The organism is Chitinophaga sp. 22620, assembly GCF_052044405.1.
In the GTDB taxonomy this organism is placed as follows: domain Bacteria; phylum Bacteroidota; class Bacteroidia; order Chitinophagales; family Chitinophagaceae; genus Chitinophaga.
Genome location: NZ_JBQEMV010000001.1, coordinates 518267 through 1441012 on the forward strand (window position 1 = coordinate 518267; position 922746 = coordinate 1441012).

Annotated in this window: 776 protein-coding genes, 7 tRNA genes and 2 riboswitches (1 of these 785 running past the window's edge); of the genes, 464 read left to right on the forward strand and 319 right to left on the reverse strand. The window is 52.8% G+C overall.

All coding sequences use genetic code 11. From position 1 onward, the window contains the following. On the forward strand, positions 1-1584 hold the 3' portion of the coding sequence (gene mutL, locus ACTJIK_RS02180) for a DNA mismatch repair endonuclease MutL (protein WP_440644634.1). It extends 267 nt beyond the left edge of the window; the window shows 1584 of its 1851 coding nt (coding positions 268-1851); its start codon lies beyond the left edge, outside the window; it ends in the stop codon at positions 1582-1584. Here the strand turns inward: mutL and ACTJIK_RS02185 are convergent, their stop codons facing one another. Further along, a complete protein-coding gene (locus ACTJIK_RS02185) occupies positions 1585-3066 on the reverse strand; it encodes a gluconokinase (protein WP_440644636.1) in 1482 nt (493 codons plus the stop codon). Positions 3067-3170: 104 nt separating this feature from the next. On the opposite strand from ACTJIK_RS02185, the gene ACTJIK_RS02190 reads away from it, so the two are divergent. From ACTJIK_RS02190 to ACTJIK_RS02205, 4 genes are all read left to right on the forward strand, one after another. Beyond that, positions 3171-4904 (forward strand): GMC family oxidoreductase, encoded by a 1734-nt coding sequence (locus tag ACTJIK_RS02190; protein ID WP_440644637.1) that lies wholly within the window; start codon positions 3171-3173, stop codon positions 4902-4904. A gap of 5 nt (positions 4905-4909) precedes the next feature. Then, positions 4910-5596, forward strand: coding sequence for a gluconate 2-dehydrogenase subunit 3 family protein (locus tag ACTJIK_RS02195; RefSeq protein ID WP_440644638.1), 687 nt, complete (start codon positions 4910-4912; stop codon positions 5594-5596). A gap of 66 nt (positions 5597-5662) precedes the next feature. Then, the gene (locus ACTJIK_RS02200; protein ID WP_440644640.1) at positions 5663-6355 is read left to right on the forward strand and encodes a hypothetical protein; all 693 of its coding nucleotides are present in this window, start codon (positions 5663-5665) and stop codon (positions 6353-6355) included. Between the two features lie 63 nt (positions 6356-6418). Next, a complete protein-coding gene (locus ACTJIK_RS02205; protein WP_440644641.1) occupies positions 6419-7072 on the forward strand; it encodes a hypothetical protein in 654 nt (217 codons plus the stop codon). A gap of 117 nt (positions 7073-7189) precedes the next feature. On the opposite strand, the gene ACTJIK_RS02210 is transcribed toward ACTJIK_RS02205, so the two are convergent. Together ACTJIK_RS02210 and ACTJIK_RS02215 are read right to left on the reverse strand one after the other, a co-directional pair. Continuing rightward, on the reverse strand, positions 7190-7852 hold the full coding sequence (locus ACTJIK_RS02210) for a hypothetical protein (RefSeq protein WP_440644642.1): 663 nt from the start codon (positions 7850-7852) through the stop codon (positions 7190-7192). 858 nt (positions 7853-8710) lie between these two features. Then, entirely contained in the window at positions 8711-10351 is a 1641-nt protein-coding gene (locus tag ACTJIK_RS02215; RefSeq protein WP_440644643.1) for a peptide MFS transporter, read from the reverse strand. 219 nt (positions 10352-10570) lie between these two features. Between ACTJIK_RS02215 and ACTJIK_RS02220 the strand changes: the two genes are divergently transcribed. Further along, on the forward strand, positions 10571-12010 hold the full coding sequence (locus ACTJIK_RS02220) for a Gfo/Idh/MocA family protein (RefSeq protein WP_440644644.1): 1440 nt from the start codon (positions 10571-10573) through the stop codon (positions 12008-12010). Positions 12011-12141: 131 nt separating this feature from the next. On the opposite strand, the gene ACTJIK_RS02225 is transcribed toward ACTJIK_RS02220, so the two are convergent. Both ACTJIK_RS02225 and ACTJIK_RS02230 read right to left on the reverse strand, forming a co-directional pair. Continuing rightward, positions 12142-12615: a hypothetical protein gene (locus ACTJIK_RS02225; RefSeq protein WP_440644645.1), complete on the reverse strand. Its 474-nt coding sequence runs from the start codon at positions 12613-12615 to the stop codon at positions 12142-12144. A gap of 41 nt (positions 12616-12656) precedes the next feature. Next, a complete protein-coding gene (locus ACTJIK_RS02230; protein ID WP_440644646.1) occupies positions 12657-13133 on the reverse strand; it encodes an META domain-containing protein in 477 nt (158 codons plus the stop codon). Between the two features lie 150 nt (positions 13134-13283). Between ACTJIK_RS02230 and ACTJIK_RS02235 the strand changes: the two genes are divergently transcribed. Next, positions 13284-15425, forward strand: coding sequence for a S46 family peptidase (locus ACTJIK_RS02235; protein ID WP_440644647.1), 2142 nt, complete (start codon positions 13284-13286; stop codon positions 15423-15425). A gap of 74 nt (positions 15426-15499) precedes the next feature. Here the strand turns inward: ACTJIK_RS02235 and ACTJIK_RS02240 are convergent, their stop codons facing one another. The 3 genes from ACTJIK_RS02240 to ACTJIK_RS02250 form a co-directional block, all read right to left on the reverse strand. Continuing rightward, positions 15500-16795 (reverse strand): D-alanyl-D-alanine carboxypeptidase/D-alanyl-D-alanine-endopeptidase, encoded by a 1296-nt coding sequence (locus ACTJIK_RS02240; protein ID WP_440644648.1) that lies wholly within the window; start codon positions 16793-16795, stop codon positions 15500-15502. 226 nt (positions 16796-17021) lie between these two features. Beyond that, positions 17022-18368 carry a Gfo/Idh/MocA family protein gene (locus ACTJIK_RS02245; RefSeq protein WP_440644649.1) on the reverse strand — a complete coding sequence of 449 codons (1347 nt, stop codon included), beginning with the start codon at positions 18366-18368 and terminating at the stop codon, positions 17022-17024. A 133-nt stretch (positions 18369-18501) separates the two neighbouring features. Beyond that, on the reverse strand, positions 18502-19464 hold the full coding sequence (locus tag ACTJIK_RS02250; protein WP_440644651.1) for a formylglycine-generating enzyme family protein: 963 nt from the start codon (positions 19462-19464) through the stop codon (positions 18502-18504). A gap of 213 nt (positions 19465-19677) precedes the next feature. Here ACTJIK_RS02250 and ACTJIK_RS02255 point away from each other — a divergent pair, with 213 nt between their 5' ends. After that, a complete protein-coding gene (locus tag ACTJIK_RS02255; RefSeq protein ID WP_440644652.1) occupies positions 19678-20601 on the forward strand; it encodes a hydroxypyruvate isomerase family protein in 924 nt (307 codons plus the stop codon). Positions 20602-20610: 9 nt separating this feature from the next. Beyond that, entirely contained in the window at positions 20611-21255 is a 645-nt protein-coding gene (locus tag ACTJIK_RS02260) for a GDSL-type esterase/lipase family protein (RefSeq protein ID WP_440644653.1), read from the forward strand. Between the two features lie 71 nt (positions 21256-21326). Here the strand turns inward: ACTJIK_RS02260 and ACTJIK_RS02265 are convergent, their stop codons facing one another. The 4 genes from ACTJIK_RS02265 to ACTJIK_RS02280 form a co-directional block, all read right to left on the reverse strand. Then, the gene (locus ACTJIK_RS02265; protein WP_440644654.1) at positions 21327-22220 is read right to left on the reverse strand and encodes an alpha/beta hydrolase; all 894 of its coding nucleotides are present in this window, start codon (positions 22218-22220) and stop codon (positions 21327-21329) included. 19 nt (positions 22221-22239) lie between these two features. Then, positions 22240-23133, reverse strand: coding sequence for a YitT family protein (locus ACTJIK_RS02270; protein WP_440644655.1), 894 nt, complete (start codon positions 23131-23133; stop codon positions 22240-22242). Between the two features lie 53 nt (positions 23134-23186). Continuing rightward, a complete protein-coding gene (locus ACTJIK_RS02275) occupies positions 23187-24326 on the reverse strand; it encodes a formimidoylglutamase (protein WP_440644657.1) in 1140 nt (379 codons plus the stop codon). 310 nt (positions 24327-24636) lie between these two features. Then, positions 24637-24885, reverse strand: a complete 249-nt coding sequence (locus ACTJIK_RS02280) for a hypothetical protein (protein ID WP_346317094.1) — start codon at positions 24883-24885, stop codon at positions 24637-24639. A 358-nt stretch (positions 24886-25243) separates the two neighbouring features. Between ACTJIK_RS02280 and ACTJIK_RS02285 the strand changes: the two genes are divergently transcribed. Continuing rightward, entirely contained in the window at positions 25244-26344 is a 1101-nt protein-coding gene (locus ACTJIK_RS02285) for a glycosyltransferase (protein WP_440644658.1), read from the forward strand. Between the two features lie 72 nt (positions 26345-26416). Here ACTJIK_RS02285 and ACTJIK_RS02290 read toward each other — a convergent pair whose 3' ends face one another. Further along, a complete protein-coding gene (locus ACTJIK_RS02290) occupies positions 26417-26767 on the reverse strand; it encodes an arsenate reductase family protein (protein WP_440644659.1) in 351 nt (116 codons plus the stop codon). Between the two features lie 43 nt (positions 26768-26810). Here ACTJIK_RS02290 and polA point away from each other — a divergent pair, with 43 nt between their 5' ends. The 3 genes from polA to ACTJIK_RS02305 all read left to right on the forward strand — a co-directional run bounded on the left by polA (position 26811) and on the right by ACTJIK_RS02305 (position 31558). Then, positions 26811-29648 carry a DNA polymerase I gene (gene polA, locus ACTJIK_RS02295; protein WP_440644660.1) on the forward strand — a complete coding sequence of 946 codons (2838 nt, stop codon included), beginning with the start codon at positions 26811-26813 and terminating at the stop codon, positions 29646-29648. Positions 29649-29805: 157 nt separating this feature from the next. Beyond that, positions 29806-30351: a GNAT family N-acetyltransferase gene (locus tag ACTJIK_RS02300; RefSeq protein WP_440644661.1), complete on the forward strand. Its 546-nt coding sequence runs from the start codon at positions 29806-29808 to the stop codon at positions 30349-30351. Positions 30352-30409: 58 nt separating this feature from the next. Continuing rightward, positions 30410-31558, forward strand: a complete 1149-nt coding sequence (locus tag ACTJIK_RS02305; RefSeq protein ID WP_440644662.1) for an aminopeptidase C — start codon at positions 30410-30412, stop codon at positions 31556-31558. A gap of 58 nt (positions 31559-31616) precedes the next feature. Here the strand turns inward: ACTJIK_RS02305 and ACTJIK_RS02310 are convergent, their stop codons facing one another. Further along, positions 31617-32234 carry an L-threonylcarbamoyladenylate synthase gene (locus ACTJIK_RS02310; protein ID WP_440644663.1) on the reverse strand — a complete coding sequence of 206 codons (618 nt, stop codon included), beginning with the start codon at positions 32232-32234 and terminating at the stop codon, positions 31617-31619. Between the two features lie 128 nt (positions 32235-32362). Between ACTJIK_RS02310 and mtgA the strand changes: the two genes are divergently transcribed. Further along, a complete protein-coding gene (gene mtgA / locus ACTJIK_RS02315; RefSeq protein WP_440644664.1) occupies positions 32363-33070 on the forward strand; it encodes a monofunctional biosynthetic peptidoglycan transglycosylase in 708 nt (235 codons plus the stop codon). Positions 33071-33073: 3 nt separating this feature from the next. Here mtgA and ACTJIK_RS02320 read toward each other — a convergent pair whose 3' ends face one another. The 4 genes from ACTJIK_RS02320 to ACTJIK_RS02335 form a co-directional block, all read right to left on the reverse strand. Further along, positions 33074-33595 carry an AAA family ATPase gene (locus tag ACTJIK_RS02320; protein ID WP_440644666.1) on the reverse strand — a complete coding sequence of 174 codons (522 nt, stop codon included), beginning with the start codon at positions 33593-33595 and terminating at the stop codon, positions 33074-33076. Next, on the reverse strand, positions 33592-34221 hold the full coding sequence (pnuC, locus tag ACTJIK_RS02325; protein WP_440644667.1) for a nicotinamide riboside transporter PnuC: 630 nt from the start codon (positions 34219-34221) through the stop codon (positions 33592-33594). The genes ACTJIK_RS02320 and pnuC overlap by 4 nt, the downstream gene beginning before the upstream one ends. 47 nt (positions 34222-34268) lie before the next feature. Beyond that, entirely contained in the window at positions 34269-35936 is a 1668-nt protein-coding gene (locus ACTJIK_RS02330) for a PNGase F N-terminal domain-containing protein (protein WP_440644669.1), read from the reverse strand. 103 nt (positions 35937-36039) lie between these two features. Next, positions 36040-36621: a NifU family protein gene (locus ACTJIK_RS02335; RefSeq protein WP_440644670.1), complete on the reverse strand. Its 582-nt coding sequence runs from the start codon at positions 36619-36621 to the stop codon at positions 36040-36042. Between the two features lie 93 nt (positions 36622-36714). Between ACTJIK_RS02335 and ACTJIK_RS02340 the strand changes: the two genes are divergently transcribed. Beyond that, positions 36715-37167, forward strand: a complete 453-nt coding sequence (locus ACTJIK_RS02340; protein WP_440644671.1) for a methylglyoxal synthase — start codon at positions 36715-36717, stop codon at positions 37165-37167. A 181-nt stretch (positions 37168-37348) separates the two neighbouring features. Here the strand turns inward: ACTJIK_RS02340 and ACTJIK_RS02345 are convergent, their stop codons facing one another. Beyond that, on the reverse strand, positions 37349-38353 hold the full coding sequence (locus ACTJIK_RS02345; protein ID WP_440644672.1) for a DUF3500 domain-containing protein: 1005 nt from the start codon (positions 38351-38353) through the stop codon (positions 37349-37351). Between the two features lie 250 nt (positions 38354-38603). Between ACTJIK_RS02345 and ACTJIK_RS02350 the strand changes: the two genes are divergently transcribed. From ACTJIK_RS02350 to ACTJIK_RS02370, 5 genes are all read left to right on the forward strand, one after another. Beyond that, positions 38604-40142 (forward strand): glycoside hydrolase family 10 protein, encoded by a 1539-nt coding sequence (locus ACTJIK_RS02350; protein WP_440644674.1) that lies wholly within the window; start codon positions 38604-38606, stop codon positions 40140-40142. 284 nt (positions 40143-40426) lie between these two features. After that, entirely contained in the window at positions 40427-44956 is a 4530-nt protein-coding gene (gltB, locus tag ACTJIK_RS02355) for a glutamate synthase large subunit (RefSeq protein ID WP_440644675.1), read from the forward strand. A 37-nt stretch (positions 44957-44993) separates the two neighbouring features. Further along, positions 44994-46469 (forward strand): glutamate synthase subunit beta, encoded by a 1476-nt coding sequence (locus tag ACTJIK_RS02360; protein ID WP_440644676.1) that lies wholly within the window; start codon positions 44994-44996, stop codon positions 46467-46469. 168 nt (positions 46470-46637) lie between these two features. Then, positions 46638-47483, forward strand: a complete 846-nt coding sequence (gene ypfJ, locus ACTJIK_RS02365; RefSeq protein ID WP_440644677.1) for a KPN_02809 family neutral zinc metallopeptidase — start codon at positions 46638-46640, stop codon at positions 47481-47483. Next, the gene (locus ACTJIK_RS02370) at positions 47480-48034 is read left to right on the forward strand and encodes a putative glycolipid-binding domain-containing protein (RefSeq protein WP_440644678.1); all 555 of its coding nucleotides are present in this window, start codon (positions 47480-47482) and stop codon (positions 48032-48034) included. Before ypfJ ends, ACTJIK_RS02370 begins: the two co-directional genes overlap by 4 nt. A gap of 86 nt (positions 48035-48120) precedes the next feature. Here ACTJIK_RS02370 and ACTJIK_RS02375 read toward each other — a convergent pair whose 3' ends face one another. Continuing rightward, on the reverse strand, positions 48121-49212 hold the full coding sequence (locus tag ACTJIK_RS02375; protein ID WP_440644679.1) for a lipase family protein: 1092 nt from the start codon (positions 49210-49212) through the stop codon (positions 48121-48123). 68 nt (positions 49213-49280) lie between these two features. On the opposite strand from ACTJIK_RS02375, the gene ACTJIK_RS02380 reads away from it, so the two are divergent. The 8 genes from ACTJIK_RS02380 to corA all read left to right on the forward strand — a co-directional run bounded on the left by ACTJIK_RS02380 (position 49281) and on the right by corA (position 54485). Continuing rightward, positions 49281-49778: an N-acetyltransferase family protein gene (locus ACTJIK_RS02380; protein WP_440644680.1), complete on the forward strand. Its 498-nt coding sequence runs from the start codon at positions 49281-49283 to the stop codon at positions 49776-49778. 6 nt (positions 49779-49784) lie between these two features. After that, positions 49785-50156: a septal ring lytic transglycosylase RlpA family protein gene (locus ACTJIK_RS02385; protein WP_440644681.1), complete on the forward strand. Its 372-nt coding sequence runs from the start codon at positions 49785-49787 to the stop codon at positions 50154-50156. Between the two features lie 114 nt (positions 50157-50270). After that, positions 50271-50801, forward strand: coding sequence for a hypothetical protein (locus tag ACTJIK_RS02390; protein WP_440644683.1), 531 nt, complete (start codon positions 50271-50273; stop codon positions 50799-50801). A 4-nt stretch (positions 50802-50805) separates the two neighbouring features. Next, entirely contained in the window at positions 50806-51192 is a 387-nt protein-coding gene (locus tag ACTJIK_RS02395) for a VOC family protein (protein WP_440644684.1), read from the forward strand. Positions 51193-51271: 79 nt separating this feature from the next. Then, entirely contained in the window at positions 51272-52537 is a 1266-nt protein-coding gene (locus tag ACTJIK_RS02400; RefSeq protein WP_440644685.1) for a DUF3472 domain-containing protein, read from the forward strand. Between the two features lie 124 nt (positions 52538-52661). After that, a complete protein-coding gene (locus ACTJIK_RS02405) occupies positions 52662-53096 on the forward strand; it encodes a hypothetical protein (protein ID WP_440644686.1) in 435 nt (144 codons plus the stop codon). Further along, entirely contained in the window at positions 53080-53280 is a 201-nt protein-coding gene (locus ACTJIK_RS02410) for a helix-turn-helix transcriptional regulator (RefSeq protein ID WP_440644687.1), read from the forward strand. The genes ACTJIK_RS02405 and ACTJIK_RS02410 overlap by 17 nt, the downstream gene beginning before the upstream one ends. Positions 53281-53387: 107 nt before the next feature. Continuing rightward, entirely contained in the window at positions 53388-54485 is a 1098-nt protein-coding gene (corA, locus tag ACTJIK_RS02415) for a magnesium/cobalt transporter CorA (protein WP_440644688.1), read from the forward strand. On the opposite strand, the gene ACTJIK_RS02420 is transcribed toward corA, so the two are convergent. Together ACTJIK_RS02420 and ACTJIK_RS02425 are read right to left on the reverse strand one after the other, a co-directional pair. Next, a complete protein-coding gene (locus ACTJIK_RS02420; RefSeq protein ID WP_440644689.1) occupies positions 54486-54989 on the reverse strand; it encodes a DUF2480 family protein in 504 nt (167 codons plus the stop codon). A 141-nt stretch (positions 54990-55130) separates the two neighbouring features. Continuing rightward, entirely contained in the window at positions 55131-57251 is a 2121-nt protein-coding gene (locus ACTJIK_RS02425) for a peptidylprolyl isomerase (protein ID WP_440644690.1), read from the reverse strand. 753 nt (positions 57252-58004) lie between these two features. Between ACTJIK_RS02425 and nadA the strand changes: the two genes are divergently transcribed. After that, positions 58005-59012 carry a quinolinate synthase NadA gene (nadA, locus tag ACTJIK_RS02430; RefSeq protein WP_440644691.1) on the forward strand — a complete coding sequence of 336 codons (1008 nt, stop codon included), beginning with the start codon at positions 58005-58007 and terminating at the stop codon, positions 59010-59012. A gap of 237 nt (positions 59013-59249) precedes the next feature. Further along, on the forward strand, positions 59250-59492 hold the full coding sequence (locus ACTJIK_RS02435; RefSeq protein ID WP_440646135.1) for a DUF6364 family protein: 243 nt from the start codon (positions 59250-59252) through the stop codon (positions 59490-59492). A gap of 333 nt (positions 59493-59825) precedes the next feature. Here ACTJIK_RS02435 and ACTJIK_RS02440 read toward each other — a convergent pair whose 3' ends face one another. After that, positions 59826-60056, reverse strand: coding sequence for a FeoA family protein (locus tag ACTJIK_RS02440; RefSeq protein WP_346317063.1), 231 nt, complete (start codon positions 60054-60056; stop codon positions 59826-59828). A gap of 132 nt (positions 60057-60188) precedes the next feature. Here ACTJIK_RS02440 and ybeY point away from each other — a divergent pair, with 132 nt between their 5' ends. Both ybeY and mnmG read left to right on the forward strand, forming a co-directional pair. Next, positions 60189-60614 carry an rRNA maturation RNase YbeY gene (gene ybeY, locus ACTJIK_RS02445; protein ID WP_440644692.1) on the forward strand — a complete coding sequence of 142 codons (426 nt, stop codon included), beginning with the start codon at positions 60189-60191 and terminating at the stop codon, positions 60612-60614. 431 nt (positions 60615-61045) lie between these two features. Next, complete coding sequence (gene mnmG / locus ACTJIK_RS02450) at positions 61046-62914, forward strand: tRNA uridine-5-carboxymethylaminomethyl(34) synthesis enzyme MnmG (protein WP_440644693.1); 1869 nt, start codon at positions 61046-61048, stop codon at positions 62912-62914. Between the two features lie 145 nt (positions 62915-63059). On the opposite strand, the gene ACTJIK_RS02455 is transcribed toward mnmG, so the two are convergent. Beyond that, entirely contained in the window at positions 63060-63275 is a 216-nt protein-coding gene (locus ACTJIK_RS02455) for a hypothetical protein (RefSeq protein ID WP_440644694.1), read from the reverse strand. A gap of 25 nt (positions 63276-63300) precedes the next feature. On the opposite strand from ACTJIK_RS02455, the gene ACTJIK_RS02460 reads away from it, so the two are divergent. Together ACTJIK_RS02460 and ACTJIK_RS02465 are read left to right on the forward strand one after the other, a co-directional pair. Continuing rightward, the gene (locus tag ACTJIK_RS02460; RefSeq protein WP_440644695.1) at positions 63301-63879 is read left to right on the forward strand and encodes an RNA polymerase sigma factor; all 579 of its coding nucleotides are present in this window, start codon (positions 63301-63303) and stop codon (positions 63877-63879) included. Beyond that, positions 63876-65222 carry an outer membrane beta-barrel protein gene (locus ACTJIK_RS02465; RefSeq protein ID WP_440644696.1) on the forward strand — a complete coding sequence of 449 codons (1347 nt, stop codon included), beginning with the start codon at positions 63876-63878 and terminating at the stop codon, positions 65220-65222. The genes ACTJIK_RS02460 and ACTJIK_RS02465 overlap by 4 nt, the downstream gene beginning before the upstream one ends. Here ACTJIK_RS02465 and ACTJIK_RS02470 read toward each other — a convergent pair. The 3 genes from ACTJIK_RS02470 to ACTJIK_RS02480 are packed head-to-tail and all read right to left on the reverse strand — an operon-like array spanning position 65219 to position 68057. Further along, complete coding sequence (locus ACTJIK_RS02470; protein ID WP_440644697.1) at positions 65219-65752, reverse strand: CopD family protein; 534 nt, start codon at positions 65750-65752, stop codon at positions 65219-65221. The two genes, ACTJIK_RS02465 and ACTJIK_RS02470, sit on opposite strands and share 4 nt — an antisense overlap. A 41-nt stretch (positions 65753-65793) precedes the next feature. Next, a complete protein-coding gene (locus ACTJIK_RS02475; protein ID WP_440644698.1) occupies positions 65794-66744 on the reverse strand; it encodes a carotenoid biosynthesis protein in 951 nt (316 codons plus the stop codon). Positions 66745-66755: 11 nt separating this feature from the next. Next, positions 66756-68057, reverse strand: a complete 1302-nt coding sequence (locus tag ACTJIK_RS02480) for an MFS transporter (protein ID WP_440644699.1) — start codon at positions 68055-68057, stop codon at positions 66756-66758. A 73-nt stretch (positions 68058-68130) separates the two neighbouring features. Here ACTJIK_RS02480 and ACTJIK_RS02485 point away from each other — a divergent pair, with 73 nt between their 5' ends. After that, positions 68131-68313: a hypothetical protein gene (locus ACTJIK_RS02485; RefSeq protein ID WP_440644700.1), complete on the forward strand. Its 183-nt coding sequence runs from the start codon at positions 68131-68133 to the stop codon at positions 68311-68313. 31 nt (positions 68314-68344) lie between these two features. Here ACTJIK_RS02485 and ACTJIK_RS02490 read toward each other — a convergent pair whose 3' ends face one another. Further along, positions 68345-69418: a winged helix DNA-binding domain-containing protein gene (locus ACTJIK_RS02490; RefSeq protein WP_440644701.1), complete on the reverse strand. Its 1074-nt coding sequence runs from the start codon at positions 69416-69418 to the stop codon at positions 68345-68347. A gap of 31 nt (positions 69419-69449) precedes the next feature. Here ACTJIK_RS02490 and ACTJIK_RS02495 point away from each other — a divergent pair, with 31 nt between their 5' ends. Next, positions 69450-70706 carry a hypothetical protein gene (locus tag ACTJIK_RS02495; protein WP_440644702.1) on the forward strand — a complete coding sequence of 419 codons (1257 nt, stop codon included), beginning with the start codon at positions 69450-69452 and terminating at the stop codon, positions 70704-70706. Between the two features lie 126 nt (positions 70707-70832). Here ACTJIK_RS02495 and ACTJIK_RS02500 read toward each other — a convergent pair whose 3' ends face one another. The 6 genes from ACTJIK_RS02500 to recQ form a co-directional block, all read right to left on the reverse strand. Next, on the reverse strand, positions 70833-72242 hold the full coding sequence (locus tag ACTJIK_RS02500; RefSeq protein ID WP_440644703.1) for a Gfo/Idh/MocA family protein: 1410 nt from the start codon (positions 72240-72242) through the stop codon (positions 70833-70835). Positions 72243-72263: 21 nt separating this feature from the next. After that, positions 72264-73019 (reverse strand): SDR family NAD(P)-dependent oxidoreductase, encoded by a 756-nt coding sequence (locus ACTJIK_RS02505; protein WP_440644704.1) that lies wholly within the window; start codon positions 73017-73019, stop codon positions 72264-72266. Between the two features lie 5 nt (positions 73020-73024). Continuing rightward, on the reverse strand, positions 73025-74395 hold the full coding sequence (locus tag ACTJIK_RS02510; RefSeq protein WP_440644705.1) for a putative oxidoreductase C-terminal domain-containing protein: 1371 nt from the start codon (positions 74393-74395) through the stop codon (positions 73025-73027). A 15-nt stretch (positions 74396-74410) separates the two neighbouring features. Beyond that, complete coding sequence (locus ACTJIK_RS02515; protein WP_440644706.1) at positions 74411-75271, reverse strand: ThuA domain-containing protein; 861 nt, start codon at positions 75269-75271, stop codon at positions 74411-74413. A 364-nt stretch (positions 75272-75635) separates the two neighbouring features. Further along, positions 75636-75708: transfer RNA gene (locus tag ACTJIK_RS02520), tRNA-Phe, on the reverse strand. Between the two features lie 77 nt (positions 75709-75785). Continuing rightward, on the reverse strand, positions 75786-77987 hold the full coding sequence (recQ, locus tag ACTJIK_RS02525; RefSeq protein ID WP_440644707.1) for a DNA helicase RecQ: 2202 nt from the start codon (positions 77985-77987) through the stop codon (positions 75786-75788). A gap of 170 nt (positions 77988-78157) precedes the next feature. Here recQ and ACTJIK_RS02530 point away from each other — a divergent pair, with 170 nt between their 5' ends. Then, positions 78158-79132 carry a KpsF/GutQ family sugar-phosphate isomerase gene (locus ACTJIK_RS02530; protein ID WP_440644708.1) on the forward strand — a complete coding sequence of 325 codons (975 nt, stop codon included), beginning with the start codon at positions 78158-78160 and terminating at the stop codon, positions 79130-79132. Between the two features lie 3 nt (positions 79133-79135). Further along, positions 79136-80227, forward strand: coding sequence for a mannose-1-phosphate guanylyltransferase (locus tag ACTJIK_RS02535; RefSeq protein ID WP_440644709.1), 1092 nt, complete (start codon positions 79136-79138; stop codon positions 80225-80227). 65 nt (positions 80228-80292) lie between these two features. Here ACTJIK_RS02535 and ACTJIK_RS02540 read toward each other — a convergent pair whose 3' ends face one another. From ACTJIK_RS02540 to ACTJIK_RS02550, 3 genes are all read right to left on the reverse strand, one after another. After that, positions 80293-80964: a carbonic anhydrase family protein gene (locus tag ACTJIK_RS02540; protein ID WP_440644710.1), complete on the reverse strand. Its 672-nt coding sequence runs from the start codon at positions 80962-80964 to the stop codon at positions 80293-80295. A 71-nt stretch (positions 80965-81035) separates the two neighbouring features. Continuing rightward, on the reverse strand, positions 81036-82685 hold the full coding sequence (locus ACTJIK_RS02545; RefSeq protein ID WP_440644711.1) for a SulP family inorganic anion transporter: 1650 nt from the start codon (positions 82683-82685) through the stop codon (positions 81036-81038). Positions 82686-82932: 247 nt separating this feature from the next. Continuing rightward, positions 82933-83178 carry a hypothetical protein gene (locus ACTJIK_RS02550; RefSeq protein ID WP_440644712.1) on the reverse strand — a complete coding sequence of 82 codons (246 nt, stop codon included), beginning with the start codon at positions 83176-83178 and terminating at the stop codon, positions 82933-82935. 405 nt (positions 83179-83583) lie between these two features. Between ACTJIK_RS02550 and ACTJIK_RS02555 the strand changes: the two genes are divergently transcribed. From ACTJIK_RS02555 to ACTJIK_RS02570, 4 genes are all read left to right on the forward strand, one after another. Continuing rightward, entirely contained in the window at positions 83584-83922 is a 339-nt protein-coding gene (locus ACTJIK_RS02555; protein WP_120518891.1) for a PadR family transcriptional regulator, read from the forward strand. Positions 83923-83965: 43 nt separating this feature from the next. Beyond that, on the forward strand, positions 83966-85765 hold the full coding sequence (locus tag ACTJIK_RS02560; protein ID WP_440644713.1) for a PspC domain-containing protein: 1800 nt from the start codon (positions 83966-83968) through the stop codon (positions 85763-85765). Positions 85766-85972: 207 nt separating this feature from the next. After that, positions 85973-88099, forward strand: a complete 2127-nt coding sequence (gene feoB, locus ACTJIK_RS02565) for a ferrous iron transport protein B (protein ID WP_440644714.1) — start codon at positions 85973-85975, stop codon at positions 88097-88099. A gap of 107 nt (positions 88100-88206) precedes the next feature. Further along, the gene (locus ACTJIK_RS02570; RefSeq protein ID WP_440644715.1) at positions 88207-89088 is read left to right on the forward strand and encodes a M28 family peptidase; all 882 of its coding nucleotides are present in this window, start codon (positions 88207-88209) and stop codon (positions 89086-89088) included. Here ACTJIK_RS02570 and ACTJIK_RS02575 read toward each other — a convergent pair. Further along, positions 89078-89779 (reverse strand): hypothetical protein, encoded by a 702-nt coding sequence (locus ACTJIK_RS02575; RefSeq protein WP_440644716.1) that lies wholly within the window; start codon positions 89777-89779, stop codon positions 89078-89080. The two genes, ACTJIK_RS02570 and ACTJIK_RS02575, sit on opposite strands and share 11 nt — an antisense overlap. A 134-nt stretch (positions 89780-89913) precedes the next feature. Here ACTJIK_RS02575 and paaA point away from each other — a divergent pair, with 134 nt between their 5' ends. Genes paaA through nadD form a run of 5 tightly spaced genes read left to right on the forward strand, consistent with a single transcriptional unit; the run spans position 89914 to position 93152 of the window. Beyond that, entirely contained in the window at positions 89914-90912 is a 999-nt protein-coding gene (paaA, locus tag ACTJIK_RS02580; protein ID WP_440644717.1) for a 1,2-phenylacetyl-CoA epoxidase subunit PaaA, read from the forward strand. A 10-nt stretch (positions 90913-90922) separates the two neighbouring features. Further along, positions 90923-91303 (forward strand): hypothetical protein, encoded by a 381-nt coding sequence (locus ACTJIK_RS02585; protein WP_440644718.1) that lies wholly within the window; start codon positions 90923-90925, stop codon positions 91301-91303. Next, positions 91290-92054: a 1,2-phenylacetyl-CoA epoxidase subunit PaaC gene (gene paaC, locus ACTJIK_RS02590; protein WP_440644719.1), complete on the forward strand. Its 765-nt coding sequence runs from the start codon at positions 91290-91292 to the stop codon at positions 92052-92054. Before ACTJIK_RS02585 ends, paaC begins: the two co-directional genes overlap by 14 nt. Before the next feature lie 9 nt (positions 92055-92063). After that, on the forward strand, positions 92064-92552 hold the full coding sequence (gene paaD / locus ACTJIK_RS02595) for a 1,2-phenylacetyl-CoA epoxidase subunit PaaD (protein WP_440644720.1): 489 nt from the start codon (positions 92064-92066) through the stop codon (positions 92550-92552). Positions 92553-92579: 27 nt separating this feature from the next. Further along, positions 92580-93152, forward strand: a complete 573-nt coding sequence (gene nadD, locus ACTJIK_RS02600) for a nicotinate (nicotinamide) nucleotide adenylyltransferase (protein WP_440644721.1) — start codon at positions 92580-92582, stop codon at positions 93150-93152. 16 nt (positions 93153-93168) lie between these two features. Here nadD and ACTJIK_RS02605 read toward each other — a convergent pair whose 3' ends face one another. Continuing rightward, positions 93169-94245, reverse strand: a complete 1077-nt coding sequence (locus tag ACTJIK_RS02605; RefSeq protein ID WP_440644722.1) for an AI-2E family transporter — start codon at positions 94243-94245, stop codon at positions 93169-93171. Positions 94246-94459: 214 nt separating this feature from the next. On the opposite strand from ACTJIK_RS02605, the gene ACTJIK_RS02610 reads away from it, so the two are divergent. Genes ACTJIK_RS02610 through ACTJIK_RS02620 form a run of 3 tightly spaced genes read left to right on the forward strand, consistent with a single transcriptional unit; the run spans position 94460 to position 95482 of the window. Continuing rightward, a complete protein-coding gene (locus ACTJIK_RS02610; protein ID WP_440644723.1) occupies positions 94460-94654 on the forward strand; it encodes a YtxH domain-containing protein in 195 nt (64 codons plus the stop codon). Positions 94655-94685: 31 nt separating this feature from the next. Then, positions 94686-95096: a hypothetical protein gene (locus ACTJIK_RS02615; RefSeq protein ID WP_440644724.1), complete on the forward strand. Its 411-nt coding sequence runs from the start codon at positions 94686-94688 to the stop codon at positions 95094-95096. Between the two features lie 17 nt (positions 95097-95113). Continuing rightward, positions 95114-95482 (forward strand): hypothetical protein, encoded by a 369-nt coding sequence (locus tag ACTJIK_RS02620; RefSeq protein WP_440644726.1) that lies wholly within the window; start codon positions 95114-95116, stop codon positions 95480-95482. 2 nt (positions 95483-95484) lie between these two features. On the opposite strand, the gene ACTJIK_RS02625 is transcribed toward ACTJIK_RS02620, so the two are convergent. After that, positions 95485-96510 carry an SPASM domain-containing protein gene (locus ACTJIK_RS02625; protein ID WP_440644727.1) on the reverse strand — a complete coding sequence of 342 codons (1026 nt, stop codon included), beginning with the start codon at positions 96508-96510 and terminating at the stop codon, positions 95485-95487. Positions 96511-96631: 121 nt separating this feature from the next. On the opposite strand from ACTJIK_RS02625, the gene ACTJIK_RS02630 reads away from it, so the two are divergent. Beyond that, entirely contained in the window at positions 96632-97396 is a 765-nt protein-coding gene (locus tag ACTJIK_RS02630; protein WP_440644729.1) for a glycoside hydrolase family 25 protein, read from the forward strand. Positions 97397-97404: 8 nt separating this feature from the next. Then, the gene (locus ACTJIK_RS02635) at positions 97405-97671 is read left to right on the forward strand and encodes a hypothetical protein (protein ID WP_440644731.1); all 267 of its coding nucleotides are present in this window, start codon (positions 97405-97407) and stop codon (positions 97669-97671) included. 10 nt (positions 97672-97681) lie between these two features. Here the strand turns inward: ACTJIK_RS02635 and ACTJIK_RS02640 are convergent, their stop codons facing one another. Together ACTJIK_RS02640 and ACTJIK_RS02645 are read right to left on the reverse strand one after the other, a co-directional pair. Further along, complete coding sequence (locus ACTJIK_RS02640; protein WP_440644732.1) at positions 97682-98176, reverse strand: CAP domain-containing protein; 495 nt, start codon at positions 98174-98176, stop codon at positions 97682-97684. 285 nt (positions 98177-98461) lie between these two features. Next, positions 98462-98878, reverse strand: a complete 417-nt coding sequence (locus ACTJIK_RS02645; RefSeq protein WP_440644733.1) for a CAP domain-containing protein — start codon at positions 98876-98878, stop codon at positions 98462-98464. Positions 98879-99590: 712 nt separating this feature from the next. Between ACTJIK_RS02645 and ACTJIK_RS02650 the strand changes: the two genes are divergently transcribed. From ACTJIK_RS02650 to ACTJIK_RS02665, 4 genes are all read left to right on the forward strand, one after another. Continuing rightward, a complete protein-coding gene (locus ACTJIK_RS02650) occupies positions 99591-100013 on the forward strand; it encodes a hypothetical protein (protein ID WP_440644735.1) in 423 nt (140 codons plus the stop codon). Positions 100014-100022: 9 nt separating this feature from the next. Beyond that, positions 100023-100712, forward strand: a complete 690-nt coding sequence (locus tag ACTJIK_RS02655; RefSeq protein ID WP_440644736.1) for a DUF4241 domain-containing protein — start codon at positions 100023-100025, stop codon at positions 100710-100712. Between the two features lie 10 nt (positions 100713-100722). Then, positions 100723-101331, forward strand: coding sequence for a YiiX family permuted papain-like enzyme (locus tag ACTJIK_RS02660; protein ID WP_440644737.1), 609 nt, complete (start codon positions 100723-100725; stop codon positions 101329-101331). A gap of 104 nt (positions 101332-101435) precedes the next feature. Beyond that, positions 101436-102143 carry a DUF4377 domain-containing protein gene (locus ACTJIK_RS02665; RefSeq protein WP_440644738.1) on the forward strand — a complete coding sequence of 236 codons (708 nt, stop codon included), beginning with the start codon at positions 101436-101438 and terminating at the stop codon, positions 102141-102143. 71 nt (positions 102144-102214) lie between these two features. Here the strand turns inward: ACTJIK_RS02665 and ACTJIK_RS02670 are convergent, their stop codons facing one another. Further along, complete coding sequence (locus tag ACTJIK_RS02670) at positions 102215-102808, reverse strand: DJ-1/PfpI family protein (protein ID WP_440644739.1); 594 nt, start codon at positions 102806-102808, stop codon at positions 102215-102217. Between the two features lie 172 nt (positions 102809-102980). Between ACTJIK_RS02670 and ACTJIK_RS02675 the strand changes: the two genes are divergently transcribed. After that, positions 102981-103112 carry a hypothetical protein gene (locus tag ACTJIK_RS02675; RefSeq protein ID WP_440644740.1) on the forward strand — a complete coding sequence of 44 codons (132 nt, stop codon included), beginning with the start codon at positions 102981-102983 and terminating at the stop codon, positions 103110-103112. Positions 103113-103180: 68 nt separating this feature from the next. Here the strand turns inward: ACTJIK_RS02675 and ACTJIK_RS02680 are convergent, their stop codons facing one another. The 7 genes from ACTJIK_RS02680 to ACTJIK_RS02710 form a co-directional block, all read right to left on the reverse strand. Continuing rightward, entirely contained in the window at positions 103181-104221 is a 1041-nt protein-coding gene (locus tag ACTJIK_RS02680; RefSeq protein ID WP_440644741.1) for a BamA/TamA family outer membrane protein, read from the reverse strand. Positions 104222-104417: 196 nt separating this feature from the next. Further along, a complete protein-coding gene (locus ACTJIK_RS02685; protein ID WP_440644742.1) occupies positions 104418-105284 on the reverse strand; it encodes a hypothetical protein in 867 nt (288 codons plus the stop codon). Positions 105285-105319: 35 nt separating this feature from the next. Next, complete coding sequence (locus ACTJIK_RS02690) at positions 105320-105790, reverse strand: hypothetical protein (RefSeq protein ID WP_440644743.1); 471 nt, start codon at positions 105788-105790, stop codon at positions 105320-105322. 11 nt (positions 105791-105801) lie between these two features. Further along, entirely contained in the window at positions 105802-107211 is a 1410-nt protein-coding gene (locus tag ACTJIK_RS02695) for a nicotinate phosphoribosyltransferase (RefSeq protein ID WP_440644744.1), read from the reverse strand. A 210-nt stretch (positions 107212-107421) separates the two neighbouring features. Then, positions 107422-108114 carry an NUDIX hydrolase gene (locus ACTJIK_RS02700; protein ID WP_440644745.1) on the reverse strand — a complete coding sequence of 231 codons (693 nt, stop codon included), beginning with the start codon at positions 108112-108114 and terminating at the stop codon, positions 107422-107424. A gap of 19 nt (positions 108115-108133) precedes the next feature. Then, entirely contained in the window at positions 108134-108523 is a 390-nt protein-coding gene (locus ACTJIK_RS02705) for a hypothetical protein (protein WP_440644746.1), read from the reverse strand. Positions 108524-108546: 23 nt separating this feature from the next. Next, positions 108547-110172, reverse strand: a complete 1626-nt coding sequence (locus tag ACTJIK_RS02710) for a M28 family peptidase (RefSeq protein WP_440644747.1) — start codon at positions 110170-110172, stop codon at positions 108547-108549. Positions 110173-110333: 161 nt separating this feature from the next. Between ACTJIK_RS02710 and gcvT the strand changes: the two genes are divergently transcribed. The 3 genes from gcvT (at position 110334) to ACTJIK_RS02725 (ending at position 112721) form a co-directional block, all read left to right on the forward strand. Then, complete coding sequence (gene gcvT, locus ACTJIK_RS02715) at positions 110334-111422, forward strand: glycine cleavage system aminomethyltransferase GcvT (protein WP_440644748.1); 1089 nt, start codon at positions 110334-110336, stop codon at positions 111420-111422. Between the two features lie 83 nt (positions 111423-111505). Then, positions 111506-111979 (forward strand): SRPBCC family protein, encoded by a 474-nt coding sequence (locus ACTJIK_RS02720; protein ID WP_440644749.1) that lies wholly within the window; start codon positions 111506-111508, stop codon positions 111977-111979. 16 nt (positions 111980-111995) lie between these two features. Next, a complete protein-coding gene (locus ACTJIK_RS02725) occupies positions 111996-112721 on the forward strand; it encodes a 2-phosphosulfolactate phosphatase (protein WP_440644750.1) in 726 nt (241 codons plus the stop codon). Between the two features lie 67 nt (positions 112722-112788). Here ACTJIK_RS02725 and ACTJIK_RS02730 read toward each other — a convergent pair whose 3' ends face one another. Further along, the gene (locus tag ACTJIK_RS02730) at positions 112789-113238 is read right to left on the reverse strand and encodes a DoxX family protein (RefSeq protein WP_440644751.1); all 450 of its coding nucleotides are present in this window, start codon (positions 113236-113238) and stop codon (positions 112789-112791) included. A 310-nt stretch (positions 113239-113548) separates the two neighbouring features. Between ACTJIK_RS02730 and ACTJIK_RS02735 the strand changes: the two genes are divergently transcribed. After that, the gene (locus ACTJIK_RS02735; RefSeq protein ID WP_440644752.1) at positions 113549-117250 is read left to right on the forward strand and encodes an SNF2-related protein; all 3702 of its coding nucleotides are present in this window, start codon (positions 113549-113551) and stop codon (positions 117248-117250) included. Here ACTJIK_RS02735 and ACTJIK_RS02740 read toward each other — a convergent pair. Beyond that, positions 117243-117923, reverse strand: coding sequence for a response regulator transcription factor (locus ACTJIK_RS02740; RefSeq protein ID WP_440644753.1), 681 nt, complete (start codon positions 117921-117923; stop codon positions 117243-117245). The two genes, ACTJIK_RS02735 and ACTJIK_RS02740, sit on opposite strands and share 8 nt — an antisense overlap. A gap of 8 nt (positions 117924-117931) precedes the next feature. Next, entirely contained in the window at positions 117932-119431 is a 1500-nt protein-coding gene (locus ACTJIK_RS02745) for a sensor histidine kinase (RefSeq protein ID WP_440644754.1), read from the reverse strand. Between the two features lie 123 nt (positions 119432-119554). Between ACTJIK_RS02745 and ACTJIK_RS02750 the strand changes: the two genes are divergently transcribed. After that, positions 119555-120433 carry a GLPGLI family protein gene (locus tag ACTJIK_RS02750; RefSeq protein WP_440644755.1) on the forward strand — a complete coding sequence of 293 codons (879 nt, stop codon included), beginning with the start codon at positions 119555-119557 and terminating at the stop codon, positions 120431-120433. A gap of 18 nt (positions 120434-120451) precedes the next feature. Continuing rightward, a complete protein-coding gene (locus tag ACTJIK_RS02755) occupies positions 120452-123184 on the forward strand; it encodes an outer membrane beta-barrel protein (protein WP_440644756.1) in 2733 nt (910 codons plus the stop codon). 15 nt (positions 123185-123199) lie between these two features. Here ACTJIK_RS02755 and ACTJIK_RS02760 read toward each other — a convergent pair whose 3' ends face one another. Beyond that, positions 123200-123502 carry a hypothetical protein gene (locus ACTJIK_RS02760; protein ID WP_440644757.1) on the reverse strand — a complete coding sequence of 101 codons (303 nt, stop codon included), beginning with the start codon at positions 123500-123502 and terminating at the stop codon, positions 123200-123202. A 233-nt stretch (positions 123503-123735) separates the two neighbouring features. Between ACTJIK_RS02760 and ACTJIK_RS02765 the strand changes: the two genes are divergently transcribed. Next, entirely contained in the window at positions 123736-124629 is an 894-nt protein-coding gene (locus tag ACTJIK_RS02765; RefSeq protein WP_440644758.1) for a hydroxypyruvate isomerase family protein, read from the forward strand. 6 nt (positions 124630-124635) lie between these two features. On the opposite strand, the gene ACTJIK_RS02770 is transcribed toward ACTJIK_RS02765, so the two are convergent. The 3 genes from ACTJIK_RS02770 to mqnC form a co-directional block, all read right to left on the reverse strand. Then, on the reverse strand, positions 124636-125178 hold the full coding sequence (locus ACTJIK_RS02770) for a GNAT family N-acetyltransferase (protein WP_440644760.1): 543 nt from the start codon (positions 125176-125178) through the stop codon (positions 124636-124638). Between the two features lie 103 nt (positions 125179-125281). Beyond that, on the reverse strand, positions 125282-125932 hold the full coding sequence (locus tag ACTJIK_RS02775; protein WP_440644761.1) for a hypothetical protein: 651 nt from the start codon (positions 125930-125932) through the stop codon (positions 125282-125284). A gap of 344 nt (positions 125933-126276) precedes the next feature. After that, positions 126277-127401, reverse strand: a complete 1125-nt coding sequence (mqnC, locus tag ACTJIK_RS02780; protein ID WP_440644762.1) for a cyclic dehypoxanthinyl futalosine synthase — start codon at positions 127399-127401, stop codon at positions 126277-126279. A 119-nt stretch (positions 127402-127520) separates the two neighbouring features. Here mqnC and ACTJIK_RS02785 point away from each other — a divergent pair, with 119 nt between their 5' ends. The 4 genes from ACTJIK_RS02785 to ACTJIK_RS02800 all read left to right on the forward strand — a co-directional run bounded on the left by ACTJIK_RS02785 (position 127521) and on the right by ACTJIK_RS02800 (position 131740). After that, complete coding sequence (locus ACTJIK_RS02785) at positions 127521-128729, forward strand: aspartyl protease family protein (RefSeq protein ID WP_440644763.1); 1209 nt, start codon at positions 127521-127523, stop codon at positions 128727-128729. Between the two features lie 114 nt (positions 128730-128843). Further along, entirely contained in the window at positions 128844-130040 is a 1197-nt protein-coding gene (locus tag ACTJIK_RS02790; protein WP_440644764.1) for a M16 family metallopeptidase, read from the forward strand. Positions 130041-130044: 4 nt separating this feature from the next. After that, on the forward strand, positions 130045-131328 hold the full coding sequence (locus tag ACTJIK_RS02795) for a M16 family metallopeptidase (protein ID WP_440644765.1): 1284 nt from the start codon (positions 130045-130047) through the stop codon (positions 131326-131328). 61 nt (positions 131329-131389) lie between these two features. After that, complete coding sequence (locus ACTJIK_RS02800) at positions 131390-131740, forward strand: phage holin family protein (RefSeq protein WP_440644767.1); 351 nt, start codon at positions 131390-131392, stop codon at positions 131738-131740. A gap of 2 nt (positions 131741-131742) precedes the next feature. Here ACTJIK_RS02800 and ACTJIK_RS02805 read toward each other — a convergent pair whose 3' ends face one another. Next, positions 131743-133350 carry an N-acyl-D-amino-acid deacylase family protein gene (locus ACTJIK_RS02805; RefSeq protein ID WP_440644768.1) on the reverse strand — a complete coding sequence of 536 codons (1608 nt, stop codon included), beginning with the start codon at positions 133348-133350 and terminating at the stop codon, positions 131743-131745. 151 nt (positions 133351-133501) lie between these two features. Then, the gene (locus ACTJIK_RS02810; RefSeq protein ID WP_440644769.1) at positions 133502-133933 is read right to left on the reverse strand and encodes a YybH family protein; all 432 of its coding nucleotides are present in this window, start codon (positions 133931-133933) and stop codon (positions 133502-133504) included. Between the two features lie 90 nt (positions 133934-134023). Here ACTJIK_RS02810 and ACTJIK_RS02815 point away from each other — a divergent pair, with 90 nt between their 5' ends. The 5 genes from ACTJIK_RS02815 to ACTJIK_RS02835 are packed head-to-tail and all read left to right on the forward strand — an operon-like array spanning position 134024 to position 138042. Continuing rightward, on the forward strand, positions 134024-135217 hold the full coding sequence (locus ACTJIK_RS02815) for a DegT/DnrJ/EryC1/StrS family aminotransferase (RefSeq protein ID WP_440644770.1): 1194 nt from the start codon (positions 134024-134026) through the stop codon (positions 135215-135217). A gap of 15 nt (positions 135218-135232) precedes the next feature. Beyond that, positions 135233-135964 carry a 3-deoxy-manno-octulosonate cytidylyltransferase gene (gene kdsB, locus ACTJIK_RS02820; protein WP_440644771.1) on the forward strand — a complete coding sequence of 244 codons (732 nt, stop codon included), beginning with the start codon at positions 135233-135235 and terminating at the stop codon, positions 135962-135964. Between the two features lie 27 nt (positions 135965-135991). Then, positions 135992-137068 (forward strand): iron-containing alcohol dehydrogenase family protein, encoded by a 1077-nt coding sequence (locus ACTJIK_RS02825; protein ID WP_440644773.1) that lies wholly within the window; start codon positions 135992-135994, stop codon positions 137066-137068. Positions 137069-137116: 48 nt separating this feature from the next. Next, complete coding sequence (locus ACTJIK_RS02830) at positions 137117-137623, forward strand: hypothetical protein (protein ID WP_440644774.1); 507 nt, start codon at positions 137117-137119, stop codon at positions 137621-137623. Positions 137624-137667: 44 nt separating this feature from the next. Continuing rightward, on the forward strand, positions 137668-138042 hold the full coding sequence (locus ACTJIK_RS02835; protein WP_440644775.1) for a group III truncated hemoglobin: 375 nt from the start codon (positions 137668-137670) through the stop codon (positions 138040-138042). A 5-nt stretch (positions 138043-138047) separates the two neighbouring features. Here the strand turns inward: ACTJIK_RS02835 and ACTJIK_RS02840 are convergent, their stop codons facing one another. From ACTJIK_RS02840 to thiS, 8 genes are all read right to left on the reverse strand, one after another. Next, positions 138048-139259 (reverse strand): MFS transporter, encoded by a 1212-nt coding sequence (locus tag ACTJIK_RS02840; RefSeq protein WP_440644776.1) that lies wholly within the window; start codon positions 139257-139259, stop codon positions 138048-138050. Positions 139260-139377: 118 nt separating this feature from the next. After that, positions 139378-140484, reverse strand: a complete 1107-nt coding sequence (thiH, locus tag ACTJIK_RS02845; protein ID WP_440644777.1) for a 2-iminoacetate synthase ThiH — start codon at positions 140482-140484, stop codon at positions 139378-139380. A 30-nt stretch (positions 140485-140514) separates the two neighbouring features. Then, entirely contained in the window at positions 140515-141288 is a 774-nt protein-coding gene (locus tag ACTJIK_RS02850) for a thiazole synthase (RefSeq protein ID WP_440644778.1), read from the reverse strand. A gap of 25 nt (positions 141289-141313) precedes the next feature. Then, on the reverse strand, positions 141314-141919 hold the full coding sequence (locus ACTJIK_RS02855; RefSeq protein ID WP_440644779.1) for a thiamine phosphate synthase: 606 nt from the start codon (positions 141917-141919) through the stop codon (positions 141314-141316). An 11-nt stretch (positions 141920-141930) separates the two neighbouring features. Continuing rightward, positions 141931-142692, reverse strand: a complete 762-nt coding sequence (locus tag ACTJIK_RS02860; RefSeq protein WP_440644780.1) for a hydroxymethylpyrimidine/phosphomethylpyrimidine kinase — start codon at positions 142690-142692, stop codon at positions 141931-141933. 37 nt (positions 142693-142729) lie between these two features. Further along, positions 142730-143368 (reverse strand): thiamine phosphate synthase, encoded by a 639-nt coding sequence (locus tag ACTJIK_RS02865; RefSeq protein WP_440644781.1) that lies wholly within the window; start codon positions 143366-143368, stop codon positions 142730-142732. Further along, positions 143368-145179 (reverse strand): phosphomethylpyrimidine synthase ThiC, encoded by a 1812-nt coding sequence (gene thiC / locus ACTJIK_RS02870; RefSeq protein ID WP_440644782.1) that lies wholly within the window; start codon positions 145177-145179, stop codon positions 143368-143370. Before thiC ends, ACTJIK_RS02865 begins: the two co-directional genes overlap by 1 nt. A 143-nt stretch (positions 145180-145322) precedes the next feature. Continuing rightward, entirely contained in the window at positions 145323-145526 is a 204-nt protein-coding gene (gene thiS, locus ACTJIK_RS02875) for a sulfur carrier protein ThiS (protein WP_440644783.1), read from the reverse strand. 50 nt (positions 145527-145576) lie between these two features. Beyond that, positions 145577-145677, reverse strand: a riboswitch (TPP riboswitch). A gap of 81 nt (positions 145678-145758) precedes the next feature. On the opposite strand from thiS, the gene ACTJIK_RS02880 reads away from it, so the two are divergent. After that, positions 145759-146244 (forward strand): lipocalin family protein, encoded by a 486-nt coding sequence (locus ACTJIK_RS02880; RefSeq protein WP_440644784.1) that lies wholly within the window; start codon positions 145759-145761, stop codon positions 146242-146244. Positions 146245-146347: 103 nt separating this feature from the next. Here the strand turns inward: ACTJIK_RS02880 and ACTJIK_RS02885 are convergent, their stop codons facing one another. The 3 genes from ACTJIK_RS02885 to dnaN form a co-directional block, all read right to left on the reverse strand. After that, on the reverse strand, positions 146348-146602 hold the full coding sequence (locus ACTJIK_RS02885) for a hypothetical protein (protein ID WP_346316975.1): 255 nt from the start codon (positions 146600-146602) through the stop codon (positions 146348-146350). A gap of 35 nt (positions 146603-146637) precedes the next feature. Next, positions 146638-147471 carry a sterol desaturase family protein gene (locus tag ACTJIK_RS02890; protein ID WP_440644785.1) on the reverse strand — a complete coding sequence of 278 codons (834 nt, stop codon included), beginning with the start codon at positions 147469-147471 and terminating at the stop codon, positions 146638-146640. Positions 147472-147775: 304 nt separating this feature from the next. Next, entirely contained in the window at positions 147776-148894 is a 1119-nt protein-coding gene (gene dnaN, locus ACTJIK_RS02895) for a DNA polymerase III subunit beta (protein ID WP_440644786.1), read from the reverse strand. Between the two features lie 285 nt (positions 148895-149179). Between dnaN and ACTJIK_RS02900 the strand changes: the two genes are divergently transcribed. From ACTJIK_RS02900 to ACTJIK_RS02925, 6 genes are all read left to right on the forward strand, one after another. After that, positions 149180-150439, forward strand: coding sequence for a pyridoxal phosphate-dependent aminotransferase (locus ACTJIK_RS02900; protein ID WP_440644787.1), 1260 nt, complete (start codon positions 149180-149182; stop codon positions 150437-150439). 545 nt (positions 150440-150984) lie between these two features. Then, positions 150985-151590 carry a TetR/AcrR family transcriptional regulator gene (locus ACTJIK_RS02905; RefSeq protein ID WP_440644788.1) on the forward strand — a complete coding sequence of 202 codons (606 nt, stop codon included), beginning with the start codon at positions 150985-150987 and terminating at the stop codon, positions 151588-151590. Between the two features lie 2 nt (positions 151591-151592). Further along, the gene (locus tag ACTJIK_RS02910) at positions 151593-152201 is read left to right on the forward strand and encodes a TetR/AcrR family transcriptional regulator (RefSeq protein WP_440644789.1); all 609 of its coding nucleotides are present in this window, start codon (positions 151593-151595) and stop codon (positions 152199-152201) included. Between the two features lie 22 nt (positions 152202-152223). Continuing rightward, the gene (locus ACTJIK_RS02915; protein ID WP_440644790.1) at positions 152224-153582 is read left to right on the forward strand and encodes a TolC family protein; all 1359 of its coding nucleotides are present in this window, start codon (positions 152224-152226) and stop codon (positions 153580-153582) included. Between the two features lie 8 nt (positions 153583-153590). Further along, complete coding sequence (locus ACTJIK_RS02920) at positions 153591-154655, forward strand: efflux RND transporter periplasmic adaptor subunit (RefSeq protein WP_440644791.1); 1065 nt, start codon at positions 153591-153593, stop codon at positions 154653-154655. A 30-nt stretch (positions 154656-154685) separates the two neighbouring features. Then, positions 154686-157880 carry an efflux RND transporter permease subunit gene (locus ACTJIK_RS02925; RefSeq protein WP_440644792.1) on the forward strand — a complete coding sequence of 1065 codons (3195 nt, stop codon included), beginning with the start codon at positions 154686-154688 and terminating at the stop codon, positions 157878-157880. Positions 157881-157999: 119 nt separating this feature from the next. Here ACTJIK_RS02925 and proC read toward each other — a convergent pair whose 3' ends face one another. From proC to dusB, 3 genes are all read right to left on the reverse strand, one after another. Then, on the reverse strand, positions 158000-158800 hold the full coding sequence (proC, locus tag ACTJIK_RS02930) for a pyrroline-5-carboxylate reductase (protein WP_440644793.1): 801 nt from the start codon (positions 158798-158800) through the stop codon (positions 158000-158002). Positions 158801-158936: 136 nt separating this feature from the next. Continuing rightward, positions 158937-159506 (reverse strand): HNH endonuclease, encoded by a 570-nt coding sequence (locus ACTJIK_RS02935; protein WP_440644794.1) that lies wholly within the window; start codon positions 159504-159506, stop codon positions 158937-158939. A gap of 34 nt (positions 159507-159540) precedes the next feature. Further along, complete coding sequence (gene dusB, locus ACTJIK_RS02940) at positions 159541-160611, reverse strand: tRNA dihydrouridine synthase DusB (RefSeq protein ID WP_440644795.1); 1071 nt, start codon at positions 160609-160611, stop codon at positions 159541-159543. An 81-nt stretch (positions 160612-160692) separates the two neighbouring features. Here dusB and ACTJIK_RS02945 point away from each other — a divergent pair, with 81 nt between their 5' ends. The 5 genes from ACTJIK_RS02945 (at position 160693) to ACTJIK_RS02965 (ending at position 164109) form a co-directional block, all read left to right on the forward strand. Next, a complete protein-coding gene (locus tag ACTJIK_RS02945) occupies positions 160693-161634 on the forward strand; it encodes a lysostaphin resistance A-like protein (protein WP_440644796.1) in 942 nt (313 codons plus the stop codon). 1 nt (position 161635) lies between these two features. Next, entirely contained in the window at positions 161636-161869 is a 234-nt protein-coding gene (locus ACTJIK_RS02950) for a putative signal transducing protein (RefSeq protein ID WP_346316962.1), read from the forward strand. Positions 161870-161902: 33 nt separating this feature from the next. Next, positions 161903-162829 (forward strand): phosphatidate cytidylyltransferase, encoded by a 927-nt coding sequence (locus tag ACTJIK_RS02955; RefSeq protein WP_440644797.1) that lies wholly within the window; start codon positions 161903-161905, stop codon positions 162827-162829. Positions 162830-162898: 69 nt separating this feature from the next. Continuing rightward, entirely contained in the window at positions 162899-163555 is a 657-nt protein-coding gene (locus ACTJIK_RS02960) for a phosphatidylserine decarboxylase family protein (protein ID WP_440644798.1), read from the forward strand. Between the two features lie 290 nt (positions 163556-163845). Next, entirely contained in the window at positions 163846-164109 is a 264-nt protein-coding gene (locus ACTJIK_RS02965) for a hypothetical protein (RefSeq protein ID WP_440644800.1), read from the forward strand. Positions 164110-164171: 62 nt separating this feature from the next. On the opposite strand, the gene ACTJIK_RS02970 is transcribed toward ACTJIK_RS02965, so the two are convergent. Beyond that, positions 164172-164867, reverse strand: coding sequence for a YjjG family noncanonical pyrimidine nucleotidase (locus ACTJIK_RS02970; RefSeq protein WP_440644802.1), 696 nt, complete (start codon positions 164865-164867; stop codon positions 164172-164174). Positions 164868-164995: 128 nt separating this feature from the next. Between ACTJIK_RS02970 and ACTJIK_RS02975 the strand changes: the two genes are divergently transcribed. The 3 genes from ACTJIK_RS02975 to ACTJIK_RS02985 all read left to right on the forward strand — a co-directional run bounded on the left by ACTJIK_RS02975 (position 164996) and on the right by ACTJIK_RS02985 (position 168648). Next, complete coding sequence (locus ACTJIK_RS02975) at positions 164996-165703, forward strand: SDR family oxidoreductase (RefSeq protein WP_440644804.1); 708 nt, start codon at positions 164996-164998, stop codon at positions 165701-165703. Positions 165704-165899: 196 nt separating this feature from the next. Further along, on the forward strand, positions 165900-167867 hold the full coding sequence (locus tag ACTJIK_RS02980; protein WP_440644805.1) for a BatD family protein: 1968 nt from the start codon (positions 165900-165902) through the stop codon (positions 167865-167867). A gap of 7 nt (positions 167868-167874) precedes the next feature. Continuing rightward, positions 167875-168648: a tetratricopeptide repeat protein gene (locus ACTJIK_RS02985; RefSeq protein WP_440644806.1), complete on the forward strand. Its 774-nt coding sequence runs from the start codon at positions 167875-167877 to the stop codon at positions 168646-168648. Positions 168649-168651: 3 nt separating this feature from the next. Here ACTJIK_RS02985 and ACTJIK_RS02990 read toward each other — a convergent pair whose 3' ends face one another. The 7 genes from ACTJIK_RS02990 to ACTJIK_RS03020 all read right to left on the reverse strand — a co-directional run bounded on the left by ACTJIK_RS02990 (position 168652) and on the right by ACTJIK_RS03020 (position 174352). Next, positions 168652-169395, reverse strand: coding sequence for a LytR/AlgR family response regulator transcription factor (locus ACTJIK_RS02990; RefSeq protein ID WP_440644807.1), 744 nt, complete (start codon positions 169393-169395; stop codon positions 168652-168654). Positions 169396-169446: 51 nt separating this feature from the next. Next, positions 169447-170214, reverse strand: coding sequence for a histidine kinase (locus ACTJIK_RS02995; protein ID WP_440644809.1), 768 nt, complete (start codon positions 170212-170214; stop codon positions 169447-169449). Positions 170215-170439: 225 nt separating this feature from the next. After that, complete coding sequence (locus ACTJIK_RS03000) at positions 170440-171150, reverse strand: response regulator transcription factor (RefSeq protein ID WP_120518973.1); 711 nt, start codon at positions 171148-171150, stop codon at positions 170440-170442. A gap of 47 nt (positions 171151-171197) precedes the next feature. Then, positions 171198-172208, reverse strand: a complete 1011-nt coding sequence (locus ACTJIK_RS03005) for a sensor histidine kinase (protein ID WP_440644810.1) — start codon at positions 172206-172208, stop codon at positions 171198-171200. Between the two features lie 92 nt (positions 172209-172300). Beyond that, entirely contained in the window at positions 172301-172798 is a 498-nt protein-coding gene (locus tag ACTJIK_RS03010; RefSeq protein ID WP_440644811.1) for a gliding motility lipoprotein GldH, read from the reverse strand. Positions 172799-172810: 12 nt separating this feature from the next. Next, positions 172811-173686 (reverse strand): YicC/YloC family endoribonuclease, encoded by an 876-nt coding sequence (locus ACTJIK_RS03015; RefSeq protein WP_440644812.1) that lies wholly within the window; start codon positions 173684-173686, stop codon positions 172811-172813. 78 nt (positions 173687-173764) lie between these two features. Continuing rightward, the gene (locus ACTJIK_RS03020) at positions 173765-174352 is read right to left on the reverse strand and encodes a pseudouridine synthase (RefSeq protein WP_440644814.1); all 588 of its coding nucleotides are present in this window, start codon (positions 174350-174352) and stop codon (positions 173765-173767) included. Positions 174353-174424: 72 nt separating this feature from the next. Here ACTJIK_RS03020 and ACTJIK_RS03025 point away from each other — a divergent pair, with 72 nt between their 5' ends. From ACTJIK_RS03025 to ACTJIK_RS03035, 3 genes are all read left to right on the forward strand, one after another. Continuing rightward, entirely contained in the window at positions 174425-175129 is a 705-nt protein-coding gene (locus ACTJIK_RS03025; protein ID WP_440644815.1) for a Crp/Fnr family transcriptional regulator, read from the forward strand. Positions 175130-175529: 400 nt separating this feature from the next. Continuing rightward, a complete protein-coding gene (locus ACTJIK_RS03030) occupies positions 175530-176471 on the forward strand; it encodes a UDP-3-O-(3-hydroxymyristoyl)glucosamine N-acyltransferase (RefSeq protein WP_440644816.1) in 942 nt (313 codons plus the stop codon). 11 nt (positions 176472-176482) lie between these two features. Continuing rightward, positions 176483-177181, forward strand: coding sequence for a hypothetical protein (locus ACTJIK_RS03035; protein WP_440644817.1), 699 nt, complete (start codon positions 176483-176485; stop codon positions 177179-177181). Between the two features lie 186 nt (positions 177182-177367). Here the strand turns inward: ACTJIK_RS03035 and ACTJIK_RS03040 are convergent, their stop codons facing one another. The 3 genes from ACTJIK_RS03040 to pheS all read right to left on the reverse strand — a co-directional run bounded on the left by ACTJIK_RS03040 (position 177368) and on the right by pheS (position 180344). Continuing rightward, positions 177368-178351 (reverse strand): NAD-dependent epimerase/dehydratase family protein, encoded by a 984-nt coding sequence (locus tag ACTJIK_RS03040; protein ID WP_440644818.1) that lies wholly within the window; start codon positions 178349-178351, stop codon positions 177368-177370. A 33-nt stretch (positions 178352-178384) separates the two neighbouring features. After that, on the reverse strand, positions 178385-179242 hold the full coding sequence (locus ACTJIK_RS03045; protein ID WP_440644819.1) for a 3-hydroxyacyl-CoA dehydrogenase NAD-binding domain-containing protein: 858 nt from the start codon (positions 179240-179242) through the stop codon (positions 178385-178387). Between the two features lie 73 nt (positions 179243-179315). Then, positions 179316-180344, reverse strand: a complete 1029-nt coding sequence (gene pheS, locus ACTJIK_RS03050) for a phenylalanine--tRNA ligase subunit alpha (protein ID WP_440644820.1) — start codon at positions 180342-180344, stop codon at positions 179316-179318. A gap of 64 nt (positions 180345-180408) precedes the next feature. On the opposite strand from pheS, the gene ACTJIK_RS03055 reads away from it, so the two are divergent. Together ACTJIK_RS03055 and ACTJIK_RS03060 are read left to right on the forward strand one after the other, a co-directional pair. Next, complete coding sequence (locus ACTJIK_RS03055) at positions 180409-181692, forward strand: histidine kinase (RefSeq protein ID WP_440644821.1); 1284 nt, start codon at positions 180409-180411, stop codon at positions 181690-181692. Positions 181693-181761: 69 nt separating this feature from the next. Continuing rightward, positions 181762-182220, forward strand: a complete 459-nt coding sequence (locus ACTJIK_RS03060; protein ID WP_440644822.1) for a hypothetical protein — start codon at positions 181762-181764, stop codon at positions 182218-182220. Positions 182221-182500: 280 nt separating this feature from the next. On the opposite strand, the gene purU is transcribed toward ACTJIK_RS03060, so the two are convergent. Continuing rightward, positions 182501-183328 (reverse strand): formyltetrahydrofolate deformylase, encoded by an 828-nt coding sequence (purU, locus tag ACTJIK_RS03065; RefSeq protein WP_440644823.1) that lies wholly within the window; start codon positions 183326-183328, stop codon positions 182501-182503. Between the two features lie 192 nt (positions 183329-183520). On the opposite strand from purU, the gene ACTJIK_RS03070 reads away from it, so the two are divergent. Beyond that, complete coding sequence (locus tag ACTJIK_RS03070; RefSeq protein ID WP_440644824.1) at positions 183521-183847, forward strand: YegP family protein; 327 nt, start codon at positions 183521-183523, stop codon at positions 183845-183847. A gap of 68 nt (positions 183848-183915) precedes the next feature. On the opposite strand, the gene ACTJIK_RS03075 is transcribed toward ACTJIK_RS03070, so the two are convergent. After that, entirely contained in the window at positions 183916-185268 is a 1353-nt protein-coding gene (locus ACTJIK_RS03075) for a sugar porter family MFS transporter (protein ID WP_440644825.1), read from the reverse strand. A 220-nt stretch (positions 185269-185488) separates the two neighbouring features. Here ACTJIK_RS03075 and ACTJIK_RS03080 point away from each other — a divergent pair, with 220 nt between their 5' ends. Beyond that, positions 185489-187072 (forward strand): tetratricopeptide repeat protein, encoded by a 1584-nt coding sequence (locus tag ACTJIK_RS03080; protein WP_440644826.1) that lies wholly within the window; start codon positions 185489-185491, stop codon positions 187070-187072. A gap of 127 nt (positions 187073-187199) precedes the next feature. Here ACTJIK_RS03080 and ACTJIK_RS03085 read toward each other — a convergent pair. Next, positions 187200-187273, reverse strand: a tRNA-Ile gene (locus ACTJIK_RS03085). A 124-nt stretch (positions 187274-187397) separates the two neighbouring features. Here ACTJIK_RS03085 and ACTJIK_RS03090 point away from each other — a divergent pair. Beyond that, complete coding sequence (locus tag ACTJIK_RS03090; protein WP_440644827.1) at positions 187398-188018, forward strand: HAD family hydrolase; 621 nt, start codon at positions 187398-187400, stop codon at positions 188016-188018. On the opposite strand, the gene ACTJIK_RS03095 is transcribed toward ACTJIK_RS03090, so the two are convergent. From ACTJIK_RS03095 to ACTJIK_RS03105, 3 genes are all read right to left on the reverse strand, one after another. Next, entirely contained in the window at positions 188015-188263 is a 249-nt protein-coding gene (locus ACTJIK_RS03095; protein WP_440644828.1) for a hypothetical protein, read from the reverse strand. The genes ACTJIK_RS03090 and ACTJIK_RS03095 overlap by 4 nt on opposite strands. Before the next feature lie 67 nt (positions 188264-188330). Then, positions 188331-188684, reverse strand: a complete 354-nt coding sequence (locus tag ACTJIK_RS03100; RefSeq protein ID WP_440644829.1) for a TM2 domain-containing protein — start codon at positions 188682-188684, stop codon at positions 188331-188333. Beyond that, the gene (locus tag ACTJIK_RS03105; protein WP_440644830.1) at positions 188677-188967 is read right to left on the reverse strand and encodes a DUF2752 domain-containing protein; all 291 of its coding nucleotides are present in this window, start codon (positions 188965-188967) and stop codon (positions 188677-188679) included. The genes ACTJIK_RS03100 and ACTJIK_RS03105 overlap by 8 nt, the downstream gene beginning before the upstream one ends. Before the next feature lie 181 nt (positions 188968-189148). Between ACTJIK_RS03105 and rimP the strand changes: the two genes are divergently transcribed. The 6 genes from rimP (at position 189149) to ACTJIK_RS03135 (ending at position 198491) form a co-directional block, all read left to right on the forward strand. Beyond that, entirely contained in the window at positions 189149-189613 is a 465-nt protein-coding gene (rimP, locus tag ACTJIK_RS03110; protein ID WP_440644831.1) for a ribosome maturation factor RimP, read from the forward strand. A 15-nt stretch (positions 189614-189628) separates the two neighbouring features. Beyond that, entirely contained in the window at positions 189629-190876 is a 1248-nt protein-coding gene (nusA, locus tag ACTJIK_RS03115; protein WP_440644832.1) for a transcription termination factor NusA, read from the forward strand. Between the two features lie 126 nt (positions 190877-191002). Next, positions 191003-194362 (forward strand): translation initiation factor IF-2, encoded by a 3360-nt coding sequence (infB, locus tag ACTJIK_RS03120; protein ID WP_440644833.1) that lies wholly within the window; start codon positions 191003-191005, stop codon positions 194360-194362. A 118-nt stretch (positions 194363-194480) separates the two neighbouring features. Then, positions 194481-195872: a peptidylprolyl isomerase gene (locus ACTJIK_RS03125; protein ID WP_440644834.1), complete on the forward strand. Its 1392-nt coding sequence runs from the start codon at positions 194481-194483 to the stop codon at positions 195870-195872. 279 nt (positions 195873-196151) lie between these two features. Next, a complete protein-coding gene (locus ACTJIK_RS03130; protein WP_440644835.1) occupies positions 196152-197879 on the forward strand; it encodes an amidophosphoribosyltransferase in 1728 nt (575 codons plus the stop codon). A gap of 108 nt (positions 197880-197987) precedes the next feature. Further along, positions 197988-198491 (forward strand): SixA phosphatase family protein, encoded by a 504-nt coding sequence (locus ACTJIK_RS03135; RefSeq protein WP_440644836.1) that lies wholly within the window; start codon positions 197988-197990, stop codon positions 198489-198491. 12 nt (positions 198492-198503) lie between these two features. Here the strand turns inward: ACTJIK_RS03135 and ACTJIK_RS03140 are convergent, their stop codons facing one another. The 3 genes from ACTJIK_RS03140 to ACTJIK_RS03150 are packed head-to-tail and all read right to left on the reverse strand — an operon-like array spanning position 198504 to position 200369. Further along, entirely contained in the window at positions 198504-198890 is a 387-nt protein-coding gene (locus tag ACTJIK_RS03140; protein WP_440644837.1) for an acyl-CoA thioesterase, read from the reverse strand. 12 nt (positions 198891-198902) lie between these two features. Beyond that, positions 198903-199799 (reverse strand): SAM hydrolase/SAM-dependent halogenase family protein, encoded by an 897-nt coding sequence (locus ACTJIK_RS03145; protein ID WP_440644839.1) that lies wholly within the window; start codon positions 199797-199799, stop codon positions 198903-198905. Positions 199800-199820: 21 nt separating this feature from the next. Next, on the reverse strand, positions 199821-200369 hold the full coding sequence (locus tag ACTJIK_RS03150) for an RNA polymerase sigma factor (protein ID WP_440644840.1): 549 nt from the start codon (positions 200367-200369) through the stop codon (positions 199821-199823). 114 nt (positions 200370-200483) lie between these two features. Between ACTJIK_RS03150 and ACTJIK_RS03155 the strand changes: the two genes are divergently transcribed. The 8 genes from ACTJIK_RS03155 (at position 200484) to ACTJIK_RS03190 (ending at position 212652) form a co-directional block, all read left to right on the forward strand. Further along, positions 200484-201467 carry a FecR family protein gene (locus tag ACTJIK_RS03155; RefSeq protein ID WP_440644841.1) on the forward strand — a complete coding sequence of 328 codons (984 nt, stop codon included), beginning with the start codon at positions 200484-200486 and terminating at the stop codon, positions 201465-201467. A 39-nt stretch (positions 201468-201506) separates the two neighbouring features. Then, the gene (locus ACTJIK_RS03160; RefSeq protein ID WP_440644842.1) at positions 201507-204977 is read left to right on the forward strand and encodes a SusC/RagA family TonB-linked outer membrane protein; all 3471 of its coding nucleotides are present in this window, start codon (positions 201507-201509) and stop codon (positions 204975-204977) included. A gap of 35 nt (positions 204978-205012) precedes the next feature. Beyond that, on the forward strand, positions 205013-206608 hold the full coding sequence (locus ACTJIK_RS03165) for a SusD/RagB family nutrient-binding outer membrane lipoprotein (protein ID WP_440644843.1): 1596 nt from the start codon (positions 205013-205015) through the stop codon (positions 206606-206608). Positions 206609-206635: 27 nt separating this feature from the next. Further along, complete coding sequence (locus ACTJIK_RS03170) at positions 206636-207964, forward strand: glycosyl hydrolase family 18 protein (protein WP_440644844.1); 1329 nt, start codon at positions 206636-206638, stop codon at positions 207962-207964. Positions 207965-208363: 399 nt separating this feature from the next. Beyond that, positions 208364-208798 (forward strand): hypothetical protein, encoded by a 435-nt coding sequence (locus tag ACTJIK_RS03175; RefSeq protein WP_440644845.1) that lies wholly within the window; start codon positions 208364-208366, stop codon positions 208796-208798. 165 nt (positions 208799-208963) lie between these two features. Continuing rightward, a complete protein-coding gene (aspA, locus tag ACTJIK_RS03180; RefSeq protein ID WP_440644846.1) occupies positions 208964-210370 on the forward strand; it encodes an aspartate ammonia-lyase in 1407 nt (468 codons plus the stop codon). A 235-nt stretch (positions 210371-210605) separates the two neighbouring features. Beyond that, complete coding sequence (locus tag ACTJIK_RS03185; protein ID WP_440644847.1) at positions 210606-211946, forward strand: anaerobic C4-dicarboxylate transporter family protein; 1341 nt, start codon at positions 210606-210608, stop codon at positions 211944-211946. A 217-nt stretch (positions 211947-212163) separates the two neighbouring features. Next, the gene (locus tag ACTJIK_RS03190; protein ID WP_440644848.1) at positions 212164-212652 is read left to right on the forward strand and encodes a VOC family protein; all 489 of its coding nucleotides are present in this window, start codon (positions 212164-212166) and stop codon (positions 212650-212652) included. On the opposite strand, the gene ACTJIK_RS03195 is transcribed toward ACTJIK_RS03190, so the two are convergent. Genes ACTJIK_RS03195 through ACTJIK_RS03205 form a run of 3 tightly spaced genes read right to left on the reverse strand, consistent with a single transcriptional unit; the run spans position 212653 to position 215020 of the window. Next, positions 212653-213144, reverse strand: a complete 492-nt coding sequence (locus ACTJIK_RS03195; protein ID WP_440644850.1) for a low affinity iron permease family protein — start codon at positions 213142-213144, stop codon at positions 212653-212655. 3 nt (positions 213145-213147) lie between these two features. Continuing rightward, positions 213148-214602 (reverse strand): sigma-54-dependent transcriptional regulator, encoded by a 1455-nt coding sequence (locus tag ACTJIK_RS03200; protein WP_440644851.1) that lies wholly within the window; start codon positions 214600-214602, stop codon positions 213148-213150. 37 nt (positions 214603-214639) lie between these two features. Beyond that, on the reverse strand, positions 214640-215020 hold the full coding sequence (locus ACTJIK_RS03205; RefSeq protein ID WP_440644852.1) for a response regulator: 381 nt from the start codon (positions 215018-215020) through the stop codon (positions 214640-214642). Positions 215021-215348: 328 nt separating this feature from the next. Between ACTJIK_RS03205 and ACTJIK_RS03210 the strand changes: the two genes are divergently transcribed. Then, positions 215349-215534 (forward strand): CsbD family protein, encoded by a 186-nt coding sequence (locus ACTJIK_RS03210; RefSeq protein ID WP_440644853.1) that lies wholly within the window; start codon positions 215349-215351, stop codon positions 215532-215534. Between the two features lie 362 nt (positions 215535-215896). Here ACTJIK_RS03210 and ACTJIK_RS03215 read toward each other — a convergent pair whose 3' ends face one another. Further along, the gene (locus ACTJIK_RS03215; RefSeq protein WP_440644854.1) at positions 215897-216355 is read right to left on the reverse strand and encodes a ferritin-like domain-containing protein; all 459 of its coding nucleotides are present in this window, start codon (positions 216353-216355) and stop codon (positions 215897-215899) included. Between the two features lie 220 nt (positions 216356-216575). Here ACTJIK_RS03215 and ACTJIK_RS03220 point away from each other — a divergent pair, with 220 nt between their 5' ends. Further along, on the forward strand, positions 216576-216728 hold the full coding sequence (locus ACTJIK_RS03220; protein WP_343304670.1) for a lmo0937 family membrane protein: 153 nt from the start codon (positions 216576-216578) through the stop codon (positions 216726-216728). Positions 216729-216812: 84 nt separating this feature from the next. Here ACTJIK_RS03220 and ACTJIK_RS03225 read toward each other — a convergent pair whose 3' ends face one another. Both ACTJIK_RS03225 and ACTJIK_RS03230 read right to left on the reverse strand, forming a co-directional pair. Further along, positions 216813-218249, reverse strand: coding sequence for an ATP-binding protein (locus ACTJIK_RS03225; protein ID WP_440644855.1), 1437 nt, complete (start codon positions 218247-218249; stop codon positions 216813-216815). Positions 218250-218298: 49 nt separating this feature from the next. Further along, the gene (locus ACTJIK_RS03230) at positions 218299-219711 is read right to left on the reverse strand and encodes a sensor histidine kinase (RefSeq protein WP_440644856.1); all 1413 of its coding nucleotides are present in this window, start codon (positions 219709-219711) and stop codon (positions 218299-218301) included. A 301-nt stretch (positions 219712-220012) separates the two neighbouring features. Here ACTJIK_RS03230 and ACTJIK_RS03235 point away from each other — a divergent pair, with 301 nt between their 5' ends. From ACTJIK_RS03235 to ACTJIK_RS03250, 4 genes are all read left to right on the forward strand, one after another. After that, positions 220013-220462, forward strand: coding sequence for a hypothetical protein (locus ACTJIK_RS03235; protein ID WP_440644858.1), 450 nt, complete (start codon positions 220013-220015; stop codon positions 220460-220462). A gap of 41 nt (positions 220463-220503) precedes the next feature. Continuing rightward, positions 220504-221121, forward strand: a complete 618-nt coding sequence (locus ACTJIK_RS03240; RefSeq protein WP_440644859.1) for a YciE/YciF ferroxidase family protein — start codon at positions 220504-220506, stop codon at positions 221119-221121. A 69-nt stretch (positions 221122-221190) separates the two neighbouring features. Next, a complete protein-coding gene (locus ACTJIK_RS03245; protein WP_440644860.1) occupies positions 221191-222060 on the forward strand; it encodes a glucose 1-dehydrogenase in 870 nt (289 codons plus the stop codon). Next, positions 222035-223063, forward strand: coding sequence for a DNA topoisomerase IB (locus tag ACTJIK_RS03250; RefSeq protein WP_440644861.1), 1029 nt, complete (start codon positions 222035-222037; stop codon positions 223061-223063). Before ACTJIK_RS03245 ends, ACTJIK_RS03250 begins: the two co-directional genes overlap by 26 nt. Positions 223064-223109: 46 nt before the next feature. Here the strand turns inward: ACTJIK_RS03250 and ACTJIK_RS03255 are convergent, their stop codons facing one another. After that, complete coding sequence (locus ACTJIK_RS03255; protein ID WP_440644863.1) at positions 223110-223478, reverse strand: hypothetical protein; 369 nt, start codon at positions 223476-223478, stop codon at positions 223110-223112. A gap of 230 nt (positions 223479-223708) precedes the next feature. Between ACTJIK_RS03255 and ku the strand changes: the two genes are divergently transcribed. From ku to ACTJIK_RS03315, 12 genes are all read left to right on the forward strand, one after another. Next, complete coding sequence (gene ku, locus ACTJIK_RS03260; RefSeq protein ID WP_440644864.1) at positions 223709-224488, forward strand: non-homologous end joining protein Ku; 780 nt, start codon at positions 223709-223711, stop codon at positions 224486-224488. Further along, positions 224485-227151: a DNA ligase D gene (gene ligD, locus ACTJIK_RS03265; RefSeq protein ID WP_440644866.1), complete on the forward strand. Its 2667-nt coding sequence runs from the start codon at positions 224485-224487 to the stop codon at positions 227149-227151. The genes ku and ligD (ACTJIK_RS03265) overlap by 4 nt, the downstream gene beginning before the upstream one ends. Positions 227152-227221: 70 nt before the next feature. Further along, positions 227222-227716 (forward strand): DUF4199 family protein, encoded by a 495-nt coding sequence (locus ACTJIK_RS03270; RefSeq protein ID WP_440644867.1) that lies wholly within the window; start codon positions 227222-227224, stop codon positions 227714-227716. 93 nt (positions 227717-227809) lie between these two features. After that, complete coding sequence (locus ACTJIK_RS03275) at positions 227810-229144, forward strand: sigma-54-dependent transcriptional regulator (RefSeq protein ID WP_440644868.1); 1335 nt, start codon at positions 227810-227812, stop codon at positions 229142-229144. A 152-nt stretch (positions 229145-229296) separates the two neighbouring features. Next, positions 229297-229629: a DUF7674 family protein gene (locus ACTJIK_RS03280; RefSeq protein WP_440644869.1), complete on the forward strand. Its 333-nt coding sequence runs from the start codon at positions 229297-229299 to the stop codon at positions 229627-229629. Positions 229630-229722: 93 nt separating this feature from the next. Further along, a complete protein-coding gene (locus ACTJIK_RS03285) occupies positions 229723-229800 on the forward strand; it encodes a potassium-transporting ATPase subunit F (protein ID WP_246859027.1) in 78 nt (25 codons plus the stop codon). 22 nt (positions 229801-229822) lie between these two features. After that, positions 229823-231538, forward strand: coding sequence for a potassium-transporting ATPase subunit KdpA (gene kdpA / locus ACTJIK_RS03290; RefSeq protein ID WP_440644870.1), 1716 nt, complete (start codon positions 229823-229825; stop codon positions 231536-231538). Positions 231539-231551: 13 nt separating this feature from the next. Beyond that, positions 231552-233606 (forward strand): potassium-transporting ATPase subunit KdpB, encoded by a 2055-nt coding sequence (gene kdpB, locus ACTJIK_RS03295; RefSeq protein ID WP_440644871.1) that lies wholly within the window; start codon positions 231552-231554, stop codon positions 233604-233606. A gap of 12 nt (positions 233607-233618) precedes the next feature. Continuing rightward, on the forward strand, positions 233619-234182 hold the full coding sequence (locus ACTJIK_RS03300; RefSeq protein ID WP_440644872.1) for a K(+)-transporting ATPase subunit C: 564 nt from the start codon (positions 233619-233621) through the stop codon (positions 234180-234182). Positions 234183-234204: 22 nt separating this feature from the next. Continuing rightward, on the forward strand, positions 234205-235281 hold the full coding sequence (locus tag ACTJIK_RS03305; protein WP_440644873.1) for a porin: 1077 nt from the start codon (positions 234205-234207) through the stop codon (positions 235279-235281). Between the two features lie 77 nt (positions 235282-235358). Then, entirely contained in the window at positions 235359-236465 is a 1107-nt protein-coding gene (locus ACTJIK_RS03310) for a sensor protein KdpD (RefSeq protein WP_440644874.1), read from the forward strand. Beyond that, entirely contained in the window at positions 236462-238165 is a 1704-nt protein-coding gene (locus ACTJIK_RS03315) for an ATP-binding protein (protein ID WP_440644875.1), read from the forward strand. Before ACTJIK_RS03310 ends, ACTJIK_RS03315 begins: the two co-directional genes overlap by 4 nt. Here ACTJIK_RS03315 and ACTJIK_RS03320 read toward each other — a convergent pair whose 3' ends face one another. Then, positions 238166-241129 (reverse strand): PAS domain S-box protein, encoded by a 2964-nt coding sequence (locus tag ACTJIK_RS03320; protein ID WP_440644876.1) that lies wholly within the window; start codon positions 241127-241129, stop codon positions 238166-238168. A gap of 209 nt (positions 241130-241338) precedes the next feature. On the opposite strand from ACTJIK_RS03320, the gene ACTJIK_RS03325 reads away from it, so the two are divergent. Continuing rightward, positions 241339-242046, forward strand: a complete 708-nt coding sequence (locus tag ACTJIK_RS03325) for a porin family protein (protein ID WP_440644877.1) — start codon at positions 241339-241341, stop codon at positions 242044-242046. A gap of 91 nt (positions 242047-242137) precedes the next feature. Here the strand turns inward: ACTJIK_RS03325 and ACTJIK_RS03330 are convergent, their stop codons facing one another. Further along, entirely contained in the window at positions 242138-242920 is a 783-nt protein-coding gene (locus ACTJIK_RS03330; RefSeq protein ID WP_440644878.1) for an enoyl-CoA hydratase-related protein, read from the reverse strand. Positions 242921-242969: 49 nt separating this feature from the next. Continuing rightward, positions 242970-244973, reverse strand: coding sequence for a S9 family peptidase (locus tag ACTJIK_RS03335; RefSeq protein WP_440644879.1), 2004 nt, complete (start codon positions 244971-244973; stop codon positions 242970-242972). A gap of 101 nt (positions 244974-245074) precedes the next feature. Between ACTJIK_RS03335 and hflX the strand changes: the two genes are divergently transcribed. Continuing rightward, positions 245075-246265, forward strand: coding sequence for a GTPase HflX (gene hflX / locus ACTJIK_RS03340; RefSeq protein WP_440644881.1), 1191 nt, complete (start codon positions 245075-245077; stop codon positions 246263-246265). Then, positions 246266-246610, forward strand: coding sequence for a Rieske (2Fe-2S) protein (locus tag ACTJIK_RS03345; protein WP_440644882.1), 345 nt, complete (start codon positions 246266-246268; stop codon positions 246608-246610). It abuts the gene before it with no gap. 57 nt (positions 246611-246667) lie between these two features. Here ACTJIK_RS03345 and ACTJIK_RS03350 read toward each other — a convergent pair whose 3' ends face one another. From ACTJIK_RS03350 to ACTJIK_RS03365, 4 genes are all read right to left on the reverse strand, one after another. After that, a complete protein-coding gene (locus tag ACTJIK_RS03350) occupies positions 246668-249121 on the reverse strand; it encodes a glycoside hydrolase family 31 protein (RefSeq protein WP_440644883.1) in 2454 nt (817 codons plus the stop codon). An 82-nt stretch (positions 249122-249203) separates the two neighbouring features. Continuing rightward, the gene (locus ACTJIK_RS03355; RefSeq protein WP_440644884.1) at positions 249204-250754 is read right to left on the reverse strand and encodes a RagB/SusD family nutrient uptake outer membrane protein; all 1551 of its coding nucleotides are present in this window, start codon (positions 250752-250754) and stop codon (positions 249204-249206) included. Positions 250755-250781: 27 nt separating this feature from the next. After that, positions 250782-253733, reverse strand: coding sequence for a SusC/RagA family TonB-linked outer membrane protein (locus tag ACTJIK_RS03360; protein WP_440644885.1), 2952 nt, complete (start codon positions 253731-253733; stop codon positions 250782-250784). 224 nt (positions 253734-253957) lie between these two features. After that, positions 253958-255547, reverse strand: coding sequence for a DUF6377 domain-containing protein (locus ACTJIK_RS03365; RefSeq protein WP_440644886.1), 1590 nt, complete (start codon positions 255545-255547; stop codon positions 253958-253960). Between the two features lie 138 nt (positions 255548-255685). On the opposite strand from ACTJIK_RS03365, the gene ACTJIK_RS03370 reads away from it, so the two are divergent. From ACTJIK_RS03370 to ACTJIK_RS03385, 4 genes are all read left to right on the forward strand, one after another. Continuing rightward, a tRNA-Asn gene (locus ACTJIK_RS03370) sits at positions 255686-255759 on the forward strand. A gap of 277 nt (positions 255760-256036) precedes the next feature. After that, positions 256037-256357, forward strand: coding sequence for an ArsR/SmtB family transcription factor (locus ACTJIK_RS03375; RefSeq protein ID WP_440644888.1), 321 nt, complete (start codon positions 256037-256039; stop codon positions 256355-256357). After that, positions 256354-256848 (forward strand): SRPBCC family protein, encoded by a 495-nt coding sequence (locus ACTJIK_RS03380; RefSeq protein WP_440644889.1) that lies wholly within the window; start codon positions 256354-256356, stop codon positions 256846-256848. The genes ACTJIK_RS03375 and ACTJIK_RS03380 overlap by 4 nt, the downstream gene beginning before the upstream one ends. A 70-nt stretch (positions 256849-256918) precedes the next feature. Beyond that, positions 256919-257353: a VOC family protein gene (locus ACTJIK_RS03385; protein WP_440644890.1), complete on the forward strand. Its 435-nt coding sequence runs from the start codon at positions 256919-256921 to the stop codon at positions 257351-257353. Positions 257354-257410: 57 nt separating this feature from the next. Here ACTJIK_RS03385 and ACTJIK_RS03390 read toward each other — a convergent pair whose 3' ends face one another. Continuing rightward, the gene (locus ACTJIK_RS03390) at positions 257411-258244 is read right to left on the reverse strand and encodes a phytanoyl-CoA dioxygenase family protein (RefSeq protein ID WP_440644891.1); all 834 of its coding nucleotides are present in this window, start codon (positions 258242-258244) and stop codon (positions 257411-257413) included. Positions 258245-258468: 224 nt separating this feature from the next. Here ACTJIK_RS03390 and ACTJIK_RS03395 point away from each other — a divergent pair, with 224 nt between their 5' ends. Next, entirely contained in the window at positions 258469-259290 is an 822-nt protein-coding gene (locus ACTJIK_RS03395; protein WP_440644892.1) for an alpha/beta fold hydrolase, read from the forward strand. A gap of 153 nt (positions 259291-259443) precedes the next feature. Then, complete coding sequence (locus ACTJIK_RS03400; RefSeq protein ID WP_440644894.1) at positions 259444-260058, forward strand: DUF1579 family protein; 615 nt, start codon at positions 259444-259446, stop codon at positions 260056-260058. 32 nt (positions 260059-260090) lie between these two features. Here ACTJIK_RS03400 and ACTJIK_RS03405 read toward each other — a convergent pair whose 3' ends face one another. Both ACTJIK_RS03405 and ACTJIK_RS03410 read right to left on the reverse strand, forming a co-directional pair. After that, positions 260091-260876 carry a response regulator transcription factor gene (locus ACTJIK_RS03405; protein WP_440644896.1) on the reverse strand — a complete coding sequence of 262 codons (786 nt, stop codon included), beginning with the start codon at positions 260874-260876 and terminating at the stop codon, positions 260091-260093. A 3-nt stretch (positions 260877-260879) separates the two neighbouring features. After that, positions 260880-264044, reverse strand: a complete 3165-nt coding sequence (locus ACTJIK_RS03410) for a ligand-binding sensor domain-containing protein (RefSeq protein WP_440644897.1) — start codon at positions 264042-264044, stop codon at positions 260880-260882. A gap of 291 nt (positions 264045-264335) precedes the next feature. Between ACTJIK_RS03410 and ACTJIK_RS03415 the strand changes: the two genes are divergently transcribed. The 5 genes from ACTJIK_RS03415 to ACTJIK_RS03435 all read left to right on the forward strand — a co-directional run bounded on the left by ACTJIK_RS03415 (position 264336) and on the right by ACTJIK_RS03435 (position 272657). Then, positions 264336-267380 (forward strand): SusC/RagA family TonB-linked outer membrane protein, encoded by a 3045-nt coding sequence (locus tag ACTJIK_RS03415; RefSeq protein WP_440644898.1) that lies wholly within the window; start codon positions 264336-264338, stop codon positions 267378-267380. A 12-nt stretch (positions 267381-267392) separates the two neighbouring features. Continuing rightward, entirely contained in the window at positions 267393-268982 is a 1590-nt protein-coding gene (locus tag ACTJIK_RS03420; RefSeq protein ID WP_440644899.1) for a RagB/SusD family nutrient uptake outer membrane protein, read from the forward strand. A gap of 101 nt (positions 268983-269083) precedes the next feature. Next, positions 269084-271117 carry a beta-L-arabinofuranosidase domain-containing protein gene (locus tag ACTJIK_RS03425; RefSeq protein WP_440644900.1) on the forward strand — a complete coding sequence of 678 codons (2034 nt, stop codon included), beginning with the start codon at positions 269084-269086 and terminating at the stop codon, positions 271115-271117. Positions 271118-271306: 189 nt separating this feature from the next. After that, positions 271307-271678 carry a hypothetical protein gene (locus ACTJIK_RS03430; protein ID WP_440644901.1) on the forward strand — a complete coding sequence of 124 codons (372 nt, stop codon included), beginning with the start codon at positions 271307-271309 and terminating at the stop codon, positions 271676-271678. Positions 271679-271727: 49 nt separating this feature from the next. Next, complete coding sequence (locus ACTJIK_RS03435) at positions 271728-272657, forward strand: extracellular catalytic domain type 1 short-chain-length polyhydroxyalkanoate depolymerase (protein ID WP_440644903.1); 930 nt, start codon at positions 271728-271730, stop codon at positions 272655-272657. A gap of 3 nt (positions 272658-272660) precedes the next feature. On the opposite strand, the gene ACTJIK_RS03440 is transcribed toward ACTJIK_RS03435, so the two are convergent. Then, positions 272661-273425, reverse strand: coding sequence for a LytR/AlgR family response regulator transcription factor (locus ACTJIK_RS03440; protein ID WP_440644905.1), 765 nt, complete (start codon positions 273423-273425; stop codon positions 272661-272663). A gap of 11 nt (positions 273426-273436) precedes the next feature. Continuing rightward, entirely contained in the window at positions 273437-274429 is a 993-nt protein-coding gene (locus ACTJIK_RS03445) for a sensor histidine kinase (RefSeq protein ID WP_440644907.1), read from the reverse strand. A gap of 193 nt (positions 274430-274622) precedes the next feature. On the opposite strand from ACTJIK_RS03445, the gene ACTJIK_RS03450 reads away from it, so the two are divergent. After that, positions 274623-274853 carry a hypothetical protein gene (locus ACTJIK_RS03450; RefSeq protein ID WP_440644908.1) on the forward strand — a complete coding sequence of 77 codons (231 nt, stop codon included), beginning with the start codon at positions 274623-274625 and terminating at the stop codon, positions 274851-274853. Positions 274854-274857: 4 nt separating this feature from the next. Beyond that, entirely contained in the window at positions 274858-275625 is a 768-nt protein-coding gene (locus tag ACTJIK_RS03455) for a sterol desaturase family protein (protein ID WP_440644909.1), read from the forward strand. On the opposite strand, the gene ACTJIK_RS03460 is transcribed toward ACTJIK_RS03455, so the two are convergent. Beyond that, entirely contained in the window at positions 275577-276032 is a 456-nt protein-coding gene (locus tag ACTJIK_RS03460; protein ID WP_440644910.1) for a DoxX family protein, read from the reverse strand. The two genes, ACTJIK_RS03455 and ACTJIK_RS03460, sit on opposite strands and share 49 nt — an antisense overlap. A gap of 282 nt (positions 276033-276314) precedes the next feature. On the opposite strand from ACTJIK_RS03460, the gene ACTJIK_RS03465 reads away from it, so the two are divergent. The 5 genes from ACTJIK_RS03465 to ACTJIK_RS03485 all read left to right on the forward strand — a co-directional run bounded on the left by ACTJIK_RS03465 (position 276315) and on the right by ACTJIK_RS03485 (position 284555). Next, on the forward strand, positions 276315-279095 hold the full coding sequence (locus ACTJIK_RS03465) for a type I restriction endonuclease subunit R (RefSeq protein WP_440644911.1): 2781 nt from the start codon (positions 276315-276317) through the stop codon (positions 279093-279095). 48 nt (positions 279096-279143) lie between these two features. Further along, positions 279144-281012 (forward strand): restriction endonuclease subunit S, encoded by a 1869-nt coding sequence (locus ACTJIK_RS03470; protein ID WP_440644912.1) that lies wholly within the window; start codon positions 279144-279146, stop codon positions 281010-281012. Between the two features lie 49 nt (positions 281013-281061). Beyond that, positions 281062-282558: an N-6 DNA methylase gene (locus tag ACTJIK_RS03475; protein ID WP_440644913.1), complete on the forward strand. Its 1497-nt coding sequence runs from the start codon at positions 281062-281064 to the stop codon at positions 282556-282558. 24 nt (positions 282559-282582) lie between these two features. Continuing rightward, on the forward strand, positions 282583-283494 hold the full coding sequence (locus tag ACTJIK_RS03480; RefSeq protein ID WP_440644914.1) for a COG2958 family protein: 912 nt from the start codon (positions 282583-282585) through the stop codon (positions 283492-283494). A gap of 503 nt (positions 283495-283997) precedes the next feature. Next, positions 283998-284555: a hypothetical protein gene (locus ACTJIK_RS03485; RefSeq protein WP_440644915.1), complete on the forward strand. Its 558-nt coding sequence runs from the start codon at positions 283998-284000 to the stop codon at positions 284553-284555. A 47-nt stretch (positions 284556-284602) separates the two neighbouring features. Here ACTJIK_RS03485 and ACTJIK_RS03490 read toward each other — a convergent pair whose 3' ends face one another. The 5 genes from ACTJIK_RS03490 to ACTJIK_RS03510 all read right to left on the reverse strand — a co-directional run bounded on the left by ACTJIK_RS03490 (position 284603) and on the right by ACTJIK_RS03510 (position 291313). Continuing rightward, entirely contained in the window at positions 284603-285568 is a 966-nt protein-coding gene (locus tag ACTJIK_RS03490; RefSeq protein ID WP_440644916.1) for a helix-turn-helix domain-containing protein, read from the reverse strand. A gap of 200 nt (positions 285569-285768) precedes the next feature. Continuing rightward, the gene (locus ACTJIK_RS03495; RefSeq protein ID WP_440644917.1) at positions 285769-286323 is read right to left on the reverse strand and encodes an HD domain-containing protein; all 555 of its coding nucleotides are present in this window, start codon (positions 286321-286323) and stop codon (positions 285769-285771) included. After that, a complete protein-coding gene (ligD, locus tag ACTJIK_RS03500; RefSeq protein ID WP_440644918.1) occupies positions 286316-288505 on the reverse strand; it encodes a DNA ligase D in 2190 nt (729 codons plus the stop codon). Before ligD (ACTJIK_RS03500) ends, ACTJIK_RS03495 begins: the two co-directional genes overlap by 8 nt. Before the next feature lie 92 nt (positions 288506-288597). After that, positions 288598-289761 carry a zinc-dependent alcohol dehydrogenase gene (locus tag ACTJIK_RS03505; RefSeq protein ID WP_440644919.1) on the reverse strand — a complete coding sequence of 388 codons (1164 nt, stop codon included), beginning with the start codon at positions 289759-289761 and terminating at the stop codon, positions 288598-288600. A gap of 7 nt (positions 289762-289768) precedes the next feature. After that, positions 289769-291313, reverse strand: a complete 1545-nt coding sequence (locus tag ACTJIK_RS03510; protein WP_440644920.1) for an FAD-dependent oxidoreductase — start codon at positions 291311-291313, stop codon at positions 289769-289771. A 163-nt stretch (positions 291314-291476) separates the two neighbouring features. Between ACTJIK_RS03510 and ACTJIK_RS03515 the strand changes: the two genes are divergently transcribed. From ACTJIK_RS03515 to ACTJIK_RS03530, 4 genes are all read left to right on the forward strand, one after another. After that, complete coding sequence (locus ACTJIK_RS03515) at positions 291477-292106, forward strand: Crp/Fnr family transcriptional regulator (RefSeq protein ID WP_440644921.1); 630 nt, start codon at positions 291477-291479, stop codon at positions 292104-292106. Positions 292107-292265: 159 nt separating this feature from the next. Next, positions 292266-292631: a helix-turn-helix transcriptional regulator gene (locus ACTJIK_RS03520; protein WP_440644922.1), complete on the forward strand. Its 366-nt coding sequence runs from the start codon at positions 292266-292268 to the stop codon at positions 292629-292631. A gap of 56 nt (positions 292632-292687) precedes the next feature. Continuing rightward, positions 292688-293440: a DUF547 domain-containing protein gene (locus tag ACTJIK_RS03525; protein ID WP_440644923.1), complete on the forward strand. Its 753-nt coding sequence runs from the start codon at positions 292688-292690 to the stop codon at positions 293438-293440. A 181-nt stretch (positions 293441-293621) separates the two neighbouring features. Then, positions 293622-294509 (forward strand): 1-acyl-sn-glycerol-3-phosphate acyltransferase, encoded by an 888-nt coding sequence (locus ACTJIK_RS03530; protein ID WP_440644924.1) that lies wholly within the window; start codon positions 293622-293624, stop codon positions 294507-294509. Here ACTJIK_RS03530 and ACTJIK_RS03535 read toward each other — a convergent pair. Further along, entirely contained in the window at positions 294489-295505 is a 1017-nt protein-coding gene (locus ACTJIK_RS03535; RefSeq protein WP_440644925.1) for a VOC family protein, read from the reverse strand. The two genes, ACTJIK_RS03530 and ACTJIK_RS03535, sit on opposite strands and share 21 nt — an antisense overlap. A 9-nt stretch (positions 295506-295514) precedes the next feature. Next, positions 295515-296309, reverse strand: coding sequence for an SDR family oxidoreductase (locus tag ACTJIK_RS03540; RefSeq protein ID WP_440644927.1), 795 nt, complete (start codon positions 296307-296309; stop codon positions 295515-295517). A gap of 335 nt (positions 296310-296644) precedes the next feature. Between ACTJIK_RS03540 and ACTJIK_RS03545 the strand changes: the two genes are divergently transcribed. From ACTJIK_RS03545 to ACTJIK_RS03560, 4 genes are all read left to right on the forward strand, one after another. Next, positions 296645-298786, forward strand: coding sequence for an alpha-L-fucosidase (locus ACTJIK_RS03545; RefSeq protein WP_440644928.1), 2142 nt, complete (start codon positions 296645-296647; stop codon positions 298784-298786). Positions 298787-299132: 346 nt separating this feature from the next. Further along, positions 299133-299537 (forward strand): hypothetical protein, encoded by a 405-nt coding sequence (locus tag ACTJIK_RS03550; RefSeq protein WP_440644929.1) that lies wholly within the window; start codon positions 299133-299135, stop codon positions 299535-299537. A 132-nt stretch (positions 299538-299669) separates the two neighbouring features. After that, positions 299670-300425 carry a murein L,D-transpeptidase catalytic domain family protein gene (locus tag ACTJIK_RS03555; protein ID WP_440644930.1) on the forward strand — a complete coding sequence of 252 codons (756 nt, stop codon included), beginning with the start codon at positions 299670-299672 and terminating at the stop codon, positions 300423-300425. Positions 300426-300471: 46 nt separating this feature from the next. Next, complete coding sequence (locus tag ACTJIK_RS03560) at positions 300472-302262, forward strand: glycoside hydrolase family 9 protein (RefSeq protein ID WP_440644931.1); 1791 nt, start codon at positions 300472-300474, stop codon at positions 302260-302262. Between the two features lie 7 nt (positions 302263-302269). Here ACTJIK_RS03560 and ACTJIK_RS03565 read toward each other — a convergent pair whose 3' ends face one another. Then, positions 302270-302821 carry an RNA polymerase sigma-70 factor gene (locus tag ACTJIK_RS03565; RefSeq protein ID WP_440644932.1) on the reverse strand — a complete coding sequence of 184 codons (552 nt, stop codon included), beginning with the start codon at positions 302819-302821 and terminating at the stop codon, positions 302270-302272. A 180-nt stretch (positions 302822-303001) separates the two neighbouring features. On the opposite strand from ACTJIK_RS03565, the gene ACTJIK_RS03570 reads away from it, so the two are divergent. The 4 genes from ACTJIK_RS03570 (at position 303002) to nagA (ending at position 310687) form a co-directional block, all read left to right on the forward strand. Beyond that, on the forward strand, positions 303002-303982 hold the full coding sequence (locus ACTJIK_RS03570) for a FecR family protein (protein ID WP_440644933.1): 981 nt from the start codon (positions 303002-303004) through the stop codon (positions 303980-303982). 272 nt (positions 303983-304254) lie between these two features. Further along, on the forward strand, positions 304255-307788 hold the full coding sequence (locus ACTJIK_RS03575; RefSeq protein WP_440644934.1) for a TonB-dependent receptor: 3534 nt from the start codon (positions 304255-304257) through the stop codon (positions 307786-307788). A gap of 19 nt (positions 307789-307807) precedes the next feature. After that, positions 307808-309559: a RagB/SusD family nutrient uptake outer membrane protein gene (locus tag ACTJIK_RS03580; protein ID WP_440644935.1), complete on the forward strand. Its 1752-nt coding sequence runs from the start codon at positions 307808-307810 to the stop codon at positions 309557-309559. A 24-nt stretch (positions 309560-309583) separates the two neighbouring features. Then, positions 309584-310687, forward strand: coding sequence for an N-acetylglucosamine-6-phosphate deacetylase (nagA, locus tag ACTJIK_RS03585; protein WP_440644936.1), 1104 nt, complete (start codon positions 309584-309586; stop codon positions 310685-310687). 61 nt (positions 310688-310748) lie between these two features. Here nagA and ACTJIK_RS03590 read toward each other — a convergent pair whose 3' ends face one another. From ACTJIK_RS03590 to ACTJIK_RS03605, 4 genes are read right to left on the reverse strand one after another with little or no spacing between them, the layout of a single operon-like run. Then, positions 310749-311297 carry a hypothetical protein gene (locus ACTJIK_RS03590; RefSeq protein WP_440644938.1) on the reverse strand — a complete coding sequence of 183 codons (549 nt, stop codon included), beginning with the start codon at positions 311295-311297 and terminating at the stop codon, positions 310749-310751. Between the two features lie 59 nt (positions 311298-311356). Next, entirely contained in the window at positions 311357-312844 is a 1488-nt protein-coding gene (locus tag ACTJIK_RS03595) for an autotransporter domain-containing protein (protein WP_440644939.1), read from the reverse strand. Further along, on the reverse strand, positions 312819-313400 hold the full coding sequence (locus tag ACTJIK_RS03600) for an RNA polymerase sigma factor (RefSeq protein WP_440644940.1): 582 nt from the start codon (positions 313398-313400) through the stop codon (positions 312819-312821). Before ACTJIK_RS03600 ends, ACTJIK_RS03595 begins: the two co-directional genes overlap by 26 nt. 58 nt (positions 313401-313458) lie before the next feature. Continuing rightward, on the reverse strand, positions 313459-314238 hold the full coding sequence (locus ACTJIK_RS03605) for an RDD family protein (RefSeq protein WP_440644942.1): 780 nt from the start codon (positions 314236-314238) through the stop codon (positions 313459-313461). 57 nt (positions 314239-314295) lie between these two features. Here ACTJIK_RS03605 and ACTJIK_RS03610 point away from each other — a divergent pair, with 57 nt between their 5' ends. The 5 genes from ACTJIK_RS03610 to ACTJIK_RS03630 are packed head-to-tail and all read left to right on the forward strand — an operon-like array spanning position 314296 to position 319805. Continuing rightward, the gene (locus tag ACTJIK_RS03610; protein ID WP_440644944.1) at positions 314296-315282 is read left to right on the forward strand and encodes a stage II sporulation protein M; all 987 of its coding nucleotides are present in this window, start codon (positions 314296-314298) and stop codon (positions 315280-315282) included. Then, the gene (locus ACTJIK_RS03615; RefSeq protein ID WP_440644946.1) at positions 315279-316211 is read left to right on the forward strand and encodes a DUF4129 domain-containing protein; all 933 of its coding nucleotides are present in this window, start codon (positions 315279-315281) and stop codon (positions 316209-316211) included. Before ACTJIK_RS03610 ends, ACTJIK_RS03615 begins: the two co-directional genes overlap by 4 nt. Continuing rightward, the gene (locus ACTJIK_RS03620; RefSeq protein WP_440644947.1) at positions 316208-317470 is read left to right on the forward strand and encodes a DUF4350 domain-containing protein; all 1263 of its coding nucleotides are present in this window, start codon (positions 316208-316210) and stop codon (positions 317468-317470) included. Before ACTJIK_RS03615 ends, ACTJIK_RS03620 begins: the two co-directional genes overlap by 4 nt. Then, positions 317470-318450, forward strand: coding sequence for an AAA family ATPase (locus tag ACTJIK_RS03625; RefSeq protein WP_440644948.1), 981 nt, complete (start codon positions 317470-317472; stop codon positions 318448-318450). The genes ACTJIK_RS03620 and ACTJIK_RS03625 overlap by 1 nt, the downstream gene beginning before the upstream one ends. A gap of 11 nt (positions 318451-318461) precedes the next feature. Then, positions 318462-319805, forward strand: a complete 1344-nt coding sequence (locus ACTJIK_RS03630) for a DUF58 domain-containing protein (protein ID WP_440644949.1) — start codon at positions 318462-318464, stop codon at positions 319803-319805. Here ACTJIK_RS03630 and ACTJIK_RS03635 read toward each other — a convergent pair whose 3' ends face one another. Then, entirely contained in the window at positions 319806-322472 is a 2667-nt protein-coding gene (locus tag ACTJIK_RS03635; RefSeq protein WP_440644950.1) for an outer membrane beta-barrel protein, read from the reverse strand. A gap of 304 nt (positions 322473-322776) precedes the next feature. Continuing rightward, positions 322777-323532: an SDR family oxidoreductase gene (locus ACTJIK_RS03640; protein WP_440644951.1), complete on the reverse strand. Its 756-nt coding sequence runs from the start codon at positions 323530-323532 to the stop codon at positions 322777-322779. 267 nt (positions 323533-323799) lie between these two features. Here ACTJIK_RS03640 and ACTJIK_RS03645 point away from each other — a divergent pair, with 267 nt between their 5' ends. Next, complete coding sequence (locus ACTJIK_RS03645; RefSeq protein WP_440644952.1) at positions 323800-325182, forward strand: OmpA family protein; 1383 nt, start codon at positions 323800-323802, stop codon at positions 325180-325182. A gap of 69 nt (positions 325183-325251) precedes the next feature. On the opposite strand, the gene ACTJIK_RS03650 is transcribed toward ACTJIK_RS03645, so the two are convergent. The 3 genes from ACTJIK_RS03650 to ACTJIK_RS03660 all read right to left on the reverse strand — a co-directional run bounded on the left by ACTJIK_RS03650 (position 325252) and on the right by ACTJIK_RS03660 (position 329327). After that, positions 325252-325725: a Dps family protein gene (locus ACTJIK_RS03650; protein ID WP_440644954.1), complete on the reverse strand. Its 474-nt coding sequence runs from the start codon at positions 325723-325725 to the stop codon at positions 325252-325254. A gap of 25 nt (positions 325726-325750) precedes the next feature. Beyond that, the gene (locus ACTJIK_RS03655) at positions 325751-326659 is read right to left on the reverse strand and encodes a transglutaminase domain-containing protein (RefSeq protein ID WP_440644955.1); all 909 of its coding nucleotides are present in this window, start codon (positions 326657-326659) and stop codon (positions 325751-325753) included. 97 nt (positions 326660-326756) lie between these two features. Next, positions 326757-329327: an NACHT domain-containing protein gene (locus ACTJIK_RS03660; RefSeq protein WP_440644956.1), complete on the reverse strand. Its 2571-nt coding sequence runs from the start codon at positions 329325-329327 to the stop codon at positions 326757-326759. A gap of 727 nt (positions 329328-330054) precedes the next feature. Between ACTJIK_RS03660 and ACTJIK_RS03665 the strand changes: the two genes are divergently transcribed. The 5 genes from ACTJIK_RS03665 to ACTJIK_RS03685 all read left to right on the forward strand — a co-directional run bounded on the left by ACTJIK_RS03665 (position 330055) and on the right by ACTJIK_RS03685 (position 346993). Then, on the forward strand, positions 330055-340827 hold the full coding sequence (locus tag ACTJIK_RS03665; protein WP_440644957.1) for a gliding motility-associated C-terminal domain-containing protein: 10773 nt from the start codon (positions 330055-330057) through the stop codon (positions 340825-340827). An 88-nt stretch (positions 340828-340915) separates the two neighbouring features. After that, positions 340916-341926, forward strand: a complete 1011-nt coding sequence (locus ACTJIK_RS03670) for a PorP/SprF family type IX secretion system membrane protein (RefSeq protein WP_440644958.1) — start codon at positions 340916-340918, stop codon at positions 341924-341926. A 33-nt stretch (positions 341927-341959) separates the two neighbouring features. Next, complete coding sequence (locus tag ACTJIK_RS03675) at positions 341960-343945, forward strand: OmpA family protein (RefSeq protein WP_440644959.1); 1986 nt, start codon at positions 341960-341962, stop codon at positions 343943-343945. A gap of 665 nt (positions 343946-344610) precedes the next feature. Continuing rightward, positions 344611-346017 carry an MATE family efflux transporter gene (locus tag ACTJIK_RS03680; protein ID WP_440644960.1) on the forward strand — a complete coding sequence of 469 codons (1407 nt, stop codon included), beginning with the start codon at positions 344611-344613 and terminating at the stop codon, positions 346015-346017. A 52-nt stretch (positions 346018-346069) separates the two neighbouring features. Next, a complete protein-coding gene (locus tag ACTJIK_RS03685; protein WP_440644961.1) occupies positions 346070-346993 on the forward strand; it encodes a PfkB family carbohydrate kinase in 924 nt (307 codons plus the stop codon). Between the two features lie 255 nt (positions 346994-347248). Here ACTJIK_RS03685 and ACTJIK_RS03690 read toward each other — a convergent pair whose 3' ends face one another. After that, positions 347249-348049: a S1/P1 nuclease gene (locus ACTJIK_RS03690; protein ID WP_440644962.1), complete on the reverse strand. Its 801-nt coding sequence runs from the start codon at positions 348047-348049 to the stop codon at positions 347249-347251. Between the two features lie 129 nt (positions 348050-348178). Between ACTJIK_RS03690 and uvrB the strand changes: the two genes are divergently transcribed. From uvrB to ACTJIK_RS03710, 4 genes are all read left to right on the forward strand, one after another. Continuing rightward, positions 348179-350227, forward strand: a complete 2049-nt coding sequence (gene uvrB, locus ACTJIK_RS03695; RefSeq protein WP_440644963.1) for an excinuclease ABC subunit UvrB — start codon at positions 348179-348181, stop codon at positions 350225-350227. A 415-nt stretch (positions 350228-350642) separates the two neighbouring features. After that, on the forward strand, positions 350643-352028 hold the full coding sequence (locus tag ACTJIK_RS03700; RefSeq protein ID WP_440644964.1) for an ammonium transporter: 1386 nt from the start codon (positions 350643-350645) through the stop codon (positions 352026-352028). A gap of 203 nt (positions 352029-352231) precedes the next feature. Further along, positions 352232-353284 (forward strand): porin, encoded by a 1053-nt coding sequence (locus tag ACTJIK_RS03705; RefSeq protein WP_440644965.1) that lies wholly within the window; start codon positions 352232-352234, stop codon positions 353282-353284. 164 nt (positions 353285-353448) lie between these two features. After that, the gene (locus ACTJIK_RS03710; RefSeq protein WP_440644966.1) at positions 353449-354111 is read left to right on the forward strand and encodes a DUF2461 domain-containing protein; all 663 of its coding nucleotides are present in this window, start codon (positions 353449-353451) and stop codon (positions 354109-354111) included. 119 nt (positions 354112-354230) lie between these two features. Here the strand turns inward: ACTJIK_RS03710 and ACTJIK_RS03715 are convergent, their stop codons facing one another. Both ACTJIK_RS03715 and ACTJIK_RS03720 read right to left on the reverse strand, forming a co-directional pair. Beyond that, the gene (locus tag ACTJIK_RS03715; RefSeq protein WP_120517340.1) at positions 354231-354482 is read right to left on the reverse strand and encodes a hypothetical protein; all 252 of its coding nucleotides are present in this window, start codon (positions 354480-354482) and stop codon (positions 354231-354233) included. Positions 354483-354961: 479 nt separating this feature from the next. Further along, on the reverse strand, positions 354962-355951 hold the full coding sequence (locus ACTJIK_RS03720) for an aspartate-semialdehyde dehydrogenase (protein ID WP_440644967.1): 990 nt from the start codon (positions 355949-355951) through the stop codon (positions 354962-354964). Between the two features lie 99 nt (positions 355952-356050). Here ACTJIK_RS03720 and ACTJIK_RS03725 point away from each other — a divergent pair, with 99 nt between their 5' ends. From ACTJIK_RS03725 to ACTJIK_RS03735, 3 genes are all read left to right on the forward strand, one after another. Beyond that, positions 356051-358252 (forward strand): lamin tail domain-containing protein, encoded by a 2202-nt coding sequence (locus ACTJIK_RS03725; protein ID WP_440644968.1) that lies wholly within the window; start codon positions 356051-356053, stop codon positions 358250-358252. A gap of 197 nt (positions 358253-358449) precedes the next feature. Further along, on the forward strand, positions 358450-359076 hold the full coding sequence (locus ACTJIK_RS03730) for a DUF5606 family protein (RefSeq protein WP_440644969.1): 627 nt from the start codon (positions 358450-358452) through the stop codon (positions 359074-359076). Between the two features lie 141 nt (positions 359077-359217). Next, a complete protein-coding gene (locus tag ACTJIK_RS03735; RefSeq protein WP_440644970.1) occupies positions 359218-360936 on the forward strand; it encodes a M3 family oligoendopeptidase in 1719 nt (572 codons plus the stop codon). A 77-nt stretch (positions 360937-361013) separates the two neighbouring features. On the opposite strand, the gene ACTJIK_RS03740 is transcribed toward ACTJIK_RS03735, so the two are convergent. Genes ACTJIK_RS03740 through ACTJIK_RS03760 form a run of 5 tightly spaced genes read right to left on the reverse strand, consistent with a single transcriptional unit; the run spans position 361014 to position 364671 of the window. Further along, positions 361014-361442: a Fur family transcriptional regulator gene (locus ACTJIK_RS03740; protein WP_440644971.1), complete on the reverse strand. Its 429-nt coding sequence runs from the start codon at positions 361440-361442 to the stop codon at positions 361014-361016. A gap of 11 nt (positions 361443-361453) precedes the next feature. Continuing rightward, a complete protein-coding gene (locus ACTJIK_RS03745; RefSeq protein WP_440644972.1) occupies positions 361454-362080 on the reverse strand; it encodes an SCO family protein in 627 nt (208 codons plus the stop codon). Between the two features lie 44 nt (positions 362081-362124). Beyond that, on the reverse strand, positions 362125-362703 hold the full coding sequence (locus tag ACTJIK_RS03750; RefSeq protein WP_440644973.1) for a hypothetical protein: 579 nt from the start codon (positions 362701-362703) through the stop codon (positions 362125-362127). After that, a complete protein-coding gene (locus ACTJIK_RS03755) occupies positions 362696-364045 on the reverse strand; it encodes an FtsX-like permease family protein (RefSeq protein ID WP_440644974.1) in 1350 nt (449 codons plus the stop codon). Before ACTJIK_RS03755 ends, ACTJIK_RS03750 begins: the two co-directional genes overlap by 8 nt. Next, a complete protein-coding gene (locus ACTJIK_RS03760; protein WP_440644975.1) occupies positions 364042-364671 on the reverse strand; it encodes an ABC transporter ATP-binding protein in 630 nt (209 codons plus the stop codon). Before ACTJIK_RS03760 ends, ACTJIK_RS03755 begins: the two co-directional genes overlap by 4 nt. A 160-nt stretch (positions 364672-364831) precedes the next feature. On the opposite strand from ACTJIK_RS03760, the gene ACTJIK_RS03765 reads away from it, so the two are divergent. The 3 genes from ACTJIK_RS03765 (at position 364832) to ACTJIK_RS03775 (ending at position 369144) form a co-directional block, all read left to right on the forward strand. Beyond that, positions 364832-365266, forward strand: coding sequence for a MerC domain-containing protein (locus ACTJIK_RS03765; protein ID WP_440644976.1), 435 nt, complete (start codon positions 364832-364834; stop codon positions 365264-365266). 323 nt (positions 365267-365589) lie between these two features. Further along, positions 365590-366819: a GTP-binding protein gene (locus ACTJIK_RS03770; RefSeq protein ID WP_440644977.1), complete on the forward strand. Its 1230-nt coding sequence runs from the start codon at positions 365590-365592 to the stop codon at positions 366817-366819. A gap of 108 nt (positions 366820-366927) precedes the next feature. Next, entirely contained in the window at positions 366928-369144 is a 2217-nt protein-coding gene (locus ACTJIK_RS03775; protein WP_440644978.1) for a TonB-dependent receptor, read from the forward strand. A 131-nt stretch (positions 369145-369275) separates the two neighbouring features. Here ACTJIK_RS03775 and ACTJIK_RS03780 read toward each other — a convergent pair whose 3' ends face one another. Both ACTJIK_RS03780 and purN read right to left on the reverse strand, forming a co-directional pair. Continuing rightward, a complete protein-coding gene (locus tag ACTJIK_RS03780; RefSeq protein WP_440644979.1) occupies positions 369276-369938 on the reverse strand; it encodes a hypothetical protein in 663 nt (220 codons plus the stop codon). 57 nt (positions 369939-369995) lie between these two features. Next, on the reverse strand, positions 369996-370559 hold the full coding sequence (purN, locus tag ACTJIK_RS03785) for a phosphoribosylglycinamide formyltransferase (RefSeq protein WP_440644980.1): 564 nt from the start codon (positions 370557-370559) through the stop codon (positions 369996-369998). A 570-nt stretch (positions 370560-371129) separates the two neighbouring features. Here purN and ACTJIK_RS03790 point away from each other — a divergent pair. From ACTJIK_RS03790 to ACTJIK_RS03860, 15 genes are all read left to right on the forward strand, one after another. After that, positions 371130-372365 carry a c-type cytochrome gene (locus ACTJIK_RS03790; protein ID WP_440644981.1) on the forward strand — a complete coding sequence of 412 codons (1236 nt, stop codon included), beginning with the start codon at positions 371130-371132 and terminating at the stop codon, positions 372363-372365. 57 nt (positions 372366-372422) lie between these two features. Next, positions 372423-375521, forward strand: a complete 3099-nt coding sequence (locus tag ACTJIK_RS03795) for a TAT-variant-translocated molybdopterin oxidoreductase (protein ID WP_440644982.1) — start codon at positions 372423-372425, stop codon at positions 375519-375521. Positions 375522-375604: 83 nt separating this feature from the next. Beyond that, the gene (gene nrfD, locus ACTJIK_RS03800) at positions 375605-377038 is read left to right on the forward strand and encodes an NrfD/PsrC family molybdoenzyme membrane anchor subunit (RefSeq protein WP_440644983.1); all 1434 of its coding nucleotides are present in this window, start codon (positions 375605-375607) and stop codon (positions 377036-377038) included. 42 nt (positions 377039-377080) lie between these two features. After that, positions 377081-377674, forward strand: coding sequence for a DUF3341 domain-containing protein (locus ACTJIK_RS03805; RefSeq protein ID WP_440644985.1), 594 nt, complete (start codon positions 377081-377083; stop codon positions 377672-377674). Between the two features lie 200 nt (positions 377675-377874). Next, a complete protein-coding gene (locus tag ACTJIK_RS03810; RefSeq protein WP_440644986.1) occupies positions 377875-378402 on the forward strand; it encodes a c-type cytochrome in 528 nt (175 codons plus the stop codon). Between the two features lie 47 nt (positions 378403-378449). Next, entirely contained in the window at positions 378450-379649 is a 1200-nt protein-coding gene (locus ACTJIK_RS03815) for a quinol:cytochrome C oxidoreductase (RefSeq protein WP_440644987.1), read from the forward strand. A gap of 62 nt (positions 379650-379711) precedes the next feature. Next, positions 379712-380797 carry a cytochrome c oxidase subunit II gene (locus ACTJIK_RS03820; RefSeq protein WP_440644988.1) on the forward strand — a complete coding sequence of 362 codons (1086 nt, stop codon included), beginning with the start codon at positions 379712-379714 and terminating at the stop codon, positions 380795-380797. A 95-nt stretch (positions 380798-380892) separates the two neighbouring features. Further along, positions 380893-382719 carry a cytochrome c oxidase subunit I gene (locus ACTJIK_RS03825; protein ID WP_440644989.1) on the forward strand — a complete coding sequence of 609 codons (1827 nt, stop codon included), beginning with the start codon at positions 380893-380895 and terminating at the stop codon, positions 382717-382719. A gap of 85 nt (positions 382720-382804) precedes the next feature. Then, positions 382805-383686 (forward strand): heme o synthase, encoded by an 882-nt coding sequence (gene cyoE / locus ACTJIK_RS03830; protein WP_440644990.1) that lies wholly within the window; start codon positions 382805-382807, stop codon positions 383684-383686. Between the two features lie 4 nt (positions 383687-383690). After that, positions 383691-384254, forward strand: a complete 564-nt coding sequence (locus ACTJIK_RS03835; RefSeq protein ID WP_440644991.1) for a cytochrome c oxidase subunit 3 — start codon at positions 383691-383693, stop codon at positions 384252-384254. Positions 384255-384308: 54 nt separating this feature from the next. Next, positions 384309-384986 carry a cytochrome c oxidase subunit 3 gene (locus ACTJIK_RS03840; RefSeq protein ID WP_346316791.1) on the forward strand — a complete coding sequence of 226 codons (678 nt, stop codon included), beginning with the start codon at positions 384309-384311 and terminating at the stop codon, positions 384984-384986. A gap of 57 nt (positions 384987-385043) precedes the next feature. Continuing rightward, positions 385044-385430, forward strand: coding sequence for a cytochrome C oxidase subunit IV family protein (locus ACTJIK_RS03845; RefSeq protein ID WP_440644992.1), 387 nt, complete (start codon positions 385044-385046; stop codon positions 385428-385430). Positions 385431-385564: 134 nt separating this feature from the next. Next, entirely contained in the window at positions 385565-386248 is a 684-nt protein-coding gene (locus ACTJIK_RS03850; protein WP_440644993.1) for an SCO family protein, read from the forward strand. Positions 386249-386256: 8 nt separating this feature from the next. After that, entirely contained in the window at positions 386257-386829 is a 573-nt protein-coding gene (locus ACTJIK_RS03855) for a DUF420 domain-containing protein (RefSeq protein WP_440644994.1), read from the forward strand. Between the two features lie 54 nt (positions 386830-386883). Next, positions 386884-387108 (forward strand): hypothetical protein, encoded by a 225-nt coding sequence (locus ACTJIK_RS03860; protein ID WP_440644995.1) that lies wholly within the window; start codon positions 386884-386886, stop codon positions 387106-387108. Between the two features lie 3 nt (positions 387109-387111). Here ACTJIK_RS03860 and ACTJIK_RS03865 read toward each other — a convergent pair whose 3' ends face one another. Next, positions 387112-387726, reverse strand: coding sequence for a MarR family winged helix-turn-helix transcriptional regulator (locus ACTJIK_RS03865; protein WP_440644996.1), 615 nt, complete (start codon positions 387724-387726; stop codon positions 387112-387114). A gap of 287 nt (positions 387727-388013) precedes the next feature. Here ACTJIK_RS03865 and ACTJIK_RS03870 point away from each other — a divergent pair, with 287 nt between their 5' ends. Together ACTJIK_RS03870 and ACTJIK_RS03875 are read left to right on the forward strand one after the other, a co-directional pair. Further along, positions 388014-389168 carry a chloride channel protein gene (locus tag ACTJIK_RS03870; protein ID WP_440644997.1) on the forward strand — a complete coding sequence of 385 codons (1155 nt, stop codon included), beginning with the start codon at positions 388014-388016 and terminating at the stop codon, positions 389166-389168. Positions 389169-389215: 47 nt separating this feature from the next. Next, positions 389216-390058: an FkbM family methyltransferase gene (locus tag ACTJIK_RS03875; protein ID WP_440644998.1), complete on the forward strand. Its 843-nt coding sequence runs from the start codon at positions 389216-389218 to the stop codon at positions 390056-390058. 66 nt (positions 390059-390124) lie between these two features. On the opposite strand, the gene ACTJIK_RS03880 is transcribed toward ACTJIK_RS03875, so the two are convergent. Both ACTJIK_RS03880 and meaB read right to left on the reverse strand, forming a co-directional pair. After that, positions 390125-390451: a DMT family transporter gene (locus ACTJIK_RS03880; protein ID WP_346316783.1), complete on the reverse strand. Its 327-nt coding sequence runs from the start codon at positions 390449-390451 to the stop codon at positions 390125-390127. Positions 390452-390628: 177 nt separating this feature from the next. After that, complete coding sequence (gene meaB / locus ACTJIK_RS03885) at positions 390629-391531, reverse strand: methylmalonyl Co-A mutase-associated GTPase MeaB (protein ID WP_440644999.1); 903 nt, start codon at positions 391529-391531, stop codon at positions 390629-390631. 54 nt (positions 391532-391585) lie between these two features. On the opposite strand from meaB, the gene ACTJIK_RS03890 reads away from it, so the two are divergent. From ACTJIK_RS03890 to ACTJIK_RS03920, 7 genes are all read left to right on the forward strand, one after another. Continuing rightward, on the forward strand, positions 391586-392461 hold the full coding sequence (locus ACTJIK_RS03890; protein WP_440645000.1) for a glycosyltransferase family 2 protein: 876 nt from the start codon (positions 391586-391588) through the stop codon (positions 392459-392461). 57 nt (positions 392462-392518) lie between these two features. After that, complete coding sequence (locus ACTJIK_RS03895) at positions 392519-393154, forward strand: LON peptidase substrate-binding domain-containing protein (RefSeq protein WP_440645001.1); 636 nt, start codon at positions 392519-392521, stop codon at positions 393152-393154. A gap of 9 nt (positions 393155-393163) precedes the next feature. Then, positions 393164-393907 carry a type III pantothenate kinase gene (locus ACTJIK_RS03900; protein ID WP_440645002.1) on the forward strand — a complete coding sequence of 248 codons (744 nt, stop codon included), beginning with the start codon at positions 393164-393166 and terminating at the stop codon, positions 393905-393907. Continuing rightward, positions 393888-395183, forward strand: a complete 1296-nt coding sequence (locus ACTJIK_RS03905; protein WP_440645003.1) for a hypothetical protein — start codon at positions 393888-393890, stop codon at positions 395181-395183. The genes ACTJIK_RS03900 and ACTJIK_RS03905 overlap by 20 nt, the downstream gene beginning before the upstream one ends. A gap of 9 nt (positions 395184-395192) precedes the next feature. After that, a complete protein-coding gene (locus ACTJIK_RS03910; protein ID WP_440645004.1) occupies positions 395193-395753 on the forward strand; it encodes a hypothetical protein in 561 nt (186 codons plus the stop codon). A 159-nt stretch (positions 395754-395912) separates the two neighbouring features. Then, entirely contained in the window at positions 395913-396902 is a 990-nt protein-coding gene (locus ACTJIK_RS03915; RefSeq protein WP_440645005.1) for a potassium channel beta subunit family protein, read from the forward strand. Positions 396903-397206: 304 nt separating this feature from the next. Further along, positions 397207-397545, forward strand: a complete 339-nt coding sequence (locus tag ACTJIK_RS03920) for a tRNA-binding protein (protein ID WP_440645006.1) — start codon at positions 397207-397209, stop codon at positions 397543-397545. A gap of 543 nt (positions 397546-398088) precedes the next feature. Here the strand turns inward: ACTJIK_RS03920 and ACTJIK_RS03925 are convergent. After that, on the reverse strand, positions 398089-400212 hold the full coding sequence (locus tag ACTJIK_RS03925) for a S9 family peptidase (RefSeq protein ID WP_440645007.1): 2124 nt from the start codon (positions 400210-400212) through the stop codon (positions 398089-398091). Between the two features lie 84 nt (positions 400213-400296). Between ACTJIK_RS03925 and ACTJIK_RS03930 the strand changes: the two genes are divergently transcribed. After that, the gene (locus ACTJIK_RS03930) at positions 400297-400431 is read left to right on the forward strand and encodes a hypothetical protein (RefSeq protein WP_440645008.1); all 135 of its coding nucleotides are present in this window, start codon (positions 400297-400299) and stop codon (positions 400429-400431) included. 288 nt (positions 400432-400719) lie between these two features. Here ACTJIK_RS03930 and lysS read toward each other — a convergent pair whose 3' ends face one another. After that, positions 400720-402258: a lysine--tRNA ligase gene (lysS, locus tag ACTJIK_RS03935; protein WP_440645009.1), complete on the reverse strand. Its 1539-nt coding sequence runs from the start codon at positions 402256-402258 to the stop codon at positions 400720-400722. A gap of 196 nt (positions 402259-402454) precedes the next feature. Here lysS and ACTJIK_RS03940 point away from each other — a divergent pair, with 196 nt between their 5' ends. The 3 genes from ACTJIK_RS03940 to ACTJIK_RS03950 all read left to right on the forward strand — a co-directional run bounded on the left by ACTJIK_RS03940 (position 402455) and on the right by ACTJIK_RS03950 (position 404690). Next, positions 402455-403282 (forward strand): universal stress protein, encoded by an 828-nt coding sequence (locus ACTJIK_RS03940; RefSeq protein ID WP_440645011.1) that lies wholly within the window; start codon positions 402455-402457, stop codon positions 403280-403282. A 22-nt stretch (positions 403283-403304) separates the two neighbouring features. Then, positions 403305-404042, forward strand: a complete 738-nt coding sequence (locus ACTJIK_RS03945) for a DUF4197 domain-containing protein (RefSeq protein WP_440645012.1) — start codon at positions 403305-403307, stop codon at positions 404040-404042. A gap of 84 nt (positions 404043-404126) precedes the next feature. After that, a complete protein-coding gene (locus tag ACTJIK_RS03950; RefSeq protein ID WP_440645013.1) occupies positions 404127-404690 on the forward strand; it encodes a hypothetical protein in 564 nt (187 codons plus the stop codon). Here the strand turns inward: ACTJIK_RS03950 and ACTJIK_RS03955 are convergent. Together ACTJIK_RS03955 and ACTJIK_RS03960 are read right to left on the reverse strand one after the other, a co-directional pair. Further along, positions 404687-405571: a flavin reductase family protein gene (locus ACTJIK_RS03955; protein WP_440645015.1), complete on the reverse strand. Its 885-nt coding sequence runs from the start codon at positions 405569-405571 to the stop codon at positions 404687-404689. The genes ACTJIK_RS03950 and ACTJIK_RS03955 overlap by 4 nt on opposite strands. Continuing rightward, positions 405568-406614 (reverse strand): fumarylacetoacetate hydrolase family protein, encoded by a 1047-nt coding sequence (locus ACTJIK_RS03960; protein ID WP_440645016.1) that lies wholly within the window; start codon positions 406612-406614, stop codon positions 405568-405570. Before ACTJIK_RS03960 ends, ACTJIK_RS03955 begins: the two co-directional genes overlap by 4 nt. A gap of 28 nt (positions 406615-406642) precedes the next feature. Here ACTJIK_RS03960 and ACTJIK_RS03965 point away from each other — a divergent pair, with 28 nt between their 5' ends. Further along, a complete protein-coding gene (locus ACTJIK_RS03965; protein WP_440645018.1) occupies positions 406643-408580 on the forward strand; it encodes a serine hydrolase in 1938 nt (645 codons plus the stop codon). Positions 408581-408643: 63 nt separating this feature from the next. Further along, positions 408644-409306, forward strand: coding sequence for a sterol desaturase family protein (locus tag ACTJIK_RS03970; RefSeq protein WP_440645019.1), 663 nt, complete (start codon positions 408644-408646; stop codon positions 409304-409306). A gap of 81 nt (positions 409307-409387) precedes the next feature. Here ACTJIK_RS03970 and ACTJIK_RS03975 read toward each other — a convergent pair whose 3' ends face one another. From ACTJIK_RS03975 to ACTJIK_RS04000, 6 genes are all read right to left on the reverse strand, one after another. Further along, positions 409388-409723, reverse strand: coding sequence for a hypothetical protein (locus ACTJIK_RS03975; protein ID WP_440645021.1), 336 nt, complete (start codon positions 409721-409723; stop codon positions 409388-409390). A 3-nt stretch (positions 409724-409726) separates the two neighbouring features. Continuing rightward, positions 409727-410665, reverse strand: a complete 939-nt coding sequence (locus tag ACTJIK_RS03980) for a DUF6263 family protein (RefSeq protein WP_440645023.1) — start codon at positions 410663-410665, stop codon at positions 409727-409729. Positions 410666-410683: 18 nt separating this feature from the next. After that, positions 410684-411457 (reverse strand): TIGR02757 family protein, encoded by a 774-nt coding sequence (locus tag ACTJIK_RS03985; protein ID WP_440645025.1) that lies wholly within the window; start codon positions 411455-411457, stop codon positions 410684-410686. 90 nt (positions 411458-411547) lie between these two features. Further along, on the reverse strand, positions 411548-412687 hold the full coding sequence (locus ACTJIK_RS03990; RefSeq protein ID WP_440645026.1) for a cystathionine gamma-synthase: 1140 nt from the start codon (positions 412685-412687) through the stop codon (positions 411548-411550). Positions 412688-413076: 389 nt separating this feature from the next. Next, entirely contained in the window at positions 413077-413700 is a 624-nt protein-coding gene (locus ACTJIK_RS03995; protein ID WP_440645028.1) for a DUF2911 domain-containing protein, read from the reverse strand. A gap of 208 nt (positions 413701-413908) precedes the next feature. Beyond that, positions 413909-414586: an ACP phosphodiesterase gene (locus ACTJIK_RS04000; protein ID WP_440645029.1), complete on the reverse strand. Its 678-nt coding sequence runs from the start codon at positions 414584-414586 to the stop codon at positions 413909-413911. Positions 414587-414922: 336 nt separating this feature from the next. Here ACTJIK_RS04000 and ACTJIK_RS04005 point away from each other — a divergent pair, with 336 nt between their 5' ends. Then, a complete protein-coding gene (locus ACTJIK_RS04005) occupies positions 414923-415372 on the forward strand; it encodes a PepSY-like domain-containing protein (protein WP_440645031.1) in 450 nt (149 codons plus the stop codon). A 124-nt stretch (positions 415373-415496) separates the two neighbouring features. Next, positions 415497-416471: a deoxyhypusine synthase family protein gene (locus ACTJIK_RS04010; protein WP_440645033.1), complete on the forward strand. Its 975-nt coding sequence runs from the start codon at positions 415497-415499 to the stop codon at positions 416469-416471. On the opposite strand, the gene ACTJIK_RS04015 is transcribed toward ACTJIK_RS04010, so the two are convergent. After that, on the reverse strand, positions 416425-416739 hold the full coding sequence (locus tag ACTJIK_RS04015; RefSeq protein ID WP_440645035.1) for a hypothetical protein: 315 nt from the start codon (positions 416737-416739) through the stop codon (positions 416425-416427). The two genes, ACTJIK_RS04010 and ACTJIK_RS04015, sit on opposite strands and share 47 nt — an antisense overlap. 172 nt (positions 416740-416911) lie before the next feature. Here ACTJIK_RS04015 and ACTJIK_RS04020 point away from each other — a divergent pair, with 172 nt between their 5' ends. Both ACTJIK_RS04020 and ACTJIK_RS04025 read left to right on the forward strand, forming a co-directional pair. Then, positions 416912-417520: a TetR/AcrR family transcriptional regulator gene (locus ACTJIK_RS04020; protein WP_440645036.1), complete on the forward strand. Its 609-nt coding sequence runs from the start codon at positions 416912-416914 to the stop codon at positions 417518-417520. Between the two features lie 112 nt (positions 417521-417632). Next, positions 417633-418244, forward strand: coding sequence for an outer membrane beta-barrel protein (locus ACTJIK_RS04025; RefSeq protein WP_440645038.1), 612 nt, complete (start codon positions 417633-417635; stop codon positions 418242-418244). A gap of 637 nt (positions 418245-418881) precedes the next feature. Here the strand turns inward: ACTJIK_RS04025 and rho are convergent. Next, the gene (rho, locus tag ACTJIK_RS04030; protein WP_440646136.1) at positions 418882-420585 is read right to left on the reverse strand and encodes a transcription termination factor Rho; all 1704 of its coding nucleotides are present in this window, start codon (positions 420583-420585) and stop codon (positions 418882-418884) included. A 376-nt stretch (positions 420586-420961) separates the two neighbouring features. Between rho and asnS the strand changes: the two genes are divergently transcribed. The 4 genes from asnS to ACTJIK_RS04050 all read left to right on the forward strand — a co-directional run bounded on the left by asnS (position 420962) and on the right by ACTJIK_RS04050 (position 424805). Then, entirely contained in the window at positions 420962-422398 is a 1437-nt protein-coding gene (gene asnS, locus ACTJIK_RS04035) for an asparagine--tRNA ligase (protein WP_440645040.1), read from the forward strand. Positions 422399-422771: 373 nt separating this feature from the next. After that, on the forward strand, positions 422772-423296 hold the full coding sequence (locus ACTJIK_RS04040; protein WP_440645041.1) for an ExbD/TolR family protein: 525 nt from the start codon (positions 422772-422774) through the stop codon (positions 423294-423296). A gap of 53 nt (positions 423297-423349) precedes the next feature. Beyond that, positions 423350-424306 (forward strand): isopenicillin N synthase family dioxygenase, encoded by a 957-nt coding sequence (locus ACTJIK_RS04045; protein ID WP_440645043.1) that lies wholly within the window; start codon positions 423350-423352, stop codon positions 424304-424306. Between the two features lie 295 nt (positions 424307-424601). Next, positions 424602-424805 (forward strand): hypothetical protein, encoded by a 204-nt coding sequence (locus tag ACTJIK_RS04050; RefSeq protein WP_440645045.1) that lies wholly within the window; start codon positions 424602-424604, stop codon positions 424803-424805. On the opposite strand, the gene ACTJIK_RS04055 is transcribed toward ACTJIK_RS04050, so the two are convergent. After that, positions 424795-425844 carry an alpha/beta hydrolase gene (locus tag ACTJIK_RS04055; protein ID WP_440645046.1) on the reverse strand — a complete coding sequence of 350 codons (1050 nt, stop codon included), beginning with the start codon at positions 425842-425844 and terminating at the stop codon, positions 424795-424797. The genes ACTJIK_RS04050 and ACTJIK_RS04055 overlap by 11 nt on opposite strands. 242 nt (positions 425845-426086) lie before the next feature. Here ACTJIK_RS04055 and chrA point away from each other — a divergent pair, with 242 nt between their 5' ends. Then, positions 426087-427241, forward strand: a complete 1155-nt coding sequence (gene chrA / locus ACTJIK_RS04060; RefSeq protein ID WP_440645048.1) for a chromate efflux transporter — start codon at positions 426087-426089, stop codon at positions 427239-427241. Here the strand turns inward: chrA and ACTJIK_RS04065 are convergent. From ACTJIK_RS04065 to trmB, 7 genes are read right to left on the reverse strand one after another with little or no spacing between them, the layout of a single operon-like run. Beyond that, the gene (locus tag ACTJIK_RS04065) at positions 427238-427987 is read right to left on the reverse strand and encodes a LytR/AlgR family response regulator transcription factor (protein WP_440645050.1); all 750 of its coding nucleotides are present in this window, start codon (positions 427985-427987) and stop codon (positions 427238-427240) included. The genes chrA and ACTJIK_RS04065 overlap by 4 nt on opposite strands. Positions 427988-428016: 29 nt before the next feature. Continuing rightward, the gene (locus ACTJIK_RS04070; RefSeq protein WP_440645052.1) at positions 428017-430092 is read right to left on the reverse strand and encodes a histidine kinase; all 2076 of its coding nucleotides are present in this window, start codon (positions 430090-430092) and stop codon (positions 428017-428019) included. A 9-nt stretch (positions 430093-430101) separates the two neighbouring features. Beyond that, positions 430102-430341 (reverse strand): 4a-hydroxytetrahydrobiopterin dehydratase, encoded by a 240-nt coding sequence (locus ACTJIK_RS04075; protein ID WP_440645054.1) that lies wholly within the window; start codon positions 430339-430341, stop codon positions 430102-430104. Positions 430342-430381: 40 nt separating this feature from the next. Beyond that, complete coding sequence (locus ACTJIK_RS04080) at positions 430382-430825, reverse strand: IPExxxVDY family protein (RefSeq protein ID WP_440645056.1); 444 nt, start codon at positions 430823-430825, stop codon at positions 430382-430384. A 56-nt stretch (positions 430826-430881) separates the two neighbouring features. Continuing rightward, a complete protein-coding gene (locus ACTJIK_RS04085; protein ID WP_440645058.1) occupies positions 430882-431274 on the reverse strand; it encodes an MGMT family protein in 393 nt (130 codons plus the stop codon). Then, positions 431207-431404, reverse strand: coding sequence for a DUF5522 domain-containing protein (locus ACTJIK_RS04090; RefSeq protein ID WP_440645059.1), 198 nt, complete (start codon positions 431402-431404; stop codon positions 431207-431209). Before ACTJIK_RS04090 ends, ACTJIK_RS04085 begins: the two co-directional genes overlap by 68 nt. Beyond that, positions 431376-432083: a tRNA (guanosine(46)-N7)-methyltransferase TrmB gene (gene trmB / locus ACTJIK_RS04095; protein ID WP_440645061.1), complete on the reverse strand. Its 708-nt coding sequence runs from the start codon at positions 432081-432083 to the stop codon at positions 431376-431378. The genes ACTJIK_RS04090 and trmB overlap by 29 nt, the downstream gene beginning before the upstream one ends. A 460-nt stretch (positions 432084-432543) precedes the next feature. Here trmB and ACTJIK_RS04100 point away from each other — a divergent pair, with 460 nt between their 5' ends. Further along, entirely contained in the window at positions 432544-433011 is a 468-nt protein-coding gene (locus tag ACTJIK_RS04100) for an Lrp/AsnC ligand binding domain-containing protein (RefSeq protein WP_440645063.1), read from the forward strand. A gap of 100 nt (positions 433012-433111) precedes the next feature. On the opposite strand, the gene ACTJIK_RS04105 is transcribed toward ACTJIK_RS04100, so the two are convergent. Beyond that, the gene (locus tag ACTJIK_RS04105; protein WP_440645065.1) at positions 433112-434158 is read right to left on the reverse strand and encodes a tryptophan 2,3-dioxygenase family protein; all 1047 of its coding nucleotides are present in this window, start codon (positions 434156-434158) and stop codon (positions 433112-433114) included. 129 nt (positions 434159-434287) lie between these two features. Beyond that, positions 434288-435073: an SDR family oxidoreductase gene (locus ACTJIK_RS04110; protein WP_440645067.1), complete on the reverse strand. Its 786-nt coding sequence runs from the start codon at positions 435071-435073 to the stop codon at positions 434288-434290. Between the two features lie 173 nt (positions 435074-435246). Here ACTJIK_RS04110 and ACTJIK_RS04115 point away from each other — a divergent pair, with 173 nt between their 5' ends. The 11 genes from ACTJIK_RS04115 to ACTJIK_RS04165 all read left to right on the forward strand — a co-directional run bounded on the left by ACTJIK_RS04115 (position 435247) and on the right by ACTJIK_RS04165 (position 448476). After that, the gene (locus tag ACTJIK_RS04115) at positions 435247-435966 is read left to right on the forward strand and encodes a DUF4290 domain-containing protein (RefSeq protein WP_440645069.1); all 720 of its coding nucleotides are present in this window, start codon (positions 435247-435249) and stop codon (positions 435964-435966) included. Continuing rightward, entirely contained in the window at positions 435963-437273 is a 1311-nt protein-coding gene (murA, locus tag ACTJIK_RS04120) for a UDP-N-acetylglucosamine 1-carboxyvinyltransferase (RefSeq protein ID WP_440645071.1), read from the forward strand. Before ACTJIK_RS04115 ends, murA begins: the two co-directional genes overlap by 4 nt. Positions 437274-437281: 8 nt before the next feature. After that, positions 437282-437848 carry a guanylate kinase gene (gene gmk, locus ACTJIK_RS04125; RefSeq protein ID WP_440645073.1) on the forward strand — a complete coding sequence of 189 codons (567 nt, stop codon included), beginning with the start codon at positions 437282-437284 and terminating at the stop codon, positions 437846-437848. A 60-nt stretch (positions 437849-437908) separates the two neighbouring features. Next, a complete protein-coding gene (locus tag ACTJIK_RS04130; RefSeq protein WP_440645074.1) occupies positions 437909-439177 on the forward strand; it encodes a hemolysin family protein in 1269 nt (422 codons plus the stop codon). Between the two features lie 642 nt (positions 439178-439819). Then, positions 439820-440665 (forward strand): twin-arginine translocase subunit TatC, encoded by an 846-nt coding sequence (tatC, locus tag ACTJIK_RS04135; protein WP_440645076.1) that lies wholly within the window; start codon positions 439820-439822, stop codon positions 440663-440665. 34 nt (positions 440666-440699) lie between these two features. Beyond that, entirely contained in the window at positions 440700-441158 is a 459-nt protein-coding gene (gene rpiB, locus ACTJIK_RS04140) for a ribose 5-phosphate isomerase B (RefSeq protein ID WP_440645077.1), read from the forward strand. A gap of 209 nt (positions 441159-441367) precedes the next feature. Continuing rightward, positions 441368-442921: a M28 family peptidase gene (locus tag ACTJIK_RS04145; protein ID WP_440645079.1), complete on the forward strand. Its 1554-nt coding sequence runs from the start codon at positions 441368-441370 to the stop codon at positions 442919-442921. A 122-nt stretch (positions 442922-443043) separates the two neighbouring features. Beyond that, positions 443044-445368 (forward strand): ATP-dependent helicase, encoded by a 2325-nt coding sequence (locus tag ACTJIK_RS04150; RefSeq protein ID WP_440645080.1) that lies wholly within the window; start codon positions 443044-443046, stop codon positions 445366-445368. Positions 445369-445431: 63 nt separating this feature from the next. Beyond that, the gene (locus tag ACTJIK_RS04155) at positions 445432-445893 is read left to right on the forward strand and encodes a regulatory protein RecX (protein ID WP_440645081.1); all 462 of its coding nucleotides are present in this window, start codon (positions 445432-445434) and stop codon (positions 445891-445893) included. 73 nt (positions 445894-445966) lie between these two features. Continuing rightward, on the forward strand, positions 445967-446758 hold the full coding sequence (locus tag ACTJIK_RS04160) for an amidohydrolase (protein WP_440645083.1): 792 nt from the start codon (positions 445967-445969) through the stop codon (positions 446756-446758). Positions 446759-446790: 32 nt separating this feature from the next. After that, positions 446791-448476 carry an ArnT family glycosyltransferase gene (locus tag ACTJIK_RS04165; RefSeq protein ID WP_440645085.1) on the forward strand — a complete coding sequence of 562 codons (1686 nt, stop codon included), beginning with the start codon at positions 446791-446793 and terminating at the stop codon, positions 448474-448476. 20 nt (positions 448477-448496) lie between these two features. Here the strand turns inward: ACTJIK_RS04165 and ACTJIK_RS04170 are convergent, their stop codons facing one another. The 4 genes from ACTJIK_RS04170 to ACTJIK_RS04185 all read right to left on the reverse strand — a co-directional run bounded on the left by ACTJIK_RS04170 (position 448497) and on the right by ACTJIK_RS04185 (position 454145). After that, entirely contained in the window at positions 448497-449648 is a 1152-nt protein-coding gene (locus ACTJIK_RS04170; RefSeq protein WP_440645086.1) for a PepSY-associated TM helix domain-containing protein, read from the reverse strand. 65 nt (positions 449649-449713) lie between these two features. Beyond that, positions 449714-452062, reverse strand: coding sequence for a TonB-dependent siderophore receptor (locus ACTJIK_RS04175; RefSeq protein ID WP_440645087.1), 2349 nt, complete (start codon positions 452060-452062; stop codon positions 449714-449716). A 232-nt stretch (positions 452063-452294) separates the two neighbouring features. Then, on the reverse strand, positions 452295-453323 hold the full coding sequence (gene thiL, locus ACTJIK_RS04180; RefSeq protein WP_440645088.1) for a thiamine-phosphate kinase: 1029 nt from the start codon (positions 453321-453323) through the stop codon (positions 452295-452297). Positions 453324-453329: 6 nt separating this feature from the next. Next, the gene (locus tag ACTJIK_RS04185) at positions 453330-454145 is read right to left on the reverse strand and encodes an inositol monophosphatase family protein (RefSeq protein WP_440645089.1); all 816 of its coding nucleotides are present in this window, start codon (positions 454143-454145) and stop codon (positions 453330-453332) included. A 41-nt stretch (positions 454146-454186) separates the two neighbouring features. Between ACTJIK_RS04185 and ACTJIK_RS04190 the strand changes: the two genes are divergently transcribed. Together ACTJIK_RS04190 and ACTJIK_RS04195 are read left to right on the forward strand one after the other, a co-directional pair. Beyond that, the gene (locus ACTJIK_RS04190; RefSeq protein WP_440645091.1) at positions 454187-455728 is read left to right on the forward strand and encodes a GH3 family domain-containing protein; all 1542 of its coding nucleotides are present in this window, start codon (positions 454187-454189) and stop codon (positions 455726-455728) included. Positions 455729-455743: 15 nt separating this feature from the next. Continuing rightward, positions 455744-456382, forward strand: a complete 639-nt coding sequence (locus ACTJIK_RS04195) for a LysE family translocator (protein WP_440645093.1) — start codon at positions 455744-455746, stop codon at positions 456380-456382. A 138-nt stretch (positions 456383-456520) separates the two neighbouring features. Here the strand turns inward: ACTJIK_RS04195 and ACTJIK_RS04200 are convergent, their stop codons facing one another. The 4 genes from ACTJIK_RS04200 to ACTJIK_RS04215 all read right to left on the reverse strand — a co-directional run bounded on the left by ACTJIK_RS04200 (position 456521) and on the right by ACTJIK_RS04215 (position 462041). Continuing rightward, positions 456521-457558: a 2-oxoacid:ferredoxin oxidoreductase subunit beta gene (locus ACTJIK_RS04200; protein WP_440645095.1), complete on the reverse strand. Its 1038-nt coding sequence runs from the start codon at positions 457556-457558 to the stop codon at positions 456521-456523. Between the two features lie 26 nt (positions 457559-457584). Next, a complete protein-coding gene (locus ACTJIK_RS04205; RefSeq protein WP_440645097.1) occupies positions 457585-457929 on the reverse strand; it encodes a carboxymuconolactone decarboxylase family protein in 345 nt (114 codons plus the stop codon). Between the two features lie 448 nt (positions 457930-458377). Further along, positions 458378-460162 carry an N-acetylmuramoyl-L-alanine amidase gene (locus ACTJIK_RS04210; RefSeq protein WP_440645098.1) on the reverse strand — a complete coding sequence of 595 codons (1785 nt, stop codon included), beginning with the start codon at positions 460160-460162 and terminating at the stop codon, positions 458378-458380. 85 nt (positions 460163-460247) lie between these two features. Continuing rightward, entirely contained in the window at positions 460248-462041 is a 1794-nt protein-coding gene (locus tag ACTJIK_RS04215; RefSeq protein ID WP_440645099.1) for an acyl-CoA dehydrogenase family protein, read from the reverse strand. 97 nt (positions 462042-462138) lie between these two features. Here ACTJIK_RS04215 and ACTJIK_RS04220 point away from each other — a divergent pair, with 97 nt between their 5' ends. Beyond that, positions 462139-462954 (forward strand): alpha/beta fold hydrolase, encoded by an 816-nt coding sequence (locus tag ACTJIK_RS04220; RefSeq protein ID WP_440645100.1) that lies wholly within the window; start codon positions 462139-462141, stop codon positions 462952-462954. Positions 462955-462959: 5 nt separating this feature from the next. Continuing rightward, positions 462960-464105 carry a glycosyltransferase gene (locus ACTJIK_RS04225; RefSeq protein ID WP_440645102.1) on the forward strand — a complete coding sequence of 382 codons (1146 nt, stop codon included), beginning with the start codon at positions 462960-462962 and terminating at the stop codon, positions 464103-464105. Between the two features lie 35 nt (positions 464106-464140). Here the strand turns inward: ACTJIK_RS04225 and ACTJIK_RS04230 are convergent, their stop codons facing one another. Beyond that, positions 464141-465133, reverse strand: coding sequence for a terpene synthase family protein (locus tag ACTJIK_RS04230; protein ID WP_440645103.1), 993 nt, complete (start codon positions 465131-465133; stop codon positions 464141-464143). A gap of 455 nt (positions 465134-465588) precedes the next feature. On the opposite strand from ACTJIK_RS04230, the gene ACTJIK_RS04235 reads away from it, so the two are divergent. The 22 genes from ACTJIK_RS04235 (at position 465589) to ACTJIK_RS04340 (ending at position 485564) form a co-directional block, all read left to right on the forward strand. Continuing rightward, complete coding sequence (locus ACTJIK_RS04235; protein WP_440645105.1) at positions 465589-466719, forward strand: ABC transporter permease; 1131 nt, start codon at positions 465589-465591, stop codon at positions 466717-466719. Between the two features lie 48 nt (positions 466720-466767). Beyond that, the gene (locus ACTJIK_RS04240; protein WP_440645106.1) at positions 466768-467211 is read left to right on the forward strand and encodes a hypothetical protein; all 444 of its coding nucleotides are present in this window, start codon (positions 466768-466770) and stop codon (positions 467209-467211) included. Between the two features lie 90 nt (positions 467212-467301). Continuing rightward, the gene (locus ACTJIK_RS04245) at positions 467302-468372 is read left to right on the forward strand and encodes a glycosyltransferase (RefSeq protein WP_440645107.1); all 1071 of its coding nucleotides are present in this window, start codon (positions 467302-467304) and stop codon (positions 468370-468372) included. Positions 468373-468414: 42 nt separating this feature from the next. Next, positions 468415-468774 carry a gliding motility protein GldC gene (gene gldC / locus ACTJIK_RS04250; RefSeq protein ID WP_440645108.1) on the forward strand — a complete coding sequence of 120 codons (360 nt, stop codon included), beginning with the start codon at positions 468415-468417 and terminating at the stop codon, positions 468772-468774. 19 nt (positions 468775-468793) lie between these two features. Beyond that, positions 468794-469246 (forward strand): GatB/YqeY domain-containing protein, encoded by a 453-nt coding sequence (locus tag ACTJIK_RS04255; RefSeq protein ID WP_440645109.1) that lies wholly within the window; start codon positions 468794-468796, stop codon positions 469244-469246. Positions 469247-469254: 8 nt separating this feature from the next. Continuing rightward, a complete protein-coding gene (locus ACTJIK_RS04260; RefSeq protein ID WP_440645110.1) occupies positions 469255-469794 on the forward strand; it encodes a CvpA family protein in 540 nt (179 codons plus the stop codon). A 72-nt stretch (positions 469795-469866) separates the two neighbouring features. Beyond that, on the forward strand, positions 469867-470652 hold the full coding sequence (locus ACTJIK_RS04265) for an alpha/beta fold hydrolase (protein ID WP_440645111.1): 786 nt from the start codon (positions 469867-469869) through the stop codon (positions 470650-470652). A gap of 112 nt (positions 470653-470764) precedes the next feature. Next, complete coding sequence (locus ACTJIK_RS04270) at positions 470765-471427, forward strand: CBS domain-containing protein (protein WP_440645112.1); 663 nt, start codon at positions 470765-470767, stop codon at positions 471425-471427. 17 nt (positions 471428-471444) lie between these two features. Then, positions 471445-472941 (forward strand): POTRA domain-containing protein, encoded by a 1497-nt coding sequence (locus ACTJIK_RS04275; RefSeq protein ID WP_440645113.1) that lies wholly within the window; start codon positions 471445-471447, stop codon positions 472939-472941. Then, complete coding sequence (locus ACTJIK_RS04280; protein ID WP_440645114.1) at positions 472942-473832, forward strand: NAD kinase; 891 nt, start codon at positions 472942-472944, stop codon at positions 473830-473832. Positions 473833-473892: 60 nt separating this feature from the next. After that, positions 473893-474759, forward strand: coding sequence for a DUF6089 family protein (locus tag ACTJIK_RS04285; protein ID WP_440645115.1), 867 nt, complete (start codon positions 473893-473895; stop codon positions 474757-474759). 142 nt (positions 474760-474901) lie between these two features. Continuing rightward, complete coding sequence (locus tag ACTJIK_RS04290) at positions 474902-475663, forward strand: isoprenyl transferase (protein WP_440645116.1); 762 nt, start codon at positions 474902-474904, stop codon at positions 475661-475663. Then, positions 475644-478394 carry a BamA/OMP85 family outer membrane protein gene (locus tag ACTJIK_RS04295; protein ID WP_440645117.1) on the forward strand — a complete coding sequence of 917 codons (2751 nt, stop codon included), beginning with the start codon at positions 475644-475646 and terminating at the stop codon, positions 478392-478394. Before ACTJIK_RS04290 ends, ACTJIK_RS04295 begins: the two co-directional genes overlap by 20 nt. A 93-nt stretch (positions 478395-478487) precedes the next feature. Continuing rightward, positions 478488-479003 (forward strand): OmpH family outer membrane protein, encoded by a 516-nt coding sequence (locus tag ACTJIK_RS04300; protein WP_440645118.1) that lies wholly within the window; start codon positions 478488-478490, stop codon positions 479001-479003. Between the two features lie 60 nt (positions 479004-479063). Then, positions 479064-479600: an OmpH family outer membrane protein gene (locus tag ACTJIK_RS04305; protein WP_440645119.1), complete on the forward strand. Its 537-nt coding sequence runs from the start codon at positions 479064-479066 to the stop codon at positions 479598-479600. A 254-nt stretch (positions 479601-479854) separates the two neighbouring features. Next, the gene (rpmH, locus tag ACTJIK_RS04310) at positions 479855-480010 is read left to right on the forward strand and encodes a 50S ribosomal protein L34 (RefSeq protein ID WP_120517234.1); all 156 of its coding nucleotides are present in this window, start codon (positions 479855-479857) and stop codon (positions 480008-480010) included. Positions 480011-480032: 22 nt separating this feature from the next. Further along, the gene (locus ACTJIK_RS04315) at positions 480033-480428 is read left to right on the forward strand and encodes a ribonuclease P protein component (RefSeq protein WP_440646137.1); all 396 of its coding nucleotides are present in this window, start codon (positions 480033-480035) and stop codon (positions 480426-480428) included. A gap of 32 nt (positions 480429-480460) precedes the next feature. Next, on the forward strand, positions 480461-480679 hold the full coding sequence (yidD, locus tag ACTJIK_RS04320) for a membrane protein insertion efficiency factor YidD (RefSeq protein WP_440645120.1): 219 nt from the start codon (positions 480461-480463) through the stop codon (positions 480677-480679). Positions 480680-480708: 29 nt separating this feature from the next. Beyond that, entirely contained in the window at positions 480709-482367 is a 1659-nt protein-coding gene (locus ACTJIK_RS04325) for a S41 family peptidase (RefSeq protein ID WP_440645121.1), read from the forward strand. Between the two features lie 123 nt (positions 482368-482490). Beyond that, positions 482491-483294, forward strand: coding sequence for an endonuclease/exonuclease/phosphatase family protein (locus ACTJIK_RS04330; RefSeq protein ID WP_440645122.1), 804 nt, complete (start codon positions 482491-482493; stop codon positions 483292-483294). A gap of 90 nt (positions 483295-483384) precedes the next feature. Then, on the forward strand, positions 483385-484770 hold the full coding sequence (locus ACTJIK_RS04335; RefSeq protein WP_440645123.1) for a Gfo/Idh/MocA family protein: 1386 nt from the start codon (positions 483385-483387) through the stop codon (positions 484768-484770). A 17-nt stretch (positions 484771-484787) separates the two neighbouring features. Then, on the forward strand, positions 484788-485564 hold the full coding sequence (locus ACTJIK_RS04340) for a family 16 glycoside hydrolase (protein ID WP_440645124.1): 777 nt from the start codon (positions 484788-484790) through the stop codon (positions 485562-485564). A gap of 73 nt (positions 485565-485637) precedes the next feature. Here ACTJIK_RS04340 and ACTJIK_RS04345 read toward each other — a convergent pair whose 3' ends face one another. Next, the gene (locus ACTJIK_RS04345) at positions 485638-486231 is read right to left on the reverse strand and encodes a superoxide dismutase (protein ID WP_440645125.1); all 594 of its coding nucleotides are present in this window, start codon (positions 486229-486231) and stop codon (positions 485638-485640) included. Positions 486232-486512: 281 nt separating this feature from the next. On the opposite strand from ACTJIK_RS04345, the gene ACTJIK_RS04350 reads away from it, so the two are divergent. From ACTJIK_RS04350 to ACTJIK_RS04360, 3 genes are all read left to right on the forward strand, one after another. Next, positions 486513-487205 (forward strand): LuxR C-terminal-related transcriptional regulator, encoded by a 693-nt coding sequence (locus tag ACTJIK_RS04350; RefSeq protein ID WP_440645126.1) that lies wholly within the window; start codon positions 486513-486515, stop codon positions 487203-487205. Positions 487206-487422: 217 nt separating this feature from the next. Continuing rightward, positions 487423-487632 carry a hypothetical protein gene (locus tag ACTJIK_RS04355; RefSeq protein ID WP_440645127.1) on the forward strand — a complete coding sequence of 70 codons (210 nt, stop codon included), beginning with the start codon at positions 487423-487425 and terminating at the stop codon, positions 487630-487632. Between the two features lie 185 nt (positions 487633-487817). Continuing rightward, on the forward strand, positions 487818-488756 hold the full coding sequence (locus ACTJIK_RS04360) for an SPFH domain-containing protein (RefSeq protein ID WP_440645128.1): 939 nt from the start codon (positions 487818-487820) through the stop codon (positions 488754-488756). Between the two features lie 55 nt (positions 488757-488811). Here ACTJIK_RS04360 and ACTJIK_RS04365 read toward each other — a convergent pair whose 3' ends face one another. Beyond that, positions 488812-489252: a nucleoside deaminase gene (locus tag ACTJIK_RS04365; protein ID WP_440645129.1), complete on the reverse strand. Its 441-nt coding sequence runs from the start codon at positions 489250-489252 to the stop codon at positions 488812-488814. After that, the gene (gene ligA, locus ACTJIK_RS04370) at positions 489252-491345 is read right to left on the reverse strand and encodes an NAD-dependent DNA ligase LigA (RefSeq protein ID WP_440645130.1); all 2094 of its coding nucleotides are present in this window, start codon (positions 491343-491345) and stop codon (positions 489252-489254) included. The genes ACTJIK_RS04365 and ligA overlap by 1 nt, the downstream gene beginning before the upstream one ends. Positions 491346-491405: 60 nt before the next feature. Between ligA and ACTJIK_RS04375 the strand changes: the two genes are divergently transcribed. The 10 genes from ACTJIK_RS04375 to ACTJIK_RS04420 all read left to right on the forward strand — a co-directional run bounded on the left by ACTJIK_RS04375 (position 491406) and on the right by ACTJIK_RS04420 (position 509236). Further along, positions 491406-493043, forward strand: coding sequence for an amidohydrolase (locus ACTJIK_RS04375; RefSeq protein WP_440645131.1), 1638 nt, complete (start codon positions 491406-491408; stop codon positions 493041-493043). 47 nt (positions 493044-493090) lie between these two features. Continuing rightward, entirely contained in the window at positions 493091-493798 is a 708-nt protein-coding gene (locus tag ACTJIK_RS04380) for an NrtR DNA-binding winged helix domain-containing protein (RefSeq protein WP_440645132.1), read from the forward strand. Between the two features lie 581 nt (positions 493799-494379). Continuing rightward, positions 494380-497724 (forward strand): methylmalonyl-CoA mutase family protein, encoded by a 3345-nt coding sequence (locus ACTJIK_RS04385; protein ID WP_440645133.1) that lies wholly within the window; start codon positions 494380-494382, stop codon positions 497722-497724. Between the two features lie 105 nt (positions 497725-497829). After that, the gene (locus ACTJIK_RS04390; protein ID WP_440645134.1) at positions 497830-499608 is read left to right on the forward strand and encodes a MutS-related protein; all 1779 of its coding nucleotides are present in this window, start codon (positions 497830-497832) and stop codon (positions 499606-499608) included. A 51-nt stretch (positions 499609-499659) separates the two neighbouring features. Continuing rightward, positions 499660-500742, forward strand: coding sequence for a PA0069 family radical SAM protein (locus ACTJIK_RS04395; RefSeq protein WP_440645135.1), 1083 nt, complete (start codon positions 499660-499662; stop codon positions 500740-500742). Between the two features lie 221 nt (positions 500743-500963). Then, a complete protein-coding gene (locus tag ACTJIK_RS04400; RefSeq protein ID WP_440645136.1) occupies positions 500964-502787 on the forward strand; it encodes a transglutaminase-like domain-containing protein in 1824 nt (607 codons plus the stop codon). 7 nt (positions 502788-502794) lie between these two features. Next, positions 502795-505017: a hypothetical protein gene (locus tag ACTJIK_RS04405; protein ID WP_440645137.1), complete on the forward strand. Its 2223-nt coding sequence runs from the start codon at positions 502795-502797 to the stop codon at positions 505015-505017. Positions 505018-505580: 563 nt separating this feature from the next. Then, the gene (locus ACTJIK_RS04410) at positions 505581-506147 is read left to right on the forward strand and encodes a DinB family protein (RefSeq protein WP_440645138.1); all 567 of its coding nucleotides are present in this window, start codon (positions 505581-505583) and stop codon (positions 506145-506147) included. A gap of 607 nt (positions 506148-506754) precedes the next feature. Continuing rightward, positions 506755-507822, forward strand: coding sequence for an AAA family ATPase (locus tag ACTJIK_RS04415; protein WP_440645139.1), 1068 nt, complete (start codon positions 506755-506757; stop codon positions 507820-507822). Positions 507823-507826: 4 nt separating this feature from the next. Next, entirely contained in the window at positions 507827-509236 is a 1410-nt protein-coding gene (locus tag ACTJIK_RS04420) for an RtcB family protein (protein ID WP_440645140.1), read from the forward strand. A 124-nt stretch (positions 509237-509360) separates the two neighbouring features. Here the strand turns inward: ACTJIK_RS04420 and ACTJIK_RS04425 are convergent, their stop codons facing one another. From ACTJIK_RS04425 to gmd, 3 genes are all read right to left on the reverse strand, one after another. Continuing rightward, positions 509361-510488 carry an acyltransferase family protein gene (locus tag ACTJIK_RS04425; protein ID WP_440645141.1) on the reverse strand — a complete coding sequence of 376 codons (1128 nt, stop codon included), beginning with the start codon at positions 510486-510488 and terminating at the stop codon, positions 509361-509363. Between the two features lie 111 nt (positions 510489-510599). Beyond that, positions 510600-511520, reverse strand: a complete 921-nt coding sequence (gene fcl / locus ACTJIK_RS04430; protein WP_440645142.1) for a GDP-L-fucose synthase — start codon at positions 511518-511520, stop codon at positions 510600-510602. Positions 511521-511527: 7 nt separating this feature from the next. After that, positions 511528-512640 (reverse strand): GDP-mannose 4,6-dehydratase, encoded by a 1113-nt coding sequence (gmd, locus tag ACTJIK_RS04435; protein WP_440645143.1) that lies wholly within the window; start codon positions 512638-512640, stop codon positions 511528-511530. Between the two features lie 193 nt (positions 512641-512833). On the opposite strand from gmd, the gene ACTJIK_RS04440 reads away from it, so the two are divergent. Then, on the forward strand, positions 512834-513799 hold the full coding sequence (locus ACTJIK_RS04440) for a class I SAM-dependent methyltransferase (RefSeq protein WP_440645144.1): 966 nt from the start codon (positions 512834-512836) through the stop codon (positions 513797-513799). Positions 513800-513812: 13 nt separating this feature from the next. Here ACTJIK_RS04440 and ACTJIK_RS04445 read toward each other — a convergent pair whose 3' ends face one another. From ACTJIK_RS04445 to ACTJIK_RS04455, 3 genes are all read right to left on the reverse strand, one after another. Further along, complete coding sequence (locus tag ACTJIK_RS04445) at positions 513813-515708, reverse strand: ABC-F family ATP-binding cassette domain-containing protein (protein WP_440645145.1); 1896 nt, start codon at positions 515706-515708, stop codon at positions 513813-513815. A gap of 654 nt (positions 515709-516362) precedes the next feature. Beyond that, the gene (locus ACTJIK_RS04450) at positions 516363-517949 is read right to left on the reverse strand and encodes a hypothetical protein (RefSeq protein WP_440645146.1); all 1587 of its coding nucleotides are present in this window, start codon (positions 517947-517949) and stop codon (positions 516363-516365) included. Between the two features lie 85 nt (positions 517950-518034). After that, a complete protein-coding gene (locus ACTJIK_RS04455) occupies positions 518035-518847 on the reverse strand; it encodes a glycosyltransferase family 2 protein (RefSeq protein WP_440645147.1) in 813 nt (270 codons plus the stop codon). Positions 518848-519023: 176 nt separating this feature from the next. Between ACTJIK_RS04455 and ACTJIK_RS04460 the strand changes: the two genes are divergently transcribed. Next, complete coding sequence (locus ACTJIK_RS04460; RefSeq protein ID WP_440645148.1) at positions 519024-519713, forward strand: class I SAM-dependent methyltransferase; 690 nt, start codon at positions 519024-519026, stop codon at positions 519711-519713. Here the strand turns inward: ACTJIK_RS04460 and ACTJIK_RS04465 are convergent, their stop codons facing one another. The 17 genes from ACTJIK_RS04465 to ACTJIK_RS04545 all read right to left on the reverse strand — a co-directional run bounded on the left by ACTJIK_RS04465 (position 519714) and on the right by ACTJIK_RS04545 (position 541169). Then, positions 519714-520928 carry an O-antigen ligase family protein gene (locus ACTJIK_RS04465; protein ID WP_440645149.1) on the reverse strand — a complete coding sequence of 405 codons (1215 nt, stop codon included), beginning with the start codon at positions 520926-520928 and terminating at the stop codon, positions 519714-519716. Positions 520929-520940: 12 nt separating this feature from the next. Further along, on the reverse strand, positions 520941-522080 hold the full coding sequence (locus ACTJIK_RS04470) for an NAD-dependent epimerase/dehydratase family protein (RefSeq protein WP_440645150.1): 1140 nt from the start codon (positions 522078-522080) through the stop codon (positions 520941-520943). Between the two features lie 37 nt (positions 522081-522117). After that, positions 522118-522717: an acyltransferase gene (locus tag ACTJIK_RS04475; protein WP_440645151.1), complete on the reverse strand. Its 600-nt coding sequence runs from the start codon at positions 522715-522717 to the stop codon at positions 522118-522120. Between the two features lie 155 nt (positions 522718-522872). Further along, positions 522873-525152 (reverse strand): DUF4838 domain-containing protein, encoded by a 2280-nt coding sequence (locus ACTJIK_RS04480; RefSeq protein ID WP_440645152.1) that lies wholly within the window; start codon positions 525150-525152, stop codon positions 522873-522875. 19 nt (positions 525153-525171) lie between these two features. Continuing rightward, positions 525172-526293 carry a glycosyltransferase gene (locus tag ACTJIK_RS04485; RefSeq protein WP_440645153.1) on the reverse strand — a complete coding sequence of 374 codons (1122 nt, stop codon included), beginning with the start codon at positions 526291-526293 and terminating at the stop codon, positions 525172-525174. 6 nt (positions 526294-526299) lie between these two features. After that, positions 526300-527283 (reverse strand): hypothetical protein, encoded by a 984-nt coding sequence (locus ACTJIK_RS04490; RefSeq protein ID WP_440645154.1) that lies wholly within the window; start codon positions 527281-527283, stop codon positions 526300-526302. Between the two features lie 18 nt (positions 527284-527301). After that, positions 527302-528591 carry a lipopolysaccharide biosynthesis protein gene (locus ACTJIK_RS04495; protein ID WP_440645155.1) on the reverse strand — a complete coding sequence of 430 codons (1290 nt, stop codon included), beginning with the start codon at positions 528589-528591 and terminating at the stop codon, positions 527302-527304. Positions 528592-528678: 87 nt separating this feature from the next. Beyond that, on the reverse strand, positions 528679-530019 hold the full coding sequence (locus ACTJIK_RS04500; RefSeq protein ID WP_440645156.1) for a capsular polysaccharide export protein, LipB/KpsS family: 1341 nt from the start codon (positions 530017-530019) through the stop codon (positions 528679-528681). 25 nt (positions 530020-530044) lie between these two features. Then, positions 530045-531100, reverse strand: coding sequence for a pseudaminic acid synthase (pseI, locus tag ACTJIK_RS04505; RefSeq protein ID WP_440645157.1), 1056 nt, complete (start codon positions 531098-531100; stop codon positions 530045-530047). Positions 531101-531195: 95 nt separating this feature from the next. Beyond that, positions 531196-532029 (reverse strand): cytidylyltransferase domain-containing protein, encoded by an 834-nt coding sequence (locus ACTJIK_RS04510; protein ID WP_440645158.1) that lies wholly within the window; start codon positions 532027-532029, stop codon positions 531196-531198. An 11-nt stretch (positions 532030-532040) separates the two neighbouring features. Further along, the gene (locus tag ACTJIK_RS04515) at positions 532041-532814 is read right to left on the reverse strand and encodes an SDR family NAD(P)-dependent oxidoreductase (protein WP_440645159.1); all 774 of its coding nucleotides are present in this window, start codon (positions 532812-532814) and stop codon (positions 532041-532043) included. Continuing rightward, positions 532811-533683, reverse strand: coding sequence for an aldo/keto reductase (locus tag ACTJIK_RS04520; RefSeq protein ID WP_440645160.1), 873 nt, complete (start codon positions 533681-533683; stop codon positions 532811-532813). The genes ACTJIK_RS04515 and ACTJIK_RS04520 overlap by 4 nt, the downstream gene beginning before the upstream one ends. Next, on the reverse strand, positions 533680-534849 hold the full coding sequence (pseC, locus tag ACTJIK_RS04525; protein WP_440645161.1) for a UDP-4-amino-4,6-dideoxy-N-acetyl-beta-L-altrosamine transaminase: 1170 nt from the start codon (positions 534847-534849) through the stop codon (positions 533680-533682). Before pseC ends, ACTJIK_RS04520 begins: the two co-directional genes overlap by 4 nt. A gap of 2 nt (positions 534850-534851) precedes the next feature. Continuing rightward, a complete protein-coding gene (gene pseB / locus ACTJIK_RS04530) occupies positions 534852-535868 on the reverse strand; it encodes a UDP-N-acetylglucosamine 4,6-dehydratase (inverting) (protein ID WP_440645162.1) in 1017 nt (338 codons plus the stop codon). Between the two features lie 68 nt (positions 535869-535936). Further along, on the reverse strand, positions 535937-537016 hold the full coding sequence (locus ACTJIK_RS04535) for a Wzz/FepE/Etk N-terminal domain-containing protein (RefSeq protein WP_440645163.1): 1080 nt from the start codon (positions 537014-537016) through the stop codon (positions 535937-535939). 14 nt (positions 537017-537030) lie between these two features. After that, entirely contained in the window at positions 537031-539394 is a 2364-nt protein-coding gene (locus tag ACTJIK_RS04540) for an SLBB domain-containing protein (protein WP_440645164.1), read from the reverse strand. A gap of 482 nt (positions 539395-539876) precedes the next feature. Further along, positions 539877-541169: a nucleotide sugar dehydrogenase gene (locus ACTJIK_RS04545; protein WP_440645165.1), complete on the reverse strand. Its 1293-nt coding sequence runs from the start codon at positions 541167-541169 to the stop codon at positions 539877-539879. A 585-nt stretch (positions 541170-541754) separates the two neighbouring features. Here ACTJIK_RS04545 and ACTJIK_RS04550 point away from each other — a divergent pair. From ACTJIK_RS04550 to ACTJIK_RS04565, 4 genes are all read left to right on the forward strand, one after another. Further along, positions 541755-542255, forward strand: coding sequence for an RNA polymerase sigma factor (locus ACTJIK_RS04550; protein WP_120517189.1), 501 nt, complete (start codon positions 541755-541757; stop codon positions 542253-542255). A 125-nt stretch (positions 542256-542380) separates the two neighbouring features. Then, the gene (locus tag ACTJIK_RS04555) at positions 542381-542548 is read left to right on the forward strand and encodes a hypothetical protein (RefSeq protein WP_440645166.1); all 168 of its coding nucleotides are present in this window, start codon (positions 542381-542383) and stop codon (positions 542546-542548) included. Positions 542549-542575: 27 nt separating this feature from the next. Then, positions 542576-543121 (forward strand): isopentenyl-diphosphate Delta-isomerase, encoded by a 546-nt coding sequence (gene idi / locus ACTJIK_RS04560; RefSeq protein ID WP_440645167.1) that lies wholly within the window; start codon positions 542576-542578, stop codon positions 543119-543121. A 32-nt stretch (positions 543122-543153) separates the two neighbouring features. Beyond that, a complete protein-coding gene (locus ACTJIK_RS04565) occupies positions 543154-544317 on the forward strand; it encodes a lycopene cyclase family protein (RefSeq protein ID WP_440645168.1) in 1164 nt (387 codons plus the stop codon). Between the two features lie 2 nt (positions 544318-544319). On the opposite strand, the gene ACTJIK_RS04570 is transcribed toward ACTJIK_RS04565, so the two are convergent. Both ACTJIK_RS04570 and ACTJIK_RS04575 read right to left on the reverse strand, forming a co-directional pair. Next, positions 544320-545033 (reverse strand): hypothetical protein, encoded by a 714-nt coding sequence (locus tag ACTJIK_RS04570; RefSeq protein WP_440645169.1) that lies wholly within the window; start codon positions 545031-545033, stop codon positions 544320-544322. A gap of 55 nt (positions 545034-545088) precedes the next feature. Next, positions 545089-545604: a YdeI/OmpD-associated family protein gene (locus ACTJIK_RS04575; protein WP_440645170.1), complete on the reverse strand. Its 516-nt coding sequence runs from the start codon at positions 545602-545604 to the stop codon at positions 545089-545091. A 259-nt stretch (positions 545605-545863) separates the two neighbouring features. Between ACTJIK_RS04575 and ACTJIK_RS04580 the strand changes: the two genes are divergently transcribed. The 6 genes from ACTJIK_RS04580 to ACTJIK_RS04605 are packed head-to-tail and all read left to right on the forward strand — an operon-like array spanning position 545864 to position 553102. After that, positions 545864-546535, forward strand: a complete 672-nt coding sequence (locus ACTJIK_RS04580) for a class I SAM-dependent methyltransferase (protein ID WP_440645171.1) — start codon at positions 545864-545866, stop codon at positions 546533-546535. Positions 546536-546551: 16 nt separating this feature from the next. After that, positions 546552-547310 carry a cytidylyltransferase domain-containing protein gene (locus tag ACTJIK_RS04585; protein ID WP_440645172.1) on the forward strand — a complete coding sequence of 253 codons (759 nt, stop codon included), beginning with the start codon at positions 546552-546554 and terminating at the stop codon, positions 547308-547310. Further along, positions 547300-548619, forward strand: a complete 1320-nt coding sequence (locus tag ACTJIK_RS04590; RefSeq protein ID WP_440645173.1) for a glutamate-1-semialdehyde 2,1-aminomutase — start codon at positions 547300-547302, stop codon at positions 548617-548619. The genes ACTJIK_RS04585 and ACTJIK_RS04590 overlap by 11 nt, the downstream gene beginning before the upstream one ends. Next, a complete protein-coding gene (gene pseG, locus ACTJIK_RS04595) occupies positions 548619-550124 on the forward strand; it encodes a UDP-2,4-diacetamido-2,4,6-trideoxy-beta-L-altropyranose hydrolase (RefSeq protein WP_440645174.1) in 1506 nt (501 codons plus the stop codon). Before ACTJIK_RS04590 ends, pseG begins: the two co-directional genes overlap by 1 nt. Continuing rightward, the gene (locus tag ACTJIK_RS04600; protein WP_440645175.1) at positions 550121-551560 is read left to right on the forward strand and encodes a capsular polysaccharide export protein, LipB/KpsS family; all 1440 of its coding nucleotides are present in this window, start codon (positions 550121-550123) and stop codon (positions 551558-551560) included. Before pseG ends, ACTJIK_RS04600 begins: the two co-directional genes overlap by 4 nt. 18 nt (positions 551561-551578) lie before the next feature. Next, entirely contained in the window at positions 551579-553102 is a 1524-nt protein-coding gene (locus ACTJIK_RS04605; RefSeq protein WP_440645176.1) for a sulfatase family protein, read from the forward strand. Positions 553103-553868: 766 nt separating this feature from the next. Here ACTJIK_RS04605 and ACTJIK_RS04610 read toward each other — a convergent pair. The 9 genes from ACTJIK_RS04610 to ACTJIK_RS04650 form a co-directional block, all read right to left on the reverse strand. After that, a complete protein-coding gene (locus ACTJIK_RS04610; RefSeq protein WP_440645177.1) occupies positions 553869-554114 on the reverse strand; it encodes a hypothetical protein in 246 nt (81 codons plus the stop codon). A gap of 136 nt (positions 554115-554250) precedes the next feature. Continuing rightward, complete coding sequence (locus ACTJIK_RS04615) at positions 554251-557166, reverse strand: T9SS type A sorting domain-containing protein (RefSeq protein ID WP_440645178.1); 2916 nt, start codon at positions 557164-557166, stop codon at positions 554251-554253. 44 nt (positions 557167-557210) lie between these two features. Further along, positions 557211-558434, reverse strand: a complete 1224-nt coding sequence (locus ACTJIK_RS04620) for an MFS transporter (protein ID WP_440645179.1) — start codon at positions 558432-558434, stop codon at positions 557211-557213. Positions 558435-558446: 12 nt separating this feature from the next. After that, positions 558447-560096, reverse strand: a complete 1650-nt coding sequence (locus tag ACTJIK_RS04625) for an FAD-dependent oxidoreductase (RefSeq protein ID WP_440645180.1) — start codon at positions 560094-560096, stop codon at positions 558447-558449. Between the two features lie 80 nt (positions 560097-560176). Beyond that, positions 560177-561640, reverse strand: coding sequence for a RagB/SusD family nutrient uptake outer membrane protein (locus ACTJIK_RS04630; protein ID WP_440645181.1), 1464 nt, complete (start codon positions 561638-561640; stop codon positions 560177-560179). A gap of 15 nt (positions 561641-561655) precedes the next feature. Beyond that, complete coding sequence (locus ACTJIK_RS04635; RefSeq protein ID WP_440645182.1) at positions 561656-564898, reverse strand: TonB-dependent receptor; 3243 nt, start codon at positions 564896-564898, stop codon at positions 561656-561658. Positions 564899-565145: 247 nt separating this feature from the next. Continuing rightward, a complete protein-coding gene (locus ACTJIK_RS04640; RefSeq protein ID WP_440645183.1) occupies positions 565146-566312 on the reverse strand; it encodes a FecR family protein in 1167 nt (388 codons plus the stop codon). Between the two features lie 114 nt (positions 566313-566426). Beyond that, positions 566427-567017 (reverse strand): RNA polymerase sigma factor, encoded by a 591-nt coding sequence (locus tag ACTJIK_RS04645; RefSeq protein ID WP_440645184.1) that lies wholly within the window; start codon positions 567015-567017, stop codon positions 566427-566429. A gap of 120 nt (positions 567018-567137) precedes the next feature. Continuing rightward, entirely contained in the window at positions 567138-567758 is a 621-nt protein-coding gene (locus ACTJIK_RS04650) for a GyrI-like domain-containing protein (RefSeq protein ID WP_440645185.1), read from the reverse strand. A 93-nt stretch (positions 567759-567851) separates the two neighbouring features. Here ACTJIK_RS04650 and ACTJIK_RS04655 point away from each other — a divergent pair, with 93 nt between their 5' ends. The 6 genes from ACTJIK_RS04655 to ACTJIK_RS04680 all read left to right on the forward strand — a co-directional run bounded on the left by ACTJIK_RS04655 (position 567852) and on the right by ACTJIK_RS04680 (position 577957). Next, entirely contained in the window at positions 567852-568487 is a 636-nt protein-coding gene (locus ACTJIK_RS04655) for an RNA polymerase sigma factor (RefSeq protein WP_440645186.1), read from the forward strand. A gap of 63 nt (positions 568488-568550) precedes the next feature. Continuing rightward, positions 568551-569576 (forward strand): FecR family protein, encoded by a 1026-nt coding sequence (locus ACTJIK_RS04660; RefSeq protein WP_440645187.1) that lies wholly within the window; start codon positions 568551-568553, stop codon positions 569574-569576. A gap of 161 nt (positions 569577-569737) precedes the next feature. After that, positions 569738-573034, forward strand: a complete 3297-nt coding sequence (locus tag ACTJIK_RS04665) for a SusC/RagA family TonB-linked outer membrane protein (RefSeq protein ID WP_440645188.1) — start codon at positions 569738-569740, stop codon at positions 573032-573034. Between the two features lie 80 nt (positions 573035-573114). Beyond that, a complete protein-coding gene (locus ACTJIK_RS04670; RefSeq protein ID WP_440646138.1) occupies positions 573115-574716 on the forward strand; it encodes a RagB/SusD family nutrient uptake outer membrane protein in 1602 nt (533 codons plus the stop codon). Between the two features lie 45 nt (positions 574717-574761). Next, positions 574762-576030 carry a polysaccharide pyruvyl transferase family protein gene (locus ACTJIK_RS04675; protein ID WP_440645189.1) on the forward strand — a complete coding sequence of 423 codons (1269 nt, stop codon included), beginning with the start codon at positions 574762-574764 and terminating at the stop codon, positions 576028-576030. 79 nt (positions 576031-576109) lie between these two features. After that, positions 576110-577957: a CARDB domain-containing protein gene (locus ACTJIK_RS04680; protein WP_440645190.1), complete on the forward strand. Its 1848-nt coding sequence runs from the start codon at positions 576110-576112 to the stop codon at positions 577955-577957. Positions 577958-578103: 146 nt separating this feature from the next. Here ACTJIK_RS04680 and ACTJIK_RS04685 read toward each other — a convergent pair. After that, positions 578104-578178 (reverse strand) — tRNA-Arg (locus tag ACTJIK_RS04685). A 53-nt stretch (positions 578179-578231) separates the two neighbouring features. Next, positions 578232-578798, reverse strand: coding sequence for a MarC family protein (locus ACTJIK_RS04690; RefSeq protein ID WP_440645191.1), 567 nt, complete (start codon positions 578796-578798; stop codon positions 578232-578234). 117 nt (positions 578799-578915) lie between these two features. On the opposite strand from ACTJIK_RS04690, the gene ACTJIK_RS04695 reads away from it, so the two are divergent. The 3 genes from ACTJIK_RS04695 to phnY all read left to right on the forward strand — a co-directional run bounded on the left by ACTJIK_RS04695 (position 578916) and on the right by phnY (position 582310). Further along, on the forward strand, positions 578916-579500 hold the full coding sequence (locus tag ACTJIK_RS04695; RefSeq protein ID WP_440645192.1) for a helix-turn-helix domain-containing protein: 585 nt from the start codon (positions 578916-578918) through the stop codon (positions 579498-579500). A 115-nt stretch (positions 579501-579615) separates the two neighbouring features. After that, on the forward strand, positions 579616-580860 hold the full coding sequence (phnA, locus tag ACTJIK_RS04700) for a phosphonoacetate hydrolase (RefSeq protein WP_440645193.1): 1245 nt from the start codon (positions 579616-579618) through the stop codon (positions 580858-580860). Positions 580861-580867: 7 nt separating this feature from the next. Further along, positions 580868-582310, forward strand: coding sequence for a phosphonoacetaldehyde dehydrogenase (gene phnY, locus ACTJIK_RS04705; protein ID WP_440645194.1), 1443 nt, complete (start codon positions 580868-580870; stop codon positions 582308-582310). 156 nt (positions 582311-582466) lie between these two features. Here phnY and ACTJIK_RS04710 read toward each other — a convergent pair whose 3' ends face one another. Together ACTJIK_RS04710 and ACTJIK_RS04715 are read right to left on the reverse strand one after the other, a co-directional pair. Beyond that, positions 582467-583576, reverse strand: coding sequence for a 2-aminoethylphosphonate--pyruvate transaminase (locus ACTJIK_RS04710; protein ID WP_440645195.1), 1110 nt, complete (start codon positions 583574-583576; stop codon positions 582467-582469). Continuing rightward, complete coding sequence (locus tag ACTJIK_RS04715) at positions 583573-584814, reverse strand: DUF5690 family protein (RefSeq protein WP_440645196.1); 1242 nt, start codon at positions 584812-584814, stop codon at positions 583573-583575. Before ACTJIK_RS04715 ends, ACTJIK_RS04710 begins: the two co-directional genes overlap by 4 nt. A 395-nt stretch (positions 584815-585209) precedes the next feature. On the opposite strand from ACTJIK_RS04715, the gene ACTJIK_RS04720 reads away from it, so the two are divergent. From ACTJIK_RS04720 to ACTJIK_RS04735, 4 genes are all read left to right on the forward strand, one after another. Beyond that, a complete protein-coding gene (locus ACTJIK_RS04720; RefSeq protein WP_440645197.1) occupies positions 585210-588335 on the forward strand; it encodes a SusC/RagA family TonB-linked outer membrane protein in 3126 nt (1041 codons plus the stop codon). 19 nt (positions 588336-588354) lie between these two features. Next, positions 588355-589863: a SusD/RagB family nutrient-binding outer membrane lipoprotein gene (locus tag ACTJIK_RS04725; RefSeq protein WP_440645198.1), complete on the forward strand. Its 1509-nt coding sequence runs from the start codon at positions 588355-588357 to the stop codon at positions 589861-589863. Between the two features lie 217 nt (positions 589864-590080). Next, the gene (locus ACTJIK_RS04730) at positions 590081-590386 is read left to right on the forward strand and encodes a type II toxin-antitoxin system HigB family toxin (protein WP_440645199.1); all 306 of its coding nucleotides are present in this window, start codon (positions 590081-590083) and stop codon (positions 590384-590386) included. Positions 590387-590399: 13 nt separating this feature from the next. Then, positions 590400-590765: a helix-turn-helix domain-containing protein gene (locus ACTJIK_RS04735; RefSeq protein ID WP_440645200.1), complete on the forward strand. Its 366-nt coding sequence runs from the start codon at positions 590400-590402 to the stop codon at positions 590763-590765. Positions 590766-590774: 9 nt separating this feature from the next. On the opposite strand, the gene ACTJIK_RS04740 is transcribed toward ACTJIK_RS04735, so the two are convergent. Genes ACTJIK_RS04740 through ACTJIK_RS04750 form a run of 3 tightly spaced genes read right to left on the reverse strand, consistent with a single transcriptional unit; the run spans position 590775 to position 594293 of the window. Continuing rightward, positions 590775-591710 carry an ABC transporter substrate-binding protein gene (locus ACTJIK_RS04740; protein WP_440645201.1) on the reverse strand — a complete coding sequence of 312 codons (936 nt, stop codon included), beginning with the start codon at positions 591708-591710 and terminating at the stop codon, positions 590775-590777. 60 nt (positions 591711-591770) lie between these two features. Further along, complete coding sequence (locus ACTJIK_RS04745) at positions 591771-592367, reverse strand: DUF6580 family putative transport protein (protein ID WP_440645202.1); 597 nt, start codon at positions 592365-592367, stop codon at positions 591771-591773. An 18-nt stretch (positions 592368-592385) separates the two neighbouring features. Next, positions 592386-594293: a TonB-dependent receptor plug domain-containing protein gene (locus ACTJIK_RS04750; protein ID WP_440645203.1), complete on the reverse strand. Its 1908-nt coding sequence runs from the start codon at positions 594291-594293 to the stop codon at positions 592386-592388. Between the two features lie 53 nt (positions 594294-594346). Next, a riboswitch (cobalamin riboswitch) is annotated at positions 594347-594566 on the reverse strand. Between the two features lie 47 nt (positions 594567-594613). Here ACTJIK_RS04750 and ACTJIK_RS04755 point away from each other — a divergent pair. Both ACTJIK_RS04755 and ACTJIK_RS04760 read left to right on the forward strand, forming a co-directional pair. Next, complete coding sequence (locus ACTJIK_RS04755; protein WP_440645204.1) at positions 594614-595939, forward strand: APC family permease; 1326 nt, start codon at positions 594614-594616, stop codon at positions 595937-595939. A gap of 25 nt (positions 595940-595964) precedes the next feature. Then, on the forward strand, positions 595965-597125 hold the full coding sequence (locus ACTJIK_RS04760) for a trans-sulfuration enzyme family protein (RefSeq protein WP_440645205.1): 1161 nt from the start codon (positions 595965-595967) through the stop codon (positions 597123-597125). 169 nt (positions 597126-597294) lie between these two features. On the opposite strand, the gene ACTJIK_RS04765 is transcribed toward ACTJIK_RS04760, so the two are convergent. The 5 genes from ACTJIK_RS04765 to ACTJIK_RS04785 all read right to left on the reverse strand — a co-directional run bounded on the left by ACTJIK_RS04765 (position 597295) and on the right by ACTJIK_RS04785 (position 603360). After that, positions 597295-597945 (reverse strand): tetratricopeptide repeat protein, encoded by a 651-nt coding sequence (locus ACTJIK_RS04765; RefSeq protein WP_440645206.1) that lies wholly within the window; start codon positions 597943-597945, stop codon positions 597295-597297. 103 nt (positions 597946-598048) lie between these two features. Then, positions 598049-598555, reverse strand: a complete 507-nt coding sequence (locus tag ACTJIK_RS04770) for a hypothetical protein (RefSeq protein ID WP_440645207.1) — start codon at positions 598553-598555, stop codon at positions 598049-598051. A 376-nt stretch (positions 598556-598931) separates the two neighbouring features. After that, positions 598932-599564, reverse strand: a complete 633-nt coding sequence (locus ACTJIK_RS04775) for a response regulator (RefSeq protein ID WP_440645208.1) — start codon at positions 599562-599564, stop codon at positions 598932-598934. 64 nt (positions 599565-599628) lie between these two features. Then, positions 599629-602691, reverse strand: a complete 3063-nt coding sequence (locus ACTJIK_RS04780; RefSeq protein WP_440645209.1) for a sensor histidine kinase — start codon at positions 602689-602691, stop codon at positions 599629-599631. A gap of 372 nt (positions 602692-603063) precedes the next feature. Continuing rightward, complete coding sequence (locus tag ACTJIK_RS04785) at positions 603064-603360, reverse strand: hypothetical protein (RefSeq protein ID WP_440645210.1); 297 nt, start codon at positions 603358-603360, stop codon at positions 603064-603066. Positions 603361-603496: 136 nt separating this feature from the next. On the opposite strand from ACTJIK_RS04785, the gene ACTJIK_RS04790 reads away from it, so the two are divergent. From ACTJIK_RS04790 to ACTJIK_RS04805, 4 genes are all read left to right on the forward strand, one after another. After that, positions 603497-604087 (forward strand): RNA polymerase sigma factor, encoded by a 591-nt coding sequence (locus tag ACTJIK_RS04790; protein ID WP_440645211.1) that lies wholly within the window; start codon positions 603497-603499, stop codon positions 604085-604087. Between the two features lie 70 nt (positions 604088-604157). Then, entirely contained in the window at positions 604158-605051 is an 894-nt protein-coding gene (locus ACTJIK_RS04795) for a FecR family protein (RefSeq protein WP_440645212.1), read from the forward strand. Between the two features lie 130 nt (positions 605052-605181). After that, positions 605182-608697 carry a SusC/RagA family TonB-linked outer membrane protein gene (locus ACTJIK_RS04800; protein WP_440645213.1) on the forward strand — a complete coding sequence of 1172 codons (3516 nt, stop codon included), beginning with the start codon at positions 605182-605184 and terminating at the stop codon, positions 608695-608697. Positions 608698-608715: 18 nt separating this feature from the next. Beyond that, positions 608716-610251, forward strand: a complete 1536-nt coding sequence (locus ACTJIK_RS04805) for a RagB/SusD family nutrient uptake outer membrane protein (RefSeq protein WP_440645214.1) — start codon at positions 608716-608718, stop codon at positions 610249-610251. A 244-nt stretch (positions 610252-610495) separates the two neighbouring features. On the opposite strand, the gene ACTJIK_RS04810 is transcribed toward ACTJIK_RS04805, so the two are convergent. After that, the gene (locus ACTJIK_RS04810) at positions 610496-610801 is read right to left on the reverse strand and encodes a hypothetical protein (RefSeq protein WP_440645215.1); all 306 of its coding nucleotides are present in this window, start codon (positions 610799-610801) and stop codon (positions 610496-610498) included. A gap of 957 nt (positions 610802-611758) precedes the next feature. On the opposite strand from ACTJIK_RS04810, the gene ACTJIK_RS04815 reads away from it, so the two are divergent. The 4 genes from ACTJIK_RS04815 to ACTJIK_RS04830 are packed head-to-tail and all read left to right on the forward strand — an operon-like array spanning position 611759 to position 618352. Next, complete coding sequence (locus ACTJIK_RS04815) at positions 611759-614500, forward strand: DUF1553 domain-containing protein (RefSeq protein WP_440645216.1); 2742 nt, start codon at positions 611759-611761, stop codon at positions 614498-614500. Between the two features lie 5 nt (positions 614501-614505). After that, positions 614506-615999, forward strand: a complete 1494-nt coding sequence (locus ACTJIK_RS04820) for a DUF1501 domain-containing protein (protein ID WP_440645217.1) — start codon at positions 614506-614508, stop codon at positions 615997-615999. Positions 616000-616004: 5 nt separating this feature from the next. After that, on the forward strand, positions 616005-616940 hold the full coding sequence (locus ACTJIK_RS04825; protein WP_440645218.1) for a TIM barrel protein: 936 nt from the start codon (positions 616005-616007) through the stop codon (positions 616938-616940). Further along, on the forward strand, positions 616937-618352 hold the full coding sequence (locus tag ACTJIK_RS04830; RefSeq protein ID WP_440645219.1) for a c-type cytochrome domain-containing protein: 1416 nt from the start codon (positions 616937-616939) through the stop codon (positions 618350-618352). The genes ACTJIK_RS04825 and ACTJIK_RS04830 overlap by 4 nt, the downstream gene beginning before the upstream one ends. A 68-nt stretch (positions 618353-618420) precedes the next feature. Here ACTJIK_RS04830 and ACTJIK_RS04835 read toward each other — a convergent pair whose 3' ends face one another. The 3 genes from ACTJIK_RS04835 to ACTJIK_RS04845 all read right to left on the reverse strand — a co-directional run bounded on the left by ACTJIK_RS04835 (position 618421) and on the right by ACTJIK_RS04845 (position 621908). Beyond that, entirely contained in the window at positions 618421-619689 is a 1269-nt protein-coding gene (locus ACTJIK_RS04835) for a DEAD/DEAH box helicase (protein ID WP_440645220.1), read from the reverse strand. Positions 619690-620079: 390 nt separating this feature from the next. After that, positions 620080-620922 carry an SDR family oxidoreductase gene (locus tag ACTJIK_RS04840; protein ID WP_440645221.1) on the reverse strand — a complete coding sequence of 281 codons (843 nt, stop codon included), beginning with the start codon at positions 620920-620922 and terminating at the stop codon, positions 620080-620082. Positions 620923-621005: 83 nt separating this feature from the next. Beyond that, positions 621006-621908 (reverse strand): helix-turn-helix domain-containing protein, encoded by a 903-nt coding sequence (locus ACTJIK_RS04845; protein WP_440645222.1) that lies wholly within the window; start codon positions 621906-621908, stop codon positions 621006-621008. 117 nt (positions 621909-622025) lie between these two features. On the opposite strand from ACTJIK_RS04845, the gene ACTJIK_RS04850 reads away from it, so the two are divergent. The 3 genes from ACTJIK_RS04850 to ACTJIK_RS04860 are packed head-to-tail and all read left to right on the forward strand — an operon-like array spanning position 622026 to position 623341. Beyond that, the gene (locus ACTJIK_RS04850; RefSeq protein ID WP_440645223.1) at positions 622026-622532 is read left to right on the forward strand and encodes an RNA polymerase sigma factor; all 507 of its coding nucleotides are present in this window, start codon (positions 622026-622028) and stop codon (positions 622530-622532) included. Continuing rightward, on the forward strand, positions 622513-622770 hold the full coding sequence (locus ACTJIK_RS04855) for a hypothetical protein (RefSeq protein ID WP_440645224.1): 258 nt from the start codon (positions 622513-622515) through the stop codon (positions 622768-622770). The genes ACTJIK_RS04850 and ACTJIK_RS04855 overlap by 20 nt, the downstream gene beginning before the upstream one ends. 1 nt (position 622771) lies before the next feature. Then, the gene (locus tag ACTJIK_RS04860) at positions 622772-623341 is read left to right on the forward strand and encodes a ClpP family protease (RefSeq protein ID WP_440645225.1); all 570 of its coding nucleotides are present in this window, start codon (positions 622772-622774) and stop codon (positions 623339-623341) included. Here the strand turns inward: ACTJIK_RS04860 and ACTJIK_RS04865 are convergent. Continuing rightward, positions 623336-624292: a YheT family hydrolase gene (locus ACTJIK_RS04865; RefSeq protein WP_440645226.1), complete on the reverse strand. Its 957-nt coding sequence runs from the start codon at positions 624290-624292 to the stop codon at positions 623336-623338. The two genes, ACTJIK_RS04860 and ACTJIK_RS04865, sit on opposite strands and share 6 nt — an antisense overlap. A gap of 79 nt (positions 624293-624371) precedes the next feature. Between ACTJIK_RS04865 and ACTJIK_RS04870 the strand changes: the two genes are divergently transcribed. Continuing rightward, entirely contained in the window at positions 624372-625100 is a 729-nt protein-coding gene (locus tag ACTJIK_RS04870; protein WP_440645227.1) for a DUF2490 domain-containing protein, read from the forward strand. 157 nt (positions 625101-625257) lie between these two features. Here the strand turns inward: ACTJIK_RS04870 and ACTJIK_RS04875 are convergent, their stop codons facing one another. Continuing rightward, positions 625258-626490, reverse strand: coding sequence for an MFS transporter (locus ACTJIK_RS04875; protein WP_440645228.1), 1233 nt, complete (start codon positions 626488-626490; stop codon positions 625258-625260). A gap of 36 nt (positions 626491-626526) precedes the next feature. Further along, entirely contained in the window at positions 626527-627201 is a 675-nt protein-coding gene (locus ACTJIK_RS04880; protein WP_440645229.1) for a FadR/GntR family transcriptional regulator, read from the reverse strand. A gap of 138 nt (positions 627202-627339) precedes the next feature. Between ACTJIK_RS04880 and ACTJIK_RS04885 the strand changes: the two genes are divergently transcribed. The 6 genes from ACTJIK_RS04885 to ACTJIK_RS04910 all read left to right on the forward strand — a co-directional run bounded on the left by ACTJIK_RS04885 (position 627340) and on the right by ACTJIK_RS04910 (position 631255). Continuing rightward, positions 627340-627612 carry a hypothetical protein gene (locus ACTJIK_RS04885; protein WP_440645230.1) on the forward strand — a complete coding sequence of 91 codons (273 nt, stop codon included), beginning with the start codon at positions 627340-627342 and terminating at the stop codon, positions 627610-627612. A 173-nt stretch (positions 627613-627785) separates the two neighbouring features. After that, on the forward strand, positions 627786-628607 hold the full coding sequence (locus tag ACTJIK_RS04890; protein WP_440645231.1) for an ion transporter: 822 nt from the start codon (positions 627786-627788) through the stop codon (positions 628605-628607). Positions 628608-628965: 358 nt separating this feature from the next. Next, positions 628966-629151, forward strand: coding sequence for a hypothetical protein (locus ACTJIK_RS04895; protein WP_440645232.1), 186 nt, complete (start codon positions 628966-628968; stop codon positions 629149-629151). Positions 629152-629153: 2 nt separating this feature from the next. Next, entirely contained in the window at positions 629154-629351 is a 198-nt protein-coding gene (locus ACTJIK_RS04900) for a KTSC domain-containing protein (protein ID WP_440645233.1), read from the forward strand. A gap of 84 nt (positions 629352-629435) precedes the next feature. Continuing rightward, positions 629436-630716, forward strand: coding sequence for an MFS transporter (locus tag ACTJIK_RS04905; RefSeq protein ID WP_440645234.1), 1281 nt, complete (start codon positions 629436-629438; stop codon positions 630714-630716). A 29-nt stretch (positions 630717-630745) separates the two neighbouring features. Then, positions 630746-631255, forward strand: coding sequence for a DinB family protein (locus ACTJIK_RS04910; RefSeq protein WP_440645235.1), 510 nt, complete (start codon positions 630746-630748; stop codon positions 631253-631255). On the opposite strand, the gene ACTJIK_RS04915 is transcribed toward ACTJIK_RS04910, so the two are convergent. Beyond that, entirely contained in the window at positions 631249-632262 is a 1014-nt protein-coding gene (locus ACTJIK_RS04915) for an AraC family transcriptional regulator ligand-binding domain-containing protein (protein ID WP_440645236.1), read from the reverse strand. The genes ACTJIK_RS04910 and ACTJIK_RS04915 overlap by 7 nt on opposite strands. Positions 632263-632416: 154 nt before the next feature. Here ACTJIK_RS04915 and ACTJIK_RS04920 point away from each other — a divergent pair, with 154 nt between their 5' ends. After that, on the forward strand, positions 632417-632794 hold the full coding sequence (locus ACTJIK_RS04920; RefSeq protein WP_440645237.1) for a hypothetical protein: 378 nt from the start codon (positions 632417-632419) through the stop codon (positions 632792-632794). Between the two features lie 89 nt (positions 632795-632883). Here the strand turns inward: ACTJIK_RS04920 and ACTJIK_RS04925 are convergent, their stop codons facing one another. The 5 genes from ACTJIK_RS04925 to ACTJIK_RS04945 all read right to left on the reverse strand — a co-directional run bounded on the left by ACTJIK_RS04925 (position 632884) and on the right by ACTJIK_RS04945 (position 639795). Further along, the gene (locus ACTJIK_RS04925) at positions 632884-633753 is read right to left on the reverse strand and encodes an SDR family NAD(P)-dependent oxidoreductase (protein WP_440645238.1); all 870 of its coding nucleotides are present in this window, start codon (positions 633751-633753) and stop codon (positions 632884-632886) included. Between the two features lie 98 nt (positions 633754-633851). Further along, complete coding sequence (locus tag ACTJIK_RS04930; protein WP_440645239.1) at positions 633852-634409, reverse strand: TetR/AcrR family transcriptional regulator; 558 nt, start codon at positions 634407-634409, stop codon at positions 633852-633854. Between the two features lie 406 nt (positions 634410-634815). Beyond that, a complete protein-coding gene (locus tag ACTJIK_RS04935; protein ID WP_440645240.1) occupies positions 634816-635682 on the reverse strand; it encodes an ester cyclase in 867 nt (288 codons plus the stop codon). A gap of 94 nt (positions 635683-635776) precedes the next feature. Then, positions 635777-636550, reverse strand: coding sequence for a helix-turn-helix domain-containing protein (locus tag ACTJIK_RS04940; RefSeq protein ID WP_440645241.1), 774 nt, complete (start codon positions 636548-636550; stop codon positions 635777-635779). An 89-nt stretch (positions 636551-636639) separates the two neighbouring features. Further along, positions 636640-639795: a carboxypeptidase regulatory-like domain-containing protein gene (locus tag ACTJIK_RS04945; RefSeq protein WP_440645242.1), complete on the reverse strand. Its 3156-nt coding sequence runs from the start codon at positions 639793-639795 to the stop codon at positions 636640-636642. Positions 639796-640050: 255 nt separating this feature from the next. On the opposite strand from ACTJIK_RS04945, the gene ACTJIK_RS04950 reads away from it, so the two are divergent. The 10 genes from ACTJIK_RS04950 (at position 640051) to ACTJIK_RS04995 (ending at position 655454) form a co-directional block, all read left to right on the forward strand. After that, the gene (locus ACTJIK_RS04950; protein WP_440645243.1) at positions 640051-640644 is read left to right on the forward strand and encodes an RNA polymerase sigma factor; all 594 of its coding nucleotides are present in this window, start codon (positions 640051-640053) and stop codon (positions 640642-640644) included. Between the two features lie 110 nt (positions 640645-640754). Next, on the forward strand, positions 640755-641918 hold the full coding sequence (locus tag ACTJIK_RS04955; RefSeq protein WP_440645244.1) for a FecR family protein: 1164 nt from the start codon (positions 640755-640757) through the stop codon (positions 641916-641918). Between the two features lie 241 nt (positions 641919-642159). Further along, a complete protein-coding gene (locus ACTJIK_RS04960) occupies positions 642160-645429 on the forward strand; it encodes a TonB-dependent receptor (RefSeq protein ID WP_440645245.1) in 3270 nt (1089 codons plus the stop codon). A gap of 17 nt (positions 645430-645446) precedes the next feature. After that, positions 645447-646961 (forward strand): RagB/SusD family nutrient uptake outer membrane protein, encoded by a 1515-nt coding sequence (locus ACTJIK_RS04965; protein WP_440645246.1) that lies wholly within the window; start codon positions 645447-645449, stop codon positions 646959-646961. Positions 646962-646990: 29 nt separating this feature from the next. Beyond that, positions 646991-647845: a PKD domain-containing protein gene (locus tag ACTJIK_RS04970; protein WP_440645247.1), complete on the forward strand. Its 855-nt coding sequence runs from the start codon at positions 646991-646993 to the stop codon at positions 647843-647845. A gap of 6 nt (positions 647846-647851) precedes the next feature. Beyond that, positions 647852-648946 (forward strand): acyltransferase family protein, encoded by a 1095-nt coding sequence (locus ACTJIK_RS04975; protein WP_440645248.1) that lies wholly within the window; start codon positions 647852-647854, stop codon positions 648944-648946. A gap of 242 nt (positions 648947-649188) precedes the next feature. Further along, positions 649189-649584 carry a hypothetical protein gene (locus ACTJIK_RS04980; protein ID WP_440645249.1) on the forward strand — a complete coding sequence of 132 codons (396 nt, stop codon included), beginning with the start codon at positions 649189-649191 and terminating at the stop codon, positions 649582-649584. A 170-nt stretch (positions 649585-649754) separates the two neighbouring features. Next, on the forward strand, positions 649755-650837 hold the full coding sequence (locus tag ACTJIK_RS04985) for an efflux RND transporter periplasmic adaptor subunit (protein ID WP_440645250.1): 1083 nt from the start codon (positions 649755-649757) through the stop codon (positions 650835-650837). A gap of 26 nt (positions 650838-650863) precedes the next feature. After that, positions 650864-654031, forward strand: coding sequence for an efflux RND transporter permease subunit (locus ACTJIK_RS04990; RefSeq protein ID WP_440645251.1), 3168 nt, complete (start codon positions 650864-650866; stop codon positions 654029-654031). Beyond that, positions 654024-655454 (forward strand): TolC family protein, encoded by a 1431-nt coding sequence (locus tag ACTJIK_RS04995; RefSeq protein WP_440645252.1) that lies wholly within the window; start codon positions 654024-654026, stop codon positions 655452-655454. The genes ACTJIK_RS04990 and ACTJIK_RS04995 overlap by 8 nt, the downstream gene beginning before the upstream one ends. Positions 655455-655499: 45 nt before the next feature. Here ACTJIK_RS04995 and ACTJIK_RS05000 read toward each other — a convergent pair whose 3' ends face one another. The 5 genes from ACTJIK_RS05000 to ACTJIK_RS05020 all read right to left on the reverse strand — a co-directional run bounded on the left by ACTJIK_RS05000 (position 655500) and on the right by ACTJIK_RS05020 (position 660705). After that, positions 655500-656240 carry a M12 family metallo-peptidase gene (locus tag ACTJIK_RS05000; RefSeq protein ID WP_440645253.1) on the reverse strand — a complete coding sequence of 247 codons (741 nt, stop codon included), beginning with the start codon at positions 656238-656240 and terminating at the stop codon, positions 655500-655502. Between the two features lie 133 nt (positions 656241-656373). Beyond that, on the reverse strand, positions 656374-656946 hold the full coding sequence (locus tag ACTJIK_RS05005; RefSeq protein ID WP_440645254.1) for a hypothetical protein: 573 nt from the start codon (positions 656944-656946) through the stop codon (positions 656374-656376). A gap of 32 nt (positions 656947-656978) precedes the next feature. Then, positions 656979-657635 (reverse strand): alpha/beta hydrolase family protein, encoded by a 657-nt coding sequence (locus ACTJIK_RS05010; protein ID WP_440645255.1) that lies wholly within the window; start codon positions 657633-657635, stop codon positions 656979-656981. A gap of 61 nt (positions 657636-657696) precedes the next feature. After that, the gene (locus ACTJIK_RS05015; protein WP_440645256.1) at positions 657697-660075 is read right to left on the reverse strand and encodes an ABC transporter permease; all 2379 of its coding nucleotides are present in this window, start codon (positions 660073-660075) and stop codon (positions 657697-657699) included. Between the two features lie 240 nt (positions 660076-660315). Beyond that, complete coding sequence (locus ACTJIK_RS05020) at positions 660316-660705, reverse strand: VOC family protein (RefSeq protein ID WP_440645257.1); 390 nt, start codon at positions 660703-660705, stop codon at positions 660316-660318. Positions 660706-661026: 321 nt separating this feature from the next. Between ACTJIK_RS05020 and ACTJIK_RS05025 the strand changes: the two genes are divergently transcribed. After that, positions 661027-661923, forward strand: coding sequence for an alpha/beta fold hydrolase (locus tag ACTJIK_RS05025; protein ID WP_440645258.1), 897 nt, complete (start codon positions 661027-661029; stop codon positions 661921-661923). 107 nt (positions 661924-662030) lie between these two features. Here the strand turns inward: ACTJIK_RS05025 and ACTJIK_RS05030 are convergent. The 10 genes from ACTJIK_RS05030 to ACTJIK_RS05075 form a co-directional block, all read right to left on the reverse strand. Further along, positions 662031-662102, reverse strand: a tRNA-Arg gene (locus ACTJIK_RS05030). A gap of 56 nt (positions 662103-662158) precedes the next feature. Continuing rightward, on the reverse strand, positions 662159-663940 hold the full coding sequence (locus ACTJIK_RS05035; protein WP_440645259.1) for an AMP-dependent synthetase/ligase: 1782 nt from the start codon (positions 663938-663940) through the stop codon (positions 662159-662161). A 15-nt stretch (positions 663941-663955) separates the two neighbouring features. Further along, the gene (locus tag ACTJIK_RS05040; protein WP_440645260.1) at positions 663956-664243 is read right to left on the reverse strand and encodes a 2TM domain-containing protein; all 288 of its coding nucleotides are present in this window, start codon (positions 664241-664243) and stop codon (positions 663956-663958) included. Between the two features lie 83 nt (positions 664244-664326). Further along, on the reverse strand, positions 664327-664998 hold the full coding sequence (locus tag ACTJIK_RS05045) for a YceI family protein (RefSeq protein WP_440645261.1): 672 nt from the start codon (positions 664996-664998) through the stop codon (positions 664327-664329). Between the two features lie 12 nt (positions 664999-665010). Beyond that, a complete protein-coding gene (gene paaN, locus ACTJIK_RS05050; RefSeq protein ID WP_440645262.1) occupies positions 665011-666672 on the reverse strand; it encodes a phenylacetic acid degradation protein PaaN in 1662 nt (553 codons plus the stop codon). Positions 666673-666753: 81 nt separating this feature from the next. After that, a complete protein-coding gene (locus tag ACTJIK_RS05055; protein ID WP_440645263.1) occupies positions 666754-667830 on the reverse strand; it encodes a tetratricopeptide repeat protein in 1077 nt (358 codons plus the stop codon). A gap of 78 nt (positions 667831-667908) precedes the next feature. Continuing rightward, positions 667909-669144, reverse strand: a complete 1236-nt coding sequence (locus ACTJIK_RS05060; protein ID WP_440645264.1) for a DUF1015 domain-containing protein — start codon at positions 669142-669144, stop codon at positions 667909-667911. Between the two features lie 331 nt (positions 669145-669475). Then, complete coding sequence (gene serC, locus ACTJIK_RS05065; protein WP_440645265.1) at positions 669476-670546, reverse strand: 3-phosphoserine/phosphohydroxythreonine transaminase; 1071 nt, start codon at positions 670544-670546, stop codon at positions 669476-669478. 156 nt (positions 670547-670702) lie between these two features. Next, positions 670703-671674 carry a zinc dependent phospholipase C family protein gene (locus ACTJIK_RS05070; RefSeq protein ID WP_440645266.1) on the reverse strand — a complete coding sequence of 324 codons (972 nt, stop codon included), beginning with the start codon at positions 671672-671674 and terminating at the stop codon, positions 670703-670705. Between the two features lie 154 nt (positions 671675-671828). Further along, positions 671829-672488 carry a DUF502 domain-containing protein gene (locus ACTJIK_RS05075; RefSeq protein WP_440645267.1) on the reverse strand — a complete coding sequence of 220 codons (660 nt, stop codon included), beginning with the start codon at positions 672486-672488 and terminating at the stop codon, positions 671829-671831. A gap of 192 nt (positions 672489-672680) precedes the next feature. Between ACTJIK_RS05075 and ACTJIK_RS05080 the strand changes: the two genes are divergently transcribed. From ACTJIK_RS05080 to ACTJIK_RS05135, 12 genes are all read left to right on the forward strand, one after another. After that, positions 672681-673301 carry a TetR/AcrR family transcriptional regulator gene (locus tag ACTJIK_RS05080; protein WP_440645268.1) on the forward strand — a complete coding sequence of 207 codons (621 nt, stop codon included), beginning with the start codon at positions 672681-672683 and terminating at the stop codon, positions 673299-673301. Positions 673302-673306: 5 nt separating this feature from the next. Continuing rightward, entirely contained in the window at positions 673307-674668 is a 1362-nt protein-coding gene (locus ACTJIK_RS05085) for a TolC family protein (RefSeq protein ID WP_440645269.1), read from the forward strand. A 40-nt stretch (positions 674669-674708) separates the two neighbouring features. Beyond that, entirely contained in the window at positions 674709-675818 is a 1110-nt protein-coding gene (locus ACTJIK_RS05090) for an efflux RND transporter periplasmic adaptor subunit (protein ID WP_440645270.1), read from the forward strand. Positions 675819-675847: 29 nt separating this feature from the next. Continuing rightward, positions 675848-679405 carry an efflux RND transporter permease subunit gene (locus ACTJIK_RS05095; protein ID WP_440645271.1) on the forward strand — a complete coding sequence of 1186 codons (3558 nt, stop codon included), beginning with the start codon at positions 675848-675850 and terminating at the stop codon, positions 679403-679405. Between the two features lie 139 nt (positions 679406-679544). Beyond that, a complete protein-coding gene (locus tag ACTJIK_RS05100) occupies positions 679545-680630 on the forward strand; it encodes an SGNH/GDSL hydrolase family protein (protein ID WP_440645272.1) in 1086 nt (361 codons plus the stop codon). A 41-nt stretch (positions 680631-680671) separates the two neighbouring features. Continuing rightward, positions 680672-681457 (forward strand): TIGR00266 family protein, encoded by a 786-nt coding sequence (locus ACTJIK_RS05105; protein WP_440645273.1) that lies wholly within the window; start codon positions 680672-680674, stop codon positions 681455-681457. Between the two features lie 712 nt (positions 681458-682169). After that, complete coding sequence (locus ACTJIK_RS05110) at positions 682170-683558, forward strand: 2'-5' RNA ligase family protein (protein ID WP_440645274.1); 1389 nt, start codon at positions 682170-682172, stop codon at positions 683556-683558. Positions 683559-683803: 245 nt separating this feature from the next. Next, positions 683804-684400, forward strand: coding sequence for an RNA polymerase sigma-70 factor (locus tag ACTJIK_RS05115; protein WP_440645275.1), 597 nt, complete (start codon positions 683804-683806; stop codon positions 684398-684400). Positions 684401-684468: 68 nt separating this feature from the next. Further along, positions 684469-685611 carry a FecR family protein gene (locus tag ACTJIK_RS05120; protein WP_440645276.1) on the forward strand — a complete coding sequence of 381 codons (1143 nt, stop codon included), beginning with the start codon at positions 684469-684471 and terminating at the stop codon, positions 685609-685611. A gap of 351 nt (positions 685612-685962) precedes the next feature. Beyond that, complete coding sequence (locus tag ACTJIK_RS05125; protein ID WP_440645277.1) at positions 685963-689433, forward strand: SusC/RagA family TonB-linked outer membrane protein; 3471 nt, start codon at positions 685963-685965, stop codon at positions 689431-689433. 4 nt (positions 689434-689437) lie between these two features. Continuing rightward, positions 689438-691063, forward strand: coding sequence for a SusD/RagB family nutrient-binding outer membrane lipoprotein (locus tag ACTJIK_RS05130; protein ID WP_440645278.1), 1626 nt, complete (start codon positions 689438-689440; stop codon positions 691061-691063). 23 nt (positions 691064-691086) lie between these two features. Next, the gene (locus tag ACTJIK_RS05135) at positions 691087-691587 is read left to right on the forward strand and encodes a DUF1735 domain-containing protein (protein WP_440645279.1); all 501 of its coding nucleotides are present in this window, start codon (positions 691087-691089) and stop codon (positions 691585-691587) included. A 207-nt stretch (positions 691588-691794) separates the two neighbouring features. Here the strand turns inward: ACTJIK_RS05135 and ACTJIK_RS05140 are convergent, their stop codons facing one another. From ACTJIK_RS05140 to ACTJIK_RS05155, 4 genes are all read right to left on the reverse strand, one after another. Continuing rightward, positions 691795-692772, reverse strand: a complete 978-nt coding sequence (locus tag ACTJIK_RS05140; RefSeq protein WP_440645280.1) for a FecR domain-containing protein — start codon at positions 692770-692772, stop codon at positions 691795-691797. A gap of 66 nt (positions 692773-692838) precedes the next feature. Then, positions 692839-693375, reverse strand: coding sequence for an RNA polymerase sigma factor (locus ACTJIK_RS05145; RefSeq protein ID WP_440645281.1), 537 nt, complete (start codon positions 693373-693375; stop codon positions 692839-692841). A gap of 97 nt (positions 693376-693472) precedes the next feature. Beyond that, positions 693473-694234 carry a head GIN domain-containing protein gene (locus ACTJIK_RS05150; protein ID WP_440645282.1) on the reverse strand — a complete coding sequence of 254 codons (762 nt, stop codon included), beginning with the start codon at positions 694232-694234 and terminating at the stop codon, positions 693473-693475. 220 nt (positions 694235-694454) lie between these two features. Then, positions 694455-694769, reverse strand: a complete 315-nt coding sequence (locus tag ACTJIK_RS05155; RefSeq protein WP_346316504.1) for a carboxypeptidase-like regulatory domain-containing protein — start codon at positions 694767-694769, stop codon at positions 694455-694457. Between the two features lie 507 nt (positions 694770-695276). Between ACTJIK_RS05155 and ACTJIK_RS05160 the strand changes: the two genes are divergently transcribed. The 4 genes from ACTJIK_RS05160 to ACTJIK_RS05175 all read left to right on the forward strand — a co-directional run bounded on the left by ACTJIK_RS05160 (position 695277) and on the right by ACTJIK_RS05175 (position 698646). Beyond that, complete coding sequence (locus ACTJIK_RS05160) at positions 695277-697124, forward strand: 2-oxoacid:acceptor oxidoreductase subunit alpha (protein WP_440645283.1); 1848 nt, start codon at positions 695277-695279, stop codon at positions 697122-697124. Between the two features lie 96 nt (positions 697125-697220). After that, complete coding sequence (locus ACTJIK_RS05165) at positions 697221-697853, forward strand: DUF6134 family protein (RefSeq protein WP_440645284.1); 633 nt, start codon at positions 697221-697223, stop codon at positions 697851-697853. Between the two features lie 92 nt (positions 697854-697945). Next, positions 697946-698101: a DUF5993 family protein gene (locus ACTJIK_RS05170; protein ID WP_440645285.1), complete on the forward strand. Its 156-nt coding sequence runs from the start codon at positions 697946-697948 to the stop codon at positions 698099-698101. Further along, positions 698098-698646 (forward strand): disulfide bond formation protein B, encoded by a 549-nt coding sequence (locus tag ACTJIK_RS05175; protein ID WP_440645286.1) that lies wholly within the window; start codon positions 698098-698100, stop codon positions 698644-698646. The genes ACTJIK_RS05170 and ACTJIK_RS05175 overlap by 4 nt, the downstream gene beginning before the upstream one ends. A 105-nt stretch (positions 698647-698751) precedes the next feature. Here the strand turns inward: ACTJIK_RS05175 and ACTJIK_RS05180 are convergent, their stop codons facing one another. The 7 genes from ACTJIK_RS05180 to gldA all read right to left on the reverse strand — a co-directional run bounded on the left by ACTJIK_RS05180 (position 698752) and on the right by gldA (position 705011). Further along, a complete protein-coding gene (locus tag ACTJIK_RS05180) occupies positions 698752-699942 on the reverse strand; it encodes a Gfo/Idh/MocA family protein (RefSeq protein ID WP_440645287.1) in 1191 nt (396 codons plus the stop codon). 24 nt (positions 699943-699966) lie between these two features. Next, positions 699967-701148: a nucleoside permease gene (locus tag ACTJIK_RS05185; protein WP_440645288.1), complete on the reverse strand. Its 1182-nt coding sequence runs from the start codon at positions 701146-701148 to the stop codon at positions 699967-699969. Positions 701149-701284: 136 nt separating this feature from the next. Next, positions 701285-701929: an endonuclease III gene (gene nth / locus ACTJIK_RS05190; protein WP_440645289.1), complete on the reverse strand. Its 645-nt coding sequence runs from the start codon at positions 701927-701929 to the stop codon at positions 701285-701287. A gap of 12 nt (positions 701930-701941) precedes the next feature. After that, positions 701942-702160, reverse strand: coding sequence for a hypothetical protein (locus ACTJIK_RS05195; RefSeq protein WP_440645290.1), 219 nt, complete (start codon positions 702158-702160; stop codon positions 701942-701944). 162 nt (positions 702161-702322) lie between these two features. Next, positions 702323-702631, reverse strand: a complete 309-nt coding sequence (locus ACTJIK_RS05200; protein WP_440645291.1) for an FtsB family cell division protein — start codon at positions 702629-702631, stop codon at positions 702323-702325. A 101-nt stretch (positions 702632-702732) separates the two neighbouring features. Then, the gene (gene eno, locus ACTJIK_RS05205; RefSeq protein WP_440645292.1) at positions 702733-704025 is read right to left on the reverse strand and encodes a phosphopyruvate hydratase; all 1293 of its coding nucleotides are present in this window, start codon (positions 704023-704025) and stop codon (positions 702733-702735) included. A gap of 83 nt (positions 704026-704108) precedes the next feature. After that, positions 704109-705011 carry a gliding motility-associated ABC transporter ATP-binding subunit GldA gene (gene gldA, locus ACTJIK_RS05210; RefSeq protein ID WP_440645293.1) on the reverse strand — a complete coding sequence of 301 codons (903 nt, stop codon included), beginning with the start codon at positions 705009-705011 and terminating at the stop codon, positions 704109-704111. Positions 705012-705350: 339 nt separating this feature from the next. Here gldA and ACTJIK_RS05215 point away from each other — a divergent pair, with 339 nt between their 5' ends. The 5 genes from ACTJIK_RS05215 to ACTJIK_RS05235 all read left to right on the forward strand — a co-directional run bounded on the left by ACTJIK_RS05215 (position 705351) and on the right by ACTJIK_RS05235 (position 710525). Further along, complete coding sequence (locus ACTJIK_RS05215; RefSeq protein WP_440645294.1) at positions 705351-706013, forward strand: hypothetical protein; 663 nt, start codon at positions 705351-705353, stop codon at positions 706011-706013. 5 nt (positions 706014-706018) lie between these two features. Then, a complete protein-coding gene (locus ACTJIK_RS05220) occupies positions 706019-707005 on the forward strand; it encodes a PspA/IM30 family protein (RefSeq protein ID WP_440645295.1) in 987 nt (328 codons plus the stop codon). Positions 707006-707115: 110 nt separating this feature from the next. Continuing rightward, a complete protein-coding gene (locus ACTJIK_RS05225) occupies positions 707116-708882 on the forward strand; it encodes an OmpA family protein (RefSeq protein WP_440645296.1) in 1767 nt (588 codons plus the stop codon). 57 nt (positions 708883-708939) lie between these two features. Then, a complete protein-coding gene (locus tag ACTJIK_RS05230) occupies positions 708940-709722 on the forward strand; it encodes an ABC transporter permease (RefSeq protein WP_440645297.1) in 783 nt (260 codons plus the stop codon). Then, a complete protein-coding gene (locus tag ACTJIK_RS05235) occupies positions 709722-710525 on the forward strand; it encodes an ABC transporter ATP-binding protein (RefSeq protein WP_440645298.1) in 804 nt (267 codons plus the stop codon). The genes ACTJIK_RS05230 and ACTJIK_RS05235 overlap by 1 nt, the downstream gene beginning before the upstream one ends. Positions 710526-710579: 54 nt before the next feature. Here the strand turns inward: ACTJIK_RS05235 and ACTJIK_RS05240 are convergent, their stop codons facing one another. Beyond that, positions 710580-710987 carry a DUF4332 domain-containing protein gene (locus tag ACTJIK_RS05240; protein WP_440645299.1) on the reverse strand — a complete coding sequence of 136 codons (408 nt, stop codon included), beginning with the start codon at positions 710985-710987 and terminating at the stop codon, positions 710580-710582. Between the two features lie 123 nt (positions 710988-711110). Here ACTJIK_RS05240 and ACTJIK_RS05245 point away from each other — a divergent pair, with 123 nt between their 5' ends. After that, positions 711111-712802 carry a M23 family metallopeptidase gene (locus ACTJIK_RS05245; RefSeq protein ID WP_440645300.1) on the forward strand — a complete coding sequence of 564 codons (1692 nt, stop codon included), beginning with the start codon at positions 711111-711113 and terminating at the stop codon, positions 712800-712802. A gap of 7 nt (positions 712803-712809) precedes the next feature. Next, positions 712810-714108 carry a thioredoxin-dependent thiol peroxidase gene (gene bcp, locus ACTJIK_RS05250; protein ID WP_440645301.1) on the forward strand — a complete coding sequence of 433 codons (1299 nt, stop codon included), beginning with the start codon at positions 712810-712812 and terminating at the stop codon, positions 714106-714108. Positions 714109-714274: 166 nt separating this feature from the next. Here bcp and ACTJIK_RS05255 read toward each other — a convergent pair whose 3' ends face one another. Beyond that, positions 714275-715825, reverse strand: a complete 1551-nt coding sequence (locus tag ACTJIK_RS05255; RefSeq protein ID WP_440645302.1) for an SUMF1/EgtB/PvdO family nonheme iron enzyme — start codon at positions 715823-715825, stop codon at positions 714275-714277. Between the two features lie 193 nt (positions 715826-716018). Between ACTJIK_RS05255 and porU the strand changes: the two genes are divergently transcribed. The 7 genes from porU (at position 716019) to ACTJIK_RS05290 (ending at position 725839) form a co-directional block, all read left to right on the forward strand. After that, on the forward strand, positions 716019-719396 hold the full coding sequence (porU, locus tag ACTJIK_RS05260; protein WP_440645303.1) for a type IX secretion system sortase PorU: 3378 nt from the start codon (positions 716019-716021) through the stop codon (positions 719394-719396). A gap of 119 nt (positions 719397-719515) precedes the next feature. Further along, positions 719516-720682 (forward strand): type IX secretion system outer membrane channel protein PorV, encoded by a 1167-nt coding sequence (gene porV / locus ACTJIK_RS05265; protein WP_440645304.1) that lies wholly within the window; start codon positions 719516-719518, stop codon positions 720680-720682. Positions 720683-720770: 88 nt separating this feature from the next. Beyond that, positions 720771-721253 (forward strand): 2-C-methyl-D-erythritol 2,4-cyclodiphosphate synthase, encoded by a 483-nt coding sequence (gene ispF / locus ACTJIK_RS05270; protein WP_440645305.1) that lies wholly within the window; start codon positions 720771-720773, stop codon positions 721251-721253. 32 nt (positions 721254-721285) lie between these two features. Beyond that, positions 721286-721729 carry a dUTP diphosphatase gene (gene dut / locus ACTJIK_RS05275; RefSeq protein ID WP_440645306.1) on the forward strand — a complete coding sequence of 148 codons (444 nt, stop codon included), beginning with the start codon at positions 721286-721288 and terminating at the stop codon, positions 721727-721729. A gap of 2 nt (positions 721730-721731) precedes the next feature. Beyond that, entirely contained in the window at positions 721732-723471 is a 1740-nt protein-coding gene (locus ACTJIK_RS05280) for a tetratricopeptide repeat protein (RefSeq protein ID WP_440645307.1), read from the forward strand. Between the two features lie 43 nt (positions 723472-723514). Continuing rightward, positions 723515-724348: a DUF4292 domain-containing protein gene (locus tag ACTJIK_RS05285; protein ID WP_440645308.1), complete on the forward strand. Its 834-nt coding sequence runs from the start codon at positions 723515-723517 to the stop codon at positions 724346-724348. A gap of 57 nt (positions 724349-724405) precedes the next feature. After that, positions 724406-725839 (forward strand): murein hydrolase activator EnvC family protein, encoded by a 1434-nt coding sequence (locus tag ACTJIK_RS05290; protein ID WP_440645309.1) that lies wholly within the window; start codon positions 724406-724408, stop codon positions 725837-725839. Positions 725840-725902: 63 nt separating this feature from the next. Here ACTJIK_RS05290 and bshA read toward each other — a convergent pair whose 3' ends face one another. Continuing rightward, positions 725903-727039 (reverse strand): N-acetyl-alpha-D-glucosaminyl L-malate synthase BshA, encoded by a 1137-nt coding sequence (gene bshA / locus ACTJIK_RS05295; RefSeq protein WP_440645310.1) that lies wholly within the window; start codon positions 727037-727039, stop codon positions 725903-725905. 77 nt (positions 727040-727116) lie between these two features. Between bshA and ACTJIK_RS05300 the strand changes: the two genes are divergently transcribed. From ACTJIK_RS05300 to ACTJIK_RS05310, 3 genes are all read left to right on the forward strand, one after another. Then, entirely contained in the window at positions 727117-728490 is a 1374-nt protein-coding gene (locus ACTJIK_RS05300; protein ID WP_440645311.1) for a M20/M25/M40 family metallo-hydrolase, read from the forward strand. Between the two features lie 2 nt (positions 728491-728492). Beyond that, the gene (locus ACTJIK_RS05305) at positions 728493-728888 is read left to right on the forward strand and encodes a hypothetical protein (protein WP_440645312.1); all 396 of its coding nucleotides are present in this window, start codon (positions 728493-728495) and stop codon (positions 728886-728888) included. Positions 728889-729025: 137 nt separating this feature from the next. Further along, complete coding sequence (locus ACTJIK_RS05310; protein WP_440645313.1) at positions 729026-729697, forward strand: dihydrofolate reductase family protein; 672 nt, start codon at positions 729026-729028, stop codon at positions 729695-729697. A 61-nt stretch (positions 729698-729758) separates the two neighbouring features. On the opposite strand, the gene ACTJIK_RS05315 is transcribed toward ACTJIK_RS05310, so the two are convergent. Next, the gene (locus ACTJIK_RS05315; protein ID WP_440645314.1) at positions 729759-730469 is read right to left on the reverse strand and encodes an SAM-dependent methyltransferase; all 711 of its coding nucleotides are present in this window, start codon (positions 730467-730469) and stop codon (positions 729759-729761) included. Beyond that, positions 730453-731232 carry an EI24 domain-containing protein gene (locus ACTJIK_RS05320; RefSeq protein WP_440645315.1) on the reverse strand — a complete coding sequence of 260 codons (780 nt, stop codon included), beginning with the start codon at positions 731230-731232 and terminating at the stop codon, positions 730453-730455. Before ACTJIK_RS05320 ends, ACTJIK_RS05315 begins: the two co-directional genes overlap by 17 nt. Before the next feature lie 91 nt (positions 731233-731323). Here ACTJIK_RS05320 and ACTJIK_RS05325 point away from each other — a divergent pair, with 91 nt between their 5' ends. Continuing rightward, on the forward strand, positions 731324-731935 hold the full coding sequence (locus tag ACTJIK_RS05325) for a DNA-3-methyladenine glycosylase (RefSeq protein ID WP_440645316.1): 612 nt from the start codon (positions 731324-731326) through the stop codon (positions 731933-731935). 72 nt (positions 731936-732007) lie between these two features. Here ACTJIK_RS05325 and ACTJIK_RS05330 read toward each other — a convergent pair whose 3' ends face one another. From ACTJIK_RS05330 to ACTJIK_RS05340, 3 genes are all read right to left on the reverse strand, one after another. Next, positions 732008-733024, reverse strand: a complete 1017-nt coding sequence (locus ACTJIK_RS05330; RefSeq protein ID WP_440645317.1) for a PorP/SprF family type IX secretion system membrane protein — start codon at positions 733022-733024, stop codon at positions 732008-732010. 223 nt (positions 733025-733247) lie between these two features. After that, on the reverse strand, positions 733248-733901 hold the full coding sequence (gene upp / locus ACTJIK_RS05335; RefSeq protein WP_440645318.1) for a uracil phosphoribosyltransferase: 654 nt from the start codon (positions 733899-733901) through the stop codon (positions 733248-733250). 244 nt (positions 733902-734145) lie between these two features. Further along, positions 734146-736029, reverse strand: a complete 1884-nt coding sequence (locus tag ACTJIK_RS05340; protein WP_440645319.1) for a YfbK domain-containing protein — start codon at positions 736027-736029, stop codon at positions 734146-734148. A 96-nt stretch (positions 736030-736125) separates the two neighbouring features. On the opposite strand from ACTJIK_RS05340, the gene ACTJIK_RS05345 reads away from it, so the two are divergent. Further along, entirely contained in the window at positions 736126-737217 is a 1092-nt protein-coding gene (locus ACTJIK_RS05345; RefSeq protein ID WP_440645320.1) for an anhydro-N-acetylmuramic acid kinase, read from the forward strand. A 3-nt stretch (positions 737218-737220) separates the two neighbouring features. On the opposite strand, the gene ade is transcribed toward ACTJIK_RS05345, so the two are convergent. After that, positions 737221-738867, reverse strand: coding sequence for an adenine deaminase (gene ade / locus ACTJIK_RS05350; protein ID WP_440645321.1), 1647 nt, complete (start codon positions 738865-738867; stop codon positions 737221-737223). Positions 738868-738976: 109 nt separating this feature from the next. Here ade and ACTJIK_RS05355 point away from each other — a divergent pair, with 109 nt between their 5' ends. Then, a complete protein-coding gene (locus tag ACTJIK_RS05355; protein ID WP_440645322.1) occupies positions 738977-739687 on the forward strand; it encodes a hypothetical protein in 711 nt (236 codons plus the stop codon). A 156-nt stretch (positions 739688-739843) separates the two neighbouring features. Here ACTJIK_RS05355 and ACTJIK_RS05360 read toward each other — a convergent pair whose 3' ends face one another. Then, a complete protein-coding gene (locus ACTJIK_RS05360; RefSeq protein ID WP_440645323.1) occupies positions 739844-740848 on the reverse strand; it encodes a helix-turn-helix transcriptional regulator in 1005 nt (334 codons plus the stop codon). 98 nt (positions 740849-740946) lie between these two features. On the opposite strand from ACTJIK_RS05360, the gene ACTJIK_RS05365 reads away from it, so the two are divergent. Next, positions 740947-741537 carry a hypothetical protein gene (locus tag ACTJIK_RS05365; RefSeq protein ID WP_440645324.1) on the forward strand — a complete coding sequence of 197 codons (591 nt, stop codon included), beginning with the start codon at positions 740947-740949 and terminating at the stop codon, positions 741535-741537. A gap of 390 nt (positions 741538-741927) precedes the next feature. Beyond that, positions 741928-742563, forward strand: a complete 636-nt coding sequence (locus ACTJIK_RS05370) for a peroxiredoxin (RefSeq protein ID WP_440645325.1) — start codon at positions 741928-741930, stop codon at positions 742561-742563. A gap of 304 nt (positions 742564-742867) precedes the next feature. Here the strand turns inward: ACTJIK_RS05370 and ACTJIK_RS05375 are convergent, their stop codons facing one another. From ACTJIK_RS05375 to rlmN, 4 genes are all read right to left on the reverse strand, one after another. Beyond that, on the reverse strand, positions 742868-744454 hold the full coding sequence (locus ACTJIK_RS05375) for a S41 family peptidase (RefSeq protein ID WP_440645326.1): 1587 nt from the start codon (positions 744452-744454) through the stop codon (positions 742868-742870). Between the two features lie 124 nt (positions 744455-744578). Further along, entirely contained in the window at positions 744579-745313 is a 735-nt protein-coding gene (locus ACTJIK_RS05380; RefSeq protein WP_440645327.1) for an RluA family pseudouridine synthase, read from the reverse strand. A 58-nt stretch (positions 745314-745371) separates the two neighbouring features. Beyond that, positions 745372-746898: a pseudouridine synthase gene (locus ACTJIK_RS05385; protein WP_440645328.1), complete on the reverse strand. Its 1527-nt coding sequence runs from the start codon at positions 746896-746898 to the stop codon at positions 745372-745374. A 46-nt stretch (positions 746899-746944) separates the two neighbouring features. Then, on the reverse strand, positions 746945-747991 hold the full coding sequence (gene rlmN / locus ACTJIK_RS05390; RefSeq protein WP_440645329.1) for a 23S rRNA (adenine(2503)-C(2))-methyltransferase RlmN: 1047 nt from the start codon (positions 747989-747991) through the stop codon (positions 746945-746947). A gap of 97 nt (positions 747992-748088) precedes the next feature. Here rlmN and ACTJIK_RS05395 point away from each other — a divergent pair, with 97 nt between their 5' ends. Both ACTJIK_RS05395 and ACTJIK_RS05400 read left to right on the forward strand, forming a co-directional pair. Further along, complete coding sequence (locus tag ACTJIK_RS05395; protein ID WP_440645330.1) at positions 748089-749288, forward strand: thiolase family protein; 1200 nt, start codon at positions 748089-748091, stop codon at positions 749286-749288. A gap of 43 nt (positions 749289-749331) precedes the next feature. Continuing rightward, positions 749332-750267 (forward strand): DMT family transporter, encoded by a 936-nt coding sequence (locus tag ACTJIK_RS05400; protein ID WP_440645331.1) that lies wholly within the window; start codon positions 749332-749334, stop codon positions 750265-750267. Between the two features lie 38 nt (positions 750268-750305). On the opposite strand, the gene ACTJIK_RS05405 is transcribed toward ACTJIK_RS05400, so the two are convergent. Continuing rightward, the gene (locus tag ACTJIK_RS05405) at positions 750306-750878 is read right to left on the reverse strand and encodes an RNA polymerase sigma factor (protein WP_440645332.1); all 573 of its coding nucleotides are present in this window, start codon (positions 750876-750878) and stop codon (positions 750306-750308) included. Positions 750879-751179: 301 nt separating this feature from the next. Between ACTJIK_RS05405 and uvrA (ACTJIK_RS05410) the strand changes: the two genes are divergently transcribed. Continuing rightward, complete coding sequence (gene uvrA / locus ACTJIK_RS05410; RefSeq protein WP_440645333.1) at positions 751180-753984, forward strand: excinuclease ABC subunit UvrA; 2805 nt, start codon at positions 751180-751182, stop codon at positions 753982-753984. A gap of 17 nt (positions 753985-754001) precedes the next feature. On the opposite strand, the gene ACTJIK_RS05415 is transcribed toward uvrA (ACTJIK_RS05410), so the two are convergent. The 3 genes from ACTJIK_RS05415 to ACTJIK_RS05425 all read right to left on the reverse strand — a co-directional run bounded on the left by ACTJIK_RS05415 (position 754002) and on the right by ACTJIK_RS05425 (position 756433). Beyond that, positions 754002-754922, reverse strand: coding sequence for a helix-turn-helix domain-containing protein (locus ACTJIK_RS05415; RefSeq protein WP_440645334.1), 921 nt, complete (start codon positions 754920-754922; stop codon positions 754002-754004). Between the two features lie 9 nt (positions 754923-754931). After that, positions 754932-755831, reverse strand: coding sequence for an NAD(P)H-binding protein (locus tag ACTJIK_RS05420; RefSeq protein ID WP_440645335.1), 900 nt, complete (start codon positions 755829-755831; stop codon positions 754932-754934). Positions 755832-755983: 152 nt separating this feature from the next. Then, positions 755984-756433: a DUF4293 domain-containing protein gene (locus ACTJIK_RS05425; RefSeq protein ID WP_440645336.1), complete on the reverse strand. Its 450-nt coding sequence runs from the start codon at positions 756431-756433 to the stop codon at positions 755984-755986. A 115-nt stretch (positions 756434-756548) separates the two neighbouring features. On the opposite strand from ACTJIK_RS05425, the gene ACTJIK_RS05430 reads away from it, so the two are divergent. The 7 genes from ACTJIK_RS05430 to ACTJIK_RS05460 all read left to right on the forward strand — a co-directional run bounded on the left by ACTJIK_RS05430 (position 756549) and on the right by ACTJIK_RS05460 (position 763602). Then, positions 756549-758852 (forward strand): NADP-dependent malic enzyme, encoded by a 2304-nt coding sequence (locus tag ACTJIK_RS05430; RefSeq protein ID WP_440645337.1) that lies wholly within the window; start codon positions 756549-756551, stop codon positions 758850-758852. Positions 758853-758938: 86 nt separating this feature from the next. Next, positions 758939-759388, forward strand: a complete 450-nt coding sequence (locus tag ACTJIK_RS05435) for a DUF2059 domain-containing protein (protein WP_440645338.1) — start codon at positions 758939-758941, stop codon at positions 759386-759388. A gap of 93 nt (positions 759389-759481) precedes the next feature. After that, positions 759482-760513 (forward strand): hypothetical protein, encoded by a 1032-nt coding sequence (locus ACTJIK_RS05440; protein WP_440645339.1) that lies wholly within the window; start codon positions 759482-759484, stop codon positions 760511-760513. A gap of 40 nt (positions 760514-760553) precedes the next feature. Next, positions 760554-761297, forward strand: a complete 744-nt coding sequence (locus tag ACTJIK_RS05445) for an MlaE family ABC transporter permease (protein WP_440645340.1) — start codon at positions 760554-760556, stop codon at positions 761295-761297. A gap of 24 nt (positions 761298-761321) precedes the next feature. Beyond that, positions 761322-762134 (forward strand): ABC transporter ATP-binding protein, encoded by an 813-nt coding sequence (locus tag ACTJIK_RS05450; protein ID WP_440645341.1) that lies wholly within the window; start codon positions 761322-761324, stop codon positions 762132-762134. A 98-nt stretch (positions 762135-762232) separates the two neighbouring features. After that, positions 762233-763114, forward strand: coding sequence for a succinate--CoA ligase subunit alpha (sucD, locus tag ACTJIK_RS05455; RefSeq protein WP_440645342.1), 882 nt, complete (start codon positions 762233-762235; stop codon positions 763112-763114). A 218-nt stretch (positions 763115-763332) separates the two neighbouring features. Beyond that, entirely contained in the window at positions 763333-763602 is a 270-nt protein-coding gene (locus ACTJIK_RS05460) for a hypothetical protein (RefSeq protein ID WP_440645343.1), read from the forward strand. A gap of 183 nt (positions 763603-763785) precedes the next feature. Here ACTJIK_RS05460 and ACTJIK_RS05465 read toward each other — a convergent pair whose 3' ends face one another. Both ACTJIK_RS05465 and ACTJIK_RS05470 read right to left on the reverse strand, forming a co-directional pair. After that, a complete protein-coding gene (locus tag ACTJIK_RS05465; RefSeq protein ID WP_440645344.1) occupies positions 763786-764943 on the reverse strand; it encodes a FecR family protein in 1158 nt (385 codons plus the stop codon). A gap of 42 nt (positions 764944-764985) precedes the next feature. Then, positions 764986-765531, reverse strand: a complete 546-nt coding sequence (locus ACTJIK_RS05470) for an RNA polymerase sigma-70 factor (protein WP_440645345.1) — start codon at positions 765529-765531, stop codon at positions 764986-764988. Between the two features lie 598 nt (positions 765532-766129). On the opposite strand from ACTJIK_RS05470, the gene ACTJIK_RS05475 reads away from it, so the two are divergent. The 5 genes from ACTJIK_RS05475 to aspS all read left to right on the forward strand — a co-directional run bounded on the left by ACTJIK_RS05475 (position 766130) and on the right by aspS (position 775577). Beyond that, positions 766130-769648: a SusC/RagA family TonB-linked outer membrane protein gene (locus ACTJIK_RS05475; RefSeq protein WP_440645346.1), complete on the forward strand. Its 3519-nt coding sequence runs from the start codon at positions 766130-766132 to the stop codon at positions 769646-769648. Positions 769649-769667: 19 nt separating this feature from the next. Then, entirely contained in the window at positions 769668-771077 is a 1410-nt protein-coding gene (locus tag ACTJIK_RS05480) for a RagB/SusD family nutrient uptake outer membrane protein (RefSeq protein ID WP_440645347.1), read from the forward strand. A 10-nt stretch (positions 771078-771087) separates the two neighbouring features. Continuing rightward, the gene (locus ACTJIK_RS05485; RefSeq protein ID WP_440645348.1) at positions 771088-772602 is read left to right on the forward strand and encodes a TlpA family protein disulfide reductase; all 1515 of its coding nucleotides are present in this window, start codon (positions 771088-771090) and stop codon (positions 772600-772602) included. A gap of 133 nt (positions 772603-772735) precedes the next feature. Continuing rightward, complete coding sequence (locus tag ACTJIK_RS05490) at positions 772736-773761, forward strand: NAD(P)/FAD-dependent oxidoreductase (protein WP_440645349.1); 1026 nt, start codon at positions 772736-772738, stop codon at positions 773759-773761. A 61-nt stretch (positions 773762-773822) separates the two neighbouring features. Next, entirely contained in the window at positions 773823-775577 is a 1755-nt protein-coding gene (aspS, locus tag ACTJIK_RS05495) for an aspartate--tRNA ligase (protein WP_440645350.1), read from the forward strand. A 113-nt stretch (positions 775578-775690) separates the two neighbouring features. Here aspS and ACTJIK_RS05500 read toward each other — a convergent pair whose 3' ends face one another. The 3 genes from ACTJIK_RS05500 to parS form a co-directional block, all read right to left on the reverse strand. After that, positions 775691-776329 carry a hypothetical protein gene (locus ACTJIK_RS05500; RefSeq protein WP_440645351.1) on the reverse strand — a complete coding sequence of 213 codons (639 nt, stop codon included), beginning with the start codon at positions 776327-776329 and terminating at the stop codon, positions 775691-775693. A 473-nt stretch (positions 776330-776802) separates the two neighbouring features. After that, positions 776803-777261: an RES family NAD+ phosphorylase gene (locus ACTJIK_RS05505; RefSeq protein WP_440645352.1), complete on the reverse strand. Its 459-nt coding sequence runs from the start codon at positions 777259-777261 to the stop codon at positions 776803-776805. A 5-nt stretch (positions 777262-777266) separates the two neighbouring features. Beyond that, on the reverse strand, positions 777267-777770 hold the full coding sequence (gene parS, locus ACTJIK_RS05510; protein ID WP_440645353.1) for a type II RES/Xre toxin-antitoxin system antitoxin: 504 nt from the start codon (positions 777768-777770) through the stop codon (positions 777267-777269). 217 nt (positions 777771-777987) lie between these two features. Between parS and ACTJIK_RS05515 the strand changes: the two genes are divergently transcribed. The 9 genes from ACTJIK_RS05515 (at position 777988) to ACTJIK_RS05555 (ending at position 789090) form a co-directional block, all read left to right on the forward strand. Further along, a complete protein-coding gene (locus tag ACTJIK_RS05515) occupies positions 777988-778497 on the forward strand; it encodes a glucosaminidase domain-containing protein (RefSeq protein ID WP_440645354.1) in 510 nt (169 codons plus the stop codon). A gap of 74 nt (positions 778498-778571) precedes the next feature. Further along, positions 778572-779924 (forward strand): hypothetical protein, encoded by a 1353-nt coding sequence (locus ACTJIK_RS05520; RefSeq protein ID WP_440645355.1) that lies wholly within the window; start codon positions 778572-778574, stop codon positions 779922-779924. A gap of 10 nt (positions 779925-779934) precedes the next feature. Then, a complete protein-coding gene (locus ACTJIK_RS05525; protein ID WP_440645356.1) occupies positions 779935-781080 on the forward strand; it encodes a GDSL-type esterase/lipase family protein in 1146 nt (381 codons plus the stop codon). Between the two features lie 3 nt (positions 781081-781083). Further along, positions 781084-782568, forward strand: coding sequence for an MBOAT family O-acyltransferase (locus tag ACTJIK_RS05530; protein ID WP_440645357.1), 1485 nt, complete (start codon positions 781084-781086; stop codon positions 782566-782568). Between the two features lie 123 nt (positions 782569-782691). Next, the gene (gene fabF / locus ACTJIK_RS05535) at positions 782692-783954 is read left to right on the forward strand and encodes a beta-ketoacyl-ACP synthase II (RefSeq protein ID WP_440645358.1); all 1263 of its coding nucleotides are present in this window, start codon (positions 782692-782694) and stop codon (positions 783952-783954) included. 431 nt (positions 783955-784385) lie between these two features. Further along, positions 784386-784637, forward strand: a complete 252-nt coding sequence (locus tag ACTJIK_RS05540) for a hypothetical protein (protein ID WP_440645359.1) — start codon at positions 784386-784388, stop codon at positions 784635-784637. Positions 784638-785102: 465 nt separating this feature from the next. After that, positions 785103-787919: an excinuclease ABC subunit UvrA gene (gene uvrA / locus ACTJIK_RS05545; RefSeq protein WP_440645360.1), complete on the forward strand. Its 2817-nt coding sequence runs from the start codon at positions 785103-785105 to the stop codon at positions 787917-787919. 24 nt (positions 787920-787943) lie between these two features. After that, positions 787944-788414, forward strand: coding sequence for a DUF6452 family protein (locus ACTJIK_RS05550; protein WP_440645361.1), 471 nt, complete (start codon positions 787944-787946; stop codon positions 788412-788414). Further along, the gene (locus ACTJIK_RS05555) at positions 788386-789090 is read left to right on the forward strand and encodes a DUF6048 family protein (RefSeq protein WP_440645362.1); all 705 of its coding nucleotides are present in this window, start codon (positions 788386-788388) and stop codon (positions 789088-789090) included. Before ACTJIK_RS05550 ends, ACTJIK_RS05555 begins: the two co-directional genes overlap by 29 nt. A 147-nt stretch (positions 789091-789237) precedes the next feature. Here ACTJIK_RS05555 and ACTJIK_RS05560 read toward each other — a convergent pair whose 3' ends face one another. Further along, a complete protein-coding gene (locus ACTJIK_RS05560; protein ID WP_440645363.1) occupies positions 789238-790377 on the reverse strand; it encodes an SMI1/KNR4 family protein in 1140 nt (379 codons plus the stop codon). A 24-nt stretch (positions 790378-790401) separates the two neighbouring features. After that, positions 790402-790848, reverse strand: coding sequence for a GNAT family N-acetyltransferase (locus ACTJIK_RS05565; RefSeq protein WP_440645364.1), 447 nt, complete (start codon positions 790846-790848; stop codon positions 790402-790404). A 93-nt stretch (positions 790849-790941) separates the two neighbouring features. On the opposite strand from ACTJIK_RS05565, the gene ACTJIK_RS05570 reads away from it, so the two are divergent. From ACTJIK_RS05570 to pbpC, 3 genes are all read left to right on the forward strand, one after another. Further along, positions 790942-792429, forward strand: coding sequence for an ATP-binding cassette domain-containing protein (locus ACTJIK_RS05570; RefSeq protein ID WP_440645365.1), 1488 nt, complete (start codon positions 790942-790944; stop codon positions 792427-792429). A 39-nt stretch (positions 792430-792468) separates the two neighbouring features. Next, on the forward strand, positions 792469-798027 hold the full coding sequence (locus ACTJIK_RS05575) for an alpha-2-macroglobulin family protein (protein ID WP_440645366.1): 5559 nt from the start codon (positions 792469-792471) through the stop codon (positions 798025-798027). Between the two features lie 94 nt (positions 798028-798121). Beyond that, complete coding sequence (pbpC, locus tag ACTJIK_RS05580) at positions 798122-800512, forward strand: penicillin-binding protein 1C (protein WP_440645367.1); 2391 nt, start codon at positions 798122-798124, stop codon at positions 800510-800512. Positions 800513-800518: 6 nt separating this feature from the next. On the opposite strand, the gene ACTJIK_RS05585 is transcribed toward pbpC, so the two are convergent. Continuing rightward, positions 800519-801778 carry a replication-associated recombination protein A gene (locus ACTJIK_RS05585; RefSeq protein WP_440645368.1) on the reverse strand — a complete coding sequence of 420 codons (1260 nt, stop codon included), beginning with the start codon at positions 801776-801778 and terminating at the stop codon, positions 800519-800521. A 6-nt stretch (positions 801779-801784) separates the two neighbouring features. Next, entirely contained in the window at positions 801785-802330 is a 546-nt protein-coding gene (locus tag ACTJIK_RS05590) for a hypothetical protein (RefSeq protein ID WP_440645369.1), read from the reverse strand. A 110-nt stretch (positions 802331-802440) separates the two neighbouring features. Between ACTJIK_RS05590 and ACTJIK_RS05595 the strand changes: the two genes are divergently transcribed. Further along, complete coding sequence (locus tag ACTJIK_RS05595; RefSeq protein ID WP_440645370.1) at positions 802441-804480, forward strand: M13 family metallopeptidase; 2040 nt, start codon at positions 802441-802443, stop codon at positions 804478-804480. A gap of 504 nt (positions 804481-804984) precedes the next feature. After that, positions 804985-806796 (forward strand): alpha-L-fucosidase, encoded by a 1812-nt coding sequence (locus tag ACTJIK_RS05600; RefSeq protein WP_440645371.1) that lies wholly within the window; start codon positions 804985-804987, stop codon positions 806794-806796. A 58-nt stretch (positions 806797-806854) separates the two neighbouring features. On the opposite strand, the gene ACTJIK_RS05605 is transcribed toward ACTJIK_RS05600, so the two are convergent. Continuing rightward, complete coding sequence (locus tag ACTJIK_RS05605; RefSeq protein WP_440645372.1) at positions 806855-807502, reverse strand: LysE family translocator; 648 nt, start codon at positions 807500-807502, stop codon at positions 806855-806857. A gap of 94 nt (positions 807503-807596) precedes the next feature. Between ACTJIK_RS05605 and ACTJIK_RS05610 the strand changes: the two genes are divergently transcribed. Then, positions 807597-807685, forward strand: a tRNA-Ser gene (locus ACTJIK_RS05610). Positions 807686-807725: 40 nt separating this feature from the next. Next, positions 807726-807800: transfer RNA gene (locus ACTJIK_RS05615), tRNA-Pro, on the forward strand. Between the two features lie 94 nt (positions 807801-807894). Here ACTJIK_RS05615 and ACTJIK_RS05620 read toward each other — a convergent pair. Next, positions 807895-808176, reverse strand: a complete 282-nt coding sequence (locus tag ACTJIK_RS05620; RefSeq protein WP_440645373.1) for a hypothetical protein — start codon at positions 808174-808176, stop codon at positions 807895-807897. 129 nt (positions 808177-808305) lie between these two features. On the opposite strand from ACTJIK_RS05620, the gene ACTJIK_RS05625 reads away from it, so the two are divergent. Then, positions 808306-808980 (forward strand): hypothetical protein, encoded by a 675-nt coding sequence (locus ACTJIK_RS05625; RefSeq protein WP_440645374.1) that lies wholly within the window; start codon positions 808306-808308, stop codon positions 808978-808980. Between the two features lie 71 nt (positions 808981-809051). Next, positions 809052-809411, forward strand: a complete 360-nt coding sequence (locus ACTJIK_RS05630) for a DUF488 domain-containing protein (protein WP_440645375.1) — start codon at positions 809052-809054, stop codon at positions 809409-809411. Positions 809412-809477: 66 nt separating this feature from the next. On the opposite strand, the gene ACTJIK_RS05635 is transcribed toward ACTJIK_RS05630, so the two are convergent. Together ACTJIK_RS05635 and ACTJIK_RS05640 are read right to left on the reverse strand one after the other, a co-directional pair. Further along, entirely contained in the window at positions 809478-809825 is a 348-nt protein-coding gene (locus tag ACTJIK_RS05635; protein ID WP_440645376.1) for a high-potential iron-sulfur protein, read from the reverse strand. Between the two features lie 6 nt (positions 809826-809831). Beyond that, positions 809832-811958: a PVC-type heme-binding CxxCH protein gene (locus tag ACTJIK_RS05640; RefSeq protein ID WP_440645377.1), complete on the reverse strand. Its 2127-nt coding sequence runs from the start codon at positions 811956-811958 to the stop codon at positions 809832-809834. Between the two features lie 529 nt (positions 811959-812487). On the opposite strand from ACTJIK_RS05640, the gene ACTJIK_RS05645 reads away from it, so the two are divergent. From ACTJIK_RS05645 to ACTJIK_RS05715, 15 genes are all read left to right on the forward strand, one after another. Next, positions 812488-813852, forward strand: a complete 1365-nt coding sequence (locus ACTJIK_RS05645) for a DegT/DnrJ/EryC1/StrS family aminotransferase (protein ID WP_440645378.1) — start codon at positions 812488-812490, stop codon at positions 813850-813852. Positions 813853-813879: 27 nt separating this feature from the next. Further along, positions 813880-815217 (forward strand): hypothetical protein, encoded by a 1338-nt coding sequence (locus ACTJIK_RS05650; RefSeq protein ID WP_440645379.1) that lies wholly within the window; start codon positions 813880-813882, stop codon positions 815215-815217. Positions 815218-815309: 92 nt separating this feature from the next. Further along, on the forward strand, positions 815310-816671 hold the full coding sequence (locus tag ACTJIK_RS05655; protein WP_440645380.1) for a neutral/alkaline non-lysosomal ceramidase N-terminal domain-containing protein: 1362 nt from the start codon (positions 815310-815312) through the stop codon (positions 816669-816671). 4 nt (positions 816672-816675) lie between these two features. Continuing rightward, complete coding sequence (locus ACTJIK_RS05660) at positions 816676-817563, forward strand: hypothetical protein (protein WP_440645381.1); 888 nt, start codon at positions 816676-816678, stop codon at positions 817561-817563. 149 nt (positions 817564-817712) lie between these two features. Further along, positions 817713-820826 (forward strand): SusC/RagA family TonB-linked outer membrane protein, encoded by a 3114-nt coding sequence (locus ACTJIK_RS05665; RefSeq protein ID WP_440645382.1) that lies wholly within the window; start codon positions 817713-817715, stop codon positions 820824-820826. Positions 820827-820846: 20 nt separating this feature from the next. Continuing rightward, a complete protein-coding gene (locus tag ACTJIK_RS05670; RefSeq protein ID WP_440645383.1) occupies positions 820847-822676 on the forward strand; it encodes a RagB/SusD family nutrient uptake outer membrane protein in 1830 nt (609 codons plus the stop codon). A 20-nt stretch (positions 822677-822696) separates the two neighbouring features. Next, on the forward strand, positions 822697-823767 hold the full coding sequence (locus ACTJIK_RS05675; RefSeq protein WP_440645384.1) for a DUF5017 domain-containing protein: 1071 nt from the start codon (positions 822697-822699) through the stop codon (positions 823765-823767). Positions 823768-823779: 12 nt separating this feature from the next. Beyond that, the gene (locus ACTJIK_RS05680) at positions 823780-824700 is read left to right on the forward strand and encodes an amidohydrolase family protein (protein WP_440645385.1); all 921 of its coding nucleotides are present in this window, start codon (positions 823780-823782) and stop codon (positions 824698-824700) included. Further along, entirely contained in the window at positions 824690-825475 is a 786-nt protein-coding gene (locus ACTJIK_RS05685) for an amidohydrolase family protein (RefSeq protein WP_440645386.1), read from the forward strand. Before ACTJIK_RS05680 ends, ACTJIK_RS05685 begins: the two co-directional genes overlap by 11 nt. 67 nt (positions 825476-825542) lie before the next feature. Next, positions 825543-826616: a LacI family DNA-binding transcriptional regulator gene (locus ACTJIK_RS05690; protein WP_440645387.1), complete on the forward strand. Its 1074-nt coding sequence runs from the start codon at positions 825543-825545 to the stop codon at positions 826614-826616. Positions 826617-826748: 132 nt separating this feature from the next. Beyond that, positions 826749-828116, forward strand: a complete 1368-nt coding sequence (locus ACTJIK_RS05695; protein WP_440645388.1) for a DegT/DnrJ/EryC1/StrS family aminotransferase — start codon at positions 826749-826751, stop codon at positions 828114-828116. A 74-nt stretch (positions 828117-828190) separates the two neighbouring features. Then, complete coding sequence (locus ACTJIK_RS05700) at positions 828191-829537, forward strand: hypothetical protein (protein ID WP_440645389.1); 1347 nt, start codon at positions 828191-828193, stop codon at positions 829535-829537. Between the two features lie 307 nt (positions 829538-829844). Continuing rightward, positions 829845-832985, forward strand: coding sequence for a SusC/RagA family TonB-linked outer membrane protein (locus tag ACTJIK_RS05705; protein ID WP_440645390.1), 3141 nt, complete (start codon positions 829845-829847; stop codon positions 832983-832985). 6 nt (positions 832986-832991) lie between these two features. Next, positions 832992-834560 (forward strand): SusD/RagB family nutrient-binding outer membrane lipoprotein, encoded by a 1569-nt coding sequence (locus ACTJIK_RS05710; RefSeq protein WP_440645391.1) that lies wholly within the window; start codon positions 832992-832994, stop codon positions 834558-834560. Between the two features lie 99 nt (positions 834561-834659). Further along, positions 834660-835634 carry a 3-keto-disaccharide hydrolase gene (locus ACTJIK_RS05715; protein WP_440645392.1) on the forward strand — a complete coding sequence of 325 codons (975 nt, stop codon included), beginning with the start codon at positions 834660-834662 and terminating at the stop codon, positions 835632-835634. Between the two features lie 50 nt (positions 835635-835684). Here the strand turns inward: ACTJIK_RS05715 and ACTJIK_RS05720 are convergent, their stop codons facing one another. The 3 genes from ACTJIK_RS05720 to ACTJIK_RS05730 form a co-directional block, all read right to left on the reverse strand. Next, complete coding sequence (locus ACTJIK_RS05720; RefSeq protein ID WP_440645393.1) at positions 835685-836134, reverse strand: RidA family protein; 450 nt, start codon at positions 836132-836134, stop codon at positions 835685-835687. A gap of 86 nt (positions 836135-836220) precedes the next feature. After that, a complete protein-coding gene (locus ACTJIK_RS05725) occupies positions 836221-836922 on the reverse strand; it encodes a LytR/AlgR family response regulator transcription factor (protein WP_440645394.1) in 702 nt (233 codons plus the stop codon). Continuing rightward, positions 836919-838376, reverse strand: coding sequence for a sensor histidine kinase (locus ACTJIK_RS05730; RefSeq protein WP_440645395.1), 1458 nt, complete (start codon positions 838374-838376; stop codon positions 836919-836921). The genes ACTJIK_RS05725 and ACTJIK_RS05730 overlap by 4 nt, the downstream gene beginning before the upstream one ends. 170 nt (positions 838377-838546) lie before the next feature. Here ACTJIK_RS05730 and ACTJIK_RS05735 point away from each other — a divergent pair, with 170 nt between their 5' ends. From ACTJIK_RS05735 to ACTJIK_RS05750, 4 genes are read left to right on the forward strand one after another with little or no spacing between them, the layout of a single operon-like run. After that, positions 838547-839434, forward strand: a complete 888-nt coding sequence (locus ACTJIK_RS05735; RefSeq protein ID WP_440645396.1) for an ABC transporter ATP-binding protein — start codon at positions 838547-838549, stop codon at positions 839432-839434. Further along, positions 839428-842811 (forward strand): M1 family aminopeptidase, encoded by a 3384-nt coding sequence (locus ACTJIK_RS05740; protein ID WP_440645397.1) that lies wholly within the window; start codon positions 839428-839430, stop codon positions 842809-842811. The genes ACTJIK_RS05735 and ACTJIK_RS05740 overlap by 7 nt, the downstream gene beginning before the upstream one ends. A 37-nt stretch (positions 842812-842848) precedes the next feature. Next, the gene (locus ACTJIK_RS05745; protein WP_440645398.1) at positions 842849-843676 is read left to right on the forward strand and encodes an alpha/beta hydrolase; all 828 of its coding nucleotides are present in this window, start codon (positions 842849-842851) and stop codon (positions 843674-843676) included. 31 nt (positions 843677-843707) lie between these two features. Further along, positions 843708-844589: an AraC family transcriptional regulator gene (locus tag ACTJIK_RS05750; RefSeq protein WP_440645399.1), complete on the forward strand. Its 882-nt coding sequence runs from the start codon at positions 843708-843710 to the stop codon at positions 844587-844589. Positions 844590-844677: 88 nt separating this feature from the next. On the opposite strand, the gene ACTJIK_RS05755 is transcribed toward ACTJIK_RS05750, so the two are convergent. After that, on the reverse strand, positions 844678-846099 hold the full coding sequence (locus ACTJIK_RS05755) for an alpha-L-fucosidase (protein ID WP_440645400.1): 1422 nt from the start codon (positions 846097-846099) through the stop codon (positions 844678-844680). Positions 846100-846256: 157 nt separating this feature from the next. Here ACTJIK_RS05755 and ACTJIK_RS05760 point away from each other — a divergent pair, with 157 nt between their 5' ends. Further along, positions 846257-847087: an SDR family NAD(P)-dependent oxidoreductase gene (locus ACTJIK_RS05760; protein WP_440645401.1), complete on the forward strand. Its 831-nt coding sequence runs from the start codon at positions 846257-846259 to the stop codon at positions 847085-847087. Between the two features lie 82 nt (positions 847088-847169). Here the strand turns inward: ACTJIK_RS05760 and ACTJIK_RS05765 are convergent, their stop codons facing one another. The 4 genes from ACTJIK_RS05765 to ACTJIK_RS05780 form a co-directional block, all read right to left on the reverse strand. Then, on the reverse strand, positions 847170-847556 hold the full coding sequence (locus tag ACTJIK_RS05765) for a hypothetical protein (RefSeq protein WP_440645402.1): 387 nt from the start codon (positions 847554-847556) through the stop codon (positions 847170-847172). A gap of 18 nt (positions 847557-847574) precedes the next feature. After that, positions 847575-849041, reverse strand: a complete 1467-nt coding sequence (locus tag ACTJIK_RS05770) for a hypothetical protein (protein ID WP_440645403.1) — start codon at positions 849039-849041, stop codon at positions 847575-847577. A 47-nt stretch (positions 849042-849088) separates the two neighbouring features. Next, the gene (locus ACTJIK_RS05775; protein ID WP_440645404.1) at positions 849089-850336 is read right to left on the reverse strand and encodes an O-antigen ligase family protein; all 1248 of its coding nucleotides are present in this window, start codon (positions 850334-850336) and stop codon (positions 849089-849091) included. Between the two features lie 225 nt (positions 850337-850561). After that, positions 850562-850762 carry a hypothetical protein gene (locus ACTJIK_RS05780; protein ID WP_440645405.1) on the reverse strand — a complete coding sequence of 67 codons (201 nt, stop codon included), beginning with the start codon at positions 850760-850762 and terminating at the stop codon, positions 850562-850564. A 197-nt stretch (positions 850763-850959) separates the two neighbouring features. Here ACTJIK_RS05780 and ACTJIK_RS05785 point away from each other — a divergent pair, with 197 nt between their 5' ends. The 3 genes from ACTJIK_RS05785 (at position 850960) to ACTJIK_RS05795 (ending at position 851964) form a co-directional block, all read left to right on the forward strand. Further along, entirely contained in the window at positions 850960-851340 is a 381-nt protein-coding gene (locus tag ACTJIK_RS05785; protein WP_440645406.1) for a hypothetical protein, read from the forward strand. An 88-nt stretch (positions 851341-851428) separates the two neighbouring features. Beyond that, positions 851429-851689, forward strand: a complete 261-nt coding sequence (locus ACTJIK_RS05790) for a hypothetical protein (protein WP_440645407.1) — start codon at positions 851429-851431, stop codon at positions 851687-851689. 68 nt (positions 851690-851757) lie between these two features. Then, positions 851758-851964 (forward strand): hypothetical protein, encoded by a 207-nt coding sequence (locus tag ACTJIK_RS05795; protein WP_440645408.1) that lies wholly within the window; start codon positions 851758-851760, stop codon positions 851962-851964. A 270-nt stretch (positions 851965-852234) separates the two neighbouring features. On the opposite strand, the gene ACTJIK_RS05800 is transcribed toward ACTJIK_RS05795, so the two are convergent. After that, complete coding sequence (locus ACTJIK_RS05800; protein ID WP_440645409.1) at positions 852235-852906, reverse strand: Crp/Fnr family transcriptional regulator; 672 nt, start codon at positions 852904-852906, stop codon at positions 852235-852237. Between the two features lie 447 nt (positions 852907-853353). On the opposite strand from ACTJIK_RS05800, the gene ACTJIK_RS05805 reads away from it, so the two are divergent. The 7 genes from ACTJIK_RS05805 (at position 853354) to ACTJIK_RS05835 (ending at position 858453) form a co-directional block, all read left to right on the forward strand. Next, the gene (locus ACTJIK_RS05805) at positions 853354-854541 is read left to right on the forward strand and encodes a redoxin domain-containing protein (protein WP_440645410.1); all 1188 of its coding nucleotides are present in this window, start codon (positions 853354-853356) and stop codon (positions 854539-854541) included. A gap of 14 nt (positions 854542-854555) precedes the next feature. Continuing rightward, a complete protein-coding gene (locus ACTJIK_RS05810) occupies positions 854556-855860 on the forward strand; it encodes a TlpA family protein disulfide reductase (protein WP_440645411.1) in 1305 nt (434 codons plus the stop codon). A gap of 209 nt (positions 855861-856069) precedes the next feature. Further along, positions 856070-856507 carry a MauE/DoxX family redox-associated membrane protein gene (locus ACTJIK_RS05815; protein WP_440645412.1) on the forward strand — a complete coding sequence of 146 codons (438 nt, stop codon included), beginning with the start codon at positions 856070-856072 and terminating at the stop codon, positions 856505-856507. A 120-nt stretch (positions 856508-856627) separates the two neighbouring features. Beyond that, positions 856628-857017: a hypothetical protein gene (locus tag ACTJIK_RS05820; protein ID WP_440645413.1), complete on the forward strand. Its 390-nt coding sequence runs from the start codon at positions 856628-856630 to the stop codon at positions 857015-857017. Positions 857018-857149: 132 nt separating this feature from the next. After that, entirely contained in the window at positions 857150-857485 is a 336-nt protein-coding gene (locus tag ACTJIK_RS05825; protein WP_440645414.1) for a hypothetical protein, read from the forward strand. Positions 857486-857675: 190 nt separating this feature from the next. Beyond that, the gene (locus ACTJIK_RS05830; RefSeq protein ID WP_440645415.1) at positions 857676-858065 is read left to right on the forward strand and encodes a hypothetical protein; all 390 of its coding nucleotides are present in this window, start codon (positions 857676-857678) and stop codon (positions 858063-858065) included. An 82-nt stretch (positions 858066-858147) separates the two neighbouring features. Next, positions 858148-858453, forward strand: a complete 306-nt coding sequence (locus ACTJIK_RS05835) for a hypothetical protein (RefSeq protein ID WP_440645416.1) — start codon at positions 858148-858150, stop codon at positions 858451-858453. Positions 858454-858470: 17 nt separating this feature from the next. Here the strand turns inward: ACTJIK_RS05835 and ACTJIK_RS05840 are convergent, their stop codons facing one another. The 3 genes from ACTJIK_RS05840 to ACTJIK_RS05850 form a co-directional block, all read right to left on the reverse strand. Next, on the reverse strand, positions 858471-859844 hold the full coding sequence (locus ACTJIK_RS05840) for a RagB/SusD family nutrient uptake outer membrane protein (RefSeq protein WP_440645417.1): 1374 nt from the start codon (positions 859842-859844) through the stop codon (positions 858471-858473). Positions 859845-859889: 45 nt separating this feature from the next. Further along, entirely contained in the window at positions 859890-863480 is a 3591-nt protein-coding gene (locus ACTJIK_RS05845) for a SusC/RagA family TonB-linked outer membrane protein (protein WP_440645418.1), read from the reverse strand. A gap of 229 nt (positions 863481-863709) precedes the next feature. Next, positions 863710-864291: an RNA polymerase sigma factor gene (locus ACTJIK_RS05850; protein ID WP_440645419.1), complete on the reverse strand. Its 582-nt coding sequence runs from the start codon at positions 864289-864291 to the stop codon at positions 863710-863712. 476 nt (positions 864292-864767) lie between these two features. Between ACTJIK_RS05850 and ACTJIK_RS05855 the strand changes: the two genes are divergently transcribed. The 3 genes from ACTJIK_RS05855 to ACTJIK_RS05865 all read left to right on the forward strand — a co-directional run bounded on the left by ACTJIK_RS05855 (position 864768) and on the right by ACTJIK_RS05865 (position 867516). Beyond that, positions 864768-865892, forward strand: a complete 1125-nt coding sequence (locus ACTJIK_RS05855) for a FecR family protein (RefSeq protein WP_440645420.1) — start codon at positions 864768-864770, stop codon at positions 865890-865892. 176 nt (positions 865893-866068) lie between these two features. After that, entirely contained in the window at positions 866069-867232 is a 1164-nt protein-coding gene (locus tag ACTJIK_RS05860; RefSeq protein ID WP_440645421.1) for a hypothetical protein, read from the forward strand. 119 nt (positions 867233-867351) lie between these two features. Then, a complete protein-coding gene (locus ACTJIK_RS05865; protein ID WP_346316371.1) occupies positions 867352-867516 on the forward strand; it encodes a phosphatidate cytidylyltransferase in 165 nt (54 codons plus the stop codon). On the opposite strand, the gene ACTJIK_RS05870 is transcribed toward ACTJIK_RS05865, so the two are convergent. Further along, the gene (locus ACTJIK_RS05870) at positions 867513-869879 is read right to left on the reverse strand and encodes an AfsR/SARP family transcriptional regulator (RefSeq protein WP_440645422.1); all 2367 of its coding nucleotides are present in this window, start codon (positions 869877-869879) and stop codon (positions 867513-867515) included. The genes ACTJIK_RS05865 and ACTJIK_RS05870 overlap by 4 nt on opposite strands. A 458-nt stretch (positions 869880-870337) precedes the next feature. Between ACTJIK_RS05870 and ACTJIK_RS05875 the strand changes: the two genes are divergently transcribed. The 8 genes from ACTJIK_RS05875 to ACTJIK_RS05910 all read left to right on the forward strand — a co-directional run bounded on the left by ACTJIK_RS05875 (position 870338) and on the right by ACTJIK_RS05910 (position 881603). After that, positions 870338-873481, forward strand: a complete 3144-nt coding sequence (locus ACTJIK_RS05875; protein ID WP_440645423.1) for a SusC/RagA family TonB-linked outer membrane protein — start codon at positions 870338-870340, stop codon at positions 873479-873481. 4 nt (positions 873482-873485) lie between these two features. Beyond that, complete coding sequence (locus tag ACTJIK_RS05880; RefSeq protein ID WP_440645424.1) at positions 873486-875363, forward strand: RagB/SusD family nutrient uptake outer membrane protein; 1878 nt, start codon at positions 873486-873488, stop codon at positions 875361-875363. Positions 875364-875380: 17 nt separating this feature from the next. Continuing rightward, positions 875381-876067 carry a DUF3823 domain-containing protein gene (locus ACTJIK_RS05885; protein WP_440645425.1) on the forward strand — a complete coding sequence of 229 codons (687 nt, stop codon included), beginning with the start codon at positions 875381-875383 and terminating at the stop codon, positions 876065-876067. A gap of 2 nt (positions 876068-876069) precedes the next feature. Then, complete coding sequence (locus tag ACTJIK_RS05890) at positions 876070-877401, forward strand: glycoside hydrolase family 71/99-like protein (protein WP_440645426.1); 1332 nt, start codon at positions 876070-876072, stop codon at positions 877399-877401. 17 nt (positions 877402-877418) lie between these two features. After that, entirely contained in the window at positions 877419-878684 is a 1266-nt protein-coding gene (locus ACTJIK_RS05895) for a glycoside hydrolase family 71/99-like protein (protein WP_440645427.1), read from the forward strand. 171 nt (positions 878685-878855) lie between these two features. Then, positions 878856-879197 (forward strand): TfoX/Sxy family protein, encoded by a 342-nt coding sequence (locus ACTJIK_RS05900; protein ID WP_440645428.1) that lies wholly within the window; start codon positions 878856-878858, stop codon positions 879195-879197. 84 nt (positions 879198-879281) lie between these two features. Further along, positions 879282-880646 (forward strand): WG repeat-containing protein, encoded by a 1365-nt coding sequence (locus ACTJIK_RS05905; protein WP_440645429.1) that lies wholly within the window; start codon positions 879282-879284, stop codon positions 880644-880646. A gap of 15 nt (positions 880647-880661) precedes the next feature. Then, entirely contained in the window at positions 880662-881603 is a 942-nt protein-coding gene (locus ACTJIK_RS05910) for an alpha/beta hydrolase (RefSeq protein WP_440645430.1), read from the forward strand. A gap of 297 nt (positions 881604-881900) precedes the next feature. Here the strand turns inward: ACTJIK_RS05910 and ACTJIK_RS05915 are convergent, their stop codons facing one another. After that, positions 881901-882890 (reverse strand): helix-turn-helix domain-containing protein, encoded by a 990-nt coding sequence (locus tag ACTJIK_RS05915; protein ID WP_440645431.1) that lies wholly within the window; start codon positions 882888-882890, stop codon positions 881901-881903. A 67-nt stretch (positions 882891-882957) separates the two neighbouring features. Beyond that, positions 882958-883863 carry a bestrophin family protein gene (locus ACTJIK_RS05920; RefSeq protein WP_440645432.1) on the reverse strand — a complete coding sequence of 302 codons (906 nt, stop codon included), beginning with the start codon at positions 883861-883863 and terminating at the stop codon, positions 882958-882960. A 219-nt stretch (positions 883864-884082) separates the two neighbouring features. Here ACTJIK_RS05920 and ACTJIK_RS05925 point away from each other — a divergent pair, with 219 nt between their 5' ends. The 3 genes from ACTJIK_RS05925 to ACTJIK_RS05935 all read left to right on the forward strand — a co-directional run bounded on the left by ACTJIK_RS05925 (position 884083) and on the right by ACTJIK_RS05935 (position 886089). Beyond that, positions 884083-884658, forward strand: coding sequence for a Crp/Fnr family transcriptional regulator (locus ACTJIK_RS05925; RefSeq protein ID WP_440645433.1), 576 nt, complete (start codon positions 884083-884085; stop codon positions 884656-884658). Positions 884659-884729: 71 nt separating this feature from the next. After that, positions 884730-885170 (forward strand): carboxymuconolactone decarboxylase family protein, encoded by a 441-nt coding sequence (locus tag ACTJIK_RS05930; protein WP_440645434.1) that lies wholly within the window; start codon positions 884730-884732, stop codon positions 885168-885170. A 64-nt stretch (positions 885171-885234) separates the two neighbouring features. After that, on the forward strand, positions 885235-886089 hold the full coding sequence (locus ACTJIK_RS05935) for a dienelactone hydrolase family protein (protein ID WP_440645435.1): 855 nt from the start codon (positions 885235-885237) through the stop codon (positions 886087-886089). Between the two features lie 54 nt (positions 886090-886143). Here the strand turns inward: ACTJIK_RS05935 and ACTJIK_RS05940 are convergent, their stop codons facing one another. Next, a complete protein-coding gene (locus ACTJIK_RS05940; RefSeq protein ID WP_440645436.1) occupies positions 886144-886638 on the reverse strand; it encodes a hypothetical protein in 495 nt (164 codons plus the stop codon). 212 nt (positions 886639-886850) lie between these two features. Here ACTJIK_RS05940 and ACTJIK_RS05945 point away from each other — a divergent pair, with 212 nt between their 5' ends. Genes ACTJIK_RS05945 through ACTJIK_RS05955 form a run of 3 tightly spaced genes read left to right on the forward strand, consistent with a single transcriptional unit; the run spans position 886851 to position 888637 of the window. Further along, a complete protein-coding gene (locus tag ACTJIK_RS05945; RefSeq protein ID WP_440645437.1) occupies positions 886851-887450 on the forward strand; it encodes a helix-turn-helix domain-containing protein in 600 nt (199 codons plus the stop codon). Next, the gene (locus tag ACTJIK_RS05950; RefSeq protein WP_440645438.1) at positions 887428-888216 is read left to right on the forward strand and encodes an SRPBCC family protein; all 789 of its coding nucleotides are present in this window, start codon (positions 887428-887430) and stop codon (positions 888214-888216) included. The genes ACTJIK_RS05945 and ACTJIK_RS05950 overlap by 23 nt, the downstream gene beginning before the upstream one ends. Continuing rightward, entirely contained in the window at positions 888209-888637 is a 429-nt protein-coding gene (locus tag ACTJIK_RS05955; RefSeq protein WP_440645439.1) for an SRPBCC family protein, read from the forward strand. Before ACTJIK_RS05950 ends, ACTJIK_RS05955 begins: the two co-directional genes overlap by 8 nt. Here the strand turns inward: ACTJIK_RS05955 and ACTJIK_RS05960 are convergent. Together ACTJIK_RS05960 and dnaA are read right to left on the reverse strand one after the other, a co-directional pair. Further along, positions 888628-890445, reverse strand: coding sequence for an alkaline phosphatase (locus ACTJIK_RS05960; RefSeq protein ID WP_440645440.1), 1818 nt, complete (start codon positions 890443-890445; stop codon positions 888628-888630). The genes ACTJIK_RS05955 and ACTJIK_RS05960 overlap by 10 nt on opposite strands. Positions 890446-890601: 156 nt before the next feature. Continuing rightward, positions 890602-892035, reverse strand: coding sequence for a chromosomal replication initiator protein DnaA (gene dnaA / locus ACTJIK_RS05965; protein WP_346316348.1), 1434 nt, complete (start codon positions 892033-892035; stop codon positions 890602-890604). A gap of 542 nt (positions 892036-892577) precedes the next feature. On the opposite strand from dnaA, the gene ACTJIK_RS05970 reads away from it, so the two are divergent. From ACTJIK_RS05970 to ACTJIK_RS05985, 4 genes are all read left to right on the forward strand, one after another. Further along, the gene (locus ACTJIK_RS05970; protein WP_440645441.1) at positions 892578-892976 is read left to right on the forward strand and encodes a DUF3127 domain-containing protein; all 399 of its coding nucleotides are present in this window, start codon (positions 892578-892580) and stop codon (positions 892974-892976) included. Positions 892977-893080: 104 nt separating this feature from the next. After that, positions 893081-894640, forward strand: coding sequence for an FAD-dependent oxidoreductase (locus ACTJIK_RS05975; protein WP_440645442.1), 1560 nt, complete (start codon positions 893081-893083; stop codon positions 894638-894640). A gap of 93 nt (positions 894641-894733) precedes the next feature. Next, complete coding sequence (locus ACTJIK_RS05980; protein WP_440645443.1) at positions 894734-895651, forward strand: ABC transporter ATP-binding protein; 918 nt, start codon at positions 894734-894736, stop codon at positions 895649-895651. Between the two features lie 44 nt (positions 895652-895695). Then, positions 895696-897000: an ABC transporter permease gene (locus tag ACTJIK_RS05985; protein ID WP_440645444.1), complete on the forward strand. Its 1305-nt coding sequence runs from the start codon at positions 895696-895698 to the stop codon at positions 896998-897000. Between the two features lie 212 nt (positions 897001-897212). Here the strand turns inward: ACTJIK_RS05985 and ACTJIK_RS05990 are convergent, their stop codons facing one another. After that, a complete protein-coding gene (locus ACTJIK_RS05990; RefSeq protein WP_440645445.1) occupies positions 897213-898172 on the reverse strand; it encodes an NAD(P)H-dependent flavin oxidoreductase in 960 nt (319 codons plus the stop codon). A gap of 44 nt (positions 898173-898216) precedes the next feature. Next, positions 898217-899209, reverse strand: coding sequence for a sugar phosphate nucleotidyltransferase (locus ACTJIK_RS05995; protein ID WP_440645446.1), 993 nt, complete (start codon positions 899207-899209; stop codon positions 898217-898219). Positions 899210-899431: 222 nt separating this feature from the next. Here ACTJIK_RS05995 and glyA point away from each other — a divergent pair, with 222 nt between their 5' ends. Continuing rightward, positions 899432-900712 carry a serine hydroxymethyltransferase gene (gene glyA, locus ACTJIK_RS06000; RefSeq protein WP_440645447.1) on the forward strand — a complete coding sequence of 427 codons (1281 nt, stop codon included), beginning with the start codon at positions 899432-899434 and terminating at the stop codon, positions 900710-900712. Positions 900713-900808: 96 nt separating this feature from the next. On the opposite strand, the gene ACTJIK_RS06005 is transcribed toward glyA, so the two are convergent. Continuing rightward, on the reverse strand, positions 900809-903172 hold the full coding sequence (locus ACTJIK_RS06005; protein WP_440645448.1) for a peptide-binding protein: 2364 nt from the start codon (positions 903170-903172) through the stop codon (positions 900809-900811). A 158-nt stretch (positions 903173-903330) separates the two neighbouring features. Here ACTJIK_RS06005 and ACTJIK_RS06010 point away from each other — a divergent pair, with 158 nt between their 5' ends. Genes ACTJIK_RS06010 through ACTJIK_RS06025 form a run of 4 tightly spaced genes read left to right on the forward strand, consistent with a single transcriptional unit; the run spans position 903331 to position 906150 of the window. Further along, positions 903331-904167 carry an ABC transporter ATP-binding protein gene (locus ACTJIK_RS06010; RefSeq protein ID WP_440645449.1) on the forward strand — a complete coding sequence of 279 codons (837 nt, stop codon included), beginning with the start codon at positions 903331-903333 and terminating at the stop codon, positions 904165-904167. A 12-nt stretch (positions 904168-904179) separates the two neighbouring features. Beyond that, positions 904180-905001 (forward strand): hypothetical protein, encoded by an 822-nt coding sequence (locus tag ACTJIK_RS06015; RefSeq protein WP_440645450.1) that lies wholly within the window; start codon positions 904180-904182, stop codon positions 904999-905001. Positions 905002-905017: 16 nt separating this feature from the next. Continuing rightward, entirely contained in the window at positions 905018-905395 is a 378-nt protein-coding gene (locus ACTJIK_RS06020; RefSeq protein WP_440645451.1) for a GntR family transcriptional regulator, read from the forward strand. Positions 905396-905406: 11 nt separating this feature from the next. Next, positions 905407-906150 (forward strand): hypothetical protein, encoded by a 744-nt coding sequence (locus tag ACTJIK_RS06025; protein WP_440645452.1) that lies wholly within the window; start codon positions 905407-905409, stop codon positions 906148-906150. Positions 906151-906213: 63 nt separating this feature from the next. Here ACTJIK_RS06025 and ACTJIK_RS06030 read toward each other — a convergent pair whose 3' ends face one another. From ACTJIK_RS06030 to secA, 4 genes are all read right to left on the reverse strand, one after another. After that, positions 906214-907392, reverse strand: coding sequence for a M20 metallopeptidase family protein (locus ACTJIK_RS06030; RefSeq protein ID WP_440645453.1), 1179 nt, complete (start codon positions 907390-907392; stop codon positions 906214-906216). After that, on the reverse strand, positions 907389-907814 hold the full coding sequence (locus ACTJIK_RS06035; RefSeq protein WP_440645454.1) for an SPOR domain-containing protein: 426 nt from the start codon (positions 907812-907814) through the stop codon (positions 907389-907391). The genes ACTJIK_RS06030 and ACTJIK_RS06035 overlap by 4 nt, the downstream gene beginning before the upstream one ends. 42 nt (positions 907815-907856) lie before the next feature. Continuing rightward, entirely contained in the window at positions 907857-908519 is a 663-nt protein-coding gene (deoC, locus tag ACTJIK_RS06040; RefSeq protein ID WP_440645455.1) for a deoxyribose-phosphate aldolase, read from the reverse strand. Between the two features lie 86 nt (positions 908520-908605). After that, entirely contained in the window at positions 908606-911932 is a 3327-nt protein-coding gene (secA, locus tag ACTJIK_RS06045) for a preprotein translocase subunit SecA (protein ID WP_440645456.1), read from the reverse strand. 379 nt (positions 911933-912311) lie between these two features. Here secA and ACTJIK_RS06050 point away from each other — a divergent pair, with 379 nt between their 5' ends. The 8 genes from ACTJIK_RS06050 (at position 912312) to ACTJIK_RS06085 (ending at position 921795) form a co-directional block, all read left to right on the forward strand. After that, entirely contained in the window at positions 912312-913550 is a 1239-nt protein-coding gene (locus ACTJIK_RS06050; RefSeq protein WP_440645457.1) for an MFS transporter, read from the forward strand. A gap of 32 nt (positions 913551-913582) precedes the next feature. Then, positions 913583-914746, forward strand: a complete 1164-nt coding sequence (locus tag ACTJIK_RS06055) for a Gfo/Idh/MocA family protein (protein ID WP_440645458.1) — start codon at positions 913583-913585, stop codon at positions 914744-914746. Positions 914747-914929: 183 nt separating this feature from the next. Beyond that, entirely contained in the window at positions 914930-915982 is a 1053-nt protein-coding gene (locus ACTJIK_RS06060) for a sugar phosphate isomerase/epimerase family protein (protein ID WP_440645459.1), read from the forward strand. 63 nt (positions 915983-916045) lie between these two features. Further along, entirely contained in the window at positions 916046-916450 is a 405-nt protein-coding gene (locus ACTJIK_RS06065) for a c-type cytochrome (RefSeq protein WP_440645460.1), read from the forward strand. Positions 916451-916475: 25 nt separating this feature from the next. Further along, on the forward strand, positions 916476-917195 hold the full coding sequence (locus ACTJIK_RS06070; protein ID WP_440645461.1) for a 3-keto-disaccharide hydrolase: 720 nt from the start codon (positions 916476-916478) through the stop codon (positions 917193-917195). 11 nt (positions 917196-917206) lie between these two features. Then, the gene (locus ACTJIK_RS06075; protein ID WP_440645462.1) at positions 917207-917932 is read left to right on the forward strand and encodes a ThuA domain-containing protein; all 726 of its coding nucleotides are present in this window, start codon (positions 917207-917209) and stop codon (positions 917930-917932) included. Between the two features lie 100 nt (positions 917933-918032). Beyond that, positions 918033-921443 (forward strand): ThuA domain-containing protein, encoded by a 3411-nt coding sequence (locus tag ACTJIK_RS06080; RefSeq protein WP_440645463.1) that lies wholly within the window; start codon positions 918033-918035, stop codon positions 921441-921443. A 97-nt stretch (positions 921444-921540) separates the two neighbouring features. Further along, entirely contained in the window at positions 921541-921795 is a 255-nt protein-coding gene (locus tag ACTJIK_RS06085) for a Txe/YoeB family addiction module toxin (RefSeq protein WP_440645464.1), read from the forward strand. A gap of 61 nt (positions 921796-921856) precedes the next feature. Here the strand turns inward: ACTJIK_RS06085 and ACTJIK_RS06090 are convergent, their stop codons facing one another. Then, positions 921857-922264 carry a transmembrane 220 family protein gene (locus ACTJIK_RS06090; RefSeq protein ID WP_440645465.1) on the reverse strand — a complete coding sequence of 136 codons (408 nt, stop codon included), beginning with the start codon at positions 922262-922264 and terminating at the stop codon, positions 921857-921859. Positions 922265-922746: the final 482 nt, after the last annotated feature.

A 922746-nucleotide genomic window follows, 5' to 3' on the forward strand; every position in this document is an offset into this window, starting at 1 on the left:
CACATCCGCACCATGGGTTTCCGCGGCGAAGCGCTTGCTTCCATTGCCGCCGTGAGCCAGGTGGAGCTTAAGACCCGCCGCACCGGCGACGAGCTGGGCACTTTCATAGAAATAGACAACAGCGTCATCAAGCGGCAGGAGCCTTGCCAGACCGCTATGGGAACCAGCATTGCCATGAAGAACCTGTTCTTCAACGTGCCGGCGCGCCGTAACTTCCTGAAGAGCAATGCCGCCGAGATGCGCCACATCGTGGATGAATTCATCCGTGTGGCCCTCGCCTTCCCGCATCTCCAGTTCTCGCTCAACAGCAACGGCCAGCAGATGTTCCACCTCGAAAAGGGCTCCCTGAAACAAAGAGCGGTGAACATCCTCGGCCAGCACTACAATTCAAAGCTGGTGACCGTCAAGGAAACCACCGATTATATGAACATCCACGGGTTTGTAGGCAAACCGGAAACCGCGAAAAAGACCCGCGGCGACCAGTTCTTTTTCGTGAACAACCGCTTCATCAAAAGCAGCTACCTGAATCATGCGGTGATGAACGCTTTCTCGGAAATGATCCCCGGAGACAGCTACCCGCTCTACGTTCTGTTCATCGACCTCGATCCCGCGCATGTGGACATCAACGTGCATCCTACCAAGCAGGAGATCAAGTTTGACGATGAGCGCATCCTGTACGCCTTCGTACAATCTGCCATCAAGCACGCCCTGGCCCAGTTCAGCGTTACGCCCGCGCTGGATTTCGACCTGGATCCCGGCATCCAGCAGCTGGACGCGCTTACGCAGCCTTTCACCGAACAAAAGAAAGTGCAGTCTGCCAATACTTCCATCTACAAAACCTTCACGCATGCCAACCAGGCGCATGTGATCGATAAAAGCAGCAGCAGCAACCTCCAGCACTGGAAAGAGCTTTACGGCGCGCCGGCCCGGCCTGACAATGACAATGTGCCGCAGGAACAGCCCGCCAGCACTGCTTCTGTGATAGACGAACGCTGGCAGGAAGCCGCCACCGATCACAAAGTGCCTGTGCAGGTTCACCAGCAATACATCCTTTCGCAGATAAAATCGGGCTTTATACTCATAGACCAGCGGGCCGCCCACGAGCGCATCCTGTACGAACGCTACCAGAAAGCCCTCGCGGAAAAGCCCATGGCCACCCAGCAAAGCCTTTTCCCGCAAACGTTGGAACTGATTCCTGCGGATGCGCTGGTGGTTGCCGAAATGCTGCCCGACCTCCAGGCGCTCGGTTACGACCTTGAACCTTTCGGCCAGCACACTTTCGTAGTGCGCGGCACCCCGGCAGACATACAGATGGGCAACGAACAGGCCAGCATAGAAGGGTTGCTGGAGCAGTTCAAACATTTCAGCAACGAGCTGAAACACAACCGCCGCGAGCGTTTGGTACGCTCCATGGCGCGCAACAACGCCATCCCTCCCGGGAAAGTGCTGGGCACGCGGGAAATGCAGAACATCATAGACGAACTGTTCGCCTGCTCTACCCCTAATGTGTCGCCAGGCGGGCGTTTCACGTTCATCTCCTTCAAGCTGAACGACCTCGAAAAAATGTTTGAAAGAGGGATGTAATTATCCCCTGAGCACGTCCATCACGTCTTTCAACTGGTGGTACAATAAGGAATAAGCTTTGTAATTTTTCCGGTACACGTGCAGATGTGCAGCGTCCGGCTCAAATATGCGCGCGGCCGCCGCGGGACTGAAATCCCAGGCATTGATCTTCTCAAGCGCATGCCAGCCCAGCAATGCGGCGCCCAGCGCGGAAGCGTCCTCATCCTGGTGCAGCAGCATCGGTTTCTGGAATATATCGGCCAGTAATTGTATCCACAAAGGGGAGGCGGTAAATCCACCGCTGACGGTCACTTCCTGCACTTCGCCCACCACATTTTCCAATGCTTCGCCCACACTGTAAAGCCCGAAGCAGATCCCTTCGATCAGCGCCCGCTGGAAATGCGGCGAACCATGATGCTCGCGCATGCCGATGTAGGCGCCGGCCGCACGGCTGTCCCACACGGGCGCACGTTCGCCCAGCAGGTAGGGCATGCACAGCAGTCCGTCTGACCCGGGAGGCGCGGTGAAAGCGGTTTTCAGGAAGTCGTTGTAGTCGGACCAGGGCAGGAAAGCCTTGGAGAACCATTGCAGCGCCCCTCCGCCATTGTTCACGGCTCCCCCGCAAACGTAATGCTCCGGCGTGAGCAGGTAAGAGAACAGCCTGCTTTGGGCATCTTCCGCGGGTTTGCCGGTCATCATACGCATAGCGCCGCTGGTGCCGATGGTAAGCGCGGCATGGCCAGGCTGAACGGCACCGCTGCCCAGCTGGGCCAGGCAACCGTCGCTGCTGCCGGTGAGGATAAGCGTATCTGCGGGAACGCCGAGCGCCTGTGCCATAGCGGGATCCATCCCGATGAGCAGGCGCGTGGTCTCTACGGGAATAGGCAGGCGTTCGTCCGTAATGCCCGCCAGTTCAAGGGCTGGCGCATACCAGTCCAGGTTGCGGATATCGAACAATCCCGAGCCGGAAGCCAGGGAATAATCTGTCACGAATTCATGAAAGCAGCGATACAGGAAAAGCTCCTTGATGCCGGCAAAACACGCGGCCTGGTCAAATATTTCCGGCTGGTTGTCGCGCATCCATTGCAGCTTGCAGAGCGGGCTCATGGGGTGAATGGGCGTGCCGGTGGCCTGGTAGATCTCCTGCCCTTTGGGCGTATCCTTCAGCGCGGCGGCATATGCTTCACTCCGGTTGTCTGCCCAGGTCATAAGCGGCGTAAGCGGCTCCCCGTCCGCATCCACGGCCATCAGGCTGTGCATGGCGCTGCTAAGCGCGATGGCTGCCGGCGGGGCTCCCATCTCTTCGACGGTCTGTCGGATGGTGCTGATCACCGCGGAAATGATCTGTTCGGGGTCCTGCTCACTGAAACCGGGCTGCGGCCGCAGGGTCGGGTATGATTGTCTTTTTGACACGGGAATATGCCCGGAAGGCGTTACTGCAACCGTTTTGGCGCTGCCCGTTCCGATATCAACTCCCAGGATATATGGTGTGCTCGTTGTCATAGAATAGAAGCCGAAAGTAAAAAACACCTTCCATTTTCCACATTTAATTTATAGATTTAAATACTTAGGTCGAATCTTATTAACAAAAATCCACGTTCAAAACCATGGCATTTGAGATTAAAAAACAGGCGAAGGCGTACGATGTATGCATCATCGGCTCCGGCGCAGGAGGAGGCATGGCTGCCAAGGTACTGTCTGAAGCGGGGCTCAAAGTAGCGCTGCTGGAAGCAGGACCCAAATACGATCCCGCCGATCCTGATCAGCAAACACAGCTGAAATGGCCCTATGAATCGCCGCGCAGGGGTGCAAATACCACCCGCCCCTTCGGCGACTTCGACGCCGCTTACGGCGGATGGGAAATTAACGGCGAACCTTACACGAAAAAGAACGGCACACAGTTCGACTGGTTCCGCTCACGCATGGTAGGCGGACGCACCAACCACTGGGGGCGTATTTCGCTCCGATTCGGCCCCAACGATTTTAAGCACCACAGCATAGACGGGCATGGCGACGACTGGCCCATAGGCTACGACGATGTAAAACCTTTCTACGACCGTGTGGATAAAATGATCGGTGTATATGGCTCCAAAGAGGGCATTTACAACGAACCGGACGGGTATTTCCTTCCGCCGCCCAAGCCGCGCCTGCACGAACTGATGGTGAAAAAAGCCGGCGACAAGCTCGGCATTCCCGTTATTCCTTCAAGGCTTTCTATTCTCACCCGCACCGTCAATAAAGACCGCGGTGCGTGCTTTTTTTGCGCCCAATGCAGCAGGGGCTGCAGCGTGCATGCGGACTTCTCGTCTTCCACCGTGCTGATCAAGCCGGCCATGAAGAACGGGAATGTGGACCTGTATACCAACGCCATGGCCCGCGAAGTGCTCACCGACGCAAGCGGGAAGGCCACCGGCGTGAGCTATGTAGACAAAACCGATTTACAGGAATACGTGGTGAACGCCCGCGTGATCGTACTGGCCGCCAGCGCCTGCGAATCCGCGCGGTTGCTGCTCAATTCAAAATCATCCGCGCACAAAAACGGCCTTGCGAATTCGAGCGGCGTGGTGGGCAAGTATCTGCACGACAGCACCGGCGCTTCGCGCGGGGCTTATATTCCCTCGCTCATGGACCGCAAACGGTACAACGAAGACGGTACCGGCGGTATGCACATGTACATTCCCTGGTGGCTGGACAATAAAAAACTGGACTTCGCGCGCGGGTATCATATCGAAATGGGCGGCGGCATGCAGATGCCCGGTTATGGTTTTGGCTTCGGGATAGAGAGCGTGCAGCGAATGAACCCCAATGCCGGCGGCATTACACCAGGCGGCTACGGCGCTTCGCTGAAGAACGAATACCGCCGCTATTACGGCTCCAATGTCGGTTTTGCGGGAAGAGGGGAAGCCATTGCCCGGGAAGACAACTATTGCGAAATAGATCCGAGCGTGGTGGACAAATGGGGCATTCCTGTACTGCGCTTTCATTACACCTGGAGCGAGCACGAGATCAAACAGGCCAAACACATGCACGATACGTTCGAACAGATCATCCACGAAATGGGCGGCATCCCCTTGGGCACGAAACCCGGTGCGGACACGATGTACGGGCTCGAAAACCCCGGCCGCATCATCCATGAAGTGGGCACCACCCGTATGGGCGACGATCCGAAACGTTCCGTGCTCAACAAATTCAACCAGGCACACGACGTGAAGAATGTGTTCGTGGTAGACGGCGGCGCGTTTGTATCCCAGGCGGACAAAAACCCTACCTGGACCATCCTGGCACTTTCTCTCCGCGCATCAGAATATATTGTGGACGAATTGAAAAAACAAAACCTGTAATTATCATGGACAGAAGAGAATCGCTCAAAGCCTTGATAGTAGGCTCTTTGTCTACCGGCGTTATGCTCAGCGCCTGTGAACCCAAAACCGCCGAAAAGGAAAAGGTGGGCGCAGGCGTGCTGAAGGCCTATGGCCGTACGCCCGACGAAGTGCAGCGCGACGAAACGCTTTTAAATGAAACATTTTTCACCGCCGAGGAAATGAAAACCATTACCGTGCTGGCGGATATCATCATCCCGAAGGACGAAACCTCCGGCAGCGCCTCCGAAGCTAAAGTGCCGGACTTCATCGAGTTCATCGTAAAAGACCAGCCGAGATACCAGACGCCGATACGCGGTGGCCTGCGCTGGCTGGACGTGCATTCCCTGAAGCTGCATAACAAGATCTTCACAGACCTCAGCAAAGAGCAGCAGCTGGCCATTGCGGACCAGATCGCGTATCCTGACAAGGCTGCACCGGAGCTGAGCCAGGGTGTGAGCTTCTTCAGCGTCATGCGCAACCTTACGGCCACGGGCTTCTTCACCAGCGCAATGGGTCTGAAAGACCTTGGCTACAAAGGCAATCAGCCCAACGTGTGGGACGGCGTGCCGGATGATGTGCTGAAGCAATATGGACTGGCATATGACGAAAGGACCCTTGCCATTTCCATTAAGCCGGACGACCGTGGGAAGGTGATGACCTGGGAAGATTAACACCGGCTGGTGTAACCTTATACATAGCGGCACGTTATAAGATGAAACACCCTATAACATGCCGCTATGAAATTTTTACCATTTTTCATCCTGCTTTGCGCTGCCAGTACAGGCATTCGCGCGCAGAAAGCGCCTCATAACCTGATATTCCCTTATCATCACCAGGTAAAGTTTTCACTGGTGCCGCTGCACGATCCCGTTAATCCTGGTTTTGAGTTTACTTATGAGTTCCAGTACGCCAGAAGGTGGGCTTCACAAATAGGCTACACCACGCTGTCCAACGGCATTCACGAACTATTTGACGGTGAAGACGAATTCTTCGACTTCAGCGGCCGGCGCATCAGCTTCGAGCAGAAATATTTCTATCCTGCCAAACACAATCATCCCGTCCGTAAATATTTCTCGCTGGACCTGAACCATCTTGACACCCGCACCACTAGCGTGATACTATACGACATCGACAGGCACCCGAATGACCAGACGGTGCTACCGGACAGGATGCACATAGTACGAAGCACCTTTTCTATCAATTTGAGATACGGGTTCGAGATCGCGATCCCCAGGCGCTGGATGCTGGACATTTCCGGCGGTCCCGGTTTGAAATACCGCAAGGTGTCCAACGATTTTTCGCCCCGTTACAGCAGTTATATCCACAACGATTGGGATCTCTTTACCATCGACGGCGTCGACCGCTACACGCCTATAGAAGCATGGGTGCCGAATCTAACGCTTAACGTCAAGATCGGGTACATGTTCTGATCAAAAAAGAATACCAATACCTGGTGTAATATCATAACGGCCAAATGCTCCTAATCCGACGCCATGAAGTTTTTACCTGCCATACTATTACTCCTTGCCTGCAGCTTTGCCCATGCTCAAAGCGAAAGCAACAACACCATTTCCCAACACCGCAACCAGCTGAAATTTTCATTGTTCCCCCTGCACGATCCCATCAATCCCGGTCTTGAATTCACCTACGAACGTCAATACCACGAACGGTGGGCTACACAGGTCGCTTTTACCATATTATCCAACGGCCTTCATGAAATGTTTGACGAGGAAAAGGAATATCATGGCTTCAAAGGCCACCGCATCAGCATCGAACAGCAATGGTTTTACCCCACGCGCCGCGAACGGCAGATCAGGAAATACTTTTCACTGGATGCCAACCGCCTCGAAGCCCATACCATCCGCACCACCTACAGCGACGCCGCGCCAGTGAACCCGGTGGACCGCATGAATATTTACCGCCGCACTTTTTCCCTCAATTTTAAATACGGTTATGAAATCCCGGTGAAGCGCCGTTTTTTGCTGGACCTGAGCGCGGGCCCGGGCCTGAAGCACCGCCGGGTGAGCAACGACAAGAATTACGTAGGCGGCTGGCGATCCGACTGGGATGTGAACAGGATTTACGCACCAAGAAATGAATGGGCGTTAAATTTTGTGCTGAGCGTCAGGATCGGGTATATGTTTTGAGTGAAGAAGGAGAAACTTCGAAATACCTGCACGTGCTCACCAATATACCGTAGACTGGCTGCTATCGATCAAACTGGAAGCTGCGGAAACTGCTGCGCGATAAACACTTCGCAAGCATCAGGAATCGATGGCGCTAGCTTGACTTTTACTTTGTGAATCAGGCAGGTCTTTGGCCCCTACCGCCTCTTCAACGATCTGGCAAAAATCATTGAACAAGATATGCTCACCCTCTAATTCCAGATCTTTTAATATTCCTGGCAGTTTTCTTTCAAATTCCTGGTATTCTTTTTTTAGACTTGCCGGGCCAGGAATCATACTTCTCCGGGAAGTTGTCTTTAGCCAATCTCGAACATTTTCAATTACTTTGATCGGATCATTGTCATGAGCCTTTGTGTCAATGCCATTTAAATCGGAGATATATTTTTGGTACCGATACTTCGTACGCTCAAATACAAGCCCCGATTTGGCTTTTTGATCTTTTCCGCCAAAATGCTTTGCTGCAAAGAAAAGCCCGGTTTCAAATGGCATATTAAACCGAGGCAATTGCTCTTCATTGACCTCTGTACGCGAGATATCGTGAATGCCATACCTACAATCCCTGATACACCTGATTATTTTACTCAACCTGCTATCTGTGGCATCGTCCTCATTTAATGCAGTGACGGGGTAAAAACCGCATCTGTAAATAACGTATACCATAGCATGAAGCAATGGCTGATAGTCGCTGTCAAAAGGGCAATTGATAAAGATTTTGTTGTTATCCAACTGGGTTAACTGCATAAAATATATCTGAATAGATAATTTACTTCGTTTTGCTAGTTCTTTTTGCTTTTCCGTTATTTGTTGCCTCGTTCCTGATTTCAGCCTCCTGGGCTTCTCTTAAAAAGACAGCTTTTACTGCTGCTCTTATCCGCCACCGGGGTATGGTTCCCTTTCGTTTTACTGTTTTTACTATTATATCTCTCATCGTTAAAAAATTTATGGAGACTTTGTTGTTTCCCAGCTGGGGTTAATTGCATAAATATTTGAATAGATAAACTACTTTGCTTTGGTAGCATGCTTTGCTTTTCCGGTCTTGGTTGTTTGGCCGGCGGTATCCACATCCGGGTCATGTTTTGAATAAGCGGCAATTACTGCAGCCCTCACCCGCCACCGGGGTATCGTAGTCTTTCGTTTGACTCTTATTAATTTTATTCTTCTCATTTTCTGAAGATTTAAATTTTCTAAATCGGTTATGATTATCTGATTAAGTTAGCTCGTATAATATGTGAATAGCGAAACTACTTCGCTTTGACAGCACGCTTTGTCTTTTCCGTATTTGCTCCTTGGGCCTTGGCTTCAACTTCCTGCGCCTCTCTTGAAAAGACCGCTTTCACAGCCACTCTTACCTTCCAACGCGGTATCGTTGTTCTCCGTTTTCCTGTTTTCAATTTTATCCCTCTCATATACCCGAAAATACAGAATTAGATATCACGAACATTTTCAGGAAATACATTTTTTTAATGCTCATTCCTGCGAAATTCTCAGTTTGAAAATCACAGTATCAAGAGGATAACAGCGGCTCCAAAGTGCCGGTAATTCACATAAAAAAAGCGGCTACGCATCAGAGCATAGCCGCTTTTTATTTTATTTTTCCCCCTAATGCACGTTCTCCTTAAACACCCTGTTCAGCCACCTCAGCATCACGAATATCAGCGCCGCGGCAAAACCCAGCAGCACGAAGTTCACCAGGAAATAATTCATCTTGTTATCGTAAGTATCCCACATCGCGGCAAGCACACCGGATAATTTATTCCCGATGGAAGTAGCGAGGAACCAGCCACCCATCATCAATGAAGTGAACCGCGGCGGGCTCAGCTTGGATACCAGTGAAAGGCCCATCGGGCTCAGCAGCAGCTCGCCGGCCGTGATAATACCGTAGCAGCCGAACAACCACCACATGGAAGCTTTCTCAGCCCCGTTGTTGCAGAAGTACACGGCAGCCACCATCATAAAAGTGGACAGCGACGATATCAGCAAACCCCAGGAAATCTTCGTCGGGGTGCTGGGTTCGCGGTTGCGCCTTCGCAGGAATGCGAAGAAAGCCACCACCAGCGGCGTTAGAATGATCACGAAAAACGGGTTCACCGACTGGAACAATTCCGTGTTCACCACGCTGATGCTGCTCCCCTCGGCGGGCATATGTTCCGGCGCCACGTTCTTCAGGTAAACCGGAATGCCGGTCTCTTTCACGGGCTGGCCGTTGGCGCCTTTTATCACCCTGAATTCATCGTCGTATGCCACCACGGAATCCTTTTTATGGGTCACCGTTTCTGCGAGGTAGAGGTTTTTGGCAGGCGCTTCTATAGCGGGAGACAGCTCACGGTCTGTATAGAACTGCGCCCAGGTGGTGAGCGCGGTACCGTTCTGTTTGAACACGGCCCAGAACATGACGGACACGGCGAATATGGCCAGCAGGGCCTTCACCGGCTGCTTGTCGCCCGCGCTGGCTTTACGCAGCAGGTTGGCGAAAAAATAAATGATGGGAAGGCAGGCGAATATGAACGCGTCTGTAGAATCGGAGCCGAAGATATTTTTGGGAATGATCCAGCCGATATATCCCACGATCAGCACTGGCACAAACACCTGGGCGAAAATGCTGCCCAGCGGCATGTCTCCGGGCTGGGTAGGTTTCAGCACGTCCGCATGTTTATAATGTTTCAGGCCGGCGATAAAAATGATCACCCCCAGGAACATGCCGACGCCCGCGGCAATGAAAGCCGCGCCCCAGTTGATGCTGTTGCGGAGGTAGGCGGCAAAAAAGGTGCAGATGAAAGCCCCGATGTTGATGCCCATGTAAAAGATATTGTACCCGGTATCTTTCTGCGCTTTGTATTGCGGATCGTTGTATACATTGCCCAGCAGGGTGGAAATATTGGGCTTGAAGAAACCGTTGCCCACGCAGATGAGCGCCAGGGAAAGGTAGAACACGGTCAGGTTCTGTACAGACAGCCCGATGTAGCCGATGCCCATCAGGATGCCGCCGATGATGATCGATTTGGAATATCCCAGCTTGCGGTCCGCCAGCAGCCCGCCCACGAAGGGGGTGAGGTACACGAAGGCGATGAAGGTGCCGAAAATATCCACGGCTTTGGTACGGTCCATCGCCCATCCGCCGCTTTCAGCGTCCGTCAGGTATAGCTGGAGAATGGCCAGGAGCAGGTAAAACCCAAACCTTTCCCACATTTCAGAAAAAAATAAGAATGGTAACGCAACGGGATGCTTGCGGGCAGATGGCATTGTTGTAACTTGTTTGGTGCCGCTAAAAATAACATTAAAACAGCAATCCGGCCAAATTTAATAAGAACATAACCGGCCGGTTTATTAACTTGTAATTCATGCCAGCAGAGCCTCTTTGTGCGTCCCTATGTAAAATCGATTTAGCACTGAAGCCGCTCATAGAGTTATTTGGATATTCTAACAATTTTTCTATTATATTGAACGAAAATTTATCAAATCATGGTTCAGGAAAAAAATAACGAAGGAAACCAGATTTCACGTAGATCATTTCTAACCACTGGCGCTACAGCCGCAGCAGGTTTTATGATCGTTCCACGTCACGTTCTAGGAAGGGGCTATACAGCGCCCAGCGACAGGTTACGCGTTGCCGGCATCGGTGTTGGAGGTAAAGGTGAAAGCGATCTCGCCGACATCGCAAAAGGTCCCGCAGATATCGTAGTGTTATGCGACGTGGACGATAACCGCGCTGCCAATTCGGTGAAACGATTCCCGAAAGCGAAGTATTACAAGGATTTCCGCGAAATGCTGGACAAAGAGCACAAAAACATCGACGCGGTGACCGTATCCACGCCGGACCACCAGCACGCCGTTGCCGCCATGGCAGCCATGCAGCTGGGGAAACACGTATATGTTCAAAAACCGCTTACGCACGACATCTACGAAGCGCGTATGCTCACCGAAGCAGCCAAAAAATATAAGGTGGTGACCCAAATGGGCAACCAGGGCGCTTCCGGCGACGGCGTGCGCCAGCTGATGGAATGGTACAACGCCGGCCTCATCGGCGATGTGCATACCGTTTATTGCTGGACAAACCGTCCCGTTTGGCCGCAGGGCCTTCCCTGGCCTACCGCCTCCGCCGAGATCCCCAAAGGGCTCGACTGGGACCTGTGGCTGGGCACCGCACCCAAAAAAGATTTCGTAAATAAACTCGTGCCCTTCAACTGGCGCGGATGGTGGGATTACGGTACCGGCGCCCTGGGCGACATGGGCTGCCATATCGTGGAACCTCCCTTCCGTGTACTCGGCCTGGGTTATCCCACTTCCGCCGAAGCCAGCGTTGGCAGCGTGTATGTGGACGAGTTCAAGCAGGGTTATTTCCCGGATAGCTGTCCTCCTTCTTCCCACGTGATCATGAACTTCAAAGGCAAGAGCGGCGATATCAAACTCCACTGGATGGACGGCGGTATCCAGCCTGCGCGCCCCGAAGAGCTGGGCCCCAACGAAAGAATGGGCGACGGCGGCAACGGCGCCATCTTTGTCGGTACCAAAGGCAAAATGATGTGCGGAACCTATGGTATGTACCCTTCCCTGCTGCCTACCAGCCGCAATGCGGAAGCCAACGTGCCTAAAACCATCGCGCGCGTGCCGGAAGGCCACTACGTACAGTGGGTGAACGCATGTATCGCCGGTTATGGTAAAAAGGAACTGAGCGCTCCGTTCGATATTGCCGGCCCGCTCACGGAAACCATCCTCATGGGCAACCTGGCCATCCGCAGCTACGACGTGCGCAAGCCCAAAGCAGACGGCAAAGGCTTCGACTATCCCGGCCGCTACATCAAGCTGCTCTGGGACGGCCCGAACATGAAGATCACCAACTTCGACGATGCCAACCAGTTCGTAAAACGCACCTACCGCGACGGCTGGACACTCGGTAAATAAGAAAACCACAGATACTTTCAGGGCGGCATCACCATAGCGTGATGCCGCCTTTTTATTTAGCGGTACAGCGGCCCGGGCATAAAAAAACCGGGGCCTGGCCCCGGTTCTATGTGTTCTTATGGAAAGAAAAACTAACGGAATAATTCTCTGAAGTCGCGTTTGAACTCCTGCCATTCGGCGTCTGCCTTTTTCATGGACTTATCCAGGTTGGCTTTGGTCTTATCCCAGGCCTCGGCGGTGCTGCTGCGCACTTCGTCCAGGCGCTTACCCAGGTCGTCGCGCACTTCCTGGAGGTCTTTACGCGCCCTTTCACTTTTTTTGCTGCCGTCTTTCTTTAGTTCCTCGATGCGCGCATCCAGGCTGTCCATTCTTTCCTTGATGGCAGAGGCGGCTTTATCTTTCTGTTCTTTCAGGTAAGCGCCGGCCGTATCCGCTTTTTGTTTCAGGTAGGCCCCGGCGGTATCGGCCTCCATTTCCACGCCTTCCTTCATTTGTTCCGCACCCTGCTCTATTTTGCTGGTGGCGGAATCGCCGCTGGTGGTTGTTTTATTGTTCTGGCAGGCCATAAAAGCGGCAGCCGCCAGTACGAGAATATGTTTTTGCATAAATAACCGGTTTTAAAAGATAGTGCAAACGGCATTCCAAATTACTCCTGGATGGCCGTGAAAGTGGCCAGGATGGAATCCCCTTTCTGCAGGCGCAGCATATCCTTTTCGATGGTGTAGCGGCTGGTGGCCTCCAGCGCTTTGGAAAACGCATTTTCCACATCCAGCGCGGGGCAGGCCATTTGGGTGGAGATCACCCCCGTAACCTGCAGATTGCCCTCGGGCGTGGCGAGGTATTTGGCGCCAAAACCGTTGCAGCCCAGGAAACCCTGTACCTGCGAAGAGGTGTCAACCAGCTGCATGAAGATCACTTTCCCGCTGTCTGGGATGGCCTGGGGGCCTCCGGGCAGTTCTTTCAGTTTCCAGCGGGTGCCTTCCAGCTTCCAGGCCGTTTCGGCCCCGGCGGGCTGTACGGCAGCGGTGGCGGAGGTATCCTGCGCCGGAGTTTTGTTGGTGCCCTGGCAGGCATAAGCCAGGGTAGCGCCCAGGACGAGGGCTGTCAAAATCGTTTGTTTCATAAGTCTGGTTTTATGGTATTCTTTCTTTATCAATCTTCAAGCCATTTTAACACCGCCGCGAAGGAATTGTTCCGAATCCACGACCGGTAAATGCTGATATTGAAAAAATCGCTAGGTTTGGGCCTCTTTTTACAAAATCTGAACTCAACTATGAAGAAAAATCTATTCCTGCTGCTGCTTTTACTGTCGGTAAAACTGGTAAAGGCAGACGAGGGCATGTGGCTGCCGTACCTCCTGGGCCAGCAGACCTATGCAGACATGGTGAAAAAAGGCCTGAAGCTCTCCAAAGAGCAGTTATACAGCATCAACAAGTCTTCCATGAAAGACGCCATCATCATCTTCGGCGGCGGCTGTACCGGTGAGATCGTGAGCAACGAAGGCCTCATCTTCACCAACCACCACTGCGGTTACGGGGCTATCGCCAGCGCCAGCAGCGTGGAAAACAATTATCTCCGCGACGGTTTTTACGCAAAGAGCAAACAAGAGGAGATCCCCGCCAAGGGCCTTTCCGTTCAGTTCCTCGTTCGCATCGAGGATGTAACGGCCAAGGTGGAAGAAGCCATCAAAGGCTCGGCCCTCAACGAACGCGCCGCCAAGCTCCAGGGCGTTTACGGCGAGATCATCACCGCGGCCACCTCCGGCAGCGGCTACGAAGCCAAAGTGATCCCCATGTTCAAAGGCAACCAGTACATCCTTTTTGTGTACGAGCGTTATAAAGATATCCGCCTGGTAGGCACTCCCCCGGAAAACGTCGGCAAGTTCGGCGGCGATACCGATAACTGGGAATGGCCCCGCCATACGGGCGACTTCTCCGTGTTCCGCGTGTATGCCGGTAAAGACGGCAAGCCGGCGGATCATGCGGCAGACAATGTGCCCCTGAAACCTAAACACTTCCTGCCCGTTTCCATCAAAGGCGTGAAAGAGAACGATTACGCGATGATCTTCGGTTACCCCGGCGGCACCAACCGTTACGAAACTTCTCTCGGCGTGAAGCTGAAGACCGAAGTGGAAAATCCCTCCATCGTTGCCCTGCGCGACATCCGCCTGAAGTACATGTTCGAGGAAATGAAAAAAGACCCCGCGGTGAAACTGCAGCTGGCCTCATCCTACGCCGGCATCGCCAACTACTGGAAATTTTTTGACGGCGAAAGCAAACAGCTGCTGAAGTACCACGTATACGAAGAAAAACAAAAGCAGGAAGCAGCTTTCCAGCAATGGGCCAAAGGCAAACCCGAGTTCGAGAACGTGTTCCCGCAATACGAAAAGGCCTACAAAGCCTGGGCGCCTTACACTAAAGAGCGCATCTACCTCACCGAAGGCATCCTGGGCTCTCCCCTTGCCGCATTCGCCAGCTCCCTGGGCGCGCTTGAAAACGCGATCCTGAAAAAAGGCGACGTGAAAGCCGCTGCGGCAGCCGCAGACGCCGCCCGCGCCAACTTCCTGAAAGAAGAGAACAAACCCAGCGATCAGAAGATCATGGCCATCACCGCCCAGATGTTCTACGACGATATTCCGAAAGACCAGCACCCCATCGGTTTCTACGAAGGGCTTAAATCTTTCGGCGAGCTGAATGATGAAAAAACCTACCGCACCTGGGCCGCCAACGTGTTCAACAACACGATGATCCTGAACGATGCGAAATGGAAAGCATTCGTCTCCAACCCTGACGCCACCGTGCTGCAGGACGATCCTGCCTATGCATACGCATCTGCTTTTGTGAAGAATTATGTGGGCAAATACCTCCCGCTGTATACACAGTTCACCGCGGAGAACAATGAGCTGGGCCGTTTATACCTGAAAGGTGAAATGCTCCGCCAGCCCAATGCCATCCGCTACCCTGACGCGAACTTCTCCATGCGCCTCTCCTACGGCCAGGTGAAACCCTACAAACCCCGCGATGCCGTGGCTTACGATTATGTGACCACCATCGACGGCGTAATGGAGAAATACAAACCCGGCGATTATGAATTCGACCTCCACCAGAATTTCGTAGAGCTGGTGAAAAAAAAGGATTTCGGTCAATATATTGATGCGAAAAGGAATACGCTGGTGGTAAACTTCATTACCACGAACGATATCACGGGCGGCAACTCCGGCTCCCCCGTCATCAACGGCAACGGGGAGCTGATAGGCCTCGCGTTCGACGGTAACTACGAAGCGCTGAGCCACAAGATACAGTTCGACAAGAACCTGAACCGCACCATCTGCGTGGATGTGCGCTACGTGCTGTGGTGCATAGACAAGCTGGGCGGCGCGAAAAATATCATCAACGAGCTGAAGATCGTTAAATAACCTTCAGCCCGGCCTCATATAAAAAAGCGGCTGCTTCCGTAGGGAGGCAGCCGCTTTTTTATATAAGAATATTCTTATCCCGCGTTCGCCACCCGCACCAGGAAATTCTCCACAGCTCTCCGCACCACGGTGGACGTGGAGTTGTGGTTGTTCACCAGCACGCTGAAGATGAGCGTTTTCCCGGACTTCGTTACTATGTATCCACTTAGTGCCACGCAGCCGCTGAGCGTGCCAGTTTTGGCATACAGCCTGTTGGGAAGCGCCTGGTAATAGTTGCGCAGCGTGCCTTTGCCGCCGGAAGGGAACAATGGCCAAAGGCGTTCTTTCGGATATTTTTTCAGGAGTTTGTCCAGCACGGTCACGAAATCGCGCGGGGTGAAGAGGTTGTACCTGGAAAGGCCTGAACCGTCTACCCAGCTCGGCGGATGCGGCAGATCGTTCAGCGAGCTGTCCAGCATATACTGGATGACCTTCCGGCCGTCTATCGTATCGAATTTCTCCGCGGCGCACATCATGAGTATCTGTTCCGCGAAGAAATTATCGCTGCGGTGCATCATGGGCTGAAGAAGCGTATCCGCCGGAATGCTTTTCAGCAGCCGGTTCCCGGCCATGGCTGGCGAGGGCAGCACGCCTACCGGTTTACGCAATGTGTCTTGCAGGCGGCGGGCCAGCTGCTGGCGGTTGCCGGTGATGTAAGGCACTTCAAAAGCGCGGGTGGCCGTTTCGTCCGTGCGCAGGTGCAGGATGAAAAGGTTCTCGCGTTCTTCCCTGTCTGCCAGCGCTTCTGCCGGCGCGCGTTCGTAAACCAGTTCTGTGGGGAATTGCGGCGTCATCGTATAACCCGCGCCGGTAAGTTTCACCCAGGCTACATTCCCGTACATGGGCCATTCGTTCAGCTCAGGCTGGTAATAATCGGCGTAGTCGCCCCAGCCCCAGCCCGGCCCGAAGCGTTTGTTCCTGATCACCGAAGGTTCAAGCCATATGCGTTTATCCGTTCGCGTTAGCAGGTCCATTACAGGCTGGTATTGAAAATCGGGGTGGAGGAATGAAGGGTCCGCCATGCCGCGGATGAACAAAGCGGTGTCGTTTTCCGCGTAACGCATGCCGGGCAGCGAATCGCCGAGCAATTGCAGGCCGGTGAAAAGCGTGAATATTTTCGTATTGGATGCGGGCATGAAAAACTTATCGTCCTGGTGCTGGTACCAGTATTTGCCGGTGGCGGGGTCGTAGATGCTGATGCCCACATGCGCTTCGCGCAGGCCTTTGGCCTGGAGCACATCCTGCTGCGCCCACTGGCGGAGATTTTTAGGCTGGGAATAAGCGGCCGTTGCCGTCAATAGCGCAACGAAGCCGAGGTAGATCGGTCTCATGCCTATCAAGATAAAACATTCTTTTAAAATTATGCCGGCAGCTTTACCCGTATTAAGGGGTATCACTTCTGTACCCCCCTGTATCAGAAGTGATACAGGCACGTATTAAAGTGCCTTTATCCACGGGTTTAACCGGGGGATGAGTACGGGGAGGCAGGGGTCAGGCAGGGGATAAAAAAGGCCGGCCATGCGGCCAGCCCTTTCTTTGTTTAATCGCTTATTTCAATTAAGAAAAGTATTTGGTAACACCCGGTTTGGCATATGCATAGTTGCCTTCTGAATCCGGCAGTACCGGCGGGGGCGCGTCGAATGCATATTTGGCGGGTTGCAGGTTGATGCCGGAAGCCAGCGCTTTATCGTAAGCGATGGACTGGCCGGAATAGGTTGCCATGCGGCCGATGATGGCGGTGAGCGTAGCTTCCACGCCGCGTTTGGCGTCCTGGTACTTGAATTCGCCTTTTGCGATCGCTTCAAACAGCTCGTCGTGCTCAGCCTGGTAAGGGCGGTTTTGCAGCTTTCGGTCGAACTGGTACAACACTTTTCCTTTGTGGTCGAGGATGGTGCCCCTGTCGCAGATGATGCGGCCTTTGGTGCCCACGATCTCTTCGTCCACGCGGCTCACGGAGTCTTTCCAGTGGCGGCATTGCGCATTCATCACCACGCCGTTGTCGTAGCGGTATTCCACGAAGTGGTGATCGTAGATCTCGCCGGAATCCTTGCCGGTGCGGATGGCGCGGCCACCCATACCCACCGCGGTTTGCGGGGTTTTGCCCATGAACCAGTTACCCACGTCGATGTTGTGGATGTGCTGCTCTACGATATGATCGCCGCAGAGCCAGTTGAAGTAATACCAGTTACGCATCTGGTATTCCATTTCAGTGTACTCGGGCTTGCGGGGTTTTACCCACAGCGCGCCCTGGTTCCACCATACCTGCATGGAGGTGATATCGCCGATGATGCCATCCTGCAGGCGTTTGTACAGCTCGCGGTATGAAGTCTGGTAATGGCGCTGGAGGCCTACTACCACGTTGAGTTTTTTAGCTTTTGCTTTTTCAGCTGTTTCCAGCACTTTGGCAATGCCGGCAGGGTCTGTAGCCACGGGCTTTTCCATGAATACGTGCTTGCCCTGTGCAATCGCTTCTTCGAAGTGAATGGGGCGGAAACCCGGAGGCGTGGTAAGGATCACCACGTCTGCCTTTGCAATGGCCTCTTTGTAGCCGTCGAACCCGATGAACTTGTCCGCATCCGTTACTTTTACGCGTTCGGGCGTTTTTTTCATGGATTCAACGATATTGTTGTAGCTGTCGTCCAGCCTGTCTTTGAAGGCATCCGCCATCGCAACGAGCTGTACGTTCTGTTTGGTGCTGAGCGCCTGAACGGCAGCCCCGGTACCGCGCCCGCCGCAGCCGATCAGTGCAACTTTGATCACGTCTGGTGCTCCGGAAAAGAAGTTTGTTTCGCTTGCATGAGACAAAATGGGCGCCGCCATCAGACCTCCCGCCAGTAAAGAGGATTGTTTTACAAAGTCTCTGCGACTTTGACCGTGGAATGAGTGTGCTTTTTCGTTTTCCATGATGGGTATTTTACCGGGACTACTGCTACTAGTACCGTTGGGTGATTATAATAGAACATTTAGCTCTCCTGAGAAATTACTAAACCTTTTCCGTAAATCCATGCTGTGACAGATTTTTGACGGAAACCCGGGTTTAACGGGCGCCCACGAACTGGTCTATCGCATCGGCGAAGAACTTCTCCGCTTCCGCTTTGGTAGGCTGTTTCACGGGCCTCACGATCCTGAACCCGATAAACGGCGCGTCCGCGTTCCACCATTTGCTCTTGGGTATCTGCGGGTCACGGTCGTTCCAGGCCTCGTCAGACTTCAGGCGCGACGCACATCTTGCCGCGGTGGCAGGCTCCAGGTAGTGGCCGCCTTTGATGGTGCGGGGCGTTTTGTCCGTCGGTTTGTTCCAGGGGTTGGATGTTTCGGCTTTTTTATACGCTTCTTCATCGTACTGGTCCATGGTCCATTCGCCAACATTGCCCAGCATGTCGTAGAGGCCCCAGGCATTGGGTTTCAGTTCGCCCACCTTGTGATACACCTCCGTGCTGTTCTCCAGGGTCCAGGCGTAATCTTTCAGCTGCGCCGCGTCGTCGCCGAAGGGGTATGCCGTCGTGCTGCCTGCGCGGCAGGCATATTCCCATTCTGCCTCTGTGGGCAGGCGGTAGAACACGCCGGTTTTGTTGTACAGCCAACGGCAGTACATCAGCGCTCCATACTGGCTCATGCTGTTGGCCGGGTAGCCGCCGCTTTTGCCCATACCGAGGGTAAGGTCGATGTAGGGCGGGCTGGGGCGCGTCATGCCATCGGGCAGGGGCGTCTGGTCTTTATCTTTATCTGCGTACAGATCGTACTGGTCGAACGTAAGCTCGTAGGCGCCCATCCAGAAAGCGTCTATCTTCACTTTCTTCTGGGGGCCTTCATCCGCACTGCGGCCCGGTTCCTTCTCAGGGCTGCCCAGCAGGAATTCTCCGGCCTTAACAGGCACCATTTTGATGGTTAAGTCTGTCCCCGCGATCTTTTGTTCGTAAGCTGTAAACGGGTCATTCTGGGCGTAAGCGGCGCTTGCTATCATTCCTCCCAGTAACATGAACACTGTTTTCTTTCTCATCGGCAAAATGTGCTAAATATTAAAGCGTGTGAATTTATTAAATCCGGGGCTTGAATGCAATAATAATTTTATAAAGGTTAAATATTGCGTACGAATGTTGCAAAATATACGCAAATCTTCACCAGGGAGGGCTTTTTTATCAAATCATTCGGATTTCCATTGAAAAGCTATTAATTTCCGTCTTCGCACAGCTCATTTAACTAAAAACACGCTATGGAAAGAAGAACCTTCCTTCAACAAGGCACCCTGGCCGGTATTTCGGCCCTCGCCCTCGGCGGCTCCACTGCGGCAAAGGCCGCTGATAAAGGCCCGGTTGCGGCTGAAAAGACCTTCAACATGGACTATGCCCCGCATGCGGGTATGTTTAAGAACAGCGCGGGAGACGACTTCCTGGACCAGATCCGCTTCATGCACGACCAGGGCTTCCGCTCCATTGAAGACAACGGTATGCTGGGAAGGGATACCGCCATGCAGAACAAGATCGGCGACCTGCTGGCCAAGCTCAATATGCGGATGGGCGTTTTTGTGATAGACGGCGGGGAGAACTGGAAAGTATCCCTCACTACCGGCAAACAGGAACACCTGGACCTGTTCCTCAAAACCTGCGAACGCTCCGTTGAGCTGGCCAAGCGCGTGAATGCAAAATGGGCCACCGTGGTACCAGGCTTCTTTGAGCGCAAGCTGCCCATCGGCGTGCAGACAGGCCACGTGATAGACGCCCTCCGCCGCGGCTCTGAAATACTCGAAAAAGGCGGCCTCACCATGGTGCTTGAGCCCCTCAGCGATACGCCGGACCTGTTCCTCCGCACGTCCGACCAGACGTATATGATCTGCCGCGCCGTGAACAACCCGTCCTGCAAGATCCTTTACGATATCTATCACATGCAGAAGAACGAAGGCATGCTGATCCCCAACATAGACCTTTGCTGGAGCGAGATCGCCTACATCCAGATCGGGGACAACCCCGGCCGTAAAGAGCCAGGCACCGGCGAGATCAACTACAAGAACATCTTCAAACACCTGCACCAGAAAGGTTATAAAGGCGTGATGGGCATGGAGCACGGCAATGCCAAACCCGGCAAGGAAGGCGAAGCCGCCCTCATCAAAGCATACCGTGATGCGGATAATTTCCTTTAATCTTTTTCAATGAAAAAAATACTCTTTCTGGCGGGGCTGTTCCTGTTCTGCACCGCCGTGTATGCGCAGAAAATAAAAGTGGCCTGCGTGGGCAACAGTATCACCTTCGGCCGCGGCCTGGGAGACAGCACTTATCCCAAACACCTGCAACGCTTGCTGGGCGAGGGTTACGAAGTACGCAACCTCGGCATCAGCGGCAGAACGCTGCTGAAGAAAGGCGATAAACCTTACTGGGCCGATTCTTTGTTCACTACTGGTAAGAATTGGGCGCCCGATATCGTGATCATCAAGCTCGGCACGAACGATTCCAAGCCGCAGAACTGGGATGCGAATAAAAACGACTTTATCCCCGATTATAAAGCGTTCATCGAAGAATGGAAAAAGCTGCCTTCGAAACCGAAGATCTACATCTGCTACCCGGTGCCGGTTTTCCCGGTGAACGGTTCTCCCGAAAACAAATTCAGGATCAGGGAAAGCGTGGTGAAAGGCGAGATCATTCCCGCCATTAGAAAGATCGCGAAAGCGGAAAAAGTGAGGACGATCGATCTGTATAAAGCGCTCTCCGGCCATGGCGAATATTTTGCGGACGGAGTGCATCCCGATAAGCTGGGAGCCGTGCTGATAGCGGAAGCGGTGGCGAAAGGGATCAAATGACCGTTTTAGGAAGAAATAAAAAAGGGGCCGTACGTAATCGGCCCCTTTTGTTTTATAGTTTATTCGTTGAATTATTTCGTCACGTTGCTTTTCAATTGTTCCTGCAGCCATGAAATGCAAAGGCCCGGCCAGCTGTTCAGCACCGGGTCTTTCGGCGCCATACCGTAGCCGTGGCCGCCATGGTCGTACACGTGCAGAGTGGCGGAAATCTTATTTTTTACCAGGCCCTGGTAGAAAAGCAGGCTGTTTTCCACCGGCACGGTTTTATCGTCCGTGGAATGGATCAGCATGGTGGGCGGCGTTTCGGGGGTGATGCGGAGGTAAGTGCTCAGGGAGTCTTTCTTCGCGGCTGAAGCATCCGGCCCCAGCAGGTTCAGCGCGCTGCCTTTGTGCGCGAATTCGTTGTTCATGGCTATCACGGGATACACCAGTACGGCGAAGGCCGGGCGGGAGCTCCATTTCTCGGCTTCGTTGGCGGCCTGCGGGTTGCCGGGAACGATCATGGTGGCCAGCGTGGACGCCAGGTGCCCGCCGGCTGAGAAGCCCAGTACGCCTATCTTTTCAGGGTTCAGCCCCCAGCTTTTCGCTTTGCTTTTCACGAGGCGCATGGCGTTGGTCACATCGTTGTACTGCGCCGGGAAGCGGGAACCGCTCTGCTGCGCGTCGTTCAGGCGGTAGTGCAGCACGATGGCGTCGTAACCCTGCGCGGTGAAGAACTCGGCAATGTCTTTCCCTTCGTGGCCGGTGGCCAGGTGGGTGTATCCTCCGCCGGGACAGATCAGTACGGCGGCGCCATTCTTTTTGTCGCCCGCGGCGGTGTAATGGTCAATGTGCGGAACGTCGTCCACCTTGCGGCCTCCCCCGATACGCAGTTCGGGCTGGCCGGGGTACAGGTCGATCCTTTCCTGTGCTGTGACGGTGAGTGTTGTGAACATAAGCAATGCAGCGGCAAGGCTGTTTTTCATACAGTGCAGAATTAATAGATTAATGATGCGTAGCGCGGCGCTTGATCATTCCTCCGCGCGTATCGTTGATATTTGTCTGCACAATAAACGCTTTTTCGTCGATCTTTTCAATCTCATCTATGATCTTATGCACTTCCAGGCGGGTGACAACCGTATAGATGATATCTATTTCATCGTCCACCGCCCCTCTTTTTCCGAAACCGCTCTTGCCTTTAAATACCGTGACCCCCTTGCGCAGTTTCAGCGTCAGGGTTTTTCTTATCAGCTCGCTTTGCGGCGAAATCACCGTCAGCGCAATGTATTCCTCGAAACCCTGTATGACGAAATCCACCGTTTTGGATGCGCAAAGGTAGGTCAGCACCGCGTACAGCGCGGTTTCAATATTGACCAGCACTGCCGCTACGCCAAAAATGACCACGTTGAAGTACATGATCACCTCGCCGATAGACAGCACGGTTTTACGGTTAATATACAGCGCGAGCACCTCTGTACCGTCCAGCACGGCGCCGCCGCGGATGGCCATACCGATGCCCGCGCCCAGGAAGAAGCCGCCGAATATGGCGATCAACAGTTTGTCCTGCGTGATCACCGGCACATTAATAAGCGCCAGCACTGTGGCCAGCCCTACGATGGCGATGATGGTCTTGATGGTGAACCCCCGCGAAAGCTGTTTGTAAGCCAGCAGGATGAACGGCGCATTGATCACCACGATCAATACGGAAATGGACCAGCCGCTCAGCCGGTTGGCCAGCAGCGAGATACCGGTAACGCCGCCGTCCAGGAAGCCGTTGGGCAACAGGAAGGCTTTGAGGCCGAGAGCTGCCAACAGCACGCCTATTGCAATCAGGATGGTATCCTGTGCATTCTGGATAATATTCAGCCGTGCTAACCGGGCTCTGCGGGATTGGCTCAAGGAGGGTAATGATTTTCAGTTTCCAAATTACGAAACCAAATTGTTAAAACGCGCTACAGGCGCTCCTGGCTGCGCAGCCAGCGTTCGGGTATTTCGTTGTTGCTGGCCTGCAGGTAATCTGTATACGCGCAGGGCACAAAGTTCTTATCCGGCAGCTGCATCCACCAGCGTCCTGTTTTTTTGCTTTTCAGGAACACGGTGTCGATATCGGTGAAGGCTATATGGAATTCGAGGAACGACTCCCTTTCTGTGAGCTGCGCTTCTTTATTTTTTACGGAACGCCCGTCCATAAAGTACCACAGCATTTGCGAGATCTGTTTGGCGGTAAGGTTGTCCCGGTCTTTTTCAGGAAGGTAGCCGTAGATGCCGTAGGTGCTGAGCTGTGCGCTCATGCCCGCATAGCGGCTGAGGGCGCAGGCTTCTTCGCCGCTGAAACCGTTGGGGGAAAGGGAATTGGCGGGCGCATCGGTATGTTTGATCATATTGATGTCCACACTAAAGAGGTCTGTATTGCGCAGTACGGGTTCTATCTCTTCCAGGCTCTCGCGCACTTTGCCGAGGCGGTAACAGTCGAAGCGGAGCTTGTCCAGCGTTTCGAGCATGCGGGGCTGCACGAAGTAGCTCTGGAAGCCGATGTGGTTGTAATGGCGGATGTAGTTGGGCTGTTCCATGAACATCTCCAGCAGGAAGCGTTTGCTGCGCAGCGGCGAGGTTTCCTGGAGGTCTATCTGCGCATCGGCCACGGTTGCTTCGATGATGTATTTTTTGCTGGCGTAGGCCTGGTATTGTGCGTAGGTGAGGTCGTGCGAGCCGCCGAGGATGATAACGGTTTTGCCGGCATCGATAAATTCGGTGACCACGGTTTTGAACGCGGCGTAGGTATCTGCGAGGCTGCGGCCGGAGAGGATGTTGCCGGCGTCTGCGAGGCGAACGTCTTTATGCCAGTGGTAGAGCTGGTAGAACTCGCGGCGGATAGCGTCAGGCGCGGCGTTGCCATTGTTGGGCGTGCCGTTGCCGCGTTCTTCGCCGGCGCCAAGAAGGATAATATCGGCGCTGTCAAGGTCCGGCGTATGGCCTTCCTCGTAGCCGTCTATCAGGTTGCCGATCTGGAGGTCGTCATACGTTTCATCTTCATTCAATCGGGCTTTGGACACCGGAGCAAGGTAATCCTGCAAGTGTGAAAAGTCTATCATCACAACGGATATTATTTGCCCGCAAACCTACAACAAGAATTTTAGAATTCATGCAGGGTTGCACTGTTCATATAAAATGAACGGTGTGGGCGGCCGATAGGATAATGGGAAGTGAAGTGTGCACATGCGTGCGATCCGTGCAAGGTGCGTGGAGATCGTAGCAGTTCAACTAACGTGTGGAATAATTACCAGAAACAGGTGGCGGCTTTCCGCGGCGATGGTCTCTGTTCTTCTAATTTTTTACAACCGATAAAGAGCAGTAATGATCGAGGCAGGTCTGATTCTACCGGATAAGTACGCTGGTTGCGATCTAGTTTTTGTGGACGATGAACTCAAATGCTTTCGGCTCCTTACGGAAGAAGGCACGCTCCAGCACGCGGCGTTTGCTGCTCACGCGATGCTTGTTGCAGTCTGCCACTTCTGTGGCTGCTGCCAGGTAATCCATCGTTTCAACCAGGCTCAGCATATCGCTGATCTGTTTCACCTCGTGCTGGATCTCCTGCTCGTTGTAGCGGTCTTCATGTAACAAGATGAGTAAATCCCTCTCTACAGGCTTCATGCTGATTACGTTTGATTGTTTTTCTCTTATTGTTGACATCAATGTTTCAATAACGCGGTCCAACTCCTGACATTACAGGTAATTTAGGAATGGAGAGGTATAGCGATTAAATTTCCGATTAGTGTTTCATCCGCCCCTTCTGCATGGGTGGGCACCCGCAATCATTTTTTTTAAGCACACTGCAACCTGACCACGTTAAACTCCCCACCACCAAGAAAACTAAAATCCATTTGTACTGTTTCATATTCAGAATAATAAACTACGACGATATTTGCTGGTCTGTCTGAGCGGGTGTTTACCTTTTCTTAACAATGATCATTTCTAAATTAAGCTATTTTCGCAAAAAAATTTTAATTATTTGTCCACAAGCTTCCCGGCCAGAAAAAAAGTGCTGATCGTTCCCCTTGATTGGGGCCTCGGCCACGCCACGCGCGACATTCCGCTGATACACGAACTATTAAACGCTGGTTGTGAGGTAGTTATTGCAGCCGAAGGAAAACACGCCGCCCTGCTCTCCCGGGAATTCCCCCAACTCACCATTCTCCCGCTTCCCGGTTACCACATTACATATTCACAAAAAGGCCTCTTTTTCGGACTGAAGATCCTCCAGCAGGTGCCCAAGATCTGGAAGGCCGTGAAGTCTGAACAGGCCTGGCTGCGCAAAACAGTGATCGAGCACGGCATCAGCGCCGTGATCTCCGATAACAGGTTCGGGCTTTATCACTCTTCCATCCCCTGTGTGTTCATTTCCCACCAGTTACTGATCAAAACACCTTTTGGCGGCGTCACGGAACGTTTGCTGCAAAAGCTGAACTACCGGTATATCCGCCGTTATTCCGCCTGCTGGATCCCTGATTTTGAAGGGGAACCCAACCTCAGCGGCGCACTGGCCCATCCCCCCGAGCTGCCCGGCAATACCGCGTACCTCGGCTGCCTGAGCCGCTTTGAGCCGAAAGAAGGCGTGGAAAAGAAATATGACCTGCTCGCCCTCATTTCAGGCCCGGAGCCGCAACGCACCAACCTGGAAGAGCTGCTGCTGGCGCAGATCAAGCAAATGCCCGGCATGAAGGCCCTTATCGTAAGCGGCCGACCAGACCAGGCTTCGCAAAAAGAGATCGCCCCCGGCATCACGCAGGTGAGCCACCTTGGCGCGAAAGAGCTCAACGAAGCCATGCTGGCAGCAGATATGGTACTCAGCCGCTCAGGCTACACCACCCTCATGGATCTCGCCAAGCTCAATAAAAAAGGCATCCTCATTCCCACACCCGGCCAGTCTGAACAGGAATACCTCGGCAAATATCTCATGAAAAAAGGTTATTTCTACAGCGTCCCGCAATCGCAGTTCAACCTCCGGGAAACGCTCAACGCTACCCGCAATTTCCCCTTCACACCGTTCCAGCACGGGCAGAACATGGAAGCCTACAAAAAGATCGTGCAGGACTTCGTGAAAACGCTTTAAAGAAATTCGTCATTTAGTTTTAAAGAGAAGTTCGTCATTGCGGGGAGCAGCGGGGATTTTGCGCCCCCCGGCTCACAGCGCGTTCTTCAGCGCCTCCACCGTTTTTTTGTCGTTCCCCACGAAGATCTGCTTGCCCACGATGGCCACGGGCCGTTTCAGGAACGTATATTCTTCCAGGATAAGATCACGGTAATCTTTTTCGGTAAGCTCTTTCCCGGCCAACCCCCTCGCCTTGTATTGCAGGGAACGGCGGCTGAACAGCGCTTCATAGCTCCCCGCCATTTTCTTCATCCCGTCCAGCTGAGCCGGCGTGATCTTTTGCGTTTTGATGTCTTGCAGCTCCACGCCTTTTTCCACGGCTTCCACTTCTTTGAGGATCTTCCCGCAGGTATCGCAGGTGGCTAAATGATAAATCTTATTCATCCGGTAAAATTATGAATTATGGGTAATTCATTACTTTTACCGCATGCACAAGAAACTCTTTTTATTAGATGCCCTGGCGCTTATTTATCGCGCTTATTATGCATTGATCAGGAACCCGAGGCTCACCAGCAAAGGCAAGAACACCAACGCGCAGTTCGGTTTCACCTCCACCCTGCTGGACCTTCTCAATAAAGAAAAACCCACGCACATTGCCGTGGCCTTCGATACGCATGCCCCTACTGAAAGGCATACCGATTTCGCCGATTACAAAGCCAACCGTGAAGACGCGCCGGAAGACCTGCTGGCCGCACTCCCCGATATCAAACGCATCATCGAAGGGTTCAATATTCCCGTGCTGGAAGTGGACGGCTACGAGGCGGACGATATTATCGGCACCGTTGCCTGGCAGGCCGCCGCACAGGGTTACCAGGTATATATGGTTACGCCCGACAAGGATTATGGCCAGCTGGTGAAAGAGAACGTATTCATCTGGAAACCGCCCGCCCTCGGCAATAAAGAAGAGATCATGGGGCCGAAGGAAGTGTGCGAGCGCTGGCAGATCCAGACAGTAGACCAGGTGGTGGACATCCTGGGGCTGATGGGCGACGCGGTGGACAACATTCCCGGCATCCCCGGCGTGGGCGAAAAAACGGCTATGAAACTCCTGGCTGAATGGGGCACGCTCGAAAACGTGATCGCCAATGCGGACAAGATCAGCGGCAAAATGGGCGAAAAGATCCGCGCCGGCGCGGAAAGCGCGTTGCTTTCCAAAAAGCTCGCCACCATCATCACCAATGTTCCCGTGCAATTCCATGAAGAAGATTTCTGCTGCACCGAAGTGAACAAAGAAAAGCTGAGCGAAATATTCTCCGAGCTGGAATTCAAGACCCTCGGCAAACGCATACTGGGAGACACTTTCAATGCCATCAGCGGGGAAGCCGCCCCGGGAAAGGCCGTTCAGCAGGACCTCTTCGGCCAGCCCGTTGAAACCGCCCCCTCCGCCGCGGACAACCTCGTGCAGCAGGCCGGGGACATTGAAACTGTGGGCCTCGTGGCAGATAAGAATATCGAGAACACCCCGCATACCTATCACCTCGCCGACACTCCCGAAAAACACCGTGAACTGGCGGCCCTCCTGATGAAGGAGCCCGCCATCAGCTTCGATACCGAAACCACCGGTACAGACGCCAACGCCGTGGAGATCGTGGGAATGAGCTTTTCCATCAAACCCGCGGAAGGCTGGTACATCCCGCTGCCGGCAGACCAGGCGGCTGTGAAAGAAATACTGGAAGTGTTCCGCCCCGTGTTTGAACGCGAAGACGCACTGTTCATCGGGCAGAACACCAAGTACGACATGATCGTGCTGAAATGGTACGGCATAGAAGTGAAAGGCAAGCTGTTCGACACCATGCTGGCCCACTACCTCATAGAGCCCGAAGGCCGCCGCAGCATGGACCTGCTCAGCGCCCAATACCTGCAATACGCGCCGGTTTCCATCGAAACGCTGATCGGCAAAAAAGGCAAGGGCCAGGGCAGCATGCGCGATGTGGAAATAGAAAAGATCAAGGAATATGCGGCGGAGGACGCGGATATCACCCTTCAGCTCAAAACAAGGTTTGAGCCGCTGCTGAAAGAACGCACCGTCGAGAACGTGTTCTACGACATCGAGAACCCCCTCGTGAAAGTGCTCACCGATATGGAATACGAAGGCATCGCCGTGGACCAGCAGGCGCTGGCCGATTATTCCAGGGAGCTGGAAACGGAGATCAAAAAAGCGGAAGAGAGCGTCTACCAGCAGGCCGGCGTGCGCTTCAACCTCGCCTCGCCCAAACAGCTGGGGGAAGTGCTGTTCGAAAAGCTCCAGCTGGACCCCAAGGCCAAGAAAACCCGCACCGGGCAATATGCCACGGGCGAAGATGTGCTGGCCAAGCTCGCCAGCAAACATCCCATCGTGGAAAACATCCTCGTGTTCCGCGAACTGAGCAAGCTCAAATCCACTTACGTTGATGCATTGCCGTTAATGATCAACCCGCGCACCAACCGCGTGCATACCTCCTACAACCAGGCGGTGGCGGTTACCGGTCGCCTCAGTTCCAACAACCCGAACCTCCAGAATATTCCCATCCGCACGGAAAGGGGCCGCGAAGTGCGCAAGGCCTTCGTGCCGCGCAGCCCGGAATTCACGCTGCTCTCCGCGGATTATTCGCAGATAGAGCTGCGCATCATTGCCGCCATTTCGGAAGATGAAAATATGATGGAAGCCTTCCGCAGCAACCTGGACATTCACACTGCCACTGCGGCAAAGGTCTACGGAGTTGACCTTTCTGATGTAACGCCCGATATGCGCCGCGCCGCCAAAAGCGTGAACTTCGGCATCATCTACGGCCAGAGCGCCTTCGGCCTCAGCGAAAACCTGGGCATCCCGCGCAGCGAGGCCAAAAGCCTTATCGACAACTACTTTGCACAATACCCTTCGATTAAAAAGTACATGGAAACGCAGGTGCGGTTTGCACAGCAGACCGGCTACGTGCAAACCATGATGGGGCGCAAACGCTGGCTGAAAGACATCAATTCGTCCAACGCCGTGGTGCGCGGATTTGCAGAGCGGAACGCCATTAACATGCCCATCCAGGGAACGGCGGCGGACCTCATCAAGCTGGCAATGATCTCGCTGCACAAGACCTTCAGGGAACACAATTTCCGCTCCCGCATGATCCTCCAGGTGCATGACGAGTTGGTGTTCGATGCGCACCTGGACGAGGTGGAGACCATCAAGCCCCTCATCATCGAAGGTATGCGCAATGCCATGCCCATGCTGGCGGAGAAGCTGCCCATCGAAGCGGAAATAGGCACCGGTAAAAACTGGCTCGAAGCCCACTAAAAATATTCCCGGGAGCGGGCGGCTCCCGGGAATATTTTTTCTTGAAAAAATGGCAGAGTACTTTGTTAGCCCTCCTGCCAATATGCATCCAGAATTCTGTCAATTCTTTCCTGGCATACCCCTTGCATTTCCGGGAATCGTTTACTAGTTTTCATATATGATCCAAACCTCGAGGTTACAATTGTTGCCCTGCACGTTAAAGTATTTCGAAGCGGCTTTGCATGGGAATGAAGCATTAGCACAGATATTGGGTGCAGACGTGCCGGAACAGTGGACGGAGTTTCCTGAAATGGTGTTGGTGGCTTACGATAAATTACGCAACGACCCTGCTTTGCTGGGTTGGTTCTTTTATTTGGCCATTCACCGGGCAGACAACCGGCTGATAGGCACCGGCGGTTTTAAAGGCCGCCCCGACGCCAATGGCGTAGTGGAGATCGGTTACGAGGTGTCTGCCGCATACAGGGAGCAGGGATACGCGACTGAAATGGCCGAAACCCTTATCCGTTTTGCTTTCAGTCATTCCTACGTGAATAAAGTGATTGCGCATACGCTTGAAGAATATAACGCTGCGGTAAAAGTGCTGCAAAAAGCAGGCATGCATTTCGCCGGCACCGTAAACGGCACCGATGCGGGAGAGCTGTGGCGCTGGGAGATCGCCCGTGAACAATTTGAGGCCGCAAATACCGCTCATCAATCCGCCTGAGGCCCGTTAACCGCCGGCCCTTACATTTGCTGCTTTATAAACCAACTAAAGCAAGAGCATGAAGAAATTGTTGCTGAGCGCCGCCGTATTATGGGGCATGGCCGCTGCCGCGCAAACCATCCCGCAAACCAACAGGGAAGGCAGCCAATACCAGTTCACCGTTCTCAAGAACCTCGACGCCTATGCCGTACAGAACCAGGGCCAAACCGGCACCTGCTGGTCGTTTTCAGGCCTTTCATTTTTTGAATCGGAACTGATCCGCAACGGGAAAGGCAAAGACCTTAACCTTAGCGAAATGTTCGTAGTGCGCAAGATGTACCCGCTGAAAGCCGCCAACTACGTGCGCATGCACGGCAAGGCCAACTTCGGGGAAGGCGGCGGTTTCCCGGATGACTTGTTGTGCCTGAAAAAATACGGCCTCGTTCCGCAGGAAGCATACGACGGCAACCGCCAGAAAACTTACAACCACGCCGAAATGCTCGGCCTCATGGAACCCATGGTCAAAAAGCTGGGCGAAGCCAATACCGTGAACCCCAGCTGGCAGAAAGCCCTGGAAGGCGTGCTGGATGCATATATCGGCGCCACGCCGGAGAATTTCCAATACAACGGCAAGTCGTACACCCCGCAGTCTTTCGCGAAAGAGCTGGGGCTGAATGCGGACGATTATGTGATCATCTCTTCTTTTAACCACCACCCTTTCTACGAACAATTTGTGCTGGAAGTACCGGACAACTGGAACTGGGAAAAAGTATACAACGTACCACTGAACGACTTTACCACTATCGCCGAGCAGGCAGTGATGAAGGGGTATACCATTGCCTGGGCGGCAGACGTAAGCGAAAAAGGATTCTCTTATAAAGACGGCCTTGCCATCGTTCCTGAAAAAGACTGGGCGGATTATTCAGCCCAGGAACGCGAATCGCTTTTTACGCAGCCAGCGAAAGAAAAAGCCATCACGCAGGAGAACCGCCAGCTGGCCTTCGATAATTACGAAACGCAGGACGATCATGGCATGCACATCACCGGCCTGGCGAAAGACCAGCAGGGCAACAAATTCTTCATCGTGAAAAATTCCTGGGGAACAGCCGGAAGCCCCTGCAATGGCTACTTCTACGCCTCCATGCCATATTTCGCGTACAAAACGACCTGTTATATGGTGAACAAAAGAGCGATACCCGCTGCGCTCGCCAAAAAGATGGGCATCTAGAATATTAACGGGCATTTCCTGTGAGAAGCTATTCCTGCAAGGGAATGGCTTCTTTTTTTTAACTGATCTCTTCCCAGCTGCCGGCGCCTTCCCTTATCAGTTCCGGCTCGGGGCCGGTGCAGTCTACCACGGTTGAAAACACCATCCCGCCAGGCCCGCCGTCTACCACAATGTCTACCAGTTTCCCGAATTTGTCGTGGATGATCTCCGGGTCCGTATATTCTTCCACGTACTCTTCTATTGGCAGCGATGTGCTCATGATGGGATTGCCCAGTTCCTTTACCAGCGTGCGGCAGATAAGATTATCCGGCACGCGGATACCAACGGTATCGCGTTTGGTCTTCAGCATTTTCGGCACCTGCCTGCTGGCCGGCAGGATGAAAGTATATGGCCCGGGAAGGGCTTTTTTCAGCAGGCGGAACAGCGGCGTGTCCACACTTTTGGTATAGTCCGTGAGATGGCTCAGGTCGTAGCAGATGAAGGAAAAGTGCGCCTTCTTCGGGTCTATTCCTTTTATCCGCGCAATTTTTTCAACGGCTTCGTGTTTGAAGATGTCGCAGCCCATGCCGTATACGGTATCGGTGGGATAGATCACCACGCCACCATCGCGCAGGCATTCGATGATGATCTTCAGGTTACGCGGATTCGGATTTTGCGGATGCAGTTCTAATCTCATGAGCCTTGGTTTATACTATGATAACAATCTGCCACGTTGATATGTTGCCGGTGGAAATTACACATTCAATCGGAAAGATAAAATCCAATAATCTTGCTAACTTTCCGCCCGGTTTGAAAACTACCCGGATGAAATTAAAAGGAATCGTCCCCAGAACCTGGCGGCTGTTGAAAAGAATTTTCCTCATACTGTTCGTTGCACAACTGTTGTATATTATCCTGCTGCGCTGGGTGAATCCTCCCATTACCGTAACCATGATCAGCAGCTGGTTCAGCCTTTGGGGCACCGGCAAAAGTTTCAAACGGGATTATGTGAACCTGGACGAAATGAGCCAGCACGTGAAGCTGGCGGTTATTGCCAGCGAAGACCAGCTGTTCCCCGACCACGACGGGTTCGATTTCAAATCCATCGAAAAGGCCATGAAGCACAACCAGAAAAGCAAGAAGATCCGCGGCGCCAGCACCATCAGCCAGCAGGTGGCCAAGAACGTGTTCCTCTGGCAGGGCCGCAGTTATATCCGCAAAGGCCTTGAAGTATATTTCACTTTTATGATCGAAAAGATCTGGGGCAAAAAGCGCATTCTTGAAATGTACCTGAACGTGGCGGAAACGGGCGAAGGCATATTTGGAGTGGAAGCCGCTGCGCAGGCAAACTACCGTAAACCCGCGGCCAGTCTCAACCGGGAAGAATCCGCCATGATAGCAGCCTGCCTGCCGAACCCCGTAAAATATACCGTGAACCCTCCCGCGCGCATCACGGCATGGCGCCAGCGGAGAATACTGGTGCAGATGCGCAACCTTGCGCCCGATCCGGATGTGGCGGCGTTGATCAAATGATGTTTATTGGTTTAAGATAAATTCAACCGCCTCCACCGCGGTTTTCAGCCGCTGTTCATAATCCCCCCGTATGTCCGCCCAGGGAATGCCTGCGTTCATCACAATGTCGCGGTAAATGTTGTAGAAGTATTCCCTTTCCGAAGGGAGCGGGTGCTCGCGCAACGGATCGTCCGTCCAGGCGATGTCTATGTACGTCAGCAGGTACAGATCGTATTGCCGCTGCGCGATCATCTCAAGGATGCGCGGGTCGCAATCGCCGTATTTCGCTTCGCTCCAGACTTTTATCACCTGCAGGTCCGTATCGCAGATAAGGATGTTGCTGGCGCGGGCGGCTGTTTCATCTTCCAGCCGCAGCTGGCCTTCGGCGATCTGCAACAGGTCGTGCTGCTCATACGGGCGGTTCAGATTTTCCAGGTATCCGCGCGCGTATTCCTTTACCCATGCAGTGTTGAAATGCGCGGCCAGTTGTTCGCTGAGTGTACTTTTGCCCGTAGATTCCGGGCCTATGACTACGATCCGCTTCAAGGGCGATTTTCGTTTAGCTGTTGACGGTAGAGTTTCCTCCAATGGAAATACCCGTTTACCGCAACAATGAAAAGGAATATTGTTAAAAGGGCCGTCAACGCCAGGTGTTTGTAGAACAACAGCGGCACCGCCACAAAGTTGGAAATATTGAGGAATATCCAGTTCTCGATCTTCCTTTTGGCCAGCAGCCACATGCCACTGCAGGCGGTAGCGGATACGAATGCATCCAGTGCAGGAACATCCGAATCTGAGAAATTGCGCAGCAACGCATAGATAATCACCCATCCGATAACCGCGATGCCCACGGCGATGCCAAGCTCACGGCGGTTTACAACCGATATGCCCACATGGTCGCCGGCGGATGTGGTGTTGCGGCTCCAGTTGTACCAGCCATACACGCTCATGATGAAATAATACGCGTTGAGCGCGGCTTCCGCATACAGTTTAAAATGCACCTGCGCCAGCATATACGCGTAAATGCCGGTGCTGATAAGCCCTGTAGGATATACCCATACGCTGTTCTGCCGCGAGCACAGCACGCTGATCACGCCGAAGAACACAGCGATGCCCTCCAGCAGCGTCATTTGCTGAAATCCTTTGATTACTTCCTGGTAGATCTGTTCCATACGTTATGAAAAAAACGGGGCTGACATATCAGCCCCGCGAATGATTGTTATTCCTTATCGCCGATCAATACTCCCGAAACATTCCAGAAGCTGAAGCTGCCGCCTTCCGGCTTACCCAGCGGGATAGCCACCTGCAGGGTATGTTTGCCCGGGGCCAGATCGGGCAACGGGACGTCTACCGGCAAGGTCAGCGTGCCGGGGCACCAGTTGCTCCTGCTCAGGTCCGATGAAGATAACCCGTTCCCGAAGTTGCCCGATGCGGGATTCAGCAAACGGTACGTGGCGCAGTCTTCTCTCCAGGGAAAGAAGTGATAGGCCCTTTTGCCGTCCGCAAATATTTCGTTCAGCTTGGGATTGAACTCGTCTCCGCCGCCCCAGCCGCCGTGGCCGGTGGTGATGTAGCGCAGCTTCAGGTTCTTCACGCCCTGCGGCACGTCTATCGTTACGGTCAGCGAATCCTGGTCGAACAACGTAGCGTATTCCTGGCCGGCCATTTCCATGAGGTTGGTGGAGTTGAAAACGGGCATTACCCATTTTTTGATTTCCGTTGCGCCCTCGCCCTCATAGCCTGGATAGTATTTAAAGCTGAGACTGGCTATATGGCCGCCTTTGTCGTAGTTGCCGATGTAGATGCCGATCCAAACCTCGCCCTGCAGGCGTGGCAGCAGGTCTGAAATGTCCTGCTTGTACACGGCTGAATCGGCCCAGTCGTAGCCTTTGATGCGGGCCTGGGCGTTGAAGTGCCTTACGCCGAAAGGCGTGAAGAAACGCATCAGTTCCAGCGGCGTCACGTAGCTGTCTGTGGTTACATAACCCTGGTATTTTTTACCGTTGCGCCCTGTGAAGGCAGGCAAAGCCTGCGCGCCCTGCTGAAGGCCTTGGAGGAAAGTAACGGCTTTATCGGTGGGGATCATGAATACGGAACCGGTGCGGTCGTACGCGTCGCCGTTGGAATATTGCACCAACTCAGCGAACAGGCGCTGGCCGGGCTTTGTGGCGGGCAGTTTCACTTTCTTCAATATTACCGTGCCCCCTGCGAATTTGTAGGTTGCATTCAGCGTTTCAGCCTGAGGATTGTCGATCTTGTTGCCCCAGCTGATCTGCTCCCTGTCGAAGATGGGCAGCGTGGTGTAGCGGCTTTCTATCACCTGGCGCTGGTAGCTGGGCTCGTCCACTATTGTTCCTTTATCGACCGGCCAGTTCAGCTCTTCGGCCGTCACCGTCCTGTATTCTATCTGCCTGGCATACGTTTCCGAATTGCCGTTGCGGATGGTCTTCAGCACGAGGCCCAGGCCGGGAGCCACAGTGATGGCGGGCGTGCCTTTTATGGTAAGGTCGTTCGTATACCATACTTCGATGGTGTTGGAGCGGATGAAGACTTTTGCTTTTTTGCAGGGAACGCCCGCGATCGTGTCTATTCCCGGGATCAGCTCCGGCTTAACATATTCTGAAAAAGGCTTTTTCAGCGTAAATATTTCACCGTTGCTGTTGAGCACCTGGTAGCTGGCTTTTTCGCCGTAGTGAAGGAATTGCTGTTCTGTTTGCCTGCCGGCGGGCGCCAGCCTTACCTGCTTTCCTTTGATGTACAATTTTTGCTCCCCGCGCGATTCTTTTCCATTGTTCTTAAAGCCGTAAGTGATCACGGCTTCAGACTGCTGTGCAAACAAAGACGCACTGGTCATAACCAATGCGCATCCCAATAAAATCCCTCTCATAGTCAGTTTTTAAAGATTGCCGGATGTAAAGCTAAGGATCATAAACGAAAAAAGCGCAGCCTTAAGGCCGCGCTTCTAACACTATCATTCACTCAACTATGGCTTATTCTGCTTCGGCCACCACTTCTTTCACTTCCGGGATCATACGCTTCATCATGCCTTCTATGCCGGCTTTCAGCGTGATCATGGAGGAGGGGCAGCCTGAACATGAACCTTGCAGCATCACGGTTACCACACCTTCCTGGTAATCTTTGAACTGGATGGCGCCGCCGTCCATTTCCACTGCGGGTTTCACGTAGTTTTCGAGTAATTCCTTGATCCTCTGCACAACGTCGCTTTCGTCGCCGCTGAACACGGGGGCGGATACAATATCGTCTTCATTGATCACCGCGCGGTTGTCCTCCAGGTATTCCTTCAGGAATTGTTTGATGGTGGGGATCACATCCGCCCAGTCTGTATCGTTGGTTTTGGTAAGCGTCACGAAGTTGCTGCAGATGAATACGCCCCTGATGAAGGGGAAAGTAAACAGTTCAGCGGCCAGGGGAGATGGGGCTGTGCTGGCAGCATCAGGGAAATCGATGGATTTATTCGGATAAAGGAGCTTGTTCACCACAAACTTCATCGTTTCCGGGTTCGGCGTCATTTCCGTATAGATACTGATAATTGGATTTCCTGTTTTAATCATTATATACAATTTTCTCCTGCAAAATTAGCAAAAAATGGCGATAGTTGGGGCGTTTAATCTTGCAGTGTTGGGAAAGCCGTCTATTTTTGCAGCATGGTACACACTAAATCCCTTCATGCCCGTAAAAGGATTGCGCTGATTGCACACGACCACAAGAAGGCGGAATTGCTGGAATGGGCTACTTATAACAAAACGGTGCTCACACGGCATGAACTGTACGCCACCGGCACAACCGGCAAGCTGCTGGAAGAGGCCCTGGACGTATCTGTCAGGAAACTGCTGAGCGGCCCCCTTGGCGGGGACCAGCAGATCGGTGCGGCTGTTGCGGAAGGGCGTATTGATGTGATCATCTTCTTCTGGGATCCGATGGAGGCGCTGCCCCACGACCCGGACATCAAAGCCCTGCTGCGGCTGGGCGTGGTCTGGAACATTCCCATGGCCAGCAACCGGGCCTCGGCGGACTTCCTCATGACCTCGCCGCTCATGCACCAGGAGTACACCGCCATCCTGCCGGATTACAGCCAGTACCTCGGCCGGAAGGTATAGCCGGGGAATTTTCCTGTTAATGATTCCACTTGAGGCTTATGAAAAAGGGTTGGTTTCTCCGGCCAGGGAGCGTTTTTCATCAAAAACCAATAGTATTTTACCTTGTACCCCGCCTATGGGATACGTATAGGATAGATAAAGGAGAGGTATAGGAGAAGCGAAGGAGAAGAAAGAGAAAATACTACCGGTGAGCGCTGCCGTAGTGTTCTTTCAGCAAATCTTCCCCGAAATCGTTCTTCAGGTCGCGGAACGTAGTGTGCACATGGTTCCCGTTGTTTTGGGTATTGTCATATTCTATAATAAAGGTCGGGCCCTGGATGCGGTAGTAATGACCGGTACCCCAGGCGCTGCCGCCGGCCCAGGCGAAATGCACGTTCTCCCAGCCTGCACCCGCTATTTCTTTCCAGATCACATCCGCCATGAGCTTCGTATAGCGGTCCACATACACCGCCACCAGCATTTTCAGCTGTTGCTGCTGTGCCGGGCTGAGCTTGGCAAAGCCGACTCCGGGGGGCTCCTGCAGCCAGGCTTTCCTTTTATTCCCGGTGATGATGTCTGCCGGGGCTTTTTCCGCTACCACAGCCTCTTTCCGTTGTTGTCCGTCCAGGCCGCCCAGCAGGCTGAAGGCCATCGTGGCCTCTTCCTTCAGTATCTGTTGTCCTTTCTTCGGCCCGTCCGGCACAACGGCCGGGTTGGAACCCATGAACATTGGGCTGCCGGCCATCCATTTGTTTTCCAGGGCGGAAAAGTTCAGCGAAAGGTGATGCCCTTCTACCCGCCAGCCCCAGGGCTTCCCCGCTGCAGGGTCGCCGAAAACGGAAAAGTAATATTTGCCCGGGTCGCGGTAATCATCATTTTCCCCGCGGCCTTCCATCGCGCGCAGCACGTATTCCAGCTGCACAATGGCCGTGGCTTTCGTATAGCCGTTGCTGCTCATGCAGCGTTTCAGCAATGCGTAAGCTGCGGCGCGCTGCGTGTCGTTCATTTCTTTCAGGGGAAGGCCTTTCCGGGGGCGGGGCACAAAATGCCAGTTGAAGCGCTCCGCATCTTCCCAGCTGAACTGCACTTTGGCGCGCAGGCCCGTGTCCAGCGTACGGAGGAATTGCTGCGCCGCTTTTTCAGCGGTTTGCGAAAACGCTTGCTGGCAAAGGGCGGCGAGCGATATGAGGAGAAGTATCTTTTTCATGTCCGTGGAATCTGTCAGAGTAAAATACAAATCTTTTGCGGTGGATACTATGAAATTGCCGTTAAAGGATGTATCACTGCTGATCCGGTTTTTTAACCGCAGGTACTTGTTGCCTGTATAAATAAACCCGTCTGCTGTATTTTTTGCATAGTTCCGGCCTTGCTTTTGATATGTAACAGCTTGATCCGCATTTGGGATTTGCCGGTTGGAATTATATTTTCGCAGTTTACGGTTTTTAATTTATCAGGAAATGGTGAAGCACTTATTGGCAGGATTGTTACTCTTTGGCCTCGTTGGGCAGACAAACGCACAGCAGCCGCCCAAGCGGGAACTGCGGGCCGTGTGGATCGCGACCATAGAGAATATCGACTGGCCGTCGCGCAAGGGGCTGAGCGCGGATGAACAGAAACGCGAGTTTACCGAACTGCTGGACCAGCACCAGCGCAACGGCATGAACGCGATCGTGTTCCAGGTAAGGCCCTCGGCAGACGCTTTTTACCCTTCACCATACGAGCCCTGGAGCGAATACCTTACCGGCAGGCAGGGCCAGCCGCCCATACCGTATTACGATCCGCTGGAATTCATGATCACGGAAACGCATAAACGCGGCATGGAATTCCACGCCTGGTTCAATCCCTACCGCGCCGTGGCCAATACCCGCTCCAGCAGCATCGCTTCCAATCATATCACCCGCACCAAACCCCAGTGGTTCCTTACCTACGGGGATAAAAAATATTTCGATCCCGGCATCCCCGAAGTGCGCAATTATGTTACCGACGTGATCCGCGATGTGGTAAAGCGGTATGACGTGGACGCCATTCACTTCGACGACTACTTTTACCCCTACCGCATTCCCGGCCGCGACTTCCCGGACAACGGCTCTTACCGCCTCTACGGCAAAGGCCGCTACCTGGACGAGTGGCGCCGTTTTAATGTGGACACCATTATCCAGATGCTCAGCGCCGTCATCAAAGCAGAGAAGCCCTGGGTGAAATTCGGCATCAGCCCCTTCGGCGTATGGCGCAACCGCGACCAGGACCCGGAAGGCTCCGCTACCCGCGCCGGCGTGACCAATTACGACGACCTGTATGCGGACGTGATCAAATGGCAGCGCCTGGGCTGGATAGACTATCTCACCCCGCAGCTGTACTGGGAATTCGGCCACCGGCTGGTGCCTTACGAGGTAGCCGTTACCTGGTGGGCACAGCATGCTTACGGCCGGCATATGTACATCGGCCATGCGCCTTACCGCATCGGCAGTACGGCCGGCTGGAAAGACCCGCGGGAAATGGGCCGGCAGATCAACGCGGCCCGTTCGCTGGCCACCGTGCAGGGCAGCGTGTTCTTTAGCTCCAAATCCTTCAACGGCAACCCGCTGGGTTTTGAAGACACCCTGCGCAATCACCTCTACCATTACCCCGCGCTGCGGCCCACCATGCCCTGGCTGGATAATTCCGCGCCGAAAGCGCCCTATTTCATAGACGCCTTCGAAAAGCCGGAAGGGCTGGAGATCCGCTGGTCCGACGATGATACCACGCAGCAAACGAAACAGTATGTGCTGTACCGTTTTACCGACAAAGAAGTGGTGAATGTGAACGATCCGACCAAGATCATCGCGATCGTGCAGCAGATGCCCGATCCTGTGCATATGGACAAAACATATATTAAAGGACAGGGATATATTTATATAGTTACCGCTCTTGACCGTATGCAGAACGAGAGTATGATCAGCGATCCGCTCAGGATAGAAATCGTAAACGGCAGGCCCAGGTTCGAGTTCGAGCCCTGATCCTTAGAGTTTTACACAACTTATTACCAGGCCGGGAATTGCTCCCGGCTTTTTTTGTTCCGAGGGGGCTTCGGACGGGGTTCAATTTTTATTTATTTCAAATGAAAGCACGGCGATTTTTAAGTTTTTCTAAATTTTAGCCCTTTAATAGAACTTTATGTAAAAAATACCGCATTCCTTTAGTATCTTTAAACCGTTCCCAAAGCAATTACGGTACCTAAGCCTGGAGCATTAGCGCCTGCCGGGAGGAGTGTATCTGATAAAAAGGAAAAAATCTAAAGCCAATGGAAAAAGTGAGCCAAGAGCAGGGTTTGTATCGTGCGGAGTTTGAACATGATGCGTGCGGCACGGGCTTTACCGCCCACATTAAAGGTAGGAAGTCGCACCAGATCATTCGTGATGCATTGACCATGCTGGAAAATATGGAGCATCGCGGCGCCTGTGGCTGCGAGCGTACTACCGGTGATGGCGCCGGCATTCTTATTCAGATGCCCCATGAATTCCTGTACGCGGAATGTTTGAAATTAGGCATCAAACTTCCGGAAACCGGTAAATACGGTGTGGGAATGGTATTCTTCCCGAAAGAACCACGCTGGCGCGAAGAGTGCCGCGAGATCATACAGCGCTGTGCGGAAAAGCTGGGCCTCGAGATACTTGGCTACCGCAAAGTGCCCGTTCGCCCCGATGGCATCGGCGAAACCGCGCTGAGCGTAGAACCGGAGATCGAACAGCTGTTCATCGCCTGCCCCTACTCTATTTCAGACCCGGAAGAGTTCGAACGCAAGCTGTTCGTGCTGCGTAATTATATTACCAAAACCGTTCGCAACTCTATCCCGAAAGATAAAGCGGAGATCTATTTCGCATCGCTTTCCTGCAAAACGATCGTATACAAAGGCCAGCTGACCACCTACCAGGTAGGCCATTATTATACCGACCTGCGCGACGAACGCATGGTGTCCGCATTCGGGCTGATCCACAGCCGTTTTGCCACCAACACCTTCCCCAGCTGGAAGCTCGCGCATCCTTTCCGTTACATCGCCCACAACGGCGAGATCAACACGCTGAAAGGCAACCTGAACTGGCTGCGCGCAGGCGAGAACAGCTTTGTGACCAAATATTTCACCCCGGAGGAAATGGAGATGCTGTCGCCGATCGTAGACGAAGGCCAGTCTGACTCCGCCTGCCTGGACAATGTGATCGAACTGCTGAACCTCACCGGCCGCTCATTACCCCATGTAATGATGATGCTGATCCCCGAAGCATGGGACGGCAACGAAGCCATGGACCCGGTGAAGAAAGCATTCTACGAATACCACGCTTCCCTCATGGAGCCCTGGGACGGGCCCGCTTCCATCTCTTTCACAGATGGCAAGCTCATCGGCGCCACCCTGGACAGGAACGGCCTCCGCCCTTCCCGCTTCGTGGTAACGAAAGACGACCGGGTGATCATGGCCTCAGAAGCAGGCGTGCTGCCCATCGATCCGAAAAATGTAAAAGAAAAAGGCCGTCTCCAGCCGGGCAAAATGTTCGTGGTGGATATGGAACAGGGCCGGATCATTGGCGATGAAGAGCTGAAACAGGGCATTTGCTCCCAGCAGCCTTACGCCGAATGGCTCAATAAATATAAGATCCGGCTCGACGAGCTGCCTGAGCCCCGCGTAACTTTCACGCACCTGGAGCACGAGCAGATCTTCAAATACCAGCGCGCTTTCGGTTATTCCACCGAAGACCTGGAAACCATCATCGCGCCGATGGCCATCGATGGGAAAGAGCCCATCGGTTCCATGGGTACGGATGTGCCCCTGGCCATCCTCAGCGAGCAGCCGCAGCATATCAGCAGCTATTTCAAGCAGCTGTTCGCACAGGTTACCAACCCGCCCATCGATCCCATCAGAGAAAGGCTGGTGATGAGCCTGGCCACCTTCCTGGGCAACAACGGCAATCTTCTCGACGAAGATCCGATGCACTGCCACAGTATTGCGCTGCCGCACCCGATCCTTAACAACTATGAGCTGGAAAAGATCCGCAGTATAGACACCGGCATCTTCCAGGCCAAAACACTGCATACCTATTTCAAGGCAGACGGCAAGCCCGGCTCCCTCGAAAAAGGCCTGGCGCGCCTTTGCCGCTACGCCGTGGATGCGGTGGAAGACGGCTTTGAAGTGGTGATCCTCTCCGACCGTGCGATCGATTCGGAACATGCTCCTATTCCTTCGCTGCTGGCGCTTTCCGCCGTGCATCACCACCTCATCCGCAAGGGTTACCGCGGCCAGGTTGGCCTGGTGGTGGAAGCCGGCGACGTATGGGAAGTACATCACTTCGCCTGCCTGCTCGGTTTCGGCGCAACCGCCATCAATCCTTACCTGGCGCTCAGCACTATCCGCGACATGCGCCTGAAAGGCAAGCTGCAAACGGAGCTGGACGTAGACAAACTGAAGAAAAATTATGTCAAGGCCATCTGCGAGGGGCTCTTCAAAGTGTTCTCCAAGATGGGCATCTCCACCCTGCAATCTTACCAGGGCGCGCAGATCTTTGAAATACTCGGTATCAATAAAACCGTGGTGGACAAATATTTCACCGGCGCCGTTTCCCGCATCCAGGGTATGGGCCTCGATGAAATTGCACAGGAAACACTCGCCAAGCACTGGACCAGCTATGGCCGGAAAGATACCCCGGTTCAGCGCCTGAGCACCGGCGGCGTGTACCAGTGGAAACGTAAAGGGGAATTCCACCTTTTTAATCCCACTACCATCCACCTGCTGCAGTATTCCACCCGTATGAACGACTACGGTATTTTCAAGAAATATTCCAAAGCCGTAAACGATCAGAGCGAAAAAGCAGCCACGCTGCGCAGCATGTTCACCTTCAAACGCAACCGCAACCCGGTGCCGCTGGAAGAAGTGGAATCAGCTGAAAGCATCCTGAAACGTTTTGCCACCGGCGCTATGAGCTTCGGTTCCATCAGCCATGAAGCGCACTCCACGCTGGCTGTGGCCATGAACCGCATCGGCGCGAAAAGCAATACCGGCGAAGGCGGTGAAGATGAAATGCGTTATGAGCTATTGCCCAACGGCGATTCCATGCGCTCCGCCATCAAACAGGTGGCATCTGCCCGGTTCGGGGTTACCAGCTACTACCTGACGAATGCGGACGAGCTGCAGATCAAAATGGCGCAGGGCGCCAAGCCCGGCGAGGGCGGCCAGCTGCCTGGCCATAAAGTGGACGACTGGATCGGGAAAGTGCGTCACGCTACGCCCGGTGTAGGCCTCATCTCCCCGCCGCCGCACCACGATATTTATTCCATCGAAGACCTGGCGCAGCTGATCTTTGACCTGAAGAACGCGAACCGCGCTGCGCGCATCAGCGTGAAGCTGGTATCCAAAGCAGGGGTAGGCACCATTGCCGCAGGCGTTGCCAAAGCGCATGCCGATGTGATCCTCGTTTCCGGCCACGACGGCGGTACAGGAGCATCTCCTATCAGCTCCATCAAACACGCTGGCCTGCCCTGGGAACTGGGCCTGGCTGAAACACACCAGACGCTCGTTCGCAACAAACTCCGCAGCCGCGTGACCGTGCAGACGGACGGCCAGCTGAAAACCGGCCGCGACATCGCGATCGCTACTTTACTTGGCGCTGAAGAATGGGGCGTAGCCACCGCGGCGCTGGTAGTGGAAGGCTGTATCATGATGCGCAAATGCCACCTGAACACCTGTCCTGTTGGCGTGGCCACACAAGACCCTGACCTGCGCAAACGCTTCAACGGCTCAGCAGACGCCGTGGTGAACTTCTTCCACTTCCTGGTGGCTGAGTTCCGCGAGATCATGGCCGAGCTGGGCTTCCGCACTGTGCAGGAAATGGTGGGACAAGTGGAAGTGCTGAAAGTTCGCGAGAACATCACCCACTGGAAATACAAACACCTGGACCTCTCCCCCGTGCTGTACCGCGAACCGGCTTCAGACGAAACCGGCCTCTACAAACAGGAAGAGCAGGATCACGGGCTGGCCGAAGTGATGGACTGGCAGCTGCTGAAAGCCGCCAAACCCGCGCTGGAAAGCAAAACCAGGGTATACGGCACTTACAAGGTGAAGAATACGGACCGCACCGTCGGTACCATTCTTTCCAACGAAATTTCCAAACGCTACAAAAGCGAAGGATTACCGGAAGATACCATTCACAATAAATTCACCGGTTCAGCCGGCCAGAGCTTTGGCGCATTCAATACCAAAGGCGTAACGCTGGAGCTGGAAGGCGAAGCGAACGATTACTTCGGCAAAGGTCTTTCCGGCGCCAAGCTGATCCTCTACCCTTCCACCGAAGCGGGTTTCAAAGCGGAAGAGAACATCATCGCGGGCAACGTGGCGCTGTACGGCGCAACATCCGGCGAGGCGTACATCCGCGGTAAAGCCGGCGAACGCTTCTGCGTGCGCAACTCCGGCGCCACCGTTGTGGTGGAAGGCACGGGCGACCACGGCTGTGAATACATGACCGGCGGTAAAGCAGTTATCCTCGGCGAAACCGGCCGCAACTTCGGCGCGGGCATGAGTGGTGGTATTGCTTACGTGTACGATGTGAAAGGAACTTTTTCATCGCTGTGCAACCTGGACATGATAGACCTGGATCCTGTTGGCGAAGAAGACGCCGCCATCCTCCAGGACCTGGTTACTAAACATCACGCTTATACGAACAGTACAGTGGCCAGGTTTATCCTGAAAGACTGGGAGAACCAATTGCGCCACTTTGTGAAAGTGTTCCCGAAAGAATACAAAGCTGCCCTGAAAGCGGCTGCCACAAAGGGAGTGAAGCACAAAGCGTAACAAACAAATTTTAAAAAGCGGACAAGCAGAGACAGATATGGGTAAACCAACAGGATTTCTGGAATTTACAAGGGAGCTTCCCGGTAAAGCTGATCCCAAAAACAGGGTGAAGCACTATAACGAATTCGTAGAGCGGTTCAGCGAGCCGAAGCTCAACGAACAGGCTGCGCGCTGCATGAACTGCGGCGTACCCTTCTGCCACAGCGGCTGCCCGCTGGGTAACGTGATCCCGGAATTTAACGATGCCGTTTACCGGAAAGACTGGCAGGAAGCATACGACGTGCTGACCTCCACCAACAACTTCCCGGAATTTACAGGGCGCATTTGTCCTGCCCCTTGCGAAAGCTCCTGTGTGCTGGGCATCAACCAGCCGCCGGTGGCTATCGAGGAGATCGAAAAACATATTATAGAAGTTGCTTTCGATAAAGGCCTGGTGAAAGCCAAAACGCCGCGCGTGCGTACCGGCAAAAAAGTGGCCGTGATCGGTTCCGGCCCCGCAGGGCTTGCTGCCGCGGCACAGCTGAACTATGCCGGCCACAACGTGACCGTGCTTGAAAGAGACGACAGGCCCGGCGGGCTTCTCCGCTACGGCATCCCCGATTTCAAGCTGGAAAAATGGGTAATAGACCGCAGGATCACGCTGATGGAAGAAGAAGGAATTGAATTCCGCTGCAATGCGAATGTGGGTGTGAACGTGAGCGTGAACGACCTGCTGCGCGAATACAATGCCGTAGTGCTGGCGGGCGGTTCCACCATTCCCAGGGACCTGGCTATTCCCGGCCGTGAACTGAAAGGCGTACACTTCGCCATGGACTTCCTGAAACAGCAGAATAAAAGAGTGAGCAAGCTGAAAGTGGAAGGAGAAGATATTCTCGCCAAAGGAAAGAACGTAGTAGTGATAGGCGGCGGCGACACCGGTTCCGACTGTGTGGGCACCTCCAACCGTCATGGGGCGGTGAGCGTTACGCAGCTGGAACTGCTGCCGAAACCTCCCGGCGAAAGAACTCCTTTCATGCCCTGGCCTACCTACCCGATGGTGCTGAAAACATCTTCTTCCCACGAAGAAGGCGCGGACCGCAAATGGGCGATCGCCACAAAAGCTTTCGTGGGCGACGGCAAAGGCAACCTGAAAGGCTTGCTGCTGGTGGACCTGCAATGGACGCTGGGCGAAAACGGCGCTCCCGCAAGGTTTACCGAAGTTCCCGGCTCCGAAAGGGAAGTTCCCTGCGAGCTCGCTTTACTGGCCATGGGCTTTATTCAACCGCAACATAAAGGAATGCTGGAAGACCTCGGCGTTGAAACAGACGACCGCGGCAATGTGAAAGCAACTGAAAAAGCTTATCAAACCTCCATCCCCAAAGTATTTGCAGCCGGCGACATGCGCCGCGGACAATCGCTGGTGGTATGGGCGATCAGTGAGGGGCGCGAATGTGCGAGAAAGGTGGATGAGTTCCTGATGGGCAGCTCCCAGTTGGAAAGCAAGGACCATTCGTTGATGTTCCTGTCAATGTAAACTCGAATTTTTTTAAGTCTTCTCATAAGCAGGTTTAGATTTTGTTGTAACCTTCAGCCGGGCCGGGTTTTTACCCGGCCTTTACTTTTCCATTAACCCCCGGCCGCTCATGAATTTGGTATAGTTTTTATTTGTTAAATTTATACTACCTAATCAAATTGAAATTCTATGCGTTGGCAAGGACGTCGTCAAAGCGGTAATGTTGAAGACCGTCGCGGTTCATCGCGCGGAGGCATGGTTGCAGGTGGCGGCATTGGCGCCATCGTGATCGCCGTTATCATTTATTTCCTCGGCGGCGACCCCTCCCAGGTTATTGACATGCAGCAGCAAGCCGGACCGCAGCAACAGATGTCGCCGGAACAACAGGCCGCCGAAGCCGCGGCCGATTCCCTCGTAAGGGTGGTGCTCGCTGAAACAGAAGATGTGTGGAACAAACAGTTTGCCCAGATGAACCAGCAGTACCAGGAACCCAAGCTGGTGCTGTTTTCCGGCATGGTGCAATCCGCCTGCGGCGGCGCGTCTGCCGCATCGGGACCGTTTTATTGCCCGGCAGACTACCAGGTGTACATCGACCTGTCCTTCTACGAGGAACTGGAAAAAAAGCTCAACGCTCCGGGCGACTTCGCCATGGCGTACGTCGTTGCGCACGAAGTAGGCCATCACGTGCAGAACCTGCTTGGCATTTCTGAAAAGGTACAGGCCCAGCGCAGCCGCCTCAGCGAAGCGGAATACAATAAGCTCTCGGTGAAGCTGGAGTTGCAGGCCGATTTCTTCGCAGGCCTGTGGGCGCATCACACTTCCAAGCTGCAAAACGTAATCGAACCCGGCGACATCGAGGAAGCGCTCAACGCCGCCAATGCCATCGGCGACGACCGCCTGCAGAAACAATCCCGCGGCTACGTGGTGCCCGATGCATTCACCCATGGAACTTCCGCCCAGCGTATGTACTGGTTCAAGAAAGGATTCGAGACCGGGGATATCCGCCAGGGCGACACCTTCAATAGCGCACAATGAAAAAACAGATAATCTGGAAAGCGCTGCATTACCAGATGATGGAATACTGCAACGTGGAGATCACGGAAACGGATATACGTATAGACGGATCCATTGTAGGTTTCGGGGACGACACCCCCTTTTCTGTGACCTACGACATTATTACGGACCGTAACTGGGAAGTGACCGCGCTTGAAATGGCCGTTGAACGCTCCGGCGACTGCTCCTGGATCTCCATCCAGCGCGACCCGGACGGCAAATGGACCCAAAGCGGCCACGCCCGCCCCGAATGGTACGAATGCACCGACATCGATATTTCCCTCACCCCTTTCACCAATACCTTGCCCATCCGTCGGCTGGACCTGCCGCTGCACGACCCGCGCGAGCTGCAGGTACTTTACATCAACGTTTTCGACAACGAGATCAAACCCGTTACACAACGATATACGCGGCTGGCGGAAGATAAATATCTCTACGAAAGCGTGGGGAAAGACTTCAAAGCGGAGATCACCGTGGATGAAGACGGGCTGGTGCTGGATTACGCCGGGCTATTCCAGCGCATTTCCTCTTAAAGAGCCCCGTCATTGCGGGGAGCCGCGGGCTAAAGCGGGTCTGCGACGAAGCAATCTCCCCGCAGGTCGTCGCAACAACAAATTCTCTAAATTTTATAATGCTTCTTCAGCAGGAAGAGATATGAAGTAGGCATATGGTGGATAAACACATTCTTACCATCGTATGGAAATTTCTGATGGTATTCCGCGTCCGCCATTAGTATGACGGGCGTTCCGCAGGTCATGTAATTATTGCTGAAAACATACGCGGGCTGTTTCAGCTGCTTCAGATGTTTGTGTGAGATCTTATACACAAATCTCCCGAGGTACTTCTGAAACCTGCGCACAGAGCGGTTTGTAGTCCGCTGCATCTTGTTGTACACGCTTCTTGCATACCAGCGCACGATAAGGTTTTGCTTCTTCAGCTGTTTATCCACATTCAGGAATGGGTTAATGGCATTAAAGTCTCCTTTCGCCTGGAGCGACAGCGGCGTTTCCGGCACCCAGTCCTCATTGCTCACCACCCGCATTCCCCAGCCATTGGCCGTAATATTCTCATAGTCGTACGCATAATACAGGTTGCCCGGTTTCGGCGCGGCGCTGCAATAGGTTTTATACCGGACGTCTGCCGGCATGCCGGGAAGATATTGAAGGTAAGACCGTGTGAGGAAAGCAATGGCGCCGCCCTGGCTATGCCCCGCTATGAGGAATTCTTTCACGCCCTGCGCATATAATTCTTTTACGTGTTTTACGATATCGGGCGCCATAAAACCCAGCGCGATGGTCCAGCCGGCGTGTACGTACGCGGTGCTGTCGTTGCCGGCCAGCCTGTACTCCCAGTGGGTGGAATCGTTTAATTGCAAGGTTCCTTTCGCGGGTATCATCGCTGCATAAAAATTCGCCAGCCAGCTCACATCTTTCGGGATAGTGCCGCGGATGCGGATAACCCCCACCCCGTCGCTGCGCTTCCAGATGGCAAACTGGTTGTAGAAGCCGACTTCGGGGGAGAGATATACGAGGGAGAAATTATCGGGAGGGCGTTTGTTGAATGTAGCGGTGTCGCCGCGTTCAGGGAGGCTCATCAGTTCGAAATATTCTTTCGCGTCAAAACCTGGTTTCAGTTGCTGTGCCTTAAGCGGAAAATAGATGCAGGACAAGAGTATCCATAAAAGCGGGCGCATGCGTTTTTTTGTAAACATAACAAAAAAGATGTTCTGTTGTTGATAACCCGTAAATTGCAAAATTGATACCATTCACCTGAACGAACATGCTTACGATCTCCACTGCCGCTCCCGGACAGATACATATCATACGCGAAATTGCGCATGCCACATGGCCCGCTACTTTCGGCCATATTCTCACCGCGGAGCAGATCGCTTACATGCTGAACATGATGTACAGCGAAGCGGCCCTGCTGGACCAGGTAAAGAACAAAGGCCACGTTTTCCTGCTGGCGCAGGCTGATGGCGTGTTTGGAGGGTATGCATCTTACGAGCTGAACTACCAGGGCAAACCGGTATCAAAGTTGCATAAGATCTACGTGCTGCCGCAAATGCAGGGTAAGAACGTGGGCAGGGCGCTGCTGGATGAAGTGGCCGCCATTGCGCGCAACGCCGGGATGAAATATCTTTCGCTGAATGTGAACCGCCAGAATAACGCGGTGGGGTTTTACGAGCGTTACGGCTTCGTGAAAGCGGGCGAAGAAGATATCGATATCGGGAACGGCTACTTTATGAATGATGCGGTAATGCAAATGACGTTATAACCAGCTATGATACAACCTAAGAACCTGATGCCCATTTTCGCGGTGGCCGCTTTGCTGTTCACCGCTTCCTGTTCGCGTAAAATAACACAGGCAGGAAAAGCCTCTTATTACGCAGATAAATTCCAGGGCCGCAAAACCGCCAGCGGCGAAACCTTCCGGCAAAACCGGATGACGGCCGCGCATCAGACCCTTCCCTTCGGCACCAAAGTAAAAGTCACCAACCTCTCCAATGGCAGGACCGTGAAAGTGCGGGTGAACGACCGCGGGCCTTTCGTTGCCGGCAGGATCATCGACCTGTCCAAAAAAGCGGCCCGCAAGCTGGGAATGACACAGGCGGGTGTGGCCAATGTCAAGATCAAATACAAGAAAAAACGCTAAGTAATCCCATCAGTTCCAATGGCCCCCGCGTTAATTCTCCATTAAAAAACCACCCTCCACCGTTTCTTTTAACAAATTTTCGTCATATATTCGGGTAAAGTGATGTGTTCACCCATGGATAGCTGGTTTTCCCTTCCTACCGTTTCCGATGAACGCCCTCCAATGACCAACCTGCCCACGTACCCGGATTTTACCCTTTCCCTTTCCGGCAATGAATGGCGGCAGGCAGAATTCATTAATATCAGCAAACTGTGTACAGTTGGCGAGGAGGTGGATGAGATCAAAGAAGTATGGATCAATCACAGCCGTGAACTTGCCGACGGCATCCGTTCGTTTCATCGTCTTCATATCCGGCGCCAGATAGGCGCAGCGGAATTGTTCATTCCTTTATTTGAGCTGAAATCCCTTCTCCGCAGCCATACCCCCGGCAGCATTGCGCTGGACGGCCGCCCTGGTTTTGTCAAAAACGGTTTTGCGCTGAATACTCCCACCGGTTATTTTTACGGGCTCGAAGAAAACGGCATCGTCAAATCGCTGGCCGTACATACCGCCACGGGCCTGGCAGACCGCGAAATTGCCCGCCTCGTTAAGAACTTCTCCCTGATTTACGTACATTGGTGTAACTGTAACATCCTAACACCCTGATCTCATGAACATCTCCCTCGGCAGGGTGGTCATCCTCGTGGAAGACTACGATGCCGCATTGCTTTTCTACGAAAAAAATCTCGGCGCCAAAAAGATCGCGGACTACACCGCGGGCAACCAGCGTTTCCTTCATATCGGCTTCAGCGGCGGCGGCGCGGGCATCTGGTTCCTCGCGGCAGACGGTCCTGAGCAGGAATCCCTCATCGGCAACCAAACGCACCAGCAGCCCACGCTGGTGATGTATACAGACGAATTCGAAAACCTGCACGAACGCCTCCGCAAAAACGGCGTAACCATCAACCGCCCGCCGGTGTATGGGCCGGACAGCTGGTACCTCCACTTCCTGGACCTCTACGGAAATGAGATCGTACTGGTACAACTCATCGGCTAAAATCCGCCGTCTCTCAGTGAATTGTCACTTTTCCCCGCCGCGCTTGCATCTGCGGTGCCTGTCTGTTTTATTTGTAAGCATGAATAAGATAAGCTACTCTTTCCTGCTGCTGGCCGCGCTGGCATCAGGCCATACTTTGCGGGCGCAATCCCCCGCCACGGAAGTGGTGCTGCCCGGCTTTACGGCATATGCCGTTCCCGAAGAAAAAGGCGTTGACATCTCCGGCAGGCGCGGCGTTGTAAGCTGGACGGACAGTTCCAATGCCGTCAACTTTTATTTCCATGCCGCCAGCACCGGCACGCTGAAAGTCGCGCTGCAGGCCAAAAGCGACGCTCCGGCCAAAGTGCGCGTGAGCGTAAACGGCACGGAGAAGATCGTCAGCATTCCCGCCGGTGCGGATTACGCCACCATCCCCGCTTTGCAAACAAAACTGAAACAACCTGGCTTCTACACCATTTCGCTGAAAGGCCTGGAAAAACAAGGTGCCGTATATGCGGATGTGAAAGGCATAACGCTGGAAGGCGCCGCCACAAAGGATATCCAGTTCAATCCCAAAACCTGGCGCCGCTCGGCTTCCGTGCACCTGAACTACACCGCGCCGGAAGGAACGGAAGTGGAATGGTTCTACGGGGAGATCAAAGTGCCGGAAGGCCAGGATAAGCTTGGCACCTATTTTATGTCCTGCGGCTGGCACCGCGGTTATTTCGGCATGCAGGTAAACAGTCCCACTGAAAGAAGGATCATCTTTTCCGTATGGGATTCCGGCAAAGAGCCTGACGACCGTGCGAAGGTGAGGTATGAAGACCAGGTAACGCTGCTGGGCAAGGGAGACAGCGTGGTGGCGCATGGCTTCGGCGGCGAAGGCACCGGCGGCCACAGCCATTGGGTGTACAACTGGAAGGCCGGCGAAACTTATAAATTCCTGATGCACGCGGTGCCTGTTGGTACTACCACACAATACACGGCATACTTCTACGTGCCCGAACATAAAGAATGGAAAATGATCGCGAGCTTCCGTGCGCCGAAAGACGGCAAGTACATGGGCCACCTGTATTCTTTCCTCGAAAACTTCAGCTTTGGGAACGGCTTTCAATACCGCAAAGGATATTACGGCAATCATTGGGTGAAATCGAGCAAAGGCGAATGGATCGAATTGACCAAAGCCCGCTTCACCAACGATGCTACGGCCCGCGCCAAAGACCGCCTGGACTTCGGCGGTGGTTCGGAAAACGGTATGTTCTACCTCTGGACGGCCGGTTTCGTGCCTGCTGACGCCAAATTGGGCGATATTTTCGAAAGAGCGCCGCTCGGCAAGGCCCCTGAAATAGAGCTGCCTAAATTCTGATCTTCAATTCATTTCAATATAAAAGGTCTGCTCCGGCAGGCCTTTTTTGTCAAATAAACACGTCATGATGTAAAATATGCTTTACATTTTGTAAAATAAACCTACCTTTATAAAAATTACCGCTATGAAACCGAAATATCTCTTACCTCACCTTTTCAAAAAGATCGGATGGGTCATCACCGTCCCTTTTCTCCTGTACGGGATTTATTCTTACATTCTCGAAGACCTTTTTAATCTGCCTTATGATGCGGATAGTCTGGAAGGCAAATTCCCACTGCTCGGCACCATTGTCCTGATCGGGCTGCTATTGGGTTTGCTGCTGGTGTCGTTCAGCAAGGAAAAAACGGAAGACGAATACATCAGCCGGCTCCGCATGGAATCCCTGCAGCTGGCGGTGATCATCAATTACATTTTACTGATCCTCGCAGCCCTGTCGTTTTTCGGGCTGGACTTCCTCTCCGTGATGGTCTACAACATGTTCACCATCCTGCTGATCTTCATTATCCGTTTCAATTTTTTACTGTACCGCAACAAGAACGCTTATGAAAAACAGCATTAAAGTGGAACGCGCCCGGAAGAATCTCACGCAGGACGAATTGGCGCGCCTGACGGGCGTTTCACGGCAAACCATCAATACCATCGAGTCCAATAAATACGTGCCTTCCACCATTCTGGCCCTGAAAATTTCGAGGGTATTCGGGAAACCGCTGGAGCAGATCTTTGAACTGGAAGAAGGAGATTAGGTGCCCGCTTCTTTTCTTTACTCAGCCGCCGTTGTGTCACTCACTTCGGCGGCTGTTTCTTTTTTCATCGCATACAATGTTCTATTTTAGCATAAAATACCCCCGGTATGGCCAAACACGCACTACTGCCGATTCCAGACGCAATCAATCCTTTCAGGGTACGCAAGCAACGGCTGATGAACTTTAACCCGGTAACCGCCACTACCTCCAGGAAACCTGTAGACCATGTGCGTATCACGGTATTCGAATATTCCGCCGGCACGGTTCACGAAGAGGTCATGGAAAAAGCTTCCGACTGCTTCCGCTTCCGCGAAACCGACTGCATCAAATGGATCAATGTGGATGGTATCCGGAGGGAAGACGTGGAGGCCATCTGTAAAAATTACAGCGTTCACTTCCTGCTGATGGAAGACATTCTCAGCGAAGGCCAGCGCGCAAAGATGGACGAGATCGGGGACAATCTTTTTTGCCTGCTGCCCATGATGTATTTCCAGCCGGAAAGCTCCACGGTAAACCAGGAACAGGTAAGCATTGTACTGGGCAAGAACGTGGTCATCTCTTTCCAGGACGATCCCGACCGCGATGTGTTCAACCCCATCCGCGACAGGCTGCGCACCGGCGGTACCAAGCTGCGTACGTCCGGCGCCGACTATCTTTTTTATTCCCTGCTCGATGTGATCGTGGATAATTATTTCCAGGTGATGGATAACCTGGGCGAAAGGATAGAAGTGCTGGAGGAGATCATTCCCCGTCAACCTACCAACCGCACGCTGGCCCGCATCAATTTCCTGCGCAAGGAACTGCTGCTCTTCAAACGCGGCATTGCGCCGGTACGCGATCTGCTGGGCGGCATACTGAAAACAGAAAACGCGCTGATCGAGGAAAACACGGAAAAATATTTCAAGGACGTGTACGACCATATTGTGCAGGCCGTAGACATGGCGGAGAGTTACCGCGACCTGGTGATGAACTTGCAGGAGCTGTATCACTCACAGATGAACCAGAAGCTGAACGAGGTAATGAAGGTGCTGGCCGTGGTAACCACACTCATGGCGCCACTCACGGTGATCACGGGTATTTACGGGATGAACTTCGATCATATGCCTGAGCTGAAAACGCCTTACGGCTACTTCGTGGTGCTGAGCATCATGTTCGTGATGTTCGTCGGCATGATCATTATTTTCAGGAAACGCGGCTGGTTCTGATCATTTCTTTTTAAACACCGGCACGGTAGAGCAGGGTTCCCCATACATAATGCTTTTAACCACCGGCCTCAGCACGCGGGTGATCTCCACATACGCCGCTTCGCTCACGGTTTTATCGCCGCAGCCTTTTACAACAATACGCTGGTCCTGGAACTGCGCGGGATCAATGGCCGCGATATTTTTCAGGTACAGTGTTTTATGTACAAACTCGGCATCGCCGAAAGCGTAGAATTTCGCCACAGGCTCCAGGTAGCTGGCCACGAGCATATACGCCCATAAAGGAACAATGGCGTCCGCTGTGCAGGTGATGGCTACATTTTTATCGCGGTAAACTTCCCAATCCAGCGCCAGCAGGGCCGCACGGAAATCTTTTTCTTTCAGGATCAGCTCCATGAAAAGATGGTCCTTCATGTCGAACACGACGGTTTCCCCCTGCGGGTAATATTGTTCCAGGTCTATAGTGGTAAGCGCGCTTTGCGCCACTTTATTTACGATCTCTTCCATACTGCAAATTTACGGAATTCCACCTTGCGGCAGCACGGCGGTAAAGCGGCGCCCAGGGCCCATAGCCGTTTTTTTGACGCTCCCCGGACATAAAAAAGGCCCGGCGATCGCCGGGCCCTTCAGACTATATTTTTATGAAGATCAATTCGCGCGGAAGAATTTCGCGCGGTCGTCCTTCACTTCGCTTTTCTTTTTCAGGATCAGCGGGAACAGCAGCTGGTCCACCATCTGGCGGGTGTCGCGCTCAACTGCGTCGCGCTGTGTTTTGTAATCGTACGCGGGTTGCTGAACGTCCACATAATTATTCACTTTGATCACGTATACACCGCTGGTGCCCTGGATGGGAGCGGATGCTTTTGCAGTGCCCCAGGCCTTGTTGAAGGCGGCGCCGGCAATACGCGGCTCAGGACCGAGCGCGGCTACGAAAGGGGAACCAAAGCTCACGCCTTCGGCAGTCAGCACTGGCTGGTTGGTAGCAGCAGCGGCAGCTTCGAGGGTGGCGGGCTCTTTCATTTTTGCCATGATCTGTTCGGCTTTTTTGATCTTCCGCACTTCGGCTTCTACCTGCGGGCGAACGTCTTCCAGCGCTGCAGTACCTTCTGCGCGGGCGCCGGTCAGCACGGCTATCACGAACCTGTCTTCGAGAGAGAACACGGGGCTCACGTCTCCGGCATCAGCTTCATATGCCCAGGCGATCACTTCGCGGGCGTTGCCCAAACCTTGTATTACGAAGTCCATCGGGCGGAGGTTGTTGGCCAGTCTTTTGTTCAGGCCTTTTTCCTGGATGGTTTTATCGAAAGATTTTTTGTCGCGGTTTTTGCCGGCAAACTCGTTGGCGGCGCTCAGCGCTTCGGTGCTGGTGGTAGAGCTTGCATCCACGCGTTTGGCGAGGTAAGCTACTTTCACGGCAGGGCCCGGGTTGATCTGCGCGGTGATCTTCATCACGGAATAACCGATCGGCAGTTTGATCACTTTTACTTCACCGGTAGTGCCGAGGTAAGCCGCTTCTTTTACAGGAGCGAATTCGTTAGGCAGCTGTCCAAAGCCGGAGAGCGTGTACTCACCGCCGGTTTTATTGGAATACGGATCCTGCGAGAATTGTGCAGCCAGCGCAGCAATGTCGCCACCGGCGCGGATCACGCCAGCCAGGCTGTCTGCCTGTTTTTTGGCGATCGTATCAGCGGCGGGCGATTGAGGCACCAATAATATATGGCTGAACTTCACGGTGTCTGCCTGTGTGCGGCGTGCCAGCATTTTTGCATATACGATGGAGTTGGCATCGCGGTAAGGGCCATACATGGCGCCCACGGGCAGGTCTATGATGGAATCTTTTTCCGGCACCTGGATGGCGTTGCGGGAAATGAACACGTCGTTGAAGCCGAGCTCAGAGTTCAGTTTTACAAAGTTGGCAGGATCGGGAGTAGTATCCAGTTCCGCTCTCAGTTTTTCGAGATCGGCCAGCGCAGCGGCGGAATCGGATGCGGAAGGCACTACGTCGAAAGTAACGTATTCGATCCTGCGGCTTTCAGGAACCTGGAAAGCTGCTTTATGATCCTGTATATATTTATTGAGTTCAGCGTCGGTTACTTTCACCGTGCTGTCTGCAATCGTTACATAAGGAACATGCACATAACCGATGTTGGCATTCTTTGCATTGTCGGCCTGTTGCATATCGGCCATCCATTTGGGATAATTGATAGCCTGGTTGATCAGGGTAATATATTTATTGTTCGCCTGGTACTGTTCAATTTCACGGTCCAGCATCTGGAGCTGTGCTGCCATCTGGTCGGTCTGATCCTGGCGGGCGTTTTCCCTTACGCGGTCTATCAGCGAGCGGTCGAACTGGCCGGTTTCAGGATTAACGAAATAACGCATCATAATGGGATGCGGGTTTTTGCTGTTCACCACGTCGATCAGCTCGGCTTCGGTTACTTCAATACCCAGCTCTTCAAATTGACCTTTCATGATCTGTTCCTGCAGAAAACCGTTCCATGCTTCTTCGCGAATCTGCTGGTTCTGTTCGTCGCTGAGTGTTAAACCGCCCATGTTCTGCTGAGCCATACGCTGAGCGTTCTCGATGCGCTGCTGGTAATCAGCAAGGCTCAGTTCAGTACCGTTCACTTTACCAACGGCATTGGATTGGGAAAACATGGAGTTTCTTCCGAAGAATACATCCTGTAACAAAAAGCTCACAATAGCCACGCAGATCAATACGATGATCACTACGGCATATTTGTCCCTGATTTTCTGAATAACTGACATATATTATATAGTCTAAATTTTAGAGGTAGCAAAAATAGAATAAATAAGTTGGAACTGCAAAATCGGTTTTTTTGACCCGAAAGCCAATACAGCAAAGGGTTTGAGCGGTACCGGGAGGAGCTGTTTTTTAGCTTCATTCACACATTATCCACATTTTTATAAATTTTGATACACAGGTATTGGTTACGTAAAATTAGTTGATTGCTCCGCTCATGGGTTATTTCCAGCCATAACGTGCTTAAAAATTGCCAGATGGTTATCCACAAAATAAACATATAACCGGTATAATCCACAACATTTTGTGGATAGTTCCGGCAAAAAACAGAAAATTTTTTTGCTCCTGAGATTTTAGCCGGAAGCAGTATTTTTTCCACAATTACTGTTGATAAGCCTGGGGTTAAAGCCGTTTTTTGTGGGAAAAGGCATGGTCCGGAGGAGGTAAAACTAAATTTGTTTTTATGACGCGGGTTGGTTCGTGGATTACGGAAGTGGATAACCCTCTTGTTTTAACATTTTCTTAATACACACAGCCCTGAAAAGTTATGCAGTATTTTCCCTGTTCACACTGTGGATAAAGCATGCCAAAATCAGCAGGGACGGGAAAAACCGGTGTTAATTTGATGTGGATAGCGGCTAAAAAAATAATAACAACTACATTTGTATCAGGAGGGAAATACGAGTTTCCCCCAAATTCACACCCCTAATAGTAGTGGGCTTTTTCTTCTTTTTAAAAAGAAAGTTAAATCTATAGTTATGTTTATGGCGTTAACGGAAGCAAAAAAAAATTTGCAGAAAAAAGGATTCCTGGATATGGAGGTGGACGTGAAGCTGGATCTGTTTGCGGAGATAGAGCGGCTGAAAAAAGAAAAGAACGCCATCATCCTCGCGCATTATTACCAGGAGCCTGACATACAGGACGTGGCGGATTACATCGGCGACAGCCTGGGGCTCAGCCAGCAGGCCGCCAAAACCGATGCCGATATTATTGTGTTTGCCGGCGTACACTTCATGGCGGAAACCGCGAAGATCCTCAGCCCGCAGAAAAAAGTGCTGCTGCCGGACCTGAAGGCGGGCTGTTCTCTTGCAGACAGTGCGCCGCCCGAGCTGTTCGCGAAGTTCCGCGAGAAATACCCCGATCATATCGTGATCTCCTACATTAATTGCTCTGCAGGTATCAAAGCGCTCTCCGATATCATTTGCACGAGCTCCAACGCGGAGAAAATCATCGAAAGCGTTCCGAAGGACCAGCCGATCATATTTGCCCCCGACCGCAACCTGGGGTCTTATCTGGTCAAGAAAACGGGTCGGGATATGGTGCTGTGGAACGGAGCATGTATGGTACACGAGATATTCAGCCTCGAAAAGATCACCAAGCTGAAGGTGAATCACCCGAACGCAAAGATCATCGCTCACCCTGAATGTGAAGCGCCGGTGCTGGCGGTGGCGGATTTTATCGGCTCCACTACAGGACTGCTGAAATTCACGCAGCGTGATTCCGCGCAGGAATATATCGTGGTTACGGAAACGGGCATCCTGCACCAGATGCAGAAGGAGAACCCGGGCAAGACTTTTATCCCGGCGCCGCCGAACAACGCCTGTGCCTGCAATGATTGCCCGCACATGAAACTGAACACCCTGGAGAAGCTGTACCTCTGCATGGAATACGAAGAGCCTGAGATCACGATGAACGAGGATCTGCGCATAGCTGCGAAGAAGCCGATCGACCGCATGCTGGATATCAGTGCAAAAGCGGGGTTATAATTTTTGCGAAAGAGATAAAAGAAGGACCGCCAGGGATGGCGGTTTTTTTAGCCCCTGTATGACTATTTGTGAATATAATGACTATATATTTATCTGATTTTTAAATTTATATATATTATAAGACATGTTTTAACCGGATATTTCATTTAATGGGACTTGTTAGTAACTGCTCTCCTGCTCGTTTTACTGTGACGGATATTTTAAGAGCAGGGGCCTGCTAAACAGAATAGTATGTTAATGAAACTCACATTAACCATAGAGGGCGACGTAATCCGTGCTAAAGAGTATGCAAGGTTTCATAACCAAAGTTTGTCCGGCATGGTAGGAAGTTATTTACTAGCTCTTACTGTTCCGGTAGATAGAGAACCTCATAAGCATGCTCCCCAGGTGGCCAGGTTGAAAGGAGTTATTCGGCTACCGGAAAATTTCGATAAAAAAAAGGCTATGTCAGATGCGTTAAAAAAAAGGCATAGACGATGAAGCTTTTTTTCTGAGTACTAACCCTGCGCTGGCGGAAGTTGAGGCGCGGGTATGCGTATGATGACTTGTGCCATTCACGTTGTCTTTTCAAAAATCTTATCTGGAAACTTGGCCTACCCTCAGTGTCAGGAATTATTCATGAAGAACAAAGCAGCTTTAAAACCTTTATTACTTAGCCAGGTTCTTTTATGACACAAGTCGTCTCACGCACTTACTCTCAGCTCAGAATTGCGCCAATGCAATTCCCTCAACGACCAGAAATTTTTTAAATTCCTGGGAATAAAAAAAGGTTGCTCTTTCCAGAACAACCCTTTTCAATATTTTTCTTTTTTGTTACACCGCGATCTCTTCTACCCAGATATGATCTGCTTCGGTTTTGCGGAGTGAAAGATTATATCCTGCAACAATGATACAGATAGGATCTCCCAGTGGTGCCACCTTTTCTACTTTAACGGTTTCTCCCGGAACACATCCCATTTCCATGAGCTTTATATGGATGTCGCTTTTTTCAAATTCCCGGATTACTGCACTTCTGCCAATCGTGAGGGATGAGAGTTTAATCATAAATATTTGTTGAGCGAGTTAAAACCGATCTGCGACCAAGGCCCCAGCTATTACAGCGCAAAGGTATCGCACAAAGGGCAATATGCAAAAAATGAAGATTGGGTATCGGAATTTTCACTATAATTTTACATTATGGCAGTACATTTTTCCGCCCATGAAGTGAAAGTGGGCCTTAAGCACCGTACACGGTTAAAGCAGTTCATCACGGAATTATTCGAAAGAGAAGAACAGGGTTTGACTAACCTCCAATACGTCTTTTGTACAGACGAATACCTTTTGCAGATAAACGAGGAGTTTCTGAAGCATGATACCTATACAGATATCGTAACATTTGAATTGTCTGATGATCCTGATGTTACCGAAGGAGAGATATACATCAGTATAGACCGGGTAAAAGAGAATGCAGAGAAGTATGAAGTGACGGAGAATTACGAATTGCACAGGGTTATTTTTCATGGAGCTTTACATTTGTGTGGTTATAAAGACAAGTCAAAGAAGGACGAAGTACTGATGCGTCAAAAGGAAGATGAATATTTACAGCTATATTTTCAGGAATAGAACAACAGTTTTATAGAGATTTAAGAAAATAGGATATAAAGAGAAAGGGAATGTTCCACGTGGAACATTCCCTTTCTCTTTTGAGGAGAGGTTGCATTGTTGTTTTTCGGAAACAAATACAATGTTCCACGTGGAACATTAGCTTTTATAAGGAGATATTTAATCTTACTCGTTATTTAGTATCCTCCCTTTTGAACGAAGGATAAAGGAAGAACTCCCAGATGGGGAGTTAAAAATATACAGATGCTATTGGGTTAAACATATGGTAAGGGGTATGTTCGCACTTTTATAATATTTTGGCAAGGGTGATATCAGGTTTCGACAAGTTTGGGATACATGGTCCCGTTAAAACCTCCTTCCGGTAAGAGCAATCCTTTTAATCCCCTCCCATCAATCTTTTGCCTTAACTTTGCATTCTCAAAATTCAAGTAATGTTTCCTTCTTACGATGTTATTGTTGTGGGTGCCGGGCATGCAGGCTGTGAAGCCGCCGCCGCTGCCGCTAATATGGGGTCGAGGGTGCTGCTGGTGACCATGAACATGCAAACCATCGCACAAATGAGCTGCAACCCTGCCATGGGTGGCATAGCCAAAGGCCAGATCGTCCGCGAAATTGACGCCCTCGGCGGGTACTCTGGCATAGTGACGGACCAGTCCATGATACAATTCCGTATGCTGAACCGCAGTAAAGGTCCTGCTATGTGGAGCCCCAGAACACAAAACGACCGCATGCTCTTTGCCGCCAAATGGCGGGAAGCGCTCGAAAATACTTCCCGGGTAGACTTCTACCAGGATATGGTAAAGAGCTTGCTCATTAAAGACGGCACCTGCCAGGGTGTGATTACCGGCCTCGGCCATGAAATATCCGCCAAAGCAGTGGTGCTCACCAACGGAACTTTCCTCAACGGGGTGATCCATATCGGGGATAAACAGTTCGGCGGCGGCCGCGTAGCAGAAAAAGCTGCCACCGGTATCACCGAACAACTGGTTTCCCTGGGGTTTGAAAGCGACCGTTTAAAGACAGGTACCCCTCCCCGTATAGACGGCCGCTCCCTCGATTATTCCAAAATGGAAGAACAAAAGGGCGACGATGAGATCGTAGGCTTCTCCTATATGGACGTGGAAAAGATCACACCGGAACAACAACGCAGCTGCTGGATCACCTATACTTCCGAACAGGTACACGAGATCCTGCGCACAGGATTCGACCGTTCCCCCATGTTCCAGGGTAGGATCCAGGGCATCGGGCCGCGTTATTGCCCCAGTATCGAAGACAAGATCAACCGTTTTGCCGAAAGAGAACGCCACCAGCTGTTCGTAGAACCGGAAGGATTTAATACCGTAGAGATCTATGTGAACGGTTTTTCCACCTCCCTTCCTGAAGATGTACAGCTGAAAGCGCTTAAAATGGTACCCGGTTTTGAGAATGTAAGGATGTTCCGCCCGGGTTATGCGATCGAATATGACTACTTCCCACCTACCCAGCTGAAGTTTTCCCTGGAAACAAAGCAGGTGAACAACCTCTTTTTTGCCGGCCAGATCAACGGAACTACCGGTTACGAAGAAGCCGCCTGCCAGGGTTTAATGGCCGGCATCAACGCCCATCTCAAGGTAAAAGAACAGGAACCGCTCGTATTGAAACGCAGTGAAGCCTACATCGGGGTGCTGATAGACGACCTGATCAACAAAGGAACGGACGAACCTTACCGCATGTTCACCTCCCGCGCTGAGTTCAGAACGCTCCTCCGCCAGGATAATGCGGACCTCCGTTTAACCGAAAGAAGCTATAAACTGGGGTTGGCTACCGAAGAAAGGATGGAAAAGACCCGCCAGAAATTAAGCGGTGTGGAAAAAGTGAAAAGCATTTTAAAGGAATTGCCGCTGGAGCCGGAAGAAACAAATGCCTGGTTGCAGGAAAACAACTCCGCTCCTCTTACTCAAAAACAACGCGCCCACCAAATATTGCTCCGCCCGGGACTGGATATTATCTCCATGAAAAATAACCTGCCGAAGCTGGCCAAGGCATTGGAAGGTTTCAGCCGGGAAGTTTTGGAACAGGTAGAGATCCAGGTGAAGTATGATGTATATATCGAAAAAGAAAATGAGCTCGTTCAGAAAATGAGCCAGCTGGAAGACCTGATCATTCCTGATACGTTCGATTATTCCAAACTCGTTTCTTTATCCAACGAAGCACGTCAGAAATTCACACGGATCAAACCAAGAACTTTAGGACAAGCAAGCAGGATCAGCGGAGTAAATCCGAGCGATGTGCAAATCCTGATGGTTTACATGGGCCGTTAAATTTTCAACATAATTTTTCAGCAGAAGAGCATCCAAAAGATGCTCTTTTTTGTTATGAAGACGGGAAAAACATAAATCACTGATTTTCAGCAAAATAAAAACATCCTCAAATTTCGAAGATCTCGGTGTGCATAAGGTTATGATATCAAAAAAGAGAAAAATCGAATAAAAAGCCTGAAAATCCCCTTAAATTTGAATCAGTGATTTTTCCTCCAAAAAGAGCTTCATTTTTTTGACGTTGCGTTAATTTTTTCCGGGCAGCAGGCAACCGAACAGCATAAAGCCCCGTAGAATGTAAAACAACTTTTAAAAAACAGATCGGTACCTGATAGAAAATATTTGTGCCTGGTTGTTGAATCATAAAGAACAGGTAGTAACCAAAAACAGTGCAGGACATTTCTGAAATCATAGCAGGCTGCAGGTCATGGAACCGGAGCAGCCAGGAAGCACTTTACCGGCAGTTCTTCGGATATGCCATGGCTATCTGTTTGCGTTACGCGAATAACAAGAATGAGGCGATCGAAATTTTAAATGATGGGTTCTTGAAAATTTTTTACCACATCAATTCTTACGATACGTCCCGACCGTTTAAAAGCTGGCTCAGCAAGATCATGGCGAACACTGCGATCGATCACCTGCGGAGCCGTAAAAAAATTGCTTTTGCGGAAGATATCTCCCAGGCCTATGATCTTGGAGTGACAGACGATAAAGCTTTAGACAAACTATCCTATGATGAGATACTGCTCCTTGTTCAGAATCTTCCCCCGGCTTATAAAACAGTCTTCAATTTATATGTGATGGAAGGATTTCAGCACCAGGAGATCGCGGCTATGCTTGGCATTTCCGAAGGCACTTCCAAATCGAATTTATTCAAAGCAAAAAAAATACTGAAGGAAAAGATAGAAGAATTATCATCCCTAAAAATACCAGGCACCGGCACGGTCGGTGCGTCGATTAAAAAATGAGCGAAGAGTTTGAAAATATAATCCGTAAAAAGCTGCAGGAAGCTGAACCTTCATTTGACCCCGCCGCCTGGGAACAGATGAAAGCCAAGCTGGATAATGCAGACCGCCGCCGGCCTTTCTTCTGGTGGTGGTGGGCCGGAGGTTTGCTGCTGGTCGCCGGGCTGGCTGGCTGGTGGTGGTTTACCAGGCCGGCCGATACAACGCCCGCCAAACAAGAACAAACGGCAACTGCAACAGATGTGAATAAGTCCGAACAAAACACCACAGCGAATACTACAACAAACGGGAATAATAAAATTCCGGTTTCTCCTTCCCCCAATATTCCAGGAGTGATGACCGACGATGTGGATAACCCGGCTGGAAAGAACAGGCAGCACTCCATAGCACAGGATCAAACGTTTGGCAAGTCAGCCAGCGCGGGAAATTCTTCCGTTCAGCTTAACCGGAATAATGTCGGTGCAGGGAATAATGTGAATAAACCGGTGACGGGAAATGCTACGGAAAAAAATATTTCTTCCCCCGGCAGCAACGTGAATAATACGATCCCTCCTGGCCGTCCCTCAAACGCATCATCCGGCGGCAATGTGAATAATACGCCGGCTGCGTCTCAACAGCCTTCGCCCATTCCGGCGAATGTGAATAACCCGGCAACAGGAAATCCGCTTCCGGGAACGATCCCTTCCACACCTGCTGATGTGAATAACCCGGCTCAAAAGCCGCAACCGGACAGCGATTCAGCCAGTGCTGAAAAACCCGCCCGCAAAAAACAAAAACGCGGTTTCGACGGCGGGCTCTTCTTAGGCCCGGACCTGAATGTAACGCCCGCGTTTAAAGGCCTGCCCGTTGGTGTTACCGGCGGACTGATCGTACGGTACCATGTGAATAACCGCTGGTACCTGAATACCGGTGTGGGATACGCTAAAAAATTATACGGCGCTTCGCCTTCGGAATACACCATGTCCTACCCCAATGCATATTACAAGATAGACGCGGACTGCGATGTGATAGACGTGCCTTTGAATGTGAATTACACTTTCGCGGAAGGAAAGAAAAGCAGCTGGAGCGTAATGGCCGGCGCTTCTTCTTATTTTATGCTGAATGAAAAATACACCGGCACTTACAATAACGGCACAAAGAGAGACTGGATCATCAAAAACAAGAACGAGCATTATTTTTCAGTCATCAACCTCGGCGTAACCTGGGAAAAACAAACCCGCAGCCGGTTGACGTGGGGGCTGCAACCCTACGTGAAAATTCCCGTGAGCGGCGTAGGCCAGGGAAGCGTGAAAGTATATTCCGCCGGGGTAACGGTGCAGGCTATACTGGGAAAGAAAAAAGATTAACGGGATTTTTTCTCGCGGATGTTCTTGTAGATCCTGATCGCCACCATCAGCGCAATCACAAATATCACCAGCCCTGCCATTGCCCAGATCATACTGAGAAAACTTTTCAGCACCACCAGGAATACGATCGCCACCAGGAATATCGTGGCTACTTCGTTCCATACGCGCAGCTGCGTGGACGTGAGTTTCACACGGCCTTTCATAAGATCCTTAAAAATGCCGTGGAGCAGAAAAAAATAAACATATAACCCCAGCACAAATCCCAGTTTTATCCACAGCCAGACAGGAACGCTGCCCAGCAGTATCAGCATCCACGGCCCGAAAATGAGCGTGAGTATGGCGGAGGGCCAGGTGATGCCGAACCAGAGCCGCTTCATCATAATGCGGTATTGTTCCTGTAAAATTTGTTTGCGTGGTTCTTCCATATTTTCAGCTTCCGTGTAATACACGAAAAGCCGTACGATATAGAACAGCCCGGCAAACCAGGTAACGATAAAAATGATATGGAGGGCCTTGATGGTGAGATACATACCGGCAAAATTACATAAAATCAACCAGCGCCTGCATGATTCTAAACAGCCGGGATCTCGCGCTGGTGCAGCGAACGGTAAATGATCCAGTGAATGCCGATGCCCATCATGAAATTCAGGATGCACCAGAAAGTCATCCAGCTGTTTTCAAGATAAAAGCCGGCGGCGAAGAACCAGCAAAGAAAATACACGTGGAACCATCCGGGTACCAGCCAGGTTACTATTGGTAAGCGTGTGCGCGACACCGTTCCTTTCCTCATAAAACCCAGCACAGCCAGCGTGATGAAGATGATGAAAAGCGCCACCAGCCTGTGCGCGCTGGTAATGCCAAATGTCCGCAGCCAGTCGGACAAGGGGAAAAGTGAAATGTATAAAGCCACCTGTGAAATAAGGATGGACAACAACGGCGTGGCGATACGCCAGGCTTTACTGCCCGCCCATTTTACCTTTTCCAGCCACCGCGCGAAAACGGAGTAATAGAACACCACCAGCAACCAGCCGTAAAAATTGCCATACGGTATGCCGAACCACTGGCCTGTGAGTGAAAATTCAGCGCCCGTCCGGTTTTCCCAGTCCCAGTGCCACATGTGAAGGCGGTAAGCCACCACATCCATGCTCAGGTCGATGTTAATGGCCAGCAGCGTATCTACCGCAGCAGCGGCCCAGATGGGCATGTTGAGCGCATCCGTTACCAGCCTTGCCGTGTACATGATCACCGCCCAGCCCATACCAATGCAGAGCGGGATATCTTTCGGGGCATTACCAAACATGACCCAGAACTTTCCGTACACATATCCTGCGCTGGCCCTCACGTTCACGTATTCCAGCAAAAGCCCGAAGCCCAGGCCGCCCAGCAGGTAAGCCATATGGCCCGGCCCTTTTTTCCAGGCATGGTATAGGCAAAGCACGAACAGGATGTACATGCACAGTTCTGTAAGAGGATAACAGTACGCGGGCGGGTAGCCGTAAGGCATGCCGGCAAAGGGTTGCATAAGCGTTGCGTTTATAATTGTTCCTTGTCCATATACGAATCTTTCCGGCTGTCTTTGGAAGTGGTATATACGATCAGGGAAATGAAGATACAAAATGCGACATACCAGTAGTACAGGGGCTCATAGCCGATACTTTTGAACCAGAGGGCCAGGTATTCCGCCGTGCCGCCAAACAGCGCCACCGTGAGCGCATACGGCAGGCCCACGCCCAGCGCGCGCACTTCAGAAGGGAACAGTTCGGCTTTCACCACGGCATTGATGGATGTATAACCGCTTACGATCAGCAATGCTGCAAGGATCAGGAAAAAAGCGGCCCAGGGCGAAGTGGTATGGCTGATGGCGGTCAGAATGGGCACGGTAAAAATAGTTCCCAGTATACCGAAGCCCATCAGCAGCGGCTTTCTCCCCACTTTGTCAGACAACAGACCGAACAGCGGTTGCAGCATCGCGTAGATCAGCATCAGGCAGAAAGTAATGAGTGTGGATTGCTCAGTGGTCAGCTTCACCGTGTTCACCAGGAATTTCTGCATGTAAGTGGTGTAAGTATAAAAAGCGAGCGTTCCTCCCAAAGTGAGTCCCACAACGGTAAGCACGGCTTTCGGATGTTTTTTGACGAGCACTTTTACAGAACCGCGTTCTTTCTTTTTAGTTTCCACGTTCACCGATTCGTGCATGTTGCGGCGCAGATATAAAGCCACCAGTGCGAGCAACGCGCCGATCACGAAAGGAATGCGCCAGCCCCATTCCGCAAGCTGCGTTTTATCCAGGAAAACTTTCTGTAACAACAGCTGGATGCCCAATGCCAGCAACTGTCCGCCGATCAGCGTTACATATTGAAAGCTGGAGAAGAACCCGCGGCGGTTGGGATCCGCTACCTCGCTGAGATACGTGGCGGAAGTGCCGTACTCCCCTCCCACGCTCAGCCCCTGCAGCAGGCGGGCCAGCAAAAGCAATACAGGCGCCGCAATACCGATGCTGTTGTACGACGGTGTGCACGCGATCATAAATGAACCGAAAGACATCAGCATCACCGACAAAGTCATGGCCGTTTTGCGCCCGCGCCTGTCCGCAATGCTGCCGAACAGCCAACCGCCGATAGGCCGCATCAAAAAACCAACGGCGAAAATGGCCGCAGTGTTCAGCAACTGCACGGTGGGATTGCCTTTCGGGAAAAACACCGGCGCGAAGTACAAGGCGAAAGCGGCATAGGCGTACCAGTCGTACCATTCCACCAGGTTGCCGATGGAGCCGGTAAAGATGGCTTTCAGCCGCCAGGCGGTACTGGCTTTTTTAGGGATCGTGGAAGTGGTCATCCTTCAAAAATAAATAATTCCCGGTCATGTAGGTTTCGCCGCCGGGCGGTAAAAAAAGTTATATTCGTTGGCTATGAAAAATAACCAGCCGACCGTTAACCGCCAACTCAGGATCCGCTGCGGCCAAACACGAAAGGCACTGCGCAGGATGCAGCAGCTGCAGCATTACCAGCAACGTTTGCTGAAGGAGGGCCTGGATAAAATTGATTACGCACAGGAAAGGTTCAGGAAGATGTGGGAATTTCCTGAACGCTGATTTTAGCCAGGGTCAAAAGTTTTGAAGTAAATCAACCCTCCCATTCCAGCGGCAGTTCCATGAATTTGCCATACGTTTTAGCGGCATCTTTCAGGGCTTTCTGTTGCGCGCCGCTGAAAGGCTTGAACGGCGCATATTCCAGCCCGATCGCATTTTTTTTGATATTCCTCCGCCAGGTGCCCGCTACTTTTCCGTTCAGCAGGATAATATACGGCAGCAGGCCATTGGGGGGCGACAGGTGTTTGGAAAATGCTTCGTCGAGCATGGGGCGTTTGTCTTTAAAACCCATGTAATATTCATCGAAACCGGAAAGAAGTTTTATGCCTGTGGAAGGCTTGCCCGGCTTGGTTTCCGGGAGCATCCAGTATTCCTGCTCCTGCACGGTTACGGCATGCAGCGTTTTGCCGTGCGAAAGCAATGCGGCTTTACAGGCAGTAACCGGATAGCCGCTCCACCAGGAAAAGTCCTGCGCGGTGGCGGGCCCGTGGCCGGTGATGTATCTCAGGGCGAGTAAGCTCAGCGCCTCTTCCGCCGGAAGCTTTTTCGCGGGCGGCACATAATCATCCAGCAGCGCGTAAGTAAATTCTTTGCCGCGGCGTTTCCCGGAGCAGATCACACCATCCATCCCCGCGCGGTACAGGATATTATTCATGCGTTGCGGTTCGCAGTTGATCTTTTTCTTTTCGAGCAAGGTTTTCAGCTCGTCCCGCGTTTGTTCCTTCCCGCCGGAAAGCGCATCGTGAATGATGGCATTGCATTTTGCGAAAGTTTTTTCATCAAGCTCCAATTTACGATGCTGGCTGGCAGTGGTTGAAATGAAACGCTCCCTTGCGAGGGCGGTAAGCCACCGCGCGTCCGCGGGATGTACGATGTGGAAAGTGCTGCGCAGGCTGTAAGTCCTGATGAGCGACTTATCCGTAAACGCCGCATCCGCCAGCGCATCGGTAAAACCCGGCAAACGCAGTCCCATAGCCCATTTACCGGCTGCATAGTCCTGCGCCTGCATGGCGCAAAGATGGCCGGCCAGTTCCGGGGCGCTTCCTGTAAAAGGCCGCGTAATGAATTGCTGCTCCAGGCGGAGCTGAAGAATTTCGTTGATGGTCATGCCCTTCGAAATTAAATATTTATTTTAGTGTATGCGGAAACTGATAATTGTTTGTACCTGGCTGACCTGCATTTCCTTAAATGCTTCTGCCCAGCAGAACCCCTTTACCGGCACCTGGAAAATGAGCAGAAAACCATGGCCTCATATTCCGGCCACCACTATAGAGCTGGAAATCGGCGAACCCGAGAACGGGATACTGTTCCCTGCGAAGCTGAATATCCGGTACAGCGTTTTTTCCGGTTCCTACAAAGTATTGCTGGTGAAAAAAAGTAACGGGCAGCTGGGCATCGGCCGGAATAAAATTCCTTTCAGCGAAACACCTTTCAAGCTGGGCATCTGGCTGATGTACCTGAACGGAACGCTGGACCTGCAGGGAAAGAGCCTTTCGCTGAAAAGGATGTGGATAGATAATTTCGGCATCTGGATGAAAGGGCTGTACGACGATGACGAAATATACGTCAGCACCAAAGTGACGCTCCGCGACCTGCTCTACCGCGATTCCATCTCCTTTCAGAAAACAAACAGCACTCCCTGGAAAGACACTGCCACACAGGAGATACTTCATCCTGAAAACCGGGATCTTTTTTACGGCCTTTACGATAGGATCATTTCATACGACCCTTCTGTGGTACTGCAGATCAACGACCAGGAGACGCTGGATAAAGACACCGTAACCCTGCTGCACAACGGCAAGCCGCTGCTGAACAAAGCCGAAGTGAACGAAGACAACCGCCGGCAGCATATTACGCTGGACAGCGGGATGAACACCCTCGCATTTTTCGCCGATAACTATGGCCGGCTGCCACCCAATACCGGCCGGCTCTACATGGGTATAGACCAGCAGGAATATGCGCTGGACTTCACTTACCGGGCAAATGCCTTTGCTACTTTTATGGTAGCGCAGATCGAATACAGGCCCGGGAAAAAAGACACGACCACTACTATCGCCTCGCGCAAAGCAGAACCGCTCGGTTCATTTGAAGTAAAAGAAAAAAACATCACCCTCGAACTCTGGGACGGGCAGGTGGAAGATGGAGACAGTGTAACGTTGCTGCTGAACGGCGTGCCTATCCAGAAAGGGTTTGCCGTGAAAAAGAAAATATCGCAGATACCCGTGGAACTGAAACGGGGTGAAAACATCCTGCTTTTTTCGGCAGACAACCTTGGGAGCATTCCGCCCAATACCGCGGAACTGCGCATCCGCTACGGAGGGCAAACAAAAAGTTTCGGGCTGAACACCGATATGAAACGGAATAACGAGATCAGGATAACGTATGTTCCCTTGTAAAAACTGATACAGCACAAGTAGGCTCACGCGCGGGCCTGCGCCGCAGACTTGCGCCAGCTCTGAAGAATAATCATGAAATAAAAAGGGCGTACCTGTATAGATACGCCCTGTTCCCTTCCGCCAGTGTTAAGCGAGGATATAAGGCCAGCGTTGCGGCCTGCTTAACATAAGATTTGCTTCATCATCATTTTTGAACCGCTCCAGCACGGGATCCCAGTAGAGCTTGCGCTTCAGTTTCATGCCCGCATGGTTCAGCAGGCAAACGGTGCAGGCGCGGTGCCCTACTTCGATCGGGGTGATGGGTGAATTGCGGCTTACAATGGATTCCAGCCAGTTGCCGTGATGGTCTTTGCTGTCCACCAGTTTTATTTCGTTCTCCCCTATTACGGAGCTGAGGATTTTTGGATCGCTGGCATCGAGGGCCTTGCTGTTCTTCGCGGCCTGGGTGGGATCGTTGGCCGTAGCTGAATAGCTGCCGCGGGAAACGAAGATCCAGCCTTCAGAGCCAACGAATTTTACGCCGTTGGGGTAGCTGTTGCTGGCCAGCACTTTCACGCCGTTGGCATAAAGGTTCTCTGATTTGAACGGGCCATGTACGTCCCAGAGATTACCGGGCTTCGGAAATTCCGCTGATGCCGTGATCTCGATTGGGCCGGTATATTCCGTTCCCATTCCCCAGTTCACAATATCGAAGTGGTGGGCGCCCCAGCCCGTGATCATACCGGCGCCGAACTGTTCGCAGCGCAGCCAGCCTGGTCTTGAAAAGTCGTTGAGCGGGTGTACCCGCTTGAGCGTATATGGCACTATCGGTGTTTCGCCCAGCCATTTTTCATAATTGAGAGAGGCGGGAACCGGCATGTCTTGCTCCACCGTGCTTTCAGCCGGGTTATCGATCGGCAGGCCTACATAAATGGTATGCAGCTTGCCGATGCGGCCGTTGCGCACCAGCTCGCAGGCTCTTTTGAACTGCGGCATGGAACGTTGCTGGCTGCCGATCTGGAGGATGCGCCCGGTTTTATGCACTTCGTTGCTGAGGAAGCGGCCTTCCGCAATGGTAAGCGAAGCCGGCTTCTGCATGTACACGTCTTTGCCCGCGCGCACTGCCGCCACAGCCGGCATTACGTGCCAGTGGTCGGGCGTGCTGATGATCACCGCGTCGATGTCTTTATTTGCAAGCAGTTCCTCGTAGTTTTCATATGCTTTTACCGCATCGGAGGTCTGTCCGGTTTTTTTAGAGTAGTAGTCATTCACCAGCTTGCGGGCAGACTCCACGCGGTTCTTATCCAGGTCGCATACGGCAAGAATCCTGGCCTGGTCATATTTCCAAACGCCGGGCATATCGTGTTCCCTGGAAATGCGGCCGTTGCCGATGGCGCCGATGTTGATGCGGTTACTCGGCGCCATCGGGCCTTTCACTACATGGGCTGGTACAATGGTGGGCAGATTAGTAAGCGCCAGTGTGCCTACGGCCCCTTTGATGGAATTTTTCAGGAATTTCCTGCGGGAAGATTCCTGGCCAGTTTTCTTGGAATGCATGTGGAATATGGATTTAGATTTTTAAAAACCGATGGAATTGCCGCCGTCTACCGCCAGGCTGGCGCCCGTAATAAAACCGGCCGCGTCTGAGGCAAGGAAAACCGCCGCCAGGCCCACGTCTTCGGGCTTGCCCAGCTTTTGCATGGGTGTGCGGCCCAGCACTTTGCTTTTGCGCTCCGGGTCGTTGTTCAATGCTTTGGCAGACATTTCTGTTTCAATAAACCCCGGCGCAATGCAGTTGATGCGGATGCCGGCGGGAGACCACTCCACTGCCAGCGCTTTCGTCATGCCTTCAATGGCAGACTTTGCGGCGGTGTAGGCGATCACCTTCGGGATGCCGTAACGGCTGGCCATAGAGCTGACCATTACGATGCTGCCTTTCCTGCGCGGGATCATCTTGCGCGCCACTTCGCGGGAGAGCGCAAATACGGCGGATTGATTAGTACGCACTACGTTCTCGAATTCCGCGTCCGTTACGTCCAGCGCATCTTTTTTCAGATGGATGCCGGCGTTGTTCACCAGTACGTCAATCGGACCGAAGTCTTTTTCGATGCGCTCTACCAGCGCCGGGATATTTTCCAGCGCAGAAAGATCCGCGGTGATAAACGATGCCTGCGGTCCCAGTTCTTTCACCGCATCCTGCAGCACGTTTTCCCTGCGGCCGGCAATGATCACCCTGGCTCCGTAACGGATAAAGGTGCTGGCCATGGAAAGGCCAAGGCCCGAGCCTCCGCCGGTAACAAGTACCAGCTTGCCTGACAGATTGAACTCATTCATGTTCACTATTTTTCTTTGGCCATAGCCTGGCCGGCAGTAGTAACATAGTATTTCGCGATCATATTCATCACTTCCCAGTCGGGCACCTTGCCTGCTTTCAGGAATTGCAGGTAACGTTGCAGCACTTCTGTAAAGTGGGCCTCATGGCCGGTTTTCAGATTATCCGGGATCTGTATTTTCCAGCGCTTATCCTGCTTTTCCAGCGTAATGCCGGGGTATTTTCCGGCGAGCTGCTGGATGGCGGCCTGTAATGCCTGTTCGTAACCTGCTTCAGTGGTAACCGGCTCAACATAGATCTCCGGTTTCCAGTTCTCTTCTTTTCCCTGGCGGATCACGATGTTGGCCCTGGTGCCGCGGGCAATGGCGTAGTGGGAGTCTCCACCGCCTTCAGGCGCCTGGAAGTTCCATAACGCAGACGCACGTACGTTTATTCCTTTCACCGCATAATGCAGTGTACCGTTGGCGGCTACTTCCACGATGGTATCCTGTTTTACGAACGATTTCAGGAAGTCCGGGAAAGCGGCGGCGCCGGTGATGGTGCTGAACTGGCTGAGCGTAAGCGGTGTTCTCCATTTGTCTGCTTTGGTCAGCTTGATGTCTGACTGGTAGCTGAGCGCCGTGGTGTCGAACAGCATCCAGTGTGCGAGATCTACCAGGTGAGTGTTCACGTCCACGTTGGCGTCGCCCTGCTGGGAAGGATCGAAGAACCAGGCCGGCCGGCGGAGCGGCTTACCGGATACCATTTTATAAAAATGATGGATGCTTTCAATTTCGATGGTGGGCTTCTCTACCGTGCCGGGCTGCAACTCGCCGAATACCGCGGGCTGGTGGATCAGCTCTTTTTGCAGGATATTGGTGATCTCGGAGCGTTCGGTCATGATGTCGTACAGCAGCACTTTTTTTTCAGCGGCAGCTGTGAAAGAATTTTTCAGCGACTCGAAATCTTCCGTGGTAATGGCCATTGGTTTATCCGCGAGCACATTCATACCGGCCTGCACCGCGGTGCTGATGTATTTGGTTTTGTCGTGGTTATTCCCGGCAATCACTACCACGCTTCCTTTCGGGCCGGCGGTCATTTTTTCCAGGAAGTCCGGTCCGGTATACACCTCTTCTTTCCAATGAGTAGGATTATCCGGCCGGGAGTTATATTGGTTGATGAGGCTCATGTGCGCCTCCAGTTCCGGGCCTTCGGGTGCGTACACGTTCACGACGCTGTCGATGCCGGGAGTAGTGCTTTTCTGGACAAGGGCGGCATGGAAGTGCCCGGGAGCCAGGGTGATGAGGTGTACCATCTGTTGTTGTTCTTCTTTTGGTGCCGGGGGATTGCAGGCCGCTGCCAGGAGGGCTGCTCCCATGATGTAGCTGTTGTATTTCATGGTTTGCGTTTGTGTTTATTCATACCGCACCGGCGTGGCCGGGCTGGTGGCATAAGCTTTTGAAAGGTCGCGGCGGCCACTCTGGCTCACCACCCAGCGGAGGCCTTCATACAGGTGGTTCACAAAAACGGGCTCAGCATAGTCCCGCATGTGATGGCCCAGCGAAGTGAACCAGATATGCCCGCCATCGAAGTGCTGGTACCATACCGCGGGATAATTATTACCGAAAGAGCCCTGGTTTTTGGCGAGTATGGTGTCGTTCACGATCTTCAGGCTGGATACATCATGCGCCATCAGCGTTTTGATGCCGGGATACATTTCCTTTGAAAAATAACATTCGTCCTCCCGCGTCCATACTTTCGGCACATTGGCCATAGACGGGTGTTTAGGATCTATCACCTGAACGGAAAATTGCTGGAATTTCGCATGCCAGCTGAAAGTTCCGCCGATCATCATCTTGAACCAGGTCCACTTACGCTCCGTGCCGATAGCCGAGTGAACCCCCATAAACCCGCCGCCGGATTGAATATAGCGCATGAAAGCCACTTTTTGTGCATCCGTATCAAAAACTTCGTTGTTGGTACTGGCGAAAACGAGCGCGTCATATTTGCCGAGGTTCTCGTCGGTAAACACCGAAGGGTCTTCGGAAACATCCACCGCAAACCCGTGATCCGTTCCCATCTTTTTAAATGCCGCTACGGCGCTGGGAATATTGTCGTGCACAAAACCCTTCCCGTTTTTGGTATAAACCAGCACGCGGGTCTTTTTCCAGTTCACCTCCGCCGTGCCGGCAGTGGAGCGGCAGGCCATGCCGTATACGGCGAAACAAAATAATACCAGTAAAATGAATGGTCTGTTAAAGCGCTTACCTGTCATATGCAGAGAAAATAATTAAAAGTGGAATACGTGGCGGCTCCCAGTTTCATAACGCGGCCGTGATTAAAAGTAATCATCCCATATGGGGAAACCAATAACCGCGTGACAATTAGCCGCTTCACCCGCAATTACAACGTTTGAACATGCGGATGGCCGGTACTCTCTTTCATTGTTTTTTGGTAGTTGTTTCTTGAACGATGATATTTCGTCCGTTATAAAAACACATCTCCAGGCATTGTTTGCAATCGATTGCCTTAAAGATATAAATATTCTTTTCTTTATGAAAGTGCGAACAAGTGCAGGAAGGAGTTTTAACAGGGTTTACCGCATAAAAAAAGCGCTCGGACATCGAGCGCTTTTTTCGTGGTGAGGGCCGGGATCGAACCGGCGACACATGGATTTTCAGTCCATTGCTCTACCAACTGAGCTACCACACCAGGCATCCCGTTTGTAAAGGGGAATGCAAAAGTAAGACAATCTTTCAAAAAACCAATAGGTTAGGAAAAATTCCTCGTCAGTTACCGTATTCCACGAGGAATTTGATACGCATCAGTTTCAGCTGTTCGATCGTGTATTCCCCTTCCGTCAGTTCTTCCTTGGCCACTTGCAGGCTGGATGTTTCACAGCCTTTGAAGTATTCGATGATCTCGTCCTGCGCATAATCGTCCAGCTCCTCATCGATGCAATAATCCAGGTTCAGCTTGGTACCGCTGGCTACGATGGTTTCCATTTCGTCCAGCAGCTGGGGGATGCTTAATTCTTTGTTTTTGGCGATGGTTTCCAGCGGCATCTTTTTATCGATGTTCTGGATGATGAAAACTTTCAGGCCGCTTTTGTTGACCACACTTTTCATCACGAAGTCGTCCGGTTTCACGATGTCGTTCTCTTCCACGTATTTCGAGATCACGTCCACGAACTTTTTACCGTAGCGGATGGCCTTGCCTTTGCTCACACCCTGGATCTTTTCCAGTTCCTGCACGGTGGTGGGGTATTGCGTCGCCATGTCTTCCAGCGAGGTTTCGAGGAAGATCACAAACGGGGGCAGGTTCTTTTCCTTGGCTACTTTTTTGCGGAGCTCCTTCAGCATTTCGAACAGCACAGTGTCTGCCGAAAGCGTGGCTTCGCCGCCTGCGTTCTCGTCATCGTCGCCGCCATCTTCATCAAACTGGTGGTTGAGCGCCACGTAGATGGAGAAAGGCTTTTTCATGAATTTCTTACCCTTGTCCGTGATCTTGAGCAGGCCGTATTCTTCAATATCCTTTTCGATGAGGCCTTCCAGCATCATCTGGCGCAGCAGCGAGTTCCAGAAATGCGCGTCAAATTCTTTCCCTTCTCCGAACACATCCAGCTTATCGTGCTGGAAAGTGCTGATCTGCGGGTTGGATTTGCCGGTGATGATATTGATCACATAATCGGAACCGAAACGCTCTTCGAGGCTGGAAATAGCCTTTAAAGCGATCACCACGCGGTTCTTCACCTCTATCTTTTCCTTCGGGTTGCGGCAGTTGTCGCATTTGCCGCAGTTTTCCGTTTCATATTTCTCGCCGAAGTAATGCAGGATCACTTTGCGGCGGCAAACGGCGCTTTCGGCGTAGGCCACGGTTTCGTTGATCAGCTGGGCGCCCATTTCCCGTTCGGAAAGAGGCTTGTCCCGCATCAGGTGCTCCAGCTTCTGCACGTCTTTATAGGAATAAAAACAAAGGCAAAGCCCTTCCAGCCCGTCGCGGCCGCCACGGCCGGTTTCCTGGTAATAGTTCTCCAGGCTTTTCGGAATATTGTAATGTATAACGAATCGTACGTCAGGCTTGTCTATCCCCATGCCGAAGGCGATGGTGGCCACGATCACCTCCACTTCCTCCATCAGGAACATATCCTGGCGCAGGGCACGGGTACCGGAGTCCAGGCCGGCGTGGTAGGCTACAGCTTTGATGCCGTTGGCCACCAGCATGTCTGCCAGCTCCTCGGTGGTTTTGCGGTTCAGGGTATAGATAATGCCGCTTTTGCCTTTATGCAGGTGGATAAACTTGACAATTTCCTTGATAGTCTGATCCTTCTTGCGTTTCGGCCTGATCTCGTAATAGAGGTTGGGGCGGTTGAAGGAGGAAATGAAGATCTCGGGCGTTCTCAGCTCCAGGTTCTTCACGATGTCGCTCTGCACCTTGGGCGTAGCCGTAGCCGTAAGGGCGATAACGGGCAGGTTGGTGCCGATCAGGTCTATCATTTCCTTAAGGCGCCGGTATTCCGGGCGGAAGTCGTGCCCCCATTCGGAGATACAATGCGCTTCGTCTACCGCGATAAAAGATATCTCCAGCTCGCGGAAGAAGTCGATATTCTCTTGTTTGGTAAGGGTTTCAGGCGCTACGTACAGCATTTTGGTTTTGCCGGACTGCAGGTCTGTGCGCACTTTTTTGATCTGCGCCTTGGTGAGGGTGGAATTGAGGAAATGCGCCACGTTGTCTTTGCTGCTGTATGAACGTATCAGGTCTACCTGGTTTTTCATCAGCGCAATCAACGGGCTCACGATAAGCGCCACCCCGGGGCTCATCAGTGCTGGCAGCTGGTAACATAAAGATTTACCGCCACCTGTTGGCATGATCACGAATGTATCTTTTCCGGAAAGTATGCTTTTAATAATCTTCTCCTGATTCCCTTTGAAGGAATCGAACCCAAAATGTTCGTGTAATGCATCCAACAAACTTACCTTTGCAACAGCCATCACATTTATGTTTTACTTGTAATTCAGGCGTAAACCGCCTGCCGATAGATGAAAATTATTCAACATGTATTTTTGGGGGACACGAAATTACTGAAAAAACCCCTTTGTGTCAATATAAATTATATGGTCGCGGCCCCTTGCTTAAAAAATGATAAATTTGCAGTTGTCGCATGAAACAGAAGACCACCGTAAATATCCGGGAAACAGGGAAAAGGACCATCAGGCTGGAATCTGCTGCCATTGAGAGTTTGGAGCAATTTATCGATGATGACTTTGAACAAACAGTGGAGCTGATCGCCCGCTGCCAGGGCCGCGTGGTGATCACCGGCATCGGCAAAAGCGCTATCATAGCCCAAAAGATAGTGGCAACCCTCAATTCCACCGGCACACCTGCTTTATTTATGCACGCTGCAGACGCTATTCACGGCGATCTGGGGATGATCACCCCGGACGATGTGGTGATGTGCATATCCAAAAGCGGGGAATCGCCGGAGATAAAAATACTGGTTCCCCTGGTAAAAAACCTGGGCAATACCCTGGTGGCCATCGTAGGGAAAGTGGATTCCTACCTGTCGCAATCGGCACATTTTGTGCTCAATACGTCAGTTACACAGGAGGCCTGCCCCAATAACCTGGCCCCTACATCCAGCACCACGGCCCAGATGGTAATGGGCGACGCGCTGGCGGTTTGCCTGATCGAGATGAAAGGGTTCACGGCGGAAGACTTCGCGAAGTTCCATCCGGGCGGCACTTTGGGGAAAAAACTCTACCTCAGGGTAGCAGACCTCAGCCGTCTTCACCAGGTGCCGAAAGTAAAGCTGGAAAGCACCCTCCGCGAAGTGATCGTGGAAATATCCTCCAAAATGCTGGGCGTTACCGGCGTGGTGGACGGGGAAGACCGCCTTCAGGGCATTATTACGGACGGAGACCTGCGGCGTATGCTCGAAAAGAACATGGACGCGGCCGGGGTAAAAGCCGGGGACATCATGAGCCGCAACCCCAAAACCATCCAGCACGACGAGCTGGCGGTGAATGCGCTGGAGCTGATGCGGGAATACGACATAACGCAACTCCTGGTCATGAAAGGTGATCAGTATCATGGAATTATACATTTACACGATTTAATCAGAGAAGGAATTATTTGAGCGATGACACCGTTGAACAATCATTTTTACGTGGCCATTATGGCCGGAGGTATTGGCAGCCGTTTCTGGCCTTATAGCCGCACGGACTATCCCAAGCAGTTCCTGGATATCCTCAATACGGGGAAAACCCTCCTGCAATGGACCTACGACAGGTTCACGCAGTTCATTCCTGAAGAAAATATCTACGTGGTTACGCACCACCAGTATGCAGATACTGTAGGCAAACAGCTGCCCAACCTCCCGGTAGCCAATATTGTGAGCGAGCCCTCCAGGAAAAATACTGCGCCCTGCGTGGCGTATATTTCCCACAAGATCCATAAAAAGGACCCCAAGGCCAGTATCATCTGCGCCCCGGCGGACCATCTCATCATGGATCCTACCAACTTCACCAGCACCTGCCTCAACGCGCTGCTCTTTGCACAAAAGAACAACGCGCTGCTCACGCTCGGCATCAAGCCCACCCGGCCGGATACCGGCTACGGCTACATCCAGTACGAAACAGAGCAGGTGGCGGATAACGTGTACAAAGTGAAAACCTTCACCGAAAAGCCCAACCTGGAACTGGCCAAAACCTTCCTGAAAAGCGGGGATTTCCTTTGGAACGCCGGCATTTTTGTGTGGAATTCCAAATCCATCCTGCAGGCCTTTGCCGCATACCTTCCCGAAATGGACGAGCTGTTCGTGGCGGAGCACGAGGTACTGAACACCCCGAAGGAAAAAGATGTGATAGACCGCATCTATTCACAATGCACCAACCTCTCCATCGATTACGGCATCATGGAAAAGGCGGACAATGTGTATGTGATCCCTTCCAACTTTGGCTGGAGCGACCTTGGTACCTGGGCTTCCGCGTATGAGAACCTGGAAAAGGATTACCTGGGCAACGCCGTACAGGGAAAGAACGTGATGGTGATAGACGCCACGAAATGCATGGTGAAAGCGCCGAACGATAAGCTGGTGCTGCTGCAGGGGCTGGACGATATGATCGTGATAGACACTACGGATGTGCTGCTGATCTGCAAAAAAGAGAATGAGCAGCAGATCAAGGAGTATGTGGCGGAAGTGAAACGCCACAAGGGCGACAAATACATGTAAGCTGAACGCACAAGACATAAAAAAAGCCGGAAGTGACTGCTCTTCCGGCTTTTGCTTTTTCAGGCTCAGGCTGTTTGTTCCACCACGTGCAGCGGTTGTCCTATCCGCTTGGTATGCTCGTGGAAGGTTACCACGCCTGTCTCAACATCATACATGGCTCCTATGATGCCTACTTCGCCGCGGTCTATCAGGCCCGCGAGAATAGAGCTTTGCTCAAGAATGGTTTGTACCGAGCGTTCGGTGTGAATATTCGCTACTGCATCCACGAAATCCGGGTTCCTGGAAGTACGGTTCTCTTTAAAAGTTTTTTCCTGGAATACCGCCGGGCGGATCTTGCCCAGCAGGCCGGTGAGGTTGCCCATTTCAACGCCGTCGCAGGCGCCTTTGATGGCTCCGCAGTGCGTGTGGTTGAGCACCACGATGATCTTTGACCCGGCTACTTTGCAGGCGTATTCCAGGCTGCCCAGCACGTTATCGGAAATAACGGCGCCGGCTAAACGAATGCTGAAGATGTCTCCCAGCCCCTGATCGAAGATCAGTTCGGCGGAGGTACGGCTGTCCATACAGCTCACGATGGCGGCAAAAGGCCACTGGCCTTCCTTGGTTTCGTTCACTTGCTCCAGCAGGTTGCGGTGCGCGCGCAGGTTGCCAACGAATCTTTCGTTGCCCTTACGCAGTATTTCAAGGGCGGTTTCCGGAGTAAGGCTGTTCTGAATGTCTTTATTTAACGTCCTCATTTTTGTCTTTGTTTTAACTGTTCTTGATTTACGTTTACTGGTATTTCTCTGAAAAGGCCTTGCCTGTATACTCAATTGACTGATAACTCTTTTAAAAGGTCCTTGTGCGTACCGTTGGTAATGGTAACCGGCGGCTTTTCCTTTTCCTGGTGGTGCTCCAGGAATAAATGGTCGGTATTGTTGATCTTGTATGCGTCTTTAAATCCTTTCAGCACCACTTTGATCTTTTTCTGCGGAGCCTTGATCTGGGTGAATTCCCGGATAATATCCAGCACATCCTGGTCGATATAAACGGTTTTGCTCGCATCTATCACCACGGTGCAGTTTTCCGGCATTTTATCCAGCGTAAGCAGGATGTTGGCTTTATTGAGGAAAGATACTTCCTGGCTCAGCTCAAGGTTGAACAGGTCGCCGGTACGGTATTTCTCTTTTTGGAAGAAGTACGGCGCTTTCATGTTGCCGATCATGATGAACAGCACGCTTACGCCGAGGCCTACGGCCACGCCCATCAGCAGGTTGGTGAACACGATCACCAGCACGGTTACCATGAAGGGGATCCACTGGTATTTGCCTTTGGCGAACATCGCCTTGAACACCGTGGGCTTGCACAGCTTGTAGCCGGTTACCAGCAGTACGCCTGCGAGGGTAGACAGCGGGATGTGGTTCAGCAGCACCGGTATCAGCGCGGCGCACACCAGCAGCAGCAGGCCGTGGGTCATGGTAGCCAGCTTGGTGCGGCCGCCGGCGTTGATGTTCGCGGAAGAACGTACGATCACGGAAGTGATGGGCAGGCCGCCGATCAGGCCGCTGGCCATGTTGGCAATACCCTGCGCGCGCAGTTCCTTGTTTGGATCGGAATATCTTTTCAGGGGATCCAGCTTGTCCGTGGCTTCGAGGTTCAGCAATGTTTCGATAGAAGCTACCAGCGCTATGGTGGCGCCGGTGATCCATATCTGCCCGTTCACCAGCTGGCTGAAATCAGGCAGCGAGAACTGGCTGACAAAGCCGTTGAAGGATTCCGCTACCGGCAGCGTTACCAGGTGCGATTGCTCGAGGGCGAGGTTTGAACCGGTCGCGATAAAAAGCTGGTTAAGGCCAACGCCTGCAAGAACGGCCACCAGCGCTGCCGGGATAGCTCCCAGCTTAGGCACTTTAGACCAATACAGCAGGATGAAGATAGAAACCAGCGTAATGACCGCCGCGCCTAATTGTATATGCCGGATGCTGTTCAGCGCGGAGGAAATAATGTTTTCCCCGCTTACCTGGATGAAAGCAAGCTGTCCTTCCGCCTGCTCATCGTGCCCGAAGGCATGAGGAATTTGCGTAAGGATGATGCTGATGCCGATAGCCGTCAGCATACCGGTAATAACGTTCGACGGAAAGTAGTTCGCGATGATGCCTGCTTTAACGAAACCGAGGATCAGCTGGAGGCCGCCGGCAATAAATACCGCCATCAAAAAGGCTTCAAAAGAGCCCAGTTTGAGGATGGCGGCGGCAACGATAGTAATGAGCCCGGCGGCAGGACCGCTCACGCTGAGCTGGGAGCCGCTGAAAAAGCCTACCACCAGGCCGCCTAACATACCGGCGATAAGGCCGGAAAACAGGGGAGCGCCCGAAGCCAGGGCTATACCCAGGCACAAGGGGATAGCAATAAGGAATACAACAAGGCCGGAGGACAGGTCGCCCTTGATATTGGAGAAGATAGAAGTCTTCGTACTCATCTTTGAATGGTTTATACAGATACCTGGCACTGAAGCCGCTCCTGTTGCATGCAGTCATGAAATGCGTGCAGGAATGGTTCGCAAGGCCGCGTGCAGAAAGACGGAGCGGCAAAACCGCGGGTATGCGGGTATGCATAAAGCCGTCAAATCAGCCGCAGTTGCGGGATCGGTGCCTGATCTGTTCTTGATACAATTAAAAAAAGGGGAAAGCATGGCGTGAAGGCACGCATGCGGAGGTTATCTAAGCTTACGCCACGTTGGGAGGAGGCGTCTGTATTTCCTGGATGGGACTCGCGGGAATCTCTTCGTAGTAATTATAATTAAGGGTGCTTAGAAACAATTCGGGGTTCAGCTCGGTTTCCATCTCTGCATAACGGTGAAAGTTCAGGTCGCCGGTGAGCTTGGGCCCTTTAGAGGAACAGCCCCCTTCCACATGCTCTTCCACGATCTGGTTACAAAACAGCAGTTTCCCCACCTCCTTGATCGGAAGCATCTGAATGCACATCAGACTTATGAGAAATATACTGAGTAACTTTTTCATCGATTTCTTATACAAAAGCAAAAATAAGCCCCTAAAACTATAAAACATAGTCCGCAAGGTCAAAAAAATGTTAAATCAAATGATAAGAGATTATAAACCTTGCACTTACAGTTGATAGCAGTCCGTGTTGTTTATCCCTTCCTGAAACCGTTCATCACAAATCCGGCTGTCTCAAAAACTCCCACCGTTCTTATTTCTCAGCCACCATGGCCGATTTCCCACATTTCAGCCGGTAATGTTCAAAGCAAATTAGTTTGCAATCTAGGGTATTGTGTATTGCATAGTAGTAAATTCTTTCTATCTTTGTATCGTCAAGCTGATATATTGGTCGGCTGGCATTAAAAAAGCTCACTTGCCATGAATATAGACAACACACAATCACAGATGAGAAAAGGGGTGCTTGAGTTCTGCATCCTTTCCATCATCAAGCAAGGCGAGGCTTACCCTTCAGACATTATTGAAAAAATGAAAGAAGCGAAGCTGGATATCCTGGAAGGGACCTTATACCCGCTTTTAACACGCCTTAAAAATGCGGAACTGCTCACCTACCGCTGGGTGGAAAGCAGCTCGGGGCCCCCGCGGAAATATTTTTCCATGACCGATAAAGGAGAGCTCTTTTACCGGGACCTGGAAAATACCTGGAACGAACTGGCCAATGCCGTGCAGCAACTCACTCAACCTAACACCATCCAATAAACGACCCATCCGTTTACCTAAAACCTAAAAACAAGATTGGAAAATGAAAAAGATCATCAACATAAACTTGTCCAGCCGCCTGATCCCCATAGAGGACAGTGCCTACGAGATCCTGCGGCAGTACCTGGACAGCCTCAAGCGTTACTTCTCGCAGGAAGAGGGTGCAGATGAGATAGTGGGAGATATCGAGAGCCGCATTGCAGAGATATTCCAGGACAAGATCCGTAAAGGCGCACATTGCATCACCGATGAGGATGTGCAGGCCATTAAAACTTCCATGGGCACGCCCGAACAGTTCGGGGAAGAAGCCGGTGGCAGTGCGAATACCAATCAATCCAACACCTCTTCTTCCGCCTCCGATTCATTCGCACCGTACATCCGCCCCCGTAAAAGATTCTACCGCGATACCGACAACAAAGTGCTGGGCGGCGTATGCTCCGGCCTGGGCGCTTACTTCAACGTGGACCCTATCGTGTTCCGCATCATTTTCGCCCTGATGGCCATTGGCCTGTACGGCGGCGGCATCGTGCTCTACTTCATTCTCTGGTTTGCCACTCCGGAGGCCGTAACAGCCGCGGAAAAACTGGAAATGCGGGGCGAGCGGGTAGACCTTAACAATATCAAGGCAACCGTGCAGGAAGAAATGAACACCTTCCGCAGCCGCATGGAAAAAATGGGAGACGACGTCCGAAATTTTTCGGAGGGCCGCGGGAAACAGTTCGGTAGAGATGCCGGATCTGCAATAGAAGGGTTCTTCCGGGGGATCTTGAACGTCATCGGCTTCATGGCCAAAGGCTTCTTCCTGTTCCTCGGCGTGGTGATGCTCTTCTTATTGGTGGTGGGCCTCATTATGGCCGCTATCTTTTCCGCGGTCCTTGCTCCGGTTAAAGACCTCATTTTCGACTCAGGCGCGCAGACTGTTCTTTTCTGGCCCGCCGTGGCACTGCTGATCGGCATTCCCATTCTCGCGCTGGTACTGTTCCTGGTGCGCAAAATGACTGGTATCAAACAAACGAATAAATACGCAGGTTACACCCTGGGCTTCTTTTGGATCCTGGGTCTTGTTTTCGCCGTATGGCTGACCGTTTCCGTCACAAAAGATTTCACCGGCGCCAAGCGTTATGTGAAGGAAGATGTGTTCATCACCCAGCCTTCCAGCGGCCGGCTGGTGATCCGCAAGGCGGAAGATATGCTGGTAATAGACGAGATGAACATCTTCGATGGTCTCCGGGTTGTGGACGATACCGCCATCATCGGCGACATCAGGATGTTTTTCCGCGAAAGCCCAACAGATAGCTTCTCTGTGGAGGTAAAAAAAGCCTCCCATGGCCGGACTTCCAGTCAGGCGGCTATGCTGGCCAATGAGATCAGCTACAAGATCCACCAGAAAGATTCCGTGCTGCTGGTCCCCGGAGGCTTCTCCATCCCCCGCCATTCCCTCTACCGCAACCAGGAAGTGGAGATCTACGTGTATGTGCCGAAAGGCCGCAAAGTGACCGTGGACCGCGATGTACGCCGCATCATCAACGACTGGGGCCACAAATGGTGGAGGAACCACGATTACGACTGGAATGAAGAGCGCGTGATCGAAATACAGATGAACGAGAACGGCTGGGAGCCTGAAGTGAGGGAAGACCCGGCGCAGCGCGGAACGGATTCGGTATACCAGAACTACCGCTACCAGGGCCCCCGCGGAAACGCTGCGCCTGCGAAAGAAGCGCCGAAAGAGAATACCACGCCTGTGGAAGACAGCAAACAAAAAGATTCAGGCGCGGTGAAAAATAAGCGGAGCACGGCAATAGGACTACTGACCCTTGTTTTCAGCAACGCTTTTACCAGATAACCTGACAAAATTTCGTCACAATAAGTTTAGTTTCACAATATTCTGATAAAACCGCGGTATCCACCGCGGTTTTTTGCTTTAAGAGGCCCGTTTCCCCTGTATTTCCGTTAAAAATGCCGCCGTTCCTCCATTTTTCCCGATCCGATCATTCCCCTCGCTATTTAATTGCTAGTTTTGCGTATTCAAAAATTGAAGGATCAGATAAGGATGAAGGTACCAATAAACATTGCGCTGGTCGGCAACCCGAACAGCGGAAAGAGCTCTCTCTTTAATGCGCTGACAGGATTAAACCAGAAGGTTAGTAATTTCCCGGGGGTAACGGTGGATAAAAAGACCGGTATTGCCCGCATTGCTCCCCTGCTGAATGCCAATATCATCGACCTGCCCGGTACCTACAGCCTGTATCCCAAGAGCGCGGATGAATTCGTGACCTACGACGTGCTGCTGAACCCCAATGGGGAAGACCGGCCGGATATGATCCTCATTATCGCTGATGCTTCCAACCTCAAACGCAACCTCCTTTTCTGCTCCCAGATCATAGACCTGAAAATGCCAGTGATCATTGGTCTTACCATGATGGACCTGGCGAAAAAGAAAGGCATAGAAATAGACCTCGCCGGCCTGGAACGTGAGCTGGGCGTGCCTGTGGTGGCTATCAACCCGAGGAAGAACAAAGGCCTTCCCGCCCTCAAAAAAAATATTGAGCTGATCGCGCAGGAAAAATTCGGCGCCCCGGCCCGCGATTTCATTGACAATCACCAGCTGGCCCCCGCCGTGATCGAAGGCGTGAAACAAAGCATCCATGGCATCAGCGATTACGCCGCCCTGCACGTGGCCGTGAACCACGACGAGCTGGAATTCCTTGACAAAGCCGGCCAGCAATCCATCCGCGCCCTCCAGCAGCAGCATCATTTCAACAAGACCAAAGTGCAGGCGGAAGAGATCATGCAGCGCTACGCCCGCATCAAACATATAATGAACAGCACCGTGGTGGAAACCGACCCCCTGCAGCAGCAACTGCAAACGGAGCGGATAGACAACCTGCTGCTACACCGGTTCTGGGGTTACCTGATCCTGCTGGTAGTGCTCTTCCTGCTGTTCCAGAGCATTTTCTGGATCGCCAGCTACCCGATGGATCTCATAGAAGCCGGTTTCGGCTCGCTGAGCGGCTGGGTATCCGGCATCCTGCCAGAGAATAACTTCAGCGACCTGCTGGTAAACGGCGTCATAGCCGGTTTGGGTGGTATCGCCGTTTTTATCCCGCAGATCATGATCCTTTTCGGGCTCATAACGGTGCTGGAAGATACCGGCTACATGGCCCGCATCAGCTTCCTGACGGACCGGCTGATGCGCCAGGTGGGCCTCAACGGCAAATCCGTGATGCCGCTCATCAGCGGTGTGGCCTGCGCAGTGCCTGCCATCATGGCCGCGAGGAACATTGAGAACCGGAAAGAAAGGCTGATCACCATCATGATCACGCCCCTCATGAGCTGTTCCGCCCGCCTGCCCATTTACACGATCATGATCGCGCTGGTAATACCGGACAAGCCGGTGCTGGGTTTCCTGAGCCTGCCAGGCCTCGTGATGATGGGGCTTTACCTGCTTGGGTTCTTCATGGCCATCCTGGTGGCGGCTGTCATGAAATTATTTATTAAGATCAGGGAGAAAAGTTATTTCATCATGGAACTGCCCGTTTACCGCGCGCCCCGCTGGAAAAACGTAGGTACCACCATGGTGGAAAAAGCGAAAATATTCGTGATGGACGCAGGGAAGGTGATCATGATCATTTCCATCATCCTCTGGTTCCTCGCCTCATACGGGCCCTCCAAACCCATGCAGACCGTGCATGCGAAATACGAGCAGCTGCAGTCGCAAACCACAGACAGCGCGCAGCTGGCGGAGCTCGACCACCAGTTCCAGTCCGAGAAGCTGGCCAATTCTTACGCAGGTATCCTCGGCCATGCCATAGAGCCCGCCGTAAGGCCGCTCGGCTTCGACTGGAAGATAGGCATTGCGCTGATCACGTCCTTCGCGGCGCGGGAAGTGTTTGTAGGCACCATGGCCACGCTTTACAGCGTGGGCGAAGCCGATGAAACAGACGCTACCCTCCGTGAAAAAATGGCTTCCGCCACGCGGATAGATGGAACGCCGGTATACACGCTGGCCACGGGATTGTCGCTGATGATATTCTACGCCTTTGCCATGCAATGTATGAGCACGCTGGCCATCGTGAAGCGGGAAACGAAGAGCTGGAAATATCCCATCATCCAGTTCGTGTACATGACCGCGATTGCCTACGTCTGCAGCTGGATCGTGTTCCAGATTTTTCAATAGCTTTATTGCATAATGATATGGAACCGTTCCGAAAGCTTCCGGAACGGTTTTTTTTGTGGATCGCGATCAGCCCGGAAGTGGTATTTTTGAGAAAATAACCCGGCATTATGAGACACATCCTTCCCATTTTAGCTATCCTGTTTTCCCTCAACGCCCATGCACAGATAGATTCAGCGCAGCTGATGAAAGACGTGAAAACCCTTTCCGCAGACAAAATGGAAGGCCGCAAAACCGGCACCAGAGGCAACCGCATGGCGCAGTTCTACCTGCTCGACAGGCTGAAGCAGCTGAAGCTCAGCCAGTTCAACAACACTTTCGAACAGTCTTTTTATTTCGGGCAGCCGCAGATCATGGGCACCAATCTTTACGGGTATATTCCCGGGCGGGTGGACAGCTTCATTGTGATCTCCGCGCATTACGATCATGTGGGGATCAGCAAAAACGCGGGAGGCGCGGACAGTATCTTCAACGGCGCGGACGATAACGCTTCCGGCGTGGCAACGCTGCTGGCCATCGCGAAATATTTTAAGGAACATCCGCCGAAATACCAGCTCATATTCGCCGCGTTTGATGCCGAAGAGCTGGGGCTGCAGGGCGCCAAAGCATTCGTTGCCCGCCTGCCTGTCCCTGCCGGTAAGATCATCCTGAACATCAATATGGACATGGTAAGCCACAACGATAAAAACGAATTATACGTTTGCGGCACCACGCCGTATCCCTCGCTGAAAGCGCCTGTGAGCGCAGCGGCGGTCCGCAGCAGGGTGAGCCTGCCCTTCGGGCACGACAAACCCACGGACGGCAGCCAGAACTGGACCTCGCAAAGCGATCACTACGAATTTCATAAAGTGAAGATTCCCTTCCTGTATTTCGGCGTGGAAGATCATGCGGACTATCACAAAGTGACGGATGAATTTGAAAAGATCAACCCTTCCTTCTTCTATCGCGCGGCAGGCGCCGTACTGGAGGTGGTAAAAGAATTCAATAAGTAGGCGGCAGCATGGGCGGCTCCACGCCCAGTTCCTTCAGTCCGTTGCGGATGCGTTGCGCCCAAACCTGCTGTGAGCTTGTGTTTGGGCCATACACGGCATTGTCGTAGTCTTCCTGCATGCGGTTCATTTCCCTGAAAGATTCAAGGTATTCGTATTGGATGCGGCTGTCGTGATCATCGATAGTAAGCGGCATGGCAAGCACTTTGCGCCGGAAACGTTCGGAAACGAGGCGTGTGATATCAAAATGAAGCTGCTCGTGCTCCAGCACATGGCGGCTGGGCGGCATGCTCCGGCTCCAGGAGGAGCTTTTTACCCAGAAGACCTGTAAAACCAGCCGTATCTCCAGCGTGTCGCGGTACTGGCGGGTGCTTCCATCGAATGCAAAGCTGGTGAAGCTGACGGCCTCGCTCTTGCCCGAAGCGCTGCTTCTGCCGAGGAAATCGCCGGGGATAATGTGGCGCTGGTGATAAAAAAGGGTGTCTGACGAAGGGTCTTCCGGCCGGTTTTCGGAAACAAACACCACTTTGATGATAGGTTCTTTGCGCAGGGGCGGGCCGGGTTGCGGCGAAGATGCTTGATAATCCGGCAGGATGTTTTTTAAGATGGGCAAAACCTTTTCCCCGCCCGTTACCTGCGGGTTCAGCGGCCCGGCGAGGCAGCAGCAAACCAGTGCAATGGCAGTTGTGATCATGCTGTATTAAAGATCGGAAATGTGCCGCAAGCTCCGCAAAAAAGTTTGTTAAAATCCGCAGTGGGTGCAGGAATCCTGAATTGGGCGAACGGCTAAAATTCAGTAATTTACAGGATTACCAAAACAATCATTCCATGTACGGAGGTGGATATATCTTTGACGAGCCGAACAAACGGCAGTTGAACGAAGAACAATTGCACGATGATCCGGAAAAGCTCGCCGAATTTGAAGCCCGCATTACCCGGGGAGAAAAGATAGAACCGGGGGACTGGATGCCGTCTGAATACCGCAGGCAGCTTATCCGGCTGATAGAACAGCATGCCCATTCCGAAATTATCGGCGCGCTGCCCGAAGGCACCTGGATCACCCGGGCGCCCGGCTTCAAACGTAAGCTCGCCCTTATCGCCAAAGTGCAGGACGAGATCGGCCACGGTCAGCTGCTTTACAATGCCGCCGAAACCCTCGGCAAAAGCCGCGAAGCCATGATCAACGATCTGCTGAGCGGTAAATCCAAATATTCCAACGTATTCAATTATCCTGCTGAAACCTGGGCGGACGTTACGGTGATCGGCTTCCTGATAGACGCCGCCGCCATAGTGAACCAGGTGGCCAATGCCAAAGGCTCCTACGGCCCCTACTGCCGCGCCCTGGAAAGGATCTGCTACGAAGAAAGCTTCCATCTGAAACAAGGCCACGACGCATTTATTGAACTCGCTACCGGCACGCCCGCGCAGCGCGCCATGGTGCAGGATGCGCTCAACCGCTGGTGGCAGCCCATTATGCACTTTTTCGGCCCGCCGGACAAAGCGTCCGTGCACAGCGAAAAGCTGATGCAATGGAAAGTGAAAATGGCCAGCAACGACGATATGCGCAACCAGTTCCTGGACACCTATGTGCCCAAGATCTGGGATCTCGGACTTACCCTGCCGGACGAGAACCTGGTAAAAGACCCGGCCACCGGCAAATGGTCTTATTCCGACCCGGACTGGGATCTGTTCAAAAAGGTCATCAACGGCGGCGGCCCCTGCAACAAAGAAAGGCTCGACGTGCGGAAATGGGCGGAAGAGCACGGCCGCTGGGTGCGCAAGGCTTTAATGAACCCGACAGAAAAAACAACCGCCCCGGTTGCATAAAGATACAAGCATGGACAACCAATCATTAGACCCGCGCGTAAAACGCCTGAAACTCAATAGCGGCGGGGAGCCCGTTACCGTACAGGAAGGAGAGAACTGGAATGTTTTTGAAGTTTTCCACCAGGAAAAACGCGGCGCCCATCACGAACACGTAGGCTGTGTGCATGCTCCGAACGCCCAGCTGGCGCTCGTTTTCGCGAAAGAACAATTTGCCCGCCGCAAAAAATGCGTGAACCTCTGGGTAGTGCGCAGCGCGGATATCCTTTCTTTCGATACAGAAGACGAGGACATGTTCGCCAACAACCTCGAAAAAACTTACCGCGACGCCAGCGGCTTTAAGGTTATGGAGAAGATCAACAAGTTTAAAAAATCCGCGAATGACAAGGAATGAAGCCATCGGTTACCTGCTTACCGCCATGGCAGACGATGCCCTGGTTCAGGGTCACCGCAACTCGGAATGGACCGGCCTCGGCCCGATCATGGAAGAAGACATCGCATTTTCTTCCATGGCGCAGGACAAAATAGGCCACGCCTGGGCGCTTTACCGCATCCTGCACGAAAACCTCCAGGGCACGGAGCCGGACCGCTTCGCGTTTCTCCGGGGGGAGAAAGCATACAAATGCTGCCACCTCGTGGAAATGCCCAACGGCGAATACGATTTCAGTCTCATGCGGCATTTCCTGTTCGACCATGCGGAGGCCATCCGCTGGGAACAGCTGCAGCAAAGCTCCTTTGAGCCGCTGGTTCCGCTGGCGCGCAAGCTGAAAGGCGAGATAAAATACCATACCCTTCACGCCAACGCCTGGATCACGCAGCTGTGCCGGGCGGGGGAAGAAAGTTACGCCCGCATGCAGAGCGCACTCAATACCTGTTTCCCGCTGGCGCTGGGTATTTTTGAGCCTGCCCCGGAAGCGGAACAATTGCTGATGGCGGAAAAAATTTACGCCGGTGAAGCCGCGCTGAAAGAACAATGGATGGACAGGATCTACAACATCCTGGCGGTAGCCGGCCTGAACCTGCCCGATGAAAAAGCTGTAACGCCCGCGTATGGCGGCCGTAAGGGATATCATACAGAATATCTCCAGCCGCTGCTGGATGAAATGGGATACGTTTTCAGGATGGACCCGGAAGCGGTCTGGTAACCAATGCATATGACGATAACGGAAGACAGGATATACAAAGCCCTGGAACAGGTGATGGACCCGGAGATCCCGGTGCTGAACGTGCTGGACCTGGGCATGATCACCCACGTGGAGATCACCGGAAACGGGGCCGTGCTCATTAAAATGATCCCCACTTTTTCCGCCTGCCCCGCCGTGGAGCTGATCCGCAACAACATCCGCAGCACGGTGGAAAAAGAGCTGGGCGCCAGCGTGACCGTGGAAATAGACAAAAACGCGAACTGGAACAGCAACCGTATGGCGGAAAGCGCGAAAGAAAAGCTGAAGAACTTCGGGATAGCGCCGCCGCAGATCCATAACGGTGAAGCCTACGCGGAAATACTCATGCACACCGCCTGCCCGCATTGCAACAGCGAAAACACTTACCTGCGCTCGCCTTTCGGGAGCACGCTGTGCCGGGCCATCCACTACTGCCGTGAATGCGGGCACGTGTTCGAACACTTCAAACCGTTGGAGTGAGCGGACAATTTTAGGTATATTGCCACCATGAAAATCGGTTTATACTTCGGATCATTTAATCCTATCCATACCGGGCATATGATCATCGCCAATTTTATGGCTTATCATACCGACCTCGATAAGGTTTGGCTGGTGGTTTCGCCCCATAACCCGCTGAAAGCCTCCTCCAGCCTGCTCAACGAACATCACCGCCTGCACCTGGCCGAAATGGCCATACAAGACGAGCCCCGCCTGCGCGTGAGCAATATCGAGTTTTCCCTCCCCCGCCCTTCCTTCACCATCGATACCCTTACCTACCTGACCGAAAAATTTCCCACGCAGGAATTTGTGGTGATCATGGGCAGCGACAGCTTCCAGAACATTCCCCGCTGGAAGAACTACCGCCAGCTGCTGGACAACTATGAAATATACGTGTACAACCGCCCGGAGCACCCGGTAACGGACACTTTCGGGGCAAAGGTCACTATAGTGGACGCACCCATGCTGGACATTTCTTCCAGCAACATCCGCAAATGGATACAGGAAGGCAAAAGCATCCGCTACATGGTGCCCGATGCCGTTTGGAGGTACATCAATGAAAATAATTATTACAAAGGCTGATCAACAATCTGTGGAGTTATTCCCCCGTTTTTTTCATCTGTTTTTCTTTGGTGTGAGCGGTTTTCACCACCTTCACCTCGCGTTTTTTCACAAGGTATTCATTGGAGTAGATCTTTAGCAGCACGATGAAAAGCGATATGAGCAGCGGCCCGAAGATCAGGCCGATAAAGCCGAACAGGCTCACGCCGATGATCACGCCAAAAATGGTGATCAGCGGGTGCACGTCCCCGATCTTGCGCGCCAGCATCATCCTGAAAATATTGTCGCTGGACCCCACGACGCCGAAGCCGTAGGCCAGCACGGCGATGCCCTGCCAGGTTTGCCCGGCAGACAGCATGTACAGGCCCATCGGCACGTACACAGCGGCCGCGCCGATAATAGGCAGCATGGCCGTAAAAGAAGTGACCACGAACCAGAACACCGGTTCCGGCACGCCGAATATCAGGTAGCCAACGAGCGATATCACGCCCTGGATAAGGGCTATGAGCGGTATGCCGATGGCGTTGCTCACCACCATGTTCTTCATTTCGGCGCCCAGCAGCTCCACGTTCTCGTCTTTCAGCGGGATGTATTCATACAGCGCTTCCTCCATTTCCCGCGCGTTCACCAGCATGAAATACAGTATAAAATACATGATCGCTACGGCGGTGAGGGTGTTGAAAGTGGCGCCCACAAAGCCCGGCAGCACATTGGTGATGTATTCCTGGATCTTTTGCAGCCGCGCTTCCGTCATCAGGTTGAAGCCTGTGCTTTGCTGCAACTGCTGGTTTATTTTTTCAAGCCCTTTGATCAGCTCCGAAGAATGGTTGATGGCGTAGGCCACCTTGGCAGTGAGCATATTCACCAGCAGCCCGAAGGGCAGGAGGATAATGAGGAAAGACAGGATCATGATGGTAGCCGCGGCCCAGTTCTTTCGCCATTTGCGGACCTCCACCAGCCTGAACATATATTTGCGGGACAACACATAAAAGGTGACCGCGCCGAGGAACCCCGGTAAAAAGGCATACAGCTCCTTGAAGAGGATAATGGCCAGGAAGGCCAGGATCAGGAGAAAAATGATCTGCTTTAAACGTTCATTGTCGAGATGGCTCATAGTTTGGTTGCTGGGTGTAATATAATTTACAGGATTTTAGGATGATCACAAAGTTTGCCAGATTTAGCAAAAGGGCCAATAATGTTGTTTTTGTGTTTTATCCGGGGAGTTGAACAATTGTGGAACAAAGTTTGTAACCATAATTGTGGAGTTGAATGGGCACCCCGTACTCCCTGAAACCCGATTTCTTTTCACTTTATTAAAACTCTTGATTATGAGCAGAAGTTCAAAAGCGGTGGTATCTTTTATTGTAGGAGCCGCTGTAGGCGTAGCCGTGGGTTATTTCCTGAATTCCGACAAAAAGGAAGAGCTGGTTGGAAAGCTGAAATTCCAGACGGACAAACTGAAGGATAAGTTCCGTGCAAAAAAGCAACAGTTCGAAGATGCTATGGAAAATGAATTAACTTGATATCCATTTCAGCATCTTAAAATCATTATGCATGGAAGATAACTTTTCCAATTACTTTACGGAAACAGGCAAGGTAGCCAGGGAATACCTGGAAACCCGGCTGGACCTTATCAAATTGCAGGCAGCGGGAAAGCTGTCGAAAGCGTTGGGCTTATTCTTTTCGCTGATCATGGCTTTCCTGCTGTTCTTTTTTGTGGTCGTGTTCCTCGGCATGGTGCTTGGTTTCTGGATAGGAGAACAAACGGGCAGTATGACCCTCGGGTTTTCCTGTGCCGCCGGTTTCTTTATCGTGCTGCTGCTGGTGATGATCTTTTTCCGGAAGGGGCTCATCCAGCGCCCGCTGGCGAATATGCTCGCGGTCGAGCTGGTGGAGGAAATAGAGGAGATGGAAGAAAAGATCGACGAGCGCAGGGAAGAAAAAAGAAAAGCATCCAATGACTAAATTTTACCTTCCTACACATGGCGAAAGTTAAAGTCAAGAACCTGGCAATGCTGGATCATGAGATCGCGCGGCTCCAGCAAAAAAGCCGCCGGCTGGAAAATCAGCTGGGCAGCCGCATAGACCATCTTAAAGGGAATTACAAAAAGATGGCGGTCAATTCCGTAGTGCCGGGCATTGCGAACAGCGGCGCCATGGGCTTCCTCGGCGGAATGGCCAAAACCCTCTGGCAGAGCGGTTCCGCAAAATCGGTGCTCACCAAGGCCGCGCTCACCGCGCTGGAATTCGTTGCGGTGCGCTTCGGCATCAAACTGTTCAATAATATCAAGAACAAGCGGCACCGCCGCAAAGCGGAAGCCAATAAAACGAAAACAAGTCCCGAAGAATAGCCCTATCCCCACACTTTCGTACCCTCGCTGCAGTTAGCGCAGATATCGATATGCTTGCGCCCCTTGATGATCTGGGAGCGGAAGCGCACGTAGTTATCATTATGCCACAGCGTTTTGAAGCTGGATTCCTTCAGGTTGCCGAGGCGGTGCGTAGCATCTTTATCAAAACAACAAGGCACCACGAGCCCGTCCCAGGTGATCACCGGTGAATGCCAGAGCCGCCAGCAGTGGTCGCTGAGCCTGTTTTTGATGGAATAAGTGCCGTCGTCGTTCTTATGGTAACGGGAATATTTGTCGATAGTGGGTATCAGGCGGTTGCCTTCCTCGTAATCGTATACCTGCGCAGTTTTAAAACGCACTTCATCCACCCCGATCTCCGCTGCCAGCTTTTTGATGTCCTCTATCTGGTGCTCGTTCGGCTTCACGACCAGGAACTGGAAGAAAACGAAGGGTTTCTTTGAATTCAGTTCTTTTTTCCATTTCACGATATTCTTTGCCCCGGCGATCACTTTGTCCAGATGCCCGCCCACGCGGTATTGCGTGTACACGTCCTGCGTGGTGCCGTCTATGGAAATGATCAGCCTGTCAAGCCCGCTTTCCACGGTTTTACGTGCATTCGCGTCCGTTAGGTAATGGGCGTTGGTGGAGGTGGCGGTGTAAATGCCCTTGGAGGAAGCGTACTTCACCATGTCCAGGAAAGCGGTGTTGAGGTAAGGCTCGCCCTGGAAATAAAAGATGAGGTACAGCAGCTCTTTATGCAGCTCGTCGATGGTTTTGCGGAAGAATTCATTCTCCAGCATGCCCGTTGGCCTGGTGAACGCCCTCAGCCCGCTCGGGCATTCGGGGCAGCGCAGGTTGCAGGATGTGGTGGGCTCAAAGGAGATGGAAATGGGCAATCCCCATTGAATGGGTTTTTTCCGCCATTTGCTCCAGTAGTAGCTTCCCAGCACCTTTCCCGCGTTCCAGCCGCGGCGCAGCGTGAATTTGGAAAGGAAGTTCAATGCATCATTCAGGTTCGGTTTCGGCATAAATCGGGCCTCTTTAGGATCATAAATTTACGACAACAATATGGCCTTTCATGCACAGCACAAAAAATTGCCCTATACTTGCTGTTGATTTTTAAGGAGAACAGAAAAGCTCAACACCACCGTGGCAAGAACCAAACGCGTACGCCGCCCCCTTATTTTCCTCTTTTTTATGCTGATAGCAGCCGCAATTGCCGGTGCATGGTGGCTTTTGCGGAATAAGGAGCCGCTTGAATTTGTGCGGTACGAGGAATTCGGGATAGATATCCCCGTTAATTATTCCATTCACGGCATAGACATCTCCAAGTTCCAGGGGAATGTGAACTGGATGGCCGTGCGGCAAATGCAGGTGGAAAAAATCAAGATCAGCTTCGCTTTTATCAAAGCGACCGAAGGGATCAGCCGACAGGATGCCACGTTCAAACGCAACTGGGAAAAGGCCAAAGCCGCCGGGATTATCCGCGGGGCGTATCATTTCTTCTATTCTACCCGCGACCCGCTGAAGCAGGCGATCAACTTCAGGAACGTGGTACAGCTGGAATCCGGCGACCTGCCGCCGGTGCTGGATATTGAAGTGCACAACAACCAGCCGCCCGCCGTGATCCGCAGCACCGCCCGCATCTGGCTGGAAGAACTGGAAAAGGCCTACGGCGTGAAACCCATCATCTACACCAATATTCATTTCTACGAAACCTACCTCGGGAAAGAATTCGACGAATACCCGCTCTGGGTGGCGCATTATTACCAGAAAGACAAGCCGAGGAGCGCCCGCAACTGGATGTTCTGGCAGCACAGCGACATCGGCCGGGTGAACGGAATCCGCACCACGGTTGATTTTAATGTGTTCCGCGGCGACAGTTCGGAGCTGGTGAATCTTTGTATTCCGTAACTTTAACTATGGACGAACAGAAAGACCAGGACGAAAGTAAAGACCAGTTTGACTGGCAGCTGATGCAGTTTTTCACGAAGATCATCCGCACCGTGTTCATCGGCATGTTCTGGATGCTGATCAATATTTTCTTTGGACTATACCTGGGGTTTGGGGTTCCTGAGGAATCTACCCCGCTCAGGATGACCATTTTTTATGGCTGGTTCGTGCTGAGCCTCGGGGCTTACATCTATTTCCTTTGGCGGGTATGGCGGAGGAAGATGCCCCCGCCATGAGCAGCATTGTTTATTTTGAAGTGCCGAAAACCTGCGTCCACAGGTTATCTGCGCGGCCTACTCCCATTTCCTGGAAGCCTGCGTTCATGATATTCTTACAATGGCCTTCGCTTCCCAGCCAACCGCTGATCACCGTTTCTTCTTTGGAAGGCCCGCTGGCAATGTTCTCTCCCATCAGTGAATAACTGAACCCGGCCGCTTTGATGCGGGATTGCGGGGTGGAGCCTGAAGGACTGTTATGCGCAAAGTATTTTTTGGCTTTCATATCCACGCTGTGCTTAACGGCAGCCAGCTCCAGCAGTACGTTCCATTTAACGGGGGCAACGGGCGGCATCCAGGTGCCATTGCAGTTGCAGCCTTTGGCGCGTACATTATTCACCAGTTCCAGCAGCAGGTTCTTGTTCACATTATTTTCCACCACATCCACAGAGCCGGGATTAGTAATTTCTTCCTCTTTGTCTTCAGGCTGCACGAGGTCTTCTTTACCGCAAGACGCCAGAAACAAGCTGATAGTTACTAATAAGGGTACAAAACGAACAAATTTTAATGACATTATTTCCCAGTTAATTATAAAACAATAGGTACTGGGTTCTTAATAGGAAGGAGGTTAAAGCACGTTGGCTTTTTCAGAGGAAAGGGTTAAGAGTTATTCTGGAACCAAAGGTAAAGCGTACTCCCCGAAAACAAGCATGGGGCTTGCAAAAAATATGTTAACGAAAATAACAAATTAAAGATCAATATAGTATGATCCTTCGTTTGTCATGCTGCTGCGGAAATAATGCAGGCGGGGCTAGTGGCCTGGTTTTGGACTGGCCATTTCCTGGCTCCAGAAGTTGCCGGCCTTTGCCACGCCCATTTCAGTGAATTTGCTGCTCATCAGTACCTTGCAATGGACAACGCTTTTGGTGAAGCCTTCAACCAGGGTCTTTTCAGTGAGTATGCCCAGCGCAATGTTCTCACCCCAGGCCAGCCAGGGATAGCCCATGCGGCTGATGCGTTTGCCGGCGGTATTGCCCAGGAGGTCGTTGTGGGAGAAGTATTTATTTTTGTCCATATCCTGGCTGTGCAGGTATGCGGCGCGTTCCAGCGCTTTATTCCAGCGGATGGGCGGCGCCGGGGCCATGAACGTGTCTCCGCACTGGCAGCCTTTGGCCCGCACGTCGTTCACGAGAGATAGCAGCAGGGCGGCATCAACCGGGTTGTTCATTACGAACGTGGTATCACCAATGGGTTCAGGCGGAGGCGCTGTGTAAACGGTTAATGGTTCTTTGTTGCAGGCTACGCACATAAGTAGCCATATGCATACGGCGGCCCCTGTTGCGGGACGTACGAATCGCAAGATCATTGTCTTTTAATGATTAAAGCGTGAACAATAAAGTCGGCTTTCGGAAGGCTACGGGTAAAATCAGGATCTGGGGCAGGATGATCTTTTAATGGCGATCATAAGTATGGCAGGAACGCTGCAAAGGTATTCACCAATCCCGGATTCTGCTCCTTCCGTTATGCAAAATTCCTGTTAACGTATTGAACGTTAATGAATTGTAAATCGTTTTCACAGGCGCCGGAAGTAAAATCGATATAATCGGCATAGGCTAAAATCGCCGCTTCCGGCAATAAGACTTTTGATAATAAATCAAATATATAAATTATTGATATAATGTAAAAATTTATATGTCATGCGAAAGTAGAGATTTCAGGCAGGGGAATTCCGTTCTTCAGAACATTGGTCGTATTTTTATTCGCCGTTATATTATTTAAAAACAATATTAATGAAATCAACTGTTACTGTCCTTCCTGTGAGCACATGGTTGTTCCCGTTGTTGTTAATAATTGCTTCATGCGGGCAGTCCGCCCCTGCAAAAGTATCCGCGCAACAGCCGGAACCTTTGGTTGACACGTTCGTCTTAACAAAAGACTCCGTGCTCAATGAGGTCCCAGAAGAGGATTTATGGGAGGAATGTTATCTGGTGGTGGCCGATACGGGAACGGATTATTACACGCTCCGTGGCATATTGGAAGATGTGAAACACATCACCGGGCAGGAGATAGACACTTTCGGCAGGTATTACAATGTGGAGAAAGACAGCCTGATACTCCCGGAAGACGATGCGGATGAGATGTGGGCGGGCGCTTATTTTCCCCGCCGCGAAATGACGCCGGCCGGAAGTATCGAATACCTGGACGCTTACCGGCGGAGAGATACTTCTTCCCGCATGCTAGCGGCTGTAGCAGGCCTGTTTGCAGAAAAAAGAGGAGCGGACTCAATGTTGGCGCTGATCCGCAAACAATACCAGGGCGCCTGGGTAATGAAAACCGAAGTGTATATGGGCTGCATGCATTAACCGCGCCGGATGAAGTTCCTGAAAAAGATATGGACCCGGCGCCGCGAAAAAACGCCGCTGCCCGCCCACCGCGACTTTTGCAAGTTCTTTGCGATGAATGAGGCAGGCGGTATGCCGCTGGAAAAATGGTACATCGGCAAGCTTCACCTGCCGGGAGGTTTTGTTGTAGCCTGCGATCCGCTGCTGGGCCTGCACAACGCATTCCCGTTCACGCGGAAAGTGCCGCCCGGCGAATACCCAGCCACCATGCTGCTGGCGCGGTCCGGCTTCCGCAGGCGCAATGCCTTGCTGCTGGTGAAATTTGCAGACCAGAAGCCGGTGAAGTTTGAGCTGGCTGTGCTCCCCGGCCAAAGCGACCGCCTGGCACACAGGCGCGGCAGCTTCTCCGGCTTCACGGCGGACGCGGGCATCGGCTGCATCTGCGATGCGCATACGCAGAAGCACTACAACAACTACCTGGAGCGTTTCTTTAAAGACAACCCGGGAGGAAATATTTACGATTCGCTTTTCACCAGGGCCTTCGCGCGGAAAGCGCGCGGGGAAGAACAACTCTGTTATAATTTTTACCTGCCCACCCACCCGCAGCTGAACGTGATCATGTTCCACACCGGGTATGGGGACGGCATTTACCCTGCTTACTGGGGCATTGCGGAAGACGGTTCGGTAAGCAGCCTCGTGATAGATTTCATAGTGCTATAAATTATTTTTTATGCCCGCTTTAAAACACTTAATCGCATTCGCGGCCAGCCTCATCAGCACGGTGGTTTTTTCCCAAAAGAAAGACCTGCGGGAAGGCGACATTATTTTCCAGACCAATATTTCCCCGCAATGCAAGGCCATTGAGCTGGCCACGCATTCCAAATTCAGCCACTGCGGCCTGCTCTTCATGGAAAACGGCCGCTGGATGGTGTTTGAAGCCGTGCAGCCCGTGAGCGTTACCACCTTCGAAGAGTGGACCATGCGCAACAACCGGCACTACGCAGTAAAGCGCCTCAAAGCCGATTCACTCATAACGCCGGACGTGATCACCAGCATGAAGGAAGAAGGAAAAAAATATCTCGGGAAGGACTATGACAGCTACTTTGGATGGTCAGACGAGCGGATATATTGCTCTGAACTGGTATGGAAGATCTATCATTCCACGACGGGCCTTGAAGTAGGGCAGCTTAAACCCATGCGCGAATATGATCTCAGCCATCCGCTTGTGAAAGCCACGATGAAAGAACGTTATGGCAATAATATTCCGCTGGACGAAAAAATGGTTTCGCCCGGCGTTATTTATGAAAGCCCTTTATTGATAACGGTTACAGAGCAATAATGGGCAGCCTCACACAATTGTTTTTGTCTTTCTTAAATGATGAGGGAATAATAATGGAGGATCAACACAAATGCTTTTCGTTTGTTATCCTGTAAAACGATCTCATGAAACAGCACCATATCCTGATGCTTGCGGGAGCGCTCGCCTTCGCGGCCTGCCGGAATAATCCGAAAGCCAATGCAACAGACAGCACGGAGGTAACGCAAACCTCGCCGCCGGAAGGTTATTACGAAGCCAGCCTGGCTGCAGCTTCCAGCCCTGGCAGGCACATCACGCTCAGCCTGCGCCCCACCAACGATGCGGAAATGACGACGGATTATATGAACGCCACTCCCGAAATAGTACAGATCGGCAACTGGACCTTGCAGGACAGCGGAAGGATATTCATGACCCTGGTAACCGTTGGCAGCGGCAACCCGGAGAAAGACACGCTCACTTTCCAGCAGGAAGGAGAAAGCCTCCGTTATACCGGCAGCGATTATGGTACGGACGGGCTTACGCTGGTGAGAAAAGAAAAACCCGCTCCCGGCAATAAGGAACTGATCGTATGGGTGAAAGGAGAAGAAGAATGCGACCGCGGCCCGGGTTTCGGCAAAACAAAATGTTACCAGGTGCAGTACGGCGATAAAATGATGGTGCCTGCAAATGAGCCATGGAACAAGCTGATGGAGCCCATTGAAGGGTTTACTTTCGAAAAGGGGAATATCTACAAGCTCAAAGTAAACCGCATCCCCCGCGATCCGAAGATCCAGGACATAGGCGCCTATGAATATAAGCTGGTGGAAGTGATGCAGAAAGAAAATGCAAAATGATCCGCTCCGCGCTGAAGATAATTTTCCTGAGGAAGGCCTGCCGCCTTCCTTTTTCATGTGCTTTCAGAAAGCTACTCGTGCCATAGGTGCTGGAATTCCGGTTTGTGGAAAAAGCCGAACCAGAAAGCAAATTCTTTGTTCTCTAACAGCCCCAGCTTAGAAACGACCGCATGCGCGAAAGCCGTACCGGCGGTGCCATTTGCAGTGATCACCTGGCCGGCCGTTACCGCCGGTTTGGCAACATAATTTGCTTCGCCTTTATATTCCGGAACCGCCTGTTTCAGCAAGCCAAGGTCGTTGCTGGTATGGGGAATATCGTCCAGGATGCCTTCGCTCGCAAGGTACAGTGTGGCATCGCAGATCGCGGCCAGCAGCTTGCCTTTGCGGAGGATGTCCACGATGAACGGGGAGATCTCGCGGTTCCTGCCTTCACCCCAGGCCGCGCCCCCGGGCAGTATCACGATGTCTGCAAGGTCTGCCTCCACTTCCTCCAGGGACAGCTGCGGGATGATCTGCAGGTTGGCGGCGGAAATAACAGCATTGCCGTCTATGGAGAAGGGGCGTACTTCATATGGGGAGAACTGTTGCAGGGCAGCGGCCGCCAGGGCTGGTTCCCAGTCTGAATAGCCGTTGAAGACGAACAGGTAGCAAACTTTGTTTTTCATGATCGGTGCGTTTAAAGGGTGACGGTACAAAGATCATGCAGGGGATTGACAGCGGTGTGTCAGCAGGAAACGGGGGCGGAAAATTTTTAACGGGAAGGAAATGAGGAAACTCATTGTCTATTTCGGCATAATGCGCTAACTTGCTCCCTGAAATATTTAAAAACTGTATATCATGCTGTTGAATGTATTACTCAACTCTACTTACGAGATCGGCAATAAGATCGGGCATTTCGGCGCCTGGTTCTGCATCATCATTTTCGGTGCAATGTTCCTTTACGCGATGGTGAAGTACGTAAAACGTTAATTCAAACCTACTCCAGATACGGGCTGTCCGGCTTTGCCGGGACGGCCTTTTTTTATGCCCTGAACTTTTTAGAAAGCCTCTGATACGGAAAGGTAAAACCCGCTCTGCCGCTTCTCTCCCGGTCTTTTTTCACCCCAGCCGTAATCCAGCCTTATAGTGAGGCGGGTATGTTTGTCGTAAAAATAACGGACACCCAGGCCGTAGTTGGGTTTCAGCCGGTCCAGCGCAAAATCGCGGTTGGCAAATACGGTGCCTGTGCCGGCGAAGGCCGCCAGGGCAAAGGTGGGCTGCATGTCTATGAACCACATATTGATACGCATCTTCGGATCGAAGTAATAGCGGTATTCCGCCTGGGCGGCGAGGTAATTCTGATCACGGTAGCGGCCGGTATAGTACCCGCGCATGATATTGTCGTTGCCCATCTCTGGCAGCAGGTAGAACGGCAGGGTTTTTCCCTGCAACGACTGCCCGTAGCCGTTCAGGCCCAGCGTGCTGCGTTGTGAAATGCGAAAAAATTTGCTGGCCTTTGCTTCCACGCGCCACAAAGGATGTTTGCTCAGGAACTGCGGGGCGTAAGCCACGGTCAGGCGGGCGTAAGTGCCCAGGGTGCAGTAGTTCTGGTTATCGCGGTTGTCGTAAATGGCAGTAACGCCCAGGAAGGTGGCATAGCCGCCGTCTTTATCCACGAGGTTTTCAGTAGGATAAATGCCTTTATTTTCGTCCTGCGTGAACACATCGTGCTGGTAAGTGACGGACAGCCCCGCGTAAAAGTGGCTGGTGATACGTCTTTCGGCCTCCGCCAGTAATTTATAACGCTGATTGCCTATGAGGGAACGGTCTGCATAATGCGTGGTATCGCCCAGGCCGTAGAAATAGACCGGGAAATCGTGGTAGCGGATATTGGTTTTGATATGCCAGTCATTGTTCCTCGTCCAGTTGTCCGTACGCAGGTCTATCTTGAACTGCTTGTTGGTGGTGAAGGTGGCGAGCAGGCTGGCGGTGGAGTTGCGGGTAAAGGGCGACGGGTTCTTTTTGTCGCCGTAGTAGGAGTAAAGCGCCGCCACGCCCAGTTCCAGGCCTTTTTCCGGGGAAAAACCGAGAACAGGCAAAGGAAAGAAGCTGTTTTTTCTATGGGCAAGGAGTGAATCCTGCGCCTTTAAACCAGAGCTTGCCAACACGCACAATGATAGAGCTGATAAAGCTTTCCGCATAGGGGCGCAATATGCGAAAAATATTCCGACCGGCAATGTACTGCGTTATTGTGCTGTTTACCGCTTTTTAACCTAAATGTTTGTTAAAATAGCATTAGTTAGGGAGATGTGATTTCCGCCCGCGGATGAAGCCTGCGGTAATGTTGACAATAAAAGCGATCTGTCCCGCAAAAAATGTGATCAGAAATAACCAGAGTACTACCACTGAAAGCTCATTGGCAAAAGCAGGCGACAAGGAATAATAGAATAAAAATGCTGAAACGGCTGCCGCCAGGGAGCAGGAAACATGAATGCGCTGCAACACCGGCCATTGCCTGAAATCAGCCGCCAGTGCGTAAATCAGCGCTTCGAAGATGAACAGGAGGCTGACGGCCACGGCCGGCCTGAACGCGCTCAGAAAAAGACTTTCCCCGAAGAGTTCGTCGAGAATGCCCGCTGCAAGCAAAGCCGATCCGATAGCCAGTATCTGGATGGCGGCAACGGAGGAAGGTTTTCCCAATGATTCGCTATGATGAGGTCCCTTCCTGCCGCGGCGGAAGCCGGTTATCAGGTTCGCAATAAAAGCGAACTGCCCGATGATAAAGACCAGCCTGGCGATGAGCATTGTGACATCAAACAGTTTCCCGCTCGGGTCAAGCTGGTTGTCGCCATAATCGACATAGCGGCGGGGCATGGAAGGCTGTATGTACAGGAAAAAAATAACAGGCAGGAAAACCATGCTGATCACATGCAGTACCTGCAACCAGCGCAACTGCCGGAACCGTCGTGTGATGGCATATAAAAAACCTTCCAGCCCGATGAACGCACCCAGTTCCAGGGGTGTTTTCATTTCCTCAATGATGGTCCAGGTATCGCCCGTGTGAATGACCTGCGCTGAATTAAAGACTATAAGCGTTCCCACCAGGAATGTCAGGATGGCGATGAGGTACAGCTGGATGTCTGGTCGGGAGAGGTATTTCATTTGATATCAGATTTATTTCGAAAATGATGTAATCCTCACCTGGGCCCGCTTTTCCTGCCCCGGTAAAACCCGGCAATAATGTTCACCAGAAATCCAACCTGCCCGGCCAGGAAAACCAATACAGTAAAGACCAGCAAAGGCCCGGATACCTGCAGCATGCTAAAGCCGCCCAGGTCATAGTATATCCGCGGCGTACCTGGTTCGGTGTTAAAAGAGCCGCCGAAATAACTGTAAAAGCCAAACGAAATGGCTACCCAAACCAGACTAGCCACATGCAGGATATGCAGCCATCGCCATTGCCTGAACTTCGCCGTGAGCGTATAGATACCGGCCTCCGGCATAACCAGGAAAGCAAAAATAACAGCGAGAGAAAAAAGGCTGAGCACATAATAGGTGTCGTGCAGATGAACGTCTACCGCGTAATGCTTTGCAACAGCACCCGCTGCCAGGCAGCACAATACGATCAGGACAAGCTGTATGTCGGGGCGGGATAAGAATCGTTTCACAGGGGGAGATTTTATAGTACAGCTAATTTACGGATTTCCTCAAACCGCTGGTCTTTTACTACTTTCCCGTTCTCAAACACGGTCTGCAACAAATCTTCCGCATCGGGCCTTTCCCCGGCCGGCAGGGTTTTGAATCCATCCGTATCCTTTACCAGCTTAAGTTTCCCGGCTTTCGACTTTTTAAAGGAAGTGCGGAGATTACCCGCTGCATCCATTTCCACGGGCGATTTAGATACGTCCACGCTTTTGCCGTTTATTTCCGCGTAAGAACATTTGAGGGCAAATTCCTGCGTATCGCGGTTTACGCGCTGCAGCAGCGCGCCGCCCATGCCCAGTACAAGGTTCTCCGCGCTTACGCCTGCCTGTTTCAGCGCCTCGTATATTTCGGGGATGGAAGTATAACTGATGCCGTCTCCCTGTATCACCCGCACCTGCGGCGGCAGCACCTTGTATCCTTTTTCGTTGAGGGTGAAGCCGAATTTGTCCATCAGGATGCTGAACACTTCCAGCAGGGTGCGCACCGGGTCGCCGGAATCAGGACGGATCACCAGGGTACCCTTCCGCGCCAGTACCTGCTCCTTCAGCTGCGTGCCCCAGTATTCGGAACAGGCGCGGAAGATATTGTAGGAGTCCGACACGCAGGCGATCGTGCCTTCGGGGAACGTATCCAGCACATGTTTGAAAATAGCCGCTTCGCCTTCTTCCCCCAGCAACGTAACAATGGAATGTTCCGTAGCCGGGATGGACAGCCCCGGCGCGGAGGCGGCATGATAATATCTTTTGGCAAAAGTGGATGCCACCAATGTGTCGCTGCCGCTGAAATTGACGAGGTGCGCGCTCCCGCCGATGCCCGCGCCCTCCACGGAACTGGCCCCGCGAAAACCAAAATCATTCAGCACAAAATCGATTCCGGCGAAAGAGGCCTCGCTGGCCGTGGCCCGGTAATACTGCGTCACCACTTTTTTGATCTCCCGCGACAGCGTGGCCACGGTGCAGGGGTACCACACCTGCATGAGCAGCGTTTCCAGGAAATTGGTGAGCCAGTAACAAGCGGGGTCCGTGTTTTCGATGGTCATCAGCACGTTTTTCACCGGCACTACCGTTCCTTCCGGCACGGCGCGGATCTTCACGGGCAAATATCCGCCATGTTCCGAAAGGATATATTCAAACCGGGAAGCATCGTACACATCGCTGCGGCCAAATACTTCAGGCAGCATCTCCCCCGCCTCGCGGATCTTTTCCGCGGTGATCACCGGACCTTCCAGGTATGCTTTCAGGAAATATTGCAGGCCGTAAAAAACCGTTTCTTCAAACCGGCCGCCCCTGCTCTCCAGGTAGGAATAGATGAGTGAAGTGCCCGGAACGTAAAGCTTATGATGGGAATATTTGTACGCGTCTGCCAGTAAAATGAGATTCTCCATATGCAGCGAGGGTTGTTCTTTACGAATTTAATGCTTCGACATGAACTTATACGCATCGCTTTCCCGCCAACACCATGAAACTCAATACGGATAAGCGTTTAGCATTATGCATAACCCTATTCGCGTACTTTTTACACATTTTTTTGATATTTTACTTAAAGTAAATATGTTTTTTGTGTAAAAAACATGCAAAAACTGATTATCAATTTATTAGGAGAAAATCTCGATATAGCCGCTTTTTTCCTTCAGTTCTGCAAATTTTTGCCGGTTGAAGCTATATAATTGAGCAGGACGGCCTTGTAAAGGGTGTTTCATTTTTTCCTGCTGAACAGCCAGCAACCCAAGGGTATGCATTTTTTTCTGGAAGTTCCGCCGGTCGATCTGCCGGTTATAGACCCATTCATAGAGTTTTTCCAGCTCTGAAACGGGAAATTTCTGATCCAGCAGCTCAAACGCCAGTGGCTCGGAGCGTAAACGCGTGCGCAGGTGTTCGATGGCGCCTGCAATCACTTCGGCATGGTCGAATGCCGTGGCCGGGAGCTCTTTTACAGGATACCAGCGGGCTTCCTTGTTCCCCGCTCCTAAAATGATCCTGGACGCGGAAGGCTTCACCAGCCCCAGGTGCGCCACGCAAAGGATGCGCCCGCGGGGGTCGCGGTCCGGGTGGCCCCAGGTGCGCATCTGCTCCAGGTAATTTACCTTCAGCCCGGTTTCGTCGCGGATCTCGCGGTGCACGGCTTCTTCAAGCGGTTCGTCGTTCTGCACAAACCCGCCCGGAAGCCCCCACTTGAAAATATGCGGCGGGATGCTGCGTTTGCTGAGCAGCACCATCATTCCTTCTTTTGATGTAAATCGCAGTACTACGGCATCTGCCGTCACCCTGATATGTTGATGGACTGGCAAGGGATAAAATTTTAGGGATTCATTGACCGCTTACATATTGTTTTACCTGCGATGTTCCTTTATGCAGGTTCACGAAGAGCGGATTTTTCTGTGGATCAAAAACAATTATGGTTCCGGATTCCCAGGCATCTGCGGGGGCTGGCAGCACAATTTCAACCTGTAAACCGTTCGCGCGGCGGAACATCAGGCTGTCTTTCCTGATATACCTCGCTTTATAGTCATTCGCTTCCAGGAAGCTCACAATACTGTCACGGCTTGCATTCGCGGCACTGTCCGTACGGATGGGATGCTCGCGCAGCACGTAACATTTCGCATCTATCACATCATAATTAGTGGTATCTGTCTTTTCACGGACAGGGTTACACGAAGCAGCGGCCAACAGGGCCAGCGTAAAGATGATATAACGCATGCTGCAAGTTATAAAAACCACGATTAAAAACTGATATCAAATACTTTATCGGCAGCGCCGCGCTTTACTTTCACGGTGGTTTTGTCGCCGGCTTTAAATTTTCCCAGCGCGTTCATATACGTTTCGATGTCAGAAACGGGGTAATCGCCCAGCTGGGTGATGAGGTCGCCGGTGAGGATGCCGGCTTTTCCGGCGGGCTTTCCATCGGTTACGCCATCTACTTTTACGCCGCCTTTCGTCCAGGTGTAGTCCGGCATAATGCCGAGGGTTACGGAGAAACGGGCGCTGCTGCCCATTTGCTGCTCGCGGGTTTTGGTAAAGGCGAGTTTGGGGCTGTTGTTGGTTTTTTCTATGATATCGTATACCAGCTTCACGACGGTAAGGCCGCCTTCGTAGTTGATCTTGTCCGCATCGTCGCCGGGTTTGTGGTAATCGGTGTGGGTGCCGGTGAAGAAAAACAGGACGGGAACGTCTTTACGGTAGAACGATGTATGGTCGGAGGGGCCGGTGCCGGAGGAATCATAACTTACTTTCAGGGCCGGGGGAACGGCGGATTTCAGCACGGCGCCCCAGGTGGGGGAAGTGCCGGTGCCGCCTATCTGGAGCCCTTTTTCTTTGGTGAGGCGGCCCACCATATCCATATTCACCATGTAATTAAAGCTGGTTGCGGGCACAGCGGAATGTTCGGTGAAATATTTGCTGCCGAATAGGCCCAGCTCTTCACCGGAAAAAGCCACGAATAAATAATTGTTATTTTTCAGCTTCGACACTTTCAGGAGCCTGCCCAGCTCAATAAGTGCGGCGGTACCGCTCGCATTGTCGTCAGCCCCGTTATGAATGGCCTTTTCGCCTGGAGCCAGTGAATTATGGTCCTCGCCGTATCCCAGGTGGTCGTAGTGCGCGCCCAGCACCACCGTATTGGCGGCGCCGTTATCTATATAGCCCACCACATTGGTACCGGTGCGCTTGCTGGGTTTAAAATCCACCTGGAGGTCCAGCTGGAAACCATTCGCATCGTCTGCGGACAAGGTTTTGCTGGCTTCCGGCCCCACCCAGATGGCGGGGATGGCGAGCGGCGCTTCTTCTTTCCCGTCCAGCCAGCGGCTCACGGTGCGGAAATCTTCCGGGCCGTTGAAGAACACGATGCCGGTAGCGCCGTTCTGTTTGGCTTCTTTGGTTTTTTTCTGATAAAATTCAAGCGGGGAGCCGTGAGGATTGATCTCGTCTTCCGAGGCCTTAACATTGATGAGCCATACGTTGTCCGGCTCGTTCACGCCCGGCAGCACTTCTCCTTTAGCGGCTTTGGTAGCCGAAAAAGGCAGCGGCAGGTATTGATCTGCGGGCAAAGCTTTATGATTGATCGTCAGTTTGGTGGCGTTCCCGGGTTCTTTCCCTTCCCTCACGGTGAAGGTTTGCAGGTAGCCATCGTCCCCTTTCGGGCTGAGGCCGGCAAGCTTCATCTGTTCTGCAATATAGGTAGCGGCCAGCCGCTCGCCGGGAGTGCCGGTGCGCCTGCCCTCCAGCTTGTCTGAAGAGAGGTACGTTACATGGGTTTGCAGGTTTCCGATGGTTTTGCGGTCTGCTTTCTTCTGCGGATACGCCGCCATCGCAATGGAAACAAGCGGCAGTAACAGGTAGATCTTTTTCACTGCAAGGGGAATTTGGTGACAAAAATAGGGAATCGGTGATCAAACGCTGTAATTATCACAGGATTGTCTGTCCCCGCCCCCCTCTTTGTTTAATACTCAAATTATATGCTAAATTTGCCGCACTCTGAACAGGTTACAACAAAACAGAAACATTTTACTCAATGAAAAACACGCCGTTTACACACAAACACATTGCGCTGGGCGCCAAAATGGCCTCTTTTGCGGGCTACAACATGCCTATTTCCTACACAGGTATCAACGACGAACATGCAGCAGTGCGGAACAGTGTGGGAGTGTTTGACGTGAGCCATATGGGCGAATTCATTCTCAAAGGCGAAAACGCCCTGGACCTCATCCAGCGTGTAACCACCAACGATGCATCCAAGCTCACCGCCGGTAAGGCCCAGTACAGCAGCCTGCCGAACGAGGAGGGCGGTATTGTGGACGATCTGCTGGTATATTGTATCGAGGAAAATAAAGTGTACATGCTGGTGGTGAATGCGAGCAATATCGAGAAAGACTGGAACTGGATCAGCCGCTTCAACACAAAGGGCGCTGAAATGCATGATATTTCGGATAAAACCTGCCTGCTGGCTATCCAGGGGCCTAACACCACCAGCGCGCTGCAAAGCCTTACCGATAAAGATATCGTGAACCTGAAATATTACACCTTCGTAAAAGGCACCTTTGCCGGGGTGGAAAACGTGCTGATCAGCGCCACGGGTTATACCGGCGCGGGCGGCATCGAGATATATTTTGAAGATAAGGACGGCGCGGCGGACAAGATCTGGGACGCCATTTTTGCCGCGGGCGCTTCCAAAGGCATCAAGCCCATCGGGCTGGGCGCCAGGGACACGCTCCGCCTGGAAATGGGCTTCTGCCTCTACGGCAACGACATCGACGACCGTACCAGCCCGCTGGAAGCAGGTCTTGGCTGGATCACCAAATTCACCAAAGACTTCACCGCCCGCCCCATCATGGAAAAGCTGAAGGCGGAAGGCATTCAGCAGAAACTGGTAGGCTTTGAGATGATCGACAAAGGGATTCCCCGCCACGATTACGAGATCAAAGACGCGGCAGGCAATACCATCGGAAGGGTTACCTCCGGCACCCAGTCTCCCTCCCTTCAAAAGGCCATCGGGCTGGGATATGTTAAAACAGCCTTTGCAACCCTCGATTCAGAGATATATATTGCAGTGCGCGATAAGCTCCTGAAAGCGAAAGTTGTGAAGGTGCCTTTCCTGGGATAAGCCCGGGAAGGACAATTTTACCGGAAGAGCAGCGTTATTGAAGCCTATTTTTGCCAAAGAACCATATCTAAAGCATCACTGCTATGCCGCTTATTCATCTGACCACCGTTATTCATGCGCCTGTGCCCCGGGTTTTTGACCTGAGCCGGAGCATTACGCTGCACAAACGCAGCATGGAACATTTACAGGAAGAGGCCGTCAAAGGCCGCACCAGTGGTTTGATCGACTACGACGAAACGGTTACCTGGCGGGCGAAGCACCTCACGAAAATGCGGGAGCTGACCGTGAGGATCACCGCGATGCAAAAGCCGCAGTATTTCCGGGACGAGATGGAAAAGGGGGATTTCACCTTTATGAAGCACGAGCACTTTTTCCGCGAGATCGAGAACGGCACGGTGATGATAGATATTATGGAATTTGGCACGCCTTACGGCAGGTTTGGCAAGTGGTTTGAAAAGATATACCTGAGAAAATACATGAAACGGCTGTTGCAGCTGCGTAATAAGATCATCAAGGAATATGCTGAAAGCGAAAAGTGGCGGGTGATCCTGGATTAATAAGAAACAAAAACGAATGACCGAGAATACCAAACCCAGGCTGGAAGTCTGTTTATCTCCGGCCCTTTTGCACCTGTACGACGTAAAGAACAGCATTGTAGTAATTATCGACGTGCTGCGGGCTACGTCCACCATCTGCACGGCACTGTACAATGGCGCCGCCAAAGTGATACCGGTAGCCACGGTGGAAGAATGCGTAAGCATCGGCCGCCAGCTGAACGCCATTACCGCCGGGGAAAGGGACGGTAAGATCGCGGAAGGCTTGCTGCACGGCAATTCCCCTTTCGAGTACCCCGAAGAGTTCATCGGCGGGAAAGTGCTGGTGCTCACCACTACCAACGGCACCAAGCTGCTGCACATGGCCAAGGACGCTGTGCAGATCATCACCGGTTCCTTCCCGAACATCTCTTCCGTTTGCGAATACCTGATTTCCCAGGGCCAGAACGTGATACTGGGCTGCGCAGCCTGGAAAGACCGGGTGAATATGGAAGACACCTTGTTTGCCGGCGCCGTGGTAAGCCGCATCCGCGAACATTTTGACGTGAACTGCGATTCCGCTATTGCCGCCGAAACGCTGTATCACAGTGCAAAAGACGATCTTTTCGGGTTCATGAAAAAAGCCAGCCACTACCAGCGCCTGGCCCGCTACGGGCTGGAAGAGGACATCCGCTTCTGCCTCACCCCGGATGCCGCCAACGTGCTGCCTATACTCCGGAACGGGGAACTGATAAAAGAAAAATAATATAAACGGAAAAGGGTGAGCTTTCTTATTGAAACTCACCCTTTTTTGATTGGTTCCGTTTGTAATATTAAGCGGCCAGCTTGCCGGAATGTTTCCTGGAACGGACCACGCTGTCGAGAGAATATACCCCGCCGCCGTTCATGATAAAGAAGATCATGATCAGCAGCATGGTGAACGGAGCGTACCAGTCCATGATACCCGTGCCTGTAGCTCCTTTCAGGATAGTGGCCATGATCATGGTGAAGGCCAGGAAAGCGGCGGCCGGGCGTGTGAACAGCCCGATGGCGAGCAATAAACCGCCGGCAAACTCAGCCAGTGTGGCCATCAGCCCCCAGAACACCGGCCAGGCGGAAATGCCTACGAACTGCATGGCGGAGCCTACACCGTTCCACACCTGCTGGCCCCCGGCGATCTTCTGCCATCCGAAAACGAAAAATAATATGCCGACTCCTGCACGGAGAATTAATAATCCCAGGTTTCTTGTTTTCGCGTTGTCTAAAAGTTGTGTGTTTCCCATAGAAAATTTTTATACAAAAGTAGCGTTATATGCCCCCCCGGCTCAATGGATAATTTTTTGTTTCCGTTGCACAATTTTCTCGCGGACTTCCCCCTAACGTGCTATTCTATTCCCTTTCGCACGCGCTAATTGAATTTTTATGCTTACTTTTGTGGATTGCCTTTTCATGAGCCGTTTTTTAGATGAAACTGAGTAAAAGACCAGTAAAAGTCCAACAGACCGACGCGTAAGAATTTGTTACATAACCCTGGCTGATGCAAAAAAAGGTGATCACAGGAATAGCATGTCGCTGCCCCATTTACTAAAATATGTGTACAACAACGGAACCGACGAGGTGATCCGCAGGGGGAAACGCATCTTTGCAACGGGGGGCGTGGAACTGCTGGAAGGTGATCCTGTGCTGCGTTCCGCCTCTTTCCGCGTAAAAAGCGACACGCACGCCAATTATTATAAAGTTACCATCAACAAATACCACGAGCCCGCAACCATGAGCGTGCGCTGCCAATGCCCCTACAACCTCGGCGACATTTGCAGGCACGAAGCGGCCGCCCTCTTCCAGCTCCAGGAAATGCTGGACCGGAATCATTTTGAATCCTTCGAAACGCAATACGACCAGCAGCATACGCTGGTAAAAATGAAATCCATCGATCTTAAAACGATCAAGCTGCTCACTTCCAGCACCATCATGGCCGAAGCCGAACGCATCCTGCGCAAAACGCAGGCCGTGATCAAATCTGCCAAAGACGAGAAGGTGGAAGCCGAGCTGCGGCACGAAGGGAAGAAGTACCCCCTCATCCTCCAAAGGAATGAAGAACGGAACTTCGATACCCATTGCACCTGCGACGAGCATGAGCACCCCATATGCGTACATAAAACCGCCCTGTTCCTGCAACTGCTGCATGCGCACGGCCCGTTTTATTTTGATACCCTCCGCAACTGGGACAAAGAGAAAAATAAACTCCTTTCCTCCTACGGCTATTCCCTCAGCGACGACCTGAACGGGAAATTTGCTTTTTCGTACCTGAACGGCAAACCTTTCCTGCGTGTGCTGGACCCCACCATCAAAAAAGTGGAGGCCCCGGCCAACGCCAAGCCTGAGCCGGAACCGGCGGAAACGATCACGGCTACACGCCGCCTGGGCGTGGTGCTGAATGCCAACGACACGCTGTTCCCTTACTTCCAGGCGGAACTGGTGAGCGGCGACGCCAACGAGGACGAATCCGAGTTCGTGTCCCTCGTCAGCAAGCTGGACCTGACCAAATACGTGGATTTTTACCAGTTCAAGGAAAAAGACCGTGAGCTGATCACCCCCATCCGGAAATTGCAGCATGCGGAGGTGAGCAAGTTCCTCAATAAAAACTCCCCCTTCGCCGGTATCTGGGAAAATATCATGCATGAAAATGAAGACGGCCTGCCCATGGAAACCATGGAGCTGATCGTGGATTACATGCACCCGAAGCTCATAAAACTGTTTCCCGTGCTGGCGGAACACCGCCTGGTTTTCCTGCTGAGGGACGGGCAGCAGTTCAAAACCAAGAACCTGCAGCTCGTTCAGGTGGATGGCGACCCGCTGAAACCTTATTTTAAAGCGGACCAGGTGGACGGTCACGTGGAAGTGACCGCCTGGGTGGATATTGAAGGCGAACCGGTGAACGTTTCCGCCAACCAGTGGGCCAGCCCGATACTGTTCCTCTACAATGGGGTGATCTATACGTTCGCCAACTCGCAGGACAGCATCAGCATCATGCGCTACCAGCAGATGCACGCGCTGAAAGTGCCGGGCAGCGAATGGCAGGACTTCCTCAAGGATGTGATGCTGCCGCTCGGCAAGAACTATCCCGTTCAGTTCGACGCGGCATTGCTGGCCGAAGTGGACGACATTGTGCCGGAAACCCGCGTATACCTGAAAGAAATGGGCGAAACCTTCGTGATCCAGCCGGGCTTTGCTTATCATGGCCATGAGGTGGAATGGAACGAGGAGCCGCGCATTACCGTACAGGAAGGCAATAAAGTGCTGGTGATACACCGTAACAAGGAAGCGGAAAACGCTTTCGTGGCCAAGCTGCGCACCCTGCACACCAACTTTACACATCTCAACAACTATAATTATTTTTATCTCCGCTCCAAAGAAGCGCTGAAGAACAACTGGTTCTTCCTCTTTTTTGATGCACTCAAGGAAATGGACGTGCGCGTGTTCGGCTTCGAGCAGCTGCGCAACTTCCGTTTCAACCCGCAAAAACCCGTTACCAACCTGCAGATCAGCTCCGGCATCGACTGGTTCGACGCGCAGGTGGAAGTGGTGTACGGTGATCAGAAAGTAGGTATCCGCGATATCAAACGCGCGCTGGCCAACAAACAAAACTACGTGCAGCTGGCGGATGGCACACTGGGGCTGCTGCCGGAAGAATGGCTGAAAAAATATTCCCTCCTCTTCAAAATAGGCGAGGAAAAAGATAAAGGCGCCGGCCTCAAGCTGAGCAAATACAATTTCTCCGTCATAGACGAGCTGTATGAATTCATTGACGACGACGCCATTCTCGTGGAGCTGGACGAAAAGCGCCGCAAGCTGCTGCAGTTCGACGAGATCAGGAACGTGCCGCTGCCGGAAAACGTCAACGCAAACCTGCGGCCGTACCAGGAAAGCGGTTTCCAGTGGCTGAATTACCTGGACGAAGTGAAGTGGGGCGGCATCCTGGCCGATGATATGGGTCTTGGTAAAACAGTCCAGGCCCTCACCTTTATCCAGCACTACAAAAACGTACACGAACAATGTACCATGCTGGTGGTTTGCCCCACCACGCTGATCTATAACTGGGAGAACGAGATCAAGAAATTCACGCCCGGCATTTCCTATCACATCCACCACGGCCCGGCCAGGATGAGGATCTCCGAGGAATTGCAGGCTTTCGACGTGATCATCACCACCTACGGCACCCTGCGCAGCGATGTGCAGCTGCTGATGAAGATCGATTTCGATTACGTAGTGCTGGATGAATCGCAGGCGATCAAAAACCCGCAGAGCAAGGTCACCAAAGCCGCACAGCTGCTCAATACCCGCAACCGGATCGCGTTGAGCGGTACGCCTATGCAGAATAATACGTTCGACATATACGCGCAGATGAACTTCCTGAACCCGGGCATGCTGGGCAGCGTGGACTTTTTCCGCAACGAATTTGCCACGCCCATAGACAAGTTCCAGGACGAAGAAAGGAAAGAACATCTCAAAAAGCTGATCTATCCGTTCATCCTGCGCCGCACCAAGGAGCAGGTGGCCAAAGACCTGCCGGATAAGATCGAAACGGTGATCTTCTGCGAGATGGATCCCGAGCAAAGGCACATCTACGACGCATACCGCAATACTTACCGCTCCAAGATCCTGGGCGTGATAGAAGACCAGGGCATGGAACGCAGCCAGCTCACTATTTTGCAGGGCCTCATGAAGCTGCGCCAGATCTGCGATTCACCCGCGATTCTCAACGAAACCGAAAAATATCCCAACCATTCCGTGAAGCTGCATGAGCTGACCCGCGAAATTTCCGAGAACATCGGGAACCACAAGGTGCTTGTGTTCAGCCAGTTCCTGGGTATGCTGGGCCTCATCCGCGACAGGCTGACGCACATGAAGATATCTTACGAATACTTCGACGGCAGCACCTCCACCATGGACAGGGAAAAGGCAATCCAGAACTTCCAGCAGAACGACGACTGCCGCGTGTTCCTTATTTCTCTCAAGGCCGGGGGCGTGGGTCTTAACCTCACGGCGGCGGACTATGTGTATATCGTGGATCCCTGGTGGAACCCCGCGGTGGAGCAGCAGGCCATTGACCGTACGCACCGTATCGGCCAAACGAAGAACATCTTCGCTTACCGCATGATCTGTAAGGATACCGTGGAAGAAAAAATACTGGAATTGCAGGAACGCAAGAAGTCGCTGGTAAAGGATATCATCGCGGACGACAGCGGGTTCATCAAAAAACTCACCAAAGAAGACGTGCTCTACCTCTTCAGCTAATCAGCTTATACCCTACGCCCCGGATGTTGACGATCTGTATCCGCGGGTCTTCTTTCAGGTACCTTCTCAGCTTGGTAATGAACACGTCCATGCTGCGCGCGTTGAAGAAATTATCGTCGCCCCAAAGCTCCTGCAGCACTGCTTTCCGTTCCATCACCTGGTTCCTGTTCCTGCAAAGGCGCATGAGCACTTCCGCTTCGCGGTGGCTGAGAAATTCAGCGTGGTTGTTGCGCGTGAGGGTCTGTTTGGTATAGTTGAATGCATACTGCCCGATCTGCACCGTGTCTTCACCGCCCGGCGGCGCTTGCTGGAAACGCCCCAGCAGGGAACGTATCCGTACGATCAGCTCGTCCATGCTGAAAGGTTTTTTCAGATAGTCGTTGCCCCCGGTCTCAAAACCTTTGATCACATCGGCTGTTTGCGATTTGGCGGTGAGGAAGATGATCGGTGTTTCTTTATCGCTTTTCCGCACTTCTTCCGCAAAGCTGAATCCGTCCATTTGCGGCATCATGATGTCCAGCACGATCACGTCCGGCCGGTGTTGCCGGTAAAGTTCCAGGCCTTCGCGGCCGTTTTTGGCGCAGAACATGTTGAAGCCGCGGGTTTCCAGGCTGTCTTTCACGATCTGGGCCAGCTGCCATTCATCTTCTATAAGCAATACGCGTGGGTTCATATCAAAAATCAGGTTAAGGGGATCTCCAGCAGGAATTCGCTGCCTTTATCCGGTTCGCTTTTCACCCGCACCCAGCCGCCGTGTTTTTCCACGATCTTTTTTACATAGCTGAGCCCCAGCCCGAAACCCTTTACATTATGAAGGTTGCCGGTGGGTACGCGGAAAAATTTCTCGAATATATTTTCCTGGTAAGCATGCGGAATGCCAATGCCATTGTCTTTCACGCTGATCTTGAGCCGGTTCTGCTGCCGGGTAACCAGGATGGTGATGGCGGCGGGTTCCGGGGAATATTTAATGGCATTGTCTACCAGGTTGTTGATCGCATTGGAAAGATGTGTGCCGTCCACTTTCACTTCTGCATCGGCCAGCAGGGTGTAGGTGAAATCGACTTTCTTGGCGGATTTGAGGCGGTGGTTCGTGATGATGCCGCTGATCAGCTCGTTGAGGTCCGTCGGTTCGGGCGTAAGCTCAAAATCTTCTTTTTCTTCCGCCGCGATGTGCAGCACTTTTTCCACCAGGTCGTTCAGCCGGAGCAGCTCGTTGCGGGAAATATTGAGGTATTGCGCGGTGCGCTGCCGGTCCTGCAGGGCGTTGAAATGCTGCAATGCTTCAACCGCTGCGGATACAGTAGCGATGGGCGTTTTCAGCTCATGGGTCATGTTGTTGATGAAATCGTTCCTGACTTCGGAAAGCCGCTTTTGCCGGAGAATGGTCCGGAGCATATAAGTGAAGCTCAGCACCATCAGCAGCATCAGCACGACGGAAATGAGCAGGCTCCAGATCATTTTACCGAGAATAAGCGCCAGCGGGCTTTTGAAGGTGGCCGTTACCAGCAGGTTCTGCACCGGGTTAAAAGGGATAGGCGCGGTCTGTAATTTATTGACCATGGGAAGAAAAACCATGGAGTCGTCTCTTTCCAGCCGCATCGTATCCAGCTTGAAACCGGTTTGTATCCCGCGCGCCAGCAGCTCTTCCGTGTACATGGAATCCAGCCGGTTGAGGGTAAGGGTTGAATCGAAAAAGCGGTTCAGCACAAGAATATTGGATATCCTGCGGGAGAGCGAATCGGCCACCTGCCTGTAATTTGTATCTGTTGAGAGGTTGATCCGGATAGTGTTTCCATTCTCTGTTATTTCCTCGAAACCTTCGGCGGCAGTGCTGTCGTCAATAGTGAGACTTTTGCGGAGGAAAAAAGCGTTCCGCCCCCGGTGCCCCCACCTGGGCACGGCCGGTACGGCATCCATGACCACATCGCTCACCTGCCCGCCCCGGGCAATGCGTGTGGCGGCAGCGGCAGGCACGCGCATGGTGCGCCCGTAACCCAATAATTTGCCCGCATCGTTGAACTGTTTATTAAAAACGGCCGTGCGGAGGGCGTCGTTGATATCCCGGTTGAATTCCTGCAGCCGGATCTGGTAGGCCTGGTAAAGCCAGTAGCCCTGCAGGGCGAAGATACCGGCTGTGCAGACGGTTATCAGGATGAGAATATTGCGGATTCTGTTGCGCATCGGGTGTAAATCTATCGCATCTCCGGCAACGGGCGGAAAGGCTTAACACTATTTAACACTAAATAAGATTGCTTAACCCGCCGCCTGCCCGGGATACCTGAATTTTACGAAAAAATCAGAGATATGGAAAAAACCATTTCAGCCTTTGTAATGATGGCGGCCCTGCTGGCAACAGGGAAGGAGGCTTCCGCCCAGCAATCCGGTGTGATCGAATACGAAGTTACCTCGCGCATAGAGCCCGGACAGATGAGGGTCGTAACCTATTCTTCCGGTGGCGGCAGAACCGAAGGAGCGCCGGAAAGCATGCCTGACCTGCCGAACCTGGTCACTTCAAAACAGACCCTCACTTTTTCCGGTGGAAAAGGCAAGCTGGAAATGGAAGGCGGCGGCGGGCCCCGGATGATGATGATGGGAGGCCCGATGGGCGGCGTTTCCGCGCGAGGGACTACCGTAAGCGACGCAGGGCGGGGCAATGCGGTGTTCGCTCCGGCCCAGGGAGGCCGCCCTCCTGCTGCCGGCGCACTGCGCTCCCCTGTCACCAATACGACGTATATTGATCTCTCAAACCGGAAATACCTGAGCGTAACCGAAGAGCGGAAAGACAGCGTAGTGGAAAACATCTGGTATTCCGAAGAAGATTATAAAGCCACGCCAGACTTCAAAACATCCGGTAAAACGAAGAAGATAGCGGGATACAGCTGCAAACGCGCCACCGTTAACCAGGGAGACGAGCAGTTTGTGCTGTGGTATACCACGGAGATCCCGGTGAGCTTCTCGCCTGTGAACGGCGTATTGCCGGAACAGGGCGTGGTGCTATCCATCGAAAGCAGTAAACGTTCTTACGTCGCAAAAAAAGTAGAGTTAAAACCCATTCCGGAATCGGAAGTAAGCCTGCCGGCCACCGCGCAGAAGCTGACCGCAGATGAACTGAAAGAAAAACGAAGGTCCATCATGGAAAAGTGGCACAACGAACAGTTTAAGAAAATGCAGCAAGCACAATAGACAGGACAACCCCCTCTTATGCAACAACGTGTACTTTTAACCCTGGTGGCCCTGTTAGCCATCGGAACCATTGCCCGGGCACAGCAGAAAGAAAACAAGATCACAGGCAAAATAGCGGATCATTCCAATAAAGAGGCATTGCCGAATGCTGCGGTAGCCTTGCTGGAACGGAAAGATTCGACCGTGTATACCACCGTGGTGGCGGACGCGAAAGGAGCGTTTGTATTTTCCGGTTCCAAGCCGGGAGAGTATTTTCTCGTGGTTTCCTATATGGGTTTCAAACAGCTTTCTAGGCGTATAGAGGTGAAAGACACCACGACGCTCATAGATGTGGGCATCCTGGCCATGGTCCGCACCGGCCTCAACCTGAACGAGGTGGAGGTGGTAGACCAGATACCGCCTATCCGCATCAAAGAAGATACCATCGAGTTCAATGCCGGTTCTTTTAAAACAAGGGAAAACGCCATGGTGGAGGAATTGCTGAAGAAGCTGCCCGGCGTGCAGGTGGAAAAGGACGGCACCATCAAAGCCAATGGCGAAACGGTGAAAAAAGTGCTGGTAGACGGGAAGCCGTTCTTCGGGAACGACCCTAAAATGGCCACCCGCAACCTTCCGGCGGATATCATCGACAAGATACAGGTGATCAATCAGAAAAGCGAGCAGTCGCAGTTCACTGGTATTTCGGACGGAGAGATAGAAAAAACGCTCAACCTGACCGTGAAGCAGGACAAGAAAAAAGGCTTCTTCGGGCGGGCAAGCGTTGGGTATGGAACGGACGACCGCTACCAGGCCGGGGCCACATTCAACCGCTTCCGGGAAACGCAGCAGCTCTCCGCCCTGGGCAGCACCAATAACGTGAACGCGCCGGGCTTTGCGGTAGGCGACGTCAGGGGCGGCCAGGGCACGGGCCTCACCCAAAGCTGGAACGGCGGGCTTAATTACAGCGACGAATTCATGAAGGGAATGCGCTTCAATGCGAGTTATTTTGCGGACAAAAAAGAAACCGAGAATGAAACTGCGAGCGAACGCGAGAACATCTTCCGCCCGGACTCTTCCTCGTATGTCAACAACTTCAACAATACGCTCTCGGACCAGGTGAACCACCGCGTTTTTATGCGCATGGATTACCAGATAGATTCCAGCCATTCCGTGCTGGTAACGCCGATGTTCACTTACGGAACCGGCACCAGCGCCACCGAATCGTACAGCACTACGCTGAACAATGCAAAGGATACCGTGAACAGCAGCCGCAACCGTACCATGAGCACTTCCAATGCTCCAAACTTCAATACATCAGCGCTTTTCAGGAAAAAATTCGATAAAAAAGGCCGCACGCTGAGCGCCAACCTCACCTTCGGTTTCAACAGCAACGAAAGGGAATCCATCAACGAGTCGTACATCGACTTCCGTGACGGCGCCAACCAGCGGCTCGATACCGTGAACCAGAAAGTGATACAGGAAAGCTCCAGCCGCAAGGCCGGCGTCAGGCTGAGTTATACGGAGCCTGTTTTCCGCGACCGGTACCTGGAGATCAACTACGCGTACAATTACAGTTTCAGTTCCAACGACCGGTATACTTACGATAAATCCAAAACAGGAAATGTGTATGATGTAGCGGTGGACAGTCTTACGAACCTCTTCGAAAACGTATACAGCAACCACCAGGCGGGCCTCAGCCTTATGACGCAGAAGCTGCGCTATAATTACACCCTGGGCGTCAACCTCCAGCAGAACAGCCTGAACAGCGACAATCTCTCTACCGGCAGCAACATCCGCCAGCAAACCTGGAATTTTTCGCCGATGGCCCTGCTGAATTATAATTTCTCCGCCAACAAACGCCTGTCGTTCTCATACCGCGGCCAAACGCAGCAACCTACGCTGGAGCAGCTGCAGCCGGTGCCTGACATTTCCAACCCGCTGCTGGTAACGGAAGGCAACCCGGACCTGAAGCCATCCTTCAACAATGCCGTGATGCTGACCTTCAACGATTACGACCACACCACGATGCGCAGCCTGTTCGCCTCTGTGAGCGGCACCCTTACCTCCAACAGGATCGTGAATTCCAATACCATCACGAAAGAAGGTATCCAGGTCATCAAACCCATCAACGTAAACGGCACCTACAACCTGAACGGCTACCTGGTAAACGGATTTGCGCTGAACCGGCAACAGAAAACATTCCTGAATTCCAACACCCAGGCAACTTACAGCCGCGACATCAGCTTCGTGAACGGCAAAGAAAATGTGACCAGTTCTCTCAATATCAACCAGGGCCTGAATGTGAACTGGATATACAAAGAGCTGTTTGACGTAGCGGCCGGCGGAAACATGAACTACAACCGGGCGCGTTTTTCGGCGAACTCCGCCAATAACGCGAATTATTTTACTTACACCGCCACGCTGGATTTTAACCTCAACCTGCCTTTGGGATTCGTGATCGGGGGAGACCTGGATTTTGTGGCCAATACCGGCCGGGGAGAGGGTTACAACAACCAGTTTACGATGTTGAACGGGTTTGTTTCGAAGACGGTGTTCAGTAAAAAGCAAGGGCTGCTGAAGCTCCAGGCATTCGACCTGCTGAACCAGAATGTGAGTGTAAACCGCAGTGTGAGCGACAACTATATCGAAGACACACGGAGCATGGTGCTGCGGCGTTATTTCATGCTGAGCTTCTCTTATTTCCTGAACCGTTTCGGGGGCAAGTCCGCCGCCATGGGAAGGGCGGTGAATGCCCAGCCGGCTTCCTTCTGAAGAGGTTAACAGGGGTTACAGATCGTTGATGACGCGCTTTTTCTGGTGCGCGGACCATTGCTGGGTGATATACACCACGAAACGGCTGATGGTGAATGTCGGGATGAAATCCAGCCCGGGAAACAGCTCCTCTATCAGGTTGAACACACCGCCGAATGCGCCGAGCGGCCCGCCGAACATCCTGTAAAAGATGAAGGCCGAGATCGGCGCCCAAACCACATCGCTCACCTCGCCCAGTAACGGCACCGCATAGCTGGCCAGACCGATCAGGTCCATTACCAGGCACATCGTTAAACTGGGAGTAATTTTCCTTTCCATACTCACTGGCTTTTGTATATATAATCAAATAACCTACCAAAATGTTACGGGCTTCCGGCAAACATTCCGGGAAGGCGGCGCTCGTATTGGTTGAAGCGCTTACTGGCAAAGGGTTTCAGTACGAACAGCATTGGTCAGGTATTTACCCGGAAAATCAAAAAAACGTAGTTTTCCGATCGCTTGCAATTCGCCGGGATTTGAAGTAAATTCACCACCGGTAAATCCGTCGCGTTATGGCAACCCATTCTTCCCGCAGAGATGCGATCAAAAAAGTAGCAACTATGGCATTGGCAGGCACAGCCCTTTCCTCACTAACATCCCGTGTTTCCGCGCACGAAAAGGCGCTGGACGATAAACTCAAAGGCCGGATCAGGCATTCCGTATGCGCCTGGTGTTATGGGAGCATTCCCCTGGAAGACCTGTGCAAGGCCGCGCAGAATATCGGCATCCAGAGCATAGACCTGGTGAGCCCGAAAGACTTCGATGTGATCAAAAAATATGATCTCACGAGCGCCATGGTGGCCTCCAACAGCAAAGAATGGGGCATTACCCGCGGCTGGAACCGCAAGGAACACCACGCCCAGCTGATCGAATATTTTAAGCCTATGATAGACGCCACAGCTGCCGCCGGCTTCACCAACCTGATCTGCTTCTCCGGCAACCGCGAAGGGCTGGACGATCAGCAGGGTATAGAGAACTGCGCGGAAGGCCTCAAAAAGATCATCGGCTACGCCGAAAAGAAAAAAGTGACGCTGGTAATGGAGCTGCTCAACAGCAAGGTAGACCATGCCGATTACCAGTGCGACCATACCGCATGGGGCGTGGAGCTTTGTAAGGCGGTAGGCTCCGATAGTTTCAAATTACTCTACGACATCTATCATATGCAGATCATGGAAGGCGATGTGATCCGCACCATCCGCGAAAACCAGCAATACATCGCCCACTACCACACGGGCGGCGTGCCGGGCAGGAACGAGATAGACGAAACCCAGGAACTGTTTTACCCCGCCATCATGCAGGCCGTGCTGGATACAGGCTTTAAGGGTTTCGTGGCCCAGGAGTTTGTGCCGAAAAGAGAAGATAAACTGGCTTCCCTGAAACAGGGCGTGCAGATCTGCGACGTGTAACGGGGGCTAATACTTCCAGTCCTTGCGGAGCATGCCCATCACCACCATGTCCACATACTGGCCGTGCAGCTTTGCGCTCTGGCGGAGGATGCCTTCCCTGGTAAATCCCAGCTTGATGGGTATCTGCCCGCTTTTTTCGTTCTGCAGCACGAACCGGATCTCCACCTTATTCAGCCGTATAGCAGCAAAGGCATACCCTATAAGGGTTTTGCAGGATTCAGTAACAATGCCTTTTCCCTGCTTTTCCGTAGCGATCCAGTAACCTATTTCCGCTTTGGAAAGGAGATGGTCCCAGTCATGAAGGTCTATTACACCGCAAAGCTCGCCGTGGTGCCAGATGCCAAAGGCAATGGCGTCCTGTTCATCCGCTTTCCTTTTCATCAGTTCAATAAATCGCAGGGAATGTTCTTCGGTGGTGTTGTAATCCACCCAGGGCAGGAATTTACGCAGGGTTTTCCGGCATTGATTGATCAGCAGGAAAAGCTGCGGAGCGTTTTCAGGCTGCAGCTGGCGGAGGATAGTGGTATCGTTTACAGGCAATTCTAGCATAAAGCAGGCCGGTAAACATATAAAATCTTCCTAAAAACACCAACAGGCAACCCGCCGGAGCAGGTTACCTGTTTTGGATGTTGATTATGACGGTACTGTACTACTAACGTTTGGAGATCAGCTGCTGCTTCGTCATGTCCTTGATCACCTGCTGGCTGTAAACCACGGCCATGCGGGCGGCGGACGAAGGATCGAAGGTTTCCGTTTGCACGGAATATACCAGCTGTTTGTCCCTCAGGTTATAAAGATTGCTTTCCAGGAAGTATTTCGTGTTGGTCGTGTAATACCCCGGCTCGTAAATCCGGCTGTACATTGAGTTGTAATAAGGCCAAAAGCGGCCGTAGTACATCGGGTACGGGCGCATATACCAATTCCGGCCCGGCACGTAATTCTTCTCTTTGGACTTATCCAGCATTACGATGGTCAGTACCTGGTCTGCATCGGTTTTGCGGATCCTGTTCATGGCTTTCTGTTCGTTGAGGCCTTTGAGCGCATGAGGCCCCAGCTCGTCGTAAGCCGAAACCGCGTTATACCCCCTCTGTTTCAACGAGGCCACGAATTCTTTTTCCATATTGTTCCTCAGGCTGCCCTCGCGGTCGCTCACCAGCGCCATAACGAGGATCTTCTGATTAGTGTTGATGGAAGCATCAGGTTCCTTCCAGGAAGAAGTAACCTTGGTACTTGAACAGGATGCAAGGAATAACACCAACCCTGAAAGCATCCCAACGGCTAAAAATCTCATCTTGTTCTTCATAGCTCTAGTGTTTATATTCTTTAGACGGCAAACGGGGTGCAAAAGATACATGGTGCAACACTATTTAACAGAACTTTTAGGCAACTGTTAAAGGATTGAGAATGAAGACATGATGGTGCTCAGATCAAGGCAATACCAAAGTTAGGCCGGGAGATGATCGGGGGAAACTGATGGAATAATACCGGAAATATGGAGATGAGGCGGAGATAATGTGGACTTGATGCGGATAAGAAGTTAAATATCAATTAATTAGTCAAAACTTGAACGGATTTCCGGTTAATTTAGTACGTAAAAAAAGACCGCTCTTTTGAAGCGGCCTTTTCACTATTGTTAAGGGGGAAAAATCAGTAATTAATGACCTGCTCCTCGATCTGCTGCGGGATCTCGCGGAACTGGTACAGCTGGTTACGCAGCTGCGGCTCAAATCCGGCTTCGCGGATCGCTTCCTGGATGCTTTTGTAAGTGAAGCGGTGCGGTGCCCCGGCGGCGCTTACCACGTTCTCCTCGATCATGATGGAACCGAAATCGTTGGCGCCGGCATGCAGGCAGAGCTGCGCTACAGACTTGCCTACCGTGAGCCAGGATGCCTGTATGTTCTTTACATTCGGCAGCATGATGCGGCTCATGGCGATCATACGGATGTACTCCTCCGAGGTGGTCATGTTGTGAACGCCGCGGATGCGCGCCAGCAGGGTATCTACGTCCTGGAAGGTCCAGGGGATGAAGGCGGTGAAGCCATAATGCCCTTCGGGCTTTTCGCTCTGTACCTGGCGGATGGCCACCAGGTGCTCAAATCTTTCGAGCACGGTTTCCACATGGCCGAACATCATGGTGGCAGACGAGGCGATGTTGAGCTTATGGGCGGCCCTCATCACATCCAGCCACTCCTGCGCGCCGCATTTGCCTTTCGAAATGAGGCGGCGTACACGGTCGTTGAGGATCTCCGCGCCGGCGCCGGGCAGGCTGTCCATACCCGCTTCCTGCAAAGCGCGCAGCACTTCGATATGCGTGCTTTTTTCGAGCTTGGTGATGTGCGCCACTTCCGGGGGGCCGAGGGTGTGAAGGCGAAGCTCAGGGTAGAGCGATTTCAGTTCGGAAAAAAGGTCTGTATAGAATTTGAGCCCCAGCTCAGGATGGTGGCCGCCTTGCAGCAGCAGCTGGTCCCCGCCGTATTTGAGGGTCTCGTCTATTTTCACCTTGTATTCTTCGATCCCGGTGATATAAGCATCTTTATGGCCGGGAATGCGGTAAAAATTGCAGAATTTACAGTTGGCCGTACATACGTTGGTCGTGTTCACATTCCGGTCAATCTGCCAGGTAACCTTGCCATGCGGCACCTGTTGTTTCCTTAGCTCGTTGGCGATCTCCATCAGTTCCGCCAGCGGGGCATTCTGGAACATAAACACCCCTTCCTCCGCTGTCAGAAAACCGAACTCCTGCGCCTTTTTGTATAAGTCCTGTAATTGCATCTTGAAAACAAAGGTAGGGTATCCAGAGAATTTATTTGCCGCTTGTACCAATTAGATGAAGGCGGTTTGACCAGAAATGTTAAATTTAGGTAAACACCGATGCATAGCATCTTTCGATTATGGGAGCTAAAGCAATTTTTCACGTTATCGTCCTGTGCCTGCTGTTTACCATCCCTGCCCTGGCGCAGGATACCGAGAACACCTCCGAGCCGGAAGCCCGGCTGATCACCCGTTTCCCATTCAAACAATACTATGGCGGCGTAGTGGTGATCTCAGCCCGGCTCAACAACTTCCCGGATACCCTCCAGTTCCTGCTGGATACCGGCAGCGCCGGCATTTCCCTCGATACCACCACCTGCATCAACCTCGGCCTTAAGCTCACCCCGTCCGACAAAGTAGTGAGGGGCCTGGTAGCCAGCAAAAATATTTCCTTCGCCTCCGATAACACCCTGCACCTGCCCGGCTTGCAGGTAGACAGCCTGGATTTCCATGTCAACAACTACGAGCTGATCAGCCAGGTATACGGTATCCAGATAGACGGCATCATGGGTTACAGCCTGCTGAGCCGTTATATTTTCCAGGTGGATTACGACAAGGAAGAGATCCTTATCTGGTCGCACGGCCGCTTCAAATACCCGCGCGGCGGGCATATGCTGAAGCCTAACCTCACCTTCATACCCGTGGTCACTTCAGCGCTGCGCAGCGGCAAACATAACGTGAACCACCGCTATTATTTCGATACCGGCGCCGGCATGTGCCTGCTGCTGAGCACGCAGTTCGTGAAAGACAGTTCCCTGCTGGTGAAGCGCAAGGCCAAGGTGATACCCACCGAAGCGCAGGGCCTGGGCGGGAAAATGCAGATGTACATCACTACCATGAACGAGTTCAGGGTGGGCTCGTATAATTTCAGGAACGTGCCAACTTACCTGTTCGACGACGTTACCAATATTACTTCCTACCCCTCCCTGGCCGGCATGATCGGCAACGACCTCCTGCGGCGGTTCAACCTCACGCTCAATTACGCGAAAAAGGAGATCCACCTTATGCCGAACACGCACTTCCGCGACCAGTTCGATTATTCCTACACCGGCCTCATTATTTACCTGATAGACAACCGGATAGAGGTCACCGATGTGATCAAGAACTCCCCCGCGGAGAAGGCCGGCTTCAGGCCCGGCGACTTTGTGCTGGCTATCAACAACAATTTCACCAGCAACCTCCAGGTTTACCGGGACATCCTGAAGAACATCGGCACCCGGCCCACCCTGCTTATTATGCGCGACGGGGAGCTGATGCTGAAAAAACTACCGATCAGGAGCATATTGTAGCTAACTGCATTTGTCGTAAATTTGTATGTTTTGGCAGATTAACGGCCGAATGGCTTTTATTATCAATAGCATATGGTTCATTTTAACAGATTCACTTTAGATAACGGGTTACGGGTGATCGTACACGAAGATTCCACTACGCCGATGGCGGTGGTAAATGTGATGTACGACGTGGGCGCAAGAGACGAAGATCCGGCGCAGACGGGCTTTGCGCATCTTTTTGAACACCTGATGTTCGGCGGTTCCATCAACATCCCGGAATACGACGAACCTTTGCAGATGGCCGGGGGAGAGAACAATGCCTACACCACCAACGACCTTACCAATTATTACATAGAGCTGCCCGCCGAGAACCTGGAAACGGCCTTCTGGCTGGAAAGCGACCGTATGCTGAGCCTGGCCTTTTCAGAAAAAAGCCTGGAAGTGCAGCGGAAAGTGGTTACCGAAGAATTCAAGGAACATTACATCAACAAACCTTACGGCGACGTATGGCATAAGATGCGCGAGCTGGCCTACAGCCGCCATCCCTATCGCTGGATGACCATCGGGCGGGAGCTGGCGCATATTGAACAGGCGAAGCTGGATGATGTGAAATCATTTTTCTTCCGGCACTACCGCCCCATCAATGCGATCCTCGTAGTAGCCGGTAAAGTGACCACCGCACAGGTGAAAGCGCTGGCCGAGAAATGGTTCGGCGACATTCCCAGCGGTGAAAAATACGTCCGCAATCTGCCCGTGGAGCCTCCGCAGCAGGAAGCGCACATGCTCGAAATAAAAAGCAAAGTGCCGCTGGATGCGCTGTACAAAACCTATCACATCTACCCGCGCAACGACCAGCGCTATTATACGGCGGATCTGCTGAGCGACATCCTCAGCGGCGGCGGTTCTTCGCGCCTGCACCAGGTGCTGGTGAAAGAAAAGAAACTCTTCAGCAACATCGACTGCTACCACTTCGGCAGCCTCGACGCGGGGCTGCTGGCGATAGACGGCAAGCTGGTGAAAGGCGTAAAAATGAAAGACGCCGAAAAGGCCATCCAGGAAGAGCTGGTAAAAGTACAGCAGCAGACCATCCCGGAAAGGGAGCTGCAAAAGGTGAAGAACCGCGTGGAAAGCATGCTGGCGTTTGAAGACATGGGCCTGCTGAGCCGGGCCAACAATCTTGCCTTCTACGAACTGCTTGGCGACGCTTCGTTGATGAACAGCGAATTCGACAACTACGAAAAGGTGACCGCCAAAGAGATCCAGGACGAAGCGCAGATTATTTTTTCAGAGAAGAACTCCAATACCATTCATTATTACGCAGGAAATTAAAGATATGATCAACAGAAGCCAGGCCCCCGCTATAAAAGACGCAGTGGATTTTGAAGTATTGCTGAAACCGTACGAGCTGTTCAAGCTGGACAATGGAATTCCCGTGTACGTGGTGCGCTCGGAAGAGCAGGAAACGGTGCAGCTGGAACTGGTATTCCCGGCAGGCAGCTGGTACGAAACCGAGAACCTGGTTGCCTCCGCGACCAACTTTTTGATGAAGAACGGCACCAGCAAACATTCTGCCTTGCAGATCAATGAAATGGCCGAGTATTTCGGCGCTTATCTCAACCGTAACTGTTACCACGAGAATGCGACGTATACCCTTCACTGTTTGACCAAACACACGCCAGAGCTGCTGCCCATTCTCCAGGAAGTGATCCTCGACCCGGCGTTTCCCGAAGAAGAGCTGGCCATTTATTCCCAGAACATGAAGCAGAAGCTGGCTGTGAACCTGCAAAAATGCGAGTTCGTGGCCAACCGCCATATCGATAAATATCTCTTCGGGGAATTTCACCCTTATGGCCGCGTGAGCAGCATGGAAGCGTACGACGCGTTGCAGACCGAAAGCCTGAAAGCCTTCTACCAGCGGCATTACAACTACGCCAACTGTAAGATATTCATTGCCGGAAACCTTCCCGCCAATATCATTCCCCTGCTGAACCAGTACTTCGGCAGCACACAATGGAACGGGGAGACGACGACCTTACGCCCCGAAATTCCCATATTGCCCGCCGAAGAAAAGAAATACCGCATTTTTAACGATGAGAACGGCGTACAGGGCGCAGTGCGTGTGGCAAGACCTTTTCCAAACCGCTACCATCCCGACTTTCCGAAGATGCTGGTGCTGAACACCATTTTTGGCGGCTACTTCGGTTCACGGTTGATGAGCAATATCAGGGAAGAAAAAGGATACACCTACGGCATTCATTCGCAGCTTTACAACTTCCGCCAGGTAAGCGGCATCAACATTTCCACCGAAGCGGGCCGTGATGTGTGCGAGGCGACGTTAACAGAGGTCTACAAAGAAATGGATCGCCTGCTGAAAGAGGAAATACCGGAAGAAGAGCTGAGCCTGGTGAGGAATTTTATGATCGGCTCCATCCTGGGCGACCTGGACGGTGCTTTCCAGGTGATACAGCGGTGGAAGAACCTTATCCTGAACGATCTCGACGAAAATTATTTCTACAATAACATCCGTACCATCAAAACCATTACTGCCGCAGAACTACAGCAGCTTGCCCGGCAATATTACAACAGGGAAGACTTCTACGAGCTCATCGTGATATAACGGCCGGGCTGAACATTCAGCATGCTTTTTGTGTAATCTCTATAGCCAAATTCCTTCTATCATGGGGATACTTATTCGTATACTCGTTACCGCCCTCGCAGCTTTGCTAACAGCTTATATTCTCCCGGGGGTGAAGCTTCAGGATTTTACAACAGCGCTGATACTGGCCATCGTACTGGGTTTGCTGAACCTCCTCGTAAAGCCCGTGCTGGTGATCCTCACCCTGCCCGTGACTATCTTCACGCTAGGCCTCTTCCTGCTGGTGATCAATGCATTGATCGTAATGTGGGCCAGCAGCCTCGTGAAAGGTTTTAAAGTGGACAACTTCTGGTGGGCGCTGATCTTCAGCGTGGTGCTGTCCATCATCAGCGGCATTATGCTAAGCCTCGGCCCGCAGGAGCGAGGCGAATAAGATCAATGATTCAGTTTAAGCACAGCTCCGCCGCGCGCGCCGCTATGTTTCCCGTTATCCAGGGTTACAATGCCGTTTACCAGCACGTATTGGAACCCGGTAGAATATTGGTGGGGCGCGGTGAATGTTGAAAGATCCTTTACGGTTTCAGGGTCGAACACCACGATGTCTGCCGCATAACCCGGCAGCAGCAGGCCTCTTTGCTGCAGGCGGAATTTCTGTGCAGGCAGCGACGTCATTCTTCTTACCGCTTCTTCCAGCCTGATCACTTTTTCTTCACGGACATATTTGCCCAGCACCCGTGCATTGGTGCCGTAGCCTCTCGGATGCGGCACGCCCACGCCGAATTCACGGATGCTCGCGTCGGACGCGAACATGTTGTATGGGTATTGCATGATGTATTTCACATCCTCTTCGCTCATGCCATGGAACACCATGCCGGCATTTCCCGCTTCAGAAATATCCAGGATGGTCTGCACTTCGTTGGCCAGGTTGGATTTGCGGCCGCGGAGTTTATTGATCTCCGTTATGCTTTTCCCGTTGTAAGTGGTGTCCTGCCTGTAATACGCCACCACGGCATAGTCCAGGTGTTTGAGCTTACGGCGTTTGTACGTGGCCGTCATTTCGGAAGCGATGCGCTTGCGCAGCAGCGGGTCTTTCAGGCGATACACGATGGAATCCTGCCCGCCGGACAATGCCCAGTCCGGCAACATCGTGCGCAGGCTGGTGCTGCTGGCGGTATATGGATATTGGTCTATCGTTACTTCCAGGCCCTCTTTCCTGGCTTTTTCCACCATGGCCAGCGTTACGTTGGAACGGCCCCAGTTCTGCTTTCCGCCGATCTTGAAGTGTGATATTTCCACGGGGATCTTTGCTTCCCTGCCGATGGTGAGCGCTTCGCTGATGGCGGCTTCAACGGCATCGCCTTCGTTGCGCATGTGCGTGGCATATACGCCGCCGTGGCGCGCCGCTACTTTCGCAAGGCCTACCACTTCAGGTGTTTTCGCATAAAGGCCGGGAAGATAGATGAGCCCGGTGGAAAGGCCTACAGCGCCGGCCTGCATGGCTTTTTCTACGAGCGCTTCCATCTGCTGCTGCTCTGCCGCGCTGGGCGCACGGTCTGTACTGCCCATCACCGCGCGCCGCACATCGTTGTGGCCGATGAGGGAGGCTGCGTTGATGGAGAGTTTCATGCTATCCAGCTGGTAGAAATATTTACCGAGATCTACGTTGGAAGAGCCGCAGTTGCCCGTTACCACGGTGGTTACGCCGTCGTGGATAAAACTTTCCGCGGTAGGCACTTTGAACTCGTCGCCTTCGATATGGGTGTGCACGTCAATGAAACCGGGGGCTGCCACTTTGCCGCCCGCGTCTATGGTGCGGGTGGCGGTGATGTTCAGCGGCATGCGGCTTGTTTGAAGGATGCGTCCGTCTTTCACGGCGATTTCCCCGTAGTACCAGCTGTTGCCTGTACCATCGATGATGCGGGCGTTTTTGATGAGAATATCCGCGCTGGTTTGCGCCTTCAGGGAGAAAGCGGCCAGCAGGAGCGCCGGGAATAAAGTGAAAGGTTTGTGCATGGCAGGTTCAGATGTATACACAAAATACATATCGCCGGGCAGTTTTAATAACCGGCCGGTTATTTCCTGCGCAGAAGAAAGTAAAGGCCGATGCCAGCCAGCATTATGAGGGCCAGTATGAATATGATCAAAATGATCTCTGTAACTCCCAAAGTCTGGAACATAGTCATGTTTGTTTTGTTTAACTGGAATGGTCCGCCACGATCTTCCATTCACCGCTGATCTTGCGCAGGAGAATGGAGAAATGACCGGAAAGGTTGCTGATGGTGCGGGTCAGGCTCCATTGCCCCACAACAAAATACGTATCGCCGGGCAGTTTTTTAAATTCCAGCAGGTTAAAAGCCAGCGTGCCCATGCCTTCTTTGCCGGGATAGGACTTGCGGTAGTTGTCCAGCGTAGCCTGCCAGCCATACGTCAGTCCTTTTTTACCGATAAAAAGCAGGGAGTCCGACTTCCAGTAGGTATCCATAAAACCCTCCAGGTTTCCGGCGTTCCAGGCTTTTAGCTGGGCATCCATCAGCGCTTTAATGCGGGTAACTTCCGGATCCTGCGCCCGGAGCGGATTAACAGCGGAAATGGAGATAAGGGCAATGATAATGACGAGCGAACGCATGGTAAATTTTTAGCAAAAGATAAACAGTTTTTATCATTTACGCATTCCGGGATTGTTCTACCTTTGCACAACTACAAAAATTAAATCAATATGCCCGGATTTGAACTATTTGGCGCTGAAGAGAAAAAGGAAGTAAATGACGTACTGGAAACAGGCATTTACATGCGTTACGGCTTCGATGGCCCCCGCAAAGGCATCTGGAAAGCCAAAGAACTGGAGCAGGCGCTCTGCGAAAGATTCAACGTTAAGTATGCACAGCTGACCTCCAGCGGCACCACCGCCCTCACCACCGCTATGGCGTCCCTGGGCCTGGGCGCGGGCGACGAGGTGATCATGCCCACCTTCACGTTCGTTGCCAGCTTCGAAGCCGTGCTGAGCGTTGGCGCCACGCCCGTGCTGGTGGATGTGGACGATACCCTCACCCTTGCCCCTGAAGCGGTAAAAGCCGCCATCACGCCCAAAACAAAAGCCATCATGCCCGTGCATATGTGCGGTTCCATGGCAGACCTGGATGCGCTGATGGCCATCTGTAAAGAACATAACCTGCTGCTGCTGGAAGACGCCTGTCAATCCACCGGCGCTACCTATAAAGGCCGCGCGCTCGGCTCCATCGGCCACGCGGGCACCTTCTCCTTCGACTTCGTGAAGACCATCACCTGCGCCGAAGGCGGGGCCATCATCACGAACGACGAAGACGTTTACACCAAATGCGACGCGTATTCTGACCATGGGCACGACCACCTGGGCGGCGCCGACCGTGGCGCGGACGGGCACCCTCACCTGGGCTACAACTTCCGCATCTCCGAGCTGCACGCCGCTGTAGGCCTGGCGCAGATCCGAAAGCTGGATAAATTCCTGGCCATCCTCCGTAACAATAAAGAAGTACTGAAAGCCGCGCTGGCAGAAGTGCCCGGCATAACCTTCCGCCGCATCCCCGATCCGGAGGGCGACAGCTGCACGCACCTCACCTTCTTCCTGCCCGACCTGGAAACCGCACGCGCAGCCACCAAGGCCATCAAAGCCGCCGGCCTGCCCGCATTCCACTGGTTCGACAACAACTGGCATTACTTCCGCAAATGGGACCATCTCAAAGCAGTATCGTCCCTCACGCGCTTTGCCGCGCCGCTGGCCGAAGCGCTTGCCCAGTATAAAACCAAAGAATTCCCGGCTTCCGACGCGATCATCGGCCGCTGCATTTCCTTCCCCATCAGCCTCGCCTGGACGGAAGAAGAACTGCGCGAACGTGCCGCCAAACTGGCCGCCGCGGTGAAAAGTGTTTTATAATTCCAAGCATTGCACATGAAGAAAATAGCATTGATCCCGGCAAGATATGCCGCCACGCGGTTCCCGGGCAAAATGATGGCCGTGCTGGCAGGGAAAACCGTCATCTGGCGCACTTACGAATCCACCCGCGCCACCGGCGTGTTCGACGAAGTGATGGTCGTAACCGACAGCGACGTGATCTATGAAGAGATCACCCGCAACGGCGGAAAGGCCGTGATGAGCAAACGCGAGCACGAAAGCGGGTCCGACCGTATTGCCGAAGCCGTGGAAAATATGGACGTGGACATAGTGGTGAACGTGCAGGGCGACACACCCTTCACGCAGAAAGAACCGCTGGAAAAACTGCTGAAGGTTTTCGAAGGCGAAGAAGGCAAAAAAGTGCAGGTGGCTTCGCTGATGCAGGTGCTGAAAGAATGGAAGGACATAGAAGACCCGAACTTCGTGAAAGTGACTGTGGACAAGGATTTCAACGCTCTTTTCTTTTCCCGCTCCGTGATACCTTACCCGCGCGATAAAGACGTGAACAGCGTGTATTACGAGCACATCGGCATTTACGCTTTCCGCCGCGATGCCCTGCTGCAATTCACGCGTACGCCCATGAGCCCGCTGGAAGCCGCTGAAAAGATCGAATGCCTGCGTTACCTGGAAAACGGCATTCCTATGAAAATGGTCGTGACCGATTACATGGGCGTGGAAATTGATACACCGGAAGACCTGGAACGCGCTTCCAGGCTGCTGGAGAAATAATTACAGAACAGCAAACTTTGTGAATACATGAAATTCAGAAACTTTAAACTGGTAGGTTACGTCATTTTCGGCCGCGGCGCGTTCAACCAGGTGGACGAAATCATTGCCCCCCACCGCAAAGGCGATGCGCCGATGATATTTTTCGTGGACCACTTCTTTGAAGGCAACCAGCCTTTTGTTTCCCGCATTCCCTTGCGCGGGAAAGACAAGATCGTGTTCATAGACGTGACCCACGAGCCTAAAACCGTGTACGTGGACCGCTTGAGAGATGAGCTGAAAGCTGAGTTCGGCGAAGTAAGCGGCATCATCGGCATCGGCGGCGGCTCCACGATGGACATGGCCAAGGCGGTTTCGCTCATGATGACCAACCCCGGCTCCTCCGCGGATTACCAGGGCTGGGACCTTATTAAAAATCCCGCAGTTTATAAAGTTGGCATTCCCACCCTTTCCGGCACCGGCGCCGAAGTGAGCAGAACCACCGTGCTCACCGGCCCCACCAAAAAGCTGGGGATGAACTCCGACTATACGCCTTTCGACCAGATCGTGCTGGATCCAGAGCTGATCAAAAACGCTCCCGTGAACCAGCGCTTCTACACCGCCATGGACTGCTACATCCATTGCATCGAATCGCTGGAAGGCACATACCTCAATGCTTTCAGCCGTTCTTACGGCGAAAAGGCGCTGGAGCTTTGCCAGGAGATTTACCTGAAGAAAGACCACTGGGACGATGACGCTGATGAAAAACTGATGATGGCCTCTTATGCGGGCGGCATGAGCATCGCGTATTCGCAGGTGGGCGTGGCGCACGCCGTGAGCTACGGCCTCAGCTACCTGCTGGGCACCAAACACGGCATCGGCAACTGCATAGTGTTCGACAAGCTGGAGGAATTTTATCCCGCCGGCGTGAAAGAATTCAAGCAGATGGTGGAGAAGCACCAGGTGGAAATACCGCAGCACATTACCAAAGGGCTTACCGATAATGATTTCGAGAAGATGATCGACGTGAGCATGGGCCTGGCCCCGCTTTGGGAAAACGCGCTGGGCAAGGACTGGCAGCAGAAAATGACCCGCGACCGTTTGCGGAAGTTATACGAACAACTTTAAATTTTTCATAAGGCTGCGCCGCGAAGGCGCAGCCTTCATTTTTTCTATATGGAAAATATCAGCGAACTCACCCAACAATATACAGCCGTATTGCAGAAAGTACAGGAGCGCCGCGAATGCTGGCGGGCACGGTCCAAGCCGTTCCTGATCCAGTTCCTTAACGGTGTTACTGAGCAATACAAGCTGAACTGGAAAGCGGGCGCCAACGATCTGATGCTGGGCCTGGAAGCCGTATACCTCGTTTTTGACCATGAGCCCAGCGGCATCGTGGAGCAATCGCCTTTCAGCGTGGTGCAGAAAATGAAGATCGGCGGTTTCCTTTCCTTTTCGCAGACGCGCAACGGGCAGATCATCGTATGGATCAGCTACCCGTTCATAGACGGGATGACGGAGGAAAAGCCGAAGACCGACATGCTGGAAACCATTGAGCCGGAAGAAATTACAGAGGAGAACGTAACCCGTTACATCGAGAAATTCCTGGGAGAAATAATCGAATGGGAGAACAATTCCCGCGATGAGATCGGCTTTGAGCGCCACCGTAAGCCAGGGAACTGATCTTTATCATCGGCGGGAAACATAGGAAATCCGAACTTTGCAGCATGCGCGACATAGAGCAAATAGAAGATATACAGCTGCTGGTGGATACGTTTTACGGGAAGATCCAGCAGGATGCTTTATTGGGGCCGGTTTTCGCGGAGAAGATCGCTCCTGAGGCATGGGAAAAGCATCTTCAGACTATGTACCGCTTCTGGGGCGCCCAGCTGCTGGGCATTATGGAATACCAGGGCGCGCCCTACGCCAAACACCGCAGCCTGCCAATAGATAAACCCCACTTCGACCAGTGGATCGCCCTTTTCCATGCTACGGTAGATGAATTGTTCCGCGGCCCGCGCGCCTCTACCGCCAAGGTAAAAGCCGCTTCCATCGGGCAGGTGTTTTTAGGAAAACTTCGTTTTGAGAGAGGACAATTCTAAGGTTCTCAATGCCTGCTGGCATAAGCGCGGATCGCTTTCCGCATATATCTCACATATTTGTTCCGGTAAATGAACATCAGGTAAATGGTGGCAAGGATGGTAACGATGGCCATGATATAGAACACCCGTGCAAAGTGCGCCGGGTCGTTGTTATACCACTGTGCGGAAAAGAAAGCCCCCAGCCCGATGCCCGCTTCCAGCGCGATGTACATGCTGCCCAGGGCGCGCCCGCGGTGTTCGGGCAGGCCGAGGTCGATCGTCCAGGCGGTAACGGCGGGGCTGTTGATGCCCAATGCCACGCCATACACGAGTGCGCCGGCCAGCAAGGCCGCGGGCGACCCCGCCCATGCGATCATCAGCATAGAAACGGCCATGAGGGTGGCGGATATTTTCAGCAGGGGCACGCGGCCGTATTTGTCGGACGCCTTGCCCGCCAGCAGCCGTATACCGATGGAGCTGGCCGTGAAGAAGGTAAAGAAAAGCCCTTTATTCTGAAGGCCGAGATGCGCGCTGAAATCCGGGATAATGGTGAGCAATGCGCCGTAGCTGAAATAAGTGAGGAAAGTGATCAACGCCGGGGCGAGCACCAGCGGCTCAAATATTTCCTGCCTGGAAACCTTCAGTAGCGCGGGCCTGAAGCTTTGGCGGTTGTGCAATGTTTCTTTCATCCCGATAAGGATCACCACGGAAAGCAGGGCAAATACCGCTGAAACCTGGAACATCACCGTAATACCCCAGGCATTGGCGATGGAGCCGCCGATGGAAGGCCCCAGCGAAAGCCCGATAGTGCTGAAAAGCCCTACCATGCCCATGGCTTCCGCCCGGCGGTTGAACGGCACCATGTCCGCCACATAAGCCGAGGTGCCCGTGGGTTTGAAGCCGGTGGAGAACCCGTGGAAGAAGCGCAGGAGGAGAAAAGCGCCCACGGAGCTGATCAAAGGGTACAGGAGGCTGCAGACCACGCAAACAACAGAACCAAACACCATTACCGGCACGCGGCCGATCGTATCCGTAAGCTTACCGGAAAAAGGGCGGCTGAGGCCGGCCATTAAGGTGAATAACCCGATGATATATCCTTTGTATTCCGCACCTCCCAGGCTGGTAAGGTAAGCGGGTAGTTCTGGGATCATCATGTTGAAGCTGGCGGAAAATAACAGGTTGCTGAAGCACAGCAACCAGAACTGCATAGTGTACATCTTCCCCGTCAACTGATCCATGTTGCAAAGTTAGGAGGATGGCTGCAATTCCTGCGCGAATTTTTACAGAATCGGCCTTCCGCCGTTCGTCAGCTGACGAAAGCGGTTCCCGGACCAGTTGTGCTACCGAGGCTTCCCGTCACTGAAACTCGCTCCAGTCCTTCCATACCGGCTCATACCCCTGCCCACGGATCATGCCGGCCACTTCGGCCGCCGTTCTTTCGTCGCTGATCTCGAACTGCTCCAGCGATTGAGGGTCTACCGAATAGCCTCCCGGGTTTGTTTTACTGCCCGCGCTCATGGTGGTAATGCCCAGCTGCACGAGATGGTCGCGGAAATGCCGGTTTTCACGGGTGGAGAGGCTCAATTCTACTTCCTCGCTGAAAAGGCGGTAGGCGCAGATGAGCTGCACCAGCTCCCGGTCGCTCATATCCACTTTGGGTGCAAGGCCGCCTGAAAAGGGCCGTAACCGGGGGAAGGAAATGCTGTAGCGGGTTTGCCAATAGGTTCTTTGCAGGTAATCGAGATGGAGCGCGGTGAAGAAGCTGTCCGTGCGCCAGTCTTCGAGGCCGATCAGCACGCCCAACCCTATTTTGTGAATACCCGCCAGCCCAAGCCTGTCCGGGGTTTGAAGCCGGTAACCGAATCGTGATTTTTTTCCTTTCGGGTGATGTTTGCGGTAATCTTCTTCATGGTAGGTTTCCTGGTAAACGAGTACGGAATGGAGGCCGAGCGGGATGAGCTGTTCATAATCCTCCTGCTCCATCGGCTGCACTTCCATAGACACCTGGGCGAAATGCTGCCTGAATAACGGGAGCGCTTTGCGGAAATAATCCATGCCCACTGTCTGGTTCGCTTCCCCGGTCACCAACAGCACATGTTCGTAGCCAAGCTCGCGCACGGCGGCTATTTCGCGGAGTATTTCCGTGCCGGTGAGCGTGCGGCGGCGCAGAGGATTGTCGTAGCTGAAGCCGCAATAGGTGCAGATGTTCTGGCATTCGTTGGAAAGGTAAACGGGTGCGTACAGCTGCATGGTTCTGCCGAAGCGCTTTTGCGTGAGCTGCCTGCTGAGCTGTGCCATCTGCTCCAGGTAGGGCGCGGCGGCTGGAGACACCAGCGCCATAAAATCCTCCGGCGTGCGGCGGCGGCGGCTTAGCGCAAGCTCCACATCGGCCGGCGTTTTAGCGTAAATGGCCGCCGTCACATCGTTCCAGCTGTGCCGGCGGAATATATCTTCAAAAGACATAACAATACATTGAATGGTCAAATAATGACATTACTCGTCCAGGAAAGCCACCAGCGGGCTGCTGGCCACTGCCTGCGTGCTGACGCCGCCCAGCCCTGCGAGGAAAGCTTCTCTTCCCGCTGCTACAGCCTGTTTGAAGGCAGCCGCCATTTTTGCGGGCTGCTGCGCCACTGCGATGGCGGTATTCACCAGCACGGCGTCCGCGCCGATCTCCATAGCCTGTGCAGCATGCGAAGGCGCGCCGATGCCCGCATCCACAATCACCGGTACTGAGCTTTGGCTGATGATGATCTCCAGGAAATCCAGCGTGCGCAGCCCTTTATTGCTGCCGATGGGCGAGCCGAGCGGCATAACCGCCGCCACGCCTGCATCTTCCAGGCGTTTGCACAGCACCGGGTCCGCATGAATGTACGGCAGCACCACGAAGCCCAGCTTCACCAGCTCGCGCGCGGCTTCCAGCGTTTCCACCGGGTCCGGCAAAAGGTACCGGGGATCGGGGTGGATCTCCAGCTTGAGCCAGTTGGTTTCCAAAGCCTCGCGCGCCAGCTGTGCGGCGTAAACGGCTTCCCTGGCCGTGCGCACGCCGGAGGTGTTGGGCAGCAGGTGAATGTGCGGATATTGTAATACGTTCAGCATGCCATCCTGCTGCGTGTTGGAAGTATCCACGCGCTTAAGCGCCACGGTTACCAGTTCCGAACCGGAAGCCAGTATGGCCTCTTCCATCATTTTTGACGATCCGAATTTGCCGGTGCCGGTAAACAAACGGCTTTCAAAAGTGCGTCCTGCTATAATGAGCGGGTCCATGATCTTTAATTTTTTTACGCGTGAATCAATTTTGCAACAGCTGCATGATCTGTTCCACCACGGCCTTTTTATCAGGCGCGTTGGTGATGAGCCCGGATACGGCGATGCCATACACGCCGGTGTCCATCAATGCAGGGATGTCTTCCGTCAATATGCCGCCGATGGCCAGCACAGGCAGGTTGCTGCCGATGCCTTTCATGAGCTGCCGGTATCCTTCCAGGCCAAGGATGGGACTAAGCTTTTCTTTGGTGGTAGTGAACCGGAAAGGCCCCGCGCCGATGTAATCCGCGCCGGCATCCGCGTGCATGCGCGCATCGTGGATGGTATTGGCCGTTCCGCCCAGCCAGCAACCGCTGCCTACGATCGTGCGCGCTTCCTGCACCGGCATATCCTGTAAGCCAACATGCAGGCCGTAAGCGCCTATAGTTCTTGCAACGGTGGGATGGTCGTTGATGGAAAGCAGGGCGCCGAATGCGTCGCAGATCTGTTTTGCTTCAAAAGCAATGGCGGATACATCGCCTGATTTCACGCGCAATTGTATCCAGCGGCAACCGGCTTCGCAGGCTGCGCGGATATTTTCCGCATGCGAAGCACCGGGTGTTTGTTGGGAGATGTATAAGAGTCGTTCCATTTTTGTTTGTTTTAAAAAGTATGCTGAACAGCCTGCATCTCGTGCCAGCCCAATAACGACGGGCTGCTTTGCAGGTATTTGTAAGTATAGGCCTTGCCTTCCCGGCAGGCTTCCGCCAGCGACAATCCTTTTGCCAGCGATGCCGTGATGGCGGCGGAAAGCACGCAGCCGGAGCCGTGCTTGGGGAATGCCCCGCCGGAGAGCGGCTCAAGTTCCAGCGCTGTGCCGCCCTCGTACAGCGTATCCCAGCCTGTGCGTTCTGTACGGTGACCGCCTTTCAGCAGCACGGCGCAGTGCCGTGACATCTGCTGCGCGCCCTTTTCCGCATGCGGCTCGCCGCTCATGGCCACGGCTTCGTCGTAGTTAGGCGTGAGCAGGCGCAGGTAGGGAAGCACGGCTTCCCACTGCCTGTAAATAGCGGAATGAAAAACATAACCGGCAGACGCTTTCAGTACCGGGTCGAGGATGAACTGCAGGCCGGGCGTTATTTTGCGCAGGGCCTGGAATACTTCGGCCAGCACGTCGGGATGAGAAACGATGCCCACTTTGCAATACTCGACCGGGAATTTTTCCAGCAGCGGCAATGCCTGGGCAATGATCTTGTCGGCCGGCAGCCATTCCACGCCCAGGAATTCGCTGTCTGTTTGCGCGGTGAGGGCCGTGCAAACGCCCAGCCCGCGCAGCCGGTGCGCTTCAAAGGTTTTGATATCTGCCAGCAAACCCGCGCCACCGCTGGGATCGAGGCCGGCGAGGCTCATTACGTAAGTGGACATATGCGGTGTGTTGTTTTCATTTTTTAATTTGTACAGTTCAGTCTTTCCATGATCCTTTTGCATGAATAAATACTTCCACCGCAAGCGATGGCTCCTGCCAGATGGCTCCCAGCAATGCTGCGCCGCGGAAGCCCATCTGTTTTACTTTGCCGGCATTGGCGGGTTGAATGCCGCCGATACCTATGGCATTGGATGGTATGGAATCAAACTGCCGGGCGGTGTAGCCGGGTTTTGAAATACTGTCGAACACGGGACCGAGGATGAGGTAATCCCAGCCTTTAGGCCAGCAGCCGGTTACAGCGTTGCAAGACGCATCCGTCTTTTCACTCCGCGGACCGGAACCATTTACCGGCGCTTCTTCCATGGCATGAACAGAGGTGCTCACAAAAAATCCCGAATTACGGAAACCGGTTATTTCCCGGGCAGGCACCACCGCGCGGAGCTGCCCGCTGAGATGCAGCCCTTTCAGGCCATAAGGTTCCACCAGCTCAGGATATCCTGCCAGCATAATACGGTTGCGGAAACCGGGCGGAACGCCCTGCAACAGCGATTCGTATTGCGCCGCGCTCCAGCCGGGCTTGCGCAGCAGCAGCGTTTCCAGGCCCGCGGAAAACAGGCTGTACAACACGGCCGCTTCATCCGGAACGGCGCCCGGCGCAGTTACCACCCAGATCATCAGGAATAGATTTCGCCGCCCTGTTCCGCAAATGCTTTGGACTTCTCCGCCATACCTTCCTGCGCTTCCGCAAAATCCCTCACCTCCTGGGAGATCTTCATGGAGCAGAAATGCGGGCCGCACATGGAACAGAAATGCGCCACCTTGGCGTTCTCCGAAGGCAGGGTTTCATCATGGAAAGCCCGCGCTGTATCCGGATCGAGGGAGAGGTTGAACTGATCGTCCCAGCGGAATTCGAAACGGGCCTTGCTCAACGCATTATCGCGGTACTGTGCGCCGGGATGGCCTTTCGCAAGATCTGCCGCATGCGCCGCGAGCTTGTAGGTGATCACGCCCTGCTTTACGTCCTCACGGTCCGGCAGACCCAGGTGTTCTTTGGGCGTTACGTAACACAGCATGGCCGTGCCAAACCAGCCTATCATGGCAGCCCCGATGGCGCTGGTGATGTGGTCGTAGCCGGGAGCAATGTCTGTGGTGAGCGGGCCCAGGGTGTAAAAAGGCGCTTCGTGGCAGTGTTCCAGCTGCTTGTCCATATTTTCTTTGATGAGGTGCATGGGTACATGGCCCGGCCCTTCGATCATCACCTGCACGTCTTCTTTCCAGGCGGTATGGGTAAGCTCGCCGAGGGTTTCCAGCTCCGCGAACTGCGCGGCGTCGTTGGCATCCGCAATGGAGCCGGGGCGCAGGCCGTCGCCGAGGGAAAAGGCCACGTCGTAGGTTTTCATGATCTCGCAAATTTCGGAGAAGTGCGTGTAGAGGAAATTCTCTTTGTGATGCGCAAGGCACCATTTGGCCATGATGGAACCGCCGCGGGAAACGATGCCCGTCATGCGGCGTGCGGTAAGCGGCACGTAGCGCAGCAGCACGCCGGCATGGATGGTGAAATAATCCACGCCCTGCTCGGCCTGCTCGATGAGCGTGTCGCGGAACAGCTCCCAGGTAAGCTCTTCGGCCTTGCCATTCACTTTTTCGAGCGCCTGGTAGATGGGCACGGTGCCTACGGGCACGGGACAGTTGCGGATGATCCACTCGCGGGTTTCGTGGATGTGTTTGCCGGTGCTGAGGTCCATAATGGTGTCCGCCCCCCAGCGGCAGGCCCACACGGCCTTTTCCACTTCCTCTTCGATGGAGGAGGTAACGGCGGAGTTGCCGATGTTGGCGTTTATTTTCACGAGGAAATTGCGGCCGATGATCATCGGTTCGCTTTCCGGGTGATTGATGTTGGAAGGGATGATGGCGCGGCCTTCGGCTACTTCTTTGCGCACGAATTCAGGCGTGATGAAGGCGTTGTGTTTGCCCGTGCCGCGGTGCTGCTGCCAGAGGGAGTTATCGGCCCGGAACTGTTCCTCCGCGCGCTGATTCTCACGGATGGCGATGTATTCCATTTCCGGGGTGATGATGCCTTTGCGGGCGTAATGCAGCTGCGATACGTTGCTGCCGGGCTTTGCCCGGAGCGGCAATTGCAGGTGCTCGAAACGCAGGTGATCCAGCGCGGGATCTGCCAGGCGGGCGCGGCCGTAGGCGGAAGAGAATTCATGCAGCGGCTGCACGTCGCCGCGGCCTGTGATCCAGGGCTGGCGCAGGCGGGGCAAGCCCCGGGCCAGGTCGATCTCGATAGCGGGATCGGTGTAGGGGCCGCTGGCATCGTATACGGTAACGGGCGCGTTCGCCTCGGTTGCGCCGTTGCGGCCGTGCAGGCGTGTATCCGTGAGAGTTATTTCGCGCATGGCCACCTGGATGTTGTGCAGGCTGCCTTTTACATAGATCTTTTGTGAAGCGGGAAAAGGAGCCCGCGTGATGTTCGTGTGCATTTTTGCAGTCTTTTAAAAATGATGGGAATAGCAGGGCCTGTTGCGCGGGAATACACGCAAACGCCCACCTGCATCCCGCCGCTGAAGCGTGCGACGCAACGGATGCCGGGTTTGGGTCCTGAGGCCGGTTACAGGAAAAAAGATCAACCGCCCTGTGTGGCCTGGATGATCGTTACTTCGTCCGCCGGGCGCAGGGTAACAACGCTCCAGCTAAGGCGCGGCACTACTTTCTGGTTGACGGCAACGGCAATGCCCTTGCGGGTTGAGAGCTGAATAAACTGTAAGAGCGCAGCAAGCGTGGTTTCCGGCTGCACCGCATAAAGTTTATTGTTTACAAGCACTTCCATGATTGCAGGAGTTTAGGTGAAACAATAAACTTTAAGGATGTGATGAGAAGGAGTTCAGTATTACTTTTCCCTACGCCAGTGTGAACTGTATCAGGTACTGAGGGTATCATCTCAGTTCCGGCTCAAGGCCGGAACACCCCTAAAGTGGATACAAATCTAAGCGGAAGATTCCCAAATTCCAAATAGCGGGTGTTTAGCATTATCTTTGATAACAACCTGTAAATTCGACCGTATGAATAAATTTTGGATGATGCCGCTTTGCCTGCTGCTCCTGGCTGCCTGCCAGGCGCCGGTGCAGAAAGAAACGGGGGAAGACAGCGCGGCTGCTGCTGCGGACAGTCTTACGGACACGACCGTGATGGAAGGGGATACCGCGGTGGTATTGCCTGCGGACACGCCGGTGCATATCGATTCCACGCTCATTACCGGGCGGTGGATGCAGCCGGTGCCGGGGCTGGACAGTCTTACGCAGGGCATTAATATCCGGAAGAACGGCAAAGCATCTTCCATCAACATGCATACGCTGCTGTACGATAAATGGTCTTTAGTAAAGGATACGTTGTTTTTGTGGAGCCATTCCGAAGGCGTCGAAAATCCTGTTTCAGCGATTGACACACTCCTCGTTAAGTCGCTGGACGATACATCCATGGTATTATTCCCGCTGAAGGCTGCGCCGGGTTACCTTGAAAAATACACGCGCAAGGGGAAAGGGAAATAGGATCAGCACAAGTTCCCCGATCCGGATTCGGGAGGTTCATTCATTTTGGGTACGGTTATTACACCGGCACCCGAAAGGAGGAACTTGAGAGCGCACAAAGTGCTTACAGGTTGTACAACTGCCAAACACCGATGCCCGTGGCTACGATAGAAAGGAACAGGCCAGCTACAGCCATCTGCAGTTCGTCGATATTCTTGCGTGCGATAACCAGGGACACGAGGCAGGCCAAAACTCCCGCTGCGCCAAGGTAAATGGCTGCTTCGGCAGATTTGCTGATGAATGCAAAGGCGGCAGTGATCACACCGATGAAGATGGATGCAAATCCTGCAATCTTAGGCAGACTAGTTGGGTGGTGCATTTTAATTGGATTATATAGTTATCAAATAATTAACCCTACTGTTGTTGAAATCCCGCGCGCTTTTCCGGTACAGGTACGTCCTCCCATGGCGTCTTAAGCAAAGCCCCAATATGCTGGTACCGTTCGTCCTGGTACTCATCCAGCCCGTAACGCAGGCTGGCCGTGTCTTTCACAGTTACGAAGGTGCCGAATAAACGGTCCCAGACAGAAAATATATTCGCATAATTAGAATCCGTTTCAGGCTGGTGGCGGCTGTGGTGCACCTTGTGCATGTCAGGCGACACGATGATCCAGCTCAGCGCTTTGTCTGCCCAATACGGCAGGCGAATGTTCGCATGGTTGAACTGGCTCATGACCGCGCTGATGCTCTGGTAGAACATTACCATCCAGATGGGGATGCCCGTGAGCAGGATGGCTACCAGCAACGCGCCTACGCGGAACAGGCATTCCACCGGGTGATGCCGCAGCGCGGTGGTGGCGTCTACCGCGGTGTCCATATGATGCATTTTATGGAAATGCCACATCCAGGCTATTTTGTGCTGTATGAAATGAACAAGGTATGCGCCGATAAAATCCATCATCATGATGGCGAGCAGGGCATGCAGCCAAAGCGGCATCTGGATGAGGTACAACAGGCCGAACTGTTGTGCCGAGGTAAAGTCCGCCGCTTTTACGATCAGGAAAGCCAGGCCAAGGTTCACAATAGCCGTGGTAAGCGTAAAAAAGAGATTAGTGCCGGCGTGGCGGTATTTGTTGCCGGATAAACGCAAACGTGGAATAGCCCCTTCCAATATCCATAATATTACCAGCCCTGCAACAAGCATAGCGGTACGGTAATAAGAGGGAATATGTTCAAAGAATTCGACCATTTGTTTTGAGAATTGGGGCGTGTAGCCATATCAGTTACGTGAAATCCTGCATTAATCCACTTAGAATTTACGACATTTTGCCCAATTGTGGCGGGTTTCCGGGGGATAATTTCTTCCGGGGAAAAGAAGAAATTCATTCATAGAATACTTTATATAAGAAGAAAGAATTAACTGTTTCTTAAAATGGCGGTTTATTGAACCGATAGTTCAAATGTTTAATATATAGTCGTTTTTAATAACTGTAGTATCCGGGCATAAAAAAGGCCATCCCCTGGATGGCCTTCTGTATTTTTCTGTAATAAGATTAGTTGTTCATCAGCAGCGGCATCACCAGCATGAGCAGGTCTTCTTCATCTGTTTTTTCAACAGGGCGGAGGATGCCGGCTTTAGTGGGGGCGCTGAGGTCGATGGTGATCTCGTCTCCTTCGGCAGCGTGCAGCATTTCGATCAGGAATTTCGCGTTGAAAGCGATCTGCATGTCTTCGCCGTTGTACTGGCAGCTCATGCGTTCGTTACCTTCAAAGGAGAAGTCCACATCCTGCGCGGAGAGCTGCAATTCGGAACCGCTGATGTTGAGGGCCACCTGGTTGGTGCTCTTGTTGGCAAACACGCCTACGCGTTTGAGCGCATTCTGGAAGTCGTTTTTCACGAGGGTGAGGCGGTAAGGATTCTCTTTCGGGATCACTACCTTATAATCCGGGAAACGCGCGTCTATCAGGCGGCAGATCATCTGCGCATTGTCGTGCGTAACAAAAAAGTGGTTGCGGCTGTAGGCCACCTGCAGGGCGCTTTCGTTGTCGGGAATGGCGGATTTGAGCAGGTTCAACGGTTTTTTAGGCACGATGAAGTTGTCTGCCTGCGGGCATTTCACATCCGTGCGGATGTATTTCACCAGCCTGTGCGCATCCGTGGCCACGAAGGTGAGGTTCTCCGGGTTCAGCTCGAAATACACGCCGGTCATTTGCGGGCGCAGATCGTCGTTGCTGACAGCGAAGAGCGTTTTGTTGATGGCGGTGATGAGGGCGGAGGCCGGCATTTCGAACCGGGTAGCGTCTTCCGCGGCGGGCTCTTTGGGGAAATTCTCCGGGTTTTCGCCCATCACTTTATACTTACCGTTGTCTGAAGTGATCTCCACGGCAAAGGAATTGAGATCTATATTGAAGGTAAGCGGCTGTTCCGGCAGGTTCTTCAGGGAATCCATGAGGATCTTGGCGGGAATACAGATGCGGCCGGTTTCCTTGGCTTCCACCTCCAGCTTTACCTTCATAACGGTTTCCAGGTCGGTGGCCACTACAGTCAGCTCATTCTTGTCGATCATGAAGAGGAAATCCTCAAGGATGGGCAATACTGTGTTGGAGTTGATCACACCGCTGATCTGTTGCAATTGTTTTAATAAAGTAGAGGAAGAAACGATAAACTTCATAAGGTTACTTAATTGTTTGCAAATGTAAGGTTAAAGATATAAAGTTTTGCGAATGATGCCGATCGGCTTTTCCACATCAGGATGCAACAGCAGCAGGCCCCGGCATAAAACTCAATCCTTGATGAAAATGCAGTAAATGTCACTGTTTTTGAATGAATCGGCGGTTTTTTATCAAAATGTTGAAAAAATTGGAAACCATTCCCCATTTCTTTTAAATTATTAATAAATCGGTTAGTTTTGCGGGCGCAAAAACAATCCATTCATTAAAAACAAAAAACAGGGGTTATGAAACTGTCTCATTTAGCCGAAACGCTGATAGGTTCCGAAATTATCAAACTTGCAGGAGAGATCAAGGAAAAGCAGGCTAAGGGTGAAAAGATCTACAATTTCACCATCGGTGACTTTGACCCCAAGGTTTTCCCTATCCCGGTTGAGTTCGAGAACGAGATCATCCAGGCGTACAGGGATAAATATACCAATTATCCGCCCGCAGACGGTATTGCCGAGCTGCGCAAAGCGGTGGGCGAGTTCATCGCGGAGCGCGAAGGCCTCACCTTCGACCCCGCCAGCGAGATCGTGATCTCCTGCGGCGGCCGTCCCATCATCTATGCAACCTACCGTACCATCGTAGACCGTGGCGAGAAAGTGATCTACGCTACGCCTTCCTGGAACAACAACCACTATACACACTTCCTGGAAGGAGAGCACGTGGTGCTGGAAGCCAAAGCGGAAAACGACTTCATGCCTACCGCAGCCGAGCTGAAACCGCTGCTGAAAGGCGCTACCCTGCTGGCGCTCTGCTCCCCGCAGAACCCCACAGGCACCACCTTCGGTAAAAAACAGCTGGAAGATATCTGCGACATGGTGCTGGCCGAGAACAAAAGCCGCGGCGAAGGTGAAAAACCGCTCTACGTGCTGTTCGACCAGATGTACTGGGTGCTCACCTTCGGTGAAACGCAGCACTACAACCCGGTATCCCTCCGTCCTGAAATGAAAGATTATACCGTGTTCATAGACGGGATGAGTAAAGCGTTTGCCGGCACCGGCGTACGCGTGGGCTGGGCGCTGGGCCCCAAGCACGTGATGACCAAAATGAAGGCTATCCTCTCCCATGTGGGCGCATGGAGCCCCATGGCCGAGCAGAAAGCCGCCGCCAAATACCTGGTGCAGAAAGAAGCCGTGGATAAATACCTGAAACACTTTAAAGGCGAAGTGGAAGAAAGGCTCGTAAAGATCTACGAAGGTTTCGACGCGCTGAAGAAAGCCGGTCATAAAGTGGACGCCATTGCGCCCCAGGCAGCCATTTACCTCACCATCAAACTGGACCTGGCAGGCAAGAAGACTGCGGACGGAAAAGTACTGGAAGACCAGGGCGCCGTTACGTCCTACATCCTGGACGAGGCGAAACTGGCGGTGGTACCTTTCTACGCATTCGGCTCCGCCAAAAATTCTCCCTGGTACCGCCTGAGCGTGGGTACCTGCGTGAAGGAAGAGATCCCGGCGATGCTGGCTGCCCTGAAAGCCGCGCTGGAGAAACTGCAATAGTTTTTTTAGAGATATTATATAAAGGAGGCGTTCCGGGAGGAGCGCCTTTTTTATTGGGATAAAACGCTCCTCGTAATGACGTGTGTTGCTCGCAATGACCGGGCTTGCTCCAGGCAACGCCGGCTTATCTTACGAGACACCTGGAAAAAATATCAATTGATTATTAACCTCATACAGACTTTTTCTTTTTTCACTAATACCCCTGCTCCAAAAGCAGTTGTGAACGCAATGAGTGGTCTAAAATCATATTAATGATGTTTTTACACATTTTATTCTGAGCGCAACTCATTTTGAATTCATTTGTGTACAATGCATATAAAATATTGTTTTCTCTTACAATCAATTGTATTTCAATCTATATCGATAATCTGGCCAATTTTCCTCATTTATTAAACAATTGACTTTCAGACCTCCAAAACCCGGAAAACCCCGAAGCCTCCCTTCGTCAAAAAATAGTTAAAAATCCGTTAAATGGTCAACCGTACTTACCAATATTCAAAACTTATTCTAATTTTGACTTTGTAACTAAAAAAGTCAGAAAGTTAATGCACACAGAAAACAGAGACGAAATGCGCGAGCGGATCATTGAGGCGGCTCTGAAACGGTTCACTCATTACGGTGCGTCCAAGACCACCATGAACGAGATTGCCGACGACCTGCATTGCTCCAAAGCTTCACTATACTATTACTTCCCCGATAAACACAGCCTGCACCTCGCCGTGCTGGAAAAAGCCGGGGAAATGTACTTCCAGGAAATAGAACAAAGCGCCGCCACCGCAACCACCGCCCAGGAAGCCCTCCTGGACATGATACCGGTGCGCCACAACTTTGCCCGCAGATTTTGCCGCCTGGAATTATTCAAAGTTCTGAAAGACAAGCAGCTATTACATTCCGACGAAACGTTCCGCCAGGCCCGGGAAAAAGAAACAGCACTCGTAGCAGGAATCATCAGGAAAGGCGTCGCCTCCGGCGAACTCGTTGCGGACAACCCGGAACAAATAGCTGCCCTTTATATACAATCCATGATCGGCCTGCGCCTGTCCCTTTCCGCCCGTGAACTGACGGATGACATCAGTGAGGAGGAATTTGAAATAGTGCGGCAGTGGCAGGTGCAATTGGCCGACATCTTCATCAAAGGCTTAAAAAGTTGATCATGCGGGAAAGGATTCTCGAAACAGCGCTCCGGCTTTGCAGGACCTTCGGCATCAAAAGTATCACGATGCAGGATATAGCCCGCGACTGCGGCATGTCCAAAAAGACCGTGTACGAACATTTTGCCGATAAGACCGAGCTGATCAACGAAGTGGTGGCCTTTATGACCAAAACCTACTGCCAGCAGCTTACCAGCTGCACGGCGGCCGGTGCCAATGCCATCGAAGAGCTGGCCCTTTCCATCAAATACACGGAACACCTGGCCAGGAGCACCAACCCGGTGCTGCTCTTCGAACTGGAGAAATATCATCCTACCGCCTGGAAAAAGATCCTGGACTTCCGGGAACAGCATGTGACCGGCATCATCCGCGCCAACCTGGAACGTGGTATCAGCGAAGGGCTTTACCGCAGCACCCTGCATACGGACATCCTCGTGCATATGCGCATGCTGCAGCTGAACGCGCTCTTCAACCCGCTGCTTTATCCCGCCGCAGAATTTGACCTCCACGAAGTGGTGGAACAAATGACGGCTCACTATATACACGGAATTGCCACCGCCGAAGGCCAACGCGTGGTGGAACAATATCTTCCTGAAAAAGTAACAGCATAACTCATTCGCCACAAACTGTAACATGAAAAAATGGATCATACCGTTCCTGTTCCTCTCGACCGCGGGAACGATCAACGCGAACGCACAAACGAAACAACTCACCCTCCAGGAATGCCTGCGCTACGCCCTGGACCATAACCAGACGCTGGCAGTAAGCCGCCTGGAAGAAGACCTCGGCAGGCTCAAGACCAAAGAGATCCGCGCCCAGGCCCTGCCGCAGGTAACCGGCAGCGGCAACCTTACGGACAATCTTAAGAAACAGGTAATGGTGCTGCCCGGCGCTTTTAACCAGGCAGAACCCGGCAAGCCCATGGCCGTGGAAGTGGGTACCACCTGGAACGCCACCGCAACGGCCGAGCTGAACCAGCAGCTCTTCAACCAGAGCGTATTCACCGGCCTGAAAGCCGCCAAATCAGGCGAAGAATATTATACCCTGCAAACCCAGCAAACAAGGGAGAACGTGATCTACAACGTATCCGGCCTCTACTACGCCCTGCTGGTGAAACAGGAAAAAATGAACGTTATCCAGACAAACATAGAGAAACTTACGCGTCTTGTAGAAACCACGCAAAGCCAGCTGGACAACGGCCTGGCCAAACGCATCGACCTGGACCGCATTAAAGTGAACCTCGTGAACTACCAGACGCAGAAAAGCCAGCTGCAAAACCAGCTGCGGGTAGACGAAAACAAATTGAAACAGATCATGGGCATGGCCGTGGAAGAAGATATCGCGCTGCCGCCCCTGCAACTGTCCGACATAGAAAAGAAAGCCGCCGTGACGCAGGACTTCGGCAACTTCAACCTCAGCAACAGAACGGAATTCAAGCTGCTGAAGAAGACGGAAGAGCTGCAAACCTTCCAGAAAAAGGCTTACATCGCCGAATACTTTCCCAGCCTGAGCTTCAACGGCCGCTACAGCTACAACGGCCTGAGCGACAAGTTCGACCTGTTCAAGGGCGGCTCCTCCGGCAACTGGTTCGGCATGGCCTCCATCGGGCTTACGCTGAAGATCCCCATCTTCGACGGTTTTGCCCGCCGCTCCCGCGTGGACCAGGCGAATGTGACCCTGGCGCAGGTGAACAAGCAGCTGGAAGCCAACAGGCTGGAAATGACCACTGCGTTCGAGAACAGCAGGCTTATGCTGCTGAACAGTCTCAGCACCATTAAAACACAAAAGGAGAACGTATCGCTGGCAGATGAAGTGTACGCTTCCACCCAGAACAATTATAACCTGGGCCTGGCCAGTCTTACAGACCTGCTGAACGCTGAAACCTCGCTGGCGGAAGCCCAGAACAGCTACAACGAAGCGCTGCTGCAATACAAATTAGCAGAACTCGACCTCATCAAATCACACGGTAACCTGCCATCACTTTTAAACTAATGCAAGCCATGAAGAAAGTTTTAATCTACGGCGTTTTAACAATAGCAGCCCTTGCTGCCATCATGTGGAAGCTGAATGCGAACAAAAAAGCCAACACGGAAAAGATCGAATTCGTAAAACAAAGCAACTCCGGCGATGTGCCGGTGCTGACCGAAAAAGTGACCAGAACGGAATTTGACCAGGCTTTTGCCGCCAACGGGAACTTCGAGCCTGCCCGCGAGCTTACCTTCCTCAGCGAAACATCAGGCCGCATCACCAAACTGCTGGTAGACGAAGGCACCTTCGTAAAACAAGGCCAGATCATGGCGCGCATAGACGACGAATTGCTGGGTACCGACCTGCAATCCGCCAAAGTGAACCTTGAGCAGCTGAAGGTGGATAAAGAACGTTACGAAAGCGCTTTCAAGACCGGCGGCGTAACGCAGAAACAAATGGACGACACACGCCTCCAGTATGAGATCGCGCAAACCCGCTACGAAGCTGCATCGCGCCGCATCCGCGACACTCATGTGAAAGCGCCGATCTCCGGCACCATCAACGCCAAATATGTAGAACAGGGCGCCTACCTTTCCGCCGGCACCAAAATGTTCGACATCGTGGACGTTAGCCATCTGAAGCTGAGAGTGACCGTTCCCGAGCAGCAGGTGATCCACCTCAAGCTGGGAGATAAAGTAGAGGTGACCACCAACGTATTCCCCGAAATCAAATATACCGGCAAGATCACTTTCATTGCCGCCAAAGGCGACGCCACGCTGAGCTATCCCGTTGAGATGGAAGTGAGCAACATCGCCGGCAAACCGCTGAGGGCCGGCATGTACGGCACCGCGAACTTCGCCATGCCGCAGCAGGCGCCCGCCATCCTCGTTTCCCGCAACGCATTCGTGGGCGGTGTGAACGGCAACCAGGTGTACGTAATGGAAGGCAATGCCGCCAGGCTCCGTAAAGTAACGGCGGGCCGCATCTTTGGCGACAAAGTGGAGATCCGTGAAGGGCTCGCCGAAGGCGAAACCGTGATCACCAGCGGCCAGATCAACCTGACAGACGGCGCCAAAGTAGCCGTGCAGGGCAAGTAACAGGATCGCTTATTTAAACTTTTTTGACAAATGAAGATTACAGAAATTTCGATAAAGCGGCCTACCGTTGTGATCGTGTTGTTCACGATCCTCACCCTGCTGGGTTTCATCAGCTACAAGGCTTTGAACTACGAGCTGCTGCCCAAGTTCAGCTCGCCCATCGTGACCATTGCCACGGTGTACCCCGGCGCCTCGCCGCAGGAAGTGGAAAGCACCGTCACCAAAAAGATAGAGGATGCGGTGGCTTCCATGGAAAAGATCAAAAAACTGACTTCCCGCTCCTCCGAAAGCCTTTCCATGGTAACGGTGGAACTGAATAACGACGCAGATGTGGACATTGCCCTGCAGGACGCGCAGCGTAAGGTAAACGCCGTACTGGCGGACCTTCCCGGCGACGCCAAGCCGCCCAGCCTCAACAAATTCTCGCTGGACGACCTTCCCATCATGACCCTCTCCGCTACTGCCAAAATGGACGACCGCCAGTTCTACGACCTGGTGGACAAAAAGATCCAGCCGCAGCTTTCCCGCCTGCCGGGCGTTGCGCAGATTACGCTCATCGGCGGCCAGGAAAGAGAGATCAAGATCAATATCGACCCGAAGAAACTGGAGGCATATAACCTTTCCATCCTCCAGGTACGCCAGATCATCACCAACGCCAACCTGGACTTCCCGACCGGCAAAGTAAAGACCGTGGACCAGCAGATACTCGTGCGCCTCGCCGGTAAATATAAAAACGTGGACCAGCTCCGCAACCTCGTGCTCACCACCACACCCACCGGCACGCAAGTGCGCCTGGGCGATGTGGCCGACGTGCAGGACAGCCAGAAAGACGCCGAGAAACTCGCCCGTGTAGACGGTGAGAGCGCCATTGCCATGCAGGTGCAGAAACAGACCGACGCGAACGCCGTAACCGTGAGTGAAGCCATGCAGAAAGCGATCGCGGAAATTGAAAAAGAATACAGCAGCGCCAGCCTGAAGGTCAAGATCGCGAACGACGCATCCGTGTTCACACTGGAATCGGCGGACTCCGTGATACATGACCTGATCATCGCTATCCTCCTCGTGGCGGCCGTGATGATGCTGTTCCTTCACAGCTTAAGGAACGCCATCTTCGTAATGATCTCCATTCCCGCTTCGCTGATCGCCACCTTCATCGGCATGAAGCTGTTCGGCTTCTCCCTCAACCTGATGAGCCTGCTCGGTCTTTCGCTGGTAGTAGGTATCCTCGTGGATGACGCGATCGTGGTGCTGGAGAACATCTACCGGCATATGGAAATGGGCAAGAACAAAGTGCGCGCCGCATTCGACGGGGTAAAAGAGATCGGGTTCACCGTAACTTCCATTACGCTGGTGATCGTGGTCGTGTTCCTTCCCATTTCCCTGACTAACGAGCTGGTGAGTAAGATCGTCCGGGAATTCTGCGTAGTGGTAATGATATCCACCATGCTGAGCTTGCTGGCATCCTTTACCATCGTGCCTTTACTGGCTTCCCGCTTCGGTAAGCTCACGCACCTGACCGGTAAAAATATTTTCGAGAAATTCATTCTCTGGTTCGAAAAGCAGCTGGACAAATTCACCGCCTGGATGACCGGCCTGCTGAAATGGGCGCTTGGCCATAAAACCATTACCATCGTAGGCGCCCTCGTGCTGCTGATCGCTTCTTTCCAGCTCGTGGGCAGGGGATACATCGGCGGGGAGTTTATCCCCAACGGCGACCGCGGCCAGTTCATCGTAATGCTTGAAATGCCGAAAGACGCTTCGCTGGAACAGACCAACCAGGCCACGCGGAAAGTAGAGCAGATCATGAGCGGGAAAAACGCCGTGACCTCGCTGATCACTACTGTGGGGCAAACGTCAGAAGACGGTTTCGGCGCGTCGCAATCCACCGCCTATAAATCAGAGATCACCGTGATGCTGGTAGACCAGCACCTGCGGGAGTCTTCAGACATCTTCGCATCCAAGGTCAAAAAAGAACTCTCGGCCCAATTGCCCGGCGTGAAAGTGAAAACCACGCCCGTGAGCATTCTCGGAACCGCGCAGCGCGCTCCCGTTGAGCTGGTGGTGATGGGCAACGACCTGGACAGCGTAATGGGCTTCGCCAAAGTAGCGATGGCCGAGCTGAAGAAAGTAGAAGGTTCCAGCGAGGTGAAACTTTCCGTGGAAGAGGGTAACCCTGAGATCAACGTGCAGGTGGACCGCGACAAGATGAGCGCCCTCGGCCTCACCCTGGAAAACGTGGGCGGCACCATGCAAACCGCTTTCAGCGGCACCGCAGACGATTCGAAGGTGAAGTTCCGCCAGGGCGAATACGAATACGACATCAACATCCGCTTCGACGACTTCAACCGTAAAAACATTGACGACGTTGCGCAGATCGATTTTAAGAACGATAAAGGCGAGCTGATCAAACTGAGCCAGTTTGCCACCGTAACCGAAGGTTCGGGGCCCAGCAGGCTGGAGCGCCGGGACAAAAACACTTCCGTGAATGTGCAGAGCCAGGTAATGGGCCGTCCTTCCGGCACCGTTACACAGGAATTCGGCGACAGATTGGCCAAATTACAAAAGCCGACCGGCGTATCTTACAAGTTCGGAGGCGATGCCGAAAACCAGGGCGATTCCTTCTCCACGCTGGGTATGGCGCTGCTCATCTCGATCATCATGGTGTACCTCATCATGGTGGCGCTGTATGACAACTACATTTACCCGCTGGTGGTGATGTTCTCCATCCCGCTGTCTATCATCGGGGCATTGCTGGCGCTGGCGCTGACGAACAATACGCTGAATATCTTCACCATCCTGGGTATGATCATGCTGATAGGCCTGGTGGCGAAGAACGCGATCATCCTGGTGGACTTTACCAACCAGATGAAAGAAGAAGGCCAGAGCACTTATAATGCGCTGATACATGCGAACAAGGCACGCCTCCGCCCGATCCTCATGACCACCATCGCGATGGTGATAGGCATGCTGCCGATCGCGCTGGCAACGGGCGGTGTGGCTTCCACCAAGAACGGCCTGGCTTGGGTGATTATCGGCGGTTTGATCAGCTCCATGTTCCTGACGCTGATCGTGGTGCCGGTGGTGTACATGGTAGTGGATAAGGTAATGGCGAGGTTCGGCATGAACCGCACTTCGAAGAAACGTTACATCCGCCAGCGGATGGTGGCGCCTACCGTGCAGGAGCTGCAGGGCCGTGAGATGGAAGCCGCTTCCATGATGAACTGATAAAATACTTGCATAAGTAATAATAGTTGTTACAAACAGTGTAACAGTTGTAGGTTTAACTAAATGGCCGGGATAATCTTATCCCGGCCTTCTTTTTAGTATACCTATATTGAAAAGCCTTACGGTTTCAGGATCTTATCGTAGCTGGCGGTGATGCCTTTGATGAGGGAAGAGCTGAAGCCCTGGTGTTCCATTTCGTTCAAGCCCGCAATGGTGCAGCCTTTGGGCGTAGTCACCTTATCGATTTCCGCTTCGGGATGGCGGTTGCCTTTGATGAGCAGCTCGGCCGCGCCTTTCACGGTTTGCGCGGCGATAAGGTTAGCCGTTGCAGCATCAAATCCAATTTCTATACCGCCCTGTATGCTCGCGCGGATAAAGCGGAGCGCATAGGCGATGCCGCAGGCGCCGAGCACGGTGGCCGCGTCCATTAGTTTTTCATCGATGCTGACGGTAACGCCCAGCTGGTCGAACATATCTTTTACAAAAGCCGTCTGCTCCTCCGTTACATTACGCCCGCAGATGCAGGTGATGGATTCCTGGATGGCGATAGCCGTATTGGGCATGGCGCGGAAAATGGGCAGGCCGGGCAGGGTGATCTTTTCAAGATCGTCCAGCAGCACGCCGGTAACCACGCTGATGAGGATCTGTTTTTTAGCGTCGAAGCTGGCGCGCAGCTCGCTGAGCACTTCTTTTACGTTGTATGGTTTGAGAGCCACTACCACCACATCTGATTCGCTGATGGCTTTGGCGTTATCGGATTCCACGTGTACGCCTTTTTCGCGCAGAGCGCCCAGGGTGGCGGTGTTGCGCTTGGTGACGGTGATGCTTCCCGGTTTGCTGAATCCACTCTTTAAAAGTCCTTCCGCTATGGCGGAACCCAGGTTTCCGCCGCCAATGATCGCTATTTTCTTGTCTGACATAGTCTACTATTTTGGAAGAGTAAGGTACGGCAAAACAGGGAAGCAAGCAAGGAGGGGTCAAAAAGGCAGTGGCCCGGCATAGGCCGGACCACTGTCAGACAACATCAAAATATGATCATTCCTGAAGATTCAGGCTTTAATCCAGTGTTACATGGCTCCAGTTCTCCCCGCTTTTGATGCGGTAGAGCTGCATTTCGCTGATGGAGAACTGCTCGGCGATCTGCTTCATCGTCTTTTTGCCGGGTTTATCCAGCAGGCGCTTGATGCTTTTCACCTTGGTCACATTCAGCTTCAGCCCTTTCAGGCGGTGGCGCTGCAGTTCCTTGTAGGCGAGCTTGGCAGGACTGTTCTGCTGGTGTTTCTCCATTTCCTCCTTGGTAGCCCAGCGGAGGTTGCTCACCTTGTTGTTCTTTTTATTAAAATCGAGATGGATAACGTATTTCTGCGCCCGGCTGGTTTTGGGGGAAAAGAGCCGCGCCACTTCGCGGTGCAGGTAGAGGCTCTGGTAGGTGTCCGCCGGTTTGATGTTTAACACCGTGTAACCTTCAACGGTAGAGCCGTTCAACAATTTTCCGTCTTCGATACTTTCGTGGTAACTGATCACTCTTCCCATGTTGGACACTGCGTATTTTTTCCGCAGGGCAGATTTGTTTTTAATCTGCAAGTCTTTCCAGACCTCATTTTTCAGATTTTTAACCGTGGCCATTGTGAAAGCAGTTTTTTGGTGATTCAATTCGGGGTTAATCCGCGATACCACACGCCAGTTCTCTTTCTGTTTGAATTGCTGTTCCTTCCGAGCCAGCCATTGGGGCCATTGTCCGCTCAAATATATGATCTTTGTACTGTAATGCAACGGCATCCAGGACCGATTCTATCGCTGACGCTGTATTGCAAGTTACTAATTGTGCACGGAATTCTTTGATATGCGGCAGACCTTTCAGGTAATTGGTATAATGCCTCCGCATTTCGAGTATCCCCACCACGTCTCCCTTCCAGCTGATGGAGTGGCGAAGGTGCTGCTTGCACACTTTTACCCGTTCCTCCACCGTGGGTGGCGGCAGGTGTTTGCCGGTTGCCAGGAAGTGTTTGATCTCGTTGAAGATCCAGGGGTAGCCAATGGCAGCCCGCCCGATCATCACTCCGTCCACCCCGTATTTTTCCCGGGCATTCAGGGCCTGCTCGGGCGTGCAGATGTCCCCATTACCGAAAATGGGTATATGTATACGCGGGTTGTTCTTTACTTTGCCTATCAGGGTCCAGTCCGCATGCCCTTTGTACATTTGCGTACGGGTGCGGCCATGGATGGTGAGCGCCCGGATGCCCACGTCCTGCAGCCTTTGCGCTACTTCCTCAATGTTTTTGGTATCATCGTCCCAGCCGAGGCGGGTTTTGACCGTAACCGGCAGCTTTGTGGCCTTTACCACCGCTTCGGTGAGCTTTACCATCTTGGGTATATCCTTGAGGATGCCGGCGCCGGCGCCTTTGCAGGTCACTTTTTTCACCGGGCAGCCAAAATTGATATCCAGCAGGTCAGGATTGGCCGCTTCCACGATCTGCGCCGCCATGGCCATCGGCTCTTCATCTCCGCCGAAGATCTGGATGCCTACCGGCCTTTCATAATCGAAAATGTCCAGCTTCTGGCGGCTTTTGATGGCATCACGGATGAGGCCTTCGGATGAAATGAACTCCGAATACATCAGGTCCGCCCCGTTTATTTTACAAACCGCACGGAACGGCGGATCGCTCACATCTTCCATGGGCGCCAGCAGCAGTGGAAATTCACCCAGTTCTATATTTCCGATTTTCACCATATTAATCTTGCCCGTTTTTATTTTGTCGGTCAACTGGCAAACACGCTGTAAATTTACGCAAAATTAGCACAGCGATAGTTTATGGACCTAATACGCAAATCATCTCCTTTTTCCCGGCTGGCATTGCTTTTCGCCCTGATGTTCGTTTGTTACTTCGTATTCGGCATACTGATGGTCGTGCTTTTCCCGGCTATCAGCGGCGGCTATACGTTGGAACAGATAACCGATACAGCTGTTTGGGGAAGCCCGTCTTTTGCGTTTGCGGCCAAAATGCTCCAGTTCCTGTACACCACCATGATATTCCTGGTGCCGGGACTGCTGCTGGCGTGGATCGCCAGCCCGAAACCTGAAGCCTACCTCGGGCTGGAGCGGCGGGCGGGGTTCATACACCTGGGAATGGCCATCCTGGTTATGCTTTGCGCCTTCCCGATGGTAGGATTGCTGAGCGAATGGAACGAAAGCTGGCCCCTGCCGAAATCGCTGATGGATATTGAAGAGTCCGCCAAGGTGCAAACGGAAATGATGCTGAAAATGCCCGACCTTACCTCCATGCTCACCAATCTGCTGCTGGTGGCCCTGGCGCCCGCTATCGCGGAGGAGGTGCTTTTCAGGGGCGTGATGCAAAAGCTTATCACACAAATGATTAAGAACGGCTGGGTGGCCGCGCTCATCACCGCCGTGATATTCAGCGTGCTCCATTTCCAGTTCCTGGGATTCATGCCCAGGGTGCTGCTGGGCTTTTTGCTGGGAGCTGTCTATTTCGCCACCGGCAGCCTCTGGCTGTCTATCGCCGCGCATTTCCTGAACAACGGCCTCCAGGTGGTGTTAATATACCTGTACCAGGCGAAAATGACGAAGTACGACGCCACGGCAGACGAGCATGTGCCGCTGTATTTCGGGCTGCTCAGCGCCGTGGTCACCGGGCTGCTGATCTGGCGGCTGTACCGGCGGGCGAAAGAAAACGGGTACAACGCCGCAGCGCTGGCCCAACCGGAAGTTATCACAGAAGAAAAAGAATATTGATATGGAAAAAGACTGGGTAAAAGTATTTGCCAGCAATGTATCCTTTGAATCAGAGATCATCAAAGGCATGCTGATAGAAAACGAGATCGAGGCCGTGATCATCAACCGGCAGGACTCCTCCTTTGTAACCATGCTGCCCGGCATGGACGAAGTGTATGTGCACAACAGCAACGAAGCAAAAGCGAAAGAGCTGATAGCCGCCAGCCAGGAAGGGAAGATCGAAAACAATCCTTAGCTTTACGGCCGATCTAACTTTTTTGAGCACAGCATGAAGACCTTCATCACGCGCACCATTACCGCCCTCTTTTTTGTAGCAATCATGCTCGGGGGCATCCTGTGGAACGAACTGTCCTTTTTTCTCCTGTTTTTCCTGATCAACTTTTTCGCCCTGAGGGAGTACGTGAAGCTCGTGCGCCTGATGGACAGCGACTATAACGAGGTTTCGCCCTGGCACCGCGTTGGCCTGCTGATAGCGGGTTGCGCGGTGATGATGGCGGTAACCGACCAGCATTTTGGCGGGAGCGGCGTAACGCTTGGCGAGATAGGATTTGTGATGGCATTCATTTTCATCCTGTTGCTGCCGCTTGGCGAAATACTGATGAGCAGGAATTTTTCGCTGAAAACGATCGGCTATTCCATACTGGGGCTTATTTATGTAACTGCCCCCCTGAGCATGATGGTGGATCTGAGATTGTTGCCGGCCACATTTTCCGTTGAACCCGGATGGCATACCACGGTGACGGGAACGGGGTGGTACCTGGCCGGGCACGACGGATCAAACGGCGCACTTATCCCGTTATTGCTGATCATTTTTATCTGGATCAATGATACGATGGCCTACATTGTAGGTTCCCTCATCGGCCGCACGCCTTTCTTTCCCTCCATTTCCCCGAAAAAGACCATTGAGGGAACGGTGGGTGGAATGATACTGGCTATCGCCGCTGCCGGCGTTTTCGGGTATTTCTGGGGGGCTGAACGCTGGGGCCTGGCCTGGCCGCACTGGATCGCGCTGGCCGTGATAGCCGCCGTTTTTGGTACCGCGGGCGACCTGCTGGAATCGCGCCTCAAAAGGCTGGCGGGCGTAAAGGATTCGGGGAAGATCATGCCCGGGCACGGCGGCTTCCTGGACCGATTCGATTCATTGCTCGTAGCGGCGCCTTTTGCATGGATATACGTGAGTCTCTTTGTGCGATAAATTTTTATTTTCTTCATACCTTCGTACCGCCGGAAAAAAACCGGCGATCTTTCATTAACAAATCTGAACATGACTATCCATCGTGAGGGAACGGCTACCATCGCCATCACCTTTGTGGTACTGGCGCTGATCAACGGCGCGGTATTTTACCTGCTCCCGGGCGCCCCGGTGTTCGGCTACGTCGTAGCCGGTATTTCACTGGTTTTATTCCTTTTCATCATTTCCTTTTTCCGCATCCCCAACAGGGTGCTGAACCAGGACGAGCAGCTGGTGATCGCCCCGGCAGACGGTAAAGTGGTGGTAATTGAAGAAACTTTCGAAGCGGAATATTTTAAGGACAAAAGGCTGCAGGTGTCCATTTTCATGAGCCCTGCCAACGTGCATGTGAACCGCAATCCCATCAGCGGGGAAGTGAAGCTGAGCCAGTACCATGCCGGTAAATACCTGGTGGCCTGGCACCCGAAATCGTCCACCGAAAACGAACGCCACACCGTGGTGATCGGCAACGGCAAAGCCGAGATACTCGTGCGCCAGATCGCCGGAGCGCTGGCCCGCCGCATTGTGAACTACCTGAAGGCAGGCATGCAGGTGAAGCAGAACCAGGAAATGGGCTTCATCAAATTCGGCTCCCGTGTGGACATTTACCTGCCCATCGGCACGGAAGTGAACGTGGCGCTGGAACAGACCGTGAGAGGCGGACAGACCGTGATCGCGAAGCTGGGATGAGTTTTAACAGATAGTTAAGACGGATTGGATTATCTTCCGTTCATCATGAAACTGAAACGAAAATCCGGCTCCAGGTTCAGAGAAAGAATGGAGGGATGGGCAAATGTGATGGCCATCCTTGAAGCGATCGTCGAATTCATCGGTCTTTTTACATGATTTTAGGATGAACTGATTTATCTTCATTACGTGACGAAACAAACCAACATATCAAGATTCCGTAAACGTTTCGGGAAGTTCCTGAACGGGATGTATGTTTTCAATTTTGTTTTTGAGTGCATAACTTTCCTTTTATGAAGAGAATATTTTTCGCCCTCGCGGCAGTAACATTGATGGCAGGCCCGGCACTGGCGCAGGAAAAGCCTGCTGCAAAAAAGAAAGCAACGAAAGAAGCGGCCTGCAATAAAGAAGGTGAGCCCTGCTGCAAAGAAGAGCAGACCGCCAAAGGCAAATCCTGCTGCATGCCCATGCCTTCCAAAGCTGCCGCCGCCATGAAAAACAAGGCCGCCAAACCGGCTGCTGTGGCTCAAAAGGCCAAGCCTGCCACAAAAGGATAATAATCAAAGTTGACGATATTAAAAAAGGGCTGTGTTCCGCGCGGAACACAGCCCTTTTTTAATTACAATATCTCTTTCAGCTCGTGCAGGCTTTTGATGGTATAAGTAGGCTGAATGCCTTCCGGCTGTTTGTCCGGCGCAAAATATACCTGGTCTATGCCCGCCTGCTGCGCCCCGAGGATGTCCACATCCAGGGTATCACCGATCATGATGCATTCGGATGCGGAGCAGTTGGAGAGCTTCATCGCATAGTCGAATATTTCGCGGTGGGGCTTCAGGCTGCCGGCGGATTCAGAAGTGATCACATGCGTGAAATAATCGTTGATGCCGGAATGTTTCATTTTCCGCCGCTGGGTTTCTTCAAACCCGTTGGTAATCAGGTGGATCGGGTAGTTTTTGTCGCGCAGGTAATCCAGCACTTCGGTGGCATGCGGGAAGAGGGCGGTCTTGGTAGGCAGCACTTCAATAAAACGCGCGCCCAGGCTTTCGCAGAGCTTGTCGTCGCAAAGCTTGAAATCCAGGAAGGTCATGCTGAAACGTTTGGTGCGCAGGTCGTTCCTGTTGATATATCCTTTGCGGAAGCGGTCCCAGAGTTTCTCGTTGATCACGGAATAGGACGCGTAAAATTTTTCAAAAGAGGGAATCCCTTTTTTATCCAGTGCATATTCGGCAAAAAGTTCCTGTAACGTGGCCGTGGCGTTGGCCTCAAAATCCCACAATGTATGGTCCAGGTCGAAAAAAATATGTTTGTATCTCATAATAGTCAGTAGCGTTGGCGGCTGTAATTCAGCACAAATTTACGACAATCGGCCGGAAGCACCCCTGATTTAACGTTTCCGTAATTTTTGCCTTATTTTTAAGGGCTTTAAAAAGGGCAAATCAAAATATGTACGCGATCATTACAGGCGCAAGCAGGGGAATAGGCAAGGCTACGGCTGAAAAGCTGGCTGCGGAAGGGTTTGACGTTGTCATCTGCGCACGCAACCCGGCTGCGCTCGAAGCCGCCAAACAATCCATCGAACAGCAGCGGCAGGGCGTGAAGGTGCTGGCTGAAATAGTAGACATGGCTGATAAGCAGGCGGTGCTTGCTTTTGCGCAAAAAATAAAAGATACTTTGGGCGATACGCCGGCGATACTGGTCAATAATGCGGGAATATTCACGCCGGGCGCGGTGCACGAGGAGGAAGACGGGCACCTCGAACAAATGATGGCCGTGAACCTTTACAGCGCCTACCACCTCACCAGGGCCTTTATACCCGCCATGAAAGCGGCGCGCAAAGGCCATGTGTTCAACCTTTGCTCTACCGCCAGCCATAAGGCATACCCCAACGGCGGCTCTTACAGCATCACGAAATTTGCCTTGCTGGGCTTTTCGAAGAACCTGCGGCAAGAAATGAAGCCTTTCGGGGTGAAAGTTACCTCCATCAGTCCCGGCCCGGTATGGACGGCCAGCTGGGAAGGCTTTGAGGCCCCGGCGGACAGGCTTATGGAAGCCTCCGATGTGGCGGATATGATCTGGGCGGCTTATAACCTCAGCCCGCAGGCTGTTATCGAAGACATCCTGATGCGCCCCATGCTGGGGGATATCGGGTGACATTATGCAAGGATCAAACCGAGCATCATACTGTTTAACATACAGGGGAACGAACCGCGAGGTTCCGCCCTTCCTGTAAAAGGCATTATGCGGGGGCGAAATCCTTTCCTGTGGCTTGTTTACACGCTTTTTTTAACTTACTTTTAACTCACAGCGCGCGTACGCCGGTGCGGCTTTGGTTAAATTTGTTTCCAGGATGAAGGTATATATTGCCATTTTTAAGAAAAGTTTATTCACGCTGCTGATATTGTGTTGTGCAGCCTTTACTGCCACAGCGCAGGAGTTCCGTTTTACCACCCATAGCAGCGCCAACGTAATAGCCATGGACGAAATGGTGCGCGTGCAGTTCCTGCTGGAAAATCCCGTGAACTTCAGCGGCCAGATCACCCCCGTTTTCAAAGGCTTCACCGTAGTGCAGGGTCCTGAAATGATGCAGAGCACTTCTTATGTGAACGGCAAAGTATCCAACTATCTCGCTGTTTCTTACGTGCTGCAGCCCCAGGCACCCGGCCATTATACGATTCCCGGCGCCACTGCGCGGGTGGACGGCAAGCTGGTAAGAAGCAACCCTATCAATATCGAAGTGGTGAAAGGCGGCGCCGGCGCGCAAATACCCCAGCAGCAGGCGCAACCGCAACCTCCGCCCCGCCGTGGCTTTGGCGGCGAGGTGTACGGGGAATCGCATCCCGGTGTGATCAGGAAAGGCGAAGATGTGAAAGACAAGCTCCGTAAAAATATTTTCGTGAAAGTGGATGTGGACAAGACCAGCGTTTACGAAGGCGAGCAGATCACTGCTACCTATAAGCTGTACACCCGCCTGCCCACGAATTCCAATGTAACGAAAGTGCCCGCCTTCAAAGGGTTTTCCGCGAAAGACATTGAGCTGCCCAACCCGCCGCGCGCCAACGAAGAAATAGTGAACGGCGTGCCTTTCAACGTATTTGTGATCCGCAAAACGCTGCTGTTCCCCCTGCAATCCGGCGAACTGGAGCTGGACCCTGCGGAGGTGGACAACCAGGTGCATTTCGTGAAGCTCGGCGCCCGTAAAAAACGCGCGGCGAACGATCCCTTCAACGACCCGCTCTTCCGCGATGCCTTCGGCGGCGGCGCGTTCGACGATTTTTTCAGCGACGATCCGTTCGCCACGCCCGAGTATGAAGTAGTACCGTACAAAATACAGAGCCCCATTGTAAAAGTGACCGTTAAACCCTTGCCCACGGCTGGCCGCCCGGCCAGCTTCAACGGCGCGGTGGGTAAATTCACCATGACGGCCCAGCTGGACAAGAACGAACTGAGCACCGACGATGCGCTCACCCTCAAGGTGAATGTCGCCGGGCAGGGCAACGTGAACCTGCTGAGCGCGCCGCCGCTGAACATACCGCCGGCATTCGAAAAATACGATCCGACCGTTACCGATAACATTGAGAAGAACAGCAACCCCCTGAGCGGGAGCCGGCAGTTCCAGTACGCGCTGATGCCGCAGGAAAAAGGTGACTACGATCTGCCGCCGGTGGAGTTCTCCTATTTCGACCCTGCCGCGCAGGCTTATAAAACGCTGACTTCTTCGCCTTTTACTATTCACGTAACACAGGGAAAACAAACCAAAAAAGAACGCGAGGACTTTGGTGTGAATACCGAGCTGGCGAATATCCATTCCAATGCGCAGAACTGGAGCAAAAGCAGTCCTTTCTTCTTCGGCAAGCCTCTTTTCTGGATATTGTTACTGCTGCCGCTGCTGGGTATTGCAGGCCTGGCCTGGTACCGCAGGCGCGAGAACTTCCGCAGCAGCAACGCCGCGCTGTTGCGGCATAAACATGCGAACCGCGTGGCGCTCAAACGCCTTGAGCTGGCGGCGCGTTACCTGAAAGAAGGGAAAGACAAAGCCTTCTACGAAGAAACTTCCCGCGCCATCTGGGGCTACCTCAGCCATAAACTTAAAATTCCCATGGCCACGCTCACCAAGCAGGAAGTGCAGGACAAGCTGGCCGCCCAGCAGGTGAGCGGCGCAACCATGCATAAATTGCTGGAGGTCACGGACCGTTGCGAGATGGCGCTGTATGCTCCCGCCAGCTCCAGCGAACACCGCCAGGGCGCTTACCAGGAAGCCGTGGAAGTGATCAGCGCCATTGAAGATGAATTAAAAAGCAAAGCCGCCGGAAAATAACTGAATTATGACGCGTTCATTCAAGCAATCCATTCACATCCTGTTGTGCTGCTGCCTTACCGCCGCTGCTGTTTCAGCGCAGGGGCAAAAGGCGCCGGCGCTGTTCACCGAAGGCAATGCGCTTTACCAGCAGAAAAAATATGAAGAGGCCGCCGCGAAATACCAGCAGCTGATCGATTCCGGTTACCAGGTGGCAGACCTCTACTTCAACGCGGGGAATGCTTATTACAAAAGCAACCAGACCGCCATGGCTGTGTACAGCTTCGAAAAGGCCCTGCACCTTAAGCCGGGAGATGAGGACATCGAGCAGAACCTGGCGCTGGCCAACCAGCGCGTGGGCAGCAATATCGAAACGCTTCCTTTGCTTTTCTTCGAACGGTGGTGGATGCAATGGCAGCACCTGCATTCCCACGCGGGCTGGGCCGTGTGGAGCATCGTTTGGTTCTGGCTGCTGTTGGCCTTTGCCGCGGTATATTTTTTCATTCCCGTGCCGCGCCGGCAGTTGTTCCGCTGGGCCATGACCGTTACCGCCGTGCTGTTCACCGGCTACTTTTCCATGGCCATCTGGACGCACAACAAAGCTTACAACAGCGGTGAAGCGATCGTGATGCACAACGCCGTAAAAGTCAAATCCGCGCCGGACGACGGCAGCAAGGATCTTTTTGAGCTGAAAGAAGGCGTAAAGGTGAAAGTGCTGGACGGCACCAGCCAGTTCAGCAAAGTGCAGCTGGCGGATGGCAAAAGCGGGTGGGTAGCGGTAAATGAACTGAAAAGACTCTGAGCGTTATAGTTTTTCGATCCTCGTCAGGAATTCCTGTTTCCTGTGGCGGCTCACGGGCACGCTCCGCCCGTCGGTCATGATGATCTCGCCGCCATCGCCCTTGATGTATTTGTACATGTAAGAAAGGTTGATCAGGTAGCTGTTGTGCACCCTGAAAAAACCTTTGTCCTTCAGCACATCCTCCACTTCCTTGAGCGAGCGGCAAATGAGCAGGGGAACGGCGTGCTGCTGCATGAAAACGCGGGTATAGCTTCCTTCCGATTCGCAATAGGTGATCTCACGCACGGGCATCATGCGCAACCCGTCTACCGTAGGCAGGGCAAGCCTTTCGTTGGGCTGCATGTGCTGGTGGAGGAACTGGAGCAGGGCTTCCGTTTTTGGGCCGGAAGTATGATGCTGGCTGACGGCTTTTTTCACGCTGGCCATCAGCTCTTCTTTATCGACAGGTTTCAGGAGAAAATCCAGCGCGCTGTGGCGGATAGCTTTAATGGCGTACTGGTCGTAAGCTGTGGTGAAGATCACGGAGAAGTTGGGCCGGCCCAGCTCTTCCAGCAGTTCAAACCCGTTCATGCGGGGCATTTCCACGTCCAGGAAAACCAGTTGCGGCTGAAATTTCGTGATGGCCTTCAGCCCTTCTTCGGGGCCGGCGCATACGGCTACCACCTGCAGTTCCGGGCAATAGCGGCTCAGCAGCAGGTGCAGTACATCGCGGCAATGTTCCTCATCGTCTATAATGATGGTAGTCATGAAAGCCCTGTATTAGGGTGATAAACAGGAATATACCTCAGCAATGCTAATTTACTTAAAAATCTGCTCTTCTTCCGGGAGAGAGGCGGCAGTTACGTCCGGCAGGCGGATGACGGTGAAGCTGCCTGTTTTCTGGTGATGCTGATCGTAGAGGTGGCCGGTGGTGATGGCGGCATGCGTATGATACCGCATATTCAGCCACTGCAGCCGTTCCGCCGCCACGCGGGTGCCCTGGGTACGCTGCTGGTAGCCGTGGAAGGCGCTCTGGCGGGCCACGCCATTGTCTTCCAGCCGGATGTAAAACTCCCCGTCCTTACGCCCGATCTCGATGCTGATGAGCCCTTTCTGTTCCGGGTTGCGGTGCAGCAACCGGTGCCAGATGGCGTTCTGCACATGAGGCTGCACCACGAAGGGCGGCATCAGCACGGAAAGCTGGGGGCAGCCGGGCAGGCGGTGTATCACGTATTCGAACTGGCCGTCGAAGCGCAGCTGTTCCAGCTGGAGGTAGAGCTCCAGCGATTCCAGTTCTTCTTCCAGCGATATCCATTCCTTGCTGCTGTTCTCCAGCGTGAGGCGCATCAGCTTACTGAAGCGCGTGAGGTAGGCAGACGCCAGCTCCGTGCTGGACGAAAGTATAAAACTATGGATGGCGTTGAGGCTGTTGAAAATAAAGTGAGGGTCCATCTGGCTCTGGATGGTGTGCAGCTCCAGCGAAGCGCGGCTGTCCTGGAGAGCTATCTTTTCCTGTATATTCCGCCTGAGCCTGCGCTCCCTCCACCAGAAAAAAAGGCCGGTAGCGGCGGCGACAATAAAGAACATGGCCAACAGGATCAAGACGCCGGGTAAAGGCAGTAGTTTCAATGCCGGCGGCGCCGTAAGAGCATGCGATAATTCCTGTGATCCACTTGTGGGGCTGTACATATCAGATTCCTGTGCCGCTCAAATATAGGCTGCATTCAATGCCCGGAAAAGGGGGATTGAATAGCTGGCGGAGGCAGGCTTACAAATGGCAGCGGAACACGGATAGTTGGTGAAGGGGTGCTGTCAGCCGTCGGTGAACTTGTAACCTACGCCGCGAACGGAGTGGAAATACTGGGAATTGCGACTGTCCTGTTCAAAATACTTGCGGAAATTGAGGATGAAGTTGTCGATAGTGCGGGTAGTGGGATAAACATTGTAACCCCAAACCACCTGGAGTATCTTTTCACGGGTTACCACCTCGCCTTTGTTTTCGATCAGGAGCTTGAGCAGCATCGTTTCCTTTTTGCTAAGCTCGTGGTGTTTGCCGTCTTTCCCGACGCATTCCTGCGCCGCGAAGTCTATCATATTGTTGCCGAAGCGGTATACGTTAGGGACGGAGTCCTTATCCTGTATCTTTTTATTTTTGACGATGAGCTTTTCAACGCGGAGGAGCAGTTCTTCCAGGTTGAAGGGCTTGGTCATATAGTCGTCCCCGCCTTTTTTCAGGCCCAGCACGCGGTCTGCGCTGCTGTTCTTCGCGCTCAGGAAAAGGATGGGCACTTCGTTGTTCTGTATGCGGATGTTCTCGCATACGGCCAGGCCGTCCATTTCAGGCAGCATGATATCGAGGATGATCAGGTCGAAGTACTCGTTCTTAACGGCTTTCAGGGCGCTCGTTCCATTGTCAACGGCCGTTACCTCATAACCTTCCAGCTCCAGGTTCAGCTTGAGGGCCTCCTGGAGGTTTTCTTCATCTTCTACCAGCAAGATAGATGCTTTCGTCGCTTCCTTCATTTTGATGCATTGTGGTTGCCTATAAAATTACGTACAACCGGTTAATTTTATACAGATTGCACGGAATAATCGTTCCAGGTGATCTCAAAGCTCGTGCCTTTGGGGGTATTATCCTTCACGGCTATACTACCGCCGTGCTGTTCCACTATCTTGCGGGTGAGGTACAGCCCCAGCCCGGAACCTTTGCTTTTACGCGTATTTTCGTTGCCTATGCGGTAGAACTTCAGGAAGATCTTGTTCCGCTCTTCCTGCGGGATGCCTTCCCCTTCGTCGTTCACCACCAGCTTCAGCATATCGCCGGACTGAAAGAGCCTCACCTGTATGCCGGTGCCTTTCGGGGCGTATTTGATGGCATTCTCCACGAGATTGTTCAGCATGAGGGTGATCATGAACCTGTCTCCCTGTATTTCCACCCCCGGCATGATGTCTGCCTCGATATGATGGCTTACGGTGCGGCATTGCAGCTCTTCCACCGCGTCTCTGAGCAGCCTGGAGAAATCCAGGTGTTCCAGGAAGGGCTGGTACTTGCGGTGCTCGAACTGCGAGGCCAGCAGGATGTTGTTGCAGAGCTGGTCCAGCCGGTTGGTTTCGCGGATGGTGGCATCCAGCAGCTTGCGTTGTTTTTCTTCATCCAGCCTGTGGCGGCGGAGCGTTTCCAGGTTCAGCTTCGCTACGGCGATGGGGCTTTTCAGCTCATGGGTCACCGCCATCATAAAGTTCTGCTGTTGCTGGCTGAGCTTCATCTGTTTCCATACGGCGCGGTATACGATGGCCGCGCCGGCGAGTATCAATACCAGGAATATCACGCCTTCGCCGATGTATTTGAAGGTGCGCATCTGCTGTTCCTTGTGGAGGCGCTGCATTTGCTGCATGAATTCCGCCGGGTGGTTCAGCTCATGCACCTTATGGGTAAGCTCCAGCTGTTCGTACTTCGCTATCTGCTTGCTTTGCTGGTGCAGCAGCACGCCCCACCACAGTAATTGCACCACGGTGTATACCAGCACAAAAACGTAGATGCCGGTGATCAGCTTCTTGTTTTCCAGGCCGGATTGTTTCATCCGTTCATAATGTTTTTTAAAGGCCGGATGGAACTTTGCATTTTGTCCTGTTTGTTAAGCTCTATTATGCTCGCTTTCATCTCAAAAACTTATTACTTCCGCAAACCGGCTTTCTCTATTCTCAGCCCCACGCTCAGCATATCGGGAAGCGGGTTTTGGCGCATGTTCTGCTCGAATGTAAAACGGTACATGCCCGGCTTCGGCAGGATGGCGTTCTGCTGGATGAGGATGCGGTGCTCATAGATATCGTCCATGCCGCTTCCCAGCCATTTGCCGTAAGTATCGGCCAGGGGCAGCTCCACGCGGCGGGTAACCGCCGTACTGTCTCCCGGCAGCTGCGTGCCTATGAGCAACCAGAGGTTGTTGTAAGGGTATGCATCGGTATGCCGCACGTTCACGTAAATGTTATAATTCCAGGCGGTATCTTCCGGGCTTAGCTCCAGTTCGAATACCGGCCTGTTTGCAGCCGCCCATTCGGAATTGGGAATGTCCCGGTTCTTTTCAAAAGTATCCAGCTTTGGAGGCTTGCAGGCGAAGGCCAGCAGGCAGATCAGCAGGGCGGCCAGTCCCTGGTTCGTCTTTACCGTCATAGTTTATTCAGCTTATAGTACATTCAGTACCTGCTCTTTGGCTTTTTCCAGTTCATCTTTCATCATTACCACCCATTGCTGGATGCCGGCGTCGTTTGCCTTGGAGCCGGTCGTATTGATCTCGCGGCCTATTTCCTGGAGCACGAATCCCAGCTTTTTGCCTTTGGCGGGCTCGGCTTCGGCGAGTATATCTTTAAAGTACCGGCAATGGTTCTGCAGGCGGATCAGTTCTTCGGAGATGTCCAGCTTTTCCAGGTAAAAGATCAGTTCCTGCTCCATGCGGTTGGCGTCTACATTTTCTTTGCCCACGTATTCCGCCAGCAACCCTTCCAGGCGCGTGCGTGCTTTGTCCTTGCGCAAAGGGTCCAGCTCCTTCACCTTTTCGGTGTACAGCAGGATGTTGTCTATCCTGAGCAGCAGGTCTTTTTCCAGCATGGCGCCTTCGTCTATGCGGTGGGCGTCCATATCGCTCACGGCGGTGCGGATCACTTTTTCCACTTCCATCCATTCCGATTCTTCCATTTGTTCGGAAGCGGGGGTTACCACTTCGGGGAGTTTCATCAGTACGTTGAGCATGTCTTCCTGCGGAAGGGAAAGCTCGGTGGCCATGGATGAGATCGCGGAATGATAATAACGGGCCAGCTCGGTGTTGATCACAACGGGGCGGGTTGCGCCGTTCTGTTTGATGTTGATGGTGGCGTCCAGCGTACCGCGTTGCAGTTCCTGCTGCAGGATGTTGCGGATGTCGAATTCGTAGGGCTTTAACAGAGGGGACATCTTCAGGTTCACTTCAAACTGTTTGCCGTTCAGCGACTTTATTTCCGCCACAACGGTTGTTTCTCCCCGGGTTACCTCCGCACGGCCGAAGCCGGTCATGGATTTGAGCATATTATCTGTTTATGTGACAAATCTAGTCAAATGAAGCCATATTTCTCGGGAACCCGCTCATTTTGAGCAGGATGCCCGCTAGCGGAAAAGGGCTTTATACATTTCCTGCTGTGAAAGCTCCTTCATATCTCCCGGCTGCATATCGCCGAGGCTGAGCTTTTCGATCCGGTAACGGATGAGCCTCAACGTTGGGAAGCCCACAGCGGCCGTCATCTTGCGAACCTGCCTGTTTTTCCCTTCGCGGAGTATGAGCCGTATCCAGGGAGCGGGTATATGCTTGCGGAAACGGATGGGCGGGTTGCGTTCGGGCACGGCCGGCCCGGTCTCGAATATCCCGGCATCGGCGCCCCGGGTACGGAACGGCTTGCCGTCTACCGTGATGGTCACTCCTTCCTGCAATTGCCGGATGGCCTGGTTGGTCACCGCGCCGTCTACCTGCACCCAGTATTCCCTTTCATGGCCATGTTTGGGATCCAGCAGGCGGTGGTTGAGCGATTTGTCGTTGGTAAGTATCAGCAGCCCTTCGCTGTCGTAGTCCAGCCGGCCGACAGGGTAAACATCGCGCGGTACGTTGAAGTAGTCGGACAGGACGGCTTTGTCTCCCTCTTTCCCGAAGCGCGTCAACACTTCGTACGGCTTGTACACGGCAAAATAGTGCAGGCTCAAAATGCTTACTTTGGTTAAGGGCCTGTAAATTAGTAATTTTGCCGCATCCTTAGAGGTTTTATGGCATATGATATGTTAAGCAGTCAAACAGAATGCCGGTTCTGCAACAAATACCTGGGCGAGATATTTTCCGCAGCCACGCCTGAACACGTGGCGGAGATAGCCAACGCAAAAGAGTGCAAAGTGTACAAGAAAGGCCAGGTGATTTTCCAGGAAGGCGCGCATCCCTATGGCATCTACTGTATCAATACAGGGAAGGTGAAACTTTCGCACAGCGGCGACGAAGGGAGGGAGCAGATCATACGTCTCGTGAAACCCGGAGACCTCATCGGGTATAAAGCGCTCATAGACAACGAACCATATACCGCAACGGCTACCGTGCTGGAAGACAGTGCGGTGTGTTTCATCCCCCGCGATATATTCCTCCAGATATTGCAGACAGATACCGCGCTTTCCCTGAAGATGATGCAGATCATTACCAGCGAACTGAGGAGGGCTGAGCTGAAGATCACCCATCTTGCGCAGAAGCCGGTAAGGGAACGGCTGGCCGAAACCCTGCTTACGCTGAAAGAAACCTACGGCCTGGAAGAAGATGAACAAACCATCAACGTAACCCTTTCCAGGGAAGAGATCGCCAATCTTGTAGGCACCGCTACCGAATCTGCGATACGCCTGCTGTCGGAGTTCAAAAAGGAGAAGGTGATAGATCTGACGGGTAAAAAGATCAGGATACTCCGCCTTCAGCAACTCATTAAGATGGCAAACCTCCAGGATTAACCCGGCAAGTTCGTTTCCTTCAAAAAAAATTGCCTTCAAAAGCGCCTAAAAGGGTCAACCGGATCAAAAAACGGGAAATGGGTACCTGGGTGCCCGGGCTTGTCGGAACATCGGAAGACGACGTTTTATTTCGTGCCGGTGATGTGCGTGAAAAAATGCGATGCTTTGAAACGCTTTGCTGCCGCGGGTTACAAGGGCAATAAAAAAAGTCTGACCGTGAGAACAATCAGACTTTCTTGTTATGTGAATGGGTTAGTAAGTACAGGGAAACAAAATTCCCTACACAATATTAAAAAGAATTTCATCACAAAAGAAAAATTTTACAAGAAATTTTATTCACAAGCAAAAAAAAAGTGTGGATAACGCCCCCTAACTTTGCTGTCTGATTTAAAGATGAACTATGAAGTTTGATAAACCGATTTCGGTAAAAGAAATAGCAGCGCTCATTGGCGCAGAACTTACAGGCGATGATTCGCTAATGGCAACCGGCATCAACGAGATTCACAAAGTGGAAAAGGGAGACATCTCCTTCGTGGATTTCGAGAAGTACTACAACGCCTGCCTTACATCCGCCGCTACCATCATCATCATCAACAAGAAGGTGGAAGCGCCCGCGGGCAAAGCGTTGCTGGTAACCGCGGACCCTTTCAGCGCTTACGTGAGCCTCGTCAGGAAATACCGCCCCTTCGTGCCCCTCACTTCTCCCCTCAGCGATACTGCCGTGGTAGGTGAAGGCACCGTCGTATCGCCCGGGGTTGTTATCGGTCACCATGTAACCATCGGCAAGAACTGCATCATCCACCCCAATGTTACCATCTACGACCATACCATTATCGGCGACAACGTTATCATCCATGCCGGCACCGTTATCGGGGCAGACGCCTTTTATTTCAAAAAGCGGGCAGAGCGGGAGGTGATGTACGACAAGCTGCTTAGCTGCGGCCGGGTGATCATCGGGCACGACGTGGAGATAGGCGCCGGCTGCACCATCGATAAAGGCGTGAGCGGCGATACCATCATCGGCGCAGGCACCAAGTTCGACAACATGGTGCACATCGGTCACGGCGCGGTGATCGGCAGGAACTGCCTCTTTGCTGCCCAGGTTGGCGTAGGCGGCAAGGCTATTATCGAAGACAATGTGATACTCTGGGGGCAGGTAGGCGTGAATAAAGACCTGACCATCGGCAAAGGCGCCGTTGTGCTCGGGCAGAGCGGCATCAGCAGCTCCATAGCAGGCGGTAAAACCTACTTCGGCTCACCCGTGGAAGACGCCCGCGAGAAGAAAAAAGAATTAGCCTGGATCAAACGTATCCCGGAGATCTGGTCAAAGCTCAACAGCTAGTACAAAAACGTATGATAAAAACGATTTACGGTCCCGCCATTGCCCTTTGCCTGCTTTTTACAGCCTGTGCCACCGTCAAAAAAACGGCGGCCGATCCCGGCCTTTATATTACCGCCAACGAGCAGCCTGTTAAGATCAAAGACGGCTGGCTGACGGCTAAAACGATCACGCTGGGCGCTTATGCCACCACTTCCCGTACCAACGGCGTGGCCGCCAATACGCCGGCCAAACAATTCAAAAGCACTTCAGACGCTTTTCATTTCACCGTTAAAGGCCAGGATGCGGAATTGCCAGTGCAGGTACTGAGCACCGGGAAGATCACCTTCTCCAGCCGCCCGCTTCCCGCATACCTCAGCACATTGCCGGCAGACGCGCCGCTTTGGTACATGTTCGTGGGCGGCACCGCCCAGGATCCGCTGAAAAGCTGGGAACTGCTGCTGAAAAAGAACATTGTTTTCCTTGAGCTGAACGAGAACAAGCCGGTGGGCATCCTCCGCTCTTCAACAGACGAGATCAGGATCACCGCGCACAACCGCTTCGGCATCCGTAACAGCACCGAAAAGATCTGTTACGAGTTCCAGCTGAAAGGGGTGCCGGTTGCCGCTGTGCTCACCGGCGACATGCCGAAGGTATGGCTGCATGCAAAAGCGGACGCCAGCCTGCAGAGAGCGCTTGCCGCGGTGATGCTGGGGCTGTTGTTCAGATCATAAACTATATGAAGCAACGAAGAACCGGCAGCAAAGCTGTTTGCACCGGGGAGAGATAATATTCCCAAGGGCGTCCCGCAAGGCGCCCTTTTTTCATGGGAAGAACAAAGAAAGATTGCCTGTTTGCCGGTATGGATGCATGATGAAGGTTAATACCAGGTGTGACTGAGAGAGAAGGGGAATAACGGGTCAATTGCCGGGCTGCGCGGCCAGGTAATCCCTGCTCACATCCGCCACTGTTTCGTCCAGCGGCCGGAACTTAAACCCCGGCAGCGACTGCACGATCTTTTCGCTGCTGTAATACACTTTCAGCTGGGCCGTGCGGGCAGTTTCGCGGGTGATGAGGGGGCGTTTGCCGGTGAAAAGGCTGCGGAGCTTTTCCATTCTCCATACAAGCGCAGCCATCCATGGTTTTGCAGAAATGTGAGGCGGTTTTTTACCCATCGCTTCGGCCATGCGGGTGAAGAGCTGGCGGTATGCCCAGTTGCCGCCGTTGAGGATGAACCTTTCGCCGGTAACGGGACTGTCCATCAAACGGATCATGGCCGTCACCACATCGCGCACGTCCACGAAGCCGTTCACGCCTTCGGTATAGTAAGGAAATTCTTTCCAGGCATTCTTCAGCATCAGCCCGGTACCATCGTGCCAGAAGCCGCTGCCGAGGATGATGGAAGGGTTCACGATCACGGCGTCCAGCCCTTCGGCGATGCCGCGCCATATTTCCATTTCGCTGAGGTGCTTGCTGATAGCATAGTTGGAGTTGTTGCCGCTTTCTTCCCACTCGGCGTCTTCGGTAATGGCCGTTTGCTGCCGTGCCCTGCCGAGCGCGGCCACTGAGCTGACGTGCACGATCTTGCGGATGCCTCCATCAATGGCAAGGTTCACCACGTTGGCCGTTCCTTCGATGTTGGCTTTCAGCATTTCATCGCGCTGGTCAGGCTGGAAGGAAACCATGGCGGCGCAATGATAGATCTCCGTGATGCCCTGCATGGCGTCTTCCAGCGCACCGGTATCCAGCACATCCGCCTGGAACCATTCCACTTTGTCTTTGATATCGTTCACCTGTTCCGGGATGCGGCTGCGGTATAAGGCGCGCACTGGTTTGCCGGCCTGCACAAGTGCACGCAGAAGATAGCTGCCTAAAAAACCTGTTCCCCCGGTTACAAGGATCATGACGGATGATTATTATTGCGGCACAAATGTAAATCAATACTTGTAAAAACCTTTCCCGGTTTTACGGCCCAGCTCGCCTTTCGCCACAAGCGCGGCCTGCATAGCCCCGGGCCTGAACCGCGGCGCCTGTTGGAATGCTTCGTACAACGAAACGGTCACTGCATAGTTCACATCATTGCCGATCAGGTCCATCAAAGCAAAAGGCCCCATCCTGAACCCCGCGGCTTCCAGCAGCCGGTCTGTGGCTGCAATGTCCGCAATGCCGGATTGCACCGCTTCCATCGCTTCAAGATAATAATGCCGCGCAACCCGGTTCACGATAAACCCCGGAGCATCTTTTACACGAACGGGCGTTTTTCCCATCTCCAGCACAAGGGCATACAGGAGGTGGGCGGTATGGGTGGATGTTTGTTCGCCCTTCACCACTTCCACCAGCTGCATCAGGTGGGCGGGGTTAAAGAAGTGCAGGCCGCCCACCCGCTGCGGGTTCGTTACCTGCCGGGCAATTTCGGTCACGGAAAGGGAAGAGGTATTGGTAGCAAAGATGGTGTCTTCATGATTGATGGCGGCCAGGTCGTTAAAGAGCGCTGCCTTGGCTTCCACTTTCTCCACGATGGCTTCTATCACGAGCTGCGCTTTGCATTCCTGCAGCTCATGGCAGAGTTTGATGCGGCCAAGGATGTCCGTCATCTGCTGCTGCGGCATCTTCCCTTTGTCCACCGCTTTTTGCAGGTTGCCGCTGATCTGTGCATGCCCCTGCTGCAGGGCTTTTTCATTCAGGTCGAAGAGGCGGGTATGGAAGCCGGCGGCAGCGCATACCTGCGCGATGCCTGCGCCCATGGTCCCGGCGCCGCAAACGGCAATGGTCTGGATGTTCTGGATAGACTGCATATGCGATGAATTAAGGGGAACACGTGGAAATAACAAGGCCGGAACTGAATGGTTCCGGCCTTGCGGGAGAAAATTATATGGCGCCCTGGAACTGCTTCAGGAAACGGAGGTCGTTTTCCGAGAACAGCCGGAGGTCTTTGATCTGGTATTTGAGCATGGTGAGCCTTTCGATGCCCATACCGAATGCGAAGCCGGTATATTTTGTTGAATCGATGCCGCAATTTTCCAGCACCTGCGGGTGTACCATGCCGCAGCCGAGTATTTCCACCCAGCCGGTATGTTTGCACACGTTGCAGCCTTCGCCGCCGCAGATGAGACAGGAAATATCCATTTCAGCGCTGGGCTCGGTGAACGGGAAGAAGGAAGGGCGGAAGCGCACCTTGAAGTTTTCGCCGAAGAACTCCTGCACGAAATAATACAGCGTTTGTTTGAGGTCTGCGAAGGAAACATTCTCCGCGATGTACAGCCCTTCTATCTGGTGAAAGAAGCAGTGCGCGCGGGCGCTGATGGTTTCGTTGCGGTACACGCGGCCGGGGCAGATGATGCGGATGGGCAGGTTGCCTTCTTCCATCACGCGCACCTGCACGGAGGAGGTATGCGTACGCAGCAGCCAGTCAGGGTTGTTGTGCACGTAAAAGGTATCCTGCATATCCCGGGCGGGGTGGTTCTCGTCCAGGTTGAGTGCTGTAAAATTATGCCAGTCGTTCTCGATCTCCGGGCCTTCCGCGATGGTAAAGCCAAGGCGTTCGAAGATGCGGATCGCTTTGTTGCGCACGATGCTGATAGGGTGGCGGGTGCCCAGGCGGTGCGGTTCGCCGGGAAGGGTAAGGTCCAGCTGGCCGGAAGCATCCGCAGTGCCGTCTTTCAGGTGCTGGAACTCTTCATATTTGCCTTCGGCGAGCAGCTTGAAACTGTTCAATACCTGTCCGAACTCTTTCTTTTGCTCGTTGGGCACGGATTTCATTTCCCCGAACAGGGCTTTTACCAATCCCTTGGTTCCGAGGAACCTGATGCGGTATTGTTCCAGTTCTTCCGCCGTTTTCGGCTGGAAGGCGGCAATTTCCTGCTTATATGCTTCTATTTGCTGCACTATCTGCTCCATAGGGTGCAAATATAACGTGCTGCGGAGAAAAAAGAGTAAATTGGAGGGGAATTTGGGGAATCCAATGCCTATAACCGTTTATATCGCTATAATCGCTGCGCTTGTACTGCTGGTGGCCATATTATACCGCCGGATGGCCCGGTACAGGCGGCAATACAGAACAGAAGCCACGATCAACTACTTCACCACTTCATTATTCGGCAAAAACACGGTAGACGATATCCTCTGGGATGTGGCCAAGAACTGCATTTCGCGCCTTCACCTGGAAGACTGCGTGATCTACCTCCTGGACGAGGAACAGGGCCTGCTGGTGCAAAAAGCCGCCTACGGCCCCAAGAACCCGGTGCGCTTCGAGATCCGCGACCCGATAGAGATCAGGCTGGGCCGCGGCATCGTGGGCAACGTGGCGCTCACGGGGAGGCCGGAGATCATCCCGGATACCTCCAAAGACCCGCGGTATATTGTGGACGATGAACGCCGACAGTCAGAGATCACCGTACCCATCATGGACCGCGGGAAGGTAATAGGCGTCATTGATTCGGAACATTCAGGCCGTGATTTTTATACCAGAGAGCACCTGGTGCTGCTGGAAAGGATCGCCGCTATCTGCGCCTCCAAAATAGCGCGCACGGTAATAGAGGAAAAAGCCCGGCGGCAGGCCATGGAAGTGCAGCTGCTGCACAAACAGCTGGCGGAATTCAGGCTGGTAACGCTTAAGAGCCAGATGAACCCGCACTTCCTGTTCAACTGCCTGAACGGCATCTACCATTGCATCCTGGCATCGGATATAGACAAGGCGAGCGATTACGTGTCCAACTTCGCGCGGCTGCTGCGCATGGTGCTGATGCACGCGGAAAAGAACTTCATTTCGCTCCGCGAGGAAATAGAGCTGCTGGGGCATTATCTTAAAATAGAAGCGCTGCGCACCGACAAGTCATTCGAATACAATATTTTTATCGACGAAGGCATTAACCAGGATGAATATTTCGTGCCGGGCATGCTCATCCAGCCTTTCCTGGAAAACGCCATCTGGCACGGGCTGATGAACAAGGAGGGCGACCGCAGCCTGAACATTCACTGGCGCAGGCCGAAAGAAAAAGAACTGCTGTGCGAGATCACAGACAACGGCATTGGCCGTGCGCAGTCCACCCGGCGCCGGCCCTCCGGCCATGCTTCCAAAGGCATGAGCCTGTGCATGGAGCGGGTGGAACTTTACAAGGCGCTGTTCAATTCAACATTCCACATCAGGGTGATAGATCTTTACAGCGAAGACGGGGCGGCCCAGGGCACGAAAGTGGACATCGCCTTCGAGATCGCGCCCGGCGCCGGTGTGGCGCATATGGGCTGAACCCCGGTAATTTTATTTTTTTTTGTGGAAAAGGAAGAGGTTGGCATCTAGGTATAAAATACCCATGTTATGCTCAAGCTATCCTCCCTGGCTGCCGTACTGCTGCTGGCGTGCACTACGCTCTCCGCCCAGGAAAAAAAGACCACGCCCGTCAAAGAAGTTATTTACCAGGACAAAAAAGTACCGCCCCCTCCGCCACCGGCGCCTCCGAAACATGTTCCCGAGGTAACGCCGAAGATGCTCAAAAAAATGCCGCCCCCTCCGCCGCTACCGCCTGCAATAAAAAAAGACGTTAACGGCAAAGAAGTGAAGTTCACGCCGCCGGTGATCAAAAAGGACGCAAAGCCGCAGGCCAGGTTTACGCCGCCCGTGATCAGGAAAGACCCGCCAGTAAAAACAAAAGAAGTAAAGTTCGCGCAACCGGCAGTGAAGCAGGTTGCTCCTGCAAAAGCGAAGGAAGAAGTGAAGTTTACGCCGCCCGTGATCAAAAAAGACGAGCCGGCCAAACAAAAGGACAACCCCAGGTAAAGACATTAAGCCACCGGGTTCATTCCCCGGGAACAAAGAATGACGGCGCCCGCCTCCGCCGCCCAATGAAATTAATCCCACCCGTGAATAGAGAAAGCGCACCATGTGCGCTTTCTTTTTATGTTGGCAGCAAAGCCCGTCATTGCGAGGAGCAGGGCGGGATTTGTGCGGAGCGCGGCGAAGCAATCTCCGAATACGGGGTATGTCAATCCAATGCAGGAGATTGTTTCATCGCCCCACCCGCTTTGGCTCTGCTGCTCCCCGCAATGACGGGTTTCCATTATTCAAACACCACCGTCTTGTTCCGGTACACGAACACCCTGTCGCTGAAAACCAGGCGGAGCGCCTTGGCCAGTACGGATACTTCGATCTCCTTGCCCGCCCGTATCATGTCCGTTGTGGTAAACGAGTGGTTCACGGGTATCACCTGCTGCGCGATGATCGGCCCTTCGTCCAGCTCGTTGGTCACGAAGTGGGAGGTGGCCCCGATCAGTTTCACCCCTCTTTCGAAAGCCTGCCGGTAAGGTTGGCTGCCGGCAAATGCGGGGAGGAAGGAATGGTGGATGTTGATGATCCGTTCCGGGTATTTCGCTACAAAATCTGGGCTGAGCACCCGCATGAACTTGGCCAGCACGATGTAATCCGGGTTGTACCCGGCAATAACGTGCTCTATTTTTTCTTCGAAGGCCGCTTTGCTTTCCTGCTCATGTGAAATATAGTGGAAAGGGATGGCGAAGCGCTGGCAGATATTTTCCAGCACCTGGTGGTTGCCGATCACGCATTGAACGGTAGCGCCCAGCGTGTTGAACTGGTTGCGCACGAGAATGTCCGCCAGGCAATGGTATTCTTTGGTCACCATCACCGCGATCTTTTTCTCCGGCCTTGGGTTGATGCTTACAAACGCGTCGGGCGGCAGTACTTTCCGGATAGCGCTTTCCAGCGCTACGGGATCTGTGTCGTGCTCGGCTTCGATGCGGATGTAAAAACGGTTGTCTGTCTTATCCACAAATTCCCTCAGCGAAACAATGTTCAGCCGCTCTTTGGCCATAATGGCTGATATACCGGCCACCAGGCCAACCCGGTCTATTGATTGGATCAGGACTATCATAGGACGCCTAATTTATTAAAATAATCCCGTCTGTAATAATCATCTTTCCTGTGCAGGATTTGCCACGGTTTATGGACCGGCGGAGACAGGTGTTAAGATAGTATTAAGCCCCGATCCGCCCTGTGCAGGGCAAAGCGAATTGTTGTATATTCAGATGGCCCCTTTTTTGCGGGACCCTTAAAAAATCATCTTATGGGAAAATTTGTTATCACCCGAGGCCCTTCCGGCGTTTTCTATTTCAACCTGAAAGCCGGCAATGGCGAAACCATCCTCACCAGTGAACATTATACGACGAGAGATAAATGCCTGGAAGGCATTGCTTCTGTAAAACGAAATGCGGCGATAGACCGTCAGTATACAGACCTGACCGCGAAAGACGGACGGCTGTATTTTGTGCTTAAAGGCGGCAACCAGGAAGTGATTGGCACCAGCCAGATGTATGAAGGCAACAGCGGCCGGGAGAAAGGCAAGGACTCTGTGAAAGAAAATGCGGCGGATGCGATGATAGAAGAAGCGTAAAAGCCGTGCAGTAAAAATATAAGGCTGATCCTGGGAAAACCGGGATCAGCCTTTGTTATACCTGGAAGTCATTTTATTCCCAGGTCCTGCTGTATCTGTTCCAGCGACCGCCCTTTTGTTTCCGGCATTACGCGCCAGATAAAAACAAAAGAGATCAGCATCATCACGCTGTAAAAAATGAAGGAGTAAAAACCGCCATTGGGGCTGCCTTCCACGATGATGGGGAAGGTCCATGAGATGATGGCAGCCATGATCCAATGTGTGAAGCTGCCCAGCGAGCCGCCTTGTGAGCGTACCGCGTTGGGGAATATCTCTGAAATGAACACCCAGATCACCGCTCCCTGCGAAAAAGCAAAGCAGGCAATGAACCCGATCAGGTAAATGATCACGCTGCTGCCGCCTCCGCCAGGACTATTGAACGCCACGGCGGTTAACGCCAGGAATATGAACATGCCCGCCGCGCCGGTGAGCAGTAATTTTTTCCTGCCGAAGCGGTCTATCACGCTCATGGCCAGCAATGTGAAAAGGAAGTTCGCCGCGCCGATGTATACCGATTGCTGGAATGCGCTGGCCTGGTTGAAGCCCGCCATTTCGAAGATCCTCGGCGCATAATAAATGATCGCATTAATGCCGGACAGCTGGTTGAACATGGCCAGCAGCATAGCGTAGAATATAGGTTTGTTATATTTCCCCGAAAAAAGCCGCTCTTTGATGCCTTGTTTGGCCAATGCATGCTCTTCCCTGATGAGCCCCGCGATATCCGTTTCGCCTGTACGCGCAAAGATGCGCCCCGCGGCTTCGTCCTGCCCGTTAAGCACCAGCCAGCGCGGGCTTTCGGGGATGGTTCTTACCAGCAATGCAAATATCACCGCCGGGATGGCCATTACACCCAGCATGTACCGCCAGGCATCGCTGCCAATATCCGCCAGCAGGAAGTTCGCCAGGTAAGCCACCAATATGCCCGCCACGATATTCACCTGGAAAGACCCTGCGAGCGCGCCGCGTATCTTCGCCGGCGATATTTCCGAAATATACATTGGTCCCACTACGGAAGAAGCTCCCACCGCCAGCCCGCCGATGAACCGGAACAGCACAAACAGCAGCCATGCTGAACTTAGGGCGCAGCCCACTGCGGATAACAGGTACATCAGGGCAATAACGACCAGTACTTTCTTGCGCCCGTACCGTTGCGCCGGCCCGCCCGCCAGCAGCGACCCGAACACTGTGCCGATCAGGCTGGATGCCACGGTGAAGCCTTGCCAGAAGGAACTCAACGACCATAATTGCTGGATGGTTTTTTCAGCGCCGGAGATAACGGCCACTTCCATACCGAATAAGAAACCACCCATCGCCGCAATGAGCGATACGCGGATGGCATAGCCGTAATCTTTAACGGCGGTACGTGGAATTACTGTTGTCATGTAGAGGTTTTAGGATATGGATGAAGTTAGGGGATGTTTTTGGGATTTTATAGGGGGCGGGGTGCTAAAACAAATGCTAAAGTGATGGGCATCAAATATTCATGAAGTTTTGTTAACGGTTTTGAGGGATAAAAATTTAGTCCTAAATTAATTTGACAGTAATGTATCCCTGATTGGTATGGCATGTTGCCTGTTTTCACATTAATATCCCTATTCGAATATGGAAGATATCCTTTCCGGTTTACTGGCTTTTCTCGGCAACCCGATCCTTGCGCTCGTTTTGAGCATAATTTTTTATATAGTCGGCAATAACGCCGGCAAAAAAGCCAGTTTTAAAACAGAGGAACAGCTGAAGGATGCGCAGCAGGAAATAAAAAACCTGAAGGAGAGCATCCAGCAAAAAAATGCGGAGCTTAAATCGTTCATGGACGAGCACAGCGAGCGTTCCCACGCAAGGCAAACGGATGCTATATCCCTGCGCACTAAAGAAAATAACGACAATTTATACCAGCGAATTTCGAAAGAAATACTTATAAAAGGAACGGAGTCTGTCAACCTGAACGATTTGTGGATACAGGGTTTGCATTTGCTGAACTCGGGAGATGCAGAGGGGATAGGAACTTTTATAAAGGTCAATTTTAAAGCGCTCGGCAGAAGCGACATGCTGCTTTTTTTCAAAGCAGGAGAGCATTATCTGAAAGATGAGTATGATGCGGCTTTGCTTCAACTGGAGGGTTGTGGGAGCGAAAATCTTATAGTTCATGCCAGCATGCTTCGGGGACTGATTTACTACGATCGGGATGAACTGCAGAAGGCCTATGAAAGTTTCAAAAAAGCAGAGGTGTTGTGCAAGGTGACCCTTTCGCATATATGTGCCTACACGTATTCGGCCATACATTATGGTGCGAAAGAAAAAGCGATGGAACTGATCGGGTTCATTAATGAGCAGTATGATCATCCGTCTGAAGCGTTACGCCTGCTTTCGGATTATTATGCCCATTTTGCTTCGTTGAAAGACCCGCGTGTTGCGGACGAATATATCAGGATCGGAGAAAAGGCACAGGAAAGAGCATACATCGATCATTCCATTTTACATAATGCCGCCATGGCGTATATGTCGAAATACAGGCTGTCGAAAAGCGAAGAGGATTTTAATAAAGCAAAAACCTTTGCCCTGCAAGGAAAGAAAAACTTCCCCCAGGTGGCGGCTTTTCATCTTACGTTGTATGATATTTATCGGGCCAAAGATGATTCTTCCAATGCATTGCTGATTGTAAAGGAGGGGTTTAAGACTGCGTCGGACAACAGTGAGCTGTTTGTCAAATATCTTCAGTTGCTGCATTATTTCGGGGAGCATAAGGCCGCGCTAAACCTTGTGTCGCAGACTAGCATGTCCCAGTTTACACAACTCACGAACCCAGCGATGGTACACCACGCTGTGGGGATGGTCTATCTGGCCAATAACAGGACCGTTGAAGCTTCCGGTCAGTTCGATAAAGCGATTTCAATAGACCCGGATTGTTATGAAGCAAGGTTCGAGATTGCCAGGATTTTGTACTTCAGCCAGGATACCGAACGAAAAAAGGAAGTGATAGATCACCTCAAATATGTCAGGAACACGAAGGTCGCGGACTTATATGTGGCCGCCACGTTCGAGCTGGCGAGAATTCTTTTCTACGACTTTGGAGAACTGGCAAAAAGTGAGGCATATTTGTTAGAATTGGTCGATAATTTTCCATACAACACTGCGCATACAGAATTGTTGCAGCATGTACGGGAAATCGCGTTCAGCAAAAAGAAATGATCATATTAAGGATGGAAATGAAAAGAGTACTTTTTTAAGTGCTATTGGCATGGACCACTATGCGAACAACCAAACCGGCAGGAAACAAAAAAGCGCCGATTATAGCGGCGCTTTTTTGAAATTCCGGTGGTCCCACCTGGGCTTGAACCAGGGACCCTCTGATTATGAGTCAGATGCTCTAACCAACTGAGCTATAGGACCGGTGCCCTTTCAGGCAAAAATATATAGAACTTTTATTGGGCCCCTTCTCGCGGGGGAGGGCAAAAGTAAATATTTGCTGAATCTTTTGCAAATTTTTCCGGCCGTGCCCTAACTTTGCCCTGCCATGCAAGGAATCAAACACATCATCTTCGACCTCGGGGGCGTCATCCTCAACATCAACTACCAGCTCACCAGCCAGGCTTTTAAAGCCCTCGGCGCCCGGAACTTCGACGAACTGTACAACCAGTTCCACGCCAACGCCCTTTTCGAGGACCTCGAAACCGGCCGCGCGACCCCGGAGGAATTCCTGGCGCGTATCAAGGAGCACCTGCCCGAAGGCACTACGGAAGAACAGATCATCCAGGCCTGGAACGCCATGCTGCTGGACTTTCCCGTGGCAAGGCTGCAACTGCTCCAGCAGCTCAGGAATCACTACGACCTTTTCCTGCTGAGCAATACCAACGCCATTCACCTGGAAGCGCTGAACAAACAGCTCGAAAAGGAAAGAGGCATCCCTTCGCTGGCGGCGTTCTTCGACAGGAGTTATTATTCCCACCTCATCGGCTACCGCAAGCCCGAGAAAGAATCCTACCTGGTGATACTGGACGAAAACGGCCTGAAACCCGAACATACCCTGTTTATAGACGATACCCTGCCGAATATCGACGGGGCAAACGCATTGGGCATACAGACGATCCACCTGCAGGCGCCCAAAACCATCCTGGACATTTTCCGGAAAAATTAATTCTTGATCTCTTCAAAGTCGATGTAATCGCCTTTGTCCCGCTTGATAGGTTCTGCGGGGCGGGGAGGAGCCTGCTGCTGGCGCTGCTGCTGTTGTTGCTGTTCATGCTGCTGGCGCATCGCGTCCTGCATGTCGCGCACCTGGCGGCGAACTTGTTTGGTGCCCCTGTAAACGGGAATGAAGAAGTCGAATACCAGTTTATATAAGAGCCATCCTAAAAAGATGTAGAATAATAGCTTTAACATAATGCTACAAAGATAGCGGTATCTCCATTTTTACTATCCATTTTAAGGTTTCTTTAACGAAATGCCTTTACACCCTGCCTGTCATGGATGCTATTTCCATAGACACCTGCTTGTTGTATTCCCAGGTAAGCTTCCTGTAATTTACCGCATCGATGATAGTGCCGATGAGGCAGAAACCGCCGGTGAAAAGGAACAGCAATCCCCACAGCACCTGGTCCAGCAGAAAGCGGTGGACGCCGTTTACGCCCACAAATCCCAGCAGGCAGGTGAGCAGGATGGTCTGCGGGTCTTTCCTGCGGGACTGGTAGAGATAGAGGAATTTTTTGCGGGCCTCAGGGTCGAACTTTTTGGTAAGCTCTTCCAGCCAGATCATCTCCTCATGGTCGATGCCGGGCAACATGGCGAAATAAAAGTCATTCATATCTGAGTGTTAAATATTGGTCCCTGCCGAGCTTGCCGATGCGCAACAGCAGCATCAGCAGTGCGGGCGCAGCCAGCCGGTGGCTTTCCCAGCTTTCCTGCCATTCCCCGTGCAAAAGATGCGAAACGGCGCGGCCCAGCCCGCATCCCGGGCAGCCTTCCAGGCCGGCGGCTTTAAAGATACAGAAGCTGGGGAGGCCTGCATGCGGATCAAGGAATGCCAGGAGGATGAGTCCCAGCGTCCAGGCTGCCAGTTCGATATTGATGCGGGAAATCATTTCCATCTCAATTTAAGCTAATCTGACCGGCTATCCAATTACAATAAATGATAATGTGTGTAGATAAGGGTTCCGTGGGCGTTATATTTAGAAGAAATTGTTCTTGGAATGAAAATAAATGCTAATTTTGTAACGGTAAAATGATTCAAATGAAGGGGACGCGAAGAGTCCCCTTCTTCTATTTCATATGGCAAACGAACAAGTGATAGCGCGCATAAGGGAAATGCTGGAAGCGCTGCTGGCGGACAAACCAGAGTATTTTATAGTAGAGATCAGGATTAAGCCCACCAATAATGTGAAAGTTTTTGTGGATGCTGACAACGGTGCCTCGATAGACAAACTCGTGTCCCTGAACCGCCAACTATACCCTCAGCTGGAAGCCTCGGGGTTATTTCCGGACAATGACTTTTCCCTGGAAGTATCCTCCCCCGGGCTGGATGAACCGCTGAAAACTCCACGGCAATTCGTGAAAAACACCGGCCGCAAGGTAGAAGTGACCCTGCTGGACGGGACTGTAAAAGAAGGAAAGCTTCTTGGCGCCTCCGATACGGAACTGACGCTGGAAGAAACCATTGGCAAGAAAAAAGAGATCATCGTAACAAACATCAATTTATCCGAAATAAAGCACACAAAGGTGTGTATCGTGTTTTAAAAACTATAACAGAACATGGCTAGTATTAACCTGATTGAGTCATTCACCGAATTTAAGGAGGCGGAAAATATCGACCGCCCCACGCTGATGAAGGTGTTGGAAGATGTGTTCAAGACCCTGCTGCGTAAGAAATATGGCTCAGATGAGAACTTTGACGTGATTGTAAATACCGAAAAAGGTGACCTGGAGATCCTCCGCCGCCGCACCATCGTGGAAGACGGCACCGTGGAAGACGATAACGCCCAGATCGCCTATTCTGAAGCTATATTGGTGGAGCCCGATTACCAGGTGGGTGAAGACCTCTACGAAGAAGTGGAGATCATGGACTTCGGCCGCCGCGCCATCCTCGCAGCCAAACAGACGCTGACCGCGCGTATCGGGGACCTCAAGAAGAACATCCTGGTGAAAAAGTATGCGGACCGTGTAGGCGAGATCGTAACCGGGGAAGTATACCAGGTGTGGAAAAAGGAAGTTTTATTATTGGATGATGAAGGGAATGAGTTAATATTGCCTAAATCAGAACAAATACCGACAGATTACTTCAAAAAGGGTGAAAACGTACGGGCCGTGGTAAAGAAAGTGGAGCTGAAGAACAACTCCCCGCTGATCATCCTTTCCAGAACGCATCCCTCCTTCCTGGCCAAACTCCTTGAAATAGAGGTGCCGGAGATCTTCGACGGGCTGATCGTGATCAAAAAGATCGTGCGTGAGCCGGGCGAAAGAGCCAAAGTAGCCGTGGAATCCTATGACGACCGGATAGACCCCGTGGGCGCCTGCGTGGGTATGAAAGGTAGCCGTATCCACGGCATCGTTCGTGAGCTCCGGAACGAAAACATCGACATTATCAACTATACCGCCAACATTCAGCTGCTCATCCAGCGCGCGCTCACGCCCGCTAGGATCAGCCGGATGGACGTGGATACTGAGAATAAATACGCTTCCGTTTACCTGAAACCTGACCAGGTATCACTGGCCATCGGTAAAAAGGGCGTTAATATTAAACTGGCCTGCGAACTCACCGGAATGGAAATTGATGTATTCCGCGATGAAGAGCAGGAACAAACTGAATTCGACATCGATCTGGAAGAATTTGCAGACGAGATCGAAGCCTGGGTGATAGACGAACTGAAAAGAATCGGTTGCGATACCGCCCGCAGTGTGCTTGACCTGACTCCGGAAGAACTTGTACGCCGTTCAGACCTCGAAGAGGAAACCGTACATGAGGTGAGAAGGATCTTGCAGGAAGAATTTGAAAAAGAATAAGCCGGCCGCTACACCTTCCCATGGGGTAGGCTTTTTTGATTGCAGAGATATTTGAGTTATTGTTAAATGTTAAAAGAATTACTCCGCCGGTTGGTGGGGATTAAACGGGAAGGACGAGAATACGATATGCCTGAAGTAACAAACAACACACCGCGATTGCTGGCTGCGGCCAAGGAATTCAATATTGGAAAGGAAACGCTCGTCGAATTCCTGACCAATAAGGGCTTCGATATGGACGGTTTCGGGTCTCCCAACGCCAAACTCACGGCCCAGATGTACAATTCCTTGCAGCAGGAGTTCCAACAGGACAAGGCAAACAAGCGCAAAAGCGACCAGATTGCCCTGCCCAAAGGAACGGTGTTAGACGCAGCAAAGAAGAAGGAGAAGGAAGAAGCGGAACTGGCGGCAAAGAAAAAGGAAGAAGCGGAAGCTGCAACCAAAAAGAAAGAAGAGGCGCCGGCCAAAACCGAGCCTCAGCCTGAACCGGAAGCTCCCAAACCCGCACCTGCTCCCAAGCCTGAAGTAAAAGCGGAAAAACCGGAACCTCAGCCGGAACCCAAACCGGCTGCACCGGCAGCAGAAGTAAAGCCCGAGCCGAAACCTGAGCCTAAGGCGGAACCCGCCCCCGAGCCCCAGGCCAAAGCCCCGGAAGCGCCCGCCCCTGCCCCGCAGGAAGAAGCGCCCAAAGCTGAAGCTCCCCGCGTTGCCGGCCCCAAGGTCATGGGCACCATAGACCTGGATGCGCTCAACTCCGCCAACCGCGGCAAAAAGCCCGCAGCTAAAAAAGAACCGGAAGAAAAAGCCGCTCCTGCCCCTCAGCAGGAACCCGCTCCGGAACCTAAAGCTCCCGCTGCTCCCGCCCCGGCTGCCGAAGTAAAAGAAGCGCCTAAAAAAGAAGAACCCAAAGAGGTGAAAGCCGAAAAACCGGCCCCCAAAGCGGAAGAAAAACCCGTCGAGGTTACGCCTCCCCCTGCCGCTAAGGAAACCAAAGCGCCCGAAGCTGAGAAACCCGCTGCCAAAACGGAAGCACCCGCTCCCGCTCCCCAGGCTGCGCCGGAAGCTCCCGCTGAAAGCGACGAGGCCGTGGTAGAGAACATACAGGCCACCAGGCTCACCGGCCCGAAAGTGATCGGTAAGATCGACCTGCCTGTTGCACAGGAACGCAGGGACAACAAGAATTTCAACAAAGACGAAAAACGTAAGCGCAAGCGCATCGTTATAGAAAAGAAACCCGAGCCCATTAAACCGGGCGAGTTCGCCAAAGAAGGCGGCCAGGGAGGTCCCGGAAACAGGGACAACCGCGGCCCCGGCGGCGGGCAACACCAGGGTGGCAACCGCGGCCCGGGTGGTGGTCACCAGGGTGGCAACCGCGGCCCGGGTGGTGGTCACCAGGGCGGTAACCGTGGCCCGGGTGGAGGTCACCAGGGCGGCAATCGCGGCCCCGGCGGCGGTCACCAGGGCGGCAACAGGCCCGCGGGCGCTCCAGGCACCGGACCCAGCCGTCCGCACCAACGCAGGGACCAACGTCCCGGCCAGGGTGGCGGATACGGGCAGGGCGCACCCCGCAGAGCCGACGATAAGGAGATCGATAAGAACGAGATCCAGAATAAGATCAAGGAAACCATGGCCAAACTGGGAGGCAACTCCCGCGGAGGCAAGAGCACCAAAGCCAGCCGCCGCCGCGACAAACGGCACGAAATGGCTGAACGCGAAGCACAAAGCGGCGCAGACGGCAACAAGCTCCAGGTAACGGAATTCGTTTCCGTGAGCGAGCTGGCCAATCTGATGGACGTAAGCTTCGCCGAAGTGATCTCGAAATGTATGGGCCTCGGCATCATGGTATCCATCAACCAGCGCCTCGACGCTGAGGTGATAGAACTGGTGGCCGGCGAGTTCGGATACGAAGTGGAATTCATCGGCATCGACGATGCAACGGAGGATGATGAGGAAGAAATCGTGGACGATCCGGAAGACCTGGAACCCCGCGCTCCCATCGTTACCATCATGGGTCACGTAGACCATGGTAAGACCTCCTTGCTCGACTATATCCGCAGCGCCAATGTGGTAGCCGGTGAGGCGGGTGGCATCACCCAGCACATCGGTGCTTACCAGGTAACCACTGCCAGCGGCAAAAAGCTGACCTTCCTCGATACCCCCGGTCACGAAGCGTTTACCGCGATGCGTGCCCGTGGCGCCAAGGTGGCGGACATTGCCGTGATCGTAGTGGCCGCAGACGACGCCATCATGCCCCAGACGCGTGAGGCCATCAGCCACTCGCAGGCAGCAGGCCTCCCCATGGTATTCGCCATCAACAAGATCGATAAAGACGGTGCTAATCCTGAAAAGATCAAGGAACAGCTGGCCGGCATGAACCTCCTGGTAGAAGACTGGGGCGGTAAATACCAGAGCCAGGAGATCTCAGCGAAAAGCGGCCTGAACATAGACGTACTCCTCGAAAAGATCCTGCTGGAAGCAGAATTGCTGGAACTGAAAGCCAACCCGGACAGGGAAGCCACCGGTACCGTAATTGAAGCCACGCTGGATAAAGGCCGCGGCTACGTTACCACCGTACTGGTACAGAACGGTACGCTCGAACAGGGCGACACCATCGTATCCGGCGCGCACTTCGGTAAGATCAAAGCCATGTTCAACGAACGCGGCCAGAGAGTGGAAAAAGCCGGTCCTTCCGCGCCTGTACAGCTGCTGGGCCTCAACGGGGCACCGCAGGCAGGTGAGAAGTTCAGGATGTATGAAGATGAATCCGAAGCCAAAGACATTGCCAACCGCAGAGCCCAGATCGTTCGTGAACAAGGTATCCGTACCAAGAAGCACATTACGCTGGACGAGATCGGCCGCCGTCTTGCACTTGGAAACTTCAAGCAGCTGAACCTCATCATCAAGGGCGACGTGGACGGTTCAGTGGAAGCATTGAGCGATTCGCTGCAGAAGCTCTCCACAGAAGAGATCGTGGTAAGCGTGGTGCTGAAAGGCGTAGGCCAGATCACCGAATCCGACGTACTGCTCGCTACCGCTTCCGACGCACTCATCATCGGCTTCCAGGTACGCCCGTCTATGAACGCATCGCGCCTGGCCGAGAAAGAGAATATCGAGATCAGGACCTACTCCATCATCTACGACGCCATCGACGAGCTGAAAAGCGCGATGGAAGGGATGCTGGAACCCAAGATCGAGAAGAAGGTTACAGCCAACGTGGAGATCCGCGAAACCTACAAGTTCGACAAAGCTACCGTGGCAGGCTGTTACGTGCTGGATGGCAAACTCTTCCGCAATTCGCGCATAAACCTGGTTCGCGACGGTATCGTGGTGCATACAGGCGAGCTCCAGAGCCTCAAACGCTATAAAGACGACGTGAAAGAAGTTGTATCCGGTATGGAATGCGGCCTTTCCATCAAGAACTACAGCGACCTGAAGGTGGGAGACATCGTGGAAGGCTTTGAGGAAGTAGAAGTAAAAAGAACGCTCTAATAGCGGTTTGCGGCGGGTTTTACCGCCCGCCGCAATTCCGAAATTTTTGTTAAATAGATTAGCCGTCTTTGTGCGGCTAATTTTTTATTGGTTACTTTGAGATTACAGTAATGTTACCATGAAAAAATTTTTAATATCCTCCTTCAGCGCCATGCTCCTTTTACAAGGCGCATTTGCACAACAGCAGAAAATGGTGGCCGACAAGATCGTTGCCAAAGTGGGAGAAAAGATTATCCTGAAATCGGATATTGAATCTGCACTGGTAGACATGCAGCAGCAGGCCCTCGAAGGCCAGCCCCTGCCGGCCAACGCCACCTGCCAGGCCATAGAACAGATCATCGCGCAAAAGATCCTGGTGCTCCAGGCCGAGCGCGACAGCTTGCCCATCAGCGAAGCCGATGTGGACGGGCGTATCGAAAGCCAGATCCGCTGGGCGGAACAGCGCTACGGCAGCCGCGAGAAAATGACCGAGGTTACCGGCTACACTATCTACCAGCTCCGCGAACGTTTCCGCGACGCGATCCGCGAAAGCATGCTGGCGAAAGCCATGCGCGACAAGATCGTGAACTCCGTAAAAGTAACGCCCACAGAAGTAAAGAACCATTTCGAAAAGGTGCCGAAAGACAGCCTGCCGTTCTACGAATCAGAACTGGAGATCGGCCAGCTGGTAGTGCTGCCCAAAGCCAGCTACGAAATGGATAAATACGCCATCGACAGGCTGAACGATTTCAAAAGCAAGGTTGAGAAGAAAGAAGGCGAGTTTTCCACTTACGCCAGCCTTTACTCCGAAGACCCCGCTGTGAAAGAGAATGGCGGCACCTATGTGCTCAACCGTAACGACAAATCCTGGGACCCCGCTTTCATGCAGGCCTCCTTCCGCCTGAAAGAAGGCGATATTTCCAGCCCTGTTAAATCACAGTACGGCTACCACCTGATCAAAATGATCAAAAGGGCGGGCGACAACGTGACCGTACAGCACATCCTCATCAAACCGAACGTACTGACTGCAGACATCAGCAATGCCATCAACAAGCTGGATACCATCCGCGCCAATATCATTTCCGGTAAGATGAGCTTCGGCGAAGCCGTAACCAAGTACAGCGATGAACCGATGTCCAAGTTCAACGGCGGTATGCTGCAGAACCCGAACACGGGCAGCACCTATATCACCGTCGACCAGCTGAACGATCCCTCCACCAAAGACATCGTGATGCTGCTGGACAGCCTGAAGCCGGGCGGCGTAACCAAACCGCTGATCTTCGAAGACGAGCAGGGCCGCAAGGCGGTGCGCCTCGTGTACCTGAAAACCCGCACCGAGCCCCACCGCGAGAACCTGAAAGACGACTATTCCCGCATCCAGCAAAGAACCATGCAGGAAAAGCAGGTTTCCGCGCTGAACAAATGGCTGCAGGACAAGATCCCGACCTTCTACGTGCACGTGGAGCCGGAATACAGGCAGTGTGAGAACATCTCGAAGTGGACGGCCTCGAATACGGTGGCCAGTAAGTGACGAAAGCACATTAAAAAGATATTGCATCCCGGGTCCGATCAGGCCCGGGATGCCTGTTTTAAACCAGTTCCTGCCTAAATCCTATCACTGTTAGCGGAATGCTAAAGGCGGAGGTGGTTTGGAAATTTAAGCGTAACTTTGCGACTTCAATTTTACAGCATGAGTGACGCGATAAAGCATGAATGCGGTTTAGCATTCATAAGATTAAGAAAACCATTCTCTTATTATCAACAACAATATGGAACGGTTTTCTACGGACTCAACAAGCTCTACCTGCTCATGGAAAAGCAGCACAACCGCGGCCAGGACGGTGCGGGAGTTGCCACAGTAAAATTACATACCGAACCAGGTGTTCCCTTCATGCACCGCATCCGCAGCAGCCAGCCTCAACCCATTGGCGATGTGTTCGGTAAGATCCGCGACGAAATTGCAGAAATAGAAAAATACCAGCCCGAGATCACCAAGTACCCCGGCCTCATGAAAGGCCACGTGCGTTTTCTCGGCGAATTGCTCATGGGGCACCTCCGCTACGCCACACAGGGTAAGAACAACGTGGAGCTCTGCCATCCCTTTGTACGCTACAACACCATCCCCGCCCGCAACCTGAGCATGGCAGGGAACTTTAACCTGGTGAACGTGGAGGAACTGTTCAACTTCGTAAAAGTATCGCCCGGCGAAACTCACAAGAACAGCGACCTGGCGGCCATGCTCGAAGTAGTGGCCCACTTCCTGAACAAAGAAGATGAAGTGAGGCAGAACGGTCTTGACGTGAAAGCTATCCTGCAACAGGCTTTCGGCATGTTCGACGGCGGTTACCACGTTTGCGGCCTCATCGGCTCCGGCGATTCCTTCGTGATCCGCGACCCGCACGGCATCCGCCCTTCTTATTACTACGTCAACGACGACGTGATCGTGGCCGCTTCCGAAAGGGCCGCCATCCGCACCACTTTTAACGTGGGCGAGAACGAGGTGATGGAGCTGATGCCCGGCACCGCGCTGATCGTGAAAGAGAACGGAGAATACAGCATTGAACAGATCATTCCCGCCAAAGAACGCCGTGCATGCAGCTTCGAGCGCATTTACTTCTCCCGCGGGAACGACGAAAAAATATACAAAGAACGCTCAGCGCTTGGTTATCACCTCTCCGAAACCGTGCTCAAAGCCATCGACAACGACCTCCGCAACACCATTTTCTCCTTCATCCCCAATACCGCCGAAGTGGCTTTCTACGGCCTCATTAAAGGGCTGGAAGATTACCTGAACCGCATCAAGGTGGAAAGGATCATGAGCTGGGGCAAGGATTTTGACGAAGAGAAGCTCAACGAAATGGTGAACCGCCGCGTGCGGATAGACAAGATCGCGATCAAGGACGTGAAAATGCGCACCTTCATCACGGAAGATTCCAGCCGTAACGAAATGGTGCAGCACGTGTACGACATCACCTATGGCACCGTGAAACCTGGTACAGACACGCTGGTGGTGATAGACGACTCCATCGTTCGCGGTACCACCCTGCGGGAAAGCATCATCAAAATGCTGGACCGCCTGGGACCCAAACGCATTATCATCATGAGTTCCGCCCCGCAGATCCGCTACCCGGACTGTTACGGTATAGACATGAGCAAGATGGGCGAGTTTGTCGCCTTCCAGGCCGCCATCGCGCTGCTGCGCGAGCAGGGCAAGGAATACATCCTGCAGGAAGCCTACGGCCTGTGCAAAGAACTCGAAAGAACCAATACCCTCAACGCGCAGAACGTGGTGAAGAACATCTACAAACCCTTCACCCCCGAAGAGATCTCCGCGAAAATTGCCGAGATCATTACCCCCGCCGGCATCAATGCCAAAGTGGAAGTGATCTACCAGAACATAGAAAGCCTGCATGCCAGCTGCCCGAACAACCTCGGCGACTGGTATTTCACCGGCAACTACCCTACACCGGGAGGTAACCGCGTGGTAAACAAGGCGTTCATGAACTACATGGAAGGCAAAAACGAACGGGGGTACTAATCCTCGCAATCATTGTTAATTTTCTTTTAAATCGGGGTCATTCTTTCACCTCCCGGGAAAAAGGCGTATTTTAGGATAGTGTTTATACTCAATTGTTTACCAATGTGTATGAAAACATTATTATTAATCCGTCACGCAAAATCCAGCTGGAACGATCCGGAGATGGATGATTTTGACCGCCCGCTTAACAAGCGTGGGAAGTTAAATGCCCCGGAAATGGCCACCAGGCTACTCTCCCGGGGTGTCGTGCCTGAGCTCATCATCTCCAGTCCCGCGAAACGAGCGCGCGCTACCGCCCGCATCATGGCCAAAGAATGGAAGTATCCCAAAGAGGCAATTTTGCTGGAAGAGGAGCTGTATCTCTGTTATGCCTCCACTTTCCTGAAAGTGATCACCAAAATAGACGACGACTTTAACGCCGTGGCCATTTTTGCCCACAATCCCGGCATTACCGACTTTGCCAATTACCTGACCGAAGAGATAAGGATCGACAATGTGCCCACTACGGGCATTTTTGGTATTGAGGCGGATACGGAGCACTGGGAGGGGTTCGACCGGGCCAAAAAACGCTTCCTTTTTTTCGATTACCCCAAAAGCGAAGGCCTCGTCTAGACAGCATCACAATTACGCCTCCAGCGGCACCGGCCGCTTGTATTCGTCGATAGCCACAAAAGTGAAGGTCCCGGTAATGGCCTTATACCGTTCCGCGGAGTACATTTCCTCCACGAAAATTTCCACCAGCACCTTTAAGCTCGTGTTCCCCGTATACACTACCCGGCCGATCAGCTCCACGATCGTACCCGCGGGGATCGCTTTATTAAAATCGATCTTGTCCGACGAAACGGTCACCATCCGTTTGCGGGCATAACGGGTAGCGGCAATAAACGCCACCTCGTCCATCAGCTGCATGGCGGTGCCGCCGAAAAGGGTGTCGTAATGATTGGTGGTGTTGGGAAACACGGCTTTGAAGATCCGGGTTTCCGACTGTTGTATCCTTGATTCCTTGTCCATCTGGTTGGGTATTTATTCCTTCGTCACCTCCACGGTCCATTCCGGGCCGCTGGCCACTTTATATTGTTCTGCAAAATTGCCGTAGTTGACGGCGAATGAAAGGTTCATGAGACTGTTCTGATAAGCCAGCGGCGAGCCCTGGGGCACGGAGGCAAAGGTGGCCACGAAAGGCAGCGTGCTGCTATAGATCACTTTTTTGTCCTTCATTATCTTCACCCGCAGCTTGTCCCCGAATTTCAGCTGCAGGGAGGCCAGTGTTTTTTCATCAATATTGGTCCAGACGTTGCCATACTGCACGTCCAGGATAGGAATATTGCCGTAAACGGTATTGTTCCTTGAAGCAGCCTGCTGGTAAGGGATGCGCACAACAGCCGCCGGGAGCCCGTTGCCCACGGAATCGAAAGGGATAACGCCGGCGGCCAGCCGGGCGCCGGTGTAGGCGTACACATCGCGGCCGTGGAAGGTGTAGGAGGCGGAAGAGCCGGGAAGACGGTTCCGTTTTTCATCTATTTCGCGAAGGGCTTCAACGCCCAGGCTTTCCGCGATGAGCGTGAGCGTGCCATTGTCCGGGCTCACAAAATAATGCCCGCTTTTTGTTTTCAGCACTACCGACTTACGTTCGGAACCCACGCCGGGGTCTACCACGGAAACAAAAACGGTGCCTTTGGGCCAGTAAGCCGCCGTTTGCTGGAGGCGGTAAGCGGCTTCCCAGATATTGTAAGCCGGGATTTCATGCGTGAGGTCGAAGATCCTCAGTTCCGGCGATACACCGAAAGCCACGCCTTTCATGGCGCTCACGGCCCCGTCCTTTAAGCCGAAATCTGTCTGTAATACCAACGCATGCGATTGGGGAAAAGCGGTCCCTTTGATAAGCATGAAGAGGACCAGGAGGAGGTTAAACGGTTTCATGCTGATGAAATTAACGAAAAGTCAATTCATTTCCTTACGCAAAACCTGCAGGGCATTATGTAATGTGTTATAAACAGTGCGCTCGGTAAGCCCAGTGGCCTCGGCAATTTCCTTAAAGCCCCTTCCTTCAAAATAACGCAGCTGCACCAGCTGCAACTGGCGGCCGGAAAGCTGCTTCAATGCAAGCTGGAGGCGGGCTTTCATGCCTTCATCCGTTTGTATGCCGATCAGTATCTCTTCGTAGGAAGACTGTGTAAGCCCGGTGTGCGCGACCTCGTCGAAAGGCAGGTCTTTCCTGCCGTTGGAGGATTTGTAAAGAATGCGTTTGAAGATGGTGATCACATATTGCTGGATGTTGTGCACCCCGGAAAGTTTTTCGCGGATCTTCCAGAGTTCCAGGAACAGATCGTTGATGCAGCCCTGTACCAGGTCTACATCGCGGTAGAGGGAAACGCCCAGGCGGAAGAGATCGTCATAAAAAAGGTCAAAGCATTCATACAGGCCCTGACGGTCTCCCCCGGCAAGCAATTGCCAGTTCTTTTCTATTTTTTCATGGCGATGTGGGTTCATCAGGCGATGAAACGGTTCTTTTGGTTGATCCAAGGTAAAATAAATTATTTTTTGCATTTCATTGGTAAAAACGTGCGCTTTCCCGCACTTGTATAGTATCAACCAGATCAGCACATGCATCACACGCATCAGACCGCAGAAGAACTGCTGCTTACCGAATCATTTATCCACTATTGCAAAGGCGCGCCTGCGGCTGATGTACAGTATTGGGAGGAATTGTTGCGCAACAACCCGGCCCAGCAACCGGAGGCAGACCGTGCCCGCGAATTATTCCATGTTATGCAAGGATACCCGCCCGTTTCATTAAAAGCCGCTGCCCTGGAGCGTCTGAAAGAAAGTCTTGACGCCCGGGAACAAACCCATACCCGCGTGCGCAGGCTTCCATACCGCTGGATGGCAGCAGCAGGCATTGCCATCATTGCAGCCTCCGCTTACCTGCTCATGCAGCAGCCCGAAAAACACATCACCCACTACAATACCTTCGCACAAACCGGCCTGCAGGACCGCAAGACCCTCGCCCTGCCCGATGGTTCCGAAGTATTGCTCAGCACCGCCAGCACCCTCCAGCTCAGCGATGCTTTCGGGAAAGGCGACCGTAACGTATACCTCGAAGGCGAAGCTTTTTTCACCGTAAAATCCAACACCAACCTGCCTTTCACCGTAGTGACCCGCAAAGCCGCCACCACCGTGCTGGGCACAACTTTTAAAGTACGCTGTTACGGGGAAAACGCACAGGTGATGCTGGCCTCCGGCAAAGTGCGCGTGGAGGCGGACGCTGCCGTCATGGAATTGCAGCCCGGGGAAGAAGCCGTGGTAGACAACGGCGCGCCGCTGAAGAAGATCACCTTTCAGCAGGAGGAAATGCAGCGCTGGATCAGCCGAAAAGTAGAATTCGCCAATGCAGATATGGACCAGATCACCGCTATATTAAAGGAGTATTACGGCGTAAACGTGAGGATAGAAAAACGCCCCGCCGGCAAGGTGATGTTTACCGGCATATTTCATGACCAGCAATTGAACGTAGTACTGGACGCCATCAGCTTTACCAACAACTTTACCTACCGCCTGGACCGTAATGAGGTGGTGATCCGCTTTTAGACAGGAGACGCAATTTTTAAGATTCTAAATCCTTTATACATGAAGAGAACTATACCACGTTCATGTATGATGCCGGCATTGCTATGGCTATGCCTCACCATCAGTACAGCAACCAAAGCGCAACAGAAAGTTTATTCGTTCAACTGGGAAAACACCGCGCTCTCCAGTGTTTTCAGGCAGATAGAACAGGCCGCCAACGTCCGGTTTTCCTACAACCCCTCGGGCATTAAAGAAGATATGCCCATCCGGCTTAAAATCGACAGCCAGCGGCTGGATGCAGTAGTGGCCCGCCTCTGCCAGGCCATCAATTCCAACTACCGCATTACGGACAATATCGTAATGCTGCGGCCCTCCGGGGAAACCGCGGCTGTAGCGGATTACCGGCTGCATGGCAAAGTAGTGAATGAAAAGAATGAACCGCTGCCGGGCGTTACAGTGCACAACCAGCGTTTGAAAAAAGCCGTGCATACCGCGCCTGACGGCGTGTATAGCATAGACGCGGCTCCGGGAGACCAGGTTGAGTTCACCATGATCGGGTATGAACGGCAGCTGCGGCAGGCCGGCCCTGAAGGATCGCTGCTGAACATTACCATGAAAGAAAAAGTGACGGACCTGGGCACCGTAGTGGTAACGGCCCTCGGCATCCGCCGCGAAGCCCGCGCGCTGGGTTATGCGCATGCCGAAGTGAATGGCGACGATATGAAACGAGCCCGCGAAACCAATGTGATCAACTCCCTCGCCGGTAAAGTGCCCGGCCTGATCATCAACAGCACCGCCGGCGGCCCCGCGGGTTCCAGCCGCGTGATCATCCGCGGCAATACACAGATATCCGGCAACAACCAGCCGCTGTACGTGGTAGACGGCGTGCCCATCGACAACTCCAACTACGGCCAGGTGAGCGGCGATAAATACTCCTCCGGCTTCGACTTCGGCGATGCCATTTCCGCCATCAACCCCGACGATATTGAAACGATCAGCGTGCTGAAAGGCCCGTCTGCCTCCGCATTATACGGCAGCCGTGCAGGCCACGGCGTGATCCTCATCACCACCAAAAAAGGCACCCTGAAAAAAGCCCTCGGCATAGAATTCAACAGCACCGCCACAATGGAAAGGCAGCTGACCCGCTTCGATGATTATCAATACGAATACGGGCAGGGAACCGGCGGCACCATCCCACGGGACAGGGACCAGGCGCGTACTACGCTGTTCAGCAACTTCGGCGCCAGGCTGGATCCCACGCTGATGGTCTCCGGCTTCGACGGCAAGCAACGCCCCTATGGGCTAGTGCGCAACAACATCGAAAATTTCTTCCGCACCGGTTCCACCTTCACCAATACCATTTCCCTCACCAGCGCGACAGACAACACGGCTTTCCGCCTTTCCCTGTCTGACCTGAAGAACAACGACATCGTTCCCACCAGCAGCATGCGCCGCAACACGGCTAACTTTTCCAGCAACTCCAAATTCGGCAAGCGCCTGAGCGTGGATGCGAAAGTGATGTACATGCGCGAGGAGGTGAACAACCGCCCCGCGCTGGCCGACGATGCCGGCAACATCGGCAATGCGTTCGTTGGGTTGGCGAATAACGTGGACCAGAGCATTTTTTCCACGGGATATAAAAACGATAACGGCGATTACGTGGACTGGGGCGGCGGCGAATACCGGCTGAACCCGTACTGGGTGATCAACGAAATGAGCAACAAAACGAAGAAAGACAGGATCATGGGCAACATAGTTGCCAACTACCAGTTCGCGGACTGGATCGGTTTACAGGGTCGCTTTTCCACGGACATCACTTATTTCAAATACCGGAAATACAGTCCGCCCAGCACGCCCGGCTCCATCACCGGCCGTTACGAAGGCATAGACCAGAAATTTCATACCACAGAGGCGGATGTGCTGCTTACCCTCCAGAAACAGTTCACTCCCAACTGGTACGGCGCAGCGCGATTGGGCAGCAGTCTTTCCCAATATTCCCGCCCGGGCACCAACCTGCTGGGAACGGACATGGAGCTGGAAGAAATTTCCATCAACAGCTTCAACGACCGCGTGGCTACAGAAACCGAATCCCGCAAAAGGATCAATTCTTTCTACGGCCTTTTCAGCGGCGCCTATAAAAACTGGGCTTACCTGGATGTGACCTTGCGGAGGGATGCATCTTCAACACTACCTGAAACGAACAATACTTATTTATATTCCTCCTTCTCCGGCAGCTTCATTTTCACCGATGCCTTCAAGCTGAAAAATAAAGTGCTGAGTTATGGTAAGCTCCGCGCTTCCATAGCAGAGGTGGGCAGCGATACCGATCCCCATATGCTGAACCTCAACTACGCGCTGTTGCAGCAAAAGATAAACGGCTCGGCTGCGGGAGGCATCAGCACGCTGGTGTTGCCGCCCGATTCGCTGAAGCCCACGCGTACCCGTTCTTACGAGCTGGGCACCGAAATGAAATTTTTCAATAACAACATCGGTCTGGACGTAACGGTGTACACGCAGGATTCCCGTGACCAGATCAACTACGTTCCTATCCCCACTTCTTCGGGCTTCCGCACGCGGCTGGTGAATGCCGGTGTGATCCAGAATAAAGGCATCGAGATCGCACTCTCCGCCACGCCGGTGCGCACCGAAAATTTCCGCTGGGATATCAGCGTGAACGCGGCGCGAAACAAAAACACCGTAAAGAGCCTGGCTGAAGGCATACCTTTCCTGACCCTCTCTGATGCGCGCTGGCTGGGCGTTTCAGTGGTTGCGCAGCCAAACGCTCCGTATGGCGCGATCCTGGGCTACGATTACCAGAAAGATCCCGGGGGCAATATCATCCTCGATTCCATCACCCTTACGCCCATACCTACTGACGAACGCAAGGTAATGGGCAAGGGAACCTGGGACTGGACGGGCGGTTTGACCACCACCTTATCTTATAAGAATTTCACCTTCAACGCCATCCTGGATATGAAACAGGGCGCCGATCTCTTCTCCATGACGAACCTTTTCGCCGTGCTGAGGGGCAGCCATGAAATTACGCTGGAAGGCCGCCAGGAATGGATACGCTCCGAAGAAGAAAGGATGGCCGCCAATAAAACGCCCGTGGAATGGAAGGCATCCGGCAACGTGAGCGGCTACGTGCCGCGCGGCGTGGTGCGCAACGGGGTAGACAATACCGGCAAGCCCGTGTATGTGCAGAACACGCAGGCGATGGACCCGGGGCAATACTGGTCGCTGTTTTACGCGGATGCCAAAGGCATTACCACGCCTTTCCTCTACGATGCATCCTACATCAAATTGCGTGAGCTTTCGCTGACGTACAGCCTGCCGCAGGCCATGCTGAGAAAGGCGGGGATCGGCGCAGTGACCGTGTCTGTCGTTAGCCGCAACCCTTTCATCCTGCATAAAAAAGTACCGAACGTGGATCCCGATTCCAATTACAACAACGGGAACGGCCAGGGCCTGGAATACGGTTCCCTGCCTTCGCGCAGGAGCTGGGGCCTGAACCTTAATGTGCGCCTTTAAAAATGTTGCGAATGAACAACCAAAAAAGAATCCGTATGAAACGTTATTATAATTCCCTGGTTTGCCTATGCCTGCTGATGGCGGCGGGGTTCACGGGCTGCGATGATTTCGGGGACATGAATACCAATCCCACGCAAAGCACCACGATGGACCCTGCCCTGCAACTGGTGCAGGTGCAGGCGCGCTTCTCCGGCGACCTCGAATCTAATGAAAGAGTGAGCACCTTTTTGTGCATGCCCATGGTACAGCAGCTGGGCGGCGCCTGGGCCTGCCAGTACGGCGGCTTCTACGTGAAGCAGCAGCAATACATGAGCATCCTCTGGGAGCTGAACTACACCAACGACATCCTGAACATCGTGGACGCGGTGAGCCGTGCGAAGGAGGATAACAAGAAGCCCAATCTTTACAACATCCTCCGCATCATGAAGGTGTATCTCTTTGCCCGCCTCACCGATCTGTACGGCGATATTCCATACAGCCAGGCTTCAGCGGGATATACCCAGAAAATTGTACGGCCGGAATACGACAGGCAGGCCGATATCTATACCGATTTCTTCAAAGAGCTTACCGAAGCTTCCACCGCGCTGGACGCTTCCCGCGACAATGTGAGCAACGACCAGTTCTACCACGGCGATGTGGCCAAATGGAAAAAATTCGCCAACAGCCTGCATCTCCGTTTGGCCATGCGCCTCGTGAAAAGAGATGCCGCGCTGGCGCGCGCCGAAGCCCAAAAGGCCTTTAACCGCGGCGTGTTCCAAAGCAACGACGACATCTGTAAAATGACCCATGCAGACATCCTGAACAACTACCAGGACGTGCGCGGCAACGGCCTCTCCGCCTCCATCTCCCAGGGCGAGCTGGTGCCTTACCGCTACAACCAGGTGTTCCTGGACGCGCTGCGCAACACCAACGACCCGCGCCTGGATCATATCGGCAAATATTATATAGACAAACCTTATGCTTTCATGGAGCGGACGGACATTACGCCGCAGGTGAAAGCCGTTGTGGGCATTACCGGCTGCAAGAACGGCGATTTTGTGTGGGACGACTGGAAGAACACCTTCACCATCCAGGTGCCCGGCATCGGTTCCTATGATGTGGGCAACAACACGCAGAAGATGCAGCTGGCCAATTTCCTCATTGCCAACAATGCGCCGTTCCTGCATCTTACCTATGCCGAAACCGAATTGCTGCTGGCGGAAGCATGTTTCCGCTGGGGCCTGAACCTCAACGGCGATTACCAGGCGCATTACAACCGCGGCATAGAAGCCGCCATGAAACAGCTGAGCGTTTATCCCGGCGGCCCGCAGATACCCGACGCCGCAATTGCGAAATATAAGACGGACAATGTGGTGGCGCCCGGGAAGGAACTGGAAATGATCAATCACCAGCTGTGGGTAGCGCTTTTTATGAACGGCCCCGAAGCATACGCCAACTGGCGCCGCAGCGGTTTTCCGCGCCTCACGCCCGGCTACAAGCCCGGTTATTCCAGCGTGAACACGATCCCCCGCAGGTTCGAATACCCGCTTTCTGAAAAAGAACAGAATGCCGAAAATTATAACAAGGCCGTGCAGAACATGGATGGAAAAAAAGATGATTGGACCGGCCGCGTATGGTGGGATAAGGAATAAGCATTTTTCTCATTAACAAACATGATCATGCACAAGAAACTATATATACTGCTGGTTAGCATTTTCGCGTTGGCGGCTTGCGGGAAAGACCGCATCAAAGATCCTGAGTTCGGCCCCGGCGATTACCCGCGCATCTTCGACATACAAAATGCTTTTATATCGCCCGTACGCATCCTGGAACAGGGGCAGACGGCCGATTACAAAGGGCTGGTATATTCTCCCGGCGGCAAAGTGAATATTTCCTGGAAAGTGAACGGCGAAGAAAAATCCAAAGACACTGTTTTTTCCTTTACCCCTGCCGCCGGCGGAGAATACACGATCTCGCTGGAAGTGGAACTGAACGGCCTGAAAAGCCAGCGTTCCTCCAAAGTGCTTGTAAAGCCCGCCACCTATACCCCGCTGCCTTACACCAAAGTGATCATGGCGTACCTCACCGCTGAAGGCACCGCGCTGAACGTGAACTGGGAACAGGCTACGCATGTAACTTTCCTCGCGGGCAGGGTAGCGTCAGACGGTACCGTGGATCTTTCCGCCGGCGAAACCAATCAGCGTATGGACGAGCTTGTAGCCCGCGGCCATATTGCCGGAAGGGCCGTGCTGCTGGGCCTGGCGGGCCGCCTTTCCCCGGTGGACGGCTGGGCATTATATGAGGCGAACGATTTCGGCGAAGCCATCCGCACACCCGCCTCACGCGCTGCGCTGGTGGCTGCTGTGGACAACTACGTAACCGCCCGCAAGCTGGATGGCGTGGACGTTATGATGAGCGACATCAACTCCGGCGCCTATGCGCAGAACGTGGCGGCCATTGCGCCGTTCATCGCTGAGCTGAAAGCGGCTTTGCCCGCGGGTTCCATCATTACCGTTACCGTGGGCGCGGGATGGCAGCACTGGGATTACCCCAGCCTGGCCGCCGCCACCTGGGTGAATGTGCGCGCGTTTGAAGACGGGCTGCACGTAGGCCCCGCCGCTCCCCGTGGCCAGGCCTCCTCTTACGATTACATGCTGGCTGCGGCCAGGATCTGGGCAGACCACCATCTGCCCGCGGATAAGCTGGTGATCGGTATTCCCGCATTCGGCCTGCGCTACAACGCGATAGACGGCAACGGGAATAACCTCGACTGGGGCTCCTACGATTACGTGGCTTACAGGACCATCCTCGGCTACGATCCGCAGGCGGCTACCAAAGAGCAGGTGAACCATGCGTTTGGCGTGTATTACAACGGCAGGCCGCTGGTGAAAAAGAAAGGCGATTTCATCAAGACCTCCGCTTACAAAGGCGCTTATCTCTGGGCTGCGGATTACGACAGCGGAGACGATAACGCACTGCTGAAAGAATTGCATAACGCATTGAAATAGTACATTTTTGGTTAATTGAGCAAGGGGTCGGCCGCGAGGCTGGCCTTTTGATTTTTTTAAAAATATTTATGGATAGGAGCAAAGCCGGGGATTATCCTTATTTTCGTGATTGGATAAAAACGGCCCGGGTAGCCGCAATTAATATGCTCCCGGAGGAAGGATTAACTGGTAATGATTTTACTCACAGCATAAGTGGAATGCTGCAATTTATGGATGCCCTAAGCGAACAAAGCGAGAGGGTGTTTGTTTTGTGTTATTGCAAAGGTCTCTCCAGAACCGAACGGCGAAAAAATTAGACATGACAGAAGAACAGGCGCCTGGCTGCCTGAAGGATGCATTAATTGAACTCAGAAGATTTCCCGGACACACTTGAACGTTGAGGAATATATAGAAAGCGGAATGGTTGAAAGCTATGTGCTCGGCCTGTCTACTCCCGAAGAAAAGGAGGAGCTGGAACGCCTGTTGCCTCAACACCCCGAGTTGCAGACCGAACTGCGGCTTGTGGAAAATACCTTTCACAAGCTCTGGTTCGAAGACGCTTATCCTCCCCCCATAGAGCTGCGCCAGCGCGCCCTTCAGCCTTTCGACTGGGCCGATACAAGCGCCGGGCGTGAAGAAAAGAAACCGAACTATACTTTTATCAATATCGCGCCCAACCAGTCGGACTTCATCACCGTGCACAAGGTGTGGAAGTGGATATTCTTTGCGGCGTTCCTCCTGTTCAAATTCTGCCTTTTCCTGGCTATTTATTTTTACTTCAAATACCGCCAGGTGGAAGACCGGCAGACCGAACGCGAAAAGGCCAGGCAGGAATTACAGCAGGTTCCGCGGTAACGCAAAAGCCTGGCTGCTCCTTGCAACGACGGCCTTGGCGGTCAACACCGGCTTATCTTAAAAAGTCTATTCGCGGAACAATCGTTCACCCCGCCCCGTCAAACAAATTCCCGGTTTTTCCTGTTGTATTGGATATATTGGTAAACCGTTTCAAAATTTAGTTTAATGGCACAACGTCGCGAACATGATTTCCTGGGGGAACGCGAGATCCCGAAAGATGTTTATTATGGTATTCAAACGCTCCGCGCGATCGAGAACTTTCATATTACCGGTATTCCGCTGAAAGTGGAGCCGCTGTTTGTACAGGCGCTTGGATATGTGAAAAAAGCCGCTGCCCTGGCTAATTCCGAGCTGGGCGTATTCGATAAGAACATCGCGCAGCATATTGTAAAAGCCAGCGACCGCGTGATCAGCGGGGAATTCAACGACCAGTTCATCACGGATCTCATACAGGGCGGAGCGGGCACTTCCGTGAACATGAACGCCAATGAAGTGATCGCCAATGTGGCGCTGGAAATGATGGGGAAAGAAAAAGGCGATTACGAATTCTGCCACCCGAACAATCATGTGAACTGCTCGCAATCCACCAACGACGCGTATCCTACCGCTTTCCGCATAGCGCTCATCAATAAGCTGAATGATTATAAGACCAGCCTTACCATGCTGGCCGCATCTTTTGAGAAAAAAGGAGAAGAATTCAAACAGGTGCTCAAAATGGGGCGCACGCAATTGCAGGATGCCGTGCCCATGAGCATGGGCGACGAGTTCAGGGCATTTGCCACCAACCTGCGCGAAGAGCTTTCCCGGATAGAAGATAGCAAGCGCCTGATCTCCGAGATCAATATGGGCGCCACTGCCATCGGCACCGGCGTGAATGCGCCAAAGGAATATCCCGAGCTGGTGACCAAACATCTCCGTGAAGTGACCGGCCTGGACCTCAGCCTGGCGACGGACCTGATTGAAGCCACCAACGATACCGGCGCTTACGTGCAGCTTTCCGGCGTGCTGAAACGCACAGCTGTGAAAGTTTCCAAGATATGCAACGATCTCCGCCTGCTGTCTTCCGGCCCACGGTGCGGCCTGAACGAAATTAACCTGCCGCCCATGCAGCCCGGCTCTTCCATCATGCCCGGAAAAGTAAATCCTGTGATCCCTGAAGTGGTGAACCAGACCGCGTTCTACGTGATCGGCGCCGACCTTACCCTTACCATGGCGGCAGAAGCGGGACAGCTGCAGCTGAACGTGATGGAGCCTGTGATCTCTTTCGCCCTGTTCACTTCCATCACTTATATGACGAATGCCTGCAACGCGCTCCGCGAAAAATGCGTGGACGGCATTACCGCCAACGCGGACCATACGCAGCAGATGGTGATGCAAAGCATCGGCATCGTGACCCAGCTGAATCCCATCATCGGGTATGAAAAATCCGCCGCCATCGCGCGGGAAGCCCTGGAGACGGGCAAATCCGTTCATGACATCGCAGTAAAAGAAAAGAAGCTGGTGACCCAGGAAAAGTGGGACGAGATATTTACGTTCGAGAATATGATCCGCCCCACATTCATCAACAGCTAGTAAGGTGCTGGGCAGGCCTACCCCTGAAACAGAATTTGATATCAGCCAGGTGAATACTTTGCCAAAAGTGGATATATTGTATGATTATTCGAACATGAACCCGGCGCCGGCAGACGCATTGGTGAAGGATAAGCGCAGGGAATAAAACCTCAACCCTGCCTTGGAGAAGAAGTTCCAGGCAATGTTTTTCGAATATTAGCATCAAATTCCACATCGTAAAATATAAACCGAAAGCATGATCTGGCTTCAATTCGCAATTCTTTTAGCGGCCATTCTTATTGGCGCCCGTATGAAAGGCATCGGCCTGGGCGTAATGGGTATGGCAGCGCTTGCCCTGTACGTTTTCCTTTTCCGGATGCGGCCCGCCGAACCGCCGATAGACGTGATGCTGATCATCCTCGCCGTAGTATCTACCGCCGCCACCATGCAGGCGGCAGGCGGAATGGACTACCTGGTGCGGGTGGCCGAAAAGATCCTCCGGAGCAAACCCTCCATGATCACCCTCATGGGCCCGCTTGTTACTTTTTGTTTTACCGTATTTGCCGGCACGGCGCATGTCACTTACTCCCTCCTGCCCATCATTGCCGAAGTAGCCACCAAAAAACGCATCAGGCCCGAAAGGCCGCTGAGCATTTCCGTAATAGCCTCGCACCTGGGCATTACCGCCAGCCCGATCTCCGCGGCCACTGCCGCCATGATCACCATATTGCCCGGCGGGCTGCAACCCGCGGATATCCTGAAGGTTTGCGTTCCTTCCTGCCTGGTGGGCATCCTGGCCGGGGTAGCGGTGGTATGGAAAAAAGGGAAAGAGCTGGAGAAAGATCCCCTGTTCCTCGAAAAAATGAAAGACCCCGAGTTTGCCGCCGGGCTGGATGCTGAGAGCAAAACAAATGATAAACCCCTGAAACCGGGCGCCAAAACGTCCGTGATCATTTTCGCCATTGCGGTGCTGGTGATCGTGCTGGCCGGCGCGTTCAAAGGCATGCTGCCTACGTTTGAGCCCGGGGTGGCCAATCTTTCCGTAAACGCGAACGGCACCATCAAAATGGCTGCAATAATAGAGCTGGTAATGCTGGCCGCAGCGGCGCTCATGCTGCTGTTCACCAGGACCCCCACTTCGGAAGTGGCCAAAGCAAGCCTGTTCACCGCGGGCGCGCAGGCGGTGGTATCCATTTTCGGCGTGGTGTGGATGAGCGCCACTTTTATGGCCGCCCACGAAGCCACGATAGAGCATGCGCTGGGGGATATGGTCACCGCCGCCCCCTGGACCTTTGCGATCGCGCTGTTCGTGCTCAGCATGCTGCTGTTCAGCCAGGCGGCCACCACCAAAGCGCTGATGCCGCTGGGCGTGCTGCTCGGCATTGCACCGCCTCACCTGGTGGCCATGTTTCCCGCTACCAACGGGGATTTTGTGCTGCCCGGCTATCCCACGCTGCTGGCCGCCATCAACTTCGACCGTACCGGCAGCACCCATATCGGCAAGTATCTCGTGAACCATAGTTTTATGGTACCCGGACTTGTAAGCGTCGGCATTTCTGTAGCGGCGGGGTTCCTGTTTGCCGGCTTATTCTGGTAGTATACACCCGGCTCAGCAACAAAGTGAATATCTTTTTTGTTAGTTAGATAATACTCGCCAACACGAAAAATTACCGCATTTCCGTTGGTATCATCAGTCCTTTGATGATACGCTGATACGAGGGCGGTTCTCAAGCGCAGCCGGGTTCAGCGGACAATACATATTACCGGTTGAAGGAGGGAACCGCCTATCTTTGCCAAAAAAATCAGCTGTATTCATGAGCTATACCGTTCCCGCACAAACCCGCATCGGGCATGTGCATCTTAAAGTTTCCGACCTCCGGCGCTCGCTGGATTTTTATTGCGATCTGCTGGGATTTGAACTGATGATGAAGTACGGCGACCAGGCTGCGTTTATTTCAGCCGGTGGTTACCACCATCATATCGGCCTGAACACCTGGCACAGCAAGGGCATGCCGCCTGCGCCGGTAAATGCGGCGGGCTTGTACCATGTGGCCATCCTGTACCCGGAAAGGAAGGACCTGGCGGCGATCTATAAAAGGCTGACCGAAGCCGGGGTGCAGTTTACCGGCTTTGCGGATCACGGTGTGTCTGAAGCGCTGTACCTCAACGATCCGGACGGGAACGGGCTGGAATTGTACTGGGACAGGCCGAAAGAGCAATGGCCTGTGGATGAAGAAGGGAACCTCACGATGTACACGGAACGGCTGAACCTTTCGGGGCTTTTGCGGGAGCTGGATAAATGATCATTTCCTGCTCTTGAGCTTCCCTTCGGTATTTTCCATCGCTTCTTCAACGGAATGAGAGCGCTTCAGGTCCAGGTTCTTTTGCATTTCAGAAGCGAGCTTGGTATAGAACCGGTGGAGTGTGTTCAGGTCTTCTTCCGATAACGATTCCACATCTATCAGCCGGTTGCTGGCGGTTTTGGTGGCCGCGATCAGTTCGTTCAGCTTCAGCTGGATGGATTTGGAATCCTTATTCTGTGATTTCTGGATGATGAACACCATGAGGAAAGTGACGATCGTGGTACCGGTATTGATCACCAGCTGCCAGGTGTCCGAAAACCCGAACAGCGGGCCTGTAACGGCCCATACCACGATAACCGCCAGGGCGATGATAAATGCCCAGGGGCTGCCGGTAGCATTGACCACTTTGATGGAGAACCGCTCGAAGACCGGCGGTTTGTTTTTGTTCCCGTTAAGATGGTTATTCGCCGGTGCCGGTGGATTTTTTTCCATGTATCAGTAATTGATGTTCAGCAGGCGTAACTTATTGTACAGGGTTTTCCGGTCTATGTTCAGCAGCTGCGCTGCTTTGGTTTTATTGTACTTTACGGCTTTCAGCACGTTGATGATCTTGTTGTATTCTGCCTTGAGCGCAACGGATTTAAGATCGTTCTCGTCCAGCATAGGCAGGTCGGGCATGGATTCTGTATCTTCTGCCAGACCACCTGCCGGAACCGCTGCGGCGGCGCCCAGGCGGGAATAACCGCCGGCTTTCATTTCCAGGGGCAGGGCGGCCATGGTGATCTCTTTTCCCGAGGGCGTGAGCAGGCTGGCGCGGCGGATCACGTTCTTCAGCTCGCGGATGTTGCCCGGCCAGTCGTACTGGCGGAAACATTCCCATACTTCCTCCGTCATCACCGGCTCGGGTTTGTTCAGCTCCTTGCTCACCTGGCTGAGGAATGAATCCACGAACAGCGGCAGGTCGTCGTTCCGCACTCTCAGTGGCGGAATATGGATGGTGAATTCGTTGAAACGGTGGAAAAGATCTTCGCGGAACTTGCCTTTCTGCACGGCTTCGAACAGGTTTTCGTTGGAAGCCACGATCAGGCGCACGTCTACCGCTATTTCTTTCATGCTGCCCACGCGGCGGATCTGTTTTTCCTGGATCACGCGCAGCAGGGCCACCTGGATATCGTAAGAGAGGTTGGCAATTTCATCAAGGAAGATGGTACCGCCGTGCGCCTGTTCGAAAGCGCCTATTTTGGTGTTGATGGCGCCCGTGAAAGCTCCTTTTTCGTGCCCGAACAATTCGCTGGCCGCCAGTTCTTTCGAAAGGCTGCCGCAGTCTATCGCAATAAAAGGCTGGTTGCTGCGGCTGCTGTGATCGTGAATAAGATGGGCAACAGATTCTTTACCGGTACCGGTTTCCCCGAAAAGGATCACGCTGTAATCCGTGGGGGCTACCAGCGTCAGCTCCCGGAAAAGTGCCTTGGACGGCTCGCTTTCGCCGTACACATATTTACTGCGGCCGTTTTTACCATGTTCGCCGGGTTGTAGGGGGCCTTCTTCATGGGCATGCGGCGCTATGGGCGTTCCCAGCGCTGAAGGCGCAGGCTGGGAAAGCGCTTTATTGACAAGGCCGAGTATTTCGTCCGGGTACAACGGTTTGGAAATGTAGTCGTATGCGCCGCTCTTCACCATTTCTACTGCGATCCTTACGTCGGAATAACCGGTAATGATGATCACGACCGTCTGCGGGCGGAGCGCCCGGATGTCGTTCAGCAACTGGGCGCCGTCGGTATCTTTCAGGCGGTAGTCGCAAAGCACCAGGTCATACGCCTCCTCTTTTATCATTTTGAGGGCCTGTGCTCCGGTCATAGTGCTGTCCGTCTTAAAGCCATGCTTGCTCAGGAACTTACTGAGCAGGGTACAAATGTTTATTTCATCATCAATAATGAGGATACTCTTCATAAGATCAATATTGGACGGATACTAAATTTACAAATAATTATGCATTCGGGTAGTCATGCTGACTTGTCACCTCATACAGGATTTCCTGCAACTCCCCTACATTAAAAGGTTTCGGCAAAAAGCGGGCCGCTCCTGCTGTTAGTGCTCTTTGTTTCTCCATCCCGTTGTCATAGGCGCTTATCGTGATCACGGGGAGATTCGGGTATTTGGTTTTGATGCCTGGCAAAGCATCCAGCCCGGAACCGTCGGGCAAATGAATATCCAGGAAAAGCACGTCAGGCTGCTGCCTGGCAAGGAATTGCATACCTTCTTTCAGGCCATGCACATATTTTACCTTGTATCCATGTTTACTCAGACTTAACTGCAAAAGTTGGCAAATATCCGGCTCGTCATCAATTATTAATATCAAATCTCCCATGGCGTTGGGTTTTAACTGGTTTCCGGGGTTACGGGAATCACGGGAAGACAGGCTGGAGCCACTACATGTATTTTTTCCTGGATTCATCACTCATTGACCGGTTTTGGAATAATTCGTTGAAATCTACTTTAATTATAATTATATACCCTTGCAAACATTCTGCCGGGATAATTTAGCTGTTCAAACAGCAGTTATTGGGGAATAATTTCCCCAGGTTCTCCTCCTGCTGTTTCCCCATTTTGCGATAAAATACAAACAAAATCCCCGTAAACTGCGCACCTGGCACGGTGGTATGCAAATTGCACATTCTTTAATAAATACTATCGTTATGGATTCACTACAATTAAAAGGAGCCTGGAACGAGATCAAAGGAAAGCTGAAACAGAAATATGCTGACCTGACGGACGATGATCTCATGTACACCGAGGGTAAGGAAGACGAGCTCTACGGTAAGCTCCAGACGAAGCTGGGTAAGTCCAAAGAAGAAGTTGAAAAACTAATCAACGAGCTATAACCGTTTTCGGTTATACTTTTATCATAGCTGTTGTTTTAGTTATTGGCTGCTTTATATGGTTATAAAATGTTAAGCAGCATTACAACAGGTATCCAAAACCAGGATAACTACTGTTCAATGCACAAGCAAAACATATTTACAACCTGAAAGCTTGCCAAACTGTCCTGCACCATAGGGTGTGGGACAGTTTTTATGATATATCCGTTCTTTGTTGCCCGGCACGCTCCATGGTTCATTTAGCCCCAACCTTCTTGTCATAGATTGATCCTCCATTTTTACCCACTGCAAAGTGGCCCGAAACCAACAATGATTTTTGCTCAAAAAAAAGAAAGTCCCGGAAACTTCCGGGACTCTTCTTTTTATTACCTGTTCACTGCTTCCACATCCCGCATATGCCGGATGTGGTCGTGCGAGGCCTTTAGTTTGTTCTGCTGCTGGCGGATAATAGCCCGGAGGTCTTCCGGCAGGTAGCTCTGCTCCATGGCCTGGCGGTATGATTTCTGGGCGGCATCTTCCCCATATTCGCAGGAGGCCAGGATGGCGTGGCGGTCTGCGCCCCCGAAAGACACCTTTACGTCCATCCAGGTACGGTAGATCTTCCCCGCCAGCGTGGTATCCCTTTCCCTGTCTTCGCCCATATTACGCAGGTACTTGTTCAGTTCCACGGTAAAATGTCTGCTATCTGCGATCATGGTGTCGAAAAGTTCTTTCAGGTCTGCTTCGTCTGTCTGTTTCGCAGCTTTCTGGTAACCTTCAATGCGGTCATTGTTGATCTTGACCAGGTCTTCTACCACAGCCGTGATTTTCTGATGATTTTCCATGATGGTTAATTTTTTAAGTGATATAGATACCTATCTGCTCCAAAAAAGAAGCCATGCGGATACTGCCACGCTGAGGCCTTCCGATGACCAGTTAACGCCACTGATGGGGGAAGCGCTTCCACAGAACGGGTGGGCCGAAAGCCGCTACAGCATTAACAGCACGGGTTTCAGGATTGGCATAATATTTCTACTGGTAATTATGAACTAAACATCATATGCCATGAGTAATTTACTTTATCTGATCGCGGTGATCCTTATTATAGGATGGTTACTCGGATTCTTTGTTTACTCCGCAGGCGGGCTTATCCACGCATTGCTCGTACTGGCGATCATTGCCATACTGATCAACATTATCCGCGGCCGGGCCGTGTAAGAACCAAGGGTAAAAATTCGATCCATAGGAACGGGAAAAGGGAAACTGCAAGGAATCCTTTTTCCCGTTTTGTTTGTGAATTTTCTAGTTCCTGGGTAATACGATCGTGAAAAGCGTTCCTTCGGCGGGAGCGCTTTCGACGTTGATAGTGCCTTTGTGATTGATGATGATATTCTGTGTAGAAGTAAGCCCAAGGCCGGTTCCCTTGGTTTTGGAAGTGAAGAATGGGTCAAAAAGACGGGCTTTGTTCTCCTCCGGGATGCCAGCGCCGTTGTCGCGGATGCGGATGTAGGCTTTGTCTCTTTCGGTATGGGTGCTCACCGTAAGGATGCCTTCGCCCGGGACCATGGCTTCCACGGCGTTGATCAGGATATTCAGCAAGGCAATATTCATCTTTTCGTCATCGGCCTGCACGGTCACGTTTTCTTCGGTGTAAAATTCATTGAGCCGTATGTCGTTCAGCCTGATCCGGTCTTCCGCCAGGGCCAGCGCATTTTTCATGAGGGTGTTCACATGGTATTTCTGGAGATGCAGTTCCATCATGCGGGTGGATTGCAGCAACTCGGTCACCAGCTGGTTGATGCGTGTGCAGTTGCGCTCTATGATGTCCAGGTAAAGCTGCCGGTCGTCGTTGTCGGGAGCCTCGTCCTGCTTGAACTGGCCTACCGCCAGCAGGATATTGGTGAGCGGGTTGCGCACCTCGTGGGCTATTACGCGGGCAATGCGGCCGGAGATGACGAATTTTTCCTGCTGCCGTTTATCCAGCTCTTCCCTCTTCTTGTCGGTGATATCTTCCGCCACGCAAAGGAAAGTGCCCAGCTGCTCGTCCAGCTTATTGGCGTTTACCAGCACGTCCAGCGTCTGCCCGTCTTTATTTTTAAAGGAAAATTCTTTCTGTACAATGGCGTCGTCCTCGCAGATGTCCAGCAGGAACTGCAGGGCCTCGGCTTCGTGCACGAACAGGTCTTTGAGGTTCATGCTCAGGAATTCATCGCGGCTGTATTTCATTTTTCGCAGCGCGATGGGGTTCACCTCGATGATGTTCTTATGACAATCGGCCAGGATGATCAGGTCGTGGCTTTTTTCGAAGACGCCGAAATACTTGCGCTCATTTTCCGCGATGGTACGCAGGTGCTTGAACTCCATGATGCCGTAACGGATGGCGCGTTCCAGCTCGGGGCCTGTGATCTCGCCCTTTACGAGGTAGTCGGATGCGCCCGCCATCATCGCTTCATTATCTATGGCGTAATCGCCTTTACCGGTAAGCATGATCACGGGGGCCTCATAGCCTATTTCCTGGAAATGCCGGAGGATGTCGAGACCGGTGTAGCGCCCCAGGCGGTAGTCTACAAGGTACAGCTCGTGTTCCTTCCTCTCGATGGCTTCGATCGCCTTGTCGTAGGTGGGGGCCCAGTCTATGACATATTGGTCGTCGGTTACGTCCTGCAGCAGGGTATTCACGAGGAAGAAATCATCTTCGTCATCATCTACCATCAGTATTCTTTTCCTGGTATTTTTCATGGTTTTCCCAATAGTTAAGTTTGTTAGTGCAATAAACATGCAAAACGTTTCACTGCTCGCGGGTTTGTTTCACAGGCAGCACGATCACGAAGGTGGAGCCCACGCCGGCCGTGCCAAAGGCAGTGATATTACCGTTATGGGAGTCCACGATCTTTTTACAGATGGCCAGCCCGATGCCCGTGCCTTTATATTCGCTGACGCCGTGCAGGCGCTGGAAAATGAGGAATATCCTGTCCGCATACATCTGGTCGAACCCGATGCCGTTGTCCTGGATGGAAATGCGGCAATAGGTATCGTCCCACTTCTGTTCGCTGGCCACGCCGGCTTCCTTGCCGGTGAGCAGTTCCCGCCTGATGCGGACCTCCAGCGCCCTTTCGGGGTGCGCGAACTTGATGGAGTTGGACAGCAGGTTCTGGAACAGCTGGTGGAAACCGGTGTCGCTGCCTTCGATCACGGGCAGCTGGTCGAACAGTACGGTGCCGTTCTTTTCCTGGAGGGCCAGTTCCAGGTCGCCGATCACGTCCTGCAAGATGGCGTTGAGGTCTATCGGCACCAGGCTTTCCGGTGTGATGCGGCCGGCACGGGAAAAAATGAGCAGGTCGTTGATGAGCACCCGCATGCGGCCCACAGCCGCCACCATCCGGTCTATCAGCTGGCTTGCATCATCTGTCAGCTCGCCCCGGTGTTTCATCATCAGCCGGTCCGAGAACGTGGAGATCTTGCGCAGCGGCTCCTGCAGGTCGTGTGAGGCCACGTAGGCGAACTGTTCCAGTTCTTTATTGCTTTTGTTGAGCAGGACGATGTTTTCCTGCAATTCCCGCTGGTAGCTCTTCATGCGCCGCTCGATGTGCAGCTGGAGCCGGAATTCCCGGGTGAGGATGATGTAGGAGTATATGCCGATGAGAATGGCGATCAGCGAAATGATAAATACGATCGGAATGGAAAGGCTGGAGAAAAAATGGAACATGCGGGTCTTTTCATTCAGCTGCGCCTGTTCTATCAGGGTCATCTGTTCCACTTTTTTATCAATGAGCTCCATAGATATCTCCGCTTCCTGTATGGTGGTCCGGTTGGCCCTTTGCTGCTGGCCGGCGGAGAGCTGGAGGTATTTCACGTCCAGCAGGCGTTTGAGCGTATCCAGGTTGCGTTGTTGCAGGGTGTCGTCTATAATCCGGCGCAGCTTGCGGTATTCCGATTCTATTTTCACGCTGCGTTCTTCCATGCTGGGGTTCAGGAAAGCGGGTTCGCGGGTAAGGTTATAGCCGCGGATGGCCGCTTCCGCGTCTTTCAGCTGGCGGGTAATGGCATCCAGCCGCTTGGACACTTCCACTGCGTGGCTCAGCCTGTCTGCATTATGCATCAGGTTGCGGGCAATCGCATACGAGATTACCGAAGCGATGACGATGATGGTAAATGCGATAAAAAAGCCGATCCTGATCTTCTTATGTACGCTGATGTGCATGGATTCGAATGTTTTATAGCCCCCTCAATTCATGTGAAGGATTTTCTACAGAATGAAAACCTAATTCTACAAACAATTTCCCCCTCCGGAAATTAAATACGGTGAATTTACAAAAAGCCGTGCAAACGGCGGAAATAACAGCAGGTGGAACGTATCCGTGTAGCCGCTTATACAGTTGTTGCTCGTTTATCAGCAAAACATATGCCCTGTATTGGAATGTTGTTTGGATGATATAGATGAAACGACAGAGACTTTCGCTGTGTTGCATCAACGATTTTTTTACACCTTAAAACTGTGAGTTATGAAGAGCCAAGCCAATCAGGACACCCAGGCCAAACCGGGCCAGGTTGGGCAAAACAGCCAGCAACCCCCGGGTAGGGAAGGGAACCAGGAACGGGAACGTGACCAGGGAAGCCATGGCCAGGGAGGCGGACAGCCCAAGCCGGGTCTCGATAAAGGAGAAGGCGGGCAACGGCCCGACATTCCCCAGGAAGTGCCCAAACGCGAAATAGAGCGCAAGCCCAGCGACCCGCAGTCTGAGCCAGAGGCCGAGCCCAAGCCCCAAATACCGGACAAAGGCCCTGACAAAAGCCCGAAGCAGGACATTCCTGAAAACGAAGAAAATACGGACGTGGAGGAAAAATCCCCGGACATTGTAGGCAAAGACGCAGCAGACCAGGAAGGGAAAGCAAAAAAAGAGGAGAGCAGCCTGGTAGATTCCCGCGACCGTTTTCCTTTTCCCAACAAGTAGTCAATAAATGCAATTATTCACCAGATAATCTTCTCAATGTTATGGCAACTAAATCCACAGGTTCCCGCAACGGAACAAAAAAAAGCGCCACCACGCGCAGCACAAAAAGTACAACTCCCGCCCGTAAAAGCAGCACACAGAAAAGCAACGGGAAGAACGGGGATATGCCCAATTCAAAATTCCACCAGCTTTTCATGGATGAGCTGAAAGACATTTACTGGGCAGAGAAACACCTGGTAAAAGCATTGCCTAAAATGCAGAAAGCAGCTACCAGCGCAGAATTGGTGGATGCGTTCGCCGATCACCTGGCCGCAACGAAAGAACATGTGTCCAGGGTAGAGGAAATATTTGAAATGATGGGCACGCGGCCCGTTGCCAAAAAATGCGACGCCATGGAAGGCCTCGTGGCCGAAGCGCAGGAACTGATCAGCGAAGAAGAGGAATCATCCGTGCTGGACGCGGGCCTCATCATCGCCGCCCAGAAGGTGGAACATTACGAGATCGCCGCATACGGCAGCCTTCGCACCCTGGCCAACAGGATGGGGCACACCGAAGCCGCCGCTATCCTCGAGCAGACGCTGACCGAGGAAAAGGAAACAGACTCTTTGCTCACGCAGATCGCTGAATCTTCCGTGAACGAAGAAGCAATGGCGGAATAACCGCCCTTGCCAGGAAAGAGGCTGATAACGGTAACACGTTCCAGCCTCTTTTCATTTAATAAAGGAACTATGCAGAAATCGAACAAGAAAAAAGATATACGCCCGCCACAGCACCAGAACCGCCAGCCCGGCATAGAAGCGAAGATGCAACCCCTGCCGGTAGCGGAAAAGGAGATCAAACCCGCAGGCGGGAAATTGCAGGACAGGATCGCGGTGATCACCGGGGGCGACAGCGGCATCGGCCGCGCCGTGGCCCTGGCCTTTGCCGCCGAAGGCGCGCATATCGTGATCGCGTATTACGACGAAGACCAGGATGCCGAAGACACCGCCGCCCGGGTGAAGGCCCTGGGGCGGGATGTATTGCTGGTGGCGGGAGATGTGAGCAGGGAAAAACACTGCGAAAGGATCATCAAAAAAACGGTGGACCGCTTCGGCAGGGTGGATGTGCTGGTGAACAACGCCGCCGTCCAGTTCCCGCAGAAAAAGTTTACAGATATCACCGCGGAGCAGCTGCTCCGCACTTTTTCCGTGAACATCTTCGCGCATTTTTACCTGGTGCGGTTTGCCCTGCCGCATATGCGGAAAGGCAGCTGCATCATCAACACCACGTCTGTTACCGCCTACCGCGGCAGCGGCCACCTGGTGGACTATTCCGCCACCAAAGGCGCCATCGTGTCCTTCACCCGTTCCCTTTCCTCCTTGCTGGCCGATAAAGGCATCAGGGTGAACGGCGTTGCGCCCGGCCCCATCTGGACCCCGCTTATTCCCGCTACGTTCCCCGCTTCTCACGTGGCCGAATTTGGCAGCGACGTGCCGCTGAAACGAGCCGGCCAGCCCGTGGAAGTGGCTACCAGCTATGTTTTCCTGGCATCAGACGATGCGGCGTACATCACCGGCCAAATACTGCACCCCAATGGAGGAGAAATTGTTAACGGCTAACGATCCCGCTGCCATGGCCCAGGCAGCGCACCTGCGCTACGTTTCGCCGGGCAGGCCCGGTTACGCCCGCGTTCGCAGCGGCGACGGCTTTTATTACCTGGACACCTCGGGCAAAAAGATCACCGACGAAGAAACGCTGGACCGTATCCGAAAACTGGTATTGCCGCCCGCCTGGGAAGACGTATGGATATGCCCCTACGCCAACGGCCACCTGCAGGCCACCGGCACGGACGCGCTGGGCCGCAGGCAATACCGCTACCACACCCGCTGGGCGGCCATGCGCAACCAGACCAAATACAACCGCCTGCTCCAGTTCGGTAAAATGCTGCCGCGCATCCGGGCGCAGATCAAAAAAGACCTTCGCAGGAAACAGCTGGATAAATTACGCGTGTGCGCCATCGCCCTGCGCATTATGGAAGAAACGCTCATGCGCGTGGGCAATGCGGAATACGAAAAAAAGTATCACTCCTACGGTCTCACTACCCTGCACAATCATCATGTGAAAATAAACGGCAATGAAGCCTTTTTCCGGTTCAAAGGAAAAAAAGGCGTGGAGCAGAAGATCTCCCTGCGGCATGCATCGCTGGCAAGGCTGCTGAAAAAAGTACGCGACATTCCCGGCCAGGAACTGTTCCAGTACTATGAAAACGGCGAAGTCAAAAGCCTCGATTCAGGCGAGCTGAACGATTACCTGAAGAACATCACGAACGAAGAATTCACCTGCAAGGACCTGCGCACCTGGGCCGGCACCCTCGAAGCGCTTCACCTGCTGGCGGCCTGCGGCCCCTTCGAATCGCAGGCGGCATGCAAGCGGCAGCTGGTGGAAGTGATCGATCATGTGGCGGCGAAACTGGGGAATACCCGCGCAGTGTGTAAAAAATACTACGTTCATCCCTGCCTGCTCACCCTTTACGAAGAAGAAAAATTGGGGAAATACCTCCAGAAAGATGTGGATGAAAAGCTACTGTTGCGTATCCTGAAGGACAATGCACAAAAAAAATAGAGACGGCCGTAAAAGTGCGTCTCTATTCTTTTTATACCCTCATTCATCACAGTCCGCCGAAGATAACCTGCTCTTCCCTGTCTTCAACAGGTATCTTCTTAAGGAATTCATCGAAGCCTGCTTCGTCGTGCGAGGAATACATGCCATAAGCATCCAGTACATAGCCTTTGTGGCCTTCCTGGTCTTCCAGGAGGTACAATACGGAGTTATCCGATGGGTCTGATTCTCCCTCGAAACGGTAGGTCTTGATGATCTTGAGATCTTCCGGGTTATAGATCTGATCTCCGTCAGGAGATTGCATTCTGCCGTGATCGCTTACTTTAAATTCATTGTCGTAACCCTTTGAATGGAGCTTTGCCATGATCTGTGAAAGGGTCGTCATTTCGCCGGGTTTATTTGGTGTGGGTGTTTCCATAATTATCGGGTTTGTTTACTGTTGAAATGCCAAAAGCTATGCCATAGAATCTGGCCTGATTGTTGGCTGGATATTTTCAGAAATTATTAACACCATATTTACTCAAAAGAATGTATTCCCCCCAATAGTTATGCATATTAAAGAAAACACGGCCGTTCCGTTCCCGGGGCGGCCTATTTTTTTATTCCCCGTGGTATAATCATTGTTGTAGAAAGGGTAAACCATCTTCCATGAGATCAATATGGACAGGCAGCATAGGTTTCGGGCTGGTGAACATCCCGGTGAAACTGTACAGCGCCGTCCAGGAAAGCCGCCTGGACCTCGATATGCTGGATAAAAAAGACCATTCCCGCATCCGCTTCCAAAGGGTCAATGAAAAGACCGGTAAGGAAGTGGCCTGGGAAAATATCGTGAAGGCATATAACCTCAACGACGAATACGTGGTATTGGACGATGATGATTTTGAGGACGCCAGTCCCAAGAAAAGCAAGGTCATAGAGATCACCACCTTCACCGCCACCAACGAAATAGACGCCGTGTATTTCGAGTCGCCATACTTCATTGCACCCGATAAAAGCGGGGCCAAGGCTTACGAGCTGCTGCGGGCCACGCTGGAAAAGACCGGCAAGGTGGGCGTGGCGCTCTTCGTGCTGCGCTCGCAGGAGCACCTGGCCATTGTACGCGCCAAAGACAATTACCTGATGCTGCACCGCCTCCGCTTCGCGGAAGAAGTGCGCGAGCCGGGGGACATTTCCCTTCCCGGCAAAACCACCATTCCCAAAAAAGAACTGGATATGGCCGTGAAGCTGGTACAGCAATACTCAGAACCCTTCGACATAGCGCAGTATAAAGACGAATACCGGAAAGAACTGTTGCGCATCATTAAAGCCAAAGCCAGCGGCAAACGCGCCAAGGTGAAGAAGATGAAAGTGGTGACCACGAAGAGCACCGACCTGTTTGACCAGCTGAAAGCCAGCCTGGGTTCCGGCAGTAAAAAACGAGCATCATGAGCCTGCAGAAATATAACGAGAAGAGGGACTTCAAACAGACCTCCGAGCCAAAGTCCGGCAAGGCCGCGAAAGGCAAGGAGCACATTTTCGTGATACAGCGGCACCATGCCACGCGCCTGCATTATGATGTGCGGCTGGAAATGGACGGCGTGCTGAAAAGCTGGGCCGTGCCGAAAGGCCCGAGCCTGAACCCGGAAGATAAGCGGCTGGCCATGGAAGTGGAAGACCATCCTTACGATTACAAAGATTTTGAAGGCGAGATCCCGCCGGGAAATTATGGCGCCGGTTACGTGTACGTATGGGACAAAGGCACTTACGAATTGCTGGAACAAAACGGCAAATCGTTCGACGCGGAGGCGTTGAAGGAATGGAAATCCGGAAACCTGAAAGTAGTGCTGAAAGGCAAAAAGCTGAAAGGCGAATTTGCCCTGGTGAAAATGAAAGGCCGCGAAGAAAACGCCTGGCTGATGATCAAGCACCGCGACCGCTACGCTGTGAACGAACCTTACGACAGCGAAGAGCATACGCCGAAGCGGATCATTGAGAAGCTGAAAGGCCCTTCCAACAACAAGACCGCAGAAACCAAAAGAAAGGCCCCGGCCAAGGCCGCGGCAACGAAGAAAACAAGCGTCAAAAAAACAGCTACCGCAAAGAAAGGCGCTCCCCGCGCGAAAAAAAGCGCTTCCACGGCGAAAACAAAACCGGCGGCAAAAAAGGAGACTGAGCGCAAATCGGCCATGAAAGCATTTTACAGCCCGATGCTCACCACCCTGGTGGATGCGCCTTTCGACCGTGAAGGCTGGATATTTGAAACAAAATGGGACGGCTACCGCGCCATCGCTGCGGTTAAGAACGGGAAAGCAGAGATCTATTCCCGTAACAAACTGTCTTTCAACGAAGCGTACGCGCCTGTTGTTGAAGCTGTAGAGAATATTCCTCACAATGTAGTGCTGGACGGAGAGATCGTTGTGCTTGGCGCCAATAAAAGATCGGATTTCCAGGCATTGCAGAACTACCGTTCCACCGGCAAAGGGAAGCTCGTTTACCAGGTCTTTGACCTCTTGCACCTGGATGGCCATGAACTGGATGATCTGCCGCTTTTGGAGCGTAAAATATTGTTGGAGCAGGTCGTGAAACAATTGGATGATCCGAGGGTGCAGTATTCCGGGCATGTGGAGAACAAGGGCCTGCAATTGTTCGAAAAAGCGGCGAAGACCGGCTGGGAAGGCATCATTGCCAAGAACGGCGAAAGCAATTATGCCGGTGGCGTGCGGTCGCTCAACTGGCTGAAGATAAAAGTGCTGAACCGGCAGGAAGCCGTGATATGCGGGTACACCGCACCCCGCGGAAGCCGCAAGAACATAGGCGCATTGTTGCTGGGCGTATATGAAGGAAAAAAACTGCGGTACATTGGCCTTTGCGGCGGCGGTTTCAACGATGCAAACCTGAAAGACCTGTTCGGCAAATTCCAGGAATTCCGCCGCAACAGTTCGCCTTTCGACGAAAAAATAAAAACGAATATGCCCATTACCTGGATGGATCCTGTGCTGGTATGCGAGGTGAAATTCTCCGAATGGACGCAGGGAGGGCATCTGCGGCAACCCGTTTTTGTCGCGCTGAGAGAAGACAAACCGGCCGCTTCCGTGAAACGCGAAGTGGCGAAACATATCACCGGGGCCGGCGTAAGATCTGCCCCCGCTAAAACAGCCGCTATGGAAAAGTCTAAAACAAACATGCAGGAACCCGCCGAAGTGGCGAAAGACCGCGTGCTGCAGCTCAACAGGCACGAGGTGCAGCTCACCAATCAACAGAAATTCTACTGGCCCAAAGAAAAGATCACCAAAGGCCAGCTGATCGATTATTATCTCTCCGTTGCGGACTACATCCTGCCGCATCTGAAAGACCGCGCACTGTCGCTGCACCGCTTCCCCAACGGCATTACCGGCCAGAGCTTTTACCAGAAAGACCTGGACCTGGAGCAGGCGCCCGACTGGGTACAGACCACGCAGGTGCATTCCGAATCCACCAATAAAATGATCGACTACCTGGTATGCAACAACGAAGCTACGCTGGCTTACATGGTGAACCTCGGCTGCATTGAGATCAATCCCTGGCTGTCGCGCATCAAAAAGCCGGAGCACCCCGATTACGTGATACTGGACCTGGACCCGGAAGCCATTGCTTTTACGCATGTGGTGGAAACGGCGCAAACCATCCGGAAAATACTGGAGCAGCACGATATTGTTTCCTACTGCAAAACATCCGGCGCTACAGGATTGCACATTTATATTCCCACCGGCGCAAAATACCCTTACGAAACCTGCCGCCTGTTTGCGGAGTATATTGCACAGGAAGCGCATGCCCGGCTGCCGGAAACCACCAGCATCGTTCGCGCGAAAGCAAAAAGAAAAAATAAAGTGTATATCGACTTCCTGCAAAACAGCCGTGGGCAAACGATCGCTTCGCCTTATTCCGCCAGGCCGCAGCCCGGCGCGCCCGTGGCCACGCCGCTGGAGTGGAAGGAGGTGAACGCAAAGCTCAATGTAAAAGATTACCATATCGGCAATACGCTCAAACGCCTGGAAAGGCGCGGAGACCTGTGGGAAAACATCCTGAAGGAGAAAAACGATATCAAAACAATTCTCAAAACAGTAGAACAATAGGCACGTTTCTTGGCTTGGTTAAAAAGGACTAAGGGGTGATAACGACTGTTATTAACTAAATCCGAAGAATATGCAACAAGCAATGCAATCGCCGCGAAAACTGCCGTGGATATATGGTATACTGATAGGATTGATCAGCATTTTATTCACCCTGTTCTTTTACGTCACTCATTGGATGTCTGACTTATGGACGGGTTATTTTGTGAACACGCTGATCTTTATCGGGGTTATGGTTGCTGTAATGCATGCCAACAAAGCCTACGGCGGCAAGGTTTCGCTTGGGCGGCTTTTTCTTTCCGGCCTGCTGGCGGCTTTTGTGGCCGTCGTGATGGTAGCCACCGCCAATATATTATTCCAGCTGGCTACCGAACCTGCCGGCTCATCGGTGGGCGACATACCTTCAGAAGGCAACCGCATGAGCGAATACAGCGAATATAAACGCCAGGGCTACTGGATATTTACACTCACCAACGTATTCGTGACCAACGCCGTACTGGGCGGGTTGGGCGCATTGCTCGGCGCGGTAACGGTGAAGCGTAACCAGAAGACCACCGACGCGAGATAACGGATAAACGGATCAATATAGAACAGACCGGGGTTTGCCGAATGGCTGCCCCGGTTTTTCGTTTAATGTGGATTACTGAGTACATTTGCTTCCATGTCAAAAGGCACGATACTGATCATAGACGATGAAGAACAGCTCCGCAAGCTGCTGGGCAGGCTGCTGGCGCTGGAAGGTTACACCATCCTGGAAGCGGGTTCCGTAAAGGCCGCGCTGAAGCTGCTGGAGCGGGAAGAGGCGCATGTGGTATTATCAGATGTGAAACTCCCTGACGGCAACGGCGTGGAGCTGACCCAATCCCTCAAACAAAAGTACCCGGATGTGGAGATCATCGTGCTCACCGCTTTCGGGAATATCGAAGACGGCGTACAGGCCATCAAGAACGGGGCTTTTGATTATATCACCAAGGGCGACGACAATCATCGCATCCTGCCGCTGGTAAGTAAAGCCATGGACAAAGCGCGGCTGCAATTCCGCGTTCGCGCGCTGGAAGACAGGATCGGCGGCAAACATGATTTTGAGAACATCATCGGCGAATCCGCCGAAATAAAAGAAGCCATCGCCCTTGCCCGCAAGGTGGCCGGCACAGACGTGACCGTGCTGCTGCTGGGTGAAACCGGTTCGGGCAAGGAAGTATTTGCACAGGCTATTCACCGCGCCAGCGAGCGCGGCTCGCAACCCTTTGTAGCCGTGAATTGCAGCGCCTTCGGCAGGGAAATACTTGAAAGCGAGCTCTTCGGCCACAAAGCCGGTGCTTTTACCAGCGCTATAAAAGATAAAAAAGGGTTTCTCGAAGAAGCCCACAACGGCACCATCTTCCTGGACGAGATCGGCGAAATGGCCATAGAGCTGCAAGCCAAGCTGCTGCGCGTGCTGGAGACGCGTGAATTCTACAAATTGGGCGATTCCAAACCCATTAAAGTGAATATCCGCATCATTGCCGCCACCAACCGCGAGCTGGAGAAAGAGATCGCTGAAGGGCACTTCAGGGCCGACCTTTATTACCGCCTTTCCGCTTTCCAGATAAAGCTGCCTTCCCTGAACGAACGCAGGAAAGACATTCCCCTTCTCGCCCAATATTTCATCCAACAGCTGGCGCCGAAGAACAGCCGGAAGATCTCGGGGATGACGGAAGCCTTCAGCAAAGCCCTCCGCGAGCACAGCTGGAAAGGTAATATCCGCGAGCTGCGGAACGTGATAGAAAGGGCCGTTATTCTTTCGGACACGCCGGAGCTGGATGTTTCAGCCCTCCCGCTGGACTTCAGGATGAACGGCCCGGCAGACGATGCCCTTACCCTTGCCGACGCGGAACGGCGCCACATCATCCGCATCCTTCAGCTCGTAAAAGGCAACAAGACCAAAGCCGCGGAAGTGATGCAGATCGGCCTTACCACCCTCTACAACAAGATCAAAGAGTACAACATTCAATAACCCGTTTTTGCAAACACCCTTCAGATCCTGCATGGTTCCGGGCTGTTGGCCCGGCAGGTCATGTTGAAATAAATAATTGTTCTTCAGTAAGTTAACTCTTTCTACTCCCCTCTGGCACTCCGCTGGCTGACACTGGTGCAAATTCAATCATCATGTTACCGGACGCTAAAGTACCGTTATTGATCGCCCAGCAGATACCCGCCCTTTCGGGTATCGTCCAGGCCAATGTGCTCACCAGATCCATCGGCGTTTTTTCAGCCTACACCAAAAAAGTGATCAGGGAAGGCCGCACGGCCGAGATCAGGAAATGCCTGTCTATGGCCGGCGTATTGTACAAAAACGGCAGCAACGGCCTTAAGAACGCCATCGAATCCGTTTTCCTGTACAGCATTTCCCCCTTCCTGGACTCGCCGCTGAAAGCTTACCTGCCAGGTTCATTAAAAAAGATCCGTCATCAAATCATCTTAAATAACGCACTATGTTGATCGCACTATTGCTCCTCGCGGGCCTCGTTTGCTTCTGGCTGTTCTTTAAATCTGTGGACTATTTCGAAAACATTTAAAACCGGACGCTTTATGATGAACGCATTATTCATCTTATCAATCCTGGTTTTCGTGTACATGATCTATGTACTGCTGAAACCGGAGAAATTCTGAATCCCTAACTGCTTTTTAAACAATGAATACAGAACTGCTGGGCGTCATAGCCTCCTATGCGCTGACATTGATCATAGCCATCCCGCTTGGCCGGTACATCGCCAAAACATTTGCCGGGGAAAGAACCTGGATGGACTTCCTGGCGCCGCTGGAAAGATTTATTTACAGGATATGCGGCATCAATCCAAAAGAGGAAATGAACTGGAAACAGCATCTCAAGGCATTGCTTACCATCAACATGCTCTGGTTTGTGTATGCCTTTTTCCTGCTTATTTTCCAGGATAAACTTCCGCTTAATCCGGACGGCAACCCCGGGCAAACGCCGGACCTGGCCTTTAACACGGCCATCAGCTTCCTGGTAAACTGTAACCTGCAGCACTACTCAGGAGAATCGGGCCTTACTTATTTCACACAACTGTTTGTGATCACCTTCCTGCAATTCGTGAGCGCGGCAACCGGCCTTGCAGCCCTTCTCGTGGTATTTAAAGCATTGAGGGACAAAACGACCACTAAGCTGGGCAACTTCTGGGATTTCCTGGTGAAGATCAACACCCGCCTGCTGCTGCCGCTTTGTATCGTGATAGCGCTGATACTGGCGTTTAACGGCACCCCTGCCAGCTACGCTGGCAAAGATACCATAGTGACCATGCAGGGCGATACCGTAGGCGTGTCCCGCGGGCCTGCTGCCGGAATGATCGCCATCAAACACCTGGGCACCAACGGCGGCGGCTGGTTCGGGGCCAACTCCATCCACCCGCTGGAAAACCCGAACTACCTCACCAATATGACGGAAGTTGTTGTACAGGTGATCATCCCGATCGCCATGATATTCGCCTTTGGCATATTCATCAGGCGCCGCAAATTCGCCAGGGTAATATTTGCAGTGATGACGCTGGGCATGCTGCTATTGCTGATCCCTTCCATTATGCAGGAAACAGGCGGTAACCCGGCCATAACAAAGATGGGGATCATGCAGCCAACGGGGGCCATGGAGGGCAAGGAGGTGCGGTTCGGGCCAACGGCCACCGCGTACTGGAGCACCGTTACAACAATTATCTCCACCGGTTCTGTAAATGGTTTCCACGACAGCACCATGCCGCTCACCGGTATGATGCAGCTGGTAGCCATGATGACCAACTGCTTCTACGGCGGTTGCGGAGTGGGCATACTCAACTACTTCATCTTTATCATCATTGCCGTGTTTATCTCGGGGCTGATGGTGGGGCGCACGCCTGAATTCATGGGCCATAAGGTGGAAGCGAGAGAAGTGAAGATCGCCGCGCTGGTGGCTTTGCTGCATCCCTTCCTGATCCTGGCGGGCACGGCGCTTTCGTCTTTCGCCGTAGCGCATGGCTGGGGCGCCAACTGGGCGGTTCAGCCGGGCAACTGGCTCAACAACCCGGGGTATCACGGTTTTTCCGAAATGCTGTACGAATACACTTCCGCTTCAGCCAACAACGGCTCCGGCTTTGAAGGTTTAGGAGATAACAATATTTTCTGGAACGTGACTACCGGCTTCGTGCTGATCCTGAGCCGCTACCTTCCCATCATCGGGCCGGTGGCCATTGCGGGCCTGCTGGCGCAGAAGAAATATGTGCCTGAATCGGCCGGCACGCTGAGGACAGACACCGGCACTTTCGGCATCATGACCTTCGCCGTGATCGTGATCATTGCCGCGCTGGCATTCTTCCCTTCACTGGCACTGGGTCCTATTGCGGAATATTTCTCCCTGTATTAATGAAAAATGCTGAATGACCATGAGAACTAAAGATAATGCACTGTTCCCGGCAGACCTGGTGAAGGAAAGCCTGAAACAATCCTTCGTAAAACTGAACCCCCGGCTGCTGATCAAGAACCCGGTGATGTTCACCGTAGAGCTTGGCACCATCGTGATGCTGATCGTTACGCTCTACACCTTGTTCACCGGGGACCTTTCGCAGGGCAGCTTCGGGTACAACCTCACCATTTTCATCGTGCTGCTGCTTACCGTGCTGTTCGGCAACTTCGCGGAAGCCATTGCGGAAGCAAGGGGTAAAGCCCAGGCCGAAAGCCTTCGTAAAACAAGAGAAGAAACCCCGGCCAAAAAAATACTGGCTGTGGGAGAGATCTTCACCGATGAAATAAAAGTAGTGTCTTCCTCCCAGCTCAAAAAAGGTGACCTGTTCGTTTGCGAACCGGGAGACATCATCGCGGCGGACGGCGAGATCGTGAGAGGTCTTGCCAGCATAGACGAATCCGCCATCACCGGCGAAAGCGCCCCCGTGATCCGCGAAGCGGGCGGAGACAAGAGCAGCGTGGTGGGCGGTACCAAAGTGCTCAGCGACCGCATCGTGGTGAGAGTGACCACCGAAGCCGGCGAATCGTTCCTCGATAAAATGATCGCGCTGGTAGAGGGTGCCACCCGCCAGAAAACGCCCAACGAAATTGCGCTTACTATCCTGCTGGCCAGCTTCACACTGGTGTTCATCATCGTATGCGTCACGCTGAAGCCTTTTGCGGACTACGCTAATACGCCTATCACCATTGCTGCGTTCATTTCACTGTTCGTATGCCTCATTCCCACAACCATCGGCGGCTTGCTGTCCGCCATCGGCATCGCGGGCATGGACCGTGCGTTGCGCGCCAATGTGATCACCAAATCGGGCAAGGCCGTAGAAACAGCGGGAGACCTGGACGTGCTGCTGCTGGATAAGACCGGCACCATTACTATCGGTAACCGTAAGGCCACGCACTTTTACCCGGCCAATGGTTTCTCTGAAACGGAATTCATCCGCATCAGCGCGCTCAGCTCCCTGGCGGACGATACGCCCGAAGGCCGCTCCATTGTGGAACTGGCCGGTAAAGAAATTGTAAGCCGCCTTTCGCTGGAAGGCGCTTCCATGGTAAAATTCACTGCGGAAACCCGCAGCAGCGGCATCAACCTGCCGGACGGCACCCGCATCCGCAAAGGCGCTTACGATGCCATCCGGGACCTGGCGCAACGCGAAGGCCAGCCCTTTCCTGCGGAGACCCACCAGATGGTGAAACAGATTTCCGGCAATGGCGGTACCCCGCTGGTGGTAGCCGTGAACAGCAGGATCATGGGCGTGATAGAATTGCAGGACATCATCAAACCCGGCATCCAGGAACGTTTTGAACGCCTCCGCAAAATGGGCGTGAAAACAGTGATGGTAACGGGCGATAACCCGCTCACCGCCAAATACATCGCGGAGAAAGCCGGTGTGGACGATTTTATCGCCGAAGCGAAGCCGGAGGATAAAATGAGCTACATCAAAAAAGAACAGCAGGAAGGCCGCCTCGTAGCCATGATGGGCGACGGCACCAACGATGCGCCCGCCCTTGCGCAGGCGGATGTGGGTGTGGCCATGAACAGCGGCACGCAGGCTGCCAAGGAAGCCGGCAATATGGTGGACCTGGACAATGATCCCACCAAGCTCATTGAAATTGTAGAGATCGGCAAACAACTGCTGATGACGCGCGGCACGCTCACCACTTTTTCCATTGCAAACGACGTGGCGAAGTATTTCGCGATCGTGCCGGCGCTCTTCATCCTGTCTATCCCCGCTTTACAGGGCATCAACATCATGAAGCTGCACAGCCCTGAAACGGCCATCCTCAGCGCGGTGATCTTCAACGCCATCATTATCCCCCTGCTGATACCGCTGGCCCTGAGAGGCGTGGCGTACAAACCGATAGGCGCCAGCGCGCTGCTGCGCCGCAACCTGTTCATCTACGGCCTCGGCGGCGTCATTGTGCCCTTCATCGGCATCAAACTCATCGACCTCGTAGTGGCTTTATTCTTTTAATCTGAAATGATCATGAAAAAATATCTTCTTCCCGCATTAAAACTCACCGCTGTACTGGTATTGCTCACCGCGGGCCTTTACCCCCTGCTGATCGCAGGCGTGGCGAAACTCGCTCCTGGTAAAGGAAACGGGGTTACGGTGGAAAACAAAGGCCGGGTGGTGGGCTATGCCAACATCGGTCAGAATTTTACAGACGATACATATTTCCAGGGCCGCCCTTCCGCCGTGGGTTATAACGCCGCGGGCTCAGGCGGTTCCAACAAAGGCCCGTCCAACGAAGACTACCTGAAAGTGGTGCAGGAACGGATAGACACCTTCCTGGCACATAATCCCGGGGTGAAAAAGGAAAACATTCCTGCGGAACTGGTAACAGCATCAGGCAGCGGGCTGGATCCGCATTTGTCTCCGGCAGCCGCCCTGCTGCAGGTGCCACGGATCGCCAGGCTCCGCAACCTGCCTGAAAACAAGCTGGCCGTTCTGGTGGAAGAGCACACGAAAGGTCCGCTGCTAGGCATTTTCGGCCCGTCTACGGTGAATGTGCTGCAATTGAATATTGCGCTGGATAATTTGAAATAATTGACAACACCATCTATACAACATGAAGAAAACACTTTTGATCGCCGCTGGTTCCATCCTTTGCATGCATGCAATGGCGCAGGACCAGCCTGAAAAAAATGAACCGAAGCTGACCTTTTCAGGCTACGCGGAAGCCTACTATTCCTTCGATTTCAATGAGCCGGAAAACCACACCAAACCGGGTTTCCTGTACAACCATAACCGCCACAACGAGCTGAACCTGAACCTGGCGTTCCTGAAAGCGAATTACAGCAGCGACCGCGTAAGGGCCAACGTAGCCCTGATGGCGGGCACCTACGGGCAATACAATATGGCCACAGAACAGGAGCTGCTGAAATACGTATATGAAGCAAATGTAGGCGTAAGGGTGGGTAAGAACGTATGGGTAGACGCGGGCATTATGCCTTCGCACATCGGGTTCGAAAGCGCTGTTTCCAAAGACTGCTACACGCTCACCCGCAGCATCATGGCCGAAAACACGCCCTACTACGAGGCCGGCGCCAAAGTAACCTGGACGCCCAATGAAAAATGGACCGTCGCCGTCATGTACCTGAACGGCTGGCAAAGGATCAAACGCCCGGATGCGAACCAGACGCCGGCTTTCGGCACGCAGCTGACCTTTAAGCCCGGCAGCAGAGTGACGCTCAACTGGAGCACCTTTATCGGCAACGATAAACCCGATTCCGTGCGCCGGATGCGTTACTTCAATGATGTTTACGGTATCTTTAATATCACGGATAAATTCAGCCTCATAGCCGGTTGCGATTATGGCCTCGAACAAAAACAGAAAGGCGGAAGCGATATGAACAGCTGGTACAGCCCGATCGCCATCGCGCGGTATGCCTTTACGGACAAAGTGGCCATGGCGGCCCGGTACGAGTACTATAACGATGAAAATGGCGTGATCATCGGCACGGGAACGCCCAATGGTTTTAAGACCAGCGGCTATTCGCTGAACCTGGATATCGCGCCCGTGAGCAATGTGCTGTTCCGTGTGGAAGGGAAATTATATAACAGTAAAGACGACGTCTTTACCAAAAATTCAGAACCGAAAAATACGAATGTGGCCATCACCACATCACTGGCAGTTTCATTTTAAATCCATAGCAAAATCCCATCTGAACAGCGGAGCCTTGTACACAAGCGCTCCGCTGGGGTGGTTTAACAGATCTGCAAATGATGCAACGTTTTTTACACCTGGCCAATAAAGCCGGCCGCGGGCAATTCAAAATTTACATCGGCATGAGCGCCGGTGTGGGCAAGAGCTTCCGCATGCTCCAGGAAGCGCATGCCATGCTGCGCAAAGGCATCAATGTGCAGGTCGGGTATATCGAAACGCATGGCCGGAAAGAAACGGAAGCCCTGCTGGAAGGGCTGCCGCTGATCCCCCGCAGGCAGGTGTTCTACAAAGGCAAAATGCTGGACGAAATGGACCTCAACGCCATCCTGCTGCTGGCGCCGGAATGGGTGATCGTGGACGAGCTGGCTCATTCCAACATCCCCGGGTCCAGGAACGAAAAACGCTGGCAGGATGTAATGGACCTGCTGAATGCCGGCATCAATGTCATTTCCGCCGTGAACATCCAGCACATGGAAAGCATCAACCACCAGGTGAAGGCCATCACCGGCGTGGAAGTGCAGGAGCGCGTGCCGGACAGCATGCTGCAGATAGCGGACGAAGTGGTGAATATAGACCTGACGGCGGACGAACTGATCACCCGCCTGAAAGAAGGCAAAATATACGATCAGAGCAAAATAGAAAACGCCCTGCGCAACTTTTTCCAGTCGGATAAAATTCTGCAGCTGCGCGAGCTTGCCCTGAAAGAAGTAGCTTCGCAGGTGGAACGCAAAGTGGAGATCGAGATACCGAAGGGCCGGCAAATGCGTCACGAACGTTTCCTGGCCTGCATTTCCAGCAACGATGAAATTGCCAGGAAAGTGATCCGGAAAACGGCGCGGCTGGCGGCTTACTACCATGGTGAATGGTACGTGCTGTATGTGCAAACGCCCCGTGAAAGCGTGGGCCGCATCAAGCTGTCCGACCAGCGGCACCTGATCAATAACCTGAAGCTGGCCACCGAGCTGGGCGCGGAAGTGCTGAGGGTGCAGCATGCCAACGTGGCGCAGGCTATCATCGAAACGGCGCGGCAGAAAGAGATCACAACCGTCTGTATCGGCAAGCCGCATATCAGCCTTTTTGGTATCATCCTGCGAACAAGCGTGTTCAACCAGTTGTTAAAAACGTTATCCTCTCACGAAATCGACCTTGTAATATTATCATGACCAGGTTAAGGCTAAAGTCGAAGATCACGATAGGGGTGTTGTTCCTCTTCATCATGCTGCTGCTGGTAAGCATACTGGGATATTATTACCTGGACCGGGTGAACCGCGGCTCCCGCGCTATCCTGGAAGACAACTACGAGTCCGTGGAATATTCACGGAACATGCTGAGGGCCCTCGACGCCTGGGGCTTTTCGCCCGGCACTGCGCAGCCGGAGTTTGAATCCAATCTCCAAAAACAGGAACGGAACATCACCGAACCCGGCGAAGACAAACCCACCCAATCCGCCCGGGAACATTACGAATTGCTGAAGAAAGGGGATAGCAGCCAGATACCCGCTATCAAAAGAGCGCTTTTCACCGTAATGGAAGTGAACATGAAAGCGATCGTGAACAAGAACGAAGCGGCGATGGATACGGCGGACAAGGCCCTGTTGTACATTGCCATTATCAGCGGCGTATGTTTTTTGCTGGGCATCACTTTCGTGTACAACTTCCCCGGTTACATTGCGGACCCTATCCGGGAGCTTACCGAAGGTATCAGGGGAATTGCGGAGAAAAAGTATGAACAGCGGCTGTATTTCAAATCCGGCGACGAGTTCGGCGAACTGGCCGCGGCCTTCAACACCATGGCGCAAAAGCTGGATGAATACGAGCACAGCAACCTGGCCCGCATCATGTTTGAAAAACAACGGGCGGAAGCGGTGATCAGCAGCCTGAAAGACGCCACCATCGGGCTTGACAACCATAACACCATTCTCTTCGCCAATAACGAGGCCCTTCAGCTATTGAATGTGCAGGAAAAAGAACTGGTGGGAAGAGCCGCAGCGGAAGCCGCCAGCCGCAATGATCTTTTCCGGTTCCTGCTTGAAAAAAGCCAGGGCGGCCCCATCAAGATCGTCGTGAATAACCGGGAAAGTTTTTTCCTGCGCGAAACGGTGGACATCTTCCACGAAAAAGAAAAGATCGGGTATGTGATCATTTTGAAGAACATCACCGCTTTTAAAGAACAAGACCTCGCGAAAACGCACTTCATCGCTACTATCTCCCACGAGCTGAAAACTCCGCTGGCCGCTACAGACTTCAGTCTCCAGCTGCTGGACGATGAGCGCACCGGCCCGCTCATCCCCGGACAGAAAGAGCTGCTGGACAGCATCCGCAACGATAACCGGCGCATGATCCGCATGGTGAGCGAGCTGCTGGACTTCTCCAAAGTGGAAAGCGGCAACATACAATTACAGATACAACCCGTAGCGCCCCAGCAGATCGTTCAATATGCGCTGGACGCCGTGGGCAAACAGGCGGAAAGCCGGAAAGTGAACATCCGCGCCACGCTGCCGCCCGAACCCGTGCAGATCAATGCGGATGCGGAGAAGAGCGCCTGGGTGCTGGTGAACCTGCTCACCAACGCCATCCGTTATTCCAGCCCCGGCGCAGATGTGGAACTGGACGTGCTGGCTGCGGGCACGGGCGCGCTGCACTTCAGCGTGCGCGATCATGGCAAGGGTATAGACCCTGCTTTCAGGAGCAAAATATTTGAAAGGTTCTTCCAGGTGCCGGATTCGGACGATGCGAAGGGCAGCGGGCTGGGCCTGGCCATTGCCAGGGAGTTCATCGAGGCGCAGGGCGGCGCTATTGGTGTGGAAAGCGAGCCGGGCAGGGGCAGCCGCTTCTGGTTTGCGCTGCCGTTGTATAAAGCCTGATCATGAAAGTTTATCCACTTCCTTTTGCAGCACGCTCTGCGCGTCCCGGTAGAGTTTGATGGCAAGGTGAATATTAGGAAGGATGGTATGAAGGTTCTCCCGGTGCCGCGCCTGCTGCTCAATTTCAAGGATGATCTCAGACAGCGGGTGGATCCTCACCACCATCAGGCTGCTGCGCAGGAGGCTGGCGTACTGGCTGGTTTCATCCCATTCTTCCAGCTGCGCGCTGTTGGCCAGGTGCGTGAGCGTGCCGCCGGTCCTTTCCAGGAAAGTATTCAGGATGTCCAGTAAATATTCGGGGTTGTCGTCTACCACGCTGCGCAGGTAATGCAGGTCCACGAAGGCGGGCACTTTCTGCTCTTCGTAATCGGGGCCGGTGAATTTGGCGAATACGGGGTCGCGCTCGCCCAGGGCTTCCAGTATCTTCTGAAAAAGATCGTTGGGCAGGAAAGGTTTGGAAATATAATCGTTCATACCGGCCAGCAGGCAGCGTTCGCGGTCGCCTTTGAGCGCGGAGGCCGTCATGGCAATGATGGGAATGGAGGAACCGCCGTCCCGTATCTTGCGGGTGGCTTCCAGCCCGTCCATTTCCGGCATCTGGATGTCCATCAGCACACAGTCGTATTTATGCTGGCGCAGTTTTTCCAGCGCTTCCACGCCGTTCTCCGCCAGCTCTACCGCGGCGCCCGCGTTGGCCAGCGTGCGGATGGCGAGTTTCTGGTTCACAAGATTATCTTCCGCCAGCAGGATGTTCTTGCCCTGCAAAGGCGGCGTCAGCAAGGTTTCGCGGCTGGATGAAGGCAGTTTTACAGGCTCCTGTACCTGCCGGAGATAGGGTATCGTGAAACGGATAATGGTGCCGCCCTCCGGGTTGTCGCAAATATGAATGCTTCCCTGGTGAAGGCCTATCAACTGGCGCACCAGCGCAAGGCCCAGGCCCGTTCCGCCGTGCTTCCGGTCGTTGCCGCCATGTACCTGCGCAAAGGTTTCGCCCATTTCATGATGCAGGTGCGCAGGAATGCCGATCCCGGTGTCTTTCAGCTCAAACGCATATTTCACCTGCTTTTCATTTTCCTCCGCCACGCCCACGGAAAGATGGATGCTGCCGCTTTCAGTGAATTTGATGGCATTGTCTATCAGGTTGTTCAATACCTGTTTCAGCCGCAGCTGGTCGCCCAGCACACGGCTCTCCATTTCTTCCTGGATATCGCACAGCAGGTGCAGGCCCTTTTCTTCCGCCCTGGGACGGTATTTTTCTATTTTCTGCTGCAGCAGCCCGCGCATGTCGAACGCTGCATGTTCCAGCACCATGCGGCCGGCCTTGATGCGTGAAAAGTCCAGCAGGTCGTTCACCAGCAGCAGCAGGCTGTTGGCGGAATCCAGTATTTCCCGCACATATTCGGCTTGCAGAGCGTTGGCAGGCGTTTGTTCCAGCAGGTAAGCAAAGCCCAGGATGCCGTTCAGCGGCGTGCGCAGCTCGTGGCTCATATTGGCCATAAAAAACTCCTGCGCGCGGCGGGCGTCTATCGCTTTTTTCCTTTCGTCTATCAGCGCATGCTCGTGCTGGATGCGTTCGGTGATGTCCGTCGCAATGCCGCAAAGGCCGTACACCCGGTTGGTATGGTCGCGAAGGGGGAATTTGGTGATGAAAAAATAATGCGTTTTGCCATTGATCTCGATGCTGTCTTCCGATTCCACCGGCCGCTCGTGCAACAGCACCGCCCTGTCGGACATAATGCTTTTCTCCGGTTTGAGCTTGGTGGGAAATTCTTTATCGGTGCGGCCCAGGATGTGCTCGCTGTTGATGCCGAACACTTCTTCGAACCGTTTATTGATCAGCACATATTTGCTGTTCAGGTCCTTGATAAAGATCATGGACGGGGAATTGAGCAGGATGGACTGCAGCCGCGAATGCAGGATGTTCATCTCGTTCTTCGTTTTTACGATCTCCTCGTCCGCCATTTTTTTTGCGTGAATATCTTTCACGATGCACTGGAAGCCGCTGAAGATACCGTTCTGCCTCAGCAGCACCACGTGCTGTTCTACCCATTTCATTTCCCCGTTCTTGCAGCGGATGGGGAAGCGGAGCGTGGATTCGTTGGTGCCTTCGAAGGCTTGTTTTTCGTAGTGCTCGCGTATCCTCTTCTGCTCCGGCGGGTCTATGAGCATGGTGTATTGTTTGTCTACCAGCTCCTGCGGTGTAAACCCGGTGAGGTCCAGGGCTTTGTTGTTCACATATTTGAAAAAACCGCCGCGGTTGGTGGTGAACATGGTGGCGCCCGCGTCTTCTATCAGCCTGCGGTATTTGGCCTCGCTGATGCGGAGGGCGGTTTCGCTGGCTTTGGTCTTGCGCATGTCTTTCACCAGCTTGTACAGTCCCCAGCATATCACGGTAAGGGCCAATGCGCTGGCGGCGAGGGTGAGCAGGAACGGGAGGCGGTTGGGAATGCCGCTGCTGAGGCGGGCTTCCATGTGACGGTATTGATCGTTCAGCAGCCGGTTGATCAGTTCGGTGAGCGGGTCCGGCGGAACGGGCGTTTGTACGGAACGGATCATGGCGCCCGCTATCACCGGCGATTCTTTCGCGGAGGTAATGAGGTAGTTGAAATACACGATGCGCTGATAGACCAAGGCCCGCAGGGAGTCCATCTGCCGCTTTTCCAAAGGGCCCGAGGCGAGGAACTGCAGGTTTTCCGCCGGGGTGCGCAGCTGGATCTCGGTGAAATCCTCCCGGGAAAGAAAACCGCTGTCTCCCGTGATCACATAGGCTCTCACGGAAGATTCCATACTTTTAACGGTATAGGCTACTTTTTCGAGGAGGCGGATCTTGTCGTTGGTGAGATGAATGCGCTCGTTCCTCTTAATGGCATCGGCATCTGAAAACCAGGCACTCCAGGCAAACCAGGCAACGGACACGATGGCAGCAACAAAAACAATGATAACGGGGCTGCTGATCTTTTTCATGCATAGAATTATTAGAACTGCTTCTCTGCGTGTGGCTTTTTTCGGAACAAGGGGATTAGAGCGTATTCGACCGTACAATTTACTTAAATTCTGCTTACCGGGTGCAGTGTAATTACCATGCATTATTTTTGCAATATTTTAACCATTTGATTTATTTGCATTCCATTAAATTTGCCTGATATTCTTTTTGCCAAGCATTTAAACATATTATGAAAAAATTACTTTTTACGCTGGGATTAATCGCGGTTTCCGCAGGTGTATTTGCGCAGGATAAAGAGGCTGGCGCGGCCATGGGTAAGGCCCGGGAAAAGGTGTCCTTTTCAAAGGACTTCCTGGTGATCGGTATTTCTTATGACGGCTGGGCATCTGCTCCGGACAGTGTGAAGACCAAAGGGCTGAGCCGCGGGTTCAGCATCGCGCTGATGTACGACCTGCCTATAACCAAAGAACATCTCAGCGTGGCGCTCGGGCTTGGCTTCAGCTCCAGCAGTATTTTCCTGGACGACCAGTATATCGATATGTCCAACGGCCAGTCCAACGCGGTACGTTTCATCAATTCCGCCGATAAATACAAAAAGTATAAAGTGGCCACCAACTACCTTGAGATTCCCCTGGAACTCCGCTACCGCGCTGTTTCAGACAATGCCAATAAGGGTTTCAAAGCCTCTATCGGCGCCAAGGTGGGTATGCTCGTGAACGCACATACGAAAGGGAAGAATACACTGGGCGGCGAAAAGAATATCATCAAGGAACAGAACAGGCGTTTTTTCAACCCCTGGCGTTTTGCCGGCACGGCGCGCATAGGGTACGGGAACTTCGCCCTTTTCGGCACCGTGAACCTGAACCCCCTGTTCAAGGACAACACGAACCTGGACATCCGTCCTTACTCTATCGGTTTAGCCCTCAGCGGTTTATAATACACGAAGTTTTAACAGAAAGGCCGTCCCGGATCAATTCCGGGACGGCCTTTTTATGTGCTGAGGGCGCTGCCGTAGTAAGCTGTTGCCGTTATTTCCCTTTAAATTCAGGTTTTCTCTTTTCAAGGAAAGCCTGAACCCCTTCCGCATTATCTTCTGTATTTCCTGCAATTTCCTGGCAATAAGCCTCGTAGTCCAGCACAGCGTCCAGCTCTTCTGTCATGCCTTTGGTGAGCATTTTTTTCATCAGGGCAATAGCTTTCGTAGGGGCGTTGGCGTAAAATTCAGCCTCTGCCTGCACCGCAGCGTCCAGCTCTTCGGGTTTTACCACTTTATTCACCAGGCCCATCTGCAAAGCCTCTGCGGCAGTGAGTTTCGTGGCTTTGGTAGCCAGTTCGAAGGCGCGGTGGTAACCTACGGTGCGCGGCAGGAAGTAAGAAGAGCCGGAATCGAGCACAAGCGCGATGTTGATGAATATTTCGATCATGCTGGCCTGTTCGGATGCGATGATCACATCGCAGGCCAGGGCCAGGGAGCAGCCGGCGCCTGCCGCCACCCCGTTCAGCTTGCAGATCACGGGTTTGGGCATGTTGCGGATAGCCCGGATGATAGGATTGTACCTTTTATGGAGCGATTCGCCCAGGTTCCTTTTGCCGGTGGATTCCAGGGAGGCCTTCAGGTCCTGCCCGCTGCTGAAAGCCTTGCCCGCGCCGGTAAGCACAATGGCGCGCACGGAGGCGTCCTTTTCGGTTTGTTTCAGCGCGTCCTGCAGCTCGTAGCTGAGCGCATCGTTGAAGGCATTGTAAACGTCGGGCCGGTTGAGTGTAATGGTGGCGGTATTGTTTTGGACGTCGAGGTTAAGCGTGGAATACATGGTATGGTTTTAAAAAGGGATGCAGCCGGGAAGCCGCATCCCGTAAGGATTATAAAGTTTCTTTCAGCCAGCCGAAGAACTCGCGCTGCCAGGCGATGGCGTTCTGCGCGCCCAGCACCCAGTGGTTCTCTTCGGGGAAATATACCAGCTTGCTCTTCAGCCCTTTCAGCTGTGCGGCCTGGTAGGCCTGCAGCCCCTGCTCGATGCCCACACGGAAGTCTATGCCGCCCTGCACGATCATGATCGGCGCGTTCCAGTTATTGACGAAGTTGCTGGGATTGTACTGGTCGTACGATTTCGCGTCATCCTTGTTGAAATATGCGCCAATGTCCCAGTTGGCGAACCACAGCTCTTCGGTGGTGCCGTACCAGCTGCGCAGGTCAAACAGGCCGTCGTGGGCAATGAAGGTCTTGAAACGTTTTTTATGAACGCCGGCCAGCATGAACACGGAATAACCGCCGTAGCTCGCGCCCACAGCGCCCAGGCGGGCTTTGTCCACATAGGGTTCTTTACTGATGTCGTCTATGGCGGAGAGATAATCCCGGATGGGCTGGCCGCCCCAGTCTTTGCTGATATCCGCATTCCATTTCACGCCGTGGCCGGGCATGCCGCGGCGGTTGGGCGCAATCACGATATAGCCCTGCGCCGCCATCAGCTGGAAGTTCCAGCGGTAGGAATAGAACTGGCTGAGCGCGGATTGCGGGCCGCCCTGGCAATACAGCAGGGTGGGATATTTTTTGGATGCGTCGAAGTCCGGCGGATAGATCACCCAGGCCAGCATCTGCTGCCCGTCTGTGGTTTTGATCCAGCGTTCTTCCACTTTGCTCTTTTGCAGGTTGCTGTAGATGTCGTTGTTCACGTCGGAAAGCTGTTTCACGGCGCCGGTTTTCAGGTCCACGGTATACAGCTCTGCCGCGCGGTTCATATCCGTGCGGGTCACTACCATCCTGTTGCCGTGCTGGCCTACGAAGCCGTTCAGGTCGTGCTGGCCTTTGGTAAGCTGGCGGATGTTGCCTGCGGATACTTCAAATAATTGCTCGGTGCCTTTGGTAACGGCCAGGAAAAAGATCCTGCCGTCGTTTTTGCTGAAGCAGGCCGCGGAAACGGTGCCGTCCCACTTTGCAGTTAGATTGCTGCGTTTGCCCGTAGCCAGATCATATTCAATGATGTCGTTCTTATCCGCCTCAAACCCGTCGCGCTCCATGCTGAGCCAGAGCATACGCTTGCCGTCCGCGCTGAAGGCGGGCGCCACATCGTAGCCCATCATGCCTTCGGAAAGATTTTCCGTGTTGCCGGTGGCGAGGGTATAGCGGTAAATGTCGGTATTGGTGCTGACGGCGTATTCCTTACCGTGCTTCTTTTTGCAGACGTAGATGATCTGCTTGCCGTCCGGGCTCCAGGTAAAGTCTTCCCCGCCGCCGAAGGGCATCTGCGGGCAGTCGAACTTTTCATCTTTCATGATGTCTACCGGTGTGCCCACCTTGCCGGTGGCGGCATCCCAGGTGGCGTAGAACACGTGGTTGTAATTGCCGTCTTCCCAGGTATCCCAATGGCGGTAGTTCAGGCTCGTGTAAACCTGCACGTTCGATTTGGGAAGATCGGGGTAGAGGTCTGTTCCGCTTATCTTTTCGAGCTTCACTTCTTTGGAGAAAAGGATATGCGCGCCGTCCGGGGAAATGCGCACATTCTGCATGCCTCCTTCTATTTCGGTGCGCTGTACGGCGTTTGCGCCGTCTTTGTCCATTTCCCACAATTGCCCTTTATAGCTGTATACAATACGGCCATTGGGCAGCAGCTTCACTATGGATTCCCCTCCGGGCGAGGTGGTGAGCTGTTTGGCGGCGCCGCCGCCGGCCGGGATGGCCCAGAGGTTGCGCTCGCTTTTGTTTTCCTGCAGGTTGTAGCGGGAAACGCCGAATATGACCGTTCCGTCGTCCGTAACTGTTTCCCCGCTTACCCTGCCTAATTGCCAGAGCAGCTCAGGGGTCATCTTTTGTTGTGCCATGCTTTGCTGAATGAATAAAATACCTGCTAACAGGAATGTTTTACGCATTGGTGTAGATTTTGTTGTGGTGAGGCATAAATGTAGGAAAATTTAGTCTCATGCCTCACGCGGCGGTAATTCATTAACTTTGCAAAAATTCTGAATATACTTTGATAGAAAAAAACCAGGTAGTAGCCGAAGACGAACGCGCAGTTCTGATAGGCCTGATACATAAGGAACAAACGGAAGCCCAGGTGCATGAATACCTGGATGAGCTGGCCTTTCTGGCGGAAACAGCAGGCGCGCAGGCCGTGAAACGGTTCACCCAGCGGCTGCCGCATCCGGACAGGGCTACGTTCATCGGCAAAGGCAAGCTGGAGGAAGTACGGCAATATGTGGTGGGGAAAGACGTCAGCCTCGTTATTTTCGACGATGAGCTTACCGGCTCCCAGATCTCCAACATCCAGAAAGAGCTCAAAATAAAGGTCATAGACCGCAGCGACCTCATTCTCGACATCTTCGCGCGCCGCGCCCGTACCGCACAGGCCAAAGTGCAGGTGGAACTGGCGCAGTACCAATACATCCTGCCGCGCCTCCGCGGCATGTGGACGCACCTCGAACGCCAGAAAGGCGGTATCGGTATGAGAGGCCCCGGTGAAACGGAAATTGAAACGGACCGCCGTATCGTGAAAGATAAGATCTCCCTGCTCCGCAAGCGGCTGGGTGAGATTGACAAGCAGTCCCTCACCCAGCGGAAAGACCGCGGGGAGTACATCCGCGTGGCCCTGGTAGGCTACACGAACGTGGGGAAAAGCACCATCATGAACCTGCTGAGCAAAAGCGAAGTGTTTGCAGAGAACAAGCTCTTCGCCACGCTGGATACCACCACCCGCAAGGTCGTGTTCGAGCAAACGCCGTTCCTGCTGAGCGATACGGTGGGTTTCATCCGCAAGCTGCCGCACCACCTGGTGGAAAGCTTCAAATCCACGCTGGACGAAGTGCGGGAGAGCGACATCCTCATGCACGTGGTGGATATCAGCCATCCCAAATACGAAGACCAGATCGAAGTGGTGAACCGCACGCTGACCGAGCTGAAATCGATGGATAAGCCTACCATCCTCATCTTCAACAAAATGGACCTCTACGAAAAGCAGACCTTCGATGAATGGCTGACCGAGGATGTGAAAAACGATATCCTCCACCAGCTGAAAGAAAGCTGGCAGCACCGTTCCAACGGCAACTGCGTGTTCATTTCGGCAACCGAGCGGACGAATATCGAAGAGCTGCGGAAAACCATACTGGACAAGGTAATACAGTTGTACCGGGAGCGTTATCCCTACAAATCGGAATATTTCTTTTAAATGGCCAAGCAATACAACTGGCACCGCTTTGCCGGTGCGGGCGATCCTGTGGCGGGTGAAGCGGTAATTACCGTGCAGGAAGTGGACGGCAAAAAGATCTGCTTCACCCGCTTCCAGGGCGAGTTATATGCCTTTGCCTATAAATGCCCGCATGCGGGCGGCATTATGGCAGACGGGTTCATAGACGAGCGCGGCAACGTGGTTTGCCCGCTGCACCGGTATAAATTCAGCATCCGCAATGGCTACAACAGCAGCGGCGAAGGCTTTTACCTGAAAACGTACCCGCTGGAGCAACGGGAAGACGGCCAGTACCTTGGCCTTGAAAAGAGCTGGCTGAGCTGGTAACAAAAAGGGCCGCCCCCACCGGAGCGGCCCGTGTTGGTGGAAAAGTCCACCGACAGGTTATTGACCAAAACTGATCTTGATCGCATCAGCACTGTTGGGCACCACCAACTTCAGCACCTCGCAACTCACCACCGGGTTGGATTCCCCCTGCGGATCGAAGCGGGATACAGGTTGAATGAAAGCTACCGTACCTTTCTCCACATTCACTGGTTTTCCGCCTGTTGAAATATTTTCCCCGCTGCCGAACCCATGCAGGATCAGCTGTATATTTTTAAACTTCGACGCCAGCTTCCCGCTCGCTTTTTCCAGCAGCAGCGCGCCTTCTGCGGGGCGGTAGGAAATGTTGCGCTGGAAATATCCTTCTTTCTCATAACTGAAAGTTTCCCCATCGTCTTCATAATACCTGAAATCGTTGTTGACGGTTCCCTTGTATACATGCAGGAATAGCGTGTCTGTTGGTTTTTGCTGCGTGGTTTGTATGAGCGACTGCATGGGAATGATGCTGCTTTCTTTGACGTAAACAGGCAGCGTGTGCATGCCCAGCGTGAGCATCTTTTCCTGCCCGCCGGATTCTTTTGCATCGCTGTACAGGTTGTACCAGCTGCCTTTCGGGAAGTACACAGGCGCATATGCCTGCCTGCTTTCAAACGGCGCAATGAGGAAGGCGGGCCCAAACTGGTATTCATTTTGGAAACGCGTATCGTACACCAGCGGGTCGTGCGTATCCGTGAGCGCCAGCGTGCGCATCAGCGGCAGGCCCGTTTGCGTGGCGTTGTAGAAGCAGGAATAGATGTAAGGCAGCAGCTTATAACGAAGGTTGATATAGTTGCGGGAGATCTCCAGCACTTCTTCGCCAAAGGCCCAGGGCTCGGCGGACTTGGTGTTGATGCCCGTATGGCTCCTGCAGTACGGCGTGAAGGCGCCGATCTGTATCCACCGGGCGTACAGCGCGGGGCCGCCATTGCCGGTGAACCCGCCGATGTCCATACCTGTAAAAGCAACGCCGCTGAGGCCGAGGCTGTTCATGAGGCGAACGCCCAGCAGCATGTGATCGTCTTCCGCGCGGTTGTCTCCCGTCCAGATGGCGGAATAGCGCTGCAGGCCTGCATAGCCTGCGCGGGTGAGGATGAAGGGCCGCTGGTTGGGAACCGCTTCCCTGGCGCCTTCGTAGCTGGCGCGCACCATGGCAAGACCATACACGTTGTGTGCCTGCTGATGGGTAACGGGGTTGCCTTCGAAATCGAAGATCACATTGTCCGGCATGCGCTGGCCCCAGGTGGCTATTTCGTTCATGTCGTTCCAGAGGCCTGAAACGCCGGCGCCGGTGTAGGTTTTCACCTGCTGTTTCCACCAGGTTCTGCCTTTGGCACTGGTGAAGTCGGGGAAGTGGCACCAGCCGGGCCATACCTGGCCGGTGTAATTCTGCCCGTCGCTGTATTTGATGAAGATATCGTCCTTAAGGCCGCTTTCGTAAGCGTGGTAACCTTTTTCCACTTTAATGCCCGGGTCCACGATCACGGTGGTTCTGAAGCCGAGCTTTTGCAGCTGCGCATTCATGCCCGCGGGATCGGGAAAGCGCTGTTTGTTCCAGGTGAAGAGCTTGTAAGCGTCCATATAATGGATGTCCAGCGTAATACCGTCTGCCGGTACCTGCTTTTCACGCAGCGTTTGCGCAATGCGCAGTACTTCCGCCTCAGGATAATAGCTGTAGCGGTTTTGCTGGTAGCCCAGGCTCCAGAGCGGCGGCATCTTCATGCGGCCGGTGAGCTGCGTGTATGCTGAAACAATGCCTGCAACCTGTGGGTGATAAATGAAATAATAATTCATTTCCCCGCCGTTTGCGGTAAAGGATGAAAAGCGGTTGTTGCTCGCGCCGAAATTAAAATCGCTGCGGTGGGTGTTGTCAAAAAATATCCCGTAGCTAAGGCCGTGATGCACGCCGATGTAGAAAGGAATGGTGGAATAGATCGGGTCCTGGGTAACGGTATAACCGTATGCATCGGTGTTCCAGTTGGTGTAGGAGCTGCCTCTGCGGTCCAGGTTGCCGGTTTTTTCGCCGAGGCCGATGAACCGTTCTCCTTCCTGCATGGTCTTGTACGTGGTCACTTCTTCGCCGATCCAGCTGGTGCCCAGCCCCGGCTCATCCGCATTGATCACTTCGCCGGTTTTGGTATAAAAAGTAATAGAAAAAGGATCTTTGCCGATGCGCGCCACCAGCGAATCTGTTTCTATCCGCACTTCTTCCCCGTTCTGCGTTACCTGCGGCGAAAATGCCTGCGGCTGCGCGATAACGGCGTAAGAGAAATCTTTTGCCAGCGGTTGTTTGTCCATCCTCACGCGGATCACGGAGGGGCTGTATGCTGTTACCAGGGCATGGCCGTTTTGCGTGGTGATGCTTACCTCCTGGCCTTTGATGCTCACAGCGGTCACCTTCCCGGGCGTTTTCACCGGCTGCGCCGCCAATGCCATGGGCAGCAGCAGGCAGCAGTATAAGATTATTTTTCCTGTCATCTCTGTTAGGTTTTTGCAAAAAAGAATCCGGCAAGGGGCGTATAGCGCCCCTTGCTGGGATGTTTTCCTGAGCATTCAGGAATTAGTACCCGGGATTCTGTTTGAGGTTGGGGTTAACAGCCAGATCGCTTACGGGTATCGGGAACAACAGGTTCCTGGGATTGTCGGCAGGCTTCAGCTGCCAGGGCAGCAGGTATTTGTTGAACCTGATCAGGTCCTGGCGGCGCCAGCCTTCCCAGTAGAGCTCGCGGCCGCGTTCGTCCAGCAGCACGTCCAGCGTGAGGGCAACGAGCGCTGAGGCTTTGCGTTTCAGGCGCAGCTGGTTCACAACGATGAGCGCTGCGGGTGCATTGCCGGAGCGGAGCAGGGCTTCAGCCTTCATGAGCATTACGTCCCCCAGGCGGAAGAATACCCAGTCATTGCTGCCGTTGTTGCCGTTGGAGCCGCCGTCTGTAACCATGTCCGGCGGGTATTTCACTACGCGGATGCCTTTGATCTCAAGGTCGTTGCCGCTTTCCTGCAGGGCCAGCTCGCGGGTGAAGGCGAGCATATTGCCTTTGCGGTCTTTCAGCGCGGTACCGTTCTTGTCAAATTGTTGACCTACGAGGAAACCTACATGGAGCCCCGTGAGCGGCGTTACGCTGGGGTAAGCGCCACCGCGGCGCGTGTCTGCCGCTTCAAATTTGTCGTAAAAGGCGGAAACAGTAGCAAAGCCGTTCCAGCCGCCCGGCGTTTGATGATAATGCAAGGTGGGCGCCCAATGGCAAAAAGCGGCGTTACCCGGCCGCACGGTGCTGAGGCCGGGTCCGTTCTGCTGGGTGAAGATATTCTCCGTTCCGATCACGTCGTTGTTATAAGCCAGGTTGTCGAAGTAATTATTGGCGAGCGTGTAGCGCCCGGAGTTGATCACCTGGTCTGCCAGGGTGATGGCCTGCGTCATATCCGCCGCGTCGAACGTGGGCTGGGCGGGATTCAGGAACGCGCCTTTGTTCAGGTAGGTTTTGATCAGCAGCGTACGGGCCGCGTCTTTATTGGCTACATAAGCGCGCACGGTGTTGGAGCGTTCAGGCAGGTCGGGGATAATGGCCGTAAGCTCCGAAATGATAAATTCCACGGCTTCTGTGCCTGTCATCACCTTGGGCGCCTTGCGAAGGTCTTCGCCCGGCTCGCGGAAAGGCACCTGGCCAAATGCGTCCAGCACGGAGAAAATAGACAGGGCGCGGAGAAAACGCGCTTCGGCCGCCTGCTGTTTGGAAGGCCGGAAGTTCAGCACGTTGGTGGCGGAATATTGCAGCAGCAGCAGGTTGGTGAAAGTTGAACCGATGATGGGATGTTCCGCGGTCCAGGTATGGGTCTTGAGGGAACGCCACTGGCCGTTGTCGTCCCAGTCGCCGCCGCGCGTGGGAGCCACTGCTTCGTCAGACGGCATCTCCTGCAGGGCCCAGAGATTGCTCTGGTCCTGGTAGGGTAGCTGCAGCCCGTCGTACGCGGTTTTGAGCAATGAGGCTACCTGTATCACGGAATCGGCCTGGCTTCTTTCGAGGGTGGAACCCAGCTGTTCATCGAGCTTGGTGCAGCTGGCCAGTGTGAGGCCGGCAAGCGCAAGCGTGGATAGTTTTTTATGGAAATTCATGATAGTAGTTTTTGAGTGAATAATGGATCAGAGTGAAACGCTTACGCCGAGGATGATGTTCCTTGCCGTTGGGTAGGGCGAATATTCGATACCGAACGAGTTCACGCCGTTGATGCTTTTATCCGTATTCACTTCCGGGTCGAAGCCGCTGTAGTTGGTGAACACTAAAAGGTTCTGCCCGGTGAGGGAGATGTTTACGTTCTTAAATACTTTGCCGATGTTGCCGAGACTGTAGCTGATGGTGGCATTCGTCAGTTTCACGAAATCACCTTTTTCGAGATAACGGGATGATGTGGTGATCGGGTTCGCGAGGTTTTCGTTGTTGCCCATCAGGCTGCGCGCGATGTTGCGGGAAGAAAGGTTGTTCACCGGCAACACGGTGTTAGCGGTGTTGTTATAGATGTCCTGCCCGAATGCGCCGTTGAAGTTGACGGCCACGTACCATTTTTTGTAAGAGAGGTCTGTGCTAATGCCCAGCAGCTGCTTGGGATTGGGATCGCCCATGTAATACATGGTGTTCCCGTTATCCGCATACATGGCCAGGCCGTCTTTATCCAGGCCTTCGTATTTGCGCACGTAGAACACGTTCAGCGGCTGGCCGTTGGCGAAACGCTGTACCGTAGCGCCGGATACGCCCTGGCCGCTGATGGCGCCGGTGAGCACGTCGGGACCGGTGTAGTTCTGCAATTCGTTGCTGATGAAAGTGGCGTTCACGCCAAGGCCCCAGGTAAGGTCCTTGTTGCGGATAATGTCTCCGCGCAGGGCCACTTCCACGCCTTTATTGGTGATATCTCCCGGCATATTGATCCAGAGGTTGGATGCGGGGCCGGGCACGATGGCGGTGTAGTTGAAGAGCAGGTCCGTCGTTTTTTTATGGAAATAATCCACGCTGCCCGTGATCCGGTTGTCCAGGATGGCAAAATCAACACCGGCGTTCAGCTGGTTGGACTTTTCCCATTTCAGGTCCGGGTTGGCCACGTTCAGCTGGGATGCGCCGCCAGCGCCGGCCAGCGCATATTGTTCCTGTGCAGCGCCTGCGGGGAATTCCTGGTTGCCGGTAATGCCCCATCCAACGCGCAGGGCGAGGTTCTGGAAGAAGGTGCCGCCTTTCATGAATTCTTCGCTGCTGATGTTCCATTTAGCCGCGAAAGAAGGGAAATAGCCGTAACGGTTGTTCGTCCCGAATTTGTTGGACCCGTCTGCCCGCATGGTGGCGGTAAGCAGGTACTTGTCGCGCAGGTTGGCCGTTACCCTTCCGAAGATGGATTGCAGCTCAGACTGCGGGTTCACGAAGGAGGAAATGAAAGTATTGGTCTGCTGGGCGTTCTGGAGGATGCTGGTGTATGGCAACGCGTCCGTGGTGAAACCGAGCGCGCCAACGTCCACACCTTTGTACACGAAATCCTGGTATTCGTAACCTACCATCGCATTCAGGTTGAAGGCGGTGGAGATCTGTTTGTTGTAGCTCAGGGTGTGGGTGAACAGCTTGGTGGTCAGCTCGGCGTTGCCGTAGTAAGCCTGGCCTAAGCCTTCCACTTCCGGCAGGGTGATGTAGCTTTTCAGCTCGGTGCGGCGGATGCCTGTTTGCCGGTTGATGGAGAACAGGAACCGGTATTCCAGGTCGTCGGTGATCTTGAAATACGGGCTGATGCTGCCGAGGATGTAGGAGATGTTGGCCTGGTCGTTCCAGGCTTCAGACATGGCGAGCGGGTTCACCGCCGCATTGCCGCTCAGCTGGTTCAGCGAGCCGTCCGCATTGTGCAGGGGCACCGTGGGGTTCCACTGAAGGGCCTGGCCGATAAGGCTGCCGCGATAGCCGGCGTTGTTGGTGACGGGCGCCATTTGTTCAATGGTCTGGGCGGCCATCAGGTTAAAGTCGAGACCGAGCTTTTTACTTTCCAGGAATTTGAACTGCCCGGAAAGGTTGCCGGTATATTTTTTCAGGCCTGATTTACGGATGATGCCTTCCTGGTTCATGAGGCCGAACGAAGCGCGGTAGCGGGCGTTTTCGGAACCGCCGCTGATGCCCAGGTTGAAGTTCTGGGTGATGCCGGTGCGGGTGATGGCTTTCATGGCGTCCTCATCGCCGCCGCCATCGCCGCTGGTGAATTTATAGGAATCGAGCACGGTGCGGAATTCGCTGGCGTTCAGCACTTTCAGTTTTTTCATGATGGTGGATGCGCCCACGGAGTAGTTGAAGTCGAGCTTGGCAGGACCTTCCGTTCCTCTTTTGGTGGTAATGATGATCACGCCGTTGGAGCCGCGGGAACCGTAGATGGCTGTGGCGGAGGCGTCTTTCAGCACGTCCATGGAAGCGATGTCGAAGGCGTTCACGAAGTTGAGCGGGTTAGCGTCCGGCGTGGCGCCAAGGCCGTTCGCATTGATGGCGGGGCGTGCCACACGGCCGTCAAGCGGTACCCCGTCTATCACGTAGAGCGGCTGGTTGCCGGAGCGTACAGACGATACCCCGCGGATGCGCACCGTAGTGGCTGCGCCGGGCGCGCCGCTGGTGTTCACCACCATGAGGCCGGCCACTTTGCCCTGGATGAGCTGGTCGGGCGCGTTGGTAATGCCTTTGTTGAAATCTTTGGCTTTGAGGGAGGCCACAGAGCCGGTAAGGTCTTTTTTACGGGCGGTGCCGTAACCTACCACCACCACATCGGTGAGCGTGGTGTTTTCGGTTTGCAGCACCACGTTTACCTGTGAGGTATTGGCAATGCTCACTTCCTGCTGGGTGTAGCCGATAAAGCTCACTAACAAAGTAGTGGCCGAGGCAGGAACATTGAGTTTAAAATGGCCGTTCTGGTCCGTAACGGTACCGGTGGTAGTTCCCTTCACCTGGACGCTGGCGCCGATGATAACTTCGCCTCTGTCGTCTGTGATCTTTCCGGAAACTGGTTTTGTCTGGGCCAGGACTGCTGCCGCCAGGAATAATAGCGGACAGAAAAGCAGCGCTTTTAGTAGTCGCGTTTTGGTCATAACGTAGTATTTAGAGATTTTTTAGGATAAGTACAGTGGGTGGAGTACTGTACGTGGAACTAGTTTTGGTTGAACAGTATCAAAGTAAACGGGTATAACAGTGGCGGCAAATTAGTATGGGCTGATTATAGAAATTATCAAGTTAATTTGCCTTTGCGCTCGACTTAAACTATTGGAAAATAAGGAGTTGTATTTATATATAAATATTCGTAATATTGGTGGTTTTATATCTTAATTTGCATGATCCGGTCTTCAAATTCGTCGTTTGGAACGGTTGATTTGTTCTTGATCCTGGTTTTATACGCGTAAATGGTGTTCACTGAGTATTCGAGGATGCGGGCTATTTTTTCGTTTTCGCTGATGCCGATGCGGATGAGGGCGTAGATGCGGAGGTCTGTATTGAGGAGTTCGTTCTCTTTGAGGCGAACCTGGTCTTCTTCTTTAAAGAAGGAATTGAATTCCGTGACGAAGTTGGGGAAGATGCGGAGGAAGATGCGGTCGAAGTTGTGGAAGAGTTCTTCCCTTTCCTGTTTGATATTAATATTATTGACGATGTAGCGGATCTCGGCGTATTTGTGGTCCGTAAGCCGGCTGTCCACCTGGTTTTTCAGTTTTTCGATCTTGTCTATGAACGCGGAGGCGATATGGAAGCAGTAGCCGATGTATTCTTCTTTTATCTTATTGGATTCCAGCAGTTTGTCGTTGATCTCCTGCTGGCGGAGGTGGGCTTTGGTGATGATGTTCTGCGCGGTTTTGAGTTTGCGGAACTGTTTGAAGATGATGAACGACAGTACGATAGAGGCCAGCAGCAGGAAGGTGGCGATACCGAGGTAAACGAAGAGCCGGTTTTTCTGGCTTTCCACGGTATTGAACCTTTCCCCTTCGATAATGGGGAGAATGGCGCTCACCTGCACTTTGCGCTGCCGGGCGCCGTAGAAGGTAGCGTCTTCGATGGCGCGTTCAATATAATGGGAGGCATGTTTCACGTCGCCCGTCTGGAACAGGATGGAGGCCAGGTTAAAAGCCGCGGTGGTTTCCTTGATGGAGCCGCGAATGTCTGCCGTGGCGGATTCTGCCAGCAGTTCGATCGCCTTGTCGTATTCCTTTAAAGCCACACATATGGAGCCGAGGTTAGCTTTGATCATGGCCTGCTGGTGGTAAGTAAGGTCCAGGGCGAGGGAGCGGTTGAGGTAATATTGGGCGGAGTCCATCTGCCCCATTTTAAAGAACTTGTATCCCAGGCAGCTGAGCCGTTCGAAGTGGTTTTCCGGGTACATGGCGGCGGCGGAGTCCGTATAGCGGTTGGCTTCCCGGAGGTATTGGGGGGAATAGTGGCGGTCGTTCACATAATCGGCCAGGTCGTAATAATACCGGCGCATCAGCACATAATATTCGGCCCTCATGGAATCGGGCAGGTGCATCACGCGGAGGGTGTCCATCACAGCGGCTGTTTCGCGGAACATGCCCGAGGAGAGAAGGATGAAGCCCAGCTTGATGTTGGCGTATGCGATGCGGTCGGGGTCCTGCATTTTACCGGCGAGGGAGCCGAGGAGCAGGGCGTATGAGAAGGCGGAATCGTAGTTGAAAGCTTTGTAGGCATCGTAGAGCCGGAGGCAGGCGGTGTATTTTTGTTCCGGGAGGCGTGCGTTATGGAAGGCTGTTTTGAGCGAGTTCAGCTGGGCATATTTTTGCGCATCGAATTCCGACGTTTTTTCGATCAGGATATTGAGTTGATGCAGCAGGCTGTCTTTACCGTGCAAGGCGTGCGCCCTGGCGTTTAAAAGCAGTAGCAGGGTGAACAGGATCCACTTCATATTAATTCTGGCTGCTATAAAGATATCAGAAATAGGGGTGTTTAGAAAAAAAGTTGAAATAGATTTTGCAGAAATGAAATTTTGTCTATTTTTGCAATCCCAATTTGCGATTGAAATTCAATGGTGAAGCGGGAAAATTCCTCCTTAGCTCAGTTGGTTAGAGCATCTGACTGTTAATCAGAGGGTCGTTGGTTCAAGTCCAACAGGGGGAGCGACCAAGGGTTTCAGAAATGAAACCCTTTTTTTATTTCTGCTGTAAATGCTACCGGATGATACCCGGCGCAAAATTAAAAATATCACTACGGGAGTTGTCATTTATTCAATCATGCAATACCTGGTTAGATAACTGCTCAGAGGAGAACAAATAATCATCATCCGGAAGGTCGCTTAGGCGACCTTTTCGTTTTTTGGCAGTGAAGCAAAATAAAATTTGTGCAGCTGATCGGCTTCGCATATATTTGCAGCCGAACGGCTTCATAATTATAACTCATGAGACGCGATATTTTTCAAGCAATTGCAGACCCCACCCGGCGAGCGATCCTCGTGCTGGTGGCAGCACAGGCAATGACTCCCAATGCCATTGCGGAGCATTTTGAGATCAGAAGGCAATCAATATCCAAACACCTGCGCATCCTATCCGAATGCGACCTCCTGGTTCCAAGGCAGGAAGGAAGGGAGATCTTCTATGAACTGAAAATCGATAAAATGAAAGAGATCGATACCTGGCTTGACCAGTTCCGGAAGATTATGGAAGAAAGTTTCAAACGACTCGATGAAGTATTGTACACTTTAAAAAACAAGAAAAAATGAACTTACTATTTGATTTTACCGTTGACAAAGCGGCGAAAACGGTATTCATAACGAGGGAATTTGATGCTGACCTGTCGCTGGTATGGGATGCATTTACCAAAGCAGAGATCCTTGACCAATGGGTAGCCCCTAAACCCTGGACAGCAAAAACAAAATTTATGGACTTCAAGGTGGGCGGACGAAGATTTTATGCGATGGTAAGCCCCGAAGGACAAGAGCGTTGGGCAATTCAGAGATACACATCAATTAGCCCAAAAACCAATTTCAAAATGTTTAATGCTTTTGCGGACAAAGATGAAAACCCTGAATTACCGGGTTCTGATTGGGATTACACTTTTAGCGAACAGAACGGAAAGACAACAGTGCGTATTACTATTTATAATGAATCTCTTGCCCGTATGGAGAAGATGATTGAAATGGGCTTCACAGAAGGATTTAAAATGTCAATGAATAATCTGGAAAACCTGTTGACGACTTTATCGCAAAAATGATTTTCGTTTTCAAAACGGCAGTCAAAACAAATAAGGAAGTACGAATTTAACAACCTAAAAAATAAAGATTATGCCACATATCAATCCTCATGTTAATTTCAACGGAAATGCAGAAGAAGCATTTACCTTTTACAAGTCAGTATTTGGCGGAGAGTTTGCAAAGATTATCCGTTTCAAAGACCTTGCAGGTCCTGAATTCCCGATAGCAGAAAAAGAAGAAAATAAAATTATGCATATTGCTTTACCTATCGGTAAAAGTAACATGTTGAGGGCAAATGATGTTCCGGAAATTATGGGAAAAACAAACGAAAATGAGAACAGAAGTAAAATTGTAATAAGTGCGGAAAGTAAAGAAGAAGCAGACAAATTATTTAATGGGCTTTCAGTGGGAGGGCAAATAGAAGGACCCATTGGCGATAGTCCCTGGGGTTCATATTTTGGTTGTTTCAGAGACAAATACGGTATTGAATGGATTGTGGAATTTGACCCGGAATATAAAGGATAATTGCAAACAAAACAGCATAAAAAGAGAGATGCTTTAAGCACCTCTCTTTTATTTTTTTTACCCGCTTATCCCCAGTTGCATAGCCACTTCAACAGGAGAAAAATTGCCTGTTTCGTTTTCCTGCATAAGGTCACTTTTAAGCAATAACGGAGGCTGCGCCAAAAATCGTGGTTCTTTTCCTCTGTGGGGTTGTGCTGCATGTATTAAAAAAGGATGGCACAGGTATACGGTACCGGCCTTGCCTGTAGCCGTTATTTCCGCTCTTTCCGGCAATGAGGGAAATTGTGCAGCCATCTCCAGAAGTGATAAGCCTTGCTCTCCATGAGGTTTTAATAACCGCGCAATATCCAGGTGTGAGCCCACCTTAATTTTTGTAGGCGCATCTTTTTCTCCGATATCCGAATAAAGGAATAACATCAACAATCCCCTGTTCTTCGAGCGCCAGTTTGCACGCCACTCCAAAAAATTCGTTGGATGATCGCCAAAACTGACATCAACATGCCAGCCTGTATCGCCTGGATCTTCCGCTGATGGAAAACGAACCGGGAAAGTGCCCATGGCCATACAGGGTATCCATTTACCTTTTCCCACCAATTGATCGAAGGCAGCATGCAATATTGATGTATTGGCCGATTGCACAAACGGCTGCTGCGAATACATCCCTAAACGGATAACGGGTTTTGTCCAGGTAGACGGATCGCCAGGGTCGGCATCCATATCTTTCCACAAAATATTTCGGACCTCGGCGGCGACCTCCGCGGGAAACGCATTGTCGATGCGAATGAAACCTTCTTCAATAAACTGTTTTATCTGAATTGAATTCAATACTTCTTCCATAAAGATGATATGAGGATGAATAATAGCAATAGCAATGCCTGTGATAGCTATCACACGTAAAAATGTAGAAGGAGAAGTATTAAAGTGTTGGAGACATCCTCATGGCTGCAAAATTAGTGAAATATTTAATTCGCCAAAAAAATCCTGGCGCCGGGTCCTTATTCCTCCCTGCCATAAATAATACAGAAAAAACCACGAAAACGTAATCAACCTCACCTCTCCCGCAACCGGTTAAATCCCTACCTTTAATCCATACAATAACCATCAAAAAACAGCGTATGAGCAAGATCACAGTAAAGGACGGGACAGAGATCTATTACAAGGACTGGGGAAAAGGACAGCCGATCGTTTTCCACCACGGATGGCCTTTATCGGGAGACGATTGGGACGCCCAGATGATGTTTTTCCTCAATAAAGGTTTCAGAGTGATCGCACATGACCGCAGGGGCCACGGAAGGTCGTCCCAGGCTGCCGACGGTCATGACATGGACACCTACGCGGCAGACGTTGCGGAACTTGCAAAGGCGCTTGATCTGAAAGACGCCATACACGTCGGCCATTCAACCGGCGGCGGCGAAGTGATCCGCTACGTGGCAAAACATGGAGCCGGCAGGGTAGCCAAAGCGGTGCTGATCAGCGCGGTTACGCCCATCATGGCGCAAACGGCGGGCAATCCCGAAGGCATCCCGATGTCCATATTTGACGAGATCCGCGAAGGTACCGCCTTCAACCGCCCGCAATATTTCCAGGATTTTACGATGCCGTTTTACGGCTACAACCGTGAAGGGGCGAAAATATCCCAGGGCATCAGGGACAACTGGTGGCGGCAGGGCATGATGGGCGCAGTAAAAGCTCATTATGACTGTATCAAGGCGTTCTCTGAAACGGATTTTACGGAAGACCTGAAAAGCGTGAATGTGCCGGTGCTGGTGATGCATGGCGAGGACGATCAGATCGTTCCGTTCCAGCTTACGGCTTTAAAGGCAGCAAAATTGCTGAAGAACGGGAAGCTGATCACGTATCCCGGTTTCCCGCACGGCATGCCCACTACTGAAGCGGCAACCATAAACGCCGATCTGCTGGAGTTTATTAAATCTTAATGAAATTAATAGCTGGAAAAAGGGGCTGTTTCCTGTGTTCGCAAATACAGGAGACAGCCTCTTCCTGCTTATTAAAAGGGAATAAAAAATGACATATATTTGAGGGACTACCCCACTTCATATTAGTTCTCCGTAAATACTAAAACCCCGGATATGAAAGCAATATTGTCAATCCCCACATGTACCATCCTGGCGTTAATCGCCACTTCGGGAACGCCGCTCACCGCTCAGGATAATAAGGATGAGCAAATGAAACAAAGAATTGAATTATCCAAAACAGGAGAAAACCATGCGCTGCTTTCAAACCTGGCGGGAAGCTGGAGTTTCAGCGGCAGTCATTTCCCGCCTAATGCAGAACCTGTAACATTCAAAGGCCTGGCAACAAGGAAACCTGTAATGGACGGCCGCTATTTTATTTTTGAAACAACCGGTGGAAAGCTGGTAATGCCCTGGTCCGATGGAAAAGAAGTAGCCTACCAGGATATGATAATAGAGGCGTACGATAATCAAAAAAAGAAATTTGTGAACGCGATGATCGCAAACCATTGGAACACGGGGATTGCCGTATCCGAAGGGGTGTACGACCCGGCAACCAGGACCATTACTTACGAAGCTGAGACCGGCGCCCGCCCCGGAATGAAAATGATCATACGCAGTCTAATGAAAATTACCGGCAATGACCAGTATACCGTCGAGATATATTCGGTGCTTGGTGATAAAATAATAAAAAGATCAGAAATTAATTACACCAGGGTTAAAGGTGAATAAGAAATCCCGATAGCAACTACCGCTGCAAAAAACTAATCCGCCTCCGCCTTACCGCCGCCCGGCCCGTTCTTCTTCATAAAGCTGCCCGGCGTCATGTTGAATTGTTTGAAGAAAATCCGGTTGAAGTGATTGGGTGAACTGAACCCCGTTATGTTGGATACCTCGAATATCCGGTATGTCCCCTCGGCCAGCAGTTCCGCCGCCTTCTTCAGCCTGGCCAGGTTGATCAGTTCATGGATGGTGAGATTGGAGATCGCTTTTATTTTCCGGTACAAGGTAGGGCGGCTCATGTTCAGCGTTTCGGCCAGGAATTCACCGTCCAGCTGCGGATTGTCCAGGTTCTGCACGATGATGTCATTCAGCTGTTCCAGGAAAAGTTCGTCGGCTTTGCCGTTGGCCATCGTTTTCATATGCACCAGCGGCGAATTGGCAAAATATTCCCTGATCATATTCCGGTTGGCGATCAGGTTCGCGATCTGCACTTTCAGGTGCCGGGGCGAGAAAGGTTTGTCGATATACGCATCCGCACCCAGTTCCAGCCCTTCGATCCGCGACATCAGCGTGTTCTTCGCGGTTAGCAGAATGACCGGGATATGGCAGTATTCAAGGTTCGACTTGATCTTTTTACAGAACTCAAACCCGTCCATCACCGGCATCATCACATCGCTGATCACCAGCTGTACGGAAGTAGTGGCCAGCATTTCCAGGGCCTGCGCGGCGTTCGTCGTGCGGATCACCTGGTATTCCTTTCCCAGGATCTCTTCCACGAGCTCAAGTATCTCTTTATTATCGTCTACTACCAGGAGTGTCGGTTGCATGTCTTACGTGGATTTTTTCTGTACGGAGCTGAGCTTGAATTCAATTTTCTGATGTATGGGCAGGGTGAGCGCAAATGTGTTCATCCCGCCATCTGCCTGCTGTAATTCCAGCATGCCGTTGTGCAGCTGGGTGAGCGCGCGGGCCAGCGGGAGACCCAGGCCGGACCCGGGCTGCGCGGTGGCGTCTATCCGGAAAAAGGGCTCGAAGATCTTTTCCCGCAGTGCCCAGGGGATCAACGCGCCGTCGTTGCTCACTTCTACGCGGAACGTACCTTGCTCTCCGGATGGAGGCAGCACCCGCACCAGCACTTTTTCCAAGGCATATTTCACAGCGTTGCCAACAAGGTTGCTCATGATCTTGTGGAACGCTTCGATGTCGATAAACGCATGGAAACTTTTCTCCGGCAGTTCAATATTGAACGACAGCGACCGTTGCTGCGCCGCGGATGCGAACGCCTGGAAATTCTCCCGCACCAGCTTGGGCAGATTCACCTTCACGAAGCTGAGCGAAAAACCCTGGTTCTCCGTTTTGCGGAAATCAAGCAGCTGGTCCGTCAATGCCACAAGCCGTTCGGTATTCCTTTCAATGTTCTTCAGGCTTTTTTTGATCCTCGGCTGCTCCCCAACTTCGTCCATCACCATTTCCAGCGGCGCTTTGATCAGCGTCAGCGGGGTGCGGATCTCGTGGGCCACATTGGTGAAGAATTCGATCTTCGCCTTGTAAACTTCTTTTTCCTTTTCCTGTTCGAACAGCGCCAGCCTGCGTTTGTGTTTTTCTTTCTGGCGGCGGTGGTAGGCGCTTACCAGCATGTAGATCAACCCAAGCGCGATCATTGTGTAAATAAAATATGCAAGCGGGCTAAGCCACCAGGGCGGAGAAATACGGATATGCAGCCGCGTTTCCATGTTCACCCAATCGTCGTCGTTACCGGCTGTTCTGATCCGGAACGTGTAATCGCCTGGCGAGAGATCGGTGAAATAGACCTTGCGGTTGGAGGGCAGGTACGTCCAGTCTTCATCCAGCCCGTCCAGCCGGTAAGCGTACTGCGTCATGTCCGCCGCGATGTACGTGAGCGCGGCAAAGCCGATCGCAAAAGATGACTGATCGTAAGCGAGCATGATCGTATCGGTGAAGGAAACCGCGCGCGGCATCGTGGAACGGCTGACCGGCAGCTCCTGGTTATTCACCTGGAAGCTGGTGATGTATACGGGCGGACTGGCCTTGTCCTGCGCCACCAGGTCAGGGTTAAAACTGATCAAACCCTTCACGCTGCCGAAATACAGGGCGCCGCTGGAATCCCGGAAACCTGAACTGTAATTAAACTGGTCGGTGAGCAGGCCGTGGGCTTTGGTATAAACTTTCCAGTTATTCTTTGCCGGATCGTAGCGCACTAGTCCCTGCGAAGTGCTGATCCAGAGCTGTTTGTTCTTATCTTCCAGCACCTTGTACACCATATTGCTCGGCAGGCCGGAACCGGTGTTGAAGCGGGTGAAGCTGCGCCGGTCCTTACCCAGTTTACACACGCCGCCCCCTTCAGTGGAGATCCAGAGGTTTCCGCCACTGTCCTGGAAAATACCGCATACGCTGTTGCTGCTCAGGCTGTGCTTGTTGCTGGCGTCATAACTGAAATTGCCCTTTTCCCCTGTTTTTGTATTGTAGAAATATAGTCCGTTGCCGATGGTGCCGGCCCAGATAACGCCTTCACTGTCCTCGAACAGGCAGAACACGTAACTGTTTTCCGGGAACCCGCCGGCCAGCTCAAAACGCCCGGTGCCGCGCTGGTATTGGAAAATGCCATGGCTCGTGCCGAACAACATTTCCCCGGCCCGCGTTCTGCAGGCGGAAATAATGAAGTTGGACAACAGCCCGTTGGCGGCCCTGTCTGCATTATAATGCCGCAGGCGTTTGCCGGTACGGAGGTCCAGCACATCGAGCCCCTGCTGGAAAGTGCCCACCCACAGCTCGTTGCCGTCGATCAGCAGGGCGTGTATATTCGTGGATGAAACCGTTGCGGGAGAGGTGAAACGTGTTACTTCGCCGGTGCGCATGTTAAGTTTGTTCAGGCCCGCGTCTTCAGTGCCAACCCAAAGGTTACCATTCCCGTCCGCACACAATTCCCTCACCGCGTTCCCGCTCAGGCTGCCCGGGCTGCTGTTGCGGAAGTATTTCGAAAAATAGCTGTGGCGGCTGTGATAATAATTCACTCCGCCGAAATAAGTGCCGCACCAGATGCCGCCTTCCGTATCCTTATGGAGCGCATAGGCCGCGTTGTCCGAAACCGAATAAGGATCGGAATCCTGCTGACGCATATTCACGGAGCGCCCCGTTTCCAGGTCGATGCTGTGAATGCCGGACTCCGAGGCTATCCAGTATTCGCCTGCCGAAAAAGCCAGGATGTCTCTCACATACACCGGCTTTTGCTGCGCAGGAAGTCCCAGCAGCGGGCGGTATGTGCCAGCGGATGGATCGTAGGCGGTAAGCCCGCGGATGGTGCCGATGAGGATCTGCCCGGAAGGTGTGCTGCAGATGCTGTTCACTTCGCCCGGCCTTTGCGCGCCGGTTTTGGAAGAAAGGTTCACGCAATGGAACGTGTCTTTTGCAGGATCATAACGGAAGAGGTAACCGTCTATCGAGCAGACCCATACGGTTTGATCGTTGCTGATGCAGATGGCCGCGATCCTGAGGGACTGCGGAAGATGAAAATCATAATAACGCGTGCTGCGCTGCTGTTCGTCGTAACAATACAGCTGCAGGTCCGACGTGAACCACACCTTCCCCTTGCGGTCCGGCTGAATATCAAGTATCTCGCTGTCCCGCGTGGGGCTGAGCAATGTAAAGTCCTCTGTGCGCGGATCAAATTCATAAAGCCCTTTCCGCGTGCCCACCCACAACGTCTGGCGGAGGCCTTCCGCGATGCTGTACACAAATTCCTTCACATCCTGCTGGTTGTCCTGCTTCATATTGAATGCCTTGAAAGTGCCGCCGTCGAAGCGGTTGAGGCCTTCCTTGGTGCCGAACCACATAAACCCGCGCGAGTCCTGGAAAACGGAGAACACCGTGTTGTTGGACAGCCCGTCTTCCACCTGGTAATGCCGGAAATAGACGGGCTGCCCGCTGGCCGTGCCGGCACACCAAAGCAGCAGCGTGTATATAATACAATATCTCATGCCACAGTAAATGATCTTATCAAAAATAGCTAAAACGCCCGCAAAACACCATGGAGCAATAACCGTGATACAAATTGGCAGGATTTTGATACGCGGTGTTAAGCCCGCGATTTTTTTATCGCTTTATTTTGACCCTGCCTGATGCATTCCGCTGAATACGCAGCAAACAACCAAAATATACCACGTCGTGCAAGATGTCCAAACGCCGCCTGTTTCACGGAAAGATACCGTGAAATGTGCCGCTGAATGTCCTGCTCAACTTTACAATTATTCACCAAATAGCTGACCGTTATGAAAAGAAGCTTACCTCTCCAGCCCGGTTGGATCAAAATTGTGGGCGCCACATTTTTCCAGCTGGCTATTGTATCCGTTCCCTGCCTTGAAAGTACGGCCAGGCCGGTTTCCACCGCCTTTTCCGGGAGCGCGGCGCCCCGTCCCTATTACCAGCAGGTAAATGTTTCCGGAACAGTTACAGACGAATCAGGCACGCCGCTGCCCGGCGTAGGCGTGCGGGTGAAAGGCTCCGGTACCGGCGCCGCCACCGATGCCGCGGGCAGGTACAGTATTAATATTCCCGGCGGCCAGGTCATACTCGTTTTTAGTTACATCGGCTTCACACCGCAGGAAATTGCGGTAGGCAGCAGGACCACCGTGAACGTACGGCTGGTGGCCAAAGAAACCTCTCTCAATGCCGTGGTGGTAGTGGGATACGGCACGCAGAAACGCGAGCGGGTAACAACGGCCATCGCCAGCGTAAAATCTGAAAACTTTGTAAAAGGAGCAGTGCAGGACGCCGCGCAGCTGGTGCGCGGTAAAGTGGCCGGCCTCAACGTGATAACGCCAGACGCCAATCCCACAGGCACGGCGCAGATCAACCTCCGCGGTATCACCACCCTCGCGTCCGGCACTTCGCCGCTGGTGCTGATAGACGGTGTGCCGGGAACGCTTACCACGGTTGCGCCGGAAGACATCGAATCGATCGATGTGCTGAAAGACGGCTCTGCCGCGGCGATCTATGGTACCAGGGGTACGAACGGCGTTATCCTCATCACCACCAGGAAAGTGAATGGCGAAACCCCGGCTACGTTGGAGGTGAACAGTTATATTACCACGCAAAAGATCACGAGAAGGCTGGACTTTATGAGTGCCGGTGAATACCGTGAGCTCGTGGCCCAGGGCAAGCCGGGCGCGTTCGATTATGGCGCGGATACGGACTGGATGGATGAGATCACCCGCACGCCTATTTCACAGGTATACAATATCAGCCTCCGCGGCGGATCGCAGAACACAAGCTACATCGCCAACCTGAACTATCGCAGCATGGAAGGCCTGGTGCTGCGGTCGGACAACAAAATGCTGTACCCCCGCATTGAAGTGAACCACCGGATGTTCGGCGGCAAGCTGCGCCTTAATGCGAACCTGAGCGGCTACCAGCAGACGTTCTTCGCCGGTACAGACGGCGGCAGCTACCGCGGCGACGTGTACCGCAATGGCATGACCTACAATCCCACCGACCCGGTGAAAGATGCAAACGGTAACTGGACCGAGCATACGGACAAAACGGCCTATGCCAACCCCGTGTCGCTGCTGATGGAAACCGACGGCAAGAACCAGAACAGCAACCTCAGAACGCTGGGAACGGTTACGTATTCCCCCATCAAAGGCCTGGACCTGATGATCCTCGGTTCGCGCGACCTTAACAACAGCGTGCGCGGTTATTATGAAAGCAAACGCCATTACTCCACCCTGCGCGATGGCAGGAACGGCTACGCTTCGCGCGGCACTACCCGCTCGGAAGAAAATCTCCTGGAGCTGACGGCCAATTACCAGAAAACGGTCAATGCCCACGACTTCACCGCGCTCGCCGGTTACAGCTGGCGGGAAACCAATTACCAGGATTACTGGATGCAGAACTGGGACTTCCCTACCGATGATTTCTCCTATAACAACATGGGCGCCGGCCTTGCGCTGGCCCGTGGCGAGGCGCCGCAGAGCTCTTACCAGAGCAGCAACAAGCTGGTCGGTTATTTCTTCCGCCTCAACTACAGTCTGCACAACAAATACCTGCTGATGGCGAGCATCCGCCGGGAAGGTTCTTCAAAATTCGGCCTGAACAACAAGTACGGCAACTTTCCGGCGATCTCCGCGGGATGGAACATCAGTAACGAAAACTTCCTGAAAGGTTCCAAGGTGATTAGCGCGCTGAAGCTGCGCGGCGGTTTCGGTATCACCGGCACCGAGCCCAATACGCCTTACATGTCGCTGAACCGTCTCAACTTTGACACTTACATGCTCATCGACGGGCAATGGGTACAGGTGATCAATCCCTCCACCAATGCGAATCCCGACCTGCGCTGGGAAAAGAAGGAAGAGTCGAATATCGGGATTGATTATGGTTTCTGGAACAACCGCCTGACCGGTTCGCTGGACCTCTACAGGCGCGTGACGCGCGATCTTTTGATGGATTACTCCGTGCCCACGCCGCCCTACCTCTACAACACCATCCGCGCGAACGCGGCTTCCATGGAGAACAAAGGCATAGAATTCCAGGTGAACTTTGCGGCGATCGACCAGAAAGACCTGAAGTGGAACACCTCTGTGAACTATTCCACCAACCGGAACAAGCTGCTTTCGCTGTCCGATAAAAATTTCCAGCTCGCCGCCGGCTTCTTCGACGCGGGCACCACGGAAGAGCCCATCCAGCAGCCCATTGCGCGCATTCAGATCGGGCAGCCGGTGGGGAACTTCTGGGGATTCAGATCCGTTGATATCGACGACCGGGGTTACTGGATCATCGAGGGGAAAGACGGCAAGCCCAAACCCATCGCTGATCAGCAGGCAGACGACAAGCAGGTGCTCGGCAACGGCCTGCCCAAACATTACCTGAACTTCAACAACAGCCTCAGCTATAGGAATTTCGACCTGAACGTGACCATGCGCGGCGCCTTCGGGTTCCAGATACTGAACACGCCCCGCATGTTCTACGCCGCGCCGGTGATGCTCACGCGGGGTAACCTGCTCAGGTCCGCTTACGATAACATCTATGGCAAACGCCCTCTGGCGGACGACCAGTCGCTCAACTACCTGAGCTATTACGTGGAGCAGGGCGATTACTGGAAGATAGACAACGTGACGGTCGGGTATAACATCAGCCTGAAGGGCACGCCGTTCAAAGCGTTGCGGGTATATGCCTCCGGCTCCAACCTGGCCACTTTCACGAAATATTCCGGCGTGGATCCCGAGGTAGGCGTTACAGGCCTCACGCCGGGGCTGGACGACAGGAACCGTTACCCCGCCACTACCACGTTTACACTGGGCGCTTCTTTCACCTTATAATTGACACCGATCATGAAACTGATAAAACAATACATCCTGGCCCTCGTTATCCCGGTAACGCTTGGCGCCTGCAATAATGATCTTGACGAAATCGTGTACTCGGACGTAACCGAACAGAATTACACCTACGAAAGCGCCACCGCCGCCATGGGTATCGTGTACGCCAATATGAGGAGCCTGTTTGGCCACACCAATTTTTACATGGTGCAGGAAACCACTTCAGACGAGCTGGTGATGCCGGCCAATCCCTCGGGCTGGGACGATGGCGGGGTTTTCAAAAGGATGCACCTGCATACCTGGAATTCGGAGAACCCGCAGCTGCTCAATATGTGGAACGTGTTGTACCGCGGCGTGACCAATGCCAACCGGGTGATATCGCAGCTGGAATCCGGCAAGGTGCCTACTCCTTCGGGTGAGAGCACCGCATCACTGGTGGCGGAGATGCGAGCTGCCAGGGCTTTTTTCTACTGGCTGATCTGCGATAATTTCGGCGATGCGCCGCTGGTGACCACCACCACTACCGAACTGCCGGATAAGGCCGCGCGCAAAGAGATATACGATTTTATTGTAGCCGAACTGACCGCCGCCATGCCGGACCTGAGCGTGGAAACGGGCAGGCCGGTGCACGGGCGTTTCAACAGGTGGGCGGCGAAAGCTTTGCTGGCCAATATTTACCTCAATGCCCAGGTGTACACCGGCGAAGCGAAATGGGCCGACTGCCTCCGCGAATGCAACGATATTATCGGCAGCAACAAATATTCCCTGGAAACGAATTACCGCAATGTGTTCGCCACCCAGAACGAAAATTCCGCGGAGATCGTGCTGGCCGTTCCTTTCGATGAGAACCGCGGTGGCGGCTTTTTTGTGGATATGTTCTCCTGGCATGCCGCGCTGCGCGACAAACGCGCCATGCAGGTAACGCCCTGGGGTTCCGGCTCCGCGATGGGCATATCCCAGTTTATAGACACTTACGACCCGGCAGACAAGCGCCTGGCCGATACCTGGCTGATGGGCGCACAGTTCGCGCTGGACGGGGTGACCCCTTTGAAAGGCTCTTACGACAAAGCGGGGCAGAACCTCGTGTTTACCAAGAACCTGCCTGACGGCCTGTTCACCGGCGAATCCGAAGGGTACCGGCAGAACAAGTTCGAGATCAAAGTGGGCGCCCGTTTTGACCTTAGTAACGATTTTCCCTTCTTCCGCTATTCACAGGTGCTGATGATGAAAGCCGAATGCATGATGCGTTCCGGTGACGCCAATGGCGCCGCGCAGATCGTGACGGACGTTCGCAGGCGCAACTTCAGCGATCCGGCCAAAGCCATCGTTACCGGCGCATCACTGCTGGCCAATACCCGCTACCGGTATGGGTATGTGGAAAATTACGTGATGGTGGACGCCGGCAATACCGATCCCGTACAATTCGGCGGGTTCATGGATGAGCTGGGCTGGGAATTTGCATGGGAGGCGCAGCGCCGCAGGGACAACATCCGGTTCGGGGTGTTCACCAAAAAGAGCTGGCTCTCGCATAAACCGCAGGGCGCAGGCAGGGCGGTGTTTATGATCCCGCAGTCCGCTGTTAACTCTAATCCTAAACTTCAGTAATAAATTATTACTTTATGTGAAGCCGATTCTGGCAAACGGGCCCGCACCGTTGCGTACAGCCCGTTTGCCTTTTAAGGCGCGTGTATACTAAAATGCAGAATATGAGATTACTATTGATGCTGTCTGTTGTTTGTACCGGCTGGATGTTGCAGGCAACGGCGCAGGAGAAAAAGAACGGAACGGTCACAACGATCAGGAGCCGCGCCCCTTTGCGGCAGAATCCTTACATGGAACTGCCGCTCGGCGCCATCAGGGCGGAAGGCTGGCTGAAAGAAATGCTGCTGCGCCAGAAAAGCGGGGCAACGGGCAACCTGGACAAGCTGTACCCCGCGGTGATGAGCAACCGCAACGGATGGCTGGGTGGCGATGGCGACCAGTGGGAGCGCGGCCCCTACTGGATAGACGGCCTGCTGCCGCTGGCTTATATCCTTAACGACAAGGAACTCATCGCCAAAACCAAACCCTGGGTGGAATGGGCGCTCAACAGCCAGCAGCCGGACGGGTACTTCGGTCCTTCTAAAGATTATGGCCCTGAGCCGGGCGTGCAGCGGGACAACAGCCGCGACTGGTGGCCGAAGATGGTGATGCTGAAAGTGCTCAAACAATATTATTCCGCCACCGGCGATAAAAGGGTCATTCAGCTGATGACCAATTATTTCCGTTACCAGCTGAAAGAGCTGCCCGCCAAACCCCTGGACCACTGGACGTTCTGGGCGAGATACCGCGGCGGCGATAACCTGATGGTCGTATATTGGCTCTACAACATCACCGGCGATGCTTTCCTGCTGGAGCTGGGAGAGCTTATTCACAAACAAACCTTCGATTACACCACCGCCTTCCTTGAAAGGAATATGCTCACCACCCAGGGGAGCATCCACTGCGTGAACCTGGCGCAGGGTATCAAGGAACCGCTTATCTATTACCAGCGCCACCCCGAGCAGAAATACCTGGATGCAGTGAAGACCGGCTTTGCGGACATCCGCAAATTCAATGGCATGGCGCACGGGCTGTATGGCGGCGACGAAACCCTTCACGGCAACAATCCCACGCAGGGTTCTGAATTTTGCTCGGCCGTAGAAATGATGTTCTCGCTGGAAAACATGCTTGAGATCACGGGCCAGCCCGGCTTTGCGGATCACCTGGAGAAGGTGGCCTTCAACGCGTTGCCCGCGCAGGCCACGGACGACTTCATGTACCGCCAGTACTTCCAGCAAGCCAACCAGGTGATGGCCACGAACAAGATGCGCAACTTCGAAACGAACCACGACGGCACGGACCTTTGTTATGGCCTCCTTTCCGGCTTCCCCTGCTGCACGGCCAACATGCACCAGGGCTGGCCGAAGTTCACCCAGAACCTCTGGTACGCCACGGCGGACGGCGGCCTTGCCGCGCTGGTATATTCCCCCAGCGAAGTAAAAGCGGAGGTAGCCGGCGGTGTAGGAGTGACATTCAAAGAAGAAACGAATTATCCTTTCAGCGAAGACATTAAATTCACGCTCACCATGGCGAAGAGATCCGCCAAAGCGAGCTTTCCTTTTCACCTGAGAATACCCGCATGGTGCAAAAGCGCATCCATCAAGATCAATGGCGAAACCTGGAAACAGGCGGAAGGCGACCAGGTGGTGAAGATCGAACGGGAATGGGCATCCGGCGATGTGGTGGAGCTGACCTTGCCGATGCATATTTTCCGGAACACCTGGCAGGAGAATTCCATTTCCATCGAGCGGGGTCCTCTTACTTATGGCCTGAAGATCGGCGAGGAAATGAAGCTGGTCAAAAATCCGAACCCTCCCGGCTCCTATGGCGGCGAGTCGTTCTACGAAGTGCGTCCCACCACGCCCTGGAACTACGGTCTTATCCAAACCGGCCGCGACAAGATGGAAGAGCAATACAAAGTGGAGAAGAGCGGCACCGTGAGCAAGTACCCCTGGAACCTGGAGAATGCGCCCGTCAGCATCCGGACCAAAGCACGGCGTATCCCTTCATGGCAGCTGTACAACGAAATGGCGGGCCCGCTGCCGTTCAGCGTCACGTACCGTTTCGAGTCCGAGAAGGACGAAGAAGAGATCATTCTCGTGCCGTATGGTTGCACTAACCTGAGGATATCGCAGTTCCCGGTGGTGAACAGGCGGTGATGACCGGCTCAGGCATTGAAAAATAATAATAGTCAGGATCCGCGCTTGCCGCGGATCTTGCCGTTTTAGGCAATGCCGGATTGTGCTATTAGGGGCCTGTTGTCTTTTGATCGGCTATTTTGTCCTGTTAATATGGTTTCCTGTTTTTATGATCCGGTGCATGATCGAATTTTGAAAAAAAACAAACTCATGAAATCACTATTCAGAATCATGTTTCTGCTGCTGGCTGTTCTTTCGCCGGCATTTGTAAACGCCCAATCCAAATTACCGGAGGAGAAGAAAAAAGAATTGCAGGAAAGGTTTGAGACCTACAAAACGCAGCTGAACCTGACGGAGGATCAGCAGGAAAAAGTGAAGGTCATCAATACTGCATACTTCGAAGAACTGGCCGGAATAAAAGAATCCGGGGGATCAAAACTAGCAAAGCTGAAAGCCTTCCGGAAGATAAGCGACAAGCACGATAAGGAAATGAAAGGGGTGCTGGATAAGAACCAATATAACACGTACAAAAAAATGCAACAGGAAATGAAGGAGGAAATGAAAAGTAAAAGAAGGGGATGATGGACTTCAGTTCCGGATTTGAGCACACAGTTAACAATAAAGCATACAAATGAAAACGATCATCAAAGTGATATCGGGCACGTTATTGCTGGGCATTTCGCAGCTGGCAGGGGGATGTAAAAAGGACTCCACGCCACCGGCGCGGAATTTTGAGGCCACGATAGACGTGAATGGCCTGCGCCGTAATTATATAGTGAACCTTCCGCCTGCATACCATGAAGATACGGCCACGTATGCGCTGGTCATAGGCCTGCATGGTACCGGCGGCAATGCCAGACAATTTGAAGAGCATTACGGGTTTTCGCAAAAAGCCGACGAGGCCGGGTTCATCGCGGTATACCCAAATGGGGTGACTGGTAACGGTACAATGAGCATCCGCACCTGGAATGCGGGCAGCTGCTGCGATTATGCGATGAGGAAAAACATAGCGGACGTACAATTTATCAGTACCCTTATCGATAAAATGATCAACAGCTACCGCGTTGATCCGAAGCGGGTGTATGTAACGGGGATGTCCAACGGCGGTATGATGGCTTACCGTCTCGCCGCGGAATTGCCGGGCAAGATCGCTGCCATTGCACCGGTGAGCAGCACCATGGTGCACAGCCCGCCGGCCACGCAGGCGCGCGCGGTGCCTATCCTTCATCTGCATTCAATACTGGACGAGATTGTGCCGTATTACGGCGGCAGCAACCGGCTGGGTTATTATTTCCCGCCGGTGGATTCGGTGCTGCGGATATGGAGCCTGCGGAACGGGTACAACCCCGGGCAGCAGGTAATTGTTGACGACGGGCGGTATAAACTTGTTCAGTGGATGGATGGAAACGGAGAACCGTCTATCGTGCATTACCTTACCAAAGACGGCGGGCATTCCTGGCCGGGAGGCCAGCGGGCGCGGCAGCGGGCCGATCCGCCTTCGCAGGTGATAGACGCGAACGACCTGATCTGGGAGTTCTTCAGCCGTCATAAGCTGGAATAGGTTTCAACGTTGCATCCATGCCATCAACTCCGGGGCTTTCATTTTGCTGATAATGACAGGCTCCGGAGTTTCTATGTTCAGTTTCAGGATCAGCCGGCGGTTAAAAAAATATTCGGCCATCATCACTACGTCGCGGTTCACGAGGTATTGCCGGTTGGCCCTGAAGAACCTGGCGGGGTCCAGCTGGGGTTCCAGGTCGTCCAGCACTTCGTTGATCAGGTAGAATTGTTTGTTTTTGGTGCAGACCTTTACGACGCCGCCCACAGAATGGATAAAAGCGATATCCGCTGTTTTTACCGGGATGATCTTCTCGTTGCTGAACACCAGGATCCCGCTTTTGTAGGCGGGTTGCAGCTTTGCCAGCACTGCTTCCAGTTGTGTGTAATCCATGTTGTTTTTCGGGGTCATCCACTGTTTCATCTGTTCGTATTTCCGGAGGCTGGCGGCCAGCTTGTTTTCGTCTATCGGCTTCAGCAGGTAATCGATACCATATGTGCCGAAAGCTTCGATGGCATAGGTATCGAAGGCGGTGCAGAAAATAACGGGGCAGGTGATGTTTACGGACCGGAAGATCTCGAAGCTCAGGCCGTCCGCCAGCTGGATGTCTGATAAGATCAGCTGGGGCGAGGGGTTGTTCTTGAACCAGTCTACCGCTGCTTTTACGGACGGAATAATGGCGGATACTACCAGCCTGTCGTCCAGCCGCTGGATCATATTCTTCAGCTCCCTTGCTGTTTTGGCTTCGTCTTCTATGATCAGGATATTCATGTTGCCGGGCTTTATGTTATCAATGGAATGCGTACGGTGAAACGGGTACCAGTTTCTTCGACGATGATGTTCAGGCCTGCCAGCAGCTGGTATCTTTCCATGATATTCCTTAAGCCGCTGCCCAGGCTGTTCCTTACCAGGTTCCTCTTTTGCAGGGAATTGCTTACTGTCAGCCATCCATCTTCATTGGTACAGATGCTGATAGAGAGAGGGTTTTCGGTGGTGGCGACATTGTGCTTCACGGCGTTCTCTATCAGCAGCTGCAAGCTGGCCGGCGGCAATTTTTTCTGCCATGCATCTTCGGAAATATCGATCCGGGTTACCAGCGCGTCTTCGAACCGTTCTTTTAAAATATAAAGATAGGCTTCGGTAAAATCCAGTTCCGCCCGTAACGGAACCAGGTCTGCCATGCGGTTGCTCAGCAGGTACCGGTAAACTTCAGACAGCCGTTGTATAAATTCCCGCGGGGCCTGTTCCTGCACCATGCTCTGCAGGGTGCCGAGGGAGTTGAACAGGAAATGCGGGCTTACCTGTTCCTGGAGGAGGCTTAACCGGGCCTGCAGGTTTTCCTGTTTCAGCCGTTCGTTCTCCAGCTCGGAGTGACGTTTCAATTCCGACATCCTAAGCAGGTAAGCGATGAAGTATAAAAAACCGCCGATAACAAATCCGCGTGTCAGCAGGAGGACGCTGACGGCGTTCATGCCTTTGGGAACCGCGTCTATGCGGTTGCGCACTTCCGCGAAATTCCTGGTGATGGTAATGGGGAGAAGAGAGATCAGCATACAGCCAGCCACCGCTGCAATGGCTTTCCAGCCGTAATTCGCAGGCTTTTTGGACTGGAGGATGTATTGCACCAGCAGCCAACTTAAAAATACGTTCACAAAAGAAATGGTGAACGAGAGCAGCGATGCCCCGATATTTTCCCGGTTCAGCCGGAGCGCATACCCCAGCAACGCTATAAAAAGCGATATGACGAGTCCGGTGAGCGGGTAAAATTTCTTCATAGTACGAAAATACCAAATGATCCGACAGGGTGTGCCTAGCCGCTTATGAAGCGGACAATAAAACAGATGAGCATGGCAAAGGGCGTGGTTTTTCAACATTCGATTTGTCCTTTTCATGGTGCCGCATCCTTTTTATGATGCCCTGCTGTGATAGTTTTGCTGTAATGTCTTTTAAAATTTAAACAGGAAAACCATGAAAAGATTAATTATTCCGCTGGCCGCGGCGTTGATTTTCCCCGCTTATGCAGCAAAGGCGCAGGCGGTAATTGTAAAGCGTTCCGTATGCCGGGCAGTTATGGTGGCGCCCCGGGTGGTTATTGCTCCGCGCCCGGTGGTGGCAGTCCGGCCCATAGTTGTGAGGCCCGTGCCGGTTGTGCTTCCGCCAGCCAGGATAGTGTTCAGAAAAACCGTGATCTATAAATAGCAAAATGGAAAGATCATCTTACAAGATATGGATAGCGGGCGTGCTGTTTATTCTCATCCTCGCGGAAATGATATGGAGCTGGCGGCACGATAAAAGAGCCTACCAGGTAAAGGAAACGCTTACAAACCTGGGTATTATGGCCGGTTTCCAGCTGTCCAAGCTGCTGTTTGCCGGGTGGCAGCTGGGCGTGCTCAGCTGGGCCTACCGTTACCGGCTATTCGATTTTGAGCCCGGCTTGGTACTGTTCATCGGCACTTTCCTGCTGAGTGATTTCGTTTATTACTGGTTCCACCGTGCCTCGCATGCCTGGAAACCGCTATGGGCCTTTCATCTCATTCACCATTCCAGCCCCTGGATGAACCTGACCACCTCGTACCGGCTCAACTGGTTCTCGGCCGCCGTTACCCCGTTCTTTTATATCCCGATGGCCCTGCTGGGATTTCCGCCGCTGATGATCGCATTGTCCGTAGGACTGAATCTCCTGTACCAGTTTTTGATGCATACCGAAGCCATCGGCAAGCTCGGCAAGCTGGAAGGCATTATCGACACGCCTTCCGCCCACCGCGTGCATCATGGCTGCAACCCCCTGTACATCGATAAGAACTTCGGCGGCGTACTTATGCTGTGGGACCAACTGTTCGGCACTTACCAGCCTGAGACAGAGAAAGTACGGTATGGTATCACGACGGGTTTTGTAAGCCATAACCCGTTTGTGTTGGTGTTTCATGGGTTTGTAGATTTGTTCCGGGGGAGGATGAAGCATAAGGGGTGAGCTTTCTTATTCATTTGGTAGGCTACCCGGCTGAAATTCGCAGGGTATAGCTGTCTGAACATCGCGTAGGTAATACTTACCATTACAAACGCCACTACAGCGTCTACCGCAGATACTGGTTCCAGCACGCTTAGTTTTGAGAAGAAGGCGAAGATGATGTCGAAGAATATGCCGGCGAATACCCACTCCTTCAGCCTGAGCAGTCTGTGTGGCGTTAGCAGCACGATAATGCCCGAAAGCTTGGCCACGCCGAGGATATAAATGAAATGCGGCGGATAGCCCAGTTGCACGGTTATGCCCCATACGATCGGGTTCCTGGTTAATTCGAAGAAACCGCTGGCGCCGAACCATAAGGAGGTTAATATTGCGCCTGTCCAGTAGATGATTTGTGTTGTTTTTAAGTTCATGATTTGCTGGTTATATTGTGTTTGGTGATACGAAGGTGGGGTGGAACCAGCGGGGGAGGAAGGGGATTTCGGGGAAGTGGACAGATTGGGGGGTGGGGTGGGCGGAAATGGGGAGTTTGAAGAGCAGCAAACAAGATTAAATAATTTCTGGAATCTTGGCTATGCCTGTTTAAACTTGGCTTGTCTACCTCTACTAAAGAATTTTCCAAACTGATATGTCACGCGTGTTGTAAACACATTATCACCTTTTTATCTATATTCGCAAGTACCTTATCCCCATGTATGAATCAGCATCCCGAACAAAAAGCCCGTGACCGGATAGATCAACTCCTGCTAGAAAGCGGCTGGATCATCCAGGACTATGCTAAATTGAATCTGGCCGCTGGACCCGGCGTCGCCATCAGAGAATACCCGACCGATGTAGGCCCGGCCGACTATGCTTTGTTTGTGAACAAAACGGCTGTGGGCATTATCGAAGCGAAACGTGAAGAAGAGGCTGTGCATCTGACTTCCCATGAAAATCAAACCGAGGGCTACGCTTCTGCCAAATTCAAATATGTTGGTGATGCAAAAATCCATTTTGCCTACGAAAGCACCGGTGAATTGACCCGCTTCACTGACTACCGCGACAAAAAGCCCCGCTCCCGACCAGTATTTACCTTCCATCGGCCCGAAACATTCGCGGGCTGGCTAAAGAATGAGACTTCGTTGCGCACCCGGCTTCACGATATCCCGGTCCTGCCTACGGATGGTCTCCGGGACTGCCAGATCACGGCTATCAACAACCTGGAGTCTTCCTTCAAACAAGCCCGTCCCAAAGCACTGATCCAAATGGCCACTGGGAGTGGTAAGACTTTCACGGCAATTACTTTCATTTACCGCCTGCTGAAATATGCCAAGGCTGGTAGAATTCTGTTTCTGGTAGATACCAAGAACCTTGGCGAACAGGCAGAACAGGAGTTCATGTCATATCTCCCAAACGATGACAACCGCAAGTTTACAGAACTTTACCCCGTCACAAGGCTAAAAAGCAGCTACGTTCCATCCGATAACAAAGTCTATATTTCCACCATCCAGCGGATGTACTCCATCTTGAAAGGAACCGAGCTGGATGAAAGCGCAGAAGAGGACAATCCCAACGAACATGCCATAGCCAGAGAGCCGCTTCCTGTTGTCTACAATGAAAAAATACCGATCGAGTTCTTCGATTTTATCGTGGTTGACGAATGCCATCGCAGCATTTACAATCTCTGGAAACAGGTGCTGGATTATTTTGATGTGTTCCAGATCGGCCTGACAGCAACCCCAGATAACCGTACTTTCGGCTATTTCAATCAAAACCTGGTAAGCGACTATGGATACGAAAAAGCCGTTGTTGATGGCGTACTGGTCCCCTACAATGTATTCAATATCGAAACGAAAATCACCCGGAACGGCGCCAGGATAGAGATGGGGGAAATGGTGGACAAGCGCGAGCGCCTCACCAGGAGGAAATTCTGGGAAGCCCTCGACGAAGAGGTTGAATACAGGGGCAAGCAGCTGGACAGGGACATTGTCAATAAAAGCCAGATCCGGATTATCATCCGGACAGTAAGGGATCAACTACCGGGAATGTTCCCTGACAGATTTGACAAAGACGGGAAATTTGAAGTCCCCAAGATGCTTATTTTTGCCAAGACGGACAGCCATGCGGAGGATATTATTGAAATCGTCCGGGAAGAATTCGGGGAGGAGAATAAATTCTGTAAAAAAATCACTTACCAGAGCAAGGAGGATCCAAAAACGGTCCTGAACCTGTTCCGGAACGGCTACTACCCCCGCATAGCGGTAACAGTAGATATGATTGCCACGGGAACCGATATTCGTCCGCTCGAAATCCTGCTTTTCATGCGGGACGTGAAAAGCAAAAGTTACTACGAGCAGATGAAAGGCAGAGGCACGCGCACCTGTTCGCTGGAGCAATTAAAGAGTTCCGGTACACCTTCGGCTAAATTCACGAAGGATCATTTCGTGATAATTGATGCCATTGGAGTGGAACAAAGCCAGAAGACGGATAGCCGCCCGTTGGAAAAAAATCCCGGGATGAGCCTAAAAGATGTGCTGCACCATGTGGCGATGGGAAATACATCCGAAGAAATCCTGACCACGTTGGCAAACCGGCTTATCCGCCTCGACAAACAGATCAATGAGCGGGAAAAGGAGGAGTTCACCCGGCTGTCCGGTGGGAAAAACATCAGTCAGATTGCTCGGCAATTGCTGTATGTACATGATCCGGACACAAAAGATCAAATTGGCAGCCAGGTACGGCGCGATCATCCCGATGCAACGCAGCAGGAATTGGACCAGCTGTTCAAGGAAAAACATGAGTCTATCATCAGCGAGGCTACAGCTGCGTTCAACAACCCGGACTTTCGCGAATTTATCGTGGATGTACGGAAAAAGTATGACCAGGTTCTGGACCATGTGAATTTGGACGAAGTCACTGGTATGGGATGGGTAAAAGATCAACAATCGGCCGCTGCTGGCACGATCAGCGACTTTACCGCCTGGATAGAGGCACACAAAGATGAGATTACTGCCCTGCAGATATTCTACAATCAGCCCTATCGACGCAGGGAACTGACGTACAGCATGATCAAAGATCTTTGCGAAAAGATCAAAATTGAGCGTCCGCAATTGGCACCGGAACACGTATGGAGGGCTTATCAGCAACTGAAGCTCGTGGAGGGATCCGCCAAAAACGAACTGGTTGCCCTGGTAAGCATCATCCGGAACATCACCGGCATCGATGAAAAGCTAACTATGTACGATAAAACCGTGGACAGAAACTTCCAACAATGGATACTTCGGCAGAACGCCGGGCAACATAACCGGTTCACCGAGGAGCAAATGCAATGGTTGAGAATGATAAAGGACTATATTGCGGGGAGTTTTCATGTGGAGAAGGATGATTTTGAGCTCGATCCGTTTAATAGGAATGGGGGTTTGGGGAGGTTTTATCAGTTGTTTGGGGGGGAATATGAGAGGGTGTTGGATGAGTTGAATGAGATTTTAGTGGCATGATAATTATAAACGAAGTAAGTACTATGATAGCGATAAACTTGTTTACCAATGAATTTGAAAAATAGTGTTACTAATCATATAAAAGGTTGGAAAATTGTACCGCTTCATGTTGCAGTTAAGATATTGGACAACTTAAGAAAACCGGTTAGTGCAGAAGAAAGGAAAGATAGAATTGCGGGAAAAAACTTAAAGGAACTTTTTCCTTACTATGGTGCGACAGGTCAAGTTGGTTTGATAGATGGATTTATTACAGAGGGAGAATTTGTGTTAATAGGTGAAGACGGCGCTCCTTTTTTAGATCGGTCTAAAAACAAGGCTTATATTATAAATGGTAAAACGTGGGTGAATAATCACGCTCATGTTCTTCAGGGCATTGAAAATATTTCTATCAATAGTTATATTTTATATTATTTAAATTCAATTGAATATAAACCCTACGTTAATGGTACTACAAGGTTAAAGTTAACGAAAGGAAGCCTCTCAAATATTCCTATACCTCTTCCTTCAATACATATTCAGCAAGCTATCGTCTCCAAAATAGAAGAACTCTTCAGCGAGCTAGATAAAGGCATTGAGCAATTGAAGATTGCGCAACAGCAACTCAAAACATATCGGCAAGCGGTCTTGAAATGGGCATTTGAAGGAAAATTAACTAACGACGCATCTATTCAGGAAGGGTTACCGCCTGGCTGGCAATGGATAAAGAGTGGAGATTTATTTGAATTTGTAACTAGTGGATCCAGAGGCTGGGCAAAATACTACTCCCAATCAGGTTCAATATTCTTACGTATAACTAATCTAGACTTTGATTCACTTGATTTAGATTTGGATGAGAATAAAATACAGTATGTCGAATTACCTGTTAACACAGAGGGTGTAAGAACAAAGGTGAAGGAAGGGGATTTCTTGTTTTCAATCACCGGTTATCTCGGTATGTTCGCAATCGCTTCCAAACTTGAAAATGCGTATGTAAATCAACATATTGCACTATGTAGACCAAAGCCAGGATTCAATAAAAAGTTTGTGGGGTATTGGATTATTTCTAAATCAGGAGGGCATCGTCATCTTAATGCGATGACAAAGGGCGCGACAAAAGCTGGATTAAGCCTGGATAATATTAAGAACTTCCCTATTCCACTTCCTTCTCTTGACGAGCAAAATCAAGTCGTTTTGGAAATTGAAACAAGATTAAGCATTGTTTCAAAAAACGAAGGATTAATAGATCAGGCAATCCAACAATCCGTATCCCTCCGCCAAAGCATCCTCAAAATGGCATTCGAAGGCCGACTGACCGAAACATCGACGTTGGGATCAGTCGAAGCCTCGGTCAAAGAGATCCCTGAAGAGCGGAAAGTCCTCGCAGCCAGGATCATTCACATGTTTGAGAAAGACAAGAACTTTGGTCTGACAAAATTCCAGAAGGTTTTCTACCTGGCCGAAAACCATGCGCAGGTCCCCTATGACACACATTACATTAAAGAAACTGCGGGCCCCTACGACAGAGATTTTACAAGAGCCTTCAGGCAGGAAATGCAACAAGAAGACTGGGTTCAGGAAGAACAGCGTGGCAATAAAACTAGGCTGTTACCCGGAGATAATATCGGGAAACTGGAAAAAGAGTACGCAAAATATTTCCGCAGCAAGAGTAAGCAGATTGTCTTTGTCATTGAGCAATTAATGGCAAAATCCACACATGAAGCCGAACTGATTGCCACTCTCTACGCAGTTTGGAATAACCGGCTTATACAAAAGAAGACAGTGAAAGTTGATCATCTGGTAGCTGATTTCTTCAGCTGGTCACCGAAAAAGATCGCAGAATTTCAAAAAGAAGAAATAATCTCAACTTACAAATGGATGAAGGGAATTGATTTTGTTCCAACCGGATTCGGAAAAGTAATTGAAAGCGTCAAAGATTAATCTGGCACCAGTCTAAATTTGCTAGGAGCAGGAAAATACAATAAGATAAATGGCTAATATCACCGCAAATACATCCACTATAGTTTCCAAAATTTGGGCATTCTGTAACACCCTCCGTGACGATGGCGTAGGATATGGAGACTACCTGGAACAACTCACCTATCTGCTATTTCTTAAAATGGCGGACGAATATAGCAAGCCTCCCCATAACCACCCCATGCGTATTCCAAAGGGGTATAACTGGCAAAGCCTTGTTGGCAAAAGTGGCGATGAGCTCGAAACCCATTACAGCAAACTCCTTCGCGAACTGGGTACCGAAAAAGGAATGCTGGGGCAAATCTTTACCAAAAGCCAGAACAAAATCCAGGATCCCGCTAAACTTTACAAGCTCATCGCGCTCATAAATGCGGAGGAATGGATACTGATGGGCGTTAAAGACAAGGGCGACATTTACGAAGGCCTCCTGGAGAAAAACGCCGAGGATACCAAAAGCGGAGCTGGTCAGTATTTTACCCCCCGCCCTTTGATCAAGGCCATGGTCGAATGTATCCGGCCGGAACCCAACAAAACTATCGCGGACCCCGCGTGTGGCACCGGAGGCTTCTTTCTGGCTGCCTATGACTGGCTGGTAGATCCCAATAACGTTTCGTTGGATAAAGGGCAAAAGCAATTCCTGAAGCATAAAACTTTCGCCGGTAACGAGATTGTACCCGGAACACGACGCCTGGCATTGATGAACCTGTTTCTCCACAACATCGGCGACATCGACGGCGAATCGCTTATTTCGCCAAACGACTCTCTGATAGCGCAGCCCTCCACTCAATACGACTACGTGCTCGCTAACCCGCCTTTCGGCAAAAAAAGCAGTATGACCTTTACCAACGAAGAAGGCGAACAGGAGAAAGAGGACCTCACCTACAACCGCCAGGACTTTTGGGTAACCACGAGCAACAAGCAGCTAAACTTCGTCCAGCATATCAAAAGCATGCTGAAAACTACCGGTCAGGCGGCCGTTGTATTGCCCGACAATGTGCTATTTGAGGGCGGCGCTGGTGAAACTGTACGTAAAAAGCTGCTGGAAACTACCGATCTGCATACTATCCTCCGGCTACCTACGGGCATTTTCTATGCTAACGGCGTAAAAGCAAACGTCCTTTTCTGGGATGCCAAGCCCGCCAGCAAAAATCCCTGGACAAAGGAAGTCTGGGTGTATGATTACCGGATGAACGTCCATCATACCTTAAAGAAAAACCCCCTCAAGCTGGAAGACCTGAACGATTTCATTCAATGCTACAAACCCGGGAACCGGCATAAGCGCAAAGAAACCTGGAGCGAAGCCAATCCTGAAGGCCGCTGGCGGAAGTTTGCCTATGAAGAAATCATTGCCCGCGATAAAACTTCGCTGGATATCACCTGGATCAAGGATAAGTCTTTAGCAGACCTTGATAATCTCCCAGATCCGGACGAGTTGGCACAGGATATCGTCGAAAACCTGGAAGCGGGACTGGAAAGTTTTCGAGCTATCATTAACGCCTTAAAACGGTAAATCCCTATTTCATAATTATACACCATGACATTTCTTGAACTTGCAGAACATGTGTTAATGGAAGAGGCAAAACCATTAACCGCTAACGAAATTTGGAATATTGCCCTTAAGAAAGGATACGAAAAGAAGTTAAATTCTACAGGTAAAACTCCCTGGGCAACGCTTGGAGCCCAGATGTATGTTAGTTCGAGAGACAATCCGAAATCAAAGTTTGTTAGAACTGATACCCGTCCGAAGAAATTCTATTTAAAATCAATGGAAGGAAAAATTGATTTGAATGATAAATCAATCCCGGACGATATGCCTTCGCCGTTGAGAACAAAAATCAATTTCTTAGAGAAAGATCTACATAAAGTTCTTACGCATTATGCTAGTTACCATTTACATTGTTATACGAAGACGATAAATCATTCGTCATCTAGCAAAAAGGAGTTTGGTGAATGGGTACATCCAGATATGGTCGGTTGTCAATTTGCAATGGAGGATTGGAAAAAGGAGGTCTACGATTTTAGCGGAGCATTGGGGGTTCGAGCAATCGACTTATTTTCGTTTGAATTGAAAAGGGAACTGAATTTCGGCAATTTGAGAGAAAGTTTTTTTCAGTGTGTGTCCAATTCATCCTGGGCAAACAATGCATACTTGGTGGCTGCACGGCTTTCAGAAAATGAAGACTTTTTTGATGAATTGTCGAGGTTGGCGACTTCATTCGGGATCGGTGTAATTGAATTAGATGTAGAAGATCCGCATTCATCAGAAATTGTAATTCCTGCACGATATAGGAAAAACCTCGATTGGGAAGCAATCAACAAACTGGCTATGAATAGCGATTTCAAAGACTTTATTGAGACAGTAAAGGTTGATTTGACCAGCAAGAAAATTCATAAGAAAGAATACAATCCGATCGAGGATTGGGAGAATATGAAGAAAAATCAGTAGTTCCTTCAATTACGAATTGAAGTTGTAGGCAAAAACCAATTTGGCACATAACATAGAATTTGTGAGTTAGTACATAATCACGTAAATGCCTGGGTTTGTAATTTTCCGGATGCTAAATCGGATTATTTCCGATTATCTGGCAGAAATTTTACAATGCACCAAACCTTACCCCGATCCGCTAATCACCCGATCATCCGCCTTCAGAATAAGCACTTGGACTGGTCACCCATAATCTTCGCAATCCCTATTTCACATCAATAATACAATTTTACCCTCCCCTCACCTTACTCTCACCTCCCTTCCACCAACCTCTCACCTCCCTCCATCCTACCTCCCTCACATAAGTTAAAATAATACGAGAGAATCAGTTTTTCCCATTCGGTATACTTTTTTTCCCATCCGGTAACTCCTCCCGCCGCCCAACACCCCAACTTTGTGCTCGTAACCAATGGATCCACAGTTACAGCGTAAACAATTTTTTTTCACATTTTAAATCATTTATCATGAAACAAGATCGTAATTCGATCATGAGAGGCGCCAGCGGCGCATTAGGAAATGAACTCGTCTTCAGGCAACGCGCCGGCAAGACGGTTATTAGCCTCCCGCCCGCGCCCAGGGAAGACAATCCCACTGAAATCCAACTAGGGCTCAGAACCCGGTTCCAGGAAGCCATTGCGTATGGCAGGTTTGTGATTGCTGATCCGCTTGGAAAAGCGGCATATGCCGCCAAAGCAGGAGCAGGCGTATCTGCCTACAACGTGGCATTCGTGGACTACTTCAAACCGCCCACCATCCAAACCGCCGAAGCCCAAAACTTCAGCGGCTCCCCCGGCGACACGATCCGCATCCACGCAACGGACGACTTCAAAGTCCAGACCGTGCATGTGCAGATCATGGACGAAGCTGGAACCATCCTCGAAGAAGGCCCGGCAACGGTTTCCACGGAAAGCGCGGACAACTGGACCTACACCCTCGCCAATGCCCAGCCCGCGGCGGCAAAAGCGAAGGTAACGGCCAGCGACCTGCCGGGTAACCAGGCGGTCAAAGAGCTGGAACTTTAACGGGCCCGCTGTAAAAAAAAACGCCGGAGGTACTAGTGCTCCGGTGTTCATTTACGGTAAACCGAAGGTGATATACCCACACTGCGTTTAAAAGCCTTGATGAATGCCGAACTGTTACAATACCCCGTTTCATACGCGATCTCCGAAACCGGCATACGCGTTTCCCGCAGCAGCTTTTTGGCTTTTTCTATCCTGGCTTCATGGGCCAGCGTCCTGGAGGTCTTGCCTTTCAGCAGCCTGAACCCGGCATTGAGTTTCTTGGGATGCATATTCACCTTGCGAGCCAGTTCCCGGAGGTTTAAAGGAGTGTTTTCATAACCGTTCTGCAGATCCAGCGCATCCTGCACAGCTTTAATATCATCAGGCGAAAATTTCAGCGCGCCGGCTGAGTCCTTATTCAGGGCGGCCAGGTCTTCGGCTAACAGTAGAACCAGGTCCATCATACGGCCTAGCTGGAACAGGACCCTTTCCTCATCTTCCAGCCGGCAGTGCAATAAATTTTTGATAGTGTCAGCAGCCTTGTTGCTGATTTCAGTTATATAGAGAAGCGCATTGGAATGTGAACCTTCTTCAAAAAGATCCCAAAGCATGAATATCTCCAAATACTTGGTCAGCTGGTAAAGCGTGAACCGGGGAAGTTGGATCTGTACGACGCAATGCACGCCCTCACCGAGTTCAACGGTATAATGCCCCGCCGGCACATAAGCGCCATAGCAGGCAAATGCTTCCAGCTTTTGTTTCCTGCCGCCCGCATGCACCAGCACAATATCACCCTGGAATATATACAGGAGCATCACAGACTGCCAGTCGGGAATGATGGTAAATGTAACAGGTTCTTTGGTGAATGCAACCTGGAAGTCAATATGATACTGGTCTTCCACTACAGCCTGGCTAAAGAAATTGCCGAAGGGGCCTTCCACATGTCGGGCGTTTGTATACGGCAGGAGGAAGTCGTGCTCATACGGGGGCTTTATTTCAGTGTTGGTAAAACCAGGGGGGAACAAAAAATGCATGCGTGGGTTTTTTCGCAAAATTACAACACGCTGATTTTTAGAAATGTTACAAATGTTACAAAATCCCCCTCAAATCCTGCGTATAAGCGCCATGCGCTTTGAAGAACTGCCTCCGCTTTTTTCTGCGCTTCAGAGGCTCCGTTCCCTGAGGAAAATAGGGCCGGTATTTGAACGGGATATAATTCATACAGGGCAAGTTTTCACAGATCCCCCATCTTCAACCCCTCCTCCACCAACGCCGTCGCCCTGATGCGTAAATCCTCCTCCCCCTTATCCAGCTTCCTCAGGATCGTCCTGTACTCCATCAGGAACACCTTCGCAAAATCAGGATCATGCTCCACCACATCCTTCGCGTTATCCAGGATATCCGCATATTTGATCGTCTGTGATTCCGGGGATGTTGAGATTAGGCGCTCCAGTTCCTTCCCTTTCCGCGTCCGCCGGTTCCACTGCGGGTAAGCGGTTTTGGTGTACACATCCGTCAGTTCTACAACATAACCAAGCGTGCGGCGGATCAGGTCCCGGTCCATAATGGATTCGAGGAAATGGAATAATTCTTTCTGGGACACGGGCGTGTCTTCCAGCACATCATGCAGCAGGGCCGCCGCAAGAATTGAAATATCAGAAGTATACTCGCGGCAGGTTTCCATCACGCGGATAGGGTGCACAATATACCGGTCCGGGGAGTATTTCCGGGTTTGATCGCCATGCGCCTTGTCCGCAAAGTCTCTTACTGCCTGAAGTATCTTATCCATTTTTTGCCCTGTAGTTTGAAATGACTTTCTGCAATGCGATCCCCGCGCCCAGCACCGGCTTGAAAATATCCCCGATGCTTTCCGCCCGCTTCGCCGCATTGAAAATATTAAAATCTTTCATCTTCAGCCCTTTCTTCACCTCATCCCACTCCAGCGGCATGGAAACCGTGGCGCCTGGCTTGGGGCGCAAAGCGTATGGGGCGGCCAGCGTAGCATGTGGACGGTTCTGTAAAAAATCCAGGTACATCTTGCCCTTCCGGTTATTCACCTGCCGCTCTATGCTCGTGAAGCGCGGGATCTCTTTCTGAACAAGCGTGACGATGATACGGGCAAACTCTTTGGACTGCTCGTACGTGTATTTCGCGCCGAGCGGGATGTAGATATGCAGGCCGGTGGAACCGCTCGTTTTACAATAACAGGGCACTCCCATATCATCCAGCAGGGCTTTGGTCACCTGCGCGGCCTGTATCACCTGGTTAAACGACTGCTGCGCCGGGTCCAGGTCAATGATGCACCAGGTAGGATGGTCCGGCTTCTGGATGGTGCTGCTCCAGGGGTTCAGCTCTATACAGCCAAGACCGGCCATGTACAGCAGGCTGGCCTCGTTGGTGGCGAGCATGAAATTTTTCTTCGCGCCGTCATCCGTTTGATAAGGGTATTTTTCAATCCATTCGGGCACCTTGCCGGTTACATCCTTCTGGTAAAAACTTTCGCCTTCAATGCCGTCAGGGTGGCGGTTCAGCGACTGCGGGCGGTTTTTTAAGTAAGGCAATATGAATGGCGCAATGCGGTAATAATAATTGATAAGGTCGCGTTTGGTGATCTTTTCTTTCGGCCAGTAAATTTTACTGAGATTGGTGAATTTCAGCTGCTGGCCGTTCACTTGCCGCACCTGCGTTTCGTCGGTGGGATTGAGGAGGGTTTTGCGGGTACCTTCTCCCGGGGGAACGATACCCGCGGGCGGTTTAATGATCTTCGTAACCGGCACGGGCTCTTCCAGCACAACGGCCGCCGCTTTTTTATCTTCGCGCAGCCCTTCAAAGGAAGGATGCCGCATCACGCCGTCCTGCGTCATTTCCGCGAAGCTCACTTCCGCAACGGTCACCGGCTTCAACCAGAATGCCTTCGCTTTCGGCGGGTTGGGCCTGAAGCGGGAAGGTTTGTTGATGTCCGGCTCAGTGGTAAAGGGGCTTTTCTTTACCAGCAGCGGTTTAAATTGTTGCAGCATTTCCTTTTGCTGCTGAAGGCCGAAGCCGGTGCCCACCTTCCCGGTATATTCCAGTTTGCCTTTCTCGAAAACGCCCACCAGCAGCGCGCTGAAAGGTTTTGTTGAATCTTCGTTCTTCGTATAACCGCCGATCACTACTTCCTGCCGCCTGGCGGATTTGATCTTAAGCCATTCCTTCGTGCGGTCGCCGCTATGGTAAAGACTGTCCGTCTTCTTGGCAATGATCCCTTCCAGCCCCATCTCCTGCGTCACCCGCAGCATTTCAGTGCCGCTGGTCTCAAAATCATGGCTCAGCCGTATCAGCCCTTTGGCGGGAACGATCTTTTTCAGCTGCTCCCGGCGGTCGGATAAGGGCAGGCCCCGGAGGTCCTTGCCTTCGTACCAGAGCAGGTCGAATACAAAATACAGCAGCTCGCCGTCTGCCTCGCTGCGCCATTGCTGGAGCGCGGAAAAGTTCGCCGTGCCCTGCTCGTTCACCACCACGATCTCCCCGTCCACCACGGCTTGTATGCCCCAGTTCTCCACCGCGGCATACACGGGATAAAATTTTTCGTTGAAGGATTTGTTATTCCGCGAACGGAGTTCCGTTTCATTTTTGCGCATGAAGGCCAGGGCGCGGTAACCGTCCCATTTTATCTCGTACAGCCAGCCTTCGCGGTCGAAAGGTTTGTCTACCAGCGTGGCCAGCATGGGCTGGGCATTTCCCGGGAACGGGCCTGCGGGAGCCTTTTGTACGGCGGCTGTGAATTTTGTTTTTGTTAAAGCCGCTGTGGTTTTCTTCTGCGTGGAGGCAACAGTTTTTTTCACGGCTGCTTTCTTCGCGGTAGTTGCAGTTTTTTTCATGGCAGCTTTGGTCACAGCGGCAGGGCTATTCTTCGCAATAGTTGCGGCTTTTTTTGCGGCGGCTTTCTTCGCGGCAGCCGGCGCTGTTTTCAGTGCACGAGAACTTTTCATCGCAGTAGCTGTGACCTTTTTCATAGCGGCTGCCTTCCCGGTTTTGGAAGACGCCGCCCCTGGTTGTTTTGTTGTCCGGGTTACCGCCATATTTATAGTTCCGGTTTTAAAACTACTTTCACGCAATCGTCCTCTTTTTTGTGGAAGATATCATAAGCATGCGCCGCGGCGCTAAGCGGCAGCGTATGACTGATAATATCATCCAGCACCACTTTCCCGCCGGCTACCAGCTCGATCAGCTGATCGATGTACTTATGCACGGGCGCCTGGCCCTGCCGGATGGTAATACCTTTGTCGAATAAACGGTGAAGGGGAAAGTTGTCGTAAGGGCTGGCATACACGCCTACAATGGTCACCGTGCCATTGCGGCGCACCGCCCTGAAACAATCGTCCAGCACTTTCATGGAACCCTTTTCGAAGTTCACCACTGCTTTTAATTTGTCCAGTACATCCCTTTCGGGCTCATAACCCACCGCATCCACGCACACATCCGCGCCCCGGCCTTCGGTAATACTGCGCAGATATTCTACCGGGTCCTGTTCATGGGGATTGACCGTTTCCACTTTATTCACCATCTTGGCGCGTTCCAGCCGGTAGTTCAAAGGGTCTATCGCTATTACGCGGCTGGCGCCGTTCAGCCAGGCTGCTTTCTGCGCCATCAGGCCAACGGGGCCGGAACCGAATATGGCCACTACCTCGCCGCCTTTCAGCTGCGCCCAGTCGATGGCGGACCAGCCCGTCGGGAAAATATCCGTCAGGAACAGCATCTGCTCATCCTTCATCGCATCGGGTACTTTACGGGGACCGAAATCCGCGTAAGGCACGCGCACATATTCCGCCTGCCCGCCTTCATACCCGCCGTAAAGATCGGTGTAACCAAAGAGGCCGCCGCCCTTTTCTTTCAGCAGGTCTCCATTGGGCCCGTACATCTCCGGGTTGGAATTTTCACATGCAGTGCTCGCGCCATGCGCACAAAAAAAACAATGCCCGCAGGCCACGGGGAAGGGCACCACCACCCGGTCTCCCACTTTCAGTTTGGTGACGCCGTGCCCCGCTTCCACTACGGTTCCCATGAACTCATGGCCCATGATCATATCCCGCGCCTGCGGCACGGAGCCGCGCAGGATGTGGAGGTCGGAGCCGCAAATGGCGGTGGACGTAACTTTCAGGATCACGTCGCTCATATCTTCAATACGGGGATCATCCACCGTGTCTACCTGGATCTTGCCGGGCCTGTGAAATACTGCTGCCTTCATAAAATAATTATTTTTTAGAGTGTTCAACTCCCTTATTGATCATTACTTCTTCCAGGTTCATAGACGCAGGCCCGTTCAGTACCTTGCCCGATGCGTCGTACCGCGCGCCGTGGCAGGGGCAGTCCCACGACAGCTCGGCGTTGTTCCACTTCACATCGCATTGCAGGTGCGTGCAGGTGGGGCTTACGGCCTGGATGGCGCCGTTCTCGTCTTTGTACACCGCGACCTTGTCGCCTTCGTATGACACTACCCTTCCTTCTCCCGGAGCCAGTTCTGCCAGCAGGTCAAGGTCTTCGCGGGTGAACAGTTTCATAGCGAACTGCTTCACTACGTCCGCATTATGACTGATGAAATTGGTAAACCCTGCTACCGGTTTCAGGCGGTTGGGGTCAAACAGTTTTTCATATTGCGCAATGCCCGTGCACACCAGGTCGCGGAGAAGGATGGCGGCCACGCTGCTGTATATCATGCCGTTGCCGCCAAAGCCGGTGGCCACGTAGATATGCTCCTGCTGCCCCGGCAAATGCCCGATGTAGGGAATGCCGTCTGCCGGTTCAAAATATTGTGAAGACCATTTGTAGCTGATCTCTTTCACGGGAAAATATTTGCGGATATGGCTTTCCAGCTGCAGGAAATGCGCGTTGGCATTTTCCGCTTCGCCTGTTTTATGATCTTTGCCGCCTGCGATCAGGTAAGGCTGGCCTTTTACGATCTGCGTGCGGTAATAATGATATGGGTCTTCCATATCATAGCTCAGGTCTTCAGGATAAGCGCCGTCTTCCAGCTGCACCGCCATGGCGTAGCTGCGGTAAGGCACGCAGCGCAGGTGAAGCAGGTTCACGCCGGGCGGGATGTGCGTGGCATAAATGAGATCTGTGGCGGCAAAGCGGCCCTGGTCTGTTTCCACGATCACGCCATCGTCGTTGTTCTCCACGCCTGTTACCCGCGTTTGCTGGATGATGCCGCCGCCCATCGCTTCAAATGCGCGGGCAAGCCCGAACACATATTTCACCGGATGAAATTTCGCCTGTTCTTTTGCGCGCATGGCAGTGGTGAAAGGAATGGGAACGGGTATGTCATTCACCAGGTCCGCCTCAACACCAGCTTCTTTGGTGGCGGCTAACAGCTGTTCCAGTTCTTTATCCTGCGCATCGTTTTGTGCAAACAAATACGCATCTGCTTCGGAAAATCCACAGTCGATCCCTAAGCGGGAGATATTGCTTTTTATCAGCTGTAGCGCCTCTTTCACGGACTGTGCCACGGCTTTGGCGTTTTCTTTCCCAAAGTTCTTTGCGATCGTTGTATAAGGCGTATCCAGCAAAGTATTGATGTGCGCGGTGGTACCGCCCGTGGTGCCGAAGCACAGTTCACGGGCTTCCAGCACCAGGCAGCGCTTGCCCCGCTCCGCCAGCAGCAGCGCGGTGCTGATGCCGGTAATGCCGCCGCCCGCAATGATCACATCATATTGCTGTACATTCCTGAGAGGAGCCGGTTTGTAGGAATGGCCGCTGTCCTGCCATAGGCTCGTGCAACGGCCGTCTCTTTGGATCATGTAAATCGTTTTGGTTCAACCATCGTCATTCAAAGCATATGCCTGATAACACAAACAAGTATGAATAACAATGAGAGCTGTTCAGTCATGGGCTCCTTTCCTTATATTTGCGCGGACCCGACGTTAACCAGCCGTATCCTTTATCAACCTTTTAACCCAGGTAATGAGCGCTAGTAAACCCGTTTTATGGAAATTACCGCCGGAAGAATCATCAGCAATATTATACGCCGGCATGTTCGAGTATTTCAGGCAGATTTATCCCATTGGAAAAGAAGTGGAAGATGAGATCGTGAAGCGATCGGAAGTGGTGAAGTTCAGGAAAGGCAGCATCATCCTTGAACACAGCCAGCTATGCAGGTACTGTTACTTTGCAGGCTGCGGGCTGGCCCGGGCCTATTATATTACGGAAACCGGCAGGGACGTAACGTCCTGGTTCATGAAAGAAGGGGACATTATCATCGCGGTGCACAGCTTCTTTGAGCAGGTACCCAGCAGGGAGGTGATCGAAGCGCTGGAAGACACTGTTTGCATCGGCCTTACCTACCAGTCGTTGCAGGAGATCTACCACAAATTCCCGGAGTTCAATTTTGTCGGGCGGGAGCTGACCCAGAAGTATTATATCCAGATGGAAGAACGGGCATTCTCTTTGCGTATGGATAAAGCGAAGGAAAAATATGCCAAACTGGAGAGAAATCACCCGGATTTGTTGGCCCGGGCGCCGCTCAGCTTCATCGCCTCGTATTTAGGAATATCCCGCGGAACCTTGAGCAGGATCCGGAACGAACGGCGGTGAATTTTTTCACATTTGTGAAATATTGGAAAAACCAGATAACAGAACTTTGGTGTTGCGAAGCACCGCTGGATATTTCACAGTTGTGAAATATTAAAAAACGGATGGCGGAACTTCGGCGCAATAAATTAAATCTGTTAACCAATTAAACGTTAATCTGATATGAGAGACAGCACCGGCAAAAAATTTTATTACATCCGGGTACTGCACGGATACACCCAGGAATACGTCGCACGGAAGATCGGGATCTCCGTTTCTTCTTACATAGACCTGGAAAGAGGCCGCACCAGGAAGATACCGATGGGCAGGATGGAGGATATACTGGCTATCTACGGACTTACACTGGAGAATTTTTATTCATTCAGGCCGGACGACCTGCTAAGTCTGATCAAAGGCGACAGCCAGGCCAAAGAAGAAGAAAGCCTGCGGCAGGTGATGCACAGGATGGACGGCATGCAGCAACTTTTATTTCAATTGGTGGATAAGTTATCCACGCACCAGGTTGGACGCCGCGTTTGTAAAACGTAACTTTATGCAAACGCCCCAAAAACATCTGGTTCACCCCTAAATACGTATATACTACGATGCAACACCTCATCAAACCATATCTCGTTTGTTACACGGTACTGAGCAGCAACGAATACATACACGAAGCTCAGGACGCGCTGATCCCGCTTTCACAGGAGTTGCTTTTTGCCGCCCGCACCGGCAACCCCGTAGAAACCCAGCTGCAGGCGCTTTCCACGCTAAGCCGTGAAGAGCTGGTGCAGCAGCTGAATTCGGACCGGTTAAAAAAGACCTTCTGGATCAATGTCTACAACGCCGCCGCACAGATCGCGCTGCAGGGCGACAGCACCCTTTTCCTGAACAGGGCCGTGTTTTTCCGCAAAAAGCTTATCACCGTAGCCGGCGAGCCGCTCAGCCTCGACGATATCGAGCATGGCATCCTGCGCCGGCGCGCTATCACGTTCAGGAACGGGGAACTGCTGAAACTGGTGCCGGGTAAGTTTGAAAAAGAGAACCGCGTAAGCAGGCTGGACCACCGTATCCATTTTGCGCTGAACTACGGCGCCCGCAGCTGCCCCCCGATCGATTATTACGACGATGCGCGGATAGACGAACAGCTGAACATCGCGATGAAAAGCCACCTGGAAGAAGAAGCCCGGCAATCACCCGGCAAGATCCTGCTGCCTGCTTTCATGGGCTGGTACCGTGGCGACTTCGGCGGCAAAAAAGGCATCCGCGGCATCCTCCAAAGCCTGGGCCTGCCCGAGTTCGAGGTGATCCGCTTCCAGCCTTTCGACTGGACGCCGTTGCTCGGCAATTACAGGGATTAACGGATTTGCACCGCCCGGTCTTCCCTTTTTTAGCACAAATTTAGCCCCCGGGGCTTGTTTTCAGCAAAACATTGAACGATATTACAACCCGACTAATCAAATATTTTCGTTTACCGGTCAGCGTCATGTGAATTTCGCCGGTAAACTGGCAGTAAAATCTGATCCGAACGTGTTGTATGCATTGTTGAAAATCTGGGCCAGGCTGGCTTTATGGTGTTATTGCGGGAAGATCACGTTCCGTTACAAAGGCGGCAACGCGCCCTGCATCCTGGCCTGCACCCACCCCAATTCTTTCCTGGACGCCATCGTGATGGGATCCCATATGCCGCGCAGCCTGCACTTCCTCGCCCGCGGCGACGCTTTCCGCAAACCGCGCGTAGCCTCCGTGCTGAAGGCCATGCACATGATCCCCATCTTCAGGCTGAGCGAAGGGAAAGAGAACCTCCAGCGCAATGAAGAAACTTTTAACCTCTCGCTGAACGTGCTCCGGCAAAACGGCTGCATCCTCATATTCCCGGAAGGTATCTGCGTGAATGAGCATAACGTGCGCCCGCTGAAGAAAGGCACGGCCAGGCTGAGCTTCAGCGCCTGGGAAGAGCCGGGGCTGGACGATCTCATGATCCAGCCGGTATCCATCAACTACAGCTCGTTCTCCGCCGTGCCGAAACACATCGAGGTAACATTCGGGGAACAGATCCGGAAGGGGGATGTAAAAACGGTGAGGGAACTGAACGACCTGCTGCACGACCGCCTGGAAGCCGGCATGCAGCCTGCCGCCACACGGAAAGGCCATTCTATCCTGCTGGCCCTGCCCGCGTTGCTGGGGTATATCACGCAGCGCTGGTTCTATGTTTGCTGGCGGAATTTTGCGAAGAAAAAAACGAAGAATACGGTGTTCTACGATTCAGTGGTGTTTTGCCTGCTGATGCTGACCTATCCCATTTTCGTACTGGCGGTCACGTTATTGCTGGTATTGACAATAGGCCCATGGGGCTGGCTCGCGTTGCCGCTGTTGCCTTTCACCGCATGGGCCTATAAAGAATATCGTTTATTTCACACGGCTGAGTGACAGCATGCGGATCATCCAGTCCGGCAGCGGCTTCTCCAGCGAACGTTTTTTCAGGTTCAGGTAAAGCCCCCACTTCTTGAACAGGGGAACCTTGTGGGTTTCCACCAGCTCTATCAGCGTACCGTCCGGGTCTTCGATATAACAGAAGCGGCCCGCCGCGCTTTCCATCGCAAAGGAATCCTCACTGTCGATAGAGAAAGTATAACCATGCGCCAGCGCATGTTCTTTCAGCGCGCACATATTGATCACGTCAAAACAAAGGTGGATGAAACCGCAGTCGCCCCAGAAACGGTTGTCGTAGATCTTCACGGGCTCGCGGTCCAGCGCCTGCACCAGCTCTATTTCAGCGGAGCCCAGCAGCTTGTTGAACGCGCCGATGCCGCCGGGATGCTTGCGGAGCAATACTTTCCGGAACGAAGGCGTGGTTTCGTCGTAGATCATGTCGCGGATGCCCAGGATGTCGCGGTAAAAACGGATGGCTTTATCCATATCCCGCACGCCGATCACCGCGCCGGATACGCCGCCGCAAACGCCGCTGTTGTTGTGGAACCAATGATGGCCGGGCACGAATTCGAAGTGGTTATTGTTGGCATCCGTTACCAGGAAGCGCATGTGACCTTCGGCGTCCTTGTAAGGTTCGCCCACCTGCAGGCCTTCGTATTGAAGCAGGTGCTTGCGCGCGGCGGAAAGATCGCGGCATTTGATCTTGGCGGCATAAATGCCGAGGTCGCCGTACTGCGGTTTCAGTAAAGGTTCCGCGGGCTGCCGGTCCTGGAACTGCCATATCTCGAAGCCGCCGCCGCCTTGCATATTCAGGGAAAGCACTGCCCTGCGGCGATATACGGTGCCTCCTGTGTAAGGCGTCATCAGGGCGGCTTCGGACGTGTCGTCGAAAATGAGCACGTTCATGCCGAAGTGGTCCTTATACCCTAACATGGACTCGCGCACGTTCTTCACGCCGATCCCTATTTGCTGTATTCCTGTGATATATGCCATAATAAAGGATTATGATTGTTTCATCCCGGCTTTCCGGGCAATGGTATAGTATAGCGGGCTGATGTTCTTTCGCAACCACCAGAGCACTCTTTCGCTCCTGGCGATGATCACGTGTCTTTCTTTCCTTCTCATCGCTTTCAGTATCCTGGCGGCACAGTCTGCTACCGGGATGCCGTTTGCCTGTCCTTCGTCCATCTGGTTATGTGCGGCGCCCGAAGCGGTCACTGCGTTCAGTGAAATGGGTGTGTTCACACGCCCCGGGCTTACGATCGTAATATAGAAACCGGGAATGGTGTGCTCCACCTGCAGGGTTTCGAAATAACCTTTCAGCGCGTGCTTGGATGCGGCATAGGTCGTTCTGAGCGGGAAGCCCATCAGGCCGGCCATGCTGCTCACCACCACTACCTGGCCGCTCTTCCGTTCGCGGAAATGCGGTAAAAGCTGGCGGGTGAGCATTACCGGCGCAAAAAAATTGATTTCCATCAGCCTGCGCTCCACTTCCGGCAGCGTGTCTTCCGCCAGCGCGCGTTGTGTTATGCCTGCGTTATTGATCAGGATATCCACCTGGTTGAAAGCCGTCAGCGCGGCTGCGGCCAGCTCAGCCGTGGCATCCTTTTCGAGGTCCGCGGGCAGCAGCTGGCAAGGCGTTTCGCATTGCTGCCGCACTGTTTCCAACGCGGCGGCGTTCCTGCCGGTGAGTATCAGCCTGGCGCCTTCGCGGGAAAGCTGCCTGGCCAGTTCTGCTCCTAATCCTGATGATGCGCCTGTGATCCACACCACTTTGTCTGAAAAATAACCCATCATGATGTTCTTTCGCGCAATATAGAGTGCAAACCTTTAACGAAACCCTCCCCGGCAAATTGTGCCGTTCCGGTTCCGAGGATGCAGCAATCTTCATGCGGCTGCCTGGCTAACGCCGGCATTGAATGTTAAAATCGCAGGGTGCAGCGTGGCGCTCGTTTTCATTTGTTGTGCACGTATTTCCTGGCTGTGGTATAGATTTTTAGCGCCGGCATCCCTGCAAGCTGTACGGTAAGACCAATGTTATGCGTATTCACACTCATCATCTCAGTCGAACAGTTGTAGTTGATACAGGCTGAAGATAAGCAATTTTAAAAATCTTTTAATACCTTGAACGGATGAAAAGGATATTGTATATCATGGCGGCCTGCCTTCTGGCGTATTCCGGCGCTTCGGCGCAGATAAGCCCGGCTGCCATGCAGAAATGGAAAGACCGGAAATACTCCATGTTCATCCACTTTGGCGTGTACTCCAAACTGGGAGGGGTATGGGAGAACAAACCCGTCAGCCGCGGCCTCAGCGAACAGATCAGGGCGCACGCCGCCGGCTTGTACAGCGACACCTATGAAGAAGTAGCCGCCGCCTTCAACCCGGAAAAATGGAACCCGGACAGCATCGCCATCCTGGCGAAGAACGCCGGCATGGGCTCCATCGTGATCACTTCCAAGCACCACGATGGCTTCGCCCTCTGGGATTGCGCCTTTACCACCTTCGACATTATCGATGCCACGCCTTATAAAAGAGATATCCTCAAAGAATTGTCTGAAGCCTGCAAGCGCCATGGTGTTGCATTTGGACTGTACTTTTCGCTCATAGACTGGCATTTCCCCGCGGCCATGCCAATTTCCGGCCACAACTCAGACTCCATTCCGCCGGATCATCACACCTATAATAAGAACCAGGTGACTGAACTGCTCAGCAAATACGGCCCCGTGTCCGAACTGTGGTTCGACATGGGCAGCATGACCCTCGCGCAAAGCCAGGAAATGCGTGAGCTGGTTCACCGCCTTCAACCCGATTGCCTCATCGGCAGCCGCATTGGTAATAATATGGGCGACTTCACCGTGATGGGCGACAACCAGGAGCCCGACTATATCATCGGCGTTCCCTGGCAAAGCCCTGCTTCGTTCTTCCACGAAACCTGGGGCTACCGTTCCTGGCAGGAGCGGGGCGACATCCGTAAAAAAGAAAGGGAAAAACTCACCAGCCTCGTGCGGGTGGCTTCCCGCGGTGGCAACTTCCTGCTTAACATTGGCCCCAAAGGCGATGGAGCCGTTGTGCCTTTCGAAGAAGAAGCGCTGCTGGCCATCGGCAGCTGGCTCAAAAAGAACAGCGACGCCATTTACGGCACGCAGCCCGATCCCTTCCACGTGCCCTTCAGCTGGGGAAGCATTACCAGCCGCGAAAACAGGCTCTACCTGCACCTGATGACCCGGCCGGAGAATAACACGATCCTGCTGCCGGGCCTGAAGGGAAAGATCGCCAAAGCCTACCTGCTGGAAGATAAAACGCCTGTAAAGACCAGCGCCAGCGCAGCCGGCATCACCGTGCAGGTGCCCGCCGGGCTGGACGTAAGCCAGTGGTTCAAAGTGATCGTGCTGGAAATACCGGGCGGTTATACCGTTCCCCCGGTGAATATCCAGCCGCTGAACAAGCCGCTGGTGCTGGACAACGATAACGCCTTTAAATATTTCAGCAACGCAACGGTAGATTACAATACCAGCTTCACCAGCACCATTCAAAACGCCTGGACGCTGGCGCCCGCCAGTAGCGGTACTTACAAGCCGGTGCTTACTTATGCCGCCGAAGAAAAAGGAAAGAAGATAAGCCTGCGGCTGGGCGCAAACACCAGCGAAGTGGAGCTAAGCAACGGCGAAGAAATAAAACTGGATAACGATGTGAACAGTATAAAATTCGGCGGACTATACCTGCAAGGCCCGATGTTCTCCGGTGTAGGCGGCACCCATGGCGATCTGCATACCCTGGACCCGGACAAGCCCTGGCCCGGCAACAACGGGAAGCCCTGGGTGAAACATGCGGAATATAAGAACAGTACAAGCTATACGCTGCCCGCTGGGTTGATGACGGGTTATTATGTTTTACAGGAGATCTCTTCCCCGCGCCGGCAACAGCTGCTCGTGAAAGTGACCAGCGGCGATGCGGTAATGGTATTCCTGAACGGGAAGAGTTTATTTATCCAGAATAACCCTTACAAAAAAGACAGTATCGTCCATTACGTGCTGTTGCCGCTTTCCGAAGGAAAGAACCAGCTGGTGGTAAAGCTTTTCAATCATTTCAAACGCTCCCTTCCTTTCAATATCGATTATGCCGTGCCGCAGGTTTATTACCGCAAAACCCTGCCTGCAATGCAGATGGAGAAAGGGAAATATTACCCGGTAAGCTGGAAGCTGGCCCACCCGCTCACGCCGCATGATGAGATGGGAATGCCGAACCTGAGGCTGGAAGTTTCAAAGCAATAAATTATCCAATTATTTATGCCGATGTCGGCAGAAGCCCGTCTTTGCGCGAAAACACCGTCATTGCGAGGAGCAGCAGGGCTAAAGCGGGAGGGGCGACGAAGCAATCTCCTTCATTGGATTGATAGACGCAATATCGGGAGATTGCTTCGTCGCGCTTCCTCTGGCAAAGAGCCTCCTGCTGCTCCTCGCAATGACGAGACGAGCTTCCTGTCGAACAGGGTGTCTTGTTACTCCTCGCAACGGGCTTTGTTGGTCAACGTTGGCTTATCAAGAGAATGATAAGGAAGCCCCATCTGGCAACCGCCGCTGCATAATTTGCGTATAACCCATAACTAACCACCACTTTATGAAGCAGCTTATCCTCCCCGGCCTGTTCTTCCTGGCGTTCTTCACCGCCTGTTCTTCCCGCAGCGATAACAATCCCCGTGCTGTAACCGACGGCGCCTGGCGCGTGAGCCACTTTTCAGAACGCGGTGATGATGAAACCGGGGATTTTTCCGGGTATACGTTCACGTTTGCGGGCAACGGCAGCGCTTCAGCCGTAAAGCAGGGCGCCGGCAAATCCGGCAGCTGGTCGCTGAACAGCACCAGCACCCGCTTTTCCATTGATTTCGGGCCAAAAACAGATGCCAATAAACCATTAGGCGAGCTTACGGACAACTGGATGGTCATTTCCCTCACCGACCGGGAGATCAAACTTACCGATGACAATGCCAGCAGCGCCGAGTTTCTGACGTTTACAAAGAACTGATACTCAATGGTACATTTTTGACTGGAATTAGACAATTCAATGAATGTAACAACAATACCCATGTAATAATTTTCGTATCTTTGTGCCTCACAACAACCATTATTGAAAAACCGTTTTTGTTAAAAGAAAGATATGAAGTGGATGAATTTACGCATTAGCAAAAAAAGATATGTACTCCCTTTCCTGGCATTGACTTCCCTGTTTAGTCTCAAAGTTTCGTCGGTCGGTAAGAAAAACAGCGGTGTAATCGCTCCGGTAGCTGTTGCTCCTGTTGTTTCCGCCTCGGCTGCTTTGTATGAGAACCTTTCGCTGGATTCCCTCGGGCTTTCCCGCGAGGCTTACGAATATGCCATTGTAGGGTACGACCGTCTCCTGAAAGAAGGAAAGCTGCGCAATGATGATATATTATCTATCGTGGATTTCAGCCTGCCTTCCACACAGAAGAGGCTGTTCGTGATAGATATGGCATCGGGCAAGCTGCTCTTTAATTCCCTGGTAAGCCACGGCAGGAACTCCGGTAAGAACATGGCCACAGACTTTTCCAACTCTCCCGAGAGTTTCAAAAGCAGCCTTGGTTTTTACGTGACCGGCAACACCTACCGCGGCCAGCACGGGTATTCGCTCAGGCTCGAAGGCGAAGAGGAAGGCATCAATAACAACGCCATGGAAAGAGGTATAGTGATGCATGCGGCGGATTATGTGAATGAAACGCTCGGCCGCAGGCAGGGTTATATCGGCAGAAGCCTCGGCTGTCCTGCTGTTCCCGTGGGGCTGCATAAAAAGATCATCAGCAAGATACAGAACGGCACCTGCCTGTTCATGTACAGTCCCGATGTGAAATACCTCTCTGCGTCCAAAATACTGCGCCAGCAACAGCAGGCTGCATAACGGTTCATAAAGCCCGGATTGTCTTATTTTTGAACATATCCGGACCATGATGAAACGTTGCATACTCTTTTTGATCTTTTTACCATTACTGATAGCTGCAAAAAAAGAAACGCCGGAAGCGTATATCCGAATCAATCAACTCGGGTATCTGCCTTCCGGCGTTAAAGTTGCGGTTTGGGGAAGCCTTTCTCCCGCTTCCCTTCAGTCCTTCCAGCTCATAGATTCCGCCAGCGGCAAAGCGGTGTTCACCGCACCGGCAGGCAAGGCTTTCGGCAGCTACGGCCCCTTCGCGCAATCGTACCGGCTCGATTTTTCCGCATTTTCAAAACCAGGCATTTATTATCTGAAAGCGGGCAACACCCTTTCTCCCGTATTCCGCATCGGCAAAGATGTATACAAAGGCGCGGCGGATTTCTGCCTGCGTTACCTGCGGCAGCAGCGCTGCGGTTTTAATCCTTTCCTCAAAGATTCCTGCCATACCTTCGACGGCTACACGCTTTACGGCCCCATGCCCGACAGTACAAGGATAGACGCCACCGGCGGCTGGCACGATGCCAGCGATTACCTTCAATACTCCACCACTTCCGCCAATACGGTTTACCATCTCCTCGCGGCCTACCGCGATTTCCCGCGGGTATTCGCAGACCAGCACAACGCCAGCGGCCTGCCCGGAAGCAACCGTACCGCGGATGTGCTGGACGAAGCCCGCTGGGGGCTGGACTGGCTGCTGCGCATGCATCCGCAAAGCGGCTGGCTGTTCAACCAGGTAGCGGACGACCGCGACCATCGCGGCATGCGTATTCCCGCGCTGGATTCTTTTTACGGGCGCGGCTTTGAAAGGCCGGTCTACTTCTGCTCAGGCAAGCCGCAGGTGCAGGGCGTGAAATACAAAAAGATGAACAAAAGCACCGGCGTGGCTTCCACTGCCGGCAAGTTTTCCAGCGCGTTCGCACTGGGCTATTCCATCTTGCAAAATGAAGATCCCGCGTATGCTGAGAAACTGAAAACAAAGGCCGGCACTGCTTACGCATTAGGCGTACAGCAACCTGGCGTGCAGCAAACCGCCTCGGTGTTGTCTCCCTACATCTACGCGGAAGACAACTGGACGGACGATATGGAACTGGCCGCCGCGCGCCTGTTTGCCATCACGAAAAATAAACGTTACCTCGCGGAAGGCATGCGGTACGCCGCCGGAGAAACCGTTACACCCTGGCTGGGCGCAGATACCGCCAACCATTACCAATGGTATCCTTTCATCAATATCGGGCATTACGAAATGGCCCGCCTGGCGGAAAGCGCAGCGAAAAAGAAATTGCTGGACTATTATAAGACCGGCATTGAAAAGGTATGGCAGAAAGCGAAAGGCAATGCATTTTACCGCGGCGTTCCTTTCATCTGGTGCAGCAACAACCTTACCGCCGCTTTCGCGATACAATGTTACTGGTACCAGTCGCTGAGCGGGAAGAATGATTACGCCGCGCTCGCACAGGCAAACGTGGACTGGCTTTTCGGTTGCAATCCCTGGGGAACGGCCATGGTATATGGGCTGCCGCAGCATGGCGATACGCCGGTGGACCCGCATTCCGCTTTCACGCACCTTAAAAATTACCCGGTAGACGGCGGCCTGGTGGATGGCCCGGTGTACGGCAGCATTTACAACAGTCTTATCGGCATCCGCCTCGCGGAGCCGGACGAATACGCAGCTTTTCAAAGCAGCCTCGTGGTGTACCACGACGATTACGGGGATTACAGTACGAACGAACCGACGATGGACGGCACTGCGTCATTGATCTACCTGCTGGCGTTGAAGGAAAATGAAGGGGTGAAGAAGAAGTAGCCGGTATCTACAACCAGCTGATCAAAAAACCAATGAGCACGGTCGTGCGCTGCAGCCCGTTGCGCAGCAAGCGCAGGGCCTTGCGCATATGCTGCTCTACCGTGTTCACGGAAATACCGGAACGTTCGGCGATCTCCTTATTGCTCAGTTCTTCCGAACGGCTCAGTAAGAACACCTGGCGGCATTTGTCGGGCAGCTGCTGGATGGCGTCCGCCATCTGCAGCGAAAGTTCTTTATGGGAGAGGTAAGTTTCCACATCGTTGAGCGCGGCGGGCGGCCGCGTTTCCTGGAACACTTCGTATTTGTGATGGATGTACTGGCGGTGCAGGTAGTTCAGCACGCGGTTGCGGAGCGCGGTGAAAATATAGGCTTTGAAAGAAGTGTGAATATCGAGGCGGTCTTTCCGTTCCAGCAATTCCAGGAATACTTCCTGTACAAATTCGCGGGCAATTTCCTTATCGCCCGTCTTTTCATATGCTTTCCTGAGCAACATAACGGCATACCGTTGGTACAAGGCGTCAAACGCGGCCTGGTCGCCCTTTTTCCAGCATGAGAGCAAATCTACGTCCGTATGGTGTGTATAGTGTGGGATAGACTTTGGTTGTTAGCGTAAGTTAAATGTAAGGAAAAATAAGGGCTATTTTCAAAGTCAAAACAAAAAGAAATATTTTTTTAACAGTGGTAACGGTTTAAGTTTAATTGTTTGTCCTATTGGGTAACATTCGTATAATTACAGCCTATGGGCCTGATCGATCTAAAAGCACTGTTGGAAAAATATAAAGCCGGAACCTGCACCCCGGAAGAGCTCCGGGCGTTGGAAGAATGGTATGAAGCCTGGCGCCATCCTGATGCCGGGCACGTTCAATGGAAGCCCGACGAAGAACTGGCGCAGGAACTGTTGCAGGATTTCCGGGAAATGCGCCGCAGCAAAGAGGCCATGTTCCGCACAGGCGCAGGCAATACCTGGTGGAAAGCCGCCGCAGTGGCCTTGCCCATCATCGGCATCGGCGCATTGCTCTGGATCAGCCGTCCTTCTGTGAAAGAACCGGCTCCCGGGCCGGTGTTGGCGGTAGTGCCGGCGAACCCGGACAGCAAACGTTTCATCCTGCTGCCTGATAGTAGTACCGTGGTACTGCGTGAGGGCAGCACCCTCATATATCCCAACGTTTTTAAAGGCGGTGCACGTGAAGTGACGCTCACCGGCGAAGGGTATTTCGACATCAAAGAACAGCCCGGCAAACCCTTCCGCATCCGCTCCGGCAAGCTGATCACCACCGTGCTGGGCACCGCGTTCAACATCAAAGCATATCCCGGCCAGCCTTCCGTGACCGTAACCGTCACCAGGGGAAAGGTGAAGATAGAAGAAGGCGGCAGCAATAAGCTCCTCGGCATCCTCGAACCCGACCAGCAGATCGTTTACGAAAACGAAACGGCCGCCACCAAACCCGTGAAAGCCGTGGAAACCATGGCCTGGGTGAAAAAAGGAATGAACTTCAACTCCGTGCCCTTCGAAGAAATTGCGCGGAAGATCGGGGAACAATACCAGGTAAAGATCGGCTTCTCCAACGATGCGCTCCGGCAATGCCGCATCCACGCTACGTTCGAAGGCACCGAAACGCTCGATAAAATACTGTATATCTTATGCACTGTAGGGAACAGCACTTATACTGTCCGGAACAATGAAGTGACGATCCATGGGGAAGGTTGCATGAAAGAGTAACACGATACGCACACGCTAACAATGTTCAGTTGCCAAAATCTTATGCCATGATCCGGAAAATATCTCCGCCTTCCTGATACTATGGGTATGAAAAAACCCCTCCGTACTGTGGTAGGTCGGGAGGGGCCTCGCTTAAAACTTAAACAGCCCTGGGGCTGATTCTTCATCATTTTAAACTATTGCAATTTATGCAAAAATCAGCGGTTTTTGCTAAAGACAGGCTATTGCCTGCTCTTACATCAGCAGTTTATTCCACGCAAATGCGTTTCATTATGAGAATGAGCCTCACCACCATCATTTGCATGCTGGTTAGCATTCACCTCCTGTGGGCGACGCCCATCAAAGGCCAGGCGCTGGATGATAAAAAGATTACCATGGAAGCGTCTGACGTAACGCTCGAAAAAGCGTTGTCGCTGGTCGAAAAGTTGTCCGGGTTTCACATTGCCTACGCTTCCGAAAAAGTGGAGCGTTACAGCCGCGTGAAGCTCCACATGGCTACCCGCAGCGTGAGCGCCACCCTGGCCGCCCTCCTGAAACAAACCGGCCTGGGCTACCAGCTCACGGATAAAACCATTATGATCGTTCCCAAGCGGGATGAGCCCTTTGTGGCTGCCGCCTTTCAACCCGCGGACACGACCATTGAAGTGAAAGGTAAAGTGACGGACGAAACCGGCAGCCCCATGCCGGGCGTATCCGTTCGCGTGAACGGCACCACCAGGGGCGTGTTCACCGACGGCCTGGGAGCATTCACGCTCTCCGCCGGCCGCGGGCAGGTGCTGGTGTTTACCTCCGTGGGCACTATCCCGCAGGAATATGTGGTCAGGAATGCTACCAATATCAGCATCGTGCTGAAGACAGACAGCCGCAAGCTGGAAGACATCGTGGTAGTAGGTTACGGCAGGCAGCGCAAGGCTAATCTCACCGGCGCCGTTTCTTCGGTAGACGTAAAGCGCACGCTGGAATCGCGCCCCATCACCGACGTGGGCCGCGGCCTCCAGGGCTCTGTGCCGGGCCTCACCATTACAACGGCCAGCGGCGACCTCGGGCGCAATCCCAATATCAGGCTGCGCGGCATGACCGGGTCGCTGAACGCCGGAGCGGCAGGCGCCCAGCCTCTCATCCTGGTGGATAACGTGGAGATACCCAGCCTGCAGATGATCAACCCGCAAGACATTGAATCCATATCGGTATTAAAAGACGCCGCTTCCGCTTCCATTTACGGCACCCGCGGCGCATGGGGCGTGATACTTATCACCACCAAGTCCGGCGCCAAAGGAGCGCCCGCCGCCATCAACTACACCAACAACTTCTCCTGGAGCCAGCCTACCGCCGTGCCCGAAATAGCCGGCGCCGTGGAAGGTGCGGAGGCCGTGATCCTCAACCGCCGCCGCTCCACCAACAACCCCGCCATCAACTCCTTCGGCGTACTCGGCATGTACTTCGACGATATCGGCATCCAGAAAATGAAAGAGTGGCAAGAGAAATACGCCGGGCAGGACCTGGGCGACGAAATGGTGCCGGGCCGCGACTTCGAGATCAGGAACGGCAACTTCTATCCCTACCGCCCCTGGGACGTTAACGAACGGTACATGAAGAAGTTCGCCTTCCAGCAGAAACACGACCTTTCCGTAACCGGCGGCGGCGATAAGACCAGCTACCACCTTGGCCTGGGTTATCTCAACCAGACCGGGATGCTTAAATTTAAAACAGACCGCTTCGACCGTTACAACGCCACCCTCAGCGTAAACTCCACCGTAAAAGACTGGCTGGACGTGAGAGGGAAAATGATGCTTTCCCAATCCAAACTCGAAACACCATTCTCCTTCTCCGCCGCGCAGCTGGGCCCCTGGTATTACCTCTACCGCTGGCCGAAAGTGTACCCCTACGGCACCTACCAGGGCAAACCCTTCCGCAGCGCCGTAACCGAAACGCAGCAGGGAAAAATGGACGAGGATAAGAACACCTTTACCCGCGTGCAGGTAGGCGCCACGCTGAGGCCGTTGAAAGACCTGACCATCGATGTGGACTACACATACTCCAGCACCAACCAGCACATCCACTCCGTGGGCGGCGAAACCGGCGCTATCAACTTCTGGTTCGGCAACTTCAGCTACGTGCCCAACTACCAGGGGCCTGAGTGGAACCGCGTAAAATATACTTCCAGCTGGAATGATATGAACACCGGCCGCGCATTTGCCACCTACACCAAAAATCTCGGTGAGAACCATCACCTGAAAGGCATGGTGGGCATGGACGTGGACCTTTTCCGCAACTGGTCGCAGGTATCTGAAAGGAGAGGCATGCTCGATCCCAACCTCGGAGAGATCAATCTTGCCATAGGCGACCAGTTTGTTTCAGGCAAACGCGGCCACTGGGCTACCAACGGTTATTTTGCGCGCATCAACTACGATTATAAAAACAAGTTCCTGCTGGAAGTGAACGGCCGTTACGATGGTTCGTCCAAATTCCCGAAGCACGACCAGTTCGGTTTCTTCCCCTCTGTTTCCGCGGGTTACATTATTTCCGAAGAGCATTTCATGGAACTAGCCAAACCGGTTCTTACCTTCCTGAAACTGCGCGGCAGCTACGGTTCCATAGGCAACCAGAATGTGGGTGACGTTACTTTCCTGTCCGTTATGTCGTCCAGCAATTCCAACTGGCTCATCGGCAACAACAACATGATCACCTTCAGCACGCCGAACCTCGTGCCGCGCTCACTCACCTGGGAAACCATTTCCACCCTCGACTTCGGGCTGGACGCTCGTTTCCTCGAAAACAGGCTGGGCGTCACCTTCGACTGGTATAACAGGATCACGCAGGACATGATCGGCGAGGCGGTAGGTATGCCCGCCACCTTCGGCGGTTCCGCGCCCAAGGAGAATTTCGGTGAAATGCAGACGCGCGGCTGGGAGCTGGCCATCGACTATACCCATACCTTCGATAACGGCATCCGCGTAAACGTACTCGGCACCCTGTCCGACTTCCAGGAAGAGATCACCCGCTTTGCCAGCGCCACCACCAATGTATACCGCAATTACCAGGGCAAAAAGATAGGGGAGATCTGGGGATATGTGACAGACAGGCTTTTCCAGGAAAGCGACTTCACCAAGGTAGGCGACAAATGGGAACCCAAAGCCGGCATCCCCGACCAGGGCGCGCTCACGCAGGGCAGCTCGTGGTTCTACTACACACCCGGCGATGTGAAATACACAGACGTCAACGGCGACAACAAAATAACCTGGGGCTCCGAAACTACCGACGACCCGGGAGACCTTCGTGTGATCGGCAATTCAACCCCGCGCTACCAGTATGGCGTAAGGCTGGGCGCAGACTGGAAAGGCATAGACCTGGGCGTGTTCTTCCAGGGCGTTGGCAAAAGAGAGTTATGGCCTTCAGGCCCTATTTTCATCCCCGGCTTCAACGAGGCCGAAGCCTGGTACTCCCACCAGATGGACTACTGGACGCCGCAGCGCACCAACGCATTTTATCCCCGCCCCACCAATCATGACCGGGCTGAAAGCAATAAGAATTTTTTCCGCCAGAGCCGTTATTTGCTGGACATGTCGTACCTGCGCCTGAAGAACGTGACGCTGGGCTACACCCTTCCCGGCAGTATCAGCCGCAGGGCGCACATCAAAGCAGCCAGGCTGTACGTGAGCGGCGAAAACCTGCTCACCTGGGATAACATGTCCGTGCCCATCGACCCGGAGATCGATTACACCGCCGAACAAACGGATCGTTCCGCTTTCGGCAGGGTATATCCCTACCGCAAAGAATTCTCTTTTGGCCTTCAAATCACTTTCTAAAGCGAAAAACTGACTGGTTATGAAATCGAAAATATTATTCGTGGTATTGCTGGCGGCGCTGGGAGCAGGTTGTAAAAAAGATTTTCTCGTCCGCCTCCCGCTGGACCAGATGGAAGACGCCACTTACTGGACCAACGAGAACAACGTGCGCACTTTCGCGTATGGTTTTTATCCCACTTATTTCCCCGGCTACGGCCGCCTCTTCGACCTCGAAGTATACTTTTATTCCGGGCAGGCGCTGAACGATGATTTTGCGCCCACCGCGCCGGTGGCTTTCACCAAAACCGTTCCCGCGTCCGCCACCGGCACCGCCTGGAGTTTTACCAACGTGCGCAAAGCCAACATTATGCTGGAGCGCGTGCGCGGCATGGGCATGCTGGAAGAAGCCACACGCAACCACTGGGTGGGTGTGGCCCGCTTCTTCAGGGCCATGGCCTATTTCAAGCTGGTAAAAACCTATGGCGACGTGCAATGGTACGGCAAACCGCTGGAAGTGGCCGACGAGCAACAATTGTACAAGCCCCGCGACAGCCGTACATTGGTAATGGACAGCGTGCTGCTGGACCTGAGATTCGCGGCCGATAACATCCGCGATGCAGACGGCGAGAAAGGGCTGAATGTCACCAAATGGGTGGCGCTTGCTTTTATGAGCCGCGTCATGCTGTTCGAAGGCACCTGGCAGAAGTACCACCAGCTGAGTAACGATAAGAGCCGCGAATACCTGGAAGCCGCCAAGTGGGCGGCGAACGAAGTGATCACCAAAGGCGGCTATTCGTTCTCGCACAGCTACCGCGAATCCTTCAACTCGCTGGACCTCGCACCCAATAAAGAGATCATCCTTTACCGCCGCTATGCGCCGGGAATGCTCACACATTCGCTGATGAGTTACAACAATAAAGAACCGCAAACCGGGCCCAACAAGAACCTGATAGAAACGTACCTCTGTACGGACGGCTTGCCCATCGGCCTTTCCCCATTGTACCAGGGAGACAGGACCATTGAAAATGTGCTGGCTAACCGCGACAGCCGTATGCTGCACACCTTCAACCCTGAGCTTCGCCCCAACGGTTCGCGTACCCGCACGAACAACCTGGGCATCAGCACCACCGGCTATTGCACCTGGAAGTTCCTCAACGACGCGCTGCGCGAAGCGCCCACCGGCGAATCGAGCCTGAACGTTTCCCATGCCCCGGTGATCCGCCTCGGAGAAGTGATGCTCAACTACGCGGAAGCCGCGGCAGAACTCGGCGGGCTTACGCAGGAAGACCTGGACAAATCCATCAACAGGCTGCGCGCCCGCACCGTGGGCAATACCGCGCCGCTGCCTGCCTTGCAGGTGCTGGGCGGAGAGCCCGCGGTGAACGGCGCAGTGTACCACGACCCAAAGAAAGACGCAGATGCGAAAGTGACCTACATGATCTGGGAGATCCGCCGCGAACGCCGCGTGGAATTCTCCATGGAAGGCACCCGCTTCGATGACCTGCGCCGCTGGCGCAAGCTGGATTACATGGACACCCGCGTGCACACGGACCTCAACCGCGGCGCCTGGATCAAACGGAGCGAATGGCTGAAACCCAATCCCCCCGGCGGCTCATGGCTGAACAACGTTACGCTGGAAGGCCCGGAGGAAGGATACATCATTCCCTCGGTTTCTTCGCTGGCAGACCGGATTTATGACAACGATAAAGTATATTTGGAACCGATACCACAAGACCAGATCAAACTGTTTTCCGACAAAAAGGTAACCTTGTCGCAGAACAAAGGCTGGTAAGGCTCCATTTAAATTTTTTACATCATGCTTACAGCCCTCACCCAGGCGGTTATATTTACTGGAAAGGAAGAGATCAAAGGAAAAGCTTTATTACTGGACAACGGCATCGTGAAGGGCTGGACGGAAGAGGGGAACATACCATCGGATTTCCATATCATTCAACAGAGCGGCAGGTACATTACACCCGGCCTGCTGGATTTGCAGATTTACGGAGGAGGCGGTCAGCTGTTTTCAGACGACCCCTCCTCCGCTGCTTTGAAGAACATTGCGGACGCGCTGGTGAAGACCGGTATCACGGGCTTTTTGCCTACGCTGGCCACCAATGAAATGAGCGTTTTTGAAAAAGCGATAGACACGGTGAGGGACAACCCGCATCCCGCCGTGCCCGGCCTGCACCTGGAAGGGCCTTACATCAATCCCGTGAAACGCGGCGCGCATATTCTCTCCTGCATTAAAAGGCCGGAGCTGGGTGAAGTGAAAGCTTTGCTGGAAAGGGCGCAGGGCGCCATCAAAATGATGACCATCGCGCCGGAAATGTGCAGCCCCGAGGTGATAGCGCTCCTGCTTGCCAACGGCGTGATACTCTCAGCCGGGCACAGCAATGCCACTTTCAGCGAAGCCGCCGAAGGTTTCAAAAGAGGGATACAAACCGCCACCCACCTGTTCAACGCCATGAGCCCCTTCCATCACCGCGATACCGGGCTGCCGGGCGCGGTATACCAAAGCCAGGCCTTTGCCAGCATTATCCCTGACGGTATTCATGTGGATTACGAAGCATTATCGATTTCGAAAAAAGTAATGGGCGAACGCCTGTTCCTGATCACAGATGCGGTGGAACCCAGTACCGGCGCATATCCCCACGTATTCAAAGGCGACCGTTATACCCTTACGGACGGCACTTTGTCCGGCTCCGCCATCAGGCTGCTGCAAGGGGTGGATAATTGCGTGAAACATGCGGGCATTGGCCTCGCAGAAGCTTTGCGCATGGCGTCCACTTATCCCGCGCAGGTGATCGGCCACCCGGAAAGAGGCCTGATCACGCCGGGCCAGCCTGCTTACCTAACCATTTTCGACGGGCAATTCCAGGCCTGTGGCGTTTACATTAAAGGAGAATTTTTCGGGGCATAAAAAAAGAGTTGATGCAGGAATACATCAACCCTTTGTCCTATGTCACCAGTTATTGAAGCTATCAGCGGGGAAACGACTTCGGGTTGATGTTAACCACGTTGTCGTGCGCCCAGCTGATGGTATAACCGGCGCTGGTGGCGGTCAGCTGGCCATGGTAAGTTGCTCCCACGATCGTAATGCTGAAGGGCCTTGTGCCGTTGGTGAATGACTGATGCCATACTTTCCGCTTTGCCACGGACGGGCCGGGATTGTAGGGATACGCAGCATAAGCCCTTGTTACATTGATGCTCCAGCCGGAATCCACGTTGTTGCTGTAAGTTTCCAGCAATACGTTTTCGCTGGGGAAAGTATTGGTGCTTTCAATTTCCAGCAGCACGGCGGTGTCATTCACAGAAGAGGGCGTAACGTTCAGCCCTTCGATGCGGAAGTAAGTGCTGTCAATGGGCGGCACTGTGTCCGTGGAATCAATAGAATCGGTAGGGATGCTGTCTTTCAGGGTGGCCAGGTTGAATTTGGCGTCTTCTTTGGACAATACGGCTTCCTGGCTGCAGCTGAAAATCGTGCAGGCGGTTACAAGCATAAGCAATGGCAATAAAGAAATTCTTTTCATAGAATGTTTTGTTTTATACTATGAAAGACGGGCGTGTGATATGAAAAGGTTGGGTGAGATCAGTTTTTTCTCCTGAAATAATACCGTACCTGCAGTTCCAGGCTTTGCCGGTTGGGATAACCGGGGACGTCGTTCACGAATCCTTTGCCGCTGCTGCCGCCCCAGCCCAGGTTGTACTGCAGCCCGATGCGCAATGCAGGGCTCAGCCGGTAATCCACACCGGCCTGCCATTGCAGGAAATTCCTGCCGGGAAGTTTATGGGCGTTGAAACGGTCCGGGTAACGCGGCAGGGAATCGTGCGGGATGTTGTAGCTGCCCGGGAGCGTGCTATCCGTTCCCTGCTGCATCAGCTGGTACTGGTAGGTGATGCCGGTGAACACAGACCATTTGTCAACGGTATACACCAGCTGTATGCCGAGGTTGGCGTGCAGTGTGCTTTTGAGGGTGAAATAAGTGCGGGCCGTGTCCACTTTGAAGGTGGTGCCGGTATCGGACTTTACATCCTGGTAAAAATGTTCGTAAGAATTGTTGGCGCCGGTGAGATAAGTGAATCCCGCTGAAGGCCGTATGATGAGTCCCGGTGAAAGGCCGAAGCTGTATCCGGCCTGTAAATTCCCAGCCCAGGTGCCGTGATCCGCAGCCATGATGGCAGCTTTCAGGTTGAGCGGGCTGAATTTTGGAATGGGGAAATCATGCGGTTTCAGCGGAATCAGCCTGTCAGCGGCAGAGAGTTTTTTCTCCGTTGCGGCGCCGGGATAAACGGGTTGAAGATGAAGGGAAGCTGTTGAGGAATTTCGTATTTCGACATTTGTATTGTCCCGGTCTTCATTTCCAGCGGCTTTTTCCTTCACGTTTTCGTTCTTTTTTATCTTTCCCTCGTTTTCAATCTTCCCGGCAGCTTTTGCATTATCTATACTTTTTTTGCCGCCTTTGTCACTCTCGGCCCCGGACTTTTCTTCGTCCCTGGCCTGTTTCAGAATATTCGGGTTCTTTTTGGCACTGTTTGTATCTTTCGCTGTATCCGAATTCGTTTCATCATTACTTTCCGTATCCCGGGCTTCTTTCACGGCATCTGCATTCTTATTAACGGCTCTGATTTCTCCTTCATTCTCTGCATCCGCATTCCTTTTGCCATCGTTCACGTTTTTCGCAGCACCTGCGATTTCTTCGGCGCCCTTATGCTTATCAGCGGAATCCTTCACTGCGCTCGCAACTTTTTCATCGCGTTCATCATTATCTTCCTTTTCATTTCCTTCAATCCGGGTAATAGCTTCCGGTTGCGCCCCCGCCTCTCCATTCGCGCTACCCGTGGCCTGCGGGCCATTCCCGCTGTTGAACAAAAACAACAAACCAACTAACAGCAACACAACCACCTCAGCCAGCAGGAACCACCAGCCCTTGCCGGCCGGCGGGGGAGCTTCCTGCCCGTCCAGCATATGACGCAGCTGCTCCCAGGCCTGCTGTTTCAGTGCAGGCGCGGCAGGCTCCGGCTCCTGTTGGGCCGCAGCTTTCAGCAATCGCTCAATATCCTGTTCTTGTCCGTTCATATTGTTGGTTGAGTAATACTTTTAAAAGCCGCTTCCCTTCAGATACATGCCACTTGGACGTACCCGTGCTGATGCCCAGCATGGCGCCGACCTCCTTATGGGAATAGCCCTCGATAATAAAAAGATTGATCACCATCCGCGTGGCGGGCGGCAAATAATGCAGTAATTGCAGCAGCTCTTTGTATGCCGCCTGGTCGTGCCCGTCCGCCAGCGGCAGATGCGGCGGCAACGGCGCCGTTTCCAGCTGCCGCCGGTGCTCCCTGAAATAATCGGCCGCCGCATGGTGGATGATCCTGCGCAGCCAGCCTTCAAAACTCCCGCTTCCGCTGTATTGCCCGATCTTCGCAAATGCCCGCAGGAACCCGTTGTTCAGTATGCTGATGGCCGCATCCTGGTCCGGGAAGGTGCGCTTCACCACGGCCAGCATTTTGTCGAAAAAATGCATGTACAGCTTCTCCTGGCTCAAACGGTCATGCCTCCGGCAACCCTCCAGCAACAATGCAAGGTGGTCCGGCTCAGCGGCCGCGCCGGGTGTATATGGAGGTTGTGGTTCCAACTGGACTATCTTACAAGACGCCCTTTTCGGAAGGGAAGGTTGGGTCGGGGAACAAAAATTATCTTCTCGTTACGAGATAATTGTAATCATTCAGCAGGGTTTCCAGGAACTGAACATCGTCCATATCGGTTTCTATGTGCAATACTTCCTTGATCCTCAAGGCAATGCGCTCCGCCATGGAAGTGTCGCCGCTGCGGGAAACGCTGTCCAGCACGGATTTGATCTTGCTCAGGTCCCGGTCGCTGAGCCGCAGGATCTGCGAGAACTGCGGGGTATAGTCCGCCTGGTGTATTTCCCGGAAGATCGTATCCTCGATGGTATGCCGCTCCCTGGTGCGCACGAGGATGGTGCCCGCCGCCAGGTCGCCCAGGCGCTGGTTGTACGGGCTTCTCAGCACCACGATCAGCGGCAATACGCCGAAAACCAGCGACAGCAGGGCCGCCCATGCATCCTGGTCTTCCATCAGCGAAAAAATAAAGATGAGGGTGAATATCGGCGATTCCACGAGCCGGAACATCCAGCGCAGCAGTATCTGGCTCAGGCTGGGCACATTGCCCATCAGGCTCACCACCTTAATGTCCATCACCCTTTTGCCCAGGCTCTGCCCTTTCATGAGCAGCTCGGAAATGAGATAATAAAACGAAACCGGCAGCCCGATCAGCAAAATACCAGCCATATTGCTGTTGAGCCCCGCTTTGCTGAGGAAAAAGCTCATCAGCCAAAGATATGCGCCCCTTATCAGCAGGTCTATGAGGTAAGCCACGCCCCTGCGCCCCAGGTCCGCCGCCTCAAACTCCAGGTCTATGTTAAAAACTGTAGGTATTTTGATAATAGGCATAAACAAATTTAAAATTTATTATATTTCCACCTCAGTAATTTTTATGACCCGTACCGCATGAGAGAAGCTTCATTTATAAAACGGAACCTGGAAAGGTGGAAGAAGATCCGGGAGGAGCCCACCGAAGACCCGGATGTGATGGCGGAACGATTCACTTCCCTGCTTGATGACCTTGCTTATGCCAAAACTTTCTATAGCCACAGCAAAGTAACCCACTACATCAACGGCATGGCCTCGGGCATATTCCAGCGCATATACCGCAACCATAAAGGCGATAAAGGCCGCATCCGGAATTTTTTCTATTACCTGCTGCCGCTGCTCATCCGCAAACATCACCGCCTGTTCCTTTTCACCTTCTGCTACTTCCTGCTGTTCTGCATCATCGGCGCATTTTCGGCGGCGCACGACGAAACCTTTGTGCGCGGCGTGCTGGGAGACGGGTATGTGAACATGACGGAGGAGAACATCGCCAGCGGCGATCCTTTCGGCGTATACAAAAATGAAAATGAATGGCTGATGTGGGTGCGCATTGCGTACAACAACATCCAGGTGAGCATGATCTGTTTCGTAATGGGCATTGCCTTTTCGGCGGGCACCCTGTGGATATTGTTCAAGAACGGCATCATGCTGGGTTCTTTCCAGTATTTCTTTTTCGCGAAAGGCCTGGGCTGGCCCTCGGTGCTCGTGATATGGATACACGGCACGCTCGAAATATCTTCCATCATCATCGCCGGCACGGCGGGTATGATCATGGGCAACAGCCTGCTGTTCCCCGGTACGCATACGCGCACGGAGTCGTTGAAACGTGGCGCCATGGAAGGTTTGAAGGTGATCGTGGCGCTGGTGCCCATCTTCATCGTGGCGGCTTTCCTTGAAAGCTTCGTCACCCGCCACACCAGCATGCCCCTGGCGCTTAGTATCAGCATCCTCGCATTATCAGCGGCTTTCATCATATGGTACTTCGTGATCTACCCCATCAGGGTGGAAAAAACGGGTTACCGGCTTGATGCGGACAGCAAACTTCTAAAACCAGCCGCAGCATGAAGCCTGTAAGATATTGGATAATGCCGGTCCTTTTCTGCTGTGCGCTCCAGGCAACGGCGCAGGATAATAAACAAAAGGAAAAGGACTTCGATGAGAACGAGTGGCGCGTGATAGACTCCACCGGCGAGGATAGCGTGGTGGAAGGGGATATTGATGACGCTTATGCGGACACTCTTGTAACGGAGGAAACAGACACTGCCTATGCGGAAGCAGAAGCCTACGACAATTCCACCCTCGAACAAAAAATATGGAACGGCGTTACACCCTACTCCCGCTGGGACCGGCAGCCCGTGGGCGACTGGGACGAAAGCGCGCAGGTGCGCCTGGTGATACGCCCCGTGAAGAAGGCCGATATGGAAGAGCTGCGGAAGATGAAAGCGCTGAACTATGAAAAGGACGAGAACCCGGGCATAGAAGAGAAAAAAGGCGGCTGGTTGTACGAGCTGGGCGCATGGGTGAGGAGGAACGATGATGCGGTCATCTGGGCCTTCTACATTTCCCTCGGCGTTTTATTGCTGGGTGTGCTGGTACTGTTTATTAAAAAGAACGATATCGCTTTCCGCTGGTCTTCCGGCGGCGGCAAAAATTATAATGGCCCGGAATCCGCCATGGACGAAGGCCCGCAGAACTACGACGGCCTGGCCCGCACCGCCATCGCGGAAGGCAGGCTGAGGGATGCCGTGCGCTTCCGTTACCTGCACACGCTGCAATTGCTGGAAGCACGGCAGCTCATAGCGCCGGGGAAAGATAAAACGAATATGGATTTCCTGCGCGAGCTTTCCCGCACCGCTTTCCATAAACCATTTGCCGCATTAACGCTGCATTACGAATATGTCTGGTACGGAAAGCTGCCGCTCAGCAACGGGCAGTTCACCCAGCTGGACGATCAGTTTGCCGCATTTTCCCAATCCATCAAACAGCTCTCGTGAGAACCGGCTTCATCATAGGCATTTGCGTTATTATCCTGGCATTGATCATGCTGATGATCATCGGTTCCAACACGCGGAGCGGGGGCGGCCGCGCGGAAGAGAGTCGCCTCCGCCCGGGAATGGCCACCTACAGCAGCCGCGACAAAGCGCCTTTTGGGAGCTACGTGCCGTTTAAGGTGATGGAGAATTTTTTCCAGGGCACCAAACCGAAAACCGTCACCCGTTCTTTCGCTAAAACATACGCCAGCACTTCGGGCCTGAAAGGGCAGAACAACGCCTACATCATCGTAGCGGAACACCTGTGGCTGACGGAGGCGGATGCCCAAGCCATGTCTTCCTACGTGCAGGACGGCAACAAACTTTTCCTGGCCATAGAAGAAACAGACTCGCTGCTGGAATCCACTTTCGGGTTCAAGGTGAAAGAAGAAACGCCGGTTCCCGCACCGCTCGTTCTGATCAACAAAATTTCCAGGGATTCCATTGTAACGCAGCATTTCTCCAACCCGCATTTCGGGGCAGATACAACGTTTACCGCCAGGGGCATAACGCTCAACGGCCACCTCGCATCGCCGGACTCCGGTATCATCACGATCCTGGGCACCAACGAACGCCATCAGCCGAACTTCTTCCGCGTACCGCATGGTAACGGGCAGCTGATCGTGATGCTGAACCCCATGACCTGGACCAATTATTTCCTGCTGAAGAAAAACAACATCAGGGCGCTGGAGCTGCAAATGGCCTATTTGCCCGAGTTTCCGCATAACGTGTATTGGGACGAATTTTACAAACACCTCTACGGCCCGCAGCGCGATGATTTTTCGGACTGGCAGGTGCTGCTGAAACATCCTTCCCTGCGCTGGGCCCTGATCCTGGCCCTGGTGCTGCTGCTGCTCTACATTTTGTTCGAAAGCAAGCGCCGCCAGCGGCTGATACCGCCCAAACCCGTACTGGCCAATACCTCGCTCGATTTTGCGGAAACCCTCGGGAGGCTTTATTACCTGCATCACAACAACAGCAACCTGGCCAATAAAATGACCCAGCATTTGCTGGAATATATCCGGCAGAATTATTACCTGAACACCAGCGCCATTTCCACTGAATTCGTGACCGCGCTCAGCCGTAAATCGGGCCAGCCGCGGGAATTTATAGAACAGCTGATGAACATGGTCATGGAAGTTAAACTGGCCGGCAATATCAGCGATGAACAATTACAGCACTATTATAACAGCATCTATCTATTCTATTTAAAAGCGAAATAATGGAAATAAACACCTTTGAGCCCCGCACGGATCTCAGCGAGCTTCACGAAGCGATTGCGGCCATCAAAGCAGAGATCGCGAAAGTGATCGTAGGCCAGCACCAGATGGTGGACCTGCTCACGGCGGGCCTGCTGGCCAACGGCCACATCCTGATAGAAGGGGTGCCCGGCGTGGCGAAAACGCTTGCCGCCAAACTGCTGGCCGGGGCCATAGACGCCAAGTTCTCACGTATCCAGTTCACGCCTGACCTGATGCCGGCGGATGTGCTCGGCACCTCCATCTTCAACCCGCAGAGCAAGGAATTCGAATACAAAAAAGGCCCCATCTTCGGGAACATCATTCTCATAGACGAGATCAACCGCGCCCCGGCAAAAACACAGGCCGCGCTGTTTGAAGTGATGGAAGAGCGCCAGATCACCAACGACGGGCAAAGCCACCTGCTGGACCAGCCTTTTATGGTAGTGGCCACGCAGAACCCCATCGAGCAGGAAGGCACCTACCGCCTGCCGGAAGCCCAGCTGGACCGTTTCCTGTTCAAGATCGAGGTGAAATACCCTTCGCTCCAGGATGAGATCGCCATTCTCCAGGCCGCCAACACGCAGGGCGGGCAGCACCAGATGCTGGCGCAGGTACGGCCCGTTGTGACCGCCGCTACGGTGATCCGCCTGCAGCAGAAAGTGCGGGAAGTGCTCATGGAAGAAAAGCTGCTGCAATTCATTGCCAGCCTGGTGAACGAAACGCGCATGAACCCGAGCATTTACCTCGGCGCTTCGCCCCGCGCTTCCATTGCGGTGATGAACTGCGCAAAGGCCGTGGCTGTGATGAACAACCGCGATTTTGTAACGCCGGACGATATCGTGTACATCCTTCCGCACATCCTGCGCCACCGCATTGTGCTCACACCCGAACGTGAAATGGAAGGCATCACACCAGACGAGATCATTGCAGAAATCCTCAAAGCGGTGGAAGTACCGAGGTAAACAGGAATAATATGGGAATACTCACCCGGTTCTACCGTTCATTTTTCCTCAGCACAAGGCTGTACCTGGCGCTGGGCGTGATCATTATCACATTTGTGACCGCCTTTTTTGTGCCGGTGCTTTTCCAGGCGGCCATCACCGCGCTGATCGTTTGCTCGGCCGTGCTGCTGCTGGATATGGCATTGCTGTATCTGCCGGGCCGCGCGCTGCGCGCAGAGCGCCGCATGAGCGACCGCTTCAGCAACGGCGACGAGAACGAAGTGGAGCTGCTCGTCCGCAACGGCTACACGTTTCCCGTGCGGCTGGAGATCGTGGATGAACTGCCTTTCCAGTTCCAGCTGCGCAACTTTTCTTTGAAAGGCAGCCTGAAGGCCAGGGAAGAGAAGCAGTACAAATACCGGCTGCGACCGGTGGAAAGAGGGGAATACCAGTTCGGCAACGTGCAGCTGTATGTACGGAGCGCCTTTGGCCTGGTTACCCGGCGGTATACGGAAGCGCTGGAAAAAACAGTGAAAGTATATCCCTCTTTCATGCAGCTGCGCAACTATGAATTATTTTCGATCAAACACAAGCTGAGCGAAATGGGGGTTCACCGCAAACGCGTAATAGGCCACAGCATTGAGTTCGATCACATCAAAGAATACACCCGGGGCGACGATGTGCGTACCCTCAACTGGAAAGCCACCGCCCGCCGCGGCACGCTGATGGTGAACAACTTCATGGAAGAACGCTCCCAGCAGATGTACTGCGTGATAGACAAAGGCCGCACCATGAAAATGCCTTTCGACGGGCTTACCCTGCTCGATTACGCCATCAACGCCACCCTCGTGTTCAGTAACGTGGCCCTCGGCAAAGGCGACAAAGCCGGCCTCGTGACCTTCACCGGTAAACAAACCGAGATCCTCGCCGCCAGCAGTAAAAAAGTACAGCTGAACAAAATACTGGAACAGCTCTACGCCCAAACCACCGCCTGGACGGAGAGCGACGTGGAAAGGCTGGGCGTGCACCTGCGCGCATCCCTCTCGCAGCGCTCGCTGCTCATCTTCTTCACCAATTTCGAGTCGATAACCAGCCTGCAAAGGCAGCTCCCTTTCCTGCGCCAGATCGCAAAATACCACCTGCTGCTGGTCGTGTTCTTCGAAAACACGGAGATCAAAAAGCTGAATGAAAAACAGGTACAGGATGTGGAACAGATCTACATCCAGGTGATCGCGCAGAAGTTTGCGCATGAAAAGAAACAGATCGTGCGGGAGCTGGCGCAGTACGGCATTATGTCGCTGCTCACCACGCCCGAACATTTGACGGTAGACGTGGTGAACAAATACCTTGAGCTGAAATCGCGTATGATGCTTTAACTACAGCGGTTCTTCCTTCTCGTAATCTTTCGGCCCCTTCTGGCCCAGCTTCGTGAATTTGCGGATGTTGTAAGTAACGTTCAGGCTGAAGAAACGTACATTCTTCCTGTTGTTGGAGTATTGTTCGTAAGTGTTGGTCAGCTCGTAGAAGTTCTTCACGCTGGAACCGAAGATGTTCTCACAGGTGAACGCCACGTTCAGCTTGCGCTGGAAAAGATTCACCTGGCCGCGCAGCCCGCTGTTGAAGCGTGCCTCCTGCTTGCCCTGTGAATAATAGCGCGGGCCGTTGTAACGGCCGTTCACCGAAATGGAGAACACGCGGATGCGGTAAGCCGCCCAGATGGTAAGGTTGGAGGTCCAGCCGGATACATGCGCGAATTTCTCACTCACCGCTTCTTTCCCTTCTTCCCCGCCGTCAGTAATCGTTTCATAATACCTCAAACCGCCGCTCACGTTCATGTTGAACGAGCCCTTATTGTTGCCCAATGCCTTGAAGAAGTGCGAATTGAGCGTCACATACGCGTTCCTGTCGCTGCGCGACGCAAGGTTCACGTAAGTGCTGGTATTGATGATGGTGCTGTCGTTGATGTATTCCACCTGGGTATAACGGCTGATGATGTCGCTGGCGTCCTGTTTTTCGAGACCCACTTTCACCTGGTGGCTCTTGATCTGCGCGGTGTACTCCAGCCGGTAGTCTTTCGTGAAAGACGGGCGCAGGTTGGGATTGCCGGTGCGGATATTGAAGCTATCCGCCGTGTTCACGAAGGGGTTCAGCTGTTCAGGCGAAGGCCGGTCCATGTTCCGGTTGAAGTTGAACGTGAGCTGCTGCTGCTTGTAATCGTACTGGAAATTGAAGCCGGGCGAGAAGTTCGTGTATTTGAACGGCACGCTGTTCTTCAATGAATCCAGCAGGGCCAGCTGGTTGAAGTATTGCAGGCCCGGGTTGAAACGGAAATTGGCCATATGGTTTTTCCAGGGACTGTAATTGATGCCCATGGAGCTGCGCACTTCGTAGGTTTCGTTGTTGAAGCGGTTGCCTGCATACAGTTCCTCCGATTTGTTGCCGATGTAGCCCAGGCGCCCCGTGAAGTTGTATCCCAGCTTACGGCTGCGTTTCCCGACGGATACGTTGGCGGCGTAGTTCTGGTTGAAATCGCTGTAGTCGGTGGAAAGCTGCGGCGCGGGCAGCAGCTCAATGTCGTTCACGTTCTTGCGCGTGGCATTGTTGAGGTTCATGCCGCTGCTCAGCTCCGCGGTGGCGCTCAGGTCGTAATATTTACCGTCCGAAAGCGGCTGGCGGAAGTGGATGTTGGAACGCAGGTTGAAGTTGCCGTTCTTCCGGTCGTTGCGCTGTAAAGAAGTATCGTCAGTAAGCAAATAAAAATAATCGTTGTTCCCATACCCGCTGCCACCGCCTTTCACGAAGTTGAAACCCGCTTCCAGCTTCTTCTCGGAGTTCTCTTCATATTCCTTAAAATAATACCAGTCGGTTACGGCGCGATAACCGTTGCGGCGGTTGCGGCTCTCCTGGTTTTTGATCATGGTAGGCTTCTGCGCGTAGTTGCTGTTGATGCTGTTGTTTTCCGCGTCGCTGCCGTCGCCCGTCCAGCCGAGGGTTACGGAGCCGCGGAGCCTTTCTTTTTCCGTGATCTTCAGTTCGTAACGGCCGTTCAGGTTGTGGTTGAAGTTATAGGAAGTGCGGAAGTTCTTCTGCGAAAGGTACGAGCTGTCGCCGCCCGGTGTTTTCGGGAAGTAGGTGCGGTTCACATAACTGCTGTCTGAATTATACTGGCCGTTGTTGAAATAAGTGACCTGGAAAGGCGCGAGGTTCAGGTTGTAGCGCATTTTGGCGTTCAGGTTGCGCCGGCTGTCCACCCCCGCGGTGAACGCTGCGGAATAGCCGCGGAACTGCACTTTGCGGGTGATGATGTTGATGTACCGGATATTGGTCCGTCCCTCCACGAGCGCCTGTTCTGCCTCCACCGCGTCGGGCGGGGCTTTCAGCACTTCAATGCGTTCTATCATGAAGGAGGGCAGGTTGTTCAGGTAGCTGTTGGCGTCCATGCCGGTAAGGGCAATGGGTTTGTCGTCCACGTAAAATTTCACCCGGTCCTTTCCTTCCATGGTGATATTGTTATTCGCATCGATGGTTACGCCGGGCACGTATTCCAGCAGCTCCATGCCGGTGCCGCCGGGCAGGAAGTTCTCATCCGGCGTGAAAATGATGCTGTCCTTGTTCATAGTGTACATCTGCTTCTGCCCCACCACGGTCACTTCCTTCAGGTTGCGGCTGCCGGTTTCGAGCAGGATGGTGCCCAGCTCGCGCTGGGTTCTTTCCGCGCTCAGCTTTACGCTTACGAAATAGGGGTTGTATCCCAGCGTGCCGATCTTCACGAGGTAGCTGCCGTAGGGCACAGGTTTCAGGAGGAAACCGCCTTTTTCATCGGCGGCAACGCCGGTCACGATGGAGGAATCATCTTCATTCAGCAACGCGACTGAAGCAAATGGAATGGGTTCTTTATTGGTGGCCTGAAGAACTTTCCCGCTGATGGCTCCCGTTTCCGTATCCTTGTTGGAAGGGGGCTGCTGCGCCTGTGCCGTAAAAAATGAAAACATACATCCCAGCAGGCACAGGAAGGATGTGCCGCAGTTTCGCTTGATACTCATCTATTCTTAACGTATAGGTTGATGTCCGAAAAATACGATCCCGCTTTTTGTCAAGGGTAACATTTACACATATGCATGATATGCAGGATAAATGGTAACGTACACGCTGCCTGTAATCACGGAAGGGGGTATCATAAGGTAAGACGTTCTATTCTTCAATAATCTTTGCCCATGAGGCGATCTTTCTGTAACTGGCTGGATGAACGGCGCGAACAAGGGATTTTCGGCCTGCGGCTCTTCCCGGGCATAAAAAAGCCCCGGCAGTACAACACCGGGGCCTTCTCCAATTATGACCAAATTCCGGTCAGGGAGCCAGGTAGGCCCCGTCAACCGGGTAATAAGCGCCTGTTACAAAAGATGCCTTGTCTGAGCTGAGCCAGATCACCAGCTCGGCTACTTCCTCCGCGGTGCCCAGCCGCCCGATGGGGTGTTTGGCCACGAGGGCGGCTTTCATTTCCGGCGGCGCCCCTGCCAGCAGGGGAGTGTCTATAAAGCCGGGCCCTACAGCATTTACGCGGATGCCCCGGGCGGAATACTCTATCCCGGCATTCTTGGTGAGGCCCACCACCCCGTGTTTGGCGGCCACATAGCCCGCTGAATGGGCAAAGCCCGCCTGCCCGAGTATGGAAGCCATATTCACAATAGCCCCGCCGCCGTTTTCAAGCATAACGGGTATCTGGTATTTCATGCAATAGAACACGCTGGCCAGGTTTACGGCTATCACCTTGTCGAACCCCTCCACGCTCATATCGGCGATCAGGTTCTGCTCGCCGCCGATACCCGCGTTGTTGCAGGCAATGTCCAGCCGGCCGTAATGTTTCAGCGTGGCTTTCACGAGCTGCGCGCACTCCTCGGGCCTGCTCACGTCGCATTTCTCAAACTGCGCGTCCCCGCCGGCTTTGCGGATGGCTTCCACGACGCTGTTGCCGCCTTTCTCATTCACGTCAGACACGATCACTTTCGCGCCTTCAGCCGCGTACAGCTTTGCCGTGGCCTCGCCGATGCCTGAGCCGGCCCCCGTTACCAATGCCACTTTCCCGGTAAATAACTGTTCCATCATTTATTTGTTTTAAATAAGTAATGAATACGATTCGCAAAAGGGAATGTAGTATTAACAAAAAGAGGGTGAAAGGGTTAAACTTTTCTATCCAACATTTGTGTTACCTTGCCATAAGTGCATAATAATTAATGTGTTTTTCTGTTATAATGATAGAGTTCCCGCTCTATGAAACTAACGTACAGGCATATATTATTTTTAATTCCCGTTCTTGGCCAGTTTGCAACCGGCAGTGCGCAGAATCTTGTTGCCAATCCAAGTTTTGAAGATGTGAACATTTGCACGGAATACCGCGCACCCTGCAATCCCTCTGCCTGGGTAAGCGTGTCACCGGAGCATATGCGTATAGATTACCTGTATTCCACGGCGGCAGTGGAAGGCGTGCAGCTGCTGAAACTCATGTACAGCGGGCATCGCGGCATGTGCAACTATGCGCAGAGCAAGTTGCTGTGCCCGGTAGTGGCCGGCCGGCAATACAGGATCACCGTAGTGGCGGGTTCTGAAACCCGCGAAACGGTAGAGATCGGCATCCGGCTGGATACGACCTGGATCTACCGCCTGGCCGCCGTGCCGCTGGACACGCTTCCCCCTACCATCGTGCTCACCGGCCGCGATGCATTGCCCAAAAACAAAAAAGACGGGATATTCAGCCGCATGGAAAAGGTGTTCACCGCGCCCGCCGGCGCCACGCACATCATTGTAGGCAGTTTCAATAAGCCCAAACGCGGGGACTTTTCGCGGGAATATGTGTATATCGACAGCATCGGCCTGGAACCGCTGGAAACACAACCGCTCTGCCCGGAAGCGCAGGCGGTGAAAGACACGCTCTACGCCTCGCATCTCCGCCATACTGTGCCGCGTAAATACCGTATCGAGGAAACGAAAGTCGAAATAAAAAAGGACAAGCGCCATTGCGTGACCCTCATCGTGAAGGATGAAAGCATTTTTACGCCGAAGGGCCGTTCAAAATACCCGGAAGCCGCCGCCAGGCTGGATTCCATAGTAAAGGTATACGACCCCTACGCCGGTACCAAAGTGATCGTGACCGGCTACGCCTTCAGGCCGGGAACGGCCGAATACAACAAGATACTGTCCACCGTGCAGGCCCAGAAGCTGAAAGACGTGCTGGTATACCGCCACGGCTTCGCGATGGACGATGTGGAGGTATACGGAAGGGGCAACCTGGAACCCCGCTACGACACCGCGACCGAGGCCGGTAAAGAAGAGAACAATTTCGTGGAGATAGAATTCTGCCATCCGAAGCCGCCGCCGGCCGTTGCTCCGCCACCCCCGCCACCCGCGCCGGATACGCTGGTGATCCCGGATGTGCTTTTCCGCTTCAACAGCAGCGAGCTGAACGCTAAGTTGTATAACTCGCTTGACAGCCTGGTGGCCCGCATCCCGCGCAACGATACCATCCAGCTGCAGATCCTCGGGTATACGGACAATGTGGGCACGGAAGCCTATAACCTCAATCTCAGCCGCATGCGGGCCGCTGCGGTGGCGGAATACCTGAAGGGTAAAGGGCTGGAGAAATATATCCGTCATGTATCAGGCCTGGGCGAAGCGGACCCGGTGGCGCCGAACGATTCCCAGGAGGGCAGGCAGCGCAACCGGCGGGTGGAGATCATTATCTACAAAGGATTGGATTAACAACAGCGGCAAGCGGTCATAAAAAAGGCCGGCCCTCAACTGGGCCGGCCTTTCACGTATCCCGGGTGATTATTTGCTCAGGTAAGAGCGGAGCATCCAGGCCATTTTTTCGTGCTGGCGCAGAAGGCCGGTCACGAAATCGCTGGAGCCAAGGTCTTTCTCCTTGTCGGCAAACTCGGTGATCAGCTCGCGGAGGAAACGGATGATGGTCTCATGGTCGTCAAGCAGGTTTTTGATCTGTTGTGACTGGTCGCTGGTATACTCGGGTTCCAGCAGGTGGGTGAGCTTCAGGAAATCCACCAGGCGGCCGGTGCTGAAGTGCCCGATCATGCGGATGCGCTCTGCAACTTCGTCAATGATCTCTGCCAATTCGCCATACTGTCCTTCAAAGAACAGGTGCATCTCGTGAAAATTGTCCCCTACCACGTTCCAGTGATAATTGCGGGTTTTGGTGTACAGCACTTGTTCATCGGCCAGCAAAACCTGCAATTTATCCGCAACTGCCTGCAAATGTTTCTCGGGAACTCCGGTGTTTACTTTCATGGTTATAATGTTTTGGGTAAAAAATCTACAATTCTATCAGCGCATATACTTTATCGTTCAGGTAACGCCCTCCGGGATTCCATGCGGAATAATCCAGGTTGATCCAGTATTCGCCCTTCATTTCATGATAATATAACTCTTTAACAGGCGGATTGTTGAATAAATGGACAATTGCCTGCTTCATCGTTTCAAACTCTTCCTTATTGCCGCAATACAGCTCCGGGTAAGCGTGCCCCTTGATCAGCACGATCCTGGTTCGGGCGCCTATGCTCTGCATGCAGCTGGCCATCAGGATGGAATGGTCATCGCAATCCCCGCCCAGCCCGTTCCGGATGGTTTCCATGGGTGTGGCGAAGTATTCATCGCGCTGGCTGTCGTTCACATACTTGAAATGATGGCGAATGTATTTAAAAAGCGAGAGATACCGCACCACCCTCCCGTACTTTGGAAAGTATTCGTCATAATAATCCAGTGAATGTTCAACAGAAAAGTTGCGCACGAGCGAATCTTTGTAAACGGCCTTCTCCCGGATGCCGCGAACGGTCTTGTCCATATAGGTCTCCACCTTGCGGGGGTAAAAGCTGAGGATGTCCAGCTGCTTGTTGTCACGCGTGCCCCAGTTGCCCTGCACCATGCCCTGGTAGTCGTTCAGCACATTGGAAAAGGAATACCGGCCGGTGAACAGGTTGAATACAAGGACGCCCGCCACCAGCACGAATGCCGGGATGATCAGCGGCTTAAATACCCACAGCAGCAGGCGGGTGAACAGGAAGGCGATCAGGATGGAAAGAAAAAGATCGATATGCCATTGCCCCAGCTGCACCACCGGCATGAACCGGTTGATATACGGAGCCAGGGGCAGTATGGTCAACAGGCTCAGGAGGTTCAGCAAAAAATGCTGGAAAGTGGAGTATTTGCTTTGATCGATCGGCATTACGGTATCTGGTACCGTAAAATTATGCCAATTACGCGGTACGGCCCCGGAAATATTGTTAAAATGCTATCAACATTCCCGGGGGGCCGCGGCCCGGCTATATGGGTTCAAAAGCGGGAAGCGTCTGCTTGAAGGAAGTGCTTTCCCGGATCAGCTCCATTTTGTGCAGGGCGTCTTTCTTCTGCTTGTCCATTTGCAGGTGGTGGTATATCCGGTTAAGTACACCATAATTGAGGAGTGCGAATATCTTGAAGTCCAGCTTCTGCGCCGTGTCCATAGCTGCTTCCGCAGCCCTGATGGCTTTGTTGAACTCTTTTTCCTGGTAATAGATCTGTGCCGCGATGATCTTCTGCAGGGTGTCCAGGTGGCGGCCGTTGAAGAAGTCGGAGGAATAGAACTTCAGCACGTTCTCCACATGCTGGCTGATCCTTGCCGCGGCGGCGATGTCGCCGGTGCTGATGTGCGCCTGGGCTTTCCAGCAGAGCAGCATCAGCCGGAAAGGATCGGTACGGTTGAAAAGGATGGAAGGATGCTGCTGGAAAAGCCGCTGCGTGAAAAGCAGCAGCTGGTGATAATCGCCCAGCATGAGGAAAATAAAGCACATCGCGCGGTACACGGCTTCTTCCCCGACGGTAAAGGTTTTTTCGTTGGCGAAATTCCAGTGCTGCACGTAGTGGTAGATCTTGTCCTTCATCTTCTCGTCCAGCTGCCCGAACTTAAGGTACTCGTAAATGAAGAGGAAGGCTTCGTAAGGGCTGATCCACATTTCTCCGGCCATTTCGCCGCCGGCGCAGATCTTTTTGATGTTGGACAATTCTATCTCGCATTGTTCCGCATCCAGCTGCATAAGCGCCATCACAAAAAGATTGCTGCGGATCTTGAGCTTGTCTTCCGGCGACTCTGCCATACCCAGCAGGGTATTGAGCACTTTCCTTTTTTTGAAATGGATAAAATCGTCGTTGATGAACTGGCTGAAAGGGTTCTTCCTGAACCAGCCCGGCGGGAATATGGCGGACAGCTGTAATTGCTGGGAGCCTTCCTGCTGGTAATGCAGCACCACGTATTCCAGCAGGTGCGCTTTTTCGAGCGTGGCCAGCGGCAGCTTGAAGAAATTGCGGATGCTTTCCACCTGGTTGCCCGTGATGGCGTAACGCAATAACCATTTGAACACTGCTATACGGAATGGGCTTTGCGGGAAATAATCCAGCACATGCCGCAGCAGGGGCTCAGACACGCTTTGTTCGTGCTCTGCCAGGAAGTGCATGGCGGTGAAGTATTCCAGCAGGAAGTTGTGCGCAAAACGCACTTTCACATTGAACATGATCTCCTGGCTCAGGTTTTCTTCCACCAGGATGTTATCCGCCAGCAATTCTTTATACGCGGGGAAGAGGTCCGCATTTTTATTCAGCAGCGTGCATTTGTCCGTATACAGTCCCGCTTTCCCCATATCCAGCAGCTGCAGCATTTTATCGATGATGCGCACTTTGAAGGAATTGGCGGTGGAGTTGAATACCCGGTTCTGGACAAAGCGGCTGATCACTTCGAACAGGCTGAGGTTCTCGTCTATGAACGACTGCTCCGGCGTGGTATTGAGTTGTGAAAAGAGTTGCAGGTAGTAAGGATGCCTAAGTTTTTGCAGGAAGCTGTCTGAGAACAGTCGTACGGTGGCCGGGTCGAAATCGAAATTGTACAGCACGGATTTTACCTCCTGTTCGGTGAGCAGGGGGATATTGGTATTGGTGTCTTCATCCATTTCCGGGCCGAGGTACCAGTATTTGCGGAACGAAGGGTACTGGTGGCTTTGGTGGAACACTTCGCCCCAGGTGCCGGAGCGGATGGAGAGGATCACTTTTACCCATGGGTGCTGGTCGTTCGAATACACGAAATCTTCCAGCTTGTTGTAGAGCAGCTTCAGCTTGTCTGCGCCCATGGCGATCTCGTCGAACCCGTCTATAATGAGCACAAGGCGGCCGCCTTTTTCGTTGGGGTGGGTGGAGAAGTATTCGCGGAAGTTGTCGCCGTTGCCGAGGCTCAGCTGGTTGTCCAGCCAGGCGGAGAGGGAAAATCCTTTGAGGAGGAGGCTGCCGGCGGCATGCGCGTTGATAAACCAGCAGATGTCATTTTGATACACAGGGTCTCTTCCGAACCAGTAATGTTCTGCTGCGTGTACCAATGCGAGTGATTTTCCCCAGCCTGAGGGTGCGATAAGGACAGTGGCGGCGTAGCTGCTTTCCAGGAATCTTTCGATGTGGGAGAGGCAGTATTGCCTTGGCACCGTGTTCTCGAAGGGCATGCCGCAGCGGTTCTTGAGGGTGAGCATGGTGTAATGCGAAACGGCGGCTGCGCGTTTGCGTACGTCTCCCCATTTGGAGTGATCTTCCGGCGGCTGGCGGAATGTTTTTTTATAGAAGTGGGTCTGGAATTCTTCCCAGTCGCGGTACCGGCAATACTGCGCGAGCGTGTTGAGGGTATAGCGTGAGAAGCTGTGTTGCGTGACTGCAAACCCGAAAACACGTTTGAGTGTGGTTTCGCTGACGAGTTTTCCGGTATGGTTAAGAATAGCCTGGGCGAGGTGTTTACATTGATTTGGCTGAAGATTTTCCACCCCGAATTGTCGCAGCACCTCACTTTGTAAAGTGATGATGAAGTCGTAGGACAGGTCGATCATATGGGCACACAATTAATGGATTAGGACTATAGAGACCCCCGAATAATGGTACGAGTGAATAGATACGTAAGCGAATGAATGTTTGGATTTTGTTTTTTCAGGAATGGATAAACTGAATAGGTAATAGTTGATTGAACAAACATGTTTTTTGATTTGATTATCAATTAAATGACAGGTACTGAGGGCGGTAAAAAATTCTTTGAGATTTTTTTTCCCGGATAATCCTTGTTTAAAGGATGATAGAAATGACGAAAGGAGTGAAAGCTATGCATAAAAAAGAATTGATTTTACGGGTATGTGACATTCATTGGTGAATACACGAGTTACAGTTCTTGAACAGATTTTGTTCATTCTTTTTTAAAATGAACAGAATGAACAGACGTTCAAATAATGAACAGACTCAATCCTGTTCATAGAAATGAACAAGAATGACACATCGTTTCATGTGTGAACCCCTTTAATTTCGTGGTGTCAGAGATCATGTGCTTCCGAATATACCTGTATCAATCATCGTGAATCGTTTCAACCGAATGTATCCTATCAAAAACAAAAGACCGGCTTCCGATACCTGAATTTTTTTGACAGAACCATTCTTGCAAACCATTCCCCATGTGTATAACTATTGGCCTGTGAGAAACCATCACCCCTGCTCAAATGCAGGATGGTACCCCGTTTCAGGCCCTATATCGTAGTAAATATTACTTCATTATAACCCAAACCATTGTATATGAGTTTTAATGTTACTCCTACATGCCTTTTGCGCATCTTTATTGCCCTTTCCTTTACCTGGCTTTTTGGTTGGCCGGTGAAAGGTGCGCATGCTGCTGAAAAAGCCGCTCCTTCAGCCTTTATGCAGTACTGGTGGTATCCCTCATCCAATATGGCTTCCGCTGTGCCGGAAGACTGGTATGGACGATCTCCGCTGATCGCCGGCAGCCAGGCCGCCGCATCTGCAAACACGTTCTTTGCCGCGGGCCCTATCTATAGCCCGGGCGCAAGCGACCAGGAGATCAAGCCCCCCGTGCTGCTCTGCCCGCTGTGCTCCATCACCAACGACGCGCTCAGCCACGACGGCGACATCAATACCGCTGCGCAGGTGAACGCCACGCTGGGCATACTCTCGTCTACCGGACAGCGTATTATCTTTCCCGGTACTTACGAAGCGGGAGACAGCGTAGTGGTAGATTTCGAAGTGCCTTCCACCGTAGTGGACGCAGCACTGCTGGGCGGTATCCGCCTCGCCGTGTTCAACGGAACCTCCACCACGCCCCTGCTGGACGTGCCGCTCAACTCCCCGCTTATAAACGTACAGGCGCTGGGGGTAGGCGCAGCAGGCAAACGAAGGGCTGTGGTGGCCATTCCCGGCCAGTTCGACCGTGTGGAAGTAACCATCGGCGCAGTGCTCAACACACTTAGCAGCCTGCTCATATACGAAGTGACCGCCATGGTGCCTGTTACTGTTACGCCCAGCGCGCGACCGGTGATCTCCCCGGCAGGCGCCGCCGCAACGCTCAACGCATCCATGCGCCTGGGCGCCGCTACCTTCAACTGGTACGATGCGCCGGTGGGCGGCAACCTGCTCGGCAGCGGCCCCGCCTTTACCTCGCCCGTGCTCACCCGCGGCGTGCATACTTATTACGTAGCCGCTACCACCACGGCAGACGGCCGCGAAAGTTATATTCGTACAGCCGTTACCGTTGATGTAGGCGGCGGCCCCGGCCTGTTGTGGACCTACGGCGACCAGGAAGTTAGCCCGCGGCTTGCCGGCATTTGCGCGCTCTGCACCGTCACCGATCCGATGAATGCCGTAGATGCGAATCCCAGTACCTCCTCCCTGCTGTCTGCCCCTGTGGGTGCGCTCAGCAGCGTAGGCCAGCTCATCCAGTTCCCCGGTATCTATCAGCCCGGCGACTCCATCATTCTCGACCTGGAACTGCCCGGGCAATTATACACCAAATCGATACTGACCAATATCGCCATACAGCCTTACCTCGGCGCCGCTACTGCCGGCGCTGCCACGAACTTAGGCACAGACCTGATCAACGTGCAGCTGCTGGGTATAGGTATTGGCGGCACCAATAAATTCAGGGTGAGCATACCCGCCACCGCGCCGTTCGACGGCGTGGAAGTGAAGCTGAACGCGGTACTGGCCGAACTGGCCGCCCTGCGCATTTATGAAGCTGCCGCGATGATTCCTGTAGCGGTCACCCCTTCACCCGCACGTATACCTTACAATACTACCGCAACGTTAAATGGAACTGTCCGCCCGGCTGGCGCTACCCTCAACTGGTACACCACGCCCACCGGCGGTTCGGCCATTCATACCGGCACATCCTTCACCACTCCCCAGCTCACCCGCAGCACCACTTATTATGTGGACGCCGCCACTCCCGATGGCCTGAGCAGCTACCTGCGCACCGCGGTGCCGGTAACACTCGGCGGCGCGGACGGTCCGCTGTGGAGCTACGGCGATACCGAGCAAAGCCCACAGCTGAGTGGTGTTTGCATTGGATGTTCCGTGCAGAACCCCGAACTCGCGATAGATCATGATACGACCACTGCGTCCAACATCAGCATACCCCTGGGCGTATTAAGTTCCGCCGGCCAGCTCATCCGCTTCCCGGGCAATTACCAGGCACAGGACAGCATTATCCTCGACCTGGCCATTCCCGCCGGGCAGTTGCTGAGCGCGCAGCTGCTTTCAGGCATCAGGGTGGAAACCTTTAACGGCGCCGTTTCCAACAACGACGCCGCTGCTTTCAGCACGGCTCTCGGGAATGCGCAGCTGCTGGGTATCCCGGTAGGTCCCACCGGCAAATTCAGGGTTACCCTGCCTGCCACCGCCCCGTTCGACGCTGTGCAGATCTCTCTTGCACCGGTGGCAGGCGGCCTCGCCAACCTGCAGGTGTTTGAAGCCACCGCCATGATACCTGTAACGGTAACGCCCGCAGAGCAAACGGTGCCTGCCGGAACAACCGCTACCATCAATGCGGCCAACAGGCTCACCAATGCAACATTCAACTGGTATACATCCCCCAGCGGCGGCACTCCCGTTGGTTCAGGTCCGGCTTTCGTTACGCCGCCCATGAGCCGCCGCACCACTTATTACGTGGAAGCAGCCACGCCTGACGGCAAAACCAGCTTCAGCCGCACTGCAGCCATAGTGAATGTAGGCGGCGGCCCGGGCCCGCTGTGGACGTATGGCGACCGGCAGGACGGGGCAGTGATCACAGGCATCTGTGTAGGCTGTACCGTTGCCGATGGCGACAATGCGGCGGATGGAGATACCACTACCTCTTCGCTGATCAATACCACCGTAGGCGCACTGGGCGCTGTTTCGCAGCTGATCCATTTCCCCGGCACCTACGAAGCGGGAGACAGTGTGGCCTTCATCCTGGAACTACCAGACCAGTTGTTCAGTCTCGCAGCGCTGGGCGGCCTTACCGTTCAGTCCTACAATGACAATACACCCAATGGCGATGCCATTACGCTTGATAATAACCTGGTGAGGCTTGAACCCCTTGGTGTGGGTGTTGGCTCGACCGGTAAATTCCGTGTAACCGTTCCCGTGAATGCAGCGTTCGACGGCGTGAGCATCGGCACATCTTCCGCGCTTTCCGCGTTAAGCAACCTGCGTGTATATGAAGCAGTAGCCTTCATGCCGGTGGATGTTACGCCGCCGGCCCCGGTGATCCCTTCCGGTACCACCGCCACCATGACTGCCAGCGTGAGAGCGCCGGGCGCAACATATGCCTGGTACAGTTCCCCCACCGGGGGCACGCCGCTGGGCACCAGCGCCAGCTTTACCACCCCGCCGCTTACCCGCAGCACAGAATATTATGTGGAAGCCTCCACGCCGGATGGCAAGAAAAGCTTTACCCGTACAGCCGTTCCCGTTACCGTGGGCGGCGGTCCCGGCCCGCTGTGGACATACGGCGATAACGAGCAAAGCCCAATCGTTGGCGGCATTTGCCTGGGCTGTGTAGTGCAGAACCCGGCGCTGGCGGTGGATGGCGATACCACTACCGCTTCACAGGCTACTATAACCGTTGGCGCGCTCGGCTCCGTAGGCCAGTTGATCCAATTCCCCGGCACCTACCAGGCGGGAGACAGCATCTCCTTCACCCTTGGCGTGCCCGGCCAGTTCCTCAGCGCCGAGCTGCTCGGCGGCATCAGGGTACAAACCTTCAACGGCGCCACCCCCAACAACGACGCGGTTATGCTGGATAACGACCTGGCGAATCTCCAGGCGCTCGGCCTGGACGTGACCGGCAATGTGAGCAAATTCCGTGTAACCATTCCCGTGAATGCCGTTTTTGACGGTGCGCAGGTAGACCTTACCGGGCTTGTTTCAGGGCTCAGCAATTTGAATATCTACGAGGCTGCCGCCTTCATACCGGTAACTGTAACCCCGCCGTCCTTAACCGTTCCATTCGGCAACGATACCACCATCACCGCATCCATCAGGCTGCCGGGCGCCACCTTCAGCTGGTACGATACGCCCACAGGCGGCACACCGCTGTTTACAGGGCCCACCTTTAACACGCCGGTGCTGATCGCGGATAAAACATTCTACGTGGAAGCTTCCACGCCCGATGGCCTGAAGAGCTATATCCGTACCGCGGTACCCATCACCGTAACCGTTGGCCCGGCCAGTCCCAACCTTTCTTGCGGCCGCGGCATTACGCAAACCAACTCCACCTTTGGGCTATGCCTGTTGTGTTCTGTTCAGGACGCCGCCCTGGCGGTGGACGACAATCCGCAAACCTCTTCGTCTATCCACGTGCCTGTGGGCCTGCTGGGCGCCGGCGCTTACCAGCGTTTCCAGTTCGGCAATCAAAGTTTCCCGGGCGACAGCCTGCGCATAGTGGTAGGTTCTACCACGGGCCTGCTGGACCTGCAGCTGCTGGGCAACGTCACCATCCGCCCGCGCAACAATGGTGTTGAAAACGCGGCCGATGTAAGACCGCTGAACAACGGCCTGCTTAACGTTCAGTTACTGAATGGTGGCACGCAGCAGGTGGTTTCATTTGCGCCTTCCGCTGTGTTCGATGAAGTGGAAGTAAGAATTGCGGGTGTTGCATCGGCGCTTACCGAGATCAACGTGTTCTACGTACAACAAATAACACCGCGTGCAACGCTGGCATCAGATACCGTGAACGTGTGCAGCGGCTCAACCGCCGTGCTGAACGCCAATGGCCCTGCCGGCGCTACTTTCCGCTGGTATGATGCGCCATCCGGCGGCACGCCGCTATTTACCGGCGCCACTTTCACCACTCCCGAAATTACCGCCGATGCGGTGTATTACGTGGAAGCAGTATCCGCGGGCTCTACCTGCCCGAGCGAAGTGCGCAGCCCGGTATTCGTGAAGGTCGGCCTGCCGACGGTTTCCGTAACCGCTAATTCAGTCACCATTCCACAAGGCGGCACCGCCACCTTTAACGTCAATACGCCGGACAGCACGCTGACCTACAATTGGTACAATGTGCCAACCGGCGGCACGCCGCTGTTCACCGGCCCGAGCTTTACTACCCCTGCGCTGAACGCTACCACTACATTCTATGTGGAAGCCAGCAACGACAGCGGTTGTGTGAGCGCGCAACGCATCCCTGTGACCGCAAATGTTGTGATCACCGATCCCGATGCTCCCTGCGATATTGCCACCACGCAGATCAGCAATGCCAACGGCATCTGCCTGGGATGTTATGTGGACAACCAGGGCTCGGCCGTGGACGCCAGCACCCAGACATTCTCCACGCTGCATGTGGTAGCGGGATTACTGGGAGGTTATGTACAGCAAACGCTCATCTTCCCTGCCGCAAGCGACGCGGGAGACAGCGTAAGGCTGCTGATCTCCTTCCCGGCATCCATTGCGGATGTGGGACTGCTGGGTACCTTGCAGCTCGCTACTTATAACGGCGCCACCTTCAACAACGACCGCACCACGCTGAATGGCGGATTGCTTACGCTCCGCCTGTTGCCCGGCAATACGCAGGCCCTTGTGACCTTTGCGCCCGCCGCTGTATTCGACAGGGTGGAACTACGCATGAACGCTGGCATTGCAACCGCGCTGAGCGCAGTGAGCGTACATTACGCTCAACGGCTCGTTCCCGTGCCGGTTCTGCAGGCAGACACTGTAGCCACCTGTCCGGGCAGCACGGCAACACTGAGCGTTACGCCGAGGCCCAATACCATATTCCGCTGGTACAGTACGCCCACCGGCGGCACGCCGCTGTTCACCGGCACTACATTCGAATCCGGCCCAGTTACGACCGATACAGCCTTCTATGTGGAAGCTGTGAAAACTTCCACCAACTGCGCGAACCCGGTACGTACCCGCGGTGTGGTGAATATCGACAGCGTTCCGGCTGCGCCGACGCTTGAAGCCACCACCGTTACCACCTGCAGCGGCAGCAGCGCTGTGCTCAGGGCAACAGGCCCGGCAGGGGCCACCTTCCGCTGGTATTCACAGCAAAGCGGCGGCACGGCCATATTCACCGGTGCAACCTTTACCACGCCGGTGCTGGACAGCTCCGTGGTATACTATGCGGAAACCGCGTCTTCCGGAGGTTGCGCAAGCACTTCACGGACAGCGGTACAGGTTAACATATCCGTTCGTCCGGGTACGCCGGACGTAACGCCGAACGGTACCTCCATCTGCGCCGGCGGCATGGCTACGCTCACGGCCAGCTCTGTAACGCCGGGCGTTACCTTCAACTGGTACGCCAGCGCGGCGCTGGACAGCGTTATCTTCAGCGGACCGGTATTCACCACGCCGGCGCTGAATGCCACCACTACTTATTTCGTAGCTGCGGCCAACGGCCAGTGCATAAGCGCAACACCGCGGTCTGTGACCATACAGGTGAATGCTGCGCCCGCGAATCCGACCGTAAGCATACAGCCTGCGTCAGGCACGATAGAATACGGGCAGACGGCAACGCTTACCGCATCATCGGCCACTGCCGGCGCCACTTACCGCTGGTTCCTGGATTCACTGGGCACAGCGCCGGTGTTCACAGGAGCACAGTATGTAACGCCGCAGCTCGCCAATACCACTAAGTACTTCGTGGAAACCGTTGCGCCTTCCGGTTGCGCCAGTGCCACCCGCACAGCCGTTACCGTGAATGTGAACCGCAACTTCAACCCGGGTTGCGACTTTGCGAACGCGCAAACCAATACGGTGAACGGGATCTGTCTGCTTTGCGCGGTGACCAATCCGGACAACGCAGTAGATACCGATACCGCCAACTTCGCGAACATCCAGGTGCCGGTTGGCCTCGCTGCGAACGTGGCTTACACCTTCGATTTCGGTGGGCTTGCGGCAGCAGGGGACACTGTGAAGATCAGGTTCTCCACCCCGGCGGGTCTGCTGGATGCAGCGGCATTGTCCAACATAGAGGTGACATCTTACAATGGCGCCACTTCCAACAACGATACCCGTACACTCAGCAGCAGCGCATTAAGCGTGGTATTGTTGGGTGGCGCTAATCAACAGGCGGTTCTGTTCGCACCGGGCGCGCCATACACGAGAGTGGAGATCAGGCTCAGGAGCCTGGTGGGTGCATTGCTGAACATGAACATTTATTATGCGAACCGCGTGCTGGCATCGCCGACAGTAACGGCCAACAGCACAACGCTCTGCGCAGGCGGCCAGGCTACATTGACGGCAACCGCCTCAGACAGCGCAACGGTGCGCTGGTATACCCAAGCGATCGGCGGCACGCCCGTATTCACCGGTAAAGTGTTTACGACCGGCGCGCTCACGGCCAATACTACGTATTATGCAGAAAGCTACCGCGCATCCACCAATTGCGTGAACCCGATCCGCACGCCGGTAACCATCAGCGTGCTGCCGGTTCCGGATGCGCCGGTGATCGTGAGCGGGGATACTTCCATCTGCTCCGGCAATACGGCTATCCTGCAGGCAAGAACAGTGAACCCGGCGCACAGCATCCGCTGGTTTGCCGCCGCTTCCGGTGGCGCGCCACTGTCGCTGGACAGCGTGTTCACCACCCCGGCGCTTACCGCCAACGCCACTTACTATGCAGAAGCATACAATGGTACATGCGGCAATCTTACCAGGGTACCTGTAACCGTAAGCGTAGGCACGGCTCCGGCAGATCCTGTTCTTGAATCCAATAATCTTACCATTTGCTCCGGTAGTCCGGCCATCCTGAAAGTGACCTCTACAACAGCAGGGCTCACGATCCGCTGGTACGCCGTACAATCCGGCGGCACACCGATAGCAACGGGAGCCACCTTCAACACACCGAACCTGGCAGCCACCACGATCTATTACGTGGAAGCTGTAAATAACACCGGCGGTTGCATCAACGCGGGCGGCAGGTTGCAGGTGACCGTGAATGTGAACTCCACACCGGCTGTTCCGGTACTGGCAAGCCCCGTAACCACCGTCTGCCGCAACCAGCAGGCCACACTTTCCGTGAGCAATCCGCAACCGGGCGTGACCTACAACTGGTACAGCGCAGCCACCGGTGGTACGATCCTCTTCACCGGGGCCAGCATTACCACCAATGCGTTGACCGATACGGCTACCTTCTTTGTAGAAGCTGTAGGTACAGGCAATTGCGCCAGCGCCAGCCGTGCAACAGCAGCTGTAAGCGTAGTGGCAGTACTGCCGCCGCCAACAGTTGAATCCGCCAATGTTGCGGTATGCCGCGGCTCGCAGGCGATCCTGCGCGTAAGCAACCCGCAGGCGGGCGTTACCTATAACTGGTACGACGCTCCGGGCGGCAACCTGCTCTTCTCCGGCGCGGCTTACACCACCGGTGTGGTAGTGGCCAACGCCACCTACCATGTTGAAGCAGTAGGCGCAGGCGGTTGTAGCAGCACAGGCCTCACGCAGGTAAATGTGACCGCAACCGACGCACCTGCATTGCCGGTGATCACTGGCAACACAACAGTATGCCAGGGCAGCCCGATCAGCCTGAGCATCCAGAACCCGCTGCCCGCGCTTACCTATAGCTGGTACAGCGCAGCATCGGGCGGAACACGCCTTGCACAGGGCGTTACATTCGCGCCGGCAGGTGTAACCACCACCACTACCTATTACGTGGAAGCTGCAAGTGGGACCTGCACCAGCGCCGGCAGAACGTCTGTGACAGTTACAGTGAACCCGGCTCCGCCGGCTGTAACCGTGGACGCCACTGCGAAAACAGTCTGCACAGGCAACAGCGCGGACCTGCATGTAACCAACCCGCAACCGGGCATCACTTACCGCTGGTACGACGTACCGACAGGCGGTACAGTGCTGGCCGCTACGCCGGACTACGTGACTGCTGCGCTCACCGCCAATAAAGATTTCTATGTTGAAGCAGTGAATGCCAGCAATTGCACCAGCACCACGAGAACCAAAGTGACCGTGACCATAGCGGCAGGACCTGTCGCACCGACGGTTGAATCCGCCAGCGTGGCAGTTTGCCGCAATGCGCCGGCCACCCTGCGCGTAACGAACGCGGTAGCAGGCATCACTTACAAATGGTACGATACACCGGGCGGCGCCCTGCTGTTCACCGGCACCGTATATACCACCACAGCGATTACCGGCCCGGCTGACTACTATGTGGCAGCTGAAAGCGCAGGCGGATGCGGCAGCGCAACCCTTACAAAAGTGGACGTGACCGTTACAGAACCACCGGCCTTACCGGTTGTAGGCGGCAGCACTACCATTTGTCTTGGCGCGCCTGTAAGCCTCACCATTACCAACCCGCTGCCAGCGCTTACTTACAGCTGGTATAGCGCCGCGACGGGCGGCACGCGACTGGCACAGGGCACAACGTTCGCGCCCTCCGGTGTAACAGCTACCACCACTTACTACGTGGAAGCTGCAAGCGGTACCTGCACCAGCGCCGGCAGAACCACGGTAACCGTAACGGTGAACCCTGTTCCGCCTGCCGTAACGGTAGACGCAACTACCAAGGCCGTATGTGCCGGCAATACCGCAAGCCTGCATGTAACCAACGCGCAGCCAAGCCTTGCTTACCGCTGGTACGATGTACCGACGGGCGGTACAGTATTGTCTACTAACACAACTTACATCACCGGCCCGATCACGGCGAATAAAGACTTCTACGTCGAAGCCCTGAATTCCACCAATTGCGCCAGCGCGACACGTACAAGAGTGAGCGTAACCATCACCAGCGGTCCTGCAATACCTGCAGTATCCGCCGGAACGGTAACCGTATGCCGCGGCAACAGGGCTACCTCCAGCATCGTTAACCCGCGCACGGACCTGCAATACCGCTGGTACGACGCGCCGATCGGAGGCAACCTGCTGTTCACCGGCACAATGTATACTACTGCCAGCCCGCTCACTACCAGGGATACCGTGTATGTTGAAGCGGTAGTAGCCGGCGGAACCTGCGCCAGCAATGGCCGCAGCCAGGTGATACTCATCGCCGCGGATGCGCCGTCCACACCAACACTGGTGAACGGCGGTACAGTGGCGGTTTGCACCGGCTCAACAGCCACCTTCACGGTGCAGAACCCGCTGCCGAACACCACTTACCGCTGGTACGACGCAGCCATGAACGGCAATCTCCTGCAGAACAGCGCAAGCCCGACCTTCACTACACCGGCGCTCACCGCCAATCTCGATGTGTATGTTGAAGCAGTGATAGGCGGCGGCTGCGCCAGCGCCGGCAGGGCCAAAGCGTCCGCAACCGTAGGCAACATACCAGTTGCGCCGGTTGTAACTGCGGACGCCGGCACCGTTTGCCCGGACAGCACTGCAACGCTGAGAGCAACATCTACCAACGCAGGCGTAACCTTCAGCTGGTACACATCCGCAACAGGCGGCAACGCGATATTCACCGGGCCCGTGTTCACCACGCCGGCTCTCACCGCAGCAGCCACCTACTACGTAGCAGCCGGCTACAACGGCGGATGTGTAAGCGCAACGCGCACACCGGTGACCGTGAATGTATACACAGTGCTGCCTGCACCAACGGTAGCGCTGGCCAGCAGAACGGCCAATTCCGTAACCTTCACATGGAATGCGATAGCAGGGGCACTCGGCTACAGGGTATCTACCGACGGCGGCGTAACCTTCACGCAACCGAGCTCTGGCCTCACAGGCACTACCCATACGGTTACCAACCTCCAGCCCAACCAGGTTGTCACCCTCCAGGTGATGTCTGTAGGCGCCAGCGCCTGTGCAAACAGCGCGTGGTTCCAGGGCGGCGGCAGCACGGATAATCCTGCGGGCAACCTCATCTTCGTGCCCAACGCATTCACGCCTAATAATGACGGTACCAACGACATCCTGTATGTATACGGTACCACCATTGCAACGCTTGAAATGAGGATATACAACCAGTGGGGCCAGCAGGTATTTGAAACGAAAGACAAAGGCCGCGGATGGGATGGCACCATGAGCGGCAAGAAACAGCCGGTGGGCGTATACAACTACGCACTCCGCGCTACCCTGCAGGATGGCACAACCGTACAGAAACGCGGAACCATCACCATTATCAGGTAGTAGCAATTGGCAAGCACAAAACACAAATCTGCCGGAATGAAGCACCCTGCTTCATTCCGGCTAAACAAACACAAAAAAATATGTTCCTATGAAGAATAAAATATTAATCACTGCGATGTTCTTCTGCGCATTATTTGCAAGCAACGCAAGCGCACAGGTAGACCCTCATTTCTCCCAGTATTATGCTTATCCTTTATGGCTGAATCCTGCCCTGGCAGGTGTGATAGACGGGGATTACAGGCTTACCGGGAATTACCGTAACCAATGGGCCAATTTCGGCAACCCTTACTCCACCGCCGGCGTTTCGTTCGACGCGCCCACCAAAAAGAACCTCGGCCTGGGCATCACAGCGCTGAATATGTCTGCCGGCGATGCAGGGTACAATTACTTCAATGCCATGGCCACTGTTTCCTACAGCGGTGTTAAAATGGGTAAGAACGGTACCACGCAGCTGATAGCAGGCATCCAGGCAGGGGTGATCAACCGCCGGGTGGACCAGTCGAAGTTCCAGCTGGGCAGCCAGTACAACCCCGTGATGGGCTTCGATCCGAGCATTCCTTCAGGGGAAACGCTGCGCGCCACTTCTTCCACCGTGTTTGACGCCAATGCCGGCCTTCTCCTGTTTGACGGTAACCCCAATCACCGCTTCAACCCTTTCATCGGTGTAGCGGGCGCGCATCTTACCCAGCCGGAAGATCCGTTTGTGGCGGAAGACCAGGAAAGCAGGTCGCTGCCCATACGTTATACCGTGCACGGCGGTTCGCGCATCCGGCTTACTGATATGGTGGGCATCACGCCGCACGGCCTTTATATGCGCCAGGGAAATGCAGAGGAGATCGTTGCAGGCGTTTATTCGCAGATCAGGGTGAACCTGGAATTTGATCTGCTGCTGGGCGCCAATTACCGCATCAACGACGCCGTGTCGCCATTTGCAGGGTTCCATTACAAAAACTTCACGCTCGGCCTCAGCTACGATGCCAATACTTCCAACCTGCGCAGGCTCACCAAAGGCAGCAACGCATTCGAAGTATCGTTGTCTTTCATCGGCCGCAAACGCAGGATCATGCAGCCGGAATATTTCATTTGTCCCAGGTTATAATTACCGCCCCAGTAACATCAAATGATGAACCTTATGAAAAGATTTACACTCATATGCATACTGGCGCTGGCAGGGCTCTTCAGCTCCCTGGAAGCCCAGTACGTACAGGACTTCAAACGCACGGCAGACGTATACTTCGAGCAGAAGGACTTCTACTCCGCCGCCCAGTATTACAGCAAAGCCCTTGGCACCTTTTCCGTGAAACCAGGCGAATACAGGCCCTACCAGTTGGATAAAGACGGCAAGAGCAAGCAGAAGAAACTGAAAGATTACGAACAGGTAGTATACCGCCTCGCGGAGTCGTACCGCATGTATAACGACTTCGGGAATGCCGCGAAATATTACGAGGAAGCCACCAACTTCGACCCGGTGCAGTTCCCGCTGTCCCGCTACTGGTTCGCGTTTTGTGTAAGAGCCAATGCAAAAACCCCGGCTGATTATGAAAAAGCGCTGGCGCAGTTCAAACAATTCAAAGCAGGCTATAAAACATTCGACGATCATTCGAAGAATGCGGACCTGGAAATAAAGAACTGCGAATTCGCGATCGAAGAAATGCAATACCCGCCGCGGTACGAAGTGGCAAAGGTTACCGGCAACATCAACCAGGGCGGCGCCAACTATGCGCCGGTGCCTGTGAACGACCGGACCTTCTACTTCACTTCCTCCCGCCCGGACTCTTCGCTTGTCAATAAAAAAACAAACCCATTCATCAATACCCTTTACGTTGCAACGGGCGACCAGGGCAATTTCAACAGCAACGAAAAAGTGCCCATTCCCATGGAGAAAGGTGTGGAACAAGGCGTAGCATCCATGGCGCCGGACGGTAACACACTCTACGTAACCCGCTGGACGGTGAAGGACGGTCAGAAAAAATCATCCATCTACCGCAGCACGCGTTCCGGCAATGGCTGGACGGAACCGCAGCTGCTCTTCAAAGCCGCGGAATACAACGATAAAGAACCGTTCGTAACGGCAGACGGCAAGTACCTGCTCTTTGCTTCAGACCGCCCGGGCAGTGCCGGCAAGTTCGATCTCTGGGTGTCGTCCATCAACGGCGGCAGCCTCAGCGAACCCAGCAACATGGGCAAAACGCTCAACTCCCCGGGAGACGAAAGCGCGCCTTTCTTCGATCCCGCAAAACAGGTACTGATCTTCAGTTCCAACGGTCGCGTGGGATTCGGCGGGCAGGACTTCTTTTCGAGCAAAGGCGATTTCAGCAGCGCATGGTCCACACCGGAAAACATGGGTTACCCCATCAACTCCGCAAAAGACGACCAGTACTACGCCGGCCTTACCCCGGCCAGCGCCATGCAGAAAGGCTTCATCAGTTCCGACCGTGAATCCATCTGCTGCCTGGAGATCTTTGCTTTTAAAAGAAGGGTGAAGATGGCAGGCGGCATGGTGCTGGACTGCGAAACGAACAAACCGCTCCAGGGCGCGAAGATCACCCTGCTGGACAGCATGCAGAAAGCCGTGGAAGTACAGCAGTCCGGCATTGCAGGCAATTACATGTTCGAAGTGGAAATGAATAAAAAATACCGGGTGGTGATCGAAAAGGATAATTATTTTTCGAAGAACTACACTTTCAATACCGAACAGCTGTCCATGGTAGATTCCATGATGAACCCCACGGTATGCCTGAAACGTTTCGAGATAGACAAACCCATCGTGATCAACGATATCTTCTACGATTACAACAAATCTACCCTGCGCCCCGAATCGAAGGTGATCCTGGACAGCCTGTATTACCTGCTGCTGGATAACCCGAAAATGGAGATCGAGCTGGGTGCGCATACGGACAGCAAAGGCACGGACGCCTATAACCTGAAACTTTCCAATGCCAGGGCTAAATCCTGCGTGGATTACCTGATCGGAAAAGGTATTCCCGCCGGCAGGGTGGTCAGCAAAGGCTACGGCGAATCCAGGCCGGTAGCGCCTAACACCCTGCCTAACGGTAAGGACAATCCTGACGGCCGTCAGCTGAACCGGCGGACCGAATTCAAAGTATTAAGGAATTAATGCGAAGCAGTAAAATCGTTCTTACCGGGAATTCTTTCCCACGATGAACCATATCCTATTCATATACAATCTGTAGCCGGGAGAAGCCCGGCTACTTTGCTTTTACCCCGGGAATAAAAAAAAGCTGCCCTGCAATAAAACAGGACAGCTGAATCCATCTATCAACTAAAAATTGTACGAATAAATAAAGGGGATTGTAAAAGATCCACAACCCTCCCGGAACAGGAGCACACGTGATGGTCACATCTCAGCGGCTACCGTTCCGGTTTGCAAGGGCATGGCATTGAAGCATGGTTTCCGTCAAAAAGTTTGTTCTTCAGTCTATGTTTCCGGTTGTGATACTGGGGGTAAAACGGGGAAGGGATTTAAAAGTTACAGGGCGGGGCAGAAATATTTGAAAATTATGGGCTTATATCGCGCAATCCCTTTACCATATGCAATTCCGGGACATATCCTTTTCATCCGGCCCCGCCACCGGACGAGCCGGATTCATAAAAAAGCCTTAGGCTGAACCAACTATTCCCCTACCTTTGTAGCCTTCAATCTTACGCATATGAAATTCTAAACGTGTCGGCCGCTATGCTGGCGAACCTCGCTCAAAAAACCTCGCGTTTCTGCTGAAACGTTTCCACCTGATTATTTATTTCTGTAAAGTATGTTGACACATGGCGCACGTTATTTCGCGTACGAAAAGACTATTCACGCTCATTAAAGAAGCCCTTAAAGGCGAAGAAAGAATATATACCGAGGGCAGCATCAACCGGGCGCTCATCCTGCTGGCTATACCCATGGTGCTGGAGATGAGCATGGAATCGCTGTTCGCTTTGGTGGATGCCTATTTTGTAGGTCACCTCGGCAAGGCCGCCATTGCCACCGTTGGCCTCACGGAATCTGTGCTGAGCCTTATTTATGCTTTGGCGTTCGGCATCAGCATGGCTGCCACTGCGCTGGTGGCACGCCGCATCGGGGAAAAAGACCCTGAAGGCGCATCCAAAGGCGCGGTGCAGGCCTTATACCTGGCGCTGGGCTTTTCGCTGGTGGTGAGCATTGTGGGACTGATATGGTCCCGCGACATCTTGTTGCTGATGGGTGCGGACGCCGCCATGGCGGACTACGGCCAGGGTTACACCAGGATAGCCATGGGCGGTAACGTGGTGATCGTGTTCCTGTTCATCATCAACGGTATTTTCCGCGGCGCCGGCGATGCCAGCATTGCCATGAAAAGCCTGATACTGGCCAATGTGCTCAATATTATCCTTTGCCCGCTGCTGATCTACGGCTGGGGGCCGCTGCCCGCTCTCGGGCTCAAAGGGGCGGCCATTGCCACCCTGCTGGGCCGCGGCACCGGGGTGATCTACCAGCTGTACCACTTGCTGGGCGGTAAAAAGACCATCACCGTAAACTGGCGGCATGCCCGGCCAAGGCTTTCCGTGATCCTGCAAATGGTGAAACTGGCTGCCGGTGGCGCTTTACAGATGCTGATCGGCTCAGCCAGCTGGATATTCCTTATGCGCATCATTTCCCAGTTCGGGGAAGATGCGATGGCCGGGTATACATATGCTATCCGCATCATCGTATTCGCGATCCTGCCGGCCTGGGGCCTTGCCAATGCGGCGGCCACGCTGGTGGGGCAGAACCTGGGCGCGGGAGAGCCGGAACGGGCTGAAAAGAGCGTCTGGAAGGCGGCTTACCTGAACATGTTTTTCCTGGGAAGCATCTCCATTATTTTTATGGTGTTCGCTCCCAATATCCTTCGCATATTTTCCCAGGACCCCGGGGTGCTGGCCTACGGCATCGAAGGGCTGCGCCTGATCAGCATCGGGTATGTGTTTTATGCCTTCGGCATGGTGATGGCCCAGTCGTTTAACGGCGCCGGGGACACTAAAACGCCTACGTATATCAACCTGTTCGGGTTCTGGGTATTACAGATACCGCTGGCCTACCTGCTGGCAATCGTATTCAAATGGGGCCCTACGGGCGTGTTCTGGGCGATCGTGATCGCGGAATCAGCCATCGCGGTGATTGCCATTGTCATATTCAGGAGAGGAAACTGGAAGAAAGTAAAGGTTTAGTAGCGAATTTGTTACATTTGCTGCGTTTTTAAACCTCTAATCCTTTCTATACATGTCTCTTACCGTAGTTGGTACCATGGCGTTTGACGATATCGAGACGCCTTTTGGTAAATCTGATAAGATCGTTGGCGGATCCGCGGCATACATTGCCTGGGCTGCTTCAAACTTTGTTCAGCCTGTGAACCAGGTGTCTGTTATCGGCGGAGACTTTCCCGAGGAAGAACTGGCGGCTCTTGCCAACCGCGGTGTTGCCCTGGAAGGGGTGCAGGTGAAAAAAGATGAAAAGTCCTTCTACTGGGCCGGCCGCTACCACCTGGATATGAACTCCCGCGATACGCTGGTTACGGAACTGAATGTGCTGGCTGATTTCCAGCCGGTGATCCCGCCGTCTTACCAGGGCAGCGAATTCCTGATACTCGGCAACCTCACCCCGCAGGTGCAGATGAGCGTGATCAACCAGATGAACCCGCGCCCCAAGCTGATCGTGATGGACACCATGAACTTCTGGATGGACGTTGCGCTGGAAGACCTGCTCAAAACCCTTAAAATGGTGGATGTGCTGATGGTGAACGACAGCGAAGCCCGCCAGCTGACCGGTGAATATTCTATCGTAAAGGCGGCGAAAAAGATACTCACCATGGGTCCCAAATACCTGATCATCAAGAAAGGCGAGCACGGCGCCCTGCTTTTCCATGGCAATCACGTATTCTTCGCGCCCGCCCTGCCGCTGGACGAAGTATTCGACCCCACCGGCGCGGGAGATACCTTTGCAGGCGGCTTCGTAGGCCACCTCGCCAAAACCAAGGATATTTCGTTCGAGAACATGAAAACCGCGATCATCGTAGGTTCTGCCATGGCTTCTTTTTGCGTGGAGAAATTCGGCGCGCAGAAGCTGAGGGAGATCACCAAAGAAGATATCAGCGCCAGGCTGGAACAGTTCGTTCAGCTCGTGAATTTCGATATCGACCTGGTATAGTATTGAATTGAACTTCTTATAAAGAAAAAGAGCGTGCAGGCCTGCACGCTCTTTTTTGTTGATGGTCGTCATTGCGAGGAGCGGCAGCGCTAAAGCGGGAAGGGCGACGAAGCAATCTCCTGCGTTGAATCGAGATGCCCCAATACCAGGAGGAGATTGCTTCGTCGCGGCTCCGCACCTCCCCGCTGCTCCTCGCAATGACGATTTGTGTTTGCAATGACAGCCTTTGCCGGTCAATGCCGGCGTATCTTAAATCTATTTAAACGTTTCATTTAACACCTGCGCCAGCCTCAGCCCGCCTTTCAGCAGCTGGCTGTTCAGGTCTTCCACGAACAGGAAATTATACCGGTAGCTCAGCTTGTCGCCGTTGTTGGTGCGGTCGTAGATCTTGTCGGACAATACATGCGACTGCCACATCCAGTCCTGGATGCTGCCGGCCTGCATGGTCTTTGCGGCGGAAGCGGTCACCACCCGGTTCAGGATGCCGGAGTATTCCGTGTAGCTGTACTGCTGGAAATCGATCAGGTATTCATCCCATACTTTGTGGAGGTTCGTGGGCCTGTCGAACCAGCTGACCTGTATTTTATTGCCGCCCATGTCCTCATCGCGGCCTACGTGCAGGGGCTGGTGCATATCGCCGATCATATGCACGAGGAATGCCAGCGCGAAACGTCTGCGTTCGGGCTTGGTGGACGGGGATTTCAGCTCTTTGATCATGGCCAGCGTCTGGCTGTAAAGGTTTTCGCCCTTGGCTTCCGCCAGCAGGCGGTCGAATTCCTGCCGGGAAATATGGCCGGGGAAGTCCAGGTAATGCCAGGGAGACGTGTGGTTATAGGCGCCGGTAGTGTCCGATTTAATGAAATCGGGCCAGTTGGCGATCATAGCAAGGCTTTCCCTGCCGATGATCTTGCTGATGGCCAGTTTGGCTTTGGGGCTGAGGTAAAAGGAGGCGATCTCTGCCGTAACCCTGTGCCCTGTGGGGCCCCAGGCGCGGGTCTGAAGGCCGCCGGTCAGTATCAGGGCAGTGAATGCCAAGCTAAAAAAGTACTTCTTCATGTAAAGCGGTTTGTCGAATTTTGTACCCGAATTTCGGTTGGAATTCTGAATTGAGCGGAGAAAACTTTAACAAGTTTGTTCCCTCATAAAATCCGAAATTCGTGATCCCAGATACAAATCAGTAAAATTATGCCCTTTAAGCTCCATGCTCCATATAAACCCGCCGGCGACCAGCCTGAGGCCATCCGCCAACTGACGGAAGGCATACAGGACGGAGAACTGGCACAGACGCTGCTGGGCGTTACCGGCTCAGGCAAGACCTTTACCGTTGCCAACGTGATCCAGAACACACAAAAGCCCACCCTGGTGCTGACCCACAACAAAACCCTTGTGGCCCAGCTTTACGGTGAGTTCAGGCAGTTCTTCCCGGAAAACGCGGTGGAATATTTTGTGAGCTATTACGACTATTACCAGCCGGAAGCCTATATGCCGGTAAGCGATACCTATATCGAAAAGGATCTCGCGATCAACGAAGAGCTGGACAAGCTCAGGCTCCGCGCCACGTCCAACCTGCTGTCCGGCAGGCGGGACATTATCGTGGTGGCCAGCGTTTCCTGCATTTACGGTATGGGTAACCCCACCGATTTCGAGAACGGGATCATCCGCATCCACAAAGGGCTCACCATCGGCCGCAACACGCTGCTGCACGGGTTGGTGAATGCGCTGTATTCCCGCACCACCGGCGATTTCAACCGCGGCAACTTCAGGGTGCAGGGCGATACCGTGGATATTAACCTGCCTTATGTAGACTACGGCTACCGCATCACCTTCTTCGGCGATGAAATTGAAGAGATCGAAAGTTTTGACGTAAGCAACGGCAAACGCATCGGAACAATGGATACGGCCGCCATTTTCCCGGCCAACCTGTACATCGCTCCTAAAGACCAGATGGTGCAGATCCTCCATGAAATACAGGATGAGATGGCCGCGCAGGTGGAATATTTTAAGGCCGAAGGCAAGCTCATAGAAGCACAGCGTTTATCCGAGCGCGTTAATTATGATATAGAAATGATCCGCGAGCTGGGTTACTGCAGCGGCATTGAGAACTATTCGCGGTTCCTGGACAGGCGGAGGCCCGGTACACGCCCCTTCTGCCTGCTGGATTATTTCCCGAAAGACTTTTTGCTGGTGATAGACGAAAGCCACGTAACCATCCCGCAGGTGAGCGGCATGTACGGCGGCGACCGCTCGCGCAAGCTCACGCTGGTGGACTATGGCTTCCGCCTGCCCAGCGCGCTGGACAACCGGCCGCTGAACTTCCATGAGTTCGAGAACCTGCTGAACCAGACCATTTTTGTGAGCGCTACCCCCGGCGAATACGAGCTGAAGCAAACCGAGGGCATCGTGGTGGAACAGGTGGTAAGGCCCACCGGCCTGCTGGACCCGCCCATAGAGGTGCGGCCCAGCAAGAACCAGGTAGACGACCTGCTGGACGAGATCGACAAACGTGTGCTGAAGGGCGACCGCGTGCTGGTAACCACGCTCACCAAGCGGATGGCCGAGGAAATGGACAAATACCTGCACCGTATTAATATAAAGAGCCGCTACATCCACTCCGAGGTGGATACCCTGGAACGGGTGGAGATCCTCCGAGACCTGCGCCTGGGCAATATAGATGTATTGGTGGGGGTGAACCTGCTGAGGGAAGGGCTGGACCTTCCGGAAGTGTCGCTGGTGGCCATCCTGGATGCGGATAAAGAAGGTTTCCTGCGAGACGAGCGCTCCCTGACCCAAACGGCGGGCCGTGCGGCAAGGAACGTGGACGGGCTGGTTATATTTTATGCGGACAAGATCACCGAGAGCATGCAGCGGACCATCGACGAAACGGACCGCAGGCGCGAAAAACAGCGTAAATACAATGAGGAACATGGCATTACGCCGAAGACCGTGCTGAAATCGAAGGAGCAGATCATGGGGCAGACGTCCGTACTGTCTATCCGCAACTTTGACGAGAGCAGTCCCTACGCCGTACATGACGAAATGGCTATGGTGGCCGATGAGGGCGTTGTTTTCAACCGGAATACCGTGCAGAGCATTCCGCAGATGGAGAAATCGATCCTGCGGGTGCGGAAGGAGATGGAAAAGGCGGCCAAAGACCTGGATTTTATGGAAGCGGCGCGTTTGCGCGACCAGATGTTTGCCATGCAGCAGGAATTGGAAAATATGAAGCGGAAATAGTTGCTGAAACAACAAACATCGAATAGAAATATTTATAATATGAACGAAGGGATAATGCGGTTTTCGGAAAAACAGTATTATCCCTTTTAATATTTAAAGTCTTTACGGTCAAGTGTTTCAAGCGTATTATCGAATTTTGCAGTAGCACATTAGTACCGGCGGATTAGATTTTTGTAATCGACGCGTTGTTTTCCCTTTAACATCGTTATAATCAATTTGTTATACCCTATTTTAGCATTCCCTTAACGTTATCATAACACCCAAAAATGTAATTTATATTATTACTAAATAATATATGATTGCTGTCCGGCCCCCGTATTTCCCCTTATTTTCAAAGTTTTCCAATTTTCGGCCCTTCTATTTGAAGTTTTAAAGCCGCTACCTACTTTTATTACGAAATTTAAAATGAAACGCTATGAAGAAAATTTCATTTCAGGATTATCTGCCATTCATATTTTTAACTGCGCTTGCAGTAATTGGCATTTTTTTCCCAACTGTGCCTACTTTTTCTGATGCAAGCAAGTACAATGCTGCAGATGTTGCCTGGATTCTGGTGGCAACTACCCTGGTATTCTTAATGACACCTGGTTTGTCCTTCTTTTACGGAGGCATGGTGAACAAAAAGAATGTGATCTCTACCATGATGCAAAGCTTTATCGCAACCGGCCTCATCAGCATTATCTGGGTGGTGGTTGGCTTCAGCCTTGCATTCGGAGAGTCTCAGGGCGGGCTGATCGGCAGCCCTTCCACCTACTTCTTCTTTAATAACGTAGGTTCCGGACAGCCATGGGGTACTATTCCCTTATTATTGTTCGCGCTGTTCCAGCTGAAATTCGCGGTGATCACCCCCGCCCTCGTGGTAGGTGCGGTAGCTGAGCGTATCCGCTTCACTTCTTATGTACTGTTCATGGTACTGTTCAGCCTCCTGGTGTATGCGCCTATTGCACACTGGACCTGGCATGCAGACGGTATCCTGTTCAAGCTCGGGGTTCTGGACTTTGCAGGTGGCACCGTGGTGCACATTTCCGCCGGTTGCGCTGCCCTCGCAGGCGCCCTGGTGCTGAAACGCCGTAAAGACCATATTCAGAAGAAAGAACTGCAACCCGCCAATATTCCTTTCGTACTGATCGGTACCGGCCTCCTCTGGTTCGGCTGGTTCGGTTTCAACGCCGGTTCTTCCCTGGCTGCCAATGGCCTGGCTGTTTCCGCCTTCGCCGCTACCAACACCGCTACCGCTGCTGCCGGTCTTTCCTGGATCTTCTTTGATGTGATCCGTGGCCGCAAACCTTCAGTGCTCGGTTTCTGTATAGGCGCAGTAGTTGGCATGGTTGCCATCACGCCCGCCGCCGGTTACGTAGGCGTTCCGCAGAGCCTGTTCATCGGCTTCATTGCAGCGATCGTTTCCAACCTGGTGGTGCACTTCAAAAACAAATCTTCCATCGACGATACGCTGGATGTATTCCCCTGCCACGGTGTAGGCGGTATGACCGGCATGCTTTTCACGGGCGTATTTGCTTCCACCGCTATCAACCCTGCTGCTGCAGACGGTTGGGCTTACGGAAACTTCAGCCTGTTCTATAAACAAGTGCTCGGCCTGCTGCTGGTAGTTGCTTACAGCTTCACCGTATCCTGGCTGATCTTCAAAGTGATCAACCTGATCCACCCGCTGCGTGTAACTGAAGAAGAAGAAGAGCTCGGCCTGGACGTTACCCAGCACAACGAGATCTATCATCCGAACATGATGAGCATCAACGGTCACGGCAAAATTGCCGAAGAAGAACTGGGTGTTCAGCATCACTAGTCCTTACATCCCTTACAATTTTTATCAACCACTATAGTTAGTTCCTTTTGTTTGATCCGGATATATTGTTTGTCGCCACGGTAGCCTGAAGCGCCGTGGCGGCGAGCGATCCGGGATCGCTTTGCCCCGGCCTAATCAGCACCTCAACGTAAAATCAGCAGCCAAACCTGTGTATCATTTTATTAACCAAACTTCAAATTCCCATGATGAGAAAAAGTTTATTTGCAATCCTGGCTGTATTATTTGCTATGTCTGCCCATGCCCAGGACTCATTACGCCTGCTGCCCCCCGGCTTCAAGATCTCCGGCTCCGCTGATGTCTATTATAAATACAATTTCAATGAGAGCACAGACGGTAAGACCAGCTTTACCAATACGCACAACTCATTTGAGTTGAATATGATATCCCTTAAACTGGAAAGCTCTTTCAAAAATGTGGGCATGGTAGCCGATATCGGTTTCGGTAAAAGGGCGGAAGATTTCTCTTACAACGACGAGAAGACCCGCCTGGCCATCAAACAACTTTATATTTCCTATGCTCCGGCTTCCTGGCTGAAATTCACCATGGGTAGCTATGCCACCCACGTAGGTTACGAACTGGTGGACGCTTACGCCAACAGGAACTACAGCATGTCATATATGTTTTCCTACGGACCCTTCTTCCACACCGGGGTTAAGGCAGATCTGACATTCGGGTCGCACAGCTTTATGGTCGGAGTGTTTAACCCGACTGATTTCAAGTCTGCCACCTGGGGTGGGATCAAGTTCATCGGCGCCCAGTATGGTTTTGCGCCGGCGAGCGTTCCCCTTAAGTTTTACCTGAACTACATCGGCGGCAGGGATACTTTCCAGACCCGCAACGACCAGCTGGATGCGGTGATCACTTACCAGGTAGCCCCCAAATTCGGGATCGGTTACAACGGTACCTACTCCATGTACAAGAACGGCGTAAACACCAACTGGTACGGTTCAGCGCTGTACCTGAGCTACGACCCCGTTGAAAGCTTCGGCCTGACGCTGCGCGGCGAATACTTCGGCGATAAGGACAACCTGAAAGTATACACCGATAAAACAGAATATCCTGAAGGCGGCAACATCTTTGCCCTCACGCTTTCCGCGCAGTACAAGATCGGCGGTTTCACGCTGATCCCTGAAGTACGGTTCGACAGCGGGTCTAAAGACGTGTTCTACGAAAAGGACAATACGCCCAAGAGTTCTTCCGCCAACCTGTTGCTGGCGGCGATCTATAAATTCTGATCTTAATCACAGGCTCATATAAAAAGGTTTAACCGAACCATTATTGCACAGGGCCGGTTATTTTAGCCGGCCCTTTACCAGGCTCCTGTTTGCCAGGCGGAAAATTTCCACTTGGCAAACAGGAGTTTTTGTATCTTATGGCCTCCAAAAGGGGGCTATATTATATGCTACAACGTTCCACATTGAAATTTCTGAAAGACCTCAGGCAAAACAACAATAAACCCTGGTTTGATGAAAATAAGACCCAATATCAGCAGGCCAAGGAGGACTTTGAAAGTCTCACACAGCAGCTGATAGATGGTTTGGCCCGGATGGACCCGGCAATGGAAGCGCTGAAGGTCAAAGATTGCGTGTTCCGCATCTATAAAGACGTGCGGTTCTCCAAAGATAAAACGCCTTACAAAACCAATATGGGCGCCTACTTTGCCAAAGGCGGCAAAAAAAGCCCGTATGCCGGTTACTATTTCCAGCTGGAGCCGGGAGGGAATAGCTTTGTAGCCGGCGGCCTGTGGATGCCGGAAGCGCCCATGCTAAAAAAAGTACGCCAGGAAATAGATTATAATTTCGGGGAATTCCAGGGGATCGTCGGGCAGAAAGATTTTATACGCGTATTCGGAAAGGTGAACGGCGATTCATTAAAGACCGCGCCCCAGGGATATCATGAAGACAATCCCGCTATTGCTTATATCAAACTCAAAAGCCTGGTGGTGAACGCCGGCATCACTGATGAAGAAACGATCCAACCCACACTTGTACGGGAACTGCTGAAGAAATTCACCGTCATGCAACCCTTTATTAATTTTCTGAACCACGCACAGGAAGAATAAAAACTAACACCACTTATTATACTAGTTACCGGAGAAAAACTCGTCGTAAGTTCTCCCGGCAACTAGTGTAAAATTTCGTACATGTAACAGGACGGAAACATGCTGAGGAAAACAGTAAATCAATTCTTGTGTATCAAAAACTCAAACGGGCGGGATTTACGGTTCTTCAATAAATTTTCTTTGTCAACTCTGGTTTGTGCAAATTTCTGATTGTAGACATTGGCAACTTCGATGATCGGGATGATACCGTCGAGCGTATCTTTCTGATCTACGATGTTCATGATGCGGGAGACTTGCGAGGAAAAATTAGTGCTCCACTCTTCGGTAAACTTGTGCATTAACAAAAGTTCACGGTTCGTGTTGGTTTTCATAGGATAAAGGGTGTTTAGTTTGATTGTTTAGTTTTCATGGAAATTTCAGATAAAGAATTTATTAGCATAGGATTGTAATATCAAAGTTGGACTTTATCCCGCACAAATCAATACTACTTCTGTGTAGTTTTTACATGTCTAGCATTAACAAAAAATGAACGAAGAAATAATAGTTGGACAGGTGGCACCCTCTCAGTGCACTCAAGGACAGATTTTTCGTATACCCCTTATCGTATTTTTTGACGGGGAAATGAAATTACATTAAAATTTTACAAATTCCAAATGTTGAATTGTATAATTCCTTGACACTAAAGGAAGGATAACAGCTTTATGGAAACGAACAGATCAAACTATTTGATAATCGGTTGAAATTAGCTAGGGGTAAGTGATTGAGCAGCAGCCCTATAACGAATTAAAGAAAAAAGGCCGGAAAATGTTGCAACATTTTCCGGCCTCCTGAAATTTATTTTTTAACGGGTTTATAACCAGTTCTTTTGATTGAGATATTCGGCGATCTGCACAGCATTTGTTGCCGCGCCTTTGCGTAAGTTGTCTGCCACGATCCATAAATTTAACGTGTTAGCCTGCGATTCATCCCTTCGGATACGGCCCACAAAAACATCATCTTTATCATGCGCATCTTTCGGCATCGGGTATACGGCATTCGCCGGATCATCTGTTACCACAATTCCCGGAGCAGCAGCCAGGATGCTGCGCACTTCAGCCAGGTCGAAGTCTTTCGCAAACTGTATGTTCACGCTTTCGCTGTGACCGCCCATTACAGGAATTCGTACAGTCGTTGCCGTTACTTTCACGCTTTCGTCGCCCATGATCTTCACCGTTTCTTTCACCATCTTCATCTCTTCCTTGGTATAACCATTGTCCAGGAACACATCGATCTGGGGGATCACGTTCAGGTCTATCTGGTGCGCGTAAGCTCTCGGGCCGTCCACGCCTTTGCGTTCATTCATCAGCTGGTCAACGGCTTTTACGCCGGTACCTGTAACGGATTGATAGGTGGAAACCACAACGCGCTGAATGCCATACTTCTTATGCAGGGGCTCCAGCACCAGCACCATTTGGATGGTGGAACAGTTGGGATTTGCAATGATCTTGTCTTCAGGCGTTAACGCATGCGCGTTCACCTCGGGCACCACCAGCTTTTTAGCAGGGTCCATGCGCCAGGCGGAAGAATTGTCGATCACGGTAATACCGGCTGCCGCAAATTTGGGCGCCCATTCCAGCGATGTGCTGCCGCCTGCGGAAAAGATGGCCACGTTCGGTTTCATGGAAATAGCCGTCTCTGCGTTCACTACCTTGTACGGCTTACCCTTAAATACCACTTCCTTGCCAACAGATTTCTCGGAAGCTACGGGTATCAGTTCCGTTACAGGGAAATTCCTTTCCGCGAGTACTTGCAACATTTTAGAGCCTACCAGTCCGGTAGCTCCTACTACGGCTACTTTCATTGTGTTATTTAATTAATAAAATGAGGACCCAAAATTAATACAGAAAAAGAAGATTTTATTATATTCGGTGAGTTTGTTAACCTATTAAATATTGCTATCATGCAACCCATTGTTTGCGGCCTGTTACTGGCCCTGTTACCCTTTGCTGCACAGGCGCAGCTTTCAGAATCATTTACGGATGGAAATTTCACGCAGAACCCGCCATGGCAGGGAATGGATTCGTCGTTCGAAGTGAAGGACGGAAAGCTCCGGAGCCGGCATTCCCAGCCCAACAGCACGTTTTATCTTTCCACGGCTTCTGCCGCTGCGCTGAATGTGCAGTGGGAATTCCAGGCACATCTCGATCTCAATCCTTCCGGGCTGAACTACGCGGATGTGTATCTCGCTGCGCAAACACCGCAGCTCAGCGCCGGGTATTTCGTGCGCATCGGGCATTCCGCGGACGATGTAAGCCTTTATTACAATGATGGCAAAGGCCAGGTCACCCGGCTTATAGACGGGCAGGACGGTGTTGCGGACCATGTTTTGCAGGTGCGCGTTACCCGCACGGCTGCTGGCGAATGGGGATTATACACCGATGGCGTGGAAGAAGGCAAGGTCAGGGATGTTGCTTATATGTCGTCTGGCTGGTTCGGTATCCAGATACGCCAGTCTACCGCATCTTTTTTCGGCAAACACTTTTTTGATGACATCATTATTAAAGAGCTGGACCTTACGCCGCCATATGTGGCGAAACGTTATGATGTATTGATACATGAGATCATGGCGGACCCTTCTCCGCCTGCAAATTTGCCGGACGCCGAATACATCGAGCTGCGCAATGTGAGCGGCGGGGAGATCAATCTCGGCGGCTGGCTGCTGAAAGGGCGTAGCATACACGCGGTGCTTCCGGCGTACAAATTGTTGCCGGACAGTGTAGTGGTGGTCGCGTCTTCATCCAATACTTCCTTGTTCCGGCCTTCTCTCGGCGGGGGAAGTTCGTTTTCCCTGTCGAATGAAGGCGAGTTGCTGGCCTTGTATGATAGTAAAGGACGGGTGATCCATGCAATAGATTACCGTACGGAATGGTATGGCGGCGGCATCAGGGCGCAGGGCGGCTGGAGCTTGGAAATGAAGGATGTGAAATGGCCCTGCGCGGGCGGGGAAAACTTTGGCGCTGGCGGATCGCCAGGCAGGAAGAATACTATTGAAGGAAACATTACCGCTCCCGGGCTGCCCCAATTGTCACGTATTTCCGTCATCGATTCCCTGCACCTGCGCCTGCATTACACCGCCGGGCTCGACAGTGCCTCGGCCTCGCACATGGGCATTGCCGAAGCGCCTTTATTTACGACACTGATGGTGCGCCTGCCCGGAGCCATGCTTCCAGGGAAGATCTACAACATGAGCCCGCAGGGGCTGAAGGACTGCAATGGCCGCGAGTTGCCCGCTGCTGCTGCATCCTATGCCCTTCCGCAGGAAATAACGGCGGAAGACCTGGTGCTCAGCGAACTTTTGTTTGACCCGCCGCAGGGTGTGCAGGATTTTGTGGAGCTGTATAACCGCAGCGCAAAGGCCATCGACCTCAACGGCCTTTATCTCGCACAGCGCGATGAGCTGGGTGTGCTCAAAACGCCGCTGCCCCTGCTGCGCATGCCTTACCTGCTGATGCCGGGCGAACATATTGCTTTTACGGAAGATGTACCCGCGCTTTGCCGGTATTATGCCTGCCCCGGCCGTGTGGAAACGATCCCGGCATTGCCTTCAATGCCGCAGGATGCGGGAACCATCGTGTTATTGAAGGCGGACGGGCTGGTGCTGGACGAATTCAGCTATCATAAAAACATGCATGCCGGTATTTTACACGATACCAGAGGTGTGTCCCTCGAAAGGCTGATGATGGAGCAGCCTGCGCAGGAGCCGGGAAACTGGCATTCCGCGGCTTCTGCGGCGGGTTATGCCACGCCTGGCTACCGCAATTCGCAGCATGCGCCTGAAATGCCGGGCGCGGAATGGTTCAGTGTGACGCCGGCAGTTTTTAGCCCGGATAACGATGGTATGGAGGACCTGGCGTACATCAGCTGGAATCTTCCAGGGGCGGGCTTCACCGTCAATATCACGGTGTATGATGCGGATGGCCGCACCGTTCGCCAGCTGGCCAGGAACCTTTTGGCGGGAAACACCGGCAGCATCAGCTGGGATGGCCGGCGGGAAGGCGGAATGGCCGCATTACCGGGCGTTTATATCATATTCATCAGGGCGTTCGACGGGAGCGGGAAGGTAAAGGCCTGGAAACATGCAGTGGCGTTGAAGAGGAAGTAAAATCCACCGTAAACAGGGCATTTACCCTGAAACAACCATATACCGGCCTGCCGCTGAGAGATTAACATTTCCCGCCGAAACCCGCTTCCATGGCCGAATGGAGGCCTGCTCCGGAGCTCCTGGGGGCAGGGGTGAAAATTTGTCAGCGCTATATCTATTGCTAATTTTTTATATTTGCCGTTCTTAAAAATGAATTCATGCAGTACAGAGAAATTGTTGCAGTAACCGGATTAGGCGGTTTATTCCAATTGCTGGCCAGCAAACAGGATGGCGCTATTGTAAGATCGCTGGAGGATAAAAGCACCCGCTTCGTATCTTCCCGGGTACATAATTTTACCCCATTGGAAAGCATTGAAGTATTTACAACGGGCGATAACGTGAACCTGACAGCGGTTTTCAAAGCAATGCAGGAAAAAGAGGCGCAATTCGCCCCGGCTGACGCCAAGGCGGACAATAACGCTATCAAAGCTTACTTTAAGAACGTGTTCCCCGAATTTGACGAGGAGCGCGTATATGTAAGCGATATGAAGAAAATGGTGAAATGGTTCACTATCCTCAAAAAGAACGACCTGCTCAAATTTGAGGAAGAAACTGAAGAAACGGTAGCGGAAGAAGCCGCCCCTGCTGAACAGGCAGAGGAAGCCAAACCCAAAGCCAAGGCAAAAGCGAAGAAAGAAGAAGCTGCAGGCGAAGAAGCGCCCGCGGAAGAGAAACCGGCTCCGAAAAAGAAAGCCGCCGCTAAAAAAGCAGCTGCAGACGCGGAACCCGCAGAAGGAGAGGAAAAGAAACCGAAGACCACCCGTAAGAAGAAATCAGAAGAATAGTTTCGAAAGCCGATATTTAGAGTTGGGCTGTACCTTGAATCCGGTACAGCCCTTTTCTATTCAGGCTTTCGATGTGCAATGACGGGTCTGCTGGTCAACATCATCATTTTCTTTATTTTTACTGACCTTAATTTTAACATCATGCAAAATGCACATATAACGGCGCCGCCAAGGCAATTTTTACCGAAAGACTTTACCGTAACCACCTGGGATGCATTGCAACCTTATTTTGAAACGCTGCAGAACAGGGAGATCAACAGCAAGGCAGACATCGAACAATGGCTGGCCGACCTCAGCGAGCTGGAAGCTGTGATCAGTGAAGACGCCTGCTGGCGCCAGATCCGCATGACGCGCGACACGGCCGACAAATCCTACGAAGAAGCATTCACTTACTTTTGCATGGAGATCCAGCCGAAGCTGCAGCCCTATGCCGATGCGTTGAACCGCAAGCTGATGGCCAGCGGGTACAAAGACGAGCTGGACCAGCAACTGTACTTCACTTACCTCCGAAACGTCCAAAAACAGATACAGCTTTTCAACGAACAGAACATCCCCATCCAGGCGGAACTGAGCGTGATGGCGCAGCAGTTCGGTGTGATCTCCGGCGCCATGACCATCAACGTGAACGGGCAGGAATACACGCTGCAGCAAGCCGCCAAATTCCTGGAAAGCCCGGACCGCAGCCTGCGCCAAGAGGTGTTCACCAAAACCAATACCCGCCGCCTGCAGGACAAGGACAAGCTGGACGAGCTTTATTCCACCCTCGTTGCAAAACGCCACCAGGTGGCGCTGAACGCGGGCTACGAGAATTACCGCGATTATAAGTTCGTGGAGCTCGGCAGGTTCGAATACAGCAAGGAAGATTGTTTCCAGTTCCATACCGCCATCAAGGAGCACATCCTGCCGCTGGTGCGGCAATCGCTGGAACGCCAGCGCGTGAAGCTGGGACTGGATGAACTGAGGCCATGGGACAGCGATGCGGAGCCCGAAGGCACGCTGCCGCTGGAGCCGTTCAAAAGCGGGGAGGAAATGATCAATAAGTCCATCCAATGTTTTAACGAGCTGCGCCCGTTTTTCGGGGAATGCCTTACCGTGATGAAAGAAATGGGCCGCCTGGACCTGGACAGCCGCAAGAACAAAGCGCCCGGCGGGTATAATTGCCCGCTTGCGGAAACCGGTGTGCCTTTCATTTTTATGAATGCCGCTGGCCAAATGAAAGACCTTACTACGATGGTGCACGAAGGCGGCCACGCCATTCATTCCTTCCTGAGCCACCCGCTGAAACTGAGCGCATTCAAGGAATATCCCATGGAGATCGCGGAAGTGGCCAGCATGAGCATGGAACTTTTCACCATGGACCACTGGCATATTTTCTTCGACAGCCCGGAGGAGCTGCGCCGCGCAAAATTGCAGCAGCTGGAGAGGGCCATCACCATTTTCCCCTGGATCGCTACGATCGATAAATTCCAGCACTGGGTATACGAGCACCCGCAGCATTCCGTGGAAGAACGTACCGCCGCCTGGACGCGCATCCTGGATGAATTTTCTCCCGGCAACGTGAACTGGGAAGGCTTTGAGCACTTCCGCGCCAGCAGCTGGCAGCGCCAGCTTCACCTGTTTGAAGTGCCGTTCTATTACATCGAATACGGCATTGCGCAACTGGGCGCCATCGCCATGTGGAAACAATACAAGGAAAATCCAAAGCAGGCGCTCGATAACTACGAAAAAGCGCTCAGCCTGGGCTACACCAAAACGCTGCGTGAACTGTACACCACCGCCGGCATCCGCTTCGACTTTTCACCCGGGTATGTAAAAGAGCTGGCAGGTTTTGTGCAGCAGGAGATCGATAAGATCGTGTAAACTGAACTTTAAAGCATAACATAAAAAAAGAGCGTTCTGCCGGCAGAACGCTCTTTTTAATATTGTAATACTGGGGATCAGTGGCAAGCCTTGCAAACCCCGCTCACCACCACTTCCACGTTGTGCACATCATATCCTTTCGGTAAGGAGATGACGGGGATATCCGTTTCGTCGAGGCACTGCGTAGCGCCGCATTCTTCGCAGCGGAAATGCACATGGTGATCGTGATGCTCATGCTCCCGGCATTCGGACCGGCAGATGGCGTACCGCACGGAAGTGTCTGTAGTCGGGATCTTGTGCACGATACCTTTGTCCAGGAAAGTTTGGAGGGTGCGGTAAATGGTCACCCTGTCAAAAGATTTCCCGCTTAATTTTTCAAAATCCGCATGTTCCAGCGCACCGTTGCTTTTCAGAAACAACTCCAGTATTTTAACCCGCGTTTCCGTAATGCTCAGCTTACTGGACTTCAATAACTCTACAATGAGCTCTTTGTTCTTTGAAGGCATGTTAAAACTTTTTATTCATGTACAAGGCGGTCAATGTCCTTGATCAGCTTGTCGATATCTTTATTTTTCGTTCCCTCGTACAGCCCGCGTATCTGCCCGTCCCCGTCTACCAGCGCGAACCATTGGGTGTGGATAAAATCATCTTCCCCAGTAAAATGGCCATCATCTACCAGGTAACTTTCACGGGCCATTTTATACAGCTCGCGTTTGTTGCCGGTAAGGAAGTGCCAGTTCTTCGCATCCGCGCCATGTTTTTCGGCATAGGCTTTCAAAACAGGAATGGAATCATAATCCGGGTCTGAAGTGTGGGACAGGATCATGAAGTTCGGGTTGGATTTATAGATGGCATATACCTTTTCCATGTTCTTGTTCATCACCGGGCAGATGTTGGTGCAGGTGGTGAAAAAATATTCCGCCACATAGATCTTCCCTTTCACATGGTCCTGCGTGACGGTTTTCCCTTCCTGGTCCGTAAAAGAAAAACCCTGCACCTTATGGCCGGGCGTGCCCAGCAACGGCAGTTTTTCTTTCCCGAAGAACTCACCCGTACCTTCTTTGATCATCAGGCCGGAAAACACCATGAAACCAACGCTCAGCACTACGAAAAAGATGATATAGAAGACCGCTTTTTTTGACATATCGTTTGCGCTTAAAATCTGACCTGTAAAGTTACGACTATTTGCTATTTGCCGATCAGCACCGCATCTTCCAGGTTATAATATAATTCGTAAATGTTTTTCTCGTTGAGCCTTAGTCTTCCTTTGAACTTCACATAGTCATCCGTTTCAAATTCTGGTTTGCCGGATCTGAATTTCAGGTTCATGATCGTTTCCGGTCCCGCGCCGCCGCAAAAGAAGCAGGAGCTGTTGGGGTTGGCGGAAAGCACGTACATGCCGCCTTTCACGTCTACCGGTATCACGTACCCGCTGATCGCGATGGTCTTTCCGTTCATGGCTTTGATGTTGCGGGAGAAGGAAGGATATAACATGGGCATCTGCATCTTTTCGTCCCACTTGCGATCGAAGATCACGTCCGACAACTGTTTCCAGGTAACGTTCACCGCCGCAGTGTCTGCCCAGACGCGTGTTTCCGGGACTTCCACGGTAGATACCGGTACGTTATCGCCGGCCTGCTGTTGCAGGCGGAGCACCCGGCCCAGGTAACCGGCGTTGACGCCGTGCTTGCAGTACTGGGAAATATTGGAACAGGAAACCAGGAAAAAAGCCATCAGGCCCACTAATATCTTTTCTGTTTTATGCATTGGCGAGTGTTTTAGAAATATTGAGCCTGAAAGCCCTTACAGCAGGGAACAGCGCAGCCAGCAGGCAGGCGGCCAGGATGGCGGCCGCGGTGTACAGGTCTGCACCGGCAATTTTCCAGGCCTTGGAAAAATCGAGGTGATAATGCGTGAATATCTCCTGTTGCAGCACGAACAAAGCAGCGCGGCTCAGCAAAAATCCGCCGATGATGCCGGCCAAAGCCAGCATGGCCGCTTCTGAAAGCACGAGGCCCAGCAGCTTCAGCCTGCCGCAGCCCATGCTGCGCATCAGGGCGAGTTCGTAGCGCCGTTCATGCGTTCCCTGCACCAGCATTACAAAGATGCTGCAGGCGGCCAGCGCGGCCAACAGCCAGCCCAGGATGCGGAGTATCTCCGTGCCTGCGCCCAGCAACGATTGCAGGCGGTTCACTTCTATAGCGGGCACAGCAGCCTGCATATTGGTGTTTTCGTTGATCATCCGCGGCAGCTGCAATTGCGCCAGCGGGCTCCTGAACTTGATAAGCACCGCGGTGATCTGCTGCCCGGGATCCCCGCTTGCCGGGGATTGCGCCTGTTGTTCGTCATGACGTTCTTCAGGTAGTGCTGATCCACCGGTTTCCCGGTGATGGTGCCCGCTCTGCGAAGTTACGCCCGCTGCCGCTTCTTTTTCATGATCGTGCTCATCCTCTTTTTCCCCTTCTTCATGATCGTGCTCCCCGTGATGGCGTTTCGCGGTTTCGTGGATGGTCCACACGCTTTCCAGCGGAGTGAGTATCAGCTGGTCCAGCGAAAGGCCGGTAACGGGAAGGATGCCCGTCACCACGTACGCATGCTCTTCATGCACATGCCCCTTTTCGCCCAGGCCGTGCGTACCCGCGAAGGTGTGCCCGAGGGCCAGCCCCGTGCGCCTGGCAACTGCAGCACCTATCACTACTTCCATGGATTTGGAAAACGCTTTGCCGGAAGCGGGCTTCACCTGGTATTTTTCAAGGTAAGCCGGCGTGGTGCCAACGATGCGGTAGCCATGATAAGAGTCGCCGAGGGAAAGGGGAATGGCCGATTCCACCAAAGGATGCCGCATGAAACGGCCGGCCTCCGCGAGTGAAATATTGCCGGTGGGCGCGTCCAGGTTGTAGACGCTGCTGAGGATCAGCTGCAGCGGGCTGCCTTTTGCGCCCAGCACCATGTCTATGCCGTCTATTTGTTTTTCCAGCTGCTCGCGCGACTGGCGGTTCAACGAAATAAGCACCAGCAACACGGCCGTACTGCAGGCCAGCAGCAACCAGCAAAGCACGGCATAGAGCGGTTTATGGAGAAGATTTTTAAAAGCGATGCGGATGATCATGAGAGTTGGATATGGTCCCGGAAAAGTTGTTTCAGCCGGTTGTCGTGCGTAACGATCAGCAGGGCGGCATGCTGCTGCTGTGCCTGCGCGGCCAGCAATTGCGCCACGGATGCACAGTTCTGATCATCCAGGCTGGCGGTGGGCTCGTCTGCCAGCAGCACCTGCGGGCTTTGCATAAGCGCCCGTGCGATGGAAGCGCGCTGTTGCTCACCCTGGCTGAGGTGCGCGGGTTTTTTATGCAGCAGCCCGCCGATACGCAGCGTATCCACCAGCTGCTGCAAACGCTCCTTCGAAGCAGGTTCCTTCGCGAGGGTAGGCGCCAGCAAAAGGTTTTCGCGGATGCTCAGCGAAGCGATAAAATGCGGCTGCTGGAAAACCAGCCCGATATTCTTTCCCCTGAAAGCGTCCATGGCAGCGGATTTGAGCCGGGGCAGGGAGGTGTTTCCCACCCGCACGTCGCCGGAAGCCGGCCTGAGCAGGCCCGCCAGCAGGTGCAAAAGCGTGGTTTTCCCGGTGCCGGAAGGCCCCGTGATGAGCAGCGCCTGGCCGCCTTCGCAGGCAAGGTCCGGGAACTGCAGCAAACGCCCGTTGGGATGGGCATATGCAAGATTTTCGGTGTAGATCATATCTCGTCCTGTTCTTGAAAAGCAACGATGTTGCATTCACTCCTTTAAGGATGGCTAAGATAGCCCTCCCTGCTGAGAAATTTTATTAAAATTAAATTAATTTGCAACTATGTTGCAAAAGTATGCTAGATTTGTTCCCTCACAAAATTAATTCCTGACCATGCGGATGAATCTTTTTAAATGGAATCTTGACGCGCTGGGCATTGGCGCGTCTCTCGCCTGCGCGGTGCATTGCGCGCTGCTGCCGCTGCTGATCACGGCCTTGCCCTTGCTGGGCCTGGAAATGTTTGAGAACGACCGGCTGGAATACGCGCTGCTGGCGGTTTCGTTCGCGGTGGGTTATACGGCCCTGATAAGAGGTTACCGGCATCATCACCGTCATGTATGGCCGTTGATATGGTTCACGCTGGGCTTTGCGGGGCTTCTGGCGGGCCACTTCCTCGCTCCTGAAGGCCTGGAACCCCTGATCATTACCACCGGCGCGCTGCTGATCATTCTCGCGCACATGCTGAACCTGCGCGGATGCAGGCGTTGCCGGGCGGAGCGCAAAAGTGGATTGGATAAAGGCGGGGCGGAAATGAACAATGCGGCCTAAGTTTAGGCCGGTGTGTACACCTCGCAACGAATGCCATGCATGTTTTTTGACGACGCCTGCACTTAAGCCAGTGTATACGCCTCGCCCGCGCAACTTCGTGACAGGTGCCGTACTTGTTCGATGTAGCTGGTTTTAGACCGGTGTATACCCCTTCACCCACAGTTTCGTGCCGGATGCCATGCCCGCTTGTGATGCCGCAGGCAGCAGATTAATACCTGGCATTTGCCTGCCCGGACCTTCAGATAACCGAAGGACAAGCCGGGAAAACCAAGGACTCATTTACCCGGTCATTCATTTCAATCACCAGATCAATTCACATAACTATGCCCAATACATTGCAACTTACGCCCCGCATGTTCCGCAAATTCCCGCCCAGGCTGCCGGTGACCGTGCTCAGCGGCTTCCTGGGCGCGGGGAAAACAACGCTCCTTCGCCATGTGCTGCACAACCGGGAAAATCTTCGTGTAGCCGTTATCGTGAACGATATGAGTGAAGTGAACATAGATGCGCAGATGGTGCGCAACACCGGCACGCTCCATCATACGGAGGAAAAGCTCGTTGAGCTCAGCAACGGCTGCATCTGCTGCACCCTCCGCGAAGACCTGCTGCATGAAGTACAGCGCCTGGCGGAAGAACAGCGGTTCGATTACCTGCTGATAGAATCCAGCGGCATTTCGGAACCTTTGCCAGTGGCGCAAACTTTCACCTACAAAGATGAAAACCTTGGCATCGACCTCGGCGCATTCAGCACGCTGGATACACTGGTGACCGTGGTGGATGCTTTTAATTTCCGTCAACACTTCAGCAGCCGTAATCTTTTGCAGGACGAAGGCCTGACGGAAGACACGGCTGACCAGCGCAGCATCGTGAACCTGCTTACGGACCAGATCGAGTTTGCCAATGTGATCGTGCTGAATAAATGCGATCTCGTGAGCGAGCCCGAACGGAACACCCTGAAAGCCATGATCCGCAAGCTGAATACCGATGCCCGCATCGTGGAAGCGGAGCACGGGCAGGTGCCGCTCGGCGAGATCCTCCACACCAAAAGTTTCGACTTCGACAAAACTTCCCAAAGCGCCGGCTGGATCGCAGAACTGGAAAAAGAACATACCCCTGAAACGGAAGAATACGGCATTTCATCTTTTGTATACCGCAGCCGCGCGCCCTTCCACCCGGCCCGCTTCTGGCAGTTCATTCAAAAAGATTGGCCTGCCAATATCCTCCGCTCCAAAGGTCTCTGCTGGCTGGCCAGCCGCCCGGACGTGGCTTTGAGCTGGAGCCAGGCCGGTGCCTCGCTGATGGCGGACCGCGCCGGGGTGTGGTGGTGCACCATTCCCCCGGAAGAACGGTACCAGGATAAAGCGACTGCAAAGATCATCCGCGACAGGTGGCACCCGCTGTTTGCAGACCGGTACAACGAAATTGTTATTATCGGTCAGGAGATGGACGTGCGGCGGATCACCGCGGCGCTGGACAGCTGCGTTTGCGATGATGGGGAAGTGAACGACTGGCTGGACGGCGCGGTGTTTGAAGACCCGTTCCCAGTGCTATAATTTAGGCTAGTCTAAAAATAAATTTAGATTCGTATCATTTTCGATTTTAAATTTGTCTCATAAAATATTCAAATGCTCCCCAGATTTTTACATAGCCTGACTATATGTTTGTTCCTCACACCGGCCCTGGATGCAGAAGCACAGGGCCGGTTAAAAGGCACAGTGACCGCCGGCCAGCAGCCGGTGCCCTTTGCCACTGTTGGTTTTAAAGACCTGAAAACCGGCGTGGTAACCGACGAAAAAGGCACTTTCGACCTGAAAGATGTGCCCGCGGGGAAAAGAACTTTGCAGGTGAGCGCCGTGGGATACGTCACCTCCGTGCAGACGGTAACAGTGAAACCCGCCGGCATCACCACTTTCAACATAATTTTACAGCCCACTTCCTCCAACCTCAACGAAGTGGTGGTAAGCGGCACTTTACGCCCCGTGACCAAAATGGAGAGCCCGGTGCCGGTGGAAGTATATTCCCCGGTGTTCTTCAAAAGGAATCCCACCCCGAGCATTTTCGACGCATTGCAGAACGTGAACGGCGTAAGGCCGCAGCTGAACTGTAATGTGTGCAACACGGGAGACATTCACATCAACGGCCTGGAAGGCCCTTATACTATGGTGATGATAGACGGGATGCCGATCGTCAGCGCGCTTTCAACCGTGTACGGTCTTTCCGGGATACCGAACAGCCTGGTAGACAGGGTGGAGATCGTAAAAGGGCCGGCTTCCACGCTTTACGGCTCCGAAGCGGTGGCCGGCCTCATCAACATCATTACCAAATCGCCCGCCACCGCCCCGAAATTCACCGCAGACGTGATGGCCACCAGCTGGCGGGAATACAGCGCAGACCTCGGCTGGCGCTTCAACGCGGGCGACAGGGCGCAATCGTTACTGGGCGTGAATTATTTCAACTACCAGGACCCGATCGATAACAATGGCGACGGCTTTACGGACGTGACCCTCCAGCACCGCGTGTCCGTATTCAATAAATGGAACTTTACCCGTAAGCACGACAGGGTGGCATCTATCGCGGCAAGATACTTCTATGAAGACCGCTGGGGCGGGCAAACCCAATGGAACAAATCGTGGCGTGGAACGGACAGCGTGTACGGAGAAAGCATCTTCACCAGCCGCGTGGAGGTTTTAGGCCAATACCAGCTGCCCACGAAGGAGCATATCATGTTCCAGACCTCGTTTAACTACCACGACCAGAACTCCGTGTATGGCACAACGGTATTCCTGGCCAAACAGACCATTGCATTTGCGCAGCTCACCTGGGACAAGCAGGTCGGGAAACATAACCTGCTGGCCGGCGTGCCTTTCAGGTATACATTTTATGACGACAATACCGTGGCTACGGCAGAAAAAGGCGAGAACAAAGCGGACAGGACTTTCCTGCCCGGCGTTTTTGTGCAGGATGAGATCAAGCTGGCTACCGGGCACAACCTGCTGCTGGGGGCGCGTTACGACTACAACTCCCTGCACGGCAACATTTTTACGCCCCGCCTGGCTTACAAGTGGGCGCCGAACTATCGTAACGTGCTGCGGCTGAATGCGGGTACGGGTTACAGGGTGGTGTCCCTCTTCACGGAAGATCATGCGGCCCTGAGCGGGGCCCGCACCGTGGTGATACAATCGGAGCTGAAGCCGGAGCGCAGCTGGAACGCGAACCTGAACTACACGAAAAAGATCCCGTTCAACAACGCTTTCCTCAACCTGGATGCCACGGCCTTCTACACTTATTTCACCAACCGCATCATGCCCGACTACTCGAAGCAGGACACCATATTATATGATAATCTCCGGGGCCATTCCATTTCCAAGGGCATCAGCCTGAACGCGGATGTGATGTTCGCCTTCCCGCTGAAGGTGATGGCCGGCGCCACCCTGATGGACGTGTACCAGGAAGAAGGCGGGGTGAAAACCCGGCAGATGTTGACGGAGCGTTTCTCCGGCACCTGGTCCGTTTCCTACGCCTTCAGCCGGCTGGGGCTCACGGTGGATTATACCGGCAACATTTACGGTCCCATGCTGCTGCCGCTGCAACCGAAAGATCCCAGGCCGGGCGAATCGCCAGTGTGGAGCATCCAGAATATACAGCTCACGAAAAAGCTGGGCAAAGAGTGGGAACTGTATGGCGGGGTGAAGAACCTGCTGAATTTCCTGCCGCCGAAAAATTCCATCGCCCATGCGCATGACCCCTTCGATAAAAGGACGGGTTACAATGCGGACGGATCGGTGGACCCTTACAACCTTCTCTTCGACCCGACCTATGTTTTTGCCCCGAACCAGGGCATCAGGGGTTTCCTTGGGCTCAGGTTTACCCGTCAATGATCTGAAGCCAGATATCCGGTACAAAAAATGCAGCGCCATATTATAATGGACGCTGCATTTTAGTTATGATCGCAGGCTTTGTGCTATCAGTTTGAATAGCAGCCGGTTATTTAATTTGTGTAAAACGGCTATTAAAGGCTCAGGCCTATTTTTATGCCTAAATGAACGCTGGGAAGGATGTTCCAGAGGTCGTTGTGTTCGGCCGTGATGGAGGTGCCGTTTATTGTATGGTTCGTGTACTTGTATTGTTTCCCGCGGATGCCTATGCCGAGGTACGGGTCCAGGATGTACTTGTTGCGCTTGATCTGGCGGCCGAGCAGGAACTGGATGCCGTATACATGTTTATCGGCGCTGTTCACATACACGGTGTTCTCGAAGTTCACATCCGCGTCAGGGTAAAAGACCCTTTTATAGAACAGTACGGGTTGAAAATAAGTGCCTTGTGCGTTGGAGGCGGACTGACGGCGGAAGAGGTACCATTTGAGGCCGGCCCTGAACCCGAGGCCGCGGCCTTCCACGAATTGTTCCGTACTGATGCCGGGTTTCCGTTGCCCGATGTCTATCCGTTTGAAGAAAACGTAGTCCGGGTAGTCTGTATAAATACCGCTGATGCCCAGTTCGAGGCTCAGTTTCTCGGAGAGGTCCTGCTCAAGGTAAATATCCAGCTCATTAATAATGGTGGTCGGGTTTACTTTAAGGTAGGTTCCTTTAATGAAGGGAGCATCGTTTTGCTGGGCGGCTGCGGTAAGGCCTGCTGACACAAACAGGAAAAAAAAGGGTAATGTTCTTTTCATACAGCGGTAGGTTGAGGCTAAAAAGGCGGACAGTTTTACCTTTAACAGCCGGTACAACTATGACAATAATCGTTCCACAATCAGGGGAAACCAGTGGTGTTCCAGTGCCTGTACTTTCTTTGCGAGGGTTTCGGGCGTATCGTCCGGCGAAACGGCGCAGCGTTCCTGGATGATGACCCCGCCGTCGTCGTATTGTTCGTTCACATAGTGAATAGTGATGCCGCTTTCGGTATCGCCTGCGGCGAGCACTGCTTCGTGCACGAAGTGGCCGTACATGCCTTTGCCGCCGTACTTAGGCAGCAGGGCGGGGTGGATGTTGATGATGCGGCCGGGGAATGCCTGTACGATATTGGCAGGCACTTTCCAAAGGAAACCGGCCAGTACGACCAGGTCAATATTACTTTCCTGCAACAGCTTTACGTAGTTATCGCCCCGGAAGAACTGTTCCTTGTCTATCAGCACTGCGGGTATCTGTTCTCTTTCTGCTATTTTAAAGATGCCGGCTTCCGCTTTGTTGGACACGATCAGTGAAACCCGCGCCAGGGAAGAGCCTTTGAAATGGTTGATGATCTTTTGGGCGTTGGTGCCTGCCCCGGAAGCAAAGATGGCGATGTTTTTCAAGCTGGTCTGTTTGAATGAGCTGCAAAAATAAGGCAGAATAAGACTTTATGGATCAGCTCTTTTTTCATAAATTTAGGGAACGGGCTATCCTATTTGTGTGCAAGTTGATGATTATCATCCTGTGTGAATGACTAAAATCAGGTGAACTCAACCTTTATTATTCTATCTTGTTAAGGATTGTTAGCTTTCGCAAAGCATGGCTATCATTCACCAGTCAGGAACTTGATAATCGCCCGGCCGTTTTTTCCTCATGCCAAAATAGTATCATTGAACTGCGTCCTATCCCTTCATAGAGGAAATATGATTTTTATCAGGAATTTATAATGAGGTGCGGGAGGCATACCTCCGGCATCTAGTTACAATCAGCTACGGTAAAGCATTTCCGCCGATTAACGTCTCGCGGATGATAGATAAAATGTGCTTCGAAAACAAGGACAAATTTTTTTTCTTTGTTGGTAAATTGTCAACATTCTGTCTTATTTTTGCTGGCACTTTTAAGAAACCTTAGGTCAAATCTAAACTAAATAGGCTGTGTATCGTCGTGTTTCCATTCGTTTGCGTAAGCAATTTGTGAGTGTTCTTATCCTATGCGCGGGACTGGTTAGTTCTTTTTCCGTTGCCCGGGCTGCAGATCCTGCTGCTGGTAAGGCGCTATTTCAGCAGAATTGTGCCTCTTGTCACAATGTGCACAAAAAATTGACCGGTCCTGCCCTTGTGGGGGTGGAAGACCGGTGGGCTGATAAGAAGCTGCTCCACTCCTGGATCCGCAACTCTGCAGCGGTTCTGAAGACCGGCGACAAGTACGCCAATGATCTCTTTAATCAGTATAACAAGCTGCCGATGACCGCTTTCCCTGCGCTCACGGATGCTAATATTGATGACATCCTGGCTTATATCAGCGCTGAAGGCGCGAAGCCTGTGGGTGGCGACAAGGGTGCTGCCGGTGCAACGGCCGGTGCGGATGGTAAAGAAGAAGGTGGCAACAGCCTTCTTTTCGGCATTATCACCCTTATTCTCGCTATCGTTGCCATCATCCTGATGCAGATCAACAGCAACCTGAACAAGCTGGCTGCTGAAAAAGAAGGCCACGAGCAACTGGAGCCGGTTCCTTTCTATAAGAACAAAGCTTACATCGCGCTCTGCATCGTTCTCCTCTTCGTAGTGGGCGGTTACTTCACCATCCAGGGCGCTATCGGCCTGGGCCGCCAGCAGGACTATATGCCTGAGCAACCCATCTTCTACTCCCATAAAGTGCATGCGGGCATCAACCAGATCAACTGTCTGTACTGCCACTCTTCCGCAGAGAAGAGCAAACATGCCATGATCCCTTCCGAGAACGTTTGTATGAACTGTCACAAGGCCATTACGGAATACACCGGGCCGGACCTGTTCACCGCGGAAGGTAAAAAAGTGAACGGTACCGCTGAGATCCAGAAATTATACGATCACATCGGCTGGGACAAGGAAGCGCAACGCTACACCAAGCCCGCCACCCCGATCGAATGGACCAAGATCCACAGCCTGCCCGATCACGTATACTTCAACCACTCCCAGCACGTAAACGCGGGCAAAGTACAGTGCCAGACCTGCCACGGCGAAATCCAGAACATGGATGAAGTGAAGCAGTTCGCTGACCTGAGCATGGGATGGTGCGTAAACTGCCACAGGACGACTAAAGTGCAGTTTGCAGACAACAACTACTACAGCATTTTCGAAAAATTACACAACGACATGAAGAATGGCAAGGTTGACAGTGTAACCGTTGAAATGGTGGGTGGTACAGAATGTCAGAAATGCCACTATTAATATCTATATCTAATAAGGAAGAGACTAATTTTTCAAATCGTAACTCGATATAATCACATGGAGCAAAAAAAGTATTGGAAAGGCTTGGAGGAGTTGCACAATACCGCTGCGCATCAGGAAGTAGTGAAGAACGAATTCAGGGAAGACCTGCCGTTTGAAGAGAGTGATACTTTCCTGGGAGCAACCACCCCCCGCCGGGATTTCCTGAAATACCTGGGTTTCACCACCGCGGCCGCTACCATTGCAGCCAGCTGTGACATCCCTGTAAAGAAGGCCATCCCTTACGTGAACAAACCGCAGGACATTACGCCCGGCGTTCCCAACTATTATGCTTCTGCCTATACTGTAGACGGTGAGTACGTTCCCCTGGTGGTAAAGACCCGTGAGGGCCGCCCCATCAAAGTAGAGGGAAATGAAATGTCATCCATCACCGGAGGTTCCACTACTGCACGCGTGCAGGCTTCCGTACTGGCGCTGTATGACGTTGCCCGTCTCCGTTATCCCGGTATCAATAATGGTCCTGATAAAACAAAGCTGGAAGACCGCATTAAGGAATTGACCTATGCGGAACTGGACAAACAGGTAGCCGCAGCGATTGCCGGCAAGCCTGTTGTGCTGCTTTCTTCCACGATCCTCAGCCCCACTACCAAAAAACTGATCGGCGAATTCCTGGCCAAATATCCCGGAAGCCGTCATGTTACTTACGATGCGGTTTCTTACTCCGGCATGCTGCTGGCAAACGAAGCATCTTATGGTAAAAGAGCGCTGCCTACCTACCATTTTGAAAATGCGAAAGTAGTGGTAAGCCTTGGCGCCGACTTCCTCGGTACCTGGCTGAACCCTTCAGAATATTCCCGCCAATACGGTGCAACCCGTAAGATCAACGCGAAGAACCCGGAAATGAGCAAACATTTCCATTTCGAAAGCATCATGAGCCTCACCGGCGCCAATGCTGACGAAAGGTTCACCCACCGCCCTTCCGAAGCAGGCGTAGTAGCGCAGGCTTTACTGGCGGCCCTGGGCGGCGGCGTTTCCGCTCCGAACATTGCTGACGCGCGCCTGAAAGAAGGTATCGCCAAAGCGGCGAAAGCCATCCAGGCAAACCCCGGTAAAACACTGGTGGTTTCCGGCAGCAACGACCAGAACGTACAGATCCTCGTAAACGCGATCAACAACCTCGCAGGTTCCAACGGCACTACCATCGACTGGGCAGTGACCAGCAACTACCGCCAGGGTATTGACGCGGATATGGTACAGCTGGTGAACGACATGAACGCAGGCAGCGTAGGCGCGCTCCTCGTTTACGGCGTTAACCCCGCTTACGATTATTTCGATGCTGAGAAATTCAAGGCAGGTATCAAGAAAGTAGGCGTGACAGTGTCTTTCAACGACCGTTACGACGAAACCACCGAGCTTTGCAGATACATCGTGCCCGACCATCACTACCTCGAAAGCTGGGGTGATGCAGAAGGCCGCAGCGGCTACTTCGCGTTCGTGCAACCCACTATCGCGCCGCTGTTCAAGACCCGCGCTTTCCAGTCTTCACTCCTCAACTGGAGCGGCAACACCACCGCCTGGGAAGATTACCTGAAAGGAGAATGGATCGCGAAACTGGGATCCCAGGAAGCATGGGACAAAACCCTGCAGGACGGCGTGATCGAACCCGCCGCTGGCGCTGCGCTGGCCGGCACTGCCTTCACCGGCGACGTTGCTACTGCCGCTGCCAGGATCTCCGCTCCCAAAACAAGCGGTTTCGAACTGGCGCTGTACGAAAAAGTAGCGATCGGTAACGGTAAAGAAGCAAACAACCCCTGGCTGCAGGAAATGCCCGATCCTATCACGCGCTCCACATGGGACAACTACGCCTGTGTGGCCAATTCAGTAGCCAAAACCTTCAAGACCGAACTGGGCGACGATTACGAGATCAACGCCGAGAAGAAGGTACTGAAGATCACCGCCAAAGGCAAGACCGTTGAGCTGCCCCTGCTGATCGTGCCGGGTATTCATCCCAACACGATCGCTATAGCAGTAGGTTACGGCCGCGGCAAGAAGGAATACATCGGCAAAGCTGCCGGTGAAGTAGGTAAGAACGCTTATCCTTTCGTTTCCTTCAACGGCACCACTTTCGATTACTTTGTACCTGAAGCCAAAGTTGAGGCAACAGGCGCAACATACGAGATCGGCCTGACCCAGACGCATAACAGCTATGAGGGCCGCCCGATCATCAAAGAAACCACGCTGGAAGAGTTCATCAAGAACCCGAAAGAAGTGAACCACGACCGTGAGCACCTGGCCCAGTATGGCGAAAATTTCGCCGCCGATGGTACCTTGTACCACGAGCACCAGTATCCCGGCATCAAATGGGGCATGAGCATCGACCTGAACACCTGTTTCGGTTGCGGCGCCTGCGTGGTGGCTTGTACAGCTGAAAATAACGTATCAGTGGTAGGTAAGGAGCAGGTGATCAAAGCGCACGAAATGCACTGGCTGCGCATCGACCGCTACTTTGCCGGCGACGAGAACAACCCTGAGGTGGTATTCCAGCCGATGCTGTGCCAGCACTGCGACAATGCTCCCTGTGAGAACGTTTGCCCGGTAGCTGCTACCAACCACTCTTCCGAAGGTATTAACCAGATGGCTTATAACCGTTGTATCGGTACCCGCTATTGCGCAAACAACTGCCCGTATAAAGTTCGCCGCTTCAACTGGAGGGACTGGAACGGTGCGGACAGCTTTGAAGGCAACCTGCACGACACGGCCGATATGAACGATGCGCTCACCCGCATGGTGCTGAACCCTGATGTGGTGGTACGCAGCCGCGGTACGATGGAAAAATGTTCTTTCTGCGTACAGCGCCTCCAGGATGCAAAACTGACCGCGAAAAAAGCAGGCCGCCCGATGAAAGACGGCGAAGCCCGTACCGCTTGCCAGCAGGCTTGCGCTACCGATGCGATCGTGTTCGGTAACATCAACGATAAAGAAAGCCGTATTTACAAGGTTCGTAACGAAGAGCAGGCAGACCGCCTCTATTATGTGCTGGAAGAAACACACGTGCTGCCTTCCATCAACTACCTGGCGAAGATCCGTAACAAGGATGCAGCCCCGGTAGCAGCAGCGCACGGCGCCGAGCACAAAAAAGAGGAAGCGCACCACTAGAATTAGAACAAGTAAAGAAACAGTTTTAAGTTTTGAAACAACGTAGTCTCGGCTAAACCGGGATGAGCAAAGCTCAAAATACTATGCATTTGAAGTACGAATCCACACTGAGAGAACCTTTAATAGACGGGGTTAAGGATTATCACCAGGTAACGGAAGATATCATTAGTCCCATTGAGGCCAAGCCCGGAAAGCTGTGGTACATTGGGTTATCTATCTCTGTCCTGCTGCTGCTGTTCGGCGCTTTCTCCGTAACCTGGGAAGTATACTGGGGTACAGGGGTGTGGAACCTGAACAAAACTATCGGCTGGGGCTGGGACATCACCAACTTCGTATGGTGGGTAGGTATCGGTCACGCCGGTACGCTGATTTCCGCCATCCTCCTGCTGTTCCGCCAGGGCTGGCGTACAGGGGTGAACCGCGCGGCTGAAGCGATGACCATCTTCGCGGTAATGTGCGCGGGCCAGTTTCCGATCTGGCACATGGGCCGTGTATGGATGGCCTTCTTTGTAATGCCTTACCCCAACACCCGCGGCCCGCTGTGGGTGAACTTCAACTCCCCGCTGCTGTGGGACGTGTTCGCGATCTCTACTTACTTTACGGTTTCCCTGCTGTTCTGGTACTCAGGCCTGCTGCCTGACTTCGCTACCGTGCGCGACAGGGCCAAAACCAAACTGCGTAAATACCTGTATGGAGTTGCCTCCTTCGGCTGGACCGGTTCCACCAAGCACTGGCAGCGCCATGAGTCACTCTCGCTGGTGCTGGCGGGTCTTTCCACCCCCCTCGTACTTTCCGTACACACCATCGTATCTTTCGACTTTGCCACTTCCGTAATTCCCGGCTGGCACACCACCATCTTCCCCCCGTACTTCGTAGCAGGTGCGATCTTCTCCGGTTTCGCCATGGTGCAAACCCTGCTGATCATCACCCGTAAGATCCTGGGCCTGGAAGATTACATCACCCTCGGCCACATCGAGGCGATGAACAAAGTAATTGTACTCACCGGTTCCATCGTAGGGGTGGCTTACCTCACCGAGCTGTTCATGGCATGGTACTCCGGCGTTCAATATGAATTCGACACCTTCTACAAGTTCCGCGCCGCAGGTCCCCTGGGCTGGAGCTACTGGATCATGATGACCTGCAACGTGATCAGCCCGCAGGTGTTCTGGTTCCGTAAAATGAGAAGGAACATCATGGTGACGTTCATCATGTCCATCATCGTGAACATCGGTATGTGGTTCGAACGTTTCGTGATCATCTGTACATCGCTGTACCGCGACTACCTGCCTTCCAGCTGGAGCTACTACCGCCCCTCCTGGCCCGAGGTTGGTTTTTACCTCGGTACTTTCGGCCTGTTCTTCACCTGTTATTTCCTGTTCGCCAAATACTTCCCGGTTATTGCAGTAGCGGAGATCAAATCCATCCTGAAAACATCCGGACAGAACTTTAAGGAGAAAATGGTGGTATACGAAGACCAGGATGCAGAAAAATTTGCGCACGACCAGACGCACCACTAAGAATTGAATTTAGATTAACAGAATTACAGAATAATAATCCATATGGCTGTTAAAAAATTTGTTGTAGGCAGTTTTGATGACGAGGCGGTATTGTTCCCGGCGGTTAAGAAAGTACGCGCTGCCGGCTACAAGATCCACGACGTGTATACGCCTTTTCCCGTGCATGGGCTGGACCATGCGCTGGGCCTGAGAGAGACCAGCCTGCACACCGCGGGGTTCATATACGGCATTACCGGTACCACTACCGCATTGTCTTTTATGAGCTGGGTATTTACAACAGATTGGCCGATGAACATCGGCGGTAAACCGCATTTCCCCTTACCGGCGTTCATTCCCATCACTTTCGAGCTGACCGTGCTGTTTGCGGCGGTGGGCATGGTGATGACCTTTATGTATCTCTGCCAGATGGCGCCTTTCGTGAAGAAGCATATCTTCCACCCGCGACAGACGGACGACCTGTTTGTAATGGCGATCGAGCTTACCGATAAAACGCCTGCCACGGATGTGAAAGCATTCCTGGACAGCGTGGGAGCGAAAGAGATCAACGAACAGACCGTTGAAGCCGGATGGTGGCTGGGCCGCTTTGACAGGGAAGACAAACTGTTTATCAAACCTGCCCCGGCGGTAAATGCGTAATTAAAGAAAGATCAAAAGAGACGTCAACAAGAAGCCATTTAGACTTCTACAGTTGATAAACAACGAAAATAATTCGACTACGGATGAAAAGGACTTCCAACATACTGATTGTAGCGGCTTTGGCTGGCGGAGCCTTTCTGGCTTCCTGCGGAAACAAGGGTGCGCACCACAGAAAGCCCGGTAAAATCTATGTACCTGACATGTACGAATCCCGTGCATACGAGTTTTACAATCCCCGCCTGGCGAGCCTGAAACCCGTGGAAGGTACGGTGAAGAGGGGAGCGATGCTGCCTTATCACCTGAAAGCGGAAGATACTGCGCAGGCTAACGGGGTGAAAAATCCCCTCGTGTTGGATGCCGCCGCACTGAAAGAAGGGAAAAAATATTACGATATATATTGCGGCGTTTGCCATGGGCAGAAGCTGGATGGTAACGGTCCCCTCTACAAAGGCGGCGACGGTCCGTACCCTGCTGCGCCGGCATCCATGCTCGCGGGCAAGGTGCTGGGTTATACCGAGGGCCGCATCTTCCACGTTATCACCTACGGGTACAACGTGATGGGCAGCTACGCCAGCCAGCTGGACATTGAGCAGCGCTGGAAAGTGGTTGGATATATCAAGAGCATGCAGAACGGCGGCAAAGCCCCCGAAACTGCACCCGCCGCACCCGCTGCCGATTCAGCAGCCACCGCGGCAACACCTGCGCCGGCTGTAGCGGCAGCGCACTAATTTGTTTAAAACGCATTTCGAACTTAGTATTTTAATATACAACAGTAATGAAGGACCAATTTGTAGTACCAGCAAGATTAAAAACGACCAGCTTCGTGCTTTTGGGTATTGGCTTGCTGACTTTATTGATCGGATTATTTGCATTCTCGGATGAGCACGGTTCAACCCGCTTCTGGGCAGGATTACTGCAAAACAGTACGTTCTTCCTGATGGTGGTGCTGGCCAGCACCTTTTTCATCGCGGTGACGACGCTGGCGCACGGCGGCTGGCAGATCGCTTTCCGCAGGGTGCCTGAGGCAATCTCCATGGCAGTGCCCGTGCTGAGCGGCATTGTGCTGGTAGTGCTCGCGTTCCTGATCTTCGGGAACAAAGGCCACATCTACCACTGGCTGCACCCGCATGGCGACCGCATCCTGGAATTCAAATCGCCTTTCCTGAACGCCGGTTTCGTTTCCATTGCCTCCGTGATCACGGTAGGACTGTGGAGCTGGCTGACGGTGAAGCTCCGCAGCATGTCTCTCGCTGAAGACAAAATGCAGCTGGACGCGGAAGGCCGTAAAAGCCTGATCTGGAAAGGTACCGTTTGGTGCGGCGTTTTCGCTGTTGTATATGCACTGAGCATGGGCTCCACCACCCCCTGGATCTGGCTGATGAGCATAGACGCACACTGGTTCAGCACCATGTACAGCTGGTACACCTTCGCCAGCACCTGGGTATCCGGCCTGAGCCTCATTGCGCTGTTCGTGGTTTACCTGAAAAGCAAAGGTTACCTTCCCTTTGTGAACGACGAGCACCTGCACGACCTCGGCAAGTTCATGTTCGCGTTCAGCATCTTCTGGACATACCTCTGGTTCAGCCAGTACATGCTGATCTGGTACGCCAACATGCCCGAAGAAACTGTTTACTTCCAGCCGCGCGTTTGGGGCGAGTTCCGCCCGGTGTTCTTCCTGAACCTGGTGATCAACTTCATCGCACCGCTGTTAATACTGATGAAACGCGCTTCCAAGCGTAACTATACACTCGTTGCATTCATGGCAGGACTGATCATCTTCGGCCACTGGCTGGATTTCTTCCAGATGGTAGCACCCGGCACCGTGAAACACCTTTACTTCCCCTGGTACGAACTGGGTATTGGTTTGGGTTTTGTGGGACTGGTAATTTACCTGACGGCCAACCAGCTGGCAAAAGCGCCGCTCACGCCGAAGAATCATCCTTACCTGAAAGAAAGCATTATCCACCACACCTGATGCGTGGCATAGGGCAAGAAACAACGTTTAGCATTAGATAACTTAATTATTATTCATTAGCAATGTCAGGATATTTAGCAGTTTTTGTAGTTGTTCTCATATTCGTCGTGATCTTCCAGATCGCGAAGGCAAGCGAATATGTGTCCATTCTGAAAGGTGAAAAGAAATCGCGGGAGCAATCCAACCGTATCAACGGTTTCCTGATGATCGTATTCCTGGTATTGGGATTGATCGGCGTATGGTGGTGCCACGACCTGCTGGAAGGCAGGATGCTCGGCGAATCCGCCTCCGTACAGGGCGATGGTATCGACCAGCTTATCCGGGTTACCTTCATCATTACGATGATCGTTTTCGTGATCACCCAGATTCTGTTGTTCTGGTTCGCTTTCAAATACCAGGAAAAAGAAGGCACAACCGCCTTTTATTTCCCGCACAACAATAAGCTCGAAGTGATCTGGACGGTGATCCCCGCTATCGTGCTCACCGTACTGGTTGCCTTCGGTATCCGCCACTGGCTCCGCATCACTTCTGAAGCGCCGAAAGACGCGATGATCGTGGAAGTGACCGGCAAACAGTTCAACTGGATCGTTCGTTACCCCGGTAAAGACGGTCAGCTGGGCCGCAGGAACTTCAGGAATACAAACAACGAAGACAATCCTGTAGGCCAGGACTGGACAGATGTCCTGAACCACGACGACGTGATCGCCCCCGATCTGCACGTAGTGGTAGGCAAGAACGTGAAGCTGATCATCGGCAGCCGCGACGTGGTGCATGACGTAGGTTTGCCCCACTTCCGCCTGAAAATGGACGCAGTGCCCGGCATCCCGACCACCCTGTGGTTCACGCCGAAATTCACCACCGCGGAAATGAAGAAACGTACCGGCAACCCGGATTTCGTGTATGAGCTTTCCTGCGACCAGATGTGCGGCAGCGGTCACTACTCTATGAAAGCGAACATCATTGTGGAAACACAGGAAGAATATGACAAATGGTTAGCATCCCAGCCCACGCAGTATGCACAGGCACACCCCGCTGATAACAAAGCACCGGGCGGAGCGCCTGCAAAAGACACCACGGCAACCGCCGCTGCGCCTGCAGATTCTGCAAGCATAAAAGTGGCACAGGCCGGAACCGCTGCAAAGCACTGATCATTTAAGCTGAAGAGATTTTAGGAGCGTAAAAAATTTAAGAAAAAGCCGGAGAGCCTGCCCCGTTTGACGGCTGATCATAAACAGAACTTATTATGAGTAACGAAGCAACATTGCACAATCAGGATTTAGCGCATCACGGCCATGTGGAGCATGGGCATGGTAATGGCCATGATGGACATGACCATCACCACGAAACCTTCATATCGAAGTATGTGTTCAGCATGGACCATAAGATGATTGCGAAGCAATTCCTCATTACCGGTATCATCTGGGCCATCATTGGTGCATTCTTCTCTGTATTGTTCCGTTTGCAACTGGGTTACCCGGACGCTACTTTTCCCTGGCTGGAAAGCATCCTGGGTCACTGGGCTGAAGGCGGCAGGATCACTGCCGAAGCGTATTACGCGCTGGTTACCATGCACGGTACCATCCTCGTGTTCTTTGTATTGACCGCCGGTTTGAGCGGTACTTTCTCCAACCTCCTCATTCCCCTGCAGGTAGGCGCGAGAGACATGGCTTCCCCCTTCATGAACATGCTCAGCTACTGGTTCTTCTTCCTGGCCAGCGTAGTAATGATGAGCTCCCTGTTCGTACAGACCGGCCCCGCTTCCGGCGGCTGGACGAGCTATCCTCCCCTGAGCGCACTGGGCGACGCTTCTATCGGTTCCAAGATCGGTATGGACCTCTGGCTCGTGAGCATGGCGATCTTCGTTGTGTCTTCGCTCCTCGGTTCCCTCAACTATATTTCCACCATCCTCAACATGCGTACGAAAGGCATGAGCATGACGAAGATGCCGCTCACCATCTGGGCGTTCTTCTTCACCGCCGTGCTCGGCGTGCTGTCTTTCCCCGTACTGCTGAGCGGTTTCGTACTCCTCCTGTTCGACCGTCATGGCGGCACCAGCTTCTACCTGAGCGAACTGTTCGTACAGGGTAAAGTGCTGCCCAACGAAGGCGGCTCCGCGATCCTCTACCAGCACTTGTTCTGGTTCCTGGGTCACCCCGAGGTGTACATCATCATCCTCCCTGCGATGGGTATGGTTTCAGAGATACTCGCGGTAAGTTCCCGCAAGCCGATCTTCGGTTACCTCGCCATGGTGGGTTCTATCTTCGCCATCACGATCCTGGCCTTCCTTGTATGGGCGCACCATATGTTCGTGACCGGCCTGAACCCCTTCCTCGGAGCGTTCTTCGTATTATTGACGCTGCTGATCGCGGTACCGTCCGCCATCAAGGTGTTCAACTGGATCACCACCATCTGGCGCGGCAACATCCGCTTCACACCGGCTTCCCTGTTCTCCATCGGCTTCGTGAGCACCTTCATCTCCGGTGGTCTTACAGGTATCTGGCTCGGTAACTCTGCGATAGACATTCACCTGCATGATACATACTTCGTAATTGCGCACTTCCATATCGTAATGGGCGTATCCGCATTCTTCGGTATGTTCGCCGGCATCTACCACTGGTTCCCGAAAATGTACGGCCGCTATATGAACCAGACGCTGGGCTTCATCCACTTCTGGATCACCCTGGTGGGCGCTTACCTGATCTTCTGGCCGATGCACTACGAAGGTATGGCAGGCATGCCCCGCCGTTACTTCGATTACAGCAACTGGGCGTCCTTCAACCAGTTCGGCGGGCTCAACCAGTTCATCAGCTTCGTGGTGATCATCGTATTCGCGACACAATTGTTATTTGTATTCAACTTCTTCTATAGCATTTTCAAAGGCCGTAAGCTTGCCACGCCTAACCCGTGGGATGCTACCACCCTTGAATGGACAACGCCGATCAACCCGGGTCACGGTAACTGGCCTGGTGAGATCCCCGAAGTTCACCGCTGGGCTTACGATTACAGCAAGGACGGGAAAGACTTTATCCCGCAAACCGTGCCGGTATCGCCCGATGAGTCCAAGCACTAATGCGCATGCAGGGCGAGCCTGCGTGCGGGAGAATTGTGGAACAGCATAGTGAAGAAATAAAATGTTGCAAGAAAATTCCATAAAGTTGTCTGTATCATACGCCATTGCTAGCAGGGTGAAGGATTATTTCATGATGATGAAGTTCACCCTCACATTCATGGTGGTTTTCTCCTGTGTGGTGGCCTATTTGCTGGTACCGGGCGTGGAATTTGACCTTGTTAAAGTTCTTTTATTATTTGCAGGTGGCATCCTGGTTTCCGGCTCCGCCAATATCATTAACCAGATACTGGAAAAGGAAACGGACAAGCTGATGGCACGTACGGCCCCGAGGCCGCTGCCCGCAGGGCGCCTTTCCGCAGGGGAAGCCGCCGTGGTTTCGGCAGTGACCGGCCTGGCCGGTATCCTGATCCTCGGTTTCGGGTTCAACTGGCTGAGCGCGATGGTAAGCCTCGTTTCCCTGGTGCTGTACGGTTTCGTGTACACGCCCTGGAAAAAATGGAACTCGCTGGCCGTGCTGGTGGGCGCCGTTCCCGGAGCTTTGCCGCCATTGATCGGCTGGGTGGCCGGCGCAGGCACCTTCTCCGAAGGGGGCTGGGCGCTGTTCGCCATACAGTTCCTCTGGCAGTTCCCGCACTTCTGGGCCATAGCCTGGGTAGCGCATACGGACTATACCAGGGCGGGCTTCAAGCTGATGCCCACGGACCGCGGGCCGGGCAAGATGATCGCGCTGCAGGCGGCTATGTATACCATGCTGCTGATCCCTGCCGGCGTAGCGCCTTACCTGCTGGGCATGACCGGCGCCGTTTCGGCGGTGGTGGCCATACTGATAGGCGGTTTTTACCTGTACAGGGCTATAGAGTTGTACCGGAAATGTGATGTGCCTTCTGCCAGGAAACTGATGTTCGGATCATATATTTACCTGGCGGTGATTTTACTGGCACTGTTGTTTGATAAAATTAAACTGTGAGGAAATGTTGACAATGAACGCTCAAAAGAACAAAATACATCCGCACAAGTATTCCATGTGGATCGCTATGGCCAGCATCACGATGATGTTCATAGGTTTCACCAGCGCATACGTGGTAAAGCGGGCGCAGGCCAACTGGCTGAGCTTCGAGCTGCCGCAGGTGTTCTATGTGTCTACCGTGCTGATACTGCTGAGCAGCCTCACCATTTACCTGGCCCAGCGCCAGTTTAAGGCGAGGAACATGAGCGCCTACAAACAGCTGATCTCCGTGACGGCATTGTTGGGCATTGCTTTTGCGGTTTGCCAGGTAATAGGTTTCGCTGACATGAAAAACCACGGCCTGCCTTTGAACAGCACCGTGTCTGCCAGCTTCATCTACGTGATCGTAGGCACGCACGTGCTGCACGTGCTGGGCGGGGTGGTAGTGCTGATGGTGCTTTTCGTAAGAGCGTTCCGCACGCGGATAAGAACATACAGCGCGGTGCCCATCGAAGTGGCATCCACATACTGGCATTTTGTAGACGGGCTCTGGTTATACCTGCTGATATTTTTCAGCCTGGCCCGGTAAGAACAAAGAAGAATAAGATACTGTTTAGAACCAATAAAATTCATAATTAGTACAATGGATAACGCAGTAACAGCGAAGAAAAAATGGTGGAACGGAGGGCATTCGCCCTTTAGCGTGAGCTACGGGAAGTTGATGATGTGGTATTTCCTGATCTCGGATGCCTTCACGTTCGGCGCATTGCTGATCGCATACGGCACACAGCGTTTCATGGCTGAAGCATGGCCCGACCCGAACGTGGTGTTCCACTCATTCCCGTTCATGGGGCATGCCAACCTGCCGCTGGTGTTCGTGAGCCTGATGACCTTCATCCTGATCATGAGCTCCGTTACCATGGTACTGGCCGTAAACGCCGGGCATTACATGGACCGTAAGTCCGTGATCAAATGGCTGAGCCTGACCATCGTAGGCGGTATCATGTTCCTGGGCTGCCAGGCATGGGAATGGACGCACCTGCACGAAGTAGGCGCATGGTGGGGCCGCAATCCCTTCCTGAATGCCGACGGGTCCGCGCCGCTTTCCACTAACTTTACAGACTTCTTCTTCACCATTACCGGCTTCCACGGCCTGCACGTAACCTCCGGTGTGGTACTGAATATTATTGTACTGGCTAACGTGATCAAAGGAACCTACGAACACCGCGGCCACTACGAAATGGTGGAGAAAGTAGGGCTTTACTGGCACTTTGTAGACCTGGTTTGGGTATTCGTATTCACCTGCTTCTACCTGCTGTAAGCTCGCTTAAATTTTGAACTGAACGAATTTTTATAAAGAGAAAAGTATTCTGAAAACATGGCGCATACATCTAACGCAAACGACAGGCAGGCAGCCATCAAATCCATCTGGAAAACATTCTGGATCCTGCTGATTGTAACCATGGTGGAAGTAGGGCTGGCGTTCCTGCACCTGTATACCGGCTTCCCCGGCAAGCTGCTGCTGAACTCCATCTTCATCGGCCTCACCATCGTGAAAGCATTTTTCATTGTTGCCGAATTTATGCACCTTGGCCATGAAGTAAGGAACCTGATCATGACCATCCTGTTCCCGCTCCTGCTGTTCGTTTGGTTTATCATCGCGTTCCTCGCGGACGGCGACAGCTGGAAGAACATGCGGAAAGACCTTTCCCCCGGCACACCGGTGAAAAAGGAAGCGCCCGCACACGCACCTGCGCATCATTAACAGGTTAGCATAACTAAAACGCAGAATGTAAAAGTGATTCCATCCACGCCGGTAGCATCACTTTTACATTTTTGCTTTTATAAAACGTCTTAAAACTTACCGCCATTTCCAGAAAAGCATTACTCGGAGTAGCATTGGCCATACTGGTGCCTTTAACAGGGTACCTGATCGTGGATCATTACGGTAAGAACGTGGTGCACGTACCGCCTTACCTCATCGCAGAAAGAGTGGATACCGTGGTAAAAGACGGGAAAACCACCTACGACACCGTATTTCACCAGGTGCAGAACTTCACCCTCACCAACCAGCTGGGCGAACAGGTGAACCTTAAGAACGCGGAAAACAGGATACTGATCGTGAACTTCTTTTTCACCAGCTGCCCCGTGATCTGCCCCAACCTGATAAAGAACCTAAAACGCGTGCAGGATACGTATAACAAGAACGATACGCTCATCCAGATCATCTCCCTCACGGTAGACCCCGCGCGCGATACCGTGCAGACGCTGAAGAAATACGCGGACAAGCATAACATCGATCCGAAGAACTGGTGGCTGCTTACCGGCGGTAAAAAAGAGATATACGACCTCGCCCGCCACGAATTTTTTGTGAACGCGCTGGAAGGCACCGGCGGGCCGGATGATTTTATTCACACGGAGAAGTTCGTGGTGATAGACAAAGACCGCTACATCCGCGGGTACTACAACGGCCTCGACAGCAACGAAGTACGCCGCATGGTGAACGACATTGCCGTATTGCATATAGCAAAAGACAAAAAGAAGCCCGGATTGCTGAAACGCCTGTTTTCGTCCGGCAACTAAAAATGTGAATGATGAATCTGAAGAACAGGAACCTGAACTTACCCATCGCCATTATTTCCATCGCAATACCCCTGGCCGTGGCCATTCTTTTTGTGCTGCCCAAGCCGGACCTGGAAGTGGGATTTGATGTGAAGCTGATGCCTTTTTTCCACGCGGTGCTCAACTCTGCCACCGCCGTGCTGCTGGTAGCCAGCCTGTATTTTATCAAGAACGGCCACCGGAAAGCCCACAAATGGGCCAACCTTACCGCCGTGGGCCTCTCCGTGATCTTCCTGCTTTCCTACGTTACCTATCACTTCCTGACGGAAAGCACGAAGTTTGGCGACATGGATCATAACGGCATCGTGGATGCTACCGAGGTAGCGGCTGTTGGCGGCATCCGGTATATGTATTATTTCCTGCTGCTCACGCACATTGTGCTGGCCGTGGTGATCGTGCCCATGGTACTGTTTTCCCTGCTGCGCGCCTTCCAGGACGATAACGCCCGCCACCGCAAAATAGCCCGCATCACCTGGCCGATCTGGTTCTATGTGGCTATTACCGGCGTGATCGTGTACATCATGATCCAGCCCTATTATTGAGCGGAACTGATATAGATCAGTGGCCGTAATACGGAAAACTTGTAATTTCGGTTTGTGAAAAAGATATTTCTCCTCTTGATGATCGTTGCGCTGCTGGTTCCCGGCAGCGATCTGCTGGCCCAGTGCTCGCTGTGCACCAAAACTGCGCAACAGCTGGGCGAAGGCCCCGCGAAAGGGCTGAACAACGGTATCCTCATGCTGGCGTTCACACCGCTGGCGCTCGGCGCTTTCCTGGGTTACCGCTGGTGGAGAAGCCAGCGCGTGACGGAAGAGAATTAAGCGTCAGCTTCCCGCCGGAGCAGTGAACTCCGGGCAATCCACCCTCAGATCCCCCGCTTTCAGAAAAGCATTTACCAGGTTGCAGTAATGCAGCTTCCCTTTTTTATCGTAGAACCGGCAGTTGAAGCACATCCGCTGCGGAGTGATCACCAGTTGCTGGTTCAGCTCCTGGATAAGGCCCAGCAATTGCTCCAGCAGGTTGGCCTGCTTTTCGGGAGGAATAGTTTGCACGGCGGCTTCCATCGGCTCCGCGAAAAGCTCCACTTTGCGGGCCAGGGTTTTGCCTTCGCGCGTAAGATGCAGCGAGTGGCTGCGACTGTCTTCCAGGTCGTCTTTTCTTTTCACAAAACCCTTCGCGGCAATGGATTTGATCGCATCGCTCACCGTCGCTTTGGTCATGTTGAAATGTGCAGCCAGGTGGGTTACCGTTTTCAGTTTTTCCGGATAATGCAAGAGGTAGGTAAGTATCTGTACCTGGATAGGACTGATCCCGTATTGTTTGGCTTCCTGCCAGAGCAACACGCGGAAAGCTTCAGACAGCCTTTCCAGCGCTGCCACCACTTTACTGGTTGTATTGGTGGCCTGATGCTCAGGATTAAAGGTGGATTCCTTTGCCATTTTTAGTAGTACTGTATCGTTTTAGTATGGTTCCTTTTATGCCTTTTTTGTTTTTATCTAATACAGGTCTTCACGGGAAGGGCCGAATGTACAAAACTTTTGACGTGCATGCATAGCACATTCATGGTGTTTACTGCAAACGGGTCAGCACCGGCAAAATTGTTTTAGTACAAGCATTTCAGCGTATTTTCTTCTGTTAGTCTTAAGCCTTTTACACAATCTGGTTGGCATATTTTTTATTTGCTATATTTATCACGTTAACGGATAAAAATCTAAACAACATCCTCTTGAAACTGCCAGCATTTTTTGCTCATCGTGAAGGTTTGCCGGTAGCAGATCACCTGCCTTTCCCGGCGCATATCCACCAGCCGCTCAAACGAGTTTGGGTGCTGTGGTGCTATGTAATACTCTGGGCAGCGGTCATTGGTATTGCGGCACTTTTGCTTTTGCAGGGATTTCTGATGCTGGAGAAGTTTGCAACAAATATTGTTCCGGGTATTTGGCTGCTGCCGCTTGTATTGGCGGGCGCCTTCGCCGCATGGCAGCTTTGGAAAAAAGGCCTCCTGGCGAAACTCGCTGCACAACTGGTTTACAGCATCACAGGCATGCCTTTGGGCGTGGAAGGCGCGTTGTTGAAAATGGCGGCATTACTGCGGCTGCCCCGCAGTTTCTCCGAAGCAGAAAAAGATGTGGTGATGGTAAGCGTCCTGGCGTCGGGCATTGCAGCCTGGTTCGGCACGCCGCTGGCCGCTGTTGCGCTGGTATATTTCGTGATCACGCGGCGAAGGTCAGGCTATGTGCTGGCAGCCGCGTTAACAGGCGCCGCGCTGCATTACGCATGGTTCGGCATGCCGGTATACAGCCCGTTGAAATGGCCCGGCCCCGAAGCCACAGGTGTGTATACTTTACTCGGTTTGCTGCTGGGGATCATGTCCGCGGTGATGGTACGCGCAGTGCAGGCGCTGAATGCGGTAAGCGGCGGCTTTCTCTCCGTTGCGGCCGCAATAACGGTCGGGGTGATGGTGTGGCTCAAACCCGTGCTGTTCGGGCCGGGCATGGGTGTTGCACAACAGGTGCTGCTCATGAAAGATGTAACGCTGTTGCTGCTGATGAATGTTGGATTGTATAAGCTGATCACGGTAATAGCCGCCGCGGGCGCGCGTATTCCCGGCGGTATCATCACGCCGCTGATGGCGGCGGGCGCGGCAAACGGGCTGCTCACGGCCTTATGGCTGCAATCCATTTTCAGCGATACCCCGCTGGATCCGCGGATGGCGGCGGTAGTGGGCGTGGCGGCGTTGCTGGGAGGAGTTACCCGTCTGCCGTTGATGGCGATGATATTTGCCCTTGAAATTTCACGTCAACCCACCGCCATCGTTCCCATACTGTTGGCAACGCTGGCGTCTTACGCGCTGTCCGCCGTTTTTCTCCGGCGGTTGTAAGAATTCTGCAAAATGAGAGTATATTGGCGCACAATAACCAGGTTCATATGTCCATCTTATCCTATTTCAAAGCGTCGTTCGCGCGAAAGAAAGCACGGCGCGTGTTTCAGCAATACGGTACCCGGATCGATACTTTTCAGCTGGCTAACAACGAAAAGATCGAGTTTGCCAACTGGCTGAACCCCTTGCTGAAACCCAAAGTGATCACCCAGCATGAAGTGGACTTTTTTCGAAAATATATCCCTGAAGGCTCCATGGCGATAGACATCGGGGCGAACATCGGGGACCTCACCGTAGCTATGGCCATTGCCGCAGGCGGCACCGGCAAAGTGCTCGCGCTGGATCCCAACCCGCACGTGTTCAGCGTATTGCAGGAAAATGCAAAGCTCAATAAAGGCAAAGCCAACATCATTCCCCTGCAGTTTGCCGCGGCAGACAAGGATATGAATTTCTACTACGCCTCTTCGGAAGCTTCCATGAGCAACGGCGGGCTCATCACCGACCTCAGCGATAACCGACACGGTAAATACAAGCTGAAAGAACCCATCAAAGGAAAGCATCTCGGTAATTTCCTGGAACAGGAGTACCAGGACTGGCTGCCGAAACTTTCCCTGATCAAGATAGACACGGAAGGGCTGGATTATTTCGTGCTCACCACCCTGGAAAGGATACTGGAAAAATATCATCCCGTGATCATCGCCGAGATATTCCTGGAAATACCGGTGAGCATGCGCAACGACATTTTCGACCTGCTGAAGAAACACGGTTACACGCTGCTGAACGCAGGCCTGCTGGAAACAGACAAACCGATGGTAACAAGGCCGGTGAGCACGAAGGAAGACATGCCGAAGGTGGGGCAAACAGAAAATATCATCGCATACAAGGCTTAAAGAACGCCTTTTTCAAAAATACAGTAACAGGCCCGGACAAATATGTTCCGGGCCTGTTTGCGTCTCTTAATGCCCTTCCGAAACAAATTTCAACCCGATGATGGAACCGATCAGCATCACCAGGAAAAAAATGCGCCAGGCCGCCGCGGGCTCCTTGAAGAAAATGATCCCCGCAATGGCCGTACCTGCCGCGCCAATGCCCGTCCACACCGCGTAAGCGGTACCGATCGGCAATCCGTGGTTGATCGCTTTATTCAGCAAAAAAAAGCTCAGCGAAATGCACACCACGAAACTCAGGGAAGGCCAGAGCTTCGAGAAATTTTCCGAATACTTCAGCGAAATAGTGAACCCGATCTCGAAAAGACCGCCCAATACTAAAAATAACCAGGCCATAACAAAATGATTTGTTCAGTGTAAAAGAAAATATGATGCAATAAAAATGTGCGGGATCGCGCGCGCAGGATCAGCCGCCGTAATTGAACACGGCGTAAGTGAAGAACAGACGGAATACTCTTGTAATAGTAACCATTCCTGCGGCTTTTTGTTTAGACGGGCAAAGATACGGATTTGTCAGCTATACTGCTGAACGATACGGTAGAGGTTGAACTGCGGATCGTTCATCTGCCGCTGCACATCGGCCAGCAGGGCCTGCCTGTTCAGCTGCTGCATACGCCGGTGCTGGATGAGCTGGTAGGCCTTCTCAGCCAGCAAAAGCGCTCTGCGTTGATGGTTGCCCTGCACCTGGTTGCGGTGCGCATCCAGCGCTGCGATCAGTTCGCTGATGCCTTCCTGTTTGATGGCGACGGTTTTGATCACCGGGGTTTCCCATTGGTCGCTGCGTTTGGAATGGGCCAGCAGCCGCAGGTTGCGAACAAATTCATCCGCCTTCGGGCGGTCTGCTTTATTCACCGCGAAGATGTCCGCAATTTCCATCAGGCCCGCTTTCATGGTCTGTATTTCATCGCCGGCCTCAGGCACTACCACCACCACGGTGGTATCGGCGATGCCCGCGATCTCCACTTCGCTCTGCCCCACGCCCACTGTTTCGATGAACAGGTAATCGAAACCGGCCGCCCTGATGAGGTCGCTCACTTCCATGATCTTCGGGCTGAGGCCGCCCAGGGCGCCGCGGCTGGCCATGGAGCGGATGAACACGCGCGGGTCTGAAAAATGTTCGCTCATGCGGATGCGGTCGCCCAGCAAAGCGCCGAAATTGAATGGAGACGAAGGATCTACTGCGATGATGGCGATCCGCTGATCGCGGTTTAACAATTCAGTAATGAGGGCATTCACGAGGGTGCTTTTGCCGGCGCCGGGAGGGCCGGTGATGCCGGTAACGCGGGTGTGGCCGTTTGCAGGCAGCGATTCCAGCAACTGCTCATAACCCGGCGCTTCATTCTCCACCAGTGAGATGCAACGTGCCAGGGCCCTGGTATCGCCTTTCAGCAGGCGTTCTAGTAACGGCGCAGACATAGGGCAAATGTATCGATGATTTTTCACATCTTTGCAGCACCTTATTATCTGTTCATGAAAGTTACCGGATTTACTTTTGTTCGAAATGCAGTCAGGTTCGATTATCCCGTAACGGAGGCTATACGTTCCATTCTTCCGCTGTGCGACGAAGTGGTCGTAAGCGTAGGTAACTGCAACGACGGTACGCTTGAACTGATCCAATCCATCGGCTCCCCCAAGATCCGCATTTTTTTTTCCGAGTGGGACGACAGCATCAGGGCCGGCGGGCGGGTGTTGGCGATAGAAACAGATAAGGCGCTGCAACACATCAGCCGCGACACTACCTGGGCTTTTTACATACAGGCTGACGAGGTAGTGCACGAATCCGATATCCCCGCCATCCGCGCCGCCATGGAACGTTACGCCGGCGATGCCAGGGTGGAGGGCCTGCTGTTCAGGTACCATCATTTTTACGGCAGCTATGATTATGTGGGCGATTCCCGGATCTGGTACAATCATGAGATAAGAGTGATCCGCTATAACCCCGGCATCCGCTCCTACCGCGATGCGCAGGGCTTCCGGCTGAATAACCGCAAGCTGCGCGTGAAACCCGTAGAGGCTTACATGTACCATTACGGCTGGGTGAAAAACCCCGAAGAACAGGCCCGCAAGTGGATCAATTCCACTTCCCTCTATCATGGCAACAACCAGCATCTTATGACCCGCATCTCTTCCACCGAGGTGTTCGACTATTCAGAAGTGGATTCCCTGGAACGTTTCACCGGCGGTCATCCCATGGTGATGCAGGACCGCATCAACCGCAAGAACTGGCAGTTCGAGCACGACATCAGCCGTAAACAGTTCAAGAACGTCAAACGCAGGCTGCTCTACTGGGTGGAAAAACGCTTCGGCGTAAGGCTCTGGGACTACCGGAACTACAAAATAATTTAGCGCTCCCGCCCGCCAACAGCAGCGGGAATTTTTTTCCAAATAACGTATTTTAGCACTATGACGAATTTCATCCCGATTTTTCCTTTAGGCATTGTAGTGTACCCGGGCGAACATCTTAACCTCCACATTTTCGAACCCAGGTACAAGCAACTGGTGAGCGAATGCATCCGGGACAACAAACCTTTCGGCATACCGGCGGTGATCGATAAAAAAGTGAATGAATACGGTACCCTCGTGGAAATTTCCCGCGTGGAAAAAATGTATGATACCGGCGAGCTGGACATCAGGACAAAAGGGCTGAAAGTGTTCCGCATCCTGGAGATCATCCGCGAAGTGCCCGAAAAACTTTATGCCGGCGCCATCGTGACCTACCCGGACAACCAGGAACGCAGCAACGTCAAACTCCAGAAACAGGTGCTGGGAGCGGTCCGCGAGCTGCACCAGATATTGCAGGTCAGCAAAAGTTTCCCGCAGGCAGACGATGTGCTGCGCTCCTACGACCTGGCCCATCATGCCGGGCTGTCCCTCCAGGAAGAATATGAAATGCTCCACCTTTTCCAGGAACTGCAGCGCCTGGAATACCTCAAACGCCACCTGCTGAAGGTGATACCCGTCATGCACGAAATGGAACGCCTCAAAGACCGCGTGAAGCTCAACGGGCACTTCAAAAATTTATCCGTGGATAATTTTTAACTTGGCGCCATGACCGGTTCAATTTTTTGTATGGACCTGGGCAATTCCCGCCTGAAATGCGGCATTATGCAGAACGGGGAGTTGCAGCAGGAATTATTTTTTTCCGAATCAGGCCTGGTGAGTGAAGTGAAGGCAGCGCTGGCGCAATACGCTCCCGCCGCTTCCATCCTTTCTTCGGTGGTAGACCATCCGCCCGCCCTCGAAGCCTTGCTGGAAGCGCATGGCCCTTTCATCAGGCTGCAGCATACCACCCCTTTGCCCGTTACGCTGGCATACGACAAGCCGGAGACCCTGGGGGTAGACCGGATGGCGCTGGCCTCTGGCGCCTGGGCCACCTTCCCGGGCAGGCACAGCCTCATTATCGGCACGGGCAGCGCTATTACTTACAATTTTGTGCATAAAACAGGGTTATTCCTGGGCGGGGGCATCAGCCCCGGGATAGACATGCGCTTCAGGGCCCTGCATGAGTTCACGGACAAGCTGCCGCTGGTGAAAGGCAGCACGCAATATTCCTTTATCGGCTACAACACCCGCCAGAGCATACTCAGCGGCGTGCAACAGGGCGCCCTGGCTGAAGTGGACGGCATGATTGCCGCGTATGCCGCCAGGTACCGGAACTTTAACGTGCTTTTAACAGGGGGTAATTTGGAATTTTTTGCTTCCCGCCTTAAAAGTAAGATATTTGCAAGCCCGTATTTAATGTATAAAGGTTTAAATTCAATCGTAGAACTCAATGTATTGGACAAAAGCTAGTTTCTTTTGCCTGCTTGGCATTTGTGTGCTTTCCGCAAGGAACGCCGCCGCGCAGGATAACACACCTTACTCCCGCTTCGGATTAGGCGAGCTTTCCCGCTCGGAAAACGCCGTTAATCTTGGAATGGGAGGCGTAGCCCAGGCTTTTGCCAGTCCCCAGGCAGTCAACTACGTAAACCCTGCCAGCTATTCGAGGCTGCAGCTGGTAACCTTCGACGTGGGCGTGAACGGCGGCGTCCGCCGCCTGACAACTGCCGACGCAAGCTCCCAGTCCGGCTTCGGCACCCTCGCTTATCTTCAGCTGGGGATGCCCCTGGGCAAAAAATGGGGCCTCAATATCGGCCTCCGGCCGCTGACCCGCGTAGCGTACAATATCGCAGAAAGTGAGGAAAGAACTTTCTTCGATACCCTTAAAGTTCCCCTCGTAAACCAGTTTGAAGGCAACGGCGGCATCTACCAGGCCTATGTAGGCACCGGTATCGCTTTCGGCAACTTCAGCATCGGCGCGAACTTCGGGTACCTCTTCGGCAATGTGACCAACAGCACCAAGGTGCTCTACCCTTCGGAAACCACCATCCTGCCCTCGCGCAGCAGCAGGAGGACCAGCTACGGCAGCTTCTTCTACAACGTGGGCCTGCAGCAGGTAGTGCCGCTGGGTAAAGACTACAGCCTTTCATTCGGCCTCAGCGGAAGCCTGGAGCAAAAGCTCACCGCCCGCAGGGAAACCATGAAAGAAACCCTCTTCTACGACGCTTCCTCCGACGAATACGATACCCGCGATACCATCGAATACACCAGCGGCGACAAGGGCAACGTGATCTACCCGCAAAACATCGGCGCGGGTATCATGTTCATGAAAGCAGACAAGTTTTCCTTCGGAATAGACTACAATACTTCCAAATGGAGCAATTTCAGGAACTACGACGCGCCAGACAGCACGCAGGACAGCTGGAGGGTTAACATCGGCGGCCAGTTTGTGCCCAATGCACAGTCATTTACCGGTTACTGGAACAAGGTTTCCTATCGTATGGGCGGCTTTTTCGGAAAAGATTATGTAAAATTGGGTGCGGCAGACATGAACATCTGGGGCTTCTCCATCGGAGCGGGCTTCCCCGTTAAGAGGATCATGCCGGCCGTGAACCAGTTCACGCTGATCAATGCCGCCTTTGAAGTGGGCTCCCGCGGCAACCAGGAGCGCCTGAAAGAGACCTATTACAGGGTTACCGTTGGCTTCACCCTCAGCGACCGTTGGTTCATTAAAACCAAATACGACTAATTCAACCGCTTGAAACGATTTTTTATATACCTGGCTTCCGCCCTTGTGTTCATTAGCTGCGAAAACGACGTCAACGCCGTGCGCGCATTCGACGCCAGTAAAGCGGAAGTGGAGCAGGCATATGATATCGAGACCATCATGAGCCAGACGGCACATGTAAAAGGCGTGCTCACTGCGCCATACATGGAAAGGCATCTCAGCAGCCCGCCGCATACGGACTTCCCGAAGGGCCTCCAGGTGATCTTCTACACCGATTCCCTCACCAAGGAAAGCATCCTCACCTCCAACTTCGGCCAGATGCTGGAAAATCCAAACGGTACCAGCGACATCTACCTGCGCGACAGCGTGGTGTTCATCAGCTTCGGTACCGGGCAACGGCTGGATTGTAAAGACCTTCGCTGGGATTCCAAGATCAACCTGTTCGTCACAGACCGCTTTTGCCGGCTTTCGTCGACTACGGGGGATACCCTTTACGGGCAGGGCTTCAGGGCCAACCAGGATTTCTCCTGGAGCGAGTTCGTCAACAGCTACGGCAGCTTCGCCCCGCCTGACAGTACCCTTTCTTTTTAATTACAAAGAACACTACTTGCTATAACAAAAGAACCCGGTCTATTGACCGGGTTACTTTTGCTTTAACCTATTTTTTAACCTAAAATTTCCTGCTTCATATTTGTCAACAACCATGCCAAAGTATTATTATTTTTATGCATCACTTTTAAATACATGATCATGGAATACAGAAGATTAGGGAAATCAGGCTTACAGCTCAGCGTGCTGTCGTTCGGCAGCTGGGTCACCTTTCACGGGCAGGTAGACGACTCGCTGTCCGACCGGCTGATGGGCCTCGCGTACGACAGCGGCATCAACTTTTTTGACAACGCGGAAATATATGCGCTGGGCGAATCGGAGAAGATGATGGGAAGGGTTTTGAAACGGAAGAACTGGGACCGTACCTCCTACACCGTATCCAGCAAAGCTTATTTCGGGTGGAGAGGCGCCGATAACAAACCCAATCAGACCGGCCTGAGCCGCAAACATCTCGTGGAGGCATGCCACGAAGCCCTGCAGCGCATGCAGCTCGATTACCTGGACCTTTTCTATTGCCACCGGCCGGACAGGAATGTGCCCATCGAAGAAGTGGTGTGGACCATGACCAACCTGATCCAGCAGGGGAAGATATTGTACTGGGGCACATCCGAATGGACGGCGGCCGAGATCATGCACGCGCATATGATCGCCCGGCAATACAACCTGATCGGCCCCGTGGTAGAGCAGCCCGAATACAACCTCTTCCGCCGCGAAAAGGTGGAAGTGGAATACGCGCAGATCTACAGGAACGAAGGCCTGGGCACTACCATTTTCAGCCCGCTGGCTTCCGGCATACTTACCGGTAAATACAACAAAGGCGTTCCCGAAGGTTCCCGCCTGAGCCTGGAAGGCTACGAATGGCTGCGCAACCGCAACCTGCTGGAAGACAACCTGGCAAGGGTAGCCATCCTGCAAACAGTGGCGGACCAGCTGGGTACCAGCCTGGCTACATTGAGCATCGCCTGGTGCATTGCCAATCCGAACGTAAGCAGCGCCATCCTGGGAGCTACCAAAGAAGAGCAGCTGAAAGAGAACCTGAAAGCCCTGGAAGTGTACCCGAAACTCACAAAAGAAGTGATGCACGAAATAGACACGATCATGGGAACCGCACCCAGGGTGCCCGTTCATTAGAAATGGGAACAGGGTGAAGCGCGGGTGGTTAATTTGTTGTTAACAGTACTTCATTTAATGCGTTTACGAGACAAAACCGTTCTTTTACGAAAAGCCATTTTCAGGTATGAGTCACACATCTATCTTTGCATTGGTTTTTCATAGGATATGGTTAAAAATATTTGAGGGCGGTATTCTTACCGCCCTATATTTTTTCTCCCCGCCGCCATTTATTTTGAATTCATCCTTCCACATCCCGCTTTCCTCCTTTTCCCGGTAACTTTCTCCCCAAACGCATTAATTTCCGTTTCCTAAAATCATCAGCATGGAAACAATCACCTGGAACGATTTCGAAAAGGTGCAGATAAGGGTAGGCACCATCCTGGAAGCAGCCCCTTTTGAAAAGGCCCGCAATCCCGCTTACCAGCTCAAAATAGACTTTGGCCCGGAACTGGGCATCAAACGCTCGTCCGCCCAGATCACGCGCCTGTATCGGCCTGAAGAGCTTGCCGGCAGGCAGGTGGTGGCAGTGGTGAACTTCCCCGTCAAACAGATCGCCAATTTTTTCTCCGAATGCCTGGTACTGGGTGTTGTAGGCGACGATAAGGAAATAGTGCTGCTGCAGCCGGACCGCCCCGTGAAAAACGGCCATAGGATTGCATAGTGGCAAATAATTTAATTTAAATTTAATCTTAATGCGTTTGCAAAAAGACCTTTTTCAGGTCTTCACGAACTAAAACGCTACGTTCACGGAAATGGACTTGCAAAGGAAATATCCCGCCTTATCTTTGACTTAGGTTTTTCATAGGATATGGTTAAAATTATTACAAAGGCGGTATTCTTACCGCCTTTTTTAATTCCCTTTACCTCCTACAGCCGTTACTTCCCCGATATTCTCCATATTATAATTTTCTGTTGGATGATACGCAGTGCCAGCACGGGCTTTGCGGGAAACGGGTCTTGCGCGGATCGTTTAAAGCAGTTTTCTATACGTTAACAGGAAAAAATATAGCGTTCGCTAGTTTGGATATTGGGGATACTTCTAAATTATGGAAATTTGTAACAGGTTTTTCAATAAAGATATGGTTAAAATTTTTCGGGGCTGTATTCTTGCAGCCCTGTTTTTTTGCCCCTAAGTCATCAAACTGCTTATAAAAAAAAGCCCCGGATCCGATCCGGGGCTTTTTTGTTGCCGTATACAGGCTTATCAGTTGCTGCCCTGGAAAAGCCGGGGTAAAGGTTTCTGTAACAGGTTGGTATACACGAAACGGTAGGTTTCGTTGCGGGAATGCGCTCCTTTGGCGCCGCCCCAGCCATGCCGCTCACCGGGATATACCATCAGCTCGAAGTGTTTGCCCAGGTCCTGGAAAAGGTTCACCAGCTGGATAGTGTTCTGCAGGTGTACGTTGTCGTCCATAGTGCCGTGCACGATGCGCAGCAGGCCTTTGTATTGTTTGGCATGGGTAAGCACGGAGGTTACCTTGTATCCTTCCACGTTGTCTTTCGGCAGGTCCATAAAACGTTCGGTGTAGTGGCTGTCGTACAGCTGCCAGTCCGTTACTGAAAAGTTGGCGAGGCCGTGGGTGAAAACGCTGGCGCCATAGGTAAGCGCCATGCAGCTCATATACCCGCCGAAGCTGCCGCCGGTAATGCCCATGCGGCTGGCGTCCACACCAGGTTGTGTGCCCAGCCATTTGGCGGCGTCCATATAATCTTCTATTTCATATTTGCCCAGCTGGCGGTGGATGTAGTTCATGCCCGCTTTGCCAAGGTGGCCGGCGGCGCGGTTGTCTATCGCCACCTGGATGAGCCCTTCTTTCGCATACCATTGCGACGGCAGGTTGCCCCGCCAGGTATCGTATACGGTGCCTGCGTCCGGTCCGCCGTAGATGCTCACCAGCACAGGATATTTTTTGCCGGGCTCCATGTTCAGCGGCCAGATGATGGTAAGGGGCAGCGTAAGCCCGTCGCGGGTGGTGTAGGTTTTCAGTTCGGTGGGCGCCAGCTTGTAGCTGTCGAAGTTAGCACCGCGCGCGTTGCCCAGCTCGCGGATCACTTTGCCTTTTTCGTTTAGCAGGGCCATGCGGGGAGGCGTGTTCAGGTTGCTATAGGTGGTGATGAAATAATCACCTCCGGGGCTCAGCTTCACATCGTGCGAAAATTCGCCGAAAGTGAGGCGCTGCGGCTGGCCGCCTTTCAGGTCTGCCTTATACAGGTCGAAGCGGGTAGTGGCCTCTTTGCGGGCGGTGAAATACACGGCCTGTTTCTTTTCATCGATCAGGAGTATTTCACGCACGCGCCAGTTGCCGGTGGTAAGCTGCTGCTTCAGGCTGCCGTCCATATTGTGCAGGTAAAGATGGTCCCAGCCGGAAATATCGCTTTTCACGATAAAGCCTTTATTGCCCTGCAGGAAGTAGATATCGGCGAACCAGTCTATCCATGTTTTCTGTTTTTCGTTGTACAGCGCTTTTTTGGCGCCGGTTTGCGGGTCTATGGCATAGATGATGAGATTGTTCTGCTCGCGCGGCATCCATTGGGCCCAAAGGGCGCTGCCATCGGGGCTCCAGAAGGGCTGGCCGAAATACTGGTCGTCTTTTTCATTGAAGTCTGCCCAGGTGATCTTTCCGCCTGTAACGGGCACTACAGCCAGTTTTACTTCGGGATTGGTGTCGCCGGCCTTGGGGTAACGCGTGTTTTCGAGGAAGCCATGCTGGCCCACTTCGCTGTAGATCGGGAACACGGGTACTTTGGTATCATCAAAGCGCATGAAAGCGATCTTCCTGCTGTCCGGGCTCCACCAGAAAGCGCGGTAGCGGCTCGGGCGGCCGAGGATCTCCTCGTAATACACCCAGGAAGCCCAGCCGTTGTAGATCACGTCCGACCCGTCGGTAGTATATTGGATCTCTTTTTTGGTAGCCACTTCCACGGCAAACAGGTTGTTGTTGCGGGTAAAGGCCACATATTTTTCATCGGGCGAAAGGGTGGGGTTCTTTTCCACGGCATCGTCGCTGGTAACCCGCACTTCTGTCCCGTCCGGATACTGAACATACACGTCATTCCCTTTAACGCTCACGGTGGCGCCGGTGGCCGGTGGTGGCGTATAGGATGTGGTTTTGCCGGTCTTTACGTCTACAGACAATGCCTGCCCGTTGCGGGATTCGATGTAATGGTCCTTGTTGGCCCAGCCTTTTACGACCGGCAATGGTTCTGTGATAGATACGGGACGGGTGAAGATCTGGTCGAAGGTCAGCTCCTTCTTTTCCTGTGCCCCGGCCGGCATGGCGGCCAGCAGGGATAGCCCGGTAATCCATACCGGCAAAGATTTGTACATGCTTCTCATAATTAACAGGTTGATGATATGCGGGTATTGCGGCCGCAGGGCAACGAAAATAAAGATCAAATATCAAATTCGCCAATGAAATATACCAGCGGCAAAGGTTTTACCGGATACACGAAGGAATATGCCGGTTATACGCCAAAAGCCGCGTTCCGTGAAATGCAGTGTGCGGGCGACTTAAAAGGGTATTACATTCGGATTGGTTTTTCATAGGATATGGTCGAAATTAAAGGGGGCGGTGAATTCTTTCACTGCCCCGATTGTTTTTATACGGCCCTAAAATTGCCTGCGATAATATCCCGCCAGCCCCAGCCTTCCGGGATGTTAAAATTGGTTTACTACGGTTCTACTACGGTATTACTACCAGAACACTACTGGAACACTACCAGAGCCATACTAAAACGCTGCGTACAGATACACAAAAGGTAAACCCGCCCGGCCCATAAAAAAAGGCGCCCCGGTACCCGGAACGCCTCTCTGAAAATATTGATTGTAAGCCGGTTAATCCGCTATCACCGGCTTTTCCGGCCGCATCTGCGGGAAGAAAAGCACGTCCTGGATGCTCGGCTGGTTCGTCATCAGCATGGTGAGCCGGTCTATCCCGATACCAATACCGGAAGTGGGCGGCATGCCATATTCCAGCGCCCGCAGGAAGTCCTGGTCGATGTACATGGCCTCGTCGTCGCCGCGGGCCATCAGCTCCACCTGGTCTTCAAACCGCTGCCGCTGGTCGATGGGATCGTTCAGCTCTGAATAAGCGTTCGCGATCTCCTTGCCGTTCACGATCAGCTCAAAACGCTCTACCACGCCGGTTTTGCTGCGGTGTTTTTTGGTCAGCGGGCTCATTTCCACGGGGTAATCGATGATGAAAGTGGGTTGCACGTAATGATGCTCGCACTTTTCACCGAATATCTCGTCTATCAGCTTACCCTTGCCGGAGCTGGCTTCCACGTGAATGTTCAGCTGCTTGCATACATCGCGCAGCGCGGCTTCGTCCATTCCGGAAATGTCGAAGCCGGTATGTTCCTTAATGGCGTCGAACATGCTCACGCGGCGGTACGGCGCTTTGAAATCGATCTCTTTGTCGCCCGCGGTCACCTTGGTGGAACCGTTTACGTTGATGGCCACTTTTTCGAGCAGGGCTTCGGTGGTATCCATCATCCAGTTATAGTCCTTGTAGGCGGCGTACATTTCCATCACGGTGAACTCAGGGTTGTGGGTACGGTCCATGCCCTCGTTACGGAAGTCTTTCGCGAATTCGTACACGCCTTCAAACCCGCCTACGATCAGCCTTTTCAGGTACAGCTCGTTGGCGATGCGGAGGTACAGCGGCATGTCCAGCGCATTGTGATGCGTGATGAACGGGCGCGCGGCGGCTCCGCCGGGAATGGCCTGCAGGATGGGCGTTTCCACCTCCAGGTATCCCAGGCCATTATAAAAGTCCCGCATGGTCTGCATCAGGCGGGTGCGTTTGATGAATACTTCTTTTAGCTGCGGGTTGATCACCAGGTCCGCATACCGCTGGCGGTACTTGAACTCAGGATCGGTCACGGCGTCGAAGGTCTCGCCTTCTTTTTCCTTTACCACCGGCAGGGGGCGGAGCGCTTTGGCAAGAATAGTGAGTTCTTTAACGTGAACGGAGGTTTCGCCGGTTTTGGTAATGAAAGCAAATCCTTTCACGCCGATGAAATCGCCGATGTCCGTCAGCTTTTTCCACACCTGGTCGTAGAGGGTCTTATCCTCGCCGGGGCAGATGTCGTCCCGTTTTATATAAAGCTGGATCCTACCCTTACTGTCCTGCAATACGGCAAAGTTAGCCTTGCCCATGTCTCTGGTGCTCATGATACGGCCTGCCAGGCATACGTCCTGGTACTGGTCTTTCGTTTCTTCTGAGTAGCCGGCCTTGATATCCGTTGAATATGCATTCACGGGATATTCAGGCGCCGGGTACGGGTCTATGCCCAGGCTTTGCAGTTCTTTCAGCTTTTCCCGGCGGATGATCTCCTGCTCCGAGAGCTGTTGTTGGGTAGTTACGCTCATTTTCGTGATAAATACTGGTTTTAAAGGGAATGCATACACTCCCCGTATATTGGAACGCAAAAATAGAGGTTTTCGGGCGGATTTGCTCATGTGGGCTGCAACACAGCGTATGGCTTGTTTTTATAATTTATTTATGACTTTCTAACAACGATTGGTGCGGTTATTGCGTAACTTTAGGATTATAAAACCTCCCGGCATGAAAACCATCATCGTACCAACGGATTTTTCTGAAACAGCATACAACGCCGCCCGTTATGCCATCGGGCTGGCAGGGCATACGGGCGCAACCAGGGTGATCCTTTATCATGCTTACGAGCTCATCGTTCCCATCCCCGACCTCCCTACCGCCGTGCCTATGGTGAATATGGAAGACCTCCGGGATTCAAGCCTGGAAGGCCTCCGCAGGATGCAAACAGAGCTGGCGCCCCTGGTGCCCAGCGGTGTCCGGCTGGATGTGCGGGCCGATAACCATCTTCTCGCGGCGAATATAGACCAGGTATGCCGCGAAGAACTGGCGGACATCATCGTGATGGGCATCACCGGCGGAAGCCAGCTGGAAGAGATACTGGTAGGTTCCAACACGGTAGACGTGGTGAAAACCTCCGCCTACCCCGTGATCGTAGTGCCCACCGGGGCCAGCTTCAGGCCTATCCGCAAGATCGTGTTCGCCTGCGACCTCCGCAAAGTGGCCAAAACCACCCGCAAGGAGCCGCTGTTCAGGATACTGGATGAATTCAAGCCGGAACTGCACGTGGTGAACATCCAGAAAGAAGGGAAAGAACATATCCACCCTGAAGAGAACCAGGAGCTGGATAACATGCTGCATAATTACAACCCGCAGTATCATTTTATAGACCGGCCCAACATCGCGGACGCGGTGACGGAGTTTGCGGAAGAACAGTATGCGGACCTGTTGCTGATCATCCCGAAAAAGCATGGTTTATTTGACAGCATATTCAAACGGGGGCATACATCCAGGATCGCGTTCCAGACGAATGTGCCTTTGCTTTCCATTCACGAATAACACCTATATCAATTTAGAAGCTATGCTAAAAAGAACATTGCTATTGGCGGCGGGCGTATTGTGCCTTAGTATTTCATCAGAGGCGCAGATACTTAAAAAAGCCTCCGGTATTTTAAAGTCCGGCAGTACCGGTACCAGCACGGGCTCTGTAACCGAAGGGGAAGCCGGCATGGGTATTAAGGAAGCGCTGGAGAAAGGCGTGAGCGCGGGCATTTCACTGCTCAACAAAGAGAACGGCTTTTTTGGCAACGATCTCTACAAAGTGCTGTTGCCGCCGGATGCGCTGAAGGCGGAAAAAACGCTACGCAGCATTGGCCTGGGCGGCGAGGTGGACAAAGCCATCCTGCAGATCAACCGCGCGGCCGAGGAAGCCGTTGGTTTTGCCAAGCCGATCTTTGTAAATGCGATCAAGCAGATGACCATCACTGATGCGCTCAACCTGCTGAGGGGCGGCCAGCGTTCCGCCACGGATTATTTCCAGTCCAAAACCACGGAATCGCTTACGGCTGCATTTTCGCCGGTGATAGACAGTGCGCTGAACCGGACCTCCGCTACGAAATATTACAGCTCTATCGTAACAAAATACAACGAGCTGCCCATCGCTTTCAACAAAGTGAACCCCGACCTGAAAGGGTATGTGACCGAAAAGGCGGTCAAAGCCCTGTTCGACCAGATCGCGAAGGAAGAGCTGGCCATCCGCCAGAACCCCGGCGCGAGAACGACGGAGCTGCTGAAGAAAGTGTTCGGCGGAAAGAGCTGATCAATATGGAATTTATCACTGATTATAGGCTGCTTCCCACCGGGAGCGGCCTTTTTTTGTCGTAAATTGAACGAATATCCTCACATGACACGCATAGAAATATTCACGGCAGAGGAAAAAGCCCGTACCGGCTGGTGGGACCGGCTGAACGGCAACGTTCCCCGCATCTTTACACTGGATTATTTTCTGCATAAGATGGTCACCTGGGAATGTGATGCGCCGGTCATACTCAACTCCCGCTACAAAAGTATTATGTGGACAGCAGCGCTGATCACAGGCTGGCTGTTGGTTCCGATGATCTTATTGCTCTGCGGCGCTACCCTGATAAAAGCATTGATGCCGGCTTTGATACTGTCGCCGATCGTCATTACCGGGATAGGATATTACCTTTTCAGCAAGCGCCTGAACTTCACCCTGCGTATCGATGAAACTGGCATCACGGCGAAGGGGCAGCATTTTCCGTGGAAAGAGGTGGAAGACGCCTGCCTGATGTATCAACGTGGCGTGGGGGGGTATACTCCCACACTGGTAGTGTTGCCGTATAACACACCCGCGCATCGGTTCAATCTTGCATTTCTCTCCGTCAGCAGCTGGAACCTTGCGCAGGCGATCGTTTGTTTCAGGCTGAAAGCCCACGCCAACGCTTAGTTCCCCGCCAGCAGCACCTGCCAGGCTTCGCTCACTTTATTCTGCGCCAGCAGCTGCTTTGCGTAGCTGTGCAATTCTTTCTCCATTTCATCAGGATTGATGCTGTAATATTGAATGATATTCTTCAGATGATCATCGTTGAATGTGGCGTCTATCGCCGGCAGCTCGCTCACGTTGCCCAGTTGGCCCAGGTTGTTGCCGGTAAGGATGTGGCTGTTGCGGATGCCCGGGGGCAACGCGTCTACGCCTATGCCGATCTTCAGGTTGGGTTTCTCCACTTCAAATACGGCATCGCCGGAGGCGCGGCAATAATAGTCGGCGCCCATCCTTGCCACGAGGTCTATTTTCTGCGGGTCTATCTTCCCGCTGGCGTCGAGGATATTTTCGTTGATGTGGAGTAATACAGGCTCGCATATCACGAGGTTACCCGCGCCGCCGCCCTGGCCGGTTTCAATGATATCCCTTACCACGCATTCCATCTGCACGGGGCTTTCCTGTACCCGGAAAGGTTTTATTTTTTCGGAAGCCACCGGCGTAAAGCCCGACTTCTCAAATTCACTCACGCCTTTCGGGAACTCGCAGCTGGAAAGCGAGGCCTGCTGCACCATAGCGTAGCTCACCACGTTGATCACCACTTCACGGGTGGCGTAAATATTTTCGAGCGTGTGTTTGATGGTATTGTCGCGCACGCGCCGGGAGGGCGAAAACACCAGCGTGGGCGGGTTGGAACCGAATACGTTGAAGAAGCTGAAAGGGCTCAGGTTGGGCTGGCCTTCCGCATCCATGGTGCTGGCAAAACAGATCGGGCGCGGCGCCACCGCACCCAGCAGGTATGCATGCAGCTGCGCGGTTTTCACTTCGCCGGGTGTCACTTTTATCATACGTTCTTTTTCTGGGCGAGTATAGAGAAATCCGAATCTTCCGCAACGATCCTGTTTACCAGCCTGCCCAGCCCTTCAATTTCCATTTCCACCAGGTCGCCTGCCTGCAGCCATTGAGGGGTGTAGTTGGGATCGTTCAGCTTGCCGGTGCCGTTCAGCTCCAGGAAGCAGCCGGTGCCAACCGTGCCGCTGCCGATGACGTCTCCGGGCAGGATGTCCGCCCCGTAAGCGCAACGTTCTACGATCTCGGCAAAGGTCCAGTCCATATCGCCCATATTGCCCTCGCTCACCTGCGTGCCGTTCACCCAGCACTTCATGCTCAGGTTATAATTGTTACCGGTATGGCCTTCCTTCGCGGGGATGCGGTAAGGCTCCAGCTCGTCGGGCGTTACGAGCATGGGGCCTATCACGGTAGAGAAGTCTTTTCCTTTGGCGGGGCCGAGGTTGAGCTTCATTTCTTCCATTTGCAGCAGGCGGGCGCTCATGTCGTTCATGATCATATACCCGCCGATATATTCATCCGCTTCGGCCGCGGTAATGTTCCTGCCGCGCTTGCAGATCACCACGGCGGCTTCCAGCTCAAAGTCCAGGTTCTGGAAATGATCCGGCATGCACATAATATCGCCGGGGCCCTGGATGGCGTTATGGTTGGTGAAATAAAATATCGGGTACTGGTCAAATTCAGGGATCATATCCACCTTACGGTTCCTGCGCGCGGCCGCCACGTGCTGGCGGAATGCGTAACCGTCGCGGCAGCTTGAGGGGAAAGGCACGGGAGCCAGCAGCTGCACCGCCTCATAAGGCACGCCATGAACATTGGCGCGCGGGCTTTTGCCGGACTTCAGCTGCTCGTCGATAGCCTGCGCAATGCCTATCACATCTTCCCACCACTGGAGGAACATGTTCATGGTAGAAGGAAGACCGGGATGCAGATCCTGCATGTTGTAAAGCTGGCCGTTTACGAGAAGGGCCAGCTGGTCCACATCTTCCCGGATATAAGTAACAAGTTTCATGGTGTTGTTCTGGTGTTTTTCTTTCGCCAAATATATTGGATTTTTATAGCTTTAAGGTATGCACCGAATATATGCCGCTTTCCTTTGCCTGTTGTGCTGTGTTACCGCGGCGGCGCAGCAGCGCACGGACAAATTCCTGGAAAAGCTTTTGCTGGAGCATGCTTCACCGCAACTGAAGCATATCCTTCAGCATCCGGATTCTTTCCAGGTGCAGCTGATCTACACGCAGATCAACCGGGATGCGCAGAACCGGCCCGCATTCAAACATTACTACTACCAGGTTGACAACAAAAAATATTTCAATCCCGCATCTACCGTCAAAATGCCGCTGGCATTTCTGGCGCTGGAGAAGCTGAACGGGCTGGGGATCGACAAATACACGCCGATGCTGACGGACAGCGGTTATGCGGCGCAAACCCGCGTGTGGGCGGATACTTCCTCGGCCAACGGCCTTCCTTCGGTAGCCAATTACATCAAAAAAATATTCCTCGTCAGCGACAACGATGCTTACAACCGGCTCTACGAATTCATTGGCCAGCAAACGATCCATGAGAAGCTCTGGGCCAGGGGATACCCTGAAATGCGCATCGTGAGGCGCTTTGTGGCCATGAATGAAGACCAGAACCGGCATACCAATCCCATCCGGTTTATGCAGGACGGCAAGCTGGTATACAGCCAGCCCGCGGCCGTAAGCACCCTGCAATTCGACTACAGCCGCGCATTGCTTGTAGGGCGGGGGCATATGGACAAAGATGAGCAGCTGGTGAACGCGCCTATGGACTTCACCCGCCACAACAACGCGCCGCTGGCGGATCTTCAGCAGATGCTGCAATCTGTATTATTCCCGGAGTCCGTACCGGAAAACAAACGCTTCCGCCTCACGAACGACGATTACCGTTTCCTGTACCGTTACATGGCGGCCCTGCCGCATGAAAGCAGGAAGCCGGGCTACGACACCACCGAATTTTTTGACAGCTACACGAAGTTCTTCCGGTTCAAGGGCGGCAGGGGTAAAATTCCGCCTTACATCCGCGTGTTCAACAAAACCGGCTGGAGCTACGGCTTCCTGACGGATGTGGCCTATCACGCAGATTTCAGGAACAGGACCGAGTTCATGATCAGCGGAAGCATTTATGTGAACCGCGACGGGGTGCTGAACGACAACAAATACGAATACGAGGAAGAGGGGTATCCGTTTTTTAAGGAAGTAGGGGATATCATTTACAATTACGAGCTCCAACGGAAACGCCCCCACGCGCCGGATCTCGGGCTGTTCGAAGAGGCCGTTGCGGGCCTGGGCGAGGCGCCAAAGGCCATTACCCGGGGCGATACCACCAAAAAGCAGCTGGCGCTGGTGTTCACCGGCCATGAGTTTGCGGACGGGGGCATGTATATAGCGGAGGTGCTGAAGAAACACCGGGTGCCCGCTTCTTTTTTCCTGACCGGTACCTTTTATGAAACGCCCGCCTTCGCGCCCGTTATTAACCGGCTGAAGCGGGACGGGCATTACCTGGCCGCCCATTCCGGGAGGCACCTGCTGTACTGCGATTGGGGGAAAAGAGACAGTTTGCTGGTCACCCGGCGGCAGTTCGAAGAAGACCTTGCGCTGAATTACAGGGCAATGGACCGGTTCGGGATACCGGCTGCCCATTACTTCCTGCCGCCGTATGAGTGGTACAACGATTCAATTGTGCACTGGACGGCCAGCCTGGGGCTTCAGCTGGTCAATTTCAGCCCCGGCACCCGCAGCACGGCGGATTATACTTATCCTGAAATGGGGAAAAATTACCGGGACAGCGAAAATATACTGGAGTCCGTTACTGCCTTTGAAAATCAGCGCCCTGCGGGGCTTAACGGCTATATCCTGCTCTTGCATATCGGTACTGATCCGAGGCGTATAGATAAATTTTATTTTCAATTGCGTAAATTGATACGATATTTGCAGGGTAAAGATTACGCATTTGTGACCATACCCCGGTTATTGTCCAAGCAATAACGATTGGTTTCCCTACTCCTGTTTGCTGTTTACAAAATGGTTTAAATCTAAAAAAAAGGAGTCATGAAATTTGAGAAGATCAAGAATAAAGGACAGGCTAGACTATTTGAAAGCCGCTATCTCGAAATGCTGACCAAAACGCACCCATTGATCATCTGGGGGATGTATATCCCGATCATGGGCTACATGTTGTATTACAGCCACGATACTTTAGGCAACAGCCTGGGAAGGATCGGCCTTGTGTTTGCAGGCGCCCTCTTCTTCTGGACTTTCTTTGAATACATCATGCACCGTTTTCTCTTCCACCTGGTGTCTGAAAGCCCCATGTGGATCAGGATCATTTATGTGCTGCATGGTAATCACCACGAGTATCCCAGGGACAAACAAAGGCTTTTCATGCCGCCGGTGCCCAGCCTCATCCTGTCGTCTGTCATTTTCGCCATTATGTACGCCATCATGCAGAGCATGGCCTTCATGTTCTTCCCCGGCTTCATTCTCGGCTACCTGATCTACGGCACCATGCACTACGCCATCCATGCCTGGAACCCTCCGTTCAGGTTCCTGAAGCCCTTATGGCGCAACCATCACCTGCATCACTACAAGAGCGATGACAAGGGTTTTGGGGTAAGCTCCTCTTTCTGGGACAGGGTGTTCGGCACCTTCTTCGACCTGGATAAGGAGAAAGATGACAAGGAAAAAGTAAAATCGCTGATGTTCGATAAGTAAGTTGTGATTTGCAAAAGGGCTCCCGCGGGAGCCCTTTTTTATTTCATACGGAACGACTTAGATAGGAAAGCAAATCACAACTTACCATTTTTCTTCGTCGTTGTTAAAGCTTTCCGGGGGCTGCCGGTAGATCTCCCGGCTTTTGATCTTTTCGGCCTGCCTTTCTATGATCAGGCGGGCAACGCTCCGGTATACGTCCGGGTAGTTTTGGGAGGAAAGGATCTCTTTCACTTTTTTTTCAGACACGTCTACCTGGTAGAGCAGCAGCACGAATTGTTGAAAATCCCGCTCCACCAGTATCTCCAGCTTGTCGGCCAGCACCTGCTCCAGGTCTTCCAGCCTGATTACCGAAGGTAACCGGATGCCGGCATTTTCCTGCAGCCAGGCGCCTGTTTCCTGTAAATAACGGTCTTCCATCTATTATTTTACCTGCTTGATCTTGTAAGATGCGTTGGTAACGATCTTTACGGGCACCGTCAGGTCTTTTTTGAGTTGTTTCTTGCGGTTGGCGAGGTAAACGTACTCCCCGGTCATTTCCGTATTCTGTACGCAAATGCTCGGAAACCCGCTTTCACGGTTGATGAGGTAGTTGGCGGTGAGCTTTCCGTCTATGGCGGCGGTGGCCTGTATGCCTTCCTCCACCGTGAACGTCTCAACCTTATCGGTCTTGATGTTGCCGGTGCCGTTTACCTTGGCCGTCTGGCCGTCCCAGTGCTGGAGGTTCCAGTAAAGGTCTACCCGGCCCTTCAGCCCGGTTCGGATGGGCACGCTTTCTTCCCATTGGGTGCCGTTTTTGATACCGTGAACGGGATATACCACCAGCAGCTGCTCCAGCCAGCCGCGGAAGGCGTCTGTGCCGAACTGGTCTTTCAGCAGTTTTTTGTAGGCTTCCTGCTCGTCGCTCTTAAGCTTGGAGAAGGCGGCGGAAGCTTTGTCCAGCACGGCATCCAGCTGCTCCACCTTCACGATGAGGCCGTTGGATTGTATTTCCACGGTAAAAGGCTGCTCCAGCATAAGTTTCAGCGCGTCCTGCAAGGGCTCCGCGGGGTTGGGCACCTTGGCGTCCACAAAAATATTCTGGTTCTTGGCGTTGAAGTTGAATTTGATGTCCGTGTAGGCCCAGGTAAGGAGAAACCGTCCTGTGGTGGCTTCTGCCACCTTGATGGTCATTTTGTTGTTATAGTCGCGCGTGGTACGCTGGATCACTTCGTTTACCGTAATGTAGGTTTCGCTGCGGCTTTCCTGCGACAGTTCAAACCCGTCACCTTGTTTAAAGGTATAATCCAGCTCCACATAATCCTGCGCGGAGAGCGTCAATGCAAAGCAGCATAAAGCCACCAGTCCGGTAATTTTCTTCATTTTCTATCTCTGTGTTGATCAAACATATTTTTCGATCACCCCCAGGCCGAACAGTGCAAAATCGTATTTGACCGGGTCTTTCGGATCCAGGAGGCGTAGTTGTTCCGTCAGTTCTACAGCGGTTTTCCAGTTGGCTTCGGCTTTAGGGATCAATCCCAGCCTGGCGGCCACCCGGCTCACATGCACATCTACAGGGCATATCAGCTGGGAAGGGGAAATATGCGTCCACAGTCCAAAATCCACGCCATTTTTGCTATCGCGCACCATCCAGCGGAGGAACATGTTCAATCGCTTGCAGGCCGAATTGCGGTCGGGCGTGCTCACGTGTTTCCTCGTTCTCTCGGGATGCTCCAGCGAAAAGAACATCTTGTGAAAGCCGGTAAGGGCCTTGCGCACATCCTCGTCGTTGCTGGTGATATGCCCGCTGAACGCGAACTCCAGGGACGTGATGTTCACATAATAGTGCTGGAGGAACTCTACGAAGTAGAGCAGGTCCAGCCCGTTGAACGTACGGTGCTTGAAGCCCATGAGGCGCATCCTGTCCCGTGCCTGGTGGTTGCGCACGAAATCGTAGGGTGCATTATCAAAGAGCGCCATCAGTTCTGTGCATTTATTGATGATGGTGGTGCGGTTGCCCCATGCCAGGATGGCAGCAAACAGCCCGGCAATCTCAATGTCCTGCAACTGTGTATAGCGGTGAGGGATACTGACAGGGTCCCCCGGTACAAATGCCGGCTGATCGTAATAAGCTGCCTTGGCGTCTAAAAATTCCTTTAATTGTTGGGACTTCATCGGTTATGGTATATGGAAACCTCCCGGCTATGGCGGGGAGGCGTAGGTGTATAGCGCTAAAAGTAAACAGTTTATCCCAGCTTTTAAAATCTAGCTGATGGCTTTTTTCAGGTCATCCGTCAGGTCAGCCGCATCTTCTATGCCCACGCTCAGCCTTATCAGCGAATCGGTAAGCCCGTTTTTCAGGCGTTCTTCCCGCGGAATGGACGCGTGCGTCATGCTCGCCGGGTGCCCGATCAGCGACTCCACGCCGCCCAGCGATTCCGCCAGGGAAAAGAGTTTCGTGCCACTGAGCACTTTCAGCGCGGCCTCCATGCTGTCGTCTTTCAGCGTGAAGGAGATCATGCCCCCGAACCCGCGCATCTGCTTTTTGGCGATGGCATGGTTGGGATGGTCTTCGAAGCCGCACCAGTATACTTTGTCCACTTTAGGATGCTCCCGCAGGAAGCGTGCCACGGTTTCGCCGTTCTCGCAATGGCGCTGCATGCGCACGTGCAGCGTTTTGAGGCCGCGCAGCACCAGGAAGCAGTCCTGCGGGCCGGGCACCGCGCCGCAGCTGTTCTGTATAAAATAGAGCTGCTGTGCCAGGGCTTCGTCTTTCACGATCACGGCGCCATGCACCACGTCGCTGTGGCCGCCCAGGTATTTGGTGGCGGAATGCACCACGATCTGCGCCCCAAGGTCCAGCGGGTTCTGGAGATAAGGTGATGCGAAAGTATTGTCCACCGCCAGCAGGATGTTCTTTTCCTGCGCGATGGCCGCGACGGCCGCTATATCAATGATGTTGAGCATGGGATTGGTGGGCGTTTCTATCCAGATCATTTTCGTGCGGTCGTTGAGGTGGGTACGCACGGCTTCCGCGTCGCGGAGGTCGGTGAAATGGAAGTTGATGCCGTATTTGGCGAACACTTTCGTGAAAATGCGGAAGGTGCCCCCATATAAGTCGCTGGAAGCCACTACTTCATCGCCTGGCGCCAGCAGCTTCAGCACAGCGTCGGTAGCCGCAAGCCCGCTGCCGAAGCAGATGCCGTGCGTTCCGTTCTCTATGGCTGCCAGTGCTTTCTGCAGTGCGTCGCGCGTGGGGTTCTGCGTACGCGCGTACTCGTAGCCCTTATGATCGCCCGGGGCGGCCTGCACATAGGTGGAGGTCTGGAAGATGGGCGTCATGATCGCGCCGGTGGAAGGGTCGGGTTCTACGCCTGCATGTATGAGCTTGGTTCCTAACTTCATGGTTTGCTATATTTTATGAGAGAACCAAAGGTAAGGAATTTACAGGCGTCGGCATGACCATATACGTACTTATACTATAACACATACGTAGTATGCGCAATGGGCCGAACCCCTTTTTCTACGGGCCTTTCAGCGTTTTTTTCGCAGTCGGAACAACCATACGGATCATATCCCCGCACTTACGAGATAAATCGATGCATTCACCAGAAACGCGTTTTCCCGTATCCTTTTATCGGCTAATTTTACCGTAGGTTTTTCATAGGATATGGTTAAAATTTCTGAAGGCGGTATTCTTACCGCTTTTTTTTTACGCTTTTCTTTCACTTTCCAAATAAAAAAAGGTCCTGGCTTAGCCGGGACCTTTTTCTATGTTATTCAGCCTGTGACTGTTACTTCTTCTTAGCCGGTTTGGCCGGTGTGTTAGCCGCTACAGTTTTGGATTCGGACCAGCGGATGGGCACGCTCACCTGCGTTTTGTCCCATCCCATCAGCAGATTGGCGCCATAGGGAGCCTTTTCGAACACCATGCTGAAGGCTTCCAGCTCGTCGTTCGGCGTGGAAACGGGCACGTCTGTACGAACCACGTCCATGGAAGCTTCATATTTATAGGCGCCCCAGATATCTGTCTGTTTGTTCAGGATCACCGTCCATTTGTTTTCGGAAGGAATGGCGTAAAGGGTATACCTGCCTTTGGGTATCAGCTTGTTACCGATGGTTACGGGGCGGTAGAATTCCACTTCGGTGGCTTCGTTCGCTCCCAGTCGCCATACTTTCCCATATTCTACGAGGTTGCCGAAGATGGGACGGCCCTTTTTCTGCGGCCGGCTGAAGATGGCGCGGGCCACCAGCGCCCCGGGCTCTCCTTTCACCTTGCATACATAAGGGTACATTACGGGGTAATAAGCCATGTCCATCGGGCTGGGGTCTACCGGCGGCATTTTCTTTTCCTGGGCTGCGGCCAATGATGCAATGGTGATACCGGCAATCACCAGTAATGATCTGAGCGTATTCATAATGATGGTTCTTTTTAAAACAGGCCCCAAACCTACGTGTTTTCCCGAAATTCCCGAAAAAGTGAAATGGCAGGTGGTAATTATTGACGGCCAGCCGGTTTTCCCCCTCTGGTACCACTTCCCATCATTCGATTGCAGCCCGCAGCGGACTGAAAAGCGCTCCTGCCCGGTAAATGGCAAATGCGGGAAATCTCAGGCATAAGCGGTTTCAGGGTTTCAGCCCTTCAAGCTGCATAAAAGCAACAGCATCCGGGAAGAAGCCGTCATAACATTCCTGCAATGCGGCGTAATTATCTTCGAACACGCCGAAAGGCACTTCCACCGGGTGAGGGAAGTATTTGGAGCGGCGCACCATGCCGGTGAAGCTCTTCAGCACACCGTCCCGCTGCCGGTAGTTGTACAGCCAGTTGTGGCTTTTCATATAATGGAACACCTCCCGGAAAACAGGCGGCAGCTCATCGTGCCGGGCCTGGATAATGGCGTAGGTAGATTCCGCGAAAGCCGCCAGCGACAATAATGTGAACCGTTCTTTATCGTTGGCCAGGAAATGGTCGTACACAATGTCCATAAACACGCCGCCATACAACCCGCAGGTTGGGCGGAAAATGTCTTTGGCCGCCTTCGTGGCCGGGTGCTGGTCCGTAAACCCGTCCAGGGCGCGGTGGAGGCGGATGCCGCGGCGTATCTCTTCAGGATAATTATAGAGTTGTTTTCCTTTCACGAAGTCCGCGATCATCTGCCCGGTGGTCACTGCCGGATCATGGAAAGATAAGTATGCGTGGGCGAGATAGTTCATGGGCTGTTGAGCGGCATTGATGGTCAATAAGCGGCGGATGGCCGTTAAACGCGGTTTTTCCGTGTCCCGAAGATAGTTATAATCCGCCAACGCTGTCCGGTAACGGGCTTTAATGTCCGCTTTTGCAAACAGGGCGATGGCATATACCGGCTGTCACCGTACCATCACTTTAACAAACTCTTAACCCGGCTTGCTGCAACATTTGACTTTTCCGCGCAACCCCTGTATTGGCAAGGGTTTCAGGGGATGTTTCAAAGGGGATTTATATATACGTCATAACATCCATAACATTCCGTTAATGTCTGTAAACCAATCATACCAATCCGCTTGTCCGCCTGTCGTTGTGAATGTAATTTTACATCGTTACCAACAAACAAGTTCTTTATTTAGTCATCAATTTAAAAATCAGGATAAAATTTTTCCGCCATGAAAAAACTTATCGCCATTTTGACCTTAGCGGCCGTAATCACCAGCAGCGCAGCATTTGCCCTGGACGGCTCCACCATCGACAACAAAAAAGTGATGGAATCATTTAACAAGGAATTCGTAGGCGCCGCCGATGTTTCCTGGTATCACACAGCCGACAAATACGTGGCTAAATTTACCATGAAAGCTTCCAAAGTGACCGCGCATTTCGACAGGGAAGGGAACCTGCTTGCCACTTCCCGTTATATTACAGACGCCGAACTGCCGCTGAATGTAATTACACGGATGATGAAGAAGTATCCCGACCAGAAGATCCACAGCGTAGTGGAATATGACGCAGAAGGCAACACCACTTACGTGATCACGCTGGAAAGCGACACCCACTGGACCGTTCTGAAAGCTGAATCGAACGGTAACCTTACCAAACTGAAAAAGTTACAGAAAGCATAACCGAGTTTTAGTTTTAGTTTTAGTCAGTATAGCCGTTCCGTTTCCCACGGAACGGTTTTTTTATGCGGTAACCCCTGTTTATTGTATTTTTGCGGCTTGTACACAAGCAAAATATTGTACTGATATGAACAAAGGACCGATTTCTCAATTCATCCAGCATCATTACCGTCACTTCAACGCGGCGGCACTGGTAGATGCGGCCAAAGGATATGAAACACATCTGCTGGAAGGCGGCAAAATGATGGTGACCCTGGCAGGGGCCATGAGCACCGCGGAACTGGGTATTTCCTTCGCAGAAATGATCCGTGCCGGCAAGGTGGATATTATCTCCTGTACGGGCGCTAACCTGGAAGAAGATATCATGAACCTCGTAGCGCACACGCATTACAAACGCGTGCCCCATTACCGCGACCTCAGCCCCCAGGATGAGTGGGAACTGCTGGAAGGCGGCTTCAACCGCGTTACAGATACCTGTATTCCCGAGGAAGAGGCTTTCCGCCGCATCCAGCAGCATATCGTGAAGATCTGGAAAGACGCTGAAGCAAATGGTGAGCGTTATTTCCCGCACGAATACATGTATAAGCTGCTGCTGAGCGGCGTCATGAAAGAACATTACGAGATCGATCCGAAGAACAGCTGGATGATCGCTGCCGCGGAAAGGAATATTCCCATTGTTGTTCCCGGCTGGGAAGACAGCACCATGGGCAACATTTTCGCTTCATACGTGATCAAAGGGGAGCTGAAAGCTTCTACCATGAAGAGCGGTATCGAATATATGGTGGAGCTGAGCGATTGGTACCGCAAGAACTCCGCTGGTAAAGGCGTGGGCTTTTTCCAGATCGGCGGCGGTATCGCGGGCGATTTTCCGATTTGCGTGGTGCCTATGATGTACCAGGACCTGGAATGGACGGACGTTCCGTTCTGGAGCTACTTCTGCCAGATCTCCGATTCCACCACCTCCTACGGTTCTTATTCCGGCGCTGTGCCCAACGAAAAGATCACCTGGGGCAAGCTGGATATCCATACGCCGAAGTTCGTGATAGAATCAGACGCTACGATCGTTGCGCCGCTGATCTTCGCTTACCTGCTGGGTTGGTAATTATCTTATTATTATGCATAGAAAGGCCATTCCCGGGCTCCATGGGGATGGCCTTTTTTCTTGCCGGACGTTCTTCCTGCAACGCATTCGCAAGCGATTTCCGGCCTTTTTTTAAAGTTTTTTGAAATGGTCTTGCAGATCTTGCTATTCTTTTCCTGTATTCTAAATCCGTCTGCCCCAACCACTTATTCTTCTTATCAACCTCGAATTTCTTTAGTTTAATACCCGCTTTTCCTTGCTGCTGCTGTTTTAACATTTCTTTGCCCATTTACATATTGTGAATATTGAATATTTCTTTATGTTTGCATTACAATTGAATTACGCATCTAATAATTTAAGTTCTTTGTAACGACCGGAGAAAATCTTTTTGCTGAATCAAAATTACTCGTACATTTGACCCGCAAAGTCAAAAAGTCAATAGCGATTTTGCATTTTCAGAAATGGCTGAACAGGATCAGAAAAGGGAAGTGATACTGGAGGCTGCGCTGAAGCGTTTCAAGCGTTTTGGCCTGGCAAAGACCACCATGGAAGAAATTGCAAAGGACCTGGAGATTTCCAAAGGCTCTTTATATTATTATTTCCCTGACAAAGATAGGATCTATGTGGGAGTTGTGGAAAAGATCGTATCGCGGTGTTTTACCGACATCAGCAGCAGCCTTGAGCAGGCGGTTTCTGTAAAGGAGGTGATAGACCGGTACCTGTCAGTAAAGGAAAGAATATTACTGGATTACCATTTTTTATTCGGCATTCACGAGTGGGTGACGGATAAGCCCAGCAGTCTTAACCGGCAGGTGGGAGAACTGGTGCACCAGTCGGAGATCAGGTTTTTGTCGCAGTTTATCCGCAAGGGGAAAGCCCTTGGCGAGATCGCGGAGAAACATGATCCCGAGCAGACGGCCGACCTGCTGACGCACGTGTTGTTTGGTTTGTGGGTGATCTGGTGCAAATGGCAGGCCGCGGGTTTCGAACTTCAGCAAACGGATAATATCAAAGAATTCATGAACCGGGAAAGGATGGTACTGACCATATTCTTCCAGGGTTTACGATAACTCCATCATCAGCCAATATTTACTTCCCCCTTGTTGCTTACAACTGTATGTAAAAGCACGAATTTGTAGCTCATCAATTATTGACATATTAAACCTAAAAATTGTACGACAGATGAAAAAGATGATCGTTGTGGCCGTATTGGGCCTTTTCGGAACTCAGTTTGCGAATGCACAGGTAAAAAAAGGTAACGTGCTGGTTGGCGGAAACGTTGGTTTCAGCACTAATACCGTTGAACAGGACGGTGCTGCCGGAAAGCGGACCAACACTGCTTTTAACATCAGCCCGAAAGCTGGTTATGCCCTGAGCGATAAATGGATGGTAGGTGTATTTGTGGGAACAACGTTTTCCACATATAAAGACGAATTGACCGAGCCTGATACCGAGTCTAAAAACAACATGATCGCACCAGGCGTATTTGTGCGTAACTACCACATGCTGGGCGAAAAAGTAGCGCTGTTTGGTGAAGCAAACGTTTCCTACGGCTTTGGCTCTGCTAAACAGAATGATACCAAAGTTTATGAAAACAATGAAATTCAGGCGAACATCGTTCCGGGTATCAGCTACTTCGTGAATAAACGTATTGTTCTGGAAGGTGTATTTGGCGGTATCAACTATACGAACGCCAAAAGTGAACGTGTTGTTGACGGTAATGAAACAACCAACAGCACTTTTAGCTTCGACTTTACAAAAGAATTCAGCGTAGGCGTTTCTTTCCTGTTCTAGTCTGATATTAGTTTTTTATGTAAGGGCATTGTCGTTGAAAGACAATGCCCTTCTTCTTTTTAACCAAGTTTGGCAGAGTTTTTGGCTAAGAGTATACAGATAAATTAACCTGATGATGAAAAACAACCGGATACACCTTCTATGGGCACTTGCTTTAACGGTAATTTTAGGCAGCTGTACCGTATATCACGATGCAGACGGCCACAGGATACCGCCGGGCCAGGCCAAGAAGATGTATGGCACTAAATCTGCCAAACCCTTTGCGCCGGGGCAGCAGAAAAAACGACATTAAGGAACATAAAACAGTGAGATATGAAAAAGGCATGGATCTTAAGAAGTGCGGCAGCTATCATGATTTTTGCAATGAGCTGCGCAGTGCCCCGGCCACCGGCCCCGCCGCGACCGCCGGGAGGAGCGCCGCCTAAGCCACCCACTCCGCCGCGGCCGCCGCACGGCCCGATGGCAGCAGTGCAGGAGGAGCAGCTCAAAGACATTACCATAGCATACCCTCACAGATAGCACTTAAAAAAGAGAGCCCCGGAAACGGGGTTTTCTCTTTTATGCAAACAGATGTAAAATGAAAAAGGCCCCGGAACTCCGAGGCCTTTTCGTTTTCTACATATACATCTCAATATGCTTACCTGTTCATCGTGATCAGGAATTCTTCGTTGTTGCGGGTGCCGCGCATGTGCTGGAGCATGAAGTTCATCGTTTCCTCCGTATTCATGTCTGCCAGGTGATTGCGCAGGATGTAGATACGCTGCAGCAATTCTTTTTCCAGCAGCAGATCGTCGCGGCGGGTAGAAGACGCCGTAACGTCGATGGCCGGGAAAATGCGGCGGTTGGCCAGCCTGCGGTCCAGCGCCAGTTCCATGTTGCCGGTACCTTTGAATTCTTCAAAGATCACCTCGTCCATTTTGGAGCCGGTGTCTATCAGCGCGGTTGCCAGGATGGTGAGGGAACCGCCGTTCTCGATCTTACGGGCGGCGCCGAAGAACTGCTTGGGCTTCTGCATGGCGTTGGCTTCCACACCACCGCTCAATACCTTGCCGGATGCAGGCGCCACGGTGTTATGCGCGCGGGCCAGGCGGGTAATGGAATCGAGCAGTATCACTACGTCGTGACCGCATTCTACCAGGCGCTTGGCTTTCTGCAAAGCGATGGCGGAAACTTTCACGTGCTTTTCAGCCGGTTCGTCGAAAGTGGAGGCAATTACTTCCGCTTTCACTGAACGCTCCATATCCGTCACCTCTTCAGGGCGCTCATCGATCAGCACTACCATGAGATAGATCTCGGGGTGGTTGGTGGCGATGGCGTTGGCAACTTCCTTCAGCAGCATGGTTTTACCCACTTTCGGCTGCGCCACGATCAGGCCGCGCTGGCCTTTACCGATGGGCGTGAACATATCCATGATGCGGGTGGAATAGTTGTTGGAAGTGGTGGTCAGCGTCAGCTTTTCGAAAGGGAACAGCGGCGTCAGGTAATCGAAAGGCACGCGGTCGCGCACTTCTTCGGGAGACTTACCGTTGATGCTTTCCACTTTCAGCAGTGCGAAATACTTTTCACCTTCTTTCGGCGGGCGAACGGAACCGCGTACGGTATCGCCGGTCTTAAGGCCGAACAGTTTGATCTGCGAAGGGGATACGTAAATATCATCGGGTGAGCTGAGGTAGTTGTAGTCGGAAGAACGGAGAAAACCATAGCCGTCGGGCATCATTTCCAGCACGCCTTCGCTTACGATCACACCGTCGAACTCTATATTGAACACGGGTTCTTTCTGCTTGGGATATTTATGCCCGCCCTGCACGGCCTTAGGCTGTGTAATGGGCTCTTCGGGCACGGTCACAAAATCATCCTCGTCGTCCGCATCCTCTTCTTCAGGCAGCGCGATCTCTTCTTCCTCTTCTGTTAAAGCGGGCAGCACAATATCATCATCATCATCAAACGTGAGTGAAGGTATATCGAGGTCGATATCGATCTTGCGCTTGGGCTGTTGCGGAGGTGCCTGAACTTCTTCTTCTGGTTTGGAAACTTTTGCGGCGGCTGCGGCGGGTTTGCGTCCTCTTTTTGCTGCGGGTTTGTCTTCAGGGGAGGTAGGTTCTTCAGATGCGGCTGGGGCTGGTGCGGATTCTTCTTTTTTCGAGACAGGCTTTCGTTTTCGTCCTTTCTTTTCGTCTCCGTTTCCTTGCTGATCCTCCGAAGCTATCACCGCTTGTTTATCGAGTATTTTATAAATTAGTGCTTGCTTGTCCAGTTTTTTTGAGTTGGGAATGTCCAGCTTTTCTGCAATATCAAGCAGTTCAGGAACGAGCATGTCGTTCAGTTGTAAGATGTCGTACATCATCTGCGTTTGTCAAATTTTAGAAAGTGTCGAAAGGTGGGTACCACTGCATACCAACATCACCAATTAACAAATAATTGTTTTAAGTCAATAATAAAGCTTTGATCGTTAAATTGATAGGGATCGATTTGAGTTAAGGACTGCTGATGAAGATGGCAAAAAAGAAACTTATCAGGCAGAATGTAAGTACAAGATTAAAACAAGTTTTGCTATTCTCCAAAAAAATGTTGAAGCACCCTGTTTAATGTATAGCAAAAAAATGTCAAGCCTGTAACCCGCTTCTGCCAGCCGTCTTCCCCTTCACCAGCGCAAATTCCCGGCCAAATATGCTACGGTTTATCTATTTTTGCTGCTCATAAAAAAATTATCATTTATCATGAGCCAAAGAGTAAAGATCAAGCAGATTTTGCTTAGCGACAGAACAAACTATGAAGTAACGGTTAAAGGATGGGTGCGCACCTTCCGCAATAACCAGTTTATAGCTCTGAACGACGGCTCTACCAATAATAATCTCCAGGTAGTAGTAAATGAAGCGGAAATGGATCCCGCCACTTTCCGCCGCATTACCCGCGGGGCGGCCATTGCCGTTACCGGCGAGATCATCCCTTCCCTCGGCAAGGGCCAGAAAGTGGAGCTGAAAACGGCCACCCTGGAGATACTTGGCGACTGCGACGCGGAAGTATATCCCATCCAGCCGCAGAAACAAAGCCTTGAATTCCTCCGCGAGATCGCGCACCTGCGCTTTCGCACCAATACCTTCGGAGCCGTGTTCCGGATACGCCATTCCCTGGCGTTTGCCGTACACCAGTTCTTCAACAGCAAGGGTTTCGTATACCTGCATACGCCCATCGTTACTGCGTCAGACGCGGAAGGCGCCGGCGAAATGTTCCGTGTTACCACGCTGGATATGAAGAACCCGCCGCTCAACGAAAAAGGCGAGATCGATTATAAGGAAGACTTCTTCGGCCGTGCCACCAACCTCACCGTATCCGGCCAGCTGGAAGGCGAGCTGGGAGCAATGGCCTTCGGGGACATCTACACCTTCGGCCCCACTTTCAGGGCTGAGAATTCCAACACCGCGCGCCATCTCGCGGAGTTCTGGATGATAGAGCCCGAAATGGCGTTCTATGAGCTGAAAGATAACATGGACCTGGCCGAGGAATTCATCAAATACGTGATCCGCTACGCGCTGGAAAATAACCGTGAAGACCTGGAGTTCCTGGCCACACGCCTCCTGGACGAAGAAAAGCAGAAACCGCAGGCAGACCGCAGCCCGATGGGCCTGATCGAAAAACTGGAGTTTGTGCTGAACAACGAATTCGTGCGCATCACCTACACCGAAGCGATCGACATCCTGAAGAACAGCAAACCCAATAAGAACAAGAAGTTCCAGTTCCCTGTAGACGAGTGGGGCACTGACCTGCAGAGCGAGCACGAGCGTTACCTGGTGGAAAAACATTTCCAGAAACCCGTGATCCTGACGGATTACCCTGCGGCCATCAAGAGCTTTTACATGAAGCAGAACGACGACGGCAAAACCGTTCGCGCCATGGACATCCTGTTCCCCGGCATCGGCGAAATAGTGGGTGGCAGCCAGCGTGAAGAGAACTACGATAAGCTGGTGAAAAGAATGGAAGAGCTGCACATCCCCGTGGAAGAATTATACTGGTACCTGGATACCCGCCGCTTCGGCACCGCACCGCACGCGGGTTTCGGGCTGGGTTTCGAACGCCTGGTATTGTTCGTAACGGGCATGACCAACATCCGCGACGTGATCCCCTTTCCGCGTACGCCCAAGAGCGCGGAATTTTAAATATCACAGGTAAGGATATACGGAGGGCCGGCAATTTGCCGGCCTTTTTTTATTTGCTCACCGGGTATATTCTTTCCCGCTGCAACGCCCCCTTCAACCGGCATCATCCCCCACTTAAACCCGTGGATAAGGCATGGATAAAGCGACTTTAATACGTGTCGGTATCACTTCCGATACAGGGGGGTACAGAAGTGATACAGGTATAACGCGGAGCCTGTATCAAAAGTAATACCGCCCGCGGCTTTATGGAAAGTTCTATTCCACGCATCTAATGGGTAATTGAGCAAAACCAATACAGTGTGTGTAATTACCGGCGGCGGGTTGTCGCACCCGCCGCCGGTAAAAAACCTTTCACCCTAAAACCTTATGCAACATGGCTGAGATGAACACTTCACCGGAAAGCGGCCGCGGCGGCAGGCGCAGCAAAAAATTATCCACCCGCGTGGATATGACGCCTATGGTAGACCTTGGCTTCCTCCTCATCACTTTCTTTATGCTCACCACCACCATGGCCAAACCCAAAGCATTGCCGCTGATCATGCCTGCGGATGGCGAGTACACGCCCGTTCCCGAAAGCAAATCGCTGACCCTGCTGGTAGAAAACAACAACAGCGTGGCCTGGTACGAAGGCCTGATAATGCAGGACGGGCAGCAGGTAAAACTGAACCGCAGCAACTTTTCCGTGCAAACCGGCATCGGCAATGTGATACGGGACAAACAGCGGCGTGTGGCCAGGGCCTACGGCAGCGCGGACGCGCTGGTAGTGATGATCAAAGTGGCGGAAGGCGGCAGCTACCGCAATATGGTGGACGCGCTGGATGAAATGAAGATCAACCGGGTGGCCCGTTACGCGGTGGTGGACATAACGGAAGAAGAGACAAAAATGTTGGCCGAATAAGCGCATGCGCGAAGGTGAATTTCCCTTACCTTAGTATTCCAAAACAATACTATATGGCAACCGTTAATTCCATCCCATCTGTTGACCTGGCAGATTTCACCTCCGGAGACCCTGCGCGCAAAGCCGCATTTGTTGAACAATTAGGCAAAGCATACGAAGAAGTGGGCTTTGTGGCCGTCAGGAATCACGGTATCCCGGCGGACCTGATCGCGGACCTGTACAGGTACGTGCAGGAATTCTTCGCACAGCCTTCTGACATTAAAAGGAACTACGAGATACCTGAGCTGGCCGGCCAGCGCGGTTATACATCCTTCGGGAAAGAGCATGCAAAAGGTTTTGACGCACCGGACCTGAAAGAATTCTTCCAGTTCGGGCAAAGCGTGGAAGACGGCGATCCCATCAGATCAGAATACCCGGAGAATGTGCAGGTGAAAGAACTGCCGCAGTTCACACCCACGTTCTTTAAAGCTTACAGGGCCTTTGAAAAGTCCGGCACATCGCTGTTGCAGGCCATTGCCATTTACCTCGGCCTGGACGAGCGTTATTTTGACGACAAGATACATAACGGTAATTCCATTCTCCGCGCCATCCACTACCCGCCCATTACACAGGAGCCGAAATCGGCCATACGGGCGGAACAACATGAGGACATCAACCTCATTACCCTGCTGGTTGGCGCATCCGCGGATGGTTTGCAGATACTGGACAAAAAAGGCGAATGGGTGCCTGTGACGTCTTTGCCAGAACAGATCGTGGTGAACGTGGGCGACATGCTGCAGCGGCTTACCAACAACCGCTTGAAATCCACTACCCACCGCGTTGTGAACCCGCCGCGCGAAATGTGGAACACTTCAAGATATTCCATTCCCTTTTTTTTGCATCCCAAGTCGAACATGGATCTTACCTGCCTGGAAGGATGCGTGGACGAGAAGCACCCTGCCGAGTTTGCGCCGATTACGGCGGGAGAATACCTGGATGAACGGTTAAAGGAGATCGGGCTAAAAAAGTAAAAAGATTATCCGCTTGTTTATACCGATACAGGCAAGCCCGTCATTGCGAGGAGCAGCAGAGCCAAAGCGGGCGGGGCGACGAAGCAATCTCCTGCATTGAATGGAGATGCCGCAATATATAGAAGATTGCTTCGTCGCGGCTCTTGCACAAAATCCTCCGCTGCTCCTCGCTATGACGGTTTTTCCGGGGCAACACCCCGGTTTTTTTATGCAGAATGAACAGGCTGTATGCAGGAAACAGGAAATGAATAAACTGAACGGCCGCCGGATGAAGCGCAGGCCTTAATTTGCAGGCATGTTACCAACTTTTCTTACGGAGCTGTCCGTTGCAGACATGAGAATCATTACGGGTGGGATTGCGCCCGATGCCGCTACCAACCTCCCCACGCTTCCGCCTGTCAAGTTCGACGAATCGCCGGACATTGCCGGGGCGATGGCCGAAGCGGAGGAAGAGCGTAAAAAGAAAGAGCGTCCGCCGCAGTCTCAGTCTACATCCTGACGACGTTCGATTGTTTTTGTGTGGCCAGCAGGCTGGAAGCCTCGTTGGACGAAATGCCCTGCCCGTTGAAGAGACGGGAGAAATAAGCCACCATGGCAGGTGAGAGCTTGAATTCGTTATACGGGAAGTTCATGAAATAACTGTGCTGCCAGCCCACCATGTCATGGAAGTTGATATAAACGGCATTATCCGCGTGATCCTTTTTCCTTGTCCTTTCACCAAGCTGTTTGCGCAGGGTGAGCAGGTGCGCGCCCTTCAGCTGTAGGTCGCGGCGGTTGTAGTGCACATATACCTGCCGGGCGAACTTTATTTGTTCCACCCATTCCGCATGGTGCTTTGACGGCACACAGGCGGCGTTGATCACGAGGTTGTCCACGAACGGTTCCTGGTTGATGCCACTGATGTCGTGATGCCGTATCATCTGTTCGAGGATAATATTACCCATACTGTGGTAAAAAGTAGTGAGTTTCGCCCCCGCGATCCATTCTTCCTGCCGTTGTTTCGCGTCTTTAAACTCCTGCAGCAGCGAGAGATATTGCCGGGCGGAGAGCCTGGCGTTGTTGCGGGCGAATTTGAAGTTCTTGGATGGCTTATAGCTGGTGTTGATGCTGGCGTAGTCGAACATCACTACATTCACGTTATATTGACTGCTCATGAGCTGCGCGCGTTCAACATTTGAAGTGAATATCTTACCCATGCCTTCCGCGTACACCACGATATCTTTCTTCTTGGGAAGGTGTTCCATGGCCTCTTTCAGCGTGTTCTCCTTATATACGTTCCACTTCCCGTCGAGCTTTTCAAGGAAAAAATATTTGAGGGAAGTGGTGTCCAGGAATTCGTCCACGAAACGGAGGCTGTCTGCATGAATGTACCGGTTGGTTACAAATACCAGGGCGGTATCGCTGTTGAGTAGTGGTTTAAACGTTTCCGGCTGAAGGGCGAACCGGGACCAGGACTCATTGCTATTGTAAGAGGTTAACTGCGCCCGGGCTGTTACGATATTGACAATGAGGAAAAAAGCTATCAAAAATCGTTTCATAAACTACAATTGAGCTGTCTTTTCTTTAACGCCTAAACGAAGGCATTTGTTCTGCTTATAAGAACCTTTGCAAGTTTTATGCCTGCCGGTATACGTGGGCGAAACAGGGTCCCGGATACCTATGTTCCCGGTAATCAGTACCTTCGCGCAGCCCGGGATTGATTTTTTTGTTATTTTTCATGCCGGGCGCTGAATCTTATACCGTGTTTTTACGTCATATCTCATTCCTAAAGGCAGTTTTCATGCACAGCATTACCGCTTTCGGGGGGCCGCAGGGCCACCTGGCGATGATGATGAAAACCTTTGTGCAGCAACGCCGGGATGTGACGGAAAAGGAACTGATGGAATACAACGCGTTCTGCCAGCTGCTGCCGGGCGCTTCCTCTTCGCAAACGCTTACCCTGATCGGCTATAAACGCGGGGGCATCCCCCTGGCGGTGGTCACCCTCATGATATGGATCGCGCCTGCCTGTCTGCTGATGGGCTCGCTGAGCTTCCTGCTGCAGTTTATGGACAAGCGGGCGCTGAATGTGGACATCTTCAAGTATGTGCAGCCCATGGCGGTGGGATTCCTGGCATTCGGGGGGCTGCGGGCCTACGAGATCAGCATCCGCAGCATGGCTACCCTGGCCATCATGGTCGTGGCCCTGCTGGCTGCCGTGTTCATCAAATCGCCCTGGCTGTTCCCCGCGCTCATTATCCTCGGGGGAGTCATCTCCAACTTCAGCGATAAACGCATTCCCGACCTGAATGAGCCCAAAAAGAAGATCCAGTGGGGCAACCTCTGGCTTTTTGCTTTGATCTTCGTTTTGGCCGGTTTCCTGTCGGAATTGGCGCGTACCAATAACTGGATCACCCGCCGGCCCTTTAACCTGTTCGAGAACTTCTACCGTTTCGGCAGCCTCGTGTTCGGCGGCGGCGACATCCTTATTGCGATGATGCTGGAGCAGTATGTGCAGCGTACGAAGTCCATGTTCATGACGGCGGAAGAGCTGCTTACCGGCGCGGGCATTATGCGCGCCATGCCGGGGCCTACCTTTTCCCTGTCCGCGTATGTGGGCGGCATGGTGATGCGCAGCCTCGGGCCGGGTTACCAGTTCCTGGGCTGCCTGCTGGCGCCCATTGCGATCTTTTTACCGAGCATGCTGCTGGTATTGTTTTTCTTCCCGATCTGGAACAACCTCAAAAAACATGTGATCATCTACCGCGCGCTGGAAGGCATCAATGCGGTGGTGGTGGGCATTATGTGGGCGGCTACGTTTATCCTCTTCACTTCTATAGACGGCACCTGGTACAACTGGGTGATCATGCTCGGCACGCTGGCCCTGCTGTATTTTTCCCGGCTTCCGTCTCCCTTCATCGTTATCGCCTGCCTGCTGGCGGGCTGGCTGCTTTAGCTCTGTTTCCAGATCACGGTCAGCTCTTTTTTGCGCCGCTCCGTTACTTCAAGCATCGTTTTATTCTTTAGCCAGATGCGGTGTTCGTCCTGGTCTATTTTGTGGATGTGGGGCACCTGCACCATCTGGTGGTTGTTCACCTGGAAGAACCGCATGGCGGCAAAGAGTTCTGTGTAATACCTGAACGGGCGCGGGCTGTGAAGGGCTGTTCCGTCTTCGAGGTAGAACACGGTCTTTTCGGTGAGACCTTCCAGGTAGCAGATGTTTTCCACGCTTACCACGTTCTCTTCTCCTTCGCCGGCGGGCAGCACCAGCTGGCGCATTTCTCCGGCTGGTTTTCCGAAGTTTCGCAGCAGCACGTCGTACCGCTCATGGCGGCGCGGCCGCATGATGCGCGCGCTCACCGCGCCCACGGCCTGCAACAGGCTTTCTTTGTCAATGGGCTTCAGGATCAGCTCCACCTCGCTGAGGCGGATGGTATGCAGGAAACGCTTTTCGAAGGCCGTCACGAAAATGGCTTCAAAAGAAGCGTCGTATGCGCCGGCCAGCACGTCGAACCCGGTGCCGTCGGGCATTTCAAGGTCAAGAAATACCAGCTGGGGTTTGTGCAGGCGGATCTGCTCGATACCTTCTTTGCAATTGGCGGCGGAAGACACTGCTTCGATCTCAGGGCAATACTTGTTCAGCATCAGTGAAATGATATCCCTGCTGTTCCGTTCGTCATCTATAATTACTGCGCGGATCATAGCATGTTTTAGTTGGTGGCACAAGTCAGCTAAAGCTGGGGTATCAGCACCCGGATAACGGTACCGCTGTCGTTGGCCTGTTTTTTTGATTTATCGATGATCTCAATCTGGATACCAGTGTTGTACATTTTGTTCAGCAGCTCGGCCCTGTTCAGGCTGATCTCCATGCCCTGGCTCTGATGATGCCCGGGCAGGGTGCGCAAAGCGCGGGAGCGTTCTATGCCGATGCCATTGTCTTCGATCACGCATTCCAGCATGTCCCCGGCCAGCATGTTGAACCGTATCAGGAGCTGGCCTGAAGAATGGCCTTCGTTGTTCATCCCGTGCTTCACGGCATTCTCCACATATGGCTGCAGCAGCATGGCAGGCACTTCCAGCTCGGCGGTGGCTATCGCGGGATCTGTCATGATCTCATAGCTCATCTTCTGCTCAAAACGCATTTTCTCCAGTCCAAGATAAGTATTTAAGTAAGTTATTTCGTCGGCCAGGGTGATAAAATTGCGGCGGGAGAAATCCAGCGTTTTGCGGATGAGGTACGAGAAATCTGAGAGGTACCGCTGGGCGTGCTCGTAATCTCTTTGCATCACGAACAGCTGGATGGAGTTGAGGCAGTTGAAAATGAAGTGGGGATTGATTTGCGCCCGGATGGCCTTCAGTTCTATTTCCGCCAGTTTTTTGCTGTATTCTATTTCCAGCTGGAGCTTACGCTGCTCTTCCAGCTCCATTTTTTTACGCAGGATCTCGGTGGTCTGCTCTTTCACAAGTTCTTCCAGCTGCTCGTTCAGCTTTCGTTGCAGCTCTTTGTTCTTGTTCAGCTGCTTGATGAGCATTTCCTGCGTTTTCGTTTTTTCCTGGTGCACCAGCTTGTTGCGGTAACTGAGGCCGGCAGCGAAGAACAGGGCCTGCAGCAGCACGCCCAGCACCAGTAAATTGTAGGGCCCTACCAGCTCCGGCAACGGCGTGAAGGCCACGGGCTCGGCGTTGTTGAGGAAGGCCCAGATGGTAAGCAGGTAAAGGCTGATGGAGCCGAACAGGAAAAAGCGGATCAGCGGGTGATGCCGCGTTCTGCGGGCCAGGGCTATGAACGAGATGCCGAAAGGTATCAGGGTTAAGAAGTAGGTCCAGGTATAGATCGCGGCCGGCGCCTGGAAATTGCCCATGGCAATGAGCGCGATGCAGGCCACGATGAGGATGCCGGTGATGATGGCGCCATAGCGGTACACCCTTTCCATGATGGGGTAACGCTCGCGGAGGCTGAGGAACATGTTGCCGAAGAGCATGTACATGAAGTAGAAGCAGAACAGCAACGCCGGGATGTCCCAGTAATATTTGAACATCGGGCAGAAATGGAAGAACGAAAGCTGGAAAGGCTTTGTTTCGAGCCGCAGGGTGAAGAACACGATCAGGCCGAGCAGGTAAGCCGCGAAGTAGAGCGACGAACGGTCCGGCAGCTGGGCATAATTGATGATGGTAATGCTGAGCAGCACCAGCAGCATGCCGATGAGCATCTGTATCACGAGCACTTCGCCTTTGTTCTCGTCTGTTTGCAGGTGGCGGAACTCCGCGTAGTGGATCGGGTCGTACAGTACGGGGAGGAACGCATTTTCCCGGTAAAAGCCGTTGCGGATATGCAGGTAAAAAGTGCGGGTTTCCCCGGCGCGTACATGCAGCGGGAAAGCATAATGATTCCAGCGCTCCACGTCACCGCGGTCTACCATCTGCCCGGTATGCATCAGGAGAACGGGTTTGCCGGCCGCGTTGGCGGCATAAAAGCTTATATCGTCGTGCCAGCCGGTAAAAAGATAAAGCAGCGAATCCACTGCGCCTGAATTGCGCAGGTTGATGCGGAGCCATACATTATTGACGCGGTGAAGAGCTTTTTTACGGGAGTGGAACAAAGCGCTGTCTGCCCTGAAAGGAAGGCGGGCCGCATCACCGGGGGTGAGGTTGCCGGAAGGCGCGGGGCTGGCCCAGGTATGCGAACGGATGTCCAGCCCATTGACGGGATGGGAAAAATCGATGGAGAGTGTGTCCTGTGAGGCCGCTCTGGATAGGGGAATAAAGGAGCAACAAAACAACAGGCCGAAAATTACAAACCGCTTCACGTACTGGTATTAGGATGATGTATACAATTGGTCGACCGCTTCTGCAAGGGCGCGGTCCTTATCTGTTACCGTATTCCCCGCGCTGTGTGTATTCAGCCAGATCTCCACTTTGTTGTACGTATTGCTCCAGGTGGGGTGATGGTCCATCTTTTCCGCGGTGAGCGCCACTTTGGTCATAAATGCGAATGCTTCACGGAAATCTGCGAATTTAAATGCGCGATAAAGATGTTGATCTGTTTCCTGCCACATATGATTGAATTTTTAGATCATAACGTGTTTAAAACAAGTACTAGAAGATCAGGTTGATCTTGTTTTTGATGTCTTTCATATCCAGCAGGGTTACCAGCTGCACCGTTTCCACCTTCCTGCACTGCTCCGTCAGCAACTTGACGTCGGGGGCCTGGTAATAATTCCCTTTGATGAGCCAGATATAATCCACGTGTTTCAGTTCGGGTAACAGGAATTCCGCTTTACAGTGATTGTTGTAGAAATAATGGGCAGCCGATTTGGTCAGCTCCTGGTATTCGAACACTGTAAAGAAATAGGAACGCCGGTTTTTGGTGAGATTGATCTCCAGGGAATTGTTCACCCTGAGGTCAAACCCCAGCTGTTTGTTGATCTGCCAGCACACCTGGTAATCGCGGGCCTGGGAAATGATCCCTGCCAGCCAGGTATCCTCGAAAAAATCTTCCACCAATTGCTCCTGATCCAGCTTGAGTTTAAGTACGGACATATTTAAAAGTAAACGGGACCTGTAATGATGTAAAGGTATTGAAAGTAAATAAAGCGTTACTGTTTCTTTTTGGGAAGCGGCGGGTTCCAGAACACTTTGTCGAAATGCTGCACCTGGTCGTTCTTCACCTCGATGCCTTCGGCTTCCAGCAGCTCCTGCATGAGGGTGGGCGTGGCGAAGTGGTGCTTGCCGGTGAGCAGGCCTTTGCTGTTCACCACGCGGTGCGCGGGCACGGGTTTGGCGGCGGAGCCCGCGGCGTTCATAGCCCAGCCTACCATGCGGGCGGAAAGCCGGATGCCGGCCCTCTCGGCAATAGCGCCGTAGCTGGTTACGCGCCCTTTGGGGATGCGTCTTACAATGGCATACACCGTATCCAGGAAGTTAGGCTCCTTTTTGGGCTTTGCGGGCGGCGAGGAGCTGGTTTTTTTTATCTTCGGCGACGTTTTCATAATCAAAAGGACAATGCAGGCAGCCATTTCCGCAACAATAACCCCGCTCACGATGGTATTTTTCCGTGAGCACTACATACCCCTGCTCGTTGTAATAATAATCAATATTCTCTTCCAGCTGCTTCTTCATCCGTGTCCAGGTTTACCGCTTTCCAGTCGATGGCTTGCGCGGGCAATGCAAATTTAAGGAACCGGATGGTTCTGCCATCGGCCAGGTGCATGCCTTCGTAATAGGTCTGTATGCGCAGCAACGGCGAAATGTCGGCCTGGGCGTACACGTCCGGAACATCCATGAGTTTGCGGCAGCCGGTTTTGGCGATCACCATGCGGGTGAAGTCGTATAGTTCGGTAGAGTCTGTTTTCAGGTTGATGGTGCCGCCCGGGGCCAGTATCTGCTGGTAGAGGGCCAGGAAACGCGGGTGCGTGAGGCGTTTTTTGGCTTTGGACTGCCGCAGGAACGGGTCGGGGAAGGTGATCCAGATGTCTTTTATTTCCCCCGGCGCGAAATAATCCGTGAGGGCTTCGATCTGGGTGCGGAGAAAGGCCACGTTGGCCAGGTTCTCGTCCAGGGCGGTCTTTGCGCCTTTCCAGATGCGGTTTCCCTTGAGGTCTACCCCCATAAAGTTCTCCCCGGGAAACATCCGGGCCAGGCCCAGGGTATAATCCCCCTTGCCGCAGGCCAGCTCCAGGGTAAGCGGATGGGTATTGGCAAAATGTTTGCCCCAGGCCCCCTGCATGTCTTTCGGGTAGATCAGCACGTTGGGGAATGTCTCGATCTCGGCGAATCTGATAAGTTTTTTGTGTCCCATGAAGGCGCAAAAGTAATGAAATTGAGATTAGTGGCGGGTAAGGGGCCGGCAGGAAGGGAAAAATACGGTCCGGGCATAAAAAAAAGCGTACAAGTATCAAACTTATACGCTTCTTTTGCTGTAGGAGTAGGATTCGAACCTACACGAGGCAGTTAGCCATAGCACAAATAAGATTAGTGGTCAACCCATTACGCTACGTTTATCCCGTGATCCTCACCCCCGAGACGAGAGGGCATGTCTGCCAATTCCATCACCCCACAAAGTTGGAATTCCTCCAGGCAGATTAAACCTCTTTTAAGCTGCTTTCCACCCGGAATGGAATGGTTGTTTTCAATGATTATGATGCAAATCTAAAGAGAGAGGGCATTTTTTGCAAATATTTTAATAGAAATTTTGGAAATTTCGATATTTTTTAAATATTTGCATGTAAGTTTAAAACATTCAAAAACAATTTGTCAAAATGAGCCACAATTTGAATATTGACAAACTGGACCTACAGATCATCAGCGAGATGATGTCTAACGCCGAAATCTCCTATGCAGACCTTGGTAAGAAACTGTTTGTTTCCGGGGGTACCATCCATGTTCGCATGAAAAAATTGCAGGAACTGGGTATAGTTAAAGGTACAAGATTACACGTAGATTTAAAAATGATCGGCTACGATGTAATTGCCTTTATCGGCATTTTCCTGGAGAAAAGCTCCATGTACGACACCGTGGCCAAGGAACTGCGGAAAATGCCCGAGATAGTGCGGCTGAACTACACCACCGGTGGCTGGAGCATGTTCGCCGAAATTATCTGTAAAGACATCTCGTCGCTGCGCCGCGTGCTGCACGACGAATTGCAGAAGATCAAAGGGATTGAACGCACCGAAACATTCATTTCGCTTGAAGAAAGTTTTACGCGCACCATCAACGTCGTAGAGTAGGCATCAGTTTCCACGGTTATGAGCAATGGCAAAAAGGATGGCGGCTGCCGCCACCCTTTTTGCCATTTTTAAGCCTGACTATTTGCAGCAGCGCATACGGCTATTGAAAACCGAGCCGCTGCCCCATTTCATGGCTGAGCGCAGGCAGCTTCCGCCGCTCTATCAGGAAGCTGGTGAGCCTCGCAATTTCCGCAAATATGAAATGCTTGTCCAGCGCGCCTTTCAGGTAATCTTTTCCCGTGCTGCCTCCCGTTCCGATACGCGAGCCGATCATCCTGTGCACCATGCTCATGTGGCGGTAACGCCAGGTGCTGAGCTGCTCGTCTATTTCCAGTAAACTGCTGAGCAGCTGGAAAGGAAGCTGGAGCAAAGGATAGCCGCGGTACAGCATAATGAACAGTGCCGCGCGGCAGGCTTTGGGTGAAAGGTTTCTTTCGCCGCCGGCGTTGGCGTCGGCAAACACGGTGTTGAAATATTCACGGTTGTTTTGTTCGGCTTCGGCAAGGCCGCCGCTGTACAGCTGCCGGTAATCCTGCCAGAAGATATGCTCCGGCCCTGCTTCCACGGGTGTTACAGCTTGGTAGTTCGTCCAGTTGCCGGGTTCTTCAAAAAAAGGCATTCTTTCGAGCCATTCGTTCAGCAGGGTGAGAATACTTTTTTCGTTTTCCGCTTTGCGGATAATGTCGATCTTGTCCTGCTTGAGCTGGGAAATGTAATACTCCTGCCCGAAGCGCTGCTTGTATTGCAGGCCCAGCCTGGCTTCCAGCGCTTTGAACTGCCAGCTCTGGAATCCGGACGCAGGGCGGAGCATATCGCGGAAATCGAGGAAGTCCATCGGCGTCATGGTTTCCATCACGTCTATCTGGTGCACCAGCAGCTTCAGGATGGTAACCATGCGCTGCAGGCGGTGCACCACGGTTTGCAGCTCCGGCGAATTGTCGTTCACCGCCGGTTTGTTCATGATGTCCGCCACGGAGTCCACTTCATACAACAGCTGCTTGAACCACAGCTCGTACGCCTGGTGGATGATAATAAAAAGCATTTCGTCGTGGGCGGGCAGCTGGTGTTTGTCGCTTTCCGGGAACTGGGCGTTCAGTATATTCTCTAATTGCAGGTAATCGCCGTATTGCACATTTGTGTTCGTCATGTGGATCTGAGTAAAGGATAAAGTAATACAATGGGCCCTCGCGGGCCGTTACAGGTAATAACGGGCGGGAATGTGCTCAGGTTGGACTTTTGATGATATTCTTCCAGATATTCATGTGGCGGGTGAGATTTAAAGAGAGGGGGTTTTGCCGCCGTCTACCGGCAGGTTGATGCCTGTGATGTAAGAAGCGGCCGGCGAAGCGAGGAAAGCTACCGCGGCGCCGAATTCCGCCGGGTCGCCAAAACGCTGCATGGGAATTTCCAGCCGCCATTCTTCGGCAACGGTCTCCACGGGAATGCCCCGCATGTCTGCGCTGGTCTTGAAAATGCTTTTCAGCCGGTCCGTGGTCATGGAGCCGGGCAGCACATTGTTGACCGTAATGCCGAAAGGCGCCAGCTCATTGGCCAGCGACTTCGCCCAGTTGGCCACGGCGGCGCGGATGGTGTTGGACACGCCGAGGTTTTTGAGCGGTGTTTTTACCGAAGTGGAGATCACCTGGATGATACGGCCGTAGCCGTTGGCTTTCATGCCGGGCACCACGGCCTGCGCCAGGATCTGGTTGCATACCACGTGCATTTCGAAGGCCTGCAGGAAAGCGCCGCCTTCCGCCGCCAGGATGGGGCCGCCGCTCGGGCCGCCCGTATTGTTGACGAGGATGTGCACGATCTGCTCGTTGGTAATGGCGCTGATCGTAGCCCTTACTTTTTCCGGTTTGTTGAAGTCTGCGACGAAGTAATTGTGCTGCTGCCCCTGGGAAGTATCCAGCGAGGCTACAGCGGCCGTGAGGCTTTGCTCGTTGCGGGCCAGCAGGATGCAGGAGGCGCCCAGCAAGGCCAGTTCCCTGGCGGAAGCCAGCCCCAGGCCCTGGGATGCCCCGCATATCACGGCGGTTTTACCTGTCAGCGAAAGATTCATGGCGTAAAAATAAGGAATCGCAGGCTGCCGGGATGCAGCATAAATATTTTTCATTAAGTTTGCATGAGCTTGACTGCACGCATAGCCGTTCCGCACCCAGGTATATTTTTTGTTACTTCGCGAATGAACGGCTGGTAATCAATCACTTTTTACGGAAATTTTAAATTACAGCAATGGAATATAATACTGCCCGCAACCATCTCATCATGCGCGAGTATGGAAGAAATGTACAGCGGATGATCGAACATATCCTTACCATTAAGGACCGCCAGCACCGCCAGCAGCAGGTAATGGCAGTGATAGAGCTGATGGGCACCCTCCAGCCGCACCTGCGCAACGTGGAGGATTTCAGGCATAAGCTGTGGGACCACCTGTTCCTGGTGTCCGACTTTAAGCTGGACGTGGATTCGCCCTACCCGATCCCCACCCGCGAAACCCTGCGCGCCAAGCCGGACCGCCTGCCTTACCCGAAAAAATATCCCCGCAACCGCCACTTCGGCAAGAACCTGGAAATGGTGATAGACAAGGCGCTGGCTGAGGAGAATCCCGAAATGAAAGAAGGGTTCACCCAGGTGATCGGCAACTACATGAAGCTGGCCTATAGCAACTGGCATAAAGAAAGCGTGCACGACGACGCGATCAAAGGCGAGCTGGGAGCCATTACCGGCGGCAGGCTGCAATACCAGCCCGGCCCGGGCGGCAGCAGCGCCAATGTGCAGACCAACCAGCCCTCGTTCAACAACTACGGGCCCGGCGAGCAACAGTTCCGTTCCGGCGGCGGCAGTTCCCAGGGCGGCAGCCAGAAGCGCAAAGCTTACCAGCAGAACAAATTCAAGCAGAATTCAGGAAAAAGCAATAAACACAACAAACACAACAAAAACAGGAACAAGTGAGCAGCGCTTTCGAAGTAAGAGGCGGCAACCGTCTGAAAGGAGATATTATACCGCAGGGAGCAAAGAACGAAGCATTACAGATCATCAGCGCGGTACTCTTAACACCCGAAAAAGTAACCATCAGCAATATTCCGGACATCCTGGACGTGAACCTGCTGATCGAGCTGCTGGGGGACATCGGTGTAAAGGTGAACCGCGTAAACCGCGCCACCTGCGAGTTCCAGGCAGACGATATTGATTTCGTATACCTCGAAAGCCCCGAATTCAAAAAGAAATCCGGCCGCCTGCGCGGCTCCGTGATGATGGCAGGCCCCCTGCTGGCACGGTTCGGCAAGGCATACATCCCCAAGCCCGGTGGCGACAAGATAGGCCGCCGCAGGCTGGATACGCACGTGATCGGCTTTGAGAAGCTGGGCGCGGCCTTCGTGTACGATACAGACGACAACTATTTCCGCCTGGAGGCCAAAACCGGCCTGAAAGGCACTTATATGCTGCTGGACGAGCCTTCCGTGACCGGCACCGCCAACGTCGTGATGGCAGCGGTACTGGCGCAGGGCACCACCACCATTTATAACGCCGCCTGCGAACCTTACCTGCAGCAGCTTTGCAAGATGCTCAACAGCATGGGCGCAAAGATCAGCGGCGTGGGCTCCAACATGCTCAACATCGAAGGCGTTGCCAGCCTGAAAGGCTGCAGCCACGCCATGCTGCCCGATATGATCGAGATCGGCTCCTTCATTGGCCTCGCCGCCATGACGCAGAGCGAGATCACCATCAAGAACGCCGGCATCCAGCACCTGGGCGTAATTCCTGACAAGTTCCGCCAGCTGGGCATCCAGATGGAGATCAAAGGCGATGATATCTACATCCCCGCGCAGGACAGCTACGAGATACAGACATTTATAGACGGCTCCATTTTAACGATATACGATAATCCCTGGCCCGGCTTCACGCCCGACCTGCTGAGCATTGTGCTGGTAGTAGCCACACAGGCCAAAGGCAGCGTGCTGATCCACCAGAAAATGTTCGAAAGCAGGCTGTTTTTCGTGGACAAGCTGATAGACATGGGCGCGCAGATCATCCTCTGCGATCCGCACCGTGCCGCAGTGATCGGCCTCGGAAGGCAGCACAAGCTCAGGGGGATCACCATGAGCAGCCCCGACATCAGGGCGGGGGTAGCTTTGCTGATCGCAGCGCTCAGCGCGGAAGGCAAGAGCACGATCCATAACATCGACCAGATAGACCGCGGCTACCAGTACATTGATGAGCGCCTGCGGAACCTGGGAGCAGACATCAAGCGCGTGTAAACCATATCATGTCATCACACAAGATCATTATTATTACCGCGCCTTCAGGGGCAGGTAAAACAACCATTGTGAAACGGCTGCTGGGGGAAATGCCCACGCTGGCCTTTTCTATTTCCGCCGCCACCCGCTCCCCCAGGGAGTGCGAGGTGCATGGCCGGGACTATTATTTCATGACGCCCGACGAATTTCAGCAGCATATTGAGCAGAACGACTTTGCCGAATACGAAATGGTGTATGCCGGGAAGTACTACGGCACGCTGAAAAGCGAGCTGGAGCGCATCTGGGCGAACGGGAAGTATCCCATGGTGGATATAGACGTTAAAGGGGCGCTGAGCATCCGGGAGAAATACCACGGCGCCGCCCTCACCATCTTTATACAACCCCCTTCGCTGGACGCGCTCCGCGCCCGCCTGAGCGAACGGGGCACCGAAACGGAAGCTTCGCTGGATGAAAGGCTGGGGAAGGCCCGGTACGAGCTTTCCTTCGCCCGTGAGTTCGACCATATCGTGGTGAATGAGGACCTTGAAAAAGCATACCAGGAGGTAAAGTCCCTTGTGGAGAACTTTTTGAGCTGACGACCGGCATTGATCAGTTGAGCTGCGCGGGCTTATTGCTAATTTCATATCTTTGTTTGGATGGATATTTATACGATTGTTTTACTGGTAATAGTGATCCTCATCACCGGCTTCTTTGCCGGCATGGAAACCGCTTTCGCCAACGTGAACAGGCTGAGTATCGAACTGAAGAAAAAGCAGGGCCGCGCCACGGGGAAGATCCTTTCCGGCTTCAACGAGCATCCCGCGCGTTTCCTGGCCACCAGCCTCATTGGCCTCACGATCAGCATTGTTGTTTACAGCATGCTGGTGGCCGGCTGGCTGGATTCCCTCTGGGCGCTGATATTCTCCGAGAATGAAATGGTGCAGTACGTGGTGATGACCCTGCTGGTGGAAATACTGGTGGCCACCCTGCTGATCCTGTTCTTCGGATTCTTCATTCCCCGGAGCATCTTCCGCTCGCGCCCCGAAGCCCTGCTCGGCTTTTTCGCCCTGCCTATTTCCGTGCTTTCCAAGCCGCTGTACATCATTGGCAATATGCTGGTGTCCATTTCCGAATGGATACTGAAATACCTGTTCAACGTGCGCATTACGGAAAACAAAAGTTCCTTCGCCCGGGTGGACGTGGAGTATTTCATCCGCCAGAGCCAGCAGCACATGGGCGAGGGCCAGGAACTGAACACCGAGCTGTTCGAGAACGCGCTGAGCCTTGTGCATGTAAAGATCAGGGGCTGCCTCATTCCCCGCAAAGAGATCGAAGCGCTGGACATTAACAGCAGTATCGCCGAAGCCAGGAAGAAATTCATTGATACAAAACTCTCCAAGGTCATCATTTTCGAAAATAATATTGACAATATTCTCGGATATGTGCACCAGCTTGACATGTTCAAGAACCCGGCGGAGATCCGTTCGGTGATCCATCCCATCCTGGCCGTGCCCGAAACCATGAGCGCCATAGACCTGCTGAGCAAGTTCAACAAAGAACGCCGCAGCATCGCCTGGGTGGTGGACGAATTTGGCGGCACCGCCGGCATCGTGACCATCGAAGACGTACTGGAAGAAATCTTCGGCGATATCAAGGACGAGCATGATGTAGAGGAATTCGTGGAGAAGCAGATCGCGGAAAAAGAGTATATCTTTTCCGGCAGGCTGGAGCTGGACTATCTCAACGAGCGCTACGGCTTCGATTTCCCGGAAGATGAGAGCGAGACCTTATCCGGTTATATCATCTCCCATTACGAAACGATCCCTCGGCTGAAAGAGCGCATCATCATCGACGATTATGAGTTCGACATACTCAACGTTACCGATACGCGGATAGAAATGGTGAAAATGAAGATCCTGAATTGACGAATCCGGCGCGAAAATTGCTGCATATTGTAAGGTGAGTTGGAAGCTAATTGTTGACGTAAAAAAGTTACCGGAGCAATAAAAATCCCAATTGACCGTTTACAGCCTGGTAAACAGCATTTTAAGAAAATAGCTATTTAAAAATTATTTTTTTGTGTAATGTTACTGCTGAATATTCTTGCTAAATCGTTTTTTAAGGGAGTAGTAGTAAATTAACACGAATTGAATTAACATAGGTGCTGATACGTAACACAATAATTTGATTTTTGTTAAAAGGTTGTAAAAAACTTTGTTGTAACATTGATAATACGATATTTCTTTCTATTTTTGTTTTAGAAATTTAAAAGCTCTGTATCGGTTATAACTTATATCTGATAGCTTGCCATAAAGGAATGAGTTATTACTTAGCAGAAGCGAATAAAGACATTCTCGAATTCAACTTTTTTGGGGTTAACAAACAATGGATGAAAGGCCGGCTCTTGATTCTTCTCGGGCTGGCTCTTTTTTTTAAGGATAATTTAAGCCCCTCTTCTCCTTCTTCTTACTTTTCCTTCTCTTTTAATTCTTAACTTGTCCCGTTTTTAAGCTAGACTATTCACCTGGCACACGTTATATTTGTGCTCCTGATTTTATAAAACGTACATGTTAAAGAAGCTATTTTCGAATAATGAGGATAAGGCAGAGATGTCGTTTTTTGACCACCTGGAAGAGCTCCGGTGGCATTTGGTACGCTCTGCCGCAGCCATCGTGTTACTGAGCATTTTCGGTTTTGTGTTTACGGACTGGATACTCACCAATGTGATCTTCGGGCCTACTCAGGCCTCTTTCCCCACCTACCAGTGGCTTTGCAAAGCCAGTCATGCCGTGGGGCTGGGAGACAAGATGTGCATCACGCCTCCCAAGATAATATTCCAGAACCCGAAGCTTGCCGGGCAGCTCACATTGCAGTTCAAGCTGGCATTCATTCTCGGCCTTATCGGCGCTTTCCCTTACATCTGCTGGGAGTTCTGGCGTTTTGTGCGGCCGGCCCTCAAGGATAATGAAGCCCAGGGTTCCAGGGGCGTTATTTTCTGGGTGAGCCTGCAATTCCTCATGGGTATCGCCTTCAGCTATTTCCTCATCGCGCCTTTCATGATCAACTTCCTGGCCAGCTACACCGTGTCAGACGTGATCAAGAACGAGTTCTTCATCGACGATTATTTCGCCCTGATGACGCAGATCATACTGGGTATGGGCGTGCTTTTCGAAATGCCCATCCTGGTGTATTTCCTCACCAAGCTCGGCCTGCTTACTCCCGATTTTATGCGCACCTACCGCCGCCATGCCGTGGTGGTGATACTTATCCTTGCCGCCATCATTACCCCGCCGGATATTTTAGACCAATTGCTGGTTTTCGTACCTTTATACCTGCTGTATGAAGTGAGCATCGCCATTTCAGCGAGAACGTACCGGAAGATGGAAAAAGCCGAAGCAGAAGAGTGGAGCTGATAACAGCAAAAAGCATGAACAAAAAAAGCAGGTTATGGAACAACTGACATTTAATCTAACATTGCCCGTTGCGATCGGATCAGACCACGCGGGGTTTGAATATAAGGAAGAAGTGATCTCCTATCTCGAAGGCAAAGGCGTTCAGATAAAGGATTTCGGCACCCATTCGCCTGACTCCGTGGACTACCCGGACTTTGCGCATCCCGTGGCAGAGGCGGTGGAAGCCGGCACTCATGCTTTCGGTATCCTGATCTGCGGCAGCGCCAACGGCGTAGCCATTACGGCGAACAAACACCAGGGCATCCGCGCGGCCATCTGCTGGGGCGATGAACTTGCCCGCCTGGCCCGCAGCCACAACAATGCCAACGTGCTCTGCATCCCCGCCAGGTTTGTAAGCCAGGCCACGGCGCAGGAAATGGTGGACATTTTCGTGGAAACGCCCTTCGAAGGCGGCCGCCACGAGAGCAGGGTGAAAAAGATCGCCTGCGCATAAACGAAGAAATTAAAACACGAAGGCTGTTCCGGAAAGGAGCAGCCTTTTTTATACATGCCGGGAAATCAGCCAGGATCATGGCTTTGCGGCTGCGGGCCCCCGGCCGCTGAAATGATCCGTTCAGTTGCGGTGCAACAGCGGCCCCGCTTTTGATGAGTGGTAGCGGTTACAACAACAGTAAACCTTAATTTTAGAGATAAACACAACCAATGAAAAAACTCCCGCTTCTGGCGTCGCTGCTGGCCGTAGGAACCGTAGCCTGCGCACAGACGGCCAAAAAACCGGTGAAACCGGTGCCGGCCGCTGCATTTGCAAAAGGCATTACCGCGGCGGACCTTAAAAAACACCTCTACATTATTGCAAGCGATGAAATGGAAGGCCGCGAAACCGGTACCCCCGGCCAATACAAAGCCGCCAAATACATCGCAGACCAGTTCAAACGCGTAGGCCTGCAGCCCGGCGCCAACGGGCAATGGGAACAGCCTTTCAGCCTTTTCCAGGATACGCTGACGCGCAGCACCATTACCGCCGGCGGTAAAACCTATGAGTTCGGCAACGGCTTCTACAGCTCCGTACGCGAAACCGTGAACCAGACGCTGGGACAAACGCCCGTGGTATTCGCCGGCTACGGCATTACCCACGAGCAATACGACAGCTATAAAGATCTTGACCTGAACGACAAGATCGCCCTCGTTGCAGACGGTGAGCCGATGAACGCAGAAGGCAAGCCGCTGATCCCCCGCCAGGAGGGCGCGCCCGCGGCTACACAGCTGAAAGACAAGCTGCGCGCCGCCGCAAATAAAGGCGCCAGGGCGGTATTTTTAGTGTCTGACCGGGTGCCCGCCATGGGCCGCGCCGGAGACAGGCTGCGCCGTACCGGCTTGTATTTCCCGATGATGACCACCATGGAATTTATTCCCAATGCCTATTTCATTTCGCCGGAAGTGGCCACCGCCATACTGGGCAAGCCCTGGGCCGAACTGGCCGCCGGCCTCAAAGCCGGTAAGCCGGAAGCAGTTACCGGGCAGGCGGAACTGGTGTTTGAAAAAGGGAAAAATGAGATCAAATCCAGCAACGTGCTCGGCATCCTTCCGGGTACGGATAAAAAGAACGAATACCTTTTCGTTACCGCGCACTACGACCACATCGGCGTGATCAACGGTAAAGTGCATAACGGCGCGGACGACGATGGTTCCGGCACCGTGTCTGTAATAGCCATGGCAGAGGCTTTCATGAAAGCAAAAAAAGCAGGTAAAGGCCCGCGCCGCAGCATCGTGTTCATGACCGTATCCGGTGAAGAAAAAGGCCTGCTCGGTTCCCGTTATTATACGGACAATCCCATCTACCCGCTCAGCGAAACCGTGGCAGACCTGAACATCGACATGATCGGCCGTATTGACGCGGACCATGCGAAAGACAGCAATTACGTGTACATCATCGGCGATGACAAGCTCAGCTCCGACCTGCGGCCCATCAGCGAAGCCGCCAACCGGCAAACCAAACTGGACCTGGATTACCGGTACAACGATCCCAACGACCCGAACCGGTTCTACTACCGCTCCGACCACTACATGTTCGCACAGCATAAGATCCCCATCATCTTCTACTTCAACGGCGTGCACCCGGACTATCACGGTGAAGGCGACGAGCCGCACAAGATCAGCTACGGCCTGCTGGCTAAGCGCGCCCAGCTGGTGTTCTACACCGCCTGGGACATCGCCAACAGGAGCGAACGCCCGAAGGTGGACCGGAATGAGAAATAAGATCATTGAAAAGGGGGACTGGAAAGTCTCCCTTTTTTTATGAGAGCAGGCACTGAGTTATCCACCTAATTTCGCAGTCCGCCGCGCAAATCGTACTTTTACAGCCTGCAAAAAATCCATTAATGAAGGCAAACTATTTAGACGATCTGAATGAGCGGCAGCGGGAAGCTGTCATCTCCCTGCAAGGGCCATTAATGATCATTGCGGGCGCGGGTTCAGGGAAAACCAAGGTACTGACGACCAGGATAGCCCATCTCATGCGCAACGGGGTGGATGCTTTTAATATATTGGCACTTACTTTTACCAATAAGGCGGCGAAGGAAATGAAAGAGAGGGTGGAAAAGATCCTCGGCGGCAACGAAGCCCGCAATCTTTACATCGGCACTTTCCACTCCGTATTTGCCCGCCTGCTGCGCAGCGATGCGCCCAAGCTGGGCTATCCCAGCGATTTCACCATTTATGATTCCGACGATGCCAAGAGCGTGGTGAAAACCATCGTGAACGAGCTGAACCTGGACGATAAACATTACAAGCCCAACCTCGTATACAACCGCATCTCCGCTGCCAAAAACAGCCTGATGGGGCCGGAAGCCTATATGCAGGATTATTACATCCAGCAGGAAGACCAGCGCGCCAGCCGCCCGCTGACCGGCAAGATCTACGACATGTACGCCAAACGCTGCTTCAAGAACGGCGCTATGGACTTCGACGACCTGCTGTTCAAAATGTACGTGCTGCTGAAGAGTTTCCCGGACGTGCTGGCCAAATACCAGCACAAGTTCAAGTACATCATGATCGACGAGTACCAGGATACCAACCCGGCACAGTACGAGATCGTGAAGCTGCTGGGAGCCGTGCATGAGAACATCTGCGTGGTGGGCGACGATGCGCAGAGCATCTATTCCTTCCGCGGCGCCACCATCCAGAACATCCTGCAATTCGAAAAGGATTACGACGATGTGAAAGTGGTGAAGCTGGAGCAGAACTACCGTTCCACCAAAAGCATCCTGAACGTGGCCAACGAGGTGATCGCGAAGAACAAGGGGCAGATCGAAAAGAACCTCTGGACAGACAATGTTGAAGGTGAAAAGATCAAACTTGTGCGCACCAATACCGATAACGAGGAAGGCAAGCTGGTAGCGGATACCATCGCGGAGCAAAAGCTGCGCAACCACTACGGCAACCGCGACTTCTGCATCCTTTACCGCACCAACGCACAGAGCCGCGCATTCGAGGAAAGCCTTCGCAGGATGGCTATCCCGTACAGGATCTACGGCGGCCTTTCTTTCTACCAAAGGAAAGAGATCAAGGACTTCATCGCTTACCTGCGCGTGATCATGAACTCCCGCGACGAGGAAGCGATCAAACGTATCATCAACTATCCCGTTCGCGGCATCGGTAAAACCACCATCGAAAAGGTTTCCATCTATGCGAACGACCAGAACATCACCTTCTGGGAAGTGCTGGAAAGAGCGAAGGAGTTCGGTTTCAAGGCAGGCACGCTGGAAGCGATAGACGGCTTTGTGACCATGATCCAGAGCTTCCGCATTATGCAGGACAAACACAACGCGTACGAAATAGCGGTGCAGGTAGGTAAAAGCACCAATATCGTGAAGGAACTGTTCAACGACAAGACCACGGAAGGCCTTGCCCGTTATGAAAACATCCAGGAATTGCTGAACTCCATCAAGGAATTCACCGAAACCCCCAACGAGGACGGTGAGCTGGAAGACAACAAATCCCTGGGCATATACCTGCAGCAGATCACCCTGCTCACCGATGCGGACAATACCAACGACGAGAACAGCGATGTGGTGAAACTGATGACCATCCACGCTGCGAAAGGGCTGGAGTTCCCGGTGGTGTTCACCGTAGGGATGGAAGAAAGTCTTTTCCCCAGCGGTATGTCCATCAACTCCCGCGAGGAGCTGGAAGAGGAAAGACGTTTGTTCTACGTGGCCGTTACCCGCGCCAAGTCACGCCTTTTCCTTACGTATGCCAACAGCCGTTACCGTTTTGGCCAGCTGCAGCAGAACGAGCCGAGCCGCTTCCTGGACGAAGTGCCCGAGCAGTTCCTGGACCGCAGCTATGCGGGCGGCGGCCTCCGCAACAGCGGCAACCTTGGCGGCGGCGCTTCATGGGGCAATATGTTCGAGAAAAAGAGAACGGCTGCTCCTTCGCAGGGGCCCTCTCCGGCAAGAACAGCCCCCAGGCCCGCGTCGAGTATTGCCAGCAATCACACGCCCTCGCCCGGTTTCACGGCGGACAACCCGGCGGAAATGGAGCCCGGTATGGACGTGGAGCACCAGAAGTTCGGGTTTGGTAAGATACTCAGCATGGAAGGCGCACCCAACAACCGCATTGCCACCGTGCTGTTCCCGAAAGGCGGCGGCGAAAAGAAGATCATGCTCAACTATGCCAAGCTGATGATCGTAAGGCAACAATAAAATAAACTATTCACGGGGGCTGACTGAAGTAACATTTGGTCAGCCCCTTTTATATTCACCACGATGAGCAGCAGCGATATACTGAAACTCCGCCACTACTGCGCCTACCAGGAGCGCTGCCATATGGAAGTGCGGGAGAAATGCCGGGAGCTGAAGCTGTATGGCGAAGAAGCCGAAGCCGCCATTGCACACCTGGTGGAAGAAGGTTTCGTGAACGAGGAGCGCTACGCCAGGGCCTTTGCCGGCGGCAAGTTCAGGATGCAGCAATGGGGAAGGAAAAAGATCAGCCAGGCCCTCAAACAAAAACAGATCTCCGATTACTGCATCCGCAAAGGGCTTGCGGAGATTGACCCCGATGCATACGAACAAACGCTGATGAACCTGGCGGAAAGGAAATATGCGTCCCTGCGCAGCGAACAATACCTGAAACGCCGCTACAAAACCCTGCAATACCTGCTGCAAAAAGGCTACGAACACGAGCTGGCACAGGATGCGATTGAACAAATCGCAAAAAAAGAGGATTAATCAGGGAAATATTTAAAACTTTCTAAGCCGCAGCGCCGTAAATTTGGAGTCGTTTTGTAGTAATCTGGAAAATATGTCTGATTTAACGGTTTCGCTCATACAGGCGAATTTGCATTGGGAAGATAAAGCGGCCAACCTGGCCATGTTCGATCAAAAGATCGATTCCATCAAGGAAAGGACGGAAGTGATCATATTGCCTGAAATGTTCAGCACCGGCTTCAGCATGCAAAGCGAACGCCTCGCCGAAACCATGGACGGAAGCGCCGTACAGTGGATGAAAGCGAAAGCGAAACAAAAGAACGTCATTATCACCGGCAGCCTCATCATCGAGGAGAACGGCGAATATTTCAACCGCCTTCTCTGGATGCTTCCCAACGGGCAATTCGGCACCTACGACAAACGCCACTGCTTCGGGTTTGCTGGAGAAGACAATCACTACTCCGCCGGCGACAAGCGGCTCATTGCCCAGGTAAAAGGCTGGAAAATAAACCTCACTATCTGCTACGACCTGCGCTTCCCCGTGTGGAACCGCAACACTATACAGGAAAACGGCGAACCGGCCTACGACGTGCTCGTCAACGTGGCCAACTGGCCCGAGCGCCGCAACACACCCTGGAAGGCCTTATTGCAGGCAAGAGCGGTCGAGAACCAGTGTTACATGATCGGAGTGAACCGCGTGGGCAACGACGGCAACGACATCTATCACAGCGGCGACAGCAGCCTGATAGACCCCGTTGGCGAGATCATTTACCAAAAGGCGCACGACGAGGATGTGTTCACCTACACGCTTTCCCGCCAGCACCTGGACGAACTGCGTGCACGCTTCCCCTTTATGAAGGATGCGGACCGGTTTATGATCCTGTAATTTAAACAGGAACTTACCTAACTTCGCGGACTATGATCCGCTTTTTTACCAAAGATCAATATAAGAACGGGGTACTGCTTCTCTGGGCCGTACTGGCGTTGTTCCAGGCCGGGTTCACCGAGCTGATGGACGATGAAGCGTACTATTGGGTATACTCCCGCCACCTGGACTGGGGGTATTTCGACCATCCGCCCATGATCGCGCTGCTGATCAAGGCAGGATACGCGCTGTTCCACAACGAGCTGGGCGTGCGCCTGGGCATGGTGGCCCTGAACGTAGGCACGCTGGTGCTTACAGACAGGCTGATACCGCAGAAGGACAACCGCGTGTTTTACCTCATTCTCGCCGGCATGGGCGCCATGCAGCTGGGCGGTATGCTTGCCGTGCCCGACCTGCCGCTGATCTTTTTTGCCGCGCTGTATTTTTATATCTACCGTGGCTTCCTGGAATCGCAGAGCTGGAAGAACACGTTGCTGCTGGGCCTCAGCATGGCGTTGATGTTCTACAGCAAATACCACGGCATTTTACTGGTGCTCTTCACCGTGCTCAGCAACCTTTCACTGCTGCGGCTTTACCGTTTCTGGATCGCGGTGTTCATCACCACGGCGCTGTTCTTCCCGCACTTCTACTGGCAGTACACGCATGGCTTCCCTTCATTGCAATACCATTTGGTGGAGCGCAATTCCAACCGTTACCATTACAGCCACACGCTGGATTATGTATTGGGGCAGGTGCTGCTGTTCGGCCCGCTGGTGGGCTGGCTGATACTGTATTACGCTTTCCGCACGCCGGTGGTGAGCGCATTCGAGCGGGCTTTGAAGTTCAGTCTCGTGGGCGTGCTGGTGTTCTTCCTGTTCAGCACCTTCAAAGGCCGTGTGGAAGCCAACTGGACCGTGATGATCTTCACGCCGATGTTCATACTTGCGCACCAGGGGATCGTGCGGCAGGGCTACTCCGCGAAAATATTTCAATACACCTGGATGGTCTCTTTGTTGCTGGTGTGCGTAACGCGTGTGTATATGGTGTGGGACTTTTTACCGGGCGTGCGCGTGCGGCCGGAGATCCATCACAACCGGGAATGGACTTCCGCCATCGCTGAAAAGGCAGACGGAAAGCCGGTTGTGTTCTTCAACAGCTACCAGCGGCCATCCAAATACATGTTCTATACCGGGGGTGAATCTTACAGCCTCAACACCATCCCCTCGCGGCGGAGCCAGTATAATTTCTGGCATACGGAAGAAGACCTCTGGGGAAAAGAAGTGCTGATGAGCGCGCCGGATGCGTATTATTTTGAAGGATTGGATAATGTTGACAGTCTTGGGAGCCCGCAGGGGGATTTCTTCAACCGCATGGAACCCGCGTATTATTCGTATTCCCTTATCCAGTTTGAGGCTGCGGAAAAAACGATTACAGCAAAAAGAAATGAACCGGTAACTATCCGTTTTGGCGTGAAGAACGGGTATGGTTCTCCTGTTAAATTTCCAGCTGCAATGCCGCCTGCTGTAGGATATGCCATCTGGAACAAGGACGATTACAAGCAGATCGTTTACCAGCTGAAGCTGGAAGATGTATTGACAAAAGACAGCGTGGATATAACGATCTATATGCCGGAGAAACAAGGTGAGTACAAGCTGAAGGCCGGCATCTCTGCCCCGCCCAATCCGCTGTCTTTCATGACCCACAACAGCCAGGTCATAAAACTGAATGTTGAATTCTGACAATAAAAAAAGAGGATGCATTATACCAATGCATCCTCTTTTTTGATGGCGCGTTTTGGCGCCGGTTTTTTCTTCTTTTTCTTTTTCCCCCACCAGATCAGCCAGCCGGTAATGGGCAACGACGCGGATACCAGGGCTGCGAAGAACATCAGGAGCCGCCCCGGGAACCCCGCGATGCTGCCCACATGGATGTCGTAGTTCATGCGCACGGCTTTTTCGGCCACGGTGGCGTCTTTGTATTTACCGAGATAAGGCGCGGCGATCTCCTTGCCGGTATGCTGATCGAAATACAGGTAATCCGCATTATAGAACTGGTTCTCGCTGGGATAGGCCCTGGCAATGATGGCGGCTGAATCGTTTGCGGGCAGGGAAAGGCTGTAACCCGCAGCCTGTGGGTAACGGACAATGAACGCTTCAAATACCCCGTTGATGCTGGCGCTGTCTTTCACAGGAGCATGTTTGTCCGACTTCACCGGCACGGCCGCAGGCCTTTTCTTTCCACCGCTGAACACCCAGAACTCTGCCTGCGCCATCCAGGTGAAACTCCAAACCAGTCCCGTAAACGCGGCGAACACCACGATCCAGCAGGCGTAAAAGCCCAGTACGTTATGCAGGTCGTAGTTCAGTCTTTTGGGCGAAGCATCCAGCTTGATGCGGAAGCTGCTTTTGCGGCGCGCCTTGTTGCGCGGCCACCACAGCACAATGCCGCTCACCAGCACGAAGAAGAAGATCAGCGTGCCGTAGCCGACGATGATCTCGCCGATCTCATGCGGCAGCCACAGGTACATGTGCCCGTTCAGGATGATATGAAAGAATTCATCGTTGCGGTTGAGCACTTTCTGCACTTTGGCCGTATAAGGGTTCACGTATACATTGTAATAGTGATACGGTTTCTTCCTGTAGAACTGCACCACAGCCGCTTTATCTCTTCCTTCATAGAGGATGCGGAACGCCTTTTCGCCGCCCATGCTGGCTTCCCCTGCCGCACGGATGGCGGTTACCGGCTGGAAGGGCCGGTCCTGCGGGGTTACATGGCGGTAGGGCTGTGTGTATTCAGACAGTTCCGGTTCCCAGGAGTAAATAGCGCCGGTAATGGAAATGATGAATACGATCAGCCCGGAAATATATCCCAGCCAAAGGTGCAGCCAACCGAAGATCTTTTTGATGCGCATGTGTTAAAATATAAGATGAAGGCACAGCGAACCGTGCCTTCATGGATGTATTAATGGCTGGAGCGTTATAATTTGATGACGAGGTTCACCGCGTAATTGCGCAGCGGCTGCGGCTCGCCCCACGGGCCCCAGTACATGGTATTCGAAATATTATCCAGCTTCACGCCGATGCGGTAACCGGGCCGGTCGTAGAACACGGTGCCGTTCACGAGCGCATAGGACGGGAAGAACAAAGTATTGGCGTCATCGAAAGCGGTTTCGCTGTTGTAGAACAAGCCGCCGCCGATGCCCAGGCCCTGTACTTTCCCTCTCACAAGGCGGTAGCTGATCCAGGCGTTGCCCATATGTTTGCCGCCGGAGCGCGCCGGGCGTTTGCCTACGTTGGCGCTGGCTTTGGTGATCTCGCTTTCATTGAACCCATAACCTGCGGTAATGTTGAGGCCGGGGAAAGGATTAGCGATCACTTCGGCTTCAAAGCCTTTGCTCTTCTGCGTTCCGTCCTGTATCATAAAAGCCGGGTCTTCGGGATCCGAGCGCAGCTTGTCCGTCACGCTGATGTCGTAAGCGCTGAGCGTAACGTTCAGCTTGCTCTGGAACAGCTCGGCTTTCACGCCGCCTTCCCACTGGTTGGCCTGTTCCGGTTTGAAAAGGTTGCCCTGCTTATCCGTTTGCGCGCTATACGTAAAACCGTTCTGGTAGTTGGCGAAAACAGACAGCTGGTCTTTGATCACCTGGTATACGGCGCCGAACTTGGGTGAGAAGGAGGATTTGCTGAAACGGCCGGTCACGTTGCCGCTCAGCAGGTAGGTGGTGCCCAGGTTGTCCACCCTGTCCCAGCGCAGGCTCAGCATAAGCAGCAGGCGCTCTGTAAAATTGATCACATCGGAAGCGTAGATGCCGTAGCGGTCCAGGTGGCTTTTATAGTAATTGTTGCCCTGCACGGTGGGCGCGGGGAACATGGAATAGATCTTTTCCATCATCAGGAAGCGGGTGGGCGCTGAAGCGCTCACGGTATCGAGGAGCAAGCGGGAAGTATAGGTAGGCTGCGTGATGTCTGCCAGGTAATCCACTCCCACCAGCACGCGGTGTTTGATAGAACCGGTATGGAACGTACCGTTCAGGTTCTGCTGCAGCTGGATGGTATTGTAGTTGTGGCTGTACTTCTGAAGCGTGCGCGTGAGGCTGTCCTTACCGGGCCGCCAGGTGCCGGTGAACTGGAACTGGTTGCGGGCGTTCACGCCGCCGGTGGAAAATACGGTGGTGGTGTTCCAGTTGCTGCTGATCTTGTAGTTCATCTGCGCGAACACATTATAGCCGGGGAAAGTGGATACCAGGTCGTTAGTATAATAAGTCCGTTTATAGTATTTGCCCATGGCTTCCTTGTAATCAGTAACGCCGGCTGCGGGGTTGAGGTAGGCAATGGAAGGCGTGCCATGGTTGCGGAACATCTCCAGATCCACCAGGAAGCTCAGGCGCTCGCTGGCTTTGTAGGAGAAGGCGGCAGACAGGAAATAATTTCTTTTGAAACCCGCTTCCTGGAAGCTTTCCATGGCATGCCGGCCAAAGTTCACGCGCAGCAGGGCTGTTTTTTCGTCGTTCAGCGGGGCATTCAGGTCTATGGCGATGCGGTTCAGGCTGTAGCTGCCGGCAGTCAGGCTGATGTCTGTTTTGAAAGTCTCAAAAGGTTTTTTGGTCACACGGTTCACCAACCCGCCGTAGGATATCGCGCCGGTGCCGAACAGTGTGCCGGATGGGCCTTTGATCACTTCGATCCTTTCCAGGTTGGAAACATCTACCGTTACCAGCTGGTTGGCCGTCATGCCATTGCGGATGAAGTTGCCCGTGCGGAAACCGCGGATAATAGTGGAGGTGCGGCCATTGCCCACGGTTTCGGTGGAGTTCACGCCGGCTACATTCTTGATCGCGTCTTTGTAATCCAGGATCACCTGCTCCTGCATCAGCTCGGCCCCTACAATGCTGTACACCTGCGGGTTTTCCAGGTTCTTCAGCGGCATGCGGGCTACGAAATCTGTTTCTTTTTTCGCGAATTTGTTACGGCCGCCCGCAACGATCACTTCCTGAAGGGTTTGTCTGGAAGCGGTCAGCTGGAAGTCGGCTTCCACGGTTTGCCCGGCTACCACGGTCACGGGGCGGCTGATCACTTCGTGGCCGGCCACAAATGCTTCCACTGTATATGTTCCGGGGGCGATGTTGCGGAGGGTATATATTCCGCTTTCGTTGCTGGTGGTTTGTTTGCGGGAATCTTTCAGGCGAACGCCCACACCGGGTACCAGTGTGCCGTCTTCTGCGGTTACGCGGCCTTTAATGATGCCGTGCGCAGCGTTCTGTGCGTTGGCAGTATTGTTCCACAGTACAAGGAACAGGCAGGCCATTGCAAATGCAATAACTCTCATGGTCAGTTTTTAAGGTTTAGGAGAATAGCGGGAAAGTAACAATGGAGAAGCATTGTATTGCTGATGCAAAGGTAGCTGGCCGGATCGGGGCAAGGGAATCAAATCCGGAATTTGATTTATCCAATCGGGAAAAATGAAAATAACGGGAACGGGGATACGATGCGGGGGCTTTGATATGCATAAAAAAAGACCGCCTCTTTCGGGAGACGGTCTCTTTTTCGAAAAGTATTTTTTATTTGAACGCGTTCCATCCCTGGGCGGTGATCTTGTGTTTGCTGCCGCCTTTGGTAATGATGTGCGCGCCCTGTTCGGCTTCGGTGATATAACCGATCACGGCAATTTCTTCGTTCAAAGTGATCTTGTCATAATCTTCCTGCTTCATGGTGAACAGCAGCTCGTAGTCTTCCCCGCCGCTGAGCGCGCAGGCCGTGGGGTCGAGCCCGAACTGCATGGCCATGCTGCGGCTCTGGTCGTGAATGGGAATTTTCTCTTCGTACAGCACGCAGCCTACGTTGCTTTGTTTGCAGATGTGCAGTATCTCGGAGCTGAGCCCGTCGCTCACGTCCATCATGGAAGTGGGGCGGATCTCTTTTTCGGCCAGGAAAGCGATGATGTCCTGCCGGGCCTCCGGTTTCAGCTGGCGGCCGATGATATAGGTCTGGTTCTCCAGGTCAGGCTGTATCTGCGGGTTTTCGAGGAAGATCTGTTTTTCTCTTTCCAGCAGCGTGAGGCCGAGGTAAGCGGCTCCAAGATCGCCGGAAACGCAGAGCAGATCGCCTTTTTGGGCGGTGGAGCGTTTCACGTACTGGTCCGGCGCTACTTCGCCGATGGCGGTTACGCTGATCACGAAACCTTTTTTGCTGGAGGAGGTATCGCCGCCGATAAGGTCCACTTTATACCGTTCGCAGGCTGCGTATACGCCTTCGTAGAATTCGTTGAGGGCTTCCAGGGAGAAGCGGTTGGAAAATGCCAGGCTCATGGTGATATGCGTGGGCACGGCGTTCATGGCGAGGATGTCTGACAGGTTCACCACCACCGATTTGTACCCGAGATGTTTAAGCGGGGTATACATCAGGTCGAAGTGAATGCCTTCCACGAGCATATCTGTGGTGATCACTGTTTGTTTGCCGAAATGATCGATCACGGCGGCGTCGTCTCCCACGCCCAGGATCGTCCCGGCGTTCTGGATCTCTATATTGCGGGTCAGGTAATCGATCAGGCCGAATTCCCCGAGGTTCTCTATTTCTGTTCTCTCTTCCATATATGGTTAAATACTGTTGATCTCCTTCAGCAGGTCATTATGAATATGGCCGTTGGTGGCCAGTATCTGTTTCTGGTAGGGTGAATAGGCGTTGCCGGAAAAATCGGTCACTTTTCCGCCCGCTTCCTGTACAATAAGGTACCCGGCGGCGGAATCCCAGGCGTTGAGGTGGCCTTCCCAGAACCCGTCGAACCGGCCGCAGGCCACCCAGCAGAGGTCAATGGCGGCGGAGCCGAGGCGGCGCACCGGCAGGCCCTGCTGGATAAAACGCTGGAGCACAGCCAGGGGATTCAGTTCCGGCTGGTCGTACTGGTAAGCAAAACCGGTTACCAGGCAGGCATTGGCCATATTGGTCTTGGAGGAAACGCTGATCCTCCTGTCGTTCAACGTAGCGCCGAAGCCTTTCTGGGCAAAGAACAGCTCATTCATCAACGGGTTGTACACGGCCCCGAGGATCATTTCACCGTCCTGCTCCACCCCGATGCTCACACAGCAGATGGGGATGCCGTGGGCGAAGTTCACCGTGCCGTCTATCGGGTCTATGATCCATTTGATGGAAGAACCGGAGGTGATGGAGCCGATCTCCTCGCTGAGGATCTGGTGGTCCGGGTAATCGGCCTGGATGATGGAGATAATGGCCGTTTCCGCTTTTTTATCCGCTTCCGTTACCAGGTCGTTCACCGTACTTTTATGGGAAATTGTGAAAGTACCGTTAAAATATTCCTGTAAAACTTTTGCACCGGCTTGCGTAGCTTTGAGTAACGTTGATTTTAACATGGCGCAAAGGTACGAAGTGAGCGCAACTTCCCCAGATTTACGCACGAATTAAGTATTTTTGCTTTTTATAACTAGAATCGCAGTTAATGGCCATAATAGGTAATCTGATATCCAGATCCCTTCGAATCCGGAAACAGTTCACGTTCAAGCTGGGAACACCGCGCCAGTACCAGTTACAGGTATTGAGGCGGCTGATGGAGAAAGCCAAACACACCCAGTTTGGCGAGCATTACGGGTATGAACAGATACTGAACTCCCCCAACTGGGTTGCCCAGTTCCGGCAGAAGGTGCCTGTGCATAACTACAATAAGATGCACAAGGAATGGTGGTACAAATGCCTGGAAGGCACTCCCAACGTGAGCTGGCCCGAAAAGATCAAGTATTTTGCCCTCAGCTCGGGCACCTCCGAATCCGCCAGCAAGCACATCCCCGTTACGAGGGACATGCTCCGTAACGTGAAAAAGGTGGGCGTGAAGCAGCTGTATTCCATGGCGAACTTCAATGTTCCCCCCAAATCCTTCACCAAAGGCATCCTGATGCTCGGCGGCACCACCTCCCTCTTCGAAAAAGGCGACTATTACGAAGGGGATATGAGCGGTATCCAGGCCAAGAACATTCCCAAATGGTTCCGCCGCTTCTACAAGCCCGGCGGCAACATTTCCAGGAAACCCAACTGGGAGCAGCGCATCAAGCTCATCGTGCGCAAGGCCCCGCAGTGGGACGTAGGCACCGTTTGCGGCGTGCCCGCCTGGGTGCAGATCGTGCTGGAAGAGATCATCAAATACCATAACGTTAAGAATATCCATGAAATATGGCCTAACCTGGCCATCTACATCCATGGCGGCGTAAGCTTCGAGCCTTACCGGGAAAGTTTCCAGAAGCTGCTGGGCAAGCCCATCACTTTCATCGAAACCTACATGGCCTCCGAAGGTTCCTTCGGGTTCCAGGCCAGGCCGGGTGTAAAAGGCATCAAGCTGGTGCTGAACGCGGGTATCTTCTACGAGTTCATTCCTTTCAACGAGGAGAACTTTGATGCGGACGGCGAAGTGAAGCCCAACCCGAAATCGTACATGATCCATGAAGTGGTGGAAGATGTGGAATACGCCGTGATGCTGAGTACCTGTGCCGGCGCCTGGCGTTACCTGATCGGCGACGTGGTGAAGTTCACCTCCGTGAAGGAACACGAGATCACCATCGTGGGCCGCACCAAACAGTTCCTGAGCCTGGCGGGCGAGCACATGAGCGTGGATAATATGAACAAGGCGATCGATAACGTGCAGAAGAAGCTGGGCATCAACGTCCGGGAGTTTACCGTGGCCGGTTTCTCGTACGAGAACCTGTTTGCCCACCGCTGGTACATCGGCACGGAAGCGCCCAATGTGGACGCAGCCCGCGTGCGCGAGATCATCGACCAGACGCTCAGCGAGGTGAACGACGACTACGCCGTGGAGCGCACCTCCGCACTGAAAGAAATTTTTGTTGAAATATTGCCGAACCAGGTTTTCCTGGATTACCTGCGTTGCAAAGGCAAAGAAGGAGCCATGAACAAGTTCCCCCGTGTGCTGAAAGGCGAGAAGCTGAAGGATTGGGAACAATTTCTCACCACCAAAGCAGGCGTAAAAGCCTAACCACGATTTGAATACATGACGGCCGCCATTATCGCAGGTTTATTGCTGGGAATGTTCTTGTCTGTTTCTGTAGGCCCGGTTATTTTTGCTATCATCAAATATAGCATCAGTAACGGTTTCAGGGCCGGCATCAGCTTTGCCATGGGTGTATCCGGCAGCGATATCATGTTTGTGCTTCTCGGCAACCTCGCCACTTCCTTTATCAGCAATCTCAGCGAGCATACCACTATCATCGGCATCGTAGGCGGCGTTCTGCTGATCGTGATGGGGGTATATGGCCTGCTCTTCAAACAGGTAAAGATCGTAACAGGGGATGAACGGCCTGAAATGTTCAGCACCCGCGACTATGCGAAGATCTGGCTGGGCGGCTTCCTGATGAATACCCTCAACCCCGGGGTGATCATTTTCTGGCTGGGCGTTTGCGTGGCCAACGCGCCCACGTCCATTTCCCACCGGGTGATCATGTACAGCATATGCCTGCTGTTCGTACTGTCGGCGGATATCCTGAAAGTTTTTGTGTCGGACAAGATCAGGCATAAGCTTACGCTCACGAACGTGATCTGGCTGAACAGGATAGCGGGCGTTTGTATGATCGTTTTCGGGCTTGCGCTGTTGTACCAGGTATGGTTCGGCGCTGGGGAGTTCGGGCATTAAAAAGCTTATAACCAGAACCGTATATTTAATTGCAGGAAAGAGAAGGCAAAGGCCTTCTCTTTTTGTTTCTGAAAAGCAGAGAGGCCATCCCGGTTCGGGGGATGGCCTCTCTGATATAATAAGATCGTAAGCCGGGGCTTACAGGATGGTCCAGGTTTCGTTGCCTGCCAGCAGCTTGTCCAGGTTGCCGGGGCCGCGTTTGGCGGTGGCTTCCTGCAGCTGGGCTGCCATGATATCGTCGTAGGTAGGTCTGAATATCTGGTAGAATACGCCGAAGGGCCTGGGCAGGTGGCCTTCGATGCGCGCATCGTCGAACATACGGGTGAGCAGCTGGGCTTTCCCGAAGTCCTGCTCGTCGTGGATCCAGAGGTCGGAAGCGCTGTACTCGCCGGTGGTCAGGTCTACCGCCACAGGTTTCAGGCCGTCCAGGCGGATGCCCTTGTTTTTCTGCGCGCCGAATAGCAGCGGCTGGCCCTGCTCTACGAAAATGGCTTCGTCTGCCTTGCTGGATTTTTCGGTGAACACCTCGAAAGCGCCGTCGTTGAAGATGTTGCAGTTCTGGTAGATCTCCAGGAAGGAAGCGCCTTTGTGGGCATGGCTGCGTTTCAGCATTTCCTGCAGATGCTTCGGGTCTCGGTCCATAGAACGGGCGATGAACGTAGCATCCGCTCCCAGTGCCAGTGCCATGGGGTTAAAAGGATGGTCGATGCTGCCGAAAGGCGTGCTTTTAGTGACCTTGTTCTCCTCGGAGGTCGGGGAGTACTGGCCTTTGGTAAGGCCGTAGATCTGGTTGTTGAACAGCATGATGTTCACATCGAAATTGCGGCGCAGCAGGTGGATGGTGTGATTGCCGCCGATGGACAGCCCGTCGCCGTCTCCCGTAACGATCCACACGCTCAGCTCGGGCCTGGTGGCTTTAAGGCCGGAGGCAATAGCCGTGGCGCGGCCGTGGATCGAGTGCATGCCGTAAGTGTTCATATAGTAAGGGAAGCGGGATGAACACCCGATACCGGATACGATCACTATATTCTCGCGCGGGATACCTAAGCCCGGCATGATGGTCTGAACCTGTTTTAATATGGAATAATCCCCGCAACCCGGGCACCAGCGTACTTCCTGGTCCGTTGCAAAGTCCTTGGCCGTTAAGGGCTGCGGAGGGATGATAGTAGTTGACATTTTGTATATATCGGTTTGGTGTAAAGTTACGAATTCAAAAGCTCTTCCCAATATTCCGCGGCTCTGCGGGTATGAGGTATAACGATGGTGCCGCCTACGATATTGGCTACGGCAAATATCTCGTACATCTCGGCGGTGGTAATGCCCTGCTCATGGCACTTGCCCAGGTGGTATTTGATGCAATCGTCGCAGCGCAATACCATGGAAGCCACAAGGCCGAGCATTTCCTTTGTTTTGGTGCTGAGGGCGCCCTCGGCGTAGGTGTTGGTATCCAGGTTGAACAGGCGGTTGAGCACCAGGTTCTGCTTGCCCAGGATCACCTCGTTCATCTTCGACCGGTACTCGTCGAATTCTTTCACTAACTGGCCCATAATCGTGTATTTATCAATGTGTAACGTTAAAGGTACAAAATATACGGCTGTTGCAGCGGGGCAAAGATAGTTATTAATCTACTAAGATGGTAGGATATTGTGCGCGAAAAGGCAGGGGGTATCTTGAAAGGAAAAATACTTAGTTCTAAGTATTGCAGGGCTGAAACAGATGTTCCATTTTTGTGTTATGTACGTAACCCGGGGCTTTAAAGGGCCCGATGCGACATTGGACATTAGACGACGAGAGCAACGCACGCACAGCATAACCGCCTGGGCTGCTTCTCCATTTTGATCATGATAAAAAGATATAAACCTTCTTTGGAACCGGATGGCCGCTTATTCAACGGCTGGTTGCCCGTTCCATAAAGTGTCGTTCTGGATATGGAAATACCGTGAATAATATTAGATCGCGGTCTTCACATGGCCCCCTCTGCGGGGGCCATTTCTTTTACTGTTGTTCTTCCGCGCCCGTATACCCTTCCGCCACAAAATCCTTGATGCCCATCACGATCTTATCCGCCATCTGATGGCGGAAGTCAGGGTCCAGGATTTTCATTTCGTCTTCAGGATTGCTGAGGAACAGGGTTTCCACCAGCACGTTCGGGTATTCGGTAGGACTGTTCAGCGCAAAGTTGAAGCTGCCGATGTTGCCGAATTCTTTCAAACCCAGTTCCAGCAGATGTTTGTAAATATGCTGGCTCAGCGGCCTGAACCCGATGTGCTTGTAATAAGTGCTGGTGCCCTGTATGCGGATCGGGTCTGAAGAGGAATTAAGATGAATGCTCACCAGCAGGTCAGGGTCTTTGTCGCGGTAGGATGTAACGCGGTAGTTATTGTCCACATAAGAATCATTCACGCGCGTCATCAGCACACGGGCGCCTTCCGCCTGCAAAGCCTGCTGGAGGGAGGTGGCCACGGCGAGGGCCATTTCTTTTTCATATACGCCTGTAGGCCCCTGTGCACCGGTGTTCCTGCCGCCATGGCCGGCATCCACTGCAATGGTGAGGTTGCCGAGACCGGGCTGGGCGGGCGGCCTTTTCACTTTCACGGTGAGCGTGCCGCCGTTGTAATATACCTGGTGGCCCCAGTGTTGTTTGTGTTTCAGTTCTATGGTCACACGCAGGATGTCGTCTTCCACCTGTTCATAATAAGCGTTTTTGATTTCCTGGCTGTTCTCCAGCTGGGTGATCCAGTTGGTATTGGCGGTGGCGCCGAAAATGTCCAGCACAATGCGCGACGGATCGGTTTGCTGGGTGGTGCGGTAAGGCAGCTTTTGGCTGAAGGCCACGGTGAGGTAGTCGAACTGATCGTCGCCCCAAACGCGCCAGCTGTTGCTGAGAGACGAAGGGGGGAAGGTGCCGGGCGCCTGCATCACCACCTGTTCCTGCGGGATGTAGGCGGTGAGGGTCTTGGAAAGCTTCACCCGGTAGTCTGAACCCACCTTGCCGGTGATGTGAAGGTAAACCGCGGTATCGAGCGAGCCCATGCGCGCGCCGCCCAGGCGGTCGTCGCCGAGGCCGTATTTCAGGAAGGGATTGTCGCCGGTGGTTTTGCCGACCATGGGCTGCGTTTGCGGGTCGGTGAGGGTGAAGGTGTACGGTGTGTTGCGGCGCACTTCGGTGCCTTCACTTTCCAGCACAACGGGGATGCCGCGGCCGGTGATGAGCGGGTCGTTGCATTGCACGGTGTAAGTGCCCTGGTAAATGCCGGGCATGGTCTGCCTGCCGCTCAGCGGCAGTTCCATGAGCTGAAGCTGGCCGCCTACGGTCACGGTGCCGCCGGGGATGGCCTTCACCCGGAATCGGATGAGATCGCCGGGAGCTACCAGCAGGTTGCCTTCAGGGAAGGTCTGCACGTAAGCAATATTTACAGCGGTAACAGGTTGTGGCGCCTCGGGAATGTTGTAAGTGAAATATACGGTGCGCGCGATGGAATCTCCTTCCGGGCCGAGCGATTTGATCAAGAATTCGTTGCTGCCTTCCTCCAGCTCCACTTCTATGGCGAAAGCGCCGGTGGGATAAACTTTTTGCGGCTCATCGTTCACAAACACCTGGCACGATTTGCAGGTGCTGCCTACGAGGTACTGGCGCGTGGCGGTCACTGCATTGATCTGCCTGCCCGGTTGCGTGAGGCGTAAAAAACTTTTTTCCTGCGCCTGCGCCTGCGATACAAACAATACTGCCAGCAGCAGGCATCCTCCTAACCTTTTCATCCTTTCGCTCGGTTTGATCATGACTCTGGTATTTCCTTCTGAAATAAAACAAGGGAACAAGGATTGTGCCTTGTTCCCTGCAAAGGTATCTATTAGCGTTAAAAGATCAGAACGTATAGCCGTTATCAGCAATCAGCTTGTCGGCAATGCGGCGGCGCGCTTCTTTGGTGTTGAAGGGTTCGGTTTTGGTGAAACGTTTCAGGCCCAGCAGCATCATGCGCTGCTCGTCTCCTTCGGCAAACCCGTTGATGGCGTCTTTCCCGGATTTGTTCACACGGTCCGCAGCGTCGGTAAGGTACGTGCGCACCATGTCTGCCTGCAGGGCTACGGCCGCTTCGCCTTTCAGTTCGGTAAGCTTGATGATGCGCAGCAGCGCGCTTTCGCTTACGAATGTTTCAATGGCCATGTCGGCAATGTTCATGAGTATCTCCTGTTCGGATTCCAGCTTCATCATGAGCTTCTGCGCGGCAGCGCCCGCCGCCATGAGGATGGCTTTTTTCATATTGGCCACCTGTTTCTTTTCTTTGGCGAAAATGCCTTCGTCTTCGCTGCCAAAATCGGGGATGCTCATCAGCTCTTTCATCACGTTCATGGCCGGGGTCATAAGGTCTATCTTGCCTTTCATGGCGCGCTTCAGCGTCATGTCCAGCGTGAGGAGGCGGTTTATTTCGTTGGTGCCTTCAAAGATGCGGTTGATGCGGCTGTCGCGGTAGGCTTTGGAGATCACGTATTCGTCGCTGAAGCCGTTGCCGCCGTGTATCTGCACGCCTTCGTCCACCACGTAGTCCAGCACTTCGGAGCCGTTCACTTTCAGCATGGCGCATTCCACGGCGTATTCTTCGGCAGCGCCCAGCAGGGCTTCGTTGAAGGCTTTTCCTTCCGCCAGCAGCTCGTGCTCTTTCTGGTCTATCAGCTGCGCAGTGCGGTACAGCGCCGATTCGCATACCCAGATGCGGGTGGCCATTTCGGCGAGCTTATGTTTGATGGCGCCGAAGTTGGAAATGGGTTGTTTGAATTGTTCGCGGGTATTGGCGTATTGGATGGTGATGTCCATACTGCCTTTGGCGCCGCCCAGCGCGGCTGCGCAAAGCTTCAGGCGGCCGATGTTGAGAATGTTGAAAGCGATGAGGTGGCCTTTGCCGATCTCGCCCAGCACATTTTCCACGGGCACTTTTGCGTCCTGGAAATAGATCTGGCGGGTGGAAGAACCTTTGATGCCCATCTTATGCTCTTCGGGGCCGAGCGAGAAGCCGGGCGTACCTTTATCTACAATGAAGGCGGTGAACTTATCGCCGTCTATCTTGGCAAATACGGTAAACACATCGGCGAAGCCGGAATTGGTGATCCAGATCTTCTGGCCGTTGAGCAGGTAGTGTTTACCGTCCCCGGTAAGTTTGGCGGAGGTTTTGGCGCTGAGCGCGTCGGAGCCGGAGTTGGGCTCGGTGAGGGCGTAAGCGCCTTTCATTTCGCCGGAGGCCAGCTTGGGAATATATTTCTGTTTTTGCGCTTCGGTGCCGAAATAAAGTATGGGGAGCGAGCCGATACCGGTATGCGCGGCCATGGCCACGGAAAAGGAATGGCCGGCGCCAAGGGCTTCGTTGATGAGGGTAGCGGTGATGAAATCTTTACCGAGGCCGCCGAACTCTTCGGGGAAAGCGGCGCCCAGCAGGCCCTGTTCGCCGGCCTTGTCCAGCAGGGAAGGCATGAGGCCCTCTTCCAGCTTATCCAGGCGCTCCAGCACCGGCGTTACTTCCTTGGCCACGAATTGCTCGGCCATCTCCCTGATCATAAGCTGCTCTTCTGAAAAATCTTCGGGTATAAAAATCCCGGCGGGTGTAGTCTCTTTCACCAGGAACTCCGCCCCTTTGAGGGCTGCTTTACTGTTAACCGAGGTATCCATCGTGCATGATTTTTTTAGTCTACTCGTAATTTACCGAGTTTATAGCAATTGGCAAATTATGATTCCGGGGCAATTAGTTTTAAATTCGCCATTCGTATTGAAAAACAAAGTGGACTTCAGCCTGACATATCTCAACAGCGAATTTTCCGGCATGGTGACCGGCACGGGCGCCAACCTGCTGATCTGCTTTCACGGTTTCGGTGAAAGCGGATCGCACTTTCGTGTGATGGAACCTGCATTGGGCAATATATTCACTATCGTCGCGTTAGATATGCCCTTTCACGGCAAAACAATATGGAACGAGGGCCGGCCTGTCCAAAAGGAGGACCTTGCGGCCCTGGTGGAAAAAATATTGGGAAAGTTCGGCAAACAAACGTTCTCCCTTATGGGTTATAGTATGGGCGGGCGGCTGGCGCTGTGCCTGGTGGAAGAAATGGCGGCCAGGATCATGCATCTCGTGATGGTCGCCCCGGACGGATTAAAAAACAACCCGTGGCATCTTTTCGCCACGCAAACCAAAGTGGGCAACCGTATCTTTTTGTACAACACACATCAACCGGCCCTGTTCTTCCGGCTGCTCACACTCTGGCGGCGTTGGGGCCTGCTGAATGAAAGCGTCTATAAGTTCGCGTTTTACAGTATGGACAAAGCAGAGAAACGCCGGCTGGTTTATGATGTATGGACCGTTATGAGAAAGCTCATGCCGTCGCGGAAACGCTGCAAACGCCTGATGGCCCGTTACAACATAGACACGCTGTTAATTTTCGGGCGGTACGACCGTGTGATCCCCCCGGCATTCGGAGAGCGGTTCGCGGACGGTACTTTTCCCTGCAGGATGCTGGTGCTGGACAAAGGCCACCAGCTGCTTTCGGAAGAATTAGGATTCATCATTGGAAAAAATATCACTAGCTAGTAAGCATGAACGCTTTATTGATCGTCACTCTCGGCCTCGCATTTTTGTATGGGATATTAATGCTGTCGTATACCTACGGCTGGTGCAGATTAAGAATATTTGATCCTGCTGCTCACGCATATACCTTCAATACGAAAGTTTCTGTTATCATTCCCGCCAGGGATGAAGAAAAAAATCTCCCGGCGCTGCTGGAAGCATTGCAACAGCAAAGCTACCCGGCAAACCTGTTCGAAGTGATCGTGGTGGATGATTTTTCCAGCGACGGCACTGCCGACGCAGTACGGTATTTCCCGGCGTCCAACGTGAAGCTCATCCGCATGAGCGACCGCATCAGCCATCACCAGCGCCTCAATTCCTACAAGAAAAAAGCAATAGAGCTTGCCATCGGCGAAGCCACCGGCCACCTCATCGTTACCACCGATGCGGATTGCATCATGGGGCCTAAATGGCTGGAGTCTATCGTTAAGTTCTACGAAACCTACCGTCCGCAGTTCATCGCCGCACCGGTAGCGTATCACAGGGAAGACGGCTTTTTCCAGCAGCTCCAGTCGCTGGACTTCATGACCATGCAGGGCATCACCGGCGCGGTGGCCTACCTGCAAACGGGCACCATGTGCAACGGGGCGAACCTTGCGTATGAGAAAACCGCTTTTGATGAAGTGGGCGGCTTCACCGGCATAGACATGATCGCTTCCGGCGACGATATGCTGCTCATGTACAAGATCTTCCACGCTTATCCCGATGGCGTGCGTTACCTCAAAAGCCGCGACGCCGTTGTGCGCACGCTGCCGGTAGAAACAGTGAAAGGGTTTATGAACCAGCGCATCCGCTGGTCGTCCAAGGCAGATAAGTATGAGGACAAACGTATCACCCGCGTGCTGGTGCTCGTCTATGTCTGGAACGTGCTGCTTTTGCTGATGGCCATCGTGGCTGTTTTCAGCCCACAGATATGGCCCTGGCTAGGCTGGCTGATGGTGTACAAGATCGTGGTGGAGCTGATATTCTTAGTGCCGGTGGCGGGTTTTTTCAGGAAGCGTTCACTGCTGCCATGGTTCATCCCGGGGCAGCCGTTTCATATCATATACGTCGTATTGGCCGGCTGGCTGGGCAAGTTCGGCACATACGAATGGAAAGGGCGGCAGGTGAAATAGCCGCCCCTTCCTTGTTTGTATAACCGGTTCCCTGGTTATAAACGGGAGATGAGCCAGTTTCCGCTGGCCGTTTCCGTGATGTTCATCCGGTAACGCGCGGTGTCGCCAAAGCTCCAGTCGAGGTTCGCGCGCATCCATGCCATCAGCACGGTCACGTAACGTTGCAGTTCTTCATTCACTTCCGCGCCGAAAGACGGCAGCGATTCGCTCAGTGAAATAAAACGGCGCACTTCCGCATCGTGCATGCGCGCGGCTTCCGCAACGGCGTCTTCAAGGCTCAGGTTGCGTTCTTCCTTCAATACCACTACCAGGTTGTGCACATCGCCCTGGCGGCGTTCCTTGTCGAAAGAGAAAAGATCGTTGGCCCAGCATACCACGTTGTTGCAGGCGAGGGAAAGCTGCTTCACCATTTCGTGCTGCCGCACTTCGTCGGGCAGGTAAATGTTTTCCAGCACTTCGATCAGCTCAATGTCTGCATACAACGCGCCGGTATAAGGGCGCTTCTCGATGTAATCCGCTACAGTAGGCGCTTCGTGGCGGATGCGGTTCTCCACTTCCCAGAGGCATGCGTCCAGATAATCGGTCATGCTCTGCACGAAACGTTTTTGCCAGGCCGCGCTGCTGATACGTTTCATCCGTTTCCAGAGATCCTCGAAACTGAGCGCCAGCGGCATGCCCTCGTCAGGCGCCACCACGCGGTTGTTCTGAAGGATCATCCCTACGAATGAATGCACCATCTGTAAAAAGTCGAGCTTGCCGAACATGGACTCGTCGTTCTTGTCGTCCAGCAAAAACAACCAGGTGTTGAACTCCGCGGCGATACAAAGTTCATACCGCCCCGCGGTCGGGAACGCGCGCGAGGAAAGCATGGCGAACTTGGCCCTGCGGAAACGTTCCCAGGCCTTTTCGGACTTCACCAGGCCAAAGCGGCTCACCCATTCGGCGGTGTGTTTTTCGGCTTCTTTTGCGAAAGGATTGAGCATAGAAGGGAACGGGCAGAAGATCTGCGGCAATTGGAGTGTAAGCATAATGCGTCTGTTTAATGATTATTATTAATAATGGTTACTGAATGCGCATAAATTGGTCGCTTGCGGCACGTGCTGCGCCGTAAAAACGGGATATGATCCCCTGTGTCTTAAACTGAACAATACGGGTGCTGTCGGACTTGTCTTAAACTGAACATTTCAGGTACTGCGTCTTGGCTAAATTTCGAATAGGCTTTTGTCTTAAACCCCCTGGGCATTTTAGACTTAAACGGGATAACGATCATAAACTTGTCTTAAACTTGACCTTCATCTGATTAAAATTTAAGCCTTTTTTGGCTGCGTAAAAGCGTGTATTGGATTTACGCCCGTTGAATTTCGTGTGATGCCTCAGCAGTGAATAAAAAGTAAGTGCTTACATATAACGGTTATGTATAAATGAAAATAATTGCTTAGGTGTGTTGGTGAAATAATCCCCGCTTTGCTTTAACTTGGCCCCTATGGCATCATTTTCCCGACAGGCATGGAAGCGGCTGAAGCGCAACAAAGGCGCCATGGCCGGTATGGCGGTGATCGCGCTGGCTTTGCTGGCGGGCATCTTCGCGTACTTCCTCAGTCCTGACCATACCCCCTATGCCAACCGGATGATACTCGAGATCAGCGGGCAAAAACCGGGGTTCAGCATACACATGCTCACCATTCCTTCCGCCACGCCGCCCCCGCAGCGGAGCTGGCTGCACAGGCTGGTGTACGGGCAGGAGTCTGCCGCCGCCTGGGTGCCGGTTACCGGCTGGCATTTCAAAGGCGATTCGGTGTATGCGGAGCAGTATGTGGACGAGGCCACTACTGCCGGGAAAACCTGGCCGCTGGCGCAGGTGCTGTATGGGAAAGATTCGGCGCTCACGGATATAAAAGCAGCGCAGCGGCAGGTGGAGAAAGAACATATCGTGCTGCGGCACTTCCGGCTGGGCACCGATAAGTTCGGACGCGACATCCTGAGCAGGCTGCTGGTGGGCACGCGCGTAAGCCTCAGCGTGGGTTGCATTGCCGTGCTTATTTCGCTCACCATCGGTATTTTCCTCGGCGCGGTAGCGGGTTATTTCCGCGGGGCGACAGACGAGGCGGTGATGTGGCTGATCAACGTTATCTGGAGCGTGCCTACGCTGCTGCTGGTGTTTGCCATCACGCTGGCGCTGGGCAAGGGTTTCTGGCAGGTGTTCATTGCCGTGGGGCTCACCATGTGGGTGAGCGTGGCGAGGATCATCCGCGGGCAGGTGATGGGCCTGCGCGAGCTGCAGTTCGTGGAAGCCACGCGGGCCCTGGGTTACGGGCACGTGCGCACCGTGGCGAAACATATTTTACCGAATATCCTCGGCCCGGTGATGGTGGTGGCGGCCAGCAATTTCGCCACGGCCATCGTGGTGGAGGCGGGCCTCAGCTTCCTGGGCGTGGGCGTGCAGCCGCCGCAGCCTTCGTGGGGGCTTATGATCAAGGAGAATTATAATTTCATCATCACCCATAACCCCCTCCTGGCCCTGGCGCCGGGTTTTGCGATCATGTTGCTGGTGTTGGCTTTCAACCTGTTAGGCAACGGCCTGCGCGATGCGATGGACGTGAAAGGAAAAATTTGAATAGCATTAGAATTATTTCTAATTTTAATTGTTTTAACCACATCTGCTATGCCCTACAAGAAATACCTGGTCATTCTCCTCTGCGTTTTTACCCTGGCCGCCGTTGCCTGTAAAAAGAAGAAAAAAGGCGATGGGGATGGAGACCCCGTACCGCCGCCGCCTAAAGAAGCGGAACTGGTGGTGGAAATGCCTGACATCAAGCTGAACAGGGACGACAATGCCGCACCCGGCGCAACGCTCAATGTAAAAGTCAATATCACCTCCACACCTTTGCCGAAAGACGGGGTGACCATCACCGTTACAGCGCTCGATCCGGCGGACCAGCCTATCCCGCAGAATGCGCCCGTAACCGCCACAGGCAATACGCTCAACCTCACGCTGATCAACCTGCCCAGCCTGAAAGTGGCCAGCATCGTGGTCACCGTTACTTCCAAGAACGATCCCACCAACACCAAGACCTTCCGTTTCGGGGTGTTGAACAAAGCTCCCTGAGAAATGCATTCTTTGATATAAAAAGGGTGATTCAAAGCCGAACACCCTTTTTTTATTTAGGTTTGTGCATTGTTGGAACAGAACAGAATCATGCGAATAGCCGTAAATGCGCTCCCGTTGATGCAGGATAATGCTGCAAACACAGGGAATGTGCCTACTGAACTGATGAGCCGGTTGTGCGGCCTGCACCCGGATGCGGAGTTTATTTTTATTACAGACAGGCCCTGGACGCCCGTGCCCGCGCTTCCCCGCAACTGCGAGGTAGCCGTGCTGAAACCCTTTACCGGCGGCAAGCTCGGACAATATTTCTGGCGTCGCTTCCAGTGGAACAGGTTGCTGAAAAAATATAAGACAGACCGGCTGCTATGTATCAACGATGTGCTGCCTTTCCCGCCGGAAGTGAAGGCCCACCTGCTGCTTACACGAAAAGCGGTTTTGGCGGACAGGCCTTCCACCTCGGAATATATCCGGCAATTCAGGTCCATCGCCGTGTTCTCCGAATTCATGAAAGAACAGGTTGGCGGCCGTTATGGCGGGCTGGAGAATAAATTCGTCCTGCTTACCCCCGGCGTTTCGGAAACATTCATTCCGCTCAACTGGGAAGAGCGCGAACAGGTGAAACAGGAATTCGCGGGCGGCATGGAATATTTTATCGCCGTAGGCGCCATTCACCCGGATAATAACATCATCCCGCTGCTGAAAGCCTTTTCCATGCTCAAGAAGCGGCTGCGCTCGGGCATCAAGCTGGTGCTGGCGGGCGACCTTACGCCGGAGGGGGAAGACATTGCGCAGGCTCTGCAAACGTATAAGTTCAGGGAAGACGTGATCTGGATGCAGCAGGCGGGAGAAGAAGACCTGGCGAGGCTGATCGGCGGGGCTTACGCCCTGGTGCATACCGCCGGCGCCGATGGTCTTGCTGTGCCCGTATTGCAGGCGCAACGCTGCCAGGTGCCCGCCGTGGTGGTATACGCGGGCGCTTCCACCGAAGCGGGGAAAGATGCAGCCCTTAATGCGGTGCCGGGGGATGTGACGGACCTGTCGGAAAAAATGAGCGCCCTTTATAAGGACGAGCTGCTGCGCAGCCGCCTGCTGGACCACATCAGCCGCGTACCCAGCTGGGACGATGCCGCGGGAGAGCTGGGGCAGATCGTCACCGCCTAAGCCTGAAATGCTTATTTTTGCATCTTCTAATCAAAACGACGTATGTTAAAGAAATCTACCATAACGATCCAGGTGGGGCTGGACGAGAATAAAGTGCCCGAGAGCATTGAGTGGACAGCGACCGACAGCACACAGGACAAGATGAACAAAGCCAAAGCCATGATGGTGGCTTTCTGGGACGGGGCAGACAAAACCGCCCTGCGCATAGACCTCTGGACGAAAGAAATGATGGTGGATGAAATGGCCGATTTCTTTTACCAGACCTTCATGACCATGGCAGATACCTACCAGCGCGCAACGCCCTGGACGGACCAGGCGAACGACCTGCGGGCATTTGCCACCGACTTTTACAAGAAATTTGAAGAGAAACTGAAGAACCAGGAACAGAACCAGAACCATTAAGACTTAAATAACAGGAAATATGTCATTGGAACAAAATATCAACGGCGCTATCAAAACCGCCATGCTGGCGAAAGCTGAAGCAGAGCTACGTGCGCTGCGCGCCATCAAGGCGGCGGTGCTGGTAGCAAAAACAGCCGAAGGCGCCCCCAGTGAGCTTTCCGAAGCAGACGAGCTGAAGCTGCTGCAAAAGCTGGCCAAACAGCGGAAGGATTCACTGGACATCTTCCGCCAGCAGAACCGTGAAGATCTTGCCAAAAAAGAAGAAGAAGAACTGGCCGTGATAGAACGTTACCTGCCCAAACAGATGGACGAAGCCGAGCTGCGCACCGCGCTGCAGGGCATCATTGCATCCACCGGCGCCTCTTCACCCGCGGATATGGGCAAGGTGATGGGTGCAGCTACCAAACAGCTGGCCGGTAAAGCGGATGGTAAGATCATCTCCGCCCTCGTGAAGGAATTACTGACCAAATAAAGCGGTAAATGGCCATAGACGTTGTTTTCGCGGTGCTTATGGCATTTGCCGTGTACAGGGGCTTTTCGCGCGGCCTGATCATTGCGGTGTTTTCCCTGGTAGCCAGCATTGTAGGCCTGGCGGCGGCCCTGAAGCTGTCTGCCGTACTGGCCGCCTACCTGGAACAGAACGGGATGCAGGGCCGCTGGTGGCCGGTGCTCTGTTTTATGGCCATCTTCCTTGGCGTGGTGATATTGGTGAGGCTGGGAGCGGCGGCGCTGGAAAAGGTGGTGCAGTGGTCCATGCTGGGCTGGCTGAACCGCCTGGGAGGCATCCTGTTGTATGTAATTGTTTTTACGGTAGTGTACAGCGTCATGCTCTGGCTGGCCAACCAGGTGTACTGGCTGAGCCCCGAGACCAAGCTACGGTCTGCCGTGTATCCTTATATCGAACCTGTGGGCCCCTGGGTAATTGAAAGGATCGGCAGCGTTATTCCCGTTTTCCGGGACATGTTCGCCCAGCTGGAAGAATTTTTTGAGCACGCTGCCAGGGAAATTCCTGTAAAATAGCCTCGTTTTTAGGGAGTATTTGAATTAAGAAAAAGAATTATTTTAGCGCAAAATTGACTTCAAGCATAGGTAATGAATTACGAAATCAAAACACAGGGCAAATTTAAGTACATCGAAGAAGGAGAAGGAGAACCAGTGATCCTGCTGCACGGCTTATTCGGCGCCCTGAGTAATTTCAGCGGGCTGCTCGAATATTTCAGGCAGTACAACAAAGTGGTGATCCCGATGCTTCCCCTGTTTGATCTGAATATCCTGGAAACCTCCGTAGGCGGCCTGGCCAAATACGTGCACAAATTCATTGAGACCCGCGGTTACAACGACTTTCACCTAATGGGCAACTCCCTTGGAGGCCATGTTGCGCTCGTGTACATCCTGAAACATCCCGAGAATGTAAAGTCACTCATCCTGACCGGCAGCTCCGGCCTGTTTGAGAACGGCATGGGCGAAACCTATCCCAAACGCGGTGATTATGATTACATCCGTAAAAAGACCGAGCTTACCTTCTACGACCCGGCCATGGCCACCAAAGACCTGGTAGACGAGGTGTTCGAGATCACCAGCAACCGGCTGAAAGTGATCAAGATCATCACCCTCGCCAAGTCCGCCATCCGCCACAACCTGGGAGACGAGCTGAAAACCATTCAAACGCCCACCCTGCTCATCTGGGGCAATAACGATACCGTAACCCCGCCTATGGTTGGTGAAGAGTTTCACCGTCTTATCCCTAACTCCGAACTTCACTTCATCGACAAATGCGGCCATGCGCCCATGATGGAAGTGCCCGACGAGTTCAATGTGATCATGCACGACTTCCTGAAAAGGCTCAACAGCAAGGCTGTGGGAGCCAATGCGGGCTAACCGCTCATCCCGGCTGCTGCGCCATTGCTCCGTGTTTATGTAATTTTTAATACTCCCTGTTGGCGGTATTGGAATATTCTTTGCTATTATTGTAACTGAAACACGAACGAATATGTTGGCACAGGAACTCATCTCTACCGTTGTGCCGGTACTCCACTCCATGGATACCGGTGCAAAAGCATTACGCCTTATGAACGAATTTCATTTGACGCAGCTGCCGCTGGTGGTGGATAACAAGTACCTGAGCCTGGTGGAGGAAGACCAGATACTGGATTGGGAAGACCCCGACCTGCTGCTGGAAACCGCCACCATCAGCACACTGAAGCCCGCCGTGCTGGAAGGCGCGCACTTTTACGAAGCGCTCAAGCTCTTCTACGACCTCAAGCTCTCCGTGCTGCCCGTGATCACCCGGGAAGGCGAATACCTGGGCCTCATCACCAAAGACAACCTGCTGGCCATCCTCGCGCAATACAACGGCGTAAAGGAACCCGGGGGCCTGCTGGTGCTGGAAGTGGAACCGAGAGACTACAGCCTCAGCGAAATAGCCCGCATCGCGGAAAGCAATGAAGTAACCCTCCTCAGCGTTAATACCATCAATAATCCGGGCACCGCCAAGCTGGAAGTGCTGCTGAAAACCAACCGGCAGGACATGCAGGGGCTGGTGGCCACGTTCGAGAGATTCAATTACACCATCAAATACATGTTCAGTGAAGAGCTGGAAGAAGACCTGCTCAAAAAGAACTACGACCTGCTCATGAATTACATCAGCATGTAATTTCCAAAATGTCTTATTTGCGCACTGTTTATTATATCACCGGCTTATGGCTGTGCCTGCTTTCCGTGCAGGCTGCAAGCGGGCAGGCTCCCCTGCGCGATACGGTGCCCGAGCCGCTGAAAGAAGCCGTGCAGAAGCTGATAAAAGACAGCGTGCCCCAGCCCGTTCAGCCGCTGGCGATCGGCGCCGTGCAGGACACTTCATACATCGTTGTGCGCAACATCCTCGTATCCGGCAACAAACGCACCCGCACCTCTGTGGTGCTGCGCGAGCTGGGCGTTAAGCCGGGAGACACCATTCGCCTGCGCAGCCTCGCCCAGACCCTGGAAACCAGCCGGAAACAGTTGCTGAACACCTCCCTTTTCCTCAATGTAGTAGCCAATGTGAAATCCTGGAACGGCAACGAGGCAGACCTCTCGTTTGAAGTCTGGGAGCGCTGGTACCTGATCGCCTTCCCTATCTTTAAACTTGCGGACCGGAACTTTAACCAGTGGTGGGTGGAGAAAAATCACAGCCTGGACCGGGTGAACATCGGCCTGAAAGTGTTCCAGGACAACCTGACCGGCCGTAACGACGATGTATACGGCGATGTGACCGTGGGATATACCCAGAAGTTCCTCGTAGGCTACAACCTTCCCTACATCGACAAAAAATTGCAGCACGGGGTGGGTTTCGTGGTGTCCTACAGCCGCAACCGCGAGATCAACTACGTTTCCGACTACAATAAGCAGCAGTTTTACCGGGAAGACGACTTCCTGCGCCGCCAGTTTTCCGCCAGCGCCACCTACACCTACCGCAAGGCCATTTCCACCAAACACCAGCTGTACCTCGGCTATTACAACGAATCCGTGAATGATACCGTGGCCCGCCTCAACCCCGATTACCTGGGCGGCGGCCGCACAGACATCAAATACCTCGAATTTGGCTACCGCCTGCAATTTATCCAGGCAGACAGCTGGCAGTACCCGCTGGTAGGCCGGTCGTTCCTCGGCGAGCTTTCGAAAGTAGGCCTGGCGGGCCTCAGCGACCTCGATTATGTACGGCTGCGCCTGAAAGCCGCCCGCTACTGGCAGGTGGCCCGCAAAACCTGGGGCGCCGTGAGCGTACTGGGTCAGGCCAAACTGCCTGATAAACAACCTTATATCGGTGTTCGGGCCATGGGGTATGGCGATGATTACCTCCGTGGGCTGGAATATTACGTGGTGGACGGAACCGCTTTTTTTATCGTGAAAAGCACCCTGCGCCGGGAATTACTTAGCTTTAAAGTACACCTGCCCATCGTGCCCAAAAAGTTCAGCAACCTGCCTATCCGCGTGCTGGCCAAAGCGTATGGGGACATGGGTTACGGCTACAGCCGGCAAAGCCTGCACGGCAGCCTCAACAACCGCATGCTGTACACCGCCGGGCTGGGGCTGGATGTGGTCTCTTTTTACGATACCTGCATCCGTTTCGAGTACAGCATCAACCAAATGGGAGAAAAAGGACTATTTTTACACGCTAAACTGGATATGTAAATGCATGTAGCCCTTTACAGCCGCGGCTTTGTTCAAGAAGACCTGGAAGATATACAACTGTTGCTGGACGAGCTGGCCCGCCAGGAGATCACCCCGGTGGTGTACGAGCCTTTTTTCAAGGAAATAAGGCAGCATATCCGCTTTCCCGCTGAAACCGATACCTTTTCCAAAGCAGAAGACCTCGATGGCCGTATTGAATTCCTGGTGAGCCTGGGGGGCGACGGCACCCTGCTGGATACCGTGAGTTACATCCGCGACAAGAACATCCCCGTAATGGGCGTGAACTTCGGCCGCCTCGGCTTTCTTGCCAGCATCGGGCGCGACGAGATACATGAAGTGGTGAACTCCCTCGTGAGCCGCAATTACGTGGTGGACAAACGTACCCTCCTCCACCTGGACGCCAGCTCGCCGCTCTTTGGCGACGTGCCTTATGCCCTGAACGAATTCACCATTCACAAAAAAGACACCTCCGCCATGGTAAAGATCCATACCTACCTGAACGGGGAGTTTCTGAATACTTACTGGGCCGACGGCCTGATCGTGGCCACGCCCACCGGTTCCACCGGGTATTCCCTGAGCTGCGGCGGCCCCATCGTGTTCCCCGAGGCCGCAAACTTCGTGATCACCCCCGTAGCCCCGCATAACCTGAACGTACGCCCCATCGTGGTGCCGGACGATAACGTGATCTCCTTCGAAGTGGAAGGCCGCAGCGACCAGTTCATCTGTACGCTGGACAGCCGGATGGAAGTAATAGACAACCGTGTGCAGCTGGCCGTTAAAAAAGAGGATTTCACCATCAACCTGCTCCGCCTGAACGAAAGTAATTTCCTGCATACCCTGAGAAACAAACTATTATGGGGGATAGACACCCGGAACAACCGCGGGAAATAAGCTGCTATTACCTCTTTTTTTCATACGAAAATGCTTTAAATTACGTTCTTACTGATATTTATGCTGCTTACGCGTATTCAATCTAGGATCCTGGGAGTTGCCGGCATTTTGCTGGCCAGTTCCCTGCTGAACAGGGCCGTGGCCCAGCAGGAGCTGAGTTATGTGGGCGAACTGGGGTTCACCGCAGGAGGCGCCCATTATTTCGGGGACCTCAACACCCATGGCGGCCTGAAGGCCGTAAAACCTACCGTGGGCATCTATTATCGCAAATATTTCAACGATTACATAGGCGCGAGGGCCCAGTTCAGGTACATGAAGCTGGGCTATACGGACGTATACAGCTCCAACAGCTTCCAGCAGCGGCGCAACCTGAGCTTTAATACGGACCTGTTCGAGCTGGCGCTGCAGGGGGATTTTAACTTCTTCCGTTTTGAGCCGGGCAGCGAAGATTACCGGTTCAGTCCCTATCTCACGCTGGGCGCGTCCATCTTCCATTTCAACCCATATGCCTTCCTGGACGGCAATAAATATTTCCTGCAACCCATGCATACCGAGGGGCAGGGCACTTCCCTTTACCCGGAGCGCAAGCCTTATAGCCTGTACTCTTATTCTTTTTTGATAGGCGGGGGCCTGAAATACAGCCTGACCAGCCGCCTGAACCTGGGCCTGGAGGTACTGTTCCGCTTTGCCCAGACCGATTACCTGGACGATGTGAGCACCACTTACGCCGGCCTGTCCGCATTCCCGACCAAAGCAGACGGTTCAGCCACGGTAGCCGCCGTGCTGCAGGACCGTTCCTATGCCACCGGCGCCGTGCCGATCGGCGAGGCCGGGAGGCAGCGGGGCAACAGCCGGGATAAAGACCAGTTCGCCACTGTGGAGCTGACGCTGGGTATCCTCTTCACCTCCTACCGCTGTAAATTCTGAGCCGCCAAAATGCGCTCCCAGCAGCCTTTCCCGTTAAAACTACGTTAAAACAGCCCCGCATCCTTTGCCGGAAAGGCCATAAAGTTATTTTTGTATCTTTGCACACTTTTAGTAAAACTGTTTTAACACGCCTGAAATAGTCATGAGTTTGAAGGATCAACTAGACCTGCAACGACTGCCTCGCCACATTGCCATCATTATGGATGGGAATGGCCGTTGGGCCAAGGAACGGGGGCAGGACCGGCTTTACGGGCATCATCAGGGAGTGGAAAGTGTGCGCGATATAGTGGAGGGCTGTGCCGAACTGGGCATCGAATACCTGACCTTATACGCCTTTTCTACCGAGAACTGGGATCGGCCGGTATATGAAGTGAACGGCATTATGGAACTGCTGGTGACCACTATCCGGAACGAAGTGGGCACCCTTAATAAAAATAATATCCGGCTGCATGTCATAGGCGATATGACCATGCTGCCTCCTCATTGTTTCAGGGAACTGGAGGAAGCAAAGGAGATGACGGCCGCCAATAAAGGCCTGAACCTGGTAATGGCGCTGAGTTACAGCGCCCGCTGGGAGATATTGCAAGCCGTGCGCAGCATCGCGAAAGATGCGCTGGCGGGCAAACTGAACCCTGATGAAGTGACGCCCGAGATCTGGGAAAAATACCTATGCACCGCCAAACTGCCGGACCCCGAACTGATGATCCGGACCAGCGGCGAACACCGTATAAGCAATTTCTTATTGTACCAACTGGCCTACGCGGAGCTGTATTTCACCAATACCCGCTGGCCCGATTTCCGCAAAGAGAATCTATACGAAGCCATCTTAAATTATCAAACCAGAGAACGTCGATTCGGCAAAACAAGCGAACAAATACAGCAGAATGAAGAAATTGTTTCCTAAAAGCCTACTGGCCGTAGTTTTATGTTGCAGCGCGGGTATATCTGTGCGCGCCCAGCAAAGGGATACCTTGCCCCCTCCGCCTCCCGGAAGGCCGGCAACGGACATCTCTCCCTTTACCCTGAGCAGCCCGCAGCAATTCGAAATTGCAGAAATTACCGTAACAGGCACTGAATTCCTTGATAAATCATTACTGCTGTCTCTTTCCGGCCTGGCCGTTGGCGATAAGGTAGTGCTCCCCGGAGACCACTTCGCCAAAGCTATCCAGAACCTCTGGGGCCAACGCCTGTTCTCAAACATCGCTATCTACATCACTAAAATAGAAGGCAACAAGATCTGGCTGGAGATCGAACTGGTGGAAAAACCACGCATGTCCAGCTTCACCTTTAAAGGTGTGAAAAAAACGGAATCGGAAGACTTCGTGACCAAGGCCGGCCTCCGCAAAGGAAGCGTGGTTACGGACGCGCTTGAACAAAATACCCTCTCCGTGGTGAAAAGGCACTTCGCCGAAAAAGGTTACCGCAACGTAACCGTTCGCATGGAAATAAAAAAGGATCCGCCGCCGGCCATCAACTCCGCCAGCGTTATCTTCTGGGTAGACAAGGGGCATAAAGTGAAAGTGAACGACATCCACATGGTAGGCAATTACTGGGTGCCGGACAATGTGCTGAAGAAAAAGATGAAGGACCCCAAGGAAACGCCGCGCATGACGCTGTATCCTGAAATGGCGGACGCCTGGGTGGACAGCATGGCCACTACAGACGATTACTGGCAATCCATGGGTTATCTTTCCGCCACCCGTACCCTGCAAAAACTCAATCCTTATTTCCGCCCGAACTTCTTCGCCAACTCCAAGTTCAACGAAGTGAAATACGACGAAGGCAAGGAAAAGCTCATCGCATACTACAACTCCAGGGGCTTCCGCGATATGCAGATCGTGGCCGATACCCTGTATCCCTCCGCCAAAGGCAACCTCAACATCGAAGTGAAGGTGGACGAAGGCCGGAAATATTATTTTGGTAACATCATCTGGAGGGGCAACACCATTTACAACGATACCGTTCTTTCCCGCGGCCTCGGCATCAAGAAAGGCGACGTATATAACCTGGAACTGCTGAACAAACGCCTCGGCAACCCTCCCGGCCCTGAAGGCGGCGACATCGGTTCGCTTTACATGGACGACGGTTATCTCTTCTTCCAGGTAGAACCCGTTGAGATCGGCATCCGCGGCGATACCATCGATTACGAGATCCGCATCCAGGAAGGCCCGCAGGCAACGATCAAGGATATACGCATTGCAGGTAATGAAAAAACGAATGAACACGTGGTACGCCGCGAACTGAGAACCCTGCCCGGCGAATGGTTCAGCCGCCAGAACCTGATAAGGTCACAACGTGAAATATCGCAGCTCGGCTTCTTCAATCCTGAAACCATCGGCATCAACCCGGTGCCCAACATGCAGGAAGGAACCGTGGACATCGACTATAAAGTGGAAGAAAGAGCGAACGACCAGCTGGAGCTGTCAGCAGGCTGGGGCGGCTACATCGGCCTTACCGGTACCCTCGGCGTAACGTTCAACAACTTCTCCCTGCGCAACATCTTCCGCAAGGAAACCTGGGACCCGCTGCCTTCCGGCGACGGCCAGAAGCTCAGCGTAAGGATCTCTTCCAACGGTAAAGCTTACCGCTCCTACAACTTCTCTTTCACCGAACCCTGGCTCGGCGGTAAGAAAAGGAACCCGTTCTCCGTAAGCTTCTACAGCACTTACCAGAACCCGAACGCATTCGCAGAATATTATAACCAGCCGGTTCCCAATCCCGGCGCATATTTCAGGGTATTGGGCGGTTCCGTTTCCCTCGGTAAACAGCTGAGGTGGCCGGACGACTTCTTCTCCCTGATGTACACCGTCAACTATCAGCGTTATAAGCTGAAGGACTTTAACTACTTCGGACTGGAAGGATTCGACAACGGCGTGGCCAACAACCTTAGCTTAAGGCTGACGCTTGCGCGCTCCTCCGTGGACCAGCAGATCTTCCCCCGCAGCGGTTCCAGCTTCATGCTGTACGGCCAGTTCACACCGCCGTATTCAGTGCTGAACCCCGACAAGGATTACAAAAGCGAAAGCATCCAGGAACAGTTCAAATTCATTGAATACCAGAAATACCGCCTGAATGCGGAATGGTACGTGCCGCTGAGCCGTCCCGTAGGCAGCGACCACAAATCACTGGTGCTGAAAGTAGCCGCCAAATTCGGTTACCTCGGCCGCTACAACAACCGCACTACGCTTTCGCCTTTCGGCCGGTTCGAGCTGGGTGGCGACGGTTTGAGCAACTTCGCGGTATACGACAGGGACATCATTTCACAGCGCGGTTACCCGGTGTATTACACCTCCAACCCGAAGCTGAATCCTGAAAGCAGTGGTCCTCCCGCAGGATATGCCGGCTTCACCATGTTCAATAAATACGTGGTGGAACTGCGTTATCCTTTCAGCCTCAACCCGAGCTCGACAATTTTCGGCCTGATATTCCTGGAAGCGGCGAACGGTTACAGGGACTTCAAAGAATACGATCCTTTCAGGCTGAGACGCTCTGTGGGCGTGGGCGCCAGGTTCTACCTGCCAATGTTCGGCCTGCTTGGTTTCGACTATGGCATAGGATTGGATAGGATCAGACCCGGGGGAGGTATGAAAGACGCAGCGAAATTTACATTCATGCTTGGGTTTGAACCGGAATAAAATATTTATTATATATTGCGAGGCCTGATCGCATTGCGAACCTTATTCCAGATGGAATGCGGAATTCCATCTACCGATTAAAATATTTACCAGATGAAAAAAATATTTATTACCGCGGCTTTAGTGTTGGGCACTGTATTTGGAGCCCTGGCCCAGCGTTACTGCGTGATCGATACGAAATACATCCTGGAGAGCATTCCGGATTACAAGGATGCTCAGAAGAAACTGGATGCCGTAGCAGAACAGTGGCAGAAGGAAATAGACGTGAAGTTCCAGGAAGTGGACAAGATGTATAAATCATACCAGGCAGAGCAGGTAATGCTTACAGACGACCTTAAGCGCAAACGTGAAGACGAGATCATAGCCCGGGAAAAAGAAGCGAAAGACCTGCAGAAGAAACGGTTCGGCTACGAAGGCGACCTTTTCAAGAAAAGGGAAGAACTGGTGAAACCCATACAGGACAAGATCTACAACGCCGTACAAAAGCTGGCAGCCAGCAGGATGTACGACTTTGTGCTCGATAAGTCCGGCGGCATCACCGTTATCTTCTCCGATCCGAAGCTGGATAAAAGCGAGGAAATACTGGCTTCCCTGGGGGTGAAAAAATAGCCCTTATACTTTGACCTATAACTATTTTAAAATTTCTTTTAAACTCAGAACAACATCATCATGAAGAAGTACGTAATTATTGCAATTGTAGCGTTTTCCGGATTCTGCAGTGTGAAGGCCAGCGCACAAGCCAAGATCGCGCATATCAACGCCCAGGCATTGATCGAGGCCATGCCGGAAACTAAAAAAGCACAGGGAGAGATCGAAACCTTCGCGGCCGGCCTGGAAAAGGAAAGTGGCGCCCTGGTTGCTGAATATAACAAGAAGATGCAGGATTTCGACAAATCCTCCGCTACCGACAGCCCGACCATGAAAGAAGTGAAAGTAAAGGAGATCCAGGAAGCACAACAGCGCATCCAGTCCTTCGAAACCGCTGCCCGTGAAAAGATCGGCCAGAAGCAGAACGAACTGCTGAAACCCGTGTACGACAAGGCCCGTAAAGCCATCGAAGACGTAGCCAAAGAAAAAGGATATGCTTACGTGATCGACAGCTCCAGCGGCTCTTTACTGGTTTCCCCTGCCGGCGACGACCTCCTGGCGGCTGTTAAAACCAAGCTGGGCGTGCCTGCAACAGCAGCTCCCGCAGCGGCTAAATAAGGTCTAACTAATTGAAATATAATGCCCCGGGGATGTTCCCGGGGTTTTTTTATGGGGATCACGACTTTTTTTGACGCATCTCTTTTCATTTTTAATTATTTACGCTACCTTTGCCTTCCGTTTGAAACGGGGCTGATCGCAGTCTGCCCTCCCAAAACGGGGGTGGTATTCAGTTTAAGTGCAAATAACAAATTAAAAGATGGTGCTGAGCTTGCGAGGTTCCATTTGACAAAGGCAAACAAATAATATTACAAATGAAACGTACTTTTCAACCGCACAACAGACGCAGAAAGAGCGTACACGGTTTCAGAAAGAGAATGGAAACTGCCAACGGACGTAAAGTATTGGCATCCCGCAGGGCTAAGGGCAGGAAAAAACTGACCGTATCTGACGAGAGCAAGCTGAAATAATCCGCTATAAACTCATATTGCCATAAAAACTTATTCTTTTAACAAGGAAGAGAAGTTAAAGAGCAGGAAAATGATTGAAACGCTTTTTCGGGACGGAAAAGCGTTTTCTGTTTTCCCCTACCGCGTGATCTATATGCACGCCAGCCTGCACACGGACAAATACCCTGTTCAGGCCGGTTTCAGCGTATCGTCCCGCAAATTCCCCCATGCGGTGGACCGTAACCGCATCAAAAGGCTGGGCCGCGAGGCTTACCGTACCCAAAAACAACCCCTCTACGACGCCCTCCGCGAAAGCGGTATCCAGCTGGCCGTCTTTTTCATTTATACTGACAAAAAAATAGCTGATTTCGACACCCTTAGCCGCAAATTTTCGGTAATTTTAGAAAAACTGACCAGGGAAGCCGTCAGGAAAGACTAAAGCAGGAAAGACCAAAGATTATGCAGCGATTGATGCAATTACTCAGTATCCCGTTCATCATACTCATCAAGTTCTATCAATGGTGCATTAGCCCATGGCTGGGATCGCGGTGCCGGTATACGCCCACCTGTTCCCAATACGGCCTGGAAGCTTTTAAAAAACACGGCCCCTTCAAAGGCGGCTGGCTCACCATCAGGCGCATCCTGAGCTGCCACCCATGGGGCGGCCACGGCTACGACCCGGTTCCCTGAATACATCCCTCACATTTTAATCTTGCCACATGCGGATTTCCAAAAAGATCGTACTGTTTTCACTGCTGGGCCTCTGCCTCATGCTCGCAGCGTTCCGCAACAACGACAAATATTTCCTGATCGCCAAGAACCTGGACATATTTGCCGCGTTCTACCGCGAGCTGAACACCTATTACGTGGAAGAGCTGCCGCCTGAAAAGCTTATGCAGAGAGGCATAGAAGCCATGCTCGAAGAAACCGATCCCTACACGGATTTTGTGCCCGAAGAAGAGCTGGACGAGCTTCGCTTTATGGCTACCGGCCGATATGGCGGCGTAGGCACCTCCATTTATACAGAAGGGGAATGGACCTCCATCACAGACGTTTACGAAGGCAGCCCCATGGCCAAAGCCGGCGTAAAGGCGGGAGACATCATCGTGTCGCTGGACGGCAAGAGCGCGAAGAACATGGAACAGGACGAAGTGAGCCGCTACCTGAAAGGCGCGCCGGGCACCACGCTTACCATCGTATTGCGCCATCCCATCACGAGCGCCGAAAAAACCTACAAGATCGTTCGCGAAGATATCAATGTGAAACCCGTGAGCTTCGCCGGTATCGTGAAGAAAGACGTGGGTTTCATCAAAATGACCCAGTTCACCGAAAACAGCGCCGAACAGGTGCAGGAAGCCTTCGCCAGGCTCAAACAATCCAATCCCCAGCTGAAAGGCCTGGTGCTGGACCTTCGCGGTAATCCCGGCGGCCTGCTGGAAGAAGCCGTGGCCCTCTCCAACATTTTCATTGAAAAAAATAAACTGATCGTAAGCACCCGCGGCAAAGTGAAAAGCTGGGACCGGGAATACCGCACCGGCCAGGGCGCCGTGGATATGAACATCCCGCTGGTAGTGCTCACCAGCCGTTCCTCCGCCTCCGCCGCTGAAATTGTGGCCGGCGCCGTGCAGGACCTGGACCGCGGCCTCGTGGTAGGCCAGCGTTCGTATGGTAAAGGCCTGGTGCAAACCACCCGCCCGCTGCCCTACAACGCCAAGCTGAAAGTGACCACCGCGCGCTATTACACGCCCAGCGGCCGTTGTATCCAGGCCATTGATTATTCTCACCGGAACGAGGAAGGCGAAGCCGATTATGTGCCCGATTCCCTGCGCCGCTCCTTCGTGACCGCGGGCGGCCGACCGGTGAAAGACGGCGGCGGCATTGAGCCGGACGCCAAGGTGGACAACATGATCCTCAGCCAGGTGGCCATTACCCTGCTGCGCAAACAGTACATTTTCGATTACGCCACCCAATACTATTATGCACACCCCGAAGCAAAAGAACCTTCACAGTTCACCCTGTCCGACGAGGATTTCGAAGACTTCGTGAAGTTCCTGGACGGGAAGGATTACAGCTACAAGACCCGTAGCGAAGAAGCGTTGGAAGCCTTCCGCAGCACCGCCAGCCGCGAAAAATACTACGATGGCCTGGCCAAAGAATTTGAAGCGCTGCAGCAGAAAATGAGGCACGATAAAAAGCAGGACCTGTTGAAGAACCAGACCGAGATCAGGCACCTGCTGGAAGAAGAGATCATGAACCGTTATTATCCCCAGCTGGGCCGCATCGAAAAAAGCCTGGCCTGGGACAAGGATGTGGAAGAAGCAGTGGCTTTGCTCGGCGACCCCGCCAGGTACCAGCAATTGCTGGGTAAGAACAACTGATCCTGACCTTCGCGATATTGGTTGCGATTTGCTTTTAAATTGAAATAACAATTTAACTATGCGATAAACATTGCATGGGTAAATTGTTTTTCGTTTTTTTACGGTTCTACTCAACTTCATCGTATGAAAGCAATCCTTTATGCTACCGCCCTCTCCCTGACGGCGCTGGCCGCATGTTCGGGCCCGAAAGCCGTTACAGGCGCGCAACAGGCAGATATCAACGTGCTGTGTTATAACATCCATCACGCCAACCCGCCTTCCACCAAAGACAAAATAGACATACCCGCCATCGCCAAAGTGATAGCGGACAGCAAACCTGATATTGTTGCTTTGCAGGAAGTGGACGTGCATACGGACCGGTCCGGGAAAACGCTTCACCAGGCCGAAGAGCTGGCCAGGCTGAGCGGCATGAAATCATTTTTCGCGAAGGGGATCGATTATGGCGGCGGCGAATATGGCGTGGCCATCCTGAGCCGTTACCCTATCCTGGAAACGAACCGTTACCCGCTTACGACCGTTGCCGGCACCAACGGAGAGCCCCGCGTGCTGGCTACCGCGCTGCTGCAGCTGCCAGGCAACCGCAAAGTGCTCATGGCCTGCACCCATCTTGACGCGCAGCGTGGCGATACCAACCGCCAGGTGCAGATCAGGGAAGTAATGGATATCCTGAGCAAACAGCCATACCCGGTGATTGTTGCAGGCGACCTGAATGCGCCGGAAAACAGCAGTGTAATAAACACACTTGATCAGCATTTCTCCCGCAGCTGTACGGACTGCGGGTTTACCATTCCCGTCGAAAACCCGCGCCGCTGCATAGATTTCGTGGCCTTTACCCCGGGTAAGTTCGAAACGGTGAGCCATACCGTGATCCAGGAAAAATACGCGTCGGACCATTTGCCGGTAAATGCGGTATTGCGCCTCAAATAAGCGTGGCGATTGGATTTGCTGAAATTAATCGTTAAATTAAAGTTTCAAGGTAACCCATGTTCATCATCATTATAAAAAAGCTAACAGCACATGAGTAATCAATCCAATGGCAACTCCCGCCGCGGTTTTATCACCAAATTCGCAAAAGGGGTTGTAGGCGCGTCCCTGTTGCCGAACATTATTACGGCAGCAGACAGGAAACGCAGCCTGGAACAGCTTTCCAGGCAGAAAGATCATTACAGCGCAAACGATAACATACAGATCGCGCTGATAGGCGCCGGCGGTATGGGCAACGCCGATGCGGATACAGCCATCACCGTGCCCGGCGTGAAGCTGATCGCCGCCTGCGACCTGTACGATGGCCGCCTTGCGGATGCGAAAAAGAAATACGGCAGCGACATCTTCACCACACGCGACTACAAGGAAATACTCGCCCGTAAAGACATAGACGCGGTGATCATCGCCACGCCCGACAGCTGGCACAAAGATATTTCCGTGGCGGCGATGAACGCTGGCAAAAGCGTGTATTGCGAAAAACCGATGGTGCACGACGTTACCGAAGGCCACGCTGTAGTGGAAGCACAGAACAAGAACAAAGTTATATATGAAGTAGGCAGCCAGGGAGTAAGCTCCCTCGGTAACGAAAAGGCACGCCAGCTGCTGAAAGACGGAGCCATTGGCCAGCTGAACTATGCGGAAGGTTTCTGGGCGCGCATGTCTCCCTTCGGCGCATGGCAATATCCCATTCCCGCCGATGCATCGCCTTCAACTGTAGGCTGGGACGCATTCCTGGCCAACAATACCAAACGTGCCTGGGACCCGCTGCGTTTCTTCCGCTGGAGGAATTACAAAGATTACGGTACCGGCGTTTCCGGCGACCTCTTCGTTCACCTCTTTTCCAGCCTTCACCTGGTGACCGGTTCCATCGGTCCTGAAAAGATCATGGCCACCGGCGGCCTGCGTTACTGGAAAGACGGCCGTGAAGTGCCCGATGTAATGCTCGGTATGTTCGATTACCCGCAGACCGACATTCACCCCGCGTTCAACCTTTCCCTGCGTGTGAACTTCGTGGACGGTACCGGCGGTACCAACTACCTGCGTATGGTGGGCAGCGAAGGCTCCATGACCGTGGAGTGGGACAAAGTGACCCTCTATCGCAACAAGGCTTACGCGGCTACAGACGATCCGCTGCTGCAAACCAAAAAAGCGCAGGATTCCGGCAAACAATACGTGTACGAAAGAGCGGACATGCTGCCGCCCGATAAGCTGGAATACGTGGCTGACAAGGGTTACAAAGGCGCGCACTTCGATCACTTCTACAACCTGTTCAACGCCATGCGCACGAAAGGCAAAGTGAGTGAAGACGCACTGTTCGGCTTCCGCGCGGCTGCGCCTGCATTGCTTTGCAACGACAGCTATTTCCAGAACAAGATCATGTACTGGGATCCGAAGAGCCTGAAAACCGTAAATAAGTAATTAAAAAAATCGCACGAATGAAAAAGCTAATATTACCTGCATTTGCAGTGGCTTCCCTCGCGCTCGCTTCCTGTGGCGGCGGGGCTCCCAAAGAGGAGAAAAAAGATTCGGTGGCCATCGGCAGCGAGAACAAAACGGCTACCGAACCGCAGGCCAATGTGCTGACCGCCGAAGAACAGGCAGCCGGCTGGAAACTCCTGTTCAATGGGTCGAACCTTGACGGGTGGCGGATCTACAAGAACAAGCCTTCCGATTTCTGGGGCGTGGTAGATGGTACACTGCACTGCACCGGCAGCCCCACCGATAAAAGTGATATGCGCGGCGACCTGATCACGAACGACCAGTACGAGAACTTTGAGCTGGAAACCGACTGGAAACTATCGCCGCAGGGCAATAGCGGCATCCTTTACCTGGTTACCGAGGAGTTTGATGCGCCTTATAAGAGCGGCCCCGAATACCAGCTTATAGACGATGAGAACTTCCCGGAAAAGCTGGAAGACTGGCAGAAATCAGGCGCCAACTACGCCATGAACCCGCCTTCGAAGCTGGCAGCAAAGCCTGTCGGTGAGTGGAACCACACCCGTATCGTGGTGAACAAGGGCCACGTTGAGCATTGGCTGAACGGCGAGAAAGTGGTGGATACACAAATGTGGACGCCCGAGTGGGAAAAGGCCAAAGCAACCGGCAAATGGAAGGATTACAAAGGCTACGGCACCGCGAAGAAAGGCCACATCTGCGTGCAGGATCATGGCGCCGAGATATGGTTTAAGAATATGAAGATCAAATCCCTGTAAGGGAAAGATACGGTCATAAAAAAGGGCGTGCAGTGATCCTGCACGCCCTTTTTATTTTTTGCCTGAAAGGCTGTTAGAACCTTTTGCTAACGGCGTCCCAGTTTACCACGTTCCAGAAAGCGGCGAGGTATTCAGCGCGGCGGTTTTGATACTTGAGGTAATAGGCGTGTTCCCACACGTCCACGCCCAGGATGGGAGTGCCTTTCACTTCAGCAACGTCCATCAGGGGATTGTCCTGGTTGGGGGTTGAAGTGATCTCCAGCTTGCCGTCTTTCACGATCAGCCAGGCCCAGCCTGAACCGAAACGGGAAACGCCGGCAGCGTTGAATTTTTCTTTGAATGCATCAAAAGAACCGAAAGCGCTGTTGATGGCATCCGCCAGTTTACCGGAGGGAGCACCGCCGGCATTGGGGCCCAGGCTGGTCCAGAAGAAGGAGTGGTTCCAGTGGCCGCCGCCGTTGTTGCGTACCGCGGGGCTGATAGTGCCGGCTTTTGCAACCAGCTCTTCCAGGGATTTATTCTCATTCTCTGTGCCGGCGATAGCCTTGTTCAGATTGTCTACATAAGCCTGGTGGTGCTTGCCGTGGTGAATTTCCATTGTCAGCTTGTCGAAGTGCGGTTCAAGCGCATCGGAAGCATACGGCAATGCAGGAAGTGTGAAAGCCATAATCCAATTTTTATTGGGTTTAAGAATTGTATTTCAGTTAGAGCACCAAATTTACTGCCTAATGCGGGAATTGTCAAACCCTTTCTCTTGCAGTTTCGCGAACCCTTTGCCCATCGCGTTGTTATTAGGGGGAAACCAGTGTTAACGGCGTTTGGATATATGGCTTTTTCTTTTATATTTACATAAAGGTGTTATAACCTTTGTTTCGCGATTATTTATATTCGTATAGTATTCATCGTTAGTTTTCACTATTGTTTGTTTAAAACATTAATATGCAGGACATGGGCACAGAAAACCGCGATTCTCATGATGCGCTGATATCGGAGAATGCGCAATTGAGGAGCCGGCTGGAACATTTGGAGGCCATTATAGACAAGGTTCCCGCAATGTTATATACGTCCAACAATTCCAAAAAAGCGATCAACTGGTGCAACAGGCTTTTGACAGAAACGCTGGGATATTCCCGGGAAGAGATCTTAACCCTTGGTGTTGAATTTTTCAGGCAGGTAACCCACCCCGAAGACCTGAACATCCTCACCGTCTCACAACAGTCTTTCCGCGATAAAAAAGGTATGTTCGGCGGCGTTATGCGCGTGCGCCGGAAGGGCAGCCATGAATGGTTCTGGGTGGTGGGCCTGGGCGTACCGTTTTCATTCGACCAGCAGGGGAATGTGGTGGATGTGATATGCGCGTTCATGGACTTTTCCAACGCCATAGACACGGGCAACCAGATCAGCGAAGCCCTGCGGGTAGTGCTGCGCAGGCGGAATGAAGACGTGCTCAATAAACTCACCGCGCGTGAGAAAGACATATTCACACTGGCCGCAAGAGGCCATAACAATAAAGAGATCGCAGAGAAACTCAACCTCAGCAGGTATACCATTGAAACCCACCGGAAGAACATCAGGCTTAAGCTCAAAGTAAGAAACACCCCCGAACTGGTAGCCCTTGCCAAACAGATTGGTTTACAATAACCAGCATTTATAAGGATTTTTTCGCATGTTGATTATCAGGATACATAAGGCCGATTTATAATTTGTAAAAGCGCTACAACGCTTGTGTGATCTGCAATTCCGGGGAGAAAAATACCCAAGCTTGGGTATTTTCCGGCGTTCCAAACTCCACTAATTTAGTAGCCTGAATTAAGAACGGAGTTCATTTCGATAGTTTTTAGAGGTAATACTTATCACTATGATAACCGAAGACAAGGCGTATGATATCCTGGCGTTGGAGCCATCCGCCACACCTGAAGAAATACTTGCCAGGTATCAAATATTAAAGGACCAGTACAAGAAAATCAAAGAAGAGACGGAGGACCTGAAAACCCAATTGGCCTATCAATTGAAACAGATTGAGCTGGACGATGTATTCATTTACTTCCGCACTTGCCAGAAGATATAACACTTTGTATAGTCTTTCATGCATTGTATCGTGTTTTAACCCGCACGGTTCATCCATTGTTTGTTAACCACCAAAGCGATACAATCCGGTCTTTACGTCCACCAGTTTGGAAACCCGTTGATCCTGCAAATTTATATCTGTAGTGAAGGATTTTGATTACATTTATGATTCAAATCCTTTACACTATGGATAACATTTTTTTGTATGTTATTTTAGGCCTGCTCTTTCTCGTAGTCCTTTCCTCTTTTGTAACCGTGCAGCAGGGCACTATCGGCGTTACAACGATCTTCGGTAAATACAACCGCATTTTGTTTCCCGGGCTCAACTTCAAGATCCCGCTCATCGAAAAGGTGTTCAAACGCATCTCCATCCAGAACCGCTCGGTGGAGCTGGAATTCCAGGCTATTACGGTAGACCAGGCGAATGTGTATTTCAAGGCCATGCTCCTCTATTCCGTGCTCAACCAGCAGGAAGAGACCATCAAGAACGTGGCCTTCAAGTTCATGGACGAACGCAGCTTCATGCAGGCCCTCATCCGCACCATCGAAGGTTCCATCAGGGGCTTTGTGGCCACCAAAAGGCAGTCTGAAGTGCTGGGCCTCCGCAAGGACATTACCGAGCATGTGAAAGAACAGATAGACAACGGGCTGGAGCAATGGGGCTTTCACCTGCAGGATCTCCAGATGAACGATATTACTTTCGATGATGCCATTATGCGTTCCATGGCGCAGGTGGTGGCTTCCAACAACCTGAAGGCCGCCGCTGAGAACGAAGGCCAGGCCTTGCTGATCACCAAAACCAAAGCCGCAGAAGCGGATGGTAATGCCATCAAGATCGCTGCTGAAGCGGAAAGGCAGGCGGCCCAGCTGCGCGGCCAGGGCGTTGCGCTCTTCCGCGAAGAAGTGGCCAAAGGTATGACGATGGCCGCCAAAGAAATGCAGCAGGCCAACCTGGATACCTCTGTGATCCTGTTCAGCATGTGGGTGGAAGGCATCAAACATTTCTCGGAGAACTCGAAAGGCAACGTGCTTTTCCTGGACGGCTCTTCGGACGGAATGGAGAAAACAATGAAGCAGCTCATGAGCCTGAACCAGCTGATGGACGTAAAAAAACAACAACCCTGATCAACCAGGCAATGATACATGAAACCGGCTGTACTGCAATAGCACAGCCGGTTTTTTATTTTCTCCTGGCCTGGAAAAATGTTTTCACCAGCTGCAGGCTCTCTGCTTCGCACAGGCCGCTTTCCAGCTTTGTTTTGGGGTGAAAGGGGGAAGTGGCGCCGGTAACCCTCCTGTACCCGTTCTTTTCATCCGCCGCCGCATACACGATGCGCCCGATCTTGCTCCAGTACAACGCTCCGGCGCACATTACACAGGGCTCCAGGGTTACGTACAAGGTGGCATCCATCAGGTATTTGGAGCCGAGATAGTTGAACGCGGCGGTGAGCGCGATCATTTCAGCATGCGCGGTGCAATCGGTGAGCATTTCCACCTGGTTGAAGCCGCGGCCGATCACCTGCCCGTTCATCACCACTACCGCGCCTATCGGCACTTCTCCTTTCTCCTGCGCTTTGCGGGCTTCTTTCAGCGCCTGCTGCATGAAAAACTCATCGTTCATTATTGCACCATGTTTATGAATTCATCTTCGCTCAATATCTTGACGGTATTGATCTTTTTCGCTTTTTCGAGCTTGCTGCCGGCATCGTCGCCCACGATCAGGTAGTTGAGCTTGCTGCTCACGCCGCTGAGTATCTTGCCGCCATGCTGCTCCACGAGCGCTTCGGCATCGCTGCGCTTGAGCTTGTGAAGCGTGCCGGTGAACAGGAAGGTTTGCCCGCTGAGCGTACCTTCGGCGGAGCGCGAGCCGGTATTGCCCTTGAGGTTCAGGCCCAGTTCCTCCAGGCGTTGCAGCATGTGGATATTGTCCTGGTTCAGGAAAAACTGCCGTACAGAGCCCGCTACCTTCGGCCCGATGTCTTCCAGCGCCAGCAATTGTTCTTCCGTGTAATCCGCAAGGTTGAGCAGGTGGCCGGTGGAATTGGCCAGCGTTTTCGCGGTGGTTTCTCCCACATAACGGATGCCCAGACCGAAGATGAGGCGGTGCAAAGGCTGGCTGCGCGAGGCTTCTATGGCAGATTGCAAATTCGATATGGACTTGGGGCCGAAACCTTCGAGCTTGCCGACCGCCTCAAAATCCAGCGTGTAAATGCCGGGCACATCTTTCAGCAGGCCGAGCGACCAGAACTTGCGCACGTTGCTTTCGCCGAGGCTGCGGATGTCCATCGCGTCTTTGCTCACGAAGTGGATCATTCTTTCCACCACCTGCGCTTCGCAGTTGATGTTCACGCAACGCCATACGCTTTCGCCTTCGGGCTTGAACAGCGGGTCTTTACACACGGGGCAGTTCTTCGGGAACACGATATCCCTTTCTTCGCCGGTACGCAGGTCTGCAATGGATTTCACGATGTAGGGGATCACGTCGCCGGCCCTTTCCACCAGCACGCGGTCGCCCAGCTTCAGGTCTTTTTCCCTGATCACGTCTTCATTAAAAAGGCTCACGGAACCCACCATTACGCCGCCGATGGGCACGGGGTCTATCTTGGCCACGGGGGTGATGGACCCGGTGCGCCCCACCTGGAACTCCACGTCGCGCAGGATGCTGGTGGCCTGGCGGGCTTTGAACTTGAAGGCAATGGCCCAGCGCGGGTGATGCGTGGTCATGCCCATCCTGTCCTGCAATTCGTAGTCGTTCACTTTTATCACCATGCCGTCTATCTCGTAAGGCAGGTCGTCGCGTTTGGTTTCGTAATCGAGGCAATGGTCTATCACGGCCTGTATGCCTTTCACCACTTTCATTTCCCGGGCCGGGCTTCGGAAGCCCAGCTGCCAGAGCATGTCGAGGGTATTGCTATGCGTTTGTATGGCAGGCGGCTCGGTGGCTCCGTCGTTCATGGTGTGGTAGCTCATGTTGTAGAGGAACGCTTCCAGCCCACGTTTGGCCACTTCCTTCGGGTCCACGATGCGGAGCGAACCCGAAGCCGCATTGCGCGGGTTGGCAAGCGGGGGAAGGTTCTCAGCGGCGCGCTGCTCGTTCAGTTTGGCGAAAGTGTTTTTGTTGATCAGCACTTCGCCGCGCAATTCTATCTGCTGGATACCATAGTCTGAAAACCTTGCGGATAAAGGGATAGAACGTATCTGCCGGATATTGGTCGTGATCTCGTCTCCCTGCACGCCGTCACCACGGGTGGCGCCGCGGGCCAGCAGGTCATTTTCGTAAATGAGGGAAATGCTGGCGCCGTCGAACTTGGGTTCTATGCAATATTCGATCTCTGCAAGGCCGGTCTGCTCGCGGGCTTTACGGTCCCAGTCCACCAGGTCGTCCGCATCATAAGAATTCTCCAGGCTGAGCATGGGCACCAGGTGCTGCACGGTGGGGAATACTTTCGTGAGCCCCTGCGCTACTCGCTGAGTGGGGGAGTCCGCCGCAACAAGCTCCGGGTGCGCGTCTTCGAGCTTCTTGAGCTGCGAGAAAAGCTGGTCGTACTCCTGGTCGCTTAGCACGGGATCGTTCTGTATGTAATACCGCCAGTCGCTGTGGCGTATCACCTGCCGCAGCGATGCAACTGTTTCTTCAGATGTGCCCGGAGTTTTGCCGGCCAGCAATGTTTTGGCCAGCGAGGCCAGCGATCTTTCAGTCTCTTTATTATACATCGTGTATGAATCTGCCGTAAATTTAATCTTTAGTTGTCACGCAAGTACAAATTTCCTGCTATGAAACATTGCCTTTATGTTGCCCTTTTTGGTATGCTGTTATCCGCCTGTGCCCGGAAAGAAAAAGCAGACCTGCTGATCCATCATGCCGTGATCTATACCGCCGATTCCATGAACACCGTAGCCGCAGCCATGGCTGTGAAAGATGGGAAGGTGATCGCTATTGGCAGCAATGAGCTGGTGCAGGGGAAGTTTGAAGCGGATTCTGTGATAGACGCTAAAGGCGCGGCTGTTTTTCCCGGCTTCAACGACGCGCATGCCCACTTCTTCGGCTATGCGAATTCGCTCCGCCGGGTAGACCTGGTGGGCGCTAAAAGCTGGGATGAAGCAGTGGCCCGCGTGCAGGACTTTGCGGCCAAACATCCTTCCGCATGGATACTGGGCCGCGGCTGGGATCAGAACGATTGGGAGGTGAAGGCCTTTCCTGATAAATCGAAGCTGGACAGCCTGTTTCCCAACACGCCTGTGTTGCTGGAACGGGTGGACGGGCATGCTTCCATTGCCAACCAGGCCGCGCTGGATGCAGCGGGCGTGAAGGCCGGGCAGACCCTTACCGGCGGAACGGTGGAAACAAAGAATGGCCGGCTCACCGGCATACTGGTCGATAATGCGGACGAACTGGTGTCCTCCAAAATACCCGGTGCGCCGCCGGAAGAGATCATCGCCTCACTGGAAGCGGCTGAACGAAATTGTATCGCAGCGGGCATTACCAGCATTACAGACTGTGGCCTTGACCTTTCCGAAGTGCGCCTGTTCGACACCCTTTTCGCGCAGCGGAAGCTGCACCTGCGCCTTAACGTAATGCTCAGCGACAATGAGGAGAATATCAGCTGGCTGCTGCAAAACGGTATTTATGAAAAGGACCGCCTGCTGGTGCGCAGCGTGAAGTTCTATGGAGACGGGGCGCTGGGTTCCCGCGGCGCCTGCCTGAAACAGGATTATACGGACCGGCCGGGATGGAAAGGTTTTTTGCTGAAAGACGCCGCTTACTTCGCCCAAAAGGCTGCCCGGCTGGCGCAAACGGATATCCAGATGTGCACGCATGCCATTGGCGATTCCGCCAACAGCGCGATCCTGAAAATTTACGCGCAGGTGCTGAAAGGGAAGAACGACAAACGTTGGCGGATAGAACATGCGCAGGTAGTGGATTCCATCGATTTCCACTGGTTCGGGGAGAACAATATCGTGCCTTCCGTGCAGCCTACGCATGCCACGTCTGACATGTACTGGGCCAAAGACCGCCTGGGCCCGCAGCGCCTGCGGCACGCCTATGCGTTTAACCGGCTGTTGCAGGAAAACGGTTGGCTGCCCCTGGGTACCGACTTCCCGGTGGAGCATATCGATCCCCTGCGGACGTTTTATGCCGCCGTGGCAAGGATGGACCAGGCAGGTTTTCCCGCAGGCGGGTTTCAGCCTGAAAACGCCCTTAGCCGGGAAGATGCGCTGAAAGGGATGACCATCTGGGCGGCCCGGGCCTCGTTCGAAGAAAACAGGAAAGGCAGCCTGGAACCGGGGAAGGTGGCTGATTTTGTGGTACTGAGCCAGGACATTATGAAGGTGCCGGCAGAGAAAATTTTGGCTACTAAAGTATTAGCAACTTATATTTACGGACAGGCGCTCCACAGGGCAGGATTTTAGCGCGGACAGCAGCGGCCTTTTTTCCTGACATTCCACGATATGCAAGTATGTTGTACACCAAAAACATCAACACCCATCTCACCGAGATCAAAGATTATTTTAAAGCGGCTATTTCCGTAGACTGTGTCATTTTCGGGTTCGATGAAAACGAGCTGAAGGTATTGCTGATAGAATCGGATCTGAAAGAATACAAAGGGAAGTGGTCGTTGCTGGGCGACATCGTTCACCCGGACGAGGACCTGGAGACCGCCGCCTACCGGGTGTTGCGGGAACGCACCGGCCTGGAGGACGTGTTCATGGAACAGGTGCAGGCTTTCGGCGCGCTCAACCGCCATCCTGCCGGCAGGGTGGTCACCATTGCCTATTATTCCCTCGTCAACATCCAGCATGCCGAGCTGAAGACCCATCACAACGAGCTGCACTGGCATGCCGTGAGGGACATCCGGCATATGGCCTTTGATCATAAAGACATCCTGGCCACCTGCTACCAGCGCCTGCAGCATAAGGTGCTCGACCAGCCGGTGGGCTTCAACCTGCTGCCCAAGAAATTTTCCCTCCGCGACCTGCAGAACCTTTACGAGGCCATCCTCGACGTGAAGCTGGACCGGCGGAACTTCCGAAAGAAGTTCTTCGCAATGGACTACCTCATCGACCTGAATGAAGAAGAGCAGGATGTGCGGCACCGCCCTGCCCGGTTATATAAGTTCAACCAGGATAAATACAACCTGCAGCACAAAAAGAGCCTGGGTTTTTGATAGGATTTTAACCATGGCAGTTACCTGCCGGATACCGCGCAACTGCTTTACTACAGGCGATTTGGAAGTCATATCTTCAATACAGGAGAGGATTCCTTATTTAAGTATATTTTCAGGAAGTAGCGGAAAAAAATTGTTTTTTAACAAAATATTAATTAAGATTGTGTAAGATATACACACTAACATTTCCAGGGTATATTTTTAGTAGCCAGAGACCAGACATCTAATCCGCAACATTCAACAACTTTAAGGAACAGAGAACCCAGTATACGCATACATATTTGCCATTTTTGCCAAAAATGGCTTCACATAATTTTATACATCGCATTTTATCAAATTCCACGTTATGAACTAGGACTACAATCTGTCTTTTACTTTAATGGGAACGTTCCTACCGGGGCGTTCCCATTTTTCTTTTCAATTATCAATAAAGAAGAGGTTGCTTTAAACAATTTCCAACAAATCACTTTATTGCTTGCACCGATTCAAATATCGTCCCGCCCGCCGCCAGCAGCGCTATTTTCGTATCTTGCATGCTTGCCCGCCATATGCAGGCATCCGGAAAAAAGCAGCTCAAACCAATGTCTTATACACCACAACACAAAGTACGAATAGTAACCGCGGCCGCCCTTTTCGACGGTCACGACGCGGCCATCAACATTATGCGCCGCATTATGCAGAGCACCGGCGCCGAAGTGATCCATCTCGGGCATAACCGTTCAGCGGCCGAGATCGTGGACTGTGCCGTACAGGAAGATGCGCAGGGCATTGCCGTCACCTCCTACCAGGGCGGCCACATCGAATTTTTCAAGTACATGTACGACCTGCTGAAGGAACGGGGCTGCGGCCACATCCGCATCTTCGGCGGCGGGGGCGGCACCATCCTCCCTTCCGAAATAGAAGAGCTGCATGCTTACGGTATCACACGCATCTATTCGCCTGACGACGGGCGGAAGTTTGGCCTCGGTGGCATGATAGAAGACGTGATCAGGCAATGTGATTTTGAGACCGTGAAGCAGGGCGAATGGAAACTGAGCCCTGAAAAACTGACCAAGGATGATACGCCCGAAATAGCCAGGGCCATCACATACGCGGAGAACTTCGCCATGAACGGGCAGCTGGAAGACCTGAAGATACTTGCTTCCCGCAAGAGCCCGGTGCTCGGCATCACCGGCACCGGCGGCGCCGGTAAGAGCAGCGTGACGGATGAGCTGGTACGCCGTTTCCTCCATGAATATGACAACCGCACCGTGGCCGTCATTTCCGTGGACCCTTCCAAGAAAAAAACGGGCGGCGCCCTGCTGGGAGACCGCATCCGCATGAACAGCATCCACCACCCGCGCGCCTACATGCGCTCGCTGGCCACCCGCGAAAGCGATAAAGCCATCAGCCTGCACATCCAGGAAGCCATCGACATCTGCAAAGCCGCGAAGTTCGATTTCATCATCCTCGAAACCTCCGGCATCGGCCAGAGCGATACCGCCATCGTGGATTACTGCGATGTGTCGCTCTACGTGATGACGCCCGAATACGGCGCCGCATCGCAGCTGGAAAAGATCAATATGCTCGATTATGCGGACCTGATCGCCATCAATAAATTTGACAAAGCCGGCGCGCTCGATGCCCTGCATGATGTGCGCAAACAATACAAACGCAACAACGGCCTCTGGGAGGCGAAAGATGACGACCTGCCGGTGGTGGGCACCATCGCTTCGCAGTTCAACGATCCCGGTGTGAACCAGCTGTTTGGCCGCCTCATGCACCGCATTGCCGAAAAAACGGATGTGCATTTCGGGGACGATAAACCGGATAAGCCCGTTACCGCCACTTCCACCAAATCGCTCATCATTCCGCCCGCCCGTGTGCGATACCTGTCTGAAATAGCCGCCGGCATTGAAGAATACCGCGCCTGGGTGAATGAGCAATGCGCGATCGCCACCCAATGGTACCAGGTGGAAGGCGTGCTGCAGGTGCCCGGCCTCCAGCATGCGGACGAGCTGAAAAATATCAGCCAGCACCTGCAAACGCAGCTCACGCCTGAAAATAAAGCGCTGATCACCGGCTGGCCGGCGTTGCTGGAGAAGTACAAAGCAGATCATTACGCTTTCCAGGTAAGAGATAAAACCATCAAGCTGCCGCTGTATTCCGAAAGCCTTTCCCATACCCGCATCCCGAAGGTGTCCCTGCCGCAGTTCAAAGACTGGGGCGACATCCTGCGCTGGCAGCTCATGGAAAACCTGCCGGGAGAATTCCCCTACGCCGCTGGCGTGTTCCCGCTGAAGCGCGAAGGCGAAGACCCCACGCGCATGTTCGCGGGAGAAGGAGGGCCGGAGCGCACCAATAAACGTTTCCACTACGTGTCTGTAGACCAGCCGGCAAAGCGGCTTTCCACGGCATTCGACAGTGTGACGCTTTATGGTGAAGACCCTGCTTACCGCCCCGACATCTACGGGAAGATCGGCAACTCCGGCGTGAGCATTGCCACGGTAGACGATGCGAAAAAGCTCTACAGCGGTTTCGACCTTTGCGATCCGAAGACCTCCGTGTCTATGACCATCAACGGTCCGGCGCCGATCCTGCTGGCGTTTTTCATGAACGCCGCCATCGACCAGGAATGTGAGAAATACATCGCGCAGCACGGGCTCGAAGAAAAGGTGGACGCTATCATCAAAAAGAAATTCAAAGATCATCCCCTGCCGCATTACAGCGGCGGCCTGCCACATGGCAACAATGGCCTGGGCCTGCGCCTGCTGGGCGTTTCAGGCAGCGATGTGCTGGAGCCCGGAGTGTATGAAAAAATAAAAGCGCATGCGTTGAGCACCGTGCGCGGCACCGTGCAGGCGGATATCCTGAAAGAAGACCAGGCGCAGAACACCTGCATCTTCTCCACCGAGTTCGCCCTGAAACTGATGGGCGACGTGCAGGAATATTTCATCCACCGTAAGGTGCGGAACTTTTATTCCGTCAGCATTTCAGGTTACCATATCGCCGAAGCGGGCGCCAATCCCATCACCCAGCTTGCGTTTACCCTGGCGAACGGTTTCACTTACGTGGAATATTACCTGAGCCGAGGCATGCATATAGACGACTTTGCGCCGAACCTTTCTTTCTTCTTCAGCAACGGCATGGACCCGGAATATGCCGTGATAGGCCGCGTGGCGAGAAGGATCTGGGCAAAGGCGATCAGGAACAAATACAAAGGCAACGACCGTTCGCAGAAACTGAAATATCATATCCAGACCTCGGGGCGGAGCCTGCACGCGCAGGAGATCGACTTTAACGACATCCGCACCACCCTGCAGGCGCTGTACGCCATTTACGACAACTGCAACTCCCTTCACACCAATGCATACGACGAGGCCATTACCACGCCCACCGAAGAAAGCGTGCGCAGGGCCATGGCCATCCAGCTGATCATCAACCGGGAGCTGGGCACCGCGAAGAACGAGAATCCCAACCAGGGCAGCTTCTTCATCGAAGAACTGACGGACCTGGTGGAAGAAGCCGTGCTGGCGGAGTTCAACCGCATCACCGAACGCGGCGGAGTGCTGGGCGCTATGGAAAGGATGTACCAGCGCAATAAGATCCAGGAAGAAAGCCTGTACTACGAATCGCTGAAACATTCGGGAGAGTTTCCCATCATCGGGGTGAATACTTTCCTCAATAAGAACGGATCCCCCACCATCATCCCGGCGGAAGTGATCCGTTCCACCAAAGAGGAAAAAGAATTCCAGATCACCACGCTCCAGGCGTTCCAGGAAAGGCATTCGGACCATGGGGCGGAGAAGCTGAAAGCCTTGCAGGCCGTGGCTGTGCGGAACGGAAACCTGTTTGAAGAATTGATGGAAACCGTGAAGTATTGCAGTCTCGGGCAGATCACGCACGCCCTGTACGAAGTGGGCGGGCAGTACCGCAGGAATATGTAAAACAGCATTCATGATAAGAAGGGCTGGCCCGTGTGGCCGGCCCTTTTTTTCTCATGCCTGTGAAAAATGACGCGGCTGTTTTTCCATTTCGCGTATCTTGCCGGAATGCAAACGGCAACCATTTACCAGCAAAGGATAGACGATCTTTCCCGGCAGCTTTCGCAGACGGACAGCCGCCTGAAACTGCTCAGCCTGGCCAGGCTTCTCTTTTTTCTTGGCATCCTGTTTTCCGGGATCCAGTACTTCCTGCAGGATTTCCAGGCGGCATGGCTGCTGGCCTGTTTTGTGCTGATAGCGGGTTTTGTACGGAGCCTGGTGCTGTATCAGCGCAGTAAAGACCAGCAAGCGCTGTTGCAGGCGCTGCTGATGCTCAACCAAAAAGAGTTGCGCGTAGTGACCGATCATGTGGCGGATTTTGAGAACGGCGAAGAGTTCATCAACGATCAGCACGATTATACCGGCGACCTGGATGTGTTTGGCCGCTCCTCTCTTTTTCAATACCTGAACAGGACCGGCACCCTTACCGGGAAACATTTCCTGGCGGGCTGGCTGCAGAAGCCATTGCAAAGCAGCGCAGAGATAAAGGCCATGCAGGAAGCCGTGCGCAAGCTGAGCGGGAGCCTTGAGTTCCGGCAGCTGTACACGGCCCATGCCCGGCTGGCGAAAGAAGGCGCGGATGATGTGAAAGAGATACGTTTGTGGAAAGAGGCGCCGCTGGAGTTCCTTCACCGGAATACCTTGCGCATAGCGGCGTACGTGATGCCGGCGCTGGTGATCCTTGCCATCGGGTTTTACATTTACAGCGGCAATTATGTCCCCATGCTGCTGGGTATGTTTGTGAACTGGATGATCCTGCTCGGCAATGTAAAAAAAGTGAATGCGCAGCACCAGCTGCTGTCTAATAAAGAACAATTGCTGAAGAAGTTCGCCGTGCTGTTGCGGATGATCAGGCAGGAGGATTGGAAAGGCGCGGCCTGGCTGGAAGCGCGGCAGCAAACCGCCGCCGAGGCGGATAAGTCGCTGCACAAACTGGCGGCCATCAGCAACATGCTGGACCAACGGCTGAACCTGCTGGTGGGGCTGGCGCTCAACTCCCTCATCCTGTACGAGATCCATTGCATATTCCGCCTGGAGCGCTGGAAATCGGAGCACAGGCTGGATGTGGAAGAATGGCTGGAAGTGATTGCGCAGGTGGAAACGGCGAACAGCCTGGCCACGTTTGCCTTCAATCATCCTAACTATACTTATCCCGAGATCAGCGAGCAGCCGGGTGTTTCCGGGAAAGCGGTAGGCCATCCGCTGATTCCTGAAGGGGAATGCGTGGTGAATGACTGCAGCATCGGGAACGGGGAGCAGTTTCACATCATTACCGGCTCCAATATGTCCGGCAAAAGCACTTTTCTGCGGAGCGTGGGGGTGAACTGGCTGCTGGCGATGGCGGGCGCGCCGGTGTGCGCGGCGTCCTTTACCTGCAACCCTTTGCGGATCATGACTTCTATGCGGATCAAGGATTCTATTGCGCGGCATACTTCCTATTTCCAGGCGGAGCTGCTGCGGCTGCAGCATATCATCCAGGTGCTGAAGAGCGGGCAGCAGGTGTTTATTATCCTGGACGAGATACTAAAAGGCACCAATTCGGAAGATAAGCTGGCGGGCTCCCGCGAGCTGATCCGTCATTTCCTGCAATACCGCTGCCTGGGCATGATCGCGACGCACGACCTTGAGCTGGGCGGGCTGGAGCAGGAATACCCGCAGCAGATCCGTAATTACTGCTTCGAAAGCAGCCTGGACAATGGCCAACTCCACTTCGACTACCGTATGCGCCCCGGCGTGGCCCGCAACAAAAACGCGACTTTCCTGATGAAGCAGATGGAGATCATTTAAAATTTGTCAGTACTAATTTATTTAGTATTTTTACTAAAATAATTAGTGCAAATGACGCTCCCTTTTAGCGACAACGCATCTGGAAACCCTTACTATAAAGGTCGCGGCGCACAGGTCAATCCGAAGAACAAGTACCTGGCCGAAGAGTATGCCAAGGAGCATCCCGAGGGCATCGACGAATGGTGGCAGGCTGATGTTCCCACGCAGATCTTCGAGGAGCATGCGAAGAATATTGTGAACAAGGTGGATAGCCCGGATGTCGGCATGTGGTACTCGATGAATCCTTACCAGGGATGCGAGCACGGCTGCATTTACTGTTATGCGCGCAACACTCACCAGTATTGGGGTTTCAGCGCCGGGCTTGATTTTGAACGGAAGATCATTGCGAAGAGCAATGCGCCGGAGCTGCTCAAAAAATTCCTCAACAACAAGAACTGGGTTCCCAAACCGATCTCCCTTTCCGGTAATACGGATTGTTACCAGCCGCTGGAAAGAAAGATGTGGCTAACGCGGCAGCTGCTGGAAGTGGCCTGGGAATACCGCCAGCCGGTGGGCATCATCACCAAGAATTCCCTTGTGCTGCGGGATAAGTACATCCTGCAAAAAATGGCGGAGCATAACCTGGTGTGCGTGTATGTATCGCTTACCACCCTGCAGGAAGACCTGCGGCAGAAGATGGAGCCACGTACGGCTACAGGGTTGCAGCGCCTGAAAGTGGTGCGGGAATTGTCGGAACTGGGTATTCCAGTAGGGGTGATGACGGCGCCCATCATACCCGGCCTGAACGATCATGAGATACCGCGGCTGCTGGAACAGGCTTCGGCGAACGGGGCAAAGTTCGCGGGGTATACCGTGGTGAGATTGAATGATGCGGTGAAGATCATTTTCAACGACTGGTTATATAAGAACTTCCCTGACAGGGCTGATAAGGTCTGGCATTTGGTGGAAAGCATGCATGGCGGCAAGGTGAACGACAGCGATTTCGGCAGGAGGATGCGCGGGGAAGGGAATATTGCGGAGCTGATCCGCCAGCAGTTCAGGTTGCAGACCAAGCGGTTAGGAATGAACCAGGAAAAATTCGAGTTTAATACCGGGTTGTTTCAAAGACCGAACAGCCAGCTGAGACTGTTTTAGGAAAAATAAAAAAGCATGATTTTTTAGGTGGACATGAGGGCATAACATATGGTATATATTTGTATCTTTATGTTCCTTATACCTATTGATCTATGCAATACAGTCGTAAGTGCCTGTGTCTCAATGTAATACTTTGTGGATTATCCCTGTCTGCCCTGGCTTCTGGGGCTACACTGCCTCCGGGAAAGGCTGAGGATAAGCGTGTTATTACGGGAAACCTGGTGAATGCCACCGCCTTCGAAGAAAACAAGAACATCGTTATCCGCGAGAGGAAAGAACGCTACGAGTTCGTTAAAGGCGATGAGAAACACCCGGTATGGGTGAAACAATCCTTCACTACTTTTTACCGCTGCGACGAATACCGCGGCTCCATTCCCATCGTGGAATTTTACGACGACTACAGCCGCGTGGATGAAGTGAAAGCCTATGTGAACGGCGATCGCATGAAAGTGAAGGTGGAACACGGCTATCACTCCATTGAAGGTTTCTTTTATTCCGACGCCCGTATCTGCGGCTTCATGCTCCCGCTGGAAAAAAAAGGGACCGAGAGCAAAGTGGAGCTGGAAAAGACCGTGCTGGACCCGCGTTATTTCACTACCGTGTTCTTCCAGGAAGAATTCTTCCAGGAACAAAAAGAAGTAACGCTCGTAGTGCCCCGCTGGATGAAGCTGGAGATCAAAGAAATGAACTTCGGCAACCAAGGCGTGAAGTCTGCCAAAACCTTTGACGAAAAGAGTAACGCTGACATATATACGTATACGGCCAAAGCTGTTAAACCTTCCAAACCCGAGCCCAACGCCCCTGGCCCCAGCTATATTTACCCGCATCTGCTCGTGGTAAGTCATGCCGCTGAAACGCCCGCCGGTAAAGTGACCTATTTCGGCAGCGTAAACGACCTGTACGCCTGGTACCGCAGCCTGGTGAAAGACATCGGCAACGATCCCGCCGCCATCAAAACCACCGCGCTCAGTATCACGAAAGACAAAACGGACGACCTCGAAAAAATAAAAGCCATCTACACCTGGGTGCAGGAAAACATCCGCTACATCGCGTTTGAAGACGGTATTGCAGGCTTCCGCCCCGCCAAAGCGCAGGACGTGCTGCAAAAAAAATACGGCGACTGCAAAGGCATGGCTAACCTCACCAGGGAAATGCTCACAGCCCTCGGTCTCGACGCACGCCTCTGCTGGATCGGCACAAGGCACATCGCATACGACTACTCCACGCCCACGCTTTCAGTAGACAACCACATGATCTGCGCCGTGAACCTCAAAGGCAAACAATACTTCCTGGACGCCACCGAAACCTATATCGGGTTCGATCAATACGCCGAGCGCATCCAGGGCCGGCAGGTGCTGATCGAGAACGGCGACCAGTACACCCTTTCCAAAATACCCGCCCGTACCTTCGAGCAGAACCGCCAGGTGGAAAAACGAACGCTACGTGTGGAAGGCAATAACCTTGTGGGAACCGTAGACCATCGTTATACCGGCGAATGCACCGAATACATGCTCACCCAGGCACACCAGATCAGGAAGGGTAAGCTTGAAGAGGCCCTCCAGGAATTCCTCACCAAAGAAAACCGCCTCTATGCCGTTTCAGCAGTTAAAACCTCCGACCTGCACGACTGGAGTAAAGACATGACCATCCAGTATGATCTTCAGCATAAGGACGCCGTGAACAACTTCGGCGACGAACTGTACATAGAGCTGGACTTCCGGAAGGAAATGGCAGACGGCGACATAGACACCACGCTGCGCGAGCATGACCTCTGGCTCAGCTTCAAACGGCAGCTGGTGCAGGAAACCACGCTGGCCATACCCGCCGGCTATAAAGTGAAATCGCTCCCGCCCGCCATCAGCATCGATCATCCGAAGTACGCTTTTAAAGCCGGTTACGAGCAGCAGGCGGACAAGGTGATCTACCGGAAGGAGCTTACCATCAAAAACACCCACCTGGAGAAAAAGGAATTTTCCGGCTGGAACAACGACATCAAAAAGCTGCGCCAGTCCTACCTCGAACAAGTAACCCTTACAAAAAAATAAAGCACCTATGAAAAAGTATATCGCCATACTGATCTGCCTGCTGTTGCTGATAACAGGCATGATGGCGCAGGAACGGAAAGTGGAAGCCTGGGATGCCAGGGCTGAAGTGAAATACAAAAAACGCCTTTCAGAAGTAAAGGAAGAGATATGGGGCTGGAAGCAGGCTGGTTTTAAGAACCGGACCGTGCCTGCCGAATACGCCAAAGAATCCGCGGTGGTGCTGGCCAAGCACATTGAGCTGACCACGCCGGACAAGGACCGCGAGCTGCACCGCACCATCCGCGTGCTGGTAGCCATCAACGACAAAGCGGCACTGGAAGAGTATTCCGAATTCTCCTTCAAACAATATGAATCCCTGAGCAGCTGGTACCCGCTGGAGCCTTTCGATAAAATGACCAAAGTGACCTACATGGGCGCGCGCATCTTTAAAAAAGCCGGCGGCACCCGCGAAATATATTCAGACGAGGCCGTGGTGACGGAAGTGAACCGCCGGAGCCATAAAACCCGCAAGCTGGCCATTCCTGACCTGCAGGTGGGCGACCTGATCGAGTATTTTGTGCGGGAAGAAAGGTTCATCAACCATGCCAATGCTTATACGGAGGAGCTGTTTGTGCTCGGGGACGAAGAGCCGGTGCTGGAATATTCCGTGCACGTATCCGCCTGGGAAGAAGTGTTCGCCCTCGAATACCGGACCATGAACGGCGCTCCCAACTTCAAGCAGAAGATCGCGGACCATATGATGCAGCTGGACATGCTTGTGAAAAACGTGCCGCCGCAGCCGGTAAAGCTCTGGATGAACCCTTTCAGGCAGATACCCATGGTGCGCCTGCACCTCCGCGTGGGGGCAAGAAGGGAAAAGCTGGGGCGCCGCAAGGAAGGCACCATTTACAGCAATCCCAATGCCCTCAAAACCCGCGACGAAGCTGTAGCCGAACTGGTATACATGCGCAATGAAACCTCCAAGTCTACGCTGCCCTTCCTGGATGTGGTGTGGGACAATGTGAAACGTTTCAAAAAAGAAAACAAAAACGCCAGCGACGAAGAGCTGACCCATTATATCTATTACCTGATCCGTTACATGGGGCTTTACCGCGTGAACCCGCAGGACGAGATCGTGGTGGACCAGCGGCGCAACTGGGCCGGCCTCAGCGAGCGCAATTTTCTGCGTTACGTAAATTATATGCTGGTGAAGAACGACATAGACGCGGATTTTGTGCTGGCCACTCCCCGCTATGGTCCGGGCCAGAACGAGGTGTTTGAAACAGACGACTTCCGGGTGATGCTGAAGACCGTGGGCAAAAAGCCGGTTTACATGAGCGCAGAGGGCATTTTTTCCAATACTGAATACATCCCCAGTGAATTTGAGGGCCAGAAGGCCCCTCTGGTGAGCGGCGGCCCGCGGGACGAAAGCATTAAAGGCAATGTAGAGATTCCCTACAGCGCTCCCGGGCAGAACCGCCAGGTGGAGAACATGCGGATCAGCTTCAGCGACAGCGACCTGCAACAACTGAAAATAGACCGCACATCCAGCGCCAGCGGGCATTTCAAGCTGCCCCTGCAACAAAAGCTGCTATTGTACGAAGACTATTATGACGCGGAGCGCCAGGCCCTGGGCATCAAACAATCCTTTATGGAAGAGTTTGCGGACAGCAAAAGGAACCGCTCCCTGGCAGACGAATACCGCAATGCCTTCGACAAAGCGAGGAAAGACGTACGCGAATCGTTCCTGGAAGAAGTGAAGGACCAGTTCGACAATGAGCCTGAGAAACTGGAGAAGTTCAAAGTATTAAAAATGGGCCTGCGGCATAACGAACCCGAGATATCCTACAATACCGCCTTTACCATGAACGGGTATATTAAAAAGGCCGGCAGCAATTATATTATAGATGCGGGCCGGCTGATCGGGCCGCAGATGAGCATCAAGCCCTCCCAGCGGGAGCGGAAGGCGGATATTTATATGCCTTTCGCCCGTTCCTTCGAGTACAACCTGGAGTTCCTGGTGCCCGCCGGATACACGCTGGAAGGGGCTGACAAGCTGGAGCGGAACATTGACAATGAATGCGGCAGCTTCATCGTGACGGCCAGGCAGGCCGAAGGCAAGCTGACCCTGACCGTGAAAAAGGTCTATAAAAATGCCTTCGCTCCGGCCGCAAAGTGGCCACAGTTGCTGGAAATGGTAGACGCGGCTGAAGCATTCCAGCAGCAGAAGATCCTGTTGAAGAAGGCCTGATCAAAAAAAATTGTGCAGGAAACAATTTTTTAATGAGAAAAATTATGCAAGAAAAAAAATTAAAATTACCTTTGTTGCGTAAACAAACAGTAGTATCAGTGTCACGCAATTGTACATATAAGATGAAGGTCTCAAAGCGCATGCAAAAGCAGGCGGTTGAGCTCATGCGGGCAGGTTATAACTGGTATTAACAAGACAAAAGTTATCCAAAGATATAACAGAAGGGTCCCGCAGACAAAGCGGGGCCCTTTTTTTATGGTGCTGATGAATAAAGAACTGATAATTAAAGTGTCTGTAGAGCGATGCATGGCAAAAGCGTCAGGGGAGTGCTATAAGGTACGGTCCCGGCGGAGAAGGTATGTTTTGATGTAAACGAAAAAACGTTTGAAATCAGGAATATAGCCCGGTCCGCTACGCAAAGCAGGCCGGGCTTTTTTAGTGCCGGATGTGGAAAAAGAATGAACCGGACATCTTTGTAAAAAATGGAATGAAAATAAACCGAACATCTATATAACCTGGTAATGGCTTTTATGTAAAAGTGATTGCCCCAAAAACACAGAGCGATGAGAAACGTAGTACAATTTGTAAGAGAGGCCCTGATAAACAATTTCCGGGAACTGGACCAATGGTTCAAAGAAGATAATGTACTGCTTCATTTTAAACCCGGGCGGGATGAATGGAGCATCCGTGAAGTACTGGAACATATCAGCCTTACCAATTATTTTTTGTTACTCACCATTAATAAAAGCACCCGCAGGGCGCTGGAACGTAAGCTGGACGGACTTATCATCATGCCGCCGCATGATTACGAGGAAAAATTCCGGCAGATAGAGATCGTGAGCAGCAAATCATTCGGATGGGTAAACCCCGCGCATCTGGAGCCCACAGGCAAAAGGAGCCCGGATGAAGTAAGGTCCGTCCTGAAGCAACAGTTCGCACAGAGCATGTACAACCTGAGCCTGCTGAAGAACGGCGAAGGCAGGCTGGTAAAAACCGAGATGACCGTCAATAACCTGGGGAAACTGGATATATACCAATATATCTTTTTCCTCACCCGGCACATAGAACGCCACCTCGCACAGATGAGGGAATTGAAGGACCAATTCGAGGAGCGCGCCGTGGCGATATAAATTTTTGATACGCAAGAGGTAAAGAGTCAACCCGGCTCTCCCGCCCTGCGGGAGAGCTTTTTTTATCTCTTATTTTAAAGAAGCAACCATGAAAAAGAGTTTGACATCCATATACCAACAGGACAGAAATCACCGCCTGGCGGTGTTATCCGCTCACTACAACATCAGGTATGATGGATTATTGGACAACGGCGCAGGAAAAGGACTACTGGCTATCCTTGCGCATACGGTCCCCGCGGGCAAAAAAACGCGCGCTGCGGGAAGACAGGGAGAAACTGCTGCCGGAGCCTGAACGGGAACCGCACAAAATTTCCGCACTCCAACATAACATGAATTATGTACCCCTGCACCCTCCAGTCATGCGTGGCTGGAAGCGGAACTTCCTGTTGCGGGCCGACGGGCCGCCAGCGCATTGTGCCGGAAATACATGAGGCGTGGGCAGGCAATCATTTCACGTACCACGATCCCGGAACACGCTGAGACGCCTGCGCGGGCGCGGGAGAAATTTTGTGCGCCCACCCGGCAGCAGCAAATGCAATTAAAGAACGAGGAGCGAAAGAACACCCTTGAATGGGGTTGTTCACCGCGCGCCTGAAAATTCCAAACGATGGAAAAACAATTACAAAAGATCGTAGCGCACGCTAACCTGTGCGACGATTATTATATAGACGCACAAGCCCTTTACCTGCAAACCTACCGGAAGATGCCGAGCGTAAGCTCTATCTACCAGCTGGATTTCAGGAAAGCTTTTCTTTGGATGAAAGAAAACCGCGCCGCATGGATCGAGGATATCTATACGTACCGGGACTACGACCGTTCCGATAAACAGTACGAATACGACCGCATCATCATCATCCTGAAAGACGCGCCGGTGATCCTCGTGTTCGCCGCGAATTTCGTGGAGATGCTGCACAGCGAAAACGACCTGGCGCTGGTGGAAGAACTGACAGAGAACATGAAGGCTTTCCGGCAAAGACAAAAACGGAAAGCGCATGAGATCAACCTAGTAGTGCAGGACCGTGGCAGCATGGCCCTGCGTAGTATGGAGATCAAACGCACCAAACTGGACCTGGACCTGTATTATGAATCCGATTTCGGGGACATTGACAGGCTCATCCTTAAACGCCTCAACACCAGTAAGGATAAGGGCCTGGTGTTGCTGCACGGAAAGCCCGGTACGGGCAAGACCACCTACCTGCGCCACCTCACGGGCAAGCTGAAAAAGCGCGTGCTTTTTCTTCCGCCTGTAGTGGCACAGGAGATAACCGGCCCTTCATTCATTGAATTGCTGATGAGTTACCCCAACAGCGTGCTCGTGATCGAAGACGCGGAGAATATCCTGGCAGACAGGGGGCAGACGGAAAATTCCTCCGTTTCCAACCTGCTCAACCTGTCCGACGGATTATTGGCAGACTGTTTGAACGTACAGGTTATCTGTACCTTTAACAGCGCCCTCTCCAAAATAGACGGCGCATTGCTGCGTAAAGGCAGGCTGATAGCCCAGTATGAGTTCAGGGAACTGTCTGTGCAAAAGGCACAGCGCCTGAGCGCTCACCTCGGCTTCGACACCGTCGTCAACCGGCCCATGAGCATTGCTGAGATCACCAATCAGCACGAAAGGACATTTGAAGTAACAAAAGTGCAGATCGGTTTCCGGGCTGCGCTGCAATCTTAACAGCATGGCAAAGCTAAAATTAAGGGGTAAAGACCTGCGGAACATCGGTTACCCGGAAGGGCCGGTGATCAGCGTGGCGATTACCGTCATGGAACAACATTATAAACATTATACACAGGAAGCCGCACTGGCGCTGCTCCGGCAGGTGCTGGAAGCGCCGGCTTCCTTCACGCAGGAAGAGCAGCTTTCGAAGATCGCGGATAAGCTGATCGTGGAAGAGCCCACTGAGATCGCCATCAATCCCGAAGCCATGCCTTATACGGTATATGGTAAACAGTTCATTGAAGATGGCGCTATCAGGCAAATGGACTACGCCATGAGGCTGCCCGTGACCGCCGCCGGCGCGCTGATGCCGGACGCGCACCAGGGCTACGGCCTGCCCATCGGCGGAGTGCTGGCGGTGAAGAACGCTGTGATCCCATATGGCGTGGGAGTAGACATTGGCTGCAGGATGTGCCTGAGCATCCTGGACATTCCGCCCCTGCAGCTGGAAAAGCAGGCTTCAGTATTCAAAAGGGAACTGAAGGCCGGTACCGTTTTTGGTGCCGGGGAAGAATGGAAGCCGCGGATCGACGATGAGGTGCTGGAACACCCGGCCTTTGGCGAGATCGGGCTGCTGAAGCACCTGCATGCCAAAGCCGCGGCGCAGCTGAGCACATCCGGTTCCGGCAACCACTTCGTGGAATGGGGCCTGGTGGAGATCACAGATGCGGCCAACGAATTTGGGCTGGAACCCGGCACCTACCTGGGTTTGCTGTCGCACTCCGGCTCGCGTGGGCTGGGCGCGCAGATCGCGGGGCATTATACCAAGCTGGCGCGTGAGATCTGCCAGCTGCCGCGGGAAGTACAGCACCTTGCCTGGCTGGGCCTGGATACCGAAGAAGGGCAGGAATACTGGACGGCGATGAACCTTGCGGGCGATTATGCATCCGCCTGCCATCACCAGATACACCGGAGGCTGATCAGGGCTGTGGGCGCCACGTTGCTGGCAAGAGTGGAGAACCATCACAATTTCGCCTGGAAGGAGATTCATAATGGTGAAGAGCTGATCGTGCACCGGAAAGGCGCTACACCCGCCGGGAAAGGAGTTTTAGGGGTTATCCCTGGCTCCATGACCGCACCCGGCTATATCGTGCGCGGCCGCGGCGAAAGCGCTTCCCTGGATTCCGCTTCGCATGGAGCGGGGCGGCAGATGAGCCGGAGCAAAGCTACCCAGAGCTTCACCCGCCATGAGCTGACGAAGATCCTGGCCGATCACAAAGTACACCTGATCGGCGGCGGGCTGGACGAAGCGCCCGGCGCGTATAAGAACATCGCGGATGTGATGGCTGCGCAAACGGCGCTCGTGGATGTGATCGGTACTTTTCACCCGAAGATCGTACGGATGGCAGACGGCGGCCCTGCGGAGGATTAAGCCTGATTTGGATTTTTATAGCAAGAAGCCGGCATGCAGATGCCGGCTTCTTTTGTGAAAGTATGTTTCAGCATCAAAAAAAAGGCCGCTCACCATGAGCGGCCTTTTCAAAATATTTTTATATCTACACCCGTATATAGATCTTCCGCCTGTCCATCCACCAGCCCAGCAGCCAGAGGATCAGCACATGGAAGATCCCGAACAGCAAAGAGCCGGGATAATCCCCGAAAGCAGGCTGGAACACATGACTGTACAACCAGCTGTACAAATTCTCATTCTCAGGGCCGATGCGGAAAAGGAAATACAGCTTCACGATCACGCCGCTCATGACGTAAATGAACAAGGGGTTCTTACCAAACACTTCAAAGAAATAAGTACCTGCACGCATGCCTTTCAGCTCGATCAGCCAGATGAAAATAGACAGGAGCAAGGTGGCGATGCCCACGGTGTACAGCACGTAAGAGCTGGTCCATATCTTTTTGTTGATCGGGAACACTTCGTTCCAGAGGAGCGCTGTCGCCACCATGGCCGTACCGGCCAGCACCAGCTTCAATAGCATGTTGCGGCTCTGGCGGTTCTGCTGCACAAAGCGGCCCACCAGGTAACCGAACACCACGTTGCCGACGGCGGGCAGGGTGCTGAGCAGGCCTTCGGGATCAAAGGCAATGCCTTCGCCGTGGTACATATGTTTTTCACCGAGGATGGCTTTGTCTACCTGCAATCCCACATGCCCTTCGAGGCTGTAGGGGTCGCTGCCGCCGAAGAACCACAGCACAGCCCAGTAGCCGAGCAGCAGGGCACAGGTGGCAATAAAGGCGCCCCTTGGTTTCAGGTAATGGATCAGCAGCGCGCCGATGCCGTAGCAGAGCGCTATGCGCTGCAGCACGCCTAATATGCGGAGGGTATCAAGACCTTTCATGACCATGTTGCCGTCGCCATCATATTTCACGAAGGGGAACAGGTTCAGCAGCAGGCCGATGATGAAAATGAGCGCCGTGCGTTTGAATATCTTTCCCAGCACCTGCGCATTGCTCATGGTGCTGAACTTCTTCATGGCAAAGCTCATGGCGTTGCCTACGGCAAACAGGAAAAATGGGAATACCAGATCGGTGGGCGTACAGCCATGCCATTTGGCATGCCGTAAAGGCTCGTATACGTAGCTCCAGCTACCTGGCGTATTTACCAGGATCATACAAGCCACTGTGAGCCCGCGAAACACATCGAGGGAGAGAAAACGTTGATTTTGGTTCATATAGTAAGGTCAAGGTTTATCATTAAATCTACTATAAAAATTCAATCGCGGGGAATTTTTACGGGATGATAAACCCAGGAACCCGCTATGGGCTCAGGCTGGAGCGGTAAATCAGCTGAATTTTTCCTCATACACTTTCCGGATGCCTTCTTCCAGCGGGATGCTGGCTTTCCAGCCCAGGGCGGTCAGTTTGCCCACGTCCATCAGTTTGCGGGGCGTACCATCCGGCTTGGAAGCATCAAAAGAAAGCTTGCCTTCGTAGCCGGTGATCTTTTGAATGAGGCGGGCGAGGTCTGCAATGCTGATGTCTTCTCCCACGCCGATATTGATCGGGCCGGGTTCGTTGTAGCGTTGCATGAGGAAATAGCAGGCATCCGCCATATCGTCCGCATGCAGGAACTCGCGGAGGGGTGTGCCGGAGCCCCAGATGGTCACTTCAGGGGCCTTGTTTATTTTCGCCTCATGGAACTTCCGCAGCAGGGCGGGCAGCACATGAGAGGTTTGCAGGTCGTAGTTGTCGTTGGGGCCGTAGAGGTTGGTGGGCATTACGGAAATGAAGTCTGCACCGTACTGGCTGCGGTATGCATCGCACAGCTTGATGCCGGCTATCTTGGCGATCGCGTAAGGTTCGTTGGTGGGTTCCAGCAGGCCGGTGAGCAGGTATTCTTCTTTCAGCGGCTGCGGCGCCAGCTTGGGATAGATGCAGGAAGAACCGAGGAACATCAGTTTTTTAACGCCGTTCACATACGCGTGGTGGATCACGTTGTTCTGGATCATCATGTTATCGTAGATGAACTCGGCGCGGTAGGTGTTGTTCGCCACAATGCCGCCCACTTTTGCCGCGGCGAGAAATACATGGTCGGGCTTTTCTTCTTTGAAAAAAGCTTCCACGGCGGCCTGGTTGCGGAGATCCAGCTCCGAAGAGGTGCGGGTGATGAAGTTGTTGAACCCTTCTTTCTCCAGCCTTCTTTTAATAGCCGAGCCTACCATGCCGCGATGCCCTGCGATATATATCCTGTCCTGTACCTGCATATGTCAATTATTCAAACTGGTTTAACACTTTGTACCCCGCGTCTTTCAGCAGCTTTTCGCGGCGGAACAGCTCCACATCGGCCGCTACCATTTCTTTTACGAGCGATGCCAGATCGTACTCGGGCTTCCATTGCAGCTGCGTTTGCGCTTTAGTGGGGTCGCCAATGAGCAGGTCTACTTCCGTCGGCCTGAAATACCGCGGATCGACCGCAACTACTTCCTGGCCGGGCTTCAACGGGAAATCCGGGTTGTTGCTGGTTTTGACGATGCCTTTTTCATCTGCGCCGCTGCCGGTAAAGCTAAGCTCCACGCCTACTTCGGCAAAGCTGAGACGGATAAAATCGCGTACTGTATTGGTGATGCCGGTGGCAATCACATAGTCTTCGGGCTTGTTCTGCTGAAGGATAAGCCACATGGCCTTTACATAATCTTTTGCATGGCCCCAGTCACGTTTGGCGTCCAGGTTGCCCATGAAAAGCTTATCCTGCATACCGAGCGCTATTTTGGCCACGCCGCGGGTGATCTTGCGGGTAACGAAGGTTTCGCCGCGCAGCGGGCTTTCGTGGTTGAAGAGGATGCCGTTGCAGGCGAACATATCATATGCTTCCCGGTAGTTCACGGTGATCCAGTAAGCGTACATCTTGGCCACGGCATAGGGAGAACGCGGGTAGAAGGGCGTTTTTTCGGACTGCGGCACTTCCTGCACCAGGCCGTACAGCTCCGAGGTGGAAGCCTGGTAGATCCTCGTTTTCTGCGCAAGCCCCAGCAGGCGCACGGCTTCCAGGATGCGGAGGGTGCCCACGCCATCCACGTCTGCCGTGTATTCCGGCGTTTCGAAGCTCACCTGCACATGGCTCATGGCGCCGAGGTTGTATATTTCATCGGGCTGCACTTCCTGGATAATGCGGATGATATTGGTGGAATCCGACAGGTCGCCGTAGTGCAGCTTGAGGTGCACGTTCTGCTCATGCGGATCCTGGTAGAGGTGGTCTATCCTGTCTGTATTAAAAAGCGAGGTGCGGCGCTTGATGCCGTGCACTTCGTAATTTTTCTTCAGCAATAATTCGGTTAAATACGCACCGTCCTGCCCGGTGATACCTGTGATTAATGCTTTTTTCATTGAATGGGATATTTATTATTCCGGCAAAAGTAATATTTAAAAATCAAGCGGAAAGCTCGCCCTGCCCGGCTTGCTCAAACAAGGCTGATGAAGGGCTGAAACCGGGAATAAACCAGTTATGACAAGGTAAGCAATAGTAGAAAATAATATAGATATTTTAAATACATTTGTTTGATTAACAATCTGGCCCCATATGCGAAAATTAGTACAACCTCTTTTCAGACTATTTGAGATTTTATTGGCTCCCATTACGTACCTCACAGCCGTGTGGTTCAAATTCATTTGCAGGATAGGGCTTGGACATGCGCCCGTCAGCGAAAAGATCTTCATGAGCGTCGGGGTGCTTCCGGTAAGGGATCACTATTATGAGCCGTTGATCAACCCGCGTAAGCACCTTCGTTTTTCACTAAGGGAAGACAGGATGCTGCCTGGCATTGATTTTAATGTAGCCGGACAGCTTCAGTTATTAAAGGAGTTCCGGTATAACGAGGAATTGAATCAGTTCCCGCAGGAGAGAAGGAGCGAACTGGAGTATTATTATGATAATCATACATTTGGCAGCGGGGATTCTGAAATTCTTTATAATATCATCCGGCATTTCAGGCCGGCCCGGCTTATTGAGATCGGCAGCGGCAACTCTACCCTCATGGCATATGCCGCTATTCAAAAGAATAAGGCGGAAAACGCCGGCTATGCATGTGAGCATATCTGCATCGAACCTTACGAGCAGCCGTGGCTTGAAAAGCTCAGCTCAAAGATCATCAGGAAAAAAGTGGAGGATATCGATCCTGTTTTTTTCAATCAATTGCAGGCGGGCGATATCCTGTTCATCGATTCGTCGCATATCATCCGTCCGCAGGGAGATGTATTGTTCGAGTACCTTACGCTGTTGCCGCTGTTAAATAGCGGTGTGATCGTCCATATCCATGATATTTTCAGTCCCAGGGATTACCTTGACAAATGGGTGTATGAAAACCATTTTATGTGGAATGAACAATACATCCTTGAAGCCTTCCTTTCCATGAATGACAAATTCGAGGTGATAGGGGCGCTGAATTACCTGCGGCACAATTACAGGAATGAAATGGCCGCCGCCTGCCCCGTTTTCGCAAAGCAGGCAGGCAGAGAGCCGGGTTCTTTCTGGATCAGGAGAAGATAAACTCCTTGGGGGGTCAGGCGGAAAGCTCGCTGAGCTCCAGCCAGCGCATACCTTTCTCATCCAGCAGCGCCATGACCTCGCCGATGCGGTTGGAAGCTTTTTGCAGCTGGTCGTAAGGGAGAACGCCCGCAGCCAGCTGTTCGTTGAGCTGCTTTTTTTCAGCTTCCAGGGCCTCTATTTCCTTCTCCAGCAGTTCCAGCTCCCGTTTCTCCTTGAAAGACATTTTGCGGCCTTTTGCGGCTGCGGGAGCGTCCGTTTCCGATGGTTTAGGTGCGGCGGCAGGCTCGGGAAGCGTTTTCAGCTTTTCCTGGTCTTTTTCCCATTCGCGGTACTGGGTATAGTTGCCCGGGAAGTCGCGCACTTCGCCGTCTCCTTCGAACACGAACAGGTGGTCTACCAGCTTATCCATAAAATACCGGTCGTGGCTTACGATCACGATGCAGCCCTGGTAGCTTTGCAGGAAATCCTCCAGGATGCTGAGGGTGGGCAGGTCCAGGTCGTTGGTCGGTTCATCCAGTATGAGGAAGTTCGGGTTGCGGAAGAGGATGGACAGCAGGTGAAGCCTGCGTTTTTCCCCGCCGCTGAGCTTGGAGATGTAAGTGTATTGTTTTTCGGGGCTGAAAAGGAAGAGTTGCAGGAACTGGGCGGCGCTCACCTTGGTGCCGTCTGCCAGGGGGAAGTTCTCCGCGATGTTCTTCACGAATTCGATCACCCGCATGTCTTCTTTTACGATCAGGCCCTGTTGTGAATAGTTGCCGAACACGACGGTGTCACCAACGTTGATCTTCCCGGAATCGGCCGCTTCGGTGCCCATGAGCATGTTCAGGAAGGTGGATTTACCCACGCCGTTCTTACCCACCACGCCTATGCGCTCGCCTTTTTTGAAGGTATAATCGAAGCCTTTTAATATCTGGAGGTTACCATAGGCTTTGTAAACTTTCTTCAATTCCAGGATCTTGCCGCCCAGCCGGGTCATTTTCACGTTCAGCTCCAGCTGCTGCTGCTCGATGCGTTTGGCGGCGCGCTCTTTAACTTCATAAAAAGCGTCCTGCCGGGATTTGGACTTGGTGGTGCGGGCCTTGGGCTGCTTGCGCATCCATTCCAGCTCTTTACGGTAAACGTTGCGGGCCTTTTCCGTGCTGGACCGGTCTGATTCCTCCCGGGCGGCCTTTTTTTCGAGGTAGTTCTCGTAATCGCCTTTGTAGATGTAGAGCTGGGAGTTGTCCAGCTCCATGATCTCGTTGCACACGCTGTCCAGGAAATAACGGTCGTGGGTAACGAGCAGCAGCGTTACATTCTCCTGGTCCAGGTAGTTTTCCAGCCATTCGATCATGCTAACGTCCAGGTGATTGGTTGGTTCGTCCATGATCAGGAGCGTATGTGTATGCTCAAAACCAATGTCTATCAATACTTTAGCCAACGCAACGCGTTTCTGCTGGCCGCCGGAAAGCGTGCCGACGGGCTGCTCCAGGTGGTGGATATTGAGCTTGCCGAGGATCTGTTTCACCTTGCTGTCGAAGTGCCAGGCGTTCAGCTCGTCCATTTTGGTGATGGCGGCATTGAGGGCGGCGGCGTCCGGCTCGGCATCATTGTCTGTCAGGTGCTCATATTCCTTGATGGCATTGAGGATGGGATGGTCGTGGTCGAAGATGTTTTCGAGAACGGACTGGTGTGCCTTGAAGTTGGAGGATTGCTCCAGCATAACAACCGTAACGTCTTTATGGACCCAGACCTTGCCCTCGTCCGCGGTTTCTTTGCCGCAGAGTATCTTCAGGAGGGTGGATTTACCGGTGCCGTTGAGGGCCACCAGGGCGATCTTGTCGCCTTCTTCTATATGAAAGGAGATATTTTCAAAAAGGGGGGTAATGCCGTACGATTTGGCAAGCCCTTCCACTGTAACATAATGCATGGTGCGAAGGTAACCTGTTTTGTTAAAATTGGTTTTTTTCAGTATTTATTTCGTATATTCATAAAGGAAAATGTTACACCAGTAAAAACTATGAATACCCGGGGAATTGAGAACCTGTCCAATAATCATTTGAATTTATTGAAAAAGAAACTGACGTAATTGAGATAATTGCGTGTGTGCTTTCCTGTGCGGAGAACGGTGCTGAGAGCGGGGAGGTATTTCATCCCATGATTTGCCCCATTTGCACGGCCTTTATCCATCAGTTAAGTATCTTTTGTTTGGTTCCCCCTGGTTTAAAAGATAAAAACGCCTCCCGGAGATTCCGGGGGGCGTTTGGTTTTTATAGTTATTGCCTTATTCAGATCAGTTCCCGGAAATAAAAAAATCCCGCTCAGCTGAGCGGGACGTGGAAAGTAAGTTTTACCCCAATCTAGTTTGATTTACCAAATTTTTTCATCACCCATGCTAATGACGTACAAGTTAGGATAAGAATTACCATGCAGAGGGCGTTGAGCAGAATACCAATCATGGCGAAAGACTTTAAAGCGTCTTGATGCTAAATAAGGCAAACTTTTTTGATTGTGCTATCTTCCTTTTGTGTGATTTTTCTAATGCTGTTTTAACACCGGCATGGACGAATAGTGCTAGTTATGATCAAAAATCGTAATAGAATTGACGGAAAGTGCTGCGGAGACCAAAGGAGAAGATCAGCTCACGATTGGTATACAGATTGTTTTTTTCCTGCCGGCCGGCAACGGAAGCTTCCAGGCGGAGGTTGTATTTCGGGTTCAGCACAAATGCGATGGTGCCCTGGCCGTAAAGGAAATCCGTTTTGAGACCCTGGAACATCTTGTTGCCGTAGTCGCTGGTTCTCAGGTCATATGATTTGAAGATATCCTGGCCCATGCTGATGGCTTTCGTATAGTCGAGCCCATACTGTGCATATTGTACCTGCCCGCGGAAATACCAGCGTTTGAAAGTATAGGAAGCAATGCCAAGTGTTTCCAGGAAATTGGCGCCCATCGGGTGTGCGAGAGACTGGTTGTAATGCGCGTAGTTACCCTGCCCGTTGCGGAAGGTGTATGTATATGGCCGCGAAACGTTCAGTTCGCCCTGCAGGTCCAGTTTATTGACTTTGAAAAGATCGAAGGAGCGGAAGCCGAGTTGGGCAGACCATTTGTTGCCCCACCATCCGTCGCCGCCAAAGAATTCCTTCAGTTTGAACTCATCCAGCACCAGCTGGCCATAGGCAGTTACTTTGGGGAATAGCTTATACTTGATGTTCATGCCTACCATCGCATTGTCTGACGAGCCGCCGGAATATTCGGCAGGGCGCAGGAATATAATGGGATTGAGATAGGTCCAGTCAAAGCCTCTTTTACGTCCAAGCGAATCGCTGTCTGCCCAGATCACTGCATCAAACAGGCCGATGGTGAGCTTTTTGGTGGCGTTCCAGTCGAGAAAGTGAAATACTCCCCATTTTTTGGGATATCCCAGGTCTTCGTAAGCCTGATTGAACGATCTGCTGGAAACATCCATGAACTGTGCCCACATGGACGTATATTGAAACTGGCCAAGGTTGGCGGTTATTTTCAGATAAGGATAACTAAACCCGATGTCTGAGAGGATCATGGAACGATAGCCGTCCCCATAAGAATTGTTGCCGTAGCCAAGCGTGAAATTCACGTATTTGCTGGGCGTATAGGAAATGAGGGCATTCACATAAGAGAAGTCATAACTTTTACCGATCACATCATTGTATTTGATCAGCCCCTGGCCTGGGATCACTCTCCTTTTAGCTACGAAACTGTCCAGGTAAACAGGGAACACGCCCTGGTTCTCATAAAAGGAAGATTCGAAGTAGAACTTCTTGCCGATGTTGCCGAATACGGTGGCGCCGCGGGTGTTCAGCCAGAGTGTTTTGTCCTGGTTGCTGCGGCCTACCTGGAAATCGGGCAGGAAGTCGATAAATACATTGAAGTCGGGTTCACGGAATTCAAAGAGGTGTTCTTTGAAAAGCTTGCGGTGGAACCAGCTTCTTTTCACGCTGTCGGTTTGTGTGTAAAGCGCGCTGCTATCTTCGTGAAGAATAGTTTTGAGCGCGGTATGATGATTGACGGAGTCGAGGTACAACTCCCGTATGTTTTGGGAGTGGTAAGGGGTTATGACGGGTAATTTTTCCTGAGCCATGGCAGGAACAGCCAGCATAATGAATGCCGTTATCCAATGGAAATGCTTCATTCAAGAGAAATTTGGTTTTGAAAAGGCAAAAACTATGCCTTTAAAGGATATGCAAATATATAAACATCTAGGGAAGCGCAGCTTATTACGGATTATACGTCTTTTTTCCGGCGCCTGCCTGTCTGAGCACTTCTTTGTTGAACCTTTTCCGTTCAACGTCCCAGATCCAGCCCCATTTGTTGAAGTATTTGATGGCCGACTGAATATGGATCCTCAGCAATTTTTTGTTGACAAAGGATTCTTTCTGGAAACCGTGGGTGATGGAAACGTCGGGCAGGAATACGGTCTTTGCATGCCGGTGTATCCGTCTTACGAGATCGTAGTCCTCGAGATACATAAAATACCTGGGGTCGAACATCCCGGACTTCTCCAGCACCTGTGTGCGGATGAACATGAAGCAGCCGGAAAGGCAGGGTGTATTTAAAATGGAATCGTAATTGAAATCGTGCAGCTCATATCTTTCGTTGATCTTTATCCCCCATTTTGTTTTGGCAAGAAATCGCCGGAAGAACAGGTCCGCCGGCGTGGGCAGCAGTTTGCACAGCCGCTGTATTTCGCCGTTCTCATAAAATACTTTTGGCATCACCAGCCCGGTATCAGGGTTTTGTTCCATAAACGCATGGATATGTTCAAGCGTGCCGTTCTCAAATGAAATATCAGGGTTCACCACCAGGTGATATGGTATGCCGGCCGCCCTGGATTTATTGATGGCGATGTTATGGCCGCTGCCGTAACCGATATTAGCATTGTTAAATATATATTCGACATTTTCCCCTGAGAACATGCCTTTTAACGCATCGGTGGGTGAGTTATCTACCAGGTAGATCTGTATATCCAGGTTTGTGCTCAGCAGCTTGTTAAAAAGAAGTCTGATCGATTCATCATTTCTGTAAAGCACTATCGAACATGCTAGTTGTGGCATATGGTCTCAAAAATAATTGTGCAAATTTATTAATTCATAATTACATGGAAGGATTTGAAAACATTTGCAGGAATTCTTGTTATTTTCAATAATTTTCCGCTAAATTTTTAGCGCAAGGTAAGATTTTAAACTTTAATCATATATTCTGTACTATGTTCATTTCCGGCAAATGCAATTTATGTAATGGGCCTATTATTAAGATCAACTCTACTCAATTTGGGCAAAGGTGTATCTTTTGCAGATCGACGCCGATTCACCGGGCGCTGGGCCTGGCGTTTGCCGATATAAGGGGGCGTGGCGCGCTTCCAGCGGATGCCGCTGTTTATGAGATGTCGTCGCGCGGGGCATTTTTTAATTACCTCAGCAAACAATACAAGAACCTGCAATATTCGGAGTATTACGACGACGTAGAGCCCGGGGCTTATAAAGCAGGCGTCCAGTGCCAGGACGTGCAGCGCCTGACTTTTGGGGATGCGTCTTTTGACGTTGTTACGAGCACAGAAGTGTTCGAGCACGTTCCTGATGATATTAAAGGATACAGGGAAGTTTACAGGGTTTTGAAACCCGGTGGGCATTTGGTATTTACGGTGCCCCTGGCGGATACAGACAAAACTGTTGAACGGGCTGTTTTAAAAGAAGATGGAAGCATCGAGCACCTGCTTCCGCCGGAGTATCACGGAGACCGCATCAGGGGAAGCAACGGTGTACTGGCGTTCCGTACCTATGGAGCAGATATTGTGGACAGATTGAACAGTGTGGGATTTTCCGCTTCCATCGAAAGATACAATTCGCGAAAAGAAAGAGTTTCCAATAACGCGGTGGTGATCGCTTTGAAGGGCTGATCACCGGCCCTGGGCTATGGTGCCATGGAGGGCGGGCAGGGTTGGTGCTGCTTGCCGGGCCCGCACTCCGATTGCACCTGAAACGATCAGGAACATGAAGAACCCGGTAAAGATAAGTGGTTCGGAGTTCAACCCCAGGAACAGAATAAGAAAAACCAGCCAGCGGTTTCCGGATAGCAATTGCTGCCGGAATAAAAAACGGAGCGCCAGGAGGCTTAACGGTATGCCGAATGCCACGAACAAAGCCGTTATGGAGTTGGAGTTCCTCCTTGTATCGATAATAGACAAGGATTGGAAAATGCTGCTGGCTTTTTGCACCTGCTCATAAACCTCGGTGCCAAACCCGATCCCCGTCAGCCAGTGATCCCTGATGATCGATAAGGAAATGAGATAGTCGTAACTCCTCACGATAAAAGACCCATTGTCTTCCTGGAACTTTGAAGTGATATTGTCCACGATAAGCGGTATCAGCGGGATGCTGATCAGCGTGAGGGGAAGGATGTAGACGAAATTTTTCCGGATGATCGATTTATAGAGGACGAGCATCTGCATCACCAGCAGAATGATACCTGTTGTGGAAAAAGTGGTCAGCACCAGGAAGCCAGAAACGACGGAGGTGATTTTATTTTTTTTGATAAAGCTGCTCATGTAGAACAGGAGGTTCATATAGATAGTCAGTACCCCCGGCTCCCAGAACAATCCCTGGTTCCTGAACAGCTCCAGCCCGCCCAGCTCGTGGGTGGATTCGTAAAAGAAGATGTTGAGGAAGGTGTGGATCTTCAGGATATCTTTAAGTTCGATCTGAACAAGGAACGGCGTTACCACAAACTGCAAAAAGAAACATGCGAGCGCGTGCAGGCCCACCACCTGGAGCACACGGTACAGCATGTGCTGGGCGTTGAGCCTGGAAAGGCTGAAGCACATTACCGCAAGCCAGGAAATAAAAAAACGGAACAGGAAATGAGGGAATTCTCCATCTATCAGCACTCTCGTATTCAAAAATTGCAGGAATACCAGTAATGGTAAGGAAATGCAGAGGAAAGTGCCGGCATGTTTCAGCACGCCGGCATCATAACTGTTGATAGCAATGAAAGTGACGGCTAATAACGCCAGCATCAGCAGGAAAAACACCACGCCGCCGAGCATAATGGGGATCACTCCCCCGGAGGAGAGGATCAGCAGGAACAGCGTAATATATAACAGTGCTTTCTTCATGCCGGCCGGCTTCTATTTGTATAAACCTTTTTGCTCCATTTCCTTCAATGATTTACTGTAATTGTCCTCCTGCACAGGCTGGCCTTTCACCCAGCTTGCAAAGCGGTGGATTCCTTCCTGGACGGTCACTTGCGGGGAGAATCCCAGTGAGCGGCTGATCCTGGTAAGATCGGCGTAGTTGTGGCGGATGTCGCCGATCCTGAAGTTCCCGCTGATCCTGTAAGTGGAGCTGGAATTATATTCTTTCAGCAGCTGCTCGGTGATCTGGATAACGCTGGTGGGCACGCCCGAGCCTACGTTGAACACTTCGCCGTCCGCTTCCTTTTTTTCCAGCGCAAGGATGGTGGCATCCACCACATCGTCGATGTACACGAAGTCGCGGCTTTCTTCGCCGTCCTCAAAAATATTGATCTCTTTGTTGTGCTTGATCAAATTGGAGAAGATGGAAAGAATGCCGGTGTAAGGATTGGAGAGGGACTGCCCCGGCCCGTATACGTTCTGGTAGCGCAATGCTACAGGGGCAATGCCGATGGCCTTGCAAACGGTCATCACCATCTGCTCCTGGTTCTGCTTTGTGATCCCATAAACGGATGTGGGGTGTATTTTGGAATCTTCGTCCGTTGCCACCAGCTGCAGCGGCTTGCTGCACCCCGGGTATTGCACTTCAAACTTACCTTTCGCCAGTTCTTCCGCGGGCCTGGCTTCCGGGTAAACGGGCCCCAGTTCTTCGCTCAGGTATTTCCCTTCACCGTATATGGCCCGTGACGACGCGATGATCATTTTTTTTACGGAGTGCGGGTGGTTGGTAAGATTATCCAGTATCAGCGCGGTGGCGCCTATGTTTACCTGTGTATATTTTTCGATCTGGTACATGGACTGGCCGGTGCCGGTCTCCGCAGCCAGGTGAATGACCGCGTCCTGGCCTGCAAGCGCTTCCTTAACGGTTTCAGGATCGCAAACATCTCCTTTGATGAACCGGGTCACTTTATCGCGGATGGATAAATACAGGGGGGAGGCGGTTTCCGGGGACTGGCCATGGATCTGTGGGGAGAGATTGTCCAGGATCGTCACCTGGTAACCTTTTGAGAGGAGTTTCACTGCCAGGTTGGAACCGATAAATCCCGCACCGCCTGTAATAAGAATTTTATTCATGATGTTTTCTGATTTTGAAGTTTTTTGCCGGCGCGGGTTATTCAATAAAGGCGCCGTCCGGCGTGGTTTTTTTCCAGGTGTTATCTTCCAGGCAATATCTTTTTACGATCCTGGCCGGAGAGCCCACTGCTACGCAATAATCCGGTATATCGCTCATCACCACCGAATTGGCGCCGATGACGCATTGTTTCCCGATCCTGGCGCCGAGTATGCAGACGTTTTCCCCCAGCCAGGAGCCATCGCCGATGGAAACGGCCTTATTCTGCACTACGGGCTGGTGCATTACCGGTACCTGGATATCCCTGTACTGGTGGAGGTTGTCGGAAATATAAACTTTGTCTGCGGTCAATACGTTTTTGCCGATCCTGACGGAGTGCGTGGCATAAATATGGTTGAAGTTGCCGATCACAGAGCCATCGCCTATTTCCAGCAGGCAATCCGGCATGCCCGTCAGGGGGTGGGCAGCCAGCCAGGTTTTATAGTTGATGATCACCTCATGGCCCAGCGAGATGTTGCCGTGGCCGGTAATGCGCAGCGGGCATATGATACGGACCTTACGGCCAATATGTCTGAACTTTCGTTTGCCCGCCCAGTAATTTAGCCGGGCGTCCAGGCTGTACAGTAAAGATCTCAGCATTGTACACTTAGTTGCCCTGGTAAAATCCCAAAAAAAGCCCGGGCTAATGCATTACGCTCATTTAGGATCAAATTAATATATATACAGATGTTATCCCTCATATTCAGGGCACAAGTTACAGAAACAAAACAAAAACCGGATCAACAAAACAGTTTTCAGTATACCCAGATTTCGTCGCACCCGATCACCGGGTATTTTGACGGAGCCTTGGCCCAGTCCGGGAAACTGGCCGGCGGCTCAGCGGTTAGCCGGAGAAACCGGAACTGGTTATTACGGCCTGTTGCCATTTTGAATGGAACAGGTCGGATTTTCCGGTCCAGCATTGCCGGCGGGGGCACCTTGATCGTTTGCAGGGGAGTATAGTCCCGGCCGTTCATAGAGACTTCTGCTTTAATAACAGAAGGAAGGAACATATTAAAATCCGGGCTGTAAATGAACGTCGTTTGGATGGAATCTGCTTTCAGCGGCTTACCTAAGTCAAGGGTCGCTACCATCGGGTTGCGGCTGAATTGCAGCCAGTTATAGGAGAAATCACCCAATCCCGCCACCCCGTCAGTTAGCATTGCGGCGCCTTTTCCTTCGTACCGCTTTACATAAGGGTATTGCAGTGAAACCTTTGCATTTATCGCCAGATTCTGCTTGACGGGCGTGGTAAGGATATGCTTCACCTCCGCAGCATATGCTCCGGGGGACAGGCCGAATTCGGCGACCTGCACAGCCCCGACTTTTACGCCGTTGTCGAGGAATCTTTTTAATACGGATTGCAGGGTATCTGGTGTTGCGCCTGGTGTTGCGCTCCGCTGGCTGGCGGCGGGATTCCCATTTCCATATATGCCCCGTTTTCCCCTGCCATAATAACGGGCCTGGTGGAGAAAGGTATAATCCTGCACAAGCTGGATGGAGCCCACCCGCTGCAGTAAGCCGGTATTCGCCCCTGCCGCTTTTTTCGCCTTGGCGAGCAGCTCATTGTACTGGTCCAGATAAGCCGGGGAAAGGAATGTATTGGCCCCATCGGCCACGTTGCCGAAGATATCCAATGTGGCGTGCGTTTTTACCGCCGCATTCCTGGTTGCGGTCAGATAGGCCCGCACATACTGGCCCGCGGGGCCGTAATATCCTTCTGTGAATTCCTGCACCAGTTGTTCCACATTAATGTCCGGGTTCCATAACAACTTTGCAAGCACATATCCTTTCAGTTCCGCCATATCGCTGTAGCCCGGGCCACTGCCCTGCTCCAGTACGCCTTTCACCATGTTTTGTTTCAGAAGCCGCAGGTTGGGCTGATAGACGGGAAGCACCGGGAAAGGTGCAAGGAAGGCTGTAAACTGGGCGCAATAGTCCCAGATGTAAATGTTACTGGTAAGCTTTTTCCAGCCGGCGAGGTCCGCCGTGAATTTTTTGCCGGATGGAGATTGGGTGAATGGCAGCAGGCGGTCTACATTCAGGCTGGTGAGCTGCACAATTACGTTGGACGCTGGCCTGGCGTATTTCGGCGGCAGCTGCGTATAGCCGTGAGCCAGGATAGTAAACTTGGTGTCGGGGAATTGGGCGGCAACCTTATTGACCATCAGTACGAGGTTACCTGCAACTGATCCTTCGCGTTTGGTGACCGGTGCGCAGAGGTTGCATTCACAGTAACCCGGCCCCGCATTAGGGCTGATGGACCAATATATCGCATTGGGGTTGCGCTGCATTTTCCTGCGTATCGAATCAGCAATGATCCTCACAACTTCATCGTTGCTGGTGCATAACTGGTTGGGTAAACGTTTGCCTTTTATCATGCCAAAATATTCCGGATGGCTTTTATAATAAACGGCTGCAGGCACCAGCTTTTCGTAAGTATCGCCGTATAGGCCCCATTGTTCGGTAAACCGGTGCAGCTTGTGCCAGTCCGCATATTCCGGATCAAAAATGCCCGGGAAATATGATTCACGGTATTCGAAGGCGGGGTTTTCGTAAAGGGCAAGGCCTGCGGGCATGGAAAGCGTTTTCATCCGGGGGGCCTGTGCGGCGCCTGTGTACCATTTACGACAACCCAGGTACTTTTCAACAAACGTGTATACGGCATATAAGGTACCCTTAGCGCCTTTTCCTGCAATGACCAGGTTTTTCCCCTGATTAACGATTGCATAGCCGTCTTCTTTGAGCCTGTCGGTCTTGACAGCCGCCGCCGCAAATTTCGTATTGCCGATGGCGATCACAGCAGCATCGCGGCTGCTTTCTTCCCTGATATCCAGTTTCGCGCCGGTCACTTTTTGAAAGTAGTTTTGCAATACCGTCGCGGATTTTTTTTCCATGCCGGAAGCATTCCCGGGGATCACGATGTAGTAGGATGATTGACCGTTATCAGCCAACTTCAGCGACTGCCCGAGGCAGCATTGGCAGCTGAACGCTACCAGCAGCAAAAAAGAAAATTTAAATGCCTGGCTTACCATAGTATTAATTTATATAGTTCTATCCCAGCATTTCAGAGAAGCGGTCGCGGGTATATATGGAAATGGTCTTCCTATGCAAGGCGATCTTCTCTTCAGCAGTACGGGAAGCTGCTGCCTGCTTATTGATTTCCGTGATAAAGTCCTGTCCGGTAGTACATCTGATCAATTCTTCACCCAGGTCGGCAGCTATTCCTTCCAGGGCAATTTCCGTGCCTACCACGGTTGTTCCGCAGGCCAGGGCCTCCAGTACCTTGAATTTTACACCGGCTCCCTGGAACAGAGGAGCGATCAACGCCCTGGCTCCCGCGAGAACCGGATAAGGATTTTCTACAAAACCTAACAGTTCCACCCCCGGTATTGTTGAGAACACCGCTTTATCTTTCGCGCTCATGCCACCCCCGATCACCTTGATGCGGATACGCGACTGAAGGCCCGGGTAAACATGCTCGAAGAACCAGTGCAGCCCTTCTGTATTCTCACTGCGGTTCCATGCACCATAAAAACAGAAATAGTCCGATTCGGTGAAGTCTGCTTCTTCCAGGTCCAGGATCATGGGATCGAGGAACGGGCTTACTACTTTTGCATCTTTTCCATACCAGGTCTTTATCAGTTCCCTGTCCTTTTCACTGAAAGTAAGCAGCGTTTTTCTTTTGCCGGAAAGCAGCAGCTTCTCCGAACGGAAGATCCATTTTGAAGCCGCCGATTGTAGCGCACCGGTCTTCCGGGCATATTTCTGGTAAATAACATCGTGAAGCATCAGGTACTGCCGGGAACGGGGAATGAACAGACCGTACAGGAACACCTGTGAGAAATCAAGGTATACCAGGTCGTACCGGCTGCTGTTGCGGCTTATGAACCATATAAGGCGGAGCGACAGGCGTGAAGTGAAGAATGGATGCAGCATTGGCAGCTTGACGATATTGAGCAGTTTCCTTTTTGTTCCGAGAGGACGGACCATCAGGACGTTTATATTGGAGTGCTGCGGCGCATACTGGTGATCGGCATATTTAAACACACACACATCTATTTTATGCCCGTGACCTGCCAGGTCTTCCAGGAGCAGGCGGGTATAGTTCTGCCCCGCCGTTTTGTCGCCGGGCGGGAATGCCGAAATAAAAAGTATTTTCTTTTGCTTTTGCATTTCGCGTTACCGTTTTATAAAGAATTCCAGCACCCAGTTCTTTAATAACAAGGCAGACATGTCCACCGGTTTTGCCTCCCGTTTGAAAAACTGCGGATCGACGACAGGTTGATGCCGGTCTATGACCAGCACATTATCCGCTGAGTAGAACGGCTCTTTCATGATCTGAAAGTTAGTGGTAATGAGTTTTTTGCCCATCGCAAGCACTTCTATGGTACGCATGGTTAATCCAGCCTGCCCTTCAAAATTGATATCTATGATCGCGGAAGATTCGTTGGTCAGCTGAAGGAAAGTGGCGTATGGAATTTTCTCATAAACGAAGTCGCTGGCACGGGCGTCCTTATATATTTTGGAGTGCAGCAGTTTTTTCCGGTAAAAAGAAAACTTGCTGGTAATAAGCATGGCTCTGCAAGCGAGCCCGAGCCGCGATGCCTCCTTTTCCAACTTCCTGATAAGGGAGTAACGGTCGCTATATTCGACGCCGATAAACAACATGTCATATTTTTGCGGGACCGGCACGATGGGAGATTCGTTGTTGTGGAAGAGCGGCTTATAATGAACGAACGGGAAGGTATTTACGTCTTCCCGGTCAAAAGAATAGGCGGCGTCATACTGGTCAAGCAGCAAAGCGGCCCTGGGGTTGAACTTCAGCGAGTCCCAGTGATAATTGATGAACCGGGCGTTCGGGAACTGCTTTTTCATGCCGGCAAGCATCTTTTCCGTGATGGTTTCGCCATGAATGACAAAAACAAAATCGAACGAAGCGCCGTCTGCTACAGCCTGTATATTTTTTGACAGGTAAATGTTTGAATATGCGTATGCAATATTTTTATTGATATATCCGAAAGCCCTGTAAAGACGGCCGTATTCCCGTTCCGGTATGAAATGCACTTCCGCTCCATAGGCATTGAGCACATTGGAGATCCTGAGATGGTAGTCGTAGAATACCGGGCCGATAAATAGTATCTTTTTATTTTTCAATACTTCCATACATCAGTTCAATTATTGTTAAATATCAGACATATTTGCTGCATCCTCCATTACATCTACCTGGTTCCGATTTTCTTTTGACTTGTATAGCTGTTTCCTGATCTTCAGGTAAACAGCAAGTGCGGCCATGAACGAAATAAAGGCAACAGCAGATTCCACAGCAACAAAATAGTGTAATTGCACATGCTGCAGCTGCAGGATGCCAATAACGCCACCCAGCATACAAAGGAGCCCGATCACATTCACCGTAATGATAGCGCGGTACTTGAAAGCAGCATTAAAAATGATTGTCAGAACGGTATTGACACCGGTAAAGAACAGTGATGGAAGCATCCAATAGACAAGATGTATCTGCGGTATATGTTTTGGGAAGAAAAAAGGGACCAGCAAATGCACCAATAAGACGGTAGCGACTACAAACGCCGTGCTGTAGCTGACAACGATCAATATATAATTTTTCATTACCTTCCTGAACAGCGTGTAGTTACTCTCGGCAAACGACCTCACGGCAGATGGGAAATACAGGTTACTGATCGAGGAAGGAACGATCATAAAGGCTGCTGAAATGATGACACACAGGGAAAGCCGGCCTAATTCCTCAATTCCGAGGCCCCTTACAATGGCCCACCTTTCAATTTGTACGTTGATGTTGAAAAAAGTTGTAGTAAGATAAGGTACAAACCCATAATAGAGTAATCTCCTGATCATATCCCGGTTCATGGTGAATCGGAATGGGCGCAGATACGGGACTTTGATTAAGGCGATCAAACAAAACGCTGTTGATGCGGTAGCAGTTCCCAGGAGGGCGCCGTATAACTTCAGGAAAATGATTGTGGGCAGGGTTAAAAAGGATGCCAGTGCCGAGACCAGATTAATTGCATTTAAAGACTTGATGTCCCCCCTGGCAAGCATCATGCAGGTAAGCCAATTGTTATAAAGTCCGATGGCGCCTATCAAAATACCAAGTATTGTAATATGGACGGCCGCGTCGCCGGAATGAACGGCCATTGTGATGACAGGCAGCGAAATGCCCAGCATAACAATAATGTACGAAGTGATGGTATTGTTGATTTCCCGGCTGTCCGGAGTGATAGAATAAGCCTTATAGCCACCGGTGACCATACCTAATTGAAGCATGGCCATGACCATTATTAGAATCTGTACGATGCCAAGAAGCCCCAGTTCATAAAAATCGAGATATTTAATACTGATAAAGGAACGCACAAACGATAGCCCGCTTAGAGATATGTTTAGTAATACGTAGACTATCCTCGGATTGCTGTATAATTCCTTAACGTTGATTTTCATGATTAACTAACTCGATGGAAGCAATTCCAGTTAGAAATGGATATTTCGGTTGGCCGAAGCTTGTATTTTCCCATCATAACAGTCCATTTAATTTTTCAATTCCTCCTCGATTGCACGCGTTATATCGGTAATGTTTTCGTTCGTATATAGGCTGGCATGCTGGTATGGATTGCCAACATGCGTGTAATGCACCATTTGTGAAATAAAATGTTTCACCTGCTCCGGCGAGGGTTTTGCATATTCCGGCAACCGCAGTTTTTGGCGAAGGTCTTCGTACGACTCGATCTTATGTACCCCCGGGCATTGGTTATAGAAGATCTTGCCCAGGACAAAAACAGGTTTCCCGGCTATCAGTCCCTCGAAGCCGGCTGTGCTTGTGAGGGTCACGATCGCTTTGCATTCCCTGATCAGGTGCGCTGTCGGTATCTCCGAGGGGAGCAGGAGAATGTTGGAGTAATTGCGTTGCAGTTCCCTGAAGGTGTCCGTCAGCAGCATGCCGGGTTGCTGCGGATGTTCTTTCACCACCAGCACCTGGTTGGTCTTAAGGCATTTGGAAATATACTCAATGGTGGAAGCCTGGTTGGAAAAAAACTCCGACATGTATTTCAATGTGGCTTCCGGCTCAAAATGAAGGGGATAAAAGACGAGATCAAATTCCCTGAAGTCGTCCAGCTTTTTATATTTCCTGAAAAGAGATAAAAAATACAGCTTTATGCTTGTCGCAAAAACATATTGCGGATTGCCGAAGATCGCGAGGGATTTGGCTTTCGGGTACCTGGACGCGCTGATTTTTGTCAGCATCCATCTTTTGATGGACTTCAGCAGCATGACCGGGTTGCCCCGTTTCTTGATATTTTGTGCGTAGAACGGCTGCCCGCTGCCTGCGAGCACCTTTTCAATATAAGCTTCCGCCTTGGCGACGTCCGCCGCAGTGGGTTGCAACAACTGGATGCTGTTATCCAGCTGATTGTGCATGGGAGTATGCTGGAAATAGAAGGTGTTCGGGGCGGCGAAGCTTAGCCAGGACAAGTACCGGATACCACGTTTCCGGCATTCCAGGTGAAGCACCTCAGATATCTCAATTGCGACAATTTCATTGACAACGGCTGTGGCCCCGCTGGTTTGGAGGGCCTGCCGCCAGAAAGAGATCTCTTTGCCCAGTATCTCCCGCCGTTGCCGTAGCGACAGTGGTCCCAGGTAACGGTCAGAGCCAAAAGAAGTCTCGAAATAATCATCCGGTACATCTGCCGGCACGAGCCTGTCATATTCCTCTTCAAAACATAACAGCACGCTTTTGCCCTTTGCTTCCACCCTTTTTTTTTCGTCGAGCGTCAGCGTTACATATATCGATTCGTATTTTAAGCTGTTTAACAGCGGGAAAAAATCAGACTGGTATTCTCGCGCAAAGAACAAAACCCTCTCTTGCATATGCAAATTTATTTAAAATGACTATTCAGCTTAACAGGTCGTCCATAGACAGCGGAGTGCCTCGTTTCAACGCCCGGTGAGCGGGTTTGCCCAGTATCATGCTGAAATATCGCGGATGAAGCCCATCGCCCGGCCGGATAATACGGATGTTTTTTTCTGTGAACACCCCTCCGGCAGGAATGTCTTCCACTACATATACAGATCTCTTGAAATTAAGGCTTTTTTTCTCTGCGTCCTGGATGCCATATTGAACGTATCCAAGCGCCTGGTGGGCCCTTTCCGTTTCTATGACGAGCATCCTGAATTCATCAGGCTCCAGTGAAAACGCGCTGTCCACGCCGCCTTCTGCCCGGCTGAGGCAAAAATGTTTCTCGATCACGGTGGCTCCCAGCGCAACAGCCCCCACCGCGGCGCCAACCCCCATGGTGTGGTCGGACAGCCCGGTTTCGCAATGGAAGAGCTCGCGGAGATGTGGTATTGTCCTGAGGTTGGTATTTTCCGGGGTTGCGGGGTAGGTGCTGGTGCATTTCAGCAGCACCAGGTCCTTGCATCCGTTCTGTCTCAGCACGCCCACGCTCTCGTCCGTGTTCGCAAGCGTGGAAACGCCGGTAGACATGATAACGGGCTTGCCCGTGAGCGCCACTTTTTTCAGCAGGGGATGATGGTTGTTCTCGAATGAAGCGACCTTATGGCAGGGCGCTCCAAGTTCTTCCAGCATATCCACTGCTTCCTCGTCGAAAGGTGTCGAGAAACAGATAATACCCAGCTCCTTCGCGTAATCAAAAATGGGTTTGTGCCATTCATAAGGCGTCATAGCCTCCTGGTAAAGCTCGTAAAGATTCCTGCCCTTCCAGAGGGATTTTTCATCAGTAATAGTAAAGAGGCCGCCGGAATGATCAATTGTCAATGAATCGGGTGTGTATGTCTGCAGCTTGATGGCATCAGCACCCGCATCTTTCGCCGCTTTCACGATTGTCATGGCCCTTTCCAGCGAACGGTTGTGGTTGCCGCTCATTTCAGCGATAATGAATGGTTTGTGATTCAAACCGATTTGCGCGTCACCTATCTTGAAATCTTTCATCTGATGTATATAATAATTTGTTTTATCCTAATTTGTTATGCCGTGTCCTCCAGCAAAGTTTGCCTCAAGGTACTCAAAAGATATGGAACGGGAATTTACGGCTTATGCTGCCGCAACACTCCGGCCGCTTTAAAAAGTTCCTGCTGCTCCAGCAACCGGGTTGCGGCCTGCAATTCTTCCTCCAGCGTTTGCCCTGATGTTTTTTGAACAGAACCGGCATTGATCATGGCTATCCATGGCCGGCGCGCAATAAGTGATGCTATTTTGTCCAGCCCAAATAAAGGGTCGTCCGGGTATAGTTCGTCGTAGATGCAGCAAGCCAGCACATAGTCCAGGTCATTGTCCACCGTAAGCCGCAGCTCTCCGCCCGGGGGTATATCCATATGGATGGTATTCACCTTAAACCTTTCAGGCCGTTTGCGTATGGCGAGGGTAACATGCTCTTCTTCTTCAGGAAGGAGATCTAATGTCCGTAGTTGCAGCAGGGCTTCCGTTTCCACGACTTCAATATTCATCCCGACCGGCAGGCCGGATGAATACGTATATGCGTGGCCGGAATCAAGGTGCTTTTCAACCACCTCGTCCATCAGGGCCGGGTCGATGAACGGGTTGTCCGCCGTGATCCGGATGATAGTATCCGGTTGGTAGCGGAGGCCCGCTTCCTGGAACCGGGACAATACATTCCGCTCATCTCCGCGAAGACAGTGGATATTTTGACGGCGTGCCCAGGTTTCGAGTATATCGTCTGCGGGATTGGTGGATGTAGCCAATACAATCAAGGGCTGGAACCGGGAATGCGAAAGACGGCGAACGATCTGGTCCAGCACAGCCTGGTCGGAGCTGTAAGGCAGCGGCATCAGGACTTTTCCCCTAAGCCGTGTTGAAGCGAACCTCGCCTGTATGACTGCGCTGATCTTCTTTTGTGACATCTCAGATTCTTTTATTTGATGGTCCATCCGCCATCCACCACGATATTCTGGCCTGTAATGAACGCCGAAGCGTCAGAGGCGAGGAACACAAACGCCCCTTTCAGATCATCGGGCTGACCGATCCTTCCCAGTACGGTTCTTTCTTTCAGCCCCCGGATAAATTTTTCCTGCAATTGTACCTGCGGGCTCGGGAAGGGGCCGGGCGTGACTGTGTTTACCAGGATGCCTCTTGAGCCAAGGTAAGATGCGAAGTATTTCGTAAGCTGTATGATACCGGCTTTGGCTATCCCGTAGTGGGGAGGGTTCAGTGACGCGGGCGCATCTTCGTAGAGGCTGAAATCGGGCGCCACCACTCCATACATGGACGCCACGTTGATGATTTTCCCCGTGGGCGACTTTGCGAGGTACGGCACTGCTTCCCGGATGCAACGGTAAGCGCTGTTGATAGTGCCGTCAATGGAATAAGCCCAGTCTTCGTCAGTGATACCCAGCGGGTCGCTTCCCTTGCAATAAAAAGCATTGTTGATCAGGACGTCAATCCTGCCATGCTCAGCGTCTATAGCGGCAAGCGAGGCACGGATGCTCGCAGTGTCCGCAACGTCGCATTTGTTAAAATGGATCATATTGCCGGCAGGGAAAGCCAGATCAAATTTATCTTCATCCTTTCCACAGACATATACGGTCGCTTTGTGCTCGGCAAGCCCTTCACATATGGCTTTTCCCAGGTAACCGTAACCGCCGGTCACAGCAACGATCTTCCCGCTTAAATCGAACAAACTACTCATTTGACGTTCCATTTACTGGGTAAAATCAACGTTTCATCATTTGAAGCCATGGCGCTGATATCATTTATGGCCCGCTGAACCGTGTCCAGCCGGCCGGTGTAGCCGATATTTTCAAGAAGATTGCTGTATGACTCAACACCGATGACAATCTTATCTATATCATGCAAATGTACGAATCCAAGCAGGAGATGAGGCAATGTCAAATCATGCGCTTCCGCCAGCTGCCGGATTTTGTCTACCCTTGGGCCCAATTCGGCCAGGGAGGCGGGCAGCTGCTCCGGGGAAAGGAACAGCAGGCCTTGCAGGAATGCGGACCGGATATGAATTTCCACTCCCCGCGATTTCAGCTCGGTGAAATATGGGCTGAAACGTTGATCGAGGGGATTAAATGGCAATTGCAGGATGTCGAATGCAACGTCTTTGTCCAGCAGGTAGTCCAGTTCATGCGGATAGTATAGTGAAAAGCCGATCTTGCCGATGCGGCCTTTTTCTTTTTCTTTCCTGAAAGCGTCCCACTGGGTGTTTTCAAAAACACTCCTGTCGAACTGGTGCAGCAGGTAGCCGTACAAGAACTGAACCCCCAGTTTTTGGCAGCTGTTATCGAGGCTTTCCGTTACCGTTGTGCTCCCGGGCAGGTACTTGGAGATTATCCTGAATTGGCCTGCCTGGCGGTTATAAACAACGGGCAATACCTGTCCGAGCACCGTTTCACTTTCGCCGTATGCGGACGCAGTGTCCAGGCTGTCTATTCCATGCTCCAGCGCCAGGCAAAGGATCTTTTCCGCTTCCTGCCGGGAAACCTGTCCGGTTTTGTTGCTGATCCCGTAATTCAGGCCGAACTGCACTGTACCGAGAGATAACTTGTTCATGTTCTATGCTGCAATATGGACATGATTTTTTCAATCACATATTCCTGTTCCTCTTCGCTTAATGTGGGGTACATGGGGAGGCTGAGGCACCGCGCATATAATCCTTCAGCAGCCGGTAATTTTACGCCCGGCATTTTTTCTTTGTAATAAGGCAATGTATGTACGGGGATATAATGCACCTGGGTGTAGATGCCGGATTCCTTGAGCCTGTCATACAGGTTTTTCCTGCCGTCTGCCTGTATCACGTACAAATGATAGGCGTGCCCTTCATCAAATTTTGCGATGGTATTATCGATGCCTGTACCGGCAAATGCTTCATCATAGCGGCGGGCGATCCTTTGCCGGGCGGCCAGGCCCGCATCTGCTTTTTCCAGCTGCGTCAGCCCCAGGGCCGCCTGGAAGTCCGTCAGCCGGTAGTTGTAACCCAGTTCCAGCATTTCATAATACCAGTCACCATGGTTTTCGTGCATCAGGGCGGGGTTTTTAGTAATGCCGTGAGTGCGGAGCAGGATAAGTTTATTGTACAGGTCCTGATCGTTGGTGGTTATCATTCCTCCTTCTCCGCAGGCGATATGCTTAACGGGATGGAAAGAGAAAACGGAAAGGTCGGCGAACCGGCCGTTGCCACAAAGCTGGCGCTGCCCTTTGCTGTCTGTGAAATATCCGCCGGGGGCATGGCAGGCGTCTTCGATTATCCAGAGGCCGAATTCATCCGCCAGTTGCCGGAACGCTTCGAGGTCTACTGCCTTTCCCGCGAAGTCAACAGGAATAATCCCCTTGTAAGTGCCTTTGGGCGCTTTTTCCAGCAATGCTCTTACTTTGTTGATGTCCAGCAGGCCGGTAGAAGGGTCGATATCGGCGAAGTCGGTTTCTCCTCCGCAATAACCAATACAATTGGCGGAGGCAGCAAAAGTGATGGGAGTGGTGATGACCCTGTCGCCTTTCTGAACGCCGAGAGCCATTGCGGCGAGATGGAGGGCCGCGGTGCCGTTGGAGACCGCCACGGCGTACCGGGCGCCTACATAGGCGGCAAATGCATCTTCAAACGCTTTGATCCTGGGGCCCTGGGTCAGGAAATCGCTTTGCAGCGCCTCAATAACAGCCTGGATGTCTTTGGCATCAATGTGCTGTTTTCCATAAGGGATATGTACTTTTTTAGTTTCCATTTTTATGCGGTGAAAGAGGGGTCAACATGTTCGGTAATAAGTTTTCTCAGCATCGGTACGTCCAGCCATTCGTTATTCTCACCGGAATTATAACGGAAACCTTCCGGTACCCTCTGAGCCTTGAAATGGCTTACAAATTCTTCCACGGACCATCTGGGCACCTGCGGAAGGATTACGTAGTAACGCCCGAGATCATAGGTTGTAAAAGAATCGGATGAAGTGATCATCTCTTCATGGATCTTTTCACCGGGGCGGATGCCTACTACTTTTTGCTCGCAATCTCCTCCCACTGCCTGTGCCACATCCGTGATCCTGTATGAGGGTATCTTGGGCACGAAAAGCTCGCCTCCCCATGCGGTTTCAAGGGCATGGAGCACCATTTCGACGCCCTCGGTAAGAGAAATGTTAAAACGGGTCATGGCCGGGTCGGTGATAGGCAGCACGCCTTCTTTTCTTTTATTCAGGAAGAAAGGGATCACGGAACCGTTTGAGCCCATTACGTTTCCATAACGCACTACCGAGAATTTGATGGGGTTGTAACCACGGATATTGTTTGCGGCAATAAATAATTTATCAGATGCAAGTTTGGTAGCTCCGTAAAGATTGATAGGCGCCGCGGCCTTATCGGTAGACAGGGCCACTACCTTTTCAACGGTGGTTTCAAGGCAGGCGTTAATGATATTCTCCGCTCCGATGATGTTGGTCTTGATACACTCCATCGGGTTGTATTCAGCAATGGGCACATGTTTCATGGCAGCGGCATGAATAACGTATTCCACGCCTTTCAATGCTCTTCTTACCCTGTCAAAATCTCTAACGTCACCAATAAAAAAGCGGATCATGGGGTACTTGCTGGCCGGGAACTCCTGCGCCATCTGAAACTGCTTCTGCTCGTCACGGGAAAATATTACCAACCGCTTGATATCAGGCCATCTTTCCAGCGCTATCTTGGTAAAGGCTTTACCAAAAGAACCGGTCCCCCCGGTAATCAGAATACTTTTGTTATTTAAGTCTAACATCTGAAATTTTTATAATTAAAATAATCACTTACAAGCCAATCACCTGTATACAGGCGCAGACGGTGGATCTAACGCATGATCTCTTTGTATAGTCTCCGGAAAAGAAGCCATACGATTGCAAGCAGGCCTGCAATAAAGCCTCCGGCAGCCGCGCCTTTTATGCGTCCCAAACGTTCTTTCTGCAGCGGCAGGATAGGTGTATCCACTACCTGGATAATAGGGCTTTCCTGCATCATCATCATCTTTGTGACCTCAAGGTTCTTGATGACCTCGGCGTAAATCGTCTGCAGCATCATTTTATCCCGCGACTCCAGCTCTGTGCCCACCATTGCCCGGCTTTGGGCGGGGTTAAGGTTCATATCCTGCGATACGGCCACTGAATAAGTCTTGCGGTTTAACAGGATGCCTATGGAGTCTGCCTTTGCCTGCAGTTTATCAACTGCGTCCTTAGACCGTTTGGTTTTTGTCAGCACATAAAAATCCGTTGCCTCCTTAACAAGCCTTTCAGTAAAAGCTTTAGAGAAAACTTCGCTTCTCGCCCTGCATTCAACGGAAATGAAGCTTAATTTTTTGTCCGGTTTTTTAACAGCGAGGTTTTTCTTTACAATGCTGTTGTATATGGCGTCCAGTACGCTGTCCTGCTGAAGGGAAAATCCTTTCCTATCGGGATTTACAGGGAAGTTCAGGTTTTTAAGCCTGGCGTTTTTATTCCATGAATCTCTCAGGTCATTCATTTCAATATAAAGATCAGCGAGGCTCTGCCGTTTGCCGCCAACTGCTACTGGTGAAAGCAGCGTTTTTTCCACCATTAACCGTGAGCGTAAGAACTCAAGTATGTTGTCGCCGGAGAAAAGGCCGCTCCCGGAAGCACCGCTGAGGTCGATCCCGAACTGGCTGGCTAGCCCGGCATAAGTACCCAGCGGGCTGGACCTGCTGTCTTCCAGTACAAAGGTCAGTTCTGCAACATATACCGGCTTTTTGAGCATTGCGTAGGTAAATCCCAACCCGCCTCCGATCAGCCCCAGCAGGATGATCAGTACCTTTTTCCCCCACAGGTATTTTACCCAGTCCCGGGCTTTCAGGATGAGGTCTTTCAGTGAAATATCGTTTTCACGTTGGGCAGGTATGGTTTGTGTCGGTTCCACCATTTTTTTATTGGGATTTAATTGGTCCTGTCCAATATGGTTATGATGATCAATGCTAAGGATGCAATACCGGTGGTAATACCAACGGCTTCCTGGCTGGTAAGCCCCTTGCGGTCGCCTTTCTTTGGAATGTATATCTCCGCTCCGGGCCTGACTTTAGGGTAGCTGTTGAAGAACAGTATTTTGCGGGTGCTTTTTACTTCCCCGTTGGCAAACACCACATAGCTTCTCCTTCGCAGCGCGCTGTTCGTGAACCCGCCGGCCCCGCGCACATAATCCCTGAACGTGGTCTTTCTCTCATAACGCATCTTCTTGGGAAAGTATATTTCGCCGAACAGCTGCACGGTCTGCATTTTTTTCGGTATCCTGATCACGTCCCCTTCTTCGAGGTACAGGTCGTATTTGGAGCCGGGCTGTTTTAATATATCATCCAGGTTGATGCCCAGCAATTGTTCCTTTCTCGAAATGGTGTTCTGCAGTTTGTAAACGTCCGAACTGTCCTGGAGCTTATTGTAGTACACCTGCAGCTTGCTGTCCAGCAGGGCGCTGTCGGAAGAATTCACAAAGGTTTTACGAAGCAGCACGGCTCCTTCAGGAAATGCTTCGGGCCTCACACCGCCGGCTCTTTTTATAATGTCGGAGATCCGCTCCCGTTTGGAGTTGATGATATATTCACCCGGGTACACTACTTCCCCGTCGATGGAAACCATTGCCTGTTCGTGGTAGGAAGGGGATCTGCGCACCGATATCTCATCAAAGGGCTGGAGGTTAAATCCGGCCATCGGGCTGAGATCGGAAGTGATGTCGAACTGTGCCACGATGGCAATTGTTGAATCGGAAGGATTGTATTCTCTTCCGCGGATCCTGCGGGCTACTTCCACGCGTTTCAGGGACGCAGCGTCCCTGAGACCGCCGGCCATAAGAATAAGATCTTCCGCACGAAGGGAATCCGCATAGCTATAATACCCCGGGGAGTTGACCTCACCGCTGATCTTCACCTGGTAATCTTCGCGAAGGTCCAGCTTCGAATATATCACAACGCTGTCTTCCCTGCGGAGAGAAACCGTCTGCCTGCCGGAAAGCACGTCCTGCAGGTTGAAGCTCATGCCGGAAGGGGTATAATCGTCTTTCAGCCTGAAAACGATCGCCCGGCCCAGGAGCGCGTCTTCTTTCACGCCATCGGCCTTTTTGATCAGGTCTGCAATGGTCATGTTGGTTTCCATTGCATATTCTCCCGGGTGGAACACAGCGCCGGAAATCATCACCCGGTTGGTGAAGCGGTTCAGCACTGCATCCACAAAATATTTATCGCCTGTGCGGGGCTGGAAAGTTGCTACTTCATTAGCCGAGATGTTCACCACTTCCCGCTCTTTGTTATTGATCCGGTAGGCCCTGATCACATCCTTGAAGGAAATATCTGTATAACCCCCGGCGTTGTCGATCACATCCTGCAGGGTTTCGCCTTCTTTTACCTCGAAAACAGCCGGGCGTTTTATCTCCCCGGTCAGTTCCACCCTGGTTTTGTAGGGATTCACCTTTACAATGTCCTGATCCTGCAATACGATATTGTTGGCCAGGTCTCCCTTCCGCAAAAAATCATACAGGTCGAACCTCGCAACGGTCTCCCCGTTGCGTATTACCTGTATATCCCGGAAAGAACCGTTTTCATCCGGCCCCCCTGAAACATACAGCGCATTCGCTACTGTGGCGAGGGAAGGCACTGTATAAGACCCCGGGCGCACTATTTCACCAATGAGCAGCACGCGGATACTCCGGATGTTGCCTAAGGACACCTGTACGAACGTATTGCCGGATTTGATGCCGCCGTAGATCGTGGAAAGTTGTTTGGTAATGCGGTTTTTCGCTTCTTCCATGGTAAGCCCGTTCACATATACAGGGCCCAGGTAGGGAACGCGTATGTGCCCTTCGGGAGAAACAGTCAGTTTATGCTGGACCTCTGAATAGCCATACACGTCGATCACCATCTCGTCGCCGGGGGCCAGCCTGTAATTCGGCGGCGTCGGCATCCGGAGGTTGGGTTCGAAGGTCAGGTTCTTGTTGCTGAAAAGCTCCGCGCCGAAAATCTTCGATCTCCTTCTTTCCGCTTCGGTCATGGGTTGGATGTCGCGGGCGGAAGTAACGGTGCCATCGCTTACGGAGCGGTCTGCCTGTTCCTGCTGGATGGTAGGCGCCTGCGTGGTACTGTTCAACTCCTTGTCCAGGTTCAGCGTGCGAATGCGGTCCTTCAACTTCACGGCTTCCGAGGCGGGGATGTTCTTTTGCCGCGCATAGCTGTCAATCTGATCGAATGAAACGTTATTCCGTTTCATTTCTGCTACCAACTGGCGGATCTCTTCATCGGAAAGGTTCTCGACTTTCATTTGCTGTACCTGCGTTGGGGTAGGCACAGGCACCTGAGCATAAGCGCAAATCCCTGCGAACACGAAAACCGGAACCAAAAATAATTTCTTCATGTGGTAATCAGATATATGCTTTTCTCGGATTGTGAATGTTGGGTCACTATTCGCAAATCCCCTGCCATACCTTCAGGGTACGGAAAGGATCGGCAAATTTATTAAAAATAACATATAAATGTTAGCTGATTGAAAATCAGGTGATGTCTATTGCCAGGTAATTTTCGGGCAATATACTATCATTTCGTGTGCCGACCCTGCTATGTTTCCGCAGGATATTAATTCCTGTGTTGCTTGCGCCCTTTCCCGGTCACATCGAATATAATGCGTACGGTGCTCTGTGATGACTGTTGCGGAGATGCAGGAAAGAGGTGGGTTCAATAGAATTGACCGCAATGGCGGGCGGAGGTTAAAAATCTTCAGAAACCTCCGCCTGCCCGGATGTATCCTTACAACCTGCTGTCTACCAGGCTTCTATCCAAAAACGATTTCGTATCAAATATCACCCCGTTCTTTCCATTCGTGATCTTGGTAAAGTCCAGCTCCAGGAACTCCGCGTGCGATACGGCCAGCACGATCGCATCGTAGCCGGAGCCCAGCTTGTCGCATAATTTTATACCATATTCCTCCTCCACGATCTCGTGGGAGGCATGCGGATCGTACACATCCACGGAAACACCGAACTGCAGCAATTCTTTATAGATGTCCACCACCCTTGAGTTACGCACGTCCGGGCAATTTTCCTTGAAGGTAACCCCCAGTATCAGCGCCCGTGCGCCATCTATCTTATGACCCTTTTTTATCATGAGTTTCACGACCTTGTTGGCTACGAACATCCCCATATTATCGTTCACTCTGCGCCCGGAGAGGATCACCTGGGGGTGATATCCCAGAGATTCGGCTTTGTGCGCCAGGTAATAAGGGTCTACGCCAATGCAATGGCCGCCTACCAGTCCGGGTTTATATTTCAGGAAGTTCCACTTGGTGCCCGCCGCTTCGATAACGTCGGAAGTGTCGATGCCTATCCGGTCGAATATCAGCGCCAGCTCGTTCACAAAGCTGATATTTACATCGCGCTGCGCGTTTTCGATGGCTTTGGACGCTTCCGCCACTTTGATGCTGGGCGCCTTGTGGGTGCCCGCGGTGATGATGCTGCTGTAAAGCGCATCCACTCTATCCGCTATCTCAGGCGTGGAACCGGAAGTGACCTTTTTGATCTTTGTAAGCGTGTTCACTTTGTCGCCCGGGTTGATCCTCTCGGGGGAATAACCGCAATAAAAATCTGTGTTGAACTTCAGGCCGGAGGTCTTTTCGAGCACCGGAACACAATCTTCTTCCGTACAGCCCGGGTATACAGTGGATTCATAAATAACGATGTCCCCTTTCTTCAGGTACCTGCCGAGCATTTCGGACGCTTTCAGCAAGGGTTTCAGGTCTGGTGCCTTGAACTGGTCGATAGGGGTGGGCACCGTGACAATATAAATATTGCAGGTTTGAAGGTCCGCTTCATGGGAGGATATCTTCAGCCCTTTTGTGGTGTCTGTTTTACCAAAAGCCAGCATAGCGGTCAGGCTTTCGATGTCTGCTTCGTTGGTGTGGTCGTCTCCCGCAGAAAGCTCCTTCACGCGCGCGGCGTTGATATCAAAGCCCAGTACGGGGTATTTCCTGGAAAATTCAATGGCAAGGGGTAATCCTACGTAGCCTAATCCTATCACGGCAATTTTATGATCGTTGGCTGTCATTTTTTGTGAGATGTTAGAAGTGAGTTATAAAAAATTGTTTTCGGAGTTATGTAATCAGGGCCGTATTCATATAACCGCCACGGCGGCAAGGTATACGGATGAGTCACGGCAAACCCGCACAAAAATAGAAATCTTTATGCGATGCAGGCGCGTTTAAGCTTGTTAGCTATTTTTTCTCAACCGGCTTTCCCATGGGGATTTACAATAAGGCCCGGCAAATTTATTAAAAATAACATATAAATGTTAGCTGACTGAAAATCAGCGCTCAATTATACCGTAAAAATTTTTTCAAATTCTGTAAAACCGTCCGCCCGGGTCGTCCGTATATATACGAAACGTGGACTATTCGTGTTATATAATCATATCCTTACATTTGTTTAATATTTTATGCATGAATAGTTAAACGTATTTAACCCCGTTAACCATCAATTATACATGTGAATAATACTCCCTGTGCTTTTGCTAAATGCTGATTATGAAATCATTAATTCAATCGCAATTTGGCTTGTAACGAAAAAAAATCGCGGAAATTGTTTGGAGTAACGTGTTATTTTGTTTAAATTAGTATAACAAAAATTAAACAATATGTCATCCGCTGAATTTAACACCCTATTGCTCAGCAATGCTGACTTCCTAAAGCCCTTCGCCATCACGTTGACCAAGGACGCCGAATCCGCCAAGGATCTTTATCAGGAAACCATGTTCAGGGCACTCTCCAACCAGGAGAAGTATCTCGCGGGAACCAATATCCGCGCCTGGCTCTACACGATCATGAGGAACATCTTCATTAACAACTACCGCCGGAAATCAAAGCAGCACCTCTGTTTCGATAATTCCACCAATGATTTCCTACTGAACACCCAGCAGGTGATCATCGGCAACCAGGCGGAAAGCGGGCTCCGGATCAAAGACATCCAGACCTCCGTGCATAACCTCCCCGTGATCTTCAAAAAACCGTTCATCTTGTACCTGGACGGATTTAAGTATTTCGAGATCGCCGATATCCTGGAAGAACCCTTAGGAACCATCAAGAGCCGTATCCACTTCGCCCGCAAAATGTTGAAAGCCCAGGTAGCCCGTTACTGATTTACTGATTTACTGATTAACCTAGTTAACCATCCGTACTCACGGAAAGCGCTCCATCAAACAAACATCCCTTTCATGCCTTACCCTTCCCGGTAACGTGTAACCCCCGGTGAACCAGGTATCGTATGCGAACATTTGCCTGCGCCTTTCAGCGTAACCGCCCTCCTGTGCCCGTTCAGCACATCGTGGAAGGCTTGCCGCTGCCGGACTTTGCCCCTGCGCACATAGATGCGCCCGCCCCCCGGCAGGATCATTTTTTCCGTGCCCGCCCGAAAATCGCCGAACTTGTTTAAATTTATAGACAGACTAACCGGCGCGAAATGTTACTACCACCCGTTATACTCGTCAATGAACAGGATGAACCTGTAGGCACCATGGAAAAACTGGAAGCTCACCAGAAAGGCCTGCTCCACCGCGCCTTTTCGGTGTTCGTCGTAAATTCCGCCGGTGAAATGCTGCTGCAGCAACGCGCGCAGGATAAATATCATTCCGGCGGCCTCTGGACCAACACCTGCTGCAGCCATCCTCTTCCCGGGGAAGATACCCTGGCGGCCTCCCACCGCCGCCTGGTGGAAGAAATGGGTTTCGATTGCCCGCTGGAAGAAATTTTCAGCTTTACCTACCAGGCCAGTTTTGATAACGGGCTCACTGAATATGAATTCGATCACGTGCTGATAGGAACATATGATGGCGTCATAGCGCCAGACCGGGCTGAAGTACAGGCGCACCGCTACCTGCCGCTGGACCGCATCAGGGCGCTGCTGCATGAAGAGCCGGATACCTTCACACACTGGTTTCACCTGGCCTTCCCTAAGATCGTTGAATACCTGGAGAAGCAACATACAAATGACCGACAGGCCGGCTAAACGAAGAATCATGTTAAATCTGCCTTGCATCTTTGAAGCATTACCACTATATCATCGCAGGGGCGGGCTGTGCAGGCCTGAGCCTGGCCGTGCACATGGCGGACTGCGCGCGCCTGCACGGTAAAAAGGTGCTGGTGATAGATAAAGATGCAAAAGAAGAGAACGACCGCACCTGGTGCTTCTGGGAAACCGCGCCGGGCCTTTTCGAAAAAACGGTTCACCGCCGTTGGGAAAAAGTCTGGTTCCACAGCGTCAGCGGCGCTTCTTCCCTGCTGGATATACGGCCCTATACCTACAAAATGATCCGGGCAGCGGATTTTTACCGCCATGCCAGGGGCGTGATCCGGCGCCGCTCCAATTTCACCGTCAGGCAGCTGAATATAGAAAAGATGTGGTCCGATAAAGACCGTGCCTTCATCCAGGCCGGCAAAGAGATCATTGCGGCAGATTATATTTTCAGCAGCATTCCTGTTTCCCCATCCGAAAAACAAAAGGGCAAACACTACCTGGTACAGCATTTCCGCAGCTGGACGGTGCAGGCCGCTGAAAATGTTTTTGACGCGGAAGCCGCCACCCTGATGGATTTCCGGGCGATGCAGCACCAGGGCGTCGCATTTATTTACACCCTCCCCCTGTCCGCCCGCGAAGCTATGGTGGAATACACGCTGTTCTCCGAAAGTCCGCAACCGCGGGAAGTGTACGAAAAAGGACTGGAGGAGCACATGACAAAACATTTCCCCGGCACGGCTTTCAAAATAACGGAAGAAACAGGCGGTGTTATCCCCATGACCAACCACCGCTTTCCCCCGCATGAAGGCCGCATCGTTTTTATCGGTACCGCCGGCGGGCAAACGAAACCTACTACGGGCTACACTTTCCGGTTCATCCAGCAGCATTCCCGGCGGCTCACCGATCAGCTGGCGGGCAACGGCCACCCTTACCTGGGCAGGCGCACCGGCTGGAAGCGCTTTCATTTTTATGACGGTATACTGCTGCGTATGCTCAGTGAAAAAAGCGCCCAGGGCGCGGCGCTCTTCTCAAGGATGTTCACCCGCAACCCCGCTCCCAGGATATTCCGGTTCTTCGACAATGTGAGCAGCGTGAGAGAGGAAATATTGCTCACCCTGAGCCTCCGCCGGCTCGGGTTCATGCGCGCAGCCTGGAAAGAGCTCTGGCAGCGGATCAGCGGAAGCTGAGGTTATGGTGTTGCCGGTTGCCCCCGCCGGAATTTCCCGCAGGCGGTAATAATGTAAAGGATAAAATCATAGTCAGGCGCCTCCACCGTAAATTTATAATCAGGCCGGAAGCTGTTCATGAACCGCGTAAGACTGTCGCCGGAAAGCCCTGTGCGCGCTGCCACCAGCTCGCGGGAGAACCTTTCGTCTATGAACTGGTCCTGCTCATGCGTGATCAGCCGGCGTTTGAATGTTTCAGCGCGTTTGTTGTTCGCAAAAGACAGTGCTTTGTAGAGCTTATGGATATTCACCCCGATGCCCACCGGCGTGATCATCACCACTTCATGGACCTTCGGCCGCCGGAAATTGAACGCGGCCCTGAACTCCTCCCTCGTTTCCAGCGAATCGCGCCTGCGCGTTTTTTGCACGACCTCCACCCCGGGCAGCGAAGTGACCAGCGTGCGCAGGCGAAGTTCGGCAGGCACCAGTTCCGCCCGCATGCCGACGGATAAATAGCCCATGGCGCTGAAGAACAAAGTATCGCCTGGTCCGGCGGCAATGGAATACGCGCCGTTGCCGTTGGAGATGGTCATGCTGTTGGTGCGGATGTTGCGCACGGATACGCCCGGCAATGGCAGGGAATCCCTGCCGGATACCGTTCCGGTTACCGCAGACTGTGCCGCCGCGGAAAACGCGGTGCAGCTGAAGAGGCCTATGAGCAGGAGTATCTTTTGCATGGGACCGGTAACAAGTTATTGTATCCGGTTCTAATGAAAAGTTAAAAAGCGGAGATCAGAATTTGTCTTTATCAGCCTTCATGGCGCGGATCATTTCGCTGTATTTCATGCTTTTCAGCATGGCATTGAGGGTGGCGGCAATGCGTTTGGCGCGGGTCTCTTCTGTTTTTGCGCTGTCTATCCAGTTGGAAAAATACCGCTGGTGGCCGGGCGCCAGCGATTTGAAAAAGCTCATGGCGCGCGGCTCGTCTTCCAGGCAGGCCAGGAAGTCCCCGTTCATTTTCCATTCGGCGGCGTCCATTTCCAGCTGCACCTTAACCGGTGCGCCCTGCCGTTTGCCAATGCCCTTGCGCATGGCGGCATTCACCGCAATTATAAAATTGCCTTCGCCCATCGGCACCAGGGCTACCTGTTTAATGGCGTGCTCATCCAGCTTCCCTTTTACGCGGTAAGATTTTTTTACGCCGGGATTCAGCTTTTCAGCCAGTTCCGCCGGGATTTCAACGTATGTCCAGCCGGTCTTTTCACCCTGGTCGCCAAATTTTTTCAATACAGCGGTGAATTTGATCATAAACCGCAATTTATAATATTTTGCTTATCAGTAGCGTGCAGAAGGCGGTCCGGCGGGCAGATAATCCTGCTTTATTGTAACTTCCGGCCGTTTCTGCCGTTTCAATGAAGTCTGGGCGATAATATTAGGTTTTCTTTGCCAGTGATAAACATTAGTTTTGTAGATCATCCTTCAGAAAGGAGCATTTCCATTCTGTAAGGGCAACCTAACGACAGATAAAAATCTAAAAGGCACAAATAGATCAAACCATACTAAAAATATGCCTGAACAAAAGAAAGCCTTCCAGGAATACGAAGCAGATCAGTGGTTCCTGCGCAACAAATCTTACCTGGACAATTACGATGCAAGACATGATATCGTGCTCAACACTGTCCAGAATTATAAGCTTCACCCGGAGAATATCCTCGAGATAGGCTGTTCCGCCGGCCACCGGCTGAACAGCCTGAAAAAGCTGTTTCCCGGTGCAACGGTGTGTGGCATTGACCCGTCGCAGCAGGCAGTAAGTTATGGCGCCGGCATTTATCCGGGGGTGGAGCTTACGGCAGGCACAGCGGATCAAATGAAGATGTTTGCGGATGGACAGTTCGACCTTGTGATCGTGGGTTTCGTGTTTTATGTGATAGACAGGCCGCTGCTGCTACAGGTGATTGCGGAGATAGACCGGGTGCTGGCGGATAAGGGGGTGCTGGTCATTGTCGATTTCTTTTCTGAAAGGACCATTAAGAACCACTACCAGCATATCACTGAATTCCAGGCATACAGCTATAAACAGAATTATGACCGGTTATTTACTGAAACAGCACTTTATCACCTGTTATTCAAGGGCTCATTTGATCACAGCACAGGGGATTTGGATTCCAGCGATGACTATTACAACAAATGCAGCATAAGCCTGCTGAAGAAAGATATCTATGCAGCCTACAACCAATAAAACTACGACCGGCGATATGCAGATAGTGGCAGTTACTCAGGCGCGTATCGATTCTTCCCGGCTGCCGGGAAAGATACTTCGCACTATTCAGGGCCAGAGCCTGCTTGAGATACATGTACAGCGGATTAAGGCCGCAAAGACAATAAACAGGCTGATTGTGGCTACCACGCAGGAACCCAGCATCGATCCGGTGCTGCGGATACTGGAAAAGACCGGCACGGAATATTTTCAGGGCAGTATGGACGATGTTCTGGACAGGTTCTACCAGGCGGTAAAAGACATTCGTCCTGACTACGTTGTACGGTTTACCGCAGACTGTCCGCTGATAGACCCGAGACTGATCGACAAGGTGGTGCAATACACCCTGGACCATCAGCTGGACTACTGCAGCAACACCCTGGAGGAGAACTATCCTGACGGGCAGGATACTGAGGTGTTCCGTTTTTCGGCGTTGGAGAAGGCCTGGCAGGAAGCCACCCTGCCTTCAGACCGGGAGCATGTGACGCCGTTTATCCGGAAAAACAGCGATGTGTGCGGCGGCAATATGTTTAAGGCAGGCAACTTCAATGACGGCGTACAATTGGGTAGCCTTCGCATGACAGTGGATGAGCCGCAGGACCTGAAGGTGATCGCCCAGCTGATCGAGGAGCTGGGCACCGGCGCCAGCATGGAAGCTTACGCGGAATTCCTTCAGACCAACCCGCTTGTGCATTCTCTGAACAGGGACATCAAAAGGAATGAAGGCTATCAAAAATCTTTAAATAATGATCAATAACTTCAGGAAATCTGATGATTACCGGGCGTCGATACACGACCTGATCCCGGGCGGGGCGCACACTTATTCAAAGGGCGACGATCAGTTTCCCCTGCTTTCGCCGGCGGCCATCAGTCATGGCAAAGGTTCGCAGGTATGGGACATTGACGGGAATCAATACCTGGATTGCTCTATGGGCCTCACTTCTGTAATTCTGGGTCATGCTTACGAGCCTGTATTGAAACGTGTCAGGGAAGAGTTGGAGAAAGGAGTGAATTTCCAGCGCCCGTCTTATATCGAAAGGGAGATGGCTGAACGTTTCCTTGCGAATATTCCCGGTCACGACATGATCAAATTCGCAAAAAACGGTTCTTCCGTTACCACCGCGGCGACAAAGCTGGCCCGCGCTCATACCGGCAGAAAGCTTATCGCTTTTCCCGGCGACCATCCTTTCTATTCTTACGACGATTGGTTCATCAGCCAGACTCCCTGCAACAGGGGAATTCCCGAAGAAACCGCGGCACTTTCCGTCACCTATAAATCCGATGACATCAATTCCCTCCGGGCACTGTTTGACAAGTATCCGGACCAGATCGCCTGCGTGATCTCTGAGCCGGAAAAGAATTTCGGTCTGCCCGAGGGTTATCTCTCCCAGGCCATAGATCTTGCTCATCAGCATGGTGCGCTGTATATCGTTGACGAAATGATCACCGGCTACAAAACTGCTTTTCCCGGCTCGTTCACCAAGTATAAGGTAAAACCGGATATGGCTACCTGGGGCAAGGGCATTGCCAACGGTTTTTCTTTCTGTGCGCTTACCGGTACAAAAGAAGTGATGGAACTGGGCGGCATACGTGAAACCGGGAAAGAAAAAGTATTTCTCATCTCCACCACCCATGGAGGGGAAACACATAATATCGGCGCGGCAATAGCCACGATCGACGTTTTTGAGCAAAACGACGTGATCGGGCATAACCACAGGACTGGCGATATGCTTATCGCCGCCTGCGAAAAACTGGTAGCCGCAAAAGGCCTGAATGAATACATCACTGTTGCTCCCTGCAACTGGATGCCTGTGTTCATTTTCAGGAACAGCGCCAAAGAAATATGCCCGGGCATGCGCACGCTTGCCATGCAGGAAATGATCCGGCGCGGCGTCTTATTCCAGGGAGTGTTCGTACCTTGTTTTTCACATACAAGCAAAGACATTGAACATTTCGCGGAGGCTTTCGGTCAAACGCTGGATGTTTATTCCAGGGCTTTGGAGGACGGTTATCAGCAACATCTTAAAGGAGAGCCCGCCAAGGCGGTTTTCAGAAAATATCTATAATGCCGGGAAAAACCAAGATACTGTTTCGTTGCGACGGAGGCCCGAAAATGGGATTGGGGCATGTGATCCGCAGCTGTGCCCTTGCAACAATGCTGAAGGAAGAATTCAACTGCAGCTTTTTCATCCGCAATCCCGCGCCGTCACTCGCGGATTATATTGGTGCGGCGGGTTTTGCCCTCACCGTTCTTCCTGACGGAGACTACGGCATGGAAGCTGCAACCTGGGCCGCACAGCTGGATGGCAGCGAAATAATCGTACTCGATGGATATGCCTTCAATACAGCTTATCAACAGCATCTGAAGGCAAAAGGGAACAAGCTTGTTTGCATAGACGACATACATGCCTACCACTTTCTCGCAGATGCCGTTATCAATCACGCAGGCGGAGTAGCCATGCAGGATTATTCGCTGGCGCCGCTCACGCGGGCTTACCTTGGCACCGCCTACGCCCTGCTGAGGCCCGCATTCCTGGAAAATGACAACAACGCGGACCGGGAGGATGCCATCTTTATTTCCCTGGGCGGGGCAGATCCGAATAACGATACGCTCAGCGTGCTGGAAATGCTCCGGCAGAAAGGCATCCGGCAGAAATGTCTGGTAGTGACCGGCAGTGCATACCTGCACCGGGAAGCGTTGGAAGCATATATCCGTGAAAACGGCCTGAATGTGGAATTATTCCAGAACCTGGATGAAAAGGCAATTGCGGCGTTGATGCGGAAATGCAAACGGGCTGTGTGTCCGCCCAGCACCGTATCTTACGAATACCTGAGCATTCGCGGGGAATTGTACCTGAGGATGATCGCGGATAACCAACAGGATATTTACAGGTTCTTCACAGCAGAAGATCTTGCCTTCCCGCTGGAAGATATGTTCGTAACAGATGGCGCCAGGCTGGAGTTATCCTCTGACCGGCAGCAGCGGTATTTCGACCGGCAGTCCCCGCAACGGCTGTTGAAGATATTCAGGCAGCTGGACCTGGAACAGCAGCTTGTTATCCGTAAAGTAACAGCGGAAGACAGCAGCCGGATCTTCGCCTGGGCCAACGAGCAGGCAGTACGCCAGCATTCCCTGAACCAGGCGGAGATCAAACCCGAGGAACATGAGGCCTGGTTCACGCGGAAGATCACGGCCCCGGATGCAAGGATGTATATCGTAGAACTGGAAGGAAAACCTGCAGGCCAGATACGTTTCGATATTGACATCATCAACTCACAGGCCTCTATCGGGTATTCAGTGGATGCTGCATACAGGGGCAGGGGGTTGGGAACCGCGGTGGTCAGGCTCGGCATTGCCGCATTGCACGCGTCCCGGCCGGACATCAATGAGATAAAGGCGATTGTAAAGATCACCAACCAGCCCTCCATGCTGGTATTTGAACAGCTTAATTTTTTGATACATAAAGAGGATATTATCCAGGGGCAGCCTTGCAAGGTGTACCTTTTGAAATTGCCGAAGCCATATCCGGGAGCACAAAAGCATTTTAACAGCGCAGACAGGGAAGCATGAAAGTTTTGTTTTTTAATGGCATCAACATCACCCCGCATATCGAAACAGAAATGGAGATTGCGGCAGACCTGGTGAAAGATGGCCACGATGTATATTTTGTGCAATGCCGCGGGGAACTGCATTTCTGCAATATCAACTTTACCCATGCGGAATGGATCTGCCGTGATTGCCGGAGCCGTCAGGAAAATTCATTCAACATTCTCGGTCTTCCGCCGGAGAAGATCCTTTATTTCAGCGACGTTGCGCCGGATGAAAAGATCATTCCTGAAAAATTCGCTTCCATAGACGAGCTGAAAGCCTTTACCTACGAAGGTTCCGATATAGGCATGGGCGTTGTCTCCTCCTTCGTTTCCGCCTACCGCGACCACCGGCTGGATACTGAGGCATTCAGGAAAGATATCCGCGAGGGCATATGGACATCGTTGTACGTGCATGAGAATGCAAAAAAGATGCTGGACGAACTGAAGCCGGACCTGGTGATCTTCTTCAACGGCAGGTACCTGGAGATCCGGCCAATGATGCGCCTTTGCGAGGAAAGAGGCATTCATTTCCAGACGCACGAACGCGGCGGCACCATCGAAAAATATATACTCTGCGATAACAGCACCCCCCATTCCCTGGAAAACCTCGCCCGCGAAATAGAAGATGGCTGGAATGCTGCCGGCCCGGACCGCGCCGAAACCGGGCGGAGGTTTTTTGTGGACAGGCGGAACAGGATCATGCAATCGTGGATCGTGTTTACGGCAGACCAGGAAAGAGGCAGCCTGCCGGCAGATTTCGACCGGAACAGAAAAAATGTCGTGCTGTACAATTCTTCACTGGATGAATACGAAGGGATTGCCGGCATCTCAGGCAAGATATATCCCGCGGACAATATTGGCATCACAAAGCTGTTGGAAGCATTTGAGCTCAGCAGCGACACGCATTTCTACCTGCGTGTGCATCCCAACCTGAAAGGTTTGCAGAACACCCAGGTGCGCGAGCTGGAAGAGATGGCCGCAAGATTTAAGAATCTTACGCTGATCAGGGCGGAAGAAATGATAGATACTTATGCTTTGATGGACGCCGCGGACATCGTTGTGGTATTCGGTTCCACGATGGGCGTGGAAGCCGCTTTCTGGGGGAAGCCCGTGGTATTGCTAGGACATTCGTTCTACGACCGGTTGCAGGGTTTTTATCTTCCCAAAACACATGAAGAGGCCGTAGCGCTCCTGCAGCAGGACTTGCAGCCGCTGCCTGCGGGAGACGATATGCTGAAGTATGGCTACTGGGAGCTGGAAAGGGGGATATATTACAAATACTACAAAGGCACTGCGCTCTTCGAAGGGACATTCATGGGTAAAAGTATTGCGGTAACGCCGCTGCAGAAGCTGGTGAATTTCCTGCTCGTGAAGCGGAAACGCTGGATGAATAAGTTGAAGAAGCTAACCCGATAACCATATATAAAACCATTCATGATGCTACCAAAAAGAATATTCCTGGCTTTCCTGCTGCTGCTGGGCATTTCCAGCCAGGCGCAAACAAAACGGCCGAACATCATTTTCATTTTTTCCGATGATCACGCTTTCCAGGCGGTGAGCGCCTATGGAGGCAAGCTGGCGAAAACGCCTAATATCGACCGCATTGCCCGCGAAGGGGCTGTCTTCAGGAACGCGCTCGTCACCAATTCTATCTGTGGCCCCAGCCGCGCTACCCTGCTCACGGGCAAGTACAGTCACCGGAACGGGTATACCCTCAATGAAAAACGTTTTGATGTAACGCAACTGCTGTTTCCCCGCGTATTGCAGCAGCATCAATATCAAACCGCCTGGATCGGCAAGTGGCACCTCGGCAGCCTGCCGGAAGGTTTCGATTACTGGCGCATTCTTCCCGGCCAGGGCCATTATTACAACCCTGATTTCATAGAAAAAGGAAAAGACACCGCGCGGGTGCCCGGTTATGTGACCAATGTGGTCACAGACGTATCTATCGACTGGCTGCAACACCGTGATACCAGCAAACCCTTCATGCTGGTGGTGGGCCACAAGGCCACCCACCGCGAATGGCTGCCTGACCTGCAGGACCTTGGCGCGTACGATGACGTTAATTTCCCTCTTCCCAAATCCTTCAAAGACGATTACAAGAACCGCGTGGCCGCACAAAACCAGGATATGAGCATCGAAAAAACGATGCGCCTGAAAGAAGACCTTAAAGTGCATGCAGACTATAACCGGTTTATTTATAACCGTCTTTCCCCCGAAGAAAAAACAAAGTTCAAAGCTTACTACGACAAAGTGAGCAAGGAATTCGACGATAAAAAACTCAGCGGCGAAGCGCTTACCGAATGGAAATACCAGCGTTACCTGAAAGACTATCTTTCCACCGCACGTTCGCTGGACAGGAACATCGGCCGGCTGCTGGATTACCTGGATAAATCCGGGCTGGCTGCAAACACCGTGGTGGTGTACGCTTCAGACCAGGGATTTTATTTGGGCGAACATGGCTGGTTCGATAAGCGGTTTATATATGAAGAATCCCTGCGCACCCCGTTTGTAGTACGTTACCCAGGTGTGATAAAGCCGGGTACAAAAGTGAACGAGCTGATGACGAATGTGGACTGGGCGCCGACGATCCTGGATATAGCCGGGGTGCCGGTTCCGGAGGAGATGCAGGGCCGGTCTTTCATGCCGCTGGTGAAGCCGGGCGCCGACAAATCGGACTGGCGCAAGGCGGCGTATTATCACTATTACGAATTCCCCGAGCCGCACCACGTGAGCCCGCATTTCGGGCTGCGCACAGAGCGGTATACGCTGGTAAGGTTCTACGGCCCGGCAGACAGCTGGGAGCTGTACGATCTCATGAAAGACCCGATGCAGCTGCGGAATATCTATGGCGCCAAAGGAACGGAAAAGGTTACCGCGGGCCTGAAAGAGGAGCTTCGTAAACAGATCGAAGCGTATAAGGATGATGAGGCGTTGAAGATATTGGACAAAGGATAAGTCAATCGCGTGCTCTTTTTGCGCGGGCTACAAGATGGATGCGTTGTATTTATTGACCAGTACTACGATCCCGATGTTGTCTGTCGGGAGAAGCGAGGTGGTGGATGAAAAAAGCGGGAGGTTGCCGGATACTCCCGGTTTCATAGATGAGCGTTATATGCTGAATCTACAAAAAATAACATCCACATTGGGTAAATAAAGGACAGGATAAAAATTCTGCGTTGGCACTTTCCTCTTGCCGGAACCTGGAAAGGGCGGCGCGGCCCTATCTGCTTGATTCTCGCAGTAACAATAGGATAACAAAATATGAACGCAGATAAAAGTAACTTAGAGGGACAATCCAAAATCCGAGCAAATTAAAGACTGGCACCAAAACGATGTATGTGAATCCAGGCGCTTTTAACGATGGCCTGATGGAATTAACCTCATTAGCAACGATCCTTTATTTCATGCCGCGTAGAATGCGGCGTGCTGATAATCAGTAATTTCCTACATGTTTATATTTATTGGTACGTAGCGATAGCCGGCTGGCTGTGCTGTGTAAATTAAATAGTGCGGTGGCAATATTTAACAGTTAACAGCGCGGTAGCTTTGCCGGCTGGCCGCCACGCTATTGTGAACGAGTTTTTTATTAGTTAACCGTGATATGGTCTTAAAAAAGCAAAGAAGCGTTCGCAAGAGCGCTTTTTTGTTGTTATATAGTGAAAGCGCTGTAAACAGCAAAGCTGGTAAAATAAACAGCTTTTAACCACATGGATGCTGCTGTTTATCCCTTTTTAGCCTCCGGTATTTTCAGCTGTTGGGCAATAGCCTGCTCCAGGTTATCCGGGATGGTAGACGCTTCGTCGCCGAGGGCCGCGAACCGCAGCAGTTCCTCGTCCCAGGCAAATGTATAGGCTGGGCTGCCGTTGTAGGTGATCCTGAAACGTTCCTCTTCATTATAAGCGAATGGTTCTGCTGTAACGATATATGGAACATTATCTACGAGTAAGTTCAATGTTGTTGCTGCCATGGTTAAATATTTACCATTCCCGGCACAAAAACCGGGCCTTTGGCATGAACAATTAAAAAGATGACGCGCTGCTCTTCACAAAAAAAGCGGCGCTCCAAATGAAACGCCGCCTGGTTCTTCATAGTTTCCGGTCTTGTCAGAATATCACCACTTTAAATGTCTGCCGGAACCCTGTACCTTCCAGCACCAGCAGGTAAATGCCGCTGCCAGTTTGGGCGGGGAGCGGAAGCGGTTGCCGTGCCTGCCCCTGGGATAATACCCAGTAATACACTACACTACCCCGCAGATCAACGAGGCTTGCCTGCACTTTCTGTTTTAATGCCTGGGGGCATACCACATAAATAATTTCTGAAGCGGGGTTGGGATAGATGAATGCCGCCCCTTCGCGCGGGCGGCCACCGGCGGCCACGGCGGGCTTGCTGGCGAGCAACATATTGGTGTCGCTCAGCCCCGTTGTGTACCATCCGGGCCCGTAGCTGCCGGTTGAACTGGTAACAGCATCGGCTGTACTGGTGTCGGTGGGTATTACATCGTACGAACCGGTGTATGTACCAGAAAATGCCAGCCTGTTTTGCGTTGCCCCATCGTCTGCCCCATAGCTGATACTGATGCCCGTAAAACCGGCAAGACTGCCGCTGCGCACGCCGCAATGCCAGCGCCTTGCGGCAGACAAGCTGCTCATGCCTGTGCCCGGCGTACCGGCCGCGGTGTCGATGGACATCTGCACGGTTACCGCGCCGGCAACGGATGAGAGTCCCGTTAGTACCACCTTCCTGTGTTGCCCGGCAGATCCGGTCGGGAAAGTTTTGGTAACAGGCGCTGCGCCCGCAGTGAACGCCACGGCGCCATTCACGAAACTGCTGCTGCTGCCTGGTGCACCATTGTATGATGTATTGGTGCAGATCAGCGCTTTTCCTGCGGGCAGGTAAATGATGCCGTCTGTCAACGTAATGGCCGCATTGCTCGATTTCAGGTGGAGGCTGTCGCTGATCATTACGCCATCAGGGTTGTTGACGGTAATGTTGTGCAGCGAGCGGGACAGGGGTATCTCATGGCCTTCCGTCATGAATTGTGCCGGCGCGTTCGCATCGTGATTATACACTACGTACAAGGCAGCCGTGCTTCCCAGCGTATAAGCATTGGCGAGCGACGCATGCTGCGAACGCCTGATCTGGCAGTTGACGGAACTGGCGCTGCCGCCCACCTTGGTATTGTCCATCGTGAGATTACTGCCGTTATAAAACACGCCGTCTGCAAGCGTCAGTATGGACGGAATGCTTACGGGCGTTTGCAATGAAACACCAGCAGGGTTATTGATCGTAAGGCTGCGGATGATCCCGCCGGTATAGGTTCCTGTTCCGCCGAGCACGGTGCTGTCTGCCGCCGGCCCCATGATCAGGATCGTATTTGCTTTTGAGAGATCGGCTGTACCATTGTTCAGCAGGTTGCCGTTGACGGTGACCGTTCTGCCGGTGGTGCCGTTGCGGGCATAGAATGTGCCGGTGCTTTCCACTACCAGGTCGCCGGTGCTGAAAGTGTGAGTGGTGGTAGTATTGAACCCGAGCGTGCCTGCTATTTCGGTGCGCGTTACTTTCACCGGCGTATTGATAGTGATAGTGCTGCCGGCAGTGATCACCGCCGTGTCCGCATCCGCGGGTACCACGCCGCCCTGCCAACTGGTGGGCAGCGACCAGCTGCCACCGGTGGAAGCAGATCTGATCAGCCTTCCGGTCGTCGAAGGTGTTACTTTAAAGGGAATGCACGCATTGGCGATCTTTCCGCGGTAATCGTGCACATACACATACAGCCGGTAGTTACCCGCCGCGGCCGGCGCCGTAAAGCGGGCGCTGTCCGCATCCTGCGAAACGATCAGGCCCGGTAGCGCCGGCAGGCTGGCAGTGGCGTCCCCGCCGGCCATATTGCTGTTTTCAGGAATGATCAACCATTCGTAACGCAACGAATCATTATCAGGATCACTGGCACGCACCCATCCGGTATTGAGGGAATTCGCTTCCACGATAACGGTATCTTCCGCGCGTTTGCCGTTGAAAAGCATCGAATCTCTCGTGCGGATCACCGGGGCGCGGTTGGAAGGATACAGCCCCGTCCATGTATACTGCATTTCTTCAGTAGCGCCGAAAGCCTCTCCCAGCCGGCTATACATGCCATACCAGGTTACTACGTCGCCGGAAGACTGATAGCCCCATACGAACACAAAACCGCCAAGGCAGTTGTTGGAAGCATTGGCCGCGATGTGGTCCTGGTATACCTGGCGGTACACCACGGCCTTTTCTGTGCTGGTTTGTTCCACCAGGGCTCCCCAGGGCATTTTCCGTTTGGGCTCCGGGTTCATCTGCCAGGTGCCCCTCGGGCCGAATTCAGTGATCATATAAGGTTTGGTCCAGCCGGCGGTTTGCAGGTTGCCTAAAACGCCGGGAATGTTGGGCGCGTAGCTGTTAATGGAAAGTATATCCAATGCAGTAAACCGTTCCTTCAGCAGCAGCACTTTCTTCAGGTCTGAATTTACGAGCACGCAGGTAGTGAGGTGGTTGGTGTCTGTGTCATGGATCATCTCCGCAATGTCGTTGAGCGCATCCCAATAGGCAATATTGTAAGCGGTATCCAGCGGGTTATAATTCGCATCCGTCTCATTACCGATTGCCCACATCAGCACAGCGGGATGGTCTTTAAATGCGAGCACCTGGTTCTGCATATTCTCAAACTGTACCCGCACCGCGGCAGTATCCGCATAGTTCATCTCCTGCAGCTTTTTGACGCCCAATCCCAGGCAGACGGTGATGCCATGCTCATCCGCACTGTCCAGCCACCTGCCGGTGGAATCGTTGATGCTGTAAGTGCGGATGGTGTTGCCTCCGTAGGCGGCCACTTGCACATGAAAGTTATTGGCGGCGGCGCCTTTGATGTAATACGGAACACCGCCGCGATGCAGCGTATATACGCCAGCGGATTCTACCAGCGTGGTTTTGACGGCCTGTGCGATAGCGCTGTCCGCGATCACAAGCATCGTCAGCATAAGTATCAGTTTTTTCATGTGTGGAACGTGGTTTTTAAAAGGTGTGTATATCTGCCATTCCTCTACCATTCCTCCAGGTAATCCAGGTCTTTATGAAATGTTTCCTGCATGCCGGCCAGCGACCAGAAGGCCAGCGCCAGGCATATCACGCCAACGCCGATACCGGCGTATACAATAGAGCCGTTAAAGAGCAGCTGTATGGACTGAAAAAGAAACGTGAGCGGTACCACCGCGCCACGCACAAAGTTGGGAACGGTAGTGGTGACCGTTGCGCGGATATTGGTGCCGAACTGTTCCGTGGCGATCGTCATAAACACTACCCAATAACCGACGGAGAATCCAAGCAGGCCGCATATCCAGTAAAAGAGCTGGAGGCTGATGCCGGTGGCCAGGAAATAAATGCTTACGGCGGCTATGCAGCAGAACAGGTAGACATATACCACCCTGATCCGGCTTTTTAACAGCTGGCTAAGGGCGCCGCTGAAAATATCGCCCACCACCAGGCCGCCATAACACCAGGCTACTGCCGCGCCGGCATTCACCTCGCCCTGGATATGCAGCACCTTGCCGAATTCCGGGGAGAGGGTGATCAGCACGCCTACAACAAACCAGAGTGGCACGCCGATCAGGATGCAGCGCAGGTATTTGAGGAACCTGTTCCTGTTCGTGAAAAGCGCGAGGAAGTTCCCCCTGTTCTCCGACCGCTTCGCCGCGCCGAACATGCCTGATTCCACCACGCCGATGCGCAGCAGCAGCAATAAAAGCCCCAGGCCGCCGCCGATAAAAAAGCTGACCCTCCAGCTGAAATACTGTGCGACAAAATAAGCCGCCACGGCGCCGCTGATACCCACCGCCGCAACGATGGTTGTTGCATAACCTCTTTTTTCTTTCGGCATCAATTCCGCCACCAACGTGATGCCGGCGCCAAGCTCGCCAGCCAGCCCAAGGCCGGCTATAAAACGCCACATCGCATAACTCCATACGCTGTCCACAAAACCATTGGCGATGTTGGCGGCGGAATAAAGGAAAATGGACCCGAAAAGCACGGAGAGCCGTCCTTTCCTGTCGCCCAGCACACCCCAGAGAATGCCGCCCAGCAACATGCCGGTCATCTGTACATTGAGCAGTAAAATACCTTTGTCCGTCACATCCTGCCCGCGCAGCCCGATCGATTCAAGACTGGGAACGCGGACGATGCTGAAGAGCAGCAGGTCGTAGATGTCTACAAAATACCCGAGAGAGGCCACTATCACTGCGGCAAGAACGCCCTTGTTTGACTGTTTCATATTTGTCATCTGCTATTGCTTATTCCTGTCCAATGAAAGTACTTGCCCGTCTTTCAGCAACACCGGCTGCAAAACTTCATAAGGCAATTCCTGTACGGTGATATTACGGTCGAGCGCGAGCGCCGCGGCGGTACCCGCGGATTGCCCAAGCACCATGAACACGGGTTCCATGCGGATAGAGCTGTAAGCCACATGCGATGCCGAGAGGCATACCGGCACCAGCAGGTTGCGGGCTTCTGAAGATTTCGGCCTCAGGGAACGGTAGCTGATCGTGTAATAAGTGTTCTTCTGCTTGCCGTAGCTGCCTTCCGCATGTACTCTTCCCTGACCGTCCACCACGCGGGAAACGTAATGGCAGTCGAGCGGGTAGGTGGCTACCGCCACAGCGTCCTGTACGGGCTCTTGGCCGTTGCAGTTCTTTTCGGTCATCACGTAATCGCTCACCATCCTGCGGGCTTCCCTGACATACAGCTGGTGGGGGAAGTTGCCGTTATCGGTGAACTCGTCTTTCGGTAAACCCCAGCGTTTCATCTCCGTGCGCAGGGAATCGGGCACCCGCGGATCATTGCCCAGGAACCAGAGCAGGCCCAGCACATAGTCTTTATGCATTTGAGCGATCTTATCGCGGTCCGCATAATTGCCTTCCGGCCAGCCGTAATTAGCGCCAACAAAATCGGCCTGGTTGGTATCCGTTTTTTTGTTGGGCATGGGCGTGAAGGAGATGATATTTTTTAACAGGTGGCCGGGATTCAATTCCAGGAAACGCGCCAGGAACTCGTACCAGAGCGGCTGGTAGCCTGCCGGTTTTACGATGTCGATCCGGTTGGCCGGGTCGTCGGTCAGCGTCGTACGGTAACAGAAAGATTGCGTGCGGTGGTCGCCCTGCCCGTCCGGCCCCGGGATGCGGGGTTCCAGGAAAGGCAACACACCGGAAGAAGGCACGCCTTTTTTTATATAGGGATCAATAGAAATGCCGTCTTTGCCGATGATTTCGTTGAGCTTGATGCCATTCAGCGTTTCGTTATAAACGCTGTTCGCTTCCCTGCCTACGATGTAGGAAACGCCGGCCTTTGCCATCAGGTCTCCTTCGTAGGTGGCGTCTATGAATATTTTAGCATGATAACGATGGCCGTTCTCCATGCGTATGGCCACAATTCCGGCGTCTTTTTTCTCCACGCCTTTTTTCAGCTGCAGCCTTTCATTGTACAGCACTTCCACGCCGGCTTCTTCCAGCATTTTTTTCAGGATGCCTTCGCCCACACGGGATTCGTATACCCACTGCATTTTCAGGGAATCGTTCTTGCCGGAGAACGTGCGTTTTTTGGAGCGCTCGAAAAATACGTCTCTCGATTCACTGCGCCATGCGCTGCTGTCGCTGTAGTAAGCATACAGGCGCTGGTAGAATTCGCGCGTAAGCCCGCCGGCGCTCCTGAAATTATTCAGGTCTGTGGCCGTGAGGCCCGAAGTGGCCACGCCGCCCAGGTGCGCTGTATTGCTGATCAGCAGCACCGTTTTATTCATTTTTGCCGCCTGTATGGCCGCCATAATGCCCGCGGGCGTTTCTCCATACACACATACATCCCAGCGTTTTTGGGCGCACAGCCGGTTGCCGCTCAGTAAAACGATCATTACTACCAGGCCGCGGATAATTGAAGTCTTCATCTTTTGTCAATATTTAAACATGAGTATAGCTGCACGAACAGGTGCAGCCCTGTTCGTGCCAGCCGGAATTATTTACCTGATCAGTATCCCGGGTTCTGCTTCAGTAGTGGATTGGTATCCATTTCCTGCGACGGGATGGGGAAAAGTGTGTCGGAATCCCTCACGATGATAGCGGGATCCTGTGCGTTGACAGCCTGTTTCAGCTTGCCGGTGCGCAGCAGGTCGAAGCGCCGATGCCCTTCGAAAGCGAATTCCAACCTTCTTTCTTTCAGCACGGAATCCTGGAATGCCGAAGCGCCCAGGCCGCCCGCCAGGTCTATGGCAGACGGTGCGTTCAGGGGCAGGCCATGTGCGCGGCGCCTCACCTGGTTAAAGGCTTCCAGCGCTTCGGTGCTGCCGGGGCTGGACAGGTACAGCGCTTCCGCGAACATCAGCAGCACATCCGCATAACGGACGATGTAATAGTTATTGCCGCCGTCGTTCACATTCAGCGCCGCAGGGTCTTTGAATTTGGCCACGTAATAAGGGTTCTTGATCGTGGCGGGCGCTTTAGGATCACCGGTATAGGGATATTTAATGACATTCACGTCTTTCCGGAGATCGCCTTCAGGATAAGCGTCGTAGTGGTTTTTAGTAACAGGATTATCGCCATTGCCGCCGAAGCCGGGGCGTTTATCGAACGAAGGGCGGTAAAAACCCGCGTAGCTGCTTGGAATATTACCGGAACCGCTGAGGAACTGCACTTCGAAGATCGATTCGTTTTTGTTTTCATTAGCGATCAGGAATACATCCTGGTAAGAAGGCCAGAGCGAATAACGGCCAGGCGCCATCACTTTTCTCGCTTCTTCCACAGCCTTCGTATAGTCCTTCTGCGTAAGGTAGGTTTTTACAAGCATGGCCATGGCAGCGCCGCTGGTAGCCCTTCCTACGTTGGCCGCATCGTAAGCTGGCGGGAGATTTTCGGCGCCGTACTGGAAGTCGGCAATAACCTGTGCATATACTTCTTCTGCGGCAGCCCTTTTAACTGCAAGGTTGTTGAGAGAGGCGGTAGGCGCAAGCTGCAACGGCACGCCCCCGAAAAGGCGCACGAGGTTGAAATACATCAGTCCCCTTACGAAACGGGCTTCCGCCTGCAGGCGTTTCTTTTTATCGTCTTTAATGGCGGTCATTGCCCCGATACCTTCCACCGCTGCGTTGGCGCGGTTGATCACCTGGTAGCTGGTGCTCCAGAACTGGTAAAACAGGTTGGTGCCGGGATCGAAAGTGAATTTATCCAGCGCGGTTTTATCGGTATTGCTGGTATTGCGGCCGAATCCCCATTCACAGTCGTCTGTGCCCTGCGACTGTATCACTTCCATGAACTGGTTGTAGAGATAGGAACTTGTCAGGCCTGAATACACGGCGTTGACGGCAGAGATGGCGTCTGCTTCCGTCCTGTAGAAATTGCCCGTGGTGTAAGTGCCTTCAGGAACGCCGTCGAGCTTGGCGCAGCCCGCTGCCGCGAGCGTAAAGAATATGATGATGAAATAAAATGCAGATCTCATGACGAATGTTTTTGATTAGAAGCTGGCATTGATGCCAAAAGTAACCGTGCGTGCGTTCGGGTAAGCGCCGGAGTCGAAGCCCGGGCTCACATTGTCTGACCCGTAGCGGCTTACTTCCGGGTCGAGCCCTGAATAGTTCGTGATGGTGAACAGGTTCTGTACATTCACATATACCTTCAGTGAGGCGAGTTTCATGCGTTGCAGGCTTGCCTGCGGCACGTTGTATCCCAGCTGCACCGTTTTTCCCCTGAGATAAGAACCGTCTTCCACCAGCCGGTCCCACGAACGCGCTGTTGGTTTCACCGTGGTGGCGCGCGGGATATTCGTATTGGTGTTTTCCGGCGTCCAGCGGTTAAGGGTGCTGGTGCTCTGGTTTTGCAGGCCGGTGAGGTTTTCCAGCGTATTGGTATTGACGTTATAGAGCTTGTTGCCGTAAACACCCTGTAGCAGCACCATCAGGTCGAATCCTTTCAGCGAGAAGGTATTGCTGAACCCGAAGGAGAACTTCGGCTGGGCATTGCCCAGCAATACGCGGTCGTCGTCGTTGATCTTTTTATCGCCGTTCACGTCTTTGAACCGGATGTCGCCGGGTTTGGCGGTTTTTTGGGCGGAACCGGTCACTTCGTCCGCTGTTTTGAAAATGCCCTCAGTCTCAAAACCGAAGAAGGTGCCTAATGGCTGGCCTACCTGCACAACGGTGGACTGGTTAGGCCCCTGGCCCGCAAAGAGGCGGTCGGCGCCGGCGAGGTTCAGCACTTTGTTCCTGTTGAAAGAAATATTGAAACCCGTTTCCCAGCGCAGCCCTTTTTCCAGGGGAGTGGCGTTGATGGTGAGCTCTATGCCTTTGTTCTCTACCTGCCCGCGGTTTTGCAGGGAAGTGGAAAAGCCCGAGGTGGTGGGGATCTTCACATACAGCAGCAGGTCGCTTGTTTTTTTGTAGTACACGTCCGTGATAAAGTTCAGCCTGTTGTCAAAAAATCCAAGCTCGAGGCCGATATCCGTTTGTGCGGTGGATTCCCAGCGCAGATCGGGGTTCCCTACCTGTGAAGGCATCAGCCCTATCACGTTGGCGCCGCCGATGGAATAGTTGGCTTTGCCCATCAGGTCGAGCGAAGGGTAATTGCCGATGCCGTCCTGGTTGCCGGTGAGGCCATGGCTGACCCTTAATTTCAGGTTGCTGAAAACATGCAGATCGCTTATGAACTGCTCCTGGTCCAGCTTCCAGCCCACTGCTACTGAAGGGAAAAACCCGAAGCGGTTATTTTTCCCGAAGCGGGAAGAGCCGTCGTACCGGCCCGTAAGCGTGAGCAGGTATTTATTCTTAAAGCTATAGTTGGCCCTGCCGAGGAAGCTGAGCAAAGCCCACCTCGCGATGCTGGACGAAGAGGGCTGTACCGAGGCCGCATTACCCAGTGCGTTGGTGCCGAGGTTATCGTTCAGGAAACCCTGCGCTTCGGCGCCGAGCGATTGATAAGCAGAGCTTTGCTGGGTGAAGCCGCCGAGCAGGTTGAGCTGGTGCCCGTCGCGGTTCATGGTATAGTTGAGTGTATTTTCATTCAGCCAGGTAAAGGTCTGGTTGGTGGATACATTGGCGTTTCCGCCCAGCTGGGCGCCGGTGTACACCGCTTGTGGAAGGTAAATGTCGTTGCGTCCGAAAGTAACATCAGCGCCCCAGAGCGTTTTGAAGGTAAGACCTTTGACGATGTCGATGCTGGCGTATACGTTTCCGAGCGTACGGTAAACGTTGTTGAAGTTCTTATAATGATCGATCAGTGCAACCGGGTTATCGAAAGGCGCGTCCTGGTTGTTCGTTTCGGTATAGCTGCCGTCCGGTTGCCAGATGGGCAGGTTTGGCGCGGTAGTGGCCATTGCGAACAAGGACCCGCTGTTTACCCTGTTGGTGCGTACGTTGCTGATGGTGAGGCTGCTGCCGAGCTTGATGTTATCCCTGATATCTTTATCGAGATTGGCGCGCAGCGAATACCGTTTCAGGTCGGACCCCCGTGCAATGCCCTGCTGATCGAAGTAATTGGCGGTTACGAGGAAGCGGGTCTTGGGATCGCCGCCGGAGAAAGACAGGGAATAGCTCTGTATAGGAGCTGTTCTGAAGATGGCATCCTGCCAGTCGGTGGTAGCGGGGGTTTTGCTGAGATCGTACAGTTCGGGCCCGTTTTCAGCGAGGCTGGCTTCATTGGCCAGCTGCTCGAACTGCGCCGCATTCAGCAGCGAATATTTTTTAAGGATCTGCTGCGTGCCGTAGTAAGAATCAAAAGTGACGCGTGCATCGCCCCGCCGCCCGCGGTGGGTGGTGATGAGCACTACGCCGTTGCCGCCGCGCGAGCCATAGATCGCCGTTGCCGAGGCGTCTTTCAATATTTCGATGGAGGCTATATCGGTAGGACTGATGCTGTTCAGCGGGTTGAGCGAAGTGCCGTCGCTTCCCTGGTCCGCAAATACCGGCACGCCGTCTATCACATACAGCGGTTCATTGCTGCCGTTGATAGAATTGCCGCCGCGCACGCGGATGGAAGATCCCGCGCCGGGCATGCCTGAGTTCTGCACAAACGTAACGCCTGCTACCCTGCCCTGCAATGCCTGATCCACAGAACGGATAGGCGTTCCTTCCAGCGTTTGGGTGTTTACCGAAGCGATGGCGCCGGTTACGTCGCCCCTGCGTTGCGTACCATAACCTACCACGATCAGCTCGCTCACCGCCGTGTTTTGCAGCGAGAGCGTTACCGTAAAGGCCTTGCGCCCATTCACCGCCACATCCGCCGGCTTGTAGCCGAGCATGCTGAAATGCAACGTGGCCGTAGGCGGTACCGATAATACAAAGTCGCCGCTGTCGTTCGTGATGGTGCCTTGTTTGGTACCCTGCACCGAAACGGACACGCCCGGGAGCGGCCTGCCTTCCGCATCCGTCACTTTGCCGCGGACCTCCATGGCGGGAGCGGCCTGTTCCGGCGTTTTTTGTTTGACCACGATGGTTTTGCCCACGATGATGTAAGTCAGCGAAAATGGCCGGAAGCAAAGGTCTATCGCTTCCTGCAACGTACCCTCCTTAATATCGACGCTGACCTTTTTCGCCGGATCCAGCAGTGCGTAGTCCAGGAAAAACACGTAGCCGGACTGCCGTTCGATGTTCCTGATCAGGTTTTCGAGGGATGCGTTCTTTTCGTGAAGCGTGACCTTCTGTGCGTAGCTGCTGGCGTGGACCTGGCAAAAACATGCCATCAGAAGAAAGTATGTCAGTTTCATAATGAGCCTGATTTTTCTGCCCGGTAAGAGGCTGAAGCGCCTGGTAACAGGAAAACGTTTCTCGCTCAGGTTTTTGAAGAGACCTGATAATTGCATAAATTCGATTTGTTTAGGTGAGTCAATCAATCTTTCATACACGGAATTATTGTAATGATAACCTGAGCACAACGGAGGTGGTAACGACACTTCCGTTTTTGGTTATATTACCCTTACTGTCATTTCATAAGTGGACGATGTTGGTTGTTTTTTATTGGTGAATAATAATTGTATCGCCTTTCATGGAATATTGAATGCTGCTGAGTTCCAGTATCCTGAGCGCCTCGCTCAGCCGCACGTTCCTCGGTATCTTGCCCCAGAATTCCCTTTTGCCGCTGCTTCCTTCATAACGTACTTCCACGCTGTACCAGCGCTGCAGCTGCCGCATCACGTCGGTCAGCGGCGCCCTGTTGAACTGGAAGTAGCCTTCTTTCCAGGAAACGGCTTCATCCGCATCAGCGGGGCCTACGGTGATATTGCTGCCGCCTGCCGTCCAGCTGGCCTGCTGCCCCGGAACGAGGCGGGCCGTATGGTCGTTGTGGGTCACCTTCACCGCGCCCTGCAACAGGGTGGTTCTGACCTTTGTTTCGTTCTGGTAGGCCATCACGTTAAAACGTGTGCCCAGCACTTCCACCACGCCGCTGCCCAGCTGTACTTTAAACGGCATAGCGGCCTGGTGCGCCACTTCGAAATAACCTTCGCCGTCGAGCGCCACGATGCGTTCCCCGCCGGTGAAAGCAGTCGGGAAACGAAGGGATGACGCCGCGTTGAGCCATACAAGCGTGCCGTCCGGCAGCTGTATTTTGTACTGGCCGCCCCGTGGTGTGGCGAGGGTGTTATATACTACGGCGGCGGTTTCCGCCTGGCCTGCTTCATATTTTAACTGCCCGTTTACTTTGGTGACTTTGGTGGCTCCCTGGCTGGGAATGGCATCATTACCGGCGCTGTCGAGCACCACCGTGGCGCCATTGGCCAGGGTAAGCGTCGCTTTGCTGCCGCCAGGGAGGGGATCAGGCCGGGTGCCGGCCACGGCAGCAGCAGGCACATCATTTTTCGTGCCGCGGAAATACTCCCGCCCGATAGCGGCGATTGCCAGCAGCAGCGCAGCTGCGGCCACTTTGGGCAGCCATTTTTTATAGAAGGGGACTACTTTTGCGGGTTGGGCGGCAAGCAGGAGGTTTTCTCTCACGCGCTCGCGCCATGGGCCGGGATGCTCCTGTGCGGGCGAGTTGAAGGAGGCGTTCATTTCTTCCAGCAGCGGGCGGTTGGAGGCGTCCTGCTGCAGGAAGTCCATCAGCTCCTCGGTTTCCGCGGGAGTGCAGTTGTTATCAAGAAAACGTTGCAGCAGCTGCTGGTAATGATCTTTATCCTGTGGCATGTATCAGTTTTGTACGCGGTACGTGGACCTGCTTTTAATATATACCGCAGCCGGAGAAAAGAGGGTGGGTGTACCGACAAATAAATTTCATTGTTATATGTGGTCTACCCCGGGTTAGAACCGGTGCATGAAAAGCAGGATGGCGAGGGAGAGATCGCCGTGCCGGTAGAAATACGCTTTGATATCCTTGAGGGCCATCACCATGTGTTCTTTCACGGTATTGCGCGAAATGCCCAGCTCTTTTGCGGCCTCATCGTAGCTCTTCCCTTCCTGCCGGCACAGTGTAAACACCCTTTGGCGCTGGTAGGGCAGTTGTGTGATGGCGTTGTTGAGCATTTGCTGGTATTGCGCCCACAGCGCCTGGTGATAGGGCGATTCCGTTATTTCGCCGATGCGCTCCATGATCCGGAGGCGCGTGGCTTCGTCGGAGGCGTTCTTTTTGAGGAAAGTAAAGGTTTTGTTGCGGCTGATCTTATAGAGGTAAGCGGGGAACGACTGCGCGGGATCGAGCCGGGCGCGGACTTCCCATATTTTCAGGAACACGTCCTGCACAATGTCTTCCGCATAGGCCGGCACTTTAACAAAACGCAGCACCCATCCATAGACGTGCGCGCTGTACCGGTCGTACAGCTGCATATAAGCGTCTACATCGCCCCTCCGGAGCCGCTCCAGGCATTCTGCTTCAGTGATCGTGGAATCCCCCATTTGCTATAAATGTAATAAAATTGGGAATTCCAAAGGCGGGTGGTGTGAAATCGAGCGGCCGGAGCGGCTAAAAAAACGGGAAAGCAGCAGAAAATGAACTTTCCCGGCATTTACGGCAGCTTATTTTACCGGTTCCCTTAAAATAGTTTTTAATTTATGGGGATCGGTTTTCCTGAAATCTGATAAATAAATTTCATGATGAAGTCCGTTCCTGGTCAACTTGTTTTTCTCCATAAAAATCCCGATCTGCTGAAGCGATTGAATCTCTGTGGAAAAGGGCCCGACGTGCAGCATTTGCACGGACTTCCCTTCGTTCATCGTAAAGTATTCAAGCTGATCAGCGAGCGCTGATTTCTTTTTTTCAATAATGACTTCTTTTGCCTTTTCAAGGTCGTGTTTGGAAACAAAGTCCGGCAGCCTGATAAGCAGGCGATATTCCCATTCGCTCCTGGGGACCTCGACGGAGGTATTCATCGTCTTGCCAGGAAATTTTTTTTCGTCAAACCACCAAAGTCCTTCCAGTTTTGAAACAACGAAATCTTTATCCTTTGCTTTGTACATAAATTTTAAAGCGTAGGCTACCGGGTAAAGCGCTTCAATCCTGTCAGCAAATGGTTGTTCTGAAGGATCGCCTTTGCCGCAGATGGATATGAATCGGGCGGGTTCAATTTCTACCAGTTCCGGTTTTGTTTTGGCCGTGAAATATGGCTTATACTTTTTTGCCAGATCAAGTTTGTCCATGTTGAATGATTTATCCATGATGGCGTAAAGCTAGAATTGGACTGTGACAACCTTATGTCAGGAGTGGGGCCGTATCAGCCAAAAAAATGGGTTATGAAAAGAAAGAAATTATTATTTTCGCCCGGTATCCACGTTATTAATCACCTTTCCATGAGTAATGAAACGCTTTTGCTTCATGAAATAGCTCAGGGTAATGAACTTGCCTTTCGTACACTATTTGAAAGGCATAAAGACAAACTGTATAACTATATTTTCAGTATAACCAGGTCAAAGGAGATATCGGAGGAGATCGTCATTGACGTTTTCCTCAAAATATGGATAGGGCGAGACCTCATCACCGAAATTAGGAATTTTGAGGGTTTTATCCAGAAAGTGGCCTGCAATAAAGCCCTGGATTTCCTGCGAATAGCCTCCCGGCATAAAAGGTTACAAGAACTGATCAGCAGGGAGCTGATCTCCGGTCAGGCCTCCCTGGCAGACCATACCGCGCTGGAATTCGAATGCCAGGACATCCTTCATAAAGCCCTGGAGCAACTTTCTCCCCAAAGACGGCTGATCTTCTCCCTGAGCCGCAATCAGGGCCTTTCCCATGAAGAAATTGCCAACAAACTTAACCTGTCCCGTAACACTGTGAGGAATACCGTGGTGGAGGCGCTTAAAGCCGTGCGTCAATACCTGAGGGACCACGATTTTAACGTCTTCATCAGCCTCTGCGTCCTGTTTTCATAATTTTTTAGTCCCTGATAGTACCTGGCTTTCAGCAGGAGCGTCTTATAGAGGTAAGCGTATGTTATGTCATCTGATACACAAAGAGTAAAGTACCTCCTCAGCCAGTATTTCCGGAAAGCTATCACCGGTGAAGAGCTCCGGGAATTCTGGCGGCTGCTGTCCGGCCTTTCGGAAGAACAGCTTGCGGAGCTTGGGGCAGACAAGTTGTGGAATGATCCGTCTTTGCACACCGAAAATGATGTGAACTGGGAAAGTGTATATAACCGGCTACACCAGGAGATGGACAATAGCACGCTGGATTACAACCGGATCATCACCCGGAAATCGGTAAAATGGAAGCGGCTCGCGTGGGCTGCTTCATTGTTGGTCCTCATAGCCGCCGGAACGTTTGTGTATTTCCTGAATACAGGCCGGAAAGAGGGCCTGCAGGTGGCTACCAGCCAGCATGCGCATCAGTTCCAGGTGTTACGCCTGCCAGACGGTACGGTGGTTACCCTCAACCAGCAAAGCAGATTGGAATACCCGGCCGATTTTATTGATAAAGCAAGGGAAGTATACCTGTACGGGGAAGCTTTTTTTGAGGTACAGCACGACCCCTCCAGGCCATTTCTGGTACATACCGGCAATATTACCACCCGCGTACTGGGCACTTCTTTTAATATAAAAGCTTACGGCGATGAAAATGATATTGCAGTGGCGGTATCGACCGGTAAAGTGCAGGTGCAGAAAAAAGATAAAACAGTGCTGGGTTTATTGACAGCAGGAGATCAGCTCATTATTGACAGGAAAAAGGAGAACGCCGCTATAGCCAGGGTTGACGTGGCGGATATCGGGGTTTGGAAAACGCCGGACCTGTATTTTGATAATATGACGGTAGAGGAAGCAGTCGAAGTGATCGGCCGGCATTTTAACGTGGAGATAAAGCTTGAGAACGAATTGCTGGGCAAATGCAGGTTCACCGCGAGGTTTACAGGAAAGGACGCCAGCATCAAACAGGTACTGGATGTGATCACTATCCTGACGGCCACAGGCTGGGAAAGAGAAGACAGTACTATTATCAGGATCTATGGAAAAGGATGCAATAACTGATCAACAAAAAAATTGGCTGCTCTGAGTGGCATCAGGGCAGCCATGCGTTTAAATATCTGCGAAAACATTTAAAACATTCCAAAGTTATGAAACTTTTTGATTGGTGGAGGCGCTTCCTTCCGCCCCCCTACGTTATTATTCCTAAAAAATGGGGTACACTTATGAGATTAAGCTGCCTTACCACCGTCACCGTACTATTCAGCCTGCAGCTGCTGATTGCCGCCCCCGGCAATGCGCAGGGCATAAACGGTGTGAAGGTTACCGTGGCGCTTAACGGCGAACCTTTGCGGCATGCGCTGAAACAGATCGAGGAACAGACCATTTACAAATTTGCATATGTTGAAGCCCAGATAGGCGTCTATGACAGGCTGATAGTGCCGCGGGCAAAGCGCCCGCTCGCCGCCACACTGTCGCTTTTATTGCAGCACACCACGCTGAAATACGTGGTAAAGAACAATACTATCGTGATCCTGAAAAAGGTGCAAAGCGCCGGGGATTCCGCGGCAGATATCCCTGACATGCCTGCGCAACCGGAAAACACCGGGATGGCAGTAAGCGGCACGGTAAAAGGGGAGAACGGGGAAACGCTTTCTGGCGTGAGCATTGCGGAAAAAGGCACCCGGAATGGCGCTATTTCGAACGACCAGGGCAGTTTTTCAATCACCGTTTCCGGCGGCAGCGCCATCCTGGTGTTCTCCATCCTTGGTTACACAACGCAGGAGGTGCCTGTCAACAACCAGGCTTCCCTGCAGGTGACGTTGGCTTTGTCAAATACCAGCATGGGAGAGGTAGTAGTGGTGGGTTATGGCGCGCAGAACAAAAGAAATGTAACGGGAGCCATTTCCAAAGTGGATATGAAACAAATGGAGAACCTTCCCGCCACTAACGTTAGCCAGGCGCTCAGAGGCCGGGTAGCAGGCGTGCAGTTCGTTGACAACGCCAGGCCCGGCCAGGGCGGCTCCATCCTGATCAGGGGCACCAAGTCCCTGAATGGGGGCAATAATCCCCTCGTTATCGTGGACGGCATCCAGTTTAATAGCAGCCTCGCGGATATCAACCCAAACGATATCGAATCCATGGAAATATTAAAAGACGCCAGCGCCGCCGCAATTTATGGTTCCAGGGCAGCCAACGGCGTAATACTCATCACTTCCAAAAAAGGCAGGTCTGAAAAACCTACGATCCGCGCCAATGTGTACCAGGGCTTCTCTGAATGGAACAAAAAGATGAAATTGTTGAGCCCTGAACGGTATATCCAGGCGCTGCTGGACTGGCGTAAACAAAGCGGCCTGGAAAGCGACCCCGCGAAGATCGAAGATTATCTCCAGGCTTCCGAAGCGGAAAATTACCGTGCCGGCCGTACCATCGATCCCTGGGACGAGATCTCACAGCAGGGAAGGATCGGGTCTTACGACCTGAGTGTGTCAGGACGCTCAAAGGCAACTAACTATTTCATTTCAGCTTCCTATACCGATGAAAAAGGGCTTATTTATAACGACAACCAGAAAAGGATCTCGTTAAGGGCCAACATAGAAAATAAGATCACGGACTGGTTTACGCTGGGCCTGCATTCCACTTATATCAGGAGAGATCTTACCGGCAGGGAGGCCAGCATTTCCGCTGCTTATCAGACCAGCCCTTATGGCCGGCTGTATTACGATGACGGGGACCCTACACGTTTCCCGGTGCCGGAGGAACAGCTGGTGCAGAACCCCATGCGGGCAGCCTTGCTTACCGAAGACGATGAGGTATATCATAATCTGTTCACCAATTTTTATGCGCTACTGAATATTCCCGCTGTGAAAGGGTTGTTGTACCGTTTTAATTATTCACCCAACTACCGGTGGCGGCATGATTACAATTTTTTCGGGCAGGATCCTAAATTAAATTCGAACACTACCAGCGCCAGCAAGTTTAACCAGGAGAACTTCGACTGGGTGTTTGAAAATATCCTGACCTACAAGAAGAGGATCAACGCCAATCATGCGTTTGATGTAACGCTTTTATACGGGCAGAACCATACCCAGTTTGAAAACACAAGAGCAGGCGCTTCGCCGCTGGCCAATCCTTCCCTGAAATGGAACGGTCTCGCCCTGGGGGAGATACAGACCGTCACTTCCGATGCGGAACAAACAGACGGTGTTTCCTCCATGTTCAGGCTGAACTATGAGCTGGCCTCCAGGTATATATTCACATTCACCGTGAGGCGCGATGGCAGTTCGGTATTTGCGGAGAACAATAAATATGCGACATTCCCTTCAGCGGCCTTTGCCTGGATCATGTCCGATGAAGAATTTATGAAGCCTGCCACCTTCATTACTTCCCTTAAATTACGCGCTTCCTACGGCGCTGTGGGCAACCAGGCAATAGGGCCCTACCAGTCTTTAAGTTTATCCGGCACCACCCAGTACGTATTTGGCGACGGCGGGCCTACTTCCACCGGCATACACCCCGTTACCATCGCCAACCCCAACCTGAAATGGGAAACTACCTCCACCGCCAACTTTGCTGTGGATGCGGAACTGTTTAACGGCCGGCTTGCTGCTACTGTTGAGGCTTATAACATCGATACCCGGAACCTGATCGTCCGCAGGTCTATCCCGATCATGACCGGCTACACCAGTATATTGACAAACCTGGGGCAAACACGTAACCGGGGCATAGAGGTAACGGTCAACGCCGCGAATATCAAAACAAAAGATTTTGAGTGGAACACGAATGTGGTATTCTCCGCCAACAAAAACAAACTCGTTCACTTATACAATTCCGATACAGACCAGGACGGAAAAGAAGACAGCGATCTGGGCAACAGGTGGTTCATCGGCCATCCTGTATCGGTAGCCTTCGATTATGAGCAGGACGGAATATACCAGGAGGGAGATGAATTGCCCGCCGGCTATAAGCCCGGGTTTGTAAGGCTCAAAGATATCAACGGCGATAAAGTGATCAATGCAGACGACCGGAAAGTATTGGGGCAGCTGGAACCCAAGTACCGCTGGGGCATCACCAACAACTTCAGGTATGGGAATTTCTCGTTGTCCATATTCGTGAACGCCATGCAGGGCTGGATCAGAAGTTTTAACCAGCTGGATTTTACAGGAAGCTCGCTCGGTAATAACTATCCCGGCCGCGCCGTAAATATGCTGGATGCAGGGTGGTGGACGGAGGAGAACAAATCAAACTCGCGCCCCTCGCTGGTATACACCAACCCATATTTGCACGGGTATTATCTCAGCCGCGACTTCATCCGTTTACAGGATGTTTCCCTGAGTTATGAGTTCCCGAAAAAGATGCTGGCGAAGGCCCGGCTTAATTCGCTGCGGGTTTACCTGAGCGGGAGAAACCTATATACAGTAACGGACTGGATAGGGCCCGACCCGGAAAGCGGCGGCAATACACAAGGCGATTATTATCCCACGCCGCGCAGTGTGGTGGCGGGGTTGAACCTGAGCTTCTGAACAATATTCCTGAATGATAAAAGATATTTTTTATGTTATTGAATATTCAAAAAAATCTGCCGGTCGGAATATTGCTGGCAGTGTTACTGCTCGCACAGGCCTGTCGGAAATCGCTGGAAGAAGTGCCCATTTCCAACCTGAGCAATGCCGCCGTACTCAAAGATTCCATAGGGTTTGAAAACTACATAACGGCATTGCACGAGGGCGCCCGCGATGAATTTACCAATACTGACGGCATCAACCATAATTTCAACATGCAGTTCGGCACCGATGTGGCCACCACCGGAAGCCCGACAATAGCGCCATTCCGTAATTATGAAACCTATCTCACCCCCTCGCAGGTGGTAGTGGGTTTTTACTGGAACTGGGCCTACAGGATCATGCTGCTGCGGGCAAACACGGTCATTGCATACGCAGGCAGGCCTGAAGCCGCGGCTTACTGGAAGTCGGAAGCGCAGCGAAACGCGGTTATCGCCGAGGCGCGTTTTTTCCGCGCGTATACTTTTAACCTGCTGGCGAACCTGTATGGCGGCGTTCCCCTGGTAGACACCATCTACTCCTCTCCCAAAGCTGATTTTGTAAGAGCCACCCGTAAACAGACGTATGAGCTGGCTGCCCGCGACCTGGAGTTTGCATCACAATGGCTGCCGCCTACGGTGCCCGCCAGCAAAGAAGGCAGGATCGTAAAAGCGGCGGCGGACCATTTATTGTCCGAAGTATATATTTCCCTGGGCGAATATGATAAATCCATAGCAGCGGCCACGAGGGTCATTAATTCCGGCCTGTATAACTTAATGACCACCCGCTTTGGATCTGAAAGGTCAAAACCAGGAGACGTATTTTCCGATCTTTTCCGGGACGGAAACCAGAACAGGAGCTCCGGGAATATGGAAAGTATTTATGTTCTCCAGATCGAAGATCAAACGCCAGGAGGCCAGGGCGGCACCGTGGGGAATAATAATCTCAGGGCCTGGGGCCCTTTTTATTCCAGCGGCAGTTTTCGTGCGCCTGACGGGAAGGCCGGTTTTATTGTGTCCGATTCCATGGGGAGAAGTGTGGGTTGGATGAGGCCCACTAACTATTTTTTCTACGACATCTGGAAGGATAATTGGGAGAACGATATCCGCAATTCAGCGTATAATATCCGGAGAACCTTTGTATACAATAACCCGGCTTCCAGCTATTTCGGAAAGACGGTGGAAAGAAGGACGCAGGCCGATGACACCATGTTTTACCTTTATCCCACTATCCGTAAAATTGAAGGTAACCCTCCCAAATCAGGAGATCTTTCCCGCGGGAGAACCTTTACAGACCTGATGGTGTACCGTTTGGCGGAAACTTACCTGCTCCGCGCCGAAGCATACCTGCGGAAGGGTGAGCCTGCCCTGGCGGCGGCAGACATCAATGTAGTGAGAGCAAGAGCAAACGCAAAGCCGGTAGAGCCTGCGGAGGTCACCATAGACTACATCCTCGATGAGCGTGCCCGGGAACTGACCGTGGAAGAACCGCGGAGAAGGACTTTGTGCCGGATGGGCAATCTTGTAGAAAGAGTGCGGCAATACAACATCCGGCCCGATACCCGAAGCAGCATACAGGATAAACATTTGTTTTTCCCTATCCCGCAATCCGCCATTGATGCGAATTACAGCGCCAAGCTGGAACAAAACCCGGATTATAACTAAAAACATGCGGGGCTCAACGCCCGGCAGGCTTAAATTCAGAAACAGATGAAACGCAGAGAATTTTTACAAAGGGCGGCCTTAACGGCTGCCGGTTCATTACTTGCGCCATATATCCTCAAAGCAACCGGTAAAGAACGCCCGGTACTGCTGGTCGTATCAGGATGGCAGGATGTGAACATCGGTGATATCGCACATACACCCGGATTGATCGCGCTGCTGAAAAGCCGTATAAAAGGTGTCAGGATCATTCTTTGGAAAAGGGCGGCGAGTAAGATAGTAGATGATATGCTGCAACGGCATTACCCGGAGGTACAAGTTGTGCACGGTTCCTTTGATAAGGATTTTTCGGTACAGTCACCGGAAGTGCTGCAGGCTTTTAAAGATGCTGATTTCTTCATCCACGGCTCGGGCCCTTCCGTTGTAGCCGCGGACCATTTGCGGTGCTGGAGCAAACAAACCGGCAAAGGTTTCGGGATCTTTGGCGTAACCATCCAGGATATTTCGCCTTCTTTACAGGAATTGCTGGGGAAGTCCTCTTTTATCTTTACCCGGGAAACCGCGTCCATAGAGGTATTGCGGAAGAAGGGCCTGCAAGGTGAACATATTGCTTTCGCCCCCGATGCTACGTTCGTAATGGATATTCAGGACAAGGGCCGGGCGGATGAGTTTATGAAAAAACATGACCTTTCGCCCCGGAAATTTATTTGTGCTGTTCCGCGCCTGCGATTCACACCTTACTATAAAATAAGACCGAACCGTGGGGGCTGGAGCGAGGAACGGATAAAGCAGGTGGATGAGGTGAATGAAAAGTACAAGGAAGCAGATCATGCCAAGCTGAGGGCGGCAATGATCACCTGGGTGAAGGAAACCGGTAACAAGGTGCTGGTTTGCCCGGAAATGAGCTACCAGGTTGAGATCATGAAAGAGCTGCTGATCGACCCATTGCCGGAGGAGATAAAGCCGTTTATCGTTACACATGACTACTGGTTACCCGACGAAGCTGCTTCCGTATATGCGCAGGCAAGCGCAGTGCTGAGCTTCGAATGTCATTCCCCTATCATTGCGGCGGCAAATGGCACGCCCTGTTTTTACCTCCGGCAGCCTACGGATACCATTAAAGGGCAAATGTATTATGATCTCGGGTTTAACGACTGGGTGTTTGAGATAGACAATACTTCCGGCGAACAGGTATCCGGCAGGTTAATGGACGTTTACCGCAATTATCCGGCGGCCCTTGATAAGGTGAAAGAAGCTATCAGCACGGTGAACGCCCGGTACGACGACTGTATGGGGATCATGAAAAATTATATTTAGCATACTTTATACCCATCCTTAGCCGCCATTGGTCCACGACAACCGGCATTATCCAGTATTTCACCATAAATCCACAGTTATGAACAAAAAAATCCATGTAACAAAGTTTACCCTCAAACTAGCGCTTGTCTCGCTCGTTTTCCTGGCGGCAGCCTGCCATAAGCAGTTGCCTAAAGAAATGCTGGACAATCACAAGTCTACAGCAGCTCTGCTTTCCCTCCGATCCGACCTGCTTGTCGGCATTAACGGCCACCCGCTGAATACTTATGCTTATAATGCCAGCTCTTCAACTGTGCAGGGTGTCAGTTATGAGACGCAGGCGACGATGATACAGCAGATGGGCATGAGCTGGTACAGAATAGATGTGTCTACCAATGCGGCCGGGCAGGCGGTTAATCACGCCAAAATGCTGGACATCATTGCTAAATGCGCCGCAAAGAACATCAAGATTCTTCCCATGATCTATGACCGTTGTGACTATACCGGAACACCCCAGGAGGCCTATAATGAAGCCTTTACCCAGATGGCCGGCTTTGCCACGCTGTACGGGCAATATTTCACGCATTTTGAGCTGGGCAATGAATGGGAACTTTTTGACAAACTGAAAAAGCCCACCGGCGACGGCAGGCTGGAAAGCCACTATGATACGGCCAAAGTAGCAAGAGCGGAGCAATATGTAAAAGGCATGGAAGCCGGATTAAAATCAGTTCTTCCAAACGCTAAAAGCATGGTCAACACCTGCGGTTATTTTCCTACTTACTGGATGGATAAAATGTTTGCCGCCGCGCCCACCATCAACATATGCGCCTGGCACCTCTATGCAGATATGCCTGGTGCAATGCTGAAAAACCTTGGCATCAGCAACATCCATCAATATTTGTACAACCGGTATCAGCGCCCCATCTGGTACACAGAAACCAATTCACGCTCGAAGGATACTATGACCCAGGAGCGGAATGAAGACCGCTCCAACGACTGGCGCATACGGGTTACATCCGAAGTGCAGACAGAGCCCTATGTGGAAGCCCTTATTTTTCACGAACTGCTGGATCAGCCTGAACGCTCCAGCGGATATAGCTACGAGGAAGAGAATTTTGGTTTCGTGAAGTTCGTGGGGTATCCCGGCAAAACGGATATGACCGCATTTAATGCCTGGAAAGCGGACCCAAACAGGTACCAGAACTGGGCGTATAAAAAGCAGGCCATCGATTCGGTGAAACCTGACCTGACAGTGATGGATGTAACCTGGACGCCGGCTTTTCCGGAGCCGGGAGACATTGTGACCTTTACCGCTACAATCATGAACCAGGGCGACACGGCCACGCGCGCGGGAGTTATTCACGGGGTGATCTTTAAACTGGATGGCGTCAGGGTAGGCTGCAATGGCAGCTCCACCAGCTCTATGGCGCCCGGGGAAACCAGGACCCTCACTGCCACCGCTTGTGCGCCACATACGTGGACCGCAGCTTTGGGTACCTATTCCATCGCAGCGACGGTAGATGATCAGTTCCGGTTTTCTGAGAAGAGTGAAACAAATAATACCAGGACTGAAAGCGTCATCGTAACACCTCCGATGCCTGATATGGTGGTGACCGACATTACATGGACACCCGCCAGTCCGGCAACCGGCAATGCCGTAACGTTCAGCGCCGTTGTGAAAAACCAGGGCGCGGCGCCCACGCCGGCAGGCATCATTAATGGCGTCAGCTTCAAGATAAACGGGATGAGCGTAGGCTGTAATGACATCCACACTACCGCCCTGGCCCCCGGCGATTCCGTTACCCTCACGGCGGTAGCCTGCGCGCCCACCAGTTGGAGCGCTGTTGCGGGTTCGCATTCGGTGGTGGTCAAAGTAGATGATATAAACCGGTTTGCTGAAAGGGATGAAACCAATAACTCCCGGACGGAAACCATCGTGATTCCATAATAAACCACTTTTCTGGATAATGCAGGCATGGGGCCGTCTCAAAAGAAGAGATGGCCCCAGTTGTTTTTTCGCAGGCGGCAAAAGAAGCGGTGATTTTAGCCAAATAAAAAACCGGAAAAGCGTCAGTAAAAAACGCCTTTCCGGTATGGTAGCCTCGCCTGGAATCGAACCAGGATCTGGAGCTTCGGAAACTCTTATACTATCCATTGTACTACGAGGCCTGCTCCGCGAAGGAACGCAAAACTAACGTAAATTCGGAATTTTCCGAAGAATTTTATAACGTACCGATATTGCTTTTGAAAATCCTCACCGCAATGGCCAGCAGGATCACCCCGAAAAACTTGCGCACCACCATCAGGCCCGCTTTGCCAAGGATGCGCTCTATCCAGCGCAGGCTTTTCAGTACCACGAAAATGATGATAAGGTTCACCAGTATGCCCGCCAGGATGTTATAATCCCCGAAATCGGCCTTCAGCGACATAATGGTCGTTAACGTGCCGGACCCCGCTATCAGCGGGAAGGCGATCGGCACCAGGCTGCCCGTTTTGGTATCTTCGCTTTTGAAGAACTCAATGCCCAGGATCATTTCCAGCCCGATAATGAATATCACGATGGAACCGGCCACGGCAAAGCTTTGCAGGTCCACGCTCATCAGCTTCAGGAAAGCTTCCCCCACCAGCAGGAACACCACCATCAGCACGCCCGATGCCAGCGTAGCCTTCACGGCATTGATCTCCCCGATCTTTTCCTTTAAAGACAGGAGGATGGGGATGGACCCCAGGATGTCTATCACTGCAAACAAAGTAAAGCCTACGGTAATGATCTGGTCGAGACTGAACATATGATGGAATTTTTGCAAAAGTAGGGTATTCTTTTCGCCCGATTTGAGCTAAAATATCTAATTTGGCCGGGATTTCAACGGAAGCCCGGATTCACAGGCGATCATAAAAACCCTGCTATGCAAGAAGATATTATCATACAGATCAGCAACAAGATCAAGGAAAAGCGCAAGGCCAAAGGGATTACCGTGCAAGAGCTGGCAGACAAGGCGGACGTGAGCAAAGGCCTCATTTCCCAGATCGAAAATAACCGTACCGTACCCTCGCTGCTCGTGCTGGTGAACATTATCCGCGCGCTGAACCTGGATATGAATGAATTCTTCAACGACATCAACCAGCATAAGCAGGCCGCCAGGGTCGTGATCAAAAAGAAGGACGAATACCAGGCCTTCGAAAAGGAAAATGCCAAAGGTTTTCTCTACAAAAGGGTGCTCACCCGCAACATCAAAGGCGGGCCGACGGATATTGTGCTGCTGGAACTCAAAGCCGGGGCCAAACGCAGCCAGGTGGTGAAGACCGACGCCTATGAATATAAATACGTCATCAAAGGCACCGTGGAATACCTCATCAACAACGAAAATTATATCCTCGAAACCGGCGATTCCATCTTCTTCGACGGCCGCCTCGGCCACAAACCCTCCAATATCGGCGACGATGACGCCCTGCTGCTGGTGGTTTATTTCTTCCAGGACGGCGAAAAGTAAGCTGGTATTCATTCTCCACGGATCTTAACCCCTTTTCATAAAAAATTAACAGCGGACTTGTGTAAAAATGTTTAATTTTACTACTCAATTTATTAGCATTTATAAACACGATCCGATGTCAATATCTACCCGATCCTTCACGGTAAACGGCAAAACCTATGCGCCCCCGGCCCGTCCGGTGGTGGTGATCTGCCTCGATGGCTCAGCCGACGAATACCTGGACGCCACCATGGCGCACGACCGGATGCCGAACCTTAAAAAAATGGTGCTGGCGGGCTACCGCGGCATGGTAAGGGGCGCGCTGCCGTCGTTCACCAATGTCAATAATTCCTCCATCGTAACCGGCGTAACGCCCGCGGTGCACGGCATTTGCGGGAATTTTTTTTACGATACGCAGCGGAAGGAGGAAGTGATGATGAACAGCGCGGAATACCTGCGCGCAGAGACCATTTTAGCCGCCGCCGCCAATGCGGGCCGCAAGGTGGCGGTAGTTACCGCCAAAGAAAAACTGCGCGACATCCTGAGCCATAAAATGACCGGCATCGCGTTTTCCGCGGAAAAGGCCAACCAGGCACAGGAAGCCACGCACGGCATCGGGAATGTGGAAACCGTATTAGGGCTGCCCACGCCGGCCATTTACAGCGCTGATGCAAGCCTGTTCGTACTGCGCGCGGGCGTAGCCCTCATCGAAAAAGGGCTGGGCGACTTCCTTTATCTGTCTCTTACTGATTATATGCAGCATACTTATGCCCCGGAAGACGAGCCATCGCTGGCCTTCTACGAAGCAATAGACCGCGAGCTGGGCCGCCTGCTGGCGCTGGGCGCGGTAATCGGCGCAACAGCGGATCATGGGATGAACGCGAAACAAAAGTCGGATGGCAGCCCGAATGTGCTGTATATAGAATCCATGCTCACGGAGCAGTTCGGCAACGGTTTCAGGGTGATATGCCCGATAACCGACCCTTACGTGAAGCACCATGGCGCACTCGGCTCGTATGTGGCCGTGCACGTGCCGGAGAGCGTAAGCGAAACGGCGGTAAGCGACTGGCTGCAGCAGCAGCCCGGCATTACTGAAGTGCATAATAAAGCCATGGCCGTGCGTTTGCTGGAGCAGCCGGAAGACCGTATTGCGGACCTGGTGGTGCTTAGTGCCCGCGATGTAGTGGTGGGCAGAACGCCGGCGCATCACGACCTCAGTGCGCTGGATTCAGGTCTTCGCTCGCACGGCGGCCGGTACGAGGAAATGGTGCCGCTGCTTATCTCTCACCCGCTCACGGCCGCCTACAAAAGCAAAGCCGCCGGCGACCCCCGTAATTTCGACGTTTTTGATTTTACCGTGAACGGTACATCCCATAATTAACCGCATCATGTTAGATACATCCGCTCCCTGCAAAGTGGCCGCACTCACCGGTTATATTGCCGGCCAGCCCCTTGTTTCGGCACAGCTGCTGGAAGTTCGCAGTCCGTACGATGGCCGTATAGCCGGCACAGTGACCCTTGCCGGCAGGAAAGACACAGAAGCGGCTATAGCAGCCGGGCTGAAAGGAGGCGTGAAACTTAGCCGCTACGAACGTTTTGCCATCCTGGACAAAACCCGGCAGCTGCTGGAAGAAAGAAAGGAAGAATTTGCGCGACTGATCACTTCCGAATCGGGGCTGTGCATCCGTGAAACGCGCTACGAAGTAGGCAGGGCGAGGGACGTGCTGCATTTTGCGGCGCTGGAATCCCTGAAAGACGACGGGCAGATATTTTCCTGCGATATTTCCCCGCAGGGCAAAGCGAGGAAGATCTTTACCGTCAGGGAACCGCTGAGCCTCGCGGTGGCCATCACACCGTTCAACCACCCGCTGAACCAGGTAGCGCACAAGATCGCGCCGGCCATTGCCACCGGCACGCCGGTGATACTAAAACCTTCGGAAAAAACGCCGCTTACTGCCATCAGGCTTGCTGAGCTGCTGTACGAAGCAGGGCTGCCACATTATATGCTCAGCGTATTGCTCGGGCCTACTGCCGAAGTGGCGGAAGTATTAGTGGCGGATCCGCGGGTGGAGCTCGTGTCTTTCACCGGCAGCGTGGCCGTAGGAAAACACATCGCTAAAAACGCAGGATACAAAAAAGTGATCCTCGAGCTGGGCGGCAACGATCCGCTGATCGTACTGGAAGACGCGGATATGGAGCTGGCTGTTACGCTCGCTGCGGAAGGCGCCTACCGCAATTCCGGCCAGCGGTGCACCGCGGTGAAACGTATACTGGTGCAGGAATCCATTCATGATGAATTTGTAGAACGGCTGGTTGAAAAAACCAAAGAATACATCACCGGCGATCCGGAACTCCCCGAAACCCGCGTGGGTACTGTGATTGACGAGGCCGCCGCCATTTACCTCGAAGAAGTGGTGAAGAAATCCGTGGCGCAGGGGGCGAAAGTGCTCGCCGGAGGCGGAAGGAACGGCGCGCAAATGGAGCCCACGGTGATCGTGGATGTTCCCCGCGATGCGCAGATGGTGGTGCAGGAATCGTTTGGCCCGCTGGCGCCCGTCATGAAAGTGCGGGACCTGGATGATGCCATACAGCTGGCTAACAGCACGGCTTTCGGGCTTTCTTCGGGCATCGTTACCAACGATATGCAAAAGGCGATCAAAGCGGTGAAGGAGCTGCGCATGGGCACAGTGAATATCAATGAAGTGCCGGGTTACCGCATAGAAAATTCTCCTTTCGGCGGTGTGAAAGATTCAGGCCTGGGCATTAAGGAAGGGGTGATCGAAGCGATGAAATGCTTTACGTATGTTAAAACGTTTTCGCTGCCCTGGTAAAAGCCCGCCATTGCGAGGAGCCGTGGGGGATTTTGTGCAGGAGCCGCGACGAAGCAATGACGGGCTTTTACCTGCACAGCATAAAAACAGGTAGTCATTAAACAAAAACGGAATGCAAAAGCATCCCGTTTTTACCTAAATCATCAAATAGTCGGGCTAGGGTTGGGCGGTGATCTGCATTTCTTCCATGATCTCGCCGATGGCCCGCACCAGCGCCTGCACATTTTCCGGGAGTATCTGCCCGATATTGCCGATGCGGAAAGCATTTGTTTTGCTGAGCTTGCCGGGATAGATCACGAAGTTGCGCGCGCTGAGGCGGCGGTAAAATTCTTCAAACTGAAACCCGGGATGTTCAGGATAAAGGAACGACGTAATGATGTGCCCCTGGATTTCCGGGCGAAGGTATTGCGTAAAACCCAGCGCATCCATCCCGCTGTCCAGCACGGATTTGTTCTGCCGGTACCGCGCTTCCCGCGCGGGAATGCCGCCTTCTTCCCGCAGCTCCGTCAGCGCCTGCCTGAAAGCCATCATGCTGTGCGTGGGAGGCGTGAAGCGGAACTGGCCGCTGGTTTCCAATCCGTGCCACTGCTCATAAAGATCAAGACTGAGGCTGCGGGCGCGGCCTTTGGCTGTCTGCAATGCATTTTTCTCCGCAATCACAAATGCAAAACCGGGAATGCCTTCAATGCATTTATTGGAAGAAGATACCAGGAACTGTATATGCGCCGCCTTAATATCGATATCCACACCGCCGAAGCTGCTCATGGCATCCACAATGAAAGTTTTGCCCGCCGCGGCGCATATCCCGCCGATCTCCCGGATGGGATTGAACAGGCCGGTGGTGGTTTCGCTGTGAATGCATGCCACATGCGTGACGTGGGTATGTTGCGCGAGGAAATGTTTCACCGTTTCAGGGTCCACCGCTTCATCTTCTTCAAACCGGATGACGGTATGCGGCAGGCGGTGGATCATGGCCATCTTCACAATACGCTCGCCGTATGCGCCGTTGCTGAGCACCAGCAGGTGATCGTTCTCACCGATTACGCTGCTGACCACGCTTTCCACGCCAAAAGTGCCGGAGCCTTGTATGATCGCCGTTTCGTAGCCATCCGCTTTACTTACATGCCCGAGGGCCAGCAGTTCGTCGCGGATGAACCGGATGGTCTGGATAAAAGCTTCGTCCCTCGAGCCCATATCTTCCATGGCGGCTTCTTTCACAGTGCGGGAAGTGCTCAGCGGCCCCGGTGTGAATAACAATTTCTTCATAGATGTATTGACATTTTTTGCATCCCGGCCGCAGGTTCTTCTTTACTCCAAAGCCTGCTGATACCGTATTTGCGGTTGAAATATACAAATGCTATACATAACAGCGCCAGGCAGGCGAAGCACAGCACGTAGCTGAACTGCATCAGCACCCGGCTCCAGCGCAGGTCTTTCATAAAGAACTCCCGGTACAGCAGCAAACCCACGCTGCCCAGGTATCCCAGCGCATCGCAGCCATACACGAAGAAGCCGGCGTTCGCTTTCATTTTGAACATCCCGATCAGCCTTTCAAACACGGCCACCTGTATGGGAATATAAGCGAGAAAAAGACCGGTGCCCAGCGAAAGCATCCAGCTGTAAGGGCCGATCATATGCTGATGGAAAAGCAGTGTACTGCCGCCGGTCATCAGTATGCCGCATGCCATTAAGGTCATCGTAGCCCACAGCCCGCGGATATTGCTTCTGAAGGTAGACAACGCGCCCACGCACACGATCACGATAGCGGTGCTGATCAGCTCGGTCTGGGCCAGTATATTCCGGTTCCAGCGGCCGCTTTCAATTTCGTTCCATATCTCCACGCTGAAATTATCCCTGAAATCGCGCATGGTGGTAAGCAGGCAATAGATCAGCAGGATGCAGAGCAGGCCCGGCCAGTAGGCGCGCACGATATTGTCCTTGTCCACCGGCGTCATCGGCTGCCGCTCCACGCGCAGCAGCTTGTCCGTTTCGGTAGGCGCGGGAATCACAGACAGCATCCAGACGAAAAAGAAGAACAGCGGTATGAACAGCAGTCCCATGGTGAACGGCATCCAGAATTCAGTGATGAAAGGAAGCAGTTCCTGCATCTCCAGGTAAATGGTCTTTAATACGCCGGAAGCCGCGATGATGCTGATGCTCAGTCCCATGGCGAGTATTTCCGTGAACCGGCGGCCCTCCAGGAAACTGAATATTACGCCCCACACCATGCCCAGAGGAAGGCCGTTAAGGAAGAGGAATATAAAATTATACGGGTACGGCACCAGCCCGAAACCCAGCAAAGCCAGCTCTGCAAAGAGTATCAGCCCGCCGATCAGCGGTATGCGTTGGGAAGCTTTCAGTTCGGAGATCACTTTAATGCCAATGAACTTCGACACCATATAGCCTAATACCTGTGCAATGATGAGCACGGTTTTATAACCGATCCCGAATAATTCGAGGTTGGCGTACAACCCGGTATTAAAAGGTTTGCGGAAAGCATACATACAAAAATAGGTTCCGAACGATGCAGTCAGGCACCAGATCACAAAGAAGATTCCGTTAGGATTTTGAAGCCTTTTGGTAAACATAGTCATGGGCTGATGTTTAGTATTGCAATGCTGGCTGACTAATTTTTGTTTAATATTTGTAAATTAAAAAATTTCTTTAACTTGGTAGTGTTTTCCACAGAAATTTTTTAGAGTAGCCCAATTAATACAGTGTTATAGCCATTTCCAGGAGAATGAACCAAAGGTCGGGCGTTTATAATTACTAAAAATACTTGTCGTGTTAAGTAATTATTATTTTAATATTTCTATACTGTTAATTTAGTAATACTTAACATTTAGGCAACACATGATAAGCACATTTGCCTACCATTCCGCTTAATCTGTAACACCATATGCAACACATTTTACAACCTCAACTCAGGGCCGTCATCCTGCTGCTTGCCGCTACATTCCTATGTTCGGCAGCCTGGGCCCAATCCCAGCTTTCAGGCCGGGTAATTTCCGAAGACCAGCAGCCATTGCCGGGCGTCACGGTAAAAATAAAAGGCGGCAACACAGGCGCCGTTACCGACGCTGATGGTAAATTCAGTCTTAAAGCCGCATCCGACGCGGTTTTGCAATTCACCTTCCTGGGCTTTACCCCGCAGGAGGTAGCCGTGGAAAATCGTTCTGTTATTAACGTCATTTTGCTGCAGGACAAAAAAGCGTTGAACGAAGTAGTGGTTACAGCGCTCGGCATCAAGAAGGAAAAGAAAGCGCTGGGCTTTGCCGTGCAGGAAGTAAAAGGTTCCGAACTGGTGAAAGCCCGCGAGCCGAATGCCATCAATTCCTTATCCGGTAAGGTTTCCGGCCTGCTCATCGCTTCCAATCCCAGCCTTTTCGGCAATCCGGACATCCGCCTCCGCGGCGTGAAACCTTTGATCGTGGTAGATGGCGTGCCCATTAGCTCCGATTCCTGGAACCTCAGCCCGGACGACATTGAATCCTACTCGGTGCTGAAAGGCCCCACGGCTTCCGCATTGTATGGTTCGCGCGGGGTGAACGGCGCCATCCAGATCACTACCAAACGCGGCACCACCGGCACACGCGTGGAATTCAACTCCAGCAACCAGCTGGAAATGGGCTACAACGCCATTCCCACCACGCAGAACGATTATGGCCCGGGCGATTACGGCGAATACGCCTTTGGCGACGGCATGGGCGGCGGTGTGAACGATGTGGACTACAACCAGTGGGGTCCGAAATTCAACGTTAAAGATCCCAGCACCAAAAGCGGCTGGAAAGAGCTCCCGCAGTTCGACAGCCCCGTCGATCCCGCTACAGGCAAGCCGATCCCCACCCCCTGGCTAAGGCGCGGGCCCGATAACCTGAAGAACTTCCTGCAGAACGGCTTCCTTTCCGCTACCAATATCGCGGTATCCTCACGCAACGAAAAAACGGATATCCGTTTTTCCGCATCCCATACCTATCAGCGGGGACAGGTGCCCAACACGCACATCAACCTCACCAACTTCAACGTAACCGGCGGCATTAATTTCACCGACAAGCTGCGCATGGAAGTGGCGGTGAACTACAATAAACAGTACACGCCCAACTATCCCAACGTAACCTACGGCCCGAACAGCTTCATCTATTACCTCACCCTCTGGGGCGGCGCGGACTTTGATGTAAGGGACCTGAAGAATTACTGGCAGCCTGGTAAAGAAGGCATCCAGCAGTATAACTTCGAATACTTCCGCTACAACAACCCCTGGTTTGTGGCGAACGAATGGCTGAGAGGTTATTACAAAGATGATGTGTACGGTTACGCCTCCCTCAACTACAAGGTGATGAAGAACCTGAACCTGATGGTGAGAACGCACATAGCCACCTACAATCTTTATGAGAACAACAAGCTGCCTTATTCCGCGGGCGCCTACGAGGCCAACCGGAAAGGGAAGTACCGCGAATGGTATACTTATAATTTCGAGAACAATACAGATTTCCTGCTGAGCTACGACAAGGACCTCAGCCAGCGTTTCGCCCTTTCGGTAAATGCCGGCGCCAACCTGCGCACGCTGAACAACCGCAACATCTACGGTGAAACGGCGGACCTGCTCATCCCGATGTGGTATAATTTCGAGAATACCAGCGAGCCGAAGCGGCCCACCAATTACACGGCCACCAAGCAGGTAGGCAGCGTGTACGGCGCGGTGGACCTGTCTTTCAACGATTACCTCTACCTCGGCCTTACCGGCAGGATGGACAAATCGTCCACCCTTCCGCTGAAGAACAATGCTTATTTCTATCCTTCTGTTTCTTTGAGCGGTATCATCTCAGAAATGATAACGCTGCCGAAAGCCATCACCTTCTGGAAAGTGCGCGGTTCCTACGCCCGTGTGGGCGGCGACCTGGACCCGTACAGCAATATCGCGAACTATACGCTGGGCACACGCTGGAACAATATGCCCTCCGCTTATTTCGCGGACAAGATCTTCAATGAAGAGATCGAGCCGGCCTTTAGCTCATCCATCGAGGTTGGAACGGATCTTCGTGTGCTGGACAACCGTATCGGTATAGACGCGGCCTGGTTCAGGAGCATAGACGGTCCGCAGGTGTTTGATAACCCCGTTTCAGAAGCCTCCGGCTTTACCAGCAAAAAGCTCAACGGACTGAAATATGAACGCAAAGGCGTGGAAATCTCCCTCTGGGCAACACCGCTGAAAAGCGGCAGCTTCAGCTGGAATGTGATGGCCAACTGGTCTACCTACAAATCGATCCTGAAAGAGATCTACGGCAACCAGCAGAAGCTGGGCAACATTAAAGTAGGCGAACGTTCCGATGCTTATTACACGACCGATTTCCAGCGTTCGCCTGATGGCAGGATCATATACGGCGCCAACGGCCTGCCCGTCCGCGACCCGCTGCCCAAACGCGTTGGATTCTATACGCCGGACTGGTTCGGCGGGTTGACCAACACCTTCACTTACGGCAACTTCCGTTTCTCTTTCCTGCTGGATGGCCGTTATGGCGGTAAAACGCTGAACTATGTGAACAAAAAACTCTGGGAAGGCGGCCGCCATCCCGACGCCGGCCCTGCCGCAAGGGAAAAGGACGCGCTGCGCGACGGCAACAACAAACCCATCCCGCATTGGATAGGCGAAGGCGTGGTGATCACCAAAGGCGAGCTGAAAAGAGATGGCGACGGTAACGTGATCTCCGATACGCGTGAGTTTGCGCCGAATACCAACAAGACCACGTTCCAGGACTGGGCCTACAATCTAATGGGAGCGGACATTTCCAATATCATCGACCAGACTTTCCTGAAGCTCCGCGATGTGACCCTCACTTACAACCTCCCGGCCAAACAGCTGGCGCGTACGCCTTTCAAATCGGCGAACGTGAGCCTGGTGGGCCGCAACCTGCTGTACATCACCAAGCATAAGAACATAGACCTGGACCAGTTCATTGAAGGCAACAACGGGCTGCAAACGCCGTCCGTGAAAAGCTACGGCATCAACGTAAACCTTGTATTCTGATCCAAAAAAACAGTTTGACATGAAACGCATTCCAACGATACTACTATGCCTGGCCCTGGCCGCCGCCATGCCAGCCTGCAAAAAATTCGATACCCTGCAAGACAATCCCAACAAGCCCACCAGCTCGCCGCCCACGCTGCTGCTCACCGGCATCCTGATCGATCTGAAAGAAAATCCCTGGGACCAGCAGCAGCGCGAAAACCAGTTCTGGGTAAGTAATTTCGATTATTACGCCAGCCAGGGCTATAACTGGGGCTCCACGACCATGCGCTACGGTGTGCTGCGCAATGTGCAGAAAATGGAAGAAGAAGCGAACCGCCTGGGTGGCGATGAGAACCAGCCTTACCTGATCATCGCGAAATTCCTGAAAGCCTGGTGTTATGTAGATATGGCGATGAAATTCGGTGACGTGCCGATGAGCGAAGCGATGAACGCCGCTTCAGAAAATTTCACCCCGAAATATGATACCCAGAAAGAAGTGTTCGTACAAAGCCTGAAGCTGCTGGACGAGGCCAACACTGAAATGCAGGCCTTCCTTGCCGCGGCCGTCCGCAACAAGATCGCCGGCGACTTTATGCTCGACGGCGACCTGAATAAATGGCGCAAGCTCATCAACACTTTCAAGCTGCGCGTATTGATCAACCTCAGCAAACGCGCAGATGAAGCGGACCTGAAAGTTAAGGAGCAATTCGCCGCCATTCTCAGCGATCCTGCGCGGTACCCCATCATGGAAAGCAACAGCGACAACTACAGCGTGGTTTTCAACGGCAACATCCAGGAGAACCGCTACCCGCTCGGGCCCTACAACCGCGGGTTCGACCGTGGCCGCAACAACATGGGCGCCACTTATCTCGACTCGCTTACCGCCTACCAGGACCCCCGTACTTTCGAAGTGGCAGAACCGGTAGACACGGCCAAGGCAAACAATATTCCCGGCTATGCCACCAGGTTCAGCTCTTACAAAGGCGGCCGCACCGGCGATGTGCTCAGCGATCTGAGCTCCCAGAATGCCAAAGGTTTCCTTTCTTACGGCAACGAGAAACGTTACTGGGCAACCGGCAGCGGCGAGCCTTGCATCCAGCTGGGTTATCCCGAGCTGTGCTTTACCATCGCAGAAGGCATTTACCGCGGCTGGGCCACCGGCGATGCGGAGGCCTGGTATAAAAAAGGCATCAAAGCGTCGATGAATTTTTATGGTATTGCGGATGATGTGTTCAACACATGGTACACCGCTTCGGCAAAAGCGAAGTACAAGGGCAATAATGCGGAGGGCCTTTCGCAGATACTGATCCAGAAGTACCTGGCCTTTTTCATGAACTCGGGCCGCCAGGCATACTACCAGTACCGCCGGACCGGCATTCCCCGGTTCGATGTAGGCCCCGCCAACTCAAACGGAGGCCGCATTCCCAAGCGCTGGCTCTATCCCCAACGCGAATACCAGACGAACAACGACCAGGTGAAAGCCGCGCTGCAACGGCAGTTCAGCGGTACGGATGATATTAATGGAGAGATGTGGCTGATTAAATAGGAGTATGGTTGTATACAAAGCAGAACGGGCCTCGATTGAGGCCCGTTCTTGTCTAAGAACTGGTTTTCTATTGAAAAACGTTTTTTCATTTGAAAAATTCCTATATTTGAATATGTTTATTCTTTAAAGCCCAAAATTTAATTGGCAAATTACTGTCGGCGTTTCAAAATAATCATTACTATGCGTTTCAAATCAACCAGCAAAAAAGCATTGACTGATGAGAGTTATTTCGCGTCCAGTAATAATAAGCTTTGGGCTAAAACATCCGGGAGCTGTAATTCCATTGAATGATTGGTATAAGAAAATAACCCAAGCTCAATTTAATAATTTCAATGAGCTGAAACATGTGTTCAGGTCGTGTGACTATATTGGTGATTTCAGGTATGTATTCAATGTAGGTGGAAATAATTACAGGTTGGTCGGTATGATCAATTTTAAGACTCAGGTTATTTATATCAGAGGGATTCTCATACATAGAGAATATGATGAAGATAATAAAAGAGGAGCGCTAATTCGTCTTTAATTAATCCTGGCAGATGATAAAAATAGAAAGTAAGAAAGCATATTATGAGGCAATGGCTGAAATGGAATCCTTTTTGGAAAAGGGTTTTGATAAGTTGTCTGCAAAAGAGGAGAAGCGGCTGAATGAATTGACCGATGCAGTAGAAGCCTGGGAAAATAGAAAAATTCCTATGCCTGTGCAACCAGATATGAAAGCGATTCTTTTATACATCATGGAATCAAAAGGCTATAACCAATCGCAGCTGGCAGCGGAACTTGGAGTGTCAAAAGGATTTCTTTCCGGTATTCTTAATGGTCAAAAACAAGCCAATTTAGAAGTTTTGAAAAACCTTCATATTAATTTCAACTTGGATGGGAATTTGTTACTAGATAGCATCTGATATTCCCCGTCAGCCGCAAACCTTTTGCAACTCCAACCCCCTGAACTTCCCCTTCAACCTCTCCGGCGCATCAAACACCTGCGGGTGGAAAAGATGAGCCAGCACTTCAACGCCGTCTGTCAACGTACTGGCGCTGGGTTGGGTGAACAGGTCGTAGTCCGCGAGGTATACTTCGTTGTTGCGGACTGCCTGTAAGTTATTCCAGCCGGGAACATTCGTAACCAGGTGCAGCTCTTCGGCGGAACGGCCTGTGAGGAAGCCGCAGGGTGCAATCACCAGCACTTCGGGATCGTAACGCAATATTTTTTCCCAGGGGGTAACGATGGAGTCGCCGGCGGGATTCGAGAGCATGTCTACGCCGCCTGCGTATGCCACCTGGTAAGGGATCCAGTGGCCGCAATTGTATACGGGCGCCATCCATTCCATGATCATCACGCGGCGCAGTGGCGAGCGGTGCTGGCGGAGGCGGTCGGTAATATGATCCAGGCGCTGCTGAAGCCCGGCGAGGTAGCGGTAAGCGGTGGCCTCTTCTCCCAGGGCTTTGCCGATAGTGATGGCGCAGTTGAATACATCCGTAAGATTATTGGGACTGAGGCTTACCAGTTCCGGCTGCTTGCTGAGCTTGTACACGGCCTGCTGCGTGCAGTGGGTATCTATCTGGCATACCTCGCACACATCCTGCGTGAAGATGATATCCGGGGAAATACTCTCCAGCAAAGGTTCATCCACGTAATACAGGCTTTTCCCCTGCGCTTTGGAAGCGGAAAAGATGCGGTCTATTTCCTCGCTGCTGTAAGTATTTCCTTCCAGCACATACCGCACCACGCGTTGTTTTTCCGCCAGCGCAACAGGCGGGCATTCGAAGGTGATGCCCTGCAGCAGGTGCTGGAGGCCCATGTCGTAGATCATCTGGGTGGCGGCGGGAAGGAAAGAAGAAGCGGTCATGGTAAGCGGTTTGATGAATAAAAAGAAAGGCCGGCCAGGCAGCCGGCCCTTTAGTGATATTTAACGTACAGCCAGCGCCGGTATCTTTCTTTCCATCCAGGCGAACAGTCCGAAGAAAATGCCGCTGAATACGAGATTGCTCAGCAGGGTGTTCTTCAGGAAAGGCAGCCCGAGGGTGTAACACCTGATAAGGCCGGAAAGGTCACGGGTAAACGGTTTGCCAGTGGTAATGTCGATATTGAAATCGCTCATGAACGTACCGAAATCAGCGAACAGCCAGTGGATAACGGCTGCCAGCACGCTGGCCAGCACAATATTGCCCACGCTGATCTTTTTGATCACGAGCTGACCGATCAGCACGCTGGCGGCAAAACCGATATAGATCCAGTACCAGCCGCTGAACATAAAGCCGTTGGAATAGGCTTTGTATACCGTTTGCATCATGATCACGTCGCTGAGGAAAAGCGTGAGCAGGGGAAATACATATCCTTTCCATTTATCCGCAAAACATGCCCCGCCAAACAGCGCCATGGCGCCTACCGGCGAGAAATTGGAAAAAGGCGTGATATTGCCCGCGGCGGTGATGCGCAGCACGCCTGCCACGATGATGAACAGCAGCAGAACGAAGAAGCGGGGCTGTAGGTTCCTGATTGACATCTGTTGTGAATTTATTGATTACAGTGAAAAGGATATCCCGGCGGCCATGTTGAAGCCTAACACCGAGTAGCCATAAATTTCCCAGTATTTTTTGTTATTGGTGATATTATTTGCGTTGAAGAAAATGTTGGCCTTTGGCGAAAAACGGTATTCAACATAAGCGTCCAGCAGGGTGTACGCCTCCAGTGGCTTGTTTTCCATGGGCTGCGGGAACGGCGGATAATACAGGTCGTAGCGGCTGCCGGTGTGGCGGAGGGTGCTGCTTACAAACAGGTGTTTGGTGACCTGGTAACCTACATTCAGCGTGCCGGTATGGTTGGGGCGGCGCACCAGGTTGCTGTAGGTGGTGTCTTTGCCGGGAGAGGCCTGGGTGGTCACCTCTCCGTCCACATAAGCGTAAGATACTTTTACGTTCAGGCCTTTGGCAGGCTGTACGGCCAGTTCCACTTCAAGACCTTTATCGTTCTGTTTATTGAAGTTCACGTATTTGTTGTTGATGTACGCGATCACGTCTTTCATATCCCGTTTGAACACTACCGCGCGCAGGTCGATCTTGCCGTTCCATAGGAAGGTCTGTGCGCCGGCTTCGTAGCTGGTGGCGTGTTCCGGCTTCAGGTCTTCGCTGCCCCAGATGCTGTACAACGCTGTCAGGGTGGGAGCTTTGAAACCGGAAGCAATGCTGGCGAATATTTTCAGCTTGTCGGAAATAAGGTAGGAGGGGTTGATGGTGTAGGTGAAGTTGTTGCCGTATTTGGAATGCAGCGTATAACGTCCGCCCAGCTCGAAGCTGAAACCGTGCAGGTTTTTGATGAACAGCGCGGCGTAAGGGCTGGTGTTGTACTGGTCGCGGATGCCGTACGGGTTGCGGAAGTTCACGGTATCGATCATTTCTGCTTTGCGGTACTCCACGCCGGCAAGGGCTTGCAGCCAGTGGTTGATGTCATAGTTGGCGTACAGCTCGCCGAAGTACGAACGGCCGTCGAGGTTGGTTACGCCCCAGGCGCTTTCGTCGCGGCGGGTTACTTTCTGGTAGGCGAAGTTGGCGTGTACCTGTCCTTTCCCGTTGAGGTCATAATCACCGCGGATGCCGGTATGGATGAGGTCAGACTGGTTGTTGTTCACCTGCGCGTCCTGGAAAGGGCCGCCGTCGTAGCGGCTTTTGTAGTCGCTGTAAAAGAGGAATGGGCGCAGTTTCAGCTGCTCTGTAGCCTGTATGCCTACGCTGGCCATAAAGGCGTTCTGCCGGATGCCGTCGCGGTCGAAGGTGGGTTCTTTGATGGTATCGAAAGGCGCGGCTTCGGAGATACCGTCTGTTACATAATGGGTGAAGCTCACGTTGTAATCCACGTTATCCTGCTGCCCGCGCAGGCCCAGGGAGCCTTTCAGGCTGCGGTTGCTTCCCCATACGAGGTCGCCGTAAGCGCTCACGGGTTTGCCCCCGCCTTTTTTGGTGATGATGTTCACCACGCCGGCGATCGCATCCGCCCCATACAGGGTGCTTTGCGTGCCGCGCAGTATCTCGATGCGCTCTACCTGGTCCACAGGCAGCAGACGGAGGTCGATGGCGCTGCCGGTAAGGCCGGTGGCGTCCGCCACGGGAATACCGTCCATGAGGATGGGGGTGTATTGGCTGGTGGCGCCGCGGAAATACAACTCCCTGTTCTTGCCGGGGTTGGAGCCCACACCGTTGATCACGATGCCGGCCTGTTCGTTCAATACGTCGGCTACCGTGCGGCCTGCGCTCCGGGAAAGCTGCTGGCTGGTGATCACGGTGAGCACTTTACCGGTTTCGCTTTGTTTTTTAGCGAATTTGGTGGCAGTCACCACAAAAGTGTTGAGCTGGGAAACCTGCGCGGAATCTTGCGCGGAAGCTGCATAGCATATAGCCAGCAAGCCGAAAGTAAGCACTGAGCTTTTCTTTTTCATGTACGTCTATAAATTGAATAAGTGCAACATGCTCTCTGCTTTCACCCGAAGCAGGGAATGGAAGGTATGCGGCAGGTCTTCTGGCTCACCCGCTTCCCGGAGGTACCTTCCCGCTCCTTTGTCGGAACAGTGGTTGGAGGATTTCCGGAAAACATCGCGCTGCATGGGATGCAGGCGGCGGGTTTACAGCTACGGGGATAGCTCCGGATTTACACCGGATTCCCTATTAATGCCCGATCAAGATCAGGGGCAACCGTTTACCGGGGGCAAACCTACGGATATTTTATGTAAATAATCGGTTAATCGGTTATCTTGTAGTTATGAGCATTAAACCAAAGCTTGGCCCGTTCGACCTCACTATGATCGTAGTGGGGCTGGTCATAGGGATGGGGATTTTCAGGACGCCTGTGAGCGTAGCACGGGAAACCGGCACTCCTTTGTTGTTCTTTATGGTATGGGTGCTGGGAGGACTGGTAACCCTTTGCGGGGCGCTCACTTATGCGGAGATCGGCAGCCGCTTTCCCGTGGCGGGCGGGTTCTATAAAGTGCTGTCTTACGGTTTCCATCCCGCTTATTCCTTTATGATCAACTGGACGCTCCTGATATCGAACGCCGCATCTATCGCGGCCGTTTGTATCGTGGGCGCTGAATATATCGGCCCCGTGCTGCTTCCCGAAACCATCCAGCACGAAGGCGGCCGCAAGGCCATCGCGATCGGGGCCGTGCTGGTGCTGTACCTGATCAACCTGTCGGGCATCCGGATGAGCGCCAGCTGGCAGAATGTGCTGACAGTGTTTAAGATCACGCTGGTATTGCTGCTGTGCCTTGCCGCTTTCAGCAACAACGTGGCGCCGCCGCAAACGGCGGCGTCCGTGTCTACGCCGCATGGCTGGGCATACATCTTCGGCGCCGCGCTGGTGCCGGTTTTTTTTACCTACGGCGGTTACCAGCAAACCATCAATTTCGGCAGCGATGTAAGGGAACCATCGAAGAACATGCCGAAAGCCATCATGCTGGGCATCGGGATCATCCTGCTGCTTTACATCACGGTGAATTACGCTTATGTGAAAGTGATCGGCTTCGAGCAGCTGAAAACCACCGATGCGCTGGCGGCGCGGATGGCGGGTGCGTTCTTCGGGGAATATGGATTCAAGGTCACGAGCGTGCTGCTGTTCATGTCCGTGCTGGGATACGCGAACGTGAACCTGATGTCGAACCCGAGGATGTATTACGCCATGGCGGAAGACGGCGTGTTGCCGGGCATCTTCAAGCGGGTGAACAGCAAAACGCAGGTGCAGGAAGTGGCATTGACCGTATTCGCCGCATTGGTGATCGGTTTGCTGTATTTCCTCAGCAATTTCGATACGATCATCCGTTACGTCATGCTGTTCGATTCTATCGGGCTGGCCTCGGCGGCGGCCACTATCTTTGTGTTAAGGAAAAAGACGGCGCACCTGGACGGGCAGGGCATCTACAAAATGAAGCTCTATCCCTTTCTTCCCGCGTTTTTTATTACGGTATATCTTTTCGTAACGGTCAATATTTTTATAAACGACCTGGGCCAGGCGCTGGGCGGCATGGTGTGGTTTGTGGCAGGCCTGCCGATCTACATTTTTATGCGGTATGTGGTGCGGAAAAAAACCTGAACCCTGGAGAGCAATAATCTGAACTATGGATCTATCTTATATTATCAATCAGTTAGGGGAAGACCGGGAGCTCTATTTCAACGCCATCGCCCCGCCCATTATGCAAACGAGCAATTTTGCATTCGATACCGTAGCGGATATGCGGGCGCTGTTGCAGGATGAGTATAAAGGTTTTCTTTACAGCAGGGGCAATAATCCAACGGTAGACATCCTCCGGAAAAAGCTGGCGGCGCTGGATGGCGCGGAAGACGCGCTCGTGTTCGGCAGCGGGGCGGCGGCTATTTTTGTAGCCGTGCTTTCGCAGGTGCAGCAGGGCGATCACGTGGTTTGCGTGAAAGACCCGTACAACTGGGCCCGCCAGATCATGGAAAATATCCTTCCACGCTTCGGTGTGCAAACCACTTTTGTAGATGGAGCATGCACAGATAATTTTGAAAAAGCCATCCAACCCAATACCCGCCTCATTTACCTGGAATCGCCCAATTCCTTCACCTTCGAATTGCAGGATATTGCGGCCATCACCAAACTGGCGAAAACCAAAGGCATCATCACCATCCTCGATAACAGCTACAGTACGCCCCTTTACCAGCAGCCCGCCGGGCTCGGCATCGACCTTTGCCTGCAATCGGGCACTAAGTTCATCAGCGGCCACAGCGATACGGTGGCGGGCGTGCTGACCGGCAGCAGGGAACTGCTGCGGAAGATATTCGTGTCCGAATTCCTGAGCGTGGGCAGCGTGATAGCGCCTTTCTCCGCATGGCTGCTCCTTCGCGGCCTGCGCACGATGGAAATAAGGCTGAAGCGCAGCCGCGAAAGCGCGCAGGATATTTGCCAGTGGCTCAAAAAGCAACCGCAGGTAGAGAAAGTATTTTATCCCCTCGATCCTGATTTCCCGCAATACGAACTGGCACAGCAGCAAATGAAAGGGGCTGCGGGCCTCTTCACCATACAGCTGAAAGCCGGCAGCGCGGCGCAGGTGGAAAGGTTCTGCAATGCGTTGCAGCACTTCCTGATGGCGGTAAGCTGGGGCGGGCATGAATCCCTCATTTTCCCGGCCTGCGCTGCCCTGCCTGAAGGCGGCTTCAATGCCGGTGAGCCGAAGCACCGGATGGTCAGGATCTACATCGGGCTGGAAGAGCCCGCATTCCTGAAAGCAGACCTGGCGCAGGCATTGGCGCAGATCTGAGGGATCGGTTGTTCTGATGATATTTTATCCGGGAGACGTGGCCGAACGGCAGTCGAAGAATACTTGGCGGAGAAGAGCGTTGAAATAGTATAAGGATATCTATCTGAATGAAAAAAGGGGCTGACCGTTCATTTCGGTCAGCCCCTTTTTTATATAATTTTACGGATGATCAACCCGGCATACGGCTGATATATTTGTCCATTTCCTTGATCTGGCTCACGATCTGGTCGGTAGTGGGCTTCTGCGCTTTTGCACGGCGGAAATAGTCTTTCGCGGTTTTAAAATCCCTGCGGCTCATGGCGATGGAGCAGAGGGTAAGCAGCGCTGCTGCGGTATTTTCTTTATCGGGCAGGCCCAGCCTGATGGATTTTTTCAGGTTGGCGTCCGCCGTTTTCATATCGTTTTTCTGGTAAGCGATAGTGCCCAGCTGGAAGTACTGCATGCCTTCGTATTCCTTCATGGGGCTGCCGGATTTGATGCTGGCCTTCACGGCTGCTTCGGCTTTATCCAGGTCCTGGCTGTACATGGCCATGTTGCTCTGCATCATGTAGTAGCCGCTGCGGATGGGCTTAATAAGCAGCTTGGGGAACTTGATCTGGTTCAGCAGGCGGTTGGCTGTTTCCACATCGCCGGCTTCCACTGCTTCCTGGATAAGGCGCATGGGGCCGAACAGGAAGTGCGTCACGATACAGATCACGGCCAATACGAGCACAATGGCGGCTTCCCACCAGCCGAAGGTCAGGCCCAGGGCAATGCCGCCTATCAGGAGCACAATGCCCAGGGGCAGGCGGTATTTGATAAATAAGTTAAATGCTTTCATAATGATTCTAAAAACGAAGGGCAAAGATACAATAAGAAAAAAGGAAAAAACGGGGCAAAATCTGCCCGCGCTTTTTCCTTTACATGTTTACCAGGATAAATTCTTATTGCCTGCTGAATGAATATATTATGTAGGCGGTTTTTCCTTCATAAGATACCGGTGCACGCCATGTCATGGAAGCATTGTCCGCACTTTGCAGTTCCACGCGGTAGCCGTCCGTGATGTTTTTGGCCTTCACCCCGTCCGCCAGCTCTTTGAACTGGATCATGATCTGGCCGCCCTGGTTGAGGGTGCTCCAAACGATGTTCTGGGTGCCGGTAGGGCATCCCGCGCCGGTGGCGTTGAGGGTGTAGGAGCCATAGGCGTTGCTGGGGAGTACCCAGTTGCTGCCCTGCAGGCAGTCCGGAGGGATGTTGGAAAATACCGTTTTGATCTTGGCAGTGGACGGAAGGCCTTCGTAACTCACGTTATTCAGGGTCCATTTGCCTGTCGCATTTTTTTTCATGCCGCTGGCCGTTGGTGCGGAGGCGCCCTGTTGTGAAGCACAGGCGCTGAACAGCAGCATGGCTGCCACGGGTACCATTAAAAAGCGGGTCAGTTGCTTTATCATTTTTTGGATGTTTAGTGCATAGGTAACAAATTTCCGGCCAAAAGTGTTGGGTGTAAATGAAGAATGGGCACACGCGCGGTGTGCCCTTTGGGGAACAATGTGATGTTATGGGAAATAATTTTTGGGGGCTACCTGTTGCAGGCAGACAAAACAGCGGATCTTTTTATGACGTTAAAGCGCATTCGGCCGGCATGAGGTTTTAACACGCATGAAATAGATTGAAGTATGGTTTCCGTTTACCCGCGCTATTCCTTTCACAATACAAAATTGAGGAAGTTCAGGCTGGCATGCAACCACATAAGAATGTGGTTTACGGATGCGGGGTTGGGGACGACCGGCAAATGCGCCAGGTGAACGGAAGGAACAGGATGCCGCCTTACACGAGCTTGTCCCGGAAAGCCTTTGCCACGGCCTCTGATTTGGAATTGACGTGGAGTTTTTCGTAGATCTTTTTGATGTGGGAGCGAACGGTGTCTATGGAAATGAATATCTCGGAAGCGATCATCTTGTAGCTGTAACCGTTCACCAATAGCTGCAGCACTTCTTTTTCGCGGTCGGAGAGATTGTACAGCTCCTTGCGGTCTGAAGGCTGGCGGGCGAACAGCTGCAACACCTGCCGGGCGATGGAGGAGGTCATGGGCGCGCCGCCGTCGTATACGTCCTGGATATGATCCAGCAGCTTTTCCGGGGGCGTTTTTTTGAGGAGATAACCGTCTGCACCCGCTTTGATAGCTTCAAACACATGCTGGTTGTCGTCGAACACGGTGAGCATGAGTATAGGCAGGTTGGGATGCCGGCTCCGCACGATGCGGAGGCCCTCTATGCCATTGGTTCCCGGCATGTCTATGTCCATCAGGATAACGTCGGGGAGAAGCTCGCCGGTTTGCTGTAAAATGTGGTCGCAGTTCTTGAACGCGCCGCATACTACATAGTTGGGCGCCCCGTCGATCAGTAAGGTTAAGTTCTCCCGCAGTTTGGTGTTATCTTCATATAACACGATTCGGATCATATCCAGGTGTGTTGTTAGTGCCTGATAAAGGTAAGCCGTAGCCGCCGTTCCGCCAATCACATACCTATGTGGTAGGGAACATCAGCGTGATCACCGTGCCTTTTCCTATCTGCGACTGTATGCTCAGCTGCCCGTTCATGCGGTAGGCTCTGCGCTGCATGTTCATCAGCCCGTCTCCCTCGCCCGCTTCATTCACATTAAATCCCACGCCATCGTCCTGCACACGCAGCACCAGCTGGCCCTTCCGCAGCTGGATGCGTATGTCCACAAAGGTGCAGCGGGCGTACTTGGCAATGTTGGTAATGGTTTCCTTATAGATCATAAAGAAGTCGTGGCGGCTTTCCAGCTTCAGCCTGCGGCTGTAGATCTTTTCGTCTATGGAAAAAGTAAAACCGATCTGCCGCGCTTCCAGCATGCTGGTGGTAAACTCGCGCATACGCGCAATTACGCGGGGTGTGCTGTCGTTCAGCGGGTTGATGCTCCATACGATGTCGTCCATGCTTTCCATCATGCGCGTGGTGCTTTCCCCGATCTTGACGAGGAAGTCCTGGGTCTTAGCGAGATCCTGCTGTACGGCATTGCGCCGCGCCATGCTGCTCATGATGTTGATGGACGTGAGGGTGGAGCCCATATCGTCGTGCAGGTCGCGCGCAATGCGGCGGCGCACTTTTTCGGTGGCCAGCAGCCGGTTTACGCGCAGGCGGTGTATCACGTAAATGACCCCGCCAATGAGCAGCGCCAGCACTGCGTAGAACCAGCCCTTCTGCCACACGGGTTTCTGGATGTTGATGGTCATGCTGGTGATGTTCCGCGTGGCCAGGCCTTCGCCGTTTTCGCAATACACATGGAACGTGTAGGTGCCCGGCGAAAGATTACTGTAAGTCACGTATTGCCTTTTGTTGGCTTTCACCCATTGACGGTCTATGCCTTCCAGCCGGTAGTAATAGGTGAGATTGTCCTGTTCCAGGTATGCCAACGAAGTATAGCCGATGGTAAAGGTGCCGTTCTTATGGTGCAGCACCATATTGGGAATGCCGTCAGCTACCATGGGGCTGTAGGGCGACTGCAGGTCCTCTCCTGTTTTGAAGAAGTGGATACGCACGTCCGGCGGCCTTTCCGGCTCGCGCAGGCTGTCCGGGTAAAAAGTGAGGATGCTTTTGGTGGAGCCGAACACCACGTGGCCGCTCCTTAACCGGCAGGCGGTAGGCAGCTGGAAGGTTTCATCCGCCACGCCGTAGTTGCGCCCGTAATGCACCACTTTACGGTTCGCCAGGTTCACTTTCCCCGCGCTGAAGTTGGTCGTAAAGAACACGGTCTGGTTATTCACGGGCAGCACATTGGTAACGGTATGCACGGGCAATCCATGATCTTCGGTGATCGTGTTCAGCACTTTCCCGGTAACGGTATTCAGTAATGATATGCCGCCGCCGGCTATCAGCAGCTTATCCGCGCCCATGGGACTGATGTTCCGGATATTGTTGCCGGGCAGCGCATGTCCGGGTTCATTCGTTGCAAAGCGCTGCAGGATACGCCCTGCCGTGTCCATCTTCAGCAGGCCGTGGCCTGCCGTGCCCACCCAGATGTTGCGGTGCTTGTCCGGGTAAATGTCCTGTATATGCTGCCACTGGTACCGGCCATTTTTGTACAGGCTGTCCGTCCAGGTGCGGATGATTTTGCGCCGGTAATCCCATTTGGCGAGTATGCCCCATTGCGTACCCAGCCAGAGATTCCCGTCTGCGTCCAGCGCAATGCTTCGGATGGTGCGGTTGTCCAGCTCGTCCAGCTTGCGGTATTCCACTTTCCAGGTACGCGGGTCCACGAATAAAAGATGCGCATGCTGCGCGCCGATCACCACGCGGCCATCGGGCAGCGGCTGTATGCACCAGAGCATATTGCATTTGAAGTCCGACGGATGTTTTATTTGTTTTTTGAGCCGGGTAAGCGTGCTGTCGTACACAAGCAGGCCCTGCCCCCAGCTGGCCACCCATACGTCGCCATTGGGGTGCTGCCAGGTGTCCGTCGCTTCCAGCAGCGGCCCGGGTCGGCCGTCTGTACTGGGTTTGAAGGGTGTGGTGCGGAATTGCTGCTTGTTGTAGTTGAAGATGAAAATACCGTTGCTGGTGCCTATCCACATGTTCTGCATATTGTCTTCTTCGAGACAGAACATATCGGTATAATCCAGGCCGTAACGTGCAAACTGGTCGCGGGCGAACTCCTGCGCGGTTTGCCCGTTGCCGGAAAAACGCCAGAGCTTGTCGCCCGCGCTCCATACGTTTCCCTGCTGGTCTTCCATCATGTAGGTGAGCGCGCCGATATGCAGGAGGTCGCCGCTCAGCTTGCCGGTGAGCAGGTTGTAGTGATGGAAATCAGGATGCTCGGCCTGGTAGGCCCAGGTGTTGATAAAAAGCCCGTGGCGGCTGTCGCCGAAAAGACGGGAAATATTCTTTTGCAGTTCCGGGATATTGAGGGCGGGAATATGATGCGGGTTGTACCTGGCGGTGTAGCAGGTTCTCTGCGGGAAGTCCAGCAGGCAAAGCCCGATGTCTGTACCGAGCCAGAACTGGCGGGTGAGCGGGTCTTCGGCCATGCTGTTCACACGGAAGCCGTGGCAGTTGCTGAACAGGCGGGAGAAGGGCACAAAGGCGCGGGCCTTTTCGTCCAGCAAATAAGCGCCGTGCCCGGCGGTGCAGAGCCAGATGCGGCCTTTGCTGTCCTGGAAGAACTGGGTGGCGCTGACGCTGGTGTTCTCATAGCCGGCCAAGGGCACCCTGCGCGCTTCCTGTTTGATATAATCGTAAGTAACGGCGCAGGTGTTGTACATCACCCAGAGGAGATTGTTCCTGGTTTCGAAAATGAATTTGGCCTCTTCCTGTGCAATGCCGGGTATCCCGGTGAAAGGAAAATATTCGAACTGCCGCCCGTCGTAGCGCTGCAGTCCGCCGTCGGTGCCCACCCACATAAATCCTTTGTGGTCCTGGTACACGGCGTTCACATAATTGCTGCGCAGCCCGTCTTCCACTGTGAGGCGGGTGTACAGGTGGCTTTGGGGCATGGCTTGTGCGGAGAGGAACTGGAGCACAAACAACATGGCGGTAATGAGGCGCTTATCCTTATTGGAGGCTTGCATAATCAACTGATCCCGCAAAATTAAACGGTTTGGCCGGTTATTCCGACAGCTGACGCGGCGAAACGGCGATTTCACATGTTTATGTGGTTGAAGTGCGGTATGGGCTGTTTAAATTTGCATCACAAGGAAACCGGGAACAGGTCGTCCCATGTATTGGCCCCAAAAAACATTCAGCCATTTACATAACAATAATGCCATTCCCTGCCGCAAGGCGGGAGAAGTTGAATTGTAACAGATTGAGGAACCTTCATAGCGGGTGCAGGCAGGGTGTCTGTATAGATGCCCGGGCCCGCGCCGGAAGACATTAAACTGCCTTATAGGAATATGCTGCTAATATAACGGGCGCGAGCTTCAGCTTGTGCCTTTTTTCTTTTAATCGCTGCCGCCGCCGCCGTCTCCGCCGCCACTATCCCCTCCGCCACTGTCTCCGCCGCCGGAATCGCCGCCGCTGTCGCTCCATCCGCCTTCTGCGCCGCCACCGCCTCCGCTGCCGCCGTCATGGCCGTCGAACCCCGCGGGCGGCTGGTGATGTGTTGCGTTGAAATGCGCGTGATCTGCCGGGACTCCAGGGTCCGTATCGTACCCATTTCCCCGCCGCCTGTTTTTAACTGCTACGATAATAATGAAAACCCAGACCACTGCCATCATTATCCAAAAAACGCCGATCATAGTAAAGAGATATTAAGCACAGGAATCAGCGGTATACCGCCCTTGTCTATTTTTAAAGATAAACATTCTTTTCCCGCAGATTCGTTATTTTACAGGAAGGTTCCACATTCAAAAAACCCAGGGATCATCATTATTCATGCCGGGTACCTATGACCAAGGCGAGGACCTGACCAGCTACTGGGAGGCCGTTTTGCAGGAAGATACACGAGCATATGCGCACATTCACAGCCATTTGCACCCGGTACTGTTCCGGTACGCGATCGCCATGCTTGGCGATGAAAGTCTTGCGGAAGACGCAGTGCAGGAAGTGTTCATCCGCGTATGGTACAAAAAAAAGGACACCGGCCCCCTGCGCAACGTGCGCGCATTCTTTTTCACTGCGCTCCGGCGGCAGGCGCTCAACCAGCTGCGCGGCATCAGGTCCATGCAGATCCTTCCCGGCGAAGAACCCGACATCGAATTTTCCCCCGAAGAAATTATTATCGCCGCCGAGCAGCAAACGGAGCAGCAGCTGAAGCTCAGCCAATACCTGAACCAGTTGCCCAAAAGGCAGAAGGAGGTGATCTATCTCCGATTTTATGAAGAGCTTCCCTACCCGGAAATAGCCGAGATCATGAAGGTCAATTACCAGAGCGTGATCAACCTGGCGCATAAAGCCATTGCCCAGCTGAGGAATTTAATGGGCCAGATACCGCTTTGGTGGCTGTTTTTCAAAGCGTTAACCTGATCCCTCAAAAAAAGTTTCCCAAAAAAGAGTATAAAAAGCGGCATGCCCGTGTCTTCTATGAAAACACGTTATGGAAGATCCGTCTTTACAGCAGGACCCCGGGAATGCGCCCTTCCGCTTCCGCCGCCGGCAGGTGCCGGAAGAGCAGACGCAGGAAAGCTGGCGCAATATCGAATCCCGGCTGAGCCGCCAGCGCCCCGGCGTTATACGCCGGAGGATACTGCGGGTCATGGCCGCTGCGGTTGCTCTTCCCCTCCTGGCTTATGCTTCCTATTTTATATACTGCCATCTTGTTTCCGGCAGCATGACGGAGTACCGCACCGCTTACGGAGAGATCAGGCAGGTGCTCCTGCCGGACAGCTCCCTCGTTTACCTGAACGCCAATTCAACCCTGCGCATCCCTGAAGAATGGAATGCTGCCGAAAGCCGCGCCGTATGGCTCGAAGGGGAGGCGTATTTCGAGATCACGAAAAAGCCCGGCGCCGGCAACGCGCGTTTTATCGTGCATGCTAAAGAGATAGACGTGGAAGTGTTCGGCACCAAATTCAATGTGAATATGCTCGGCGCCCGCACCACCGTGTCTCTCAAAGAAGGCAGGGTGCAGCTCACCGCCAACGCCCCCATCAGCCAGGGCCCGAAAGTGATCATGATGAAGCCGGGAGACGAAGTGCTGGTGGACAAAGACGCTTCGCAGCTGAAAGAAGCCGTGAACACGGAGCTGATCGCAGACTGGCGGAACCACCGTTATCATTTCGACAATACATCCATAGCAGATATATCCACCATGATACTGTCCAAATTCGGGTACGAAGTAGTTATTGCAGACCCGGAGATTGCGCAGAAAAGGATCAGCGGCGATCTGTATGCCGAGAATATAGAACAACTGAGCAGGGCGCTTTCCCTGACAATGAACATCGAGATCGAGGAGAAAGATCATCAACTGGTATTTTCCGCGAAGGACTGATAGCGGCGGAGTAATACCCATCAGAAAATAGCAAGGAACGAAAGAACTGACAGCCTTTGGAAAAGGTCTGAAAGCCCGAATAATGTCAACCAAAATAAAATTTGTTTTACCCGCATCAAAAATTCCATTTATGAACTTTAACTATTTGCTGAAAACGGCCATGCTGGTTGCGGCCTTCACAGCCGCTGCCAGCGGGTCGTACGCTGAAGCCAGGCAGGACGTGGCCCTGAACCACAAACCACGACCGGGATGGCAGCGGCCGGCTGAAGACAAAATGCAACAGAAAACCCTCGTGCAGCTGCTGAAAGAGATCCACAAAGATTATAAGGTAGACCTGTTGTATGAAGCCAAAAAACTACCCAGGGTAAAAGTGAGCTTCACGCCTTCCGCTTACGGCAACGTGGAGGAAATGCTCCGTGCCCTGCTGGTGCCGCATGGTTTGCAGGCGCAGGCTGTGCAGCCCAATACCTGGGCCATTGTGCCGCTGAACGATAATAAGGCTCCGCGCCCAAAGTCCCCCGGCCCCGCAAAGCAGGAAGCCAGCGATGAGGAGCAGTCTGCCCAGCCGTTGCTGAGGCTCAACGGCGCCACCAGCATGATGGTGAGCGGTGCGATGGTAGACACGGCCCGTAAAGTACGTATATCCGGCAGGGTTACAGACGGCGAGAGCGGCACGCCGCTGCCGGGAGTATCCATCCAGGTAAAGGGGGAAATGCGGGGCACCCAGACGGATGGCGACGGTAAATATTCACTGGAAACATTGGCCGGGAAAACCTTGCAGCTGTCGCTGCTGGGGTATGAATCCAAAGAGATCCTGGTAACGTCCGACCGTACGGTAGACGTCACGATGGACGTATCCAACCGCGACCTGAATGAAGTGGTGGTGGTAGGCTACGGCAGCCAGCGCAAGAGCCTGGTGACCGGCGCGATCTCTTCCATCAAGGCCGCGGAAATCTCCACCGTTTCTTCCAGCCGCATAGAGCAGGCCCTGCAGGGACGCACTGCGGGTGTAACCGTGCTGCCCGTTTCCGGCTCGCCCGGCAGCGCCATGCGCGTACGCATCCGCGGTACAGGTTCCAACGGTTCTTCAGAGCCGCTGTATATCATAGACGGTATGCGGGCAGGCGGCATCGAATACCTGGACCCCTCCGAGATCGCATCCGTGGAAGTGCTGAAAGATGCTGCGTCAGCGGCGATCTATGGCGCGGAAGGCGCGAACGGCGTAGTGATCATCACTACCAAAACCGGGCACAAAGATCTCACCCCGCGCATCGATTTCAGTATGCAGTACGGCAGCCAGCGCATCAAAAATCCCATGAAGATGATGAACGCCGAGCAATACAGTCAATACCTGGAAGCCGCCGGCGTAACGGTAGACAGGCCCGATCCGGCAGACTGGAAAGGGAAAACAGGCACCATGTGGCTCGATGAAATATCGCAGAACGCGCCCGTACAGCGTTATGCGCTCAACGTGAGCGGCGGCAGCGAAAAGTCGTCCTACCTCATTGGCGGTACTATCTACGCGCAGGACGGCGTGATCGGCGGCGACAAAGCGCGCTTCAACCGTTACACCGTCCGCCTCAATACAGACCACCAGGTGAAGCCCTGGCTGAACATCGGCAACAGGCTGAGCTACGCTTACCATAAAACGAACGGCATAACGGAAGACGATGAATTCGGCTCAGTGATCAACAACGCCATACTGCTGGACCCCACCATGCCCGTGGTATACACCGGCGCGCTACCGCAACGCGTGCAGGAAGCCATCGCTGCGGGATATTCCCTCATCAGGGACCCGCAGGGCCGCTACTACGGCGTGTCCGACTATGTTTGGGGCGAAGCCGGCAACCCGCTCGCGCAAATGGACATCACGCACAATTTCACCACCCAGCATAAAGTGGTAGGCAATGTGTACGCAGAGCTGGAGCCTGTTAAAGGCCTGAAAATTACCAGCCGCTTTGGCCTGGATGCCGCATTCCAGCGCAACCACGCCTGGACGCCCACCTTCTGGTGGTCCAGCGTGCGGCTGAACACTGCGGCCGGTACGATAGACAACAATGAGAACTGGTACAACTGGCAGTGGGAAAATTTCGCCACCTACAACCGCAAGTTCGGCCACCACGACGTTAGCCTGATGGCCGGGATGAGCTCCCTGCGCCGCGGCTACGACAGGCTGAACGGCACCACTTCCGGCATGTTCCGTGAAGACGATAAGTTCTCTTACCCGGACTTTGTGCCCGACGACCAGGACCGCCTGAACGGCCTCGCCACGCAAACCTCCATGGTGAGCTATTACGGCAGGATCCAGTATGATTACAAGGGCAAATATCTTTTTAACGCCATCCTCAGAAGGGACGGATCGTCGCTGCTGCCGCCGGCCAACACCTGGGGCACATTCCCCTCACTGTCCGCAGGCTGGGTGGCCAGCAACGAATCCTTCTTCCCTGACGGCGTGATGAATTACCTGAAACTGCGCGCCAGCTGGGGTAAGAACGGCAGCATCGCCAATATCAGGATCGGCGACTGGAAGTCGCTCATCACTACAGAAGGCATCGGCTTCCCCGATCTCAATGACAATTTCCTGGTGGGCGCCGAGCCCGCGGGGCTGGAAAATCCTTACCTGAAATGGGAAGCCAGCGAGCAGCTTGATTTTGGCGCGGACATGGGCTTTTTCAACAACCGCCTCAGCCTGGTGGTGGATTATTACAACAAGCTCACGAAGGGCCTGCTTACACCCGGCACCGTGCCCGGTTTTGTGGGCAACGTGCTGCACATCGTGAACGGCGGTGATGTGAGGAACAAAGGCTGGGAATTTGAAGTGAGCTACCGCAACGACAACAGCAGGGCATTTAAATTCGAGATAGGCGCCAACCTCACCACCATTAAGAACGAAGTAGTTTCGCTGAATGAATTCGTGGACAGGATCCCGGGGAGCGAGGTAGGCACCGGCTGGCGGGCATCCTGGTTTGAACAGGGCCAGCCCATCTGGTATTTCAGGGGCTTTAAAACAAACGGTATTTTCCAGACGCAAAGCCAGGTAGACGATTTCCTGAAGAACCACACCACAGACCAGGGCATCAAAGTAGGCGATCCTATCCCGGTTGATACGGACGGCAATGGCGTGATCTCCGACGGGGATTACCAGTACATCGGCAGCCCGCATCCTGATTTCGTATACGGCGCCCGCCTCACGATGTCGTACAAGGGTTTCGACCTGATGGTGCTGGTGCAGGGCCAGCAGGGGAACGATGTGCTGATGGGCTTCAACAGGATAGACAGGCCTACGGCCAACCGCCCGGAATTTTTCTGGACAGACCGCTGGACCCCCGAAAACAAGACCAATGCGTGGTTTGCACCCAACTCCGGCAGCAAGTATGCCTACAATAGCGACAAAATGTTGTTCGACGGTTCGTATACCCGTATCCGTCAGCTGCAGCTTGGTTATACACTTCCGGCCAGCCTGCTCAAAAAGGCGCACATCCGCAATGCGCGGATCTACGGTTCGCTGGACAACTATTTCACCTTTACCAAATACAAGGGAATGGATCCCGAGGCCGGCAGCAACGACAACAACAGTCTGGGCATCGACCGCGGCGTGTACCCGATCCCCCGCACAGCTATCGTCGGCCTCTCATTTAGTTTTTAACCTGCAATTCCAATCATCATGAAACGAAACAGCTTTCAATATATCATCGCCGGAACGGCCGCCCTGCTGATAAGCAGCAGCTGCGGCAAGAATTTCCTGGACCAGGATATTCCCGGGCGAACGCCGATCGAGGAGTATTACCAGACAGATAACGATGCGCTTGCGGCCACTTTTGCAGCCTATGACTTTTTACAGGCTGAATACAACTGGGGCTGGGGCAGCCCGCTGCTGGTGAAAACCCTGCCATCTGACGAAGGGAATGCGGGAGGCAACGATCCCGGCGACCAGAGCCATTACCAGAGCCTGGACGATTTTACCACCGATGCCCAGAACCAGGGCGTGTTGTGGACATGGCGGGTGAACTACTTTGGCGTGTACCGCGCCAACCAGGTGATCAACCGCGTGAAAGGTGAAACCGACCTGCAAAAGAGACTGGTGGCGGAATGCAAAACCTTGCGGGCATATTATTACTTCGAGCTGGCTGCTTTATGGGGCGATGTGCCCCTTGTACTGACCGAGCTGAAACCGGAACAATACAATACCACCAAACGTACGCCCCGGGCCGAAGTATACGCCCAGCTGGAAAAAGACCTGCTGGAAGCCATTGCCGTGCTGCCTGTGAAAAGCGCATTACCTGCGGCGCAGCGCTTCAGGGTTTCGAAAGGAACGGCGCAGGCGCTGCTGGGTAAAGTATACCTCTACCAGCAAAAGTGGGCCGATGCCGCTGCAAAGTTCAACGATGTGATCGTTTCCGGCGAATATAACCTGGAAGGCAAATTCCCGGCGGCATTCTCAAAACAGGGGGAGTTTGGTATTGAAAGCGTATTTGAAGTGCCCTTCTCTTCCGCTAAAAAATATAACTGGGACAACTTTCCCTGGGACCGTTTCAGGCAGGTGGAAAGCAATATCCACATCAAGCTGATGGGCCCCCGCGAGGAGCCGTACAAGGCCATGCCCGGCGATTCGCTGCTGGGCGGCTGGGGCTTCAACCTGCCTAAAAAGAAATTATACGACGCCTTTATTGCCGCCGGCGACGTGGAGCGCCGGAAGAATACCATCCTGTCCGTTACCGAGCTGAGGGCTGGCGGCGGGCAGTGGAACGCCACCAATGTATGGGATTTTGAAGGATACTGGCAGCGTAAATACGGCGCATTTGCCACCCAGACCACCAGCGAGGGCGGAGCCGTTACAGACCTGAACTACGGCACCAATACCAAGCTGATCCGTTATGCGGATGTGCTGCTGATGGCCGCCGAGGCCTATTACCGCTCCGGCAACGAAGGCCGCGCAAGGACCGAGCTGAATAAAGTACGGGTAAGGGCTAAGCTGCCGGAAATTCAACCCGCCGGCGCCGCGCTGTTCGACGCGATCGTGAACGAAAGGTTCCTGGAGCTGGCGTTCGAGGGTTTCCGTTACCTGGACCTCGTGCGTTGGGGCAAAGCGGCCACAGAACTGGGCCCGCTGGGCTTCAGGGCGAACAAGAACGAGCTGCTGCCGATCCCCAATGAAGATGTAAGGGTGGGCAACCTTGGCCAGAACCAGGGCTATAATTAAGCGATTTCACAGGTGTCTATTTTTGATAAAAGCGATATATAAAAGTAGATGTTAGGTAAAAGGGCCGCCTCTCCAGGCAGGCCCTTTTTAATTAGGGTTATCGCGGGAATATTGGTTGGTTTTTGCAATAGCTTTTGCAGGGCATAACGCCGTGTACTGCATAGCTGCAGCGATACGGCAGTTCAATCCCGCATTGCACGGAAGTGAATGAACGGAATTGCGCCGTTATTGAGCACGGCGGGTATTACTGCGCCTGTTCTTCCCCGATGGCTTCCACTTCAGTTTCCAGCTGGAATGCGGGAAAGGAACGCTGGGGGAGGAACTCGAGCAGGCTGCCTGCAGAAGTTTCGCGATAGGCTGCATGAAGCATTTCCCCCTGCCCGCTGATCAGCCAGCGGATGTTGCATTCAGGGAAACGCCGGGCAATGTCCGCCACGATGTCCACACTCGGTTTGGCGCCATGTGACCGGAAGAGGCGGGCGATCTTTTCGCAGCTCTTGTAATCCAGGGCACGGCTGAAGGCAGTAGTACTGAGGCCTTTATGCTCCAAGAAGCATTTTAGTCTGGTAGCGATTGATTCCATAATTAAAGAAGGAGTTACTTGGAAAAGACACCAAAAACGGCGGAAAGGGTGAATTTTCGTTCAAATTATTTTTTTGGGGAGATTCACCCTTCCCCTATTAAAATCCACTCTTTAGTATAGAACAGCACCTGTAATGTTGTTCCATCCGGTTTACGGAAGTTGAGAAACCCGTAAAGGCTTGTCCGGCGGATTACTGGATCAAACGTACGTGCATTACTCGCTGGCCGGCCTTTCATTCGTCCAAGCCCCAATCCCGGACAAAGCCTTATGAGTGCAGCCTTTTGAGGCAGCATTTTCTTTTATCCGCCTTGTGGGCTCAGGAATGTGAGGAGCAGGAAAGGGCGGCGACTTGTCGTCTGCATAAGCAAGCAGGGAACAAGTTTCCCGTACCCATTACGGACCCGGATAAACGGGAATGCCAGGCGCTGCGGAAACCAACTGGCCAAAAACAACTACCGGCGTGAAGCGAATAGCAGGCTGAGCGATTGCAACCGGTTGTCCAAATAAGTCTCATGTCTAATGTATGCATATACCGGAGGGTGAATTCTTTCACCCTTCTTTTTTAAAGCATATCATTAAAAAAATACTGTTGTTTGATTGAATGACGGGGGCCGGAAGGCCCCTTTTTTATTCCCGCTTCCTGTCCGTCCCAAAAAAACAGCGGGTTCCCGGTAAGGGAACCCGCTGCCTATACGGTTTTTGCAGAGGAGCTGATTGTAGTGTCACGAATGTATACAATCAACCCTTTATACGCTATCATCCTGAAATATATTTGTTCATATAAAGTATGGAATATTTCAATTTATGCGAATATTAACTATTAAAGAGCCTATTTTACCCTTGAGTTGCACACGTGCGCGGTTTTTCGTACTTTTTCACCGGATTCCACCCACCACTCAGAAAGGATAAGCAAACTACAGTAACATGCATTACTTCACCACGTCCCGGCTCTTATTGTTTTTAAGTGCCGCTGCCTTAGCGGGCATAACCGCCATTGGCTGCAACAGCCGCCGGCCGGTGGATTACAGCGCGGACGTAAAACCCATCCTCAATAAACATTGCATCAGCTGCCACGGAGGCGTGAAACAAAGCGGCGGCTTCAGTGTATTGTTCAGGGAAGAAGCCCTCGGCAACACGAAAAGCGGCCACCCCGCCATCATCCCCGGCGATGCAAAGAACAGCGAGTTCATCCGCCGCCTGCACAACAGGGACCCGAAAGAGCGCATGCCCTATAAAGCCGCTCCCTTAAGCAAAGAAGAGATCGACATACTGACCCGCTGGGTGGACCAGGGGGCCAAATGGGGCGAACATTGGGCCTATGTGCCCCCGGACAAGCCCAGTCCAACCGGCAGTTTTACGGCCGGATTTGGAGCGGAAAATGCGAAAGAAGGGGGAGTGGATCATTACATCAACCTTAAACTGGAAGAAGAAAAACTGGAGGCAGCCCCGCAGGCGGACAAGATCACCCTCCTGCGCCGCCTCAGCCTCGACCTCACCGGCCTGCCGCCCTCGGAACAGCTGATGAAGGCCTTCCTTGCAGATAATTCCCCCAACGCTTACGAAAAAATGGTGGACAGCATGCTGGCCTCGCCCCATTACGGCGAACGCTGGGCTGCCATGTGGCTGGACCTGGCGCGCTATGCGGATTCCAAAGGGTACGAGAGGGACGTGAAACGCGATTTCTGGCGCTACCGCGACTGGGTGATCAATGCTTTCAACCAGGACCTGCCCTACGACCGCTTCACCACGGAACAGCTGGCAGGAGACCTCCTGCCGGACCCGACCAACGACCAGATGATCGCGACCACCTTCCACCGCAACACCATGAACAACGATGAAGGCGGCACCGAGGACGAGGAATTCCGCACCGCCTCTATCATAGACCGGGTGAACACCACCATGGAAGTATGGCAGGGTACCACCATCGCCTGCGTGCAATGCCACAGCCATCCTTACGATCCCTTCCGGTTCGAGGATTATTACAAGCTGATGGCCTTCCTCAACAATACCCGCGATGAAGACACCTGGGGCGAGCATCCCAAGCTCCGCCTCTACGACAGCCTGGACCGCAAACGCATCGATTCCGTGACCGCCTGGATAGCCCGCTATGGCACAAAGGCCTCCTCCAAAGAAACGGCCGGTTTCTTCCGTACGCTCGAACCCAAGCGCCATGCGCACGATTGCGATAAATATATCAACGGCGAACTGGCGGACACCAAGTTCACCGCCTGCCGCCACGGCGGCAGCTGCCGGCTGAAAAATGTATTCCTGGACAACCGTTCCAAACTCTTCATCCAGTGCCGCACCTCCAAAAACGGCGGAACCGTGGAAGTGCGGGTGGACAGCCTGAAAGGCCCCGTGATAGGACATTCGGCCATTGTGAATGGCGTGCATGTGGTGGAGGTGGACATCAAGCCGCTGCCCGGCCGCCGCGACCTTTATTTTGTATTCCGCAATCCCTCGCTGGGGCCGCTGGAACCGGTCACCACCATCGAATGGTTCGCTTTCCGCAACGAGCTGCCCGGTAAAGACCAGCCCGGGTTCAGATCCGTGGAAAAGGCCTACTACACCGTGGTGGACGCCAGCCCACCCAGTCACCCGGTGATGGTGGAAAACGCGCAGGAGCTGTTCAGGCCCACCTTTACTTTCGAAAGGGGCAATTGGATGGTGCATGGCAAAGAAGTGAAGCCTGATGTGCCCGCCTCGCTCAATCCTTTCCCGGCCAATGCACCGCGCAACAGGCTCGGGCTGGCCATGTGGATCACCGATAAAAAGAACCCGCTTACCGCGCGCGTGATGGTGAACCGTTTGTGGGAACAGCTGTTTGGCATAGGGCTCGTTGAAACGCTGGAGGACTTCGGCACGCAGGGCTTCCTGCCTTCCAATCCCGGGCTGCTGGACTATCTCTCGTACCAGTTCATGTACTCGCATAACTGGAGCGTGAAAAGCCTGCTCCGCGAAATAGTATTGTCAGACGCATACAAACGCGATTCACGCAGCTCCCCTGAATTGCAGGAAAAAGATCCCGCCAACCGCTACCTTGCCCGTGGCCCGCGTTTCAGGCTGACGGCAGAGCAGGTGCGCGACCAGGCGCTGCTTGTGAGCGGGCTGCTGAGCTACAAAATGCTCGGCCCCAGCGTAATGCCTTATCAGCCGGACAATATCTGGCAGACCGTATGGAGCGGCGAGTACTGGAAAACCTCCGAAAACGGCGACCAGTACCGGCGCGCGCTATATACTTATATCAAACGGACCAGCCCTTACCCTTCCGCCATCACCTTCGACGGCAGCAGCAGGGAAGTGTGCCTTCAACGCAGGATCCGCACCAATACGCCATTACAGGCGCTCGTAACGCTCAACGACCCCGTGTACGTGGAAGCCGCCCGCAACCTTGCCCTGCGCATGCAGGAAAGCGGCGGGGAAGATGCCAAGGCCTGTATACAGGCGGGCTACAAACGGGCGTTATATAAGAACATCACACCTGCCAAACAGGCCGTCCTGGAAAAGCTCTACACGCAGGCCTTCTCCAAATTCGGGAAGGACTCCAAAGCGGCAGCGGCTTTCCTGCAGGCCCCCGAACCAAAGAAAGGCATGGAACACCTTGCGGCGCTGACCGTAGTGGCCAATGCAATTATGAACCTGGATGAATTCCTCTCAAAATCCTGATACATATGTCAGAGAAGATCATACATGAAGCGAATGAAAGAGCGGCGAAATATTTTTCACGCAGGCACTTTCTGCAGGATTGCATAACAGGCATCGGCGCTACCGCGCTCGGTTCCCTGCTGGGAGGATGTAATATTTTTTCCGGCTCCGGCAGCAATGCCTCCATGCCTCAAAGCCTCAACCCGCTTGAGCCGCGCGCGCCGCACTTCCCGGCAAGGGCCAAGAGCGTGATATACCTGCACATGGCAGGCGCGCCCTCCCAGCTGGAACTGTTCGACTACAAACCTGAATTACAGAAACTGCATAACCAGCTTTGTCCGCCTTCCATCCTCGAAGGGAAAAAATTTGCATTCATCCGCGGCGTGCCCAAAATGCTCGGGCCGCAGGCAGTGTTTGCCCAGCATGGCGAAAGCCGTGCCTGGGTGAGCGATCACCTCCCGCATTTCGCGAAGATGGTGGACGATGTAAGTTTCCTGAAAGCCGTGCAGACAGACCAGTTCAACCACGGGCCCGCACAGCTGTTCATGCACACGGGCAGCGCCCGCCTGGGCAGGCCCAGCATCGGTTCGTGGGTGACCTACGGGTTGGGTTCCGAGAACAGCAACCTGCCCGGATTCGTGGTGCTCACTTCAGGCGGAAAAACGCCCGATGCGGGTAAAAGCGTGTGGGGAAGCGGCTTCCTGCCCTCCGTTTACCAGGGCGTGCAGTGCCGCTCCAAAGGCGATCCCGTGCTGTTCCTCACCGATCCCGAAGGAATGGACCGCGATATGCGCTATCAATCCATTCATGCCATCAACGAAGTAAATAAGCTGGAATACGAAACCTTCCAGGATCCTGAAATACTTTCCCGCATCTCGCAATACGAGCTTGCGTACAAAATGCAGATCTCCGTACCCGGGGTGATGGACATCAACGACGAACCGGAATATATCCACCAGCTATACGGTACGCAGCCCGGCAAGGAAGCATTTGCCAACAACTGCCTGCTGGCCCGCAAGCTGGTCGAAAAAGGCGTGCGCTTTGTGCAGCTGTTCGACTGGGGTTGGGACGCGCACGGCACCGGCGAAGACCTTTCCATCGACTACGGCCTGCGCAACAAGGCCCGCGAGATAGACAAGCCCATCAGCGCCCTGCTGCTGGACCTCAAGCAACGCGGCCTGCTGGACGAAACGCTCGTTGTATGGGGCGGCGAATTCGGCAGAACGCCCATGCAGGAAAACCGCGACGGCAAAGAAATGCCGTTCCTCGGCCGCGATCACCACGTGGAGGCATTCACCATGTGGATGGCCGGCGCCGGTATCCGTAAAGGGTTCAGCTGGGGAGAAACAGACGAAATAGGCTTCGCTGCCGTGAAAGGCAAAGTAGCCGTACACGATATTCACGCCACCATGCTGCAACAGCTGGGCTTTGACCATGAGAAACTGACCTACCAGTTCCAGGGCCGCCCGTTCAGGCTCACGGATGTGGAAGGGCACGTTATTCATGAAATATTAGGCTGATCATTATGTCTCTGAACAGAAGGAATTTTTTAAAACACTCCGCAGCCCTCAGCGCTGCATCCCTCATACCTGGAATACCCGCCGAAGCGCAGGAGCCCGCTCTCAAAACGCCTGCTGCCGCCGGTTTTAAGCTGGTAGTGCTGCAAACGGACTGGGGGTTTGCCGGCAACCGCGACGAGCTTTGCCGCCGCACAAAGGAGGCCGGGTACGATGGCATCGAAACATGGTGGCCCACTACCGCCGAAGCGCAGGACGAACTGTTTGCCGCGCTGAAGAAACACGGCCTTGAAGTCGGTTTTCTCTGCGGTGGCAACGGCGCCGATTATACGAAGCACGCCGACGCATTCGAAAAGGCCGTAACAGCCGCTACCAGCCAGCAGCGCCAGCGCCCGTTGTATATCAACTGCCATTCCGGGAAAGATTATTTTTCATTTGAAGAGAACAGCAGGCTGATCGATATGACGGTGCGTATTTCCAAAAGCACCGGCATCCCCGTGTGCCACGAAACGCACCGTTCCAGGATGCTGTTCGCAGCTCATATCACGCGGAAATTCATTGAAGCCAAACCAGAGCTGCGGCTTACGCTGGATATCTCCCACTGGTGCAACGTGCACGAATCGCTCCTGCAGGACCAGGCGGATACCGTGGCCAAGGCGCTGGAAAGGACCGGCCATGTCCACGCCAGGATAGGCCACCCCGAAGGCCCGCAGGTGAACGATCCGCGGGCGCCGGAATGGGAGAATACCGTGAAGGCGCATTTTGCGTGGTGGGACGAAGTGGCGAAAATAAAACGCGCCAAAGGCGAAGTGATGACGATGCTGACGGAATTCGGCCCGGCGGACTATATGCCCGCTTTGCCTTATACCCGGCAGCCCGTGGCCAACCAATGGGACATTAACGTACACATGAAGAACTTACTAAAAGCGAGATACGGGGGATGACGACATTATTGCAGGGGAACTGGAGCCTGTTCATCGGGCGTTTCCATCCATTACTGGTGCATTTGCCGATAGGCATGCTGATCATCGCTTTTGTGCTCGAAGTGATGAGCAAGAACCGACGCCTGGCCGTTGTTGGCGCTGCTGTGCTGCCTGTGCTCGTGTTCGGCGCCGTTTCTGCGGTTGCCGCCTGCATAGCGGGCTGGCTGCTTTCCACCGCGGGAGGTTACGAAGAAGCCGCGCTTAACCTGCACATGTGGCTGGGCATCAGCGTGGCCGTAGTGTCTGTGCTGCTTTGCATCTTAAGAAGATATTCACTTTACCGGAAAGCATGGCTGCCGGCGTCTTTCGTGATGATCGTGCTGCTTTCCGCGGCGGGGCACCTGGGCGGTAACCTCACCCACGGGGAAGATTACCTTACCGCGCATCTTCCGTTCGGCGGCACATCCGCCGCAGATGCGGCCCCGGTCATAACCAACCTGGCCGAAGCGAAGGTATACGATCAGCTGGTGCGGCCCATCCTGGAACAGAAATGTTATTCCTGCCACAACGAAGCCAAGCTGAAAGGCGGCCTCCGCCTGGATGGGATGGACCACATCCGCAAAGGCGGCGAAAACGGGCCGGTGATAAAAGACAGTGTGCCCGAAGCCAGCGAACTTTACAAAAGGCTCGTGCTCCCGGAAGCGGACGACAAACGCATGCCTCCCAAAGGCAAGCCCCAGCTCACTCCGCAGCAGCTTGAAATTTTATACTGGTGGATTGAACAGGGCGCGTCGCCGGACGCGACGGTGAAGCAGCTCCATCAAACGCCCAGGATCCAGCTGGTGTTCGATGGCATGAAACCTTCCGGCGGTTCGGAAGAACATCCTTTTATGCCGAAGGAAGAAGCGAAGGAAGCGTCCGTCAAAGACGTGGCCGCGCTGGACAAAATAGGTGTGAAAGTGATGCCGGTGGCGGATGAGAACGGTTTCGTGATGGTCAGCGCCGTGAACGCTCCCGGCTTTGGCAATAAAGAGGCGGCGTTGTTGCTGCCTTTGAAGCAGCAGATCGTCTGGCTGAAATTATCCAACACCCAGACCGGCGACAGCGCGCTGCAGGTAATTGCCCAGCTGCCCGGGCTTACACGCCTCTACCTCGAAAATACGCCGGTGACAGACGCAGGAGTGGCGCATCTTGCCAACTGCAAACAGCTGAAATACCTGAACCTCGTGGGCACCAAAGTAACGGACAAAGGCATATTGTACCTGCAAAAGAACGCGGAGCTGAAGGAGCTTTTCCTCTACAAAACCGCCGTCACACCTGCCGGGCTTGCACAGCTGCAGAAAACCATGCCCGAAACCGCCATCGATACCGGCGGCTACCACATGCCTGTGCTGGTAACGGATACGCTGGTGTACAGGAAAAAGAAAACATAGACAGAAAACGAAGGCATAAAAAAAGGGCCGCCAGGAATTATCCCCGGCGGCCCTTTTCAATTTTATGATCAGCCTTGCTTCTGCTGCGGCCTGCCGTGCCACTTGCGTTTGTTGTGATTGTTCTTCTTGCCCTGCACCTGCTGGCTGGAAGACTGGCGCATCTGCACCACCGGCGTCGGTTTCTCTGCCGGCGTTTCGCCGGCGGGGAAAGGATGCCCGCTCACAACCGGTATGGCCTGCCCGATCAGCTTGGTGATATCTTTTACATACGGCCTTTCTTCCGCTTCACAGAAAGAAAGGGCAATGCCGCTAGCGCCGCCGCGGCCGGTACGGCCAATGCGGTGAACGTAAGTTTCCGGCACATTGGGAATTTCGTAGTTGATCACATGGCTCAGGTTGTCCACATCAATACCGCGCGCGGCGATATCGGTGGCTACCAGCACGCGTACACGGCCTGCTTTGAAGTCTGTCAAAGCGCGCTGGCGCGAGTTCTGTGACTTATCGCCATGGATGGCGCTGGCCATTACACCCGCTTTGCTGAGTTCTTTCGCTACCCTGTCCGCCCCGTGTTTGGTGCGGGTAAATACGAGCGCGCTCACGATGGAAGGATCTCTCAGTACATGGATCAGCAAGGAACGTTTGGAACCTTTATCCACGTAATATAATTGCTGCTCCACTTTTTCCGCCGTGGAAGAAACCGGTGTTACGGCCACTTTCTCGGGATTGGTAAGGATGGAATTAGCCAGGCCCGCGATCTCCGTAGGCATAGTGGCCGAGAAGAACAGCGTCTGCCTTTTTTCCGGCAGCTTGGTAATAACCCTTTTTACATCATGGATAAAACCCATGTCCAGCATACGGTCTGCCTCATCCAGCACAAACTGGCGGATGTAACGCAGGTTGATGTGGCCCTGCTGCCAGAGGTCCAGCAGCCTGCCGGGCGTGGCCACCAGGATATCTGTACCCTGCTTCAGCGCCTGTATCTGGGTATGGGCGGAAACGCCGCCGAATATCACGAGGTGCTTGATGCCGGTATGGGCGCCATAGTCCCTGATGTTCTCCGCGATCTGGATAGCCAGCTCACGGGTAGGGGTCAGGATCAGCGTTTTGATATGCCTGTCCGGCGTAGTGGCTGCCTGCTTTTCTTTATACAATAATTGCAGGATGGGAATGGCAAATGCGGCGGTTTTCCCGGTGCCGGTCTGCGCACAGGCCAGCAGGTCTTTCTGCGCCAGCACAACCGGGATTGCCTGGGTCTGGATAGGTGTAGGCGTAGTATAGCCTTGTGTTTCAAGCGCACGCAGTATCGGCGCAATGAGACTTAAATTCTCGAATGACAATATGTTTTGATTTAAGTTTAAAACGATGCTAACAATCCTGGCTTATAGAAGGGAAGGATGGCTAGATTGTATATCCACACATCATTTTAAGTGAACCTAACTGCGGAGGGAATGTACCTTTTCTGCAAAGAGGGGATATAAGAATGGGGCAAAGATAGGGAAAAACAAGCGAATAACATACAGGGAAACGTTAAATCCTGGAATGGCGGTATTACCTGTGATATGCGGTATCAATTGTGATACATACCGGTATCACTTGTGATACGGACACGTATTAAAGTACTATTAAAGTGCCTTCATACACGGGGTTGAGTAGGCTTTGACCCGGGGGAGGTACGGGTTAAACACGCGGGGGCCGGCGGAGATGCGGGCCCCGCGTGCTTAGTTTTGTCAGTTAAAATTGGTGGAAGTGGCCAGCGCCTGCCAGCCCAGCATATCCTCTTCCACGGCGGATATCTTTTGTTTGGCCAGCTGGTAAGCATCGGGGCCCAGGAAAAGATGCAGCGGCGGGTTGTCTGACTTGCTTACGGCAATGATCACGTCTACCGCCTTTTCAGGATCGCCGGCCTGGTTGCCGTCTATATTGTGCTGGTGGGCGGCCTGCACTTCACGGATATTGGCGTAATCCGCAATGGGGTTGGCAGGTACGGCCAATGAACCGGAGGAAAGGAAGTTGGTGCGGAAATAACCCGGGCTAACGATCACCGCTTTCACGCCGAAAGGTTTCGCTTCTTCGGAAAGGGACTCCGTAAGCCCTTCCAGCGCAAATTTGGTGGCGCAATAGCTGCCGAAGCCGGGAAACGCGCCAGTGAAGCCGCCGATGGAGGAAATGTTAAAAACAAAACCTTCTTTCTGGTTGCGGAAAACGGGCATCACGTTGCGGATCACGTTCAGCGCGCCGAATACGTTCACTTCAAAATTATCCCTTACCTCCTTATCGCTCAGTTCTTCCAAACCGCCTACCAGTCCATATCCTGCATTATTCACCACTACGTCTATCCGGCCAAAGGCGGAGATCGTGCTGCGGATGGAATTGTTCACGCTACCCTCATCGGAAAGATTTACGGCCAGGGGAAGGAAGTTCGGGGAATCGTTGCCAACTGCTTCCTTTAATGCATCCAGTTTACGGGAAGTGGCTGCCACACGGGCGCCGGAAGCCAGGAGTTTTTTTACCATTACCAGGCCAAAACCCTGTGAGGCGCCTGTGATATACCATACTTTTTGTTGTTCCATGGTGTGTGTTTGTTTTGTTGACACAAAGCTACACCGGCAGTGAACCACGGCTGTTAATGATATCAAACCAAAAATTGTAAAAATCAAGCGGCCCGGAAAGTACGGGGGGTAAGCTGCGTCTTTTTCTTGAAAAAGTTATTGAAATGCGCCGGCTCCTGGAATCCCAGGCAATAACCGATCTCGGAAACATTCCAGTCCGTATGCTTCAGCAGGGCCTTCGCTTCCTGCACCAGCCGGTCTGCGATCAGCTCGGAGGTAGACTTCCCGGTGGCGTCTTTCAGCGCTTTGTTCAGATGATTGACGTGCACGGACAATTGCGAGGCAAAATCGATAGCCGTCCGCAGATTCACCTGCTGCATGGGCGACTCTATCGGGAATTGCCTTTCCAGCAGGTCCGAAAACAGGGAAGAGATGCGGTTGGCCGCGTTGGAATGCGCGGGAGACAGGGCGATGGGCTGCAGTTTCATGCCCATGTGGATCAGCTCCATAGTGTAGTTGCGCAGCAGGTCGTATTTATAGGTGTAATCTGAATGGATCTCCCCCAGCATCTTTTCAAACAGATCCTTTACCGGCTGCACCTGCGAAGGCGGCAGGAACACGACGGGCTGGCCGCCGGGCCTGAATAAAGGGAATTCCGTGAGCCTTGTGGCATTGAAGTGGTGGAAGAACGCATCGGTGAAAATGCAGAAGTAGCCGGACTGTTCTTCACTCAAAGGCTCGCACTGGTAGGGTACCTGCGGGTTGGCGAACATCAGGGCATGCTCTTCCACATCGATGGTCTTATCGGCGAAAAAGTAGCGGTTGCGCCCGCTCACGAGGGCCACTTTATAAAAATCCTTACGGCTGTAAGGCAGGGGTTTGGCATGGTGGCCCACAAATTCTTCCGCGTTGAACACGTTGAAATGGCCAACTTCCTTACCGATGTCCGCAGGCATGGTGAGTTGTTTGGCACGGTAGAATTCTTCAAGGGACTGTATCTTTTCCATATACTCAAATTTACGAAGAAGGGCGGAAAGCAAAATTCACGGTTTTTTTGATTAATTTTTGAAGGCAAGGGTGATATTTCGGCTTTTTGGGGCACTATATGATAAAACCCATTCGTCATGGACCAGATTACAACATTATACCGGGAAGCTTTTCCTCATGCCGCGCGGGCCGTCCGCCGGCTGGGCGGCGACCTTGAAACGGCCAGGGACCTGTTTCACGACGCCATGATCATTTACCTGGAAAAGAGCCGGAGTGGGCATTTGCAGGTAGATTCCTCTCCTGTAGCTTACCTGGTGGGCATTACGAAGATATTGTGGCTCAAAGGCAACCGGCAGCAGGGGAAAACTGAAACGCTGGATTACCTGGCGCATTATATGTCCATCCCTGAAGATTTTTACACTCAACCGGAAGAAGCGCCACTGCTGGAACAGCTGAAGATCGCGGGGGCGAAATGCCTGCAGCTGCTCCAGGCGTTTTATTATGATAACATGAACATGCAGGAAATAGCGGAAACATTCGAATACAGCAGCCCGCATTCCGCCACCGTGCAGAAATACAAATGCCTGGAAAAAGTGCGCAGATCCTTCTCAAAAACCACCAGCCATGCGGAAACCTTTGCTTGACATTCAGGAGGCCGAACGTTACCTGCTGAAGGAAATGCCGGCGCAGGAAAAACGCTTCTTCGAAGCCAGGATGCTGGCCAGTCCTGCGCTCCAGGCCGCCGTGGAAGAGCAGCGGCAGGCCCTGCGCCTCGTCCGCCAGGCTGCGCGCGACCGGCAGCGGGAAAAACTCTCCGCTATATACGAGCAACTGGTGCAGGATCCCTCCTTCGCCAAAACCATCCACTCCATTTTTTACTGACATGACGCTCATACCCACCGTTCTGGACGGCTCCACGCGGAGCGCGTACGATATTTACAGCCTGTTGCTGAAGGAAAGGATCATTTTCATCGGCACAGCCATAGACGAGCACCTCGCCAACCTGGTAGTGGCGCAGCTGCTATATTTAGACAGCGAAAACCATTACCCGATCAGGCTCTACATCCACAGCCCCGGCGGCAGCGTATACGCTGGCATGGCCATTTACGACACGATGCGCATCTGCAAATCACCCATCAGTACGGTTTCTGTGGGTTTCACGGGCAGCATGGGCACGGTGCTGCTTACCTGCGGCACCAAAGGCCAGCGCTATGCCCTGCCTCATGCAACCGTACACATGCACCCCACCGGCGGCGGCGCCAAAGGTTATACGGAAGATGTGCGCATTGCTTACCAGGAACAGGAAAGGCTGCAAACGCAGGTGTTCAGGATCATCGGGAATAATTCGGGCCACGATGTGCAGGAGATCGAAGAGATGTACCGGCGGGATAAGTTTATGACCGCCCAGGAAGCCAGGGCCTATGGCCTGGTAGACGAAGTGCTGGGGTCATGAATGGTCGTGAATGAACTGGAACGCTCTCCGCTCCGACCAGTAATGTTTTCCTGAAAAGGTCACAAAGCCAACGTGGCCGCCGGTTGCAGGGGTTTCGAGATGAAGGTTGGGGTTGGCTTCCGCTTCGGCGTAGGGATAGCTGCCTTCGCCCAGGAACGGATCGTCCAGCGCATTAATGATCAGCGTGGGAATAACGATACGGGGAAGGAATTGTTTGGAACTGTTCTTTGCCCAGTATTCCTCCGCATCCTTGAAACCGTGAATGGGAGCGGTATACCGGTCGTCGAACTGGCGGAAGTTGCGGATGGAGCTGAACCCGCTCAGCGATATTTTTTCGGGATATTTATGCGCCTTGGTCTGCAGTTTTTCTCCGAGCGAGCGGATGAAACGTTTCATGTAGATGACATTGTGGCGTTTCTCCAGTTCAGAGGAGCTGTCTTTCAGGTCCAGCGGCACCGAAATACCTACGGCGGATTTAATAGATGCGGGAATGGAAGCGCCCTGCTCGCCGATGTACTTCAGCGTTACGCTCCCGCCCAGCGAAAACCCTATGATATGGAGGCTCTCATAATCTTTCTGAACATACTCTATCACTGTCTGCAGATCACCGGTCTCGCCGCTGTGGTAGAAGCGGAGCGCGTTGTTGATTTCGCCGCTGCATCCGCGGAAGTTCATGGAAACGGTGTCGTACCCGCCTTCGTTGAAAATATGCACCATGCCGGTTACATATTGCCTTTTGGAATTGCCTTCCAGGCCATGAAGGATGATCACCAGTTTCCTGCTGCCTGTTTTGCTGAAGTCCAGGTCTATGAAATCGTTATCTGCCGTGGGAATGCGGATACGTGTATATCGCGCCGGCTGAATCTTCCTGAACAGCGAAGGGAAGATCGTGAGCAGGTGCCGGTTCCTGAGAAGAGCGGGCGCTGTATAGTCTGGTTTTGATACCGGCATGTTCAGATATATGTTTAACTACAAAGTTAACCTAATTGCTGATTTGAATAAATCATTGCCCTGTCTTATTTTTAGCCGCATGAGGCAGATAATTTTTACCGCAACGCTGTTGTTTTTTTCGGCAACAGCGCTGAAAGCCCAGCAAAATCCGCAGTTTACGGGTTGGGTGGCGTCTTTCAACACGATCAAAATACCTTCTTCGAAGTTCAGCATCCACCTGGATGTGCAGGCGCGCTCCGGCGACAAATGGGAAAATATCCAGACGGTCATTGTACGGCCGGGCATTAACTACCATGTGCGCAAGAATATGATACTGACGGCGGGTTATGCCATGGTGAGCAACCGTTTTCAACAGGTGGGCCATTTCACGGAGCACCGCATCTGGGAGCAATTCATTATCAACCATCCCGTGGCGTTCGTTCCCCTGCAGCACCGCTTCAGGGTGGAGCAGCGTTTCCTCGGCAATATAGTGTACGATCCCGCGGCGGACAAATGGGCAAAAGACGGGCATAACAGCGCTCAGCGTTTCCGCTATTTCCTGCGCGGCATCATCCCGTTCAGCGGACAAAAATCTTTCTCAAAAGGAATGTTCGGGGCAGTGCAGAACGAAGTTTTCCTCAATTTCGGGGATAAGAGCGCAGTAAATGGCAAAACCTTCGACCAGAACAGGGCGTACGTTGCCATGGGGTACCGCTTCAGCCCCAGGTTCGATCTTGAAGCAGGGTATCTTAATCAATATGTGACCCAGCGCAACGATAATTTTATCAACGCGCATGTTTTGCAGCTGGCGGCTTATCTGCGGTTGTAAAGCTGTGAACAGGAAGAAACCGCCGACCGGCGAAGCCCGTCATTGCGAGGAACAGCGCGGCTAAAGCGGGAGGGGTGACGAAGCAATCTCTTCATTGCAGTGATGTACTCCTGCATCGGGAGATTGCTTCGTCGCGGCTCCTGGACACTAATCTCTATTACGCAGCTTGTTTTTTCTTCCCTTCAATATTCGGCAGCAACCCTGTTAACAACCCGATCAGCGGCAGGTAAGCGCAAACCTGGTAAACGTAGTTGATGCTCGTCCTGTCTGCCAGCTCGCCCAGCAACGCAGAGCCGACGCCGGCCATACCAAACGCGAAACCGAAGAACAGCCCGGCGATCATCCCCACTTTTCCCGGTACCAGTTCCTGCGCATACACGAGAATAGCGGAAAAGGCCGAGGAAAGTATCACGCCGATGAACACGCTCAGGATCACCGTCCAGAACAGGTTTACGTGCGGCATCAGCAGCGCGAAGGGCGCCACGCCGAGGATCGAGATCCAGATCACGTATTTCCTGCCGATGCGGTCGCCCACCGGCCCGCCGATGAACGTACCGGCCGCGATGGCGAACAGGAAGATGAACAGGTATACCTGCGCGTTCTGCACAGACACCTGGAATTTATCCATCAGGTAAAAAGTATAATAGCTGGTAAGGCTGGCCATGTAGAAGTACTTGGAAAAGATCAGCACCATGAGGATGAACAGCGCAAAGGTCACTTTGCCTTTCGACAGCCTGATCGTTTCCCGCTGCACCGCCTGTTTCTTCGGTTTAATGCGGTGCGTGTTGCCCAGGTACCAGCGGCTGATGCGGAGCATTACAACAATGGCCAGCAATGCGATCACGCTGAACCATGCGATGGAATATTGTCCGAAAGGCACGATGATGGCCGCTGCCAGCAAAGGTCCCAGCGAGCTGCCCGTATTGCCGCCCACCTGGAAGAGCGATTGCGCCATGCCATGCCTGCCGCCGGAAGCCATATAAGCCAGGCGGGAAGCTTCGGGATGGAATACGGCGGAACCAACGCCCACCAGCCCTACAGACACCAGTACGATGGCAAAGCTGTGCGCAAAGGCCAGGCAGACCAGCCCCAGCAAAGTGAAGCCCATGCCGATGGCCAGGGAATAGGGCTGCGGCTTTTTGTCCGTATACAAGCCTACCAGCGGCTGCAAAATAGAGGCAGACAGCTGGAAGGTTAATGTAATAAGGCCTACCTGCGAAAAGCTGAGGTGCAGGGAATCCTTCACCATCGGGTAAATAGCCGGTATCAGCGATTGGATGGTGTCGTTCAGCAGGTGTGTGAAGCTCAGGGCGATCAATACGGAGAATACGGTCTTTTCAGCTACCTGCTGCGCTGTTTTTTTTTCTTCTCCTTCCAGTACAGTTTCCATTGTTGTCAGATCATCAGATGTTTACGGTCAAAAAAATTATTTACTGTGGGTGCTGATCCGGGTGGCCCAGAGCAGCGCCTGCGACGGGTTTTTGTCTATGATCGCTTCCAGCAGCGACTTGTGGAGACCCTGGGAGTCGAGGAATGCTTTGGTATCCTCAAACCGGTCCATAAACGACTGCAGGAGATGGGTGGAAATTGTCTTGTACAGGTCCACCATGATCTCGTTCTGCGACGCCACCGCAATGCTGGTGTGGAAGTTGATATCCGCCTGCATGCAGGCTTCCACGTTATTTGCTTTGGCGTGCATATGCCTTTGCTTCAGGAAGTCCTTCATCTGCGCGATATCTTCCTTCGTTCTGTGCATGGCCGCTTTCTCCGCGATCTTTACTTCCAGCAACAGCCGCACTTCATTCAGATCCTGGTACTGAGCCCGGTGCAGCCGTTTAGACAACGGCTCCGCGATGGGCTGTTTAGACATGATGAAGGTGCCCAGGCCCTGCTGCACGCGCACCAGGCCGCCATTCACCAGCAGGCGCACTGCCTCCCGGATGGTGGAGCGGCCTACGCCGAACTGCTGCATGAGCTCGGGTTCCGGAGGCAGCTGCTGGCCTATTTCATACCGGCCGGAGCAGATCAGGTCCTGCAGGCGGGCGGCCACTTCATCTGCCAGGTTCCTTCGTTTCAGAGGTGTGATATTGGTAGTCATCATATCATCAGATGTTTGTAAAGGTAATAAATTCCGGCTTTTCAAATACATTATTTGTTATGATAATGTATGCAATTGGCATCCTGATAATCCATACTTTTGTACTTCCATTTAGTTGTTTGATTAAAAAAATATTATCCAATGGCACTACCCAAGTTCATGATTGCAGATGATCCCGTAACGGACCCGGATAATGAATATATCTTTCATACGGAAAGACCCCGCTTTTTTGCGAAGCGCGTAGAAGAAGATGAAGAGGTGGCGTATATCGATATCGTGGAAGAGATCGATAATGTGGAGGAATATTTTCATGGCGAGCCCGAAAAAAAGCAGGAGCTGCTGGATCAGCTGGAAGACTGGTACTACGCTTACATGGAATGGCTGGACGAAGAGGACGACGATGAGGAGGAATAATTCCTGAATCCCGGAACTGCCGGGCGTTTGTATGCTACATAAGCCGGGAACCTGCATAGCAGAAGCATTCCAGGGGTCGCTTCTCCCTGCATTGCTCACTGCTGCGGTGTTTCGTGTAACCGCATCCGGAACAATCCCCGAAACAGCTTTTCATCACCCCTACAAACCCGGCCATGGCAAAAGAAACCGGCGCGAAAGACTGGCAGGTAAAGCTGCACAGCGTCATCTACGAATCCGAGACCAAAGCAGGCAAAGCCTTCGACGTAGCGCTGCTGTTCTTCATCCTGGCCAGCATCGTGGTGGTGATGCTGGACAGTGTGGACGGGCTGAACGCCCGCTTCGGCAGGATCTTCTTTATCCTGGAATGGGTTTTCACCGGCATTTTTACAGTTGAATACATCCTGCGGCTCATCAGTATCCGAAGGCCGCATAAATACATCTTCAGCTTTCTTGGTGTTATAGACCTGCTGGCCATCATTCCCAGCTACCTCAGCGTGTTCTTCGTAGGCGCCCAGTCGCTGCTGGTGCTCCGCGCGCTGCGGCTGCTCCGTATTTTCAGGATATTCCGGCTCGTGCATTTCCTCTCCGAAATGCGCTTCCTCTCCGTCGCGATCGGCAACAGCCTCCGTAAGATCAGCATCTTCATTCTTTTTGTGCTTACCTGCGTGGTGATCCTGGGCTCGGTTATTTACCTGGTGGAAGACGACAGCGCGGGCTTCACCAGCATTCCGCAATCCGTTTACTGGGCCATTGTGACCATCACCACCGTTGGATACGGCGATGTGGCGCCGGCCACGCCGCTGGGTAAGTTCATTGCCAGCTTCATCATGCTGCTGGGCTACGGCATCATTGCAGTGCCTACAGGCATCGTAACCACCGAAATGGCGCAGGCCTATAAAAGCAAGGGCCGGGCAAACAACGCCTGCCCTAACTGCGGAAAGGAAGGGCACGATATGGATGCCCGTTTCTGTAAATTCTGCGGGGAAAAACTATAAAGAAGATCAGTTGCACTGGCCGAGCGCCATGTAGATGATGACGAATACAACAATGGTCCCAAGGCAGCCGCCGCCCAGTTTTTTGGCTCCGTAACCGGCAATTAATGCTCTCCAGAATTTATTCATGGTTCAAGGTTTTTAACAATGCTTATCTAATTTACGTCATTTCCCGAACCGATCCGCTTTTCGCGATTTTTCTACATTTTGCAATCCAGCGCCGGAAAGGCGCCGGAAATGGAAATATATTTTACGGAAAGCGGGGAAATAATTACCCACTGGCTTTCATGACGACCGTACTGGAAGCGGGAATACCGGCTGGCACAATTATTCCGGGTATTACAGGTAAAAGTTAGTTGTTATGACTTCAGGTTTCATTATTCTGATCATTGCGGTCGTAGCGCTGGGACTTGTCTACCTGATGTTCCACCAATTCCGCAAAACCCGAGACAAGGGGCCGGATAAACTCATTAACAGGAATATTCCGCCGTATGACCCGAACGCGGAAGACCAGACGGCATATCGTGAGCAGGAAGAATTCAAGTGATCATGCCGTCTACTGTTATCAGGCATTTTAACTACGATCCGCAAACGCATGTACTGAAAGTAACATTCGTAACGGGGAAAGTGTATGAATATCTCTCCGTTCCGCATGAAATATATTATAAATGGAAGGAAGCCTTTTCGAAAGGGCAGTTCTTCAATGAGTACATCAAGGATAAGTTTACGTTCCGTATGTTGAAGTAAAACGTGAACTGCTGTCGCAATTACCCCTAAACATTGTCGTGTTTCCCCAGCGTGAAAGTTAAATTTCAGGGGTAAAATTGTAATGTGAAAAGTTTCTATTCCATATTGATCAATGCAATTGTGGCCGGGGTGACCAATACCTTCGTCTGGTTCGCCGTAACCTTCTGGGTGTACCTGGAAACTAGATCGGTGATGGTCACGTCTTACATGGCCGGTATCTATATCGGCACCGTGTCTGCATCCGGTTTTTTCCTGGGCAGCATTGTGGACCGTTACCGGAAAAAGACGGCTATGCTGTTTTCGAGTATCCTCACGCTGGTGCTTTTTACTTTGGCAGGGATTGTGTACGTCAGCACGCCTCCGGCGGTTTTTAAAGACCCGGACAGTTTTCAGCTCTGGCTGTTTATCGTGCTGTGCCTGTTCGGCGTACTGGCAGGCAACATCCGCAACATTGCGCTCCCCACTATGGTCACATTTATGGTGGAGGAAGATTCAAGGGATAAAGCGAACGGGCTCATCGGGAGCGCCAACGGCACGGCTTTCCTGCTGGCCTCTATTCCCAGCGGGTTCGTGATCAGCTTCATGGGCGTGTTCTGGATGCTCGTATTTGGCATTGGGCTTACGGTGATCGCCATCATCCACCTGCTCACCATCCGCGTGGAGGAGCAACAGGTGGTACATGCGGAAGGGCATAAAACGAAGATCGACATCAAAGGCACCATCCGGGTGATCAAAGGGATCCCGGGCCTCTTCGGTCTCATATTCTTCAACACATTCAACAACTTCCTCGGCGGCGTATTTATGTCGCTGATGGATGCATATGGACTGTCGCTCGTGTCCGCCCACGTCTGGGGCGTGCTCTGGGCGATCCTCAGTCTCGGGTTCATCATCGGGGGGCTTACGATAGCTAAGACGGGGCTGGGCAAAAGCCCCATCCGCACGCTTTTCCTCGCCAATATCCTCATGTGGGTGATCTGCATTTTCTTTACCATCCATTCTTCCATCTTTTTACTATCCGGCGGACTGTTCATCTTCCTCTGCCTGATACCCGTGGTGGAAGCGGCGGAGCAAACAGTGATCCAGAAAGTGATCCCGCAGGACCGGCAGGGGCGTGTGTTCGGGTTTGCGCAAAGCATCGAGCAGGCTGCTTCGCCTTTGACCGCTTTTATGATCGGGCCGATAGCACAATATATTTTCATCCCGTTCATGACCACCGGTAAAGGCGTGGAGCTGCTGGGATGGTGGTTCGGCACGGGCATGGACCGCGGCATTGCTTTACTGTTTTCCGTAACCGGTGTACTGGGGCTCATCATCACGCTGATCGCCATGCGCACAAGGGCTTACGCAAAACTTGTACGGATATAAACCGAATTGTTCAACAAAAAATATTGCATATGGAAACGCTTACCATTACGCCGGTTCAACAGGGCACCTTAAACGCCCAACTGGCCATGTACGACCTGCACACCCGTTTGTACGGCAATGTGCTGGAAGGTCTTACAGACAAAGACGCGCATAATCGCCTCGGCACGAAAGCCAACCACCCGGCCTGGCTGGCCGGCAGCCTGGTGCATGAACGTTTTGAGATCGCGAATATCCTCGGCGTGGAAAAAAAGGATCAGGCCAACGAGCTTTTCAAAGACTATGCGGGCATCAAGGACGATGTTACGTATCCGCCCCTGGCCTCCTATATCGAGGACTGGAACATGATCTCCCCGCTGCTGCGACATGCACTGGCCAACGCCACCATGGACCAGCTGAACGGCCCCGATCCGTTCGGGATGAGCGAAGGCATGAAGCTGCTGGACGTGCTTACTTTTTGCCTGGACCGTGAATCGTATTGTATTGGCCAGCTGGGCTTGTTCCGCCGCCTGCTGGGCTATCCGCCGATGCGTTATCAATAGGGCTTAGCCGCCTTGTAGGCAGCGGGCGTAGTGCCCGTCCACCGTTTGAAGGCTCTCAGGAATGCGCTCGGTTCGTTGTACCCCAATATGTACGCAACGTCTTTCACGGCGTAGCCGGATTGCAGGTAATGTTCCGCCAGTGTTTTCCGCACAGCCTCCACGATCTGGATGAATGTAACGCCTTCCTCTTTCAGCTTCCGCTGGAGGTTCCGCGGACTGATGTTAAAATTCGCCGCCACGGCCTCCAGCGAAAGCGAATAGAGGTATGAATTGGTAAGAAGATAGTTGTAGATCCTTGTTTCGAGGGTGCCGCTTCCTTCCGGGCCTTTCATCAGGCCATTCACTTTGCTTAACAGGTAGCTTTGCAATTCGTAATCAGCGGTGAGGATGGAGAGGTTCAGCATTGAATTATCCAGCTCTATAGCCAGTTCTCCGGCTTTTTTCTTCAGCGACCCGCGCAGCACTCTTTCATATTCGGCGGTTTCTTCCACCCTGTAGGGAAACCGGACGGACAGCGGTTCCACCTTTTGCAGCAGCAGCCCGTTCAGCTCATGCACTACGAACACTGCCAGGAAATCGGCCATGTGCTTAAAGGTATGCGGCGACGAGGCGGCTCTTTTTTCATGCGCATTGAATTGTACCGTGAATGTCTTTTTGTGGTGGTTCACCTGCATCCTGAAGATGTCCGTCAGCAGCGGCGTTAAAGCCCCGGCATTGGAAAGCGCCTCGCTTACGGTATTGCTGGTCTGGATAATTTGCCCCACCACGCCCAAGGCAGCCAGCTGCATGGATTCACCGAAATGCAGGCCGAACAGCGGGTCGTTGGCCAGGTACGCTGCATTTTTCCAGAGAGCGTTTACCTGCAAAGCATTCAAAGGATATTTCCCCTGCCGCTGCAAAGCCTTGTGATCAACACCGGAAAGCTCGCAAAGCCGCTGCGGTTTTATATCCCTTTGGCCGGCATATCCCAGCAGGGCCAGTATGAATTGTCGCTGAAAATCTTCCATGCTCCAAAGATAAAGCAGGATATAATGCAGATCACCGAGTTGTCGTAAAATGACAACCGGTTGTCGTATAAAGGTAATAACAGAAGGGTGAGGGGTCAGTAGTTTTGTGTCAACAAATGAAACCAAATTCAAACACAAACTAAAACCAATTACCATGATACCTTTAACCACCACCATGCAGATCAACGCTATTTCTTCAGGCGCTACCGGCGTATTGCTCATTGCCCTGGCCAAACCTGTTGCGGGGATATTCGGGGTTACGCAAACGGCGCCTTTCATTTTTACCGGCGCATTCCTCGCATTATTTGCCGCACTGGTATTTATGATCAGTAAGGGAAAACCGGTGAACCCCGGCGCGGTGAAATTCGTGATCCTGCTGGATACTTTGTGGGTAGCGGCCAGCGCCGTGGCGCTCATCTTTCTTTTTCCCGTGATCTCCGGCCTGGGAAGCCTGCTTACCGCGGGTGTGGCGCTTTGGGTGGCGGCTATGGCCTATTTGCAGAAGAAAGGTTTGCAGGCCATTGCAGCGTAAGGCCTTTATTGAGAGGGCCGCCCTGTAGAGGCGGCCCTTTTTTGTTTCTGCCGTAACCGGCGTTCATCTATGTATCACAACTATCACACTCAGTTCTTCATTCCCAGGGCGGATTGCAGATGCTGGCTGAGGCCGCCGATGGATTCGTTAATAGATTCCACAACAGGCTGGCCTGCGCCTAAACCGATGGGGAACCAGGTTTTACGCTGTTTGGCCGGCGTATCCACGATCTCCGCGATCAGCCGGGCTACTTCTGTTGAATCGGAATTTTGAGGGGTGGGCGCGAACAGATTGGTAATGCCTTGTTTCACTTTCGCGGCAAATTCACCGTAAGCTTTTTCAGCACCGGGATTGTCCGCTTCCACGCGGTTTTTAAACAGGTCTGTAGTAGGATAAGCGCCCGGCTGTACGATCACTGAATCGATGCCGGTATCCTGCAATTCGTATTGAAGGGTTTCAGCCAGGGTATCCGCAGCGGCTTTGGCAGCGCTGTAAGAGCCCAGGTACGGCAGGTGCAGGCGGCTCAGGCCCGAAGTTACCACCAGCAGCAAACCGCTGTTCCGCTTATGCATGTAAGGCAGCACGGCTTTATTCATACGGTCCACGCCAAATACATGCACCTGGAAGAGCCATTCAAGCTGTTTGGTGCTGAGCGTTTCAATGAAACCGTCCACCAGGTTGCCCGCGTTGTTGATCAGCACGTCTATCTGTCCGCCGGTTTCAGCGGCGATCTGACTGATGGCTTCCTGTACGGACTGGTCGCTGGTAACGTCCAGCTCTAGTACTCTCACGTCCGCTTTGTTTTCTTTAGCCCAGTCCAGCAGTTGCTTTGCGGTGTCTGCATTTTTTGTTTTTACGTTACGCATGGTGGCGTATACGGTATGCCCTTTTGCAGCCAGGGTTTGAACGGTTTGTAAGCCAAATCCGCTTGAGCTGCCGGTTACTATGATCTTTTTCATTTTTTTTCGTGTTAAAAGGTGTGTAATTTTTTGTGAAACATACAGACAAGTCTGTCTTTTTAAAAATATATGTTGATCTGCTTTCGCAGCGATAAATTTTAGATCAGCTTTTTAAGGGAATCCAGCGCGCTTTTAATATCGTCCGCGCTGGAAGCGATGGTGGCGCTTACGGTGGCGCCTTCCAGCAGGTAGTAGACCAGGTTGGCCAGCGCCTGGTCAGACAGGCCGGATTTGTGGTCTATTTCCTGCACCAGCTTTTTGATGACCTGCCGCAGGTTCTTTTTGTTCCTTTCAATGCGCTCCCACACCGCAGTCTCAGTGCGCGGCACTTCCGCCTTGATCTTCAGCAGGGGGCAGCCGGTGTAGTTGGAATGCCGGTACATTTCGATATGGAATTCAAAGAGGCCGAACAGCTTGTTCTTCGGGCCTTTGATGGTCCTGAGATGCGATTCCAGCCGCTGGCCGAAATCTTCCGCCCAGCTGTCCAGGTAAGCCAGCAGGATCTCCGTTTTAGAGCTGTAATGACTGTATAGGGAAGCCTTCGCGATGCTGGCCTCCTCGATGATCTGGTTGATGCCGGTGAGGTTGTACCCCTGGTTGTAAAACAACCTTGAAGCGGTTTCCAGTATCCTGTCGTTTACGCTTGACTCTTTCATGATGACACAAAGATAAGGACTTTTTTATTAAACAGACAAGTCTGTCTGTTTTTTAACAAAAAAAAACCGGCAGATTATGGTGAACCTGCTGTGAAGGCTATGAAAATCAGGAGCGTGGAGGGTTTTGTACAGAGCCGCGACGAAGCAATCTCCAGGCACAGGGGCACCTTAATCCACCGTGGGAGATTGCTTCGTCGCCCTTTACGCCTGGCCCCTGCTCGCAATAACGGGTTTTGGGTGGGCGGACTTGTGCCCTGGGTAGGCGCCTGCCTCAATAACGTAACCTTTACAACTGCCTGTTCTTCACAATAATTTCCGGCACTTGAATATCGTAGCAGCGTATTACCCTGGTACAAGTCAGCTCACGCGCAAAGCCTACGCCCCGGACTTATGCCAGCTTGGTGACTTATTCTTCTATTTTGGAATAGACGCCCCTGTCCATGGTAATATGGAGGCGTTTTAACATTTCCGCGGGATTAAAACCGTCTTCCCGGTAAAATTCCTGCACCTTTTCTTTTGCTTTTTGCAGCGCTTCTTCGTTTTCCCATACCGCAACGGTAACGCAGTGCGTGTTGCCGTCCGCGTCCGTGGAGATGTACATCTCATCTTCAATAAAGCCGGGCAGTTTTTTGATGAATTCCCGGTTGATCTGTGTTCTTTTCATGAATTCCTCCCTGGCCGCGGTGGGGATCACGAATTTGTCGATGAAGCGGACCTGCGCCTGGCGGGTTTCTTTCGCCGGGATCCGGGTGACGTCCTGCGGCAGCATGTTCAGTTGCTGGAGGAAACCCAGGCGGTCTGTTTGCAGGCGCGCGCCGATGATCTTCCCGTCCTTCAGGTCATATACCGCCAGCGCGGTATTGACCACTTTGATGTGCGTGGCGGGAATATGAAGGTATTGCTCCTGGTGCGTACCCTCCCACTTCCAGTTGATCATTACTTTATCTCCCTCGCCCACCAGTTCTGTGATCGTCCATTTGATACCCGGGAAAGCCTTGATCAGCGGTGCTATGTTCGATGCAAAACCGGCAGGGCCTTTTTCACCGCGCGGCCCGGTATAGTCTTCGGAAACGAATTCATGTAAAATATCCAGTTTGGCCTTGTTGAGCGATTCTTCATACAGCCGGCGGATCACTTCTTTGTTGTGCGCTATATTCATATGGTCTTTGTTTTTGCTCGGTGATGAAACGGAATGGCCTCCCTGCGCAAACATTGCGGCAGGCATCAGCAGGACGGTCATGATGGAAAGGAGGCGGTTGTGTACGGTTCTCATTGCGTGATTTTTTACAAAACTACCGCCGCGCCGGGAGCGGGAATTGTAAAAAATCATTGATCTGCGGAAGGAGATAGAAATGCGGAACGGTTAATTACCAGAAACGTGCGGTATTGAAAAACTCTTTTGGCGCATGCCCGGTGAAAGCCCGGAAATCTTTGATGAAATGCGACTGGTCGAAGTAACCGGCCTGGTAAGTGGCTTCCGTCAGCGAGGCGTAGCCGGGATATTTCGTGATAAGATTTCTCAGCCGGATGATAGACGCATATTGTTTGGGGGTGGAGCCGATGAGGGCGCGGAAACGTTTTTCAAAAGCATCCTGGCTGATGTGCAGGGAAGCAGCCAGCTCCTTTACCCGTACAACGCCATTGTGCTGTTTGATGATGCGGACGGCGTCGCCAATGGCGGGGAGCGGTTTGCGGGCGTTCAGTTCTTTTTGCAGGAAATCTTCCACCAGCATGACCCTCGCCCGGTTGTGAGGCGCTTCCGCAAGGCGTTCCAGTATCTCGCGCAGCGCGGCCCCTTTAAAAACATTGTCTGAAGTAACACTCAGGCCAAACAGCTCGTGCGCAGGCAGGTCGGTAAACGCCGCTATGCCGCATTCACGGAGGATCACGAGCAGGTTGGCGGTAGACTTTGCATATTGAAACACCCGCGCGTTTTTCCGCAGGCCGGAGATCACCGCCGGCGGAATAACTTCCGCCGTGCCTTCCGTCGCGTTGCTCACGGAGCCTTTGTAACGAAAGGCCAATACGAGCGAAGTATCAGGAATAGTGCGGCTTTCCATGCCCTGGCCGGTTTCAATGACCAGGTACTCCTTTACAAAAGGCATTAATGCTGCGGAAGGAATGAATCTTTCGAGTTTCATACAAGGCATGGCTAAGTTACGCATATTCCGGATGCAAAAAGGGCGCCCCTGTGAAGGAGCGCCCCGGTTATAAAGATCTGGTGATGACCTTAGAATGCGTAACGTACGCCCAGCTGTATCTGCCAGGGGTTGCCGGAAGGTGTGATCACACCGGCGTTGGCATTCACGTTGTAGCTGTAGGTCTGGGTGGCCTGGTTGAAACCGTTCAGGTTCAGCAGGTTTGTTTTACCCAGCGTTTTGGATGCGCCCCATTCCTTGTTCAGCAGGTTGGCAACGTTGAAGATGTCGCCGGACAGCTCCAGGCTGTGGGACTTGAAGAGGTTGAACTTCTTGGCCACGCGGAGGTCCCACACGCCGAAGAACTTGTTCTCTCCGCCATTTCGTTCAGCGATCTTACCCATGCTTTCGCGGATATAATCTTTCATGCTTTCGCTGGCATTCGGGTTATCCAGTATGCCTTTGATGCCGTTGCGTATCGCCTGCGGCACGTTGGGGTTGTTGATGTCGAATACATAAGGCAGGTCGTTGGAGGCAACGAAGTCGCCATTCACGTTCCCGTTCACTGCCAGGGTGTAGCGGGTGCCGCCCAGGCCGGAGTAACGCACGCCCACGCTCACGCCATAGAAAGAAGGCAGGGTGCCGTAGAACACTACCTTGTGGCGGAAGTGATTGTCTGAATAGCTCATCAGGCTCAGGTTGCGCGGATCCTGCGGCGTCATCAGCGACAGGGTAGCGGTGTTGGCCACGTCGCCGTTGTAAGAAGTATTGTCTTTGGCCTGGTTCCATGTGTAGCTCAGGGTTACTTCGCCATCGCGGAAATAACGCCAGGTTGCATCCGCCACTACAGCGAACTGGTTCACCTTGCCGGCGCTGTTCAGTTCCAGCACGCGGCCCACATTGGTGCTCTTGCGGCCTTTCATCCAGTCTGTCTGGCCGGCGGCAGTAATGGTGTTTGCCGGAACGTATACGCCGCGGCCGCCTTCGTTGGCCAGGGTGAAGATCGGCTGGTCCACCATGTTCCTGTCCACATACATGTAGTTGTTCCGCCCGAGGGTTGCGAATGCGGTGATACCGGCTTTGAGGCGGTCTGAGAAGAAGTGGTTGTAAGAGATGTTCGCTTTGTAGATCACGGGGATGCCTGCGTCTTTACCATTCATGTTGATGGTGCCGATGCGCGGCAGGCCCAGCTGGTCGAACAGTTCTTTACCGGGAGCGGATGCGGGGTTCTTGCGGTAACCGACAAAGTTCGGGGTAGGAACGTTCTGCTGGATGTCGATAGACAGGATCTTGGTGCCGTCGAACAGCTGGTTGTTGATCATCGCGTAGTTGTTGATATCGGAAGCGAAGATGCCGGCGCCGAAGCGGAGGTAATCTTTATGCTTTTCATTGATATCCCAGTTGAACTGGATACGCGGCTGCAGCTGGAAGGTGTTCAGCCCGTTGTCGGTGCTCAGCCCCAGCTCGTCGTATACGGTCTGATTGAAGTTGGCTTTGCTCATGTACGTCGTGTAATCGGCGCGCAGGCCCAGGATCATTTCCAGCCCTTTGCCCAGGCGGGTTTGCATTTGCGCGTAAAGGCCGGCGTTCAGGATGTTCTGCTTCACGCTGTGATCGTCTACCACGGATACTTCACGGGCATAACGCCATGGCCGCATCGCATTGAAGTTGGAGAGGCTGTCGAAATAAAAACGCCCGTTCAGCTCGCTGCCGTAAAGGGAATTCAGGTGACTGTACATGATGTCTGTACCGAAGGTAAAGCTGGCTTTGTCTGTATTCAGGTATATATTATCTACCAGCTGTATGACGTTGTTGTAGAAGTGTTCGGGAGAATAACGCTGACCGCCCAGCTGGATGGACGTTTGAACGTTTTTACCGTTTACGTTGGAAATGATCTTATCGGTGATGGCGCGGGGGATGTTTGCGCCGGGAAGCTGCGCATTGGGCACGCTTTCTTCAAAAGTGTACAGGTGCTGCACTTTCAGCTCGTTGGTGATCTTCGGGCTGATGGTGGTGCGCAGGGTGGCCAGCAGGCTGTTGTTGAACGTGTTGGCGTCGCCGTAGGATTCGTAAAGGTTGATGGCGGTATTGTCGTCGCGGCCCAGCTCGTTGCGGTCGTTAATGAAGTTGTCGCGAATGGTGAGCAGGTTCTTCTCGTTCAGCTGCCAGTCGATACGGGCGAACAAAGCGTCGGTACCGCGTTTTTTGTCGAAAGACCCGGTCTGGGGAGCGTTGCTCACGCCGTACTTGGTGCGGGCAATGCCCATGTACTGGTCCAGGGTGGCCTGGGAGAGGTTGTACCGTACTTCGTCCGCCGGACTTTTAATGTCCGCAATGAACAGCGGGCGTGAATCTGCCTGGCGGTCCCAGGTGAAGAAGAAATGCGCTTTATTTTTTACGATCGGGCCGCTGAGGGAGAAGCCGTATTGATTGGTGGAGAAGTCGTTCACACGTTTAACGCCGCGCATGTCGTAGTTGCTGCTCAGCCAGTCTGCACGGCCATAAATAAACGCGCTGCCGCTCCAGGTGTTGGTGCCTGATTTGGTAACGGAGCTGATAGTGCCGCCGCCGCTGCGGCCGTAGGTTACGTCGTACTGGTTGGTCACCACTTTAAACTCGCGGATGGCCTCCATGGAAAGGATGTACGGCGCGCCGGTGCGGCTGTTGGACCCGCCGCCTGAAGTAGGATTGCGGGCGGTGGTGCCGTCGATGGTGAAGTTGGTGGAAGAAGCCAGCTGGCCGGAGAGGTTGTTGCCCCGGCTGAGGGGAGACAGGTCTATCAGGCTGGTGAAGTTCCTGCCGTTCACGGGCAGCTTGGCAATGTCTCTCGCCGTAACGGTGGTGGCTGCGCCGAAGTTTTCCCGTTTGTTGCGGAGGGAGTTGCCTACCACTTTCACTTCATTCATTGTCACGGAAGATGGTTGCATTTCCACGTTCACACGGAGAACGTCGCCCTGGTTGAGCGAGTACCCTTCCAGTTTTTCTTCAGCATAACCCATAAAAGTGACGATAACAGTGTAGGGCCCGCCGAGCGGCATTTCACGGAAATGGTACTCACCTTTGGCATTGGTAACGGTACGGCTGGTGAAGCCGGTGCTCTCATTCCGCACCAGCACCGAAGCGCCGGGGATGAGCTGTTTTTTGTCGTCGGAAACTACCCCGAAAACGGAGGCCTGCGTGGTTTGGGCCCGGAGTTGGGGGCTGAAAAGACCGGCAAGGCAGCATAATAGCAACAGGATTTTTTTCATAAAAGTTTGTTAAAACTGGGCGTGAAATTAGTGGTTCGTGGAACGGTCTGGTTGTATCGGATACAATGATAACATTAATTTCATACACATCGGCTTCCGATGCTACTAGGTTAAACGTGGTATATTGCTGATTCGATGGGCTATATAAATTAAGTAATTGATTATCAATTTAAATGATGAAGTGATTTAAATTCCGGGAAATAATCGGGGAAATTATTTAAAATTGTCACGTACCAAAATCCGGTAAAGCGGGGAATGCCTGGAACTACTGACAAGGACCTCTTATTACAATTAAGGGAGGGCAGTGAAGCCGCCTTTAGGGAGTTATATGCCCGGCACAACCGGCAGGTGCTGGCATTTGCGTTTCATCTTACGCATTCGGCGGTGGACGCGGAGGATATTCTCCAGGATACTTTCCTGAAGCTGTGGAGCAGCCGGGAGCAGCTGCCGGACATTGAGCGTTTCGACAACTATATATTTATGATCGCGCGGAACCGCACGGTGGATCACCTGCGGAGGGTTTCGCTTCAGCAGAAGCTGGTAGACCAGGTGTGGGCGAATATCTCCGAAGTGTCTGACGAGCTGGAGCAGCAGCTGGATGCGGCGGAGAGCAGGAAGCTGATCGATCATGCCCTGGCGGGGCTGTCGCCGCAGAAGCAGACCATTTTTTGGCTGAGCCGCCAGCGGGGGCTGAGCCATGAGGAGATCAGCCAGCAGCTGCACCTGTCGCGCAGCCGGGTGAAGAACCTGCTGGTGGAAACCCTGCGGCATGTGCGGCAATACCTGGCGCGGCATTCCCTTTTGCTGGCCGTGCTGTTCCAACTGGCCTGCTGGCATCAGCGGCTGTAGTCCCATGATGAACTTCTTTTAAAATTTTTTCCATTTTCCGCGGTCCTTCGTTCTCCTTCGTCCGTCTTTATTTATAGAGGGCCTCACAGGCCGTTTTTAAATGTCTCATTATGCCGAAGGATCCAGCCAGAATCAAGTATTTATTGGAACGGTATGCCGCGAAATCCTGCACCAGGGAAGAGCTGGATGAGTTGTTCGCCGCTGTTGGCGACCCTTCGGCCGAAGAAACGCTGCATGCTTTTATGGAAGCGCAGTACCAGCGGCCCGGCACGGAAGAAACCTTGCCCGAAGTGGATTACGAACAGGTTTACCGGAACATCCTTCAACATACCCCTGCCCGCCGGAAGAAAATATTTACCTTCGGAAGAGTGGCCGCCGCCGCCGTGTTCATCGTACTGGCCGGCTCCGCTATTATCTGGCAAACGCAGCAAAGAAACACGGCCCCTTCTCCCGGGCTGGCACAACAATCCAAAGAAGATATACAACCAGGCGGCACCAAAGCCACGCTCACGCTGGCAGACGGGACTACCGTTACCCTGGACAGCTCGGGCCACCAGGTGATCAGCGCCGGCAATACCATCATCACCCGGCAGCAGGGCCAGTTGCTCTACGATGCCGGCAAAACTTCCGGCGCCGTTCAATACAACACGCTTTCCACGCCCCGTGGCGGCCAGTTCCGCGTAGTGTTGCCCGATGGCTCGAAAGTATGGCTCAACTCCGCATCGTCTCTCCGTTATCCCCTGGCCTTTACCGGCAGGGAGCGTATGGTGGAGCTGGACGGGCAGGGATATTTTGAAGTGGCCCCCAATGCGGAGCAGCCTTTTAAGGTGCGCGTGCAAAGCATGGAGGTGCAGGTGCTGGGCACTCACTTCGACGTGATGGCTTATAAAGATGAAAGCACGGTGAACACCACCCTGCTGGAAGGCGCGGTACAGGTCACGGAAGGAGCGGCCACAAAGGTTTTGAAGCCCGGCCAGCAGGCCGTACTGGATACCCGCAGCCGCGAGATGCTGGTGCAGCCGGCGAATGTGAATAAAGTGATCGCATGGAAGAATGGACTTTTCGTATTCAATAATATGACGCTGCCCGCGATCCTGCGCGAGGTGGCCCGCTGGTACGACGTGGAGATCGTTTACCAGGCTACGCCCAGCGCCGAACAGTACGGCGGTGGTTTATCCCGCGGCCTGCACCTGTCTAATGTGCTGGCCTTGCTGGAAGCCGGCGGCAGCAATCATTTCAGGATAGAAGGAAGAAAAATAATCGTATTGCCTTAACAGGCGCGTCATCAACCAAAGTATAAACAAACGCCCGGCCTGAACCGGGTAAAAATTAATGATAAGCAGGCCGTAAAAAACCGGGATCCGATTGCACTCGGAGCCCGGCGAAGTATCTGGCATTTTCAGTATCGCGTTAGAAACAATCCAAAAAACTACCAAACACCACAAAAGTATGCAATTCAGTTGTAATGCACCAGCCCGCCGTGTATGCGGGCTGTCAACCAAAATTCAAAGGGTTATGAAACTAACCGCATTCCTCCTGCTGGCTGCGTTCCTGCATGTAAGTGCAGCCGGTTATTCCCAGAAGGTCACGTTGACGGCCAGGGATATGCCGCTGCAAAAGGTTTTCGAAGAACTGATCACGCAAACAGGAGTTTCAATTGTTTATTCTGAAAAAGCATTGTCCGGCGCCAGGCCGGTTTCATTCCGCGCAAAGAACATGACGGTGCAGGAAGTACTGGAGCTTTGCCTGAAGAACCAGCAGATCACCTATTCGCTGGAAGGGAATAGTTTTGTGATCAAAAGGGTACCGGTTTTACCCACCGGGAGTCCTGGCCCGGCAGACACCACCATTAATATAACGGGAAGGGTCACCGGCCCCGGCGATACGCCGCTTCCCGGCACCACGATCCTCGTGAAAGGCACATCCAAAGGCGCCAAAACCAACGACCTCGGCGCATTTTCGCTGAATGGCGTAAGCCCGGGCGCAGTGCTGGTGATCAGCAATATCGGTTTCGTAAGCCAGGAAGTAGCCGCACCTGCAGACGGCCGCGCGCTTACCATCGTGCTGCAGGAAGACACGAAGAGCTTCGCGGAGATCGTGGTAGTGGGCTACAGCGCCAAAAAGAAAGGCGAGCTGACCAGCGCCGTTACCACTGTATCCGCTGAAAAGCTGAAAGACGTGACCACCAACGATGTGGGGTCTATGCTGCAAGGCAAGGTGGCCGGCCTGCAGGTGGTGAACAGCTCCGGCGTTCCCGGCGCGGCGTCGGAAATAAGGCTCAGGGGCGTTTCTTCCGTGAATGCTTCACAAAGCCCGCTGTACGTGGTGGATGGCATTATCGGCGGCAGCTTTGACCCGAACGATGTGGAGAACATCACCGTGCTGAAAGACGCCGGCGCTACGGCCATGTACGGTTCGCAGGCGAATGCGGGGGTTATTATCGTGACCACCAAAAAAGGAAGCGGCGGCAAAACGAAGTTTGAAGCCAGGGTGACGGCAGGCTTCCGCACGGCGGACCTCGGCAAGATCAAGATGATGAACGGCAGCCAGCTGTACGAACGCCATAAAGAACTGTACCGCGACTACATTCCCGGCAACGACGATAATTCCTACAAAATAGACCTGCTGAAATTCTACAGCGAAAGGCCCCGCGAACTGCGCGACCAGAACTACAACTGGCTGTCTGCCATGTTCCCCTCCGCGCCCATGCAGAATATCCATCTTTCCGCGCGCGGCGGCAACGAAAAGAACGATTACTATACCAGCATCACCTACTACAACGAAAAAGGCACTTTCCTCAATACGAATTTCCAGCGGATCAACCTGCGCGGCAATTCCACGCACCGCTTCTCCAAAAGCGTGAGCGTAACGAACAACATCAACCTGAGCGCCGCCAGCGGCAAGAGCTTCAACTACGAGGACGTGTTCTACGCCTACCTGAACATGCCCTGGGACAACCCTTACGACGCAAACGGCCAGCCGGTGTATGTGGACGGCACTACCTCCGGCAAATGGTGGTCCAGGGACAAAACGAATCCTATCCACACCATCCGGAATTCCAACCACCCGTACAAGAGCTTCAGCATGAACTACGACCTGGGGCTGAATATCCAGATCACGGACTGGCTGTCGTTTTCCAGCACCAACCGCGCCGCGGTGAACTACAACAAAGGAACGGACTTTTATTCCCCCGTTGTGGCCGGGCTGTATCACAACACCGGTTTCCTGAACGAGCTGGGCACCCTGAGCTATGGCTTCATTTCGACCGACCTGCTGAAGTTCAGCTTCAACAAAGGCGACCATTCCATCAGCGGCCTGGCGGGCGTAGCGATAGAGAACAGCAAAACGGAAGTAGTGGGCGCTTCCGGCAAAGGCTTGCCTACAGGGCTTTCTGTGCTGAACGTTGTGTCTAACAGCCAATTGGTGTCCGGCTACAACGACCAGGCGATCCTGCAATCGCTCATTTCGCAGGTGAGCTACGGTTATAAAGAAAAATATTTCCTCACCGGTTCTTACCGCGTGGACGGTTCCACGGCTTTCCCTTCCAGCAAACGCTACGGCTCGTTCCCGGCCATTTCCGCCGCCTGGCTGATCAGCAACGAAACATTCCTGAAAGGAAGCAACTGGATAGACAACCTGAAACTGCGCGCCAGCTACGGCGTAACCGGCACACAGGACATTGGTTCATCGCGTTACCTGGGCCTTTATTCGCTCAGCAGCCAATACAACGGCGGCACGGCCGCCATTCCCCTGCAGCTGCCCAGCCCCGACCTTACCTGGGAAAGCAAGCACCAGGTGAACGCAGGGCTGGACCTCGGCCTCTTCAAACGCGTGAACCTCACGCTGGATGTGTATAACAACGTGACGAAAAATCTCCTCCTCCAGGTTTCCCAGCCGCTTTCCGTCGGCTTCGAACAACGCTGGGAAAATGCCGGCGAGATCGTGAACAAAGGTCTTGAGCTTGGCATCAGCAGCGTCAATATCAAAACGAGGGATTTTGAATGGTCGACCGACTTTAACATCAACTTCAACTCCAACAAACTGCAAAAACTCCCCAGCGATATCACGCGCACACAGCCCACATGGAGCATTTCGCAGATCTACCGCAACGGCGGCAACCTGTATGAGTTCTACATGCCGCGCTGGCTGGGCGTAGACAAAGAAACCGGCGCGCCGCTCTGGGAAGTGCTGGAGAAAGATGCGGACGGCAAAGTCATCTCCAGCAGCGGTACTTCGGATTATGCCGCGGCTACCTACCAGGAAGTAGGCTCCGCCTTACCGAAGCTGCAGGGCGGCCTTACCTCCGAGTGGAAATACCGGAACATCGGCCTGCGTGTGAACGCTTATTTCCTTTCCGGCAACAAAGTTTTCAGCAACTCGCTCCGCTTCGTGATGAACGACGGGATGGAACCCTACTACAACCAGATCGTGCTGCCGGACGGCTACAGCACCTGGACCAAGCCGGGCGACAATGCCACGGAGCCCAGCCCGCAGAACGCGGCCAATGCAACGGAAACGTCTACACGCTATCTGAAGAACGGCGGGTTCATTGCCCTGAGAAATATCGCTTTGTGGTACGAGCTGCCTAAATCATGGATACAGCGCATCGGGCTGGACGGCGTGACGCTGTCCGTAACGGCGGACAATGTGTATACCTTCACGGACTTCCTTGGCCAGGACCCCGCCACCACCATCACATCCGGCAGTTTTGTGATGCCCGGCGTATCCGACTTCAAGTACCCGAACAACCGCCAATACCTGTTTAACGTTAACATCCGGTTCTAGGAATAAATTATCTGACCATGAGAACAGCATCTTATTTCATCATATTTGCCTTATCAATTTTCAGCACCGGCTGCCTCAAAGACATTGAGCCCAGCGACGCGCTGACCACCGGTTCCTTAACCGCCACCAAAGAAGGCCTGCAACAGGGGCTGAACGGGGCTTATGCCTTGTTCAAAGACCATGTATCGTTCAACGGTACGGTAGACGGGAACAATATGTACCTGCGCCAGTATTTCCAGATGAGCGATTTCGCGGGAGACGATATCGTTTGCGCGCAAACCACCACCGACCCGCTGTTCTACAGCTTTTCGCTGGACCATACGGCCACGCAGACCAACAGCCGCTACTTCTGGTATATTTCTTACAAGATCATCAACGATGTGAACACCGTGCTGGAGTCTGCCGAAAAGATCGCGAACCCCGACGAGAGCATCAAACAGCTGATCGGCGAGTGTTATTTCCTGAGAGCGCTGTGCCACTTCAACCTGGTGCGGTTTTACGGGAAACCTTTTACACAGGACCCTGCGGCCGGCGGCATCATCCTGCGCATGAGCACCAGCGACCCCGCGCAGCAGGCCAGGGCGAGCGTTGGCGAAGTGTACGACGCGGTGATTGCCGATGCGGAGAAAGGCGCGGAGCTGATGAATCAACCCAGGGGCGTGCAGTTCGGCTCAAAAGAAGCAGCATGGGCATTGCTTTCACGTGCTTTCCTCTACAAAGAAGATAACGACAACGCCATTGCCTATGCGGACAAAGTGATCAACTCCAACCGCTTTACGCTCGAAACCGCCGCTACCTTCCCTTCCTTGTTTGCCAATGCGCTGACGGGGAAAGAAACCATTTTCTGCGTGGCGTTCACCCCCGCGGATGATTATGGCAAAGCCGGCTCCATTGCTTCCATGTTGTATTCAGACGGTAACTCCGGCTGGGGCGAGGAATACGCTTCGCAATCGCTGCGCGATACGATGGCCGCCCACCCGGAGGATGTGAGGTGGTCTTACATCAAGCCGCTGAAGGACGGGAGCGGCAACCTGCAAAAGAAGAACGGGATCGAGGTCTATTATATCAGCAAATTTTCTTTCCAGGGCGGCAGTCCTACGCTGAGCTCTCCCATCCTGTTCAGGCTGGCGGAGATGTACCTGAACAAGGCCGAGGCCTTGGCCAAAAAAGCCAATACAGCCGGGGCTTTGGATAATGTGGATATGATCCGGAAAAACAGGGGCCTGCAGAATTCATTGTACAACCGGGCCCTGCCCGTGGGCAAAACCGCGCTGGATGTGGTATTGAAGGAAAGAAGGATAGAGCTGGCGTTTGAAGGCCACCGCAACTTCGATGTATACCGCAATAAGCGGGATATGAACCGTACGTACTGGGGTTATCATCTGCCGGGGCTGAAAGAATCTGATATCAACCTGTCTGTTGCGCCGCGCAACTATCCCAATCTCGTCACGAAATGGAATGCGCCAAGGGTCATTTATTACGTGCCGATAGACGAAATACAGACCAACAGGCTTTGTGTACAGAATCTCTGATCTTTTCCCGAAAACTAATACCAACGATCATGAAACGCATTCAATATATAATTTCCTTCCTGTCGCTGGCCGCGTTGATGGCCGGCTGCAAAAAGGACGAGGTGACGCCGGCGGCGGATATTTATTACACCGTGAGCATCGCGGATAAAACAGTGACCTTTACCAACGAAACCAGCGGCGCCGTATCGTACCGCTGGGATTTTGGGGATGGCGCGTCTTCCACCGAACAAAGCCCGGTACATACCTATCCTGATAAAGGGAAATACGTGCCGACGCTCTATGCCACCACTAAAGACGGCAAGGTATCCGAAGGCTCGACGGTGATCTACATCGCCAAGACCTCGCCCGTGAAGCTGAACGACAATACATTCGACGACTGGAATACCGTTACCCAGTACGAAGTGACCTCCGCCGCGCCGGAAACTTTTTTCCGGAAAATGAAAGTGGATTACGATGCCCAGTATATCTATGTTTACATCGAAGTGAACAGCAAAGAGGCGAACGCGGACATTTACGATTTTTACCTGGATACCGACAACAGCGCTGCCACAGGCCTGCTCACGGACATTCCGCAGGGCGGTTACGACGTACTGCTGGAAGGCAGCGTGCTGGGCGGCTGGCTGGACGTGTTCAACCACAAAGGCGCGCAGAATGCCTTCTCTTTTGAGCCGGCCGGTGTTACAGAAGCTTATTCCGTGGGGAATGTGGAGGAAAGCGGCAACGTACTGAAGTATGAAATGCGGCTTGTACGCTCCAAGCTGAAAAATATGGCGTCTACCACTGCTTTCAGAATGGGGATCATCGCCACCAAGGGCGACTGGTCGGCCACGCTGGGCAAAATCCCCAACCAGGGCCAGCCTTCACTGCTTGTCAATTTCGAATAATAGCCTATGCCAACTTTAAAGCCCGGAGAAAGACTTTTATCACTGGATGTAATGCGCGGGATCATCATGATCCTGCTCGCTGCCGAAAGCTGCATGGTGTACCATTCGCTGGCGCACCTGCAGCCCGGTTGGCTGATCGGACAATTCTTTCACCATCCCTGGCACGGCCTGCGTTTCTGGGACCTGGTGCAGCCTGCGTTCATGTTCATGGCCGGCACAGCTATGTGCATTTCCGTGGAAATAAAGCGGAGCAAAGGTGTGCCGGAGAAAGAGAATCTCAGGCACGTGGCCATCCGAAGTCTGAAGCTGTTCCTGCTGGGCACCGGTTTGCATTGTGTGTATGCCGGCAAGCTCGTGTGGGAATTGTGGAATGTGCTCACACAATTATCCTTCACCACGCTGGTTGCCTATTTCCTCATCGGCCGTTCGTACAAAGTGCAGATCGGCGCGGCTTTGCTGCTGGTATTGCTGAGCGATACGCTTTACAGGGCAGTGCAGATCCCGGGTTTCGACCAGCCTTTCGTGCAGGGGCATAACTTCGGCGCGTGGATGGATATGGTGCTGATGGGAAAGATCAATACAGACGGCTGGGTGGCCATCAACTGTATTCCTACCGCGGCGCATACGATACTGGGCGTTACAGCGGGTAAGCTGCTGATGAGCGCAGGGCCGGCGGCGGGAAAGATAAGAGCGCTTTTAGTTGCGGGATTGATCGCTCTGGCGGCCGGGTATGTTTTGGATGCCAGCGGGCTGTCGCCCATTATCAAACGCATCTGCACGGGCGGTTTTATTCTTGTTTCCCTCGGCTACGTTACACTCATACTTGCCGCGCTGTACTGGTGGATAGATGTGAAAGACCATAAACGTTTCACCTGGATCGCTGTGGTGGTGGGCATGAACCCGATCTTCATTTATATTTTCTTCGAAACGGTCGGGATCGGTTACCTGAACGGGGTAGTGGGGATCTTCGTGAAAGGCGGGCTGGGCCTGGCAAACATGCCGGAAGCATGGCAGGCGGTGATGTCCGCGTTCTGCGTGTGGGCGTTGGAGTGGTATCTTTGTTACTGGCTATACCGGCGAAAGATCTTCTTTAAGTTGTAGATTTTCGACGGCGGCCGTGAGCCGCCGTTTTTTCATTCCTGCCGGCACATAACCATACTTTTTTTGCATCTTCAAACAAATTGCATTTAACCAGATATTAAAATCTGATTAAAAAAACGAAGGGTTGAGGAAGCCGGAGCCCAATAAACACCGGTGATTCCCAAGATTTAACCTTTTTTTTACGGATCGGGCCGGGTCAATTTTTTTATGCTTTCGAACCTTTTGTTATTTTTGGCCCCCAGATGAGAGTAGTTTTATTTTTTGTGTGCTTGTTTTCCCTTCTGCTGGGAAAAGATGCCGCCGCCTCTGCAGGCGCGCATCATCGCAGCATGCACTGCTCCATCGCGCAGAAAATAGATAACACCCGGCGCGCCAGGTTCCCCGATATCCACCGGCACCGTACCAAAGTCAGGGAAACAGACATGGAAAAAGGAACGGAGCAGCTTATCAGGGACAAAGTGGAGGATGAGGACACCAGTAGTTCTTTCGCCCGGAAATATAAATTGCTGGCCCGTTTTTATTCAGTGTTTTCCTGTCCCGCTGTTTTAAGTTATCTCCATCACCGCATTGAAACCCCTCCGCCTTTCGCGGGCCGTCTTTCCGACAGATATATCGTACAACGCACTTTAAGGATCTGATCCCAACAACCATCAGTTGCCGGAGGTATGCCCTGCATGCCGGGCGGATGCATGTATGCAATACAGTCCGCTGCCTGACAGTTACGGCCCGCCCCTGCGCCTGATGCCTCCTCGCGCCCCCTGGGAACTTTGTTTCCAGGCATTTACTCGCTCAATATCCATTTAATATTATGCAAAGAATCGTCTTGTTCGCGGGCTTATGCGCCATGCTGTACCAAACAGGCTGTGTAACCAAAGCAGAAGAAAAGGAAGAAACCGGTAAATATACCGTCACCAGCCCCTTAAGAGTTGATACCTCCTTTACGAAGGAATATGTTTCACAGATCCGGTCTGTCCGGAACATCGAGATCAGGGCCCAGGAAAAGGGTTACCTGCAAAACATTTATGTGGACGAAGGCCAGTTCGTGAAAGCGGGCCAGCTGCTGTTCAGGATCATGCCGAAACTATACGAGGCTGAATTGCTGAAAGCGGAAGCCGAAGCCAAAGCCGCGGAAATAGAGCTGCAGAACACCACCACCCTCGTCGAAAAGAACGTAGTTTCCAAAAACGAGCAGGCCATGGCGCAGGCCAAGCTGGACCAGGCAAAAGCTGAAATGTCGCTCGCCAAACTCCACCTCTCCTTCACGGAGATCAGGGCGCCGTTCGACGGCACCATCGACCGCATTCCGCTAAAGCTCGGCAGCCTCATCGACGAAGGCGAGCTGCTCACCAGCCTTTCGGACAACAGCCAGATGTTCGCCTACTTCAACGTATCGGAGCCGGAATACCTGGATTACTCCACCAACACCAAAAGCCGCGGAAGCAGCAAGGTCAGCCTGCTGCTGGCCAACAACCATCCCCTGCCGTACAAGGGCGATGTGGAAACCATCGAAAGCGAATTTGATAACGAAACGGGGAATATCGCTTTCAGGGCGAGATTCCCGAACCCGGACAAGCTGTTGAGGAATGGTGAAACGGGTAAAGTGCTGATGACCGTTCCGATGAAGAACGCGCTGGTGATCCCGCAGAAAGCCACTTACGAGATACAGGACAAGATCTATGTGTTCGTGGTCGGCCCGGATAACAAGGTGCAATCCAAACACATTACCGTTGCCGGCCAGATGCCGGACCTGTATGTGCTTGAAGGCGGCCTTGCCGAAAACGAAAAAATATTGCTGGAAGGTGTTCAGAAAGTAAAAGACGATGACAAGATCGAATATGAATACCTGAAACCCGCGGAAGTGCTTTCGCATCTGCGGTTGAAAGCGGAATAACAGTTCAACTCTAACAGCATAGCTCTATGTTCAATAAATTTATACAGCGGCCGGTTCTGTCGATCGTTATTTCGCTTATCATCGTGTTCCTGGGAGTGCTGGCTATTACCCAGCTGCCCGTCACCCAGTTCCCATCCATTTCGCCGCCCAAGGTGAATGTGACCGCGGAATATCCCGGCGCGAACGGCGAATTGATGATCAAATCGGTGATCATTCCCCTGGAAAGGGCCATTAACGGCGTTCCCGGGATGAAGTACATTGCCTCCGACGCGGGAAACGACGGCGAAGCGACCATCCAGGTGGTGTTCAACCTGGGAACGGACCCCAACCAGGCCTCGCTGAACGTGCAAAACCGTGTGGCCTCCGTGGTGAATAAGCTGCCGCCGCTCGTGGTGCGCGAAGGCGTGAAGATCACCCGCGAGGAATCCAACATGCTCATGTACATCAACCTCTACAGCGACGACCCGCATACCGATCAGAAATTCCTCTTCAACTTCGCGGACATCAACATCCTGTCTGAACTAAAAAGGGTGAACGGCGTGGGTGTTGCGGATATTCTGGGGAACAGGGAATACGCCATGAGGATCTGGCTGAAGCCGGACCGCATGCTGGCTTACAAGATCTCCGCCGAAGAAGTGATGAAAGCATTGAGCGAACAAAGCCTGGAAGCCTCTCCCGGCAAAACCGGCGAAAGCTCGGGCAAACGTTCGCAGGCGTTCGAATACGTATTGAAATACTCCGGCAGGTTCACCACGAAGGAAGAATACGGCAACGTGATCCTGCGATCCAGCCCGAACGGGGAGATACTCAGGCTGAAAGACTTAGCGGACGTGGAATTCGGCAGCTCGATGTACGATATCTATTCCAACCTCAATGGTAAACCCTCCGCGGCCATTGTGCTGAAACAATCCTACGGCAGCAATGCCAGCCAGGTGATCGAGGATGTGAAGGCGAAAATGAAGGAGATCAAAGCCAGCTCGTTCCCGAAGGGAATGAATTACGAGATCAGCTACGACGTTTCCAAATTCCTGGACGCTTCCATCGAAAAAGTGATCCACACCCTCGTGGAAGCCTTTATACTGGTGGGTTTGGTAGTGTTCCTGTTCCTGGGTGACTGGCGGTCTACCATCATCCCGGCCATGGCTGTGCCCGTATCGCTGATCGGCACGTTCATGTTCATGCAGTTCTTCGGCATCACGCTCAACCTTATTACGCTGTTCGCCCTGGTAATGGCGATCGGTGTGGTGGTAGACGATGCGATCGTGGTGATCGAAGCCGTGCATGCCAAAATGGAAGAAGAACATATTTCGGCGCTGAAGGCTACGAAGAAGGCCATGCATGAGATCAGCGGGGCGATCATCGCCATCACGTTCCTGATGGCGGCGGTATTTGTTCCCGTGGCGTTTATGTCCGGCCCGGTGGGGATATTCTACCGGCAGTTTTCCATCACCATGGCCACGGCCATCATTCTTTCGGGCGTGGTGGCGCTCACGCTTACGCCGGCCCTTTGCGCCATGATATTGAAGAACAGCCATGGGAAACCCAAAAAGAAAAACCCGCTGGACAAATTCATCGGTGGCTTCAACAACTCGTTCAACCTTCTTTCGGGGAGATACCAGAAAGTGCTGAGCGGTATTGTCAGCAGGAGGATGGTCACGTTCCTGATGCTCGGCGCTTTCTGCGCGGGCACATGGTTCCTGAACGGCCGCGTGCCTTCCGGCTTTATCCCCAACGAAGACCAGGGGATGTTCTATGCCATCATCCAGACGCCGCCGGGTTCTTCCCTGGAAAGGACGAACGAGATCGCGGAAAGGCTGCAAAAGATGGCGGAAGACGTTGAAGGCGTGCAATCCGTCTCTTCGCTGGCGGGTTACGAGATACTCACCGAAGGTACCGGCGCCAACTCCGGCACCTGCCTGATCAATCTCAAAAGCTGGGAAGACCGGGAACATTCCGTCCAGGAAATTATCGAAGAGCTGGAAAAAAAGGCCAAAGGCATCACCGGCGCTACCATCGAATTCTTCCTGCCGCCCGCTGTCCCCGGCTATGGGGCCGCAGGCGGTTTCGAGCTGCGTTTGCTGGACAAAGCGGGTTCGGGCGATTACAAAAAAATGGAAACGGTCAGCAATGAGTTTGTGAGGGAGCTGACCAAACGGAAAGAGCTGTCGTCCGTATTCAGTTTTTACAGTGCCAGCTTCCCGCAGTACATGATGAAGGTGGACAACGATATCGCGCAGCAAAAAGGCGTGAGCATCGAAAATGCGATGAACACATTATCCACGCTGGTGGGCAGCAACTACGAGATCAGCTTCATCAAATACGGCCGGCAGTACAAGGTAATGGTGCAGGCTTCGCCGCAGTACCGGGCTTCGCCGGAAGATATCCTGAAGCTCTATGTGAAGAACGACAAGGATGAGATGGTGCCGTTTTCCGCTTTCATGAAAATGGAAAAAGTATACGGCCTTTCGGAGATCACGCGGCACAATATGTACACGGCCTCGGAAGTGAGCGGTTCCGCCGCGCCCGGGTACAGCAGCGGCGAGGCCATCAAGGTGATCAACGAGGTGGCGCAGAAGACTTTGCCGAGGGGCTTCGGGATAGACTGGGCGGGTATTTCGAAGGACGAAGTGGCGCAGGGCAACCAGGCCATTTATATTTTCCTGATCTGTCTTGGTTTCGTATACCTGATCCTCGCGGCACAGTATGAAAGTTTCATCCTGCCGCTGGCGGTGATACTTTCCCTGCCGGCAGGTGTTTTCGGGGCCTTCCTGTTCCTGGAATTACTGGGATTGGAAAACAATATCTATGCGCAGGTGGCGATGGTGATGCTGATCGGTTTGCTGGGTAAGAACGCCGTGCTGATCGTGGAGTTTGCCGTGCAGAAACACCGCTCCGGCTCTACGGTGCTCGCCGCGGCGCTGGAAGGTTCGAAAGTGAGGTTCCGCCCCATCCTGATGACCTCGTTCGCCTTTATCGCGGGCCTGATCCCGCTGGTGTTCGCCACGGGGCCGGGTAAGATCGGCAACAGGACGATCGGTACCGCCGCTGCGGGCGGCATGCTCTTCGGTACTGTTTTCGGCGTGCTGATCATCCCCGGGCTGTATTACATCTTCGGGAAGATCGCGGAAAGGCGCATGCTGATAAAAGACGAAGAAGAAAATCCTCTAACAGAAGAAATAGATCATAATGTATAAATTCAGGATACATCATTGCGTGGGCATACTGGCCGTTTGCCTGGCCCTGGCAAGCTGCGGGGTGCCCGCCATTACGCAGCGGGCCGAGAACAAGGCTGTGCCTGCATCCTGGGGCAACGGACAGGATACGGCCAATGCCCCGGCTATAGCATGGCGAAACTTTTTTACGGATAAAGACCTGGCGAACCTGATAGACACTGCATTGAAGAACAACCAGGAGCTGATGATCACCTTGCAGGAAATCGAGATCGCGAGGAACGACGTCCGCATCCGCAAAGGCGCGATACTGCCGTCGGTTGGCGCAAAGGCCGGCATCGGCGTTGAGAAAGTAGGGCGCTACACCAGCCAGGGCGCCGGCGATGCGTCCACGGAGATCGAGCCAGGCAAAGAAATGCCCGACCCGCTGGCGGATTACACGGTGGCGGCTTATGCGAACTGGGAAGTGGATATCTGGAAGAAGCTGCGCAACGCGAAGAAGGCCGCCGTAACGCGGTACCTGGCAACGGTAGAAGGCAGGAACTTCGTGCTCACCAACCTGGTGGCAGAAGTGGCCAATTCGTATTACGAGCTGCTGGCGCTGGATAACCAGTTTGCGATCGTCAAACAGAACATAGACCTGCAAAGGAACGCGCTGGATATTGTGAAAACGCAGAAGGAAGCCGCGAGGGCCACCGAGCTGGCCGTTCAGAAATTCCAGGCCGAAGTATTGAAGTCGCAAAGCCTGGAGTTCGAGATAAAGCAAAAGATCAGGGAAACGGAGAACAGGATCAACTTCCTGTTAGGCCGCTACCCGCAGGAAATAGCCAGGGACAAGGGGAACTTCCTGGGGTTATCGCCGGCAGTCAGCGCGGGGATCCCTTCCCAGTTGCTGGCCAACAGGCCGGATATCAAAAAGGCGGAGCTGGAATTGACCGCCGCAAAGCTGGACGTGAAAGTGGCCCGTGCAGAATTTTACCCTTCATTCGGCATTTCTGCCGGGATAGGGCTCCAGGCGTTCAAACCCGGTTACCTGGTGAAATCGCCGGAGTCGCTGCTGTATTCGCTGGCGGGCGACCTGGCCGGCCCGCTGATCAACCGCAATGCGATCAAAGCCGAATTCAGCAACGCCAATTCGCGGCAGTTGCAGGCTATGTACAATTATGAGCGTACCATTTTAAATGCCTACCTGGAAGTTTCCACTCAACTCTCCAACATCAGCAACCTGGGCAGGAGCTACGACCTGAAGTCGCAACAGGTGGATGCGCTCACCCGTTCCATCGATATTTCCAACGACCTCTTCAAATCCGCCAGGGCCGATTACCTGGAAGTGCTGATGACGCAGCGCGATGCATTGGAATCTAAGCTCGAGCTGATAGAAACCAAACAGCGGCAGCTGAATGCTGTGGTGAATGTTTACAGGGATTTGGGAGGAGGTTGGAGATAGGATTGGTTTTAGTGTAAAGGGTCCCGGTTTAGCCGGGGCTCTTTTTTATTTGCCGCCGTTGGCCTTCAGGTCATTGATACAGTTCGCATCCAGGGAAGGGATGTTCCCGGTCAACAGGAAACCCAGAACATCAGTGGTTTCCGCTGCGTAGTGCATGAGGCAGTTTTCGTTATTGCAATGCGCGCCATGACCGGCGTCCTGGTGAGGGGTCTGCATAGCGCTGCCGATGTTTACCAGGCCCAGTATATGCCCGAACTCATGTTCCAGTACGGTGGCTTCCAGCTTTGTTCTGCTGGCCTGGCCCACGCCGCCTGAATTATCGTGTATTGTTTTCCCGAACAGGCACATGGAAGTATTCCGGTAGGCGATGCCCAGCACGTTATTTTCGGTATAGCTGCCGTTTGTGAAAAGGAAATATACACCCAGTTCGGTGCCGTTGGTATAGACGGTCCTGTTTTGTTTTTCGATATTCAGTACTTCCTGTGCAGACAGCGCGCTGCCTGCGGCGGCGATTTGTTTCTGCACTACCTGTATGCCGCCGGGCTTATTTAAACGGCTGGCCAGGAAGCTGGTGAGATGATTGATAGCTGCGGCATCCGGTTGAAATCCGGGCATATACTGGATCTCTATTTTCAGTGATGAATAACGTGCGTTGCTCAGCAGGTCGTTGGCGGAAGCGCCGGCATTCCGGTCGTTCGAATAGGAGCCGCCGGGTTTGTTGTCTGATTTTGAACAACCGGAGGCAAGCAGGATAATGGCGGATGCAATCAGGAAGATCTGTTTCAAGAAAAAATTCATTAGGACTGGTGCTCGAATGTTTGGATGATCATGCGTTTATATGGGGTTAAATTACTTATTATTTCTTAATTTTTAAATCCTGCGGGGAAAGAAGATAGCAGGCAGCTATATTTCTTCGATGTTATTCATTTTTTTTATTGGCGCGAAACAGCCATTTATCGGCGGTGGTTAATGCCGGCCCTGAAGACAGACGTTCTATCAGCTGCTGCTGAAGCCGAAGTTCATTCCGTACCAGGGGATGATTGAACAGGTCGGTGGTATCGTGCGCGTAGTTGTGGCTGATGGAGAACTCCATTACCTGTATCAATGTTTCGGCTGTGTCCAGGATCAGCTCAACGTCCTGTTCTTCCAGGAATGACAGCACAAGTTGCTGGGCGACCAGCAGTGCCTGGGCGGTGTATTCAGGGAATTTGTCCTGGTCGAAATCTTTTTGATCGAGCTGTTGAACAGCCTCAAAGGCGTCGTACAGCCCCCGTTCGTTGATGTTGGAGAAACCGGCATAACTGTTCCACATAAATTCCATGGCATGATTGATTTGCGCCAGGTCTGCCGCGGATAATTTTTTTACTTCCTCCACGCTGAAAATGCCGGACAATTGCTCTACACACCAGCAGCCGAAGAAATATTGTTCCCTTGGCGCCAGCGGGGCAAGCGAGCGGGCAAGCCCATCACGGTAGGTTTCGTAAGTTTCCATGAGGGCAATTTAAGATGAATTTTCACAACAAACTACTTAAGTACCTTCTCCACCCATTTCCTTGTTTCATCCACTAATAATGACAGCACGTCTTTTTTGCCGGCCTTAAAAGAGTGGTCCGCCCCTTCAAATTTTACGAGGGTGGCTTTCTTCAAGGACTTGCTTACCGTTTCAACCAGTTCCAGCGTAGCCAGCGTGTCTTTTGTACCCTGTAGAAATAGCATAGGTATTTTCAGCATTTTCAGATGATCTGCCCGCTCGGTGGAAGGCTTCCCGGAAGGATGCAAAGGAAACCCATAGAAGATGATACCCTTAATGGAACTATCCGCATTAGCCGCCAGGTATTGCGAGCTCATTCTTCCCCCGAAAGATTTTCCGGAAACAAACAACGGGAGGCCGGGATTTAGTTCACGTGCTTTTTTGATAGCGGCTTCTATCGTAAGGTGAGCAACCGCGGGAGTGTCGGGTCTGCCCTTTTTGTGTTCGGCAAAAGGAAAATTAAATCGCAGGGTGGCGATGCCCGCTTTCGAAAGGGACCCGGCCAGTGTTTCCATAAACGAATGATCCATGCCCGCCCCTGCTCCATGTGCCAGGGTGAGGATGCACAGGGGCTTCTCCGGGCACATATATATGGCTGAAACGGTGCCTGCTGAAGGCGAAACCTCTAATTTTAAGGATTGTGTATGCATACGGGATCAAATTTACTTAATCTTTTCCCAGATGCTAGATAGATAGCGGGATCAACTTTACTTAATCTTTCCCCAGGCTTTTCACCGGGTTCGCTAGTGCCGCTTTGATAGCCTCGTAGCTGACCGTTAATATGGCAATCGTTACTGATAGGAAACAGGCAACAGCGAATACCCACCATTGGATACTGACGCGATATTCATAACCCTGTAACCATTTATGCATACACCAGTATGATAATGGCCCTGCTACTACAAATGAAATAAAGACCAGCTTTACGAAATCTTTAGATAACAGGGTGGCAATGTTCGCTACAGATGCTCCCAGTACTTTCCGCACGCCGATTTCCTTTATCCTGTTTTCCGCCATATACGTGGCAAGGCCAAACAAGCCCAGGCATGAAATAAAGATAGTAAGTCCTGCAAATAAAGCGGATAAAGTTCCCTGGCGTTTTTCATTATCGAATTTCTGCGCATAGGCTTCGTCTACGAACTTATAGTCAAACGGATACTCAGGGTTGTATTTTTTGAAAATAGCTTCGGCCTTTCCCAGGTTTTCGGCGGTGGAATTATTTCCATTTAGTTTTATTTGCATCACCTGGAAGCTCATGAAGGTACTTTTTGCGCCGCAAATCAATATTGGCCTTGTTGATTCATAAGGGCTGGTAAGAATGAAATCCTTAATGACTCCTACAATATGCCATTCAATGCCAAGGTCCTGGACTGTTTTGCCGATAGGGTCTTTAAACTTCATTACTTTCAACGCTGATTCATTGATGATCAGTGCGGTCGAATCGGTAGGGAATTCTTTCAGATTGAAATCACGGCCTTGTATAAACTGTAACCCTGCGGTAGCACCAAGCCCTTCATCAGACAGGTACCTGTCGAAGGATGTTTTATCATCTTCGTTCTTTCCTTCCCAGCTCTGTCCCCATCCATCGCTCCATCTTTCAGTAAGCGGGGAGTTTGTTTTTGTAATTGATTTTGCAACGCCGGATTCAAGCAATTCTTTTTTTATTAACGCATAGTTCTTATTTATATCACCGGTCATGAAATGATACACAAGATTATCCTTGTTATATCCTGTTTCCCGGTTAAGGGCATAATTTATCTGTTGTTTTACAATAATAGTGCAGATGATAAGGGCGATGGCACATGTGAATTGTAGTACAACCAGCACTTTTCTCGGCGTTACCAATGCATTTGCTTTTTTAAAGGTGCCTTTTAATACCTTAACGGGTTGGAAAGATGAAAGGAAGAATGCAGGATAGCTGCCCGCCAGTAAACCGGTGAACAGGATAAACCCGATGAATGTGGCCCAGGTATGGATACTGCCAAAATTCAGGAATAGTTTTTTATCGGTGAGCTGGTTGTAGGCAGGCAGGCTTAACTGGACAATAATGATAGCTGCAATACCTGCCAGGAGCGCAACAAAGACAGATTCCCCGATAAACTGGCTGATGAGAGAACTTTTCTGAGCGCCTACCACCTTTCGTATCCCTACTTCCTTTGCCCGTTTTTCACTTCGCGCGGTACTCAGGTTCATGAAATTGACGCATGCGATCAATAATATCAACCCGGCGATGATACCAAATATTTTTACAAATATGATACGCCCCCCATTATCTTCTACGCCATTGCTGAAGCTTGAATATAAACGCCAGCGGTTAATCGGGTAGATAAAAAGCTCCCATTTCAGCATTTTTGCTTCATCACTGTATTTCTGTTTCAATTCCTTTATCTTGGGAGCTACAGAAGCATAGGTTACATTTGGTTTCAGCATCACATAAGTAGGAGTACTGTTATCGTTCCAACCTAAATCCTCTCCCTCCCTGTATTTTATGGATGACCATGGCAATAAATATTCAAAATTAAATCTTGTATTGGCCGGCAGATCTTTTAGAATACCGGTAACAGTAAAATTATCGCTATTCTCAATTTTCAGGATCTTTCCCATTGCATCTTCATCACCGAATAAGCTTTTGGCTGTTTTTTCAGTAAGCACCACCGAATATGTGCCATTCAGCGCGGTTGAAGGATTGCCTTTCAGCATAGGGAAGCTGAACATTTGCAGGAAACCGGTATCAACCCTAATGCCCGACTTTATTATTTTTTTATCACCAGATGAAAGAAGCGAACTGCCAGCCGATTTTACCCGAACTGCACGCTCTACTTCAGGCAGGTCTTTTTCAACTGCGGGCGCGGTTAGCGCAGATACGGTATTCCAGGAGGAGAGCTTGCCATCAAATGGTACACGGTTCCATACTTCGTATATCCTGTCTTTATTTTCGTGAAACTCGTCATAGCTATGCTCGTCCTGAATCCACAGCAATATAAGTATCGCGGCAGCCATGCCCACGGCGAGGCCCGTGATATTGATGGCCGAAACTCCTTTATTACGCAGAGTATTCCGGTAAATGACCTTGAAGAAATTTCTAATCATAATAGATCAATAATTCGTTTAAATGTAACGGCCGGGAAATTGCGGGAACTGGGCGCTAAGATTGTGCCGTATAACTATATGATTGATTTACAGTGAAGTAGTTATGTCCTGTCCGGGAGTTTGTTCGTTTTTGATACAAAAACTGTCCGCTTTTGATACACTATTCTTGTGGGATTAAATTGGTGATTTATGGAATGTGGCGCACAGTGGCGGGTAGCCTTTAAACCTGTAAGCTGATTGCTATGAATTGGGACGACCGAAGAACAAAACATATCCATCAGCATCTTCTATTTCAAAGCCCCTTAAATCATCACTATTGTCATGTATAGGCTTGCTAAATGCTACACCCTTTGAACGATATTCTTCAAACAGCATGTCTGGGTCTGTAGTAGAAATGTATGCATCCCAAGGAGCCCATTCATGGCGTGTATGATTTGGAATTGGTTTTACATCAGGAGCAATTGCCTTAAGCATAATAGAAATATTGTCCCGACCGACCATAGCATAAAAAGGGTTGTCATCCGGGCCTATATACCGGATTTCGAATCCGAGTTTATCTACGTAGAATGAAACCGAAGTTTTTAAATTCGTAACAATAAAAAAGGGCGCTACATAAGTGAGGTTTGCCATTGTTTAAATTTACTTTTTAAGAACTGTCAGGCCGCATTACAAGCGGCTCATAAATTTACGTAACAGAACCTTGTAACCCAAATGATCATACTGCTACGCAAAGTAAGGAGCAAGCGCAGGAATAAAAAAGACATTCAAAATCAAGCAGATAAACTTTTGGCTGCTTTAGTGGCTTGATATTCAATAAGCTGCATGTCTTTAAACGAGGTGCGCGACTTCTTTTTCACCCGCTTCTATTCCCCCTTTATGTTTTTTTATATGGATGTGGATGTGATGTAAAATGATTCGCTTATCTTAAAGACAAACCAATTCCAAACTCCAATGAGAACAATTTTCATTCTATATCTATTTTCGCTTTCCTCCGTTTCCTTTGGGCAGGAAAAATCAGTGAATGTAAATGGCCATAATTACCATGTTTTTGTAAAAGGATTTGAAAACAGAGTGGCAAATGCACCAGCTATAATTTTTGAAAACGGGATGGGGGTTGATCTGGGAAATTGGAAGAAAGTATTGGATCAGGTGTCAACATTTGCTCCTGTTTTTGCATATGACCGTGCCGGAATAGGCAAAAGCGATATAGTTTTCACAATGCCTACCGCAAAATCCGTATCTGAAAATCTGCATGATATTTTGAAAACTTTAAAAATAGCACCGCCATATATATTAGTAGGGCACTCTCTTGGAGGTGTTTATATCAGGGGCTTTGCAGGTTTTTACCCCAATGAAATTTCCGGCCTGGTATTTATTGACCCTGCTGATTTTACAGAAACCAAAAACGATTGGAATGCTATTTTTAGAACAATGGGTGTTCCGGAAAAGAAAATTGACGAGATGTTATACAATCGTCTTTACCAACAAAGGACCAGAATTGACTCGGCAAATTTTGGGCCCTGGAGTGAAAGGCAGGTTTTAAATGATCTGAGAAAAACGGATTTTTCTGAAATATCGAAGCTCCCATTGCCCAATGTGCCGATTTACTTTTTTGTTGGTGGAAAATTTGAAGTTCCTCTTGCGCAAAGAAGTAAAGATTATGATCAGGAAGCCTTTTTTCATATAAAGAATAACTCAAACATGGAACGATGGAAAAAGCTAATATATTCGTCAGGTAAAGGCGGGGCGCTTATTTACCTTACCCATGCAGGACATTATATACACTGGGACGATCCCAGATCAGTAATCAACAATATTAAAAATTTGACTGAAAGTCTGAAAGAATGATGTTCCCCGGCATTGTGGTGGAAGGTTTCCATATTTGATCGGAATCAAATACAGTAGCGGCTTACAATGAAAAATGCGTCCGTTCGGGACGCATTTTTCATTGTAAGTAGCCCGGACAAGAATCGAACTTGTATCTAAAGTTTAGGAAACTTCTATTCTATCCATTGAACTACCGGGCCATTCCGCTTCATAGCGGGAGCGCAAAAATAATATTTTTTACCAAATTTCCTCGTTTTTAGGCGTAAATGTGCTCAATCGCCTCCTGGTACTTGGTTTCGATCACTTTCCGCTTCAGTTTCATGGTGGGCGTCAGTTCCCCGCCTTCTACCGACCATTCCCCCGGCATCAGCTCGAATTTTTTCACCTGCTCGATGTGGTTGAACGACTGGTTGAACTGTTCTACGGCCTTACGGTACAGGGCTTTCACTTTCGGATCTTTCAGGGCTTCTTCCCTGGAGGCGAAGGGCACATCGTTCGTGCGGGCCCAGTCTTTCAGGTTGCCGAAGTTCGGTACAATAAGGGCGCCGGTGAACTTGCGGTCGGCCCCTACTACCATGATCTGTTCTATAAAAGGCGATTCCTTGAATTTGTTTTCGATGGGCTGGGGAGCCACGAATTTGCCGCCGGAGGTTTTGAACAGTTCCTTTTTGCGGTCCGTGATCTTGAGGAATTTATCCTTTACCATCACGCCAATGTCTCCCGTGTGAAACCAGCCATCCCGGATGGTTTCGGCGGTAAGACCGGGATTTTTGTAATACCCCCTGGTCACGTTGCGGCCTTTCACGAGTATCTCCCCGTCTTCCGCCAGCTTTACCTGCACATTGTTGATCACCGGTCCTACGGTGCCGAACATGCGGTCTTCCGGGTCTTTGCCGTTCACGGCTATTACCGGCGAGGTTTCCGTGAGACCGTACCCTTCCAGGATGGAGACGCCGGCCGCGGTGAATATCCTGAGCAGCCTGACCTGTGCGGCGGCGGCGCCGGTCACGATGCATTCCAGGTTGCCGCCCATGGCCTCTTTCCATTTACTGAATACCAGTTTCCGGGCAATGGCCAGCTGGAGATTGTACCACGGCCCCTGCTGTTTATTGATCTCATAACGCTGGCCCAGCTCTATGGCGCGAAAGAATATAGCGCGCTGGATGCCGGTAAGGGCGCTGCCGCGGGCCATCACTTTTTCGTAGATCTTTTCCAGCAGGCGCGGTACAGTAGTGAATATACTGGGCTTCACTTCCTTGAGATTATCTGAAATAGCTTCCAGGCTTTCGGCATAATAGACTGAAACGCCCGCGGTGAGGTACACATAGGTCACCATCCGCTCGAAAATATGGTTCAGCGGCAGGAAGCTCAATGCCCGCGCGCTTTCATCGACGGGCAGAATGGGCATGCAGGCTTCCACGTTGCTCATGATGTTGCCATGATCCAGCATCACGCCTTTGGGAACGCCGGTGGTGCCGGAAGTGTATATGAGGGTGACGAGCGTATCGGGTGTGATGCTGTTCTTGATGGCTTCTATCCGCGCCACGTCCGCGGTCGAGGCGGCTGCAAGGATGTCCATCCAGTGTTTTACACCGGTAATACGTTCGAAGGAATAAATTTCTTTGATGGTGGGGAACTTATCACGGTGGGCCTGCACTTTTTCATACATATCCATATTGTCCACGAAAAGGATGTGGGCTTCCGCGTCGTTCAGCACATACACAAGCTCTGCCTCGCTGATGGTCGGGTAAATGGGAACCAGCACGGCGCCTACCTGCTGGCAGGCAAGGTCCGTCAGTATCCACTCGGGGCGGTTGTGGCTGATGATGGCGACCTTGTCCTGCGCGTCTGGGGTGAGCGCGGTGCCGCCGATGCCCAGCTGCAACAGGCCTGAGCTGAAGCGTTGAACGATGCCGGCCACTTCTTCGGTGCTGTAGGTTTTCCATACGCCTTCTTCTTTGGCGGCGAGCATATCCTGTTTGGAATAGTTTTTCAGTTGATGTGGAATAACATCAAAAAGCCGGGTGAGTTGGTGCATGATAGTAGTTTTGGGTTATTCGCCTCGCTGCTGCTTTTCCTGCTGCAGCTTCTCGTATTCGCGGGTAGCATCGCCAAAGGGGTCTTTGTGGAAAGCATTGTAGTAGGCAAACGCAAGCCCGAGCCCCCAGCCGGCCATGGGCCATACAGGCCAGGGAAGGCCATTGTGCTCGCTGTCCGTCAGTAACCAGATCACCCACAGGAAACCGTTGATGATCAGGTAGGTCATCAGATGGATACGGAATTGTGCCCGGGATTTGGCTATGCGCCAGAGGCGTTCGTCCCGTTGTTGATTCGTTTCCATAAAAAGGGAACTTGTTTATACCAATTTAGCGAAAATAATCGGTAATGGAAAGGGGCTGCCGGAAGAGCAGCCCCTGTATTTTATCAGTGGGTAACTATTTCAAAATGAATATTGACGACGGAATTGATCAGCTTATCCTGTAAGGATTTATCCGCCCGGTAGGTCATGCCCCACTGGGTGCGGTCTATGTTGAAATTCGCTTCGCCTTTCACTTTCCCGCCGGTAAAAACAACCTTGGCAGGAAAGGTGATATTCTTCGTGGCATTCTTGATGCTGAGATTGCCCTTGATCATATGGGTCGCGTCTTTCAGCAATACGCCGTTATCGTCTGGCGCAGGGTGGTACGGGCTCACTTCCGTGATCTCGAAACGGGCAACGGGATACTTTTCCGCATCAAAGAAATTCTCGCCGCGGAGCTCGTCTTCCAGCTTCTTTTTCATGTCCGGCTGGGAACTGAGGTCCAGGTTGGCTATACTGTTGATATTGATGGAAAAGTGACCGCCGGTGAGTGAGCTGTCTTTGGTATACAGCTCCCCGCCGGAAAAACGGAAAGAGCCTTTATGCTCGCCGGTGGGCTTGGTGCCGATCCAGAATAATATACTGGCAGCGGTATCCAGCCGGTGGGTTTTGCTGCCATCGGGAATGGTGACCGCCTGCGCGTCGGTAACGGCCGCTTTATCCGCTTTGGGGGCTTGTTGACAGGCAGCAAATCCCGCCAGGGTCACCAGGGAAAGTATCCGTGCATTCATTTGCATATTATCGGGCGTTTAGTCCACATATGTTCTGTTTCCCACCCATACGAACCGCTTCACGATAAACTCGGGATTGGTGAAGCTGGCGTTGCCGGCAGGGTTGCCGCCGGAAACGTGCAGGTCCGAAAAGGCGGCGTGCTGGTTCACCCAGATGAAACCGGTGAAGTTGAAAGACACCGGGGTGAACACGCTGTTCATCGCATCGGCGATCTTTTCTTTCACGGCATCGTTGGTGGTATAAGCCGCGCAGGTGATGGCGCCGTGCTTGTCTGCCATGCCGCGCGCCAGTTCAATGGATTGAGCGGTATCTTTTGTTTTCACGAACAATACCACCGGGCCGAACAGTTCCTGCTCAAATATTTTCGTATCGCTGGCATTCACTTCCAGCACTGTGGGCGAATAGGTCCTGGCGCCTGCATATTCTTCATTGATAACGGGCGCACCGCTCAGCAGCACTTTCGCGCCGGTTTCGCCGGCTGCCTTCACGCGCTGAAGGGTGGCTTCGTTCTGTACCGCGCCCAATGTTCCCGCGCCCATCTTGGGATTGTTCACCAGTCCTTCAACAGCGGCTTTGAATTTCTGCGCTGCTTCGTCGTAGGAAATTTTCCCGTTAGGCGTATCGATGCCGCTTTCAGGGATGAAAAAGTTTTGCGGCGCAGTGCACATCTGCCCTGAATACAGGCTCACGGAAAAGGCGAGGTTCTGCATCACGGCGTCTATATCTTTTACAGAATCAAGGATCACTGAGTTGACGCCTGCTTTTTCGGTGAACACCGTTTTGCGCGGCGAAGCGAGCGATTCCACGTAATTACCGAAGGCGCTGCCGCCGGTATAATCGATCAGGGCTACGTCAGGGTGCTCACAAAGGGCTTTGGTGATGGGCGCCGCGGAATTGTCTGCCGCAAGCTGGCAGGTGTAAGGATCCTGGCCGTTCTCTTCCAACACCTGCTGGATGGCCGCTACCACGATAGCGATGGGCAGTATGGCTTTAGGATGCGGTTTTACGATCACGGCGTTGCCCGTGATGAGGTCCGCATACATACCGGGCAGCGAATTCCAGACGGGAAAGGTAGAACAGCCGATCACGAGGCCGAGGCCTTTGGGAACGGGCCTGAATGTTTTTTCCAGTTTCACGCTGATCTTACCCATTGGCTTTTCCCAGGTTTGGTGCTCAGGGAAGTGTTGCAGCTGCGAATATCCCATGGCAATGGCTTCGAGAGCGCGGTCGTTCGCATGGGGGCCGCTGGCCTGGAAGCTCATCATGAAGCTCTGGCCGGTGGTGTGCATGGTGGCATGCGCGATCTCGAAGAAATGATGCTGGATCTTTTCAAGGGTCTCAGTGAGAATACCCGCCCTGTCTGCCACGGAAAGCTGCGCCCAGCGCTGGCCCGCGCGTTTGCCGGCTTTCACCAGCTCTTCTGTGGAGATGAGCGGATAGGTAATGCCGAGGGGCTGAAGTGTGTAAGGACTCACTTCTTCTCCGTGCCAGCTCTCCACTACTTTTTGTTTCAACCGTGGAAAAGGATTGTTCAGCAATGCTTTGAACGAAGTTTCTCCCTGTGGAGGCGCTTCTTCGCCGTAAGCCTTGGGGTGTTCAGGGTACTGCGCATAAAAGGTTCTTTCCTGGTTGGCTTTTACCGCTTTGTCAATAATGTTTTGGTGTTTTGCGATCAGCATAAGTGCTATGGTTTAGATTCTTGTTGTTGTATTGAACCGGCCCGCCATGCTGTGTTTCCCGCTTCCGCCCGCGGGCGGGCCCTACTTGATCGTTGCCAGTTTGCCGGTGTTGTAGAATTCTTCTTCTCTCAGCTTCAAAGGATGGTTGCGTTGCCAGTTGGAGAAGTTGTCGTACTCCGCTTTGTGCAGCGCCGTCCAGGCTTTGTAGTCTGCGGCGTTGGCCGAAGGGCCGAACAGCCATTGGTTATATGCTTCGAACATTCCGTCCCTCAGCAGCCTGCGCTGGAAATCGAAGAGGGCGTACGGGTATTTGAGTGCGTAGAAATTATACCAGTCCAGCAGGAAACGTGTGCGCAGCATCACGAGCGATTGCGGCTCTATGCCGGTGGCGATCACGCTCACCTGTTTGGCCATGATGCTTTTATAAGCGTCCATGAAACCGACGTCCGGGGCTTTTTTCCCTTTCCGGTCGGAGCTTTCAACGGGCACGCTGTTGAAAATGTCCGGGTCGTCGAACAATTTTTTATAGCATTCCAGCACAATATCCCTGATCTCGGCGGTGCGGGTGGTATAGCTTTCGAGGTTGATGAAGGTCTCCCCATAAAGGATGGCCCAGATGGGCTCTTTGGTCCAGAGGTAGCTCCTGGCGGCATGGTAGTAGTTGCCCGGGAAGTTCGGGTCCACTTCGATGCCTTTCACCCAGTAACGCAAAGCCCCGTCGAAGTTCTTCATGTTCTGCAGCAGGTCGCCATAGTCGTTGTGCAGCTCGCCGCTGTTGGGGAACTTGCGTAATCCGCGCTGGTAGAGCTTTTCAGCGCCTTTCCAGTCTTGCTTGGCCTGGTAGATATTGCCGGCGATCTGGAAGAGATGGATGTCCGCGTCTTTTTTGTCCACCAGCGGTGAAACGACCGTGTAAGCCCTGTTGTAGTCGCCTTTGAGATAATAGGCAAAGGCGAGGTCTTTCCTCAGGTCAATATCGTCAGGGGCGGATTGTATGGCCTGGTTGAGCACCAGGATAGCGTTCGCATAATCCCCGCTGCGCAGGAAGGTGCGCGCGGTGTTTTGCAGTTCGCCGTTATCCTGTGCAATTGCCCACTGTACGGAAAGGATACCCGCCAGCACAAGGGACCATTTTTTAGCAGCCTTTTGCCATTCCATCGTTCGGTTCGTTTTATGTAAATGTAAGAAAAAAGCGCTGACCCCGCAGCAGGGCGGGGCCGGCGCTTCCGGGAGATATCAGATGAGGTGGGTAAGCAGCCCGTCGCGGAGCTTGGGCTCAAACCAGGTGGACTTGGGAGGCATTACGTTCCCGCTGTCTGCAATGTCGAACAATTGCTGGATGGTAACAGGATACAGGGCAAAGGCCACGGCCATTTCCCCGCTGTCTACCCTTTTCACGAGCTCGCCGAGGCCGCGGATGCCGCCTACGAAGTCGATACGTTTGTCTGTCCTGGGATCTTTAATCCCCAGCAGCTTGTCCAGCACATTGTTCTGGAGGATGGTCACGTCCAGGATGCCGATCGGGTCTGCCGTATAGGTGCCTTCGCGGGCCACCAGGCGGTACCAGGTATGGTCCAGGTACATGCTGAATTCGTGGAGGCCGGAAGGTTTTTGCTCGTGATGGCCGATGGCTTCCACGATAAAGTCGTATTCGAGGCGGGAGATGATATCTTCTTTGCTGTGGCCGTTCAGGTCTTTTACCAGGCGGTTATAGTCCAGGATGGCAAGCTGGCTGGCCGGGAAAATGGTGGTCAGGAAGTAGTTGAGGTTGGCGTCTGAATGAACGTCTTCCCCGGAGGCTTTCTGTACAAGCGCGGCGGATGCGGCGCGGTGGTGGCCGTCGGCAATGTAGGTGGCGGGCACCTTCGTATCAAATAATTCCGTGATCTGATCGCCGGTAGCGGCTTCGTTCACTACCCAGATGGTGTGGCTGATGCCGTCGTCTGCCGTGAAGTCGTACACCGGCGCATGCTGTGCCTGCCAGTGGTCGATAATGGAATTCAGCTCGGGCACGTCGTTATAGGCGAGGAATACGTTGCCGGTCTGGGCACGGGTGGTGGTGATGTGGTTGATGCGGTCCAGTTCCTTATCAGGACGGGTAAATTCGTGTTTTTTGATAATGCCGTTATTATAGTCGGCAATGGAGGAAACGCATACCAGGCCTGTCTGGGAACGGCCGTCCATCACGAGTTTATAGATATAATAGCAGGGTGTTTCTTCATGGAAGAGGGTGCCGGAGGCCTGGAGCTGTTGCAGGTTTTCGGCGGCTTTCCGGTAAACGGCTTCACTGTGGATGTCTGTTCCTTCAGGCAGGTCTATTTCCGATTTGGAAACGTGGTAGAAGGAATTCGGGTTACCGGCAGCCTCGGCGGCGGCTTCTTTGGAATTGAGCACGTCATAGGGCCTTGCAGCTACATCTTTAGCCAGCGCGGGTTGCGGACGCAACGCCCGGAAAGGTTTGATAATTGCCATGATCTTTGGTTTTCTGTTAAGAGCGGTAAAAATAAGAAAAGGAGGGTAGTAATAAAAAAGACTGCCGCATTTAGTGCGGCAGTCTGTATATATAATATTTTATCATGCTTAGGTGTAGGAATGTAGGGCGCTGTTTTCTCCGGGTCGATGGGTTTCTTTTCTGTGTTCTTGCGCTGAGGCTTTCCTCTTCGTCAAAGCTTTTTCCTTTCCTGCCTGCGGCCTTCGGTTATTGAAAGTGCCTTCAGTACCGATGGTGTTTTCTTTCTGCGCTGTGCGTTCAAAGATTCCCCTTCCCCTGTGCTTCAGCTTTAGCCCCGCGGTGTTCCGGCTGTTAAGCTTTCTTCAGGGAGAAGAACTTCATGGCGTCCACCATTACTTCAACGCTTTCGAGTGGAAGCGCGTTGTAGAGGGAAGCGCGGAAACCTCCGGACAGGCGGTGGCCTTTGATGCCTACGATATCTTCTTTCTTGCAGAATTTCACGAATTCTTCTTCCAGCTCCGGTTTGTCGATGGTGAAGGTCACGTTCATTTTGCTGCGGTCTTCTTTCACAACGTTCCCGCGGAAGAGGGGGTTATGATCGATCTCGTCGTACAGGAGCGCGGCTTTTTTATTGTTTACTTTTTCCATAGCGGCCAGGCCACCCTGCCCTTTGAGCCAGCGGAGCGTGAGCATGGAAATGTACACTGCAAATACCGGCGGGGTATTGAGCATGGAGCCGTTCTCGATATGAAGCCTGTAATCCAGGATGCTGGGGATCTTGCGGGTTACCTTACCGAGCATGCTTTTGCGTACGGCCACCATGGTAGCGCCTGCTGCGCCCATGTTCTTCTGTACGCCTGCATATATCAGGGAATAACGGTTAAAATCCATCTGGCGGCTCAGTATGTCTGAACTCATGTCTGCAATCAGGGGAACATCCGTTTCAGGGGTTGCCTGCCACTGTGTACCATAAATGGTATTATTGGTGGTGATGTGCAGGTATTTGGCTTGCTGGGGTACCGTAAACTGCTTGGGGATGTGATTGTAATTGCTGTCTTTGGAGCTGGCGGTAACCTCTACATAACCGAACAGTTTGGCTTCCTTGATCGCTTTGTTGGACCACACGCCGGTATCAATGTAGGCGGCGGTTTCACCGTTTTCCAGGAGGTTCATCGGAACCTGCATGAATTGGGTGGTTGCGCCTCCGTGAAGGAAAAGCACTTCAAAGTCGTCTTCCAGTTGCATTAACTCCCGGGTTAGACTGCGAGCCTCTTCCATAACGGCTACAAACGGTTCCGTGCGGTGACCTATCTCAAGGATAGACATTCCCGTACCCTCAAAGTCTATCAGCGCTTTGCTGGCTTTGTAGAGCACTTCATTCGGTAATACAGAAGGACCTGCATTAAAATTGTGCACCTTCATGTTGCGATCTAAATTGAATACGTTTTCTTGTTCCACTTGTCTATGGTTTTTCGAAGGAAAGGTAAAAATCACGGCGAAATGAACCGGAAGATTGGCTTGTGTAGGAATAGGTTAAAAGATCAGAAGGCCAAAGATAAACTTTCTTTTGATTATTTCTTAGTGGGGCCGTCCAATTATTTTACCCTGCTTCCAGAGGCTGTCCAGCTGCCGTAACTCTTCCTGTTCCCCGGCTGTAAAGCCGGGCTGGGCCTGCTTTGGCAGCGAAGGCTGGCCGGCGTTCACCCAGGCTGTGTACCAGCACGATGCCACGCTGTGCACCGCGCCCCGCAGCCGCCTTTCCACCATGCCGTTTAAGCGCCCGTGATAAGCCGCTGTGTAGGCGGAAGAGTAATTCCTTACCAGCATCCCGTTCCGCGGCTCATATGCATAGCGTTGATCTGCCGGAAAATTCATACTCAATGTTTTTTCGATATGTAGCACGGAATCCGCTGCCAGCGCGCTTTCTGTAATGATCTGCCAGAACAGCCCCTTCGGCTCGGGTATATACGCGGCCCTGCCCACCCAGTAATCGAAGGACTGATCGGCGAACAACTCCGGTATGCGCGACTCCCACAGCCCGTGTATGCCGTGCTGGTTCGTATACTGCCCGTTATGATTGGAACAGGCATGCAGCGGCACATAGGCGTCCCCGATATAATGCCCCAGCTCCGCGGCCGCTTTCAGGATGCCGGCGGTATTGCCTTCCATGAAAAAACGCGTCAGCCGGTACATCATCCTTTCCAGGTGCCAGGGCAGGATGCCGTTCTGCTGCAGGCTGTCTTCCGGGTATTTTTCCAGGGCATCCCGCCAATTCCGCGGCAGCGCGGTGAATGGCGGGATGCCGTAACGGTCCATGTCTATATAATGCCGCGCCCCCTCGGCCGGTACCATGTACCGCCGTTTATCCGGCGCCGTAGACTGCGCCACCAGGTATTCCAGGTGAGGTTTGAACAGCGCCATCATTTCCGGGGGCAGCGAAAACACCGCCAGCCGGTTGATGCGCTCATGGGCAAAAAAGCCCCAGCCCCTTGCTGTGAAGGGAAGGATTAACATGGCCGACATAAAAGCCAGCCTCAACAATGGTAACATCGTGTGGTGATTTGATGTGCCTGCAATATCGACGGAAAAACAACCCGGGGCGAATTTCCGGGCTGATAATATCTCCGGGCTGGAATAGAATATACCCGGAAAATGAATGTTGAATGTATGAATTGTTGTATGTGGAGATTTAACTCCCTGTAAATCAGTGCGAAGGTTTAATTTTCTCGGTTTCATGCACTACAGCGGGCAGTTCCGAAATATGCGTCACCCCGCCGGACACCGCGAACTTCATCGCCTCGCCCGCACTCACATTCGTCAATTGTTTCACCTTCTCCTTCCGCACCATGAACACCTTGCCCGTGATCGCATACGCATGCGGAACATACACCGCCAGATACCCCTCCAGCCCCAATGCCCGCACATCGTCCTGCGTAATAAAACCCATCTCCCACACATCTTCCCCGTACACATTCACCAGCACCGGGTGGTCGAACTTCTTTTTCTCCCCCACAAATGCATCAAACACATCTTTTACAGAAGAATATATATACTTGATAAATGGCGTACGCTCCAGCAAATGGTCGAACATATCGATCATCCGTCCCACGATAAAAGAGGAACTGAGATACCCCACGAACACCACCAGGATCAGCACCAGCGCAAACCCTACCCCCTTATATCGCAGGAAATTCAGCGGATGGTCCACCGGCACCAGGTCCTTCGGCAACAGGTTGTCTATAGATATAAACCCCCAGTAAAGCGTGAACGCGGTAATGCCAATGGGCGCCAGGATCAGCAAACCCTGGAAAAAATAGCGCAGTATGCGGGAAAACAGTACTCTGAACCTCAGTTTTGGAGACATGATGATATGGTATTGAAAGGGCAAAGTTACTGCATTTGGGCAGGACAACCCCGGCATGGTGGCAAATTGCGGTACGGGCTGACCAAATGCATTCGTCATAAAGTTAGAAAATTTAGTATGGAAACTTTGGCAGTTTAAATAGTTTCCATAGTTTTGCCCGTGTAATTAACCACCCCTTGCCCAGATAAACCAATGGAAGTACAAGAACGAATATTAGATACGGCGTTCAACCTGTTCCGGCAATACGGCACCAGGTCTATAACCATGGACGATATCGCCATTAAAATGGGGATTTCCAAAAAGACCCTTTATGCCCATTTTGCGGATAAGAGCGACCTGGTGGTGAATGTGATCAGCCGTCACCTGAAGCTCATGCAGGACCAATGCATCGAAAGCCGGAACAACAGTAAGGATGCCGTGGAAGAGCTGTTCCTCGTCATGAAAATGCTGGAGGAAAAGCTGCGGAACATGAACCCGGTGGTGATGATGGACCTGCAGAAGTTCCATGCCAAAGCCTTTCAGCTGTTTGAAGAACATAAGAACGTATTCCTGATGCAGACGATCCGCGAGAACCTGGAACGCGGCATCAGGGAAGGGTTGTACCGGCCTGACCTCGATATCGACATCCTGAGCCATTTCCGGACCGCCTCCACCATGTTCTGCTTTCAGCCCGACCTGTTCCCGATGAACGGGTACGACATGTCCAAAGTGCAGCGGGTGCTGCTGGAGCACTTCCTGTTCGGCGTGGCTTCACTGAAAGGATACCAGGAAATTGAAAAATATAAATCCAAAGATTACCCGAATAAATCCTAAGTAATATGCAGTTTAAATGGAAGCTCATCGTCTTCACCGGCCTGATGACGCAATTATTCACCTACGCTCACGCACAGCAGGCGGCCCCGCCGCAGCAGGGCGCGCGTTTTTCCGCCAGCGAAGCGGTTGCTTATGCCATCTCGCATCAATACGCGGTACGGAACGCCAAGCTGGACGAACTGAAGCAGTTAGCCGTTAATAAGGAAGTAAGCGGGCTCGCGCTGCCGCAGGTATCCGGCAACGGAACTTTCCAGCACAATCCCATCTTGCAGAAACAACTGTTCGACGTCAGCAACTTCGATCCTTCCGTTCCCAAAGGTACTACCGTTCCCATCGCTTTCGGCCTGTCGTACAACGTGGTAGGCACCGTGGATGTGAACCAGGTAGTGTTCGACCCCAGTGTGCTGGTAGCGCTCCAGGCGAGGAAAACACTGGAGCAGCTGGCGCGCCAGGGCGTTCAGATGTCTGAAATAGAAGTGAAGGCCAGTGTTTACAAAGCCTATTTCAATGTGGTGGCAACAGATAAGGTGCTTGCCATCATGAACGAGAATATCGCCCGGTTAGGTAAAACGCTGGCTGAAACACAGGAGATCTATAAAAACGGCCTTGTTGAGAAGCTGGATGTAGACCGCCTCGTGGTACAGTTCAACAACCTGAAGTCAGAGGAGATCCGCCTGCGCAACCTGCGCGAGGTAGGTCTCGCCTCGCTTAAATATTCCATGGGCATGAATATGAAAGAACCGCTGGAGCTGACGGATACCCTCAGCAACGAAGCGCTGAAAGCGGATATCCAGGAAGACGGACAGTTTGTATACAATACGCGCATCGAATACCAATTGAAGGAAACGCAGAAAAGAGCGTATGAATACGATCTGAAAAGATACCGGCTCCAGGCGCTGCCTTCCCTGTCGCTGTTTGGCCAGGGCGGCGCTTCCAGGGCCAGCAACGAATTTGATTACTTTAAATCTCAAAGCTGGTACGGGTATGTTTCTTATGGCGTGAACCTGAAAGTGCCCATTTTTACGGGGATGCAACGCAGGCGTAAGGTAGATCAGGCGATGATTGAAGTGCAGCGGGCCGACCTCGATCTGGAAAATCTGCGTAACTCGATAGATCTCGACCGCACTTCTTCCACCACCACGCTGCGCAACAATATTACCAACCTGGAAAACCAGGAGGAGAATATGCAGCTGGCGAAAGAGGTATACGAAACCACGGTCATTAAATACAGGGAAGGGGTAGGCGAGAGCCTGGAAGTGATCAATGCTGAAACCGCATTGCTTACGGCGCAGAACGCTTACTTTAATACTTTGTACGAAGTAATTGTGGCACGCATCGATTACCTGAAAGCATACGGTAAACTCTAATCTTCAACCTATTTAACATCCGCCTTAAATCTATCATACAATGACCAAAAGATATTTGATTCTCCCCCTTGCTACCCTCATCCTGGCTGCCTGCGGCGGCGGAGAGGTGAACAAAACCGAGAAACTCCAGCAGCTGAAACAGCAAAAGGCCAAACTGGACCTGGAGATCTCCACCCTCGAAAAAGAGCTGAAAGCCGGCGATTCTTCCGTGAAAACCAAGACCGTAACCATTGCCAGCATACAGGACACGGTATTCGAACATTTCATCGATATCCAGGGTAATGTGGATGCCCGCGAGAATGTGAACGTAGGCGCGCAAAGCGGTGGTATCATCAAAGCCATTTACGTGAGAGAAGGCCAGCGGGTTGCCAAAGGTCAGGCACTGGCACAGGTGGACGACCAGGTAGCACGCGCCGGTATTGCCGAATTGCAGACCCAGCTGGACCTTGCCAGAACGTTGTACACCAAGCAGGAAAATCTCTGGAAACAAAAGATCGGTTCCGAAGTACAATACCTGAATGCCAAATCGAACGTGGAAAGCCTGGAAAGAAGGCTGAGCACACTGAAAGAACAGCAGGCCCTCACCCGCATCATATCTCCCATCAACGGTACGGTAGATGCGGTGATCGCTAAAATAGGCGACAACGCCGCCCCCGGCCAGCCCGCCTTCCGCGTGGTGAACAGCAGCAACCTCCGTGTGGTGGCCAGCATCGCTGAATCATTTGCAGGCCGCGTAAAAACCGGCGACGAAGTGATCGTGACCCTGCCGGATATCCAGAAAGAGATCCGCACCCGCATCGGCTTCGCTTCCAAGGTGATCGACCCGCTGAGCCGCACCATTAACGTGGAAATCCCGCTGAAACCCTCGGCAGACCTGCACCCCAACATGATCGCACAGCTGCGCATCGTGGACTACCGTGCAAAAGACGCGATCGTTGTACCCGTAAACGTGATCCAGTATTCACTCGGTAAACCATATGTAATGACTGTGAAAGGCGAAGGCAATAAACTGCAGGCCGTACGCACGAACATTGAGCTGGGCCGTACTTATAACGACAAAGCTGAGATCAGGTCCGGCCTGAAAGACGGGGACAGGATCATTACCACCGGCTTCCAGGGCCTGAATGATAACGACTTTATCAAATTGTAACCAGGTTTGCCATCTTTAAAATTTAACCGATGAAGGACTTAGAAAAAGAGTTTAAGCCCACCAGCTGGGCGATCGATAATAAGGTGAGCATTTATGTGGCCACCCTTATTATTACGATCGCCGGTTTCCTGGCTTACAATAGCATGCCCAAGGAACAATTCCCCGAGGTAGTGTTCCCGCAGTTCTATATATCCACCATCTATTTCGGTACATCACCGGAAGACATGGAAACCCTGGTTACAAAACCGATTGAGAAAAAACTCAAATCCATTTCCGGGGTAAAAAAGATCACCAGTACCTCCATCCAGGACTACTCCGCCATCACCATCGAATTCAATCCCGATGAAGATCTTGAAGCGGCCGCCAACAAGGTGAGGGAAAAAATAGACGAAGCAAAGCCTGACCTGCCCACCAACCTTTCGGAAGACGGGCAGGAACCGCAGGTGATCCAGATAGATGTGTCGCAGATACCGATCATGAACGTGAACATGAGCGGTGATTTCGACCTGCAAACGCTGAAGAAATATGCGGATGAAATGCAGGACAGGATCGAAAGCCTGAAAGAGATCACCCGCGTGGACATTGTGGGCGCGCTGGACAGGGAGATCCATATCGACCTGGATAAATACAAAATGGATGCGGCCCGCATCAGCTTTGACGACGTAGCTGCCGCGGTTGCCGCTGAAAACAGGACGATTTCCGGCGGACAGGTGAGCATGGACGGGCAAAAGCGCAGTCTTGCAGTGAAGGGTGAATACAAAGACCCCACCCTGATCAGGAACATCGTGATACGCGGCGCATCGGGCGCTGTAGTGTACCTGCGCGACATTGCCGATGTGAAGGATGATTTTAAAGAGCAGGAATCTTATGCCCGCCTGAACGGCAAAAGCGTAATCACGCTGAACGTGATCAAAAGAAGCGGCCAGAACCTGATCGACGCATCCGACAAGATTGCGAAGATCGTGGAAGAGATGAAGGGCGGCTACCTGCCTAAAGGCCTGGATGTGACCATCACTGCAGACCAGAGTGAATCCACCCGCGTAACCCTGCACGACCTGATCAATACCATCATCATCGGCTTCATACTCGTGACCCTCGTGCTCATGTTCTTCATGGGCGCCGTGAACGCCATATTTGTTGCGGCTTCCGTGCCCATCTCCATGTTCATCGCCTTCGTGGTGCTGAATATGATGGACTACACCCTCAACATGATGGTGCTGTTCTCCTTCCTGCTGGCCTTAGGTATCGTGGTAGACGATGCGATCGTGGTGATCGAGAACGTACACCGTATATTCTATGAGCGGCGGGACCTTGGTATCGTAAAAGCCGCGAAAATAGCGGCGGGAGAAGTGTTCCTGCCCGTATTCTCGGGTACGCTCACCGTACTGGCGCCATTCTTCCCGCTGCTGTTCTGGCCGGGTATTATCGGCAGCTTTATGAAATTCCTGCCGGTCACGCTGATCGTAACGCTGCTGGCTTCGCTGGTGGTGGCCTATATCATCAACCCCGTGTTCGCGGTAGACTTCATGGACCGCCATGAAGGGGATGATCATCCCAAACCCCGCTTCGACAGGAAGTTCACCATCGTTACCGTTGTGTTTGCCCTTATAGCGCTCATCAGCTACGGCATCAGCTTCGGTGCTGGCAATATCGTATTTTTCATTTACCTGCTGGTAGTACTGGAGCGTTTCTGGCTCGGCGGCGTTGCAAGGAAATTCCAGACCAACATTTGGCCCCGTGTGCAGAACCGCTACAGGAGAGTGCTCAGCTGGGCCATTATAGGATGGCGCCCGGTATTTATCCTCCTCGGCACCTTCGGCCTGCTGGTGTTCAGCATCATGCTCACCGCCATCCGCAGCCCGAAAGTGGTGTTCTTCCCGCAGGCAGATCCTAACTTTATTTACGCATACATCGAATTGCCGATCGGTACAGATCAGAAAGTGACGGACTCCATTACCAATGTCATCGAGCAAAGAGTGACCAAAGTAGTGGGCGGCACCAAGAACCCGCTGGTGAAATCCATCATCTCCAACGTAGCCGTTGGCGCGGGCGATCCCAGCCAGATGGATATGAGCGTGCAGCCGCATAAGGGTAAAGTGACGGTAGCATTCGTAGAATTCGCCAAACGTAACGGGCAAAGCACCGTGAAGTACCTGGACGAGATCCGCGCCGCCGTGAAAGGCGTACCAGGTGCGGACATTACCGTTGAACAGGAACAAGGCGGCCCCCCGACCGGTAAACCGATCAATATCGAGATCACCGGCGATGACTTTGAGCTGCTTGCCGGTACTTCAGAACGCCTGAAGCGTTACCTGGACAGCCTCCAGATCGGCGGTGTGGAAGAGCTGAGAAGCGACTTCCAGAGCAATAAACCAGAGATCGTGGTATCGATAGACCGTGAAAGGGCAAACCGGGAAGGTATCTCCACCGGCCAGATCGGCGGTGCGCTGCGTACCGCGCTGTTCGGAACGGAAATTTCCAAGTTCCGCGACCCGGAAGATGATTATCCCATCATCGTGCGCCTCCAGGAAGACCAGCGTAACAATATCAACACCCTCATGAACCTGAACCTGACCTACCGCGACATGAACATGGGCGGGGCTATCAGGCAGGTGCCCCTGAGCGCGGTAGCTGATATCCGTTATTCCAATACTTATGCTGGCATCAAACGTAAGGACGACAAACGCGTGGTAACCCTGTATTCCAACATACTCACCGGCTTCAACGCGAACGAAGTAGTGGCCGCCATCAACGCCGCCGTGCTGGATTTCAGCCCGCCGGACGGCATCACCGTGAAAATGACCGGGGAGCAGGAAGACCAGGCAGAGACCATGAACTTCCTCGTGGTTGCGATGCTGGGCGCTGTCGGCCTCATCTTCTTCATCATGGTGACCCAGTTCAACTCTGTTGGCCGTTCATTCATCATTTTCCTGGAAATCCTCTTTAGTATCATCGGCGTGTTCCTGGGCTTTGCCATCTTCGGTATGGACATCTCCATCGTAATGACCGGTGTGGGTATCATGGCCCTCGCGGGTATCGTTGCCCGTAACGGTATCGTGCTCGTGGAATTCACCGACCTGCTCACCATGCAGGGCGTACCGGTGAACGAAGCCGTGGTGGAAGCAGGCAGAACGCGTATGACGCCCGTGCTGCTCACCGCTATCGCCGCCATCCTCGGTCTGATTCCGCTGGCAGTAGGCCTGAACATCGACTTCTGGACCCTGTTCGACGAATTCAACCCGCACATATTCTTTGGTGGCGACAACGTGGCCTTCTGGGGACCGCTGGCCTGGACCATGGTGTTCGGCCTCATCTTCGCCACATTCCTCACCCTCGTACTGGTGCCGGTGATGTACGCCATGAACAAGCGCAGCATCGATGTGCTGGACGTTTACGGCCTGCCGCGCGGCCTGAAATATGTACCGTTCCTGGTGCTTATCCTCAAGCTGCTTTCCAAAAAGGAAACAGTGCGCAAGCTGCATGATCTGAACTATGTTTCACCACGTCCTTATAATTTCTTTAACCACCAGGCAGAAGAGCCTGATAAAGAAAAGGCCAAATCCGCCAAAGGAGTAGTAATGCATTAAACGGACTGTTTTTTCTTAATATCAGAGCAAACAGTGTAACAGTTGTAGGTTAACAAGTACCGTCCCGATTCCTCGGGACGGTTTTTTTTATGTGGCTGCGGGAATAATTACTATTTTTCGAAACCTGAAAACAATTCCCATGCGATTATTCTTCTTACTGCTGCTCTGCTCCGCCTGCGCCATGGCACAGGAAAAGCCCGTTTACACCGATGCCCGTAATTTCCAGTTCATTGGCAAAGGGCTGCCCACCGACCCCGTATACGTACGGCTGGACACGGTGCAGACCAGGCCCATGACCCAGGCCGTGAAATATCTCAGCACCCACAGCGCCGGTATTGCCGTGCTTTTCCAGACCAACTCGCCGTATATCCGTGCCCGTTGGCAGCTGGCGAAAGGGCTGTTCTACGCCAATATTACTCCCATCGCGCACAGCGGGCTGGACCTGTATTGCCTGAACAAAGGCCGCTGGCAATGGTGCGGCGTGGGCCGGCCGGGAGACAAGGATACGCTGAACGAGGGCCCCCTTGTATCTGACATGGATACGGCCATGAAGCAGTTCCTCCTGTACCTTCCCATCTACAACCAGGTTACATCGCTGGAAATAGGCGTGGCGCCCGGCGCATCGATCTCGCGCGTTGAAAAACCCGCGGTGGATACCACCAGGCGCGTGGTGATCTATGGTTCCAGCATTTTGCAGGGCGCTTCCGCCAGCCGCGCTGGCATGGCCTATCCCGCCATCCTCCAGCGCAGAACAGGCTGGGAATTCATCAACCTCGGCTACAGCGGCAACGGTAAAATGGAATTCCCCGTGGCGGAGCTGCTGGCCACCATGCCTGCGAAAGTATTCGTGCTGGACTGCATCCCGAACCCTTCAGCTGAAGAGATAAGGGAAAGGGCTTACCCTTTCATCAAACACCTGCTCACCAAACGGCCGGAAGTGCCCGTTTTACTCGTAGAAACAGCATTCCGCGAGCATGGATATTTCGATCTGAAAGTTGGAAAAGTTGTCAAAGAGAAGAACGATGTTATCCGTGATGTCTATACGAAACTGAAGAGCGAAGGTTTCAAACAACTGTATTACCTGCCGGCCACAGGCCTGATCGGGCACGATCATGAAGCGACGATAGACGGGACGCATCTCACTGACCTCGGCTTCATGCGCCAGGCCGAAGTGATGCTGCCTTTGCTGGAAAAGCTGATGAAAAAATCCGCGCCTGCGAAATGACCAAATTCGTAACTTGCTATCTTTAAAGGCAATTTAAACCTATGCTAAAGAATCATGAAATCGACTACCGGATCCACGGTGAGGAGATGCAAATAGTTGAAATAGAACTGGACCCGCAGGAGAGCGCAGTAGCGGAAAGCGGCAGTTTTATGATGATGGACCAGGAAATCAAAATGGAAACCCTTTTTGGAGACGGTTCAGGCGCGCAGCAGGGCTTCTTCGGCAAGCTCATGAGCGCGGGCAAACGCCTGATCACCGGGGAAAGCCTCTTCATTACCGCATTTACAAACGTTGGCCAGGGTAAAAAGCGCGTGAGCTTTGCGGCGCCTTATCCCGGCAAGATCATTCCCATGGACCTGCGTTTGCTGGGCGGCAAAGTGATCTGCCAGAAAGATGCTTTCCTCTGCGCCGCGCGCGGGGTGAACGTGGGCATCGAATTCCAGCGCAAGCTGGGCACTGGTATATTCGGTGGCGAGGGCTTTATTATGCAGAAGTTGGAAGGCGATGGCCTGGCGTTCGTACACGCAGGCGGTTATGTGATCGAAAAAGAACTGCAGCCCGGCGAAGTGCTGAAAGTGGATACAGGTTGCGTGGTGGCTTACACCCAGCAGGTGGATTTCGATATTGAATTCGTGCGCGGTGTGAAGAACGTGGTATTTGGCGGCGAAGGCCTGTTTTTCGCCTTGCTGAGAGGCCCTGGAAAAGTATGGTTGCAGAGCCTGCCCATCAGCCGCCTGGCAAGCAGGGTGCTGGCGTATGGAACAGGGGCAAGGAAAGAAGAAGGCAGCATACTGGGCGGCCTGGGCAACCTGCTGGATGGAGATTGATGATATGGAGCTGAATTTCAATTAATTAAGGCCAGATAGCGGGGAGGAGCAGGAATGCTCTCCCCGCGGTGCCGTATCGTTGAAAGACCGGTATATTTGTAAAAAAGTCGGCCATTCATCGATTTTTTGCAAATAATTAACGAACAGATTGCTACTATTGTCTTAATATTGCCCGGAGGCTTAACCAGATACACCGGATTTTTTTGTATATTAGAGTCTGAAACAGCGGCTGGCACTGTGTGGGTGCCACTACAGTAATAACACTGGCGCGGATGAAAGACAATTTATCCTGGTGCTATGAATAAGATTGAAAAACTTACTCATGTTGAAAATTTCAGGTGAATCCCAGGCATAATTAAATTCCAGGGCATTATTAACGGTAGACCTATAAGGGGTTTTAGGAGATATTCCGGTTAACCATAAACAACTACCTTAAATTTCCTGTCGAGATGGCTGAGAGGTATAATTTTAAAATTTCCGCGAAAAAATTGTAATGCAAGCGGCGCTAAATTATCTTTGCTGTTCCGAAAAAAATGTTAGAGAAAAATACGTATTAAACGGAAGCCGGTATTTGTATTGAAAAAAACGATCAATTTATCCCGACGTTATGCGGGTGACTCACCGGCGCCTTATTATAAAACCTAAACAAGTAGGTGAATTTCATTTTTATGAAATCATTGAAAATTGCTTCAAACACGCTTAATCAAGTAAGATGAATTTTGAGAGAAACGAACGCCCCCGAAAGTATTCTCCTGGCTACAACAGAGATCAGCAAGAACCCAACCAAGACCAGGAAGGCGGTAATTCCAAGAAACCCGAATTTGGCAAAGACGAAAATCGTCCGTACACTCCGCGCAGTGAAGGCGGCTATACTCCACGTGAAGGCGGCTACCGTCCCCGTAATGACGGCGGTGGCGGTTACACTCCCCGTGGCGATGGCATGAACAACAGCGGCGGAGAAGGCCCCAACTTTAACCGTGAAGGCGCCTATAACCGCGAAACCGGTGGATACACCCCGCGCAACGAAGGCGGTGGCGGTGGTTACCGCGACCGCGACGGCGGCGGTGGTTACAACCGCGACCGTGGCGGCGATGGCGGCTACAATCGTGATCGTGGCGGAGACGGTGGCTATAACCGCGGTGGCGGCGGCTACGACCGTGGCGGCGGCGGCGGTGGTTACGACCGCGGCGGCGGCGGATATGACCGCGGCGGCGGTGGTGGTGGTTACGACCGCGGCAGCGGTGGTGGTGGTTACGACCGCGGTGGCGGTGGTGGCGGCTACAACCGAGGCGGTGGTGGCGGAGGCTACGATCGCGGCGGCGGCGGTGGATATGACCGTGGCGGCGGTGGTGGTGGTTACGATCGCGGCGGCGGTGGCGGAGGCTACAACCGAGGCGGTGGTGGCGGCGGCTACAATCGTGGCGGCGGCGGAGGCGGTGGTTTCAACCGCGGCGGTGGTGGCGGCGGCTTCAACCGCGGCGGCGGAGGCGGTGGCTTCCAACGCAGCCAGGGAAGACCCGGCGGCTTCAATCGCGCACCCAAACCAGATAACAAGATCTATTTCATCGCCCTTCTGCCCACAGCTGAAGTAGGTAAAGAAATAATCAAGATAAAACAGGATTTTGCAGAACAATACGGACCGATGTACGCCCTGAAAGTGCTCCCGCATATCACTCTGCAGGTTCCTTTCACCGCAGACCCCAGCCTGGAAAGAGCATTCTGCGAAGAACTGACCGAATTCGCCAAAACACAGGCGCCTTTCGAAGTATCACTGAACGGCTTCGGTACATTCCCGAACAAACAGAACCGCGTACTCTTCATTAACGTGGAGAAAAGCGAGACCATGAGCGCAATGCACCGCCAGCTGATCAACTTCCTGAGAAAAGAATTCGGCTTCAGCACCATGCTGGCACGTACAGGCTTCACCCCGCACGTAACCGTTGCCTTCAAAGATCTTGAAGACGCACAGTTCGAAAAGGCATGGCCCGAGTACGAAAACAAAGAATACAAAGCTTCATTCAAAGTGAACAACCTGTACTTCCTCCGCCACAACGGCAAATCATGGGAAGTATTGCAGAAATGCAAACTGGGCGGCGCCTGAGAATGAACGATGGAAAATAGTCATTCCGGACTCTTGTAAAAGGGTCCGGAATTTTTTTTGCCGTTGTCCGGCAACGCCATTATCCACCCCTGAATTTCGCATGGTCCCGGTCGTAGCTCGTCGTCAATGGTATCCGCAATGGTATTGATCCCATAATCTCCGGGGGAGACCCTGCAATACAGGGATGGCGGAACTTGCTTTTATTTCTTATTTTACGCCTGATCAACCATCACCGGGGGCTTTATATGCAGCATCAGACGATTGAAAGGGACATGTTGCTTCTTGTTGCGGCAGGGAACAGGCAGGCGTTTAACAGCCTCCTGCATGCCCGCTGGAATAAGGTATATACCCTCGCGCTCACCTATCTCCGGTCTGCGGAAGACGCCCAGGAGCTTACGCAGGACGTTTTTTTGAAAGTATGGCAAAACCGCACGCAACTCCCTTCCGTAGTCAATTTTGATGGATGGCTGTTCATCCTTGCCCGTAACGGGATACTTTCCGAGCTCCGTAAAAAGAAAGCCCGCCCCATTATATCCGCTGAACCGGGAGAATGGGAGGAAGATACGATCCTCCCCGATCACCCGCTGATCTACAAAGAAGCCAGCGCGCTCGTCGCCAAGGGGATCGAGGCTCTCCCCCCTGCGCGTAAAAAAGTATTCACGTTAAGCAGGATGGAAGGGAAAAGCTATGAAGAGATTGCAGCCATGCTGAACATTTCCCGCAATGGGGTGAAAGACCATATCGTGAAAGCATTACATTTCCTCCGCAATTACCTCCATGAGCATGGCGGCGACGGACTGATGGTCATCCTGCTGTTTGCCGGGATGTTTGGTAGAAAATAAAATTCTCCGCTGAACTACCCTCCCTCGTTTTCGCTGCGTCTTTATCCGTAGAAGCCAATATCTACGCTATGGATGAAACGCGGTTCATCGCTTTACTGGAACTATATGTTACGGGCAACCTGTCTGCTGCCGACAAAGCAGCGTTCCTCCGGATGCTTCACAGCGGGGAGTATGACCACCTGTTGGAAAAGGCCATGGAAGAGGACTGGCAGGAGGGCCGTTATGAAGAGAAGGAGAACCTGGCATTGCGCGACCTCATCACTGAACGGGTGAACCGCGGGATCGGGAACACACCTCGCGTGCGCCGGATTCCCCTGTGGCTGCGATATGCCGCGATGATCCTGTTGTTCGCCGGTATCGCGGGTTATTTCTACTGGCAGCAAAGTTCCCCCACTGTTAAAACTTCTTTGGCGGACGTAACGCCCGGTACGACGAGGGCTACGCTGACTTTGCATGACGGTTCCGTGGTGCCGCTGGATAGTGGCCGTAAAACCCTGCAACAGGGGCAGAGCACCGTACTGCAACAGGGCGGCCAGCTCCAGTACGATGTACAGGGGAAAGAGAACGTTATCGTGTACAACACCCTGAGCACGCCCCGGGGCGGTCAATTCAGGCTCATTCTGCCGGATGGCAGTAAGGTGTGGCTGAATGCGGCTTCGTCCATCCGCTATCCTACGGCGTTTGCCGGGAAGGAGCGGTTGGTGGAAGTCTCCGGGGAAGCCTATTTTGAGATCGAACAGGATGTACAGCAGCCTTTCGTGGTCTCCCTGCGGCAGGGCAACCGCATCGAAGTGCTCGGAACCAGCTTCAACGTGAATGTGTATACGGATGAGCCCGCCATGCAGACAACCTTGCTCGAAGGCGCCGTGCGCGTAAGCAACGCCGGTGGCAGCGCGGTATTATCTCCCGGCCAGCAGGCTGTAGTAACGGGGGATGACGGCATCCGCGTCATACAGGCAAAGAACGCAACACAGGCAATAGCCTGGAAAGAAGGTCTTTTCAATTTCGACGGTGCTTCGCTGGACGATGTAATGCGGCAGCTGGCCCGCTGGTACGATATCAGCGTAGTATATGAAAAAGGCGTACCGGATATCGGGTTCGGTGGAAAGATCGGCCGTGATCTCACACTGGCCGGGGTGCTGAGCATCCTGGAAAAAACAGGCGTGCATTTCAGGCTCGAGGGAAAGACACTGATCGTAACGCACGAATGAGTATAACAACCAGATTCTAATCAGTATAAAAAAACCGCTCCGGCTTAGGACCCGGAACGGTGGATGGCTGACAGATCGTAACAATCAAGTTCAACGTCAATTGTTTATTTACTTATCAACCAATGCAAAGCTATGCAAAAAACAGCTCTTTGTAAGCACGAGCCTGTGCCTGCTCCGGAAGCTCCATGCAGCGTCTCCGGGAAGCGGCGCGGCACAAAGACCAACCTTTTAAAAGCGATGAGCGCGACCCCCGGGAGCCCCCATCGCACCGCTGGAAGTATTTTTTATAAAGCGATGAGCGCGACCCCCGGGAGCCCCCATCGCACCGCTGGAAGTATTTTTTATAAAGCGATGAAACTCACATTCATACTGCTATTCACGGCATTCCTCGGCGTACATGCCTCCGTCCGCTCGCAGACCGTAACCTTCTCCGGCCAGCGGGCAGACCTGCGCAAGGTGCTCTCCGTTATCGAAGAGCAAACCGGTTACGTCGTATTCTACAACATCGGCCTGCTGAAAAATGCAAAGCCGGTGACCATCCATGCGCAGGATATGCCGCTGGACGTCTTCCTGGGCAAAGTGCTTCAGCAGCAATCGCTCAGCTTCAGCTTCAATAATAAGACCATCGTGCTGTTCCGGCAGGCAGACATCGTTTCAACCCTGAAAGAACTGCTGCCCGTAGTAGCCGATCTCAAAGGCCTGATACTGGACATGGAAGGAAGGCCCGTTCCCGGCGCAACCATCGCGGTACGCGGCTCTTCAAAGGCAACCTCCGCCCTGGGCGACGGAAGCTTTTCATTAAGCGGCGTTCCGGACGGAGCCACCATAGCCATTTCCGCCATTGGATATACATCCACAGAGATCGGCATCCGCAATGGCCAGCCATATAAAAAAGGCAAGACCGGAGATGTTTCACCGCGCGACGATGGGAGCTGGGTGATCCGGCTTGTTAAATCAGACATCAAGCTGAATGAAGTACAGATAACCGCCTACAACATCGAAAAACGCACGAAAGAGCTGGGTTACTCCATCGCTAAAGTGAGCGGCGAAGAGATCAACAAAGCCAATTCCGGCAACCTGCTCACAGGTCTTATCGGTAAAGTTTCCGGTATGACCATCACCACCCAAAGCTCGGACATGACGCCGGAAATGCGCATCCTCGTGCGAGGCATCCGTTCTTTCGGCCAGAACAGCAACAACCAGCCGATGTTCATCCTCAACGGCGCGCCGCTTTCTTTCGGCACGGACCAGACGGCCGCACAGCAGGTGATGTACTTCATCAACAACATCAACCCCGCGGACATTGAGAATATCACCGTGCTGAAAGGCGCCAATGGTACAGCTTTGTACGGCCCCGAGGGCATTAACGGCGTGATCATCATCACTACGAAGAGAGGCCAGATGGGCAAGCCTTCCATCAATTTCCGCAGCAATACTTCCTTCCAGCGGGTAGATTACCGCCGCCAGCGGAGGCAACATACTTTCGGCACCGGCTCGGGCCTGACGGATGAATTCGGTAACGGTATTTTCGACTCACGGTCTACGTACGGATGGGGCCCCAGGTACGATGGCTCGCTGGTGCCGATCGGTTATCCCGATGAAAATGGCGAAACGCAGATGGTGCCTTACCGCGACACAAAAGACGCGCGCAAATTCATGCAGGTAGCGCAAATGGTGCGTAATAACCTCTCGTTCTCCGGATCGGATGCACGCTCCTCTTTTTATCTCGGCCTTGGCCATGCATTGCAAACGGGTTTGCTGCCGAAAGACAAGCAGCAGCAGTCTACCGTGTTGCTGAACACCAGCCGCAGCTTCGGCCTGGTAGATGTAAGGTTGAACGTCAATTACGCCCGCACTACGGACGACCGCGGGCCGGACATAGCGGATAACGTGCAGGGATTGCCTACTTTCATCCCGCTGCTGCGATACAAAGATTATCTGAACGATCACTGGTCGCATCACGACCGGTACTGGAACGGGATCAGTCCGTATGAGCAGATAGACAATCGCCGCTCCAAATCCACCACCAACGCGGTGTCCGGCAATCTTGTGCTGGAAATAAAACCCTTCAGCTGGCTGAACATCCGCGAGCAACCGGGTATCAACTATACCGGCGCATTCGGAAAAGGCACGGTAAAGCCGCTTTATTTTTCCGACTTCGCAGCGCAGGACCCGAACAAGATGTACGACCGGCTTGCATCGGTGTCGGAGGACATGAATGTGAGCACCTCTGTCAATAATGACCTTGTTATCTCTACCATTCATCATCCCGGGAATTTTCTCATCCGCACGAACATTGGCAATACCATCCGCGAGAACTATTATAAGCAGGTCAAAGCCGGTACGGAACTGGTAGTGCCGGTATACAACCTCGCTTTCTACCGCTATCTCACGCCCGCAGAGGAAATTGCTGTGTTATCAAGATCATGGTCCTTATTCGGGAATGTAACGATGGGGTATAAAGACCGTATTTTCCTGGAGCTGACCGGCCGAAACGAATGGGATTCCAAACGGGCGAAGGTAGCGCGCGGGCAGGATATGTATTTCGGCGCAAACGCCTCCGCGGTGCTGACGGACATCTTCCCGGTGATGAAGAGCTGGAAATGGCTTACCACCGCACGTTTACGCGCATCCGTAGCACAATCCGCCAACATGAACATTACTCCTTATCAGTCGGAGCGCACGCTTGGCCTGCTGAGCGGGTATCCGTATGTGAACAACAGCACCGGCGAGTTCCTGCTTGGATATGCCTTTTACCCGGATAATCCCAACCCCTTGCTAAAACCGGAGAGAGTGATCTCCCAGGAATACGGCGCCGCCTTTTCCTTTCTCAACGACCGTTTCACCGCCGATATCACCTACTACTACCAGCGTAATAACTCGGTGATCCTGAACGTATCGAATTCCTGGCTCAGCGGTTATCCCAGCATCGATAACGCCGGTAATTTTCGTAACAACGGTTTGGAGATCGACGTGAAAATGGACCCGCTGTTCCAGCTGCCGAACAAAATGGCGTTAACCGTGGAAGGCCGCTTTGCGATCAACGATAACAAAGTGCTGCATCTCACGGAAATATACAACGGACTGTTCCCGGTGCAGGATGCCAACCAGGAATATTATGCGCGCGAGGGATCACATGCATTTTCTTTTGCGTTCCGCGACTGGGTGCGCGACCCCCGGGGCCGTGTGATTGTGGATAAAGTAACAGGTCTCCCGGAAGCGCAGGGCTATGAAGAGTTTTCCCTGCGCGGAAGAACCTTGCCGAAATATGCAGCCTCTATCGGTCTGAACTTTAACTGGAAGAATTTCTCTGCCAGCGTCCTGTTCGATTATCTCGGCGGTTATGATCATAAATTCAGCACAGACATTGGTCTGTGGACGGGCTTGCATACGCTCACCACGCTCAATGGCAGGGAACGTTACGTATTCCCGAATTCCGTGTATGACGATGGCACGGGGAAGTATGTGGAGAATAAAGACGTGGCAGTGAGCAACACCAGCCAGGAACTGTATTCCCGCTTTTCACAGGTGAACCTGCACGGCCTTACCAGCGCGGCTTTCTGGAAATTGCGCGAAGTTGCGTTCCAGTATACGCTTCCTTTCAAAAAAGGAATATTGAAAGACATGGTGTGCAGCCTGTATGGAAGAGACCTCTTTTCCATCTATCCTCCTTCCAACATCAACGGCGATCCCGGGCTGATCAAAGGCCCCGGTCAGCGCCAGTTCACATCGGTGCCGAATAATCTGTCAGGCGGCAGTTCCGATAACACGACTTTACCCGGAACGGTATTATATGGTTTTACAGTAGGACTTAAATTTTAAAAAGATGATGATGCGTTCTTCATATAAAAAAATCCTGTACGTGCTTTGCCTGGCGCTGCTGGCAGCCGGCTGCAAAAAAGGCTGGCTGGATGTGAACTATAACCCCCGCGACCTTACCAATACAGAAGTTACGCCGGACCTTATGCTCGCGCCGGTGATGGAGCGGAGCGTTGCCGCTATGAATACGCGGTTCCTGCAACACTGGATGGGCTACTGGTGCTATTACCAGTTTCCCGCTGGGCATTCGCTGGTAACCTATAACCGGCCGGCCGCCGAAATGGGCATCTTTCCCGGGCAGGTGAGCCCTGAGCTGCCTTTCCTGGAAGCCAGGTCTATGGAGCTGGGGCAGACATTTTACGCCGGCATAGCGAAAGCGCTGAAAGTAGTGCAATTCCAGCGCGTCACAGATGTGGTGAACAACATGCCGTACACCGACGCATTTGATGCCAGGGTGTTGCAGCCGCGGTATGACGATGCGAAGCTGATCTATGAATCGATGATGCGCCAGCTGGATACCGCATCCCGGCTTATTAAAGAGGCGAACGTGAACAACAACCTCAAGATCACGATCGCGGATATCATGTTCCACGGCGATCAGCCCAGCTGGCTGAGGTTCATCAACACGCTCAAGCTGCGGTTGCTGGTACACCAGGCCAACCGTTCCGACCGCGCGGCGTATATCAGCGCGGAGGTCGCGAAGATCATGAGCGAAGGCAGCGGTTTCCTGGAAAGCGGGAAGGATGCATCTATAAATCCGGGGTATATGCTGGGGAAAAACCTGTCTTATTACTTCGGCTGCTTTTCCAACCACAACCAGTATGGCGGCGGCGATTTCGATGCGCTGCTGCAGGTAGGCTCATACGACTGGGCGCATGCGAACGTTTACGCGATGAACCTGTTGAAAGGAGATGACGATCCGCGCCTTGGATTGTTCTACAGCACGGTAGACCTGCCACTGCCGGCCGGTGCGCCGGAACCCTTTGCGCAGCCCGGCCCGCAGGAATTCAGGGGCAACCAGTATGGGAATTTTATCAACGCGTCCGCGTACCCTTACCAGGGTAATACCTATGTGTCCGCTGTAGGCGGCTCGCGCAACAATGATATCGTGAAACCGGAAGCGAAAGGCATCATCAAAGGCCGCGATATGGCGGATTGGATCATGACCAGCATCGAAAGTAAATTTTTGCAGGCGGAAGCCGTGCAGCGCGGATGGATACCGGGGGATGCGGAAACGGCGTACAAAGAAGCTGTAAAGGAATCTTTCCGCTGGCTGAATGCAGGCGGGAATTCCACTATGCCCGCATTGTCCGATGCGATTTTCGACACATGGTATGCGCAGCAGATCGCTAATCCCAGAGTAAGCTGGGCGGCTGCCCCGGATAAGTATAAGCTGCTGATGTACCAGAAATATATGGCCTTCAACGGTATCGAACCGCTCGAAACATGGACGGATTACCGGCGCAACGGCCGCTTCCCGGATATTCCGGCTTCCGTATCTCCGCAGCGTGTGGGGAATGTTGTGCCGTTCAGGCTGCTGTACAACAGGAACGAATACATTGTGAATGCTAACAACGTGAACGCACAGGGAACGATCAATATCTTCACCAGCAAGATCTGGTGGATGCCGTGATCATCAAATCAATACTATACAACATGAAACATATCATTCCATTCTTTTTAATATTGCTCGTTCTTTCAGGATGCCTGAAGAACGATGTGACGCTGGATTATACCGGCATTCAGCCGCTGATGCTCATCCCGAACGCCAACTGGCCTCCCAAGGGGCAGGCCGCTCCTTTGACAGACAGTGCCGCCGGCACCACACGGCTGAACCTGTATGCCCGCGTATCCTACGAAAAGCCGCTGGGTAAAAATGTGCTGGTGAAATTCACGCTGGACAATGCGTTGGTAGATGAATACAACAATAAGTGGGGCACGGCTTACCGTTTGCTGCCGGCCAACTGCTACCAGGTGAGCGCCTTGGAAACGACGATCTCTGCTGGGGAACAACAGGCTGTGATACCGATCACCGTGCTGCCTGCCAACATCGATCCGCAGTATGATTACATCCTGCCCTTCACGATACTCTCCGCCGATGGGAACACGATAGCTTCGAATCTGAAAAGCATGATCTTCACGCTGAAAGGTCAGTGACCTGCTTATCCCGCATCATGAAAAAACGGGCCGGTCGCGTTGGCCGGCCCGTTTCCGCTACACGGCAAATCGTGGAGTATCGCAGGAATACAAATTGAACAGAATGTTGCAGACATAAAAAAATCCGGGTGTATAAAAGCCCGGATTTTGTTTTTTTATGTTGTGTTAACTGAAAGGAAATATTTGCTGAAGGTCCTGTAAATGCGTCTACCGGCTGATCCTGTACACATCTTTTTCTTCTTCGCTGATCTTTACCTCCGCCGTTTTCGAGATCACATCCAGCACTTCGGCCAGCGAAGGATTGTCGAACTTGCCGGTGTAGCTGAGGGTTAGCAGCGACTTGTCCGCCACGGAGAACCGTACCCCGAAATAGTCTTCGATCGTGCTGAGCGTTTTGTAAAGCGGCACGTTGTTAAAGTACAGCCGGTTTTCTTTCCAGGCCATGAAATTGGGATCGGAATTGTTGATCTGCTGCGGTTCTTTATCCCGCTGCAGGATGGCCGTGTTGCCCGCGGTGAGCACCAGCGCGCCGTCTTCCCCTTTTTTACCGGAGAAGGCCACTTTGCCCGTTACCACATCCAGCTGCACAGGCTTGTCTTCATACGCCTTGATCACGAAAGAAGTGCCCAGAACTTTTGTTTGTGAGGCGCCCGCCGCTACGATGAACGGGTTGGCTGCGTCTGCCGCTACTTCAAAGAAAGCTTCGCCTTTCAGCTGCACGGTGCGGTTATCGTCCCCGAAACGGCCATTGTAGCTCAGCTGGCTGTTGCGGTTGAGGAACACGCGGCTGCCGTCGGGCAGGGTGAAGGTCTTTTTATCGGCTTCCGCGGTAAGCGTGGTGTGGCTGTTGTTCCTGACAAGGGTGAAAGTAAGGCCTGCGGCGGCTATTACCACAACGGCGGCGGCAGCCAGGCGCCACCAGCTGTTGCGGCGGGTTACGACGCGGAGAGGCACGGGCGTTGCCAGGTTCTCTGAGAACCGTTGCCAGTTACGCTCCACGTCGGGCTCGGGCATATCGGAGTAGGCTCCGGCCGCCAGGTCCCAGGTATCTTTCAGGACTTCATAGTAAGCCTGGTTGGCAGGGTCTGCTTCCAGCCAGGACTGTAACTGCGCCATTTCCTCCGCGGTGATCTCTCCCTCGATTTCCCGGGCAATCAGTGTATCTATATGATCGTTGCTCAACATGCTTGATGCTATTACGAATGTTATCTGTTTACTACTTTCTTTCTGGTTGATATAAAACGGCGGCGGTCATTCCAGGAATTCCCTCAGGGAAACCCTCAGCTTCTTCAGCGCCGTGATCATCTGGTTCTCTACCGTTTTCACGGAAAGCTGCAGATGCTGTGCTATTTCTTTATAACTCATCTCTTCGAACCGGCTCAGGATAAATATTTCCCGGCATTTCTCCGGCAGCTGGTCCACCGCTTCCCTGATACGCTGTTTCGTTTCTTTCACGTGCACGGTAGGGCCGGTGCTTTGGAGGTCTTCCACGGCGGGACTTATTTCCCGGGGGCTGCCGCCGCGGCGTTTGTTCTTGTCTATATGGTCCAGGGCCATATTCACCGCCGCGCGGTGGAGGTATGCTTTGAAATACACCTCGCCCAGCTGGTCGCGGCGGTTCCATATCTTGATAAAAACTTCCTGCGCCAGGTCTTCCGCAGTAGCCATGTCCGGTATGAGCCGGTAAATGGACTTGCAGACGAGGGGGAAATATGTTTTGAAGAGCGCTTCCATGAACTGGCGCTCGTCTTCCTGCAAAAGGCTTTGTAGCCGTGCGTTTTCGGGCATGGTGCAAAAATAACCTTTATGCTGGTTCCCGGAATGGGCATTCATGCCGGGTAATGGGTGTGACAGTAATGCGATAGCTTTCATGCAATATATTGGCCTATAACTTTATAACCTTCCCGGAACCGGCGATCTTCACGTTTACTGTGCCGGGTGCGCCTTTGTAGCGGATGTTGCCGCTACCGCTGATCCTTGCGTCCAGGCGGTCTGTCACCCAGATGGTCTGCTCTCCCGAGCCGTTTACATTCATATCCGCCGAAGCGGTCTGAAAATCACGCCCGCCCACGTTGCCGCTGCCGTTGATCTCCGAGTACCAGGCATTGGATCTCCCTTCCAGCCGGAGATTGCCGGAGCCGTTCACGTACATTCTCACTTCATTGGCGTCCACCTTCAGGTCCGCGTCTGCGCTGCCGTTGATCTCGTAGGTGAAACCGGTGGCCCTGATGGTATCCGGCCCTTTCAGCGAGCCGGAGCCTGAAAAGATGATCTTTTTATACTGCTCGCCCTGGACATACACGTGGATGGGCTTGATCCGCTTGAGATTCACACCGTTTCGGATCTTCACCCGCAGGGTGCTGCCGCTCACATGGGTTTCGATGAGGCGCATCACGTTGTCTTCGGCCTCGATCTTTACGGGTAGCTGCTGCCCCTGCCTTACCTGTATCTCCACCGGGCCTTCGATGGTCAGCCCGTCAAATCGCTCCATCTGCCTTTCTTCAGTCACTATCCGGCCTGAGCCATATACGTTTTCCCGGGCGCAGCCGGTGAGGATCATGCCGAATATCACAAGCATGAGGAGGATAAGGCCTATGCTGAGGCCGCTGTAAGTGAAAACCGTTTCTCGTTTGACCGTTATTTTCATTTTAAAAGGTTTTAGGGGGTAAGCCACAATGATGGACTTCCTTAACATAACGGCAAAAGAAAAGGGCACCCCTAGAAAGCTTTAAAAAAAGCCCCGGAGGTGCCCTGTTATGGGAAATATGGGAAGCCCTGGAATTGAAAATCAATGAGATGGGCTCAAAACAATAAGCCGGCCTCTGAGCGTGTCAGAGACCGGCTTGATTAACCCCTATGAAAACCAACTATTGCGCTAATTTGATTTCACCGAGATCAGTGGCTTTGCCGTCTTCAACTTTCACGTCGGTGATAGTTGCGTCTTTGAACGGCTCTTTAGCGTCAACGATTACGGTGTAAGTACCTGCTTTAGCAGCAGCGAAGGAGAATGCGCCATCGGCAATGGCAGCTTTCAGTGTGTCTGTGCCGGATACAGCCCAGGCTTCAGTTGCACCGTCGGCGGGTACTACTTTACCGGAGATAGAGCCATCAAATCCTTTGAAGGCGAATGCGCCGAAAGCTACGGCCGCAACTGCTAACAGGCTTAATTTTGCTTTTTTCATAGCATACAATTTTTAAAAGGTTTAAATAATAAAGAATGGTTCAAGTAGTGATGTTCTCGATAATAAATAGATTTTTGGAATGATTTAAAACCCTTGTCTTTTCTCAGAATTTTGCAATTACCATGCCACAACTGCCCGATAAGATCATTTAACATTTCTTTAAAGAACCTTTAACCATCAGGGTTTCAGAAGATTACTTAAATGAGTAGTTTTCGTATACCCGTGCCTGTTATATCAGGTAAAACCTTACCAGAAGAAGGTTTGAGGCAATATGCAAAGTTGAAGGTGTAAGACTTTTTCTCACGGCGTTAGTAGCAACAAATATGTTGCCAAAGAAACAGCAGTAAGCCTTCCGGGAGCCCTCTATTCCTCTGCTGTATTGCGTTACAGGAATTTTTGAGAAAAGTCTACCGGGTTTGTGTACTTTTGCGGGATGGAGAGGGGAGGAACTTTACGGCTGATTCCCTAATTTTACAGACTTATATAATAATCATAAAGAAAAGATCAATGTCCAATAAAGCGATACAACAGATAGAGGATGTAGTGATAAAATTCGCGGGAGACAGCGGGGACGGGATGCAGCTTACCGGTACCCAGTTCTCCAACAACACCGCCCTGATCGGTAACGACCTGAGCACTTTCCCCGATTTTCCGGCGGAGATCCGCGCCCCGCAAGGCACTTTGCCCGGCGTATCCGGCTTCCAGCTTCATTTTTCTTCCAACCGCATATTCACCCCCGGCGATGCCTGCGACGTGCTCGTGGCCATGAACGCCGCCGCCCTGAAGGCTAACCTGAAAGGCCTGAAAAAAGGCGGCATCATCATCGCCAATACAGACGGTTTCGATTCCAAGAACCTTCGCCTGGCCAATTACCCGGACGGCGTGAATCCCCTGGAAGACGGCTCCCTCGTTGATTTTCAGCTTCATACGATGGATGTGACGAAGATGACCCGCGAGTCCCTCAAGGAATCCAGCCTGGGTATGAAAGAAAAGGACCGCGCCAAGAACATGTTCGTGCTCGGGTTCCTGTACTGGCTCTACGACCGCGATATGCAGAGCACCGTGAACTTCCTGACCGAGAAATTCGGCAAAAAGCCCGATATCCTGGACTCCAACCTCAAGGTGCTCCAGGCCGGCTATAACTTTGCAGACACCGTGGAAGCCTTCTCCACCCGCTATAAAGTGGAAAAGGCCCGCATGGAACCCGGCACCTACCGCAGCATCACGGGCAACACCGCCCTGGCTTACGGCCTGATAGCGGCTTCCCAGAAGGCGGACCTGCCCATTTTCCTCGGCACTTACCCTATTACCCCGGCCTCAGACATCCTGCATGAGCTGAGCCGCTATAAGAATTTTGGCGTGCGTACCTTCCAGGCGGAAGACGAGATCGCCGGCATTACCTCCGCCATTGGCGCCTCCTACGGCGGCCATATGGGCGTAACCACCACTTCCGGCCCCGGGATGGCCCTGAAAGGGGAAGCCATGGGCCTGGCCGTGATGCTGGAGATCCCGCTGCTGATCATAGACATCCAGCGGGGCGGGCCTTCCACCGGTTTGCCCACCAAAACAGAACAATCAGACCTTTTACAGGCATATTATGGCCGCAACGGGGAATGCCCGATGCCGATCGTATCCGCATCCACCCCTTCAGACTGCTTCGACGGCATTTTTGAAGCCTTCCGCATCGCCATTAAGCACATGACCCCCGTTATTTTCCTCAGCGACGGCTACATCGCCAATGGCGCCGAGCCCTGGAAATTCCCGAAAAGCGAGGACCTGCCGGCTATTGAAGTAAAATTCAAAAAGGCGCTGGACGAAGGGGAGGAACAATACCTGCCTTACCAGCGCGACGAGAACCTGGTGCGCCCCTGGGCCATACCCGGCACTCCCGGCCTGGAGCACAGGATCGGCGGGCTTGAAAAGCAGAATATCACCGGTAATGTGAGCTACGATCCTGAAAATCACCAGCTGATGGTGAAGATCCGCCAGGAAAAGGTGGACCGGATCGCGGACCATATTCCCTTGCAGAAAATAGAGATCGGGCCGGACAAAGGGAAAGTGCTGGTACTGGGCTGGGGCTCCACCTTCGGGGCCATCAAAAGCGCCGTGCTGGAACTGCTGGCGGAAGGCCACCAGGTTGCCCATGCGCACCTGCGCCACCTGCGCCCCTTCCCGAAAAACCTGGCTGAGATACTTCACAGCTACGACCATGTGCTGATCCCAGAGATCAACAATGGCCAATTGATCAGGATCATCCGGGACGAGTTTCTCATCCCCGCCCAGGGTTATAACAAGATCATGGGCGTGCCGATCACGAAAGGTGAGCTGGTGGCGAAGATCCGCGAATTATTGTAAATTCTCCGGGAGTAGCAATTAGCAGTTGCGCATACAGGTTCGCAGCTGGTAATTGCTATTTTCGTATATTGCTATACGTAATCGTTTTTGAACCATATGCCATGCACGCTCAAAACATATGGCCTGAAAGGAATTCCATTGATGTTCTTTTTCGGGATACTGCCTATGCTGACCGCCTTCCGGGCGGACGCGCAGGTTTCAAGATATGAGATACGTTTTGGCAACAACCCGGTGGGCCAGCTGGATGTAAAGCAGGAAACGGCCGGGAATACCCGTAAGATCTCCATCCGCAGCCGTGTGCAGTCCAAATTGTTCAACCGCATGGAAACGGACATCCTCTCCGAATATCATCACAATATTCTCAGCACAGCCACGATGAAGCGCCTCAGCACAGGCCAGGAAACCATTACCCAGAAAACGGACAAGGGGTATGCCGTGCATTTCAAAGACGATAAGGAAAAACGCGATAAAAGAAAGCTGCTCCCGGACCTGCAGATCGCTTTCTGCGTGAGCGACCTGTATTTTACCGAGCCCCGCGACGTCAAAAAAGTATATTCTGAAACGCAGGGCCGCTTCCTGGATCTGCAGCAGCTGCCTGATAAAACGTATGCCCTGGTGATGCCCGAAGGGAAGAAAAATATCTACCGTTACGAAAAAGGCCGCCTGGTGGAAGTGGAGATCAACCATCAGCTCGGCAAGGCATGGTTCAGGCTGATCGATTACAAATAGCCGCAACATTCCGCCCGGTATGTTGTTTAATGCATATACACCTGTCTGAAACGCCGCCTGAGCGCACGCCTGCTGATTAAATGTACCCGCTTATGATGGTGCTGTTGTTCCTGATATTGACTTTCGCCATGTTATTCGCCCGTAAGGGAAACTACACTTTCGCCATGGGCGGCTTTTTCCTGCTGCTCATACTTTCCGTGATCTGGCTCATCTACCATATGTCTGACGCCATAAACATCAACTTATGAAGAGAGACGGTATCATGCGGAATATCAACGCCATCGGGGCTTTGGGATTGGGAGCGATAGTGACCGGGGCTTATATCTTCCAGTTTGTGCTGCACGAGCTGCCCTGCCCGTTATGCCTGTTGCAACGTATTGGTATGCTGGGCGCGGCTTTCGGCTTGCTGTTGAATGTGCGTTTTGGCCTGAGGGCGCCGCATTATGCGCTGGCCATTCTCAGCGCCCTGTTCGGCGCGGCAGCGTCCGCCCGGCAGATATTATTGCACATCGTGCCGGTGGCAGGCCGGCCCCCAGGTTTCGGAACGCCGCTTTTCGGGCTGCATATGTACACCTGGGCCCTGCTCATCTTTCTTTTTACCATCATTACAATCGCCTGCCTGATGCTGTATAATCGCCAGTTCCGCGACAGCCGGGTGCTGCCGCTCACGGGCTTCCAGCAGTTCGTATTCTGGTTCATCATCGTATTGGCCGCGGCCAACGTGCTCACAACGCTACTGCAATGCGGCATAATGCCCTGCCCGGACAATCCTGTGGAATACAGGTTCCTGTAAACCGGCCAGGCGGGCACAAGTCGGCTCACGCACATGGCCCGCGCTTCGGACTTGCGCCAGCTCTAAAAAAAAGGCGCAACATCTGCGCCTTTTTTTATGGTATGATCAGATCACTTTTTCGACGATCTGCCCTGTTTTTTTGTCTTTCAGGATCAGCTTCTGGCTGCCGAAGTGGGTCATTTCTTCTTTGATGAGGTAGTACTGGTCGTTGTAGCTGTTGAGCGTTTTTTCCTTTTCCACGCCTTCTTTCCCGCGCCATACTTCCAGTTTCACCGGTTCCCACTGCTTGGAGGCTGCTGAGCGGTAAGCCGCATCCAGCACGGCGTTCACAACATAACCGTCGTAAAATGTTTCCTGCGGCGCACGCCCTGCCTCAACGGCGTTGAACATATCGGCGAACATATGGTTGTAGCCCAGCTCGTTCAGCTCGTCCCCAACGGGAAACAGCCAGCCGGTATTGCTTTCCGCTTTTTCGGCCACGTAATCCGCGCCTTTGCCGGTGGTGAACATCTCGAAACCGGTACGCAGGAAGCTGTTCAGCCAGATGGTGCCTTCGGAGCCCATCACCTCGTCCCGCAGGTCGAGCCCGCCGCGGAAGGTCCAGCTTACTTCAAACTGCCCGATGGCGCCGTTCTCATATTTCACCAGGCCGATGGCATGGTCTTCCGCGTCGATGGGTTTCACCTGCGTATCTGCCCAGCACATTACTTCAACCGGCCTGATGTCTTTACCGATAAAGCTCCGCGCGATCTGCACACAATGGCAACCCAGGTCGAGTATGCAACCGCCGCCGGCCTGCTCTTTGTCCCAAAACCATTCGCTATGGGGGCCGGGGTGCGTTTCGCGGGATTTGGCCCAGAGGATGCGGCCCAGCGCGCCGCTTTTCACGGAAGCGAGGGCTTTCAGGAACTTGGGCGTGTATACGAGGTCTTCCAGGTAACCGTTGAAGATGCCGGCCTTTTCAACGGCATCCATCATCCTTTTGGCTTCTTCGGCATTGCGGCCCAGCGGTTTGGTGCACATCACGGCCTTTTTAGCCTTGCAGCAGGCCAGTACGGCCGCTTCGTGCAGGTTATTGGGAAGGGAAATGCATACCATGTCCACATCGGGATGGTTGATGGCTTCTTCCATATCGGTCGTCCAGTGATCGCATTTATAATCTTCCGCGAACTTCTTCGCACTTTCTTCCCGGCGGGAATAAATGCTCACGATCTTGTCCTTGCTGCGTTGCCCCTGAAGTGAATCAGCATAAAAGCGCCCGATAAAGCCGGAGCCCAGCATTGCAATTTTAGCCATAATAATTAGGTGTTTTTATATGTTTTATACTGGTTTTTTATCCCTGAAAGCGACCATGAAATATATCAGCACAGCCGCGGCGATGTATACCGGTACCAGCCAGATGGCTTGCCAGTCGCGCACTTTATTGATAGTATAGAAATCCGCCACCATACCGCTGAACCAGTTGCCGATCACCATGCCCAGCCCGTAGGTGGCAAAGGTGAACAGCCCCTGCGCGGCACTTTTGATCTTTTCTCCCGCCCTGCTTTCCGTATACATGTAACCGGTCACGAAAAAGAAATCGTAGCAGATGCCATGCAGGATGATGCCGCCGTAGAGCATCCAGAGGCCGGAGCCGCTGTCGCCATACGAGAACAGGATATACCGCAGCACCCAGGCGATCATGCCGAGGATCAGCATCTTCTTCACCCCGAGCCTTTTCAGCAGTAGGGGAATGGCGAGGATGAACAGGGCTTCGGACAGCTGGCCCAGGATCATTTTCCCGGCCGCGTTCTCCATGCCCGCTTCGTTCAGGAAGAGGTTGGCGAAGCTGTAATAGAAGCTCAGCGGGATGCAGATCAGCACGGCGGCTATGAAGAATACGAGGTAAGAGCGGTTTTTGAACAGCACGAATGCTTCAGTGCCGATGGCGCTGCCGGCGGATGCGGCGCTCCCCTGCGGCGGCGTATCGGGCAGGGTGAAGCAGAACAGGCCCATGATAAGGCTCGCCGCTGCCGCGATGTAAAAGATGTTCGCCGTTTTTTCAATTCCCAGGCTGCCAATCAGCAGGCCGCCCACGATCCATCCTACGGTGCCGAACATACGAACAACGGGGAAGTCCTTCGCAGGGTCCTGCATTTGCCGGAACGCCACGCTGTTGCTGAGCGCAATGGTGGGCATATACAGCAGTGAATAGATAAGGATAAAGGTGATGAAAAGAACGTTGGAGCTGGTAAGGGTGGACAGGAAAAGGAAGGCCGCGCCCGCCAGGTGCAGGGCGCCCATGATCTTTTGCGCGGAAAAATAACGGTCTGCGATCCTGCCCACAAAAAAGGGCGATATCATGGTGGCCACTGCCAGCGCGCCATAGGCATAAGTGATCTGTTTGCCGGAGGAGCCCAGGTTGGCGACCATATAACTGTTCATGGAAACATACCATGCACACCAGATGAAGTACTGGAGGAACATCATGAAGGATAGCTGGAAGCGGGTGCTGTTATTCACGTGTGGAGGGTTTAGATTTTTCAAGATAATGAAAAACCTTTCAGCCTGCAACGTGAAAATTGGGCTTTGTTTTCAATGCTGGGAAAAATAAATGCGGATCCCGTGAAAGCTGCAATTGCGACCGCCCTGCATCGTCCTACGCTTTTATAAGGTGCTGGTAATACTTGCAAGCGGGCCGCAGGCCGCATTCGCCGCATTTGGGGCTGCGCGCCACGCAAATGTACCGGCCATGCAGTATCAGCCAGTGATGAGCGATGTGGATCTTTTCTTCCGGGATCATTTTGATGAGCTGCAGCTCTGTTTGCAGGGGCGTTTTGGCGTTGGTGGTAAGGCCGATCCTCGCGGCTACACGAAATACATGTGTATCCACGGCCATATTGGGCTGGTGATGTATCACGCTGGTGATCACATTGGCCGTTTTGCGGCCTACGCCGGGCAGCTTCACCAGGTCCGGCACGTTATCGGGTATTTCGCCGTTGAAGTCGTCCTGCACCATATTGGCCATGCCGATCAGGTGGCGGGTTTTATTGCCGGGGAAGCTGATGCTTTTGATCAGCGAAAAAAGGTCGTCGTAAGTGGCTTTGCTGAGGGAGGGGATGTCCGGATACCTTTCAAATATGGCCGGGGTGGTCATATTTACCCGTTTATCCGTGCATTGGGCGGACAGGATCACGGCTACCAGCAGCTGGTAGGGATTGTCGTATATCAGTTCGGTCTCAGCATTGGGGGCATGTTTCTCAAACCAGTCTATCACAAACTGGAAACGTTCCTTTTTGGTCATGCCTGCAAAATACTAAAACCGGCGCTCTTCCTCAACGCTTTGGGCGTAGTCGAAGATGGCCACCAAGGTAGAAGGGCGAGGGGAATATTGAACCTTGTTCAACATTTGTATCGTCTGCAAATGCAGCTTTTCCTCTTCACGGGCTAATTCAGAATTCTCTTGCATAAGTTTCCCTTCCGGGTCAGTTACAGCGCAGTTAGGAGTAGAGACAGGGAGTGTAAAATTGCTCATGCGATTGATTGTTAGTTAAAATGGATGTCGGGCAGCAACGCAGGTTGCTAACGAACGATAACAGTTAAATAACGAAGAATGGCGGGATAGTATTGTCAATTTAAGCTATTTTTTTAAAAAACGCAAACTTTTAACAATACGAGAGGCTTGAAAGTCAGCAGGTTAGTCGGCTTTGGGGGGAACGGGTACGATAAACAGGTCTTCATCGTCCTTTTTCATCCGGTATTGCTCCCGGGCGAATTTTTCGAGCTTTTCAGGGCTGGACAGCAGTTCGTACTGGTCCTGCCGGGCACGGTCTATCTCCTGTTTGTAAAACGTCTTCTGGTTTTCCAGCTGGTTCACTTCGGAGTAAAGCTCGTATTGGGAAAGGAAATTATGACGGTCCAGGAAAATAAGCCAGGCCAGGAAGAGGATGCCCGCCACAATGTACTTGTTGCGGAGCCAGGCAGGCACTTTAAATCGCTTCTTCATTTCCATGGTTACGCCGGGTTTTTAAGATCAGGGTACCGCATAAACGGTACCCTGAAAAGTTTTGTATTGACCACTAAAAAATAAACGCCGTAGTCCGGATATTATTTCTTACCAAATTTAATTGAATTTTTCGGATAAAACGCGCTGCTGTCCAGTGCCTCTTCGATGCGGAGCAGCTGGTTGTATTTGGCCATGCGGTCGGTACGGCTGGCAGAGCCCGTTTTGATCTGGCCGCAGTTCAGCGCCACAGCGAGGTCCGCAATGGTCGTGTCTTCAGTTTCGCCGGAACGGTGGCTCATGATGGAAGTATAACCTGCTTTATGCGCCATGGATACCGCGTTGATGGTTTCGGTCACGGTACCGATCTGGTTCACTTTCACCAGGATGCTGTTCGCGATCTGCTGGTCGATACCTTGTTTCAGGCGTTTTACGTTGGTCACGAACAGGTCGTCGCCCACCAGCTGGCAGGTGCTGCCAATGGATTCGGTGAGTTTTTTCCAGCCGTTCCAGTCGTCTTCGGCCATACCGTCTTCGATGGAGAGGATGGGGTATTTTTTGGTCCATTCTGTCCAGTAAGCCACCATTTCATCGCTGGAGATAATCTTCTGGGAAGACTTATAGAATTTGTACGTGTTGTCTTTATCGTTATACATCTCGCTGCTGGCTGCGTCGAGTGCAATGCCGATCTGGCTGCCGGCTTTGTAGCCTGCTGCTTCGATGGCCTGCAGTACGGTTTCGATGGCTTCTTCGTTGCTCTGGATCTCAGGAGCAAAGCCGCCTTCGTCGCCTACATTGGTGCTGTAACCTTTCTTTTTCAGCACCGATTTCAGGTGGTGGAAAATTTCCACGCCCCAGCGGAGGCCTTCGGAGAAAGTATCGGCGCCTACGGGCACGATCATGAATTCCTGGAAGTCGATCTTGTTATCCGCATGCGCGCCGCCGTTCACGATGTTCATCAAAGGAATGGGAAGGGTGGTGGCATTTACGCCGCCCAGGTAGCGGAACAGGGGCAGGCCGAACGCTTCGGAAGCTGCTTTGGCAACTGCCATGGATACGGCCAGGGTAGCGTTGGCGCCCAGCTTGGCTTTATTTTCGGTACCGTCCAGTTCAATCAGGAGTTTGTCCACACCAGCCTGGTCGCTGATGTCCCAGCCGATCAGCTCGTCAGCGATCACTTCGTTTACATTCGTCACTGCTTTGATCACGCCTTTCCCAAGGTATGCACCTTTGTCACCATCACGCAGCTCAACCGCTTCGTGTTTCCCCGTGGAAGCGCCTGAAGGCACTGCGGCCCTGCCTACGTGGCCGTCTTCCGTGGTTACGTCTACTTCCACCGTGGGGTTGCCGCGGCTGTCTAAAATCTGTCTGGCATGGATCTCTGAAATGATACTCATGGGTAAATTTTTTTATTGTTAAATCTTGAGAAAAAGTGAATCCTGTCGGCAACCGGCCGTCTCGCCCGCCCGCCTTACAACCACTAATTGGTCAATTCCCTGAACACATCTTCCAGCGACTGCGAATTGCTGTGCAAAGAAAGGATGTTCCGGTTATTTATCAAAGCGAATTGCATGAGGTTTTTGCGTACTGTTTCCGCGTCCTGGGTGTATAAACGCCAAACATGCCCTTCCGCGGCCACTGCGCGGGTAACCCCGGGCAGCGCTTCCAGCTCTCCGGCAGTAGCCGTTTCGCCAAAAGTAACCTGGATATAACCGCTGGCGCCCTGCCGCAGGGCGCTGATCGCATCGTCCGCAATGATCTTTCCTTTATTGATGATGATCACCCGGCTGCACATCGCTTCCACCTCCTGCATGATATGGGTGCTCAGCATCACGGTCTTGTTCTGCCCCAGCTCCCGCACCAGGCTGCGGATCTCCACCAGCTGGTTGGGGTCCAGGCCAGAAGTGGGTTCGTCCAGGATGAGCACCTCCGGATTATGCAGCAGTGCCTGGGCCAGCCCTACGCGTTGCTTGTAACCCTTGCTGAGCGTGCCGATCTTCTTATGCTGCTCGGGCGTAAGCCCGGTACGGCGGATCATATCGGAGATCAGCTGGCTGCTTTGCCCGCCCAGCCTGTGCATGCCCGCAGAAAATTCAAGGAATTCCCGGATGTACATATCCGGGTAAAGGGGATTGGCCTCAGGAAGGTAACCTACCCGCTTCCGTACGTCCATCGTGTTTTTGAGCACGTCGAAACCGCAAACCGACGCCTCTCCTTCGCTGGGAGGCAGGTAACCGGTAATGATCTTCATGGTGGTGGATTTTCCCGCGCCGTTCGGGCCCAGGAAGCCCACGATCTCGCCCTTTTGCAACTCAAACGAGATGCAGTCCACTGCTTTTTGCTCTCCATACAGCTTGGTAAGCTGCGAAACCTTTATAGACATGGGTACTTTTTGCGGTGTCTAAATTAAAAGAAAAAAATAGTTAACCACTAATTCCGGCGCCCCCAAGGTATAAAATTTCGAATGCGCAGGCCCCCGGGATAATGGATTTTCGTTAAGGAGGCCCCTGGATTATTGATTTTCAATTAAAATGTGGGCGTTACGCAGGCCTGAAATTTGACATGTATGGGAAAATGTGTAATTTTACACCTACAATAATTACTCCGATGTAGACACTGCCTCCGCGGCAAACACATACTCCGCTCCGCCTTTAGTTATATATTTACACAATACCTGTGTAAGCTTGTATACCCGACAATTACCTAAACTTCCAATCTATCAATGGCTAACTTTCTTAAGAAGGCATTGGGTCTTTTCGTGGAATTTGAACCCAGTGAACCTCAGCAGCCGGGCACGCCCCCAAGGGACAGCCTTGCCCAGAAATTCCCCCTAAGCAGCTCTAAACAAGCCGCCGTAGCCAATCTCAGCGACGAAGAGCTGGATAAATTCGAGCAGCACTTCACCCGCCTATTTGAAAGCAGCAACCTGCCGGGCCCCGATTATTTCGAGTTCTGGCGCATGATGGAAACGCTGGAAGCCCACGTGCCGGACGAAAAGGCCCGTATCGGGGCCGTATTCGCCACACTCAGCATCCAGGGGCTTACACGGGACAAGCTGCTCCAAACCGCAGCCCAGTACAAGGCCATGGTGGAAAAAGACCGCGCCGAGTTCGACAAGGCGGCGGACGATAAAGCCGCCAAAGAAGTGGAAGGCCGCGTGCACCAGATCGCCCAGTTCGAAAAGGATATTGCGGAGCATTCCAAAAAGATCCAGGAGCTGACGGCAGCGATCAACAAAGCGCAGGCGGACATGAAAGTGCTGAAAGACCAGGCTGCGGCCCACGAACAGAAGATCGCGGCCAGCCGTCAAGGTTACGACGTTGCCTGCGATGCCATGATCAATAAGATCACCACAGACATTCAGAAAATTCAAACCTCTATTTAACCTGTATGGAAACAAATTACTTCCCTGCTGAGTCAGGACAAAAACTGAAATCGTACTGGAACCGCCCCGGCGGCAAGTTCGGTATCTTCATCGGCCTCGGCCTGCTTGTACTGATCGGGTATTACGTGATCCCCGTCCTCACCAAAGTGGTGTGGAACACGCTGAACTTCGGCATCGCGCTCGTATGCCTGGGCGTATTCCTGTACTGCGTTACCCACCGCAAGCTGCGCCTGAGCCTGTTCTACCTCTACGAATGGCTCATGAAAAAGCTCGTAGGCGTCGTGATCGAGCTGGACCCCTTCCTCATTGCGGAAGATTACATCGAAGACATGGAAGAGCAGCGCGAAAAGCTGTATAAACAGTCTATCGACGTGGATGCCCAGAAAGAAAAGATCGACATGAAGATCACTGAAAAAGAGAAGGACATGGCGCAGCTGCTGGGTCGTGCGAAAGCCGCGCAGACCAACAACATGCTGCCCGAGCTGGGCAACGCCACGCGCCACATCGCCCGCATCAAGGAATACATCCAGCAGCTGACGCCCATCAGGGACAACCTGGCACGCATCGGCGACTACCTCACCAAGGTGCACAAGAACAGCGGCTACATGATCGAAGACGCCCGCAACGAGCTGGAGCTGAAAAAGGATCTGTATAAATCCGTTTCTTCCGGCAACAAAGCCCTCAGCTCAGCCCTGAAGATATTCAACGGCGACCCCGAGAAAAAGCTGATGGTGGAGCAAAGCATGGAATTCCTGAAGGAAGACATCGCCACCAAGCTCAGCAGCATGAAAAAGGCCATCAACTACTCTACGGACTTTATGCGCTCCATAGACCTGGATAACGCCACCTACGAGCTGCAGGGCCTGCAGATGCTGGAAAGCTTCGATCCGGACACCACCTTCAAGCTGGACGTGAAAAAATGGGAGCCTGACAACACCCCCCGCAAGCCCGGTACCGTGCCTGCCGACAATTACAATAATCTCCTGGATTGATAAGATAAGCCCAAACCAAAGAAACAAAGCGGTTAGCCACCGGTGTGCCCGGCGGTATAACTGGAACGTATAAACGATCATTCAAAAACAACCTGTAAACCAAACAAACTATGGCAATCAAAGTAAAACCCGGTGGTAAAGTATTAGGTATCCTCCTGATCCTTGGCGGCATCTACGCCGGTAAAGTGCTCTGGTGGGACAAACGCCCCCAGGAAGCAAAAGCTTCCACCGAAATCGGTAAAGTAAGCCTGCCCGACGCGCCTGAAGCGTCGCTGACCGGCAATGCTACCAAGCTGGAACTTCCCTCAGCCGAAGAAGCCGCCAACGGCGGTACCAAAGTGAGCTGGAAGATCATGGCCTGGAACTCACAGTTCCCCCTGATGTATGCCAACGGCGGCCCGAAAACCACCAAAGGCTCACTGGTAGACAAAGCAAATATGCAGATCGAAGTGGTTCGCCAGGACGACTGTAACAAATCCGTTGCGGACATGGTGAAATTTGCCCAGGACTACAAGGCAAACCCCAACACCACCGGCGTGTTCGCCTCCTTCATGGGCGATGGTATGCCGATGTTCTTTGCCGCGCTGGCCAAGGAACTGGAGCCCCTCGGCCCAGAATACCAGCCGATCGCTTTCTACAGCATGGGTAAAAGCTATGGTGAGGACAAGCTGATGGGCCCCGCCGAATGGAAGGTGGACCCGAAGAGCGCCCTCGGTAAAACCGTAGCCTGCGTACTGCGCGACGGCGACATGAACATCCTGGTGAAATGGGCGGGCGACAACGGCCTGCGCGTGAACCCCGATGAGACCTCCTTTGACCGGAACGCCATCAACCTCATTGCCGCCAACGACTTCCTGGACGCCGCCAACAAATACATTGCCGGCTATTCCGAAAGCCGCAAGCTGGTTGAGAACGGCAAGAAGATCGCGAAAGACACGACAGTAGGCGTAGACGGTGTTGCAACCTGGACGCCCGGCGACGTGAACATCGCCCAGAAAAAAGGCGGCCTGATCAACATCGCCACCACGCGTGAATATGCCGCGCAGATGCCGAATATCACGATCACCATCAAGAAGTTCGCGAACGATCACAGGACCGATATCGAGAACCTGATCATGGCGCTGGCCCAGGCCGGCGACCAGGTGCGCTCCTTCACCGACGCCAAGCAGTTCGCGGCAGACGTTTCCGCGAAAGTGTATAACGAGCAGAACGGCGCTTACTGGCTGAAATATTACAACGGCGGCGAAGAAAAGGACGCGCAGGGCGTGAACATCCATCTCGGCGGTTCCATGGCCTACAACCTGGCTGACGCTGCGAACATGTTCGGCCTCGGCGACGACAAGCTGGACCGTTACAAGATCGTATACGGCACCTTCGGCGACATCCTCGTGAAAATGTACCCTGAGCTGGTGCCTTCCTACCCGGTGTACAACAAGGTGGTGGACAAATCCTTCCTGGCTTCCGTGGTGAGCAATCACCCCGAGCTGCTGACCGGTACCGCCATCAAGGAGCAATATGCTACCGAGATCACCAAGGAAGTATCTTCCAAATCAGTACAGGTGCAGTTTGAGACCGGCAGCGCCATCATCAAACCTGAATCTTACGCCGTGCTGGACGATATCCTGAAAAGCGCCGTAGTGGCCGAAGGCCTGAAGCTGGGCATCTACGGGCATACGGACAACGTGGGCAACGACGCTTCCAACATGAAGCTCTCCAACGAACGCGCCGAGTCCGTAAAGGCTTACCTCCAGGGTAAAGGTCTTGCCGCTGCAAGGCTCGAATCCAAAGGATTTGGTGCCACCAAACCCGAAGAGGACAACAGCACTGCCGCCGGCCGCGCCAAGAACCGCCGTGTGCAGATCGTGCTGGGTAACTAATCTTTCTTTTCCAATGCCGGCTGCATTCGTGCGGCCGGCATTGTTACAAACCTGCTCATGAATAAACTCAAAGCAATATTTGAACCGCTGCGGATGCTGGACAAACGGACCATGACCATCCTGCTGGTAGCGGAGGCGGTGATAGCCCTGCTGGTATGGCAATTGAGCGGCGGCGGGCTCATACCCACGCCGGACAAGGTGTTGAAAGCCATCGGCACCATCTTCACAATGCCTGATTTTATTGACAACCTGTTTGCCAGCATTACGCTCACCGTAAAAGGCATGGGCATTTCCATCATCATCGCCCTTATTATCAGCTACCTGTCCATCGTGCCGTTCTTCCAGCCCATTGCCAGGTTCGTGATCAAATGCCGTTACCTGACGCTGACGGGCCTCATTTTCCTGTTCACCCTGCTCACGCAGAACGGCGGGCAGCTGAAGCTGAGCCTGCTGATCTTCGGTATCGTGCCTTTCTTCGTAACCTCGCTGCTGGGTGTGATAGAGAACATCAACAAGCAGGAATTCGAGCTTTGCACCACCCTGCGCATGAACAGCTGGCAGAGCCTCTGGGAAGTGATCATCGTGGGCCGGCTGGACCAGGTGTTTGAAGTAATGCGGCAGAACTTTGCCATCGCATGGCTGATGATCACCTCCGTGGAAGGCCTGAGCATGAGCCAGGGCGGCCTCGGCGTAATGCTCATCAAAGCCAACAAGTATGTGCAGCTGGATATCGTGTTCGGCACCCTGCTGATCATTTTTGTATTGGGCATCTTTTTCGATTTTATCCTGGGGCTTTTCCGCCACTGGTTATTCCCTTACACTAAACTGCATACCCGCTGATGAACGCATATAGCAAAAACAAAGTGCTGCTGAGCGCCGAGAACATCCACCTGCAATACGGCGAAAAAAAGATCCTGCGGGACGTGAATTTCCAGGTCCACGACATCCAGCGCGAGGGCGTGCAGCAGGGCCAGGTAGTGGCGCTGATAGGCAGAAGCGGCATCGGTAAAACGCAGCTGTTCAAAACCCTGTCCGGCCTCATACAGCCCACGGAAGGAGTGGTGAGGATCGGGGAAGACCAGCATCCCGTAAAAGCAGGCCAGGTGGGCATCGTGCCGCAGAACTACATCCTGTTCAACCATCGCAGCATTTACCGCAACCTCAGGATCGGGCTGGACAATTCAGGCGTGACCCTCACCGAAGAAGAAAAAAAACGAGTGATCCACGACTATGCAGAAACTTTCGAGCTGACGGAGCACCTGAACAAATACCCCGCCCAGCTGAGCGGCGGCCAGCGCCAGCGCGCGAGCATCATCCAGCAGGTGCTGACGGGCAATAAATTCATCCTGCTGGACGAGCCTTTTTCAGGGCTGGACATCCTGATGGTGGACAAAGTGATAGCACTGCTCCTGAAAGTGTCTACCCTGAGCGAGCACAACACCCTCATCATCGTAAGCCACGACATCGAGAATGCCACGGCTGTGGCGGATACCGTGTGGATATTGGGCAACGAGGAAGGGAAGGTTGGGGCTACCATTAAAAAAGAATACGACCTGTGCGAAATGGGCCTTGCATGGCAACCGGAGATTCGCACAGATCGCAGGTTTGTGGAGCTGATCAGTGAAATTAAAAAACAGTTGTAGGTTGATATCAGCTGAAAAGCGGGACCGGTATTTTCCGGCCCCGCTTTTCTTATTTTAGTAGGTAAGCACAGGCTCCAGGTCTCTCGCCTGGTCTATCATCCCTGTTATTTCAGAAAGGGTAGGCACCCTGCCGCTGAGGTTCTTGAGCGCGTTCAGCTCGGTCACCTTTGCGTGCAGGTTCTCGGGGTTGCGGTTGCGCAGTTCCTTCACCGTATCCACCCCGGCGGCTTCCAGCAGCTCGGCAAACTGGTCACCCACGCCGTTGATGCGCATGAGGTCCGCATGGTTCACCCAGGTGAGTATCAGTGGTTCCGGTATACCGGTGGATTCAGACAGCCTGCTGCGGCCGGATTTGGTGCCGCCGTCTTCCAGCAGTTTAGCCACAGTATTGATGCCGATGCCTATCAGCTTGCTTGCGTAATTGGGGCCTATCCCCTGGATCTCTTGAATCGGATAGCTCATAAGAATTGTTTTAGCAGTTCGGAAATTAACGAAAACGCATAACCTGCCCGAAAAAAATATGTTAAATCGTGGTGAATCAGGTAAAATGGCCGGCTAAAACCGCATAACTATTACATTTGCAGGATGAAAAGATCGATCGCATTATTGCTTTTGTTACCGCAACTGCTCAAAGCGCAAGAACTTCCGGAAAAACACTACCCGAAAGGATATTTCAGGAACCCGCTGAATGTGCCGATAGAGCTGGCGGGGAATTTCGGTGAACTGCGGCCCAACCACTTCCATTCCGGGCTCGACCTCAAGACCCAGCAGCGGGAGAACCTTCCCGTGCATGCCGCGGCTGAAGGGTATGTAAGCCGCGTTGGCGTGAGCCATCTCGGCTTCGGCAACGTGCTTTACATCACCCACCCGAATGGTTACACGACCGTTTACGCCCACCTGAACAAATTTTATCCCCTGCTGGACGAATACGTTACCCGCAAACAATATGAACTGGAATACTGGTCGGTGGACCTGGTGATACCCCCCAACCTTTTCCCCGTGAAAAAAGGCGAATTCGTGGCCTGGAGCGGCAATACCGGCGGCTCTGCCGGCCCGCACCTGCACTTCGAAATAAGGGATTCCAAAACCGAGAAACCGCTGAACCCCATGCTTTTCGGTTTCAGCATACCCGATACGCGGGCCCCGGAAATATCGCGCATCGTGGTGTACGACCGCAACCGCAGCCTGTACGAGCAAACGCCCGTGACCATACCCGTGAAACGCACCAAATCGGGCGATTACGTGGCGTCGAAGCCGCTGGTAAAAGTATCCACCAACAGGGTTGGCCTGGGCCTCAGCGCTTTGGACCGCCAGAGCAATTCCCCCAACCCCAACGGCATCTACGAAGCCCTGCTGATCCGCGACGGGCAGGTGGATTGCGGTTTCCAGCTGGATAATATCGGGTACGACGAAACACGGTACCTCAACGCCCATATCGATTACAAGCTGAAAAAAGGCGGTGGGCCTTATGTGCAGCTGTTGTTTGCGCTGCCCGGCAACCGCCTGGACATATACCACGACCTGGCCGGCGATGGCATCATCGACCTGTCTGACAGGCAGCCCCACCCCGTAACCCTGCGGGTGACCGATGCCTATGGCAACAGGTCGGAGGTGAAGCTGACGCTGCAGCAGGAAAGCGGGGCCGCTCCCGTGCCGGTGTGCGCGAACCGTATGTACACCGAAAGCCGCAATATTTTTGAGAACAACCAGGTGGAGTTTTTCCTTGAAGAAGGCAGCCTGTACGACGACATATGTTTCCGTTTCGTGGAATTGCCCAATGCTACTGCGTTTTCCAATACATACCGCCTGCATACCGCGTTGGTACCGGTGCATTATAATTTCGGGCTGCGCATCAAACCCACCAAACCTGTGCCCGCGGAATGGAACGACAAGATGGTGATCGTACGGAAAGGCCTGGGTGAAAGCATTTCAGCCGCAGTGCCGGAGAACGGCTGGTTCAAAGGCACCTTCCGCGACCTGGGGGATTTTTACCTGGCAGTGGATACCATCGCGCCGCGCGTGGCGGTTATCGGCGCCGTAAAACCGAACGCAAACCTTTCAAAAGCAACGAGAATCGCATTTTCCATGAACGATGCCAGCGGCATCAAATCCTACAGGGCGGAATTAGATGGAAAATGGTTGCGTTTATCGCGAAAAAGTAATGTACTTTCTTATAACTTTGATGAGCATTGTCCGCCCGGTAACCATACGCTGACGTTAACCGTTACCGACATTGCCAACAATCAAACCACATATACTTTACCGTTTAAACGCTAGTAAAACCATGACGCACCTCAAAGAAGGGGATATTGCCCCCGCATTTGCCGCCCTGGACCAGCATGGCAATACTGTTTCGCTGGCCGATTTCAAAGGAAAAAAAGTGATCCTTTACTTCTATCCTCACGACATGACCCCCGGCTGTACCACCCAGTCGTGCAACCTCCGGGATCACTACTCGCAACTGTTAAGGAGAGGCTATGCGGTGATAGGCGTGAGTGAAGATGACCAGAAGAGCCACAAAAAATTTGCGGACAAGTATGAGCTGCCTTTCCCCCTGCTGGTAGACGAGAGCCATACCATCCTGAACGACTATGGCGTTTGGGGCGAAAAGACCTTTATGGGCCGCACATACGACGGTACGCACCGCACTACTTTCCTGATAGACGAAGAGGGAAATATCGCACACATCATTCACACCCCCAACAATGGCGATCACGCGCGTGAGATCATTGAGCTGTGGGAAGGAGATACAGAAGGCTGGGAACCGGTGGTAAGGCCGGAAGATCCATCCACAGAAGCAGAACCCGTGGAAGAAGAAGCGGAAGAAGCAGATGAACTGGACGACCAGGAAGACGGCGTGGAAGTGGAGATGGATATTGTAGACGATGATGATGATGATGATGAAAATGATGAAGAGGATGACGATGTAGAAGCAGATGAACCCGCCGCCGTGGCGCCCACCCCGGCGCCCAAGGCGAAAACCGCGCCGAAAGCAAAAGCTAAAACCGCAGCAAAAACGCCGGCTGCACCTAAGGCCAAAGCGAAAGCTGCTCCTAAGGCAAACGCTGCTGCAAAAGCGAAAGCAGGGGCGAAGGTCGCTCCCAAGGCCAAAGCCAAGACCGCAGCCAAAGCCGCTCCTAAAGCGAAAGCTAAAACAGCCGCAAAGGCTAAGACCGCAGTGAAAGCCAAGCCGGCCAAAAAAGCCGCTACGCCCAAAGCTAAGACCGCTGTAAAAGCCAAACCGGCTAAAAAAGCGGCCGCCAAAAAGGCCACTGCACCCAAAGCAAAAGCTAAAACAGCTGCAAAGGCAAAAGCAGCTACCAAAGCGAAAGCCAAAGTAACCGCTAAAAAGGCCGTTCCCAAAGCGAAAGCAAAAACAGCCGCTAAAGCCAAAGCTGCTCCGAAGGCGAAAGCTAAGACCGCGGCAAAGGCCAAAATAGCGCCCAAGGCTAAAGCAAAAACAGCCGCCAGGGCAAAGGTTGCTCCTAAGGCAAAAGCGAAGGCTAAACAGGCCGTAAAAGCGAAGCCGGCTCCGAAGGCGAAAGCTAAAACCGCCGCAAAAGGAAAAGCGAAGAAACGCTAAGCGATAACCAGATATTCAAAGAAGCCGTCCCGGAATACCCGGGGCGGCTTTTAATTTACACCCGGAGTACACAGCCAGATCTCTGCATATGGATCAAACCGTCCCGAAATAAAAAGAGGCCGTCCCAATGAGACGGCCTCTTTTTATGTAAAACAGTTCGCTGTTGTTATCGTTTCTGGCGTTGTGAGCGGAACACGTTACCGGTCTTGAACTTGTTACCCTCGGGGCTGCCCACACGGTCCATCGCGCAGCGGAAGCCCACTGTGTTGGTAGCCATGTCTTCCTGCATGTAGCGGCGGTTGCCGGGGGAAAGCCAGTAAGCACGGTCGTTCCAGCTGCCGCCTTTCACCACGCGGGATTTGTCGTTGATCAGCGTGGTTACGCCGTAGCCGTATTCAACCAGGGACAGGCTGTCACCATCCAGGTAGTTGATCACGTCGCCTTTCTGGTAGTTCAGGCGGCTGGCGGATTCTTCGTCGGTCACATCGCGCATTTTCAGGGCGCCCAGGCTGTCTTTTTCGAATTCTTTTTCAGCATTCTGGTAAACAGTCTGGAATTTGTTACCGCGGAAGTAGTTGAAGTCGTCGCCGTCGATGGTGGTCAGCGGGCGGTAAACGTCGTTCACCCACTCGCTCACGTTGCCTGACATGTTATAGATACCGAAAGTGTTCGGGAAATAAGAACGTACAGGTGCGGGAATGGATGCACGGTCGTTCAGGCCGCCGGCCATACCCATGTTGTCGCCGGAGCCGCGTTTGAAGTTCGCCAGGAACTGGCCCTGCCAGTTGCCGCGGCGGATGTCGCGCAGGCCGCTGTTGTTCGTGCCCCAGGAATAGATCTGCTTGTTGAGGATCAGCTCTTCACCGCGTTTGCCTTCTTTTTTGGAAGGGCTCGGGTTCTGACCGATGTAACCCAGTGCAGCGTATTCCCACTCAGCCTCGGTAGGCAGGCGGTAGGCAGGCAGCATGATGCCGTCTTCGAACTGGGCACCGCGGGGAGAGCCGTCGGGATTGCTGAACTGCTTCTTCGCGGTTTTGCTCATTTTACCGGGAGTGCCTTCGTAAAGGCCCGCCATGTAAGATTTGCTGTCGAAAGTATTATCGTCCGCCTGGTTCATGATGTCTGCTTTAGACAGCAAACCGGCGTCCATGAGGAGCTTTTCGTTCACACGGTTGGAGCGCCATTTGGCGTAATCCGTAGCCTGCTTCCAGGTAACGCCCACCACCGGGTAGTCGTTGTAAGCCGGGTGGCGGAAATAATATTCCACCAGGGGCTCGTTGTAAGCCAGCTCGCTGCGCCATACCAGGGTATCGGGCAGTGCGCCGCGGTATACGTCCGGGAAAGATTCGCCGTACATGCGGGTGAGCCAGTACAGGTACTCGCGGTAGTTCACGTTGGATACTTCATTCTCATCTATATAGAAAGAAGACACCGTGATACGGCGGGGTATGTTGTTCCAGTCCATCATGACGTCCTGCTCGGTGGCGCCCATTGCGAATGTGCCGCCCGTAACGAACACGAGACCGGGACCGGTGAATTGGTCTTTACTCTTGGCAACGGAGAAACCACCCATTTTTGGGTCATTATAGCTCCAGCCGGTAGCGGAAGAGGATTCTTTCTTCTTCCCGAAAAGGCCGCCGCCGTTCTTACTACAGGCCGACATGGACAACATCACACCGGTGCCTACAATCAAGGATAAGGAGGTTAATCTGCGCATGCGATAACAGCTTTTGATCGATACAATTTAGGTATTCAATTAAGTAAACGCAAATGTAATTCTTTTTATTTTATAACAAAATTAATTAATCTGTAATGTAATAACCCTAAAAGTTTACCGGGAACAGTCCCCAGGTTGCGAAATATCCTGTAATACATTAGGTTTGTGTTGAATACAAACCCTGCCATTCTTTATGAACCGTTCCCGCTTTGCCCTTTGCGCTATCCTTTGCCTGCTTTGCGGGGCCGGGCGGGTTATGGCCCAGCGTACTTACGCGGCCCGTTCGGTACTGGCAGACGGCAGCTGGTACAAGCTGGCCGTAAAAGAAACCGGGGTCTATAAGATAGACGCCGCGCAACTCCAGTCCATGGGCATTTCCACCGCCAACCTCGCTTCCGGTTCCATCCGCCTCTTCGGCAACGGGGGAGGAATGATCCCGGAAGATAATTCCATCGCCCGGCCAGATGATCTTTTGCAGAACGCCATTTGGGTGGCAGACGGGGGCGATGGCCTATTTAACGGCAACGACTACCTTTTATTTTACGCCCCTGGGCCCCACCGCTGGCAGCGGGACGGCAGCGGGTACTACCATACCGCCCATCTCTATTCAGACTCAGCCTGTTACTTCCTGAATATCGCTCCCGGCGGGCAACGGATAATTTCGGACCCGGGTATGCCCGCGGCCACGCAGACCGTAACTGCTTATGATTTTCAAACGGTCCACGAAAAAGACGAGGTGAATATCCTTTCCAGCGGCAAACAATGGTTCGGGCCGGTGTTCAGCACTATTCCCGGCGGCGTCACCGAAAGGAGCTATACGCTGGAAGCGCCCGCGGGGCTTACAGAAGCCCGGTTGCGTATCAGGCTGGCGGCCCGCAGCATGGCCGGGGCCCGGTTCGACCTGGGATTGAACGGCACGGCGCTGCGCTCGTTCCTGCCGCCGCCCGTGAACGGGAATATTTTTGACACCTACGCCAGCACGGTTACCGAGCGTTTTACGACAGCCGGTGGCGGGAATTATACCCTGAAATTCACCGGCAATTCCAGCGCCCAGGGCTGGCTGGACTTCATATCCCTGGAAGGCCGCGCCCCGCTTGTTCTGCCGGCACAGGGCGCGTTGCTGTTCCGTGACTCCCGCAGCACGGGCACCGGGCAAACCGCCGGATTCGGGCTGGCTAACGGTACCGCGCAAACGATGGTTTGGGACGTGACCCTGCCGCATCAGCCGGTAAAGCTCCAGGCTACGCTCACCGGCGGCACGCTCCGTTTTTCGAGGGATGCATCCGTTACCCGCGAATACGCCGCCTTCAACCCGGCCGCGCTGCCTGCGCCGCTGTACATAGGCCCTGTGCCGAACCAGGACCTGCATGGCCTTTCCGCCGTCGGTATGCTTATTATCACGCCTTCCGCTTTCCAGTCCGCCGCCGCCCGCCTGGCCGCCTGGCACCGGGAGGCCCATGGCCTGCAGGTGCATGTGGTGCCCACGGAACTGGTCTGGAACGAATTCGGCTCCGGCATTGCAGACCCTGCCGCGCTGCGCGATTTCCTGAAAATGCAGCACGACCGTGGCGGGCTGAGATACGTGCTGTTATTCGGCCGCGCATCTTACGACTATAAGAACCGGGTGCGGAACAATACGAACTTCGTGCCCGCCTGGCAAAGCGACAACTCCCTGCACGGCATCAACAGTTATGTGTCCGACGACTTTTATGGTTTCCTGGGCGACCAGGACGACATCAACGGCAACGGCGCCCTGCTGGATGCGGCGGTTGGCCGCCTGCCCGTCAGAACCTTGCAGGAGGCGGACGTGGCAGTGAATAAGATCATACAATACAATACCCCGGCGGGCTTTGGTCCATGGCGGCAGGAAATGACCTTCGTGGCGGACGATGAGGACGGCAACCTGCACCTTGAAGACGCCGAGACCGTGAGCAATATCATTACGCAGGAAGAAAGCCCGTTCAATACCGGCAAGCTTTACCTGGATGCGTTCCCCCAGGTGTCTACCACCGCCGGAAGCCGCTACCCCGCTGTGAATGAGGCCATTCGCCAGCGCATGTACAGCGGCAACCTGGTGTGGAATTACACTGGTCACGGCAGCTTCAACCGGCTGGCAGAAGAGGCCATAGTGGAAGAAAGCGCCATCGACGGCTGGCAGAATGCGGGCAGGCTGCCCCTGATGGTGACGGCCACCTGCGACTTCGCGCCTTTCGACAACCCGGATCTCCATTCACTGGGCGAGAGGCTGCTGATGCGGGAGAATGGCGGGGCCATTGCGCTGATGACCACCACCCGCGCCGTGTTTGCCTATTCCAACCTTGTGATGAACGCCAATTACTTCCGCCGGGCCTTCAGTGCCGGTGCGGGCGGTATAATGCCCACGCTGGGCGAGGGCGCCATGCTGGCGAAAAATGATACCTATGCCCAGAACGGGGATGTGATCAATAACCGGAAATTCCAGCTGCTGGGCGACCCAGCAATGCCGCTGGCCTTCCCGAAATGGCGGGTGACCACCGATTCGCTGAACGGCAGGGAGATACAGGCCACCGATTCGCTAAAGGCGCTGGGGAAATACACCATTGCCGGCAGCGTGAGGGATGGATCAGGGAATCTCCGGGGCAATTACAATGGCATGGTGGATGTGACCGTGTACGACAAACCCGCCGCCCGCAATACCCGCGGCAACGACCCGAGCAGCAGCGCGGCAAGTTTCAGTGTGCAGGACCGTATACTTTTCCGTGGCCGCGATACCGTACAGAACGGGCGTTTCCGCTTCACTTTCATTGTGCCGAAGGACATGAGCCAGGCAGACGGCAATGCCCGCCTGAGCTTTTATACCAGCAACACGACCGAAGACGGCGGTGGTTTTTATAACCGCCTGGCAGCCAACGGTACCGCGCCCGATGCGCCGGAAGACCGCGAAGGCCCGGTGATCAGCGCCTGGATGAACGACCGTGGCTTCACCAGCGGCGACATCACCCATGAGAACCCGCTGCTGCTCATCAACCTGCGCGACCCCGGCGGCATCAACGCCACCGGCAACGGCATCGGGCATGATATTACCGCCATCCTGGACGACAGCACGCAGTTCTTCATTCTCAACGAGTTCTATGAAGCCCTGCCCGGCGATTTCCGGGAGGGGAACATCCGTTTTCCCATGGCAGGGCTGGCGCCGGGGGAACATACCCTTACCATCCGCGCCTGGGATAGCTTCAACAATTCCACCACCATTAACATCCGGTTCACAGTAATTCCCAAATCCTCGCTGGCAGTGGAGAAAGTGGGCAATTTTCCCAATCCGTTCCGGGGGCAGACGCGCTTTATATTCTATCATAACCAACAAGGCGCTGATGTTGATGTTGTTATACGTATCTTTACAGCCGCCGGCCAGATCGTGAGCACTATCCGGCGTACAATAAATACGGCAAATGGCCGTTATGATGGCGTCTCGTGGAATGGCACGGCCGACGCAGGATCGAGAGTGACCCCTGGCATCTACTTTTACCAAATCGTTGTAAGGGCTAAGGATAATACTCAAAAAGTATTCGGAGGACAACTTATATTATTATAATGTATAGATTAAAAATTGACTATATTTGAAAAAATAATATTATACGTTGCTCGCCCTTTACTTGGATTTAATAAATTAGACATTATTTTTACGTTTAAGCTAACTAAATAAAGTATTGCATGTTTTCCAGGATAACGACAGTTGTTATTTGCATTTTCTCCCTGTTCCTATGCCAGCGTACTTACGCTCAAATAGATCCATCGGTTCCCGTTGACGGCAGGCAGAATGTAATCAGCACGGCTGTTCCTTTTTTAAGAATATCCCCGGATGCCCGCAGCGGCGCACTTGGCGACGCGGGCATTGCCATGTCGCCAGATGCCAATTCCGTATACTGGAACTTTTCCAAACTTCCCTTCGCCAAACAGAAATCGGCCGTTGCCGTAACCTACACGCCCTGGCTGAAAGAGCTGGTGAGTGATGTGTTCCTGGCGCAGGTGGCGGGTTATACGCAGATAGACGAATTGCAGACCATCGGCGGTTCTCTCCGTTACTTTTCCCTGGGCGACATCGAGTTCAGGAACAGCAATGGCCAGTTCGACGGTAACTTCCGCCCCCGTGAATGGGCGTTCGATGCCGGTTATGCCCGCAAGCTCAGCGATAACTGGAGCCTCGCGGTAGCGCTCCGTTATATCCACTCCAGCCTTGCTTCCGGTACGATAGACAACCAGCCTATCAGGCCCGGGCGCTCCGTGGCGGCGGATCTTTCCGGTTTTTATACCAAGGATTTTGAAAACAACAACGGGGGAAATAACAATTTCAGCTTCGGTTTTGCCCTCACTAATATCGGCCAGAAGATTTCCTACACGCAATCCGCGCAAAAAGACTTTCTGCCCACCAACCTTGGTATCGGCGCGGCATACACGATCGGCCTCGACGAATACAACAAGGTGACCTTCATGCTGGACGTGAACAAGCTGATGGTGCCCACACCGCAGTACCAGGGCGATACCATGCTGGTGTATCCTGACAAAAGCGTGCTGGAAGGCATGTTTTCCTCCTTCGGCGATGCGCCGGGCGGAATGAAGGAAGAGCTGCATGAGCTGATGTATTCAATAGGCGGCGAATACTGGTACAACGACCTGTTTGCAGTGCGCGCGGGTTATTACAACGAGCATGCCACCAAAGGCAACCGCAAATACTTTACTGCCGGCATCGGCGTCAAATACAACATCTTCGGGCTCAACTTCTCCTACCTGGTGCCCTCCGGTACGGGGATCCAGCGCAACCCGCTGTCTAACACGCTGCGCTTCACGCTCAGCTTCGACATCGGTTCCAATGAAGAATAGAACGTATCTTTGCCATAACTGATAGTTAAATAAATCCTCCGAAGCAATGGGGGATTTATTATTTTACGGGTCTGCTAAATAAACGAATATGAGCAAGTTAAGGATCGGATTAGGCGTGGATTTTCATCAACTGGTGCCGGACAGGGATTTCTGGCTGGGCGGCGTATTGGTGCCGCACACCAAAGGCGCGCTGGGCCACAGCGATGCGGACGTGCTGCTGCATGCCATCTGCGACGCGATGCTGGGCGCTGCCAGCCTCGGAGATATCGGGGTGCATTTCCCGGATACGGATCAGACCTATAAGAATATCGACAGCAAAATATTACTGGCCCGCACAGTGGAGCTGATCGCACAAAAAGGCTACAGCGTGGTGAACGTGGATGCGTCCCTTTGCCTGCAGGCGCCCAAGATCAAACCATATGTTCCCGCCATGCAGGAAGTGATCGCGCGGCACCTGGGCGTGACCGTGGAAGAAGTGTCCATCAAAGCCACCACTACCGAAAAGCTCGGCTTCGTGGGGCGTGAAGAAGGCGTGGTGGCCTATGCCACCGTGCTGCTGGAAAAGCAATAACTGATTTATAGATAACTGTTTACCTTTGTTCAATGGCTGATATTCAAGTAAAGATCATCAATCGCTCGGCAAACCCTTTGCCTTCATATGCCACGGCAGACGCCGCCGGCATGGACCTGCGCGCCAACCTGGAAGCTGCCATCACCTTGCAGCCGATGGAACGCACCCTGGTACCTACCGGCCTTTTCATGGAACTGCCGGCGGGTTTTGAAGCACAGGTGCGCCCGCGCAGCGGCCTCGCCATCAAGCAGGGCCTTACCCTGCTCAATACGCCTGGCACGATAGATGCAGATTACAGGGGAGAGATCAAGATCATCATGATCAACCTCTCCACCGAACCGCAAACCATCCAGCATGGGGACCGCATTGCACAAATGGTGATCGCGCCTTTTGTGCAGGCTGCCCTGGCAGAAGTACCCGAATTGTCGGACACAGAAAGAGGAACCGGCGGGTTTGGCCATACCGGAAAATCCTGAGCATGCGTTTAACCGGAATATTCATCACTGTCACCGCGTGCATCGTTGCCGCAGCCTGTGGGAGCAATAAAAAGATTGTTTCCGCACCCGGCCCCCTGCAACAGGAGGTGATGTCTGCACGGGCAGACAGCCTGTTTTACGCCGCCCAGCGTTCCAAAATGCTCGGCGATTATAAAACGGCCATTACCCAATATTCCGATTACGTCCGCCTCAACCGCAACAATCCCACTGTTTATTACGAACTGAGCCGCCTGTTCCTGGAAGTACGCAACCCGCAGTACGCGCTGGGCTTCGCCCGCCGCGCCGCCGCGATGGACACTTCCAACAAATGGTTCCAGATGGCGCTGGCCGATGCTTTCACCGTAAACGAAATGTTCGACAGCGCGTCGATGGTTTATACCCGCCTGAGCAGGCAAAGCCCGCAGGACGAAGACCTGCTGTTCAACAAAGGCATTTCCCTTTCCAAAGCCAAGGATTATTCCCAGGCACTTGAAGTGTTCGATACGCTGGAAGCTAAGGTAGGCGTGGCCGAAGAGATCGTTTTCCAGAAGCAGCGCATTTACCTGCGGCTGAATATGGTAGACAATGCGGCCGCCGAAGTGCGGCGGCTGATAGCGCAGGAACCCGGCGAGCTCCGCTACTGGGGCCTGTTGGCGGAGATATACGAATCCGTGGAGCGCACGAAAGACGCGAGGGCCGTGTATGATACCATCCTCAGCATAGACCCCCAGCACCCGCGCGCGCTGATCGCCATTGCGAACTTTGAAAAGAAGAACGGCAACGAACCGCAATACCGCGCATACCTCATGAAGGCATTCAGCAACCCGGGCTACAGCATAGACGAAAAAGTGTCTTTCGTATACCCGTACCTGCAAATGCTGGAAACAGACACCAGCAAGCGCGACGAAGGCATCCTGCTCACGAAGCTCGTTGTGGACGCACATCCCAACGAAGCGAAAGCATACGCACTCCGCGCAGACATGTTCTCGCAGGCAAACGAGGCAGACAGCGCCATCGTGAATTACAACAAGGCCCTTTCGCTGGACAGTACGCGCTTCAGCGTTTGGTACCAGCTGATGTGGATGTATTCCCGGGCGGACCAGCCGGATTCCCTGCTGCGTGTAAGCGATCACGTTATCCGGCAGTTCCCGAAAGAGTTCATGGGCTATTATTTCAACGGCCTTGCCAATTATTTCAAGCAGCGCCACGATGCCGCCGCGCGTTCCCTCAACACCGCCCTCGTTATTGGCGGGGAAAAACGGTTCGTGGGCGACGTATACGCCCTGCTGGGAGACACCTATCACGCCAGCGGCATGCATGCCCGCAGCGACAGCTGTTACGACATGGTGCTGAGCATGCGCCCGAAGGATCATATCGTGATGAACAATTACAGCTACTACCTGTCTATGCGGGGCGACAAGCTGGAAAAAGCCGAGCAGCTCAGCCGCCGTTCGCTGGAACTGCAGCCTGAAAGCCCCACCTACATGGACACTTACGCCTGGATACTTTTCCGCCTGGGCCGTTATAAAGAAGCAAAAGAATGGATCGAGAAAGCGCTGGAAAACCCGGAGGCCCGGCAGGACCCGGATGTGCTGGAGCACTACGGGGATATTCTTTTTAACCTGAACGAAAAAGAAAAAGCCGTTCAGTACTGGCAGCTGGCCAAGGCCAAGGGCGCCAATTCCCATGGCCTGGCCAGGAAAATAGCAGAGAAACGCTACATCAGGAACATGGACCGCTGAGTGCACGCATTCACCGGTGAATCATAAAACTATTACACGCACAATGAAGCAAAAAGCAGTACTACAGCTTGTTACATGTCTGGTCAGCCTGGCTTTATTCAGCTGCCGCTCTACAAAGATCACGCGCGCCACTTTCCCTTCAGATACTTCCGCGCCGCGTAATACCGCCGATTCACCCGACCGGGAAAAAGAGCTGGCCCTGGCGCGCAGCATCCATGAAAAAGTGAATGCCAACCGTTTGGAATACACGACCTTTTCCGCTGAAATGAAAATGGATTACGAGGATGACAAGGGGAAGAAAATGAACAACCTTGGCGTGAACATCCGCATGCACTACGACAGCGTCATCTGGATCCGCGTGTCCGGCCCGCTGAACGTGGAGGGCGCCCGCATCCTCGTTACCAGGGACAGCATCAAGATCATCAATAAAATGGAAGGCACCGTTACCCTCCGCAGTGTGAGCCAGGGTAAAGAACTGCTGAAAATGGACCTCAGCCTTTCCGCGCTGCAGGACCTTATCGTGGGCAACCCCGTGTTCCTTTCCGATTCCATCAGCAATATCGTCACCACGCCGTCCATCATTTCCTTTACTTCTTTACAGTCCGAGCTGGTGAGCATGTTCAATATCTTTGCTGACGACTTCGTGATACAGCAATGCAAGATCACTGAAAAAGACAGTACCAAGGCGGATCCGCGCGTGGTGGAGCTTACCTATGGCGATCATAAGCCGGTGGAAAACAAAAAGATGGCCTTCCAGCGGAAGATCTACGTGGAAGAAAAGAACGTGGTGAAAGTAGCGCTGGATTTCAAGAAGATGGAGCTGAACAAACCGCTCACGTATCCCTTTACCATTCCTCCAAGCTACACCCGCGAGTAAACAATTTCGTTGTATATTTAACGTTATAAATCATCACTAAATAGCAATATGGTGCAATTGAAAAAGTTTATCCCTGTTTTGTTGTTGGCGCTGGCCCTCATGCCCGTTATGCTGCATGCGCAAAGTAACCAGCCTTCAAGGGAAGAACTGGAGAAGAGGAAGCGCGAGCTGCAAAAGGAAATGGAGGAAGCGCAGGCTATTTTGAGAGAAACGAAAAAGAACAGCAAGGAAAGTTTAGGCCAGCTGCGCGCGCTCCGCAATAAAATTGACGTACGCAGCCGCATGATCCGCAACATCAACGAAGAGATCAACTTCATCAATGGCGACATCAACAATGCGCTCCGTGATGTAAAGACCCTGCAGAACGACCTCGATACCCTCAAGCAGCAATATGCCCAGCTGATAGTGGCCGCTTATAAGAACCGGAGCTCCTACGCGCTGATGAACTTCATCTTTTCGGCCGAAAGCTTCAATGAAGCCATCAAACGGTACCAATACCTCAAACAATACCGCGACTTCCGCCGCCGCCAGGCAGATAATATCATCGAAACGCAGGCGCAGCTGCAGCAGAAGGTGAAGAACCTGCAGGACCAGCGGGTGAAACGTTCCGCCACTTTAAAAACAGAGCAGGAGGAACGCGCCACCCTGGAAAAGGACCGCAAGGAGAAAGATGAAGTGGTGGCCAAGCTGAAAGGCCGCGAGAAGGAACTGCTGGCGGACATCAGCCAGAAACAGAAAGACCAGAGAAAGATACAGGACCTGATCCGCGCCGTGATCCGGAAAGAAATAGAAGCCGCGCGCAAAAAAGCGGAAGCTGAAGAGCTGGCCCGTAAAAAGGCCGCTGAAGCCGAACGCAAACGCAGGGAAGAAGAAAGGCAACGCCAGCTGGCCGCTGCAAGGGAAGCTGCCAAAGCCGCCGCGGCCAACAATGCGGCCGGTAATACCGCCGCCGCGCAGCCCACACCGCCACCACCGCCGAAGCCGGTTCCGGAGCCGCCCGCTCCCGCCCCTGAAACAAAATCCACCCGTGTATACAACGTACTGGAAGCATCACCCGAAGCTGCCGCCCTGTCCGAGAAATTTGAGGACAACCGCGGAAAGCTGCCCTGGCCCGTGGAATCAGGCATGATCATCGGCTGGTTCGGCAAGCAGAAAAATGCGGATATGGAGAGGGTCGTGGAAGAGAACGACGGGATGATTTTCGCCACCCGCAAAGGCGGCAACGTAAAGGCTATCTTTGAAGGGGAAGTGAGAGTGGTAATGGCGATCCCCGGTGGGGGCTATTCTATCCTGGTGAAGCATGGCCAGTATTTCACAAACTATGTGGGCTTGCAAAGCTTCGCCGTAAAATCCGGGCAGAAAGTAAAGACCGGCCAGACGATAGGCACTGCCAAAAACAATGAAGAAGAAAGCGCAGGCGTAGTGGAAGTGCAGATATATAAGCTGGACAAATTGCAGAACACCAACGTCTGGATACCCAACCGGCGGTAATGTTCCCATGATATTAAAAAAGGCGTCCCATACAGGACGCCTTTTTTGTTCCGGCCAGTTAGTTTATTTCACCAGTGCCTGTTGGAGCACCGCATCGTACAAAGCTTCGTACTGCGGTATGATATTGTCGATGTGGAAGCGGGAAGCCTGCTCCAGCGCGCCTTTGCGCAGCTGTGCCAGCAGGCTGGGGTCTTTCAGGATGGCAATGGCATGCGCCGCCATCTGGTCCACATCGCCCACCGGGCTGCTATAGCCGGTCACCCCGTCGATATTGATCTCGGGGAGGCCGCCTGCGTTGGAACTAAGCACCGGCACCTGCGAAGCCATGGCTTCCAGTGCGGCCAGGCCGAAGCTTTCGTATTCGGATGGCAGGATGAACAGGTCGCTGATAGACATCACGTCTTCCAGCTGCTCCTGCTTGCCTACAAAACGGATATCGTCGCAGAGGCCCAGCTCGCGGCAGAGGCATTCGATAGAAGGCCTGTCTGGGCCGTCGCCCACCAGCAGCAGCTTCGCGGGCATCACGTCGCGCACCTGCTTGAATACCTTCACCACGTCCGGCACGCGCTTCACCTTGCGGAAGTTGGACACGTGCAGTAATATCTTCTCCCCGTTGGGCGCCACCGCCTGGCGGAAATGCGGAAGGTCTTTCCGCGCAAAACGCGCTGTGTCCACGAAGTTGTAGATCACTGAAATGTCCTTTTCGATGGGGAACGACTTGAAGGTCTCTTCCCGCAGGTTGTGCGACACCGCGGTAATGGCGTCGGACTCGTTGATCGAAAAGGTAACCACCGGGGCATAGGTCTTATCCTTGCCTACCAGCGTAATGTCCGTTCCGTGAAGGGTGGTGATGAAAGGGATGTACCTGCCGTGCTTGGCTACGATCTGCTGCGCCATGTATGCCGTGGAGGCATGGGGAATAGCATAGTGTACATGTAAAAGGTCTAATTTCTGGTTCAGGATCACATCTACCATGGTGCTGCTGAGCGCGCTCTCATAAGGAGGGAAGTCGAACAGCGGATATGTGGGAACCTGTACTTCATGATAAAAAATGTTGGCATGGAAACCATTGAGGCGGACGGGTTGCTGGTAAGTGATAAAATGTACCATATGCCCTTTGTCCGCCAGCGCTTTCCCTAATTCTGTGGCCAACACACCGCTACCCCCATAAGTAGGATAGCAAACTATTCCAATGCGCATCCCTGTGGTGTTTTTATGAGTTGCTAAGGTACATATTTTAAAATTAGTTAGCTTTAAAGCCAAATCGGGATCTATTCATGCGAAAGCCAATTTTAGTTCTTCTTGCCTGTTGCGCCGCCCAGCTCTCCTTTGCGCAGCAGGACGACTCTACAACCATCCGCCGCCTGGCAGACGAGGTGCTGACCAACGGAAAAGCTTACGAAAACCTGCGTGTGCTCACCAAAACCATCGGAGGCCGCCTGGCCGGGAGCCCGCAGATGGTGAAAGCCGAAAAATGGGGAGAAGCCGCGCTGAAAGCCGCCGGAGCGGATAAGGTCTGGACGCAGGAATGTATGGTGCCGCACTGGGTACGCGGTGCAAAAGAACAGGCGCGCATCGTTAGCCGCCGCCGCGACTATGTGGCGCCCCTGAATATCATTGCCCTTGGCAACTCCGTGGGCACCGGCGCAAAAGGCGTTACCGCGCCCGTGATCGAAGTGAATTCCTTTGAAGAACTAGAGGAAAAGAAAGACCAGGTGAAGGGGAAGATCGTGTTCTACAATTATAAATTTAACCCAAAATTCATCAAAACCTTCCGCTCCTATGGCGACGCCGTGCGCTTCAGGAGCCAGGGCCCGAGCCGTGCGTCCAAATATGGCGCATTGGCTGTGGTGGTGCGTTCCATGAGTCATAGTACCGACAATCACCCGCATACCGGCGGCACCCGTTACAACGATTCTTTCCCGAAGATCGCCGCCGTGGCCATTGGATTGAAGGATGCGGAAGTGCTGAGCAAACGCATTACCGGCGATCCTTCCATGCAACTCTTCCTGCGCACCAACTGCGTGATGCTGCCTGATACCATCGGCCACAACGTCATCGGCGAGCTGCGCGGAACCGAATTCCCGGATGAATACATCACCGTAGGCGGCCACCTGGACGCATGGGACAATACCGAAGGCGCGCACGACGATGGCGCCGGCTGTGTGCAGAGCATCGAGATCATCCGCGCATACAAGGCCCTCGGCATCCGCCCCAGACGTACTATCCGCGTGGTACTCTTCGCTAATGAAGAGAACGGCCTGCGCGGTGGCAGCAAATACGCCGAACAGGCGAAAGCCAATAACGAGAAACACCTCTTCGCCCTCGAAAGCGACGCCGGCGGCTTCACGCCCCGCGGTTTTATGATGGACATGAGCGATGCCCGGCGCAGCAAAATAAAAAGCTGGACGCCGCTTTTCCTGCCGTATGGCCTGTATGATTTCGATGAAGTGGGCGGTGGGGCAGATATCGGCCCCCTGCATAACCAGTTAGGTACCCCCATGGCTGAACTTTCTCCCGATTCCCAGCGTTATTTTGATATTCACCATGCCGCTTCCGATGTTTTTGAAGCCGTGAACAAGCGGGAACTGGAACTGGGGGCTATCGGGATGGGCGCGCTGGTGTACCTCGTAGATAAATACGGTTTATAACTATGAAAAGATTTATTCTCATTATCGTGGCAGTGCTGCTGCTCATTTTCGGCGTCTTCTTCGTGATCCGGTATTATTTCGTGTTCGGCCGCGGCACCAAGGCCGGCGAGCTGAACTTTTTTGTGCAGAAGGGTTATGTATGGAAAACTTACGAAGGCCGCCTGATCCAGACCGGCTTTAAACCACAGAACATGGGCGGCGTACAGTCCAACGAATTCCAGTTTTCCGTGACCAGCGAAAAGGTGGCCGCACAGCTGATGGCCGCGAGCGGCAAGGTGCTGGAGCTGCATTACAAAGAATACCTGGGCGCCCTTCCCTGGCGCGGTTACAGCAATTTTATCGTGGACAGCGTGCTGTCTGTAACCGATCCCGCTACGGGGAAGAAAGTGCCTTTTTAAGATAACCAGATTGAATGGGAAGCCGGACTGTTGTACAGCCCGGCTTTTTTGTCGCATTTCACCTGCACAATGACTTGATCACACCACCTCCGGGAATTGAAAGACGGGTAGTTTTGCAGTAACAAATACGACATACCATGAGAAAGATCATTGTAACCACTTTTATGTCTATGGACGGAGTGCTGCAGGCACCCGGCGGTCCGGAAGAAGATCCCTCCGGTCAGTTCAAATGGGGCGGCTGGACGTTTCATTTCCAGGACGAGCAGACGGGCGATAAGATGCGCCAGATCATGTCCAAACCATTTGACCTGCTGCTCGGCAGGCGCACATACGAAATATTTTCGGCCTACTGGCCATACCAGGGAAATCATCCGATCGCTGAAAAATTTAACAGCATCCGGAAGTATGTGGTGGCCACAACGCCCGTCGATACTTCCTGGCAGCATTCAATTTTAATCGAAGGTGACGTGGTAAGCGAACTGAAGAAACTAAAAGAGGAGGATGGCCCGGACCTGCTGGTACACGGCAGCAGCAGGCTGGTACAAACATTGCTCGCCAATCGCCTGGTAGACGAGCTGTACACCTGGATATACCCCATCACTTTTGGTAAAGGGAAAAAGCTCTTCCAGGAAGGCACGCAGGCGGTTCAATGGAAGCTGACCGATACGACGATTTCGACCACCGGCGTGATTATGGCGAGCTATGTTCCGGAGGGAGAGATTAAAACGGGTTCATTTGTGCAGGACAACGTGAGCAAAGCCGAGATGGCCAGGCGCGAAAAACTGGCAAGGGAGCACAGCGGGAAGTGAAGGATGAATGGTTAACTGTTGCAGGCTTGCGCCAGCTGCATGGAATTCAAGGTTGTGGCATTTAACCCGCATACAGCAAAAATATCGCGGGCCGCTTATGAAAATCCGCATCCGCCTGCTTCTTCCACTGCGCCACGCTTTGCGTGCGGATGTATTCCGTGGGCGCCGTGAGATCCGCCGCTACGCAGAGCTGCGTGCGGTCGCTGCAATTGGCGAGTATATCTTTCAGTAGCTGGTTATTCCGGTAAGGCGCCTCAATGAACAGCTGCGTCTGCTCCTTCCTGGCGGAAACCGCTTCCAGCTCTTTGATCGCTTTGACGCGCTCGGGCGGCTTCACCGGAAGGTAACCTACAAACTGGAAGTTCTGCCCGTTCATGCCGGAAGCCATCAGTGCCAGCAGCATGGAATTGGGACCTACCAGCGGTACTACGGTGGCGTTTATACTGTGCGCGGCCTGCACCACCAGCTGCCCGGGGTCCGCAATGGCAGGGCAGCCCGCTTCGCTGATCACGCCGATGGAACGCCCTTCCTGCAATAGTTTGCGGGCAATGCCGAGGTCCGGTGGGTTATGTTCGTTCATCAGGTGCAGCTGCAGCGAATCTATATCGATAGATTTATCCAGCGCTTTGAGGAAACGACGGGTCGTTCTTTCATTCTCCACAAAAAAAACGTCCAGCTGTTTCACCGTATCGGTAATGTAGGGCGGCAGGCTGAAGAGTGCGTCCGCGCTCAGCACGGTCGGTATCAGGAAAACTTTACCTGGCTGGGGCATCGGGCAGGCGTTGTTGTTGTAAATGAATAGTGGCGGCAATTACGGCGTAGCAGGGCGCGAGTATCCAGCCCAGTAAAGGGATGAACATCATCAGGTAAAACACGAGCCCGTTGCCGATGGCCATACCTTTATGCTGACCGATATACACGATGCTCTGCTTCATGGTCCAGCGGCGGCGTTCGAAGCTGTAATCCATCATGGAAAACCCGAAGTAATAACACTCCACGAACAGCGCGATGAGCGGCGTAAGCCATCCCAGGATAGGAATAAAGGCCAGTATGGCGATGATGAGCATGAATACCGTTTGGTACAGCAGGTTGCGTAGCGACAGGCGGATGCCGCGGGCCACGTCTTCCATCAGCTGGGAAAAGCTGAACGGGAAATCTTTCCGCTTCATGATGGCCTCCGTTTTTTCTGAGAGGTAAGCGAAAAGCGGTGAGCCGACTATCAGGAAAAGATATTTGAAGAAGGAAAAATACATGAGCAGGAACACCATCCGCACGGCGAACCCCACGAGCAGGAACAGGAAATTCACCCAGCTGTTCTGCACCCCTTCTATCCAGGTTTTGAGCGTAAGCAGGTTCAGCACATAATCGACGAACACGCCCGAGTATTCCCACACGAAATAAATGCCCGCCGCGAACAGGAGGCAGTAAATAAGGCCGGGTATAATGATCCACTTCCACAAGCGGTTTGCCGAAATGAACTGGTGCGCTTTGCCGTAAGACTGAATGGCGCCGAGTACTTCTCTTAATGAAAACAAATTTCTTTCTTTTTTAAAATGACGCAATCAGGCAGAGGGAATAAACAAAGGAACAGGATGTAACGAATGTAAAATAGTAATATTTTGCAGTATGGCTAAACTGGAAAGGGCATTTTATGCTGATAAAGATGTGTTAAAAGTTGCCAAAGCGTTGCTGGGTAAGGTTTTGGTGACGGAAATAGCAGGCGTTCGCACTTCAGGCAGGATCGTGGAAACGGAGGCGTATAATGGCGTGGTGGACAGGGCTTCCCATGCCTGGAACAACCGCAGGACCAACAGGACGGAAGTGATGTTCGGCCCTGGTGGCGTGGCTTACGTATACCTCTGCTACGGCATCCATCATCTTTTTAACGTGGTCACCAACTTGGAAGATGTGCCGCACGCCGTGCTGGTGCGGGGCCTGGAGCCGCTGGAAGGAATTGACCATATGCTTTTCCGCTGCGGCAAACAGAAAGTGGATTATACGCTCACCGCAGGCCCCGGCAGCCTTTCCAAAGCCCTGGGCATTACCACCGCGCTCACCGGGCAAAGCCTGCTGGGCGATGTGATATGGATCGAAGATGCGCCGCCTGTGCCAAAGAAGGATATCGTGGCGGGAACGCGTGTAGGCGTGGCGTATGCGATGGAAGACGCTTACCTGCCTTACCGTTTCTCGGTTAAAGGAAGCCCCTGGGTAAGCAAAGGGAAAGGCCTGGTAAGATAAAGGACCGCGTATACTGAAAACAAAGAAGGGCCGGCGGTTTGCGCAGGCCCTTCTTTGTTTATGAGAAATTGGTTAGAATTTCGGACAGAGCGTACCGTTCTTTTTGTTGTCGCCCCTTGTGCGGATGTAGATCACAGACAGCTCCATACCACCGCGGTAGTTGGAGGCGGGCTTCAGGGTAGACACGTTCAGGTCGTAGCTGAGGCCTACTTTCACACTGTTGAATTCCAATCCTACATAAGGATTGATTGCGTCTTTCAGGCGGAACCATGCGCCCAGGTAGAAGATGGTGGGAGCGTCGGGCATATCGTTCAGCATAAAGCCGTAAGCGCCGCCCATGGTGGTTTCTACGGCCTGGTTCTGCTTCATGTAGTGTGCGCTCACGTGGATGCGGTTGCTGCCGTTTACCGGGAAAGAACCGCCGCCGTGAATGGTATAACGGTAGCTAAGGCGGTTGTTGTCCGCATTCAGGAACGTTTCCGTAGGCTGTGTGAAATGGTAATAAGACACGCCCAGGTAAAGGTTGGACGATTCGCCTACCAGGCCGCTGTACAATAATCCCACGTTATAGTCCATGTAAGAAATAGCTGTGTTGGTAATGCTTTCCCCGCTGGGCAGTGAAGGATCATACCCATTGTCACCTATCTGCTGTTCGAAGATCAGCTTGCTCTGGTCCACACGCTTCTGCACAAACGCGGCCTGCAGGCCGATACCCAATGTGTGATTGCCTTCCACGTCCAGCCCTTTGTGATAGGCTGTGCTGAGCGCCACGTAATTGGAATTCAGCGCGCCGCCCCCGGTTTTGTCGTACAATGCAAGCACGCCTACACCCCAGGTATCGGTGTAAGAAATGGTGTTTTTCAAAATACCGAAGTCCGCCGCGAGCGTACCGGTAATATACGGAGAGGCAATGCTACGCCACTGGGAGCGGTAGTTGCCGGAAAGACGGAGATCGCCGGAGAAGTACCCCGTAAACGCCGGGTTCAGCGTAAGCGGCGATGCGAAGAACTGCGTGAAATGCGGGTCTTGCGCCTTGGCCTGGCTGAATGCATAAAGGGTAATGGTCAATAGGAGTAGAACTTTTTTCATCACTTCAACGGTTAAAAAATATAGGGACACTATATAATTCAAAGCTACAAAACAATATTCATATTTCAAATTAAATCTATATAACGAAAATCCGCTATTGTATCTGCTTTGAAATGAATACCAGAGAGTTTTAAAATCGACGACTGCTGCTACGGGATCTGGTTGACGCACTAAGCACCCTTGGGGGTGCTTATTCTATAAGAACGTAAAAAAACGCAATTTGTTACTGTTGCACTTTGGTGCCGAAGGCCAGATCGCCCGCATCGCCCAAACCGGGAACGATGTAGCCTTTGGCCGTCAGTTCATCATCGATGTCTCCGGCCCAGATGCTGATATTGGCATCGGCGTTCCGCTGCACGTATTCGATGCCGATGGTGCAGGCGATGGCCGTAACGATGTGAATATGAGCGGGTTTTCCGAATTCGGCCAGGTGGTCGATGGTTTTGACAAGGGAGGCGCCGGTGGCCAGCATGGGATCGGAGAGGATCAGCACCTGTCCGTCCAGCGGGGGGCAGGATACGTATTCCAGGCTGATCTCGAAGGAACCGTCGCGGTTATGTTTACGGTAGGCAGAGATGTAGGCGTGATCCGCTTTGTCGAAGTAATTCACCAGGCCCTGGTGTAAAGCCAGGCCGGCCCGGAGAATGGTGCCCAGCACGGGCTGTTGCTTCAGTACCCCGCAGGTGGCGGTACCCAGCGGCGTCTGTACTTCTTTATCCACGTAGGTGAGGGTTTTGCTGATCTCGTAAGAAGCTACCTCGCCCAGGCGTTCCAGGTTCCTGCGGAAGCGCATCCTGTCCGTCTGCGTAACTTCATCCCTGATCTCGCTCATCCATTCGCCTACGAGCGAATTGGTTTCACTCAAATTGATAATCATAAGCCCTGCCGTTTTGCGTTTGCACGCCAAAATAGCGCTTTTTTGCTTACCAATGGCGAAAAGCACTGCGGCGAAAGGATTTATTAATCCTTCCGCCGCAGTATTTGAAAAATAAGGCGCCGGCAGCCGGGCGCCCATCCGCCCCGGGCGCTCCCACAGCCGTTTCCCGGCAGCCTTGTTACCTGTTTCCGGCACAAACCCCGCGGCCTGTGTCTTCCTGATAATCGCAGGAGTTTCGTACCTGTTAGTCCTCCTTCGCCACAGAGGCGCTCAACGCCTGGGCCTTCTTCAGCAACTGTATATATTCGGCGCGGTATCCTTCAGGGTCTTCTCCTTTGGCGGATACGGCCAGTTTAATAGCGCCGTCGTAGCTGGATTTGCCTGCATGCGGACTGTTGCGCAGCAGCATGCCGAACTGTGCCACGGAAGCGGCTAAACGGAAATCCGCCGGGCATTCGGTGATCGGTTTCGCGCCGGCTTGCAGCACTGCCTGTAACAGCTGGCTCTTTTTACCCTGCGGGGCTTTGTAACGCACTTTCACCGTCAGCACTTCTTTGCTCTGCACCAGCGGCGCAGGAAGGGGCGCAGGCTGCTGGTATTTCAGCGGGTCCACGGAGCCGGTTTGCGGCATAAGCGAGCCTGCGGGCACAATCTCATACAGCGCCGTCACGGTATGGCCGGAGCCCATATCGCCTGCGTCTTTTTTATCGTCGTTGAAATCTTCTTTGTCCAGCAGCCGGTTCTCATAACCGATCAGCCGGTAACCCTGCACCTGCGCGGGATTGAACTCCACCTGCAGCTTCACGTCTTTGGCAATGGTGAAGAGGGTGCCGCCGAACTCTGTGGCAAAGGTCCGGCGGGCCTCTTCGAAATCATCGATATAAGCATAGTTCCCGTTTCCCTTGTCTGCAAGGGTTTCAAGCTTGTTGTCCTTATAATTTCCCATCCCAAAGCCCAGCACGGAAAGGAATACGCCTTGTTCCCTTTCTTTTTCGATGAGCTTTTCGAGTTCTTTTCCGCTGGAGATGCCTACGTTAAAATCGCCGTCTGTAGCCAGTATCACGCGGTTGTTCCCTTCTTTCATAAAATTCTCTCCCGCGATGCGGTATGCCAGCCGGATGCCTTCGCCGCCCGCCGTGGAGCCACCTGCTTCCAGCTTATCGAGCGCGGCGATGATGCGGGCCTTTTCGCTGCCGCTCGTGGAAGGCAGCACCATGCCCGCCGCGCCTGCGTATACTACGATAGACACACGGTCTTTGGCACGCAACTGCTGCACCAGCAGCTTAAACGCCTGTTTCACCAGGGGCAGCCTGTTTTCCCCGCTCATGGAACCGGAAACGTCCAGTAAGAATACGAGGTTGGAAGGAGGAAGGTTATCCGTCGGGATGCGTTTGCCCTGTATGCCGATGCGCACCAGCTGGTGCGAAGGGTTCCAGGGGCAAACGGCCAGGTCGGTATGAATAGCCACCGGGTCCTGGTTCTGCGGGGCGGTGTAGTTATAATCGAAATAATTGATCAGTTCTTCCACCCTTACCGCATCGGTTTCGGGCAGCTGGCCCTGGCCGAGGGAACGGCGCACGAGGGTATATGAAGCGCGGTCCACATCCGCGGAGAACGTGCTCAGCGGGTCATTTTTCGCGGTGTGGTATTTGTTTTCGCTGAACTTGCCGAATTCATTTGTGTTCTGCTCGTAATGGATCAGGCCTTGAGGTGCCCGGTACCCGTAGATGGCGTCGGACGAAACGATACTGACATTTGCCGCTGTCATTGTTTTTTTCTTCATCGGCGCATAACCCGCCACCACTACATCTTGCAGCGTCCGCGAGTCCTTGTTCAGCATGACTGTGATATTGTTGTCGTGTAAAGAAACCTTTTGCGTAGCGGCAACATACCCAACAAAACGTATCTCCAGCGTAACGGTATCCGTTTTCACTTTCAGGCTGAAACCGCCCAGGATATTGGTGCCCGTACCATAGCCGGTGCCGGCAATGATGACGCTGGCGCCATGCAAAGGCAAGGAATCATGCATGGATAACACCTTGCCGGTGATGATCTTTTCTTTTTTCGACTGGGCGTTTGCCGTTAATAACGGGAGCGCGGTGAGCAGCAGCAGGAATATCTTTTTCATAACAGATCGGGTTTGTTTCCGGGGTATGGATGCAGGAAATGGCAGGTATTCCATAAAAGTTTTTTCCTTCCTGTTATCTTTGCAAAAATCCGCAGTATGGTATACAACGTAATCGGTTTAATGTCAGGCAGTTCGCTGGATGGGCTGGATATTGCATTTGTGGAGCTGAGCGAAGTGCGCGGCCAGTGGGGTTATGTGATCCATGCCGCCGAATGCCTGCCTTACAACGAGCAGTGGGCGCAGGACCTGAAAGGCGCTGTGAACCTGCCTGCGCGGGAATACCAGCTGCTGCATACCGCCTACGGCCGTTACATCGGCCGGCAGGTAAAAGAATTCATCCGCCGCAACCACCTGGAGCACCGGGTGCATTTCATCGCTTCGCACGGCCATACTACTTTTCATATACCCGAACAGCAAATGACAGCCCAGCTGGGCGACGGTGCGGCCATTGCCGCGGAAACCGGCCTCCCCGTTATCAGCGAGCTCCGTTCCATGGACGTTGCGCTTGGCGGGCAGGGGGCGCCCATCGTGCCTATCGGGGAAAAGCTGCTTTTCCATGGCTACGATTACTGGCTCAACCTGGGCGGCATTGCCAACCTCTCCGCGAAAAACGAAGATGTATACCACGCCTTCGACGTATGCCCGGCCAACCGTGTGCTGGACGCACTGGCGGCAGCGCTCGGCAAAAGTTATGACGAGAACGGAACGCTGGCGGCAGGCGGCGTAACAGACGCCAAGCTGCTGGAGGCCCTGAACGCACAGCCTTATTACAGCCAGCCTTTCCCCAAATCCCTTGCGAACGATTTCGGAACGGATGTGATACTGCCGCTGATCAATACCCACACACTATCCGTACAAGGCAAGCTGCGCACATACGCGGAGCATATCGCGCAGCAGGTTACGGCCGCCGTGAAAGCGGTTTCAGGCGAAGCCACGCAGGAAAAGAAATTGCTGGTGACGGGCGGCGGGGTGTTCAATCACTTCCTGGTCAAAACCATCAAGGCACAGCTGGAGCCTTTGGGTATTACAGTGGTCATTCCGGATGAACAGACGGCCGCATACAAAGAAGCGCTGGTAATGGCGCTGATCGGCGCGCTGCGCTGGCGCCAGCAGCCGAATGCGCTCAGCTCTGTAACAGGCGCCAGCCGTGATAGTGTGAATGGTGCTTTATACCTGGGTGAAGGATAATACTTACTCTTCCGGGAAAGCCAGGTCTTCAAAAATAAATTCATCCCCGTTAAATAATCCTTTGTCGCTCAGCTTCAGATGGGGGATCACCAGCAGCGCCATGAAGGACAGAGTCATGAAAGGCGCGTCCAGCCTGCAACCCAGGGCCTTGGCCGCTTTGTCCATCAGGCTGTACCTGTGCGCGGTAAGGTAACCGTCTTCCGCGCTCATCAGTCCCGCAACGGGCAGTGGCATTATTTCATCCCCCTCGGGAGACACCACGCTGATGCCGCCTTTGCATTCAACCAGGTTGTTCACAGCTTTACAGATGCTTTCATCATCCGCGCCCACGGCAATGATGTTGTGGCTGTCGTGCGCCACAGTGGATGCAATCGCGCCGCGTTTCAGCCCGAAATGATGGATGAAGCCGCAGGCAACCGGCGCATCGTTATAACGGTTCACCACGGCCACTTTCAGCACATCCTGCGAAATGTCGGACACAAGGTTGCCGCCATGATCGCAGAGGATGGCGCTGATGCGGTTGGTGATCAGCTGGCCCTGCAGGGCTTCGATCACTTTTACCCGTACGGTCTGCCCATGGGAAGCAATGCGGAAATCAGCCACGGTTTTAGGTGAACAGCTGAAGCGGTTGATGGGCGTTATGGGAACGGAAGGAATGAGCGTTTCCCCGTTCTTCGCCACCAGCGTACCGTTGATATATGTTTCGAGGATATTAAAATGCCGAAGATCATCCACCACGATAAGATCCGCGGGGTCATTCACCCGCAGCAATCCCACGGGCATGCGGTAATGCTGCACCGGGTTGATGCAGGCGGCGAGGAGAATGTTGTACAGGTCGTAACCCTGTGCCAGCGCCCTTTTCACGAGCACGTTGATGTGGCCTTCCTCGAGGTTGTCAGGATGTTTGTCGTCGCTGCAGAACATCACCATTTGCGGATGCGAGTTCAGCAGCGGCGCCAGCGCTTCGAAATTACGCGCGGCGCTGCCTTCCCTGATCAGGATGTGCATGCCGAGCTGCAGCTTGCCGAGCGCTTCTTCCAGCGTAAAACATTCGTGGTCGGTACTGATGCCCGCCGCAATATACCGGGCGGCTTCGTCGCCACGCAGGCCGGGCGCATGGCCATCTACGGGCTTGCCATGCCGTTTGGCCGCGGCTATTTTAGCCATCACTTCGGCGTCTTCATGCAGCACGCCGGGATAGTTCATCATTTCGGAGAGATAATAAATATCGTGCCGTTTCAGCAACTGGTCTACCGCCTGCGCATCGATGCTGTCGCCGGCGGTTTCGAATATGGTGGCGGGTACGCAGGAGGGTGCGCCGAAGCAGAATTTGAAAGGTACGCGGGCGCCGTTGTCCAGCATAAACTTCACGCCTTCCACGCCGCATACATTGGCGATCTCATGCGGGTCGGACACGGTGCCGGTGGTGCCATGCACCACGGCCATGCGCGCAAATTCGGAAGGCACGAGCATAGCGCTTTCCACGTGCACATGCGCATCAATGAAACCGGGAAGTATATAGCGGTCCGGCACCGCGGCTGTAGCGGGTTCGATGCTTTGTATACGGCCGTTGGCAAGGGTGACCACGGCGGGGTATGTTCTTCTGCCGGGAATGTCCACCACATGGCCGGCCAGCTGTAACTGGTTCATAGCCGTAAAACTCGTGAAAAACCGTTAAAGAAAACCTAATTGATTTTGCCAGGTCTGATAAAAAGATAACATTTGTAGCCATTCCCAATCCATCATTAAACTAATTTTTATGAAGAATTACCTCATGTTAACCCTCGCGGCAGCGCTTACAACTACCGCGGTTAGCACGAAAGCACAAACAGTGGACGAAATTGTCAGCAAACATATCACCGCGATGGGCGGCAAGGAAAAGCTGGACGCTCTCAAGTCTTCCGTAACCGAAGGCACTATGGAAGTTCAGGGTATGGAATTCCCCTTCAAAGCCACGATCATCAACAAACGCGGCATGCGCATCGAGTTCGAGGCCATGGGCACTAAAAATATCCAGGTGGCTACCACCACCGGCGGCTGGAACCTGCTGGGCGTACAGCAACAAACCGAACCGGTGGATGTGCCGGCCGAAAGCCTGAAAGAGATCGGGCCCGACCTGGACATTGAAGGCGAACTGGTGAATGCGAAAGAAAAAGGCCATACGCTCGAGCTGATCGGGAAAGAAACGGCCAATGGCGCAGAGATGTACAAAATCCAGCTGACGCGTAAAGATGGCAATGTAGCCAACTATTTCATCGACGTGCAGAATTTTTACATCACCAAAAGATCTGTACAGGTAGGCGGCGAAGAAGCGATCAATACGCTGCTGGAGTACAAAAAAACGGATGATGGTTATGCGTACGCTTCCATAGTGGAAACGCAGCCCACCGGCGTAAAGCTGAAAGTAACGAAGATACTGTTCAACCCGCCAGTGGATGAAAAGGTCTTCGAAAAACCTGCTAAGCAATAATATAAACGACCGATACTAAAAGAGGCTGTTCCTTGCGGGACAGCCTTTTTTTTTAACCCGTCACCCCTCCCGCACAATCCCCCGCTGCTCCTCGCAATGACGACCTTTTTCCGCTTCGTCGCGGCTCCTGCACACTCCTCCCCGCAATGACGTTTATTACTGATATTTCTTCAGCATTTCCGTTGCTTCCTGCCGGATGCGGTCTGCCAGGTGCTGCGGCTGTATCACTTTCACGCGGCTCCCGCTGCTGAGCAGCAGCATCACCAGCTCGTGGTTCACTACGATATTCAGCCTGATGCGGCATTCCTCTTCATCGTCTTTCAATATTTCCTGCGAGGGGTGCAGCGGTTGCGTTTTTACGTATTTGCCCTGGTGGGGCGTGTAGGAGAGGATGATCTCTTCCGGTTCGCCTTCCGATACGGTGATGCCGATGGCGTGCTGGAAATAGCTGGCGTCGTCGAAATTTTTTTCATCGAAATGTTTATCCGTGGGCCAGAGCTTCACTACGCGATCCAGCGCGAAAGTGAGCAGGGTGCCGCCTTTGGCTTTCTGGCTTTTGCCGATGAGGTAAAAGCGGTGGTTGTATTCACGGAGATGGTAAGGTTCCACCCAGTGTTCTTTGGGTTCGCTGCGGTCGAAGCTCTGGTAGGCGATGCGGATCACCTCCAGGTTCTTGATGGCGTCCACGATCTCGGGGATCAGCTCGGCGCCTTTATACTGGCTGCCCCGGCTGAATTTGATGAGGCCGCGGTTTTCCAGCTGCTGGCGGTTCATTTTGAGGCTGGCGGCGATTTTGAGGATAGCGTCTTCGAAGCGCTGTATCACCGGCAGGCTGCGGAACTGTTCCAGTATGCCGATGGCCACTTCCAGTCCCTGGAGGTCCGCTTCGTCTATGGGGCTGTTGCTGATGGAGAAATTTTCGTCCGAATAATAATAGGCCCGCTTGCTGCGGTCGTATATAATAGGCGCGAAGTAGTTGAGCTCCGCATCGTTGCGCATGTCTTCTATGTCTTTCTGAATGGTCCGCACGGCAATGGTCTTGTCCATTTTGTCCGAAACGAACTCCACCAGGTCCTCCAGGGAGGGTTTTGGCAGCCGTTTATTGCGGAAACGCTCGTCCAGCCAGCGGTAACGGGAAAGCGCATCTTTATTTTTAGGCATTTTATCTTTTTTATCAGGCCCTAAAATAAAACAATTTTGCTACGCAGATCCCTTGCGTATGGCCCTGATATTTTTGTATCGTTATCAATTCAGCAATTATGAAAAAGGTATCCGTACAAGCATCAGATTACAAAGAAGCAACAGCCATCAAAGTGGGTCAGATCATATTGGACGATTCCCATTACCTCACCTGCTGGGGTTACCTGGAAACGGCGGAAGGCTGGCGCAAGTGCGATTTCGTGACCAATTACGATGTGCTCAATACCATGCTGCGCGCCGTGGAGGATAAAAGCGAGGCCGTGCAGATGGCCATTGTGCAAAAGTTGGAAACGATGGAGCAGATACCTGAAATGATCGATTTTGAAGCGCAGCTGGGCGAGCCCGTGCTGTTCGATAACCTGAGCTTCCAGCTTGCCCGCCCGCAGTTTGAGCCGGGCAGGGAATGGATGGAATATTCAGACGACAATTGTTTTTATATCCGCAAGGCGGAGCCCATCACTCACGCGGAAGCCAACGCCCGCGGCGTAGCGCAGTGCATGAATGCGCTGGCCGGGCATTACGCCCTTTACCTGGGTTACCTGGAACTGGAATTTGACGAGGTTTCGGCAAGAATGAAAGCCGAGCTGGAAGACGATATGAAATACACCCTGGCGTACTACGCCTGGCAGCAATCCGCTAAAAATGACTAATACCCAAGCCCCGTGTTAACCATGAACCCCATCCATTGTTGACCATATCATCCGTTGAAATCCCTTGTTGACCACGAACATCCATTTATCCTTGTTACCCGTAACATCGTCCATTATCCCATGTTACCCATTTTGAAGAACGCCGTCCGATCCCATGCCCCCGGGGAGAGAACGGCCACCATCCGGACTTTTGTTAACCCCGCTCGTCCATTGTTGTATGAACAGGGCTCCGGCAGGCGCACGACCGCCTGCCGTCCCTGGAATACAATACAGCAGCCATTTCCCCCGTGGAACTCCAACAAGATTAAAAATCTGTAAAAAAATGCCTTAAAGTCTATAAAAATTGTAGGAAATTAGTATTTTTGGTTCCATCAAAACCAGGAACTGACCATGAGTTTAAGATTAGGCGACGCCGCCCCCAACTTTAAGGCGAAAACCACCATTGGAGAAATAGACTTTTACGAATACCTTGGCGACAGCTGGGGCGTATTATTTTCCCACCCTGCGGATTTCACTCCTGTTTGCACGACTGAACTTGGCAAAACCGCCCTTCTGAACGGCGAATTTGCCAAACGTAACGTTAAAGTACTGGCCCTCAGCGTGGATCCCCTGGATAAACACAAGAGCTGGATCAACGATATCAATGAAACACAGGGCTGTGATGTGAGCTTTCCCATCATTGCCGACGAAGATAAAACAGTAGCGAACCTCTATGGCATGATCCATCCGAATGCTTCGGAAACCTTTACCGTACGCTCGCTGTTCGTGATCGGCCCGGATAAGAAAGTGAAACTGACCATCACTTATCCCGCCTCCACCGGCCGCAACTTCCATGAAGTGCTGCGCGTGATCGATTCCCTCCAGCTCACGGCTAACTACAGTGTGGCCACACCGGCAGACTGGAAAGACGGGGAAGACGTGATCGTGGTGCCTGCAGTTAAAACGGAAGACATTCCGGCCAAGTTCCCGAAAGGTCATAAGATCATCAAACCTTATCTGAGAACAACACCACAGCCAAATAAATAAATGGCTGCATTATCTTTGCCATGAAAAGAATCATTCGCTATATATTGCACTGGTTCCATCCTTCAGCCAACGAAGGAAAGATATTAAAGGAGCAAAAAGACCGGCACCGCTGGTTGCAAGGGTTTTACTCCTGATCGTTTTTTTTAATGGTTGGTTTTTGATTTTACGAAACGGGGATTTTTCCCCGTTTTTTTATGCCCCTATACGATCAGCTTCTACCACGTAAATGGCTGGATACCACCAGGTAAAATAAAAACGGACCGCCCTGGGGCAGTCCGTACAGTTATGTTTCCGTTTCCTGGAGCTATTCAGATTTTAATCTCCTCCTGTGCTCGATCATCCCGTTGAAGCCTGCGCTTTCCACGGGTTCCATTTTCAGGTCAGAGGCGTTCACCACGTTGCCATTCGCCACGGCGATGCGGGCATTGGCGATCCTGCCGGTGGTGGAGCCGGTATTGATATAGTTGATCGCTTTGGCCAGGCTGCTTTCCAGCGGGTCGCCAAAATCGCGGGTCACCAGGTCCTGCTCGGGCATATCGGGCGTGAAGCCGTCGAAATATTCGCCTTTGTTCAGGGCGTTGGTGCTGGTGAACTGGGACATATACACGGTGAATTTATCGATGCCGATGCCGAAGAAACCAACAGGTTTGCCGTAAGATTTGCTGCCCACGGTCTTGACGTCGATATTGGCGGGATAGGCCGCTAAGCTGTTGATCGTGAGCTCGCTGGCGGAGGCGGAGGAGCCGGTGATGATGAATACCACCTTGCGCACATTATCCAGTGTGCCTTTTTTGGCAAAATAAAATACATTGCCCGCCAAAGTGAAATCCACATCAGCATAGGTGAGCGGTTTGCCGTTGCTGTAGCGCTGTTTATAATTGGCGTCCAGCAGGGGCAGCGACTTGAGGATGGGGGCCTTGCCTTGCTGGAGCAGGGTGTTGAACTGTTCCTTGTACATCACTTTGCCGTTCATCGCGTTGGGGACAATGAGGTTGGCGAGGTATTCGAAGGTTTCAACATAACCGCCGCCATTATAGCGGAGGTCTACCACCAGGTTGTTCACCCCGGCGGCGGCAAATTCTTCAAAAGCCTTATTCAGCGAATCATCCACTACCGAAAGGCGGGAGAAACGCATCAGGTTCAGGTAGCCGATCTTGTTGGTACCGCTGCCCTGGATCACTTTGTAGGTGGTCAGGGGATCGTTGTTGTAAGTGGCTTTGGTAAGGTTTGCGGTGGCTTTGGTGCCGTTTGTTCTGGTGAATTCCAGGCTGAGGGTATTGCCGTTGGCCAGGCTGCTCAGCGAGCTGGAATTTGTAGGCGGCGCGGCGCCGTTCATTTTCGTGATCTCGCAGCCGCGCGTGAGGCCTGCCTTCCAGGCGGGGGAGCCTTTCTCCACGTAGGCCACGTACACATATCTTTTACCCGGCGTCGGGTCGTTCGCAAAAGTGACAGGAATTGCCTGGAAGCCCAGGTCGTTGCCATTGCCTTCCAGGTCCACCTCGCCTTTGATGCCCCTGGCCAGGTTGCCGCTTTCCACGAAGGAGAACTTGGAGCGGGAAGGGTTGGGCGTATAATATTCGTACGGTTTCTGCGTGGCAGGGTTTTCCTTTAGCTGGCTGATCGCGTACATGGTATTCTTCAGGCTGTTCAGGTCGTCTGAACCTGCATATCCGCGGGGATTGAACGTGCTGTAATCGGGAATAGCGTCGTACCAGAGGTAAGTTTCTTTCGCGAAAAGGTATAGCGAATCGAGGCTTAACTGGAGGCGGGTGCCGGTTGTAGGCGTAGTTGGCGGCGGCGGATCAGGCTCCGTATCCTTCGAATTCTTTTTACAGGCGGCTAAAGCGGCGGCGCACAGCATAACTGTGCCAATGATCCGGAGCTTAATCATAAATTGAAGCGATTTACTTGAAAAATACGTCAAATCCCTGATATCCCGAGCCTGGAACCGGCCAACGGCATAAATCTGCCGGTTGAACGCAGAGAATTAACATACTAACGGAGAAACCGGAGAATTAGTTGCCTTGGGGGTTCTTATGTTTCCGCAATTGCTGCAACACGGCCTGCATGTCTTTGGGGAGGGGCGCTTCCAGCTCAAAAACCTGCCCCTTTTCGTCCCGGAAGCTGATCTTCCAGGCGTGCAGGGCCAGCCTGTTCAGCAGCGGTTTTTCCTCTTCGGTAAACTTCCCCAGCCTGAATTTCTTCTTGATGGCGCTCAACAGCACCGGCTGGTTGTTGCCGTACAGCGGGTCCACGGCGATGGGGTGCCCCAGGTGCTTCATGTGCACCCTGATCTGGTGGGTTCTGCCGGTGTGGATGCGCAGCCGCACCAGGCTGTAAAGCCCGAAAGATTCCAGCACTTCGTAGTCCGTGAGCGAAGGGCGGCCCTTGGCATTGGTCACCATTTTGCCGCGCTGCACGGGGTGCTCCATAATGGGCGCGTTGATGCTGCCGGAAGGCTCCACGAACTCCCCGTTCACCAGCCCCAGGTAATACTTCTCCACATCGCGGCTTTCAAATGCCTGTGAAAGGGTTTTATGGGCGACCTCGTTTTTTGCGAATATCACGATGCCGCTGGTATCGCGGTCCAGGCGGTGTACGGTGAATATTTGCCCGTACTTTTTTTTGAGCAGGGCGGAGAGGGCCTCCAGTTCGTTATCATGGCGGTCCGGGATGGTGAGCAGCCCCGAAGGTTTGTTCACCGCTACAAAATCGTCGTTCTCGAATATGATCAGCGGTTCCAGTCTCATGTATCGATGATGTGTATTTCAAAAGCGGCCTTGCTGTTGATTGCAAGGCCGCTGCCGGTTATTTAAAGTGTTTGAGCAGGATCACTTCCTTTTCTGTAAGGAAGCGCCATTTGCCACGGTTGACGTTCTTCTTGGTGAGGCCGGCGTACATTACGCGGTCCAGCTTTTCCACCTTGTAGTCCAGGTGCTCGAAAATGCGGCGCACAATACGGTTCTTGCCACTGTGTATCTCGATGCCGACCTGTTTTTTATCCTTGGTGTCCACATACCCGAGCGCGTCTACCAGCGCCAGGCCGTCTTCCAGCGTCACGCCTTCGATGATCTGGTCGAAATCCGCTTTGGTAAGCGGTTTGTCCAGCTCCACGTGGTAGATCTTTTTGATGTTATGTTTCGGATGGGCCAGTTTCTGCGCCAGTTCGCCGTCGTTGGTGAGCAGCAGCAGGCCTGACGTATTGCGGTCCAGGCGGCCAACGGGGTAGAGCCTTTCTTCGTCTGCAGCGTCTTCCACCAGTTCCATCACGGTCTGCCGGCCTTCAGGGTCGTCGGTGGTGGTGATGTAGCCTTTCGGTTTGTTGAGCAGTACGTAGATGAGGTTCTTCTGGATGTAGATGCGTTTGTCGTTGAGCGTTACCTGGTCTTTGGCGGTCACTTTAAAAGCGGGCTCCACGATCTTCTCGCCGTTCACAGTCACTTTCCCTTCCTTGATGTAATCCACAGCTTTACGGCGGCTGCAGATGCCGCAATGGGCGATGAATTTGTTCAGCGGCATTTCATTGCTGCCGGCTTCTTCTGAAGCGGGTTCTTTTATGATGCGCTTGCGGGTGCTCTTTTCTTTCTTTTTGCCGTGTATTTCGGCTTTGCGGAGGCTTTTGCGGGGACGGTCGCCGAAAGATTTTTCTTTTTTCGGGCGGTCTTCGCCATCGCTGTCGCGTTTTTTGGGTTTGAATTCTTTATCGCCGAAGCTGCGTTGGGGGCGGTCTTCACTGCTTTCAAACTTTCTTTTGGGACGGTCTTCTCCGTCGCCGAAGCTACGTTTGGGTTTATCGTCGCGGTCGCCAGCACTGCGTTTGGGGCGGTCTTCGCCGTCGCCGAAGCTTTTCCTGGGTTTGAATTCTTTATCGCCAAAGCTACGCTTGGGTTTATCGTCGCGGTCGCCAACACTGCGTTTGGGGCGGTCTTCACGATCACCGAAGCTGCGTTTGGGTTTATCGTCGCGGTCTCCGAAGCTGCGCCTGGGACGGTCTTCCCCATCGCCGGAGCTTTTTCTTGGTTTGAATTCTTTATCGCCGAAACTGCGTTTAGGTTTATCGTCGCGGTCTCCGAAGCTGCGCCTGGGACGGTCTTCTCCGTCGCCGGAGCTTTTTCTGGGTTTAAATTCTTTGTCGCCAAAGCTGCGTTTGGGCTTATCGTCCCCGCTGCCGGAGCGGTTTTCCCGGAAGCTTTTGAAAGATCCTTTTTCGTCGGACCTTCCGCGCGGGCTGTCTTCTCCGTCCCTTTTCGGGCGGCGTTCTGATGAAGGTTTGCCGGTCTGGTTTTCTTTGAAAGGTGTGAACCCTTTCCGGGGAGCGGGTCTGCTTTTTTTCATGCTGTATGTTTAGGTTGCTGCATTCCTGCAGTAGATACTATATTTTTTAAACAGTTGCTTTGTTCGCCAGCTGGCCGCAGGCCGCATCGATGTCCTTACCGCGGCTCCTGCGCAGGCGGGCGTTCACGCGGTTCTTGCCAAGGTACTCCATGAATGCTTCCGTGGCTTCGGGAGAAGGCTTCTGGAAACGGGCCTGGTCAATCGGGTTGTATTCGATGATATTCACCAGGTCTACCGGCACCTGGCGGTAGATCTTGATCAGCTCGTCCGCATCCTTTTCGGAGTCGTTGAAGTCCTTGAACAGGATATATTCGAAAGATATCTCGTTTTGCGTGGCTTTGTAAAAATAATTCAGCGCGTCCACCAGCACTTTCAGGCTGTTGGTTTCGTTGATCGGCATGATCTGGCTGCGTTTTTTGTCGTTGGCTGCGTGGAGAGACAGGGCCAGGTTGAATTTCACCTGGTCGTCGCCCAGCTGCTCGATCATTTTGGCTACGCCGGCGGTGGACACGGTGATCCTTTTCGGGCTCATGGCCAGGCCGTCGGGCGAGGTGATCTTTTCTATGGATTTCAGCACGTTACGGTAGTTGAGCAGGGGTTCGCCCATGCCCATGTACACGATATTGGTGAGTTTTTTCCCGGATGATTCGAGGGATTGTTTGTTGATGAGGGCCACTTCGTCGAAAATTTCGTCGAATTCGAGGTTCCTTTTGCGGTCCATGAAGCCGGTGGCGCAGAATTTACAGCTGAGGCTGCAGCCTACCTGGGAGGATACACAGGCGGTCTGACGGGTGCTGGTGGGTATCAGCACGCCTTCTACCAGGTGGCCGTCGTGCAGGCGGAAGCGGCTTTTGACGGTGCCGTCCGTACTTTGCTGGGTGGCGTCTACCCTGATGGAAGGGAAGGAGAAGTTTTCTTCCAGCGCAGCGCGCAGGGGCTTGCTGAGGTTGGTCATGCTCTCAAAATCCGGGGCCTGTTTCTGCCACAGCCATTCATAGACCTGCTTGGCCCTGAAAGGCTTCTCGCCCATCTGTTCAAATACTTCCTGGATCTGGGAAAGGCTCAGGTGCCTGATATTCTGCTTCCTCATCATCCCGCAAAGGTACGTTCATATTTCGGATTTGAGATTAGTAAGGAAGCCCGTAATACCGGATAGTTACCCTAAATTCGCAACTTTAACAATTGACGCTATGCAAACTGCTTATATAGTGGACGCCGTAAGGACCCCCATAGGCCGCTACGGTGGCAAGCTCAGCACCATCAGGCCGGACGATATGCTGGCCCTGATGCTCAGGAGCCTGTTAACACGCAACCCCTCGCTGGACCCCGCTGCTGTTGAGGATGTGATTGCCGGGGCTACCAACCAGGCCGGGGAAGACAACCGGGATGTGGCCCGCATGGCCGTTCTGCTGGCCGGGCTGCCCGTTTCCGTGGCCGGCAACACCGTAAACCGCCTTTGCGCCTCGGGTCTCCAGGCCATCATGGACGCTTCCCGCGCCATCATGTGCAACGAAGGCGACGTATATATCGCCGGCGGCGTGGAGAGCATGACCCGCGCCCCGCTCGTAATGCCCAAGGCCGAAGGGCCTTTCAGCCGCAAAACCGAGATATACGACTCCACCATCGGCTGGCGCTTCACCAACCCAAAGCTGGCGGACATCTACTATCCCTTTTCCATGGGCGAAACCGCCGAAAACGTGGCCCGGGAATGGAAGATCAGCCGTGAAGACCAGGACCGTTTCGCTTACGAAAGCCAGTTAAAATACAAACAGGCCCTCCTGGCGGGCAAATGGGAGGAAGAGATCATTCCCGTGGAGATCACGCCCAATAAGGAAGAGCAGGTGGTTTTCAGTAAAGACGAACATCCCCGCGAAACCTCCCTCGAAAAGCTGGCCGGCCTGCGCCCCGCCTTTGCCAAAGACGGCTCAGTGACCGCGGGCAATTCCGCCGGCATCAACGATGGCGCTTCCGCCCTGCTGGTAGTATCCGAAAGCGCGCTTAAACGCTTCAACCTCAAACCCATAGCTATGGTGCGTTCTATGGGCGTGAGCGGGGTGGACCCTGCTATTATGGGCATCGGCCCGGTACCGTCCACCGTAAAGGCGCTCAAAAGAGCCGATCTTTCCGTGGCGGACCTGGATGTGATAGAGCTGAACGAGGCCTTCGCTTCCCAGTCACTGGCCTGCATCCGCGAACTGGGGCTGGACCCGTCGAAGATCAACTTCAACGGCGGCTCCATCGCCATCGGCCACCCGCTGGGCTGCAGCGGCGCGCGCATCACTACCACGTTGATGCATGAAATGAAACGGCGCCAGGGCGCGAAATATGGGCTGGCCACAATGTGCGTAGGCGTAGGGCAGGGGGCGGCGATCGTGTTTGAGAAAGTTTAAGATTTCAATAAATGCCTAATCCCGATCTTTGCGGCACCGAACCATGAAAAGATCAAACTATGCCCTCGGCTTTGCCATGGCCCTTATCGGCGCCATGATGTTTTCCGCCAAGGCCATCTACGTAAAGCTCGTTTACCGTACGGAAGCCATAGACGCCATTTCCATGCTCGCCCTGCGCATGATGTTCGCCGTGCCTTTTTACATCGTTACCGCCATTATCCTGTTCCGGCGAACGGACAACGTGAAGCTCACCGCCCGCCAGTGGGGCTGGATCGCCGTACTCGGCTTCCTCGGCTATTACGCCAGCAGCCTGCTGGATTTCATGGGCCTGGCGTACATTTCCGCCGGCCTGGAAAGGCTGATCCTCTTCCTGTACCCCACTTTTGCCCTGCTGATCGGGGCCATCGGATTCGGGAAAAAGATCACGCGCACGCAGTGGCTGGCGCTGCTGATCGCATATGGCGGCATGATCGTGGCTTTTGCGGGAGATGTACAGCAGCAGTGGGATCCCGGTGTGATCACCGGAAGCTTGCTGGTACTGGGTTGTGCGGTTACTTACGCTTTTTATATCGTGGGCGGCGGGGAGATCATCCCGAAGGTGGGCTCCATGAAATTCACTTCCTACGCGCTCTGTTTCGCCGCCATCGGCATATTCCTGCAGTATTTCGTGAAGCATGGCACGGAGGTGCGGCATTTTTCAGGGCATACTTACTGGCTCTGTTTCCAGATGGCCATCGTTTCCACCGTGATCCCCACTTTTTTGACCAGCGAAGGTATCCGCAAGATCGGGTCCGGCAATACGGCCATCATTACCAGCATCGGGCCGGTGGCCACGATCGTGCAGGCATACATTTTCCTGGATGAACCGATCACCTGGCCGCAGCTGGCCGGTACGGCGCTGGTGCTGGCGGGCGTTTTGCTCATCGGAAAAAAAGGGAAAGAAAAAGTTGGGGAAATAAAAACGAGCGGTAAGCTTTAACTCTCACCGCCCGTTCATTGGCAAGCAAAAAAGGGTACTCACAAACAAATCTGCTTCTCCGTCATCATCTTCCGGAGATTGATCAGGCCATATCTCATACGGCCCAATGCAGTATTGATGCTCACATTTGTGAGGTCGGCAATTTCTTTGAAACTCAGCTCGGCATAATGACGGAGGATGATCACTTCCCGCTGCTCGCCTGGCAGCAGGTCCAGCATACGGCGCACGCTGTCGTGGCTCTGCCGGGTCATCATCTTTTCTTCAGCGCTGGGTTCTGAAAAGTTCAGCACGTTGAAGATGTCTTTATCGTCGCCGGTTTTGATAACAGGCGTGCGTTTGATCTTACGGAAGTGGTCCACACAAAGGTTATGCGCGATGCGCATGGCCCAGGGCAGGAATTTCCCTTTCTCCGTATACCGGTCTGCACGGATGGTATCGATGATCTTGATGAAAGTATCCTGGAAGATATCTTCCGCAAGAAAAGTATCTTTTACGAGCAATACGATAGAAGTGAAAAGTTTGTCCTTATGGCGGTACACCAACTCTTCGAGGGCGGAAGAATGCCCCTTCTTGAACAGGTTGATGAGTTGTTCATCATTCAGTTTGTACATTACTTGCATATACGTCTACCAATAGCGGTTAGTAAATAGTACGGACAATACAGTCAGTAGGTTGTTAGTAGCGTAAAGTTTAAGCGATAATGTACAATTTTTATGCGTTATGAATGTTTAACCGGGACTAGGTATAAGATGTCGGTTATTGCAAATATAACGGAATGTTTGAATAAAACAACACCACGCCAATAAATTTGCTACTAAAGATGTACGGCGGATCGGGCATTCCGGATTTCCCGGAAATTCCCCCGGGGATTTGCCCGGCAGACTGCCTCCGAATCCTTAAATTTGTGATCCTATGTGCGCAAAAGTAAAATCCAAGGAAGTGACCGTTGAACGTGAACCAGTTAGCTCGCCTGACCATATCTTTATCAAAGGTGCCAGGGTGCATAATCTCAAGAATGTCAGCGTATCCATTCCCAGAAATAAACTCGTGGTAGTTACCGGCGTGAGCGGCTCGGGCAAATCCAGCCTCACAATGGACACCCTTTATGCCGAAGGCCAGCGCCGCTACGCAGAAAGCCTCAGCTCCTACGCCCGCCAGTTCCTCATGCGGATGAACAAGCCGGACGTGGATTACATCAAAGGCATTTGCCCGGCCATCGCCATCGAGCAGAAGGTGATTACCCGTACCCCCCGCTCCACCGTGGGTTCCATGACCGAATTGTACGACTACCTGCGCCTGCTCTTCGCCCGCGCCGGCAGAACCTATTCCCCCGTTTCCGGCCAGCTCGTCAAAAAGCACGAAGTGGCCGATGTGGTGGACTATATCAGCCGCCTGCCCACTGGCAGCAAGGTACAGATACTCGTGCCCTTCCGCCAGCATGCCAACCGCAAGCCGCTGGAAGAGCTTAACATCCTGATGCAGAAGGGTTTTTCCCGTCTTTACAAAGATGGCGGCCTGGTGCGTATTGAAGAGCTGCTGGAGGAAAAATCGCCCAAGATCCCCGCTTCCGCCTACGTGCTGATAGACCGCATCGTGGTGAAAGACTTTGAAGAAGACGATAAACACCGGATCGCGGACTCCATACAGACGGCCTTTTACGAAAGCGAAGGCGATTGCTTCCTGGAGGTAGACGGCAAAATGGGCCAGGCTTTCAGCAACCGCTTCGAGCTGGACGGTATCCAGTTTGAAGAACCCGTTCCCAACCTGTTCTCCTTCAATAACCCTTACGGCGCCTGCCCCACCTGCGAAGGTTTCGGTCAGGTGCTGGGCATAGACGCGGACCTGGTGATACCGGACAAGCGCCTTAGCGTGTTTGAAGGCGCCATCGCGCCCTGGCGGGGCGAAAAGATGGGCGAATACCGGGAAGCCCTGGTAAAAGCCGCCCGGAAGTTCAATTTCCCCATACATAAGCCCGTCTCCGAACTGACGGACGAGCAGGTAAAATTGCTCTGGACGGGCAATGAGCATTTTTACGGCCTCAACGAGTTCTTCAAAATGGTGGAGCAGAACCTGTACAAGGTGCAATACCGTGTGCTGCAGGCCCGCTACCGCGGCCGCACCGTATGCCCCACCTGCAACGGCGCCCGCCTGCGCCGGGAAGCGCTGTACGTGAAAGTAGGCGGCCACAACATTGCAGACCTGGTGGAAATGCCCGTGGAAAAGCTCAAAGTCTGGTTCGACGGGCTGGAGCTGAACGAATACCAGCAACAGGTGGCCAAACGCATCCTCATAGAGGTGCACCACCGCGTCAAAACCCTGCTGGACGTGGGCCTGGGCTACCTTACCCTCAACCGCGTAGCCAACACCCTCAGCGGCGGCGAAAGCCAGCGCATCCAGCTCACCCGCACCCTGGGCAGCAACCTCACCAATTCCCTGTATATTCTGGACGAGCCGAGCATCGGCCTGCACGCCCGCGATACCCACCGCCTCATCCGCGTGCTGCACGAGCTGCGCGACCTGGGCAACACCGTGGTGGTGGTAGAGCACGACGAGCAGCTGATGGAACAGGCGGATTATATTATAGACATGGGGCCGCTGGCCAGCCACCTGGGCGGCGAAGTGATCTTTGAAGGCACTTACCCCGAGATACTGAAAGACGGCAAAAGCCTCACCGGCAAATATCTCAGCGGCCACCTCCGCATCGAGCCGCCGGCGCACCTCCGCAAGTGGAAACGTTCCATCACGCTGGAAGGATGCCGCCAGCACAACCTGAAGAATATTGACGTGGAATTCCCGCTGGGCGTGCTTTGCGTGGTTACCGGCGTGTCCGGCTCGGGCAAAACCACCCTCGTGAAACAGATATTATACCCCGCGCTGATGAAGCTGAAAGGGGAATTTACAGACCGCGTGGGCGCCCACAGGGCCATGAAAGGGGATATGGACCTTATCACGCAGATCGAGATGATAGACCAGAACCCCATCGGCAAAAGCTCCCGCTCCAACCCGGTGACCTATATCAAAGCATACGACGAGATACGCGACCTGTTTTCCAAACAGCCGCTGTCCAAGATGCGAGGGTTCCAGCCCAAACATTTTTCGTTCAACGTGGACGGCGGGCGCTGCGATACCTGCAAAGGAGAAGGCGAAGTGATCGTGGAAATGCAGTTCCTGGCAGACGTGCACCTGACCTGCGAAACCTGCGGCGGCAAACGTTTTAAGGACGAAGTGCTGGAAGTGCAGTATAAAGGGAAAAACATTTACGACATCCTGGAGCTGGGTGTGGACGAAGCGATCGAGTTCTTCAAAGACGAAAAAGAAGTAGTGACCAAAATACGCCCGCTCAGCGATGTGGGCCTGGGTTATGTGAAGCTGGGCCAAAGCTCCGACACGCTTTCCGGCGGCGAGGCCCAGCGTGTGAAGCTCGCCTCGTTCCTCGGCAAAGGGAAGGCACAGGGGCACATCCTTTTCATTTTCGACGAACCAACCACCGGTCTTCACTTCCACGACATCCGCAAGCTGCTGGGAAGCTTTAACGCGCTGATAGAACAGGGGCACAGCGTGCTGGTAATAGAGCACAACCTGGATGTGATCCGCAGCGCAGACTGGGCGATAGACCTTGGGCCGGAAGGCGGCGAAGGCGGCGGCAGCCTGTTGTATGCCGGTGTGCCGGAAGGGATGAAGAAAGTGAAGACGAGCTATACAGGGAAGTTCCTCTGATCTGGATACATTTTTCCTCAGCTGAACGACTGCCTGAATTCCAAAGGAGAAAGGCTGGTTTTGGATTTGAATAATTTGCTGAAAGATTGCGAATGTTCAAAACCCAGTTCGTAGGCGATCTCACTTACCGAGAGGCTCGTGGTAGATAATTTTTCTTTTGCTTTTTCGATGAGCTTGTCGTGTATGTGTTGCTGTGTGCTTTTGCCCGTCAGCACTTTTAACAGGCCGCTCAGATAACCCGGCGATACATTTAAGGACCGGGCGATGTCTGCAACCGCAGGCAGCCCTTTCCGGGACAGTTCGTCGTCGTTGAAATACTTGTCTATGGTGGTTTCCAGGCGGCTGAGCACAGTATGGTTCGTGATCTTCCGGGTGATGAACTGACGCTGGTAGAACCGTTCCGAATAAGAGAGCAGCAATTCCAGCTGGGCGATGATGATGTTGTGGCTGTAATTGTCGATGTTCGCATGGTACTCCTGCCGGATATTCTGCAGGATGCCTGATATGGTGGCTTCTTCTTTCTCTGATAAAAACAAAGCCTCGTTCACCGAATAATCGAAGAACTCATATTTTTTGATAGTACTGGCCAGGGATGTATGCCAGAAAAAATCGGGATGGATGTATAACATCCATCCCGTATGTTTTATATCGTTTTCTTCTAAAAGCTCGATTTTTAACACCTGGCCGGGCGCCATAAAGATCATCACCCCTTCATCAAAATCATATTCCTGCTGGCCATATTTTATTTTGGCATTGAAGGCCCTTTTAAGCGCGATCACATAAAAATCGAACACCAGGCCCGCCGGCCCGTCGTTGCTCACATCTTTCATCGCCTCAACATTTACAACGCTGATCAACGGGTGCTCCGGCATAGGAAGGTTCCGGTAGCGGTGAAATTCGGAGATCGTTTTAAATCTTTGCGGCTGTGCGTTTCCCATACTTACAATTTAATTATTCTGCCTGAAAGCTGCGGCAAATTCCTTTGCAAAATCGGCCAGTTTTACTTTTCCCATTGCGGGTCTGTGGCGGTAATAATCTTCAGCCAGCAGGCCGCTGTGCAGGCCGGCGTACATTTCAACCAGGCCGGCGGCAATTCGCGGGTTTATCCCGGCGGTTACCAGGCCGTTTAACATCTGTTCGTCCGGGATGATGGCCCATTTTAAACCAGGCTGCCCGATAGCTGCGCCCAGGATGGCGGCGGTTTCTTTGCAGGAGCGCTCTTCGCTTGCCACGTAGCGCACTTTCCTGCCTGCCGGCGGAGCGGTTATTTCTTCATCTATCGCCGCGGCGATATCTGCCGGCGAAACCCATGGCACGATATCTTCTTCGCCATAATTCGCAGCGATAAAACCGGCGGTCTTTATCATATCCGCATAACCGTACAAATTGTAATAAAAAGAAGTGGGACGCATATGCGTAATGTTAACGTCCTGCGGCAACCCGTTCAGTATCTTTTCTACATTATGCGCGCCGATCAGGATACCTGAGCCTTTTTCCAGGTGAGCGCCGATCGTGCTGAGATTGACCACCTGCTTTACGCCTGACAACGAAATTGCACGGGCGTAATTTTCTCCTATTCCACGGTAATAGGCCAGCAGATCGAGGTGAGGGTCGAAGTAATTGTTGGGCGGAACCATGGTATAAACCGCATCTGCGCCTGCAAACGCGCCGGCAACAAAGTCAGCATCTTCCAATGAGCCGATGGCGGCGGCAGCGCTCATAATTTCGATCTTTTCCCGGTTCCCGGGATTGCTGCTGATAACCGTAACCTGGTGGCCTTTCCGCACTAATCCTGCTGTAAGCGGTTTGCTGATGTTCCCTAAAGAACCTGTTACTGTAATTTTCATCGTCTTTGTATTTTGAGATACAAAGTTGCGCGGCTGCACGGTGGCGGATGTAGCCGGATCTTATGATCTTGTAGCCGAAAAAGGGGAATGTTGCAATAAAAAAGGCAAACCCTGCGGCTTGCCCTTTTTCGGAATATCGTTCAGCGGAGCGCTTATCTCAGGCGGTCCAGGCTTTTGATGAGCTTTTCGTCTTTATAGATCCCGCGCGCGGCGAGGAAGAGGCATACGATCATTACTACGGGCAAAAAGGCCGGCAGCAGGTAATTTGCCCGCACAATAATGGCCCCGGAGGACTGGAGGGCGTTGGCAGTGTCCTGCACTTTGAAGTAGATCAGCGCCAGTATGCCGATGGCCAGCAGGATATTCAGCACCGTGAGCCTGAACTGGAGCTTGCGCTTCTTGTACAGGAAAATAGTGACCAGGCTGAGGATGGTGCTGACCAGCAGCACGGTAAATATCAGATAGCTGGAAGTGGCATTGAAGGTTTCCACGGCGGTGGTGGCGCCCCTGGTGATGGTGGCTTTCCAGAGGTCAAAACTGCCCATTGTGCCCCCGGCAATGGCGGCCAGCAGCAGAAACAGGCTTTGGATGCGTTGTATCATGATATTTGAGAATGTTTAACACCGTAAAAGTAAATAATTATTGTGAACCTACACGAACGGAGTAGACCCCGTTCCTCCGATACTTCGTATATTGCACGCCCAATAACAATCTTATATGGCTAAGAAACTGAATAAGCAGGATGCGCTCGATTATCATGCGATGGGCAGGCCCGGCAAGATAGAAGTTATACCTACCAAAGACACCAAAACCCAGTGGGACCTCTCCCTTGCCTATTCCCCCGGCGTGGCGGAACCCTGTAAGGAAATAGCCGCAGACGTAGAGAATGTTTATAAATACACCGCCAAAGGCAACCTCGTGGCCGTGATCAGCAACGGCACCGCCGTGCTCGGTCTTGGCGACATTGGCCCGGAAGCAAGCAAACCCGTGATGGAAGGGAAGGGCGTACTGTTCAAAATATTTGCGGACATCGATGTGTTTGATATTGAACTGAATACGCGCGACGTTGATGAATTTGTGCGCGTGGTAAAGGCCATGGAGCCCACTTTCGGCGGCATCAACCTGGAAGACATCAAAAGCCCCGAATGTTTTGCCATCGAAGAAAGGCTGCGCAAGGAGCTGAAGATCCCCATCATGCACGACGATCAGCATGGCACCGCTATCATTTCCAGCGCGGCATTGCTGAATGCGCTGGAGCTGGTAAAGAAAAAAATAGAAAAGGTGAAGTTCGTGGTGAACGGCGCGGGCGCCGCCGCCATGGCCTGCGTAAGGCTCTACGCTTCGCTGGGCGCCAAACCGGAGAACTTCATCATGTTCGATAAAGACGGCGTGCTGAACCGCCAGCGCCCGGACCTGGATGACATGAAGCTCCAGTTCGCCACCACCTCCAAAGTGACCACCCTGGCCGAAGCGCTGAAAAATGCCGACGTGTTCGTGGGCCTTTCCGTGGGCAACGTGGTAACGGCGGACATGGTGAAGAGCATGGCCAAGAACCCGATCGTGTTCGCCATGGCCAACCCAGATCCGGAGATCGCGTACGAAACAGCCATTAATTCCCGCAAGGACGTGATCATGGCAACCGGCCGCTCCGACTATCCCAACCAGGTGAACAACGTACTGGGTTTCCCCTACATCTTCCGCGGAGCGCTCGACGTGCGCGCAACGCAGATCAATGAAGCCATGAAACTGGCTGCTGTTCATGCCCTGGCGGACCTTGCGAAGTCGCCCGTGCCGGATATCGTGAACCTGGCATACAACGAACGCAACCTGGTATTCGGTCCCAGTTACATCATTCCCAAACCGCTGGACCCCCGCCTGCTGAGCACCGTAGCCCCCGCCGTGGCCAAAGCGGCGATGGACAGCGGGGTGGCGCATGCGCCCATTACCGATTGGGAAGCCTACAAAGTGGTACTCAACAACCGCCTTGGCCTGGATAACCAGCTGTTCCGCGTGATCGGCTCCAAAGCCCGTAAAGACCCGCGCCGCGTAGTATTTGCCGAGGCGGACAACATCAAGATACTCAAAGCCGCGCAGGTGGTGAATGATGAGAACATCGCGCACCCGGTACTGCTGGGCAACGAAAAACGCATCCGCCAGCTGATGGCTGAGAACAGCATTGAGATAGACGATGTGGTGATCATAGACCCGAAAAGCGATGAAATGGCTGAAAAACGCCATCACTTCGGCGAACTGTTCTTCCAGAAGCGCCAGCGCAAAGGCATGAACCTTTACGAAGCGAAAAAGATCATGCGTGAGCGCAACTACTTCGGCTGCATGATGGTGGAAACCGGGGAAGCGGACGCCCTCATTTCCGGCCTTACCCGCAAATACCCGGACACCATCCGCCCGGCATTGCAGGTGATAGGCATGGAAGAAGGCGCCAAACGCGTGGCCGGCATGTATATCATCAATACCAAACGCGGGCCGCTTTTCCTGGCCGATACCACCGTAAACCTCAACCCCACCGCCGAAGAGCTGGCAGACATCACCCTGCTGGTAGCCAAGGAGGTGCGCCAGTTCAACATCACGCCGAGGATCGCCCTCGTGTCTTACTCCAACTTCGGCTCCAGTCAAACGCCCGAGGCGCAGATGATGAGCCAGGCCCGCGAGATCGTGAAGAAAAAAGACCCTTCCCTCACCGTGGACGGCGAGATACAGGCGGCCATGGCTTTCAACAAGGAAATTTTAAAAGACAATTACCCGTTCTCCGAGCTGATCGGCGAAGATGTGAACACCCTCATCTTCCCCAACCTCGCTGCCGGCAACGTGGCGTACAACCTGCTGCAGGAAGTGGCCGGCTTCGACGCCATAGGCCCCATTCTGCTCGGTATGAAGAAGCCCGTACACATCCTGCAGCTGGGTTCCACCGTAAGGCAGATCGTGAACGTGGTGCTGATAGCCGTTGTGGACGCGCAAACGAAATGTTGCAGGGAAGAAGTAAAGAGCGGCAAAAAGAAATAAGTGTTAAATTGAGAATTAATATGAGCAAACGGCACGGATATCCCGTGCCGTTTGTATTTTGTTAGCCGTAACCAAATATCCCTACGATGAAAAAACTAGTAACCATGGTGGCCTGCCTTTTCCTTGCGCAGGCAGTTTTCTCCCAAACAGAGCCAACCGCAGAAAAAGTAAAAGAATTGATCCAGCTCACCGGAGTGGCCGATCTGGGTCTGCAGGTAAAAACAAACATGATCAGGGAATACCGGACCATGCTGCCTCATGTGGATTCAACATTCTGGAATGATTTCCTGGAAGAAGTAAAGGTGGACGAAATGGTGGAACTCGTGATCCCCATCTACCAGAAGCGTTTCACCTCACAGGACGTGGACGGGCTGATCAAATTCTACCAGTCGCCCGTTGGTAAAAAAATGGTGGCGCAGCTGCCGGAGATCATGCAGGAATGCTACCAGGTAGGACTGCAATACGGGGAGCAACTGGGGAAACGCGTTGCGGAACGCCTCAGGGCCAAAGGTATAGAACCGGAGAAAAAGAAATGAGCGCCCCGTCTGAACAGATTAAAGCCGCCCCGATATTCCAGGGCGGTTTTTCTTTACCTGCACGGGCAGACCGGATAATTCGTAAATTTCGGGATGCAATCCATTTCCCGCAAGAAGATATTTTTCCCGCTGAACCCGGCTTTCAGGAACTACCTGAAGCTGTATGAGCGCGAAGTGAAGCTGCCGCTCAGTTACGAAGAACTGAAATATTACGATTACGGCATTCCCGTGTACGACAAGCAGGGCAAAGACACGCTGTGGGAATCCGTGATGTACCCCCAGAGCATGGTAGGCCCCATACAGGCCGGCCTCAAGCGCATCTATTCCATCCTCAAGGCCGGCGGCGACCAGGCGGCCGAAGAGCACCTGCACATCGAGCGGATAGACTACTGCACTTTCGGCAACAGCCATCCCTTCCGCATCAAGATCGTGAACAACTACAACGAGGTGTACGATTATTTCTACATCAAGATAGCGGACGCCTCGCGCATTTACGGGCTGGAGCTGGAACATATCCTCAGCCCTTACTGGATGAACTTTTTGGTAGACGGGAATACGCTGGTGGAAGAACACATCGCCGGGGTGCCGGGCGACCAGTTTGCCAAAGACTACCTGGACCGGCCGGAATTCAATCCCAAACGCATCGCCAAGGAGTTCGTGAAGTTCAACGAACGTTGTTTCGTGCGGCTGCTGGGGGATATGCGGTCCTATAATTTTATTTTCGACATCACGCCCGACTTCGACGATGTGCAGTTCCGCATCCGCGCCATAGACTTCGACCAGCAGTTCTACGAAGGCAAAAAAACGCTCTACATGCCCCAGTTCTTCAAGGAGAACCGCGTGTTCGTGGAGCTGGCCATGAAGCACCTGAACGCCGAAGTGGTGAAGCAGTACCAGCAGGAAGAACGCTCGCTCATCGCCCGCCGCATCAAGGTGCAGCGGCATCGCATCAAAGACCTGCGGGACGTGATCATGACAGATCGTGTATCCTTTCCCGGGAAAATAAAGCAGCTGGGCGAGGAGCTGGCCCAGCATTACAACGACGCGGTTTTTGCCCGTTGTTCCACCATGGGTGAAATTATCGAGCGGAGCCTCAAGCGGCTGCTGGTAGGCAGCTTGCGATAAATGATATTCAAATTGTTTTTCCCAGTATCTTTGACGAGTTATGGAGTTTAGATTTTTTTACCATTTCGGCAGGTACCTGCTGATGTTGAAAGGAATGTTCTCCCGCCCGGAGAACATGCGGATGTATTGGAAGGAATTCATGAAACAGTGTGTGGACATAGGGTTGGGCTCCCTTGGCATCGTGGTGATCATCTCCCTCTTCCTGGGCGCGGTAACCACCGTGCAAACAGCTTACCAGCTGGTAAGCGGCTTCATCCCCAAGTCCACCATCGCGCAGGTGGTGAGGGATACGCTGATCCTTGAGCTGGCGCCCACGATGGTCTGTATCGTGCTGGGCGGGGTGGTTGGCTCCAAAATAGCCTCCGAGCTGGGGAATATGCGCATATCCGAGCAGATAGACGCCCAGGAGATCATGGGCATCAACACAAAAGCCTACCTCATCGGCCCCAAGATACTCGCCGCCCTTATCACGATCCCCGCACTGGTGGTCATCGCCGCCTTCCTCGGTATTTTCGGGGGGCTCGAAGCGGGCAAGATGAGCGGTATCATTTCCCATGAACAGTTCATGCAGGGCCTCAGGCAATCGTTCGACGGGTATAACGTGTTCTTCGCCCTGAGCAAGGCATATACCTATTCCTTCATCATTTCCAGCATACCGGCCTATTACGGCTACAATGTAACCGGCGGCGCCCTGGAAATAGGCCGCGCCAGTACAACGGCCGTGGTGGTGAGCTGTGTGCTGATCCTGTTTGCCGACTATGCGCTGGCCGCGCTGCTGCTTTAAACTATAATTACAAGACACGAACAGATGATAGAACTGAAAAACATCCGGAAGAGCTTTGGGGATAAGGAGATACTGAAAGATGTGTCCGCCAACATGGAGCCGGGTAAAACGAACCTGATCATCGGCGCCAGCGGCAGCGGCAAAACCGTGCTGATGAAATGTATGGTGGGGCTGATAAAAGTGGACAGCGGCACCGTGCTGTACAACGGCGAAGACTTTACCGCGATGGACGACCATGAGAAGAAGCCCATCCGCCAGGCGATCGGCATGCTGTTCCAGGGTTCCGCCCTGTTTGACAGTATGACCGTGGAGCAGAATATCATGTTCCCGCTGGACATGTTTTCGAACATGAGCTACAAGGAGCGCAGGAAAAGGATGCAGGAGTGCCTGGACCGTGTGGAGCTGAAAGACGCCAACAAAAAATTCCCCGCCGAGATCTCCGGCGGGATGAAAAAGCGTGTAGGCATTGCCCGTGCCATCGTGCTGAACCCCAAATACCTGTTCGTGGACGAGCCCAACTCCGGCCTCGACCCGCAAACCTCCCTCATTATCGATAAGCTCATCAAGGACATTACGGTGGAATACAACATCACCACCGTAGTGAACACCCATGATATGAACACCGTGATGGAATCCGGCGACCATATCATTTACATGCACCAGGGCAAAAAACAATGGGAGGGCAGCAATGAGGACATCATTTTCAGCGACGACAAGCTGCTGAACGACTTCATTTTTGCGTCCGAGTTCTTCCAGGACATCAAGGAGATGCGGAAGATGGAGATGTTCCGCGACAAGAACTGGCGTGCCAAACAGGCCGGCGGCGGTAACAAATAGTTAATATTCTTCAACTAAATGGCCTTTCCTTTTCTTTTTCGCCCTTATCCGTTATTTTTGCCCCACCTTAACGTAAAAAATTAATTAAATCAAGCGCGATGAGTGTTTTAGTAAATAAGCATAGTAAAGTGATTGTGCAGGGATTTACCGGTACCGAAGGTACTTTCCATGCCACACAAATGATTGAGTACGGCACCAACGTGGTAGGTGGCGTTACCCCCGGCAAAGGCGGCAGCAGCCACCTGGAGCGCCCGGTATTCAATACCGTGGCGGATGCTGTAAAGGCAACGGGTGCGAATGTGTCCATCATTTTCGTTCCGCCGGCATTTGCGGCAGACGCGATCATGGAAGCTGCCGATGCAGGCATTGCGCTGGTGGTTTGTATCACAGAAGGAATCCCGGTACAGGACATGGTGAAAGCCAAGAACTACCTGGTAAATCATAATACCCGCCTGATAGGCCCTAACTGCCCCGGTGTGATCACCGCGGAAGAAGCCAAAGTAGGCATCATGCCCGGCTTTATCTTCAAGAAAGGCCGTGTGGGCATCGTTTCCAAATCAGGTACCCTCACTTACGAAGCGGCGGACCAGGTGGTGAAAGCCGGTCTGGGCGTATCTACCGCTATCGGTATCGGTGGCGACCCGATCATTGGCACTCCCACCAAAGATGCGGTGGAACTGCTGATGAACGACCCCGAAACAGACGCGATCATCATGATCGGCGAGATCGGCGGCAGCATGGAAGCAGAAGCTGCTGAATGGATCAAGGCGAACCCCCGCAAACCCGTGGTAGGCTTCATTGCAGGCCAAACCGCTCCTGCCGGCCGCCGTATGGGCCATGCAGGCGCTATCATCGGCGGCGCAGACGATACTGCCGCTGCCAAAATGAAGATCATGCGCGCCTGCGGCGTTCATGTGGTGGACAGTCCTGCTGACATCGGAAAGAAAATGGCCGAAGTGCTGAAAGGCGTACCCGCCTGATTGTACTAAGCTGTGAAATAGTTAAAGCCCCGTTGCTGTTGAAGCGACGGGGTTTTTTGTTTGGAGGGTTCCGGGTGGAATCGGGTGTAATTGGGTAATAATATTGTGGGTAATAATTTTTTAGACATTGAATAACAATTAGTTGTGATTTTTAAATTGGGTATAATTGGGTAACTTGTAGGTATGGTCATATATCTTCTTTAAGCATTACCCCGCAGATGTTATCATTGATTGCAGAAATTGATGAATTTAAAGGGGCATGGAAAGCGTTGGGGCACCTTTTGCCCGAACAGCTCTCCGGTTTGAAGCGTATAGCCACTATTGAGAGTATCGGTTCATCAACGCGAATAGAGGGTGCAAGATTAAGCGACCAGGAAGTGGAAAGGCTTTTGCGGAATTTAGCTGTTGGGCAGTTCGAATCGCGGGACGAGCACAAGGATCGGAAGAAAAATTCCCAACGGGATAAGGGAATTTGTCATCACTGGTAAATGAATGAAATATGACCGGTGCTTTTACACCGGTCTTCGGGGCTATATGCATATGAATATTCTTCATAGCGGAAGGAATAGCTACATGTCGAAGAACAAAAAGTTGCCTGCATGCCAGGCTTGGCATACGAGGTGTTCTTCACGCTTATGATGTGAAACCTGGCAGGCGGCAAGGACCACTGCCTACTTAAAATGCAGGATTCCCGCCTGGTCTATCCGGGCATCAATATGGGAGATTACTTTCAGGTCCTCTAAAAAGATGGCTATCGGGCGGTTGCGGTTGATCACCCCGCTAAACCTGCGGGACAGGATCGCCGGGTCATCTATCATTACCTGGACGCCATACCACCGGGGCACCACCTTGCTGATCTCTTCGAGGCTGGCATTATTAAAATAGAACAGTCCTTTTCTCCAGCTGAGCACCTGCCGTGCATCGAAGATCTCCTGCAGGATAGGCCCACCTGCATGGTAAATGGCCTGTTTGCCAGGCGTCAGTTTGCTTTCCCTTGTGGTGGCCCGTAAATTCACGGCCCCTTCGACCAGCGCTACTTTTACCACGCCGGAATCATAGGTATTGACGTTAAATTCTGTGCCGAGCACCTCCACTGTGCTATGCGGCAGATGTACGATGAATGGTCTGGCGGCGTCCTTTGTTACCTTCAGGTAAGCTTCACCGCGGATGGTGATCTCCCGCGTTTGGCCCGCAAAAGAAAGCGGGAATTCCAGCTCCGTAGCTGAATTGAGCCATACCTCGCTGCCATCTGCGAGATGGAGCTTATAGTCCATGCCAATTGGCACAGTGAGCGTATTAACGCCTGCCGCCGCTTGGTCGCTGCCTGTGGCATAGGACAGGGTTTTATTGCTGTTGTTAAGACGGACGGTACCAGCATCAATGCCTCCCTGCTGCTTGGAGAGATCGATAATTTTTCCACCGGCCAGTTTCAGTTCTATGCCCGGTTTTGCCTTGGTTGTCAGGGCATCCTTACTGGTTTTATTAATTGTGTTCCATAGTATCCCGGCCCCTGCCAATATCCCTACGAGAACAGCGGCGGCCACCCATGATTTTTTATAGTGCCGCATATGCGCTACTTTGCCAGCGACCTGCTGCTGGTCGCGGAACTCTGCTGCCAGGTCGCGCCAAGGGCGCTTGGCCATATTCCCGCGAAAACCAGCCTGCGTCGCTTCGACAGGCAACTGGTTCGCCAACCCGGCGTAAGCAGTGCGGGCATCCGGGTTACTGTTGAACAAATGCTCCCATGCTACCTCTTCTTCCTGGGTAAGCGTACCTGTCACCTTGCCCAGTAACAAAAATCTTTCTTCTTCGGTCAATTTGTCCATCATACTATAATGACTATTTTCCGGGGCGTCATCACTAACCGGTCGTTAATTTTTTTTTAAGCTTTCCCGCAGCGACTTCAATGCCCGGGTCATGTGGTTGCTGATCGTGGCCGGGGTGATGTTCAGCATGCACGCGATCTCCGCGTAGCTTAATTTTTCAATGTAATGCAGCCGGAACACCCTGGCCGGCATGGGCGGCAATTTGTTGATGGCGGCCTCAATTTCCTGGCGCAGCTCCCGGTTTTCCAGTTGATCGTCCAGGGCCACCCTGCTGCCCTCGGTATAATCGAACAGCTTTTTAAGCTTTTGCCGGTTCTGTTCCTTTTTCAGGATCACCAGGCAGCGATTATGAACCGCGCGGACAAGGTAGCTGACCAGGCCGGAATGAACGTCCAGGAATAATTTGTCTTCCCAGAAATCGCTGAACAGATCCTGTACCAGGTCCTGGGCCGCGGCCTCGTCCTTTAGAAAAGAAAGCGCATAAACGAACAAACGTTCGCGGGTATGTATATAGAGGGTGTCGAAAGCATCCAGGTCGGATGCCTTCAGCCGCTCCAGTATGGTATTATAATTCACCCCTCCCTGCTGCACGGTATTAGCATTTTATAGTCAAATCTAAAATAATGAATGCGTTGATAGTCAAACTGCTATGGTTAAAATATCTGTGTGGCTAAAATAACATTCATCCTGCCTTGATGGCCACTTCCCGGATGCAGGCAGGCAAAACTTCCATCCCGCCGGTCTTCCCGAACTTTCTCATGTATTAGGATCATCATGTACAATGGAAGTGCCGGCCAAGCATATTCAGCGGCAGCGAAAAATAAATCTTTTTGCGTAGTTCAGAAAAATTAAAAAAAATATCACATCCGGTTAGTGACTGCCAGTAAGTTTTTAGTCTATTGTATAGCGTAGGGACACTGACAGGAACATTTTATCAACCGAACCAATGAACATTATGCATATAGACAGCGTACCATAGCACGCTCACAAAGGAAGAAAAGCCCCTCCCAGCCTGGACAGCATTGAAGGGGCATGGTCCGAAACATTTCAGTTTAAAACATTTCTAAACCAATTGCAAGATATGCAAAATATCATTACAGTTTGTATTAACAGGCTGTCGCACCCGGCCTTTCTCAAGGGGTGCGGAAGATTCATCATGCGAGCAGGCACATTCATCATTAGCGCTATTATGGCAACCGCAGGGGTTCTCCTGGCTGCCCCGGGGCATGCGCAAGGCAACGAACACACCATTATCTCCCTGGATTATAAAAACATCCCAATACAGCAGATCTTTACCGCCATTGAGGCGAAAGCCGATGTAGTGATCATGTTCGAAAATACAGGCGTGCTGAAAAATGAAAAAGTTACGATAACCGTAAAGGACAAGAAGGTAGGGGAGGTTATGGACGCACTGTTGAAAGGAAAGGCATTGCAATGGAACATACGCGAAAATGTGATACGGATTGAAAACGTTGAAAAACCAACCGCCGCGTTTGAACCGGTGGTATCCTCTTCTTCCGCCGAAGATACCCTCATTACTGTAACCGGAGTTGTGACCTCCGCAGACGGAAAGCCCATACCCGGCGCTACAGTAATGATTAAAGGTACATCCCTGGGCGCAACCACCGATAATCAAGGAATTTTTAATGTCCCGAAAATAGGTGATAAGGATATCCTTATTATTAGATCCATTGGTTTTGAAACAAGAGAGATACCAGTAAAAGGTAAAACCATATTAGTCCAACTTAATGTTGATGTAAATAAATTGGATGAAGTTGCCGTTGTAAGCACCGGCTACCAGCAAATTCCAAAAGAGCGCGCCACCGGCTCATTTACACAGGTCGGGGAGGGAATGATCAACCGCAGGGTTTCTACGGATATCCTTAGCCGCCTGAATGGTGTTGCGGGCGGCTTATACTTTTTGCCGGACAATAGCCAGGGGCCCGATATCAGGGTGAGGGGCGAAAGCACCTTGCACAGCTCCATAAACAGCAAGCCGCTGATTGTGCTCGACAACTTTCCATATGAAGGCAATATCAGCAACATCAACCCGAATGATGTGGAATCCATCACCATCCTGAAAGACGCTGCGGCAGCCAGTATCTGGGGCGCCCAAAGCGGGAACGGCGTGATCGTTATCACTACGAAGAAAGGAAAGCTCAATCAGCCCCTTAAAGTGGAAGTGAACGCGAACCTGACCATTGGCAATAAGCCCGACCTGTTCTATCTCCGGAATGTGATGCATTCTTCAGATTTTATAGATGTAGAGCAATTGCTCTTCAATGAACACTTCTTTGATGCCGATATCAGCAATACCGCCAACAGACCTGCTCTTACGCCGGTAATCGACATACTGGTAAAACAGCGGGAAGGGCTTATCTCCGCTGCGGAAGCGGATGCGCAGATCAATGCGTTTAGAAAGCTGGACGTCCGGAATGATTTTTCGAAATACACGCTGCGCAAATCGGTGAACCAGCAATATTCCATAGGGCTGCGCGGTGGCAGCAATAAAATTGCCTATACTTTTTCCACCGGGTACGATCAAAACCAGAAGAATGCCGTCAGAACCAGCGATCAACGGTTTACCCTCCACTCTTCAGCCACCTATACTCCCGTTAAAAATCTGGAGATCACTACCAGTGTAAATTATGCCAATACCCGCGCCAGCAACAACAATCCCGCTGCTTATGGCCTCGTATATACGGCTTATTTTGGCTATAGCAGCAAATATGGCAGCCTCTTCCCATATGCACAGCTGGCAGATGATAAGGGCAATGCGCTGCCAACCATCAGGGATTACCGGGCAACGTACCTCGACAGTGTGGAAGCGCTCGGTTTCAGGGACTGGCGCTATCGCGCGCTGGACGAGATCAGGCTGGCGGACCGGAGCAGCGAGGGCAACAACCTGTTGCTGAATGTAGCCGTTAAATACAGGATCATGCCTTTTCTGCACGCATCGCTGCAATACCAGAACGAAAGACAGATCGTAACCGACCGGGAAATAAAAGACCCGCAAAGTTATGCCATGCGTAACCTCTACAACATGTTTACGCAATATGATCCGGTCACGCATAAATTCACTTACTATGCGCCGAATGGCGGTGTTCTCATTCTGAATAACAGTACGCTGCATGCCGATAATCTGCGCGGCCAATTGTCCTTTAACCACACCATTCAAAACGATCACGACATAACTGCCATTGCGGGAGCTGAAGTGAAGGAGCTGCGGAACAGCAGCATGCGCAATGTCCTGGCCGGCTATAACAAGGATAATGGCACCGTTAACATGAACCTGAATTACAACACCGCTTATCCCACTACTCCTGCCGGTTCATCCACATTGGGTTATAGCGAGCTGGCGCCCGACGGAATGGAAAGAAAAGGCATCTACCGTTATATTTCCTATTATGCCAATGCCGCATACACCTACAAAAAGCTGTACACTTTCACTATCAGCGGTAGAAGGGACGGCGCCAATATCTTCGGCGTGAAGACCAACCAGAAAATAACGCCCTTATGGTCTGCCGGACTTGGTTGGGACATCAGCCGGGAAACATTTTATCGTTCCGGCTGGTTCCCTTACCTGAAGCTGAGGGCCACCTACGGTTTCAACGGCAACGTTTACAACGGCTCCGCCTATTCCACCGGCATTTACAGTACCAGCTCGCTGACAGGCGAAACCACCATTCAGAATATTACCCCCGGCAACCCGGAGCTCAGGTGGGAAAAAATAAAGATCATCAATGTAGGCATCGACTTCAGAGCAGCAAAAGATATTCTGTACGGCTCCCTGGAATTATACAAAAAAGAAGGGCTCGACCTGTTGCAGACCGTTACACGTCCGCCGCAAACCGGCTCTGGCAGCATCCTGCAAAACTCTGCCAGCACCAGGGCGCATGGCATTGAATTGTCCGTCAACAGCAACAACATCAACCGGAAATTCAAATGGCAAACCGGCTTTATCATGAATTATATAAAGGATAAAGTGACCAGCTACGGAGTTCCCGCCAATTCTTCCAGCATGCAGTACAATCCTTCAGGCATAGCGCTCGAAGGAAGGCCGCTATACAGCCTGTTCAGCTACAAATGGGCCGGTCTGGATCCGGTGAACGGCGATCCGCAGGGCATCCTGAACGGCAAGATAAGCACGGATTATACAGCTATCATTGCCAATTATGATCCGGACAGCCTGGTATATAAAGGCCCTACAAGGCCCGTGCTGTGGGGCGCTATACGGAACGATCTTTCCTTTAAAGGCTTTTCGCTATCCCTGAATATCGTGTACGAAGGAGGTCATTATTTCCGCCGCCCTTCCACCAGCCTGAATTACAGTGACTTCCTCCAGTCTACTCTAAATCAGAACGTTGATTATGACAACCGCTGGCAGAAGCCAGGCGATGAACTGATTACCAACGTACCATCAATGACCTATCCCTCCAATAGTAACAGGCATATCTTTTACCAGTATTCCGAAACGCTGGTAGAAAAAGCCGATCACATCCGTTTGCAGGACATCCGGATAGGATATGACTTTACCAGCCTGAAAAAACATGGCCTCCCGTTTGAAACGCTTCAATTATACGGATATGCCAATAATATCGGTATTTTATGGAGGGCAAACGATTATGGTATCGATCCATACAATTACGACTATAATTCCATTCCTGCTCCATTCACCCTCTCATTCGGCGTTAAAGCAAATTTCTGACACCAATACCTCATCAAGTATGAAACTGCAACACTTATTCCAACTATATATACTCTGCCAACTTATCCTCCTGCAGACCGCCTGTACAAAACAGGATGAATGGCTGGACATAAAGCGCCAGAATACCGACGTAACGCCCAGAACACTGAGCGATTTTGACGATATGCTGCATAACAGCAATATTTTCAATCAAGGCTATGGTATTTTCGGGTTGACAGGTACGGATAATCTCATAGTCACCAGCCAAAACTTTAGCGCCGTATCGGAAACAGATAGGAATCTCTACATCTGGGATAAGGTGATCTACCTGAACGACCGCGCTTCCCTTGATTACGGCCCTTTATACCAAAAAATATTGTATGCCAATCTCATACTGGAAGGATTAGCCAAAGTAGAAAGCTCCGCCAATCCCGACCAGCACCGGTTACTGCAGGCCGAGGCACTCTTCTTCCGCTCCATCAGCTATTATAATCTTTCACAAACCTATTGTAAACCTTATTCGGAAGCATCGGCGGCAACAGACGCCGGTCTTGTGTTACGTTCCACCTCCGACCCCAACGTCATAAATATGCGTTCCAGCGTGAAAGCCACTTATGACCAGATGCTGAACGATCTGAAAACAGCCGTCATTACATTGCCCATAAATGCATCCTATGCCACCAAGCCCAATAAAGCAGCGGCTTACGGCTTCCTGGCAAAGATCTATTTAAGCATGGAAGCATACGACAGCGCTTTGTCGTATTCCAACAAGGCGCTTACCGCATATGATGTTTTACTGGATTACAACAACCGTACGATCATCAATCCAAACAGTAATTTCCGCTTCCCGGCGTTTACCCTGGTACCAGGCATGTCAAACCCGGAGGTCATATTCTATGCATTCACAGCTGGCACATCCGTTACATGGGCCCTTCCAGGTGTACAGTTTGCCGATTCCATACTTTATCGCTCCTATGACCAGGACGATCTGCGCAAAACGCTTATCTACAAAGATAATGGAGATGAAAAAGTACAGTTCTGGGGAAGCTATGCAGGCAATCGCTATAATTTTGCAGGCATTGCCACCAATGAGCTGTACCTGATCAGGGCTGAATGTAATGCCCGGAAAGGAAATATCATTCTCGCCATGAACGACCTGAATAAACTGCTGCGCAACCGTTATGTTACCGGCACTTTTACCGGTTTCGAAGCCGGCAACGCGCATGAAGCGCTGCGTCTTATTATCCGCGAGCGACGCAAGGAACTGCCCTTTACTGGCCAGCTCCGCTGGGAAGATCTCCGCAGGCTGAACAAGGATCCGCAATTTGCCGTAACCATTACCAGGGTTGCAAACGGCATTACCTATACGTTACAGCCCAATGATAAACGGTATACGCTTCCCATTCCTCCGGCAGAAATTCTCTCAGGTGTTGAACAAAATGAACGTTAAGAAAATTTTTATGAAAATACTTTTCAGCTTTACATGGTTGATGTGCATGCTCTTTTACAGGATCAGCCATGCCGCGCCTGCAACATCTTCCTTTACGATCACGGTAATAACCCAGCTTCCGGTGGAAGACGATTCCTTGTTCCTCTCACTAAACCCGTCTTTCTTCAAAGAAAATGACGGGAAAGAGAAAATCTATGCCGTGCATAGCGACAAATACGGCCGGTATGTATTCAGGGTAGTGGCAGCCGCTCCGTATGGGTATTTTTCAATCAATCAGAAACCGCCGGCCGGCAACCCGTTCCATGGCCGGCGGCCTTTCATTCCTTTCCTCTCTAATTATTTCTGGGAAACAGGCGACGATGTCACCATCACCGTTGCTCCTCCGCGCCTCGGAAGCACGATGATGGGAGGGCATTATCGCTACCAATGCTCCTTCGGAGGCACAGGCGCTTCAAAATATGAAGTGAAAGATAAGCTGGATTCGGCCCGGAACCTGACGCCCGATTATCACCTGGCCTATTGGATGGACACCACCAATTCCAGCTTTCACGACCCTTACTTCTTCCAGATCAACGCTTCATTGCAGGTACTGGATGCGGCAAGGGCCAGCATTCCTGATTTTTATTATCAGCTTTGTAAAGCTGACGCCATCGCTGCCAGCTATGGCATCGGCTCTTATTTCTTTCATGTAAAGAACCGGTGCGACAAAGTACAGGGTAACCGGATGGCACGGCAGCATTTCCTCGAAGCCTATAACAGGAGCATGATTAACCGGCTTGCCATCCCGGTTTCGCCGGACGTGTTGCCTGAATCATCCAAATACATTGAATTCATATCTCAAAAGATAAATTTCGATAACTACATCAAATATGGCTACGAAGATCACGATGCAAATCTCAAGACCGTTACGGCAAACTTCACCGGCCCGCTTCGCGACAGGATACTTGTAAAAGTATTGATGATCGGCCAGGGAAGTGAGCATATCGATACGCTTTATCGATACGCAGCCACACTCATCCGCGATTCCATAAGCCTGCACATAATGGACCGTCTGCTCGGGAAGATGCCCGGTTTGACCGCGTATGATTTCAGTCTGCAAGACACAAAAGGAAAATACCACCGGCTGAGCGATTATAAAGGCAAAACCATTTTCATCGATATGTGGTTCACTGGCTGCGGCGCCTGTTCTGCCATTTACCAAGACGCTGTAAAGCAGGCCGAAGAATACCTCAAAGACGACCCTGGCATTCAGTTCATCAGTATTTGTGCGGATACCAGAAAAAAAACCTGGACGGAGAGTATACAATCCGGCAAATATACTTCCGGCCGCGCCGTCAATCTGTACACGAACGGCAAGGGCTTCAAACATGAAATGATGCAATACTATGGCATCAACGCCCTGCCTTCTCTTATGATCGTACGACCGGATGGCAAGATCCATAGATTCTACTATAACCGCCTGGCGAATGACCTGGAATCGGCGGAATCGCTGGTAAAAACGTTGAAGGCCGTGAAAAGGTTGTGAGGCAGGCGCCAACCGCAATACGATCAAAAAACACCTGGAAAATCTGGTGAAGATGAAGCAGTTGCAACAACATGGCGCCGGACGCGCCATTTATTACACATCCGCCCCATAAACATTACCTTTGCCCGGCTTTATGCGAACATACGATTACATACTGGTAGGCCAGGGCATTGCAGGCACCATGCTCGGCTGGTTCCTGCAGCAAGCGGGGCAGCAGGTGCTGATATTTGACGATGCCCGCCCCCGCAGCGCTTCCCGCGCTGCCGCCGGGATCATCAACCCCGTATCCGGGCGGAAATTTGAAACCGCCTGGCTGTATGATTCCATCTACCCTTTTGCGGAAAAGACGTACCGGGCCATGGAGGCCGCTTTGCAGATCAGCTGTTTCCATGAAAGGGATATCTGGAACGTTTGGCCTTCCGCGCAGATGCGCGATGCCTTTGCCGCCTGCCCTCCGCCGTATTCGCAACAGCCCCAGGAACTACGATATGCGGAAGAATTGCAGCAACCCTTTGGCGCAGGCATCGTGAAAGGCGCAAATGTGCAGCTCAGCAGCCTGCTGCCCGCCTGGCGGGAAACAGCGGAGGTGTGCACGGAGCGCTTTGATACGGGTAAGCTTATACTGAAGGAAAAAGGAGTGGAGTATGAAGACCTGCAGGCCAGGGCTGTTATCTTCTGCGAAGGCGTGGAAAGCCCGCGGAACCCATGGTTCGGCAAGCTGAAATTCCTGCCCAATAAAGGCGAGGCGCTGATCGTACGGCTGCCTTTCCACACGGCGGACATCATCAAAAAAGGCATTACGCTGGTGCCGCAGGAAGACGGCCTGTACTGGGCGGGCGCCACCTTCTCCTGGGACTATACGGACGCGCTTCCCACCGCCGCCGCCCGTGAAACCCTGGAAAGCCAGCTGAAACAGTTGCTGAGCAGGGATTTCGAAGTAACCAGCCATATTGCGGCCATACGCCCCTCCGGGCCAGACAGGCGGCCTATGGCGGGCCTGCATCCACGGTTCCCGCAGGTGGGCATTTTTAACGGCATGGGTTCCAAAGGTTGTTCCCTCGCGCCCTGGGCAGCTGATGCCCTGGTGAAAAACCTGCTGGAGGAAGCTCCGCTGCCGCCGGAAATAGATATTAAACGGTATTTTAATGCACTGAGGTAGATTTTCCAGCATCCAGTTCTTATCTTTGACCTCCTTTATCAATAGAAAAGCATAGTATACAATGTACAGATCGCACACCTGTGGAGAATTGCGCATGGAGCATGTAGGCCAGCCGGTAACGCTGGCGGGATGGGTGCAAACCGTCCGCAAGTTTGGTAGTATCACATTCGTTGACCTTCGCGACCGCTACGGCATCACGCAGCTGCTGCTGGGCGAATCGCTCAATGCCCGGCTGGACGAGCAGCCCCTCGGCCGGGAATTCGTGATCCAGGTGAAAGGCACCGTTACCGAACGTACAGCAAAGAACAACAACATCCCCACCGGCGATATCGAAATAACCGCTACGGAATTCACTGTGCTGAACAGTTCCAAAACGCCCCCCTTCACCATCCAGGATGAAACGGACGGCGGCGACGAACTGCGCATGAAATACCGCTACCTGGACCTGCGCCGCAATATCGTAAAACAAAACCTCGACCTCCGCTACAGGGTAAACCGCTCCGTGCGGAACTTCCTGGACAGCCGTGGGTTTATGGATATAGAAACGCCCGTGCTCATCAAAAGCACGCCCGAAGGCGCGCGCGACTTCGTGGTGCCCAGCCGTATGAACCCTAACCAGTTCTACGCTCTGCCGCAGTCGCCGCAAACGTTCAAGCAACTGCTGATGGTGAGCGGTTACGACCGTTATTACCAGATCGTGAAGTGCTTCCGCGACGAGGACCTCCGTGCGGACCGCCAGCCTGAATTCACGCAGATAGACTGTGAAATGAGCTTCGTGGACCAGGAAGACATCCTGTCCAACTTCGAGGAAATGACCAAACACGTTTTCCGCGAGATCAAAGGCATTGAGTTCCACGAGCCGTTCCCCCGCATGACCTGGGACGACGCCATGAAATATTACGGCAACGACAAGCCGGACATCCGTTTTGAAATGAAGCTCGTGGACCTCGGCGAACCCGCCCGTGGCAACGGTTTCAAGGTGTTCGACGATGCGGAGCTGGTAGTAGGCATCAATGTTTCCGGTTGCAGCGAATACACCCGCAAGCAGCTGGACGAGCTGACTGAATGGGTGAAACGCCCGCAGATCGGCATGAACGGCCTCGTGTACATTAAATACAATACAGACGGTTCGCTGAAAAGCTCTGTGGACAAGTTCTTTAACGAACGCGGCCTGCGGCTGTTCGCAGACCAGTGCCAGGCGCTTCCCGGCGACCTCATCCTGATACTGGCGGGTAAAGAAGAACGCACCCGCAAAGCCATGAGCGAGCTTCGCCTGGAAATGGGCGAGCGCCTGGGCCTGCGCGATAAAGATGTGTACAAACCCCTGTGGGTAATAGACTTCCCGTTGTTCGAATACGCGGAGGAAGACAACCGCTGGGTGGCCCGTCACCATCCCTTTACGGCCCCGAAACCTGAGCATATCCACCTCATGGCTGATCCTTCGCAATACGGCCAGATCAAAGCCAATGCATACGACATCGTGCTGAACGGCACTGAGATCGGCGGCGGCTCTATCCGTATCTTCCAGCGCGATCTCCAGGAAAAAATGTTCTCCGCCCTCGGCATGAGCAAAGAAGAAGCCGCTCACAAATTCGGCTTCCTGCTGGGCGCATTCGAATACGGCGCTCCCCCGCACGGCGGCATCGCCTTCGGGTTCGACCGTTTCTGCTCCCTGCTGGGCGGCAGCGAAACCATCCGCGACTTCATCGCCTTCCCGAAAAACAACTCCGGCCGCGACGTGATGCTGGACGCACCAAGCGAAATAGACCAGGTGCAGCTGGATGAACTGAGCCTGAAACTGGACCTGCCGAAATAAGCGGGTGAATGATAAACGTAAAAGACCGTCCCGGTTTAGCCGGGACGGTCTTTTTTTTGTGAATATTACGATACTGTTAACTGGCCATGGTTTTGACTTTTAAGTTCGACGTATTAATTGCATGAGGGCCCGTTGATCGTACAATTGTCAGGCGTATATACGTAGAAGAAGAATTTAGAGGGATCAACGCCGGGGCCATTATAAAAATCGTCTGTGGCATAATAATCACCGATACCCCAGAAAGGCCTTACAACCGTGGTGGAGGCTTGTCCCCAGGTGATATATTCCCGGTCTTGCCATCCGGGTTGAAGCACTGCAGCACGGGAGTAATTGGGCTGGGGATTGCCGTATTCGTCTTCGGTTTCGCCAGTCCCGTCTACATAAATGGCAATTACAAAATGACCTTCTTCTGCTAAAAAGAAGGGTATTTCCGGGGCGTCGCCGGAATACCTTCTGAAAAACCTGCATTTCAGTTGCTCGAGGATCATCATCAGCATTAACGGCTCTTCCGCTTCGATCCGTGGCATGATGTCGTTGATGGTCGTCAGTTCGTCCAGTGCATAACCGATGTATTTTGTTTCACTGCCAAGACCGCCTCCGCTGGAATACATGATCTGTTCGCGCGTCCATGTGCATGGGCTGCTCATAGGCGGGCAGGTGCGGGGAGTCACTTTGTCTTTTTCGAGCCAGATGTCGGTGATCACAAAGTTCTCCATTCGCAGTTCTTCATGCGGAGGAAGGGGCTCATCCATACATGGGATCAGGCAAATTGCAGCTGAATTTGTATTAGGGTTAGAAGGGTCAATGCCCGTTAGGTCCACCAAATTACCGTAAGAATAATGAGTGTTGCCAAAAGCAGAGACGGAAAAACCCCAGACACCCACGTTAAGCGAAACCACGCAACAGTTTGGAATAATGCCAGCTTTCTTCGATTCCAGGCGGACCTTTTTTTCCGGCACCGGCTGTGTCTCCGCCTTCTGGCAGGATGTATTGATTAACAAAAATAACAGGGCTGCAGATAGGCATTTAAGGGCATTTTGCATATAGTGTGGATTTGGGTTATCGATAACGTGAAAAATAACGAGGTCTATTACGAAATATAAATAATAAATATCAACTATTCAAACTGATATTTTATTCACGTAAGCCCAACCTGAACGATACGTATAGGACGGGTTAAGGAGAGATATAGGAGAGCACTATGAGAAGAACGGGTAAAATAATATCAGAACAACCGGATATCCGGGATAATAGGCGTCACCTTCACCACCTTCACCAGGTTATTGAAACCGGGGAACAGCGGGTTGAGCATGTAATTATATTCCTGTGGTAATACTGCCGAGCGCACTTTAATGGCCAGGTAACGGAGGTCTTTCATCAGCGCGTCCCCTTCTTCCTTCAGCTCGATATTTTCCGGTTCCATCCAGTGGTCGGGCAGGCGCTCGTCCGGGAATGCGTATACGGGCGCCTGGTCGCTGATACCGATCTCCATGATGAACATATCGGGGGGCATCTCGGAATCGTCTACATGCACGAGCGTTTCCAGCATCGCCAGCGAGCGGTTTTCGCTGGTGTACAGCGCAAAGGTGCCGGGATTGTTCCAGCGGCCGCCGAACTTGAAGGCGCCCGTGCCGGACAGGTCCCGCGTTCTTTCTTCTTTCTGAACGATCCGGTAAACCAGCATATAGATCAGGAATAAACGCCTTCTTCCAAACGGCCGAGCACCTGGGTCACGAGTTTGATGCCGGTGGGGGTATTGAGCAGGTCGAAGGGTTTTTGATTGTTGAGCGCTTTGTTTTCCTTGTTGAACCAGCGCGTTACTTTGCCCGCGTCCTGGAAAATGCCGAAGGCCATGGCATAGGTAGCCGCAATTTCGTACATGTGGCTGCTCACATAATCTTCCAGCTTCTCGTCCTCTTTTTTGCGGATGAGGGTTTTGTAAGACATGTTCAGCAGCGGCGCCATCAGCGTCATGGGGATATCCAGGAACTGCGAGAAGTGGTCCACCGCGCTTTTGGGAATGCCTTCATGAAGGATCCTGAATACGTCTATGGTGGAAGTGGGCGTTACTTTGATGAAACTCGCCGCCCCCAATAGCTGCCAGGTGAACCGGGACACAGAAAAGTTGCCCCTGGCTGTATAAGCCACCGCTGCTGCGGCCGGTGTTCCTTCTTTACTGTGTCTTTTGATCATAATGGGTAATTTTACCCAAAGGTACATTACTTTTGTCCGTTATCCAAATCTCCTGTTCCCTGTTTTCCTTCTTCCTGAGAATCAGCCTGATACCCGCGTCCCTACATTAAATTACAACTGATTAACATATCAATTACAGGATATGTATCCATATTGCTGTAATATTGCGGGGTGAATACGCCTTACCTGTGCAGATAGGTCCACTTAATTTACACGCATGTTTTTAAAGAAAAGAAACCTGTTGCTCAGCGGCCTTATGGTTACCAGCCTGGCCGCTTCAGCACAGAAAGCCCCCAAAAATTACATCAAAAGATTCTCCCCCGTTGCTGTTAACCTCATGAAAGAAACCGGCGTGCCCGCCAGTGTGATCCTGGGCGTCGCCATGCTGGAATCCGGCAGCGGCACCAGCAAAAATGCAAAACTGCTGCGGAACCATTTCGGGATAGTGGGCAGGAACAACCTCGCCAAACGCGGCGAAACCTACCGCAGCGTTTACCGCGAATATGAAACAGACACGGCTTCTTACCGTTCCTTCGTGAGGCTGATCCTCAAAAGGAAATGGTACCCCGCCATGAAAGGGAACGAAGATTATAACGCCTGGCTGGACAAGCTGATCCATTCCAATTACTCCTCCGCGGGAAATGTATGGGTAAGCCGTGTAAGGTCCATGATCCGGAAGTATAAATTATATGAGCTGGATGATGAATTAAAGCTGGCAAAACAATAGATTTGTATCCGATTTTTTAGCAGCAACGTATAACCCCGCCGGTTATACGCGCTGCTTTTTCCAATATGCCGACTATGCCATCCGGAAACAAACATCCCTATCCTTTCATGATAGTGCTGGGTACCCTGCTCAGCCTGGCTGTGATCTCGCTCGTAAATAACACCCTTACATTCGGCAGCTATACCCTGCGGCCCCTGGATATACTGGCCGACCTTCGTACGCCCGCCCCTGTTACAGACACTATTTCGATTGCGGCCGGCGTGCCGGCGGATGCTGATTCCGCGCAAGCGCATATACCCAAAGACTTTGCCACTTACACCGGCATCCTGGACTATGGCTTCAACGCCGGTAACCAGGGGGCGGGCATGCAATATTTCATGCAGGCATTGAAAGAGCTGAAGACCGGGCACCGCAAAAAGGTGCGTATCGCTTATTTCGGGGATTCCATGATAGAGGGCGACCTTATCACGGCGGACCTGCGGGACAGCCTGCAGGCTTATTTCGGCGGGGAAGGGGTTGGTTTTGTGCCGGCCACCTCCGTGGTTTCAGGTTTCCGCACCACCATCTTACACAGCTTTTCTCCCAACTGGACGGACTATCACTTCCGCAACAACCCGCCCGCCGGTACAGAACTTGGGCCTTCCGGTCATGCTTTTGTGCCCGCGCCCCAGAGCTGGGTTCGCTACCAGCCCGTGAAACGCCACCGGCTGGACCAGTTCGAGGAAGTGAGCCTGCTCTACGGCAGCGGCCGCCGCAATGTGGTGGTGAACAACAAAAGCCTGTCGCTGGACGGTAAGGGCAAGATCAACGCCTATTCGTTCATGACGGATTCCACCCAGAAATCCCTCACCCTCAAATTCGTCAACAACGATCCTTCTATTTTTTACGGTGTATGCTTCGAAAGCACGCGCGGTATTTTCCTTGATAATTATTCCTTCCGCGGCATCAGCGGCATAGAGCTGGGCAAATTGAGCCGCAGCATGTGGTACCAGGTGCAGAACGTCCGCCCGTACGACCTCATTGTGCTGCATTACGGCGCCAATGTGCTCTTCTGGCCGGAGAACACCAAGTTCGACTGGTACGAGAAGCCCATGGTAAAAGTGGTGGATTCGCTGCGCCGTTATTTCCCGCATACTTCCATTCTGATTGTCGGCACAGCGGATAAAGCTTACAAGAAAAAAGGCAAATACGTGACCGCGCCCGGCGTAAAGGCCCTTATGAAAGTGCAGCATAAGTTCGCGGAGAGCCGCAGCATCGCTTACTGGAACCTCTTTTCCGCCATGGGCGGCGAAGGAGCGATGACGCGCTGGGTGGATACGGCCATGGCCAATAAAGATTACACACACTTCAATTTCCGCGGGGCTTCCAAAGTAGGCGCCCTGCTATATAAAGCGATCATGGATGAGTATGAGCAGGCGGATATGTAAAGGCCTCCTATTGATTTGGTTCTTCACAGGCAGTTGTGCGGCGGTGTTCGCACAGCGGCATCACCTGTACAACGATACGAGCCTGTATAGCGTGTACCGGCTGTTGCAAAACGAAGATAAAGTGATACCGGTGTTGCATCTCGGTGATTCGCACGTGCAGGCGGGATTTTTCCCGGATGCGGTGAAAGACGCGCTGCAGGCAGCGTTTGGCGATGCGGGGCAGGGCTGGGTATTTCCCTACAACCTGGCCGGTACCAACGGGCCGGACGGCTATCGCTGGAGCAGCAATATGCGCTGGAACGGCGACCGGGTAGTGGACCGCAATGCCAGGGAATGGCCCGGCCCGGGAGGCATCATGATCAATAAACAGCCGGGGCCTGCGCTGCTCACTTTCAGCGGGAAACCGCTGAAATGCATGAAGCTCTGGTACGAAGGCGGCGAAAGCCTTCCCGAAGCCGGGAACATGCCGGCGTACGAAGATGGATCGTTGGAAGAAGCAAAAGGAGTACGCATCTGCGCTGATTCCGCAGTAAGTTCTTTACGGGTCAGTTTTCCTTCGGTGAGCCGCTTCTACGGCGCTGTGGCCGAAAGCGGGGAGCCGGGCATTTTATATCATTCCATCGGCATCAACGGCGCGCAGTTTTCCCATTACAACCAGTTCGACGGGAAGATCACCGCCGCGCAGATGCAGATCCTGCAACCGGCCCTGGTGATCATTTCACTGGGTACCAACGAGGCCTTCGGCGCGGTTTCGGCCACGCAGCTGCGGCAGGAGATCGGGAAAATGATGGAAATAATGAAAGGGCTTAGTCCCGAAACGCGGTTCCTGTTTACCACCCCGCCCTCCGGCATGTTAAAAAAACGGCAGGTGCCTTACAGGAAAAAGGGGAAAAAGCGCACCTATTACCGCGTGAGCTACGTGAAAGTGCCCCAGGCCACCACCCTCCGGGACGCGATGATCACGCTGTGCAATGAAAACGGCTGGGCTTACTGGGACCTGTACGGCGCCATGAAGGCGGATGCGCGTTTTGCCCGCGCCTGGAGCGGCGATCATGTGCATTTTAACGCTTACGGGTACACGCTGCAGGGGAAGCTGCTGGCGGAAGCTATGCTGGCCTCTTACGAACAATGGAACAAACAACAAAGCAAACCATAACCGATGTCTTTTGAAAACCTGAAGTCGCTGTTGCTCTACAACAAGGAGGAATTGATCCTCTTCAACAGCGCGTTCTTCCTTTATTTCTTTGCCGCCTTCCTGTTTTGCTACCAGCTGGCGCGGAAGAACGAAAGGGCCAGGGTATGGGTGTTCACTTTGTTTTCCCTTTATTTCTTTTACAAAGCCTGCAACGAATACGTATTGCTGGTGATACTGTCCGCCATCGTGGATTTTTACCTCAGCAACCGCATCCATACCGAGCAGAAAGACATGGTGCGCAAGCGCCTGCTGTGGTTCAGCGTGGTGATCAACGTGGGAATGCTTTGTTACTTCAAGTACACGAACTTTTTCATACAGATCATCAACGACGTAACAGCGGGGAATATCAGCCCGGTGAACCTGATACTGCCCATCGGCATTTCCTTTTACACCTTCGAGAACCTGAGCTATACCGTGGATGTGTACCGCAGGGAGATCAAGCCGGTGGACAAGTTCATGGACTATCTTTTTTTCCTTTCCTTTTTCCCGAAACTGATGATGGGCCCCATTGTAAGGGCGGCGGACTTTATACCGCAGATCAGGCAGCCTTATGTGCTGGATATGAAGGACGTGGGGAAGGGGATGTTCCTGGTGATCAGCGGGCTGTTCAAAAAAGTGGTGCTCAGCGATTTTATCAACCAGAACTTCGTACAGTATATTTTCGACGACCCGGGGCGGTACACGGGGCTGGAGTGCCTTTTCGGCGTATATGCCTATGCGCTGGTGATCTACTGCGACTTTTCCGGATATTCCGATATGGCCATCGGCATTGCCCGCTGGGTGGGCTTCAAGCTGCCGCCGAACTTCAACAAACCTTACCAAAGCAGCTCCATCACCGAATTTTGGCGCAGGTGGCATATTTCATTATCGTCCTGGCTGAAAGACTATATCTATATCCCGCTGGGCGGCAACCGCAAGGGTACGTTCAGGCAATACCTCAACCTGTTCCTCACCATGCTGACCGGCGGTTTCTGGCATGGCGCCAGCTGGAATTTCATTTTCTGGGGCGGCGTACATGGCGGTGCGCTGGGTCTGGACAAGGTCTGGATACAATGGCAGAAGACCGGCACCCGGATGCGCAGTACGCCGCTGAGGGCCGGTTTATGGAAGGCGGGCGGGGTGCTGTTCACGTTTCACCTGGTTTGTTTCTGCTGGATATTCTTCCGGATGGAGCATTTCAGCGGCGCCTGGACGCTTCTGCACCAGGTAGCCTTCGAGTTCCAGGGCCATCTGCTGCCGCAACTGCTGAATGCCTATCCCCAGGTGTTCACGCTCATGGCGATCGGTTACGTGCTGCACTTCCTGCCCAATGTGGCCGAAAAGAAGCTGGAAGAAGGCCTGGGAATGATGCCTGTGTGGGCTTCAGTAGTGTTAATGGTCGTATTCATCTGGTTCCTGAACGAGGTGAAAACGCTGGAACCGATGATCCCTATTTACTTGCAGTTTTAGCCCTTTTCATATTGCGCGCATTTAAAATCCGAAGTATATACGAATTATTTTGCATGCGTGTGTACAAACCTGATAATAAGTGAGTACCTTTGCGTCCTAACTTTTGTCTTTAAAGTAAAACTTATGCGTACTGTTACACTGAGGAGAGTCGTGATAACCGGAATGGGAGCTATCACACCGATCGGTAATGATGTAAACACGTTCTGGAATAATCTGAAAGCCGGAATGAGTGGTGCGGGCCCGATAACGAAGTTCGACACCACGGAATTCAAAACGAAATTTGCCTGTGAACTGAAGGGTCTTGATATAGATGCTTTTATAGAAAAGAAGGAAGCGCGCAAAATGGATACGTTCACACAGTATGCCATGGTAGTGGCACAGGAAGCGATCCAGAACAGCGGTGTGGACCTGGAGAAGACCGACCGCAGCAAGTTCGGCGTGATCTGGGCATCCGGTAACGGCGGTATGCAAACCTTCGAGGACCAGATCGTGGAGTTCACGCAGTCCAACTTCGTACCGAAGTTCAGCCCGTTCTTCATCCCGCGGCTCATCTCAGACATTGCGGCCGGTCAGATCGCCATTAAATACGGCCTGATGGGCATCAACTATTGCACCGTTTCCGCCTGCGCTTCTTCCAACAGTGCGCTGGTAGACGCTTTCAACTATATCCGCCTGGGCAAGGCCAATATGATTATTGCCGGCGGTTCCGAAGGCCCCATCACCCGTGCGGGTATTGCGGGCTTTAACGCCCTCAAGGCGCTTTCCACCCGCAACGAGGATGCAGTGCATGCTTCCCGCCCCTTCGATAAGAACCGCGATGGTTTTGTGATGGGCGAAGGCGCCGGCGCGGTGATCCTGGAAGATTACGATCATGCCATTGCCCGCGGAGCCACTATCTACGGCGAAATGGTAGGAGGCGCCATGAGCTGCGACGCATATCACCTCACCGCTACCCACCCTGAAGGCGTGGGCGCGCAGCTGGGTATGAAAGAAGCGCTGGCCGACGCCGGTCTTTCCCTCTCTGATGTAGACTATATCAACGCGCACGCTACATCCACCCCGCTGGGTGACATAAGCGAGCTGAAAGCGATCAAAACCCTTTTCGGCGAGCATGCATCCAAACTGAATATCAGTGCTACCAAATCCATGACGGGCCACCTGCTGGGTGCGGCCGGCGCTATCGAAGCCATTGCCTGCATCAAGGCAGTGCAGGAAGATATTGTGCCTCCTACCATCAACACCACGGAGCTGGGCGAAGATATCCCCGAAGGGCTGAACCTCACGCTGGGCCAGGCACAGAAGCGCACCATCAATGTTGCGCTGAGCAATACTTTCGGTTTCGGCGGGCATAATGCGATCGCTGCATTTGCGAAATACAAAGGCTAAAATTTTCGTTTATACTTACTGTAAGGGGTGGAAATATCAAACTTCCACCCCTTTATATTTTTACATATTAGCAAATCAAATATCCCGGTTTTTGTGCCCGGTGAAAGGAAACATTTATTAATTTTATGCCCGTTAACCTTAATATTGAAAAGATGAATTTTTTTGTTTGTTAGTGTACCCGCGTACTCACCGTATTTAATTCAGCTCCTATTGCAGATGTTTGTGAATGCCTTACCTGGCAAGCGTTTGCGCGCATGTTCACAGGCGGTTCGTTATGCTTTTCCGGAAGTATAGATCGCTTTGATATGCAGCATTTGCGGTGCGGATGTGCGGTGGTATGCACCAGACCGATGCAGGTTGAACCGTTTGTTAACCGGCTTTTGATAGCCTTTGTTAGTCCATTTTTTAATCTTTAAAACACACATGTAAAAATGAAACAATTGAAAAACTTTTTCCGGCTGGCCGCAGCCGCCGTTGTTCTGTTAACCGTATCCTGTCAAACCCAGCATGAATTAGTAAAACCCATCCGGTACAATTTCCTGGAAAGCCTGGACCCGGATTCCGTGCTGATGCTCTGCCCGCCGCCCGCCACCGGCAAGGTCACCAGCGGGTCCTGGAACGGCAATGTGATCCGGTACGATCAATACCTGCCGCAGCAGGCGCCGCAGGTCTATAACAGATAAACCTTTTAAACAGGAGCGGAAGAGTGGTCCTTCCGCTCCTGATATTTATTTTTCCCGGATGATTAGTTAACAGGAAAGTTAAAGCCGCTGAAATTTCACCCCGGCACAAGTTGGCACGCGCGCGCAGCCTGCGCTTCAGACTGCGCCAGCCTGGGGTTAACGGGAGAGTTAAAGCTGGCTGAAAAGTTCGTCGCCCCGGCACAAGCCGGCTCACACGCGCAGCCTGCGCTTCATACCTGCGCCAGCCCGGGGTGTTTCGCTTTAGTGGCGGGTCTTCCATCATCCGGCTGATTATCAGGATAATAGCGGGCTGAGGTGGAATTGCGTTCCTGAAGCCTCCTTTTTATTTTTCATTCCCTGTACAAATACGTAGTTTAGTACTTTGAACTTGTGTTCGGGAACTATATGGCAAAGCAAAAGCAAAAAACTACAATACAACCCGCCCCGGCAGCGCAACAGGAGGAAATGATCGAAGTGTACGGCGCCCGGGAGCATAATCTTAAAAACCTGGATATCCGTATCCCGAAGAACAGCCTGGTGGTGATCACCGGCATCAGCGGGAGCGGCAAATCGTCACTCGCATTCGATACCATTTATGCCGAAGGGCAGCGCAGGTACATGGAGAGCTTCTCCGCCTACGCCCGCCAGTTCATCGGCGATATGGAAAGGCCGGATGTGGACAAGATCACGGGCCTTTCGCCCGTTATCTCCATTGAACAGAAAACCACCAACAAGAACCCGCGTTCCACCGTTGGCACCATCACCGAGATATACGACTTTCTCCGCCTCCTATACGCCCGCGTAGGCGAAGCCTTCTCCTACAACACCGGCAAACGCATGACGCGCTTTTCCGAAGAAGAGATCATGGCGCACATCTTCGCTAATTTCCCTAAAAAGAAACTGGTGATACTCGCTCCCCTCGTGCGCGGCCGCAAAGGCCACTACCGCGAGCTGTTCGAACAGGTGCGCAAGCAGGGCTTCCTGAAAGTGAGGGTGGACGGCGAAGTGCTGGACCTGAAGGAACGCATGCAGGTGGACCGCTACAAGATCCACGACATCGAGCTGGTGATAGACCGCATACAGGTGCAGGACGATGCGCGCACGCGCATCAGCCAGAGCGTGCAGAAAGCCCTCCAGATGGGCAAAGGGCTCATGTTCGTGATGGACCACGACACCAGCAAGGTAAACCAGTACAGCCGCCAGCTGATGTGTGAAGACACGGGGATCTCATACGAAGAACCCTCGCCCAACACTTTCTCCTTCAACTCGCCCTACGGCGCATGCCCGCGCTGCAAAGGCCTGGGCACCATTTACCAGATAGACATGGACGAAGTGCTGCCGGACCGCAGCAAATCCATCAGCGAAGGCGGTCTCGTACCTCTCGGCGAAGCCAGGGATACATTTACGTTCAAGCAGATACAGCAGCTCGCTAAAAAATATAAGTTCTCCCTCACCGCGCCCATCGAAAAGATCCCGGAAAACGCCATGAACGTACTCCTGTTCGGCGATGAGAACGGTAAGCTGGAGGTGGACATGGGCTTCGAGGAAAACGGCGCCGAAACTTACGCCACGGAATACGAAGGCGTGGTGAACATGGTACGCCGTTATTTCAACGACACCTCGTCAGACGCGGTGCGCAACTGGGCGGAAGGTTTTATGAAACTCTCCACCTGCCCCGAATGCAACGGCGCGCGCCTGCGCAAAGAAAGCCTCATGTTCAAGGTAGATGGCCAGAACATCTCCGAACTGGGCGAAATGAACCTGAACAAACTCGCTGTTTGGTTCGCCGGTATCGAGAAGCGCCTGGACAAAAAGCAGAACGTGATCGCCAAAGATGTGCTGAAAGAGATCCGCGAGCGCCTCGGCTTTTTGCTGGACGTAGGCTTGACCTACCTCACGCTGAACCGCGCCACGCGCACGCTCAGCGGCGGGGAAAGCCAGCGCATCCGCCTGGCCACGCAGATCGGCTCCCAGCTGATGGGCATCACCTATATTCTCGACGAGCCCAGCATCGGGCTGCACCAGCGGGACAATATGCGCCTCATAGACGCGCTCCGCAACCTCAAGACCATGGGTAACACCGTGATCGTGGTGGAGCACGACAAGGATATCATGCTGCATGCGGACCACCTGATAGATATCGGTCCCGGCGCGGGCATACACGGCGGCAGCGTGGTGGCGCAGGGCCGCCCTGATGAAATGCTGAAGCTGGATACCGCCACAGCGGGATATCTCAACGGCATCCGTGAAATACCGGTGCCGGAACAACGCCGCAAGGGCAACGGGAAGTTCCTGGAGCTGAAAGGCGCTACAGGCAACAACCTGAAGAACGTTACGCTGAAGCTGCCGCTGGGCGTGTTCACCTGCGTGACGGGCGTTTCAGGCAGCGGCAAATCCACGCTTATCAACGAAACCCTTTACCCGATCCTCTCCAAACACGCCTATGATTCCAAAATGGTGCCCATGCCCTACAAAAGCATCAAGGGCCTGGAGGAGATAGACAAGGTGATTGAAATAGACCAGAGCCCCATCGGGCGTACCCCGCGGAGCAATCCCGCCACTTACTGCGGTTTCTTTACAGAGATCCGGCAGTTATTTGCGGCGGTGCCTGAAGCCAAGATCAGGGGGTATAACGCCGGGCGTTTTTCCTTCAACGTGAAAGGCGGGCGCTGCGACGTTTGCGAAGGCGCCGGTGTGCGGGTGATCGAAATGAACTTCCTGCCGGATGTGTACGTGCACTGCGAAAAATGCAACGGCCGCCGCTACAACCGCGAAACCCTTGAGATACGTTATAAAGGCAAGTCTATCAGCGACGTGCTGGACATGACCGTGGAAGAAGCCGTAGAGTTCTTCCAGCCTGTGCCTTATCTTTACCGCAAGATCAAGACCCTCCAGGATGTGGGCCTTGGTTACATCACGATCGGCCAGAGCGCCGTGACCCTTTCGGGGGGCGAAGCCCAGCGTGTGAAAGTGGCCACCGAGCTGTCCAAAAAAGATACCGGCAAAACCATTTACATCCTCGACGAACCCACCACGGGCCTGCATTTCCAGGACATACAGCTGCTGCTGAACGTGCTGAACAAACTCGTGGAACGCGGCAACACCGTGCTGGTGATAGAGCACAACCTGGATGTGGTGAAAGTGGCGGACTACGTGGTGGACCTGGGGCCGGAAGGCGGGGAAGGCGGAGGCCAGATACTTTGCACCGGAACGCCCGAAGAGGTGGTCAAATGCAAGGATTCACATACCGCCGTATTTTTGAAAAAAGAACTCAGGAAATAGGCGGCCGTGCCAACAAGTTGCTTTATGAAATATCTTTTGCTGATAGCATGTTTTATCACAGCGCTCACCGCCTGTGACGACGATACCAAGGTTTGCGACCTGGACACGCGCACCCAGGTGCGCGCCCGGTTCCGTTACCCCAACCCGAACAACAGCAACATAGAGGAAGATACCGCCTTTGCGAAGCTTACGCTGTTTGCGCTCAATAAAGACAGCATCTACAAAAAGGTGCCGGGCCTCAGCGGCATGCAGTTCCAGCTGGACAGGCAGGCCGATAGCAGCCGGTATTATTTCCAGACCGATTCAGCCCGCATTGCAGATACCATCACCTTCCGCTACCAGCGCCAGCCGCATTTTATTTCCGCCGGCTGCGGGGTGGTGATGTATTTTAATATCGACACGGTATTATCCACCACCCATGTCATAAAGTCTATAGCGATCACCAGTAAGCAAGTAACGGAAGAAAATGAAAATACGATCATACTCCATTTTTAGTTTGCTGTTGCTGTGCGCGGTAACCGCAGGAGCCCAGTCCAAAAAGGATTCGGTGAAAACCATCACGATGGAGGTGCCCGCAGGCCTGCGCGTAGGGGTGGACCTTACCCGTTTTGCCATTCCGTTCTTCCAGCCATACCGCCGCGATGCCACAGTGGTGCTGGATGCGCGGTACAACGACCGCGTTTATTTTGCGGCAGACGTTAGCTACGGGCTTACCGATCATTCAGACTCCAACTACACCTACAAAAGCAACGGCGTAGCCATCGCCATCGGCATAAATTACAACCTGCTCAAAAAACAGGTGCCAAAAGAGAACTTCATGCTGTATGGGGGCTTCAAGTATGGCTTCGCCCTGTTCAGTTACGAAATGCCCGAATATAATATTCATAGCAGCTACTGGGGAAACTATACCAGCAGTATGCCTACCGCCACCAAGATGGGCCACTGGGTAGAGCTGTCGCTGGGCATAAAGGTGGAGGTGCTGAAGAACCTGTACCTGGGATGGAGCCTGCACGAACGCATCCTGCTGAATAATTCGCTGGCGAAAAGCGATTTTCCCCCGCTTATCATCCCGGGTTACGGGAAAGGGTATAAGGGCAGCGCGTTTGATGTGCAGTACACGATCTCCTACCTGTTCCCGCTGTGGAAAGTGAAGCAGCAGACTAAGCTCTAAGAGGGCGGGAATATTGGGTTACCGCCGTTCAGTTTTAAACAATCCTCTTTCAATATAAAAAGAAACCGGCCCGGAACATATGCTCCGGGCCGGTTCTGTTATGTTAAATATCGCCGGCGCCCGTGATCTGTGCAGGCGCGCAGGATATCAGCTGTCAAATTCTTCGGGCATTTTTTCGTCTCCGGCGCCGCCGCGGTCGAAACCACCGCCTCCGCTGCCACCGCGATCGTAACCGCCTCCTCCTCCGCCACGGTCGTAACCGCCGCCGCCTCCGCGATCGTATCCGCCTCCGCCGCTTCCGCCACGGTCAAATCCGCCACCACGGCTGCCTCCGCGATCATAGCCACCGCCGCCGCTTCCGCCGCGGTCGTAACCACCGCCTCCGCTTCCGCCACGGTCGAACCCGCCACGGCCTCCGCCGCCACGATCGTAGCCGCCGCCTCCGCCACCGCGGTTGCCGCCAAAGCCGCCTCCGCCGCCACGGTTACCACCGCCGCCAAATCCACCAGGACGGCCTCCACCGCCACCAGGGCGACCACCGCCTCCGCCGAAACCGCCGCGTCCACCACCGCCGCCAAAGCCGCCACGGGGTTGCTTTTTCTCAATGCCCCAGAGGTAACCTTCCCGGAAACGAATGATGCCCCGGTTGTCCGCCCCATGTTTGCCCCAGGCAAAACCGCTGCCCACAGGCTTGTTGCGAAGGTCGCCGATCATGTAGTTGAAAGGCAATTGCTTGGCGAACTCGGCCAGCTCCGGATCTTCGGAATAACGGGCTTCCTCGCGGGAGATCAGGCCGTCGTCGCGGTTCCAGATGTCGTTCACCACGATCTCATGCACCACGTCGATGCTGGATTTTTTGATCTCCTTGCCGTATTCATGCAGCTGTTGCAGGAATTCAGTGATGTTTTCGGACTGCTTTACGATCACGGCAGGGTCGTTGCACACGTAAAAAACGTTGCCCCAGTTGCCGTTACGGTCCACATCCAGCACCCAGTAGTTGCCGTAACCGTCTCCCGCGATCCGGATGGAATTGGGGATCATGTTATAAAGGTCAAAGTCGCGGGTACCGTCGAAAGTGATGGCATCCAATCCATAAAAAAGGAAACCGCTGCTGAATTGCAGCAACTCCCTGATGTCTTCCGGTATATGTCTGGTACGGAGTTGTTTGGCGATGTTGTCGATTTCGGAGTCGGAAAGGCCCGGCATCAGTTCTACCGAGTATTCCTCTTTCTGATGCGTATGATACTTTTCGTGCAACATCGCATTCAGTTGTTCGAGTGGCGTCATGTGTTTGAATTATCTGTAATTATGTTAAGCTCTGATCATTTCGATGTGCGGAATCTGATCTTCCAGGTACATCTCACTGCTCTGTACGAACCCCAAAGATTCATAAAATTTCTGTAAATACAACTGCGCCCCAATCTTGATGGGGATTTTCCCCCAACGGGCTTGTACCTCCGCAATGGAAACTTCCATCAGTTCTCGCCCGAAACCCTTGCCCCTGGCGGATGGGGACGATACGACCCGTCCAATGGAGGCCATATCGAATTTAATGCCGGGTGCAAACAATCTTGTGTAAGCCACCAGTCCCGCTTCATTTACACCCAGCAAATGAAGCGCCTGCTGGTCGTAATTGTCCGGGTCCAGGTAGGCACAGGCCTGTTCCACCACAAATACTTCGGCGCGAAGCCGTAAAACCTGGTATAGTTCCTCGTTTGTAAGTTCGTTGAATGTTTTGACACTCCAGCTGATTCCCATGACGCGCGTAAACTTTAAGATAAAATTACAATCCCCGGGGTTTGTTTTATGAAAGAGAGTCCCGAAATTGGACCCTGGAAACCTTCCCGTTAGATGATGAACAGCAGCAAGTCTCCTTTCCTGTCCCTGGAACACATTACCGTGCGCAACCAGTCCAAAACGCTTTTTCCTGACCTGACCTGGCACCTTCGCTCCGGCGAGCACTGGGCTGTTACCGGGAAAAGCGGCTCAGGGAAGACCAGCCTCCTACATACAATTCTCGGCAAAAATAATGTGATCAATGGCAGTATTCGCCATTATTTTTACGATCGCTACCGGGAAACCCATGAAATCAGCGACCCGTACTTCAATTATCGCCGCTTAATAGCCATGGTAGGGCATCACCATGATTTTAAAAATTTATCGCATACCTCGGATTTTTATTACCAGCAGCGTTTCAACAGCATGGATTCCTCCGATGCGCCCACGGTGAACGAATACCTGGAGGGCCAAACGGGCGACCCGGTGCTGGAACCCCTGCAAATCAGCCACCTGCGCGATAAAGAGCTGATCAAGCTCTCCAACGGCGAAACCCGCCGCGTAATGATAGCCAGGGCCCTGCTGCAAAAGCCGGAACTGCTGTTGCTGGACAATCCCTTCATTGGCCTGGATGTGCAAAGCCGTAAGGCCTTTCACGGGATCGTGAACCATGTGGCCGCTTCCGGCGCCACGGTGGTGCTGGTGACCTCGCCCACGGAGATACCCGAATCCATCACCCACGTGCTGAGCCTGGAGGATGGGCGTGTAGCCGGTACCTTTACCAGGGCTGAATTCCTGGCCCAATACCAGCCCGAAGAACCCGCGGCGGCCATGCAAATGGACCTTTCCCTGCTGCGCCGGCTCACCGCCGGGGCCCAGTCCCGCGACTACGGGCATATCGTGCAAATGGACGATATCCACGTAAAATACGGCGAAAACACCATTCTCGACGGTATTAACTGGACCATCCGCCCCAATGAAAAATGGGCGCTGCTGGGCCCGAACGGCTCCGGCAAAAGCACTTTGCTGAGCCTGATCAATGCGGATAACCCGCAATCCTACGCCAACCGCATCAGCCTGTTCGACCGGCCGAGGGGCAGCGGGGAAAGCATCTGGGACATTAAAAAGAAGATCGGCTTCGTGTCTCCCGAGCTGCACCAGTACTTCGATTCCAACGCCACCTGCGTACAGGTGGCCGGCTCCGGCTTTTACGATACCATCGGCTACATGCGGTCCTGCACCCCGGAGCAGCTGGAAAAGGCCCTTGGCTGGATGGAGCTGCTGGAAATTAACGGGTACGCCGCCACGCAGTTCAAGCAGGTGCCCGAAAGCGTGCAGCGCCTCGTGCTGCTGGCCCGCGCGCTGGTGAAGAACCCGCCCCTCCTGGTATTCGACGAACCCTGCCAGGGGCTTGACGTCCATCAGAAGCTGCATTTCAAACACGTGATCGAATCCCTCTGCGAATACCTTCCAGTAACGATGATCTATGTAACGCATTACGAAGAAGAACTGCCTGCACCTGTGAATCACTTTTTGCGGATACGCAATGGGAAAATGATCTAATTTCCGATACCTTTATCTGGTCCTTTTAAAAACCTCACTATGCACCCGAACAATCGGCCCCTCGTACTTGCATGCCTGCTTCTCTGCGCCATGGCGCATTTCGTGGCAGGATGCAAAAGCAAAGCGAAAGAAGTGAACCCCGCTTTTGCGAAATACATTGCCGCTTATACCACCGGCATTATCTCGAAACAAAGCGCCATCCGCATCCAGCTTGCGGGAGAAGTGAACGTGATCCATGCGCAGAATGAGCTCGTGGCAGACGATGTGTTCTCCTTTTCCCCTTCCATTAAAGGCAAAGCCTACTGGGTAGACGCTACTACGCTGGAATTCAGGCCGGACCAGAACCTGGACCCCGGCAAGACCTACGAGGCGAAGTTCAGGCTGGGCAAAGTGATGACGGTGCCGGCAGACCTGAAGGTGTTCGAATTCGGCTTCCAGGTGATCAAACCTTCCTTTGAAGTGGAGCTGATGGGCCTGAAAAGCGCCAATAACAGCAGGGACCGCATGAGCTTCTCCGGCGTGGTGTACACGGCGGACGTGGAAGACGTGCAGGCCGTGGAAAAGCTGATCGCCGTGCAATACGACGGTTCCAAAACGAATATCACCTGGCAGCATGATGTGGCCCAGCGTACCTATAAATTCACCATCGGCAACATCGTCCGCAAAAACGCCGCCGCCAAAATGCGTATCAGCTGGAACGGGCAGAGCATCGGCTCGGAGCTGAAAGACGACCGCGAGATAGAAGTGCCGGCCATCGGCGATTTTAAGGTGCTCGATATCAAAGCAATATACGATCCCGAAGATTACGTGCTGGTGCAGTTCAGCTGCCCGCTGAACGGCTCGCAGAACCTCGAAGGCCTGATCGGCATCAGCGGCCAGAGCGAGCTGCGGTATACGATAGACGGCAGCGAGGTGCGCGTGTACGCGCCGGTAAGGCTGGAAGGGAATTACACCATAGTGGTGAACGAAGGCGTGCAGAACGCGTTTGAGGGCCGGCTGGACAAAGCCTTTACCGCCAGCGTGAACTTCGAGAACCGCCTGCCTTCCGTGAGCATTCCCGGCAAAGGCGTGATCATGCCGCAAAGCGGCAGGCTCGTGATGCCGTTCGACGCCGTGGGCCTGAAAGCCGTGGATGTGGTGGTGCTGAAGATCTATGAGAACAATATCCCGCAATACCTGCAACGCAACAACCTCAACGGCGATGAAGAGCTTCGTCGTGTAGGCAGCCCCGTAGTGCAGAAAACCATCCGGCTGGATACGGACAAGTCAGTGAACCTTCACCGGCGCACCCGCTTCAGCCTGGACCTGGAGCAGCTGGTGAAAACCGAGCCCGGCGCGATCTACCGCGTAACCATCGGGTTCAGGAAGGAATATGCCATGTATACCTGTCCTGATAAAGCCACCAGCGAAGAGGAAGCGCGTGAGGATGAAGAAGAGTATTACGGTGAAGCGATAGACGGGGACGACGCTTTCTGGCGCCGTTACGACAGTTATTACCCATACGGTTACAACTGGGACGACCGTGAAAATGCCTGCACCAATTCTTATTATAACAAGTCCCGCTGGGCTTCCCGCAATATCATTTCCTCCAACATCGGCCTGATAGCCAAACGCGGCAACGACAATACCATGCTGGTGGCGGTTACGGACATCCGTGATGCAAAACCCCTGTCCGGCGTGGAGCTGGAACTGCTTGATTACCAGCAGCAGGTGATCTTCAGCGGCCGCAGCGACGGAGACGGCTTTGCGAAGTTTGAGCTGAAACGCAAGCCCTACCTGCTGGTGGCCAAAAAAGATACCGAGCGCGGCTACCTCAAGCTGGACGACGGCAGCTCGCTGCCCCTCGGCCGCTTTGACGTAAAAGGCGAAGAAGTGCAGCAGGGTATGAAAGGCTTCCTGTATGGCGAGCGTGGCGTATGGCGCCCCGGCGATTCCCTCTTCCTCACGTTCATGCTGGAAGACAAAGAAGGGAAACTACCGCCCAACCATCCCGTGATGCTGGAGCTGTACAACCCGAAAGGCCAGCTGTACAAGCGTTTGAACCAGCACGTCGCCCTCAATGGGTTTTACAATTTCCATACCGCTACCGATGCGGATGCGCCCACCGGCAGCTGGCTGGCGAAAGTGAAAGTTGGCGGCGCCACCTTCACTAAAAATATCCGTATAGAAACCGTGAAGCCCAACCGCCTGAAAGTGCGGCTGGACTTCGGGAACCAGGCTTCGCTGGTGAAAGACGAAAGCCCGAAAGGCACGCTGACCGCGGCATGGCTCTTCGGCGCGCCTGCCCAGAGCCTCAAGGCAAAGGTGGACGTGTCCCTCACCTCCTCTACGACCGCTTTCCCAAAATTCGACGGGTATAGCTTCGACGATCCTACCGAGCGTTTCAGCACAGAGAATAAAACCATTTTCGACGCCAGCCTGAACGAGGAGGGCGTAGCGCCCGTTTCGGCGAACATTCCCGTGGGCGAACGCGCACCGGGTGTGCTGAAAGCCAACTTTGAAGTGAAAGTGTTTGAACCCGGCGGCGATTTCAGCATCGATCATTTCTCCATGCCCTACCACGTGTTCGACTCCTATGTGGGCGTTGCCGCGCCGGAAGGCGACCGGCTCACCGGCATGCTGGTGACCGATAAAGCGCACCAGGTGAGCATCGTGAATGTGAACGCCGCGGGCAAGCTGCTGAGTGGCAGCCGCAACGTGGAAGTGCAGCTGTACAAGATCCGCTGGCGCTGGTGGTGGGATGAAAGCGATAACGATTACAGCAATTTTACCGACGATAACTACAATCAACTGCTGCAAACGCAGACCGTGACCCTGCAGAACGGTAAAGGCACCTGGCCGCTGCTGATCCGCCAGCCGGAATGGGGCCGCTACCTCATCCGCGTGAAAGACCTGGAAAGCGGGCACATCACGGGCCAGAGCGTGTATATCGACTGGCCGAATTACGCGGAGCGGCTCCAGAAGGAAAATCCTGCGGAGGCGGCCATGCTCGTGTTCACCTCCAATAAAACGAAATATAATGTAGGGGAAGACATCGTGCTCACCATTCCCAGCAGCGAAGGCGGCCGCGGGCTCATCAGCATCGAGTCCGGCAGCAAGGTGCTGAAGACCGACTGGATAGGTACCGAAAAAGGCCAGACCGTGTACCGCTTCAAAGCGGAGAAGAACATGGCGCCGAATATTTATGTGAACGTAAGCCTGCTGCAGCCGCATGCACAAACCGCCAACGATCTTCCCATCCGCATGTACGGCACTATTCCCGTGCTGGTGGAAGATCCCAATACCATCCTGAAACCCGTGATCAGCCTGCCTGCCACGTTGCGGCCGGAAACCAATGCATCTATTTCCGTATCGGAATCCGGTGGTAAGGCCATGACCTATACCATTGCCATCGTGGATGAAGGTTTGCTGGACCTCACGCGTTTCAAAACGCCCGACCCGCACAGCGCATTTTATGCACGGGAAGCGCTCGGCGTAAAAACCTGGGACCTGTTCGATTACGTGATAGGCGCCTGGGGGGCGGACCTGGAGCGCATCCTGAGCATCGGGGGCGACGAAGGGCTGAACAAGAACGCCAGCACCGCCAAAGCCAACCGCTTCAAACCCGTGGTGCAGTTCATGGGGCCCTTCCACCTGGAAAAAGGAGGAAAGAAAACACACAACTTCAAGTTGCCTCCCTACATCGGTTCCGTGAAAGCCATGGTGGTGGCTGGCCAGGAAGGAGCATACGGTAATGCGGACAAAACCGCCGCCGTGAAAAAGCCGCTTATGCTGCTGGCTACCGTGCCGAGGGTGTTGGGCCCGGGGGAAACCATTCAATTGCCTGTAACCGTATTTGGCCTTGAGCCGCACGTGCGCCAGGCGAATGTGACGCTTTCGTCTAACCCGTATTTTGAAGTGATCGGCGAAAGCACCAAACAGGTGAGCTTCCCGAAACCCGGCGAGCAGCTTGTTTATTTTGACGTGAAGATCAGGCCGCAGGTAGGCATCGGCAAGTTCAAGATCGTTGCCACCAGCGGTAAGGAGAGAGCCGAAGAGAACGTGGAGCTGGACGTGCGTAATCCCAACCCGTACCTCACCAATGTAATAGAACATACGCTGGAACCCGGCGCAGCCTGGAACACGAGCTTCATGCCGGTAGGCATGGCAGGTACCAATACAGGCGTGCTGGAAGTGTCCACCATTCCCGCGCTGAACCTCGGCAAACGCCTGGAATACCTGATAGGTTACCCGCATGGCTGCGTGGAGCAAACCACATCCGCCGTGTTCCCGCAACTGGCGCTCGGCAACCTGATGGATCTTTCCGCCAGGCAGAAAGCGGAAGTAGACCGCAACATCAAAGCCGGCATCAACCGCCTGAGAGGTTTCCAGCTTACGGACGGCGGCCTGGGCTACTGGCCCGGCGCCAACGAGGCAGACGAATGGGGCACCAGCTATGCCGGCCACTTTATGCTGGAAGCGCAGGCCGCAGGTTACGCGCTGCCGCCCGGCTTCCTGGACCAATGGAAAAAATTCCAGCGCAACAAAGCGCAGAGCTGGTCGCCCAGCAGCTATACCTATTACGGCGGAGACCTGGTGCAGGCTTACCGCCTCTACCTGCTGGCCCTGGCTAAAACGCCGGAGCTGGGCGCCATGAACAGGCTGAAAGAATTCCAGCACCTGTCCGTCCCCGCCCGCTGGCGGCTTGCAGCCGCATACAAAATGGCCGGGCAGACCGAAGCGGCCAATGCGCTCATCAAAGGGCTCAGCACTAACGTTGCACCCTACACGCAGCTGAGCGGCACTTTCGGTTCGGACCTCCGCGATAAAGCGATGATACTGGAAACGCTCACCCTCATGGGCCAGCGCAATGCGGCCAACGGCCTGCTGAAACAGGTGGCGGCAGAGCTTGGCAAAGAAAGCTGGTACAGTACCCAAACCACCGCGTACTCACTGATCGCCATCGCGAAATTCTGCGGGGTGAACAAAGGCGGCAGCAAAATGGCTTACAGTTATACGCTGAACGGCACGCCGGGCAACGTAAACGCCAACTCATACCTGTCGCAGACGCCGCTGGCCTTCAGGCCGGGAAGCAGCGCCGTGGCGCTGCAGAACAAAGGCCAGAACGTGCTGTACGTGCGCCTCATCCTGCGCGGGCAGCCGGAAGCGGGGCAGAACCCGTATGCGGACAATAATCCTGACATCCTGGCCATGAACGTGGAATACAACACCCGCAACGGCAAACCGATCAGTCCCGACCAGCTGAAGCAGGGAACGGACTTTGTTGCCACTGTCACCCTCCGCAATCCCGGCAAACGCGGGATATACGAGCAGATGGCGCTCACGCAGGTGTTCCCTTCAGGCTGGGAGATCATCAACACCCGCCTCATGGGCAACGACAGCACGCTCGTTTCATCGCCCTACACTTACCGCGATATCAGGGACGACAGGGTGTATACCTACTTCAACCTGGAAGAAACGAAAACCGTGACCTACCAGGTGTTGCTGAACGCGGCATACCTCGGCAGGTATTACCTGCCGGCGGCCTCCTGCGAAGCGATGTACGACAATACCATCCATGCATTTGCGCCGGGCAAGTGGGTGGAAGTAATAAAATAATGCCCGTTTGCGGGACAGATCATTCAATCAAAGGCCGGCAGGAAGAGGATAACAACGATCCTTACCGCCGGCCTTCAATTTATTTTGCAGGAATATGCAGGAGCGGATCAAACAATGGATCATCAGGAGAAAATGGCGCCTGGCTATCGTGGCCGGGCTGCTGCTGTGGTATTATTTCCTGCTGCCGGCAAAACTTTTCAAAGCGCCTACCTCTTTCGTGATAGAAGACATGGAAGGGGAACTGATGAATGCAGCCATTGCAAAGGACGGGCAGTGGCGGTTTCCTGCGGACAGGCTGGTGCCGGAGAAATTTGAAAAATGCATTGTCGCTTACGAAGACAAACGTTTTTTCTACCACTGGGGGATAGACCCGCTGGCCACAGGCCGCGCCCTCAGGCAGAACCTGGGCGGCGGCAGGGTAGTGAGCGGGGCCAGCACGATTACCATGCAGGTGATCAGGCTGTACCGCAACAAGCCCCGCACCATGTGGCAGAAAATGATCGAAATGATACTGGCCACGCGGCTGGAGTTCCGGTATTCCAAAAAAGAAATACTCGGCCTGTATGCGGGCAATGCCCCTTTCGGCGGAAACGTAGTGGGGCTGGAGGCCGCTTCCTGGCGCTATTACGGCCGCAAGCCGGACCAGCTGTCCTGGGCGGAAACCGCTACCCTGGCCGTGCTGCCGAACAGTCCTGCCCTGATACACCCCGGCCGCAACCGCCAGGCGCTGATGGAGAAGAGGAATTCCCTGCTGCAAAAACTCTGGCGGAACGGAACGATAGACAGCAGCACCTGCGCGCTGTCCTCCATGGAACCCTTACCTGACAAGCCGCATGCCCTCCCGCAGTTCGCCCCGCACCTGCTGAACCGTTTCCGGCAGGATTACGCGAGGGAGAAACAACAAGGCAGCACCCGCCTCAAAACCTCGCTGGACGGCGAGTTGCAGGGAAATGTGAACGACATCCTCCTGCGCCATCACCAGCAGCTCCGCGCCAACGGCATCAACAACGCCGCCGCGCTGGTGCTGGATGTGGAAACAGGTCATGCTTTGGCATACGTGGGCAATGTGTACAATCCCGCCAACCCCGAGCTGGAATCTTTCGTGGACATTATCCAGGCGCCGCGAAGCCCCGGCAGCACGCTGAAGCCGCTGCTTTACGCCGGCATGCTGCACGACGGCCAGATGCTGCCCCATACCCTGCTGCCCGACGTGCCTACGCAGGTAGCAGGATATACTCCGCAGAACTTCGACCAGTCGTACGACGGCGGCGTGCCCGCTTCGCGCGCGCTGGCACGGTCGCTCAATATCCCGGCGGTAAAGCTGCTCCAGCAATACCGTGCGGACCGGTTTTTATTGCTGCTGAAGAAGCTAGGCATCACTACCATGAACAAACCCGCTGCGCATTACGGTCTTTCCATGATCCTCGGCGGCGGCGAAACCACGCTCTGGGAGCTGACCGGCGTGTATGCCAGCATGGCCCGCAGCATGCTGCATCTTGAGCAATACAAAGGAAAATATGATGCGGACGATTATCATGCGCCCGGCTACCGGCCCGATGAAACGCTGCCTTCCAACAACGCGCTTTCTCCCTTCGGCGTGCTCGATGCAGGCGCTATCTGGTACACCTTCCAGGCGATGGAAGAAGTGATGCGGCCCGGAGAGGAATTTATCTGGCAGGCATTCGCATCCTCCAAACGGATCGCGTGGAAAACCGGTACCAGCTTCGGTTTCCGCGATGGATGGGCTATCGGCGTTACGCCTTCGCATGTAGTGGGCGTATGGGTAGGCAATGCGGATGGAGAGGGAAGGCCGGGGCTCACCGGCGTGTCTGCCGCCGCGCCGGTCATGTTTGATATTTTCAGGTTGCTGCCCGGCCAGCCGGCGCTCAATACCCCTGCGGATAAATTGCAGCCCGTGCTGGTATGCCGGCAGAGCGGCTACAGGGCCGGGGAATATTGCACCGAAAAAGACACGCTCGCCGTGCCCGCGGCAGGGCTGCGTTCGCCCGCATGCCCCTATCACCAGCTCATTCACCTGGATGCCGCCGGCCGCTTCCGCGTGACCGCGGATTGTGAAGCACCGGACCTTATGCAGCATAAGCCCTGGTTTGTATTACCGCCCGCCATGGAACATTTTTACCGCACCACGCATGCCTACGAGCCGCTGCCGCCGTTCAAGCCCGGCTGCAACAGGCTGGAGCAGGGTAAATCCATGGAACTGATCTACCCGCGGCCTTCCGCGCGGATATTTGTACCGGTAGAGATAGACGGCGCCCTGGGAGAAACAGTGTTCAAAGCCACGCACCGCCAGCAGGCGGCAAAGATCTTCTGGCACCTGGACCAGCATTTTGTGGGCGTTACGACAGATTTTCACCAGATATCGCTCCGGCCCGCGCCGGGCAAGCATACCATCACATTGGTTGATGAAGAAGGAGAGGAGATCAAACAGGGGTTTGAGATATTGGATAAGGCAAAAGCGAAATAGCGGCGTTTAATAATTGTATTTCTCTTTCCACAGGGCCTTCAGGTATTTCCGCAATTCATCTTCCCGCGCGTTTTTGCCGGGTTCGTAGAACTTGGTGCCGGTGATTTCCTCCGGCAGGTATTCCTGCGGCGCAAAATTATTCGAGAAGTCGTGCGAGTATTTGTAGTCTTTGCCATAGCCCTGCTGCTTCATCAGCTTGGTGGGCGCGTTGCGGATATGCAGCGGTACAGACAGGTCGCCGGTTTGGGCCACCATGTTCTGCGCCATGCCGATGGCCATATACGAGGCATTGCTTTTGGGAGAGGATGCGAGATAGGTAGCGCATTGCGAAAGAATGATCCTTGCTTCCGGATGGCCGATCAGGTTCACCGCCGTAAACGTGCTGGTGGCCAGCAGTAAGGCATTCGGGTTGGCATTGCCGATATCTTCAGAGGCCAGTATCACGAGGCGCCGCGCAATGAATTTCACATCTTCCCCGCCGGCCAGCATGCGGGCCAGCCAATATACCGCGCCGTTGGGGTCGCTGCCGCGGATGGATTTGATGAAGGCGGAAATAATATCGTAGTGCTGCTCGCCCGCTTTATCGTAAATGGCCACCCTTTGCTGGGCTATCTCCATTACTTTTTCATTCGTCAGCACAATGGGATGTTCCTCCTGCAAGGTATCCACCACCAGCTCGAACAGGTTCAGCAGCTTGCGCGCATCGCCGCCGGCGATATTAAAAAGCGCTTCCGTTTCTTTCAGCTCGATGGTTTTTTCCGCCAGCCATTCATCTTTCGCCATCGCCTGCCGCAACAGCTGTTGCAGCTCGGGCTCGCCCAGCGCTTTCAGCACATACACCTGGCAGCGCGACAGCAAGGCCGCATTTACCTCGAAAGAGGGGTTTTCCGTAGTAGCGCCGATCAGGGTCACGATGCCTTTCTCCACTGCGCCCAGCAACGCGTCCTGCTGGCCTTTGTTGAAACGGTGTATCTCGTCTATGAACAGTACGGAGTGTTTACTCCGGGCCAGTTCTATCACCTCGCGGATGTCTTTCACGCCGGAAGAAATGGCGCTGAGCGTGTAAAACGGCACCTGCAGCGTATTGGCGATGATGTTGGCAATGGTGGTTTTGCCCACCCCGGGCGGCCCCCAGAGGATCATGGAAGGCACTTTGCCCGCCTGGATCGCCTTCCGGAGAATGCTGCCGCTGCCGGTAAGATGCTCCTGCCCTACAAGATCATCCAGCACAGCGGGTCTTAATCGTTCTGCCAGTGGTGCGCGCATGGTGAGTTACGGGTTGTTTGGGTTGTTGATATCAAAGAATGGATCTCTTTCTTTGGGCTGCTGGTCTTTTCTCCAGCGGTTGAAGAAAATACGGCTCAGCTCACAATTGACCGCGATCGCAATGGCATGGATGCTTCCGAAAACCAGCACCATTTTGCGGATGATCCGCACGATCTCTTCTTTCGTAAGCCCCTCGGTATTCCTGACACTGTCCATATTGATCATCTTCATCAGTTCCGCATCCGGAGTTTTGGCGAAGAAGATCATATTGATCGCCACCAGCACGGCATAGATAAAAGCGATAATGCCGGTAACGAGGATGGTACGCGGAAGCGTGGCCGGAAGGGGCACTTCCGGGTTCGCGGTGGTGCGTTGCAGCTGCGTGCACAGAATATTATGATACAAGACCGTAGCCAGGAAGAACACGGGCATCAATATCCCCAGCAGCGAGGGTACCATCACCAGAGACATCAGCACGAACAACAGGAAAAAGCCCGCTACAATTATGTTTCCCCATGTAAGGAAACGGAACAACCCGAATAAGAACGACATAAGCCTTTTGAATTTTAATCCCTGCAAACCTACGAATTTACCATTTATAACAAACCGGTGGCCCGGATTGGCAAATCTTCGATAAATTTATCCGTCTAAACCTGATTCATATGCATAAACTCCAAACCGCCGGCAAATGGATGGCGGCCGGCATGCTGGTAGCCGTTTGCTCAGCAGGCGCCAGCGCCCAATCCCAAAAGGTCCCGGCATTCGAGGTTTCTTCCCTGGACCGCAATATTCAGCCCTGCGCTGATTTTGACGGTTTCGCCAACGAAAACTGGAAGAAGGCCAATCCCATACCAGGCACCGAAAGCCGTTGGGGAGCATTCAATATCCTGGATAAGGAAAATAAAGAAGTGCGCCTGAAAGGCATCATCAACGAGATCGCCAAACGCCAGGGCCTCGCGAAAGGCACCGAAGAACAGCAGATCGCCGACTACTACGCCTCCTTCCTCGATACCGTCACTATCGAAAAAAGAGGGATCACCCCGCTCCGCCACTACATCGAAAAAATTGACGGCATCAAGACCCTGGCAGACTGGGCGCGCGTTTGCGGCGAGCTGCAAACCCTGGGCGTAAGCACCTGGGCCGGTTTTGCAGTGGAAGCCGACGCGAAGGATAGCAAGATGAACGCCGTGTACGGCGGGCAGGACGGGCTGAGCCTCGGGGAAAGGAGCTATTATGAGAGAGACGACGAGAGCACGAAAAATGTCCGTAAGGAATTTGAAGGCCACGTCAATAAAATGTTCAGCCTGGCCGGTTTCCGGGAACAAAACCCCGGTAAAACCATCCTGGACTTTGAAACAGGCATCGCCAAACTTCAATTGACCAATGTAGAGCTTCGCGATCCCGTGAAAACCTATAACAAGCTGGGTTTCGCGCAGCTGCTGGAGCTGGCTCCCGAATTTGACTGGAAAGAATTCACGGCCCAGCAGGGTTTACATACCGATACCGTCGTGGTGCAGGACAAACCTTACCTCACGAACGGCGCCAAACTGCTGAAAACAACACCCATCAGCACGCTGAAAACATACACCAAATTCCAGCTGCTCTCCACCTTTGCCGGGTACCTGCCCAAACGTTTCGACGACGAGAACTTCCGCTTCTTCGCCACCGTAATGACCGGCCGTAAAGCGCAGCGCCCGCGGGTAGACAGGGCGATCCGCTCCACCGACGGCATCCTGGGCATGCCGCTGGGCAAGCTTTTCGCGAAGAAATATTTCCCCGGAGCCAGCAAACAAAAGGTATCCGAAATGATCGAGAACGTGCGCACCGTGTATGGCGAAAGGATCGACAAGCTGGCCTGGATGAGCCCCGCCACCAAACAGATGGCGCATAAAAAGCTCAAAGCCTTCACCTATAAGATCGGCTACCCCGATACATGGAAAGATTATTCCAGCATCGATATCAAAAGGGACGAGCTGATCGGCAATATCATCAGCGCGGCCCGTTACCGCAACGAAGAGCGCAATAAAAAAGTGGGCAAGGCCGTGGACAAATCAGAATGGCTGATGACGCCCCAGACCGTAAATGCGTATTACAACCCGCTCAACAACGAGATCGTGTTCCCGGCGGGCATCCTCCAGCCGCCGTTCTTCAACGCCGATGCGGACGACGCGATCAACTACGGCGGCATCATTGCAGTGATCGGCCACGAGTTCACCCACGGTTTCGACGACCAGGGTTCGCAATTTGATGCGGACGGCAACCTGCAGAACTGGTGGACGGAAGACGACCGCAAGAACTTTGATGCACTCTCCAAAAAGTACATCGACTATTTCGGCGGCCTGGAACCTTTGCCTGGCTTCAAGATCAATGGTGCGCTCACCATTGGCGAGAACATTGCCGATCTTGGGGGCCTGACGCTGGCTTATTACGCCCTGCAGAAAAGCCTGGAAGGCAAGCCGGAACCGGCGCTGATAGACGGTTTCAACTGGAAGCAGCGTTTCTTCCTCGGCTGGGCGCAAGTATGGCATGCGAACATCACCGACGCCGCATTGCGCAACCAGATACAAACGGACCCGCACAGCCCGGCCCGTTACCGCATCAATGGACCGCTGCCGCACCTGGCCGAATTCAAAGATGCATGGCAATGCGCTGAAGACAGCAAAATGGTGCTGCCCGCCACACAGAGAGTCGTGATCTGGTAAGACATTATATACTTCACTGAAAAGGCCGCTCAGTATTTCCCCGGGCGGCCTTTTTGTTGCAAGGCCGGTGAATGCGGGAAATGTACCGGCTTGAAAATCAACTTCCTGCAATAGCTGTTACATGCCCGTATTTGTTGAAATGCGTAGTTCTACGAATGATTTCAGGTAGTACTACGCTTTCATAATCCTTATGAATATCAGACCTTTGAGTAGGATTTAATCGGTCTTGCCGGAAGCGATACGTAGGTATCCCGAATGAAATTAAAAGAATTTCGCAACCGGCAGTCCACCGGCCTGTCCACCGTTGTGACCCCAATTCCATGGCGGCCGGTGCAGGTTCCCGAACAACCTGTGCCGGCACCAACGGCTACCATGCTTAATTCTTTTCTTCGCCCGTTCTATACCCGGGCTTCACGCCGGAGGCGCAAATACTATCAGTAACCAGCAATTAACTGTTAATCCTTTCCCCTGTGCTTTCTTATCCTTGTGTAAAATTCCGAGGTTATGAGATTCCATGCTCGTTTAAAAGCTGTTATAGCAGCGGCCGGCCTGCTTTCCGCCGGTATCCCCTCTTTTGCGCAGCAGCCGGACCAGCTTTGGGGGCAGAACGCCGAAGCCGGGAAAAGCGAAAAGACCCGCTGGTTCACCGAGGCCAAATTCGGCCTGTTCCTGCATTGGGGGCCTTATTCCCATTTTGCCGGCGACATCCGCGGCAAACGTTACTACGGCATTACAGAATGGATCATGAACCGCGACAAGACGCCCGCCGCAGAATATGCCCGGCTGGCTGCGGGTTTCAATCCTGCCGAATTTGATGCGGAAGAATGGGTGCGCATCGCGAAGGCTTCCGGCGTGAAATACATCGTGCTCACCGCCAAACACCACGACGGCTTTGCCATGTGGGATTCCAAAGTTTCCGATTTTGATATCGTGGATGCCACGCCTTATAAAAAAGATCCCGTCAAAGCCCTGGCTGCCGCCTGCAAAAAAGAAGGCATCAAGCTGGGGTTTTATTATTCCCAGTTCCAGGACTGGCATGAGCCCAACGGCGGCGGCAACAGCTGGGATTTTGACCCGAAGAAAAAAGATTACGCCGCTTATTACCGCGGCAAGTCGCTGCCGCAGATCACCGAGCTGCTCAGCAATTACGGGGAGCTGGGCATCATCTGGTTCGATACGCCGGGGAATATGAATAAAGAAGAATCGGCCGCTTTCCTGGAAAAAGTGCACCAGCTGCAGCCCGATTGCCTGGTGAGTAGCCGCGTGGGCAATGGTTTGGGAGATTTTAAGGATTTCGGGGACGGGGAAGTGCCGGCCGGCGTCGTTAAAGGCGCCTGGGAGGCGATCTTTACGCATAACGACAGCTGGGGGTACTCCGCCTTCGACCAGAACTTTAAAACGCCGCAGGAGATCATCCGTTTGCTGGCGGAGGTGGCTTCGAAAGGCGGCAACCTGATGATGAACATCGGGCCGATGGGCAACGGCAAGCTGCCCGTGCTGTCTGAAAAATATTTCCGCGCTACCGGCGACTGGCTGAAACAGAACGGCGAAGCCGTTTACGGCACCGGTTATTCCCCCATTGCGCCGCAGCCATGGGGCGTGATGACCAACAAGCCCGGTAAGCTGTACCTGCATATATTCCACCGCCCGCACGACGGTAAGCTGCTGGTGCCTGATTTCAGCGCCAAAGCATCGAAAGCGTACCTGCTTGCCGGTAAAAAGCCGCTCACGCTGCGCCAGCAGGGCAAAGACGTGACCGTACATCTTCCCGCGGCCCTGCCCGACGGGCGGAATACGGTGGTAGTACTGGAATACAGCGGTGAATTGCAGGAGCAGGCCGGTACGCCGCTGATCGCCAGCATGCAGTACGAGCAGCTTTCATTGCCCGCGCAGGGCGCGAAGCTTAACGGGAACGCTCAAACGAAATCGCTTACTCACAGCTATTATTTCGGCGACTGGAAACATGCCATGTGCATCGTGAACCAGCAAACCACGGCGGACAGCATCAGTTATAAACTGCGTTTTACCGAACCCGGCGATTACAAAGTAGTGCTGCAATACGCGGCAGACACGGCCAACGAGCGCAGGGAAGGCTTGCTGGAGCTAAGGCCCGCGAGCCAAGCGGCACAGTCCTATCCTTTCCAGGTGCTGCTTACCGGCAAGCACGATACGCACAAGCCACTGCTGTTCATAGACCAGGCCGTGGCCGTTATCACCGTGCCTGCACCCGGCGAATGGACGCTGCAGGTAAGGCCCGCGAAAGACGGGAAGGAGCTGTTCAGGCTGAAGCAGGTGTTGCTGGAGCCGTTGAAATAACGCAGGGTACTGAAGATATGAAGGTCCGGTAATGTGCCGGACCTTTTTCATGGAAGTATTATTTTTTCGAAGAAGACGCCGGTTGCATCATGAAAGTGAGCACACCGAGGAAAATGTAGATGATGCCGGAGATATAAGCTTCCAGTTTCAGGTAATACGTGTTCGATCTCAGGTATTTGCCGAGCCGGCCTGCGGCCAGGGCGTAGAAGCCATCCGTCATGAATGCCAGTGCGGTGAACAGCAGGCCGAAGAACAGCACCTGCCCGGTAACGTTGCCCTGTGCGGGTTTGATAAACTGGGGGAGGAAGGCGAAGAAGAACAGGGCACATTTCGGGTTGAGCACATTTACCACCATGCCCTGCCAGAAAATGGCCGGCATGCTTTGCTGTACCGGCTGGCGGTTCTCTGTGGCGGCGGTTTTAGGTCCGAAGATCTTTTTGCAGCCCAGGTAAATGAGGTAAGCGGCGCCTGCATATTTCAGCAGGGCGAAAGCCATGGCGGAGGCCATCAGGATGGCCGAAACACCGAGGGAAGCGGCAATGGCATGCACCAGCGTACCGGCCTGGATGCCGCACACTGAGATCAGGCCGGCTTTGGTTCCCTGCTCTGTGCTGCGGGTGATGATATACAGCACTGCGGGGCCCGGAATGATGAGCAGGATGAGGGCTGCCGTGATGAAAGCGAGGATCGTGGAAACGTCGGGCATATAGCGTTTTTTGTACTTTAAATTTACCGTTTCTTTTCAACTGCTTTTGGAAAATTCCAAATAATTCCTATTTTTGCAGCCCCGCAAGGGGAACGGTGAGGTGCCTGAGAGGCCGAAAGGACCGGTTTGCTAAACCGGCGTACGGGTCAAACTGTACCGAGGGTTCGAATCCCTCCCTCACCGCTGAACTATCGTAGTTAATTAACTATAAATGTTTGAGGCTCGGGATGTAGCGTAGTCCGGTCATCGCGCCTGCTTTGGGAGCAGGAGGTCGCAAGTTCGAATCTTGCCATCCCGACGGAAAAAATTGACCCTTCAGATCAGTGGATTTGGAGGGTTTTTTTAATTCTCCTCCCTCAAGGCATTGCGAATGAAAGTACCAGGTTCAGCTTTCAGTATTTAAACTTCTTTATACCTTCCAGCGCCACATCCTTATCCTTATCCTTATCATAAGCCTGCCTGTAGAAATTCACCTTAACACTTACCTGGTTATTTATTCCCAACTCAAATTTAGCCGTAGTTCTGTTATTTATACCGCCGGCAAATTCATTATTCCCGTTGTAAGAAAGCCCTTCACGGTATTGACCGTTCCATTTCAGGAATAACAGATACCCCTTTCTAAAGAATTCCATAAGGGATTTGTCATTAATACCTGGTAATAGCCACTTCCGCATCCCGGAAAACCAGTATTTTTCACAACAATTCCCCCGCAAATCTCCCGCGCATGCAATCAGGCATTATCTTTGAAACTGCAGAGACCATGTAACCCAATACATCCTAACTAATTAAAACAAAAAATGAAAATGCGGCATTCCTTCGTGTTGTTAATGGCTTTCGTGTGTATAGCCTTTACTTTTAACGCCTGCAAAAAAAGCGGCTCAGGCGACAACAAACCCACCGAACAAGCCGGCAAGATCCCCGGCATGGGTGAGAATTCCGGTACCCCAGAAGGGGAGCAATATGTTCTGCCTGCGGGCATTTCCCTGGTCGGCAATATCTACGGCGACAACTGTGATACAGCTTACAGGGTAGGCAGCGGATATCTTGTAGAAGTGTGCGTAGGCCTGTTCAATAACAAAACAAAAGACACCATCATTGCGCTCCCGGCCGGCCTTATCATTCTTGCTACCAATGTGGCGGAAGACCAGCACGGCGTGATAATCCAGGATACGAAAGTGCTGCTGAAGGCGAAGAAGATAACCCGTGTGGGCGTTGGCGCTTATTGCATCAATAGCAGCAAACATAGCAGCTCATCCGACCAGACGTATACACTGGGCCCTGTTTCCAGCAGCCAATTGATGCAGCAGCTGATCGGCTGGCTGAAGAATAAAAAAGTAAGCAGGAATGAATATGCCGATGAGGATTCGTACCTCGAAACCGTGGGTACAGTACAGGCCCTGGTATGGGCTATTACGGACGGCGAAGGTACCAGCGACCTGGCACGCCAGATCATGCTGGATAAAATACCGAACAAATAAGTTTCTTCATAGACCAGTATATCACCCCGGGAGGCCTCGTCCTTCCGGGGTTTTTTGTTAACTTTCATAGGATGAAACCTGTCATACAAATCAAAAGAGCTTACGAACCGCACCTGGAGGAAGATGGCTGCAGGGTGCTGGTAGACCGGCTCTGGCCACGGGGATTGAAGAAAGAAGATGTCGCGGTGGATGAATGGGCCAAGGAGCTGGCGCCTTCCGATGAGCTGCGCAAATGGTTCGGGCACGATCCGGCGCTGTGGACGGAATTCAGGCGGAAATACAAATCGGAGTTGAAAGATAACCCCGCGGTCGCTGAATTTATCAGCGCGCACAAAAACGACAAAAGGATCACCCTCATTTATTCGGCGAAAGATGAAAAGCATAACCAGGCCGTGGTGTTGCAGGAATATCTTTCAGGCCTGTTCAAATAAAAAAAGCAGGCGCCCGCGAGGGCAGCCTGCCGCTGCTTGTTTTTGATAAAACCGCATTGTATTCGTCTATGAGAGCGGGGCATAATAGGTACAATACCCGTTTTCCTCCACAGGGCCTTTGAACAGCGAACAGCTTCCGCAATGTTCGTTTTCCCCGGGAGGCAGATATAATTTGCAGTTACCGCATTTGCTGTCCGCAATAGGTGTTTCTTCCACATAACCCAGCTTCTGCCGTTTTTCTTTTTCCTCCGCACTGATGCCCGAAAGGTCTTTGCAGGAAGTGGGCTGTTTGTTTTTGCTGGCATCTTTCGCAGGTTTCTGGCCGTTGCCGCAGCTGCTGATGAAAAATGCGCCGCCCAGCAATATGCCGCTTAATCCAAAGGCGTTCCTGATAAAATCTCTGCGCGTATTCATGTCCGTTTATTTTGTAGTGGAAACCAGGGTTTTTAAGTCTGCAAGCGTTTGGCCGTTCACATTCTTCAGTTTAGGCCTGAAGGCCTTCAGCGCGGTTTTCAGCGCCGGTGAGCTGCCCTCCGATTTTTCCATCCCGCCCAATAGCCCTTTGGCTGCGAATGACTGCCTGCTGCCGGCTTGCATGTTCCCATGCTCCAGCAGGGCGGTGTATTCCGTGAGCTGCGCGCTGTTGTTCCTCGCGCCAACGATATAGGAAAGATCATGGATGAAACTGTTGCTCAATTTAACAGTATCCCGGGCAATATTGCTTTTGAACAGCGCGGCCAGCATAGCGGGAGAAGAACCCGCATCGGAGCTGAGCACGGCCATTTGCATGTATTTGTTGTCGCCGAAGCGCTCCAGCACCTGCACAAATGCATCGGTCACCCGGGCATTATTAAACTGGCCCAGGCTTAGCGCAGCCTGCATGGTAAGTTTGGCGGGACTGTCCTTTACCAGCGCCAGCAACTCAGGCAGGCAGGCGGGATAGTTTTCGGCCAGTATGGCCGCGTGTTCCTGCACATCGGCTGAACTGTCCGCCAGCGCTTTTTTAACGATGGAAACATCCAGCGCATCCAGCGCTTCCAGGGTATAGAGTGCGTGCAGGCGGGCGCGGGGATCGGCGTTGCCTTGCATTTGTTTCAGCGCGGGGATCACGGATCGATCCTGCCTTTCCACGAGCAGGCGGTGGGCCTGCTGTGCGTACCACTGGTTGGGATGCGGGAACAGCTGCACAAGGCTGTCTGAAGAAGTTTTGCTGAGTTTGGGTGATGCGCTCCTGTAGGCGCCATTGGCCGGCATTACACGGTAGATGCGGCCTTTATCGGAGCCTTCATAAAAATCCATGTCCGCTTTCAGGTCGTCAGGAATGGAGACCGGCGTTTCGATATGCTGGCGGTAATAATCCAGCACATACAGGTATCCGTCAGGGCCGGTGGTGAAGTTTACGGGGCGGAACCAGGTGTCGTTTGAAGAGATGAATTCCTGCTTGGATTCCGCTGCCGAGCGTTTGGCGGTGAAATGCACACTGTCTGCCGAAGCCACCAGCACATCACGGTGCACGAGGTTGCCGGCTACTTCGCCGGTGAATATGTTGCCGTAAAATTCCTGCGGCAAAGCATCCCCGTTATAAAACGTGCCGCCCGAAGCGCCGGTGAAATGTTCTCTTTCATATTCCACGCGTTTCAGCTTTTTCTCCTGGAACTCGGCATTCCTTCTCCTGGTTCTTTCCGCTCTCCAGTAGGGCGTAGCCGACTCCTGGAACATGATGGGATCATGATCGGAAATGTTGCGGATGGCTCGTGCGGAGGGCAGGTATGCATGCCGGTGCGTATACCTCCAGGGGAGGATGATCTGCTGGATATGAATAGAGTTCTCGGTCACGAAGCGGTTGCGGTAATCGTCTATCGCCTGGCCGAATTGGCCAGGGCCGGTTTCAAGTTCAAACAACCCGCGGTCCAGCCGGAACCGGAAGTCGGCGCCTTTTACGGAAAGCGGTTTGGCGTCGGGCTTGTCGCGGAAGGTAACGTTGCCGTCCTGCCCGCGGTTGTTGGCATATATCCAGTTGTCCACGCCGAAGCGGAGGTTGGTGATCTGTGTTTCGGGATTGTCTTTAAAGAAACCGCTGAACAATACCTCGCGGGTATCGGCCACGAAATCGCCGGTGGTGTCTTTCATGTAAAGGATCTCCGGTGCGGCGGTAACGAGCAGTCCGCCTTTCCAGGGGAGGATGCTGGTGCCTTCGGACAGTTTGTCTGCAAACACGATGGAAGTATCTGCCCTGCCGTCGCCGTCAGTATCGCGCAGTACGCGGATATGGCCTTTTTCTGTGCCTGGGGCGGGTTTATCCGGGTAGTCGGACATTACCACCACATAACAATTCCCGTCTTCATCAAATTCCATAGACACCGGGTCTGTTACCAGCGGTTCTGCTGCGAACAGCTCAACTTTCAGCCCGTTGATGATGTGAAGGCTTTTCAGGGCTTCTTCCGGGGAGAGTGGCCCGGGGTATTTTGGTTTGTTCCCGCAGCCGCCGGAAGTGAATAACGCCACAGGCAAAAGCAGGCCCGTACATAGTTTTAGGACATTCCGCATAGTAGGTAGCATATTTAAACCTGATTGATAAAATAGGCCGGATGATGAAATATGTGTTCCGGTAACGTACACAATATTGCATTTTATTTTTGATATTCTATAGCAGCCGGATGAAAAATATTGAGAAACGGAAGGACTTTTTGAGGTGTTTACCGGTAACGTACACATTTTGTCAAATGATGACCGGATAAATTTTATGGGAAGTATTTTTGGCGAAAATGAAAGAAAGATATACCGTTGTTTTTCTAAAATCGATTTGACATGCAATCCTTTACTATGGCTGATATTGTTATCTTTCTAAGCTAGACATGTGCTGGTCTTTTCCCGGTTGAGCCATCGCAGGAAAAATGACGGGTTGAACCGGTAATTTTCCGCAGCTTCAAAAAAAAGTTGAGCAAAAATTACCAGCCATTCGAAATAATGATTATTTTCGGGTACGTTACCGATCAACCAAAGACCACAGCCGGTAATAACGCCGCCTGGCCTCGCACTCGTATCTTATATATTATCAACGTATAAACATTATTCAATGGGTCACACTTCAAGAAGGAAGTTCCTCCGCCAAAGCTCCCTCGGAGCCGCGGGCTACTTATTCGCCTCCGGACTTGTAAACAGCTCATTCGCCGCAACCACCGCTTCTTCCGCTTCCCGTACCCCCGCCATCCTCGGCGGCCAGCCTCTTTTTAATGCCGCCAGCTGGGTGAAATGGCCCATGTGGATCCAGTCGGAAGACGAACAGACGCTCATCGAAAGCGTAAGGAGCGGCGTATGGTCGCGCGCAAAGCTGGTAGACGAATTTGAAAGCAAGTGGGCCGCCGCCATAGGCACCAAAAGATGTCTCACCGTAGTGAACGGCACCAACGCCCTCATCACCGCCATCAACCGGCTGGACATTGGCGCCGGCGACGAAGTGATCACCACCCCGTATACATTCATCGCGTCCGTGCAGGCCATCCTCGCGAACAACGCCATGCCCGTGTTTGCAGACATAGACCCGGCCACCTACCAGATAGACCCGGCGAAGATCGAAAGTAAGATCACCAAACGCACCAAAGCCATCCTGGTGGTGCACATCCTGGGCCTGCCCGCGGATATGGACCGCATCATGGCCATCGCCGCGAAACATAACCTGGTGGTGATAGAAGACGCCTGCCAGGCGCATCTGGCCGTGTACGACCACAAAACAGTGGGGTCCATCGGCAAAGTGGGCTGCTTCAGCTTCCAGAATTCCAAGAACCTGCCCATCGGCGAAGGTGGCGCCATCGTATCCAACGACGATAAATATATCGACGACTGTTTTGCCGCACACAACCTCGGCTACGCTTACGGCACCTCCACCGGCGCCATTGCGGGCGACAGCTTTATGCGCGCATCCAAGATCAGGCTCACCGAATATGCCGCGGCTATTGGTCTTGCCCAGCTAAAACGACTGGAAGCCCAGACCAACACCCGCCACGAAAACGCCGCCTACCTCGGCTCCATGCTGAAAGACATTGAGGGTATTAAACCCATCAAACTATACGACAAAGTGACCCGCGGCGCCTACCATCTTTATTCATTCCGTTACGACCCCGCCGGCTTCAAAGGCATGAACAGAACGAAGTTCATGGAAGCGCTGCGGAAAGAAGGAGTGCCCTGCTCCGGTGGTTACAAAGTGATGCATACGCAGGAATTCATGCGCGAAGCCTTCAGCTCCCGCGTGTACAAAGGTTTTTATTCCAAAAAAGAGCTCGATTTCGAAGCGTACAAAAAACGCAACGACTGTCCTGAGAACGCCGCCCTCTGCAACGATGCGGTATGGATCACGCAGAATATCCTGCTGGGTTCCAGGAAAGACATGGAAGGCATTGCGGAAGCCATCAAGGGCATCCAGAAAAATGCCGGCAGGATCTAAAAATATTATAGTCGAATAACATCATACATGCAAGCAGATAAGCAAGGTGAGCAGACCGTTCTGGAGACATATGCACCACACACAGAGAAACTGATAGCAAAAACATTTGATTCCGGCTTCGAGCTGGCCCACGATTCTTACAACGCCATTACCGTGGCCAGCGACGGCAGGGTTTATTACGTATTATCGTCCGACAAGCACGATGTGGCCGGCCGGATGTATTCCTACGACCCGCGTACCAACAGCATCAGGCTGCTGGGAGACCTTACGGAGATATGCGGCGAGAAAGGAAAGAATTTTATATCGCAGGGCAAGAGCCATGTGGAGTTCTTTGAAAGGAAAGGCAAGCTCTATTTTTCCACGCATGTGGGTTATTACGAGCTGATAGACGGCATGGACCGCCTGCCCGTGAATGCGCCGGAAGGTTACCAGCTGTACAGCGGCGGGCACATCCTGGCCTATGACATGAAGACGGGCGCTTTTGAAGACCTGGCCATATTGCCGGGCGGCGAAGGCGCCGTATCGATGACGATGGATGTGGAAAGAGGAAATGTTTTCTGTATTTCCTGGCCGCTGGGCAACTTCATCGCCTACAACGTAGATACGCGCGAGATGAAGGAGTTCGGCGCTACGGCAGGCCGTGGCGAAGGCGGCACGCCGGGAAAAGATTTCCGTTCGCTCTGCCGCTCGCTTTTTGTGGATCCGCGCAGCGGCACGGTGCATTTCTCCACCGCGGCCGGCGACATCTACACGTATACGCCGGGGCAGAGCAGGCTCAATAAGCTGGAAGAAGTGAACCTGCGCATCGATTACTTCGGCAAATATTCGCCAGAACAGCCCGGCAGCATGGGATACAACTGGCGTAAAATATGCTGGCACGATGAAGACGAAGTGGCTTACGGCGTTCACGGCAACTCCGGTTACCTCTTCAAATTCGACCCGGCGGCGCAGAGAATAGAACTGATAGAACGCATCACGTCCGGCCTTTCGCGCAAAAGCGGGATGTTCGACCAGTTCAGCTACGGCTACCTCGGTTTCCAGCTGGGGCCGGATAATGAAACAGTGTATTATCTCACCGGCGGCCCGATCTACATCAACGGCAAGCGCCTCGGCGGCCTGGACGAGATCGGCAAGGGTGCGGCGAAAGGATTAGAGAACCTGCATCTCGTTACCTATCATATTCCATCGGGTACCTACAACGACCATGGCCCGATCTTTTATGAGAATGGCGACAGGCCGCTGTACGTGAATTCGATCGCAGTGGCGGCGGACGGCGCGGTGTATACCCTGGCGCGGATAGACAGGAACGGCAGGACCGTGACGGACCTGATCCGCATTCCTGATCCGTTTGCGAAGAAGGATTAGTGATTACTTCGTCGCGGCTCATGCACAACCCGCTGCTCCCCGCAATGAAGATAAACCAAGCAGATAATCACAAAAAGGAATAATAAAAAAGGATGGCTTTAAAACTGAAGTACATACTCCTGGTGTTGTTGGTAAGCCTGCAGCTGGAACTGGCTGCAGGCACCATCAGAGCAGGCGCGGGCAGGGTGGTGATCACGCCCGAACTGCCCTTTTACCTCACCGGTTACGCCGGAAGGGATTCCATGGCAGTGGCCAAGGTGCACGACCTGTGGGCGAAAGCGCTGGTCATTGAAGAAAGCCCGTCCAGCAGGATCGTGATCGTAACGGCAGATGTACTGGGGCTTACGCCCGCAATTTCAGAAGCCGCGGCAGCGCAGCTGAAAAAGAAGTACGGCATTGCCCGGTCGCAGATCATGTTCAATTCCTCTCATACCCACTCGGGCCCCATGATCTGGCCGGCGCTGAGTGTTATCGGGGACTACGATGCGGAAACGATCAGGAGATTCACGCAGTATACCGTTAGCCTGACAGATAAGCTGGTAGCGGCTGTGGACATGGCGATGCAGAACCTGGAACCCGTGCAGCTCAGTCATGGTACGGGCCAGGCAGGCTTCGCGCAGAACCGCCGCTACAAACCCGGTCCAGACGCAACTACCGGCAAAGAAAGAAGCAACCGCACCGATCACGACGTGCCCGTGCTGCTGGCGAAAGACGCGAAAGGCACGGTGAAAGCGGTACTGTTCGGCTACGCCTGTCACAATACCACCGTAACCGGCACACATAATACCATCAACGGCGACTATGCCGGGTATGCGCAAATAGAGCTGGAAAAGAAATACCCGGGCGCCACTGCTCTCTTTTTTATCGGCTGCGCCGGCGACCAGAACCCCATGCCAAGGGGGACGCTGGAATATGCCGAGCAGCATGGGAAAGAGCTGGCGGATGCGGTAGAAAAAGTGGCCGGCGCAAAAACAGAGAACCTGGGCGCACCGCTCCGCAGTGCATTTGTGAGAACGGAACTGCCTTTTCAGCCAGTAACCGTGAAAACATTCCAGAAAGAACTGCAGGAAGGAACGAAGTACGAAAAAAGAAGGGCGAAGCTCATTATGGAAGCGATGGACAAGGGCTGGGACCTTTCCGCCCACAGCTATCCCGTTCAGGCCATGCGCATCGGCAACAGGCTGACCATCCTTTCCCTGAGCGGCGAAGTGGTGGTAGACTATGCCCTGAACGCAAAAAAACAATATCCCGGCGAGCAACTTTTTGTAGCCGGCTATTGCAACCAGGTAGTGTGTTACATCCCTACGGAAAGAATATTGGAAGAAGGAGGCTACGAGCCGGTTTCGAGCCAGATGTATTACGGCATGCCGGGCCCCTTCGAAAAAAGCATAGAAACAAAAGTGAACGCGGCCATCCGCACGGTGATGCAAAAGGTTGGATTACAAAAAAAATAATGCAATGCTACAACGACTTTTCATCTTCTGCTGCCTGCTCTGGTGCGCATCCTGTTCCAGCAGCAAAGTGCACACGCAAAATGCCGCCGCCGCCAAAACGAAGGCGCTGAGAGATACCTATGGCACCTATGGCGCGCCACCCCGGCTGGCAGGTGGGCGGGTGAATATGGAACAGTTGCTGGCAGAGCTCAAAGAGCTGCATGTAACCACTTATCACTGGCTGATATGGCAGAATGAAAATGACTGGGACGATCTGCAGGTTTTTCTGCCGCAGGCCCGCAAACAAAATATTAAAGTCTGGGTGACCGTAGTACCGCCCAGCGAATCGAAGCCCAGGGCAAAAATGAATTCCGAGCCGTTCGGCATGGATTATACACGCTGGGCGGTGGAATTCGCGCGCCTCAGCCTGAAAGAACCGAACCTGGTAGCATGGAGCATCGACGATTTCGCGCATAACCTGAATACATTCACACCCTCGTACACGGACTCCTGCCTGCAGGGCGCAAAGGCAGTCAACCCACGCCTTTCATTCGTGCCCTGCCTGTATTACCGGCAGATCACGCCGAAGTTTGCAGAGGCTTATGGCGCCATGCTGGACGGGTTGCTGTTCCCGTACAGGGCCGAATCCGCCGGGGGTAACCTGAAAGATCCGTCGATGGTGGAGTCTGAAATAACAACCATACGTAAACTTTTTAGACCGGGCATGCCCGTATTCGTAGACATCTATGCCACGGCGCATTCCAGGATGGGGGCTTCTTCCCCCGAATATGTGAAACAGGTGCTCGAATTCAGTAAGCTATATGCGGACGGGGTGCTGATCTATTGCCACCAGGATCCGGTGAAGTCTGCGGAAAAATATAACATCATCAGGGAAGGATTTGCCAGGCGCTGAGCGCAGTACCGTCAGGACATGAGATCATACTATTTCCTGCTTATTCCATTGTCGTGTACGTACCCGTAGTAGGTCGAAATTTTATCAATCATAACTATTCTGCTATGGAACGCAAGTGTATTCATTTTTTTGCTGCACTTCTCCTTGCAATGTGCATTGCCCTAACGCTCCCGTTCACGTCTTATGCCCAGGCACAGCCTGCGGTTACAGGGCTTGTGGTTGAAAAAGGCACCAACAGCGCAATGAAGGGAGTGACAGTTACTGTCAAAAACAGCACCCGAAAAACCTATACCGGAGACGATGGCCGGTTTTCCATTAACGCCGGCCCTTCGGACGTTCTTGTTTTCACTTTCATCAGCATGGAGCCGGTGGAAGTGAAGGTAGACGGGCGGTCTGTCGTAAACGTCAGCATGCAGACCAAAGAATCTGCCCTGGGCGAGGTGGTGGTAATCGGTTACAACACCATCCGTAAAACGGACCTGACAGGCGCTGTAGGCCAGGCCAATGTAAAAGACATGCAAAAGGCGCCGGTGGCCAGCTTTGCGGAAGCGCTGGCAGGCCGCGTGGCGGGCGTACAGGTGTCCAGCGCAGACGGGCAGCCCGGCGCGGGTGTGAACATCGTGATCCGCGGGCCCGGTTCCCTCACGCAGGATGTGTCTCCGCTGTACGTGATAGACGGCTTCCCGGTTGAAGACCTGGACCCTGCCACCCTTAACCCCGACGACATAGAAACGCTCACCATCCTGAAAGACGCATCGTCTACCGCCATCTACGGTTCCCGCGCGGCCAACGGCGTGGTGCTGATACAAACGAAGCGCGGCAGATCGGGCAAGGCGTCCATTTCCTTCGGCGTTTCCTCCGGCTTCCAGCTGGAAAGGAAAAAGATGGAAGTGATGAGCCCTTATGAGTACATCAAATACCAGCTGGAACGTTTTCCCACCACCAGCGAAGGCTGGCGTTACCTCGCCGAAGGCAAAACGCTGGAAGATTATAAGAACGTAAAAGGAGAAGATTTCCAGGACTACGTTTTTACCAAAGGCCGGCTGAACATCTACAACCTGGCCATCAGGGGCGGCAATGAACAGACGAAATATTCCGTTTCCGGCTCGCTCTTCGACCAGGAAGGGATCATCATCAACACCGGCCTGAAACGGTACACCGCGAGAATGTCGCTGGACCATACCGTGAGCAAACGCATCAAAGTAGGCTTCACCACCGGCTATTCAGACGTTACCACCTGGGGCCAGGCCATCAGCAGCACGCCCACCAGCAGCGCATCCAGCTACGTGATGTTCCGCACCTGGGCCTACCGCCCTATCGGCTTCCCTGATTCCGACGTGAACCTCGTGGAAGAAGAAGCGGACGAATCCTCCATCACCCCCAGCGACTTTCGCATCAATCCCGTGCTCGACCTCGAAAATCAATACCAGTACAACTACAACAAATTGTTCGAAGGGCTGGGCAACGTGAGCATCAACATCCTCGACGAGCTGGTGCTGAAAGTGAGCGGCGGCGTGCGGAAGAACAATTTTAAATATGATAAGTTCTTCAACTCCAAAACCACCAAAGGCAGCCCCAGCAATCCCAACAATGCGGACGGCATCAACGGCTCCGTGCTGCAAACGGAAACCAGCAGCTGGTCTAACGAAAACACCCTTACCTATACCAATACCTTCCGGCAGAAACATACTTTCACCGTGCTGGGTCTTGTGACCTTCCAGCGGAATGACCTTACTTCCGAAGGTTTTTCATCGCGGCTGCTGCCCAACGAAAGCCTGGGCATTGCCGGCCTGAACGACGGCATTCCTTTTAATCCCGTCGCCAACCGTTCCTACAACACGCGCAGCTCCTACGGCGGCAGGCTTGATTATAACTACGACTCGCGCTATATGCTCACGTTCACTTTCCGGGCAGACGGCTCTTCCAAGTTTGCGCCCGGCAACCGCTGGGGGTATTTCCCCGGCGCAGCAGTGGCCTGGAACATGCATAACGAAAAATTCTTCAAGGGCCAGAAGGTGATCAGCGCATCCAAGCTCAGGGGCAGCTTTGGCGTGGTGGGCAACGACCGCGTGGGAGACTTCGCCTACATTTCCATGCTCACCACCTCCACCAACGGGTATTCTTTCCAGAACGCCACGCCGCTACTGGCAGTGTACCAATCCAACCTCGGCAACCCGGACCTCACCTGGGAACGCACCACGTCCACCGATATCGGGTATGAGCTGGGCCTTTTCAACAACCGGCTGGAATTTACCGCCGACATATACAAACGCACCACGGACGACCTGCTGCTGAACGCGCAGCTGCCGCCCACCGTGGGTTTCGGCACCGCTTTCAAGAACATCGGGAAGATCGAGAACAAAGGGCTGGAGCTGACGCTGAATGCGCGTGTGATCACTGCGAAGGACTTTAGCTGGGAGAGCAGCATCAATATCACCTTCAACAAAAACAAAGTACTGGCGCTCACCGAAGGCCAGCTGTCGCTGGACAATACGGTGGTGACCGACGTGAACTACAACGACAACCTTTACACCTCCGAGATCGGGAAACCTTCCGGCATGATGGTGGGTTATATATGGGAAGGCAATTACCAGTATGCTGATTTCGACAATCCCGCGCCGGGCGTGTATGTGCTGAAGCCGGAAGTGCCCGCCAACGGGAGGCCCCGCAACACCATCCAGCCGGGCGATGTGAAGTACCGCGACATGAACGGCGACGGCAACGTGAATTCCGACGACAAAACGATCATCGGCCGCGGCCAGCCCATTCACACCGGCGGTTTCGTGAACAACCTGCGGTACAAGGGTTTCAGCCTGAACGTATTTTTCCAGTGGTCGTACGGCGGGGACATCTACAACGGGAACCGCATCACCTTCGAAGGCAATCCGAACGGCCGCCGCAATATGAACCAGTTCGCCAGCTACCAGAACCGCTGGACGCCTGAGAACCAGACCAACGAGCATTTCAGGGCAGGCGGCGAAGGCGTGATCGGTTACCATTCTTCCAAATACGTTGAAGACGGTTCCTATCTCCGCCTCAAAACCCTGTCGCTGGACTATTCGCTCCCTTCGTCGCTGCTGAGGAAAGTGTACATGACCAACCTGTCCCTGAACGTGGCGATGCAGAACCTTTTTACCTGGACGAAATACAAAGGGCTGGATCCCGAAGTTTCGACGCGTAACAACATCCTGACGCCGGGGTATGACTATTCAGCCTATCCACAGGCCAGGACCATCACTTTCGGTCTGAAAGCAAATTTCTAAACCGCTTAACATCTTCAGGTATGAATATCAGATACTTCATCATACTGGGTTTTATCATCCTCGCCTCCGGGTCGTGCAACAGCTTCCTGGATACCAAGCCGAAGGATGCGCTTTTTCCCGGCAATTATTACAAAACGCCGCAGGAGCTCGATTATGCGCTCACTTCGGTATATCATACATTAGGCACAGACGGGCTGTACGGCAACAACGTGCTGTATCTCCTTGGATGGTCCGCAGACGAGGGTTTTATGAACCGCAGCTCCATTGCCACGGGGGCTTTCAGGCTCAATCATACCACCGGCGATTCTTACGTGACCGCTTTCTGGCGCGAATTGTACAACGGCATCAACCGGGCGAACAACCTGCTGGAGAACGTGGACAACAACCAGTCCATCGACGTGGCCAAACGCCGCACGGTGCGTGGAGAAGCGCTTTTCCTGCGGGCGTATTATTATTTCCTGCTCGTGCAGAACTACGGCGGCGTGCCGCTGAAGCTGGAATCCAGCAAATCCCCTACAGATGTGCATATTGAAAAAGCGTCCGTGAAGGCGGTGTACGACCAGGTGATCAAAGACATGACAGAAGCGGAAGGGCTGGTGCAGGACATTTCCACATTCGGTTTCGGCGGAAGGATATCCAAATCCGCCGTGCGCGGCATCCTGATGCGGGTGAACCTCTACATGGCCGGTTACCCGCTGAAAGAAACCGCCCGTTACCAGGAAGTGATCAACTGGGGTAAAAAGATCATGGAGGACGGATCGGCCGGCCATGCCATGAATCCCAGCTTTTCCGACATCTTTATCACCATGGCGCAGGAAAAATACGAGATCAAGGAAAGCATCTGGGAAGCGGAATTTTCCGGCAACGGTACAGACGTATATGTTGAAACGGGCCGCAACGGCTGGATCAATGGCATTGCCACGCCCAATACCAATACCGGCCGCTCCGACGGTTACATGTTCTACACCGCCAGGCTTTACAACAGCTATGAGCCCGGAGATCTCCGCAAATACTGGTGCATCCCGCATTTCAATTACGCGGCGCTTCCCGCGGCCAGCGGCACCAAAACCCTCATTTCCGAAATAACATCCGAAGCCACCAAATACGGCCGTACCCCTGGTAAATTCCGCCGGGAATTCGAAACCCTGATCCCGAAAATGGCTACCCGTTCACCCATCAACGTTCCATTGCTACGGTATACGGACGTGCTGATGATGTACGCCGAGGCATTGAACGAAGTGCAGGGCCCGGTGGCCGAAGCGGTGAACATCGTGAATTCCGTGCGGCGCAGGAGCTGGTCTGCCGGTATCAAAAGCTTCACCATCACCAGCGGCGGCAGCGGATACACCACCGCTCCCACGGTAACGATCTCCGGCAACGGCGGCGCATCCGCCAAAGCGGTGATCAAAAACGGCGCCGTGACCGGCATTGTGCTGGACCGTGACCCTTCGGGCATTACGTACGCGCTGGCAGGGAAATATACGACCGCTCCAACCGTTACCATCAGCGGCGATGGTTCCGGCGCGCAGGCCACGGCTGAGATATTCAAACCCGAAGACGCCGATGTGAAACCTGCTTTCACCGCTTCCAAAGAAGCTTTCCGCAGGTTTATACAGGACGAGCGGATGCGCGAGTTCAATTTCGAGAACATGCGCAGGGCGGACCTTGTGCGCTGGGAATTATACGCACAGGCGAGCAGGGACATGGCGGCGATCATGGGCACGGATATTCCCGGCTCCGTATTTATCAGTTTTTATTCAAACATGGAAGTTCCCAAACACCTGCTGCTCCCCATTCCCAGCGCGGAAATGGTAACGAACAACAAAATGGTGCAGAACCCCGGTTGGTAAACATGAAAAAAAGTAATCCTATGCAGTACAAATTCATATGGCTGATCAGTCTCCCGCTCGTAATGGCCGCCTGCTCCGAAAAGCTGGGCGACCTGGAAGAGCCGTCGCTGGAGGTGAAGGTGGAGAAGACGAGCTTCAAAGTGGACGAACCCGTCGTGTTCACTTTCAGCGGCACGCAAACCAGCATTTCTTTTTATTCCGGCGAAGTGTTCAACGACTATGCCTTCAAAGACGGCCGTACAGTAGAGCTTGCGGGCCAGGGCGCCACGCTCGACTTCTTTTCGCAGCTGGCCGGCACCGGCACACAAACCGGGCAGCTGAGCGTCTGGCTGTCTGACAACTACAACGGCGGCGGCGACCTTGCATCCGTAAAAGCCGCTGCCTGGACGGATGTGACCAACAGCTTCACCCTCGCTACCGGCACTGCCAACGTGGCTTCCGGCAAGCTGGACATCAGCAGCAGGGTATCCAAAAACAAGCCGCTTTACATCGGTTTCAAATACATCACCAAACCGCAGGCAACCAATGGCCTGGCCCGCGTGTGGTGGATACAGAGCCTGGCTGTGAGAAGCAAGGCCGAACTGCTGGGCGAGAAGGAATTATTGCTGGCGGACCAGGAGAGCGCCGGATTCAGGACCATCAACCAGTTCCCGGCAGATGCGCCTTCCCTCACCACGATCAACGCTACCAGGATCACGCTGGCAGGCAACAAATACAAGGATCCGCTGGACTCCATTTACAACCCGGCTTATTCCATCTACGACCCGAAGAACCCGATCTACGATCCGAAAAGCCCCTCGTACCAGCCCACAGCGAAAGTGCCGGTATTTGTACCTTACGACCCGAACAGCCCGTACAACGATCCTGAGACCGAGACCTGGGTGATCTCCCGGCCGATCTACGAGGACAAGGTGAACCTTGGGCCGGACAGGGCGGTGTCCATCAAAGGCATCAACACTGATGTGCTGGACAATTACACCTATACCTATAAAACGCCCGGCACTTACAAAGTTTATTTCGTGGCATCCAATCATAATATCGACGGGGCGAAAACCGTGGTGCGCCAGCTGGAGCTGACCATCACGCCCTGATAAAAACAATACATGGACAGAAGGAATTTCGTACGGAATATGGCGACCTCCGCTTCCGGCCTGATACTGGGAAGCGGCCTGCTGCAGGCGGCGGACGCGCAGGCAGCGGTGGACAAAGGGCCCCAGGGCCGCATCAAACAAATGATGCAGTACCGCAAGCTGGACGCGCATGTACATTTAGGCCTTTCCAACGACCCGCCTGAGCTGAACGTGGATTTCGCGGAGCGGCTGGGTATTGACCGGATGTTTCTTTCAAAGCCCGTTACCCGCGGGCCCGGTGCGCCGGAAGATTTCAGGGCCTGCAACGACGTGATCCTGAAAGCGATGAAAAAATATCCCAACCGGCTTGGCGGCATGCTCACGCTGAACCCGCAATACCCGAAAGAATCGCTGGAAGAGATAAAACGCTGCACCGGCGAAGGAATGACCGGTGTGAAAGTATATTACCAGGTGAAGATCAACGACCCGCTTTTTTATCCCATCCTCGAAAAAGTGTCGGAGATGAAGCTGATCATCCTGATGCACGCCGAGGCTGCGCTGGGCATTGGAGGCTACCGCATGAAGTACGACCAGAAGATCAAACCGATGACCTCGCGCCCGGAAGACTTCATCGAAGCAGCCGCCAGGTTCCCTGAAGCAATGTTCCAGTACGCGCATACCGGCGGCGGGCCCGACTGGGAATATGCCTGCAAGGCGCTGCGCCACAGCCCGAACGTGTACGTGGACGTGTCTGGAAGCAACAACGAAAACAATATGGTGGAATTCGCCGTAAGCACGCTGGGCGTGGAAAGGGTGCTGTTCGGCTCAGACAACATGTATTATCAATCCGTGGGCAAGATCATGGACGCGCGGCTGACGGAAGAGCAGAAACGGAAAATATTCTTTGACAACTACAAGAACATCCTGCAAAAAGGAGGCTACCATGTTGATTGATATCAATGCATATACGGGCCACTGGCCTTTTAAACGGCTGCGGGGCAACAGCTGCGGAGGCGTGCTGGAGCGGATGAAGGAATACGGCACAGACCTGTCTGTGATCACGAACCTGAACGGCGTTTTTTATAAGAACACACAGTCGGCCAACGAGGAACTGTACGAGGAAGTACGCTCCAAAAGGGCGTTCAATGACCGTTTCCTGCCTTTCGGCATCATTAATCCTATTTATGCAGGCTGGAAGGATGATTTCAGTACCTGTGTGAAGAATTTCGGGATGAAGGGTATCCGGGTGTTTCCTAACTATCATGATTACACGATAGACGACCCTAACCTGCTGGACCTGGTAAAGATGGCGCGGGACAATGATGTGGCGGTGGCGCTCACCATGCGCATCGTAGACAGCCGCCAGCGCTCTTGGATGGACCTTTCCACCGAATGGGCGCTGAAGGATTACCTGCCGCTGCTGCGCGCCGTGCCCGATGCAAAGTTCATGCTGCTGAACCTGGGTACGCCCCTGGCCATGTCTGAGGAAGATGAAAGGACGATCCGGGAAGGCAATGTGCTGATAGATACTTCCGGCCGGTACATCACAAACTTCGCAAGTTTTGTGAAAAGGTTCGGGAAGAACAGGTTTGCGTTCGGCACGCATTTTCCCGTGCTGGATTATTACACCGGGCTGCTGCGGATAGAATCGCTGCGGAAGGAAGAAGCGGATGAGGCGGACAGGGAACTGTTCATGCACCTGAACGCCAGCCGGTTCCTGAAGCTTTGAAGCTCCCTTCGCGGGATAATTTTTCATATTTTCGGGCCGGGATAATCATCTGTAACCGCAAAATGCCATGAAATCATCCAATAATAAAAAGGATCAGCCATTGTCAGGGATCAAAGAGATTGCGAGGAGAGCCAACGTATCGATCGCTACGGTGGACCGCGTTATTCATGACAGGCCGGGTCTTGCCCCTGGTACGAAGGAAAAGGTGCTGAAGATCATCAAGGAACTGAATTACCAGCCTAATATCCATGCGCGCCGCCTGAGCCTGGCCAAACAGTTCAGGATCGCGACGCTCATCCCGGTACGGTCCAAAGAGACCAGCTTCTGGGAAGGGCCGCTGAAGGGGATCGAGATGGCTGCCGCCGAGATCGGGCAGTATGGCGCAACGGTGGAAAAGTTCTTTTACGACCAGGAATCCGTAAACTCTTTCCAGCAACAGGCTAACCTGCTGCTGAAATCGAAGCCGGACGGCCTGCTGTTTGCCCCGGCATTCATGGAAGAATCGGTGCTGTTCGTACAAAAATGCCAGAAGCAAGGCATTCCTTATGTGCTGATGGATTCCGACCTGCCCGGCGAAAACAGCCTGGCCTACATCGGCCCGAACCAGAATGCGAGCGGCAGCCTGGCAGCCCACCTGATCAGCTACCTGGTGGAGAAGGACGACAGTATCCTCATCGTGAATATTTCCAGGGAGCTGGACGATCAGCACCACCTGCTGAAAAAAGAAGAAGGTTTCAGGAATTATTTCCGGACGCACCGCTGGGACAACCAGATACTAAAGATCAACATCAATAAAACCGATCCGAAGTCCATCGAAAAAGGCCTGGCCGGCATGTTCAAAGAACATCCGAATATCCGGGTGGTGTTTGTGACCAATTCGAGAGTGTCCAACGTGGCGGCTTTCGTGGAGAAGCTGGACAGGAAGGTGATATTGATGGGATATGATTTCGTGAATGAGAATATAGAGTTCATCGAAAAAGGCGTGATCGATTTCCTGATCTGCCAGAAGCCGCTGGAGCAGGCTTACAAAGGGGTGATGACGCTTTACCAGCACCTGGCGATCTCTTTCCCGGTGAAGAAGGTGACGTTTATGCCGATCGATATCATTACGCGGGAGAATTATAGTTTTTATAATTATTAGGGCCGAATGACGGGCTTTGTTAAGCAGATACATTAAAGTCAATAAAAGCGGGGAAACCCGCTGTTTTCAGCGGATAAACCGGTAACGTTACCGGGTGTGTGGAAGGGCTAACTTACTTCAAGCTGTTCAATTATGGCAGGTAAAGACATCGGGCGCCGCAATTTCATCAGTACGCTCGCGGCAGCATCCGTAGCAGGCGCCATAGCGCCCGCGTTACAGGCATTTTCAGTGGCGCCGTCGAAAAAAGCAGGGCTGCTGGCCGCATTGGGCGGGGAGCCCGTACGGCCTGCTTTTAAACAATGGCCGAAGTGGCCGCATGTGGACGAACGCATGATAGAAGAAGTAGTGAAGACCACCAAAAGCGGTATCTGGAGCCGGATACAGTCGCCCGTGAACGGCGCTGTAGCGACTTTCGAAAAACAGTTTGCCGGGCTGATCGGATCAAAGTATTGCATCGGCACCGGTTCCGGTACGCAGGCGCTGGCCATTTGCGTGGAAGCCATGGGCATCGGCCCGGGCGATGAGGTGATCACTTCGCCTTATACGGACTTCGGCACCGTGTCTGCCATTCTCACCAGCCGCGCATTGCCCGTGCTGGCGGACCTGGATACTGATTCCTACCAGCTGGACCCGGCTGATGTGGAGCGCAAGATAACGCCGCGCACAAAGGCCATCATGCCCGTGCATATCATGGGCCTGCCCGCGGATATGGACAAGATCATGGCGATAGCGGCAAAACATAAGCTGAAAGTGATAGAGGACGCCTGCCAGGGCGCGCTGGCCAAACACCGTGGCCGATCGCTGGGCACTATCGGCGACCTGGGCTGTTTCAGTTTCCAGGCCAGCAAATCCATTGCCTGCGGCGAAGGCGGCGCAGTGGTGGGGAACGACGAAGCGCTGATGGACCAGTGTTTCACCGTTCATAACCATGGTACCAACCGCAAAGGCAAACATGTTACCATCGGGCCGAAGAACAGGATGAACGAATTTGAGGCCAGCATCCTGAACGGGCAGCTGCCTACGGCCACAGAGCGCTTTTTGCTCAGGAATAAAAACGCGGCGTATCTCAGCTCGAAGCTCAAAGGCTTTGCAGGCCTCGTTCCGCAGAAACAATATGAAGGCACTGAAAGCGGCGGTTATTACAACTACGCCATGTCTTACAAAAAAGAACATTTCAATAACGCCAGCCGCCAGCAATTCCTGAAAGCACTTGCCGCAGAGGGAATTGCGCTGAGCCCTTACATTCCCAATGGCATGCACCGCGAAGCCTGGATAGATCATATTCTTGAACTGGATGAATATAAGGACATGTTTCCCGCCGCCAGGCTGAAAGCATACCGGGAAGCCGCCTCCAGCATGCCCGGCTGCGACAGGGTGTGTGCCGAGATGATCGTACTGCCCGGCTCGGGCCCGCTGATAGCAGGCATGGCGGACATGGACGATATCATCAACGCCATTATGAAAGTTTACGAGAACAGGGACAAGCTTGCATCTTTATGAAACCGGGCATGATAGATCGTCTGCAAACAGGAGACGTACAAGGTTCCATACGGCTTTAAAAAAAATATTAACGGATGAAAAGGTTCATCAGCATAGTTTTTATTCTTACCGCATCGTGCTTATCATCCGCCGCGGCAAACGATACCTTACGGATCAGCAGCTTCGACGTGGATGCCACGCCGCCGCCGGGTACCTGGCTGGTATACGACAAAATGATCAACAGCTGGGACCAAAGCCTGCGGGCAAAAGGGATCGTGCTCACCGGCGCGGGAAAACCCATCGTGCTCTGCGTAATAGACTGGATCGGCATTGCGAACGAAGGGTATGATGAATTCTGCAAAGCGCTGGCCGAAGCCGCCGGCACTACGCCGGACAGGGTGGCCCTGCACGCGCTGCACCAGCACGATGCGCCCGTGTGCGACTTCGGCGCGGAGGCCTGGCTGAAGAAAGAAGGGATGGACCCGCTTGGATTTGAAGGTACTTTTTCCCGCGAGGTGATCCGCCGCCTGCGCGAGTCCGTGGCCGCTTCGCTGAAACAATTGAAACCGGTAACGCACATCGGCCTCGGGCAGGCCGAAGTATATAAAGTGGCTTCCAACCGGCGCATTGTGAGCGCAGAGGGAAAAGTGACGGCTTCCCGCACTTCCGCCACCAAAGACCCCGCTGTCAGGAACCAGCCTGAAGGGCTGATAGACCCGATGGTGCAATTGATCAGTTTCTGGAACAACGACAAGCCGGTGGCGGTGCTGAGTTATTACGCCACGCATCCGCAGAGTTATTACCGCACCGGCGTTGCCAATCCTGATATCCCGGGCGTGGCGCGTTTTTTCAGGCAGCTGTCCGTGCCGGATGCGCTGCACCTGCATTTCAACGGCGCGGGCGGGAATATCACCGCGGGCAAATACAACGACGGCTCGCACGAAAACCGGCTGGTGCTGGCGGAACGCCTGGCAGACGGTATGCGGCGGGCATGGGAACAGACCGTAAAAGAAAAGATAAAGCCCTCGGACATTAGCTGGAACATCGTGCCGGTGGCCCTGCCGGCTAAGAAAAGCCTGGATACGCTGGGGAAATTGCTGCATAGGGAAACATCCACTTTTATCGCCAATAATGCTTCGAAAGTGGTGTGGCTGGAAAGGGTAAAGAAAGGAAAAACGATCGGCGTCAGCAGCCTGGGCATTGGCAGAGCACGCATGGTGCACCTGCCCGGCGAATGTTTTATTGAATACCAGCTGGCCGCCAAAGCCGCGCGTCCCGACCTGTTCGTGGCTGTAGCCGCTTACGGCGACTATGCGCCCGGGTATATCGGCACCGCCGCTTCCTACGAGGAAGGCGGATATGAAACCGGCCAGGCATCCGCAGTAACGCCCGCGGCGGAGAAGGTGCTGCTGGACGCTATCAGGAAAGTGCTGGGGAAATAATGTGTTATATGCGTAAAGAATAAGATGCTACTGGTAAAATATGGGGGCTTACCAGCAAGTCGTCATTGCGGGGAGCAGCGATGGCTTTGTGCGGGAGATTGCTTCGTCGCCCCTCCACGGCGGCTCTGCTGCTCCTCGCAATGACGGGTTTTTTCTGCTGACGAATTTGAGACGAACCACCAGATCATATTGAAGAACCTTTTTTCAACAACCAAAAACTGAGTGTATCCAATTAAACGGCAGGCTGCGCTGCAATTGATCCGGTAACGTTACCGGTATTATTTACTGAAACCAAAATTAACTTTCTATGGCTGTCAACGTTCTGCTGAGAGCGGGCTGGTATTCTCCCGTTGCCCGCTCCCGCATGTATTTCCCCTTTATAAGGAAAGCGCTGTTTTCTTTATTCCTTTTGCTGGCCGCCTTCATGGCACATGGGTCGGCAAAGCCGGACATTGTTGTGAAAGGCATGGTAACGGGTGAAGGCGGCATCGCGCTGCCCGGCGTGAGCATTGTGCTGAAACAAGGCGGCCGCAATGCCATTACGGATGAGAATGGCCGCTTCAGCATCACCATACCGGACAACGGCGTGCTGGTATTCAGCTACACGGGCTATCAGCGGAAAGAAGTGCCGGTGAACGGCGCGGTGGAACTGACCGTGAACCTGGAACCCGCGGTGAAAGCGCTGGAAACCGTAGTGGTAACTGCCCTCGGCCTGGAACGGAAGAAAAGGACGCTCACCTACAGCACGCAGGGCGTGAGCGCGAAAGAGCTAACCGAAGCCCGCGAACTGAATATGGTGAACGCCTTACAGGGAAAGGTAGCCGGTCTCAATATCAATTCAGGTTCCAGCGGCGTGGGCTCCCAGGCGAGGGTAACGCTCCGCGGCAACCGGTCCATCAGCGGGAACAGCCAGCCACTTTACGTGATAGACGGGGTAGTGGTGCGCGCCAGCCCCTCAGACATCAACATGGACAATATCGCTTCGCTGAACGTGCTGAAAGGGGCGAACGCCGCAGCGCTCTACGGCAGCGCAGGGCAGAACGGCGTGATCGTGATCGAGACCAAAAGGGGGAAGTCCGGCGTCAACGTCAGCGTCAATTCCACCTACATGATGGAGCGCGCCATTCTTAGCACACCGTATCAATACGAATACGGGCAGGGCGTTTCAGGGAATTACCTGAAAACCTCCGAGTCTTCCTGGGGCCCCAGGATGGATGGCGCTATGGTAGACCACTGGAGCCTTGACCCCGCGGATGCCGGTACAACATATCCCTTCCTGCCGGACAGGTCCGCCCGCGACAACATCTTCCGCACCGGCCGCAACTGGGCCACCAACCTGTCTGTAAGCGCAGGCAGCGAAAAGGCCCGCACGCTTTTTACCTATACGCATACCAACGGGGAAGGCATTCTGCCGGAAAACGAATTGTCAAGGCACAATGCTGCGCTGCGTATCACCAACCAGCTCACCAGCCGCCTTACGCTGGACGTGAAGCTGGATTATATGAAACAAAAGATCAGCAACCGGCTGGACGAAGGCGAGTCCAGCTTCAACCCGCTGCGGCAGGTAGCCACCATGCCCGCAAACATCCGCCACCAGGACGTTACGCGCTTCGAATATGTGGACCCCGTGCTGGGCACCATGAAACAGAACTACTGGAACCCCGGCACCGTAACCGGCGCAAACCCTTACTGGACGCTCTACCGGAACCTCCGTTACAACAAAGTGGACAGGCTCATGGGGCTTGCATCGCTGAGCTACCAGTTTTCCGACAATTTCCGCGCTATGCTGCGCGGCTCTTTCGACGGGGAGCATACGGCGCTGGAAGAAAAATCCTATTACGGCACCTACCGCGACCCTTCCGGCCGTTACGCCGTGGGCAAGGGTTCCGCGATGCTGATCAACGGTGACTTCCTGCTGAGCTATACGCAGAAGCTGAGCGCGGACCTTACGCTTACGGCTAACGCCGGCGGCGAGATCAGGCATATCAAGGATGATGAGCTGGGCGCCAATACCGGCACCGGCATGAGCATCCCGAATTTCTTCGCACTGTCTAACATTGCGCTGGCGCCAGCCGCGGCATATACGCCGGGTGTGGCCACGGAAACGCAATCGCTATATGCAAATGCGCAGCTGGGGTGGAAAGACGCCGTCTTCCTGGAATTAACGGGCAGGAACGACTGGAGTTCCACCCTGGCAGCGGATAACCGCTCCTATTTTTATCCTTCCGCCGGCATCAGCGCGCTTATTTCAGAACTGGCGCAGCTGCCCGCGGCATTCACTTACCTGAAACTGCGCGGCTCCTGGGCCGAAGTGGGCAATGGCGCGTCTCCCGGGCTGCTGCAGCGTTATGCGGCCAGCGTGGCGGGCGGCAACCTCGGTTATCTTACCCTCAACACCACTTTGCCCAACAAGAACCTGAAACCCGAAATGACGCGTTCGCTGGAAGCCGGCATTGAGCTGCGCATGTTCAACGACCGTATAGGCGTAGACGTTACCGCCTACCGCACCAATACGGACAACCAGATCTTCCTGCAGGCATTACCCGTGGGCAGCGGGGCGCTCAGCTACTACACGAACGGCGGCGATGTGGAAAACACCGGCATTGAAGTGATCCTGAATACCACGCCGCTGAAAACCAGGAATTTCACCTGGGACCTGAACGTCAATTTTGCGAGGAACAGGAACACCGTGAAAGAGCTGTCCGACGAAATACCCACCCTCATTGTAGGCGGCGATACCTACATGCGCAATTTTGTGCTGGAAGAAGGCAAACCCTTCGGGCAGATCTACGGGAAGGGATTTATGCGGGACAGCAAAGGCCGCGTAATAGTCGGCACAAATGGCCTCCCGCAGACCACGCCCGGGAAAACCGTACTGCTCGGCAATGTGAACCCGGACTGGACCGGCGGCGTTTCCAGCGCTTTCAGCTGGAAGAACTGGTCCGCCAGTTTCGTGATCAGCCACAAGCAGGGCGGCGACATTGCATCGTTCACCGACGCCATTCTTTACGGGGAAGGCCTGGTGGAGGAAACCCTGCAGGGCCGGGACGGCGGGCTGCTGTTCGGCAAAAATATCCTGCAGCACATTCCCGCGGTAAAGGCGGACGGATCGGAGAACACCGTAGCGGTGAACGCCCAGCAGCTCTGGCAATTCCTGGGCGGCAGAACTGCGCCGGTGGGGGAAATGTTTGTGCGTTCCGCCACCAATACCAGGCTGCGCGAATTCACGCTGGGGTATAAGCTGCCTGAAACGCTGTTCAGTAAAGGGCCGCTGGCTTCCGTGCAGGTATCGCTGGTGGGTCGGAACCTGTTTTTCCTGTACCGTGAAGCGGAGGGCCTGGACCCGGATTACACCCAGGGCACCGGCACCATTTCCGAAGGCTTCCAGTCGTTCGCATTGCCGGCATCCCGGTCATTCGGCGCAAACATCAAGATCAACTTTAAATAGATAAAGATGAAAAAGCATTTTATTCCCGTCATCGTGTTGGCCATATTCTCGCTTGCCGCATGCACAAAGCGTTTCGACAAGCTGAACACGCCGGAGAACCTGCTTCCCGAAGACGATATTACGCCCGCGCTCATCGGCCAGGCCTTTGCCTTTTCGCAGTATCACGGCCTGTGCGCGGTGTACGTGGAAGTGGGGCAAACGCTGCACGCCGACATGTACGCGCAGTATTTCACCAGTGTGCCCGCGGCTTTCAGTACAGACCAGTTCATTCCCAACGGTTCTTGGGTGGATCTTTTCTGGAAGGACTTTTACACTAAAGCCGCCCCGCAGTTATTCCTTGCCGAAAAAGTAACGGCGGAAAACAATCTCGCCGTGGCCAACGCTATTGCGAAGATCTGGCGGGTAGTGATATACAGCCGCATGACGGATTATTTCGGCCCCGTGATCTATTCTCATTTCGGGGAACAGGCCAACAGCGTGCCGTTCGATTCGCAGCAGGATATTTACAATGATTTTTTTAAGACCCTGGATGAAGCTTCCGCCGTCCTGAAACAAAACCCTTCCGCCAATGGTTTTGGCGCGCACGACCAGGTGTATGGCGGCAATGCCGCGAAATGGCTGAAGCTTGCCAATTCCCTGCGGCTGCGCCTTGCCATGCGCATCGTGTACGCCGATGCCGGGAAAGCCAGGACCGAAGCGGAAAAAGCAGTGGCAGACGGGGTGATACTGGCCAACGACGACAATGCCGCCGTGCTCTCCACCACCAATAGCGTGAATATTCTCTCGAGGATCACCTACCTGATAGACTTCCGGGCCAGCGCGACCATGATCAGCGCACTCACCGGCTACAACGACCCGCGGATGCCGGATTATTTTTCCCCTTCCGTTACCGGAAACCAGTTCACCGGCCTGCGCAACGGCCTGCCCGCTTCTGAAAGAGGCAGCCAGCTGGCCAATGTAACGTCTTTTGTAGGCACCAAATGGCTGTCGCCCGACAGGAAAGGGACGCTCACGCCCAACCGTGTGCTGTGCGCGGCCGAAGTGGCCTTCCTGCGCGCGGAAGGCGCGTTGCGGGGCTGGAACATGGGCGGCACGGCGAAAGACCTGTACAACCTTGGCATCAGCCTTTCCCTGTCCGAACGCGTAGCCGCTTCGCCCGCGCAGATCGCCGCTTACCAGGGCAGCACGGCCACACCGGCGCCGCTGGCGGATAAGTGGAACAGTCCTGCCATGAGCAACCTCCCTATCCTTTACGACGAAGCGGGCAACTTCGAAAAACGGCTTGAACAGATCATCACCCAGAAGTGGATCGCCCTTTACCCTGACGGATGGGAGGCCTGGGCGGAACGCAGGAGAACAGGCTACCCGAGGGGTTATGCCATCATTGCATCCGAAAGCCCGGCCATTTCCCGGACGGAGCTGGTGAGGCGCGTAACGTATGCTCCCGTGGAGATATCCACCAACAGGGCGGCTTACGATGCCGCGGTGGGCATGCTGGGCGGGCCGGATGAAAATTTCACGCGGCTGTGGTGGGACAAGAAGCCACTGACCGATTACCCCGTGCCGACACACTAAGGCACCGGCAGGGCAGGAGATATTTCTTCTGCCCTGTTTTTTTGCAATGTGGCGGAGGATGCCTTATCTTGTCTGTCCAAGCAAAAAACAGTTAATCATATGCATAAAAAATTTCTTGTATTAGGTATGAGCTGCCTGGTGATGCTGGGCGCCGCGAATGCCGCAACCGTTACGGATATGGAAGGGATGAACGTTGAGAAAACCACTGCCGATCCGAAAGACCTGATCGGCCGCTGGGATATTACGGTGGATGAGAACGGGAAGCCCGCTCCTTCCTGGCTGGAAGTGAAATTGTCCGGCTACCGCACGCTGGTGGGTTATTTTGTAGGCACTTCCGGCAGCGCACGCCCTGTGGCCAAAGTGAATTTCGACAACGGGAAATTCAGCTTCACCATTCCTCCGCAATGGGAAAGCGGCGAGCAGGATTTTGTGATCGAAGGGGAAGTGGCCGGCGGCGGCATCCAGGGAACTATCACTACCAGCGAGGGTAAAAAATATAACTATAAAGGCGTGAAAGCGCCTTACCTGAAAAGGACCGCCGCTCCGGTATGGGGCAAGCCCATCAACCTGTTCAACGGCAAAGACCTGGCCGGCTGGAAGATCCTTCCGAATAACCAGTGGGAAGTGAAGAACGGCATCCTGACCAGCGCGAAATCAGGTGTGAACCTGGTGTCTGAGCAAACCTTCACCGACTTCAAGCTGCACGTGGAATTTAAATACCAGAAAGGCAGCAACAGCGGCGTATACCTGAGAGGCCGCCATGAGGTGCAGATAGAAGACAGCCCGAAAGACGCGCATCCTTCCAGCGTATTGTTCGCCGGCGTATACGGGTTTATCGCTCCCAGCGAGATCAATGCGCTCGGGCCAGACAAATGGCAGAGCTACGACATCACGCTGATCGGCAGGATGGTGACGATTGTCGTGAACGGCAAAACCGTTGTTTCCAACCAGGAGATCCCCGGCATTACCGGCGGCGCGCTGGACAGCAACGAAGGCGAACCGGGGCCCATCTACATCCAGGGCGACCACGGGCCGATAGAGTTCCGGAAGATCGTGATCACACCGGCGAAATAAATTTTTCAGACAGGACAGCAAACGCTGTCCTGTTTTGTTTTATATATCTACTACTTTACCGCGATGGCGTCGATCTCCACGAGCATGCCTTCTATAGCCAGCGCGGGCACAGGGATCAGGGTGTTGACCGGGAATCTTTTATCCGGCCATACCTTCTCCGCTTCTTCGATCAAAATCTTCAGCTTTCCCGCATCATGGTTCACGATCAGCGTGGTGATCTTCACGACTTTGCTCATGGGGATGCCTTGTGATTGAAGGGCGGTTTTAATATTCTTCAGTGAATGCCGCAGCTGCGTGCGGAAATCAGGACTGAGCCTGCCCTCTGTATTTTCTTCTCCGCCCTGGCCGGCCACGAATACCAGCTTGCTGTTTGCCGGGATGCTTACCACGTGGCTGAACCCGTAAGGCACGGGATTAAAAAGGCCGGCGGGATTGGTGATCTCCTGCGAATAACTTTTACCTGCGATCAACGTCAGTACGAATGCGATGAGCTTTTTCATGTAACAGATTTTTATTTTCAGATGATTATCTGTTACAAGACACATCCGGAGGAGGAAACGTGACAGGAATGCTGGCGCTCATAAAATTATTTCAGGTTCACCGCATGTTTGTAATTTTTCCCCAGCGGCAGCTGCTTCCCGTTCCGGAGGTGAACGATGTTACCTTCCAGCGCATGGATCATCTTACGGTTGAGGATATACGATTTATGGATGCGCACGAAAGTGTCCGCCGGCAGTTCCGTTTCGTAGCTGCTGAGAGTGCGGGCGGTGAGCAGGTAGGTATTTTCCTGCCAGACCTTTACGTAATTGCCCAGGCTTTCCAGGTAAAACACGCTCTGGAGGTCCACGAACACAAGCTTCTTATCGGTTTTGACGGCCAGCTGCGCAGGGTTTTGCGGGGTTGCGGAAGAAGAAGGCAGGGGCTGCGTTTGGTTGAACTGGGCATACGCGCGGTTCACAGCCTGGAGGAAACGGTCGAAGCGGAAGGGTTTGAGCAGGTAATCGCAAACCGCCAGCTCGAAGCCCTGGAGCGCATATTCTTCGTATGCGGAAGTGATGATCACCAGCGGGCGCTGGTGCAGGGTGCGCAGGAATTCAAGGCCATTGAGCCGCGGCATGCGGATGTCCAGGAACAGCAGGTCCACGGGCTGGCGGTTGAGGAATTCCAGCGCTTCGGTAGCGCGGTAACACTGGCCGGCCAGTTCCAGGAACGGCGTGTCTTCAATGTATTTAAGGATAACATCGTGCGCCAGCGGCTCGTCGTCTATGATCAGGCAACGCATTTTCATGACCAGTCCAGGTATAATTCAGCCTTAAATGTATGATTTTCCCTGCCTGTAACCATCCGGTGCTTCCCCGGGTACAGCAGCGCCAGGCGTTTGCGGAGGTTTTGCAGGCCGATCCCGTTCTTTTCCTCCGGGGTTCCCGCTTCCGCGATTGGGTTCTCGCAAATGAATGTTAAGCCCTTTTCACCGGCTTTCAGATATATGCGCAGGAAAGCATCTCCTTCCACCGCTTCTATGCCATGCTTAAAGGCATTTTCCACGAACACGACCAGCAGCAGCGGCGCTATAACGATGTCATCCCGCGTGATGTCTTTCTCAAAAACCACGTCCAGCCGCTGTTTCAGGCGTATCTCCTGCAGGCGGATATAGTCTTCCAGGTACCGCACATCTTCGCCGAGCGGCACGGTGGATTCCTGGCCTTTGTAGATCACATACCGCATCAGGTCCGACAGCTGGAGGATCACATCCGGCGTTTGATCGGATTTATGCAGGCTGAGCGCGTAAAGATTATTGAGCGTGTTGAAGAAAAAATGCGGGTTGATCTGCTGTTTGAGCATATCCAGCTCCACCTGTGTTTTTTCCTTTTCCAGCAGCATGATGCGGTTGTTCTGCGCGTACCATTGCAGCGCGAGGATCACGGGCAGGCTTACCACCAGCAGGGCCAGGAAGCTGTACGCGTTCTCGTCCTTAAACGGGTTGGACGGGAAAATACCGCCCAGCAAATGGTTGAGCGGGAGCCAGGCGAGCAGCTGGCCGATGATGGGGTAAAATACGGCTACGGCAGCCAGCCCCGCAAGGCAATAGACCGCCATGCCTCTTTCTTTCAGCACGCGGGATACGAGCACTCGGCTGTTGAACCAGAAAATGAAATACCCGCAGCCATACATGAACATGAACTGCGCCAGGATGGCCAGCCAGGTTCCGAAGTGAGTGAACACCTTTCGCAGGCTGAACTCGAACCCCAGCAACAATACCCCCATCTTATGGTATTCCGGGTTGCCCATGCTGGAAACGGCCATGGTGGCGAACGTAATGGATAGCAGCGCCAGCGTGGCCAGCGCCCCCTTCTCGAAACTGATCTTCCACCAGCGTTTGCGGACCAGCTGCTGGCCCTGCCACCAGGCATTGATAAATAAGAAGAGCTGGAGGGAAACGGAGAACACTGTGACCGTTGTATACATTTCCTCCGCTACGCCGAACGGCTCTGTGGACATGAAGAACGCGAGCGTGAGCGGCAGGCATACGCAGAAGCTGATGATCCAGGCGGGATGATATTGGCGGGGCGTTAAGCGGTGCTTTACGGCGTTGAACAGCAGGGCCGGCCATTGCGAAAGCAGCAGTGCCAGCAGGATGGGCAGGTATTCGCTCCAGCCGCCCTTTGTACGGTCTGTATGCATGGCGGCCATAAAACAAAGAAAGCCCAGTAAAAGAAAAGTATCGGTCTGCCTGCGGATCATGCGTAAAAAAAGGCACATTTTCCCTTCCTCCCAAATGATAATGACGAAAGTGCCCAAAACGATGACGAAGGGAAGGAACGCCCGTTGGTCATGGTATACACGGCTTTGGGCCTGTTTAATTCCTGGCGGGAAAGGGCGGGATTACTTTCGCTGCATAACTCCTGAAAACTATGGAAAGACTCCACATCCGGAACCTGGATAAACAATATGCCCGCGGCGTAAAGGCGCTGAGCGGGATCAACCTCAGCATACCCAACGGCATGTTCGGGCTGCTGGGCCCCAACGGGGCGGGCAAGTCCACGCTCATGCGCACCATTGCAACCCTGCAGCGGCCCGACGGCGGGGAGATCAGTTTCGATGGCACAGACATCCTGGCTGACCCGCAGGCTATGCGGCGGCAGCTGGGATATCTTCCGCAGGACTTTGGCGTGTACCCGAAAATATCCGCGCAGGACCTGCTGGAGCACATGGCCGTGCTGAAAGGCCTGTTGCAGCCGCGCATGCGGAAGGAGCAGGTGCAGGCCCTGTTGCAGCAAACCAATCTTTACAAGGTAAGGAAACAGGCCGTGAGCACCTTTTCCGGCGGTATGCGGCAGCGGTTCGGCATTGCGCAGGCATTGCTGGGCAACCCGCAACTGATCATCGCGGATGAGCCTACGGCCGGGCTTGATCCTGAAGAGCGTAACCGCTTTCACGACCTGCTGAGCGAGATCGGCGAGCAGGTGGTGGTGATCCTTTCCACGCATATCGTGGAAGATGTGCGGGACCTTTGCCCGCAAATGGCCGTGCTGGCCGGCGGAAGGATCATCCTGCAGGGGAAACCTGCGGCGCTTACCGGCCTGCTGGAAGGGAAGGTCTGGAAAAAAACGATCCGGAAAGAGACATTACCGGAGCATGCTGCGGCATTCAATGTATTGTCCACCAGGTTGCTGGCCGGGCGCATGCAATTGCACGTATGGTCCGAACACCGCCCCGGCGAAGGTTTTGAGCCGTATGAAGCAGGATTGGAGGAAGTGTATTTTTCAGCATTAAAAGAAAAGGAGGCTGTGGTATGTTAGCCCAACTCCTGCGGTTCGAATGCCGTTATCACCTGAAGCAGCTGAGTTTCCTCGGGGCTGCGGTTATATTTTTTGTGCTGGGCGTGCTGGCCGTGTTCGGGAGCTTCGGCAGCGGTGTGCATGTGAACGGCCCCTACGTGGTTACCATGCTGGTGAGCATCCTCTCGCTTTCCGCGATCTTTGCCAGCATCGTGTTCTGCGCCAACGTGGTGCTGCGCGATACGGCGCATCGCACGGAACAGTTCATTTTCACGGCGCCGCTCAGCAAACCGGTGTATTTTATCAGCCGGTTCGCCGGCCTGCTGCTGGCAGTGTTTGCCTTGCTGTGCCTGGCTTTGCTGGGGTTGTGGATGGGGAGTTTTTTGGCGGGGCCGGGGAAGTTGTCGCCATTTAATGAGATGTATTTCCTGCAACCTTTGTTATTGTTTGGTTTACCGAATATTCTTTTCGGTTGCGGGCTCGTGTTCGCTGCCGCGTTGCTTACCCGCAGCACGAAAGCCGTGTATGTGGCGGGCGTGCTGTTGTATATGCTGTACATGCTGGGCTCTGTGCTGGGAAATTCTCCCATGCTGGCCAATTCAAGCCCGGCGGGCTCTGCGCTTCCCGCTTTGCTGGACCCGTTCGGGCTGGCGGCGTTTTTCGGCGATACCCGCGGCTGGCCGGTTGCGAGGAAGAATACATCACTATTCCCGCTGGAAGGCGCCTTCCTGCTGAACCGCCTGTTATGGACGGGCGTTTCCGTTCTCCTGCTTTCCGTTGCTTATAAATTATTTTCATTCCGGCTGCAATCGCAGAAGATGCGCAGTGTAAAGACCGACGCTGAACCTGCTGGTGCCACCGTACTTTATAAGCCCTTGGCGCCTGAGTACACCGGTTATGATCTGTGTACGGGCCGGGGGCAGTTTAAGCTGGAAGCGGCGGCGATGCTGAAGAATATCCCGCTGGTGGCCATGCTGCTGCTGTGGGTGCTGCTGATGGGCATAGAGTTGAATGATTCGTTGTTCCATGGACTGTTCGGCTCGTCTTTATATCCCGCCACAGGTATTATCGTGGAGGAGCTGGGCGCTTTACGGCCGGCCATATTGCTGATCATCTTTTGTGCGGCGGAGCTGGTGAGGCGGGAGCGGGCGGTGAATATACATTCGCTGCTGTATGCCACGCCGGTGAGGAATATCCTGTTCCCCCTGGTGCAACTGGCTGTGCTGGCGGTGGTGATCGTGGTGCTGGTGAGCCTGAATATTTTGCTGGGATTGTGTTTGCAATGGAGCCACGGGTATTTCCGGGCGGAGCTGCCGGTTTATTTTTCCATGTATTATTACAGCGGGCTGCCTCTGCTGCTGTTCGGCGCGCAGGCAGTGTTTATCCAGACGCTGATCCCGCATAAATATACCGGCATGCTGGCAAGCCTGCTGGCGGCAGGTTTGATCCTGTACAGCCGGAGGTTGGGGATAGAGAATTTCCTGTTCCGTTACGCTGTTTCGCCTGAACTGGAATATTCATCCATGAACGGGATGGGGCATTATGCGAAGGCATTTAACTGGTACATGCTTTACTGGGGGGCTTTTGCGCTGATGCTGGTATTTCTTTCCGCCGCCCTTTGGAAAAGAACGCGCAGAACGGGAGAGCGTGTGGCGTTCCTGGCCATTCCCTGCCTGCTGGTAGCGCTGGCTGCGGGCGCTTTCATTTATTCCCGGCAGGATGGCCTTTACGATATTGAAAAATGGCAGGAAGGATATGAGAAACAGTTCGCGCAATATAAAGACATGCCGCAGCCGGACATTACCGCCTTGCGCACGGAAACCAGCATTTACCCTGAAGAAGGCCGCTATACTGTAAAAGGATCGTACCGCCTTGAAAACAGGACGGGAACTGCCATCACCCGGCTGCTGGCGGGCGCGCATCCGGAAGTGGGCTCGTTGAAATTTAAAGGGGAAGGGCAGCCTGCGGGATACAACCAGCATTGGATCACCCTGGCGAAGCCTTTGCTGCCGGGCGATACCATGCGCCTGGAATTCAGCACAGAGGTGAGCCGCAACGGCTTCCTGCCCTTCAACAACGAGCATTCCATTGTGCCGAACGGGTCGTATGTAGAGCTGGAAAAATATCTTCCCTGGTTCGGGTTCAACCCATGGCTTACGCTGGACGATTCAACCAAACGGAAAGAACTGGGCCTGCCGGCGGTGCCGCCCAAGGACGCGGCCAACACACGGGCGAAGATGGATTTCGAGACCGTGATTTCTGTTACGGAAGGCCAGCAGGTAGTTACAACAGGCGCTTTGCTGAAGGACTGGTCCGGCAAGGGCCGGCATTATTTCCATTACAAAACCACGGAACCGGTGACACCCATGTTTGCCTTCAGCGCCGCGCGTTATACGCTTCGGAAAGAAACATGGAAAGGCGTGGATCTGCGCGTGTATTACCAGGCCGGGGACAATAAAAATGTGCCGGCGCTGATGCAAGCCATGAAAGACGCGCTGGATTACTGCAATGCACAATTCAGTCCTTACCCGCTGCAGTACTGCACTGTGGCGCAGGTGCCTCAATACAGGGGCGCGGCTACAGCCTACCCCGGCGTGATATTCGCGGCCGAACGACTGAACTTCAAAGGCGATTTCAGCGATACAGGGAAAGTGAATTTTGCCTATGCCACTACAGCGCATGAAATATCCCATCAATGGTGGGCCATGCAGCTGGTGCCGGCGGATACGGCGGGCTCCAAATTCCTTACGGAGTCGCTGGCGAAATACACCGAAGCCATGGTGCTGGAGCGCTCGCGGGGCAAAATGCACCTGCGCCATTACCTGCTGGCAGACAACCGCTGGTATATGCATGTGCGCGGGTTTGCCGGTAAAGAGCTGCCGCTGGTGCAAACGGACGGAGAGCCGCATGTGGCTTACCAGAAAGGCGGGCTGGCCATGTACCGCTTAAAGGAAACCTTTGGGGAAGAACGGGTAAATGCCGCCCTGCGCCGCGCCCTGGCCGCCAACGCCAGCCGGGCGGAAGAACTGGTCCGGGAATTATCGGTAAATGCAACACCGGATGAAATGCAATTGATCCATACCTGCCTGAAGGAAGTGGTCACTTATTCGCTGGGCGTGAGCATCGTGAGCTGCGAGCCGGTGAAGGGGAAATTCAGGCTCGTGCTGAAAGTAACCACGCTCAGGAACGGCGGGGCTGCCAACGACCTGCTTCCAATCGGCATATTTGCTGCACCGGCGCCGCTGGGCAAGCCTGTTTATGAAAGGATGCATCATTTCACCGGCAAAGCTTCGACACTCACCCTGCTGCTGGACCAAAAGCCTGCCGCCGCGGCCATAGACCCCTACGGATACATTCCTGACGGGAACCCGGACGACAACATTGCGCTCATTCCCTGATTTATGTATCTTGACAGGCAGAACATCAGATCCCGTCATGAAAAATTTCCGGAAAAAGGCTTTCCATTTACTGGCATTGCTCCTTATCCTGCAAGCGCAGGCAGTTCTGGCCGCTACGGTAGACACCGTTGATACCTACAGCCAGGCGATGAAAAAAAACATTAAAGCCGTAGTGATAAAACCCGCGGGGTACGAAAGCGCCAAAGCGCTGCCCGTGGTATATCTCCTGCATGGCTACAGCGGCAATTATGCGGACTGGGTGACCAAGGTAAAGGCCGTGCAGCAGCAGGCGGACCAGCTGAACATGCTGATCGTTTGCCCGGACGGCGGCTTCGGCAGCTGGTACTGGAACAGCCCGGCAGATCCGTCTTATCAATATGAGACCTATGTTTCCAAAGAGCTGGTGAGCTGGATAGACGAACATTACAAAACCATCCGCGACCGGAAAGGCCGCGCCATTACCGGTCTGAGCATGGGCGGCCACGGCGCGCTGTACCTGGCCATCCGCCACCAGGATGTATATGGCGCAGCCGGCAGCATGAGCGGCGGGGTGGACATCAGGCCTTTCCCCAATAACTGGGACATGGCCCAACGCCTCGGCACGTATGCCAAAGAGCCTGCGCGCTGGGAATCGCATACCGTCATCAACCAGCTGCACCTGCTCACGCCGAACAGTCTTGCTTTGCTGATAGACTGCGGGTACGATGATTTCTTTTTCAAGGTGAATGAGAATTTGCACGAGCAGTTGCAGTACCGGAATATCCCGCACGATTTTATCGCGCGGCCGGGTGCGCATAACTGGAACTACTGGAGTAATGCGGTATTATACCAGTTGCTGTTCATGCATGAGTATTTTAATAAGTGATATCTTTACGGTCCACGTTAAAACAACCCGTATGAAGCCAGCCCTCTTAAAAGTGCCGACCCGGGAAATACATTCATTCAGCGCCCGCCGCGACATGCTGCCGAATATCAACAGCAGCTGGCATTACCACGAGGAGCTGGAACTGATCTGGTTCCAGAAGGGCCACGGCATGCAGTTCGTGGGCGACGACATCCGGCCGTTCTCGAAAGGGGATATTGTGCTGGTGGGCGCCAACCTGCCGCATTTCTGGCGGTATGAGAGCGGCGACGGGGAAGGCAATCACGTGCCTTATTCCACCGTGATACATTTTAAAGAGACCTGCCTGGGCGGCGGGTTTCTTGATATTCCTGAAGCTGCCGCATTGCGCGGGGTGGTGCAACGCGCCAAAAGAGGATTGCATGTGCCGGAGCATTCATCCGCCGCTATCGTATCGGAAATCAACCTGATGCTGGAAACGGACGGCATCGAACGGATCATTGCGCTGCTGCGGTGCCTGGCGAAACTATCCGCTAACCCCGATGTAACGGAACTCGCTTCCCCGGGTTTCAGGCCGGACCTGGACCGCAGAACGGGCAGCGACCGCATCAACCGTGTATTCGACCATATCTTCCGGAATTTCCAGGACCCGCTGCCGCTCGCCGAAGTGGCGGGCATTGCCGCGATGGGTGAAAATTCCTTCTGCCGGTATTTCAAAACAAAAACGGGTAAAACATACCTGCAGTTCCTGAGCGAGGTAAGAGTGGGGTTTGCCTGCAAATTACTGATGGAAGGCAGGTTTTCCATCAAGGAGATCTGTTTTGAAAGCGGGTTCAGCGATTATACTTCTTTCCACAGGATATTTAAAAAACATACCGGCAAAACTCCTCAGCAGTACATTAAATCCGTGCTTCCCGACGGATCGTTCCCGGCCTGATGATCCAAAAAAAACGCCGGGTATGTTTCCAATCCCGGCGGTAGTTGTATTTCATTGTTCCTTGTATCAATTGTTTCCAATCCCGGCCCTACCGGAAAATGATCCTGTATGCCGCCGCGTGTTCCGACGGGTAAGCGGATGAGGGCTGAATGATCAGCTGCCCCTGCTGCTGCTTCCAGCGGACTGTTTCGTTGCTGCCCAGCAGCGTAATGTTCGCAATGGTGTTGTTTCCGGCCAGGGCTTTCACTGAAACGGGAGCGGCGGGAATGCCGAGCGTGATCATATACAGGGTGTCTCCTTTCGTGGTGAAGCGGAGGTCTTTGGCGGTGAATGCTTCTTTCTGGTCGGCGAAGGGCCCTTTGGCGGATTTGGTGGGGCCTTCCCCGGAGATCTTCCAGGGGCGGGTGCCGTAGATGCTTTCGCCGTTGACGGCCAGCCATTTGCCGGTAGCCTGCAGTACGGATGTTTCCTGTTCGGTGATGGTACCGTCTGGCCGCGGGCCGATGTTGAGCAGGAGGTTGCCGTTCTTGCTCACGATGTCTACCAGGTTGGTGATGATGTATTGCGGTGATTTAAAATCGTTGTCGATCGTATATCCCCAGGACTTATTGCCGAGGGCATCGTCCGTTTGCCAGGGGAGCTGGCGCAGCTCGTCCAGCTTGCCGCGTTCGAGGTCCAGCACGGCTGCCTTTGGTTTGAACGCGATGTCGTGTTTATAGTTGATCACTACGCCTTTATTCCATTCCAGGCCTTTATTGTAATAGTATGCAGCGAAGCTTTTCCGCCAGGGTTCCAGCGCGGGTTGTTCGATCCACCAGTCGAACCAGAAGAGCTGGGGCTGGTATTTTTCCACCAGCTCGGTGCAGCGCAGCAGCCAGTCGTTCATGAACTCCGGGCTCATGGTTTCGGATTCTTCGTGGGCGGGGCCGTAGAAGTCCGCATATTTCGGATCGTTCACATCGGAATTGAATTTCCTTCCGCCGTTCATGAACCACCAGTGTTCGATGCGGTGGGACGACAATCCGAAAATAAGTCCCTGCTTGCGGGTGGCGGCTGCCAGCTCGCCAATGATATCTCTTTTGGGGCCCATTTCCACCGCGTTCCATTTCGATAGCGCGGTATTGTACATGGCGAAGCCGTCGTGATGCTCTGCTACCGGCACGATGTATTTAGCCCCGGATTGTTTGAAGAGTTCCGCCCAGGCGTTGGCGTCGAACTTTTCCGCTTTGAACTGGGGGATGAAGTCTTTGTAGCCGAATTTGTCCAGGGTGCCGTATTTTTCCACATGGTGTTTGTACTCTTTGGAGTCCTGGCGGTATACATTACGCGGGTACCATTCGTTGCCGAATGCGGGCACCGCGTAAACGCCCCAGTGGATAAATATGCCGAATTTCGCATCGCGGAACCATTCGGGCGTGGAATATTTCTCCAGCGAGGGCCAGGAGGGCTGGAAACGTTCCTGTGCGGCAGCCATGGAAGTGCAGAACAGGAGGATAAAGAACAGGCGCATACGGGTCAGTATTTAGAACATTGAAGTTAGCCATCTGCATGTATGCGGAATTGGGGAATATTACCCAAAACAGCGGTAAAATTACCCTGTTATGGATGGCGGCACCTGGAACAGTTGGCGCATTTCGCCTGATGATTGTCCCTAATTCCCCCATACCATGGCGATGTTTATGCTGATCTTTAGCAACAAAAAACATCCCATGGAACTTCGTAATAAAACAGCTGTAATTTATGGCGGCGGTGGCGCCCTGGGCAGCGCCGCCGCTGAGGCCTTTGCAGCGGCGGGCGCCCGCGTATACCTGGCCGGGCGTACGGAAGCCAAACTGAAGGCGGTGGCGGAGCGGATCACACGAGCCGGCGGTTTTGCCGCCACCGGTGTGGTGGATGCGCTGGATGCCGCTGCGGTGGATGCGCATCTTGCGGGTATCCTGGAGCGCGAGGGGAAGGTGGATATTTCTTTTAATGCGATGGGAGTGTACCATGTGCAGGGGATTCCATTGGCGGAGCTGTCTGCCGAGGATTTCGAGTGGCCGGTGGCGACCTATGCACGGGGGAATTTCATCACCTCCACTGCGGCTGCCCGCGTGATGATGCCACAGCGTTCCGGCGTGCTGTTCACACTCACTACGCCGGGTTCCAAACTGTATACTTCTGTCTCCGGCGGTTTCAGTGTGTCCAATGCCACAGTGGAGGCCCTAAGTCTGCAACTGGCCGGGGAATTGGCTCCGCATGGCATACGGGTGATCTGCCTGCGGCCGGATGCGATCCCGGAGACGACTGCTTTGGGATCACACGCGAAGGAGGTATTCGGCTTCCGGGCGAAGCTGATGGGGAAGACGTTGGAAGAACTGTTTACCGAGAAGCCGCCTTTGGGCAGGAATACTTCGCTGGAGGATGTGGGGAATGCGGCAGTGTTTTTTGCGTCGGGGATGGCGGGCGCGGTTACGGGGGTGGTGGTGAATTTGAGTTGTGGTGGGGTGATGGGGTGATCTTCGCGGCAAGGGGCCTTATATAGAAACTTTACCAGCCTTTGTTACTGTCTATGACAAAGGCTGGTAATTTCGATGATTATTATTGGCTGGAAATAAATGCATGCCATTCATCCCGTAAATTTTCGTCAATCTGATAATTTGTTTTTCCGACACCATCCCTGAATGTGCCGCCGAATTTATTTACCAACAGTTTCCTGCTGCTGCCATTCTGGAACTTCACCAACACAAGGTAGCCGCTTCCTTTCCACATGATCATTTCATTCAATGGCTTGGAGTTTAAAAGATAATATTTTGCCTTTTCCAAATCTAGGCGTTTCGCTTTTTTTGAGGCAATCTCCTCCTTTGTAAGTTTGTCAAAATCTGAAATCTGAATTTGTCCAAAAAGATGAATTTCAGTGGCGGTATTCCAATCTACCTTTTCGCTAACATTCATGTGAAGAAGAGCACATAATAAAAGGACTAACATAGATTTTTGGTTTTAGGATTAATTACAATTGCCGGCTTTTGCAGGCGAAGTCCCCGGAGTGCTAATAGCACCTGGAATACTTCTTAGATCCTGGCCCAACTCGCCAGGATTGCAGGCAGGAAAAAAGGTTCCTTTTGAGTAAGGTACATTCATTCCCGCCAGGTTGGCTAAATCTATTGCGAAATTAGCACAATTATATTGATATAAATTATAAGGGACAGAACTCGCGCTGACGGCTTTGTGAATAATAGCTGATAATTGACTGGGAGTAATCGTTTTTGTTATCTTGACGTCGTAGCCTTGATTTCCATCATTCGAAAAAGCTGCATTATCTTGGGGCGAAAGTAGACCAGCGTCGCCCCTAGGATAAAACCCAAATGTACGTGAATATGTTACGCCAAGTGAAGTTTGCTCTATTGTCACGAAGGCATGCCCTACATCAGTACCTCCGGCTCCTAAATCTATGGAATTCCTTGCACCAGCAACGGGCTGATCCGCGTAAATTGTAAATGTTGCTCCCTTCAGCCTGTTAAAGCATTTTAAAAAATCTGAAATATTTACTGGCGCCGTGGGCGCATTTACAATGTATTGAGCAGAATATAGAAATGGTATAGCTATTCCACCGTCATCTTCTCCTGGATATTCCCCAGGATTCTCAGGATCAGGCAATTCCTCCTCGACAGGGAAACACTCATATGTACAGGTTTCGCCAACCATTGCCGGCTCACTGCATTCTTCAATTGGCCCGCCCGGCAAAGGATCCGGAATTGCCCAGCAGCTCTTTTCCCAATGTTCTACACAGTATTCCCAACACTCGTAACTTGCCAAATCACGGGAGGTTGATGGCGCCTTTCGTGCAGTGGCGCTTCCCGGGGCTTTAAAAACCATTGTCCGGACAAACTTTCCCTTTTCAACCCTCGCCATGAACAAGGGCGTGTTGTTTGTGCGCGAATAAATGATAAATCCGTTGTAGCCGGGATCAACCTGGTGAAGACGGTTTTCACTGATATCATTTCCTTTGGAAGCAAGATACTCTTCATCCGGAATGTAGTTGATATTCAGCTCTCCTGTCTTCCCCTTTTCATCCCGGAAGATCAGCAGGCGCTGTAAACCCTGTGCCGGATACTTTTGAGTCCAACTTCCGGCTTGCAGCCCGGAAGTTTTCGGCTTTACGATGAAGCTGTTCTTAATTGTAAATGCGGTAGGTACTTCCACATAAGAATAGTTTCCCTTTTTGAAGGCCGTGGCCTTCCTCCAGTGGGGGTACATGGGGTAAATGTCCGGAGCCAGGTGCCGGAGGTTGATGGATGAGGAAATAGTCTTTTGAAATTTGACGTTGAAGTAATTCCTGGCCTCCGTAACATCAAAAACGTTGGTATCGGCCGCGGCAGTATTTATTTTTTCAACTCCCGTTTTTCTACAGGCGTAGAAGCTGGCAGCCATGGCGAGCAGCAGGGAAAGCAAGCGGATAATTCGTAGCTTCATTTTTATATTTTTAGGGTGACAAAAACGATTTTAAATTTCGATAGCCTTCACCGAGGTAAGGTCTTCACTAGCCGCACGGCGTCTTCCAGTATTTTATCCACCTTTACAGAAGCTACCTTTACTGGCAATTTTTGCATGTCTGCGGCGCAAAGACGAGCTTTATCATACTGCCCGGTTTGCACATAAAACATGAGCAGCTGCTGTCTGGAGGTAAATCTGTTTGGAACCATGAAAACGGATTTTCGGAAGAAGGCTTCGGCTTCAGCTATCCTGCCGAGCTGGTAATAGCAACTCCCTATTTTGCTGAGCTGGATGTTTGACGATTGGTAGTGTTGGGCTTCCTGGTAAAGCCTGAGTGCCTTCTCGTAGTCATGTATTTTAAGATATTGATCTGCATAGGAAACCAGAAAGGCCGGGTTATTCTTAAGCGTTACTTCCAGTCTTCTGAACAGGGCCATGCTTTCTTTTCTCTCGCCATAGTCTGCCAGTAATTTTGCTTCCTGCCATGTGTGCAGTGCATTTTGCCGGGCAAGCTGCGCTCGCGCTGAAAATCCCCAAATGGCCAGGTAGAGAGGGATCAAAATCCATAGCCCTGTATTGCGGCGTTTCGCCATGAAGTACATTGTCAGCATGATGAAAGCGCCGTTAATTATCACTGACTGGAATACCGGCCTTTCAAATACATAGGTAAAGCAAGCGGCAATCAGAAAGGGTAACAGCAGGCTGAAGCCGAACGTTACCCCGCTCTTATTTTCAAAATTCCTTGTCAGCAATGCGGCCATCACAATCATAGCAGCTGCAAAAAGGCATGCCACCAGCAATATTCCCGGAACTCCATGCTCAATTATAAACTGGAAGTAATCATTGAATGCGAAATAGGTATTGTCCGCCAGCAGAAGTTCCCTGGCTGTGTAGCTGCCATTCTCAAAATATGCGGCCTGGTAGTGGTTGTAGACCTTTTCGAAGCCTCCGTTTCCCAAGCCGGCAAACCAATGATTCTTCCACATCCGGTAAGATATTTTGTATATCAGCATTCTTCCTGCCGACGAATTAACTTTAAACAGAAAGGTTAAAGCAGTTGCGAAAGCCAGTGCGATGCCTGCCAGTAAAGGGAAAGACGTTTTCAGGTTGTATTTATGATGCGAGAGGTAGACGAAGGAAGCCGTGACAGCATAACCCAGGGCAAAGGCCCGGCTGCCATACATCACTGAAAGGCCCAGAAGGACACAACTGAGTGTAAATCCTGCATCGTAGATTGACCGGGAGGTTCGTTCATTGAAAAGATTCACTTCCATTTCATAAGATTTTACAACGTGTTTAACCTCCGAATCCTGAAAAACCCTGGAGGCAAACTAGATCGGAACTAGATCGGAATACGATCGGAATTAGATCGGAACTAGACCGGGGTTTTATCGGAACCAGATCGGAACTAAGTCGGAATTAGCCGTTGGGAATGCCCGACTGTTAAGGGTTAAAATAAATTCATCGGAATGCCATCGGAATACAACCAGAATTAACGGCTATAAAAACTCCCTCACCTCAGCTTCTGTTATCCCCACAAACTCACAGAATTCGGCTACCGTTACATACTGCCCTGGTTTCTTATCTAGTGCCATTTTCACTTTCTGCAACAGGTCGCGGGCGGAACGAGCACTCTTGCCCAGGATCAGCTGGACGTCTTTGGTGGTAATGACCACTTTGCGAGATAGTTTCTTGTTCATAACAGCTTGAATTAAGCCCGGCAAAAACCGGAAAATACCGGCAAATACCGGCAAATACCGGCCGTCCAATTTTTCCCGTGATCAGCACGTGCATACTTTCGTTTCGTAATTACAATTCACCACACTGATCACGTGGAAAGCCCAACAGGTACGGCTATGTAAAGTGCCTATTTTCAATTTTTTTAAAACAGATTTTTATGTCAAAAAAACAAAAAGGGCTCTTGCAATTAACAGGCGAGACCCAAAACATGGTTATCTACAAAAAAAAGGACGGCGAATTCGCCTTCAGGAGAAAAGGCGGCGTCAGCCCTGAACGGTACGCCACCGACTCGAATTACGAAGCGGTGAGAATGAACAGCCAGGACTTTGCCAAAGCAGGCAAAGCAAGTATCCTGATCAAGCGGGCCTTTGCCCCCATGACACCGGCATACGTGAACAATGACATTACCAGCGGCTTACCCGCCTCTGTAAACAAGTCATTAAATCGGACCTGGAGCACGAACGCGGGACGCGCAGCATCAGGAACGGGGATATCGGCCTGCTCACGGGTTTCGAATTCAACCCGGACAGTCCCTTAGTGTTTCCGTCAGGATGCCGTATTCGCATTCGATCAACCGGGTGGCCGGTACTGTCAGCATTGAATTGCCGGAATTTATCCCTGCGGATATGATCACTTTCCCTGACAGGGCGACGCACTGCAAGCTGAAGCTTGGCGTAGCAGCCGTCGATTTCGAAACCGACAGGTTCTTTTTCGTGACCCGGGAAAGCGCTGAGATCCCGAAGGATAAAAACCTCACTGCTCTTCAAACGCTTACCGCCCAGCTGCCGGCCAATATTGCCGACCCGGTTATCATTGCACTGGGCATTGACTTTATCGAGCAGGAAGGCGAATTCCGTATCCGGTCCGCAACAGCAGGTTTAACCTGATGAAGCTCGTTGCGGTGGATGTTCCGGAATAATGGTACCATATTTTATCAATTTTTAAATTGTCAGTTATGGAATTCATTAACCGCTTAACCGCGCCCACGCCGCCTTTTTTCCAGAAGGTGCGTAACATCGGGCTCCTCCTCACCGCAATGGCCTCAGCGGTGCTCGGGCTGCAGGTAGAGCTTCCCCTCGCGATCAAAGAGATGGCCGGCGGGGTGGCGATTGTAGGCAGTGTAATGGCCGGCCTTGGCCAGGCGGCTGTTAAGAACGAGTGATTGTTTCAATTGTTCGGTTTTGTTTCGACAGCTCCCGGCCTTGTGCCGGGGGCTTTTTCCGTCTATTACCGGGCTATCCCTAGGTAAAAAGATCATGTTGCGGATCTCTGGGAATACACATAGTTTTCAAGGCAGCGCTGGTAAATAAACGGGTCTTTTTACTTTATGGGTAATTCATATCGCAGGGTTTAGGTTACAAGGTCGTGCCATTCCTCTACGGGCAGGAATGGTTCATTCGGTTATCTGAGAGCAAATTTATCAGCCGTAGAATTAAAAAAGTGTAACATTTGTTACCTTTTTTGAAAGGCAGTTACGCTTGATGCGGTTTAAATGAACCGGTGAAATGCCCAGGTAGGATGCAAGGACTGAATTTGATACGCGATCGTTGAACTTGGGGTAGTTCTCTATAAGCAGGGCGTATCTTTCCGCAGCGGTATAATGTACCCACTTTGTTCTGGCAAAAGCTTGCTGGTAGTAATGCCGGGTGAGCATATTCTCTACCCATAAGAATTCTGGAAGCCTGCGGGTGAGGGCTGTAAGATCTTCGATATAGAGCACTATGCAGGTCGTGTTCTCAAGCGCCTGAAGCTTTTCTTCGCTCCGGGCCTGGTTATAAAAGCTGTCAATGGCAATAATGACCTCTCCCTCTGCCATAAACCAGCAGTTATTTTCCTTACCGTCTTTGATGTACAGGGCGGTTACCAGCCCTTCCGCTGCGAAGTAGACATGGCGACAGCGACAGATTTCGCCATAGTCCAGCAACAGGTCATTCTTTTTAAAAGTAACCACTTTACAGCAGGGGATGATCTCGTCTATTTCGCGCTGGGATAGTAGGGGATTGTGTTTTTGAAGTTCGGTAAAGAGGGCTGTAAAATGGGATGCTGTGGTGTGATCCGTAAAGGGGAAAGAGGGTGCTTGCAGGCCGCGTTGTGGTTTGTACATAAGGATGATTTTAAGCAAAACTGGCGGTTAACCGGGGATGCAAACAAGTATGTTTGACGGAATTTTTCTCAGTATGAGCGAATTTAGGGTATTTGGGGATGTGGGGTATCAAGTGGGGTGATTTTTTGTGTCTAATACTATACTGTAGCCTACGCCTGCCGCTGATGGGGGAGCCAGCGCCGCATGACATTCGGGTGACCCGATTATCTGATGCGAGTCACGGAACGACTTTTTAGGATTTGAGGGTAGCTTTCAGACGAAGCTAGAGTGTTTTCCGGGAAGATGTGGCAATTATTAACGTCAAAGAAGGGCTAATGGGATGAGGACTATACCGTTAGCTAATTGATTTGATAATCAATCTATTAAAATGTTACTCCGGTTTTCAATCTTTAGTTAAATAACATTAAATGCATTCACCCTCTTTTGTTAAAAATATATCTTCTATGTATGATGTCCATAATAAAAAATAACACATGGTGTAAATTCAATTCTGTCATTAAAAGAACTAAGGCTTTAATGATGATTACTATTTCCTGTCTTCCGGCACAAGTATTAGGCCAGAGCTATCGAGTTACAGGAGATATTAAAGGATTGAAAGATCATACAAAATTCTTCTTGATTAGAAGCAAGAATGGTAATGCTGATACTGTTAAAACGGTAATAAGTAATAAAGGCAGGTTCATTTTTCAAGGAAAACTAAATGACGAGGGGGAGTTATATTTTATTAAACTTGATACGAGCAGTTTTGCAATTGCTTCAAATAAGGATTCATGGATAAGGCTGTTTTTAGAGAATAAGATTATTGAAATTAAAGGCGATGCAAATAGCTGGCCTGATGTAAAGGTGGAAGGATCAGAATCAACCATGCTTTTGGAAGTTCTGGAGAAGAAAGTTAAGCTATTTGATGAACAATTAAAAGCTGCTAATAATTTAAAAGACAGTATTGGCAGAACAGCAATAATTGAATTGTATAAAAAATTCTTGGACAGTATAGTTGATAAAAATCAAGATTTAAATGCTTCTGCAAGTATTCTATTCTTTTTTAAAAGAGGCCAGCTATCTGAGGAAGAGCAGTTTGGAATTTATGAAAGGTTATCGAAAAATGTTAGAAATAGTTTTTATGCTAAGAAGTGGATGGAGGAAATATTAACCTCAAAAAAGAGAGATAAGCTAAAGAAAGGAGCGATGCTCCCTGACTTTAGGTTTAAAGTTGAAAATGGAGAAACGGAAAGTATTATGTCCGTAATTAAGCAATCAAAATTCACATTAATAGATTTTTGGGCAAGCTGGTGTGCCCCTTGTATTAGTGAATGGCCAAACCTAGAGAATATTTATGCTAGTCATAACCGCGAAAATTTCAATATTATAGGTATTTCTGTAATGGATGAAGAAGTGAGGTGGAAACAAGCAATAGTAAAGAATAAAACTGCATGGAGACAGGGACATGACTGGGATGATAGCGTTGCAAAATTGTTTAATTTTAACTCTCTTCCTGCTTACCTGTTAGTAGATCAGAACGGCCGTCTCATTGCATATGAAAGTACTCTCTCTGGAGTAGCTTCTTTTGGGGAAAGAATACGAGGCGAAAATTTAATTCATACGTTGAACAAACTGATTCCTTTAAAAAATAAATAAACCAATAGATGAGGATGAAAAAAATACTTTTTTTGACCGGTACTCTAATATTAATAGCTGTAGTATCTTATTCACAGCTAGTGTCAGATGTAAAAAGAAGGCCAATCAAAATTGGGGATACCATTCCTGACATCATATTTAGGAATGTGGTGAACTATAACAAGAAGGAATTAAGATTAACTGATTTTAAAGGAGAATTGATAGTTATTGATATATGGAATAGATGGTGTACAACGTGCATTGCTGGTTTTCCCAAAAATGAGAGGATGCAAGATAAGTATAAAGGGAAGCTTCAGTTCTTATTGCTTACTTCTAATACTCCCGAAGAATTCAATGCACTAAAGAATAGATCTACAATAGTAAGAAATACCCGGTTGCCCTATATTTTATCAGATACCCTGGTTAATAATTTATTTCCTCATTTGGGTGTTCCTCATCATATTTGGATAGATTCAAATTTTGTGGTAAAAGCGGTAACTAATGAAACTTCTGAAGCTCATCTGGATGATTATTTTAAAACGGGTTCTACAAGGTCTGTCCGGGTGAGAGATAACGATCTAATGGATTTTAACGATAGAGTTCCCTTGTTGTCTGAAGGGAAGGGGCGATTGCAGAAATATATCCAATCTTATTCCCTCTTTATGTCTAGTATACCGGATTATCCATTTACTGATCCTATGGGGTATTATACTGATACCCTCGGAATGCGAATCACCAACAGGGTAAGATTTATTAATGCGTCGTTGACGGATTTATTACAGTTTGCTTTTGGGACTCCCAATGCCAGATTTGATTTTCCAGGAGGAGATAAATATCAGGAGAATAAAGGCGCTGAGGATAGCAATGAGTTTATAAAAAAATATACTTACTGCTACGAGTTATTGTTGCCCCCTAATTACCGCGATTCTTTGCCCGAAGTGAACGCGCGTGCTATAAGAGCAAAAATGAAAAACGACATTGCCAGCAATTTTGGCTTTAAGTTTTCAGTAAAAGATGTAGAATATGATTGTTTAGAGTTGCTTTCTACAGGCCCATTGAAGACTGAGCGAAAAAAGTCGGAAAAAACGCCCCTGAGCGAAAATATTGGCAGCAGATGGAGGTTTCTATATTGGGACCTTACTGTTTTGGCTGAAAGTCTGCGGGAGATTCTTCAGTCAGATATGCTTATAATTGATAAAACAGGGATAAGAGGAAAAGTCGACCTGGAGTTGAAAATTGAAACAAGAGACCTTCCTACATTAAATCGGGAGCTAAATAAGTACAATCTAAAACTTTCTCCGGGAAAAATTATTCTGCCTACTACTATCGTTACTCAATAATAGTAGTGTCCTGATTTTAAAAGCGCTGGCATGTAGTGCCAGCGCTTTTTTTTATTTTTTTTAAACTGCAAATCTGATGCAGTAATACTTTAGATATTTACAAAAGCAATGGAAAAGGACAGATTAATTGAAACCCTTTAACGACTGTGTAAATCAGTCTAATACTATTTGTTTGCTAACGCACTTGATAATTAAAACCTGACATCAATATGACACGGAAAATTGCCCTGGAAGGAATTGTTGCTATTCTTGTCGTTTTATGGATTTACACTGGTATCAGTAAATTAGGAGAGCAATTCAATTTCATGTATCAGTTGCGAAAACAATCACTTTTTGTGGATTATGCCGTGTTTTTAAGCTACGCCGTTCCTGTTGTGGAATTGATGACAGCGATTTTATTAGTAATCCGAAAAACCAGGATAATAGGACTTTGGGTGTCGTTTTTTTTAATGTTTTCCTTCACTTTGTATGTCGCTTTAGTACTATCATTTTCGAAGCAGCTTCCGTGCCAATGTGGAGGTATTATTGATACACTTAATTGGGAGCAGCATTTAATACTGAATATTATTCTGACCATATTGATAATATTGGGCCTCTTGCTTGCAAAAAGAATAAATAGAGACAATATAAAACTGCAAATCTCCTGATTGTATTTTACACACTGATTTATTTACGTTCTTGAAGAATTTGTTGCAACAAACAAGTTATCTGTCTTGAAAAAACAGAGATCGTAACCATTATAAGTTAACAATTAAAAAATTAATGACATGCGTAACCTGAAATTAAGCTTTGCTTTAGTTATTGCTATTTTGGCAGTAGGTTTTACCGTAGCAACCAAGGCCAGCACTTTCGGCGCGAAAGTTATTCCTGATTGTTTCGTTCTGGATATTGATGTTATCAATAGCGCAGGAACAGTAACCAATGAACTGATTCAGAATGAAGCAAGGGCTTCTATTCTGACAGATCTAGCTGCATCTCCTTATCTGAATGAAGACATTTCTGCTACCGCGGTTGAGCAAACTACTGTTTGCCCTGCTACCGCTAGGTTCTGCTGCGCTAAATTCACCCTGCTCGACCCTTCTACCCCTGGTGTTCCTGTTAAGACAGTGAACGGTGTTTCCGGAAAATGGTCAGTTCAGGCTTTCTACAGAAATTAAGGACTTGCTCTGAATGCGAAATATCTAATTTTTGACATTCATATAGTCTTAGGCTGGCCGCACGTTTGTGTCAGGTCAGCCTTTTTTACTTTGGAAACGATGAGATATCCCGTTACTGTTAATAACTTTTGTATGTTCAAATTCAGACTAAACCTTGTGTTCTTTTCTGCAGTATTGGCAGTTGGTCTCGTTTTAACAACTAAAGCCAATGTTTTAGGTAAAAAAGCTGCGACCGATTGTTTTGAAATGGCAATTAATGTTATCAATAGCGCAGGAACAGTAACCAATGAACTGGTACAGAATGAAGCAAAAGCGTCTATTGTGCTTGACTTGGCCGCATCTCCTTATCTGAATGAAGACATCTCCGCTAGCTCTGTTGAGCAAGTTTTCATTTGCCCTCTTCATGCCAAATTCTGCTGCGCTATATTCACCCCGATCGACCCCCGCTACTCCTGGCGTTCCAATTAGGACGGTGAACGGTATTTCCGGGAAATGGTCAGTTCAGGTGTTCCACAGAAATTAAAGACTTGCTTTGAATGTGAAATGTTTGATCTTTGGGCATTCATTAAGGTCTTGGGCTGACCTCTCATTGTATTAGGCCAGCCTTTTTTAATTTTGGAAGCAATGAGATAACCCGTCACTATTAATAACTTTTTATATGTTCAAATTAAAACTAGATCTTGTGTTCCTTTCTGCAGTGCTAGCAGTCGGTCTCGTTTTAACAACTAAGGCCAATGTTTTAGGTAGAAAAGCTACGACCGATTGTTTTAAAATGGATATTGATGTTATCAATTCTGCTGGAACTGTTACCAACACTCTCATACAGAATGAAATTAGGTCTTCAATTTTGGCTGACATTTGGGCTAGTCCCTACCTAAACGAGGATATTTTTGCGGAAACCATTGATCAGACCATGGTATGTCCCGGAACTGCTCGGTTTTGCTGTGCTAAGTTTAACATACTTGACCCTACTACCCCTGGGGTGCCTATTAAGATTGTGAACGGTATTTCTGGTAAATGGTCAGTTCAGGTTTTCTTTGATAATTAAAGGTAGTTATATGGTTTTTTTATTCAACTATCAGAAGTATATGTTGGTGTTATTAACCGTTTGTTTTTCAATATCTCAAAACATGAAGCGTAATGCTAAATTTATTGCTGATTGTTATCAACAAGATGTTGATGTGATTGATGCTGGAGGAACGCTAACCAATGTTCTCGTTTTAAACGAAGCGAGAAATTCAATCATTGCAGATTTACTGGTTACGCCTTATTTAAACGAGGACATTGTTGCGTTTGCAATAGAGCCTTGCGATGGAAGATCGAAATTCTGTTGTGCAAGATTTACATTACTTCATCCTTCAACGCAAGGAGTTCCGGTTAAGATGGTTGGAGGTATTTCCGGAAAGTGGTCCGTAATACCATATTTCCATTTTTAACGAGAATTTAGTATGGTCTAATTCCAGCCAGGATTCTGCCTTACCCCGGTTTGCTCAACTATATCATCCGGGAGAGGGAAGGCGTATTTATAGCTGTTAGGCTCAAGGGTATATTCATTATCTCCGATTTTTCTCTTTAAAGTGACCCGGAATTGCGCCTCCAGGTTAAGTCTCCTTAAGTCCATCCACCGAGTTCCTCTCAATATCAGAGATTTTTGGCGCTCCCTTAAAATGATACTCAATGCATCTTCTGTATTAGCTGCAGTGATGGGAAGGTAAACTGCTGAAGCCTCCCATCTTGACTTCAATAAAGTATTAATGTCCGCCATTGCTTCGGATATCTTCCCAATTCTGGTATAACATTCTGCGCGGATTAAATAGATTTCGTCAACAGCTAGACCACAAAAAATGGGATCCGGGAGGTTATTATAGTTCCCTTGGAATGAATAGCCCTCGGTGGTTGTATTTTTTAGAAATAATGTCGTTTTTCTTAAGTCATTTTCATTATATAAATTAACGAGATTACTGTCTATGATACAATTGTAGGTAAGGTAGCCCGTTCCCGAGAAACTGGCATGGAATAGTACTTCTGTGTTATATAGACCTATGAAGCCTTGACCTGGTGTAAGATTGTTAAAGTTGAGTAAGTTTGAATATAACTTTAGGCAGTTGTCTGAATAAGCTAAAGCTTCAGAGTAGTTGCCAAGGTAAAGATTCACCCTGGCTAGAAGGGCATATGCAGCTGTCTTTGAAGCTCGAGTAAGGGTTTTGGGCCTTTCGGGGAGCAATGCTGCAGCGCCAGTTAGATCAGAGATAATCTGATCAAAGGTCTCCTTCACTGTTGATCTGTGAGTGGGAGATGTTATGTCGCTGTTAAGGCGCATTAATATGCCCAGCTCTGAATCTTTATTTTCATTGCTAAGGGGAGGTGTATATAACTGAGATAGATGAAAGAATTCAAAGCTTCTTTGGAAGAGAGCTTGCCCTTTGATATGATCTGATTCGGTCTGTTCAGATGAGTTTTTAGGCTGAAACTTTGATAGGGCATCTAGCACAGTATTACAATATAATACCTTTCTATAGGCACTTGCCCATTGAAGCCCATCATCTGCTGTGTAGCGTAGCGTTTTTCGCCAAATATAGGCATCCTTTGAGTCATTTTCTTCTGCAGTCATGAACGTTTCAGTGGTTATATAATGTCCATCGGAAGCAATTTCTCCTTTGTCAGACGTGTTGATATTCATTGTCTCTGTATCATCCATCATTCCTTGTAAATCAGCCAATGTTGTGGGGACGGCTAACTTGCCGTCACTTTTTTCATCCAACCAATCTTTGCTGCATGATGTTAATAGAAAGAGTATTAAGAAGATTTGGATTTTATTTATTTTCATGATCTTCGGATTTAATGTAATGGAGCCAGATTAAAATAGAGATTGTTATAAGCCGAGCACTAGGCCTATAGCAATACTTTTAGATGGAGGAATCGTTGTGAAATTGGGATAATCCGGATCTATATCGTATTTGTTTTTTCGCCAGATAATTCCTAGATTATTTGCATATAAATACAATTGCAAATTCTTTGAGTTTTCCGATTTGAACGTAAGCTGTGATAAGTCGAAATTTAACCGAAGGTCTTGCAATCTGATGTGGTCGCCCTTGAAAATGAGGAAGTCAGAATTTGCGAAGAACAAATCTCTGGAAAGAGAAGGAGCTGCTGGTTGAGACGGGATAGAAGTGGTTAATTCGTCGCCTGGCTTTTTCCAGCGGAGTACATAATCTGAATGTCCTCCCCATTTGTTGACTAGATTATAGTAGTTTACGGTTTGCCGACGTAGGTAATAGTTAAATTTATAGGTAATGTTGCAAGATAAGGAGACAAATTTGTATGTAAACGTATTCAGGAATGAACCGAATACCTGGGGAGTTCCTGGCCCTGCGTATTTTAGATCGCTAACTTTTCCGTTAGACATGAATTCTTTGAAGCTGACAGGTGAATTATCGAGCAGGGCCATAGGGTCACCGGTCTGGGGGTCTAACCCCGCAAATGGATATGAATATAATTTTAACAAAGGTTTTCCTTCTACAAAGGCAGCATAAGAAATATTATGTTGAATGTTGTTCTTGACATAATCGTCTACGGTATAATGAGTAATTTTATCGGTATTGTAGCTTAATAAAAGTGTACTTGCCCACTTAAAATCGCCGTTGATATTAACAGTATTCAGTATTACATCAAGCCCCTTTCCTTTCAAGTTGGCATAGTTTGTTGTGTAAGATGAAACGCCCCTTGTAGATTCTATTGGTATGATGCCGATTAGATTAATACCCTCTTTAGTATAATATTCGATACTGCCATTTATTCTGTTCTTAAGCATCTCGAAATCTATACCCAAGTTTACCACTTTTATTTTTTCCCATGATAGTCCTGGGTTGGCAGCTGTCAGTAACTGTAATACCGGTTCGGTATGTAAATTATAAGATGTTCCATTTACATATCTGGCTGTAGGCAATGATGTCGCTTTGTTATTCATATTACCGTTGTAGCCAAGTGTCCCTCTAAGTTTTAGATATGGCATCCAGTTTATGTTATAAAAGGGCTCTGAAGAGATGTTCCAGCTGGCGCCTGCTGAATAGAGAGGGACTTTCCTGTCATTGCTTTTGGAGCCAAAAAAATTACTTTCATCAATTCGACCGCTCAATGTTAATATATATTTACTCATAAAGGTATAACCCATATTTCCAAAATAGCTTCTTGAGCGGTCAAGAAAAGAATTCATATCATCTTGGTTGAATATAGGTGAAATTCCTCCAGGTCTGGTGGGATAGGCAGTGCCATAGTTTATATTTCGACTAAAGATTGACTTATTTGGATCATATCCATAGTGCATTGTACGACTGTAGTCTCTTTTTGTTTCAGCTGCTTCGATACCAACTAAGCCATTTATTTGATGCATATCCCACGTTTTGCTGAGGTTTAATTGCCCACGTAAGTTCCAAGCTGTCTTTTCATTGGCCACCGAAGTTATGGAGCCCCCCATAGGGATTGGATATTGAGGAGTTCCTGAAGCATCGTAAAACATATATCGATTAATGCTGTTTCGCATTTCAAATGTTTGCACATCCTGAATCAAGTCGGTGTTATCTATTCCTCTTTCATATTGTCCCTTTATATCCACATTCATATAAGAGGTGATTTTATATCTGATATTACCTCCCAACCGTGTTGTAAAAAAATTGCTTATGTTGTTACGTAGTTTTTGCTCATCTAATGGGCGATAGTGCCAATCGAGTAAGCCCTTTCCACTTAAAGTGTCTAGATATGTCATGCGAAGTGAGGAAATTGAGGGCACGTGCAGGGGATTCCCGGTAACATCGGCCAATTGTGCATAAGGAGAAGCCTGAGGTGATCCGGTAGCTAAAAGTGAGTTATAATCAAAGCCATTGTTTTTCCCCTGTGATTTTGTAAACTGAATATAGGAGGCTGCTTCCAAGTTTTTGGTAATCTTGTACGTATTGTCAAGACGGAAGGTTAAGCGCTTAGATTCATTTCCCCTGTTGCTGAGTTTAATATCGTCGTATCCAAAAGAGCTGTAGTATGTGAATCGGTCGTTCCCTCCGGAGATATTAACGTTATACTGTTGCGTTAGTTCGTTGCGTAAAAAATACTTGTCAATATCGTCCCTGACATCATGATTGGATAATTCGTTCAGCCTTTTTTCAGTTTCCTGATCAGAAATCTTGCCTTTTCTATTGAGTAAGAGTGTTTCTATTGTTAAGGGAATTGCCGGATAATAATTAAAAAGTGGGTATAAATCGTCATAAGGATTATAGTATCCGGATTTAAAGATGTTTCTTTCAAATTCTACCATCTCTTGTGAAGAGACAATTTTAAGTTTTTTAAGATCTGGTTTTTCTGATATGACAAGATTGCTTCTAAACTCAACTCTTGGTTTTTGATTAAAATTTCCCTTTTTTGTAGTGATCACAATTACGCCATTACCTGATCTTGTTCCCCAAATTGATGCTGCCGCTGCATCCCGTAATACAGTAATGCTTTCTATGTCATTTGGATTTATATTATTGAGAGGATTGAATAATAAAGAGCTCTGATTCAGAGGGTTGTTATACTCTTCATAAGGGAAGCCATCAATTACTATTAATGGCTTCATGTTGGAATTAATAGTACTAAACCCTCTAATTGAAATGCTTGTCTCATTTCCGCCAGACCCTCCGGCTGCAACCGGTTCGAATTTTAAGCTGCTAGTGACATTTATAATGCGATCAAGGATATTAGAGGAAGGATTTCTGTTGATAATTTCATTCCCCAACTGCACGAAACTCCCCGTCGCCCGTTCCTTCGGAATATTCTGGTACCCCGTAGACACTACCTCCACCCCCTGTATATCCCTAATCGCCGAATCCAACGCCACCCTAATCTCCCCCCTCCCGCCAATCCTCACCTGCTTTGGGTCATAACCCAGCGAAGAAAACACAAGCGTCCCGTTCCCAGGCACCCTCGTAAAACTAAAGCGCCCCATATTATCAGTCCCCTGCCCGCGGGGATAGCCTTTGAGGGAAACGGTAGCGGCAGGGATAGGATTGCCTTTGGCATCTACTACAACCCCGGAAACATTGATCAGCGGAACAGTATCCGCCAGGTTCACCGGCTCTGCAGGCGCATCCGCTGCAACAGGCTTCTTGGAAAGTACGATGCCTTTATGTTTAATCGTCCAGGTGATGTTTTTGCCGCGGAGCACGGCGGCCAGGGCGTTGGAGAGGGTTACCTGGCTTACTTTTACGGTGATGGGGGTATTGCCGTCCAGCGTGCTGCCGGAGAAAAATACGGTGTAGCCGGTCTGTTTTTCAAGGGCAATAAATACGTTTTCAATCGGCTGATTGGTAAAGTTTAGGGATACGTTGGAGCTGTCCTGTGCCGCGGCAAATGCATTCGATTGAACTGCCATAAAAATCAGGGACACGGCCCGCCATCTTATGTTTTTCCGCAGCAGAGAGTAGACTTTTTGCATAGTAGATGCTTTTGTTGGTTGTAAAAAGCCCCCATGAGAAATTATCAGGACTGAACATTCACATGAGAAAATTAAAAAATGGACATAAAAACTTCAGTGAAGGCAATAAAGTGCCTCACCCGGGAAAACACGGATGTAAGACTTTTTATTACGAAATACATGGATGCATGCGATACCCCAGACCTGGGAATATCTGCAGAATCACGGTAAGATTGAATTGGTGCAGCGCTCAGCTTATCAGAAAAGAAAGCGCTATGAGGTTGATCACAAAGCCCAGCTTCGATTTCAGGATCTGTTTGGCGTAACGCAGATGCGTCTTCACGCTTTGTTTGCTGATCCCCATTTTAGCCGCCGCCTGCTGGTACGTCAGGTCTTCCTGGTATACCAGCTGCAAAGCCGTTTTCCGTTGCTGTGTCAGGAAACCCAGCAGATATTCCATCCGCTCCTCGTCTTCCTGTTGCTTGAACGATGCCAAAGCCTCCGGCATCGTAATGTCCGCAGCGGCCGATCTGTTGTAGTACTGGAAAACTTCTTCCTTTTCAGAATGAGACGCCCGCTTCCTGATCTGGCCCAGGCACTGGTTCTGCACCATCTTCATCAGGTACCAGCGGAGATCTGAAATGGACTTCCACAGCTTCGGCTTGTTCAGTAACAAAGCAAAACAATCCTGCACAGTATCCGCCGCATCGTCCTTATCCCTCAGAAAGGTATAGGCCAATGCAAGCATCTCCTGCGAGTACCTGTTGTAAGCCTCGTCGAAAGCCTCCTTGTCGCCTTCTTGCAATTTTGTGATGAGAAATTTTTCCTCCACTTTTCGCAGGTTTTATTAGAGTCAGTTGTTCAGAATACTTTCATGTCTATTTCAGGAATAAGCAGATTTCTGTGTCAGCCAAAAGGGAGAAAAACGAGATTCATACTTGTCCGATAAATGAAAATGCTAGTTGATTATGGACCGAAAATTAGTTAATAGAAAAACAATTTTACGTTATGGATTTGTTAATAAGGGGAAATTGTTAATTCGGGGAAGTGTAGGCCTGTATTGGGTTATACGATAATAACTGTTGTTTTGATTCTTATTCAAAAGTTAAGAGAAATTTGTAGGAATGGGCAAAAAAGACGGTTTTTCGTTCACCCTTTTTGGTTAATAATGTTATCCTTGTTTTGGGCCCGGAAACCGTACCTTCGCGTACTGAATATAACATTTTTTTCCTTGCCAACGATCTATTTTCAGCCAAAGTTCACCCTTTCGCGCGGTGATTGCATCTTATAATATAGACTTAATAATTCATGGAAGATAATATCCATATACGACTACTGCTCATACGCGAAATACTCGACCGGCTCACCACGGATGAAAAACGCGAACTGGAAGCCATCCTCGCCTCCAACCCCGAAGCCGTACAGCTACGGCAGGAACTCGGCAACATCCCGCCCGCAGAACTGGAAGAATTCATCCGGTCATTCGACCGGCAGGCAGGCCTGGCCGACGTTTACACACGCGCGCAAACCCTCCGCAGCAACCGGAAACGCACCGTCATCCGCCGCATCGCCGCCGCCACCGCCGCCGCGGCAGCCATCGCAGCAGGCATTATTATATTCCTCAACCGCCAGCCGGAACAAACCGATCCGCTCGCACTCCAACAAGTTAGCGGCAGCGCCTCCATCACCCTCGAAGACGGAAAGGTCATACCCCTCAAAGATTCCGGCCTGCAGCAACACACCGCCTTCCAGAACAACAACCGCGTGCTGGAACTCGCCCCCGATAAAAAAACAGACCAGGGCTGGAGCATACTCAATGTGCCCGCCAAGCTGGACTACCAGATAAAACTCGCAGACGGCAGCCGCGTGTGGCTCAACAGCAAAAGCCGCCTCCGATTCCGCTTCTCCTACGAAAAGAACGAACGCGAAGTATACCTCGAAGACGGTGAAGCCTTCTTCCAGGTTTCCGCCAGCGAACAAAGCCCATTCACCGTACACACCCCGCAAGGCAGCGTACAGGTGCTGGGTACGGAGTTTAACGTAAACGCATATACGGAAAATACGGTCACCACTTCACTCGTAACCGGCAAAGTAGCCATCCGCTCCGGCATAGACAGGATAGAACTGCGCCCCGGCAACGAAGCGATCGTGAACGCCGGCGAACCCATCAAAGTGGAAACCTTCGACGCCCGCCGCACCCTCGGATGGCGCCAGGGCATCCATTATTTCGAAAAAGCCAGCATCGCCTCCGTGGCGGTCATGCTCGAAAGATGGTTCGATACCCCCCTTATTATCGATAATCCGGCCGTCGCAAAAGAAAATTTATGGGGCCAGCTCAACCGGAACGAACCGCTCCAGGTATTCATAGACCAGGTGAATCTCACTGGGGACGTGCATTTCTACTGGAAAAACGGGCAGCTTCATTGCCGCTGAAACACGCACTGATTGTAACTCTCTCATATTGATTGTTTTATTTTCAGAAATTTTATTTTACTTTGTTGAAAGTTGTAAAATTTCCATTTGTAGTATTACGCGCCCGGTTTTCCAGCCGGGCTTTTTTTATGCCCGGAATTCCGTAAATTCATAAAGAATTTAACCCCCAAGGCCCCATGCAACAGGCTCAACCCCAAACCGCCACTCCAACAGGCAAAGCTTCTGCGTTTTTTCCATCACAGGGATCAGGGAATTTTTTTTCGCCCGCAGCAGCGCCGGTGATACAACGCGCGCCTGTCAGCGATTGCAACACAGCGGAAAATGAAACGGTGAACGAAGCCGTGTCTGAAGCCTTTAATAACATCACCCGCGCTATCGCCATCATGGATACGGTACCGTTGCCGGACAGTGTGAATAATGCGATGTTCCTCGCATTCCGCGACGACAGCGAAGCCACGCGCGCCCAGGTGCGGTCACGCCTCGAAGTTATCCGTGCCCGCATCCGCACCGCCACCTACCAATGCACCAGTGCAGGCGAAGAAGGTTATGGACCCTGTACCAGCGCCAGCGGGCAGGCCCGCGCCGCTTATGTAAGCCACGAAGGCACTGGCGCCGCCAGGGGAGCGGTCGGTAATGTGATGCTCTGCTTCCCGGCTTTTTTGACGGAGGGCCTCACCAAACAAGCCAATACCATCATTCACGAACTGGCGCACTATTATCTCGGCGTGGACGATACGGGGTATTTCGGGGCGGATTGCGTTGAAACGGTCCGGCCTGCGGCGGCTACGGACGCAGCACATGAAGATTCCGGCACCGCGGGCGACCCGCCGGGCCTGCGCCTCAATAATGCGGACAGCTACGCCTGTTTCGTGCACTTCCTCGCCGTAATGCCCGCAGCCGCCATGACTAGCCGCGCCGCGGGCTACAGGGGTCAAAGCCTGGATATTGGCACGCCTGACGGCACCACCATCTACACGCAAACGATCGATGAGCAGGATCCCATCTTCAACATAGAAGGCGTTCCCGGTATGGAAGGAAACCGCTTTCACGCCAGCGGCATGCGCTTCCGCTGGGTGCTCCAGGCGGGCGGCACCAGCTACCGCATGGCTTCCAGGCATTCTGCCAACTCTCATTTATTTGATGCGCATAACACCCAGGCATTTGTAAGCCGCACGGTTCGCGGCATCCTGGCGGACCAGGGGCACACGTCAGGCGAAGTGGTATGTTTTACGATGCTGCCGGAACAATTCAGCGCCGCCGGCATTTCTCCGATAGTGATCACCACCCGCAAGCCCGTTACGATCGCCAGTGGCATGGACCCCTTCAACGCGCCTATATAAGCCTGCGTTGTGGAAATACGTCCCCAACAGCCAACCGCGCGAAGGGCTGCGATCCGCTGCTGTTGCAGTGTTGGCATTCCGGCACAGTATATGATTTCGAGGAAGTAAAAAGGAACGCTATGAAGAACGCAATGCTTTTCCTGCTCGGAATTTTAACGGTTACGCTCAGCAGCTGCGAACTGGTGGAAGGTATTTTCAAAGCCGGGGTATGGACCGGCCTCCTGCTGGTGGCGGTGGTGCTGGGCCTCATTATCTGGCTGATATCCCGCGGCAGGAAAGGTTAACCCTGCTGCGAGATATCCTTGAATGAGCGGCCGAACTCCTGCCCATAACTTTCCTTGTATTCTTTCGCGAATTTCTGGTAGGCTTCCTGCGCAATGCCATGCCGCCCAAGGATAATAAGGCTGCGGCAGCGGTAGGCCAGCGCCTCTTCGTTCAGTGCATCGAACAGGAAGATGGCGTGCGTGAGGCGCAGCACCAGCTCTGCTTCGGCATGCAGGTCTGCGGTGGAAATATATTGCAGGAAGAGGTCTATCACCTGCCCTGAAATGTCTGACTTGATATCGTCCAGCCATTCGTATTGCACGGCTTTCAGGAAAGCGCCCCGGTTTACAATACCCAGCAGCTCCTGGATGTAGGGGCGCGAAGAGGCGTTCTTCTGCGCGCAGAGCTGCGCAAAGCGCGCGTAATCCACCTGCACGGACTGGTTCAGCACCTCCAGCTTCCACTTCCCCGATTCTTTCCCGATATGCCATTCGCCGGCTTTCTCCAGAATGGCCTTCAGCTTCACGATGTTCACTGAATAATTGTTCCGCGCATCTTTCTGCGGCTTGTCGCTCCACAGGATGTCGAACAGCTGCTCGGAAGAAATGCCCTTGCCGTCTTTGTAAGTATGGATGAGCACCAGCAGGAAAAGTTCTTTCAGCAGCGGGGTAAAGAGTTTCGTGATATCATTCCCTTCCTTGTCGAACGCTTCGAACTGCCCGAAAAGGAATACGGCTGAGCGCTCGGGCTGCTGCTCCGGTGCTGTTTCCGCAAGCGGTATGTGCTCAGCTGTTTTCGCGGTCTGTTTTTTCTGCCACCTGCGGCGGGAAAGCGCCAGCAGGATAAATAACAGCAGGGTGATGCCTGGCAATGTGACCCACCAGGGCGCGATATATGTTTTGCGTGGCGCAGGGGCGGGCACGAGTGCATTGGGCGGAAAATCCAGTGTGTGGACCTTTACCTGGCAAGTGTTTTCTTTCGAATTGTAAAGGGTTACGGCCACCAGCTTTTTGCTCACGGGGCAATAGAACAGGTCCGCAAACGAACGGATGTCGTAAAACGAATACGGGATGGAATCCCCCATCAGCTGGTACCCCGGCGACGCCAGCGAACCTTTGATCAGCTGCAGCGATGAATTGAATTTATCGGTGGGGTAGATGAGGGTGTAATATTCACGGGTGGCTGTATCTATCACCAGGCTGTTCGCAAAGCAGAACTGTCGCGCGGGCTCGGGGAAGCGCCAGACGGTCCGGAAGCTGCGGTCGCGGATGCTGTATGCGTTCAGCTCGTAATTGTATTTCGGGTTCACGGACTGGTCGCCGGTATTGCTGCCGTAACCGCCGAGGATGAACGCGGTGTCTCCCGCGGCATTGAGCCCCAGCGCGGCCATATAACGCGGCATGAAGTGATCGCCTTTCACGGGCACTGTTTCCCAGGTATCCCTGGAAAAATGATAGCGCTGCACGAGATTTTTGTAACGCAGCTGCCCGTAACCGCCGAGTATATATAAAGAAGTGTCCGGCTGGCTCACGAATTTATTCGCCTGCCAGTATTCCGTCAGCTCGGTATGCGTGAAGGTATCGTCCCATTGCCGTGCCAGCGTGTCGTACGTGCGCACTTTCTTTTCGTCGATCAGCACGTTGTAGATCCGCTGCCGTACGGGGTCGTATATGGACTGGTTGCCGGCAGGCAGCAGCGTATGCCCTTGCGCCAGCGCCTCGCCACGCAGCTGCATGTCCCTGAAAGTGAGCCGGAAAGTGGAATCGGCGGTAATAATATATAGTACTTCTTTCTGCTGGTCGAACGCGATGCTGGGAGTGCCGGCCGTTTCGACGGTCTTTACAAGCGCCCAGTTCTGGTGCCTGGGTTTGAGCCATACGGGGTTACGCACGGCCGCGGTGTCCCTGCTCTCGGTATCGTCCGCCGCGGCGCCCTGGCTTTCGGAAAGGGGGAAGAAGTGTTTCAGCTCCCCGTTCTCCGTGATGCGCACGTCTTTGATGTTCATGGGCGGAAGGTCCAGCGTTTGATGGCCTTCGAAATTGGTGGCGCCGAAATAGATATGCGCGCAGGTGTTTTCCCGGATGGCGAGCCTGCCCCGGCAAACGGGCTTATCGCGGTGGTAGAACACCACTTCCCCTGCCTTTTCGTCGAATCTTATCCTGACCGGGTTCCACCCGCGGTAAAGCCGGAGGGTATCGATCCTGAATTCTCCCGTTACCTTTTCGCCGATGACGCAGTGAAAAACGCCCAGCCGCTGGTTATATACAAGGTCTATATTCTGATGATCGGTAGTGATGACCCGCACCACGTACCCGAAGTAAGTTTCCATGTTCGGCCTGAACTCCAGGTCGAAGCCGAGGTCTGTTTGCCCGCGCAGGCACACGGGCGCCCCCGGGGTCAGATGTAGGGATGTCCTTTTCTCTGGAACCACCTCATGACTGGAAAACCCAAGTCCGTGCGATTGTCCGAATATAATATGACTATAAACAAGGGCCCAGCAGATACAAAATATATATTTCCCCATTGGAGACCTAAAATGCTTTTGATAATAATAACCTGTCCGTTTTGGATGATACGATCCGTTCTTTCATTCGTGAAACGCGATTTTTAAGATAAGCATAATTTGGAAAGTTTCGATACAAATATCCGCAATTCTTTTCTCGTGTACATTGATAATCAATCAATTTGTCAATAAATAAAAATTAATTCGGCTATTAACGCTTTCATTAATCGATTTATTAATGCCCACCGGGTTACTTGCATCCATAATCTCGGACATTCGCGAATACCACGTTTTCAACCAGATTCTGCATCCTATTCTCCTCCACGAAAAAAATCGTTATGAAGAAAATCTATCACTTTATGATGCTGTGCTGCCTGCTTCCGCTATTTGCAGCAGCCCAGCAGAAAACCATCACGGGAAAGGTTACCGATGAACGGGACGGCGCAGCCCTCCCCGGGGTAACGGTCTTCACCGTAGACGCTGCCGGCAAAAGAACAGGCGCAACCACCAACGCCAAAGGCGAATATTCGCTGACCCTGCCCGCCGGCGCCACACAGATCACATTCACCTATGTGGGCATGACTACCGCCGTTGAACAGATCAGCGGCAGAAGTACGATAAACGTACGAATGACACCTAATGACGAGCAGCTCTCCGGCGTAGTGGTGGTCGGCTACGGCACCAAACGCAAGGAAACGCTCACAGGCGCCGTCAGTAATATCACCAACAAGGAGATCCAGACGGTGGCCAACATCAGCATCGCGCAGAAGCTGCAGGGCAAGGTGGCCGGCCTCCAGATCAGGCAGCTCGGCGGCGAGCCCGGCACATTCGAGAACAGCATCAATATCAGGGGCTTCGGCACGCCGCTGTTCGTGATCGACGGGATCGTGCGCGACGGGGCCGGTGAATTCCAGCGACTCAATGCGGACGACATCGAAAGCATTTCCTTCCTCAAAGATGCGACCGCCGCGATCTATGGTTTGCGCGCAGCCAACGGCGTAGTGATCGTGACCACAAAAAAAGGTTCCAAAGGAAAGGCCTCCTTTAATTACAACGGCATGGTCGGCTTCCAGAAACCTACGGACGTGCCGAGGATGGCATCCGCCAGCGAGTGGATGCAAATGAGGAACGACGCCGATGTGCTGGGCGGCAAGGGAACACCCTTCCTCACCAAAGACGAGCTGCAGAAATGGATCGACGGCGCGCCGGGATATGAAAGCACCGACTGGTACGCAGAAACCATGAAAAGCCATGCCATGCAGCAGCAGCATAACCTGTCCGCTACCGGCGGCAACGACAAGACCCAGTACTTCGTGAGCTTCGCCTATGCGAACGAGGCGGGCCTGCTCAGGACCAACGACATGGGATACGACCGTTTCAACCTTCGCACCAACCTCACCACCGAGCTGCACAAGAACCTGAAGCTGGAGGTGCTGATCGGCGGCCGCTGGGACAAAAGAGAAACACCGGGCGAGAACTTCTTCAACATTTTTAAAGGCACCCGCGTAACGCTGCCTACAGAAAAGCCTTATGCCAACAACAACCCGGAGTATCCCTTCAACGTAAGCCCCTCCACGCAGAACCCGGTGGTACTGTCAGACAAGGACATCACCGGTTACAACGAATCCGTGACGAAGAATATCCAGACCACCATCGCGCTCAACTACACCGTGCCTTTCGTGCAGGGCCTGAGCCTCCGCGGAGTGGCCGGTTACGACCTGAACGTGTATACGAATAAAGACGTGCAGAAACCCTACAAGCTATATAATTATGTGAACGGCGCGTACGTGGCGGCCCCTCAACGCGTGGGCGCGGCAACGATCTCCAACAACTACGGCAATGGCGCCCGCCTGACCATGCAGGGCCAGGTCAATTTCCAGCGCCAGTTTGCAGGCGCGCACAACGTGGCCGCTACCCTGGTCATGGAAACGCAGCAATGGTGGGGCCGCGATGCCTGGCTGAGAAGAACGTATGACTTCTATACCATGGACCAGATAGACAGGGCCAGCAACGCCAAAATGGAAAACTCCGGCAACGAGAACCGCACCGCGAGCATCGGTTACCTGGGCCGTTTCAGCTACGATTACAAATCCAAATACCTGGTGGAATTCGCGTTCAGGGAAGACGGTTCCTACGCCTACCACCCGTCCAACCGCTGGGACTTCTACCCGGTGATCTCCGCAGGCTGGAGGATATCCGAAGAACCTTTCATGAAAGAAAGAGTACCCGTGATCTCCAACCTGAAGTTCGACGCTTCCTACGGCATCCTCGGGCAGGACGCTGCTGCGCCGTTCCAGTACATTGTAGGCTACAATCTCTCCGGCGGCGGGCAATACGAGTTCACCAACGGCGCCCTCACTACCGGTGCGGCATCGCCCAACATCGTGAACGAAGGGCTCACCTGGACCCGTTCCAAAACGCTGAACATCGGTATGGACCTGGGATTATGGAGGAATAAGCTCACCCTCGAAGTGGATGTTTACCGCCGCGACATGGAAGGCATTCCCGCTTTCCGTAACCTGACACTGCCCAATACCTTCGGCGCTTCGCTGCCGCAGGAGAACCTGAACTCCGCCAGGATCAAGGGCATCGAGTTCACCCTCGGCCACAACAACACCATCGGCGATTTCCAATACGGCATTTCCGGCAACTTCAACTTCTTCCGCAGCATGAACCTGTACGTGGAAAGAGGCAAAGACCTGAACAGCTGGGAACGCTGGAGGAACGCGAACGATTACCGCAACAACGACTGGGTATGGTCCTACATCAGCGACGGCCAGTTCCAGAACCTGGACGAAGTATACGCCCACGCGCTGCAGAATGGCGACCAGGGCAACCGGCGCGAGCTGCCCGGCGACTACCGCATCCTCGATGCCAACAACGACGGTGTGATCAATGATAACGACATGGTGGCCCAATACTTCGGCGCCAACGGCAACAACAACGACCTCAACCCCGCGGGCAAGGCGCCCCGTATCAATTACGGCCTCAACCTGAACGCCTCCTGGAAAGGGTTCGACCTGAACCTGCTGTTCCAGGGCGCCGCCATGTACACCGTAAGGTTCCAGGAAGTATATGCCGAAATAATGGCCTTCAGGGGCAATACGCCGGCTTACTTCTTCGACCGCTGGCACAAGGCGGATCCCTATGATCCCAACAGCGAATGGATCGCCGGTAAATGGCCCGCTTCCCGCTTCAACTTCGACGTGGGCAGGATGTATACCGAAACAGATACCTGGAGGAAAGACGCTTCTTACCTCAGGCTGAAGAGCGCAGAACTGGGCTACACCATTGCGCCAAGGTTGTACAACCGTTCCGGCATCAGCAAGATCCGCGTGTATGCGAACGGCTTTAATCTCTTTACCATCGCGGACAGCTTCGTGAAACCCTTCGATCCTGAAAGGCTGGAAGGCTTGTTCAACGCAGGTTTCAACTATCCGCTGATGCGCGCTTTCAACTTTGGTGTTAACGTTAATTTCTAAGACAATGAAAAAATTATTCGCAATATTCTTAGCGGGCATGCTGTTCAGCTGCCAGGGCATCCTGGACATCCAGCCCACCAACAAGATCCCGGCGGAAGTACTGTTCGGCGACCCGGAAGGCGTGAAGATCTATATGGCCAACCTGTATTACCAGCTGCCCATCGAAGATTTCGCGTATTTCAGGGCGGGCTTCAACCAGAACGGCGGCGATCCCAACAACGGCGGCTTCAGTGCAGCCATGTTGACGGAAGAAGCCATGCACACCGAGTTCGGCGACTTCCTGGGCGACGGCGATTTCCATTGGTGGGACCAGGGGTATAAGCTCATCCGGGACGTGAACCTGCTGATCGATGCGATTCCCACGCTGGACATCCTGCAGGAGGAAAAGAACGCATTGACCGGCGAGGGCAATTTCATCAAGGCCTTTGCTTATTTCGGGCTGGTTAAGCGTTACGGCGGCGTGCCGCTGATCAAGGCGACGCAGAAATATGAAGGCAATGCCGATGCGCTGAAAGTGCCGCGCAGCACCGAAAAAGAAACCTGGGATTATGTAATGGAACTGTGCGATGTGGCGGCCTCGAACCTGGGCACTGCCAAAGGGCGCAGGGCGAACAAATACACCGCGCTGGCGCTCAAATCGCGCGCTGCGCTGCATGCCGCTTCCATCGCGAAGTTCGGCTCCCGAGCCCCGCTGAGCGGCGATGCGGTGACGCAGCAGCTCGTAGGGATCGAAGCATCCGCTGCGGCAGGGTATTACGCAGCCTGCATCCAGGCCAGCCAGGCGATCATTGCCGGCGGCGCTTATTCCCTGTTCCGTCCTAATCCCGCTTCCCCGGCGGAAGCCGCGGAAAACTACCGCCTGTTGTTCCAGAACCCGAACGACGCGCAGGACGAAGTAATCCTCATTAAAGGTTATAACCTGCCCGGCGCCAACCTCGGCCATAACTACGACATCTGGTACCAACCCGCCCAGGCAGCCAACGGGTGGCCGCACCCCGGCAGGATGAACCCCACGCTGGAACTGGTAGACCTGTATGAAAGCTACACCGCTCCGGGCCAGAGCGCTCCCGTTGTGACCACCGTAGATGGCAATGTAAATGATTATGGCGGGTACAATCCGGCGAAAACATATCTTCAGTTCAACACGCCGAACGAGATATTCAAAGACAAGGACGCCCGCCTCTGGGGCACGGCCATCCTGCCCGGCACTGCCTGGAAAGGCACCAACATTGTGATCCAGGCCGGTTACGTGAAACCGGACGGCCAGGCTGTGATCCGCACCAAAGACCAGATCACCGTTGGCGGCAATACCTATTACACCTACGGCGCACCGAGCACCACGATGTATTCCGGGTTTGATACCTACGGCGGCAACAATACCCGTACCGGTTTCTCTTTCAGGAAATTCATGAACCAGAACAGCCCGATCGTTCCCGGCTGGAACCAGAGCACGACGGACTGGGCGGAATTCAGGTATGCCGAAGTACTGCTGAACCTCGCGGAGGCAGTGGTGGAAAGCGGTACCGGCGATGCTACGGCCGCGGCCAAAGCGCTGAACGATATCCGCCGCCGCGCGGGCCATACAGTGAACATCCCGCTCACCGCGGAAAATGTACAACGTGAAAGGAGAGTGGAGCTGGCGTTCGAAAACAAACGGTTCTGGGACCTGATCCGCAGGAGGGAATATCATACCGTGTTCAACAACCGGTTCATGCACACCTTGCTGCCGCTGCAGGACCTGCGCGCGCTGCCCGCCACCAAGTACATTTTCGTAAGGGTGCAGGTGCCGAATTCCAATCCCCGTACGTTTGAGCCTAAATCCTACTACCGTTACATACCCGGCATCGGTTCCAACGGCCTGGTACAGAACCCGCAGTATTAATACAGAAAACTTCAATCATGAAAACGTTACGATATATACTTCTGGCCGGTGTAATAACGCTTGCTGCCGCCTGCGACAAAGACAACTTCGACGGCCCCACCGCCGGGCTTTCCGGCAGGATCATCGATGCGGATACCAAACAGCTCGTGGAGCAGGACATTATCCGCGGCACAACGATAGAGATCACCGAACACGGATACGATCCCGTGAAGCCGCAGGTGCTGGTGGTGAAAACCGATGGTACGTATGAGAACAGCCTGCTGTTCGAGAACACCTATACTGTGAAGCCGATGCGCGGCAACTTCGTGGACGTGCCGGCGCAGGAAATACAGATCAAAGGCAAGACCGTGCTGGATTTCACGGTAACGCCCTACCTGCGCGTGCAGAACCTGAAAGTGGAAAAAGTAGGCAACCTCGTGGTGGCCACCTTCAAGCTGCAGCAGAATGTAGCGGGCAACGTGGTGAAGATCGGCATCTATGCAGACAAGGACGTGCGCGTAGGCGAACCGATGCGCCTCGGCCACAAGGAACAGGAGATCAATGCGCCGGCCGATCCCAATACCACATACCGCCTGGAATATAATCCGGACGAGTTCAAAACGCAGATGCCGCTTGGCAAGGAATACTGGTTCCGCGTAGGCGCGCTGATCTCCGTTGGCGAAGCGAAATTCAATTATGCAGCACCCGTTAAACTGGCGATATAATCATGAAACAACTCAAGGTAATTTTACTCGCGGCGTTGCTGGGGGCCGGATACAGCTGCTCGAAGGGCTCAGGCAATACGCCTCCCCCAAGGCCTGATCCTCCGGTGACCGTGCAGGACACAACGTACGATGAAACGGGCTGCCTGTATACATCCTACAATAACCTCGTGATGGCCGGCTACCAGGGCTGGTTCGCCGCCGAAGGCGACGCTTCCGAAAGAGGATGGTACCACTACCGCAACGGCAACTGCGGCGGCTTTATGCCCGGCTGTGCAGCTGTAGACTTCTGGCCGGATATGACGGAATACACGAAAAAATATCCTTCTCCCTTCACATTGCCCAGCGGCGCCAATGCACCGCTGTACAGTCCTTATGACGAGGAATCGGTGGACCTGCATTTCAAATGGATGAAAGACTACGGTATCGACGGCGTGTTCATGCAGCGGTTTGTGGTGGAGGTGAAAAATGAAAATGCAAAAGGCAAGCGCCACTTCAACAAAGTGCTGGAAAACGCGCTGAAAGCAGCCAAAAAATATTCCCGCGCCATCTGCGTGATGTACGACCTCAGCGGTTGTACATCCGCCGATGTGGCGTACGTGGAAAAGGACTGGGCGGAATTGCAGCAACTCTTCAGCCTGTTCGACAACAAAACGCATCCTACCTACCTGCGGCATAAGAAAAAGCCGCTGGTGGTGATCTGGGGCGTAGGCTTCAACGACAACCGGAAGTATACCACCGCCGATGCGGACGCGCTGGTGGGCAGGCTGAAAGGCAGCAACAACAGGGTATCTGTAATGCTGGGCGTGCCATACTACTGGCGCTCGCTCAGCAAGGATACCGAGAATTCGCAGGCCCTGCATGCGCTTATCAAAAAGACCGACATTATTATGCCCTGGGCTGTGGGCCGTTACAGCAACGATAATTACCTCACGGTAGCCGGCGGTGAACTGGCTGCGGATATCCAGTGGAGCAAAACGAACAAGGTGGATTATGTACCGCTGGTTTTCCCCGGTTTCAGCTGGGGCAACCTGAAGAACAACGCGGCGGATTATAATTCCATTCCGCGGCTGAAAGGAGAGTTCCTCTGGAAGCAGGTGGCCGGTGCGAAAATGTCGGGCGCCACCTCGCTGTACGTAGCCATGTTCGACGAGATTGACGAAGGCACCGCGATCTATAAATGCGCACGGCAGTCGGAAGTGCCGCTGAATGGCACGAAACAATTCATAGGCATAGAAAACGAACTGCAAACGGATCATTACCTGTGGCTGACAGGGCAGGCGGGCAAATGGTTTCACGGCGAAACCGGCTACAGCGCCACGCTCCCGGTACGGTAAGTTTTAAAATCAACAGCATGAAAAAAGGGCTCATCGCTTTATTATTATTGATCAGCGTGCAGGTGGCAGCACAGCGCAAACACAGCAAACAAACCAGCTACCCCGCTTACAACGGCCTCATCATGGCCGGTTACCAGGGCTGGTTCAGGGCGGAGGGCGACGGCACCAACGCCCGCCGCTTCGCTTACGGCAACGAAGAGCGCAGCGGGATAGACATGTGGCCGGATGTTTCGGAATACGCCAAAACCTACGCCACGTCCTGGAAGATGGCCAACGGGGAGAATGCCAGGTTCTTCAGCTCTTACGACAAAAGCACCGTAGACCTGCATTTCAAATGGATGGAGGAATACAACGTGGACGGCGTGTTCATGCAACGTTTCTTCAGCAATGCCCGCGGAAGGGATTCCGTGTCGTCCGTGATCCTCAAAAATGCTTTTGCCGCCGCATCAAAACATAACCGCGCTATTGCAGTGATGTACGACCTCTCCGGCCTTCGCGCGAACGGTGAAGATTGTTCGGCGCTGATCGATGATTGGAAGTACCTGGTAGACCAGCTGAAAGTAACGGACCAACCCGGTAAAAAGACCTACCTGCACCACAACGGCAAACCCGTTGTGGCCATCTGGGGCGTCGGTTTTCCGGACAGGCCGTACAACATCCGGAACATCGGGCTGGAAAGGCTGATCGATTTCCTGAAGAATGATCCCGTGTACGGCGGCTGCGCCGTAATGCTGGGCGTGCCTACAGCCTGGCGCACGCTGAATGCGGATTGCCTCAATGATCCGTACCTGCACACGCTCATCCGCCAGTCGGACATCGTGCTGCCCTGGGCCGTGCAACGGTACTCGCCGTTGCTGCACAATGATATGGACCGCTTCAGGGACAATACCGTGGATGATATCAGCTGGTGCAGGGAGAACAACGTAGCGTACGTGCCCTGCGTGTACCCGGGTTTCAGCTGGCATAACCTTAGCCGCTACGAATTCCCGGACGATGTGAAACCTGTCGGCTCCATACCCAGGCAGGGCGGGCGGTTCTACTGGCAGATGCTCTCCACTGCGCTCAATGCAGGCGCCACCATGCTGTACGTGGCGATGTTCGACGAGGTGAACGAAGCCACCGCCATCTTCAAAGGCAGCGACAACCCGCCGGTGAGCAAGGTCACCTCGTTCATCACGATGGACGGTAAGCCTTCCGATCATTATCTCTGGCTCACGGGCCAGGCTGCGCGGATGCTGCGGCACGAAATTCCGCTGACTTTCAAAATACCCGAAAGGAAATAATAACCGCTTGATTTTCATTACCGCTAACAGGTCCGGCTGAAAAGCACGGGCCTGTTTTTGTATGGTCATGTTTCCTGGCGCTGTTTGATAAAATGCGGCTAAATGACGGCCGGTTGAGCAGCAGGCCTTTTCCATGAATGCCGTAACTTAGCTGAACGTAAAACCTCGATCATGCCGGTAAACGAAAAGCTGCTTGCCCGTGTAAGGGAACTGATCGCTGCCGCGGAAAAAAATGTCGAAGAAAAGAAGATGTTCGGCGGCACCTGTTTTATGGTGAACGATAAAATGTGCGTGGGCGTACGTGCGGACAGCATCATGGTGCGCGTGGACCCGGCGCTGGCTGAGACCCTTGTGGAGAAAGAGGGTGCAGAACTGATGATCCACAACGGAAGAGTGATGAAAGGATATATTTTTGTGGACGAAACCGCGCTGGACACCAAAAAGGAGCTTGGTTTCTGGGTAGGCCGGGCGCTGGATTTTAATAAGTTTGCGAAATCATCGAAGAAGAAATAATAAAAAACCCGGGAAAACCGTTCCCGCCAAAGTAGCCCCTTCCTCCCGAATAAGGTATAGTTTTTGTTCTCTCCGGCCAGCGCTATGATACCTTGGCTGGCAAAATCAGGCCTTTATGGCTATGCAAATATTGACGGGACGCTCCTGATCCCGCCCCAATATTCCCATGCCCGGCCCTTCAGGGGCGGTTTTGCGGTGATGGCGCAGGAAGGCGGCTTCGGCCTCATCAATACGGAAGGCGTGCCGGTGATCGCCCCGGAGCACCCTTTCATCCATCTCACCGCGCCGCGGCCCTTCTCCGTCGCTTTTATCAAAAAAGAATATAATGCCTGGTGGCGTTTGCCGCGCTGGCGTATACTTCCCGAATTCAACCTCCTCAGCACCCGCCACAACGGCCCGCTGCTCGTCACCAAAGTGCCCAGGGCCCAATGGGAAGTGCTGGCGCTGCCGGATATGAAAAAGATCCAGCAGTTCAATTGCACGGACGACCTCAACGCCTGGGGCAACCGCTACTGGCGCAAAGACTGGGAGCCCGCCCGCAAAATGCCCGGCGAAGCCCGGCTGCTCACTTCCGGCGAACACATGCTGCTGCGGCAGGAATTGTACAATGCCGAAGGAGAACGTTGCTCAGGGCAAATCTTCGGGCAGCTGGAAGACGGCACTTTCCTCCAGTACCGCAAAGGCTGGTACCGCCGGGTGAACGACGCCGGCAAACCGATGGACGCCGTGCGGTATTACAAAAAGAACTACCTCGTGTTCGGCGGCAAAACCATCCCGCAGCAGGAAGCGCCCTACCAGCGCATTGCCGCGCCTGTTTTCCAGTCCACCGCCGGCGAGGTGTTCCTCTTCCCGGATTTCTCCAAACCTTTCCCTGCTTCCATCGAACCGTACCCGCAGGTGGGCGATGTACAATACGTTGCCATGATCGGCGCGATGCGGGACACGGAACATTTTTTTGTGCTGGCCACTACCGGTAAAAGCAAAGAACGCCGCGTGCTGGTGCTGCACAAGAGCGGTAAGTGGAACAAGCTCATAGAACCACGCGCAGGTTTCCATTCCATGCTGCGCAACGGTTCGCTGCTGTTCAACGGCAAGGTCAAAGGTGTGATGGACGCCAGCCTGGAATTCCATCTTTTTCCCCTGCTGTACCCCGAAGCCCTGGGCGAAACCCTGTATGCCGGGAAAGACAACAAGAGCGGGAGGTACGGCGTTTTTGATATTATGGAGCAGGACTGGAAAGTGCCGCCGGCATACAGCTATATCGGGCCTTGCCTGGCGGCGGATATTGCGCCCTATTGCATGAACAACCTGTATGGTCTTTTGAACGTCGGCACGGGCGAGCATATCACCCCGCCCCTGTACGACAGTATCGGCGAGCATGGCGCGGTAACGCAGAAAAATCAGCTTTTTTATATCGATCTTTATACGGGCCGGGAATACCGGGAGTAAACCCATCTTATACCCATGCGAACTTTTCGAACATTCAGGCGCACCGCGTGGACCCTGGCAGTCCTTTTCCTGCTGGTGAATGCATTTGCCTGTTTCCATGCCTATAAATTCACGCATTTTACTACTGCGGATGTGCAGCGCACCAATCCCGGCAGGCTGGGCTTTGCCGGCAAGCTGAAGGTAGTGGTGGCCGGCGTGGACAATCCCCGCCCGGTGAACCGCAACAAACCTGGCCGCGCTTATGAAACCATCCGCCTGCAAAGCTACGAACGCCTGGAAGCCTGGATGGTCAGGGCGCCGCGCGCAAAAGGGACCGTTGCGCTGTTCCACGGCTACGGCGCCGCGAAATCGCGTATGCTGGAAAGGGCCGAAATATTACTGGGACTAGGTTACAATACGCTGCTGGTGGACTTCATGGGCTCCGGCGGCTCGGGCGGCAACGCCACCACTATCGGTTACCGGGAAGCCCGGGATGTAAAAGCGGCATACGATTACCTGGCCGCCCGCGGGGAGCAGCATATCTACCTGCTGGGCACCTCCCTGGGCGCCGCCGCGATCCTCAAAGCCCTGGACGATTACCCGGTGAAACCCGAAGGCGTGATCCTGGAAGCGCCTTTCAGCACATTGTACGAAGCCGCCTGCGCAAGGTTCCGGGCCATAGGGGCGCCGCCGTTCCCGATGGCGGGCATGGTCGTGTTCTGGGGCGGCGTCATCAACGGCTTCTGGGGCTTCAATCACAAGCCTGTAGAATACGCCAGGGCAGCACATGTGCCCGTTTTAATGGTGTATGGGGAAAAGGATGGAAGAGTGGCGCGGAAGGAGATAGACGAAATATACAATAACCTGCCCGGTCCTAAAAAGCTCGTTACTTTCCCGGAGGCAGGACATGTTAATTATCTTTCAGGCTACAGCCGGGAATGGACTGCGGCAGTCGCGGAATTTATAAAGGCACAATAAAAGCCAGTGCTTCCGGCGCTGGCTTTTGAACAAATGTCTCAAGTCTAATTTGGGGAACGGATTCTGTCAGATCTCTTCTTGGTGTCTTGAGCTAAATTGGAGAAAATTATAAGTTGTTGTCTTTCAGCAAAATAATGAACATTACCAGTTAAATCGGAGTGGGTCTTGACCGAGGGTGTCCGGCTTTCAGCCTGCCTTACTCCCTCTTTCCAAAGTTGAAGTTTCTTCCGCATACGGCATTGTATATTCCGGGCGGAAAATTGTACGAACTGAAAAAAGACCGCAGTCGGGGTGAATTTATTTGTGTTTTTCCCGGTATTCTTCCGGGGTAAGGCCATGTTTCCCACGGATGAGGCGCACCAGGTGGGAGGCGTCGGTGAGATTGGTGTGGGCGGCTATCTCCCAGACCAGCTCGCTGGTGTTGAGCAGCCGGTATTCCGCTTCTTCCAGTCTTACATGGGTAATGTACTGGCGCACATTTTTACCGTATACTTCCTTGAAATGCTTGTTCAGCGCGTCTTTATGCGTGCCGGCGTGTTTGGCCACGAGGGTGGTGCTGAGGTCTTCCCCGAGGTTGTATTGTATATAATCGCAGGCGTCCAGCACGGTTTTGGGTATTTCGCGCCGGCCCATCAGCAGGTTGAAGTAGTGAGCGGTGAGCAGCATCACCTGCCCGTGCAGGTAAGGCTCGAACATGGCCGGGGCCTGCCGGTACGCGCCCATGGCCTGGATGATGTCGCGCGCGGTATTGCCCAGCGGGATGAGGTTTTTTTGCTCCCCTTCCTGCTCGCCTCTTAATTGTTTCTCCACCAATGGTTTATATGCCTCGTATTTGTTCCCGAAATATTGCATGAACGAAGGCGAAAAAGAAATGTACACCGCGGTATAATGCGCCGGCGCAAATTCCGCGCGGTTGAACGCCATGGGCGGCACGTAATAAAAAGCGAATTTTTTCTCCGGCAGCATCAGCTTTTCGGCGGAGCCCTGCAGCTCGCAGGGAATATCGCCGTTCAGCCCGGTATACAACGCCAGCAGCGGGTCTTTGGTGACGGGATAGAGGTAGATATGCTCTTTGATGTCAAAATTCAGCCAGCCCACTATCCAGTCGCTGCTGTGCAGCTCCTGCTTGAAGAATGCGCCGAAAGGCCCTTCCGTAATGTGAACTACGGTGCCGGGTATACGATATTTGCTGTAATGCTCGGGTAGCTGGTCGGAAACGGTGATGCGTTGCTTCATGAGGTCGGGCACCTCGAAGTTCATAATAGCGGGACGGTCCACTGTATGCATAGGATACTTGGATTTGGCTGAAAAACTGGTACCGTAATATTACGGTATTTTCCGGAAAGCCGAACGCTCACAGCAGGTATTGTCCGTCCAGCGGTTCAAGGGGCGAAGGCAGGGGCTCGTGGTCTAACATTTCCAGCAGGTTACGTTCTATAGTGCGGCAAATGGTGTCCAGCGGGAGAGAGGTGGGCAGCTTCTCGAAAGGGTTCATAATGCTTACGCCGTTCTGGTGGGTAACATGGAAAATGAAACCCACGGCCCAGCCGAAAACAACGGACCAGTAACCGGTGGATTCGGCGAGCATCAACGTATTGAGTATCACGTAGAACCAGATGAACACCCGGGTAAAGAACAGGTAGCTGGGCGGGAACACGGTGGTTTTGATCCGCTCGCATTTGCCCATGTTGTCGCAGTGCTTCACCACCAGGTCGTTCATCTCGCGGAAACAAAACCCGTCTATGGCGCCGGACCCGCGCAGCTGCTGGAGATCGGCCGCCTGTATGTTGAGGATGCTGTTGGGAACGTTGGTGCTGGTCCTTACCAGGTCTGCTTCATCTTTGCTGAGATACCCTTCATGATAAAGGTCGCTGTCTTTACGCAGCGAAGTATTCAGCGCGTACAGGAAAGCGAGGTGCCGGAAGATCATCCTCCTGGCGATATGCTGCGATTCGCCGTTCACGGAAGTATCCACGAAGTTCAACAGGTTGCGGGCCCAGCTGCGGGAGTCGTTCACCAGCGCGCCCCATATCTTTCGGCCTTCCCACCAGCGGTCGTAAGCCTGGTTGTTGTTGAAGCCGATAAAAAAAGCAAGGGCGGTACCGAGCACGGCGCTCATGGTAACGGGGATGGAAACATGCTGTTTGAGCCAATAGGTGTCTGCCGCGTAAGCGAGTGAACAAACCAGGATGATCATCAGGTCCAGGCGCCAGGTGAGGCGGAAGACCTGTATAAGCGAGAGCTTGTCGCGCAGGAGCATAAGCGGGGGTTTATGTTCAGTATCCGGTAATGTTACTTTAAGTTACAGATTCTTTGCGGGCTGAACAAAAGAAGCGGGGCCGGGATGAATCCTCCGGCTGTGTTATTTCATTTTGTCCGGTAACGCCCATTCGCTGATCTTTGTATGATCATTATCCCGGTAGGGGATCAAATATCGCAGGCCGGGAATATGTTGGGTTGTTTTGAAAAACATTTAGTTATGCTACAGGGTTTGTTCGATCATATCAGGAGATTTGTGCCGCTGTCCGGAGAAGAGGAGCAGGTATTGGTTCAGTACATCGAAATAAGGGATGTGAAGAAAAAAGCTTTCCTGCTGAAGGAAGGGCAGGTGTGCCAGGGCAATTATTTTATCCTCAGCGGCTGCTGCAGGGCTTATTTCGAAACAGAGCGCGACGGGGAGCAGATCTATCATTTCGCGATCGAGAACTGGTGGATCACGGATTATATGAGCCTGGAATCGCGAAAGCCTTCAGCCTGCAATATCCAGGCGGTGGAGCATACCAGCTACGCCGTGCTGTACCGGGATGTGCAGGATGAATTGTTTGCGGCAGTGCCGCAGCTGGAGAAATATTTCCGCATCATTTTAGAGAAAGCGCTTGCCGCTGCGCAGCTCCGCATCAAATACATCTTTACCCAAACCGCCGAACAACGGTACCATCACTTCTCCGGCCTGTTCCCTGATTTTGTGCAGCGCGTGCCACAATATATGCTGGCCTCTTACCTGGGCGTTTCTCCCGAGTTCATCAGTAAAATAAGAGCAAAAAAGAAGGTATGATTTCTTGAACTGGTTCAAGATTTTGAGGCCTGTTTCCGCCGGACATTTGTGTTATCAAAAAAAGAAACACCATGTCGGAAAGAATCAAGATCCCGAAAGCAGCCCCTGCTGCGTACAAAGCCATGCTCGCCTTCGAAAGCTACCTCGAAACCACCCGCATCAGCCCGCTGCATCACGAAATGATCCGCATCCGCGCTTCGCAGATCAATGGCTGTGCGTATTGTATCGACAAACATTCGAGAGATGCCCGCAAGCAGGGTGAAACCGAGCAACGCATCTACGCGCTCACCGCCTGGCGCGAAACGCCTTTCTTCACCGAAGAAGAACAAGCCATCCTGGCCATTACCGAAGAAGTGACGCTCATGCACAAAGGCCTGTCAGACGCTACCTACGCCAAGGCCGCCGCGCTGTTCGACGAGGAATACCTGGCGCAGGTCATCATGGCGGTGATCATCATCAACGCCTGGAACAGGATCGGGGTATCCACGCATTTACAGCCCGCCAAAGCGTAGAACAGCCGCAAAAAGGACCGGGAATTTGGCGGAATTTGCCTTATCTTTCTGTAAACCCTTTTTTATGGATCAGCGTATCATTAATCTCTTTGATGAGTATACCCACAAGCCGCTTACGCGGGAAGTGTTCCTGAAACGCCTCGCACAGATCACCGGCACCATGGCCGCAGCCATGACCATCCTGCCGCTGCTGGAATCCAATTACGCGAAAGCCGCCGAAGCCCCGCTGGAGCCCGGCCTCAAAGAAGAAGAAGTGACCTGGCCCGGTGATAAGGTGACCATGAAAGGTTACCTCGTTCGCCCGGAGGAAGCCCGCAAACGCGGCGGCGTAGTGGTGATACACGAGAACCGCGGGCTTACGCCGCATATCAAAGACGTGACGCGCAGGGCCGCAAAAGCCGGGTATATTGCACTGGGCGTGGATGCATTGTCTGTGTTCGGGGGCACGCCCGCGAACGAGGACGAAGGCCGTACGCTCATCGGCAAGCTGGATAAGGCACAGAACCTGAATAACTACCTGAAAGGCCTTGCGTACCTGCGCAGCCGGCCTGACAGTAATGGTAAAACAGGATGCGTAGGTTTTTGCTGGGGCGGCTCCATGGCCAACCAGCTGGCAGTGAACGATCCGCAGCTGAATGCGGCCGTTGCTTTCTATGGAGGCCAGCCCGATGCCGCCGATGTGCCGAAAATAAAAGCACGCGTGCAGCTGCATTATGCCAGCCTCGACGAACGTATCAACGCGGGCATCCCCGCTTACGAAGCAGCGCTGAAAGCCGCGGGTGTGAATTACCAGCTGTTCATGTACGAAGGCATGCAGCATGCCTTCCACAACGATACGTCTGCCGCGCGTTACAATGCGGAAGCAGCGAAGCTCGCGTGGGGCAGAACGTTGGAACTGTTTAAGGAAACACTGGGATAAGTTTTTCCCTGCATATATGCCGGGCGGATCGGGGAAACTCAGTCCGCCCGGTTTTTATTTCGCCATACCCCACTTCCGCCGGTACCATCCCTGCGTGATCAGCACGATCGGCAACCCTACGCAAAGTATATGGATCACCCATCCTACAATGGCGCTCTGGAGGTTAAATTTCGCCTGCGGCACTTGTGTGAGGGGAACGATCACCAGGCTCATCATGACCCAGACAAACAGCCCGTAAAGGCAGCCGACGAGCCATTTATTGCCTTGCAGGAAACGCAGCCTGGGATAAGCGAAGAAGAATAAAGCACCCCAGCCGAGGGCTACGAGGAAATGCAGGAATATCCCGAGCAGGATCACTGCCGGTCCTCCGCTGAAAGCAGGCATGCCCATGAGGGCGCTGGAAATGTATTTGAAAACCCTGTCCGGGGGAACGCCGTTCCTGGCGTAAGCGCTGATGACCGCCGCTGCGCCATCCAGCAGCCAAACGGTACATCCAATCATCAGTACGGCGCTGAAGGGCTGCGCCGTACGCCCGTGAGTTGATACCATAGCGAGCAATTATGTTAGTAAAAGATTTAGATTTTGGTCGATGATTGGATGTTAAATACAATTTAACATATTCCGCCTGATTATAGATAGCACTTTTGTTTGTATTTAATAATTAATTATTTGTGAAATGTGTACACTCCACTATCCCAATAGACTATTTAGAAAATAAATATTTTCTTGAAAAATTAATTTTTCGGTGGTAATTTCGGGATATGAAAGCGCAGAACCTCATACAGGATACGCAAACTGCTTCGGCCATGATGCATCCCCTGCGCATGCGCATCCTGGAGCAGCTACGCGAGCCTAATTCCGCGGCCGGTCTTGCCCGTGTGCTGGACATGCCGCGGCAGCAGCTGAACTATCATCTTCGCGAGCTGGAAAAGAATGAACTGGTGGAGCTGGTGGAAGAAAGAAAAAAAGGCAACTGCACCGAAAGGATCGTGCGTGCCACTTCGCGCTCTTATATGGTGCTGCTGAACACCGCCATGGCGGAGGGAGATGAGGTCACGGATAAATTTTCTTCCACCTACCTGCTCCAATCCGCCGGCCGGATGATCCAGGATGTGGCAACGATGCAGACCGGCGCGCACAAAGCCAAAAAGAAGCTGGCTACCTTCACGCTGGAAACAGAAGTGCGGTTCGAAGACCCTTCCGCTTTGCAGGCGTTTACAGACGAAGTGGCGCAAACCATCGCGAGGCTGGCCATGAAATACCACCGGCCCGGCAACACGCAGGCAAGGCCCTACCAGTTTCATTTGTTCTCTCATCCCACCATCAAAAAACAGGACCATGAAAAAAGAAACGAAGGCTGACAGGGTGATAGACATTACCCGCAGCATCAATTCGCCGGTGAAGGCCGTCTGGAAAGCCCTCACGGAAGCAAAGGAACTGGAGCGCTGGTTCCCGTTGGAAGCTGGTGTAACGGAGGGTGAAGTGCGGCTGTCGTGGGGCAATGATGTGAACTGGCATATGGAAATAGAGGAAGTGAAAGAGGAGGAATACCTGCGCCTGGGTTACGGCGAAGCGCATCACCGCATTGTGTCCGAAGTGCCGCGCCGCCTGGCGGTTGAATTTTTCCTGCATGAAAAAGACGGGGCTACCATGCTCCGCATTGTTCACAATGGTTTTGGCGGAGAGGAAAGCTGGGATGAAATGTACGATGGCGTGCGCCGCGGCTGGGCTACCGAATCCCTCTCGCTGAAACATTACCTGGAAAACCACGCGGGCAAAGACAGGGTGGTGGCGCTGGCCAGCATCCGGTCGGAGCTGCCGTACGCGGAATTATGGAACAGGCTTACCGGCAACGGCCTGCGGGTCAACGGAAATCATTATGCGCTCGATACGCCTTTGGGAGAAACCTACGAAGGCCACCTGTTGTTCTACAACCATCCGCAGGACCTGTTAGGTACCATGCAGCATTTTAACAACGCATTGTTCCGCCTCTCCATCGAACGGTTCTCACCGGGCGGCGATGTGTTCATCTGGGTATGGATCGGCGCTTACGGCGTGCCTGGAAAAGAAATGAAGGAGCTGGAAAAACGCTGGCAGGAAAAACTAAACTATATATACCATGGCTGATATTGAACATATCCAGTACGTCCGCAAACCTGTCGATGCGGTGTACGCTGCGCTCAGCACGCAGGAAGGGCTTGGCGCCGTATGGACGGAAAAGCTGGTCGTAAAACCTGAAGTTGGTTTCATCAACGAATTCGATTTTTCCGACAACTACGATACAAAGTTCAGGAACGTCGAGCTTACACCGCCTACGCGCATCCTGTGGGAATGCGTGCAGTCGGATCCGGAATGGATCGGCACCAGCGTATCGTTCGACCTGGAAACGCGGAACGATATGACTGCGGTGACGCTGCGGCACATGGGCTGGCGGGAGGTGACGGAATTTTACCGTTTCTGCAACTACAACTGGGGGCAATTTCTTTACAGCCTCAAGCTGTATCTTGAAACCGGCAAGGGGCAGCCTTACCAGCAGCGTCAGTTCTGATAGCGGCGTATAATGCGCATGATCTTTTCAAACAACTCCGTGTTTTCGTACACTCCCCTGAAATCCATGGAGTGAGGGCCGTAGGCAAATACCGGCACCATGATGGCCGTATGGTCCGAGGTGCTGAACTGCCCGTCCACGTATCCTTTTTTAATATTCCCGTCCAGCAGGCTGAGGCCGCCCGTTTCATGATCCGCCGTGATGATCACGAGCGTTTCGCCATTGCTGTCTGCAAAGCGGAGCGCTTCGCCTACCGCCTGGTCGAAGTCGAGCATTTCGGTAGTGAGGTAAGGAACGGAATTGAGGTGCCCGCCGTGATCGATCTGCGCGCCTTCTTCCATAAGGAAAAATCCTTTTTTGCTGCCTGAAAGCGTTTGCGTGGCCTTGCGGAACGCACGCACGAGGAAATCGCCGCGGCCTTTCTGGATGCTGAGGCCCGCACTGTCTGCCAGCACCACGAACTTCTTACCACGGATGGTATCCAGCGCGGAGAGGCTGGTGGAGAAGCTGTAGCCCTTTTGTTCCAGCTGTTCGCGGATGGGCAGGAAGTGTTTGCCGCCGGAACCGATGAGGATACTTACAGGGCTTTGCAGGAAATCTTTCGCGATGGCGGCGTTCATGCTCCGTTCTTTGTTATGGCCGTAGAATGCGCCGGGTGTTGCGTCGGTGATGTCGCCGCAGCTGATGAGCGCGCTCTGCATGCCGAGCGGCGCAATGAGGTCCGGGATATTCGGGAGCGGCGCGCTTACAGCATCTACGCCCACCGCGCGGTTATGCGTTTTTTTGCCGGAGGCCATGGCAGTGCCGCCTGCGGCCGAATCGGTGATGTAGTTGTTGAACGATGCGGTTTTTGAAAAGCCGATGTTCAGCAGCTTAAACAGGTTCAGTTCGCCGAAGTTGGCGGTGTATCCCGCATAGATCTGCGCGAGGCCCATCCCGTCGCCGATCAGCAGTATCACATTCTTTACTTTGGAAGTTTTGTCGTTGTTGCGGTAAGAAGGCGTGTACACCTTATGCGGCGCCGCCGCCTGGTACTGCGCCTGCACGCGTTTGCGCAGGTAGTCTGCAAGGCCTTCCACTTTATCTGTATTGATATAATCCACGCCGAGGTTGATCATGGTCTTCCAGGCATTCACTTCATCGGGCGTGGCCCAGAAGCGGAACTTCTTCTGCATGCCGTGCACTTTCTTCAGTACGTTCTGCACTTTTTCGAGGTCTTCCGGCACGAGGTAACCTTTGCCGTTCCATTGGGTGTAGCTGCGGAAGTTGTCGCTGAAGAGCGGGATGCGCTGCAGCTGTCCGGTGGTATAGGTTTGAGACGGTACGCCATCGAAAAGGATGTAGGCGGGATAATTGTTCCAGAGCTCGGGCGCGGGCCGGCTGCCGCTGATCACGATCTGAACTTTGGGGCTGGAAGTGATCTCCGGGTATTTTTCCAGCTGTTGTATAAGCGCCTGCATAGTGGGCACGCCGGCCGTCTTGAAGTCTATGAGCAGCTGGAGGCTTTGTTTGGATTCACCGAAGATGCCTTTCTGTTCCTTTATCCTGGCCAGCATGGGCTCCAGGTACAGCGCACGCAAGGTCCTGCCGCTGCTGACCTCGGCCGCGGTATGCGCTACGAACAGTTCCCCGTCTTTTTCGAACACGTCTGCTTCGATGGAGCCGAAGTTGCGTGCAAAGGCGGCTTCGAAGGGAGCGGGCTGAAGGTAATCGTTGTGCGAATGCGCGTTGGCCGCAGTGTACTGTGCCTGCGCGGAGGCGGCAAAGCAGCAGAGCCATAGGAGGAGTTGCTGTAAAGTTTTCATCATCGGCTAAAATAGCGAACTCCGGGAATAACGGAAGTATGGGGTGGATATATTTTCGTTAACAAATGGATGCATCATGCACGACGTTCATTAACAAAAAAAGGTACCGGGCTGCTGGAGCCCGGTACCGGAAATATTTTTGCAGAGGTTGCGGTTAGGTTACATAGCAGCGAGTTGCACTTTCTGTTGCAATTCGATCACGCTGTCGCGGAAGCTGTTGTCAGTGTCCATGAGATCTTTGACGGTCTGACAGGAGTGGATCACGGTGGTGTGGTCCCTGCCGCCGAAGTGTTCGCCGATGGTTTTGAGCGAGTTCTTGGTAAAGCTCTTGGCCAGGTACATGGTGATCTGGCGGGCCTGTACGATCTCACGTTTGCGTGTTTTCTGCAACAGCTTGTCGTATGCCACGTCAAAATATTCGCAGACCATTTTCTGGATGCTTTCGATGGTGATCTCTTTGGAGGAGGTTTTTACGAAAGACTTCAGCACGCGTTTGGCGAGTTCGAGGTCAATTTCTTTCCGGTTGAGGGATGATTGTGCCAGCAGGGAGATGAGCGCGCCTTCCAGCTCGCGTACATTGCTCTGGATGTTGTAGGCTACGTATTTCACTACTTCCTTCGGCATTTCAAGGCCGTCGTTGCGCATCTTCATTTCCAGGATCTCCATGCGGGTCTCGAAGTCGGGCAAACCAACGTCTGCGCTGAGGCCCCAGCGGAAGCGGCTCAGCAGCCTCTCCTGCACGCCATCCAGGTCTTTGGGCGGTTTGTCGGAGGTCAGGATCAGTTGTTTGCCGCTCTGGTGAAGGTGGTTGAAAATGGCGAAGAACGCGTCCTGCGACTTTTCGGCGCGGGCGAAGAACTGGATATCGTCTACGATCAGCACGTCTATCAGCTGGTAGAAGTGAATGAAATCGTTGATGATATTATTCTTGGAGTGGTCTATGAACTGGTTGATGAACTTTTCGGCGCTCACGTACAGCACGGCCTTGTTGGGGGCCTGCCTTTTCACTTCGTTGCCGATGGCCTGCGCCAGGTGCGTTTTACCGAGGCCCACGCTGCCGTAGATCACGAGCGGGTTGAAGGAGGTGCCCCCTGGTTTGTCGGACACGGTTTTGCCGGCCCTGCGCGCCACACGGTTACAATCGCCTTCTATAAAGGATTCAAAGGTGTAATTATGATTCAGCTGTGAATCGATCTGCACGCGTTTGATGCCCGGGATCACAAACGGGTTCTTCACCGGGTTTTGTATCGTTAACGGGAAATCAACTTCACTGTCCTTCTGGGGTTTGGTGAACTGCGTGGGCATATTCACGGTTTTAGGGTGTTGATGTGGAGTGCCATTCTCAACTACTATCCGATATTCCAGCCGTGCTTCTTTTCCTAACTCCCGCTTGATTGTTTTTCCAAGGAGGCCTACGTAATGTTCTTCCAGGTACTCATAGAAAAACTGGCTGGGCACCTGGATGGTTAAAACATTGTTCTCAAGCTTTACGGGTTTTATCGGTTCAAACCATGTTTTAAATGGCTGCCATTCCACAATATCCCTGATTATATTCAGACACCTTTCCCAAACTTGTTCGCAAGTTTTATTCATTTAGTAAAAAATAATTAGTCGTGTTTATAATTTGGGTGTTCTCGAATACAAATTCTTCAATGCGGGCAGTTGAAGAACTTTTTTGACAGGACGACGAATATCTGTAGAAAATGTTGAAAAAAAAAATTTATCTGGCCTTGTTTTATTTCCAACAATTACAGAATGTTCCGACCCTGTTTATTCAAGTTTTATCGGCTAAAACACCCGTTTAGCCTGCAATTCCACAACAATGAAAAGTGTTAAACCGTACAAGCATGATTAACAAGTAATTTGTAAAACTGTTTACTTGTTTACATGAAATACCCGGCATATCTGGTAAAATACCATTGCCAGTTCGCCTATCATTTCGTAAACCCGGGGGATACTCAGTTGGCTGTAGCGCTCTTCACTTTTTCAGGTAACTGCTTTCTCGTTATTCTCAAATTCCGTGCAAATTTATGATATGGTTCGCAATAATTGCGAATAACTTGTGTAAAAGTAATTAAGCTCCACTGTACTGAAAAACTTATCTTTGGCGGAATTGAAATTTTAAATTTGTTATTATGAGTTTTGAAATTACCGGAAAGCTGGTAGTGAAGTACAATACGGTTCAGCGCAGCGAATCGTTCAAGACCCGGGAATTTGTGATCGAGAAGTCGGATGATATCAACGGCCGTGTGATCACAAATTATATCAAGTTTCAGTCTGTGCAGGATCGTACCAGCATTGTGGACCGTCACAATGAAGGGGAAATGGTTAAAGTTTATTTTAATATAAAAGGCACGCGTTGGGAAAAAGATGGTAAAGTGAATTACATCACCAACCTCGACGCATGGCGTATGGAAAGCATGATGCAGGCACAGCCCGGTGCGGACCGCCAGCCCGATTATAATACCTCACAGGAAGCCCCCTTCTCTCAGGGACAGGGCGGCGGCAACAGTGGGGACGATCTTCCCTTCTAGTCGTTGGTCAATCTTATTGAATAGCGCGAAGGCCCCCGCAAGGGGCCTTTTGCCGTTTATACCGTATCTTCGCAGCCAGTTTTAGGATAAATACCTAACCGCGCATGATACAACAGATATCTCTCAAGCTGCCTCCGCAGGAGGCCGGCCAGCACAAGGCCATCACCCGGCACGCCGCCGCCTCGCTCGGCGTGAAACCCGCAGACATCACCGGCTTTAACCTGCTCAAACGTTCCATAGACGCCCGCTCGCGGCAGGTATACTTCGTGCTCACACTGGAAGTATTCGTAAATGAACCCTTCAGGCAAAGAACTTCCCCTGGCTTCCGGTACGATCCCGTAAAACCCGGTGCCGAACGCGTGATCGTGATCGGCGCAGGTCCCGCGGGGTTGTTTGCGGCTTTAAGGCTGATAGAGCTCGGCCTCGAGCCGGTCGTACTGGAAAGAGGGAAGGATGTGCGCGCGCGCCGCAGAGACCTCGCGGCCCTCAACAAAACCGGCATCGTAAACCCTGAATCCAATTATTGTTTCGGCGAAGGCGGCGCCGGTACGTATTCGGATGGCAAGCTCTACACCCGGTCCAACAAAAGAGGGAATATCAATCGCATCCTGCATATCTTCCAGCAGTTCGGCGCGGATGAAAATATACTCACGGACGCGCATCCCCACATCGGCACCAACAAGCTCCCGCACATCATCACCGCGATGCGCGAACAGATCATACAGAGCGGCGGCGAAGTGATCTTCGAACAGAAGGTGACGGACTTCCTCGTGCACGACGGCCGCATCACCGGCGTAAAGACCGCCGCCGGCGAAACCTGGGATGCAAAACACGTCATACTCGCCACCGGCCACTCCGCCCGCGATATTTTCCATCTGCTGCGCGATAAACATATATTAATAGAAGCAAAGCCCTTCGCGCTGGGCGTACGCGTGGAACATCCGCAGTCGCTGATAGACAGTGCCCAGTATCATTGCAGCCTACGCGGCGATCACCTGCCGCCTGCCAGCTACAGCCTCGTGGAACAGGTGGAAGGCCGCGGCGTGTTCTCCTTCTGCATGTGCCCCGGTGGCATCATCGCTCCTGCCGCCACATCGCCGGGCGAACTGGTGGTGAACGGATGGAGCCCTTCCAAACGCAACAACCCTTACGCCAACTCAGGCATGGTAGTAACCGTGGATGAAGGTGACTTTGCGCCATTTGCAAAGGAAGGCAGCCTTGCCGCCATGTACTACCAGCAGGCCGTAGAGAAAGAAGCCTACGAAGCAGGCGGCGGCAGCTTTGTAGCACCGGCCCAGCGCATGACGGACTTTGTAAAAGGGAAAGTATCCGCCACCCTGCCCGATTGTTCCTATATTCCCGGCCTGAACAGCGTGAACCTGCGTGAAGTGCTGCCCGCTGCTGTACACACCCGGCTCGGTGAAGCCTTCAAAGCCTTCGGCAAAAAGATCAGGGGATATTATACGGACGATGCCATCCTGGTGGCAACGGAATCACGTACCTCGTCGCCGGTGCGCATTCCGCGGGAAGACGCCACGCTCATGCATCCGCAGGTGAAAGGCCTTTACCCATGCGGGGAAGGGGCCGGTTATGCAGGCGGCATCGTGTCTGCCGCCATGGACGGGGAACGCGTGGCTGAAGCCATCGCGGGAGTTCGTATATAGCAACAGCCGGTTCGTGTATTATTATGAAAATTCTATATGAATTCCTTGGCCCCGTACGGGAGAACCTGTAATTTAACATCGTCAATCAAGATTATGAACGTACTGGACCTGCAACATCTCAAGAAGCACTATGCCACCCACAAAGCTGTGGACGATATCAGTTTCTCCATCCCGAAAGGCAGCATCTTCGGCTTGCTTGGGCCGAACGGCGCGGGTAAGACCACGCTGCTGCGGATGATCACCGGCATATTCTATCCGGACGCCGGGGAGATACTCTTCGACGGCAAACGCTTCGACCCTCATCACGATATTCAATATATCGGCTACATGCCCGAAGAGCGCGGGCTCTACAAGAAAATGAAAGTAGGCGAACAGGTGCTCTATCTTGCCCAGCTGAAAGGCCTGAGCAAAAAGGATGCGCTGGACAAGATCGATTACTGGTTCAATAAATTCGATATCACTTCCTGGTCCAATAAAAAGATCGAAGAGCTGAGCAAGGGCATGCAGCAAAAGGTACAGTTCATTTCCACCATCATGCACCATCCCAAGCTGCTGATACTGGATGAGCCCTTCTCCGGCCTGGACCCGATCAACTCGCAGCTCATACAGGACGAGATATTCGACATGGCAAAGAACGGCACCACCATCATATTTTCCACCCATCGCATGGAGCAGGTGGAAGAGATCTGCGACCACATCGTGCTGGTGAACAAAGGGCGCAAGATACTGGACGGGCCGGTGAAGCAGATCAAGCAGGATTTCAAGCAGCACCTGTTCCGCATCGGGCTGGATACGCAGCCCAATCCCGCGCAGATGGCCACCCATCATTTCACCATCATCCAGAACCACGACAAGGCCTATACCGTTAAACTGAACGAATTCAGCCAGACAAACGATATATTGTCCCATTTCATTCACCATGGCATCCAGGTGAACTTTTTCAAGGAAATACTGCCCACGATCAATGAAGTGTTCATCTCCCAGGTGAAGATGACGGATATGGCGAACTAACCTGCGAAATTTTATAAACGTACAGAAAACGAAATCCTGCAACCATGAATAAGATCTGGATCATCATCAAACGAGAGTACCTGACGCGGGTAAAGAAAAAATCCTTTGTAGTTGTAACGCTGCTGCTGCCGCTGCTGTTTGTAGCCATGCTGGTGGTGCCCATACTGATCGCGGGCGGAACCGATAACGAGAACGTGGCCGTGGTGGACGAAAGCAAAATATTCACCGGCAAGATCGCCGATGAAGACAACCTGCACTACAAATTTGTAGATCAGAACATTGATTCCCTCAAAAAGAACTATTCCGAACTCGGCTATACCGGGGTGCTGCATATCCCGCAGATGGACGTCAGCCGCCCGCCCAGCATTATTTATTATAGCAAGGGCCAGATGAACATCATGCTGAAATCCAAAATGGAAAAGAAGCTGGAAAATGTGCTGGAAGACAAACGCATGGAGCAGGCCGGCATCGACAAGTCCAAGCTGGAAAGCATCCGCGCCGATGTGGACATCGTGAACCTGGCCGGCCGCGAAGAAAAGAAGGGCAGCGCAGGCCGTGCCTACATCATCGGCTATGCCTCCGGTTTCCTGATCTACATTATCCTGCTGGTGTTCGGCACCGTGGTGATGCGGGGGGTAATGGAGGAGAAGATGAACCGCATCGCCGAAGTGATGATCTCCAGCGTGCGGCCCTTCCAGCTGATGATGGGCAAGATCATCGGGATCGCTTTCGTAGGGCTCACCCAGTTCCTGATATGGATCGTACTGATAGTGGGATTGTATTTCGTGATCATACTGGCATGGGGCCCTGAAATGGCCAGCAGCGCGATGAGCAACGGCATGGCGGGAAGCCCGTCCTATACGGCCAGCGAGCAAATGGCATTGCAGGTGCAGGAAGCGTTGCAGGGTGTGAACTGGACCTTCCTGATCATGATATTCCTGTTCTATTTCCTCGGCGGGTACCTGTTTTACGCGGCGCTGTTCGCCGCAGTGGGCAGCCTGGTGAATGAAGACCCGAACGATGCGCAGTCGCTTACTTTCCCGATCACTTTACCTGTCATCTTTTCGATCTTCATCATGATCGCTGCGGTCAGCAAGCCCAACAGCAGCCTGGCTGTCTGGGGAAGCATCATTCCCTTTTCATCGCCCATCGTGATGATGGCGAGGATACCTTACGGCGTGCCGGGCACGGTGCCTTACTGGCAGCTGGGATTGTCTATGCTGCTGCTGATCGGTGGGTTCATCGGCACTACCTGGGTGGCGGCGAAAATTTACCGCACAGGTATTTTACTGTATGGTAAAAAGGTCACGCTGAAAGAAGTGGCGAAGTGGGTGATCCGTAAGAGCTGATCTTTCTAAGATAAGCCAACGTTGGCCAACAAAGGTCGTCATTGCGAGGAGCTGCGGGGCCTTTGTGCAGGAGCCGCGACGAAGCAATCTCTCAATAGCTTGGAGGATATCAATCCGGTGTAGGAGATTGCTTCGTCGCTCCCCCGCTTTGGCTCTGCTGCTCCTCGCAATGACGGGCTTTCCATGCAATGATGATCCATTTTAACAGATCGCTATCCGCTCGCCATCCCGCCCAGCCTGCGCCCCGTTTCCAGGAACCCGTCCCATATCTCGCGCAGCACATCTGCCGCGGGCATGATGCCGCCGATGAGCGCGCTCACCTGCCCGATCTCCAGCTCTCCCTCTGCCAGGTCGCCTTCAAACATCCCTCGTTTGGAACGGCCGCGGCCCAGGAGGATGTTCAGCTCTTCACGGCTGGCGCCTTCCTGCTCGGCTTTCTGCACGGCTTCGAAGAATGCGTTGCGCAGCAGCCGCACGGGCGTAAGCTGCTTGAGCGAAAGCATGGTATCGCCTTCGCCGGCCTTTACCACCGCGTCTTTAAACGACTGGTGCGACGATGCTTCGGGCGTGGCCACAAAACGGCTGCCCACCTGCACACCTGAGGCGCCTAACGCGAAAGCCGCCGCCATGGCCTTTCCTGAGCCAATGCCGCCAGCGGCTATCACCGGTATCTTTACGGCATCCGCCACCGCCGGTACCAGCACCATGGTAGTGGTCTCTTCGCGGCCGTTGTGGCCGCCTGCTTCAAAACCTTCCGCCACCACGGCATCCACGCCCGCGTCCTGGCTCTTCACCGCGAACTTCGAGCTGGATACCACATGCACCACGGTGATCCCTTTTTCTTTCAGCAGGGGCGTCCAGGTTTTGGGATTGCCGGCGGAGGTGAAAACCACTTTCACGCCTTCTGCTATAATAATGTCGATGTGTTTTTCTATGTCGGGGTAAAGGAGCGGCACGTTTACGCCGAAAGTACGGCTGGTGGCCTGCCTGCATTTGCGGATGTGCTCACGCAGCTGATCCGGGTACATGCTGCCGGAACCGATGAGGCCGAGCCCGCCGGCATTGCTGACTGCGCTGGCCAAACGCCAGCCGCTGGCCCATATCATGCCTGCCTGGATGATGGGATAATCCGTGCTGAAGAGTTTCGTAACGGGATTGCTGAATGCCGCCATGTGTTGGTGATTGGTTACAGGGAGGCAATTTAATGATAAAAGCGTTAGCCAAGGTCGATCTCCGTATTGTCCCCGATGTTCAGGCTCTGGCTGAGCCCGCGGATATTGGCGTCGCTGCCGATGAGGGACGATTTGAGCACCACTTCGTAAAGATTGCTGAACGAGCCGATGATGGAGTCTTTCACGATGGAATAACTGATCACGGTATTATCGCCGATGGCCACGTTCGGCCCGATGATGCTGTTCTTGATATTGCAGCCTTCTCCGATGCTCACGGGCGGGATGATGATGGTATTTTCGTAGGGCAGCACCGGGTTGGTGGCCAGCTTATATTTTTTCAGCAGGATGGCGTTGGTCTCCAGCAGGGTCTCTTTCCGCCCGCAGTCGAACCAGTTGTTCACCTTGAAGGCATTGAACTGTACGCCGTGGCGGATCATGCATTCCAGCGCGTCGGTGAGCTGGAATTCGTCGTGCGAGCGCACCTGCTGTTTGATATTATCTTCCAGGCACTGGTACAGCTGTTCGGTTTCCCTGATCTTGTACATGCCTACCAGCGCCATGTTCGACTTCGGTATCTGCGGCTTCTCCACCACGCGCGTGATCTTGTTCTGATCGTTGATCTCGGCCACGCCGAAGTTCCGCGGGTCGTCCACTCTCTTTACGCCCAGCACGGAGTGCGGCGAGTTGATCACTTCATGGAAATCCCCTTCCACGATGGTGTCTCCCAGCACGATGAGCACTTCGTCACCGCCCACCACGTCGCGCGTGAGCAGGATGGCATGGCCCGTACCTTCGCGCGAATTCTGCTGCACGAAGTGGGTGGTGAGGTCAGGGTATTTTTTTTCAACGTAATGCTGGATCTTTTCGCCAAGGTAACCCACTACGAACACGAATTCGCGGATACCGGCCTCCACCAGCTGATCCACGATGATGCTCAGGATCGTTCTCCCGGCGAGTGGAATCAAAGCCTTAGGTTGTGTATATGTATGTGGGCGCAGCTTGGTGCCTGCGCCGGCTACTGGAATTATTGCCTTCATGTAAAGGATTTGGAGTGTATGGTTCACTGCTTGCGATAAACCGTTCTCACTGCTTAATCGCGGGCAAATTACGGAATCAATCCTTAAAAATGAATTAGGATTTATCATTATCGGATTAATATTAGGATTAACATTTATATTACCCGAGACTTCTTTTCATCAATTCCAAGTTTATAATTACCCGGAAGAAGATTAATTTTGCGTCTTAAATTTTCCTTCACCATGCAAAGAGACCAGCAGATATTTGATATCATTGGCCAGGAACTGGAAAGACAGCGCCACGGCATTGAGCTGATAGCTTCGGAGAACTTTACGAGCCTCCAGGTTATGCAGGCCATGGGCAATGTAATGACCAATAAATACGCAGAGGGGTACCCCGGGCGCCGCTACTATGGCGGTTGCGAAGTGGTGGACCTGAGCGAACAGCTGGCTATCGACCGCGCCAAACAGATCTTCGGCGCTGAATACGCCAACGTTCAGCCTCACTCCGGCGCGCAGGCCAATGCTGCTGTATTGCTGGCCATCCTGCAGCCCGGCGACAAGATACTGGGCCTTGACCTCAGCATGGGCGGGCACCTTACCCACGGTTCCGCTGTTAACTTCTCCGGGAAGCTTTACCAGCCGTTCTTTTACGGTGTGAATAAAGAGACCGGCCTGGTTGAATATGATAAAATGGAGGAAGTAGCGCTCCAGGAAAAGCCGAAAGTGATCATCTGCGGCGCTTCCGCTTACAGCCGCGACTGGGATTACAAACGCATCCGCGAGATCGCCGACAAAGTGGGCGCTTTCGTAATGGCGGATATTGCGCATCCCGCCGGCCTTATCGCCAAAGGGCTGCTCAACTCACCGTTCGCGCATTGCCATTTCGTAACCACCACCACGCATAAAACGCTCCGCGGCCCCCGCGGCGGTATGATCCTGATGGGTAAGGACTTTGAGAACCCCTTCGGCCTCAAAACCCCCAAAGGCGAAGTGCGCATGATGAGCAACCTGCTGGATATGGCCGTATTCCCCGGCATCCAGGGTGGCCCGCTCGAGCATGTGATCGCAGCCAAAGCAGTATCCTTCTTCGAGATACTGACAGACGAATACGACCAGTACGCCCGCCAGGTGATCCGCAACGCGCAGGCCATGGCCCGCGCTTACGTGGAGAAAGGCTACCAGATCATTTCCGGCGGTACCGATAACCACCTGATGCTGATAGACCTGCGCAACAAGAACATCAGCGGTAAAAAAGCCGAGCAGATCCTTGTAAAAGCGGATATCACGGTTAACAAGAACATGGTTCCCTACGACGATAAATCGCCTTTCATCACCTCCGGTATCCGTGTAGGCGTTCCCGCTATCACCACCCGCGGCCTGAAGGAAGAGCATATGCCGCAGATCGTTGAATGGATGGATAAGCTGATCCTGGACGCAGACAACGAAGACCTGATCGCGAAGGTGCGCGGCGAGGTGAACGAATTCATGAAACAATTCCCGCTCTACCCTGAGCTGAAATAATAAATCTTTAAGAGGTTTGTAAAAAAAGAGGCCGTCTCATCCGAGGCGGCCTTCTTTTTTATGTCCACTGTATACTATCCCGGTAAGGCGGTCGCTTTACTTCGATACATTGATCTCTGCAGGTTGCTGGTTCCTGAACACCGTAGCCTTCAGCTTTTGGTGCCAGGCGTTTGACTGGTAAATGCTGAGAAAGTCTTTGATGTTGTTCACCTTTTCGCCGTTCAGCATCAGCAGCACGTCTCCCGTGCGGAAGCCCATCTTCTCCGCTTCGCTACCGGCGGGCACGGTGATAAAGTAAGCGCCTTTTTCATCAGGCAGGCCGGTGGCGGAGCGTTCTCCCAATCCTTCAATATTCTTCACGGTTGCGCCCTTCCAGCTGATGCCTGCCTGCCTGCCGGATTGCTGTGAGAACAAAGTTGCAGGCAAAGGCGCCGGCGCCGCTTTGGCCCGCAGCCGTTTGATGCGCACGCCGAACTGGTTCATCGGGAAATTTCGGAAGCCTGCTTTCAGTGCGCCGCTGCCGGGTTTCACACGGTAATCGCCCGCTGCGAAATTGATGAACTGCGGGTTGCCGTACAACGAATGCCGGTCCGTACCATTGGCCTGCGCGGCTTTTAGCGCGTCCGCATCAGGAAAGAAATTGGAATCCACCCGCTCGCCCCACTTTTTGATCTGTATGGGTTTGTAGGCGGTAGTTACGATGTTCTTGCGGAATATGTCGCCGCTGTTGAGGAACCATACATGCGGGTGAAAGGAATTGTTGAGCAGTATGTTGTTTTCTACGGTGCGGAAAAATCCTTCGCGTAGCTTGAGGCCGCCGTTGAGGCATACGTTGTTGTAGATGCGGTAGTTGGAGGAGCCGTCGTCCAGGTCAATATCCCAGCCGTGATCGCAGCGGAAGCGGTTGTTGCGGATCACCGTGGTGGTGGCCGCATCCAGCAGCACCATGCTGATGTTGGCGGTAGTGGCGCTGTCCATCACCCGGCGGTCGGGATGCCAGAACCGGTCGCGGCCCCAGGAGTTGAACGCGCCATGGTCACCGGTTTCGAGCACGGTGTTGTACACGTCGTTGTGCTCAATGATATGCCCGCCCCAGGTGCCTTCGCTGATGTTGATGCCCGCCCGCGGCAGGTCGTGAATGGTATTGTAAGCCACGTTGATGTGCGAAGCCATGGATATCTGCACGCCGGCGGATTGTTTTTCCGTTTCGCCGGTGTATTGTACCAGGTTGTCCGTGGCCTTGCATTGTTTCGGGTAATCGTTGCCCTTCGGGCCTTTCGTGAGATCCATCTGCGCATAGGGAACGGCCTGGTTATATTCGAATGCGGGAGAGCGCACCGCATCGGGGTTGCCCACGAAGGCGATGCCGCTGGCGCCTGCTTTATAAATATGACAGCTGTCTATGCTCACGTAACGGTTATAATTGTTCACGAATACGGCATTGCCGCCCACTTCGTTAAAAAAGCAATTGCTCACGTAGCAGTATTCCGCGCCTTCCACCAGCAGCGCCCCGCCGCGGTAGATGGTCCAGTCGCTGCGCAGCAGCGGCTCTTTGGTGAGCATAAAGGTCCGTGTGTTGCCGGTGAACTGGAGATTGTTCAGTATCACCTGCTTCACCGGTTTCTTTTCTGTGCCTTTGATCACGACCAGTTCTGTAAGCGATGCGTATGCGATATCGGCGGCGGGCTGCTGTCCGGGCGGGGGTTTATAATAAAGCGTATGCTGCGCGGCGTCGAAGAACCATTCCTGCGGCGCATCCAGCTCTTCCCGGATGTTCTCTACGTAACGGTGCTGCGCATGCAGCCCCATCTGCCGGTTGTTCTGCCAGCCGCCTTCCAGCATGGCATTGCCCGTTGAGTCCACACCGGTGATGCGGTAGTGGTAGCCGCCCCATTCGGCGCGGTGCAGGGCATGCACAATGCCGCCCTCAGGATGTTTCCAGGTTTTGATCCTTCCGGGAGCGAGCGCGTCCGCGGAGGTGCCGTGGTAGAACCTTGCAGTGGAATCGTAATTCGGATAACGCGCCAGTATCTTCGTCTGCCCGTTCATATACAGCCGGTCCATGGCGGTAACGGATGCAGGAATGGTAGCGGAGTAGATGCCGTTTTCCTGCGCCTGCCAGTTCACCTTCAACGGCCGCGCGCCGCTGATCACCGCGTTTTCGCCGGGGTAACCCATGATGAAAAGCACGCTGTTCATATCGCTGTTATCTTCCGGCGTGAGCACCAGCGCACTGTCCAGGTAATAAATGCCGCCGCGCAGGGTTACCTGGATGTTCCGCCCGGGATGTTGCGCACGGAGCTGCCGCCAGAGTTGCTGCGCGCGGTGCAGCGTGGCCAGGGGCCGTTCTTTGGTACCGGGATCAGTGTCTTTCCCGGCAGGTGAAAGGTAAATCCTCTGCGTTTGCCCCAGCGACGGAAGGGTTAGCGCCATACAACAGGTGAGTAGCCATTTAAACATATGCAGATGTTAAAAACACAAGTTAACCCCATATTTCCAGGCAGGGTAATAGTAAATGATCAAATTCTTGCAGAAAAATTTGGAGAATAAAGGAATTGCTGTACATTTACAGTGTACTAGTTAAGTAGTACACTAATTTAAACCCATAACTCCAATATATGGTATCCCTTCAACACCTTCATTTTTCCTACAACAAAGCCGTACCCATTCTCCGGGATGTGAACCTGGAGCTGAGCCCAGGCCGCATATACGGCCTGCTGGGAAAGAACGGCGCGGGTAAAAGCAGCCTGATGTATAATATCTGCGGCCTGTTGTTCCCTGCTTCCGGCAGCTGTACCGTGCTGGGGCACACGCCATCCCGCCGCGAGCCCGCTTTTTTGCAGCAGGTATGCCTGCTGCCGGAAGATTTTGAGCTGCCGGATATGCAGATCAATAATTACCTGCGGCTCTATGCGCCTTTTTATCCCGCTTTCAGCCGCGCTTCCTTTGAAGAATATCTAAAGGCTTTCGGGATGGAAGGAAACGAGCATCTCCGGGCGCTCAGCCACGGCCAGCAAAAGAAAGTGCTCATCAGCTTTGCGCTGGCCACCAACGCCCGGCTGATACTGATGGACGAGCCCACCAACGGGCTGGACATCCCGTCCAAGCGGCAGTTCCGCAAAGTGATCGCGGGCAGCCTGCAGGAGGGCCAGTGCATCATCATCAGCACGCACCAGGTAAAAGACCTGGACAGCCTGATCGACGAAGTGCTGATCCTGGAAGATCACCGTGTTATTCTCCAGCAGCCCGTTTCCAGCATCACGGAAAAGCTCAGCTTCAGGCAGGTGATGAGCCTGGAAGAAACGGAAGCGCCTATCTATAGCGAAGGCGGGCTGAAAGGATATGCCGTGGTCGCGGTGAACCGCCGGGCGGAGCAGAGCCGTATGGATATGGAAATGTTCTTCAACGCCGTGATGGCGGAGAAAGAAAAGATCCTTCCTTTATTTAACCGTTAAAACCTTTTACCGATGAAATTCTCCTTCCACCGTTTTATACTTTTATTGAAGCTGCAGCTTGAGGTCAACCGCAGGTTTTACCTGCTGGGGGCGGCCGCTGTAGCGGGGTTGCTGCTCGTGTATATGATCTTCCGCGCCGCGAATGGCGACCTGGGTTTCGAGTTCGATGCGCAGGAGGAAAGCTATGACTTCACCCTGCTTTTTTCGTGTGTTACATTCGGCACCCTGGCATTCCGGCAATTCAGCGGCAGGAGCCGCAGGATACAGGCGCTCATGATGCCGGTATCCGCCCTGGAAAGGCTGGCGGTGGCGTTCCTGCTGGTGTTTATCCTGTTCCCTGCGGGTTTCACCCTCCTTTACCTGCTGTGCAACGCGCTGGCAAACCAGGTGGACATACAGGTATTCGGCCATCCGAACGAACTGTACCTCCTCAACGGCGAAACGGGGATAAATGCGCTGACGATACTGTTCTTGTTGCTGCCGGTCACATTGTTGTGCGCGGTGTGGTTCAGGAAACTCACTTTTGTGAAAACCCTGGTGATGTTGTGCGTGCCTGTGCTCGTGTTTTCTTTCTTCAATAGCATGCTTGGTAAAATGGTGATCAGCAGCGTTCAGCCCGCACCATATGAAGGCACCCGCTTTGCTTACTGGGCGGCCACCCCGTTCATGTATCTCAGCGTAGCCGGCGATATGCCCGGCGGGCAGAGCGGGTTCAGGGTATATAACCTGGCGCTGCCGCCCGGCCAGCAATGGATATTCACGCTGTTCCTTTGCCTTATTCCCGTAGTGTTCGTTTACCTGGCTTATCTCAAACTGCGCGAGCAGGAGCTGTAACGCCTCAATCTTTTTTATGGAATTCAATCAAACGCAGCCCATATATCTCCAGATCGCGGATTACGTGTGCGACCAGGTGCAGCTCCAGCACTGGGCGCCCGAAGGCAAAGTGCCTTCCGTGCGCGAGCTGGCCGTTACGCTGGAAGTAAATCCCAATACCGTCATGCGGTCCTACGAATATCTCCAGCAGCAGGGCGTCATTTACACACGCCGTGGCCTCGGTTATTTCGTGAGCGACGACGCGGTGAAAAAAATTCTTGCCGCGCGTAAGGAACAGTTCCTGCAGGAAGAGCTGCCGCTGTTCTTCCGGAAAATGTACCTGCTGGGTGTTGAGCTGGACGAGCTCAAGGCCCGGTATGAAAAGTTCAAACAGCGCCAGCTGAAGGCGCAATAAATGCATCAAACATGAAAAAGAGCAACAAAATATTTATCGGTTTCATCGTGGCGCTTACAGGCATGATGATCCTGTTCAACCTGCTGCTGAAAGTGCAGTATGCCAAAGGGAATTTCAGCGAAAGGGGAGGAGTGCAGGAAAGCATTACCCGGCCCCTGAAACCCTTCCGCCACCTGGTGTTCAACGGGAAATTGGCGAGCGGTTTCCAGGACAGCCGTTATATACCGGATCAACGCAGCATTGCACTGGAGGTGGGCCCTCAATTCCCGCCGCAAATAACGGTGAGCAACAAGCTCGGCAGGTATCTGAAGGAATCTTACAGGGGCGACACGCTTTTCCTGGGATATGAAATAGACCGGCTTCGCGACAGGAACGATCTTAATTACGATGACAGCCATTCGCTGAAAGTATACGCGCCCGCATTGGCTTCTTTTACGGTGCTGAACGGGATGGTGGAGATACCTGATATGTCGCAGCAGGAACCTTTTAAGATGGTGGTGGAAAATACGCGGTATGTAACGTTTATCAAAATGAAACTGCCCGCGCTGGCCATTTACTGCCGGAACAGTTATGTGAACCTCTCGCCCTTGCAGCAGGTAGATTCGTTGTGGTATGAAATGAAAGGTTTGTCCTCGTTTTATTTCAACACGCCGCACCGGTTCGGGAAGATCGTGCAGGGGAACATGGATTCAATGGCGCGGGTGAGTATTGCGGGGAAACCCGCGGAAATGCAGGCTTATTTGAACAAACAATAATTCTGTCTCAGCAAATGGAATCGAACATGAAAACGGTCCCGGTATTCACCGGGACCGTTTCAGTTATTTGAATTGCGTGGCAAGGTAAGCCATGGTGCCGGCGCCTATTTCAAGGCTCCGTTCATCTACATCAAAAATGGGTGTGTGCACACCGGCGGTGATGCCTTTTGCTTTGTTGCCCGTGCCCAGCCTGAAGAAGCAGGCAGGTATCACCTGCGAATAAAATGCAAAATCCTCGGCGCCCATGCGCATCTCGGTATCCCCGACGTTTTCAGCGCCCATGTACTCTTCCGCCAGCGCGCGTGCTGTGGCGGTCACGGTTTCGTTGTTGTACAGCGTGGGGTAACCCACTAGAATATCGATATCGATCTCTGCGCCCATGGCATGCACCAGTTCCGTTGCCTGCTTGCGGATCAGCTCGTGGGCTTTGAAGCGCCAGGTTTCGTCCATCGCGCGGAAAGTGCCCATCAGCTTCACTTCGCTGGGTATCACGTTGGTGGTGAAGCCGCCGTTGAAAGCGCAGATGGATAATACGGAAGGGGAGAACGGGTCGTTGTTGCGGCTGATGATCTGCTGAAGGCTTACTACCAGGTTGGAGGCGATGAGGATGGTATCTGCCGTAAGATGCGGTGCGGCGGCATGGCCGCCTTTGCTTTTTACGGTGATGTAGATCTCGTCTGCGCTGGCCATGTATTTGCCGGCATGAAAGCCCAGCCGGCCCGTTTCCATCGCGGGCAGTACGTGGAGGCCCAGGATGGCCTGCGGTTTGGGATCTTCGAGTGCGCCGTCCTGTATCATGAGGCTGGCGCCGCCGGGATGTTTTTCTTCTCCCGGCTGAAATAATATTTTAACGGTGCCTTCAAATTCATCGCGCACCTGCTGTAAAATGCGGGCCGCACCCAGCGCCACGGTGGTGTGCACGTCGTGCCCGCAGGCATGCATCACGCCATGGTTCTGCGATTTATAAGGAACGTCGTTGGCTTCTTCTATGGGCAGGGCGTCTATGTCTCCCCGCAGGGCGATCACCTTGCTGGAAGGTTTCTTTCCTTCAATAAGGGCTATGATACCAGTGCCTGCCACGCCGGCGCGGTAGGCGATGCCGTATTCGTCCAGCTTTTGCCGGATGAACCTGGCGGTTTCAAATTCCTGGAAAGAAAGTTCCGGGTGGGAATGGAGGTGTCTTCTGCATGAAATAAGGTCCGGTGCGTATTCACTGGCTAGGGACTTGATCCGGTTCTTCATTCTGATTCTTTTTCCGGTGACACGTTGATGATGGTAGGTACCACAAATACGCCGCCGCTAAACAGGTCTGAGAGTTTCTGGCGCAGTTCGGTGGCTTCGTCTCTTGTTCTGAAATCGCCGATGCGCACTTTGAAATAGGGTGCTTCAAAATCCACATAACTCCGGTAATCCGGGTACAGCTGCATCACTTTGGCCTTGGCGTCAAGCGCTTCGTTGCGTTTGTTGGTGGTAAGCACCTGTACACGGAAGCCGGGCTGGTTGCGGATAGCCAGGTTGTTGATGTAGATCTGTTTCCTGATGAGGATGTCTATCCGGCTGTCTTTTATGACCTTCACGCTTCCTTCCCGGGGCGTGCTGTCCTGCGCGCGCAGGGTAGCGGCGGAGAACAAAAAAAGAATTAAACAGCCTGTTCTTAACATCATATAATAAATCGTTTGATTGCAGAAATTGAAGGCAGGTTTTCATTATTGCATGCCTGCCGCCTGTTTCATGATCTCTACGCTGGCGCTCGCCCCTATCCGGGTTGCCCCGGCATTGATCAGCTCCCGGGCGAAAGCAAATGTACGAATCCCGCCGGAAGCCTTGATCTGAATGTTGGAAGGCAGGTGTTTGCGCATCAGCGTTACTGCTTCAACGGTGGCGCCTTTTTCTGCGTAGCCGGTAGAGGTCTTTACAAAATCCACCCCGTACCGGGCATACAGCTCGCAGCACTTCACGATCTCATCCTCCAATAATATGCCACTTTCGATGATCACCTTCAGCGTACGCTGTTTATTGCGGATAATAGGCATGATGGTGGCGATCTCCTTCTCCAGGTACTCCCAGTCGCCCCCGCGGATGGCGATGAGGTTGGCCACCATATCCAGCTCGTCCGCCTCGTCTATGATCGCCAGCACGCTTTCGGCCACCTTGGCTTCGATAGCGCTGTAGCCGAAGGGGAAGCCGGTAACGGTGGCCACTTTGGTGGTGGTGCCCCCGGTGAAGGTCTTGGCCAGCTTTACAAAGGGAGGAGGCACGCAAACAGCCGCAAAGTCATATTCCACGGCCTGCATGCAGAGGTTTTTGATGTCCTCCAGGGTGGTAACGGGTTTCAGTATAGTATGGTCGATGTACCGGTTGATCTTCATGGCAGGCGGTTTATCCTGAATTGATAACGGAGTTACACAGGCTGGCCCGGGTAACTCCGTTAAGATGAATGGGTGTATAATGTTATTTACAGGTCTTTACCGTGACAGTTCTTGAATTTCTTGCCGCTTCCACAGGGGCAGGGATCATTCCTGCCTACTTTAGGGCCTACGCGCACGGGTTCGGGCTTGTGCTCTTCGGCGGTGGGAGCGTATTCTTCCCTGCGGGGAGCTGCTGCAGCTGCACCATTGCCGTTTTCGTCAAATTCCTGGTGCGTGGCGCGCATGCGGCTCATGTCGGTCTTTTCCTCGCGGCCTTCGGTGATCTCGGCGGTTTCGCCCTGCTGGCCGGGAATGCCGCATTTACAGAGGAACGATACGATCTCCTTGCTGGTGTCCGCGCTCATTTGTTTGAACAGCTCGAAGGCTTCGAATTTATAGATCAGCAAAGGATCTTTTTGTTCGTACACGGCGCTCTGCACAGACTGTTTCAGGTCGTCCATTGCGCGGAGGTGTTCTTTCCATGACTCGTCTATCAGCGCCAGGGTGATGCTGCGCTCCAGCGCGGAAATGGTTTCCTTGCCGCCGGTTTCCACCACTTTTTTCAGCGGCGCCAGCACGTTGATGCCTTTTTTACCGTCTGTGAAAGGAATGGAGATATTCTCGATATGCTGGCCCTGCTCTTCGTAGATCTTTTTGATCACGGGGAAGGTGCCGCTGGTCACTTCTGATGTTCTGCGGTGGTAGTTGTGAACGGCTTCGGCATACAGCTTTTCGGCGATCTCCTGTACGTTGCCTTTTTGCAGCTCGTCTGCGCTGATGGAGGTATCCACGGCAAAGTTCATGATCACTTCCAGCTTGAAGGCTTCGTAGTCGCCGGATTCGCGGTGAATGCTCACAAGCGATTCCGCTACTTCGTAGAAGGAATTATCGATGTCTATTGCCAGGCGTTCGCCGAACAGGGCGTGGTTACGTTTGGAATAGATCACGGTGCGCTGCTTGTTCATCACGTCGTCGTATTCGAGCAGGCGTTTACGAATGCCGAAGTTGTTCTCTTCCACTTTTTTCTGCGCCCTTTCGATGGAGCGGGTGATCATGCTGTGCTGGATCACTTCGCCTTCTTTGTAACCCATGCGGTCCATGAGGGAAGCGATACGTTCCGAGCCGAACATGCGCATCAGGTCGTCTTCCAGGGATACGAAGAACTGCGAAGTACCGGGGTCGCCCTGGCGGCCTGCGCGGCCGCGCAACTGGCGGTCCACACGGCGGCTTTCATGGCGTTCGGTACCGATGATGGCCAAACCGCCGGCTTCTTTCACACCGGGGCCCAGCTTGATGTCCGTACCGCGGCCCGCCATGTTGGTGGCGATGGTCACCGCGCCGGGCAGGCCGGCTTCGGCCACGATCTGCGCTTCACGGGCGTGCTGCTTGGCGTTCAGTACGTTGTGCGCCACTTTTTCGAAGGTCAGCATTTTGCCCAGCAGCTCTGATACCTCTACGGAAGTGGTACCTACCAGCACGGGGCGGCCTGCGGCCTTCAGGCTCTTGATCTCTTCGATCACGGCCTTGTATTTATCACGTTTGGTTTTGTAAACCAGGTCTTCCGCGTCTTTACGTACTATGGGGAGGTTGGTGGGGATGGTCACCACGTCCAGCTTGTAGATCTCCCAGAACTCGCCGGCTTCGGTGGTGGCCGTACCGGTCATGCCCGCCAGCTTGTGGTACATCCTGAAGTAGTTCTGCAGGGTGATAGTGGCGAACGTTTGGGTGGCGGCTTCCACTTTCACATTTTCCTTGGCTTCGATGGCCTGGTGCAGGCCGTCTGAATAGCGGCGGCCTTCGAGTATACGGCCGGTCTGTTCGTCAACGATCTTCACTTTGCCGTCCATTACCACGTATTCCACGTCCTTATCAAAGAGGGTGTAGGCTTTGAGCAGCTGTTGTACGGAGTGGATGCGCTCTGATTTAATGGCAAAGTCCTGCAGCAGCTGGTCTTTACGCATCAGTCTTTCTTCCGCGGAGAGGTCGAGCTTTTCAAGCTCCGCTATTTCGGAACCTACGTCGGGCATGAGGAAGAAGTTGGGATCTTCGCCTGCGCCGGTGATCAGGGCAATACCCTTTTCGGTAAGGTCTACGCTGTTATTTTTTTCTTCGATGTGGAAGTAAAGCCCTTCGTCCACTTTCGGCATTTCGCGCTGCTGGTCGGCAATGTAATAGTTCTCTGCTTTCTGTTGCAGTACTTTCATGCCGGGCTCGCTGAGATATTTAATAATGGCGCTGTTCTTGGGCAGGCCGCGGTAGGCGCGGAACAGGGCCAGGCCGCCGGTTTTGGGATCGTCCTTGCCTTCCGCGATCAGCCTTTTGGCTTCCTGCAGGCTGGCGTTCACCACTTTCTTTTGCTCTTCCACCAGGCGCTGTATGCGGGGCTTCAGGGCGTGGAATTCCTGCTCGTCCCCACGGGGGATAGGACCGGAAATAATGAGCGGGGTACGCGCATCGTCGATCAGCACGCTGTCCACCTCATCCACCATGGCAAAATGGTGCTTGCGCTGCACCATTTCCTCGGGGCTGTGCACCATGTTGTCGCGCAGGTAATCGAAACCGAATTCGTTATTGGTACCGTAGGTAATGTCTGCTTTATAGGCCTCGCGGCGCTCGAAGGAGTTAGGCTGGTGCTTGTCGATGCAATCCACGGTGATGCCGAGGAATTCGAAAAGGGGGCCGTTCCACTCACTGTCACGGCGGGCCAGGTAATCGTTCACCGTTACGATATGCACGCCTTCGCCGGCAAGGGCGTTCAGGTAGGCGGGCAGGGTGGATACAAGGGTTTTACCTTCACCGGTGGCCATTTCGGAGATCTTACCCTGGTGCAGCACGCTGCCGCCGATAAGCTGCACGTCGTAATGCACCATGTTCCAGGTCACTTCGGTGCCGCCGGCGATCCAGGAATTTTTCCAGGTCACTTTGTCACCTTCAATGGTGATATATTCCTTTTTAACGGCCAGCTGGCGGTCCAGGTCGGTGGCTTTGGCAGTGATACTGCTGTTTTCCTTCAGCCTGCGCGCCGCTTCCTTCACTACGGCAAATGCCTCGGGAAGGATGACCTGCAATATCTCTTCTATCTTTTTATCCCGCTCCTTGATCAGCTTGTCGATCTCACGGTAGGTAATGTCTTTGCTGTTAACGTCTTCTTCAGTTTCCGCGCTTGCTTTTTTGTCGGCAATCTCCTTGTCTGTGTCAGCCAGGTGGGCTTTGATGCGGCCGCGGAACTCCTGCGTTTTATTACGCAGCTCGTCGATGGTAAGGGATGACAGTTTTTCGAACTCCTCGTTAATCTGCTTCACGATAGGGAGGATGAGCTTGATGTCGCGCTCTGACTTGTTTCCTCCGAAAAGCTTTGTTAAAAAACCTAGCATGTTAAAATTTTCGATTTCAAAAGATAAAATAACCTCGTAGCGGGAGAAATATAGTCAAATATTAAGCCCGGCGGCAAGGCAGTGCCAAGGTGGCAGGAACATGGGTCCCTGTTTTCCGAGGCTCGTAAAATTAGGAATTTTTAGGGGATGGACGAGGGAAATGCGGGAATTACTTTAAATACTGCCCGGTTTTTCGTGAAATAATGCCAGCCTGTCATTATACCGCGGCGGAAAAATTAATTGTCTTTTGAACACGAATTGTATATTGTGTTTTAATAAACCGGCGGCTGTTCGTCAAGAAAAGATGAAAATATGTAAATACTTTTTATAAATTTAAAGGTTTTAAATACGCTATTGAATTTTTTATAAAATCACGTCTATGAAGCAGATACAGCCAACAAAGCTTTTTTACACCAGCTGTCTTTCATTAATTGTAACGGCTATGACCTTTGCCATCCGCGCAAGGATCATGTCGTTATGGGGATCCGATTTCACGCTCAGCAACGAGCAGGTTGGCATTATTGCCGGCACCGCCTTCTGGGGCTTCACCCTGGCCCAGATCATCGGCGGCCCGCTGGTGGACGTTGTGGGCATGAAAAAGATCCTTTATGTAGCATTCTTCGGCCACATTGCCGGGGTGGTGCTCACCATTTTCTCCCTGAGCTTCTGGCCGCTGTTCCTCGGCACCCTGCTGATCGGCATTGCCAACGGCAGCATAGAAGCGGCCTGTAACCCGTTGGTAGCCACCATTTATTCTGGTGAAAAAACCAAAATGCTGAACCGTTTTCACATGTGGTTCCCCGGTGGCAACGTGATCGGCGGCCTGATCGCCTATCTGATGATAGATCAGCTTCAGCTCAGCTGGCAGTGGCTCATGGGCATCCTGCTGGTTCCGATTGCGCTGTACGGTTACCTTTTTTCTTCTGCCAGGTTCCCTGAAACAGAAAGGGTAAGCGCCGGCGTTTCTTACAGCGATATGCTGAAAGCCTGTATAGGCCCCCTTTTCATATTCATGGTACTCTGCATGTTCCTCACCGCCGCTACCGAACTGGGTACCGGCCAGTGGATCGAAACGCTGCTGGGCCAGGTAGGCGTTTCTGCCATCCTGATATTTGTATTTATTAACGGTATTATGGCCGTCGGCCGCCTCTTTGCAGGTCCGGTGGTACATAAGCTGAACCCTGCCGGCATGTTGCTGCTCTCAGCCATTTTCACCACCATCGGACTGTACTGGCTGAGCAATGCCACCGGTTATGTAACTTTCGCGGCTGCGTTCGTATTTGCCATTGGCACTTGTTACTTCTGGCCCACCATGCTGGGTTTTGTATCCGAATATATCCCTAAAACCGGTGCCATCGGTCTTAACATCATGGGCGGCGCAGGCATGCTGAGCGTAGCCGTGATCCTGCCTTTCATGGGCAACTGGTTCGACAACAACAAAGCCAAGGCCCTCCAGGCCGGTGCGGATGCCGCCACTGCAAACCTGCAGGCAGGCAGGGACACGCTGACCACCGTAATGATCATGCCCATCATCCTCATCGTGGCTTTTGCCATCCTCTTCTTTGCCTACAGGAATAAAAGCAAGGTGAACCTGAAAGCAGAAGCACAAACCGCATAATCAAAGTAATCATATCGAAATCAAAATATAGTATGGACAGGAAACTTAGAATGGGAATGATCGGGGGTGGCAAAGACGCCTTCATTGGCGCCATCCACCGTATTGCCGCCAATATGGACGGCCTGATCGAATTGAAAGCAGGGGCATTGAGCATCAACCCCGAAATTGCTCAGGATTCCGGACGCTCGCTGTTCCTGGAGAGCGACCGCATTTATACCGACTTCAAAACGATGCTGGAAAATGAAGCCAAAATGCCTGCGGACAAAAGGCTGGACTTCATCACCATCGTGACGCCCAACTTCGCGCACTTTGAACCTGCCATGATGGCGCTGGACAAAGGGTTCCACGTAGTGATCGAAAAGCCGATCACCTTTACGCTGGACGAAGCCAAACAACTGAAAGCAAAAGTAGAGCAGACCGGTCTTACCCTCCTGCTCACACATACCTACACCGGCTACCCCATGGTAAAGCAGGCCCGCCAGATGGTTAAGAACGGCGTGCTCGGCAAGATCCGCAAGGTATGGGTGGAATACCCCCAGGGCTGGCTCAGCAAGCTCAGCGAGCGCGAAGGCAACGCCCAGGCAGCCTGGCGTACAGACCCCAAACGTTCCGGTAAGAGCGGCTGTATGGGCGACATTGGTACCCATGCCGCCAACCTCGCCGAATACATCACCGGCCAGCAGATAGACAAGCTCTGCGCAGACCTGAACGTAATGGTGGAAGGCCGCATGCTGGACGACGACGGCGCTGTGCTGCTGCGTTTCAACGAAGGCGCCGCAGGCGTGCTGATGGCGTCGCAGGTGGCGGCGGGCGAAGAAAATGCGCTCAAGATCCGCGTCTACGGCGAAAAAGGCGGTCTTGAATGGGCACAACAGGAACCCAATACCCTGCTGGTGAAATGGCTGGACAAACCCACGGAGATCCTCCGCGCGGGCGGCGGCAACCCTCACCTGAGCAGCTATGCCACGCATAACTGCCGTACCCCGGGCGGCCACCCCGAAGGTTACCTGGAAGCGTTCGGCAACCTTTACCGCAATTTCGCGCTGACCTTAACGGCTAAGATAGACGGCGCCACACCCGCTCCCGAAGCGCTGGACTTCCCGTCCGTGAACGAGGGCATCCGCGGCATGGCATTCATCGATATGGTGGTGAAATCTTCCGCCAGTACCGAAAAATGGACGAAATTCGAGATTTAACCGGCCGTTTTGTGCGATTTAACGGATATTGGACAACCGGATAAGGAGAGAGAAATATGAAACCGAGCAATGAGTTCACTACAGGAGGATAAATTGCGAGGTTCCATCTGACCGTTTAAAAAATAATTTGAACAGATGAGACCGTAAGGTCCCATCTGACCCGTAAAAAATCAAATTGAACAGATGAAAACGATCAAAGGGCCCGGCATTTTCCTGGCGCAGTTCCTGGACGATAAAGCCCCTTTCAATACCCTGGAGAGCATCTGCAAATGGGCGAAAGACCTGGGCTTTGTGGGCGTGCAGATCCCTACCTGGGACGCACGGGTAATAGACCTGAAAAAGGCTGCCGAGAGCAAGACCTATGCGGACGAGATCAAAGGCGTCGTGAACAGCGCGGGGCTGGAGATCACCGAGCTGAGCACGCATTTGCAGGGCCAGCTGGTGGCCGTTAACGCCGCTTTCGGCGAACTGTTCGACGGGTTTGCCCCGAAAGAACTGCGCGGCAACAACAAGGCCCGCACCGAATGGGCCGTGCAGCAGCTGATGTACGCCGCCAAAGCCAGCCGCAACCTGGGCCTGAACGCCCATGCCACTTTCAGCGGCGCATTGATGTGGCATACCTTTTACGCCTGGCCGCAACGCCCCGCAGGGCTGGTGGAAGCAGGGTTTAAAGAGCTGGCTTCCCGCTGGCTGCCCATCCTGAACGAAATGGACGCCAACGGCGTGGACCTCTGCTACGAGATACACCCCGGCGAAGACCTGCACGACGGTGCCAGCTACGAACGTTTCCTGGAAGCTGCCGGAAATCATGCCCGCGCCTGCCTGTTGTATGATCCCAGTCATTTTGTTTTGCAATGTCTTGACTATCTTGCCTACATCGATATCTACCACGAAAGGATCAAAATGTTCCATGTGAAGGATGCCGAATTCAATCCCACCGGGCGTTCCGGCGTTTACGGCGGTTACCAGGGCTGGGTGGAAAGACCCGGCAGGTTCCGCTCCCTGGGCGACGGGCAGGTGGATTTTAAGGCCGTGTTCAGCAAGCTGACGCAATACGATTATGCCGGCTGGGCCGTTCTTGAATGGGAATGCGCGCTCAAGCACCCTGAAGACGGTGCAAGGGAAGGCGCTCCTTTCATCAAGGACCACATCATCCGCGTTACCGAAAAAGCGTTCGATGATTTTGCGGGAACCGGCGCGGACGACAGCCTGAACAAAAGGATACTCGGTATCTGATACCCAGGTACAGCGTGTCTTTCAAACAAAACGATTTTTCTCAATTATAAAACTCGGTAAACGATGAAAAAAACAATGTGGATGCCGGTATGCATGAGCGCGGTACTCCTTATGGCTGCATGCGGCGGCGGTGGTGAAAAAAAAGAAGAAGGTAGCACGTCTTCAACAGAAACGACCGCACCTGCGGCAGACAACTCAATGGTAGCGGATGTTAAAGGCAAAGGCAAAGAGCTGATGGCTGCACAGGACTGCGCAACCTGTCATAAAGAAACTGAAAAAGTGATCGGCCCTTCTTTCAAGGAAGTAGCGGCTAAATACCCTAACACACCGGAGAATGTTTCCATGCTGGCGGACAAGATCATCAAAGGCGGTTCAGGCAACTGGGGCGAAGTGCCCATGGCGCCGCACGCTGCGATCTCCAAATCCGACGCGGAAGAAATGGTGAAATACATTCTCACCGTGAAATAAATTCATCCTTTAAACAACCTTTTTTATGAAACGTTTATTCACCTCCACGTTGCTGCTGGGCCTGCTTGCGGGCGCCACGGCTACATATGCACAGGGGCCTTCCCTTACTGCCAAGGAAAAAAAAGCAGGCTGGAAACTCCTGTTCGACGGTAAGACCACCGAAGGCTGGCGCGGCTACCTGAAACAGGAAGTGCCCGGCGCCTGGAAAGTACAGGACGGCGCGCTTTTCCTGGACACAGATGCCAAAAAAGCAGGCGCTTCCGGCGGCGATCTCATTACTGACGGCGAATACGAGAACTATGAGCTGGAACTGCAATGGAAGATATCCGAAGGCGGCAACAGCGGCATCATCTTCGGCGTGCACGAAGACCCGAAGTTCAAAGCCACCTACGCCACCGGTCCTGAAATGCAGGTGCTGGACGACGCAAAACATTCCGACGGCAAAATTCACAAGCACAACTCCGGCGACCTGTACGACCTGATCGCAGCGCCTTCCAAATACGCTAAACCCGTAGGAGAGTGGAATACCGCCAAGATCATCAAAAAAGACGGTAAACTCACCCTCATTTTCAACGGCCACAAAACAGCTGAAACGACCATGGGTACCGAAGAGTGGAAAACGCTCGTAGGCGGCAGCAAGTTCAAAAGCTGGGAAGGCTTCGGCGCTTATCCTAAAGGCCACATTGCGCTGCAGGACCATGGCGATAAAGTATGGTACCGGAATATCAAGATCAGAGAACTGTAGTAACAGCCACTATGCTCAGCAAAAAATACATCCTGCTCCTGCTCGTAATACTTGTGGCCGGCTCTTCCTTTAAAAAGGCAAAGCCCAGGCTGCTGGTGTTCTGCAAAACCGCAGGCTTCCGCCACGACTGCATCCCGGTGGCCAAACTGGCCATGATAGACCTGGGCGCGAAGAACGGGTTTGACGTGGATACCACTGAAGACGCGTCGCTTTTTACCGCGGAGAACCTGAAACGCTACAAAGCCGTGATGTTCCTGAACACCACCGGCGATGTGCTGAACGCGGAGCAGCAAACCGTGATGGAATCGTTCATCAAAAAAGGCGGCGGTTACATCGGCGTGCATGCCGCTACAGATACGGAATACGACTGGCCCTGGTACAACCAGCTGGTGGGCGCTTATTTCTTAAGCCATCCCCAACAGCAAACCGCCACCCTCCAGGTAGTAGACCGTTCGCATATCTCCACCAAACACCTGGATGCAAGCTGGGTGAGGAAAGATGAGTGGTATAATTTCAAAAGCATTGTACCCGGCCTGCATGTGCTGATCAGGATAGACGAAAGCTCTTACCAGGGCGGGAAGAACGGAGGGGATCACCCCATGAGCTGGTACCGGGAATTCGACGGCGGCCGCACTTTTTACACGGAGCTGGGCCATACCAAAGAATCTTACCGGGAAGAAGCATTCCTGAAACATGTGCTCGGAGGGATCCAATACGTAACCCGTATAAAGAAATGACCGCAGGGCCATGCAAAATATCAGCAGGTAGAGACGCAAAATTTTGCGTCTCTACCTGCTTTAGCACAACCACGTTTACATTACAAACACGCTTTACGCAATGAGAAATTCATTATTACTGCTGATCCTGGCTGTTATGGGCCTTGGCATCGTAAGCTGCTCCAAATCCAGGCCCGGCAAACCTAAGGTGCTGGTATTTTCCAAAACAGAAGGATTCCGCCATGCCTCTATACCTGCCGGTATCAAAGCCATTCAACAGCTGGGCGCAGATAACGGTTTTGACGTGGACACCACCGAGAACGCCGCATTTTTCACAGAAGATTCCCTCGCGCAATACGCCGCCATCATCTTCCTGAACACCACCGGCGATGTGCTGGACAACCGCCAGGAAGCGGACTTTGAACGCTACATCCAGGCCGGCGGCGGTTTTGTGGGCATCCACGCCGCCACCGATACGGAATACGGCTGGCCCTGGTACGGCAAGCTGGTGGGCGCTTATTTCAACGACCATCCCGCCGGTACCGCAAAAGCGAAGCTGACGGTAACCGACAAGAATCATCCTTCCACCGCTGAGATCCCCGAAACATGGGAGCATACCGATGAATGGTACAACTTCAAGAACGTGAACAAAGACACGAAGGTGCTGATGAAAGTGGATGAGAAAACGTACAAAGGCGGCACCATGGGAGACGATCACCGGATCAGCTGGTATCACGAATACGACGGCGGCCGCGCCTGGTATACCGAACTGGGCCACACCGAAGAGTCTTACACCGAACCCAATTACCTCAAACATATTCTCGGCGGTATTCAATACGCCATCGGCAAGAACCGCGTGCTGGATTACGCCGCCGCAAAATCGCTGCGCGTGCCTGACGAAGACCGCTTTACCAAACAAATGCTCACCAGCGGCGAATTTTTTGAGCCTACCGAAATGGCGGTCCTGCCCAACCTGGACATCCTCGTAGCGCAGCGCCGCGGCGAGATCATGCTGTACAGCGAATCACGCAAGAGCCTCACCCAGGTCGGCTTCCTGAACGTATACCACAAAACCGACGTGAAAGGCGTGAACGCAGAAGAAGGTTTGCTCGGCCTTGCGGCAGACCCCGACTTCGCGAAGAATAATTACATCTACCTGTTTTATTCCCCCGCCGATACTTCCGTGAACAGGCTGAGCCGCTTTACGTTCAAAGACAATAAAGTGATCCCTGAAAGCGAAAAGATCATCCTGCAATTCTATTCACAACGCCAGATATGCTGCCACACCGGCGGCTCCATCGCTTTCGGCGGAGACGGCCTGCTGTACCTCTCCACCGGCGACAATACCACGCCTTTCGACGAGCCGGGCCAGCCTTACACCAGCAAAGGCTTCGGCCCGCTGGACGATCGCCCGGGGCACCTGCAGTACGACGGGCGCAGAACTTCTTCCAACACCAACGACCTCCGCGGCAAGATCATCCGCATCCGTGTGAAGGAAGACGCCACTTACGAAATTCCGGAGGGCAACCTCTTTAAAGCCACCGATAAAACAAAAGCGGAGATCTACGCCATGGGCACCCGCAACCCTTACCGCATTTCAGTGGACCGTAAGACCAACTACGTTTACTGGGGCGATGTAGGCCCGGATGCATCCAACAACGACTCCCTGCGCGGTCCGAGAGGATACGACGAGGTCAACCAGGCCAAAAAAGCAGGTTATTTCGGTTATCCTTTGTTCATCGGGAACAACCAGCCTTACCGCGCATTCGATTATGAGACCGGCGTTTCCGGTCCCGCATTCGATCCTGCCAAACCCATCAACAACTCACGCAACAATACCGGTTTAACAGAGCTTCCGCCGGCAACATCAGCGTTCATCTGGTATCCTTACGCGAAGTCTGAAGAATTCCCGCTGGTGGGCGCAGGCGGCCGCAATGCAGAAGCCGGTCCTGTGTATTACAGCGAGTTTTATCCCGCTGAAACGCGTTTCCCGGATTATTATAACGGTAAACTTTTCATCTACGACTGGATCCGCGGCTGGATCATGGCCGTGACCATGGATAAGGACGGCAATTACCAGAAGATGGAACGTTTCATGCCTTCCACCAAATTCAACGCCCCGATAGACATGGAAATGGGGCCGGACGGCAGGTTGTACGTACTCGAATACGGCAACGGCTGGTTCAGCAAAAATGCTGATGCGGGCCTTTCCCGCATCGACTACAACGGTGGCAACCGCGCGCCGAAGGCCACGCTGAAAGTGGATAAGCTCACCGGCGCATTACCCTTCAAAGTGAAGCTGGAAGCCGAAGGCGCAGTAGACCCCGATGGCGATGCCATTACTTTCCTCTGGAACTTCGGCAATGGCAACAAGCTGGAAACGAAAGAGCCTTTTGCTGAATATACTTTCGCCACCGCCGGCGAATACCCCGTGTTCGTAGACGTAACAGACAGTAAGGGCGCCACTTCCCGCACCAAAATGGTGAACGTGTACGCAGGCAACGAAACGCCCGAAGTGAAAGTGAATATCCTGGGCAACCAGCAGTTCTATTTCCCCGGCAAACAGGTGCGCTACAGCGTGAGCGTGACGGATAAAGAAGACGGCAGCACTGCCGCCGGTACGCTGGATGTGACCAACCTGTATGTGAAAGGCGTTTACATGGAAGGAAGGGACAAAGCCGCGATGAGCCAGGGGCACCAGGTTATTTCAGGCGCGATTGCAGGAAAGAACATCATGGAGTCTTCCGACTGCAAAACCTGTCACAAACCCAATGAGAAATCCATCGGCCCAAGCTTTATGCAGGTGGCTGAAAAATATAAAGCCGATCCCAAATCACCCGAATACCTTGCTGACAAGATCATCAAAGGCGGCGGCGGCGTTTGGGGAGAAACAGCCATGAGCGCCCACCCGACTATTTCAAATGCAGAAGCCAAACAGATAGTGGAATACATCTTTTCCCTGGCTGGCGGCGACAAACAGGAGCCCAGCCTGCCGGTTTCCGGCGCTGTGGACCCAACCATGGGCGAAGAGTTGAAAGACAAAGGCGTGTTTTACCTGATGGCGTCTTATACGGACAAAGGTGGTAAGGGCATCCGTCCCATTACGGGCGTAGCCAATGCCGAGCTTCGCAATGCGCGGTTCCAGGCGGGCAGCTACGTGAAATCCGATGCTGCGGCTACGGTAGAGATCAACGGCAAAAAACTGCTGATCCCCACCGCCAATTCCTGGGTTGCTTACCGTGAAATGGATCTGACGGACGTAACCGCGCTGGAACTGAGCTACTTTGTGCAGGAAGCGCCGCAGTACGGCTACACCGTTTCCGCGCACCTGGACAGCCAGGGCGGCCAGCAGCTGGGCTCGCCCGTTAATATCGGGGCAGGAGCGGCTTCCGGCAAGCCCAATACGGCCACTATTTCCTTCCCGGCCATCGCGGATGGAAAGAAACATGCGCTTTACCTGGTGTTTAAAGCAGCGGATCCCGCCGAAAAGCTGCCGGTAGGGGTTGATGCGGTGAGGCTTTTGGCTAAATAGAGCATTTCCTGGTAGATAATTTACGAAGGGGGAAGGATGATTGCCTTCCCCTTTTCATTTTCAGCAAATTTTGGTGAGCCACCACAATAGACTAAAAATGAACCTTTCATGGGACCCGCAAGGGTCGGAGGATTATTGGTATTGGCAACAGACAGATAAAAAGATACTAAAGAAAATCAATGAGCTTATCAGGGACACGATGAGGCAGCCTTTTGAAGGACTGGGCAAACCGGAGGGATTAAAAGCAAATCTTGCAGGATGCTGGTCCCGGAGAATCGATCAGGAACACCGGGTGGTTTACAGAGTGAATAATAACAATATCCATATTTTAATGTGCAGGTATCATTACTGATCCTGTAAATCGAAAAAAGCTGCCTTTCCTGGGGCAGCTTTTTGATAATGAATTACTTATATCAACCGATCTTCATCATTTTCTTTCGCATTTTTTTCGCGCGTTTCTGGCTGGTGCTTACGAAATTCACCAGCAGTACGATGATGATAATGAACAGGCCGAAAAACTCCCTGGTGTCCTCGATCCAGGGCTGGGATGCTTTCATGCTGCCGGCGATGTTCTCGGCGTTGTGCTCGGTCATCCAGCTGAGCACGCCGTCTTTCGTGAAAAACAGGTATACGGCATAGCCCAGGGCGGCCACGATGCCGAAGAGGTACCAGCCTTTGTAATAGTTGCCAGCCGCGGCCAGGGCGCAGAAGATGGCCCCGTAGAGATAGATCGGCATCCAGATGTAAGGGTCCGGGTCGTTCCACTGCAGAGCGGCAAATAATACGAACAGCACAGCAAAAACTACATTAAATATCTTCATGATGTAAAAAGTGAAATAATATTAGCTAAATTGATTAAACTTACGGAAAATCCGCCATTTCAACGTCACCTGGCGGGGTTTTAAAAAAAAGTGGCCAAGATGTTTGTGGTTGTTAAATAAATGTTATAATTTTAGAACATCAGAAACAACAAAATTGTAGTGAACCTTTGCATGAATAAAAATCTACGCTGACTCGTCTAACCTAAATAATTTTTTGTCTTTATAAATTCCACTTTGAATCAGGCACTTTTATCCAGGAAGTGCCGCTTTAATAAAGACAGCCAGCTTGATTTCCTCTTCCTGCAAAATCGTTTTTCCAAAGGGAATGTTAAAATTTTGACACTTTGGGGTGAGCGCCGAACGATTTTTAATTCTTATATTGCAATTGAAAGCCACCGGCAACCCGGCACGGCTTTTGAATAAATAACCCTGAAAACGACATTGGGGACCGCATCCCCTGAAGAATATCCTGGTTACTAATC

Coding starts and splice junctions, on each gene's coding strand:
- ACTJIK_RS02185 (WP_440644636.1), bottom strand. CDS start 3,066: ATGACAACGAGCACACCATATATCCTGGGAGTTGATATCGGAACGGGC.
- ACTJIK_RS02190 (WP_440644637.1), top strand. CDS start 3,171: ATGGCATTTGAGATTAAAAAACAGGCGAAGGCGTACGATGTATGCATC.
- ACTJIK_RS02195 (WP_440644638.1), top strand. CDS start 4,910: ATGGACAGAAGAGAATCGCTCAAAGCCTTGATAGTAGGCTCTTTGTCT.
- ACTJIK_RS02200 (WP_440644640.1), top strand. CDS start 5,663: ATGAAATTTTTACCATTTTTCATCCTGCTTTGCGCTGCCAGTACAGGC.
- ACTJIK_RS02205 (WP_440644641.1), top strand. CDS start 6,419: ATGAAGTTTTTACCTGCCATACTATTACTCCTTGCCTGCAGCTTTGCC.
- ACTJIK_RS02210 (WP_440644642.1), bottom strand. CDS start 7,852: ATGCAGTTAACCCAGTTGGATAACAACAAAATCTTTATCAATTGCCCT.
- ACTJIK_RS02215 (WP_440644643.1), bottom strand. CDS start 10,351: ATGCCATCTGCCCGCAAGCATCCCGTTGCGTTACCATTCTTATTTTTT.
- ACTJIK_RS02220 (WP_440644644.1), top strand. CDS start 10,571: ATGGTTCAGGAAAAAAATAACGAAGGAAACCAGATTTCACGTAGATCA.
- ACTJIK_RS02225 (WP_440644645.1), bottom strand. CDS start 12,615: ATGCAAAAACATATTCTCGTACTGGCGGCTGCCGCTTTTATGGCCTGC.
- ACTJIK_RS02230 (WP_440644646.1), bottom strand. CDS start 13,133: ATGAAACAAACGATTTTGACAGCCCTCGTCCTGGGCGCTACCCTGGCT.
- ACTJIK_RS02235 (WP_440644647.1), top strand. CDS start 13,284: ATGAAGAAAAATCTATTCCTGCTGCTGCTTTTACTGTCGGTAAAACTG.
- ACTJIK_RS02240 (WP_440644648.1), bottom strand. CDS start 16,795: ATGAGACCGATCTACCTCGGCTTCGTTGCGCTATTGACGGCAACGGCC.
- ACTJIK_RS02245 (WP_440644649.1), bottom strand. CDS start 18,368: ATGGAAAACGAAAAAGCACACTCATTCCACGGTCAAAGTCGCAGAGAC.
- ACTJIK_RS02250 (WP_440644651.1), bottom strand. CDS start 19,464: ATGAGAAAGAAAACAGTGTTCATGTTACTGGGAGGAATGATAGCAAGC.
- ACTJIK_RS02255 (WP_440644652.1), top strand. CDS start 19,678: ATGGAAAGAAGAACCTTCCTTCAACAAGGCACCCTGGCCGGTATTTCG.
- ACTJIK_RS02260 (WP_440644653.1), top strand. CDS start 20,611: ATGAAAAAAATACTCTTTCTGGCGGGGCTGTTCCTGTTCTGCACCGCC.
- ACTJIK_RS02265 (WP_440644654.1), bottom strand. CDS start 22,220: ATGAAAAACAGCCTTGCCGCTGCATTGCTTATGTTCACAACACTCACC.
- ACTJIK_RS02275 (WP_440644657.1), bottom strand. CDS start 24,326: ATGATAGACTTTTCACACTTGCAGGATTACCTTGCTCCGGTGTCCAAA.
- ACTJIK_RS02280 (WP_346317094.1), bottom strand. CDS start 24,885: ATGAAGCCTGTAGAGAGGGATTTACTCATCTTGTTACATGAAGACCGC.
- ACTJIK_RS02290 (WP_440644659.1), bottom strand. CDS start 26,767: ATGAATAAGATTTATCATTTAGCCACCTGCGATACCTGCGGGAAGATC.
- polA (WP_440644660.1), top strand. CDS start 26,811: ATGCACAAGAAACTCTTTTTATTAGATGCCCTGGCGCTTATTTATCGC.
- ACTJIK_RS02300 (WP_440644661.1), top strand. CDS start 29,806: ATGATCCAAACCTCGAGGTTACAATTGTTGCCCTGCACGTTAAAGTAT.
- ACTJIK_RS02305 (WP_440644662.1), top strand. CDS start 30,410: ATGAAGAAATTGTTGCTGAGCGCCGCCGTATTATGGGGCATGGCCGCT.
- ACTJIK_RS02310 (WP_440644663.1), bottom strand. CDS start 32,234: ATGAGATTAGAACTGCATCCGCAAAATCCGAATCCGCGTAACCTGAAG.
- mtgA (WP_440644664.1), top strand. CDS start 32,363: ATGAAATTAAAAGGAATCGTCCCCAGAACCTGGCGGCTGTTGAAAAGA.
- pnuC (WP_440644667.1), bottom strand. CDS start 34,221: ATGGAACAGATCTACCAGGAAGTAATCAAAGGATTTCAGCAAATGACG.
- ACTJIK_RS02330 (WP_440644669.1), bottom strand. CDS start 35,936: ATGAGAGGGATTTTATTGGGATGCGCATTGGTTATGACCAGTGCGTCT.
- ACTJIK_RS02335 (WP_440644670.1), bottom strand. CDS start 36,621: ATGATTAAAACAGGAAATCCAATTATCAGTATCTATACGGAAATGACG.
- ACTJIK_RS02340 (WP_440644671.1), top strand. CDS start 36,715: ATGGTACACACTAAATCCCTTCATGCCCGTAAAAGGATTGCGCTGATT.
- ACTJIK_RS02345 (WP_440644672.1), bottom strand. CDS start 38,353: ATGAAAAAGATACTTCTCCTCATATCGCTCGCCGCCCTTTGCCAGCAA.
- ACTJIK_RS02350 (WP_440644674.1), top strand. CDS start 38,604: ATGGTGAAGCACTTATTGGCAGGATTGTTACTCTTTGGCCTCGTTGGG.
- gltB (WP_440644675.1), top strand. CDS start 40,427: ATGGAAAAAGTGAGCCAAGAGCAGGGTTTGTATCGTGCGGAGTTTGAA.
- ACTJIK_RS02360 (WP_440644676.1), top strand. CDS start 44,994: ATGGGTAAACCAACAGGATTTCTGGAATTTACAAGGGAGCTTCCCGGT.
- ypfJ (WP_440644677.1), top strand. CDS start 46,638: ATGCGTTGGCAAGGACGTCGTCAAAGCGGTAATGTTGAAGACCGTCGC.
- ACTJIK_RS02370 (WP_440644678.1), top strand. CDS start 47,480: ATGAAAAAACAGATAATCTGGAAAGCGCTGCATTACCAGATGATGGAA.
- ACTJIK_RS02375 (WP_440644679.1), bottom strand. CDS start 49,212: ATGTTTACAAAAAAACGCATGCGCCCGCTTTTATGGATACTCTTGTCC.
- ACTJIK_RS02380 (WP_440644680.1), top strand. CDS start 49,281: ATGCTTACGATCTCCACTGCCGCTCCCGGACAGATACATATCATACGC.
- ACTJIK_RS02385 (WP_440644681.1), top strand. CDS start 49,785: ATGATACAACCTAAGAACCTGATGCCCATTTTCGCGGTGGCCGCTTTG.
- ACTJIK_RS02390 (WP_440644683.1), top strand. CDS start 50,271: ATGGATAGCTGGTTTTCCCTTCCTACCGTTTCCGATGAACGCCCTCCA.
- ACTJIK_RS02395 (WP_440644684.1), top strand. CDS start 50,806: ATGAACATCTCCCTCGGCAGGGTGGTCATCCTCGTGGAAGACTACGAT.
- ACTJIK_RS02400 (WP_440644685.1), top strand. CDS start 51,272: ATGAATAAGATAAGCTACTCTTTCCTGCTGCTGGCCGCGCTGGCATCA.
- ACTJIK_RS02405 (WP_440644686.1), top strand. CDS start 52,662: ATGAAACCGAAATATCTCTTACCTCACCTTTTCAAAAAGATCGGATGG.
- ACTJIK_RS02410 (WP_440644687.1), top strand. CDS start 53,080: ATGAAAAACAGCATTAAAGTGGAACGCGCCCGGAAGAATCTCACGCAG.
- corA (WP_440644688.1), top strand. CDS start 53,388: ATGGCCAAACACGCACTACTGCCGATTCCAGACGCAATCAATCCTTTC.
- ACTJIK_RS02420 (WP_440644689.1), bottom strand. CDS start 54,989: ATGGAAGAGATCGTAAATAAAGTGGCGCAAAGCGCGCTTACCACTATA.
- ACTJIK_RS02425 (WP_440644690.1), bottom strand. CDS start 57,251: ATGTCAGTTATTCAGAAAATCAGGGACAAATATGCCGTAGTGATCATC.
- nadA (WP_440644691.1), top strand. CDS start 58,005: ATGTTTATGGCGTTAACGGAAGCAAAAAAAAATTTGCAGAAAAAAGGA.
- ACTJIK_RS02435 (WP_440646135.1), top strand. CDS start 59,250: ATGAAACTCACATTAACCATAGAGGGCGACGTAATCCGTGCTAAAGAG.
- ACTJIK_RS02440 (WP_346317063.1), bottom strand. CDS start 60,056: ATGATTAAACTCTCATCCCTCACGATTGGCAGAAGTGCAGTAATCCGG.
- ybeY (WP_440644692.1), top strand. CDS start 60,189: ATGGCAGTACATTTTTCCGCCCATGAAGTGAAAGTGGGCCTTAAGCAC.
- mnmG (WP_440644693.1), top strand. CDS start 61,046: ATGTTTCCTTCTTACGATGTTATTGTTGTGGGTGCCGGGCATGCAGGC.
- ACTJIK_RS02455 (WP_440644694.1), bottom strand. CDS start 63,275: ATGATTCAACAACCAGGCACAAATATTTTCTATCAGGTACCGATCTGT.
- ACTJIK_RS02465 (WP_440644696.1), top strand. CDS start 63,876: ATGAGCGAAGAGTTTGAAAATATAATCCGTAAAAAGCTGCAGGAAGCT.
- ACTJIK_RS02470 (WP_440644697.1), bottom strand. CDS start 65,752: ATGTATCTCACCATCAAGGCCCTCCATATCATTTTTATCGTTACCTGG.
- ACTJIK_RS02475 (WP_440644698.1), bottom strand. CDS start 66,744: ATGCAACCCTTTGCCGGCATGCCTTACGGCTACCCGCCCGCGTACTGT.
- ACTJIK_RS02480 (WP_440644699.1), bottom strand. CDS start 68,057: ATGACCACTTCCACGATCCCTAAAAAAGCCAGTACCGCCTGGCGGCTG.
- ACTJIK_RS02485 (WP_440644700.1), top strand. CDS start 68,131: ATGAAAAATAACCAGCCGACCGTTAACCGCCAACTCAGGATCCGCTGC.
- ACTJIK_RS02490 (WP_440644701.1), bottom strand. CDS start 69,418: ATGACCATCAACGAAATTCTTCAGCTCCGCCTGGAGCAGCAATTCATT.
- ACTJIK_RS02495 (WP_440644702.1), top strand. CDS start 69,450: ATGCGGAAACTGATAATTGTTTGTACCTGGCTGACCTGCATTTCCTTA.
- ACTJIK_RS02500 (WP_440644703.1), bottom strand. CDS start 72,242: ATGCATTCCAAGAAAACTGGCCAGGAATCTTCCCGCAGGAAATTCCTG.
- ACTJIK_RS02505 (WP_440644704.1), bottom strand. CDS start 73,019: ATGAATGAGTTCAATCTGTCAGGCAAGCTGGTACTTGTTACCGGCGGA.
- ACTJIK_RS02510 (WP_440644705.1), bottom strand. CDS start 74,395: ATGAAATACAACAGCTACATCATGGGAGCAGCCCTCCTGGCAGCGGCC.
- ACTJIK_RS02515 (WP_440644706.1), bottom strand. CDS start 75,271: ATGACAGGTAAGCGCTTTAACAGACCATTCATTTTACTGGTATTATTT.
- recQ (WP_440644707.1), bottom strand. CDS start 77,987: ATGGCTGTTGCAAAGGTAAGTTTGTTGGATGCATTACACGAACATTTT.
- ACTJIK_RS02530 (WP_440644708.1), top strand. CDS start 78,158: ATGAAACAGAAGACCACCGTAAATATCCGGGAAACAGGGAAAAGGACC.
- ACTJIK_RS02535 (WP_440644709.1), top strand. CDS start 79,136: ATGACACCGTTGAACAATCATTTTTACGTGGCCATTATGGCCGGAGGT.
- ACTJIK_RS02540 (WP_440644710.1), bottom strand. CDS start 80,964: ATGAGGACGTTAAATAAAGACATTCAGAACAGCCTTACTCCGGAAACC.
- ACTJIK_RS02545 (WP_440644711.1), bottom strand. CDS start 82,685: ATGAGTACGAAGACTTCTATCTTCTCCAATATCAAGGGCGACCTGTCC.
- ACTJIK_RS02550 (WP_440644712.1), bottom strand. CDS start 83,178: ATGCTTCCGATCAAGGAGGTGGGGAAACTGCTGTTTTGTAACCAGATC.
- ACTJIK_RS02555 (WP_120518891.1), top strand. CDS start 83,584: ATGAATATAGACAACACACAATCACAGATGAGAAAAGGGGTGCTTGAG.
- ACTJIK_RS02560 (WP_440644713.1), top strand. CDS start 83,966: ATGAAAAAGATCATCAACATAAACTTGTCCAGCCGCCTGATCCCCATA.
- feoB (WP_440644714.1), top strand. CDS start 85,973: ATGAAGGTACCAATAAACATTGCGCTGGTCGGCAACCCGAACAGCGGA.
- ACTJIK_RS02570 (WP_440644715.1), top strand. CDS start 88,207: ATGAGACACATCCTTCCCATTTTAGCTATCCTGTTTTCCCTCAACGCC.
- ACTJIK_RS02575 (WP_440644716.1), bottom strand. CDS start 89,779: ATGATCACAACTGCCATTGCACTGGTTTGCTGCTGCCTCGCCGGGCCG.
- paaA (WP_440644717.1), top strand. CDS start 89,914: ATGTACGGAGGTGGATATATCTTTGACGAGCCGAACAAACGGCAGTTG.
- ACTJIK_RS02585 (WP_440644718.1), top strand. CDS start 90,923: ATGGACAACCAATCATTAGACCCGCGCGTAAAACGCCTGAAACTCAAT.
- paaC (WP_440644719.1), top strand. CDS start 91,290: ATGACAAGGAATGAAGCCATCGGTTACCTGCTTACCGCCATGGCAGAC.
- paaD (WP_440644720.1), top strand. CDS start 92,064: ATGACGATAACGGAAGACAGGATATACAAAGCCCTGGAACAGGTGATG.
- nadD (WP_440644721.1), top strand. CDS start 92,580: ATGAAAATCGGTTTATACTTCGGATCATTTAATCCTATCCATACCGGG.
- ACTJIK_RS02605 (WP_440644722.1), bottom strand. CDS start 94,245: ATGAGCCATCTCGACAATGAACGTTTAAAGCAGATCATTTTTCTCCTG.
- ACTJIK_RS02610 (WP_440644723.1), top strand. CDS start 94,460: ATGAGCAGAAGTTCAAAAGCGGTGGTATCTTTTATTGTAGGAGCCGCT.
- ACTJIK_RS02615 (WP_440644724.1), top strand. CDS start 94,686: ATGGAAGATAACTTTTCCAATTACTTTACGGAAACAGGCAAGGTAGCC.
- ACTJIK_RS02620 (WP_440644726.1), top strand. CDS start 95,114: ATGGCGAAAGTTAAAGTCAAGAACCTGGCAATGCTGGATCATGAGATC.
- ACTJIK_RS02625 (WP_440644727.1), bottom strand. CDS start 96,510: ATGCCGAAACCGAACCTGAATGATGCATTGAACTTCCTTTCCAAATTC.
- ACTJIK_RS02635 (WP_440644731.1), top strand. CDS start 97,405: ATGGACGAACAGAAAGACCAGGACGAAAGTAAAGACCAGTTTGACTGG.
- ACTJIK_RS02645 (WP_440644733.1), bottom strand. CDS start 98,878: ATGAACAACCCGGTTGATGCCGCCCTGCTGCTATCTCTCGTGAACGAC.
- ACTJIK_RS02655 (WP_440644736.1), top strand. CDS start 100,023: ATGAAGTTCCTGAAAAAGATATGGACCCGGCGCCGCGAAAAAACGCCG.
- ACTJIK_RS02660 (WP_440644737.1), top strand. CDS start 100,723: ATGCCCGCTTTAAAACACTTAATCGCATTCGCGGCCAGCCTCATCAGC.
- ACTJIK_RS02665 (WP_440644738.1), top strand. CDS start 101,436: ATGAAACAGCACCATATCCTGATGCTTGCGGGAGCGCTCGCCTTCGCG.
- ACTJIK_RS02670 (WP_440644739.1), bottom strand. CDS start 102,808: ATGAAAAACAAAGTTTGCTACCTGTTCGTCTTCAACGGCTATTCAGAC.
- ACTJIK_RS02675 (WP_440644740.1), top strand. CDS start 102,981: ATGCTGTTGAATGTATTACTCAACTCTACTTACGAGATCGGCAATAAG.
- ACTJIK_RS02685 (WP_440644742.1), bottom strand. CDS start 105,284: ATGAAATACCTCTCCCGACCAGACATCCAGCTGTACCTCATCGCCATC.
- ACTJIK_RS02695 (WP_440644744.1), bottom strand. CDS start 107,211: ATGGAGAATCTCATTTTACTGGCAGACGCGTACAAATATTCCCATCAT.
- ACTJIK_RS02705 (WP_440644746.1), bottom strand. CDS start 108,523: ATGCGTTATATCATCTTTACGCTGGCCCTGTTGGCCGCTGCTTCGTGT.
- gcvT (WP_440644748.1), top strand. CDS start 110,334: ATGAAAAACACGCCGTTTACACACAAACACATTGCGCTGGGCGCCAAA.
- ACTJIK_RS02720 (WP_440644749.1), top strand. CDS start 111,506: ATGCCGCTTATTCATCTGACCACCGTTATTCATGCGCCTGTGCCCCGG.
- ACTJIK_RS02725 (WP_440644750.1), top strand. CDS start 111,996: ATGACCGAGAATACCAAACCCAGGCTGGAAGTCTGTTTATCTCCGGCC.
- ACTJIK_RS02730 (WP_440644751.1), bottom strand. CDS start 113,238: ATGGGAAACACACAACTTTTAGACAACGCGAAAACAAGAAACCTGGGA.
- ACTJIK_RS02740 (WP_440644753.1), bottom strand. CDS start 117,923: ATGAACCCACGCGTATTGCTTATAGAAGATGAATGGCAGCTGGCCCAG.
- ACTJIK_RS02745 (WP_440644754.1), bottom strand. CDS start 119,431: ATGCGCAACAGAATCCGCAATATTCTCATCCTGATAACCGTCTGCACA.
- ACTJIK_RS02750 (WP_440644755.1), top strand. CDS start 119,555: ATGGAAAAAACCATTTCAGCCTTTGTAATGATGGCGGCCCTGCTGGCA.
- ACTJIK_RS02755 (WP_440644756.1), top strand. CDS start 120,452: ATGCAACAACGTGTACTTTTAACCCTGGTGGCCCTGTTAGCCATCGGA.
- ACTJIK_RS02760 (WP_440644757.1), bottom strand. CDS start 123,502: ATGGAAAGGAAAATTACTCCCAGTTTAACGATGTGCCTGGTAATGGAC.
- ACTJIK_RS02765 (WP_440644758.1), top strand. CDS start 123,736: ATGGCAACCCATTCTTCCCGCAGAGATGCGATCAAAAAAGTAGCAACT.
- ACTJIK_RS02770 (WP_440644760.1), bottom strand. CDS start 125,178: ATGCTAGAATTGCCTGTAAACGATACCACTATCCTCCGCCAGCTGCAG.
- ACTJIK_RS02775 (WP_440644761.1), bottom strand. CDS start 125,932: ATGAAGAACAAGATGAGATTTTTAGCCGTTGGGATGCTTTCAGGGTTG.
- mqnC (WP_440644762.1), bottom strand. CDS start 127,401: ATGCAATTACAGGACTTATACAAAAAGGCGCAGGAGTTCGGTTTTCTG.
- ACTJIK_RS02785 (WP_440644763.1), top strand. CDS start 127,521: ATGGGAGCTAAAGCAATTTTTCACGTTATCGTCCTGTGCCTGCTGTTT.
- ACTJIK_RS02795 (WP_440644765.1), top strand. CDS start 130,045: ATGATCAACAGAAGCCAGGCCCCCGCTATAAAAGACGCAGTGGATTTT.
- ACTJIK_RS02800 (WP_440644767.1), top strand. CDS start 131,390: ATGGGGATACTTATTCGTATACTCGTTACCGCCCTCGCAGCTTTGCTA.
- ACTJIK_RS02805 (WP_440644768.1), bottom strand. CDS start 133,350: ATGTATTTTGTGTATACATCTGAACCTGCCATGCACAAACCTTTCACT.
- ACTJIK_RS02810 (WP_440644769.1), bottom strand. CDS start 133,933: ATGCGTTCGCTCGTCATTATCATTGCCCTTATCTCCATTTCCGCTGTT.
- ACTJIK_RS02815 (WP_440644770.1), top strand. CDS start 134,024: ATGCCCGGATTTGAACTATTTGGCGCTGAAGAGAAAAAGGAAGTAAAT.
- kdsB (WP_440644771.1), top strand. CDS start 135,233: ATGAAGAAAATAGCATTGATCCCGGCAAGATATGCCGCCACGCGGTTC.
- ACTJIK_RS02825 (WP_440644773.1), top strand. CDS start 135,992: ATGAAATTCAGAAACTTTAAACTGGTAGGTTACGTCATTTTCGGCCGC.
- ACTJIK_RS02830 (WP_440644774.1), top strand. CDS start 137,117: ATGGAAAATATCAGCGAACTCACCCAACAATATACAGCCGTATTGCAG.
- ACTJIK_RS02835 (WP_440644775.1), top strand. CDS start 137,668: ATGCGCGACATAGAGCAAATAGAAGATATACAGCTGCTGGTGGATACG.
- ACTJIK_RS02840 (WP_440644776.1), bottom strand. CDS start 139,259: ATGGATCAGTTGACGGGGAAGATGTACACTATGCAGTTCTGGTTGCTG.
- thiH (WP_440644777.1), bottom strand. CDS start 140,484: ATGTCTTTTGAAGATATATTCCGCCGGCACAGCTGGAACGATGTGACG.
- ACTJIK_RS02850 (WP_440644778.1), bottom strand. CDS start 141,288: ATGGACCCGCTCATTATAGCAGGACGCACTTTTGAAAGCCGTTTGTTT.
- ACTJIK_RS02855 (WP_440644779.1), bottom strand. CDS start 141,919: ATGGAACGACTCTTATACATCTCCCAACAAACACCCGGTGCTTCGCAT.
- ACTJIK_RS02860 (WP_440644780.1), bottom strand. CDS start 142,692: ATGTCCACTTACGTAATGAGCCTCGCCGGCCTCGATCCCAGCGGTGGC.
- ACTJIK_RS02865 (WP_440644781.1), bottom strand. CDS start 143,368: ATGATCTGGGTGGTAACTGCGCCGGGCGCCGTTCCGGATGAAGCGGCC.
- thiC (WP_440644782.1), bottom strand. CDS start 145,179: ATGCACACGAACATCACGCGGGCTCCTTTTCCCGCTTCACAAAAGATC.
- thiS (WP_440644783.1), bottom strand. CDS start 145,526: ATGGAAGTGCTTGTAAACAATAAACTTTATGCGGTGCAGCCGGAAACC.
- ACTJIK_RS02880 (WP_440644784.1), top strand. CDS start 145,759: ATGAATAAATTTTGGATGATGCCGCTTTGCCTGCTGCTCCTGGCTGCC.
- ACTJIK_RS02885 (WP_346316975.1), bottom strand. CDS start 146,602: ATGCACCACCCAACTAGTCTGCCTAAGATTGCAGGATTTGCATCCATC.
- ACTJIK_RS02890 (WP_440644785.1), bottom strand. CDS start 147,471: ATGGTCGAATTCTTTGAACATATTCCCTCTTATTACCGTACCGCTATG.
- dnaN (WP_440644786.1), bottom strand. CDS start 148,894: ATGAAGTTTATCGTTTCTTCCTCTACTTTATTAAAACAATTGCAACAG.
- ACTJIK_RS02900 (WP_440644787.1), top strand. CDS start 149,180: ATGAAACTGTCTCATTTAGCCGAAACGCTGATAGGTTCCGAAATTATC.
- ACTJIK_RS02905 (WP_440644788.1), top strand. CDS start 150,985: ATGCACACAGAAAACAGAGACGAAATGCGCGAGCGGATCATTGAGGCG.
- ACTJIK_RS02910 (WP_440644789.1), top strand. CDS start 151,593: ATGCGGGAAAGGATTCTCGAAACAGCGCTCCGGCTTTGCAGGACCTTC.
- ACTJIK_RS02915 (WP_440644790.1), top strand. CDS start 152,224: ATGAAAAAATGGATCATACCGTTCCTGTTCCTCTCGACCGCGGGAACG.
- ACTJIK_RS02920 (WP_440644791.1), top strand. CDS start 153,591: ATGAAGAAAGTTTTAATCTACGGCGTTTTAACAATAGCAGCCCTTGCT.
- ACTJIK_RS02925 (WP_440644792.1), top strand. CDS start 154,686: ATGAAGATTACAGAAATTTCGATAAAGCGGCCTACCGTTGTGATCGTG.
- proC (WP_440644793.1), bottom strand. CDS start 158,800: ATGTCAGACAAGAAAATAGCGATCATTGGCGGCGGAAACCTGGGTTCC.
- ACTJIK_RS02935 (WP_440644794.1), bottom strand. CDS start 159,506: ATGGCCACGGTTAAAAATCTGAAAAATGAGGTCTGGAAAGACTTGCAG.
- dusB (WP_440644795.1), bottom strand. CDS start 160,611: ATGGTGAAAATCGGAAATATAGAACTGGGTGAATTTCCACTGCTGCTG.
- ACTJIK_RS02945 (WP_440644796.1), top strand. CDS start 160,693: ATGGACCTAATACGCAAATCATCTCCTTTTTCCCGGCTGGCATTGCTT.
- ACTJIK_RS02950 (WP_346316962.1), top strand. CDS start 161,636: ATGGAAAAAGACTGGGTAAAAGTATTTGCCAGCAATGTATCCTTTGAA.
- ACTJIK_RS02955 (WP_440644797.1), top strand. CDS start 161,903: ATGAAGACCTTCATCACGCGCACCATTACCGCCCTCTTTTTTGTAGCA.
- ACTJIK_RS02960 (WP_440644798.1), top strand. CDS start 162,899: ATGACTATCCATCGTGAGGGAACGGCTACCATCGCCATCACCTTTGTG.
- ACTJIK_RS02965 (WP_440644800.1), top strand. CDS start 163,846: ATGAAGAGAATATTTTTCGCCCTCGCGGCAGTAACATTGATGGCAGGC.
- ACTJIK_RS02970 (WP_440644802.1), bottom strand. CDS start 164,867: ATGAGATACAAACATATTTTTTTCGACCTGGACCATACATTGTGGGAT.
- ACTJIK_RS02975 (WP_440644804.1), top strand. CDS start 164,996: ATGTACGCGATCATTACAGGCGCAAGCAGGGGAATAGGCAAGGCTACG.
- ACTJIK_RS02980 (WP_440644805.1), top strand. CDS start 165,900: ATGAAGGTATATATTGCCATTTTTAAGAAAAGTTTATTCACGCTGCTG.
- ACTJIK_RS02985 (WP_440644806.1), top strand. CDS start 167,875: ATGACGCGTTCATTCAAGCAATCCATTCACATCCTGTTGTGCTGCTGC.
- ACTJIK_RS02990 (WP_440644807.1), bottom strand. CDS start 169,395: ATGACTACCATCATTATAGACGATGAGGAACATTGCCGCGATGTACTG.
- ACTJIK_RS02995 (WP_440644809.1), bottom strand. CDS start 170,214: ATGTTCTTTATTGTCGCCGCCGCTACCGGCCTTTTTTTCTGGTGGAGG.
- ACTJIK_RS03000 (WP_120518973.1), bottom strand. CDS start 171,150: ATGAAGGAAGCGACGAAAGCATCTATCTTGCTGGTAGAAGATGAAGAA.
- ACTJIK_RS03005 (WP_440644810.1), bottom strand. CDS start 172,208: ATGAAACAATCCGGCCTGGAAAACAAGAAGCTGATCACCGGCATCTAC.
- ACTJIK_RS03010 (WP_440644811.1), bottom strand. CDS start 172,798: ATGACGGTAAAGACGAACCAGGGACTGGCCGCCCTGCTGATCTGCCTG.
- ACTJIK_RS03015 (WP_440644812.1), bottom strand. CDS start 173,686: ATGCTCAAATCCATGACCGGCTTCGGCCGTGCGGAGGTAACCCGGGGA.
- ACTJIK_RS03025 (WP_440644815.1), top strand. CDS start 174,425: ATGTTAAGCAGTCAAACAGAATGCCGGTTCTGCAACAAATACCTGGGC.
- ACTJIK_RS03030 (WP_440644816.1), top strand. CDS start 175,530: ATGAAGTTTGATAAACCGATTTCGGTAAAAGAAATAGCAGCGCTCATT.
- ACTJIK_RS03035 (WP_440644817.1), top strand. CDS start 176,483: ATGATAAAAACGATTTACGGTCCCGCCATTGCCCTTTGCCTGCTTTTT.
- ACTJIK_RS03040 (WP_440644818.1), bottom strand. CDS start 178,351: ATGATCCTTGTAACCGGGGGAACAGGTTTTTTAGGCAGCTATCTTCTG.
- ACTJIK_RS03045 (WP_440644819.1), bottom strand. CDS start 179,242: ATGCAGTCTATCCAGAACATCCAGACCATTGCCGTTTGCGGCGCCGGG.
- pheS (WP_440644820.1), bottom strand. CDS start 180,344: ATGGAGCAGATAGTGCAGCAAATAGAAGCATATAAGCAGGAAATTGCC.
- ACTJIK_RS03055 (WP_440644821.1), top strand. CDS start 180,409: ATGCCTATAACCGTTTATATCGCTATAATCGCTGCGCTTGTACTGCTG.
- ACTJIK_RS03060 (WP_440644822.1), top strand. CDS start 181,762: ATGCTCAAGCTATCCTCCCTGGCTGCCGTACTGCTGCTGGCGTGCACT.
- purU (WP_440644823.1), bottom strand. CDS start 183,328: ATGATAGTCCTGATCCAATCAATAGACCGGGTTGGCCTGGTGGCCGGT.
- ACTJIK_RS03070 (WP_440644824.1), top strand. CDS start 183,521: ATGGGAAAATTTGTTATCACCCGAGGCCCTTCCGGCGTTTTCTATTTC.
- ACTJIK_RS03075 (WP_440644825.1), bottom strand. CDS start 185,268: ATGACAACAGTAATTCCACGTACCGCCGTTAAAGATTACGGCTATGCC.
- ACTJIK_RS03080 (WP_440644826.1), top strand. CDS start 185,489: ATGGAAGATATCCTTTCCGGTTTACTGGCTTTTCTCGGCAACCCGATC.
- ACTJIK_RS03090 (WP_440644827.1), top strand. CDS start 187,398: ATGCAAGGAATCAAACACATCATCTTCGACCTCGGGGGCGTCATCCTC.
- ACTJIK_RS03095 (WP_440644828.1), bottom strand. CDS start 188,263: ATGTTAAAGCTATTATTCTACATCTTTTTAGGATGGCTCTTATATAAA.
- ACTJIK_RS03100 (WP_440644829.1), bottom strand. CDS start 188,684: ATGAATGACTTTTATTTCGCCATGTTGCCCGGCATCGACCATGAGGAG.
- ACTJIK_RS03105 (WP_440644830.1), bottom strand. CDS start 188,967: ATGGAAATGATTTCCCGCATCAATATCGAACTGGCAGCCTGGACGCTG.
- rimP (WP_440644831.1), top strand. CDS start 189,149: ATGGCAAACGAACAAGTGATAGCGCGCATAAGGGAAATGCTGGAAGCG.
- nusA (WP_440644832.1), top strand. CDS start 189,629: ATGGCTAGTATTAACCTGATTGAGTCATTCACCGAATTTAAGGAGGCG.
- infB (WP_440644833.1), top strand. CDS start 191,003: ATGCCTGAAGTAACAAACAACACACCGCGATTGCTGGCTGCGGCCAAG.
- ACTJIK_RS03125 (WP_440644834.1), top strand. CDS start 194,481: ATGAAAAAATTTTTAATATCCTCCTTCAGCGCCATGCTCCTTTTACAA.
- ACTJIK_RS03130 (WP_440644835.1), top strand. CDS start 196,152: ATGGAAAAGCAGCACAACCGCGGCCAGGACGGTGCGGGAGTTGCCACA.
- ACTJIK_RS03135 (WP_440644836.1), top strand. CDS start 197,988: ATGAAAACATTATTATTAATCCGTCACGCAAAATCCAGCTGGAACGAT.
- ACTJIK_RS03140 (WP_440644837.1), bottom strand. CDS start 198,890: ATGGACAAGGAATCAAGGATACAACAGTCGGAAACCCGGATCTTCAAA.
- ACTJIK_RS03145 (WP_440644839.1), bottom strand. CDS start 199,799: ATGAAACCGTTTAACCTCCTCCTGGTCCTCTTCATGCTTATCAAAGGG.
- ACTJIK_RS03150 (WP_440644840.1), bottom strand. CDS start 200,369: ATGAACCCACATCGCCATGAAAAAATAGAAAAGAACTGGCAATTGCTT.
- ACTJIK_RS03155 (WP_440644841.1), top strand. CDS start 200,484: ATGCATCACACGCATCAGACCGCAGAAGAACTGCTGCTTACCGAATCA.
- ACTJIK_RS03160 (WP_440644842.1), top strand. CDS start 201,507: ATGAAGAGAACTATACCACGTTCATGTATGATGCCGGCATTGCTATGG.
- ACTJIK_RS03165 (WP_440644843.1), top strand. CDS start 205,013: ATGAAACGTTATTATAATTCCCTGGTTTGCCTATGCCTGCTGATGGCG.
- ACTJIK_RS03170 (WP_440644844.1), top strand. CDS start 206,636: ATGCACAAGAAACTATATATACTGCTGGTTAGCATTTTCGCGTTGGCG.
- ACTJIK_RS03175 (WP_440644845.1), top strand. CDS start 208,364: ATGGTTGAAAGCTATGTGCTCGGCCTGTCTACTCCCGAAGAAAAGGAG.
- aspA (WP_440644846.1), top strand. CDS start 208,964: ATGGCACAACGTCGCGAACATGATTTCCTGGGGGAACGCGAGATCCCG.
- ACTJIK_RS03185 (WP_440644847.1), top strand. CDS start 210,606: ATGATCTGGCTTCAATTCGCAATTCTTTTAGCGGCCATTCTTATTGGC.
- ACTJIK_RS03190 (WP_440644848.1), top strand. CDS start 212,164: ATGAGCTATACCGTTCCCGCACAAACCCGCATCGGGCATGTGCATCTT.
- ACTJIK_RS03195 (WP_440644850.1), bottom strand. CDS start 213,144: ATGGAAAAAAATCCACCGGCACCGGCGAATAACCATCTTAACGGGAAC.
- ACTJIK_RS03200 (WP_440644851.1), bottom strand. CDS start 214,602: ATGAAGAGTATCCTCATTATTGATGATGAAATAAACATTTGTACCCTG.
- ACTJIK_RS03205 (WP_440644852.1), bottom strand. CDS start 215,020: ATGGGAGATTTGATATTAATAATTGATGACGAGCCGGATATTTGCCAA.
- ACTJIK_RS03210 (WP_440644853.1), top strand. CDS start 215,349: ATGGATTCACTACAATTAAAAGGAGCCTGGAACGAGATCAAAGGAAAG.
- ACTJIK_RS03215 (WP_440644854.1), bottom strand. CDS start 216,355: ATGGAAAATCATCAGAAAATCACGGCTGTGGTAGAAGACCTGGTCAAG.
- ACTJIK_RS03220 (WP_343304670.1), top strand. CDS start 216,576: ATGAGTAATTTACTTTATCTGATCGCGGTGATCCTTATTATAGGATGG.
- ACTJIK_RS03225 (WP_440644855.1), bottom strand. CDS start 218,249: ATGAAAAATACCAGGAAAAGAATACTGATGGTAGATGATGACGAAGAT.
- ACTJIK_RS03230 (WP_440644856.1), bottom strand. CDS start 219,711: ATGCACATCAGCGTACATAAGAAGATCAGGATCGGCTTTTTTATCGCA.
- ACTJIK_RS03235 (WP_440644858.1), top strand. CDS start 220,013: ATGAAGAGCCAAGCCAATCAGGACACCCAGGCCAAACCGGGCCAGGTT.
- ACTJIK_RS03240 (WP_440644859.1), top strand. CDS start 220,504: ATGGCAACTAAATCCACAGGTTCCCGCAACGGAACAAAAAAAAGCGCC.
- ACTJIK_RS03245 (WP_440644860.1), top strand. CDS start 221,191: ATGCAGAAATCGAACAAGAAAAAAGATATACGCCCGCCACAGCACCAG.
- ACTJIK_RS03250 (WP_440644861.1), top strand. CDS start 222,035: ATGGAGGAGAAATTGTTAACGGCTAACGATCCCGCTGCCATGGCCCAG.
- ACTJIK_RS03255 (WP_440644863.1), bottom strand. CDS start 223,478: ATGGAAACACCCACACCAAATAAACCCGGCGAAATGACGACCCTTTCA.
- ku (WP_440644864.1), top strand. CDS start 223,709: ATGAGATCAATATGGACAGGCAGCATAGGTTTCGGGCTGGTGAACATC.
- ligD (WP_440644866.1), top strand. CDS start 224,485: ATGAGCCTGCAGAAATATAACGAGAAGAGGGACTTCAAACAGACCTCC.
- ACTJIK_RS03270 (WP_440644867.1), top strand. CDS start 227,222: ATGCAACAAGCAATGCAATCGCCGCGAAAACTGCCGTGGATATATGGT.
- ACTJIK_RS03275 (WP_440644868.1), top strand. CDS start 227,810: ATGTCAAAAGGCACGATACTGATCATAGACGATGAAGAACAGCTCCGC.
- ACTJIK_RS03280 (WP_440644869.1), top strand. CDS start 229,297: ATGTTACCGGACGCTAAAGTACCGTTATTGATCGCCCAGCAGATACCC.
- ACTJIK_RS03285 (WP_246859027.1), top strand. CDS start 229,723: ATGAACGCATTATTCATCTTATCAATCCTGGTTTTCGTGTACATGATC.
- kdpA (WP_440644870.1), top strand. CDS start 229,823: ATGAATACAGAACTGCTGGGCGTCATAGCCTCCTATGCGCTGACATTG.
- kdpB (WP_440644871.1), top strand. CDS start 231,552: ATGACCATGAGAACTAAAGATAATGCACTGTTCCCGGCAGACCTGGTG.
- ACTJIK_RS03300 (WP_440644872.1), top strand. CDS start 233,619: ATGAAAAAATATCTTCTTCCCGCATTAAAACTCACCGCTGTACTGGTA.
- ACTJIK_RS03305 (WP_440644873.1), top strand. CDS start 234,205: ATGAAGAAAACACTTTTGATCGCCGCTGGTTCCATCCTTTGCATGCAT.
- ACTJIK_RS03310 (WP_440644874.1), top strand. CDS start 235,359: ATGATGCAACGTTTTTTACACCTGGCCAATAAAGCCGGCCGCGGGCAA.
- ACTJIK_RS03315 (WP_440644875.1), top strand. CDS start 236,462: ATGACCAGGTTAAGGCTAAAGTCGAAGATCACGATAGGGGTGTTGTTC.
- ACTJIK_RS03320 (WP_440644876.1), bottom strand. CDS start 241,129: ATGAAAAAGATCAGCAGCCCCGTTATCATTGTTTTTGTTGCTGCCATC.
- ACTJIK_RS03325 (WP_440644877.1), top strand. CDS start 241,339: ATGAAAAAATTACTTTTTACGCTGGGATTAATCGCGGTTTCCGCAGGT.
- ACTJIK_RS03330 (WP_440644878.1), bottom strand. CDS start 242,920: ATGTATTCCACGCTTAACCTCGACGTCCAAAACAATACCGCCACCATT.
- ACTJIK_RS03335 (WP_440644879.1), bottom strand. CDS start 244,973: ATGCGTAAAACATTCCTGTTAGCAGGTATTTTATTCATTCAGCAAAGC.
- ACTJIK_RS03345 (WP_440644882.1), top strand. CDS start 246,266: ATGGCCAAGCAATACAACTGGCACCGCTTTGCCGGTGCGGGCGATCCT.
- ACTJIK_RS03350 (WP_440644883.1), bottom strand. CDS start 249,121: ATGACAGGAAAAATAATCTTATACTGCTGCCTGCTGCTGCCCATGGCA.
- ACTJIK_RS03355 (WP_440644884.1), bottom strand. CDS start 250,754: ATGAATTTCCATAAAAAACTATCCACGCTTGCGCTTGCCGGCCTCACA.
- ACTJIK_RS03360 (WP_440644885.1), bottom strand. CDS start 253,733: ATGACCAAAACGCGACTACTAAAAGCGCTGCTTTTCTGTCCGCTATTA.
- ACTJIK_RS03365 (WP_440644886.1), bottom strand. CDS start 255,547: ATGAAGTGGATCCTGTTCACCCTGCTACTGCTTTTAAACGCCAGGGCG.
- ACTJIK_RS03375 (WP_440644888.1), top strand. CDS start 256,037: ATGAGACGCGATATTTTTCAAGCAATTGCAGACCCCACCCGGCGAGCG.
- ACTJIK_RS03380 (WP_440644889.1), top strand. CDS start 256,354: ATGAACTTACTATTTGATTTTACCGTTGACAAAGCGGCGAAAACGGTA.
- ACTJIK_RS03385 (WP_440644890.1), top strand. CDS start 256,919: ATGCCACATATCAATCCTCATGTTAATTTCAACGGAAATGCAGAAGAA.
- ACTJIK_RS03395 (WP_440644892.1), top strand. CDS start 258,469: ATGAGCAAGATCACAGTAAAGGACGGGACAGAGATCTATTACAAGGAC.
- ACTJIK_RS03400 (WP_440644894.1), top strand. CDS start 259,444: ATGAAAGCAATATTGTCAATCCCCACATGTACCATCCTGGCGTTAATC.
- ACTJIK_RS03405 (WP_440644896.1), bottom strand. CDS start 260,876: ATGCAACCGACACTCCTGGTAGTAGACGATAATAAAGAGATACTTGAG.
- ACTJIK_RS03410 (WP_440644897.1), bottom strand. CDS start 264,044: ATGAGATATTGTATTATATACACGCTGCTGCTTTGGTGTGCCGGCACG.
- ACTJIK_RS03415 (WP_440644898.1), top strand. CDS start 264,336: ATGAAAAGAAGCTTACCTCTCCAGCCCGGTTGGATCAAAATTGTGGGC.
- ACTJIK_RS03420 (WP_440644899.1), top strand. CDS start 267,393: ATGAAACTGATAAAACAATACATCCTGGCCCTCGTTATCCCGGTAACG.
- ACTJIK_RS03425 (WP_440644900.1), top strand. CDS start 269,084: ATGAGATTACTATTGATGCTGTCTGTTGTTTGTACCGGCTGGATGTTG.
- ACTJIK_RS03430 (WP_440644901.1), top strand. CDS start 271,307: ATGAAATCACTATTCAGAATCATGTTTCTGCTGCTGGCTGTTCTTTCG.
- ACTJIK_RS03435 (WP_440644903.1), top strand. CDS start 271,728: ATGAAAACGATCATCAAAGTGATATCGGGCACGTTATTGCTGGGCATT.
- ACTJIK_RS03440 (WP_440644905.1), bottom strand. CDS start 273,425: ATGAATATCCTGATCATAGAAGACGAAGCCAAAACAGCAAGGGAGCTG.
- ACTJIK_RS03445 (WP_440644907.1), bottom strand. CDS start 274,429: ATGAAGAAATTTTACCCGCTCACCGGACTCGTCATATCGCTTTTTATA.
- ACTJIK_RS03450 (WP_440644908.1), top strand. CDS start 274,623: ATGAAAAGATTAATTATTCCGCTGGCCGCGGCGTTGATTTTCCCCGCT.
- ACTJIK_RS03455 (WP_440644909.1), top strand. CDS start 274,858: ATGGAAAGATCATCTTACAAGATATGGATAGCGGGCGTGCTGTTTATT.
- ACTJIK_RS03460 (WP_440644910.1), bottom strand. CDS start 276,032: ATGAACTTAAAAACAACACAAATCATCTACTGGACAGGCGCAATATTA.
- ACTJIK_RS03465 (WP_440644911.1), top strand. CDS start 276,315: ATGAATCAGCATCCCGAACAAAAAGCCCGTGACCGGATAGATCAACTC.
- ACTJIK_RS03470 (WP_440644912.1), top strand. CDS start 279,144: ATGAATTTGAAAAATAGTGTTACTAATCATATAAAAGGTTGGAAAATT.
- ACTJIK_RS03475 (WP_440644913.1), top strand. CDS start 281,062: ATGGCTAATATCACCGCAAATACATCCACTATAGTTTCCAAAATTTGG.
- ACTJIK_RS03480 (WP_440644914.1), top strand. CDS start 282,583: ATGACATTTCTTGAACTTGCAGAACATGTGTTAATGGAAGAGGCAAAA.
- ACTJIK_RS03485 (WP_440644915.1), top strand. CDS start 283,998: ATGAAACAAGATCGTAATTCGATCATGAGAGGCGCCAGCGGCGCATTA.
- ACTJIK_RS03490 (WP_440644916.1), bottom strand. CDS start 285,568: ATGCATTTTTTGTTCCCCCCTGGTTTTACCAACACTGAAATAAAGCCC.
- ACTJIK_RS03495 (WP_440644917.1), bottom strand. CDS start 286,323: ATGGATAAGATACTTCAGGCAGTAAGAGACTTTGCGGACAAGGCGCAT.
- ligD (WP_440644918.1), bottom strand. CDS start 288,505: ATGAAAAGTTCTCGTGCACTGAAAACAGCGCCGGCTGCCGCGAAGAAA.
- ACTJIK_RS03505 (WP_440644919.1), bottom strand. CDS start 289,761: ATGAAGGCAGCAGTATTTCACAGGCCCGGCAAGATCCAGGTAGACACG.
- ACTJIK_RS03510 (WP_440644920.1), bottom strand. CDS start 291,313: ATGATCCAAAGAGACGGCCGTTGCACGAGCCTATGGCAGGACAGCGGC.
- ACTJIK_RS03515 (WP_440644921.1), top strand. CDS start 291,477: ATGAGCGCTAGTAAACCCGTTTTATGGAAATTACCGCCGGAAGAATCA.
- ACTJIK_RS03520 (WP_440644922.1), top strand. CDS start 292,266: ATGAGAGACAGCACCGGCAAAAAATTTTATTACATCCGGGTACTGCAC.
- ACTJIK_RS03525 (WP_440644923.1), top strand. CDS start 292,688: ATGCAACACCTCATCAAACCATATCTCGTTTGTTACACGGTACTGAGC.
- ACTJIK_RS03535 (WP_440644925.1), bottom strand. CDS start 295,505: ATGGCATATATCACAGGAATACAGCAAATAGGGATCGGCGTGAAGAAC.
- ACTJIK_RS03540 (WP_440644927.1), bottom strand. CDS start 296,309: ATGATGGGTTATTTTTCAGACAAAGTGGTGTGGATCACAGGCGCATCA.
- ACTJIK_RS03545 (WP_440644928.1), top strand. CDS start 296,645: ATGAAAAGGATATTGTATATCATGGCGGCCTGCCTTCTGGCGTATTCC.
- ACTJIK_RS03550 (WP_440644929.1), top strand. CDS start 299,133: ATGAAGCAGCTTATCCTCCCCGGCCTGTTCTTCCTGGCGTTCTTCACC.
- ACTJIK_RS03555 (WP_440644930.1), top strand. CDS start 299,670: ATGAAGTGGATGAATTTACGCATTAGCAAAAAAAGATATGTACTCCCT.
- ACTJIK_RS03560 (WP_440644931.1), top strand. CDS start 300,472: ATGATGAAACGTTGCATACTCTTTTTGATCTTTTTACCATTACTGATA.
- ACTJIK_RS03570 (WP_440644933.1), top strand. CDS start 303,002: ATGGGCCTGATCGATCTAAAAGCACTGTTGGAAAAATATAAAGCCGGA.
- ACTJIK_RS03575 (WP_440644934.1), top strand. CDS start 304,255: ATGAGAATGAGCCTCACCACCATCATTTGCATGCTGGTTAGCATTCAC.
- ACTJIK_RS03580 (WP_440644935.1), top strand. CDS start 307,808: ATGAAATCGAAAATATTATTCGTGGTATTGCTGGCGGCGCTGGGAGCA.
- nagA (WP_440644936.1), top strand. CDS start 309,584: ATGCTTACAGCCCTCACCCAGGCGGTTATATTTACTGGAAAGGAAGAG.
- ACTJIK_RS03590 (WP_440644938.1), bottom strand. CDS start 311,297: ATGAAAAGAATTTCTTTATTGCCATTGCTTATGCTTGTAACCGCCTGC.
- ACTJIK_RS03595 (WP_440644939.1), bottom strand. CDS start 312,844: ATGAACGGACAAGAACAGGATATTGAGCGATTGCTGAAAGCTGCGGCC.
- ACTJIK_RS03605 (WP_440644942.1), bottom strand. CDS start 314,238: ATGCCTATTATCAAAATACCTACAGTTTTTAACATAGACCTGGAGTTT.
- ACTJIK_RS03610 (WP_440644944.1), top strand. CDS start 314,296: ATGAGAGAAGCTTCATTTATAAAACGGAACCTGGAAAGGTGGAAGAAG.
- ACTJIK_RS03615 (WP_440644946.1), top strand. CDS start 315,279: ATGAAGCCTGTAAGATATTGGATAATGCCGGTCCTTTTCTGCTGTGCG.
- ACTJIK_RS03625 (WP_440644948.1), top strand. CDS start 317,470: ATGGAAATAAACACCTTTGAGCCCCGCACGGATCTCAGCGAGCTTCAC.
- ACTJIK_RS03630 (WP_440644949.1), top strand. CDS start 318,462: ATGGGAATACTCACCCGGTTCTACCGTTCATTTTTCCTCAGCACAAGG.
- ACTJIK_RS03635 (WP_440644950.1), bottom strand. CDS start 322,472: ATGAGTATCAAGCGAAACTGCGGCACATCCTTCCTGTGCCTGCTGGGA.
- ACTJIK_RS03640 (WP_440644951.1), bottom strand. CDS start 323,532: ATGATGGAACAGTTATTTACCGGGAAAGTGGCATTGGTAACGGGGGCC.
- ACTJIK_RS03650 (WP_440644954.1), bottom strand. CDS start 325,725: ATGAAAGTAAACACCGGAGTTCCCGAGAAACATTTGCAGGCAGTTGCG.
- ACTJIK_RS03655 (WP_440644955.1), bottom strand. CDS start 326,659: ATGCCGATCGATCAAAGCAAATACTCCACTTTCCAGCATTTTTTGCTG.
- ACTJIK_RS03660 (WP_440644956.1), bottom strand. CDS start 329,327: ATGATCGACCTGTCCTACGACTTCATCATCACTTTACAAAGTGAGGTG.
- ACTJIK_RS03665 (WP_440644957.1), top strand. CDS start 330,055: ATGAGTTTTAATGTTACTCCTACATGCCTTTTGCGCATCTTTATTGCC.
- ACTJIK_RS03670 (WP_440644958.1), top strand. CDS start 340,916: ATGAAGAATAAAATATTAATCACTGCGATGTTCTTCTGCGCATTATTT.
- ACTJIK_RS03675 (WP_440644959.1), top strand. CDS start 341,960: ATGAAAAGATTTACACTCATATGCATACTGGCGCTGGCAGGGCTCTTC.
- ACTJIK_RS03680 (WP_440644960.1), top strand. CDS start 344,611: ATGGCGCACGTTATTTCGCGTACGAAAAGACTATTCACGCTCATTAAA.
- ACTJIK_RS03685 (WP_440644961.1), top strand. CDS start 346,070: ATGTCTCTTACCGTAGTTGGTACCATGGCGTTTGACGATATCGAGACG.
- ACTJIK_RS03690 (WP_440644962.1), bottom strand. CDS start 348,049: ATGAAGAAGTACTTTTTTAGCTTGGCATTCACTGCCCTGATACTGACC.
- uvrB (WP_440644963.1), top strand. CDS start 348,179: ATGCCCTTTAAGCTCCATGCTCCATATAAACCCGCCGGCGACCAGCCT.
- ACTJIK_RS03700 (WP_440644964.1), top strand. CDS start 350,643: ATGAAGAAAATTTCATTTCAGGATTATCTGCCATTCATATTTTTAACT.
- ACTJIK_RS03705 (WP_440644965.1), top strand. CDS start 352,232: ATGATGAGAAAAAGTTTATTTGCAATCCTGGCTGTATTATTTGCTATG.
- ACTJIK_RS03710 (WP_440644966.1), top strand. CDS start 353,449: ATGCTACAACGTTCCACATTGAAATTTCTGAAAGACCTCAGGCAAAAC.
- ACTJIK_RS03715 (WP_120517340.1), bottom strand. CDS start 354,482: ATGAAAACCAACACGAACCGTGAACTTTTGTTAATGCACAAGTTTACC.
- ACTJIK_RS03720 (WP_440644967.1), bottom strand. CDS start 355,951: ATGAAAGTAGCCGTAGTAGGAGCTACCGGACTGGTAGGCTCTAAAATG.
- ACTJIK_RS03725 (WP_440644968.1), top strand. CDS start 356,051: ATGCAACCCATTGTTTGCGGCCTGTTACTGGCCCTGTTACCCTTTGCT.
- ACTJIK_RS03730 (WP_440644969.1), top strand. CDS start 358,450: ATGCAGTACAGAGAAATTGTTGCAGTAACCGGATTAGGCGGTTTATTC.
- ACTJIK_RS03735 (WP_440644970.1), top strand. CDS start 359,218: ATGCAAAATGCACATATAACGGCGCCGCCAAGGCAATTTTTACCGAAA.
- ACTJIK_RS03740 (WP_440644971.1), bottom strand. CDS start 361,442: ATGCCTTCAAAGAACAAAGAGCTCATTGTAGAGTTATTGAAGTCCAGT.
- ACTJIK_RS03745 (WP_440644972.1), bottom strand. CDS start 362,080: ATGTCAAAAAAAGCGGTCTTCTATATCATCTTTTTCGTAGTGCTGAGC.
- ACTJIK_RS03750 (WP_440644973.1), bottom strand. CDS start 362,703: ATGCATAAAACAGAAAAGATATTAGTGGGCCTGATGGCTTTTTTCCTG.
- ACTJIK_RS03755 (WP_440644974.1), bottom strand. CDS start 364,045: ATGATCATCCGCATCGCTTTTAAAAATCTTCTCCATAAACCGCTCTAT.
- ACTJIK_RS03760 (WP_440644975.1), bottom strand. CDS start 364,671: ATGATCTACACCGAAAATCTTGCATATGCCCATCCCAACGGGCGTTTG.
- ACTJIK_RS03765 (WP_440644976.1), top strand. CDS start 364,832: ATGCGGATGAATCTTTTTAAATGGAATCTTGACGCGCTGGGCATTGGC.
- ACTJIK_RS03770 (WP_440644977.1), top strand. CDS start 365,590: ATGCCCAATACATTGCAACTTACGCCCCGCATGTTCCGCAAATTCCCG.
- ACTJIK_RS03780 (WP_440644979.1), bottom strand. CDS start 369,938: ATGAAAAGAACATTACCCTTTTTTTTCCTGTTTGTGTCAGCAGGCCTT.
- ACTJIK_RS03795 (WP_440644982.1), top strand. CDS start 372,423: ATGGAGCAAAAAAAGTATTGGAAAGGCTTGGAGGAGTTGCACAATACC.
- nrfD (WP_440644983.1), top strand. CDS start 375,605: ATGCATTTGAAGTACGAATCCACACTGAGAGAACCTTTAATAGACGGG.
- ACTJIK_RS03805 (WP_440644985.1), top strand. CDS start 377,081: ATGGCTGTTAAAAAATTTGTTGTAGGCAGTTTTGATGACGAGGCGGTA.
- ACTJIK_RS03810 (WP_440644986.1), top strand. CDS start 377,875: ATGTACGAATCCCGTGCATACGAGTTTTACAATCCCCGCCTGGCGAGC.
- ACTJIK_RS03815 (WP_440644987.1), top strand. CDS start 378,450: ATGAAGGACCAATTTGTAGTACCAGCAAGATTAAAAACGACCAGCTTC.
- ACTJIK_RS03820 (WP_440644988.1), top strand. CDS start 379,712: ATGTCAGGATATTTAGCAGTTTTTGTAGTTGTTCTCATATTCGTCGTG.
- ACTJIK_RS03825 (WP_440644989.1), top strand. CDS start 380,893: ATGAGTAACGAAGCAACATTGCACAATCAGGATTTAGCGCATCACGGC.
- ACTJIK_RS03835 (WP_440644991.1), top strand. CDS start 383,691: ATGTTGACAATGAACGCTCAAAAGAACAAAATACATCCGCACAAGTAT.
- ACTJIK_RS03840 (WP_346316791.1), top strand. CDS start 384,309: ATGGATAACGCAGTAACAGCGAAGAAAAAATGGTGGAACGGAGGGCAT.
- ACTJIK_RS03845 (WP_440644992.1), top strand. CDS start 385,044: ATGGCGCATACATCTAACGCAAACGACAGGCAGGCAGCCATCAAATCC.
- ACTJIK_RS03855 (WP_440644994.1), top strand. CDS start 386,257: ATGATGAATCTGAAGAACAGGAACCTGAACTTACCCATCGCCATTATT.
- ACTJIK_RS03865 (WP_440644996.1), bottom strand. CDS start 387,726: ATGGCAAAGGAATCCACCTTTAATCCTGAGCATCAGGCCACCAATACA.
- ACTJIK_RS03875 (WP_440644998.1), top strand. CDS start 389,216: ATGTCCATCTTATCCTATTTCAAAGCGTCGTTCGCGCGAAAGAAAGCA.
- ACTJIK_RS03880 (WP_346316783.1), bottom strand. CDS start 390,451: ATGGCCTGGTTATTTTTAGTATTGGGCGGTCTTTTCGAGATCGGGTTC.
- meaB (WP_440644999.1), bottom strand. CDS start 391,531: ATGTCTGCGCCGTTACTAGAACGCCTGCTGAAAGGCGATACCAGGGCC.
- ACTJIK_RS03890 (WP_440645000.1), top strand. CDS start 391,586: ATGAAAGTTACCGGATTTACTTTTGTTCGAAATGCAGTCAGGTTCGAT.
- ACTJIK_RS03895 (WP_440645001.1), top strand. CDS start 392,519: ATGACGAATTTCATCCCGATTTTTCCTTTAGGCATTGTAGTGTACCCG.
- ACTJIK_RS03900 (WP_440645002.1), top strand. CDS start 393,164: ATGACCGGTTCAATTTTTTGTATGGACCTGGGCAATTCCCGCCTGAAA.
- ACTJIK_RS03905 (WP_440645003.1), top strand. CDS start 393,888: ATGTATTGGACAAAAGCTAGTTTCTTTTGCCTGCTTGGCATTTGTGTG.
- ACTJIK_RS03915 (WP_440645005.1), top strand. CDS start 395,913: ATGGAATACAGAAGATTAGGGAAATCAGGCTTACAGCTCAGCGTGCTG.
- ACTJIK_RS03920 (WP_440645006.1), top strand. CDS start 397,207: ATGGAAACAATCACCTGGAACGATTTCGAAAAGGTGCAGATAAGGGTA.
- ACTJIK_RS03925 (WP_440645007.1), bottom strand. CDS start 400,212: ATGTACAAATCTTTGCCGGTATGGATTACCGGGCTATCCCTGCTGGCC.
- ACTJIK_RS03930 (WP_440645008.1), top strand. CDS start 400,297: ATGAAATATACCAGCGGCAAAGGTTTTACCGGATACACGAAGGAATAT.
- lysS (WP_440645009.1), bottom strand. CDS start 402,258: ATGAGCGTAACTACCCAACAACAGCTCTCGGAGCAGGAGATCATCCGC.
- ACTJIK_RS03940 (WP_440645011.1), top strand. CDS start 402,455: ATGAAAACCATCATCGTACCAACGGATTTTTCTGAAACAGCATACAAC.
- ACTJIK_RS03945 (WP_440645012.1), top strand. CDS start 403,305: ATGCTAAAAAGAACATTGCTATTGGCGGCGGGCGTATTGTGCCTTAGT.
- ACTJIK_RS03950 (WP_440645013.1), top strand. CDS start 404,127: ATGACACGCATAGAAATATTCACGGCAGAGGAAAAAGCCCGTACCGGC.
- ACTJIK_RS03955 (WP_440645015.1), bottom strand. CDS start 405,571: ATGATAAAAGTGACACCCGGCGAAGTGAAAACCGCGCAGCTGCATGCA.
- ACTJIK_RS03965 (WP_440645018.1), top strand. CDS start 406,643: ATGCACCGAATATATGCCGCTTTCCTTTGCCTGTTGTGCTGTGTTACC.
- ACTJIK_RS03970 (WP_440645019.1), top strand. CDS start 408,644: ATGAAATTTGAGAAGATCAAGAATAAAGGACAGGCTAGACTATTTGAA.
- ACTJIK_RS03975 (WP_440645021.1), bottom strand. CDS start 409,723: ATGGAAGACCGTTATTTACAGGAAACAGGCGCCTGGCTGCAGGAAAAT.
- ACTJIK_RS03980 (WP_440645023.1), bottom strand. CDS start 410,665: ATGAAGAAAATTACCGGACTGGTGGCTTTATGCTGCTTTGCATTGACG.
- ACTJIK_RS03985 (WP_440645025.1), bottom strand. CDS start 411,457: ATGAAGTCCCAACAATTAAAGGAATTTTTAGACGCCAAGGCAGCTTAT.
- ACTJIK_RS03990 (WP_440645026.1), bottom strand. CDS start 412,687: ATGAAGTTAGGAACCAAGCTCATACATGCAGGCGTAGAACCCGACCCT.
- ACTJIK_RS03995 (WP_440645028.1), bottom strand. CDS start 413,700: ATGAATACGCTCAGATCATTACTGGTGATTGCCGGTATCACCATTGCA.
- ACTJIK_RS04005 (WP_440645031.1), top strand. CDS start 414,923: ATGAAAAAACTTATCGCCATTTTGACCTTAGCGGCCGTAATCACCAGC.
- ACTJIK_RS04010 (WP_440645033.1), top strand. CDS start 415,497: ATGAACAAAGGACCGATTTCTCAATTCATCCAGCATCATTACCGTCAC.
- ACTJIK_RS04015 (WP_440645035.1), bottom strand. CDS start 416,739: ATGGGCAAAGAAATGTTAAAACAGCAGCAGCAAGGAAAAGCGGGTATT.
- ACTJIK_RS04020 (WP_440645036.1), top strand. CDS start 416,912: ATGGCTGAACAGGATCAGAAAAGGGAAGTGATACTGGAGGCTGCGCTG.
- ACTJIK_RS04025 (WP_440645038.1), top strand. CDS start 417,633: ATGAAAAAGATGATCGTTGTGGCCGTATTGGGCCTTTTCGGAACTCAG.
- rho (WP_440646136.1), bottom strand. CDS start 420,585: ATGTACGACATCTTACAACTGAACGACATGCTCGTTCCTGAACTGCTT.
- asnS (WP_440645040.1), top strand. CDS start 420,962: ATGAGCCAAAGAGTAAAGATCAAGCAGATTTTGCTTAGCGACAGAACA.
- ACTJIK_RS04040 (WP_440645041.1), top strand. CDS start 422,772: ATGGCTGAGATGAACACTTCACCGGAAAGCGGCCGCGGCGGCAGGCGC.
- ACTJIK_RS04045 (WP_440645043.1), top strand. CDS start 423,350: ATGGCAACCGTTAATTCCATCCCATCTGTTGACCTGGCAGATTTCACC.
- ACTJIK_RS04050 (WP_440645045.1), top strand. CDS start 424,602: ATGTTACCAACTTTTCTTACGGAGCTGTCCGTTGCAGACATGAGAATC.
- ACTJIK_RS04055 (WP_440645046.1), bottom strand. CDS start 425,844: ATGAAACGATTTTTGATAGCTTTTTTCCTCATTGTCAATATCGTAACA.
- chrA (WP_440645048.1), top strand. CDS start 426,087: ATGCACAGCATTACCGCTTTCGGGGGGCCGCAGGGCCACCTGGCGATG.
- ACTJIK_RS04065 (WP_440645050.1), bottom strand. CDS start 427,987: ATGATCCGCGCAGTAATTATAGATGACGAACGGAACAGCAGGGATATC.
- ACTJIK_RS04075 (WP_440645054.1), bottom strand. CDS start 430,341: ATGTGGCAGGAAACAGATCAACATCTTTATCGCGCATTTAAATTCGCA.
- ACTJIK_RS04080 (WP_440645056.1), bottom strand. CDS start 430,825: ATGTCCGTACTTAAACTCAAGCTGGATCAGGAGCAATTGGTGGAAGAT.
- ACTJIK_RS04085 (WP_440645058.1), bottom strand. CDS start 431,274: ATGAAAACGTCGCCGAAGATAAAAAAAACCAGCTCCTCGCCGCCCGCA.
- ACTJIK_RS04090 (WP_440645059.1), bottom strand. CDS start 431,404: ATGAAGAAGCAGCTGGAAGAGAATATTGATTATTATTACAACGAGCAG.
- trmB (WP_440645061.1), bottom strand. CDS start 432,083: ATGGGACACAAAAAACTTATCAGATTCGCCGAGATCGAGACATTCCCC.
- ACTJIK_RS04100 (WP_440645063.1), top strand. CDS start 432,544: ATGAGCCACAATTTGAATATTGACAAACTGGACCTACAGATCATCAGC.
- ACTJIK_RS04105 (WP_440645065.1), bottom strand. CDS start 434,158: ATGACGAACACAAATGTGCAATACGGCGATTACCTGCAATTAGAGAAT.
- ACTJIK_RS04110 (WP_440645067.1), bottom strand. CDS start 435,073: ATGAATCTTTCGCTGACAGGTAAAACCGCCGTGATATGCGGGGCATCC.
- ACTJIK_RS04115 (WP_440645069.1), top strand. CDS start 435,247: ATGGAATATAATACTGCCCGCAACCATCTCATCATGCGCGAGTATGGA.
- gmk (WP_440645073.1), top strand. CDS start 437,282: ATGTCATCACACAAGATCATTATTATTACCGCGCCTTCAGGGGCAGGT.
- ACTJIK_RS04130 (WP_440645074.1), top strand. CDS start 437,909: ATGGATATTTATACGATTGTTTTACTGGTAATAGTGATCCTCATCACC.
- tatC (WP_440645076.1), top strand. CDS start 439,820: ATGTTAAAGAAGCTATTTTCGAATAATGAGGATAAGGCAGAGATGTCG.
- rpiB (WP_440645077.1), top strand. CDS start 440,700: ATGGAACAACTGACATTTAATCTAACATTGCCCGTTGCGATCGGATCA.
- ACTJIK_RS04145 (WP_440645079.1), top strand. CDS start 441,368: ATGAAAAAACTCCCGCTTCTGGCGTCGCTGCTGGCCGTAGGAACCGTA.
- ACTJIK_RS04150 (WP_440645080.1), top strand. CDS start 443,044: ATGAAGGCAAACTATTTAGACGATCTGAATGAGCGGCAGCGGGAAGCT.
- ACTJIK_RS04155 (WP_440645081.1), top strand. CDS start 445,432: ATGAGCAGCAGCGATATACTGAAACTCCGCCACTACTGCGCCTACCAG.
- ACTJIK_RS04160 (WP_440645083.1), top strand. CDS start 445,967: ATGTCTGATTTAACGGTTTCGCTCATACAGGCGAATTTGCATTGGGAA.
- ACTJIK_RS04165 (WP_440645085.1), top strand. CDS start 446,791: ATGATCCGCTTTTTTACCAAAGATCAATATAAGAACGGGGTACTGCTT.
- ACTJIK_RS04170 (WP_440645086.1), bottom strand. CDS start 449,648: ATGCGCATCAAAAAGATCTTCGGTTGGCTGCACCTTTGGCTGGGATAT.
- ACTJIK_RS04175 (WP_440645087.1), bottom strand. CDS start 452,062: ATGAGAGTTATTGCATTTGCAATGGCCTGCCTGTTCCTTGTACTGTGG.
- thiL (WP_440645088.1), bottom strand. CDS start 453,323: ATGGAAGAGAGAACAGAAATAGAGAACCTCGGGGAATTCGGCCTGATC.
- ACTJIK_RS04190 (WP_440645091.1), top strand. CDS start 454,187: ATGGCCATAATAGGTAATCTGATATCCAGATCCCTTCGAATCCGGAAA.
- ACTJIK_RS04195 (WP_440645093.1), top strand. CDS start 455,744: ATGACGGCCGCCATTATCGCAGGTTTATTGCTGGGAATGTTCTTGTCT.
- ACTJIK_RS04200 (WP_440645095.1), bottom strand. CDS start 457,558: ATGTCAACTACTATCATCCCTCCGCAGCCCTTAACGGCCAAGGACTTT.
- ACTJIK_RS04205 (WP_440645097.1), bottom strand. CDS start 457,929: ATGGGCCAGTTAGTGAAAGAATTCGACGAGTACCGGTCGAAGATGAAC.
- ACTJIK_RS04210 (WP_440645098.1), bottom strand. CDS start 460,162: ATGATCAAACCGAGCGAAAGGATGAAAAGGTTAGGAGGATGCCTGCTG.
- ACTJIK_RS04215 (WP_440645099.1), bottom strand. CDS start 462,041: ATGGATACCTCGGTTAACAGTAAAGCAGCCCTCAAAGGGGCGGAGTTC.
- ACTJIK_RS04225 (WP_440645102.1), top strand. CDS start 462,960: ATGAACGCTTTATTGATCGTCACTCTCGGCCTCGCATTTTTGTATGGG.
- ACTJIK_RS04230 (WP_440645103.1), bottom strand. CDS start 465,133: ATGCTTACACTCCAATTGCCGCAGATCTTCTGCCCGTTCCCTTCTATG.
- ACTJIK_RS04235 (WP_440645105.1), top strand. CDS start 465,589: ATGGCATCATTTTCCCGACAGGCATGGAAGCGGCTGAAGCGCAACAAA.
- ACTJIK_RS04240 (WP_440645106.1), top strand. CDS start 466,768: ATGCCCTACAAGAAATACCTGGTCATTCTCCTCTGCGTTTTTACCCTG.
- ACTJIK_RS04245 (WP_440645107.1), top strand. CDS start 467,302: ATGCGAATAGCCGTAAATGCGCTCCCGTTGATGCAGGATAATGCTGCA.
- gldC (WP_440645108.1), top strand. CDS start 468,415: ATGTTAAAGAAATCTACCATAACGATCCAGGTGGGGCTGGACGAGAAT.
- ACTJIK_RS04255 (WP_440645109.1), top strand. CDS start 468,794: ATGTCATTGGAACAAAATATCAACGGCGCTATCAAAACCGCCATGCTG.
- ACTJIK_RS04260 (WP_440645110.1), top strand. CDS start 469,255: ATGGCCATAGACGTTGTTTTCGCGGTGCTTATGGCATTTGCCGTGTAC.
- ACTJIK_RS04265 (WP_440645111.1), top strand. CDS start 469,867: ATGAATTACGAAATCAAAACACAGGGCAAATTTAAGTACATCGAAGAA.
- ACTJIK_RS04270 (WP_440645112.1), top strand. CDS start 470,765: ATGTTGGCACAGGAACTCATCTCTACCGTTGTGCCGGTACTCCACTCC.
- ACTJIK_RS04280 (WP_440645114.1), top strand. CDS start 472,942: ATGCATGTAGCCCTTTACAGCCGCGGCTTTGTTCAAGAAGACCTGGAA.
- ACTJIK_RS04285 (WP_440645115.1), top strand. CDS start 473,893: ATGCTGCTTACGCGTATTCAATCTAGGATCCTGGGAGTTGCCGGCATT.
- ACTJIK_RS04290 (WP_440645116.1), top strand. CDS start 474,902: ATGAGTTTGAAGGATCAACTAGACCTGCAACGACTGCCTCGCCACATT.
- ACTJIK_RS04295 (WP_440645117.1), top strand. CDS start 475,644: ATGAAGAAATTGTTTCCTAAAAGCCTACTGGCCGTAGTTTTATGTTGC.
- ACTJIK_RS04300 (WP_440645118.1), top strand. CDS start 478,488: ATGAAAAAAATATTTATTACCGCGGCTTTAGTGTTGGGCACTGTATTT.
- ACTJIK_RS04305 (WP_440645119.1), top strand. CDS start 479,064: ATGAAGAAGTACGTAATTATTGCAATTGTAGCGTTTTCCGGATTCTGC.
- rpmH (WP_120517234.1), top strand. CDS start 479,855: ATGAAACGTACTTTTCAACCGCACAACAGACGCAGAAAGAGCGTACAC.
- yidD (WP_440645120.1), top strand. CDS start 480,461: ATGCAATTACTCAGTATCCCGTTCATCATACTCATCAAGTTCTATCAA.
- ACTJIK_RS04325 (WP_440645121.1), top strand. CDS start 480,709: ATGCGGATTTCCAAAAAGATCGTACTGTTTTCACTGCTGGGCCTCTGC.
- ACTJIK_RS04330 (WP_440645122.1), top strand. CDS start 482,491: ATGAAAGCAATCCTTTATGCTACCGCCCTCTCCCTGACGGCGCTGGCC.
- ACTJIK_RS04335 (WP_440645123.1), top strand. CDS start 483,385: ATGAGTAATCAATCCAATGGCAACTCCCGCCGCGGTTTTATCACCAAA.
- ACTJIK_RS04340 (WP_440645124.1), top strand. CDS start 484,788: ATGAAAAAGCTAATATTACCTGCATTTGCAGTGGCTTCCCTCGCGCTC.
- ACTJIK_RS04345 (WP_440645125.1), bottom strand. CDS start 486,231: ATGGCTTTCACACTTCCTGCATTGCCGTATGCTTCCGATGCGCTTGAA.
- ACTJIK_RS04350 (WP_440645126.1), top strand. CDS start 486,513: ATGGGCACAGAAAACCGCGATTCTCATGATGCGCTGATATCGGAGAAT.
- ACTJIK_RS04355 (WP_440645127.1), top strand. CDS start 487,423: ATGATAACCGAAGACAAGGCGTATGATATCCTGGCGTTGGAGCCATCC.
- ACTJIK_RS04360 (WP_440645128.1), top strand. CDS start 487,818: ATGGATAACATTTTTTTGTATGTTATTTTAGGCCTGCTCTTTCTCGTA.
- ACTJIK_RS04365 (WP_440645129.1), bottom strand. CDS start 489,252: ATGAACGATGAGTTTTTCATGCAGCAGGCGCTGAAAGAAGCCCGCAAA.
- ligA (WP_440645130.1), bottom strand. CDS start 491,345: ATGTATAATAAAGAGACTGAAAGATCGCTGGCCTCGCTGGCCAAAACA.
- ACTJIK_RS04375 (WP_440645131.1), top strand. CDS start 491,406: ATGAAACATTGCCTTTATGTTGCCCTTTTTGGTATGCTGTTATCCGCC.
- ACTJIK_RS04380 (WP_440645132.1), top strand. CDS start 493,091: ATGTTGTACACCAAAAACATCAACACCCATCTCACCGAGATCAAAGAT.
- ACTJIK_RS04385 (WP_440645133.1), top strand. CDS start 494,380: ATGTCTTATACACCACAACACAAAGTACGAATAGTAACCGCGGCCGCC.
- ACTJIK_RS04390 (WP_440645134.1), top strand. CDS start 497,830: ATGCAAACGGCAACCATTTACCAGCAAAGGATAGACGATCTTTCCCGG.
- ACTJIK_RS04395 (WP_440645135.1), top strand. CDS start 499,660: ATGACGCTCCCTTTTAGCGACAACGCATCTGGAAACCCTTACTATAAA.
- ACTJIK_RS04405 (WP_440645137.1), top strand. CDS start 502,795: ATGAAAAAGTATATCGCCATACTGATCTGCCTGCTGTTGCTGATAACA.
- ACTJIK_RS04410 (WP_440645138.1), top strand. CDS start 505,581: ATGAGAAACGTAGTACAATTTGTAAGAGAGGCCCTGATAAACAATTTC.
- ACTJIK_RS04415 (WP_440645139.1), top strand. CDS start 506,755: ATGGAAAAACAATTACAAAAGATCGTAGCGCACGCTAACCTGTGCGAC.
- ACTJIK_RS04420 (WP_440645140.1), top strand. CDS start 507,827: ATGGCAAAGCTAAAATTAAGGGGTAAAGACCTGCGGAACATCGGTTAC.
- ACTJIK_RS04425 (WP_440645141.1), bottom strand. CDS start 510,488: ATGAACCAAAATCAACGTTTTCTCTCCCTCGATGTGTTTCGCGGGCTC.
- fcl (WP_440645142.1), bottom strand. CDS start 511,520: ATGCAGGTACAGGACAGGATATATATCGCAGGGCATCGCGGCATGGTA.
- gmd (WP_440645143.1), bottom strand. CDS start 512,640: ATGAAAAAAGCATTAATCACAGGTATCACCGGGCAGGACGGTGCGTAT.
- ACTJIK_RS04440 (WP_440645144.1), top strand. CDS start 512,834: ATGCGAAAATTAGTACAACCTCTTTTCAGACTATTTGAGATTTTATTG.
- ACTJIK_RS04445 (WP_440645145.1), bottom strand. CDS start 515,708: ATGCATTATGTTACAGTGGAAGGGCTTGCCAAATCGTACGGCATTACC.
- ACTJIK_RS04450 (WP_440645146.1), bottom strand. CDS start 517,949: ATGAAGCATTTCCATTGGATAACGGCATTCATTATGCTGGCTGTTCCT.
- ACTJIK_RS04460 (WP_440645148.1), top strand. CDS start 519,024: ATGTTCATTTCCGGCAAATGCAATTTATGTAATGGGCCTATTATTAAG.
- ACTJIK_RS04465 (WP_440645149.1), bottom strand. CDS start 520,928: ATGAAGAAAGCACTGTTATATATTACGCTGTTCCTGCTGATCCTCTCC.
- ACTJIK_RS04470 (WP_440645150.1), bottom strand. CDS start 522,080: ATGAATAAAATTCTTATTACAGGCGGTGCGGGATTTATCGGTTCCAAC.
- ACTJIK_RS04475 (WP_440645151.1), bottom strand. CDS start 522,717: ATGCTGAGATCTTTACTGTACAGCCTGGACGCCCGGCTAAATTACTGG.
- ACTJIK_RS04480 (WP_440645152.1), bottom strand. CDS start 525,152: ATGGTAAGCCAGGCATTTAAATTTTCTTTTTTGCTGCTGGTAGCGTTC.
- ACTJIK_RS04485 (WP_440645153.1), bottom strand. CDS start 526,293: ATGCAAAAGCAAAAGAAAATACTTTTTATTTCGGCATTCCCGCCCGGC.
- ACTJIK_RS04490 (WP_440645154.1), bottom strand. CDS start 527,283: ATGGAAGTATTGAAAAATAAAAAGATACTATTTATCGGCCCGGTATTC.
- ACTJIK_RS04495 (WP_440645155.1), bottom strand. CDS start 528,591: ATGAAAATCAACGTTAAGGAATTATACAGCAATCCGAGGATAGTCTAC.
- ACTJIK_RS04500 (WP_440645156.1), bottom strand. CDS start 530,019: ATGCAAGAGAGGGTTTTGTTCTTTGCGCGAGAATACCAGTCTGATTTT.
- pseI (WP_440645157.1), bottom strand. CDS start 531,100: ATGAAAGATTTCAAGATAGGTGACGCGCAAATCGGTTTGAATCACAAA.
- ACTJIK_RS04510 (WP_440645158.1), bottom strand. CDS start 532,029: ATGTCACAAAAGAAGATCAGCGCAGTCATACAGGCGAGGTTCGCTTCA.
- ACTJIK_RS04515 (WP_440645159.1), bottom strand. CDS start 532,814: ATGAGTAGTTTGTTCGATTTAAGCGGGAAGATCGTTGCTGTGACCGGC.
- ACTJIK_RS04520 (WP_440645160.1), bottom strand. CDS start 533,683: ATGAACAAGTTATCTCTCGGTACAGTGCAGTTCGGCCTGAATTACGGG.
- pseC (WP_440645161.1), bottom strand. CDS start 534,849: ATGGAAACTAAAAAAGTACATATCCCTTATGGAAAACAGCACATTGAT.
- pseB (WP_440645162.1), bottom strand. CDS start 535,868: ATGTTAGACTTAAATAACAAAAGTATTCTGATTACCGGGGGGACCGGT.
- ACTJIK_RS04535 (WP_440645163.1), bottom strand. CDS start 537,016: ATGGTGGAACCGACACAAACCATACCTGCCCAACGTGAAAACGATATT.
- ACTJIK_RS04540 (WP_440645164.1), bottom strand. CDS start 539,394: ATGAAAGTCGAGAACCTTTCCGATGAAGAGATCCGCCAGTTGGTAGCA.
- ACTJIK_RS04545 (WP_440645165.1), bottom strand. CDS start 541,169: ATGACAGCCAACGATCATAAAATTGCCGTGATAGGATTAGGCTACGTA.
- ACTJIK_RS04550 (WP_120517189.1), top strand. CDS start 541,755: ATGTCATCCGCTGAATTTAACACCCTATTGCTCAGCAATGCTGACTTC.
- ACTJIK_RS04555 (WP_440645166.1), top strand. CDS start 542,381: ATGCGAACATTTGCCTGCGCCTTTCAGCGTAACCGCCCTCCTGTGCCC.
- idi (WP_440645167.1), top strand. CDS start 542,576: ATGTTACTACCACCCGTTATACTCGTCAATGAACAGGATGAACCTGTA.
- ACTJIK_RS04570 (WP_440645169.1), bottom strand. CDS start 545,033: ATGCAAAAGATACTCCTGCTCATAGGCCTCTTCAGCTGCACCGCGTTT.
- ACTJIK_RS04575 (WP_440645170.1), bottom strand. CDS start 545,604: ATGATCAAATTCACCGCTGTATTGAAAAAATTTGGCGACCAGGGTGAA.
- ACTJIK_RS04580 (WP_440645171.1), top strand. CDS start 545,864: ATGCCTGAACAAAAGAAAGCCTTCCAGGAATACGAAGCAGATCAGTGG.
- ACTJIK_RS04585 (WP_440645172.1), top strand. CDS start 546,552: ATGCAGATAGTGGCAGTTACTCAGGCGCGTATCGATTCTTCCCGGCTG.
- ACTJIK_RS04590 (WP_440645173.1), top strand. CDS start 547,300: ATGATCAATAACTTCAGGAAATCTGATGATTACCGGGCGTCGATACAC.
- pseG (WP_440645174.1), top strand. CDS start 548,619: ATGCCGGGAAAAACCAAGATACTGTTTCGTTGCGACGGAGGCCCGAAA.
- ACTJIK_RS04600 (WP_440645175.1), top strand. CDS start 550,121: ATGAAAGTTTTGTTTTTTAATGGCATCAACATCACCCCGCATATCGAA.
- ACTJIK_RS04605 (WP_440645176.1), top strand. CDS start 551,579: ATGATGCTACCAAAAAGAATATTCCTGGCTTTCCTGCTGCTGCTGGGC.
- ACTJIK_RS04610 (WP_440645177.1), bottom strand. CDS start 554,114: ATGGCAGCAACAACATTGAACTTACTCGTAGATAATGTTCCATATATC.
- ACTJIK_RS04615 (WP_440645178.1), bottom strand. CDS start 557,166: ATGAAAAAACTGATACTTATGCTGACGATGCTTGTGATCGCGGACAGC.
- ACTJIK_RS04620 (WP_440645179.1), bottom strand. CDS start 558,434: ATGAAACAGTCAAACAAGGGCGTTCTTGCCGCAGTGATAGTGGCCTCT.
- ACTJIK_RS04625 (WP_440645180.1), bottom strand. CDS start 560,096: ATGAAGACTTCAATTATCCGCGGCCTGGTAGTAATGATCGTTTTACTG.
- ACTJIK_RS04630 (WP_440645181.1), bottom strand. CDS start 561,640: ATGAGATCTGCATTTTATTTCATCATCATATTCTTTACGCTCGCGGCA.
- ACTJIK_RS04635 (WP_440645182.1), bottom strand. CDS start 564,898: ATGAAACTGACATACTTTCTTCTGATGGCATGTTTTTGCCAGGTCCAC.
- ACTJIK_RS04640 (WP_440645183.1), bottom strand. CDS start 566,312: ATGCCACAGGATAAAGATCATTACCAGCAGCTGCTGCAACGTTTTCTT.
- ACTJIK_RS04645 (WP_440645184.1), bottom strand. CDS start 567,017: ATGGGGGATTCCACGATCACTGAAGCAGAATGCCTGGAGCGGCTCCGG.
- ACTJIK_RS04650 (WP_440645185.1), bottom strand. CDS start 567,758: ATGGACAAACTTGATCTGGCAAAAAAGTATAAGCCATATTTCACGGCC.
- ACTJIK_RS04655 (WP_440645186.1), top strand. CDS start 567,852: ATGAAAAGAAAGAAATTATTATTTTCGCCCGGTATCCACGTTATTAAT.
- ACTJIK_RS04660 (WP_440645187.1), top strand. CDS start 568,551: ATGTCATCTGATACACAAAGAGTAAAGTACCTCCTCAGCCAGTATTTC.
- ACTJIK_RS04665 (WP_440645188.1), top strand. CDS start 569,738: ATGAGATTAAGCTGCCTTACCACCGTCACCGTACTATTCAGCCTGCAG.
- ACTJIK_RS04675 (WP_440645189.1), top strand. CDS start 574,762: ATGAAACGCAGAGAATTTTTACAAAGGGCGGCCTTAACGGCTGCCGGT.
- ACTJIK_RS04680 (WP_440645190.1), top strand. CDS start 576,110: ATGAACAAAAAAATCCATGTAACAAAGTTTACCCTCAAACTAGCGCTT.
- ACTJIK_RS04690 (WP_440645191.1), bottom strand. CDS start 578,798: ATGTTCAGTCTCGACCAGATCATTACCGTAGGCTTTACTTTGTTTGCA.
- ACTJIK_RS04695 (WP_440645192.1), top strand. CDS start 578,916: ATGCAAGAAGATATTATCATACAGATCAGCAACAAGATCAAGGAAAAG.
- phnA (WP_440645193.1), top strand. CDS start 579,616: ATGTCAATATCTACCCGATCCTTCACGGTAAACGGCAAAACCTATGCG.
- phnY (WP_440645194.1), top strand. CDS start 580,868: ATGTTAGATACATCCGCTCCCTGCAAAGTGGCCGCACTCACCGGTTAT.
- ACTJIK_RS04710 (WP_440645195.1), bottom strand. CDS start 583,576: ATGAAGAAATTGTTATTCACACCGGGGCCGCTGAGCACTTCCCGCACT.
- ACTJIK_RS04715 (WP_440645196.1), bottom strand. CDS start 584,814: ATGTATGCTTTCCGCAAACCTTTTAATACCGGGTTGTACGCCAACCTC.
- ACTJIK_RS04720 (WP_440645197.1), top strand. CDS start 585,210: ATGCAACACATTTTACAACCTCAACTCAGGGCCGTCATCCTGCTGCTT.
- ACTJIK_RS04725 (WP_440645198.1), top strand. CDS start 588,355: ATGAAACGCATTCCAACGATACTACTATGCCTGGCCCTGGCCGCCGCC.
- ACTJIK_RS04730 (WP_440645199.1), top strand. CDS start 590,081: ATGAGAGTTATTTCGCGTCCAGTAATAATAAGCTTTGGGCTAAAACAT.
- ACTJIK_RS04735 (WP_440645200.1), top strand. CDS start 590,400: ATGATAAAAATAGAAAGTAAGAAAGCATATTATGAGGCAATGGCTGAA.
- ACTJIK_RS04740 (WP_440645201.1), bottom strand. CDS start 591,710: ATGACCGCTTCTTCTTTCCTTCCCGCCGCCACCCAGATGATCTACGAC.
- ACTJIK_RS04745 (WP_440645202.1), bottom strand. CDS start 592,367: ATGTCAATCAGGAACCTACAGCCCCGCTTCTTCGTTCTGCTGCTGTTC.
- ACTJIK_RS04750 (WP_440645203.1), bottom strand. CDS start 594,293: ATGAAAAAGAAAAGCTCAGTGCTTACTTTCGGCTTGCTGGCTATATGC.
- ACTJIK_RS04755 (WP_440645204.1), top strand. CDS start 594,614: ATGAGCATTAAACCAAAGCTTGGCCCGTTCGACCTCACTATGATCGTA.
- ACTJIK_RS04760 (WP_440645205.1), top strand. CDS start 595,965: ATGGATCTATCTTATATTATCAATCAGTTAGGGGAAGACCGGGAGCTC.
- ACTJIK_RS04765 (WP_440645206.1), bottom strand. CDS start 597,945: ATGAAAGCATTTAACTTATTTATCAAATACCGCCTGCCCCTGGGCATT.
- ACTJIK_RS04770 (WP_440645207.1), bottom strand. CDS start 598,555: ATGATAAAGCAACTGACCCGCTTTTTAATGGTACCCGTGGCAGCCATG.
- ACTJIK_RS04775 (WP_440645208.1), bottom strand. CDS start 599,564: ATGATCCGAATCGTGTTATATGAAGATAACACCAAACTGCGGGAGAAC.
- ACTJIK_RS04780 (WP_440645209.1), bottom strand. CDS start 602,691: ATGCAAGCCTCCAATAAGGATAAGCGCCTCATTACCGCCATGTTGTTT.
- ACTJIK_RS04785 (WP_440645210.1), bottom strand. CDS start 603,360: ATGATCGGCGTTTTTTGGATAATGATGGCAGTGGTCTGGGTTTTCATT.
- ACTJIK_RS04790 (WP_440645211.1), top strand. CDS start 603,497: ATGCCGGGTACCTATGACCAAGGCGAGGACCTGACCAGCTACTGGGAG.
- ACTJIK_RS04795 (WP_440645212.1), top strand. CDS start 604,158: ATGGAAGATCCGTCTTTACAGCAGGACCCCGGGAATGCGCCCTTCCGC.
- ACTJIK_RS04800 (WP_440645213.1), top strand. CDS start 605,182: ATGAACTTTAACTATTTGCTGAAAACGGCCATGCTGGTTGCGGCCTTC.
- ACTJIK_RS04805 (WP_440645214.1), top strand. CDS start 608,716: ATGAAACGAAACAGCTTTCAATATATCATCGCCGGAACGGCCGCCCTG.
- ACTJIK_RS04815 (WP_440645216.1), top strand. CDS start 611,759: ATGCATTACTTCACCACGTCCCGGCTCTTATTGTTTTTAAGTGCCGCT.
- ACTJIK_RS04820 (WP_440645217.1), top strand. CDS start 614,506: ATGTCAGAGAAGATCATACATGAAGCGAATGAAAGAGCGGCGAAATAT.
- ACTJIK_RS04825 (WP_440645218.1), top strand. CDS start 616,005: ATGTCTCTGAACAGAAGGAATTTTTTAAAACACTCCGCAGCCCTCAGC.
- ACTJIK_RS04830 (WP_440645219.1), top strand. CDS start 616,937: ATGACGACATTATTGCAGGGGAACTGGAGCCTGTTCATCGGGCGTTTC.
- ACTJIK_RS04840 (WP_440645221.1), bottom strand. CDS start 620,922: ATGGAACAACAAAAAGTATGGTATATCACAGGCGCCTCACAGGGTTTT.
- ACTJIK_RS04845 (WP_440645222.1), bottom strand. CDS start 621,908: ATGGAAAAGATACAGTCCCTTGAAGAATTCTACCGTGCCAAACAACTC.
- ACTJIK_RS04850 (WP_440645223.1), top strand. CDS start 622,026: ATGGACCAGATTACAACATTATACCGGGAAGCTTTTCCTCATGCCGCG.
- ACTJIK_RS04855 (WP_440645224.1), top strand. CDS start 622,513: ATGCGGAAACCTTTGCTTGACATTCAGGAGGCCGAACGTTACCTGCTG.
- ACTJIK_RS04860 (WP_440645225.1), top strand. CDS start 622,772: ATGACGCTCATACCCACCGTTCTGGACGGCTCCACGCGGAGCGCGTAC.
- ACTJIK_RS04865 (WP_440645226.1), bottom strand. CDS start 624,292: ATGCCGGTATCAAAACCAGACTATACAGCGCCCGCTCTTCTCAGGAAC.
- ACTJIK_RS04870 (WP_440645227.1), top strand. CDS start 624,372: ATGAGGCAGATAATTTTTACCGCAACGCTGTTGTTTTTTTCGGCAACA.
- ACTJIK_RS04875 (WP_440645228.1), bottom strand. CDS start 626,490: ATGGAAACTGTACTGGAAGGAGAAGAAAAAAAAACAGCGCAGCAGGTA.
- ACTJIK_RS04880 (WP_440645229.1), bottom strand. CDS start 627,201: ATGATGACTACCAATATCACACCTCTGAAACGAAGGAACCTGGCAGAT.
- ACTJIK_RS04885 (WP_440645230.1), top strand. CDS start 627,340: ATGGCACTACCCAAGTTCATGATTGCAGATGATCCCGTAACGGACCCG.
- ACTJIK_RS04890 (WP_440645231.1), top strand. CDS start 627,786: ATGGCAAAAGAAACCGGCGCGAAAGACTGGCAGGTAAAGCTGCACAGC.
- ACTJIK_RS04895 (WP_440645232.1), top strand. CDS start 628,966: ATGACTTCAGGTTTCATTATTCTGATCATTGCGGTCGTAGCGCTGGGA.
- ACTJIK_RS04900 (WP_440645233.1), top strand. CDS start 629,154: ATGCCGTCTACTGTTATCAGGCATTTTAACTACGATCCGCAAACGCAT.
- ACTJIK_RS04910 (WP_440645235.1), top strand. CDS start 630,746: ATGGAAACGCTTACCATTACGCCGGTTCAACAGGGCACCTTAAACGCC.
- ACTJIK_RS04915 (WP_440645236.1), bottom strand. CDS start 632,262: ATGGAAGATTTTCAGCGACAATTCATACTGGCCCTGCTGGGATATGCC.
- ACTJIK_RS04920 (WP_440645237.1), top strand. CDS start 632,417: ATGATACCTTTAACCACCACCATGCAGATCAACGCTATTTCTTCAGGC.
- ACTJIK_RS04925 (WP_440645238.1), bottom strand. CDS start 633,753: ATGAAAAAGATCATAGTAACCGGCAGCTCAAGCGGATTTGGCTTACAA.
- ACTJIK_RS04930 (WP_440645239.1), bottom strand. CDS start 634,409: ATGAAAGAGTCAAGCGTAAACGACAGGATACTGGAAACCGCTTCAAGG.
- ACTJIK_RS04935 (WP_440645240.1), bottom strand. CDS start 635,682: ATGAGAACCGTACACAACCGCCTCCTTTCCATCATGACCGTCCTGCTG.
- ACTJIK_RS04940 (WP_440645241.1), bottom strand. CDS start 636,550: ATGAAACTCGAAAGATTCATTCCTTCCGCAGCATTAATGCCTTTTGTA.
- ACTJIK_RS04945 (WP_440645242.1), bottom strand. CDS start 639,795: ATGAAAAAAATCCTGTTGCTATTATGCTGCCTTGCCGGTCTTTTCAGC.
- ACTJIK_RS04950 (WP_440645243.1), top strand. CDS start 640,051: ATGCCTGGAACTACTGACAAGGACCTCTTATTACAATTAAGGGAGGGC.
- ACTJIK_RS04955 (WP_440645244.1), top strand. CDS start 640,755: ATGCCGAAGGATCCAGCCAGAATCAAGTATTTATTGGAACGGTATGCC.
- ACTJIK_RS04960 (WP_440645245.1), top strand. CDS start 642,160: ATGAAACTAACCGCATTCCTCCTGCTGGCTGCGTTCCTGCATGTAAGT.
- ACTJIK_RS04965 (WP_440645246.1), top strand. CDS start 645,447: ATGAGAACAGCATCTTATTTCATCATATTTGCCTTATCAATTTTCAGC.
- ACTJIK_RS04970 (WP_440645247.1), top strand. CDS start 646,991: ATGAAACGCATTCAATATATAATTTCCTTCCTGTCGCTGGCCGCGTTG.
- ACTJIK_RS04975 (WP_440645248.1), top strand. CDS start 647,852: ATGCCAACTTTAAAGCCCGGAGAAAGACTTTTATCACTGGATGTAATG.
- ACTJIK_RS04980 (WP_440645249.1), top strand. CDS start 649,189: ATGAGAGTAGTTTTATTTTTTGTGTGCTTGTTTTCCCTTCTGCTGGGA.
- ACTJIK_RS04985 (WP_440645250.1), top strand. CDS start 649,755: ATGCAAAGAATCGTCTTGTTCGCGGGCTTATGCGCCATGCTGTACCAA.
- ACTJIK_RS04990 (WP_440645251.1), top strand. CDS start 650,864: ATGTTCAATAAATTTATACAGCGGCCGGTTCTGTCGATCGTTATTTCG.
- ACTJIK_RS04995 (WP_440645252.1), top strand. CDS start 654,024: ATGTATAAATTCAGGATACATCATTGCGTGGGCATACTGGCCGTTTGC.
- ACTJIK_RS05005 (WP_440645254.1), bottom strand. CDS start 656,946: ATGGAAACTTACGAAACCTACCGTGATGGGCTTGCCCGCTCGCTTGCC.
- ACTJIK_RS05010 (WP_440645255.1), bottom strand. CDS start 657,635: ATGCATACACAATCCTTAAAATTAGAGGTTTCGCCTTCAGCAGGCACC.
- ACTJIK_RS05015 (WP_440645256.1), bottom strand. CDS start 660,075: ATGATTAGAAATTTCTTCAAGGTCATTTACCGGAATACTCTGCGTAAT.
- ACTJIK_RS05020 (WP_440645257.1), bottom strand. CDS start 660,705: ATGGCAAACCTCACTTATGTAGCGCCCTTTTTTATTGTTACGAATTTA.
- ACTJIK_RS05025 (WP_440645258.1), top strand. CDS start 661,027: ATGAGAACAATTTTCATTCTATATCTATTTTCGCTTTCCTCCGTTTCC.
- ACTJIK_RS05035 (WP_440645259.1), bottom strand. CDS start 663,940: ATGCACCAACTCACCCGGCTTTTTGATGTTATTCCACATCAACTGAAA.
- ACTJIK_RS05040 (WP_440645260.1), bottom strand. CDS start 664,243: ATGGAAACGAATCAACAACGGGACGAACGCCTCTGGCGCATAGCCAAA.
- ACTJIK_RS05045 (WP_440645261.1), bottom strand. CDS start 664,998: ATGCAAATGAATGCACGGATACTTTCCCTGGTGACCCTGGCGGGATTT.
- paaN (WP_440645262.1), bottom strand. CDS start 666,672: ATGCTGATCGCAAAACACCAAAACATTATTGACAAAGCGGTAAAAGCC.
- ACTJIK_RS05055 (WP_440645263.1), bottom strand. CDS start 667,830: ATGGAATGGCAAAAGGCTGCTAAAAAATGGTCCCTTGTGCTGGCGGGT.
- ACTJIK_RS05060 (WP_440645264.1), bottom strand. CDS start 669,144: ATGGCAATTATCAAACCTTTCCGGGCGTTGCGTCCGCAACCCGCGCTG.
- serC (WP_440645265.1), bottom strand. CDS start 670,546: ATGAAGGTGCACAATTTTAATGCAGGTCCTTCTGTATTACCGAATGAA.
- ACTJIK_RS05070 (WP_440645266.1), bottom strand. CDS start 671,674: ATGTTACCATTGTTGAGGCTGGCTTTTATGTCGGCCATGTTAATCCTT.
- ACTJIK_RS05075 (WP_440645267.1), bottom strand. CDS start 672,488: ATGTCTCCAAAACTGAGGTTCAGAGTACTGTTTTCCCGCATACTGCGC.
- ACTJIK_RS05080 (WP_440645268.1), top strand. CDS start 672,681: ATGGAAGTACAAGAACGAATATTAGATACGGCGTTCAACCTGTTCCGG.
- ACTJIK_RS05085 (WP_440645269.1), top strand. CDS start 673,307: ATGCAGTTTAAATGGAAGCTCATCGTCTTCACCGGCCTGATGACGCAA.
- ACTJIK_RS05090 (WP_440645270.1), top strand. CDS start 674,709: ATGACCAAAAGATATTTGATTCTCCCCCTTGCTACCCTCATCCTGGCT.
- ACTJIK_RS05095 (WP_440645271.1), top strand. CDS start 675,848: ATGAAGGACTTAGAAAAAGAGTTTAAGCCCACCAGCTGGGCGATCGAT.
- ACTJIK_RS05100 (WP_440645272.1), top strand. CDS start 679,545: ATGCGATTATTCTTCTTACTGCTGCTCTGCTCCGCCTGCGCCATGGCA.
- ACTJIK_RS05105 (WP_440645273.1), top strand. CDS start 680,672: ATGCTAAAGAATCATGAAATCGACTACCGGATCCACGGTGAGGAGATG.
- ACTJIK_RS05110 (WP_440645274.1), top strand. CDS start 682,170: ATGAATTTTGAGAGAAACGAACGCCCCCGAAAGTATTCTCCTGGCTAC.
- ACTJIK_RS05115 (WP_440645275.1), top strand. CDS start 683,804: ATGCAGCATCAGACGATTGAAAGGGACATGTTGCTTCTTGTTGCGGCA.
- ACTJIK_RS05120 (WP_440645276.1), top strand. CDS start 684,469: ATGGATGAAACGCGGTTCATCGCTTTACTGGAACTATATGTTACGGGC.
- ACTJIK_RS05125 (WP_440645277.1), top strand. CDS start 685,963: ATGAAACTCACATTCATACTGCTATTCACGGCATTCCTCGGCGTACAT.
- ACTJIK_RS05130 (WP_440645278.1), top strand. CDS start 689,438: ATGATGATGCGTTCTTCATATAAAAAAATCCTGTACGTGCTTTGCCTG.
- ACTJIK_RS05135 (WP_440645279.1), top strand. CDS start 691,087: ATGAAACATATCATTCCATTCTTTTTAATATTGCTCGTTCTTTCAGGA.
- ACTJIK_RS05140 (WP_440645280.1), bottom strand. CDS start 692,772: ATGTTGAGCAACGATCATATAGATACACTGATTGCCCGGGAAATCGAG.
- ACTJIK_RS05145 (WP_440645281.1), bottom strand. CDS start 693,375: ATGCCCGAAAACGCACGGCTACAAAGCCTTTTGCAGGAAGACGAGCGC.
- ACTJIK_RS05150 (WP_440645282.1), bottom strand. CDS start 694,234: ATGAAAATAACGGTCAAACGAGAAACGGTTTTCACTTACAGCGGCCTC.
- ACTJIK_RS05155 (WP_346316504.1), bottom strand. CDS start 694,769: ATGAAAAAAGCAAAATTAAGCCTGTTAGCAGTTGCGGCCGTAGCTTTC.
- ACTJIK_RS05160 (WP_440645283.1), top strand. CDS start 695,277: ATGTCCAATAAAGCGATACAACAGATAGAGGATGTAGTGATAAAATTC.
- ACTJIK_RS05165 (WP_440645284.1), top strand. CDS start 697,221: ATGCCATGCACGCTCAAAACATATGGCCTGAAAGGAATTCCATTGATG.
- ACTJIK_RS05170 (WP_440645285.1), top strand. CDS start 697,946: ATGATGGTGCTGTTGTTCCTGATATTGACTTTCGCCATGTTATTCGCC.
- ACTJIK_RS05175 (WP_440645286.1), top strand. CDS start 698,098: ATGAAGAGAGACGGTATCATGCGGAATATCAACGCCATCGGGGCTTTG.
- ACTJIK_RS05180 (WP_440645287.1), bottom strand. CDS start 699,942: ATGGCTAAAATTGCAATGCTGGGCTCCGGCTTTATCGGGCGCTTTTAT.
- nth (WP_440645289.1), bottom strand. CDS start 701,929: ATGACCAAAAAGGAACGTTTCCAGTTTGTGATAGACTGGTTTGAGAAA.
- ACTJIK_RS05195 (WP_440645290.1), bottom strand. CDS start 702,160: ATGAGCAATTTTACACTCCCTGTCTCTACTCCTAACTGCGCTGTAACT.
- ACTJIK_RS05200 (WP_440645291.1), bottom strand. CDS start 702,631: ATGAAGAAGCGATTTAAAGTGCCTGCCTGGCTCCGCAACAAGTACATT.
- eno (WP_440645292.1), bottom strand. CDS start 704,025: ATGAGTATCATTTCAGAGATCCATGCCAGACAGATTTTAGACAGCCGC.
- gldA (WP_440645293.1), bottom strand. CDS start 705,011: ATGTCTATAAAGGTTTCGCAGCTTACCAAGCTGTATGGAGAGCAAAAA.
- ACTJIK_RS05215 (WP_440645294.1), top strand. CDS start 705,351: ATGGCTAACTTTCTTAAGAAGGCATTGGGTCTTTTCGTGGAATTTGAA.
- ACTJIK_RS05220 (WP_440645295.1), top strand. CDS start 706,019: ATGGAAACAAATTACTTCCCTGCTGAGTCAGGACAAAAACTGAAATCG.
- ACTJIK_RS05225 (WP_440645296.1), top strand. CDS start 707,116: ATGGCAATCAAAGTAAAACCCGGTGGTAAAGTATTAGGTATCCTCCTG.
- ACTJIK_RS05230 (WP_440645297.1), top strand. CDS start 708,940: ATGAATAAACTCAAAGCAATATTTGAACCGCTGCGGATGCTGGACAAA.
- ACTJIK_RS05235 (WP_440645298.1), top strand. CDS start 709,722: ATGAACGCATATAGCAAAAACAAAGTGCTGCTGAGCGCCGAGAACATC.
- ACTJIK_RS05240 (WP_440645299.1), bottom strand. CDS start 710,987: ATGAGCTATCCGATTCAAGAGATCCAGGGGATAGGCCCCAATTACGCA.
- ACTJIK_RS05245 (WP_440645300.1), top strand. CDS start 711,111: ATGAAAAGATCGATCGCATTATTGCTTTTGTTACCGCAACTGCTCAAA.
- bcp (WP_440645301.1), top strand. CDS start 712,810: ATGACGCACCTCAAAGAAGGGGATATTGCCCCCGCATTTGCCGCCCTG.
- ACTJIK_RS05255 (WP_440645302.1), bottom strand. CDS start 715,825: ATGCGCAGATTAACCTCCTTATCCTTGATTGTAGGCACCGGTGTGATG.
- porU (WP_440645303.1), top strand. CDS start 716,019: ATGAACCGTTCCCGCTTTGCCCTTTGCGCTATCCTTTGCCTGCTTTGC.
- porV (WP_440645304.1), top strand. CDS start 719,516: ATGTTTTCCAGGATAACGACAGTTGTTATTTGCATTTTCTCCCTGTTC.
- ispF (WP_440645305.1), top strand. CDS start 720,771: ATGAGCAAGTTAAGGATCGGATTAGGCGTGGATTTTCATCAACTGGTG.
- dut (WP_440645306.1), top strand. CDS start 721,286: ATGGCTGATATTCAAGTAAAGATCATCAATCGCTCGGCAAACCCTTTG.
- ACTJIK_RS05280 (WP_440645307.1), top strand. CDS start 721,732: ATGCGTTTAACCGGAATATTCATCACTGTCACCGCGTGCATCGTTGCC.
- ACTJIK_RS05285 (WP_440645308.1), top strand. CDS start 723,515: ATGAAGCAAAAAGCAGTACTACAGCTTGTTACATGTCTGGTCAGCCTG.
- bshA (WP_440645310.1), bottom strand. CDS start 727,039: ATGCGCATTGGAATAGTTTGCTATCCTACTTATGGGGGTAGCGGTGTG.
- ACTJIK_RS05300 (WP_440645311.1), top strand. CDS start 727,117: ATGCGAAAGCCAATTTTAGTTCTTCTTGCCTGTTGCGCCGCCCAGCTC.
- ACTJIK_RS05305 (WP_440645312.1), top strand. CDS start 728,493: ATGAAAAGATTTATTCTCATTATCGTGGCAGTGCTGCTGCTCATTTTC.
- ACTJIK_RS05310 (WP_440645313.1), top strand. CDS start 729,026: ATGAGAAAGATCATTGTAACCACTTTTATGTCTATGGACGGAGTGCTG.
- ACTJIK_RS05315 (WP_440645314.1), bottom strand. CDS start 730,469: ATGCCCCAGCCAGGTAAAGTTTTCCTGATACCGACCGTGCTGAGCGCG.
- ACTJIK_RS05325 (WP_440645316.1), top strand. CDS start 731,324: ATGGCTAAACTGGAAAGGGCATTTTATGCTGATAAAGATGTGTTAAAA.
- ACTJIK_RS05330 (WP_440645317.1), bottom strand. CDS start 733,024: ATGAAAAAAGTTCTACTCCTATTGACCATTACCCTTTATGCATTCAGC.
- upp (WP_440645318.1), bottom strand. CDS start 733,901: ATGATTATCAATTTGAGTGAAACCAATTCGCTCGTAGGCGAATGGATG.
- ACTJIK_RS05340 (WP_440645319.1), bottom strand. CDS start 736,029: ATGAAAAAGATATTCCTGCTGCTGCTCACCGCGCTCCCGTTATTAACG.
- ACTJIK_RS05345 (WP_440645320.1), top strand. CDS start 736,126: ATGGTATACAACGTAATCGGTTTAATGTCAGGCAGTTCGCTGGATGGG.
- ade (WP_440645321.1), bottom strand. CDS start 738,867: ATGAACCAGTTACAGCTGGCCGGCCATGTGGTGGACATTCCCGGCAGA.
- ACTJIK_RS05355 (WP_440645322.1), top strand. CDS start 738,977: ATGAAGAATTACCTCATGTTAACCCTCGCGGCAGCGCTTACAACTACC.
- ACTJIK_RS05360 (WP_440645323.1), bottom strand. CDS start 740,848: ATGCCTAAAAATAAAGATGCGCTTTCCCGTTACCGCTGGCTGGACGAG.
- ACTJIK_RS05365 (WP_440645324.1), top strand. CDS start 740,947: ATGAAAAAGGTATCCGTACAAGCATCAGATTACAAAGAAGCAACAGCC.
- ACTJIK_RS05370 (WP_440645325.1), top strand. CDS start 741,928: ATGAGTTTAAGATTAGGCGACGCCGCCCCCAACTTTAAGGCGAAAACC.
- ACTJIK_RS05375 (WP_440645326.1), bottom strand. CDS start 744,454: ATGATTAAGCTCCGGATCATTGGCACAGTTATGCTGTGCGCCGCCGCT.
- ACTJIK_RS05380 (WP_440645327.1), bottom strand. CDS start 745,313: ATGAGACTGGAACCGCTGATCATATTCGAGAACGACGATTTTGTAGCG.
- ACTJIK_RS05385 (WP_440645328.1), bottom strand. CDS start 746,898: ATGAAAAAAAGCAGACCCGCTCCCCGGAAAGGGTTCACACCTTTCAAA.
- rlmN (WP_440645329.1), bottom strand. CDS start 747,991: ATGATGAGGAAGCAGAATATCAGGCACCTGAGCCTTTCCCAGATCCAG.
- ACTJIK_RS05395 (WP_440645330.1), top strand. CDS start 748,089: ATGCAAACTGCTTATATAGTGGACGCCGTAAGGACCCCCATAGGCCGC.
- ACTJIK_RS05400 (WP_440645331.1), top strand. CDS start 749,332: ATGAAAAGATCAAACTATGCCCTCGGCTTTGCCATGGCCCTTATCGGC.
- ACTJIK_RS05405 (WP_440645332.1), bottom strand. CDS start 750,878: ATGTACAAACTGAATGATGAACAACTCATCAACCTGTTCAAGAAGGGG.
- uvrA (WP_440645333.1), top strand. CDS start 751,180: ATGTGCGCAAAAGTAAAATCCAAGGAAGTGACCGTTGAACGTGAACCA.
- ACTJIK_RS05415 (WP_440645334.1), bottom strand. CDS start 754,922: ATGGGAAACGCACAGCCGCAAAGATTTAAAACGATCTCCGAATTTCAC.
- ACTJIK_RS05420 (WP_440645335.1), bottom strand. CDS start 755,831: ATGAAAATTACAGTAACAGGTTCTTTAGGGAACATCAGCAAACCGCTT.
- ACTJIK_RS05425 (WP_440645336.1), bottom strand. CDS start 756,433: ATGATACAACGCATCCAAAGCCTGTTTCTGCTGCTGGCCGCCATTGCC.
- ACTJIK_RS05430 (WP_440645337.1), top strand. CDS start 756,549: ATGGCTAAGAAACTGAATAAGCAGGATGCGCTCGATTATCATGCGATG.
- ACTJIK_RS05435 (WP_440645338.1), top strand. CDS start 758,939: ATGAAAAAACTAGTAACCATGGTGGCCTGCCTTTTCCTTGCGCAGGCA.
- ACTJIK_RS05440 (WP_440645339.1), top strand. CDS start 759,482: ATGCAATCCATTTCCCGCAAGAAGATATTTTTCCCGCTGAACCCGGCT.
- ACTJIK_RS05445 (WP_440645340.1), top strand. CDS start 760,554: ATGGAGTTTAGATTTTTTTACCATTTCGGCAGGTACCTGCTGATGTTG.
- ACTJIK_RS05450 (WP_440645341.1), top strand. CDS start 761,322: ATGATAGAACTGAAAAACATCCGGAAGAGCTTTGGGGATAAGGAGATA.
- sucD (WP_440645342.1), top strand. CDS start 762,233: ATGAGTGTTTTAGTAAATAAGCATAGTAAAGTGATTGTGCAGGGATTT.
- ACTJIK_RS05460 (WP_440645343.1), top strand. CDS start 763,333: ATGTTATCATTGATTGCAGAAATTGATGAATTTAAAGGGGCATGGAAA.
- ACTJIK_RS05465 (WP_440645344.1), bottom strand. CDS start 764,943: ATGATGGACAAATTGACCGAAGAAGAAAGATTTTTGTTACTGGGCAAG.
- ACTJIK_RS05475 (WP_440645346.1), top strand. CDS start 766,130: ATGGCAACCGCAGGGGTTCTCCTGGCTGCCCCGGGGCATGCGCAAGGC.
- ACTJIK_RS05480 (WP_440645347.1), top strand. CDS start 769,668: ATGAAACTGCAACACTTATTCCAACTATATATACTCTGCCAACTTATC.
- ACTJIK_RS05485 (WP_440645348.1), top strand. CDS start 771,088: ATGAAAATACTTTTCAGCTTTACATGGTTGATGTGCATGCTCTTTTAC.
- ACTJIK_RS05490 (WP_440645349.1), top strand. CDS start 772,736: ATGCGAACATACGATTACATACTGGTAGGCCAGGGCATTGCAGGCACC.
- aspS (WP_440645350.1), top strand. CDS start 773,823: ATGTACAGATCGCACACCTGTGGAGAATTGCGCATGGAGCATGTAGGC.
- ACTJIK_RS05500 (WP_440645351.1), bottom strand. CDS start 776,329: ATGGATGAGCCCCTTCCTCCGCATGAAGAACTGCGAATGGAGAACTTT.
- ACTJIK_RS05505 (WP_440645352.1), bottom strand. CDS start 777,261: ATGCTGGTTTACCGGATCGTTCAGAAAGAAGAAAGAACGCGGGACCTG.
- parS (WP_440645353.1), bottom strand. CDS start 777,770: ATGATCAAAAGACACAGTAAAGAAGGAACACCGGCCGCAGCAGCGGTG.
- ACTJIK_RS05515 (WP_440645354.1), top strand. CDS start 777,988: ATGTTTTTAAAGAAAAGAAACCTGTTGCTCAGCGGCCTTATGGTTACC.
- ACTJIK_RS05520 (WP_440645355.1), top strand. CDS start 778,572: ATGCCATCCGGAAACAAACATCCCTATCCTTTCATGATAGTGCTGGGT.
- ACTJIK_RS05530 (WP_440645357.1), top strand. CDS start 781,084: ATGTCTTTTGAAAACCTGAAGTCGCTGTTGCTCTACAACAAGGAGGAA.
- fabF (WP_440645358.1), top strand. CDS start 782,692: ATGCGTACTGTTACACTGAGGAGAGTCGTGATAACCGGAATGGGAGCT.
- ACTJIK_RS05540 (WP_440645359.1), top strand. CDS start 784,386: ATGAAACAATTGAAAAACTTTTTCCGGCTGGCCGCAGCCGCCGTTGTT.
- uvrA (WP_440645360.1), top strand. CDS start 785,103: ATGATCGAAGTGTACGGCGCCCGGGAGCATAATCTTAAAAACCTGGAT.
- ACTJIK_RS05550 (WP_440645361.1), top strand. CDS start 787,944: ATGAAATATCTTTTGCTGATAGCATGTTTTATCACAGCGCTCACCGCC.
- ACTJIK_RS05555 (WP_440645362.1), top strand. CDS start 788,386: ATGAAAATACGATCATACTCCATTTTTAGTTTGCTGTTGCTGTGCGCG.
- ACTJIK_RS05560 (WP_440645363.1), bottom strand. CDS start 790,377: ATGACGCCACTCGAACAACTGAATGCGATGTTGCACGAAAAGTATCAT.
- ACTJIK_RS05565 (WP_440645364.1), bottom strand. CDS start 790,848: ATGGGAATCAGCTGGAGTGTCAAAACATTCAACGAACTTACAAACGAG.
- ACTJIK_RS05570 (WP_440645365.1), top strand. CDS start 790,942: ATGATGAACAGCAGCAAGTCTCCTTTCCTGTCCCTGGAACACATTACC.
- ACTJIK_RS05575 (WP_440645366.1), top strand. CDS start 792,469: ATGCACCCGAACAATCGGCCCCTCGTACTTGCATGCCTGCTTCTCTGC.
- pbpC (WP_440645367.1), top strand. CDS start 798,122: ATGCAGGAGCGGATCAAACAATGGATCATCAGGAGAAAATGGCGCCTG.
- ACTJIK_RS05585 (WP_440645368.1), bottom strand. CDS start 801,778: ATGCGCGCACCACTGGCAGAACGATTAAGACCCGCTGTGCTGGATGAT.
- ACTJIK_RS05590 (WP_440645369.1), bottom strand. CDS start 802,330: ATGTCGTTCTTATTCGGGTTGTTCCGTTTCCTTACATGGGGAAACATA.
- ACTJIK_RS05595 (WP_440645370.1), top strand. CDS start 802,441: ATGCATAAACTCCAAACCGCCGGCAAATGGATGGCGGCCGGCATGCTG.
- ACTJIK_RS05600 (WP_440645371.1), top strand. CDS start 804,985: ATGAGATTCCATGCTCGTTTAAAAGCTGTTATAGCAGCGGCCGGCCTG.
- ACTJIK_RS05605 (WP_440645372.1), bottom strand. CDS start 807,502: ATGCCCGACGTTTCCACGATCCTCGCTTTCATCACGGCAGCCCTCATC.
- ACTJIK_RS05620 (WP_440645373.1), bottom strand. CDS start 808,176: ATGCGGAAGTGGCTATTACCAGGTATTAATGACAAATCCCTTATGGAA.
- ACTJIK_RS05625 (WP_440645374.1), top strand. CDS start 808,306: ATGCGGCATTCCTTCGTGTTGTTAATGGCTTTCGTGTGTATAGCCTTT.
- ACTJIK_RS05630 (WP_440645375.1), top strand. CDS start 809,052: ATGAAACCTGTCATACAAATCAAAAGAGCTTACGAACCGCACCTGGAG.
- ACTJIK_RS05635 (WP_440645376.1), bottom strand. CDS start 809,825: ATGAATACGCGCAGAGATTTTATCAGGAACGCCTTTGGATTAAGCGGC.
- ACTJIK_RS05640 (WP_440645377.1), bottom strand. CDS start 811,958: ATGCGGAATGTCCTAAAACTATGTACGGGCCTGCTTTTGCCTGTGGCG.
- ACTJIK_RS05645 (WP_440645378.1), top strand. CDS start 812,488: ATGGGTCACACTTCAAGAAGGAAGTTCCTCCGCCAAAGCTCCCTCGGA.
- ACTJIK_RS05650 (WP_440645379.1), top strand. CDS start 813,880: ATGCAAGCAGATAAGCAAGGTGAGCAGACCGTTCTGGAGACATATGCA.
- ACTJIK_RS05655 (WP_440645380.1), top strand. CDS start 815,310: ATGGCTTTAAAACTGAAGTACATACTCCTGGTGTTGTTGGTAAGCCTG.
- ACTJIK_RS05660 (WP_440645381.1), top strand. CDS start 816,676: ATGCTACAACGACTTTTCATCTTCTGCTGCCTGCTCTGGTGCGCATCC.
- ACTJIK_RS05665 (WP_440645382.1), top strand. CDS start 817,713: ATGTGCATTGCCCTAACGCTCCCGTTCACGTCTTATGCCCAGGCACAG.
- ACTJIK_RS05670 (WP_440645383.1), top strand. CDS start 820,847: ATGAATATCAGATACTTCATCATACTGGGTTTTATCATCCTCGCCTCC.
- ACTJIK_RS05675 (WP_440645384.1), top strand. CDS start 822,697: ATGCAGTACAAATTCATATGGCTGATCAGTCTCCCGCTCGTAATGGCC.
- ACTJIK_RS05680 (WP_440645385.1), top strand. CDS start 823,780: ATGGACAGAAGGAATTTCGTACGGAATATGGCGACCTCCGCTTCCGGC.
- ACTJIK_RS05685 (WP_440645386.1), top strand. CDS start 824,690: ATGTTGATTGATATCAATGCATATACGGGCCACTGGCCTTTTAAACGG.
- ACTJIK_RS05690 (WP_440645387.1), top strand. CDS start 825,543: ATGAAATCATCCAATAATAAAAAGGATCAGCCATTGTCAGGGATCAAA.
- ACTJIK_RS05695 (WP_440645388.1), top strand. CDS start 826,749: ATGGCAGGTAAAGACATCGGGCGCCGCAATTTCATCAGTACGCTCGCG.
- ACTJIK_RS05700 (WP_440645389.1), top strand. CDS start 828,191: ATGAAAAGGTTCATCAGCATAGTTTTTATTCTTACCGCATCGTGCTTA.
- ACTJIK_RS05705 (WP_440645390.1), top strand. CDS start 829,845: ATGGCTGTCAACGTTCTGCTGAGAGCGGGCTGGTATTCTCCCGTTGCC.
- ACTJIK_RS05710 (WP_440645391.1), top strand. CDS start 832,992: ATGAAAAAGCATTTTATTCCCGTCATCGTGTTGGCCATATTCTCGCTT.
- ACTJIK_RS05715 (WP_440645392.1), top strand. CDS start 834,660: ATGCATAAAAAATTTCTTGTATTAGGTATGAGCTGCCTGGTGATGCTG.
- ACTJIK_RS05720 (WP_440645393.1), bottom strand. CDS start 836,134: ATGAAAAAGCTCATCGCATTCGTACTGACGTTGATCGCAGGTAAAAGT.
- ACTJIK_RS05725 (WP_440645394.1), bottom strand. CDS start 836,922: ATGAAAATGCGTTGCCTGATCATAGACGACGAGCCGCTGGCGCACGAT.
- ACTJIK_RS05730 (WP_440645395.1), bottom strand. CDS start 838,376: ATGATCCGCAGGCAGACCGATACTTTTCTTTTACTGGGCTTTCTTTGT.
- ACTJIK_RS05735 (WP_440645396.1), top strand. CDS start 838,547: ATGGAAAGACTCCACATCCGGAACCTGGATAAACAATATGCCCGCGGC.
- ACTJIK_RS05740 (WP_440645397.1), top strand. CDS start 839,428: ATGTTAGCCCAACTCCTGCGGTTCGAATGCCGTTATCACCTGAAGCAG.
- ACTJIK_RS05745 (WP_440645398.1), top strand. CDS start 842,849: ATGAAAAATTTCCGGAAAAAGGCTTTCCATTTACTGGCATTGCTCCTT.
- ACTJIK_RS05750 (WP_440645399.1), top strand. CDS start 843,708: ATGAAGCCAGCCCTCTTAAAAGTGCCGACCCGGGAAATACATTCATTC.
- ACTJIK_RS05755 (WP_440645400.1), bottom strand. CDS start 846,099: ATGCGCCTGTTCTTTATCCTCCTGTTCTGCACTTCCATGGCTGCCGCA.
- ACTJIK_RS05760 (WP_440645401.1), top strand. CDS start 846,257: ATGGCGATGTTTATGCTGATCTTTAGCAACAAAAAACATCCCATGGAA.
- ACTJIK_RS05765 (WP_440645402.1), bottom strand. CDS start 847,556: ATGTTAGTCCTTTTATTATGTGCTCTTCTTCACATGAATGTTAGCGAA.
- ACTJIK_RS05770 (WP_440645403.1), bottom strand. CDS start 849,041: ATGAAGCTACGAATTATCCGCTTGCTTTCCCTGCTGCTCGCCATGGCT.
- ACTJIK_RS05775 (WP_440645404.1), bottom strand. CDS start 850,336: ATGGAAGTGAATCTTTTCAATGAACGAACCTCCCGGTCAATCTACGAT.
- ACTJIK_RS05780 (WP_440645405.1), bottom strand. CDS start 850,762: ATGAACAAGAAACTATCTCGCAAAGTGGTCATTACCACCAAAGACGTC.
- ACTJIK_RS05785 (WP_440645406.1), top strand. CDS start 850,960: ATGTCAAAAAAACAAAAAGGGCTCTTGCAATTAACAGGCGAGACCCAA.
- ACTJIK_RS05790 (WP_440645407.1), top strand. CDS start 851,429: ATGATCACTTTCCCTGACAGGGCGACGCACTGCAAGCTGAAGCTTGGC.
- ACTJIK_RS05795 (WP_440645408.1), top strand. CDS start 851,758: ATGGAATTCATTAACCGCTTAACCGCGCCCACGCCGCCTTTTTTCCAG.
- ACTJIK_RS05800 (WP_440645409.1), bottom strand. CDS start 852,906: ATGTACAAACCACAACGCGGCCTGCAAGCACCCTCTTTCCCCTTTACG.
- ACTJIK_RS05805 (WP_440645410.1), top strand. CDS start 853,354: ATGATGTCCATAATAAAAAATAACACATGGTGTAAATTCAATTCTGTC.
- ACTJIK_RS05810 (WP_440645411.1), top strand. CDS start 854,556: ATGAAAAAAATACTTTTTTTGACCGGTACTCTAATATTAATAGCTGTA.
- ACTJIK_RS05815 (WP_440645412.1), top strand. CDS start 856,070: ATGACACGGAAAATTGCCCTGGAAGGAATTGTTGCTATTCTTGTCGTT.
- ACTJIK_RS05820 (WP_440645413.1), top strand. CDS start 856,628: ATGCGTAACCTGAAATTAAGCTTTGCTTTAGTTATTGCTATTTTGGCA.
- ACTJIK_RS05825 (WP_440645414.1), top strand. CDS start 857,150: ATGTTCAAATTCAGACTAAACCTTGTGTTCTTTTCTGCAGTATTGGCA.
- ACTJIK_RS05830 (WP_440645415.1), top strand. CDS start 857,676: ATGTTCAAATTAAAACTAGATCTTGTGTTCCTTTCTGCAGTGCTAGCA.
- ACTJIK_RS05835 (WP_440645416.1), top strand. CDS start 858,148: ATGAAGCGTAATGCTAAATTTATTGCTGATTGTTATCAACAAGATGTT.
- ACTJIK_RS05840 (WP_440645417.1), bottom strand. CDS start 859,844: ATGAAAATAAATAAAATCCAAATCTTCTTAATACTCTTTCTATTAACA.
- ACTJIK_RS05845 (WP_440645418.1), bottom strand. CDS start 863,480: ATGCAAAAAGTCTACTCTCTGCTGCGGAAAAACATAAGATGGCGGGCC.
- ACTJIK_RS05855 (WP_440645420.1), top strand. CDS start 864,768: ATGGAAGATAATATCCATATACGACTACTGCTCATACGCGAAATACTC.
- ACTJIK_RS05860 (WP_440645421.1), top strand. CDS start 866,069: ATGCAACAGGCTCAACCCCAAACCGCCACTCCAACAGGCAAAGCTTCT.
- ACTJIK_RS05865 (WP_346316371.1), top strand. CDS start 867,352: ATGAAGAACGCAATGCTTTTCCTGCTCGGAATTTTAACGGTTACGCTC.
- ACTJIK_RS05875 (WP_440645423.1), top strand. CDS start 870,338: ATGAAGAAAATCTATCACTTTATGATGCTGTGCTGCCTGCTTCCGCTA.
- ACTJIK_RS05880 (WP_440645424.1), top strand. CDS start 873,486: ATGAAAAAATTATTCGCAATATTCTTAGCGGGCATGCTGTTCAGCTGC.
- ACTJIK_RS05885 (WP_440645425.1), top strand. CDS start 875,381: ATGAAAACGTTACGATATATACTTCTGGCCGGTGTAATAACGCTTGCT.
- ACTJIK_RS05890 (WP_440645426.1), top strand. CDS start 876,070: ATGAAACAACTCAAGGTAATTTTACTCGCGGCGTTGCTGGGGGCCGGA.
- ACTJIK_RS05895 (WP_440645427.1), top strand. CDS start 877,419: ATGAAAAAAGGGCTCATCGCTTTATTATTATTGATCAGCGTGCAGGTG.
- ACTJIK_RS05900 (WP_440645428.1), top strand. CDS start 878,856: ATGCCGGTAAACGAAAAGCTGCTTGCCCGTGTAAGGGAACTGATCGCT.
- ACTJIK_RS05905 (WP_440645429.1), top strand. CDS start 879,282: ATGATACCTTGGCTGGCAAAATCAGGCCTTTATGGCTATGCAAATATT.
- ACTJIK_RS05910 (WP_440645430.1), top strand. CDS start 880,662: ATGCGAACTTTTCGAACATTCAGGCGCACCGCGTGGACCCTGGCAGTC.
- ACTJIK_RS05915 (WP_440645431.1), bottom strand. CDS start 882,890: ATGCATACAGTGGACCGTCCCGCTATTATGAACTTCGAGGTGCCCGAC.
- ACTJIK_RS05920 (WP_440645432.1), bottom strand. CDS start 883,863: ATGCTCCTGCGCGACAAGCTCTCGCTTATACAGGTCTTCCGCCTCACC.
- ACTJIK_RS05925 (WP_440645433.1), top strand. CDS start 884,083: ATGCTACAGGGTTTGTTCGATCATATCAGGAGATTTGTGCCGCTGTCC.
- ACTJIK_RS05930 (WP_440645434.1), top strand. CDS start 884,730: ATGTCGGAAAGAATCAAGATCCCGAAAGCAGCCCCTGCTGCGTACAAA.
- ACTJIK_RS05935 (WP_440645435.1), top strand. CDS start 885,235: ATGGATCAGCGTATCATTAATCTCTTTGATGAGTATACCCACAAGCCG.
- ACTJIK_RS05940 (WP_440645436.1), bottom strand. CDS start 886,638: ATGGTATCAACTCACGGGCGTACGGCGCAGCCCTTCAGCGCCGTACTG.
- ACTJIK_RS05945 (WP_440645437.1), top strand. CDS start 886,851: ATGAAAGCGCAGAACCTCATACAGGATACGCAAACTGCTTCGGCCATG.
- ACTJIK_RS05950 (WP_440645438.1), top strand. CDS start 887,428: ATGAAAAAAGAAACGAAGGCTGACAGGGTGATAGACATTACCCGCAGC.
- ACTJIK_RS05955 (WP_440645439.1), top strand. CDS start 888,209: ATGGCTGATATTGAACATATCCAGTACGTCCGCAAACCTGTCGATGCG.
- ACTJIK_RS05960 (WP_440645440.1), bottom strand. CDS start 890,445: ATGATGAAAACTTTACAGCAACTCCTCCTATGGCTCTGCTGCTTTGCC.
- dnaA (WP_346316348.1), bottom strand. CDS start 892,035: ATGAATAAAACTTGCGAACAAGTTTGGGAAAGGTGTCTGAATATAATC.
- ACTJIK_RS05970 (WP_440645441.1), top strand. CDS start 892,578: ATGAGTTTTGAAATTACCGGAAAGCTGGTAGTGAAGTACAATACGGTT.
- ACTJIK_RS05975 (WP_440645442.1), top strand. CDS start 893,081: ATGATACAACAGATATCTCTCAAGCTGCCTCCGCAGGAGGCCGGCCAG.
- ACTJIK_RS05980 (WP_440645443.1), top strand. CDS start 894,734: ATGAACGTACTGGACCTGCAACATCTCAAGAAGCACTATGCCACCCAC.
- ACTJIK_RS05985 (WP_440645444.1), top strand. CDS start 895,696: ATGAATAAGATCTGGATCATCATCAAACGAGAGTACCTGACGCGGGTA.
- ACTJIK_RS05990 (WP_440645445.1), bottom strand. CDS start 898,172: ATGGCGGCATTCAGCAATCCCGTTACGAAACTCTTCAGCACGGATTAT.
- ACTJIK_RS05995 (WP_440645446.1), bottom strand. CDS start 899,209: ATGAAGGCAATAATTCCAGTAGCCGGCGCAGGCACCAAGCTGCGCCCA.
- glyA (WP_440645447.1), top strand. CDS start 899,432: ATGCAAAGAGACCAGCAGATATTTGATATCATTGGCCAGGAACTGGAA.
- ACTJIK_RS06005 (WP_440645448.1), bottom strand. CDS start 903,172: ATGTTTAAATGGCTACTCACCTGTTGTATGGCGCTAACCCTTCCGTCG.
- ACTJIK_RS06010 (WP_440645449.1), top strand. CDS start 903,331: ATGGTATCCCTTCAACACCTTCATTTTTCCTACAACAAAGCCGTACCC.
- ACTJIK_RS06015 (WP_440645450.1), top strand. CDS start 904,180: ATGAAATTCTCCTTCCACCGTTTTATACTTTTATTGAAGCTGCAGCTT.
- ACTJIK_RS06020 (WP_440645451.1), top strand. CDS start 905,018: ATGGAATTCAATCAAACGCAGCCCATATATCTCCAGATCGCGGATTAC.
- ACTJIK_RS06025 (WP_440645452.1), top strand. CDS start 905,407: ATGAAAAAGAGCAACAAAATATTTATCGGTTTCATCGTGGCGCTTACA.
- ACTJIK_RS06030 (WP_440645453.1), bottom strand. CDS start 907,392: ATGAAGAACCGGATCAAGTCCCTAGCCAGTGAATACGCACCGGACCTT.
- ACTJIK_RS06035 (WP_440645454.1), bottom strand. CDS start 907,814: ATGATGTTAAGAACAGGCTGTTTAATTCTTTTTTTGTTCTCCGCCGCT.
- deoC (WP_440645455.1), bottom strand. CDS start 908,519: ATGAAGATCAACCGGTACATCGACCATACTATACTGAAACCCGTTACC.
- secA (WP_440645456.1), bottom strand. CDS start 911,932: ATGCTAGGTTTTTTAACAAAGCTTTTCGGAGGAAACAAGTCAGAGCGC.
- ACTJIK_RS06050 (WP_440645457.1), top strand. CDS start 912,312: ATGAAGCAGATACAGCCAACAAAGCTTTTTTACACCAGCTGTCTTTCA.
- ACTJIK_RS06055 (WP_440645458.1), top strand. CDS start 913,583: ATGGACAGGAAACTTAGAATGGGAATGATCGGGGGTGGCAAAGACGCC.
- ACTJIK_RS06060 (WP_440645459.1), top strand. CDS start 914,930: ATGAAAACGATCAAAGGGCCCGGCATTTTCCTGGCGCAGTTCCTGGAC.
- ACTJIK_RS06065 (WP_440645460.1), top strand. CDS start 916,046: ATGAAAAAAACAATGTGGATGCCGGTATGCATGAGCGCGGTACTCCTT.
- ACTJIK_RS06070 (WP_440645461.1), top strand. CDS start 916,476: ATGAAACGTTTATTCACCTCCACGTTGCTGCTGGGCCTGCTTGCGGGC.
- ACTJIK_RS06075 (WP_440645462.1), top strand. CDS start 917,207: ATGCTCAGCAAAAAATACATCCTGCTCCTGCTCGTAATACTTGTGGCC.
- ACTJIK_RS06080 (WP_440645463.1), top strand. CDS start 918,033: ATGAGAAATTCATTATTACTGCTGATCCTGGCTGTTATGGGCCTTGGC.
- ACTJIK_RS06085 (WP_440645464.1), top strand. CDS start 921,541: ATGAACCTTTCATGGGACCCGCAAGGGTCGGAGGATTATTGGTATTGG.
- ACTJIK_RS06090 (WP_440645465.1), bottom strand. CDS start 922,264: ATGAAGATATTTAATGTAGTTTTTGCTGTGCTGTTCGTATTATTTGCC.